The 922746-nt window shown below is 29.0% G+C and carries 650 protein-coding genes, 33 tRNA genes, 1 rRNA gene, 2 other RNA genes and 8 pseudogenes; 368 read left to right on the top strand and 326 right to left on the bottom strand.

Translation table 11 applies throughout. From position 1 onward, the window contains the following. Positions 1-84: 84 nt before the first annotated feature. The 5 genes from rnpB to ECAJ_RS03355 form a co-directional block, all read right to left on the bottom strand. Positions 85-420, bottom strand: an RNA gene (gene rnpB / locus ECAJ_RS04895) — RNase P RNA component class A. Between the two features lie 1219 nt (positions 421-1639). Continuing rightward, positions 1640-2614, bottom strand: coding sequence for a biotin synthase BioB (bioB, locus tag ECAJ_RS03370; protein WP_011304766.1), 975 nt, complete (start codon positions 2612-2614; stop codon positions 1640-1642). Then, complete coding sequence (locus ECAJ_RS03365) at positions 2611-2829, bottom strand: hypothetical protein (protein ID WP_044262006.1); 219 nt, start codon at positions 2827-2829, stop codon at positions 2611-2613. Before ECAJ_RS03365 ends, bioB begins: the two co-directional genes overlap by 4 nt. Before the next feature lie 144 nt (positions 2830-2973). Next, a complete protein-coding gene (locus ECAJ_RS03360; RefSeq protein WP_011304765.1) occupies positions 2974-3429 on the bottom strand; it encodes a PAS domain-containing protein in 456 nt (151 codons plus the stop codon). 397 nt (positions 3430-3826) lie between these two features. Continuing rightward, positions 3827-4432 (bottom strand): murein hydrolase activator EnvC family protein, encoded by a 606-nt coding sequence (locus ECAJ_RS03355; protein WP_011304764.1) that lies wholly within the window; start codon positions 4430-4432, stop codon positions 3827-3829. A gap of 318 nt (positions 4433-4750) precedes the next feature. Between ECAJ_RS03355 and glpX the strand changes: the two genes are divergently transcribed. Then, positions 4751-5680 carry a class II fructose-bisphosphatase gene (gene glpX, locus ECAJ_RS03350; RefSeq protein WP_011304763.1) on the top strand — a complete coding sequence of 310 codons (930 nt, stop codon included), beginning with the start codon at positions 4751-4753 and terminating at the stop codon, positions 5678-5680. A 461-nt stretch (positions 5681-6141) separates the two neighbouring features. Here glpX and mnmG read toward each other — a convergent pair whose 3' ends face one another. Beyond that, positions 6142-8019 (bottom strand): tRNA uridine-5-carboxymethylaminomethyl(34) synthesis enzyme MnmG, encoded by a 1878-nt coding sequence (gene mnmG / locus ECAJ_RS03345; RefSeq protein ID WP_011304762.1) that lies wholly within the window; start codon positions 8017-8019, stop codon positions 6142-6144. A gap of 828 nt (positions 8020-8847) precedes the next feature. Here mnmG and ECAJ_RS03340 point away from each other — a divergent pair. Beyond that, positions 8848-9642: a phosphoribosylformylglycinamidine synthase subunit PurQ gene (locus ECAJ_RS03340; RefSeq protein WP_011304761.1), complete on the top strand. Its 795-nt coding sequence runs from the start codon at positions 8848-8850 to the stop codon at positions 9640-9642. A gap of 987 nt (positions 9643-10629) precedes the next feature. On the opposite strand, the gene ECAJ_RS04970 is transcribed toward ECAJ_RS03340, so the two are convergent. From ECAJ_RS04970 to radC, 3 genes are read right to left on the bottom strand one after another with little or no spacing between them, the layout of a single operon-like run. Beyond that, positions 10630-10770 (bottom strand): JAB domain-containing protein, encoded by a 141-nt coding sequence (locus ECAJ_RS04970; protein WP_231243012.1) that lies wholly within the window; start codon positions 10768-10770, stop codon positions 10630-10632. A 14-nt stretch (positions 10771-10784) separates the two neighbouring features. Beyond that, on the bottom strand, positions 10785-10916 hold the full coding sequence (locus ECAJ_RS04965; protein ID WP_081425140.1) for a JAB domain-containing protein: 132 nt from the start codon (positions 10914-10916) through the stop codon (positions 10785-10787). A 52-nt stretch (positions 10917-10968) separates the two neighbouring features. Continuing rightward, a complete protein-coding gene (gene radC / locus ECAJ_RS03335; RefSeq protein ID WP_011304760.1) occupies positions 10969-11661 on the bottom strand; it encodes a RadC family protein in 693 nt (230 codons plus the stop codon). A gap of 260 nt (positions 11662-11921) precedes the next feature. On the opposite strand from radC, the gene ECAJ_RS03330 reads away from it, so the two are divergent. Together ECAJ_RS03330 and groL are read left to right on the top strand one after the other, a co-directional pair. Continuing rightward, positions 11922-12206, top strand: a complete 285-nt coding sequence (locus ECAJ_RS03330; RefSeq protein WP_011304759.1) for a co-chaperone GroES — start codon at positions 11922-11924, stop codon at positions 12204-12206. Between the two features lie 93 nt (positions 12207-12299). Beyond that, complete coding sequence (gene groL, locus ECAJ_RS03325) at positions 12300-13958, top strand: chaperonin GroEL (RefSeq protein ID WP_011304758.1); 1659 nt, start codon at positions 12300-12302, stop codon at positions 13956-13958. A gap of 913 nt (positions 13959-14871) precedes the next feature. On the opposite strand, the gene ECAJ_RS03320 is transcribed toward groL, so the two are convergent. Continuing rightward, entirely contained in the window at positions 14872-15597 is a 726-nt protein-coding gene (locus ECAJ_RS03320) for an SDR family NAD(P)-dependent oxidoreductase (RefSeq protein WP_011304757.1), read from the bottom strand. A 338-nt stretch (positions 15598-15935) separates the two neighbouring features. On the opposite strand from ECAJ_RS03320, the gene clpB reads away from it, so the two are divergent. Then, positions 15936-18509: an ATP-dependent chaperone ClpB gene (gene clpB, locus ECAJ_RS03315; RefSeq protein WP_011304756.1), complete on the top strand. Its 2574-nt coding sequence runs from the start codon at positions 15936-15938 to the stop codon at positions 18507-18509. A 1172-nt stretch (positions 18510-19681) separates the two neighbouring features. Here clpB and ECAJ_RS03310 read toward each other — a convergent pair. Beyond that, the gene (locus ECAJ_RS03310) at positions 19682-20320 is read right to left on the bottom strand and encodes a protocatechuate 3,4-dioxygenase (RefSeq protein ID WP_231243008.1); all 639 of its coding nucleotides are present in this window, start codon (positions 20318-20320) and stop codon (positions 19682-19684) included. A 465-nt stretch (positions 20321-20785) separates the two neighbouring features. Here ECAJ_RS03310 and ECAJ_RS03305 point away from each other — a divergent pair, with 465 nt between their 5' ends. From ECAJ_RS03305 to lipB, 3 genes are all read left to right on the top strand, one after another. Beyond that, positions 20786-22288, top strand: coding sequence for a leucyl aminopeptidase (locus ECAJ_RS03305; protein ID WP_011304753.1), 1503 nt, complete (start codon positions 20786-20788; stop codon positions 22286-22288). Between the two features lie 139 nt (positions 22289-22427). Beyond that, entirely contained in the window at positions 22428-23054 is a 627-nt protein-coding gene (gene purN, locus ECAJ_RS03300) for a phosphoribosylglycinamide formyltransferase (protein WP_011304752.1), read from the top strand. A gap of 1201 nt (positions 23055-24255) precedes the next feature. Continuing rightward, positions 24256-24900: a lipoyl(octanoyl) transferase LipB gene (gene lipB / locus ECAJ_RS03295; RefSeq protein WP_011304751.1), complete on the top strand. Its 645-nt coding sequence runs from the start codon at positions 24256-24258 to the stop codon at positions 24898-24900. 750 nt (positions 24901-25650) lie between these two features. Here lipB and ECAJ_RS03290 read toward each other — a convergent pair. Both ECAJ_RS03290 and ECAJ_RS03285 read right to left on the bottom strand, forming a co-directional pair. Then, positions 25651-26994 (bottom strand): dihydroorotase, encoded by a 1344-nt coding sequence (locus ECAJ_RS03290; protein ID WP_011304750.1) that lies wholly within the window; start codon positions 26992-26994, stop codon positions 25651-25653. 333 nt (positions 26995-27327) lie between these two features. Beyond that, positions 27328-27972 (bottom strand): phosphopantothenoylcysteine decarboxylase, encoded by a 645-nt coding sequence (locus tag ECAJ_RS03285; protein WP_011304749.1) that lies wholly within the window; start codon positions 27970-27972, stop codon positions 27328-27330. A 275-nt stretch (positions 27973-28247) separates the two neighbouring features. Here ECAJ_RS03285 and fumC point away from each other — a divergent pair, with 275 nt between their 5' ends. Beyond that, positions 28248-29633 (top strand): class II fumarate hydratase, encoded by a 1386-nt coding sequence (gene fumC, locus ECAJ_RS03280; RefSeq protein ID WP_011304748.1) that lies wholly within the window; start codon positions 28248-28250, stop codon positions 29631-29633. A 99-nt stretch (positions 29634-29732) separates the two neighbouring features. Next, on the top strand, positions 29733-30029 hold the full coding sequence (locus ECAJ_RS03275; protein ID WP_011304747.1) for a hypothetical protein: 297 nt from the start codon (positions 29733-29735) through the stop codon (positions 30027-30029). A gap of 466 nt (positions 30030-30495) precedes the next feature. Here the strand turns inward: ECAJ_RS03275 and carB are convergent, their stop codons facing one another. Then, positions 30496-33726, bottom strand: coding sequence for a carbamoyl-phosphate synthase large subunit (gene carB / locus ECAJ_RS03270; protein WP_011304746.1), 3231 nt, complete (start codon positions 33724-33726; stop codon positions 30496-30498). A gap of 799 nt (positions 33727-34525) precedes the next feature. On the opposite strand from carB, the gene ECAJ_RS03265 reads away from it, so the two are divergent. Continuing rightward, positions 34526-35605 (top strand): hypothetical protein, encoded by a 1080-nt coding sequence (locus ECAJ_RS03265; RefSeq protein ID WP_011304745.1) that lies wholly within the window; start codon positions 34526-34528, stop codon positions 35603-35605. A 1186-nt stretch (positions 35606-36791) separates the two neighbouring features. Here ECAJ_RS03265 and folP read toward each other — a convergent pair. Beyond that, entirely contained in the window at positions 36792-37634 is an 843-nt protein-coding gene (gene folP / locus ECAJ_RS03260) for a dihydropteroate synthase (protein WP_011304744.1), read from the bottom strand. Positions 37635-38025: 391 nt separating this feature from the next. Between folP and ECAJ_RS03255 the strand changes: the two genes are divergently transcribed. Then, positions 38026-39774, top strand: coding sequence for a type I secretion system permease/ATPase (locus ECAJ_RS03255; protein WP_231243073.1), 1749 nt, complete (start codon positions 38026-38028; stop codon positions 39772-39774). 879 nt (positions 39775-40653) lie between these two features. After that, entirely contained in the window at positions 40654-41628 is a 975-nt protein-coding gene (locus ECAJ_RS03250) for a quinone oxidoreductase family protein (protein WP_011304741.1), read from the top strand. A 781-nt stretch (positions 41629-42409) separates the two neighbouring features. Here ECAJ_RS03250 and ECAJ_RS03245 read toward each other — a convergent pair. Next, positions 42410-44974, bottom strand: a complete 2565-nt coding sequence (locus ECAJ_RS03245) for a UvrD-helicase domain-containing protein (protein ID WP_011304740.1) — start codon at positions 44972-44974, stop codon at positions 42410-42412. Between the two features lie 106 nt (positions 44975-45080). Between ECAJ_RS03245 and ECAJ_RS03240 the strand changes: the two genes are divergently transcribed. The 5 genes from ECAJ_RS03240 (at position 45081) to zapE (ending at position 49686) form a co-directional block, all read left to right on the top strand. Further along, positions 45081-45467: a hypothetical protein gene (locus ECAJ_RS03240; RefSeq protein ID WP_155799198.1), complete on the top strand. Its 387-nt coding sequence runs from the start codon at positions 45081-45083 to the stop codon at positions 45465-45467. Then, positions 45464-45919, top strand: a complete 456-nt coding sequence (locus ECAJ_RS03235) for an ankyrin repeat domain-containing protein (protein WP_011304738.1) — start codon at positions 45464-45466, stop codon at positions 45917-45919. The genes ECAJ_RS03240 and ECAJ_RS03235 overlap by 4 nt, the downstream gene beginning before the upstream one ends. Before the next feature lie 647 nt (positions 45920-46566). Next, positions 46567-47424 (top strand): SPFH domain-containing protein, encoded by an 858-nt coding sequence (locus ECAJ_RS03230; protein WP_011304737.1) that lies wholly within the window; start codon positions 46567-46569, stop codon positions 47422-47424. Between the two features lie 482 nt (positions 47425-47906). Next, positions 47907-48245 carry a hypothetical protein gene (locus ECAJ_RS03225; RefSeq protein WP_011304736.1) on the top strand — a complete coding sequence of 113 codons (339 nt, stop codon included), beginning with the start codon at positions 47907-47909 and terminating at the stop codon, positions 48243-48245. Between the two features lie 385 nt (positions 48246-48630). After that, positions 48631-49686: a cell division protein ZapE gene (gene zapE, locus ECAJ_RS03220; RefSeq protein WP_011304735.1), complete on the top strand. Its 1056-nt coding sequence runs from the start codon at positions 48631-48633 to the stop codon at positions 49684-49686. A gap of 495 nt (positions 49687-50181) precedes the next feature. Here zapE and hemH read toward each other — a convergent pair whose 3' ends face one another. From hemH to rlmB, 9 genes are all read right to left on the bottom strand, one after another. Continuing rightward, positions 50182-51195, bottom strand: a complete 1014-nt coding sequence (gene hemH / locus ECAJ_RS03215) for a ferrochelatase (protein ID WP_011304734.1) — start codon at positions 51193-51195, stop codon at positions 50182-50184. A gap of 83 nt (positions 51196-51278) precedes the next feature. Next, the gene (locus ECAJ_RS03210) at positions 51279-52196 is read right to left on the bottom strand and encodes a hypothetical protein (RefSeq protein ID WP_011304733.1); all 918 of its coding nucleotides are present in this window, start codon (positions 52194-52196) and stop codon (positions 51279-51281) included. 149 nt (positions 52197-52345) lie between these two features. Continuing rightward, on the bottom strand, positions 52346-52714 hold the full coding sequence (locus ECAJ_RS03205) for a cell division protein ZapA (protein ID WP_011304732.1): 369 nt from the start codon (positions 52712-52714) through the stop codon (positions 52346-52348). Further along, positions 52707-53000, bottom strand: a complete 294-nt coding sequence (locus ECAJ_RS03200) for a DUF4164 domain-containing protein (protein ID WP_011304731.1) — start codon at positions 52998-53000, stop codon at positions 52707-52709. The genes ECAJ_RS03205 and ECAJ_RS03200 overlap by 8 nt, the downstream gene beginning before the upstream one ends. Positions 53001-53036: 36 nt before the next feature. Continuing rightward, on the bottom strand, positions 53037-53300 hold the full coding sequence (locus ECAJ_RS04955) for an HU family DNA-binding protein (RefSeq protein WP_011304730.1): 264 nt from the start codon (positions 53298-53300) through the stop codon (positions 53037-53039). A gap of 5 nt (positions 53301-53305) precedes the next feature. Beyond that, positions 53306-54172, bottom strand: a complete 867-nt coding sequence (gene sppA / locus ECAJ_RS03195) for a signal peptide peptidase SppA (protein ID WP_011304729.1) — start codon at positions 54170-54172, stop codon at positions 53306-53308. A 13-nt stretch (positions 54173-54185) separates the two neighbouring features. Continuing rightward, a complete protein-coding gene (locus ECAJ_RS03190; protein ID WP_011304728.1) occupies positions 54186-55889 on the bottom strand; it encodes a 30S ribosomal protein S1 in 1704 nt (567 codons plus the stop codon). Positions 55890-55953: 64 nt separating this feature from the next. Then, positions 55954-56598: a (d)CMP kinase gene (gene cmk, locus ECAJ_RS03185; RefSeq protein ID WP_011304727.1), complete on the bottom strand. Its 645-nt coding sequence runs from the start codon at positions 56596-56598 to the stop codon at positions 55954-55956. Beyond that, positions 56579-57337, bottom strand: coding sequence for a 23S rRNA (guanosine(2251)-2'-O)-methyltransferase RlmB (rlmB, locus tag ECAJ_RS03180; RefSeq protein ID WP_011304726.1), 759 nt, complete (start codon positions 57335-57337; stop codon positions 56579-56581). Before rlmB ends, cmk begins: the two co-directional genes overlap by 20 nt. A gap of 156 nt (positions 57338-57493) precedes the next feature. Between rlmB and ECAJ_RS03175 the strand changes: the two genes are divergently transcribed. From ECAJ_RS03175 to ECAJ_RS03025, 31 genes are all read left to right on the top strand, one after another. Further along, a tRNA-Tyr gene (locus ECAJ_RS03175) sits at positions 57494-57576 on the top strand. Positions 57577-57583: 7 nt separating this feature from the next. After that, positions 57584-57654 (top strand) — tRNA-Gly (locus ECAJ_RS03170). Positions 57655-57694: 40 nt separating this feature from the next. Further along, the gene (tuf, locus tag ECAJ_RS03165; protein WP_011304291.1) at positions 57695-58882 is read left to right on the top strand and encodes an elongation factor Tu; all 1188 of its coding nucleotides are present in this window, start codon (positions 57695-57697) and stop codon (positions 58880-58882) included. Positions 58883-58889: 7 nt separating this feature from the next. Further along, positions 58890-59216 carry a 30S ribosomal protein S10 gene (rpsJ, locus tag ECAJ_RS03160; protein ID WP_011304725.1) on the top strand — a complete coding sequence of 109 codons (327 nt, stop codon included), beginning with the start codon at positions 58890-58892 and terminating at the stop codon, positions 59214-59216. Next, a complete protein-coding gene (gene rplC, locus ECAJ_RS03155; protein WP_011304724.1) occupies positions 59209-59904 on the top strand; it encodes a 50S ribosomal protein L3 in 696 nt (231 codons plus the stop codon). The genes rpsJ and rplC overlap by 8 nt, the downstream gene beginning before the upstream one ends. A gap of 7 nt (positions 59905-59911) precedes the next feature. Beyond that, positions 59912-60529, top strand: a complete 618-nt coding sequence (rplD, locus tag ECAJ_RS03150) for a 50S ribosomal protein L4 (RefSeq protein ID WP_011304723.1) — start codon at positions 59912-59914, stop codon at positions 60527-60529. Then, positions 60526-60816 (top strand): 50S ribosomal protein L23, encoded by a 291-nt coding sequence (locus ECAJ_RS03145; RefSeq protein WP_011304722.1) that lies wholly within the window; start codon positions 60526-60528, stop codon positions 60814-60816. The genes rplD and ECAJ_RS03145 overlap by 4 nt, the downstream gene beginning before the upstream one ends. Before the next feature lie 7 nt (positions 60817-60823). Further along, positions 60824-61654: a 50S ribosomal protein L2 gene (rplB, locus tag ECAJ_RS03140; protein ID WP_011304721.1), complete on the top strand. Its 831-nt coding sequence runs from the start codon at positions 60824-60826 to the stop codon at positions 61652-61654. A gap of 3 nt (positions 61655-61657) precedes the next feature. Continuing rightward, a complete protein-coding gene (gene rpsS, locus ECAJ_RS03135) occupies positions 61658-61939 on the top strand; it encodes a 30S ribosomal protein S19 (protein WP_011304720.1) in 282 nt (93 codons plus the stop codon). Positions 61940-61951: 12 nt separating this feature from the next. Next, positions 61952-62296, top strand: a complete 345-nt coding sequence (gene rplV / locus ECAJ_RS03130) for a 50S ribosomal protein L22 (RefSeq protein ID WP_011304719.1) — start codon at positions 61952-61954, stop codon at positions 62294-62296. Positions 62297-62299: 3 nt separating this feature from the next. Continuing rightward, entirely contained in the window at positions 62300-62935 is a 636-nt protein-coding gene (gene rpsC, locus ECAJ_RS03125) for a 30S ribosomal protein S3 (protein ID WP_011304718.1), read from the top strand. A gap of 16 nt (positions 62936-62951) precedes the next feature. After that, positions 62952-63362, top strand: coding sequence for a 50S ribosomal protein L16 (rplP, locus tag ECAJ_RS03120; RefSeq protein ID WP_011304717.1), 411 nt, complete (start codon positions 62952-62954; stop codon positions 63360-63362). A gap of 12 nt (positions 63363-63374) precedes the next feature. Next, positions 63375-63578 (top strand): 50S ribosomal protein L29, encoded by a 204-nt coding sequence (gene rpmC / locus ECAJ_RS03115; protein WP_011304716.1) that lies wholly within the window; start codon positions 63375-63377, stop codon positions 63576-63578. Further along, entirely contained in the window at positions 63547-63798 is a 252-nt protein-coding gene (gene rpsQ / locus ECAJ_RS03110) for a 30S ribosomal protein S17 (RefSeq protein WP_011304715.1), read from the top strand. The genes rpmC and rpsQ overlap by 32 nt, the downstream gene beginning before the upstream one ends. 13 nt (positions 63799-63811) lie before the next feature. Then, entirely contained in the window at positions 63812-64171 is a 360-nt protein-coding gene (rplN, locus tag ECAJ_RS03105; RefSeq protein WP_011304714.1) for a 50S ribosomal protein L14, read from the top strand. Between the two features lies 1 nt (position 64172). Continuing rightward, a complete protein-coding gene (rplX, locus tag ECAJ_RS03100; RefSeq protein WP_011304713.1) occupies positions 64173-64502 on the top strand; it encodes a 50S ribosomal protein L24 in 330 nt (109 codons plus the stop codon). A 10-nt stretch (positions 64503-64512) separates the two neighbouring features. Beyond that, positions 64513-65046: a 50S ribosomal protein L5 gene (gene rplE, locus ECAJ_RS03095; protein ID WP_011304712.1), complete on the top strand. Its 534-nt coding sequence runs from the start codon at positions 64513-64515 to the stop codon at positions 65044-65046. A 9-nt stretch (positions 65047-65055) separates the two neighbouring features. After that, positions 65056-65361 carry a 30S ribosomal protein S14 gene (gene rpsN, locus ECAJ_RS03090; protein WP_011304711.1) on the top strand — a complete coding sequence of 102 codons (306 nt, stop codon included), beginning with the start codon at positions 65056-65058 and terminating at the stop codon, positions 65359-65361. Between the two features lie 22 nt (positions 65362-65383). Then, the gene (rpsH, locus tag ECAJ_RS03085) at positions 65384-65782 is read left to right on the top strand and encodes a 30S ribosomal protein S8 (RefSeq protein WP_011304710.1); all 399 of its coding nucleotides are present in this window, start codon (positions 65384-65386) and stop codon (positions 65780-65782) included. Positions 65783-65793: 11 nt separating this feature from the next. Further along, positions 65794-66330 (top strand): 50S ribosomal protein L6, encoded by a 537-nt coding sequence (gene rplF, locus ECAJ_RS03080; protein ID WP_011304709.1) that lies wholly within the window; start codon positions 65794-65796, stop codon positions 66328-66330. 17 nt (positions 66331-66347) lie between these two features. Next, positions 66348-66713 carry a 50S ribosomal protein L18 gene (rplR, locus tag ECAJ_RS03075; RefSeq protein ID WP_011304708.1) on the top strand — a complete coding sequence of 122 codons (366 nt, stop codon included), beginning with the start codon at positions 66348-66350 and terminating at the stop codon, positions 66711-66713. A 17-nt stretch (positions 66714-66730) separates the two neighbouring features. Then, positions 66731-67255: a 30S ribosomal protein S5 gene (rpsE, locus tag ECAJ_RS03070; RefSeq protein ID WP_011304707.1), complete on the top strand. Its 525-nt coding sequence runs from the start codon at positions 66731-66733 to the stop codon at positions 67253-67255. A 3-nt stretch (positions 67256-67258) separates the two neighbouring features. Continuing rightward, positions 67259-67729, top strand: coding sequence for a 50S ribosomal protein L15 (gene rplO / locus ECAJ_RS03065; RefSeq protein ID WP_011304706.1), 471 nt, complete (start codon positions 67259-67261; stop codon positions 67727-67729). Between the two features lie 39 nt (positions 67730-67768). Continuing rightward, positions 67769-69067 carry a preprotein translocase subunit SecY gene (secY, locus tag ECAJ_RS03060; RefSeq protein WP_081425146.1) on the top strand — a complete coding sequence of 433 codons (1299 nt, stop codon included), beginning with the start codon at positions 67769-67771 and terminating at the stop codon, positions 69065-69067. Further along, a complete protein-coding gene (locus ECAJ_RS03055; protein WP_011304704.1) occupies positions 69052-69717 on the top strand; it encodes an adenylate kinase family protein in 666 nt (221 codons plus the stop codon). The genes secY and ECAJ_RS03055 overlap by 16 nt, the downstream gene beginning before the upstream one ends. A 58-nt stretch (positions 69718-69775) precedes the next feature. After that, a complete protein-coding gene (gene rpsM, locus ECAJ_RS03050; RefSeq protein WP_011304703.1) occupies positions 69776-70147 on the top strand; it encodes a 30S ribosomal protein S13 in 372 nt (123 codons plus the stop codon). A gap of 11 nt (positions 70148-70158) precedes the next feature. Further along, positions 70159-70539, top strand: a complete 381-nt coding sequence (rpsK, locus tag ECAJ_RS03045; protein ID WP_011304702.1) for a 30S ribosomal protein S11 — start codon at positions 70159-70161, stop codon at positions 70537-70539. A gap of 77 nt (positions 70540-70616) precedes the next feature. Next, positions 70617-71687, top strand: coding sequence for a DNA-directed RNA polymerase subunit alpha (locus ECAJ_RS03040; protein WP_407918902.1), 1071 nt, complete (start codon positions 70617-70619; stop codon positions 71685-71687). A gap of 9 nt (positions 71688-71696) precedes the next feature. Beyond that, entirely contained in the window at positions 71697-72095 is a 399-nt protein-coding gene (gene rplQ / locus ECAJ_RS03035) for a 50S ribosomal protein L17 (protein ID WP_011304700.1), read from the top strand. 43 nt (positions 72096-72138) lie between these two features. Next, positions 72139-74496, top strand: coding sequence for a phenylalanine--tRNA ligase subunit beta (gene pheT, locus ECAJ_RS03030; RefSeq protein WP_011304699.1), 2358 nt, complete (start codon positions 72139-72141; stop codon positions 74494-74496). 690 nt (positions 74497-75186) lie between these two features. Continuing rightward, positions 75187-77205 carry a ComEC/Rec2 family competence protein gene (locus tag ECAJ_RS03025; RefSeq protein ID WP_011304698.1) on the top strand — a complete coding sequence of 673 codons (2019 nt, stop codon included), beginning with the start codon at positions 75187-75189 and terminating at the stop codon, positions 77203-77205. 804 nt (positions 77206-78009) lie between these two features. Here the strand turns inward: ECAJ_RS03025 and ECAJ_RS03020 are convergent. From ECAJ_RS03020 to rpmH, 3 genes are all read right to left on the bottom strand, one after another. Beyond that, positions 78010-79320, bottom strand: coding sequence for an alanine/glycine:cation symporter family protein (locus ECAJ_RS03020; RefSeq protein WP_011304697.1), 1311 nt, complete (start codon positions 79318-79320; stop codon positions 78010-78012). Positions 79321-79389: 69 nt separating this feature from the next. Next, positions 79390-79749, bottom strand: coding sequence for a ribonuclease P protein component (locus ECAJ_RS03015; RefSeq protein ID WP_011304696.1), 360 nt, complete (start codon positions 79747-79749; stop codon positions 79390-79392). Next, on the bottom strand, positions 79740-79874 hold the full coding sequence (gene rpmH / locus ECAJ_RS04950) for a 50S ribosomal protein L34 (protein ID WP_011304695.1): 135 nt from the start codon (positions 79872-79874) through the stop codon (positions 79740-79742). Before rpmH ends, ECAJ_RS03015 begins: the two co-directional genes overlap by 10 nt. Before the next feature lie 281 nt (positions 79875-80155). Here rpmH and ECAJ_RS03010 point away from each other — a divergent pair, with 281 nt between their 5' ends. The 5 genes from ECAJ_RS03010 (at position 80156) to pstB (ending at position 84511) form a co-directional block, all read left to right on the top strand. Beyond that, positions 80156-81043, top strand: a complete 888-nt coding sequence (locus tag ECAJ_RS03010; protein WP_011304694.1) for a 4-hydroxybenzoate octaprenyltransferase — start codon at positions 80156-80158, stop codon at positions 81041-81043. A gap of 474 nt (positions 81044-81517) precedes the next feature. After that, positions 81518-82396 (top strand): 4-hydroxybenzoate octaprenyltransferase, encoded by an 879-nt coding sequence (ubiA, locus tag ECAJ_RS03005; protein ID WP_011304693.1) that lies wholly within the window; start codon positions 81518-81520, stop codon positions 82394-82396. 48 nt (positions 82397-82444) lie between these two features. Next, positions 82445-82936, top strand: coding sequence for a flavin reductase family protein (locus ECAJ_RS03000; RefSeq protein WP_011304692.1), 492 nt, complete (start codon positions 82445-82447; stop codon positions 82934-82936). After that, complete coding sequence (gene dapB, locus ECAJ_RS02995) at positions 82933-83736, top strand: 4-hydroxy-tetrahydrodipicolinate reductase (protein WP_011304691.1); 804 nt, start codon at positions 82933-82935, stop codon at positions 83734-83736. Before ECAJ_RS03000 ends, dapB begins: the two co-directional genes overlap by 4 nt. A 13-nt stretch (positions 83737-83749) precedes the next feature. Then, a complete protein-coding gene (pstB, locus tag ECAJ_RS02990; protein WP_011304690.1) occupies positions 83750-84511 on the top strand; it encodes a phosphate ABC transporter ATP-binding protein PstB in 762 nt (253 codons plus the stop codon). Between the two features lie 893 nt (positions 84512-85404). Here the strand turns inward: pstB and tgt are convergent. After that, a complete protein-coding gene (gene tgt / locus ECAJ_RS02985) occupies positions 85405-86595 on the bottom strand; it encodes a tRNA guanosine(34) transglycosylase Tgt (protein ID WP_011304689.1) in 1191 nt (396 codons plus the stop codon). 142 nt (positions 86596-86737) lie between these two features. Here tgt and rpmF point away from each other — a divergent pair, with 142 nt between their 5' ends. Genes rpmF through ECAJ_RS02970 form a run of 3 tightly spaced genes read left to right on the top strand, consistent with a single transcriptional unit; the run spans position 86738 to position 88936 of the window. Next, a complete protein-coding gene (gene rpmF, locus ECAJ_RS02980; protein WP_011304688.1) occupies positions 86738-86923 on the top strand; it encodes a 50S ribosomal protein L32 in 186 nt (61 codons plus the stop codon). A gap of 27 nt (positions 86924-86950) precedes the next feature. Then, complete coding sequence (gene plsX, locus ECAJ_RS02975) at positions 86951-87964, top strand: phosphate acyltransferase PlsX (RefSeq protein ID WP_011304687.1); 1014 nt, start codon at positions 86951-86953, stop codon at positions 87962-87964. 12 nt (positions 87965-87976) lie between these two features. After that, positions 87977-88936, top strand: a complete 960-nt coding sequence (locus tag ECAJ_RS02970; RefSeq protein ID WP_011304686.1) for a beta-ketoacyl-ACP synthase III — start codon at positions 87977-87979, stop codon at positions 88934-88936. Positions 88937-89841: 905 nt separating this feature from the next. Here the strand turns inward: ECAJ_RS02970 and ECAJ_RS02965 are convergent. Beyond that, complete coding sequence (locus ECAJ_RS02965) at positions 89842-90261, bottom strand: nucleoside deaminase (protein ID WP_011304685.1); 420 nt, start codon at positions 90259-90261, stop codon at positions 89842-89844. Between the two features lie 143 nt (positions 90262-90404). Between ECAJ_RS02965 and ECAJ_RS02960 the strand changes: the two genes are divergently transcribed. From ECAJ_RS02960 to ECAJ_RS02950, 3 genes are all read left to right on the top strand, one after another. Next, entirely contained in the window at positions 90405-90830 is a 426-nt protein-coding gene (locus ECAJ_RS02960) for a hypothetical protein (protein WP_011304684.1), read from the top strand. 757 nt (positions 90831-91587) lie between these two features. Then, complete coding sequence (locus tag ECAJ_RS02955) at positions 91588-93054, top strand: replicative DNA helicase (protein WP_011304683.1); 1467 nt, start codon at positions 91588-91590, stop codon at positions 93052-93054. A gap of 451 nt (positions 93055-93505) precedes the next feature. Beyond that, entirely contained in the window at positions 93506-94567 is a 1062-nt protein-coding gene (locus ECAJ_RS02950) for an FAD-dependent oxidoreductase (protein ID WP_011304682.1), read from the top strand. A gap of 705 nt (positions 94568-95272) precedes the next feature. Here ECAJ_RS02950 and ECAJ_RS02945 read toward each other — a convergent pair. Both ECAJ_RS02945 and ECAJ_RS02940 read right to left on the bottom strand, forming a co-directional pair. Continuing rightward, a complete protein-coding gene (locus tag ECAJ_RS02945) occupies positions 95273-96184 on the bottom strand; it encodes a hypothetical protein (protein ID WP_011304681.1) in 912 nt (303 codons plus the stop codon). A gap of 5 nt (positions 96185-96189) precedes the next feature. After that, a complete protein-coding gene (locus ECAJ_RS02940; RefSeq protein ID WP_011304680.1) occupies positions 96190-97041 on the bottom strand; it encodes a polyprenyl synthetase family protein in 852 nt (283 codons plus the stop codon). A gap of 257 nt (positions 97042-97298) precedes the next feature. On the opposite strand from ECAJ_RS02940, the gene ECAJ_RS02935 reads away from it, so the two are divergent. The 3 genes from ECAJ_RS02935 (at position 97299) to ruvX (ending at position 100100) form a co-directional block, all read left to right on the top strand. Then, positions 97299-97371 (top strand) — tRNA-Glu (locus ECAJ_RS02935). 172 nt (positions 97372-97543) lie between these two features. Continuing rightward, positions 97544-99385: a ribonucleoside-diphosphate reductase subunit alpha gene (locus ECAJ_RS02930; protein ID WP_407918901.1), complete on the top strand. Its 1842-nt coding sequence runs from the start codon at positions 97544-97546 to the stop codon at positions 99383-99385. Between the two features lie 244 nt (positions 99386-99629). Next, positions 99630-100100, top strand: coding sequence for a Holliday junction resolvase RuvX (gene ruvX / locus ECAJ_RS02925; RefSeq protein ID WP_011304678.1), 471 nt, complete (start codon positions 99630-99632; stop codon positions 100098-100100). Positions 100101-101212: 1112 nt separating this feature from the next. Here the strand turns inward: ruvX and ECAJ_RS02920 are convergent. Continuing rightward, positions 101213-102508 (bottom strand): adenylosuccinate synthase, encoded by a 1296-nt coding sequence (locus ECAJ_RS02920; RefSeq protein ID WP_011304677.1) that lies wholly within the window; start codon positions 102506-102508, stop codon positions 101213-101215. Positions 102509-102821: 313 nt separating this feature from the next. Next, on the bottom strand, positions 102822-103310 hold the full coding sequence (locus tag ECAJ_RS02915; RefSeq protein WP_011304676.1) for an OmpA family protein: 489 nt from the start codon (positions 103308-103310) through the stop codon (positions 102822-102824). Positions 103311-103968: 658 nt separating this feature from the next. On the opposite strand from ECAJ_RS02915, the gene ECAJ_RS02910 reads away from it, so the two are divergent. The 16 genes from ECAJ_RS02910 to ECAJ_RS02835 all read left to right on the top strand — a co-directional run bounded on the left by ECAJ_RS02910 (position 103969) and on the right by ECAJ_RS02835 (position 123643). Beyond that, complete coding sequence (locus ECAJ_RS02910; protein ID WP_011304675.1) at positions 103969-105444, top strand: carboxypeptidase; 1476 nt, start codon at positions 103969-103971, stop codon at positions 105442-105444. A 57-nt stretch (positions 105445-105501) separates the two neighbouring features. Further along, a complete protein-coding gene (tkt, locus tag ECAJ_RS02905) occupies positions 105502-107487 on the top strand; it encodes a transketolase (RefSeq protein WP_011304674.1) in 1986 nt (661 codons plus the stop codon). A gap of 518 nt (positions 107488-108005) precedes the next feature. Further along, complete coding sequence (locus tag ECAJ_RS02900; protein ID WP_231243004.1) at positions 108006-108239, top strand: monovalent cation/H+ antiporter complex subunit F; 234 nt, start codon at positions 108006-108008, stop codon at positions 108237-108239. Further along, a complete protein-coding gene (gene mnhG, locus ECAJ_RS02895) occupies positions 108236-108535 on the top strand; it encodes a monovalent cation/H(+) antiporter subunit G (protein WP_044261998.1) in 300 nt (99 codons plus the stop codon). Before ECAJ_RS02900 ends, mnhG begins: the two co-directional genes overlap by 4 nt. Further along, the gene (locus tag ECAJ_RS02890; protein ID WP_011304671.1) at positions 108525-109070 is read left to right on the top strand and encodes a DUF4040 domain-containing protein; all 546 of its coding nucleotides are present in this window, start codon (positions 108525-108527) and stop codon (positions 109068-109070) included. The genes mnhG and ECAJ_RS02890 overlap by 11 nt, the downstream gene beginning before the upstream one ends. Then, positions 109063-109482, top strand: coding sequence for a Na(+)/H(+) antiporter subunit B (locus tag ECAJ_RS02885; protein WP_011304670.1), 420 nt, complete (start codon positions 109063-109065; stop codon positions 109480-109482). Before ECAJ_RS02890 ends, ECAJ_RS02885 begins: the two co-directional genes overlap by 8 nt. Positions 109483-109523: 41 nt before the next feature. Next, positions 109524-109859: a cation:proton antiporter subunit C gene (locus tag ECAJ_RS02880; RefSeq protein ID WP_011304669.1), complete on the top strand. Its 336-nt coding sequence runs from the start codon at positions 109524-109526 to the stop codon at positions 109857-109859. A gap of 130 nt (positions 109860-109989) precedes the next feature. Beyond that, positions 109990-111816: an Rne/Rng family ribonuclease gene (locus tag ECAJ_RS02875; RefSeq protein WP_011304668.1), complete on the top strand. Its 1827-nt coding sequence runs from the start codon at positions 109990-109992 to the stop codon at positions 111814-111816. A 101-nt stretch (positions 111817-111917) separates the two neighbouring features. Beyond that, positions 111918-113822 (top strand): molecular chaperone DnaK, encoded by a 1905-nt coding sequence (dnaK, locus tag ECAJ_RS02870; RefSeq protein ID WP_011304667.1) that lies wholly within the window; start codon positions 111918-111920, stop codon positions 113820-113822. Positions 113823-114088: 266 nt separating this feature from the next. Then, the gene (locus ECAJ_RS02865; protein ID WP_011304666.1) at positions 114089-114553 is read left to right on the top strand and encodes a type II toxin-antitoxin system RatA family toxin; all 465 of its coding nucleotides are present in this window, start codon (positions 114089-114091) and stop codon (positions 114551-114553) included. Positions 114554-115410: 857 nt separating this feature from the next. Then, the gene (locus ECAJ_RS02860) at positions 115411-117006 is read left to right on the top strand and encodes a proton-conducting transporter membrane subunit (RefSeq protein ID WP_011304665.1); all 1596 of its coding nucleotides are present in this window, start codon (positions 115411-115413) and stop codon (positions 117004-117006) included. Beyond that, on the top strand, positions 116991-118340 hold the full coding sequence (ffh, locus tag ECAJ_RS02855; RefSeq protein ID WP_011304664.1) for a signal recognition particle protein: 1350 nt from the start codon (positions 116991-116993) through the stop codon (positions 118338-118340). The genes ECAJ_RS02860 and ffh overlap by 16 nt, the downstream gene beginning before the upstream one ends. Positions 118341-118827: 487 nt before the next feature. Continuing rightward, positions 118828-119718: a GTPase Era gene (gene era / locus ECAJ_RS02850; RefSeq protein WP_011304663.1), complete on the top strand. Its 891-nt coding sequence runs from the start codon at positions 118828-118830 to the stop codon at positions 119716-119718. After that, complete coding sequence (locus ECAJ_RS02845; RefSeq protein ID WP_011304662.1) at positions 119708-120535, top strand: 3'-5' exonuclease; 828 nt, start codon at positions 119708-119710, stop codon at positions 120533-120535. The genes era and ECAJ_RS02845 overlap by 11 nt, the downstream gene beginning before the upstream one ends. A gap of 85 nt (positions 120536-120620) precedes the next feature. Then, positions 120621-121139, top strand: a complete 519-nt coding sequence (locus tag ECAJ_RS02840; protein ID WP_044261995.1) for a retropepsin-like aspartic protease family protein — start codon at positions 120621-120623, stop codon at positions 121137-121139. Between the two features lie 779 nt (positions 121140-121918). Further along, on the top strand, positions 121919-123643 hold the full coding sequence (locus ECAJ_RS02835; RefSeq protein WP_011304660.1) for an aminopeptidase P family protein: 1725 nt from the start codon (positions 121919-121921) through the stop codon (positions 123641-123643). A 444-nt stretch (positions 123644-124087) separates the two neighbouring features. Here ECAJ_RS02835 and ECAJ_RS02830 read toward each other — a convergent pair whose 3' ends face one another. Next, positions 124088-124810 (bottom strand): uroporphyrinogen-III synthase, encoded by a 723-nt coding sequence (locus ECAJ_RS02830; protein ID WP_011304659.1) that lies wholly within the window; start codon positions 124808-124810, stop codon positions 124088-124090. A 230-nt stretch (positions 124811-125040) separates the two neighbouring features. Here ECAJ_RS02830 and ECAJ_RS02825 point away from each other — a divergent pair, with 230 nt between their 5' ends. From ECAJ_RS02825 to rpmB, 3 genes are all read left to right on the top strand, one after another. Then, the gene (locus tag ECAJ_RS02825; protein ID WP_011304658.1) at positions 125041-126015 is read left to right on the top strand and encodes a glutamine amidotransferase-related protein; all 975 of its coding nucleotides are present in this window, start codon (positions 125041-125043) and stop codon (positions 126013-126015) included. Positions 126016-126517: 502 nt separating this feature from the next. Continuing rightward, complete coding sequence (gene priA / locus ECAJ_RS02815) at positions 126518-128494, top strand: replication restart helicase PriA (RefSeq protein ID WP_011304657.1); 1977 nt, start codon at positions 126518-126520, stop codon at positions 128492-128494. Positions 128495-129277: 783 nt separating this feature from the next. Continuing rightward, entirely contained in the window at positions 129278-129580 is a 303-nt protein-coding gene (rpmB, locus tag ECAJ_RS02810) for a 50S ribosomal protein L28 (protein ID WP_011304656.1), read from the top strand. Positions 129581-130465: 885 nt separating this feature from the next. On the opposite strand, the gene lysA is transcribed toward rpmB, so the two are convergent. Further along, positions 130466-131731, bottom strand: a complete 1266-nt coding sequence (gene lysA / locus ECAJ_RS02805; RefSeq protein WP_011304655.1) for a diaminopimelate decarboxylase — start codon at positions 131729-131731, stop codon at positions 130466-130468. A 111-nt stretch (positions 131732-131842) separates the two neighbouring features. Next, positions 131843-132814, bottom strand: a complete 972-nt coding sequence (locus ECAJ_RS02800) for an RluA family pseudouridine synthase (RefSeq protein ID WP_011304654.1) — start codon at positions 132812-132814, stop codon at positions 131843-131845. 157 nt (positions 132815-132971) lie between these two features. On the opposite strand from ECAJ_RS02800, the gene ECAJ_RS02795 reads away from it, so the two are divergent. The 4 genes from ECAJ_RS02795 (at position 132972) to ECAJ_RS02780 (ending at position 138395) form a co-directional block, all read left to right on the top strand. Next, positions 132972-134942 (top strand): acetyl/propionyl/methylcrotonyl-CoA carboxylase subunit alpha, encoded by a 1971-nt coding sequence (locus ECAJ_RS02795; protein ID WP_011304653.1) that lies wholly within the window; start codon positions 132972-132974, stop codon positions 134940-134942. A gap of 561 nt (positions 134943-135503) precedes the next feature. Next, positions 135504-136832 carry a hypothetical protein gene (locus ECAJ_RS02790; RefSeq protein WP_011304652.1) on the top strand — a complete coding sequence of 443 codons (1329 nt, stop codon included), beginning with the start codon at positions 135504-135506 and terminating at the stop codon, positions 136830-136832. A gap of 263 nt (positions 136833-137095) precedes the next feature. Beyond that, positions 137096-137995, top strand: coding sequence for a lipoyl synthase (lipA, locus tag ECAJ_RS02785; RefSeq protein ID WP_011304651.1), 900 nt, complete (start codon positions 137096-137098; stop codon positions 137993-137995). Positions 137996-138322: 327 nt separating this feature from the next. Further along, positions 138323-138395: transfer RNA gene (locus tag ECAJ_RS02780), tRNA-Arg, on the top strand. Positions 138396-138800: 405 nt separating this feature from the next. Here the strand turns inward: ECAJ_RS02780 and ECAJ_RS02775 are convergent. Continuing rightward, entirely contained in the window at positions 138801-140066 is a 1266-nt protein-coding gene (locus ECAJ_RS02775; protein ID WP_011304650.1) for a PstA family ABC transporter permease, read from the bottom strand. A 228-nt stretch (positions 140067-140294) separates the two neighbouring features. Between ECAJ_RS02775 and ECAJ_RS02770 the strand changes: the two genes are divergently transcribed. The 7 genes from ECAJ_RS02770 (at position 140295) to ECAJ_RS02740 (ending at position 159977) form a co-directional block, all read left to right on the top strand. Then, a complete protein-coding gene (locus ECAJ_RS02770; RefSeq protein WP_011304649.1) occupies positions 140295-140912 on the top strand; it encodes a superoxide dismutase in 618 nt (205 codons plus the stop codon). Positions 140913-141287: 375 nt separating this feature from the next. Beyond that, entirely contained in the window at positions 141288-141581 is a 294-nt protein-coding gene (locus ECAJ_RS02765; RefSeq protein WP_044261987.1) for a type IV secretion system protein VirB3, read from the top strand. After that, on the top strand, positions 141581-143983 hold the full coding sequence (locus ECAJ_RS02760; RefSeq protein WP_011304647.1) for a VirB4 family type IV secretion/conjugal transfer ATPase: 2403 nt from the start codon (positions 141581-141583) through the stop codon (positions 143981-143983). The genes ECAJ_RS02765 and ECAJ_RS02760 overlap by 1 nt, the downstream gene beginning before the upstream one ends. 37 nt (positions 143984-144020) lie before the next feature. Next, positions 144021-146540 carry a type IV secretion system protein gene (locus ECAJ_RS02755; protein WP_011304646.1) on the top strand — a complete coding sequence of 840 codons (2520 nt, stop codon included), beginning with the start codon at positions 144021-144023 and terminating at the stop codon, positions 146538-146540. Between the two features lie 162 nt (positions 146541-146702). Next, positions 146703-149510 (top strand): type IV secretion system protein, encoded by a 2808-nt coding sequence (locus ECAJ_RS02750; RefSeq protein ID WP_011304645.1) that lies wholly within the window; start codon positions 146703-146705, stop codon positions 149508-149510. Between the two features lie 3 nt (positions 149511-149513). After that, a complete protein-coding gene (locus ECAJ_RS02745) occupies positions 149514-153848 on the top strand; it encodes a type IV secretion system protein (protein WP_011304644.1) in 4335 nt (1444 codons plus the stop codon). A gap of 36 nt (positions 153849-153884) precedes the next feature. Continuing rightward, entirely contained in the window at positions 153885-159977 is a 6093-nt protein-coding gene (locus tag ECAJ_RS02740) for a type IV secretion system protein (protein ID WP_011304643.1), read from the top strand. Positions 159978-160182: 205 nt separating this feature from the next. Here ECAJ_RS02740 and ECAJ_RS02735 read toward each other — a convergent pair whose 3' ends face one another. The 4 genes from ECAJ_RS02735 to carA all read right to left on the bottom strand — a co-directional run bounded on the left by ECAJ_RS02735 (position 160183) and on the right by carA (position 164457). Beyond that, on the bottom strand, positions 160183-160782 hold the full coding sequence (locus ECAJ_RS02735; RefSeq protein ID WP_011304642.1) for a DUF2460 domain-containing protein: 600 nt from the start codon (positions 160780-160782) through the stop codon (positions 160183-160185). A 690-nt stretch (positions 160783-161472) separates the two neighbouring features. Continuing rightward, positions 161473-161934, bottom strand: a complete 462-nt coding sequence (dut, locus tag ECAJ_RS02730) for a dUTP diphosphatase (RefSeq protein WP_011304641.1) — start codon at positions 161932-161934, stop codon at positions 161473-161475. 146 nt (positions 161935-162080) lie between these two features. After that, a complete protein-coding gene (gene ispH / locus ECAJ_RS02725; protein WP_011304640.1) occupies positions 162081-163040 on the bottom strand; it encodes a 4-hydroxy-3-methylbut-2-enyl diphosphate reductase in 960 nt (319 codons plus the stop codon). A gap of 301 nt (positions 163041-163341) precedes the next feature. Next, entirely contained in the window at positions 163342-164457 is a 1116-nt protein-coding gene (gene carA / locus ECAJ_RS02720) for a glutamine-hydrolyzing carbamoyl-phosphate synthase small subunit (protein WP_011304639.1), read from the bottom strand. A gap of 230 nt (positions 164458-164687) precedes the next feature. On the opposite strand from carA, the gene der reads away from it, so the two are divergent. Then, complete coding sequence (der, locus tag ECAJ_RS02715) at positions 164688-166007, top strand: ribosome biogenesis GTPase Der (RefSeq protein WP_011304638.1); 1320 nt, start codon at positions 164688-164690, stop codon at positions 166005-166007. Between the two features lie 975 nt (positions 166008-166982). Here the strand turns inward: der and gpmI are convergent. Continuing rightward, a complete protein-coding gene (gene gpmI, locus ECAJ_RS02710) occupies positions 166983-168488 on the bottom strand; it encodes a 2,3-bisphosphoglycerate-independent phosphoglycerate mutase (protein WP_011304637.1) in 1506 nt (501 codons plus the stop codon). Positions 168489-169061: 573 nt separating this feature from the next. Here gpmI and ECAJ_RS02705 point away from each other — a divergent pair. The 17 genes from ECAJ_RS02705 to dnaQ all read left to right on the top strand — a co-directional run bounded on the left by ECAJ_RS02705 (position 169062) and on the right by dnaQ (position 189750). Continuing rightward, positions 169062-170225 carry a PQQ-binding-like beta-propeller repeat protein gene (locus ECAJ_RS02705; protein ID WP_011304636.1) on the top strand — a complete coding sequence of 388 codons (1164 nt, stop codon included), beginning with the start codon at positions 169062-169064 and terminating at the stop codon, positions 170223-170225. A 23-nt stretch (positions 170226-170248) separates the two neighbouring features. Further along, positions 170249-171649, top strand: a complete 1401-nt coding sequence (lpdA, locus tag ECAJ_RS02700; protein WP_011304635.1) for a dihydrolipoyl dehydrogenase — start codon at positions 170249-170251, stop codon at positions 171647-171649. An 18-nt stretch (positions 171650-171667) separates the two neighbouring features. Next, a complete protein-coding gene (locus ECAJ_RS02695) occupies positions 171668-172738 on the top strand; it encodes an efflux RND transporter periplasmic adaptor subunit (protein ID WP_011304634.1) in 1071 nt (356 codons plus the stop codon). A 112-nt stretch (positions 172739-172850) separates the two neighbouring features. Next, entirely contained in the window at positions 172851-173099 is a 249-nt protein-coding gene (gene infA, locus ECAJ_RS02690) for a translation initiation factor IF-1 (RefSeq protein ID WP_011304633.1), read from the top strand. Beyond that, positions 173092-173670: a Maf family nucleotide pyrophosphatase gene (locus tag ECAJ_RS02685; RefSeq protein WP_011304632.1), complete on the top strand. Its 579-nt coding sequence runs from the start codon at positions 173092-173094 to the stop codon at positions 173668-173670. The genes infA and ECAJ_RS02685 overlap by 8 nt, the downstream gene beginning before the upstream one ends. 659 nt (positions 173671-174329) lie before the next feature. Further along, on the top strand, positions 174330-175205 hold the full coding sequence (rpsB, locus tag ECAJ_RS02680) for a 30S ribosomal protein S2 (RefSeq protein ID WP_011304631.1): 876 nt from the start codon (positions 174330-174332) through the stop codon (positions 175203-175205). Further along, positions 175195-176061 carry a translation elongation factor Ts gene (tsf, locus tag ECAJ_RS02675; RefSeq protein ID WP_011304630.1) on the top strand — a complete coding sequence of 289 codons (867 nt, stop codon included), beginning with the start codon at positions 175195-175197 and terminating at the stop codon, positions 176059-176061. The genes rpsB and tsf overlap by 11 nt, the downstream gene beginning before the upstream one ends. 325 nt (positions 176062-176386) lie before the next feature. Then, complete coding sequence (locus tag ECAJ_RS02670; RefSeq protein WP_011304629.1) at positions 176387-176749, top strand: Mth938-like domain-containing protein; 363 nt, start codon at positions 176387-176389, stop codon at positions 176747-176749. A 6-nt stretch (positions 176750-176755) separates the two neighbouring features. Then, a complete protein-coding gene (locus tag ECAJ_RS02665) occupies positions 176756-177559 on the top strand; it encodes a metal ABC transporter permease (protein WP_011304628.1) in 804 nt (267 codons plus the stop codon). Positions 177560-177655: 96 nt separating this feature from the next. Beyond that, positions 177656-178528, top strand: a complete 873-nt coding sequence (locus tag ECAJ_RS02660) for a hypothetical protein (RefSeq protein WP_011304627.1) — start codon at positions 177656-177658, stop codon at positions 178526-178528. Between the two features lie 482 nt (positions 178529-179010). Further along, positions 179011-179574, top strand: coding sequence for a ubiquinol-cytochrome c reductase iron-sulfur subunit (gene petA / locus ECAJ_RS02655; RefSeq protein WP_011304626.1), 564 nt, complete (start codon positions 179011-179013; stop codon positions 179572-179574). Between the two features lie 24 nt (positions 179575-179598). Then, the gene (locus ECAJ_RS02650; protein ID WP_011304625.1) at positions 179599-180825 is read left to right on the top strand and encodes a cytochrome b; all 1227 of its coding nucleotides are present in this window, start codon (positions 179599-179601) and stop codon (positions 180823-180825) included. Continuing rightward, entirely contained in the window at positions 180825-181580 is a 756-nt protein-coding gene (locus ECAJ_RS02645) for a cytochrome c1 (protein WP_011304624.1), read from the top strand. The genes ECAJ_RS02650 and ECAJ_RS02645 overlap by 1 nt, the downstream gene beginning before the upstream one ends. A gap of 423 nt (positions 181581-182003) precedes the next feature. Then, positions 182004-183620, top strand: a complete 1617-nt coding sequence (locus ECAJ_RS02640; protein ID WP_011304623.1) for a hypothetical protein — start codon at positions 182004-182006, stop codon at positions 183618-183620. Between the two features lie 1304 nt (positions 183621-184924). Next, positions 184925-186880: a hypothetical protein gene (locus ECAJ_RS02635; RefSeq protein WP_011304622.1), complete on the top strand. Its 1956-nt coding sequence runs from the start codon at positions 184925-184927 to the stop codon at positions 186878-186880. Between the two features lie 437 nt (positions 186881-187317). Beyond that, entirely contained in the window at positions 187318-188790 is a 1473-nt protein-coding gene (locus ECAJ_RS02630; RefSeq protein ID WP_011304621.1) for a hypothetical protein, read from the top strand. A gap of 240 nt (positions 188791-189030) precedes the next feature. Beyond that, positions 189031-189750, top strand: coding sequence for a DNA polymerase III subunit epsilon (gene dnaQ / locus ECAJ_RS02625; protein WP_011304620.1), 720 nt, complete (start codon positions 189031-189033; stop codon positions 189748-189750). 177 nt (positions 189751-189927) lie between these two features. Here the strand turns inward: dnaQ and thiL are convergent, their stop codons facing one another. Beyond that, positions 189928-190872 (bottom strand): thiamine-phosphate kinase, encoded by a 945-nt coding sequence (gene thiL, locus ECAJ_RS02620; RefSeq protein ID WP_011304619.1) that lies wholly within the window; start codon positions 190870-190872, stop codon positions 189928-189930. Positions 190873-191035: 163 nt separating this feature from the next. Between thiL and ECAJ_RS02615 the strand changes: the two genes are divergently transcribed. Continuing rightward, the gene (locus ECAJ_RS02615; RefSeq protein ID WP_011304618.1) at positions 191036-191875 is read left to right on the top strand and encodes a YihY/virulence factor BrkB family protein; all 840 of its coding nucleotides are present in this window, start codon (positions 191036-191038) and stop codon (positions 191873-191875) included. A gap of 119 nt (positions 191876-191994) precedes the next feature. Here the strand turns inward: ECAJ_RS02615 and ECAJ_RS02610 are convergent, their stop codons facing one another. The 3 genes from ECAJ_RS02610 to ECAJ_RS02600 all read right to left on the bottom strand — a co-directional run bounded on the left by ECAJ_RS02610 (position 191995) and on the right by ECAJ_RS02600 (position 194769). Next, complete coding sequence (locus tag ECAJ_RS02610; RefSeq protein ID WP_011304617.1) at positions 191995-192327, bottom strand: hypothetical protein; 333 nt, start codon at positions 192325-192327, stop codon at positions 191995-191997. 107 nt (positions 192328-192434) lie between these two features. Next, the gene (locus ECAJ_RS02605) at positions 192435-193955 is read right to left on the bottom strand and encodes a YifB family Mg chelatase-like AAA ATPase (protein WP_011304616.1); all 1521 of its coding nucleotides are present in this window, start codon (positions 193953-193955) and stop codon (positions 192435-192437) included. Positions 193956-194151: 196 nt separating this feature from the next. Next, positions 194152-194769 (bottom strand): RlmE family RNA methyltransferase, encoded by a 618-nt coding sequence (locus ECAJ_RS02600; RefSeq protein WP_081425138.1) that lies wholly within the window; start codon positions 194767-194769, stop codon positions 194152-194154. A 152-nt stretch (positions 194770-194921) separates the two neighbouring features. Between ECAJ_RS02600 and ECAJ_RS02595 the strand changes: the two genes are divergently transcribed. Then, a tRNA-Pro gene (locus ECAJ_RS02595) sits at positions 194922-194998 on the top strand. A gap of 618 nt (positions 194999-195616) precedes the next feature. Here ECAJ_RS02595 and ECAJ_RS02590 read toward each other — a convergent pair. Together ECAJ_RS02590 and recO are read right to left on the bottom strand one after the other, a co-directional pair. Then, positions 195617-196174: a hypothetical protein gene (locus ECAJ_RS02590; RefSeq protein ID WP_011304614.1), complete on the bottom strand. Its 558-nt coding sequence runs from the start codon at positions 196172-196174 to the stop codon at positions 195617-195619. Between the two features lie 199 nt (positions 196175-196373). Then, positions 196374-197108 carry a DNA repair protein RecO gene (gene recO / locus ECAJ_RS02585; protein WP_011304613.1) on the bottom strand — a complete coding sequence of 245 codons (735 nt, stop codon included), beginning with the start codon at positions 197106-197108 and terminating at the stop codon, positions 196374-196376. A gap of 343 nt (positions 197109-197451) precedes the next feature. Here recO and argS point away from each other — a divergent pair, with 343 nt between their 5' ends. Then, entirely contained in the window at positions 197452-199182 is a 1731-nt protein-coding gene (argS, locus tag ECAJ_RS02580) for an arginine--tRNA ligase (protein ID WP_011304612.1), read from the top strand. Between the two features lie 418 nt (positions 199183-199600). On the opposite strand, the gene ECAJ_RS02575 is transcribed toward argS, so the two are convergent. The 3 genes from ECAJ_RS02575 to ileS all read right to left on the bottom strand — a co-directional run bounded on the left by ECAJ_RS02575 (position 199601) and on the right by ileS (position 204639). Then, on the bottom strand, positions 199601-199954 hold the full coding sequence (locus ECAJ_RS02575) for a hypothetical protein (protein ID WP_052278602.1): 354 nt from the start codon (positions 199952-199954) through the stop codon (positions 199601-199603). Continuing rightward, entirely contained in the window at positions 199890-200186 is a 297-nt protein-coding gene (locus tag ECAJ_RS05035) for a hypothetical protein (protein WP_011304611.1), read from the bottom strand. The genes ECAJ_RS02575 and ECAJ_RS05035 overlap by 65 nt, the downstream gene beginning before the upstream one ends. A gap of 1129 nt (positions 200187-201315) precedes the next feature. Further along, positions 201316-204639 carry an isoleucine--tRNA ligase gene (gene ileS, locus ECAJ_RS02570; protein WP_011304610.1) on the bottom strand — a complete coding sequence of 1108 codons (3324 nt, stop codon included), beginning with the start codon at positions 204637-204639 and terminating at the stop codon, positions 201316-201318. A 141-nt stretch (positions 204640-204780) separates the two neighbouring features. Between ileS and ECAJ_RS02565 the strand changes: the two genes are divergently transcribed. The 4 genes from ECAJ_RS02565 to rsmH all read left to right on the top strand — a co-directional run bounded on the left by ECAJ_RS02565 (position 204781) and on the right by rsmH (position 207666). After that, positions 204781-205224, top strand: coding sequence for a peroxiredoxin (locus ECAJ_RS02565; protein ID WP_011304609.1), 444 nt, complete (start codon positions 204781-204783; stop codon positions 205222-205224). A gap of 15 nt (positions 205225-205239) precedes the next feature. Continuing rightward, on the top strand, positions 205240-205959 hold the full coding sequence (locus ECAJ_RS02560) for a 16S rRNA (uracil(1498)-N(3))-methyltransferase (RefSeq protein ID WP_011304608.1): 720 nt from the start codon (positions 205240-205242) through the stop codon (positions 205957-205959). A gap of 4 nt (positions 205960-205963) precedes the next feature. Next, entirely contained in the window at positions 205964-206485 is a 522-nt protein-coding gene (locus ECAJ_RS02555) for a 5-formyltetrahydrofolate cyclo-ligase (protein WP_011304607.1), read from the top strand. A gap of 287 nt (positions 206486-206772) precedes the next feature. Further along, entirely contained in the window at positions 206773-207666 is an 894-nt protein-coding gene (rsmH, locus tag ECAJ_RS02550; RefSeq protein WP_011304606.1) for a 16S rRNA (cytosine(1402)-N(4))-methyltransferase RsmH, read from the top strand. A 1192-nt stretch (positions 207667-208858) separates the two neighbouring features. Here rsmH and obgE read toward each other — a convergent pair. Both obgE and eno read right to left on the bottom strand, forming a co-directional pair. Continuing rightward, the gene (obgE, locus tag ECAJ_RS02545; RefSeq protein ID WP_011304605.1) at positions 208859-209881 is read right to left on the bottom strand and encodes a GTPase ObgE; all 1023 of its coding nucleotides are present in this window, start codon (positions 209879-209881) and stop codon (positions 208859-208861) included. Continuing rightward, positions 209878-211143, bottom strand: a complete 1266-nt coding sequence (gene eno / locus ECAJ_RS02540) for a phosphopyruvate hydratase (RefSeq protein ID WP_011304604.1) — start codon at positions 211141-211143, stop codon at positions 209878-209880. Before eno ends, obgE begins: the two co-directional genes overlap by 4 nt. 189 nt (positions 211144-211332) lie before the next feature. Between eno and rplU the strand changes: the two genes are divergently transcribed. From rplU to rbfA, 25 genes are all read left to right on the top strand, one after another. Further along, on the top strand, positions 211333-211641 hold the full coding sequence (gene rplU / locus ECAJ_RS02535) for a 50S ribosomal protein L21 (protein ID WP_011304603.1): 309 nt from the start codon (positions 211333-211335) through the stop codon (positions 211639-211641). Between the two features lie 5 nt (positions 211642-211646). Continuing rightward, positions 211647-211913 (top strand): 50S ribosomal protein L27, encoded by a 267-nt coding sequence (rpmA, locus tag ECAJ_RS02530; protein WP_011304602.1) that lies wholly within the window; start codon positions 211647-211649, stop codon positions 211911-211913. A 14-nt stretch (positions 211914-211927) separates the two neighbouring features. After that, a tRNA-Ile gene (locus ECAJ_RS02525) sits at positions 211928-212004 on the top strand. A gap of 146 nt (positions 212005-212150) precedes the next feature. Further along, positions 212151-213434, top strand: a complete 1284-nt coding sequence (gene nuoF / locus ECAJ_RS02520) for an NADH-quinone oxidoreductase subunit NuoF (RefSeq protein WP_011304601.1) — start codon at positions 212151-212153, stop codon at positions 213432-213434. 289 nt (positions 213435-213723) lie between these two features. Next, positions 213724-214326, top strand: a complete 603-nt coding sequence (locus tag ECAJ_RS02515) for a hypothetical protein (protein WP_011304600.1) — start codon at positions 213724-213726, stop codon at positions 214324-214326. A 1610-nt stretch (positions 214327-215936) separates the two neighbouring features. Next, positions 215937-216533, top strand: a complete 597-nt coding sequence (locus ECAJ_RS02510) for a hypothetical protein (RefSeq protein WP_011304599.1) — start codon at positions 215937-215939, stop codon at positions 216531-216533. Positions 216534-217428: 895 nt separating this feature from the next. Next, a complete protein-coding gene (locus tag ECAJ_RS02505; RefSeq protein WP_011304598.1) occupies positions 217429-217698 on the top strand; it encodes a hypothetical protein in 270 nt (89 codons plus the stop codon). A gap of 58 nt (positions 217699-217756) precedes the next feature. Next, positions 217757-218035 (top strand): hypothetical protein, encoded by a 279-nt coding sequence (locus tag ECAJ_RS02500; RefSeq protein ID WP_011304597.1) that lies wholly within the window; start codon positions 217757-217759, stop codon positions 218033-218035. An 857-nt stretch (positions 218036-218892) separates the two neighbouring features. Beyond that, positions 218893-219402, top strand: coding sequence for a hypothetical protein (locus tag ECAJ_RS02495; RefSeq protein WP_011304596.1), 510 nt, complete (start codon positions 218893-218895; stop codon positions 219400-219402). A gap of 1209 nt (positions 219403-220611) precedes the next feature. After that, positions 220612-220770: a hypothetical protein gene (locus tag ECAJ_RS05030; RefSeq protein WP_155799196.1), complete on the top strand. Its 159-nt coding sequence runs from the start codon at positions 220612-220614 to the stop codon at positions 220768-220770. A gap of 831 nt (positions 220771-221601) precedes the next feature. After that, complete coding sequence (locus ECAJ_RS02490; RefSeq protein WP_155799195.1) at positions 221602-222177, top strand: hypothetical protein; 576 nt, start codon at positions 221602-221604, stop codon at positions 222175-222177. 125 nt (positions 222178-222302) lie between these two features. Continuing rightward, a complete protein-coding gene (locus ECAJ_RS02485) occupies positions 222303-222884 on the top strand; it encodes a hypothetical protein (protein WP_011304594.1) in 582 nt (193 codons plus the stop codon). Between the two features lie 359 nt (positions 222885-223243). Then, the gene (locus ECAJ_RS02480; RefSeq protein ID WP_011304593.1) at positions 223244-223846 is read left to right on the top strand and encodes an NADH-quinone oxidoreductase subunit J; all 603 of its coding nucleotides are present in this window, start codon (positions 223244-223246) and stop codon (positions 223844-223846) included. Beyond that, positions 223830-224156 carry an NADH-quinone oxidoreductase subunit NuoK gene (nuoK, locus tag ECAJ_RS02475; protein WP_011304592.1) on the top strand — a complete coding sequence of 109 codons (327 nt, stop codon included), beginning with the start codon at positions 223830-223832 and terminating at the stop codon, positions 224154-224156. Before ECAJ_RS02480 ends, nuoK begins: the two co-directional genes overlap by 17 nt. A gap of 83 nt (positions 224157-224239) precedes the next feature. Then, positions 224240-226105, top strand: a complete 1866-nt coding sequence (gene nuoL / locus ECAJ_RS02470) for an NADH-quinone oxidoreductase subunit L (RefSeq protein ID WP_011304591.1) — start codon at positions 224240-224242, stop codon at positions 226103-226105. A gap of 5 nt (positions 226106-226110) precedes the next feature. Beyond that, the gene (locus tag ECAJ_RS02465; protein ID WP_011304590.1) at positions 226111-227568 is read left to right on the top strand and encodes a complex I subunit 4 family protein; all 1458 of its coding nucleotides are present in this window, start codon (positions 226111-226113) and stop codon (positions 227566-227568) included. After that, positions 227517-229010: an NADH-quinone oxidoreductase subunit N gene (locus ECAJ_RS02460; RefSeq protein WP_231243001.1), complete on the top strand. Its 1494-nt coding sequence runs from the start codon at positions 227517-227519 to the stop codon at positions 229008-229010. Before ECAJ_RS02465 ends, ECAJ_RS02460 begins: the two co-directional genes overlap by 52 nt. A gap of 51 nt (positions 229011-229061) precedes the next feature. Continuing rightward, the gene (gene dxr, locus ECAJ_RS02455) at positions 229062-230225 is read left to right on the top strand and encodes a 1-deoxy-D-xylulose-5-phosphate reductoisomerase (RefSeq protein WP_011304588.1); all 1164 of its coding nucleotides are present in this window, start codon (positions 229062-229064) and stop codon (positions 230223-230225) included. Between the two features lie 242 nt (positions 230226-230467). Continuing rightward, positions 230468-232411: a TRP75-related protein gene (locus ECAJ_RS02450; RefSeq protein WP_269207856.1), complete on the top strand. Its 1944-nt coding sequence runs from the start codon at positions 230468-230470 to the stop codon at positions 232409-232411. Positions 232412-232499: 88 nt separating this feature from the next. Beyond that, positions 232500-233768 (top strand): flavodoxin-dependent (E)-4-hydroxy-3-methylbut-2-enyl-diphosphate synthase, encoded by a 1269-nt coding sequence (ispG, locus tag ECAJ_RS02445; protein WP_011304586.1) that lies wholly within the window; start codon positions 232500-232502, stop codon positions 233766-233768. 23 nt (positions 233769-233791) lie between these two features. Beyond that, the gene (gene tatC / locus ECAJ_RS02440) at positions 233792-234544 is read left to right on the top strand and encodes a twin-arginine translocase subunit TatC (RefSeq protein WP_011304585.1); all 753 of its coding nucleotides are present in this window, start codon (positions 233792-233794) and stop codon (positions 234542-234544) included. Between the two features lie 83 nt (positions 234545-234627). Next, positions 234628-237744: an efflux RND transporter permease subunit gene (locus ECAJ_RS02435; RefSeq protein ID WP_011304584.1), complete on the top strand. Its 3117-nt coding sequence runs from the start codon at positions 234628-234630 to the stop codon at positions 237742-237744. Positions 237745-237890: 146 nt separating this feature from the next. Next, a complete protein-coding gene (nusA, locus tag ECAJ_RS02430; RefSeq protein WP_011304583.1) occupies positions 237891-239444 on the top strand; it encodes a transcription termination factor NusA in 1554 nt (517 codons plus the stop codon). A 23-nt stretch (positions 239445-239467) separates the two neighbouring features. Beyond that, positions 239468-242014: a translation initiation factor IF-2 gene (infB, locus tag ECAJ_RS02425; protein ID WP_011304582.1), complete on the top strand. Its 2547-nt coding sequence runs from the start codon at positions 239468-239470 to the stop codon at positions 242012-242014. Further along, positions 242011-242358, top strand: coding sequence for a 30S ribosome-binding factor RbfA (rbfA, locus tag ECAJ_RS02420; protein ID WP_011304581.1), 348 nt, complete (start codon positions 242011-242013; stop codon positions 242356-242358). The genes infB and rbfA overlap by 4 nt, the downstream gene beginning before the upstream one ends. 25 nt (positions 242359-242383) lie before the next feature. Here the strand turns inward: rbfA and ECAJ_RS02415 are convergent, their stop codons facing one another. Beyond that, on the bottom strand, positions 242384-243067 hold the full coding sequence (locus tag ECAJ_RS02415; RefSeq protein WP_011304580.1) for a TerC family protein: 684 nt from the start codon (positions 243065-243067) through the stop codon (positions 242384-242386). 170 nt (positions 243068-243237) lie between these two features. On the opposite strand from ECAJ_RS02415, the gene ECAJ_RS02410 reads away from it, so the two are divergent. Continuing rightward, the gene (locus tag ECAJ_RS02410) at positions 243238-245517 is read left to right on the top strand and encodes an AAA family ATPase (RefSeq protein ID WP_011304579.1); all 2280 of its coding nucleotides are present in this window, start codon (positions 243238-243240) and stop codon (positions 245515-245517) included. Between the two features lie 173 nt (positions 245518-245690). Then, positions 245691-249677: a hypothetical protein gene (locus tag ECAJ_RS02405; RefSeq protein WP_011304578.1), complete on the top strand. Its 3987-nt coding sequence runs from the start codon at positions 245691-245693 to the stop codon at positions 249675-249677. Between the two features lie 905 nt (positions 249678-250582). Here ECAJ_RS02405 and ECAJ_RS02400 read toward each other — a convergent pair. From ECAJ_RS02400 to ECAJ_RS02380, 5 genes are all read right to left on the bottom strand, one after another. After that, positions 250583-250864 carry a DUF2312 domain-containing protein gene (locus ECAJ_RS02400; RefSeq protein WP_011304577.1) on the bottom strand — a complete coding sequence of 94 codons (282 nt, stop codon included), beginning with the start codon at positions 250862-250864 and terminating at the stop codon, positions 250583-250585. 304 nt (positions 250865-251168) lie between these two features. After that, entirely contained in the window at positions 251169-251831 is a 663-nt protein-coding gene (locus ECAJ_RS02395; RefSeq protein WP_011304576.1) for a transaldolase family protein, read from the bottom strand. Positions 251832-251837: 6 nt separating this feature from the next. Next, complete coding sequence (locus ECAJ_RS02390) at positions 251838-252224, bottom strand: F0F1 ATP synthase subunit epsilon (RefSeq protein WP_011304575.1); 387 nt, start codon at positions 252222-252224, stop codon at positions 251838-251840. Continuing rightward, positions 252224-253633, bottom strand: coding sequence for a F0F1 ATP synthase subunit beta (gene atpD, locus ECAJ_RS02385; protein ID WP_044262162.1), 1410 nt, complete (start codon positions 253631-253633; stop codon positions 252224-252226). The genes ECAJ_RS02390 and atpD overlap by 1 nt, the downstream gene beginning before the upstream one ends. Before the next feature lie 236 nt (positions 253634-253869). Beyond that, a tRNA-Leu gene (locus tag ECAJ_RS02380) sits at positions 253870-253953 on the bottom strand. Between the two features lie 185 nt (positions 253954-254138). Between ECAJ_RS02380 and mgtE the strand changes: the two genes are divergently transcribed. After that, positions 254139-255509 (top strand): magnesium transporter, encoded by a 1371-nt coding sequence (mgtE, locus tag ECAJ_RS02375; protein ID WP_011304573.1) that lies wholly within the window; start codon positions 254139-254141, stop codon positions 255507-255509. A 549-nt stretch (positions 255510-256058) separates the two neighbouring features. On the opposite strand, the gene miaA is transcribed toward mgtE, so the two are convergent. After that, positions 256059-256961 carry a tRNA (adenosine(37)-N6)-dimethylallyltransferase MiaA gene (miaA, locus tag ECAJ_RS02370; RefSeq protein ID WP_011304572.1) on the bottom strand — a complete coding sequence of 301 codons (903 nt, stop codon included), beginning with the start codon at positions 256959-256961 and terminating at the stop codon, positions 256059-256061. 121 nt (positions 256962-257082) lie between these two features. On the opposite strand from miaA, the gene ECAJ_RS02365 reads away from it, so the two are divergent. The 3 genes from ECAJ_RS02365 to serS all read left to right on the top strand — a co-directional run bounded on the left by ECAJ_RS02365 (position 257083) and on the right by serS (position 260201). After that, positions 257083-257544, top strand: a complete 462-nt coding sequence (locus ECAJ_RS02365; protein WP_011304571.1) for a hypothetical protein — start codon at positions 257083-257085, stop codon at positions 257542-257544. Positions 257545-257625: 81 nt separating this feature from the next. Further along, positions 257626-258849, top strand: coding sequence for a 3-hydroxyacyl-CoA dehydrogenase (locus ECAJ_RS02360; protein ID WP_011304570.1), 1224 nt, complete (start codon positions 257626-257628; stop codon positions 258847-258849). A gap of 80 nt (positions 258850-258929) precedes the next feature. Next, on the top strand, positions 258930-260201 hold the full coding sequence (serS, locus tag ECAJ_RS02355) for a serine--tRNA ligase (RefSeq protein WP_011304569.1): 1272 nt from the start codon (positions 258930-258932) through the stop codon (positions 260199-260201). Between the two features lie 270 nt (positions 260202-260471). Here serS and ECAJ_RS05085 read toward each other — a convergent pair whose 3' ends face one another. Together ECAJ_RS05085 and ECAJ_RS05080 are read right to left on the bottom strand one after the other, a co-directional pair. Further along, positions 260472-260759, bottom strand: coding sequence for a hypothetical protein (locus ECAJ_RS05085; protein ID WP_052278601.1), 288 nt, complete (start codon positions 260757-260759; stop codon positions 260472-260474). Beyond that, positions 260716-260913 carry a hypothetical protein gene (locus ECAJ_RS05080; protein ID WP_052278600.1) on the bottom strand — a complete coding sequence of 66 codons (198 nt, stop codon included), beginning with the start codon at positions 260911-260913 and terminating at the stop codon, positions 260716-260718. The genes ECAJ_RS05085 and ECAJ_RS05080 overlap by 44 nt, the downstream gene beginning before the upstream one ends. A gap of 240 nt (positions 260914-261153) precedes the next feature. On the opposite strand from ECAJ_RS05080, the gene ECAJ_RS02345 reads away from it, so the two are divergent. Next, positions 261154-262146: a hypothetical protein gene (locus ECAJ_RS02345; protein WP_011304568.1), complete on the top strand. Its 993-nt coding sequence runs from the start codon at positions 261154-261156 to the stop codon at positions 262144-262146. Positions 262147-262726: 580 nt separating this feature from the next. Here ECAJ_RS02345 and ECAJ_RS02340 read toward each other — a convergent pair. Beyond that, the gene (locus tag ECAJ_RS02340; protein WP_044262158.1) at positions 262727-263959 is read right to left on the bottom strand and encodes a dicarboxylate/amino acid:cation symporter; all 1233 of its coding nucleotides are present in this window, start codon (positions 263957-263959) and stop codon (positions 262727-262729) included. A gap of 265 nt (positions 263960-264224) precedes the next feature. Here ECAJ_RS02340 and ECAJ_RS02335 point away from each other — a divergent pair, with 265 nt between their 5' ends. Beyond that, positions 264225-264908, top strand: coding sequence for a type IV secretion system protein (locus tag ECAJ_RS02335; RefSeq protein ID WP_011304566.1), 684 nt, complete (start codon positions 264225-264227; stop codon positions 264906-264908). An 847-nt stretch (positions 264909-265755) separates the two neighbouring features. After that, positions 265756-267069, top strand: a complete 1314-nt coding sequence (locus tag ECAJ_RS02330; RefSeq protein ID WP_011304565.1) for a DNA recombination protein RmuC — start codon at positions 265756-265758, stop codon at positions 267067-267069. A 703-nt stretch (positions 267070-267772) separates the two neighbouring features. Here ECAJ_RS02330 and hemF read toward each other — a convergent pair. From hemF to yihA, 4 genes are all read right to left on the bottom strand, one after another. Continuing rightward, positions 267773-268621: an oxygen-dependent coproporphyrinogen oxidase gene (gene hemF, locus ECAJ_RS02325; protein ID WP_011304564.1), complete on the bottom strand. Its 849-nt coding sequence runs from the start codon at positions 268619-268621 to the stop codon at positions 267773-267775. A gap of 221 nt (positions 268622-268842) precedes the next feature. Then, positions 268843-269991 carry a porin gene (locus ECAJ_RS02320; protein ID WP_011304563.1) on the bottom strand — a complete coding sequence of 383 codons (1149 nt, stop codon included), beginning with the start codon at positions 269989-269991 and terminating at the stop codon, positions 268843-268845. 291 nt (positions 269992-270282) lie between these two features. After that, positions 270283-271254, bottom strand: coding sequence for an acetylglutamate kinase (gene argB, locus ECAJ_RS02315; RefSeq protein WP_011304562.1), 972 nt, complete (start codon positions 271252-271254; stop codon positions 270283-270285). After that, positions 271226-271828, bottom strand: coding sequence for a ribosome biogenesis GTP-binding protein YihA/YsxC (gene yihA, locus ECAJ_RS02310; RefSeq protein ID WP_011304561.1), 603 nt, complete (start codon positions 271826-271828; stop codon positions 271226-271228). The genes argB and yihA overlap by 29 nt, the downstream gene beginning before the upstream one ends. 167 nt (positions 271829-271995) lie before the next feature. Here yihA and prfA point away from each other — a divergent pair, with 167 nt between their 5' ends. Continuing rightward, complete coding sequence (gene prfA / locus ECAJ_RS02305) at positions 271996-273075, top strand: peptide chain release factor 1 (protein ID WP_011304560.1); 1080 nt, start codon at positions 271996-271998, stop codon at positions 273073-273075. 634 nt (positions 273076-273709) lie between these two features. Here the strand turns inward: prfA and ECAJ_RS02300 are convergent. Both ECAJ_RS02300 and ECAJ_RS05120 read right to left on the bottom strand, forming a co-directional pair. Then, positions 273710-274240 (bottom strand): annotated as a pseudogene (locus ECAJ_RS02300) (peptide chain release factor-like protein); the annotation flags it as partial. Positions 274241-274464: 224 nt separating this feature from the next. Next, a complete protein-coding gene (locus ECAJ_RS05120; protein WP_331270708.1) occupies positions 274465-274593 on the bottom strand; it encodes a hypothetical protein in 129 nt (42 codons plus the stop codon). Positions 274594-275177: 584 nt separating this feature from the next. Here ECAJ_RS05120 and ECAJ_RS02295 point away from each other — a divergent pair. Next, a complete protein-coding gene (locus ECAJ_RS02295; RefSeq protein WP_011304558.1) occupies positions 275178-275780 on the top strand; it encodes a hypothetical protein in 603 nt (200 codons plus the stop codon). Between the two features lie 272 nt (positions 275781-276052). Here the strand turns inward: ECAJ_RS02295 and ECAJ_RS02290 are convergent, their stop codons facing one another. From ECAJ_RS02290 to ECAJ_RS05115, 6 genes are all read right to left on the bottom strand, one after another. Continuing rightward, the gene (locus tag ECAJ_RS02290) at positions 276053-277582 is read right to left on the bottom strand and encodes an acyl-CoA carboxylase subunit beta (protein WP_011304557.1); all 1530 of its coding nucleotides are present in this window, start codon (positions 277580-277582) and stop codon (positions 276053-276055) included. Positions 277583-277733: 151 nt separating this feature from the next. Further along, positions 277734-278321, bottom strand: coding sequence for a hypothetical protein (locus ECAJ_RS02285; protein ID WP_011304556.1), 588 nt, complete (start codon positions 278319-278321; stop codon positions 277734-277736). Positions 278322-278613: 292 nt separating this feature from the next. Then, entirely contained in the window at positions 278614-279201 is a 588-nt protein-coding gene (locus tag ECAJ_RS02280; protein ID WP_011304555.1) for a hypothetical protein, read from the bottom strand. Positions 279202-279554: 353 nt separating this feature from the next. Beyond that, positions 279555-280226, bottom strand: a complete 672-nt coding sequence (locus ECAJ_RS02270) for a hypothetical protein (RefSeq protein WP_011304554.1) — start codon at positions 280224-280226, stop codon at positions 279555-279557. 624 nt (positions 280227-280850) lie between these two features. Further along, a complete protein-coding gene (locus ECAJ_RS02265; RefSeq protein ID WP_155799194.1) occupies positions 280851-281153 on the bottom strand; it encodes a hypothetical protein in 303 nt (100 codons plus the stop codon). Positions 281154-281798: 645 nt separating this feature from the next. Continuing rightward, on the bottom strand, positions 281799-281921 hold the full coding sequence (locus ECAJ_RS05115) for a hypothetical protein (protein WP_267892276.1): 123 nt from the start codon (positions 281919-281921) through the stop codon (positions 281799-281801). Between the two features lie 27 nt (positions 281922-281948). Here ECAJ_RS05115 and ECAJ_RS02260 point away from each other — a divergent pair. From ECAJ_RS02260 to ECAJ_RS05025, 7 genes are all read left to right on the top strand, one after another. After that, positions 281949-282019 (top strand) — tRNA-Thr (locus ECAJ_RS02260). 323 nt (positions 282020-282342) lie between these two features. Then, entirely contained in the window at positions 282343-283752 is a 1410-nt protein-coding gene (gene gltX / locus ECAJ_RS02255) for a glutamate--tRNA ligase (protein WP_011304552.1), read from the top strand. 438 nt (positions 283753-284190) lie between these two features. Next, positions 284191-285501, top strand: a complete 1311-nt coding sequence (locus ECAJ_RS02250) for a DUF3023 domain-containing protein (protein ID WP_011304551.1) — start codon at positions 284191-284193, stop codon at positions 285499-285501. A 184-nt stretch (positions 285502-285685) separates the two neighbouring features. Continuing rightward, complete coding sequence (locus tag ECAJ_RS02245; RefSeq protein ID WP_011304550.1) at positions 285686-286237, top strand: DUF3023 domain-containing protein; 552 nt, start codon at positions 285686-285688, stop codon at positions 286235-286237. A gap of 103 nt (positions 286238-286340) precedes the next feature. Continuing rightward, positions 286341-287096: a DUF3023 domain-containing protein gene (locus ECAJ_RS02240; protein WP_011304549.1), complete on the top strand. Its 756-nt coding sequence runs from the start codon at positions 286341-286343 to the stop codon at positions 287094-287096. A gap of 145 nt (positions 287097-287241) precedes the next feature. Continuing rightward, positions 287242-288114 (top strand): DUF3023 domain-containing protein, encoded by an 873-nt coding sequence (locus ECAJ_RS02235; protein WP_011304548.1) that lies wholly within the window; start codon positions 287242-287244, stop codon positions 288112-288114. Positions 288115-289242: 1128 nt separating this feature from the next. Beyond that, entirely contained in the window at positions 289243-289419 is a 177-nt protein-coding gene (locus tag ECAJ_RS05025) for a hypothetical protein (protein ID WP_155799193.1), read from the top strand. A 902-nt stretch (positions 289420-290321) separates the two neighbouring features. Here ECAJ_RS05025 and nuoE read toward each other — a convergent pair. The 9 genes from nuoE to ECAJ_RS02190 all read right to left on the bottom strand — a co-directional run bounded on the left by nuoE (position 290322) and on the right by ECAJ_RS02190 (position 301550). Further along, complete coding sequence (nuoE, locus tag ECAJ_RS02230) at positions 290322-290864, bottom strand: NADH-quinone oxidoreductase subunit NuoE (protein WP_011304547.1); 543 nt, start codon at positions 290862-290864, stop codon at positions 290322-290324. A 6-nt stretch (positions 290865-290870) separates the two neighbouring features. Beyond that, positions 290871-292052 carry an NADH-quinone oxidoreductase subunit D gene (locus ECAJ_RS02225; protein WP_011304546.1) on the bottom strand — a complete coding sequence of 394 codons (1182 nt, stop codon included), beginning with the start codon at positions 292050-292052 and terminating at the stop codon, positions 290871-290873. A gap of 1468 nt (positions 292053-293520) precedes the next feature. After that, positions 293521-293760 carry a DUF3023 domain-containing protein gene (locus ECAJ_RS02220; RefSeq protein WP_011304545.1) on the bottom strand — a complete coding sequence of 80 codons (240 nt, stop codon included), beginning with the start codon at positions 293758-293760 and terminating at the stop codon, positions 293521-293523. A gap of 643 nt (positions 293761-294403) precedes the next feature. Further along, positions 294404-295177 (bottom strand): DUF3023 domain-containing protein, encoded by a 774-nt coding sequence (locus ECAJ_RS02215; RefSeq protein ID WP_011304544.1) that lies wholly within the window; start codon positions 295175-295177, stop codon positions 294404-294406. 365 nt (positions 295178-295542) lie between these two features. Beyond that, positions 295543-296652, bottom strand: coding sequence for an NADH-quinone oxidoreductase subunit NuoH (gene nuoH, locus ECAJ_RS02210; protein ID WP_011304543.1), 1110 nt, complete (start codon positions 296650-296652; stop codon positions 295543-295545). A gap of 6 nt (positions 296653-296658) precedes the next feature. Then, on the bottom strand, positions 296659-298710 hold the full coding sequence (gene nuoG / locus ECAJ_RS02205) for an NADH-quinone oxidoreductase subunit NuoG (RefSeq protein ID WP_011304542.1): 2052 nt from the start codon (positions 298708-298710) through the stop codon (positions 296659-296661). A gap of 9 nt (positions 298711-298719) precedes the next feature. Then, positions 298720-298938 (bottom strand): hypothetical protein, encoded by a 219-nt coding sequence (locus ECAJ_RS02200; RefSeq protein WP_011304541.1) that lies wholly within the window; start codon positions 298936-298938, stop codon positions 298720-298722. 967 nt (positions 298939-299905) lie between these two features. Continuing rightward, complete coding sequence (truA, locus tag ECAJ_RS02195; RefSeq protein WP_011304540.1) at positions 299906-300643, bottom strand: tRNA pseudouridine(38-40) synthase TruA; 738 nt, start codon at positions 300641-300643, stop codon at positions 299906-299908. After that, a complete protein-coding gene (locus ECAJ_RS02190; RefSeq protein WP_011304539.1) occupies positions 300633-301550 on the bottom strand; it encodes an aspartate carbamoyltransferase catalytic subunit in 918 nt (305 codons plus the stop codon). The genes truA and ECAJ_RS02190 overlap by 11 nt, the downstream gene beginning before the upstream one ends. Positions 301551-301863: 313 nt before the next feature. Here ECAJ_RS02190 and gyrB point away from each other — a divergent pair, with 313 nt between their 5' ends. Next, positions 301864-304260 (top strand): DNA topoisomerase (ATP-hydrolyzing) subunit B, encoded by a 2397-nt coding sequence (gene gyrB, locus ECAJ_RS02185; RefSeq protein WP_011304538.1) that lies wholly within the window; start codon positions 301864-301866, stop codon positions 304258-304260. Positions 304261-304999: 739 nt separating this feature from the next. Here the strand turns inward: gyrB and ECAJ_RS02180 are convergent. The 5 genes from ECAJ_RS02180 to ECAJ_RS02160 all read right to left on the bottom strand — a co-directional run bounded on the left by ECAJ_RS02180 (position 305000) and on the right by ECAJ_RS02160 (position 313014). Next, positions 305000-305524: a hypothetical protein gene (locus ECAJ_RS02180; RefSeq protein ID WP_011304537.1), complete on the bottom strand. Its 525-nt coding sequence runs from the start codon at positions 305522-305524 to the stop codon at positions 305000-305002. A 1514-nt stretch (positions 305525-307038) separates the two neighbouring features. After that, positions 307039-307641, bottom strand: a complete 603-nt coding sequence (locus ECAJ_RS02175; RefSeq protein WP_011304536.1) for a hypothetical protein — start codon at positions 307639-307641, stop codon at positions 307039-307041. Between the two features lie 2233 nt (positions 307642-309874). Continuing rightward, positions 309875-310276, bottom strand: coding sequence for an outer membrane protein assembly factor BamE (locus tag ECAJ_RS02170; protein ID WP_044262153.1), 402 nt, complete (start codon positions 310274-310276; stop codon positions 309875-309877). A 153-nt stretch (positions 310277-310429) separates the two neighbouring features. Beyond that, on the bottom strand, positions 310430-311965 hold the full coding sequence (locus ECAJ_RS02165; RefSeq protein ID WP_011304534.1) for a lysine--tRNA ligase: 1536 nt from the start codon (positions 311963-311965) through the stop codon (positions 310430-310432). Positions 311966-312288: 323 nt separating this feature from the next. Further along, positions 312289-313014, bottom strand: coding sequence for an alpha/beta hydrolase (locus tag ECAJ_RS02160; RefSeq protein WP_011304533.1), 726 nt, complete (start codon positions 313012-313014; stop codon positions 312289-312291). 321 nt (positions 313015-313335) lie between these two features. Between ECAJ_RS02160 and ECAJ_RS02155 the strand changes: the two genes are divergently transcribed. The 9 genes from ECAJ_RS02155 to ECAJ_RS02115 all read left to right on the top strand — a co-directional run bounded on the left by ECAJ_RS02155 (position 313336) and on the right by ECAJ_RS02115 (position 321278). After that, complete coding sequence (locus tag ECAJ_RS02155) at positions 313336-314937, top strand: aminotransferase class V-fold PLP-dependent enzyme (RefSeq protein ID WP_011304532.1); 1602 nt, start codon at positions 313336-313338, stop codon at positions 314935-314937. A gap of 63 nt (positions 314938-315000) precedes the next feature. Continuing rightward, positions 315001-316236: an IscS subfamily cysteine desulfurase gene (locus tag ECAJ_RS02150; protein ID WP_044262151.1), complete on the top strand. Its 1236-nt coding sequence runs from the start codon at positions 315001-315003 to the stop codon at positions 316234-316236. A gap of 35 nt (positions 316237-316271) precedes the next feature. Then, positions 316272-316688, top strand: a complete 417-nt coding sequence (iscU, locus tag ECAJ_RS02145; protein WP_011304530.1) for a Fe-S cluster assembly scaffold IscU — start codon at positions 316272-316274, stop codon at positions 316686-316688. A gap of 30 nt (positions 316689-316718) precedes the next feature. Next, the gene (locus tag ECAJ_RS02140) at positions 316719-317144 is read left to right on the top strand and encodes a HesB/IscA family protein (RefSeq protein WP_011304529.1); all 426 of its coding nucleotides are present in this window, start codon (positions 316719-316721) and stop codon (positions 317142-317144) included. Beyond that, positions 317137-317574: a Fe-S protein assembly co-chaperone HscB gene (hscB, locus tag ECAJ_RS02135; RefSeq protein WP_011304528.1), complete on the top strand. Its 438-nt coding sequence runs from the start codon at positions 317137-317139 to the stop codon at positions 317572-317574. Before ECAJ_RS02140 ends, hscB begins: the two co-directional genes overlap by 8 nt. Beyond that, positions 317574-319430: a Fe-S protein assembly chaperone HscA gene (hscA, locus tag ECAJ_RS02130; protein ID WP_011304527.1), complete on the top strand. Its 1857-nt coding sequence runs from the start codon at positions 317574-317576 to the stop codon at positions 319428-319430. Before hscB ends, hscA begins: the two co-directional genes overlap by 1 nt. Before the next feature lie 27 nt (positions 319431-319457). Then, a complete protein-coding gene (locus ECAJ_RS02125; RefSeq protein WP_011304526.1) occupies positions 319458-319808 on the top strand; it encodes a ferredoxin family 2Fe-2S iron-sulfur cluster binding protein in 351 nt (116 codons plus the stop codon). A 14-nt stretch (positions 319809-319822) separates the two neighbouring features. Beyond that, positions 319823-320896, top strand: a complete 1074-nt coding sequence (locus tag ECAJ_RS02120; protein WP_011304525.1) for a hypothetical protein — start codon at positions 319823-319825, stop codon at positions 320894-320896. Next, positions 320880-321278 (top strand): cytochrome c-type biogenesis protein, encoded by a 399-nt coding sequence (locus ECAJ_RS02115; protein ID WP_011304524.1) that lies wholly within the window; start codon positions 320880-320882, stop codon positions 321276-321278. The genes ECAJ_RS02120 and ECAJ_RS02115 overlap by 17 nt, the downstream gene beginning before the upstream one ends. A gap of 139 nt (positions 321279-321417) precedes the next feature. Here ECAJ_RS02115 and ubiG read toward each other — a convergent pair whose 3' ends face one another. Further along, the gene (gene ubiG / locus ECAJ_RS02110) at positions 321418-322137 is read right to left on the bottom strand and encodes a bifunctional 2-polyprenyl-6-hydroxyphenol methylase/3-demethylubiquinol 3-O-methyltransferase UbiG (protein WP_011304523.1); all 720 of its coding nucleotides are present in this window, start codon (positions 322135-322137) and stop codon (positions 321418-321420) included. Further along, positions 322134-322583, bottom strand: a complete 450-nt coding sequence (rpiB, locus tag ECAJ_RS02105; protein ID WP_011304522.1) for a ribose 5-phosphate isomerase B — start codon at positions 322581-322583, stop codon at positions 322134-322136. The genes ubiG and rpiB overlap by 4 nt, the downstream gene beginning before the upstream one ends. A gap of 144 nt (positions 322584-322727) precedes the next feature. Between rpiB and ECAJ_RS02100 the strand changes: the two genes are divergently transcribed. Then, entirely contained in the window at positions 322728-322958 is a 231-nt protein-coding gene (locus tag ECAJ_RS02100) for a hypothetical protein (protein WP_011304521.1), read from the top strand. A gap of 495 nt (positions 322959-323453) precedes the next feature. Here ECAJ_RS02100 and ECAJ_RS02095 read toward each other — a convergent pair whose 3' ends face one another. The 3 genes from ECAJ_RS02095 to ECAJ_RS02085 form a co-directional block, all read right to left on the bottom strand. After that, entirely contained in the window at positions 323454-324413 is a 960-nt protein-coding gene (locus tag ECAJ_RS02095) for a hypothetical protein (RefSeq protein WP_011304520.1), read from the bottom strand. 206 nt (positions 324414-324619) lie between these two features. Next, positions 324620-325561, bottom strand: coding sequence for a malate dehydrogenase (gene mdh, locus ECAJ_RS02090; RefSeq protein WP_011304519.1), 942 nt, complete (start codon positions 325559-325561; stop codon positions 324620-324622). Between the two features lie 62 nt (positions 325562-325623). Beyond that, positions 325624-325980: a dihydroneopterin aldolase gene (locus tag ECAJ_RS02085; protein ID WP_011304518.1), complete on the bottom strand. Its 357-nt coding sequence runs from the start codon at positions 325978-325980 to the stop codon at positions 325624-325626. 194 nt (positions 325981-326174) lie between these two features. Here ECAJ_RS02085 and ECAJ_RS02080 point away from each other — a divergent pair, with 194 nt between their 5' ends. Further along, entirely contained in the window at positions 326175-326765 is a 591-nt protein-coding gene (locus ECAJ_RS02080; protein ID WP_011304517.1) for an RDD family protein, read from the top strand. Positions 326766-327837: 1072 nt separating this feature from the next. Here the strand turns inward: ECAJ_RS02080 and tsaD are convergent. The 4 genes from tsaD to ECAJ_RS02060 all read right to left on the bottom strand — a co-directional run bounded on the left by tsaD (position 327838) and on the right by ECAJ_RS02060 (position 330699). Next, a complete protein-coding gene (gene tsaD, locus ECAJ_RS02075) occupies positions 327838-328890 on the bottom strand; it encodes a tRNA (adenosine(37)-N6)-threonylcarbamoyltransferase complex transferase subunit TsaD (RefSeq protein WP_011304516.1) in 1053 nt (350 codons plus the stop codon). Positions 328891-328903: 13 nt separating this feature from the next. Further along, positions 328904-329884: a TAXI family TRAP transporter solute-binding subunit gene (locus ECAJ_RS02070; protein WP_011304515.1), complete on the bottom strand. Its 981-nt coding sequence runs from the start codon at positions 329882-329884 to the stop codon at positions 328904-328906. Continuing rightward, on the bottom strand, positions 329884-330651 hold the full coding sequence (locus tag ECAJ_RS02065; protein ID WP_011304514.1) for a triosephosphate isomerase: 768 nt from the start codon (positions 330649-330651) through the stop codon (positions 329884-329886). The genes ECAJ_RS02070 and ECAJ_RS02065 overlap by 1 nt, the downstream gene beginning before the upstream one ends. After that, positions 330627-330699: transfer RNA gene (locus ECAJ_RS02060), tRNA-Thr, on the bottom strand. Before ECAJ_RS02060 ends, ECAJ_RS02065 begins: the two co-directional genes overlap by 25 nt. Before the next feature lie 121 nt (positions 330700-330820). Here ECAJ_RS02060 and rsmA point away from each other — a divergent pair. Both rsmA and ECAJ_RS02050 read left to right on the top strand, forming a co-directional pair. Further along, positions 330821-331609 carry a 16S rRNA (adenine(1518)-N(6)/adenine(1519)-N(6))-dimethyltransferase RsmA gene (rsmA, locus tag ECAJ_RS02055; RefSeq protein ID WP_011304513.1) on the top strand — a complete coding sequence of 263 codons (789 nt, stop codon included), beginning with the start codon at positions 330821-330823 and terminating at the stop codon, positions 331607-331609. Between the two features lie 317 nt (positions 331610-331926). Beyond that, positions 331927-332943 carry an NAD(P)/FAD-dependent oxidoreductase gene (locus ECAJ_RS02050; RefSeq protein WP_011304512.1) on the top strand — a complete coding sequence of 339 codons (1017 nt, stop codon included), beginning with the start codon at positions 331927-331929 and terminating at the stop codon, positions 332941-332943. Between the two features lie 597 nt (positions 332944-333540). Here the strand turns inward: ECAJ_RS02050 and ECAJ_RS02045 are convergent. The 5 genes from ECAJ_RS02045 to hpf all read right to left on the bottom strand — a co-directional run bounded on the left by ECAJ_RS02045 (position 333541) and on the right by hpf (position 349968). Then, a complete protein-coding gene (locus ECAJ_RS02045; RefSeq protein WP_011304511.1) occupies positions 333541-334875 on the bottom strand; it encodes a TldD/PmbA family protein in 1335 nt (444 codons plus the stop codon). A 12-nt stretch (positions 334876-334887) separates the two neighbouring features. Then, positions 334888-335460: a GTP cyclohydrolase I gene (folE, locus tag ECAJ_RS02040; protein ID WP_011304510.1), complete on the bottom strand. Its 573-nt coding sequence runs from the start codon at positions 335458-335460 to the stop codon at positions 334888-334890. A gap of 12 nt (positions 335461-335472) precedes the next feature. Next, the gene (atpG, locus tag ECAJ_RS02035; protein WP_011304509.1) at positions 335473-336318 is read right to left on the bottom strand and encodes an ATP synthase F1 subunit gamma; all 846 of its coding nucleotides are present in this window, start codon (positions 336316-336318) and stop codon (positions 335473-335475) included. A gap of 97 nt (positions 336319-336415) precedes the next feature. Next, positions 336416-349153, bottom strand: coding sequence for a hypothetical protein (locus ECAJ_RS02030; protein ID WP_011304508.1), 12738 nt, complete (start codon positions 349151-349153; stop codon positions 336416-336418). 221 nt (positions 349154-349374) lie between these two features. Next, positions 349375-349968: a ribosome hibernation-promoting factor, HPF/YfiA family gene (gene hpf, locus ECAJ_RS02025; protein WP_011304507.1), complete on the bottom strand. Its 594-nt coding sequence runs from the start codon at positions 349966-349968 to the stop codon at positions 349375-349377. Positions 349969-350068: 100 nt separating this feature from the next. Between hpf and ECAJ_RS02020 the strand changes: the two genes are divergently transcribed. Continuing rightward, complete coding sequence (locus ECAJ_RS02020; RefSeq protein WP_011304506.1) at positions 350069-350971, top strand: RNA polymerase factor sigma-32; 903 nt, start codon at positions 350069-350071, stop codon at positions 350969-350971. A gap of 440 nt (positions 350972-351411) precedes the next feature. Here ECAJ_RS02020 and ykgO read toward each other — a convergent pair whose 3' ends face one another. Both ykgO and ECAJ_RS02010 read right to left on the bottom strand, forming a co-directional pair. Continuing rightward, a complete protein-coding gene (gene ykgO, locus ECAJ_RS02015; RefSeq protein ID WP_011304505.1) occupies positions 351412-351540 on the bottom strand; it encodes a type B 50S ribosomal protein L36 in 129 nt (42 codons plus the stop codon). Between the two features lie 41 nt (positions 351541-351581). Next, positions 351582-351672 (bottom strand) — tRNA-Ser (locus ECAJ_RS02010). A gap of 399 nt (positions 351673-352071) precedes the next feature. Between ECAJ_RS02010 and ECAJ_RS02005 the strand changes: the two genes are divergently transcribed. From ECAJ_RS02005 to terL, 6 genes are all read left to right on the top strand, one after another. After that, positions 352072-352422, top strand: coding sequence for an ECH_0659 family protein (locus ECAJ_RS02005; RefSeq protein WP_011304504.1), 351 nt, complete (start codon positions 352072-352074; stop codon positions 352420-352422). 48 nt (positions 352423-352470) lie between these two features. Further along, positions 352471-353025: a head-tail connector protein gene (locus ECAJ_RS02000; RefSeq protein ID WP_011304503.1), complete on the top strand. Its 555-nt coding sequence runs from the start codon at positions 352471-352473 to the stop codon at positions 353023-353025. Positions 353026-353403: 378 nt separating this feature from the next. Continuing rightward, a complete protein-coding gene (locus ECAJ_RS01990; protein WP_011304501.1) occupies positions 353404-353793 on the top strand; it encodes a phage tail tube protein in 390 nt (129 codons plus the stop codon). 73 nt (positions 353794-353866) lie between these two features. Next, a complete protein-coding gene (locus ECAJ_RS01985) occupies positions 353867-354415 on the top strand; it encodes a hypothetical protein (protein WP_011304500.1) in 549 nt (182 codons plus the stop codon). Between the two features lie 141 nt (positions 354416-354556). Beyond that, positions 354557-355186, top strand: a complete 630-nt coding sequence (locus ECAJ_RS01980; RefSeq protein ID WP_011304499.1) for a hypothetical protein — start codon at positions 354557-354559, stop codon at positions 355184-355186. A 118-nt stretch (positions 355187-355304) separates the two neighbouring features. Next, positions 355305-356714 (top strand): phage terminase large subunit, encoded by a 1410-nt coding sequence (gene terL / locus ECAJ_RS01975; protein ID WP_011304498.1) that lies wholly within the window; start codon positions 355305-355307, stop codon positions 356712-356714. Positions 356715-357682: 968 nt separating this feature from the next. Here the strand turns inward: terL and ECAJ_RS01970 are convergent. Together ECAJ_RS01970 and putA are read right to left on the bottom strand one after the other, a co-directional pair. Next, a complete protein-coding gene (locus tag ECAJ_RS01970) occupies positions 357683-358954 on the bottom strand; it encodes an adenosylmethionine--8-amino-7-oxononanoate transaminase (RefSeq protein WP_044261968.1) in 1272 nt (423 codons plus the stop codon). A gap of 546 nt (positions 358955-359500) precedes the next feature. Then, on the bottom strand, positions 359501-362635 hold the full coding sequence (gene putA / locus ECAJ_RS01965; RefSeq protein WP_044262143.1) for a bifunctional proline dehydrogenase/L-glutamate gamma-semialdehyde dehydrogenase PutA: 3135 nt from the start codon (positions 362633-362635) through the stop codon (positions 359501-359503). A gap of 648 nt (positions 362636-363283) precedes the next feature. Between putA and fabG the strand changes: the two genes are divergently transcribed. After that, a complete protein-coding gene (gene fabG / locus ECAJ_RS01960) occupies positions 363284-364018 on the top strand; it encodes a 3-oxoacyl-[acyl-carrier-protein] reductase (protein WP_011304495.1) in 735 nt (244 codons plus the stop codon). Between the two features lie 13 nt (positions 364019-364031). Further along, a complete protein-coding gene (locus ECAJ_RS04940) occupies positions 364032-364829 on the top strand; it encodes a hypothetical protein (RefSeq protein ID WP_011304494.1) in 798 nt (265 codons plus the stop codon). Here the strand turns inward: ECAJ_RS04940 and ECAJ_RS01955 are convergent. After that, a tRNA-Met gene (locus tag ECAJ_RS01955) sits at positions 364820-364895 on the bottom strand. The genes ECAJ_RS04940 and ECAJ_RS01955 overlap by 10 nt on opposite strands. A gap of 239 nt (positions 364896-365134) precedes the next feature. On the opposite strand from ECAJ_RS01955, the gene ECAJ_RS01950 reads away from it, so the two are divergent. After that, positions 365135-365911: a hypothetical protein gene (locus tag ECAJ_RS01950; RefSeq protein WP_011304493.1), complete on the top strand. Its 777-nt coding sequence runs from the start codon at positions 365135-365137 to the stop codon at positions 365909-365911. Between the two features lie 513 nt (positions 365912-366424). Here the strand turns inward: ECAJ_RS01950 and xth are convergent. The 4 genes from xth to ECAJ_RS01930 form a co-directional block, all read right to left on the bottom strand. Next, positions 366425-367264, bottom strand: a complete 840-nt coding sequence (gene xth, locus ECAJ_RS01945) for an exodeoxyribonuclease III (RefSeq protein ID WP_011304492.1) — start codon at positions 367262-367264, stop codon at positions 366425-366427. A gap of 21 nt (positions 367265-367285) precedes the next feature. Continuing rightward, positions 367286-368557, bottom strand: coding sequence for a bifunctional glutamate N-acetyltransferase/amino-acid acetyltransferase ArgJ (gene argJ / locus ECAJ_RS01940; protein ID WP_011304491.1), 1272 nt, complete (start codon positions 368555-368557; stop codon positions 367286-367288). A 251-nt stretch (positions 368558-368808) separates the two neighbouring features. Then, positions 368809-369501, bottom strand: coding sequence for a hypothetical protein (locus ECAJ_RS01935; RefSeq protein WP_011304490.1), 693 nt, complete (start codon positions 369499-369501; stop codon positions 368809-368811). Between the two features lie 307 nt (positions 369502-369808). Continuing rightward, on the bottom strand, positions 369809-370435 hold the full coding sequence (locus ECAJ_RS01930) for a hypothetical protein (RefSeq protein WP_231243068.1): 627 nt from the start codon (positions 370433-370435) through the stop codon (positions 369809-369811). Between the two features lie 206 nt (positions 370436-370641). Here ECAJ_RS01930 and ECAJ_RS01925 point away from each other — a divergent pair, with 206 nt between their 5' ends. After that, positions 370642-371823, top strand: coding sequence for an argininosuccinate synthase (locus tag ECAJ_RS01925; RefSeq protein ID WP_011304488.1), 1182 nt, complete (start codon positions 370642-370644; stop codon positions 371821-371823). Positions 371824-372937: 1114 nt separating this feature from the next. Here ECAJ_RS01925 and ECAJ_RS01920 read toward each other — a convergent pair. From ECAJ_RS01920 to ECAJ_RS01905, 4 genes are all read right to left on the bottom strand, one after another. Next, positions 372938-373765: a hypothetical protein gene (locus ECAJ_RS01920; RefSeq protein WP_011304487.1), complete on the bottom strand. Its 828-nt coding sequence runs from the start codon at positions 373763-373765 to the stop codon at positions 372938-372940. 430 nt (positions 373766-374195) lie between these two features. After that, positions 374196-374270 (bottom strand) — tRNA-Met (locus ECAJ_RS01915). A gap of 412 nt (positions 374271-374682) precedes the next feature. After that, positions 374683-378948: an ankyrin repeat domain-containing protein gene (locus tag ECAJ_RS01910; RefSeq protein WP_011304486.1), complete on the bottom strand. Its 4266-nt coding sequence runs from the start codon at positions 378946-378948 to the stop codon at positions 374683-374685. Positions 378949-379176: 228 nt separating this feature from the next. After that, on the bottom strand, positions 379177-380370 hold the full coding sequence (locus ECAJ_RS01905) for a deoxyguanosinetriphosphate triphosphohydrolase (RefSeq protein WP_011304485.1): 1194 nt from the start codon (positions 380368-380370) through the stop codon (positions 379177-379179). A gap of 70 nt (positions 380371-380440) precedes the next feature. On the opposite strand from ECAJ_RS01905, the gene ECAJ_RS01900 reads away from it, so the two are divergent. The 3 genes from ECAJ_RS01900 to nuoI are packed head-to-tail and all read left to right on the top strand — an operon-like array spanning position 380441 to position 382132. Next, positions 380441-380896 carry a HesB/IscA family protein gene (locus tag ECAJ_RS01900; RefSeq protein ID WP_011304484.1) on the top strand — a complete coding sequence of 152 codons (456 nt, stop codon included), beginning with the start codon at positions 380441-380443 and terminating at the stop codon, positions 380894-380896. A 14-nt stretch (positions 380897-380910) separates the two neighbouring features. After that, positions 380911-381621, top strand: a complete 711-nt coding sequence (lepB, locus tag ECAJ_RS01895; protein ID WP_011304483.1) for a signal peptidase I — start codon at positions 380911-380913, stop codon at positions 381619-381621. Between the two features lie 7 nt (positions 381622-381628). Then, complete coding sequence (gene nuoI, locus ECAJ_RS01890) at positions 381629-382132, top strand: NADH-quinone oxidoreductase subunit NuoI (RefSeq protein ID WP_011304482.1); 504 nt, start codon at positions 381629-381631, stop codon at positions 382130-382132. A gap of 32 nt (positions 382133-382164) precedes the next feature. On the opposite strand, the gene ECAJ_RS01885 is transcribed toward nuoI, so the two are convergent. The 8 genes from ECAJ_RS01885 to ECAJ_RS01850 all read right to left on the bottom strand — a co-directional run bounded on the left by ECAJ_RS01885 (position 382165) and on the right by ECAJ_RS01850 (position 393242). Further along, a complete protein-coding gene (locus ECAJ_RS01885) occupies positions 382165-382515 on the bottom strand; it encodes a hypothetical protein (RefSeq protein WP_011304481.1) in 351 nt (116 codons plus the stop codon). Positions 382516-382686: 171 nt separating this feature from the next. Continuing rightward, entirely contained in the window at positions 382687-384531 is a 1845-nt protein-coding gene (gene typA, locus ECAJ_RS01880) for a translational GTPase TypA (protein WP_011304480.1), read from the bottom strand. Positions 384532-384889: 358 nt separating this feature from the next. After that, positions 384890-385630 (bottom strand): DUF3023 domain-containing protein, encoded by a 741-nt coding sequence (locus tag ECAJ_RS01875; protein ID WP_011304479.1) that lies wholly within the window; start codon positions 385628-385630, stop codon positions 384890-384892. A 1574-nt stretch (positions 385631-387204) separates the two neighbouring features. Next, entirely contained in the window at positions 387205-387882 is a 678-nt protein-coding gene (locus ECAJ_RS01870) for a DUF3023 domain-containing protein (RefSeq protein ID WP_011304478.1), read from the bottom strand. Between the two features lie 1024 nt (positions 387883-388906). After that, positions 388907-389164, bottom strand: coding sequence for a hypothetical protein (locus ECAJ_RS01865; RefSeq protein WP_011304477.1), 258 nt, complete (start codon positions 389162-389164; stop codon positions 388907-388909). Beyond that, positions 389134-389760 carry a hypothetical protein gene (locus tag ECAJ_RS01860; RefSeq protein WP_011304476.1) on the bottom strand — a complete coding sequence of 209 codons (627 nt, stop codon included), beginning with the start codon at positions 389758-389760 and terminating at the stop codon, positions 389134-389136. Before ECAJ_RS01860 ends, ECAJ_RS01865 begins: the two co-directional genes overlap by 31 nt. 825 nt (positions 389761-390585) lie before the next feature. Next, positions 390586-391482, bottom strand: a complete 897-nt coding sequence (gene hemC / locus ECAJ_RS01855; RefSeq protein WP_011304475.1) for a hydroxymethylbilane synthase — start codon at positions 391480-391482, stop codon at positions 390586-390588. Positions 391483-391937: 455 nt separating this feature from the next. Beyond that, positions 391938-393242, bottom strand: coding sequence for a bifunctional folylpolyglutamate synthase/dihydrofolate synthase (locus tag ECAJ_RS01850; RefSeq protein WP_011304474.1), 1305 nt, complete (start codon positions 393240-393242; stop codon positions 391938-391940). 394 nt (positions 393243-393636) lie between these two features. On the opposite strand from ECAJ_RS01850, the gene gatA reads away from it, so the two are divergent. The 3 genes from gatA (at position 393637) to prfB (ending at position 397273) form a co-directional block, all read left to right on the top strand. Beyond that, positions 393637-395100 (top strand): Asp-tRNA(Asn)/Glu-tRNA(Gln) amidotransferase subunit GatA, encoded by a 1464-nt coding sequence (gene gatA, locus ECAJ_RS01845; protein WP_044261964.1) that lies wholly within the window; start codon positions 393637-393639, stop codon positions 395098-395100. 14 nt (positions 395101-395114) lie between these two features. Continuing rightward, positions 395115-395861, top strand: coding sequence for a YebC/PmpR family DNA-binding transcriptional regulator (locus ECAJ_RS01840; protein WP_011304472.1), 747 nt, complete (start codon positions 395115-395117; stop codon positions 395859-395861). A 307-nt stretch (positions 395862-396168) separates the two neighbouring features. Further along, positions 396169-397273, top strand: a protein-coding gene (prfB, locus tag ECAJ_RS01835) for a peptide chain release factor 2 (protein ID WP_102574803.1) whose coding sequence is annotated in 2 segments (ribosomal slippage) — positions 396169-396243 and positions 396245-397273 — 1104 coding nt in all. Because the reading frame shifts where the segments join, the coding sequence is not laid out codon by codon here. A 603-nt stretch (positions 397274-397876) separates the two neighbouring features. On the opposite strand, the gene ECAJ_RS01830 is transcribed toward prfB, so the two are convergent. The 14 genes from ECAJ_RS01830 to truB all read right to left on the bottom strand — a co-directional run bounded on the left by ECAJ_RS01830 (position 397877) and on the right by truB (position 418271). Next, complete coding sequence (locus ECAJ_RS01830) at positions 397877-398203, bottom strand: DUF721 domain-containing protein (RefSeq protein WP_011304470.1); 327 nt, start codon at positions 398201-398203, stop codon at positions 397877-397879. Between the two features lie 46 nt (positions 398204-398249). Then, a complete protein-coding gene (locus tag ECAJ_RS01825) occupies positions 398250-399857 on the bottom strand; it encodes a hypothetical protein (protein ID WP_011304469.1) in 1608 nt (535 codons plus the stop codon). A gap of 274 nt (positions 399858-400131) precedes the next feature. After that, positions 400132-401196, bottom strand: coding sequence for a hypothetical protein (locus ECAJ_RS01820; RefSeq protein WP_011304468.1), 1065 nt, complete (start codon positions 401194-401196; stop codon positions 400132-400134). Positions 401197-402236: 1040 nt separating this feature from the next. Then, positions 402237-403793 (bottom strand): hypothetical protein, encoded by a 1557-nt coding sequence (locus ECAJ_RS01815; protein ID WP_011304467.1) that lies wholly within the window; start codon positions 403791-403793, stop codon positions 402237-402239. A gap of 114 nt (positions 403794-403907) precedes the next feature. Then, positions 403908-405803 (bottom strand): hypothetical protein, encoded by a 1896-nt coding sequence (locus tag ECAJ_RS01810; protein ID WP_011304466.1) that lies wholly within the window; start codon positions 405801-405803, stop codon positions 403908-403910. Between the two features lie 381 nt (positions 405804-406184). Next, positions 406185-408464, bottom strand: coding sequence for a hypothetical protein (locus ECAJ_RS01805; protein WP_011304465.1), 2280 nt, complete (start codon positions 408462-408464; stop codon positions 406185-406187). Positions 408465-408984: 520 nt separating this feature from the next. Next, entirely contained in the window at positions 408985-409524 is a 540-nt protein-coding gene (locus tag ECAJ_RS01800) for a hypothetical protein (protein WP_155799192.1), read from the bottom strand. A 186-nt stretch (positions 409525-409710) separates the two neighbouring features. Further along, entirely contained in the window at positions 409711-410364 is a 654-nt protein-coding gene (locus ECAJ_RS01795; protein ID WP_011304463.1) for a hypothetical protein, read from the bottom strand. A gap of 773 nt (positions 410365-411137) precedes the next feature. Beyond that, positions 411138-411623, bottom strand: coding sequence for a hypothetical protein (locus tag ECAJ_RS01790; protein WP_044261963.1), 486 nt, complete (start codon positions 411621-411623; stop codon positions 411138-411140). A 385-nt stretch (positions 411624-412008) separates the two neighbouring features. After that, positions 412009-413805 carry a translation elongation factor 4 gene (gene lepA, locus ECAJ_RS01785; protein ID WP_011304461.1) on the bottom strand — a complete coding sequence of 599 codons (1797 nt, stop codon included), beginning with the start codon at positions 413803-413805 and terminating at the stop codon, positions 412009-412011. Between the two features lie 29 nt (positions 413806-413834). Then, a complete protein-coding gene (locus ECAJ_RS01780) occupies positions 413835-414626 on the bottom strand; it encodes a methyltransferase domain-containing protein (RefSeq protein ID WP_011304460.1) in 792 nt (263 codons plus the stop codon). A 26-nt stretch (positions 414627-414652) separates the two neighbouring features. Further along, the gene (gene pnp / locus ECAJ_RS01775; RefSeq protein WP_011304459.1) at positions 414653-417043 is read right to left on the bottom strand and encodes a polyribonucleotide nucleotidyltransferase; all 2391 of its coding nucleotides are present in this window, start codon (positions 417041-417043) and stop codon (positions 414653-414655) included. 38 nt (positions 417044-417081) lie between these two features. Beyond that, positions 417082-417363, bottom strand: coding sequence for a 30S ribosomal protein S15 (gene rpsO, locus ECAJ_RS01770; RefSeq protein ID WP_011304458.1), 282 nt, complete (start codon positions 417361-417363; stop codon positions 417082-417084). Positions 417364-417365: 2 nt separating this feature from the next. Continuing rightward, positions 417366-418271 carry a tRNA pseudouridine(55) synthase TruB gene (gene truB / locus ECAJ_RS01765; RefSeq protein ID WP_011304457.1) on the bottom strand — a complete coding sequence of 302 codons (906 nt, stop codon included), beginning with the start codon at positions 418269-418271 and terminating at the stop codon, positions 417366-417368. A gap of 588 nt (positions 418272-418859) precedes the next feature. Between truB and ECAJ_RS01760 the strand changes: the two genes are divergently transcribed. The 3 genes from ECAJ_RS01760 (at position 418860) to ECAJ_RS01750 (ending at position 421864) form a co-directional block, all read left to right on the top strand. Further along, positions 418860-418933, top strand: a tRNA-Arg gene (locus tag ECAJ_RS01760). Positions 418934-419178: 245 nt separating this feature from the next. Continuing rightward, positions 419179-419748 carry a tRNA (adenosine(37)-N6)-threonylcarbamoyltransferase complex dimerization subunit type 1 TsaB gene (tsaB, locus tag ECAJ_RS01755; RefSeq protein ID WP_231243066.1) on the top strand — a complete coding sequence of 190 codons (570 nt, stop codon included), beginning with the start codon at positions 419179-419181 and terminating at the stop codon, positions 419746-419748. A 223-nt stretch (positions 419749-419971) separates the two neighbouring features. Continuing rightward, complete coding sequence (locus tag ECAJ_RS01750; protein WP_011304455.1) at positions 419972-421864, top strand: peptidylprolyl isomerase; 1893 nt, start codon at positions 419972-419974, stop codon at positions 421862-421864. 1373 nt (positions 421865-423237) lie between these two features. Here the strand turns inward: ECAJ_RS01750 and ECAJ_RS01745 are convergent. Beyond that, on the bottom strand, positions 423238-424434 hold the full coding sequence (locus ECAJ_RS01745) for a pyridoxal phosphate-dependent aminotransferase (RefSeq protein ID WP_011304454.1): 1197 nt from the start codon (positions 424432-424434) through the stop codon (positions 423238-423240). Between the two features lie 421 nt (positions 424435-424855). Between ECAJ_RS01745 and ECAJ_RS01740 the strand changes: the two genes are divergently transcribed. The 3 genes and pseudogenes from ECAJ_RS01740 to ECAJ_RS05020 all read left to right on the top strand — a co-directional run. Continuing rightward, the gene (locus ECAJ_RS01740) at positions 424856-425473 is read left to right on the top strand and encodes a peroxiredoxin (RefSeq protein WP_011304453.1); all 618 of its coding nucleotides are present in this window, start codon (positions 424856-424858) and stop codon (positions 425471-425473) included. Then, complete coding sequence (gene trxB, locus ECAJ_RS01735) at positions 425474-426439, top strand: thioredoxin-disulfide reductase (RefSeq protein WP_011304452.1); 966 nt, start codon at positions 425474-425476, stop codon at positions 426437-426439. Positions 426440-427564: 1125 nt separating this feature from the next. Beyond that, positions 427565-427708, top strand: a pseudogene (locus ECAJ_RS05020) (pantetheine-phosphate adenylyltransferase); the annotation flags it as partial. Positions 427709-427822: 114 nt separating this feature from the next. Here the strand turns inward: ECAJ_RS05020 and coaD are convergent. Further along, positions 427823-428311, bottom strand: coding sequence for a pantetheine-phosphate adenylyltransferase (gene coaD / locus ECAJ_RS01725; protein ID WP_011304451.1), 489 nt, complete (start codon positions 428309-428311; stop codon positions 427823-427825). Positions 428312-428483: 172 nt separating this feature from the next. On the opposite strand from coaD, the gene ECAJ_RS01720 reads away from it, so the two are divergent. The 8 genes from ECAJ_RS01720 (at position 428484) to ECAJ_RS01690 (ending at position 434767) form a co-directional block, all read left to right on the top strand. After that, positions 428484-428556: transfer RNA gene (locus tag ECAJ_RS01720), tRNA-Phe, on the top strand. Positions 428557-428646: 90 nt separating this feature from the next. Continuing rightward, the gene (locus tag ECAJ_RS01715; RefSeq protein ID WP_011304450.1) at positions 428647-429612 is read left to right on the top strand and encodes a glutamine amidotransferase-related protein; all 966 of its coding nucleotides are present in this window, start codon (positions 428647-428649) and stop codon (positions 429610-429612) included. A gap of 1013 nt (positions 429613-430625) precedes the next feature. Next, positions 430626-431900, top strand: coding sequence for a proline--tRNA ligase (proS, locus tag ECAJ_RS01710; RefSeq protein ID WP_011304449.1), 1275 nt, complete (start codon positions 430626-430628; stop codon positions 431898-431900). Next, on the top strand, positions 431897-432277 hold the full coding sequence (locus ECAJ_RS01705; RefSeq protein ID WP_011304448.1) for a holo-[acyl-carrier-protein] synthase: 381 nt from the start codon (positions 431897-431899) through the stop codon (positions 432275-432277). Before proS ends, ECAJ_RS01705 begins: the two co-directional genes overlap by 4 nt. Positions 432278-433243: 966 nt before the next feature. Then, positions 433244-433316: transfer RNA gene (locus ECAJ_RS01700), tRNA-Asn, on the top strand. Between the two features lie 94 nt (positions 433317-433410). Beyond that, positions 433411-433747: a transfer-messenger RNA gene (gene ssrA, locus ECAJ_RS04935) on the top strand. A gap of 23 nt (positions 433748-433770) precedes the next feature. Next, positions 433771-434244 carry a ClpXP protease specificity-enhancing factor SspB gene (locus ECAJ_RS01695; protein WP_011304447.1) on the top strand — a complete coding sequence of 158 codons (474 nt, stop codon included), beginning with the start codon at positions 433771-433773 and terminating at the stop codon, positions 434242-434244. Between the two features lie 169 nt (positions 434245-434413). Continuing rightward, positions 434414-434767, top strand: coding sequence for a DUF2793 domain-containing protein (locus ECAJ_RS01690; protein ID WP_011304446.1), 354 nt, complete (start codon positions 434414-434416; stop codon positions 434765-434767). 62 nt (positions 434768-434829) lie between these two features. Here the strand turns inward: ECAJ_RS01690 and topA are convergent, their stop codons facing one another. The 3 genes from topA to ECAJ_RS01675 form a co-directional block, all read right to left on the bottom strand. Beyond that, entirely contained in the window at positions 434830-437292 is a 2463-nt protein-coding gene (gene topA / locus ECAJ_RS01685; RefSeq protein WP_011304445.1) for a type I DNA topoisomerase, read from the bottom strand. A gap of 409 nt (positions 437293-437701) precedes the next feature. Beyond that, the gene (locus tag ECAJ_RS01680; protein ID WP_011304444.1) at positions 437702-439102 is read right to left on the bottom strand and encodes a bifunctional ADP-dependent NAD(P)H-hydrate dehydratase/NAD(P)H-hydrate epimerase; all 1401 of its coding nucleotides are present in this window, start codon (positions 439100-439102) and stop codon (positions 437702-437704) included. Positions 439103-439190: 88 nt separating this feature from the next. Continuing rightward, positions 439191-439490, bottom strand: coding sequence for a DUF2671 domain-containing protein (locus tag ECAJ_RS01675; RefSeq protein ID WP_011304443.1), 300 nt, complete (start codon positions 439488-439490; stop codon positions 439191-439193). Positions 439491-439725: 235 nt separating this feature from the next. Between ECAJ_RS01675 and ECAJ_RS01670 the strand changes: the two genes are divergently transcribed. From ECAJ_RS01670 to cutA, 3 genes are all read left to right on the top strand, one after another. Further along, positions 439726-440385: an O-methyltransferase gene (locus ECAJ_RS01670; RefSeq protein WP_011304442.1), complete on the top strand. Its 660-nt coding sequence runs from the start codon at positions 439726-439728 to the stop codon at positions 440383-440385. Positions 440386-440518: 133 nt separating this feature from the next. Beyond that, entirely contained in the window at positions 440519-442993 is a 2475-nt protein-coding gene (locus ECAJ_RS01665) for a response regulator (RefSeq protein WP_011304441.1), read from the top strand. Between the two features lie 108 nt (positions 442994-443101). Beyond that, a complete protein-coding gene (gene cutA / locus ECAJ_RS01660; RefSeq protein ID WP_011304440.1) occupies positions 443102-443422 on the top strand; it encodes a divalent-cation tolerance protein CutA in 321 nt (106 codons plus the stop codon). A 522-nt stretch (positions 443423-443944) separates the two neighbouring features. On the opposite strand, the gene ECAJ_RS01655 is transcribed toward cutA, so the two are convergent. Beyond that, a complete protein-coding gene (locus ECAJ_RS01655) occupies positions 443945-444793 on the bottom strand; it encodes a 4-(cytidine 5'-diphospho)-2-C-methyl-D-erythritol kinase (RefSeq protein WP_011304439.1) in 849 nt (282 codons plus the stop codon). 431 nt (positions 444794-445224) lie between these two features. Here ECAJ_RS01655 and dusB point away from each other — a divergent pair, with 431 nt between their 5' ends. Together dusB and rpoD are read left to right on the top strand one after the other, a co-directional pair. Next, on the top strand, positions 445225-446178 hold the full coding sequence (gene dusB / locus ECAJ_RS01650) for a tRNA dihydrouridine synthase DusB (RefSeq protein WP_011304438.1): 954 nt from the start codon (positions 445225-445227) through the stop codon (positions 446176-446178). A gap of 143 nt (positions 446179-446321) precedes the next feature. Continuing rightward, positions 446322-448190, top strand: coding sequence for an RNA polymerase sigma factor RpoD (gene rpoD / locus ECAJ_RS01645; RefSeq protein WP_011304437.1), 1869 nt, complete (start codon positions 446322-446324; stop codon positions 448188-448190). 1494 nt (positions 448191-449684) lie between these two features. On the opposite strand, the gene dnaG is transcribed toward rpoD, so the two are convergent. Both dnaG and ECAJ_RS01635 read right to left on the bottom strand, forming a co-directional pair. Further along, the gene (dnaG, locus tag ECAJ_RS01640; RefSeq protein WP_044262137.1) at positions 449685-451448 is read right to left on the bottom strand and encodes a DNA primase; all 1764 of its coding nucleotides are present in this window, start codon (positions 451446-451448) and stop codon (positions 449685-449687) included. 612 nt (positions 451449-452060) lie between these two features. Further along, positions 452061-453068, bottom strand: a complete 1008-nt coding sequence (locus ECAJ_RS01635) for a class I SAM-dependent methyltransferase (protein ID WP_011304435.1) — start codon at positions 453066-453068, stop codon at positions 452061-452063. Between the two features lie 70 nt (positions 453069-453138). On the opposite strand from ECAJ_RS01635, the gene ECAJ_RS01630 reads away from it, so the two are divergent. Continuing rightward, positions 453139-453705 carry a hypothetical protein gene (locus tag ECAJ_RS01630; protein WP_011304434.1) on the top strand — a complete coding sequence of 189 codons (567 nt, stop codon included), beginning with the start codon at positions 453139-453141 and terminating at the stop codon, positions 453703-453705. A gap of 4 nt (positions 453706-453709) precedes the next feature. After that, positions 453710-453979, top strand: a complete 270-nt coding sequence (locus ECAJ_RS01625; RefSeq protein ID WP_011304433.1) for a DUF2610 domain-containing protein — start codon at positions 453710-453712, stop codon at positions 453977-453979. An 865-nt stretch (positions 453980-454844) separates the two neighbouring features. Here the strand turns inward: ECAJ_RS01625 and ECAJ_RS01620 are convergent. Beyond that, the gene (locus ECAJ_RS01620; protein ID WP_011304432.1) at positions 454845-455819 is read right to left on the bottom strand and encodes a ribonucleotide-diphosphate reductase subunit beta; all 975 of its coding nucleotides are present in this window, start codon (positions 455817-455819) and stop codon (positions 454845-454847) included. A gap of 323 nt (positions 455820-456142) precedes the next feature. On the opposite strand from ECAJ_RS01620, the gene ECAJ_RS01615 reads away from it, so the two are divergent. After that, positions 456143-458665, top strand: a complete 2523-nt coding sequence (locus ECAJ_RS01615) for a hypothetical protein (protein WP_011304431.1) — start codon at positions 456143-456145, stop codon at positions 458663-458665. Positions 458666-458841: 176 nt separating this feature from the next. On the opposite strand, the gene ECAJ_RS05075 is transcribed toward ECAJ_RS01615, so the two are convergent. The 4 genes from ECAJ_RS05075 to ECAJ_RS01600 form a co-directional block, all read right to left on the bottom strand. Then, complete coding sequence (locus ECAJ_RS05075) at positions 458842-459012, bottom strand: hypothetical protein (RefSeq protein ID WP_196792409.1); 171 nt, start codon at positions 459010-459012, stop codon at positions 458842-458844. 288 nt (positions 459013-459300) lie between these two features. Continuing rightward, the gene (locus ECAJ_RS05110; protein WP_267892279.1) at positions 459301-459432 is read right to left on the bottom strand and encodes a hypothetical protein; all 132 of its coding nucleotides are present in this window, start codon (positions 459430-459432) and stop codon (positions 459301-459303) included. A 161-nt stretch (positions 459433-459593) separates the two neighbouring features. Further along, positions 459594-460973 (bottom strand): cysteine--tRNA ligase, encoded by a 1380-nt coding sequence (gene cysS / locus ECAJ_RS01605; protein WP_011304430.1) that lies wholly within the window; start codon positions 460971-460973, stop codon positions 459594-459596. Further along, positions 460970-461599: an exopolysaccharide biosynthesis protein gene (locus tag ECAJ_RS01600; RefSeq protein WP_011304429.1), complete on the bottom strand. Its 630-nt coding sequence runs from the start codon at positions 461597-461599 to the stop codon at positions 460970-460972. The genes cysS and ECAJ_RS01600 overlap by 4 nt, the downstream gene beginning before the upstream one ends. A gap of 541 nt (positions 461600-462140) precedes the next feature. On the opposite strand from ECAJ_RS01600, the gene ECAJ_RS01595 reads away from it, so the two are divergent. From ECAJ_RS01595 to ECAJ_RS01585, 3 genes are read left to right on the top strand one after another with little or no spacing between them, the layout of a single operon-like run. Beyond that, positions 462141-466889: an NAD-glutamate dehydrogenase gene (locus ECAJ_RS01595; RefSeq protein WP_011304428.1), complete on the top strand. Its 4749-nt coding sequence runs from the start codon at positions 462141-462143 to the stop codon at positions 466887-466889. A gap of 11 nt (positions 466890-466900) precedes the next feature. After that, complete coding sequence (locus ECAJ_RS01590) at positions 466901-467167, top strand: Sec-independent protein translocase subunit TatB (protein WP_011304427.1); 267 nt, start codon at positions 466901-466903, stop codon at positions 467165-467167. Positions 467168-467181: 14 nt separating this feature from the next. Then, complete coding sequence (locus ECAJ_RS01585) at positions 467182-468558, top strand: PleD family two-component system response regulator (RefSeq protein WP_011304426.1); 1377 nt, start codon at positions 467182-467184, stop codon at positions 468556-468558. Positions 468559-469142: 584 nt separating this feature from the next. Here the strand turns inward: ECAJ_RS01585 and ECAJ_RS01580 are convergent. From ECAJ_RS01580 to efp, 3 genes are all read right to left on the bottom strand, one after another. Beyond that, entirely contained in the window at positions 469143-470069 is a 927-nt protein-coding gene (locus ECAJ_RS01580) for an RluA family pseudouridine synthase (RefSeq protein ID WP_011304425.1), read from the bottom strand. 695 nt (positions 470070-470764) lie between these two features. Next, positions 470765-471532, bottom strand: a complete 768-nt coding sequence (locus ECAJ_RS01575; RefSeq protein WP_011304424.1) for an inositol monophosphatase family protein — start codon at positions 471530-471532, stop codon at positions 470765-470767. Positions 471533-471715: 183 nt separating this feature from the next. After that, positions 471716-472285: an elongation factor P gene (efp, locus tag ECAJ_RS01570; protein ID WP_011304423.1), complete on the bottom strand. Its 570-nt coding sequence runs from the start codon at positions 472283-472285 to the stop codon at positions 471716-471718. Positions 472286-472510: 225 nt separating this feature from the next. On the opposite strand from efp, the gene ECAJ_RS01565 reads away from it, so the two are divergent. The 13 genes and pseudogenes from ECAJ_RS01565 to ECAJ_RS01510 all read left to right on the top strand — a co-directional run bounded on the left by ECAJ_RS01565 (position 472511) and on the right by ECAJ_RS01510 (position 488695). Next, positions 472511-472939, top strand: coding sequence for a phosphatidylserine decarboxylase (locus ECAJ_RS01565; RefSeq protein ID WP_407918900.1), 429 nt, complete (start codon positions 472511-472513; stop codon positions 472937-472939). Between the two features lie 9 nt (positions 472940-472948). Then, a pseudogene (locus tag ECAJ_RS05015) lies at positions 472949-473107 on the top strand (CDP-diacylglycerol--serine O-phosphatidyltransferase); the annotation flags it as partial. 346 nt (positions 473108-473453) lie between these two features. Further along, entirely contained in the window at positions 473454-476846 is a 3393-nt protein-coding gene (locus ECAJ_RS01560) for an FAD-dependent oxidoreductase (protein ID WP_011304422.1), read from the top strand. Between the two features lie 663 nt (positions 476847-477509). Beyond that, on the top strand, positions 477510-478190 hold the full coding sequence (locus tag ECAJ_RS01555; RefSeq protein ID WP_011304421.1) for a phosphatidylserine decarboxylase: 681 nt from the start codon (positions 477510-477512) through the stop codon (positions 478188-478190). 9 nt (positions 478191-478199) lie between these two features. Continuing rightward, positions 478200-478979, top strand: a complete 780-nt coding sequence (locus ECAJ_RS01550) for a CDP-alcohol phosphatidyltransferase family protein (RefSeq protein ID WP_011304420.1) — start codon at positions 478200-478202, stop codon at positions 478977-478979. Positions 478980-479000: 21 nt separating this feature from the next. Further along, on the top strand, positions 479001-480383 hold the full coding sequence (locus ECAJ_RS01545; RefSeq protein WP_011304419.1) for an alanine/glycine:cation symporter family protein: 1383 nt from the start codon (positions 479001-479003) through the stop codon (positions 480381-480383). 334 nt (positions 480384-480717) lie between these two features. Further along, complete coding sequence (gene yidC / locus ECAJ_RS01540; RefSeq protein ID WP_011304418.1) at positions 480718-482457, top strand: membrane protein insertase YidC; 1740 nt, start codon at positions 480718-480720, stop codon at positions 482455-482457. 1 nt (position 482458) lies between these two features. Beyond that, on the top strand, positions 482459-482905 hold the full coding sequence (locus ECAJ_RS01535) for a 6,7-dimethyl-8-ribityllumazine synthase (protein WP_011304417.1): 447 nt from the start codon (positions 482459-482461) through the stop codon (positions 482903-482905). 4 nt (positions 482906-482909) lie between these two features. Beyond that, positions 482910-483440, top strand: coding sequence for a transcription antitermination protein NusB (locus tag ECAJ_RS01530; RefSeq protein ID WP_044261961.1), 531 nt, complete (start codon positions 482910-482912; stop codon positions 483438-483440). A 254-nt stretch (positions 483441-483694) separates the two neighbouring features. Further along, positions 483695-486547 (top strand): excinuclease ABC subunit UvrA, encoded by a 2853-nt coding sequence (gene uvrA, locus ECAJ_RS01525; RefSeq protein WP_011304415.1) that lies wholly within the window; start codon positions 483695-483697, stop codon positions 486545-486547. Positions 486548-486882: 335 nt separating this feature from the next. Beyond that, positions 486883-487254 (top strand): NADH-quinone oxidoreductase subunit A, encoded by a 372-nt coding sequence (ndhC, locus tag ECAJ_RS01520; RefSeq protein ID WP_011304414.1) that lies wholly within the window; start codon positions 486883-486885, stop codon positions 487252-487254. A gap of 5 nt (positions 487255-487259) precedes the next feature. Further along, on the top strand, positions 487260-487802 hold the full coding sequence (locus tag ECAJ_RS01515) for a NuoB/complex I 20 kDa subunit family protein (RefSeq protein WP_102574884.1): 543 nt from the start codon (positions 487260-487262) through the stop codon (positions 487800-487802). A gap of 314 nt (positions 487803-488116) precedes the next feature. Beyond that, positions 488117-488695 (top strand): NADH-quinone oxidoreductase subunit C, encoded by a 579-nt coding sequence (locus ECAJ_RS01510; protein WP_011304412.1) that lies wholly within the window; start codon positions 488117-488119, stop codon positions 488693-488695. 490 nt (positions 488696-489185) lie between these two features. Here ECAJ_RS01510 and ccmE read toward each other — a convergent pair whose 3' ends face one another. The 5 genes from ccmE to leuS all read right to left on the bottom strand — a co-directional run bounded on the left by ccmE (position 489186) and on the right by leuS (position 495638). Further along, positions 489186-489587, bottom strand: coding sequence for a cytochrome c maturation protein CcmE (ccmE, locus tag ECAJ_RS01505; protein ID WP_011304411.1), 402 nt, complete (start codon positions 489585-489587; stop codon positions 489186-489188). Between the two features lie 114 nt (positions 489588-489701). After that, positions 489702-490472 carry a 5'/3'-nucleotidase SurE gene (gene surE, locus ECAJ_RS01500; RefSeq protein WP_011304410.1) on the bottom strand — a complete coding sequence of 257 codons (771 nt, stop codon included), beginning with the start codon at positions 490470-490472 and terminating at the stop codon, positions 489702-489704. A 336-nt stretch (positions 490473-490808) separates the two neighbouring features. Next, positions 490809-491495 carry an orotidine-5'-phosphate decarboxylase gene (gene pyrF / locus ECAJ_RS01495; protein ID WP_011304409.1) on the bottom strand — a complete coding sequence of 229 codons (687 nt, stop codon included), beginning with the start codon at positions 491493-491495 and terminating at the stop codon, positions 490809-490811. 261 nt (positions 491496-491756) lie between these two features. Continuing rightward, the gene (locus ECAJ_RS01490; RefSeq protein WP_011304408.1) at positions 491757-492539 is read right to left on the bottom strand and encodes a TatD family hydrolase; all 783 of its coding nucleotides are present in this window, start codon (positions 492537-492539) and stop codon (positions 491757-491759) included. 609 nt (positions 492540-493148) lie between these two features. Next, positions 493149-495638, bottom strand: coding sequence for a leucine--tRNA ligase (gene leuS / locus ECAJ_RS01485; RefSeq protein ID WP_011304407.1), 2490 nt, complete (start codon positions 495636-495638; stop codon positions 493149-493151). A gap of 492 nt (positions 495639-496130) precedes the next feature. On the opposite strand from leuS, the gene ECAJ_RS01480 reads away from it, so the two are divergent. The 4 genes from ECAJ_RS01480 to thiC all read left to right on the top strand — a co-directional run bounded on the left by ECAJ_RS01480 (position 496131) and on the right by thiC (position 499502). Further along, positions 496131-496457, top strand: a complete 327-nt coding sequence (locus ECAJ_RS01480; protein WP_011304406.1) for a helix-turn-helix domain-containing protein — start codon at positions 496131-496133, stop codon at positions 496455-496457. 88 nt (positions 496458-496545) lie between these two features. Continuing rightward, the gene (gene rpoZ, locus ECAJ_RS01475; protein WP_011304405.1) at positions 496546-496962 is read left to right on the top strand and encodes a DNA-directed RNA polymerase subunit omega; all 417 of its coding nucleotides are present in this window, start codon (positions 496546-496548) and stop codon (positions 496960-496962) included. Positions 496963-497050: 88 nt separating this feature from the next. Then, positions 497051-497665, top strand: coding sequence for a Smr/MutS family protein (locus ECAJ_RS01470; RefSeq protein ID WP_011304404.1), 615 nt, complete (start codon positions 497051-497053; stop codon positions 497663-497665). 169 nt (positions 497666-497834) lie between these two features. After that, positions 497835-499502, top strand: a complete 1668-nt coding sequence (thiC, locus tag ECAJ_RS01465; RefSeq protein WP_044261959.1) for a phosphomethylpyrimidine synthase ThiC — start codon at positions 497835-497837, stop codon at positions 499500-499502. A 1083-nt stretch (positions 499503-500585) separates the two neighbouring features. On the opposite strand, the gene coaE is transcribed toward thiC, so the two are convergent. Further along, positions 500586-501188, bottom strand: coding sequence for a dephospho-CoA kinase (gene coaE, locus ECAJ_RS01460; RefSeq protein ID WP_011304402.1), 603 nt, complete (start codon positions 501186-501188; stop codon positions 500586-500588). Between the two features lie 230 nt (positions 501189-501418). Here coaE and ECAJ_RS01455 point away from each other — a divergent pair, with 230 nt between their 5' ends. The 3 genes from ECAJ_RS01455 to ECAJ_RS01445 all read left to right on the top strand — a co-directional run bounded on the left by ECAJ_RS01455 (position 501419) and on the right by ECAJ_RS01445 (position 504136). Further along, the gene (locus tag ECAJ_RS01455) at positions 501419-502015 is read left to right on the top strand and encodes an L-threonylcarbamoyladenylate synthase (protein WP_011304401.1); all 597 of its coding nucleotides are present in this window, start codon (positions 501419-501421) and stop codon (positions 502013-502015) included. A gap of 604 nt (positions 502016-502619) precedes the next feature. Beyond that, positions 502620-503510, top strand: coding sequence for an AAA family ATPase (locus ECAJ_RS01450; protein WP_011304400.1), 891 nt, complete (start codon positions 502620-502622; stop codon positions 503508-503510). A 341-nt stretch (positions 503511-503851) separates the two neighbouring features. Further along, positions 503852-504136 (top strand): HU family DNA-binding protein, encoded by a 285-nt coding sequence (locus ECAJ_RS01445; protein ID WP_011304399.1) that lies wholly within the window; start codon positions 503852-503854, stop codon positions 504134-504136. Here the strand turns inward: ECAJ_RS01445 and ECAJ_RS01440 are convergent. Next, positions 504133-504849 (bottom strand): pyridoxine 5'-phosphate synthase, encoded by a 717-nt coding sequence (locus tag ECAJ_RS01440; RefSeq protein WP_011304398.1) that lies wholly within the window; start codon positions 504847-504849, stop codon positions 504133-504135. The two genes, ECAJ_RS01445 and ECAJ_RS01440, sit on opposite strands and share 4 nt — an antisense overlap. A gap of 61 nt (positions 504850-504910) precedes the next feature. Next, positions 504911-505471: an adenylyltransferase/cytidyltransferase family protein gene (locus ECAJ_RS01435; protein ID WP_231243064.1), complete on the bottom strand. Its 561-nt coding sequence runs from the start codon at positions 505469-505471 to the stop codon at positions 504911-504913. Between the two features lie 591 nt (positions 505472-506062). Between ECAJ_RS01435 and ECAJ_RS01430 the strand changes: the two genes are divergently transcribed. Beyond that, positions 506063-507052 (top strand): hypothetical protein, encoded by a 990-nt coding sequence (locus tag ECAJ_RS01430; RefSeq protein WP_011304396.1) that lies wholly within the window; start codon positions 506063-506065, stop codon positions 507050-507052. Between the two features lie 818 nt (positions 507053-507870). On the opposite strand, the gene dnaA is transcribed toward ECAJ_RS01430, so the two are convergent. The 5 genes from dnaA to ECAJ_RS01405 form a co-directional block, all read right to left on the bottom strand. After that, the gene (gene dnaA / locus ECAJ_RS01425; protein WP_044261957.1) at positions 507871-509265 is read right to left on the bottom strand and encodes a chromosomal replication initiator protein DnaA; all 1395 of its coding nucleotides are present in this window, start codon (positions 509263-509265) and stop codon (positions 507871-507873) included. A 287-nt stretch (positions 509266-509552) separates the two neighbouring features. Beyond that, a complete protein-coding gene (locus ECAJ_RS01420; protein ID WP_011304394.1) occupies positions 509553-510395 on the bottom strand; it encodes an enoyl-ACP reductase FabI in 843 nt (280 codons plus the stop codon). Positions 510396-510455: 60 nt separating this feature from the next. After that, a tRNA-Asp gene (locus ECAJ_RS01415) sits at positions 510456-510529 on the bottom strand. A 1096-nt stretch (positions 510530-511625) separates the two neighbouring features. Then, entirely contained in the window at positions 511626-513074 is a 1449-nt protein-coding gene (gene gatB / locus ECAJ_RS01410) for an Asp-tRNA(Asn)/Glu-tRNA(Gln) amidotransferase subunit GatB (RefSeq protein ID WP_011304393.1), read from the bottom strand. Positions 513075-513106: 32 nt separating this feature from the next. Further along, the gene (locus tag ECAJ_RS01405) at positions 513107-514483 is read right to left on the bottom strand and encodes a malonyl-CoA decarboxylase (RefSeq protein ID WP_011304392.1); all 1377 of its coding nucleotides are present in this window, start codon (positions 514481-514483) and stop codon (positions 513107-513109) included. 150 nt (positions 514484-514633) lie between these two features. Here ECAJ_RS01405 and ssb point away from each other — a divergent pair, with 150 nt between their 5' ends. Then, a complete protein-coding gene (gene ssb, locus ECAJ_RS01400) occupies positions 514634-515107 on the top strand; it encodes a single-stranded DNA-binding protein (protein ID WP_011304391.1) in 474 nt (157 codons plus the stop codon). 914 nt (positions 515108-516021) lie between these two features. Here ssb and ECAJ_RS01395 read toward each other — a convergent pair. From ECAJ_RS01395 to ECAJ_RS01385, 3 genes are all read right to left on the bottom strand, one after another. Further along, positions 516022-517257, bottom strand: a complete 1236-nt coding sequence (locus ECAJ_RS01395) for an MFS transporter (protein WP_011304390.1) — start codon at positions 517255-517257, stop codon at positions 516022-516024. An 853-nt stretch (positions 517258-518110) separates the two neighbouring features. After that, a complete protein-coding gene (locus tag ECAJ_RS01390) occupies positions 518111-519358 on the bottom strand; it encodes an MFS transporter (RefSeq protein ID WP_011304389.1) in 1248 nt (415 codons plus the stop codon). A gap of 572 nt (positions 519359-519930) precedes the next feature. After that, a complete protein-coding gene (locus tag ECAJ_RS01385) occupies positions 519931-522666 on the bottom strand; it encodes a PD-(D/E)XK nuclease family protein (RefSeq protein ID WP_011304388.1) in 2736 nt (911 codons plus the stop codon). Between the two features lie 214 nt (positions 522667-522880). On the opposite strand from ECAJ_RS01385, the gene hemB reads away from it, so the two are divergent. Then, positions 522881-523873, top strand: coding sequence for a porphobilinogen synthase (gene hemB, locus ECAJ_RS01380; protein WP_011304387.1), 993 nt, complete (start codon positions 522881-522883; stop codon positions 523871-523873). A 387-nt stretch (positions 523874-524260) separates the two neighbouring features. After that, positions 524261-525778, top strand: coding sequence for an NAD(+) synthase (gene nadE / locus ECAJ_RS01375; protein ID WP_011304386.1), 1518 nt, complete (start codon positions 524261-524263; stop codon positions 525776-525778). A gap of 1158 nt (positions 525779-526936) precedes the next feature. Here nadE and mutS read toward each other — a convergent pair. Further along, positions 526937-529351, bottom strand: coding sequence for a DNA mismatch repair protein MutS (gene mutS, locus ECAJ_RS01370; protein WP_011304385.1), 2415 nt, complete (start codon positions 529349-529351; stop codon positions 526937-526939). 190 nt (positions 529352-529541) lie between these two features. On the opposite strand from mutS, the gene ECAJ_RS01365 reads away from it, so the two are divergent. From ECAJ_RS01365 to ECAJ_RS01350, 4 genes are all read left to right on the top strand, one after another. Then, on the top strand, positions 529542-530648 hold the full coding sequence (locus ECAJ_RS01365) for a hypothetical protein (protein WP_011304384.1): 1107 nt from the start codon (positions 529542-529544) through the stop codon (positions 530646-530648). Next, positions 530635-530988 (top strand): histidine triad nucleotide-binding protein, encoded by a 354-nt coding sequence (locus ECAJ_RS01360; RefSeq protein ID WP_011304383.1) that lies wholly within the window; start codon positions 530635-530637, stop codon positions 530986-530988. Before ECAJ_RS01365 ends, ECAJ_RS01360 begins: the two co-directional genes overlap by 14 nt. Positions 530989-531688: 700 nt before the next feature. Continuing rightward, on the top strand, positions 531689-532579 hold the full coding sequence (gene dapA, locus ECAJ_RS01355) for a 4-hydroxy-tetrahydrodipicolinate synthase (RefSeq protein ID WP_011304382.1): 891 nt from the start codon (positions 531689-531691) through the stop codon (positions 532577-532579). Positions 532580-533114: 535 nt separating this feature from the next. Then, the gene (locus ECAJ_RS01350) at positions 533115-534263 is read left to right on the top strand and encodes a phage major capsid protein (RefSeq protein ID WP_011304381.1); all 1149 of its coding nucleotides are present in this window, start codon (positions 533115-533117) and stop codon (positions 534261-534263) included. Between the two features lie 361 nt (positions 534264-534624). On the opposite strand, the gene ECAJ_RS01345 is transcribed toward ECAJ_RS01350, so the two are convergent. Together ECAJ_RS01345 and ECAJ_RS01340 are read right to left on the bottom strand one after the other, a co-directional pair. Continuing rightward, the gene (locus ECAJ_RS01345) at positions 534625-537363 is read right to left on the bottom strand and encodes a 2-oxoglutarate dehydrogenase E1 component (RefSeq protein WP_011304380.1); all 2739 of its coding nucleotides are present in this window, start codon (positions 537361-537363) and stop codon (positions 534625-534627) included. Between the two features lie 13 nt (positions 537364-537376). Continuing rightward, positions 537377-537586, bottom strand: coding sequence for a hypothetical protein (locus ECAJ_RS01340; protein WP_044261956.1), 210 nt, complete (start codon positions 537584-537586; stop codon positions 537377-537379). A gap of 512 nt (positions 537587-538098) precedes the next feature. On the opposite strand from ECAJ_RS01340, the gene ECAJ_RS01335 reads away from it, so the two are divergent. The 3 genes from ECAJ_RS01335 to miaB all read left to right on the top strand — a co-directional run bounded on the left by ECAJ_RS01335 (position 538099) and on the right by miaB (position 545601). Next, positions 538099-538908: a DUF2163 domain-containing protein gene (locus ECAJ_RS01335; RefSeq protein ID WP_011304379.1), complete on the top strand. Its 810-nt coding sequence runs from the start codon at positions 538099-538101 to the stop codon at positions 538906-538908. Between the two features lie 857 nt (positions 538909-539765). Further along, positions 539766-543386 carry a glycoside hydrolase/phage tail family protein gene (locus tag ECAJ_RS01330; protein WP_011304378.1) on the top strand — a complete coding sequence of 1207 codons (3621 nt, stop codon included), beginning with the start codon at positions 539766-539768 and terminating at the stop codon, positions 543384-543386. Between the two features lie 889 nt (positions 543387-544275). Further along, positions 544276-545601 carry a tRNA (N6-isopentenyl adenosine(37)-C2)-methylthiotransferase MiaB gene (gene miaB, locus ECAJ_RS01325; protein WP_011304377.1) on the top strand — a complete coding sequence of 442 codons (1326 nt, stop codon included), beginning with the start codon at positions 544276-544278 and terminating at the stop codon, positions 545599-545601. 1080 nt (positions 545602-546681) lie between these two features. Here miaB and ECAJ_RS01320 read toward each other — a convergent pair. The 3 genes from ECAJ_RS01320 to ECAJ_RS01310 form a co-directional block, all read right to left on the bottom strand. Next, complete coding sequence (locus ECAJ_RS01320) at positions 546682-547887, bottom strand: MFS transporter (RefSeq protein WP_011304376.1); 1206 nt, start codon at positions 547885-547887, stop codon at positions 546682-546684. Between the two features lie 783 nt (positions 547888-548670). Further along, the gene (gene ubiB / locus ECAJ_RS01315; protein WP_011304375.1) at positions 548671-550113 is read right to left on the bottom strand and encodes a 2-polyprenylphenol 6-hydroxylase; all 1443 of its coding nucleotides are present in this window, start codon (positions 550111-550113) and stop codon (positions 548671-548673) included. Then, the gene (locus ECAJ_RS01310) at positions 550106-550834 is read right to left on the bottom strand and encodes a metal ABC transporter ATP-binding protein (RefSeq protein ID WP_044261955.1); all 729 of its coding nucleotides are present in this window, start codon (positions 550832-550834) and stop codon (positions 550106-550108) included. The genes ubiB and ECAJ_RS01310 overlap by 8 nt, the downstream gene beginning before the upstream one ends. Between ECAJ_RS01310 and ECAJ_RS01305 the strand changes: the two genes are divergently transcribed. Continuing rightward, the gene (locus ECAJ_RS01305; protein ID WP_011304373.1) at positions 550826-551689 is read left to right on the top strand and encodes a zinc ABC transporter substrate-binding protein; all 864 of its coding nucleotides are present in this window, start codon (positions 550826-550828) and stop codon (positions 551687-551689) included. The two genes, ECAJ_RS01310 and ECAJ_RS01305, sit on opposite strands and share 9 nt — an antisense overlap. 271 nt (positions 551690-551960) lie before the next feature. Here ECAJ_RS01305 and ECAJ_RS04930 read toward each other — a convergent pair. From ECAJ_RS04930 to ECAJ_RS01290, 7 genes and pseudogenes are all read right to left on the bottom strand, one after another. Beyond that, positions 551961-552089, bottom strand: a pseudogene (locus tag ECAJ_RS04930) (recombination protein RecR); the annotation flags it as partial. Positions 552090-552102: 13 nt separating this feature from the next. Further along, positions 552103-552231 (bottom strand): annotated as a pseudogene (locus ECAJ_RS04925) (recombination protein RecR); the annotation flags it as partial. A 13-nt stretch (positions 552232-552244) separates the two neighbouring features. Then, positions 552245-552319 carry a hypothetical protein gene (locus ECAJ_RS05010; protein WP_407918899.1) on the bottom strand — a complete coding sequence of 25 codons (75 nt, stop codon included), beginning with the start codon at positions 552317-552319 and terminating at the stop codon, positions 552245-552247. A 68-nt stretch (positions 552320-552387) separates the two neighbouring features. Next, a pseudogene (locus ECAJ_RS04920) lies at positions 552388-552516 on the bottom strand (recombination protein RecR); the annotation flags it as partial. A 13-nt stretch (positions 552517-552529) separates the two neighbouring features. Continuing rightward, positions 552530-553117, bottom strand: a complete 588-nt coding sequence (gene recR / locus ECAJ_RS01300) for a recombination mediator RecR (protein WP_011304372.1) — start codon at positions 553115-553117, stop codon at positions 552530-552532. 240 nt (positions 553118-553357) lie between these two features. After that, positions 553358-553528 (bottom strand): twin-arginine translocase TatA, encoded by a 171-nt coding sequence (gene tatA / locus ECAJ_RS01295; protein WP_011304371.1) that lies wholly within the window; start codon positions 553526-553528, stop codon positions 553358-553360. A 25-nt stretch (positions 553529-553553) separates the two neighbouring features. Continuing rightward, positions 553554-554576, bottom strand: a complete 1023-nt coding sequence (locus ECAJ_RS01290) for an ABC transporter ATP-binding protein (RefSeq protein ID WP_011304370.1) — start codon at positions 554574-554576, stop codon at positions 553554-553556. 307 nt (positions 554577-554883) lie between these two features. Between ECAJ_RS01290 and ECAJ_RS01285 the strand changes: the two genes are divergently transcribed. From ECAJ_RS01285 to ECAJ_RS01270, 4 genes are all read left to right on the top strand, one after another. Then, positions 554884-555393, top strand: coding sequence for a protein-disulfide reductase DsbD domain-containing protein (locus tag ECAJ_RS01285; protein ID WP_011304369.1), 510 nt, complete (start codon positions 554884-554886; stop codon positions 555391-555393). Between the two features lie 380 nt (positions 555394-555773). Next, positions 555774-556439, top strand: coding sequence for a glutathione S-transferase family protein (locus ECAJ_RS01280; RefSeq protein ID WP_044262125.1), 666 nt, complete (start codon positions 555774-555776; stop codon positions 556437-556439). Between the two features lie 553 nt (positions 556440-556992). Continuing rightward, positions 556993-557736: a biotin--[acetyl-CoA-carboxylase] ligase gene (locus ECAJ_RS01275; RefSeq protein WP_011304367.1), complete on the top strand. Its 744-nt coding sequence runs from the start codon at positions 556993-556995 to the stop codon at positions 557734-557736. 679 nt (positions 557737-558415) lie between these two features. Next, positions 558416-561271, top strand: coding sequence for a Cpg1 family polymorphic protein (locus ECAJ_RS01270; RefSeq protein ID WP_011304366.1), 2856 nt, complete (start codon positions 558416-558418; stop codon positions 561269-561271). A 485-nt stretch (positions 561272-561756) separates the two neighbouring features. Here the strand turns inward: ECAJ_RS01270 and ECAJ_RS01265 are convergent. Further along, positions 561757-561832 (bottom strand) — tRNA-Gly (locus ECAJ_RS01265). 280 nt (positions 561833-562112) lie between these two features. Between ECAJ_RS01265 and purB the strand changes: the two genes are divergently transcribed. Continuing rightward, on the top strand, positions 562113-563414 hold the full coding sequence (purB, locus tag ECAJ_RS01260; RefSeq protein ID WP_011304365.1) for an adenylosuccinate lyase: 1302 nt from the start codon (positions 562113-562115) through the stop codon (positions 563412-563414). A gap of 1494 nt (positions 563415-564908) precedes the next feature. Here purB and htpG read toward each other — a convergent pair. The 4 genes from htpG to gyrA form a co-directional block, all read right to left on the bottom strand. After that, positions 564909-566822, bottom strand: a complete 1914-nt coding sequence (gene htpG / locus ECAJ_RS01255) for a molecular chaperone HtpG (protein WP_011304364.1) — start codon at positions 566820-566822, stop codon at positions 564909-564911. Positions 566823-566892: 70 nt separating this feature from the next. Further along, positions 566893-567495, bottom strand: a complete 603-nt coding sequence (locus ECAJ_RS01250) for a hypothetical protein (protein WP_011304363.1) — start codon at positions 567493-567495, stop codon at positions 566893-566895. Positions 567496-567606: 111 nt separating this feature from the next. After that, complete coding sequence (gene nth, locus ECAJ_RS01245) at positions 567607-568245, bottom strand: endonuclease III (protein ID WP_011304362.1); 639 nt, start codon at positions 568243-568245, stop codon at positions 567607-567609. Positions 568246-568262: 17 nt separating this feature from the next. Beyond that, on the bottom strand, positions 568263-570959 hold the full coding sequence (gene gyrA, locus ECAJ_RS01240; RefSeq protein ID WP_011304361.1) for a DNA topoisomerase (ATP-hydrolyzing) subunit A: 2697 nt from the start codon (positions 570957-570959) through the stop codon (positions 568263-568265). A 446-nt stretch (positions 570960-571405) separates the two neighbouring features. Between gyrA and ECAJ_RS01235 the strand changes: the two genes are divergently transcribed. The 8 genes from ECAJ_RS01235 (at position 571406) to mnmA (ending at position 583952) form a co-directional block, all read left to right on the top strand. Then, positions 571406-573325, top strand: a complete 1920-nt coding sequence (locus ECAJ_RS01235) for an ATP-dependent helicase (protein ID WP_011304360.1) — start codon at positions 571406-571408, stop codon at positions 573323-573325. A gap of 292 nt (positions 573326-573617) precedes the next feature. Then, positions 573618-574856 (top strand): hypothetical protein, encoded by a 1239-nt coding sequence (locus tag ECAJ_RS01230; protein ID WP_011304359.1) that lies wholly within the window; start codon positions 573618-573620, stop codon positions 574854-574856. 1049 nt (positions 574857-575905) lie between these two features. Further along, a complete protein-coding gene (locus tag ECAJ_RS01220; protein ID WP_231243062.1) occupies positions 575906-576814 on the top strand; it encodes a hypothetical protein in 909 nt (302 codons plus the stop codon). A gap of 310 nt (positions 576815-577124) precedes the next feature. After that, positions 577125-578585 (top strand): hypothetical protein, encoded by a 1461-nt coding sequence (locus tag ECAJ_RS01215; protein WP_011304357.1) that lies wholly within the window; start codon positions 577125-577127, stop codon positions 578583-578585. A gap of 49 nt (positions 578586-578634) precedes the next feature. Next, positions 578635-579699 carry a hypothetical protein gene (locus tag ECAJ_RS01210; RefSeq protein WP_011304356.1) on the top strand — a complete coding sequence of 355 codons (1065 nt, stop codon included), beginning with the start codon at positions 578635-578637 and terminating at the stop codon, positions 579697-579699. Positions 579700-579920: 221 nt separating this feature from the next. Continuing rightward, positions 579921-580958: a hypothetical protein gene (locus ECAJ_RS01205; protein WP_011304355.1), complete on the top strand. Its 1038-nt coding sequence runs from the start codon at positions 579921-579923 to the stop codon at positions 580956-580958. A gap of 409 nt (positions 580959-581367) precedes the next feature. Further along, complete coding sequence (locus tag ECAJ_RS01200) at positions 581368-582378, top strand: pilus assembly protein PilT (RefSeq protein ID WP_011304354.1); 1011 nt, start codon at positions 581368-581370, stop codon at positions 582376-582378. 470 nt (positions 582379-582848) lie between these two features. Beyond that, complete coding sequence (gene mnmA, locus ECAJ_RS01195) at positions 582849-583952, top strand: tRNA 2-thiouridine(34) synthase MnmA (RefSeq protein ID WP_011304353.1); 1104 nt, start codon at positions 582849-582851, stop codon at positions 583950-583952. A 1142-nt stretch (positions 583953-585094) separates the two neighbouring features. Here the strand turns inward: mnmA and ECAJ_RS01190 are convergent. From ECAJ_RS01190 to ECAJ_RS01180, 3 genes are read right to left on the bottom strand one after another with little or no spacing between them, the layout of a single operon-like run. Next, positions 585095-585607, bottom strand: coding sequence for a demethoxyubiquinone hydroxylase family protein (locus tag ECAJ_RS01190; RefSeq protein WP_011304352.1), 513 nt, complete (start codon positions 585605-585607; stop codon positions 585095-585097). Next, positions 585591-586070, bottom strand: a complete 480-nt coding sequence (locus ECAJ_RS01185; protein ID WP_011304351.1) for a disulfide bond formation protein B — start codon at positions 586068-586070, stop codon at positions 585591-585593. Before ECAJ_RS01185 ends, ECAJ_RS01190 begins: the two co-directional genes overlap by 17 nt. A gap of 4 nt (positions 586071-586074) precedes the next feature. Beyond that, on the bottom strand, positions 586075-586782 hold the full coding sequence (locus ECAJ_RS01180; protein WP_011304350.1) for a hypothetical protein: 708 nt from the start codon (positions 586780-586782) through the stop codon (positions 586075-586077). A 173-nt stretch (positions 586783-586955) separates the two neighbouring features. Between ECAJ_RS01180 and rpmG the strand changes: the two genes are divergently transcribed. After that, positions 586956-587126, top strand: a complete 171-nt coding sequence (rpmG, locus tag ECAJ_RS01175; RefSeq protein WP_011304349.1) for a 50S ribosomal protein L33 — start codon at positions 586956-586958, stop codon at positions 587124-587126. Here rpmG and ECAJ_RS01170 read toward each other — a convergent pair. Then, complete coding sequence (locus ECAJ_RS01170) at positions 587104-589905, bottom strand: ankyrin repeat domain-containing protein (RefSeq protein WP_011304348.1); 2802 nt, start codon at positions 589903-589905, stop codon at positions 587104-587106. The two genes, rpmG and ECAJ_RS01170, sit on opposite strands and share 23 nt — an antisense overlap. 372 nt (positions 589906-590277) lie before the next feature. Between ECAJ_RS01170 and ECAJ_RS01165 the strand changes: the two genes are divergently transcribed. The 4 genes from ECAJ_RS01165 to dprA all read left to right on the top strand — a co-directional run bounded on the left by ECAJ_RS01165 (position 590278) and on the right by dprA (position 595735). Further along, the gene (locus tag ECAJ_RS01165; protein ID WP_011304347.1) at positions 590278-591663 is read left to right on the top strand and encodes a hypothetical protein; all 1386 of its coding nucleotides are present in this window, start codon (positions 590278-590280) and stop codon (positions 591661-591663) included. A 1162-nt stretch (positions 591664-592825) separates the two neighbouring features. Next, the gene (locus ECAJ_RS01160) at positions 592826-593101 is read left to right on the top strand and encodes an acyl carrier protein (protein ID WP_011304346.1); all 276 of its coding nucleotides are present in this window, start codon (positions 592826-592828) and stop codon (positions 593099-593101) included. A 15-nt stretch (positions 593102-593116) separates the two neighbouring features. Then, the gene (gene fabF, locus ECAJ_RS01155) at positions 593117-594385 is read left to right on the top strand and encodes a beta-ketoacyl-ACP synthase II (protein WP_011304345.1); all 1269 of its coding nucleotides are present in this window, start codon (positions 593117-593119) and stop codon (positions 594383-594385) included. Between the two features lie 225 nt (positions 594386-594610). Continuing rightward, entirely contained in the window at positions 594611-595735 is a 1125-nt protein-coding gene (gene dprA, locus ECAJ_RS01150; RefSeq protein WP_011304344.1) for a DNA-processing protein DprA, read from the top strand. 1119 nt (positions 595736-596854) lie between these two features. Here dprA and mutL read toward each other — a convergent pair. After that, the gene (gene mutL, locus ECAJ_RS01145) at positions 596855-598903 is read right to left on the bottom strand and encodes a DNA mismatch repair endonuclease MutL (protein WP_011304343.1); all 2049 of its coding nucleotides are present in this window, start codon (positions 598901-598903) and stop codon (positions 596855-596857) included. A 273-nt stretch (positions 598904-599176) separates the two neighbouring features. Further along, positions 599177-600589, bottom strand: coding sequence for a sensor histidine kinase (locus tag ECAJ_RS01140; RefSeq protein WP_011304342.1), 1413 nt, complete (start codon positions 600587-600589; stop codon positions 599177-599179). A gap of 156 nt (positions 600590-600745) precedes the next feature. Between ECAJ_RS01140 and ECAJ_RS01135 the strand changes: the two genes are divergently transcribed. Together ECAJ_RS01135 and ECAJ_RS01130 are read left to right on the top strand one after the other, a co-directional pair. After that, positions 600746-601921 (top strand): aspartate aminotransferase family protein, encoded by a 1176-nt coding sequence (locus ECAJ_RS01135; protein ID WP_011304341.1) that lies wholly within the window; start codon positions 600746-600748, stop codon positions 601919-601921. Positions 601922-602044: 123 nt separating this feature from the next. Continuing rightward, the gene (locus tag ECAJ_RS01130) at positions 602045-603031 is read left to right on the top strand and encodes a hypothetical protein (protein ID WP_011304340.1); all 987 of its coding nucleotides are present in this window, start codon (positions 602045-602047) and stop codon (positions 603029-603031) included. Positions 603032-604578: 1547 nt separating this feature from the next. Here ECAJ_RS01130 and ECAJ_RS01125 read toward each other — a convergent pair. After that, positions 604579-607119 (bottom strand): DNA translocase FtsK, encoded by a 2541-nt coding sequence (locus ECAJ_RS01125; protein WP_196792411.1) that lies wholly within the window; start codon positions 607117-607119, stop codon positions 604579-604581. 13 nt (positions 607120-607132) lie between these two features. Continuing rightward, positions 607133-607417 (bottom strand): YggT family protein, encoded by a 285-nt coding sequence (locus ECAJ_RS01120; RefSeq protein ID WP_011304338.1) that lies wholly within the window; start codon positions 607415-607417, stop codon positions 607133-607135. Positions 607418-607555: 138 nt separating this feature from the next. On the opposite strand from ECAJ_RS01120, the gene ECAJ_RS01115 reads away from it, so the two are divergent. The 3 genes and pseudogenes from ECAJ_RS01115 to thiE all read left to right on the top strand — a co-directional run bounded on the left by ECAJ_RS01115 (position 607556) and on the right by thiE (position 611167). Then, positions 607556-608842: an HlyC/CorC family transporter gene (locus ECAJ_RS01115; protein ID WP_011304337.1), complete on the top strand. Its 1287-nt coding sequence runs from the start codon at positions 607556-607558 to the stop codon at positions 608840-608842. A 770-nt stretch (positions 608843-609612) separates the two neighbouring features. Further along, positions 609613-609807: pseudogene (locus ECAJ_RS04915) on the top strand (kinase/pyrophosphorylase); the annotation flags it as partial. A 310-nt stretch (positions 609808-610117) separates the two neighbouring features. Then, positions 610118-611167 carry a thiamine phosphate synthase gene (gene thiE, locus ECAJ_RS01110; RefSeq protein ID WP_011304336.1) on the top strand — a complete coding sequence of 350 codons (1050 nt, stop codon included), beginning with the start codon at positions 610118-610120 and terminating at the stop codon, positions 611165-611167. A 339-nt stretch (positions 611168-611506) separates the two neighbouring features. Here the strand turns inward: thiE and ECAJ_RS01105 are convergent, their stop codons facing one another. The 5 genes from ECAJ_RS01105 to ECAJ_RS05005 form a co-directional block, all read right to left on the bottom strand. Beyond that, positions 611507-612328 (bottom strand): pyruvate, water dikinase regulatory protein, encoded by an 822-nt coding sequence (locus tag ECAJ_RS01105; RefSeq protein ID WP_011304335.1) that lies wholly within the window; start codon positions 612326-612328, stop codon positions 611507-611509. A gap of 520 nt (positions 612329-612848) precedes the next feature. Next, complete coding sequence (locus tag ECAJ_RS01100; protein ID WP_011304334.1) at positions 612849-613673, bottom strand: rhodanese-related sulfurtransferase; 825 nt, start codon at positions 613671-613673, stop codon at positions 612849-612851. A gap of 248 nt (positions 613674-613921) precedes the next feature. Then, entirely contained in the window at positions 613922-614833 is a 912-nt protein-coding gene (fmt, locus tag ECAJ_RS01095) for a methionyl-tRNA formyltransferase (protein ID WP_011304333.1), read from the bottom strand. 240 nt (positions 614834-615073) lie between these two features. Further along, positions 615074-615148 (bottom strand) — tRNA-Ile (locus ECAJ_RS01090). A 304-nt stretch (positions 615149-615452) separates the two neighbouring features. Then, on the bottom strand, positions 615453-615620 hold the full coding sequence (locus ECAJ_RS05005) for a hypothetical protein (RefSeq protein WP_155799191.1): 168 nt from the start codon (positions 615618-615620) through the stop codon (positions 615453-615455). A gap of 547 nt (positions 615621-616167) precedes the next feature. On the opposite strand from ECAJ_RS05005, the gene ECAJ_RS05105 reads away from it, so the two are divergent. After that, entirely contained in the window at positions 616168-616293 is a 126-nt protein-coding gene (locus tag ECAJ_RS05105) for a hypothetical protein (protein ID WP_267892281.1), read from the top strand. A gap of 303 nt (positions 616294-616596) precedes the next feature. On the opposite strand, the gene lon is transcribed toward ECAJ_RS05105, so the two are convergent. The 6 genes from lon to ECAJ_RS01060 all read right to left on the bottom strand — a co-directional run bounded on the left by lon (position 616597) and on the right by ECAJ_RS01060 (position 622604). After that, positions 616597-619002, bottom strand: a complete 2406-nt coding sequence (gene lon, locus ECAJ_RS01085; protein WP_011304332.1) for an endopeptidase La — start codon at positions 619000-619002, stop codon at positions 616597-616599. Positions 619003-619011: 9 nt separating this feature from the next. After that, positions 619012-620232 (bottom strand): ATP-dependent Clp protease ATP-binding subunit ClpX, encoded by a 1221-nt coding sequence (clpX, locus tag ECAJ_RS01080; RefSeq protein ID WP_011304331.1) that lies wholly within the window; start codon positions 620230-620232, stop codon positions 619012-619014. A gap of 12 nt (positions 620233-620244) precedes the next feature. Then, complete coding sequence (gene clpP / locus ECAJ_RS01075) at positions 620245-620847, bottom strand: ATP-dependent Clp endopeptidase proteolytic subunit ClpP (protein ID WP_011304330.1); 603 nt, start codon at positions 620845-620847, stop codon at positions 620245-620247. A 70-nt stretch (positions 620848-620917) separates the two neighbouring features. Continuing rightward, complete coding sequence (tig, locus tag ECAJ_RS01070; protein WP_011304329.1) at positions 620918-622240, bottom strand: trigger factor; 1323 nt, start codon at positions 622238-622240, stop codon at positions 620918-620920. 27 nt (positions 622241-622267) lie between these two features. Further along, positions 622268-622351 (bottom strand) — tRNA-Leu (locus ECAJ_RS01065). 180 nt (positions 622352-622531) lie between these two features. Next, a tRNA-Lys gene (locus ECAJ_RS01060) sits at positions 622532-622604 on the bottom strand. A 525-nt stretch (positions 622605-623129) separates the two neighbouring features. On the opposite strand from ECAJ_RS01060, the gene ECAJ_RS01055 reads away from it, so the two are divergent. The 3 genes from ECAJ_RS01055 to ECAJ_RS01045 are packed head-to-tail and all read left to right on the top strand — an operon-like array spanning position 623130 to position 625610. Beyond that, entirely contained in the window at positions 623130-623636 is a 507-nt protein-coding gene (locus tag ECAJ_RS01055) for a phosphatidylglycerophosphatase A family protein (RefSeq protein WP_011304328.1), read from the top strand. A 1-nt stretch (position 623637) separates the two neighbouring features. Next, positions 623638-624423: a GNAT family N-acetyltransferase gene (locus ECAJ_RS01050; RefSeq protein ID WP_011304327.1), complete on the top strand. Its 786-nt coding sequence runs from the start codon at positions 623638-623640 to the stop codon at positions 624421-624423. Between the two features lie 41 nt (positions 624424-624464). Next, complete coding sequence (locus ECAJ_RS01045) at positions 624465-625610, top strand: hypothetical protein (protein ID WP_011304326.1); 1146 nt, start codon at positions 624465-624467, stop codon at positions 625608-625610. 32 nt (positions 625611-625642) lie between these two features. Here the strand turns inward: ECAJ_RS01045 and iscX are convergent, their stop codons facing one another. The 4 genes from iscX to rpsD all read right to left on the bottom strand — a co-directional run bounded on the left by iscX (position 625643) and on the right by rpsD (position 630763). After that, positions 625643-625843 carry a Fe-S cluster assembly protein IscX gene (gene iscX / locus ECAJ_RS01040; protein ID WP_011304325.1) on the bottom strand — a complete coding sequence of 67 codons (201 nt, stop codon included), beginning with the start codon at positions 625841-625843 and terminating at the stop codon, positions 625643-625645. Between the two features lie 1877 nt (positions 625844-627720). Beyond that, complete coding sequence (locus ECAJ_RS01035) at positions 627721-628842, bottom strand: AI-2E family transporter (protein WP_011304324.1); 1122 nt, start codon at positions 628840-628842, stop codon at positions 627721-627723. Positions 628843-630059: 1217 nt separating this feature from the next. Then, positions 630060-630146 (bottom strand) — tRNA-Leu (locus ECAJ_RS01030). Positions 630147-630154: 8 nt separating this feature from the next. Next, positions 630155-630763, bottom strand: coding sequence for a 30S ribosomal protein S4 (rpsD, locus tag ECAJ_RS01025; protein WP_011304323.1), 609 nt, complete (start codon positions 630761-630763; stop codon positions 630155-630157). A gap of 398 nt (positions 630764-631161) precedes the next feature. Here rpsD and ECAJ_RS01020 point away from each other — a divergent pair, with 398 nt between their 5' ends. Together ECAJ_RS01020 and thiD are read left to right on the top strand one after the other, a co-directional pair. Beyond that, a complete protein-coding gene (locus tag ECAJ_RS01020) occupies positions 631162-631818 on the top strand; it encodes a DnaA ATPase domain-containing protein (RefSeq protein WP_011304322.1) in 657 nt (218 codons plus the stop codon). After that, the gene (thiD, locus tag ECAJ_RS01015) at positions 631811-632620 is read left to right on the top strand and encodes a bifunctional hydroxymethylpyrimidine kinase/phosphomethylpyrimidine kinase (RefSeq protein ID WP_011304321.1); all 810 of its coding nucleotides are present in this window, start codon (positions 631811-631813) and stop codon (positions 632618-632620) included. The genes ECAJ_RS01020 and thiD overlap by 8 nt, the downstream gene beginning before the upstream one ends. A 266-nt stretch (positions 632621-632886) precedes the next feature. Here thiD and ECAJ_RS01010 read toward each other — a convergent pair whose 3' ends face one another. The 8 genes from ECAJ_RS01010 to ECAJ_RS00975 form a co-directional block, all read right to left on the bottom strand. Next, positions 632887-634152 (bottom strand): hypothetical protein, encoded by a 1266-nt coding sequence (locus ECAJ_RS01010; RefSeq protein WP_011304320.1) that lies wholly within the window; start codon positions 634150-634152, stop codon positions 632887-632889. A 222-nt stretch (positions 634153-634374) separates the two neighbouring features. After that, entirely contained in the window at positions 634375-634731 is a 357-nt protein-coding gene (gene sdhD, locus ECAJ_RS01005; RefSeq protein ID WP_011304319.1) for a succinate dehydrogenase, hydrophobic membrane anchor protein, read from the bottom strand. Between the two features lie 14 nt (positions 634732-634745). After that, on the bottom strand, positions 634746-635132 hold the full coding sequence (gene sdhC / locus ECAJ_RS01000; RefSeq protein WP_044262114.1) for a succinate dehydrogenase, cytochrome b556 subunit: 387 nt from the start codon (positions 635130-635132) through the stop codon (positions 634746-634748). Between the two features lie 174 nt (positions 635133-635306). Further along, positions 635307-636814 (bottom strand): 16S ribosomal RNA (locus tag ECAJ_RS00995). Between the two features lie 229 nt (positions 636815-637043). Beyond that, positions 637044-638330 carry a 3-phosphoshikimate 1-carboxyvinyltransferase gene (locus ECAJ_RS00990; RefSeq protein WP_011304317.1) on the bottom strand — a complete coding sequence of 429 codons (1287 nt, stop codon included), beginning with the start codon at positions 638328-638330 and terminating at the stop codon, positions 637044-637046. Positions 638331-638623: 293 nt separating this feature from the next. Continuing rightward, entirely contained in the window at positions 638624-641995 is a 3372-nt protein-coding gene (dnaE, locus tag ECAJ_RS00985) for a DNA polymerase III subunit alpha (RefSeq protein ID WP_011304316.1), read from the bottom strand. A gap of 587 nt (positions 641996-642582) precedes the next feature. After that, the gene (locus ECAJ_RS00980) at positions 642583-643440 is read right to left on the bottom strand and encodes an EndoU domain-containing protein (protein ID WP_011304315.1); all 858 of its coding nucleotides are present in this window, start codon (positions 643438-643440) and stop codon (positions 642583-642585) included. A gap of 557 nt (positions 643441-643997) precedes the next feature. After that, on the bottom strand, positions 643998-644813 hold the full coding sequence (locus tag ECAJ_RS00975; RefSeq protein ID WP_011304314.1) for an EndoU domain-containing protein: 816 nt from the start codon (positions 644811-644813) through the stop codon (positions 643998-644000). A 272-nt stretch (positions 644814-645085) separates the two neighbouring features. Here ECAJ_RS00975 and ECAJ_RS00970 point away from each other — a divergent pair, with 272 nt between their 5' ends. After that, positions 645086-645379, top strand: coding sequence for a BolA family protein (locus tag ECAJ_RS00970; RefSeq protein WP_011304313.1), 294 nt, complete (start codon positions 645086-645088; stop codon positions 645377-645379). A gap of 756 nt (positions 645380-646135) precedes the next feature. Here the strand turns inward: ECAJ_RS00970 and pdxH are convergent. The 3 genes from pdxH to ECAJ_RS00955 form a co-directional block, all read right to left on the bottom strand. Next, the gene (gene pdxH / locus ECAJ_RS00965; RefSeq protein WP_011304312.1) at positions 646136-646729 is read right to left on the bottom strand and encodes a pyridoxamine 5'-phosphate oxidase; all 594 of its coding nucleotides are present in this window, start codon (positions 646727-646729) and stop codon (positions 646136-646138) included. A 434-nt stretch (positions 646730-647163) separates the two neighbouring features. After that, on the bottom strand, positions 647164-648111 hold the full coding sequence (locus ECAJ_RS00960) for a patatin-like phospholipase family protein (RefSeq protein WP_011304311.1): 948 nt from the start codon (positions 648109-648111) through the stop codon (positions 647164-647166). Positions 648112-648508: 397 nt separating this feature from the next. Then, positions 648509-649150, bottom strand: a complete 642-nt coding sequence (locus ECAJ_RS00955) for an alpha/beta hydrolase (RefSeq protein WP_011304310.1) — start codon at positions 649148-649150, stop codon at positions 648509-648511. 357 nt (positions 649151-649507) lie between these two features. On the opposite strand from ECAJ_RS00955, the gene argH reads away from it, so the two are divergent. Continuing rightward, positions 649508-650923 carry an argininosuccinate lyase gene (gene argH / locus ECAJ_RS00950; RefSeq protein WP_011304309.1) on the top strand — a complete coding sequence of 472 codons (1416 nt, stop codon included), beginning with the start codon at positions 649508-649510 and terminating at the stop codon, positions 650921-650923. A 643-nt stretch (positions 650924-651566) separates the two neighbouring features. Here argH and ECAJ_RS00945 read toward each other — a convergent pair. Continuing rightward, on the bottom strand, positions 651567-652151 hold the full coding sequence (locus tag ECAJ_RS00945) for a peptide deformylase (RefSeq protein WP_011304308.1): 585 nt from the start codon (positions 652149-652151) through the stop codon (positions 651567-651569). Positions 652152-652313: 162 nt separating this feature from the next. Here ECAJ_RS00945 and ECAJ_RS00940 point away from each other — a divergent pair, with 162 nt between their 5' ends. Together ECAJ_RS00940 and ECAJ_RS00935 are read left to right on the top strand one after the other, a co-directional pair. After that, a complete protein-coding gene (locus ECAJ_RS00940; protein ID WP_011304307.1) occupies positions 652314-653366 on the top strand; it encodes a quinone-dependent dihydroorotate dehydrogenase in 1053 nt (350 codons plus the stop codon). A gap of 9 nt (positions 653367-653375) precedes the next feature. Beyond that, positions 653376-654170, top strand: coding sequence for a type III pantothenate kinase (locus ECAJ_RS00935; protein ID WP_011304306.1), 795 nt, complete (start codon positions 653376-653378; stop codon positions 654168-654170). A 984-nt stretch (positions 654171-655154) separates the two neighbouring features. On the opposite strand, the gene ECAJ_RS00930 is transcribed toward ECAJ_RS00935, so the two are convergent. Beyond that, positions 655155-655751, bottom strand: coding sequence for a MotE family protein (locus ECAJ_RS00930; protein WP_011304305.1), 597 nt, complete (start codon positions 655749-655751; stop codon positions 655155-655157). 136 nt (positions 655752-655887) lie between these two features. On the opposite strand from ECAJ_RS00930, the gene ECAJ_RS00925 reads away from it, so the two are divergent. Beyond that, positions 655888-656364: a Na+/H+ antiporter subunit E gene (locus ECAJ_RS00925; RefSeq protein ID WP_011304304.1), complete on the top strand. Its 477-nt coding sequence runs from the start codon at positions 655888-655890 to the stop codon at positions 656362-656364. A gap of 450 nt (positions 656365-656814) precedes the next feature. On the opposite strand, the gene ECAJ_RS00920 is transcribed toward ECAJ_RS00925, so the two are convergent. Beyond that, complete coding sequence (locus ECAJ_RS00920) at positions 656815-660735, bottom strand: hypothetical protein (RefSeq protein ID WP_011304303.1); 3921 nt, start codon at positions 660733-660735, stop codon at positions 656815-656817. Positions 660736-661684: 949 nt separating this feature from the next. On the opposite strand from ECAJ_RS00920, the gene ECAJ_RS00915 reads away from it, so the two are divergent. Further along, positions 661685-662314: a ribonuclease HII gene (locus tag ECAJ_RS00915; protein ID WP_011304302.1), complete on the top strand. Its 630-nt coding sequence runs from the start codon at positions 661685-661687 to the stop codon at positions 662312-662314. 530 nt (positions 662315-662844) lie between these two features. On the opposite strand, the gene ECAJ_RS00910 is transcribed toward ECAJ_RS00915, so the two are convergent. The 17 genes from ECAJ_RS00910 to ECAJ_RS00830 all read right to left on the bottom strand — a co-directional run bounded on the left by ECAJ_RS00910 (position 662845) and on the right by ECAJ_RS00830 (position 683147). Continuing rightward, positions 662845-663261, bottom strand: coding sequence for a hypothetical protein (locus ECAJ_RS00910; protein ID WP_011304301.1), 417 nt, complete (start codon positions 663259-663261; stop codon positions 662845-662847). A gap of 26 nt (positions 663262-663287) precedes the next feature. Further along, positions 663288-663361 (bottom strand) — tRNA-Arg (locus ECAJ_RS00905). Positions 663362-663907: 546 nt separating this feature from the next. Then, a complete protein-coding gene (locus ECAJ_RS00900) occupies positions 663908-665011 on the bottom strand; it encodes an aminotransferase class I/II-fold pyridoxal phosphate-dependent enzyme (protein ID WP_011304300.1) in 1104 nt (367 codons plus the stop codon). A 1018-nt stretch (positions 665012-666029) separates the two neighbouring features. Further along, positions 666030-670262, bottom strand: a complete 4233-nt coding sequence (gene rpoC / locus ECAJ_RS00895) for a DNA-directed RNA polymerase subunit beta' (protein ID WP_011304299.1) — start codon at positions 670260-670262, stop codon at positions 666030-666032. A gap of 19 nt (positions 670263-670281) precedes the next feature. Then, the gene (rpoB, locus tag ECAJ_RS00890) at positions 670282-674424 is read right to left on the bottom strand and encodes a DNA-directed RNA polymerase subunit beta (protein WP_011304298.1); all 4143 of its coding nucleotides are present in this window, start codon (positions 674422-674424) and stop codon (positions 670282-670284) included. A 47-nt stretch (positions 674425-674471) separates the two neighbouring features. Next, complete coding sequence (gene rplL, locus ECAJ_RS00885; protein ID WP_011304297.1) at positions 674472-674870, bottom strand: 50S ribosomal protein L7/L12; 399 nt, start codon at positions 674868-674870, stop codon at positions 674472-674474. 55 nt (positions 674871-674925) lie between these two features. Next, complete coding sequence (rplJ, locus tag ECAJ_RS00880) at positions 674926-675408, bottom strand: 50S ribosomal protein L10 (protein WP_011304296.1); 483 nt, start codon at positions 675406-675408, stop codon at positions 674926-674928. Positions 675409-675424: 16 nt separating this feature from the next. After that, on the bottom strand, positions 675425-676087 hold the full coding sequence (rplA, locus tag ECAJ_RS00875; protein ID WP_011304295.1) for a 50S ribosomal protein L1: 663 nt from the start codon (positions 676085-676087) through the stop codon (positions 675425-675427). Between the two features lie 25 nt (positions 676088-676112). After that, complete coding sequence (gene rplK, locus ECAJ_RS00870) at positions 676113-676556, bottom strand: 50S ribosomal protein L11 (RefSeq protein WP_011304294.1); 444 nt, start codon at positions 676554-676556, stop codon at positions 676113-676115. Continuing rightward, positions 676553-677098 (bottom strand): transcription termination/antitermination protein NusG, encoded by a 546-nt coding sequence (gene nusG / locus ECAJ_RS00865; protein ID WP_011304293.1) that lies wholly within the window; start codon positions 677096-677098, stop codon positions 676553-676555. Before nusG ends, rplK begins: the two co-directional genes overlap by 4 nt. Further along, on the bottom strand, positions 677088-677285 hold the full coding sequence (gene secE / locus ECAJ_RS00860; protein WP_011304292.1) for a preprotein translocase subunit SecE: 198 nt from the start codon (positions 677283-677285) through the stop codon (positions 677088-677090). Before secE ends, nusG begins: the two co-directional genes overlap by 11 nt. Before the next feature lie 36 nt (positions 677286-677321). Beyond that, positions 677322-677398, bottom strand: a tRNA-Trp gene (locus ECAJ_RS00855). Between the two features lie 25 nt (positions 677399-677423). Beyond that, positions 677424-678611, bottom strand: a complete 1188-nt coding sequence (gene tuf, locus ECAJ_RS00850; protein ID WP_011304291.1) for an elongation factor Tu — start codon at positions 678609-678611, stop codon at positions 677424-677426. A gap of 15 nt (positions 678612-678626) precedes the next feature. Next, positions 678627-680699, bottom strand: coding sequence for an elongation factor G (gene fusA, locus ECAJ_RS00845; protein WP_011304290.1), 2073 nt, complete (start codon positions 680697-680699; stop codon positions 678627-678629). 21 nt (positions 680700-680720) lie between these two features. After that, a complete protein-coding gene (rpsG, locus tag ECAJ_RS00840) occupies positions 680721-681203 on the bottom strand; it encodes a 30S ribosomal protein S7 (RefSeq protein ID WP_011304289.1) in 483 nt (160 codons plus the stop codon). A 15-nt stretch (positions 681204-681218) separates the two neighbouring features. Further along, complete coding sequence (rpsL, locus tag ECAJ_RS00835; protein ID WP_011304288.1) at positions 681219-681590, bottom strand: 30S ribosomal protein S12; 372 nt, start codon at positions 681588-681590, stop codon at positions 681219-681221. Positions 681591-681860: 270 nt separating this feature from the next. Beyond that, positions 681861-683147: a metallophosphoesterase gene (locus ECAJ_RS00830; RefSeq protein ID WP_231243060.1), complete on the bottom strand. Its 1287-nt coding sequence runs from the start codon at positions 683145-683147 to the stop codon at positions 681861-681863. A gap of 684 nt (positions 683148-683831) precedes the next feature. Between ECAJ_RS00830 and ECAJ_RS00825 the strand changes: the two genes are divergently transcribed. From ECAJ_RS00825 to ECAJ_RS00815, 3 genes are all read left to right on the top strand, one after another. Further along, a complete protein-coding gene (locus ECAJ_RS00825; protein WP_044261949.1) occupies positions 683832-685454 on the top strand; it encodes a ribonuclease J in 1623 nt (540 codons plus the stop codon). Between the two features lie 788 nt (positions 685455-686242). Further along, positions 686243-686860, top strand: coding sequence for a COQ9 family protein (locus ECAJ_RS00820; protein ID WP_011304285.1), 618 nt, complete (start codon positions 686243-686245; stop codon positions 686858-686860). 378 nt (positions 686861-687238) lie between these two features. After that, positions 687239-688756: an HlyD family type I secretion periplasmic adaptor subunit gene (locus tag ECAJ_RS00815; protein ID WP_011304284.1), complete on the top strand. Its 1518-nt coding sequence runs from the start codon at positions 687239-687241 to the stop codon at positions 688754-688756. Between the two features lie 1206 nt (positions 688757-689962). On the opposite strand, the gene ECAJ_RS00810 is transcribed toward ECAJ_RS00815, so the two are convergent. Then, positions 689963-691531, bottom strand: a complete 1569-nt coding sequence (locus ECAJ_RS00810) for an ABC transporter permease (protein ID WP_044261948.1) — start codon at positions 691529-691531, stop codon at positions 689963-689965. A 205-nt stretch (positions 691532-691736) separates the two neighbouring features. On the opposite strand from ECAJ_RS00810, the gene ECAJ_RS00805 reads away from it, so the two are divergent. From ECAJ_RS00805 to sucD, 7 genes are all read left to right on the top strand, one after another. Further along, entirely contained in the window at positions 691737-692258 is a 522-nt protein-coding gene (locus tag ECAJ_RS00805) for a cytochrome b (RefSeq protein ID WP_011304282.1), read from the top strand. Between the two features lie 8 nt (positions 692259-692266). Next, positions 692267-693304 (top strand): NAD(P)H-dependent flavin oxidoreductase, encoded by a 1038-nt coding sequence (locus tag ECAJ_RS00800; RefSeq protein WP_011304281.1) that lies wholly within the window; start codon positions 692267-692269, stop codon positions 693302-693304. 304 nt (positions 693305-693608) lie between these two features. Then, positions 693609-694226: an SCO family protein gene (locus ECAJ_RS00795; protein ID WP_011304280.1), complete on the top strand. Its 618-nt coding sequence runs from the start codon at positions 693609-693611 to the stop codon at positions 694224-694226. 59 nt (positions 694227-694285) lie between these two features. Next, entirely contained in the window at positions 694286-695308 is a 1023-nt protein-coding gene (locus tag ECAJ_RS00790; protein WP_011304279.1) for a substrate-binding domain-containing protein, read from the top strand. Positions 695309-695453: 145 nt separating this feature from the next. Then, complete coding sequence (gene rpsU, locus ECAJ_RS00785; RefSeq protein WP_011304278.1) at positions 695454-695729, top strand: 30S ribosomal protein S21; 276 nt, start codon at positions 695454-695456, stop codon at positions 695727-695729. An 80-nt stretch (positions 695730-695809) separates the two neighbouring features. After that, entirely contained in the window at positions 695810-696970 is a 1161-nt protein-coding gene (gene sucC / locus ECAJ_RS00780; RefSeq protein ID WP_011304277.1) for an ADP-forming succinate--CoA ligase subunit beta, read from the top strand. A gap of 7 nt (positions 696971-696977) precedes the next feature. Then, positions 696978-697865: a succinate--CoA ligase subunit alpha gene (sucD, locus tag ECAJ_RS00775; RefSeq protein WP_011304276.1), complete on the top strand. Its 888-nt coding sequence runs from the start codon at positions 696978-696980 to the stop codon at positions 697863-697865. A 2291-nt stretch (positions 697866-700156) separates the two neighbouring features. Here sucD and alaS read toward each other — a convergent pair. Then, positions 700157-702820 carry an alanine--tRNA ligase gene (gene alaS, locus ECAJ_RS00770; protein ID WP_044262106.1) on the bottom strand — a complete coding sequence of 888 codons (2664 nt, stop codon included), beginning with the start codon at positions 702818-702820 and terminating at the stop codon, positions 700157-700159. Between the two features lie 155 nt (positions 702821-702975). Between alaS and pstC the strand changes: the two genes are divergently transcribed. Together pstC and ECAJ_RS00760 are read left to right on the top strand one after the other, a co-directional pair. Next, complete coding sequence (gene pstC / locus ECAJ_RS00765) at positions 702976-704100, top strand: phosphate ABC transporter permease subunit PstC (protein WP_011304274.1); 1125 nt, start codon at positions 702976-702978, stop codon at positions 704098-704100. Positions 704101-704106: 6 nt separating this feature from the next. Then, a complete protein-coding gene (locus ECAJ_RS00760) occupies positions 704107-704907 on the top strand; it encodes a glutamine synthetase (RefSeq protein WP_011304273.1) in 801 nt (266 codons plus the stop codon). Positions 704908-705653: 746 nt separating this feature from the next. Here ECAJ_RS00760 and ECAJ_RS00755 read toward each other — a convergent pair. The 5 genes from ECAJ_RS00755 to ECAJ_RS00735 form a co-directional block, all read right to left on the bottom strand. Then, entirely contained in the window at positions 705654-706448 is a 795-nt protein-coding gene (locus ECAJ_RS00755; RefSeq protein ID WP_011304272.1) for an MBL fold metallo-hydrolase, read from the bottom strand. 266 nt (positions 706449-706714) lie between these two features. Next, on the bottom strand, positions 706715-707251 hold the full coding sequence (locus tag ECAJ_RS00750) for a hypothetical protein (RefSeq protein WP_011304271.1): 537 nt from the start codon (positions 707249-707251) through the stop codon (positions 706715-706717). After that, complete coding sequence (locus tag ECAJ_RS00745; RefSeq protein ID WP_231243058.1) at positions 707241-707861, bottom strand: hypothetical protein; 621 nt, start codon at positions 707859-707861, stop codon at positions 707241-707243. The genes ECAJ_RS00750 and ECAJ_RS00745 overlap by 11 nt, the downstream gene beginning before the upstream one ends. Positions 707862-707872: 11 nt before the next feature. Then, a complete protein-coding gene (locus ECAJ_RS00740; protein WP_011304269.1) occupies positions 707873-709321 on the bottom strand; it encodes a hypothetical protein in 1449 nt (482 codons plus the stop codon). A gap of 422 nt (positions 709322-709743) precedes the next feature. Beyond that, positions 709744-712128: a hypothetical protein gene (locus ECAJ_RS00735; protein ID WP_011304268.1), complete on the bottom strand. Its 2385-nt coding sequence runs from the start codon at positions 712126-712128 to the stop codon at positions 709744-709746. A 270-nt stretch (positions 712129-712398) separates the two neighbouring features. Here ECAJ_RS00735 and lpdA (ECAJ_RS00730) point away from each other — a divergent pair, with 270 nt between their 5' ends. Further along, positions 712399-713808 (top strand): dihydrolipoyl dehydrogenase, encoded by a 1410-nt coding sequence (gene lpdA, locus ECAJ_RS00730; RefSeq protein WP_044261947.1) that lies wholly within the window; start codon positions 712399-712401, stop codon positions 713806-713808. A 1949-nt stretch (positions 713809-715757) separates the two neighbouring features. On the opposite strand, the gene rho is transcribed toward lpdA (ECAJ_RS00730), so the two are convergent. Beyond that, positions 715758-717188: a transcription termination factor Rho gene (gene rho / locus ECAJ_RS00725; RefSeq protein WP_011304266.1), complete on the bottom strand. Its 1431-nt coding sequence runs from the start codon at positions 717186-717188 to the stop codon at positions 715758-715760. Between the two features lie 434 nt (positions 717189-717622). Continuing rightward, complete coding sequence (locus ECAJ_RS00720; RefSeq protein ID WP_011304265.1) at positions 717623-718264, bottom strand: cell cycle transcriptional regulator TrcR; 642 nt, start codon at positions 718262-718264, stop codon at positions 717623-717625. Positions 718265-718615: 351 nt separating this feature from the next. Here ECAJ_RS00720 and rpmI point away from each other — a divergent pair, with 351 nt between their 5' ends. From rpmI to ECAJ_RS04910, 5 genes are all read left to right on the top strand, one after another. Beyond that, entirely contained in the window at positions 718616-718816 is a 201-nt protein-coding gene (rpmI, locus tag ECAJ_RS00715; protein ID WP_011304264.1) for a 50S ribosomal protein L35, read from the top strand. Positions 718817-718841: 25 nt separating this feature from the next. Further along, positions 718842-719216, top strand: coding sequence for a 50S ribosomal protein L20 (rplT, locus tag ECAJ_RS00710; protein WP_011304263.1), 375 nt, complete (start codon positions 718842-718844; stop codon positions 719214-719216). Beyond that, positions 719203-720240, top strand: a complete 1038-nt coding sequence (gene pheS / locus ECAJ_RS00705) for a phenylalanine--tRNA ligase subunit alpha (protein WP_011304262.1) — start codon at positions 719203-719205, stop codon at positions 720238-720240. Before rplT ends, pheS begins: the two co-directional genes overlap by 14 nt. A gap of 1 nt (position 720241) precedes the next feature. After that, positions 720242-720937 carry an SDR family NAD(P)-dependent oxidoreductase gene (locus ECAJ_RS00700; RefSeq protein WP_011304261.1) on the top strand — a complete coding sequence of 232 codons (696 nt, stop codon included), beginning with the start codon at positions 720242-720244 and terminating at the stop codon, positions 720935-720937. An 893-nt stretch (positions 720938-721830) separates the two neighbouring features. Further along, entirely contained in the window at positions 721831-722001 is a 171-nt protein-coding gene (locus ECAJ_RS04910; RefSeq protein WP_011304260.1) for a Trm112 family protein, read from the top strand. Positions 722002-722434: 433 nt separating this feature from the next. Here ECAJ_RS04910 and ECAJ_RS00695 read toward each other — a convergent pair whose 3' ends face one another. Next, positions 722435-723703: an MFS transporter gene (locus ECAJ_RS00695; protein WP_044262104.1), complete on the bottom strand. Its 1269-nt coding sequence runs from the start codon at positions 723701-723703 to the stop codon at positions 722435-722437. A gap of 248 nt (positions 723704-723951) precedes the next feature. Here ECAJ_RS00695 and rpsP point away from each other — a divergent pair, with 248 nt between their 5' ends. After that, positions 723952-724215 carry a 30S ribosomal protein S16 gene (rpsP, locus tag ECAJ_RS00690; protein WP_011304258.1) on the top strand — a complete coding sequence of 88 codons (264 nt, stop codon included), beginning with the start codon at positions 723952-723954 and terminating at the stop codon, positions 724213-724215. 848 nt (positions 724216-725063) lie between these two features. Here the strand turns inward: rpsP and ECAJ_RS00685 are convergent. Both ECAJ_RS00685 and ECAJ_RS00680 read right to left on the bottom strand, forming a co-directional pair. Beyond that, positions 725064-726107, bottom strand: a complete 1044-nt coding sequence (locus ECAJ_RS00685; protein WP_011304257.1) for a Fe(3+) ABC transporter substrate-binding protein — start codon at positions 726105-726107, stop codon at positions 725064-725066. A 389-nt stretch (positions 726108-726496) separates the two neighbouring features. Continuing rightward, on the bottom strand, positions 726497-729514 hold the full coding sequence (locus tag ECAJ_RS00680; protein ID WP_011304256.1) for a collagenase: 3018 nt from the start codon (positions 729512-729514) through the stop codon (positions 726497-726499). Positions 729515-729744: 230 nt separating this feature from the next. Here ECAJ_RS00680 and ECAJ_RS04995 point away from each other — a divergent pair, with 230 nt between their 5' ends. Both ECAJ_RS04995 and ECAJ_RS00675 read left to right on the top strand, forming a co-directional pair. Further along, on the top strand, positions 729745-729933 hold the full coding sequence (locus tag ECAJ_RS04995) for a hypothetical protein (protein ID WP_155799190.1): 189 nt from the start codon (positions 729745-729747) through the stop codon (positions 729931-729933). An 88-nt stretch (positions 729934-730021) separates the two neighbouring features. Further along, on the top strand, positions 730022-732037 hold the full coding sequence (locus ECAJ_RS00675; protein ID WP_011304255.1) for a hypothetical protein: 2016 nt from the start codon (positions 730022-730024) through the stop codon (positions 732035-732037). Positions 732038-732103: 66 nt separating this feature from the next. On the opposite strand, the gene ECAJ_RS00670 is transcribed toward ECAJ_RS00675, so the two are convergent. Both ECAJ_RS00670 and nrdR read right to left on the bottom strand, forming a co-directional pair. Beyond that, positions 732104-732176 (bottom strand) — tRNA-Ala (locus tag ECAJ_RS00670). A 120-nt stretch (positions 732177-732296) separates the two neighbouring features. Further along, positions 732297-732758 carry a transcriptional regulator NrdR gene (gene nrdR, locus ECAJ_RS00665; protein WP_011304254.1) on the bottom strand — a complete coding sequence of 154 codons (462 nt, stop codon included), beginning with the start codon at positions 732756-732758 and terminating at the stop codon, positions 732297-732299. A gap of 130 nt (positions 732759-732888) precedes the next feature. Between nrdR and ECAJ_RS00660 the strand changes: the two genes are divergently transcribed. The 3 genes from ECAJ_RS00660 (at position 732889) to ECAJ_RS00650 (ending at position 734124) form a co-directional block, all read left to right on the top strand. Next, positions 732889-733188 (top strand): NADH-ubiquinone oxidoreductase subunit NDUFA12 family protein, encoded by a 300-nt coding sequence (locus ECAJ_RS00660; protein WP_011304253.1) that lies wholly within the window; start codon positions 732889-732891, stop codon positions 733186-733188. Positions 733189-733208: 20 nt separating this feature from the next. Beyond that, entirely contained in the window at positions 733209-733658 is a 450-nt protein-coding gene (gene mlaD, locus ECAJ_RS00655) for an outer membrane lipid asymmetry maintenance protein MlaD (protein WP_011304252.1), read from the top strand. Between the two features lie 160 nt (positions 733659-733818). Then, complete coding sequence (locus ECAJ_RS00650; protein ID WP_231243056.1) at positions 733819-734124, top strand: hypothetical protein; 306 nt, start codon at positions 733819-733821, stop codon at positions 734122-734124. A gap of 81 nt (positions 734125-734205) precedes the next feature. On the opposite strand, the gene ECAJ_RS00645 is transcribed toward ECAJ_RS00650, so the two are convergent. After that, positions 734206-735681 (bottom strand): proton-conducting transporter membrane subunit, encoded by a 1476-nt coding sequence (locus tag ECAJ_RS00645; protein ID WP_011304250.1) that lies wholly within the window; start codon positions 735679-735681, stop codon positions 734206-734208. A 743-nt stretch (positions 735682-736424) separates the two neighbouring features. On the opposite strand from ECAJ_RS00645, the gene lnt reads away from it, so the two are divergent. Next, positions 736425-737930 carry an apolipoprotein N-acyltransferase gene (lnt, locus tag ECAJ_RS00640; protein ID WP_231243054.1) on the top strand — a complete coding sequence of 502 codons (1506 nt, stop codon included), beginning with the start codon at positions 736425-736427 and terminating at the stop codon, positions 737928-737930. A 1052-nt stretch (positions 737931-738982) separates the two neighbouring features. On the opposite strand, the gene ECAJ_RS00635 is transcribed toward lnt, so the two are convergent. Both ECAJ_RS00635 and ECAJ_RS00630 read right to left on the bottom strand, forming a co-directional pair. Next, positions 738983-741628: an AsmA family protein gene (locus ECAJ_RS00635; protein ID WP_011304248.1), complete on the bottom strand. Its 2646-nt coding sequence runs from the start codon at positions 741626-741628 to the stop codon at positions 738983-738985. Positions 741629-741774: 146 nt separating this feature from the next. Continuing rightward, complete coding sequence (locus ECAJ_RS00630) at positions 741775-744066, bottom strand: NADP-dependent malic enzyme (protein ID WP_011304247.1); 2292 nt, start codon at positions 744064-744066, stop codon at positions 741775-741777. Positions 744067-744868: 802 nt separating this feature from the next. Between ECAJ_RS00630 and ECAJ_RS00625 the strand changes: the two genes are divergently transcribed. Next, positions 744869-745549 (top strand): ABC transporter ATP-binding protein, encoded by a 681-nt coding sequence (locus ECAJ_RS00625; RefSeq protein WP_011304246.1) that lies wholly within the window; start codon positions 744869-744871, stop codon positions 745547-745549. Between the two features lie 620 nt (positions 745550-746169). Here the strand turns inward: ECAJ_RS00625 and ECAJ_RS00620 are convergent. Then, on the bottom strand, positions 746170-747099 hold the full coding sequence (locus ECAJ_RS00620) for a tyrosine recombinase (RefSeq protein ID WP_011304245.1): 930 nt from the start codon (positions 747097-747099) through the stop codon (positions 746170-746172). 320 nt (positions 747100-747419) lie between these two features. Between ECAJ_RS00620 and secG the strand changes: the two genes are divergently transcribed. Then, entirely contained in the window at positions 747420-747752 is a 333-nt protein-coding gene (secG, locus tag ECAJ_RS00615; RefSeq protein ID WP_011304244.1) for a preprotein translocase subunit SecG, read from the top strand. 5 nt (positions 747753-747757) lie between these two features. Further along, entirely contained in the window at positions 747758-749374 is a 1617-nt protein-coding gene (locus tag ECAJ_RS00610) for a CTP synthase (protein ID WP_011304243.1), read from the top strand. 440 nt (positions 749375-749814) lie between these two features. Here ECAJ_RS00610 and ECAJ_RS00605 read toward each other — a convergent pair whose 3' ends face one another. Beyond that, positions 749815-750228 (bottom strand): hypothetical protein, encoded by a 414-nt coding sequence (locus tag ECAJ_RS00605; protein ID WP_011304242.1) that lies wholly within the window; start codon positions 750226-750228, stop codon positions 749815-749817. Positions 750229-750603: 375 nt separating this feature from the next. Beyond that, entirely contained in the window at positions 750604-751689 is a 1086-nt protein-coding gene (ribD, locus tag ECAJ_RS00600) for a bifunctional diaminohydroxyphosphoribosylaminopyrimidine deaminase/5-amino-6-(5-phosphoribosylamino)uracil reductase RibD (RefSeq protein ID WP_011304241.1), read from the bottom strand. A 107-nt stretch (positions 751690-751796) separates the two neighbouring features. Between ribD and ECAJ_RS00595 the strand changes: the two genes are divergently transcribed. Together ECAJ_RS00595 and trpS are read left to right on the top strand one after the other, a co-directional pair. Continuing rightward, a complete protein-coding gene (locus ECAJ_RS00595; RefSeq protein WP_011304240.1) occupies positions 751797-752396 on the top strand; it encodes a nucleotide exchange factor GrpE in 600 nt (199 codons plus the stop codon). A 248-nt stretch (positions 752397-752644) separates the two neighbouring features. Further along, positions 752645-753646: a tryptophan--tRNA ligase gene (trpS, locus tag ECAJ_RS00590; protein ID WP_011304239.1), complete on the top strand. Its 1002-nt coding sequence runs from the start codon at positions 752645-752647 to the stop codon at positions 753644-753646. Positions 753647-754220: 574 nt separating this feature from the next. Here trpS and ECAJ_RS05100 read toward each other — a convergent pair. Next, positions 754221-754844: a TRP47 family tandem repeat effector gene (locus ECAJ_RS05100; RefSeq protein ID WP_011304238.1), complete on the bottom strand. Its 624-nt coding sequence runs from the start codon at positions 754842-754844 to the stop codon at positions 754221-754223. Between the two features lie 247 nt (positions 754845-755091). Here ECAJ_RS05100 and ECAJ_RS00580 point away from each other — a divergent pair. Further along, positions 755092-755179 (top strand) — tRNA-Ser (locus ECAJ_RS00580). A 424-nt stretch (positions 755180-755603) separates the two neighbouring features. On the opposite strand, the gene ECAJ_RS00575 is transcribed toward ECAJ_RS00580, so the two are convergent. The 3 genes from ECAJ_RS00575 to ECAJ_RS00570 form a co-directional block, all read right to left on the bottom strand. Next, positions 755604-755682 (bottom strand) — tRNA-Pro (locus ECAJ_RS00575). Continuing rightward, positions 755673-756047, bottom strand: a complete 375-nt coding sequence (locus tag ECAJ_RS04900; protein WP_011304237.1) for a MerR family transcriptional regulator — start codon at positions 756045-756047, stop codon at positions 755673-755675. The genes ECAJ_RS00575 and ECAJ_RS04900 overlap by 10 nt, the downstream gene beginning before the upstream one ends. Positions 756048-756059: 12 nt before the next feature. Beyond that, positions 756060-756362, bottom strand: a complete 303-nt coding sequence (locus ECAJ_RS00570; RefSeq protein ID WP_011304236.1) for an integration host factor subunit alpha — start codon at positions 756360-756362, stop codon at positions 756060-756062. Positions 756363-756790: 428 nt separating this feature from the next. On the opposite strand from ECAJ_RS00570, the gene ECAJ_RS00565 reads away from it, so the two are divergent. Beyond that, positions 756791-757237 carry a TlpA family protein disulfide reductase gene (locus tag ECAJ_RS00565; protein WP_011304235.1) on the top strand — a complete coding sequence of 149 codons (447 nt, stop codon included), beginning with the start codon at positions 756791-756793 and terminating at the stop codon, positions 757235-757237. Further along, positions 757227-757730 carry a 5-(carboxyamino)imidazole ribonucleotide mutase gene (gene purE / locus ECAJ_RS00560; RefSeq protein WP_011304234.1) on the top strand — a complete coding sequence of 168 codons (504 nt, stop codon included), beginning with the start codon at positions 757227-757229 and terminating at the stop codon, positions 757728-757730. Before ECAJ_RS00565 ends, purE begins: the two co-directional genes overlap by 11 nt. A gap of 316 nt (positions 757731-758046) precedes the next feature. On the opposite strand, the gene ECAJ_RS00555 is transcribed toward purE, so the two are convergent. Further along, positions 758047-759324 carry a hypothetical protein gene (locus tag ECAJ_RS00555; RefSeq protein WP_011304233.1) on the bottom strand — a complete coding sequence of 426 codons (1278 nt, stop codon included), beginning with the start codon at positions 759322-759324 and terminating at the stop codon, positions 758047-758049. 1274 nt (positions 759325-760598) lie between these two features. On the opposite strand from ECAJ_RS00555, the gene ECAJ_RS00550 reads away from it, so the two are divergent. The 3 genes from ECAJ_RS00550 to ychF all read left to right on the top strand — a co-directional run bounded on the left by ECAJ_RS00550 (position 760599) and on the right by ychF (position 764713). After that, positions 760599-761294 carry an IspD/TarI family cytidylyltransferase gene (locus ECAJ_RS00550; protein WP_011304232.1) on the top strand — a complete coding sequence of 232 codons (696 nt, stop codon included), beginning with the start codon at positions 760599-760601 and terminating at the stop codon, positions 761292-761294. A 784-nt stretch (positions 761295-762078) separates the two neighbouring features. Continuing rightward, a complete protein-coding gene (gene ispF / locus ECAJ_RS00545) occupies positions 762079-762600 on the top strand; it encodes a 2-C-methyl-D-erythritol 2,4-cyclodiphosphate synthase (RefSeq protein ID WP_011304231.1) in 522 nt (173 codons plus the stop codon). Positions 762601-763624: 1024 nt separating this feature from the next. Then, complete coding sequence (gene ychF, locus ECAJ_RS00540; protein WP_011304230.1) at positions 763625-764713, top strand: redox-regulated ATPase YchF; 1089 nt, start codon at positions 763625-763627, stop codon at positions 764711-764713. Between the two features lie 444 nt (positions 764714-765157). On the opposite strand, the gene tldD is transcribed toward ychF, so the two are convergent. Continuing rightward, positions 765158-766585, bottom strand: a complete 1428-nt coding sequence (gene tldD / locus ECAJ_RS00535; RefSeq protein ID WP_044262101.1) for a metalloprotease TldD — start codon at positions 766583-766585, stop codon at positions 765158-765160. 68 nt (positions 766586-766653) lie between these two features. On the opposite strand from tldD, the gene ECAJ_RS00530 reads away from it, so the two are divergent. From ECAJ_RS00530 to purF, 11 genes are all read left to right on the top strand, one after another. Further along, positions 766654-766737: transfer RNA gene (locus ECAJ_RS00530), tRNA-Leu, on the top strand. Between the two features lie 31 nt (positions 766738-766768). Beyond that, positions 766769-768661, top strand: a complete 1893-nt coding sequence (locus tag ECAJ_RS00525) for a hypothetical protein (RefSeq protein ID WP_011304228.1) — start codon at positions 766769-766771, stop codon at positions 768659-768661. Between the two features lie 300 nt (positions 768662-768961). Further along, positions 768962-769960 (top strand): pyruvate dehydrogenase complex E1 component subunit beta, encoded by a 999-nt coding sequence (locus ECAJ_RS00520; RefSeq protein ID WP_011304227.1) that lies wholly within the window; start codon positions 768962-768964, stop codon positions 769958-769960. Between the two features lie 675 nt (positions 769961-770635). Beyond that, positions 770636-771070 (top strand): CopD family protein, encoded by a 435-nt coding sequence (locus ECAJ_RS00515; protein WP_011304226.1) that lies wholly within the window; start codon positions 770636-770638, stop codon positions 771068-771070. Positions 771071-771174: 104 nt separating this feature from the next. Then, entirely contained in the window at positions 771175-771759 is a 585-nt protein-coding gene (locus tag ECAJ_RS00510) for a thioredoxin family protein (RefSeq protein ID WP_011304225.1), read from the top strand. 9 nt (positions 771760-771768) lie between these two features. Continuing rightward, positions 771769-773478 carry a cation:proton antiporter gene (locus tag ECAJ_RS00505; protein WP_011304224.1) on the top strand — a complete coding sequence of 570 codons (1710 nt, stop codon included), beginning with the start codon at positions 771769-771771 and terminating at the stop codon, positions 773476-773478. 1266 nt (positions 773479-774744) lie between these two features. Next, complete coding sequence (dapE, locus tag ECAJ_RS00500; protein ID WP_044261945.1) at positions 774745-775887, top strand: succinyl-diaminopimelate desuccinylase; 1143 nt, start codon at positions 774745-774747, stop codon at positions 775885-775887. Further along, on the top strand, positions 775887-776579 hold the full coding sequence (locus ECAJ_RS00495) for a ComF family protein (RefSeq protein WP_011304222.1): 693 nt from the start codon (positions 775887-775889) through the stop codon (positions 776577-776579). Before dapE ends, ECAJ_RS00495 begins: the two co-directional genes overlap by 1 nt. Before the next feature lie 962 nt (positions 776580-777541). Beyond that, positions 777542-778171: a 50S ribosomal protein L25/general stress protein Ctc gene (locus ECAJ_RS00490; RefSeq protein ID WP_011304221.1), complete on the top strand. Its 630-nt coding sequence runs from the start codon at positions 777542-777544 to the stop codon at positions 778169-778171. Positions 778172-778181: 10 nt separating this feature from the next. Beyond that, positions 778182-778763, top strand: coding sequence for an aminoacyl-tRNA hydrolase (gene pth / locus ECAJ_RS00485; RefSeq protein WP_011304220.1), 582 nt, complete (start codon positions 778182-778184; stop codon positions 778761-778763). Positions 778764-780010: 1247 nt separating this feature from the next. Then, positions 780011-781399: an amidophosphoribosyltransferase gene (gene purF, locus ECAJ_RS00480; protein ID WP_011304219.1), complete on the top strand. Its 1389-nt coding sequence runs from the start codon at positions 780011-780013 to the stop codon at positions 781397-781399. Between the two features lie 1047 nt (positions 781400-782446). On the opposite strand, the gene ECAJ_RS00475 is transcribed toward purF, so the two are convergent. Then, on the bottom strand, positions 782447-783283 hold the full coding sequence (locus ECAJ_RS00475; RefSeq protein ID WP_011304218.1) for a YgfZ/GcvT domain-containing protein: 837 nt from the start codon (positions 783281-783283) through the stop codon (positions 782447-782449). A 648-nt stretch (positions 783284-783931) separates the two neighbouring features. Further along, positions 783932-786340: a valine--tRNA ligase gene (locus ECAJ_RS00470; RefSeq protein WP_011304217.1), complete on the bottom strand. Its 2409-nt coding sequence runs from the start codon at positions 786338-786340 to the stop codon at positions 783932-783934. A 971-nt stretch (positions 786341-787311) separates the two neighbouring features. Here ECAJ_RS00470 and ECAJ_RS00465 point away from each other — a divergent pair. Beyond that, positions 787312-789246, top strand: coding sequence for a heme lyase CcmF/NrfE family subunit (locus ECAJ_RS00465; protein ID WP_011304216.1), 1935 nt, complete (start codon positions 787312-787314; stop codon positions 789244-789246). 1829 nt (positions 789247-791075) lie between these two features. Here the strand turns inward: ECAJ_RS00465 and smpB are convergent. The 9 genes and pseudogenes from smpB to ECAJ_RS00420 form a co-directional block, all read right to left on the bottom strand. Then, a complete protein-coding gene (smpB, locus tag ECAJ_RS00460; protein WP_011304215.1) occupies positions 791076-791522 on the bottom strand; it encodes an SsrA-binding protein SmpB in 447 nt (148 codons plus the stop codon). Between the two features lie 21 nt (positions 791523-791543). Further along, entirely contained in the window at positions 791544-792179 is a 636-nt protein-coding gene (gene ribB, locus ECAJ_RS00455; protein ID WP_011304214.1) for a 3,4-dihydroxy-2-butanone-4-phosphate synthase, read from the bottom strand. Positions 792180-792196: 17 nt separating this feature from the next. Further along, entirely contained in the window at positions 792197-792697 is a 501-nt protein-coding gene (greA, locus tag ECAJ_RS00450; protein ID WP_044261943.1) for a transcription elongation factor GreA, read from the bottom strand. A 23-nt stretch (positions 792698-792720) separates the two neighbouring features. Further along, positions 792721-794250 carry a F0F1 ATP synthase subunit alpha gene (gene atpA / locus ECAJ_RS00445; RefSeq protein WP_011304212.1) on the bottom strand — a complete coding sequence of 510 codons (1530 nt, stop codon included), beginning with the start codon at positions 794248-794250 and terminating at the stop codon, positions 792721-792723. Further along, positions 794250-794814 (bottom strand): annotated as a pseudogene (gene atpH / locus ECAJ_RS00440) (ATP synthase F1 subunit delta). Before atpH ends, atpA begins: the two are co-directional and overlap by 1 nt. Before the next feature lie 781 nt (positions 794815-795595). After that, a complete protein-coding gene (locus ECAJ_RS00435) occupies positions 795596-795850 on the bottom strand; it encodes a DUF1467 family protein (RefSeq protein ID WP_011304210.1) in 255 nt (84 codons plus the stop codon). Positions 795851-795855: 5 nt separating this feature from the next. Next, entirely contained in the window at positions 795856-797097 is a 1242-nt protein-coding gene (locus tag ECAJ_RS00430) for a heme biosynthesis HemY N-terminal domain-containing protein (RefSeq protein ID WP_011304209.1), read from the bottom strand. Next, positions 797094-797882, bottom strand: a complete 789-nt coding sequence (locus ECAJ_RS00425) for a hypothetical protein (RefSeq protein WP_011304208.1) — start codon at positions 797880-797882, stop codon at positions 797094-797096. The genes ECAJ_RS00430 and ECAJ_RS00425 overlap by 4 nt, the downstream gene beginning before the upstream one ends. Positions 797883-797894: 12 nt before the next feature. Then, on the bottom strand, positions 797895-799127 hold the full coding sequence (locus tag ECAJ_RS00420; protein ID WP_011304207.1) for a lipoprotein-releasing ABC transporter permease subunit: 1233 nt from the start codon (positions 799125-799127) through the stop codon (positions 797895-797897). Between the two features lie 296 nt (positions 799128-799423). Here ECAJ_RS00420 and holA point away from each other — a divergent pair, with 296 nt between their 5' ends. After that, positions 799424-800428, top strand: coding sequence for a DNA polymerase III subunit delta (holA, locus tag ECAJ_RS00415; protein ID WP_011304206.1), 1005 nt, complete (start codon positions 799424-799426; stop codon positions 800426-800428). A gap of 955 nt (positions 800429-801383) precedes the next feature. On the opposite strand, the gene gshA is transcribed toward holA, so the two are convergent. The 3 genes from gshA to guaA form a co-directional block, all read right to left on the bottom strand. Further along, positions 801384-802610, bottom strand: a complete 1227-nt coding sequence (gene gshA / locus ECAJ_RS00410) for a glutamate--cysteine ligase (protein ID WP_011304205.1) — start codon at positions 802608-802610, stop codon at positions 801384-801386. Positions 802611-802894: 284 nt separating this feature from the next. Next, complete coding sequence (locus ECAJ_RS00405; protein ID WP_011304204.1) at positions 802895-804145, bottom strand: citrate synthase; 1251 nt, start codon at positions 804143-804145, stop codon at positions 802895-802897. A gap of 932 nt (positions 804146-805077) precedes the next feature. Further along, on the bottom strand, positions 805078-806658 hold the full coding sequence (guaA, locus tag ECAJ_RS00400) for a glutamine-hydrolyzing GMP synthase (protein ID WP_011304203.1): 1581 nt from the start codon (positions 806656-806658) through the stop codon (positions 805078-805080). 397 nt (positions 806659-807055) lie between these two features. Here guaA and ECAJ_RS00395 point away from each other — a divergent pair, with 397 nt between their 5' ends. Further along, positions 807056-807334: a hypothetical protein gene (locus ECAJ_RS00395; RefSeq protein WP_011304202.1), complete on the top strand. Its 279-nt coding sequence runs from the start codon at positions 807056-807058 to the stop codon at positions 807332-807334. A 158-nt stretch (positions 807335-807492) separates the two neighbouring features. On the opposite strand, the gene ECAJ_RS00390 is transcribed toward ECAJ_RS00395, so the two are convergent. From ECAJ_RS00390 to ECAJ_RS00330, 13 genes are all read right to left on the bottom strand, one after another. Beyond that, complete coding sequence (locus tag ECAJ_RS00390) at positions 807493-810243, bottom strand: DUF3514 domain-containing protein (RefSeq protein WP_011304201.1); 2751 nt, start codon at positions 810241-810243, stop codon at positions 807493-807495. 167 nt (positions 810244-810410) lie between these two features. After that, the gene (locus tag ECAJ_RS00385; protein WP_011304200.1) at positions 810411-812336 is read right to left on the bottom strand and encodes a DUF3514 domain-containing protein; all 1926 of its coding nucleotides are present in this window, start codon (positions 812334-812336) and stop codon (positions 810411-810413) included. 266 nt (positions 812337-812602) lie between these two features. Continuing rightward, positions 812603-812839, bottom strand: a complete 237-nt coding sequence (locus ECAJ_RS00380; protein WP_011304199.1) for a hypothetical protein — start codon at positions 812837-812839, stop codon at positions 812603-812605. 353 nt (positions 812840-813192) lie between these two features. After that, entirely contained in the window at positions 813193-815664 is a 2472-nt protein-coding gene (locus tag ECAJ_RS00375; protein WP_011304198.1) for a DUF3514 domain-containing protein, read from the bottom strand. A 363-nt stretch (positions 815665-816027) separates the two neighbouring features. Continuing rightward, positions 816028-817878, bottom strand: a complete 1851-nt coding sequence (locus ECAJ_RS00370) for a DUF3514 domain-containing protein (protein WP_011304197.1) — start codon at positions 817876-817878, stop codon at positions 816028-816030. Between the two features lie 674 nt (positions 817879-818552). Next, the gene (locus tag ECAJ_RS00365) at positions 818553-820640 is read right to left on the bottom strand and encodes a DUF3514 domain-containing protein (protein WP_011304196.1); all 2088 of its coding nucleotides are present in this window, start codon (positions 820638-820640) and stop codon (positions 818553-818555) included. A gap of 374 nt (positions 820641-821014) precedes the next feature. Further along, on the bottom strand, positions 821015-823684 hold the full coding sequence (locus tag ECAJ_RS00360) for a DUF3514 domain-containing protein (protein WP_011304195.1): 2670 nt from the start codon (positions 823682-823684) through the stop codon (positions 821015-821017). A gap of 389 nt (positions 823685-824073) precedes the next feature. Beyond that, entirely contained in the window at positions 824074-825861 is a 1788-nt protein-coding gene (locus ECAJ_RS00355) for a DUF3514 domain-containing protein (RefSeq protein WP_011304194.1), read from the bottom strand. Positions 825862-826490: 629 nt separating this feature from the next. Next, positions 826491-827174: a DUF3514 domain-containing protein gene (locus tag ECAJ_RS00350; RefSeq protein WP_011304193.1), complete on the bottom strand. Its 684-nt coding sequence runs from the start codon at positions 827172-827174 to the stop codon at positions 826491-826493. Continuing rightward, positions 827168-829285 (bottom strand): hypothetical protein, encoded by a 2118-nt coding sequence (locus ECAJ_RS00345; RefSeq protein WP_011304192.1) that lies wholly within the window; start codon positions 829283-829285, stop codon positions 827168-827170. Before ECAJ_RS00345 ends, ECAJ_RS00350 begins: the two co-directional genes overlap by 7 nt. A 468-nt stretch (positions 829286-829753) precedes the next feature. After that, complete coding sequence (locus tag ECAJ_RS00340; RefSeq protein WP_011304191.1) at positions 829754-832627, bottom strand: hypothetical protein; 2874 nt, start codon at positions 832625-832627, stop codon at positions 829754-829756. Positions 832628-833145: 518 nt separating this feature from the next. Further along, positions 833146-834357 carry a pyruvate dehydrogenase complex dihydrolipoamide acetyltransferase gene (locus ECAJ_RS00335; RefSeq protein WP_011304190.1) on the bottom strand — a complete coding sequence of 404 codons (1212 nt, stop codon included), beginning with the start codon at positions 834355-834357 and terminating at the stop codon, positions 833146-833148. A gap of 137 nt (positions 834358-834494) precedes the next feature. Further along, on the bottom strand, positions 834495-845639 hold the full coding sequence (locus ECAJ_RS00330; protein WP_011304189.1) for a hypothetical protein: 11145 nt from the start codon (positions 845637-845639) through the stop codon (positions 834495-834497). 410 nt (positions 845640-846049) lie between these two features. On the opposite strand from ECAJ_RS00330, the gene ECAJ_RS00325 reads away from it, so the two are divergent. Both ECAJ_RS00325 and ECAJ_RS00320 read left to right on the top strand, forming a co-directional pair. After that, entirely contained in the window at positions 846050-846955 is a 906-nt protein-coding gene (locus ECAJ_RS00325) for a class I fructose-bisphosphate aldolase (protein ID WP_011304188.1), read from the top strand. Continuing rightward, positions 846955-847026, top strand: a tRNA-Cys gene (locus ECAJ_RS00320). Before ECAJ_RS00325 ends, ECAJ_RS00320 begins: the two co-directional genes overlap by 1 nt. Positions 847027-848128: 1102 nt before the next feature. On the opposite strand, the gene secF is transcribed toward ECAJ_RS00320, so the two are convergent. After that, positions 848129-849010, bottom strand: coding sequence for a protein translocase subunit SecF (secF, locus tag ECAJ_RS00315; protein ID WP_011304187.1), 882 nt, complete (start codon positions 849008-849010; stop codon positions 848129-848131). Positions 849011-850201: 1191 nt separating this feature from the next. Between secF and ECAJ_RS00310 the strand changes: the two genes are divergently transcribed. Then, positions 850202-850570, top strand: a complete 369-nt coding sequence (locus ECAJ_RS00310; RefSeq protein ID WP_011304186.1) for a YraN family protein — start codon at positions 850202-850204, stop codon at positions 850568-850570. A gap of 6 nt (positions 850571-850576) precedes the next feature. Here ECAJ_RS00310 and hemA read toward each other — a convergent pair whose 3' ends face one another. The 3 genes from hemA to ECAJ_RS00295 all read right to left on the bottom strand — a co-directional run bounded on the left by hemA (position 850577) and on the right by ECAJ_RS00295 (position 853159). Next, entirely contained in the window at positions 850577-851773 is a 1197-nt protein-coding gene (gene hemA / locus ECAJ_RS00305) for a 5-aminolevulinate synthase (RefSeq protein WP_011304185.1), read from the bottom strand. Positions 851774-851798: 25 nt separating this feature from the next. After that, complete coding sequence (gene tyrS / locus ECAJ_RS00300; RefSeq protein ID WP_011304184.1) at positions 851799-853055, bottom strand: tyrosine--tRNA ligase; 1257 nt, start codon at positions 853053-853055, stop codon at positions 851799-851801. 31 nt (positions 853056-853086) lie between these two features. Further along, positions 853087-853159 (bottom strand) — tRNA-Lys (locus ECAJ_RS00295). Positions 853160-853361: 202 nt separating this feature from the next. Between ECAJ_RS00295 and glnA the strand changes: the two genes are divergently transcribed. Both glnA and ECAJ_RS00285 read left to right on the top strand, forming a co-directional pair. Next, positions 853362-854774 (top strand): type I glutamate--ammonia ligase, encoded by a 1413-nt coding sequence (gene glnA / locus ECAJ_RS00290; RefSeq protein WP_044262099.1) that lies wholly within the window; start codon positions 853362-853364, stop codon positions 854772-854774. Between the two features lie 189 nt (positions 854775-854963). Beyond that, on the top strand, positions 854964-855941 hold the full coding sequence (locus tag ECAJ_RS00285; RefSeq protein ID WP_011304182.1) for a polyprenyl synthetase family protein: 978 nt from the start codon (positions 854964-854966) through the stop codon (positions 855939-855941). Between the two features lie 446 nt (positions 855942-856387). On the opposite strand, the gene ECAJ_RS00280 is transcribed toward ECAJ_RS00285, so the two are convergent. The 5 genes from ECAJ_RS00280 to polA all read right to left on the bottom strand — a co-directional run bounded on the left by ECAJ_RS00280 (position 856388) and on the right by polA (position 864417). Further along, positions 856388-858220, bottom strand: a complete 1833-nt coding sequence (locus ECAJ_RS00280) for an ankyrin repeat domain-containing protein (RefSeq protein ID WP_231243049.1) — start codon at positions 858218-858220, stop codon at positions 856388-856390. Positions 858221-858352: 132 nt separating this feature from the next. Then, a complete protein-coding gene (locus ECAJ_RS00275; protein WP_011304180.1) occupies positions 858353-859069 on the bottom strand; it encodes an ABC transporter ATP-binding protein in 717 nt (238 codons plus the stop codon). Positions 859070-859080: 11 nt separating this feature from the next. Further along, complete coding sequence (locus ECAJ_RS00270; protein WP_011304179.1) at positions 859081-859878, bottom strand: MlaE family ABC transporter permease; 798 nt, start codon at positions 859876-859878, stop codon at positions 859081-859083. A 635-nt stretch (positions 859879-860513) separates the two neighbouring features. Beyond that, positions 860514-861164: a ribulose-phosphate 3-epimerase gene (gene rpe / locus ECAJ_RS00265; protein WP_044262098.1), complete on the bottom strand. Its 651-nt coding sequence runs from the start codon at positions 861162-861164 to the stop codon at positions 860514-860516. Positions 861165-861831: 667 nt separating this feature from the next. Beyond that, the gene (polA, locus tag ECAJ_RS00260; RefSeq protein ID WP_011304177.1) at positions 861832-864417 is read right to left on the bottom strand and encodes a DNA polymerase I; all 2586 of its coding nucleotides are present in this window, start codon (positions 864415-864417) and stop codon (positions 861832-861834) included. 320 nt (positions 864418-864737) lie between these two features. Here polA and ECAJ_RS00255 point away from each other — a divergent pair, with 320 nt between their 5' ends. From ECAJ_RS00255 to recF, 3 genes are all read left to right on the top strand, one after another. Then, positions 864738-865139, top strand: coding sequence for a hypothetical protein (locus ECAJ_RS00255; RefSeq protein ID WP_011304176.1), 402 nt, complete (start codon positions 864738-864740; stop codon positions 865137-865139). A 332-nt stretch (positions 865140-865471) separates the two neighbouring features. Continuing rightward, entirely contained in the window at positions 865472-866383 is a 912-nt protein-coding gene (gene argF, locus ECAJ_RS00250; protein WP_011304175.1) for an ornithine carbamoyltransferase, read from the top strand. A 966-nt stretch (positions 866384-867349) separates the two neighbouring features. After that, positions 867350-868468, top strand: a complete 1119-nt coding sequence (gene recF / locus ECAJ_RS00245; RefSeq protein ID WP_011304174.1) for a DNA replication/repair protein RecF — start codon at positions 867350-867352, stop codon at positions 868466-868468. Positions 868469-869000: 532 nt separating this feature from the next. Here the strand turns inward: recF and ECAJ_RS00240 are convergent. Both ECAJ_RS00240 and def read right to left on the bottom strand, forming a co-directional pair. Next, positions 869001-869786, bottom strand: coding sequence for a uracil-DNA glycosylase (locus tag ECAJ_RS00240; RefSeq protein ID WP_011304173.1), 786 nt, complete (start codon positions 869784-869786; stop codon positions 869001-869003). Positions 869787-869802: 16 nt separating this feature from the next. Then, positions 869803-870360 (bottom strand): peptide deformylase, encoded by a 558-nt coding sequence (gene def, locus ECAJ_RS00235; RefSeq protein ID WP_011304172.1) that lies wholly within the window; start codon positions 870358-870360, stop codon positions 869803-869805. A gap of 1085 nt (positions 870361-871445) precedes the next feature. On the opposite strand from def, the gene ECAJ_RS00230 reads away from it, so the two are divergent. Next, the gene (locus tag ECAJ_RS00230; protein ID WP_011304171.1) at positions 871446-872168 is read left to right on the top strand and encodes a lysophospholipid acyltransferase family protein; all 723 of its coding nucleotides are present in this window, start codon (positions 871446-871448) and stop codon (positions 872166-872168) included. A gap of 160 nt (positions 872169-872328) precedes the next feature. Then, complete coding sequence (rpsT, locus tag ECAJ_RS00225; RefSeq protein ID WP_011304170.1) at positions 872329-872616, top strand: 30S ribosomal protein S20; 288 nt, start codon at positions 872329-872331, stop codon at positions 872614-872616. A 416-nt stretch (positions 872617-873032) separates the two neighbouring features. Here the strand turns inward: rpsT and ECAJ_RS00220 are convergent, their stop codons facing one another. The 4 genes from ECAJ_RS00220 to ECAJ_RS00200 all read right to left on the bottom strand — a co-directional run bounded on the left by ECAJ_RS00220 (position 873033) and on the right by ECAJ_RS00200 (position 877224). Next, the gene (locus tag ECAJ_RS00220; RefSeq protein ID WP_011304169.1) at positions 873033-873662 is read right to left on the bottom strand and encodes an MlaC/ttg2D family ABC transporter substrate-binding protein; all 630 of its coding nucleotides are present in this window, start codon (positions 873660-873662) and stop codon (positions 873033-873035) included. A gap of 351 nt (positions 873663-874013) precedes the next feature. Further along, positions 874014-874934, bottom strand: a complete 921-nt coding sequence (locus ECAJ_RS00215; RefSeq protein WP_044262096.1) for a cation diffusion facilitator family transporter — start codon at positions 874932-874934, stop codon at positions 874014-874016. A 27-nt stretch (positions 874935-874961) separates the two neighbouring features. Further along, positions 874962-875035 (bottom strand) — tRNA-Val (locus tag ECAJ_RS00210). Between the two features lie 1526 nt (positions 875036-876561). Further along, complete coding sequence (locus ECAJ_RS00200) at positions 876562-877224, bottom strand: heme exporter protein CcmB (protein WP_011304166.1); 663 nt, start codon at positions 877222-877224, stop codon at positions 876562-876564. 113 nt (positions 877225-877337) lie between these two features. Between ECAJ_RS00200 and ECAJ_RS00195 the strand changes: the two genes are divergently transcribed. After that, complete coding sequence (locus tag ECAJ_RS00195) at positions 877338-877796, top strand: TraR/DksA family transcriptional regulator (protein ID WP_011304165.1); 459 nt, start codon at positions 877338-877340, stop codon at positions 877794-877796. A gap of 113 nt (positions 877797-877909) precedes the next feature. Here the strand turns inward: ECAJ_RS00195 and ECAJ_RS00190 are convergent, their stop codons facing one another. Beyond that, positions 877910-878872 (bottom strand): complex I NDUFA9 subunit family protein, encoded by a 963-nt coding sequence (locus tag ECAJ_RS00190; RefSeq protein ID WP_011304164.1) that lies wholly within the window; start codon positions 878870-878872, stop codon positions 877910-877912. Between the two features lie 1334 nt (positions 878873-880206). Beyond that, a complete protein-coding gene (locus tag ECAJ_RS00185; RefSeq protein ID WP_011304163.1) occupies positions 880207-882243 on the bottom strand; it encodes an ATP-dependent DNA helicase RecG in 2037 nt (678 codons plus the stop codon). Between the two features lie 109 nt (positions 882244-882352). On the opposite strand from ECAJ_RS00185, the gene ECAJ_RS00180 reads away from it, so the two are divergent. Further along, entirely contained in the window at positions 882353-882886 is a 534-nt protein-coding gene (locus ECAJ_RS00180; protein ID WP_011304162.1) for a phosphopantothenoylcysteine decarboxylase, read from the top strand. A gap of 1343 nt (positions 882887-884229) precedes the next feature. Here the strand turns inward: ECAJ_RS00180 and mnmE are convergent. Continuing rightward, positions 884230-885549 (bottom strand): tRNA uridine-5-carboxymethylaminomethyl(34) synthesis GTPase MnmE, encoded by a 1320-nt coding sequence (gene mnmE / locus ECAJ_RS00175; RefSeq protein WP_044262094.1) that lies wholly within the window; start codon positions 885547-885549, stop codon positions 884230-884232. A gap of 286 nt (positions 885550-885835) precedes the next feature. Further along, positions 885836-886675 (bottom strand): 2,3,4,5-tetrahydropyridine-2,6-dicarboxylate N-succinyltransferase, encoded by an 840-nt coding sequence (gene dapD, locus ECAJ_RS00170; protein ID WP_011304160.1) that lies wholly within the window; start codon positions 886673-886675, stop codon positions 885836-885838. A gap of 210 nt (positions 886676-886885) precedes the next feature. Between dapD and ECAJ_RS00165 the strand changes: the two genes are divergently transcribed. Together ECAJ_RS00165 and xseA are read left to right on the top strand one after the other, a co-directional pair. After that, positions 886886-887551, top strand: a complete 666-nt coding sequence (locus tag ECAJ_RS00165; protein WP_011304159.1) for an MJ0042-type zinc finger domain-containing protein — start codon at positions 886886-886888, stop codon at positions 887549-887551. Then, positions 887548-888714 (top strand): exodeoxyribonuclease VII large subunit, encoded by a 1167-nt coding sequence (gene xseA / locus ECAJ_RS00160; RefSeq protein WP_011304158.1) that lies wholly within the window; start codon positions 887548-887550, stop codon positions 888712-888714. Before ECAJ_RS00165 ends, xseA begins: the two co-directional genes overlap by 4 nt. Before the next feature lie 1268 nt (positions 888715-889982). On the opposite strand, the gene ECAJ_RS00155 is transcribed toward xseA, so the two are convergent. Beyond that, on the bottom strand, positions 889983-891167 hold the full coding sequence (locus ECAJ_RS00155; protein WP_011304157.1) for a phosphoglycerate kinase: 1185 nt from the start codon (positions 891165-891167) through the stop codon (positions 889983-889985). Between the two features lie 760 nt (positions 891168-891927). Between ECAJ_RS00155 and ECAJ_RS00150 the strand changes: the two genes are divergently transcribed. The 11 genes from ECAJ_RS00150 (at position 891928) to ECAJ_RS00100 (ending at position 902916) form a co-directional block, all read left to right on the top strand. Continuing rightward, positions 891928-892359: a hypothetical protein gene (locus ECAJ_RS00150; RefSeq protein ID WP_011304156.1), complete on the top strand. Its 432-nt coding sequence runs from the start codon at positions 891928-891930 to the stop codon at positions 892357-892359. Between the two features lie 250 nt (positions 892360-892609). After that, complete coding sequence (gene dapF / locus ECAJ_RS00145; RefSeq protein ID WP_011304155.1) at positions 892610-893413, top strand: diaminopimelate epimerase; 804 nt, start codon at positions 892610-892612, stop codon at positions 893411-893413. 61 nt (positions 893414-893474) lie between these two features. Continuing rightward, positions 893475-893978: a hypothetical protein gene (locus ECAJ_RS00140; RefSeq protein WP_231243045.1), complete on the top strand. Its 504-nt coding sequence runs from the start codon at positions 893475-893477 to the stop codon at positions 893976-893978. A gap of 74 nt (positions 893979-894052) precedes the next feature. Continuing rightward, positions 894053-895123 carry a methyltransferase domain-containing protein gene (locus ECAJ_RS00135; protein WP_011304153.1) on the top strand — a complete coding sequence of 357 codons (1071 nt, stop codon included), beginning with the start codon at positions 894053-894055 and terminating at the stop codon, positions 895121-895123. Between the two features lie 348 nt (positions 895124-895471). Continuing rightward, a tRNA-Leu gene (locus ECAJ_RS00130) sits at positions 895472-895562 on the top strand. 19 nt (positions 895563-895581) lie between these two features. Then, a complete protein-coding gene (locus tag ECAJ_RS00125) occupies positions 895582-896724 on the top strand; it encodes a GTP cyclohydrolase II (protein WP_011304152.1) in 1143 nt (380 codons plus the stop codon). Between the two features lie 92 nt (positions 896725-896816). Beyond that, the gene (locus tag ECAJ_RS00120) at positions 896817-897521 is read left to right on the top strand and encodes a virB8 family protein (protein ID WP_011304151.1); all 705 of its coding nucleotides are present in this window, start codon (positions 896817-896819) and stop codon (positions 897519-897521) included. Continuing rightward, the gene (virB9, locus tag ECAJ_RS00115) at positions 897508-898332 is read left to right on the top strand and encodes a P-type conjugative transfer protein VirB9 (RefSeq protein WP_011304150.1); all 825 of its coding nucleotides are present in this window, start codon (positions 897508-897510) and stop codon (positions 898330-898332) included. The genes ECAJ_RS00120 and virB9 overlap by 14 nt, the downstream gene beginning before the upstream one ends. A 21-nt stretch (positions 898333-898353) precedes the next feature. Next, on the top strand, positions 898354-899691 hold the full coding sequence (locus ECAJ_RS00110) for a TrbI/VirB10 family protein (protein WP_011304149.1): 1338 nt from the start codon (positions 898354-898356) through the stop codon (positions 899689-899691). Positions 899692-899707: 16 nt separating this feature from the next. Next, the gene (gene virB11 / locus ECAJ_RS00105; protein WP_011304148.1) at positions 899708-900706 is read left to right on the top strand and encodes a P-type DNA transfer ATPase VirB11; all 999 of its coding nucleotides are present in this window, start codon (positions 899708-899710) and stop codon (positions 900704-900706) included. Between the two features lie 38 nt (positions 900707-900744). After that, positions 900745-902916: a type IV secretory system conjugative DNA transfer family protein gene (locus ECAJ_RS00100; protein ID WP_011304147.1), complete on the top strand. Its 2172-nt coding sequence runs from the start codon at positions 900745-900747 to the stop codon at positions 902914-902916. 429 nt (positions 902917-903345) lie between these two features. Here ECAJ_RS00100 and ECAJ_RS00095 read toward each other — a convergent pair whose 3' ends face one another. Continuing rightward, positions 903346-905412 (bottom strand): hypothetical protein, encoded by a 2067-nt coding sequence (locus ECAJ_RS00095; RefSeq protein ID WP_011304146.1) that lies wholly within the window; start codon positions 905410-905412, stop codon positions 903346-903348. A 263-nt stretch (positions 905413-905675) separates the two neighbouring features. Between ECAJ_RS00095 and ECAJ_RS00090 the strand changes: the two genes are divergently transcribed. Then, positions 905676-906053: a ferredoxin family protein gene (locus ECAJ_RS00090; protein WP_011304145.1), complete on the top strand. Its 378-nt coding sequence runs from the start codon at positions 905676-905678 to the stop codon at positions 906051-906053. A gap of 199 nt (positions 906054-906252) precedes the next feature. Here ECAJ_RS00090 and nadA read toward each other — a convergent pair whose 3' ends face one another. Beyond that, on the bottom strand, positions 906253-907194 hold the full coding sequence (gene nadA / locus ECAJ_RS00085) for a quinolinate synthase NadA (RefSeq protein ID WP_011304144.1): 942 nt from the start codon (positions 907192-907194) through the stop codon (positions 906253-906255). Between the two features lie 21 nt (positions 907195-907215). Next, positions 907216-907977, bottom strand: a complete 762-nt coding sequence (locus tag ECAJ_RS00080; protein ID WP_011304143.1) for a methyltransferase domain-containing protein — start codon at positions 907975-907977, stop codon at positions 907216-907218. 255 nt (positions 907978-908232) lie between these two features. Here ECAJ_RS00080 and ECAJ_RS00075 point away from each other — a divergent pair, with 255 nt between their 5' ends. Then, positions 908233-909414 carry a phage portal protein gene (locus ECAJ_RS00075; RefSeq protein ID WP_011304142.1) on the top strand — a complete coding sequence of 394 codons (1182 nt, stop codon included), beginning with the start codon at positions 908233-908235 and terminating at the stop codon, positions 909412-909414. Between the two features lie 109 nt (positions 909415-909523). Next, the gene (locus ECAJ_RS00070) at positions 909524-910057 is read left to right on the top strand and encodes an HK97 family phage prohead protease (protein ID WP_011304141.1); all 534 of its coding nucleotides are present in this window, start codon (positions 909524-909526) and stop codon (positions 910055-910057) included. On the opposite strand, the gene ECAJ_RS00065 is transcribed toward ECAJ_RS00070, so the two are convergent. Continuing rightward, on the bottom strand, positions 910040-910927 hold the full coding sequence (locus tag ECAJ_RS00065) for a hemolysin family protein (protein WP_011304140.1): 888 nt from the start codon (positions 910925-910927) through the stop codon (positions 910040-910042). The two genes, ECAJ_RS00070 and ECAJ_RS00065, sit on opposite strands and share 18 nt — an antisense overlap. Positions 910928-911352: 425 nt before the next feature. Between ECAJ_RS00065 and hemE the strand changes: the two genes are divergently transcribed. From hemE to ruvC, 3 genes are all read left to right on the top strand, one after another. Continuing rightward, positions 911353-912357 carry a uroporphyrinogen decarboxylase gene (hemE, locus tag ECAJ_RS00060; RefSeq protein ID WP_011304139.1) on the top strand — a complete coding sequence of 335 codons (1005 nt, stop codon included), beginning with the start codon at positions 911353-911355 and terminating at the stop codon, positions 912355-912357. A gap of 97 nt (positions 912358-912454) precedes the next feature. Further along, positions 912455-913279 carry a cytochrome c oxidase subunit 3 gene (locus ECAJ_RS00055; RefSeq protein ID WP_011304138.1) on the top strand — a complete coding sequence of 275 codons (825 nt, stop codon included), beginning with the start codon at positions 912455-912457 and terminating at the stop codon, positions 913277-913279. A 1-nt stretch (position 913280) separates the two neighbouring features. After that, entirely contained in the window at positions 913281-913751 is a 471-nt protein-coding gene (gene ruvC, locus ECAJ_RS00050; RefSeq protein ID WP_011304137.1) for a crossover junction endodeoxyribonuclease RuvC, read from the top strand. A gap of 5 nt (positions 913752-913756) precedes the next feature. Here ruvC and plsY read toward each other — a convergent pair whose 3' ends face one another. Next, on the bottom strand, positions 913757-914332 hold the full coding sequence (gene plsY, locus ECAJ_RS00045; protein ID WP_011304136.1) for a glycerol-3-phosphate 1-O-acyltransferase PlsY: 576 nt from the start codon (positions 914330-914332) through the stop codon (positions 913757-913759). Positions 914333-914423: 91 nt separating this feature from the next. Here plsY and nadC point away from each other — a divergent pair, with 91 nt between their 5' ends. Further along, positions 914424-915251, top strand: coding sequence for a carboxylating nicotinate-nucleotide diphosphorylase (gene nadC / locus ECAJ_RS00040; protein WP_011304135.1), 828 nt, complete (start codon positions 914424-914426; stop codon positions 915249-915251). A 734-nt stretch (positions 915252-915985) separates the two neighbouring features. Here the strand turns inward: nadC and dnaJ are convergent. From dnaJ to ECAJ_RS00025, 3 genes are all read right to left on the bottom strand, one after another. Then, positions 915986-917134, bottom strand: coding sequence for a molecular chaperone DnaJ (gene dnaJ, locus ECAJ_RS00035; RefSeq protein WP_011304134.1), 1149 nt, complete (start codon positions 917132-917134; stop codon positions 915986-915988). 61 nt (positions 917135-917195) lie between these two features. Next, positions 917196-919301, bottom strand: coding sequence for a glycine--tRNA ligase subunit beta (gene glyS, locus ECAJ_RS00030; RefSeq protein WP_011304133.1), 2106 nt, complete (start codon positions 919299-919301; stop codon positions 917196-917198). Positions 919302-919316: 15 nt separating this feature from the next. Then, entirely contained in the window at positions 919317-920159 is an 843-nt protein-coding gene (locus ECAJ_RS00025) for a glycine--tRNA ligase subunit alpha (protein WP_011304132.1), read from the bottom strand. Positions 920160-920438: 279 nt separating this feature from the next. Between ECAJ_RS00025 and ECAJ_RS00020 the strand changes: the two genes are divergently transcribed. Next, positions 920439-920510: transfer RNA gene (locus tag ECAJ_RS00020), tRNA-Gln, on the top strand. 50 nt (positions 920511-920560) lie between these two features. Beyond that, positions 920561-921103 carry a hypothetical protein gene (locus ECAJ_RS00015; protein ID WP_231243041.1) on the top strand — a complete coding sequence of 181 codons (543 nt, stop codon included), beginning with the start codon at positions 920561-920563 and terminating at the stop codon, positions 921101-921103. On the opposite strand, the gene ECAJ_RS00010 is transcribed toward ECAJ_RS00015, so the two are convergent. Continuing rightward, the gene (locus ECAJ_RS00010; protein ID WP_011304130.1) at positions 921100-922272 is read right to left on the bottom strand and encodes an FAD-dependent monooxygenase; all 1173 of its coding nucleotides are present in this window, start codon (positions 922270-922272) and stop codon (positions 921100-921102) included. The two genes, ECAJ_RS00015 and ECAJ_RS00010, sit on opposite strands and share 4 nt — an antisense overlap. Before the next feature lie 59 nt (positions 922273-922331). Next, a tRNA-Arg gene (locus ECAJ_RS00005) sits at positions 922332-922409 on the bottom strand. Positions 922410-922746 lie beyond the last annotated feature (337 nt).

Here is a 922746-nt window from a genome sequence, read left to right as displayed (position 1 = left end):
TAATGGCTGCTGTATTTTAACATACAATTTGTTTTGTAAAGTGGTATTATAGATGCTTTATATTTTGTGAAAGTACAATATCAATGTGCCAGGTAAAAATAAGCCGGATTCTGTTTATGTAGTTATTCATCTGGGATAGGTATCACTACCTAACTCGCGCGACTCACCTTGGTAATTGTAAGGGAAAATACATTACCTCATTTTAGTCTTGCTCCTGGTGGTGGTTGCCTAGCTACTATATGTTGCCATAAGTACGGTGTGCTCTTACCACGCCTTTTCACCCTTACCTTGTTAACAAGGCGGTTATTTTCTGTAGCCCTTTACCTGAAGTTACCCCCGACAGGGATTACCTGTCACCATTTTCCCTTGGAGTCCGGACTTTCCTCTGTATGTTAGTACAGCAACTACTCTTTTACCTGACAAGTTATTATAATGTCTAATTGTATTAAGTAAACCTGTAATTTTATGACTTGGAAAAAATCAAGTTTTTAGATTTGAATAGAAGTTGCTTTTTGTTATTGTAGAAAGTGCTGAAAGCTAATAACTTTTGTATGGTATAGGGAATTTATGTGCTATTTAAATATAATTCTATAGAGTGAAGTATTGTTGTTTAAAGAATGTGAGTTATCTTTTGAGTAATAACTTTGATTGTTTATTACTGCTATTATTTACGTTGTTATTAAGGTTTATTCATCATTTTCTTGTAGTGTGTATTTCTTGAATATAGTTGCAACTGTGAGAATAATGGTAGTTTTCTGTTCTTATTCTGAGCTTAAATAGTATGTTTGTAATTATTGTAATTTGTATTGTGAGTTATTCATAACTTTTGAAATTTAATGCTGTATTATATTGAGTTAATTTTGTAAGTTATAGAATATAAGTTTTTTATTACTGAGTATTGTCAATGTTTTTTATATACTTGATACACTCACAAAGTATGTAATGATATTTTGTTAGTTTTGTAAAAGTTATCAATTCTTTTTTTGTAATAGTATCATTGTTTTAGCATTGCGCATTAGTTAAGCACTAAAGTTTATGATGCTAAATAAATTGCATTATGCTAATAGTTAACTTTGTAATTTAAATATTTTTTTATGCTTGTACTAAGCTGATGGATTTTTGGTATTGTTATAATTAAAACTGAAGTTTGTTAATTACTTCTATTGAAAAATATAGAATAACTGTTGTGATAGATTGTGTAGTCATTGATTTTATACATTAGAAAAACAAGTTCCTTTGTTTTTGTATGAGTTTTGATAATAGGTTTCTATCATATTGTGAGCAACACTGTATGTTATCAATTGATTTACTGAAAAGATACAATGTATCTGTTTTAAATCAATAGTCATATCAAGTTGATTTATAAGTTAAAAAAGCTTTTATTTGTTCTACAAGCTTTGATAATAAATTTCTATCATATTACAATCAGCACTGTATGTATGTTGATTAATTTTCTAAAAAAGTATATGTTTTTGAATCAAAGTGACATCAAGTTAATTCATATAAGTTGAAGGAGCAGGTTCTTTAGTTTTTTATAACAAGTTTTGACAATAGATTTCTGGTATTACAATTGGAATTATGTGAATTACTTTCTTTTAAATTATGTAGTAGATACTGAAACTGTAATTACCTCTTGATTTTATGAATTAAAAAAAACAGGTTCTTTTGTTTTTGCTCCAAGTTTTGATAATAAATTCCTATCATCATTGCAATCAGCATTGGGTGTTGTTAATAGTTTTTCTCCATAGAATATTGAATTTGCTCCTGCAAATAAACATAGTGCTTGCATTTCTTCTGACATACTCATTCGACCTGCAGCAAGACGTATGTATGACTTTGGCATTAAAATACGTGCTACAGCTATTGTTTTTATGAAATCTATATTGTCTATTTTGGCATTATTTTCAAAAGGTGTACCTTTTATTGGGACTAGTCTATTAATTGGTACAGAAAGTGGGTGTTCCTTTAGATTAGCTAGTGTTAATAACATTTTTGCTCTATCTTCTACGCTTTCACCAAGTCCTAAAATACCACCAGAACATATATTAATTCCTGCTTCATGTATGTTATTCAAGCTTGTTAGTCTATCATCGTAGCTACGTGTAGTAGTTACATTGGGATAAAAATCACGTGATGTATCAATATTGTGATTATAAAAATCTAGACCAGCATTTTTTAGTTTTTTTGCTTGTTCTAAAGTTACCATACCTAGTGAAGCACAACTTTCTAGATTTTCACTTTTTATTAAGTCGATAATATCACAAATGTATTCAAGATCCCTGTCTCTTACTTGGCGCCATGCTGCTGCAAAGCAAAATCTATCTGCTCCATTCTTTTTTGCTGTTTGTATTGCTTTTTTTATGGATTCGATGTCAAGTAAAGATTCTTTTTTTAGGTCTGTTTTATAATGTGCACTTTGTGAGCAATACTTACAATTTTCTGGGCAACCACCAGTTTTAATATTGAGTAATGAGGAGATTTGTACTTCGTTATTGCTGAAAAACTGTCTATGCAACAAATGAGACTGTAGTATTAAATCATTAAATGCAGTATGGAATAGCTCTAATATTTCATCTAATTGCCAGTCATTTCTAGTAGGAGTGAATGTACTCATTTTTGTAACTGTTTTTCTATTTTTTCCTGTTTTGATGCTATATCCTTTACAGTATTATTTAAATCTGCAAACTCCTCTTGAGTCACAAAACCATTATTCCTTAAGTACTTAGATAGACACTTCTTAACTACTTTGTTAGTAACACCAAGTGTTCCTATCGCTACTCCAAAAAATGACACACTGATTTTTGAGATATCATGTAGAAAAAACCTCATAAACTACCTGTTTGCAAATAAGTGAAACTATGAATACTTTACTCTCATTAGGTGAGAGAATGCTATGCAATTTTAGTAAAACAGTCAACTAATTTTTTAAATATTCTAATTATGTATTGTACTAATTTTGGTAGTTTTTGTATTTTAATATATTTTCCCTCCTATTACTCCTATTATGTGTGTTACTTCATTGTTTTTTCCAAGAGGTAATAAGCATTGTCTTATTTTTATGTAATTTCCATCTGCACTTTCAGTTTCTGATTCATCCATAATTGGCTCTTGATTTTCTATAACTGATTCTAAATGGTCAAAGAGATTTTCTATTATTTGTGGAAAAAAGAGTGTCATGTTTTGTGCTTCAGCATAAACTTTAATGTCTGACTTATATAACTCTATTGCTTTTTCTCCAATATAGTTACAGTTGTACTTTTGATCTTCTGTGTCATTTTTTACTTCAATAATGAAGCAATGAGGCCAAATTTCTCTAATTTCTTCTTTTTCTATTTCTTCTATCTGTGGAAACATTCTGTTATCCCGTAATTGATTCCAATAGGAAAATAATATTTTTATTGCCCGTTTTTCTGATACATATTCTGACATCTATGACCTTGATCTTATAAACATAAGAAATTTACAGTAAATGTCTTTATTTTTTCTTACTTATTCTAATTTCTGTTTAATGTTAATATTTGTGTATTAGCTCTAGTCTAATATGTATTTTTTAAGTAATTTTTATTTTAAAATCAAATTGTATATTAGCCTCTTCTATAGGTTGGTTGATAGTTTAAAATTATTTAATTAAGTTTTTATACGAACTGAATTTTTATGCAGTGCTAGTTTAGTTGTGCAATTATTAAGATATTAGCTATACTTGTTTTTAATACACCATGTTATTATTATTGTATTTAAATTTTAGTGTACATAAGTATGAGTATGTGAAGCTCGATTTGTTATTTAATACTATAAACATTGTAATAGATAACTAGGTTTTTTTGCATTATTTACAGTTGATATACAATAGTGGGTTTACAGCTTTTCCGTGTTTACGCAAAGCAAAGCACAGATGTGATTTATTAGTTTGTGGGTTAGTACTTTTAATAGATGCTATAACCTGACCTTGTGTTACTTTATCACCTATTTTTACATTTATGGTATCTAGGTAAGAATATGTAGTGATGGTGTTTTTATTATGTTCTATTATGATCATGTTGCCATACCACTTTGATCCTTTACCTACATATAATATTTTTCCGCCAGATGATGCTTTAACATGTTGAAAACCATTGGATTTTATGTTTATTCCCTCTTTGCAATTCTTATCTTGATTGTTGATAGAAAATTTTGATGTTATGATCCCTTCTATAGGCATTATAAAATTACAGTTTTTATCAAAGATTTTTGTTTCTTTACTTACGTTGCTAGTGTCTTGTGTTGTGTTTGATTCTGTATTTTCTTGTACATTATACTTTACAAGATGGTATTCATTTATGTCATCTATTTCCTTTTTACCATGAAATTCTTCACCTCTTAGGAAGTATGGCGCCGGTTTTTGTGTACAACCAAAGCATAGTAAAGCGATTAATAGTGTTTTTCTTATTGTCACATGTACCTATAGTTATTGAATATTCTTTAGATTCCATCAATCCTATATATTATTCTGTTATATAAATTTGGCAATGCAAATTTGACTGGTAATTGGTTCTTAATAAGTAATAAACATGAAATTTTTTATGTTAGTAATAAGTGTTGTTATTAAAATTAATTTGTATGTGGAATACTGGTTGATTGTTGTAGCTTTCTTATCAATTTATTTGATTATGTGTTCATGTGAATTATAGTGTACAAGTAATATGGTAATTTGCTATAAATAATGTTTATAGTATTATGATGTCTTTTTATTTAAGCTATATGGATTTTAGGAATGCAAAATTTGTGTTTTAAGTTGTTATCAGTGACTGAAGCTGCAGCTTTAGCATCTTATAAATGTCTTGGTATGGGTGATGAAAAGGGTGCAGATCGTGTTGCTGTTGATGCTATGCGAAAGTCATTGAATTTGTTAGAAATTAGTGGGACTGTTGTTATAGGAGAAGGGGAAAGAGACAATGCTCCTATGCTATATATTGGGGAAAAAGTAGGTACTGGTGGAATTGATGTTGATATTGCTCTTGATCCACTTGAAGGTACTACAATGTGTGCTCATTATAAAAATGGAGCAATGTCTGTGCTTGCAGTAACAGAGAAAGGAGGTTTTTTAAATGCTCCTGATGTGTATATGGAAAAAATTGCTGTTGGCCCTAATATACCTAGGGGTGTAATATCTTTAAAATATGATGTAAAAACAAATTTATATAATTTAGCAGCAGTAAAGAAGTGTAAAGTGGATGAGTTGGTTGTAACAGTGTTATATAGAGAAAGACACTTGGAATTAATAAAAAACATTAGAGAATGTGGAGTACGTATAAAACTTATAGATGATGGAGATGTATCAGCTGTAGTATCACTCATGAAAGGGATGCATGATTTATATGTTGGTATAGGAGGAGCTCCAGAGGGTGTACTTGCAGCTGCAGCTTTGTTATCTATGGGTGGTTATATGGAAGGTAAATTAGTCCTTGATACAGAGTCTTTAAAAACGAGAGCAGAAAAATTTGGGATTAAAGATCCGGATAAAATTTATTCTATAGAAGAAATGGTAAAATCAGATGCAATTTTTTTAGCAACTGGTATTACTGATAGTAGTTTAGTTCAAGGTATTAAGTATTCACAAGGGTCTTTTATGATTGAGTCTGTAATCATTAAGCCAGCTAGTATTATGTATATTAATAATACTATTCCTGAAAGCGTTGGATAATTTAGCTACATTGCTAATTAGCTGATAGTATGGTATAGGTAGTAAGGTTTTTTATATGCAGCATTATTGTTGCTTTATAGAGTGAATACGGGATTGTTAAAGTTATATGAATGTTTTAGTGATGCTTATTGATAGATTTGTATTGGAGTTGTATGTGTGAAGTAAGTAATTTAAGCAATATTACTAAGATGTTAATGATCTTATAAAATAAGATTTTTTCTATATAAAAAAACATAGCTGATTTCATGTATGCTTCAGTAAAATATTTTTTAGAAATTCTTTGGTTATAAAATAGCTCACATTTATATTAATACAGTTTTTATTAAAGTAGAAGTTACCTGTGTTGGTATGTGTTTATAATTCTTAAAAATTATCTTTATGATATCTGATTATAAAACCTTATACTTCTTAATAGTTTACATTAGTATGCTTATATCTTTATGTTATAAGTGTTGTTAAAACTATGAAATCTTTTTATTTTTATGATAGCGTAAATAGATCAAGATACTAGTGATTGCTGCTGGTGTTACTCCAGGTATACGTCTTGCAGAACCAATGGAAGGTGGCTTTATATGTGCTAGCTTTTCTTGAATTTCTTTTGATAGCCCATGAATTTGTGAAAACTCTATATTACTTGGAATGTGAGTGTTTTCTTCTTCTATAAAATCTTGGATGTCTGCGTCTTGTCTAATAAAATAAGGTGCGTATTTCCCTTCAATTTCTACTTGAGAGACTACAGCTTTGCTAAATTTTTTTATTACATCACATATTTTTGATACAGTTTCTATATTGATATTTGGGTGGCTTAGAAGATCAAAAATGCTCCTTTTAACTCCATCTTGGGATACAGGTATATCATATGCAGCAAGTTGTGTAGGAGTTATAATAATATTCTTCAATATGTTTGTTAAAGATTCAATGTCATGTTGTTTATTTTTTAATGCACAGTACCTCTTGGATGACACTGCTGATACTTTGTATCCTAGTTCTGTTAAGCGTAGGTCTGCATTATCAGAACGCAACCTTAATCTGTATTCTGCTCTAGATGTGAAAAGTCTGTATGGTTCAGATGTGCCTAAAGTAACTAAATCATCTATCATGACACCAATATATGCATCACTTCTTTTTAATATGAAAGGTTCATAGTTTGAACTGAGAGATAATGCTGCATTAATACCAGCTATAATTCCTTGTCCAGCTGCTTCTTCATATCCAGTAGTACCGTTTATTTGCCCTGCAAAATATAGACCACTTATTTTCTTTGTTTCAAGAGTATGGTATAATTCTCTTGGATCGATGAAATTGTATTCAACACTGTAACCACTTCTTACTATGTTGACTTTTTCTAACCCTGGTATTGTTTTTAGCATTTCGTATTGTACATCAAGTGGTGAAGAGGTTGTGATGCCATTAGGGTATATGATATCAGAATTTAAACCTTCTGGTTCTAAAAATACTTGATGACTATTACGGTCTGAAAATCTTCTTACTTTTTCTTCTATTGAAGGGCAGTATCTTGGTGCTTTTATATCTTTTAATAGATTACTTGCAGCTGCTCTGTGTAAATTATTTTTTATTACTTCATGTGTTTTATTATTAGTTGCAGTTAAATAGCATGAAATTTGTGGTAGATCTATTGATTGTGATATATAAGAAAAAGGTGAAGGATGAATATCACCTTTTTGTTCTTGTAACACTGCAAAGTTAATACTATTTATGTCAAGTCTTGGTGGAGTGCCGGTTCGCAAACGACCTAATTTAAAATTATATTTCTCTAGTGTTTTTGCTAGTCCAATTGAAGGTTGTTCTCCTATTCTACCTGCTGGAGTAGTATAACTTCCTATGTGAATCGTTCCTTGTAAAAATGTACCAGTGGTTAATATTAATTTGCTTGTGTATATAGTGTGCTGTTCAGATGTAATTACAGCTTTAACGCTGTCTTTTTGATTATCTTGTGTTATGGTGAAATCTTCTACTGATGCTTCTAATACTGTTAAATTTGGATAATTTAATATAATTTCCTGCATAGTCTGTTTGTATATTAGCCTATCTGCTTGTGCTCTTGGTCCCCATACTGCTGGTCCTTTACTTCTGTTTAATATGCTAGAATGAATACTAGCTTTATCTATTACTTTTCCCATTAGCCCATCTAAAGCATCTACTTCTCTAACTACAGTACCTTTTGCAATACCTCCAATAGCTGGGTTGCAAGACATTTCTCCGATTGTTGATATTGAATGTGTAATTAATAAAGTCTTTGCACCAATGCGAGATGCCGCTGCAGCTGCTTCACATCCTGCGTGTCCACCTCCTATAACTACTACATCATAATGACTCATATTGAACAGTACAATACATTAAATCAATAAGGTTAATGGTATTGTTAAAATTGTCAATAAAGTTGCATTTTAGTTAGTGTTTATCTAATTAATTGAAGATTTTATTAGTCAATTATTTATTAAAGAGTGGGGTTATAGTATTGTTTAAATTAATTTAAATAAAGTTGTCTTGGTTTTCTAGCATGCAATGAGATAAATTTTATGATATACCTTATTTGATTTGGTTGTTGAATAATATGGATCTTAATTGTGTTAAGATAAGTGTCTATCAGATAAATTATATCATTTGTTGCTTTTTCGATATGTATTTGGCATAGTTAATTTTTAAGTGATTAGGGAATATGGTTAGGTTATTATCTAGCTTTATTTTCTTATGCATGAGCATGGTGAGTTTTTTGTTGTTAAATGTGAAACCCATTGTTGGTTTAGTATAATAATATGTACTTGTAACTTAACATGAGTGGGGTATGTTATAAAGGTTGGAATATAGATTATGTAAATACATGTAATTATTATTTTGTAAATGAGTTAAAGGATTTAATTAAGTTGTATTTAGTTTTCTAATAAGGACTAGCAGATTTTTTCCTAGTAATATGATAGTATCATTGAATAGTTTTTGTAATGATATAAGTTATTTTCAGGTGTGATTGAGTGGGTATATATAGTTATGATGATCATTTACATGTGATATGTGTTTTTATTAAATATGATAATGAATTGTGTCTTATATAAATGTTTTTATAGAGTTCTAGACTTCATTTTTGATAAATGAAGTTTAAGTGTTTACTTTTTATGTTAAGCTAAAGATTTATATATTTTTGTACAGAAATGAAAGTAGTTGTATTATCTGGGTATGGTTTAAATTGTGAAGAGGAAACTCTGTTTGCCTTTATTAAAGCTGGAGAGTTATTGTCGTGTGATGTACAAGGAAAAATAGTACATATTAATGATATGATATTAAATACTAAGTTATTGGTAGATTATAATGTCCTTGTGATCCCTGGCGGTTTTTCCTATGGGGATGATACTGGGGCTGGTAATGCTTTTGCATTGAGGGTATTCAATAATTTGAAAGAAGAAATTTCAGAATTTCTGGTTGGTGATAAGTTAGTAATAGGTATATGTAATGGGTGTCAGATATTAATGAGATTAATATCAGATTTCTCTAATATAACTCTTTTAAATAATACTGTGCGGCAATATCAATGTAGATGGGTAAAGGTAAAAGTAAATCCGTCAAATAACTCAGTCTGGTTAAAAGGATTAGATGAATTATATATTCCAGTTGCACATGGGGAGGGGAGGTTTTTTGTTGAAAATGATTCTGTAATTACATCTATTAGAAATAATATTGCACTAAGATATATTACAAATATAGGTAATTATGCAAATCAAGAATTCCCTTATAATCCAAATGGGTCAGTTGATGACATTGCTGCACTTTCTGATAGTAGTGGTAGAGTATTAGTGATGATGCCACATCCTGAGAGGGCAATGTTTTTTACACAACAAGATAATTGGACGCAAGTTAAAGAACAATGTTTAAGAGATAATATTGCTTATCCTACTTATGGAGATGGCATGAAAGTTTTTTGTAATGCTGTAGAGTATTTTTGTAAGTGATAAGACATGTAATATTAAAGGAAGTTGAAATTATTGAATTTAAATTAAGTTTGTAAATTGATGAAGTTATGATGTTAAGTACAATGGTACAAGTGTAAACTTATTTTGTAAGTTTCTGTGGCTATATAAAAGTTTATAAATTGTTGTGTGGGTTTTTAATTATGAAGTTCAGAGATGTAGTATGGTAAGTGTTATGTATATAATTTCTAATTTAAAAGTGGTTGAATTTTATTTTTAAAATTTGGATTATAGGTTTTTTAGTGTACTTTGCAAAAATTAGAATCATAATTATGTGAATCATTGAGGTTATGGATAGTTTAGTCAATTTTAAGGCTTAGGATATGTAACAACAATAAAAGTGGTAATATAATTGTCTGATTTTAAGGTTATGAGGTTATGTTTTTAAAGCTAGTATTGAATGTTTCTTGAGTATGCTTTGTAAAATTATAATATATTGTGAATACTCTCTTATAGTAGTTGTTAGTGTCATAATTGTGTCAATCATTAGTGTTATAGATAGCTTTATAAATTTTAAAGTTCAAAACATATAATGCTAGTAAATACAATATAAGATAACCTGTTTGAGTGAGATGTATTTTTGAAATTTTGAGCATAAATTTTCTTAGTGTACTTTATAAAATTATAATTGATCGTGATTACAGTACTATAATTGTTGTTAGATCTAAATAATTAGATGTTAAAAGTTTTGTGTATTTTAATTTGTAAATTCAAATATGTAGTGACAGTGATAAATGTATAATAACCTAATTTAAAAGTCATTAGATTGTATTTTTAAAATTGAGATTGTAAGTTTTATTAATATGCTTTTATTAGTTTTACTAGCGTGATTATTAAGATGTGACAATTACAATAATCTATTGGTTCTTATACCAATGTTATTATATGCTATAACAAGTTGGTTGGTAATTTCGATATTTGCTTTGGATAGTATACGTCTCCACTTGTATAGTTGTAGGTAATGTAAAATTATAATAAATCATGAGTCTTAAAACTATAGTGATCATTGGATGTAACGATTGCATGGTCTATTAATGTTATACCAATATTGTGACCAACAAGTTGTTTAGTAGTTTCAATATTTGATAGAGAGTAGAAGTAATGTAACATTTTCATTTATGTGATTATTGGTAATGTAAAATAAATAAATCATCAGTCTTAAAACTATAGTGATCATTAGATGTAACAATTAAATGATCTATTAGTGTTATTCCGATGTTGTTACAGGATATCACAAGTTGATTTGTAGTTTGAATGTTTGCTTATAGGAGATGATATATTAATTTGTTTGATTGTTGATCATGAAAATTATAATAAATTATGAGTCTTGAAACTATAATGATCATTGGATGTAACAATTACATGGTCTATTAGAGTTATACCAATGTTGTTACAGGTTATTGCAAGTTGGTTGGTAATTTCAATATCTGCTTTGGAAGGCCTAGCATCTCCACTTGGATGGTTATGTGCAATGATAATAGATGTAGCTCCTAAGGATAAAGATTTCTTTATTACCTCTCTTATATATAAAGGAGTTTGGTTAACAGTGCCTACATCCTGAGTTTCGTCTGCTAGAAGTTTATATTTTGTATTTAGGTATAATATGTGAAAATTTTCTATATTACCATTACCTATTTTTATTCTAAGGTATTCTATTAATTTTTGCCATTGATTGATAATTACTCCGTGATCAATATCTTCACGTAAAATTCTATTAAGGGTTTCTCTTATACAAAGAATTGCTGATACTGAAGCTTCTCCTATACCATGTACTTCTGTTAATTGATTAAAGTCTGCAAAAAAGACTTTTGAAAAGCTACCAAAATGTTTGATTAATCTTTTTGCAATGGGTTTTACATCTTTTCTTATATGTGAAGAACATAATATTAATTCTAGAATTTCATAATCTAAGAGCCCTTTATTACCTCCAGATAATAATTTTTGTCTTAATCTTTTTCTGTGTCCAATCTGTTGTTTTTTATGTTCATCTTTAGTATTCATGAACTTATTAAAAAAGTTAATTATTTAAATATCATGATGTTTTAAATATCAAGTCAATTAATTTTTTATGTATTATACAAAGGATTGTTATGATGTTCTTATTACTGTAATTATATTAAGTTCTAAGCTTGTAAAAATTTGTGTAGCATGTATTATAAAATTATTGGTTGATACTTGAAATTAGATTTCTTGATATTATATATGATCTTAGCCAGTAGTATCTAAGTACTAGTGATAATTTATTTTTACAGAGGTAGTGTATGAATCTAAGTATGTTACATGATAATGTTTTGATCGAAGCTTTGGAGGAGGGCAATAGTAATTCTCCTATACAGCTTCCTGATTCAGCAAAGAAAAAACCTACTAAAGGTAAAGTTGTAGCTGTTGGTCCAGGTGTGTACAATAGTAATGGCAACATTCTGCCTATGAATATTAAAGTAGGTGAAGTAGTCTTTTACCGCCAGTGGGCTGGCAATGAAATTGAATTTAATGATAAAAAGTACATAGTTATGAAAGAAAGTGATATAATTGCGAAAGAAGCATAACAAATATATCAATTTGGAATCATGCTATATATTTTTAGTAGCCTAATTGTAAGTAGTTTTAGTTAATTTTTTATTAAACGGAGATTAAATGACATGGCAAATGTAGTTGTAACGGGTGAACAGCTTGATAAAGCTATTAGGGAAGTTGTTCATATTTTAGAAGATGCTGTAGGATGTACAGCTGGACCTAAAGGGCTTACTGTAGCTATTAGTAAACCTTATGGTGCTCCAGAAATTACAAAAGATGGATATAAAGTTATTAAAAGTATAAAGCCAGAAGATCCATTGGCTCTTGCTATTGCTAATATAATTGCTCAGAGTGCTTCTCAGTGTAACGATAAAGTTGGTGATGGAACAACTACATGTTCTATTTTAACTGCGAAAGTTATAGAAGAAGTTTCTAAAGCTAAAGCTGCTGGAGCAGATATTGTATGCATTAAAGATGGTGTACTTAAAGCTAAAGAGGCTGTTCTAGATGCATTAATGTCTATGAAGCGTGAGGTATTATCTGAGGAAGAAATTGCTCAAGTTGCTACTATTTCCGCTAATGGTGATAAGAACATAGGTGTTAAAATTGCACAATGTGTTCAGGAAGTTGGTAAAGATGGTGTTATTACAGTTGAAGAGAGTAAAGGATTTAAAGAATTAGATGTTGAAAAAACTGATGGTATGCAGTTTGACCGTGGATACCTTTCTCCTTATTTTGTAACTAACTCGGAAAAGATGTTAGTGGAATTTGAAAATCCTTATATTTTACTAACAGAGAAAAAGCTTAATATAATACAGCCTATACTGCCAATTTTAGAAAATGTTGCTAGATCTGGAAGACCTCTTTTAATTATTGCAGAAGATGTAGAAGGTGAAGCGCTTAGCACTCTTGTTTTAAATAAATTACGTGGTGGATTACATGTAGCAGCAGTTAAAGCTCCAGGATTTGGTGATAGAAGAAAAGATATGTTAGGTGATATTGCTATCTTAACAGGTGCTAAACATGTAATAAGTGATGACCTTGCAATAAAGATGGAAGATTTAACTTTAGCTGAATTGGGTACTGCTAAGAATATACGTATTACAAAAGATACTACTACTATTATTGGTAGTGTAGATAATAGTTCTGATAATGTGCAAAGTAGGATTAATCAAATTAAAGTGCAAATTGAGTCTTCTACTTCAGATTATGATAAAGAAAAGTTAAGAGAACGTTTAGCTAAACTTTCTGGTGGTGTTGCTGTATTGAAAGTAGGTGGTTCTAGTGAAGTTGAGGTTAAAGAACGTAAAGATCGTGTTGAAGACGCTTTACATGCAACTAGAGCTGCTGTTGAAGAAGGTGTTGTACCAGGAGGTGGTGCTGCATTGTTATATACATTATCAGTACTTGAAAACCTAAAAAGCAAAAATGATGACGAACAATTAGGTATTAATATTATAAAACGTGCTTTACAAGCTCCTATTAAGCGCATTATTAGGAACTCTGGATCAGAAAATGCACCATGTGTTATTGCTCATTTATTAAAACAAAATGATAAAGAACTTATCTTTAATGTTGATACAATGAATTTTGCAAATGCATTTACTTCTGGTGTTATTGATCCACTTAAAGTAGTGCGTATAGCATTTGATTTTGCTGTGTCTCTTGCAGCAGTATTTATGACTCTGAATGCTATCGTAGTAGATGTACCATCTAAGGATGATGCTGGTGCTGCTGGTGGTGCCGGCGGTATGGGTGGCATGGGAGGTATGGGAGGATTCTAGATAATAATTCTCTTGTATTTAAAGTTAGGGGTAAGTTTAACACTTTACCCCTGCTGCTCAATTGTTTTATGTTTTTTTTCAATTCTTACAATACTTCTATAAATCGTATGTATGATTTGTGTAGTTATTTGTATAGAAAATCATTGTTAATCGTACATTTTATTGTGAATGTATTGAAACATGTATAGTGATATCTAACTATAATTATTTATGTAAATATATAAAAATTGGCTGTTACAGTTTTTTTAAATATTTTGTTGTATGTATGCAGTTGTTGTGTGAGAAACAGTAATTACAAGTGTATAGTACATTGTCATTCATGTTGTGAGTACATTTGAGATGTCTTATATATGAGTACTTTAGTTCCTAGTTATAGTTATATTGTAGATGTATAAGCACAATTTTTATTATTGTATGTATAATTATGTAGTTGTTTTTTATTAAACTGGTGATAAATGTTATCAAGTGAGTGTTCTTGATAATTGTAATTATATCAAACTTTTTTACTATAATGTATTTCAGGTTATCTAAGTATGTAATTATTGTTGATAGTATCATTATGTGTTTGTTTTATTAAAATCGTAACTTTTGGTGAGTATTATAAAAATAAAGATGTGATTATTATTGTTCATGTATCGTAGTTCTTATTATAGTTATGTTGTTGAAATACTTACATTTCTTTTTAAGAAGTTATTGTTTATTAGATCGCATGAGTTTATGCAGTTGTTTTAATAGAATTGTATTTAATGAATAAAGATCATTATAAAATATTGTTTTCAGTTATAAATTTTTTAGATTTATAATTTGTATAAGTACTTGCTTTATACAATGCATTGTTAATCCGTCTTGATATTCTAAGATAGTAAATGTTAAAAACTTTCAACTATATAAGAAATAATTTTAGATATTGGTTTTATTCATCATCTGATTCTAGTTTATAAGTTTCTCCTGTTACATTGCATTGAGTAGATGCTAATTCAATAAATTTATCTGTGAAATTTTCTGGAAGTACTGATTGTGCAATTTCTTTTGTTGGGAAGGCTTGAGTATATATATCATTATACATTAATGGTGGGTATACAATATTCACACATAATTTGCTGTGCTTTGTTTCTGTAGCATATATTCTTAGCATTGTTTCTAAAGCAGATTTACTAGATGCGTATGGTCCCCAATATGGATATCTAGATAATGATTGTGTTACCTCAGAAGTAACTGCAATTACTCTACCAGCAGGTGAGAGTTTTAGTAGTGGATCGCAGTATTTTATTAAATGCCAATTAGCAGTAAAATTTATATCCATTATTCTTTTATATAGATCATATTCATAGTCTTGTAGAGGACTGAGAGCACCAACAATAGCTGCATTTAAGACTAGTATATCTATACATTTAAACTTTGTTCCTATAGACATTGCAAAATTTTTTATTGTATCGAAATCTTGAAGGTCAACTGCTGCTAACATTGCCTCTCCTCCTGATTCTTGTATAGAATCATATATAGCATTAAGCTTGTTAATATTTTTGGCTACTAGAATAAGGCAAGCTCCTTCTTTAGCAAATCTTTTTGCAATAGCTGATCCAATATTTCCAGAAGCACCTGTAATTATTGCTACTTTACCTGCTAATTGTTTTTCCATACAATATCCTATAATTTCTTTATGTTCAGATGATAAGCAGTATAAATTGAGTTGGCAAGCAAAACAGTAGGATGTGTAGGCTAGCTAGTGTTAAACTGTAAAGCAACATAGTATAGGTTATTTTTGCTGTTAGTTGATTTATATTAGGTTGGTAGTGTCATGTTTGTCAGAAGTATTGCTGGTACTGAATTAAATAGAGTATCAGATTAATTAATGATGATACTATTAGTATATAATTATTAATAAAAAAATATTTTATCAATGAATTTAAATACATCCCTTTAATTTTTGTAAATGATGTTTATATACTAGGTTAGATAATTTACGTGAGGCTAATTATGGATCTCAATAAATTTACTGATGTGTCAAAGAATTTGATAATGCAATCGCAGACTGCAGCAGTTGCATTAGGCCATCAATCTTTGGTACCGGAACATTTGCTGAAAGTAATGTTGGATGAAAAGGATGAACTTGTTGAATTATTGTTGACTTCATGTGGGTGTGATATTGATAAGATATACAATGATGTAAAGCTTTCTTTGAATAAATTACCTGTTGTAAGTGGGAGTGGAAGCGGTCATATACATTTATCAAGAGAAATGGCACAAGTTTTAGAAGAAGCAGTTAGTTTAGCGAAAAGGAATCAAGATACTTATGTTACTGTAGAGAGATTATTGCAGGCTCTTGCGATAGTTAAAGATAGTAATGTTTGTAAGATATTAAGTGCACATGGAGTAACTCCAGTAAAGTTGGAGTCATTAATATTGAATATGCGTAATGGAACTAAAGCTGATAGTGTTAACTCTGAGCAGAAATTTAATGCTCTAAAAAAATATGCTAAAGATATTACTGAGGCTGCTATGGCTGGAAAACTTGATCCAGTGATTGGAAGAGATGAAGAAATTAGACGTACGATGCAGGTTTTATCACGTAGGACAAAAAATAATCCTGTATTGATTGGAGATCCTGGAGTTGGTAAGACAGCAATTATTGAAGGATTAGCACAACGTGTTGTAATAGGCGATGTTCCTGTTGGATTAAGAAATACAAAAATTATGGCATTGGATCTTGGAATGCTTGTTGCTGGTACAAAGTATCGAGGTGAGTTTGAAGAAAGATTAAAAGCTGTGATTAATGAAATAGTAGCATCTAATGGTGCGGTTATATTATTTATTGATGAATTGCATACTTTAGTTGGTGCAGGTGCTACTGATGGTGCGATGGATGCATCTAATCTATTGAAACCAGCCTTAGCAAGGGGTGAGATACATTGTATAGGTGCAACAACATTAGATGAGTATAGACAGCATATAGAAAAAGATGCAGCATTAGCTAGAAGATTTCAACCTGTATTTATTTCTGAACCTACTGTTAATGATACTATATCTATTTTACGTGGCTTAAAGGAAAAATACGAAATACACCATGGAATTAGGATTATGGATAGTGCGATAATTGCAGCGTCAACTTTATCAAACCGTTATATCACTGATAGATTTTTACCAGATAAGGCTATCGATTTAATTGATGAAGCAGCGAGTCGTGCAAGAATAGAAATTGATAGTAAGCCTGAAGTAATTGATGAGTTGGATAGGAAAATTATTCAATTAAAAATTGAGGCAGGAGTTTTAGAGAAGGAGAATACTGAATCTTCGAAACAGCGTTTAGTAAAGTTAAATGAGGAGTTAGATAAGTTAAATATTCAGGCAGCTGAGTTAAATAGTAAATGGCAAGCTGAAAAAATAAAGATATTAAAAATGCAGGAATGTGCAGAAAAGTTGGATAATGCGAGAAGCGATTTAGAAAAAGCTCAGAGGTCTGGTAATTTGGCAAAAGCTGGTGAATTAATGTACGGAATTATACCTGAGCTTGAAAAGGAATTAAAAAAATGTGAGAAGCCTAGTAGTAACATGTTAAAAAGGGAAGTTACAGAAGATGATATAGCAAATATTGTGTCAAGATGGACAGGTATCCCTATTGAAAACATGATGAGTAGTGAAAGAGAAAAATTACTACGGATGGAAGAGGAGATAGGAAAAACAGTTATTGGGCAAGAAAGTGCCATTAAAGCAGTAAGTGATGCTGTTAGAAGATCACGTGCAGGTGTACAAGATGCTAATAAACCTTTAGGATCTTTTTTATTTCTTGGGCCTACTGGTGTAGGAAAAACAGAATTAGTTAAGACATTAGCTGAATTTTTATTCTGTGATAGATCTGCTCTTTTAAGGTTTGATATGTCAGAGTTTATGGAAAAGCATGCTGTATCTAGATTAATAGGTGCACCTCCAGGGTATGTAGGATATGATCAAGGAGGTATGTTAACTGAAGCTGTTAGAAGAAGGCCTTATCAAGTAATACTTTTTGATGAAATAGAAAAAGCACATGGTGATATTTTTAATATTTTGTTGCAAGTATTAGATGAGGGGCGCCTAACAGATAATCATGGTAAATTGGTTGATTTCCGTAATACAATATTAGTTTTAACATCAAACTTAGGACAGGAGATATTAATCAATACTGAAGAAGATGTTGATGAAGATTCAATAAAGCAATCTATGACTAGTGTATTACAACATCATTTTCGTCCAGAATTTCTCAATAGGTTAGATGAAATTATTATATTCCATAAATTAACTAAAGCACATATAGAGAAAATTATAGATGTACAATTTTCTATATTGCAAAAAATTGTTGCACAGAAAAAATTAGAAATTAGTTTGTCTTTAAGAGCGAAATCTTGGTTAATAGATAATGGTTATGATTCTTTATATGGTGCAAGGCCTTTAAAAAGATTAATACAACAAAGAATACAAAATAGTTTAGCAAAGTTAATTCTTGCAAATCAAGTTAATGAAGGGAATAAACTTGAAGTAGATGTATCAGGTGATGATTTAGTGATTAATAAGCTGTAGATGTGGTAGGATTGCTTAGTTTTGTAAATATGTATGTCATAATAAATAAGAAGTTCTGTAAAACTGTGGTATAGCTTACAATGGTACATTCGATATTGGTTATGTATATTCTAATTGGTTGATAGTCTGATAATTAATTGATCAACTAATTATTTGGTTACATAAATTACTATAAAGGTTATTTAATTTTTTTATGCACGTATATTCAAAATATAAGGAAATGTTTGTGTTATATGATATATGTGTATTGTGTGTGTACGCATAGTGTATTGTAGTATGTGTTTTTAATATGTCAGTATAAGCTTGTAGTGAGTTTGTTATAATGATTTGATTGTGTAAATTATTGTATTGTATAATGGTATGTGTGTATTGTACACTATGCATTTTTCATAAATGTTATGAAAATTAGATTATTTTTGTTGATAGACTCAATAAACCTGTACTAGATTTATCAAATGATCATTTGATAATATGAATAGTATTCTATAAATAAAATTATTTCTTACAAATCCATATTTAGAGCCATGAAGAAATTTCTATGTTAAATTAATGGATTTGATATATTAATTCTGTTGTTATTGTGATTTTACTATTTATTATCTATGCAATGGTGAATATTTATTATACTGTTGCATTTAAGTGAAGTAATTTCATAAATTAACCATATTTTTAATATGCTAGTATCAGATTTTTGATAAAAAGTCATGATGAATATTATTGTTACTATAAGTTTTTTCTCATTAGATATTATAAAATTTTATAATTAGATGATCTTATATAGTGCTACAAGTGAATTTTATAGTACTAAAGTGTATAAATCATTGATTTACTGACATCTATATTTATGAGTTTATATGCTAATAATACTTATAAAAGTCATATGTAATTAGCTAATTAATGTAAAGTGTATGTATTGTGTAAATCTAGAATTAATTATGTGGCTGTATAAAATTTTAGAATGAAATATAGTACATGTGTAGTTGTAAGTTTGTGTAAAGCTTAATAATAATAAGTAACTATGAAAATTACTGTTAGCAGTGTATATCACTTTGAAAGAAGTTTCATTAGTAGCTTTTGTATACTTTTTATAGGTGTGTTACTACAGTAGTATTTGTACGTAAACCATAACGTAGAATGTATTACTGATGTTTTATCACTATAAATTTGTCAGACTATTTGTAAGATTTGTAAGGTGTTTTTCCTGCTATTGTAATGTTGAAATGATAAGTTTTTATACCAAGTGCATTTTTAGTATATTGTGCTACTAACCTGTCGTTTAGATTTGGATCTATATTTTTAAATTGGTTATCTGTTGAATTGTTATATTCTGGGAAAAACATTGTCGTATTGAATTCAGGAAATTCTGAATGTTGTAATATAAAATGTACACGAGGAATTTTGTTTTGACTATTAGTACCAGGAACAATAGTTATAAAACTATAATTTCCTAAGTTATCAGTTACTGATTTTCCTGATCCGTTAAAGTTGTAATCATACATATCTAATTCTTCTAATATAAGTTCTGATTTACCACTAGGACCTTGATTGTCTTGATATATTCCATGTGCATTAGTGTGCCAAATGAGTACGTTAGCGTTTGCTATGGGTATGCAATTTTCATCGGTAACTCTACCCACAATGTATATCAATTCTCCATCAGCTGTTAATGGTGTACCAGTTTTACGACGTAGATTATTTGATAAGGAAAACTTACTTGGCTTGTTGCTGATGTCATAAATTTCAGGAGTTTTTTTGCAATTAACAAGAACTGGATCAACTGCTAGTGCGTTGTATGTATATGCAGTACTCATGAGCAAACACAACAATAATTTTACAAAATAGTTCATCTCATTACCATAATTTAAATCTTCAAGTTATCAATAAGATTAATGTTTAATTTTTGATTATAATTTAACTTAATTTTACAGATTATCCATATAATTTCTATTGCAGCAATATATAAATGCTAAATATTGTAATTGCTGAGAAAACTTTTATTAATTAATTTATGAAATAAGTCATTTATATAATTAGTATACTAACAATGGGTTTAATTATTTAGAAGAATTTTATTTTATGAATTTTTGCCATTGTATAAAAGTAATTTAAAGTTGTGTTTTTTTCATATGCGTAAAATTGTGGTAATGGTATACTTAGTATAGAAAATATTAAAGAATCAACCATTGTATTATATGAAGAATGTTAAGATTTTTCTTGCAAAGCTTATAAAAAGGATTAGATTGAAAGTACGTTAATAATACTAATTTAGGATTGCCATGATAGATATATCATTTTCAAGTTTGATGCCAGGAGTATCTTTGTTGTTAAAGACAACAGCAATAGTTGTTGGTATTTTTGAAGGTAGCAATCACTTAGAAGATTACAATGCCTTGGTTGATCAGCGTGAAAATATTATGAAAATCGTGGAAGATTATAAGTCTTTTGATGGTAAATTTGCTGAAGTATTGCCAATTGTTGGGTTGGATAAAAATTATCCTGTAGTAATAGTAGTAGGGTTAGGTAAAGCTGAAGAGTTTGATGAAGAAAAGTCTTTAAAAATTGGTGGTGTAATATATTCTGAACTTAATAGAATGAAAATATCGGAAGCTTCCATTATAAGTAGTAGTGATAGTGATATTATGGCTAATATTGCTTATGGTGCATTTTTACGTAGTTTTAGGTTTAATAAATATTTTGTGCAAAAAAAAGATGATAATGCAACTTATGTAAGTAAATTAGCATTCTTTTCAAAAAGTAATCCTCAAAAGACTTCTGCTTTATTTGATGATTTAAAAGCTGAAGGTGAATCAATATTTTTAGCTCGTTCTTTTGTTTCAGAACCTCCTAATGTTCTTTATCCAGAAACTTATGCTCAGATGATATATGAAGAGTTGAGTAAGGTAGATGTTAAAGTTGAGATCTTTGATGAAAATTACATGAGATCAAATCAGATGATGGCACTTCTAGGTGTAGGGCAAGGTAGTGCTAAAAAGTCTAGACTTGTAGTTATGAGGTGGAATGGAGGAAGAGAGACAGAAGCACCTATAGCATTTGTTGGAAAAGGTGTTACCTTTGATACTGGTGGTATCTCTTTAAAACCTTCTAAGGGTATGTGGGATATGAAATATGATATGGCTGGTTCTGCTTCTGTTGTTGGTATTATGCGTACTCTTGCAGCCAGAAAAGCAAAAGTTAATGCTGTTGGTGTGGTAGGATTAGTTGAGAATGCTATTGGTGGTGATGCTCAAAGACCTGGTGATATTGTTACTTCAATGTCTGGGCAAACTATTGAAGTGTTGAATACTGATGCAGAAGGTAGATTAGTTTTGGCTGATGCTTTATGGTATACTCAAAAGATGTTTGAGCCAAAGTTAATGATAGACTTAGCAACTTTGACTGGTGCTGTTGTTGTAGCTTTAGGGAACAATCAGTATGGTGGGCTTTTTTCAAATGATGATTCTATTGCTAATCAGTTGATAGTTGCAGGGAATGAATCTGGTGAGAAATTGTGGAGATTACCTTTAGATGATGCTTATGATAAACTTATCAATTCATCAGTTGCTGATATGCAAAATATTTCAACAAAAGGGTATGGTGCTGATAGTATTACTGCTGCACAATTTTTACAAAGATTTGTAAATAAGACTCCTTGGGTACATTTGGATATTGCTGGTATGGCATGGGATAATGAAGGTAATGAAATATGTCCTAAGGGTGCTACTGGTTTTGGTGTAAGATTACTAAATAGATTGATACTAAAATACTATGAGGATCGTTAAGAATAATATCTTGATGTTTTCTGTAATAAATAATTTGTAGTAGTACAAGAACTTTTAGTTTATTTCTATAAAAGTAAGGCATTTGATTTGTTTTGTGGTAATATTTATACATGATTAATGTTTAGAGTAAATTTGTTATATGGTACCTCTTAGACTAGGCATTTTAATTTCTGGTAGGGGTTCTAATATGCATGCATTGATTAATGCTTGTATGCAAGATGATTTTCCTGCTGAAATATCTTGTGTGATTTCAAATAATCCTAATGCGAATGGTTTGTTGATTGCACAAAGGAATAATATTAAGACTTTTGTAATTCAAGGTCGCCCTTTAGATTTTGATGCTATTGATAATATACTTAAAGAACATAAAGTAGATTTAATATGCCTTGCAGGGTTTATGAGTATTGTGCCTGAGAAATTTATCAATAAGTGGTTTCATAAAGTTATTAATATACATCCTTCACTTTTACCATCTTTTAAAGGATTAAGTGCACAAGCTCAAGCATTGAAGGCTGGAGTTAAGATTGCGGGGTGTACAGTACATTATGTATATCCTGAGCTTGATGCTGGTCCTATTATTATACAGGCAGCAGTTCCTGTATTTTCATCAGATACTGTTACAGATCTTTCTAATAGGATTTTACAGATGGAACATATTTGTTATCCTAAAGCTGTAAAATTAATAGCATTAAATCAAGTGCAACTTGATGAAAATTTAACTACATCAGATGAGTCATTGCAATTGTTCTACAGTGAAGCTATTTGATTTATAAGACTGTTGTGTATCAAGTTGGTTTCAGTCTAATTTATTTTATTCTAGCTAAATTTATGAGATTGATAGCGTATATCAGCTGCTATTTAGTATTATGTGCAATTGATCATTGCAATTGTTTAAAGCCTATTTTGTTATTGTATATATTATTCTAAATCTTGTAAGGCTAAGGATTAAAGCAGATTGATAATGTGCTGATTATACATGTATCAAAAGGAGTTGTGTAATATAACCTAAATAAAAAATCTTAGCGATAATGTAAATTTATTAAAAACTCATACTTATAAAAGAATAATTCAACAATTTTAACTTACGAGAATGCAATGTTGTAGACAAAATTATTAAAGATAATGAAGATATATAATGTTTGTGTAAAATTAGTATTGTAATATTGTATAGGTGTATAGAATTAGTAATGTTGGATGAATTTAATTTTTTTTTGATCATTATAGGTAGTGGCGATGTAACTATCTAATATTTAACTCTGAATTTTGTGTACTATTTTGTTTGTTATAAAGTAAAAAATATTGAATCCTATAAAAACTTAAAATAATTTGTATATATCAAGTAGATTTTTCGTATGTGTAAAATGAAATTATCTGATTTCTAATATCAAGTTTGTTTTATGATCTGAAAAATCTTATAGTATTGAGAGTATTATTGGTGTTGGCTAAGTATAGTTTTTCTTTATTTTGAATTTGTATTGCAGAAAGCTGTTTAGTTTTATAAAGCTTATTATAATGTGCCAAATTTTGTAATGTTGATAGCATTGAGTAAACTGTAACTTAAGAAAATTCAGCAAAAGGAATAGCACTTGTGTTGAGTTATTTGATTTTATAAGCTTTATCGTCTAAATATTATGAATTTATGTATAAAATTTTCAATTTTATGAAAGTGTAGTAAGTATCTGCTTTTTAATGTACAGCTGTGTGTTGTTTGTATTCTATTGATCTTGTGCAATTAACTTGAATTTAGTTGTTTGTTTTGATTATTACTTATCTATTGTGTGGTACATTGGGAGTGTCTATTGTTTTTTTCATTTTTGATAGTACTTTAGTTTATGAAATTTTATTAGGTTTTTAAAATATAGATTGTGTCTGAATTGATTTTAGTACATATTTTTATTTTCTTATGTGAAGTTTATAATTTTTTTGTTATTAGCATACAATACTGTAGTAACTTTTAATATATAAGTATGTCGTGTGATTTAGTAGAGTGGAAAATAGAATCTTCTCCAATAGATTATCAGGAAGCAGTATACTTTATGCAACGAAAAGTAGATAGTATTTCTGATGGATTACAAAAAGAATTAGTATGGTTACTTGAGCATCCTGCATTATATACTGCTGGTACTGGAGCTACAGTTGAGGATTTATTAGCTAGTAATTTGTTACCTGTGTATTCTACGAATAGGGGTGGTAAATATACTTATCATGGCCCTGGGCAAAGGATTGCTTATGTTATGTTGAATTTAAAAACCAGAAACAAGTGTAATGTTAGACTGTATGTTAAAACTTTAGGTGATTGGATTATTAATACTTTAAGTCATTTTTCAATAAAATCATATTTTAATCCTGACTTGATAGGAGTGTGGGTAACTCATAATGGTATTGAAAAGAAAATTGCTGCATTTGGAATTAGGATAAGAAAGTGGATAACTTATCATGGAGTATCTGTTAATATTTATACAGATCTTTCACATTATTTAGGTATAGTACCGTGCGGTATAAAAGAATATGGAGTTACTTCTTTTAAACAATTAGGAGTTAATGTTTCGTATGAGGAATTTGATATTGTACTGGAGAAAAAGTTTAATGAGATTTTTAGTTCTTTTAATTAAGAAAAGCAATATTTAATACTGATTTATAAAGTGTTCTGCAAAACTATGGAAATTGTATCGTATATGTTAGTTGTATTTGTAATGATATTATGGCACTTTGTAAATTGATTAATATTATTGATAATTATAATTTATTTCTGCTGTGTATAGACTTTTATTATATGATAGCAATATTATAAAACTTTGTTAAATTCCTATGTATACCAATCAATGCATGTTAAGTAATATAATACTTATTTTTATTTATGTTGTATAAGTAGTTTGGATTAAAGATTGTAATGCTTATATTTTACATATAAATTAGGTCGTGATTATATAAAACAATAATATAAAATCTTGTATATATATCAGTATGAGTACCAAATGTGTAGATTAATATAATACTTTAATATTGATCGTGTGGGTGGGTTGATATTTAGTGCTAAATTTTAAATATAAATTGTACTATAAATGATATAAGAAGATATTGTAAACTTTAATAAGTATTATGTATGCGAACAGTTTTACTAGAGCTATAGTTATAGGGTTTTAGTTAGGTTATATTATAATCTTGAGTCAGGATACTGTCTATATGTTATATATTAGTACGAATACTAAGAGATAAAGTGTGTTTAATTTTTATTGTAATATAATACTAGATACTGTAACTCTAGAGTTTTATAAGTTAAACTGTATATTATAGACAAAAATAATGTAGGGCGTGTTAGCCACTATGTATATTAAAGTATATTAAACGAATATTGAAAGAACTTAAATGTTCCTTACTGCTGTATAAGTAGTTTTACCTGATACTATAGTTCTTAAAACTTTTCCCTTTACTTTCCTGTTATGAAATGGTGAATTTTTTGATTTGCTTGCAAATTTTAATATGTCAATTGTCCACTCGTGGTTTAAATCTAATATTATTAGATCTGCAACAAAACCTTTTTTTATACGTCCCCTTGGTACTTTTATAATATTTGCTGGTTTGTATGTTAAAGTTGCAAGTAAATCTATTAAAGATATAGTACCATTATGATATAGCTCTAAAGATATTGGGAGCATTGTTTCTAGTCCAACTATTCCAAAAGCAGCTGTATCTAATGGTAATTCTTTAGTGTTTACTTCATGTGGGGCATGATCTGTTGCTATACAGTCTATTATGCCATTTTTTAATCCTTCTACCATACTGAGACGATCATTTTCAGTTCTTAGAGGTGGATTGATTTTTGCGAGAGTCCCATGTGTTATAACATCTTGTTCAGTTAAAGTTAAATGGTGAGGAGTTACTTCACATGTAACTTTTAATCCTTGGTTTTTTGCTTGTTTTATTATATTTAGAGAATCTTGAGATGAAACATGTAAGATGTGGTAGTGTACATTTTTAATGTTTTTCATTAATGCAATGTCACGGTTTACTATTATGGATTCTGAGATATCAGGGATACCTTTTAATCCTAATTCATATGAGACTGTACCTTCGTTAATGTGGCCATTGTTGGATAAATTTAGATCTTCTGCATGTTGTGCTACTACAGTATCTAACATACTAGAGTAGCTTAATGCTTGTCGCATTGTTAAAGAATTCATTACTGGCATTCCATCATCAGTAAAACCAACTGCTCCTGCTTCTTTTAATAGTGCCATATCGGATAATGAGTTATCTGGCTTTGTTATAGAAGCATAAAACTCTATGTTTACATATGCACTTTCCAGTGCTCTCATTTTAATATACTTTGCAGTGATTATGCTACTGATAGTAGGGATAGTGTTAGGTTGACAAACTACAGTGGTTACTCCTCCGGCAGCAGCGGATTTGCTTCCTGTGTGTATAGTCTCTTTATGTTCTTGCCCTGGTTCGCGAAAATGTACATGAATGTCAATTAAACCTGGCATCAATATGTTATTATTGCAATCTACTACTTCATCTATAGTGCTTGGTATACCATTGTTAAATAAATCTTGGCCAAAATCGACTATCTTGTCTCCTTTTGTAAGTAATGATCCTATTATATCTAATTTAGATTCTGGATCAATAATCCTTGCATTAATATATGCAACAGTAAAATCTGCATCCTGTCCTCTGCCCAACAACTTCCAAGATTGCTTATACATTCTTCAAATGCCTAGAAATAGTAAAGAAAATAAAAAACTAATACAGGATATACGCAAATGGTTAATTAGTCAATGCTTATGTATATTGTATCATAACTTTTAAATTTACATTGATTACTTAAAATTGATAGCATTGATAAGATCTACATTTGTTATAAAAGTTTTTCAATTATTAAGATTTATTGATATTTTATAAATATAAATTTCACTAGAGTTCTATATAAATAAAACACTTAACTTGAAGTCGAGTTTGAATAATTTTTTAGTGCTATAATGTGATGAAAGTTTTAAACAATATATTGGAAGATAACTTATTGAATATTTATAGTAATTTTACTTGTTCTTATTATTAGCTAAAAAATTGATTATTTGTTCTGTAATTAACTTGCCTATATCTTTTTTAGACATTATGGGAAATTCTTGATAATGATTCTTAGTAATAATTGTGATTTTATTGTAATCATTTCCCATAACATGTTTATCATTAATAGTTGTTGTATTGCTTATGATCCAATCGCATTGTTTTTTTATTAGTTTAACTTTTGAATTTTCTATTGCATTTTCTGACTCTAATGAAAATCCAATCACTAGTTTTGGTCTTTTTGCGTGAGTACTTATGATATGGATGATATCTGGATTGTTAGTGATTTTAATGTTTGTGATTTCATGTTTTTTTATTTTTTTAGCAGAGTATATAGGGCACCAATCGGTTACTGCTGCTGTGAAAATTGCAATATCTACTGGTAATAGTTTTATGCAGGTTTGTAACATTTCATTGCAATTTTTTATATAAAATATATTTTGTATGTTATGGTTGTGAATAGTAACTGGACCAGATACTAGGTTGACATTCCATCCGATTTTATTCATATATTCAGCAATTGCATACCCTTGTTTACCAGATGAACTGTTGGTAATGTACCTTACAGGATCAATAAATTCTTGGGTTGGTCCAGCTGTTATTAAAACATTAACCATAGAATACTGAAATGTCCAAATTTCAATTATAGTACAAAATTGTAAGAATTTACAATAATTTATTAAGCAATTACATGTACTTGTTTAATAAAGAGAAGTGTTAGTGGTATAACGTTATTGTACTTTTATTATGCAGGAAACATTATCTTATATAGGGTCCTAGAGTGTTGGAATATTTATTGTGATGAAATGATAGATAATTGTGTAGTCTTAGTGGACATGAATGCAAAACTCTATTATAAACTAGTCACTTATAAATAAAGGAATGGAAGTCTATGAGGAAAGAAAGAGATAGTTTGGGTGAAATAGAAGTTCCTGCGTGTCATTACTGGGGTGCACAAACGCAGCGTTCTATTAATAATTTTAAAATTGGATCAGAAAAAATGCCTCAACCTTTGATAAAGGCGTTAGGACTTGTTAAGTTGGCAGCAGCTCGTGTTAATATGAAGAATGGTGATATTGATGAAGTAATAGGTAGTGCAATTTGTGATGCTGCAAATGAAGTTGTAAATGGTAAACTTAATGATGAATTTCCTTTGGTAATTTGGCAGACTGGTTCTGGTACTCAAACTAACATGAATGTTAATGAAGTAATAGCAAATCGTGCAATTGAAATGTTGGGTGGAGAAAAGGGTAGTAAATGTCCTGTACATCCAAATGATCATGTTAATTATTCTCAATCTTCCAATGATACTTTCCCAACAGCAATGCATATTGCAGCTGTTGTTGAAACTGAAAATTCTTTATTGCCAAGTTTGAAGAATTTATATGAAGCTCTTCATAGTAAGTCTATAGCATTTCAAAATATTGTTAAAGTGGGACGTACTCATCTTCAAGATGCTACTCCATTAACTTTAGGTCAGGTATTTTCTGGATATGCGTACCAAATTTTACAGGGTATGAATAGGATAAAAGCTGCATTAGGTAATTTGCTTGAGTTGGCTCAAGGTGGTACTGCTGTAGGTACAGGTATCAATTCTAGAAAACAATTTGATATTCATTTTGCAAGTGAAATTAAAAAGTTGACTGGTTTTAATTTTGTATCTTCTATTAATAAGTTTGAAGCGTTAGCTACGCACGATGCATTAGTTGAGTTTAGTGGTGTATTGAATGTTATTGCTGTAAGTTTGATGAAAATAGCAAATGATATTAGATTGCTTGGTTCAGGACCAAGATGTGGAATAGGAGAGATTGTATTACCTGCTAATGAACCTGGCTCTTCTATAATGCCAGGTAAGGTAAATCCAACTCAATGTGAAGCTATGACTATGGTGTGTGCTCAGGTTATGGGTAATCATACAACTGTGACTGTTGCAGGATCAAATGGTCATTTTGAATTAAATGCGTTTAAGCCTGTTATTATTTATAACGTTTTACAATCCATTAAGTTATTATCTGATGTTAGCATTAATTTTTCACAAAAATGTGTTCAAGGCATTAAAGCGGATACAAAGCGTATTTCATTTTTGTTGAATCAGTCTTTGATGTTAGTAACTGCATTGAATAAGCATATAGGTTATGATAATGCAGCAAAAATTTCAAAAACTGCTTTTGATGAGGGAATAACATTAAAAGATGCTGCAATGAAACTTAACTTGATAAGTGAAGAAGAATTTGATAGGATTGTTAATCCAGAAAACATGATACATCCTACAAATTAAAGATTGCTTTTATTGCCCGTTTCATAACTAACAATATTGACAGTTAACACGTGTTACTATAATATAGAGAGTATTGTATTTTTTATTAAAAGTGATTTTATGGCAGACGATGAGTACAAAGGTGTGATACAGCAGTATATAAATACTGTAAAAGAAATTGTTAGTGATAGTAAAACTTTTGATCAAATGTTTGAGTCGGTTGTAAAGATTCAAGAAAGGGTAATGGAAGCAAATGCTCAAAATGATGATGGAAGTCAGGTAAAGCGTATAGGGTCTTCTACTTCTGATTCTATTAGCGATAGTCAATATAAAGAATTAATAGAAGAACTAAAGGTAATCAAAAAACGTCTTTTAAGATTGGAGCATAAAGTATTAAAGCCTAAGGAAGGAGCGTAAAATAAGAAAATAGGTTTGTATGATTTTTAAAACCTATGAGTTTGTGTGAGGTTACATGCTTCTTTATATTCTGTAGTAGTTTTGCTTCATAGTTGCCTTTTATTAAGGTAAGGGTTCTTGTTGTTATCTAAGTTTTTATAGGTGTGTTATAATTAATTTTTATTAGCTTTTATGTTAGTGCTTATTGTAAAAAAGTACTATCTTTGTTTATATTGAATCCTTAAATAAGTATGCTTATTTATCTTAATAGTGGTGTTTACATAGTGTATAATATCTAAATATAGCTAGTTAATGATATGCTTGATTATACCTATAAAGTGAAGTAGTAATATAAGTATTATAGCAATGCAGAACACATTATAATTAGTTTCAACGGACTAAGTAGTTATTAATGTTATTATGGCTTGTTGTTTTTAGTGATCAATACTGAGTATTTAATTTAAATTTTATTGAGCAAAAATATTTGTTATTCCTTTGTGTATTCTTGCATAGGTTCTACTTGTATACCTTGTTTCTTTAGTGTTTTGATTGCTGATGCTAAAGCTTTTGCTCCTGGTATTGTAGTACTGTAAGGAATTTTTTTGACAAGTGCAGTTTTTCTTATACTGCTACTTTCTGAAAATGACTTTATACATTCTGAAGTATTGATTACTAGGTTTATTTTATCATCTTGTAATAGATCTAATATATGTGGTCTACCTTCCCTTACCTTATTTACCTGTTGTGTAGTAATTCCTGCCTCATTTAAATATGTAGATGTTCCTTTTGTTGAAAATATAGTAAAACCAATGTCTTGTAATATTTGTGCTGTTTGCACTATGAGTGGTTTATCTGAATTTTTGACAGATATAAAAGCTGTACCTTGGGTTGGTAATTCATATCCAGCAGCCATTTGTGCTTTTGCAAATGCTATTTCGAATGATTTGTCAATACCCATTACTTCTCCTGTAGACTTCATTTCAGGTCCTAGCAGGACATCTATATTTGGAAACCTTGAAAAAGAAAATACTGCTTCTTTCACAGCGATATAATTGAGCTTTCTTTCTAGAATTGTAGGAAGCTTTTCTCCTAATAATATTTTTGTTGCAATTTTTGCTATTGGAATGCCTGTAGCTTTTGCAATGAAAGGTACAGTTCTACTTGCTCGTGGATTAACTTCTAATATATAGATCTCACCATCTTGTATTGCATATTGTATGTTAATGAATCCTATAACTTGTAATGCAAGTGCTATTTTCTTTGTATATTCTGCTATTGTATCTGTTATTTCTGATGTTAGGGTATATGCAGGTAAAGAACATGCTGAATCACCTGAATGTATACCAGCTTCCTCTATGTGTTCCATTATTCCTGTTATGTAAACACTTTCTCCATCACAAATAGCATCTACATCTACTTCAACTGCATTGGTTAAAAATTGATCTAACAATAATGACCCATTATCAAATATGTTTTTATGTATAGTTAAGTAATTCGATAGAGCGTTACTGTCACGAATGATTGACATTGACTGTCCTCCTAGTACGTATGATGGCCTTGCTAGTATTGGGAATGCTAGGCTTTGTACACATTCGTAAACTTCATTTATTGAATTACAAGTAACGTTAGGAGGTTGCTTTAAATTTAATTGTGTGAGTAATTGTTGGAATTTCATCCGATTTTCGGCTAGATCTATTGAATCAAAAGATGTTCCAAGAATATTGATATTTTTTTCTTGTAGTACTTTTGCAAGCTTTAATGGTGTTTGTCCACCAAATTGTACTATTACTCCAAGTAGGGAGTTTGTCTCTTTTTCCTTGAATATAATATCTAAAACACTTTCTCTAGTTAATGGAGAGAAATATAACTTATCTGAAATATCATAATCTGTTGATACAGTTTCTGGATTGCAATTTATCATTATGGATTCGTATCCCATTTGTCTAATAGTATGTGCTGCATGTACGCATGTGTAATCGAATTCTATACCTTGTCCAATGCGGTTAGGACCACTTCCTAAAATTATTACTTTTTTATTGTCTGTTACAACAGATTCACATTCAGGGGGATTGACAGTATCACCTTCATAACAGCTGTACATGTAAGATGCATTAGTTTTAAACTCTCCTGCACAAGTATCTATGTGTTTATATACTGGGTTTATAAGTAAAGATCTTCTAAGATTTTCTACGTATTCTATAGTGTTATTACTCAAATGTGCTAACCTTGCATCAGAAAATCCCATTTTTTTTAACAATAATAACCCTTCTGCTTCTTTAGGTAATCCGTGATTTTTTATTTGTTGTTCAAACTGTATGATATTTTTTATTTGTATTAAGAACCAAGGATCATAACCAGTAATCTTATTGATTTCTTCTATGCTAATGTTATGCCTTAATGCATCTGCAATTATGAATATCCTATCTGGAGATAATTTTACTAGAGCATTATATAGTTGATCTTTTTCTATATTCTTATCAAAATGTTCATCTAATCCTGAATATCCAGATTCTAAAGAACATAGTGCTTTTTGTAATGATTCTGGAAAAGACCTACCAATTGCCATTACTTCTCCTACGGATTTCATAGAAGTTGATAATTCTTTTTCTGCTCCTCTAAATTTATCAAAATTAAATCTTGGTATTTTTGTAACTATATAATCTATACTTGGTTCGAATGATGCAGGGATTGCTTTTGTGCAGTCGTTTTGTATTTCGTCTAGAGAATATCCAATAGCCAATTTTGCAGCTACTTTAGCTATTGGATAACCTGTTGCTTTAGATGCTAGTGCTGATGATCTAGAGACTCTTGGGTTCATCTCTATAACTAGTAAATCTTCATCATTTTTTGGATTGACTGCAAATTGTACATTTGATCCTCCAGTATCTACTCCTATTTCTCTAAGTATGGAAAATGATATATCACGCATTTTTTGATATTCTGTATCCCTTAGAGTCAGTGCTGGGGCTACTGTAATACTATCTCCGGTATGAACTCCCATTGGATCAAGATTTTCTATAGAGCAAACTACGATACAGTTGTCTTTATTATCACGCATGACTTCCATTTCAAATTCCTTCCATCCAATAATGGATTCATCTACTTGTACTTCAGATATTGGAGAAATACTTAGTCCGTACATTACATTTTTTTGAAATTCTTCTTTGTTGTAAGATATGCCACCCCCAATACCGCCTAGTGTAAATGATGGTCTAATAATTGCTGGCAATCCTATATATTCTAATGCATGTTTTATTTCATCTACACTTTTTATAATAATACTTTTTGGGTATTTTACTCCTATTTTATCCATTGCTTGACGGAATAGGTTTCTATCTTCTGCTTTTTGTATTGCTTCTTTTGTTGCACCTATTAATTTTACATTGTGTTTTTCTAGAATTCCTTGCTCACATAACTTAATTGCAACATTTAAAGCAGTTTGTCCACCTACTGTAGGTAATATTGCACTTGGTTTTTCTTTTATAATTATTTTTTCAATGATGCTTGGTGTAATAGGTTCAATGTATGTAGAATTAGCTATTTCTGGATCAGTCATTATTGTTGCAGGATTTGAGTTAATAAGGATAATTCGGTATCCTTCTTGCTTTAGAACTTTGCAAGCTTGAGTGCCTGAATAGTCGAACTCACATGCTTGTCCTATGACGATAGGACCTGCTCCAATAACTAATATTGATTCTATGTCTGTACGTTTTGGCATGATGTATATAAAGAATTTATTTACTAATACTATAACTATTAATACTTTATCTTCAAAATAAAAAAGTAAAAACTGATGCTTACTAAAATGTTAAAAACATTTTTTATGTAATCTTAGGGATGTTTTTTGTTGGTTTGTGTTTTACTATTACAATTTTTTACATTTGTAAATAGTAGAGTATTGTTGAAAGCTCAATAGTACAAAAATTTATTATATTATGTTTAGCATTTATTTGTTTGTAGGATGTTATTACTAGTAAGCGTTATTTCTTGATAAGAATATGAATTTTGTTGTGGAAGTTTAATTAACAGTGATATGTAATGAGTAATGATATTTTATATAAGTAAGTCTTTCAGTAATACACACAGTTTTACAATTAAGGTTGTGACTGGTGTATATTGTAAAAAGTCATTGTGTGTTGCTAATAGTTATTATGTTTTATTACAGTATTTGATTCACAGTAATGTGTAGTGAATAATAATGTTTAATATATAAACTTTCATCATAAAAGTAAATTTTTTGATTATATAAGTTTTGTATTTAACTTATTTTGATCTTTGAATATTTTCTGTAATATTCTAAATTATTTTTACATTTTTTTAAGATTGCGCTTGGTATTACTTTGAATTTCTGCATTATTAATGTGAAACAATTGTATTAGAAAATTATTAAGAATAATTAAGAAATAATGAAATTTGATTATTTTTTCAATCTATATTGAGTATAGCTTTACAAGTTTAAGTTGTATAGTATAAAAATTACTATATTATGTTAATTTACTAATAAATTCAGGTGTAATATGACTGTCATAATAAAGGTTGGAATTAAAAATCTTATCGATAGTACTATGGAGATAATTTCGGAAAGGTTTTCAGTGTATGCAAAGAATGAAGTAGTAAAGACCAGTTTGCAATCTTATATTGATATTATAAGAATCAAGGAAAAAAAATTGCAATATTATAATGGTAAGGAGGCTAAAGGGCATGTAATTGCTGATGATCAATTTTATCAAATGGAAAGTACAATAAGAGCAATTCTTATGAAAATATTTGAAATTGAAATTTTAGAAAAAAAAACAACCATACCTCAAGAAAAAATTTCAGCTTATAGAGAAGCTGTTAGTATTTTAATAAACAAAATAGTAAAATGTAATGCTTATGTTCTTACAGAAAATGATAAACTTGCTAAGATTGTAGGTAATGCAACTTTAAGACGGAGCACTTATAAGTGTAGAAATCTTGGTGAGCTTGTTTCTAAGAGTAAATTTACTGCTGTAGAAAGCTTTGATGCTGCATGTTCTAATATAGAATTAGATCCTAATATAATAAAGCAAGTTTTAGAGTTTTGTAGTGTTGATCTTATGATTGGTATTATGGATCTGCAGTTAATACAATTTCTTGCTGATATGCGGTACTTCCCTAATCAAAACAGTAATGTGTTTGAAAGAACTAAACATAGTTATATGAATCTCATAAAACATATTATGATTTGTAAGTCTGCTAGTGCTATTGAGCAATATCAATCTAGTAGAGACTCAAAGAAATTGCATTGTTCTTTATATCTTAAAGATAATATAGAAACGAATCCAGCTTTATATTTAGTGCTTACTTTATTTGCAATACAATCTATATTTAATATGTGTGGGTTGTTATTTGTATTAGGACGTATTTATAATATAGTGAATTTCTTTAATAATATTGATATTAAAGATGTATCGATTGGTGTATGTTCTATTAATGTAGTTTTATGCACTTTAATTTTTGCATCTATTCTTGTTGGAAGTAAGTTAAGTAAAAAAAACGATGCTATAGTGACGGATGATATGGTGCTTAGTAATCTTGATATCATTGAGCAAGTTGATGAAAGCTTGAATTTATAATGCTTTTTATCACTGACTTTTCAACATGTTGTCTTGTGTAATGTATTTTACTAGTGATGTACAACTTGTTTTATTTAAAGTGCATTTGTAAGTATATATATGCGTATATAACCAACGTAGTAATATGAAATGTTTTAGGTGATATTGTAATATGTTGGTTATATATATACTTCTTTATGAGTAGTAATATTGTAGACTTATTATTCTCACATCAACACTGTTTTATATGTAGTTACATTGAAGGAGTAGGAGTGTGTATATGATCAATGTGGTGTTTTCTTAATTTATGTCGTGTAATTTGAATAGTGTATAAGTAAGAATCATGTTAAGACACATTTTATCTTGTATTACTTTGAGTTTATCAAGGTTTTTATTAGTTGGTTGCAGTCTATTTTGGCTTCTATCCTTACTATGTATTCTATCTTTACTAATTTCTGTATCTATTAAATAAGTTTTGTTAACAGTGAAATGATGATATTAATGTGTTTTTACAATTTGGTATAAAATTGTCTTGAATAGGTATATACGCTAGATTATAGAAAAGGTATAATTTTAAGTTGCTATTTCTTAATATTGATATTGTGTTAGTGCAATTATTTTCAATATCTGAGTTTAGTACTCATTTTCATAGGTTTTTGTATGTTTATTAACTTCACACTAGCATATTATAACTGCGTGTAGAGTTTTTATAATTTTTGGTAGTATTTCTAGTTTTTCCCACAATTCTTTTTGCATTATTAGAGTTTCATTACTTACATACACTGTGTTCTTGATTTGCAATATGGTATAAATATCCTCTGCTATAAGAACTTTTGAATCAATAATAGTGATTCACATATAGTGAAACTGCTTTAAAATAAGTTATGAGTATCCTTTAATTATCTATTATTTATTATGTGAACCCTTATAGTAATACTTCTACTTAAAAAAAGAATGTTACTGCTGCATATTTAAAGTATTGTTGTGATAAAGTGTATATTAACACACCCATGAATTATAAAGAATGTGTTTACTGAATTATTAAGAGAAAGCTTAGTTTATCAATATTTTAAATTTATTTTGAATGATATATTGTTTATGGTAATTTTCTGTATTTTTTTTAGTATATTAAATGTTACAGTGTTGTGTACTTTGATGAAGCAGATACCTTTTTGACATAAAAAAGTTAGTAATGTATAGTTTGAAATTATATGTTATTTAGATTAGTTTCCTGTAATTTTTTTAGTATGTTGAATGCGTCATTGTGTATGTGAGTATTATGTATTCTAATAAAATCTATGCCTTTTTGAAATAGGAAAATTGATACTGCTAGTGTTGCGTTGTCACGTGTTAAATCATTTAATTTGCATGAAGTTAAGAAAAATTTTCGTGAGTGTCCGACATGTATTTTTTGATTTAGAATCTTTAGTCTGTCGATGTTATTTAGTATATACAATGACTGTGTAGCAGTTTTACTGAATCCTATACCTGGATCAATAATGATTCTGTTTTTATTAATGCCTGCATTCGTTAGTTTTTCAATGTGCTTTTGTGCCCATGTAATGATTTCATTAATTGGGTCACAGTCTTTTGGAATGGTATTGTTTTTTATTAATGGTATGCCTAAACTGTGCATGATTATTACGTCGACGGAACTACTTTGTAATACCTGAAGCATACTGTCATCTGAAAGTGCACTTACATCATTTATATAATCTACATTTAATTCTATAGCTTTCTCAGCAGTTTTTGCATGTCTGGTATCTATGCTAACTTTAACATTATGATAATGAGCTATTTCTATTATTTGTGGCAGTATATCTTGTAGTCTATTCCATTCTTCTGTTTGAGAGATTGTATTGTTTCCATGTTGTGTATATAAATATGTAGGTCTTGTTGATTCACCTCCTACATCTATTATGTCTGCTCCTCCGTTGATTAGGTATTCAACTTGTCGTAATGCTTTATCTACACTAAAAAACTTACCTCCATCTGAAAATGAATCTGGTGTGTAATTTAAAATTCCAACTAATTTTGTATTGAGGTTCATTGGTTAAACTTGTTACCTAAAAAATAGTGCTATAAGTACCAATGATGTAAATTGCAACAGAACTCTAATTATCATTATTTTATTTCTATTTCTAATGTAGAATTCATTACTTATAGCCATTAATACTACACCTGACACTAGTGATATTAAAGTAAGTGAAACGAAAACTAAAATTACTATTAACGATGTTGTATTACTAGACATTTTTGTGCAACATAAAGGTACACTGCAATATATCATATAGTATAACTTTGTTTCAATTAAAAATTATTTATATGAAAATTTATTAAATGCTAGTATTGTTTACTTAGATGAACGTATTGCAGTATGTGTATAATATATTAATTATTTAGAGGGATATGTGGAAGGTGTGAATTTTAACTTTCAGGCAATGCAAGAGCTGAAAAAAAGTGTGCTCTACAATAGCTTAGAAAAGTGTAAAAGTGTCTTTTGGTTCATTTTTTGGTTTAGTTCTGCTATTAATTTGCTAATGTTGTTTTTACCATTATATACTTCTCAAGTCTTAGATAGGGTACTTTCAAGTGGTAGTGTATCTACATTAATAATGTTAAGTGTTATTACAGTCGGAGCTTTTGCTTGCTCTTCTATATTGGAAATTTGTAGATCTTTAGTGATGGCAAGAGTTGGTGATTGGATAGATAAAGTTGTTACTCCTGATCTTATTATGAAATCTATCAGTTTAACTTCAATAAAGTCATCTACTTCAAGTGGAGAAGTATTGCGTGATTTATCTGTTGTAAAAAGCTTTATTACTGGTTATGGAATATTCTCATTGTTTGATACTCCATGGGCAATTTTATATCTTGTTGCTATTTTTATGATACATAGTGTTACAGGGTATATTGCTGTAATAGGTATAGTGTTGTTAACTAGTATGGCTATTTGGAATGAATTGGCAACAAAAAAAATATTACAAGAGGCTAGTGAAGAGGGAATACGTAATATTAATGCAATTGATGTTGCGACTCGTAATGCTGAAGTAGTTGAGGCTATGGGAATGGTTAACTATATTGTAGATGATTGGGCTGAAAAAAATGATAGAAATAGGGCTATGCAAATTAAAGCTCAGAATCGTTCTAATTTAATTTCTGGAATTACTAAATTTATTAGGTCAGTACTACAAATATCGGTTATAGGTGTTGGAGCATTTCTTGCTGTTCTTGGTCATAAAACTGCTGGTGGTATTATTGCTTCATCAATCTTGATGGGTAGGGCGTTAGCGCCATTTGAAGCATTGATTAATACTTGGAAGATGTTAATATCAGCACGGATATCTTATAAGAGGCTACAGATATTGCTTTTGGCTTCACCAAAAAGGGAGCAAACTATGTCTTTACCTGCTCCTGCTGGAAAGGTTGTATTTGATCGTGTGTTCTTTACTCCTTATGGTGGTAATAAGCCAACTCTGAAGGGTGTATCTTTTGCAGTAGATGTTGGAGATATTGTTGGTGTTATAGGTCATAGTGCTTCTGGAAAATCTACAATAGCAAAATTATTAGTAGGTGTGTGGAAACCAATTTCGGGTGTTGTTAGACTTGATGGTGCAGATGTTTATACATGGAACAGAGAAGATTTTGGACGTTATATTGGTTATCTGCCTCAAGATGTTGAGTTGTTTAATGCTTCAGTAAAAGTTAATATTGCAAGAATGGTACCTGATCCTGATCCAGATAAAGTTGTAAGAGCAGCTCAAATTGCTGGTGTGCATGAGCTAATACTTAGTTTGCCAAATGGCTATGATACACTGATTGGTTTTAATGGAGTTGTGCTTTCTGGAGGGCAAAAACAAATGCTTGGGTTGGCTAGAGCATTTTATGGTGATGTGAAGCTTTTAGTACTTGATGAACCAAATGCTAATTTGGATGGTAAGTCAGAAGCAAGTTTAGTAAATGCTTTACTTTATGCAAGAAAGAATGGTATTACCACTTTTATTATGACTCATAAGATACAATTACTTAATGCTGTTGATAAGGTTATTATTATGAATGATGGTATGGTTAATGGTATGGGTTCTAGAGATGAAATTTTGAGTAAAATTGTGCCTAGTTATACTCCACCAAATTCTCAGCCTCAACAACAACCTAAACCATTAGTACAGTCAGAAGATGTAGCAAAATAATGAAGGTATAAGATAAATAATTCTAGTGTATTGTTTAGCTATTGTAAGTGTGATAGTAGATATTTTATAAGTGAAATTCAATTCTTGTATTCAAATAAGGTGTATTATATAAATAATGTTTAAAACTAATACAGTGTTTAGTAAAGTTTACTGAAGTTGTAATTATTTGTAATTATAATGATATAAGTTTTTTTGAAATTTATCTACTTTATTTGTATTCAAATTAGTTTAATAAAATCAATCATATAGTATTATTAAGCTTGTACAACTTACAAAGGTTTGAAAATTTAGATAATATTGACCTGATCAATTGCTGATCTACTTTAAAATATAAATAGTATAATATTATTGTTGTTTAGCTTTTGAATATTTGTAATGGATAGTAAGTATTTATAAGGTAATGTACTGATTTGCTAGTATATTAAAAATGTATATAGAGTAGTATTACTATGTATGGTTTTATAGAGATTTATAAATGTGATTTTTTTGTATGTTGAATATGACATTGTGTAATGAATGTTATAATTCTAGAAATACAGAAGTAATGCTATTGTATAGGTTAATATTGAATTTAATTTGTTGAATTGGCATAATGTTAGCTTATGTGTTAAAGAGAAAAGTCTATTTGTAGTGTGCGTATGACTTTTAATATTTATATGTTATTTATTTGTGTCATTGTCTAAGTAAAAAGTTTTATTACAATGTGGTTAATTTTGAGAAGTTTATAAGATTGTGTCTTTATCATTATACTCATTTTGTGAATATATTGCCTAAAGAATAGTGCTGTTTGTTATTAATTAATATTGATGTCTTAAATTTAAGGGATATTATTTAGCTATTAGCTAAGTTGTTTTGTGTTTTATTGAATTATGTGATGTTATGGTAAAAATTATTGTTATTGATAAGACTGGTGGTACTGAAGTTTTTAAGTATGTTGATCATAATATTGGTGAACCTAAAGATGATGAAGTATTAATACAACATACAGTTATTGGATTGAACCGCTATGACCTTGAATGCCGTAATGGTATGCGTAAAACCAGAAAACTTCCTACTGTTTTAGGGATTGAAGCAGTGGGGGTTGTAGAGAGATTAGGTAAAGATGTTGAAGTGTTTAATGTCGGAGATAGAGTTGGTTATTGTACTGTGTCTGGAGGTGCTTACTCTGAAAAAAGGATTGTCAATCAAAAGTATTTGGTCAGAATACCTGATGATGTTACAGATCAGGTAGCAGCTGCAGTGTTATTTAAAGGCATGACAGCACATTACCTTACTCATATAGTTTATGCTATACGTCCTAAGACTTTTGCTTTAGTACATGGAGCTACAGGTGGTGTAGGACAAATATTATGTCAGTGGGCTAGTTATAAAGGTTGTAAGGTTATAGGCGTCATTAGTTCTGATGATAGGGCAAATATTGCTTTGCGTTCTGGATGTTCATATATAGTCAATTGTAATAGTAAGAATTTTGTTGAACAAGTAATGGAAATTACTCAAGGTACTGGTGTTAATGTAGTTTATGATTCTGTTGGTGCATTGACTAGTAAAGAGTCTTTTGCATCTCTTGGAATGTTTGGTATATATGTTTCTTATGGTCAAATATCAGGAGCTGTTTCGAATGTTAGTGCTTCTATGCTAAGTTCTCGATCATTGTTTTTTACTGCACCTTCAGTATTTCACTATAAACGTTCTAGTTTTGACTTGGCTATGACATCTATGGAGCTTTTTGAAGTAATAAGAAGGAATCACATAAAGGTTAGTATAAATAAAATTTATAAATTTGATGATATAGTTACTGCACATCAAGATTTAGAAAATAGGAAACTTACTGGATCAAATATTATTGTACTATAGCTATTTTATTAATCAACGAATCAATATATTTTTCTTATTAATTAATGTAAAGTTGGTTATTAATTTGTATTTGTATGTAGTTTTGTACTGGTAATTAGTGTGGAGTTACAGTTATTGTTTTAATATTTTATAGTATATTGTAGAGTTGTGATGATACAGTGTATGTGTGTTATATTAATGGGTATAAAAGTGCATTTTTCTTATTAGTGAATATATAATGTTTTGTGATGTGCATTTGTATTAATGGACAATTACAGTTATTCTTTAAGATATATGTTATTGTATAAATTGTAATGAATATAGTGTACTGTTAATATTTTACATAGATGTTTTCTTACTAAAACACATATTTTCTGTAAGTTGAAAGGTTTGTTACGTTTATATGTAATTTTAAATAATTAGTCATAACAATTATTGTTTAAACTATATGTAGTATGTTAGTATGAAGTGTTATCATTTACGATATTCTATATTTAATTACTTTAATTGTTATAGCTAATAGTGCTTTATTTGTCAGTGAAAGAATTTATGAGTATTAGATACGTCATGTCATGTTGTAGTAAATGAATATAGAAAATTGAGAAATAATAATGTCATAAGATACTTATTTATTGTTGATGAGTTATTATATAAGATAGTGAAAATCTTATAATAATAATGTATGATGACTCTGTAATTGTAATGAAAAGTTTATTATTACTATTGCATGTGTTTTTAACATATATTTACATTGATAGTTGTGAAAGTCTAAAAAATATTTGTTTAAGTAATGTTGAAATTACTATTCATCAAGATATAAAACTTCTGCTTTTTCTTTTGTCATTGGTTGTAAGTCAATGAATTTTTTCTTATACGTGTTTGTATTGTAAATGATATTGTACCAGGACTTGTTTTGTACTGGTGATGTTCCAGTAATGTATAGTTCATCTTCTGCTCTTGTCATGGCTACATAAAGTAATCTTAAATATTCATTGTATTCTTGAGTTTTTTGTTTAGCTTTCAAGTTTTCACATAAGTCATTAATATCATTACGTATCCAAAATGGAGTATATTCTTCGTCAAAAACTAGTTGAGTTTCACTTTTTGGAATGGTTGTAGTATCTGATAAGAATACTATAGGTGCTTGCATTCCTTTTGCATTGTGTATTGTCATAATTTTTACGTAATCTTTTGTGTGATTGATGTCACTTTTTATTTCTGGATTAATGTTCTTTATCCAGTATATAAATGCTTGTAATGAATTTAGGTTGTTAGATTCAAATTGTATTAATAAATTGATGAATTCTCCTGTTATTTCTGTACTTGATTGTCCTAACCGTTTTATAAATTTATGTTTATGTTCAGAAATAATATAGTGATACAAATTTAAAGGACTGTGGAGTTTGGAGATGTTGATTAGTTGTTTTAAGTAGTTTGATATGTTACTGAATTTTAATTGTAATACTTCCCATAAATGTTGTTGATTTCTATTATATGCTAGATCAAAAATTTGTTCTTCATTGAATTCAAAAATTGGTGATTTTAATAAGCCTATTAAAGCTAAGTCATTTTCTGGTAATAGTAAAAATTCTCCTAGATTTACAAGGTCCTGTATTATTATATAATCCATTATTTTGAATTTGTCTCTTCCCAATGTAGGAATATCAAGTTTTTTGAGTGCTGTTATGACATGATCTATAAAGCAGGTTCTATGTCTAACTAATATTAAAAAATCACCTGCTGTTATAGGACGGTTCCTTGCTAATAAAATTCTTTTATTAGTTATCCATGTATGAATTTTGTTGGCAATAGTTGATGCAAGTAATAGGCTTGTGTCTGAATAAGTTTGATTTTCAAAATCCAATGAGAAGTTTTTATGGTTTTTAATATCAATTATAGGCCATATTTCTACATACCCTGAGTCATTGTATCTGAAGATTTCATGTTCTATTTTTTCTGTATTAAATGATATTTCGTGTCGAAAATTGTTAAACACTCTATCTACTAGTTTGAGAATAGGTGGAGTTGATCTAAATGATTTTGTGAAGTGTAATATTTTATGTTGAGTACTTTGTTGTGTAAAGTAGTGACACATAGGTTCAAAATAGTCAGGTCTTGCGTTTTGAAAGCTATATATTGACTGTTTTATATCTCCTACAACAAATAATGTTCTTGATTCTTCTGTTGTACCTATACCGGAAAAGAATTCATGACATAGGTGTGAAATGATATTCCATTGTTTTATGCTATTGTCTTGAGATTCATCAATTAGTAGATGATCTATTTTACTGTCTAGATGAAATAGTATCCAATCTTTGTAGTCTATATTTGTTAGTAAATTTAATGCTAGATTTATAATGTCATTATGGTCTAAATAGTTTAGTTTTTGTTTGTCTTGTTGGTATAATTTTATGAAACATTTTGCAATCTCAATAATGTGTGTAGTGCGTTCTGCTATTTTTTTTGTATAAAACATTTTGATGAAATTCAATATTTCTTCTTGTATATTTAGAATGATTTTTTCTATTTCAGGAAAATTGGCCAGTGTTTTTTTTGTGATTATTGACGATATAGGTTTTTTTTCTAATGATGGTAGATTAATGAATATTTTTATATACTCATTTAATTTTTGTAACTTATATTTTTGTGATAATGCGTTCCACTTGACTAATTTATCACTATTTTTTTTGTCTCTGATACTTCCTTCACTAAGAATTTTAATTAAATGGTTGAGTTGATGGTTATCAATAGGTAATAATTGGTCGGTTACTGTATTATGAACATTAAGTTTTTTATATAATGAATCTTTATTGAGATTATAATCTTGTTTACTTAGTATTTTATATAGTAACTCATAAATTGTGGTTTCTGTAATTTCGTGTGAAATAGCTGAAAAATGATCTTTTATTGTTGGATCATGTAATAATTTATAAAATATTTTTGAAAAAGATTCTGAAAAATCTTTTATTGTACAATTTGGTGAAATTCCTGTTTCTATTGGAAAGGTAGATATTAATTGGTAACAAAAGCTATGGATGGTTTTTATTGAGAGTGATAAGTTTTGCAAATTATTGAATAGTTCTCTTGCTCTTTTATATTCTGTTAGTGTTATGTTGGTTGGAATAATATCTTGTAATTCTTTTTTTAATTCTTCATTTTTTAGTATAGTCCAAGTACTTAAGATTGAATGTATGCGTTCTGTCATTTCATGTGCTGCTGCATTTGTAAACGTTAAGCAAAGTATGTTTTTGTGTCCTGTAATTAATAATCTTAAGACTCTATTGACTAATGTTCTTGTTTTGCCTGTCCCAGCTGATGCGGATATCCATATAAAATTATAGAAAGGATTGGTTGCAATATTCTTCATGTAATGTATAATCCACAATATTTTTATTTTTAGTGTTAATAGAAAATTATATTTATAACAGTAGTTATTGTTAAATAAAAGAGTTTATTAATTAAGAGAGCGTTGCATGAGAAGGTTGTTTCTGTTTGTGATAATGATGAGTTTTATTAATGCGACTATTGGATTTGCAGATGATTTAAATTCTGATGGTAATGTTTATGATGCGGAAACAGATAGTAATGAAAATACAGGTGAAGGACTTTATTTAGATAATGATCAGGATTATGATGAGAATGATGATTTTTATTATGATGAAGATGATGTGTATGAGGATGAAGATGACATTTATAATGATAATCTGATGGATAATGAAGAAAATGATGTACAAGATGACACAGAGGAAGATAATGATGATGCACCTGAGGTTAATGGTGAAAAAGGTAATAAATTGAATGCTAAGAGTAAAATAGGTGAAGGTAAGTCTGATGATAAAAAAAAACTTCTGAAATCTTGAAAGATACATCTCAGGAACAAAAAGGTGATGTAAAAAAAAGTAATATTTCTTATAAATGGCCGTTTACAAGAGAAGTTATAGAACAAGTTGAAAAAGAGAAGTATGATCAAATGAATGAACACCTTCCAAAAATATATAGTGTTACAGATTATTATGTACAGATTTTTTATTGTATAATACAAAATGATATTTCTGGTTTAAGGTCTTTAGTTAATAAACTTCAGGAACTGGATGTGAGTTTAACAACTATACTAAATAAAGTACGCACCCTAGATGTAGGTGATAATTTATTGACTTATGCTGTAAAACAAAAAAAGATTGATGTAGTAAGATTTTTGTTATCAATAGGTGCCACTCCGAATTTTGCTAATTATGATGGTCAAACTCCTTTAAGTATTGCTATAAGAAACAGAAGTATAGACATAGCACATGCTATACTTGCTGTAAAGTAGAGTGTTATAATATATAGTTCGGGTGTATATAGTATCTGTAATGAGTAGCTTTAGTATAAGTTTTATTATGTTTCTAATTTTTAGAATCTCATGAGTTATTAAATATGATAAAAGGTCAGAATATAATATTTGTACTTGTTATGGTATTGTTTAGAAGATGTTATTCCGATGAATGTATGTGAAGTGGCATAAATTTTTAGCTACTTAATTAGATGCAATGATATAAAAGTTGTAATAGTAGTTCTGTGATTACTGTAAAGTAGTATTTTTTAACATGTTAACCATATATTATAAGTTACGTTACAAATTTATTTAAATTTTTTTACTACATTACTCAATTAATATATAATTGTACTAGTAATACTGTGCTATTACATACTATATTTTTATGTGTGATAGTTTTTATAAATATTAATAAGTATTGTACTTAACTAATGTATATTGATAAGTATTAAAATAGTTGTTTTGTAAATTTTAATGGCTGTAATAAATGTAATAAAGATATTTTAAAGTTTTTTTATATTTAATAATTTTATCGAGTAACTTATGTAATTGAGCTTGCTTAATTGATGATGTATGCTATACCGATGTCTTTTGTGTACAGTTTATAGAGATTTTTACTAAATTATCAATATAGGAGGTATGTCATGAATAGTAAAGCATTTCATGATAAAAAATTAGCATACATTAATGGATTTTCAGTAATACTTTGTGGAATTGTTTTTATATGTTTATTGCTATCTGGTATATATTATGGCAATTTTTACATTGTTTTACCAATGTCTTTAGTATTGTTAATTTGTGCTTTTATCATTCCAAATGGATTTTTTGTAAATAACCCTAATGAAGCAAAGGTTGTTGAATTTTTTGGAAATTATATTGGTACTATATTTGAGCCAGGATTTTTCTGGACTGTTCCATTTGTTCGTATGAGATCAATTTCATTAAAAGTAAGAAATGTGAGTACAAGTAAGATTAAAGTAAATGATTTTAATGGAAATCCAATAGAAATAGCTGCTGTTGTTGTGTGGAAAGTTGTAAGTCCTGCGAAAGCTTGCCTAAATGTTGGTGATTATCAGGAATTTATTAATATTCAAAGTGAAACTGCTGTTAGAGAATTAGCAGGTAGTTACCCATATGATGCTGAAGATAATAGTGAATCTTTGCGTAATAATTCTGCGCAAATCTCATCTAAGTTATGTGACATGCTGCAAAATAGATTAGGTATTGTAGGTATTGTTATAGAAGATGCTAGAATATCACATTTAGCTTATTCTTCTGAAATAGCTCAAATTATGTTAAGAAGACAGCAAGCAAAGGCTATTACTAATGCTAGGGGTTATATAGTTAGAAATGCAATTATTATGGTAGATGAAATATTGCAGCATTTTGAGTCACAATACCAAATTAAACTTTCTGATGAACAAAAAGTTAAGCTTGTGAACAATCTTTTAGTGTCTTTAATTTCAGAGCAAGGTGCACAACCTACTATTAACATAGAGTGATATAATGTTAGGTTAAATCTGAAAAGATATTTAATTTTATAATCTTTGATAGTAAGTTTATGTAATACTAGATTTATATTATGTAACATAGCAGCATAGGTGACTGTAATGTTAATTATTCAGTAAAATATTTAAGTTGTTAGTAATTTTGATGGTAAGTTTACTTATGTGTTAAATTTTTTATGATATTGCATAGAATGTGATCAGCTTTAAGGCTGATGTATTGTATAATTTTCAAGTTATAATGCAAGAGTGACATTATTTATTATGCTGAAAATGTTAGTATGAATATATGTATTATCATAATTCTATAGATGAAATTTTTCGATATGATTGTTTGCTACTGATATCAGTATATTGTAATAGCATTAAAAAATATAAAGATATTTCAAAAAAATCACGTTTGTAAATGACTTATCCAACTCTTGCTTTTTATTTTTCCTAAGTTTTGAATAAAAATATTTTAACAAGAGAGGTTAATTATGAATTACGATACATTAAATTTTTATGAATGTGATAGTACATGTGATGTAGAATATACGGATTGTGTACGTGATAATAGTGTATTGGATGAGTATATGTCTTATCAGTCGATGTGGAAAGCTGTTATACTTCAAGCAATCATTGATTCAACTTCTAATTATAGAAGAATGGAAAATAAACTTGAAAAGATTAAGGCAACTAATTGGTTAAATGACTTTTCAAGAGATTTTACAACTGTGTGTCATTTTGCAGGGTATAATCCTTTAAATGTTCAAAATAAGGCAAAGAAGATTATCTCAGCTAGTAAGGCTTTAAATCAGAATAAGTCTAGAAGTTAGGTAAAGCAGATCTCAACCTGTATAACGTTCAATTTTGCTGTAAATAATCTGAGAATTTAGTTAATCCTATAAAAGTATTGTTGGGATGTTTGTTATATAATTTCTGTGTATGTTATTGATTGAGTGTTGTATAAGTGCGAAGGTTTTGTCAATATTCTGAATTTCTTATTAGTAGTAGTTTGAACTGTGGATGATATAATGGTAATTTTGTGTAATAATTTTCATGGAAATCTCAACTTGTATAACTTTCAATTTTGCTGTTAAATAATCTGCAAGTTGAGATTTTAGTTATTATAAATATAGAATAAAATGTTGAAAATATAAAGATAACTTTTTGTGTGAACTGTATTAAAAAGTATATTGATGTTTTATAGATAAATAGAAAATGAAAGAAATTTTGAATACCTACCATTCTATGGTGAATGATGGTAAAATTACTTATGATGAACAGCAAGTTCAATTATTAAGAAAATTAGTTCCATACTTATCTGTTGAAAAAATTTGTTGCTTTTTACCTATAAAAAAAAAATTAAGAAAAATTGGGATATATATACATGGAGAAGTAGGAAGGGGAAAATCAATGATTACAGATCTCTATTATGATTCTTGCAGAATAGAGAGGAAAAAGCGACAACACTTTAATCAGTTTATGAAAGAAGTACATACTTTATTACATGAGTTTAAATTATCTAGTGTTAAAGATCCACTTTACAAAGTTGCCAAGGTAATAGTATATAATCTGGATTTATTGTGTTTGGATGAAATACAAGTATATGATATTTGTGATGCTATGATATTATATAGATTATTTTCTATTATTTTTGATCAGAAAGTTATTGTTATGATGACTTCAAATTATGCTCCTATAGAACTTTATCAAGATGGTATTCAGAAACAATCTTTTGAGCCTGCAATATCATTGATTATTGATAGAATGCATGTTGTTCATTTATCTGGGGAACAAGATTATCGTGCTGTTAAAGAATTAGGAGTAAATGATGTGTATTTTATAGGGGATAATTCCAGTGCAAAGTTATCTGATTTATTTGTTAAAATGGCAAATAATAGGAAAATATGTTCTGTAACGTTACATGTTTTTGGAAGAGATATTGAGGTAAGAAAGGTCTTTAACAATACTGCATGGTTTGATTTTTATGAATTATGCGGAAAACCTTTATGGGTATCAGATTATCAAGAAATAGTGCGTAATTTTTCAATAATATTTATTGCAGGTATTCCTGTGTTTGACCATTATAATCAAAATGAGATGCGCAGATTTACTATTTTAGTGGATGAATTATATGAAAACAGAGTTAAAATTTTTTGTGCTCTAACTGTAGAGCCTCAATTATTGTATTACTTACAAGAAGTACCTATAGATTTTCAACGTACAATTTCTCGTTTAATGGAAATGCGTTCTCCATCTTACTATAATGTTTAGTGATTATACGTTAACGTTATTATATAATATGCTGTGTTGGGTTATAGCATAGTTATTTGGTTTTGAATATTTTTATATAGTTCTACAAATAGATTAAGTGCGTTATAAAGAGTAATTATTGTAAACTCTATAAATCTAATGTTGATGTTGCTGTAATTTATAGTGTTTGTATTCTCTCAAAATCTTATTACTGCCATTGTTTAATAAATTGTGTGTATTTGTTTTGAGTTAGTAGTTTAAGAGTAGTGATATGTGGTTTAGAAGTTGCAGTAAAATGGTTTATGTAGGTTCAAATATAATTCTTGTTATTGTAATAATAGTTTAAGTAGATATATGTCCTTTTTAAAATAGCTTATTTATTGTTACTATAGAGTTGCCTGGTTATTTTAATAATTTAATAGCTTTTGTATTATTGTTTAGAGAAATATCTGTTTTATGAGATTAAAGTAAAATACTTTTATAATGTTATACCGTATATACTTGTGTAAGTTTTTCTTATAAATAACTATTTGTCAAATACCTAAAGCACATTTTACATTTGGTAGGGCAGGTATTCTTGTGATCTTGCATACATATTTCTTTTAAACACTTTATATAGTATCCATTGTTACTTAATGTTGGAACTCTGAAAAACATATTTTCTTTTGATATTATTGCTTTATAGTCTATGTCTAATTCTACTAAAGTTTCAGAGTTCTCTGAGACAAATGATATAGGTACTAGTACTATAGGTACGTTATCTTGCTTTGCTTGCTTGATTTCTGATATTGTGCTGGGTTCTAACCATTTTACTGGTCCAACTTTGCTTTGATAGCATATCTTGTAATCTAATTCAGGTATATTTAAAAATTTGGTAATTAATAATACGTTTTTTTCTATTTGGTGTTGATATGGGTCACCTTGTTGCATTATGCTTATTGGTAAACTGTGTGCTGAGAATAATACTCTTGGTAAGCCGTATTTTTGTGCTTCTTGGTATTTTTCTATGATTAGCTGGCATTGTGCTTTTATATAATTTGTATTGTTATAATAGCAACAAACTGTTGAAGTGGAAAATTGGAGGTTACTTTTGTTCATGTAGTAATTCCAATGTTGAATAGCTGATAGTGTAGTAGTTGTTGAATAATGTGGATATAAAGGTAGTAGAATTATTTTATCTGGATTGTATTGACATACAGATTCTACTGTATCCTTAGCTGAGGGTTGTGAATATCTCATAAATATGAAAACTTGATATTGATTATCATTATTATCATTCAATATGTTTTCAAGAGAAGAAGCTTGTATTTTTGTTTCTTTTAATATTGGTGATTGCCCATTAAGGTGTTTGTATATTCCTATTGCTTTTTTCTTTCTGAAAAATGAAATTAATGTTGCTAAGATAAATCTTAGTGGATTTGCTAGATTTATAATATTTTTATCATAGAATAAGTTGAATAAAAATGACCTTACTTCAGAAAGTGACTGAGGCCCACCTAAATTGAACAATACTACTGCTATTTTTGACACTTGTTGCTTAATTATTGTAACATTAATAAAGTAACATATATAATGTTGGTTATCAAGAAAAAGATAATTTTGAGTGAGTACTACTAGGTGCGTGATGTTGTTGGAAAAACACAAATTCCTATAAATGCATCATCAAGCATTGATATAGGGGTTACATGTTCATTTTCATGATTTTCAATTATGTGAGCATTGAGTATTCCTAAGCTACATGCTACTATTAAGTCTCGGAATCCTGCGTATAGAAAACTAGAGAGAGTGTTTAATGTCTTTCTACAATGAGTAAACCTATCAGCACTTTTAGGACCTCTAACAACATGATAACCTGTTCTTGATGTTACTGTATCTTGTAACAAATTGCACAAATCAAAAAGAAAACTAATTGGAAGTTCTAGCACTTCTACTGCAGCACAAGCTAGTTCTATAGCTGCTTTTAATAAAAAGAAAGGAGTTAGTAATACAGAAATGACTACACTTAATAGAATACGTAATCCATTAGATAGTTCTTGTGGTTCATTGCTTGTACCAGTATGATAATTAGGTCCTCTGAAACGGATATAATCGTTATTATTTTTATTATCACTCCTATATATTGGGTGTCTTATCACACCACAGCATGGATCTTTCCTTTGTCCCAGCAGTCTTAGCGAGAGACAAATGAGTATCATCACTAGCATGCATACTATTAAACATGCAAGATACTTTTCTGTTGGAGAAAAACCACCAAACACTCTATCTCCAAGGAAGTGAGTCAGAATAAAAAAGAGTGGCATAACAACTACAACTTCAAGAAATGGCACAATGTGATTTTTTAATTGATACCTTGCGTGTGCGCGTACTTGCTTAACAGTGTTTCTTCTACTACCTCTGATATATATCATATGAAGTGAAGATTCTAGCATGGTAATAGCAGCTAAGTTGCAAATGAAGAACCCTTTGAATCCACAAAACAATGAATTTTTTAGCTTAAAAGGTGTTTGAATATCAAATACTAATTTAGCCATTGTTACTCCACTATTTAACTTTAAAATTATAATTTATTTTATATAAAATGTATATAACATTTTTATTTACTAAAACGTTATATTGCAAACTATCAGATAATACCTTAAATTGTGTATAAAATTGGTAATAAGATGTTTGCATTGATAGCCTAGAAATATTCTTCTAACTTATTAATTAATTTTTCTATTCTAAATAAGATATGTGACATTAAATCATTTGCGTAATTTTTTATTTTTAAATAATCATCAAAATGTTTCTTGTACATTAACATTTCATCTTTTGTTTTTTTTAATTGAACTTTTAGCTCATTTTTTTCATCTTCTAATGTTAGTGCTGCTAACAAAAATATTAAGGCATCAGAACCTTTACCTTTTTCTGCACTTGATATTGAATTAACTAATGTATTAAACTTATCTACTAAGTTAAGCAAATGTGATTCTTCTCCTTTGTTGCATGCTACTCTATATGTATTGTTTCTAACAGTAATTTCAATAACCTGTGGATTATAGTTATTCACTTACTTGCTCCTTTTGTAAAATAGCTTTTACATTTTCTATAGTGTAGTTTAACCTGGTGATTACCTCATGGCATGCTTCTTTCCATTTATTACATTCATTTGCTTGATCTGCAAGTTGTTGACTTAGTGTATTTTTTTCTTTAATAAGTGATGCTATGTCTGCTTTATATTGTGATATGTTATTCTTGTGACTTAGTTTTTGTACTAATGAAGATTCCAACTTATCAAATGCTTTATCTATAGTTTGCTGAAATTCTGAATTGCTGAAATTACTTGTTTGTTCCATATAAAAAACCTGCCTAACATTTGTGTTTAACTGTAGCTATTGGTTTATGAGCTTTATGAATTTATTACTAGCTCTGAAATATACTTTTCTGTATTTGTTTTTTGTTAATCTTGTATTAACAGTTTTTATATTATAACTTCTTACTGTGAAAGACCCAAAACCTCTTAATTCTACTCTATAGCCATTCTTTAAATACTCTATAATTAGTGAGAAAAATATGTTTAATATTTTCGATACTATTTCCTCACTAAGAGAGGGATTTTTTTTTGATATATGTTGAACTAAGTGTGATTTTAACATAAGATTTATTTGTTAATATAATAATGAATAACCTGTAATACTAGTGAATTTATGCTTTCAAGAACCGATAGATGTGTTTTTTTTGATAGTACCTTTACCTTTTGTGTATTAATGTTTTGTGATTGAAACCAACTTATTGCTTCATCTTCTCCGCCAATTTGATCAACTAACCCTATGGATAATGCTTCTGATCCTGTATATATGCTTCCATCTGCTATTTTTAATACTTGACTCTTTTCCATCTTTCTACGATCTGCTACTATGTCAATGAAATAATTATATGATTCATTAACAATACGACGTATAGATTCCTCTTTTTCTTTTGTGAACTCTTCAAAAGGTGATGTTGCTGCTTTTAAATTTGAGGATTTTATTGACTTTAAAGAAATACCCATTTTTTCTGCTAGTGAACTGACACCAAAGTACTGCATCAGTACGCCAATTGAACCGGTAATAGTAGTGTGACGGGCTATTATATAATCTGCAGCAATTGCAGTCATGTATCCACCTGATGCTGCTAAATCATTTAACACAGCAACTACTGGTTTATTTTTTGCAATGTTACGTATGTTTTGATATAAGATTTCACTACCTGTTATAGTACCTCCAGGACTATTAATGTTTAATATTAATCCTATAACATGACTGTCCTTTGCAATCTTTTTTAGTAAGGAATCCATTTCCTCACTGGTTTCAATTTTTCCTTCTATATTTACTTTAGCTATATATTTATTGTCTAAAAAATTGCTAACCTTTGATATATCAACATAGTTACATAATATTAATGATGCAAACACCATGAGAAAAACTAAAAACCTCCATAATTTTACTTTGGAATTTAGTATTTCTATTTTTAATAACTGGTCAGACATAAATAAAACCTATTTAATGTTTAAGTGACAATACCATGTTGTAAGTTTCAATGAGTAATACTTCTGCTTCTAATTTGTCACCTGGGAAAAACTTTTTATTATCAGGTAAATACTCTTGTTCTATTAGAAGATTAAAACTATTTGAACCATTAAATACATCAACTAATATACCAGTGTCCTCAACTACTTTTGTAACTGTGACTGGTATTTTGTCTCCTAAATTAGTCTTTTTCAGTAAATCAAGGAAAGGATCATATTCTAATTGTTTTACTCCAAGATCTATCTTGCTTTTATTTGGGTTTATCATTAATATTTTTGCTTCTACAGAATCTCCAATACTGTATTTTTTAACTGCTGCTTCTGGTGATAAAGACCAACTTAGTTCTGTAGTACGAATTAATCCTTCAATGCCATCATTAAGTGTATTGTCTTCAAATGAAACAAATATTCCAAGATTTGTAATGTTTTTTATCTTTGTTGATACAACAGAACCTAATGGATATTTTAATGTAAACGCCTGCCATGGATTTTCCTGACACCTTTTCATGCTGAGACTCATGCGGCTTTTAGCTGTATCTATGCTTAATACTTTAACTTGTATTTCCTCACCTCTCATGAATAATTGATTTATAGGCAAGGAATTTTTTGTCCAACTTACTTCAGATACATGAACTAATCCCTCTATGCCTGTTTCTAATTCAACAAAGACACCGTAATCTTCTATGCTTGTTACAATACCTTTATGGATACTATCGACAGGGTATTTTTTCTCAATATTTGACCAAGGACTTTCTTCTAATTGTTTAACACCAAGAGAAATCTTTTTATTTTCACGATCAATTTTTATAATTTTTGTTTTTACTGTTTGTCCGCACGAAAACACAGCTGAAGGATGACTTACACGACTCCATGATATGTCAGTTATATGTAATAAACCATCAACTACGCCAACTGAAGGTGATTCATGTATTTCTATGAATACACCATATTTGGTAATGCTTTTTACTTTACCTTCAATGATATCTCCTTCATTTAGTTGACTGAGATATAAGCTTTTAGCATCTGCAAGAGATTCCTCTAATATAGCTTTTCTTGATACTACAATGTTACCCTGCTTGTTATCCATTTTTAATATGCGAAATTTCTGTTTTTTCCCTAATAATGGGGTTATATCTTTAACTTGCCTTAAAGCTACATGGCTTGCTGGTAAGAATGCTACAACACCTTTTATGTCAACTGTGTACCCACACTTAATAGAACTAAATATTACACCCTCAACATCTTCTTTTCTTTCTGCAGCTTCTTCTAACTTTTGCCATAATTCATCTCTAATAGCTTTTTCCCTGCTTAATACTACACTACCATTACGTCCTTCAATTTTCTCTAGATATAACTTTACTTTTGACCCTATACCGATATTTTGATAATCGTCACCAAGTTCGAATTCTTTTAGCGAAACGATACTTTCAGATTTTAGACCTGAATCTATTGTTACATATCCTTTATCTATACATACAATAGTTCCTTCTATTATTTGTCCTTCTTTGACACTATCATCTATGAATTCTTTTAATGCATTTTGAAATTCTGAACTATTATCATCTTCTGAATCTTCTGCTTCAAGATTATGGCTAATAAATTTATTAGATTTTATTTTCTTTATATTTTGTAAGTAGTCTTCTGATCCTAAATTTGTTTTTATTTGAAAATTTTCCATAAAACATAGCCTATTTTAAAATTAGCAAAGCAGTGAAAATCATATTATTATTATTTCCTATACTTTACAAGTAGGTTTTTATTTTTTCTTTGATGAGTAGAAATACTTGTTCTTCGTTCATATACGAAGTATTAACATATAATGCATCTTTTACTTTTATTAGAGGTGCAAATTTTCTATATGTATCTCTAATGTCTCGTTGTATTATTTGTTGATGTATCTTTTTATACATTGCTTTTTTTTTATGTAACATTTCTTTAAATCTTCGTTGTGCTCTAATGGATGGTTGTGCTGTAATAAAAATTTTGAAATCTGAATCAGGGAATATTATGGAAGATGTATCTCTTCCATCTAGAATTATGCCTGGTTTTGCTGAGTAAATAATTTTACGTTGTATAGGTAATAGAGCAAGTCTAATGTGTTTATGTCGTGCTAAAATTGAAGCAGTTTTACCTATATCTTCATTGTGGTAAGATGCTGCATTGCTATCTTCTAATAGTAGTGATAATATCTTTTCTTCTAAGTGAGTATCAATGTTTAAGTTGTATTGTGCTGATGTTCCAAATATTGAAGCTATTATCCTATATAACTTACCTGTATCTAAGTACTGAAAATTAAAGAAGCTTGATAATTTTGTTGCTAAACTCCCTTTGCCAGAAGCACAAGGACCATCAATTGTTATGACGAAATTATTGGAATGTTTGGTCATAGTTTTGTATAAAAATGGAATATAATGCTACGGCGGCTGCATTTGATACATTGAGGCTATCAATTTTATTTGATGTTGCAATTTTCAATAAAAAGTCACAATTTTCTTTTGTTAATTTGCGCATTCCTTTATCTTCTGATCCAAAAATGATTAATTTTTTATTATCAAATTTTGTTTTGTGTAGAAGTTCTCCTTCTTTTGTATCAAAACCATAACACCAGTACCCTGCATTTTTAAATAACTTTATTGTGCTAACAAGATTTATTACATATGCAATTGGTATCATATCTATAGCGCCACTTGATGTTTTTGACATACCGCAATTTTCTGATGGTGAGTTATGATAGGGGAGTATAATAGCATCTACATTAAAGCAGACAGCTGACCTCATAATAGCGCCTACATTATGGATATCTGTTATTTGGTCTAAAAGTATTATTGTTGAATTTATTGTAGAACTATTTAATATTTCTTCAATTGTGAGTGGGTTAATGGTAGATGCTTTTAAAGCAATGCCCTGGTGATTGCTATTATGTGGTAGAACAGAATTGATGTAATTTAAATTTACTGTTTTCAAGTTTATGTTTCTTTGTTTGCATAATTCTGAAATTTTGGTTATTTCACTGTTGTTTTTTGTAATATTTTCTGTTACTAGCATTTCATAGCATTCCCTATTTTTATTTTGCAATGCGGCAATGCATGCGTGTTTCCCATAAATCCATATCTTGTTTTTATTCATAAAAATTTAGTAATTACGTGTGATTTTTTGTAATTAGATATTGACATATTGTAATCTTTAATTTAGTTAAATCAATTCTAATCTAAATTTTTGGTATCATTTTTTATTTTTTTATGTTAATTAATAAAGGATGTTAGGTTAGCGTTAGTGTTTTTAGGAGGAGTGGCCGAGCGGTCAAAGGCAGCAGACTGTAAATCTGCCCACTAACGTGTACGTAGGTTCAAATCCTACCTCCTCCACGGTTATGCGGGTATAGCTCAATGGTAGAGCTCCAGCCTTCCAAGCTGGTAATGTGGGTTCGATTCCCACTATCCGCTCTTATTTGTGAAATGGTTTAAGATGTAAAGGTATTTGTTTATGGTAGAAGAAAGGAAGCCGCATATAAATGTAGGGACAATAGGGCATGTTGATCATGGTAAGACAACATTGACAGCAGCATTAACAACAGTGTTGGCAAAAAGGTTGAGTGGAGAAGGGAATAAAAGTGTAAAATATGATGAAATAGATAAAGCACCAGAAGAAAAAGCAAGAGGAATAACCATTTCAACAGCACATGTAGAATATGAAACAGAAAATAGACATTATGCCCATGTTGATTGTCCAGGACATGCTGATTATATAAAAAATATGATAACAGGTGCTGCACAAATGGATGCAGCAATATTAGTAGTGTCTGCAACTGATGGAGCAATGCCACAAACAAGAGAACATATATTATTAGCAAAGCAAGTAGGTGTAAAAGATATAGTAGTGTGGATGAATAAGTGTGATGTTGTAGATGATGAAGAAATGTTGTCATTAGTTGAAATGGAAATAAGGGAATTGTTATCAAAATATGGGTATCCTGGGGATGATATAGATGTAGTTAGAGGATCTGCAGTTAAAGCATTAGAAGAAGAAACAGGCTCAGGTGTGTGGAGTGAAAAAATAATGGAATTGATGAATGCTTTAGAAAAAATAAGTTTACCAGTAAGAGAAAAAGATAAGCCATTTTTAATGTCAATAGAAGATGTGTTTTCAATACCTGGAAGAGGTACAGTAGTAACAGGAAGAATAGAAAGAGGAGTAATTAGAGTAGGGGATAAAATAGAGATAGTAGGATTGCGTGAGATACAAAGTACAGTATGTACAGGTGTTGAAATGTTTCATAAAGCATTAGATGCAGGAGAAGCAGGGGATAATGCTGGAATATTGTTAAGAGGGATAAAAAAAGAAGATGTAGAAAGAGGGCAAGTATTGAGTGCACCTGGACAGATACATTCATATAAGAGATTTAAGGCAGAGGTATATATATTGAAAAAAGAAGAAGGAGGAAGACATACTCCATTTTTCTCAAATTACCAGCCGCAATTTTATGTTAGAACAACAGATGTAACAGGGAATATAAAGTTACCAGAAGGAGTAGAAATGGTAATGCCAGGGGATAATATAAATATCGAAGTGAGTTTGGATAAGCCTGTTGCTATTGATCAAGGATTGAGATTTGCAATTCGTGAAGGTGGTAGAACTGTAGGCTCAGGTATTATTACTGAAATTTTGGAGTAGGTATTTTATGGTAACGCAAAAAATATATATTGAGCTTAAAGCCTTTGATAGCTGTTTACTTGATAGGTCTGCACGCAGTATTATTTTAACTGCTAAGAGGAGTGGTGCACGTGTTAATGGTCCAATTTTTTTTCCTCGTAAGGTCATGAAGTTTATTGTTAATAGGTCTACTCATGTTGATAAGAAATCTAGGGAGCAGTTTGAAATTAGGACACATAAGCGTTTAATTAGTTTACCAAGAGCTAATTCTACAATTATTCAAGCATTAATGAGTTTACAATTGCCTGCTGGAGTTGATGTAAAAGTTAAGGTAATTGGGGGCAACAATGGCTAAAAGGATAGGGTTATTTTTAGAAAAAGTGGGTCATACTGCAATTTTTGATAATGAAGGGAAAAGAATACCAGTCACTTTATTGCATTTGAGAGATTCTTTTATTATCTCTACAAAAACTAAAGATATCAATGGTTATAATGCAGTAGTATTGGGCGTAGAATCTTCTGTAAATATAAAAAAGCCTCAATTAAAAATTTTGGAGAAAAGTAATATTACTGCTAAATGTAGAATATTTGAGTCTAGGGTTGATAATTTAGATGGTATAGTAAAAGGCGCTAAAATTTCTATTACTCATTTTGTTGAGAATCAGTATATTGATGTTACAGGATATTCTTTAGGAAAGGGTTTTGCTGGTGTTATGAAGCGACATAATTTTAAAGGGTTGAAAGCATCTCATGGTGTGTCTATTGCTCATAGATCTCAAGGTTCAACAGGTCAGTGTCAAGACCCTGGTAGAGTATATAAAGGTAAGAAAATGGCTGGTCATTTAGGGAGTAGTAAAGTAACAGTACAAAACCTTAAAGTTATTTTAGTTGATCAGGAAAGATCTTTATTGGTTGTGAAAGGTAATAATATTCCTGGTGCTAAAGGTTCTTATGTTTTTGTGAAAGATGCTGTAAAAAAATCAGTTCCAAAAAATTCTTTTCCTGTATGTACTGAAGATTTAAAGTTAGATAATATTGTATGAGATCAATATGGAAGTTAGTATAATAAATGTAAATAGTGATAAAATTGGAACGATTGATTTAAATCCTTTGATATTTTCTGTAGATTATAGGCCAGACATATTGAAGATGGTGGTTAATTGGCAATTGTCAAAAAGACGTGCTGGAACACATAAAGCAAAAACTATAGGTGATATTTCTGGTACAACTGCTAAGCCTTATAGACAAAAGCATACTGGTAGAGCAAGGCAAGGTAGTTTACGTAGTCCGCAGTTCAGGGGTGGTGCTGTTATTTTTGGTCCTGTAGTAAGAAATCATGCTTATTCATTAAATAAGAAAGTTCGTAAGCTCGGGTTGAAGGTTGCTTTATCATTAAAGAATTCTTGTAATAAATTATTGATTTTAGATAGTATTGATGTTAATTTTGTGAAGACTACGCAAGTATTGCAGTTTATTAGAAATTTTGAGCATAAATCTTTTCTGATTATCGATAAGGATTATAATAAAAATGTAGTCTGCTCTTGTAGGAATTTGCATAATGTAACTTTGTTAAAGCAGATTGGAACTAATGTTTTAGATATTTTAAGACATGATTGCATAATTTTAACTGTTGGAGCTGTAAAGTATTTAGAAGAAAGGTTATTATGATTAATTATTTTAATGTTATACAGTCCTCTATTATTACAGAGAAAGCAGTACTATTGAATGAGAAATTTAATAAGTATGCTGTCTATGTATCTGTTGATGCTAATAAACAAAAGATAAAAAAGGCTTTGAAGGTAGTTTTTGATTTAGATGCTACTCATATTAATGTGATAAATCAGAAAGGGAAAAAGAAGCATTTTAAAGGTATAGTTGGGCATAGGAAAGATAGGAAAAAAGTTTATTTTTCTTTGCCAAAGGATCAAAGTTTTAAGTATATGGGAATGAAATAGAATAGAAATGGGTATTAAAAATTTAAACTCAGTAACAGCGTCTTTGCGTGGTACTGTATTATTAGATAAATCAATGCTGTGGAAAGGTAAACCAGAGAAGTCTTTAGTTAGTTATAAGATTTCTTGTGGTGGTAGAAACTCTCGTGGTGTTATTACTGTTCGCCATCGTGGTAGAGGTCATAAACGATTGTATAGAATTATTGATTTCAAGAGAAATAAAGTTGGCGTTTCTGCTACTGTTGAAAGGTTAGAGTATGATCCAAATAGGACGGCATTTATTGCATTGTTATCTTATGATGATGGTGAAAAGTCTTATATTATTGCACCTAATGGGTTAAAAAAAGGGGATGTTGTTATATCTGGTGAAGGATCTGACATATTACCTGGAAATTGCCTTATGTTGAAATCTATCCCAGTTGGAACATTTGTTCATAATGTTGAGTTAAGACCTGGTAATGGTGGAGTAATAGCAAGGTCTGCCGGAACTTATGCTCAGTTAATGAGTAAAGATGGTGTATACGTTTTATTGAGGTTAAGTTCAGGTGAGATAAGAAAAGTATTGTCTGATTGTCGTGCTACTATAGGTATAGTATCTAATTTGGATAATCAAAATGTAAAGTTAGGTAAGGCTGGTAGGAATAGATGGCTAGGTATTAGGCCTACTGTGCGTGGTGTAGCTATGAACCCTATAGATCATCCTCACGGTGGAGGTGAAGGTAAAACTTCTGGTGGTAGAAATCCTGTTACTCCATGGGGTGTACCAACAAAAGGTAAAAAGACTAGAAAGAGAAATAAGTCTAGTAATAAGTATATTAAACGTGTATCTGATAAAGGGTAGAATATGTCTAGATCTATTAAAAAGCCTCCTTTTTGTGCACCGCATGTTTTACGTCTAGTAAATAAAGCTGTAGCTCAAAATAAATTAAATTCTATTATCAATATTCACTCTAGATCTTCTGTTATCTTGAATAAATTTATAGGTTTAACTTTTGGAGTTTATAATGGTAAAACTTATGTTCCTGTGAAAGTAAATGATAATATGGTTGGACGTAAATTTGGTGAGTTTTCTCCAACTCGTCGTTATACTGGGCATGTTGGTGATAAAAAGGTATCTAGGAAGTAGGTTGGTTAGGTTATGGGTAAAGTATTGGTAGAAGCTAAAGGTATTGGATTAAGATCTACTCCTTCTAAATTGAATTTGGTTGCTGATTTAATTAGAGGGAAAGATGTATCTGTTGCTATGATGTATTTAAAATTTTGTAAAAAGAAGTCTGCTGGTTATATCAGTAAGGTTTTAAAATCAGCCGTTGCTAATGCGCAAGCTAATTATAATGTTGATCTTGATAATCTTTATGTAAAAGAAGTTTTAGTTGGTAAGTCTTTTTCTCTGCGTAGGGTTCATGCACGTGCACGGGGTAAAGCATGTAGGGTGCATAAGCATTATGGTAACGTTATCATAAAATTATTTGAGAGGATATAATTTATGGGTCAGAAATGTAATCCTATTGGATTAAGGTTAAAGATAATTAATACGTGGGATTCTTTGTGGTATGCCAATAAGGATTATACTACAAAGCTACATGAAGATTTTTTATTGCGTAAGTTTATAAAAAAAGCTTTCTATCATGCTGCAATTAGTAAGGTTGTCATAGCAAGAAAAGTAGATTTAATTATGGTTAATGTATATTCTGCTAAGCCTGGTGTGATTATAGGTAAAAAAGGTGCTGATATTGATAAGGTTAAGCAGCAAATTGTTAAAATGATAAATAACAATATTGAATTAAATATCATAGAGGTAAAGAAGCCTGAATTAAAAGCAGTTTTAATAGCAGAAAATATTGCACAGCAATTAGAGAAGAGAATATCTTTTAGGCGTGCAATGAAAAGGAGTGTACAAAACTGTTTAAAGATAGGTGCAAAGGGAATAAAAGTTAGTTGTGCTGGTAGGTTAGGTGGAGCTGAAATTGCTAGAACGGAGTGGTATAAAGAAGGTAGTGTTCCATTGCATACTTTTAGAGCTAATATAGATTATGGTTTTTCTGAAGCAAAAACCATTTATGGGATAATAGGTGTTAAAGTTTGGGTCTATCTTGGCGAGACGAAATCGAGTAATGAGTAATTAGTGAGTAGAGATTATGTTTATACCTAAAAAAACTAAGTATAAAAAGGATTTTAAAGGGCGTATTAGTGGTAATGCAAAAGGTGGATATACTTTATCTTTTGGATCTTATGGGTTGAAAGCTTTAGAACCATGTAGATTGACTTCGAAACAAATCGAATCTGCTAGAAGAAGTATTTCAAGAACTTTAAAGCGTGTTGGTAAAGTGTGGATAAGAGCATTTTGTCATACTTCTGTTAGTAAGAAACCTATGGATGTACGTATGGGAAAAGGTAAAGGTAGTGTTGAAATGTGGGTATGCAAGGTAAAACCTGGAAAGATCTTATTTGAGATAAGCGGTGTATCATTAAATTTAGCAAGGGAAGCATTAAATAAAGCTCAAGCTAAGCTTCCAATGAAATGTAAGTTTGTAAGTGATGAATTGTAAGGGTATTGAGCTATGGATATTGTTGATATAAGATCTAAGACCAGTGATGAGTTGCGTGAATTATTAGCGAGTTTAAGAAAAGAATTAGTTGATGCTGTGTTAAATAGGAAAATTGATAAATCAGGTAACCATTTTTATTGTGTCAATATAAAAAGAGATATAGCTAGAGTGTTAACAGTGTTGAATGAAAGAAAAAAAGAGGAAAGGCATGTCTAATAAGAAAGTTTTAACAGGGGTTGTAGTTGCTACAAAATGTGATAAAACTATAAAGGTGATGGTTTCTCGTATGGTAAGACATAAGACATATAAAAAGATAGTAAAGAAGCGCAAGAATTATGTAGTACATGATGAGTATAATAAGTGTAAGTGTGGTGATGTTGTGAAGATACAGGAGCATATACCTATATCTGCTACTAAAAGGTGGATTGTAATTTAGAAGGTGAGAGTTTATGATACAGAAAAATACTTTACTGGATGTTGCTGATAATTCTGGTGCGCGTAAGGTGTTGTGTATAGGATTATTAAATGGTAAAAAGTCTGCTTCAGTTGGTGATGTAATTGTTGTTTCTACTAAAGTAATTACTCCAAGAGGAAAAGTTAGCAAAGGAAAAGTTTATAAAGCAGTAGTTGTAAGAGTAAAAAAAGCAGTGCGTAGATTAGATGGAAGTATTATAAGATTTTCAAGTAATGCTGTTGTATTAATTAATGATCAAGGTGATCCATTAGGGACTCGTGTATTTGGTCCAATTAAGAAATTACCTTTTGGTCTTTTTTCTAAAGTTATGTCTTTAGCTGTAGAGGTATTGTAAAATGGGTATGAAAATTGTTGTTGGTGATGATGTTGTAGTAATCAGTGGCAAAGATAAAGGAAAAATGGGAAAAGTAATAAAGGTATTGAGAAAAAAACACTTTGGTAAGGATGTTTCTTTTGCAATAGTATCGGGAGTAAATATATGCAAAAAGAGTGTTAAAGCAACTCAAAAAAGTGATGGTGGTATTATAAATATTGCAAAACCTATAAATCTTTCGAATATTGCATTGTTTGATTCTACACTTGGAATTCGAACAAGAGTAGGTTATAAATTTATTGATGAGAAGAAAGTACGTTTTATGAAGTCTTCTGGCAAAGTTATAGAGTAGGTTGTTTTTTATGTTAAAGGATTTATATAAAAGTCATATTGTGCCGTCTTTGAAAACTAAACTTGGGTACAGCAATGTTATGCAAGTTCCTAAGATTGTAAAGGTTTGTTTAAATATAGGGCTAGGTATAAGAGGATCTGATAGTAAGGTTATGAATTCTTGTGTTCGTGATCTTGCATTAATAGCTGGTCAGAAGCCTGTAGCAACTTATGCAAAGAAATCTATAGCTGGATTTAAAATACGTAAAGGGTTCCCCATTGGATGTAAGGTGACTTTAAGAAATAATAAGATGTATGAGTTTTTAGAGAGGCTTATTCATGTTGTCCTTCCTAGGGAACAAGATTTTAAAGGGTTATCTGTTAATCAATTTGATGGTTGTGGTAATTTATCAATTGGCATAAAAGAGCATATTTCATTCTTGGAAATAGATTATGATAAAATAGATAAAATATTAGGATTAGATATAAATATTGTAACAAATGCGGTTAATAATAATGATGCTAAGTTATTATTGATGGAATTTGGTTTTCCGTTTATTAATTAAAGGGCGTGCATGTCAAGAAAATCTGTAATACAAAGAAATTTAAAACGTATATCTATTTGTAGTAGATTAAAAAGTAAAAGAGATGAGCTAAAGGCTATAATTAAAGATCAATCTATTTCTATGAATGATAGATTTTTAGCTCAAGTTAAGTTGTCTAAGCTTCCTAGAGATTCATCTTATATTAGAATTAGAAACAGATGTTTAGTTACTGGAAGGCCTAGGGGTTGTTATAGGAAATTTAAAGTTTCTCGTATTGTTTTACGTCAATTAGGTTCAATTGGTCAAATACCTGGATTGACTAAATCTAGTTGGTAATATTGAAAGGAGGGTATTAGTAGTGTCTTTGTCAGATCCTATTGCTAATTTTTTAACAAGTATACGTAATGGACAATTAAGTATGAATAAGGTAATAGTGGTTTCTTATTCTTATGTTATTCATGCTATACTACAAATTTTGCTTTCAGAAGGGTATATAGATGGGTTTACTGAAAAATCAAAAAGTTCTAGTATAAAATTTTTTGAAGTAAAACTTAAATATTATAATGGTGCTCCTGTAATTAGTCAGATAGCTAGAATATCAAAGCCAGGTAAAAGATGTTATTGTTCAGCTAAAGATATGCCTAAGTTTTATAATGGTTTAGGTTTATATATAATATCGACATCTAAAGGAATTATGTCAGATTACAATGCTCGTAAGGCTGGTGTTGGTGGAGAAATTTTATGTGGTGTTTTTTAGGAGATTAATTAATGTCAAGAGTTGGCTCTATGCCTATAGCGATTCCTAGTAATGTTCAGGTAGATTTAGTTGGTAATCAGCTTATCTTAAAGAATAGTGAGAATTCGTTAAAATTAAATTTGAATCATAATGTGCTTTGTGATATTACTGATGGGAAGATAGTATTACGTGTTAATGATAAGTCTATTAAGTCAAAGGTAATTTGGGGGACTTATAGGAGTATAATTAATAATTATGCTATAGGCTTATCTCAAGGTGTAGTAGTTGAGCTTGAAGTTAACGGTGTTGGATATAAAGCTGAAATTAATGGTGAGTATTTATCTCTATTTTTAGGCTTTAGTCATGGGATAAAATATAAAATACCTAAAGGTATTGTTATTCAATGTGTTAAGCCTACTCAAATATTAGTGAAAGGTTTTGATAAGCAAAAAGTATATATGGTAGCATCTGATATATGTTCAATTAGGAAGTATAATCCATATAAAGGTAAAGGTATCTCTATTAAAGGTAAGTATGTTCATAGAAAAGAAGTTAACAAGAAAAAGTAAAAGTAGGGTGATTATTTATGGTATCTGATTGTATTACTAGATCTGAAAGGCGTAAGAAGCGTGTTAGGTTAAAATTAAGAAGGAATTCTTCTTTGCTGAGGTTATCTATTTTTAAGTCAAATAGACACTTTTACGTACAGTTAATAGATGATAAATGTGGGCGAACATTTGCTTCAGCATCTACTTTAGAAAGCGAGGTTATTGCTGTAACTAATAGGAAAGTGAATAGTAATGCTGTAAAAATTGTTGCAAAACTGATGTCTGATAGATTGAATAAGTTGGGTAATTGCAAAAAATTTGTTTTCGATAGAGGGCCTTATAAGTATACGGGAATAGTTTCTGAATTTGCAAATGAGTTGCGGAATTATGGTTTTGAAATTTAATATGTAGGTTTGATAGTATGGATGTTGTAAAAAAATCACGAAATGTTCATGGTGCTAATGATTTTTCTGAGTTAATAGTTTCTGTCAGAAGAGTTGCGAAAGTTGTAAAAGGTGGTAGGAGGTTTTCTTTTTCAGTTTTAGTAGTTATAGGTGATGAAAAAGGTAAAGTTGGTTGTGGTATAGGTAAACATCTTGAAGTATCTGAAGCTAAGGTCAAAGCTGTTAATGCTGCTAAAAAAAATATGATAAGAGTACATTTACGTGAATCGAGAACTTTACATCATGATGTAAAAGCTAAATTTTGTGCAAGTAAAGTGATGCTAAGGTCAGCTAAAGTAGGGACAGGTATTATAGCTGGTGGTTCTATACGTTTAATTTTTGAGGTTTTAGGAGTGCAAGATGTTGTAGCAAAATCTATAGGCTCTTCAAACCCGCATAATGTTGTGTATGCTGTTTTTGCTGCTTTTAAGAAAATGCTATCACCAAAACAGGTAGCTAATAAAAGAAGTAGGAAAATAGGTGATATTATTGAAAATAGGTAATTTATGAATACTGTTGTGAAATTAAATAATATATTTAGCGGATTACCTAAAAAGAAAAAAACTAAAGTATTAGGTAGAGGTATAGGTTGCGGAAAAGGTAAGACATCTGGCCGTGGGCATAAAGGACAAAAAGCAAGATCTGGAGTTTCTATAAATGGTTTTGAAGGTGGACAACAATCTATATTTACCAGACTTCCTAAAAGAGGGTTTAATTCTCTGTTTAAGAGTAAATATTCAATAGTAAATTTGTCTACAATTCAGAGATTAATTGATAGTAAAAAGATTGAAAATGTTTCTGCTATTACAAAGCAAGTATTATTTAATTTAGGTGTGATTCCTTCTATTAAAGAGAAAATAAAAATTCTTGGAGATGGTAAATTAAACACTGCAGTAGCTATTGAGTATGATTTTATTTCAAAGTCAGCAGGTTCACAAGTTACTTTATTGAGTAGTGTATCAGAAGATAAAGTGTAATGTTTAGTTTCATAGTTAAGTAATCTTATGTCACAAAAAATGGATTTACTATCTTGGAATAAGGATAATTTATTGGGTAAGCTTTGGTTTACTTTATTATGTCTTATTGTGTATCGTTTGGGTACTTATATACCTATTCCTGGGATTAATCCAGATATAATAGATGCAGTTGTTAGTAAGCATTCAGTAGGTGTACTAGGGATTTTTAATGTATTTTCTGGTGGTGCTTTAGGTAGAATGACAGTTTTTGCCTTAAATGTTATGCCATATATAGTATCCTCTATAATTATTCAGCTATTGTCAGTTACTGTTCCAAGATTAAATGAACTTAGGCAGAATGGTGAATTGGGTAGAATGAAAATTAATAATTATATACGGTATATGACAATTTTTTTCTGTATAGTTCAAGGTTCTGTTATTTTACTTGGATTAGAAAAAATGAATTCAGAAAATAGTATTGTAGTAATTGATCCTGGTTTGTTATTTCGTATAGTAGGTATTAGTAGCCTGTTAGGTGGTACAATGTTTTTATTATGGTTGGGTGAAAGAATCAATAAAAACGGGATAGGTAATGGCGTATCTATGATAATATTTACAGGTATAGTAGCTGAATTACCTGGATCTTTTTCTTCTATGTTTTTGTTAGGAAAAAATGGTAATGTGCCAATATTTGTAATCTTATTGATGGTTTTAATATTTTTTGCGTTATTGTTATTAATTATTTTTGTTGAGAAGTCTTATAGGAAGATATTGGTTCAATATCCAAAGAGGCAAGTTAAAAATAAATTATATGGGAGTAGTTCTACTTATATTCCATTGAAGATTAATATTTCTGGTGTAATACCTCCTATTTTTGCAAATGCTTTGTTATTGTCTCCTATTACAGTGGCGAATTTTCATCAAGGTTCTCCGTGGTCTGATTTTATATTAATGTACTTTTCTTCTGGTAAATTACTGTACATAGTGTGTTATGCGTTGTTAATAATCTTTTTTGCATTTTTTTATACAGCTTTTGTTTTCGATGCAAAAGAGACATCAGAAATATTAAAAAAAAATGGAGGTTTTGTTCCAGGGAAAAGACCAGGGAATGCTACATGTGAGTACTTTAATTATGTAATTAAGAGATTAACTGTTTTAGGTTCAATTTATTTGACAGTTATTTGTATAATTCCTGAATTAATAAGATATAATTATTCTGTTTCCTTCACTTTAGGTGGTACTAGCTTTTTAATAATAGTGAATGTGATAATTGATACATTTTCTCAGGTACAAACACATTTGTACTCAAGTAGATACAATACTTTAATTAGAAAATCTGAGCTATGGAAAATAAAATAAATATATTAATTTTTGGTCCTCCTGGATCTGGTAAGGGTACACAGTGCCATATTTTATCAGAAACCTATAGTAGTATTTCTATAATTTCAACAGGTGATTTATTAAGGAATGAAGCAAAGCTTGATACTGATGATGGTAAGAGAATTAAAAAAATTATAGAATCTGGTGATTTAGTAGATGATGACTTAGTGTGTAAAATGTTTGCTAAATCTATTAGTAAAATAAAGAATGGATTTTTATTAGATGGTTTTCCAAGAAATTTAAGTCAGGCAGAGTTTTTAACAAAAATTTTGGCAGAATATGACAGTCAGATTGATATAGTAATACAGTTGCAATTAGATTTAGAAGTTATTAAAAGTAGATTATCTAGCCGTATTTTGTGTAAGAATTGTGGTCAGGTTTCAAATTTAAGTTTTTTTGGTAAAAAAATTGATGAAATTACTTGTAGTTTTTGTAACAGCAATAAGTTAGATTGTCGTTATGATGATAAACTGGAAGTTATTGTGAAAAGAGTAGATAAATATAATGAAGAGATTAAAAAATTAGAAGATTATTATTGTGATAAGATTGTGTGCATTGATGCAGGAAAGTCAATAGAGGGAGTTGCTTGTGATATAAAAGAAAAAATAGCGCCTTTAATTATTGGTTGACGTTAGTCTGCATATTTGCTATATTACAAAGCATTTATTATCTTGTGGAGGGAAGTTAGTGGCACGTATAGCTGGAGTAAATATTCCTACAAATAAGCGTGTAGTTATTGCTTTAACTTATATATATGGTATTGGTCTTTCTTTAGCTAATAGAATCTGTGAAGGTTGTAATATTGATCATAATGTTCGCGTTGTAAATTTAAGTGATGATGAAATTATTAGAATTAGGAACTTTATTAGAGAAAATTATATAGTAGAAGGTGATTTGAGAAAAGAAGTTAGCATGAATATCAAGTTTTTGACTGATATAGGATGTTATAGAGGGTTAAGACATAGAAGAGGGTTACCTGTTCGTGGTCAAAGGACTCATACTAATGCTAAAACTCGTAAAGGTAGATCAAAATTACCAGTTGCTGCTAAGAAGAAATAACAAGGTATATTATGAGTGTAGTGTATAAAAAGAAAAAGAGAAATGTTGTAGTTGGGGTGGTGTACATTCATGCTACCTATAATAATATTATTGTAACAGTTACAGATCAGCAAGGCCATTCGTTAATATGTACTTCTGCTGGAGCATGTAGCTTTAAAGGATCTAAAAAAGCGACTCCTTATGCAGCGCAGGAAACAGCCAGTCATGCTGTTAAGACAGTTGTTGAGCAAAATGGGATGAAAACAGTATCTATTAAGGTTTCTGGTCCTGGTGCAGGTAGAGAAGCAGCTATAAGAGCTGTTCAAGCTTGTAATTTAAATGTTACTTCTATTAAAGATACTACAAAGCTTCCGCATAATGGATGTAAGCTTCCAGGAAGACGTAGAGTTTAAGTGTATTTATTAGTATGTGAGGTTCTGTTGTGATTTTCGACGAGGATTCTAATTCTGTTACTCAAGATTCGGGTTATATGACAGTAGGGAATGCGTATTCTAACGCAGTGGGTTATATATCCATGAGTGATCATTGGAGTAAGTTAACTAAGCCGTCTTCTATTAAAGTAGAGTCTAATGGTGCTTCTCCAAATAAAGCAGATTTAATTGTTGAGCCTCTTGAGAGTGGTTTTGCTTTGACTTTAGGTAATGCTTTAAGAAGAGTGATGATGTCTTCTTTGCGTGGTTTTGCTGTTTATGGTGTTGAAATAGAAAATGTTTTGCATGAATTTACCTCAATTTCTGGAGTTAGGGAAGATGTTACAGATATTCTGTTAAATATTAGTATGATGAGGGTAAAGCTTTCTGGTCTAAGTAATAAGGTTTTATCTCTTAGGGTTAAAGGACCATGTGAAGTAAGATCTGGAATGATCCCTGATACTGATGATTGTATAATACTCAACAAAGATTTATTAATTTGTACATTAGATCAGGATGTAGATTTTAATATAAAAATGTATGTTAATTCTGGAAAAGGTTATGTTCCTGCTGTAAAACGTAAATCAGTTAGCAAGCTTAGTGATGTGCCAGTAAATTTTATTGCTACTAATGCTCTTTACAGTCCTATTAAAAAGGCATCTTTTAAAGTTGAAAGTAGCCGTATTGGTCAATTTACAGACTATGATAGGTTAGTGTTATCAGTAGAAACTGACGGGTCTATTTTACCTGATGAGGCTGTAGCGTTAGCTGCAAGGATTTTACAAGATCAATTTCAACCGTTTATTAACTTTGATGAAACTGATGAGCCTCATAAGAAAATTGATACTAAAGATGCATTACCATATGATTCTAATTTATTACGTAAAGTTGATGAGTTAGAACTTTCAGTTAGGTCTTATAATTGTTTGAAGAATGATAATATTACTTATATAGGTGATTTGGTTCAAAAAACTGAGTCTGATATGTTGAGAACTCCAAATTTTGGTAGAAAGTCGCTTAATGAGATTAATGAGCTGTTAGCAAGTATGAATCTGCATTTGGGTATGAAGATTGCGAATTGGCCTCCTGAATCCATTGAGAGTTTAAGTAAACAATATAGTGAAGAATGAGGTTATGTTATGAGGCATCGTGTTGCTCATAGAAAGTTTTCTCGTACTAGTGCTCACAGAATGGCTATGCTTTTGAATATGTGTATATCTTTAATTAAGCATGAGAGAATATCTACAACTTTACCTAAAGCTAAAGAATTGCGTCCTTATGTAGAAAAGCTTATTACTATTGGCAAAGTATATCATGGGAAGAATTTAGTTTATGGGAAAAGATTACTAATTTCTAAAATTAAGAATCCTGATGCTGCTAATAAATTGATTGATGTATTATCAATACGTTATAAGAGTAGGAATGGTGGGTATACTAGAATTATAAAAAATGGTTTTCGTAAAGGTGATAGTGCACCTATGGCAATAATAGAACTTGTTGATAGACAAATAGCAACTGTTGAGAATAATGGTTCTTAGTTTTATATTTCATACTCAGTGTTTTTTTATCTAAAGTGATTTTATGAAATTTACATTTTCTTGGTTAAGGCGTTATCTTGATACAGATGTGTCTTTGGATGTGATAATCAAGAAGCTTAGTGATATTGGTATAGAAGTAAATAACGTAGATTATTGTGAACATTTAAAAACTTTTGTCATTGCTGAGGTATTGGAAGTAAATCCTCATCATTCAGCTAACAAGTTAAAGATTTGTAAAGTATCTGATGGGAAGCAAATTCTCCAGGTTGTGTGTGGTGCTTCTAATGTGAAAGTTGGTATGAAGTCAGTCTTAGCATGTGTTGGTAGTATAATGCCAACAGATCAGTCTATTATTGAAGTGGTGAAATTGCGTGGTGTTGAAAGTTATGGTATGCTATGCTCTAATGATGAGTTAGGGATAGTCGATCATAGGAATTCAAAAAATGGAATAATTGAATTGCCGAACACTTATAATGTAGGTGATACTTTTTTTCCTTGTGACCCGATAATAGAAGTTAGCATTACTCCAAATCGTGGTGATTGTTTGGGTGTATATGGTATAGCTCGTGATTTAGCTGCTGCAGGTTTAGGAAAATTAAAGTGTATAGGTGAACTTTCTAATCATTCTAATTGTTCTTCACCAATTGAAGTTTCTGTGCAAGTTGATGGGATAGTTAAAGGTAGATATATTAAGGGCATAAAGAATTGTGAAAGTCCTAAATGGTTAAAAGATTATCTTTTGGTATGTGGAATCAACTCGATTTCATTTGTTGTAGATATAACAAATTATATAATGTTGTCTTTTAATAGACCACTCCATGTGTATGATGCAAATAAGATAAAAAATAAGTTGATTTTTAAAAAAGCTGATAATCAAACAGAATTTTATGCTCTTAATGATAAGAAGTATATTTTAGGTACAGAAAATATTGTAGCTGTTGATTTGGAAAATAGTATTCACAGTGTTGCTGGAGTAATAGGTTCAAAGTTGAGTAGCTGCTTATTAGATACAGAGGATATTTTTTTAGAATCTGCATGGTTTGCTCCTGTAGATATTGTATTATCTTCAAAAAAAATTAAGTTATCTACTGATTCTAGTTATCGTTTTGAAAGGTTTGTTGATCCTAGATTCTTGCAAACTGGTCTAGATTTGGCTACAAAAATGATATTAGAGTATTGTGGTGGAACACATTTTGATGTTGTATCTAATGAAGTTCATGTCGTTGATAATATTGAATTGAATTTTTTCCCAGACTCTGTAAGAAGTATAGGGAATGTTAATATTTCAAATGAAGAAATTTTTGATTTTTTGATAAAACTTGGTTTTATTGTAGATAATAATAATGAATTTCTATGGAGGGTCACTGTGCCTTCATGGAGATCTGATATTAAACACTCTTCAGATATTGTAGAAGAAGTGCTTAGGTTATATGGGTATGATAAAATATGCGAAGAACCTATACCTATTTCTCATGTTGATATTTCTGATGATTATCATGATAGATTAAAGGCACTGTTGTTATCTGAAGGATTAATGGAAGTAATTACTTGGTCATTTACAAATATGGTATTTGCTGAAAAGTTAGGTTATAGTTCAGAATTACTACTGATAGATAATCCTATTAGTGATAAGTTGAATTTAATGCGTCCTAGTCTTTTATTAAATTTGCTGCAAGTTGTATATGAAAATCAAGCATATGGAAGTAGTGAAATAGCCATTTTTGAAATAGGTCAAGTTTATGGTTTTAATAATATATGTGGTAGCAACAGTAATGTAGTTTGTGGTGTAAGGTATGGGAATAATTTACCACGTAATCTTTATAAGTGTGATAGGTCTGTTGATGTTTTTGATGTTAAATCTGATGTTATTAGTATACTACAGGAATTAAATATTGAATCTAATTCTATAGAATTAAGGAAATCTGATAAATCATATCTTCATCCTGTACGATCTGCAGATGTATATTTTAAAGATATTTGTCTAGGGTATTTTGGTGAATTGCATCCTAATATTGTACATTTATACGAAATAAAGCGTCCCGTAGTTTGTTTTGAAGTATTTTTATACAAAATTCCTAAAGTGGATGTAGCACATAAAGAGTTGACGGAATCATGTTATCAGTCTGTAAAACGTGATTTTGCCTTTTTGATTGATAAAGATACAAGTGTACAGCATTTGATAGATGTAACTAAAAATAGTAATCCTGTGTTAATAGATAATGTTACAGTTTTTGATTTGTATGAGGGGAATAGTATTGGTGATAATAAGTTATCTGTTGCATTGTCAGTTACTTTTAATCCTGTTGATCATACGTTAAATGATCAAGAAATAAAGGATGCTTCTGATTTAATAATTAATGCTGTAGCTGAAAAACTTGGTGGAGTTTTAAGGTCTTTTTAGTTATAGTAGTATAATTATATAACGTCATTATTGATCTTTAAAATTTACTTATATAATTTCTTACTATAAGATACATGAAATAATTTTTGAAAGTTATTATGCTAGATTATTAGTGTTTTATATATAGAAATCATAATAGTTTTTGTTCTATTAGTAAGGTTTTATTTGTTATTAAATTCTGAGTTATTGCTAAATTCAGGGTTTCAAGTGTCATTTGTTCCTGTACTTGTTTTATTATTAGTTATAGTTTGTTTTAAATTGATAATGATAAATTACATATCGTGGTATTTTTATTATTTATCAATGGTTTTTGAACCTGTTTTATAAAATTACATAATTTATACAGTTTTTTAAATCACTATTGATTACACATTAAATATTAATGGTAAAATATGAATCTATTTATATAGAAGGTTATCTGAAAATTTCCTATATGGTATTGTTTTTTAGTGTAGAATATAAGATTATTGTAAAGTATTTTCTGAATATATTTTTGTTGGTGAGTCAATAGATAGAAAGATTTTGCTACGATGGAATTTATTATGATGAACTGTAAATCTAATTTAAGTTGAGAAATGAAGATTTATTTTTTGAAATAAAATATTTCTTATGAGAAATATAATAAATCTTAGGTTATTTATAAAAAGTATAATATTAATATCTTAAGTATTATTAATTTATGTACCACTAGTGAGTATCATTATCAAAAAGATAACATCATTGTTATACAAAAGTTTCAATGATAATAAAAATATTCTGATAATTTGGATACCAGTATTACAAGGGGTTGGTATAATATTTTACTTTTCTTTGGATAATGAGCCACAAGATGATGTATTGATATGCATAACTGTCTTATTGTTTATTAGTTTAATTTTTATTTGTTTAAGAAAGTGTGGTTTTTTATTTTTACCTATTTTTTTTATCTTATTAGGTTTTGTTAGTGTTCAAATAAAAGCTCATTATTTTGTTAGCACTCCATTGCAGTATCAAGTGTATCTAAAGGATGTTGTTGCGACAATTAAAGAAATCAGCGCTAAACAATCATATAAAAGGATAGTTGTTTGTGATATAGAAAATAGTAAATGTAATATAAAATGTATTAGATTGGTAGTTCGTACTAAATTAGATAGTAATATTACAATAGGTGATAAGATAAAATTTTCTGCTGTGGTTTATCCTCCATCAATGTCTGTCTCACAATTTTCTTATGACTTTTCTTTTGTATCTTATTTTAAAAATATAAGTGCAGTAGGTTTTGCAGTTAGTGATGTGTATTTATTTGAAAAGAAGAACAGTAGAAGAATTACAGAATATATAGAATTTGTAAGGTTTAATATATATAAGATATTTCTGCGAAGCTTAACGGAGGATAGTGCTAATATCTTGAGTGCATTATTAATAGGGAAAAAAGAAGGTATTAGCAATGATATAATGGAAGCAATTAGAAATACTGGTATAGCTCATCTTTTTGCTATTTCTGGATTACATTTGTCTTTTGTTGCGGGTTTGTTTTTTGTTTTATCAAGAAATTTGTTAGTACTATATACAAGGCTTGCTGAAAGTTACAATATAAAAAAAATTTCTGCTATAATAGCGATTATAATAAGTCTTATTTACTTATTAATTGCTGGAGTTCCGGTTTCAGCTCAACGTGCTTTTATCATGGTAAGTTGCATATTTGTTGGTGTTTTAATAGATAGAAGTCATAATAGTTTTTGTTCTATAGCAATTGCTTCATTTATTATATTATTATTTACCCCTGAATCATTGCTAAGCCCAAGTTTTCAAATGTCATTTGCTGCTGTGCTTGCTCTTATTGCTAGTCGTAATATTTTTTTTAAATTAGTAGTGATAAATAATATACTACAGTATTTTTTATCAATTATTGTGAGTTCTTTGATTGCAGGTTTAGCTACACTGCCTTATGTTGTATACCATTTTAACTATTTTTCTATTGCAGGAGTTTTTGCTAATTTGCTTGCAATACCCATTACAACATTTTTGATAATGCCATTAGGGTTATTTTACATAATACTAGGTGTTGTTAATTTAGAATACTATGTTTCGTGGATGATAGAAAGTGCAGTTGGGTTACTTATATATGTAGTTCAGTACATTTCAGGAATGAATAAGTTAGTACTGTTGTTTCATGCTTTTTCTTCAACATCTATATTAATTATTACTTTTGGATTTTTGTTTTTGTGCTTGTGGAATGGAAATCTGAGGTTTTGTGGGTTAATACTAGTTGCATGTGGGTTTTTTGTTGGTGTTAACTATGTGACTCCTGATATTATGATAAATCAGCATAATGTTGTAGTTAAGGAGTTAGATAATAAATTATATGCGATTAATCAAAAAGCTCATTTGACAAGTTTTATAAATTTGACATGGGCAAAACAAAATGGTCAACGTGAAATGTTAAAACATCCTCTTAGAAATAATCAATGCTTATCTTGTAAGAAAGGTGAAGGATGTATATATAGCAAATTTGGTAAAAAGGTTTTGATAGCTTATAATGCTAATTATGTGTTACGAAATTGTATTAATGTAGACTTAGTTATACAAGGTAAAAAGTTTGTGTATCCACATGAATGTGTAACTCAACATATTGCTTATAATGATAAAAGAAGGTCATATTTTGTTTGGGTAACAAAAAATCATATAAAGGTTAATGAAATATCTGGTAACAGGATATGGCATGTATAATTTTGATAAACTTTAGTTGCTTCTAGTTTGATTGTAATTACATGAGAATATCATGTGTTGTTTTGTTTAAAAACAGTAATATAAGAACTATCAAATATCTGTATGGAGTAAAGGAGTGTATATATTAGCTATTACAGTTTGATTATGTTGATGTCTTATATATTGTTTTGTTAATAAGTAGTAAGGTAAACATTGTCAAATGCTTAGTAACATGTGATGTGTAATGTTGATAAGCTTTAATCTTCCTGATATTTTAATCATAGTGATATCTAGATAAATCATATGTTGTTTAACAGATTGTAAGTTTAAGAATTATCAAATGTTTAGGTACATGAATATAATATTGAGAACTTTAATGACTATGACGTTTTAATAATGGTGATGTTTAGATAGTCATATCTTTTTTAATAAATTGGAAGTGTGAGAATTGTCAAATATTTGATATAGTACATGGATGTAGTGTTGAGGACTTTAATCATTATGACGTTTAATCTAGTAATATGAGAAAAGTCATATGCTATTTTAGATACAAACAGTAGTATTAAAAATTGCAAGATATCTAATACAGAATACTGAGTTACTTCTACAATTTTGTCATAGTAATATTATGTATAGTATGTAGTAGTTGTTTAAAAACAATAAGATAAAAACTGATAAGATATTTACTAACATGGTATGGAATGCATTGTCCTGAAAAATTGTATATCTTGTACAGTGCTTTATTAAGTAGTTTAATTTGCGTGAATGCTATATAGTGAGATGACAAATAAAGGGGTTATAACACCCCTTTATTTAGATTCTGTTTTATATACTACATTTAAATATGTCCTTATATTTTGGTAATAATATTAATATTGCAATTGTATTGCTGATTAATATTAATGATATTGAAATATCAGCTATATCCCATAAAAACTGCACTTTTCCTAATGCACCTATTGGTATAATTATGGTATATAAAACTTTCCACATTTTAATGCATAAACTATCTTTTCCTCCTGTGAGACAATATAAAGTGTGTTTAGCACATACAAACCATGTGAAAATAGTTGTAAATGAAAAGCAAAACATAATACCTATGATAATATAGTTTATGTATTGGCCATCAAAAGCAGATTTAAATGCAGCAATGCACATGTTTGTACTTTCAAGAGGTCCAAGCCATGTATTGGTAACCAATATGACAAGAGTTGTGACTAATGTTACAATGACTACTATAAATGGTGATATTAAAGAAATAAGACTTTGGTTTGTATTGAAATTTTTGCTAGTGCTATTTATAGAAGAGTGAACCATACCCTCTAGTCCTAATCCTATATCTGTTGCAAATATACCTCTAAAAGTTCCAACTTGAATTATATGAAATGTTTCTAATATAAATGCTCCTATCATTCCTGATTTAAAACTTTCAAAAGTTAGGAAATTGGAAAACATTAGTTTTATAGAAGGTATAATGTTGTCACTGAATTTATACAGTACAAAAGATGATAGTATTATATATGCTACAGCCATTGCTGGAACAAGCCTTGAAATTAATGCTGAAATAATTTCTAACCTTAATGTTGTAACGGCAAAAAACATGAAACACATGAATAATCCTGCTATTACTGGAGGCTTATTAATTAATTGCATTGGTATTGATAGAGAATTAACTTGCACAAAATTACCTATTGCAATTGAACATATAAGCATGAGTATAGTAAAAACTATTACAGCTTTATTTGTATTAAATGCATTTTTAAAATATATAGCAGGTCCACCAATATACTGCTTACTGAATTTTACTCGTGTTTCTATACTTAAATAACAAGTTGTATATTTTATAATTGCGCATAGTGTCACTATAATTACCATCCATAGTGCAAACCCTGGGCCTCCTGACTTTAATGCGACTGCTGTACCTGAAATATTTCCAACTCCTAAGTTTCCTCCTATTATTGTGCATAATGCAGCAATAGAGAAAGACTTATCACGATATTTCTTCATTGTAATGAGCGAAATTGCACTTGGAAGTTTCGTAATTTGTAAAAATCTGGATTTTATTGATAAATAAATACCAGTAAATAACAGCAAAAATACTGCTGGGAAAGATAACACTAAATTTAAAAGGTCCATATAGCCTCATACAAGTTAAACGCGAAAAATTAACAAAAATTGACAAGTTATCAGTAAACTACAGTTTTATTAAGAATATAAACGTGAAGTATTCAGATAGCTTATCAATCTCAATGACATTTCTTTAAAACTAACTTTTGGTGTGTATCTATTACCAATTAATATATAATAATATCCCTTATTAGCATGTTTAACGAGAACATCTCTTGCTAGTATACGAAAACGCCTTTTAACCTTATTACGTATAACAGCTTTACCAACTTTTTTACTTACTGTAAAACCAACTCTAATGGTACCATCTAGTAACTCTCCATGTGGTTCTTTAACTACTTGTAAAAATAAGCCAAAACCACCTATAAAAGCACCATTATTCCTTGCAAACAAAAAACATTTCCTCTTTTTTAATGTGGTTACACCTTTTAAGCGCATAAAACACGACGACCTTGAGCACGCCTACGGTTTAAAATCCTCCTACCCATTTTTGTTGACATTCTTGATCTAAAGCCATGCCTACGCTTACGTACAATCCTACTAGGCTGAAAAGTTCCCTTCATTTTAGAATTTCCTAAATTATAGTATTAACACTTTACTTCTAAGCTACATGGTGTTGTTTTATTTGTCAAGAAAGATGTATAGCATTTTTTATTGTATAGAAATTTACTTGTTGAAATATTATTAGTTCATTGTCTTCTAATTGGTGTATAGAAGTGAGAAGCAAGTGGGTTTGGATATTGTGTGTAATATTGTAACTTATTTTGTTTGTTAGAGTAATGGTTGTGGATATAATACTCATGTTTCTGAAATTTATGTATTTAATTGATTATATGGGGATATTATGTTGTGTAAATTGAAGGATATTGTACCTAATTTTGATAAGTACATTGAATTATTAGGACTGCATATGGTAGAAACATTTTTTCTAGCATTGTTTCCTGGTTTGGTTAGTGTAGTTTTAGTATCTCATGATGTGTTGAGTGCTTGTTGGTACATGCTTTTGTGTATTGTAGGAACAAGTATTGTGAAACCTGCTGGGTGTGTAATAAATTGTATTTGTGATAGAGAAATAGATGCAAAAGTGAAAAGAACAAAAAATAGACCATTAGCAGATAAGAGTCTAACTGTTGTTCAAGCGTTAAAAGTACTAGTAGTTCTTTTATTGTGTTCATGTGGATTGCTTGTATTTACTAATATGTATACTGTTAAACTGAGTATTATAACGATGATATTGATTGTTATATATCCATTATCTAAAAGGTTTTTTGCTTGGCCACAATTCTTACTTGGACTAGTCTTTAATTCTGGAGTATTACTTGTATGTAGTATGATTACTGGGCGTCTCACATTAAGTTGTATATTGCTCTATATAGGGTGCATTTTTTGGACAATAGGTTATGATACTATATATGCTGCACAAGATAGAGAGTGTGATGCTAAGTTAGGTTTGAATTCTACTGCATTAAGATTTGGTAATGATATTAGGTTGTGGATTGGCAGAGTATATACTATTACCGTTGCAATGTGGATGTCTGCTGGTGTGGTTGCTATGTTGCATCCTGTTTTTTATATAGCTGTTTTGATAATTGCTGTTATTTTTTATTATCAGTATAAAAAATCAGATTTTGATAATTCAGAAAAATGTATGTATATGTTTAACATGAATGCATATATAGGATTAGTTTTGTTTGTAGGTGCTGTGTTTGGTAGAGTGCTTAATGTAATTTAAATAGTGCTTTAATTAATTATGTAGTAAATTAATTTGGACAATGTTTTGGGTAATGTTGTTAATAGTATTTCTAGTAATTATGTATGCTTGAATTATAATTAAAACTTGCTGAGAATAAAAGAAAGTATTTGTGTCCTAATGCAGTTATTACAGTAATGATTTTTTGAATATTATAAAAAATATACCATTTGTTTTAACATTACATATGATTAATATTATTAAACTTCTATATCATGCTATATGTTCTTGTTTCATTTGTTAAGAAAGATGTGAGCTTTTTTATTCTATAGAAATTTATGTATTTTTATTGGCTAATGTCATTCTGAAGTATTATAAGTGATAAGTATTCTATTTGATGTATGGAAGATGCACGTAGTTTTTGTAGTTGTGATGCTATAAACTTGTTTTATTTTTGTTAGAGTAATGATTGTGAATATGATACTTATTTCTAACTGATATGTTAGGGGGGATATTATGTTGTGTAAATTGAAATATATTGTGTCTAACTTCGGAGAGTATAGGTTATTATTGAGATTACATAGTGTAGAAATAATTTTTTTAGCAATGTTTCCTGCTTTAGCTAGTATAGCTTTAGTATCTCATAGTGTATTGCGTGCCTGTGGGTACATGATTTTATGTGTTATAGGGGCATTTATTATGAGACCTGCTGGATGCATAATAAATGATATTTTTGATAGAAAGATAGATTCAAAAGTGAAAAGAACAAGAAATAGACCATTAGCAAATGGTAATTTGAGTGTTGTGCAAGCATTAAAAGTATTGGGAGTTTTGTTGGCATGTGCCTGTCTATTGCTTGCTTGCACTAACATGTATACTGTTAAACTTAGTATTATATCAATGATATTGATTGTTTTATATCCATTGTCTAAAAGATTTTTTACTTGGCCACAGTTGTTACTTGGCATAGTTTTTAATTCTGGAGTATTGCTTGGTTGTACTATGACTATCGGGCATTTAACATTAAGTGCTGTATTACTTTATATAGGATGTGTTTTTTGGACAATAGGTTATGATACTGTGTATGCTGCGCAAGATAAAGAATATGATATTGAGTTGGGTTTACAATCTACTGCAATAAAATTTGGTAATGATATTAGATTATGGATTGGTAGGTTGTATATAATTACCATAACGATGTGGATATCTGCTGGTATAATTTCTATGTTGCATCCTATTTTTTATATAGCAATTCTAATAATTGGTGCTATTTTTTATTATCAATATAAAAAATCAGATTTTGACAACCCAGAAAAATGTATGTATATGTTTAAAGTAAATGTATATGTAGGCTTGATTTTATTTTTAGGCATTGTCCTTGGTAGGGTAATTTAAGCAGTTTAAAAACAGCGCTGTAGTTGTGTGGTAGATAATTTGAATAATATGATGGGTGGTATTTCTAAGGCTTATCTGAAGTCTTGTTTGAGTGAGTTTGTTACTGGTATAACAATTATTACTACGGTGAGTGAAAGTGGTAGTATGCACGGCATTACAGTAAATTCATTTAATTCTGTTTCTCTAGTGCCTCCTATGGTGTTATTTTCAATTGAAAAGTCTGCTTCTAGGTTTGAAATATTTCATTCGTGTTCAAGGTTTATTGTTAATATATTGAGTGAAAAACAGAAAGATGTATCTAAAAGTTTTGCAGAGCGTTATGTACAAGATTGGGGAGATTTTAGTAGTAATGTTATAGATGGCATTCCAGTTATTGATGGTGTAATGTCATATATATATTGCACTAAAAAACATGTATACGATGGTGGAGATCATAAGATTATAGTTGGTGAAGTTATAGATTGTTCAAAATTAAATAATGAGGATAGACCATTGGTATACTATAAAGGTAAATATATGATAATAGGAGGTGTGTTATGACGAAAGTAAATATAGGAATAGTTGGGTGTTTAGGTAAACAAGGTAAGCGCTTGGTTGCTGAGATCTCAGCAAGTCCTAATGCTCAGGTGAGCGCAGGTCTTGTGCGTCCAGGTAATCCATATGTTGGACAGGTTTTAGGAGAAATTGTAGGATGTAATTGTTCTGCTAAAGCTATTGATTCTTTAGAACATCTTTTTGATGTTTCAGATATTGTTGTAGAATTTACTAACCCTCAGACATTATTAGAATGTATTAAAATGGCTGAAAGCAAGAAAAAGCCTTTGTTAAGTGGTACTACTGGTCCAGCTGCTACAGAGATGGTTTTTGAGGATTACATAAAAAATATACCATTTTTATGGACTACAAATGTAAGCTTTGGTGTTAACATACTCGCAAAATTGGTAGAAGAAGCTGCAAGAAAGCTATTTGATTACGATATTGAAGTGTGGGAAATGCATCATAGATATAAAAAAGATTCTCCATCTGGTACATCTTTAATTTTAGGAAGAGCTGCAGCTAAAGGAAGAAATGTTCCATTTAAAAAGGCACAGTATGTAAGTGGAACTCCACAAGAAGCTAGGCAAGATGTTAACACTATTGGTTATGCTGTATCAAGAGGTGGTAGTGATTTAAGTGATCACAGAATTATGTTTGTAAGTGATGAAGAAATGATAGACTTTAATCATAGAACATTAAATAAAAATCTCTATGCAAAAGGAGCATTAAAGGCAGCATTGTGGTTAGTAAAACAACCTCCTGGAGTATATACAATGTCAGATATGATGGCGGCTGCAGAATAATTAGGGCGAATGTATGTCACAGCAAATTCATGCTTCAGCAAGGAACTTAAGTTTATGGTATGATACTAACCAAATTTTACATGATATAAATTTGGATATATATAAAAGAGAAGTTACAGCCTTTATAGGTCCTTCAGGATGTGGTAAATCTACTTTCTTAAGGTGTTTCAATCGTATGAATGATTTTATATCTAATTGTAAAATCAAAGGTAGTTTAAATGTTGATGACATATGTATTTACTCTGTTAATACAAATGTGGTTCTTCTACGTGCAAAGGTTGGTATGGTTTTTCAAAAGCCTAATCCGTTCCCTAAATCTATATATGATAATGTTGCTTATGGGCCAAAACTACATGGATTAGCTAAGAATAAAAAAAAATTAGATGAAATTGTAGAAAGAAGCTTAACAAGTGTTGGTTTATGGGAAGAGTTATGTGATAGATTAAAAGATAATGCTTTTGAATTATCAGGTGGTCAACAGCAGCGTTTATGTATAGCACGTGCTATTGCAGTAAGGCCAACAATGTTACTGATGGATGAACCATGTTCTGCTCTTGATCCTGTTGCTACAAATGTAATTGAGAATTTGATACAAAACTTAAAAAAGCATTTTACTATTATTGTAGTTACTCATTCTATGAAACAAGCAAAAAAAATATCTGATAGGGTTGCAGTTTTTGATTCTGGAAGAATCGTTGAATACAATACTACTCAAGAGATTTTTGAAAATCCGCAATCAAGTAAAACACAGAGGTATATAGTTGATCAGTTATAAGTTGTTTTTATACTGGGTTATTATGTGACTCTGTATGAAATATATAATTGGTATTGCTTTAAAAAGATATTTGAATGTCGAGAAGGTTTTTCAGTAAAGTGAAATATTAAAAGATATATAGTAAGTTGTATTTGTTTTTTTATTAAGTACTTTATTTAAGCTTAGCTATTTTACGAAATATTTGATAAGTGCTAATGTTACAAGCGGTTTTACTGTAATGTTATAAATAAGTTTTTAAAATTTTAATCACATAAAAAGTGTTGGGAAGTGAATCAGTTATATTGATAGCGCATTATTTGTTAATTGATTATTTTATGAGTTGTCGAAAAACAAGAAGCATATACTATAAATGAATTTTGCAAAATATTTGTCACAAGAATACAGGTGTGGCATGTGGTGTTTGTGATAGATTTTTTAGTAAATTAATTATCTTCTATATGTAATTTTTGAAAAAATAATTTGTCATAATACTCAATAGATTATGTAAATCAGGATTGTTATATTGATTTTATATTGAAATTCTTTTGTATTCATTGTTTTTGTGAAGTAGTAAACTTCAGCAGAAATATATCAGCAACCATAAATGTGTATGTCGGATTTTCTAAATTTGTTATTTTGTGATAGCTATGCGTGCAATATAACTATAATCTAAAATGCTGTGTAATATAATAAATATTGTGATTTCTACATTATGTTAATTTATAGTGTAATTTTATATGCTTTTGATGTCTAATCTTTAGTTTAGTATATGTGTCTGGACTTATAGTTAATAGTGTAGATATTAGATACTTGTAATATTAGTGAATATAGTTAGATAGTTCTTTAGTTTTTTAAGTTCACATAATTTTATTGCAAGTATTTTATTATGGTATTGGTATTAGAGTTATTTTAAGTTATTGTATAACCCACTGATTTTGTTCTTCTTCTAATGTATTATTAAGTATGGCTTTTCTAATAGATTGCATTAGATTATTCATAAAGTATATGTTATGTATGGTAATTAAACTGTAAGCTAATAATTCTTGTGCTTTCAAAAGATGATGAATATATCCTCTTGAATGATTACAACATGTAAAACATAAACAGTCTGATTCTATTGGATTTGTATCTATTTTAAATCTTTGATTTCTAAGATTTATATATTCTTTAGTACGTGTTTCTTCTTTTCTATACTTTGGTTTTACTAATGCGCCACCATGTCTAGCTATCCTTGTTGGATATACACAATCAAAAGTGTCAATTCCTGATTTTACTCCTTGAAATATATCATCAATATTACCTATTCCTAATAGATGTATGGTACGGTTCTTGTCTAATTTGCTTGTTGTTAATGAAACAATGTCATACATTTGTTGTTTACATGCTCCTAATGATCCACCTATTGCATGTCCAAAAAATGGCATATCATTTGTAAAATTACAACTATCAATTCTGAGGTCTTCATAAATTCCACCTTGAATTATTCCGTATAATGCTTGGGAATTATCATTGTTTTTTTTAAATTGTTCTATGCACCTGACTGCCCACCTATGACTCATATTCATTGAATCTTTAGTATATTTATAACTAATGTGAAATGGTGTACATTCATCTAGTACAACAATGAGATCTGCTCCTAGTTTTTGTTGAATCTGTATGGATTTTTCTGGCGTTAAATGGTATAAATTGCCATTGATATAAGATTTAAAAACAGCGCCTTCTTCACTAATGGATACTAAAGTTCTTGATCCGTAACTTCTTCCTGCATTTTTGATTTCATGTGATACTGATCCATATCCTAAACTAAATATTTGATATCCACCTGAATCTGTCAGCATTGGTTTATTCCAACCAGTGACTTTATGTAGTCCACCTAATTTTTCAATAATATCTGCACCAGGTTGTAGCATTAAATGATAAGTGTTAGATAATATAATTTGTGTGTCTGATTCTTTGATTTTTGATATATCAACGGATTTAATAGCTCCTTTTGTAGCACAAAATATAAAAGCTGGTGTATTAATTGTACCATGAGGAGTAAGTATTGTACCTAGTCTTGCATTATTGTATTGGTGTATAATTTTAAAATCAAAATTTTTGTACATAGGTAGTCAAGAAATTCAATATTTAATGATAATATTTAAATTATTTTCTAAATTTTTGCTAGGTATTAGTTGAAAAATATTGCTAATTTATATGTTTTCAATGATAATGTAGGCTGGTGTTTTTAATTTTGGAGTTATATTAATGGCTGTACCAAAGAGAAAGAAGTCAAAATCACGTCGTAATATGCACCGTTCTCATTGTAGATTAAGAGTTCCTAATATTGGAATTGATAAAACAACGGGAGAATACAAATTGTCTCACCACATATGTTTAGGTGGGTATTACAATGAAAAACAAGTATTAGAAGTGGATACTAGTGGTGTATAATAATAATATTGTTTTGGGAAGTATTAAGTGAGCATAATATCAATTGCAGTGGATGCTATGGGTGGTGATTTTGCACCTGAAGCAGTAATAGGTGGTTTAGACTTTGCCTTAACAAATTTATTAGATAATAAAGATGTTTCTTTTAATATATATGGACAAGAAAGCCAAGTGCTTCCTATGTTAGATAAGTATAAGAATGTTAAAGAACATAGTTTATTTATTGATACTCCAGATATAGTATTAGCAAATGATAAGCCATCTTTTGCTTTAAGGAAGCGTAAATCTTCTAGTATGTGGTGTGCAATTGAGAGTATAAAGAATGGTGTAACATCTGGGGTTGTGTCGTCTGGTAATACCGGAGCGTTGATGGCTATTTCATGTTTTGTATTAGGTACACTGCCTAATATAAAGCGTCCTGCTATTTGTTGTGCACTTCCTTCTAAGTGTGAACGTTATTTTGTAATATTAGATTTGGGTGCTAATGTTGATTGTAGTGCTAATTCTTTATTTCAATTTGCAATTATGGGTAATGCTTTTGCAAAAGCTGTATTAAATGTTCCTAATCCTAAAGTGGCATTGCTAAATGTTGGAGAAGAAGAAGTTAAAGGCACAGATGTTATACGTGAAGCATTTTTGTTGTTAAGGCAAGCTGAAAGTAGCATAAATTTTTGTGGGTATATTGAACCTATTAATATGTTAGGTGGTGAAGTTGATGTTGTTGTTGCAGATGGGTTTTGTGGAAATGTTGTATTAAAAGTAGCTGAATCTATTGCATATATTTTTAAGTCAGTGTTTGAAAAATCGGTTTCTAGTTCTATAATAACTAAAATTGCAGGACTGTTATTAAAGTCTAGTATGAAAAGAAATTTCATGAAATTTAATCCAAAAATTTATAATGGTGCTATGTTAGTAGGGTTAAATGGTGTTGTAGTAAAAAGTCATGGAAATGCTGATAAAATAGCTTTTGCTCATGCTGTTAAAGTAGCTGTAAATGCTGCACGTAATAATATCAATGCTAAAATTATACATGAATTGGGTTAATGTTGGTTATAAATGAAAAGATCTCTCATATTAGGGATTGGCTCATATTTGCCTAAAAAGGTAGTAACAAATGATGAGCTTACTCTAACTATTGAAACTAGTGATGAATGGATAGTAAAGAGAACTGGTATAAAACAAAGGCATATCGCTGAAGATAATGAAATGACTTCTGATATGGCGACAAGTGCAGCTAAGTTGGCTTTGGATAATGCTGGTATTGATAAAAATGAGATTGATTTAATTATTGTTGCAACTACTACTCCAGATAGGACTTTCCCTAGTTGTGCTACTATAGTACAGTCAAAGTTGGGATGTAAAAATGCGTTTGCTTTTGATATTCAGGCAGTGTGTTCTGGGTTTGTATATGCTCTGTCTATTGCTGATAATTTTATTAAATCTGGCCAAGTAAGAACAGTTTTAGTTATAGGAGCTGAGATTATGTCTAGGATTTTAGATTGGCAAGATAGGTCTACTTGTGTCTTATTTGGGGATGGAGCAGGTGCAATAGTTTTAAGTAGTAGTACTGAAGATGATAGTGGTATTATATCAACTAATTTGCATTCTGATGGGACTTTTCATGATTTGTTATACACCAGTGGTGGTACAGCATATAATGGTGTTGCTGGTACTATATGCATGAATGGTACTGTTGTATTTGAACATGCGATTGAAAAATTGAGTGCTTCTATACTTGAAATTTTGAGCCAAAATGATTTAGAAATATGTGATATTGATTGGTTCGTTTTGCATCAGGCTAATATACGTATTATTGAATTAGTAGCGCGTAGATTAAAAATACCTTACGAAAAAATGATTGTGAGCATTGATCAACATGCTAATACTTCTGCAGCATCAATTCCTTTGGCATTATATTATGCGAGAAGTTCTGGAAAATTAAAAAAACATGATGTTGCTGTATTGGCAGCAATAGGTGGTGGTTTGACTTGGGGTACATGTTTAGTACGTATTTAAGGTTGCATAGATGGATAATAATACATCTACAGCATTAATTTCTTGGTACTATCTCTGGAATAAAGTAGTAGAAAAACTTGATATTTCTATGTTAGCAAGTATTAGATGTAATTTTTATATATTTAATTTGTATTTTTATATGCACTTTGATGTGTATGTAATACAGTACGTAAAACTGTAATATTAAAAAGGTTTTTCAAGTAAGAAAGCATGATGTTATTATATTAGGAGCTGTAGGTAGTATTTTTACTTAAAGTAGATGTTTAAACGTATTTTATAGTATATTTATTAGATGACATGAGTATGTTGGTACATCTGCGTTATTAGTTTCTTGTGTATGTGTTAAGTGATTCAATTTATGTTAGATAAAACAATTTAATATTGCTGAATAACAATAATTAATATTGTTTTAGTTAGATACATATTTGTGAGTGACATTTAGCATGCTTGGGTGAGTAAGTGTACTAATATATTTGCAATATTGTTTGTTAAGACTATATAATTAAAAAAGTCGTCTAAGATAGAAAATATAAGTGTAGCAGTGTATTAAACATTATTTAGAGTACATACTTGTTAAGTTAATAATTTTACATACAATGTGTGTTCTAGTATGTATTGCTGTTTAAAATTATCATGTGTAAAAGTTTTGGAAAGTTAAAAAATGTTGTGTTTTTATTCGAAGAATAGATTGTAGTTCTAGTAAGTGTGCTTTCAATATGTTAAGGTAGTGTGATGAATTAGTGTCTTTATAGTATTACTTTATTTGGATTTTTATTATTAGGTGAAAGATTTGTTAGATTAGTAGTAGGTTTTATATTTTTATATAAGTTTAGCATTACATCTTTTCTGTTGTATATACTGGGTTATGAAAATGATACATTTGATTTAATGTTGTGTAGGGGTTGCTATTTCCTTAGTTTTTTAAAAAAATCTGTTATCAGCTTTATGTTTTCATTTTCTAGTATTCCTCCATATATTTCTGGTACGTGATGGCAAAATTGAAAGATTCTAGCTCCGTTTTCAATTGCTCCGTATTTTTTATTGTAAGCTCCGAAGTATAATCTTCGTAGCTTAGCAAATGATATGGCTTGTGCACACATTGCACATGGTTCTAAAGTTACATATATATCACATTGATCTAATATTTGTGTAGATAGTATTTTACATGCTTCCCTTATAGCTAAAATTTCTGCATGAGCAGTTGGATCTGTATTTTGTATATTTGAATTGTTAGAAGAAGATATTACTTCATCATTATATACTATCACTGCTCCTACTGGTACTTCTGATAAATCTTCTTGTGCTTTTGAAATAGCTAGTTTCATATATGTATAGTTAAACACTATTTTATATTTTAGTAAAAATAATATTATATATAGAAAAAATATTATTTTAGTATAATAAAGATGGAGTTACTATTTTAGTAGAATTGTGATATAATATAATGTGAGGTTTTTAATATATTTTTATGTATTTTGATGTTCTTATTTCTTTAGTAATAGCTTTAGGTGCTTTAGGTATTTGTATAGCACTGTTTAGTTTATATAAGAATTATGTACATGAGCATATTTTAAAAATATTTGTTGGTGATGATTGTGAAGAACAGCTAACAGATGAAGAAAAATATAAAAAGTATATAGAAAAAAAGCAAAAAGAGCTTATTAAACATCAAATGTTAGTTCGTGATATTACTCAAGGTAATACAGAATATAAAAGTAATATTAAAATTGTTGATATTATGGAGCCAATAGGGCATTGGACCAGGTTTGTAATGTCAGAAAAATTGCAGAGATTTGCTGGGTTGAAGTTCGATAAAGAAGAAACTGGGTTTTGGCAGATGTTTGTAAGTATGAGATCTTTATCTCAAGGAAAATATAAAGGAAGATCTAAATAGTTATTTATTTTAAATCTATATCCACATTGTATGATAGTTGCGTCTGATAGTACATATCTTGTGTAATTTTATGTCTACTATTTTTAACATAGATAAATTATAAATTTTATTTATTTTGTATAGTATTCATAGTGATAGTTAATGTGGTGTTTGTATCTAATGTGATTAGTATATAGAAAAATTTTGTTAAGCGTTGCTATTTTTAATGATAAATCAAGAAAGTTTCATTTTCTATACCTGATAGATTTGCTATGTGAATTTTAATTTTGTCTACTAGAAATAATAGGTGTAGCATTAACATAATGTTTGTTTTTGTATAATCTAACAGTGTATGGAAGAATTTTGTTAAGGTGTTGTTATTTTTATAATGAATTAGAGAAGTAAGAAATTTGATTTTTAGCAATTGTAAGTTTGTAATGTCAATTTTTAATTTTTTGTGTAAGAGATGTAGAGACTCTTATATATTTGATATTGTGAGTACAAATATGTTACTGTGAATGTTTTGTTACATCTACTAATTTCCAGTTATCAGTCAAATTTTAGGTTTTGTTATATTATACTGTTTATGAGATACGTCAAAATCATGTGGATTTCATTGGTATGAACTACTGCTGTTGAGTGGTATAAATATGCTTAGTATTTATAACTGTTTTTTAAATAATAATTGAATTTTTTGGTTTGTTAGTAAATGTAAGATGTTATAAATAGTGTGTAAGTTTTTATCTAAATATAATATTATTACTTTTGAGAGGGTATTTTGGAATTAAAATCTAGTGCTGGTAAGAACTTTGGTCAGATAATATCTGAACTTCCTTGTAATATTGAAGCTGAACAGATATTATTAGGATCAATGTTGCGTGACAATAGAATTTGTGATGCGGTTGAAGACATAATAACAAGTGATGTATTTTTTGATACTCTACATCGTCGTATCTTTGAACAAATAGTAAAGATTAACAAGCGTGGGCTAGTTGCTAATGAAGTTAGTTTGAAGATGTTTTTTGACAATGATGAAGATTTAATTCAATCTGGTGGAGTTGAATATTTAGCAAAAATTGCAGCAAAAGCTAGTATAGTTTTTGATATTAAAAATGTAGCAAATATAGTTGTTGATGCTTATTTGAGAAGATGTCTCATTTCATTTGGTCAGGATTTAATTAGTGGGGCATATAATTATGATGTTGATAATTCTGCAATTTATCAAATAGAAAATGCTGCACAAAAGTTGTTTTTGCTTGGTAGTCAAGGAAAGTCTGATAAAACTTATCACCAATTTGCACTTTTAGTTGCAAATATTAAGAAAAAAATAGAGTTTGCAAAAAATAATGAAGGAGTATTACAGGGTGTATCTGTTGGATTTCGTGATCTAGATCAACTGCTAAATGGGTTACAAAAATCTGATTTGCTGATTTTAGCTGCGCGTCCTTCTATGGGAAAAACAGCTTTAGCATTAAATATGGCATTAAATGCATGTAAGATTTTAAGTAATAGTAGTCAATATAATGGTCAGCATATTGGATTTTTTTCATTAGAGATGTCAGCTGAACAATTAGCTTCTAGAGTTATAGCTATTGAATCTGATGTAAGTTCTTATAAGGCACTGTCTGGAAAGATTAGTGGGGAAGAGCTTAAAAAAGTAATTGATGCTAGTACTAAAGTGTGTAGTTTACCATTAATTATTGATGATTCATCTAGTATATCTATTAGTAGTTTAAGAACTAGGATTAGAAGAATGCATCAACTATATAATTTAGAAGCTGTATTTATAGATTATTTACAATTAGTCAAAGGTACGACTAAGCGTAGTGGAGAAAATAGAGTTCAAGAAGTATCAGAGGTAACACAAGGACTTAAATCTATTGCGAAGGAACTAAATATACCAGTTGTTGCTTTATCTCAGTTGTCTAGGTTAGTTGAACAACGTGATGATAAAAAACCTCAACTATCAGACTTAAGAGATTCTGGTAGTATAGAACAAGATGCTGATGTTGTAATGTTTTTGTATAGGGAAGAGTATTATGAACTTAGAAAACAACCAGCTGAAGGTACAGCTAAGCATGTGGAATGGCAAGAAAAAATGAATTCAATAAGTAATGTTGCAGATATACTGATCTCAAAGCAGCGTAATGGTCCAATAGGAAATATTAAGTTATTTTTTGAAGCGGAAAAAGGTAGATTTAAAGATTATACATCAAGATATAATCCTGCGGATTTTAATTTGTAAAAATATTTGAAGTCTACTTGTATAAATGTGTAGGTTAGCTTATATAGTGATAATATTAGCGATGCTTCTTAAAAGAAGATTAATTAAAAAGGTGAGTGTCTTATTGATTAGTATTGAAACAATATAATGTCAGCTAGCTATGCTAGATTATTATGTGCTGTTAGGATTACATTAATATTAGGTTATGCTGTATAGATAAGGTAAGTATTTGAGTTACAAGTGAGTTTTTTATCATGAAATATATAGTTCGTGTAATATATTGTAGTTCTAGTATATTAATGTTTTTTATTTAAATCAATAGAAGCTGTGATACTTGGTAAAGTAATGTAGTTTTTTTGTGTAATGTTTTAAGTATTTGATCTAAGAAGATTGTAAATGTTGAATTGTTGCATTATTGTGCTATGGGTATGATATTGGTATTAAAAAGTGTTTATTTAATTAATTATTTATCATGAATAAGAAAGCAGCAGTTGTAGGAGCGGGGTTAGTAGGTAGGTTATTAGCATTAAGATTGTTACGTGAAGGTTGGCAGGTTACTTTATTTGATAAATTTGGTAAAAATGACAAGAGAAGTTGTGGTGTTATTGCTGCAGGTATGCTTGCTTTATATTCGGAATCAGAAAAAATGGAGAAAACTATTTTTGAGTTGGGTGTAAAATCATTAAATTTATGGCCAAGAATTCTCAGCAGTATATTAGGTGATACTTCTTTTAAGATGCTTGGTAGTCTAATAGTAGCTCATAGAAATGACATATCAGATCTTGAGAGAATGATAATGTTTATTAAAAAAAGATCTTGTCTTAATGATTTACAAATAATAGATGAAAGTGATTTGAAAGTACTTGAACCTAATCTCTCGTTTCCTTATGGATTATATTTGCCAGGAGAGGGGCAAATTGATACTTCACAGCTGTTTTATAATACAACTCGTACTTTAGAACACTATGGTGTGATTTGGTATGAGTATGCTGTTGTTAATGAGATTGTTAGTAGAGTTGTTTTTGTAGAAGATAGAAAATTTAAATTTGACTTTGTGTTTGATTGTAGGGGTATAGGTGCAAAAAATGATTTACCTAATTTAAGAGGAGTTAGAGGTGAAGTATTGTTATTATATGCTCCACAAGTTATTTTAAATAGGCCAATTAGAATGGTACACCCTAGATACAGTATATATATAGTCCCTAGAAGGAATTCTCAATTTGTTGTTGGAGCTACTGAAATAGAAAGTTCAGATATGTCTGAAGTTTCAGTACAATCTGTATTAGAGTTATTGTCTGCAGCTTATTCAGTACATAAGGGTTTTGCTGAAGCAAGAATTATAGATATGTCGAGTAATTGCAGAGCGGCATTTACTGATAATTTACCTAAAATATATGTTCAAGGTAATTTAGTAAGGATTAATGGGTTGTATCGACATGGGTATTTGTTAACTCCATCTTTAATAGAGGAGGTAATATTATTACTTAATGAAAACTTTAGTAGTAATTCTTCGATTATTGAGATAATTAATTAGTGCAAGATGTATGTGTTAAATTTTTAGTGATATCTGTACTTTGTGTAAAAATTTGTATTATTAATTGTATTTGAAAACTTGTAACAATGAAATTTCTAAGTACCTAAGTTTTGTGCTTGTTATTTTATATCTTTGGGATTATGAGATATAATAAGTATTAGGTTAATTAATCAGTATAGTTTATTTAGATTTTACTAATCTATTATCTATTCCTTTTACAATAAGTAACTTTTGTAAGAACTTATTCCGCACAATAAAAGAATCAGTTAAAGTTTTATGTGTAAAAACATTTGCCGTATATGGTTCAATTTTAGGAGAAGTATTGTCGGCGATAATAGGAATTGACGAGCAATAGATAACTTATTCATAAATCAAAACTTCATAATTTAAAAGAGTAATTTGTGTGTTTGATATTTATAATGTATTATTAATAAGTATGCTATACGGTATTAGTTTGTTGATACTATGTCATGAGAAAGTATAGAAAATAAAAAATGTTGTAATATTACTGTGCTGTATTAACACGTAATAGATATTATGTTTGATATATTATTATCTAAATATTATAATGTGTATGAAATATAATGCTTAGCTATTCTATAGAAAAAAATCTGATAATAAAAAGATGTTGCTGCATTAGCAGATTAAATACAACCTGTAATCATATTTCTAGAAGTGTTTTACATAAATATATTTTAGAAAGTATCATTCAATAATACTTATATCAATTATTTTAATGTTATTTTCATCGAAGTGTTCAAGTTTCTCAAAATTGGTAAAGAGCTTTGGTGAGGCTATGATGGATCGTGTCATATCTGATCTCATGTTAATAATCCCTAGTTCTATTGCAAGAGGAACTTGATTTTTTCCAATATCTACTTTTAATTCTTGGTTCTCTAATATTATTTTTCCATTTGACTCACGTATATCATATCTCACTTTTACACTATCTCCGCAGCGTATTTTGTTAATTGTACCTTTATAATCTTCAATGGTATTATTAAAAATCAACATGTCATTGATTTCATCTGGATATGATGAATTAATAGATGTTAATTTGACATAATACTGTTCTTTCAGATTATTTTCTTCATCTGTTAATATGATAATACGTTGGCCTTCCTCTTCCATTCCTTCTATTGTATAGTTTAGTTCTTTTACAATACTTTCTCCTAAGTTGAATGTTACTTCTTGTGGAATATTTTTTAGTGTTTGAGAAATAATATTTTTACTATCTGTGTTATGTGAAAATTTATATACTACTGCAGAAATGTTTTGCCCACAGAGTACTTTTTTACCATTTCCATCTGCGATATCATATGCTTTGAATAGATCTGGCTTTATGATTTTATGTTTAATATTTTCTAAATAGTCAACCAATCCATTTTTTTTAATATAATAGTCAATACGTGCTTCAATTAGTGGTTTTAATAGGTCATATCCTATCATATGTGTCAGGGAGTTATTAATATTAATTTTATATGCTTTTGTATGGTTATTAGTATCTTGTTTGTTAAGCATTGCTTTTGTGTATAGGATTTGTAATCCATTTCCTATCAATGCTACAGATATTAGAATGAGACAGAGGTATAATAATCTATAAAGTATTTTTTTCATATTTTTTATAAATTTCTTATAAAGCCTGCTAAACTGTGTAGAATATCTGCCTTATGTGAAAAAATAGTTAAGTGTTCAATTGATTTATCTATTAGATTACTAGCATAGTTTTTAGCATCTTTATTGTTTATTATATTGAGGATATTGTTTTTGGATTTATCTTGATCTTCATCTGCAATATCATCTTTTATTTGAAAAGCATGTCCAAGATTTAATCCATAATTTGCAAGAGCATTTAATTGGATATTTGATGCGTTACCTAATATTCCTCCTAATTCACATATTGCAGAAAAAAACTGTGCTGTTTTTAATACATGTATGTTTTGTATTTCATTTATGTCTTTTGCTATAGTTTCTGTATCAAGTATTTGCCCTTGTATCATGCCTTGGTATCCTATAGCATGAGCTAAAGTTTTTATTATACGGCATCGTATAAGTGGTGATTCATTGATTGTTGATAATATTTCAAATGCTAGAGTTAATAATGCATCACCAGTTAATATTGCAACTGCTTCGTTGAATTTTTTATGAGAGCTTGCTTGTCCACGGCGTATTTCTTCATTATCCATTCCTGGTAGATCATCATGTATTAATGAGTAGACATGTATGATTTCTACAGCTGCACTAACAGGTAGAGTTCTATCTACATTGACATCAAACATTTGAGCTACAGCATTAACAAGAAAAGGACGTATATGCTTACCAGGAGAAAATATAGAGTATCTTATAGATGTCAGTAATATATCTTGATTATTTTCTGGTAGCATACTCTCTAGCTTTTGGATAAGTAAGCTACTATAATGTTTCATTAGCTCTGATATATTACAGGACAAAATTCCCTCTAAACGTTGTTTCATTCTGAAGATTATAGGAACTATAAAATAATATGCAATGTAATTTATAGTTGTTAGAAAAAATTTATAAGTTATTTTAGTTTAAGCCAGTTACTGGTTAGTTTATGTAATCTATGCTTTGTTTTTTAAGAGTTTTGATCATTTATTTTAATAAATACTTTATGTAATAAGTATATTTTAATATTTTTATTTACATGATAAATTAAATTACAGAATAATGTTTGACTATGCTGATGTTCAATTTTATAATCAGCTGACATGACTCCTTCGTCTAGTGGTCCAGGACACCACCCTTTCACGGTGGTAACGCGGGTTCGACTCCCGTGGGAGTCACTTTTATCTTTTATTACACTTTTAAGTGGATGTGTGCTTTCCTAGTTAAGTGTATCTCTTGTATTAACCGTGTAAGTTTAAAACCATATTGTAGAGTTGTATGTAGTGTAAAGTTTTTGCAAGATGTTTTGCATTTCTATATATTGTGTTTTATATAGTAAATACATACAATATATATGCATTTTTACAGTATGTAGTTTTAAATGATGAAAAAATGGTAGAAATTATGAGAAAAGTAATTGTTGATTATGGAAGAGATAATAATCTTACATCTTTTGGTAAGGCTGTATTATCTGATAGGTATTTGCTTGAAAATGAAGATTATCAACAGTTATTTGTAAGAATTTCTGAGTATTATTCAGATAATCCAGAGCATGCGCAAAGGCTATATGATTATATGAGTCAATTGTGGTTTATGCCCGCTACTCCTATATTAAGTAATGGTGGTACAAATAGAGGATTGCCAATTTCATGTTTTTTAAATGAGACAGAGGATAGCTTAAGAGGTATTGTTAATTTATGGAATGAAAATGTATGGTTAGCATCTAAGGGTGGTGGTATAGGAAGTTATTGGGGAAATTTGCGTTCTATAGGTGAAAAAGTACGTGGTAGCGGTAAGACTTCTGGTATCATACCGTTTATTGTAGTTCAAAATGCTTTAACTTTAGCAATTAGCCAGGGCTCGTTACGTCGTGGTAGCTCTGCTGTATACTTACCTGTCTGGCATCCAGAAATTGAAGAATTTTTAGACTTAAGAAAACCGACAGGCGGTGATCCTAATAGAAAAGCATTGAATATACACCATGGTGTTGTATTATCAGATAAATTCATGAAATGTGTGGAAAATGATGAACCGTGGGACTTAATAAGTCCTAAAGATCAATCAGTAATTTTTACTGTAAAAGCACGTGATATATGGATAAAAATTTTGACTACAAGAGTTGAAACAGGAGAACCGTATATATTATTTATTGATCAAGTTGAGCAAAATAAACCTGAAATTTATAAAAAGCTTAATTTAAACATAAAAATGTCCAATTTATGTACTGAAATAACTCTTACTACTGGGTATGATCATTTAAATAAATCCCGTACTGCTATATGTTGTCTTGCATCATTAAATCTTGAATACTATGAAAAATGGAAAGACAATTCACTATTTATTGAAGATGTGATGAGGTTTCTTGATAATGTATTAACTGATTTTATAGAAAAAGCACCTAATGATATGGAAAGAGCAAAATATTCTGCAATGCGTGAACGTAGTATAGGAGTTGGTGTTATGGGATTTCATTCATTTTTGCAGAGTAAAATGATACCGTTTGAGTCTGTAGCTGCTACAATATGGAATAAGAAGATATTTTCTCATATAAAACGACATGCTGATGCTGCATCTTATAATATTGCTATGGAAAAAGGTTCATGTCCTGATGCACAGGATGCTGGTGTTATAGAGAGATTTGTAAATAAGTTATCTATTGCTCCTACTGCGTCAATTTCTATTATTGCTGGCAATACTTCTCCTGGAATTGAACCATATGCGGCAAATGTTTTTACACATAAAACTTTAACTGGTTCTTTTATTGTGCGGAATAAGTTCTTACAAAAGTTACTTATTGTAAAAGGCAAAGATAATGAACAAGTGTGGTCTTCTATTTCAACTAATGAAGGTTCAGTGCAACATTTAGATTTCTTGACAGAAGAAGAAAAATTGATATTCAAAACTGCATATGAGCTTGATCAAAGATGGATAATAGAGCATACAAGTGATAGGTCAAAATATATATGTCAGGCACAATCTGTAAATATTTTTCTACCTGCTAATGTTCATAAGCGGTATTTGCATAAGATACATTTTCTTGCATGGAAAAAGGGACTGAAAAGTTTATATTATTGTAGATCAAAATCAATCCAGCGTGCAGATAAAGTATCGCATGGGGCATTAGAAAAATCAGTAGAACAATATAAGCAAATAACAAACTTTGATTATAATGAATGTTTATCTTGTCAGTAATCGTAGAAAAATTTATAGAATGAATAATAATTTATATATAGTCAGTTTTTAGTGAATTAAGATTTAGAAAATATTATCAGATGTATATAAGGTTCGATAAATAAACTGTGTTTTGAGTAATATACATATTGACTTGAAGTTAATATGTAAATGTGTCACTGTGTTATTGATTATTGTGGTGAATAATTAAGTTATTAAATTTGTAAAGAACAATATGTAATAAGTATCTCTTAGTGGAACTGGTATGCTATATAAAAGTATTGATGAATTTGTTAAAGTAATAGATAAGAAGAAAAGGATAATAGGTTTAGATTTTGGAGAGAAAAAAATAGGAATAGCTTTGAGTGATAAAACAAATTTAGTAGCTATTCCTTATAGTGTATATATAAAAAGAAGTACTAGGAAGGATTTGGGTAGTTTATACAATATTTTTGTAGAAAATAATGTAGGGTCGATGGTTATAGGTTGGCCAATTGAGTTAAGTGGTATAGAAAGTGAATTATGTCAGAAAGTAGTTCTACTAGCAAATCGAATTATAGCAAAGTATAAGATTAATATTTATTTGCATGATGAAAGATACAGTACTGCTATGGCTACGAGAGTTGCAAAATTAGCTAACATTAAGAGGAAAGAATCTCAATCAATTGATGATAAAATTGCAGCTATGTTAATTTTACAGCAGGTACTTGATATAATGAAAATTTATCAAATATAGATAGCAAGATGTTAAGATTGTATGAGTAGTTTAAAAACTTAAGTAATAATATTAAATGTATGTTATGTTGGAATTGCTTAGAGTTAATATTTTAATGTATGTTGTCTAGTATTGAGTAGAAACAGATAAAGGATATGTAATTAGTATTAAAATATAGCAATATACTTGAAATATATGTTAATCAATTTCCAAAGTTAATATTTAATGTATACATATCTAACATTCGGTATAAATATACATGTAAAAGTCTAAAAATCTTATTAGTGTATTAAGCGTGTGAGATATATACACTGTGTTAGCATTACCTCAAAACAGAAAGATGCGGCTGAAGATCTTAAAATTGTATATGTATTCTTGAAGTATAGAGTAATATATGAAATATATTCTAGTTAGGTTGGTATTTGATGTGTCAGCATCTAATTTAAGTGATAAGGATATTAAAAAATTATATACATATAATTTGAAAATGTTAAAATTTATGAAATATATGCTGTTTTAATAGCGCTTTGAAATTAGTGTTTGATATTACATAATCTAAGTAGTAGAAAAAGAAGAATTCATGTAGAAGTATTGGAAATTGTATCAGTAGCTTAAGATGTCAAAATGGATGGAGTATATATTATTTAGAGATTTTTCAAAATTAGTATTTATATGCATATCTAATATTAAAAGATAGATACGTAGGTGTTAAATGCTACATAAGTAGTCTAAAATATTAAAATTTATATGTGTTATGTTAATTACGCTAAAATGTATATAATGAGTTCCTAATGAGTGTGTGATTATAATAATGTTGTTAATATATTCTGTTATTGCTTGTATTCATTTTTGAATATTAATGATATATAGAATTAGCTGTAAGGTTTTTATAAATAATTATTTTATTTATTTTTTATCTGTGCACTTTTTTTTTCATGATGAAATTTTCCTCTTTATATATTCTGTTGTTATGTATATTTAAATTTTTTAGTTTTAATGATGTATGGAATTAGTTGTAAGATTTTTTGTAAACAGTTACCTTATTTACTGCCCTAATGCAAACTCCTATCATCTGTAGGAAAATTTTTTTATGTTAAATTATAAACTATGGTTTTGAATTAGATGATTATACATTATTTATATAGAAAATCATTGTTAATTATGATCATAGAATTTCTTTCTGGACCTGTAGAAATTAAATAAATAGGAACTTTTAATATTTCTTCTATCTTTTTTATATATGATATTGCATTTTGTGGTAGGTCTTTGTATGATACACTACCAAATGTGCTGGTTTGCCAGCCAGGTAATGTCTCATATACTGGTTCTAATTTGCTTTGTATGTAAGGTGAAGCAGGAAGGTAATCATATATTTTATTTTCATACTTATACTTAACACATATTTTTATTTCACTAAATTGATCTAATACATCAAGTTTAGTCATGACTAAACCTGAGACACCAGATAATATAACAGCTTGTCGTGCTAATACTGCGTCAAACCATCCACACCTTCTTTGTCTATTACTTACAGTACCTAATTCTTTACCTGATTCAAACATAGTTTTGCCTATGTTATTATTTTGTTCAGTAAAGAATGGTCCATTGCCTACTCGTGTTGTGTAAGCTTTTACTAGTCCTAGTATATGAGTTTTATTAGATGGATTGATCCCACATCCAATAAATGCTTGCTGTGCTATAGTGTTGCTTGATGTTACAAAAGGGTATGTCCCATGATCAATGTCTAAAAATGTACCTTGTGCTCCTTCAAAAATTATAGTCTTATTTTGTTCTATTAAATTATGTATGGTTTTCCATACTGGTTGAACAAATGGTAAAATTTTTGGTGCAATACTTAGTAATTCATTAACTATATTTTCTGTTTCTATTGATGGATTATTAATGTTTTTTCTTAATAAATTATGGTAGCTTAAAAGATGGTTTACTTTGTTATGTAGTAAATCTTTTGGATCGAATAGATCACATACTCTAATAGCTCTTCTGCTAATTTTATCTGCATAACATGGACCAATTCCTTTATTTGTAGTTCCTATAGTATCTTGCCTAAGTTGTTCGAATAACATGTCTGCTTGTTTATGTACACTTAATACTAAAGGACAAGACTCTGATATTGCAAAATTTTGACTAGTGATGTTGATACCATTGCTTTTTAAATTCTCAATTTCAGAAATAAGAGCATAAGGATCTAAAACTACTCCGTTTCCAATTATTGATAATTTACCGTTTTGTAAAACAGAAGATGGTAGTAGGTTTAACTTATATACATTATCATTGACTACAATAGTATGACCTGCATTATTACCTCCTTGAAACCTAACTACAGCATCTGCATTAGTAGACAGCCAATCTACTACTTTTCCTTTTCCTTCATCACCCCATTGTAAACCTACAACTATTATATTTACCATAGTTTTTCTGTATAAAACCCCAAGTCACACTAACAAAATAAAGAAATTGTGTCAAATTATTTAGTAGTCAAAGTGTATTAACACATGTGATTTGCAATTATTAACATTGTAGAGCAAAATAAGCAAATATGTTAATTGTTTATTATTTGAATCATAAAAGTTATATAATTTAAATAATTATATAAAACTTAAGCTTAGAATGTTTTGTGACTATAAAAATACACTACCTTAGGGTACTTTCTACATGAAAGGTACATGTAGAAAGTAAGGTATATGATGTTTAGTTGAAATTGTGTTTATGGATTTAATTTTTTTATTGACTCGTTTTATTACCATTATCAGTGAGTGTGATAACGACTCTTCGATTTTTGGCATGAGCATGTTCAGCTTCTTCTGGGTTACTGGAATATACTAGAACTGCTGGTTCAGATTTTCCTTTAGATTGTACAGTAATTCTATTTTCTAAAGATTTATCATGTTCTATAATAAAGTCTTTTACTGCATTTGCTCTTTGTTCACCTAGTTCTAAGTTGTACTCATCTGTTCCTCTTGTATCAGTATGTCCGACAATAACAATATTAGTGTTAGTATCTTTTTGTGCTTTTTGTATCACTTTTTCAAGTATTGCTTTATCGGAATCTCCTATTGTTGCCTTTCCAAAATCAAAATATATTTTTTCAATGGTTTTCATATTAGAAAACACATGATCAGTATTCACTAACGGAACATGATCAGTAGTTTTGCAACTACTTAAGATTAAGCATAGTAGTATAAACTTAATAAATACCAACTTGTGTTTCATAGTGCCTCAATCGTTATTAGAACAAGATTATGATGATCATTGCTTAAAATTGTCTTAAGTCAAGAGAAAAATAAAAATGCAGTTATATTACAAAATTTATAGAATAATTTGTTTGTATGTGATTTAGGAATATATTACAGGATGTATGAGGATTTTATTATATCATTTTAGTGAATTGTTATTTTTGATTATAATTTTTTTATATCATAAAAATAGTTGATTATTATATATATTAACGAGGTCTATTATCGATAAATAAGAATATAGGCTGTATTGCATGTAGGTGACTAATCATGAATATTAATTTCTAATTATTTATATAAATGTATACAGTAATATTTAGCATGTTGTTTGTGAGAAAGTTATTTTAATATTCTGTTTTGTAGAATTATTTAAATTTTTTGGATAAGAAATATTGATATTTTGTATTATATTGAGCTAATATGTTCATTATCATTATCAACTATTTATTGGAAATATGTGATAATTTTAGGTATAAGTATTTTTATTATTAATATTTTGCCTAATGTAGTGTATATATAACGTGCATTGTGTGCTTAGTATATATTTTAGAAAAGTCCTTGCATATCCGTGATATTATTTGAATTAATTTTTAATTGACTGACTAGATGAATTTAACATACGTAATATTGTAAATATGAAACATTATAAATTTTTAGAACAAATTTTTGATAAGATTAGGAATGTTAATTCTATCATTAGTGTTTTAGAATCTAGTAAAAATGATTTAAGTGATAAAATAGAGCATGTTTGTACACTTAAAGAAATTAAACATGAGATCATCAGTAATGAAATGGTCAATGATATGATACAACATTGTTTAGCTGATAAATCGAAGTTGAATGAATGGGAAATTGCTAACTTAAATCATATTGAGCTGATTCATAAGGATAGTGTTACTGTTCCTTTAGAATTAAAGTTAGATCTTTATAAAGCACAAGTAAAAAGCAGGAACTCCTGGTTATTGTTTCGTAATGATAATGCTTCTCTGCAAGATGTTATTGCTTTGTTATCTGATGTTGTAAGATTGGTAAGTGACGTTACTTCTATTAAGGCTGAAAGTTTAAAAACTTCTAAGTATGATATTATTTTGGGATTTCAAGATAGTAAATTGAATACTAGGAAAGTGGATTCTATATTTACTGAAATAGGAGCTTTTTTTCGTCAGTTTATTGTTGGAATAAGTGATAAGCAAAAACATAGTAAGATTTGTTATCCAAAAGATATTGGTGAAGATAAACAAGTACTTTTTGGGTATGATATTTTATCATGTTTTGGTATTACAGGTGACAATGTTAATGTTACTAATCAGGGTTATATTAATAATAGATATTCATTGACAAAAGATCTGTCTTTTTTGGTTGATTACGATAAAAGTGATTATAGAATTGGGATAAGGACTTTATTTAGGAAAATAGGTTATGCTTTATATAATTTAAATCTCCCTGAGAAGTGGGTTAAACAGCCTGTAGGATGGAATGTAAATAGTATTTTTTCTGAAATTTTAGGTTTATTAACATCGAATCACTTGATGTTGAGTAGAGAATGTGTGAAGTATATGTCTACTAGTTTAAAGAAAAGGTTTTCTTTCAGAGGTAAAGTTGGACATTATGAGAATATGCAGTTGTATTTTAATGAGGTCCAACCTAGTTTGTTTATGCATAGGTCTGATGAAGTGACGTTATTAGGTCATATTATGCTGAGATATACTTTAGAAAAGGAGATGATAAATGATTCTTTGCAGGTACAAGATTTACCTGATGCTTGGGTTCAGGGAATGAAGCACTATTTTAATATTGTACCGAAAAATGATTTAGAAGGATTTTTACAAGATGATTATTGGGTAAGTGGGGTTTTTGGCTATTTTCCTTGTTGCATGATTTCTGCTATTATTGCTTCTCAGATTTTTTGTTTTATGAAGAATAGTAACTCTCAAATTTTATCACAAGTAGAAAGAGGAGATTTTTCATACTTTGTTTCATGGATAAATAAAAATGTATGTGACTATGGTACAAGGTACAGTAGTCTCGAATTATTGAAGAAAATCACAGGTCAAAAATTGAATGTTAATTTCTATAAAAATTATCTAACAGATAAATATCTAAATGTTTAAATTTCATGTATATTGAGCTAAATTATGTATTTTTAGTTTGATTGGTGAGAATGAGATATGGGCAACAGATATAATGATATGGTAAATATGGCTAATGCTATTAGGGTGTTGTCAGTAGATGCTATACAAAATGCTGCTTCTGGACATCCTGGTATGCCTTTAGGTATGGCAGATGTTGCTACAGTATTATTTGCAAAGTTTTTGAAATTTACTCCTAAAGATACTAGTTGGTTTAATAGGGATAGGTTTGTATTGTCAAATGGGCATGGATCTATGTTATTGTATTCTATATTATATTTTTTAGGATGTTTAGATATAGAAGAAATAAAGAGATTTAGGCAAATTCATTCTTTAACTCCTGGACATCCGGAATATGGTTGCACTCCTGGTGTTGATGCTACTACTGGGCCATTAGGACAGGGTTTAGCATGTGCTGTAGGTATGGCTATAGCAGAGAGAGTATTATCTGAAAAGTTTGGTAGTGAACTTGTAGATCATATGACATATGTTATGGTTGGTGATGGTTGTCTTATGGAAGGGATTAGTCATGAGGCAGCATCTTTAGCAGGGCATTTGCAAATTAGTAAATTAATAGTGTTGTTTGATGATAATGGTATTTCAATAGATGGTGATACATCTTTAGCTGTTTCAGATGATATTAAGGCTAGGTTCTTATCTTATGGTTGGGATGTCTTTGAGATAGATGGGCATGATTTTGATGAGATTGAATCTTCAATTGAAAATGCTCGTAGATCTAGTAAGCCTTCTTTAATTTGTTGTAAGACAATTATTGGGAAAGGCCTTGTTTCAAAAGAAAATACATCTGCTGCACATAGTTGGCCATTTTCAGAAGAAGAAGTAATTTTAATGAAAGAAAAGTTAGGGTGGTGTGATAAGCCATTTGATGTACCAGAAGAGATTTTACAGTTATGGAAAAGTATTGCCAGTAAGTCGGAAAATGAATATAAAGCGTGGCTTAATAAATGTGATGATAAAGCTTCTCAAAGTTTTGTTGATGTAATAAAAGAAGGTGTATCTGATTCAGTATTCTTGAGTTTAAAGAAATTAAAAAAAGAGCTATGTAATTTGAATTTAAATGAAGCAACACGTAAATCTTCTGGTAGAATATTGGAAGTTGTCATGGAAAATACAAGTAAATTAATAGGTGGTTCTGCTGATCTTACTGGTTCTAATAATACTAAACCACAATTTGCATCAATTATTAATAAGGATAACTTTAGTGGCTCTTATTTACATTATGGTATAAGGGAACATGCTATGGCGGCATGTATGAATGGTATGGCATTGCATGGAGGAGTAATTCCTTATGGAGGAACGTTTTTAGTTTTTGCTGATTATTGTAGGCCAGCTATTAGGTTGTCTGCATTAATGAAGAGACATGTTATTTATGTTATGACGCATGATTCTATTGGAGTAGGGGAAGATGGACCAACTCATCAACCTGTAGAACATGTATCATCTTTAAGAGCTATACCTAATTTATATGTTTTCAGACCAGCTGATGCTGTTGAAGTATTAGAATGTTGGGAAATTGCATTAAGATTAACTAGTTCTCCATCTGCATTTATATTATCTAGGCAAAATGTAGGTAATGTTCGTAGTCTATATGTTGAAGAAAATTTATCTAGCAAAGGTGCATATATTATACGTGAATATGAAAAAGATTTAGATGTTACGATCTTTGCTACAGGGTCTGAGGTAGAAGTAGCATTAAAAGCTGCTGATATTTTAAAAGGTAAAGGGTTGGATGCAAGAATAGTGTCTGTTCCTTGTTGGGAATTGTTTGCTCAGCAAGATAAGAAATATATATTCAGTTTGTTAAATAATAAAAGTATAAAAGCTGCTATAGAGGCTGCAAGCTCATTTGGATGGCATAAATATATAGGAGAAGATGGAGTTTTTGTAGGATTAGATGATTTTGGATTATCTGCTCCATGTAAGGATTTATATAAGCATTTTGGAATCACTGCAGAGAATTTAGTGAATAAAATACTTGATAAATTAAAAATTAATATTGATTGAATTAATAGTGTTGTAGGTTAAATATTTAGAATTTTGGTTTTTTAATTACAGTGAGTATTTCATAAAAATACAAAATGTTTTAAGTTTTTTAGTTAGTCATTTTCTTTTTTAAATTACATTTTTATTTGAATTAGTATATTCTCTCTACTTTAGAGTTTATATAATAAACTATTATTAATATTACTAATTGTTTAAATTTAAAATGTCTGAATATTTGTATGGTTGTTTATTAGTATTTTGTGTTTAATCTGTGAGTTTTTTCATGTTGAAAAAGTGAAAGTATTACATAATCCTGAAGCCAAGTGATATTCATATTACTGAAGTTTAATGTTTCATAGCGGTACCATAATGTGTTTGTAATCTCAATTTATTATGAATTAGTTATTGAGAAAATGAGCTAGTAATTTGAATTTTATAATTTAAATGTTTGTTTATTGCTAATATTTGTATATATTGATTTTATCACTATTATTGTTAATTCGATGTTAGTATTTACAGGTTGTGTGTTATTATTTTGCATGGGGGCAATGCTGATATGTGTAGCTACTGGTAATTCTATCTACGATAAAATACTTGCTGCAAATTTATTTGGTACGTATTCTGTAGTTTTGATTGTTGTTGTTGGAGTTATAAATAATACGTTTTCATTTTTAATAGATGTATCTTTAGTATATGCGTGTATTAACTTTATTTCTACTATTGCGTTTATGAGATTTTTTTTACATGGTTCTTTTGGAAAGATAAAGAAATGATAGAATATTTAAGTATGATAATTTTAGTATTAGGGATGTTTTTAGTAATTACTTCTGTAATAGGTGTAATAAGATTCCCTGATTTTTACACAAAATTACATCCTGCAGGTATAACGGATTCTTTAGGAGCTACATTGATTTTAATTGGACTAGCTATGCAATTTGAACTTTCAATTGTTACAATTAAAATCTTATTATTAATCTGTTTTTTATGGATTACTTGTACTACTGCATCTTATGCATTAGCAAGTTCTGCTTATCATAAAGATAAAAAAAGGGAAAATAATGCTAAGTGATGTTAATTTTATTATGAATATTGTTTTATCTTTGTTCCTGGTGTTTGTGTCATTCTCTTTGGTATTTTTTAGAAATCTTACTCTTAATGTAGTAGTGATGTGTATATTTAGTTTTTTGATGGCATTATTGTATTTAATAATGGATGCTCCAGATGTTGCAATTACAGAAGCTTCAGTGGGAGGAGGTATAAGTACTGTACTAATGTTGATGGCGTTGTCATTGATTGGTAAAAATGAAGGAAAAGTGCATTTTAATATAAAAATATTTCCTGTAATTATTGCGTTGGGAATGTTTATAAGTTTGATGTATGTAATACCTGACTTACCTGTTTTTGGAGATCCTAACTCTTTTGCAAAGAATCATGTTGCATCTTATTATTTAAAAAATACCTATAATAACATTGGGATTCCTAATGTGGTAACAGCAATTCTGGCAAGTTTTCGTGGGTATGACACCTTTGGAGAAACTGTTGTGATATTTACTGCTTCTTTAGGAATTTCTTTGTTGCTTGCTAAGGATAATAATCATGTTTAAAAACCCAGTTTTGAGAACAATATATATTTTAATGGTGCCAATTATAATCTTATATGGTTTGTATGTGCAATTTCATGGTGATTATAGCCCAGGTGGTGGCTTTCAAGCTGGTGTTATTGTTGCATCAGCAATTATTTTGCATGGTATATTATTTGGTGTAGATATGACTTCTAAAGCGATATCACAATATATTGTTAAATTGATTTGTGGTATTGGTATTTTAATATATGGAGGTACTGGTATTGCATCTATGTTACTTGGTGGTGAATTTTTGTCTTATTCTGTTTTAATGAGTGATCCAGTATTAGGTCAGGAATTGGGAATATTTATTGTAGAACTTGGTGTAGGCATGACTGTATGTAGTTCTATGTTGATTATTTTTTTTAACTTTGTATCTTCTTATAAAGAATAGATTTGCTAGTAGTTTTATTTTAAGTGTTTTAACTTCGGTATATGATTTTTGGTTATTTTAATTACGTTGTGTCCATAATATTAATGGTTATAGGATTATATGTTACTGCTGCTGATAAAAATCTTGTAAAAAAATTAATAGGGTTAAATGTATTTCAGACTTCTGTATTGTTGTTCTATATTTCTATAGGGTATGTTAGTAATGGAACTGTTCCAATTTTAACTGATGGTGCAATATTGTATACTAATCCTTTGCCTAGTGTTTTGATGTTGACGGCTATTGTTGTGGGAGTTGCAATTTTAGCAGTTGGTTTATCAATTATTGTAAAAATAAAAAAAGCATTTGCTTCAATAGATGATGAAAAAATACGTAGATAAACAAGTAGTTAATACTTTATTTATTAATGTTTTTTAATTGTAAAAATAATAAGGTGTTTTTATCTTTTAAATCTTGTCTATATTGTTATAATTAAAGGCTATAGTTAAGTGAGTTTTAGGTGTAAGTATAGTGTCGAATCATAATAAAAGGATATTAATTGATGCAGTATATCAGGATGGAATTAGAGTAGCAGTATTACGTGATGGGCAAGTTGTAGAATTTGATCAGGAATCAAAAGATAAGAAATGTTTAAAAGGTAATGTGTATTGTGCTGTGGTGAAGCGTATAGAACCGTCTTTACAAGCAGTTTTTATTGAATATGGGGCAAATAAACATGGGTTTTTGCCTTTTTCGGAGATATCATTAGATTACTATAATATTTCTGAAGAGGAGAAGGAAAAGTTATATCAGATCTTGTATGAAGATTCTGATATAAAAAATGATGATGATGTAAAATCTGTAGATGATTCTGTTGTATGTGATAATAAAGATCAAGATGATGTTAATGATTATAATGAAAAATTGACATTATTGAAAAAAGATAATTCAAAAGGTAGTTATAACAAATCTAAATTACCTTTTTATAAGTTGTATAAGGTACAGGATGTAATAAAACTTGAGCAGAAACTAATGGCTCAAATTATCAAAGAAGAGCGTGGAAATAAAGGTGCTACCTTCTCAACTTTTATTACTTTGGTTGGTAGGTATTGTATATTTATGCCGAATTCTGGTAATAAGAATAGCGGAATATCACGGCGTATTGAAGATGCTGATGATAGAAAAACTTTAAAAAATTTTCTGAATGTAATAAAGCTGCCAAAAGAATCTGGAATGATTATTAGAACTGCTGGGTCTAATAAAAGTCAGAAAGAGATAGAACAGGATCTGTCTTATTTACAATCAACTTGGCGCAGTATACAAAATAGTTATGTGAGTATTACTGTGCCATCATTGTTGTATGTTGAAGGTGATATAATAAAAAGGACATTAAGGGATTATTGTGATGAAAATACACAAGACATAATTGTATCTGGTAGCTATGCATATGAATTAGCAAAAGAATGTGTTAAGTTTATGTTTAGGAACAGAGTACGTCTTAGAATTTATAAAGGCAGTGTTCCTATTTTTTCTTATTATAAAATTGAGTCGCAAATTTGTGAGTTATATGGGAATATAGTTAATTTACCTTCTGGTGGCTATATGGTTATTACTCCTACAGAAGCACTTGTGTCAATAGATGTTAATTCTGGCAAAATGACAGGTGAAGACAGTATTGAGGAAACAGCTTATAAAACAAATATGGAAGCTGTTAAGGAAATTGCTAGGCAAGTGAATTTGCGTGGGTTGTCCGGGTTAATAGTAATAGATTTTATCGATATGTTGAAATACAGATATTGTAGGTCGGTAGAATCTGAAATTAAAGAAGCTTTTAAGTATGATAAAGCAAAAGTACAATTTGGTTATATCAGCACATTTGGATTGATGGAGATATCGAGACAAAGAGTTAAGCAGAGTATACTAGAAGCAAATACAGTGCAATGTTCACATTGTAACGGTGTAGGTAGAGTGAGGTCATTAGAATCTTCTTCTGGTGATATATTACGTGATATTAGATACTGTGCTAATAAGAATCGTAATAAACTAATAAATATTTCTGTTGCTGGACAAATGATAGAATATTTTTTTAACAATAAACGTCAACATATTGCTGAAATTGAAGAAGAATTTAGTGTATCAGTAAAGTTAACTGTTAATCAGAATACTAGTAATATATCAGATTTTAATATTAATGTTGAGAATGATGATATATCAAATCAAAATAAAGATGTAGTCAATATATTTACTGTTGACTATAAAATTTCTGAAGATAATAAATTGAAAGAAGAAATGCAAGATACTTCTACTGGAAGTATGTGGATAAAGAAGTGGTTAACACGTATATTTTCAAGTATTTAATTCATAAATTTATGAACTTGTATTAAATGGGGTTGTAATCTTGTGATTTGGTTATTATATCTGTGATTATAATTTTGATTTTTATGTAAGGGGGGCTATTTATGGCTGTTATAGGTATAGATTTAGGTACGACAAATTCTTGTGTTGCGGTAATGGAAGGTGGTGATGCAAAAGCCATTGAAAATAGTGAGGGTGCTAGGACTACACCTTCAATAGTTGCATTTACTGATTCGGAAAGGTTAGTTGGTGATCCAGCGAAACGTCAAGCTACTACGAATGCCAAGAATACTATATATGCTAGTAAAAGGCTTATAGGACGTAGATATCAAGATGTAAAAGATATAAAATCATCTTATGAAGTAGTATCTGCTAAAAATGGTGATGCTTGGATAAAAGTACTTGGCAAAGAATATTCTCCTAGTCAGATTGGTGCATTTGTTTTAGAAAAAATGAAAGAAACAGCAGAAAGGCACCTTGGACATAAGGTTGAAAAGGCTGTAATCACAGTACCAGCATATTTTAATGATGCACAGCGTCAAGCGACAAAAGATGCTGGAAAGATAGCGGGACTAGATGTTATTAGAATAATTAATGAACCTACAGCTGCTGCGTTAGCATATGGGTTAAACAAAAGTGATAAACAAAAAGTAATAGCAGTATATGATTTAGGTGGAGGTACTTTTGATGTATCAATATTAGAAATTGCTGATGGTGTTTTTGAAGTAAAAGCAACAAATGGTGACACAATGCTTGGTGGTGAAGATTTTGACCATGCAATAATGGACTATTTGATGGATGATTTTAAAAAAACTACAGGTATAGATTTACATAATGATGCTATGGCGGTACAAAGGATTAAAGAAGCATCAGAGAAAGCAAAGATAGAATTATCTAATCGTATGGAAACTGATATAAACTTGCCGTTTATTTCTAGTGATAGTACAGGGCCTAAGCACTTAAGCTTAAAGTTAACTAGAGCTAAGTTTGAAAATTTAGTTGATGATTTAATTCAAAGAACTATTGAACCATGTAAGAAGGCTCTTAAAGATGCTGGGATATCTGCAGATAAAATAGATGAAGTTGTATTAGTTGGTGGGATGACTAGGGTTCCTAAAGTAATACAAAAAGTAAAAGAATTTTTTGGTAGGGAACCTCACAAAGGTGTTAACCCAGATGAAGTTGTGGCAATAGGTGCTGCTATACAAGGAAGTATTCTTGCTGGTGATGTAAGAGATGTGTTATTATTAGATGTTACACCATTATCTTTAGGTATAGAAACTTTAGGTGGTGTATTTACTCCATTAATTGAAAGGAATACTACAATTCCTACAAAAAAATCTCAGGTGTTTTCTACTGCGGAAGATGGTCAAACTGCTGTAACTATTAAGGTTTATCAGGGTGAGAGGAAAATGGCAGCTGACAATAAGTTGTTAGGTCAATTTAGCTTAGAAGGTATACCTTCAGCTCCTCGTGGTATGCCTCAAATTGAAGTTACTTTTGATATAGATGCTAATGGTATAGTGCATGTTTCAGCAAAAGATAAAGCTTCTGGTAAGGAACAAGCTATTAAGATTCAATCTTCTGGAGGGTTGAGTGATGATGAGATTCAAAGGATGATAAAAGAGGCTGAACAAAAAGCTGGAGAAGATGAAAAGCGCAAAAAATTTATTGAGCTCAAAAATAATGGTGAAAATTTAGTACACTCTACAGAAAAATCTTTAAATGAATATGGTGATAAAATTCCGAATTCTGATAGGTTAGAAATTGAAAATGCTATTAGAGATGTAAGAGATGCTCTTGGTAATAGTGATGTTGAGAGTGTAGACATTTTACAACAAAAAGTTGATCATTTAATGAAAGTCTCAATGAAGCTAGGTGAAGCTTTATATGGTAATGCTAATAATACTTCATCTACTGAAAGTACTACAACAAATAATAATAATGAAGAGGATTCTAAAGTTGTTGATTCTGATTATCAAGAAATTGATAAGAAAGATGGAAAATAGATATGTAGCCTGTTGTGGTAATGTAGGATAATACGGTTGATAGATATACTATATTATGCTAGGATTCAAGTAGGGAGTTTCTGTATTGTACGTTGAAGTTAAGTTAATTCCTCGAGCTCGATTGATTGTTTTAGGGAGCTGTCACTGTTAGTTAATGGATACTAATAAATGGTGCCCACCTTAGCTTAAGTCTCAGGATATTCAGAGCATAGACGGCAGTGACGGTTTCTCCCTGTGTTTTCTTGTTTTTCTAATACAATTCTACTATGTCTAATAATGAATATAACTTAAATGATGATGAAATAATAAACTTTTCTGCTATTGATTTATTTAACATAGTATTAGATGTTGAAAAGTATCCGGATTTTCTTCCGTGGTGTAAAGCAGTTTATGTAAGAACTAGAAAAGAAAATATTATGATAGCAGATTTATTGGCTAGTTTTAAAGGGCTAAGTGGTAAATATACTTCGCATATTGTATTTAAAGAACCTACTTTAAATGAAGAAGGATGGATAAAAGTAGAAGCAATAGAAGGATTATTTAAATTTTTGCATAATCAGTGGACTTTTATTCCTATAGATGGAAATAGAACATTGGTGAAATTTTACATAAGTTGTGCTTTTAAAGTCCCTATGTTACAATCTGCATTTAATCTGGTTTGTGATCATGCATATAAGAAAATAATTACTGCATTTAGAAATAGAGCAAATAATTTATTGTTACATAAGTGATAGTTAACACTATTCATGTAATGTTATTTTTGTGATCAATAATTTGAGAATATAATTATAATTTTCTACTGTTTAATTAATTTATTATTTTGAATGCTTTGAAGTTCTAAATGATATTATTAAGTCTTTTGTTAAATGTGAATAATGGTGACTTTATTGTTAAAAAAGTAGGTTGTGCTATAGAGTAGTTTGTGTAATTAATTAACTTTTATTATAGTTTAAACAAATCAATTACTTATGTAATTTTTCATAAGTGTATATTACTACATTGAAAAATAGCCCAGATAATTTAGTGATTTGTATGTAGAATTATTAATTGTGAAGTAATGTTTAAAAGCAATTAGAAGATTTCAAGTGAGATCTTGATTTTTATTAAATAATTTTAAATTTAAAGCATTTATATTATTTTGGAATTATATAGATAAATGCTTTTTATAGTTTAGTTGAATGTAACATTTTTTTATTTAACTAGGTATTAAACTAGTAGTCAATTAAAAAACAAAATCATTTCATCGGTTAAGATTACTTCATTAGGAGAATCAGAAATGATTTTGAAGTTATATAGATGACATATGACTAGTATTCAATATTTATGTTAAGTAGCTTTGATTAGTATTAGCTAATAATTTGCCAATAGAAGTGTTAGTAGTTTGTAGATGTTAAATTGTGTTTTTGTAGTTATTGCTGAACTGTATAATAATCAGTATTAAATTGTTATTTCTTTTGTATTCTGAGATTAATGTTTTAATATAAGAATGTATTTTATCATGCTAATATTTAGTAGCATTTTTAATACTACTTAGTATTAATTATAATATAACTTGAAATAAATAATAAACTATATAACTTGAGTTATTATGAGTAAGTATTTTACTACGCGCTGTTCTAGTATAGCAATGATACATTGGTTAATTTTGTTCGTATTTGTTGTATTAGAGCTGTATTTATATGATGCAAAGATTGATGAATATAACTATAGTCTAATATTATTTTATGTGTTTTCTTTTATTATTGCTCAAATTTTTTTGTATATTTGGAATCTAAAGAAGCATGAAACAATTCTATACCTTTTATATTATTTAAGTAGCATAACCACAATTTCTTCAAAAAGCTTATTATCTTTAGTAATATCATTTGAATTTATGTCATTAAGTGCATTAATGATAATTGCTGCTGACTCTGTTGGAAATAATAAAAAAGCAGTGATACATTATTCATGTGTTCACTTTTTAGCTGGAGTTTTATTACTTATTGGATCGTTTGGTGGAGTTTTAAGTGTAGTTAAGCACAGCTATGATGATTACTGTAGATTGTGTTTTCTAGTAGGGTTATTGATCAATTGTGCATGTTTTCCTTTATCTTCTTGGGTGACAGATAGTTATTCTTCAGCGTTGAATAATAGTATTATAGTTTTGTCTGTGTTTACTACTAAAGTTTCAGCATTTGTTTTATTGTTCTTTTTTCAAGGGGAAAGTATATTGTTGTTTTTGGGTATAGCAACATCTGTTTATGGAATTGTTTTTTCAGTGTTAGAAAATAATATTAAACGTTTACTTTGTTATAATCTGGTTGGACAAATGGGGTTAGTTATTACTGCTATAGGGTTTTCTTATAGCGGTGATGTTGATGTTCATGGTGTAATTGTTTTGCAGATAGTTTTGTCTATTGTTTATCAGACTTTGCTATTTATGGTTGCTATGTCTGTAATAAATAGTACTCAGAAATTTAATCTTAATGAAGTTGGTGGATTATTTAAAAAGATGCCAATGGAAGCAATATGTTCTGCAGTTGCTATATTTACTATGGGAGCTTTACCTGGTACTGGTGGCTTTGTTTCTAAATTACTGATTACACATAATGTGGATAATTTTGATCCTACGAATGTGTTGATAAGCAAGTTATTTTTAGGATGTAGTATATTACTGTTCATTAGTGTTGGTGTGAAATTTTTTTGGTATGTATTCATATCCAAATCTAAGGAAAATACTGTTATTAAAAAAGTTTGTATAGCATCTAGGTTATCGATGTTGATATTAACGTTAGTTTGTATATTTTTTGGAGTATTTAGTAGTTATTATGTATTTCATAATCTAGATCCTGAAACCTTAGACAGTATTATATTACAATGTGAATTAATATTTGGGAGTATATTGTTTTTTATTGTTTTTCGTTCAGTTTTTAGTGGAAGAGTGAACTTTAATATGGATATAGATTGGGTATATAGAGTATTATTCATGCGTATAATATACATTATATGTGATTTTTTATTGTACATTTTCAGTATTCTTGTTACAATGTTTAGCTATGTCTTTAGTAATAAAATGTTATTATGCTCTAAGAGCGGCAAGGAAGTTTTAAATATTGCAAGCGTAAATCCTTTAGGGTTTATGATACTTCTAAGTATGTTATTTGTTATTGTTATGGTCATTGTGTACTTATGTTTGAGTCTTTAACTAGTAGTTTAACTAATATAATCCAAAAGATGCAAAGTAAACATGTTATTTCTTCTGAGGATTTTGATTCAACAATGGAAGAAGTGAAAATTGCTTTGCTTGATGCTGATGTTGCTTTGTCTGTTGTTAAAGATTTTATAAATAATGTTAAAGAAAAAATAGTTGGTGAAACTACTGTAAAAGGTGTATTGCCAACTCAAATGATAATAAAAAAAATACAAGATTGTTTAATTGAAATATTGGGATCTGAAAAACAGGATTTGAATATTTCTGCTAAACCTTTTTCTGTTATTATGATGGTAGGGCTTCAAGGTGTTGGTAAAACTACAACTACAGCTAAATTGGCATTAAAACTTAAAAATAAGAAGAAAGAAGTGATAATGGCATCGTTAGATTTATATCGTCCTGCAGCGCAAAAGCAGTTAGAGATATTAGGAAAACAAATAGATGTGAAAACCTTACCCATTATTGAAAATCAAGCTCCTGTTGATATAGTGAAAAGGGCTATGGAAGCAGCTCAGCATGGTAATTATAGTGTTTTAATTTTGGATACAGCTGGAAGGTTACATATTGATCAGGTAATGATGGAAGAATTAAAGGCTATTAAGGATCTTTCATGTCCTAGTGAAATAATTTTAGTTGCTGACTCTATGATAGGTCAAGATGCTGTAAATGTAGCTAAATCGTTTAACGATAGTATAGGCATTACAGGTGTTATTTTAACACGTGTAGATGGTGATTCTAGAGGTGGTGCAGCATTATCTATGAAGATGTCGATTGGTAGTCCGATTAAATTTATTGCTACTGGAGAAAAATTAAGTGATTTAGATGATTTTTATCCAGATAGAATCGCTAAAAGAATACTGAATATGGGTGATGTTGTATCTTTAGTAGAGAAAGCTACAGAAGCTGTAGGTAAACATGCTATAGATGAAATGCAAAAGAAAGCACAAAAAGGAAAATTTGATTTAAATGATTTAGTACAACAGTTAAAAGCTTTAAATAAGTTAGGTGGTATTGCCAATATTTTAAAATTTATGCCTAATTTTGGATCTGATGTTAAACGTCAGGTTTCTGGAATTGCAGATGATAGTAGAGTAAAACAGTATATAGCAATTGTTAATTCTATGACGAAAAAGGAAAGAGAAAATCCTAAGATATTGAATGGTGCACGTAAAGCTAGGATTGCAAAAGGTGCTGGTGTACAAATTAACACTATTAATATGCTGCTAAAGCAGTTTAATCAAATGAGTACTTTAATGAATAAGTTTAGTAAAGTTGATTATAATAAGCTAAAAAATGTAGATTTAATGAATCTGTTTAAGGAGAAGTGATTTTTGTATGTTTTGTAAAACATTTTAATTATTTTATAGTATCTGTGCTTTATAAATTTTGGTTTTTGTGTGTTATAAGTTTTGTATAAATTTGTCGCATATAATACTGTTAGAGATGGTTATATATTATAGATAAATAGAGTGTCTGTAATACTAAATGATTTTGCATAATAAAAACATTATATATATTGCGTTAGTATTATTGCTAAATTATAGTGATTTTGTAGATTATTTTAATTGCTATCAATATTTGTTAGTTTTATTGTGATGGTTGATCTTAGGTAATAGAAGAACTTTATTGCATAGTAAGTGTTTTTGATATCTAAAATTAGTTTTATAAGTTTTGTTTACAAATAGTATTGTATTCCCTATGAATTTACACACAATAATTTTATGTTTTCAAATATATATGTATTGTTTTTTTATATCTTCTTGTAAATATAGGAAGATGCTGTATATTTGGGTTACTTGATATTAGCAGAAATGTATGGATCATATAGATAAAAAGTGTTCTATGAATGCTATCGTAGGAACAACTAATGCAGGAAAATCAACTTTAATTAATATGTTAGTTGGGCGAAAGGTTGCAGCAGTGACACCAAAAGTACAAACTACTAGAGTTAGGATGCATGCTGTATTAAATAATGAGAATGTGCAGTTAATATTTATAGATACTCCTGGTATATTTTCTCCAAAGACAAAGTTAGAGAAATTTATTGTAAAACATGCTTGGATGTCTCTTAAAGGTATTGAAAATGTAATATTGTTACTTGATGTAAAAAACTATTTAAATAAGCATATTGAAAAAATTATCAGTAGAATAAAACAATCTAATATTAATGCTATTTTAGTAGTGAATAAAATTGATATGGTATCTCAGGCATTAGTTGATAAAGCAATAGAATATATGTATTCGTTACATAATTTCAGTAAGACTTTTACTATATCAGCATTACATGATATTGGTTTAAATAGATTAATTAATTATCTGTGTGAAATTTCACCTAGTGGCCCTTGGTTATATCCTGAAGGTCAAATTAGTGACGCACCTTTAAAATTTTTTATTGCTGAAATTACACGTGAAAAATTATTTTTGTCTCTGCATCATGAGTTGCCTTATTCTTTATCTGTTGTTACTGAAGCTTTGGAAGAAAAAGTGGATGGTAGTTTGATTGTTAAGCAGGTAATATATGTAACTAAAGATAATCATAAAACCATTATTTTAGGCAAAAAAGGTGAGATGATTAAAAAAATTAGTATAGAGTCTAGGTCTGAGCTTGAAAAAATACTTGATCTAAAGATACACCTTTTCTTATTTGTAAAAGTTAGAGAACTTTGGCAAGATCATTTAAATGAGTGTGTAGGGTATGTTGAATAGTTTATTAGTTTTTGATATAGAAACAGTTCCAGACGTGGATGTTTGTCGTAATCTTTTTAGTGATTTTGATGATACAATTGAACTGAGCGAAAAAAGGGAAGCACTGACGAGTTATCATTTAGAAATTACTGATGGTAAAAATCCATTTTTAAGACAACCTTTTCATAAAATAGTTGCAATTAGTTTTCTTAAGGCAGATATTAAGAGGATAGGAGAATATGAGTCTTTTCATTTACAAGAGATACGTTCTGGTGGAAAGGTGGACTCTTCAGAGAAAGATTTGTTGAAAGGATTTTTTCAATATGTCTCATCCTTAAGGCCAAGGTTTGTATCTTTTAATGGTCGTACTTTTGATTTTCCAGTGCTGAAGTATAGAGCTATGATCCATGGTGTACAAGCAGGGTCTCTATATAAAATTGGTGATAAATGGAATAATTATTTCCAACGCTATAGTGTTGATTGGCATTGTGACTTGTTAGATTATCTTTCTGATTTTGGTACTTCTGCGAGAGTAAAAATGAATGAAGTGTGTTCAGTATTAAATTTTCCTGGTAAATTTGGTATTGATGGTTCAAAAGTTACTGAATTATATGATAATAATAAAATATCTGCAATTCGAGATTACTGTGAAACAGATGTGATTAACACTTATTTAGTGTATTTAAGAGTAATGCATTATCAAGATAGGGTGACAACATTAAGTTATAATGATAGTATAAGTGATTTATTATCGTATTTAGATAGCGGTGAAAAAGAACATTTCAAACAATTTAAGGTTGAATGGAATAAAGCTTGTTGCGGAAATTTTTATCTTTAAGTTATATATTCCATATATCTAGTTAATTAATTTATATGTTTGCTAATATATCATTGTAATATTGGTGAGTTTTTTGGAATCCATTATGCAAAACGTAAAATATGTATTGTTTTGGTTAGGTTTTATATTATTGATGATGTTTTTTAGTAGTGCTAAAAATGATATTAGCAGTAAATACTTTGATAAATTTTTTCCTAATAGTGTGATTCATAATAAGAAAGTTACTTATGTTGATGGAGGAGGAGTTGAGTTTCGTAGGGCAAAAGATGGACATTTTTATATAGAAGCTACTGTTCATGGAATACCAATTAATTTTTTAGTTGATACTGGAGCTACTGATGTGGTTTTGTCAGTAGAGGATGCAAAGAGATTGAAAAAGCATCTAAAATATTTAAATAAAAAGAAAACATATCATACTGCTAATGGAACAATAAAAGCTTTATATGTAGAAATATCTGAAATGCAAATAGGAGGTTTTGTTGTTAATAATGTAAAAGCTAGTGTAAATGTTTCTCCAATGCGTACATCTCTTTTAGGAATGAGTTTTTTACAGTATTTTAATTTCAATATGAGTGGTGATAAGCTAACGTTAAATTCTTATTAGCTGATGAATTTTAGGTAATAAATATACATTATGAGAAAATTTGTTTGATAGTATCGCTGTGATTTTCTGCTACTTGATTAGAATTTAAATGTAATTTACATAAAGTTTTATGATGGATGTTTCTAGTTTGTAGAATTAATTAACATTACTTTTCTATTATTAGTCATGGTTTTGCTAAAAAGATTATTATTCTTGAGCTAATTTGTATAGTTGTTTAGCTTTAGTAGTTAATACTATTATGTAATGTTGTGTTTTAAATCACAGGTGAGTAGTAGTATTATAATTTTATTACTTAATAATTTAGAATTAAAATATGATGAGTAAATTGAATTTGTAATAAATGCTATTAGTACTTGTTGTGGAATGTCATTTAATAGTATTTTCTTGTGATTGTTTAGGTGGTTAATATTAGGGAAATAGATAGTTCTATAAACTAGTTTCTGTAATTTTTTATTATAAGGTTAAAAAAAATCAATGACTTGTACAATTTTGTATGAATTATGTTGGACATATGACATACTTTAAATGTCTTTGTAATTATAAAAATATAATTACTGAATTTAAAATTAGTGTAATCTTAGATTTGTGTTTTTTGTTGTTCTTTATGCTAAGATGTTTGGGTGTGCATGTGGTTTATTATTCTAGATTATTATGTAATGTTATTATAAGAAATTTTTTATTTTTAAAATCATTCATATTTCAGTTCAGTTATTAAAAGCAGCTGTTGTGTGTTATGTTATATAGTAATATATATATTTTATGTGAAAAATATAAAGTTTATGAAGAGCAGATTGAATCAATTAATTAATTTAATGAGTGAATATGCGATAGATTTATTGTTATTGCATAATACAGATGAATATCAGTCTGAATATGTGCCTGTTAATAAGCAGAGAGTAAAGTGGTTATGTGGATTTTCTGGGTCGAATGCTACTTTAATAATCTCAAGGGAAGGTAAGCAACACTTTTTTACTGATGGTAGGTACATATTACAAGCAACAAGGGAGTTAGATCTTAATGATTATCAAATACATAATGTTTGTGATTTGACACCTTGGCAATGGTGTGTGGAAAATCTTGCATCTAATGCTGTTATTGCTTATGAATCTTCATTGGTTACTTTAAGTCATGTAAAAAAATATGAAGATTGTAGCCTTATTTTAAGGCCACTAGATCAAATTTTAATTGATAAGTTGTGGATTCGTGACTTTAGTATGGAGTGTGATATAGTAGAGCATCCTTTAAAATATTCTGGTGTTGAAAGTTATAAAAAATCTTGTGAAGCAGTAAAATATTTGTCTGGTAAAGATGCTGCTTTAATTACAGATACTGATGTGATTTCATGGTTATTGAATATACGTAACAACAAATTTGTTTATAATCCATCAGTGTTATCTAGAGCAATTTTATATTCAGATGGAAGAGTTGATTTATTTGTTGATGATATATGTTCAGTAGATGTTAAATATGAGCATCTTAAAGTGTATTCTTTGAATGATTTATTTAATGTTTTAGAGTCTATTGAATCAATAGTAATAGATGCATCTACTATACCGATGAATGTTTTTCAATGTTTGAATCAACAAGATATATTAATTAAGAATTCAGATAATTGTCTTTTAATGAAATCTGAGAAAAATAATGTTGAAATACAAGGTGCAGTCAATGCTCATATTAGAGATGGAGTTGCTGTAATTAATTTGTTGTATTGGTTAAATGTTCAATTAGATAATAATCAGGAAATTACAGAATTAGATGTTGAATCAAAGTTGTTGAGTTTTAGGCAAGAACAAGATTTGTTTCGTGGTGAAAGTTTTGCTACAATTTCTGGTTTTGGAGAAAATGGTGCAATAATACATTACAGAGCAAATAACAATACAAATAAGTTAATATGTAAAAATGGGTTATATTTATTAGACTCTGGAGGACAGTATCTTGATGGTACTACAGATATTACACGTACTATTGTTGTAGGAGAGCCAACACCTGAACAAATTACTAATTTTACATTAGTCTTGAAAGGTCATATTGCTTTAGCAACAGCAGTGTTCCCTTTAGGAACTAATGGTGGAATGTTGGAGGTGTTAGCAAGGCAATATTTATGGAAATCAGGGCTTGATTATCAACATGGGACAGGTCATGGGGTAGGAAGTTTTTTATCAGTTCATGAAGGTCCTTGTGCTATTTCATGCAGAAATGATATTGTGTTAAAGCCGAATATGGTCTTGTCGAATGAGCCAGGATATTATAAAAATGGAGAATATGGGATAAGGATTGAAAATCTAATGTATGTTGAAAAATGTATGGATAATTTTTTAAGGTTTAAACAACTAACATGTGTACCTATAGATTTGAAATTGATAGATAGCAATATGTTAAACAATGAAGAAATTAGTTATATAGATCAGTATCATAGTTTTGTCTACAATACAGTAGCACCATATTTAGATCAAAAAGTTAAGTGTTGGTTACATAATGCATGTAGAAATTTAAAAGATAAGTAATTTTTATACTTTTAGTAAAGTGGCTTCTTATGTATTAAAAAGTATGTTTTAGTGTGCTTCAATATTAATGTTTAGCATGAGATAGTAGATATATAGTACTCAATATCTATATATTTTTTTTTTTTTTTTTACATTAGTGTATTATAAAAGATTACATAAAATGATAGTTATTTGTTAGAAGTATAATATTATTCATGATGTTATATGTAACTTTTGTGGTAATTATGTTTATATATTTTGTCAAGTGTAACCTTATTGGTTTTTCTAGTTTATATGTTTACGAATATAATTTTCATTTATTTAGTAGTAGTGAGTTATATATTATATAAATATATTAAATTAATTATGCCATATAATCACCTGATTATATATATTTTTTGTGAATTTTAATTGTTATGTGAATTTTTAAAATGTATTTTATAATGTTGAATTAGAGTATATTTTTTAAATGTTTCTAATGTTATTTGAAATTAATGATAGTAGTGATTCATTAGTAGGTTGATCAGATATTTTTATCGTTTTCCAATGAACATTTTTTGCGGTGTTTGCAATTTTATTGCTCATTGTGTAAGCTGTAATGTTACTTATTTTATCTTGTATATTGTATTTTTTTATTAATTCTATTAGTATTTCTGCAGTTCTTGAAGAGTAAAGTAGAACACCTGATATTTTATTTCCTAAAAAAGCACTATAGCAGCATTTGCTAAAATGTGTTCTGTCTATAGTATTGTATAGTATAATTTCTTGAAAGTTTTTGTAATGGTTAAAAGTTTTTTTGAGATTGTATGTTACTTCTTTCCCTCTTATGTATAAAATATTAGATTTGCTATAATTTTGTAGATAAGAAACAACATCGTTAATATTGCCATTAAGTGATTTTACAAATGTAAACCCTAATTCTTGTGCAATGTGCATAGTGTTATTACCGACTGTGATGATAGTTATATCCCTGTTTTTGGTGATTTTACTTAAAGCAATTATGCTATGCTGACTTGTACATATTATCAAATCAAAATCTTTTAGTGTTATTTTAGCTGTTAAATATTTTATTGAAAACATTGGCTCGATATACACATTGAACCCTAATTTATTGAGAGATTCCTTAATTTTGATAGAGTCTTTTTCTGGACGAGTAACTAATAAAGATTTCATATAATAAAATTGCATAGTTGTTAAGAAAATACCTTAGTATATACAGATAATCAACTTAACATTTGAATTTAATAATAGAACTTTGTTAAGTAATAAGTAAGAGTAAATTTATGTATTTCTGATAATAACGCTTAGCTACCTGTAATAAATAATATGATTTTGTTGATTTTACATGCTAATAATATCGTAGTATTTAATTCTAGTGCATTGATAATGGTGATTTATATTATTTTAGAGACAATTAGATGAAATTTACATTTAGGATAAATTATACTGTAATATTAACCTTATTTTTTCTTACATTTGCTATCCCTTATGTTACTGTACTAGCAGGGTGTGTAAAATATAATAAGAAAGATATTGTAGTTGGATTATTATCTACTGAATTTGTCAGCTATCCTAATGAATATAACACTGCTTTGGGAATTACAAAGTTACTTGAAAGTTATGGTGTTCATGTAGTTTTGATGGACTACAATGTGATTATGCAGTTAGTGCAAGATGAAATAATCAGTATTAATAAAACTTATGAGAAGAGTTATGAGATATCAAGGTATGATATTATAAAAAATGTTGTGATGAAGTTTATTAAAGAAAATAATATTAGTAGAATACTGATACCTGGTAACCATTATAATATTAGTTCTTTACCAATTGCTCCATCTTTAAACAGGCAATTAATTACTAATGCTGTTGTTAGTATAATTCATAATGATAATCACTGTATACATCTTTTTGGTGTTTGTGGTGGTTTGCAAGGCATAATGTATGCAAATGGTATTAGAGTTACAAGAGTGGAGAACATTATTAAATCTCAAATTTCTGTAAAGTCGCATACTGTTTCAGCACCTAACCCTAGAAATGTAGATGCGAATTTGCATCAAATCAAAATTTTGCCTAATAATAGGCTATCAGATATTGCTGCTAGTTTAGATTTATTGGCTAAGAATCAGGTAATATATTTTCCAGATTCACATTCAGAAGCAATTGATACTGATATAGAAAATATTAAGAAAATATATAATTTGGGGTATAAAATTATTGCTATGTCAGAAGATGGTATTATAGAGGGAATTGAGGATAATTATGGTAATATGTATTTTCAATTTCATCCAGAGTATCTTATGATTAATGCTGAAAAGAAAAGAGGAGATAACAATAGAGAAGCATCAATTGCACTTGCGGATGCAATAATTAAAGACTTTCTTTTTCGTGATTAAGTAAATATATGAGATGTATATTTTCAATAGTGATTTTCTTGTTACAACTTTAGTAAGTTAATACTTAATTATTATAGTGTGTAGGATATTTTTTAAGTGGTTTTTAATATAAAGGACTTTAAAGGTATGTTCTGTTTGAGTTTATAATCAGTATTAGATTTAATAGACAAGTGTAGAATTCTATAACATATAAAATTTATTTATTTAGTTCATGATACAAGCTGATTTGCTCATGTTAAGTGGCAGATAAATTTAAGAATAATGTGTGAATTGTTGAACTTTTGTTATAACAGATATTAAAAGTTTAGCATGATAGTTAAACTTTTCTTGTGGTACAAGATATTTTATACTTTTTTTTAATATGGTGTTTAAATTAAACTTTACATATAAATTTGCTATTGTTAGTTGGTAAGTAGTAGGTATAAAATTAAAATTTATAGGTAATATGTAAGTTGTGTTTCTTTTGTTATAATAAAATAGCTTTGTTGTTTTAATGTTTAGCATGATAGCTGAAGTGTTACTTCCAGTACCGATTAATAAAACATTTTATTACAGTATTCCGGAAAATGAATCATTGTTTATTGGTGAATATGTTCTTGTGCCTTTTGGTGTGAGAACATTAGTTGGTATTGTATTAAAATTGAGTAATTCAAAGCCTTTAGATTGTGGTATAGAAAAGTTACAATTAAAAGTTATAATTTCTAAGAGTTCTTTGCCAAGAATTAATCCTACATTGCTTAATTTTATTAAATGGGTAAGTGAATATAATGTTGTTCCAGCAGGGTTAGTGTTGAAAATGGTGTTCAGTAATGTAATCAATGCTAAGTCTTTTAGTAGTCTGAAGTTTTCTGTAAAGAAAAATGACAAATATAATGATGTGGCAATTAGTTTATCAGATGAGCAGAGGTTTGCGTACGATGATATTATTGATAAGGTATCAGGTTATTCTGTTATAGTATTAGATGGTGAAACTGGTTCTGGAAAAACAGAAGTTTATTGTGAAGTTATACGTGAGTTGATTAAGAGGGATGAAACGGCTCAAGCATTGATTTTACTTCCAGAAATAGTATTAACATTGCAATTGATAAAACGTATAAAGCGTTATTTTGATAGTTATTATCCAGTAGAATGGCATTCAAATTTGACGTTAAAAAATCGTAGAGAATATTGGTTATCTGTAGCATATGGACAGTCTTTGATTGTAATAGGTGCAAGATCTGCTTTATTTTTGCCATACAATAACCTTAAGGTGATAATTGTAGATGAGGAGCATGATTCATCATTTAAGCAGGAATCTGGTGTGCTTTATAATGCGCGTGATATGTCTATTGTGTTGGCAAAGAATTTAAACATACCGATAATTTTATCTTCAGCGACACCGTCTTTAGAGACAATCAATAATGTTCTTAAGTCTCAATATTATCATGTAAAACTAACGAAAAGATTTGGGAATGCTAAACTTCCATCAGTAAAAATTGTTGATTTGTGTAAAAGCAAGATGGTGAACACTTGGTTATCATACGAGTTATATAATAATATATTGAAGGTTTTAGAAAGGCAAGATCAGGTTATGCTTTTTTTAAACAGTCGTGGTTATGCAAAATTAAGATTATGCAGAGCTTGTGGCTTTAAAATGTCTTGCAAAAACTGCTCTACTTGGCTTATAGAACATAAGAAAAAGAATGTGTTATTATGCCATTATTGTGGATATTCTTGCGCAATGCAAAATCAATGTAGTAATTGTTTATGTGAGTCTTCGCTTATATCATATGGAGTAGGTGTAGAAAGAGTTGCGGAAGAGATAGTTGCGCTAATACCGGATGCTAAAATTGCAGTAATTAGCAGTGATGTTAGTAGTAAAGATATAGGTATTATGGTTGACCTCATTATGCGTAATGAAGTTAATGTTATTATTGGAACTCAGGTTATAGCTAAAGGTCATAATTTTCCCAAATTGACATTTGTTGGCGTAGTAGATGCTGATTTGGGTTTAAATAATAGTGATTTACGTGCTACAGAGAGGACATATCAGCTATTACATCAAGTATCAGGGCGTTCTGGTAGATTTGTAGATAACGGTGAGGTAATGTTGCAAACTTATGATGTCAATAGTGCATTAATAAAATCATTATTATCTTATAATCGTGAACTATTTTATAATTTAGAACTTGAGTCTAGATCATTAACTAAAATGCCACCGTATACAAGATTAATAGGTATAATAGTTAGTGGTGAACATGAACCTGATGTTGTAAATGTATCAAAACGAATAGTAAATACTCTTCCACATACATTAACTGTTCTAGGGCCAGTTCCTGCGCCTATAAGTTTTTTAAATAGGCGGTATAGATATAGAATTTTAATTAAGGTACAGAATAATGTTATGATACAAAAGTTACTTGCTAAATATAAGGAATATTATTCAAAAGTAAATAAGATAAAGATTACAATAGATGTTGATCCAGTAAATTTTATGTAGTTTGTGTGTATTATAAGAATGTTTCTAAATTTCTATCATTATGATCGAATTGCATTCTGAATTTAAAAATTGCAAAAATGTTAGTTCAGTAAATTTTCTATAGTTTTTGTGTGTAGCCAGAATATTTATGAATTTTTGCTATTACAATGGAATTCAAATTAAATTTTATGCTATATTAGTAGATAATATATCTATTTATATTACAAATTTTATGATTTAATTATAATTTAAATTTCGTAATATATAGGTTACACTATAATTCGAAAAGTGAAATGTACCATCATCTATTGTATTTCCAATCATTGTTTTGAGCTGGTTTCTAGTATCAAGTGCATCACTTAAATTATCTTTATTTGTGTATATTTTCAAACTATTATCTCCATTACCATGCGATGTTTCTTTAGCATCATATGGTTTTTCTTTAACAAAAGGATTCCTTTGTCATCTTTACCTGTATTAGGAAGATAAGGGTTTGGTTTATATTGTTGAAGTACCAATTTTCAAACTATCTAAAACAGCTGTACGGTCTCAAGTATATTATGAATTAACCTACTTTCTCTAGTACTGAATATACTTCCAGCAACATGATGACCACCTGAGTTTTTCATTACATTTAATGTAGAAATTCCTAAATGAGCTCCTATGTAAGTGCAAGATTAATGTCTTATTGTGTTTATAGTAATTGGTTATTGTAGATCTCAATAATCTTGAGAATTTGTATTTGACTAATGTTACTGTATTGTTATAATAATTCCCTATTAGTTAAGAGTTTAGGTTTGTAAAATGAGTAGGGTTTGTGATATTACAGGTCAAGGAAAGTCTTTTGGAAATAAAGTATCACACTCTAATCGTAAGACTAAAAGAACCTACTTAGTTAACTTGCATAATGTTACTTTGTTAAGTGATATTTTAAATAGGAAATTTAAGTTTAAAGTGTCTAGCCGTACTTTAAGAACAATAGACTATAAGGGTGGTTTTGATTTGTACTTACTTAATACATCATCTAGAAAGTTGACTGATAAAGCTCAAAAGATTAAAAAGCTTGTGAAAAATGCTGTAGCAAAAGGTGTGAAAGTATCTTTGTAGTCCTACTATAATTTCTAAGTCTCTATTCATAATTTATTGTAATTTTTACTAATGGTTTTTGACCATATTCTATGATCTACTTGTAAAAATACTTTGTTGTTATAAGATGTGAATTTTATATTATACTCCGTTTTATTTTGCAGTGCACTTTTTATTCATATTGTAGATGTATATACATGGTTAAACAAGTATACTGCTTATGTAATGAGGTTTTTTACTTTCTAAATGTGTTGCATGTGATTGTTAACGGTAATTGATAAAGGAATTATTATAAATAAGTTGTGTTTTGTTATTAAAAGTTTTTAGCGATGTTATATCATGATATTAAGATTTCAGTGAAATACTTAATGGTATCTTTAATCTACAATATTAAAGGTCTTATAAATTTTTTGGCAATATTGTGGAATTTATTAGTGGCTACTATCGCGACACTTTGTGTATGTTGTTTTGTATAAAAAGTAGTTTATTTATGCATCTAATAGGTTGGAATGAATAAATTGGATATTTCAAAAGCACAGAAAGAAGTTATCAAAAGTGTAAGTAAGAGAGGTTATACATAGATGATAATGTCTTATCACTCAAATATGCAAGTTCATGCAGTCAGTAATTTTATAGCTATAAGAGAAGCAAGTAAAAACTGTCTATGCACACATATTAAAAAACTTGTATAAATATAGCTATGGTAAATTTATTATGTAAAGTATAGAATTTGCTTTTCTTACTGCAAGTTTTTTTCTACATTATAGATTATTAGTAATCCTGTAAGAATACTTTTTAACATGCTATGTATATCATGTAAATATAAGTTTACTTATATTAACTTTACTTGTTTTTGATTATGCTGATGTATTAAATAAGTGTATTGTTATACAAAAATGTATCTGATTATTTATTGAAATCTAGTATAACCTCATCTTTTAACATATCTTCATAAGTTTGACGATGACGTATAATGTCATAATTACTGTTACTAACCATTACTTCAGGTACTAATGGTCTAGAATTGTAGTTACTTGACATTGAAGAACCATATGCTCCAGTTGTACATATTGCTACTATTTCTCCATTTTGCAAGTTATTGATATGATAATTATATGCAAAAGTATCGTCAGATTCACATATAGGACCTACTATGTCATATAATTGCAATGGTGTAGATGTTGAAATTGCTGGTATTATTGTATGTTCAGCATTATATAATGCTGGACGTATTAGATCGTTCATACCGGCATCTAATATAATGTGACTTTTTTCTTGATTGTGTTTATGATATAGCACTTTAGTAAGTAATACTCCTGTATTGCCTATTAGTGCTCTACCAGGTTCACATATGATTTGATAATTCTCATTTTCAAAATTCTTCTTTAGTAAATTTGCGTATTCTGGGATTGTGGGGAAAACATCAGCATTTTTGTATGGTATGCCAAGTCCACCACCAAGATCAACCCTGATAATTTGCATGTTGCGTTGCTCAAAAATTTTTACTATTTTTTTGATTTTATCAATTGTATTTTGGAAAATATTTAAATTTGATATTTGTGACCCTATATGTACAGATATTCCTATAATCCTAATACCTATGAAATTATTGTTAAAGATTTGATCAAGTAATTCTTCTGGTATTCCAAATTTATTGACTTTTAGACCAGTTGTAATTTTATCGTTTGTATCTGCACTAATATTTGGATTGATTCTAATAGATACTGGTGCGATTATATTTTTTTTACATGCAATTGTGTTTATAAGAGATAGTTCTTCAATAGATTCTACATTAAATTGTAATATTCTATTATCTAGTGCAAAACTTATTTCTTGCTCAGTCTTACCTACACCGGAAAATACTATTTTATTTGGTGAAATGCCAACTGCAATAGCACGACGTATTTCACCTTCAGATACAACATCCGCTCCTGCTCCAAGTGAATTTAGTAAACTTAAAATAGATAAATTAGAGTTTGATTTTACTGCATAACATATGATTGAGTTGTTAGGTAGATTTTCTTGAAATTGCCTATAGTTATTTTTTATAGCATTTAAAGAGTAACAATAAACAGGAGTTCCAATATCTTTTGCAATATCTAGTACATTTACATTTTCTATATTCAGTATGTTATTTTTATAATGAAAAAATGGATTAGCAAGAAAAATCATAAAGTACTCCAAGTTTTGTCTCAATTTATATGATGTACACAACTATCTATATCATAAATATATAATAATCAATAATTATCATCTGTTGGCGTCAATAAAAGTTTTAGTTAGTTATTTACTTAGTTGTTCTAATTCATTAATTAATGTCTGGATGTCATGAGGAATGTCAGCGCGAAACTCTATATATGTGTTTTTTGTGGGATGAATAAAGCCTAATTTATATGCATGTAGTGCTTGTCGTTTTAATGTGTTGATAATAGTACTTTGTTTAGCATATTTTGTAATTTTACTGTTATTTTTTCCGTATTTTTGATCTCCTATTATAGAATTTCCTATATGACTCATATGTACACGTATCTGGTGTGTTCTTCCTGTATGTATTCTACATTTTATTAAACTTGCTATGTTACTAAAGTTTTGTTTAGTTTTGTATTCTGTAATGGCTAACTTTCCTTTATGTGATAGATGTGTAACAGCCATCATTTGTTTATTATTTGGTTTAACACAGATATAGTTTTGTATAGTGTTATTTTTAGGATTAGGTGATCCCCACACTACTGCTAAATATTCTTTTTTTATTTGTTTTTTTAGTAATAATTCTGATAGAAAATAATATGATTTTTCATTTTTTGCAATTACCATTAATCCACTAGTATCCTTATCTAATCTATGAATTATTCCTGGTCGTGTTGCTTTTCCTACAGTACTTAAAGCATTACCATAATGTGCAACTAAGGCATTAACTAGTGTGTTATTTTTTGTCCCTGCTCCTGGGTGTACAGTTATTCCAGAGGTTTTATTGATGATGATGATATCATGATCTTCATATAGAACTGAAATTGGTATTGAATGATTTGGAATAATTGTGTTACTAATTTCTTTTGTTGGTATATTTATTATATATATATCATTTACTTTTGTTGTGTGATTATTGTCTGTTATTATGTTATTAAACAAAGAAACTTTACTATCTTTTATTAATTGTTGTACCTGATTACGAGATGTATTTAATTTATTTGCTATGAGCTTGTCTAATCTATTATTTGCTTCTTCAATTTTAATAAAGATTTTTTTTTCTAACATTTTTATTTATAATTTATCCTTAGTAATGTATTTTAATCACTAATTTATAATCAGATTAGTGAAATATTGCTTGTAGTATAGTTGTATATAGGTAAAATCTTGAACTATCTTTATATATAAGTAAAGAGTTACCTTCTAACTGAGAGTATTTAAGATAATGATAAAGAAAATATTGATAGCGAATAGAGGTGAAATTGCGTGTAGAGTAATGAGAACTGCTAGTAAAATGGGAATATCTTGTGTTTCTGTATATTCAAGTGCAGATGTATACTCATTACATGTTTTATCAGCTGAAGAAGCAGTGAATATTGGTCCTGCTCCAGTAAATCAGAGTTATTTAAATATGGAGAAAATTTGTGAAGTAGCACATAATGCAGGTGTGGATGCTGTGCATCCTGGGTATGGGTTTTTGTCTGAAAATGCTGAGTTTCCTGAAAAGCTTCAAGAATATAATATTCAATTTATTGGTCCAAGTCCTTCTTCAATAAGAATGATGGCTGATAAAATTACTTCTAAAAAGATAGCTGAATCTGCTCAAGTGAACATTATTCCAGGATATATGGGAATAGTTGATTCTGTTGATGAGGCGAAAAGTATAGCTAGGTCTATAGGATTTCCGGTCATGATAAAAGCTACTGCTGGTGGTGGTGGTAAAGGGATGAGAATTGTAAAATCATGTGAGGAAATGGACCAAGCTTTTACTTCTGCAACAAATGAAGCTGCGAAAAATTTTAAGGATGGAAGAATTTTTATTGAAAAATATATTGAATTACCAAGGCACATTGAAATCCAAATCATAGCTGATAAGTATGGTAATATTGTTTGTTTGGGTGAAAGGGAATGTTCTATACAGCGGCATAATCAAAAAGTTATAGAAGAAACGCCTAGTCCGTTTCTTAATGAGGAAACAAGACAAAAAATGTATCAGCAGTGTGTAAATTTGGCAAAAAAAGTAGGATATTATTCTGCTGGTACTATAGAATTTATAGTTGATCAGAATAGGCAATTTTATTTTTTGGAAATGAATACTAGATTACAAGTTGAGCATCCTGTAACAGAGCTTGTTACTGGTATTGATATTGTGGAAGAAATGATTAGAATTGCTGATGGTGAAAAATTAAGATTTACTCAACAAGATGTTAAATTTATTGGTTCAGCAATAGAATCTAGAATTTATGCAGAAGATCCTGTGAAGAATTTTTTACCTTCTAGTGGGAGAATTGTTTATTATTCTGCACCTATGCCTAATGATAATTTGAGGATTGATAGTGGAGTTTTTGAAGGTGCAGAAGTTAGTATGTTTTACGATCCTATGATTGCTAAAGTTTGTACTTATGGTAAAAATAGAGATGAAGCAGTGAGCTTTATGCAAAAATATTTAAATGAATTTTATATAGGTGGAATAGCTCATAATATAGATTTTCTATTGTCAGTATTTCATCATCCTGTATTTATGTCTGGGAATATTAATACTAGATTTGTTGAACAATTTTATTCTGGTGGGTTTGAATATGATCCTCTGACGGAAGACTGCATAGAACTTTTTGTGTTAACTTCGTTATGTATATTTTTTCAAAGTGAATATGATAACAGTTTAAATCATTCATGTAATAGTATGGACTTATCTGTTTATGTTGATGGTCAAGAATATTTCGTTAATGCTAAGTATCAAAATGGTAAAGTTTTAGCAATTTATAACCAAAATGAGTATTTGGTTTCAGGTACATGGAATACAAACTTTAAAATATTTAAGCTACAAATCAGTGAAGAATTATTTCATGTAAAAGTTGATAGTAGGTTAAATAAATATAAGTTGAGGTATTCTACTATGAGTGCATTATGTGTGGTATATAGGTCTTGTATATCTAACTTGCTACCTATAATGCCTCAAGTTAGTACTGAGGAATTATGTTGTAATAATGTTTGTTCTCCTATTTCTGGTATGATAGTTAAAATTTATGTTAAGGAAGGAGAAAAAGTTCAACCAGGGCAATCTTTGTTAGTCATTGAAGCTATGAAAATGGAAAATGTAATATATTCAAATGTAAAATCAGTTGTTAAATCTGTGTTTTTTTCAGAAGGAAATAGTGTGATTGTTGGTGATGTTATTATAGAATTTAGTGAATGATTTGTTTAATAATTGTATAAGATCTACTTTTGTGTGTTGAATAATATATGTTTGAAGTATAGGTTATTATTGTTCACAAAGTACAATTATAGAGTATAGTTTTTTTCAAAGTTATTGTATTTTAATAGTTTCGTTGTTTGTAATTTTCTAATGCATTTCTATGATTTAAGTAATTGGTATAAATAAAAGTAGAGAAGTCTATATTTTAAAAATGATGTATAAGTGGTTTATACACTAATCAAGATATTATGTACTGCTTATTTTACTTAAGTATCCAAGATTATTAAAAAGTTAAGCTGTATTAATTCTTATGAATAGTTGTTTATAGGTGTGATTATAACAAGTTGTTAATTGTTTTAGAAATAAAATAATGTATAATATTGAGTCTGTGTGTGTTCAAATGTTGAGAGCATGTTTTGATGTGTGTTGGATTAAAATTAAGTTAAAAATAGTAATAGAATGTTTTTTTATAGAACAGGCCATATGTTGAAACTATATAAAAGTTTTAAATGTGTTAGCTATTAATTTGTGTTGTATTGTTCTTGAAGATGTGAGTGTTTTATGGCAGGAAATAAAAAAATTAAATCTAGTGATTTGAGTAGTCTAGAAGAGTGTAGTGAAGAAAGTAGTGAGAGCATTAATAATGTATTCCATGATATTGAAGTATTGGAACTTAATGGTAATGAAGATGAGGATTTTAGAGCTCTTGCTAGAATTAAGCTAGAAGATTTGGAAGTTCAAGAATCTCTTTTAGAACTTGAAGGAGAATTTAATAAGTTTATTGTAGAACATGTTGAAGAATGTGGTATTGTAGAAGATCAAGAATATGATCATACTGTAGTTGCACTTGAAGATGAAGATTTTGAGATAGAAGAGTCTTTATTACAGAAGATATTGGATTTCTTTAGTCAGCTATATCAAGATACTGAAGATTATATAGATCTTGATTATGAGCTTGATCCTTTAAAACGTAGAAAGAAGAAAAAAAAATTTATCTTAGAAGCTATTATAGAGTTTTTGAAAAAACTTTTACGTAGTGGTAAATCTCTTAACTTAAAAGAATTATTGGATCTGCAAATTTTAGAGTTGCAAGAAAGATTAGCAAAGGAAGAAGATCCTGACCTAAGAAAGTTATTACAAGAAAGGTTAATACTGCTTACAGAATTGAGAGCTCAGATGATGCAATCTGGAATTGGTGCTAACTTACTACGCTTTTTTTTACTTGCAAGTTTTATAAGCTCACTTCTTGGTTTACAACAAGATGCTTATGTTACTAGGGAAGGTACTAGATCACGAGATGCACTTGGATTGTTTGTCCAAAAACAAGAAGAAAAAGCTCTAGATGAAAAAAGTGTTTCTGCTGATGCTTCTAAAAATATTGTAGCGGATCATTTTTCGAGTTTTATTGTATCTGGTTATGTACAAGATGTTTTCTTAGGAAAAGTGCAAGAAATGTCTTATAAGTTGCATGATCAATATTTTATGGCCTTGCGTGATATGTCATATAATATTGGTACACAACATGGCATGCAAGGAGTTTTTCTAGCTGTTGTTGCAATAATGAGTGCAATAAATGCTGCATTCAGCAAAGTAACAAGTTTTTTTAGAAGAGCTATTGATAAGTTAGATGCTTTTGAGCGCTCTGTTAGATCTCGTAATAATTTTGTAAATGATGTACATGATGTTAAATCTTCTGCTAGTCCTGTAGTATGTAACACTGATATAAGTTTTACTCAAAGTAATAATTTACATTATAGTGGTGGTATATGGTCTTCTTTAAGTTATCATAGTGAGTTAAAAGTTTCATGTTCTGGTATTTATAATAGTAGTTATCTAGAAGATATACGTGTAATACAGTGTCAAGTTCAAAATAGTTCAGTATCTCGATAATCATTAATTACATTAAAAATCATATTATAAAATGTTTGTTTGTAGGTTAATTTTAGTTGCTAATAATCTGTAGTGTTTTTTATTTAATACTACTTTGTCTCTATTGTGTAAAAGTTTTATGTATTGATAAGTGATAATATAAATTTGATATGAGATTAATTATTAAATGTTGCAATATTTTTATATGGTGTAGGTGACACTTTCTTGACATCAGTATTAATGTTAGTTATGCTCACATAATAACTGTTTCTGAATTTTGTCGTATGAGAAGTAAGCCTGATTGGTTAAAAGTGAAAATGCCTACAGGTGATACTTTTTATCAGATGCGTAATTTGATGAAGTTGTACAAGCTAAACACGGTGTGTGAGGAAGCTGCTTGCCCAAATGTTGGTGAATGTTGGAATAAAAAACATGCAACAGTAATGATTTTAGGTTCTACTTGTACTAGAGCATGTGCCTTTTGTAATGTTGCTACTGGGATTCCAGATAAGTTGGATCCTCATGAGCCTCAAAACTTGGCTAAAGCTATCAACTCACTTAAACTTCATCATGTTGTTATTACATCTGTTGATAGGGATGATTTACCAGATGGTGGAGCTGGGCATTTTGTTGAGTGTATAGAAGAAATACGAAAGAGAGATGATAACATTACTATTGAAATATTAACTCCAGATTTTTTAAATAAACATGGTGCAATTGATAAGATTGCTGCAGTAGCTCCTGATGTTTATAATCATAATGTAGAAACTGTACCAAGATTATATGCAAGGATTAGGCCAAAAGCACGTTATTTTCATTCTCTGTATTTGCTTAAAGCAGTGAAATATAAGAATCCTAAAATATTTACTAAATCTGGAATAATGGTAGGGTTAGGTGAAACAAAGGAAGAAATATATCAGGTGATGGATGATTTAAGATCAGCAGATGTTGATTTTATAACAATTGGTCAATATTTACAGCCTACTCCTAAACATGCTGTAGTTGATAGATATGTAACTCCTGAGGAATTTGATCATTACAAATATGTTGCATATTCTAAAGGGTTTTTGATGGTTGCTTCAGGTCCTTTAGTTAGGTCTTCATATCATGCTGAAGAAGATTTTCAAAAATTAAAACAAAATCGTACTGCTATGTTAATGCGTGCTGAAAGTAATTCGATATAGTTTGTTTTTCTTATTTTAAATCTCATGAAGGATTTTTTAGTCTGATTTGGAATATGATAATGAGGCACTTCATGTTTAAAGAAAATTAGTTGATAACAATATTTATTGGGATCTTAAGTAAAGTTAATATAAGGTAGTTTTTTACTTTTTCGATTACTAATTAGGTAAAAAAAAAGTAAAAATTGTGTTCGCATTTGTAAAGTATTGTATAAGATATCTTAATATTATAAGTATTTGTTTGTTTTAATATTATATTATTCATTTGGTATGTTGTTTTATTGTAAACTCTTGTAAGATTTGCTAATGCATCTTATAAGTTATTTTATTGCACTTATAGCTTAGTGGATAGAGCGTTACCCTCCGGAGGTAAAGGTCGCAGGTTCAAATCCTGCTAAGTGCACTGATTTTATCTTATAAAATACTATTGTGTCGTTTTATATAAATGATGGTTTTATTGATATTTATAATTAATAAATACTTTCATTCGATCTATTAAATTAAAATATTTTAACAAGATGCTATAAGGACAGTGTTATACTACATTTAGTTATATATTTATACATTTTTAGCAAGTTGAAGTGTGTAACACTGAATTGAGATAACTTAGTTAATATTTCTTTAAATAATCAGTAGTGGTGGTTTATTTATTGTAATTGTTGTATTTGTATATATAGTTTTTAGTATATGAGTTTAAACAGCATTCAGAATATTGAATTGTAAAATTGCATCTAATTATGGTTGTTTATTTATTGTATAGTTTACTGAATTTATGATTTACATGTTATGATGTTGCTGTATGAAAATATTAAAAAATAAAGTGATCGAATTTTTTTCTGATGAAAGTTACTATAAGATTTAAAATTAATAGCATTAAAAGTAGTGCTACTATTGCAATTGCAGCTAATTGAATAAACTCTATATGTGGATTACTTGCCCACATATATATTTGTACTGGTAATACAGTTGTTGGATCAAGGAAATTTTTTGGAATATCGACTATAAATGCTACCATCCCAATCATTATTAATGGAGAAGATTCTCCTAAAATTCTTGCAATACTTAGAATAGCACCTTGCATTATACCAGGCAATGCAATTGGAAATGAGTGATGTAGAATTACTTGCATATTTGATGCACCAAGTGAAAACGCTGCATCTTTTACAGATGATGGTACTGCTGTGAATGCTTGTTTTGTGGCTATGACCAAATTTGGTAGCATCATTAAGGATAGTGTCATTCCGCCTATAAGTGCTGATGAACGTGGTATATTGAAAATTTTAATGTATATTGCTAATCCTAAAATACCGAATATTATTGATGGTACGGATGCGAGATTTGTTATACTAATTTCAATAATAGAAGATATTTTATTTTTTGGTATCAGCTCACTTAAGCATATACCTGATGTAATACCTATTGGGAATGCAAATGCTAAGCATATAATTATTGTAAACATAGATCCTATTAATGATCCAATAATACCGGTATTTTCAGGAGATATTGAATTATATTTTTTGAACAATGTATCATTAAATGATTTTTTTATTCTGTGTTCATTTTGTAATTTTGTAATAATTTTCTTATATATTGTATTATCTGTACTTTGTGTTTGTATAATTTTATTAAATGTAGTGGAAGATTTAAACCACATATTAAATTTATTTGCTTTTGGATTTTTGAATACAAAATCTGCTAAATTATGGTGCGCAGTATCACTTACTATACTGTAAATGATTTTTTTGTTATCGAGATTTGAAGTGTCTATAACATCTGAAAATAGTTCTTCTAAAGATTGATGTATGTAGTTTATTAAGTTACTTCTCAATATTAGTTTATCTTGTTGCTCTATGTTATCATTGATCTTTATTGATAATAAAATGGTGGTTGTTGTAAGTGCGTTGTACCCATTGTTGACTATGCTGCCTAAGATTATAAAAAGTATACCTAATGAGCTGATAAGTGCGGACATTGATAATGTTGATAAAATACGGTCTTTCCTATTTTTTAGTGATATTCGAGAGGCAATGTGACGATACTTTAGTAGTTTACCTAGTTTTTTTTTTATGTACATGTTATTATAAATGTTAACCTTTACTATTAAGAGCTTTTAATTCTATCTGTGATTCTTCCTTATTAAAAGTATTTTTATATAAAATGAAAATATATTAATTTAGCATAAGCTTGAATTTTAGTGTACTCAGATAAATATAATATAATATATGTATTGTGCATTTTAACATTATGTAGACTTATTTAATGTTAAGGTTATTTATAGTTATATTTATTTAATAGAGGTTATATGTTTACTTTACCTGAACTTCCATATCAACAAAGTGATTTAGTTCCATATTTAAGTCCGGAAATATTGGGATATCATTATAATAAACATCATCAAGGTTATGTTAATACTTTAAATAGTCTTGTTGTAGGTACAGATTTTAGTGAGTGTACTAATGAAGATTTACCTAAAATTATTGAGGCAACAGCTGGTGATTTAGGATCGAGATCTATATTTAATAATGCTGGTCAAATATGGAATCATAATTTCTATTGGGAATCCATGAAGAAAAATGGTGGAGGAGCTCCTACAGGAAAATTATTAGATAAAATAAATGAGGATTTTGGGAGCATAGATGATTTTAATAATGCTTTTACTAATGCTGGCAAAAGTCATTTTGGTAGTGGATGGGTATGGTTGGTTTTTGATATGAGTGAACAAAAGCTCAAAATTTTATGTACTTCTAATGGTGACACTCCTATTACTCAATATCCTGAGACACATCCTTTATTAACTATGGATGTATGGGAACATGCTTATTACTTAGATTACTTTAATGTACGTCAAAATTATGTAGAAACTTTTCTAAAACATTTGGTTAATTGGGATTTTGCAGCTCAAAGATTTTTAGAAGTTTAGTTTATTTATAAAAATAATAAATTTAAGTTACCTGTAAAGTTTTAATTTTGTAAAATTTTAATCTATTTTAAGCATTATTTTATTGATTATTTAAATTATAAATATTAATTTATTTAATGCTGGTTAATTGTATTCTGTGATTTTGAAGTTTTCAAAGTCAAAGGAGCATTTTTGTAACTTTATATGAGGTGAACTGAAATTTATCTTTTATGAAATAAATGTTGATAATTAATTGTTTGTTAAATTGTTGTTGCTATTTTTGAAAATTAATACGTATCTACCTTCGTTGTAGTAGGGGTTTAATAAGATTAAACATTGCTTTATATGACTACAGTCAGTGTTTAAATTTATAAATATATTTTTTTGGTATTTATTATGGCAGGTAGTGTTAAGGCTGATCAATTATTCAAAGGCTTGACTAGGCCTACTATGCTATTTGGTGTTAGTTATATATTTGCAATGTTGAATTTTATGATTTGTATCATGATATTTATGTACACTAACGATTTCAGAGCATTATTTATTTTAGGCCCAGGAATACATGGTATAGGTTTTTTAGCTTCGTCAAAAGAACCGTTATTTTTGGAATTGTTTATGTTAAGGATGAAGAAGTGTAGTAAATGTTTGAATAGGTTTTATCATAATTCTAACTCTTATGATGTAATGTGATGTTAAAATTTCAGCAGCTGCAAACAAAAAGAAGGAAAGTGATCAATAGGGAGTATCATGAGTCCAATTTTATTCCCTATAGTGAACATTGGAATTCTTCTACATTAATGACCAAAGATGGGTCAATGCTTAAGGTTATTAAGTTATCTGGTTATGCTTTTGAAACTGCTGATGATGAGGACTTATCTATACAGAATTCTATTCGTAATCAAATGTTAAGAAGTATATCTTCTGCGTCTTTTGGTTTGTATTTTCATATAATTAGACGTAGGAGAAATGCTTTTTCAGAGGGATTTGCTAGTGATAAAGTAGCTAGTTCATTTGCAAATTATGTAAATGTGAAATGGCGAGAAAAGCATGAGACAAAACAATCTTTCACTAATGATTTGTATATTACGATAGTTAGAGAAAGTGGAAAACAGGGGGTAGAGTTTTTATCTAGTATTTTTGGTAAATTTGGAAAGGTTGCATCACAAGAGTCATGGATAAAGGATTTGCAAGCCATATATGAAGATTTAGATGAAGTAACAAATCGTGTTTTTACAAGTTTGCGTAACTACATGCCTAGAGTTTTAGGAATTAGGGAAACGCCGAAAGGTGTATTTTCTGAAATTATGGAATTTTTATTACAGATAGTAAATTGTGGATCTTTTCAACGTGTATTATTTTCTATAGGTGATGTGTCAAAGTATTTACCAATGCATAGGTTATATTTTGGACATAAAACAATACAGATAGTTGCACATAATGAGTGTAAATATGCTGGATTAATTAGTCTAAAAGAATATGGCCAAAGTACATCTGCTGGTATGCTAGATGCTTTTTTGCAATTGCCTTATGAGTTTATTATTACGCAATCTTTTAGTTTTACTAATAGGCAGAGTGCAATTACTAAAATGCAGATTCAACAGAACCGTATGATACAATCTGCAGATAAGGCAGTATCACAAGTAGTAGAAATAAGTCAAGCTTTAGATGATGCGATGAGTGGTAGAATTGCTTTTGGACAACATCATCTTACTATTTTATGTACAGAAAGGAGTTTAAAGACTCTTGATAATGCATTGTCTTTAATAGAATCTGAATTATCTAACTGTGGTGTATATCCGGTTAGAGAAAGAATTAATCTAGAGCCAGCATTTTGGGCTCAATTGCCAGGTAATTTTGAGTATATAGTTCGTAAGGCTATAATAAGTACGTTAAATATGGCTGGTTTTGCATCTCAGCATAATTATCCAATTGGCAAGAAGTTTAATAATCATTGGGGTGAAGCAGTAACAGTGTTTGATACTACTTCTGGAACTCCTTTCTTTTTTAATTTTCATATTCGCGATGTTGGTCATACTGCAATTATAGGGCCTACTGGTGGTGGAAAAACAGTGTTAATGAATTTCTTGTGTGCTCAAGCCATGAAATTTTCACCGAGGATTTTCTTTTTCGATAAAGATTATGGTGCTGAAATTTTCATTAGAGCATTGAGTGGCGTTTATATGATTGTAGAACCAAGGAATCCTACAGGATTTAATCCTTTACAGCTTGATGATACTCCAGATAATCGTACATTCTTAATGGAATGGATGAAGTCTTTAATATCAGTATTCAATGACAAATTTACTTCTGAAGATATAACTCGTATTAATGATGCTATAGAAGGTAATTTTAAGTTAAAAAAGGAGCATAGGGTATTATGTAATTTAGTCCCGTTTTTAGGATTAGATGGTCCAAATACTTTGGCTGGTTCAATATCTATGTGGCATAGTAAAGGATCTCATGCAGCCATATTTGATAATGCAGAAGACTTATTAGATTTTAATAAATCTAGGGTTTTCGGTTTTGAAATGGGTCATTTGCTTAAAGATCCAGTATCTCTTGCTCCTGTGTTGTTATATTTATTTCATAGAATTAGTATTTCTTTGGATGGTACTCCGTCTATTATTGTATTAGATGAGGCATGGGCATTAATAGATAATCCAGTATTTGCTCCAAAGATAAAAGATTGGTTGAAAGTTTTAAGAAAATTAAATACATTTGTGATTTTTGCTACTCAAAGTGTTGAAGATGCTAGTAAAAGTGCAATTAGTGATACTTTAGTGCAACAAACTGCTACTCAAATATTTTTGCCTAATTTAAAAGCTACTAGTGCTTATAGAAATGTATTTATGTTAACAGAGAGGGAATATACTTTAATAAAACATACGGATCCTAGTACAAGGTTCTTTTTAGTAAAACAGGGGGTAAGTGCAGTAGTTGCTAGAATTAATTTAAGTGGCCTTGAAGATGTAATAAGTGTTTTGTCTGGTAGAGCAGAAACAGTCTTAATGTTACGTGATTTAATAAAGGAAGTAGGAGATGATCCAAATACTTGGTTGCCTATATTCTATGAACGAGTAAAGCATGTGTAAATTTAATAATTAAATATTCTTTATAAAAGAGTTGATTATGCTAAAAATTAGTAAAGGGATAGTATATATATTAATGTTATTTTTAATTAATATTAATTTTATATATGCTAAATCTACCTTAGCAACAGAAGTTGAAAGTGAAAAAGTTGCTACATATAGGACTACGTTAGCTACTAACCCTTTCTGTTCTAGAGTTAGTGAACATGCTAAGTATATAGGAATTTCTGCATTTGCTGTTGGTTTTGGGTTAATTATCACTGCTATTGTGATGGCTGTAACTGGTGTAGGAGCAATAGGTGCACTTCTTGTGTTTGGATTGGGTGTAGGTGCAATTGCTGTTGCAGTTAATAAAGCTGCTGCATTTTTTGCGTGTCATTGGTCTTTTGTGCGTCATCCTGTTATGCGTTTTGAAAGTTCAAAAGGTGGTGCTAATCCAGGTGATTATAAAGAATGTAGCGAACCAACTACATCATATAAATCATGTGCAGATCGTGATTTTGGTTCAGAAGAAGAATATTTTAGATGTCTTGCAACTGATGATGCAAAGAGTACTAAGCCTTTTAGTTTAGCAGAGGCTAAGCAAAATGAACCTGTATGTGCATCTAAAAATTTTAAGAAAGTAGATAAATACTACTGGCCTAAAAATAGAGTATCTAGTTCTCGTTATATAGAAGTTTGTTACCGTAAGCCAATAGGTGGTATGAATATTGCTTCTATGATTGACAGAGCATCTAAAGCTAATTCAGGTGATGTTGTTAAATTGTTGAAAGAAGGTGATTATCCAAGAGAAGGTGATTATTCTACTCGAGATATACAAGTTGCTAAGTATGCTATGAATGGAAGAGTAGAGTGTGCAGTATTAGAAGCTGGACAAGAAAAAGTTATACATTCGATTACTTTTCAAGCTGTGGAAAAGATGGATAAGATTTGTGTAAATGCTGTTAAGGCATTTGGATCAGCTTTATGGCCTCAAGTTGAAATTGGTTGTCATATGCGCCCTAGTGGACCACCAGTTCCTATGTGTGAGAAGTCTGAGCCAGTTATGTCAGAAGATAATAAAAGAATTATAAGTTACGATAATACTAAATGTTATAGTTGTTATATAGATCCTGCATGTAGAGGTGAAGTTGGAGGCTATGTAAAATCTGTATTTCCAATGACTTCTATGATAGTTTCTTGTGTCAAAGGATCATTAAATAATGTATTGACTGGCCAATGTAGTAATGGTGTTAATACTGGAAAAGCTGGTTTTTTAAAAGTTGCTCAAGATAGATTGAAAAGAACAGTTATGGCAGTCTTGGTATTGTCGTTGATATTATTTGCAATAAAAGCAGCATTGGGTGGAATACAAAGTCCAGCTGAATTATATATGCTAATTATTAAGTTTGGATTAGTAGTCTATTTTACTCAAGGGCCTGCTATGTCACATTATTATGATCAAATAGTAAGGTTATCTATCGGGTTGTCAGACATAGTATTGCAAGCAGGTGGGTCACAGACTGTGTGTAATTACACTGATCAAGAATATAAAGATCCGTATAAATATGTAGCTCCATGGGATAGACTAGATTGTAGGATAATGTTTTATTTGGGGCAACAATTGAATGGTGCAGCAACAACAATTGTTCTTGGTTTGTTTTTAACAGCAGGACTTTTCTTTGCTAGTATGCTATTTAATATGAAGTTAATGTTATGTCTGGTTGCACTTTTTGCGATATTAATGATTATACTTATTGTGATATGGTTAGTTTATATCTTTTTATTATCACTCATTGCGCTTACTATTTTGATATTAATTTCTCCATTAATGATTCCTATGGTGCTTTTTCAAGCTACAAAAGCATTTTTTGATGGGTGGATAAGACAGTTAATGGTTTATACATTGTATCCTGTAATACTTTTTGCTTTTCTAGCGTTATTGTTTACTGTTTTTGATAATTTATATTTTGAAGATCTTAAATTTGTGAGAAAAGAAATTAAGATTTTAGATGCTACCAGAATTTCATTTACATTGGAAAATCCAAAACAATGTGATGATCCGAAATATGATTATAATTTAGCGTGTATGTTTGGTGATATAAGATTTTTAACAAAACCTGCATTTTTTGGATTTAATGCTTACGCTCCTGATTTTAAACATGAAGCTGAAACGTTATGGATGAAATTGTTAATGATGGTATTTATAGGTTTCCTATTTTATCATTTCTTATCATCTATTACTTATATAGCAGCTGAGCTTGCAGGTGATCCAAGGGCTGGTCATGTTGGTTCATCGTTTAGTCCAAAATCAATGATGAGTTCTATAACTGGTGCTATTGGTAGGGTTCAAGGTAATATGGGACAAAAGGTAAAAGATGCTATAAATGATAGAATGGATAATGCAAAAGGTTCTAAAGATGGAGGGGACAAAGATGAAATGTCTGGAGGAGATTCTGGAGGTGGTGCTGCTGGAGGAGGCGGTGCTGCTGGCGGTGCAAGTGCTGCTGGCGCTGCAGGTGGCGCTGCAAGTGGCGCTGCAAGTGGTGCTGCGGGTGCTATTGCAAGTGCTGCTGGATAATAAGCTTATTCTTTGAGGATGCTTGTTGGTATTAATGTTAGTTAATTGTTGAGAAAATTATTTTATTGAAAATGGATTTTTAATGATTCATAGGTAATTTATCAAGATATTTGATGTTATTGATAGTTTTATATTATTTATTTAAGGTAGAAAGCTGATTTTATGTTTAGGATAGTTTTAATAATCAGTGTTTTTCTTCTTTCAAGTTGTGGATATCATGGTTGTATAAAACCACAGAATGTAATGTTTGATGAGTATTCAAGTACTGTGGAAACAGGATTACAAGATGGAAAAAAAGAGCATATTACTTGGGTTAAATCAGATTTAATATTGGCTGGTAAAAAGGATCTTATTATAAGAGTTAATACAGTTAATGTTAATTATTGTCATAATACAAATTATGTTGTGGATATCTATGCAGATCAAGGTGATAGTACTTTATCTGGCAAAAAATTTTATTTAGGGATTCCAAATATAATGGCAGGTGAAAAATTGAATTTTAGGTTATACCCTGCTTTCAATTTTACTGTAGATAAAGATATATGTAGCAATAAAAATCCTCAAATTTATGCTCAAAATACTGACAAATGCATGAAAGATTATTTGGATACGAAATATTATATTGCAATTGATAATTATTATGGATCTCAAATGAATAATCTGATGTATTTGAAAGATCGTAGTTCACATGATAAAGCTAGAGAATGGATAAATTTCCCAAATAAAATCTTATATAATCCAGATAAAAGTAATACTATCTATCAGTATTTAAATAATCAAGATTCTATTAATGGAATTGGTAAAGTTAATTCTCAAAATAATAATAATGGAGAAATGTTCTACCTATGTGCTACAGGTAAGGAAATAGATGAACTTGTAAATAAGACTATTGATGAAGAGATAAAGAAGAAGCAGCAACAGGGCAACCCAAGTACTATAAAAGTTTCGGAACATGAAAAAAAAGAATTGGTAGAAAAATATAAAGAAGCTATTTCAAAAAAACAAGATGAAGTTAGAAATAAATATAAAAAACAGTATGATGCATATTCTGTGAATATGATATGTGGAAATTTATGTAATATTCCTGACTATGAAAATAAAAAAGTAGAAAAAGACTGTTTTGTTGTAGAGATGAATAATATATTCAATGCTTGTACTGTTACAGCAGATGGGAATCTATCAGGATGTGATTTTGAAAATGTAATGCAATATAATACTTATTTGCCTTTTCTGTATTTGAAACATAATTCTGGTATAACAAATTTTATTACTATTGATGACACAATTAGAAAATGGCAATCAGATAATAACCGTTCTTCAGACATTGGTCTTTTAACAAATTATAGTTATTTAATAAGTAAGAATATTTTGGATAAAGGACTCTATTTAGAGGTAAATGTAGATAAAAATCTTGAATTAACAGGTAAATATAAAATTGAGGTGGATAAGGATTGTACTAATCATGTTAAAGATAGTTTGTATTACGTAATATCTAAGGGGCCACCTAAAGTTAAACCAGGAGACTCAGGTACTACAAAGATCGATTTTATAGGTAATGAGGATACAAAAGTTAAACTATCAGATAAAGATGCAGCTGGTGATTTATATTTTGGTATAAAAGATAATGGTGATGGGTATGAGAATAATACAGGGTATTTTAATATTACAGTAATATCAAAAAAGAGGATACCTAATGTAATTTCATATATAGTTGAGCACTTAAAAGATGCATTAGAGAGAGGATTATATGGAACATCATCTACTAATTCTGGAGGTGTTAATCTAATATATAATAGTATTGTAAAGAATCTGCATTTTATTCAGATAGTGAACTCATTATTGGTATTGTATGTATTAATTAATGCTTTATTTTATTTTGTTGGATTTTCTAAAGCTTCTATTTTTGAATTATTAGTTATAACTTTGAAAATTGGTGTAATAATTTATGTAATTGGTCCTAATAGCTGGGAGTTTTTTAATAACCATTTATTTAAATTGTTTACTGAAGCACCAATTCAACTAATTGCTATAATGACAGGTCAGGATCCTGCTGAAACAACTAGTTTTGAATTTCTAGATTTAGTCTTATATAGGTTTTCTTTATCTGAAACTTGGATACAAATTTTAGCACTATTATTTACTGGTCCAGTTGGATGGGTGAGTGTAGCTTTAATTTTTTGGGGATTAATAGTTTTATTTTTGACTGTAGCAACTGCAGTTATTACTTATTTAATATCTATTATACTAATAGGATTATTACTTAGCATTGCACCATTTTTTATAATTTGTATTTTATTTAAACGTACTAAAGCAATTTTTGATGCGTGGATAAAATCTTTAGTACAAACAGCTATGCAGCCGGTAATTATATTTGCTTCGTTTGCGCTTTTAACTGAAGTTATAGATAACATAATATATTCTATGTTTGCTTTTGAATCGTGTGATACATGTGTACTGAAGCCTGAATTTGATCTAAAGATAATGAAACTAAGTTTTTGTATACTTGAGTTTTTACTTCCTGTGGGAATTTCTCCTTTGTCTACTTTTAATGATAACCTGAAAGATTCAGTAAATGGTGACGGTAGTGTAATGTTTTTAGGATTACCAGTGCCATTTATGAAGGTATTAATATTTGTAATAATGGTAAATGCAACAAAACATTTTATTGGTTCTGCAGGAGAAATGTGTACATCAATTTTTGGATCATTTGCTAATTTATCAGCAGTAGCTGAAAATGCGAAAGAAAGTGCTTTAGGAATTATTGGTATGGATCAGAACAGTCGTATGCAAAGAGCAAGGTACGAAGAAATGAATAAAACTAGTGATAGAGATAATGATGGTGAACGTAAACGTGATCCTCTTGGCCTACAATCACCTATTACAGAAAATGATGAACAACCTATTAGTAGAAGACAATCACGTAGTGGTGTTGAAATACCTGAAGGCCCTCCATCTAGTTTTGGTGGGTAGAATATGAAAAAGTTAATTATATTATTACTATTCTTCATTACAGGATGTGGTATTGGTTGTATAGAAGGTAGCAAAGGTGTTAGTGGTACTTCAATTGCTATAGAAGTTAAGCCAGTAGTGGAAAAAGTGTCAGATGTGTTACAGCCTGATTGGATTGATACTGGATTAACAGTTAATGAGAGTCAGCCTCCAGTAAAGTTAACAATTCTTGGCGCTATAAATATGTGTCCTAAAGATTCTATAAATCCTAAAGATATCATTGTTCCAGCTGTTGCTTGTGCTCATGGTACTTATGATGCTAAAGATGAGTCTATTTATAAAGACATGAAAAGTACGTGTAGCAGTTATGGAGAAGTAGCAACTACTACTTTACCTATTGAAACTTTTTACTTAGGAAAAGGAGATACATTTAAGGTTAGTTTAATTCCTAGGAAAATGACAGTAACTGATTGCAATGCTGATAAATTGAAAGAATTGGGCATTATATATTATTCTGATAATGAAATTTTTGAAGATAGTGGCTGCAACACTCCTATTAAAGCTGAAGATATATGTAGAACTGGTATTGCTAAATTTTATGTGAAAATAGAAGACAAATGTAGTTCATTTGATGGATCAATTTCTAGCATACCTCGTTTGCAAGGTACTGAAGTTTCAGCATTAGTAGATAATACTGATATTCCACATGGGAATAAGGTTTTTTATAGTGAAGATGTAAAAAAGCAATGGATCAAGACTCCTTTTATTTATGATGCTAAAGTAATTAAAGGTAAAAATATTGATACTGAAGCATTAAAAAAACATTGTGAAGTTATTAAAAAGCTTAGTACAACTGGTATTATAAATGATAGTGCTAATTCAACTATATCTCAACTTGAATTTTATAAGAATCAGAAGAAATTAAAGAATAGTAAAGATAGCAAACAAAAAGATAATAAACAAAGTGAACCTGATGTTCTAAAGGATAAAAAAGAAGATGACATTCAGGAGATTATAGATATTATTAATAATTTTACTACTTATGATATAAATTGTGCTTGTGGTACTATATGTAATTCTAAAGCAGCACTTAAAGGTATTGCTACAGTATCACGACATGATGAAAGTGGAAATTGTATTATTAATAATGGTGATTCTTTTAATAAAAATACTAAATTGGAAGATATTACTGAAGAAGAATTAGAAAAAATGGCTAATAATGCTTCAGATGAAGTGATACAAGGATTAACTGCTGTTTTTATTACGAAATCTGGTGACAAAAACAATGTTAAGTATCATTGTATGCCGAGTAAAAATGAAAGTAATGCTTGTTATGCTAATATTTTTTCTGACAATGTTGGGTCAACTAGCTTAAAATCTGGTTTTAACTATAAATATGAAGCTAATGATCCTGCAAAGTTAGGGTTTGCAATAATAGGTCAACAGCAGCATTATAATTCATATTATGGTGGATATAATATTCAGGTAGAGCGTATATGTAATTTTATGTATGGCAAAAAGCTGTATATGTATATAGGAAGCAAAGCTCCAACTATTTTCCCAGGCGAAAAAGATACTATTGAATTATTTGTTCCTGAGAAAGATGATGCAGAATCTGGAACTGGAATGTATACAATTAATGCAGATGGTACTGAAAAGAAATCTGGAAAAGTTTACTTGGGTATAGATACTAGAGGGTATGAAGATCAATTTGATTACAGTAGTTTACCATCACTAGAGTCAGAAAATAAATACACTGTTAATTTCTTTATTAAAAAATGGAACCCAAATTTTTCTAAAGTATTTGTTATGATAAGAGATTCCTTGTTAGGAATCTTATATGGATTACCAAAAAATTCTAATGCTAGCAGTATTTCTCAAGCTGTAGAGATAGTGCGTACAAGTAAGTCTAAGGGTGCAGTTCAGAGTATATATACTAATCAGACTGGTGCAGGATCATTGTGGAGAGCCTTGCAAGCGTTATGTACTTTGTATATCATTTTTACAGTATTAGGATATGTATTAGGTGTTGTAAAATGTACTAAATATGACTTGGGAGTTCGTATTGCTAAAATAGCAATAATTGTCGGTTTGATAAGTCAGGGTAGTTGGGAATTTTTTAGTGATCATTTCTTTTCTATTTTTGTTCAAGGTGTAAGTGATCTTATAGCAGCATTTAATGGTGAGTTAGATGGAGATAATTCATTTAAGTTTTTGGATACTACTATAGGAGTATTATTAGCAGGAGAGACATGGATTAGGCTAGCAACATTGATACTTACAGGGCCTATAGGTTGGATAGTGTTTATTACAGTTATATGGTCCTTTTTTATATTTTTTGTAAGTGTTATAGAAGCAGTTATAGCATATTTGTTTACTGTTGTTGCTATAGCGTTTTTGGCGACATTGGCACCTATTTTTATAACTTTTATTTTTTTCCAACTTACAAAAACACTCTTTGATTCATGGATAAAAATGTTAGTGAATTTTTCTTTACAGCCTATAATACTTTTTGCTGGACTTGCATTTTTAAATCAAGTGATGTTGACTGTGTTACATGCGGTTACAGGGTTTACTGTATGTAATCAGTGTTTTCTAGGTTTTGATCTTCCTATTGGTGTTACTGAGAAAGGTGCTCCTCCTGATATTTGTATAGTGTCTGTATTGTTGCCTATAGGATATTCAACAGAGTTATCTATGAATGATTCAATTAGGGAAGGATATGCTAATGACAATGAAGGTTCATTTTTAGGATTACCTTTTGGAATTACTGCAGTTTTGATGTTATTGCTTATTTCAAATGCTATGAAGGGATTTAAAGGAATGTCTGAGACAATGGCTCACTCTATATCTGGAAGTGTTGCTGGTCTTAGTGCAAGTATACATGCTGCTACGCAGTCTTTAGCTTCTATGGTTGGTCTTGATCAGGAAACTCAAAGTATTATTAAGGATGCATTGCGTAATCGTAGGTCTACTGGTAAGTCGGATGTTAATATTGTTGGTAGAACTGATACTAATCCAGAGAGTAAAGGGGAAATTGTAGGAAAAGATGGTGATGATAATGGTCCGTTACCTTCAGATCCGAGAAGTCACAGTGGTGATGTACATGGTGATGGTGATGTTTCTGATAAGGAAGGTGCTAATGCTGGTCCAAAGTCTGAATCAGGTAATAATGTATTAGATGGTGGTAAAGGTGATGTCAGTGCAAATAGTGGGCGTGTAGATGGTCATCTTGCATCTTCAGGTAATGATGTACTTGATACTACGCCTTCAAATTATGATGGAGCGCAAGATGCTAGTAATAGTGGTAATGTAGATAACAGTACTGTGGAAAAATATGATAGCAATGATGATACTATAAGTGTAAGTTCTGAAGGTAGTTATCAACATAAAGAAGAAGAACCGTATAACAATGATAGTGATACTTCAAGTGTAAGTTCTGAAGGTAGTTATCAACCTAAAGAAGAAGAGCCGTATAATAATGATAGTGATACTTCAAATGTGAGTTCTGAAGATAGTTATCAACCTAAAGAAGAAGAGCTGTATAATAATGATAGTGATACTTCAAGTGTAAGTTCTGAAGATAGTTATCAACCTAAAGAAGAAGAGCCGTATAATAATGATAGTGATACTTCAAGTGTAAGTTCTGAAGATAGTTATCAACCTAAAGAAGAAGAGCCGTATAATAATGATAGTGATACTTCAAGTGTAAGTTCTGAAGATAGTTATCAACCTAAAGAAGAAGAGCCGTATAATAATGATAGTGATACTTCAAGTGTAAGTTCTGAAGATAGTTATCAACCTAAAGAAGAAGAGCCGTATAATAATGATGGTGATACTTCAAGTGTAAGTTCTGAAGATAGTTATCAACCTAAAGAAGAAGAGCCGTATAATAATGATAGTGATACTTCAAGTGTAAGTTCAGATAATGGTGATACTAATAGTAGCTCAGGTGATAGCAGTGTAGAAGATTTACATAGTACCAGTACTGATAGTGAACCTCAATCTCCTGCTGTTAGTGATGTTGCAGAGACACCTGATGTTGGGGATGCCAGTGATAGTAGTCTGAATAATGCTACTAATAATAATGAAAATACTGGTGAAAATAATAATAGTGATATACAAGCAGAAGAAGGAAAAGCTTCTGTTGTTGTTGACCCTTTGAGTGGTGATGATAATGATGGAAAGAGAGGGAAACAAGATATTAACTTTTTAGAAGGTCCTCAGAAAAGAAGACTTTATATGGATGAACATTCTAGTGTTGCACAGAAAATTGCAGGTCATGAATCAGCAATAGAGGTAGAAAAGGAATCTCATGAGAGAAGTATTGTAAAGAAGCGTGGTAAAAAAGATGAATAGGGTTTGAAAGGTAATTGGTAGAGATGAAGAGTAAATATGTGTAATTTTATTAAAAAGCATTTTGTAAAATTATTGTTATTATTAGTAATAACTGCATGTGAATCTAATCAGCATCCAGTGCCTAGATGTATACCAGCTGATGTATTGTCTGAAACAAAAACAGCTTCTGTTTCAGCATATTTTAATGCATCTTCAGAAGATTTTATTGCAGATGATAAATCATTAGGAAATATTTTAAACAATGATCAAGTAGTAAGATGGAAATATACTGGATATGTGACGGATGGTAATCCAATAGTGTTAAGAGTTGACGGTATGTGGACTGCCTGGGCAGATAATGCTTCTGAATCTGATAGGGGAGTAACTGATTACGAAAAATATAATAATATATTATCTAGTGAAAGAATTTGTGGTCCTTATAATAAGATACAGAAAACTTTTGTCCCTTATGGTAAAAGTGGATGTAAGGTATCATGTGAATTAATTACTGGTGTTCAAGATGAATTGGAAAGAGGAGCTTACGGTCCTCCTTGTTGGTTTAAAAATGGATATGGTGCATATTTGTTATTTAAGAGACCAGGTGATCCTGAACCAAATGAAACGTTAAATCATATGAGATATCCAGTTTCTCCAGTGATGCATATAGGGTATAAACCATTAGAATTAGCTGGTAGTGATGCCTTATCTACTAGAGACAGGAAAATTATGGATTCTTTTTGTCAAGAAGTGAAGTTGGAACCAGGATGGAAAATATATCTCAAAATATTAGATAAACATTATTATGATAATGTTGGTGGTTATTCAGTGACATTTGTTGAAGGTATAAAAGCAGAAGAACGATTTTCTGTTTTTGAATGGGTTCGTAAAAATATAAGAAATGAATTAGATAAAGCAGGTGAACATGTTTTTAAACACATTGTCGGGAATCCAGTATTTAAAAATTTTGTTTTTGCTTTATTAACTTTATTTCTAGTATTTGGTGCCTTAACTTATATCTTTGGCATGGTACAGAGCCCATTTTCTGATGTTATTGTTAGAATATTAAAAATGGCATTAATGATATTATTGATTTCTCCAAGTAGTTGGGAGTTTTTTTATAATCATTTACTGAATTTATTTATCAATGGTATAGATCAAATTATTGCGATGATTAATAGTCATTCTGCTTCTTATAATCCAACACGGCCTTTTGCTTTTCTAGATGAAATGATAGTAGATAAAATATTTTCTCCAGTTATTTGGAAAATTAAGATAAGGGCATTAATTCTTGCTGATTTTTCTTCAATATTTGCTGTTCTTGTAATTATTATTGCTGTGTTAATATATATTGCTTTATGCCTGTATGGATGTGTTATATATCTTACAGCATTTGTTGGTATTACATTTTTAATTGGATTATTCCCGCTGTTATTGTTAGGTATTCTTTTTTCTCAATTTAAGAGTTTATTTGATGGTTGGTTAACTCAGTGTCTAAGCTTTTCAATGCAAGCAATATTAATGTTTACACTAATCTCGCTCTTTGGTGCGCTTATTATGAATTATTATTACCGTATCTTTGGGTTTACTACGTGTTATAATGAGTGGCTAAAGGTAAAAGTTTGTATATTAGGTAGCACTGGTTGTGTAATTAATAGGAGTGTTTTTGGATGGACTCCAGGGCAAATTTATGACCCAAAAGTTATTGGGTTAACAACAGATTTTAACCTGAATGACAGAAAAACTTCTGATAATGCGAGATATAAGTTTACTGGTGGTGGTGCATATATTAGTGTTCCTCCTGAACGTATACATAAAGATTTTAGGTATGTAGATTACCCTTTCCTTGATCCAGATAGTCAAACTGATGGTGATCCATTTGGTATTACTGTGTCCAAAGATAGTCCATTTAGACAATTATCTTATTATATTAATGCATTACTTGCTTCTAATGAAAAATATGTTGCTGCAAGATTAATAAAGGATATAGAGGATGAATTGGAACAGTTACAGAAAAATGGTACTATAAACTCTGATAGTAGAAATAAAGTTTTAACAATTATTAATAACAGAAGGAATACGGATAAATCTCAGCAAAAAAATGCATTAGATAAATATCAGGATGAAGATTTCAAATCTGAAATAATTAATAGTCTTATTAATGACGTCATAGGAGAGGCTGCTCAAGCTCCTACTCCTCAAGATGAATTGATGAAGCAACATGATTATAATTTGATTTTAGGAATTAAAGCTGGATATCTGGTATTGTGGTCAGAGGTGGGTTCTTTATTTTTGGCTGCATTATTAATATGGCAAATGCGTGCTTTCATTCAAAGTGTAGCAGTAGCACTAGCTGGTGGTAGTATGATGTCTCAAACTATTGCTAACATGTATGAAGGTGGATTCATTAAAATTTTCTCAGGAATTCCAGTTTTAGGTGTTGTATTTAAGAAAATTGATCAAGGTATAGATAGCTTGAAATTTGTAACAGGTAACTACATAACTAAAACAGCTCGTAGGCCTTTAGAAGCATTAAAGAGAGTACCTTATTTAGGTAAGGTTGTTAAATTTACTAGTGCCGCTACTGCTCCTTTGACTTCTTCATATAATGAATATGATAGAGATTTTAGGAATAACTTTAAGACATTAAATTATGCTCGTGCTTACATAGGAGCTCACTTAGGAATTTCTCCATTAAATGCAATGAAATACTTAGGTGGTCATGTTGCTGGAAGTATGTTCGGTACTAGAGAAGGTGGTTTGATTCATAATATACTTGAGGACCGTGCAGCTGCTTTAGATAGTTTGAAAGCACATATATTGGGACCTGAACAATATAAACCAAGCCCTTATCTTCCTAATGCAGGTGAAGATGATGATAGGAATCCTTTTGCTAAAGAAAAACCACATGATGCTAAAGAAACACCACATGGTAATGGAGATAATAGGTTATTAGATGAAAATGGAAATATATCTGTAAATAGAGACAATTTAAGTGATGCACTTGATGCTAGAGAGCAGCTCAAAACAATGATTGGAAACACAACAGATGAGGCTGCATTACAAAGAATGAGATATGATCTTGATAGACTTGATGACGCTTTGCATAAAAATTTGGGTAATGATTTTGATAGAGTTACATCAGCTTATACTAACTCTTATACTCCAGTAGAGCATCCTAAAGATTTACTTGTTGAAGGTATGTCTGGACTTCGTGTTTCTTCAGAAAATTTACAAGGTTTAGGTGTTCCAACAGTAGATGAATTAGTGCAAGCAGATAATAGTTTAAATGTTCCTTTAAGTAGTGATGTTATATCTTCTGGTACACAATTACATGGCAGTTCTGGTGCACATTTAGATGTTACTCCTCCAGTGAGTGATGTAGATTCATTGTTATCACAACAAGATGCAAGTGATAGTGCTAGAGTTGGAGGATTTGGTGAATCTATAAGTACTTCAGAACATGGTGTTGTAGTTGAAGGTATACATGATAGTGTATTACGTGATAATGCTGGATTAACTACACCTTTGGATGTGACGTCTTCTATGGAAAGTGTTGGTGCAGGTGGTGATGATGCTGCTAGAGCTCCAGTTGAAGTATTTGAAGATCCTGCAGGTACTCCAGTTGAATCACAAGATTTTGGTTCCACATTGGATGATAGTAATGTTACCCAGTCAAGTAGTGGTGAAAGTGATTTAGGTTCTACATCTTCTATGGAAGGTGTTGGTGCAGATGGTGATGATGCTGCTAGACCTGCAGTTGAAGTATTTGAAGATCCTGCAGGTACTCCAGTTGAGTCACAAGATTTTGGTTCCACATTGGATGATAGTAATGTTACCCAGTCAAGTAGTGGTGAAAGTGATTTAGGTTCTACATCTTCTATGGAAAGTGTTGGTGCAGATGGTGATGATGCTGCTAGAGCTCCAGTTGAAGTATTTGAAGATCCTGCAGGTACTCCAGTTGAATCACAAGATTTTGGTTCCACATTGGATGATAGTAATATTACCCAGTCAAGTAGTGGTGAAAGTGATTTAGGTTCTACATCTTCTATGGAAAGTGTTGGTGCAGATGGTGATGATGCTGCTAGAGCTCCAGTTGAAGTATTCGAAGATCCTGCAGGTACTCCAGTTGAATCACAAGATTTTGGTTCCACATTGGATGATAGTAATGTTACCGAGTCAAGTAGTGGTGAAAGTGATTTAGGTTCTACATCTTCTCTGGAAAGTGTTGGTGCAGATGGTGATGATGCTGCTAGAGCTCCAGTTGAAGTATTCGAAGATCCTGCAGGTGCTCCAGTTGAATCACAAGATTTTGGTTCCACATTGGATGATAGTAATGTTACCGAGTCAAGTAGTGGTGAAAGTGATTTAGGTTCTACATCTTCTCTGGAAAGTGTTGGTGCAGATGGTGATGATGCTGCTAGAGCTCCAGTTGAAGTATTCGAAGATCCTGCAGGTGCTCCAGTTGAATCACAAGATTTTGGTTCCACATTGGATGATAGTAATGTTACCGAGTCAAGTAGTGGTGAAAGTGATTTAGGTTCTACATCTTCTATGGAAGGTGTTGGTGCAGATGGTGATGATGCTGCTAGAGCTGCAGCTGAAATATTGAATGAGCCTACAAGTATTCCAGAAGATAGTGATGTATTTGAAAAAGTAGAATTAAAGGATTTAAGTCCAGCGTTGGATGATGTTCATGGGTTAGATGATGATATTACACAAGCACATGATAATGCAGTAGAAGATCATTTTGGTCCTTTAGAAGAAGGTAACACAATGTTTTCGCAGGATGCACATCCTGATCAAAATGTTGACTCTGGTTTGGAGGAAGAGACTGCACTGCATTCTGGAATTATGAAGCAAGATGAGATGGATACATCAGAGTCTACAGTACAAACAGATACTACTACTCCTGAAGATAATATTGTGCAAGAGACTGATGATAGTATTAATTTAGATGTTGGTGTTTTTGAACAAACTAGTGGTGTCTTGGATCTGGGCTCTTTAGAGAATGATGTAAATATAGTAGGTAATGAAGGTATATTACAGCAACAAGCTGCTGAATCTTTATTAGATGATGTTCCAAAGCCTGAAATAGATGATGGTACTGTTTTAGAAAAGGTTGGTGACGAAGTAATACAAGGAGAGGAATCTGTATTTGAGAAAAGTGGTATTCAAGAAACTGAACCTTATAGTACTGCTATGGAACAAGTTACTGATAAAGATGTAGGACGTGATGGTGATGCAGGTACTGAAAAATTATTTACTACAGAAGATGATACTGCAGATACAAAAGTTGGTCCATCTGTTGAGCTTACTTCAGAGGGAGTTGTGAATGAAGCAGTGCAAGATGGTTTTAGTAGTGATAATGAAGGTAAGTTGAGTGAGGAAACAAAAGATGATTTAGTAACACAACAAGAAGATAAACTTGAAGATAAGGGTCCTGATGATACAGATGATGTTCAGGGTGAAGATAAACAATATCAAGATGTAGTGGATGAGGATAATATAGTTGAAAAAACTGGTGATGTATCTGATCAGTCTGATGGTAAAGAAGATGCTGAAAGTGGTGTATCTGACTCAGAAGCTTTAGCAGAAGGCTTGATTGATTTAGTTAGTTCTGGTGAAGAGTCAACTCAGGCTCAGCGTATACAAGTTATACACCCTGTTGCTGGCTTATCAAGTAGGGATAAAGGTGTTGTAACTCAAGATAAAAGTGGTAGCAGCAAAGGTTCTGTTGGTGGTAAGGGTATTTTCAGTGCTCAGTCAGATGTTAAAGGTGAAGTTAAAGAGAAGAAAAAAGAACCTAGTAAAAGTAAAGCTAAAAGTCCTAGTAAAACAAAATCACCTTTTATTACTCCAAAATCTTTGAAAAATACTTTTAAATTTGTAATGGATGAGTGTGCAAAAGATTTTTCATCAAAAGTCTTAGAATCTATGGATAAGATATTTGGTGAGTCTCAAGGTGGTAAACAAAGACGTAGAAAATTATCGAAAGAAGAAATTTCATTGGCAATAGAACAACTTGAGGCAGTAATAGAAGGATTAAAACTTAAAAAAGCAGGTCTTACTGATCCTAGTGAAATAGAAGCTATAGAAATAAGAATTAAAGAAGCAGAATCTGCAATTCGTGGATTATTAAATCAAGAATAATTTTTTTGCTGAAATTTATTATATGTTTTTGATTCATTATAAATGTTTTTTTGATGTTGTACTTTTCTATATATTTTCTTCCATCTAAAGATGATTAGATGTTATGTTGATATAAGTTGTATTTGATTTAATAATCAGCTGTTGCTACAGGATTGTATGTTTTTAACATAGCATGCTGAAAATATGTATTTAGTATTGTTATGTACTAAGTTTTTATTTCTATAAGTGCGATATTATTACAATTATGCTCGTTGTAATTATCTATAGAGTATGGTAGGTAATCTGAATCAAATCTTACAGGAACATCAAATTCATAGTCTGCGTATATTGTTACTCCATTATGAGGTGGAGTATTAAATTCTATTTGACCGTTGGAAAAATTTACAGAAAATCCATCGACTTTTTCAATATCATCATAATATATTTTTACCGTATTAATGACTGGTTTTGTAATTTTGCGTATGTATGAATGTTGATCAATACTGTATGTTTTTATGATTTGAAATTTTTTTTGTTTGTCGTTTCCTATTCCTATGTGTTCTTTTTTTGCTTTGTAATCTGACCAATCTTTAAAACGGAAACCAATAGCTTTACCTTTATGGACATAGAAAAAATTAATTAGTTTTAGTAATTGGTCTTCTGATTTTACATTGTACATTATATTATATTTGTTGCGTGAATATGATAAATTTACTTTTCGATATTCGCTACCGTTATTTGTTTGTACAATGCTTGTTGAAAATTCTGGTCCTCCAGTTGATCCATAAGAAATGTCTTCTGGAAATCTGATTTCATGGAATGTCATTATTTATTACTCATTATATAAAAATGTGTTTCATGGTGTTGGCAGGTGATTGGATGTTTAGAGTCGGTTTACTATGGAATTAAAAGTTATAGTAATAGAATATTATGCTAGAAATAATTATATACTTATATTGACATTTATGTAACCATATTATGTTAAATACATTAATAGTATTATAGATATAATGTTAGTACACTTTTAATAGTGTGGTTTAAAGTCTTGTGTTAGATATGAAGTGTGAAGTGATTAGATTTGTAAAGTTGATAATTACTTTTGTGCCAAGTATTGTTATTGCAAGTTTAGATATTGTCTACTAGAGGCTTTGATCAGTAAATTTGACTTTGAATATTAGGTATAAACTCTCTATAGATGGTATGTAAAATGATTATATTAATGAATTAGGATAGTAGATTTGTATTAAAGTTGGTGATTTGAACTGGTTTTTAAATGTAAACTTTTTAGTGATAGGATGTAGAATGGTAGAGTCAAAAAATATGATAACATAAGTTTTATGCTGTGTATTGTATAGCTTTAGTGTGTTTTAATCGATGGTTTAAATTCTAATTTTTGTAGATATAAAGTTGGATTTGTGAAATTGTAATATTAAGGTAGTAGTTATTTTATACAAAACATTATTGCTACATTAGACATTATAAATATAATTTACCAATAATTTAATGTATGCAAAATTTATATGCCAGTTGACCCAAACCCTTGGTCACCACGCTTTGTGGTATCATCATCTAAATCTTTAACAAGATTCCATGAAGCATGTATTACTGGTGCTATTACCATTTGTGCTATTCTATCACCATATTTGATGGTATATGTCTCATGTCCAAGGTTAATTAAAATGACTTTAATTTCTCCACGGTAATCAGCATCTATAGTTCCTGGAGTGTTAAGTACAGTAATGCCAAATTTGAGTGCTAACCCAGATCTCGGTCTAACCTGAGCTTCATATCCATTAGGAACAGAAATTGCAATGCCAGTATTAATACAAGCTCTGCAACCTGGTGCTAGTATGACATCTTGCGTCATTGCAGAATATAAATCCATACCAGAACTATTCTCTGTTGAATAGGATGGGAGTGGAAGATTATTACTGTTTAACTTGATAACCTTGATCAGAATATCTGTATTGTTCTTCATGGATTTTTCCTATATGCCTTGATGTTATTCAATAATCTTAACTTTATCATGAATTTTATATATAATAAATATGGTAATTTTTCTCGTAGTAAATTTTTAATACATAAAAATATTGATTTTACTCTGTAGTAATATGAAATATAGTTTTATTGTTTATATTCTCTTAGTTGTTTTGGTATATTGAAAGCAATATTTTCTTTAGTGATTTCTAAGTTTGATAACTTGATGTTTAGGTGTTGTTTAAGTGAATCTATAACTTCTGTTATTAATATTTCTGGAGCTGATGCTCCTGCAGTTATCCCAATTTTTTCTACATTTTGTAGAAGACTTAAGTCAATTTCCTTATAAGAATCTATTAAAAAAGCAGGGGCTTTTAATTTAGCTAGTTCTTTGAGACGATTTGAATTTGAACTGTTTTTACTCCCTAGTATAAACACAATGTCTACTAGTTCTGATAATTGTTTTACAGCATTTTGCCTATTTTGAGTAGCATAACATATGTCTTTTAAATCTGGTCCTTTAATATTAGGAAATTTTTGTTTCAACTTATTAATTATTTCTTTTGTATCATCTACACTTAGAGTAGTTTGTGTTACATATGCAAGCTTATTTTGGTTAACAACTGCTATATTGTCAATATCAGATATGGTTTGTACTAATAGTACAGGTGTTGTTATTTGCCCGATAGTTCCTTCTACTTCACGGTGTCCTTTATGACCAATCAATATTATTTGATATCCTTCTCTGTCGTAAGACTGTACTTCTTTATGTACTTTGGTTACTAGTGGACATGTTGCATTTATTATCTCTAGATTACGTAGTTGTGCAAGGTGTTCTATTTCTTTTGAGACACCATGTGCACTGTATATGAGTATTGATCCATCTTCAGCTTGATCTAGTGTATCTATAAAAAGTACACCCATCTCTTTTAAAGAATTAATTATATATTTATTATGTACAATTTCATGTAATACATAAACTTTTCTGTTATTGCTATGGTATTTTATAGCTAATTCTACAATTTCTATTGCTCTGGATACTCCTGCACAGAATCCTCTTGGATTTGCAAGTATGACTTCTACATTTTTTTTTAAAATTTGATCCATTACGTACCTGTCACTTATCCTGTACATTAGTGATAAATATTACAGCACATGAAGTGTTGTAAGTAAAGCATGGAATATGTGTAAATGTTGTTATGATTTGATATTTATACATATCAGGTGATGCATTGCTAAATTGTTAAAATATGTCGTTGTATTTTTAAATAACTAGATTTATTAGTATTTATAAAAAGATAATCTAATATTCAGATGTTAAAGTATGAAACCTGAATACACTTATGAAATTTTACAATGCTTAATTATTTAAATTCTGTCTAAGTTTATAGAATTTCTAACAGAGCTTTTAATTATTTGCTTTTATTAAATTTATAAAGTTATCAAATATATAACTTGAATCATTCGGTCCAGGATTTCCTTCTGGGTGATATTGTACTGAAATTATTGGATAGCCATCTACTTGAATACCTTCTATTGTATTATCAAATAATGACCTATGTGTTACCTGAGCACTTGTAGGAAGTGAATCTTCATTGACAACAAACCCGTGGTTTTGACTTGTGATTTCTATATTGTTGTTAATTTTGTTGTAAACAGGGTGATTACTTCCTCTATGTCCAAATAGCATTTTAGTAATTTTTGCTCCTATTGCTAATGAAATGAGTTGATGTCCTAAGCATATGGCAAGTATTGGTATTTTAGATTCTATTAATGTTTTGATTTCTTCTATAGTGTTTTCAGAAACTGCAGATGGGTCACCTGGCCCATTTGATAATACTATGCCTTGTGGTTTTAATGATAATGTTTTTTTTGATAAATTATCTTCATTTCCTGAAATCATGTGGATTTTGCACCCTAATTCGGATAAAGCATCTAATATACCTGATTTTACCCCGAAATTAACTACAACTATATTATATAGGTGAGTATTATCATCTGTAGTTCTATCATTATTTTTGAATTTTATGGTTAAACAATGTTTTGTATAATTATATCTAGAAGCTTGTTTTTGTAATTCTGATAAGTTTATTAAGTTTATGTCGTCAAAGTGGTATATTACTCCATTTTGTGATCCATTGTTACGCAAATGACATGTCAATGCCCTGGTATCAATTTCAGATATTCCGGTTAAGTTATTTTGTATCATCCAGTGTTCTAAATTTGAATAAGATCTTGAATGAGAGTCTTCTGATATTGTTTTTACTATAATTCCATGGGTTAATATATTGTGATTTTCAAAATCTTTGTGATTTATTCCAACATTGCCAATGTGTGGGAAAGTAAAAGTAATAATTTGTCCTGCAAATGATGGATCAGTGATAGTATGTTGATACCCTATCATTGATGTAGTAAAACATACTTCTCCTACTGTTGGTATCCTACTTCCTATTGATTTTCCGAAAAAATGCTTTCCGTCTGATAATACGAGAACAGCATTGTAATAACTTGTTAATTGAGACATTTTTTATTTAATAAAGCCAACGAATCCTGGAAATTATATAGGAAATTCTTTGAAAGTTAACTATATAATTTACTTTCATGAGATTTGTTGAGTTTACACTTTAACATTATGACCTAATAAAAGTTGATTTTTATATGTTGTATAATATGTTAAACGGTGCGTTAATCTATTCAGTACTTGTGTTTGATGTATATCTGTGCAATATTTAATAAAAAGTGTAGAATTTTTATATGTTAAAAATAGCTATAGTTGGGTTACCTAATGTTGGAAAATCTACTATTTTTAATAGGTTAACTAATCAAAAATCTGCAATTGTGAGCAATACTCCTAATTTGACAAGAGATAGAAGAGAAGGTAATGCTGATTTATGTGGCTTGAAGTTTAAAGTTATTGATACTGGTGGAGTAGATAATACAATAAAATTATCTGCACTAGTATTAGGTCAGGTAAAATTAGCTATAGAAGGATGTGATATTGTATTTTTTGTTGTTGATGCTAAAGTTGAACAGGATGATAAAAATCTGGAATTTGCAAAATATTTAAGAAAGAGTACACAGAAGCCTGTGATATTAGTTGCAAATAAATGTGAAAGTCAGAAAAAATGTTATACTGTAGATTATTTAGGACATTTTGATTTTATAGGTCCGGTTTATATTTCTGCTGAACACAATTTAGGTTTAATTGATTTATATGAGGTTTTGTTACCGTTTGTTGGGGAACATGATTTAGATATTTTAAAATCAGATAACATTAGGCTTTCTATTGTTGGTAGACCAAATGCTGGTAAATCAACTTTTGTTAATAGTTTGCTTGGTGAAAGTAGAATGATTGTGAGTCCTGAAGCTGGAACAACTAGAGATTCTATAGATATAGAGTATCAATATAAAGATCAAATGTTTACATTGATTGATACTGCAGGTATGCGTAAGAAAGCAAAGGTAATTGAAGAGATAGAAGTAAGTTCTGTTCATAAGACTATTGGATCAATTAATAGGTCAGATATTGTAGTGTTGGTTATAGATTCTGTTTATGGTATAGAACAGCAGGATTTATATATTGCTGATCTTGCAATACAAAATGGTAAGGCTCTTATTGTTGCTTTGAATAAGTGGGATATGATTGCTAGGAAAGATAGATCTGAGTTATTAAAAGATATTTGTAATTATAATAAGTTGAACTTTGAAGTTCCAATTGTGGAAATTTCTGCACTTAAAAATATTAACTGTAATAAAGTTATTGATAAGAGCATAGGGCTTTATAAATATCTAAAGATGCGTATTAGTACTCCTATGCTTAATAAATGGTTGAAGCTGGCTGTAGATTATCATAAGCCTCCATTATTTCATGGTAAAGTAGTGAAGCTAAAGTATATTACTCAAGTCAGAGTAATGCCTCCAGCTTTTATTATAGTGGTTAACAATTTAAATGCTATTGACCTAACTTATCAGCAATATTTAATGAGAAGTTTAAGAAAGCATTTCTCGATCAATGAAATTCCAATAAAGTTAAACTTGAAAAAGAATAAAAATCCATATGATAATAAAAATTAGACTTTTTTATTTTATTGATATAACTTACCAGTATTATTAATGGGCAGCTTAGGAAATAGTTTTCTACTAATCTGTATGTTCTTATTATATTTGAAAATAAAGATTATAAAAATTGATAGTTTTATTCCTTGTATTGAATGCTATTAATATAATTTGATCAGAAAAGTATCTAATCAACAATTTAATAGAATAATTTTTTATCAGTAGGAGTTTTATCAAGTTGAGTTTAAAAGAAGTTCACATGGTAAAAAAATAATATTTTTGTAGATTGTTTTATTGTGATTGATTATAGTACTACTTAAAGTAAGCTTAAGAGAATATTTTTCTGTTAATGAAATTCTAATGCAAGAATAAACTTGGAAAGACAAAACTCATATAATAGTAAAATTGTATAGAATAACATACATGTAATCTAGTCAAAATGTATTTAGTGGATGGTTTACTAAAATACTTTTTTATTAATAGAATGATAATCAGTGTACATTAAAAAAAGTGCTAACATTACAAAAATTAATGTTTTCATGGATTGTTTAGTCTTATTGTTTTAGATTACTATCGGTATTCAATGAGGAATTTAATATGTGTCTTGCTATTAGTAGTGAGTTGAATCTTATTTAATTTGAAAAAAATCAACTTTAAAAAAATAGAAATTTTTATTTAGTTAAATTCCACTAACATGGTTTAAGGTGGTTTTCGATAGATTATTTAAAAGTACTTTGTATCTTATGCTTACTGTATAGTATGAAATTACATATAAAAGTATATTACAGATATTCTAGTAATAGTTTACCACTTTTATTTTATTCAAAAATAATATAGGTGATTTATTTGTTGTAGAAAAGTTGAATTCTAGAAAAAACAAAAACTCTTAATTTTTTGAAATATAAGCTTATGTGAAGTTTTTATATATAAGAAAAAGCTTTGTTATAGTTTGATTGTAATTTGTTTTATTTTTTTATAAAAAATAGATTTGTATTATACCTGTTCAATCAGTGAAACACCTGTCATTTCTTTTGGTTTTGCTAAGTTAAGTATTTCTAATATTGTTGGTGCTACATCACATAATCTTCCATTTTTTAATCTGATTTTTTTATTATAGTTGCATATTATAAATGGAACAGGGTTTAATGTATGTGCTGTATATGGCATGTTATTTTTTACGTCAAACATTTCTTCTGCATTTCCATGATCAGAAGTAATTACTAATACGTAATTAGTATTTTGTATGCAGTTTAATATTTTACTCAAGCATTGATCAATTGTCGTTATAGCTTGTTTTGTTGCATCTATGTTTCCAGTATGCCCTACCATGTCAGCATTTGCATAATTTACAATAATTAAAGAATATTTTTGTAGTTTTATTTTTTCAATTATTGTGTCAGTAACTTTTTCTGCAGACATTTCTGGCGTTAAATTATAAGTAGCTACTGAAGGTGATGGAATTATGATTCTGTCTTCATTTTCAAACATATCTTCTTTTCCACCATTAAAAAAAAAGGTTACGTGTGCGTACTTTTCTGTTTCTGCAATTCTTAATTGATGTAATTGATTATTTGCAATAACTTCTCCTAATGTATTTGTAATGTTATTATTTGGAAATAAGCATGGTATGTTGATTTTGTCTGAATATTTAACCATACCTATTGTGTTATCTAATGTTATATGGTTATCGGTTTTAATATCTCCTATAATCATTTTAATGATTTGTATTACTCGATCACTTCTAAAATTTGTCATAATGAATCCATCTTGTGGTTTCATACCTTGATAATTTCCAATGATGCATGGTAATATGAATTCATCTGTGATACCAAGATTATAACTGTCTTGTACAGCTGTTAATGGATCTTCATAACGTTTGGCATTTGCAAATGCTATAGCATTATATGCTTTTGTTGTGCGATCTAATCTATTATCACGATCCATGGCGTAGTAGCGACCGCTTAGTGTTGCAATATTGATGTTATTTAAATGTTTAATATGTTCACATAAAATACTGATATATTTAGTAGCTGATATTGGTGGAGTATCACGACCGTCTAGAAATATGTGAACTGCTACTTGTATTTGAAAGTCAGATAATGTGTTAATTATATCTAAGATATGTGTATAAGATGAGTGTACTCCTCCATCAGATAATAGACCAGCTATGTGACATATGCCATTGTTTTTCTTTATTTTATTGATGAATTCTAATAGATATACGTTGTCTTTGATGTATTTTATTTCATTGTTTATTTTACATAAGTCTTGTAAGACAATTCTACCACTCCCTAAGTTAACATGCCCAACTTCTGAATTTCCTATTTGTCCATCTGGAAGTCCTACAGATGATCCATGAGTAATTAAGTGACTTTTTGGGTACTGTAGTGTTATATTATCCCAACATGGTTTATAGGCTTGAGCAATAGCATTAAATTGGTTATTTTCACCATTGCCCCATCCATCCAATATACATAAAATTACAGAATGATTGGTCATAAATTTAATGAACTGTTTCACTGTTATGTTTATATCATATTTGTTAATATATAGTAGATATATTTTAAAAATTAGTAGATATTTGTACTTGTAATTATCTATCATTTGATATTTTTTATATTGCATTTACAAAGCCTTTGTAAATTAATGTTGTTGATACAGAGTTATTAGGTTTTTATCTGTAAAATCATGATAATATGTGATACTTGAATAATCTGAGTTTAATATCTGAAAATCTATAATATTTTAATTTTCTGTATAATTGATAATTCTAATATTATTGAAGAATTTAGAATAGTGTGAAATATAATATTAAGTTTATATATGTGTTTGGTTCTAGTAAAGTTTTGATTTTTTAGTCACAATTTGATTAAGAACTATTTTTCGATATGCAAATTTAATATGTTTGTGTGTTAAAAATATAAAACTGATTTTAATAGAAAAGTATAAAATTTATAAATTGTAAAAAATAATATTATTTTGTAATACGTATGTAATGAATACATAAAGTAGTTGATTTCTTTGTATAAGTAATATAGTTAGTTTAGTAATGTAATAATTTTTGATATATAAATGATAAAATCCGGTATTGTAACTTTGATTGTTCTTATATTGCTATTTCCTGTATTAGTGTTGGCGAGTGGGGTAGTGCAGGAACATAGTCTTTATGATGTTGAAATGTCTGATAATTCTGGTGGTAATCATGATAAAGATGTTGCTGTTCTAGCTAGTAGTAGGTTGAGTAACAGAGATGTAATCTCTTTAAAGATGCATCAAGGTGTAATGCCTGTATTTGTTAATGATAGGATTATATTTTTAAGCAGGAATGGTATTTTGCATTCTGTAGATAGTAAAAATATTGAAAAATGTTACTGGAAATTGGATCTTACAAAATACAGTAAAATGTATAGGGCTAATATATTATATTCTGAAAATATGGTATTTTATATTGTAGATGATAATGTATATGGTATAGATTTTGAAACTGGAGAAATAAAATGGCAAAAGGGATTAAGTAGTATAATTGCTGGGTCTCCTATAGTTGCTGATAATAATTTGATAGTTGTTACTGTAGATAATAATTTGTCATCTTTTAATGTCTCTGATGGGTCTTTACTATGGAGCAGTCAAGAATCACTTCCTGAAGTGAAAAGCTATAGCTCTGCTTCCTCAGCATTGTATGGTAATACTGTAATATTCTCTTTTTCAAATGGAAAGGTTATTGCATTTAATTATTTAAATGGTTTGAAAATGTGGGAAAGTAATGTATCGAAGGCTAATATTGCTTTTAGTAATGGTGCTGCTTTACAAGCAGCAAATGGTACTGTGATTGCTGTTGATAAATTACATAGTATATCGAATATTGATATTGAATCTGGTAAAACCAGATGGTCAAAAGATTTAAAGGTTGAATATGTTTCTCAAATTGATGGAGGAAATATAGCAGCTATTATTGATAATAAACTTGTGTTGTTGGATGTTAGTACAGGAAATTTTTTATGGCAGTATGATTTGTTGCAGCATGGAAAGCCAAAAAACAAGTGGTGTGCTCCTATTATAATAGGTGATAAAATTTTAGTGATATCCAATGACGGGTGTATGGTATATTTAGATTATAAATCTGGTACTTTAAAAATGGTAAATTATATATTATCGTCAACTTATTATGTGCCAGTATTTCTTAATTCTTCAGTTTATATTGTAACAGATAAAGGTAAGGTAGTTATTTTTCATTGAAATAGTGATATTATGGTATAAATATGCAAAATTATGATATTGTGATTATTGGTGGTGGGCCTGGAGGTTATAAATGTGCAATTAGAGCATCTCAACTTGGATTAAAAGTTGCATGTATAGATAAAAATAAGATTCTAGGCGGTACTTGTTTAAGAGTAGGTTGTATTCCTTCTAAAGCGTTGTTACATTTTTCTCACGAGTATTATCATTTGAAAAATAATTTATCTGAAGTCGGTATAACATTTGATAATTTAAATTTTGACTTAAATAAGATTATGTCATTTAAGGATAAGAATATTGCTGAGTTAGGAAGTGGGATTAGTCAGTTATTTTCTAGTTATAAAATTGATTATTTATGTGGTGCTGGAAAAATAAAATCTGTAGGTTCTAATGATTTTATTATTGCTATAAATGGGGATAATGCTGAGCAGCAGATAACGAGTAAAAATATAGTTATTGCTACTGGGTCTGATGTATCTAGTTTCCCTGGTATTACTATTGATGAAGAAAATATAGTATCTTCTACTGCGGCTTTATCTTTTAAAGAGCCACCAAAGAGATTAGTGGTTATAGGAGCTGGAGCTATAGGGTTAGAAATGTCATCTGTATGGAGTAGATTTGGTTCTGAAGTTACTGTTGTTGAATTTTTAGATAAAATTGCTCCTAGTATGGATGGTGATATTAGTAAAGCTCTACTCACAAGTTTAAAGAAGCAATGTATTAATTTTAAATTGTCTACTAAAGTTGTTTCTATAGATAACAAGGGAAGTAATTTGACTGTACATCTTGAATCTGTAAAAGATGGTAAGTCTGAAGTAATAGAAGCAGATAAAGTTCTAGTATCTATTGGACGTGTTCCATATACTAAGGGGCTGATTGATAATAATTTGATAGAATGTGATTCTAGAGGTTTTATTAAGGTCAATAGTAGATATGAGACAAATATACCAGGTATATTTGCTATTGGTGATGTTATTGGTGGAGCAATGCTTGCACATAAGGCAGAAGAAGAAGGTATTGCTGTTGCAGAATTAATTTCTGGTCATATTCCACATGTGGATTATGAAATTATTCCATCTGTTATATATACACATCCTGCTGTTGCATCTATTGGGAAGACAGAAGAGAGTTTAAAGAATGCTAATTATAGCTATAGTGTTGGTAAATCTAATTTTGCTGCGAATGGTAGATCAAGGATTACAAATAATGCAGTTGGGTTTGTAAAAGTGTTAACTTCTAAGGTAAATAATGCTATTTTAGGTGTTCATATTATTGGTACTTATGCTGATACTATGATTAATGAAGCTGCTATTGCTATGGCTTATAGAGCATCTTCAGAAGATGTATTTCGTATTTGTCATTCACATCCAGACGTTAATGAAGCATTTAGAGATGCATGTGAAGCAGCATTTTTAAATCATTAAATATATGGTTGAAATGTTGTGTTACGTAAGCTGTTAAAGTTGAAGTTACAATATAAGATAGCGTTTTGTATTCTGCTATTGGCTATTTTCTGGATTAGTAGTGGAGTATTTAAGAAAAGTGTACAGACAGAACGAGATGTATTGCATAATAATAATAATGCTCCTAATATTCAAGTGATAGAGTCTCATGCTCAGGAAAAGTTAGTATATTTATCTTTGATAGGTGAAGTAGAAGCTTTCCATCATGTAAATGTTATATCAGAAGTTGCTGGTAAGATATCAGATATCTTAGTAAAAGATGGTGATTATGTTACAAAAGGTAATCTTTTAGTTAAGGTAGAAAAATATGAAAAAGAAGCACAATTAAAGCAAGCTCAAGCTTTGTTAAGGCAAAGGGAGCTTGAATATAAAGCTTCACAATCTTTAAATGAACATGGTTATAGGTCTGAAATAAATGATGCATTGTCTTTTGCTGCTTTGGAATCAGCTAAAGCTGATGTAAAAAGAGCACAAATTAATTTAGGTAGTACTGAAATAAATGCTCCTTTTTCTGGATTTATAGATAAAATTAATGTCCAAGTTGGTGAATTGCTATCTCCTGGAATATCAATTGTGCACTTAGTTAATTTTGATAAAATCAGGGTTGTTACTTATGTTCCAGAAAAATATTTAAATAAGTTGAAGTTAGGGAGTATTTGTAAGATTTTAATGGCACAAAATAAGGAAATAGATGCTCCTATTACTTTTATTAGTAAAGTAATAAATAGTAATACAAGAACTTATAGAGTTGAGATGGTATTGGATAATGATGATTCAAAGGTTTTTGCACATGGTGCTGTTTATTCTGTAAAAATTCCATTAGGAAATTATAAAGCTCACAGGATTTCATCTTCTGCTTTAGATTTACAAGATAATGGAGATTTAGGTATTAAAGTAATTATTGATGAGAGAGTAAAATTTATACCTATTGAGATTATTGATAGTGAATACAATGGAGATGTTTGGATTGTAAATTCTCCTGATAATATTAAATTGATTACTTTAGGGCATGAATATGTGAAAGAGAATACGCATATTGAGTATGAATAGCAATAGTAAACTTGTGCATTAATTTTACTTTGTTATATTATAAAAAAAATTATGTTGCAGGTTAGAGTTGTGTATTCTACAATGTAAAAGGTTTATTATTTGATAAAATGTAGTGGTAACAAAAGAAGGTATAATTGAAGCTGAGGGTATTGTAGTTAAGTTATTACGTGATGCAACTTTTATGGTAAAGCTCAATGACAATTACGAAATTATAGCACATGCTTCAGGGAAAATAAGAAAAAGTAAAATACGTATTTTAATGCACGATAGAGTATTAGTAGAGATTAGTACTTATGGTATTAATAAAGGTGAAGTGGGAAAAGGTAGGATTATTAGAAGATTGAAAATTACAGATGCTTAAATTTGATAATTTGATATTAGCTTCTTCTTCAAAGCAAAGATTGTCTTTACTAGAACAAATTGGTGTGGTTCCTGGTGAAATAATATCTCCTGATATAGATGAAGTGATTTTAAAAAAAGAATTACCTAAGGCTTATTCTATACGTATAGCTCAAGCAAAATGTGAAAAGGTGAAGTTATTACATCCTGATAAGTTTGTATTAAGTGCTGATACTGTTGTATGTTGTGGTAGGAGAATATTGCCAAAAGTAGAAACAGAAGAGCAAGCTCTTGAGTGTATAAGATTAATATCAGGACGTAGGCATAGGGTATATACTACTGTTTGTTTATATACTCCTCATGGTAAATTACATTGTAGGAATGTTGTGACAGTAGTGAAATTTAAGAATTTATCTGTACAAGAAATAGATGCTTATATAGATTCTAGGCAATGGTATGGAAAATCAGGGGCATGTAGTATACAAACTAATGCTGGTAAATTTGTATTATCAATCAATGGTTCATATTCTTCTATTATAGGTTTACCATTATATGAAACTTATTCAATTTTGAATCGGTATTTTTCTATATAAGTGACTTAGTTGTAAATATTAAATTTTGTGTAATTAAGTTATATGATGATATACATAGTGTGTTGGATTGCTTTTCTCTAAACTATACATGTAGATCAAGGATTTTTTGTAATTAAGTAAAATCTTTCGTTTTATCATTAATTTTGTACTTTTGAGTGTATACATATTAAAAACAGTATTGAATATTCTTTAAATTTGTTTATTAATTTGTATTATTTTACAACACTATAAAATGCATTTCATAAAATTTAGTAATATATAATTAAGAATATGATAGTCACATCTTTTGTAACTATTAATTGATTTTCAACACACGTTGTTAAGATGGATAGTGTGTAATATGTTTCATAAAGTTAATTTTCAATATTTACGTAACAAAATACTTAGTATGTTAGTTGGTTAATTCTAATAATCTGTTTGGAATTTGTAATAATAAGTGTTTTTGTGATGATAATAAATTTCTTGCTAAGAATGGTAGCAATTGCTAATATGGTGAGCATTTAAATAATGATGACGATAGGAGTATTTATCTAAATATCTCTATATATTAAGTTATTTATTGGAATTGCATTTCACACATGATGTAACATAATGGTCCTGTTATACATTAGCAGGTAGTTGTCATGGAGGGGTAACTGTTATGAAATTAGAGGAATAAAATGGTTAATTTACCAAAATTTACGATGCGGGATTTAGTAGAGTCTGGTGTTCACTTTGGTCATAAAGCGAGTAGATGGAATCCTAAGATGGCTCCGTATATATATGGTGTATATAATGATATTCACATTATTAATCTGCAGAATACTGTAGTATTACTTAAGAATGCATTAAAAGCTTTATATGATGTGGTTCTTAAAAGAGGAAGGGTGTTATTTATCGGAACTAAAGTTCAAGCATCTGCTATAATTGCTGATGAAGCAATACGTTGTGGACAATATTATGTAAATAATAGATGGTTGGGAGGTATGTTAACAAATTGGGAAACTATCTCTTTATCAATAAAAAAACTAAAAGAATATGAAAAATTAATAGAGAATGTTGATAATCAATTTACAAAGAAGGAATTATTGCTTTTTGAGAAAAAAAGGGCAAAACTTGATAGGTCTATAGGTGGTATTTGTAATATGGGGGGATTGCCTCATGTCTTGTTTGTAATTGATACAAATAAGGAACATATTGCAATTAAAGAAGCTAATAAGTTGAATATTCCTGTGATAGCAGTATTAGATACAAATTCTGATCCTACTGGTATAGATTATCCAATTCCTGGAAATGATGATGCTGTACGTTCAATTGATTTCTTCTGTAAGATTGTATCAGATACTATATTAGAAGCAATACGTTCTGATTTAGCTAAATCTGGTATTAATGTTGATGGTATTAAAGATTTCTCAGTAGAGAAGAGAGATGATCTTTTAAGAACAAGTAATCGAGATAATAAGAATAATAAAAATAATAATAATACTGATAATACTGATAATGCTGCAAGTATTAAAGAAGAAGATCTTATAGGAGGAAGTAATAATGAAAATTGATATTAGTGCGATAAAAAAATTACGCGATTTAACAGGTGCAGGTGTTGGTGATTGTAAAGAAGCATTAAGTTCTTGTGATGGTGATATAGAAAAAGCAAAAAATTATCTTAGGGAACAAGGAATTGCAAAGGCTTACAAGAAGTCTACTAAGGATGTATCAGATGGCTTAATAGCAATTCATGTTGATGGGAATAAAGGTGCGATCTTAGAGGTAAATTCGGAGACTGATTTTGTAGCACGTAATGAAAAATTTCAGAAATTAGTATTAAATCTTGTTTCCTTGGCTAATCAATATGCTACTGAAAGTATAGAAGATTTTCTAAAACATGAATATATTAGTGGTACCAGTGTTCATGATGAAATAATGAGTAACATTGCAATAATAGGGGAAAATATTCATTTAAATAAAATAGGTTGCTTGTCTGTTAATAGTGGTGTTGTTAGTGGATATATTCATAATCCTGTAATCGATAATCTTGGTAAAATAGGAGCAATAGTTGCTTTAGAATCTAATGGTGATAGTGAAAAATTAAAAGTACTTGCAAAACAAATAGCTATGCATATTGTTGCTGCAAAACCAGAAGCGTTGTCTCTTGATGTTTTGGATAAAGATCTTTTAAATAAAGAACGTGAAATAATAAAAAAGCAGGTTGATCAATTAAATAAACCAGCAGCTGTAGCAGAAAAAATAATAGATGGTAGGATGGCTAAATTTTACCAGGATGTTGTTTTACTAGACCAAGTCTTTGTGATGGATAGTCAGTTAACAATTTCTGAGTTAGTCAAGAGAAAAGAGTCAGAGTTAGCAGAAACTATTAATCTTATAGGATATAAACTGTTTGTTATTAATAAATAGTGATACTATTAAGGATAGTATTTTTGTTAAATGAGGTATATGTTAAATAATTGAATAATAGATTTATTGTATATTATTAAATCCAGTGTATTTGTTATATTATACTGTGGATAATTATTCATTACAGCATTCGGTATATGTTATATATACTTTGTTAAGTGTGAGATTATATGTATATTTCAATTATAAGGTTGAAATAAGTTATAGGTATTATACACTTATTTTTATGTACTAGTAGATATGCATTAAAGTTTATAAGATAGTTTTATATGTTTTTGTTAGAAGCATTAATTTATAAAATGAATTAATTGTTATATGAGAAATTATGGATATTACACCAATTATTTGTCCTAATCAAAATGTTATTACTGGATATGGTACAGGTAAGTTTTTGATAAATGATAATATCTATTTAGGTTCTCATATAATTTTTCCTAATAAAATTATTTCTTATTTAAACCTTAGCATTTCTAATTTGGAAGATATAATTGAATTATTAGATGAAACTTTAGATATAGTGTTGATTGGTACTGGTAAAAATCACATATTTTTACCTGATACAGTAAAAAACAATTTTTTGAAACGCGGTTTTAATATTGAACATATGTCTACAGGAGCAGTTTGTCGTACATATAATATTCTATTGTATGAAGGTAGAAATGTTTGTGCAGCGTTAATATCGTTATAAATTATTATGTTTTTTGAAATTGTTAATGAGTATTTTTTTGTTAATGGAGTAGTTGCTATATTGATTGTGAGCTTAGTTACAGGGTCACTAGGGTCGTTTATGATATGGAAGAATCTTTCATATTTGGGAGATAGTATTTCTCATGCATCTATTTTAGGTGTAGCTTTAGCTATATTGTTAAACATTAGTATATCTAGTGGTATTTTATGTATTTCTATTATTTTTGCACTACTGCTATCTTATAGTATGAATAAAATTTACTCTATAGATACTGTTTTAAGTATTGTTACTAATGTTATTATGTCGTTAGGAATGATATTATTATCTTTTTTTCCTTCTGCTACCAGTAATATAATACATTCATTATTTGGCGATGTACTAATGTTAACTAATAAAGATCTTATAATAATGGCTTTAGTATCATTGATAATTATTACTATTATTGTATATAGATGGAAATATTGGTTAATTATATCTATAAGTAATGATTTGTCTGCATCTGAAGGTGTAAATATAGGTTTTATAAAATTGGAATTTTTGATAATACTTTCTATTTTTATTGCTTTTGCAGCCCAATTAGTAGGAATATTGTTAATTACTGCTTTTTTAGTTATTCCTGCAGCAGCAGCAAGATTGATATCAAGGACCCCGTTGCAAATGATAATAATTTCTACAATTATTTCTATATTTTCTGGTATTACAGGACTTTTATTATCTGAGAAATTTGATATTTTTCCTGGTCCTTTAATTATAATGGTATCGTTCCTGTTATTGTTATGTATGTACTGCATCAACAGATGTGTGAATTAAGATAGATATTTGTGTGTAAGTTAAAATATTTTTTGTAGTTATATTAAAATAATATGCTAAAATTAGTATAATTTTGTAATAAATATAAAGAGTAATATGCCATCTGCTAAGAAATTAATAGCACGTGCTATTGGTTTAGTTATTGGTTCTTTATTACTGATATTTAGTTTTAATATATTAATGAGATATTTTAGCAAGAAGGTCAATTCTATATTCTTGGGAATATGTTTATTACTGAGTATTGGGATTACTGTTTTTTTTAAAATATATGGAATTGATAAAACTTCATCAACATTTATTAATCTAAAGATATATGGAATGTTAGTTTCAAGTGCTTTAATTATGTTTTGTATTGCTAATCTAATACTGAAGAAAAGTAGTGAATGTAGTGTTAAATTAAGTAAACAAAATAAACAAATTTACTATTTAAACATTAATTTAGATAATTTGAAAATAGAGCTTAATATTATTAAGAGAGAAATAGAATGGTATTTCACTCATTTATGTAATGATGATAAAATTTATATTAATATTGAAAAAGAACATTTAGTATCAACAAATAAAAAATATTATGATCTTAATTCGTTATGTAAAGTAGTAAAACTTATTACATTTATTGTAGCATTATTAATATTTTTATATCAGTTCTTTTATAGCTGTATTAATCAGAAATTTCGGTCAGTTGAGTTAAATATGTATTATGCTTTACTGTCATTGTTTTTTTGTATATTTATGGTAGACAAGTTACCTGATTATTATTATGAATATGTTAAGACTAATGCTGATGAAGATAATAAGAATATTATAGATTCTTTAAATAATGAGTTAAGGATTAAGACGAAATTACGTGATAGTTTATTGAAAGAAGTATCAGCATATAATAATACAATTGATGATGAAAGTTTGATAGGAGAAAGTGATTATCAGTTGAATAGGCAGAAAATATTAAAAATATTGAACAGAATATAAATTGTTAGATTAAATTTGTGTAGGTAATGGTGAGTTATTTATAGATGGCGAATATATTAATATGGTTTACATAATGTCTAGCTTTAATTTACTAAAAAATGATTTTTGTATTTAAAATTTTAATATATTATATTATTAAATAATTTATTATAATTCTTGATATAAAGTAATTATTTGATAATCTGGTGACTATTGATGCTTTACTTTTTATCATAAATATTATATAGGGTTTATTGTTGTATGTATGGATTTATAGCTAATTTTAATTGTTAATAATGTTTTGCATATATTAGAGTTGTTTTTAAATAAGACTTGTATATTTAGTTTATAGTATGAAGGTTAAAGAGTAGTATAGCTTTGATATCGAAAGTAGGTAATTAATTAATAAAATATGTTTGTATAACCTTATATTGCTTTTATAATGTTAGGCTAGCGTTATGACAATTTGATGTCATCTATATTTGTAATGTTGAAGGGTAATTATGAGTAATGATGAGAATAAATGCTCTGTATTTAAGACAAAAGTTAAAAGGCGTGATTTTTTAGGTTTGACTACTTTATCTATGGCAGGTATTGGATTGTTTTCTTCAGTATACCCTTTAATAAAGTTTTTAAGTCCATCTGCAGAGGTGGTAGCGCAGTCTACTATTGAAGTGAATTTATCAGACATTAAAGAAGGGAAGACTAAAGTTGTAAAATGGCAAGGGAAACCTGTTTTTATACGTAAACGTACAACACAGGAGATAGAGGAAGCTAGATCTGTCAAAATGGATAGTCTGAAAGACCCACAATCTGATCAAGAACGTACTCATGTAGGAAGAGAAGAGTGGTTGGTAATGGTAGGTATTTGTACTCATTTGGGGTGTGTTCCAGTAGAGGTAGATGATGGAAAAAAAGGGTGGTATTGCCCTTGTCATGGTTCTAAATATGATACATCTGGTAGAATTGTTAGTGGACCTGCTCCACTTAATCTGCCTGTACCTGATTACTATTTTTCTAGAAAGGATGTTATTGTTATAGGTACGAAAGGGACTGATGTTGCATAAGTATATAATTAGAGGTATTAATTAATGTCTGGACATGACAATATAAAAAAGCCTGAAGGAAAGGGTATCCTAGCTTGGATAGAATACAGAATGCCGATTTGTGCTTTTTTAAAAGGGTTAGCTTCATATCAGGTTCCTAAAAATTTAAATTATGCATGGAATTTCGGGTCCCTTGCTGGTATTGCATTAATATTACAGATTATAACAGGTATATTTTTAGCAATGCATTATACTCCACACGTTGCACATGCGTTTAATAGTGTTGAAAGAATAATGCGTGATGTTAATTATGGATGGTTGATAAGATATACTCATGCTGTTGGTGCTTCATTCTTTTTTATAGTTGTGTATATACATATATTGCGTGGTTTGTATTATGGTTCATATAAGAGTCCTAGGGAGTTAGTCTGGTTTATTGGGATTTTTATCTTTTTTGCAATGATGGCAACTGCGTTTATGGGTTATGTATTGCCTTGGGGTCAAATGAGCTTTTGGGGTGCAACGGTTATTACTAATTTATTTTCTGTAATACCTTTAGTTGGTCAAGACATTGTACAGTGGTTATGGGGTGGTTTTTCTGTTGATAATCCTACGTTGAATAGATTTTTTGCATTACATTATTTATTGCCTTTTATTATATTAGCGCTTGCTTCTTTACATGTTATAGCACTTCATAGATTTGGATCAGGTAATCCAAGTGGTGTAGAAGTAAAATCTAAAAAAGATACTATTCCAATATATCCATATTTTATTGTTAAAGATTGTATAACATTTGGTATATTCTTTATATTTTTATTTTTATTTGTATTTTATATTCCAAATTATTTAGGACATCCAGATAATTATATTGAGGCTGATCCTATGGTTACGCCTGCTCATATAGTTCCTGAATGGTACTTTTTGCCTTTTTATGCTATGCTGCGTTCTATCCCTAATAAGTTATTAGGTGTAGTTACTATGATTGGTTCTATAATGGTATGGTTTTTATTGCCAATATTAGATAGGTGCAAAGTTAAAAGTGGTAGTTACCGTCCAATTTTTAGAATTTTTTATGTATTATTTGTATTAAATTTTTGTTTTTTAACTTGGCTTGGTGGACAGGAAGTGAAAGAACCATTCGTAACACTTAGTAGATTATCTACGTTGTATTATTTTTCATATTTTCTCATTGTATTACCTATACTGTCTAAGTATGAAAAGCCAGTTACGCTTCCAAACACCGTAAGTGATGCAGTACCGGAGATGAAATAATGTTGATTCGATATCTTCTTATAGTAGTTTGTTTTATTTGTATTTCATCTATATGTGTTGCTGATGAATTTAAGCATACATCTCCTAAGAAGGTTAATTGGAAATTTGATGGTATATTAGGGTCATTTGATAGGCAATCTATACAGCGTGGTTATCAAGTATATAGGGAAGTATGTTCATCGTGTCATTCTATGAGAAGAATAGCATTTCGTAATCTGCGTGATGTAGGGTTTTCTGAAGATGAAGTAAAAGCTATTGCTGCATCTTATCAAGTATTAGATGGTCCAAATGATAATGGTGAGATGTTTGAACGTCCAGGTATACAGTCAGATTATTTTGTATCACCTTTCCCTAATAAGGAGGCTGCTAAAGCTGCTAATAAAGGTGCATTTCCGCCTGATTTGTCTTTGATGATTAAAGCAAGGCATAATGGTGCAAATTATGTATATTCTTTATTGACTGGTTATGAAAGCAGTGAACCTGATGAAGGTGGTTTATATACTAATCCTTATTTTAGTACTGGTAAAATATTAATGGCTCCTCCACTATCTGATAATTTAGTTCAATACACAGATGGTACAGATTCTAAGATAGAAAACATGGCGTATGATTTAGTCAATTTTCTTCAATGGGCTGCTGAGCCTGAAATGGAGGTACGTAAAAAATTAGGAATTAAGGTTATTAGCTTCTTGTTGATACTCACAATTTTTGTCATATTAGTAAATAAGGGACTATGGAAAAGCCTTTATAAATAATAATTGATATTATCTAATTGTGTATTAGACTTTACACTAGTGTTCCCTGAGTTAATGTTTTGTAGTTTTATATAAGTTCAATAATTTACAGTACTGAATGAAATATATAATTTTGTATTTCATTTTATAGGTTGGTTTCTAATATTCACAAAAAGCATATAACAAAGATGAAGCCTCACATCTTTATATAAATTAATTTATTAAAATTTCAAATAACTGTATGAATTTCTTGATATGGAATTATCAGTATCAGGTTTTATGTGTTAAAACATAAAAAATGCATTTTTTATCATATTTTGGAAAAATAATTTTTATTTTACTATTGATAATATATTTTTATGGATATATACTGATATATCATAATATTACTGCTGTTTTAGCAGTAGTGTAATTAGTGTAGTGTGTAACTAATTGGGTGTGTTTATGAAAAATCCCTTAATAATTTCCGCTTTAGCATCTTTATTAATGATGTGTTCTAATAGTGCTTTTTCTGATGAAATGTTAAATGATATGTCTGCAGTTGATAAGAATTGCGGATCAGAAATTGATATTGCAAATTGTAAGAAATTTATAGGCAATGTTAAAAAATGTGTTTTGTTGTCAGAAATGAATAGTGCGATAAAAAAGAGTAGCGGTCTTAAATTTTCTGGTAATGTGGTATCTTATGGTTGGTATTCAAGTGATTCTAGTAAAAGCACAAAGAAATTTTTGAATCATACTAGACTTTTTGATGTGGATACTGGTGGGAATATTGAGAAGATTGGTACTAAACATGATGCGATATTGAGTTTGAGAGTTGAATCAAATCCAGATAAACATGGAATTGTGTATGGCATACACTCTCAAGTTAATATTCCGAATGTAGCTGGAAGAAGTTTTAATAGGCATGCTGCTTTTAATAGAGGATCAAAAGTATTTGCTAAAACTCCCTATGGTGACTTTTCAGCTGGATATCAAGAGGGGATGGAATCAGTTATTAAGTTAAATGCTTTTGATATAGCTGCTGGTGATAATTATAACATTTGGGCAAAGCATTTGAGAGGTATTGTTCATGAAAAAAAAGAAAGCCCAAGTTATTTATTATACAATTTCAATTTTAATCCTGGGTTATATAGTGAAAGTGTTTTCCGTAATGATGATAATCTTGTTTTTGATAAATCAAATCATAATGCGTCATTTGGTATTATTACTAAAGATTTTGTTAATAATTTGCCATTTAGATTATCTTATCAATCACAAAATTTTATGGGATTAAGGTTTGGTATAAGCTATTCTCCTGCTGGTTATAATCAACAACTATTTGAATTTCCAGTAATTTTTGGTAGATACCTTGTCAGTGATGTAAAAAAGAAAGAGGATGGTAAATTAGATGTAACTAAAGACTATACTCTTGTGTATGGTGTCAATCGTCGAAGTGATACTTCTAATGTAGGTATTGTTGGACCAGTATATAAAAATATCATTAGTGGAGGTGTTTCTTATGCTTATAATGTTAAAAATTTTAAGTTTAATGCTTCTATTATAGGTGAATATGGTAATGAATATATCGATAACGATACTAGATTAAGTTATGCTATGTATTATGTTCATCAGCAATTAAGAGGAATATCAATTGGTTTTAATTTTAGTTATGATAATCTGAGGCTAGCAGGTGCATATGGAAATTTAAATCGTTCTGGGTTTCTAAATAAAATATGTTATAGTCATTACACTACGCAGAATACTTGTTATGATAAATGGCAATTTTCTAAAAATACTAATTACTATTGGAATATAGGTATTGCTTATCAACGTGAACCTTTAAATTTTAGTATTATTTACTTTGAAAGTAGTAGACTTGGTAATAAGTTAAAAGATGTAGGTGTTGGGTTGCAATATAATATTTTAAAATATAATAGTTTTAAGAATAGCTTATTTATTAATTATAATTATTATATTTTTGATCAAATGAATTATGCTAGTAACAGTGTGTATTATAGACCAACCGATTTAAGTGGTAAAGGATACGTATTGCTAGCAGGTATCAAATCAGAGTTTTAAGCTTTTTTCTAAAGTGTAACAGACATTATTATTAAAGTTATGAGTTTTTGATTTGTGTATTGTTGTTTTACTTTAGTAGAACTTGTTAAGTATATGTTTCTTAATTCATAGGTATAAAAAAAGCGAAATATTTCGATACTAAATAAGGGCTTTAAATTTTGTCTAGCGTGCAATACACATTATTATAAAATTGTGATTTTTTAATTTGTGTATTGTTGTTTAACTTTAGTAGAACTTGTTTGGTATATGTTTCTTAGTTTATTGGTATAAAGGAAAAACGGAAAATAGCAAATAAATAGTCTTAGTTTTTATGTAAAAGATAGAGTAAGTTGTCATTTTTGTTAAATTTTAACTTGATATTATTATCTAAGTTCTAAATGCTTAGTTATTATTACTTAGAAATTCTAAAGTCAATTTACACTTTATCTTGCTTTGATTTTTAGACAAATTATACTCAATCCCTAAATTAATTTTTGCAATATATTCTCACTCTTACTACTTTTAAAATACCAAGTACTAATATAAGATGATACTAAAATCCTAAAACTGTATCCAAATTGAGAATTGGAGATGTATAGCAATTACAATTGTATTAGCAGTACTAGTGCTTTCAATGTGATTTTATAATATTTTACAAAACCAGCATGATCAAGTACAGGTAAATTTAATATATAAGCAATATATACACTTATATGTTTTGATATAATATGTGATCAAATAGAGATTTATTAAAGTGAAAATTTCAAACTGATTGTATGAATATGTTAGTTTGTTATTAATTAAGAAGATGTTATATCTTAACTTATTTACATAGTGACTAGTGAAAAATATTGTATAGTAAATTGTTAATATGAAGATATAGTGTGTTTTCATTATTAATTTTTTTAAATTATTGAAAATATGGTGTAGTAGTCAATATTAACATAAATAAACATTCTAAGATGTCTGAGAGTATAATGTATTGATAGTAGTCATAACTTGCTAGTGGTATTTCAATATTACATAATTTATTATTAAATTCTTATATTGTTAAGTATAAGAAAATTACTATGTATATTACTATACATTCTGTTATTTCATATTATTAGTTGTGTGCTAGTTTTATAATATTAAAATAAGAGGTGGTTAGTTGTTTTTTTGTAATAAATGTGATTATTTGTAAATATTTTTCTATATTACCTATATTGTTAATAATATTCTTTATCAATTTAAACTAAAACTTGCTAAAAGTTGTATAAAATGTTTTGACTTATTATTTTTTGGTGATTAGTATCTAAGTTTACTTGGTAAAATGTGGTGTGGTTATGAGGTTAACTTTAGTATCTTCTGCTTTAGCTTCCTTTTTTGTATTGCTTGGAAGTAGTGCATTTTCAGTAGATATACTAAGTGATGTAAACATTTTTAATCTTGATGCAGAAAATAAGCAAGTTGATAAAGTTAATGAAAAGAATCTCTCTAAGAATTTAGAAAATAAAGAACGTAATAATTTAGTAAAAGTAGGTCGTGCTTTAGTTAGCGGGCAGGCTATATCTTATATGTGGGCTTCAGCAGATAAGTGTGATGATATTTTTGATATATCTGGTAATATGGATAATTATGGTATGAGTTATGATGCTCTGTTACGTTTAGGTGCTGAAATAAGATCAGGTGATGCTGGTACAAAGTATGGAGCAGATTTTCAAGTAGCTATACCTAGTGTTAAAGGAAGAAATTTTGAAAGGAAGGCTGCATTAAATAGGGGGTCTAGAATATTTGCTGCTACTCAGTATGGTAATTTTTCAGTTGGGTATCAAGAGGGTGTAGAATCTATTATGAAGTTAGATTCTTCTAATATAATTGCAGGGGATGAAAGCAGTAGTTGGACACAACATTTAAGAGGTGCATTGTCTGAGAAGAAGAATGCATTGGGTTATCCAATGTATCCATTTCTTTTTTCTGCTGGGTTGTATAGTGAAAATGTATTTAGGAATGATGATAATATTGAACTTGCAGCTAATAATAAGGATTTTATTAATAATCTGCCTTTAAGGATGTCATATCTGTCTCCTAGTTTTATGGGATTGAGATTTGGTGTAAGTTACTCTCCTCTTGGATATAAGTTTGATTCTTTTTCTACTGTGCTTGAGCAGTATACTACTGAGGAGATATCAGTTATGACTAAAATGCCTGAGTTGTCTGTGGATTCTTCAAGTGGTACTGTAGATTTAACTGAGTTAATCTCTGCATTGCAGGGAGGAGGTGGTTTAGGTGAAAATTGTGAATTAAAGTTATCCAATGATGATATGTATTTGGAAATTAACTTGCCAGAGTATGGTGATGATCAGCAAGGGGTGCGATGTAAAGTTATTGGTCCTACTACTAGTCTAGTAGAAGGTAGTGATTTTACTTTTTATATTGATTTACAAGAGAATGAAAATAAAAAAGCTAAAGTACCAATTTCCAATTTAAAATTATGCAATGCAAAAGTTAACTTTGAAGGTTTAGAAAACTTACAAAAGCCTACGTTTGAATTAGGTAAGCTAAAGATTACTGGTGCTGAAAATGTAAGTAAATCACCATTGATTAAGCGTACTAAAAGTAAAGAAGATAGCGTATTGTTTGGTGTAAAATATGAACATATATTCAGTGGTAGCATAGCTTATGATTATGATTTTCATGATTTTAAATTTAGTACTTCTATTGTTGGTGAATATGCTCGTCCTAGGTTGTATTTTAATACAAAAAATTATAATATTTACCCGGAAAGCTATAATTTACAAGGTGTATCTATTGGCTCCGTATTAAGTTATAAAAATGTCAATTTTGCTGCTGCTTATGGATATCTTGGACGTTCTGGTTTTGTAAAATATTATAGTGTATTAAACAACACTGCTGATAGCACAACTACAGTTAGTGTGCAACCACTTTATGAAAGATCTAATACTTACTATTTAGATGCAGCCTTAGGATATCAATATCACTCTTATTACATTAGTGTTGGATATTTTAAGAGTAGTAGAAGTGGAAATATATTACAAGATATTAATTTAGGGATAGAGTATAATTTATTGAAAAGTCAAAGTAAAATGAAGTGTAAGTTATTTGGGAATTACCACTACTATAAGTTTTCAGAAGTTTCTATTGTTGATAAAGTATGTTATAATAGTGAAGTGGGAGAACCTGCTTGTAGTGTATGTGGGCTTGCTGAGCATCGTCTTGAAAAACATGAAAAGAGTGGGTTTGGTAACATATTTTTAGTAGGTGCTAAGTTAGAGTTTTAAATATTTTTTCTCTTACTGTATACATAACATAGTTTTATTTTAAGTTATTTATTTAATGTTGTTGTTTCTTTAAATTTTATTATTTTATAGTAATTATTTATTATTGTTATTCAAAATACAGTTTACTGTTTTTGTATTGTTTTAGTAAATAAACTTTATATTATGGTTTAGTATGTAATACATACTATTATTTTTTTATATATTCTCTTTAAATTCTTTCTAAGTGTTCATCTTGATTTTTTATATTTGTGTTCTTTTTATTATTATTTTGATAATTTATTTAAATTTATCTTGATTTCTAATAAAAAAATTTATATCTATTGTAATATTTTAATACAATTTATTAATGATATGGAGATTATTTCTTGACATTCTGCATTATACTTGATTAAGTATTGTTAATATATTTATTTATAAAATTAATTTCGGTAATCTTTATGAAAAAGTTTTCGTTTGCTACTGCTTTTGTTTCTTTCTTGCTTTTGTATAATGTTGATGCTTTTTCAGTAGATGATATGGATCAAGATCATAAAACTCAGAAAAAATTAGTTGATGTTGTAAAAAATAGTGAACATATCAAGCAAGTAAGTTTATATCCATCAATGAAGGGATACCATAAGATAGATGTAGGTGGTAAGATATTGTCTTATGCTTGGTTTACAAATCATTCAAAAAAAATACAAGATCATGGTGTTAAATTAGATGGTATATTGAATATTAAGTCTGTAAATAATAATGCTGATCTTGGAATTTATTATGGTGGTAATTTTCAAGTTGCGATACCTGCTGTGAAAAATAAGAATTTTATTCCTTCAATGAAAGCATACAATAGAGGAGCACAGTTGTTTGTTGAATCTTCTTATGGAAATTTATCATTTGGATATCAAGAAGGTGTTGAGTCAATAATGAAAATAGATGCTTCTAGTATAGGAGCTGGAGATAACAGTGTTGCTTGGCTAGAATATACTGACTTATCAAGTATTAATAGTATTAAATATCACGTATTTCCTGGGTTATATAGTGAAAGTGTGTTTAACAGGAGTAATAGTGATATTATTTCTCAAGATAAAGATTTTATCAATAATTTACCTTTTAGAGTATCTTATCAATCTCCAAGTTTTATGGGTGTAAGGTTTGGTGTTAGTTATGCTCCAACAGGTTATGATACTAGTTTATTTGAAAATGTGAGTTCTCATACTATTAAGAAGTTTAAGTTTCCACCTTTATTAACTGAGGAGATGGTATCAGAATTGAAAGATCCTAATACACTTAATGGTGCACTTGAAAAATTAAGTAGTCCTAGTATTCAAGATGTTGAAGTGGAAAGTATTGTTCCAGCTAAAATTGATTTTGTAGGAGCACACTATGAAAATATTGTAAGTGCTGGATTGTCTTATAGTAATTCTTTTAATGATATTGATTTTTCTGCATCTATTGTTGGAGAGTATGGGTCTAATAGTGCTGATAAGTTAAAAAAATTATATAACACATATTCTTCTGCTGAAGAGTTAGCAGCTTTTGCTGTAGGAACATCTATCACTTATCGTAATGCTGTTTTCGCAGCTTCTTATGGATATTTAGGTAGATCTGGTTATATTAGTGCTATTTATCCTGATACTGTAACTTTTGAACCTGCTAGTAAAAGTGATTATACTTATTATTGGAACATTGGTGCAAAATACATGTACAATAAAGCTTCTGTAAGTACATCTTATTTTAGAAGTAATAAGGTTGGTACTCAATTCTATGATTTTAGTTTAGGAGTTGATTATAATTTATCTGTCAATAGTAATTGTAAAGGACAGTATAAAATTTTTGGAAACTATCATTATTTTAATGTAGATAACAAAAGTAGTAAAATTAAACATGATGGTAATGTAGTATTATTGGGTGTGAAGTATGAATTTTAATATACTGGAATTTTATTGTGTTTTTGTATAATGAATTACTATAATTTATTTGTGTGTAGTATGCGTTAAATTATTACTTAGTTTAATACATACTACTTATTTTTTAGATGTTTTTTATTTCATTATTTGTACTTCTTCTGTGAAATTAGTATTATCTTCTTAGTTTTATATTTTTGATTTTACATGTGTATAAGGTTTTAATATCTGTTTTTACAGTATAAAGTATTGGTAGAAAAATATATGTCTTATTATAAAGGTGTTAGAGAGGTAGTTTTAGATACTGAAACAACAGGATTAGATCCAGATGGTGGAGATAGAATAATAGAGATAGGTTGTGTAGAATTAATAGATCGTGTTTTTACTGGTAAGGTTTTTCATGAATATATTAATCCTGAACGTGATATACCTTATTATGCAACAAAGATTCATGGCATTACTATTGATATGCTAAAAGATAAACCTAAATTTTCAGAGATAGCTGATAAGTTTTTGGAGTTTGTTAATAATAGTGTATTAGTTATTCATAATGCTGGATTTGATATTAAGTTTATTAAGATGGAACTTGATAAGATACAGAAAGATTATGATTCTGACTTTCAAGTTGTTGATACACTTATTTTAGCTAGAAAGAAATTTCCAGGAGTTTCATCTACTTTAGATGCTTTATGTAGAAGATTTAATATTTCTTTACAAGATAGAAAGTTTCATGGTGCATTGTTGGATGCAACTTTGCTGGGAAAAGTATATGTTCAATTGATGGGAGGGTTACAACGATCTTTGGATTTTTCTTATAGTAATAATATAATAGATACTAGTAATATAAATAATCAATGTGAAGATGTAGCTATAGAGCCACGATTTTATGAAGTGAGTGAAGAAGAAATAACACAGCATAAAATGCTGTTAGAAAAGATAAAAAATCCTATTTGGAATAGTGTATTTTATATGAAATCTGACTAATGTTATTGTAGTGTTACATTTTATAATCATTAAATCTATTTAAAATGTTTTATAAAGATTATGTAATCATAGTGTAGATTATTAAATATGTTCAACTAAAAGATAGCTTATGATTACTTAACTTGTAAAGTTTGTAATAATTATTTATATGTTTGTTTATTATATGAAATGTTTTGCTTATGCAAAATGGTTAAATCCTTTACTATTTAATGTAATTATATTTCTATTCTTGTCATAAAGTGTTACAGAATTTCCTGGTGTTATTTCTCCTATTTTGCTTATTTTTATTTTATTTTTATAGGATATTTCTTTTATTAAGGAAGAAAATTGAGGATTGATTGTAAATATTAATTCATAGTCATCTCCTCCAGATAAGATATTATTTATGTATTTGGGTGAGTTAGTTATAATTTCTTGTGCTTCATTTGATAGAGGTATTTTATTTAAGTATATTTCTGCTCCTACTTGTGATGAGTGGCAAATATGTTCAAGATCTTGTATTAATCCATCTGAGATGTCTATACATGAAGATGCAATATTATTAATACTAATGCCTAAGTTAATTCTTGGTTGAGGTATATCATATTTTTTTTTTAAATTATTATAATTTTTATTGATTATTTTTTGGTATATCAGTAATCCAAGTGCTGCATCTCCTATATTTCCGCTTACATAAATAAAATCTCCGATTTTTGCTTCTGATCTTCTCAATATGTTACCATTGCTAGTTCCAAATGCAGTAATGCTAATTATAATTTTATCTTCTTTGTGAGATGTTGTATCACCTCCTAGTAACTTGATATTAAATTTTTTATGTTCTTCTTTTAGACTATTAGTAAAATTTTGCCACCAATCTTGAGTTATATTATGGGGTAAGACTAATCCTAAACAATATCCATAAGGTGTAGATCCCATGGCTGCAATGTCTGATAAATTGGATCTAAGAGCTTTTTTTGCTAATGTAGTTGGATTACAGTTCTTAAAAAAATGTATGCCTTCTATAAGTATGTCTTTTGTTACTAATAATTTATTTGTGTAATCAATAATAGCAGCATCATCTCCTATTAATGAATCATTGTCTAGTTTATATATATAATTTTTAATATATTCAAATTCCTTCATAGTATTGTTTTAAGTATATAATGTATTTTATTTAATTAAAAATATATCATTTGTTATAACATAGTTTATAGTATTAAAGTCTGTTGTTTTTTCAATTTTGAGTAAAATTTTATATTTTTAATCTTTATGTAACTTTATTAATTTTTTTAAAGGTAATGAAAATATGTTAATAAAAGTAGCAAGGTGTTTTATTAAATGTGTATATTATGCAATGGTTGATATGGTAAAGCATGATGGTATAGAACATGCTGGATATTTGTCATTTATTATATTGTTATCAATATTTCCTTTTTTAGTATTTTTGATGGCATTAGTATCAAATGTAGCTCAATTGTTGAATTACTATGATATTAGCATTAGTGAAAAGTTAATTCTGTTAATTAATGATAATGTACCTAGTGAAATTATTTCAGGGATTATGCCAAGAATTCAAGAAATAATATCAGGACCTCCTCACAGTTTATTAACGTTGGCAATTATAGGAACAGTGTGGACTTCTTCATCTGCTGTAGAAGGGATAAGAACTATCTTGAATAAGGCATATAGAGTTTCTAGTCCACCTTCTTATATTTTTCGTAGATTATTAAGTATTTTTCAATTTTTGATGATTACAGTAACAATAACTATTGCTATGGTATCTATAATTTTACTGCCCGTTATTTATGAAATGTTAGATAGAAATTTAGCATATTTTAAATATGCAATTAGTGAATTAATGTTATTTACATCTATTACTTTATTATATTTTATTGTACCGAATATTAAGCAAAATTTAATAAATGTAGTACCTGGTGCAATGTTAGTTACTTTTTTATGGACATGTTCATCTTTTGTTTTTACTTGGTATATAAAAACGTTTCAGCAATTAAACATAATATATGGTAGTTTGGCTGGCATTATTGCATCCTTATTGTTTTTTTATATTTTAAGTATATTTTTTATATATGGAGCAGAGTTCAATTATAGATTAAAACATGCACTTATGTATAATTTAATGATATAAATAATATATGTAAATAAGAGATTAAAGTTAAATATTTGTACGACATTATGAAATTACTATAATGTCGTACTTAGTATCTTCATATAATTAGCTAGCTTCTATATATCTTAATAATTTGTTTAATATTGGTGATTAGGAGTTCTGCTCAATGGAGTATGATCATTACTATCCGTTAATTCTGGATTTGGTGTTTGTTCTGTTGTATTTGGTTGTAGGAATATTGGTAATGCACGTGATCCTAGTAAAGAACCTATTGCTATTAAAGAAAATATTGCAGTGGCTGCTAATAAAGCTAATGAGCTTCCAATTGATGGGTCTGTGCCGGGGATTTTTGCATTAGATAACATACCAACTATTGTAATTCCCGTAGCTACTCCAGAGAATAATGCCATTACAGTAGAAAATGCACCAATTGTGTTAAGAAGTGCAGATTGGAATTTGCTGTTTTTCATGTTTATTAACCTATAAATTAATTATTTAATCTAATGTTAATTAATAACAAATGAAAAATCAAGAGAATATATTAATTTAGCTAAATATATTATTAAAATTTTGTAACTTATTTATTGAAAAATTTATATTCTTTTATATATTTTTGTTTAGTATAAGATAGTGATTCTGCTATATGGTTGTATGATATAGATTCTGATAAAGCTAGGTCAGCTATAGTCCTAGCAACTTTGAGAATTTTTATATATTCTCTTGCAGATGTACTTTTTTCTTGTAGTACATTTCTAAGAAGCTGCATTCCAGATTTATCTGGTATTAAAAATTTTGTTACCATATTTTCTGATATTGTTGCGTTACTAAAAAGGTTACCATAGCGAATTTTTTGTAATTTTTGTGCGATAATGACACGTTCTTTTATTGTTTTTGAGTTTTCTGATGTTTTGTAATTATCGTATAATAGCATGTTTACATATGGTACTTCTATATGTATATCTATTCTGTCATTTAATGGTCCAGAAATTTTATTTTGGTATTCAATTGCACATTTAGGTGCTTTAGAACATGCTTTTGATGAATCACCAAAGTAACCACATCTACATGGATTCATTGCTGCTATTAGTTGAAAATTTGCTGGATATTTTATGTTAATATTTGCTCTTGATATTAAGATTTCTTTATTTTCTAATGGTTGTCTTAAAGCATCTAATACTGATCTTGAAAATTCTGGTAACTCATCTAGAAATAATATACCTTGATGAGCTAATGTAATTTCTCCTGGCTTTACATTTTTTCCTCCTCCTACCATAGCTGCTATTGATAATGAACTGTGTGGATCACGAAAAGGACGTGTGGTTGATATTGAGTTATTACATTTTTTTGTGATACTCTTTATAGTATTTATTTCTATTATTTGTTTATAGGTTAAATCTGGTAATATTCCAGGTAATCTTTTTGCTATCATTGATTTTCCAGTTCCTGGTGGGCCTACCATTAATACATTGTGGCCTCCAGCTGCAGCAATTTCTAATGCTCTTTTTGCAATAGATTGTCCTTTTACATCTTTCATATCCAAGTATTCTGGATTTTCTATGAGTAATTTGTTACTTGGAGTTGGTATAGTCTCATTTTTATTAAAATAATTTATCAGTGATGTAAGATGTCTAGGTGATAGTATTGAAATGTTTTTGATTAGTGATGCTTCTTCTCCATTATTATAAGGACATATTATTCCAATTTTTTGATTTTGTGCACTTATAGCAGCTGGTAATACTCCTGAAACTGAAGTTATTGAAGCGTCAAGTGCTAATTCTCCTAATATGATATATGGCAAATCATTTATTTTTGGTATTATTCCAATTGTCATAAGTAATCCTACAGCGATAGGTAAATCATAATGACTTCCTTCTTTAAACAAATCTGCAGGAGATAAATTTATAGTAATTCTTTGCGATGGCAATGATAAATTGATTGAATTTAATGCTGCTCTGATACGTTCACGAGATTCAGCTATTGCTTTATCTGGTAATCCGACAATATTAAATGCTGGTATACCCTTTGCAATGTGTATTTGTACTTCAACATTTATTGTATTTATTCCATAGAATGCTACACTTTTTACTTGTGCTATCATAATGTATTTAGTGATTTAATTAATATGATATGTTATTATGATATTTAATTAATTTTTTAATAATTAATAACAACTTTATATATCTATTGTTAATTATGTAAAGTAGTTTTTGCTGTTTATAGAAAATTTTAATAATATTTATTAGTTATTTATATCATTAAATGCAGCACTGTTGATATATTGCATTTGTTTAAATCTATTGAAAATCTTTTTTAAATCCTAAGCCTACTAAATATATTTCTGATGAATCTTTTCTACTTGCTTTTGGTTTGAAATATTTTACTAATTTAAAATTAGATTTCATTGATTGATAGAATTCTTTTTCATATTCTCCTTGTAAAATTTTAGTAATAAATGTTCCATTTTCTCTTGCAAATTTTATTACTATATCTAATGACATTTCACATAAATTAATTATGTTTGCATGATCAACTTGTTTATTTCCACATGCCTTTGGTGCCATGTCTGATAAAATAACATCAAATTTTTTATTGTGGAATTTGTCATTTAATATTTCTATTTCATTTGAAATATCGCATTTAATAAATATAACATTAGGAATTGCATCCATATTCTGGATGTCTACAGAGAATACTAAATTATTATTGCCATGTGAAACTTTTTGCGCTGCAAATTGAGACCATCCTCCAGGGAATGAACCTAGGTCAAGTACATATTGTCCTTTTTTAAATATAGAAAACTTGTTGTCCATTTCTATAAGTTTGAATGCAGACCTGGATCTATAGCCTTGTTTTTTTGCTAATGCAACGTAAGGATCATTTAATTGCCTATGTAGCCACCTTGTGGAAGAAATTTTACGTCCTTTAGCAGTTTTTACAATAGTAGATATATGCTTATATTTATTACATTAAAGTAAAATGATAAGTTATTTTTATTGAATAACAAGAATTATTTTATTGATATAATATGTATTCTTGATAGGATATTAATTGAGTGTTTTTTTTCCGGAGCGTAGCGCAGCCTGGTAGCGCACTTGGTTTGGGACCAAGTGGTCGGGAGTTCAAATCTCTCCGCTCCGACCATTTCTTTCTTGATTATTTATGTTGTAGTAACATATTTTATTAATCTTGTCCTGTTTGATATGTTACTATGTAGTGTAGTTTGTTATAGCAATGAGTCATTTTTGAAAAATTACATAGTTAATATATAATTTTTGATGTAGTATAAAAATATATTGTGCTGTCTTATATGTCAGTTATTTTAATTTGATGTTTATAGTAAGTGATATCTTAGTTTTTTTAGTTAATATGTGATGATTTATAATATTCTTGATGTTATATAATGTGCATTACTTATCACTGAAGTAGCATATCTAATCTGTATTTAGGAGGAATTTATATAATAAAAGCTATATTAGTTTTTTGAGGAATTACATGTTGATGGAAAGTTTTTACTATATGTGAATAAATCATGAGAATTGTACATAAATAATTTCTACATTGGTTTTTCTTAAATTGTATGTATTAATAATAAGCATATTTTTATATAAAGTATAAATGTGAGGAATTATATAACAATTATATTAGTTATTGGTGATTGTAATTTATGATAAGTAGTAACTAAAGTTTAAAATAAGCTAATTAATTGTAATACATGCTGTATTTAAATGTGCTGATATATAAAAATGCACTTTGTAACTGTTAATGAAAATCATGATCATATTGATTACCGTGTTGTGTAACTGGTGTGGGGCTAGGAGATCTGTCATGGTGATATTCTGGTTCTTGCTGTAATGCAACATCGTCAAGTCCATGACCTGCAGCAGCAGCAACATCTTGATCTGCATGAGGATAATTATCTTGAGCGTATGGGTCATCAGGATGTACAAGTTGCATAGCATCTGGATCGTCTCCTCCAGCAGCAGCTCCATCATCTGCGCCGCCTCCAGCATCACCGGCAGTAGCATCCCCTGGTTGTGGATCTGGTAGTAATTTGGGCAATCCAAAAATATTTTTTTGCATTTCAGATCCAAGAACTATTGTGGTTGGTAAACTCATACCCAAACAAGTAACAGAGGCAGATATATTTCCAGTCACGCTATCAAGGTAGCATGGTACATTTTTATAAAACCAAGTAAGAAATACAAACACTGAAAAAACAGTTTCTTCATCTTCTTGTGATGTACCAGCAGATTGCTGTTGATGTAAGTAGGATTGTAAAGCAGATACATTTATTCCACCACCTTCATTGCCTTCCATAGTATAATCACTGTATTAAATAATTTTAATCTATGATTATATTGTATAATTGTAAATATATTTTTAATAAGTGCATTTATTTAAACAAGGCTAATATTAATTCAACATATAAAAAATTAGTTAGCTATATAATTAAAGTGAAATTTATTATTGAATTGTTAGAAAAGTATTTCCAGGTGATTATTAAGAATATTAAATGTTAGTCTTGTAAGTCTATAAGTTTAATTATTTCATCTCTATATTTTATTAATGTTATATTTTTTTCTGTTAGGAAATGTTTTTTTAAAAAATATCCTGTTACATTGAGGCTTACTTTAAAATCTGTTTTAGAATACTTGTAAGTATAGTTATTATATACATTGTATAATAGTGGAGGTAAAGGTAATAAGCTTTTTTTGTATGGTAATCCAACGGTTTGTGATATTGCTTTTCCAGTTTTTGGTGAAATGAATATTAGGTTTTCATTTGTATTATTTACTGCACATTGTGATAAATCTAATCCAAATCCTAGTTCTGATAGTAAGGTTAATTCTAATGTAAGATATTTGATTTGCCAGTTAACATCCTTATTTTGTACTGAATTCATGAAAATATCTAAATGATTGTAGATGGTATAATTTTCTTCATTTTCTGGTAATACTTGGTCTAGTATGGAAGTAAAGAAAGCTATACACATTGTTTTAAGGTTGTTGTGTATGTAATGATGTAAAGTTGATTTAATAATTTCGTATTTAAAGTAGCCTAAATTACTTATTAATTTTGCACTCCATGTTACATTAACATGATCTCCTATTTGTAATCTGTGGATTGTTTTTTTTTGATATCTTGCTAATCCTTTCTTTAGTCCATGTTTTTGTGTAAAAATAGAAATTATGATTTGATCGTCACCATATTTTCTTATTGCAATGACTATTCCTTGGTCTTGCCATCTCACACTAAAACTCATTTGATTATAATGGATATATTATCATACATGTGAAAGTAAAATTTAGAAGATATAAATCTGTTGTAATCTAGTAGGTTTATTAATATCTAAATATAGTATTAGATAAATTATTTGGTGTAGTATAATTAGTATAAAATTACTTATAATTAAATTATATTTTTTAATATTTATGATCTTTTAAAAATATTTTAATGCTTTATGTTCATAGTTAATAATTTAATGATTATTTTAATTTTTATTAAGCTATGAATCAATAAAATATTATATTGCTTGCTTTTAATATTGTTAGAAAGCTGTATAATGTGGTGAAAATTATAAGAGAATAATATAAATGAATTTAATTAATACTATTAAAGATTGTATAGTTGAAAGATTGCATGTGTTGAATGCTAAAAAATTAATAATATTAGATGATGTCATATTGAGTAAGTTAGTAGTTGATTATCCTAATAATCATGATTATGGTGACTTATATACTAATGCTGCTTTAATTTTAAGCAAGTATGTTAAAAAAGATCCATTGGATGTTGCAGAAATATTGCTACGTGAACTCTCTAATATTAAAGAAATATCCAATATTAGTGTTGTAAAGCCAGGCTTTATCAATTTCAACCTCTCTCTTTATGTTTGGTATGAAGTAATATCTTCTATTAATATGTTAAAGGAAGATTTTGCTAATGTTAATATAGGAAATGGACGTAAAGTTAATATAGAGTTTGTTTCTGCTAATCCTACTGGGCCAATGCATATAGGTCATGCTCGTGGTGCTATATTTGGTGATGTATTAGCAAATTTATTGACAAAAGTAGGGTATCAAGTTGTTAGGGAGTATTACATTAATGATGCTGGTACACAAATAGATGTGTTAGTTGAATCTGTATATTTAAGATATAAAGAAGCTGCTGGTCAGGATATTGTTATAGGTAGTGGATTGTATCCAGGATTATATTTAAAGGAGATAGGTCAGCTTTTGTATGAGAAGTATGGTACAGACTTGTTAGAAATGAATTCTGCTCAGAAAATGAAGATTATACGTGATATATCTCTTAAACATCTTCTTGATCTTATAAAACAGGATCTAGTGTTGTTGGGAATTAAACACGATGTTTTTACATCAGAAGCGGAACTATTAAGGAATAATGTTGTAGAAAAATGTGTTAAGCTTTTGGAAGATAAAAAACTGATATATTATGGGGTATTAGATCAACCAAAGGGAACGGAAAATAACAATTGGCAGCCTAGGAAGCAAATGTTATTTAAATCTACTGATTTTGGAGATGATGTAGATAGAGCGTTACAAAAAGTTGATGGTAGTTGGACTTATTTTGCAAGTGATATAGCATATCATTTTGATAAAATCTCACGTGGTTTTCAACATATGATATTGGAATTAGGATCTGATCATATTGGGTATGTAAAAAGATTGAAAGCTGCTGTGAAAGCATTAAGTGATAATACTGCTACTATAGATATAAAGTTACATAATATTGTGAATTTCCTTAACAATGGGGTTCAAGTAAAGATGTCAAAAAGATCTGGAGAGTTTCTTACTATCAAAGATGTTATAGAAGAGGTTGGTATAGATGTAGTAAGATTTATCATGTTGACTCGTAAGAGTGATGCAGTTTTGGATTTTGATTTTGTTAAAGTAGTTGAGCAATCTAAAAACAATCCAATATTTTATGTGCAGTATGCTCATGCTCGTGTTTGTTCATTAATGCGTAATGCTCCAAACATTTTAAAAATAGAAGATACTGATTTTTCTGTATTGTCTTCAAAAGAGGAAATATTATTAATTAAATTATTAGCAAAATGGTCAAATGTAATTGAACTATCTGCAAAAACTGCAGAGCCACATCGTATAACTTTTTATTTAATAGAAGTTGCTGAAACTTTTCATATGTTATGGGGGTATGGAAATAAGGATGTGAATAGACGTTTTATAATAGATGATGATATAAATCTTACGTCTGCGAGGATATATTTAGCTAGGGCTGTAGCATATGTTATTAGTAGTGGATTAAAGATATTTTCTATAGTTCCTTTAGAGGAGATGAAATAGCATGTATACTTAATTTTTGTATGTGAAAATGTATTTAAGATATATTAACATTGAGATTTGATACATAAACTACAGCTACTGCTGACAATACTATCAATGCTGCGAAAAAGTGAAGCAGAAAATAAACAGTGATTTCTACATCTATATTTCAAGAATATAAGTCAGTTTGTATTGCTTGATAATTCATAATTTGAGAAGCAACTAATCTGAAAATTATTTATTATACAACACCTGATATGTAGAAGTTTTTCACAAAGTTATATAATAAAATATGTTTTTTATCAATTTAGGTTTTTGAAATTTATTTACACAATATTGTGTTAGTAACTATATTGAATAATTATAGTATTATTTTAAATATGAGATTCAATTAATTGAAAATGTGTGTTTTTAATAGTAAAAATGTAAGTATAATTTTCTAGAAATGCATAATGTATTTATTATCACCAGTAACTTGGTCTACTATTACCTGTTCAAGCTGTGTATCTCTGTAGTCAGTGTGAAATAACTCTCCTGCCATATTGAAAAAATCAAGCCTATATGTACGAGGTGTAGCAGTATTGGACACAAATTTCATGTAATTTCTAAAATTATGGAACAGAGTAAGTGTATTTTCTTCAACTGGTTTGTTATTATATAAAGTACCACCCGATATAAGTGCTTGGCTATCCAGCACTATACCTCTGTTTCCCAATTCTCCTAATGAATTAGATTCTAAAGCAAGAATTATAAATGGAGTGTTCTCCTCCCCCCCCCCCCCTAGTTGTACCATATAAACAGTATATGATTTTGGGTGAACTTGTATTACTTATAATACAATATTTATTAAACATTGATCCATACAGCTCATTTAAAGGTACATCATCACCTGGACGTGTCACATTTGTTGTAAAATCAATGGCAGGATAATCTATTCTATATGCATCTTGTGATTTATCGTAAGTACACACATGTGCAGGATATAAGATAGGTACGTTCCCTTCAAAGAGTAATATTAATTCCATATATTTTGGTTAGTTAACACACCATTTTAGTGTACCATAGTTGTATTGAAAATGTCAATTTTTACCAATATTATTAAGGTTTTATCTTTAAAATTTATTTTAATTAATATAACATTAAGTATGATTCATGATATAGTCGAGTATTGCATAAATGATCTACATTAACTAATTGTAAAATAGTACACTTACATTTGTAAATAACTTACCTCTATCATTGAAAAACCAAGTAGCGTTTATACTTTTGAAAATTTCTGTATTTTAACATAATATATCCTTCTATAGTGGAAGGAATATTTTAATAGTGTGATGCTGATGAAAGTAGTGCTGTTAGTGATGAAAGAGGAAAAATATTAATTACCTGTCGTTAAACAGATGTACTTTCTTACCATTAGCAGGTGTAATATCAGAGTCATTAGAATTCTAATATAAATGCTTAGTCTGATATATCTGAGCTGAAAAAGCTGTACGTTTAAGTGTATTATCATCACATATTAAACAGTTTATAGAAGGAGATTTAGCTCTCTGATGTTGCTAAAGAAGAGTATTGCAACACCGTAATAAGGTATTGTGTAAAGTAATGATGGAAATCAGTATAATAATGATAAGAAATATTATAATGGTGTAACAGTTATTTTATAGTGGTTAAAAATATTTCTACTGTTGAAAAATTGTGCATTTTCAGCATTTAAGTTGGTATATGACCAGACTCACTTAAACATCATAGCGAGTTTTTTGTGTACTATATATGTTGCTCCGTTTGTTTCAGTATTGTTGCAATTACCTAATGAGACAATTGTAGAAAAAAGTGTATCTGACAAATGAATTGCTAAAAAAGATGTAGTGATATTAGAACAGAGTATTATGTAAAGTAATGGTGATAGAAAATCTAATGATTGTGATGGAAAAATTAATATATTACATTCAAAAAAATAGTTTTAAAATTGTGGTTGATAATTTTATTAATTAGTGTCTGGATAATACATTTAAATGCATGTCATATGAAATATAATTATTAGTTTTATGAAAATTTTAATTTGTTAAAGTAGAATATACTTTTGTAACATAAGAAATGTTTTGTGTGGCTGTAAATAGAATTCTTAAATTGTGTTTTAAATGAATTTTAGTTTTTTTAAGTATGTGATTTTTTTAAAAATACAGATACTTCTTTATCTTTCATTGTAGTTTTGTAATACTCATTAATGTCTTGAATATCTGAAATTTCTTCATGTATAGCGAATGATGTAGATAAAGTTTGTTGAATTATGTATTGAGACCATGTTTTAATAGAATCTTTTACTATATTATCTTTAGTATGTATAATTACATCTATTTTGTCAGAAATGTTGAATTTATTATCTTTTCTAGAGTGTTGTATTGTTCTTATTATGTCTCTTGCTATACCTTCCATTATTAACTCATTAGAAAGTTCATTATCTAATAATACTACACCAAGTAAATGTTGATCTAAATTAATAGTGCATGCAAAATCATTGTGAACTTTGAGAGCTAAAGTATATTCATTATTATTTATAACATAATGTTCTGCTTCTATTGTTCCAAGTAACAATTTGTCATTTTCTAATATTTTCCATTGATCATTTTTTAATAAAAATATTAAACGTTTAACTTTGTCGGGTATTCTTTTTCCAAGTTCTGGAAAATTTAGCTTTAATTGAAATGATGCTATATCAGATATGTCAGATTTGAATGATATACTTTTTACATTTACTTCTTCCAATAAAATGTTTTGATATTCTGCTGGTAGATTTAATAAATCTGGGCAATTATGACTGTATATTACTATTTTATTAAGAGGTTGTCTAATTCTAATATTATGAGTGCTTCTAATGGATAATACATAATTACATATACATGTTATTAATTTCATGTATTGAATATTTTGTTTATCTTCATTGTTTAATATGAAGTTACTTATGTTTGGTAGTGATGATAAATGTACAGATTCTTCCTTTTGAAAGTTTAATCTTTGCCAGATTGCTTCAGTGATAATAGGTAAAAATGGAGCGGAAACTTTTATCATATAGTATATAACAGTATATAATGTGTTATAAGCATCTTGCTTATCTTGTGTTATTTCTGATGACCAAAATCTGCTTCTGCATCTTCTTATGTACCAGTTATTTAATATTTCAAAGAATTTGGTAATATTATTACATGCTAATTTTATGTTGTATCCTAGATTGTTAGAACATTGGTCTAATTCTTCCATAGCGTTAAATATAGAATGTATTGTATTTATACATTCGCATATTATGTACCTATCCATAATGTTACTTAATTCATTAAGCTCTGTAATTATTTCTGCTGTTATATGGTCTATATTAGCATAGATAGTAAAAAAGTTATAGCTATTCCATATTGGTTTGATTACATTACGTAGTACATCTTTTATCATAACTCCTTCTTTATCTAATAGTAAATCTCCACCGTATAATACAGTATGAGATAGCATTAGAAATCGCATAGCATCAGAACCATATTGGTTGAATATTTCCATTGGATCTGCATAATTATTAAGTCTTTTTGATAATTTTTGTCCTTGTGTATCTAATACTACACCATGACATATACAATTTATAAATGGTGGCTTATTAAATAATGCTGTAGATAATATAAATAATGTGTAAAACCATCCTCTGGTTTGTGCTATGTATTCAGTGATAAAATCTGCTGGAAAATAATTTTCAAAGAATTCTTTGTTTTCAAATGGATAGTGAAGTTGTGCATATGGCATTGATCCAGATTCAAACCAGCAATCAAATACGTCACTAACACGTCTCATCATTGATTTTCCAGTTGGATCATCTGGATTGGGACGTACTAAATTGTCAATGTATGGACGATGTAAGTCATTGATAGATGATATATCAAAATCTTCCTCTAATGCCTTGACATTATTAAATACTTTTCTTATTGATCCATATACATCAATTCTTGGATAATTAGGATTATCTGATTTCCATACTGGTAAAGGGGTACCCCAAAATCTGTTACGTGATATTGCCCAATCTTTAGCATTTTCAAGCCATTTACCAAATTGTCCATTACAAATATGATTAGGTATCCAATTTACTGTTTTGTTGAGCTCTATCATTTTATCTTTTATTTTTGTAACCTCAACATACCAAGACGACATAGCCCTGTATATCAGCGGAGTGTCTGTGCGCCAACAATGTGGATAGTTGTGTAAATATTGATCTATCTTAAAACAAAGGTTTTTTTGTTTTAAGATATTGATAATTTGATCATTTGTATCAAATACGTGCATGTTTTTGAAATCTGATATCTTATCAGTAAACTTTGCTCCATCATCTATTGGACAAATAATTGATAATAAATTAGATGTATCTCCTTCAATATGTGGAATATCTTGCATTTTGCATAATATAAAGTCATCTTCTCCAAATCCTGGCGCAATGTGTACTATGCCGGTACCTTCTCCTTCTACTACAAAGTCTGCTGTTAAGATTTTAAATGCATTCTTTACATCAGCAAAGTATTTAAATAGAGGTTTATAATGCAAATCTTCTAAATTAACAGATGAGATATCTTGATTGTATAATTGATATTCAATATTATTTTTTTTGCAATGCTCTTGAAAGATTTTTAAATATCCTGTAGCAAAAATCAACATCTCATGCTTAATAATGGCTCCACAATATTTAATATTCTTACTGATAGCTAAAGCAAGATTACAAGGTAGAGTCCATGGAGTAGTAGTCCAGACTAAAATTTTATAAGTTTTTACGTTTTCTACTGTGATAAATTTTGGACTTTCCAGTAATTCAAATGCTACAGTAACAGTTTTACTTGTTTTTTCTCTATAAGCATTGTCCATTCTGGTTTCAAAGTTTGATAGAGGTGTTTGGCATGCCCAACTATATGGTACTATTTTTATAGATTCATATATTAGTCCTTTATTCCATAATTCATGAAATGACCATATTATTGATTCCATAAAAGATGAATTCATTGTTTTATAGTCATTTTCAAAATCTACCCATCTTGCTTGCCTATCTACATATTGTTTCCATTCCTTTGAGAATTTCATTACAGAATTACGGCAATGATTATTAAATTTTTCTATGCCAAATTTTTCTATTGCTAGCTTTCCTGAAATTCCTAATTCTTTTTCTGACAGCATTTCAGCAGGTAACCCATGACAATCCCATCCAAATCTTCTTTCTACTTTAAATCCAGCCATTGTTTTGTAGCGAGCTACAGTATCTTTGATAAATCCAGTTAATAAATGTCCGTAATGAGGTAATCCATTTGCAAAAGGTGGGCCATCGTAAAAGATAAATCTTTTGTTTTCATCTCTGTTATCTACAGATTTTTTAAAAATGTTATTTTCTTGCCAAAATTTTAAAACATTTTCTTCTATTGATGGGAAATCAGGTTCTCCTGTTAGTTGTGAATAGTGTTCTGTCATAGTGTTTATTATCAAACTTAGATATTTTACTATACACATATTTATCCAAGCTGCAATCACAGTTGTATAAAATTATGTAAAAATTATTGACTCTTATTAATATTCATAGCATTGTTTTAAAAAATTTACATTGAGGAGTTTATGACAGTGGAAATAGGAGATGATGCTCCATATTTTAAAAGTCTTGATACATATAAAGGTGATAAGAATATAATATTGTATTTTTATCCAAAAGATGATACTCCAGGCTGTACTAAAGAAGCAAAGGATTTTCAAAATGCAATGGATGATTTTGTTGATTTGAATACTGTTATAATTGGTGTATCCAAAGATAATGAGAAATCTCATGACAATTTTAAGAGGAAACATAATATACTGTTTGAATTAATATCTGATGAGGGTTCGGAATTATCGAAACAATATGGTACTTGGGTGGAAAAAAATATGTTTGGAAAGGCTTACATGGGTATAGGGCGTTCAACATTTTTGATAGATAAAAATGGCAAAATAAGAAAAATTTGGAGAAATGTAAAAGTAAGTGGACATGTTGATAATATTCTTGAGATAATAAGGGAAATCATGTAAACCTCTAATTTGATAATGCAAAAAAGAAGTTTGAATGTTAGATTGTATGTAACTTGTGCTCTTAATAAATCTTCTATTATAACATTGGATAAGCTTGCTTCTCACTATATATGCAATGTAATGCGTGCTGCAAATTTAGATGAGATCAAGCTGTTTAATGGTAAAGATGGTGAATGGATTGGTGAAATATTTGAAGTGTCTCACAATACTAAAATTATTGTAAATGAGCAAATTAGAAAGCAAGTTGCAACTAAGTGTCTAGTATTGTGCTTTGCTATTGTCAAAAATACTGCATTACAAAATGTTGTTAGACAATCAACGGAAATGGGTGTAACTCTTATGCAGCCTCTTTATACGAAGCATATAGCAACTAGTAATATAAACTTAGATAAATGTAAGAAGTGGGCTATTGAAGCTGCTGAACAATGTGAAAGACTTGATATACCAGATATTTTATCTCCCATTAGTTTTGTTGATTTAGGAAAATTGAAGAGTAGTGATAACAATTTTGTAATCTGTGATGAAACTGGTAAGGGTAAGCATCCGTCAGAAGTTTTAAAAAATAAAGATAACATTCATATAATTATAGGTCCAGAAGGTGGTTTTTCAAATGATGAGTTGAATTTTGCATATAGCTTTTGTGATGGTTTATCTTTAGGTACAAGAATACTAAAGGTTGACACAGCAGTTGTTAGTGCGTTAGCTTATGTTAATGAGTATTATAGCGCAAATTGAATAGATGGTTGATGATATTAAAAATAGAAAGATTGAGTTACGTAAAAAATATAGAAGGTTGAGAAAAGAAGTTCAAAATAAAAATGGAGCTTCTTATGCTTTATTAAAGAATTATATTGATTTTATAATGATAGAAAAAGCATCTATAGTTTCCGGATACATGCCTATAGATGGTGAGATTGATGTACTCCCATTGATGAATTATTTAATAGAACATGCATGTATAGTAGCAATTCCTATAGTAAATGAAAATAGTAAGGTATTGTTGTTTCATGAATTAAATACAGTTAATATTGTTGTTCCAAATATATTAATAGTACCACTTATTGCATTTGATAAAAATTTAAATAGATTGGGTTTTGGAGGTGGATATTATGATAATACAATTTCTACATTAAGACCAAATTGTAAAGTTATAGGTGTTGGATATGATATACAATTATGTGATTTGATACCTACTGAGAGCCATGATCAAGCTTTAGATATTGTGATTACTGAAAAGAATATTTATGAAAATAAATATTAAAATGTTTTGATATTGATTTTGTGTTATGATTTAATCTAAAAGTTTATATATTATTATTAATATATTGAAATTTAATTATTTTTTGGATTATATAATTTTACTTCTTGTTTTTAGTGAGTTTATTGTCCTTTATTATAGTATATTGTATTTCCTATATTTAACAAGAAATACAGAATAATGTAGTTATTAATTAATAATTTAGTTGATAAATAGCTAGAGAATACATAGTAAAAAGTAATCTATTGTGTTAAGAGATTATAGAGTGTAATTTATGAGAAAAATTAGATATGCATACTCCAGTTTTGTTGAAAGAAATGTTAGAAATATTGGATCCTCAAGATGGGAAGATATATGTTGATGCAACATTTGGAGCAGGAGGATATACTAAGGCAATTTTGAATGCTGCAAACTGTAAAGTTTGTGCTATTGATCAGGATAAACATACTAGTATTTTTTATGAAGAGTTGGCTAATAATTTTCCAAATAGGATACATTTTTTCATTAATAAATTTAGTCAAATAAAACAAGTTTTACTTGGAGCTCAACTAGAAAGAGTTGATGGTGTAGTGTTTGATATAGGTGTTTCTTCTATGCAATTAGATGATGCTAATCGTGGGTTTTCTTTTTCTAAAAATGGTCCTCTTGATATGAGAATGAGTACTTCTAATAGTATAGATGCATCAGTATTTGTAAATACAGTTTCTGAAGAAGAGATAGCTAACATTATATATCAGTATGGTGGTGAAAAGTATTCTCGGAAAATTGCAAAAGCTATTATTAATTTCAGAAAAAAAAAAGTAATTGAAACTACAGGTGAACTTGCATCTATAGTTAGATCTGTTGTGTCACGTAGTAAAAATCATGATATTAATCCTGCAACAAGAACATTTCAGGCGATTAGAATATGGGTTAATAAGGAATTGCAAGAATTGGAACAAGGAATAATGTGTGCTGCTGATCTATTGAATCCAGGTGGTAAAATAATAGTAGTTTCTTTTCATTCTTTAGAAGATAGAATTGTAAAGATGATATTTAAGTCATTATGCAGTGATGAAATTTCGTTGAAATTAAATACGGGATTTCAGCTAATTAATAAAAAAATAGTAAGACCAAGTTTTGAAGAAATATTAAATAATCCTAGATCTAGATCTGCAAAATTAAGAGCTATATTAAAAATATAAAATATTAGAAAGTTGTTTAATTTTTGAGATAGTTATGTGCTTTTGTTTATTAATTTGCAAATATTTTTTGATTTAATAGTACAAGACTTATTTCCTAAAATTAGTAATGTGATTTAAATATAAGTTGAGCATAAATTATACTATTAGTTGAATGTTTTACAAACAGTGATTTATGTTTTAAATAGATTTTTCATGTTGATATATTTATTAATGATCAGAAGTTTGTATTTTATAATTCAGCTTTTGCATTTTACTTTTTTATAAAGTATGTAATATACTAATTAATTAAAGTAATTTTATTAATACATATTGTAATTACAAGGTTTTACTTTTTATTGTGAATTTAGGAAATATGTACATTTTGTATTGGTTTAAATATAAAGCTTAAGATATTGTTTTTCTATTTTAAAGATCTCTAGAAACTTATAGTAGTGATAGCAAATAGAGAATTACACTTCATTTTATGCTCAATCACTAAATTAACAGTGTAATATGTATTTACACTTCTGCTACTTTTAAAGTATTCAATACTAACATAATAAGATTGATATGGTACCAAAAGCTGGATCTAGATATAATTATTGGTGGATATATTGACTGTAATAACACTATCATTTGCAGTATTGTTACTTTGCAAAACCAGAATACCAATAAGTTTCCATAAGCAATAGCAAAATTGACACTTTTATAACTTAATTATAGAAATCAATAAAACACATATACCTTGTAAATTATAGCTTTCTTGATAAAAATTATAAGTCCTTTATATTGAAATGTAATCTAGTATCAGTGTATTCATATTTTGCACCAATACTGTTTTCTACTGACTTTTGATATTCTGAACTACTTTTCGTAATCTATAATCACTAGAACTAAGTATCACTAACTTTAGTAACATTTATTATAACTCTGTATCTATATCATTGCGTTAAACTGAAGATTTGCTAATGTCAATTCTTGAATAGGTATTTTTATACTCTGATCTTTGTTTTTTTAATTTTATCTATCTTAATTATTCTAACATACGTTTATTTTTTTAGAATTTTATTACAGAATTACTGCAATTATTGTTAAAGTTTTACATTATTAGCTTTCATTAAGTTACTAATTTTTTTGCTGATAACATTTCAGTAGTTAATTAATAATAATTTTTAATACAAATCTTCTATCAACTTAAGAATAATAGTATTAATTATATATTAAATGGATCATATATATGTGGTTTTGTATTAGTGTACTTTTTATGTATTTGTTTAATTAAAGTAGATAGAATAGGGTATCGATTATTTTTTATGGATGATATGAATATTTCTTTTTTTGTATGGTTTGATAATATTTGCTTTTTTTGGTTGATTTCTTTTTTATCTAATAAGTCACTTTTATTTAACACTATGAACTCTGTTTTATTAGATAATTCTTTATTGTAAAATGACAACTCTTTTCTAATGCACTCATATGATTCTATTATATTATCTAAAGTACAGTCTATGATGTGTAGTAAAATAGAACATCTTTCAATGTGTTTTAAAAATTTATCACCTATGCCATGTCCTAAATGTGCTCCAGGTATTAGTCCTGGTATATCAGCTAATACTAATTCTGTGTTATCTATAAAAGCTACTCCTAAGTGTGGTTCCAGTGTTGTAAATGGATAATCAGCAATTTTTGTTTTTGAATTAGTACATGATGCTAGAAAACTTGATTTTCCTGCATTTGGTAACCCTATGATTCCTACATCTGAGATAATTTTTAATTTTAAGATAATATGCTTTTCTTCTCCTCTTTTTCCAAAAGTAAAATGTCTAGGTGCTCTATTGGTAGATGTTTTATAATTAGCATTACCTATGCCACCTTTACCTCCGTGTGCTGCTATAAATTTTTGATTTTCTTCATTGAGATCAGTAATTAACATACCATCTTCATCATATAGTTGAGTCCCTATAGGAACTTTTATAATGACATCTTTACCAGATGATCCAGATTTCTTTTTACTAGAGCCTGGATTTCCATTTTCTGCTTTTATATGTTGTTTGTATCTAAAATACAATAATGTGTTAATGTGATGACTTGTATAGAAAATAATATTACCTCCATTTCCACCATTTCCACCATCAGGACCACCAAATTCAATGAATTTCTCACGACGAAAGCTACTGCATCCATCCCCACCATTTCCTGCTTTTAAATAAATTTTTGCTTCATCAATAAAGCTCATAATGCTCCATAGTATATTGCTGAAATATCCAATTGTTTTTCTATGTATAATAACTCATTGTATTTTGCTAGACGTTCAGACCTGGATAAAGAACCTGTTTTAATTTGTCCGCAGTTTGCTGCAACAGCTATATGTGAAATAGTAGTATCTTCTGTTTCACCTGACCTATGAGATATTATTGTATTATAATTATTTTTTTGGGCAAGCCTTATAGCATTAAAAGTTTCAGTTAGTGTCCCAATTTGGTTTGGTTTTATTAATACTGCATTTGCTAAATTATTCTGAATTCCATTTTGAATTAATTTGCAGTTAGTTACAAATAGATCATCTCCTACTATTTGTATTTTATTGCCTAATTCTTGTGTTATTAATTTCCATCCATTTGTATCTTCTTCTGCAATTGGATCTTCAAGTGATATAATAGGATATTGTGAAGTTATATTTTTATAATATTCTACTAATTCTTGAGTATTAAATTCATAATCTGCAAATTTATATTTTTGATCTTTATAAAATGTAGATGCAGCAACATCTAATCCTAGTGAAAAGTCTTTATACATTTTATATCCTGATTTTTCTATCGCATCTATAATTATTTCAAATACTTCATTATTGGTTTTTATGTTTGGAGCAAATCCTCCCTCATCTCCTACACTAGTATTGTATTGCTTAGATTTAAGAATTTGCTTTAACTTAAAAAATACTTCTGCTGACATTCTCATTGCATCTTCGAATTTATTAGCTCCATTTGGTATAATCATAAACTCTTGAAAATCTAGGTTATTATCTGCATGCATTCCACCGTTAATCACATTAATTAATGGGGTGGGCAGAACTTTTGCATTAATGCCTCCTATATACTGATATAATGGAATATTTAATGTTGAAGCTGCAGCTTTTGCAATTGCTAATGATACTGCAAGTGTTGAATTTGCTCCGATTCTAGATTTGTTGTCCGTGCCATCTATTTTGATTAATGTATTATCTATTTTTTCTTGGTTTAAAGTATTCATTCCTATGATTTGTGGTGCAATTTCTGAATTTATGATATTTACTGCTTTTGTTACACCGTAACCATTATAATAATTCTTATCATTATCTCGTAATTCTACTGCTTCAAACTTTCCTACTGATGCTCCAGAAGGTACACAAGCTTTTGCTTTTGTGTTATTTGATAGTATTACTTCTGCTTCGATAGTGGGATACCCTCTGCTATCTAAAATTTGTCTAGCTAGTATTTTATTGATTGTTATATTGGACACAGGATTACCTTTTTATTTTTGATAGTACATTAAAAAATTTCAGAAGAGATAGTAATAGTTTTTATGTAAAATGTAAATTTATTCTCAGTATTGACTAATTTAAAAGAGTAACAATGTTATTGACATATTGTATTATATTGAGCAGAATTACTAAAAGTAATAATTGATTTAAACGTTAAGAGATATATTATGTTTGCTGTTGTTGAAACTGGTGGAAAACAATATAAGGTAAAAGAGCAAGATGTTATAAGGATAGAAAAATTGAATGCTTCTGTAGGTGAAGAAGTTACTTTAAGTAATGTAATTGCATTGACTGATGTGAATAACAATATTGTTTTTACACAGAGTGCAACTGTTACAGCATCAGTTCTTGAGCAATGTAGGAATGATAAAATAATAATTTTTAAGAAAAAACGTCGTAAAAATTATAGAAGAAAAAATGGTCATAGGCAGTACATGACTGTTTTACGTGTTATTAAAATTAATAATATGGAGTAGAATTTATGGCTACGAAAAAATCTGGTGGTAGCTCCGGTAACGGTCGGGACTCGAGAGGTAGAAGGTTAGGTGTAAAGAAATTTGGAAGTGAGAAAGTTATTCCTGGTAATATCATTATACGTCAAAGAGGAACAAAGTATCATCCTGGTAAGAATGTTGGAATGGGTAAAGATCATACTATCTTTTCCAAAATATCAGGTTTTGTACATTTTAGAAAAGGTGTATTTAATAAAACATTTGTTGATGTACTAGAAATTAGTTCTGTTTCTTAAGTATAGCTTTTTTAGGGTTTGTAGCTCAGGTGGTTAGAGCGCACGCCTGATAAGCGTGAGGTCGGAAGTTCAACTCTTCCCAAGCCCACCATTTTTAATAGTATTTTTTCTAACGGATGTGTTTTTTATCTTTAGGAATTATGTAATGTTTTTAGTGTAACCATAGTAAGTTGTTTATTATGGGTTGTTGTTGATTCTTTTAGTTTTGTTTAATTTCTAATATTTGTGTAATGCTTTATGTTAAAAGATAGTGATAGGGTATTTACTAATCTTTATGGTCAACAGTCTCCGTTTTTAAAATCTGCAAAGAGTAGGGGTGTGTGGAGTAATATTTTAGAAATATTAAACTTAGGTCCTGATCATATTATTCAAGAGGTAAAGAAATCTGGATTGCGTGGTAGAGGTGGTGCAGGATTTTCTACAGGATTAAAGTGGAGCTTTATGCCAAAGACTAGAAAGGATGGACAACCAGCGTATTTAGTAGTTAATGCAGATGAATCTGAACCTGGTACATGTAAAGATCGTGATATATTAAGATATGATCCTCATAGGCTTATTGAAGGGATATTAATAGCTGGTTTTGCAATGAATGTAACTACAGCTTATGTTTATATTCGTGGTGAATTTTATAATGAATATTTAGTATTATCTAAGGCTTTAGACGAAGCATATAAAGCTAAGTTGATAGGAAAAAATGCTTGTGGTTCTGGGTATGATTTGGATATTTTTATTCATAGAGGTGCGGGAGCTTATATTTGTGGTGAAGAGACTGCTCAGCTTGAATCATTAGAAGGTAGAAAGGGGATGCCAAGGTTAAAACCTCCTTTTCCAGCAGCAATAGGATTGTATGGTTGCCCTACTACTATTAATAATGTTGAAACTATTGCTACTGTTAGTGAAATTATGAGAAGAGGCAGTGATTGGTTTGCATCTCTTGGAAAGGAAAATAATACTGGAACTAAGATTTTTTGTATATCAGGACATGTGAATAATCCGTGTAACGTGGAAGAAGAATTGGGCATTCCAATGAAGGAACTTATAGAAAAATATGCTGGTGGTGTTCGTGGAGGATGGGATAACTTATTAGCAGTGATACCTGGTGGTTCATCAGTACCAATGCTTCCAAAATCTATTTGTGATACTGTAACTATGGATTTTGACTCTTTAAGAGCTGTACAGTCAGGATTAGGTACAGCTGGGTTAATAGTTATGGATAAATCTACAGATTTGATAGCAGCTATAGAGAGGTTATCGCATTTTTATATGCATGAATCTTGTGGACAGTGTACACCTTGTAGAGAAGGTACTGGTTGGATGTGGAGAATTATGCAAAAGATGGTGAAGGGTGACGCTACATCTGAAAGCATTGATTTATTATTGAATATTACTCATCAAGTAGAAGGACATACTATATGTGCTCTTGGTGATGCTGCAGCATGGCCTATACAAGGCTTAATTAGACATTTTAGAGATGTGATTGAAGATAGAATAAAAAATTATAATAGTAGTAGATTAACTTGATAACTATATTTTTAACTTACTGACTGTATTAGAAAATGATCATTATAATGCAACGATTGCTAATGATCTATGTAAGTTAAAAAACTGATGTTATGTGGCTTATGTATTAATCTGTATTCATATTTATTTTCTTGAATGATTTCAGTTTAATATTTAGTATACTTGATCGTAATAATTCTTAATAAAATATCACTTATAATATAAATTAATATGTTATTGATTTAACGTTTACCTTTATTAGTAAGTTTTATATTATTAACTTATAAACTCTCATTTTATAAAATTTTATATGAACTTAATATTATTAGTACTTAGAGATAATAGGCCTGTATTACTGCCTACAGCAAAGTGTAAATACCATAAAGAGTTAGAGAGATATTCTGTACCAGGTGATGTAGTGAATGATAGGTTAGGTATTCCTAATGCTGAAAATTTTGAAAATCCATATTGCGAAGTTCATATTCTATATGGAGTAGTATTTAAAAAATATAATCTGGTGACTAGCGTTAGTTTGCAAGAAAATATAATGTTTTTATTTGGTGAAAATCCAGTATCAGGTTGTAGTGCATTTTTTGTTTTTAGGCTTCAGAAAGATTTACTTGGTAGTGTTTTACAGCATGGTTTGGAATTAGATAATCATATGATATTAGGTTCTGGGATTATAGAAAAAAGAGATATATCTTATGAAAAATATACTAAAGATCTATTTGAATTGATTAAAACACGTCTGTCTATAATTTCTTTTTGTAAACAAAGTATTCGTACTCATATGTTAAGTTTTTTTAATGAATATGGAGAATTATTTTATACAGTGTATCAAAATACAGTAGTATATGATACAAAAACCGATGTAATAACTAATGAAAGATATGATATTATTAGGTTTAAGTAGTAGTTATTATGTATTCTTCAGTAGTGAATGTAGTTTCTATTGTTGTAAATAAAAATATGAGAATTGTAAAGAATTTCTAGGGAAAAATATTAATAGAATACTGTTGGTTTATTAAATAAGTACAGGAAAATAGTTAATTAATATTTAAAACTAGTTAAAATTGATATTAATTTAATTATTATTACTTGATGATGGTAAGTCACATTTAGTTTTTACAAGTGAATGTATTATAAAGAAGTGTAGACACTAAAGTACAGAACTATATTATATAGATGATCCTAATCTAAGTTGGGATTTTCTACACATCAAGATCCCTATACTGATTATCATGTTTCTAGATTTATGAAATATGTTTGAATAACTAGTGTAAGGTTACATTTAGATCTAATGTTTTGATTTGAAGTTAGAATATCAGGTGAAAATACATTTATTCTTGTGAGATTTCCTAAGAAATTAGTGCATGTTTTGTGATAGAAAAGTAAGTTATTGGATTATAACTTTTTAATAGTACGTGTTAATAATACGTGAAGTTTATGGTAAAAGTTTTGTTAATATGAGATGTAGAAAGGCATGCTAAGTATTTGTTTAACATACTGAAAAGTACCATTACAATCAATTTCGATACAGCAGTTGATGTAATAAATTTATTGAACTTTTTTAATTCAACATGTGATTTACTTCATACACAATTGGATTATGCAATATTGAATCCAGTAACTGGTGTATATTAGAACTCTTTGCTAAGCATTATGAATCATGTTTCTTATTTATGAAATTAGCAAAAATGTATTGTTAATTGGTTCTACAAAATTATTGTAATAGTTAATAAATATGTACTATAAAGTAGATTTTACATTATCGGTACTTAATTGTGTAGTAAGTAATGATTAATTTCTATAGTTTAATTATACTTGAAGAGATTATAGACAATAAGAAATTATAACAAATTCGAGAATTGTATATTCTTTTCGCTCTCAAAATACTTGTATTAATCATCATGTTCTGTATATATCACAATTTACATATTTATTAGAATTAGCAGTATGAAATTATTGGTAGGCTTAATTTTTTGTTTTATAAAGTAAAATGTTAGATTGTGGTGTCATTGATTATATCTTAAATGAAAAAAACTAGTTATGTGGGTTCTCAAGGCTGTTTAATATTAAATAATTTACTGATAAGGTGTGAGTTTATATGGATTATTATATATGGAATCTACAAAGAATTTGTTTGGAATTATTAAAGTAATTTTGTTATTTTAAGCAAAACTATATTCATATACTAGGTTATTTTGAATTTATAAATGAAGTATTGTTATAAGTTATGCAAATATGTTTTTGAATTGGACGAAAGTGATTTAAAAAGTTAATAAGGAATGTTATATAGATTTAAGTTAATTTTAATGTTATAGTTAACTAATTGTGTTTTTACTATTATTCTGTGTTTATTTTTAAGTAAATTGGTTCATTAAGAATATTATATTAATACATGAAGTGCATTTCTGATGTAAAAATCAATGAAAATATTTTCAATAAATTAATTATTAACTTGATTTTATTAATAAATATAATTATATAATATATTATATTTATTAAATAATTAATATTATTATGGATTTAAGATTGTTATTACTTAAGTGTGGATTACCTATTTTATTACCTACAAATACATGCATATATAATACTGAATCAGGGATGTATTATACACTTGACATGCATATGAATGCTAGGTTAGCACCTACACTTCAGAGTAGTGATGATGATCAATTCCATAGGATATATGGTGTAAGATTTACACGCTATACTGCAGTATGTAGCATAACTTTAAACCAACATGTTGTATTGATGTTTGGTAATAATCAAAGCTCAGGTGAACTGGCATTTTTAGTTGTTCGTATGCCGCGATACTTAATGCGAGATGCATCACTTCGTGGTTTAATGTTAAATAGGAATGATTTATTAACGTATGGATGCATTAGTGAACTACAAGATGTGATATCATATGAAGATTATACTTTAATGTTATTTGACAAGTTTAAAGAGCATATGAAAATCAATTGTCATACACCAGATCCTCGCACCCACATATTAGATTTTTATAATGATGATGATAGGTTATTTTGTATATCGTATTTTAATACTGTGCTGCATGATGTTAAGGTAAATGAACTTACTAATAAACAAATATATGTTATGAAATTTCAATAAATTTGCAATAATGGGTATGTAATTCACTCATCTTTATAGTATACTTATCATATAATGAATTTTTTATTAGTAATTTTGTAAGTGTGTTGTTACTTATGAATTTAGTAGAGCAAGTATTTATTGATGAATATATTGATAATTTAGAATTATTATTCTTGAAGGTAGTAATATAATTTTATTGCTTATAAATAATATGTGATGTTAAAAAGTGTGGAGTTAGGGTTGTGGAAAGTTATATTACAATAAATGTTGTACTGATGGTATTTAGTTGGTCATAGTCATAATTTTGATTATGTTAGTTATCATGCAGTCTATTTTTCACACATTACAATGTATATTTTGATCAGTAGTATAAATTAATTTCATCAGGTATAGTGTTTTTGTTTTATTATTGTAGGATGTTAAATAAAGATACATTCTTGATTTTTTTAATAGTTAGTTGTTCAAACACGTAGTTTATTGTATATGATGTTATGTTGAATAATAAGTTAAGTAAGATATAAAATTTCAATAAACTGCTAGTGCTGAAACATATTATTAACTGTTAAAGTTGTTAATAGTGATATTAAAATGGTTTTTACTGCATAATATAATTTACTTATATGTTGTATTCTTTTTATGTAAAAAGTGTAATATTTTGTGTAGATTATATAAATTTACAGTGTTAAGTTATTAACATTACTCATCAAAATATAAACATTACATCAATTATTATACATTATTACTAACAATGTTGTTTTAGTTGTGGTTACTATTACCAATATGATATATTCATATCAATGCTCTGTAGAATTGTGCTAAGTACTCCTAAAATCTTTAGTGATGTATTTTCAATGACACTTGTAAGTTGTAATATGCTAAAGTGATTGTAGCAGTTGATTAATATATAGATAAAGTGGATTTAACATTACTAGTACTTTCTGATGGGAAGATATTATTATATCCTACAGATAGATGTGGTATCAGAAGAAGAGCAGATGGTAAAATAAGAAATTATAATTTAGATGATACTGATCTAAGTGCTCAGTTAGGATATCCTGATCCTCAGAGTACTTATCATAATTTTCATACTATGTTTTTATCAAGATTTACGCAAAGTGTAATAATAAGCAGTACAAAATTATTAGAAGATTTGGTTTTTTTCTTTGTAAAAGTGAAATATTGAGTGGTAGGGATGTCTTTATTTTTTTTAAATAAAGAAGGACTCATTAAGTGATGTATTGATGAATGGTATAATATTAGGTAATATGTTGATTGGTGGTGGAACTGCTAGCCAAGATTTGGATGTTTTTCCATGTCAACAATGTTTTCGTCAATTATTTTCACAAATGAAACATCTAATTGAAGTAGATTCTAGTGAACCAGGTGAAAAGATATGTATATTGAATTTTCTTAATTCAAATGGTGAATGGTTTGGCAACGAGTATGTATTTGCAAAATTACATCATACAATAGTAGATCAAGTAGATGGTAATATAACGTATGTTAAAACTTTTCATTAATCATGAGTATATAACTAACTATATTGCTTTCAAATTATTTTCTATAATACATTGTAGTGAGTTTATTATTAATTGATTTTATAAATTGTGATGCGTTAAAATGATTATAATAAATATACAAGTAGATTTGACATTATTAATACTAATGTGATATACTATTTTTATTTTCTAAAAATAATATGTAGTATTAAAAGAAATGAGGTAATAAATAAAATATTATAATATAACTGATGCTGATCTAAAGTCTCAATTGAGGTTTCCTGGTCATGAAGGTCTTTCTTTATACTGGTTTTCATGTTCTGTTTTTATAATTATTGATAAAGTGTGTACTAATAAGTAGTTTACTTGAATACAGGTTTACTTTTTTTGTTTGGTGGAAATCATATATTCGATAATAAGAAGGTATTTGTTTTTACAAAAATGAAGGGTAATTCAGTGTATTGGATGAAGGTATTACATAGATAATGGTATGTTAATTAGATGTAGAATGACTACTCAAGAATTTGCTAGCTTTTATCATATCAAGAATATGATGAACAATTATTATAAGAATGAAAAATCTGATTAAAATAGATTACGATATACAAGTTAATAATGACAATATGTTAAATTTAGTGATATGCAAGGTCAATGGTTTAACGCAAATATGTAACTAAAAGTGTAAACATGCAGTAGTAAGTCAAGTAAGCAGTAACAGTGTATCTTGAGACTGTACACTAATATTATCACTAATTATATTGTTTGCAGATTATTTTCTATAGAATTATGCTGAAAATTTTTTACTTAAAATCTTAAATAAAGTTTAACTTTTTTAAATATAAGATATAATTTATTAAAGTGAATGCAGGTAATATAAAATGGATTTACTATTACTGTTACTTAATAATGGCACACCATGTTTAGTACCTACAAATAAGTGTCTTATTAAAAAGAATGCAGAAGGTAAAATAAAAAGTGCTAGTATGGTTGATAGTGCTATGAACGCTAGACTAGGGACTCCTAATCCTCAAAGTACTTATGCTGCTTTTCATAATTTGTTTTTATCACGATTTCAAAGATACTGTATAATGACTTCTGAAAGATTACCTGTAGATATGATGTGTTTATTTGGTTATAGTGGTTTATTAAGTAAGGCAACATGTTTATTCATAAAAATTCCGAAAAACTCATTTCGTGATCTATTAGAGAATGGCAGTGTATTACCTCGTGAATTTTTAGTTGGATGTGGAATTCAAGCGGAACAGCATGATGGGTCTCAATATAAAAATCATGCTATAGAGGTGTTTAATGCTGTAAAAAATAGGATTCAAATGAATTTTAATACACCAATGAGTTATAATCACATATTGAGTTTTTATGATTCGTAGGGAGCATTGTTTCATACAGAGTATATAACTTCAAAATTGCGTGATACAATAGTTCATCCAGTAACTAATACAACGATATATGTTAAGACAATGCATTAACTAAATTGTTTTATATTATTCTATGTTACTAATAGGTATGGTATTTTTGTTGTATAAAAAATAATTATAATCTTTTAATAGTATTATTCTTAGTTGTTTTTATCAATTGCAGTAGTAACTTTTTATATAATGTCAGAAGTGGATCTAAAATTGTTATTACTTGAGGAAGGGTTGCCTGTTTTATTACTTACAAATTCATGTTACTATGATATGAGATTATGAAAAGGTGGATTACAAGTGATAATCAAATGAATATTAGGTTAACAGAGTCTAGAACAAGTATTTATAATGACTTTTTATTTGTATGGAATACTATTTCAGAATTATTTTCTTGTAACTATTATAAGTTTGAAAAAAGATTTACTTTTTTTATTTTGTCAAAATGAAATGAGTAATAATTTATCTTTAGTGTTCAAATTTTTTGGATTTAGTGTGTGACATTATAAATTATGTTCTGATATTAAAATGTTCTATTGGTATCTGGATATATGAATGGATAGTTTATCAAGTGAAGAAAATACTACTATACAGATGTTTGATGTTATTAAAAGTCATGTAATCATGATGTGAAGGGCTTAATCTGTTGGTGCTAATATGCTAAGTTTTTTAATGATAAAGGTGAGTTATTTAATACTTTATATATAAATACAGTATTAAATGATATAAAAGAAAATCCATCTGCTTACTGATCAATCTATCTTTAAAGTTTCAATTACTAATATGGCAATTATCATGAATTTTAAAAGCAGTTAATATATGTTTTTAGTTAATTTTATCAGTTGCGATGTAATAGAAATAGTGTATCATGTGTAGAAAAATCAGAAAATGTGCGTTTAATTCCATTATTTGCGGATGGCATACCAATTTTAGTGCCTGAGAACATTTGTATTTATGATAAATCGTTAGGAATACCATACAAAAGACCATGAGTTAAATAATAGACTTGTTGTTCCTGACACTCAAGCTTTCTCTACTGTATATAGAGATTATTGTCTTTTATATCAAGGAAAATTTAATGAATATTGCATTGTAAGCAGCCCAAGCTTTGATTCAGAATTATATTTTTTATATGGTACTGCCAGAGAAGGATAGAAAGTAGTTGTGATTTTTGTGTATCCAAGTTGTTCATTAAATAAATTGGTGAGAGAAGGTGTATTATTAGATAAAAGTACTATTATAAGCTGTGGAACAATTAATCCTATACCAGAACAAAATATCGAAGAAATTTCAGTAGAAAGTCATACTATTAATTTATTTAATATGTTTTAGCATTGTATAAATGTTAAGTGTAAGCAGGAAATTCCTTGTGGGTATACTTTTGTTTTTTTAATATGCAAGGTGATATGTTTAATTATGTACATATGGATTTTATATTAAGTGAAATTAAAGTTAACAGGTGATGTTCCATATATTATGCAAATTAATTAGCGTATTAAGTATTATAGAAGTATATATAGAAAAATTGTAAGCGTTAATGTTATGATTTTTTTTATAGCTAATTTATTTTCTAAAAAAGTGCGTACATATAATGAATTGTTGTAGAACTATAATTTAGTAATATAGATAATGAGTTTACTAGAGTGCATGAATATTTTCTGTACTACGTAAAGTAGGATTTAGTAAAAGTTTATAAGTAAGAGAATTAAAAAAAAATAACATATTGCTTATTTGGTAATGCTAGAAATGTATCAACAAGTGTATAGTTTTATTTATTAACTATATAAATTCAAATTGATTAGTACAATGTTGAAGACTGATATCATACGTCAAAATTACTGTAAATTTGGATAGTAAAAAAAGAATATTTTATGTTGTTTGATGTGTAAAGATGGGATTTTCTTTTTTTAAAGAATTGTTATTTTGTTGAGTTTTACAATATGAAAAAGTAATAGTTTAATTATATGTATTAAGTATGAGTTTTAGTGAAATTAATCTGTGTGTTGTGACTATATGAACTTACTGTATATGTATTAGATTGTTACAATAAATTAATTAGTATTCATTCTTTCCATTAGTGCTAATAGTAAGGATTGACTTTGTCAATTTCAGTATGATAAGATGATTTATCATTTTAGGAAAAATCATACATGGATAAACCATATGCAGTTGATATTCTTATTTAAAGATAACGTGCCTACGTTAGTTCCTAAAAGTGCGTGTAAGTATAATAAAGCTTTAGATATTTATGAATCACAAATACCAGGCCTAATGCTTACTGTGCCGGCAGAACGTTACAACCCAGAATTTCAATTTCGTTATCTGTACAAAGCAGTATTTGATAGATATTGTGTAGCAACTAATGTAGTTTTAGGATATAATATAATCTTTTTATTTGGGAAGAGTAGTGATGGTATAGGACAATATGTAGTGTGTTCTATTCGAGATGGTGATTTAAGGAATGTTATTGCATATGGTCTTATGTTACGTCCTGGTACTATAATATCAGCTGGAAGTATGACTACAACCAGATCATTAGAAGACCATACTTTCAATTTATTTGAAATTTTGTATAAAAATATTCAGCTTACTTCTGATAAGCAAATTACACGTCAATTTCGTATTGATTTTTTCAATGATCAAGGTGATTGCTTTGGTTACAGATGTAAGGGTACTACTTTAAATTCAGTTAGCGTAGATTATTTAGGCAATACTGTGTATGTTATGAATCTTACTTAATGTTATATTAATTACATTGATTGAAACAAATTTTAAAGATAAAATCTTAATAATATTGGTAAAAATTGACAATTTAGATGCAACTGTGATACATTAAAATGTCGTGTGTTAACTAATCAAAATATATGGAATTAATATTACTCTTCGAAGGAAACGTACCTGTCTTATATCCTGCAAGTGTGTGTACTTATAATAAATTGCAAGATTCATATACTATAAGTTATCCTACTCTTGATATTTCAACAACTGTGCAGCGTCCAGGTTCTGATGTGCCTTTATATAGGTTATATGGATCAAAGTTTAATAGCTATTGTATTGTAAGTAATACGAGTTTACCAAGAATTATGTACTATTTATACGGTACAACTAGGGGGGGGGGGGAAGATAGTCCGTTTTTAATTTTTGGTTTAAAACATAATTCGTTAAGTAGATTGGGAGAAGAAGGTGTAGTACTGGATGATGAAGTATTGCTAAATGGTGGTTTTTTACGTGATAGTGGAACAGTTGAAGAAAATACAGTCCAGTTGTTTGAAAGGTTTAGACGTTTCATGAAACTTGAGTCAGATGTTGGTACGCCTCGTACGTATAGGTTTGATTTCTTCAATAGTGGAGGAGATTTATTTCATACCGATTATAGAAGTACGCAGCTTGAACAAGTAGCAGTAAATCCAGTTACTGGTAATAATAGATATATTATGCATTTCTAGAAGATTATACTTGCATTTTTACTATTAAAAACACATATTTTCAATTAATTGAACCTCATATTTAAAATAATACTATAATTATTAAATATAGTTACTAACATAATATTGTGTAAATAAATTTTAAAAACCCAAATTGATAAAAAACATATTTATTATATAATTTTGTGAAAAATTTTTACATACTGGATGTTGTATATATAAATAATTTTCAGGTTAGTTATTTTTAGCAAATTATTAAGTAATATAAAATAGCTTATATTCTTGAAATATATGAATTAGTAGTTTACTTGAGAATTTTATATAGTTATACTCGGTCTAATTTTTGTTAAATTTGTTAATTATTAACAGATGTAAAAATAATGGTTTATTTTTTATTTCACTTTTTTGCAGCATTGATAGTATTATCATCGGTAGCTGTAGTTTATATATCAAATCCTGTTTACTCTGTATTGTTTTTAATTTTAACGTTTTTCATATCTAGTACATTATTTATTTTATTAGGTGCAGAGTTAATAGCAATGTTAGTTATAATAGTTTATGTTGGTGCTGTAGCTGTACTGTTTTTGTTTGTAGTTATGATGCTGGATATAAATTATTCGAGATTTAAAAATGTTTTTACGAAATATCTTGCTATAGGGTTGCTTTGCGGTGTTATATTATTTGTTAATATAGTGTTTATTATTAGGCAATCTGCAACAACTGAGTTAGTAACAGAATCCGTGCAGTATGTAAGTAATGTTGTTGCAATTGGTAATTTAATATATACTGAGTATATGTATATATTTCATTTATCTGGTATATTGCTTTTAATATCAATAATTGGAGCTTTAGTATTGACTTTACGTGCTAAAAACAGTAGTGTACATAGGCAAAATATAAATATGCAAATCAATAGACCATCTTCTATAAAATATGTAAGTGTTAAAGTAAAAGAGGGAGTTAATTATGAAGATTCTAATTGATGCTGGTATTACTTTAAATCATTTTCTTATTTTAGGTGCAATTTTATTTACTATTGGTGTATCTGGAATTTTTATTAATCGTAAAAATATCATTACTATTCTTTTATCAATAGAATTAATGTTATTGGCCATAAATATTAATTTTACTGCTTTTTCAGTATATCTTGATAATATTTTGGGGCAAGTCTTTGTAATGTTTATATTAACAGTTGCTGCTGCAGAATCTGCAGTAGGATTGGCCATCATTGTAGTATATTTTAGAAGTTGTGGTAATATTGATATTGAAACAGCTAATAAAATGAAAGAATAGTGAGTTTTTCTTGAGTATTTGTTGACTAATTATAATTAATTATTTTAATTGATTTGTGATCAATTAATTGAGGATCAGATTTTATGATTAAGATTGAGCTATTATGTGTTTTTTTGCCATTGATAGGTTCTATTTTTGGTAAGATGATAAATAATAGATTTGCTTCTCAATTAGTTATAACTTGTTTAGTAATATGTGCATCACTGTTATCATGGTACTTGTTTTTTAATTTTAAAGATAGTTATGTTATTACATTATTTCCGTGGATTGAATTATATAAATTAAAAATCAATTGGTCATTATGTATAGACTCATTGAGTATAATTATGCTGATAATAGTGAATACAGTGTCAGCAATAGTGCATCTTTATTCAATAAGTTATATGTCTCATGATGCTGGTGCATCTAGGTTTTTATCTTATGTATCATTATTTACATTTTTTATGTTGATTTTGATAACAAGTGATAATTTTGTTCAGCTTTTCTTTGGTTGGGAAGGTGTAGGACTATGTTCTTATTTATTAATTGGTTTTTGGTTCGAAAAAGCTTCAGCTACTAAGGCAGCGATGAAAGCTTTTATTATGAATAGGATAGGGGATTTTTTTTTTATATTAGGAATTATAGCAGTATTTTGGGTATTTGGATCTTTAGAGTTCAGTAAAATATTTGGGATGCTTGATTCAGTATATGTTGAAGGAAAAATGAATTTTCTTGGTTATCCTATGCTTTATGTGGACGTAATATGTCTATTACTTTTTATTGGTTGTATGGGTAAATCTGCACAGATTGGCTTACATACATGGTTACCTGATGCAATGGAAGGGCCTACTCCTGCTTCTGCATTGATTCACGCTGCAACTATGGTAACAGCAGGAGTATTCCTTGTTGCTAGATGTTCTCCATTGTTTGAAGTATCAGAACTAGCACGTAATGTTATTCTGATTGTTGGCACATGTACTTGTTTCTTTGCAGCAACTGTTGCTATTGTACAGGATGATGTAAAGAAGATAATAGCATATTCTACTTGTAGTCAATTGGGATATATGTTTATTGCATGTGGTCTATCAGTATATAGTATAGCTATATTTCATTTGATGACTCATGCTTTTTTTAAGGCATTGTTATTTTTGTGTGCTGGTAATATAATTCACGCTGCACATGAACAAAATATTCATAAAATAAATGTTTCTTGGCGTCAAATACCGTTTACATATGTATTGACTTGGATAGGTTCTTTAGCTTTGGCAGGTATTTTCCCTTTTGCTGGTTTTTATTCAAAGGATTTAATTATTGAAAGTAGCTATCATGTTAACACTATTTCTTTTATAGTGTGTAATTTTGTTGCATTTTTAACTTCATTTTATTCTTGGAGATTAATTATACTAGTTTTTCATGGAGTTAATTTAAAAAGAGAGTCAATACATGAATCAGGCAAGGTAATGCTTTTGCCTTTATTAATCTTAGCTATAGGTTCTGTTTTTGCTGGTATGTGGGGGCAAAATTTATTATTAATTAATAGTCCTGCATTTTGGAATAGTAGTATAATAGTACATGAACATGAAGAAGTTGGATTGTTTGTAAAATTATTGCCATTAATATTAAGTGTATTTGGGATAGTGTGTGCTTACTTAAGATATTTTTACAATTACTTTGATAATTGGCGTTCTAACAAGTTATTGAAATTCTTATATAATAAATGGTATTTTGATGAATTATATAATATTGTATTTGTAGTACCTATTAAATGTATAGCTAACTTATTTTCTAAAGTAATTGATAAAAAAATTATTGATTATTTTGGCTTAGGTGGTATTACTAGACTAGTAGATTCCTGCTCAAAAGGTAGTATTAAAATACAAACTGGTTTTATTTTTGATTATGCGTTTGTTATGCTACTAGGGTTGATAAGTATTATCATGTGGTTGATTTATAATAATATAAGATTTTAAAGCGTATGCTATTTTTCATGGTTTTATTGCCAATATTAGGGTCATGCTTATTAGCAGTTAGTAATTTTAAGTCAGACTCATTATTCATAAAGTTAGTTTCTTTACTATGTTCTGGTGCTGCATTTATTATAAATATTATTATAGCTGTAAAGTTTGATTATTTATGTAATGGCTTTCAGTTTGTATATCGTTTAACACAAGGTTTTGCGGTAGGTATAGATGGTTTATCTTTACCGCTTCTATTATTAACGACTTTTTTATTTTTATTATCTGTTGTTTTCGCTTTATATAATATGAAGTCAAGTAATTTACGAGTATTACTTGCTTTATTATTATTACTAGAAGGATTGACAATAGGAGTATTTGCTTCACTTGATATAATAATGTTTTATATATTTTTTGAAGCAGTTTTAATCCCAATGTTTTTTATTATAGGAATATGGGGACATGAGGATAGAGTATATGCTACATTTAAATTATTTTTGTATACTTTAGTTGGTTCTTTGTTGTTTTTGATAGCATTATTATATGTATACTTCTTTTCTGACAGGGTAAGTGATATAGAAAAATTGACTTATATTTTGTCAAATTATTTAAATCTGACCGCACAAAAGTGGGTTTGGATTGCATTTTTTGTTTCATTTGCAATAAAAATACCTGTTGTACCTTTTCATACTTGGTTGCCAGATGCACATGTTCAAGCCCCTACAGTAGGGTCTGTTTTGTTGGCTGGTATACTGATTAAAATTGGTACATATGCATTATTAAGATTTTCTATACCTATGCTACCAGAAGCTAGTGTATATTTTGCAAATTTCGTTATAGTATTGAGCATTATAGCTGTAATTTATGCATCATTGATATCTTTTGTTCAGAATAATATTAAAAAGCTAATAGCATATTCCTCTATTGCTCATATGGGGTTTGTTACTGCAGGAATATTTTCTTTCAATGAATATGGTATATCTGGTGCTGTATTTCAAATGATTAGCCATGGTCTGATATCAGCAGCATTGTTTACTTGTGTTGGTATACTTTATAATAAGACTCATACTTTGGAGATATCTAAGTATAGTGGACTGGCAAAAATAATGCCTCAATTTTCTATTATGTTTATATTTTTTTCAATGGCTTCAATTGCTTTACCTGGTACTTCAGGTTTTATAGGAGAATTTTTATCTATATTAGGCGTATTTCATTACTCTAAGTTATTTTCAGTTTTGATAGCTGTTGGAGTGATATTAGGTGCTTTATATATGTTATTTTTATGCAAGAAAATAATCTGGGGTGCTGCACCAAATTGTGATTTAATAATAGATTGTAATCTTAGTAAAAGTGAGTTATTTATTTTAGCGACTTTAGCTGCTTTTATATTATTATTTGGATTATATCCTTATTATATCTTGTTAAAATGCTTAACTCCGTTAGTGGAGCAGTTGTATTTGAAAAACTTTATACTTTAGTAGCATTTGAGATTATTATGTATTGGAATAATTTTGTTTATATAATACCGGAAGTTTTTTTAGTAAGTTCATCCTTAATATTATTATTATTAGGGATTGTACTGAATAAAAAGGTTATACATGTTTTATCTTTGATTAGTTTATTAGTAACTGTTGGTATTGTTGGTATTAATTTAGAAATTGAGCCACAGTTAATTTTTAATGGGCTTCTAAAATCTGATTTATATATTTCCATTGCAAAAATTATAATTTTGCTCTCTAGCAGTAGTGTTTTATTTATGCTGTTAGTTTCTGGTAAAGAATATTGTTATGAATTTTCTATAATGATTTTATTTGCAGTTTTTGGGTTAATTACTTTAATTGCTGCAAATAGTTTACTTTCTTTTTATTTATCATTTGAAATACAAAGTATAACTTTATATGCGTTGACATGTTTTGATAAAAGTGCAATTAAATCTTCTGAATCAGGTATTAAATATTTTGTATTGAGTGCATTGTCCTCTTGCATTATGTTATATGGCATTTCTATGTTGTATGGTTATACAACGCAGGTTGGATTTTCTGGAATATATAACTTCTTTTCCAATAATGAGAACATACCTTTAGGTGCCATTTTAGGAGTGATACTTATTTTGATTAGTATATTTTTTAAATTATCGGCATCTCCATTTCATATGTGGGTACCTGATGTTTACCAAGGTACTTCAACTATTATGACAATGTTTTTTTCTATAGTGCCGAAAAGTACTTTTATATTTTTATTGATGAGAATACTGAATGAAGTATTACCTAGTTTATCTAAGGATTGGCAACAGATAATGATTTGTGTTTCTATGTTATCTATATTTGTATCAGCATTTGGGGCAATGAGGCAGACTAATTTGAAAAGATTATTTTCATATGCAGCTATTGGACACATTGGATATATGTTAATCTCATTAGCTATAAACACTACTGTAAGTAATGCAGCTACTATAATGTATCTGTTATTGTATGTTGTCATGAATATAGGACTTTTTTGTATTTTAATACAATATGATGATGATGATTGTAATTTATTAAATTTGAAAGGATTGCATAATAAATCTCCAGTTATTGCATTTTGTATTGCTGTAATTATGTTATCTATGGCTGGAATACCACCTTTGGCAGGCTTTTTTGCTAAATATGATGTATTATCAAGTTTAGTAGAAAATGGTTTTATAAAGATTGCGGTAACTTTTGCTCTTGTAAGTGCTGTTTCATGTTATTATTATTTGAAAATTATTAAAGTGATGTATTTTGATTTAAGTGATAGTTCTTGTGATGTCTCAATTTCTAACAAGAAGTTATGTTTTGTACTATTGTTGACAGTAGTAGTTAATCTTGTATTTTTTGTTTTTGTTGGTCATGTGAGAAATATTATAAGTTATTTTTTACATTTTAATTTTTTTAATGGATAATAATCTGAATATTCGATATATAATACCTGAAGTTATTAAATATTAAAGCATGTGAAAACAGTTTCTGTATTTGGCTCTACTGGTGCTATTGGCCAAATGATAATTGATATAATATTTTCTGAGTTAGATAAGTATCAAGTAAAAGTATTAGTTGCTAAGTCAAATATTCAGCTGTTAGCATTTCAAGCTAAATTGGTTAATGCAGAAAGAGTTGTTATTACTGATGTTAATTTATATCGAGAATTAAAAGACTTATTGCTCGATACAAATATTAAAGTGAGTGCTGGAGATGACGGCATGATTATGGCTACGTCTTTAGATGTAGATTATGCAATGATGGCTATTGTAGGGATAGCAGCACTTGTGCCGATGACTTATTTAATAAATTCAAATGTTAAAGTTATTGCACTAGCGAATAAAGAGAGTATAGTTTGTGGTGGTGCATTATTACTTAGTTTAGCAAAAGAAAAGGATGTTAAAATTATTCCTCTAGATTCAGAACATAATGCTATATACCAAATACTTGCTGACAAGGGCCATAAAGATTTAGAAAAAATTACATTAACCGCGTCTGGTGGACCTTTATTATCAATGGATTATGAACAAATGAAATATGTAACTGTTCAAGATACAGTTAAGCACCCTGTTTGGAAAATGGGTAAAAAAATATCTGTTGATAGTGCAACTATGATTAATAAATCTCTTGAGATTATAGAAGCATATTATTTATTTTCAATAAAAGCTGAAAAATTAGATGTAATAATACATAACGAATCTGTAGTGCATGGGATAATATCTTATATAGATGGAACATCTATTGCTTTTATGTCTGTACCAGATATGAAAATTCCAATTATGTATTCATTATCTTGGCCGAATAGATCAGCTGCTTTGTGTAAAAAACTGAATTTAGCGTTATATAATCAATTAACTTTTATGAAACCTGATATTTATAAGTTTCCTGGCATAAAATTAGGTTTTGAAGTTTTAAAAACATCTAATGTTCATGCTAATGGTATTATTTTAAATGCTGCAAATGAAATTGCTGTTAATGCTTTTTTGGCTAAGAAGATAGGGTTTCTTGATATTGTAAATATAGTGTATGAAACATTAAATTTAGTTAATTATGGACGTATTAATTCTTTGTCAAATATTCTTGATTGTGATGCAATAAGTAGGAAAGTAGCAAGTAGTACTATTGATAAATTGTGTTAATATATATTAAAATCATTTGCTGTCATTGTATTATTAGTGTATTGTTTTATTTATTTAATATTATATATATTTTTTCTGATGTACTAAACTGTATGTTATCTATCAATAATAATTACTTTTAAAAAAATATTAATTATTGGAAATGGATTCTTTTAGTACAATGATATATTTGTTTTGATATTATTAAATAATGCGTTTACTTAGCATGGTATATTTAGTATAAATATGTTAGGATAATAAATATGTCTTATAGGTGTCGGATGTTTAGACGTAATATCTTGAATATACTGTTAATATTGATTTTTTCTTTTGTTGTTTCGTGTTCAAATAAGATTAAATATCAATTTAGCAGAAAATATTCTCCAATTTATAATCCTGAAGGTGAAGCTTTTGGTAATGATGAGGAATTCTATCGTGCTTATTCAATTTATAAAGAGCGTAGGGATTCTGCTACTTCAGATATTGGTAAAAATAGTAAGCATGTTGATACAAGAAAAAAATTGAGACGGAAAGTTCAAGTAAAAAATGTGGACCCACTGGAAGAATATGATGTTTTTTTAGAAAAAGAAGATCATGATTTAATGATAGATAGGAATGGAGTTAATTTAGTTGATGTGGAAGGTGCTAAGTTTATTGTTCCTATAGAAAATGATATGCCTGATACAATGCGTGATAAGAAGCATGTTGGTGTAGGAGTTTCAGGACCTAATGTTGATGATTCTAAACTTCCAATAGTCAAAGTTGAAGATAAAAGTAAATTACAAGATACTAAAGATAAGAAGCGTGATGACTCTAAACTTCCTGTAATAAAAGTTGAAGATAAAAGTAAATTACAAGATACTAAAGATAAGAAGCGCGATGACTCTAAACTTCCTGTAATAAAAGTTGAAGATAAAAGTAAATTACAAGATACTAAAGATAAGAAGCGTGATGACTCTAAACTTCCTGTAATAAAAGTTGAAGATAAAAGTAAATTACAAGATACTAAAGATAAGAAGCGCGATGACTCTAAACTTCCTGTAATAAAAGTTGAAGATAAAAGTAAATTACAAGATACTAAAGATAAGAAGCGTGATGACTCTAAACTTCCTGTAGTAAAAGTTGAAGATAAAAGTAAATTACAAGATACTAAAGATAAGAAGCGCGATGACTCTAAACTTCCTGTAGTAAAAGTTGAAGATAAAAGTAAATTACAAGATACTAAAGATAAGAAGCGCGATGACTCTAAACTTCCTGTAATAAAAGTTGAAGATAAAAGTAAATTACAAGATACTAAAGATAAGAAGCGTGATGACTCTAAACTTCCTGTAATAAAAGTTGAAGATAAAAGTAAATTACAAGATACTAAAGATAAGAAGCGTGATGACTCTAAACTTCCTGTAATAAAAGTTGAAGATAAAAGTAAATTACAAGATACTAAAGATAAGAAGCGTGATGACTCTAAACTTCCTGTAATAAAAGTTGAAGATAAAAGTAAATTACAAGATACTAAAGATAAGAAGCGCGATGACTCTAAACTTCCTGTAGTAAAAGTTGAAGATAAAAGTAAATTACAAGATACTGAAGATAAGAAGCGTGATGACTCTAAACTTCCAATAGTAGAGAAAGTTGAAGATAAGAGTAAGTTACAAGATTCTAGTGACTATAGCAATGATAATCAAAGTGATAAAAAAGAACATGGATTACTTTCATTGCTAAAGTTTCCAAAAATAGAGGATGATAAACACGAAGATTCCAATGATGAATTGGAAGATGATAAAGTTAATAATGATGATGGTATTTTATTATCTCAGCCGAAGGACAGTGTAGAATCTTCTCAGCATATTCCTAAAGAAGATGAGCAAAAAAATAATCGTAAACCTTTACATTTTCTTTCATTTTTGAAAGAGCCAAGTGATGAACAACATGATGCTAAAAAAGGTGTACAGAAAGTAGAGAATAAAAATGATCAAGATAAGTCTCCTATTTTGCCAGTCAAAGAAGAAGAAAATGTAAAAATAATTGAAGATAATGAACAGGGTAATGTTATTAAAGATGGTGATAATAATCATCAAGTAGTTCTATCTCAAGAGGAAGAAGAATTATTACAGAATATTAAAAAAATAAAAGAGTATGATGAAGATTATACTATTACTTATTACTATGATGATGATGATTATGACGATACAGAGTATTATAGGAAGTAGTAGTATGTGTTTTCATAAGAAATAAAGGTAGTAACATTTACTTTTGCTGTATATAATTTTCTATTGATGTAGAAGATTGTGGTATGTTATGGAGTGTGATGTTATAAATAGAATTTTAAATGAAGAGGATTTGTTTGATTGTATAAAAAGAAAAAGTAAGTTAACTTACGAGGTTAATGTTGGTAATGTAATAATTGGCGGTAATAACCCTATAGTAGTACAATCAATGGCATTAGGTGGATCTGGAGATGCTAATAAAGATGCACATGAGGTTTTAGAGTTAGCAAAAGCTGGGTCTGAACTGGTAAGGGTAGCGGTTAATTCAGAACAGGCTATAAAAAATATTCCTTATATTAGGGATGTACTAGTAGATAATGGGTTTGATCACAAGATGATAATAGGATGTGGACAATATGAAATTGCTAGATTAGTAAAAGAATATCCAGAATGTGCGTCTGCTTTAGGGAAAATACGTATAAATCCAGGAAATATTGGTTTTGGTAATAAAAGAGATAAAAATTTTGAAGATGTTATAGAGTTTGCAATCAAATATGATATACCTATTAGAATAGGTGTGAATTGGGGAAGTTTAGATAAGTATTTAGCTTCAAAATTAATGAACGATAATGCGTTGCTTAGCAATCCTAAACCAGATTATATAGTTTTACAAAAAGCATTGGTGATTTCTGCTGTGACAAGTGCTAAACGTGCAGAAGAAATAGGTCTTTCAAAAAATAAAATAGTTATATCTTGTAAGACTAGTAAAATACAAGATTTAATTCCTGTTTATACAGTGTTGTCAAATGTGTGTAATTATCCATTGCATTTGGGTTTGACAGAAGCAGGATCTGGAATTAAAGGAGTAGTTGGTAGTGTTGCAGGAATATCTTATTTATTGCTTAATGGTATCGGTGATACTATACGTGTCTCACTAACTCAGCAACCTGGAGAGTCAAGAACAACTGAAGTAAAATTGTGTCAAGAAATTTTACAAAGTATAGGGTTAAAGAATTTCAATGCACAAGTAACTTCATGCCCAGGTTGTAATAGAACTAATCCTAAGTATTTTCATCAACTAGTTAAAGATGTAAATGATTATATAGCAGACCGTATGCCTGTATGGAGGAATACTAATCCTGGAGCTAAAGATATGGTTGTAGCAGTGATGGGTTGTATAGTTAATGGTCCTGGTGAAAGTAAACATGCTAATTTAGGTATTAGTCTTCCTGGTTATGGTGAGAGGCCTGTAGCTGCTGTATATCAAGATGGGGAAAAGCTATGTACATTAGAGGGTAAAAATATTTTTGAGCAGTTTGTGTCAATAATTGAAAATTATGTTAGTGTAAACTATCAATGAATGAAAAAAAGGTACTCTATATTATGAAATCTACAACTGGTGAAATGCCGTTTTTTAAGCATTTTGAAGAATTAAGATATAGATTATTTTTTTGCTTTGCATTTTTTTGTATTATGTTTGGTGTATGTTATTTCTTTTCTGAAAGAATATATAATTTTCTGTTAATTCCTCTAATAGATTTGGAAGGTGCTAATTCTGAATTTTCTTTAATATATACTGATTTAACAGAAGCTTTTTTTGTATATTTAAAAGTTGCTACTATGGCTGCTTTATTGTGTTCTTTTCCTGTTTTTGCATGGCAATTTTATATGTTTTTAGCTCCAGGGTTATATAAAAAGGAAAAGTTAGTATTATTACCATATTTAATATCAACACCAGTACTTTTTGTCATTGGAGCTGCAATAGTTTACTATTATATATTTCCTTTAGCTTGGAGATTTTTTATTGCTTTTGAAAATAGAGATGCTTCTATGGGTGTACCTATAGAATTTATGCCATCAGTAAGTGAGTACTTAGAATTAGTATTGCAACTAATGTTTGCATTTGGAGTAGCGTTTCAAATTCCTATATTTTTAACATTAATGTCTAGAATTGGTATAGTATCAGCTAAAAGTCTAGCAAAAAAAAGAAGAGTTGCAATTGTAGTTATTTTTATACTTGCTGCTATACTTACACCACCTGATGTGTTGAGTCAAATCGGATTGGCAATACCAATGTTATTTCTGTATGAGGCATCAATATTAGCTTGTAAATATATTGAACGGCATGATAAATAATAATTTTGTTTACTTGTTGTTTACTTGTATCAATGTTTTTTGTATGTCATGGTATTGTTGTAATTAATTAGTTGATGTAAGTAATGAGAAAGATTGCTGAAATATTTTTACGTAGAAATAGAGTATCAATATTTCTATTAATGATGATATTGGTATTTGGTTGTTATTCTTATTTTAACATTCCTAAAGAAAAGAATCCTGAAATTAAAAAACCTATTTTATCTATCTATACTACATTACAAGGTATGTCATCTGAAGATGTAGAGAAGCTATTAGTATATCCTATTGAACGAGAAATGAAGGCTATTAAAGGTATTAGTAGAATTAGTTCAGTAGCTAAAACTGGATATGCAAATGTAATATTGGAATTTAATACAGGGTTTGATTATAAAGAAGCTTTGGAAAATGTTAGATCAAAAATTGATATAATACGTGCTAAATTGCCTCAAGAAGCAACTTTTCCTATGATAAGTGAACACAATTTCAGTTTATTTCCAGTATTAAGTATCGCTTTAATTGGTGATTTACCTGATAGGACATTGTTTAAAATTGCGCGTAATTTACAATCAAAATTAGAAAGTTTGCCTAGTATAGAAAGTGTTAAAATTATAGGGAATAGTAAAGATATAGTTGAGGTAAATATTTCTCCTGATGTTATTAATAGCTATAACTTACAAATGCAAGATGTAGTAATGGCTATATTAAATAATAATCAGTTTGTAAATGCTGGAAATTTGGATTCTGTGATTGGTAAATATACATTGCATTTGCCGGGTCTTTTAAAAAATGTTCAAGATATTATGAATATACCAATCAAAACGGATGGGTATTCTGTAGTAACTATTGGTGATGTTGCTAATATAAAACTTGTATATCAAGATAATAAAGAATTTGTTAGAGTAAATCATCATCCATGTTTAGTGTTAGAAATATCAAAGCAAGCGGGTAAAAATATTGTTGAAACTATATTTCAGGTAAAAGGACTTATAAGTAATTTAAGTGATGTGTTACCAAAAAATTTATCAATTGTTTATTTGCAAGATGAATCAGAAGAAATACTAGATATTTTGAATGAGTTACAGAATGCTATTTTGATTTCAGTTTTACTTGTTGTGATCATTATGATGATATTTATGGGTACTAAGACTGCGTTGTTAGTTGCTATATCTATACCTGGATCTTTCCTATTTGGTATGATCATCATGTATTTTCTAGGTTATACTTTAAATATAGTCATTTTATTCTCTTTAATTATGGCTGTTGGAATGCTAGTTGATGATGCAATAGTTGTTACAGAATATGCTGATAGAAAAATGATTGATGGATTGAATAAAACTGAAGCATTTAAACAAGCTGCATATGATATGTTTTGGCCTGTTGCATCCGCTACTTTAACAAAATTAGTGGTATATATTCCATTGTTATTTTGGCCTGGAACTACTGGTGAGTTCATGAAATATATTCCAATTGCATTAATTACAACTTTAAGTGGTTCGTGGATTATGGCATTGATTTTTATTCCGGTTTTAGGATCTATTATTGGAACACCATCCGTTACTGATAAAAAAAATATAGCGAAGATTGTAGCGATAAGTACTGGTGATTTTATAAAATTAGGCAGTTTTATGAGGGGTTACAGTCAGCTTTTAAAGTATATACTTGATCGTCCTAAGAAATTTATTTGTATAGTAGTTAGTATATTATTTTCCTCTACTTTAGGATATTTTATAGTCGGTCCAGGTATAGAATTTTTTCCAGATATTGAATCAGAAAGGATGCTTATCACGATAAGATCAAGTAATAATTTATCTGTTAATGAGAGAGATAATATATTAAAAGAAATTGAAAAGAGAATTTGTAATGTAAGTGGAATAAAATTTATTTATGCAAAAGCTGGCTTGTTTGAGTATTCACTAGATGTAGATGATATTATTGGGAAGATTCAGGTAGAGTTAGAAAAATGGTCTGTGCGTAGAAAGTCTGAAAAAATATTAACTGAAATAAAGAGTAAGTTACAAGATATTAAAGGTATTATTATAAACATTGCAGAAGATAAAATGAAGCCTGTTATTGGTAAACCAATACGTATTGATGTTAGTTCTTATAATGTTGCTAAAGTTAATGATGTGACAAATAAAATAATGTCTATTATGAATAACTCTTTAGGATTTGAAAATGTTACAGATAATAGGCCATCTTTAGAAATAGAATGGAAAGTTGATGCTGATAAACATAAAGCGATAAAATCTGGTGTTGATATTTCTATGATTAATAGATTTATAAAAATGATAGCTGGAGGAGTATTATTAAATAAATATCATCCAGATAATGTTGATGATGAAGTAGATATTGTTGTTAAATTTCCTAAAGAATACCGTAGTTTAAATACATTAAATAATCTGTTTGTTAGTAGCTTCAATGGGTATACTGCTGTTAGTAATTTTGTTGTTTATAGACCTCAATATAAAGAGGGAAGGATAAATCATGTTGATGGTATGAGGACAGTAAGTATCACTTCTGATTTATCTCAAGGGTATTTATTAGAAAAAATGGTAAGTTTTTTAAAACAAAAATTTAAAGAAGATATTGATCCAGAAGTGCTGGTTGAAATAAAAGGAGAAATAAAAGATCAAGAAGAATCACAAGGATTTTTAATTAAAGCATTTTTTGTAATAGTATTACTTATTATGCTAATTCTAATTACTGAATTTAATAGTATTTATGATGCATTGATTATTATGACAGCAATTTTTCTATCAACTACTTGTGTGTTTTTTGGGTTTTTCATTACAGGTCATGTTTTTTCTGTAGTTATGGGTGGAGTAGGTATTATTGTATTGGCTGGTGTAATAGTAAATAATAATATATTACTTCTTGATGCTTTTTATATTAATATGAAGAGTATTTGTGATAAAAAAGATGCTATAATAATGGCAGCTTTATCTAGAGTAAGACCAATATTATTGACAGTTGTTACTGGAATTATTGGGTTGGTGCCTATGATATTGCGTATAAATTTTGATTTTATCAATCGGCAAATTATTTGTAATTCACCATCAAGTCAGCTATGGTTTGAATTATCTTATACTATAGCTATTGGGTTGTTTTTAGCTACTATTATTACTTTATTTTTCACTCCTGCGTTGCTTATGATTGGGAAATATAATAAAATTAATAAGTCAATTATAAAGGGAAATTAGGGTTACTGTTAAGAGAAATTACTTGACTTGGCTAGCAGTTATAATATAAACTGCTACCGCGGTTTTATCTGGATATGTGTCATTTTTAAATAATCAGGTGCACTAAATCTTAGTTTGTTGTACATAGGTTTTTACTAAGGGTTTTTATGGTTAATCTACAGAATTTTGATAACTTAGAATTAATAAGGGTGGCTAAGGATATTGCTGACCAAAAAGGCTTAAATTTGGATATAATAATAAGGGCTATAGAAGAAGCTATTCAATTAACTAGCCGCAGTAAGTATGGAAATTGTAAGATTAAAGTTACAGTAGATAGAAAAACTGGTGTTGTGTCAACTTATAGACAAGTATTAGTTATTAATGATAATGGTGAAATTGTTATTCCTGAAAATAAGAAAAGTGAAATAGATTCTTCTGATATAAGCAAATATAAGTTGATTACTTTAACGGAAGCTAAGCAAATTGATGAAAATGCTGAGGTTGGAGATATAATGCTAGAGCATTTACCTGTTATTGATCTTGATTATAGTTCTGCTAAGATTGCAAAGCAAAAAATTGCTCAAGTTATTATATCAGAAGAGCGTAAAAAGCAATATGAAGATTTTAAAGATCGTATAGGTGATATTGTTTATGGTACTGCTAAACGTATAGAATATAATAATGTTATTGTAGATTTAAATGGAAATGAAGGTTATTTATCAGCTGCAAATTTAATAAAAGGTGAAGTATTTCGTGTTGGAGACAGAGTAAAAGCACATATAGAGGATGTAAGAAAAGAAAATTCAGGACCTCAAATATTTCTTTCAAGAATAAGTAAAGGATTTATGGAACAATTGTTCAAGCAAGAAATTCCAGAAATATATGATGGAATAGTGACAATTAAGGCAATAGCGAGAGATCCAGGATCTAGGTCAAAGGTTGCTGTTTTTTCTTCAGATAAAAATATTGATCCAGTTGGTGCGTGTGTTGGTGCAAGAGGTGTAAGGATTCAGAGTATTATTTATGAATTGCATGGTGAGAAAATTGATGTAATTTTATATTCTCCAGAACTTGCTAAATTTATAGTTAATGCTATAGCTCCAGCAGAGGTTTTAAAGGTTATTATTGATGAAGATAAAGAAAAAGTAGAATTAATCATTCCTGAAAATCAGCTAAGTTTAGCAATTGGTAGATATGGACAGAATATTAGATTAGCATCGGAATTGATTGGTTGGAAAATAGATGTAATAGGTGATGAAACTGAATCTAGTAGAAAAGCAAAAGAATTAAGTGAAGGATCAAAAATATTTGTTGAAGGGTTAGATGTTGAGGAAATAATAGGACAATTATTGTTTACTGAAGGATTTGTTAGTATTGAGGATATAGATCAAGCATCTGTTAGTGATATTGCTGCAATAGATGGGTTTAATGAAGAGATAGCAGAAGAGTTAAAAAGTAGAGCAGCTGATTATTTGACGCGTAAAGATGCTGAAATAAAGCAAATTTTAGATAATTTATCAGTTGATAAGGATGTTACTACTTTGCCATTTTTAAAACCAAGTGATATTATAGCATTGTCTGAGAATGGTATTAAAAGTCTTGAAGATATTGCTGGGTTATGTACAGATGAATTTTTCGATATTGTTCCTAATATTGCGTTAACTAAGGATCAAATTGACTCTGTTATATTAGAGTCTCGTAAAAAAATAGGATGGTTATAACTTTTGTTTTTGGGTAGTTGTGTATGAATGAGTCTAAAGGTGCTGTAGATAGTGGATTGATGTCTGGTAAAACTGAACGTACAACACTCAAGCTTAGTGATAAGTTAAAGTTATCTTCTAGTATACAACAGAATACGAAATTTGCTTTAAACAAATCTATAACTACTGTAGAGGTTCGTAAAAGTAAAAAAAGAAGAGATATTGATAATATTGAGCAAGCTTCTGTAGTATTGCAAAATGATAATGTTTATCAAAGTGATGGAGATAATAATACTCTGACAATACAAGAACAAATTTCTCGTATGAATGCTTTGCAAAATGCTAATATACATGAGAAAAAAGAAGAAGTAAGTGATGATCAGACAGATAAAAAAGAGGAAGTTACTAACGCTGAGACGGTAGGATTGTTGCCTGTTGAGGAAAATGTCAACACTGATTTAGTTATTGAAGAGGGGCATAGTGAAAAAGTTGAAGAAGTTATAGAGGAATCAGTTATAGAAGATCAACCTAATTTAGAACATTTAGATGTAATTGAGGAAAAAAATGGACCAAATCAATCAGGTGATCAAAATGTAGATAATAGTATAGTTGATTTATTACAGTCTAAAGCTGTTGAAGAAAAAAAGCTCAAGAAATATGAAAAAGAACATGAAGAAAAGAAAGGGAACCCGAAAAAAGGCGTCTCCAATCATATGTATAGTAAGCACGTAAAGTTGGTAATAGAAGAAGAGTTAGAAGATAATAATAAACAGATTATCCAAACACACAAAACTAGAAAAAATCGTTCTGTTAGTTCTATAAAAAACAAAATTACTCGTAAAGTACTAATACCAAAAAAGATTACTGTACAAGAATTAGCTAGTAATATGTCTGAAAGAGTAAAAGATGTACAGAATATGTTATTTCAAATGGGGAGGCGTGATATTAAACCAAATGATTTTTTAGATTCAGATCAGGCTGCTATTATTGTAGAAGCTTTTAATCATACTTTTAAGTTAGTAAATGATGGAAAATTAGAAGATGATTTATATTCTGATGGTAATGATAAAGAATTACTTCCTAGAGCACCAGTTGTAACTGTTATGGGTCATGTAGATCATGGTAAAACTTCATTACTTGATGCTATACGTGAATCAAATGTTGCAGATGGAGAGTTTAAAGGCATTACACAACATATAGGTGCATACCAGATAATACTTGATGGTGATAAGAGAATTACTTTTATTGATACTCCAGGTCATGAAGCATTTACTGCTATGAGAGCATGTGGTACAAATGTTACTGATATAGTGGTATTGGTTGTGGCTGCTGATGATGGTATTATGCCTCAGACAATAGAATCAATTAATCATGTAAAAGCAGCTAATGTTGCAATGATAGTTGCGGTTAATAAAATTGATAAACATGATGCTAATCTTGATAAGATTACTAATAGTTTACTTAATCATGGAGTTGTTGCAGAAAGCTTAGGAGGAGATGTTATTGTTGTTCCTGTATCTGCTAAAGAAAAGATAAATTTAGATCAGTTAAAATCAAGTATATTATTAATGGCAGAATTGTTAGAGTTAAAAGCTATTTATAATACTAGAGCTTCTGGAGTAGTAATTGAATCAAAAATTGATAAAAATTGTGGGGTAGTGGCAACTTTAATAGTACAAAAGGGAACTTTAAAGTCAGGTGATATTATTGTTGTTGGCCATAATTCATATGGTAAGGTACGTAATATGTTTAATAGTGATGGAAGGAGTCAAAAAGTTGCTATTCCATCAATGCCAGTGAAAGTATTGGGTTTAAATAATGTGCCAAATTCTGGTAGTAGTTTTATTGTTGTAGATTCTGAAAAGCAAGCGCGTGAATTGATTAATTATAGGCAAGAATTGTTTAATGCATCGTTGGAAGAAAATGCAAAATCAAAAATGGATGCTAGTAACATACTGGCTTGTGATGTGGTTGATGAGTTAAACGTAATTTTAAAATGTGATGTCATGGGGTCTGTTGAGGCGATATGCTATTCGATAAGTAAAATTACTCACGAAGATATTAAGTTGAATGTTTTATATAAAGGTGTAGGTAATGTTACGAAATCTGATGTTTTGTTAGCAGAAACTTCAAATTCTATCATTTTAGCTTTTAATGTAAAAGCAGATGCACAGGTAAAAGAATTGGCAAAACAAAGGTGCGTTGAAATAAACCACTATTCTGTTATATACGATATAATTGATGATGTGAAGAGAATATTAAGTAGTATGTTAAAGCCATTGCAGCAGGAAGTGCAAGTAGGTGCTTTAGCTATAAGGAAAGTATTTTCTTCTGGAAATGCAGGAAGTGTGCTTGGATGCTATGTAACAAGTGGGGTGGTTAAAAAAGGTTCTTTAGTAAAGTTAATTCGTAATAATACTATTATTCATGAAGGAAAAATTAAGGTTTTACGTCGTTTTAAAGATGACGTGAAAGAGGTTTCTTCGGGATTTGAATGCGGTATTTTGTTAGATTATTCAAAGGAAATATATCCAGAGAGTGATATAATTAATGTATTAGAAGTAATAGAAGAAGTTAGAGTAATTAAATGATTTATAAATCTGAGAATTTTAGAAATTTAAAAGTTGCTTCAGTATTGAACAGGGCGATATCTAAAGTTTTAATGCAAGATATTTGTTTGTCTAATAATCATTTGATAACTATATCTAAGGTAGAAGTAAGCAATGATATAAGAAATGCTAATGTTTTTATTATAATTTCTCAAGACTGTACAGATAAGGAAGCGGTTATTAAAGAATTAAATGACTCATCTTACTTTATTAGAAAGGCAATATTTCCTTATGTAGACCTTAGATACATACCTAGATTATATTTTAAGCAAGATTACTGTTTTGATAATTTAGTCAAAATAAATCAAATATTAGAGTCTCAATAAATACTATTGGTAGATTTTAAATAAATTACTTTCTTTTTTTTGCTATATTTATTACCTCAGTAATTGTTGAAAAAATAAAAGTAAAGTACAAATAATTATGTGACACTTTAATATGTATTCCATCTAATACCAAAATTATGCCTAACATTAGTACAAACATAACAGCTATAGTTTTGATATTACTATGTGTAGTAACAACTTTTATAATATAATTTAAAAACAAAATTGTAAATATAATAGAAGCTGCAAATACTATTTGAATAATGAAGATATTGTGTGTAATACCTATAGCAGTTAATATTGAATCTATAGAAAATATAAAATCTACTATTATTATTTGTAATATTACAATATAGAAATTTGATTTTAAGTTACTGATTTTATGATTTTTATTGGAAATATCATTCCATATTTCAGATAAGCTTTGATATATTAAAAATGTTCCACCGAATATCATAAACAGGTTATTAGTTGAAAGCTTAAAATTCAATAATGAAGTAATTGGATTATTTAATGAAATTATATATGATGCTCCATATAATGTGATAATACGCATTATTAATGCTAATGATAATCCTATGTATTTTGCCTTATTACGTAATTCTGGCTGTATTTTGGTAACTGCAAGTGAAATAAAAATGATATTATCTACTCCTAACACTACTTCTAGCATGAGTAAAGTGAAGAATTTTATTATGTCGTTTTCCATGCTTATTGCTTTATAGAATGTTGATTGCTATGTACTATATGTTATTTAATGCATATAATATTAAAAATCTATTGAATGTTATTGATACTATAGTTCTTGTATTTTTATTTTCAACTTATTTTTAATTCTTAAGTGATAGAGTTTATTTAGTTATAAAATTGGGGACATTAGTGTTATCAAAGAATCTTGAGGCTAGTTTACATAAAGCACTATCTATTGCGTTTGACTTTCATCATGAATATGCTACTTTAGAGCATCTTTTGTTGGCTTTGACTGATGATATAGATGCAAGACGTGTTTTTTATGCTTTTCGTGTGTCAATTGATAAACTAAAAATCACAATTATAAATTTTCTCAGATATGAGATTCCTACTTTAATTAACAAGGATATTTCAGAAGTTAAACCTAATGCTGTTTTTGAGCGACTAGTGCACAGAGCTATTATACATGCTCATACGTCTGGTAAGAGTGAAATTACAGGTGCAAATATTCTTGCTGAAATTTTGTCGGAAAAGGATTCTTATAGTGCATGTTTTTTACATGAGCAAAATGTAAAATACATAGATGTTATGAATTATACTTCTAATAATAATTTATATACTGGTGAATTTAATATAGATCAAGAATTTGCAAGAGATATGGAGTATGGGAAACCAATCAATAATGTAAATAAAGACGTATTAAAAGATAATGAAATTTTAGAAAGTTATTGTGTTAATTTGAATGAAGCTGCAAAAAAAGGAAAAATAGATTATGTGATAGGAAGATCATATGAATTGGATAGAACAATGGAGGTTTTACTAAGAAGGAGGAAAAATAATCCATTGTACGTTGGTGATCCTGGTGTTGGTAAAACTGCTATTGTTGAAGGGTTAGCATTAAAAATTATAGAGGGAGATGTACCAGATCAATTAAAAAGAATGGTCATATATTCTCTGGATATGGGTGCATTGTTGGCTGGAACACGATATCGTGGGGATTTTGAAGAAAGGATAAAATCCGTGATTAAGGCAATAGAAGCAAAAGAAAATGCAATATTATTTATTGATGAAATTCATACAATCGTTGGCGCTGGGTCTACTAGTGGTGGGTCTCTTGATGCAAGTAATTTATTAAAGCCTGCTTTGGCTAGAGGAACTTTAAAATGTATAGGTGCTACTACTTATAAAGAGTATAATAATAATTTTGAAAAAGACAGAGCATTAGCTAGAAGATACCAAAAAATTAACGTAGAGGAATCTTCGGTAAGTGAGACATTGAGAATACTAGATGGTATCAAATCTTATTATGAATCGCATCATCAAGTGAGGTATACTAACCAAGCGATTAGGTATGCTGCAGAATTGTCAGACAGATATATTTCAGGGAAGCTGCTTCCAGATAAGGCAGTAGATGTTATAGATGAAGCAGGTGTATATTGTAAATTACATAATGCTGGTAGTAAAGTTATTACTGGAAGTGATATTGAACATATAATTTCTAGAATTACAGAAATACCTTGTAGCAACTTATCATGTAATGATTTAGATAGAGTAAGGAATTTAGAATCAAATCTTAAACAAAGTATATTTGGGCAAGATTTTGCAATCTCTCATCTTGTAGATTCAATTAAAATTGCTAAAGCGGGACTTAGAAACCACAATAAACCTTTAGCAAGTTATTTATTTGCTGGACCAACTGGTGTTGGTAAAACTGAATTAGCAAAACAGTTAGCAGAACATATGGGAATGAAATTAATAAGATTTGATATGTCTGAGTATATGGAACCTCATGCCATTTCAAAAATTATAGGTTCTCCTCCAGGGTATGTAGGATATGATCAAGGAGGATTATTGACTGACTCCATTTCAAGACATCAATATAGTGTGTTATTACTTGATGAGATAGAAAAAGCACATAATGATATATATAACATATTATTGCAGATAATGGATTATGGGTGTGTTACTGACACTTATGGGAAGAAAGTAAATTTTCATAATGTAGTAATTATTTTAACAACTAATGCTGGAGCATTTGAATTAAGTAAAAATTCTGTGGGATTTATTAAAAATAAGAGTTTCTCTCATGGAGATAATGAGAAGGCAATTGAAAGGATTTTTAGTCCAGAATTTCGTAATAGATTAGATGCTATAATTTCATTTTCATCTTTAGATCAAGAAGTTATGTTGCGTGTAGTGAAGAAATTTATTTTTCAACTTAAGGAGCAATTGGCAAAGAAAAATGTGCATATAGATGTAACAGATGATGTGTTAATGTATTTTGCACAATCTGGTTATAAAGATGCTTGTGGTGTAAGAAATATAGAAAATATTATTTCTAAAAAGCTTAGAAAATATTTAGCAGAAGAAATATTGTTTGGTAAATTATTTAATGGTGGAAATGTAAAAATTAAACTTGATTCCAATACTAATAAGTTAATATACGATTTTTGTTGTGCAGAAGCATAAATATCTTTAATAGTTCAAATATTTACTAATATTGATCTGTAATATAGCTCTCATAATAGCTTTAGTAATTTTACATTTCTTATAATAATTATATTAAATAATTAGTATTTATTATTGATTAATAAAATATAATATGTTAATATTAGTAAGTTTATTAACATAAAATTTAAAAAATGTTAAACTTTAATAAAGTACCAACATCTAATACTCCATCTAAGTTATATCTTATCATAGCTTGTGTTTCATTGATTATGTTATTGATGTTTTTATTGATGCGTGAAACAGGAGTACTTATAGAGAAAAATAATATAGTTAGTGATATAATCACAGGATTTTTTACTTCATTATTATTATTTATTAGTACTATTTTTAGTGTTATGTATTTATATGACTGTTTAATATATAAAAATAACTTAATAAATTTATTTAGGAAGGAACATAAAACAATAATAGAGCCGCAGCAGATTGAATTAAATAAAAAGTTTGAACATTATGTTAAGTGGTTGTTGGAATTTAAAAAGTCACAATTGGATAATCTTTCTGATGATGTTACCCTGATGATGCAGCAAAGCTCATTGAATTTAGAGGAATATAATAGAGCAATAGATGAATTAAAAGCTCTACAGAATATGCAAAAAGAAATTATAACGCAATCAAATAATTTAGCATATAAGTTCCAATTATATGATTATGAGTATAGTAATAGTTTAAAATTTGCACAAGATGATTTTGTTAGGCAAGTGATGTATGAGAGAGACTCATATAGCAGTTTTTATGATTATTTAAAAGAGTTAAGTGTAGGTCTTACTGAAGGTGATGGTGATGAACCGTTATTTAGCATAAGTCCTAGGATGATTTATATTAATAATTTGCCACCTATAGTATCTGTTTTTAAGTCTGCTAGTGCTTTATTAACTGTAGTTGGTAGATTAGAAGCAGATAATCCATCATTGTTTAGTGAATATTGTCAGAGGTTCTATAATTTCGATTGTAAGATGGCATTAACTAACGAGATATCATTATCTAATACGTTAAGAGGTGATAGTAGGGTATATAATGATATTTGTGATTGGATATACAATGCAGAATTAAAATATAATATGGCATATAATTTTGTTACTGCTAAAAGACGTTATTGTGATTCATTTGTGATTACTAGAGATTTAGTGTCTTCAAGCATTGATGAATTTAGTAGTATTGATCTAGATTTGCAAGATACAGAATATAAAATGGATAGAATATTTGGAATGAGTAGTCCAGTTATAGAACAATTAGCTGAAGATTTAAATGTATTAAAAGAGGATAGACAGGAAACTCTTGATAATTTTAGGATAGAAGTAACTGAAGAATTAGAGGACTATACAGAAGGAGAAGTAATAGCTTCTGATAAAATACAGCATGAATTATCTAGCAGATCATTAGGTATGAATATCGTTAGGTTTTTACAACAAGAAGAAGCATTAAAAGCTTTGATTGAAAAAAGGCGTGCTGTGATGTCAAGTGATGGTTTATTGAACAAAGCTGAAGAAACGTTATCTTATATCAAAATGAGATTTGATGCCATAAATTCTCATATTGCTATTCAGCAGTGTAATTTACATAAAGTAACAAGTGAAATACTATCATTATTAAATGAAGTGTTAAATAAAAAAAGATTTATAAAGACAATAGATATCAGAGATAAAGCTTCTCATTTGTTTGAAAATTTATCTCAAGAAGAAAATGATCAAATAGAATTAATTCAAGAAATAAAGAGTATTGTAGAACAGATTGTTAGTATAACTAGTTCTACGGAAAACACTTTGTTGAAATCATTACATGATGATTTGCTATCATATTTGTCTTTATTAAATGGTATGGAAAAAGTCTTTTCCGTTCAAGAGTTAGTGCAATGCAAGGTAAAAACTTCTGAGGAATTTTTAGATACAGGACAGTCAAATGTGCAAGAAATATTAGATGTTCTTTATAAAAGGTATGATTTTTTAACTAAGAATTTTACTATTATTCAAAATATTTTATTTAGTTTGGATGATATAGAAACAATAAATTCAATGCGATTGCCTTCATATAGGTATATTGAACAGGTGTATGATTTATCTAAAAATTTGATAGAATTACAAGATAGATATGATACCAGATGTAAATTAATTGATAAATTAGAAGACTTATTAAATGCACAATTGCAAGTTAAGGATGTGTCATCTTATTTGCATTTATTAAGTCTTTCAGATGATGAGAAAAGAATTTTAGTAATGCAATTGAGTAAACAAGAAAAACCAGTATTGTTATTTAAGCTACTAGAAGAAGAAGGTTTTACTGCAATTCGTGAAAAAATGACAGAACAATTGAATGAAAAAAAAGAAGCTATTAGTCAAGTATTGTCTACGTTTATCGAAAAAAAGAATCAGATTCTAGAAGATCAAGCTATAACACATTTATTAAATGGAAAACCAATAAATGTTAGGTTTATTGATCACTTAGAAAGATTAGCAGATTCATTAAAGTTATTAAGTAATGAAGATGGAGAATTAATATATGATAATGGTGATATAGAAGAAATTAATACAATTGTGATTTGGTTAAAGAAAATATCAGAATTATTATATAACAAAACTTCAGCTGAGCGTGCAAGAAGTACAGAAAGTTATTTTCAATGTTTAAATGATGGATTTTTGACAGAGTCTAGGTTATTTAATGTTTCTAACTTAAAAGAAAAAATACAAGCATTGATGGAATCACCTTCTATTTTAGAACAACTAAGTGCAGTAGGGTATCAATTTGAAGAGGATCAGATATTTATGATAAATGATTTGCACTTTTTTTTATCTTTAGCAACCTTTTTAAAGGTACAACTGAATGACTTGCATAAAGGAACTTTAGGTATGATATTGGAAATAATGGATATTGAAAAGCAAGATAAAGAGTTATTGATAAATACAATAAATCAAGAACTAAGGTTTTTAATAAGCAATGATGAAATAGAGGAAATGGTAGATATTTTTTTGAGAGAAGAGCATGAAGAATTAGTAAAATTGAATACGTTACAAAGCAGTGTTTCAAAAGTGAAAGAAGAATATGATGATATAGAAGTACTACTTAATAAAGTGTTTGAATTATTGCCAGACGTACAAGATGAGACTAAAAATTTTATATATAGAAGATTGAAAAACATCACACCATATAGTGTGGACTTAGTTATATCAGATCTAAGGTTATACAGGTTACCATTAGATGAAAAGTTAACTAAAGCTGAAACTGTTGATAGGCTAAAAGTATTGATAGGTTGTATGATAGACGATATAGATAAGATTTCGTTACCTAATGTACCAGAACAGCATAAAAGATATAGAATGTATGAAGAAGAAGTAGCATTACATACTCAAATCAAAAGTGATTTAGAAAAATTACAAGAAATATTACAAAAAAAAGAAATTCAATCATGTGATATTATAGAAGCAATTCAAGGATTAGATAAAAATGTAAAAAGAACGTTTTCAATAAATCAACAACTTTCTAGGTTAATGTCATTTATAACAATAAGAAATGAAGAATATAAAAAAATATTACAGTTTAAATCATATGTGGCGCATTTTTTGTCATTTATTAAGCTTTTAGTATATTGTGTAGTTGAAACACTGTTCTTTATAAGAACAACTTTAGTTATACCATTAGATCATAAGATACATCAACAAACAAAACTTGTTTCATGTTTAAAGGTAAAAGTAAAAGAAAAGTTAAATAAAGTTGTAAAAGGATTATTGAGTAAAAAATTGTATTATCCTAAAGATTTAAAAATTGTAAGAATGATAAAGAAAAAGCTTATAGATCATGGAATTGTATGTGATGCAATTCAGGTTTTAGAAGATGGTGTAGAAAATAGAGTAAAATGTTCAATGGATGCATTGGAGGGTTTAATGCTTACGAGAGAAATTAATTATGTTGAACAGTTAATGGAGAATGATGAATCTGAGAAAAGGTCATGTTTTCGTAAGTTGCAGTTATATAAAGTTATTAAAAAGTTTATGGATAATTCTGTAGATAAAGAATCTACTCAATATCTAGAGAAAATTAATGTTAATTCACAACAAGGTTCTAACACTTCTTTGGTTTCTTTTTGTGAATATAGTGACCGTGCTCAAAGTTATGCTTGTTGTATGTAGATAAATACCTGATTTTATGTTTTGATATCTTTTTAACAAAACATTAACACATAATTTATAGATGTAATGAACTTGTTTTATTAAGATCTTTTTTGATGATTTTATTGAAAAGTTATTTTTATAATGGCTAGATATGATTTTGCATTGATAATTAAAAATTTATTTTGTTTAGGTCAATGATAAATGGTATTAGATTATTGCTATTGTTTTACTTCTTACTGTTTTGATTTTTCTTCGAGCAGTGTTTTTTCAATATTGTCTACAGCATCATTTTTCATAAATTTTTTTATGTTGATTAATGCTTTCAAAGTTTATAGAAGGGGAGGTATGTATATTTAAGTATTTTAATAGTTTTTTATTTATGGAAGTTAAGTTTAATTTAATTGTATTGTTTAGTATATAATTTTCTTAAGTACATTTTATAATTTTATGTTTGTAAATTAAAATGGATAATCGAATTTTCTAGTGCATTATAAGTATTTTTATTAATTTTTACTGAATCCTCCAAGCAGTTTTGTTCTTTACATCAATAACAATTAGTAAATTTAATCAAATAAAAAAATTATATTTAAAATGTAATAAAATTTACTTAGAAGATAACTTAAAAAAATAATATAACTATAAAATAAAGAATTTAAACAATATGTGAAATAGTGATTGAAAGTTAAAAAGACATATTTAAATAATTCTCAATTATACAGTTAAATTCAGCATAAAGTAATAGAAAAATAGATGAGCTCTAAGATATACAAAAAACACAAAAAGAAGTCATCACAACTACAAACAACACCGTTGTAATTCTTTCCTATTGATCGTAATATCAATGCTTCTATAATCTACTTTGTAAAATAAATAACTTAATTACTGTACAAGTCATTTTTTAATTTCTGGAAACTTGCTTCCAATCACTCATCAACTTCAACTAATATTCCAAGTGCTCTTTTGTAAGTCATTAACAACATTTCATGTTCTTCTCTATCATCATTATCCATCTTCCTTAATTTTACTATTTGTCTCATTACCTTAGAATTAAAGCCATTGCTGTTTGCCTCATTATATACTTTTCTAATATACTGGCTTATCTCTTCTCTTTCAGATTCTAACTTTTCAATTCTCTCTATGTAACGTTTTAGATTTTCAATCACTACATTATTTTCATTTTGTGAAGTAAGATTAGAAATATTCATGCAATTTTCTCTTATTTACTCTTAACATACGGTAGTATAGCACAATTTATTTGAATATAAATCATCAAACGTTTAAAAATAAAACATATATCAAAATAATATATTTCAAATAAGCAGCATTATATTAACATAATACTGCTTAATAAAACATAATACAGTTAAGCAAGGATAATTCTAATTTTATAATACACAAGTCATAAAAAAGACTTCATATGTACGTACAAGTTATATTGTACTATAACAGTAATACTTCAATACAATACTTGTCAAATTAAGGCATAAAAATGCTTATATTAACTTTTTATTAAGAAAATATTTTTTTACCAGATGCATTCCAGCTTTGCAAAAAACTTTCAAGACCTTTATCAGTAAGTGGATGTGTAAACATCTGCTTAAAAATAGATGGAGGAATTGTAACTATATCAGCTCCTATTTTTGCAGCTTCTATAACATGTGTAATATTACGTACAGATGCTACAAGAATTTCAGTATTAAATGTATTATAACTAGTGTAAACGTCACGTATATCTTTAATTAATTGCATTCCTGATTGTCCAATATCATCTATCCTTCCAACAAAAGGAGATATGAAATAAGCTCCAGATTTTGCTGATAAGATAGCTTGAGGTACAGAAAAACAAAGAGTTACATTAACTTTTACATTGTGCTCATGTGATAAAACTTTACATGCAATTAACCCATCATAAGTTAAAGGAAGTTTTACTACAATATTATCTGCAATTTTAGAGATATCTAGACCTTCCTTGATCATGTCTTTATAAGATGTAGATATTACTTCAATACTTACAGGACCTGGTATTAATGAACAAATCTTTAGTATCAAATCTTGACATTCCAAATTTGATTTTGACATTAGCGATGGATTAGTTGTTACGCCGTCTATTAAGCCGGTAATACTAAATTCTTTTAAAAAATCTATGTCTACAGTATCAAGAAATAATTTCATAAGACCTTAATTTATTATATTATCTATAAAAGTTAATTGCTTCTTTGCCATTTTAAGTAGTATTTTATCATCTATACGATGTAAAATTTTTTCTATATCTTCCTTGTATTTTTTAAGAATAACAGCATCGACGTTACAAGTATTAATAAACTGATTTGCTATGACCTTACAATTATATAAATCAACTTTTAACACAGGATTTAATACGTAAAATATGCTAATGTCTCCATCAGTTCTTATCTTAATGATTCCAGAACGTAATTCTATCATAAACTTTTCATGTCCAGGCAGTATTACAAATTCCCCATCTGTAGTGTATGAAGTAACAGATAAAACATTAGTAATCTCTGAAAAATCATCTGGAGTAATGAGTTCAACAGAAAGATACTTCATTACACTTTACCTTCTTTTTGAAGTAATTCTGCTTTTTTTATCACATCATCTATACTACCAACCATGTAAAATGCAGCTTCAGGTAAGTGATCATATTTCCCTTCTACTAGTCCTTTAAAACTTGAAACAGTATCTTCAAGAGATACAAACTTACCAGGGGAGCCTGTAAAGACCTCAGCAACATGGAAAGGCTGTGATAAAAATCTTTGAATTTTTCTTGCTCTAGCAACTATAAGTTTATCATCTTCTGAAAGCTCATCCATACCAAGAATTGCGATAATATCTTGTAAAGATTTATATGTCTGTAGTATGCGCTGAACTTCTTTAGCAACTTCATAATGTTCTTCACCTACAATATCAGCGGATAAGGCTTGAGATGTTGAATCTAAAGGATCAACAGCTGGGTATATACCTAACTCAGATATTTGCCTTGATAAAACTGTAGTTGAATCAAGATGTGCAAAAGAAGTAGCTGGAGCAGGATCTGTTAAGTCATCTGCTGGTACATATATTGCTTGCACAGAAGTAATAGAACCATTATTAGTAGAAGTAATCCTTTCCTGCATTGCACCCATTTCAGCTGCTAATGTTGGCTGATAACCAACGGCAGATGGTATTCTACCTAACAATGCTGAAATTTCTGACCCAGACTGGGTAAACCTAAAGATATTATCCACAAAAAATAAAACGTCTTGATTTTCAGAATCTCTAAAGTATTCAGCCATAGTTAAAGCTGACAATGCAACTCTTAGTCTTGCTCCAGGAGGTTCATTCATTTGACCATATACTAAAACTGCTTGTGATTGATCTTTTTCATTTAAATTTATTACACCAGATTCTATCATTTCATGATAAAGATCATTTCCTTCACGTGTACGTTCTCCAACACCAGCAAAAACAGATACTCCTCTATGCGCTTTTGCAATGTTATGTATTAATTCCATAATTAGTACAGTTTTACCTACTCCAGCACCACCAAATAGACCAACCTTTCCACCTTTAAGATATGGAGCAAGTAAATCTATTACTTTAATCCCAGTAACCAATATTTCTGTTGCAATCTTTTGATCAGTTAATTTAGGAATCTCAGAATATATTGGCTTAATGATATATTTTGATTCTTCTAATGGTCCACAGTCATCTATTGTATTGCCTAAGACATCAAAAACCCTACCTAATGTCCCACGACCCACAGGAACTGATATAGGAGCACGAGTATCAATGAATTCATCATTCCTAGATAAGCCATCAGTACTATCAAGTGCTATGCACCTTACTATATTGTCACTAATATGTTGAGATACTTCAAGAACCAACTTTTTTCCATTATAAAATTTCTTACTCTCTAATGCATTAAGTATTTTTGGAACTTTACCACCATCAAATTTTATATCTACAACTGCAGTCATTACACGAACTACTAGCCCAATACTATCACTTAATTCATCAACTTGAGTATTCACATTACTCTTACTTTTACTACTTTTACCTTTACTTTTTGCTTTATTAGCTAAACTTGACATCTTATACCTTACAATAAAAAACAGAGGAGAAGAAAATCAACTTTTATAGTGATTAGTCAAACTCACCCAGTATTGTAATAAAATAAAAAAAACTTGCAACAACTAACAACTTTATTTTTAAGTACCCCTAGCCGGATTTGAACCAGCATATCCTTTTGGATAGTAGATTTTGAGTCTACCGCGTCTACCAATTCCGCCATAGGGGCTAAAACCTAAGTAAGATATATAAATTTTGACCATTAGTCAATGATTTAGATCAAGGAATATTACCTTGAAAATTAAATATTTATTATTAACATTAAAAATGTATTTAGAATTTATTTATATAACTTATACTGAATTTGTAATTTTTTTTTTATTATTTGATCAATAATCTAAGGACAAAATTAGCATGTATACACAAGAAAGTGATAACGCTTTACACTACATATTGGACGAAAAAATCAGTAACTCTTTAACCGAAGCATTAGAAAAGCAAAATTACAATGTCATAGAAGAGATAATTAATAAATCAGATAGTGTACAACTTGCATATTTTTTGTTAACTTCAACATATCAGCATCGTAAAGAATTTTTGAATAACATTAATGATAATCTGGTAAAAGACATTCTAATACATCTAGTCCCAGATTTACGTCAAGAAATAATTAAGATTCTAGGTATAAAAAAAGTAGCATCTTTAATATCTCAATTGAATACAGAAGATATAGTGGCAGTTATTGAAGATCTTGATAAAGAAAGCCAGGTAAATATTTTAAATATATTACCGAAAAGTAATAAAATCCACGTTCATGAACTGTTGTCATATCCAGAAGAAAGTGCTGGCAGATTAATGCACAAAGATATCATTATTGCTCCAGAATATTGGACCATAAGCCAGCTACTTACTTTCTTAAAACAGAATAATAAATTAAGCAAAGAATTTTATGAAATTTTTATCGTAGACCCCAAATTAAATCCTATAGGATATCTAAGGCTGGACAACATAATTTGTTCAAATAGTACACAAATTATAAAAAACCTAATGAAAACTGATATAAAAATAATAAAATCACACACTACTCAAGAAGAAGTTGCAGAAATTTTTAGAAAGTACTCTTTATTGTCAGCTCCAGTAATAAATAAAGATGGAAGAATTATAGGATCAATAGTAGTACATGATATATTAAATGTAATGCACCAAGAAGCTGAGAAAGATGTTTTACATTTAGGAATGGTATCAAATAACGATATTAGCTCTTCATTAATAAAAACAGTCATTAAAAGATTACCATGGCTATTCATAAACCTGCTTACAGCTACGGTTAGTTCAATGATTATAGGAATTTTTAGCAATACTATTCAACATTTTATAGCATTATCAGTAATAATGCCAATTATTGCATCTATGAGTGGTAATGCAGGATTACAAGCTTTAACAGTAACGATTAGAGCATTGTCTACCAAACAACTTACTAATAGGAATGCTAATAGATTACTTTTTAAAGAATTATCTGTAGGATTTATCAATGGTTTAATATTGGCAATCATATCTTCAATAGCACTGATGTTAAGAGGACAACATGTTGATATTCAAATATTGTCAGGTATGTCCATGATTATCACTTTCTCGATAGCAACATTTTTAGGTACTGCAATACCAATGATATTAAATTTATTTAAAGTTGACCCTGCTATATCTTCTTCTATCATCATATGTGCTACAAGTGATACATTATCCTTTTTAATATTTCTAGGAATGGCTACCATATTTTTATTATAAATAAAAAAAATTTATCAGTTTGGTATATAAATTTAATCAATCAAAATAGAAATCATTGCTCTGCGCAATATCTCTTGTTTATGTTGCACTATAACAAAATAGAAATATCTTATTTTGATTGATATATTACCCAAAACTTCATTCATTTAAGTATCTTTGTATATCAAGTGATCACTTAATTTGGTCTTCAATACTAAAAAACCTATAAGTAAACAACAATTGTACTATAATTTTTACAAGTTTAATCCTTTAGCAAATACCTTTGGTGCTGCACTTAATCTTTTTCTTATGTATTCTACCATAGGAGTATTTATTTAACAAATGTAGAAATATTATCAAGTATAGTTAAAAAATAACTTATCAGTATAACTCTATACATTCTTATATACAAATTACAATTGACAAAACACAATAGATTCAATCTATCCTTTTTTTTTTCAATATAGATGTTTTAACAATATTAAAACATTTATATTATTTATTGAGAAATTATCTGTATCTTATTGATTTTATTTATAAAACACTTTGTTATGTTTATGGATTATGTGTCTAGTTTTGATAATTTTTTATAGATTCTAGTAATTGACATTTTGAATCATAAAATGATGCGTTAGGAAATTGATTTTTAAACCATGTGTATTGACGTTTGGCATAGTGTCTAGTGTTTTTTTGTGCTGTTTCTATAGCTTCATCTATACTGATTTTGTTTTTCAAATAACTTATTAGTTCTGGGACACCATGTGCTTTCATTGCAGGAAAGTGTTTAGGGACGTTTAATGACAGTAAATTTTCTATTTCTTCTATTACATCTGTGTTTATCATATTAATAAAACGCTCATTTATTGTTTTATATACTTGATCCCTTGGTGGTAGAAGAACACAAAGCTTGAAGTTGTTAAGTATAGGTTGACGTATTGTATTTTTTTTCCATGAAAATATGGATATACCTGTTTGTTCTATTACTTCATATGCTCTTAATAATCTGTGAGAATTATTTTGATGTAAACATTTTGCTAGAGGATCTTTATTTATTAATAAAGCATAAAATTCTTTATTTCCTAAATCTTCAAATAGCTTTTTTGTTTTATATCTCACATCATCTTCTATTTTAGGAATTTGTGATAACCCATATATTATACTATTTATATACATCCCACTACCTCCAGTTATAATTGGTAGCTTTTTTTCAGCTGTAGCAGATAATATTTCCTTTTTTAAGTCTTCTATCCATAGCCCTACAGAATATTGTTGTGTTACTGATATATATCCATATAATCTATGTTTTACAGAATAATCATTTAATTTTGGTTGGTCTGTAATTATTGGGATTTCTTTATATATTTGTTTTGAATCGCAATTTACAATAATTCCATTATTATCTTGCGCTATTTTTACAGATATTTTAGACTTGCCAGATGCTGTAGGTCCAGTAATAATTAATACATTATTCATGTTGCTTGTGCATAATTAAGTTAATTAGTGAGGTGTATGAAGTATACTAAAAATATAGTATATAATAAAGAGATAGTCATTTTTTATAATGCATGATTTTAATTAAGTTAGGTGAAAGTAGATGGGTGACGAGATAAATAAAGACTCAAAGTTTGCCAAACAATTTGCTTCTAATAGGAAAGGTGGTACTGGCAGTTTTACAGATAGGTATAAAAACCCTAATGCTTTACCTAATAAATCGGCAAAGTTTTCTGGTATGTTGCAAGAAAATAAAAGTGAAAAAGAAGTGCCTTTTTCTGATTCAAAAAGTGTATTAAGAAAAAGTAAGTTAAATAACAAAAATTTTGCAGAGTCTACCAAGAAAAGTAGGTTAGATTGCTTATTCCTTGTGCGAGGAAAAGATAATGGAAGAGCTGCTTGGCATTATGTATTAGTAGATAAACATAAGAGAGAAATGTTTCTTGCTAAAAGTAGATCAGGTTCTATAGATGTTGCTTTATATGGGCAAATATTATATTCTGGCTGGGGTGAGAATCCACCAGAAGATATTGTCAAAAAAATAGAAGATGAATTTGGTGTATAATTGGTAGTATGTCTTTGCTTAATAATTATTTTATTAAGTTGTTATTCTTTTAGAATTTATGACTAAAAAGGGAAGGGTTGTGTGCAAATACAAAAGGTAGCAATTGTAAATTTTAAAAGGATTGATATTAGTAGTATTATTAACTACATAGTAAAGTGTAATATTTCAGTAGTTGTAATTATTTTAAATAAAGCTGATAATATTTTACAATATCAAGAAGATAGTATTTTAGTAAGTACTGTACATTTAAATGATGATTTATCATGTCTTAGAGATGTAAGATGGGTAATTAATATTAATTCTGAAAAAGAAGAAGAAGATGTCATTTTAATACGTAATATATATAGTAAGATATTATCTCACATTAGTCATAATGTTATTATATCAGCTTCATCAAGCGTTTACTTAGATATTATCAGAGAAATGCAATGTAATGTATCTTGTAATCTTCTGATTGCGTCATTTTTTAATTCTGACAATACAATAAGATTGATAGAATGTGCTAATTATTATAGTTCACAAGTTAAATGTGATAATACTATTCAAATATTGAGCAATAGTTTTTCTAATTTGATTGTATGTAATAATATTCCAGGTCTCGTATTAGATAGAGTGATTGTATTTTGGTTAATGATATCGTTAATAGGAGCTTATAATTTTAATATTAATGTAGAAGAGGTTGATTTTATCATAAGTAACGAATGTATGGGAATACCGACTGGGGTATTTAATTTATTAGATAAAATGGGATTGGATAATTTTATATTAAAAGTGAAATACTTAATAAAACATTTACCAGACGACTATTTATGTAAGTTATACAACTTTACACCTACGGTAGTATTACAAATGATTTCTGATGGATATACTGGTTCTACTGGTAAAATTGGTGGATTCTATCGTTTTTATGAATTATATGGCGGGAATAATAATCAAGTTATAGATTTATATACTGGTTTATATAGACAAGCATATGTTGTTAGTCGTGATTTTGAAAAAATTCAAGATTTATTCTGTGCTAATAATAAGCATTGTCAATTTATGTGGTATGTATGGTCTAATACTTTAATATATGTTGCATCTTTAATTCCGAATTTGTCTCATAATATATCTGTAATTGATAAGGCAATTAAATTGGCATATGGTTGGAAGCATGGTCCATTTGAAATGATAGATTTGATTAATGATTTTACTAATAATAAGTTTTTTGACTTGCATGACAATTTACCACAAATTTTGTCTATTAAGAAAAATATGTATAACAGTAAAAAACAGTGTCTTAATATAGATGGTAATTATATTTAATACTTGTAAAGATTGCTTTATTTTCTATTATATAAACAGCGTATTAAAAGTGAAATATATATATAGATTTAATAAATTTTATGCATGATGTAGATTTTATAAAACGTAATCCAGAATTGTTTGATTACGCAATGCAAAATAGAAATTATGAAAAGGTTGCTCAAAAAATTATAGAGCTGGATATAAAGAAAAAACAACTATTAACACAGTTATATTCTTTACAGAAGGAGCGTAATCAGATTACTCGAGAAATTGAAAAATTAAAGAAAGATGGTGTTAAATGTGATACTCAAATAGAATCTTCAAAGAATATAACAGAGAAAATAAATGATATTAACAATATGATAAAAGAAGATTCTCAATTAATTGACCTTCTTAATGTGTTACCAAATGTACCAGATGATATAGTTCCTGTTGGAAAAGATGAGAGTAGTAATGTTGAGATAAGAAAACATGGGTATAAAAGAAATTTTGATTTTCAAGTGAAAACTCATTATGAGTTAGGAGAAAAGTTAAATTTAATGGATTTTAAGCAAGCTGCAAAACTTTCTGGATCAAGATTTGTAATACTTAAAAATCAACTTGCACAATTAGATCGTGCTCTGGCTAATTTTATGTTAGACATTCATACTAAGGAATTTGGCTATTCTGAGATATCTCATCCAATATTAGTGCATGAATCTGCAATGTACGGTGTAGGACAATTACCGAAATTTGCTGATGATTCATTTAAAACAACAGAAAATTTTCGGCTTGTCCCAACAAGTGAAGTAGCACTGACTAATTTAGTATCAGGCATGAATATTAATTCATGTGACTTACCTATTAGATTGACTGCTTGTTCACCATGTTTTAGATTAGAAGCAGGAAGTGCTGGTAAAGATACAAGAGGTATGATGCGGCAACACCAATTTAATAAAGTAGAGTTAGTTAGTATTGTTACTGAAGAACAGTCAGCATCAGAATTAGAAAGGATGGTACAAGTTGCTGAAGAAGTTTTAAAACGTTTAGAGTTACCATACAGAGTAATGATGTTGTGTACTGGAGATATGGGTTTTTCAGCAAGCATAACATATGATATTGAAGTGTGGGTACCAAGTCAAAATCGGTACCGAGAAATTTCAAGTTGTTCAAATTGTAAAGATTTTCAGGCACGTAGAATGAATACTAAGTATACTACTATAACTAATAATGTTAAAGTTAGTAAATTTGCACATACATTAAATGGTTCTGCTCTAGCAATAGGAAGAACTATTATTGCGATCTTAGAAAATTATCAAAATATGGATGGTTCTATAACAATACCACTTGCTTTAAGAAAGTATATGAATGATCAAGAATTTATAAAATAATTAATTATTTAGTTAATTACTATTACAATGTTTTATATGTTCAAAAATATTACTTAATTATCAATAAAGAAATTTTGTATTAAGTGAAATATATATATGTATTCTTTCATATTCTATAAAAGTAAAAAATTTTGCATTGCGTAATCAAACAATTCTGGATTACGTTTTATAAAATCTACATCATGCATAAAATTTATTAAATCTATATATATATATTTCACTTTTAATACGCTGTTTATATAATAGAAAATAAAGCAATCTTTACAAGTATTAAATATAATCACCATCTATATTAAGACACTGTTTTTTACTGTTATACATATTTTTCTTAATAGACAAAATTTGTGGTAAATTGTCATGCAAGTCAAAAAGCTTATTATTAGTAAAATCATTAATCAAATCTATCATTTCAAATGGACCATGCTTCCAACCATATGCCAATTTAATTGCCTTATCAATTACAGATATATTATGAGACAAATTCGGAATTAAAGATGCAACATATATTAAAGTATTAGACCATACACCACATAAATTGACAATGCTTATTATTAGCACAGAATAAATCTTGAATTTTTTCAAAATCACGACTAACAACATATGCTTGTCTATATAAACCAGTATATAAATCTATAACTTGATTATTATTCCCGCCATATAATTCATAAAAACGATAGAATCCACCAATTTTACCAGTAGAACCAATATCCATCAGAAATCATTTGTAATACTACCGCAGGTGTAAAGTTGTATAACTTACATAAATAGTCGTCTGGTTTAATAAAAAACTTAAGATAAGAAATATATCTTAGAAAATTATTTTTATAAGATTTAGAATAATTAAATTATGTATTAAAAAAATATAAAATATTAGATAATTTTAATTAAATATATGTAGATATTGAATAAAAATATTTCTATATTAACATATATTTTTAAATTATTATCTAGCATGATGTTAATTAATAATTCTAGTACTTCTGTTCTTACCAGAAGCTTTTTATTTAAGAAAATAAAAGAATCATATCATGATATCGACAATATATTAGCTAATACACTGAGCATAATAGATATAAAAGATTACTGTATTTGTATTACTGAATCTTTTGAAAATCATTTTATATTGCTTGTTAAAGGAGAAAATATAAAGGTTGTTGATAATAATGGATTTTGTGCTGCTGCTTTATTACCTACAAAAGATATGTACAAATTTCTACGGTGTAATCCTCCATGTATTACTACATCTTATAGAAGAAAAATGAATCTTGTTATTCATAATTGTACAATTAACAGTATAAATAACGATGAAATTTACTTAAGTCTTATTGATTTTCAAAATAATGCATATTTTTATGATAAACAAGGTAAAAAACTCTATCTTATGGATGAGAATAAGGTACAATGCTCTATTGATGATTATATAATATTTAGTGAAAATAACAATCCTTATAGGAAAAAGACTTTTTGTTATAATAATTTAGGTAATTTGTGTTTTTCAGATGGTTATGTTGTTTTGAGTTTATTAGATAATAAATATAATACGTATTATTATAATAATAATGGTCTAGTTCTGCATGATAATATGCATAATATATATTCTGATAATGAATCGTTATATTATGATACATGTGATATTTCTTTTATGACTTGGTCAGAGTTACTATGTAAAGTGATGAAATCTATTACTTTTAAACATTACTCTACTAATTCAATAAAAGATTATTTTGCAGCTCACGATAACATAACTTTTGATTTATTTGATAGTGCTGTTATCAAAGATGACTTGAGCTTTGATATGTCATGTACTTGTGAAATTAAATCATTTTCTCAGTCACTTGATGGTATATATATTAATGTAGAAAATGCTACTAATCCGAACTCAGTATTGAAAAATTATACTATAGTTCATGAAAATCAATCTTCTAATACATTATATAATGCATAATCATAAAATTGAATTTATATTTGCATTTAAATAGTTTACTATAATATTTTTTTTGAATATTTCTGAGTAACAATATTATTATATATATATCTTTATACTTGCATGTTTTATAACCAGATTCTGCAAAATGAATCATCAGTTATTTATATGCATTTACTAAGTGCTTCTGAAGCAAAGAAATATAATGTACACAATATAAATAATGAAATTATTGCATGCAATATTCTAGACAATTTTCTTCTATTACATTTTTATCTCTACTAATTGATTCATTATGTAATTGTTTAAAACACAGTATCTTATTCTCATCTGAAAAATAGAGTTTTTTATCTTGTTTATCAAAAAATATAAATTGTTTTAAAAATTGAAATAGTGAAAGGAATTTAATATATGAAATAACATTTTGGTGAATTATATTATGAGAATTTTGCCGTTAAATTGAGTTATACAATTAAGTAGAATCTGAAAACTTTTAATATTGAATAATAACAAAGTTGTGATAATAGCTTAAAATAGTTAATTATCTCAAAAATTGTTAGTTTAGTAATGCATTAGAACATTCGGTCAATTAGGCATAGATTTACTTTGTGTTATGACTAATTTTTTTATTTTCTTGAGTTAAAATACTATACTCTTTATTTATTACTTGTGCAATGCATACATCTGACCATACATTTATTGCAGTTTCAAACATATCTATTATCGTATATATAGGTAATATAATTCCCATAATACTTAAAGGTACTTTCATTGATATAAGATAGCTCATAGCCATAAAATAACATCCCATTGGTACTCCTGCATTGCCAATAGCAGCTCCTGTTGCTAAAAATATCCATAAAAACATTTCACCAATGGAAAATGTGTATTCATTCATTTCTGATACAAAAAATACTGTGATTAATATAAATGCAGCACATGCATTCATATTAATAGTTGTGCAAACTGGTAATATAAATGATGATATTTTTTTTGAAATCTTCAAATTGTCTTGTGCACAGCGAAGAGTAGTTGGTAATGTTGCTGTAGAAGATTTTGAGAAAAATGCTATAGTTAATGCTGGTAGTGCACCACGAAATGTTTTTATTACAGAAATCTTTTTTAATTTTAACAATAATGGTAATACTACAAATGCCTGTATAAAATTCGCTACCATTATACATAGTAGATATTTTAAAATACTTGATAAATTATATCCTTCTTTAGTATTGTATAACAATACAGTAATAAATGACCATAATGCTATAGGCATTAGTTTTAGTATAAGTTTTGCTATTTCTAAAAATGTATCGAAAAGAGCATCAAGAATTTTATGTAGTAATTCACGTTTATTTTTATCAGGTAATACTAGTAGAGATCCTCCTATTAGGAATGCAAGTATAACACATCCTATTACATTATTATCTAAAAATACTTTGATGAAATTGTGAGGTAATATTGAAATTAAATATGATAAATAATCTGGAGTATTAATATGTTCATTAGTATTTAGTATATTGAATACAAGTGCTTTTTTTGATGGATCAATTAATAAATATATTGTAAGTGCTATAATTGCTGCAACTATTGTAGTAGATATAGTATAGAATATGGTTTTTTTTATCAAATTTTTTATTTCGATTAAGTTTGCTAATCCAGAGATTGTTGATGTAATTGAAAAAAAAACTACTGGTAAGCTAATTAATTTTAGTAAATTAATAAAAATATCTCCAAATGCTTTAGCAAATTCAAAGATCCATTTTTGATTTACATAGTATGAAATTATAGCAAGAATTATGGGAATAAAAATTTTTAAACTGAATTTATGAATCATAAGTAATACAAAATTGCATGTAATATTTAATAAATTTCTGTTTATCATATATTGCTGAGAAAAACTACACTAAATAAGATTTAAGTATTAAAAAAAATCTATATTTATGGATTTGTACAAAACATTATATGTATTTTAACTGTATGTTGTTACTCTTGTAGACCTTAAAAAGGTTTTTTTATGGTAATTATACAAATTAAATAGTATAACTAACTTCTAAAGTAATGTTACTTATACTTTTATATTAATGTTTATGTAGAATTTTATGGATCATATTCAAAATAATAATAGATATATTGGAAGTAGTAAGTATTTTAAGGATGCTTTCGATTGGTATTGTAATCGTTATTTATTATGTGTTACTGAAAGAGCTTGGTTGCTTGTAATATCACTTTTTTTATCTTCTATGTTATTAATATTGATACTTGATATATTTGCATATTTTCCATTAAAAACAGATTTTTCTTTTGTTAAATATACAGAACGTTACACTGATGAGTTTTCTGTAATAAAGAAATTGAGTACTAATAATGAGGACAGTGAAGAAACTTTATTGTCACAATATCTTGTTGCACAATATGTAAAAAGATATGAATCATATTTACATAAAGATTTAGATGTACAATTTAATTTTGTAAAGAATAACTCTTCAAGGAAAATATACTTAGCATTTAAAGAGATGGTAGATTCTAACCATTATACTGATGCAAAATATAAAACTATGTCCATCGAAGCGACAATTAATAATGTTAAGCTTTTATCAAAAGATTTTACTTCTTTGAATAGTGCTATTGTTACATTTCAAACACGAGTTTCTAACAACGGTATAGCATCACATGTTAAGTCTCATAAAGTGTTGGTTACTTTTTCTTTATCTAGCATTAAGATGGCTATATCAGGCATTATGCCATTAGAATTTGTTGTATATGATTATAAGAAACTTGATTAATAAATTTTTGTCTTTGTATGTGTTATATGCACTTTGCATTTCTCCATGATTTTACAGTATCACCCATTTGTTCTATATATGAATAAAAGTCTTATATATGTTAAATTTTATCATTTGCTAGAAAATTACAGAGTAGTGTAGAGCAATAGAATAACTATTAAAAGATATTTATATAATAAAAGTTGATTTTTAGTCTATTTTGAATTTATTGATCTACTATTTTTAAAGAGATCTGAGTAATTAAATAGTAATAAATAACTCTAAATTTAAATATAGTTTATAATGTATTTCTAATTATACAAAATATATTATCTTCTGTTTTATCTCATAAACAACTTCTAGTCCACAATTTAGGTTTTATTCTGTTTGAAAAACACAACTTCAATTCTTAAAATAATATAATTACATAATATATATTATGGAAAATACTAGATAAATTACATCCATAAGAATCTCATTTTTTAATGTAATAAAATTAGTAATAATATTTAGTCTTTATACATTAGCCCAAAAAATAATTTCTATCTAAGCTAAATCAAAAATGGATTTTCTTCTTCAATCAACAATATAAATTCTTCCAATAATTAAAGTAATAAAAATTAGATGTAGTATACTCTAAACGATAAAAATATTGATGAATAGTTTTGATATAATTTTCTGATATTATGTTCAAATAATCAGAAATTTTTAGAATTACTTCTATCAATGCAATATTAGTAAATTTATGTAGATTTCATTTCAATAGTTTTTATAAAGAAATATTATATTACTTAGTTAGCTTTTACTTTGTTATTATTTAATATAGATATATAACTATTTGGATATGCATACGATACAAAAAAACTAAATGAATATGACAATAACTACTATATGTATTTTAGAAGGTTTACTACTAATATTAGTTAGTTATTTTATTGCATTAAAAAGTAGAATATCAAAATTTGATCATAGAATTCTTTGTATGATTAAAGATGATTTAGAAAGAAAAATTCAAAGGTTAGAACTTGAAAATGGTGATTTAAAAAGTAAAAATAATCAATTTTCCATTGAATTACAGAATATGCAAAGTAAGATTACAGAGTTAGAATTTGAAAAAAAGACTTTAAAATATAACATTGATTTATATAAAAATGAATTTGCTTCAATTGATGAAAAGTACAAGTCACATTTTGAAAATCTAGCAAATCGTATTTTTGATGAAAAAACAGATAAATTCAATAAGATATCTCAAGAAAGTTTAAGTAAAATATTAAATCCATTACAAGAACATATTAACTTATTTAAAAAGAAAGTAGATGATTCATTTGATGTACATAATAAAGAACAATTTTTACTAAAGCAAGAAATTCAAAGGATTGTACTTGCAAATGAGAAAATTACTTTACAAGCTGAGAATTTAGCTAACGTTTTAAAAGGAAATGTTAAAGTTCAAGGAAATTGGGGAGAAATGATTTTAGAGAAGATATTAGAAAGTTCTGGTTTAAGAAAAAACCAGGATTATATTTTACATGGTACAGGTATGGATTTACAAAACAGTGAAGGTAATAAACAACAACCTGATGCCATTGTTAATTTACCAGAAAATAAGCATTTAATTATTGATTCAAAAGTATCTTTGACTCATTATGAAAAATATTTTTCAACAAAATCAGAAGAATCAAAAGATGTTTTACTAAAACAGTTTATTACATCTGTAAGATTACATGTTAATGTATTGTCAAATAAAAAATATCAAAATATAGAGAAATTAAAGACGCCAGATTTTGTATTGATGTTCATTCCTATAGAAGGCGCATATTCTCTTGCAATGCAAGAAGATGTAATGTTGCATGATTATGCATGGAACAAGAAAATAGTAATAGTCTGTCCATCAACATTGTTTGCTACTTTAAGAACTATTGAATCTGTTTGGAGATTAGAGCGTCAGAACCGCAACACTATGGAAATAGCACGTCAAGGTGGAGCATTGTATGATAAAATAGTAGGATTTGTATCGGATATGCAAAAGCTTGGCAAACAAATAAATATTTTAAATGGTGTTTATAGTGATGCAATGAAGAAATTGTCAGAAGGAAATGGCAACATTTTATCACGTACTGAAAATTTAAAGCATTTAGGTGTTAAAACCTCAAAGAAAATACTGGAGAATTTTGATAATTGATAGAAAATATGAAGTATATGGAATTATGAAAACAGCTCATTTTTATAAAACTTAATCATATTATAAAAATTAGTTGATTCAATTAATGAAGTTATAAAGCGTCATAATATACATCATTAAAATATTCTATTGTATATTAGAGCAATCTTATTCTATAAATGTGGTATAATTTTATATCAATTGATAAAATTTCAGTAGGAATGTTTTAGAAATATAATAGATAAGTTTACAGAATTATTTGTTAAATTTATAAATTTCCTTTCCTTTGTTAATATAAAAATCTGGAATACTAAACTCTATTGAAAAAGCTGAAACGTGCACAAGCTTTATACTATTCGTTTAACAAATAAATGATGTATTATATGTTCATTCTAATTGGTCTTAAGATAATTGCTTGGTTTAAAGGAATTGCAGATTTCATTTAAAATCATCATCTGAGAAATTCTTGAATCATGTTTTTCTAGCAAATGATTGTAAAACAATATTGTCAATAAGTTTGTTAATACTACGTAATAAACAGTATCATTTTAAATTTTGTATATAATAGTAATTTATAACTTAATATTTCCACACATTGTAGAGTTGATAAAAGGTTGAAGTTATTTATATCTTATTAAAATAATAAAAAGGATGGATTTGGATATGTTAAATAAAGATACTAAAAAAGAAATAAGTTATAAGAATATGTTAGCACATATATAAGTCACTTCCATTTCACTACAGGAGGCATAGACATCATTATTGCATCAGGATTTCCGTTTGTTAATAAACCAAATTTAGTACCTCTGTCATAAATTAAATTAAATTCTACATATCTTCCACGTTTAATTAATTGATATTCACGTTCTTCTACAGTCCACTTCTTATTCAAATTTCTTCTTATAATAATTGGGTATATATCCAATAAAAATTTACCTACTGCTTGAGTATATTGAAAGTCATCTTCCCAGTTTCCTGAATTTATATTGTCATAAAATATTCCACCTATACCACGTGGCTCTTGTCTATGATGTAAAAAAAAGTACTCATCACATTGTTGTTTAAATTTACTATAATACTCTTTGTTATGTTGATCACAAATTTTACGTAAACTATCATGGAAAAGTTCTTGATCTTGTGTATTTTTATATGTAGGAGTTAAATCTACCCCACCACCAAACCAGCTTTTATCTGATATGCAAATAAATCTTGTATTCATATGTATTGCAGGTACAAAAGGAGAACACATATGTGCAACAACAGAAATTCCACTTGCCCAAAATTTTTTTTCTGAAGAGGAATTGAAAATCTCAGAATTATTTAATACATTAGATAATTCGTGAGTTTTTGTAATATCTCCATATACTTCTGAAACGTTTATTCCAGCTTTTTCAAAAACCTTACCATATATTATTATTGAATGCCCTCCTCCACCACCTGGCCTTTCCCAATTTTTATTATCTACTTGCGGAGAGAAAGAAGAGAATTCTTTTTCTATTGATATAAATTTGGAGAGAAGCTGATTTTGTAATGTTGTAAACCAATTAACTGCTCTTTTTTGCTTTTCTTCCATATCAAAATTTCAACACATAAATATAACACTAATTAATTTAAGAAAATGCATTAAAAAAATTGATAATACTTCAATTTATATCTGTAAGCATTAACTTAAAGTACCGCAAATTAACTATCATATTGTTAATTTATTGTCAAAATTTTATTAGAAAATTAGTCATATCAGTTATTTAGTGAAGCCATAAAAAGGCCTCACTATATTAACATTAAATTTATTATTTAAAAACTCAATTTTGCTCCTATTAAAGTTAGATATCCTGAGTTATTGCTAAGTGTTGGTCTATCAACAGTAAAATAAATAATATCAGCATAAAAAGATAATTTATCATCTAAGACTTTTTCTAATCCTAATGTATATACTGAAAGTGAATGATTATCTTCTTTATTATCTATACTGTTCTTTTTACTACTATAAAAGTAATTTGCACTTACGTTAAATATGTTAGTCTCAAATTTTATACCTAAATCATAAAAGTGACTACTGATTACTTTAAACTTTTTAGTGTCATTGCTACCACTTGTATTTGAAATAGTAATTTCTTCTTTTCCAGATTTACCTAAATTTCCGTATGAGCCTGCAAACGTGAAATTTTTATACTTTACTGAAATACCAGTACTGTAAGCTAATAGATCATTAAATTTTACATTATCTGAAGAGAGTGCTTTTACTGCGTGTTCAATTGTTCCTGATATTGAATAATTAATATCAGAAAACAAATTATTTTCATACTTAACACCTATATCAAAAATATTTCTGTAACCAACATCACCGTTTTTATCTTTAAAAATATAGCTACAACCAATTTCTAATCCCTTGATTTTTGGAGAATAATAACTTATAACTGGAACAGAGAATCCATAATAAGCACTATAAATACTTGGCTCAACTAAAATTGTATCATCTAGATTATATCCATATGGAAATCTACTATCATTCTTTAAGCTGATATATTGTGAGAAATTACCATTACTACCTATAGATGAAGTTTTCATGCTTTGGGCAACAGGATCAGTTAATCCAATTTGGATGTTTCCACCATAAGGAGATTTTAAAAAAATATATGCACTACTAGTACTACTATTTATGTCCAATATATTTTTATTTAAACTACCAGTAGCATCATTTGCACCATTAGTTATAAGATTTGTGCCTAATTTTACATGTGATCCAATAGTCACATAATCATTTATATCATATGAATATGTTAAATTAGGATTTGCACTAATTGACATTCTTGAAAAATCCTTACTATTGATACCATATTGTAATTTCAAGCTACCATTTACTGATAAATTATCTGCCATAGCTTGATTCATTAGTAAAGCAAAGCAACTTATAGCAGACATATATAATATTTTATTACACACCGACTTACCTTAAAAAAACAAAACATTTTTTTAAGTTAGCATCTACTATTAAAATAATCAAGAATTCAATAAAAAAAAATATATATAAGATTAAGTATTAAATACTAAGAAGAACATATTTACCTAAATAGATTATTTGACAAACACAAAATTACTCTAAGATGATATTAATAACCTTAAAATAACATACTAATGTAAATGGTTGACAAAGTACATGTGTGCATTCAAATTTAATGATATTTCAAAATATTATTTCATGTAAAGTAAAAATTTAGATAAATCTATTAAATTTTATATATCATTACCTAACACCATAGTGCCAGTTCCATGTACAGTAAATAATTCTAACAATAATACATGTGGTATTCTACCATCTATGATATGTGCAGATCCATAACCTTCTTTTACTACCTTAATACAAGTTTGTAGTTTTGGAATCATACCTGAATTTGCAACACCTTGTTCAATTAGATTTTCTGCATCACTTACTGATATTTCGGATAATAAATTACCGTTAGCATCAGTTACTCCAGAAACATTTGTTAAAATAATTAATTTAGCTGCTGCAAGAGCATTTGCAAGGGCACCAGCAACTAAATCGGCATTAACATTATATGTAATATTATTCTCACCACTACATACAGGTGCTATTACTGGAATGAAATCAGATTCCTCAATAAAAAATAATAAATCTGTGTTAACTTCATGAGGCTCTCCAACAAATCCCATATCTAGTATTTTTTCTACATTATTTGATTGATTCTCTTTATAGGTATAGCAAACTTTTTTTGCCTCTATCAAGTTAGCATCTTTACCACATAATCCAATAGCATTACCACCAGCTTTATTGATAAGTTGTGTAATATCCTTATTTACCAACCCACATAGTACCATTTCTACAACTTCTAAAGTTTCAGCATCAGTTACTCTTAGACCATTAATGAATGTACTTTTTTTATTAATCTTTTCTAAAAAACTATTTATCTTGTTTCCCCCTCCATGTACTACTATTGGATTAATTCCAAGTTGTTTTAGCAAAACAATATCATGAGCAAAACTTTCTGCTAATTTTCTATCTGTCATAGCAGCACCGCCATACTTAATTACAAATGTTTCACCAGAAAATTGTTGTATATAAGGTAAACATTCTGATAAAACTTTTGTTGTATTAAACCATTCAGCATTTCCTCCAAATTGCTCAATGCTTGGTCCAACATCTTCCTTATTATTATTATTATTTTTTAATACATTGTGCAATTTCATAAATTAACTCCCCTATTCCCTGTTTATATTTGCTGCTAGCACTGATAACTGGATATATAACAAAACCCAGATTAAGATTTTTAATGTAATTTATGTTAACATCAAGAATTTCTTTACTTACTCTATCAATTTTTGTTAATACTAATTGATAATATATATGATTCAATTCAAGCCAATTGATAAAATCTAAATCTATTTCTTTAAATCCAACTTTAACATCTATAAGTAATATAACTTTTAACAAATTTTTACTATTTAATAAATAGTATTCCATAAGGAAAAGATAGTTATTAATAGTAGCTCTAGTTGCTTTGGAATATCCATAACCTGGTAGATCAACTAATACCATAAAACTTTTGTTAATTAAGTAGAAATTTATTTGTTTTGTACACCCTGGTCTAGAAGATGTCTTGGCATTTTTTTTATTATTCGTAATTGCATTGATTAAGCTAGACTTTCCTACATTTGATCTACCAGCAATTGCGATTTCTGGTATAGAAAAATTAGGAAATGATTTCACATGAGTTGCACCTATAATAAATTCACATTTTGACATTATGGCTTTTAACTTCATCAGTTTTAAGTAATTAATTATAAAAAATGTTAAATTATATAAAGTATTGTTAAATACTATCACATATAAAAATTTAAAGAAAAAAATTTTACAACTAATGTTACAAATGGTATTATAAAACAATAGTAGCAGTTGAAATATTATTAATATTAAGTGGTAACAAAGCTATGAGCTTTGATAGTAATTTAGAGGAGTTATATCAAAAATTCTGTAAGTTGAAAAGTATATTAGAAGACCCAAGTCAATTAAGTGTGGATTCTTTTGTTGCAGCTTCAAAAGAATATTCAGAGCTATTGCCTGTAATATCAGTAATAGATCAGTATAATAGTCTACAAAAAGATATTGCAGATTTAGAAGAATTAATTAATAATCCAGAAACTGACCACGAATTAAAAAGTTTAGCTAAGGAAGAATTCTATGAAAGGCAAAAGCAGTTGCCTAAAATTAAGAATAAATTGAAGTTATCTCTTATTCCAAAAGATAGAGACGATGCTCGTAATGCTATTTTGGAAATTAGAGCAGGTACAGGAGGAGAAGAAGCTGCATTATTTGTTACTGATTTATATAGGATGTATACAAAATATGCTGAACAAAAAAATTGGAAATTTGAACAGATCAATTCATCCTCAACTGGTATAGGTGGACATAAGGAAGTTTCATTATGTATAAGTGGGTCAAATGTATTTGCAAGATTGAAATTTGAATCTGGTGTACATAGAGTACAAAGAGTACCAGAAACTGAAGCATCTGGAAGGCTTCACACTTCAGCTGCTACAGTAGCAGTTTTACCAGAAATTGAAGAAGTAGATTTAAAAATAGATGAAAAAGATTTAAGAATAGATGTGTATAGATCAAGTGGCCCAGGTGGACAATCTGTAAATACAACTGATAGTGCTGTACGTATTACGCATATACCAAGTGGAATTGTTGTTATACAACAAGATGAAAAATCACAACACAAAAATAAAAACAAAGCTCTTAAGGTATTAAGAGCAAGGTTATATAATCTTGAAAAGCAAAAGAGAGACTCAGAAATCTCACAAATGAGAAAAAGTCAGATAGGGTCAGGAGATCGTTCTGAACGTATAAGAACTTATAACTTCCCTCAATCTAGAATTACAGATCATAGAATAAATCTTACATTATACAGATTAGAGGATATTATGAAAGAAGGAAATTTAGATGAGTTCATAGATGCATTAATAGCTGAAGATGAAGCTAATAAGTTAAAAAATTTACATATTTAGTTTATTGTATTATTGAATTTTAAATATGTACTAAGATAACACTATGGGTTAGTAACTAATAAAGCTGGAGACAGTTATTGTGTTGTATAAAAATGCTAAATTTGATAGTAGAAAAAAAGTTTACTGCACCTATAAGAAGAGTTAATTCCGATACTTTTTAGATTCTTTATCGTAATGTAAACAGTACAATACCAAGTTAAAATTCACATAATATGTAATTAAAAAAGTTATATATGAAGATGTTAGTCAAGAAGATCTTGGTGAGCAGGAGCACATTCTAATAAAACTGATATTGCAGATTTGGTATTCCAATGCTGAAATTGAAGCATTGCTATATGTTCATAAATTTATGGATTTCATCACGCCTAACAATACCGAATTATCAAAGTCTCAATTAGCATCATTTAGATACAGAAGATTTATCTAAATACATTAAATACCTAAAAACAGTTCTACCACGTATAATTTAATGAACTATTAGAAAAAAGCATGTAACGAAAGATTGTTTTACAAGATAAAACCAGATTTTGCACGTAATACTATCGTAGGATTTGGAAAAATAGGTGTGTATAATTGTAACTAGTTTCTATATGAACTTAAAATCTTTTGTATAAAATATATAAATACTCTGCCATTTCTTCATAATATCCTCTAATCTGTATAATGTAAGATTTATTCTATGATCTGTAATTCTAGATTGAGGGAAGTTATAAGTTCTTATACGTTCAGAACGATCTCCTGATCCTATCTGACTTTTTCTCATTTGTGAGATTTCTGAGTCTCTTTTTTGCTTTTCAAGATTATATAACCTTGCTCTTAATACTTTAAGAGCTTTATTTTTGTGTTGTGATTTTTCATCTCGTTGTATAACAACAATTCCACTTGGTATATGCGTAATACGTACAGCACTATCAGTTGTATTTACAGATTGTCCACCTGGGCCACTTGATCTATACACATCTATTCTTAAATCTTTTTCATCTATTTTTAAATCTACTTCTTCAATTTCTGGTAAAACTGCTACTGTAGCAGCTGAAGTGTAAAGCCTTCCAGATGCTTCAGTTTCTGGTACTCTTTGTACTCTATGTACACCAGATTCAAATTTCAATCTTGCAAATACATTTGACCCACTTATACATAATGAAACTTCCTTATGTCTACCTATACTATTTTAAAATATAGTTTAATATTTAAAATTATAATATCTTTTGGAGAAATACCTCATATTAAAAATACATCAAGTGCATCTCAATATTTTTTTTTTTACACTGCTAAATATAACAGATTTAGTAAAAATAAATGAGTACTTTCAATAGCACTATTTCCATAAATTGCTGATGCAACCAGATTAAAAACAACCATACCTACATTGTTCTCAAAACTGAATTTTTAGACATGACTATTATCCTTAGCAAGTAATAAAGAAATTACTAAAGAAGCAGTAAATATCACAACAGTTTTTCCAAAGGTGTCATACCCACGAAAACTTGCTAGAATTGCTGTTACTACATTAAGAATCCCAATGTTATTATAGGTATTTTTTAAATAATAAGATGCAACATGATTCTTTGTAAAAGAGTCAGTATCTCCAAAAAGGTAAGTCAGGTATTACATACATAAAACTCATAAACATTCCTAACGCAATAATTACATGAAATATTTTTATATTAAAATTATCCACCAGAAAGTAACTCTTCCATTATAGTTTTCTGATAATAGAGAAATAGATGATCTATTATTAAATTCTTATTCTTTTCATTTGTTTATCACTAATGTATTTTTCTAATTATAAAATAACGTTATGAGAAACAAAATATATAATTTTTTATATATTAGTTTTATCTTTAGCTATTAATTAACCTAAATTGACATCTAATACATTAAATTATTAAACACATTACTGATAACATTTCTAACATATATCCAATATCTCATGAAATGTGGCGTTAATAATAATAACAATTATATCAATTTAAATAACATATTCAATTGTAGATAATATAATTTAAAAATTAAATTTCTTATTATAAAAAAGTATAGATTTTATTGTTTTTTTGTATAAAGTAATAAACATATTAATAATATTAATATATTTATATACTATGCAATTATTACTTTTAGTAGACAACAATAATAGAGCTTTCTTATCTGATATGAATTTATATAATTACAAACGAGAAAAATTTATACCACGTAATAAATACATAAAATTAAAAAATACAAAAGGGAAAGAAATACAATTGTTAAATCATATTGATAATAGCGATTTATACGGTACTATTTTTACTAGATTTACCATTATTAGTAGTACAAAGTTTACAAATGAAACTGTTATACTACGTGGTACCAACAGATATAGTCATGATGTCTTCTTAGCACTATTATTAGATAAACACAAGTTCCGCAATTTCTTAGATAAAGAAGATGAACTTTGCCTTTTTGTCAGTGATTTGAATGAAATTTGCATTTTCTTAAATGAGAATAATTATCTCGGTTCAGGATTAACTAATGAACGTAGTGATAAACAATTATTTATTAATTTAAAGAATAATATGACAAAACTTAAACCTAAATCTGATAAAGAAAAATTTTGTACACGCTTTAGCTTTTTTAATGAAGAAAACATTATGGTTAACAGTATTATTGTACCAGCTGAATTGTCTAATATCAGTACTACAAATTTAGCAACAGTGATATTAAAATAATTTATATAGTATATTCAATGCGAAATTATACTGCATATACTAAAATTATGTTCAATAAAAGCTTAATAAAGCATATAATTTGTATATTAATAAAATAAGAAACTCTTTAGTATCACAATACGCTAACACTACGAATCTTTAACATTATATATCCAAGTCATTAATATTAGCAGGAAATGTGAACAATAATGTTGATTGCAATAATGAAATAGGAAACACTACTGTTATTGAATAAATTGTATAGTAAAAAAAAACGTCAATATAAATAAAATTTATAAAGGCAAGTTATCATGCTTGCGCATAATTTTGTTAACTTTCTTTTTTTCTAATAGTTGTAAAGATTTGAATAGATATTCTCTAGTACGTGATGGTATAATAATATCATCGATGTATCCTCTAGAAGCTGCTACATAAGGATTGACTATTTTAGTGCGATACTCATCTATAATATTTTGTATTTTTTCTTTATCCGTTTCATTCCGGAATATTATTTCAACTGCTCCTTCAGCTCCCATAACTGCAATTTCAGCATCCGGCCACGCATAATTGATATCACCGCACAAGTGCTTGGAATTCATTACTATATATGCTCCTCCATATGCTTTACGTACTATTATGCTAATTTTTGGTACAGTAGCTTCCGCATATGCATACAATAATTTTGCACCATGTGCTATAATTCCAGAATGTTCTTGATTCACACCAGGCATAAACCCTGGAACATCTATGAAAGTTATAATTGGAATGTTAAAAGCATCACAAAAACGTATGAATCTTGCTCCTTTTCTTGAAGCATCAATATCCAAACATCCAGCTAAATGTAATGGTTGATTTGCTATCAATCCTACTTTATACCCACCTATCTTACCAAACCCTACAATAATATTACGTGCAAAATCTGGTTTTATCTCGTAAAACAATCTTTCATCACATACTTTTTCTAATAGTTCATTCATATCATACGGTGTAGAACTATTTTTAGGTATTAATGTATTTAAAGATAAATCTTCTGTATCTAGGCATGATACTAATTGAGATTTTGATAATTCTGTATTGTTAGACGTAATAAAATCCATAAATTTACGAACATATAACAATGCTTCAATTTCATCATTGAATACCAAATCCGCAATACCAGTTTTATTAGAATGTACTTTTGCTCCACCAAGATCTTCTTGACTAACATCTTCATACATAACTTTTTTAATTACATCTGGTCCTGTTACAAACATATAAGAAGTATTGCGTACCATGAAAATAAAATCAGTTAATGCAGGAGAATAAACTGCACCACCTGCACAAGGCCCCATAATTATAGATATTTGTGGAACAACACCAGATAAATTGACATTACGTTGAAAAATTTCACCATAACCAGCTAATGAGTCCACTCCTTCTTGTATCCTTGCTCCTCCAGAATCATTAATACCAATTATAGGAAGTCCTAGTGATGCAGCTTTATCCATAATATTGCATATCTTTTTAGCATTTGATTCACTTAATGATCCTCCAAAAACAGTAAAATCTTGAGAATAAACACATACTTTTCTTCCATTAATTGTCCCATACCCAACAACTACACCATCACCAGGTATTTTAGATTTATCCATAGAAAAATTTACAGATCTATGTTCTACAAATGTTCCATATTCTTCAAAAGAATTATCATCTAGTAAAACTGTTAATCTTTCCCTTGCTGTTAGTTTACCTTTAATATGTTGCTTCTCTATTCTAGATACTCCACCACCATAGAATGATTTTAATTTTCTATCGTGTAAATCTTGTAATCCTGAAAAATTCATAATATTTAAAAAGATGAGTACATTAGAATATTCTTACCATATTTTATCATAATATGTAAATTTTTTATAGAAGCATTCCAATACAACCTATTTGAAAGCATTCATTACTTAGCAATTTATATTTTTAAATTTTACAAGTTCAGACCATCAATTACTTTAATGTTACTCTTCTTAATCCTATAGCACCTTGCATAGAAATTTCACATGATATGAGAACACTATTAACAATACCACCATCTTCATTGAAAAAGCGAAAAGGCGTTACACATAGTTTATTATCACTAGTTTTAGGTACAAGACCTACTAAATTGTTTTTCATGTCACAAAATAACTGTTTATCACTACGTTCATAAGTTGGTCCTCCATCAATGTAACTATTATTATCTATGAAAAAACAAGGTGTATCATTTATATTACTCAAAAAAGATTTAAATTCACCTCTATTCAATAACAAAGATAAGAACACTGCTGTACCTGTTTTATCAACACCATGTAGAATCAACTGTTCATTTTTAAATTTCTGACTACTGATTACAGTAAAATTGCTAAAGATAGCATTGTATATATATGGATCAAAAGCAACACATGAATCAATTTCTTCACTTTCATTAATCTCTTTTACAATTTCCTTAAGTGATGGATCACGTGGAATAAATTTACCACCTATATTGTCATACAAAGATACATCAGATAAAAGTAATCTTCCATTTTTGTCCATTAAAAGTAATAATTGTCTCATAATATCAGTATAATTAATATCTTATGATATAATATAAAAAATTAGGAAAGTTCATATTCTACATATATAAAAAAATAACATGTATATAGATCAGATGATAATATGTGCAAATACAACTGGCATGCTTATACATCCAAGCAAAATTATTGTTATATAACAACATGAGAAACCTTAATAAGAATATACAACACACTTTTCAAAAAAACTTCATAATTTACTACTACTTCTACAGTAGAAGTTTTACAAGAAATTGAAAATAGATAAGTAAGAATTTATGATAAGTACCTATTAATTACCTTAATTTTATCATTTTGGGTGTTAGATGGGTTGGAGCAAGTACTTCACATAAAGATAGAACAGTATCAACAATTTTACCATTCTCATTGAAGAATTTGAAAGATATAACATTTGAGTTTATATCAGGCTTCTTAGGTACAAGGTCTTTTAAATTTGCTTTCAGATCACAAAATAACTGTTTATTAGTACGATCATGAGTTGGTCCTCCACCAACATAGTTACTATCATTAACGAAAAAACATGGTGTAAAAGCTGAACGCTCTAGAAAAGACTGAAATTCATTTTTAAATAATGAGAGAGATAAACATACATTTTCACCATGCATATTAACACCACGCATTATTACAAATTCATTATAAAATTTTTTACTATTAATAAAAGTAAAATTACTAAAGCATGAACCTACTAAGTCAAATCTATTCATATAAGGATCTTTACTTTGTTGTTGATCATCACCAGTATCTTTTACCATTGTTCTGATAGATTCATCTCGTGGAACAAATTTACCATTCACTTCCTTACATAACGACATATCATACAAAAAAAGTTTATTATTTCTATCACAAAAAAGTAATAATTGCATAAAATATAACTATAATATTTGATTTCTTATAATTATAGCATAAAAAATTAATATATGAAACATATTGCAACTTGTTGATATAAAAATTACTTATACAGTACTTATAATTAAAAGTATAATAATTTGTAAACTGTTTTAGAGTCATTCTTCCTAACACCGTAGGACTTATACTAACTAATTCAGATGAAGTAGAATTTCTCAAATATTTCATCATCTATTAATAAAGCTAAAGTGTACACACACTATTTCTTTATTAACATTAGGTTTCAGGTTTTGTGATCTTCATATTCAAGAATAATTCCTCAGCTGTACATCAAATTTTTCCTGAATCAACAGTTGATGCGGTATTAGTATTACATTCTTAAATTTCCAGCATTCCTTTCTAATATTGATACCTCGTTAGATTCCACAGAACTTGAAGGAAAATTTTGCTGTAAATCATGTTTATTTATTGAAAATTGAGTACGGTAGTATAAATTACCTTCTTTATCAACAAAATTATAAAAACAAATGTTACCAATGCATTCTTCTTCAGAGTTATCTAATACAATCATTTTTATATATTCATAAAATAATTGCACAGTATTTGATCTTTTAAATCTTACAATATGATCTGGATGATCAAAATCTTCACAGCACCTTGTAGTTACAATCCCGTTAATATCATCACAGTAACTACAATGCACCACTGAATCTATTGAAAATTTTAAGCCTTCAAATATCTCATGAAGAGTCACTGCTTTATTAAGTGTAACAACTATAACTATATGGTGGTTTCTATAAATACCATACAAGAAAACATAATTATAATTTGAGAATACACTTTCAACAATATGCAAATCATTAAATTGAGTACCAATAGCATTATCTAAGTCACATTGGTTACTAGTAAACTCATACGCTAAATTACAATTAAAATTATCATCATATGTATAATACAGATTGAGTGTTTCATTAAATCTACAGTGTTCAGTAGGCACCAGGCAGTATTCATCTGTTTTTAATTTTAATAACGTTAAATTCATAGAAATTTTTACTTATTGTTAATATTCATTAACAATAATAATAAATATTAATTAACTAGTAAATTTATTTTTTAATAAATAAAAAATACACATTATTTATGATATAAAACTCAGCATAATAATTTATGAGCTGTTTTTTGATAAAAAAGACTAACCACTTGATGATTCAGAGTTTAAAATAAGACATGAAATAACATTATGTATACTCTAGTTTAATGTCAGCACTATTTGAAACCAATTGTGCAGTGTTATCTTTGTTAGTGTATTACTTTCTGATATGCTAAAATCATTTCTTGATACAATACTACTGTCATTTTGTATTACATGATGTCTTTTTCCAATTTGTCTTTTAGTATTCTCCTATTACAAAGACAACTTGTCTATTCCAACAGAATATTCTTTTTTGTATGCTATGAGATTTTTACAACTTCTACTTATTTTTTATTTACCTTTCACATTATGACATACTATTGACATAACATATTTTCTTCTACAACTAATAGAAGTACTTTCTTTTAAAGAGGAATCTAACTGTAGTTCTTTAGTACAATTTGTTAATGGATTACAGATTGTACTAAGTTATAATAATCTTTATAATATAAATTGTTCCCTCAGTAAAAAAAACTACAATATAAGAACCACCATATATACCACTTTTACGCATATGATTAATATTCTATCTTTGATGTAGTAATAAAATATTGAAACAGTTAATAATCTCATTAACTTAATGTTTGGATATGGGTCATCAAGTACTTTATGTTGTTTCACTTTTTTACAAAATGTTTTATTATGAGATGTAGTATACCCAACATAAACTATCAACTTACTTAAAAATTTAAAGTCGTTAAGCATATCATCAATAGTTATGTCTTTATCAATTTGAATAGCTAAAGCTAATTTATTATTTTTATATAAAGAGTACATAACAGCATAGTTGTAACTCACTAATGTGTTTTGAATGATATTGATCTCACTAAATTTATTATTAATTAATATATTCAATATATTTTTAGTGCTTGGAAAGACAGTGCTTATATATCTGTTACAATTACTAAATGTACTATTAACATACGGTAAATCATGAAAATTTTTATTAACGTATAGACATTACATACTTGATGTTAATTTTAATAATTTTAAATTCATAAAACTTTCAAATGTAATAATATATTAACATAGTAATAAAAATATTGATATATTTAATAAGTAAAAGTAAATTTATTCTTTAGAAATTTTAATTAAAATCAACAATAAAAATAAATATTATGTGTAAATCTAAAGATATTTAAAAATAGACTTATGAGAATTTCTGTATGATAAAAAAATAAATGCAAAGAAGTATTTTGTAAATCTTAATTCATATCTAGATGCATGATAATGTAATGCTAACTACTATAATTATCACTATTCTTTCTAATTATTTTCATATTTTACAAGCAACATTGTCATAGAACATAAGAAAAATATATAAGTATTGTTATAGAAATTACATAGATGAATGTTTAGATGATGCTTAAGAAATAGATTCTTACGCTTTTACGATGCTTTAACATTCTAAATTATTGTCACTTATTTAGTTTCAGTAGCTCTAATTTGACGTTGTTTATGTTTTCTACGAAGCAAATTAGCTTTTAATGCACTCGCTAAAGCTTTCTTTTTAGATACGCCTTTAATTTTTTTTGACTTATTCATAATAAAAAATAAAATAGAGATAATTAAGCCGTTATAGCTTAGTGGCAAAGCACATCATTGGTAATGATGCGACCTAAGTTCGATTCTTGGTAACGGCACATATATCTTAAGGATATATTTTTTTACGAAATTGTAAACATATAAAATAACGTATGTAACTTCTATACATGCAACGCCACACTAACCTACAATACAACATATGCAGTATTACATTGTGTAATAATATATACAATCAGTCATTATAATACATAATTGGACATTTTTTAATTATATTACAGAGACCAAGTACCAAACATTCAAAAGTACACAATCAACATGTTATACACATTAACTATCTGTAATGCTATACCTTATATAATTACTTTACAAAAAAACTGAAATATAAAACAATTCTAATTTTTATAATATTTTACTACTTTTTATGTCACATGATGTAATAACTCGATTTGCTCCTTCCCCAACCGGACATTTACATTTAGGAGGAGCAAGAACTGCATTATTTAACTGGTTGTACGCTAAGCATAATAATGGTAAATTTCTATTACGCATTGAAGATACTGATAAAAAAAGATCATCTCAAGAACTTATAGATTCTATTATTAACGCAATGTCTTGGTTAAAAATCCATTATGATGGAAAAGCAGTATTGCAATCTGAAAATATATCTAGACACGTTGAAATTGCAAATCAATTAATGTTAAATAATAAAGCATATTACTGTTATTGTTCTGAAGAAGAAATAAATAAAGAAAAAGAAGAATCTGCTAAAAAAGGTTTATATTATAAACATAATTGCATATGGAAAAATAAAAGTGCACCTAATAGTAACATTACGAGAGTTGTTAGATTAAAAAGCCCTACAGATGGTGTAACATCATTTGATGATGAAGTATATGGTAATATTACAGTCAATAACTCACAATTAGATGATATGATTTTATTACGTTCAGATAATACTCCTACCTATCTTTTATCAGTAGTTGTTGACGATCATGACATGAACATTAGTCATATTATTAGAGGAACAGATCACTTAACAAATACAGCACGTCAATTATTGATATACAATGCATTAGAATGGGATCCACCTAAATTTGCCCATATTCCACTGATACATGATGAAAATGGAAATAAGTTATCTAAAAGACATCAAGCAATTGGTATACATGAATATAAAAACTCAGGCATATTACCAGAAGCCATATTCAATTATCTACTAAGAATGGGATGGAGTCATGAAAATGATGAAGTTATTACTATAGATCAAGCAATAAGATGGTTTTCTATTGAAGGTATTGGACAGTCTCCATCAAGATTAGATAGTAAAAAACTAGAATTTTTAAATAATCATTACATCAATATAACTGATAATGAAACAATTTTGAATATGATAATTCCAATTATAGAAGAAAAAACAGGACATATAATAACTGATGTAAAAAAAGGTTATCTATTAAAAGGATTAAGTGAGCTAAAGAAAAGAACAAAAAATTTGGTAAATTTAGCAAAAGAATCCCTATTTTATGTTGAAGATATTCCAATTTCAATTGATCAAGAATCAATTACTGTTATAAAAGATTACAAACATATATTTTCTATTTTATATGATAATCTATCTAAAATCTCAGAAAAAGATTGGAATCACAATATATTAATGTCAATAATTAAAGATATATCATGTAATTTAGAAGTAAAAATTAGCATTGTCTACCACTGTTTACGTGCATCCATTACAGGCAGAATGAATGCTCCTAGTATTATTGAAATCATGATTAACCTTCAACACAAAGAGTGTCTACAACGCATCAAGTATGCATTGGATGTAATATAATTTTTACAACGTAAAATCAATTAATAGCAAGTTATCGTAGTTATATAATAAAATAGTTTAATTAATAATGATAAGATAAGTATAATATAGAAATTTTTATTCAATAATTATAAAAACAATTTATTGATTTTACTGATTAAATCCGTATTACTATTGTAACTTTGTAATTCAATAGGAACTTTCATAAGATAATACATTCCAAAAAAGCTTATTTAAGTAATAAGCTATATTAAAGAATATATTGTGCAATACAACAGTACTAAAGTAATATGTAACTGAAATTTCAGTATATTAATTGTTGTATTCAATAATTTCTATTAAATTAAAAATACTATCTTAGGATTAATAAAATTACTTCTATGATAAAATATTATTTAAAGTTTACAATATCATAATTACTAATATAATACTTATGTGTTTTGTTAATGGTTATATAAAATGTGGTCCGTATTAAAACAAAAAGTGCTAGGAGGAGCTGGTAAAGAGTTTGATGAAAATCAAGAAAAAAATAAAGAAAGAGTTAATAAAGAATTATTAGAAAAAAGTAAAAAGAGATCATTAAAAAAAGAAGAAGGACTCACACAAATAGAAACCACGCAACTACAAACAATACAAGAACTTAGTACAGAGGAAATTCCTCAAACACTAGCAGATGTAAAAATAGAATGTTATGATGGCAACCAAGAACAAGAGAAAGCATTAACTACTCAAGAATCATTAGAAAAGAAAGAAGAAAAATATGCAGAAATAGACATTTCACAATTACAACAAGTGCAAGAACTGAGTACTGAAAAAATTTATCAAGAACAAAGAGAACAACATTATACTCAAACTAAACTTTACGAAAAAGCAGGAGCAAGACCAAAGGTAACATCAGGAACAGTAGGGAAAAAAATAGAAAAAAGAGGTAAGAAACAACCAACAGCATCAGTACCAACAGAAAGTGAAATAGAAGAACAAAAAAAAGCAGAAGTTAGAGAAGCAAAACAAGAAGAGAAAGCATTACAAGAGGCACTAAGTAAACTTAAATTAAGACCTGTTTCATGCGTTGAAAGAATGTTATCTTATTATGATGAAGAAAAGAAAAAAGATTATCAAGAATTAGCTAATATGGTACAAACAATAACACCTAATGATATTAATGTGAAAAGTACAAAATGTATAGGTAATACTGATCCAGTAAGTGGAAAAATGTATGTTTCATGTAACAGAGATAAATCACTTAAAGTAGAAGTAAAAGGAGATTCCTTATTTATAGTAAATTGTAGATTATCAAACAAATATTTATCAGAAAATTCAAGAGTTAATTGTGCTTTTCCACCAAAAACGCCAAAACAAAGGAAACGTAAAGCTATAGTTTACTGTTTTGTAGATGGTAATAATACTAGTAAGTTTTTAGAAACTTGTACTACTACTTCATTATCATCTTATTTTTTGAATTCACAATGTCCTTTCAATTTTTGCAATGTCAAATATGTACATTTCTATACAAAACATCAAAATAACAAGAATCTGGATTTATCAGATGAGAAAGAAGCTTTAGAATGTTTTGGAGGTTTAACAAATGTAGAATTTATAGATAGTAGATCATCACCAAGCTCAAGTTTATCTTCTTCACCAAGTACTAGTGGATCTTCTTCTTCCCACTCATCTTCACCTACTGAATCAAGTAGCTCAGGATCACCATCCTCAGATTTCAAAAGTTCTTTTACAAGTAAATTTACCAGAAGGCAGCATCATGCATCATAAATATACTATTTAACAAGTAATATAGAAAAATTTGTACAGTTTATTGACTAATATTTAATAAAATAATAGTTTTATTATAAATGCGATGAAAACTGTATTTTGATATAAATAAAAAGTATATGCTTAACCTGCATCAAGGAGAATTAGTTTTAGCTATAAAACATTATGTAAGAAGTTAGATATTGTGTCCAAAGTTAAAATTGATCCAAATATATATTGTATAGGTAATACTGTAGAAAGTACTAATAGATTGCAAGTACATGTTAGTAACAAAAGACATAACAGGACACAAGTTCAACCAATAGGTAATTCTCTATTCTTATTAAAAGCTAGGTTTCCATCTGGCTTAGTAAAAAATGATAGTCATTTACGCTCAATATATGCACTATCAAACAAAGAAAAAGAAGAACTTTCCATTGCTGCTAATTTATACTGTCTAGTAAAAAAAGATGCTCTTGCAGAATTCAATATATTAAAAGAAAAGATACTAAATAAAGAACAAAAATACATTAATTATTTTATTAATTATGGCAATATAGTATTTGCTAATTTAACTATAGACAGCAATCCTAAAAGTCAATATAATGAACATTTTGCTTTACAAAACATTGCACAATTAGATGCAGATTTTATTGTAGAACAAGAGCAAAACACTACATTATCAATACCTAAATCAAGAATGAGAATAGGTAAATTAGATACTATAGAAGAAGAAAATAGTAATTTATTAACTTAATATGACTATAAAAAATAACTTATCTTAATAACCAGAGATACATTTTTGTTTTGTATAAAATAACTGATATACAAGAATTTACCAAAATAATTTTCTATTACATATGCTTGTACCACAAGAAGTAATAGCTTCTAATAGCTTATTATGTGAGTATGTGAAATACACCACTATCAATATAAAAAGTGCTACTTGTATCGGTAGTACAGATATCATTAATAATAAATTAAAAATACATATTTCAAAAGATAGTAATTTACAACCAATAGTTCAACCACATGCTAAGTCTTTGTTTTTACTGGAAGTGACAATACCATCTAGCATAGTAAAAAATGATCCATATTTAAGAAACATTTATATAATATCACAATCAGAATCACTAGATGCTAATTTATATTGCCTAGTAGATGCTTCACATATACAAAGTTTTACTAATGAAATATATGATACTGTACAAAATAAAGTACCAAAATTTGTTGATAATATTTTTAAATACACAGAAGTTATATTTGCAAAATTAGAAATAGATTCTCATCTTAAACTTAATGAATATGAAATATTATGCAGCATTTTACCAGATGCTGAGTTTATTATCCACGAAATAGAAGAAAAAAATTCTTGTTGTTCCTGCTGTCCACCCTTCACTTCAAAACAAAACATTACCAGAGTACAATCACAAGAAAGTTTACTACAAGAAAACGATGCAGAACAAGTTACATTACCAAAACCAGAAGATAATATTACTAATACGTCAATTTCATCAACAGATTCATCAACTGAACATAATAGTATTTCATCATTATTATCTTTTGTAAATGTAACAATAGAAAGCATTAATAGTTTTCAAAATAATAGTAAATAAAGTATATACCCTTTATTATTAATATTAATTAATTTTCTTTTATATAATAATTAATTTAAAACATAAAAACATTAAAATTTTTATTGTAATGTTGTTAATTTTATTTATTATTTAATTAAAATGAATTAATTATTATATATTTATTATGCAACAAAGTATATATATTTCAAAAATAGTAAATGATTACTTATGTATCAAAGGAGACAATTTTTCCTTTATTTATAGTGAATGTTATTGTATAGGCAATACACCAGAAAACAATGATACATTAGAAATACATGTTTTAAAAACTTATAACAGTAACAAAAAAATAACACCAAACGGAAATTCAGTATTTTCACTAAATACACGCTATCCTTTAAAAACAATAATGCAATTAAACATGCAATTAAAAAAGATTAATCTTATAAACCTTTCACAAAATGATTTAAAAGAAGAAAGTATAAGTGCAAAGCTTTATATTTTTGTAAAAAGAAATAAGCTTCAGCAATTTATTGAAGATGTATTAAATAATGATAAACCTGGTGCTGTTGTAGTTCCATCTGAATACGGTAGCATTATATATACAATGTTGTATACAGATGATTTTGTAAAATATTTTGATGAAGAAACTGCTTTAACAAATTTCTCACGAATAGCTTCTGCACCTAAAAACTATCCTGAATTTAGAATCATACATAAACAACATAGCATTATTTCTAAATTACTAAATAATATGAAATGTATTTCACAAAATAATCTAATATCAGATAAAACTTCAACAATAAGTAGCACAAAAAATTCAAATACCATAATAAGAAACCCTCACGAATACAAATCTGATGATGTTGTAACAACAGTTAGTACAAAAACTTCACCAAGTATAATTACAGAGCAACAAGAATCTGATGATCATTCAACAATAAGTAAGTTAAAAACTTTAAAAAAATCAAGAAAAAGACAAAGATATGGAAGATTATTATTAGTCAAACCTAGTTTAAGTACTATACAAGAAGAACCATCAGTAATGATATATTAAGTTGTAAATATGATTATACATTTTTCACTGTTATAAACATAAATAGGATGTGTAAAATACTCTATAAATAAACTATAAAATATTAACTAATATTTATTTATATAAATTCATACATAAGATCTAGTGATATATCATGACTACTAATTAACATATGATTTCATATATAATATACTTAATAGTAAAATATATTTGTTGCAAGATCGAGGACAGTACAAGCGTGCTTTATGTACAAATATTTAATACATGGATTTTATAATACATAATCCTGTTTGTATTGGCAATACAGTATATTATATTAGACTTTCAGTATTATCTATGTACAAGGTAGTATACAAAAAATCTTATGTATCCTTTTCTAATTATTACTAAAAGGAAAAAGAGTTCTCAGTTAATAGACTTACTGCTAATATAGAAGTATTCTGGTTAGTAGACAAGAACAATTAAAAAAAATTCACAAAAAAGCAACAAAATATTACACTTAGTGGTCACAAATTGCATTTTTTTATATCAATTTCTAGAAGATAATCTACTAAAAGGTAAAAAAGTATAAAGCTTTACTATATATTTATGAATAAAGCAAATAACAAAATTCATCAGTAACACATTAAATACAACACAACCAGTAACAATAATAAACTACTTTCTCTTATATTAAAACACTACATAAATGTGATATATTTGAAGAATAATCAGATATAAGAGGGATTTATCAGAAAATTGCAAACTAGATTTTGACGTCTACTACGCTAGCACAAATAAAAAGAGTCATACATTTCTCCTTTAACAGCATTATCTTAACTAAAAAGGTATCGGAACTTAACAATATTACATATTAATCCAGGAGAGTAATAAGCTATTTGATTTTAAACATAAAAATATTAATTAAAATATCTAATTATCATATAACAATAAATTATTGTTTACATAGCCAAAATTAGATAACTATTTCTGATTCTTCTTATCAAGACTTACTATTTATCATAAGAATTAAATCAGAGTATTCATATGCTAGGTATGTTAGGTAATACACTAGAAGAGCAAGTAATAATGAATTATTTTCAAGTATATCAAAGGAAGAAGGAATTCTATATAAGAGGTGTTATTGCATAGGTAATACTGAAAAAGATAATGCATTACAATTACATATGGATAATTATAAATAAGAATTCTCGTAATCCAATAGGAGATTCTATGTTTTTGTTAAAGGCATTGCTGCCAAGATTCAGTAAAAACCCTGATAGCAAGATACAAAAAGTAATATGTAGTAACGAAAGTGATAATTGTTGGATACATATACATTATTAGTACCTGAAAATAAACCCAATGAATTTATTAGTGATATATATACAAAATTAATACATGTCAAATCATCACAAGCAGTAATTTTATATGCGTTAATATGTATATTATTTCATTATTTAAATTACTATATAATATGAGCCATTCATAATACATGCAATATAGGATAATAATGCAACACACGTCATTTCAATAACTCTCAACCATATTGTAACTAACTTGATTGATATCTACAATTTAAATTTATCTTACTTTAACGATCAATCCTTTAACGCAAAGTTATTTTATTCTCATGACATTAGTGCAGCTTTTATTAAGACATGAACATATAAATTATTGAAATAAAAAATATAGAAATTTTTCACACTTTCCACTTCAGAATTAGCACAACTATAATAGAAAAACTTACAATTAAAAATTGCATAATACCAAAATTAGCAACATGCCTTCTTTAATACCATTCTTTAAAAAAGACTTACTAATCTTTTGCAAATTATTACAGGCACTCTCAAGAATATTACTCTTAATATACAGACATATTAGCTCCACTATATTACCATAACTTTATGGATTTATTCTAAATCATTAATATAACTTATAAAATTTGTTAATATTGCTTAACAATATTACGAGCTTTCTTTATAATAAAAAAGCTTAACATACAATAAAATACAGTCAACATTTTCAATATCATTTCCTTAACTCATGTATACTGATTTGTTTTCTAAGAAAGAAAATAAAAAATATTTACAGACAGTTATCTCGCACTAACAGTAACATTTCAATACAATATTTGCTAAAACATTAGTATAAAAACAATTACATTTTTACTAATAAAATATTTGTTTAAAAATGGATGATTTACTATATATTAAAAGTAAAACATACTAAGAACAATTAGAACACAGTCAAGATGTTAAATTTTCTTTTTTCTGTATTTCCAATAGTATATCTTTCATTTTATCAGGAGTTAATTTTTCATAATAATCATCATTGATCTGCACAACAGGAGCATTAACGCATGCACCTAAACATTCCACTTCCTTCAAAGTAAATAAGTTATCACTTGTTGTCTCACCAATACCTATATTAAGCAATTCCTTGCATGACTTTAAAACATCATCACTACCACATAACCAACAAGGAGTTGTTCTACACACTTGAACTAAATATTTACCAGTAACAGACAAATTATACATGGAGTAAAACTTTGCTACTTCATATACATGTATCAGCTGCATACCTAAAAAATCCGCTATATAATTTATAGCAGAAGATGGAATAAAACCACCACACTGTTTTTGTGCTATATGCAATAAAGCCATTACAGCACTAGATTTTCTATCTTGAGGATATTTATTAATTGTATCTTTTGCATGTTTTAGATTTTCCTTACTAAATTTAAATTCTCCAATATAATTTGTATTACTATTTTTTTGTGTACTAGACATTATTTATTACCTATCTATTTCTCCAAATACTATATCTAAAGACCCAATTATAGCTGTTAAATCAGCCAACATATGACCTTTTGCTATAATATCTATTGCTTGTAAATGAGCAAACCCAGGAGCTCTAATTCTACACCGATATGGTTTATTTGTTCCATCAGACACTATATATACACCAAACTCACCTTTCGGAGCTTCAACAGCCATATACGTCTCACCTACTGGTACACTATAACCTTCTGAATACAATTTAAAATGATGTATCAACGCCTCCATAGATTCCTTCATCTCTGATCTTTTTGGTGGAGCAATTTTTCTATCATCTGTCTTTACAGGACCATCTGGTAAACGATCCAAACATTGTTCAAGTAGTTTTATTGATTGTCTAATCTCTGCCATTCTTACAAGATAACGATCATAGCAATCCCCATTTTCTCCAACAGGAATCTCGAATTCTAAATCTTCATATATTTCATAAGGTTGACTTTTACGTAGGTCCCAAGGAATACCACATGCTCTTAACATTGGACCAGAAAACCCCCAATCCAGAGCCTGTTTTTTCGACACAACACCAATATCAACATTACGTTGTTTCCAAATTCTATTTTCAGTTAATAGATCATCTATATCATCCATAAATTTAGAAAATGTACTAACAAATTTAAATATATCATCAATCAAATCACTCGGTACATCAGCTGCTACACCACCTGGGCGAATATATGCAGAATGAAATCTTGCACCTGATGCTCTTTCATAAAAACCTAAAATTTTTTCTCTTTCTTCAAACATCCATAACAATGGAGTCATAGCGCCTATATCTAGTGCTTGACTTGATATATTTAACAGATGATTTAATATTCTAGTCAATTCACAAAAAATAACACGTAAGTATTTTGCTCTAATTGGTATTTCACATTTTAATAATTTTTCTACACATAAAGAATAGGCATGTTCTTGAGCCATTGGAGATACGTAATCAAGACGATCAAAATATGGTAAAGCTTGCAAATATGTTTTATACTCTATTAATTTTTCAGTTCCTCTATGTAATAACCCAATATGTGGATCTATTCTTTCTATAACTTCTCCACCCATTTCTAAAACTAAACGCATCACACCATGAGCTGCAGGATGCTGAGGACCAAAATTTAAAGTCATTGGCGTGATTTTGACTTGATCAGACATCTAATAAGTTACCAAGTAATTAACCATAAATTATGTAAGCACATATATCATCATGTCAAGAATAAGCTTTCAGTATGGTATTATAAACAAAACAAAAATTGTCATTTTTTTACAAATACATTATACTAAAATCAACACAAAATTTAAAGAAAATACTAATTTTCGTATTTATAGTATTATTTTACAGAATAGTCATTACAAATTAAAAATAAATAAATCATATCTTACTAAATCTATTAAATAACTTATTGAATTCTATTGGATATAGCCTTATCCTACTAAACTTGATATTACCAATAACTTACTGTAGAAAATTAAGAATCTGTATTCTCATCTGGGAACATGATATTTTACATTCAATATGCACTCCTAGACCTATTTCAAGCAAGTATATACTTGGTTCTGGTTATATAACATTGATTAATTACATTAGATAATATTCTTATACTTTTGAATTTCTTAAGATATTTATATTTTATAACTTAATTGAAATTTTCTTTAGGAGAACTATCTTTTATAGTTTTAGTAAATAATGAGGCTTGGTTTTAATATATCTAGAAATAAAAAATACATCAGATTGAGATATATAAAGTGAATTCTTATTAATATACTTTTAATTAATAAATTCTATAGCCCATAAAAATATTATGTTTATTTTAAGAAAAAAAGATAAAAATCCTACAATATCTCAATTAGATAGACTTACTTTATATCAATATATTTAATAAATTGATTAACAACCTTAACTTAAAAAACAGAAAACAATTAAATATTATTATACATATATATTCAATACAACTTTGGATTATCCTATACTATAATTAACACAAGTGAAAAAACATATAAAAACATGTCATTATTTGTAAGATTAATCTACTTATTAGTCATTTCTATGTAATACACAGTATCATACTTAAGATTCAATGTTTATATATCAGCACCATTTCTTAAATGTAAGATTACATTAATGTAATATGATCAAATAACAGGTATTAATATAAATCACAATTACACATAAGTCTCAAAACAAATAACAGATAAAAAATATGTATGTTTTTGCATAAAATTAATAGTTCAACAATTATACTGCTTTTCAATATTTTTTTAATATTCAAAACACGTCAAACTTTTACAATCTCTCATAACCGTCTTTACATAACGTAATGATTGAGAATGCGTTTTTTTGACTTTCAAACCAGTAAACATACTACTTAAACCAGTGGGGCTACCTCAGTTTCACCAAAAGTCCCTGCAGTTATTTCATCTCCTCCTTTACACCATGTATAAATTTTGCTTTAACTTCTGCGATGTTTTCCAAAGCATAATGCATATCAAAAGTCTTACTTTTATCTACATCTGGTATATAGACCAGTTGGATTGCTCATATTAAGCAATATCACTAATTAAAAAAATACCTTTTCATCCATCTAATAATTTTTTATACACATCCTCAAGAAATTCATCTAATTTATCTTCTTTTACTAACAAATATACATACACGTATAATCGCTCTCAGATTTACTAATCCACGTATTTTACTATAATAACTTACTATAGAACATGGTAATAATGCCTTTAATAAAAACATAGAATTTCCAATAGGATTACGAGAATTCTTATTTATAATTACCAAATATAGTTGTAACTCACCACTTTCTTCAGTATTTCCTATATAATAACATTTATTACACTTCAGTATTTGACACATTAGATATATCTGAATACAACTACCATTAATAAATTTCTATTCTTCTAGATTGTTACCTAACATTCCTAACATGACACACACTTTTTCAAATAAAAATCAGAACTTTTAACACAATAACCAATAATTTTACGTTAGCATTCATGTACTACTCTCATAAATATCTGTCAATTCTCTACATGAGATATCAATAACATACTTGAATATACATATGTAAAATTATCAAAATTGAACCTAATATTATTAATGCATGCTAAGATTAAAAAATAAACTCAACTACTGAGTCTTCACATATATAAATATGATATCAGCCAATAAAGCAGTACTAACAAAAAAATTCAATTGATAACATTACTTTATAAATTACAATGAATATAAAATAAAAAGCATAATTTTTATAAGTAATTGTCTATTTTTTTACATAATCATTATTTTTATTAATCTGAATCAAAGAAAAAGTTATAAAAAAAATATGAAAATATAGTTATAAAACTGATATCTTAATAACTATATTACTTTCTTAAATTCTTTAGTCATGAAAAACTTTCAAAATTTTTTACAACCAGTACTTCCATCCTGACTCAGATGCAAACTTGACAAAGCACTACCTATACCTGTTACATTATTGGATTTACTTTGTTTTTTGCTACTTATACTTCCCACCCCCCCCCCACCTATCAGCAGTAGTTTCTTTAGAACCTAATACCATAGGTCTATCTTGTCCATCATCATACTCATCTTTTTCACAAACTAGCCTTTGTTCATCATGTTCTCCTACATTTTTTTTAACACGCCTAGAAAAACTTTTAAAAGCTTTTTTACACATACCAACTACAGTTGTACCTGTAGCACCACATTCTTGATTTTTATTATGCTGTTTTTGACCTTTTGAATGGAACATAATTACTTGTTTACTATATTCAACAAATTCTGCATTGAATTTTATAATACCAAAAGCTTCTTTCATACTCTCAGTATATAGCTGAGTATTTGTTAACATAGATAAGCACACATTACCATACTGTCTAATATTACAAACCTTTAATCTCATTGGTGATTCCAATAAGAAATTTTTATACACCTCATTGAAAAACTTCTGCGATTGTTCTTTTGCTATAACAAGATAACATTTTACATACTGAACTTTTAATGTATTATCTATTGTTTTTCTTACTAATTGATGATCACAAATTCTATCTGGTAATATAAATTCACAACAAACAACACTTTGTCCATCAACAGGAATTTCATTATTAAAACATTGCTCCTCATTTACACATACTTTTAACCTACCACTTGAAGAGTTACCTACACAATAACATCTTATACATATTAAACCTTCAGTTTCTGATGTCTGAACTAACTCTTCAGATAGTTGTTCATTAATAAATACCTTATTTTCACTATCATAACCTAACATTCATATACCATTTTCTATATTATTAAAATTAAGAAAAGCTTATACTGCTAAGTATAAAATTAACTTGCAGCTTTATAATTTATATAACTATGCAATGTATTAAACAATACAAACACAAGCAGTATCTCAATGCTATCACATACCAAAACAACATGCAATCGATAATAGCATAAAAATTTAATTATTTAAAAATTTGATAAGCATAATTTCAAGCAAAAAACACTAAATAACGTTCTATAAAATACATTAAAATATAAAATTGCAGGAAGCTATATTATTCACCAGTACATAATACTTTGAGTATATAAAAGAATCGAAACAGAAGTTACATTACATATTCAGTCTAGATTTAGATTTCATAAAATTTACTGATCAAGATCATGCACATATTGAATACCATATGCATTTCTAGGTAATGAATCTGTATACAATAACACACCAGAAACTAACACTACCCACAATAAAGATATAGGGAGAAAAACTTTCCAGCCTAATCTCATCAACTGATCATAACGATATCTAGGAATAGTTGCACGAATCCATATAAAGCAAAATAACAACACTATTATTTTTAATACAAACCATATAATTCCAGGAATAACATATAAAAAGCTAATATTTAAAGGCGGATACCACCCACCAAAGAAAAATATTACTGCCATTGCATTAATCAATATCATATTTGCATATTCTCCTAAAAAAAATAACGCAAACGGCATAGATGAGTACTCAACATTATATCCGGATACTAATTCTGATTCTGCTTCTGGTAAATCAAAAGGATGCCTATTTGTCTCGGCAAGTGATGAAATAAAAAAAACACATGCCATTGGTAACAGCAATAAATCTATCCAGTAAGGCATATTATGCCGTGCTACCACTATCTCACCTAATTTCAATGAACCAGTTGCTAACAATACTGTCACTATAGTTAAACCTATAGACACTTCATATGATATCATCTGAGATGCAGATCTAATTGCACCTAAAAAAGCATAATTAGAGTTACTTGACCATCCAGCTATTATAATTCCATAAACTCCAAGAGAAGAAATAGCTAAAATATACAACACACCAATGTTGATATTAGCAATCACATTAGGAATTATTACTTCGTGACCATTATTTACTATTACATCCGCACCAAATGGAATAACAGCCCAACCCAACAAAGCTAAAGTAAAAGTAATTATTGGAGCAATTAAAAAACATATCTTATTTGATTTAAAAGGAATAATATGTTCTTTAATAATGAGCTTTACAGCATCAGCAAAAGGTTGTAATAACCCAAATGGACCAACAACATTAGGACCTTGTCTTAGTTGTATGGCACCTATTACTTTACGTTCCATATATACTAAATAAGCAACAGAAACCATAACTGAAATTATTACTGCCATTATTTTGATTAACAAGACAGCACCACTACTTATACAACTTATAAAATCAGTAAAAATATTATAATAATAACTCATATTTACCTAACTTTGATTTGCAAAAGCTTTTACACAATTTGCCATTACAATAGATGCACGACTAATTGGATTTGTCATATAAAAATTGAAATCCTTACTAATAAATACACTATCTTTTTTTAAAGCAATACTTCCATCAACTGAAACCCATTGATTAGAGACTAAGCTTCCAATATTTTCTTCATGAAATTGCTGACCTAATGTTGATAATTTACCTCTAACTTGACATAAATTATCATATTGCATATCTACTTTTAAGTATTTTGATAATTCTTTAATAATTAACCAATCTTCTTTTGCTAAACCAGGAGGAGAAACAGCTATATTTGTTCTTTGAACTCTACCTTCAGTATTAACATAAGTTGCATTTTTTTCTGTATAAGCAGCACCAGGCAATATTACATCTGCAATCTGTGCTCCTCTATCACCGTGATGTCCTTGATATATTATAAAAGAAGATCTAGAACGAGAAATTTCTAATTCATCTGCTCCCAATAAATAAAGAATTTCTATTTCACCAGAACTTACACCATCTATTATATTAGATATTATATTACCAGAAAAGTTAGGTACAAATCCAATATCTAAAGCACCAACTCTAGCAGCAGCTTTATGTAAAACGTTAAATCCATTCCAATCATTTCTTAACATACCAAACTTTTCTGCAATTTTAGTTGATAAAGTAAATATAGCATTACCATTTTCACCAATTAAAGCATCTTGCCCTATTATTAGCATAGGATTTTCTGCACATTTTAATAATTCAGAAAAAGGTATTCTATCATGCAAAATATCATCTAGCACTAAACAGTTATTGCCTAAATTTTTCACACTATAGTTAAAGTTATTATATACCCCCAAATTTGCTATAGTAAAACCTCCATGCAAATATCTTTTACGCAATCTTGCATTAATTATAGGTGCTTCAAGCCTAATATTTGTATTAATTAATAAACACAAGTCTGCATTTTCTATTTTAGATATACCAGTATTAAATAAATAAAAAGCCCTATTATGTGCAGGAACTACTGAACCATCTTGCCTACATTCTATATTAGAACTTCCTAATTTATGCATAAGTTCTTTTAATAATAGTACAGATTCACAATCTACTAAATCTCCAGCAATTGCTGCAATTTTATTCCCAGGAGTATTATTAATTTTTTTAGCAATTACATTAAATACTTCTTCCCAAGTTGAAGGTAACATTTGACCATTCTTCCTTATGTATGGTTTATCCAATCTTTGCAATTTTAAACCATCATATGAAAAACGTGTTTTATCTGATATCCATTCTTCGTTTATATCTTCATTTAATCTAGGCAATATTCTCATTACTTCCAAGCCACGTGTATCAACTCTAATATTACTACACACAGCATCTAACACATCTATAGTTTCACAATTACGTAATTCCCAAGACCTAGCTTTAAACGCATAAGGTTTAGAAGTCAATGCACCAACTGGACAAAGATCTATTATATTTCCAGACAATTCTGAAGTTATACATTTAGATATACATGTGTCTATCTCCATGTTTTCACCACGACCCATCGTACCTAATTCATAACTACCAGCAACATCTGATAAAAACCTAACACACCTAGTACAATGTATACACCTTGTCATTGTATTTTCTATCAATGGACCAAAGTTCTTCTTTTTTACAGCTCGTTTTTTTTCTTTATATCTACTTTGACCTCTCCCATATAACATAGTTTGATCTTGTAAATCACATTCTCCTCCTTGATCACAAATTGGACAATCTAAAGGGTGATTTATCAATAAAAATTCCAAGACACCTTCTCTTGCTTTTTTAATTTTATCTGTATTAGTTTTTACTATCATACCCTCTGAAACAGGCATTGCACAAGAAGCCGCAGGTTTTGGTGGACCACCAACAATTTCTACTAGACACATTCTACAATTACCTGCTATTGCAAGCCTTTCATGATAACAAAACCTCGGTACCTGCACACCAGCAATCTCACAAGCTTGCAGCACAGTCATTCCATCTTCAACTTCTATTTCTAAAGAATCTATAACTAGTTTAACCACATACTACCCTTACATACTAGCCCATTCTATAGGATTACCTGAACTATCTTGTACTAAATCACCATTATCATACTGACCAGCCATAAAAATTGTGCCCAACTCTCTATCAATATATTTAACTGGCTTTATCATTTTACCATTATACATTTTTTGAGCTGTACCTTTTTTCCGCTGCAATGGATTATTTTTACTTGCTGTTTTTGCAACTTTAGCTCCTTTCTTCGCCATAATACCCCCATAGCCATAAATTCATGAAGTAACAGCACATTTTACCATTTAGGTTATCAACGTCAATAAATTATATAGATAAAAGATTTAATGATTTACTATTTTTACTTTAATTTATCCATATTATAAAAATATTTTATACTTCTAAAATGCATATATAGATACAGGTTATTAGCAGCACATTTTAAGATTATATATAAAAATGAATCTAATGAAATCACTCATTAAGATGTTTTACACTAATAATATATTCCCATCATCATAGAAATCTAACCACTTAAGCAGCATTATTAAATTGTAGCATCACCATTCTATAGAATTGAAGCTAAACAAATTTATCATTCATGCATAGTATATACAGAGCTTTATGCAATAAATTTAACATTTAATCCAGATTATAAAAATCTAACCTTGATATTCTGAATATCTAATAAATCTTATCTTTAATGATAAAATACACCCTTCCCTGACTAACATATATAAATTCTTAGCATACCATTAAAATATTTCTATTCTGTTATAATATTAATTAAGCACACTTTATAATGAAATACTTTAAGTATATTTTTATTATTGATGTAACATTAAATCAGAAAACTAGTTTCTAGAATATTATAATGATGGTATATAGCAGTATAAAATTTATTGATATTAATTTTATAATCTTCTACATGTAAGTAATACCAATATCCTCCATCAATTACACTCATGATCCTGTTATGTTTTATTCATATTTCATCAGTATTATGAAATATATTATTAGCTTTAAATATTACTTTTTACTACTTGAATTTATTATGTACTATATAATTAATATATATTAGTAAAATAAATTTCTAAAAAATAAAAGCATCTTACAGAACATTATTAAAATTGATTTTAACTTTTAAACATGAAACAACATATTTTTAGTGATTGTTATACAGTATTGAATATCTTCTTTAATTTTCTTATTATGTAAAATTACTTAATAATCCACTTTTACAAAATATAAACCATAAGGTGGTGCTGTCATACCAGCATAAGATCTATCTTTTGCTTCTAAGATATCCTTCGTATATTCTGGTGGAAAGCTATTTTTTCCACATTCCACCAACGTACCTACAATAATACGCACTTGATTGTGTAAAAATGATATTGCAGAAAAATATATGTCAATACACTGATCACTGTGAATAATTTTTAAATCATCCATTGTCTTTACTGGGCTTTTAGACTGACAATGTCTTGCTCTAAAACTAGAAAAATCGTGATTACCCTTTATATATTCTACAGCTCGCATCATCTTTTCTACATCTAATGGATTGCGTACAAGCCATGCACGATTATAGTCTATTGTTAGTGGTGAATAACGATTTATTATTTTATATAAGTAGTGACGTTTTTTTGCTGAAAACCTTGCATGAAATTCATCATCTGTTTTTTCCACATTTAACACAGAAATAGAATGTGGTATTAAGTGATAATTTATCGCATTTCTTACTACATATGCATCAAAATCTGCTGTTAAATCAAAATGTGCTACTTGACCTAAAGCATGTACACCAGCATCAGTTCTTCCAGCAACATATGTAGTAACACTTTCTCGTGAAAACTTAAATATTGCTTCTTCAAGAATCTCTTGAATAGAATTAGATAAATGTTTTTGTCTTTGCCATCCAATAAAATTAGATCCATTGTACTCTATAGTAATTTTATATCTCATTACTGGTATTACATTTATTACCGTATAATAAATAATGTAATATAGCTTTACGTACTGCAACACCCATTTTTACTTGTAGTAGAATCACAGACTTATTTTCTGCTACATTATTAGAAATTTCAGTTCCTTTGTTTGTAGGACCTGGGTGCATAATTATTACATCTTTTTTTGCATAAGATAGCCTCTCAGAATTCAGCATATATAGATGTGAATACTCCTCTTCTGAAGGAATAACACAATTAGTTATACGTTCTTTTTGTAATCTTAATAACATAATGACATCTGCATCACGTATTCCATCAATCAAGTTATGATATATATGCGATACACCAACCAAGTCACACGCTAATGTTGGAGGAGCAATTAGAGATATATTGGCTCCGTACCTAGATAATAACCTTATATTTGATCTTGCAACTCTACTATGTAATATATCTCCGCATATGGATATATTTAAATTACTAATATTTTTTTTTAGATAGCGTATAGTACAATAATCTATTAATGCCTGTGTTGGATGTTCATGATTCCCATCTCCAGCATTTATTATACAACAATTTGATACATACTGAGATATTGTTTTGACTAATTGACTATATTGTGACCTTATTATAATTAAATCAGGATTCATTGCATTTATATTTAAAATCGTATCTATAATGCTTTCTCCTTTATTTATAGATGAGGTATTAATGTTTAACGTTATAGAATGTGCACCTAATGACTTTTCTGCAATCTCAAAAGAAGACAAAGTACGTGTTGAGCTTTCAAAAAATAAATTAACAACAACTTTTCCATTTAAAATCTTATTATTCTGACTCCTATTATTAAAGTATTGCATTGTAATGTTAAAAATGGATTCTATGTCATCAGGTGTTAGGCTACTTATCTCTAGTAATGTATTCATTATACTCCTATTGTGTAAATATGTTTTCAATTAATTATTAGATTATATATTCTACATATTTATCATATAACACTACATGAAATTTTTTTCCAATCTGACATTTAAGTAATTTGATATATTGTAAATAATACTTCTATTAGTTAACACAGATTTTGAAATATATTTTTAATCAGTATTGAGTTTAACATGTTTTTACAATTCGCACTTGTTAATATATTATTTGTGTATTAAACTTGTAATAAAGACTTTTTTTACTTTATCTAAAATTTTCTGCAGCTATAATGTTGTTAACTTAATTAACTATAATGTTGCTATGGACAATTACAATGCAAGTTCTATTACTGTCTTAAAAGGACTAGATGCAGTTAGAAAAAGACCAGGTATGTATATCGGTGATACTGATGATGGTTCCGGTTTACACCATATGGTATATGAAGTCATTGATAACTCCATAGATGAGGCACTAGCTGGTTTTTGCAATAAAATAGACATTGTAATTCAATCTGATGGATCTGTTTCTGTAACAGATAATGGTAGAGGTATACCTGTAGATATGCATGAAGATGAAGGCATGTCAGCTGCCGAAGTAATCATGACACAATTACATGCTGGTGGTAAATTTGATCATAGTAGTTATAAAGTTTCAGGTGGACTTCACGGTGTTGGTATATCAGTTGTAAATGCTCTTTCAACTTGGTTAGAACTAACCATATGGCGCAATGGAAAAGAATATTTTATGCGCTTTGAAGATGGCGTTACAGTAAAACCTTTATCTGTAGTCGGTGAAAATACATATAAAAAAGGGACTAGAATTACTTTCTTACCATCTAAAAACATCTTTTCATCTGTAAATTTCAATTATTCAACTTTAGAAAGCCGTGTAAGGGAGCTATCTTTTCTTAATTCTAGTATCAACATCAATCTAAAGGATTTAAGGGGTGCTCAAGTATTAAATTCATCATTTGGTTTTAGAGATAACTCTAAAGTTAGCGATGCATCAGACAAAGGAACTTCCGGATTTGTAAAATATCTTGATCGTAATAAGACTGCTGTTACTAAAATTGTTCATATAGAAGGAATTGTACTTGAACATGGAATAAGCTTAGAATTATCAATGCACTGGAATGATTCTTATTATGAAAATATGTTATGCTTCACTAACAATATCAGACAGAGAGATGGAGGAACTCACCTTGCAGGATTTAGATCAGCTATGACGCGTTGTATCAACAATTATGCAACAAATGAAGGTTTTTTAAAAAAAGCAAAGGTAAGTATTTTAGGAGAAGATGTAAGGGAAGGGCTTACATGTGTATTATCAATAAAATTGCCTGATCCAAAGTTTTCATCTCAAACTAAAGATAAATTAGTTAGTTCTGAAGCTAGAACAGTTGTCGAGAATATAGTTTATGAAAAACTCACAAATATCTTTGAAACAAATCCTAAACTCGCTGCTAGTATTATAGAGAGGATTATTAGATCTGCTAAAGGGAGAGAAGCTGCACGTAAAGCAAGAGAGCTTATCAAGAGTAAAAATGGATTCGACTTTACAATTCTTCCAGGCAAATTAGCAGATTGTCAGGAAAAGTCACCAGAACTGTCTGAGTTATTTATTGTAGAGGGTAATTCTGCTGGTGGTTCTGCAAAACAAGGACGTGATAGACGTTCCCAAGCTGTATTATCATTAAAAGGAAAAATATTAAATGTAGAACGTGCAAGTTTAGATCGTATACTATCATCAGCAGAAATTGCATCGTTAATTACTGCAATAGGTAGTAATATTGGAACTGAGAATTTTGATATTGAAAAAATACGTTATCACAAAGTTATTATTATGACAGATGCAGATGTCGATGGATCGCATATTAGGACTTTATTATTGACATTCTTTTTCCGTTATATGCGTGAAGTGATAGAAAGAGGATATCTATATATTGCACAACCTCCACTTTATAAAGTTACAAAACACAAGAAAGAATTTTATATAAAAAATGATGATATGTTGCATGATTATATCATTAGTAATGCTATAAAAGATTTAACTCTTACTGGAACTAATACTTACTCAGGAGAAGATTTATCTCAAATTTTGCACCAATGCATGAATATTAGCAAGATTACAAAATCATACGATAGAATAATTCCTCAAAGTGTCTTAGAATCATTGATTATTTTCTTTAAAAAGCATAGTTTTGATTCTGCTGATGCAATATCTGAACATCTAAATAATGTTTTTTGTGAATACGAATGGAGTGTTGAGATTCCTGAAAAAGATAAGATAAGCATTTTTAGACTATCACATGGATTAGTTGATAAGTATTATATTGATAATACTATAATGAACTCAGATGAAATAAGACAGGTTATCCATATTTGTGATGGAATTGATGAAATCTTTAATAGTATGCTTATTTTATCTACCAAAGACAATAATATTAAAATAAACTCACCTACTTCTTTAGTAGACAATATTATCGAATTTGGCAAAAAGGACATGACATTACAAAGATTTAAAGGGTTAGGTGAAATGAACTCAGATCAATTATGGGATACTACATTAAATCCTGAAACAAGAACTTTACTGAAGTTGAAGATATCTGATTGTGAAGCTGCAGATTCAATATTCTCAGTACTTATGGGTGATTTCGTAGAACCTAGACGTGATTTTATTAATAACAATGCTCTGAACGTGCAAAATATTGACGCATAATTTATCACACTATTAACATTGCATTATTAGATTAGAAACATGTATCTTTATAATGTGAAACATAACAAAATGTATAAAAGATATACAGTAGCGAAATGTAGAGTGAGTTAAAATAATATAACATTTATAAAATATAAATTAACTGAATCTTATTACCTACAATATTGCTACATATCGAAAAACTAATTTTTCTAATACTATGCAACATAATATAAGCTATAAATTCAGATAATTAAGCAATATATGTATAAGATGAATATGATATACTTACTATAGTATGATATGTGCAAAATAAATCCAAAAACCCACATTGTAGTAAATCTATATTTACTCAAGATTACTTTATTTTCTAGAAGCTTATTTTACTAATATAATTATAAAAGCTATCAATTATAATTAGACATAGCTGAATTTTATATCATAGATAAATCAAAAAGTAGTATTCATCTTTAAATAAATAATGTATTTTGAATAAAATAGAGTAAATTATGTCTTTCATAGAGAAATTTATCAAATCACACACATAAATTTGCAATAATTGTGATGCTGTATTAACTTACTTTACTTACCGTATGTAATAATACTACTCTATCATAAATAATAACTATAAATTTACACTACATTCAGGTTATTTTATCTGAGATTTATCTCAAATTATATAATTTGGATTTTTTTCATTTTCAAATTACCATTAAATTAATCTAGTATCAATAAACAATTAGATATCAAATAAACTAATTTAACAGTGCACAACTTCTTCAGAATAACCATGACATCTCACTTGTGATAATAAACTTTGTAGAGGATTACACACATATCCATACGACGCATAACTACTAATACCAACATCATTAGCATTTTCATGATTTTTATCTGAATTCTGAAAAATATAATTTAACGCCAAACTAATTACATATAAAGAAAACACACAAAAAAAAGAAAATTTATATACACTTGTAACTCGTTCATCAAGACCATTACATACCTCATAAAGAAGATTGCATAATGGAATTATGATACCAGATGCTATCATCAAAGATGATAGTACTTTATAACAAGTAACATTTAACCCTTCACTTTTAAAAACCACTCGCTTTTCAGAATGATAAGACAAACAATACATTATAGTTAATAATACTGCCATAAGTATCACAAGTGTTTTATATGGCTTAATTAAACTACCTTGATTATAAATATCACATATAGCAACAATTAGTGGAACAACTAAGAAAAATAAAAACATTAAGCTGTTAGAAAGACTCATTTTCTGACAACATTCAATACATCCATTGAAGATAATAGAGTTTCTGCCGTGTCTACCCTCTTTATACACTATATTAACTTAAAAGTGCAATACATATTATAATAATCGATTTTAACTATATAGTCAATACGATACACTCTAGTTAAAAGCTATACATATGACACTTATAACCTAGATTTTATTTTCACAATCAAAAATCTACTAAATCAACCTTACAACTCTGCTAATCATCATTATTTATATGTATTATATGATATTCTGCTTTTCATTAATTACAGCATCATAAATTAACAATCATCAATAATGTTATCAAATTTCGTTAAACAACTTCATTATCTAAAAATATACACAACAACTAATTTACGAATTCATATTACAAAATTAAAAAATAGTAGATAAATAATATTCTTTACAAATCTTTTCATCATGTTAATTTTTAATCTCTTATTTATTTCAAATAAATACTCCAGTTAAATATAAAAAATAGATGACACTAACATCATTAAAAAACTAACGCTACACTTGATGATTTACTTTATAACATAACATGAAATTTAAAATACAATTAAAGCTGTAATCAATCAAACTTTATAAAACTAAAGAATTAATTAAAAAAATATTATCAATATATTACCATTATAATATTCTTAATAGTAGTTCCACATACCAATGAAATTTATCTATACGAAATATTTTTTAACTTACTATAAAATCAAAAACTTGGAAGTAGCAGAATCAACAATAAATAGATTACAATCTGTTATTAACTTATCGATTTAATAATTAATCAAAATATAATTTATATTTTAAGTAAACTGATACATAAAAAAACTAATGATATAAATACAAAATCCAATAAAAAACATGACACACATTTAGTAACTTTCCATTCTAACTTGTTTTGCATAATAATAAGTACTACCATTATTATCCATAGATCAATAAACACACCCTAGTTTCCTACAGCTACCTCATGTTTACTATGAAACTTTCACATCTGCATAAACAGTACTATCTTTACTTTTCTCATACCAAAATTCTCGTATTTACTATTTCATGTAATTCCATCACCTACATAACCATCTATTTTCCTATTCTGACTATATACCACCTCTAACAAACTACTAATAACACTTGCTTCAGATATGTAACCTTTTATTTTATCATTAGATTAATAACAACAAGCAACTGCTGATATAAGAAACAAAAATCACATAAAATATACGAAATTCTACATCTAATACTCACATTACATAATCATTATAAATACATCATAACATGACAATATAATTGTCATGTAATATTCATAAGATCAACAATTAAAAATCCCTTTAGGATGTTCCTTTAAAGAATAATACTCACTTCATATTTATTTTATAAATATTATTTATTTACTTTTTAAATTTTTTATCTTAAGTACAACTTTACTATATCAAATGTAATCAAACGGACTTGCAGTATATTTCATAACCAAATATTAATACCGTATATCCTTTATATTACAATAGTCAATTTTAACGATCATTTTTAACACATTCATTACTACAATCATCAATTATAACACTTTCTACATTACAATTTACTTCATCATAACCATTAGCATCTGATGCGATCAGAGATTCACATTCACTATCATTAACATTTTGCCTAGTACATGATACAACTTGCTGAGCAACTATATCAACACCACATACCAAAAATATAACAGTTGACATAGCATATAAAGCTAACATAGAATACGCAGCAATCTGATATCCAACTGCAATATTCACACCATTACCAGTAACAATACTATAAATATCATAACATGTTAAACCCAATGGCAGAAGTATACCAGCAGCAATAATTGCTGTACCAATACTGTGAAAAATAATTTGTTTACTTTTTTTATCAACTTGCCTATAACTCAGTTTTACATAGTCTCTATCTATAAAAGATACAATATACATTGCTAATGTTGTTACCATAATAACAAACATATCAATCTTATACATAAAACTTGGTACACTAAGATTTGATAACTCACAAATAGCTAAAACAATTGGTATAATTACACAAAATAAGAATAACAAAGCATTAATAGCTTTTAAAATATTATCAACAGTCTTATTATTCATCTTTTACTACACCATTTTATATTAACAATAATAACAAATATATTTTCAACATCATATATCTTAATCAAGCATTTAAATATACGTTCATACAAATATAGAATATAAATTTATAATAACCACAAGATACAATCATAAACAACCAACGTACCATTATTTTTTAAATATTTTTATTGTTAGTAAACATTAAAGAAACTGTAATGATATCAATAACCTTCTAATACTATTTTCTATTTGTAAACCATCTAATAAAGAACTTTGTTCTTCTCAATTTGCTATCCTAATATTATCTTCTTCTACTCGTTTGTTTTGTTCCGCATAACCTTTATCAATGCTACATGAAACACATGTTTAGAACTTAAAATAAGAAAAGCGGCTAATAAAGTTAAAGCTAGAAAAGAACATAAACTAGTTTTATATCCAATAACAACATTTTGATCATTAAGGACACTAGAGAATGCCTCATAACATAACAAAATAATTGTAAAATAACACCACAAATAAACGCACTAGCTACAAACAAGCAATACCTACAATTTGTAGGTACAATCCTTCACATTGAATGATTTTCACATAGGCTACATTTTTTACCTCATTATTCTGACTATTTTTGTGTTGTTCATTATTGTTTATTTTAATGATAAACTCTTCCCTGATTCTTGCACACTATATTTAATATTAAGAACATTATTAACACACCAACTACAAAAGGCCTACATACCTTGATAAAGGTACACTTCATAGTTTAAAACCAAAAATTATTATCGATATCAGTACAGCGCACACAAAAAATAGACAGCTTAAATAAGTAAGAACACTACTCTTATTTTTCCTATGTCTAACATCCCCACTTTAACCTACATAATTATATTAAAATACTTTTACTATATTGTCAATTAATTGATAAATTATAGATACTAACAATACATAAATGTGTAACACATATATTTCATAGCAAGTTTATTTTAATATAAATTTATATTTTTTACACTTTAATACTATTATACATTACTTCTCGATCATTAATACCAAAAACCAACTTCTAATTCTTTTAATTCAACATTTTATTTATTATGGCTCACCAAGGTTTTATCAAACACCTATTATAATTTTGTTGAACAATTGACTAGGTTTACATATCATAGAAGTAATGACTGAGACAGCACATAAACCAACATAACATACACATTAACTCTATATCTAACAATGTTCTCCACAAAAAAATACCTCATAAAATAATAAACCAAACGGTATTGTAATACCAAAAATAAATATACTTGCACGTAACATGGAATCTAAACAACATTTTTTAAATTCATCAAGTTTTAACAAATTATCTTGTTTTTACATCTTGTGCAAAATAGTACTAAAAATATACAACATCATCACTATTGATGCTGTAACAAATGTATTAACTTTATAAAAACTAATAGATTAAGTTTAATTTATATAATTCACACACGTCAAAATTAATAGTAAAACAACACATAAAATAACTATTAACTGAACTAACCAATATATAAATGCTAATTACGTTTTTAGCAAATCATATTTATATTAATTTAACAATACAAGTTTTATAATTATAAATTATTTTTTACAACTTATAATTTTATTTTAACCAGACTATTAGTATCAATACTTATAGAATAATAACTCACCATTAAAATTCTTTTTTAATATATTTCTAATAGTGCTTATTTATATTAACTATTTAATTTAAAAACCATAGGTAAACTCTAGATGTAACACTTCTTGTTATATTTACAATAATAATGCTATACTTTATACACATCTAATAATCTACAAAAACACAATTTTTATACATACTTTGTACTAAAACCATCAACAAGATCGTTACACAATCCTTACACAAAGTAGCAAGCACTATTATTTTTCAGCTCTGACAATGGTGTTATTTGAATAGATATTGCACAAAATTAAGTTATGTGAAATATGATTTATTGAGCCTATAAACCTTTTATAAATATGATATTAAACTAAAATTTAAAAACAACAAAAATAATTCTATTAACTTAATGCTTAAATCTTATATTTAACTACACTAATCTCATACTTCTTTATTAATGAACCATTGTAAATAAATAAAAAGCCATAATCATCTTATTACTATCATGCTACTTACAGCATAGCATTTATACAATACACTTAATTGATCTGATTTTTCTAAGTATCAATGTTTATATCAAAAAAATCAATAACTCACATTTCTTTGCTAATTTAATTTACTGATAAACTTACGAAGTAAACTGTCATGTATACCAGTAACTGATGTATCCTTTTTCAACAATTTCACTAAATTCCTTTTATCTACTTTAATATTTTTTACTTCTATTACTTCATTAGTCTGAGGATCAAAAGTTAACTTTAAAACAATAGACTCATATTCTTTTGCTGAGAAAAAACGCTTTTTATAAATACTGTAAGAAATATAATACCATACATTACCTTCAATAATGCAAGGATCACCTATAAGCTGTACAACCTGAGTATTCAAATCTCCAATTTTTACACCATCCCATAAATTAATTTCAGAAGTAGGATACCCATGATGAATTGTTGTAGTATAACAACCTGTCAACATAAATAAAGCTATACAAATAACTCTAGCTAGCATAACATTTTCAAAAACAAATATGCTGTAAGCTACCATAATTTTATTAGTTGGTCAATTTTATAAATTATATATTTTTAAATATATATATATACTTACACTACACACATAATAATTACCCAACCATAAGTAATCAAATTTACTTATGTATATTACTTACCTTTTTAATGCTTGATCAATCAAATTAATAGTATTATTTATTCCATATAATTTTATAAAAGATCCCAGTCTAGGACCATGACTTTGACCTAGCAAAATTTCATAAAAACTTTTAAAACAAGATCGCAAATCATTAAAACAATATTTTTTCATTAAAGAAAATATATTACTCTGTATTTCATCAGATGTAATATCATTTGGAAAATCATTAAGCATATTCTTTAATTCATCCAGTATAATTTTTTCATCATGATCTGGAGTTTTATAAACTTTATAAGGCTTAACAAAATCATGATAATACTTAACTGAAAAATCCACTAACTGAGACAATAATCTATTATCCTGTAATGCATGATTATCTTGATAATTTTTTATAAATCCCCATAACACATCACTGTTTTCAGCATTACAGGCTGATGCCAAATTTAACAATAAAGAAAAACTCAAACCAAAAATATCAACTATTGGGACACTCCCATGATGAATATGCCATACAGGATTATCATAACTAGGGTTTTTGTGATAATCATCTACTAAATATAAATAGTCATCCATAGAACGTGGTATTACATCAAAATATAATTTTTTTGCCTTTTTAGGATTTTGTAATATATACAACGCTAAACTTTCAGAAGGAGCATAAGATAACCAATCCTCTATTGATATACCATTACCCTTTGACTTTGAAATTTTTCTACCTTCTTTATCCAAAAACAATTCATAACAAAATAAAATTGGAGGTGCACTACCTAAAATTTCACATATTTTACTAGATAACTCTGCAGATGGTTGCAAATCTTTACCATATGCTTCATACTTAATATTAAGTGCTGACCACCTCATTCCCCAGTCTGGTTTCCATTGTAATTTACATTTTCCACCTGTAACCTGCGTTTTAATTATCTCATCATCTTCATTCTTATAAGAAATAGTACCCAACTCAACATCAAGATCAATAATAGGTACCTGCAATACCTTAGAAGTCTTAGGGCAAACTGGTAAAAATGGACTATAAGTTTTTTGTCTTTCACTACCTAATGTAGGTAGCATAACATTCATAACTTTATCATAATTTTTTAATAATAAAAGTAACTTTTCATCATATAAACCATTCTTATAGCATTCCGTTGCACTTTTAAATTCATATTGAAAATTAAATAAATCAAGAAATTTACACAATAACATATTCATATGATGACCATAACTTTTACAGGCACAGAAAGGATCTGGTATCATAGTTAAAGGTTTACATAAATGTTCAGCTATCATGTCCTTATTTGGAATATTATCCGGTATTTTCCGCAATCCATCCATATCATCTGACACAACTATTATTTTTGTGACAATGTCAGGACAGATTTTACGCAATGCATTCATTATTGCAGTAGTACGTAATACTTCCCCAAAAGTACCAATATGAGGAAGCCCTGAAGGACCATAACCAGTTTCAAAAATAATTTCTGTATCTTCCCCAAACCTTTTTAATATTTTCTCTGCTTCTTGAAATGGCCAAAATTTGTACTGTTCCATCATAATATATAAAACTGATAGCTTATAAATATTACAAATCTATAACATAAAACATGCAAATTAGCAAAATATATAGCAAGATTACATAAAATACAAAAAATAACACTAACAAAAATAACCTGTACCATGCAGCATATAAAAACAGATTTAAGAAATTAACTCAACTTAAAGCATTACATTAAATTTAGAAAATAAATATCACTGAAAATCCTTATTAGTCATTAAAAAGTAATCACTAACAATTAATAAAAACACTGATATAAATAACTGCATCACTTAAAAAAATCAACAAACTAAAAAGGATTTCAATGACTTACAAAAAATACTTAACTTACTGGATCATCATGCATTATAATACGACGCTGTTTCACTTTTTTATGAACAACTCCTTTTTTATTACTACCAGTAGATTCAGATAGACGAAATTTTATATAATTATCAACAATCTCATTAAATTTATCAAGATGATCACGAAAAAAGTGATCTGCTTTTTCTATAACATAATACTGCATATATTCACTCTTAATAGAATTACTCAATCTCGCCGCAAGTTGAGATACCGCAGCTTCATCAGAAATACTATCTTGATCACCTTGAATTATCAAACCAGGAACAGGACAAGGTGACAAAAAAGAAAAATCATACTTATTTGCAGGTGGAGACACTGCTATGAAACCCTCAACTTCTGGACGCCTCATCATTAATTGCATAGCAACCCATGCACCAAAAGAAAAACCAGCAACCCAAAAAGGAGCTGACGCTACATTATTATTTTGTAACCAGTCTGCTGCCGCTGCACCATCACTTAGTTCGCCTATACCTTTTTCAAAATTACCTGAAGACTTACCTACACCACGAAAATTAATCCTTAAAACAGAAAATCCATTATTTGCAAATATATTATATAAATTATATACAATCTTATTATCCATATTTCCGCCATACTGAGGGTGAGGATGAAAAATTAAAGCAAGCGGAGCACCTAAAGTTTTATTATGATGATACTTTCCCTCAATTTTACCAACTGCACCATTAAAAAATATTTCTCTCATGAATTAACTTCCTTAAATAAAAAAATGAGTAAACTTTAACTTTTAAGTGTATAACATTAATAATAAAAACTCAACTTTTAAAGTATTCCTATGATCATAGAATAAAGTTTAGATTACAATTTAATCTCATAAAATAACATTAATACAAATAATCAAAAGTCACTAAAACAATAATAGATTAATCTGTACTATATTATTTAATAAAAAACCTACTTGACACAAGGTATATTAATGATACATTAACAGATTGTTGATTGAGTAAAAAATCTTTCGTTAAAAATATTTCAACAATAATACATAATAGATTTTGGAAAACTAAATATGTTGATTACAACAAGGCTGCGTTATGCTGTTATGTTTATGGTAAGTCTAGCTCAAGAGTATTATATACTAAAAGGTAGTAATCAACCAAAAAAAATGTCACATATTGCAGATAGCCAATCTCTTTCCGAAGGATACCTAGAACAAATTATCGCAAAATTAAAAAAGCAAGGATTAGTAAATTCAACAAAAGGTCCAGGTGGAGGATATTTTTTAAATAAGTCTCCAAATATAATTACACTCAACTTAATACTTGAATCTATAGGAGAAAATATAAAAATTACAAGATGTAAAAACAATAATGTAATAAGATGCTTACCAAATAATGCAAAATGTATCACACACAATCTATGGGATAACATAGGTAATTATATTAAAAAATATCTAAATAGTATTTCACTAGAAGACATCATCAATAATAATTTCAAGCATAGTATCAAGCATAGTATCAAGCATAGTAATATATTAAACAATGATGAGAATAAATACATATATGCAGATTACAATTCAACATCAACTATACTACCTGTAATCAAACAACAACTAGACAACTTATCTTCATTAAATATATACAATCCATCATCAACACACAAACTAGGTCAAAATACAAGAAGCATCATAGAAAAAACAAGAGAGATAGCTATTAATATACTAAATGCTAGAAATTATGATGTAATTTTCACTTCATCTGGAACAGAAGCAAACAATTTAGTAATAAACAGTACTACTGAATACAAACACCTAATTTCTTCTATAGAACATGTATCTATAATGAATTGTACTACAGATGCAGAATTAATCCCAGTAAACTCTAATGGAGTAATATGCTTGGATAGATTCAGTGAAACTCTAAATAAATTTAAAGACAAAAAAGTTCTTGTATCAATAATGACAGCAAATAATGAAACTGGAGTTATTCAACCTATAAAAGAAATAGTAGAAATATCACATAAATTTGGCGCACTAGTACATACAGATGCTGTACAAGCATGTGGCAAAATCCATATAGATATTGAAAACTTAGGAGTAGATTTATTAACAATTTCATCACATAAACTAGGAAGTATTGCAGGAACTGGTGTATTGTTTTTCAATAGTAAAAAAATAAAAATAAAACCTATGATATTAGGTGGAAATCAAGAGAAAGGGTTACGTGCTGGTACTGAAAATATAATATCAATTTATTTATTATCTATCTCTCTCAACAATTTGAAAGACTCTATAAAAAAAATGTCTACTGTAGAGAAATTACGTGATAAACTAGAGTATGAGATATTAAATTTAGTACCTGAAGCTCAAATTTTTGGTAAAAATACACAACGTCTACCAAACACTACGTGTATTTCAATGCCAAATGTAAGTAGTGAAATACAAACAATAAGCTTTGATATTGAAAATATTGCTGTTGGCAATGGATCAGCTTGTTCTTCTGGAACATTAACACGTTCTCATGTATTATCTGCAATGGGAATAGATGATGACATAGCTAAAAATTCAATTAGGATTAGTCTTAGTCCTGATATAACAGAACATCAAATAAAAAAAATAGTTAATTGTTGGTACAAAACATATCAAAACAACAAGTTACTAAAACTAAAATAGGTAAAATTATGCAAAAATTAGAAGAATATCATGTCATTAACGTTATCAGTAATAGGTAATAAGATGGGAAGAGAAGGACAAATACATATCAATTTACCTGTATTTCTTGATTACCAATCAACAACAAAAACAGATGATCGAGTATTAGAAGCCATGATACCATATTTTCAACAATTTTCTAATCCTCACTCACGTAGTCATTCTTTTGGATGGAAAGCTGAATCAGCTGTTGAATTAGCTAGAGAAAGAGTTGCATCTTTAATAAACGCTGAACCTAAAGAAGTAATATTTACATCAGGTGCAACAGAATCAAATAATTTAGCAGTTAAAGGTGTAGCAAATTTTTATAAAAATAAAGGAAATCATATAATTACAGTACGTACAGAACATAAATGTGTTTTAGATTCATGTCGTCACTTAGAAACAGAAGGATTTAATGTTACTTACTTAGATGTACAAAAAAATGGTATTATAAACTTAGATCTACTAAAATCATATATAACTGATAAAACAATACTAGTATCAGTCATGATGGTAAATAATGAAATTGGAGTAATTCAACCAGTTGAAGAAATAGGAAAAATTTGTCATGAACATGGTATATTTTTTCATACAGATGCAGCACAAGCTTTTGGGAAAATACCAATAGATGTAAACAAAATGAATATTGACTTATTAAGCATATCTGGACATAAAATATATGGACCAATGGGAATAGGAGCATTATATATACGTAAACGCCAACCACGAGTACGACTTACTCCTTTGATTAATGGAGGCGGACAAGAGCGTGGAATGAGATCAGGTACAATACCTACTCCATTAGCTGTAGGGCTAGGAGAAGCAGCACGTATAGCTCAAGAAGTAATGGAAGAAGAAAACATAAGAATAAAAGAATTACGTGATATACTATATAATGAAATAAAAAAACATTTATCATATGTTGTATTAAATGGTGATTATGAACAACGTATATCAGGAAACTTAAATTTAAGTTTTCCATATGTAGAAGGAGAGTCTATTATTATGGCAATTAACAATCTAGCAGTAAGTTCAGGATCTGCTTGCACTTCTGCGTCACTTGAACCATCCTATGTTTTACGTGCTTTAAATATTGAAAAAGATTTAGAGCATTCATCGATTAGATTCGGTATAGGTAGGTTTACTACAAAAGAAGAAATCTTATATGCAGCAGAACTTATCGTCAGTAGCATAAAAAAATTACGTGAAATGAGCCCATTATGGGAAATGGTACAAGAAGGCATAGACCTTAATAATATCAAGTGGGACACACATTAATTTTTTGATTATATTTTAGTAATTATGAGGCAATTATGAGTTATAGTGAAGTTCTATTAGAACATTATAAAAATCCCAAAAACGTTGGCACTCTACCAAAAGATGATTACAATGTTGGTACTGGGTTAGTAGGAGCTCCAAGCTGTGGAGACGTAATGAAATTACAAATAAAAGTAGATAATAACGGAAGAATCATTGATGCAAAATTTAAAACTTTTGGATGTGGAGCTGCAATTGCAGCAAGTTCTCTAGCAACAGAGCTAATAAAAGGTAAAACAGTAGATGAAGCACATCAATTAAAAAACACAGTATTAGCAAAAGAATTAAGTTTACCACCAGTAAAAATACATTGTTCATTACTTGCAGAAGACGCTATAAAAGCTGCAATAAATGATTACAATATGAAACAAGAAAATAGAAAAAGTAATACTGCATTTTCAAGTGATGAATAAAATAAGCCACTAAAAAAATAAGGTTTTTACATGAATAATGAAATTTCTATATCTTATAATAATGATGGTAATTCTTCACAGATCAGATATTATATAAATAGCGAAGTAACAAGTAAATCACCAATTATCATAACAGAAAATGCAATAAAAAAAATAAGACAGCTTATAAAACAAAAAGAAGATGCAGTTATTGGCATTAGGATAATGGTAAAACAAAAAGGATGCTTTGGTTTTAAATATAACATTGAATATGCATATGATATCAAATTGTTAGATGTAAAAATTGAAGTAGAATATCAACATGAAAACTTTACTATATTAATCGATCCAAAAGCAATGATGTTTATCAATGGAACAGAAATAGATCATGTAGAAAACAAAATATCTTCAGGATTTACATTCAAAAATCCTAATGAAAAAGGAAGATGTGGGTGTGGAGAAAGTTTTTATGTATAAAGATTATTTTTCACTATTTAAATTAAAACAAGAATTTTGCATTAATATTCAAGTATTAGAACAGAATTATATAGCATTACAAAGCAATTATCATCCAGATTTATTCTTTTTAAAATCAGAAAAAAAATTAGCATTAGATAATATAGCAGAAATAAACAAAGCATACCAAATTTTAAAATCCTCTATCACAAGAGCAGAATACTTACTGCAAATCAAAGGAATTACTGCTGACAAAAATGATATAAACAGTATAATAGAAGAAATATTTAAAATACAAGAATCAAATAACATTGATATTGAATACCAAATCTCATCAGCCACTAAAGCCATGGAAGACGCTTTTTCTAGAGAAGATTTCAATGAAGCTGCAAAACAAGTGATAAAATTAAAATATCTTAGGAAAATTCAAGAAGATAGGGGTATTATTTAATGCAATTAATTAATATAACAGAACCAAAAACAAATGAAAATACACTTGCATTTGGAATAGATCTAGGAACTACTAACTCCTTAATCTCTATGATTGATAATGAAGGTAAAACAATAATATTCTCAGATGAAAATGGCAGATTTTTAATTCCATCAACAGTAAGTTATATCAATAATCAAGTTGAAGTAGGAAAAAACTATTCTAATGATAACACTATTTCTTCAATTAAAAGATTAATGGGAAAATCAATTAAAGATATAAATGAATTATCATCAGAATTATTATTTAACATAACTGATCAAGGTAATAACAATATATACATAAAGAAACAAGACGGAACATATGTTACACCAGTTGAAGTATCAGCAGAAATTCTTAAAAAACTGTGTAAAATCGTCAAAGATAGTACTAATCTAGAAGTCAAAAAAGTAGTAATAACAGTACCAGCATATTTTGATGAAGCAGCAAGAAAAGCTACGAAAGATGCAGCACATCTGGCTAATCTTGAAGTATTACGTCTTTTAAATGAACCAACTGCAGCAGCACTAGCATATGGTATCGAAAAACCAGAATATGAAAATAATATCTACATGGTATATGATTTAGGAGGTGGAACATTTGATGTTTCAATACTAAAATTACACCAAGGAGTGTTCCAAGTATTAGCAACTGGTGGAGATACAAATCTAGGAGGTGATGATATAGACTACTTACTTGCAAAATTCATATATAATAAATATCAGAAAGAAGAAAATATTAATAATATAGAGTTTAACAAAGAATTATTAAGCTATTTAATTCCAGATGTAAAACACGCAAAAGAATACTTAAGTGAAAACTATAGTGGCAGTTTTACATTTAAAATACATGAAAAAAACTTTTCTTGTAAAATTAGTAGAGATGAGCTACAAGACATAATATCAGATTTATTAAATAAAACTTTAAGCATCATAACCTCAACAATCAATAGTATAGAGCTTGATTTTAACAGTATTGCAAAAGTAATACTAGTAGGTGGAGCTACTAAAATGCCCATAATCAAAAATATGCTAAATAATATATTTCATAATAAAGTATTCTGTGACATAGATCCTGAGAAAATAGTAGCAGTTGGAGCTGCTTTACAAGCTTATTATCTATCTAATCCACATATAAAGAATAAACATGTTTTAATTGATGCTCTACCTCTCTCACTAGGGATAGAAACTATGGGTGGTATTGTAGAAAAAATTATTCCAAGAAATACACCAATACCTGCATCTGCAACACAAGAATTCACTACTTACATTGATGGACAAAATTCTATACAAATACATGTCTGCCAAGGAGAAAGAGAAATGGTAGAGCATAATAAGTCCTTAGCAAAATTTGATTTAAAAGGAATACCACCATTACCTGCAGGTTCTGCAAAAATTATAGTAGAATTTAATGTTGACATGGATGGAATGCTAACTGTCTCAGCACAAGAAAAATCTACAGGAATAAAGCAATCTGTTAGCATAAACAATACATGTGAATTAGATCAAAAAGAAATAGAAGATAATATTATAGATTCAATTAATAATTTTGATAGCGATATGCAAATGCGTTTAATAGCTGAACAAAAAGTCGAAGGACAGAGAATTATTACAATTATCAAAAACGCTTTAATTGCAGACAAAAACTTAATATCTGAAAAAGAATTCAATATAATCAATCACGCAATAACAGAAGCTGAAAAAACATTAATAAATGGTAATATTGATAAAATTAACGATGCTATAAATAACGTTGAAGTACTAGCAGATGATTTTATTAAAAAAAGAATGGATTTTTATTTAAAAAAATCTATTGATAACTGTAACATTAATAGTTAAATAAATATAACATTTTGGAGGTATATTGTGCCATTGATAACATTTATTTCACCAGATGGAAGCCGCAAAACATATGAAGCCTATGATGGAGAAACTTTATTAAGCTTAGCACATAGAAATAATGTAGATTTAGAAGGTGCTTGTGAAGGTTCTTTAGCATGCTCTACTTGTCATGTAATAATTGATCCAAGCTGGTATGATATAGTTGAGAAACACAATGAAATCTCTGATGAAGAAAATGACATGCTCGATTTAGCATTTGGATTAACAGATACTTCACGTCTTGGATGTCAAATAATTCTAACAAAAGAACTTGATGGATTATGTGTAATTCTACCAACTGAAACACGCAATATATCTTTTATAAAAAATGATTAATTAATTACAACAAAATGAAATACTTCAACAAAAAATTAATTGTAATTCCATCAGTTGTTATTACATTACTTTCATCTTTGTATGTAGGTACTTGGCTCGTTATCGCAACGCATGTTAAAGCAACTATATCAAAAGCTCTAATACATATTGACGCATCGTACAACGACAATATACAAATTACAGGATTCCCTTTTACTCCAAAAATAAAAATCTTAAATCTAAAGATAAATTTACCTTCTTTAAACATATATGCTCCATCAGTATCGTTAAAATACCGTTTACTGAGTGACACATTAGAGTTCTCAGGAGAAAATACCACATTAAAATCTGAAAATTCAACAAAAATTATAAATAATGAACAACAATACACACTAAATTGTCAATTAAACGATAAATTTAACTTATTAGTTAAACCTTCTAAAAATCTTATACTTTCACTACTGGATAATAAAAATGATAAGAAAGCATATTTTTCACAAATAATATACGAAGATAATGGCATCAGTTGTAACAATAACAATATTACAAACAAAAATTCTATTTCTATCAAAACTAATGAACACACATCTCCAGATAATTTACTTACAATGCTACAATATAAAATAAATGCAAACATTATTGGGAATTCAGATACAAATACAAATATAAAAATAAAAGATGCTATTATGACATTAACTACCTCAGACACTGAATTTAAAGAAATCAGTGCTGTAATAGATAACATAGGTATTACATTTAAAAAATCACTTATTTCAATTTACGGAACATTATTATTTCCATTATCTATGGATTACAATAAAACAAATAACGAAGGTTTAACAATAGAAATAAGCGGAATTAAAGATATTATTAGACAACTAGTAGAAACAATATCTCATAAATCAAATAATGCAGATAAAATCTCTTATATATTGCAAAACTATATATACTCAATTGCTAAAAAAAAAGAAAATGGTAACATTTTATTATCAATCAGTCAGACAACTAATCCTTTTAACATTTTTATATGTAAAATTCCTTATGAGGAGTTTATTAATAAAATAAAGTTAATCACAAATACAACAAATAAAAGTGCAAATAAAAAATAATTTAGTATTTATTATTACGTTCACGTTATCATTTTCCTCTGCATACGCTTTTTCAATAGATAAAAAGCTAGTAAATAATGATATGGAGTTGCGTGCAATTAATCTATTTAAAATAGTAAGATGTTTAATTTGTTCTGGAGAATCCATTTATGAATCTCAATCACAATTAGCTTATGATATGAGAGCAATGATACGAAATAAAATTCAAAATGGTTATAACGATGATCAAATAATTACTGAATTACGAAATTACTATGGCAATCAAATAATTATCAATCCTCCATACAACTCATATACTTACTTATTATGGATACTACCTGCTCTTATTTTTATAATAGGAATAATCTTATCAGTGAAATTTATGTATAATAGAAGAATATAAAGCAACTTAACATATTTGAGTAATAACTTTACCTTCAATATTATTGCATATTATTAATCTCATATCATAATCTAATTGTAACTGAGATTTATAATAATTATTGTATTGAAATTTATTTGCTTTAAATTTCACATAATGTTTACATTTTCTGTGCAGATAAAATGTAATTTACAGAAATATCATCAGATAACACCCAATCTTTCTTCATTATGTTAAAATTTATTCCCTTAATTTCTTTTATAGATATATCATTCAGTAAAAACAAATTTGCAATTTCTGAAGGCTTAACAAATTTATTCCATTGATGAGTATGACGAGGAACCAATTTAAAAACATATTCAGCATACACTATTGCATATAATAAAGATTTCATTGTCCTATTCAATGTAGACAAAAATATTATCCCATTATCATTCAATATATTACTTATAGAATTGATAAAAACTGATAAATTATCAACATGCTCAACTACTTCCATAACAGTGATAATATCATATTTTTCTTTTGTACTAACTAATGAATCTACGTTTACACAGCAATAATCTAAATTACATAAATTACGATTCAAGGCATGTACTTTAGCAATATTAACACTCTCTTCACTAGCATCTATTCCAAAAACTTTCATACCTAAACGAGCCATAGATTCTGATAATAAACCGCCTCCACAGCCAACATCAAGAACTGATAATTTCTTAAAATCTACACCAGGAGTAACTTTATTTATGTAATCAACAATATACTGCATTCTTAAAGGATGCATACTATGTAAAGCTTTGAATGGACCATTTTCATCCCACCATTGACTAGCTATTTTTGAAAATTTTAATAATTCATCTTGATTAACTGTCTGATTCATAAACAATTATCTATTTTGATTATTCTTTGCACATGCCTTCCTTCAGAAAATTTTGTAGTGAGAAAATTATAAACTATGGATTGAGCATCTTCATAACTAATATGTCTAGCTCCAAGACAAAGTACATTAGCATCATTATGCTCACGTGCTAACCTAGCTACTTCTACATTATAGCACAAAGCTGCTCTAATTTTCCTGTGACGATTCGCCACAATACTCATTCCAATACCTGTACCACATATTAAAATACCAAACGCCAAACTATCATTAATTACACAATCTACAACATTCTGTACATAATCCGGATAATCCACAGGAACACCAGACTCAACACAACCATAATCTTCTACAATATAGCCTAAATTATTCAAATACAATTTAATAACTAACCTTAACTCTACCCCAGCATGATCAGAAGAAATAAAAACTTTCTGCATAACTAACATAATTGAACATGATCTAATGTCTATATGAAATAATATGAAAAGTCAACATCATAAACATTATTACAACTTAAACGCTATAATTTCACTTTACAAATGCAAGATAATAGTGTACAAACTTAATATTAGGTTACTAAGTTTCAAAATATGGAAGATCCAGGAACCATGATAAAATGCACCTTATCTTATTTAAATAATACAAAGTCTTATACATCAGCATTTAAAAAAAATGTAATAGAAGCTTTCGAAGCTAGATTGATAACAGAAGAACAGTTCACATACATGATACACCATGTGACAAAATTTATAAAAAAAATTGAAGTGTACGAAAATATGTTTTTAGATATATACGATAAGCACTTCATATCTAAACAATAACAATTACTTTTTTTGAGCATATAACATTTTTACTTTGTATTATATAATTTTTTGCAATAGATAAGCTGCACAGCTCCAGGTTGGGAAGTGTATTTTTACTATCACAGCATTTTTTAATTAAGACAACAACATCAATAATTTATTATTTAACTTACAAATAGAAAGAAGCTTCTACTTAGATTACATATTATTTATTACCAAGAATAAAAAAATAATAAATCTTAATTCGTTTTATCTACATTAAAAACACCTGTTTACATATACATAATAATACTCTATATTTTAATAAAGAAATTTTGCAAATACATATAATCTAGAAAATTTTTAATATAAAATAGAAACCTACAACACAAACTCAATATATCTTTTAAACTTATTTATCAACTAGCAAAACTTTAGAAATATGTTAATAAATATATCCTATTTTAAAGTGAATTTCATATTTTTATGTGCTAAAACCTACAACTATTTATCTTTCTTGTAATTAACTAAATCTCATAATATTATTATCATTGCAACATATACTGTAATCAACACATGTATTCTCACTGAAACATTTACCAACACATTATCCATACAACCAGTGTTATTTTTTATCAATGCATTATTAACAATCTTTTGATAATTATCATCACACCTTTTTAATAAAGAAAAACACCTCTGAGGAATAGTCAATCCATCTTCTCCAACTGCTTCCATATCAGCTAAAAAACTTCCCTTCATACGTACTTTATAAAATATCTGTGATTCTTTAGTCACACTATTAATTGTAACACTAACTATACGTATCATACAATCTAAGCAAATAACATTATCCAATAACTTTACAGCATTATATAAATTTGCTATTCCAGGTTTATAATGCCCACTTTCATTACTGATATCACGAATCATACCATTATCAACCCTGATTAAACCAGCACATATTACTGGCATACCAGCAGCCAACGTTGAATGAAAATATGTTTGACCTTTGCTACGATCACACACTATGTGATCATGTATTATCAAATTTCCTCCTAAAGTTATTACATAAGCAACTCTTTTACCTGAAGTATTATATAATTTCCCATCACAAGAATGTAATCCAAAACTAAACTCATCTATTTTCTTTATTACAAGAGTATTACAGTATTGTTCCTTTAAAGAAAACCACTTTACATTGATAAGATAACCCCGATACGGTATTTCACTATCTGTTTCTCTTCTAGACTTAATCTCACTATAAATTACTTGATGTTCTTTACTCTTTGCAACAATACTTGTACCATTCAATGAAAGTATTGGCTTATTAAAAATATCCAAACTTACTTGTTGCTCTTTTGGAATTCCATAACAACTCTTTGCAGCAACTTTTCTAACATCTTTTACAAACATCCTCAATAAAGCGATTTTCTTTTCTTTATTAGATGCAATAACTATGTCATCATCTTTTTTACGGACTGAAAATAGCATTAATTACAGTAAATTATTTAAATACAGTGAATTTAGTAATACACACTTATATTATAAATTATTGCTATAATAAATTCCATAAAAAACTAATAAATAGTACGACAAAGGTAAAAAACCTAACTACTATCCTAAATAACAAAATATTTGTTTATTATTCAAGAAATAGCGTGAGAGATAATTAAAAAAGCTTAGAAAACTAACTTCAGTTAAACATTACTTACTAAATTTTTGATTAATTTTACAGAATTATCAAATATGTTTTTTTCTTGTTCGGTTAATTCCAACTCGATTATTTTTTCCACTCCATTTCTTCCAATAATAACAGGAACACCCACAAATAAATTGCTTACGCCATATTCACCTTTTAAATAAACAGAACAAGGTAATATTAGCCTTCTATCATTTAAATAAGAATCTATCATTAATAATGCAGACTCAGCAGGAGCATAATAAGCTGAACCTATTTTTAGTAAACTTACTATTTCTTCTCCACCTTTTCTAGTTCTTTCTATAATTGCATCAACTTTATCTTGAGTAATCAAATCAATTTTTATCAAATCAGCTATAGATATTCCAGCAACTGAAGAATATTTTACTAAAGGAAGCATTAGGTCTCCATGGCCACCTAATACCAAAGAATTAACATTATCAACCGATACGTTCAATTCCTTTGCAATAAAATAAGAAAATCTCGCCGAATCAAGTATACCAGCCATACCAACAACCATGTTACTTGATAATTTCGAATACTTATGCATAGCAAAAACCATTACATCAAGTGGATTAGTAACTACAACCACAAATGCATTAGGTGCATATTTACCTATATTGTCTGCTACTTCTTTTATGATATTTACATTAGTATTAATCAAATCTTCACGACTCATTCCAGGTTTTCTAGTAATGCCAGCTGTAACGACAATGGCATCAGCACCTTCAATATCAGCATAATTATTAGTCCCTAATATTTCACCATTATATTTTCCTACTGGAGAAGATTCAGCCATATCAAGTGCTTTTCCCTTAGCTATGCCATCATTAACGTCTAATAAAACTACATCTCCTAAATTTTTCAGCCTAATCAAATAGGCTATCATACCACCAATATTACCAGCACCAATAAGAGCAATTTTTTTACGCTTAATCATTACTTACCCCTTTTAAAAGAATACAACACAAAGTTTAACCAATTACAGAACATATACAATACTTAAGTATTGACATCATTTTGCATAGACTCTAATTCAACACTAACTTTACCATCGATATTTATAGCAGTAGGTTTATACAATTTTAAATAACAATGACAAATTCTCTTATCTTTCATAATATAATCCAATAGTTCCGACGCCATTATCTCTAACAATTCAAAGCTATTAGAATTAGCAAAGTTAATTAAACTATCAGTAAATAAACTATAATCAATAGTATCTTCAATATCAGAGATAGCATTATAACAATAAAGTGTTACATCACAATCTACTATTATCTTTTGTCTTATTACTTTTTCCCAACGACGTAACCCAATACAAGTATATACAGCCAAATCATGAATCTGTATCTTCATATAAAAATCATATGTAAAAACTACAAAACATTACAAAGCAAGATACATTATTACCAATAAAAATCAACCACAATATAACTCTTACTTGATGATAAATGTTACTGATGTTAATATAACTTTCTATAAAATATTATTGTATTTAATTCTATAGTAGCTATAAATATCAATATTTACATAATTTAGAGTAATATAAAATGTTTTTATATAACTACTTACCTTTCTTGAAAAAAAACAAACAACCTCAAGATGAGAATACAATCTGTTATTCAGGTGGGCTAAGAAGACTTACTAGTATACTAATAGATTTTGCTATTTTAATATTTATCTTACAAATTATACAGAATGTTTATTCTTATTTCTTCATGTATGAACAAACAGATAATACTGTAATAAAAATTATAGAGAAATATAAAATGAGTGTACCACTTACTGAGCAAGAAATACAAATCAAAAATAAATATTTATACAAAGCCATTTGTGGGCAAATTATTCAAATGATTGCTATGTATATATATGCTGTATATAGTTGGGTGAAGTTTTCCGCAACATTAGGAAAATTTCTCATAGGGCTAAGAGTCGTTGATGCAACAACATTTCAAAAAATAACATTAACTCAATCAACAAAACGAGTTTTTGGCTCAATTTTGTCTTGTATCCCACTATGTTTAGGAATACTATGGTGCAACTTTAACAAGCGTAAACAAACATGGCATGATAAGATTGCAAATACTGTCGTAGTAACTAATAAAAGCTTAAAAAATTATCATAATAATCATAACTCATAGCTCTGTTAAAATATTGAAGCAGGGATAATTATCAGCATTCTATATTTTTAGTAAATTTATTTTATTATATTCCCGTATCAACAGCTTGAGATTCAAGTTTTTTCAATGTTTTTTAATAGTGTATTACATAATTTTTTACAATACAGTTCACTATATAATAATTATCACAATTGCTATAACTTTCTACTTATGTTATCACACTTAACTGTAACTTAATTTTTACTTAACTGGCTATTTACTAACAAAAAACAGAATTTTCTCCTAATGATTAATATACATCGTAATTAATAGCAATACTTTCATTATTACAACAAGGTATAAAACTTAACATCATATAAAGAAATAATAACTTTGTTGTGTAAGTATCTGTGATATTGCTTCTCTAACAATACTTTCCAATTTAAGAAAATAAGTATTTAAACTTTGCAAAATTACTTCTATAAAATCCACTTAGTTTGCAGATGCACTTGTATAAAAAATGTTTAAGAACTCTTAGACTATAATCTCCTATTAGCTTGCAATACAAAGAATAAGATATTTCCGTTTTTGGTTCAGTGGTAGCAACTTTTCTTTCTAAAATTGCAATAAAACTTCTACTATTATGAACAACCTAAGCATATAAAATCTTTGTACCATTCCTACATGCTACTCTTTCTCTATAGCCATGCGCATTTTACAAACTAACTGACATTTGCTAAATTAGATTCAGTTTTAACCCTACAGATCTGAATACTAAATCTTACCACCTGATAACGTATTGGAAATTACAGTGTCAGATCATTACGTTCATTTTGAATCTAATTTGCTTTGCATGAATGTTTAAATCTTTCTTTAAATCCACTAGTATTTACCTAATAAGCAAAATAAAATCAACAATCTACTCACACAATTAACTACTTGTATTTTCTACATAATATACCATTTATTAAATAATAAACCAAACTTAAGATAACTAATAGACTTTGTAATCATTATCTATATTTCATTTATTTTTTTAATCTCAATATTGCTTTATTGTACAAAAAATTTTGTACATAACTATTTTAAAAATAGTCAATAGTATAAAATCCATCTACTCTTTCATTATATTAGACCTTAAACTTTCCAAAGGCCATCTTGCCTTCGGAGCAAAATCTAAATTTGAAACATAATCTTTCACTAAATTTTCAATACCAGCCCACCCTATCATAATACCATTATCAGTACACAACTTACTTGGAGGATAAAATATTTCAAAATTATTATCAGAAGCACATCTTAACATACGTTCACGTAACAATTTATTTGCTGCAACACCACCAGTAACTACTAATTTATCAATTCTTTTATCTATAGCTTTTGACATTGCAATTGCATTATTAATTCTATTTACCAATATATCACCAACACACTCTTGAAAAGATGCTGAAATGTCACATATCAATTTATTATCTATATATTCATGATTCATAATAATATTCCTTACAGCAGTTTTAAGACCAGAAAATGAAAAATCACATCCACAACGGCCAGTCAATGCTCTCGGTAAAACAAAGCTTTTACTATCCCCACTCAAAGATTTTTTCTCAATAACTGGCCCCCCAGGATACCCAAGATTCAACATTTTTGCTACTTTATCAAACACTTCACCTAAAGAATCATCTAAAGAAGAACCTAATTTATGATAACAACCTACATTATAAACTATTAAAAACTGACAATGCCCACCAGATATTATCAACAACAAAAATGGAAAATTAATTTCATAAAACATGCGAACAATTAAAGCATGAGCTTCTAAATGATTAATCTCAATTATAGGCTTACCAGTAACACTAGCAATACCTTTAGCTATCATCACACCAACTATTAACCCACCAATAAGCCCTGGACCAGAAGTAACAGCAACAGCATCTATATTATTTAAAGAAAGTTGCGACTCTTCTATACAACTAACAGTTAAATCATATAAATAATTAATATGAGCACGAGAAGCAATTTCTGGAACAACTCCACCATATTCTGCATGTTCTTTTTGCGAAAGAATTTTATGTGATAAAACTTCCTTGTTACTGTTTACAATAGCAACAGCAGTCTCATCACAACTTGTTTCTATCCCTAGTACTACTTTTACTGATTTCTTCACTTAATTTAATTGTTTATTTTATAGCACCGATTTCTTTATAGTAGCGTTTAGCACCATCATGCATAGGAGTAATATCTGCCCTTGCCATATCTTTTACAGTAATAGTTTTTAAAGCTCCAGTAACACCACGTAATTCTTGCAAATGAGTTACCATAGATTTTACTATCTTATATGCTAAATCATCACTTAAATCTGTAGTTGCAACCAAGGATGCCTTTACTGATACAGTATTTATATTTGATGAACTATTATATAAGCTACCATTAATAACATCTTTCTGATAATAAGGATACTTAGCATGCAAATCATCTATCAATTTATCATCTAAAGGCACAAACATTATATCACAAGTTGCAGATGCCTCTTGAATTGAAGCATTAGGATGTCCAATTATATCAACCATAACATCAATTTTATTATCACACAATGCTTGAGCCTGTTCTGAAGATTTTAATTCTGCCATTACTGAAAAATCTTTCCTGGTCCATCCTTTTTCATTCAATAATTTTAACATTGCAACTCTTACACCAGTACCAGGGCTACCAATATTAATCCTTTTACCTTTTATATCATCAATAACTGATATATTAGAGTTTTTTCTAACAACAATAGTAAGATATTCCCTATGCAATGATGCTAACATTCTTAAATTTTCCATAGGAAGCATTTTTTCATAAAAACCTAAACCATTATATGCGTAATATTCCAGATCTGACTGAACGATACTTACATCCATATTCGAATAACGTATAGAATTGAGATTATATACACTTCCAGTAGTAGAAGAAATAGAACAAATAACTTTATTACTGCTATCTTTATAATCACTTGTTATGAACCTACAAATACTACCTCCAATAGGATAATATACTCCTGTCATAGAGCCAGTGCCAATTAAAATATATTGCCTACTAGCATTATCATCTATTGAAACAACTGCATTACTAAAAAGCACACTAATAATAAACAAACATAAAATTAACATTTTTTTCATTAGTTTTGCCTCACATTTACAGCACCATGTATTATATTATAAAAACTATCTAATTTTAAACTTGCACTACCAACCAATACACCAGATAATTGATTTATAGCAATAACATCTCTTATATTATCTTGATTTACTGCACCACCATATATAATGTCAGATGTACTATCGTATGACCTAATAACCTCTAAAGCTTCAGTTATCATATCAATAGAAGGTATAGTATTACTCCCTATTGCCCACACAGGCTCATAAGCTATAATAAATTTACCACTTTTAGGAAAAGAATTATAACATTGATTTAATAATGAGTCTTTTAGCATACCATTTTCTCTATCTAATAAAGTTTCTCCAACACAAACAATTGGTATCAACCCAGATTTAATAGCAGCACTTGCTTTCAACTGTACATGGTAATCAGATTCATGAAATATGCTTCTTCTTTCAGAATGACCAACTATTACATAACTACATCCACAATCATATAACATTTTCGCACTAACTTCACCAGTATATTTTCCTTCAGTTTCATAAAAGCAATTCTGTGCACCAAACTTAATACAAGAAATACAATCAACCACTTTAGGTAGTGCAATAAAAGGTGGACATAACACTACCTCTAAATCAGCCTTTACATTAGTTAAATTAATACTTAATTCCTTTGTAAAAGAGGAAAAGGTAATAAAGTCACCATACATCTTCCAATTAGCAACGATGAGCAATGACATAAAAATTACTAAAAATAACGTGCCGGCTATAAGACTTGAACTCATAACCCCCTGATTACAAATCAGATGCTCTACCAATTGAGCTAAGCCGGCTAGGGTTTTAATTTTATATACGTAATATTATAAAAGTCAATACCTAGAAACCATATTTTCTATCCAATACACTACTTTACATGTATAATAAGCATAATCTACCATTACATCAATTTTAATTATGTATCATGTTAACAGGATATATCCTAAAAAAGAGTTAAGCCAATGTTTTATATCTTCATCACACATTACAGACAAAATAGTTAATTATGCTGGAAATATTAGTGATTATTCAATAATAGAAATAGGACCAGGACTTGGCACAATGACTTATTCTATATTGAATAAAAACCCAAAAAGATTAATCTCTATTGAGAAAGATAGTAGGTTAATGCCAATACATAAGAAAATAGTTGATGAATTTAATGGAAAATATGAATTTATATTATCAGATGCACTAAACATCGATTTAAGAACTATTATAGAACCTCCAGTAAAAATAATAGCAAACTTGCCTTACCACATTGCAACACCTCTTTTGATGAAATGGATAAATTATATTGATTTTTTCACTAGCTTTACATTAATGTTTCAAAAAGAAGTGGCAGATCGTATAGTTGCACAACCAAATAATAAGAATTACAGCATATTATCTGTACTTATTCAACTATTATCTAATGTATATAAAATGGAAGATTTTGGACCAGAAATATTTTCGCCACAACCTAAAGTAATGTCATCCGTTATTAACATTATCGTGCTACCAAAACCAAGATTCAATGTAAATCACAATAAATTATCACAAGTGTTAAAAGTAACATTTGGTGAACGAAGAAAAATGATACGTTCTACATTAAAAAAACTTATTAATAACACAGATGAAATTTTACAATCTTTAAACATCAATAATAATCTACGACCTGAAAATTTATCAATAGAACAATTCTGTAAAATTGCAAATTCTATATAACACTACATAATATTATCAGATGCTAGTACATTTGCTAAACTCATACTTAGTACTGGAAATACTCATAACCTTATTATGCAGCATCACACATCAACACATCCTTATATTTTATAGAACTTAAAGTACTTAATTAAATAATTGATCATTTCACTTTAAATATAGTATTTTTCTTTACATGGTTCTTTTTTACCATTATCAGTTATAATATTTTATACATTCACACATGTTAAATAGCATTTTCTAGAATATTTCTAGATAAATTCTCTTCTTTAGTTTAATGTATTAGAATCAAATATAGATAAATATATGAGAAAAATATGACTGATTACACAACTGATATAGCAGTAATAGGGGCTGGACCTGTTGGAATATTTACTGTATTTCAAGCTGGTATGCTTAAAATGCAATGTTGTGTTATCGACGCATTAACTGAAGTCGGCGGTCAATGTACAGCATTATACCCAGAAAAGCCAATATATGACATACCTGGATACCCTATAGTTAGTGGTAAAGAATTAATAGATAACTTAAAAAAACAATCTGAACCTTTTAATCCTCAGTATTTATTAGGACAAATTGCTGAAAAAATAGAAGATTACTCAGATTACTTTTTAATAAGAACAAGCAAAGGAATTGTCATACAAAGTAAAGTTATTGTAATTGCAGCAGGAGCTGGTGCATTTGGTCCAAATCGTCCACCTATAGATAATATACTAGATTATGAAAACAAGTCAGTATTTTATCAAGTAAAAAATATTTCAGACTTTCATAATAAAAACATCATGATAGCTGGAGGAGGTGATTCAGCTGCTGATTGGGCAGTTGAACTTTCAAAAATAGCAAGTCAGTTGTATATAGTACATAGAAGGAGAAATTTTCGTTGTGCTCCTAATACAGCACTACAAATTGATAACTTATCACAAAACGGAAAAATAAATGTTATTGTTCCATATCAAATTAAGAAACTGCTTGGAGAAGAAGGAAAATTACATTCCGTAGTTGTACAAAATATCACAAACCATGAAGAAATTACATTACAAGTTGATTACTTATTCCCATTTTTTGGCACATCTGCAAACCTTGGTTCAATGCTAAACTGGGGAATAGAAATCAAAGGTTATCAAATGACAGTAGATTTTGAAACTTGTAGAACAAGTCGTGACAGAATATATGCTGTTGGTGATATAGCTACGTATCCAGGAAAGGTTAAATTAATACTTACAGGGTTCTCAGAAGCTGCAATGGCATGTCATCACATATATCATATAGTATATCCTAATTCTCCATTAAATTTTCAATATTCCACTTCTAAAGGTATACCAAATAAGAATTAATAAATCACATTATGAACTATGTTTAATCATTTGAGCAATATAATACTAATACATAATGTACTTTATTTGATAAACAAAAAAGTGTACACACTAAAATATATTAAAAAATAAAAAGCAGCTAAAATACAATTAAAGTATCTTACTACTTCCTGTATATAGTCCTATAACCAACTACATATATTCTGCCACAGCTTGGTCTACAAGTTTCAAAGTCTATATTTTTACAACTTTTGATCTTAAGACTTTTATATCAATGTACATCACAATAATAAAATGTACTATATTAAAAATACCTATATAAAACATAAAATGATAATCTAAAAAAATTACTTATACAGACAATTACCAACAATATATAAAGTACTTTTACTACTACAATAGTTTTAAATGATATAATTAAAGCATTTTTACTACATATATACTATACAACAACAATAAAAGCATTATACTGAAAATACTTATAAAATACCAAGTTATAAACCCAAAAATTATTTCTACAGATTATTATAAATAACATACAAAGCACTTTTATAATAAGTTACATATATCACAATAGTTCTACCAAATAAAGATTTAGAAAAATAAGTTAAAAATTTATTAACCAGCAATTGTAACATCATTTATCCTGACAGTAGGAGAATTAATTGAACCAAGAAATTGCAAATCATTTGCAACATACATCTCAGCAAACATATACTGCAATTTACTAGCAATTGTAATTTCATTGACTGGATAAGATATTTTTCCATTTTCTATAAAAAACCCTGATGCACCTTGACTATAATCACCAGTAATTAAGTTAATTCCAAATCCAAAAAGATCAGTAATATACAGCCCTTTCTTTATATCTGACATTAATTCTTCAACAGATACATTACCATTTTGTATATAGAAATTGCTCACTCCAGGAGTAATCGATGCATTAGGATGTCTTATAGCATTTCCTGTACTTTTTAGTTTTAATTTATTAGCTGAACGTATATCTAAAATCCAACTTTTTAATACACCATTTTCTACAACAAATTTCTTACTCCCAACAACTCCCTCTCCATCAAAAGGTCTAGAAGATAAGCCACACATCATTAAAGGATCATCTATTATAAAAATATCATCTGGAAAAACTTTTTTATTAATACTACCATTTAAAAATGAAGTCTCATTTACTATATTATCTCCTCTTATAGCACTTGCAAAATTTCCTAATAATGTACTAGCTATTCTATTCTCGATTATAACAGGCATCTTAGAAGTTTGTACTTTTCTAGGATTTAACCTATTAATTGCTCTTGATGCCGCCTCTTTTCCTATTTCTATAGGATTTTTAATATCATTAAAATTACATACACAAGAAAAATCATATCCTACTTCCATTTTATCATCCATGCCAGCAATAATAGCAATGTTACTTACAAAATTAGATTTACTATAAGATCCTATAAAACCATTTGAAGTTACCAACACAACATTTGTTATACCATTAGAAAATGATGAGCCTTCTGAATTAATAATTCTACTATCATAAGATAGAGCAGCATTTTCCATATCTTCAATAATTTTTTTACATTGATCAATTGTAAGAGTAGTTCTATCTAATATCATCAGATCATTACCACTCATCAAATTCACCTTATCAACAAATTCATTATAAAGGGAAATATATGGATCACCTGTAGATAACTTCGCCATAGAAATTGCTTGATTGATCAACTCTGAAATATTAGAAAATTCATTAGAAGAAACACAGGCAAACTGATTATTATTTACAATAACTCTAATCCCTATTTTACAGTTTTTAGATTGAACAACCTCATCAATTTTATGCAGACGTTGTGACAAAGATAACTTATCACTTTGATAAATTACTACATCACCAATATATCCCATACTCTTTATTTTTTTTACAGCATCTTCAGCTATATTTAAAATATCCAACTTATCCTCCAATCAACCAATATTAGTAAAAAATTCTTTTCTAAGATCTATATTATCTTTGAAAATCCCAATTACACAAGTGGTTTGCAAGTCCAAGTTATTTTTATCTATTTCTTCACAACATGCAACACAATCATGTACTGCTTCAATAGATACAATAACTCCTTTGGGAGATAAATAATAATCCAATGCGTTAGCGATTTCCATCGTTAATCTTTCCTGAAGCTGCAATCTTTTTGTAAAACAATTAATCAATTTAATCACTTTACCTAAACCAAATATTAACTTATCAGGAATATACCCAATATCTATTTTACCTTTTATAGGCACAATATGGTGTTCACAATAAGATGTAAACTCAGTATTTTTAACAATTATCATACCGTCATAATTTTCACCAAGTAAAACTGAATCTTGCATAGAAAGCATATCTACTTGATACCCTGAAAAAAACTTTTTATAAATATTCAACACACGCTTAGCAGTACCAGTAAGACCTACTCTATCTGGATCATCACCTATCCACCTGATCAATAAATTAATAGCTTCTTCTGCTTGACTATCAGAAGGTTTGCCATTTTCCATAAACTCTCATTATTAATTCAACGATTCAAAACCACTAATTATCTCTATTAAGTCAGTAGTTATAGAAGCTTGCCTAGAACGATTATATTCTAATGCCAATTTATTTAACATATCCTTAGTATTACGATTTGCAGATTCCATAGCAATCATACGTGAACAATGTTCACTAGCGGAATTTTCTAAAAATGCAATATACATTAAATTTAATATATAACCTAAACTTATAGTAGAAATAACATCAATATATGTTGGCTCATATTGATACATCTCTTTTAACAAAACTGACATTTCAACATTACAAGGTATTAATTCTTGAGCACTAGGTTTTTGCAATATAGTACTATAAAACTTATTAAATAGAACTATAACATTATCAAACTTTTCAAAATTAACACCACTACTATACACAAAAAGCTTAAAATATAAAAAATTTGTAATAGACTTAACATCAGGCAATACATTCAATATCTTGTCTGAATACTGACTATACATCATATCATACGCCTTTTTGCCAAAAAACAACAAATTTACTTCTTTATTATCACTTTCCAAGTCTTCAATATAAGATTTAGTAAACTTAACTATCAGATTATTAAAATTACCACACAATCCCCTATCAGAAGACATAATAACCAATAAAACCTTTTCCTTTTTATGTTTAGAAAACACATCACTTACATTATCTTTATCAACAGAATCTATAACATTACTTATTTCTAATAAATGCTTCCTAGCATTTTCCAACTTTTGTTGTACCCTATGTAACTTAGCAGCAGATATCATCTGCATAACCTTAGTAGTCTTTTGTATAGACTTTACACTTTTTATTCTTAACAACAGAGCTTTAAGATTAGCCATAAATATTAATTAAAGATATTTAATCAAAAGTATATTATCTGTTTACTAGTTATACAAGAATTTTATCAATATAAAAATTATAATAATATTGTTATTTTTAAATAGAATTTCTCCTCTGTTTTTTATTAGTTCCACCAGTTCCAGGAGAAGGCAAAGGAGTAATAGAATCCAATGCACTACTACTTACATTAGCAATCATCCCACTAGCTACTATCTCAACACCTTCACATGACTTTGCTTTTTTCAAAGCAGATCTCTTAGATTTATCTTTATCAACTAAGCTTAAATCAGGTATAGATATTTCCGATTGAGCTTTAGAAATTTTACTAGATTTCAATCCAGATGGTTTTTGTACTTTTTTATCATAACCTACTACTCCTGTATTAATATCACTACTTCCTGCATTAACATTACCTGATGACGCAATATCTGATCCTCTAGAACCTGATTCTTTCTGTACACAAGACGCATCATCTACTAAAGATAAACTTTCTAAAGTCTCATTATTAACTCTTGATACATTCCAACCAACACGTGATAATCTAAAAATACTATCACCTAATTGATTAGAATGTATACCAGAAGATCTAGGTAAATCACCAACAGATAAAGACCTTTTTTTATCTTCCACAGTTCTTTCCTGAGAAGAAAGTTCTTCATGACTTTGAGAATGTTCTATAGTTGCTGGTACTAACCCTTGGAACAAAATCTTATTCCTCGAATCTATTTGAGCTCCCTCAAGCACACCTTCTTTACCTTGAACAATCATATTTTCCAAGAGTCCAGTCTTTCTCAAACCTTGAATAATATCCAATAATACTGGACTAACACTTTCATGTACATGGTCAACAACTTTTTCCTCATTCCTAGAATGTTGTACATCACTAGCACCACTAGATCCAGCTAGAGAGCTATCTAAAGAAAATCCGATTTCTGTTTTCTGGTCTTGCAACTGATCTGTTGTATGTTCTACATTTGTCTCACCAAAACCCTCCAGTGAAGATTCTACTTTTTCCACAGAAGCATCAGATCCTATTCCTTGTTGAGCTGCATCAAACATATCACTTCGATTTTCAGTAACAACATTTCCGCCTACACTAGTTTGATCTGATACTTCAGCACTAGTAACATTTTCACCAGAAACGCCAGCACCTGTTATATTTTGCACTACACCTAATTCTTCTTCACCAGATTCTGCCCTCTGAACACCTGAAGTTAGTAGATCTAGTCCTCTTTCACTTTTTGTTTCTTGATCCTGTGATTGACGCGTAATATCTTCAACATTCACTGTCTGAACAGTACTTGCTGCTGGTAAACTCACAGCACCCGCTGAAAGAGAAGTTGACGTAGTCTCAGTATTTGTACCCAAAAGTTCACCCAAGTTTGAAAGTAAACTCCTAAAAAAACCACCACTTCTTCTATTGACTCTTGATGCTCTGAGACCAGCACTAGCACCATGTAATTTACTTAACAACTGTATCTGAGATGTTAATAATTCTTCCAAGTCTTTATTATCACTTGTCAAATCACTAATATTTTTAATTGCACTTTGTACTACTTTAATATCATCTAGTAAACTATCATAATCTCTTAATACTGTTTTATAATCCCCATTAAGTAATTTTATTTTTTCTTGTATCAACTTTTTATCACTAGAACTTGCAGATTTCATATCAGATTGTAACGATTTTTCTTCTTTATCTATGGCATCTAATTCAACCATATACAGATTACGTATTGAACGACACATATCACACAATGTGTCTACTCTAGCCCTTAATAGCATTGCATCTCTAGAAGAATAAAACATTGGACCCTGATTAACAATATCCTGCGCAACATCTCTTAATGCTGCTCTATATTTTTGTGAAAAACTATTAATTTCATTTGGAGATGCTGATTCATGTGATTCAAAAATCCTGTTATATTCCTTCTGTAACTCTAATCTTGTATTATATCCATGCAATGCTGAATTATAAGCTTCACAACTTTTCTGATCAGGGTGTAAATCTATATAGTCCATATATAATTGATCTAACAAACTCTGTTCTAAAATAAATGCTCTTACATTTTGTTCATGACGTGGCAACAATCCACTTTGCTCAGTAGATAACCGTCCTAATCTTAAATCAACACCATCAACAGATGCATCACCAGGTACATCAGATCCTTGATCCACATGAGATGCTAATGGTTCTGATACTCCATCTGCACGAGTGTCAGAAGGTACAACTTGGTCAACAGCAGGTGCACTAGCTGATGCTTTTTTACTATCATCATCACCGTATTTACTATCACTATCACTATCACTAGATTGTATATCATCTTTACCTTGCACAACACGTTGTCCTGGTGTTGTAATACCATCTTGACTAACACCAGAACTTTCAAGTTTTTCATCAACTGTCTCAGGACTTGATGGTGTTATCGCAAAAGGTATAGATTGCTTAGCAGTAGATGCATCACCAGGCAACTCAGGTCCTTTAGTTATACTAGACTCTAATGTTTCCAATTTTTCACCTAGCTGAGGTTCAGGTTGAACATCAGCTACAGGTACAACTTGGTCAACAGCAGGTGCACTAGCTGATGCTTTTTTACTATCATCATCACCGTATTTACTATCACTATCACTATCACTAGATTGTATATCATCTTTACCTTGCACAACACGTTGTCCTGGTGTTGTAATACCATCTTGACTAACACCAGAACTTTCAAGTTTTTCATCAACTGTCTCAGGACTTGATGGTGTTATCGCAAAAGGTATAGATTGCTTAGCAGTAGATGCATCACCAGGCAACTCAGGTCCTTCAGCTATACTAGACTCTAATGTTTCCAATCCTTCACCTAGCTGAGGTTCAGGTTGAACATCAGCTACAGGTACAACTTGGTCAACAGCAGGTGCACTAACTGATGCTTTTTTACTATCATCATCACCGTATTTACTATCACTATCACTATCACTATCACTAGATTGTATATCATCTTTACCTTGCACAACACGTTGCTTTGGTGTTGTAGTATCTCTTTTAGCAATATCAGAACGAGGGTGCTCTACTTGAGATGTGCTCTGTTCAATACCAGTAACGCCATCAACAAATATACTAAACTTAGAAAACATCTGTATCAATTCACCATGAGCATTATTCACTTCTTGCGATAATGTACGTAATTGTTGATCATCAAATAAAGTTAGATATTTTTCAATTTCAGCATTACATGCTCTATGCACTAAATTTCTATGATCGCGTAAATCTTCTAATGCTGGTAAATTTATTAACAAATGAAGATCAACAGATAATTCTAATAATTCCTTTAAATCCTCTTGATATTTTTCAACTATCCTCTCTCGAAATTTTAAATCACCATCTCCTAAAATTTCCCTATAATGTCTTAATCTACTGCTAAATAATCCAAAAGTCTCAACAAAAGAAGCCCTTCTTGTTAATTTATCATCCAAATCAGCAATTTCACCAGATAATTCCCTGAATCTTTGTACTTTAGATAAAGAGTCATATTTCTCAAATTCATCTTCACATACTTTACAAACTAAATCCTTACATTCTGATGAGACTTCTGAAGCACATATATCAATACCTTGTTCCAATAATTTGTTTAAATCAGATTGATATTCTTTAATACATAATTCTAGCAAACTTTTATCAGCATTTTCATCATATAATTTCTTAAAAATTAATCTACAATGTCCTAATAATTCACAATAAGAACTAGCCATAGATTCTACAGCATGTGCAATACCTTCTCTATCGTCAGACTTTATGCAGGCATTAATTCTATTTCGTAATTTATCTATAGTACTTCTAGTACTTAAAATTTGATCTTTTAATTCTTGCGGTAACTCACTTATTGAATTTAATAATAATCTTAATTTTTTTACTTCCTGACTCTCACGTAACCTACCTACTGAAGACGTACTTTGCTCACCAAACATAACTGCTGATGTTGCTTCAGCATCGTCAGTACTTGCTTGTTGCCCCACTCTATCACTCGGACTAGTATGAGTACTTTGTGAAGCTGATAGATTACCATCCCCTTCTGTTTTACCGAATTGAGACTCAGATTTACTAACAGTACTACTACCATGACCATGTATATCATCTCTATCTAATAATCTTGATGGGTGATGCCTTGGAACTGATATAATATCTTTCTCTATTTGAGCATCCCTTTGAACCTGCTCAGCACGTCCATGATCAGGCCTATCATCTCTAGACTGTGATGATGATGCACGTTTTTGAGCTTTAGAAGGCGATTCTTTATCACGCCATCTACCATTCTTCAAAGCATCTTCTAACTTTATCCCACCAACATAAGTTATACAACGGTTGAAATTTATTCCTTCACCACGAGCACCATACTTCTCTATATCTTTATCAGATAGTGATATAGTACCGTCAGATCTTATAATAACATTAACTACTTGCTCCTTAGCTCCTTTTGGCACAACAGGAGTCCAATATAATTTAAGTTTTACAAGCCCTTCAGTAACAACATAATTTCTTTTTTTACCAACATTTTGTACATAACCCTTATTTGTATCAGAAAAATTAAATTTTACTGTCTTTAATTCATTTTCTTTACAAAAATCACCATTTAATAATTTACCTATCTGCAATCTAGCATTACACATATCAGCAGATAATACACCACCTATTACATCAGCATGTATATCTTCGTACTTCATGCCTTTTCCTAATTCTATATAAGGCTTTAACTCAGATATACATTTGGATTTAAGCCCTAAATGTTCTTCACTACCAGCTATTAAAGATTCTAAAATACTAACTTTTTGATTTGTAAATTTCTTAGCAAGTTCCTCTTTCTTATCAATAGATTCTGCAAGCATAATTGGAGAAATATTCATATTATTTTTTACATTAAGTAAAGCTCCACGAGACGCTAAGAATTTCACAAGTGAAATATGTTGCTCCTTGACAAGTTCAGGGTTAGACATCATAAAAATTAACAATGCATGTAAAGGTGTATTACCATTTTTATCTTTCCTATTAATATTAGTTCCAGTTGATAATACTGCTTTAACAATACCTTGTGACCCAGTAACAACAGCTTTACATAGGGATGAATTGCCATTTATATCTACGTTATTTATACCAATAACTGCATAATTAGTGCGCAGGTAATTATATAAATTATCATTAGCAGACTCAGCACAATTCACTAACATAGAATTAAAATCACAAGACTCTGCTATTTTCTTTTTTAATAATAACTCTTCTAGTTTTTTAAATAGAGCATCGGCACCAGGAATACGTGGTATAGCTTCAATGCAATTTTCAAATCTTGAGTTTCTATTATTAAATAATAAATCCTCTAGTAATGCTTTATCTTTGTCTTTTAAATTAGATATAATTGTCTCAAAAAGTTTTAATACTCTGTCATCACGAGCATTGATTTTTCCAGAAGCAATATCTTGACACAATCTCTGTAAAACATTATTTCCATCGGCATCTGTATTAGCTAAAGTCTTTCTAAGACATTCATCATTTAATATTTTATTCAATCTTGAATAATTTGCTTCAGCAACACCCTTATGTTTACCAGCTTCTTCAGATAAAATACGTCCACAGACTTCATAAAATACTTCACTGAATTTATTCTGCAAAACTATAGAAGTATCAACTAAACGACTAATATTATAAACAGAATCACGTGCAAAAAACTCATTTTGCGCAGTAGCAATATTCTTTACTGCTTGATCACTCATTCTAGAATGAGCTAACAATGAGATCATAAACTCATCAATACCACTACTTTCAAGATCAACTTGCGAACTACTTAACCCTTCTACTAAATCATTTAATCTATCAAGTACTGTATTACCATTACTATTTTTATGATTAATATCGAAACCATAATCCATGCATAATCTCAAAAACAGATTACGCATTCCTGCATCAAGCAACATTCTCGGATCGCGTTCAAAATATCCTACAAATTGATGTAATAGAGTATTTTTTTCATTATCAGTAATATTTGGATTTAATTTCTTGCCAGAATTCATACAAGCTTCTATTAAATCAATATTACCATTTAAAAAAGCACGTCCAGCAATAGATATATCATTCGATAAAGTCTTCAGTTGAAACACTGACGCACTAGGAGCACTATTAATTGCCCTAATACATCTAGAAGTATCTCCACTCTGAATAAGAGATTCTATTTCATTTTGGCTATCTAATATTGCTTTCTTACTGCTGCTAACAATAATTTCACTCTCCGGCAATAAATCATCTGATGGATCACCAAATGCATCCAATTGTCTTGAATCTCTAGAAGAAACAGGTCTTTCATGACCACTTACTACACCTGATTTATCATATACTGAATAATCTTCACCATCACTAAAAGGTCTTACAACTTGAGATGAAACTGATGGAACATCAATTCTTTCATCATCAGGTAGCGTAGGATCTGATGCAACACCACTCCGATGTACTGCTGACGGACTAGCCTGAGTAGGCACTCCTGTCATAGCTGTTTGAAAATCTAATGCAGCATTTTCTTCTTCATCAGGCAATTCAATTAATGGCTCTAATGCTGTACCACTCCGACGATGTACTGCTGATTGATCAGCTTGAGCAGATGTTCCTGCCATAGACCTCATACGTGATATTTCACTATCATCCTGATATGCTGCTGACGGACTAGCCTGAGTAGACACTCCTGTCATAGTTGCTTGAGAACCTAATGCAGTACTTTCTTCATCATGAGGAAATTGAATTAATGGCTCTGCAGCCTCACTCCGAGGTACTTCTGATTGACCAGTTTGAACAAATGCACTTGATGGAGATTCACGTCCTTCTGCTCGAGATTCACCAAATGATAAAGTAGTTTCAGCATAATTCTCAAGCTCAGCTTGATAATCTAACAAACGCGCTTTTTCAGCAGGATCACTAGTATTCTTTATTACATTCAATAAAATTTTACTTATTGTAGTGTTACCAACTTTTTTCTCAGAAATAAGTCTTTTTAATAACACATCAGTAAATTGTCTATTTCTACTCGCAAAAATAGCTCCTATAACCCGTGCTTCATGATTCTTTTGTGATAACTTTGCAATACTCTTATCCATCTTTTTAGATAATATAAGATCAAAGATTTCCTCACGTGCTCTAAAATCTGATACTCGACTACTAGCAGCATAATCTAATAAACTTCTTCCTTCCTTATCTGAAACTTCTGCTAATTTTTTATTTTCCTTTAATAAATTCTCAACTTCAAAAACACCTTTATCATCTTTCATTGCACTTTGAGCACAAAGATGCATTACATTAGCTCCCTTTGCTGTTTTTGATGCTATGTCTCCACATGGCTTAATCCTACGATAAAGGTCATAATCACCATGAAGTGCAGCATAGTGAAAAAAAGACAATCCATCTGATTCTCTAATATGATTAACAAGTGCACTAAGCTTTTTCTTATCACCTATTTCTAATGTATGTTTATAAACTTTTTCAACTATCTCACTTAAAAATCCAACATTTTCCTCATTAACCAAGTGAAACATATTATTTTTCTTAGGATGAGCAGAACGTATAAAGTTTTCTACATTAAATTGTTCAATTACATAACCATATAAATCTGGATATTTTGCACGAACTTCATTTGCATTATTTAGAACTACATTGAACAGATTATCATCTACTTTCCTAAGTTTTGCTTCACTTAAAAGCTGACTGTAATGATTTAATACAGCATCTTTAATACAATTTATTACTTCAACATTAGCTCCTTCTCTTACTGCAAAATCATATATTGTTTCAGAAGAACGAAATTCACATCCATAATTCTTTTTTAATCTTGCAGCAATCTCTTTATATGGTGATAATTTCACATCATATTGTTTCATCAACAAATTACTATCTTTTTCTATAAGTTGCTTTAATAACTCAACATGATTAGATAATATTGCACCATGAGGTAGTACACTACCATGTAGTATTTCTTCAGGATTATTTTTTAAATAATCACAACATACATCTAATAAACTATCGAAACAAACAGCTAATCCTAAATCAGAAAGTGCTTTTCCACTCTTTAATTTAAATACTTCTCTTCCGCTTCCAATTAAACCTTTCAACAAAATCGGATTATTTAATTCAATGACTTTATCAATACTAAAATTCTCTTCAAGCACTCTACTATATGATTCAGTATCAATATTAGTAAAAGCTTCAAATGCTGCAGGATGACCTATTACCTTATTAAAAATCTTATTTAATAAATTAGGATCAGTAGTTTCAGCAATTATAGCAGATAAAATTGTCTCTAATACTTTAGCTTGAACATCTAATTTGCCATCAATAATGCCTGTTAATTCATCTAATAACTCTTTCTCTGTATAATATTTAACTAAATTCTTTACAAAATTTTCATCATTCTGCTTACAAGCATAAGCGAATAAGCTATGTCCTGCTATCCTATGCTTTTTTAAATTAATAGAATATTTATCATAGTTAGATTCAGTAGCATAATATTTCAATCTAAATAACCTGTCCAGCAATATATCATCTTTACTGTCAATAATATCTTTAATAAAAATTTCATTAGTAATTAAATTTCTCACTTGCGTTTTAGCAATCTCAACTCTATCAATAAAATCCATACAAATTTTTTTGTATCCTTGCTGAAACGCCATAGCAAAAGGAGTAACACCTTTTTCATCAGGTTGAAGAAATGCACTGACCAATACATCTAATGGAAATCTACTATTACGCATAATATATGCAGCTGATTCAGGCTTCTGTGATAACATACAAGTATGAAAAACATTACGCTTACTATCACCATATGTTTCTTTTAACTCTTTAGGATCAATCTTTTTAATAAAATGGTGAATCATTTGCATGTTATTTTGAATAACAGCAGCTTGCAAAGGACTACATACAGTAGCCATCCTATTTCCATTTAATGGACTCTTAATACTAGAAAATGCATCCTTTGTTTTCCTTTCATTCTTTATATTATTATATCCATTCTCTAACTTATTCCACTGCTCAGGATTTCCAAACGCTGCCACCAAAGTAAATATACTATGCCCTACATATCTGTGACTCAGTTTTGCATAGTTACTTGGATTACTATTAAAAGGCTCAAGAACCTCTTTTTTAAACCTCTCAATATCACCACTTACTACTGCTGCCACATATTGCGATAAAATACCAAAGTCATTAACTGTAATCTCTACAGGAGCAACAGAACTAGTATCAACACCACGTCCACTAGTTGTATCAGCTGGTGTACTTCTTATCCTACTCCTAGCTCCATATACCTGCGCAGGATCATAACTAACTCTTCTATTTCTTTCTACTAATGCAGGATAAACTTGAGTACAGTACTCTAAAAGTTCAGTATTACCACATTCTACAGCATTATTGAATATATTGGATATTAACTCATCCCTTGTTGCACTATCAACAGCATCAAAAAAATCTTTGTTTTCTTTCAAAATATCTATAACATATAAAGAATTAACTTTTGAAAGATTATTAAAAGACATTTTAATGTTATCAATCATACTTGGATCTTGAGCATAATTTTGCCTAGCCTGAGCTATAAGCTTCCTATGCACAGAAATTATGTGCCTTACTAAATCTTGCATTAATAAATCTGATGCAATTTCTAATAAACTTTTTTCATTTTTTTCAGAATATATAAGAGTTGGATCACCATCAATTAAAGCTTTCAGTTTATCTACATGACCATCATTCATGCATTTAAAAGCAAAATCTACAATTTTATTTTTCAGTATAACAAGATTACCTTGTTGTTGTTCCGTAGACGAAGCACTCTGCATTATAAGTTTAGCTAACTCACTAAGCTGTTCACATGAAGATTCTTCAAGAACATTATCAAACAAGTTACCACTATTAGCTAATACATTGTGCAACTCTACTGAACCTGTCCTTGATACCAACATTGCAATAACAAGTTCAGGATACATAAAAGTTAAACCTTCCTGTTTTGCATAAGACAATATCATATCAAATGCACATTCTACATCAGTTAGTACACTCAATAAAAAACTACTATCTCTTACTCTAAGTATTCCATCTCCAAGACCTTTAACGTCAGGATTTTCTTCATCAACAACAGCTGAAAGTAAAGCAACATTACGAGACTCAACTGCATGTCTTACAGCACCAATATCAACACCTAATTGAGAACAAAGCGCATAATATTTACCGCAATCCTCTACATTAGAGAATTTCTTATATCCTTTAATTATTCTCGAAACTAGTTCTGGATCATTTGTTGAATAACTACCAAACATTTCTTTACAATGTAAAAGTATATGAAAATTCTGATCAGTTAAGTTTTCAAATAACGCATACTTCAGCTCTTGTATTTCTTTTTGTATATTACTTTCTTCTATTTTAGCTTCTAACGCACCTATAGCTGCTTTTATTTTGTCAATCCTTTTTCCTAAATTTTCTTCCGATTGTTTTAACTGCTCTATTTCTGAACTTAATCCTGATGGTAATTCTCCTGCAATACCAGATTCTTGCTTACCTCTTATTTCCTGTTGCAGTATTCCCCTATCACGTTCTACTTGCTTTAACCTGTCCTGTTGTTCTTCTAATTGCTTACTTAATGAATCCTTTGACTCAACACAGGATTCATCTGACAGCATTTTGTCTAATATCTGTAATTTTAATCTGGTCTTGTTTAGTAAATGAAGTCTATTACTTTGTATGTTTCCTAACTCTAAATCATTAACCAACATTTCAACAGCTGGTACTTTTACTCGATAATCTAATAATATATGACCTGTTATTCTCTTTTGTTTAAGTATATCTTTGATAATACTTTCTTCCAGTAGTGTTTGTAACTGTACCAACGCAATTTTATCTGCTACTAAGTCTCTTAATTCTCGTGTCAATGACACTCCTGAAAGTTTCGAGTACGCTATTTTTTCTTTTTCATCTAATTTTGCAGATTCTTTTTTTATATTTTCTATCTGACTTTTCATGCTCAACATAGAGCGTGTCAAACCTAGTGCTTCAGATACACATTCCAATTGTTCGTGCAACTGCCTTATTTCTTTACTAGTCTTATCCGTTTGCAGGGTACTCTGCAAATTATCCAACTTTTCTAATATTGCATTCCGTAATAACAACTGCCCTTTTAATACTTCTTCAAATTCTAAATCTGTTTGTTTTTCAGACAACAATAGATCTCTAGCAATTAATTCTTTACAATCTTTTTCTAAATTTTCTAATTTTTCATCAAATGATTGTGTTACTACTTCATTCGGTAATATCTCACGCATTTTTGATATTTGGTTCAAACATTTTTGTCTAATTTTTTGTGAAGCTGCAGATTTCTCTTTTACTTCTTGTATTACCTGTGGATTTATCTGCTCTTTCACAAAATCTAAACTGTTTAATACTGTTTCGTCAAATATCCTCTTATCTTCAGATCTTGCGATTAATTCTCTATACCAGTGTTCAGTCGAAGCTAAAATAACACGATCTAATGGTTCTTTTACTTCGCTGACTATTTTATTAAAATTCTGCCTTACAATATTTAATATATTATGCGATTCTACAATTAAATTTATATTCTTTTGTGCAATTTTTATAAGATTTGATTTATCAGTTAAATCTTGCATTTTTGCATGATAATCTTCAATTTCTGCCTCAAGATCATCACTACTTACACTACTTAATCCTTCTTCTTCAGCATTTATTATTAATTCATGCAATCTAAACTCTGCTTCTTCTATTTTATCCTTTAATTCAGCTTCGCGCTCTTTATTGTCTTCTAATTGTTTTAAGCATGCTTTTGACAATTGATCGTACATTTCATTACTAGCAGCGTACTCTTCTGATTCTAGTTTTGATATATCCTCCTGACGTTCCAACAATGTCTGTAGATATTCTGTAAGTTGATCTGACCTACATTCATTAATCAGATTCATTCTACTACGCACACCACCTGAATATTCCTGAGGAGTAGCTCCTAATAATGCATCGATTACAGCATCATTACCATGTTTCACTGCCAAATTAATTACACTATCACCATTCTTAGTACATGCTAATAGATCACTCTTACTTAATAATTTTCCAAAATCAATATCATCTTTTAAATCATTAACTAAACTAGATTTAACAAGCACATGCAATGGCGTTTCACCCAATTTATTGCTTTGCAATAACAAACGATCAAACCATGTTATTTTTGCTGACTTTTTATTACCATCTACATATAATGACTTTAATTTATTGACTATGAGATTTACGACTTCTCTCTGACCAGGCTCAGCAGTATAATTCCTAAAAAGAAAATGTAATATATTACTACCATCATTTGCTGTAGAATAAATACACCGATCTGTTTCTTTCTGATTAAGAACTATCTTACAACATTCAGGATCATTAGAAAGTATAGCATTAAATAAAACATTATGACCTTGTACATCAACAACATTCCAATCAACTTCTTGTGACAACTTTAATCGACGAATTAAACTGCCTTTTTGAAATTGATTTAAAAAAACATATCCAGCTTTTGCAGCTACAAGTAACGGAAAATCTTTGTTCGGATCTTGACTATTTATTATACCACTATTACAATGCTTCAGGATTAAGCTAAACATTTCAATGTATTTATGCTCATTCGTGTCACGATACTGCTTTATTATGTATTGCAATATACCACTTTGACCATCTATGCTACTATACAATGCACGGCCTTTACTAGCACTGCTTGACGAGTCAAGGAGTTTTTTGACCTTTAATAAATCTCCAGACTTAATGGCATCGTGTAATGAACTATGATTTTCCATGTTTTTTTCAACCTAAAATATTTCTAAAATCTATTAATCATACATTTAAAACTAAATAAATTATTATAGTATTAATGAAAAGATTAACTTTTTAAACAATTATACACTAATCTTACATTATTAGCAAATTTATTTAATAAATATAAAAATATATCTTACCATATTAACAAAAATATTAACTTCTTATGACTAATCATACACTACAAAATCATATAATAAAATTATTTAATAGCAGATATGTTAAGCGGATCCACCCACACTACATTACCACTACTATTAGTGTATATCATATTCACTCTATTATTTTTTACATTAATAAACAAAAGAGCTGGTAAAGATAACAATTCCATTTCCATAATTGCATCACCAATAGTCATAGTTTTCACCATAACATCTTCCTCTATAACTAATCCAGAACCATCACCATTATCAACATTATAACTTTCTACTCTATTACTATCAAATACATACCCAAAACATTTCATCTGTGCCTTTACAGAATTTTTATTATGACGATATTTATTAATCTTTTCAGTCTTATGCTTTTGTAATTTATCACGCAAGTAATCAATAGAATTATCTATTGCATGATACGCTGTATCTGATGTTTTAGAAATTCTAATAAATTCGCTTTTGATATCACTAATACTTATTGTAGAATTAAATAAATTTGCATCTTTAGATAAAGTTACTTTTACACTTACTGTTGAATCATCTGCAAAAAACTTTGTTATGTAATCCTGAACTGATCTTTCAACATAAGTCTTAATATTATCAGTAACATCAAAACCTCTAGCAGTAATAATTATATTCATCATCATACCTTAACAAATTATATTAACAACTAATATACTAAAACCCTAAAAATTTACTATACATCATTATATCACTTTGATATAATGTGGTGGTTGTAGTATGGTTTCATATATTAATATGTTAACAAATTCTATATTTTCTTTAACTCAAGACAACTTAATGTCTTACATGAATGAGGTACACACATTTCCAATCTTATCTCCTGAGGAAGAGGATAGGCTAGCAAAAAATTGGTATGAAAATGGTATTGTTGAAGATGCTCATAGGCTAGTCACTAGTCACTTAAGGTTAGTAGTAAAAATCGCATTAAGTTTCAAAAATTATGGGTTACCACTTATAGAGTTAATAATGGAAGGAAACATAGGGTTGATGCAAGCTGTAAAAAAATTTAATCCTACACTTGGTTTTAGGTTATCTACTTATGCAATATGGTGGATCAAAGCTTCCATTAAAGATTACATACTTAAATCGTGGTCATGTATTAAAATCGGCACAACACAAGCACAAAGGAAATTATTTTTCAGCCTCAGGAAAATTAAACAAAAACTTTTTAAATATAACAACATTACTCAAGACGATATAAAACTAATCGCAAATGAATGTTCTACATCTGAACAAGAAGTAGAACAAATGAATAGGTATTTTACTTACAGGGACAGGTCATTAAATGAAGTAGTATTTTCCAATGACAACCAAAAAGGAATAGAATTACAAGAGATTATTAAATGTGACACACCAAATCAAGAAGACACATATCTGTTAAATGAAGAAGCAAGCCTAAAAGAGACCCTTATAACACAGGCTTTATCAACATTAAATGAAAGGTATCGAGATATATTTATAAGAAGAAGATTGATCGAAAATCCTGACACTTTAGATACACTAAGCCAAGAATACAAGATATCAAAGGAGAGAGTAAGGCAAATAGAAATGCATGCTTTCACTAAAGTGAAAAATTTCATCATGCTTAAAAAGGAAGAACTTGGATTATTATTTATATAAGATAAAGTATTACATATAAATATTTAAAAATTCAAAAAGCATGTTATGTAGAAGATCATGAGATATTTCTCATGTTAAGTGCTAATGAGTAAAAAGACTATTATTTATTACAATAATATAGAAAATATTATTATGTACTTCACTATTTTAATTGTAAACTCCACTAGTAAAGAAAAAACTTTACTAACTATATATTAAAAAAGATAAGTTATTTACAAGTTACTTAGTAATACTCTATATATTTATGGATAAACATTAATATATATAATACACACATGAAAAGCAATTTCATCACATTGCACAACATAAGATTGCAACATATAAACTTTTTACATCACCAAATAAAAAGCTAGTACAAAGTTACTAGATATAAAAAAAATAAATATTATATATAACTAAAATAAAAAATAATTTTATAGAATATAATTAAAATATTTAAATTAGTATCCCTGTCTTGCCTTAAACCTTGGATTTTTTTTATTGATTACATAAATACGTCCTTTCCTGCGTACAATTCTACAATCTTTATCCCTTACCTTTGCAGATTTAAGTGATCCAATAACTTTCATCTTTCTCCTATATATCAATAATCAAATTACGCACTACACTCTGGCGGAGAGAGAGGGATTCGAACCCTCGATACGATTTAGTCGTATAACGGTTTAGCAAACCGTCGCCTTCAGCCTCTCGGCCACCTCTCCGGTCAACATTTTATGAAGTTATCTATAAAAATGCAGGACGTAACGTATTATAAAACTTGCCAAGCAAATTTCAATAAAATTCTAACAAGAAATTAATATTCTCAAATACATCTTATAAATAATTTTAACATTATCTAAATAAAAATCCTGATGATATTGCTTAAGAAAAGTATTACTCGTAAATTCTACACATGTATTATCAAATTTAAATACAGTACACTGGCTAATGTTCTCTAGTCTATCTTCCTTTTATCATGAAAACACGTCAATTTAACAGAATAAAGAAAAGTTAATAATACTATGCACTGGAGAATGTGTTAATGTTATACATAAAACAAACTGCTTCCTATATACTAAATCAAGAATATATAATACATCAAACATCAAGAGTAATATTATATGACAGAAAACTTTCACAATAAAGAAAAAGCATTTATTCAACAAAAAAAATTAGATGAATTCTCTTATACAATTGATGACATAATGACAAAATACCAAATAAAATTTGAAAATAAAATGGAAGATATCACATCTAACTTTTTAATGAACTTTCAACATTCTCTAGAACAAGAGTTAATATCATTAATAAAAAAAATATATTCTCACAATTCCCAAAAACTCAATAAATATCTTATTGAACAATTATTAAATCCTAGTAGTTTACAAAGTTTAAATCAACATGAAAAAGATATCATTGCTAAAATATTTAACAAAATTTCTTTCAGTATACTAGAAAACTTAGTTTTTTAATAAAACCTCAACAACAAAAAAAAGTGATCAATATAACAATGGAGTTATATGCTAGCAAGTTCTATGTTGTGTATTATACGCAAAACCGTACCAACATCTCTACCTATCACATTATCAGAAGTAAAATCTTTCTTACGTATTAATAACAATCAGGATGATACATTAATTAATAATCTTATCACTATGGCATCTGAATATGCACAATGGTATATAGAAAAATCGTTAATGAAACAAACATGGGAAATTTCCTGTAGTGGATATATACCTGGAAAAATACAACTTCTATTTAATCCAATAATAAAAGTTAATTATGTAAAAATAACACACACAAATGGAACAGAAGAATTGATAGATCAAAAATATTATTACGTTGATACAATACAATCATATATTTCATTTAATAAGCAAATCCATGGTAACAAGATAGAAATTGTATATGAAGCAGGTTATACAGACAATGCATCAATACCAGCACAAATTAAACACGGTATACTACACCATGTTGCCGTATCATATAAAAATAGAGAATCAGAAAATATTAACAATCTAACTTTCATAAAAAACATATATTCCCCTTTTCGTGAATTAAAGTTAGTTTTATGACAGAAATAACAATTCTCAACTCAATTATAAAATTACTGAAATCAAATAATAATCTTATGAGCATTGTAAATAATGTATACGATATTATACCTAATAAAGTATCGCTACCATATATACACATATATACAAGTAATTTAAAAACACTCAATGCATTTAATAATAATATGTCAAAAATACAATTATTATGTAAAATTTACTGTTATAACTCCGATACACTAAATAAAATACTAACTATAATTATTAACTTACTAGCACATTATAAATCTAATACAAATGATCTTAAGTATAAAATTATACCAGAATACACGTATAACATACATCAGAATAACGATATTATATATTCCTTATTAAATTTCACTATCTTAGCAGAAAAAACCCATGTCAATACAATTACAAATTAAGGATTATAATAATTCTTTTTTTTCCTTAAATAATATAAAAAGCTTACGAATTAGTCTACATAATAAAAACGAGTATATTAAAAATATTCACTTATCAGGATGGAAAAGTGCTTTAGAAAATTCAGGAAACAAATACATAATCTTTAAAATACAAGGTATTGTAGATTGCTCACCTGCAAATCAGCTTTTACAACAATTTTCTTTTAATAACGACATTATTGAACTAAAAATAATTATCAATGAAAAAGAAACAATATCAGCAAAATGCATTATTGAGCTTTACGAAAGATACTACGAATCAAGTAATTTTGACAATTTCAATACAGTTTTTATAAGCTCTGAAAAAGTGATTTTTAATAATTATTAATATAATTAATTTATATTTTAATATTATTAATATATATTAAATAATTACAGTGTTACAACAACAAATATACAAGATGATAGATAGTTGCAATAACTATCATAAACTTTGTAAAATAGATAAAGAAATAATTACCTTACTAAGGATAGCACAAGATGAATCTTTACTAAATGCCTTCTCTGAAGTTAAACACGAAGCATCAAAAGAAGAACAAAAGCTTGAAATTGAGGAAGAAAATAATGTATTAATATTAGAAAATGATGACAATAATAAAGATACAGAAGAGATAAAAAATCATATAAAGTTAAAACTTAATATTCTTATGTCAGTAATTGCACATAAGATGGATCCTGTACAACGAGCAGGAGAAACTGCTCAATCAAATACAAAAGATTCAAAAAAATTTGGTAGATCAGCAGCACAAGATCTCTCAGTTGTAACAACAGCACTATTTAAAATGATTTTAAATCAAATAAAACTTATATTAGAAGTAGCAATTACAAATGAGAAATCTGAAAATCAACAATTTGGTTTCCAAAAAGAGCTTCATATAGATCCAGAACAACAATCACATTTACCTAATTTAGTATCCCAAGAAGATAATCAGCAAAGCAGAAGTAGATAAAACGAATTAACATTATATAATTACTAATATAATTAAAATACTTAAAAATAGTATAAAAATAAAAGTATAGCATCTGAATTAATAAAAGGTTTATGTGAATATATTAATATTTATGATACATCTAATGTATCACTACAAAACATGCTTCTTCCGCATAAATTAAAAGTTAAAGCAATATACCATCATATTGATAGATCAGATAATATCAAAGAATTATTATATACATATAAAAAATTAATTAAAATAAAAAAATATTTATATAAAACAAAAAAAATATATAAAAAGATTAATATAATAAGCATTAAAAAAAAATTATGTAAAGAACATAAAAAAAATAATTTATCAATCTATATAAAAAAGGAAATAAAAAAAGAAATAAAAACTTTATTAATGTCAACTATAGCTCATGAAATGGATCCAATACAACGACCTGGACAAACTGTTGATTCAAACATAAGAGGAGCAAGAAAATTTGGTAGAAGTCATAAAGTTAAAAAAAAAACTAGAAATAAAAGTAAATCAAAAACTATATTTTTAAAATTACTTAATTTTCTATTTAACCTTATAGTACCAATGCCTTCATGTGTATTAAGTGCTGATCTCATTATAAAAAACTGTATAATAAAAAATTTACCATACATAATACACAAAAAAAATCATAAAAATTCGAAAGACAATAATAATAAACCAAACAAAACAACTATTGATAAACCACTCAAACACATATCAATAAGTCAACATACTGACAAGTATTATTCAATAGCATCTTGATTACACATAAAACAATATAAATTAAAATAATAAACTACAAGTAGCATTAATTAATACACAACATCTATATCTATAATAATGAAAATATATATCAAAATAACTATATTATTGCCAAAAAATGTCTTATAACTTCTTAGACTTTCTAAAATTATGCTTTAAAACAGTATCACCAAATAACAAAATAATCAATAACTGGCACATTAAAATCATAGCAGACAGATTAGAAGCCACACTTAATGGAAAAATTAATAGATTAATAATTAATATGCCTCCGAGATTTATCAAATCTATATGCGTTAGTATAGCATGGCCATCTTGGATACTTGGCTTAAATCCTCAAGCTAGAATTATAGTTGCAAGTTATTCTCAAGTACTTAGTGAAAAATTATCTTTAGATAACAGATATATATTACAATCTGAATGGTACAAAAAATTATTTCCACATGTGATATTATCAAAAGATCAAAATACTAAACAAAAATTTCAAACAATACAACGAGGTTACAGATTTGCAACATCAGTAGGAGGAAGTATTACAGGAGAAGGTGGAGACATTCTAATCATAGATGATCCAATGAACCCTATGCAAGCATTAAGCAAAACTTATAGACAACGTGTATGTCATTGGTTTGAACAATCATTTATGACTAGATTAAATGACAGAAAAAACAGCATTGTTATAATAGTGATGCACAGATTACATCATGATGATCTTACTGGATACTTATTATCAAAAAAACTCTGTAATAAATGGCACTTATTATCGTTACCATTGATAGCAGAACAAAATAATACTTTCTATTCTATTACTTCACCATGGAAATTTAAACATGGGAAAAAAACAAGAAACATTTTACATACAAGAAAAGAAGGAGATCCTTTATACAAAAAATATGGGAAAAAATACATTGAAGAATTAAAATCAGAACTTGGATCATACGCATTTGCAGCTCAATATCAACAAAATCCTATTCATTTATCAAATGGAATGATAAAATATGTATGGCTTCAAAGATATAGCTCATATAACTATGAAGATACTAATATAACTCAAAGTTGGGATACAGCATCTTCTTCAAATAAGACAAGCAATTATAGTGTATGCACAACATGGTCTTATAAAAACAATTGTTTTTTCTTATTAGAAGTATACAAAGCAAAACTAGAGTATAAATCATTAAAACAAGAAATAATCAATTTAGCAAACCACTGGAAACCAAATGCAATACTTATAGAAAAAAAAGCAAGCGGATTACAAATAGTTCAAGAATTAACCAACAATTGCACAATCCCAATAATAGGTATTGTTCCAACAACTGATAAAGTAACTAGATTTTATAATGTTATACCAATATTTGAATCAAGAAAAATATTTTTACCAAATGATGCACCATGGCTCAGTAATTTCGAACAAGAATTACTATCATTTCCAAACACACAAAATGATGATCAGATTGACAGTATAACACAATACTTACATTGGTTTCAGAATAATATCACAAATATTTTTAACATAAGAGAAATATAGTAACTCATATAGTAAAACACATGCATAATCTTGAACACTATCTTCAAATAACTTAATTAATAAGACTAATCAATGAACAATATACATGCTATAAGATATAAATACCTTGAAAGGAATAGAAGCAATGATATTTTTACTAAAATAACCTTAAAATTTTAAATACTCTCTTCTAAACGATCGAAATAATCACTCATAAGCAACATAGGTCTTATAATAAAAATATTTTAAACATAATCTCATCCTGCTTTACTATATAACAACTTAGCAACTTGAATGCTATCACACAAAATAGTTAAATCAATATAAAGTTAATTCATTAACTTTATCTGCTCTACAAAATATAAATACATTAAATGCAATAGAAACAATGACTATCTTTACAAAGTAATAACTTCACAATTTTGCACATCATCTTCTTAATATCTAAACAATAATTTATGGACAATACCAGACTTACAATACAAACATTTTCAACATTTGACTACATCAGAAGTTCAGCAAATTTGAATATTATTCTAAATAGTTAAATCAATACAAAAATGATGTACAAACAATATACTATCAATATATAAATATTCTAACTTGAATATAAGTTATTATTATTTTTATCTATGTAATAACTTAACAACTTTAAATAACCATTCTATAAAATAACTAAATAAATATAAAAACTAACTCATAACAATATTCTCCTACAAGATCCAAAACATTTGAATACAATAAAAGTTATTATTACTATTATCACACGATAAATTAGCACGTAATATTACTCAAAATGATACAAAACTACATTATATTGATAACAACAATATTTATTAATCATAATTTCACAAATACTTGAAAATACAAGAAAAGTAACGCAACTCCTACACATTGTACAATAACAAGAAGAATTACATTACACATAACTGCCAAGCATGTTCTAATATAATACAAGATAACATAATATTAGTATTTAAAATACTACTTTATATATTACTTTTAAGTATCTTATATATTGATGTTATTAACTGGGTAAGTTCATTAGAATTAATTATAAAAGGTGGCATAACATATATTACATTATTAAGAGGACGTATCCATATATTTAATTCAACTCCTTTATTTATAATATCATGTTTATCAATTAATCCATCCTTTAACTCTATTACTCCAGTTGCACCTTTTACTCTAATATCAGTCACACAATCTAACTGTTTAAATACTCCTAACTCTGACTTTAACTGATTTTCAATTAAACCAATATTTCTTATTAAATCTTGGCTCTCAAAAATATCAAGTGATGCATTTGCTGCAGCACAAGCCAATGCATTTGCCATAAAAGTTGGACCATGCATAAAAGCATCATCTATATTATCTGACAAAAATGCATCATATACTTCCTGTGTAGTTAAAGTTGCTGCTAATGTACAAAATCCACCTGTTAATGCTTTCCCAATAACTATAATATCTGGAACAATATTAGCTTGATTACATCCAAACATAGTACCAGTTCTACCAAAACCTGTAGCTACTTCATCCGCTATAAACAATATATTGTTAGCTTTTGCAATATCGTAAATTTTTTTTAATATATTTGCAGAATGAATCAACATACCACCTGCTGCTTGCAAGATCGGTTCCAAAATCACAGCAGCAACTTGATCTCTTATAGAATATATTGTGTTTGCAAAATTCTTTATCTCCTCTTCAGTACTTGGCAAAGGCAAAATAAATTGTGAAGGGTGGTATTTCTTGAACTTAGTACCATGAATTTTAGTAGGATCAGATATTGACATACACCCCATTGTATCACCATGATACCCATTAACAAAAGACACAAAATTATATTTATTCTTATTGCCTAAATTTTGATGATATTGCACTGCCATCTTCATAGCAACTTCAACAGCAGTTGACCCAGAATCAGAAAAGAAAACCTTTTTTTGTTCTGGAGAAATTTTCACAAGTCTAGATGCTAAAACATAGCTCTGCTCATGCGCTAATCCAGAAAACATTACATGAGATAATTTAGCAACTTGATCTTGAACTTTCTGAACAATATGTGGATGAGAGTACCCGTGGCAAACACTCCACCAACTAGAGATACCATCAAGTAACCTTTTACCATCTTCTAGTATTATATAACACCCACTAGCAGACTTAACACTCAATGGTAAAGGTGAATTCTTCATTTGCGTATAAGGCATCCAAATATTTTGATATCCCTTATTAAACCATGCACAAGTATTAATATACATATTATTTAATAGCATTTGTTAAAGAAGATGATAAAAATACGACAACACACATATAATCAACACAAGTAAAAATATGTATCTTAATATAAAACCAATTTTATACTTAAGAAAAAAAATCTAAAAATAATAAAATTATTGGATATGACACCCCAAGCCATATTTATAATAAAAAAATAAATATAGAAACACAACATAATACCATATCAATATCACTTACATATTATAAGCAACAATGCTTTGATTCAAAAGCTTAATACTAATTCTTATTATTTTGAACACATATGAACACTTACCTTAACACAAAAAGTTATAGAAAAAAAGCTACATAATACAATAACTTGCACTATATACTACATAAAATCAATATTTATTAGCTTTAAGATTTATATAATACTCAACAAATTAACTAAACCTTCCTACTTAAAACTCATAGTATTTAATACTATCATAAATGCAATCTATTAAAAAGTAACATAAGTACTCACTGAACATATATTACATCAAAACCTATAGAGAAATAGAAACTTACATCCCATTTAACAATTTTTACTGATCAGTTAAACACATCAAAGAAGTATTACCACCTAAAGCTGTAGTGTTAATGCTCACTACCTTTTCTGTAAGGAATCTATGTAAGTAATATGGACCACCTGCTTTAGGACCAGTACCAGATAATCCTTGTCCACCAAATGGTTGTACACCCACTACTGCACCAACCTGATTTCTATTAACGTAAACATTTCCAACATTTATATTATCAATAATATTATCAATATTGCTTTGTACTCTACTCTGTACAGCAAATGTTAAACCATAACCTGTATCGTTAATTTCACTTAAAATTTTATGTAAATCCCCTTTTTTATAACGGATTATATGTAATATTGGACCAAATACTTCCCTCTGCAACTGAGATATGTTTTGTATCTCATATGCACATGGAGCAAAGAAATAACCCTTTTGACACTCTTCTCCCAATTTCACTTGACACAACAATTTACCTTCTTGTGACATCCTATCCGCGTGAGCTATTAACATTTCTTGTGATGCTTTATCTATTACAGGTCCTATATCTGTTTTCAATAACATAGGATCTCCTATAACTAAATCTTCCATGGCACCACAAATCATTTCAATCTGTTTATCTGCTACTTCTTCTTGTACAAACAACACTCTCAATGCTGAACATCTTTGCCCAGCACTTTTAAATGCTGATGTGATAACATCATTTGTAACTTGTTCTACTAATGCAGAAGTATCAGTTATCATAGTATTTAAACCACCTGTTTCAGCTATAAACGGAATAATACCACCTTCTTTTTCTGCAATAGATTGGTTAATTATTCTAGCAGTCTCTGTTGAACCAGTAAATGCCACACCACCTATTTTTTCATTCTTTAACAATACTTCTCCTAACTCTTTACCATCACCTAATAATAAATGCAGTACTCCCTTTGGTATACCAGCATCATACAATAACTTCACTGCTTCATATGCAATTATAGAAGTTTGCTCAGCAGGTTTTGCAATTACAGTATTTCCTGTAACCAATGCAGCAGCAATAGGACCAATAAATATCGCTAATGGAAAATTCCAAGGAGATATACATACAAATACTCCCCTACTTCTAAAATAAAGATAATTATCTTCTCCTACAGGACCAGGTAATCTATTCGATCCCTCTAATTCTTGTCTTCCAAGAACTGCATAATAACGCAAAAAGTCAACTGCTTCCCTTATCTCAGCAATAGCATCAGAAATAACCTTACCACCTTCTCTAATGAGTAACATAATTAACTTTGCTTTATTTTCTTCTATCAAATTAGCTGCCTTTTCTAATATAGAAGCACGAGTAGATACTGGAACATTAGACCAGTCTTTAAATGCACTATATGCTATGTCTAAAGCTGATAACGCTTGAGTAGAACTTGCAAATAATACCTCTCCAACAAGATCTTCAGAATTACTTGGAGATAATATTTCTATAAAATCACCATCAAATTCTTCTCCATTCACAATTGAAGATGCTTTAAATTTACAATTTTGATAATTTTTCATCTCATCATTAAAGTTAGCTAAAGTAACGGAATCAGTGATGTCAATACCAGAAGAATTAAGCCTTTCAGGACCAAATATATCTTTTGGTAACGGTATATTAGGATGAGGTAAATATTCCAATTCTTTTGCCTTTTCTAATGGATCCTGTATTAATTGCTCAAGTGATATATTACTATCATTTAACTGATTAATAAATGAGCTATTTGCACCATTTTCTAACAATCTTCTAATCAGGTAAGGTAGTAAATCCTGATAACCTCCAACAGGGGCATAAACTCTACATTTAATATTTGCTGCTAACTCCTGTGTTACATATTCATACAAACTAGCCCCCATACCATGTAATCTTTGGAATTCAAATCCTGGATGATCTTTGTTTGCCATCTCTAATATTGCAGCTAACGTGTAAGCATTATGTGTAGCAAAACATGGGTAAAAAGTATTTGGTTTACTTAAAATTTTATTAGCACATGCTAAATATGAAACATCAGTATATACCTTTCTTGTAAATACAGGATAACTGCTTAACCCTAACTCTTGAGAATTCTTTATTTCATAATCCCAGTATGCACCTTTTACAAGCCTCACCATCATTTTATGACAAGATCTTACTGATATATCTTCTACAAAATCTAATACTGAAAATGCTCTTTTTTGATATGCCTGTACAGCCAATCCTAAACCTTCCCATCCATTTAAACTACTTTCAAAACGTAATTTTTCAAGTATCATCAAAGATATCTCCAGTCTGCTTGCTTCCTCTGCATCAATACATACACGTATGTTATATTCCTTTGCTAATCTGCAGATTTGAAGTAATTTATCTACTATTTCATCTAATACATCATCTATTTGAGAAAATTCATACCTACTATGCAATGCAGATATCTTCACAGATATTTCATCGTAATCTACTAACCTCCCTGTATCATCACTACCCTTAGATTTTCCTATACTATCAACTGCTTGCATATACTCACTAAAGTATCTTTCCGCATCTTTTCTCGTTTTTGCAGCTTCTCCTAATATATCAAATGAATACAACTCACCTTCTTTTCTATTATTAAGTGCTTCAGTTATATCCCTTCCTTTTATAAAATGTTTACCTAATGTACACATTGCTTGCTGTATTGCCTTTCTAATTATAGGCTCGCCCATTGTTTTCAATAAATTATTTATGGTACCAAACCACTTTGCACTATCATTGCTTTCTTTTAATACTATACCACCTATAAACAAACCCCACGTTGCTGCATTAACAAACATAGATGAGGAACTCCCTATGTGATTACTCCACATGCTATTCCCTATCTTATCCTTTATTAAATCATTTATAGTGCAATCATCAGGAATTCTTAATAAAGATTCTGCCAAACACATAAGAGCTATACCCTCTTCATTTGATAAGCCGTACTCTTGCATAAACGCATCTATTATGCCTAAATTTCTATCTACCCTTATTTTCTCTATTATTTGTTTTGCAACACTATAAATCCTAATTTTAGAATCTTGTGATACCTCTGTTTTTTCTGTCAAATACCTTGCATAACTATTTTCTTCTGTACGATACAACATTTGCATACGTTTACGTATTTCATTTGGCGCTTGTAATGCACTTATCATTCCTATATCTCCCATTAATACTTACACTTGCAACAGCAATATATTAGCTAACAATCAGAACACTCTAACAAAACTATCAACTGATAAACAGTTAAACATACATAAAAGATCAAACATTTTGTTTATCATAAATATTAACAACATTCTATAAAATTTTATATTTTAATGCCATGTGTACTTTAAAACTATACTGTTTTGCAAAGAATATAAAATCAGTAACACACATAACAAAAAATATATATCATACTTTAAACCCATTACCATAAAAAACAAACATTACTTAATCTACTTATAATAACAAAATTATAATAAATAAACATATTTTAATTTAACAATCACTTCTTAAGTTATTACACTATATTTAAAGTATTTCTAACTTTTAAAAGAACTGAATATAATCATTCTGATTTAGTATTTTGTCAGCATAATACATATCTTAATTTATGTAATATTTACCTATATAAACTGTGATCAGTACTTAAGTTACAAATAAAAAAATATAGATATCTATATATTTTACAGTATAATAATTGTCTGTTGACCAGATTCAATCAAAACATATTATCATGATCTTATGTGCACAATTTTTTCTTTTCATTTTAAGTAAAGTAACATACTATACTGAAAGAAATATAACTAAGTATCAACATGTTTAACCTATCACAAAAGAGATTTTTAATTACTGGTGCATCTGGTGGTCTTGGTCAAGCTATAACAAAAGCTTTATCAAATGCAGGAGCCACACTTTGTATTTCAGGAACCAGAGAGTCTGTGTTAGAAAAAATTGCTGAACAATATCCAAATACATATGTTCTACCTTGTGATTTAACCAATAATGAACATGTTAATAGTTTAATTAATAACGCCTGTAAAGCTATGTCTGGAATTGATGGAATAGTATGTAATGCTGGTATTACTCTAGATAAATTAACATTACGTACTACTGATGAAGATTGGAATAAAGTTATCAATACAAATTTAACAACAACTTTTAAGTTAAACCGTAATGCATGCCGTGCAATGTTAAAAAATAATCAAGGAAGAGTCATTAACATATCCTCAGTTGTGGCATTCACTGGCAATCTAGGACAAGCAAATTATTCAGCATCTAAAGCTGGTATGATAGCTATGAGCAAATCAATAGCAAGAGAATTTGCAAGCAGAAATATAACTGTAAATTGCATAGCACCAGGTTTTATTGAAACACCAATGACAGACGTATTATCAGAAGAACAACGTAATAATATTCTAACACATATTCCTATGCAGAGAATGGGCACACCAGAAGAAGTAGCTGCAGCAGTTTTATTCTTAGCTAGTGATGAAAGCAGATACATTACAGGTCAGACTTTACATGTAAATGGCGGAATGCTAATGTATTAATATAGTAAAAAAAATGTTTCTTTTTAAAAAATCAACACATAAAACTAAATTCTACATTGCACTTTGTTCTAATGTAATATACTTTGGAGTATTCTTATTTGCAATCTTTATACAATTAATAAGGTTTCCTTCAAAGCTTAGTGCTAAAGATTTATTACTAATAAATGTACTAATGGTGTTATCAGCACGTACCTTTCTGTTTTTATTATCATCTTACGAATTAACATGTACATATTACAATAATAAACAAAGTCCATTATTGAAATATAAAAAAGCAGCACATATAGCTGAAGTCATTAGCACTGTACTTGCAATAATAATACAGATCATTGCAGTAGTTCATGTAGCAACAGGTGATTTAGAAATAGTATCAGATAAAAAATCAACAATTCACACTAAAGGAGCTGTAGATTTTGTTTCCATATTAATAAAGTTATTAATAGCATCACCATTGCTAATATACTTTTATTATAATAGGATGAAAGAAAATCAACATCCAACACAACAAAAAAAGATAAAATATCTATTTTACCTATCTATAACATCACTAGTCATAAGCTCTATAGCCTTTATTGGTAAAATTATTAACGTATTAGAACAAACCCAATCTTTCTCACTATTTAATACAGAAAACTACAGTAACAGTGGGCCCACTAACTTCCCTCTCGGACCAATAATTAGAATATCATGTATTGCACTCAGTATCATTATATTAACAATCATAGTTGGAATAGAATCATCTATTAGCCCAGTACTTTCAGATGCTAGAACACACTCTCAATATCAAAGTTTAGAACAATCTGGTGGCTAAGGAGGGACTCGAACCCACGACCAAGAGATTATGATTCTCCCGCTCTACCAACTGAGCTACCCAGCCCCTTAGTTAGAGTTAAACTGTATAACACAAGATTTGAATAATTGCAATACAATTATTCAGCATTTACGTCTAAAAACTTTAAAGATAAATACTTATTTCATTATATTGATTAATATATAATTTAGGAATTATTTTATGATATTAAATAATTTATATAAATATAAAAAAACATTGCCACAACAAAAAATATATTGTATACTACCACGCTGATATAAAATCTTATATATAAGAAAGTTTTTATGAAAAATATTACTAAAAGCAAGTCTTTCAGTTATGAAAAATTTCACCTAATATCAATAGCAATTATTTTATTATTATGGAATATATTTTTCACAATCAAATTAATCTCAAGCATTTCTCAACATACCAAAAATCTTATACTGCCATATACTGCAATACTCTCAATATCTTCAATACTACTTTATGGTATCAATATAGCATATAACTTAAACAGAATAATAAAACACTTCCAAGAAAAAGAAAAATTACCAAAACAAAGGTTAGTATCTTTTATAGGTATAATTGGAGAAGGAGTAAGCTTACTAGGAATTAATATTATATCAACTATCGGAATATTAATTTTCCCATTTAATAACTACATGCTCATAGCTTCTTCTATATTTAGCATGTTATCTTCAGTGTTTATTATAGAATATGCTTCCATTTTTCTAAACACAGATATTAAACAATATAAAAAATTAAAAGATTCAAATAAACATACAAAATATACAGTCTGGTCAATGGCAAATTGGGTTGGAGCATTAATGATATCAATAGCAAATATAAGCTTTATATCTACGAGTTACCTTATCAAACATGATGGCAGTGATATCTTTAAAATTGTATTATTCTCAGTATATGTATCAATTATAATCTCTCTACTCTTTTTGAAAAGTGCACAAGAAAAAGATAATTTGACATCATTAATAACAGAAACAAAATCTACACAACTTAACAAAAAAGAAGAAGAAACAACACACATTAAAAGCTTAGAATGTCCAAATTACAGTATGTAAATACACTTTACAAAGTCTACACAATAAACTTACTATCATACATAAATGACTAGGTTGAGAAGTACATCAATTGATATACTAATTATACTTACAATTTAATGTTATACATAGCTTAAGTAGAAATAGAAGACATATTTCATAATGAACACACAAGATAATAATTCATCTTTACAGTTTGCAATAATAACAGTAAATTATTTATAATTAAACAATACTTGTATAAGCATACCTTATAACCATATTAACTAAGTTTATAAATGATCACTAAATACAAGAAAACATACAAACCGAACACTTAATGGAATTAGCACTTAAGTGTACAACTGCATCCTGAAGATAACATTATCATTTTTGAATAACACAAGATAATAGCTTATATAGAGCTTACGTTAATCATATAAATTATCGATAATACAAAATATTTACATAAACATACTTTATAATCCAATCAACTGCTAAATGATTACTAAATATACAAAAAAAATGCGAGTATCAAATACTTAAATATAATTATTAGCACTCAAGTGTACATATAACTGGAGCATGATCAGAAGGCGTATCTAGTCCTCTGAGTTCATCATGAATCACACAAGATAATAGCTTATCTACAGCTTGTGGTGATAATAGTAAGTTATCTATTCTTAAACCTCTATTTTCTTGCCATGCACCAGCTTTATAATTCCACCAAGAAAATTTCTGATCATGCTCATTTAATACACGAAAAGCATCTGTAAACCCAAGATTTAAAATAACACGAAATTTTTCTCTTTCATATTGATGAAAACATAACCTACCATCCATAATTTCAGTAGAATACACATCTATAGGGTAAGGTGCTACATTATAATCACCACCTAATATTAAAATCTCCTCTTTATTCAATAAAAAAAGTGCACGATCTATCAATTGATCAAAAAATCCAAGCTTATATTGAAAAGCATCAGAATCAACACTTTGACCATTAGGAATATATATACTCGCAACACGCACTTTAACCTCATTATATAAAACTACACATTCTAAATAACGAGATTCCTGATAATTATAAATAAAACCTTCTGAACTTAACTTATAACATAAACTAGATTTATAATCAGATGAAAAAATATCAGTAACCAATTCCTCTACTATAGGGTATTTTGTTATTATAGCTACACCATTTCTAGCTTTTTGACCATTCACATAACATTTATATCCTAAAGATTCTAAATCAAGAAAAGGAAATTGATCATTCGTACATTTTATTTCTTGTAATAATGCTATATCAATATCATACTTAACTAACCAATGACGTAAATGATCTAATCTTTTTCTAATAGAATTAACATTCCATGTAGCTATTTTCAAAGTCATTGTAATAAAAAAATACTACTATTAAGTCAAATATTTGCCATTAATATCAACAAATCTATGAGTTAAATCACAAGTCCATACAGTTGCATCAAAATTACCTACATTAATATCAACTTCAATATAAATATTTTGATTATTTTTTATATATTCATTAACAAAATTTCTATCATAAGTAGGACTAATTTCACCATTTATTAGCACAACACTATCTCCTATTTTTAATGAAACTTCATTCTTATTAAATGGCTCACCAGCTTTACCTATAGCCATCATAATCCTACCCCAGTTAGCATCCCCACCTGCTATAGCAGTTTTAACAAGTAAAGAATTTGCTACTGAAAACCCTATTTTCCTAGCGGAACTTAATGAAACAGCATTTCTAATATTAATTGTAATAAACTTTGTTAACCCTTCTCCATCTTTTACAATAAAATGCGCAAGCTCTAAAAGCATATCTTTCAAAGCAATCTTAAAATCATCAATATCTTGATCATCAGCAGAACAAACCTGCTTATGCTGGGCAAGATTAGTAGCAAACATCAACACTGAATCACTAGTAGACGTATCACCATCAACAGTAATACTATTAAAAGATATATCCACATATTCCCTTAGTAATTTTTGCAGCACATCTGACTTGATATTAGCATCAGTAAAAATATATGCTAACATTGTTGCCATATTTGGTGCAACCATACCTGAACCTTTACATATACCATTAATAGTAACTTTCTCACCACAAATTGAGACTTCTTTTGTCACCATTTTAATAAAGGTATCAGTTGTAGTAATACTATCAGCAGCAGCATCCCAAGAATTTTTAGCACTACTCCAATCAGGATTTAGTATAACAGAAGTGATTTTATCAACAGGTAAAGGAACACCTATAACACCCGTAGAACAGAAATATACCTCTTCAGTAGAACAGCCAAATCTTTCTGAACATAACCTTGTAACCTCTTCAACAGCTTTATATCCACCAACACCTACTGAAACATTAGAATTACCAGAATTAACAACTAAAACCCTCGCTTTACCATGAGGAAGTATTTTTCTACAATGTTCAACATTGCTACTACAAGTATAAGAAGTTGTAAAAACCCCAGCAACACTAGTGTTACATGGCATTTTAACTATTAAAAGATCAAGCTTACCTGAAAAATCAACTATTTTTTTAATACCAGAAGCAAAAGAGTACAACTCTACACCATTAACATCAGGCATAATTGGAAAATCAGTAGGAGCAAAAGGAGAAACTAAAAATCTAGGATGATCTGAAAATTTTCTACCCATTTATATTACCAACCAATTTAAAATTTAAATAATACTCTTCAAGTTATATAAAGTATAGTGATATAATGCAAGAAAGTTATTAAAAAAAACAAACCTCAAGATAGCTATTCTATTCATATTAAAACCAAAAAAGCATTACTATAAATTTACTAAATATTTAACACAACATAATTTTAAGTTATATTATTATCCAACTCTACAGATCACAATATAATACATATGTATGCAAAAATCATGAATATAAATTTAAGTTATAATACCACTTTAAAATTAGCAAATACAGTATGGGACTTCAATTGAAAATCTCGAAAATGATATATTACAGAATTTCCATCTTCATCATAAATCTTGTCTGTATCATATTTCCAATAGTTTTTCAGATAGTTATACCCTATACATAAACTCATTTTTTTATTATAAGTATAACATAATCCAATTTCATTTTGCATGCTAATACCATAATGAGTTGCAGTATTACTCCTAAACCCTTGATAATTGAATAAACCACCAATACCAACTCCGTAACTTAAGTATGCTGTCAGTTTATCATTAATAATGTAATCATATCCAAAATTAATAAGTGCAGTAACATTATTGATCTCAAATATATTTTCTATTTTCGATACATATGTTTTCTTACCAATGATTCTTTGTAATATATCAACCAAATCCATTTTTTCAAAATCTACTAATTCTTGTATTGCAGGCTTGATACGTGCATACCTTACTTCAAATTCATAGAAAAAATTATTTTTCAATTTATATCCAATTGCAGTATTAATATCTATGTTAAGTCGTTCATAATTCACATATTTTGACTTCAAACTATCAGAATAATTTACACCAAAATTACACCCCCCCTTTATATAAAAAGGAATAGCTTCAGCATCAAAAGCAACTATAGCAACTACAAAATACACAATGATATATTTAAGATTTTTCATAAAGTAGTAAATATATTAACTATATACTTGATATATATTATTCATTTATAATAAAGTCAACACAGAAATTATTGTGATAAATATCAATAAAACAACCAACCTATAGAAATCTTACTATTTTTCAAACACTTGCATTACTCATCACTTTTTATATATTACTTATATAATAACATATAGATAATCAATAAGATAAAGAACGTACTTCAATAGTACAATTAATAAGAATAATTGATAAAAAAATAATTTTATAAAAAGAATAAAAATAAGGAAAACTTCACATGTTATCTACAATACTAAAACATCAATATTAGAAAATAAACTCTAATCCAAATATCAGACCATAAGATCCTAAAATCTTACAATTCTTAAAAATGACATTGTCCTTTTTAGATTTCGTATAACCAATAAAATACTTATATCCACCATATATTGCAACATTATATAATCTATATTTTAATCCAATTACATTTTGTAACATAAAATTGCTTTTAATATCCGAAGATTCACTCTTTTTTGATAATTTATCAATAATAAGGCCATATATATCAACACCCGATCCAAAATAAAATGCAAGATCCTTTATACTAAAAAAGTTACCCATGTCATAATACAAGTTAAAGAAAACTTTATACTTATTGTCATTCCAATATAAAATCTCCTTTTTTAATGATTCCTCCACATTTTCAGCAATTATTTCTCTTTTAGCTATATATACAAATTCCAGATCAGTCCTAAAATTATTCAAGGATGCACTAGGACAGATATAACCTAATTTTAATCCTATGTTATAACCAATTATATCATCTACATGAAAATCAAAATCTAAATATTTATCTGCAACCTTAAGCTCAAGTGTTTTTTTATCGTATCCATAGGATCCACCAATATAAAAATTACGAACAGAAGTATTAACTGCATCTTCCGCAAATACCATATTTGAATTAATAAACAACAAAAGTATAATCTGCAAATATAAAAAGATTCTCATGAATGCACTATATTTTCATCAATAATTTGTATAATATAAACCATTATGTACATTGTCATTTAATAAAGTATTTTCATATCTATCCTAGAAATTAAGTTGTCATTTTAACAAAAATAGAATACAATCTAAGCTTTTTAATATACCCATCGCCTATGAAAAAAATAGTATTAGCTTACTCAGGAGGGTTAGATACCTCAGTAATATTAAAATGGCTTCAAGAAAACTACAATTGCGAAGTAGTAGTATTTACTGCAGATTTAGGCCAAGATGATGATATGTCAGTCATTAGACAAAAGGCAACTGCATTAAACGTGAAAGAAATTTTCATAGAAGATTTAAAAGAAGAATTCGTAAAAGATTTTGTCTTCCCTATGTTCAGAGCAAATACAGTATATGAAGGATACTACTTGCTTGGAACATCCATAGCAAGACCATTAATAGCTAAACGACAAATTGAAATAGCAAAACTTACAGGGGCAGATACAGTAGCACACGGAGCAACTGGAAAAGGAAATGATCAAATCAGATTTGAGTTTGGATACTATTGTTGTAACCCAAATATAAAAGTAATAGCACCTTGGCGTCAGTGGAAATTAACTTCAAGAAATAGTTTAATAGAATATGCAAAAAAACATGGCATTAATGTACCTTTAGATAAATCTAGTGAGCCACCATATTCCATAGATGCAAATTTATTACATACTTCATATGAAGGAAAATCTTTAGAAGATCCATATGTTGAACCTGATTACACAATACTTTCAAAATCAGTAACTCCAGAATTGGCTAGCGATACCCCAGAATACATAGAAATTTCCTTTGAAAAAGGTGATCCATGTGCAATAAACAATATACCACTTTCACCTGCAAATCTATTAAAGCAACTGAATACAATAGGCGGCAAGCATGGCATAGGTATCATCGATATAGTAGAGAATAGATATGTAGGTATAAAATCACGAGGAATATATGAAACTCCAGGAGGCACAATACTTTTACATGCACATCGTGCTATAGAAAGTATAACATTAGATAGAGAAGCAGCACACCTCAAAGACGAGATAATGCCAAAATATGCTAAATTAATATACAATGGTTACTGGTGGACCACTGAAAGGAAAATGTTACAAGCACTAATTGACAGGTCACAAGAGAAAGTGAACGGGGTTGTACGTTTAAAATTATATAAAGGATCTGTTATAGTTGTAGGAAGAAAATCTGAAAATAGTTTATATTCACATAATCTTGCAAGTTTTGACTTGTCAGAAGATTATAATCATACAGATGCAGAAGGGTTCATTAAGATAAATTCTTTAAGGCTAAGGAATTGCTAATTTTACATTTCCTTAAATAACAACATTTATGCAATATCATTCTGTATTCTACCACAGTTTGATAGTAAATTCATGGTGAATGTTATTCGCTTAATGCTGTTTTTATAGTATTTTACATCTTATTATATTATATACATTCTGTTACTTATATTATTAAAACATAATGAATATTATGATAGCAATAGTAAGAGCAGAAAATTCTACATTGATTGTATTAATCTAGTCAAAATTAATTCATCATTAGAAAAATAGTACCACTTTATAGTGCAATATACCAAGATTTACTAAATTTAATTAATGATATAACTCAACAAAATGAGAATTTTACAGAAAACTGCTTAAACCAAATTAGATATAAAAGTCTATTAGCTTAATACAAAAAAATCAATAAAACTTTCAGTTCTATTATACTTCTTTCACAATAACAAAATATTTGTATCAATAGTATATTACTATTTATTATTAATTCAAATCTACTACTATTAACACACTTACATAAACCAACCAATATTCATAACATTAAATTAATTAAGATTATGATGGCATACATTTTTGCAAAAATGCATTAAATAAAAGACTCTTATTATCTATCTCAAAACATTACATATAAAACTAACTATTTAAGGTAACAACATTGATACTAATTAGCATTATAACTATCAAAAAAATTATTTTATATTGCTTAATGCCATTATTAATACACAGTAACATGCACTTATTTTAAACATGCGCTGAAAAACCCTATAGTTATACTATTTATCACCACAATAACTTTTATTGCATATTTAATAAAGTGCCACTTATTTAAGATGCAATAGATCTTAATTTTTCATCACTCTAAATAACACTATCTAACATTAAGCAATATTACACATATTAATAAATTACTGATACAAGATTAACTATATTATTGCAAGATTCACTGTACATCTTGAATTGACATGATGTAAGTAATACTAAACTACAACATTAATGCAATCTGTACAGGATATCTCTAATCTTATAGTTTTACAATAATAAGGTATTAATACAAATTAACAGAATTTATTAATTGCATATAAACATTACATATCGATTGTCATTATAGATTAAATATCATACTGCTGCTCTAACTTTAACTCTTGAACTTCAATCCTTGACAATCTTGTATCTTGAGCAATCCTTCCGCTTCTTCACTTGAATAACCTATTTTACATCTAATCACTGCATCTTTATCCATTGTAGCATGCATATCAAACAACTGTGAGAAGAAAATAGAAGATAATACACATACATATCCTAAAAACACAGTAGCTTTTAAAAGCATAGCTAGACCATGATTATTAGTAAAGTCCAAAACTTCATGTAATATTGTTTCATATATAAGATTGTAAAACCCTAATGATATAAACAATATACTATTGACTAATACCCACTTAGCATGAAACCTAAAATTAAAGTTTGGTGAGTCTTTTGACTCAGAGTTAGTCTTAATACTTTTACATAAAAGTATAGATCCATAAACTATAGAAAATGTTGACGCAAAAATATTTAAAATACGAAGAGGCAGAGCTACAGCACCAAAAGATAGCCATTGAGCACCCAACATTATAACAACAACTGCTATACCCAACAATGCAATAGACTCACCAATAAAACCAACTGCTACAGTTAACTCTTTTCTAGCTTCCGTCGCTACTTTACTATTTCTTTTTTGCTCACGTTTTATATTAACTATATTTAATATGTTACACGTAATATTAATTAGCTGTGCAATAAATGATATACATGCAACTCCTAACAAAAGATAGTTTGCTATAAATTTCACATCATTAGGCGCATACAACATTACAAAAAATGCACTACTTAATAACATCAAATAGAACACTGACATACATATATATGCCATTTGCCACTTGTGAATTAATTTTTTATTGAATAGATTAGTTTTATCATTTTTCATAAATCACCATACTTAGTAACACTTAATATTACTATCATACAAAGAATAAATAATATAACAATAAACATTTATATTATAATTTTAGTATAATCTTGACATCAAAATCATGAGGTACTACAGACTTAAATAATAAGCAATAATCAAAACAGAAAAAATTTGTAGTTAGATAATAAACCTATACAGTTTTAATAAATGAACTATGCAAAATCTAATTCTTGTAAATAATAAACTACACATGTATATTTCACTATCAAAAATTATAACTAAGAAAACTAGATATATTAAAATAAAAAAAGTAAACCAAACTTTTCACTAAGAAAGTAACGATACTCAACACACAGTAAACCTTCAAGAGATGCCATAAAAACTATACAAAGTATACAACAGTATGGATAGATAACGTTTTTTCTATAAGCTAGACAAATAAAAGTTGCGGGGGCCGGATTTGAACCAAGCGACCTACAGGTTATGAGCCTGTCGAGCTACCAGACTGCTCTACCCCGCATATATCTAAGGCAATAAACCCTAACTGGTAATTACTTATTATACTAAATTACTTACCATTGCAAGAACTTTTTTATTATTAATAACTTAAATTGCATTAAGAAAAATTGACCTACAATTCACATTCTTACACACAACTATAAACATTCAGAATATTGATTATCTTCGCACTTATTTTTTGTACACCAACAGCTTGAACTGCTCTAGGAGATGCTGCTTGTTGACCTACAGCTACTTGAGTAACCTCCTGTCAATCATTAACAATTTCTGCTATTTCTTATTCTAAACTTTATATCTACATTTTAAAATCACCACTTAAATCAGTCCCATATAACAAAATAGATATGAATTATTTATTGTAAGTTAAACCTGCACCTCATATCCAACTAGAAACACTCTCTCAATAATATTGATTATCTCTGCATCTCTTTTTGTTGCACACCAGCAGCTTGACCTGAACTAGGAGATGCTGCTTGTTGTTGACTTACAGCTACCTGGGTAACTTCTGGTAAACCACTAACAATATTTGCTATTTCTTGATCTAAATCTGCCATTCGCTGATCAAAATCATTTGACCCAAGACTAGTATCAGATAATCTCTCTAAACTTTCTATATCAGAAGGACCAGACGTGTCAACTCCTGTTTCTTGCACATGTTTGAACGACACAGCACCACTACTTCTTGCCACTTCAGGTACTGCACTTACTTCTGTGCTATTTGTTGATACAGAAGAAACATCACTACCACTACTGATACTAGATAATTCTTCATAACTAGCGCTGGCAGCTCGTGCCTCAAGTTTCTTTAATTTTGAAAATAAAGACTTACTAAAAATTCCACCTTTTTTATATTTACTATCATCACGAATACACTCTGATAAAGATTGATTATTACTATTTCCTCTCACTAATGTATCATGGTTACATGATTTAAGTATCTTTTGAGCATATTTCATATCCGATAAAAGAGCACAATGTGCAACAGTATCGTCAGAGTTATTTCGCGTATTAACTAGATCTTTCAGATCTTGATTCTTTAGCCTTTTCACTGCTAAATTCATCAAACCATCAAGGTCTTTCTTTGATTCTGGATTCGCAATAACTTGGTCAGCAATAGTATGCAATACTGTATTACCAAAACTATCTTTACATTTTAATACATTAGCAAGTTCTTCTTTGTTACAATTCCTAATCATCATTTTTGCAGATTTAATATCATCATTTCTTATAGCATCATGTAAAGGAGTATCTCCATTTTTATTTGCTATCTTTAATGTCTTAGGTAATTCACGTTTATCCAAACCTCCAAGAAAGAATTGTGTCATCTCGACATTACCAGACTGACAAGAAAGATGTAGTGGTGTATCCCCGTTAATATCTGTTAATTGCGATAACTTTGACAATTCTGTTTTCGATAAGCTACCTATTATCATGTCCGCAGCACGATAATCAGATATTTTAATAGCAGCATGCAGAGGTGTTCGAAAATTACTATCCTGTGCTCCAACAATCTCTCCAAGATTATTCACACCTTTAGAGAGCATAGACTCTAGAATACTTCTACCAACATCAACATTATTTACTCCAACAGTATAATGCATTGGTGTGTACCCTTCTTTGTCTCTGGCTGTTAATATCTCCTTTGCGTATCTTGGATGTACAGCACTTAAGATATTCTGTACAGAATTAATATTACCTGACTTAAGAGCTTCATGTAAAGGTGTATCACCTGCGTTATTCTTTTGAGTAAGAATATCTCTATTAGTCCCAACACTATTACGTGAAATTAATATCTTTATAGCTTTATTACCAAACTCTTTATCTGAATGACTAACAGCATAATGTAACGCTGTATTACCATCTTTTCCAGATTTACCAACATCACATCCTTCAGAAACTAATGTTTTAAGAAGACCTGCATTACCATCTGCTACTGCAACCATAATTAAAGGATTTCCTGAATGCCTACTAGATGGATTATTTACTACTTCATTAACATCTCCACCAGCATTAGCTAATGATTTGATAGCATGCTCATTACCAGATATTGCAGCATAAACCATTGGACGTATTTCACTATTTCGATTAACTTCAACCCCTTGTTGTATTAACTTATCTAATACATTATTATATCCACCCCTTAGACACTGATCAAAAAGTATATTGTGGTCTCCATCTAAATTAATATCTGCACCTCTATCCAGCAATTTATTAACTATACCCAGCACTCCCTTTTCTTTTCTACCTGGAACTATCGCAGAAGAAAGTACAGATCTACCATTATCATCCAGACGATTAACTACTGCACCAGCTTTAAGAAGAGAAGATACTATCTTAGGATCTCCTCCCTCAACTGCTAAATGTAAAGGCGTTTGACCTAGGTTATTCTCACAATTAACATCAACTCCAGTATGAGCTAATATCTTTTGCACAAGAAAACTATCTCCTTTGCTGATTGCATAATGCAATACAGTGTTTTTATCACTTCCCATACGTTGGTTAATGTCAATACCATGTTGACCTACTAACCCACGTACTACCTCATTATCACCTCTAAGACATGCAAGATTTAACGGAGTAGGAGTTGCTGAAGTCTTAAAATTAAGATCACTTGGCTTAGCACTTTTAGCAAGCATTTTCACTGCTTCTTTGTCACCAAACAAAGCAGCAACCTGCATTGCATTATACCCACGCTCACTTGGTAGGTGTAACGAATCCCCAACAAAATTTAAGATATCTTTCATTACATTGTGATTAGACGATACTATAGCACAATGCGCTGGAGAAAAACCAAAATTTGCTGATTGAATATGCTGCAAGAATTTTGCATTTGGCGAACCCAATATATTTTCACTTTCAAAATCCCCTAAATTTACAAGCTCACCACCACTTCTATCTTGCATTAAAGCTGCCCTAATAGTAGCTAAGTCATGACATTTTTCATAATTTTTTCTTACGACACGGAATGTATCTCTGCTACCACCACCAGCTACAAAATGCAAGGGTGTAAAACCTTTGTAATCCTCCATCAGCAATGATTTAGCAACAGTGTCTTCACCTTTAATATTTGGTTTAGCTGAACCTAAAGCTTTTATTACACCTATATCTCCATATTTAGCAGCACTAAGCATAGGTGTAACTCCATCGTTATTCTGGACACTAACATCAGCACCTCTCTGATTTAACACTGCTAATACCGTCTCCATACTACCGCCTTCAACAGCAATATGAAGTGGTGTATCTCCATTCACATCTTGAGAATTAACGTCAATACCACATGATACAAGTCCAGAAACTGCATTAGCCTTACCATTAGAAGAAGCAACATGTATTGGAGCTCGACCAACTACATTCCTAACATTTAAATCAGCTCCTGAAGCTTTCAGCATGTTAAACAATGTTAAATCAGCATTTTTATTCTTAACTGCATAATGAGCTATAGTATTTCCAAAATAATCAGGATCATTTACTAAATCTTGAAACTCACTACTATTTTTTACATGGTCCATTACGCCCTTAAGTATAACAGGTGGCAAATGTTCAACAGCATGATGTAAAGGATTTTTACCATCTCCATCTACAAGTCCAAAATCTAAATTACGGCTTGTAAACTCTTCAATATCTAATACAGAACAATCTGGCTTCTGTGTAATAATATGTAAAGGGGATTGATTCGCAAAATTTGCAGTATCAATAAAATCAGTCTTTGTTTTCTCCATACAAAGCTTTAACTTATCCCCTGTACAATTCTTTGCAGCATGATGTAAAGGAAGATTACCCTCACTATCTAAAACATTATAAGCATTAGCTCCTAAATCACCTTCATCATTTTCCACCTCTCCTAAAGCTTTTACTATACGTGGATCAACATCACATGCATAAACTAGATGCATCAATGTCATCACATTCTTAGCACCTTTAACAGGATTATTATCAACATCAGCATGTAATGGATTAGAAATACCTTCAGCGATTTCTGATTCATTCATAAATATAATATCAAGGATTTCTTCTACTTGATCCTCAGACAAATCACCTTTAGAAGCAACTATCCTATCAGCAATATCACGTACTGGCCCAGAAGTAGTTAACCACTCTTCTTTTATCTCTTTATTACCTAAAACTGCATTCCTAACATCTGGCCAAGGAGTATCAAATTCAAAGTCCATAATTTCCTGACCATTACTGAATGTATATGGCCCATACAAAAACTTTCTTGGCCCACCAGCCCGAGCTGCTGCATCATATTGTGCTTCTTGTGGTACGCCACCAATACTTGAATATAGATTACTATCTTGAACTATGGGAGGTTGGTATATGCCACGACTAACAGTAGGCATACTAACTCCAACGTCATCATATCCTTCTCCTGAAAATGTTCTTGGCGGTAATGTAGGAGGTAAATCTTCATCATCTTCTACTTTCGGTTCAGGAGTAGGAGACTTTCTTTCCAAAATTGGAGCAGCAGTTCTTTTACCCTTAGGTATAATCACAGTATATAAATCTTCACTCTCAGGAGCAGCTACTCTCTCTCTTTCAATAGGACTATTACCAACAGCACCACCAACTGCTCCCTGCTGCTGATCTTGTTCCTGTTGATCTTGCTGACTTTGATCCTGAATATCACCACTAGGGTTAGTTTGATTTTGTTCTGGATCACCTTGTTTTGGATCTGACATAAAAATTTCCCATACTAAGATTATCTAATATTGTTATGTTAATTTAAAAATAAAAATATGAATATTTTAATAATTATATTACACAAACAGTAATCAGTACTTATTAAACGTAGTATTAACTATGCTAAGTAATTACAAAATTGATATACAACTATAAGGATATCAAACAATATTTAACAAAATATTTAATTATAATCTTCTGTTAACTATTTAAGGATAAACCAAGCTTTAGAATGACAACATTTCATAAGTTGTATCAAAAATTTTTCGATGTTCCTGAATGGCAAAACGATCTGTCATTCCAGAAATAAAATCACAAATTACAATTGACCTATCTATCAGATTAGCATCACTTGCTTTTACACTCCAGTCAAAAGGTAAGATTTGCGGATCATCATAAAAAACTTGGAATAACTCTTTTATTATACGCTTTACTTTATTTTTTACCCTTTTCACTTTATAGTAATTGTACAACTTAGCTCTTAAAAAATTCTGTAAACTCACTTTATACTGATTCATTTCTGCAGAAAAATGAACAAATATTTTACCTAACTTTCTAATATCATCTTGAGAAGATATGTTATACTCCTTAATATTAGTTGTAACTTGAGATATTATATCCGCCATCATAATATTAATAGTCTTCCTTAGAAATTCATGCATAATTCGATTGTCAGATACACTTAAACCAGAATTATCATCTATCACTTTCTTTAACACTTCCCCAATTAATGGTAATTCCAATAACTCATCTATAACTAAAATCTTTGCTCTTATACCATCGTCAATATCATGAATATTATAAGCTATATCATCAGAAATTGCTGCTATCTGCGCTTCAGCACTAGAAAAATTATCAAGATCTAATCTATATTCTGAATCATAATCTAATATAAATTTATGTATCTTCTTACTTGAGTTAACTCTATTCTCTCCTGTAATAGGACCATTATGCTTAGCAACTCCTTCCAGTGTTTCCCAAGTAAGATTTATACCATTAAACTTTACATACCTTTTTTCTAACAATGTCAATATTCTTAAAGCTTGAATATTATGGTCAAATCCTAAATGATGCATAGCCATTTCATTTAATGCTTCTTCTCCTGCATGCCCAAATGGAGGATGTCCTAAGTCATGCGCTAATGATATAGCTTCAGCTAAATCCTCATTAAATCTCAATTTCCTACTCAAAGATCTTGCTATTTGAGCCACTTCAAGACTATGAGTTAATCGTGTCCTGTAATAATCATTTTCATAATTAATAAATACTTGTGTTTTATACTGTAACTTACGGAATGCACCTGAATATACAATGCGATCACGATCTACTTGATAACAGTTACAGTATTGGTCTTCCTCTTCATGAAATACCCTGCCTCTTGTTTCAACAGGATTACATGCGTATTTTACTAGATCTAACATAGTTTATAATTTGACACAAATAAAAAGTATGATATACTCACTTGTTAGTTTTTAATTCGGTATTGCATATATGTCAAACTTAAAGAGTGCAGACTTAACACTTACAGAAAATGCTGTAAATAAAATTAAGCACCTACTTGATCAAGAAGAGGATACAGGTTCTCTGTTGTGCTTATCTGTTTCTGGAGGTGGATGTTCAGGATTTCAATATAACTTCAATATTGGTAACATCAACACATTACTTGCTGATGATGAGGATGACGAAGATGATGATTATGATTTTCTCGATGAAGATGATGATGAAGAGTATGATGATGAAGATGAGTTAGAAGGTAAAAGCAGTGCAAAGTTTACTGTTTTTGATGAAGAAACTGGAAAACCTTTGTTATTAATAGATAAAGCATCAAATGATCTTTTAAAGCACTCTACAATAGATTATGTTGAAGATATTAATGGATCAAGATTTATTGTTAATAATCCAATTGCAAAATCTAAATGCGGTTGTGGCAATAGCTTCTCTATATAAGTAATGGTACAATTTTGAAAAAACGTGGTTCTTTCATAAAATTTGTTCTAACTTTATCTTGTGCATTAACAGTTGCACTGTTATTACGGACTTTTTTATTTGAGCCGTTCCATATACCTTCTGGATCAATGAAAAGTACGCTGTTAGTAGGGGATTATGTATTTGTTAGTAAGTATAGTTATGGGTATAGCAGATATTCTATCCCTTTTTCACTCCCAATAATAACAGGTCGTATTTTTTCCAAATTACCAAAAGCTGGTGACGTCGTTGTGTTCCGTCCGCCAAAACAACCAAATTTACATTATATAAAAAGAGTCATAGGAGTACCTGGTGACAAGATACAGCTTATCAATGGCTTTTTATATGTTAATGGAAATAAAATGAAGTACGAAAAATTAGGTGACTTTATTGATGATGATGGAAAAGTAATTACACGATACTTAGAAACACTATATAATGGAAATACTCATGAAGTATTAGATGAAGTTCAAGATAGTTCACTTGATAACACACCACTATATAAAGTACCTGAAGGTCATATTTTTGTATTGGGTGACAACAGGGATAACTCAAGAGACAGTAGGTTCATTACAGATGTAGGTTACATACCGCTTGAAAATGTTGTAGGTAAAGCTCATGTAGTAGCATTATCATTTAAAAAGTCTGAAATTCGCTTTTTACCTTTTGCAATAAGGTTAGATAGAATATGGCATACTATTAGTTAGATTTATCATGATTTGTAAGAAAAAATTTTTATCTCCCATAATAAACCTGTTTCACAGTATTATTATTAATTGTAAAGGTATGTATATTACCTTACGCTATATGTTTAAACCAAAAGTAACACTAAATTATCCATTAGAAAAAGGTCCTTTGAGTACAAGATTTAGGGGGGAACATGCATTGCGCAAATACAAAAATGGGGAAGAACGCTGCATAGCATGTAAATTATGTGAAGCAATCTGTCCAGCACAAGCAATTACAATTGAAGCTCAAGAACGTGATGATGGTAGTCGTCGTACAGTACGTTATGATATAGATATGACAAAATGTATATATTGCGGTTTTTGTCAAGAAGCATGTCCTGTAGATGCAATAGTAGAAGGTCCAAATTTTGAATATGCAACAGAAACAAGAGAAGAACTTATGTATAATAAAAGTAAGTTACTTCATAATGGTCAAGTATGGGAAGAAGCAATTGACTTCAGAATAAAAAAGAACAGTCAATTTTATTAATTTTTCACTATTCAAATACAGTAATAGTATAACTATTGTAGATTATTTACTATTCTAGCGTTCATAGGTTTAACTGCAGATTTTAAAAGCTTGTTTGTATATTTACTAATAAGTATATTGTTTCTAATTTCTAATATCCTTCTATAATCTAAATATCCATTATTCAATAATTCAATTGTTTCTTGATCTTTATAAGATAATATAACATTTATACTAGACTTAATTTTCTTATGTTTACAATTCAACAGATTTATCAATTCTTTCTCTATACATTTAAGATCTTTTACTGTAGCAAAATCTGATTGTTCTAAATATTTTATTTGTATATTAATGATATTGACTATCTGTGATCTTATCTCAATAATATCACTTAATATAAACACTCAACCCTCCTATATGCATCCTACTTTTACAGTTCTATAGGAGATTATTTATTACAAATCTCTACTTTTTTACTTAATAACAATATATTAAAACAATTAGTTAATAAAAACTAAACCTTTATCTAAAATATAAAACACATATATTATATAAATGATATAATAAAACAAAAATCACACCATATTCTTATTAGCACGAGAAGCACGCTTACGTTCATTAGGATCTAAATATTTTTTACGTAAACGAACAGATTTAGGTGTACATTCAACTAACTCATCATCATTAATAAATGCTATCATTTCTTCTAAAGTCATTATCTTTGGTGGAACCAATCTTACTGCTTCATCTGAACCTGCAGCTCTTATATTAGTTAATTGTTTACCCTTCAATACATTAACATCAATGTCATTTTCACGATTATGAAGCCCAACAATCATACCACAATATACTTTATCTTGTGGCTTTATAAACATAACACCACGATCTTGCAAATTGAATATTGCATAAGCTACTGCATCACCTTTATCAGTAGAAATGAGTACACCATTATTTCTAGTAGGGATATTTCCTTTATGAGGTGCATAGCTATGAAATAATCTATTCATAATTCCAGTACCATGAGAATCAGTTAAAAATTCTCCTTGATAACCTATAAGACCACGTGATGGAACCAAGAATACCATTCTTACTCTATCTTTGCCAGATGGACGTAAATCTCGCATATCACCTTTACGGAAACTCAATTTTTCCATAATAACACCGCTGTATGCTTCATCTACATCTATTACAACTTCTTCTATAGGTTCTAAAACCTGTCCTTTATCATCCTTTCGTAACAAAACACGAGGACGAGACACAGATAATTCAAAACCTTCTCTTCTCATTGTTTCTATCAATACACCAAGTTGAAGCTCTCCTCTTCCTCCAACTTCATACGCATCACCTTGCCCTGTTTCTTTAACTGTAATAGCAACATTTGTTTCAGCTTCAGCTATAAGCCTTGCTTTAATGACAGTCGACGTCAACTTTACACCTTCTGTTCCAGCAAATGGTGAGTCATTTACACCAATAGTTACTGCCATAGTTGGAGGGTCAACAGGCGTTGACGCAATAGGAAAATTAATGGAGCTATCAAGTATACTATCAGATACTGAAGCTTTTTCAAGACCTGCTACAGCAATAATATCACCAGCTTTTGCTTCCTTAACAGGTACACGCTTTAATCCTGAAAATGCCAAAAGTTTAGTAAGCTTACCATACTCAACAACTTCACCAGATAAGCTTAAAACTTTAACACCATCATTAACACGTGCTGTACCAGTATATATTTTCCCTGTTAATATTCTACCCAAAAACTTATCTGATTCCAATAAAGTAAGCAACATACTAAATGGCGCATTAGCATCATAAGCAACAGGTTTAACATACTGAACAATTGCCTCAAACAAAGGAACTAAACTTTCTCTATTATCTGACAAATTTTTAATACACCATCCATTTCTTCCTGAAGCATATAATATTGGAAAATCTAACTGCTCACTAGTAGCATCCAAATTAATAAATAATTCATATACCTCATCTAATACTTCATCTATTCTACTATCCGGTCTATCAACTTTATTTATAATTACTATTGGTAATAACCCAGCCTTCAATGCTTTAGACAGTACAAATTTTGTTTGAGGCATAGGCCCTTCTGATGCATCAACAAGCAACAGCACACCATCTGCCATCGATAATACTCTTTCTACTTCTCCACCAAAATCTGCATGACCTGGTGTATCAATTATATTAATTTTCTTACCCTGCCAGATAACAGACGTACATTTTGCTAAAATAGTAATTCCACGTTCACGTTCTAAATCATTATTATCCATCACTCTTTCAGCTACATCTTGATTTTCTCTAAACGTACCACTCTGCTTCAACATACTATCCAATAGCGTCGTTTTTCCATGATCAACATGTGCAATGATTGCTAAATTACATATCGACTGATAATCACCTTGTGACAACATAATATCTCTTAAATTCTAAAACTCTACACATTAACTTATACCATACATGCTATTAATCAACAAATACTGATTTAATAATTATTTGTATATATTCATTAAAAATAACAACTACAATGTAATACCTTAAGACAAACATTATTTAAACAACTATAAGTAAAACATAACAACAAATTCTTAGTATTACTCATATAAAACAATGTTATCCAAGTTGCCTGATAATTCTCATTTTATCAATTGATAACGTTTACTTAAGTTAAAACATGGATATTTTAACTCTCTTTTTTTGTTTCAGTAGTATTTATACATACTTTACTTAATTTAATACATTTATAATTCAACACAAATCAAAACTATGCTACTACTGTATTTTTCCAACACTATGCGAATTAGTTTTAACACCACTTATAGAAACATCAGATAACACTGTATTGCCATCGGATTGATTGATTGATTGATATTCTTCTAAACTTAAATCACTTCTTCTACGACTTCTTACACAACAACAACAACATTTCTTCCTTTTTTCTCTCACAATAAATTCTACAGGTAATCCTGAAAAATATTCCAAGAATAACTTTTCCTCAAACATAGGATCCCAAAGTCCATTAACAATCCTAGACAATACAAACTTACCATACATAGCAATACTTGACATTGGAAAATTCATAGGCTGATTTAGTCTATTTAATAACCCATTATAAAATCTATTACCACCTCTATTAACTTTATCCATTATTGCTTTACAAAATAATCTAACTCTGCAAGCTTTAACAAAAAAGTATCCATTGAAGGTTACATAATCTTTTGACATACAAGAAGTACCTATCAAAGTAGACAATTTTTCATTTTTTACAGATGCAGTAGGTATTCTAAAATTAAGTAAAAATAAACTGTCACCTACACCAGAGAATATTTCATATTTTTTTGATTTGAAACATTTTGTTCCATCTTTATCAATATATATTAATACTCTACCATCGGCATTAGCCTCACCTATTTTATAACACCCAGTTACAGTTACAATGTCAAGTGATAGTAGTATTTCACACAAACTTTTATTACAAGGTATAAGTGGTTCTAAATATTGATTACCTAACATATGCTTACAACTATAAATTGTTATACTTTCCTTACTATCCAACAATATAAATAGATTTTTTATATACAGAATTAGATTTTAAAGTTTTAAACTAATACATTAATAAAGTAATATAAACTAATAAATACATACAGAACATCTACTACTCAACATATAAAACTTTTTAATCCAAGATTTATATAAACATTTACACAATATCATGAAAACTTTTCATTGATTAAAATCCAAACCTAGGAAAACAAGTTTCAACTAATAAATGTAGAACACCAACTATCCAATACCATTAACTATTTTTAGAACTAAGTATACAATCTTTATATTTAAAAACTTATATTACACCACCATCATTACATTAAACTTCAAATTCTATAAAACAAACTTAAATAAACAAATATAAACATTTTTAAATTTCATCATAACTTAAGCATTTATATAACATAATAAAGTATACATAGTATCATAAAAATTGTTCGCTATACAAATTTAATTATACAATTTCAAGTTTTATACAATGAACTTCTTACTAATTTTAACACTACTTTGGTAAATCTTTCTTTAATCATTGACTTTGACAATGCATTTCAGTTAATTGTGTTTTTAATACTATAGTAATTTTTCTTTAATTCCACTAAATCTTATACAAGTAATTGAGTGCATACTGCACTAATTACATTTTTGTTATACTAATTTCATCCACTACACATATTCATTAAATGTTGATACATCCTTCACTCTCTGATTTTTATTCTTTACTAAAAAGAAACTACAGCATAATTCTCACTAACAAAACTTTATTTTGGATTTGCAATCTGTAATAAACATAAATGTTTATTAAATGTACATACTACTAACACATCCACACACTTATATGAACATGCATTTCATACTACAATTGAGTATTAGTGACTACAAATATTCTACTCACTAACTGCATTTTATCCCATTTAAGATTTATCTTTTATACTACAAATAATTTGGTTTTAAAGAAAACTGACCATTAAATAATAGATCGTTTAAACAGTTAATTTTCTTACACTCCAACAAAAACACACTCTTCTTTCATTGACAATGCCTAATCTAGCATCTTTATGCGTTTTAATAGAATTACAATTAACTTTCCTTGATAACTATTACTATTCTCTAGGCATACCCCTTTCATTAAAATTAGTAATACATAAACACACAAATGATCATTTACTACTTGCTTATCAGATAAACTTTCATTTATTCAATATATCACAATAAAAAATACAGTTGTTATATTAGAGAACTTTACACAATCATAAACTTGAACAAAAAACATAACACTTTACTAGTAAATATGATTCTTATTATAAATAATTTTAAATCCTCAATATAAAACACGTTACAACTACTGCATTATCAATTACATTAATGTACATCAAATATTTTACATATTTTAAAATAATCAAAGCAATGTATAAACATCACATAGCTACAAGTTACACTTATTAACTATTTTAGAAAAAATTACTATAGTGTAACTATATAAAATAAAAATTCATTACTAAAAAAACAACAAACAACTCGCATTATAATTACTGCTTTTAATATTAAGAAATATCATGAGGAAACATCCCTGACTCAATACCTGTAATTGAAAGATCCATTAATTGTGTCATTACTGCAATAGCTGTACTGTCACTACTTGTTATAATACCACTTTCCAACTTATCAGCAGATGATTGCGTTTTTATATAATTCTGAAATTCTTCCTCTGACATAAATGATGCATCAAGTCCTGAAACGTTTGTTAAATCTTTTTCTTCATCAAACTCATCATCATACAGACCTCCACGTACTCTAGCTAATATGAATCTCCCATAATCACCAAAATCTGTAAAAGCTGGTATACTTTGAGAAAAATTTAATGACGCACGTAGCATAAAATCATCAACAGATTTTTCTTCTACTAAAAAGTACAAATGTAACTTAACATACTGAGTTAAACAACGACGCCTTCCGCCAATTAATTTGTGCAAATTTTCATCGTCTTCTATTGTAGAAGACGGCAACCGACACTTCAGTAAAAATAATGTATCACCTGTACCTGCAAGAGGTAATTTTTTATCTTGATGAGTACTAGTAATCTGTACTTTCATTTTACCATCACTTCCTGTAATACCTATTGGATAAACTGCCTTTAAATCCATTGTGTTAACCATTAATAAGGCACCACATAACGCATTATTGTGTTTTCTTCTCTTCTTCAAATATTCATCACCTAACATACAAAACTACCATTATTTAATAATGCTTTTACTATATACTATCTCATTAATATCACACATTTAATTTATTTTTGAAAATACATACATTTACTATTAATCATAAACTTCTACAATTTCCTAAACACCAATACAACTGTTTTTTACGATATTTCACTAATGTAAAATCCAATATTACTTTATACAATACAACAAATAAAACACTTATAGATTAATCAACAACAATTTCAAACTTGAATAACAAGCGCAAAAACTATCAAAAGTACATTTATTATGTAAGCAACAACTGTACTTAATATACATTATACAAATGCTATAAAACTCCATAATGCATTATTATCAAGTAATCCAACAGTATCAACGTACATCTAAACACAGTAATGATTTCAAGAATATATAATGTATAAGCATGTAAGATTTACATTAAAATTCATAAAATTTTGACAGTATTTATAACTACAAATTATTACAGTAGATTATTCTTAGAATACACCAAACACATAACTTTTTACACTAATTTATATAGAACTTCAAATACTATAATCAAGCAAACCAACTGATACTATGCTTTCAAATCATGTATTCAAACATATATTACACAGCTATAAAGTCCAAAAATTAAACAATATACTCACAATAAAATGCATTAATTAGTACCGTTAAACAGCACATGAGCAATATAATCAAACTTAAAGTTTTACTTAATCATTTATACTTATTCACGCAGTCAAATTTTCCATAAAGCACTTTCACAAAATAAATCAATTCGCTTTTTCATAAATTTAAACATAGATTATAAGTTATACATATAAGATACTGAAGTTCTAATATTCTCCCAACTCTCAAACTATAAAGTTCACAAAACTTCGACAATATATTCATAATCAAATGCATTAATTACTCTATATTAATAACATAACATTAGATAGGATAACCAGTATAGAAATTACTGTTCAATATCTCATAATAGAATTAAAGATGCACTTATATAAATGTTTAAACTTTTTCTTAAAAAATTCTAGATTTATTACCTAGTATTACTACGCATTACAGGACTACAAGCACTAGCACTTTCTAATAATGATGATACTTCTCCAAAACATTGTTGTTGCAATATATCTACATCATCATTCACATCCTCTAATAGACTAGAGACATTTTTACCTAAATTTGATAAATCATTATTATATTCTTTTCTTGCTGCTAAATATTTACCACTTACTGGTATTTTATCACTTAATTGTTCGCTACTGATTAAACATAGCTCTTGTTCTTTTTTACACATTGTAAAACAACAACTATTACTTTTTTTTGCACTTCCATTAAAAGATCTTCCTCTAATTTCAAAGGAAGTGCCTCAGACTGAAATCTAGTAGCACTTGATTTTTCATATACGTACCCAAACTCATTTTCAACAGGCACACTACATTCAGCAGTGTCAGCAGTACTGTCAACTGGTAATATAAACTCCGCATTTAAACCTGCAACATTTACCAAATCCATTGCTTCTTGACGCGCTGTTTTATAACATCCTTCTTTTGATAATATCACTTCACCATAATTACCAAGATTCTCTTTCAAAAAACTAAACTTTTCACCAGACGCTACAACAGAACACAGACTTAACATTTGCTTTTCACCAACCAATATGTATACGCTAAATTTTATATTGCACTTCCATAAACTACGCAGCTTACTTAAACCTATTACATCATTCCATTCTGGATCTGCTAAGATAGTACTACTTGATAAGCTACACTTTACACAAACTAAAGCTTTGCCTCCACCTGAAAACAACACACTTGGAAAACACAATGGTCTAAAAGATGAATATTTAGAAGGTCGTACTAAGATCCTATTCCCAATACCTGAATCACTCATCTGAATAATTTCTCTTATTTTTATTCCTGAAACATCTGCTAACTTAGCAGATAAAACATTATTTTTTTTCTTTCTTTTATAAATTTTAAATTACTTAACATATTTAATAACTATAAAATACACACACTTCATATTTATATTGACAACTACATTGTCCTACAACTATAAAGTTATGGTATATAGGAATTACTAAAGTATTAAGTTATATGATAAAACCCTTTTATTATTTTATTGATTTGAATTACAAAAATATGAAAATCAAGACTATACTAATTTTAAAATGATCAAGTAGCTTTTACAATAACATCAATCTTTAACTATATAGTTATTATTTATACACTTCTTAACATACTAACTGAAAAGTTAATTTGACATGATGGATAATACCAGATTCATCATAGAAGTATTAGATTACAACCTACAGATTTATCTAAAAAATTATGTAATTATTAATACATATTTAGCGTTTTTCCGCAGATAACACTTTCTACCATAACTAACACAACTTATCACATTATATAATAATAACCAATCAATATACTTCACAATGATTACATACTACTTACGTAAGTTATCACTAATCTACTTACATATACCAGAAAAATTATAATCAATATCAAACTTACACTTACTATATACTGCAATATACAGTAACTTTCTAACTCATAATCTGTTCATTTCACATATCAATGCACAATTTACCTCAATGACATTTTTCTTACAACTAAGATTATACAATCTACCGTCTATGAAAACATATAAATTCACAAAGTGTAAATTACAGAGAAACAATTACTGTTTCACATCAATAGACTTAAATCATACTCAACAACTACCATACAATTCATTAATTAGTTTCTTCCCCATATCAATACCTGATTCTTCTGCATTACACTCTTTAAAATAACAATCTGAAAACACCATTTCTTTTTCATTTGAAAGCATACAAGACATGTAAATTGTATCGCTATCAACATACTGCGCAAGTGCTGCTAATGGTGTATCACAAGAACCATTAATTGTCTTTAAAAAACTCCTTTCAGCTATCACACAAACATAAGATTTATGACAATTCAAAACTTTTATCTTATTTATTATATTATAATCATCAGCTCTACACTGTACACAAATTGCACCTTGCCCTACTGCACTTAACATTATTTTACTATCCAAAACTTCTTTTATGACATTACACTTATTTATTCTGATTAATCCAGCCTCTGCTAACACTATACCATCAAATTCACCAATATCAGACTTAAGTATTCTAGTATCTATATTACCCCTAACAGGAATTACTTGAAGGTCTGGTCGAAGATAATTTAATTGTACTTTTCTTCTTATAGAAGATGTACCTACAGTTGCATTAATAGGCAGTGATTTTATACTTTGATATTTAGAAGATACAAAAACATCATATGGACTACTACGTTTCAATACACATGGAATAATTAATCCATCACAATAAAAAGCTGGTATATCTTTTACTGAATGCACAGCTAAATCTACTTTACCTATTAATAATGCTTCTTCTATTTCTTTTATGAATAATCCTTTTCCTCCTATAGTATTTATTGGAACTTTATTATTTATATCTCCAGAAGTTTTAATTTTTACTACTTGAATGTTTATTTCAGGAAAATATCTATTTAATAAATTTGTAACCTCTAGCGTCTGTGCTAAAGCTAAAACACTTCCTCTTGTCCCAATTCTTATATTCATCACAGTTAGTAAAATATTTATCAAAGTCAATAATAACAAACCTATAGACTACATCATTTACATATTAACAAAAGCACTAGCATAAAATTATAAGTAAAAATCAAAAATTTTAAAGTTCCTTGATTTCAAATTATTATTATTGCCATATAATCTATAATATACTTTACAAGTTTATATTTTTTCAAAGGAATTGTCTTACTAAATATCAATTTAAAATAAGAAAAACAACACATTAACATGTATAAGAAAACAACTGATAAGCTAGATAATAACTGTTGAAAGTACAGCAAAAGCTTAACATTACCATAATAAACACATATTATTAAACTTTACCTAATCATCATACCTTAGAGTCATATACTCAAAACTGAATCTAATACTCTAGTATAGCACCTATTACAGCCTTACATCAATATTTCCAAAAAACAATTATTAAGCATTTATAAGTAATTAATTTAAACATTATTTTCCAATAAAACATCCCCAGCTAAATACAATGACCCACAAATTAAAATTGTAGATTTTTTATTATGATCTCCTACTTCCAATATTTTAGAAATTGCATCAGATAAAGTCCTAGATGCAACTGCCTTTATCCCTAATGACAGTGCAGTTTTCAATAACTCCTCTGCAGTTTGCGCTCTTGGTTCAGATTTTACACACACACTAGCCAAAAATTTCACATATGGTTTCAAATAATTTAAGAACTCAACACTATCCTTCTCTCTAGTCATTCCAATAATAATATATAGATCACCTAATTCATTATTTCGTATCCAACGTGATAGAACTTCAGCTCCAGCAGGATTATGAGCACCATCTAAAAATAACTCCCAAGCTTGAGGCACCATTTTAGCTAAGAAACCAGTTGTGAGCTTTTCTAATCTAGCCGGCCAATAAGCTTGTGTTAGACCTTGTACAATATTTTCATAACTTATGTTATATCCAAATTTACCAGAAAGGATACTACAAGCAGCTATTGCATTCCCTGCATTCATTATCTGATGCTCACCTCGTAATGAAGGCAATGGAAAAAGCAATTCCTCAATATTATTTTTAAAAATCATCTTATCTTCTTTCCTTTCACAAAACCAATCAATCCCTCCTCGATATAACGGAACATTTTTTTTAATTGCATAATATTCCAAAACATTCATTATTGATTCTTTATCTTGTGGAGCAATAACACAAGTAACATTCTCTTTCATTATTCCAGCTTTTTCACCAGCTATTAACTCAACAGTATCACCTAATACTTCTGTATGTTCTAAAGATATTGAAGTAATAATATTCAATATTGGAGATACTACATTTGTTGCATCAAGACGTCCCCCAACACCTGTTTCTAATAAGACAATATCTGCCTTAATTTCTGAAAATGCAAGTAATATTGCTGCAGTTGTACCCTCAAAAAAAGTAACAGGTATATCTGCACTTGCTTCTCGACAAACTTCTAAAACTTCATATAAATATTTATCAGATATCCTGTTTCCAGCAATTACAACTCTTTCATTAAATTCTATTAAGTGTGGTGAAGTGTAAACATGAGTTTTTAACCCTGCAGAATTTAAAATATAACGAATAAAAGACATAGTTGATCCTTTACCATTAGTTCCACCAACATGCACCACTGGAGGTAATTTCTTCTCAGGATTACCCAAATTATCCAATAAACGCTTCATTCTACCAGGAATCATATCACAAACTAGATCAGCTGGTGCTAATCCTAAAGGCTTTGGCCAATGTGGCATATATACCATATTTTCTCTCCTTATCTTAAAAAGTAACTCACACAAACAACTTGATTAAGATACATACAATCAATACCTTAGCATGATCAATATTAATTATTAAATAAAATACCTATATTTATTGAACATTATAATTAACTTTTAAAAAAATTCTGCAAGTTTTTATTACTACCATTGTCTAACAAATTCATATAGTTTTTCATAGTTGTTTTCATAATACATTATAATCTATCAAACAATAAAAAACTGATTCCTTATTAACTACAAATACTTAACTAAAAATAACATATATTAAAGCCATTTCAATAAATTTAAGATCAACGGCGAAATAACAAAAAAATTTAATTGTTTTATCAAGTATAATATGATAATTTACACCCACTCTTATCTCATTTACTCAAACATGAAAGACATTTTAAAACTATCCATTGCAGAAATGCATGACAAACTAAAAAAAAGAGAATTCTCTGCTGTAGAACTTACTAAACTTCATATTGAGGCTGTCGATAACGAAAAGTTAAACGCTTTTGTCACTAAAACACCAGAAATTGCTTTAAGCGCAGCAGAAAAGGCAGATCATATTTTCACACATCAACAAGAGAATTTAACACCATTAACTGGAATTCCAGTAGGGATAAAAGATTTATTTTGTACGAAAAATGTTAGAACAACAGCTTGCTCTAATATACTAAAAAACTTTATTCCTCAATATGATTCAACTGTCACTAAATTACTACTCAATAATGGAGCTGTAATGTTAGGAAAGTTGAATATGGATGAGTTTGCAATGGGATCATCAAATTCTAACAGTTGCTTTGGAAATGTAAAGAATCCATGGATAAGAGCAGACGGAGCAGAAGTTGTTCCTGGAGGATCATCAGGAGGTTCAAGTGCTGCTGTAGCAGGTTTTTTATGCGCTGGAGCTTTAGGAAGTGATACAGGAGGATCAGTACGTCAACCTGCAGCATTTTGCGGTATAGTTGGGTTAAAACCAACATATGGAAGATGTTCAAGGTTAGGTATGATAGCATTTGCCAGTTCCCTTGACCAAGCAGGAGTATTAACACGCACAGTGGAAGATTCTGCACTAATGTTACAGTCAATTTGTGGATACGATACTCAAGATCCAACTTCCGTTAACATAAATGTCCCCAAATTCTCTGAGAGTATTACACACAAAATTAAAGGTACACGTATTGGCATACCAAAAGAATATGAATTATCAGAAAAGCATAAAGAATACGCTGAAATCTCAGAAATGTGGTCTAAAGGAATCCAATATTTAAAAGATGAAGGAGCTGAAATTATAGAAATCAGTTTACCACACACAAGCTATGCACTACCTGTATATTACATTATATGTTCTGCTGAAGCATCTTCCAACCTCGCAAGATATGATGGAATAAGATATGGAACACGTATATCATCTGATGATATTAATGAAATGTATAAACTAACACGAGGGTATAATTTTGGAACAGAAGTAAAGAGAAGGATATTAATAGGAGCATATGCTTTATCATCAGGATACTATGATGCATATTATAATAAGGCACAGTGCATAAGAAGGTTAGTCACAAATGATTTTATTGAATCATTTAAAAAAATTGACTATATACTAACCCCCACCGCACCTAAAGAAGCTTTTTCAATAAATGAACAACTTGATACATTAACAATGTATTTAAATGATGTATTTACTGTTCCAGCAAGTTTAGCAGGACTACCTGCAATTTCTGTTCCAATAGGACTATCAAAAAATAATTTACCACTCTCCTTACAAATAATCGGTAATTACTATGATGAAGGAGGCATCTTAAATTTAGCTAGTATTATAGAAAAACATACAGGAAGAATTTTAAAATAAAAGGGTAATCAATCATGGCTGGTCACTCACAATTTGCAAATATAAAACACAGGAAAGGAGCTCAAGATGCAAAAAGAGCTCAGAGATTTACAAAACTCATAAGGGAAATTATTGTATCCGCAAAACAAGGGCTACCAGATCCAGAATTCAATTCTAGGCTAAGATCTGCAATTATTGCAGCAAAAAAAGAGAATCTTCCCAAGGATAGGATTGATGCAGCAATTAAAAGTGCAACTGGAAATACACAAAGCGATAATTATGAAGAAGTAGTATATGAAGGTTATGGTCCAGGCAACATAGCTCTTATGATTCAAACTTTAACTAATAACCGCAACAGAACAGCAGCTGAATTAAGACATGCTTTATCAAAATACAATGGTAAACTTGGAGAATCTGGAAGTGTAAGTTTCCTTTTCAATCATGTTGGAGTAATAGCATATAAAGCTGCATCTATTGATAACTTTGACTCATTGTTTAATATTGCAATAGAATTACAAGCTTTAGATGTTGAAGAAACGACACAAGATGAGAGTCAAGAAAAAATGTACTATGTCACTTGCAATGTTCAAGATTTTGGTAATGTAAGAGATCAACTATTCAACAAATTTTCTGATGCCGAATTTTCTAGGTTATTTTGGAAACCAAGTGATATTTTAAAAATAGAAGATGAAGAAATACAAAAGAAAATTTCAAGTTTAATGGATTTATTAGAAAATAATGATGATGTACAATATATAGATAGCAACTTTACTTTCTGTTAAAATTACAATGATATTAATATAATAATATTATAAATTGTTATTAATTCAATTTGTGCTATTATTAAAAAATGTAAGTATATCGAATAACACATTTGTTTTTACTAAGTTTGATATTTTCCTTAATAGCAATCTACCAAGGTTGATACTTTATTAATAATTTATATCTTGCTTTCACAATATAGGTTCTGTATCCTATAATTAGTTATTTGATTATGGCATTTATGTTAAAATTGTTATTATGCTTATTTTTGTTGTATATTCTAATAAATCGAGTAAAATCTAACAGTTAACTTTTTCTCACAATATTATGATAACAAAATCCTATGCTGATGAAGAATTGGTAAGTTTAGGTAAGGCTTTACAGCTCATTCGGGGTTATCTTTGACATTGATAATTTAAATAATTTGCTAGTTGATCTTAATGTACAATGTTCTAGTACATCTTTATGGACCGATAATGCATTAGCACAAAACATATTATCCGAACGTGCTAGAGTATCTAAAATTATAACTTCGTTTACAGAACTAGAAGAAGAATTCAACTATTATACTGAATTACTAGATGTTGTAAAAAACGATACAGATGAACTACTTAATGACATAGAAATAGGTTTAACAAAGCTAAAAGAAAGAATTCAAAAAAAAGAAGTTGAATGTTTATTCTCAAATGAAGCAGATCAAAACGATTGCTTTATAGAAATTCAATCCGGAGCTGGTGGTACAGAAAGTAACGACTGGTCCTGTATGCTTCTCAGAATGTATGTAAGATGGGCAGAAATATACCACAACTTCACAACAGAAATTGTTTACAAGTTAGATGGCGAAGAAGTAGGAATAAAATCTGCAACAATAAAAGTAACTGGCGATAATGCATATGGTTGGTCAAAAACTGAAAGTGGGATCCACAGGTTAGTACGGATTTCCCCTTTTAATTCAAATGCTAAACGTCACACCACTTTTTCAAGCATATTAGTTTCTCCAATAACAGATGAAAATATTAATATTGAAACTTTAGATAAGGATTTACGAATAGATACATATAGAGCATCTGGTGCAGGTGGTCAACATGTCAACAAAACAGAAAGTGCTGTACGGATCACACATATACCATCTGGAATTGTAGTACAATGTCAAAATAATAGATCACAACATCAAAACTTAGCTGAAGCACATAATTTACTAAAAAGCAGACTTTATCAATTAAAATTACAAGAAAAAGAAAAAAAAATGGCAGAAGAACATAATAAAAGATGCAATATAGGTTGGGGAAACCAAATTAGATCTTATATAATGCATCCATACCAAATGGTAAAGGACGTACGTACAGGACATGAAATTGGCAACGTAAATTCTGTATTAGATGGCAATTTAGACCCATTTATTATATCAGCATTAACAGCAAAAATATTATAAACTTAAACTTTATGTAATTTAACGATTAGACAGCAATATAATTTTGAGAACTCATATAGAATAATTAACATAAGTGCTGTAACTTTCCAGATACATCTCTACATTATATAATACAGAATAAATTTTAAACATAACTAAACTTGTTACTTAATAAATATTTTATAAAACTGATAATTCTATATAAAATGACAACCTACACCTAATCCCATTATATCAGAATCAACAACAAAAACACTATAAGTTTAAATTTCATATAATTTAATAATTATAAGATCATGATATGAGAATTCACACAGAATAATTACCATAAATATTATAACTTTTCACGTATAGTATCTTAAATATAGTTAATTTTTAAACATAACTGTACTTAACAAATATTTTCAAGAATGAAACTAGCAACTTAAATTTTATACTATGACGATAATCTAGATTTATTCACCATATTAGCACCAATAATAAAAATTTATCCTTAATTTATATACTTTACATCATTACTTAGCAAAACATTACTATGTAAGAATTTACGTAGAATAATTAAATTCTATAACTTCCTACTTATATCATTACACTATAATATACATGAATAAATCTTTAAATTACTCAAGTCTGCTGCCTAATTTTTATTCCATGTACTACTTTAAACCCAAAAAAAACAGAAATTTTCTCGACAATAATTGGTATTGCATACTGTATATTAACAGCAACACCTCCACTATTTACAACAAGATATAAAACACCTGTGTTAACATTATCTAAAAACAATAACTTTTTTGGTTGAGCAATTTTTGATATTTCCTTCCCAACAATAACTGTCCAATTCAAAAAAAGAAGGATTTCAATTTTGCTAATATCATTTTTGCTACACTTATTCAGTATTAACTTTTCAACAGCATCTCCTATACTCCTAGGACCAGATTTAAATAACATATTAATCCCACTATATCATTCACTTACATTTTTACTGAAAAAACATTTACTGCATATTACCAGGAGCAAGCAAATTCTGAACACTACTTGTATCAACAACTTCAACAATACTACTACTAACACCTTCTTCTTGTGTTTCAACACTTACTTCTCTATTACCACATAACCTTATTCTGTCCAAATATCCAAGATTCATAATACAACCTACACCTCTAGTTATTGGTACACTAGACCACTGTTTCTCTAGCATATAAGCTCTTGCAGCATTAACTATCTCAAGAGCAGTAGCGCTATCACAACCGTCCTGTAACAATTTTTTCATTTGAGTACAGACTTTTGATCCAGAAAATTTTAAATCATTAAGATAAATTATTTCATACCAATGCTTACCTAATATTTCTTCTATCTCTTTTAATATTGAATCACTCCTTTGTTGATCCAGCATTAATATCTCTCTAAGAAACTTATTTGTTGTATTATAAGGATCTAAAGTACCTTCACATGAATAAGAAGCAATAGCCATTATAATCAACAACTCTTCATCTAATTGCATACCTTCAGCCAATATATCACTAAATTTCTTACCAGAAAGTGTTATCCTATCACTATGCAAATTACCATATTCAGACATTCCTGCAGTTCTCCTATAAAAGATATCACTTGCCTTCTTAAATATTACTTCAAAAGAAGCTTCACTAACATTATGTCCATTGGTTACCAAGTAATTTCTTATCCAAGTAATTTTCTGATATAAAGGTTCATCATCATTTTTTAATTCCTCTAGATTAATTAACGTACTGTCAGGGCTAATGATTTTCATCAAAGATAAAGCTAATCTACCAGAATTTGTATTAATCCACAAATCTTTACTATGTGTAACAGAAGCATCACTAGGAATTACTTTATCTTTTTGATTTGGACACATTGTCAATATGTTACTTAGTAACATTTCATATATAGTTCTACCACTACGAACACACTCAGACCTTAATATGTATCTTAAATCTTCCATTGATCCTGTACATATTTTCTGATATTCACAATTTAATGATAAAGTACCATCCTTTACTTCAGGATGTTTAATATAAAACCCAGGCTTTTGCATATTACCTTTAACTATTGATGTATTTCCGTTAACAACAAAACACATACCTGGTCCATTTACCTGCGAAGAAATTTCTTCATTAGTGAATAATAACTGACATTGCCTATTATTATCCATTACAACCTGAACTTTCTTTGTAGGACACAATCCATATGACTGAGTTATATCTAATACAAATTCTCTCTTTCCTGCTAAACTACTACCAGATTCAACTACATCATACTTAACATCAATAATATTATTCTTAGGACTAAGTTTACTCAATTGATCTGCAGTAAAAGGCACAAATAACACCATTTGATCCCCTGCTGCAATTCTTGGTGGCATATCTTTAACGCTTACAGAAGTACCTTGATAATGCATAACCAAATGTGCAACACTAATAAGTAAGGCAACAGCTAATACTGACATAACTACAGCAGCAATTATATTCAGGTAAGGTATTTTTAATCTGTCATTAAAACGAAAAGCTAAGATAGCAGCTGTAAAAGCAAGAATAGTAACACAGAGTAAAAATAAAAATAAGTAAAGTGACTGAGATTTGTTCATAAATTTCTAACAATAATTAATAATAATGAATTAAAATGAATACTACTAACATACATTATTATATGTTAATTGTAAAGATATTAATAGATCTTTTAATGATTTTTCAATTTAAAAATACCTATTTATATAAACTACTATTACAAACCATTAATATAAATATAGAGAATATATAACATTTAAATATTAAATAAATATATATTAATATACTATAACACAACAAATTTATACAATTTTAATATTAATAATTTTACACCTATTTATGAAAATGATAACCTTATAATCCTCTCATTTTTGTACTGTTAATTCTTGTTATTTTACTAGAAAAATTATTTTCTAACTCTTGATTATTAGTATCACATGCATTTACTGAACTATTAGAAGTTCTTTTATCAACTATACTTTTTTCATTATCACTAGTCTTATGCTTGGGAACATTACTACTTTTAGCATCCACATCAACTGCTGACTCTTGTTTATTATTTATCTGCTTTAAAAGTTCAGATGCCATATCAGAATAATATTCTACAGCAGAATCACTATATATACTATAATATTTATAAGAACTAAATAGATTCACTAAATTCATTATTTGCTTTTTTCCACTAAATTCATCAATATCTATCAAACCATGTAGTAGCTTCATAAATACAGGATCTTTTGTATGTTTAAGCATTACACCTTTCAATTCTTGCTCTAATACATTATAATTACTAATTCGCACTTGCTTACGTAATAAAGATATTATATTATTACGAGCACGACCTTCAAATTTCTTGTCAATCTTCAATTGAGCAATTGCTGCTATACATACACGTACAGGTTCAGAATATATCAAATACATTTCAGGCTGCTTACAAATCAATCTAGCAGATAATATAGCTAATGTCTGTTCTTGAGGCGAAAGTGAAGAATAGAATAGTTCTTGATTTATACTAGCAAAACGAACGTCTAATGATAATTTATCTAATATTTTATTAAAATTTTTATGAAATTCAGGAAAAAATGGATAATTACTATAATTACTTATTGTATCATTAGATAGCACGACTTTATCTGATGATTTAGCAATCTTTTCATCACTTGCAGATAAAACTTTATCAACCATCTTAAAAGAAGTTGATGCCCTATCTTCATATTGTTGTTTATCATACCATGCAAATATTTTCTCTTTAGCATAAACTACAACACTTCCAGCAATTGCACTTGCAAAAACAGTACTTAATTGTAACAATACAGCTATAGGGATAACATTCAGTACAGTTAATACTGCAATCGTTATTAATGCTGCAATTGCAATACCAATAACTATTCCAATTATAGTTTTATAATTAACTTCCATATTATTAATTAATATTTATTAGAGAAAAATATAATTTATTAAAATATTTAAAAATTATATTATTATTCATTAATAAAAATATATTAAACAATAGAGTGTAATTTTACATCATATTTACTAGAATTAAATACAATACACGTTTTTATGTTGTATTTATAAATAATTTTATTAATATCTTAATATATTAGTTGCTTTTTTAGCATATTATAAAATCATCTAAATTACTTTCTTCTGATTATGTTTTTGAAATCAATTAGATATAAGGATTAAAATACATAATATGAAGATATATTTTTTAATTTATATAATAAAAGAATAATATTTATTAATATTTCCATATTAATAAATATTAGCTATTAGAAACATCATAAACTATTGTTTTATCAGTACTACTTTTTTCTCATTACATAATAATGTATAACTTTTATAAAATTACACATATAAAACCAGTATTATTGGAAAATAATACTATAGTTAACTTCACTAAAAATATATCTATCAAGAAGTTCTATAATACAGCTCATACGCTGACATAATACATGATTCAAACCTACGAAAACACAGACTTACTTCTCCTTGAAAATATTATTTATTATTATGATTTTACTTATCTAAAAAATATCTACTTGAGAAAACTACCTTAATAAATTCAATGAGTTATAGAGTACTACTACAAAAAGCACATATTAAAAACTCATTATATAAATTTGATTATGCTTCTCTCTTATATTCATTATAAATATTATAAAAATGATTTAACACGTTATGTTATGCTTACATAACATAAACATAACGTATAATCATCTATAAATCTTACAGTATAATTACAACTCTAACAAAATTAAACAAACATATAATATTTTCTCATAAAAAATATACATATTCTATATTTCGCAGATCTATATGTTTAAATATACCATTTATTAACAAAAAACATTACAACCAACTTTTAAACAAACTTATATCATTCACAATATAAACTAAACAAAAAAGACCACTTAATTTACAAAACAATAAGTTTAAAAACTCAATATAATATTTTAAAGTTCTAAATTCTTATTTAAATACGTTTGCACTGATACAACATCAACATGATTAAGAACAGGATGTTTACAGAATCTTCTTAGATTACTCCTTACTTTACGTACAGTATTAACCATATCATGAGCAAACAATTCTTGTGAGCATTCCATACCTTGCATAATCATACTATCTGCTTTTAAGTCAACACCACGTATATCACCATTTTTTAAAAATTCTACATATTCTGCTAATAACTTTTTAGTTTCATACACATACTCATTTACTGTTCCATAAATTTCTACCTCATTCAAGCTATCATAAACCTGATCAACAAAAGCACTTGATAAACTTGATAAATCAATATCTTTGCTCATTAACCTTGCTACATGTCCTCTTATACAAGCAAAATATACTGATAGTAGTGGACAAGTATGAATAACCTTTGCACAAAACACTATTTTTTGCTTGCGTTCGTCATCAATACTTTCCCATACTTTATCATCAGTAACCGCATCTTCTAATAATACTTCCACCCTATCTTCCACCATATCTTTATATTCTAATACATTAATTAAAATTTTAATAAAGCTAGGGTAAGTAATATAAGCATGCTCTTTTGACGTTTTATACACATCGTAAATTCTTGATGCTACAGAAGACATGGCACCCACATATCCTTTGTACTCAAACTTACGTTCTCGCAAATCTTCCAAATCCTCTCTTGAAGGAATAACTGTATAAACATCACGACCACAAGGCAAATTAATATCTAACGGTATATTTGGTTTGCGTCCCATTCTACGATACAGAGGATTTGCAATAGGTTCAGATCGTTTTCCAATACTAGTACCTGTTTCAGGTTCACCTGTCATACTGTATGCAGGATAATCACTACTCATCGTTTGTGTTCTACTATCAAAACGCACTGTACTTGACAACTCAAAAGGTCCAGCTGTATCAGCATTTGTTTGATCTCTACCTGACAACACACCTAAAGTAGAACCACTAGTACTCGCTTGAGCACTAGAACCACCATCCATAGTACTTGAATGTCCTACAACAGGTCTACTCATCATTCTACTATCAGCACTTGCTTTAGGTCCACCTGTTACACTTGATGCAATACTACTACTTGTTCTAGTTCTGGAATCAACATGCGTTGTACTTGAAGCTTTTGTAATAGGTTTAGATTGTTTCCTACCACTAGTATCTATTTTAGGTATACCTGTTGCTACACTTGATGCAGTACAACTACTACTACCTGCTGTAGCTCTAGAACCAACATGCGTTGTACACAAAGTTTGTGTAACAGGTCTACTCATCATTCTACTACCAGCACTTGCTTTAGGTATACCTGTTACACTTGATGCAATACTACTACTTGTTCTAGTTCTGGAATCAACATGCGTTGTACTTGAAGCTTTTGTAATAGGTTTAGATTGTTTCCTACCACTAGTATCTATTTTAGGTCTATCTGTTGCTACACTTGATGCAGTACAACTACTACTACCTGCTGTAGCTCTAGAACCAACATGCGTTGTACACAAAGTTTGTGCAACAGGTCTACTCATCATTCTACTACCAGCACTTGCTTTAGGTATACCTGTTACACTTGATGCAATACTACTACTTGCTCTAGTTCTGGAATCAACATGCGTTGTACTTGAAGCTTTTGTAATAGGTTTAGATTATTTCCTACCACTAGTATCTATTTTAGGTCTATCTGTTGCTACACTTGATGCAGTACAACTACTACTACCTGCTGTAGCTCTAGAACCAACATGCGTTGTACACAAAGTTTGTGCAACAGGTCTACTCATCATTCTACTACCAGCACTTGCTTTAGGTATACCTGTTACACTTGATGCAATACTACTACTTGCTCTAGTTCTGGAATCAACATGTGTTGTACTTGAAGCTTTTGTAATAGGTTTAGATTGTTTCCTACCACTAGTATCTATTTTAGGTATACCTGTTGCTACACTTGATTCAGGATAACTACTATTAATCGCTTGTGTTCTATCACCAACACTCATTGCACTTGAAAACTCAAAAGGTCCAGCTGTATCAGCATTTGCTTGATCTCCACCTGACAACACACCTAAAGTATAACCACTAGTACTCGCTTGAGCACTGGAACCACCATACATAGTACTTGAATGTCCTACAACAGATCTAGCCATCATTCTACTACTAGCACTTGCTTTAGGTATACCTGCTGCTACACTTGATTCAGGATAACTACTATTAATCGCTTGTGTTCTATCACCAACACGCATTGCACTTGAAACCTCAAAAGGTCTAGCTGTACTAGCAACACGTCTTATTAAATCACTAGTGCAATTCTTTGTAAATTGCACATCAACTAAATTCGCATTTAAAGAACTACCAACCCAAGATATAGTAGTTCTATTAATATGATCAACCGCATATTCAGCAACCAACTTCCCTGCTTTTATCTTATTAAGTTCCATTGTTGTTAATTCTATACCACTTGCCATCTCACGCGTATCTTGTTTAGTTCTCTCCTTCGCCAACTTCGCACTTTCCAATTTTTGCACTGCATCTGCGTATTTACTTGCCACTTCTAATGGCATACCACCATTAATTAAATAACTATCCAATATCTGAAATGCTAAATCTGCTTTCGCTTGATCACAATCAACACCAAAAAAATTATAATATCTAAAATATCTTAACTGAGATAATTGATCTACATACTGAGCAAGTTTTGGATTATCCCATATTTTATACAAATCTTCTACAGTTCGTATTCCGTGAACTTTAATACTATTCATCAACTCTGCAAATTTTTCCCCTAAATCTTTATAAGAATTAGCAAAATACACTCTTTGACCTAATAAGCTAATTATTTTATCACATGTAAGTCTTCTCTGAACCATACCTATATCATTTATAGGCAACACAGCCAAAACTTTAATACAATTGCGCACCCACAAAGGATATACTTCACATAATGAAGTATTCATAATCAATTTGGCAGCAATACAAACAAATGAATAATCTTCAGGATTTAATTCATTTACTATACGTTGATCATTTACAGCATGTTCAGTCAACAACCCTTTTGAAAGTAAATTATTTAACATTACATCAAAATTATTTTTAAAAACAGGGAAGAAAAAAACAGTTTTTACATTGCCAAAACGAAATTGAGAACCACCAACATTTTGTACATCACATCTTTCAATATTCGACAATAAATAATTGAATTTATATATAACATTCTCAAAATCTTTTTTTATCTGATCATTAACATCTAAATATTGATCATGACTTCCAATAGATGCATTGTCACTGTCAATAGATACATAGCCATTTCTATTACTATTTATAGAAATTCTTTCATCATCAACATCTAAAAGACTATTTTTACAACAACAGATTATAACAAGACATGCTATTGCAACACCACTTAATAACACTATACCAAACAATACCGGTATAATATTAGACTTATTATTAGGAATAACTTTTGAGCAATAGATACATACTAATGTCACTGACAAAGCAGCAGCAACAATACCTACAACACTTAGAGTAGATTTGTATGATATTTTCATTTTATATGTTCTTTAATATAATTAACTATTATTAATTATATAATAAAATTTCTTAAAAGAAAAATTAAAATATTCATATATATTAAAAAAAAAAAAAAAAAAAAAAAAGTAATTATCTTGATAAAAATTAACGTCTCTTTAGATATTATATTAAATACTAAAAATCACAATGATAAAACAGGCTTTTGCAATACATAGCATAAGCACAAAATATTATTATAATCTTGATAGATATATAAAAATTATTAGAAAGAATAATAAATATCTTAATAAACACTATGTATAGCAATTAACCTGAAAAACCACTGTATTTTTTCATCTTAACAAAACTAACAGTAATTATACTTACTTGCTAGTCTCTATTCTTGTAATAAAAAAACATTAATGAGCTATTGCACTACCACTATCTAATCCACATGTACCCCCTACAGATGTAGATGGCAAGCTGTGACATAACATAGACTCACAAACAGTATCTTTATCTGACACAACATCATTCTCAACATCATTTTGCAATGTATTTACTTCATATAATGGAAAGTATATTTGATCATGTCCAAAGTTCATAGTGTTAGCAATTACTTGCATAAAAGACATATAAAAATTTCGCAAACGATCAAAATCTAAGCTTTTCATTCTATCACATGCATCATCTATAAGATGTTGTTCTACCATTTCTGAATTATAGAGTGAAGTATACCTTAAATGCATTAATACGATGTCAAAAGAACTACCAGACTGAAAACTAGTATACTTTCTCTTTAATCTTTCATCTAGACTTTGATAGTAACTACTATAAGAAGCCAGAAATGAATTCATCATTTGCTGAAATTCATCTACATTACTAAATACACATATATCATAACAATGAGATAAATACTCAACACAATGATATTTATTTTCTCCTATATCAAAATTAGCCAATGCTTTAATATGATTAACGACATCATCAGGATAAGTCTTTAATAAATGAGGCAAACAACATGTAACTCTAGCACAACATACTATTTCTTCAAATATATTTTTCCTTCTATTATGAGATAGAATTCTCTTACTGACATCATAACTACTAAATATTTTATATACATCATCTTGACTAATAGGAGAACCAGGTTTAATTTTAGTATGCAATATAGACAATCCCGTATCTAATACACTCTTTAATAACGGATATAAAATATAATATTCTTCATCTTGAATATTAGTTGATACTGCTTCATATGCTCTGAAATTGTCAATACTATTACTCACTTTCTTAACTACATTAGCATAATGATATAAACTATGATAAATATTAAAAATCAATTCCTCTTTATTTACTGAAGTAGTCAATCTTTGAGAAATAAACATTCTATTATAAGGTGATGTACTCAACGTCATATGATACACAAGAGCGCAAGCATCTAATTTTTCGATAATGTTATTGCCAAATTCAGAACTAGCTAACCCCTGTACCATTTTCATAGCAGAATTTTTAACAGTGCTCAATTTTTCAAAACTATATCTACTAAAACAGGAAACATATCCATTATCCATAACAGCTGTTTGTTCAAAAACTTTAGAAATTATCTCTCTGGCATTAAGTATAATACTTGCATTACTAATTCCCGCATCAACCACAAAACCAGATTTTCTCATTTCATTGAGATACTGCACAATATCACTATCATATCTAGTAGCAGACTCATCGTAATGCTGAATTATACAAGAAGCAAAATCTACTCCTCTCCTAACCATGTCATGTTGTTTATCTTGATATATAGAATAATACTTAAAATAACTTGCACAAAATACATCTTTCAATAATTTAAGTTTCATATCATGATCACGCATCTTATAAAAATCACTCGGAGAATTAATTACATGCGCATCTTTAAAACTCATATATTCATGAAATATATTTTCTAAAAACTTATGAAAACAACCCTCATTACTAAAACTATATACTTTATCTTCTAATAATTTAATTATTCTATTACCTGCATTTAATCTTTCCTGGAATGGCACTTCTTTTACAGATAAGTTAGCCAACTTTAAAATCTTTTCATACACAGCTTCAGGATAAGTTGAATACAAAACACGATTTCTCACAATCAACTGCGCTGCCAATATAACAAATGTTCTGTCTTCTTGCGTTAACAAACGTTCTACATCAACAATATTAATGTGGTCTTCTTTAATAAACACATTACCACATTCTAATTTATCTAACATAGAATCAAAACATCGCCTAAAATTCAAAAAAAGAAGACAACATCTATCAGAAGCAGGATTATAAAAATCATTATGCGTCATTTTAGATGGTTGAGAAACAAGTAATTTGAGATCTTGCGAAATATTACATAAGTCATCATAAACGTGAAGTGACATACTAGAAACATCATGAAATCTAGGCTCCAACCTATATGGTATAAAACTACCTGATTTACAAGGCAGAAAATCAATCGCACGTTTGCTATCATCTACTAATCTACTACCTAATCCATAACACAACAGTGCACTTGCTAATAACAAAGCTAAACAAAGTGACATTAATGCTGCAAATGTAACAAAAGATATACTATTTTTAGAATATTCATTTATTAAAACAGCACAAAAACAAACTACACCTACTGATAAAATACCAAACGTAACATGTTTATTGAATATAGAGCTTTTCATAAAAATACTTAAAATATTAATTAATAATACATTATATAATTAACATTGTATGTAAAAAAAGTAAATATATTTATGTTAAAAGTGAAAAAATTAATAATATAACTTATTACTAATACTCAAAACATTGTAAGATAAAGATCTTTTATTAACTAACTGATAACATTTTATATTGATTTTATCGAAGAATTCACAACACATGTACAGCAGAAATCTGATAACATTATTATAAACAACTATAACAATCAAATCTAATAATGCTAAAATTACTAGTAAATAGTTAAAATGTAAGTTTATAACAAAAATACACTTTTTAAATAATTCAATAATTATTCTAAAAGCTAATATGATTTTTTAATAAAGTATAAAACCTCTAATAAAGATTATACTCCCCTAATATATACTCATTTCTAAGACTTAAAAAACCAGTAAGTTATATGTTAAAATTATATAAAAAATACACATTAAGTATCTTATTAACTGTCAAAAGGTTACACTAAAACAATCTAAAATAAAAAATGACTTACCTACCTTTAAAGTACCGACTTTGTATCATTTTCTCCGCATCTTCTATTGTAAAATCAGTGTTATCCAAACATTCAGCACTTCCACTATTCTCAGATACATTTTGATCAATTTCTACAGAATCGTCAATTTCACTACCAGAATTATATAAAACCCTCTGACCATCAACCTGGATAACAGAATTATGATCACTATCATCATGTTGATCAGAATATGAAGATGTCTCAAGTTCTTGACTAGATCTTTCTCTAAATAACAAATTTTTTAGCTTTGCAAATATTCCTGTCTTTTCCTTTTTGGATATATCAAGATCACTAGCAACGGTATTATTATATAAAACATTAATCACGTTATCATATTTTGCAGCTACACAATTTACACAAAGCAGAGTAAATCCCATTATTAATAATAATGAAAATATACTAGTCATAACATAAGATTGACTTTGAAATGTGAAATTAACACAACTAACAATCAATCCTATAAGCGCAAGAAGCACAATTGTTGCTGCATTTGCAATCATTATTGATCTACTCATTCCCATAACTTATACTATTATTGTTAATAAAAAAATTTTAATATTTTTAATAATATATTTATTAACTAATTTATATTTTAAAAATACCATAATACAGTTCATATTTATAAATTAAATTATAGTACAGGTTAATAAATACATATTATATGTTCACTAATTTAACTTATAAAAAAATAGGCTTTAGAATCAAGCCCTGCCTTTACCTTGTTCTTCACTTAATGGCTTTACCGCTTCAACTCTACTATCAGTAATTTGTATTTTACTATTATTTTTATCTTGCATACCTCGAATGGTGGTATCCACTTTAGCTTCACTACTACTGCTAGAAAATGTTTTCATTTCAGCACTCCTATTATCAGGAGGAGTAGTATCATACTCTGCAAAAAAGGGCTGTGATCTGATCCATCCACTATGATGTAAAGCTTCTTCATAAGCAGAATACTGTCCTTGTTCCTCATTTTCATAAGGTTCAGAATAATACTGTCTTCTATCTACATGTATTTTCTCTGCCCTATCAGCAGAAGGTGCATCTTCATCAAAATAGTGTTCCGCAAATAAATCAGGTGCTGGATCATAATACTTGTTTTCACCATCTAAACTCTCATCTGATGAGATCTTGCTTAAATAGTTTCTTATACTAGCACATTTTCTACTTATACCCTTCTTATAATTTGCAATTAATGACACACAAGCAGATAATAGCAATAGTACACACAGTGCACAATATTCATATTGATGTTCACGTATTATACCTATAGAACACAATGCTAATCCTGTTGCTGCAGCAGTAACCATAATCGCACTTATAGTATTTATTGCTATATCATGAGTCTTTATCATAGATATTAACCTTGATTAAAAAATTTAATGAAATATTTATATTATAATAATTTTATTAATTTTTATAAAAAAAACTTAGTTAATATTAATACTTAAATATTAATTTTTTACATGTTAATATTTAATAAATTAAAGTCTTGATACACCAAAACAGTATATAATTCTTACAAAATGCGATTTCTTATAAACAGTAACAATAACTTTTATTATTAGAGAAATCAGACTTATCAATATTTAAATATAACTTTTAAATTAAAAACATTATAGTTTTTTATAGAATTTATAGTATAAAAATTAATAATCTGCTTTTACAAATTATTAAAATACATTTTAGAAGCTTAATAAATAACTCATAAAATAAAAAATTAAAAAATATAATCTGAACTAATAAGTTGTTTTAACATTATATGTTTTAAAAATATGCAACTCAATAAATTAATGAGTATTATAATTTATATCATATAATTTATTTATTTAAACATATAGTGAAAATAATATTACTAGAATCTTTAAAATTATTGCTTTATCTATGTTAACTGTACATAACTTACTATAGAAATACACATTGCAACACTTAAGTTTAAAATTATTAACTTCTCAACTAAAATTACAATAAAATAACAACTTCTTGCCTTAATATTGTACACATCATTTGTATAATGCTTAAGTATCTGAACTATTACATATATTCACAAGTAATTTATATCAATGACCTGCTTTGTTCAATACAATCAATAACACTAACATCATGTACTTCCGTCATAACAGAATTATCAGAATAAACACGCAAAACTTTTTTTTTTCTTAGCTTTAGCAGCACTATTTGTACAAATATTATTACTGTTATCGCTACCTGTGCTATTTAGAAAATTATTGTTAACATCTCCGCATGTATTTTCATAAGCACTTCTATCATTTATACCTTCATGTACATCTTCAAATATTATTAGATCATCATTTTTTACTTTATTTGATAATATACCTTTTACACGTTCATCTATTTTCTCAATTTCACTATTACTTTGATCATTTTGTAAGTTATTGTTTACACATCCATGGATATCACTAAATACTCCTAGAAAGTTATTTTCTTTACTTGATAATGTATCTTTTATATCTTCATTTACTTTTCTAGGTGTATTTTCACTATCATTTTGGTTAGTAGGCAAATTGTTATTTACACACTCACTTTGATCATCAAGTGCTTGTTCATCACCTTCATACAAAGTATCATAATATTTAACTCTATTATACCTCATGTAAATACACTTAATTATAAAAACCAATACCATTGAAACAAGTACAGTTAAAATAAGTATATTAGTTTTATTAGTAAAAAAAGACATATTATTATTATATTAGTGATATTAAGCTACAAATGCTATAATAATTCTACTTACTACTAAGCTATAACTTTTTGCACACATAATATGACTACATAGTAGTCAGTTATGTTATAATTACTTTTTATTTTAAAATTTGATAGTTAATTTTTATAATATTTAAAGTAGATGATTATTAATGATTGTTAATAAATAATAACCAAATAGATATGTTTTGTCAATAAAAATTAATTTTTTAACTCTTATATTAAAAACTTACAAACTATTTATTACATAAATAATAGAATACTATACAAAAAAACTAATCTATTATCTTCAAAGCCTGTATAAATGCATTATGAGGAACATTGACATTACCTATAGATCTCAACTTTTTCTTTCCTTTTTTCTGTTTTTCTAATAATTTCATTCTTCTGGTAACATCACCACCATACAACTTTGCTGTAACATCCTTACGATATGGAGAAATAGTTTCACGAGCAATAATCCTACCACCTATTGCTGCTTGAATTGCAATTTTATATTGTTGTCTTGGAATTAAATCTTTTAATCTAAGACATATTTCACGTCCTCTTTGCTCTACTTTACTTTTATGAATAATGCACGCAAGAGCATCTACAGGTTCAGAATTTATCAAAATACTTAACTTAGCAATTTCACTGTCTAAATATTCATCCATCTCCCAATCCAAACTAGCATAGCCTTTAGATAGAGATTTTATCCTATCATAAAAATCAAAAACTACTTCAGATAAAGGAAGTCTATATTTCAACAATGCAGTATTACCTGAATATGATAAATCTAATTTCTCACCTCTCTTGTTATTACATAGTGACATAATAACACCTAAATATTGATCTGGTACCATAATAGTCGCACAAATCCATGGCTCTTTAATATTAGCAATATCTTGAGTTTCACCAAAATCATGTGGATTATGAACTTCACGAATTTCACCACTTTTAGTAGTAACTTTATAAATTACACCTGGAGCTGTAGCTGTCAGATCCAAATTAAATTCTCTTTCTAATCTCTCTTGAATAACTTCTAAATGTAACATTCCTAAAAATCCACAACGAAACCCATACCCAAGTGCATTTGACACTTCTATTTCAAAAGTGAAACTTGCATCATTAAGCTGTAACTTTTTTAAGGCTTCACGTAATCTGTCAAACTCACCAGCTTCATTTGGGAAAATACTACAAAACACTACAGGATGACTTGTTCGAAAACCAGGAAGTGGTGCATCACACCTTCTTTGTTCTTCAGTAATAGTATCACCTATTTTACAATCTGATAATTCTTTAATAGATGCAGTAATAAATCCTATTTCACCTACTGAAAGTTGATCAACAATCTTTTTATGTGGAGTAAAAATACCTACATTATCAACTTGATATACAGCATTATTTGACATCATAACAATCTTCATACCCTTTTTTATAACACCATCTTTAATACGTAATAAAATTACTATACCTAGATACGTATCATACCAAGTATCAACTAATATAGCCTTCAATGGGCTATCTGATTTCCCACATGGAGATGGTAACTTAGAAACGATAGCTTCTAATACATCTTGTATACCAACACCTGACTTTGCTGATACAAGTAGTGATTCACTTGCATCAATTCCAATCATATCTTCTATCTGTAACTTTACCTTTTCTGGATCTGAAGATGCCAAATCTATCTTATTTAATACTGGAATAATTTCATGATCACTATCTATAGCTTTATATACATTTGCTAAAGTTTGTGCTTCAACACCTTGGCTACTATCTACAACAAGCAATGATCCTTCACAAGCAGCTAAACTTCTACTAACTTCATATGAAAAATCCACATGCCCTGGGGTATCCATTAAATTTAAATAATATGTTTGTCCATCTTTAGCTTTATATACCAACCGTACAGTTTGTGCTTTAATCGTAATACCACGTTCCCTTTCAATATCCATAGAATCAAGTACTTGATCCTTCATTTCTCGTTTATCTAACCCATTACATTCTTCTATTAACCGATCAGCTAACGTAGATTTACCATGATCAATATGAGCTATTATAGCAAAATTTCTTATATTACTTTCATCCATACAATTTATCCTCATATTCTTATATAGCTCTATAATTTACTACACTTTAAAGTAATAATCTCAAAAGTAACAGGAATATTAACTTTATCTATTGAAAAATATTGTTTATAACTTTCGAAAATTTTCCTAATAACAGTTCTACTTAAAGGATATTTATTTCTATTATACAATACATTACCTTCCCCCATATTTCTTAAATCTTTAAATAAAGCATATATATCATCATATTCTACCTTAATAGTATTAACATCGACTACAATATCAGAATATCCAGTTTTTTGTAATAAAGAAACAATATCTTGAACACTAATAAAAGGCAAAACTCTAGGTGCAATACCAAAATCCATTTCTGCCCTAATCATCGAATGCTTTAATTCATAAAGAGTTTTACTACCAAACAACGCAGCAAGAAAAATTCCTCTGCGTTTCATAATATTATATATACTTAACAATATATTAAATAAATTATTTACATTATGTAATGATGCATTGCTAACAACAATATCAAAAATATCACTACAAAAAGGTAATGCTTCTTCATCAGCTACTACCTTGCAATTACCTCGTGCATTACACAATACATAATATGATAGATCACACTGAATTATTTGATCATGAGAAGATACTATTTTTCTTAACAATAAATCTTCACTAAAAGAATTACTCCTAATACCAATATTTAACATTAACCCAGCAGTAAGTGAAAATAAACTAAGTTTATCTAATAAAAGATCACTAATTTCAGAGAATACAAAATTACTATCCTTATTATACAGCCTCTCCCTATAAAGCCTTACAAGACTACGATCAAAAACAAGCATAACTTATTTAGGTAGCAAAAACTTAGTTAAAAAAACCTAGGTTTCCTAGGAACTTCATGACCATTTCTACTATTACTAAATGAACGATTATTATTTCCAAAGTCACTCGAATGTAAATCTTCACGATAATAATTAGATCCACTACTATTGCGACGTGATGATCTACTACCTCCACTACGCCTCTTTTCATGACTACCATGCCTATTGCCACTGTAGCTTTCTTTAAAGCTACTGCCACTACTAGAAGTACCAGAGGAGGATGAATCATCAGAAAAGCTACTTTTTCTTACATTATAAAGCTCACCATCTATAGGTTCTCCAGTTTCTTGATCTACCCTACGCATAGATAATTGAACATGCTCACGATCTATACCAATAACTAGTACCTTCACTTTATCATTTACAGAAATTACACTACCTACTGCACTAATATGTTCATTCTTTATTTCGCTAATATGTATCAAGCCTCTCTTACCACCTAAGAAGTTAACAAAAGCACCAAATTTCACAATTTCAACAACTGTGCCTTCAAAAACTTTACCTATTTCTGGCTCAGTTACAATATCCATGATCATGCTCTTAGCATACTCTACTGCTTCATTATTAACAGCATATATCATAACAGTGCCATCTTGTATTATTTCAATCTTTGCACCTGTTTTTTCACAGATATCACGTATATTTTTTCCTCCACTACCTATTACATTACGAATCTTATCTTTATTTATAAAAATAGACTCTATTCTAGGAGCATGGTTTTTTATACTATTACGAGATTCTTGTATCACCGCATTCATCTTGCTTAAAATATGCATCCTACCATCTTTTGCCTGAAGTAATGCTTTTTCAATCACATCAACACTAATACCTGATATCTTCATATCCATTTGCAAAGCAGTAACACCTTCAGCAGTACCAGCTACTTTAAAATCCATATCACCAAGGTAATCCTCATCCCCTAATATATCTGACAGTATTATAAACTTATCACCTTCCTTAATAAGTCCCATTGCAATACCAGCAACAGGAGATTTTATTGGTACACCAGTATCCATTAAAGCCAAAGATGCTCCACAAACAGTAGCCATTGAAGAAGAACCATCTGATTCAGTAATTTCAGAAACTACTCTAATAGTATATGGAAAATCTGATTTTTCAGGCAATACATAACGAATTGCTCTCCAAGCAAGCTTACCATGACCTATCTCTCTTCTACCAGGAGCACGTAAAGCCGCAGATTCACCTACTGCATAGGGAGGAAAATTATAATGCAACAAAAAATTCTCTCTTCTATCACCATCTAAATCATCAACTATTTGTTCATCTTGAGGTGTACCTAATGCAGTAACAACTAATGCCTGGGTATTACCTCTAGTAAATAAAGCAGATCCATGAGCTTTAGGTAATACATCTACCTCAATTTCTATATTACGTATTTCATCAAACGCACGTCCATCTATCCTAGAAGAAGTTTCTACAATTTGAGACCTTACTAACGATCTTTCAAAGGACTTTAATGCACTAATTACATCTTGATTATCACATTCCACATTATCAACACTACATTTTTCTGCAAAATCAGAAAGCACTTTATCTCTCAATTCTTCTAACTTCAGTACTCTTTCTTTCTTTACAGTATTTGAATATGCTAAACTAAAATCTTGTTTGTAAGAAGATTCTATATAATTCACAATTGGGTTAATATCATGAGGAATAAATTCAATAGGCTGTACACCTTTTTCTTCACTAAACTCTCTAATTAAATTAATAACTTCCTGGCAATTTTGATGTCCAAATGTGACTGCTCTTAACATCTGAGATTCAGATAATTCAGAAGCTTCAGATTCAACCATTAAAACAGAATCTTCATTCCCTGACAAAAACAAATCCAAAGAACTATATAACATATCATCAGCAGATGCATTCAATAAGTATTTATCTTCAGACGGTAAATAACCAATTCTTACACCAGCTACTAACCCATTAAAAGAAACACCAGATATAGATAAAGCTGCAGTTGCACCAATTAGTGCAGTAACTTCAGGAGGAGTAACTGTATCATATGAAAGTAAATTACATACTATACTAACCTCATCATAAAATCCAGAAGGGAATAGAGGTCTTATACTTCTATCAATTAAACGAGAGATTAACGTCTCTCTATCAGATGGTTTACCTTCTCTCTTTAAAAAACCTCCAGGAATTTTACCTACAGCATAACTTTTTGCAACAAACTGTACAGTTAAAGGCAGAAAATCTACTGGCTCTTTTGTTTTACCTGTTACCACAGTTGCTAAAACTGTAGTACCAGCATAACTTACCATCACAGCACCATTAGCTTGTCTTGCTATCTTACCGCTCTCTAAAATTAAGGTCTTACCCCCCCACTCTGTAGATTTTCTTATCAAATTAAACATACACAATTTCCTACTTTTCTTACTTTTTACAAACTAAATCAGTGAAAAATATCCCTGATACCTAATCTTTTTATTAATGCTAAATATTGATCATCACCATATTTCTTTTTAATATACTGCAGCCCATTACGCCTTCTATAAACTAATACCATTAAACCACGTCTACAGTGGAAATCTTTCTTATGAGTTTTAAGATGCTCAGTTAAGTTACGTATTCTCTCTGATAAAATTGCACATTGTACAAAAGAAGAACCAGTATCACCTTTTTTTAGGCAATATTCACTTATTAATTCAGATTTTTTCTCACGTGTAATTGACATAACTAAAATACCAAACCTCTAACATTAAAAATACGTACTGGCCTTACAACACTATTAACTATACTACAAATTGCTACTGGCACATTACCCGTACTAACATAACAGATATCACAATTCCTTATTACATACAAGTTATTTAACTCAATATTTTGGCCATTTTTAAGCTTTTTTATCTCAAGTTCAGAAAAAAAGTTATTAAGATGCTTAATATCTTGTAAAACATACCATAAAGGTAACAAGTAACTACTCTTACAATTAGTAGAATATAATGTCTTTAACATTTCTAAAGTAATCGCATTTTTTTTCCTAAAACAACCTACTCTTACTCTTTGTAATTTTGTAACATATCCTAAACACCCTAACTTTATACCCAAGTCTCTTGCTATAGAACGAACATACACACCTTTTCTACATGATAAATAAAAATCTGCTTTATTATTTTCCACATCAAATGATAATAACTTTAATTCTAATACATCAACAAATCTAGAACTCAAATTTACATCTTGACCACTTCTAGCTAATTCAAAAGCTCTTACCCCATTTACATGTACTGCTGAAAAACTAGGAGGAACTTGTTTCAATAATCCAATAAAATCTGGTATTATTTTTTTTATATTCTCTACACAAGGTATCATATCACTTTTATCTACTATTTCTCCTTCTGCATCATCGGTTGTTCTTTGTTCGCCCCACTGCACTGTAAACAAATAAGATTTTATCACATCAACAGCATAAGGCATAACTTTTGTAGCCTCACCAATAGCAATAGGCAAAACACCAGAAGCTAAAGGATCTAAAGTACCTGCATGACCAGCTTTTTTAACATTCAAAATTCTTTTTACTAAATTAACTGCAAGAGCAGAACTCATACCACATGGCTTATCTAAATTTACCCAACCATACATAAAACAACTATAAAAAAACTTACATACTCACAATTAATTAACAAGTAAAACATGGATAGCAGCATTAAACTTACAAACTATTATTAATGATAAAAAGAAAAATGTATAAGGTTATTTTATAATACAAATAATACATTAAAAATCCAACATATTAAACTAATATCTTGATTTGAAATATTAGTATAATACAACATACAAAACATTTACACACTGACTAAATATTATGCAGTCCAACACTAAAATTGAATATATATAAAATTGCATAAGAAATTACTTATTAATAGATAATTACAGATATTTAAAGAAAGATATTAAACTTTAATATTATTAAAATACACATATTACTAAAGCATGCCACATTAAACACCTAAAATTCTATATATGAAACTTAGCAATATAAATTATAAGAAATAATCAGTCTATTAAATAGATAACTTCATTCTTAATGTTAGATTGTACAAAAACAGCAATCGTAACAAGTGAAATCATCTATACACAACAAAATTCGTTGACAATTTTATAGTCATTATTTAATTATCAAAAATTTATTTACAGATCCCAAATTAAATTATATAGCTATTAATAATAGCACCCTTAGCTCAGCTGGATAGAGTTTTTGACTACGGATCAAAAGGTCGGGCGTTCGAATCGCTCAGGGTGCGCTATTTTTTCTTACTTTAACTACGATCTTTCAGACAAATTTCTCTAAATCTCTAACACATCAAATTTACATATTAAATCCTTATCACTATAACTAAAAAATAAATTTAATTGTTATGGTAGCTATTAATAATAAAACTGCAAAATTAAGATATGTATTAACAATAAAAAAACGTAAACTATTCTTTATTACAACTATATGCTATTATTAAATTAATGTACTAAATTATAAAAAATTATGGCTATTATGACAATTAATACATCAGGTCCTATATGTTCTGTAGCTACAATTAGTGAAAATCAAGTTATACATTATGAAGAAAGTACATCTCACAATCAACATTCGGAATCTTTATTCAAACTGATTCATACACTGTTTGATAAATCAAAGAACTCATACAGCACTATTTCAGACATTGGTGTAGTGGTAGGTCCAGGAAGTTTCACAGGCATTAGAGTTGGAATAGCTGCCGCTCAAGGAATACACATTGCATCAAACATTACGCTACACGGTATTAGCAATTTAGAGATGCAGGCATATTTAATAGCACAAACAACTAAAAATGAAAATATACTTTCAGTAATTGAAGTATCCAATAATAAATTCTACTATCAAACTTTTAACCATCAACTTATTCCAACAAGCAAGATACAATTGTTAGATAAGGACATAAAATGCAATAACTCTAAACATAATACACAATCTATCACTGCACCTGATTTTAATGCAAAAACAGCTGCATTAATACTAGCATACAAATTACAAAATAACTTACCTACATTAAGTACAACTCCTATATATTTTAACACCATATAACTTTTACATTCTTACATTAATTAATACACTAATATTCATCAATAGGTATACTCAAATTACTATTGAAGTAATATGATTATGGACTGGATGAGAAAAACTTAAAAATTATTAGTTAAACTTATAAATTTCATATAAAATACATATATTGGTATAATGAAAACATTTGCATGAGATTTTTTGTCTGATATATTAAACACATTTAATACTTACGTGCGTATATAAAATGAAATCCAAAGGCCTTTTCGTAAAACCATTACTAATAATTTTAGTGTGTTCTTTAGTATTCATAGCATTTGGAACATCATTTTTTCCTGGAAATTTTAACAATGATAAATATGTAGCAAAGATTGGCCATGAGAAATTATCACTACAGGATTACACAAATGCTTATCACGATGAGCTAAGGTATATACAACAAATACTCAATCGTCCATTAACAGAAGAGCAAATCGCTCAATTCAATATCAAACTCTCTGTGTTAAACAAACTTATTGAAAATAAGGTATTAACAAAATTCACTGATTCATTAAACCTTAAAGTAGGAGAAAAAAGCATATTAAGTCACATTAAAAGCATAAAGTTTTTCCAAGATGAAAATGGAAATTTTGATAAAACAAAGTTTAATATAGGATTATCAAATGCAGGACTAACAGAAAGATTATATATAAACAAATTAGAAAAAGCATTCCCTGTAGCAATGTTAATGAGCTGTCTATTTAGCGGAACACAAAATACTTACGTTAAGTATCATCCAGAATTAATAAAGCAAATTTTACAAAATCTGCATCAAGCCCGCACTATAGATCTAATAGAAATATCACCATCAACAAATGACATCTCTGTTCCAAGTCTTGATGAGTTGAAAAAGTTATATGAAGAAAAACGCAAAAGTGGCAATCTTACATTTCCAGAGAATAGAGTTATAGAATATCTAACAATTAACTACAAAAATTTTATCAATCAAATAAATGTAACACAAGAAGATATAGACAATGAAATAAAAACTGAAGAATTAGATGAGCAAAGAGACATACTAAACTTAGTATTTAGTACTAAAAATGAAGCTGAAGCTGCATTAAAAGCATTAAATGAAGGTACAGATTTCAATGATGTAGTTACAAATATTGCACATACAACTACAGATAATATCACATTAAACAACATTGTAAAAAATACACTTCCTAATGATATAAGAGGTAAAGTATTTTCTCTAAAAGAAGGAGATATAAGTCCCATATTACATAGTATGTTTGGATGGCACATTATAAAAATAAAAAGCATTCATAAAATATCCACTGAAGACTTACAAGAACTAAGTGAAAAAATTGCTCAAAATATTAAAAAGAAAAAAGCTATTAGTCTTTTAACCACAGAGATTGAATCTATAAATGATAAAATCAACAACGGAGCATCTATAAATGAAATAGCAAAATTATACAACTTATCCATAAAAACAATCAATACAGATATCTCAGGCAAAGATCTATCTGGAAATAAGATAAAAATGTCAGAATCAAATGCTGATGCAATCATTTTAGCTGCATTTTCAGCACAATTAAACAAACCTTCCAATTTTACTGATAATGATGATTATTTTTTTAGTGTAAATGTTACTAAAGTAGAACCATCAAGAGAGAAAACTTTTGATGAAAGTAAAGAACAATTAGTATATGAATGGCAAAATGATTTAAAATCTCAAAAGTTATCTAAGTTAACACAAGAAGTTGTAGTCAAGCTTAAATCAGGAATAGATATACACAACATTGATGGCGTATTACTGAATTCAAATCAAATGGTTTATAGAAATAGCGTAGCTGCAGTCGACAACCCTGGTCAAAACTACCCTACTGATCTTGTAGATGAAATCTTTAATCTTAAAAAAGGAGAAATCAGCAAGAGTTACCAAAGTTCAACAAATTCTTCAGAACAAAAAATGTTGATAGCAATATTAAAAGACATTAAAAATGCTGATCAAGTAAGTAATGTAGATTTTAAGAATATCCAGGAAAAAATTGCAAATGATAATTTAGAATCACTAAAAAACCAACTTATAACATATTTAACAAAAAAATATTCTGTTAAAATAAATCAGAATTTAATTGACAATGTGCGTTAGCCATAATTTTTAATCAAGCACTATTCAAAGAACTATGTATATAATATTTGCAATAAAAAGTTTGAATTATAATACAAAATTAATGTCTTTACCATTGAGTTGATACAATCTTTTATATCAGCACTCAACATTTTAAATATTTAGCAAGCACTGATTCACATATATTCACAACACATAGAATATTATGAGGTACTATCTAAACTGTTGAGTTATTACATAACAAGATGATCATAGAAAAGTTGATGAGATGCTAAAATGTAGTAGTATTCGTATTTATAACACTCTCATCACAAGATTCAAAGCTTACACAATGTAGGTAAGAGTAATGAAAGAAGTAAAGTTAATGAAAAAAGTTTCCATATTCAACAGTATATTATGCAATACTAAAAGTACTAATAATAAATAAATTATTTGAAATAAATAATGTACAACATTATTCTTTTTGTATAATTAATTAACATTATACATCTTCTACAGTCGCGAGTTATTTGTACAAGAATTTGTAGGAAAATATCTCTATGAATAGAAGCTGTAAATTAAACAAATTACCAACTTAATACATTTGTTTATCGATCACATAAAGATCTCTATATACGATTAGGAATTACTAATAAGTTCATTTTCCTAAAAATATTCTATCTCAAATGAGATTCAAAAACAATATACTCCAATAATACATTACCTGCAGAACATCTGCTAGAGCTAATACCAGCACAAATAAAGAATTAAAGGAGCTCAGGAATAAATTGTTAGCTGAATACGTACAAAGAAAGAAAAAAATTAACTGATAAGATAAAACACCTGAAGAAATTTAAAAATATATCTTAAGTCTAGAGTTCTTTTTATAAGGCATCATCTTATGCTGATTATAAAATTAATCATAATATTGAAATGTTCCTGATTAGCCAAATAGGTAACAAATTAAAGATATTAAATCAGTGTCTAAAGCCACTAGGATATGATAGGAAAAACATGATACTGCACAGAATATATAATTACTAACTGGCGTTAACAGTATCATAACTTCTTTAAAAACTTTATTGAAAGTGTCATCAGCAAGTTATATAAATAATGTCTATTATCAGCAAAGCACCTAGTATTACTTACTTTTTCTTTTGTGTTTATACTATAACTCTTCACAAATTGATAATGTATCGACAGTAAAAAACACTGAGTGCTTATAAAACCATAAAATATAACTATATAAACTTGCTCAATAATTACAGATATTAATACACAAATCACTAAATAATTTTCATGTTGTAAAACACTACAGTGTAACTAATTCAGCTATATAACTATCACCATAACACTCCAATGTGGAGAATTTCTAATCCAGCACTAATTTAAGTAAAAAAAAAACAACACTCAGGTTACAATAATTTATTACATGCATCTAAAATACGGTCACAAGCCTTAGATAATTGTTCAGTAGAAGTAGCATAAGATATTCTAAAAAACCCTTGTACTCCAAAAGCTTCACCTGGTACTGCAGCAACATTATAATCTTCTAATAAATACCTAGTAAAATCAATACCACTATTTATAACTAAACCATTTTTTGCACTTTTACCTATCAATTCTTTACAGGAAATAAACACATAAAATGCACCTTGAGGTTTTTTCACAGATAACACTGAAGTATTATTCACCATATTCATCATCATATCACGGCGTTCTGCAAATATTTTATTCCTTTCTTTTAGAAATTCCTGATCTCCAGTTAAAGCATGAACTGAAGCAAACTGTGCAATACTATTAGGATTAGTTGTACTTTGTGATTGTATAACAGAAATTGCACTAATAACTTTTGAATCACCAGCTACATACCCAATCCTCCACCCAGTCATTGCATAAGCTTTTGATACACCATTAACTGTAAATACTCTATCATACAAACGTGGTTCTACTTGTGCGATAGTAAAGAATTTAAAACCGTCATATACTATCTTTGAATATATATCATCAGTCATGATATATATATTTGGATATTTCAGTAAAACTTCAGCTATACATTGTAACTCTTCATATGTATACATTAATCCTGTAGGATTATTTGGAGAATTAATAATCAACCATTTAGTTTTTTCAGTAATCACAGATTCTAGCAAATCAGGAGTTAATTTAAATGTTTCACTACAATCAACAATTACAGGATTTCCACCAGATATTTTTACTACATCTGGATAAGAGACCCAATATGGAGCTGGTATTATTACTTCATCACCATCATTTATAGTAGCCATTAATAAATTATAAATGCATTGCTTAGCTCCATTCCCTACAGAAACTTGATTAACATCATAAGTCAAATCATGATCTTGTTTAAACCTATCAACAATTGCTTTTTTTAATTCAATAATTCCATCAACCGCTGTATATTTAGTTTTACCAGCATTAATTGCATCAATTGCTGCTTGCTTAACGTGTTGTGGTGTATCAAAATCAGGTTCACCAGCACTTAAAGAAATTACATCTACCCCTGACATCTTCAATTTTTGTGCCTGACTTGCAATTTCAAGTGTAGGTGAAGGTTTAATACAATCCATTCTTCCAGCTATAAGCGACATAATTACCCTAATATTTTCTACACAAACAGATTCATTCTAGTATAGTTCAATTAATATTCAACATTATTGTAATATATATTAATATATTTATTATAATAATTTCGACCTAACCATATAAAGTTTTTCTAACAATAAATAAAAATTACATAAGTAAATTAAATAAATATACTAAATCTTATCAAAATAGTAAATAATCATACAACATCAACCACTCAAAAATGACACACACATCATTATTTCATCAAAAACTTGAGAATAAATACCAAACATCACAAAAATGCAACAGTTCTTGAATAGTATTTAAAAAATACAAAGCTCCATATTGTATAACAAGTTATTAATAAATATAATTGCAAAAGCATTTAATTATAGTATTAAGTACTATAAGAGCGTTGTTAATTTTAACTAACTAGGTAACTTTATGAATCTCATAACAAAACAAGCCATTGACTTTACAGCAAAAGCAGTCATGCCAGATGACAAAATCTGTGAATTTAATTTAAAAGAATATGTTAATGGTAAGTGTGCCATTTTGGTCTTTTATCCAAGAGATTTTACATTTGTATGTCCAACAGAAATTATCTCTTTACACAACAGAATACCTCAGTTTATGGAAAAAAACACTGAAATCATTGGCATTAGCACAGATTCCGAATTCTGTCATAGTCACTGGCGTAATGTTAGTGTAAATAAAGGTGGAATTGACAAAATTAGCTTCCCACTAATTGCAGATGATTCACACTTTATTTCAAGTAGTTATGGTGTATTACATAACAATAGTATAGCATTAAGAGCAACTTTTATAATTGATGATAAATTCATAGTACGTCATCAGTCAATCAATGATCTTCCTATAGGTAGAAACGTAGATGAACTTTTAAGAATCATTGATGCGATAAAGCACTACCAAATCCATGGAGAAGTATGTCCTGCTGGATGGATGAAAGGAGACCCAGCAATGGAAGCATCACAACATGGTATAGAAGATTACTTAAAATCACACATAGACAATCTAGAAAAAAGCATTATGGATAAATAAATGATACATACATACAAGACAAAAGTTTTAATCATAGGATCTGGAGCAGCAGGCTGTACTGCTGCCATATACGCTGCTCGTGCTAATTTAGAACCTATACTAATAACAGGAATGTGCCCTGGAGGGCAACTTACAATCACAACAGATGTTGAAAATTTCCCAGGATTTGCACATGCAGTACAAGGACCAGACCTAATGGAACAGATGAAACAACAAGCACACAACTCAGGTGCCAATGTGATATCTGATGAAATCAAGGAAATACACACAGATGTATACCCTTTTAAATGCATAGGTATATTTGGTGACCAATATATTGCAGAAAGCATTATAATTGCAACTGGAGCACAAGCAAAGTGGCTTAATATAAAAAGCGAAGAAACTTTTAAAGGTAGGGGTGTTTCTGCATGTGCTACATGTGATGGCACATTTTTTACTGGAAGTGATGTTGCTGTAATAGGAGGAGGCAATACAGCTGTTGAAGAAGCATTATATTTAACAAGACATGCAACAAAAGTATTCTTAGTACATAGAAGAGACAAATTACGAGCTGAACCTATAATGCAGGAGAGATTACTTAATAATAATAAAATACAAGTTATATGGGACAGTGTTGTAGAAGAAATACTGGGGAATGACGAAAATGGTACTGTTGAGGCCGTAAAATTAAAATCCGTTAAAACTGGACAATTTACTACCATCAAAGTAAAAGGAGTCTTTATCGCAATAGGACACACTCCAAATACACAAATACTAAAAAATAAAGATAATAGTAGTATAGTAGAACTAGATCAAGAAGGATATATAATAACTAAACACGGAAGTACAATAACTAGTCATCCTGGAATTTTTGCTGCAGGTGATGTACAAGATAAAATATACAGACAAGCTGTTGTTGCTGCAGGCTCTGGGTGTATGGCTGCATTAGAAGCTGCAAAATTTTTATCAGAAAATACCATGCATTAAAATTAATAAGTATACAACTAATGTAAAAACTTGACTATTACTTAAAAATATAAAGCTCTTTACATTATGAAGTATAAATATTCAAAATATTCTGGAATGATGTAGTGTACAAATACTGAACTTTCTTCAAAATAAGTTCTAAATTTATTGTTAGAAAATATAAAATTTTACATAAATATATTTTTATTATTGAATATCTATCTAACTGGTATAGAAATCTTACTTTTATTATATCATAACTATAATTCATGATTATAAATTAAGAGTTTAAGAATAAAATATCTATATAAACTTTAAGATTAGTGATGCAATATTTTACAATAATATAGAAATTATAAAATTCTATTAGAACATAATATGTTTTTGTATTATGAATACTTACTAATACAGAATCTTATTACACTCCTCTTCTCAAAACTTAACAATTTGTCATACAAAGCATATGTATAATCTTATCTATATAATAAAACACCAGAACTTTGCAGCATGTGACAAAACTTACTTTTAAGGAAACTATGAAATTACTGCTAAACCAGTCTACAAAGTATTCAGAATATACAATGTTTTAAATAAACAAGCATAACCAACGTAGAAATGTTGCATTAGGATCAGCACATTTCAGAAATTAATAGCTTACAAGTCAAAAGCAGTATAAATACTGACAGTTTTTATTGCACAACATAAGTTATTCACAATAAAAATATTATTTATAAACAAACATATACGTCCACACTTACTTTGCATAATGTAAAAAAACTTCTTATCACTTTTTAATACAGCTGTAAACTCAACTTTTCTAAAGTACAAAAATTTTTTTAAGCACATCACTAAAAGTTTCGCAATGTAATTTTATATAATCACATAAATTTAAATCAGAATATATAATAATCTATTTCTATAATCTTGATAAGTTTCAGAAGCATTACAAATTAATAATACAACACCACCACTTCATAATAAGTTTAATATACCTCATATTATGTTAATTATAATATAATCATATAAAAACATATTGTTGACCAAAGCTTGTGCGAAGCTATATTAACATTATTGTTCATCTGTTAACTCTAGTCACAATCGTTAGTTATATAGTAGAAATTACGCTTTTCAATAATTCATTGCGATTTTGCTCAAGAAAACAATGCATCTGTAATTATCAGAGGATTGAGGACTGTTTCTGATTTTGATTATGAATTTCAAATGAGTTGGGTAAATTACAAGCTTACTCCTCAAATCGAAAATATATTCTCATCAGCTTCAGAAAACACTTAAATATCTAATCTTCAAAATGACATACCACCAAACAATTTAATATTTTTACTATATTCTACTATAAGAAATTATAGTGAAACATTTTCATTTACTTAAAAAGAACAAAAAAAATTAATTAGAATTCTGGTAGAAATTCTTTAAATACTTTTGCACACTTATAGGAACAAAAGCATTAATATCTCCATTAAGACGTGCTATCTCTTTAACAAAACTTGAAGAAATAAATTGAGTATCCTCTGAAGCTGGCAAAAATATAGTTTCTATTTGAGGAGTAAGCTTGTAATTTACCCAACTCATTTGAAATTCATAATCAAAATCAGAAACAGCCCTCAATCCTCTGATAATTACAGATGCATTGTTTTCTTGAGCAAAATATACTAACAAACCATCGAAAATTATAGTTTCTACTGCTATATTTAACAACTGTATTTCATGTTGTATTAATTCCGCACGAACTTCAGCAGAAAAAATTGTATTTTTTACACAATTTTTAGCAACACCTATTATTAATTTATCAACCAAGTTATAAGCTCGCTTTATAATGTCAATATGACCAAAAGTAATTGGATCAAAAGTACCAGGATATATACCTACTTTCACATCAAATTATTAGTTTCATAAAATCACATTGTATCACAATCCTTGCATCAATTTAAGATTATATTTTCACTTGAATAACTAACATTTATAACATATAATTCATAGGCTTATGTTAATTTATAGACTTGTATTAGCATATCATAGATGTCACTTTTATAGTACACTGTATGCTGGCTTGATAGCTCAGTCGGTAGAGCAAAGGACTGAAAATCCTTGTGTCGTTGGTTCGATTCCAACTCAAGCCACTTGTCACGCACTCCCTATGTTCAGAGTTTAGTTAAGTCTTTGTGGCATGTTATTTATAAACTAATAAGTTATTATTTTATGGAGACTCAATGCGTTATTTTGTATTAATATTGCTCTTTTTATTTTCTACATCAGCAATTGGATTAGAAGTAGCATCAAATAAAATGATTGTTGGACTAGTACGCACAGCAAAAGAAACTTACCCGGAAGAATGGACATTTTCAAACAACATTGCAGAAATGTTAGAAAAATTAGGAGCAGAAGTTATACTATTTGATTACAATACAATAGTAGACTTCAAAAAAATAAAAAACGAATCGTTAGAAGAAGCTAAAGATGACATTTCACTTCTCGCAAAAATAGAATCAGATAAAATTCAAGATGCTGTTCATAACTTTATCAAAGAGAATAAGATTAATAGAATATTCATTCCAGGAAACTATTACAATGTAGACACTGAACCTTACCCACCAACTCCAAACAGGCAACTTGTTACTAACGCAATAGTAAAAATTGTAGAAAGTAACCCAAAAATTCATTTAATAGGGGTATGTGGAGGATTACAAGGCATAATGCACGCAGTTGGTGTAGAAGTAATTCGAGTGAAAAAGATCGTTACATCTAAAGAAGCTGTAGAAGCACATTCGATTTCAATGCCAGACCCACACAGAAAAAATGTCGGCCTTCACAGGTTAAGAGTTGCACCTGGCAGTAGATTATCAAGTATTGTTTCTAAATATGTTAAGCCAGATGATAATGGGTGGATTGCAATATATTTCCCAGATGCACATGGAGGTGTAGTAAATAATAGTCAAGAAAACATTAAAAAAATAGAATCTCTTGGGTATAAGATAGTAGGATTCTCTGATGACGGCATTATCGAAGCAATTGAAGATAAATATGGAAACATTTTGTTTCAAGATCATCCAGAAGCTTTAGCAATTAACGCAATAAAAGGATCTGAACAAGATGTTAAAGATGATAATGATGTCAAAAGACGCCAAGCAACATTATCAGCAATTGCAATTATAAACGATTTTCTTTATAGAAACTAATAAGTTTGCGCAAATACACCTATATATTTTATGCAAGTGTATGTACAAAATTAAGTATATAAAACACTAAGTTATTACTGCTAGCTATAATGATATAACATGCTATGCACAGTTTGTAAGTATACTATGCATTTTATTCACAAACCTATATATCAAAAATTTATGCTAGGTAATACTAACAACAAAAACTAAGAGTTCCAATATGTTATGTTTAGTTTATAGTGACTCTTTATATTTTTTAACTCTGTAAAAATAGGCACAGGTTATGTAAAAGTTAAAAACATTATGTTAGTATACTACTAACTGTAAAACTAACTCTAATGTGATAGTTTGTAAGTATAATAACGTATCTTTAGTCTCATAAGCATAAATATAATAGGAATTACATTATGTTAATGTACTGACTATTAATATAAAACTAAATATAACACGCGATGCTTAGTGCTACACCTTTAATTACACAAGTATAAACACAGACTATTTAGTGTACAAAATATTACTAGTATAGCTACAAACACTTAAAAATATAAACGGCTATTTTATAATACAAATTATATAAGAATTCAAAATATGATGTTACTCATTAGAAAAACTCACCTAATAAGTGATGCCTAGTTCTAAACTTTTTAATATGCTTGGTTTGTAATTATAATGCACTCTTCAACTAGTAAACATAAGGATAGTTCATGTCAGTGTTCAAAACCTTATGTTATATATCATATTATCATTCATGAAAAAACAAGTAAGATTTTTATTTGCTGTGTAGCAAGTTATAAATATTGCAATAACTTCTTCCATAAATAATTTTCGAATAAAATTATTATGCTAACATTATTCGACTAAATATTATAGCTATAGAAGTGCTTAATATTGATTTTATTATCATAGTCACTTATTAACTTAAAATAAATAAAAGCACTCAATTCATTATTACTTAACGTTGACTATCACAATTGACTATTAAAAATATATATGATATCTGTGCTACAATTTATATTTAACTAATATCTTTAATGCGTTTATCCAACTACTATATACCAACATTAAAAGAAACATCAGCTGACGTATCAGTAGTATCACATAAGTATTCAATACGTGCAGGTCTCATTAAACAGATTGCTTCAGGAATATACACTTGGCTTCCACTCGGCCTAAGAGTATTAAGAAATATAGAAAATATTGTTAGAGAAGAGATGAATAAGTCAGGAGCCCTAGAAGTGCTGATGCCATTAATACAACCAGCAAGTTTGTGGAAAGAGTCAGGTAGATATGATGACTATGGGTCTGAAATGCTACGCATTACAGATAGGAACCAAAGAGAAATGCTTTTTGGACCAACTCACGAAGAAGTTATTACTGATACATTAAGAACAACATTAACAAGCCATAAAAATCTACCCATTACTCTATACCAAATACAATGGAAATTTCGCGATGAACTACGTCCAAGGTATGGTATAATGAGATGTAGAGAATTTTTAATGAAAGATGCATATAGCTTTGACAAAGATTTAAGTGGTGCTATCTTATCATATAATTTAATGTTCAAAACTTATATAAAAATTTTTAAAAATCTAGGTTTAACTCCAATAGCAGTCAAAGCAGAATCAGGACCAATAGGTGGAAATTTAAGCCATGAATTTCACGTATTAGCAAACTCTGGAGAAAGCACTCTATATTATGATCAAGAAATCATAGAGCTAATGAATAGTGACAATATTGACATTGAAAGAATAAAAAACACTTACACTGCAGCAGATGATATGCATGATCCTCAAACTTGCCCTATTCCACCAAATAACATCAAAACAAGTAAAGGAATAGAGATAGGACATATTTTCTATCTTGGAGATAAATATTCAAAACCAATGAATGCAAATTTTTGTGACAATAATGACAGCAAACCTCTACAAATGGGCTGCTATGGTATAGGAATATCAAGGTTAGTAGCAGCAATAATTGAAGTCTTTCATGATAACAAAGGTATTACATGGCCAGAGGAAATATCACCTTTTAAATTCTCTTTAGTTAACTTATATTCATCAAATGACAAATGCATAAAAGTCGCAGAAAATTTACACATGCAATTACATAATGATGTACTATATGATGATACAGATGACAGTCCTGGAATAAAATTAACAAGGACAGATTTATTAGGTATGCCATGGCAAATTATTATTGGCAAATCAACAGTAGAACAAGATCTCATTGAAGTAAGGAATAGATCAAATAAGGACAAATTTTTAATCTCTGTAGAGCAATTTTTAAAAAAATTTAAGAAATGATACTAGGTGTTGGTACAGATATTGTTTATATTCCACGTATATCAAATCTGTGGAAAAAGTTTGGTATTAAGTTCCTTACTCGTGTGTTTAACCAGAAAGAAATAGAAGATAGTTATAAATACACAAATTTTGATGCACAAGTGAGACACTTCGCAAAACGTTTCGCAGCAAAAGAGGCGTACGTTAAAGCTTTAGGAACAGGGTTTGGCCAATCTATCAAAATGTCAGACATTGTAATATTAAACAATCCATATGGGAAACCACAAATTACTGTCAGTAATAGTAATCCAATACATAAAATTGAATTATCAATCAGTGATGAAAAAGACTATGCTATTGCCTTTATAGTCATATATAATGCTAATATAAAACTATGAAGAAACACAGTTATCAAATCAAAACATGCAAATCATTAGTATTGATTAGCAAATACTATACGATATTATTATTTCTAGTATTTACTTATTATTATAAGTAAATTATAGATTTGAAAAAATAAAGAAATTCAACTCACTATTGTTAACAATTCTAATCTCAATTAATTATTGAAAATATATAATACACATAGCTTACAAATTTATCTAATCAATATCTTTAATACACTCAACAACCAACTACAACTAACATTAAAAGAAATATTACGATATGCTCACTAGTACTACATCAACTGAGATGTAGAATTTAAAAACATGTGCTATGTAATACAATATCATGTTTTATCACAATTATATTATTATTTTAGAATAATTGAAGAGATAAATACACAAGTAAACCGTTCAATATAATGAATAGTGTTATGTAACGCAATGTTTTTTATGTACAAAATAAGCATAGTACAAAAAACTATTGTGTCTGAGCATATAAAGCTGCGACACTAGTGTCAAAAAAAAAAAAAAAAAAAAAAACTAAAGTAATATGAAGAATATTTCACAAAATTAAATTCATATTTAATATGCAAGTTACTATTAAAACACTTAATCAACTATTTCACAAATAACTAACTATTCTATAAGTAAAATTCTACACAAATTAATAAACATCTAGAAAATCAAAAAATAAGATTTTTTACCTATCTGTATAAATAATAACAATATATAGAATATATGTGTTATATATATCAACCAAAACAATATTCTATTATCAAATATATAAAATCAAGATATCAGTCATTACTTCAAATAAATTATAAGATATTACTTGTGTAGCATTTACACATAAAATTAATATTATCATATAACTTAAGAAATTTATTACTTTTAAGAATTTCATATTTAAGTATTACAATTATTATTAAATTTTTGTTGCATATAAGAAATACAGTATGTATATTTATAGATATCTTTTCCTCGGTAGCTCAGTTGGTAGAGCACTTGGCTGTTAACCAATAGGTCGCTGGTTCGAGTCCAGCCCGGGGAGCTTTTCTAATTTCTACAAAATTTTTTTTTTTAAGTCCTAAGTATACTAGTATTAGTTGTATTACATTACTGTCTTTTATAGCGTGATATATAAATGTATTGACTTATAGAAATATAGTATTATAATTACTACCGTGTTTTAAGCACTATGGCAATAAAGGCATCTTAAAATAGATGTATTGGACCCGAGGGCAGTGCTCGGCATCTCCACTTATTACTATGGGGGTGAAACAGGATCGACATGCATAGTAAAGGGGATAGTTTTTGCCCGGTGAGAAAGCAGCCGTTTAAATGCTCAAAATTTATAAGTGCAAACGATAATTTCGTTTTTGCAAATGACAATAATAGCAGTGTTGCTGGCTTAGTGGCTGCTTAGTTTTGTCATTAGCGCGGTTTTTTAGAGGGTTTCCCGGGCAACAGAAAAATCCTCTTTTTTTATGATCAAAAAGTTATTTATGAGTAATGCAATAGACTATCAAAAACTCATGCACTCTGCTATGTGCACTGTTGTAAAAAATGCTTTGACTGTCATAGCTCATTCAGAACATTCAACTAATGTACACATTGCTATATCCTTCTTAACTAATTATAAAGGAGTGACATTACCTGATCATATAAAAGAGAACTATCCACAAGAAATTACTGTAATATTGCAGCATCAATTCAGAAGTCTACAGGTATTTGACAATAGTATCAGTGTAATATTGAGTTTTAGAGGTCAAGAAGAAACAGTTGTTATACCATTTCATTCTATTATCAAATATATAGATGTTTATCAAGGCTTCGTACTTGATCTTGAACAATATATGAGCAACAACATTGAAGAGGCTGATAATTATGATTACGATACTGATGACAAGAATGAAGAAAGTGATCAGCAAAACAACCAAGACAATATTATCTTTATAGATACATTTTTAAAAAAATAAAGTTTTTGTGCTTTACTACACTAAATCTACTAGTGTATTATGTTAAATGTTCAATCCTTTTCAAGTACACTTAATGAAGCAGTCTAAACTTTAGATTTTGATAAAAGCTTCATTTCATGTGTATCACAATACACTCAACTATCTATACATTTTTTAATGAGACAAATATATGATGACACAATCTGTAAATCTTAAATTTGATTTAGTAATGCACAATCAAGCACATAAAGAAATTACTGTCAATGAAGCTTTAATAAAAATAGATATGCTCATGAACAATTGTATTCTAGAATTACAATGTAATACTCCAATAAAAGAAATATCTTCTGGAGATATGTATATTATTGGGCCAACACCAACGATTCAAGAATGGAAAAATAAACAAAACTATGTAACATATTACTACATTAACCAATGGTATTTTATACAACCAAATACAGGTTTAACTTTATGGATAAAAAGTAGAAATCAACTTTATACATATAACAATAACCAATGGATACCTAGCTACAGCAATTCATAAAATACAATAACTTTAAATCTCATGTGACAATCTCAAAGTAATTTCTTAACTCACACTTATTATCATTTTTTCTCTGATATAAGCTTCATAGCATCTGATAAAGACATTTGCTCAACATCTGTACCCTTCTTTAAAGCAACATTCAATTTATCATATTTTAAATAGAATCCATACCTTCCCTTACATAATAATACTTCCTTATTATCTTCAGAAATGCCTAGAGATCTTATAACACCATTAGTAGAACTATTTGCAATAATGTCAATAGCATCTTCAAGCTTAACATCTAAAAAGTTAGATTCATTTTTTATTGAAAAATATTTACCTTCATATAATATGTATGCACCAAATTTACCAAGTCCTAATTTAATTTCCTTACAAGTCTCCGGATGTGTACCTAAACTTATAGGTAAATTCAATATCTTTTCTGCCATTTGTAAATCTAATAAATTAGCATTCATATTTTTTGGTATAGCAGCACGTTTACCATTTTTATCACTACCAATTTGCAAGTAAACTCCATACGGACCTTTCTTAAGATATATCTCTTGACATGTAGCAGTATCAATCCCTAAAACTTTAGGATATTGCACATTGTCCACATCATCAACAAGATCACCACCAACATTTTTTGTATACTTGCATTCTGGATATCCAGAACATCCTAAAAAAATACCATTCTTACTAATATTAAGACCTAGTGTACCATCATTACATGCAGGACATACTCTCCCTGTTTCAGATTTATCAGAAGAAAAAATATAATTCTCCATCTCACAACTAATAACTTTTAATATTTCAGTAAATTCTAACTTTTTCACTGAATTAACATTATCAATAAATAGAAACCAAAATTTATGTAATACTTTCTTCCAATTAATTTTCCCATTAGAAATTAAATCCAGTTCTTCTTCAAGATCAGCAGTAAAATCATATTCCACATAACGACTAAAAAAATTCACAAGAAAAATATTTACTATTCTACCCCTCTCTGTTGGAAAAAACTTCTTTTGATTTAATATAACATATTGTCTATCCTGTAATACAGAAATAATAGAAGCATAAGTAGAAGGCCGGCCTATTCCTATTTCTTCCATTTTTTTCACTAAACTTGCTTCATTATATCTAGCAGGAGGAATAGTAAAATGTTGATGAGGTATAACCTCATTTAAAGGACATTCATCACTTACTTGAAGTAACGGTAACATATTATTCTTATTATCATCATCTTCATTATGACCATATACTTTATAAAATCCATCAAAAAATAAGGAAGATCCTGTAGCACGCAACGTTACTACTTTATCAGATGATGCAAGTTCTACAACAACCTGGTCAATAATAGCAGAATTCATCTGACTAGCAACAGTCCTTTTCCATATCAAATCATAAAGCTTGAGTTGTTCTGGTGTCAGATAATTTGATAAGCTATCAGGAGTTATCGTAATATTTGTTGGCCTAATTGCTTCATGTGCTTCTTGAGCATTTTTTACTTTTTTAACATATTTGCGAGCAGATGCTGGCAAATACTCTTTACCAAAAATAGAAACAATAATACTACGAATATGATCCAATGCTTCATCTGCAATATAAAAACCATCAGTTCTCATATAAGTAATTAGTCCAACAATTTCTCCGCCAACATCAATTCCTTCATATAGCTTCTGAGCAATAAGCATAGTATTTTTTGCAGTAAATCCAAGCTTTGTTGAAGCTTCTTGTTGTAAACTCGAAGTAATAAAAGGAGGATAAGGATTACGTTTTGTATGCTTTTTCTCAACTTTTACAACAGAATAATTACGAGACTTTACTTCCTCCGCTAGTCTCTTAGCATCTTCTTCATTTTTAATATCAAATTTCTCTAACTTTTTACCAGCATAATAACTTAAAAATGCAGAAAACTGTTTTCCTTCTACATTCTGACACTTAGCTTCAATATCCCAATACTCCTGTGTGACAAATTTTTCAATATCACTTTCTCTATCACATATTAATCTCAAAGCAACAGATTGTACCCTACCAGCAGACTTACTACCTGGAAGTTTCCTCCATAATAAAGGAGATAATGTAAAACCAACTAAATAATCCAATGCTCTACGTGCTTGCTGTGCATATACAAGATCCATATTTATGCTTCTAGGATGCTTTATAGACTCAAGAATAGCATTTTTCGTTACTTCATTAAAAACCATTCTATTGATTACAACATTATCATCAATTGCATTATTTTCCTTTAATACTTCTACAATGTGCCATGCTATTGCTTCACCTTCACGGTCTGGATCAGTTGCAAGATAAATTCCATGAGTTTCTTTACTAGCTACTTGAATTAACTTATTTACGTACTTTTCCGACTTACTAATTATTTCATAAGTCATAGCAAAATCCTTATCTGGATTTACAGAACCACTCTTTGCTGGAAAATCTCTTATATGACCAAATGATGCAACAACCTTATACTTGCTTCCTAAATATTTGCCAATAGTTTTTGCTTTGGATGGGGATTCTACTATAATTAAACTCATTTTACACCCTAAAATTTCTACTAAACAAAATTATCCCTGCTATGCTCTACACGAAAAAAAGAGATCAACACTATTACTAATGATAATTCTGAAAGAATTTTAAATTTATTGTAGAGGTACGCCAGAAAAAAAGAATGAGGTATTCTACATTACATATATTTAAAAAACACTTCATATCATATTTCATCACATATATTTAGTATTTTTTTTCTATTTTACAAGAATTATAATCACAACCATTTTATGCATTCACATCAACACTCTGAAAAATTTATAATGCTTTTATAACAAGTGAATTATACGTATTCTAATAATTTATAATAAAAAATACTAAAACAATAGAAAATACCACATTCAACACAATTCACGTAAGAATTATTTTTACAATATCAAAAAAAGAATTGTGACATTAATAATTTGAATAAAATAATTTTCCTAATATTTGTGGTATTTGAAGTATTATATCATCTGCAATTAACCCAATGCCATAATTTCTAGCACATTCTGCATGTATCCATACACCACAACATGCAGCACTAAGTGGAGTCATACCACAAGATAACAACCCACCAATAATACCAGATAACACATCACCACTACCTGCTGTAGCTAGATTAAATGGAGCATTGTTAACTACAACATTACCAATAGGATCAGCAATCACAGTATCTGGACCCTTTAACACTATAACAGCCTTTGATAAATTTGCAGCTTTTTGTACAACCTCTATTTTACTACCTGTTAAAAATGGAAATATACGCTTAAATTCTCCTTCATGTGGAGTCATGATAACATTATGCTTAATTTCAGAAAAAAGAGTTTCACAAGAATCAGCAAATACTGATATAGAATCAGCATCTAAAACACAATTTTTTTTACTGAGAACATCTACAGTACGTTGTTTAGTAATGTCACTTATTCCACATCCTGGACCAATTACAACAGATGTAACCCTATCGTCATTAATTACATCATCATAAAGCTTATACATAATTGAAGTCAAACAACTTGCATAAAATGCAACAGCATTACTGTCACAAGCAATGCTCACTATACCAGAACCTGTTCTCAAAGCAGCCATCGCAACAAGTTTTGAAGCTCCTATTGACTTATTACCAACAGAACACACCAATGTATATCCTCTCTTATATTTATTTACTGTATAGTCTAATTTTGGTATTTCATGTTTCCATAAAACAGGAGTATTATTACGTATTGCAACTCTACTATAATCAATGTTAATTCCAATATCTACAACATGTACTTTCCCAGAATAATCACAACCAGGAAATAAAATGTGTCCTATTTTTAACACAGAGAAAGTTATAGTAACATCAGCATGGATGGCACAGCCCATAATCTGCCCTGTATCACAATTTATTCCACTAGGTATATCAACAGCAACGATTACATTATTACTATCATTATTAATATACTTAAATATACAAGATAAATCTTCAGGTATATTACGCGACAACCCTATTCCAAATATGGCATCTATAATCAAACAACTTTGACAATTAACAATACTATTATACGTTAATGGAATAACCCAATCTTCATCTATATCAACATTACAATTATACAACATTAATATTACTGGCCATCCCTGAGCTTTTAACATCCTTGCAGCAGTAACACCATCTTTACCATTATTGCCAGGTCCAGCAATCACTGTAACAAACTGCTTAGGAAATAACTTAGATATAGAATCAGTTATAGCTTTTCCAGCTCTACAAATAAGCTCATCAACAACTATACCACAACTTTTTTCATAGGATATAACTTGTTGACTATTTAGTACTACCATATTTTCCAATTGACATACATTAAAGTAACATCATCAATAAGCTAAACACTACTTAACATTATGTATTACTAACAGCATTTCAAATTACTTAACACAAATTTGATTTATTCTTTTTTTTCTTGGTTTCAGCAGCAAATTTAATTCGTTCAAATTCTCTTCTTTTTTTATGCCAACCATATTGATACATTGCTATTTTATTTTCTATTAACGCTATGGTACCATCATAATATACAACCATATCCATACCCTTCTTCTGAGCTTCAAGGAATTTTTCTCTATACCTATCACGGTATGCAGGATCATTCAACACAGAATAAGTGCTGTTACTTGACTTATTAAAAGTATCTGATACTTGTTTCTTTATTACATCATGCGTGTAAAAGCTCATTGTTATTACTACCTCACCATATTAACTATATTATTAGTTCTTACATAACTATCTAATGATGTTAATTATATCATATAACCTTAATAAAACGATATAAAAAATATTGATATATCACGTTTTTTAAAAAAAGTGTTGTTAATTTGCAACTCAATAATATATTAACAATTGAACAAAAACTCAAATTAAATTACAATCAAGATTATACTACCAATTTTTATTTATATAAAATTGTTTTATGCGCGACAAAATATTAAACAAAAAATCACAGTATATTCACGATTTATTTTCAATTACAGATGAAGACGTTGTAGCAACACATCAACTGATAACCAGAGATATATCCTTAATGCAACTCAATCTTGCTGAAGGTCAAATACTACAATTATTAATAAAAATGAATAACATAAAATCCATAATAGAGATTGGAACATTTGTTGGATCATCTGCTATGTGCATGGTTAAAGCATTACCAGAAAATGGGTATATATATACTATAGAAAAAGATACTACAAACGCTGAATTAGCAAAAAGTAATTTTGAAAAATATAATTTATCTCATAAAGTAACAGTAATTAATGATACAGCAATATCAGCATTAAATAAATTAACTGATCTATCACCATTTGACATGGTATTTATAGATGCAAGTAAAGCAGAATATTGTAATTATCTAGATTGGGCAGAATTAAATATAAAAAAAAATGGGCTAATAGTTGCAGATAATACACTACTATTTGGGAATGTATATTCTAGCGATAATATCACAAAAAAAGTTCCTAAAACTACAATAGATAAGATGCTATCCTTTAACAAAAGACTGTCAGATAAAAACAAATACTTAACAACACTTCTTCCAACAGAAGAAGGTATGACAATTGCTCTCAAATTATTTTAAATATTTTTCACATTGAATATTAATAGAAAATTAAATTATGCTGTCACACTACATCAAGCAGTATAATATTCATATGGCAATATTAGATATTTTATATATCATTTATGACTAATAAATATTATTCTATTTTAACATGAGAAAAAGACATACAGACAACACACACGATAATAAAGTAGATTTTGTAATAAGAAGATACGGATTGTCAGTATGTAAATTATCTATTTTTTTAATAGCTCCATTACTATGTATATTAAGCTTATACATTTTTAACATATATGATAGCTACATCAATATCATTATTAATTGTATATTCACAAGCATAAGTATATTAGCAATATCAATACAACTAAGACAATACTTGCATATCATTGCGTCAATAGAATACCAAAACATGATTTTTGCCAATTCTCTAAACCATAATACTGAGTTTTGTTTAATAATAAAAAATGATGGCAAAATTATATACTCCGATGCAAGATTTTATGAAAGATTTATAAAAAATCAAGAAACAAAATTAAATCTATTTGACATATTAAAAATAGGTAATATTAGTGAACAAGAAATAGAAACATTCAAAAATGCACTTAAAAACAAGTTATCAATTAACACATATTTTTGTTTAAATACAAAAAACAAAATTTCTAACTTTACACTAATATTAGATCCAGTATCAGAAAATCCAGAAATAGAAATTAATTATTCAAAAAAGATAAACCTATTTTTTGCACCTCTTGCAAGACCTCAAGAATATTTTGTACTTAAAGCTATAAAAATTACTAAAGAACAAGTATATGAAAGATTAATTCAGAAGCATTGCGTGGGTGCATATTTACTCAATCATAGAGGAGTAATATTATCTGCAAATGATAGCTTTTTAAAAATGTTAGAACTAAATTCAATAGAAAATGGCACTACATTAACTAATTTCTTAGTCAAGGGCTATAATAAAGACAAAATCATAGACAATAATACAGTTACATTATCAACAAGTACAGGTATCAAATTCAAAGCACATATATCACAAGCTGCATTCTATGATAAAAACAACCATAGTTACATTTATGGACTCTTAACTCCAGTAAACTCTGATATTCTCAACTATCACTTACATCCATGTTTTACAGAAGCACCAATAGCTATTCTACAATGTAGCACAGATGGCAAGATCCTTAAATCAAACAACACACTAAAAAGGCTAGTTAAACACAGTAAAGATTATATTTTTGAATACATATTACCTTCATATAATAAAAAAATTAAAAAATACTTCCAAAATAACATTGTTAAAAACATGTCATTGGAAGCACAGCTTTATAATAACTTATATGTCAAAATTCATTTTAATAAATTTATACACCAGAATAACATGTTTATCATATGTTATATAACTGATAGTGAAGATCGTAAAAACTTAGAAATACAATTAGAACAATCGCAAAAAATGCAAGCTATTGGTCAACTTGCTGGTGGGATAGCACATGATTTCAATAATATTTTAACTGCAATAATAGGTTTTTGTGATTTGCTATTGATAAGACATACTGCAACAGATCCTTCTTTTTCAGACATCATGCAGATAAAACAAAATGCAAACAGAGCAACAAATCTAATAAAGCAATTACTTGCTTTTTCAAGGAAACAAACTTTACAACCTAAAATTCTTGATGTAAACAACATAATTGCAGATCTCTTACATATGATTAAGAGATTAATTAATGAAAGTATAGAACTAAAAATTCAATATGAACAAAACATCAACCTAGTCAAAGCAGATTTATGTCAACTAGAACAAGTAATTATCAATCTTGTAGTAAACGCAAGAGCTGCAATGGAAACAGGAGGACAATTAAGCATAAAAACATATAATACTAAAACAGATGCTTTAAAAATACTATTAAAAAACATGTTTTCTCCAGATAAAGAACAAATAGAAGATGGAGAATACGTAGCAATAGAAATTTCAGACACAGGATATGGTATGGAAGATAAAATCATGAAAAAAATCTTTGATCCATTCTTTTCTACAAAAGAAACAGCTTCTGGTATAGGATTAGGTTTATCCACAGTATATGGAATAGTAAAACAAACAGATGGATATATATATGTCAAAAGCACAGTAAATGTAGGTACTACTTTTATTATTCTTATCCCCACAGTGCATTTATCAAACAGTAACGATATAGAAATACCATACAATAAATATTCACAAGAAGTAAATAATGTAATACCACAAGTAAGCACTTCTACAACAATCTTATTAATTGAAGATGAAGATCCTGTAAGAATATTTGCAACAAAAGCATTAACTAAAAAAGGATTCAAAGTAATAGATATAAGTTGTGGAGATCAAGCATTAGATATTATCAATAAATACCCAATAGATATTGTTATCAGCGATGTAGTCATGCCAAAAATAAGTGGACCAGAAATTGTAGAACAAATATTAAAAGCCAAACCAGATATTCAAATTATTTTTATCTCAGGTTATGCAGAAGAAGTATTCAATAAGCACAGCAACATAGATGCAACAAAAATAAATTTTCTATCTAAACCTTTTACTCTTAAACAACTTACAGAAAAGGTATTAGAAATATCAGAACATTCATAAAAAACATTAAATTAATGCTTACACATCACAAAAAAATAAGTATAAATTCACAAAATTTGATCTATTCTATAATTATAACAATAATATCTGAACTATAGAAAACTACATATGACAAATATTTCTTTAATTTACACAACTACTCCTACTTATGAAGATGCATATCGCATAAGCAACATTTTACTAAACAATAAGCTAATAGCATGTGCTAATATATTCAACAATATTACATCAGTATATCTATGGGAAAACGAAATACATAACAACAGTGAATGTGCTATTATATTAAAAACAACAAATGACTTAGTTCACGCAGCAACTGATAAGATACAAGAAATTCATCCATACGATACACCTGCAATCATTACCATAGATCCAACCAATACAAATGACAAATTTACACATTGGATAAATGACTGCATTACTTTATAATACGCTTGAAAATGTTATAAACATTTAAGAGAATAACCATATTAGAACACTTCTATAATCATTATTACTTACAGATTCACAATCAAAATACTACTATGTTAGAAAAAATTAAAATATCAAATAAACTTACTACACATATTACAAAATAAATATTACTTATGGACTATAAATAATCGTAATAACCAATTTGTATTACAGTATTAAGTATCACATAAATTATCATTATATAAAAAGATTTAAGAAGTTTTGATCAATATACATAACTTATCAGCATAACATAACAATACAATTATTCTCACAGAACAAATCAATATGTCAAACTATAAATGATATACCTTCGTTATTGATCATGTAATGACCATACATATTTACAATCTGTTACCTAGAAAAGTTAAAATAACCTGATAGTAATAACTGATTATATAGCTATCATCACACAACCTACATACTCAATTCATAAAGTAATTATTTAGATCAATGATTGAACTCTCTATAGATTTACCAACAGAAAAATACTGAAAGTTAAAGTATTTTAGCATTAAATATTACCCAATCAGGACGTGTCATCCGCAAGTGCTTAGCTGCATTCTCAGCATGACTTAACTCATGAAACAATGCAAAACACGTAGCACCACTGCCAGTCATACGTGCAATAAAAACATTTTTTAATTTCTTTAATACAAATAATATTTCTTCTATTTCTGGAACAAAATTCAATGCTACATCTAGTAAATCATTCTTAGAATTATAAATCAATTCCATCCAATCATCTTGTTTAACAGGAAGTTTATCACATATTGAAGCAGAGAAATTATCACACTTATAATGATTAAAGACTTTTGCTGTACTTAATGACTTACCTCTCGGTGCAACAAGTATAATGTATCTCGGCAATAATAAATCAGGTAACAACAGTATATCTTCTCCAACTCCTTTAGCAAAAAGCGTTTTAGATTCTAAACATGCTGGAACATCACTCCCAACTTTTAACGCTAAATCTTGTAGCAATTTACAATCAATATTCCACATATTACCTAATAAACGTATGATGGCAGCAGCGTCAGCTGACCCACCTGCTAATCCTGCAGAAACTAAAATATTTTTTATCACATTTACAGAAATATTTGGACGTACAGAACTGTGCTTTAACAACAATTCTATTGCCTTATACACAGTATTATTATATTTACTAATCTTAAAATTTGAAAAATATACTCCCCTCTTTCTCCCATCAATATTAACTTCTAAAAGATCATAAACGTTAACAAAAACAAATAAGGATTCCAAATAATGATGTTGATCAATGCGTTTACCAGTAATATGCAAAAATAAATTAACTTTTGCTGGTGCTTTCACTAAAAATATTGACATAATTAAATTATCATTAATAATACGCTATACATTATTAATAATAAATACTACATAGATTGTAAAACATCTTTAGCAATTATTAAATAAAAAATTTTTTTTAAAAACTTTAAATACATATACACTGTAACAGTACACTAAATAAAAGCACTTATTTACAGAAACTATTCTCTATTTTATAATTTAAATCCTCTAATATTTTAATCAGATAACTTAAAATTTACTATACTGTGAAATACAAAAGTTAATAATAACATTTCAAAACTAGAAATAATATTCCATAATTCACAAACTAAAATACAGAAAAACACCAAGTAGATATCTATTACTTAATAATAAAAGTAAGGATTTTTCTTTTAAAGTTAAGTATAAACATTGATAATAATCCTTATTTACACCACAATATAATAAATAAAAAAAAGATTATTAAACATATGGATATCAGACAATTCATATCAGAACATCCAGTAATATTAGCACCAATGTCTGGTGTAACTGATTTTCCATTTCGCTGCCTTGTAAAAAACATTGGAGCTGGATTATTAGTATCAGAAATGATAGCAAGTCGTGCAATGATCATACAAACAAAACAAAGTCTACAAAAATCACAAATTCAAGCTAATACCGCTGTACAATTAGCTGGGTGTGATCCAGCAATAATGGCAGAAGCTGCAAAACTCAATGAAGACATGGGTGCAAAAATTATAGATATAAACTTTGGCTGTCCCGTTAAGAAAGTAGTTAATAGCTATGCTGGCTCAGCACTAATGAAAGATGAAATTACAGCTGCAAAAATCCTAGAATCTGTAGTAAAAGCAGTAAAAATTCCAGTAACATTGAAAATGCGTACTGGATGGGACAATAACAATCTAAATTCACCAAAATTAGCTAAAATTGCTGAAGAAAGTGGAATAAAAATGATAACAATACATGGTAGAACAAGAACACAAATGTTTAATGGAAAAGCAGACTGGAAATTCATCAGCAATATCAAGAAATGCGTAAAAATCCCTGTCATAGCTAATGGAGATATAAAAAACCTAGATGATATAAAAACATCATTAGAAGAATCACAAGCAGATGGAGTCATGATAGGAAGAGGAGCATACGGTAAACCATGGTTTATTAATCAAGCTTTGCATTTTATAAAATCAGGCATAATTTTACCTGAACCATCACCATCAGAAAAACTACAAATTATAACAAACCATTATGACCACATGATAGAATATTACGGAAAAGATATAGGAGTTAAAATATCAAAAAAACACATAAGTTGGTATAGTGCTTCTCTAGATAATTCAGCAGAATTTAGATCTCAAGTAAATCGATCAAATGATAACAGCTTTATCAGAGATAAAATTATAGATTTTTTTTCACAAAACTGATATTCTACATCAGAAATTTTTTAAACAATAAATAAATTTTTAATGATCATTTTAATATATGTATATAATAAAGTTTTATAATTGACAATAAGTTTATAGTATGATACCAGTTCAAGTTTGTCGTTTCTCAATATTTATTAGTTATGAAAGATCTACAAACAGATAAAGAATTGCTCAAAACACTTGTAAGTAAGGGGCTAAAACAAGGCTTTGTTACATTCAACGATATCAACGATGTTTTCTCTGATTATGTATTATCAGCTGATAATATAGATGAAACCATATCAATGCTTCAAGATTCAGGCATTAATGTTCTCGAACAAAGTGATGAAGATGAAGCAAATAGCATAGTAGAAGAAAATAGAATAAAAGAAGACTTAGATGAAGATGATGTATCAGATGGAGGTATAAAATCTTGGGATTTTGGGCAAACGGATGATCCTATACGCATGTATCTATGTGAAATGAGTTCAGTTGAATTACTCTCTCGTGAAGGAGAAATTGAAATTGCAAAAAAAATAAAATCAGAAAAAGTAAATATGCTAAGGTCATTAGTAGAATCTCCAGTAGTACTGCGTACATTCATGTCATGGAGAGATGACTTAGTAAATGAACAAATAATGTTAAGAGATCTAATAGATTTAGATGCAAATTACAGATATGAATTCCCAGAAAAATTTGCCGATGCTGATGAAGCTAGTGTTTTAGATTACGATAAAGATTTAATAGATGAATCTGATGAAGATACAGACATTTCAGAAGATGACGATGAAGAAAATGTTTCAATAAACGCTTCAATATTGGAAATGGAAAATGCATTACTGCCTAAAGTTGTAAGTATTTTAGATTCAGTAATTGCATCAGCAGAAAAAATTTTAGAACTCAAGAAACAGTATCAAGGCAAAATTAATCAAGACATTGAAAAACAATACAACGATCTACATGATAGTATATGGGAAATGATATATCAAATTAAACTCAGTAATTCTGCAGTATTATCAATCACACAACAAATCTATAGTTTAAGCAAATCAATCGCAGCAGAAGAAGCTAAAATTATTTCCCTTGCTGAAAGTTATGGCATACAACGCAAAGATTTTCTAGATGCATACAATACTAACTCTGTACTACAAAAAAAAGGTACTTCTCCACAATGGAACAATCTACTAGCAAATGAGGAAAGTAACATAGTAAGTATGTATAGTAAAATTAAATTACTTTCTGGAGAGAACAACCTAACTGAATTTAAAGCACTAGTAACAAAAATACAAAAGCACGAACGTGCAGCAAATCAAGCAAAGCAAGAGATGATTAAGGCAAATCTAAGATTAGTAGTATCAATTGCAAAAAAATATTCAAACAGAGGCTTACAATTTCTAGATCTAGTACAAGAAGGAAATATTGGATTAATGAAAGCAGTAGATAAATTTGACTATAAGCGTGGATATAAATTTTCAACCTATGCAACGTGGTGGGTCAGGCAAGCAATTACCAGAGCAATAGCAGATCAAGCACGTACTATTAGAATTCCTGTACATATGATTGAAACTGTAAATAAAATTAACCGTACGTTAAGACAAATGCTACATGAAATGGGCAGAGAACCAACACTAGAAGAACTATCAGCAAAATTAAATATTAATGTAGATAAAATACGTAAGGTCATGAAAATAGTCAAAGATCCTGTAAGTTTAGAAAGTCCTATAGGAGATGATGATAGTAGTACATTTGGTGATTGCATAGAAGATAAACGCGCAGTAAAACCAGAAGATGCAGCAGTATTAGCAGATTTAAGAGAAATCACCACAAAGGTACTGTCAACATTAACACCAAAAGAAGAAAGAATTTTACGTATGAGGTTTGGAATAGGTAAAGGTGGAAAAGATCATACTCTAGAGGAGGTAGGAAAATTATTTAACGTAACAAGAGAACGTATACGACAAATTGAAGCAAAAGCTTTACGCAAATTACGTCATCCAAGCCGTGCAAGAAAGCTCAGAGGGTTCTTTTAATACTTATTAAACATTCGTTGAAAATTCACATAAAAACTAGATTATTCTTTCCTACACATACTAATAATACAATAAAGAAACTTTGTACATCTGTATGTTAAGATAATCTAAACATAAGTAAAAATTTTACTAAATTACGCTATCCACTCTAAGAAAGTTTATAATGTTTTCTAATGTCTATAATGAACCAATACCCAAAGTCAAATGTTAGGATAACAATGCATTAAAAAAATGACATCAGATATGTGTGTACATAATAATTATTATACAACATCTCAAATAGTTCTTTTAATATTCAAAAACCACAAGTCTAAATATTACTGTAGAAATGCATATAAAAACTATACCTGTATTTTTTATAATATCAGTACAATAAACAGCACATGCGTAGAATTAAAATAATATGCACTACAAACAAACGAAACTCTACTAAATTATGTAATACTAGCATTAAAAAAATCCAAGAACGTTCTCATAATACTCATTAAAGTATTATTTTGAGAAAAAATACAAAAAAACTACAACAGATGAGTAACCCTAATAGTATTACATACTAACAATACTTCACACAGTTGTATAATAAGAGCACTTTTCATCAAGAACAAACATTCTTCATTAAATACTAGTGTGAAAATGCACATAAAAATTATATTAGTGTTTTTTCTAAACATACTAATACAATAAAAAATCTTGTATTATATGCAATGGAAGAATATATACTACAAACATGAGTAAAAACTTGATATAAATTATGTGAGATAAGTACTCCAAAAAATGTAAGAATGTTTCTATAACATTCACTAATACATTAGCATTGAAAATAAAATTTTAGAATACATTAAAAAATTATCATAGATATCTAAATTTATCATGAACACGTACTACACATAATTTTTATACAACAGTTTAAATAGTGATTCTAATATCCACAAAATCATAAGCTTTCATCAAGCACTAGCGTAAAAATGCATACAAAATTACTGCAAAATTTTCTTTATATATTTATTTCACAGCAAAAAATGATTAATAAGAAGAATATAAACAATTAACTGGAATCAAGACAACTATAAAATAACAGAATAGTTTAATACATTATTGATACCTTTATAGTAACTGAAGTAAACATAAATTAACGTGACACATACACCAGAAATATTCACTTTTCAACAATTTATAATTCAATCCTTACATAAGTTACTATATACAGTAACATATAATAATGGAAATAAGAGAATATAATATACGAAATAAAATATTCACAACTAATACAAAAAAACCTACAACTATTTCAATTTAATAAATAAACATTAATTATAATATCTACACAAATTCAAAAACAATACACACATAAGTATTCTCAATTTAACACTAATACAACTTTCTAGATTAGTTATATTTGGTATTTTGAATAATTTAAACATATAAACATGATAAATTTACTATAATAATAACACAGAATTTAAGTTTTTTTACAAACTGACAAATAATAACTTTTTAGTAATTCCATAACTCTCTTAATCTACTATCTATTTCTTGTGCTTGATTAGATAATTTTTCAGCAAGATCCCTTTTACCATGCAATCTCAAATCTAAAATTTCTGCCTGAATACATTGCAAGTTATCTAAAAGCATTATTTTTTCTATCTCTTTTTTTGCAATATCTATATTATGTGCTCTATTTTGTATTGACATAAAACTAGATGCAGATATTTTGCTTGATATAAAATCTATCACGCCCTCTAAATTACTTTTCTTTAATTCTAAAAGTAACATCTCCTTAGACATTACATGGTCACATAAAGTAACTTTTATATTAATAATATTCTGTTGCAGTTTATACACATTTTTATTCTTTATATTAAATTTAGAAAATTGATCAAAAATAATAGGATCATCCAGCAACTCTGGAAATTCCATGATGACATACATCACTCTTAATTGATTATATTCTTCTAATAAAAATTCATCATTTACATACTTTAATTTGTTAGATGCACGATTTATTGAATGATTAGCTAAAGGTTTACTTTCGTTTCTTCTATACTGTAAATCACGAATTTGAGAATAAAAATATTTCTTATAGTATTTTGCAATATTACCATCACCAATCTGATCAAGATAATGTTTAATTCTTGCTTCTAATACCACACACTGTTCAGGCATAACAGAGCTTTTATCAGTACTAATCTTAGCAAGCTCATAATCCCAGATGAACTCTGATAGCAATTTTGCACTATCCAATAAAGAATTTACACTATCAACACCACCATTTATACAAACATCATAAGGATCCATTCCTGTAAAAACATCAACAAATTTGACAACACATCCAGGTTTAATTAAAGATAATGCTAGTAATGCAGATTTAATAGAAGACATCTTCCCAGCAACATCTCCATCCATCCAGATTATTATTTCAGAAGTTATTTCCCACAAATACATCAAATGTTCAGAAGTCATTGATGTCCCTAATAACCCAACTACATTACAAACTCCTATTTGATGCAGCATTAGAACATCCATATATCCTTCTACTACTATAATTTTTCCTTGTTTTTTTACTTCACGTACAGCAAAATGCGATGCATATAGATTCTCTCTCTTTTGAAAGAAAACATTTCCCCTAGAATTCAAGTACTTAGGACTTTGCGCATCAACAATTGATCTCCCACCAAAACCTATTGTGTCACCACTAGAATTACAAATAGGGAATATAATCCTGTTATAAAAATAATCCTGGTCTTGAGAATTCAATAATCCTACACTTCTAATGTCATTTATATTAAACCCCTGAGATAATAAGTACTTACTCAAACCATATGCCGGCGCATAACCTAACCTAAATTTTTTTACTGTATCACTAAAAATTTTACGACTTTTTATATACTCTATTGCTACACGATTAGCAAACAATTGTTTTTCAAACCATAATGTTGCAGCATCTAACAGAGGAATTAAACTTGATTTTTTACTAGTACTCTTTGGCAAGTCAATACTATACATCTCAGCAAGGTAATCTACTGCACCTTTAAAATCTAAAGCATTAATATCAGAAGTAAACTGTATAACATCACCATTAGCACCACAACCAAAGCAGTAATATAATCCTTTTTCATCACTTACAGTGAAAGATGGTGTTTTCTCACCATGAAATGGGCACAATCCAATAACACTATTACCTCTCTTAGTTAGTTTAACTCTTTGTCCAACAACGTCAGATAACTTAACCTTACTTTTAATGATATCAACAACATTCATGTCATATGCTATAGACAAGTTTAATAATATTATTATGATTAAATGAACCATAACTCATGATATAATCATAAAAGGTTATTACAATTAAATCCAGTCCTATATCTCAAGTCTTAAAAAGCATTTATTTTTATTATTGAATAAAACTAAGTATAGTCACTTCTTAGAATGATATAACATGCTCTTGCTAACTAACGTTAGTATTTGAATAAGTAAATATTATATTCATATTTGCCATATGCTTAACAACACACTATAATAACAAAGAAACAGTACTCAAAATAATTACTACTAATATAACCCAAGTTAAACATCATGTATCAAACTTATGTAAAACTAGTAATTTATTTTATACTATTAATCAATAACATATGCTTGACCATTATATAAAACACAACTGTATTACATGAAAAATAACTACTGATGCTATCATAAAAAATAACATAAGATAGTATTAATGAATAAGTGATTTCTACTAACATTACCATGAACACAAAAATGCAAAAACATATAGAAATATATAAAGATCATTAAAATTACTTACTACCATCACTTGTGAAACACGTATTGCTGCATTAAACAAATAAACAATCTTACAAGTTACAGTTTTCTTAATTAAGAATTAATCAACAATACTTTAAACATACTACCCATATTTTCAGTCAATCTCAAAAAACCTGTTATTAAATTTTGTCTTTGCACTTCAGTTGCATTTTCAATAAGTATTCTTAGCCTTTCTTTAATACCAAAACTATATAAAAAATCTCTCTGATTCATAATAACTGAATCAAGAGTAGATAAACTATCACGTAGTACAGCAAAATTTACATGTGAAGTTATATCACTCTTTCCTATATTTTTAAGTAAATCATTATATTTATGACACTTTACAGACTGTATAGTACTTTTATATGGACAATTCACATATCCATAATCAATAATCACTGCTGCTCCACTATTTTGTAAAATTTTATTCTCTATATATTTAACTATAGATATAGCTTCATTACATGTTTCTACTACTGGTTTCTCAATATCACTTGATACCTCAAATCTCTCATCAACACTCTTATAAATAATCTTAAATTCATCATTTTCCAGTGTAACATACGTTTCATACCAAGTATTATCAAAATAAGTAAATTGCCTTATAGGTAAAGCATCAAAAAACTCATTAGCAATAATTAAGATAGGACAATCTGGAACATCACTTACATTTCTACACCAAAATACCTTCTCATTTTTTAAAATATCCCTTTGCACATTTTCTAAAACAGGACTTATTTCAACAAGATAAACACTCATTGCTGCATAACATTGTTCAAACCTTTTTAGAATTCTAATAACATCATTTATTAATGTTCCTCTACCAGGTCCTAATTCTACTACAACAAATTTAGATGGAGCACCAATCTTTTGCCAACTTAATAATACCCATAATGCTATAATTTCACCAAACAACTGAGATATTTCAGGAGCAGTAATAAAATCCCCATGCGCACCAAAAGGCATTTGTGTCATATAATAGCCATGATGCACGTCATAAAGAGCAACTTGCATAAATTGTTCTATTGAAATAGCACCACCAGAACTAAATATTACTTCCTTTAAATAAGAATACATAATTAATTAATGTATTATTTACATAATTATGATATAAAGAGTAGAGCGGATTGTAAATTTATTTAATATTATGATGTCATCTATCTTTCAAAAACAACTAAATGTACAGTTTTTAAACTATATAGGTGATGGCATCTGTAGCTTACACAGCATGCTGGCTGCCATTAAAGATAAATGCAATGCGCATAGCAGTCCAGACGTTAACATTTCTTTTACTATACAACATAAAGATAATGTAAGAAATTTAATAGATCAAGAATATGGTCACAATACAGTAACCAACCTGCTACATACATGTAATAATTCAAATATAACATTAATAGATGCATCAGAACAACCAATAACCAATGAAGAAATATTATCACAAGATAGTAGATATAGTTACAACACTATACCTCAAAATGATGTCACACAATATGATGAAGAAATTAGCTATGAAACAGCATATCATTTGCTATTAAACTTAGTTAATAATGATGTCAATTTATTTGAAGAGGTAATATCAATTGCAGAAGTTCTAGTGAGAGAAGGAGTTTTAGTTGCACCAGAATCTAAAATAAAAAAGAATATAGCTCAAATAATTTTACACAATATACAACATAAACAAAAAACTCAACATTCAGGTTACTTAAGGTAATAAGATGCCAGGAATAAAGAAATTTATTGTCCCATGTGATTTTAATGGACAGAGTTCTCCATTTGCAATATACATTGGAGAACCAAAACCAGAAAATCATCCTGTACAGCATCAAGATAATTGGTTATCCAAGGAACGCGGCGGTACTATACCAGAAAAAATTAAAGATAGTTTATCAAAATTATATGCATTAGCACAAAAAAATGGTATTTGTTTTGCAGATCTATGTGTATATGCTTTAACAGTTGCTGCACACAAAAATTCTAAAGATTAATGAATGCCACTACTTGATATTTTTAATGCAAAGATTTATCATTGGCAACTAAAGAGCACATTAAAATCACATTCACTAACATAAAAAAAGGCGTTTATTTGCAAATTACGTATGTATGATTTAATCACTACTCATTTATTAAACATATGAAGAATAATGAAGTACATTTTATAATGCTAACACCATAGAACTCAAAAAAATTCTTGTATAGAATTCTCAATTAAAATAATTTATACTAAACAGCATTGACATCTTACATGCATCCCACAAATATACTTTTACAGACAGTTTTAGTAATTGCATACAATACAATTAATATCTCAAAATCATCAAGCATTTTTAAAACTTAGTAACATAATAAAATACACATGATGTAAAAAAAACAACAAACTTAATTACCAATAGAAAAGCAAATATACTTACTAATAACACTTCAATATACACTTTTTAATAACACAAAATAAATTACTTTATGCTCTTGATTCTTATACATTTTGATAAATTTACTAATATTTTTAGAATGTATAGCACACTAAAATATGCTTGACTGTACAACATGATTAAGCAAAACAACAAGCTTTATATATAACTAAAAAATTAGAATTATCACACTTCATGCACTATTAAGCAAGTGCAGTTACTGCAAAATACTTATCAGTTTTTTATATTACTTATTATACCAAATCGATATAAACCTATACAGTAATCTCTTACTATGTATATCTTAATGAAATGACACAGAAACAATTATTGAACAGCATTTGGTATTTTCATTACTTGTTTTTCACAATAATAGACACAATCTATATCAGAGAAAATAAATAGAAATCTTCCATTAATAGTACTAGTACATTACCTAAGAATATCAGTTATCCTCAAATGCTTCTTCCCACGTTCCTTCCGTAGCAGCACGAGCATATTCTGTTACTCTATTTTCAAAAAAATTAGTATGCTCTACTCCATTTAAAATCTCATCTAACCACAATAAAGGATTTTTATTTGCATCATATATAGGTTCCAAATTTAATTGTAACAACCTTCTATTAGCAATATACCTAATATATTTTTTGACTTCTTTAGCAGATAAACCTTCAACATCTCCACATGCAAATGCTAAATTAATAAATTCATCTTCTAAGGATACAATAATTTTACAAGCTTCGTACAGCTCATGTTTTAATGAATCATCCCATATCTCATAATTCTCTTGAACAAAAGTATTAAACAACCTAATTATTGACTCAGTATGTAATGTTTCATCTCTTACAGACCAAGCTATAATTTGTCCCATACCTTTCATTTTTCCAAAACGTTGAAAATTCAATAAAATTGCAAACGAAGCAAATAACTGAAGTCCTTCTGTAAAAGCACCAAAAACTGCTAAAGTCTTTGCTACATGTCTTTTATCATTTTTTCTACATTCTTCAAACTTCTGCATATAATCATATTTTTTCTTCATGACCTCAAACTTTAAAAATGCTTGATACTCAATTTCAGGCATTCCAATAGTATCCAACAAATATGAATAAGCAGCTATATGTATAGTTTCCATATTTGAAAATGCAGCAAGCATCATACAGACTTCAGTAGGCTTAAAGATATTAGAATAATGTCTCATATAACAATTATTAACTTCAATATCAGCCTGAGTAAAAAAACGAAAAATTTGCACTAAAAGATTCTTCTCTTTTTCAGAAAGCACTGTTTTCCAATCTTGAACATCATCTGCAAGTGGCACTTCTTCAGGTAACCAGTGTATTCTTTGTTGACATAACCAAGCATCATATGCCCAAGGATAATTAAAAGGTTTATAAATTGGTCGAGAACTTAACAATGACATTTCAATTACTACCAAAATAACAATATCGGATTATAAACTAAACCCAGTGAGAACTATAACAACTATTTGATATAAAAATCAACTAAGATTTTTTATTAAAATATATAAATATTAAATATTCATATATGCTAAAAACAACACATATTCAGTAAAAAAGTATCTAATTAAAATATAAATTGTCTTAATAATAACACTATATATATTAGTTTTTTTATATATAGAATGATATTTTTTATTTAAAATATTAAAAAAATAATTTGCATATTAAATTATTTCTATCTATACATAATAATTCTAAATTTATTTAATTATTTATATAAATCATGCTAACAAGAGATCAACAAAGAGAAGCCATAGATAAAAGAAAGTTAAAACAGTATATAAAAGATACTGTATCAGAAAAGATTGATGATCCTCTTCTAGATATGACTAATATTACTCCATTATGTGTCACATTACTATTAGATGTTGAACCAGACTTCACTTTATTTAAAGAAAAAGTAATTGATATATTAAAAGAATATAATGACTTGATCGCAATACACTATTTACCAAAAGGGTTAACTATAGTTGATGATAGAACTTCAGAAATGTCATGGAATAGTGTGAAAGAATTACATAAATTATACCATAATCATCAACTATCAGTTGCAAGTAATGATGGTAGTAGTATTCTCACTAGACAAAAATTTAATCTTAGTCCTAACAAACAAGACATTATAATAGATAACAACTTAAAGTACAGAATTCAATATTACCTATTATCATCACTTATTGATCAATGCTTTGATACAGAAACTATAAAAACATATAGTGAAGAAGCATTATTCCTAACAGACAATACTAGAAAAAATATAATTCAGAAGCTAGGAGAAATACTTCATCATCATGTACAAAAAAAAACTTTTTCTTCATACGCAAAATATTTAAAAAATTTATATGAAATACAAGAATTATACTTTACAGAAAAAGGTTATGACCTATTAAGCACAACTCTACAACATATTACACTAAGAAAACTCAATATTACTCAACAAAACATGTCTTACACCTTTAGTCCTTTATTAGATAATGGATGTGATATCAATATAAACTGCAACATACCAGAATATGTAGATATATTCCTAGAAACAAGCGATATTACAATCTCTGGAACAGTATATGGTAACATTTTTAGTAAATACGGTAGTATTACTATTACTAATGCAAAAGAAGACTGTAGTAAAAATGTAGTCTCCATATTTGGAGTTGTAAGCATTAATGGTAAAATAATTAATCAAAAATTACCTAATGAATTAATTATTAATTCTAACTTTTGTACAAATATAAAACGAAGTTCAATAATAACTCGACAAACAAACCTCTGTCAAACTCCACAAACTATTTCATCATTTTCTTCAGAAGATTTTATTAATAACCAACATACAAATAATATAGATGCATTAAAAATAGAGCTCTTTAATGCAAAATTACAATATTATGCTATTATTGCATCTATAGAATGGCCTACCAAGCAACCTACATATAAAAATGCTGAATTGCTCTTCCAGGGTAAAATACAGTATACAGACATCATAGACAAACTATGTAATATAAACCAAAATACATTACCAAATATTAGGATTGACCATAGTATTAACCTACCTTTTCACAATGTATTCATAAAAGATAAAAAATTAATAATTGAAAAATTAAACAAATTCATAGGAGTTTATTTAACAACACGTACAAATAATGGTAAAGATTTCATAAAAAAATTTCATATAGATGAAATAGCAATACACAGTCAAACAGAATATGCACAACTAATACTTTATAATACAAATATAACTATATTTGGTAAATTTCAAGGTCTTATACATACACATACAGGAAATATTACAGTTATAGGAGAAATTAAAAAATCTAGGCTTACAACAAATACTGGACTCATTAGAATTAAGCCCAGTAATAGCAACGCCAACACAACCATAGCTAGTGATTCTTTAATCATTGCTAAATATGGCACAATAGAAATCACAGGTAAACACAACTATTGCTACATTAATGGTAATAAATTTATTACAAATCCAGATGAAACAAGTTCAGCAACAACATCACTTAATAAAACACACCCACAAACATCTACAAAAGCCATCACAAGTCAAAACAGCACTAAACATGCTATACCATTTTCCAAAAATACTATACACTATCTGAATCATGTAAACATCATTGATAATATAGAAGCAGAAAATAGGCTACCTATAACTTTTTTTGATTATGGCGCCACAACATTCATTCATGATGTACATATAAAAGACAAAAAATTAATCCTAAGAAACCTAAATAACAACATAGCACTTCACCTAACAAATATTACATCTAACGGTACAAATCTCAAATCTAAATTTGGTGTCAACGAAGTAGTAATATACAGTGATGCTATAGAACATGCATATTTAATATTTCATGATACAGATGTAACCATAATTGGTAGTTTTTTCGGAATATTGCATACGAATAGGGGTAATATTAAAATTAATGGAGAAATCAAGAAGCTATCAAAAATTAGTACAAATGCTGGATCAATTGAAATCACAGGAAAAGTTAACAAAGCAGAAATCACAGCAAACACTGGATCAATTGAAATAAAACCTCACTCTAACGATCTCACAACAGAAGTAGCAATCAATAGTCCATTAACCGCTAAATATGGCACAGTGAAAATCACAGGTATACATTCTAGATGTCGCATTGATGGCAATCATGTAATCACAACCCAACCAAGCAGCTGCATTCCTCACTCATGTCTGCAAAAACTTTCAGTAATACTTCCTTATTTAGCAGATCCATTGTTATTATGAGCATATGAAATAAAACCTACACACTCATTCAACAACCCACTCACTGCTAAGTATAGCAGCGTGAAAATTTGCAGGTATATATTCTAATGTCGCATTGATGGCAATCATGTAATCACAACCCAACCAAGTAGCTGCATTCCTCACTCATGTCTTCAAAAACTTTCAGTAATACTTCCTTATTTAGCAGATCCATTGTTATTATGAGCATATGAAATAAAACCTACACACTCATTCAACAACCCACTCACTGCTAAGTATAGCAGCGTGAAAATTTGCAGGTATATATTCAATGTCGCACTGATAGTAATCACATAATCACAACCCAACCAAGTAGCTGCATTCCTCACTCATGTCTTCAAAAACTTTCAGTAATACTTCCTTATTTAGCAGATCCATTGTTACTATGAGCATATGAAATAAAACCTACACACTCATTCAACAACCCACTCACTGCTAAGTACAGCAGCGTGAAAATCACAGGTATACATTCTAGATGTCGCATTGATGGCAATCATGTAATCACAACCCAACCAAGCAGCTGCATTCCTCACTCATGTCTTCAAAAACTTTCAGTAATACTTCCTTATTTAGCAGATCCATTGTTATTATGAGCACATGAAATAAAACCTACACACTCATTCAACAACCCACTCACTGCTAAGTACAGCAGCGTGAAAATTTGAAGGTATATATTCTAATGTCGCACTGATAGTAATCACATAATCACAACCCAACCAAGTATCTGTATCCCACCATTCATGTTTCAAACTTAATACTCCTATTACTTGACAGACCTACTGTTACCACCATTATCATGCTAGTATTACACCACTGTTATAAATTAACTAATTAATCCTTAACTTTTTTATGAATGCTTAAATTTATAGAATATACTTCTAATGCAAATAAACAATGTCAACATACTATGTTATTTTTTATACCAATGCGTAGTTCCATCTTTATTATCAGAAAGTACTATTCCTTTACTTAACAAAAGTTGTCGTATATCATCTGCCTTTTTAAAATCATTATTTGCTCTTGCTATCCTTCTTTCATCTATTAACTTATCAATCTCCTGATCATTTTCATTAACTCTAAACCAATCTTGCCAAGAATGCTGCAAAATACCAAGAAAATTTGCAGTTTTAATAAGAGTTTTAGCCAAAGATGTTTTTTTCATAACATCAGATGTCTTATTAATCTCTGTAACCATTTCATGTAATACTGAAATAGCTTTTGGAGTATTAATATCATCTTTTAAACAATCAACAACATCACTAGATAATTCAACATCATCATCCAACGATAAGTCAACATTTACAGAACTTAAAGCAGTATACATACGGTTAAGTGATTCTTGAGCACTAACTAATGTCATATTAAACCAATCTAAAGGTTTTCTATAATGAGTATTCAATAAAACATACCTTATCAATTCTCCTTTAACCCCAGACTCTAATAGCTGCCTTACTGTTAAAACATTCCCCAAAGATTTACTCATTTTCTCACCATTAACTGTGAGAAATCCATTATGAATCCAATACTTAGCGTAATAGCTACCGGGAAATGCACAACAACTTTGAGCTATTTCATTTTCATGGTGAGGAAATTGCAAATCCGCACCACCACCATGAATATCAAAATTTTCACTCAAATAACAATAACTCATAGCTGAACATTCTATATGCCAACCTGGTCTACCTAATCCCCAAGGACTAGGCCAGCAACTCATTAATTTATTATCTACTTCAGTTGCAGGCTTCCACAAAACAAAATCCCCTGGATGTTTTTTACCTAACTCTATATCCACCCTACTACCATAAATCAGTTCTTTAATATTACGCTTAGATAACTGACCATATGAAGGATAAGATTCTACATTAAAAAACACAGTAGCATTATCAACATATGCATGACCATGATCTATGAGTTTTTGTATTAAATTTATCATAACATTTATATTATCTGTCGCTTTTGGCTCATAAGTAGGTTCCAAACAATTCAGCATCTTCATATCTTCATGGAACGCTTTTATGTAAACCGAAGTAACTTCACATATATTTTGTCCATTACTTTGTGCAACGTTAATAATCTTATCATCAATATCAGTAATATTTCTCACATAAGTTACACTAGGATATAGTAATTTCAGTAACCTAAACAGTACATCATATATAACTATTGACCTAGCATTTCCAATATGCACAAAATTATAGACAGTAGGACCACAAACATAGACCTTGATATTATCAACATTCAAAGGAATAAAAGGTTCTTTAATGCCAGTTAAAGTATTATATATGATCATGTAAATTTCGATAAAAAAGAAAACATACTCACAACAAGTTTAGGACCTAGAATAATTACCATAGTAGTAACAACAATACCAAATAATGATAGCAATACTCCAAGAATAACCATCATACCATCTTTATTCAATAGACCCAAAGACATAATTGACACACCACCAGCTGGAATAAAATTTGTCAACGGCAAAGGAATAGCTATTGACACAGCACACAAAAGAGAAATAAACGCTATAACTTTTTCACCAACACTATTAAATATAAACAATAAGCGAGGTTTTGTAAGTTTTTCTGCTTTTCTTAATATAGGAGCAGTTTTCTCAATAATCAAAGCTAAAGTTGTACGTTTAAAAGACTTTTTTTCCAACCAACTAGGCATCCAAGGTACTTGAAAGCCTAATAACATTTGAAATGCAAACATAAGTAAAGGAATTGAAAATATTGTTGTATACCCTGGAGGAACAGGCAAAGGAATAGAAAGCGGCAATGAAAACAACAACATTAATATTCCAAAACCACGAGCATGAAGTGCAGACTTCAACTCAAATAATGTAATTCTATCTACATCAGTGTTATTTGTAACTTCCTCTAATAGATCTGAAACTGCTTTATTTTTTTCTTGTGACATATCTTATAAACTCATTTCAAAAACTATATAACAACATTCTTAAGAAGAAATAACACGTATAGTTAACAAGACGTACAGCCAGTAACACTTATCTTACTAATCATAAATCTATAAAGTAGTAAAATATTACTTAACAACTTTTCTGATATCTTTTTAATCAATATGTACATAACTGCATTCTTAAGAAAGAATAACACCTAAGCTAATACACATTACAGTTATAATAATAATCAAGCAACATTCTTATATAATTTATTATAATTCCATTCGCAATAAAAAAGTTAGATTAAAATGTAGTATATCCAAATCATTTTAAATATATATAGTATTTAATATTAATTTATAAATTCTTTACTTCACATTACAACATTATATTTAAATTTTTTATAACTTATATACCAATAAAATTAACTACAAATAATTAACATTCAGCATTTTAAAAATTAATTGCAATTAATTGCATTGTACCTTAAAGAAGTATAATAGTATTTTAAGGAAAATAATTTATTATTACTATTGTCAACTAGTACAATTAAAAAAAATGTATAAAAACTTTAATCAAAAAATCATTTCAGTTTTAGAACTAATAGAAGAAGATGATGATCATCTATTAAAAAGCTTTATTAAAGAGTTTTATAGCTCGTCCTATGATAATGACATAACACTAGATAATAAATTTTTTTTATTCATAGCGCGTGACCTGTATGAACTTGTCAAAATGAAACAACATAACGAAAGCAAGGTCAAAGTATTCAACACAGAACAAACAGATAATGATATAACAAAGAATGTAACTATAGTTGAAATAATAAACGATAACTTACCATTTATAATAGATTCTATTATTATTACAATAAAAAAACACAATGCATTCATATATCACTATACAAATGCCGTTTTAAATATTGAACGTAAAGACAAACATATACATACAATATCATCTGCACAATCTTGTTCAAATGATGAAACAAGAGAATCAATAGTATATTTCATTATCAGTCACATAGATGAAGGATCTCATAAATCACTTAAACATGAAATAGAAAAAAATTTAAAACTAGTTAGTCAGTGTGTTAACGATTGGAAATTAATGCTACAACATTTTGATTCAGCATTAAATGCAATGAAATCTTTTCATGCTAATTCCATAGAAGAAGAAATTACATTTTTAGAATGGTTAAGAAAAGATAATTTCATTTTTTTAGGACATGAAGAATATATTGTAGATCAAAACAAATTATCAATTAACAATAACTCTAGTCTCGGATTACAGAAAATCAACACATCAGATGAACTTAGTAAAGACTTACCTAAATCTAAGCAACATATATATATTATACAATCTAATATCCTATCTACAGTACATAGACATGAATACATGATTTGCATTGGGCTAAGAATATTTAATAAAGATAATATTTTGATAAAAGAGCATCGTTTCTATGGTTTTTTTGCTTCCATTATTTCATTTCAAGATGCAAACGCCATTCCACTCATTAGAAGTAAAATAAAAGCTGTAGAAAAGAAATCAGGGTTTACTAAAGGTGGACATAGTAACAAAGCATTAGTTGATATATTGCAAAGATTCTCTAGAGATGAATTATTTCAATTTTCCGAAGAAGAATTATTTGAAATTTCAATTGGTATATTATCCTTAGCCAATAATCCAAAGATAAAACTTTTTATAATAAAAGACCAAAACCACAGTTTTGTAAATTGCATCATTTTTGTACCTAAAGCATTAGCAAGCACTGAACTAGCAAATAAAATGAGTTATATATTAGAACAGATGCTTACAGGTAAAGTTGTTAATAATCAATACAATATGTTGAATGAGTACAATTTAGTTAGATTACAGTTTATACTCAAAGCACAAGATAAGCTATTCAGTAATTTTTCAGAATCAGAAATTGAAGCAAAATTGATCGCAGCATCTAGAAGATGGGAAGATAAACTACAAGATGTCATGCGTTGTAACTTAGGGTCTATTAATCCATTTCTACAATATTTAACAGCATTTCCACCAAGTTACCAAGAATACTTTAACCCAAAAAGTGCTTATCATGATATTACAAAATTAGAACAGGTTTGCAAATATAATACTAGCGAAGCCGATCTTTACTTAATAAAAAATAGTGTCCATTATCAACTAAAAATATACATACCTCAAGAAAGCAATCTTCAACTTTCAAAAATACTAAATATAGTAAAAAAAATGGGCACAAATATAATCTTACATCATAGCTATACCATCACAGCTAAAATTACCATATACTTACACCACTTTATACTATCAAATACTAAACAATCTTTTGATCATAATAATATTAAACAACAATTTGAAACTACTATTAAAAAAATCTTTGCAAAAGAAATAGAAAATGATTACTTCAATAGCTTAGTCATATTAGCTAACTTACAGTGGAAAGAAGTTATGCTAATAAGAGCACTAAGTAGATACTTAAAGCAAGTATCATTTAACTACAGTCAAATTTATACTCAAAAAGTTGCTATTAAATATCCAAAAATCTTACTCAACTTTATTAAGTTATTTAATGCTAGATTTAACCCAACACTAGCCAACAACGAAGAATCCAGTGCTATACAAAGTAAAATTAACGAGCTATTATCAGAAATTACAGATGTAGTACATGATCACATTTTAAGGTCCATATATGCTTTGATTCTAGCAATTTTACGTACAAATTATTACCAAGGAAAAGATTATCTATCTATAAAACTAGATTCAAGTAAAGTACCAAATATACCGTTACCTTGCCCTTTCAGAGAAATATATGTATACTCCAATCTATTTGAAGGTATACATCTACGTGGTGGAAAAGTTGCACGCGGAGGAATTAGGTGGTCTGACAGAACAGAAGATTTCCGTACAGAAATACTAGGGCTAATGAAAGCACAAATGACAAAAAATTCAGTCATTGTACCAGTAGGATCTAAAGGAGGGTTCATCTTAAAACGCCCACCCAAAAATGGAGCTCTGCTAAAAAGCACCGCAGTAGAATGCTACAAAAACTTCCTGCGTGGTATACTAGACATCACAGATAACATGATTGATGATAAATATGTTACACCTGATAATATTATAAAATACGACGAATACGACCCATATCTTGTAGTTGCAGCAGATAAAGGAACTGCTACATTTTCTGATTATGCAAATGAAATTTCTGAAGAATATAATTTTTGGTTAGGAGATGCTTTTGCATCTGGAGGATCAATAGGATTTGACCACAAAAAAATGGGTATTACAGCTAAAGGAGCATGGGTAGCAGCTCAAAGGCATTTTTGGCTGATGGATAAAGATATACGTAATGAACCATTCACAGTAATTGGTATTGGAGATATGTCTGGAGATGTATTTGGCAATGGTATGTTATTATCTGATAAGATACATCTCATTGGAGCATTTAACCATAACCATATTTTTATTGATCCATCACCTGATCCAACAAAAAGTTTCCTTGAACGCAAAAGGCTATTTAACTTGCCCAATTCCTCATGGGAAGATTATGATAAATCTTGTATCTCAAAAGGTGGCAAAGTCTTCAGCCGCAATTCTAAAATATTAGATTTAACACCAGAAATAAAAGAACTATTTAATATTGAAGAAGACCAAGTTTCTCCAAATACACTCATTAGACACTTATTAAAAGCAGAAGTTGATATGATATGGAATGGTGGGATAGGAACATATATCAAATCCTCACAAGAAACTAATGCTGAAGTATCAGATAAAGCTAATGATGCTCTGAGAATTAATGGATCTGAAGTAAAAGCAGCAATGATAATAGAAGGTGGAAACTTAGGTGTTACACAAACTGGAAGAGTTGAATATGCACACAGTGGAGGCAAAATCAACACTGACTTCACAGACAATTCTGGAGGGGTAATATGTTCTGATTTTGAGATCAACATTAAAATATGCTTAAGACTTGCAATGAAAAATAACTATATATCTTTAGCTGAACGTAATAAGATATTAGATGATATAATGGATGCAGTTCCATCAATAGTTTTAGAATCACACAACAAACTAGAAACAAAAGCCTTAATGTTAGAATGTATACAGGCACAAAATAGAATAGAACAACATCACAGATTACTAAAATATTTAGAAAAAATTCAAGTATTAAATCGAGACATAGAATTCTTACCAAGTGATGAAGAAATTACAAAAATGAGTGCAGGAATGAAGGGATTCACCTGCCCTCAAATTGCTATATTGATTGCATACACTAGAACTTTCATAAAAAATGAAGTCATGCTTTCCAATATTTTTCATCATTCAAGTCATTTACTCAATCTTTATGAATCACAATACTTATTATCTTACTTCCCTCAATACATAAGAGATAATTTTTCACAATATATAAGACAACACCCTTTAAAAAAAGAGATATTAGCAACATGCATAGTGAATGACATAGTCAATAGAATGGGTTGTATCTTTGTTAATCACATAATTGAAAATATTGGTATCACTGTTGAAGATGTAATTAAAATATACGTTATAACAACACACATATATAACCTATACGAAATATGGAAAACACTAGACGAATTAGATAGCAAAATTCATATCAATATATACACTTCATTAATCAGAGAAGTACAAAAATTTATAGGGCAAATCACATTCTGGTTTCTCAGGAATTCGTGCAAATTTACAAATATAGATACAAAATTAGAAGAATTATCATCCCAGATATCTTTAATTGAAGAAAATATAGAAAGTATTTTATGCAATGAATCTTTAGAAATATACAACAACACTTTATCTTCTTTAATGGAATATAATATTAATAAATCAATTGCAAAAAAAATTACAAAATTAAAATTCCTGACTATTTCTCTTGATATAATACACCTAACAAACAGTTCAAATCTACCGCTATTAACTATAGGGAAAATATACTTTCAGTTAAGATCGTTATTAAATTTCAGTCGTATACGTGATTTTGCAGCACACATGGAACACAATTCTTCATATTGGCAACGTATTGCTATTAGAAACCTACTTGACGAATTAAATGATTATCAATCTACAATAACAGAAAATATTCTAAAACAAGCAGAACCAACTTTATCCTTGGCAATAAAGTTAGATAAGGTAGATAGTATAATTAATGATATAATTCAAGAATGGTATATAAAAAATCAAGAAAAGCTAAATAGGTATTACAACTTTTTAAATGAAATCAACACAACTCAACTTGATTTAAGTAAATTAATGCTTATAATAAAGTCGCTTGATATGTTCATTAATTAAAATAGTTCTCAATGCTTGGTGTTGGTATATCGGAAGTTATTGTTATAATTTTAGTAGCATGTTTAGTAATTGATCCTAAAAAACTGCCACTTGTCACAAAAAGTTTAGGGTTCTACTACAAAAAATTTGTAGAAGTAAAAGGAGAAATTCTAAATTATTTTAACAAAGTTTACAACGATTGCACAGAAGAACAAAACAACAACGTCGTCATTAAAGAAATAATAGGAGATGATGGCAAAACATACAAAAGCTATGAAGTAAAAAAAGATAACAAATAAGTAAAAGAAAACCTATGACTGCAAAAGTGTTAATAGTAGATGACTTACCTGCAAACATTAAACTGTTGCAAGCAAAACTCATGAGTGAATATTACAATGTTCTAACTGCAACAAATGGCATGGATGCAATAAAAATTGCTGAAGAAAAACATCCAGATATCATTCTATTAGATGTTATGATGCCAGAAATGGACGGGTATGAAACATGCAAAAGATTAAAATCTAACCCAGCAACAACATACATTCCAATAGTAATGGTCACAGCTCTTGACAATACATCAGACAATAGAGTAAGTGGTCTCAGCTATGGTGCAGATGACTTTTTAACAAAACCAATAAATGACACAGCGCTATTTGCACGAATTAGATCACTAACAAGATTCAAAATGGTAATAGATGAATTAAGATTAAGAGGCAAAACAAATGCAGATATGAGTGTGCTAAACAATAACATGATGGATTACGCAAATAAAATTGATAATGCTAGTATTTTAATTGTAGATGAAGATGTGATACGCTCTGAACACATCAACAACATTTTGCAAAAGTCCTTTCAACAAACTGTAGTTTCACATGACATAGATCAAGCATTAAATTTAAGTAACATACAGAATTATGATTTAATAATTACTGATCTGGAATTCTCTGGAGATGGGCTAAGGTTGTGTTCTCAGCTGCGTAACAAAATTGAAACACGTTACACTCCAATTTTAGTTTTACTTGATGAAAATGAAGATCCAAAATTATTAAGCAAAGCATTTGACATAGGAATTCACGATTACATTACAACTCCTGTAGACAGCAATGAACTGATTGCAAGAGTAAATGTACAAGTAAAAAGAAAAAGATACCAAGATGCATTAAGGATAAATGTAGATACTAGCATGACAATGGCTATAACTGATCCTTTAACAGGATGTTATAATAGACGCTACTTTGACATGCATTTCCATAATATCATTAACGAATCACTACAGAAAGAAAAAAACCTATCCTTAATGATACTAGACATTGATCATTTTAAAGAAGTAAATGATACATTTGGGCATACTGTTGGGGATGAATTACTACAACAGTTTAAAAAACGAGTATCAGATAATATACGTATTACAGACTTACTTGCAAGATTTGGTGGAGAAGAATTTGTTGTAATATTACCAGATACAACAATTAGTACAGCAGAACAAATAGCAAGACGAATTCTTACTGTAATAAAAGATACTCCATTTAAAACAAGCATAGGTGATATAAATAAAACCGTTAGCATTGGTGTAGTAGAAGTACAAAAATCTGATGTTGACAATATCAAACAATTAATAGATAGAGCTGACAAATGCTTATACGAAGCAAAAAATACAGGAAGGAATAAAGTTGTGATATACTTACAATAGAATTTTACAAGTATTTGCTTTTATATTACAGATTAATTTTAATGAAAATATACCACCTATATTACATCATTAGAATATTTTTCTATACTATAAATTTTTACATATAAACGCAACTTTTCTAAGTTTATATAATGTATTTTTCATATCCTTAGTAACCATTAATAGTATTTAATAGAGAAACACATTACATAATTGACAAAACAATCCCTAATACTCATATACATTGTTATATCATCTTTCTTAATGAAAAATTTTATACTTATACATAAAACTTACATTACAATAATGTTTTAAAGGTACATACATCTTTCATATAATACTACATAGAATTAACAAATTCATAACACTTTACATCATCATTTGTTGTATATAAGTTTTATGATTTTTATCTATATATAAACTAACATATTTTAGTAATGTAACCACAGAATATTATTAAATAATAAGAAATAATAATTTACATATGCAAACCAATAAACTAAAGTTTTTTTCAATTACAACAATTGAATATAACAATATAGTACATTTACAACACAATTTCTTTTAACAAAATAAAAATTTTTTACCTATATATTATATTAATACTATAACAATTTTTCTAAATTCATAATTGTATCTTTCATATAATCTGGCATAGGAGCAGTAAATGATAATTTTTTATTTCCTATATCAATTGATAAAAAATGTGCATGTAATTGTAAGTGATCATTTAACACATGATTACAAAACTTCCCATACTTTTTATCCCCAATAATAGAACATCCAATATGTGAAAGGTGTATCCTAATCTGATGTTTTCTACCAGTTTTAGGCTTTAATTCAAGTAATCCAATATCATAAGGTAACTTCTTCAATACAAAAAATGAAGTTATAGCTTCTTGAAAAATTGAATTACCAGTACCAATATTTTCATAAAAATTATGCTTTTTCTTGGTAATGGAATGATTAATTTCACCAACATCATTTTTTGGAATTCCTTGTGTCAATGCCAAATATTTCTTTTCTACCCTTCTATTCTTGAACTCATGCATAATTAACCTAGATGCTCTTGCATTACGAGCTAACATCAAAATCCCACTCGTATCTTTATCTAATCTATGAACAATTCTCATAGATTCACCATCTCTAATCTTATCTAAAATATCACTTATGCTAATTCTAACCTTCGTACCTCCTTGAACAGATACTCCAGCAGGTTTATTAATAATCAACACATCATCATCTTCATACAAAATGCTATTACTAATCAAATTAATTAGATAAGAACTGTCAGTTTTACAAATTCTTTTAGTGTGTATTTCTTCACCAATTATAGTATTACACTTTATGTAAATTACATTTCCAGTTTTAATCCTTGTATTAGACTTTACCTTTGCATTATCAAGTAAAACTATACCTTTACGTAAAAATTTCTCTACTAAAGACTGAGGAATTTTTAACACTCTTCTAACAAATTTATCTACCCTTACATCTTGATCATCTTCTTTTACAGTATAATATTTACCAACCATTATTCAACTTTCTAAAATAGTATATATCTTTACATAAATCTTTCATGCTAAAATTAGTCATATTACTAAATCAGAGTTCCTCACCTACTATACAACAAATCAAAATTTATTCACAAATCAATCATATATACTACTAATGATAATTCTTACAACGTTATCTAAATTTTTTAAAGCAGCACATAATCCTTCATATAAATCTTAAAATTAACAATATCACTACATTAGAGTTTCTAATTTAGTATCCAGAAACTATGATAAACTAAAATTCATTCATAAATCAACCATATGGACTACTAGATATAATTTCTGCTAATTAAAAACTTTTCTAATCAATTTTCATTTACTAACACACAAACTAATGGATAATAAAAGGACAAACTAAATAATTTAAAAATAATCAAACGTTTAACATATAATCATGTTATTAGCAATTCCTTAAAAAATAAAATGACCATAAAAGAAAAATAGTATAGTAAAACCAATACTTACTTGTATATAGTAAACTCATTTCTTAAATAACAAAATGACAAATTACGAAAATAACTTTCATATATCACTTCATTTCATTTAATAAACAACCTGACTAATAATCTATTTGTCATGTTCAAATTTTCTTCTTCATATAAAATACATTACAAGCTATAACTACTATATACTAACTTCACTATCTTCATAAACTTAAGAGAAAAACTAAGCTATTTATCACTGTTAAACTTTTTCCTTAAATAATCACATAATGCAAAATTGCTAGCTATAAATAACTCATTATCACATACTATCTTCCCTTTACTTTCTTCAACAAATAACTTTCCAACAGCAGCTTGATACTTATTAAGATTAGAATAAATCAATGCATCATAAGATGCTGAACATAAATAAGCAAATCCTAATGCCATAGATCCCATAGCACGTATTATAACAGCTTGAGAATTAAGCTGACTATCAATCATATCAATACTAAGATGTGTAATGACAAAATCAATAACAGCTCTACTGACAGTTTGTTTATTACCTACATGCAGTTTTATATAACGTGATTGTACATTCTCTGAAAAAGCACCTACTCCTCTTTCTACATAAAATGTTTCTTTAAGTATCGGAGCATCAATTATCGCAGCAACAGGTTCTCCTTGACGAAAAAAAGCTATTAAAGTCGCAAAATAAGGCAAGTAACTTATAAAATTAGTTTTACTATCTATTGGATTAACAAACCAAAAATTTTCTCCAACATCAGATACATCTCTAGTATCATCAAAGACAACACCATAATCTTGTCTGTAATTGTATAACCCATCAGTAATAATTTTTTTAGACCTCAAATAAGCAGATCTAGTAAAATTACTTGCAGCAGTATAAGAAGATTGCATATACCGAATTTCACTAAAATCCCTAATTAAAGCTCTAGACGATTGTCGTACCGACTTTAGCATAATATTGGTAACAGAAGAAAAAATTACAGACATTTACAACCCCTTTTTTTTTATACAGTTTTATAATATTAAGTAACCATTAATCATATTTTAGAACTCAATAAACAGCTACATAACTGTTTACTTATAATTTTTTTAGACACAAATATAACAACTGCATATTCAACATATGCTGAATAAAACACCATACTTGTAATAATGCATTCTAAAATATATTTATCCCTTAGCACGTTCATAATAGCTATCATCCGGAGTATAAACAACTATCTTATCTCCAGGCTTAATAAACGTAGGAACACTAATACGTTGATTATTTTCTAGCATTGCCACTTTATAAGAAGATGAGGATACCGTTTGCCCTTTAATCACAGCTTCAGTTTCAATCACTCGAAGAGTAACATAATCTGGAACTTTAGCAGATATTATTTCACCATTATAAAATACTAATGTAATAACAATATTATCTTGCAGATATATACTCTTATCCCCCAATATATCTTTACTAATTGTAATTTGCTCATAAGTTTTAAGGTGCATAACAGTAATCATTGAGCCATCACCATAAATATACTGATAATCAGACTCATCAACAATAGCCCGTTTTATATCTCCATCTGTACGAAACCTTTCATATTGCTTAGCACCAGTTTTTAAGTTTTTCATTTCAGCTTGTATATAGGCACCACCTTTACCTGGCTGAGTATGCATAACCTTTACAACCAGATATAAAGCATTATTATGTTCTAATATATGCCCAGGTCTAATATCACTCCCTCTTTCTGCCATTCTTTAATAAACAAAAATTACAATTCTGAAATTTTAGTCTTAAAGCACAAGTAATTCAAGAAAAATCAACGCCTTATTGATTACAAATGTTTATACCACACATACAATAAAAACGCATTCTATAATACTCTTCATTCTTTAAATTATACCTATAACATCTAATAAATTTAACAACCAAATAACTCTAGATAAGATACAGAATAAGCCCACACCAACTAATTATATCTGATACATGTAACATTTATTGATGTGAGCAATTTTATAATTTATAGATTAACATGCACTTTTACCATTAATAAACAAATTATGCATCACAATTTTCTATATAACACTAGCAAATTTACATTAGCATCATTAGACAAGTCAAATGAAAGACAAAGATTGATTATAGAATCTAACCTTGATAAACATTTAATCATTCTTGATCAAATTGCAGGGTTAATAGCACGACGTATAGTATGTAATGCTTATCAAGGACAAAATGTTAACTTGGGTGAAAAATTCGGTATTATTAGATTCGGTAGCCGTGTTAACATATATTTACCTTTATCTACACATATATCAGTATTTAAAGGACAAACAGTTATTGCTGGTGAAACCATTTTAGCATATCTAAAAGAAGCTCCTAAACAGTTAACAGTTAAATCTATATAACCATCCTATATGAAAGAAGAACAAAGCAGCAAATTTTTTCCTATTGCTAGGTTATTTCCAAACATAGTAATTTTATTAGGCTTATGTGCTGGTTTGACTTCTATAAAATTCACCTTTATTGGCAAATGGGAATCTGCTGTTATGTTTATTATTATTGTTGTACTAATTTCTATTTGAAATCGACAATTGATAACTAATGTATGTATTTCTTTTACACTATTCCATAACATTTCTAAGTTCTACCACAACTATAGTCAGTCCTTTATGTAATGTATCGTGATCAAGTCATATATCCCTAAATGTATAAGATGACTTTTTCTTCAAACAAACAGATAACATGAATGCAATCTCTAGATTATCGAATCTACTGTGGCTTTGGTGTATACTTTGATTCTTTTGCAGATTTCTTAAATTTTGGTGCTGCTCCTTCTTTCTTGATATACTACTAGTACTAGAGATTTATAATATAGCATTTTCATACATCAGTTGATATGTTATACTAATTTTAAAAAATATGTTAAACTTTGAACTTACTGTACAGAATTTATATACCAGAGAAGGTTTAGTAAAACTAGATAACCTATTTTTATGCTACCTACAATCTCACAACCAAAACTTATATGACACACTAATCAGAGAACGAAATAATGAAAGTAAATCTAATAACACATCATGCATTATTATAGAACTTTCATATATAGTTGAAGATTTTATATCAAAATTATTTAGCATTGAAAATGAAATAATAATACAACAGAATACACATAAAGAATTTTCAGAAATATACAAATGTAAAAGATTATTCATACAACGTTATGCTTTAAAAAAATATCCAGATATAAACAGCTTAAACATATCAGAAATCACAGAACAAATAAGAGAGTTATTCCTATTCCCTATTGAAGACAAAAAATTTGCAAAACAAACACTATTATGGCTAGAAGATAAAGAAAATCATTCAGAAAAACTAGATATTACAGCTAGATATGCTGCATATATGATACATTCAGGATCACATAGCATTCTATTTAGTGTACCTAACAAAACAGACGTTTATAACTTAGTCCCAACAATCACAAAAACTGTTAATAATGACACAATTGCAATGACATCAAAACGCATTAAACGTAGAGATGGATTTAATCTTACACACAAACAACCTACTTTATATAATGCTTTAAATAATTCTCATTATTGCATTTTTTGCCATAAACAAAATAAAGACAGTTGCTCAAAAGGATTATTAGAAAACAACAATGAATTTAAGAAATCAATACTATCAACAGAATTACATGGGTGTCCTTTAGAACAAAAAATCTCAGAAATGAATCTAGTAAAATCTCAAGGCTACCCTATAGCAGCATTAGCAATCATCATGATTGATAATCCATTATGCATCCTAACAGGATATCACATTTGTAATGATTGTACTAAATCATGCATTTACCAAAAACAAGATCCTGTTGATATACCAATGGTTGAAACTCAAATTATCGACAATGTACTAAGTTTACCTTACGGATTTGAAATATATTCATTACTTACTAGGTGGAATCCTATAAATTTTGAACGTCCATTACCTAAAACTAATACAGACAAAAACGTACTAGTTATAGGGCTAGGTCCAGCAGGAATTAACTTGTCACACCACTTATTAAATGATGGACATACTGTTATTGCAATAGAAGGACTTAAAATAGAACCTCTTCCAGAAAATATTTCTGGAGTTACTCAATCCGGAGAAAAAACAGAATTTAATTTAATTAAAAATGTAGAGACTGAACTATATGACAATTTAAGTGAGCGCACACCTTATGGATTTGGAGGAGTATCTGAATATGGTATTACAGCAAGATGGAATAAAAACTACTTAAAAATAGCCAGATTAATATTAGAAAGAAGAAAAAATTTTTCAATGTATGGCGGAGTAAGATTTGGTAGTACATTAACAATAGAAAATGCTTTCGAGATAGGATTTCATCATATTGCTCTTGCAACAGGATCTGGCAGTCCTAATATAATCAACATACCTAACTCCTTAGCAAGAGGAGTACGTATGGCATCAGATTTTCTAATGTCATTACAACTTACTGGTGCTGCAAGAGCAACTTCGATTGCAAATTTACAAATTAGAATGCCAATCATTGTTATAGGTGGAGGATTAACAGCAATAGATGCAGCAACAGAAGCTCTTGCATACTATCCACTACAAGTAGAAAAATTTCTTACAAGACATGAAGCACTGATAGAAAATTATGGTAAATCATATATTGAACAAAACTGGACAGAAGAAGAAAAAATTATTGCAAACGAATTCTTAAATCATGCGATGCAAATAAGAAAAGAAAAAACATTAGCAAAAATAGAAAACAGACAAGCAAAAATTATAGAATTATTACAATCATGGGGAGGAGTCACTATTGTCTATAGAAACAAGTTATTACATGCACCAAGTTATAAACTAAATAGCTATGAAATAAACAATGCACTTGCAGAAGGAATATACTTTATAGAAAATCTACAACCATATGAAATGATAACAGATCAGTACAATCACATAAGCAACATTAAATTTACTGATCAGTATAATAACAAAAAAACACTCAATGCGAAAACAATTATAATAGCAGTAGGTACTAAACCAAACTTAACAAGTATAAAAGAAAACCAACAATTTTGTGGATTGGATCAAGATTTTACCCATACCTTTGATTTACAAGGCATAAGTACAAAAATAACAACATCTCCAAAATTCACAAAAAAAGATAGCATATTCATATCACCTGACAAAAAAATCAGTATTTTTGGAGATCTCCATCTACCATATAGAGGAAGTGTCGTTAAAGCAATGGCAAGCGCTAAAAATGGATATCCAATTATAACAAAAGTATTAAATCAGTGCCCACCATCAAAATATACTAATTTACTTACAACATTAAACCACAAATTAAAAGCATATGTAATAGATATAGAAAACATTACAAAGACTATTACTAAACTTACCATTTTAGCACCTCTTGCAGCAGCTAATTTTAAACCTGGACAATTTTACAGGTTACAAAACTTCGAATACAACAGTTTAAACACAGAAAATACACAATTATCAATGGAAAGCATAGCATTAACAGGAGTTTCAGTAGATAAAAGCAAAGGACTAATCTCAACTATAGTACTGAATACAGGAGGATCTAGTCACTTATGCAATTACCTTAAAAAAAATGAACCAATCATTTTCATGGGGCCAACTGGTACTCCAACAGAAATTCCTCACAATCAAAATATAATGTTAATAGGTGGAGGAGTAGGTAATGCAGTGTTATTTTCAATAGGCAAAGCATTATTATCAAACAATTGCAAAGTTCTATATTTTGCAGGATATAAAAAAGTAGAAGATGTATTTGAAAGATCATCTATAGAAGAATCATCAAGTACTGTAGTATGGTGTTGTGATGAAACCAAGATTGAACCTAGAAGAACCCAAGATAAATCTTATCAGGGCAATATCATAGATGCAATTCTTCAATACAACAACAATTTATCAGAAACTAGCGACATACCATTACATTCTATAGACAGAATTATAATTATTGGATCAAGCTATATGATGGATGCAGTATCATATTCTATATTCAATCAATTACAAACTCTTTTCAAAAAAGAAGTTAAAGTTATAGCTTCAATTAATTCTCTTATGCAATGTATGATGAAAGAAATATGTGCTCAATGCTTACAAAAACACATTGATCCAATAACAAAACAAGAAAGTTTTGTGTATAGTTGCAATAATCAAGATCAATATGCAAACTACGTGGATTTCAAATTCTTAAATGAAAGACTTAAACAAAATACTTTACAAGAAAAATGCACTAAACAATGGATAAAACATTGCTTACATAAGCTTAAATAACATATTTTTTTTATAAGCTACTTATCACTTGACATTAAACTTTTCAATGTCAGTCTAACTAAATCTGCAAAGACTGTTCAAAGATTTACAAGTTTTAATGGTTCTTTAATTACTGTAATCTGTGTAAAGAATCTGAAAATACTCTATCTAAACAAATGCATTTTACAGAATAAAGATATGCATTAAAAGTACAATCATAACATACTGCTAATACAAATGTAAATTGGTTAATTCTTTTCTCTACTATAGGCATTGCAGTGCGAAAAAGGAGTGCTGTCGTTTATTATTGAAATATCACAGTAGATATTAATAATAAGTATGTTAAAAACATAGATTACTGCTTCAACATTTACACAAACAACATCTCAAGTTATAAATTTTTCATTTAAAGATTAATCAAATTCACACAGCATAAGTTCACTAAATTAGCATGAAATTCAAAACTTACACATCCAATATTTGAGTAAAGTACAAAAAAACTTTAAACTAGCGTACTTAATTATAGTAAGCAAAGATCATATTTTAATATCAATAAATCTTAACAACTAAACTTAATGTTTAAAATTACAACATTATCACTATAAATTAAACAAAATTTATCAAATATTAATTGCATAAAATATAGCAAAGTTTATAATTCTTCAAAAAGTCTGAGGTTGAGTAATGCTTTTTAATTTGATCCACAATATTCATAAGGAAGGATATATATTCATAATGATATCATTTCTTGCATCTTGTATTGGATTTGCTATTTCTTGCAGCTTAGGAATAGTTTGTTTAGCTATGTCATTGTTATGCATATTCTTTTTTCGTGACCCTATACGTGTAGTACCAGAAGGAGATAATTTAATTACCAGTCCAGCTGATGGCTTAATATTAGATATCAAAGAAGTTAATTCTCCTATAGACAGCTCTACACAAGTAGTATGCATCAGCATTTTTTTAAATATACTGAACGTTCACGTAAATAGAATTCCAGTATCAGGCACTATTAAATCTACAGAGTACATACCTGGTAGGTTCATATCGGCATCATTAGACAAGTCAAGTGAGTTAAATGAAAGACAAAGATTGATTATAGAATCTAACCTTGATAAACATTTAATCATTCTTGATCAAATTGCAGGGTTAATAGCACGACGTATAGTATGTAATGCTTATCAAGGACAAAATGTTAACTTGGGTGAAAAATTCGGTATTATTAGATTCGGTAGCCGTGTTAACATATATTTACCTTTATCTACACATATATCAGTATTTAAAGGACAAACAGTTATTGCTGGTGAAACCATTTTAGCATATCTAAAAGAAGCTCCTAAACAGTTAACAGTTAAATCTATATAACCATCCTATATGAAAGAAGAACAAAGCAGCAAATTTTTTCCTATTGCTAGGTTATTTCCAAACATAGTAACTTTATTAGGCTTATGTGCTGGTTTGACTTCTATAAAATTCACTTTTATTGGCAAATGGGAATCTGCTGTTATGTTTATTATCATTGCAGCATTAATAGATGGCATGGATGGTAGGATTGCTAGGTTACTAAATTCTACTAGTGGTTTTGGTGCACATCTTGACTCTTTTGCAGATTTCTTAAATTTTGGTGCTGCTCCCGCTTTCTTGATATATTTTTGGTCACTTAAACAAATTAAAGTCATAGGTTGGATGCTAGTAATGATGTTTGTAATGTGCATGTCGATTAGACTTGCAAGGTTCAATGTGTCTTTATATGAAGAAAAAAAATTAGACTGGCACAAATTTTTCTTTGTAGGAGTACCTGCTCCACTAGGAGCAGTACTATCATTAATTCCAATAATGTTGACATTTTATTATCACGACAATCATTGGTTAGTTGAAAACTTATCAGACCAAAATAATGTAGCAATATATTTTGCTATCATTGCATTTTTATTAGTAAGTAACATTCCTACATTTTCAGCAAAACATCTCTATATACCAAAAAATTTATCTTATATATTTATTTTACTATTTGGTATATTTATTGTATTTGCAATAACAAAACCATGGCTAACATTTCCAGTATTTGGAATAATGTATATATTATCAATACCTATAAGTAGTTCAGTATACATATATATTATGTACAAAAACAAAACTAAAATAAATATGTAAGATCAATCTCATTTTTGTATCATGACAACACTTGAATTAACAGATTTTTTTCCATATGTATCTAGAACACTAGAGTCTATTTTTTCTTTTACAATATTTCGGATTCCATTAATTATCTTATGGGTAATATATTTAGGAATATTTTGTACATTAAAATTCAAATTTGTTAACATAAGGCTTTTTAAACATGCACTACAGGTTCTAGTTAAGCCACAAAATAAAAAAGATAATAATACCATCTCTAACATTCAAGCATTTATCACTGCAATATCTGGTACTATAGGATTAGGAACAATTTCAGGAGTAGTTATAGCAATTTCTACAGGAGGTCCAGGAGCAGTACTGTGGATGATAATAATTGGTATTTTAGGCATGTCAGTAAAATTTGCTGAAGTAACTCTAGGATTTAAATATTATCTAATAGAAAAGAAAAACAATATAGGAGGACCTTTTCAATATATCAGATGTGGTTTAGTTGAATTAGGATTACCAAAAACCGGAAAAATAGTAGCATACATTTATGCTGTTACAATGATAATAGCAATGTCTTTTGGAGGTATATCATTTCAATCAAATCAAGCAACTGTTCTCTTAAGTAACACTTTTCATCAAGTTAACAGCAGTGTTATTGTATTAATATTAACATTACTAAGTGGATTAGTAATAATAGGAGGAATAACACGCATTGCAAAAATTATGACAAAATTATCGCCTATAATGGTTGTACTATACATCACAATATGTACAGCTGTTATTATAAGTAATTCAGATCAGTTATTTTCCACATTCAACATAATGATACATGGTATGTTAGAAGGAAATAGCATGACTGGAGGAGCAATAGGATCCCTTATTGCCGGAGTTAGAAGATCAATTTTTGCAAACGAAGCTGGTGTTGGTACATCCCCTATTATACATTCCTCAACAAATGAAACTGAACCTGCAAGAGTTGGATGTATTGCAATGCTTGAACCATTTATTGACACTGTACTTGTATCATTTATCACAGGAATTGTTGTAATATTAACTGGATCTTATAGCACTATCAGCAGCAGTCACAACGTCATCACAATTAACAATATATTTTCTAATATTTGCCCAATTTGTCAGTATATGATATTTCCATTCATCATATTCGCTTTTTCATTTTCATCAATAATCACATATTCATATTACTGTGAAATATCTTGGAAATATATACTTGGTAACTCATGTCATGTTGGACTATGTAGAACGCTTATAATGTGCATAATAATAATAAGTGGTTTATCAAAAAATATAATACCCATATCCCAATTAGGAGATCTGCTTTTTATATTTCTCACAATACCTAATGGAATCACTATAATTCTATTAAGCAACATTATAAACCAAGAGCTTAAAACATACTTAAGTAAAACATAATCTTTTCTCAACTTATTTAACCACCATACAACACCAATACAAACTTAACACAAAAATTCAGATTATTCCTACAATACACATTAAAACATATAATACAACAACTAAATAAATATCTTTAAAATTACAATTTAAATTCAACCATTAAGATAATGATTATATAATATTTTGCTCAATACATTACCTAAAATCTCACAAAAGCTTTTTATATATTAAACAATACAATATTTCTCAATAACTTATGCCAATATATAGTTAACTTTATATTACATTGCCTTATTGATTTAAACAGCGCTATATGCTAAACTAAACCCTATTAAGATGCTCGTTAGGCAATATGGTAGAAGTTCGTAATTTAATATTAGCTGTTATTTTATCTGTGTTAATTATGACTGGGTGGAGGTTTATATACGATAAATTTTTCACTACACAACACATTATAGAAGACAATACAAATTCTGATACTATGATTCCAGAAATTGATGATAGTTTCACACACAAGACACGTGCTGAAATCATAGGAAGTAATACTGATATAAGGCTGAATCTGTCCAATAAAAAAATACATGGGTCAATATCATTAAAAGGTGCACAGTTTGACGATCTAATATTTAAAAACTATCATGTTACACCAGATAGCAATTCCGATGGTATAATATTATTATCACCAGAAGAAACAGAAGGAGTATATTTCATTGAATTTGGATGGATAGATCCTCAACATAAAATTACTTTACCTAATCACTCCTCAATTTGGAACTCAGATCAACCAACTTTATCACCAAATAATCCAGCAACTTTAACATGGGATAATAAGGAAGGCATTATCTTTAAAATTAGAATAACACTAGACAACGATTACATGTTCAAAATAGAACAAATGGTTACAAACAATACTAACTCCATAGTAAATTTAATCCCATATGGTAGAATTAATAGATCTAAACATACTACAGAAAAATCTTATTGGATATCACATGAAGGAGCTGTAGGAAGTTTCAGTAATACACTTAAAGAATGGACATATAAAACAATCACAAAAGAGAAAAACATAAGAATCCAATCACAAGACAGAAATGATGATCAGAATCAATGGATTGGGATTGGTGATAAATATTGGTTTACAGCATTAATACCAAATGTCTTACAAAAAAGTAAAGTCAACTTTCATGTTAAGCATGCTAAACATAACAGTGAAGACCGTTTTCAGGTAGATTTTAGTCATGATAATTACATTGCACATCCAAACAAAACAGTCACCAGTACTAGCTATTTATTTGCTGGAGCTAAAGAATTAAAATTATTAGATAAATATAAAGATAACCTAAACATTGCGTTATTCGATAAAGCAGTAGATTTTGGGGTTTTATATTTCATTACTAAACCTGTTTTCCTGCTATTAGAATACTTTTACGATGCTATAGGAAACTTTGGACTTGCTATATTATTATTAACGGTAGTAATAAAGCTAATAATGTTTCCTTTATCATATAAAGCATATGTTTCTATGCTAAAACTAAAATATTTACAACCAGACATCTTAAAAATAAAAGAGTTACATAAAAATGATAATGATAAAATGAGCAAAGAAATATCTGCTATTTTTAAAAAAAACAATGTCAATCCTATGTCCGGATTCGTTCCAATACTGATACAAATACCAGTATTTTTCGCACTGTATAAAGTATTGTTCGTTACAATTGAAATGAGACATGCTCCATTTTATTTATGGATAAAAGATCTATCAAGCTTTGATACTGCAAATGTATTAACAATGTTTGGACTATTAAAATTCAATGTTCCAATATGCATTGGAATTTTGCCAGTTATATTAGGAATAACCATGGTAATTCAACAAAAGCTAAATAATAGTAATTCTTTAAATCAAGATAAAGTTCAAGCAAATTTCATGAAGTTTTTACCATATATTTTTATATTCATCTTTTCATCATTCCCAGCAGGATTAATTATTTACTGGATATGTAGCAATTCAATTACTATAATTCAACAGTTAATAATAAAGCAATATGCAAGTAAAAAATTTAATTTTCAGAAAGTAGTAAAACAGGAGAGTTAATATGTCTAATGAGTATAACATACTAATAGTAGTATCACAATTTTATCCTGAAATAACAAATCTCTTACTAGATGGAGCAGTAGATCAACTAAAAAAATACTCAAAACCTGTAAAACATGATGTAGTATATGTTCCAGGTTCTTTTGAAATACCAGCAGCTATAGTATTTGCAATAATGAGTGACAAATATAAATATGATGGATACATTGCTTTAGGCTGTGTTATAAAAGGAGAAACAGATCATTATTATTATGTTTGCAAAGGGGTAGCAGGGTCTCTTAGTGAAATCGCGGCTAATCATGCTGTTCCTATGGGTTTTGGAGTTATTACAGCTGAAAATTTAGAACTAGCAATGGTAAGAGCAGACATGCATAAAAAAAATGTTGGTGGAAATGCTGCTAAAGCTGCATTAACTATGATTGAGCTACACAATAAATTTTTAAGTTAACATTATGAAAGATAACATATGCTATCAGCCATTGTGGCATTCAAAAAAAACAACAACTAGGTTTCTTGCCATACAAGGAACTTATTCCATGATATTTAATAATTATACTATAAATGACATTGATAACCTGATAGATTACTTATATGAAATGAAAGAAGTGTTAGATTTAATACAAATAGATAATCAACTGTTAATCAAAATCATGAACACAATGTTGTTAACTTTTAATACGATTAACTCAACTATTGCAACATTTTTAAACGAGAAATGGTCTATAGACCGCATAAATTTAATCAGTCTTTCAATTATTAAAACTGCAGTTTGTGAATTAATTTGTTCTAACACAGATGCAGTAATCATTATAAATGAATACGTTAATATAGCGAGTCATATACTAGAAAAAACAGAAGTTAATTTTATTAATGCAATACTAAACCAAGTAAAACTTACAGCACGTCTTACATTTGATAATGACATCAATAATTTCCATCACGTAGAACAATCAGAAAATTCCGCTGTCTTCAATAATACATAACATCTGATAACATAAAAGAATACCAATAACAGAGTATAATAACATCTGATATATGCACAATGTAAGTGTAACCAGTACAAAAGTATACATCAAATACATTATTGTACTAAGATTAAATTTAAAAATTCCTCAACAAAATTACAAACAAAAAAATAAATTTTACAATTTTTAAAATTAATTGGAAAATTACTTATCTTAATATATTATTAACACTCCTATGTCTTCACTTAATAGTTAATATGGTAAACTAAAATATGGCTAATTTTATTAGTATACGCAATGCCAAGGAACACAACCTACGGAACATAAACATAGATCTTCCAAAAAATAAATTAATTGTAATAACAGGAGTCAGCGGGTCTGGAAAATCTAGCCTTGCATTTGATACAATATATGCAGAAGGGCAACGTAGATATGTAGAAAGTTTATCATCTTATGCACGTCAATTTTTAGATTTATGTACAAAACCAGATGTAGAATCAATTACAGGACTTTCTCCAACTATTGCAATCAGTCAAAAATTTTCATCTAAAAATTCAAGGTCAACTGTATCAACTATTACAGAAATTTATGACTACCTAAGAATTATGTATTCTAATATAGGAATTCCGTATTCTCCAACTACAGGATTACCCATAACAAAGCAATCACTTGCTCAGATAGTAGAAACTATATTTAAATTACCATTAGGTACAAAAATTTCAATTTTAGGAATACTAATAAGGGGGAAAAAAGGAGAGCATATTAAAGAAATATATGATCTAAAAAAACAACATTATAAACTATTAAAAATAAATAACATCACTTATGACATAAATAACATACCATCGCTAGACAGAAATAAATGTCATGATATTCATGTAGTTGTAAATCAAATATTAGTATCAGAAGATTCTATTGAAAAGATCACTGAAAATATAAAAACTGCTTTAAACATAGGTAATGGTATTATTCAAATAGAAATACTTGATTTGCCAGAAGAATGTAAAAGTGAAACATATCATAAAAATCAGATACTAGTTTTTTCAGAAAATTTTGCATGTCCTGAAACAGGTTTTAGTATAGAAGAAATAGAACCAAGATTATTTTCATTTAATACATCATATGGATCATGCAAAGCTTGTAGTGGAATAGGTAAAAAATACAATATTGACCAAAACCTAGTTATAAATGATAATTTGTCAATTTTAGAAGGAGCAATACACCCAATAGGTCCAATTGATATAAAAGTTCTACATCACAAAGCTAAATCTCAATTTAGTTATTATTACGCAAGCATTATCTTATCCCTTTCAAAATATTACAATGTTGATTTAACAAAACCATGGAAAGAGCTAGATAAGAATATTAAAGATATAATTTTATTCGGTAGCAAAACACAAACATCTACAAATTACCAAAAAAATAAGCCATTTGAAGGCATTATGAATATTCTCAATAACAAAGAAGATATAGCCATAGAAAAATTAGCTGAACAATACTTATCCATCAATACATGCAGCGAATGTCAAGGGTTTAGATTAAGACCAGAAGCATTATCAGTAAAAATTGATAACAAGCACATTGGAGAATTCACAAAATTATCCGTTGTAGAAGCAATATCATGGTGTAAAGCACTTCCATCTAAGCTAAATGAAAAACAAAAGCATATTGCATATAAATTACTAGAAGAAATAATAAAAAGATTAACATTCTTAAAAAATGTTGGGTTAGGTTATCTTACACTTGACCGTGAATCAGCAACATTATCTGGAGGAGAAAGCCAAAGAATAAAATTAGCATCACAAATTGGATCCGGACTAACAGGAATAATTTATGTGTTAGATGAACCTTCAATTGGGTTACACCAACGTGATAATACACTGTTAATTAATACTCTTAAAACATTACGTGATATAGGAAATACAGTAATTGTTGTAGAACATGATGAAGAGACAATTACAAATGCAGATTATGTAGTAGATATAGGACCAGAAGCAGGACAAAATGGAGGTTACATAATTGCACACGGTACTCCAAAAGAAATCATGGAAAATAATAACAGTATCACTGGTCAATACCTTAGCAATAAGAAGACGATACCTAACTTTAAAAAGCAGAAAACTTTTAATAAATGGATAGAAATTATTGGAGCTCATGAAAACAACTTACAGAACATCAATGTAAAAATTCCTCTCAATGCTTTTACTTGTATTACAGGAGTATCTGGAAGTGGTAAATCAAGTTTAATAAATGATACTCTATATAAATATGCAATCAATAAATTAAACAACGCAAACTGTAGTTATGGGAAATGTATATCTATATCAGGATTAGAACATATAGATAAAGTAATTGAAATAGATCAAACACCAATTGGTAGAACTCCTCTATCAAATTCAGCAACCTATACAGGTTTATTCCTACATATAAGATCATGGTTCGCAGGATTACCACTATCTAAAGCACGAGGATATACTATTAGTAGATTCTCATTCAATACCAAAGGAGGAAGATGTGAAGCATGTAAAGGAGATGGATATGTAAAAATCGAAATGCATTTTTTACCTGATGTACATGTTAAGTGTGAACAGTGTAAAGGGTTACGTTATAACAAAGAAACACTAGAAGTAACTCATCAAGGTAAATCCATAGCTGATGTACTAAACATGACAGTTGACCAAGCACATGAATTCTTCATAGATATACCACTAATTAAAGAAAAATTAGATTCTTTACGAAGTGTAGGAATGGGCTATATCAAAATCGGTCAAACCTCTAATACATTATCAGGTGGCGAAGCACAAAGAATAAAATTATCAAGAGAATTATCGAAACGTTCTACAGGAAAAACATTATATATTTTAGATGAACCAACCACAGGATTGCATTTTGCAGATATAGACAATCTATTACATGTACTACACAAATTACGTGACATGGGCAATACAATAATAGTGATAGAACACAATTTACATGTTATCAAAACAGCTGAATATATAATAGACATAGGACCCAATGGAGGAGAGGATGGTGGGAGAGTAGTAGCTAGTGGCACCTCTCAAGAGATAGCAAAGAATCCAAACAGTATAACTGGGCAATATTTAAAACATTATTTAAATATGTAATCAAACTTATACATTATTTATATAAATTTAATATACTCCATCTTTGAATATTTATTAAATCTGATAAATTAATCTCTAATATATTGATAGTTATAACTATATATCAATCTATTAAACATAGTTATGAAAAAACTGATAAATAACTCCACTATTCCAATATAGAAAATAAAATATACAATAAAATCAGCTATTTTACCTTTTTTATACTAATTATACATTATACTTTATCTATAATTAGTGATATGATTAAAAAGTAAAGGGTGTGTAATATATGTTAATAAATTGACATAAAGTTAAAACTCTGTAAGTATTTAATTATTCACTAAAGTATATATATGACACAAATGCTTAATATTGCAGAATATGTTCCGGTTTTAATCTTCTTAGCAGTTGCAGGTTTTATATCATTTCTTTTTGCTGTTTTACCAATGCTTTTAGCTAAGTGTAATCCAGATTTAGAGAAACTCTCTCCTTATGAATGCGGATTTGCACCACTTGGAAGTTCAAGAAAAATTTTTGATGTTCGGTTTTATTTAGTTGCAATATTATTCATTATATTTGACTTAGAAATAGCATTTTTATTCCCATGGTCCATTTGCCTTTCAGATATAGGAGTAAATGGCTTTTGGTCTATGATGATTTTCCTAGCTATACTGACAGTAGGGTTTATATATGAGTGGAGTAAAGGTGCGCTGGAATGGGAGTAATAAATATGACAAACAATTCTGTTTTAAATAATCAATTCTGGCAAAGTTATAACCATCAAGGTTTTATGGTAACGCAGTTTTCTGATTTAATAGACTATATATCAAACTGGGCAAGATCAAATTCTTTATGGCCTATGACATTTGGATTAGCATGTTGCGCTGTAGAAATGATGCACACTGCAGCAAGTAGATATGATCTAGATAGATATGGTATTATGTTCCGTGCAAGTCCTAGGCAAGCAGATGTAATGATTGTTGCTGGAACATTAACCAACAAAATGGCTCCTGCATTACGAAAAGTATATGACCAGATGACTGAACCACGCTATGTTATTTCAATGGGTAGTTGTGCTAATGGTGGTGGGTATTATCATTATTCATATTCAGTAGTTAGAGGTTGTGATCGTATAGTGCCAGTAGATATTTATGTACCAGGCTGCCCACCAACAGCAGAAGCATTATTATATGGAATATTGTGTCTTCAACAAAAAATCAATAGAGGAAGTATTTCTATCAATCGAAAGTCTAAAAGTAACACTAACAAATAAGTCCATTATTCTAAAGTAAGTAATAAATACACTAATCCTTTATATGAAAACATATCACTCATACATACTTACACTAATACTAAATAAGACTTATACCATAACAAAAACATGAAGAATATTTTACACTTCTCTATTCCAAAATAAATATTATAACTTTAATTTAATAAACTGTGTTATTTACATTTCTATTGAAAAAAACACATAAGTTATACTAACAAAATATACTAATACTTAAATATAGAAAAATTAATGTAATACCTTAATTCAGAAAAATAATGTATAGTAAAAGAAAAAAAGATTAAAAGGGGTACATGATGTCAGATAACAATAATGCAATAGATAATATCATTGCACATATCAACACATCCATAAATGTAAAGTGCACTATAAAAGACAGCATAAATTTAGAGTTAAATTCAAATGTAAATGACATTTACAGTCATATTTTGTTTTTACGTAATGATACAAAATGTAAATTTCATATATTAATTGATATTTTTGCAATAGATTATCCAAGCAGGCCAGCTAGATTTGAAGTAGTTTATTCATTACTAAGTATAATCAATAATATAAGAATATTCTGCAAAGTACCTCTACAAGAAAATGAGAGCATTCCATCTATCACTAACCTGTTCAGCGCTGCGGGATGGTTTGAAAGAGAAGTATTTGACATGTATGGAATAATATTTGCTAATAATCCAGATTTACGAAGAATCTTAACAGATTACGGTTTCTCTGGTCATCCAATGTTAAAGGACTTTCCTCTAACTGGTTATAAAGAAGTACGGTATGACATATTAAAAAAAGAAGTAACATATGAAGCTGTAAATCTACAGCAAGACTTTCGGTCTTTTGATTTCCTATCCCCATGGAAAGAAGTAAGTAATGAATAAAAATACCCACCATAATATTGTAAACATCTAAAAAAAGAGTACATAAAGCTTTACGCATATGACAACCTTATAATGAAGTATACCTCACTAATTTTTTCATATAAAATTCTAAGATATTTAGATTATTTTGGATACAGAAGCAAATTTGATTGCATCACAATATAGAAGAACTAAATAATGAATAAAATTTATTATATCGAGAATATTGTACATACTGAAAAAAAAGAAAAGTACATAAAACTGTAAACCTTACAAAAAGACTTTAAGAATTAAACTCTTCTATAACATAGCATTAAGTGATAAATAGAATACTATTGCCAATTAACCACAAAAATTATATTAAAATATTACTTATAGATTTTTCCAACAACAATTGCAAATTACATAATTCACCAAATAAAACTGATAGTACTTAAACAATTACTAAAAAATCACTGATTTTAATATAAATACTATAGCATAATTAATTCTTGATTTTATGTCTGATAATTCATTTTGCTCTATATTTACCAGGTTTATAATTTTCATCATGCTTAGCTAAAATCTCATTCGCATTAAATTCACCGTTAACCATCTTACCTTTTGCTACTACCCAACTACCTTCCGAAAACAAAGGAGGTAGTATTCCTTGATATACTACTTTAATTTGACTTTCTAGATCTGTTATAAAGAAAGAAATCAAGTTATCATATCTTTTCAGACTACCACTTATTACCATACCACCTATTCTAATATCATTGCTACTAACATTAATACTACCTGATAAAACTTCAGTTGGAGTAAAAAAAAATGATATATTACTTCTCAGCTTATTCAGTACAATAACAACAGACGAACCAAATATAATAAACGTCACAATAATAAAAAGCAATCTCTTATGTTTTCTTTTCATATTTCCGATCAATACTCTCTAGAATTTTTTTGCTTTTACTATAATCAAAAATTACAAAACAACTTAATCCAATCAATAAACCAATACTTACAGTATAAGCAAAAACCAAGAACATCATATCGTACAGTCCTTATAAAGTGCAATTAAAGATTCTAACGCATCAAAATCTGTCATATCAAGCTTTAGTGGTGTAATTGTAATATAACCATCATCTATTGCCTTAATACTATCATCAGAGTAACCCCTATTACCTTTATCAGGTGCAATTCTATGTACTGTATAAGATATACTACCACTAACATTTCTTTTCTTTTCTATTTTATTAGATGGAATATACTCCCCTTGACTTGTAAATTTAATACCCTTTGCTGGAACTAAAGGAAAGTTCACATTCATTATAGTAGACTTATTCCAAAAAGGAACTTCCAATAACATATTTATAATCTTTTTTAAGAATTTCTGTGGATTTATCCAATTTATTTCTCCATGCTTACCATCGTATTCTTGACTTATAGCAATTGATGGAATATTCATCATAGCACCTTCCGCTGCAGCACCTATTGTACCAGAGTATCCTATATCATTTCCAACATTAATCCCGCTATTTATACCAGATAAAACCAAATCTGGTTTCTTACCAGTAATCTCTCTCAATCCAAGAAAAGCACTAGTAGATGGAGTACTGTTAACAATAAACTCAGTGTCACCTATTTGGTATACATCAGTTGCAGTTTTTACACCTATTGATCTTCCATAACCACTACAGTTGCTTGCTGGAGCAGCGATCCATACTTCTGATGCAATACCAGATTCTATTATTATTTCTTTCAGAACTTTAATACCAGTTGCATGGAATCCATCATCATTAGTCAATAATACCTTCATAATATATCTATTCCATCATAATTAAACAGGTCGTAACATAATATATAGCTTTTAAATACATAACAACAACTATCATTATATATCTAATACATACTAATATAACAAGACAGTAGTATACAAAAAACATTAATAGTTTGATAACAAAATATTCATAAAAGCATTATTACCAACTTTTAACTAAATTTAATCTTATATGTACTACTTTAATTAATAAATCAAACTTATTCTTATACATTAATTACCTAAAATCCAGCAAAATTTTATTAGTTCATAACATCTCAATAATAACAATTCCTAACCTTTTATAACTTAACATTTACAATTTCTAACATCATTTTATAAATTAATTGAAGATAAAATTGCATCAACTGTTTGTATAGGATCACTACTCATAGTAATTGGACGACCAATTACTAAATAATCTGCACCAGCTAGAATCGCATCTTTGGGATTTTTCACTCTCTTTTGATCACTATAATCATCTTCAAATCTTATACCAGGAACTACAAGTTTAAAATCTTTGCCACACTGATTACGTACTTCCTGTACCTCAAAAGCAGAACAAACTATGCCATATAATCCAATTTCTTGAGCCACTTTAGACAACAGCATTACATGTTGAATAGATGATCTATCAATACCGATGTCTTTTAAATCAGAATCATCAATACTTGTTAACACAGTGACACCTATTAATTTTATCATACTACCAAATATACTATCTATAGCACTTAGCATCATATCTCTACCACCACTAATATGAATAGTAAGCATAGCAATATTTAAAGATTTAATCACTGATATAGCCTTACCAACAGTATTAGGAATATCATGTAATTTTAAGTCAAGAAATATTGGAATACCACAATCAGAGACTGCTTGCACACCAGATAACCCATGTGCAGTAAAAAATTCCAATCCTAATTTTACCATTGATATTTTACCATAAAGCATTTTTGTCAACCGCAATGCATGATTAATATCATAAGTGTCTAAAGCACAAATAATTGGATTACACCACATAAATTTCCTTAAAAAATATTTTTTAGTATTACCTTCAATATTAAGCTAATCTTTAATAATTTAATTAATACTAACTATATTACCTTATATACAATATAAGAAATAAAAATCTAAACATAACTTAAAAATAAATACAGCACCTTACAAAGTTCACATTATCCATAAACAATATAAAAATCCTATCAATATTTAAGGTCTCCTTAAAAATCTTACTATATAATTATTTCGATATACATTCCTACTACTCAAATATACAAACAATTACGAGTGAAAATGTGCTGAGCATTTTTTAAACAGCCTAAAAAAATTATTCGTAGTTAAATTACTAATTTCTTCAATATCCATATCCCATAACTTGGCTAAATACTCAACAACAAATTTTGTTCTAGATGGTTCATTCTTTTGTCCACGATAAGGTTCAGGAGATAAAAATGGAGAATCAGTTTCTACTAAAACCATATCTTTAGGCACAAATCCAGCTACTTCCTGAACAATTTTAGCATTCTTAAAAGTCACTATTCCTGAAAAAGATATATATAACCCTAATTCTATTGCCTTAATTGCTAATTCACGTGATGACGCAAAACAATGCATCAGACCCAAGAATGGACTTTCTCTCATTTCTGATTCTAAAATTTCTATCATCCTTTCATCCGCACTTCTTGAATGAATTATCACAGGTAACCTAGTCTCCCTAGATGCATTAATATGAGCTAAGAAATTCCGTTCTTGCTCTCCTATATCACTACATTTATAAAAATCTAAACCAGTTTCACCTAATCCAATCACCTTACTATGTTGAGCTAAAGTTACTAATTCATCAACTGAAACAGATTCTCCATTTGCACTATTAGTAGGATGTACACCAACTGAAAGATAAACTTGCTTATAACTTTCTGCAATGCTTACTAAGTTTGAGAATTCAGACATGGTAGTACAGACAGTTTGCATCAATTTTACATTATTTTCTTCTGCACGTAGTACTATACCCTTTATTTCATCCGGATTAAAATAATTTAAGTGACAATGTGAATCTACTATCATATATACTTACAATAACTTAAAAAATATTTTAGATATTAAAAACCATCTAACAAGCTCATAATAATACATAAGATTAATTTATAGCCATCAAAATGTTACAAAAGCTCTCATTATAAACAGACAACCAAGCACTCACAACCACTTGTGTAGAATCATACACAACAGAACTAATTTCTTTTACAAATAATCATTCATACATCAACTGACACAGTAACTAAAATTCTAGTTATGAGACTTAGAATTTCACAAAACATACATTAACCAACCACACAACTAAATAAGTTACCACTAATTTTAGAAATATTATAAGTCCAATACTCTCAATAAAACATTCTAAAGAACTAACAAAAAGATCAGTAATCTCTCATAATTTCTTCAACGTAAAAGCTACTCTATAAAATGTAGCTATCATCACAACAATATTTATAACAATACTTACTATATGCTTCTGATACACATCCTCTATAAGTTGCTTTCCTATCTTTACTGATTCTCAAGTTATAAATTTATTTAAGCTAACTGTTATCAATATAAATTATCAACAATTTTTTAAACAAAACATTCTACAAAAAAACTAACACATACTATCAATAACTAACATCTATTCTTTTAACTTAGTTTTTCAATAACAATATTAACTGCCCGTTTTGGAATAATATATACATTCTTTACCACACTGTTACCTATTTTATTTTTAGCCATCTCTAAAGCCATAGATTTCAGTTGATCATTATCAATATTGTTAGCAACTGTTAATGTCCTAATAAACTTACCATTGACTTGAACAGCAATATTAACATTTCTTTCAATAAGTAATTCTGTATCCGCTTTAGGCCACATCTGATTCCACAACATATCTTTACCTCCTATATTTTCCCACAATTTCTCAGCTATATGTGGAATAAAAGGTTCTATCACTCTAATTAAAATACATATTGCTTCACTAACTACATCAGAGTTTACTGAAGTTCTTATCATTTCACTCAGAATATTGCTTAACTCCCTAAACTTAGCAACAGCACAATTTAAACGACAAAACTCTAAATCACTTGTAATATCACTTACAATTTTATGCACACACCTTCTATATTTAATAGCATCTTCTGGTATATCTTCCACATTAAAATTTAAGTTAATTTGATCATAAGAAACTATCATCCGCCATAATTTACTAAGATACTTACTTGCACCTTCTATACCATCATCCAACCATTCTATATCACGGTCAGGAGGAGTGTCAGACAGTATGAACAATCTTGCTGTATCTGCCCCATATTTATCAATAATATATTCAAGGTTTACTACATTTTTTTTGGATTTACTCATTTTTTCTGCTCTACCAACATTTACATGCTGACCTTCTTCCATCATTTTCCTTGCTTCTTCAGGAAATAAGTAGTTACCTTGTGCATCTGAATAAGTAGCATGACAAACCATGCCTTGTGTTATTAGACTAGAGAAAGGTTCTTTTACATTAAAATATCCACATTTAGTTAATGCCCTACAAAAAAATCTGGAATACAATAAATGCAGTACTGCATGTTCTATTCCACCAATATAATAATCTACAGGCAATAACATGTTACATGTATCTTTATCTATTCCACTACTAGTTCCACAAAACGCAGCAAAATACCAAGAAGATTCAAAAAAAGTATCAAAAGTATCTGTTTCACGTTCAGCATCCATACCACAAGATGGACATTTTACATACTTCCAAGTAGGATGATTATCCAGAGGATTACCAGATTTTGTAAAATCAACATCTTGAGGTAAAGTGACTGGCAAGTCTTTCCTACTGACAGGTACTGTACCACATTTTTCACAATATATTATAGGTATAGGACAACCCCAATAACGCTGCCTAGATATTCCCCAATCATGTATTCTATAATAGGTCATCTTATCCCCTATCCCTAATAATTGCAGTTTTGCAATCATAGCTTCTTTTGCTTCATCTACAGTCATACCATCTAAAAAATCAGAGTTTTTCATGGTACCTGAACCAACATAAGCTTCTTTCCCTAAATCTATATCTATTTCAGGGAAAACTACTTGTTTGATTTGTAGATTATATTTTTTTGCAAATTCAAAATCACGCTGATCATGAGCAGGACATCCAAAAACTGCTCCAGTTGCATAATCCATTAATACAAAATTAACAACATAAACCGGTAAATTCATACACAGAAAAGGATGTTTTACAACTAAGCCAGAATTTATCCCAAATTTTTCTACTGTACTCGATGCATCAGTGATCAAATTGTTCTTATCAAAATCATTGATCTGTTGAATAATATCTGAATCACTAACACATTGTAAAATAGGATGGTCAAAAGATACTGCAATAAATGATGCTCCAAATAGTGTATGAGGACATGTAGTAAAAACCTGTAATGTTTTATTAATATTCAAAATTTCAAAATCTACTACTACACCTTCAGATCTACCAATCCACCTTTCTTGCATAAGTTTTACTTTTTCTGGCCACTTATCCAGTACTTTCAAATCATTTAATAACTCTTCTGCAAAATCAGTAATTTTAAGAAACCACTGCGATAATTTTCTCTTTTCTACTACAGCACCAGAACGCCATCCTTTTCCATCTATCACCTGTTCATTAGCTAGTACAGTCTGATCTATAGGATCCCAATTAACCAATGATTCCTTGCGATAAGCTAAACCACATTTTAAAAAATCAAGAAAAAATGCCTGTTCATGTTTATAATAATCTGCATCACAAGTAGCTAATTCTTTATTCCAATCATAGGACAATCCTATAGATTTCAACTGACATCTCATATTATCAATATTGTTCTTAGTCCAAGTTTGCGGATTTATATTATAAGATAATGCAGCATTCTCTGCTGGTAACCCAAAAGCATCCCATCCTATCGGATGAAAAACATTAATACCACAAGCACGTTTATATCTAGCGATTACATCTCCTATAGTATAATTCCTCAAATGACCCATATGTATGTTACCAGAAGGATAAGGGAACATTTCCAAAACGTAACACTGTGCTTTTTTGACATCAGTATAAAAATTCCATTTTTTTTGTATATCCTGTTCTACTTTTTTGAAATCGTAATGCATGGCATACCATTTAAAATTTTCTTAAGATTAGATTAGCTCTTGTATAGTATTCTACTAGATAATTTAAGCAACACAAATCTATCAATACTAAAAAGACTATGAACAATTTCTTTACTTTAGTACCAAAATTATTAAAATATAGATTTTTTATATTTATAAATTAATCAATGGATAAAAATTCACAAATTATATACTTCATTATCAATAAATTATAAAGTGATTTAATATAATATTTCTAATATTATAAATTGATTTATAAAGCTAAACATTAAAAATAAGAGAATAAGATGAAGGTATAAAAAAGTTATTTCTTTTATATTATAAATTTTATCAAAATATTAATCATATATTTATATAATTGAGTAATATAAATGAAAATATATAAAAAAATGCTTTATATTAATGAACTTTTAAATGATTTAATATGACATTTTTAACATATAAATTAATTTATAAAGATATTTCTATCTTCCTAGATTACGGTATAAGATTATGACAACAATAAGTAACCAAAATGATTATGGAATTAAGTATAAAATACTAAAGTTAATAAAGGACATAACATATAAAAATCACTGGAATCAAGTAACCACTGCAAAAATACTAGGAGTAGATCAACCAAAAATATCACAGATTAGTAATGGTAAAACAGCAGGATTTTCATTAGAAAGGTTACTTATATTTCTGTTACGCCTAAAATGCGAGGTAAATATCACCATCACTATTAATAACTCAGAAATAGCATTGATTAACAAAGACAGCATTACAGAAAATTCACTAGAGTCCATTAATCTTGTAATAGTACAAAAAGGAGATTAATATAAACAAATGCATATATGAATATTGCTCTGTTGCATAATTTTTCATATATGATAAAATAAGTTTTTTATTTATAATTGGTTTGTTAATGGCACGTCTTACAGTTGAAGAATGTATGGGTCGTACTAATAATAAGTTTAAGCTAGTAATACTAGCAAGTCAAAGGGCTCATGACCTAAATTCTGGAGCATGTCCAGTAATAAAGCACAAAAATGGCAAAAATACTGTTATTGCATTAAAAGAGATAGCAGCAAAACAACTAGATGTATCTTCTTTGTTCAACTTGTCAGTACAGAGATGTAGAAAATATATGGAAAAATTTATTAATTCAGATGAACAATGTGTTACTAATAAATCAAAAATTGACATATTTCAACAAAATGCAATAACTAGTAGTTTTAATGAATTAGGAAATAACTCAAACAATCAGGGCAGTAATCTTTTAGGCAGAGATAACTTTTTTTCCACTCCAGAAAATAGAAATACTAGTAATACAGACTCTTAGTAATATTAGTAAAGCTATCCATTATATATGTTGTTACTCTTGGTTTCATAGACTTTTAGTTTTACATATAAGTTAAGAAGTGAGTTATATGCTTAAAAAATCAAAAAGAGAAACGCCAAATAGTTCATCGTGTGATGATATAGTGTCTTGGGATTCTATCACTTTAATTGTTACTCCGATTTACAACAATAAGGTTCCATATAAAAAACATATAGACAATAATCAATATTGTATTTCATCAAACGATAGACATACCAATCATCTTATACCCATACAAACTAACTCTAATATTACATACAATACCGGCATTTCATCTATACAAACTTGCTCTAATAGTACATATGACATCAGTAGTGGTCTAAATCTTAATAATCATACTAAAAAGAAAATTGACAAGGGAAAGTATTACATAGATGCTACACTTGATCTACATGGCTATACATTAGACTCTGCTTATGATAAATTACTAGATTTTATTGTTAAAAATTATAATTTATCAAATAAGTGTCTACTAATCATCACAGGATGGGGAAGTACCAATAAAAATAATAGTAACAGCATAAAAAGCAATTTTAGTAAGTGGTTACAAAATGAACAAATAGCAAAAATAATACTCTACTATAGAGAAGCTATTAACTCACATGGAGGAAAAGGAGCATTTTATGTACTACTAAAAAGTAAAAACAAAAAGCGCAATTTATAAATCTTTAGTAATATAAATCAGAACCACACTATATCAATCTTCAGTTTAAAAAACACATACAAGTTAAGAGTAAGCTAGACTTATATAAAGTTTAAATTTTTACAAATATAGACATTCATATTAAAACAATATATACTACATGATTTTATATAATATTTTTCTAGTAAAAATGAAAGTAGACTTTATTAATACCGTATTTCCTTCTTCAACTAAAGAATACATTCCAGGTACAATTTACAACAATATCAAAGTAGGAATGCGTAAGATCCACTTTAATGATAATACTGAATCAATACTAGTATATGATACTGGTGGATTACATACAGATCAAAACGTTGAAGTTGACATTAACCATGGTATTACAAAGTTAAGGCTCAATTGGATTATAGATAGACAAGACGTAGAATATTATGAGAGGCAACCAGTTTTAAACTCAGAGCATATATTCACATCACAAAGCAATAAAGTTTTAAGAGCAAACAGTACTAAACCAGTAACTCAGATTTTTTACGCAAGAAATAATATTATTACTCCAGAAATGGAATATATAGCAATAAGAGAAAATTCATTAAGACAGAAAATCCTTTCTTATAAACCAACTGTTATGAGCCCAGAAATTACTCCAGAATTTGTACGACAAGAAGTAGCATCTGGTAGAGCAATCATTCCAGCAAATATAAATCATCCTGAATCAGAACCGATGATCATAGGTAAAAATTTCTTAGTAAAAATCAATGCTAACATTGGTAATTCAGTAGTTAGTTCAAATATTGAAGAAGAAGTTCAAAAAATGATCCATGCAATTACATATGGTGCAGACACAGTAATGGATTTATCTACAGGAAATAACATACATGACATCCGAGAATGGATTATTAGAAATAGTCCAGTACCAATAGGAACTGTACCTATATATCAAGCCTTAAATAAGGTAAATGGTGTAGTGGGAGATTTAAATTTTAACGTTTTTAAAGAAACATTAATAGAGCAAGCAGAACAAGGTGTTGATTATTTTACAATACATGCAGGAGTATTAAAAAATTACATCAGCCATACAGATAATAGGCTTACTGGTATTGTATCAAGGGGTGGAGCTATTATGGCACATTGGTGTACCATACATAATAAGGAAAATTTCCTTTATACAAATTTCGAGGAAATATGTGACATTATGAAACGCTATGACATTGCTTTCTCATTAGGAGATGGGTTAAGACCAGGATCAATAGCAGATGCAAATGATACAGCACAATTTTTAGAACTCAAGACATTAGGTGAACTGACAGATATTGCATGGCAACATGATTGTCAAGCTATGATAGAGGGTCCAGGACATGTACCTATGCACCTAATAAAAGAGAATATGGAAAAACAAATTCACTTTTGTAAAGAAGCACCATTTTACACATTAGGTCCACTGACTACAGATATTGCACCAGGTTATGATCACATAACAAGTGCAATAGGTGCAGCAATTACAGGCTGGTATGGGACTTCTATGCTATGTTATGTTACACCAAAAGAACACTTAGGATTACCTAATATTCAAGATGTAAAAGACGGAGTTATTGCATATAAGATAGCAGCACATGCAGCAGACCTAGCAAAAGGAAACCCATCTGCTTATATACGTGATTATGCACTAAGTTACGCAAGGTTTAACTTTAAATGGCACGATCAATTCAACTTATCTCTTGATCCAGAAACAGCAAGATCTTTACACGACGAATCTCTACCATCTGAGCACGCAAAATCTGCTCATTTCTGTTCAATGTGTGGCCCAAAATTTTGCTCAATGAAACTAACACATCATTTAAAAGAACATTCTACTGGATAAATATACAACCAGCTTTGAACTATATTATTAGTTTAACTAATTTATTAATTAACAAATATTTTAGTAGAATTTCTTTTATTGAAAACTACCAAATTTTTACATTCCCATTCAACAGTAATAATAAAGTGCCTTGATCAATTATAATATAAACATACATTTCTTTAATTTTAACAGGATTATATAAAACTCAGTCTTAAATAACATGATCAACCTTACCAAACCATTACCCATAAATTTTCAAATACTTGAAATAAAACCCTACAATACAAGAAAAGTCTTGCTAAATATAGTCACCATATCAGGCTAATACATTTGACCAAAATAAATTAACTGAATAAACATACAACCAGTTTTAAACTATATTATCAATTTTATTAATCTATCGACCAAAACACTAAAAAATACTTTAGAAAAACCTATCAAAAATATAAATTTTTCTCACTTTTATTCAATGGCAAAACAAAGAATAACACTTAACAATAACAAGATATTATTAATAAGCTCACTAAATATAAATGATTTCCGTACACTATCCAAAAACTGCAAAGTCATTAAGACAAAGCCATACTATACAAGAATGGGAAATCTGATTATTTTTCATTATACAAAATTTCCACAAATTAATAAATCAATGAGATTACATACAAGAATTAGCATATACAAATTTTATTTATCAATTAATCATAAAACTGTAAAATCTATACTATAAGTCTTTTCCAGATAAAAATATTATATAATCTAATTGACTTTTGTTATATCAAAAGCTTTATTTATGAACGCAATACATCAACTAAAATTAACACTAGAAAGTACTTTATTTAATAATATATCTGATATTCAAAATGTAAGCTTATATACCCATTATTATTAACTATACTATTGTTCAAATTAAATTCCACATTATATGAACTTCTATATTACATAGCTAAATATTCATGTAAAAAAACACCACCAGTAATCTATATTTACTATATTAATATGTCTTACTATTTAACATATATAACACTTAATATAGCATTACAAAACAATATATAGTAGAAATATCTTTACATAACTTGCTTATACTTCAACTGTAATACTCTTCTAATCCATATTACATTTATTATTCACATTAAGCATGATTTTTTTAATTTGAAATAATATATCTTTCTTACTTAATCCAGTCCTAATAGTAAAATTTGCAAATTTTTTCCTACTACTTTCAGACAACTGCTTGCATCTAATTGATTCAAACTCCTTTATAGACAGACCACGACGTAACACTCTCTGCATTTGCAATAATCTACTTGTTGTTACATGAATAATAAAATCACAACAACTATAAAAATTAGATTCTATTAGTAGAGGAATATCAAGTACTACATATCTCACTGATCTCCTATTATGAAGCATGATAAAATCTTTTTTCTTTTTTAAAACAATAGCATGAATTACTGACTGAAACTCAACCCACAAATGATTATCAGTCAAAAAATGCTGTCTTAAATTGTTTCTATCAACAATTCCATTATCCACAGAATCTGGAAAATACTCACTAACAAGTCTTATAACATCGCTGTCATATTTATACAACTCATGCACAACTTTATCAGCATCAAATATCTTTGCTTTAAAAAACGTGCTAAAATAGCTAGCAACTAAACTTTTACCAGATCCTATTCCACCAGTTAATCCAAAAATCACCATAATTATAAAATTACTTTCACTAAATATATAAATTTATTATTTTTAATCCATAAATTAAGCACAAATTTTCTTCTACAGATAACTAATCAGCTTACTTGCAAATTAACAATGTACAATATTTAAAAAGCTTAATAATCACTAATATATAAAAAACACATTTATATGACACTTTATCATAAAAATCATATACTTAATATTTAACATACAGACAAATCAAAGCTAGACATAAAATGATATTAAAAGCAATACAAGCATTAAATAATAAACACTTAATAGCCTTTCCCACAGAAACTGTATATGCATTAGCTGGAGACGCGTATAGTATTGAAGCAATACAAAAAATATATCAAATAAAAGGCAGATCTTACAATAAACCCTTATCATTACTAGTTGGTAATATTAATAAAATCAAGCAATTTTCTAATCTTACAGATCATGCTATTAAAATAATACAAAAACTTTCTCCAGGACCTATAACCTTTGTATTGCCAATTCATAACTATCACAAATTACCCAGACAATTTTTCAATAACACTATTGGTATAAGGATTCCTAATCACCCAATAGCTTTAGAGATTGTAAATAAAATTGAGAACCCAGTTGTAGGAACAAGTATTAATATTTCTGGACAACCTAGCGTAACTGCTGCACATCAAATTCACGAAACAATAAAAAAACATATTTCAGTAACAATAGAAGACGATAGTTTAGTAAACGGTACTGAATCAACAGTTATTGATTTAACATCATATAAAATATTAAGAGCAGGAGCAGTAGCAGAAAAGAAACTACTGACTATAATACAAAATATTTTACAAATTAGCTGATACCTATCATATAAAATAGTATATTTACATACAAAGTATATTGCAATATAAGTTAGCTAATAATGTAACTAATTACACAGCTAACATATAAATTTATCACATTACACATATTGATATAAACAGGTTTACATACTCTATAAGATAATTTTAGTAAGATAAAAAGCATGTTTTACATACAGACATACTTTGAAATTTCACTTAACCACTAATATAATCATCTCACAAACAACATAATTATATCATACTCTTGTTATCACCTAACAATCACCATAAATAATTTCATATTGAACAAATAAACCCAATACTTGTAATATAAAAAACATGTTTTACACATAATTCGAAAGTTCAGTAAGTAACTAACATTATCATTGCAATGTTAAGACAGCATATCATATTTCTATCATCACATCACTAACAACTACAAACAATTTTATACTTACTAAACAAAATGACTTTAATAAGTTAATATTGTAGAGTAACAAAATCAGTATTTACAAAAAAAAATATCCAAGTCATACTGATCAAACATTGTAACTAAGAATAATTTATTAGTTTGAGGAGTGATGCTACCAAATTTATATTAAAGATATCTCAATTTTTAAATATGAATAAAATTATAGGACATACATTAGCAAAAAATACACTTATAAATAATACCCATATACAATCATGGCTACTCTATGGTAATAAAGGCATTGGCAAAGCAACACTAGCATATAATTTTGCTCAATATCTAACCCAATCACCAAATTCAAATTACTGCAATCCTGATCTCCTAATAATTAATGATAATGAAGAGATAATAGGCATAGAAAAAATTAGAAATATAAAAAACTTCCTCTATTTAACCACAGCAAGATTCAAATACAGAATAGTAATAATAGACAGTATAGATAGCTTAACTATTAATGCTATCAATGCAATGCTTAAAATTCTAGAAGAAACACCAACAAATTCTATCATAATCCTAATTAGCCATAACCTACATGAAGTACCAGTAGTTATAAGATCAAGATGTTTTACATTAGGATTATCAGATCTTAATCCAAAACAAACACAACAAGTAATTAAAAACAATTTTCCACATTTAGATTATGAAAAAGTAAGTCATATTTACCCAGGAACTCCAGGAATGGTAGATCAACACATTGAAAAAGAAATTGCACTACATGAAAGTCTCATATCAATACTTACTCATCAATATGATAGTAAAATAATAGAGAATATAATAACAACTGACATTAGTTTTTATAAAATAGAATACATATTACTTACTATTGTATCAAATTTAGCAAAAGAAATATTAGGTATAACAACAAGCTTAAGTAATTATAATACCCTAGTTGACAATATAAAAAACAAAAAAGTTGATGTTGACAAATTACTATCAAAATTACTTCAAATACAACACTTAATATCTTACGCAAAAAAATTCCAATTAGATAAAAAATCAGTAATGTTAAACTTGGTCAATATTATGATTTATTTAATATAAATTAGAGTCAATTTTTTAAGATCCAGAGACACTAGTATTAAAATTTTGCAATCCAAAACAACATTAGTATACTAAAAACATAGAGGTTAAAAACAAATAAGCATCAAAAGCACTGAAAAAATTGCTTAGTTCCTGTGGTTATAAAAATACTTATTAAATTTTATATTTCTAATAATATAATAATAAAGTCATCAAAAAAATTTACAAAAAGCCTTACTATCTACTTAAAATTGCAGATTAATTAATAATGCTTTAAGTAATAACAATAAATTTAGTTGACTATACAAACTAACCTAATATCCTAAATCTTGTTCAGTTATGTAAAATTAGGAGTTTAAGTTATGAGTAAGGATATGGTAGTGAGAACACTTATGGGAGAGCTAGGACTAACAAAAAAGGTATCAAGCCAAGCTTATGATCTAGTAATGTTAAGTATACAAAATGCATTAGAAAATTCTCATCTAATTAGGTTACACAATGTTGGAACATTACATGTTATTCAATGTGCAGAAAAAAAATATCACAATCCTAAAACTGGAAAATTAGAAACACTAGCCCCTAAAAAAAGAGTAAGGTTCAGATCAAGTAAGAAATTATCAAATGCCATTAACTCTCTAGATAATTAATCTGTACTAGCAATGACCTGTTTCATTTTATAAATGGATTTACCTATACCATGTAGTACAGCTTCACAAATTAAAAAATGCCCTATGTTAAGTGCTGATATATATGGTACTTTTGCTATAGTAGCAGCACTTTGATAATTCAAGCCATGTCCAGCATGGCAGGTTATGTTCTGGTGATGGCAGTGTTCAGCAGCTTTTATTATTTTAGATAGTTCATTTTGTGTAGCGTTATTACAATACTTACCAGTATGTAGTTCCACATTATTTGCATGTAATTTCTTTGCAAGGTCAATTTGAGATATATCAGGCTCAATAAATAATGTAACATCTATATCATAAGAGTGTAATTTCTCAATAAATGATACTAGATAAGAAAAGATACTTCCTACATCTAGGCCACCTTCAGTTGTAAGTTCTTGCCTTTTCTCAGGAACCAGGCAAACACATTTTGGCTTTACTTCTATTGCTATTGACAACATCTCATCAGTTGCAGCAATTTCTAAGTTCAATGGAACCTTTAAACTGCTCTTTAATCTAAAAACATCATCATCCATGATATGCCTGCGATCTTCTCTTAAATGAACAGTTATAAAATCTGCACCATTATTTACCGCTATATTTGCTACTTCAATAATACACGGATAATCAACATTCCTTGCATTGCGCAACGTTGCAATATGATCAATATTAACACCTAAGGCAATACTTGACATAAGAACCTCTCATACGACCTAAGTTAAAATAATATTATATATTACCAATTTGATACAAATACTATATTTTATTTAAAGTATATCCTCTAATTTGAGAAGATGAAACATTACATGGCATTAACCTAACAAGTATCCACCCATATCTACAATTTAATAACAAGTGAAAATCAACACAATACGCATTTCTCATATAACTAACAAAAGGAGTACCTAAGCACCGATATATGTTCTTACTACGTTCAAACACAACAATCGGTAACAGTTTACAAAAAGCTTTCCATCTATACCAATAATGAAAAGAAAAAAGATTGTCATCTCCCATTAACCACACAAATTTAACATTCACAAATTTTTTACATAACCTTGTCACAACATTGTAACTGTAACACTCTGTCACTTTGATAACACGTACTTTTGGATAGCTAGCAACTAATTGCAATGATAAAGTTACTCTATCTTCAATACTATAGCCACCATTAAATTTTAAAGGGTTACGCGATACAACTAACCACCATACACAATCCAAATCTAATCTTTTAATAGCCTCTTGAGTTATATATAAATGACCATAATGTGGAGGGTTAAAAGATCCACCTAATAATCCTATTTTTAACTGTCTCACAACAATAAACTTATTAAAGAACACATAATAATATTCAATTTCATATACTACATAAATAGCAAATTAATGATAATGTAATACTAATAAATCACATTTACGATGACAATAATCTAGTTAATATGAAAACTTTAAATAAAATATCAAAAAATTTATTTCTCAATTACACAATGTAAGCTAGATTTTATTGCTATCAAATTATTAATGAATACATCCTATAATTTTAATATATTTCAACTTAATATAGTATTATATAAAGCATAATATGTTTATTGATCACATAAAGATCTTTATGTATAATTAGACATTATTAATAAGTTTATTTTCCCAAAAATGTGCTACCCCAAGCAAGATTTAAAACCAATAGGTGAGTTAATGTAAATAATTCAAACATATTATTAAAATATACTAAACCAATTTTCAAATGACATAATACACACTATTACTATCAAACTATTAATGAGTATATCTCATAATTTCAAGATATTTCAATTTTAGTAGTATTGTACAAAATACAAACATAACATGTTTATTGATTGCATAAAAATCTTTATGTATAATTATGCATCATCAATAAGTTAATTTTTTAAAAAAATGTTCTATCCCAAACGAGATTTAAAAACAATATATTCCAAGGATAATACATTATCTGCAGAACATCTGCTAGAGCTAATGAATAGCTCAAGTAAAGAATTAAAGGAGTACAGGAGTCAATTGTTAACTGGATACGTAAAAAAAGAAGAAAAAAAATTAACTGATCAGAATAAAACACCTGAAGAAATTCAAAAACATATCTCAAGTCCAGAGTTCTTTTATAAGGCATCATCTTACGCTGATTACAAAGTTAATCATGGGATTGAAATGTTCCTGATTAGCCAAATAGGCAACAAAGTAAAAATATTAAATCAACGCATAAAGTCTCTAGGATATGACAGGCAAAGCATGATACTGCATGGAATGTATAAGATTTCACTACTAACTGAAATTAACAGTATCATAAAAGATATGTCAGATGATGATTTTAAAGAATTGCTTGAAGTAATAATATCTTGTTCACATTTAAAAACAGATCTAACAGAACAACAACAACAGAGCAGACAAGCTGCTGTAGCAGAATATGTTAAGGAAAGCAAAGGCTTTTCAATGGAAAAGGTACGCGAGAAAGCAGAAGAACTTACAGGAATAGATATTGCAAATCCAATAGCATCTCTAAGGAAAAAATTTGGAGCTGATAAACCAGAAGGTAAACAACACATGGTATCCATGGATGAAAAGCTAGTCCAAACAGTAATAAACCCATTTAATTCCTATTATTTTATACTAGGAGCTCTTGCAATTGGGTTGGAAGGGTTTATACCACCACTTGTACCAATATTGCTGATAGCTATTACTGGAAAAAGCTTGTTCTCTCTAGTTACAGAAGATAAAGACAAAGAAGGAAGTGTGCATAGTCCGTTTCAAGAAGGAATAATAAGACAACCAGTTACAGCTGAAGGACAACAAAACTACACTGCAATGTTAGAACGACAAAAAAAGGAAGAAAGTGAACAACAAAGCACATCACCTACTAGCAAAAAATTATAAAACACAAAACTAATAAAAAATTATGGATATTACAACATTAATAACTAAAAAAGAGTAATCAAAAAAACATTGTAACACTATATAATTAAATGAAGAATAACAGAGACATATTCTCATACATCATAACAATATAGACACATATAACTTTTAATAAATCTGAATAATAAAAAGCCTTAATATACTAGGATTGTATAAAACAATATAAACAAAACCAACCAGTATATTACAGTACAATAAGAAGTTATTACAAACCTACACTCATTCAAAAATGAATAATAAAAACTCTTAATACTTTACTAATACATTAAAACAATACAAAAAAGCTAATATAATGATTTCATAAATATTTGAGAAAACTAAATATCAGAAGGTATTAGCAACTTATTCTTATTAAAAACTAGATGTCAAAAATTTTATTAATACATCAGTACAACTAGTAAACCAATAACAATAATCACAGGAAGCACATTACAGAATTACATATCAAAATAATTAAAAATGTATTAGTAACTTACTTTTATTTAAAAAAACAATATTTTAGAAATATTACACAACAGATGATTAAAAAGGTAGTAACAACTTATTATTACTAAAAAATACATAACAAAATAAATTACATTACAACATTAAACTAACAAGTCAAAACAACATGAAACAGTAAGCGTAATCTACTACAAAAGCATTATTAAAAAGAACCAGATAACTTCACAGATCTACAAACTTACCAAGCAACATCAAATCAATACATACCAATATTACAGGAATAGTAGTTACACACAGCAATGCACTCATATTGATTTACAATAAATAAGTACAACTTATCTTAACATTCTAGTCAATAAATTAATGTCATCTCTTAACTTATCATCTGTTTCTATTAGCTTTTCTATTTGTTTAACAGCATGAATTACTGTTGCATGGTCTCTACCACCAAAACTTTTCCCAATTTCTGGTAAACTCTTTTGGGTTAGTTTCTTTGACAAATACATTGCTACTTGTCTAGGACGAGCTAGAGTTCTTAATCTTCTAGTAGAATACATATCTGTCATCTTAATATTAAAGAACTCAGCAACTTTCTTTTGAATACATTCTAATGTCACTGATTTATGATTTGCACGTAATAGATCAGATAAGATATCACTTGCTGAATCCAAAGTAATACTACACCCTACTAGTGAAGAATGTGCAACTACTTTATTAAGTGCACCTTCTAATTCTCTAATGTTAGATTTGATATTTTTTGCTAAAAATTCTAATACTTTATTTGGTATATTAATACCCATCTTTTCAACCTTTAACTGCAATATACCCAACCGCAATTCAAAAGTTGTCTCATTAATATCAGCTACTAATCCCCAACCTAACCTTGATTTTATTCTTTCTTCAACTCCATCTAAATCACTAGGTGATCTATCAGCAGATATGACCAATTGCTTATTTTGATCTATTAATGCATTAAAAGTATGAAAAAACTCTTCTTGAGTACTGTCTTTACCACTAATAAATTGAACATCATCAACCATCAAAATATCAACAGAACGAAATTGTTCCTTAAATAGCATTATATCCTTACTCCTCAACGCTGTAACATACTGATACATAAACTTCTCTGCTGAAAGATAAGCTATTTTTCTTTTTGAAGAAGATTTTATAATATACCAAGCAATAGCATGCATTAAATGAGTCTTTCCAAGACCAACACCACCATATAGAAATAAAGGATTACTTCCAGATATTGGATCATTAGACTCTGCTACTCTTCTCGCAGCAGCAAAAGCAAGTTCATTTGGCTTCCCCACTACAAAATTATCAAAAGTAAATCTGGGATCCAATGGAGAACTTAAATGATCATAATTATTCCTTATTTCATTACCTTGTTGATCTTTGACATTAACTATTAAATTAGTATCCTGATTATTCACAACACAAATGTCTACAGAACAAACACTTTTGTCCTCGTCTTGCCAGTATTTTAAAATTTGATCTAAGTAATGTACTAATATCCATTCTTTTATGAATCTAGTAGGCGCAGATAGCAAAACCTTACCCCCCTCATTATTAACATATACTAATACACTTAACCAACTATCATATATGGCATTACCATAAAACTTATGTAATTTACTTTGAATATCTTTCCAAATTACACGATTATCGGATTGAAGCCCTTCTTTCATACAATCCCCTAAAAGCACAGTATTACTATCATTCATATAGCCAATCCAAAACTACAATCATAACTTGAAAAATCATAAATCCCATTAGTACAACAATTACTGAGAGTTATGATCCCTTGTATTATACAATAGAAAAATAAACTCATCTATCAATTTCCAAAAAGACACTAAAACCTTATATTAAATATAGCAATATACAACCAAAAATAAACTTATAAAACAAATAATACAATATAACTCTAGAAAAATAGAAGAATAACAAATAAAAAACCTAGTTAGATACAAATATCATAATTTCATAATATTATAATACTGTACCTACTTTATTTTGCCTCAACATAATTAATATCAGGAGCATCTATTGCTTTCATACCTATAGCATGATATCCACTATCAACATACAAAATTTCTCCTGTTGTACCTTTACCTAAATCACTCAATAAATAAAGTGCTGCTCCACCTACATCTTCTATTGTAGTATTACGTCTTAACGGTGCATTATATTTATTCCACGTTAGTATATAATGAAAATCACCTATTCCAGAAGATGCCAAAGTTCTTACTGGCCCAGCAGAAATAGCATTAACCCTAATATTCTGAGAACCTAGATCAACAGCTAGATACTTTACACTTGCCTCTAAAGCTGCTTTACATACCCCCATAACATTATAGTGAGGCATAACTTTCTGCGCACCATAATAAGATAACGTTAAGATACTACCGCCATTACGCATCATCTTTTCTACTTTCTTAGCAAGATAAGTAAGCGAATAACATGATATATGCATAGACGTCAAAAAATTATCTAATGATGTATCAATATACCTACCTTTTAGCTCATTTTTATCAGAAAACGCAACAGCATGTACTAAGAAATCTATGTTTTCCCACTTATCATTCAACTGCTCAAACATAGTATCCACAGAATCTTCTTTAGATACATCACATTGCAAGACTAACTTTACACCTATAGATTCTACTAAAGGATCTATTCTTTTCTTGAAAACATCAGATAAATAAGTTACTGCTATATCTGCTCCATGCATAGCTAAAGTTTTAGCAATACCCCACGCTAAAGACTTATCATTAGCAATCCCAATGATTAATCCTTTTTTCCCTTTCATTATATCACTAGCAAGCACCAATATCTCCTTATTTCTAGACATTCCCTTACAATACTACAAAACCAACAAGTTACAAAATTATAATAAAAAATTTCCAAGACGCGGGAGTGACGAGACTCGAACTCGCGGCCTCAAGCGTGACAGGCTTGCGCTCTAACCAACTGAGCTACACCCCCGATATGTAAGATCTACAATGCTAATCAGCATAAGAGAAGTTGTCAATAAGGTTTTAATCTTTTATTTAATTAATAATTTTATACACAAGTTTTAATAACACAATTTAATAATTCTTTCAATTAAACAATATAAAAACACTAAAAAAGTTTTCAAGTTTACATTACTTTAAATTTACAGTAATTCCTATACTTTTAATATATTCTACTAAAAAACTTTACCATATCCAATCAGTATTCCTTTATTGAGAAATCATTAAGTTTATAGCATCAATTTAAATCAATTATATTTAGCCAATAAAGAATATTTTTTAATTTTCAATAATACTTAGCTACCTGCCATTTCAGATACAAAACAAATCTTGTAATGAAATCACAAATTGAACTTCAGCTATTAACTAAATTCAACAAAAATTAATCTTACTCAGCTCACATATAAAATCTCATTATCTAAGCTCATAACAATATAATACTTTAATATATTAAATTAAATAACTTACATAACATTATGATAAGTTAGCATTATTAGACTAACACACAAATTCAGCAATTAATTTTATTTCACAAGTAAAGTAATTCTACCAATTTCAGTTATATAAAACAGATTGTCTGAAATTGATAATAACCAACCATAAATTTATCAAAATATCTTACTCATAATAAAAAGCATATTGCAAAATGAACTTCAATGATTAAATTTTTCTATATATATAAATCTATTATACAATATACCTAATAATACAAACATTCAAAACTCTACATTATCAAATGTTGAAACACATACACCGTTGTTATTTCCTAATCAAAACCATAACACACATAATCAATTCAATATTATAATAAATTTAGTAACAAACACCACACATTAAACAATAGTAGATAAATTTATTACAACTTACTTTAATACAAAACATTTAAAGTATTAAACCACTGAATATTTAAGTAGACATATTGTTATTATTTTACTTATCTTAAAATCATCATATAAAAACAATGAATTTAACAACACAAATTAGTAGGAATAATGACGAGGAATTAAAGAACAAATTTTCTTATACCAAAACAAATTTTTTAAACAACAATAACAGCTTACTATCAACTACTTACTTTCTAATTGTTGTTTGATAATAGAATTTACCATTTCAGGATTTGCTTTACCTTGTGTTTCTTTCATTACCTGCCCTACAAAATATCCAAACAATTTTTCCTTGCCTTGTTTATATTCTTCAACCTTACTTGCATTATCTTTCAAAATCTTTTCTACAACCACATACAATACATCTGCATCATCTACTTGTTTTAATCCATGCTCACTAACTATTAATGCAGGGAGCTTACCTGATTCAAACATCATATCAAATACTTGCTTTGCTATCTTCCCAGAAATAGTATTATCAACTATTAAATCAAGTAATTGTATTAAATGCTCAGCTTTTACTGAAGATTCATCAATAGTAATTCCAAGCTTATTTAATCTACCAAAAAGCTCACCTATTATCCAAGATGCTGCAAGTCTAGCATCATGCTTTTCTACAACTTTTTCAAAATACATAGCAACATCTTTATCGGAAGATAAAATATCTGCATCAGATTTATTTAGATTAAAATCATTAATATAACGGTCTCTTTTTTGCAAAGGTAATTCTGGTAACAAAGATTTTACATGATCTATATATTGGTCATCAATTTTTACTGGGAACAAATCAGGATCTGGAAAATATCTATAATCATGAGCATCTTCTTTAGTTCTAATGACTCTCGTTTGTCCTAATGAAACATCAAACAATAATGTATTTTGAGTAAATATTTCATTATTTTCCAAAATATTGACCTGTTTATTTGCCTCATACTCTATTGCCTGCATAACATAACGAATAGAATTTAGATTTTTTATTTCAGACCTTACTCCAAGTTCATTGCTACCAAAAGGCCTTACTGAAACATTTGCATCACAACGAAAAGAACCCTTTTCCATATCCCCATCACATGTACCTATAAAACGTAATATCATACGCAATTTCTTTAGATATTCTGCAACTTCCTCAACAGATCTTAAATCAGGTTCTGATACTATTTCCATTAATGCAACACCTGCCCTATTGAAATCTATATAAGTCTGACTAAATTCATGTATACTTTTTCCAGCATCTTGTTCAAGATGAATCCTTGCAATACGAACTTCCTTAGCATTATGATCTTCTAAAACAACTTTACCTTCTGTAGCTATCGGGTAATAAAACTGCGTTATTTGATAACCAGCAGGCAAATCAGGATAAAAATAATTTTTTCTATCAAATGCTGAATATTTACTAATTTTACAAGATAAAGCAATCCCAGTTTTTACAGCTTGGTAAATACAGTACTCATTAAGTACAGGCAACATACCTGGCATCGCTACATCAAAAAGTGACACTTGTGTATTAGGGGGAGCATCATAAGTTTTTGCTGAAGCACCAGAAAATAACTTAGAATTAGAAATAACTTGTGCATGAACCTCCAGTCCTATCACTACTTCCCAATCACATTTATTTCCTTTAATAACTCTCATAAAAACATATCATTTAAATAAAACATATTAAATCAACGCTTTAATAGTGACAATACTTCTTTTGAACAATTAATCTCTTTATTAATGACATAGTTTTCATAATTATCATCTATTTTAGATAATTCATAATGATAATTTACCATAATACCCATTGAACTACTCAAACCCTTTTCAGAAATATCAGCCATCCAGTTTAATTGCTTGATAATCGCACCATTACTTAAATGAAAATGTGCTACTGGATCTAATGCTCTATCAACACTTTTAGCTTTTACTAAATAATAAGCACATAATTTTAGAAACAAACTTTTAATATCCTGAGTCAAATCAGCATACTGCTTATTATTCACATATGATATTATATCATCAATAGATATATTAACTTTAAGATCATTTAGTAATTCAAGATTATCTGGTAAAGTTTTTGTAAGCCATCTAACAAACCCAGGTATCGGAGAAAGAGTTGCATAAATTTTAATATGTTGAAACTCTTCTGACAATTTATTAACAACACGTTTTATTAAAAAGTTACCTAAGCTTATTCCAGAAAGCCCTCTCTGTGTATTTGAAATAGAATAAAAAATAGCAACTTTTGCATTCTTCGGATCTTTAGGTGGAACATGAGAATCTAATAACATTTGTATACTAGTAGCCATTTCATCAACAAGAGCTACCTCCACAAAAATTAAAGGTTCAACTGACATTTTATAGTGGAAAAAAGCAAAGCATCTCCGATCTGAATCTAATCTATCTCGTAAGTCATCCCATGAAGAAATTGCATGAACTGCTTCATATAAAATCAACTTTTCCAATAAAGAAGCAGGGGAATCCCATGTAATTTGATGCAAATCCAGAAGTCCAACATCAAACCAAGTAGATAATATATGCCTTAAATCTTTTTCTAGAGAAAAAAACAATTGACATTTATCCTTCAAGCGCATTACATCAGCTCTCATGTCAACAATAAACTTTAAACCATCAGGTAATGAAATAAATTGTTTAAGTATATGAAATCTGGGAGATTCCAAAACTGTCATCAATTCAAATTCACATTTTCTTTTCTTATTTTCATCTGTCTCACGTATATAATCACCTATCTTTTCATCTATCGCAATTCTATCAGCACTAAATTTTCCTTCTAACAATTTAAAAAACGCTATTTTACCAACATCAGATAAGTTCAAATATAAATTACCAAGAGATATAGTATTATACCTTGCTTTAATTTCCCCACCCTTTGGATTAACACATTCTTTCATTTTCTCATAAAGATTGCTAATATCTTGATCCCTGGTTAAATCCTTATTAATACTACCAACCCAAGAAAATATTGCATCAGCCATTTCACCCATGACTTTAAAAACACTGTTTATTGTTTTGCTCCTTATTACCGGTAATGAATTATCCATTGTGAACCACAATCAAAAAGTAAATACTCTAGATAACACCATTCTGTACCATTAGTCTATTTTTTTAGCAATATTAATAACAAAATTATTGACTGATTTGTTAATAAAATACGATAATAATGCTTGTTAATTCATTATGAAAATACAACTATGTCCACTATCGGCGTAAATAAAGTAATTTTAATAGGCAATCTAGGCAAAGACCCAGATATTAGAGTAATGCAAAATGGGAAAGAAATGGCAAGTTTTTCCATTGCAACATCAGAAAGCTGGGTAGACAAGACATCTGGTATACGTACAGAAAAAACAGAATGGCATAATATAGTAGTATTTAATGAAGGTTTAGTCAAAATTATAAAAAACTGTGTACGTAAAGGCAGCAAGATCTATATAGAAGGATCATTAAGAACAAGAAAATGGACAGACCAAAATAACGTAGATCGCTATACAACAGAAGTAATTCTACAAGGATTTAACTCAGCATTGTATATGTTAGATGCTAAAAATAATACTATGGATAATAATGCTATACCCAATGAGTATTCTACAGAAAGCTTTAGCAAAGAAAATTTTCAAGATAGCAGTTGTGATGACATAATTATTGACGACGAAATACCATTTTAGTAACAATACAAGTTATTTATCACTATATTATATAATTCTCTTAGTTTACCCATTTGAGAAAATTTTATTGCATTTCAATATAAATAAAAACATTAGTTTACAGTGTAGTTACTGTTAAAAAATAACATCTCACATTATCAGTAACGTATGAACTTTCAAATACATGGTATATTACTACGTTATATTAAACATTGTATTGCCAACTTTTCTCAAGCAGTTATTATTAAAATACTAAGTATAACAAATATATGAAAGGTACAGTTATTATAAGACAATACTATTTCAGTATCAAAATCTCATATATCAGATATTTTAATTTACACTAACCTCTGTCATACAAAAACTGCATTACAATATTAACTGTTACCATAGAATATTATAAATCATACGCATATTATTAATTATGCACTCATCATACTAAGCAACACATTCCATAATTTATAAATTCACTGTATAAAAGAACTACCACAATATCCCAAAAATATTATAATTAATGCTACTTTAGTTCCCAAATTACTACTTCATACATCAACACTCAATTTTCTACTAAAATTACTGCTATAAAAATTATTACATAATCAATTCTTTTAAGAGTACAGCACAGTTGAGTTGTTGTTCCTAATATACATTAAGCCTCAATATTTAATAATCAACAACACAATCATAGAATTCTACCCTGTCACAAATAACATAAATAAGGCTTACACACTTCTAATACACTTAATATAATTAATAAAAAAATCTTGAAATCTCAATACTATACAGGGTACTACTATCACCTAAAAATAAAATGATATAACACTAATCACAAAATACTACAACATTGGTAAATACATTATAAATAATTACATAAAAAATATAATCAAAAAGTCTACTAAATATTCTTAAATCACATAAATTTTAATCAATATAAATTATTTAAACGTACTCTCATATTTAATAACATTCTTATCTTTCTTGAGACAATAAAAACCATATAAAGAAAATAATGCATAAAGATCCATGCAAAATACAGTAGATAAACCTAACTGCGACAACCATAAGAAAATCATTGGAGTTAACATACCAAAACACCCTATTCCAATACTAAAAGCAACTGAATAACCAGTTTGTCTAACATTTGCTGGAAACAATAGCATAAGTATAGCACTAAGAGGTGTAGAAGCCATACCCAAAGACAATGCTGTCAAAAAATAAGTAAAAATAGATTCACCAAAAAACCATATAAGAGGAGATATAATGACAATAAAAAATATATTTGCACTGAACACAACAGTTGTAGTTTTATACACTCTACATATAAGAGAAATTAGATAACCTGATAAAACTATTGTTAAAATCAACAAAGAATATATCAGCACATTAACTTTGCTTTGCACTTCCAAAAATACAAAAAAAGTGTAAAACAAAGCATTACAAAAAGGCACAAAAATGCATACCATTATAAAAGGATACTTATAATTCAATATTATATCTACAATAGGTACTTTTGAAATTTTATTTTTATTATTATAATACAAATACTCTCTACTTTCCTCTATAGAATTACGCAAAAAAGGCAATGAAAAAGACATTAATAATCCCACAATAAATGGAATTCTCCACCCCCAAGAATAAAATTGATATTCAGGAATCAAGTTATTACATAGTTTAAAAATATAACATCCAACTGCACCACCAAATATTCCTACAATAAAATGACTATACATTGCATAAATAATATTACGAGTATTTTTTGCATTTTCTACCATCAAAACTACAGCACCTATTTCCCCAGCAAAAGATAATCCCTGCAACACACGAAATACTATCAACAAAATAGGAGATAATACACCTATAGTTTCAAAAAGTGGTAAAAAAGCTATACCACCTACAGATATAATAAGCAAAGTTGCAGAACTAAATAAAGCAGTTTTTCTACCATACTTATCACCAATGTAGCCAAATAATAATGATCCAAAAGGTCTCACAAAAAAAGCCATTCCAAATGACATAAGTGATAACACCATAGCAAAATCTTCAGTGATATGTGCAAAAAACATTTTACTAAACATTCTGCTAAAATTTCCATAGATCAAAAAATCATAACATTCTACGAACGCACATATAAGTATTGATAATATAGGCTTAACACTAGAACGCGTTGACATATATGCGACTCATTAAATACTGATTTCATCATAACTATAATCATCGGTTATTAATGTCAATCAAAATCAAGTAACTAAATAATCCACCCAGATTCCTCACAATCTATACAACACTACACACTACTTAAATAAGACAATATACTATAAAATACCAAACTATACTTATAACTAACAAAAATTTATTGTACTACTAACTCCTACGTACATTTACAATACATAACCAATATTTACCTCAAAACACAATCAACTGCTTATCATATTGCTTAATTACTTGAATCTACTTTTGAAACTTACAACAACATAAATTACATTTCAATAATAAATTGTTACTTTTATAACACACTCAATTTCAAAACCTACACTATCAATATTTACTTAACAATACAGTCACCTATTAATCACCTGTCCACTTGGTCAACAACAATCAAGATTATTACTATATTTACAACTCATTTTACAAACACATTATTTTTTAAAACATTCATAATTCAAAAATTTATATTATCCAAGAATCACTTTAAAAAGATAATTGCCCATAAATTAAACATTACATTACTAATAACCAAAATTATGTTTGCAGATTACTTACTGAAAATAGAAAAACATGATTTGTAATATTATTATGGCAAACATATTATTTTCTAGAACGCATACAGATTAATATTTAAACAAATAGCAAAACTCTCTTGCAAATATTCCTACCAAAACTTATTATTTTTTTTAAACATGCATTAATCAAAATCTATACACTAACTAGGCAATTACCTTAAAAATACCTGCCACCAACCACATATAACTTACACTACTAACTATAAAGTAATCATCAAAGCTAACATCTAATAAGCAATGCAATTCATGCATACATTACTTGTTCACACTTCTTGGCATTATGTTGTTTTAAACACAAAATACCAACTAAAGATAATAGTGCACAGCAATCTAAATAAATTATAGGAGAGATACTTGACTGAGTAATTTCACTTAACCATAAGCATACTGCAGGAGTAGCGCCACCAAACACCGCAACTGCAATACTATAACACATTGAGAATCCAGTTTGTCTTATACTAACTGGCAATAAAAACACTAACATAGATAATAAAGGAGTTGCGTACAAACCTAATATAACTGCTAAGATAAAATAACTAATTACAGAATTAAGACCTAAGAAACATACAGCAGGAGATACACATGTAATAAATACAACTTGAATGATAAATACCACATTTTCAGGCTTGTATATTTGAAAAAGAAGAAAAGATATAAAGCCTGATGCTAACATTGTTAATATCAATAAACAGTAACCCATTATACTTAATTGTTGTTGTACATCTAAAAATACAAAAAACATATAAAACAATGCATTAGCAGCTCCTATTAAGCTAAATGTAATAATACAAATTTTTTTGTAACGTAATACTATATCTAAAATGGGAACTTTAGAAACTTTTTTACCAGATGTATAATCTAAATACTGCCTACTTTCCTCAATAGAATGACGTAAAAAAGGTAATATTATAGACATAATTAACCCTATAATAAATGGTATTCTCCAGCCCCAAGAATAAAATTGTACTTCTGGAATAAAGTTATAACATAACTTAAAAATGAAAGACCCAGTTGCACCGCCAATTATTGCCAATGCAAAATGTAAACTTAATAGTGCAGGAACTTTATTTTTACTTACACTTTCTGCTATCAAAACAATAGCACCCACTTCTCCTCCAAAAGACAAACCTTGTAAAGTACGCAACAATACCAATAAAATAGGTGCTAACACACCTATAGAATCAACAGTAGGTAAAAATGCAATACCTCCAACTGATAGAATAAGCATAGAAGCAGAAACAAATAAAGAAACTTTCCTTCCATATTTATCTCCAATATATCCAAATAACAATGATCCAATAGGCCTAACAAAAAAAGCTATTGCAAATATAGCAAATGATAATATTAGTGACAGACTTTCATTATTAATTTGAGAAAAAAATATCTGACTAAATATACGTCCAAAATTTCCGTATACTAAAAAATCATAACACTCTATAAAAGCACATAAAAGCAAAGAAAAAATCGCTTTCTTATTAAGACTATGTGACATTTTAGATACCAAAACTATAAAAAAGAACTAAAAAGTTACTGTTATTTACTTTTCATGTCAATAATTATTTAACATGAGAAATACTTAATCAATTTTAACGATATATCTATTGCCATATCGTTTATACACTTCAATATAATATGATTAATATACTCTTTGCCAATAAAACACACATTTATATAAATAATGATGATAATATGTAACACATTGCATAAATAAAAAAATATTTTTAAATAATGTAAGAACTTCACTAATTCTTATCTTCACCATTTTACAGACATACAGTACATCTTTCGGAATTTAAAATATAAAACATCACTTCAACTAGTAACTTGATATCATTTACATTACTTAATACATTTTTATAATATATTTCTACTTCATGACAGTTACTTTATTTTTTATATCATACTACTCAAATAATTTAATATATCCTTTAACTTATACAATTCTACATGATAAGTAATTTAATAATGTATCACTTTTTACATTAAAAACTATAAGTTATTCAGTAAAGTACATAAAATATATAAAGTTTTAACAATTTTATATATTCATGAGAGGTTAATACATTAGACAAAATACATCCATTCCTTAATACGAGTTAAAAGATCATAATCAGTATATCTAGACATATCACAAGATGCAGTAAATGGTTTCATGAAAGTAACATAATTTAATATTAGCTGTTCCAAATCAATCTCCAATTGCTTCATAAGTTCAACATAATTATCTATAGAAATTATTTTCATATCTTCTGAACTCATCTTCCAGTACATTAACCCTGATATATCCTTTTTTAGACTTTGTTTTACCGTTAATGCTTGTATTATCATTTGTAAGGAAATGCCGTAATTAATATCTGACTGCGAAGGGATCATACCTGTCTTATAATCAATAATAACAACACTACCATCTCGCAAACACTCTACTCTATCACATTTAGACACTACTTTTATATTACTATTGATTTTCCAAGAAAAAAAACGCTCTGTCATAATTTCATCAATATAGTGATCCCTTTCTAAATTCATTTCAAAAAATTGCTCAGCTATCTTTTGAAATTTAGGCCATAAAATAGTTTCAACCTGAGGAAAGTTTTTATATTTATCCAACAACTCCGATACAGCAATTTCTACTAAATCCTTACATTGACACTTACTCTTATTATTTAATAAATATTTATGTAAAATGTTATGCACAATAATTCCGAAATCACGCATAGAAAATTTTTCATTAATACCTCTACACGGTAAAATATTCAAAATACTGCTCAAATAAAACACATAAGGATTCTTTACTAAAGTTTCCAAAGCAGTTGATGATAAGATATTAAATGCACCTAATCTTTTATCAAGCTCTGGATTAGGGTTGGGTCTCAAATATACCAAATTTTTTACATCATCAAACAAAGACTTATCTTGTGTTCTCAAATGCATCGCACATTTCAAATCTTCTATATCATAAAGCTCACCTAGAATTTTTAACCGCCTAACCCATACAGATTCCTCATTTATTTTACCAAAGCTTTTCAAAGATTGAGTAATATAAATTTTATCTGCATAAAAAAAGCTATGTAATAAATATGCGAAATAACCTCTCTCTTTTTGAATAGAAGGCAATCCTAATTTAGCACGTATCCACCCGTTTAATAGTGTATTAAACGAATTTACACCATAATTTATTTCATTAAATCCAGCAAAAATTACGACTTTTTTCTTAGACAAGTTGAGACAAGATAATTTATAATTTTCTGAAAAAAAATTACTACGCAAAATTGATAATAAGATCTCATAGTATAAATCTATCCCATATATTTTTATGCCATTACATGAGTTCTTTAAACTATTAAAAAACTCTTCAATTTTATTACTATCATTGAGACTAACTACAGTATTACCTTTTAATAAATTATTCATGCAGGTAATATGAGCTTTAACTATAGAAGATATTTTTTCATATCTTACATTAACTAAAGGAAGCATAATACTTGTTATTTTTTCCCAAAAAAATAACAAATCTGGAACATGTTCTTTTATATTACTTTCAATACTAGCAAAATCACAGCTAGAATAACACCTTATAACTTTTAATTCAAAATCTGATACTAAAGCTTCATAATCTTCCTTAACATATTCTAAAGTAACAAAAGGGTGCTTAAGTAATGATAATAAAGATATAGGATTCCAATTACTTATTGCAACTTCTAATATATATAATACGAAAGATAATATCAGGTAACTATTGTCTGATTTATCTAATAAATTTTGAGAATCTAAGATAGAATTTATTCTTTTACTCAACAATAAATTATTTGTAAATATAGTAAGATCATTACAAGAATTTTCTTTAACCAGAGTAGACACAATCTGTGCTTCGTCTTCATCTGAAACGCAAGTTATCAATTTAACACGATTATAATCATCATAATTTTGAATTTCATTCCTATGATATGCTTCTAAAAATAAATTAAAATTAAATACACTATTTACAAATATAGAACTACTTGGACTACCTAAAAAAATGATATCATCTCTATTAATCATCAAAACATCTAACACATTCTTTATGCAATACTGATAATGGCATTCATCTAATAACTCCCACTCACTTTGACAAATAGTCATATCCACATAAGGAAGTATAATTTTAGTATTAGATAATTTATATAGTGCTTGAATAAAGTTGATAAAAAACTCATCAAATGCCATTCCAGCAAAAATGACAGTACTATTTAATGACTCTTTCTCCAAATACTCAATTAAACTATTTATATATAAACTCCTATGTTCTAATATATCTAGTACTCCTTCTTCTTTTAAAACCTCTCTCCATTTCTTAGATAACCTAAAAAGAAATTTCGCTGTCTTTTGACAATGTACTGGTAAATCACAATCAAATAGATTCTCTAAATTTGACAACTCTATACAATGTACATTTATCTCATTCAACAATGTAGCCAGCTCATAACTCATAGTTAATGGGTAATCTTCATCATTTTCAGAGTTCCATAATTTTATGAATTCCATCAATAATAAAAGCTTTCTTATCGGACTCATAATTTTTATAGAGCCATGATTACCTACTAATAAATCTTGGTCTATATCTGCTAATGACATAATTTTTATTTTACCAAAAACAGTGTCAGAAAAGTAAAGTTTTAATTCATTACATAACAATTCAACATCTTCTTGATTAGGAACTATAATTATTACATTAGAAAAAGTATCATTAAAAACATCAAATACAAACTTTGCCACTACAGTTAAAAATGATTCTGCAGGATATACTGAAAAAACTTTTCTCATTGAAATACGCTATACAAAAAAATTACAACATTATAAAAAAAGTGACAAATCTTATATCAAATTAATTGCACATAACACTACAAATTTGCTAAAATATTTCAAACTACCATTAGTAAACAAATATTCCAATCCTTATCTATTTTTAAAAATTTGTTGATACTTATTTATCAAAAGATTAAATAAATATACATATACTACACAATAAGTTGAACATATGCAATTTCCTAGCACTAGATTAAGACGCAAACGCTTGAATGGATGGCTACGTAATTTAGTAAGAGAAACCAGCCTATCAATCAATGATCTAATATTACCACTTTTTGTACATGACAGAGACGGAATATCAGAACCTATAAAACAATTACCAGACATAAAGAGATATTCAATTACCGAATTATTAAATGTAGTTGAGCAAGCTGCAAATTTAGGGATAAATGCTATAGCACTGTTTCCAGTAGTAGAAAAACATCTAAAATCTGAAAATGCAGAAGAAGCATTTAATCCAGAAAATTTAATGTATAGGGCAATAAGTGAAATCAAAAAATACATACCAAACATTGGTATAATAGCTGATGTTGCACTAGATCCTTATACGAGCTCAGGTCATGATGGCATTGTAGTCAATGATAAAATTGACAATGATTTAACCATAAAAGCATTATGTAAGCAGGCTTTAGTATTAGCAGCTGCAGGTTGTGATATTGTAGCACCATCAGACATGATGGATGGAAGAATTAAAGAAATTAGGAATGTTCTAGATAACTGCACTTTTCAGGATGTATGTATATTATCTTATTCTGTAAAATATTGTTCTAGCTTTTATAAACCATTTCGTGAAGCTGTAGGATCTGTTTCAAGATCACAAACAATAGATAAAAGTACATATCAACTAGATATTTCAAACATAAATGAAGCAATACTTGAAGTACAAATGGACATTGATGAAAGTGCAGACATTGTGATGATAAAACCAGGCATGCCATATTTAGATGTAATTAAGTGTATTAGTAGTAGGTACCAAACACCAGTGTTCGCATATCAAGTAAGTGGTGAATATGCAATGATTAAAGCTGCATCACAACATCACCTATTAGATTACGATCTAGCTATTTATGAGTCCTTATTAGGTTTCAAACGTGCAGGAGCAAAAAGCATCATTACATATGCTGCATTAGATATAGCAAATATGCTTAAAAATAGGATTTAGTATATAATTATCTGTTAGCTTGAATTGCAATCGTTAATTATTCAGAATGTAGCATCAATTAATAGATACACTTCTTATAATCTTTAATACTTAAAAGTATTATGGTTTACATCTATTAGATCATGATCTAGCTATTTATGAGTCTTTATTAGGTTTCAAACTTACAGTAGCAAAAAGCATCATTACATATGCTGCTGTAGCAAATACTTTTAAGAACAGTGTCAGCATATAATTGTTATGTTAGTTTAAACATATAACTGTTAATTGTTCAGCATGTAGTATAAATTAATAGATACACTGCTCATAAGTTTTAATATTAAAAAAGTATAATAGCACACATTACATTAATATGATAAACATTAGTCAATGAGTGAATAAAATAATACTATGTACTACCCATCAATCTTTATTGCACAATTAAATTACAACCCTGAAAATATTGATTATAACTATGATAAAATTACAAAACTATACACAGAATCGGTAAAGAAAGCGGCAGATTTAGCTATATTTGCAAGATATTCAATACCAGGATATATACAAAAAATACCATATTTATCTAAAGATTTCTTCAATCAATGCGACCACGCAATTAATAAACTAGCATTACAAACTTATAATAAGAATACAGCAATAATTATTGGAAGTATCAAACAACAAAATAACAAAATTTTTGAAATAATTTATTTAATAAAAAACGGCAAAATTGAAGCATTGATAGAATTTTCAACAGAATACCAGTTTTCTGATATTGCAGCTACATTTACAATTAATAAAATAAACGTATCACTATTACCTATATCGAAAATACCAACATTACCTTCCTACACTAAAGACACATTATTGTTAATAATGGATAACACACCATATACACAAGAGACAAATTCAAGAGATAACATGATTTCAAAACTCACATGTGACAAATATGCAGTATACATCAATCAAGTAGGAGGATATAACAACCGAGTCTTTCATGGAAAGTCATTCTTTACTTTCAATGGTCAGTACAATTTCTTAAATATGTGGCAAGAAGATAGTAATATTTACAGCATAGATTTTGCGAAACAAACTCACTATATGACAACATGTGACAATATTGAGTCAGATTATCAAGCACTGATGTTAGCATTAAGAGACTATGTTTATAAAAATTCTATGGCAAGTATTATTATAGGACTATCTGGAGGTATAGATTCTGCACTTGTAGCTTCAATTGCAGCTGATGCACTTGGACCAAAAAACGTACACTCGTTTATGTTACCAACAAAATATACATCTCAAACTAGTATAACTGATTCTCAAGAATGTGCTAAGAGATTAGAGATTTCATATGATATATTACCAATAGAAAAGATATTTCAAAATTCACTAGCAGTTTTACAAAACACTTTTGCAAATACTGAAGAAGATGTCACAGAAGAAAATTTACAAGCTAGAATTAGGGGTATAATATTAATGGCGCTAAGCAATAAGTTCAAATTTATGCTATTATCAACAGGTAACAAATCAGAGATATTTGTTGGGTATGCAACATTATACGGAGATATGTGTGGAGGTTTTGCTCCAATAAAAGATATATACAAAACCAAAGTATATGAACTCAGTAAATGGAGGAACAAAAATATACCAAAAAACAGTTTATGTCAGAAAATAGATGTGATTCCATCTCAAATCATAGAGAAACATCCATCTGCTGAACTATGCTATAATCAAAAAGATCAAGATACCTTACCGGATTACACAACATTAGATTCAGTACTTACATTACTTATTGACAAAAACTATTCTGTAGAAGATGTCATTAAAAAAGGATACAATTTTCAAGATGTTAACTACATAGTACATTTAATAAAAAAATCTCAATTCAAAAGAGAACAAGCTCCTACTGGACCACTTATCAACTGATAAAAAATTTATCTATCAACTAGTAAGCAAAAGTTAACTAAATATACATGAATCTAAGTAAGTCTTACAAAGTAATATGAATACTCACTGCAATTAAATAATGCACTCATACTAACAAATAGAATATATACCTAATAGCGCAAATATTGATAAGTAAACTATATAATTTTTATACTACTATTTTATTACATTTAAACAGGTCATATCAATTTTAGAATAAGCATTAGTACAACATGAATTAAAATAACACACCTATTAATACTTTTAAGCTTTTATAATGAGCTTCGTATTTTATACAACTTTTTTTCAGCATTCTTAAGACAATCTGCTATATATGTATCAAAAATTAAGTATAAATATTACTTTCTATATAATCTTCTCATACACACTTTTAAAATAAACAATCACTTGTATCTGTTAAAAGTAAACAGTAATACAAAAATAACACATTTACTAATGAATAACACACCTCTGCCAACTCAATACTTCAAAATGTTATTAGCAAATTACAGATTTTTTACGTCATTCAACATAAAATCTATTATCTTAATTTGTATCAAAAAAATCAGCATCAACTCAAAATATAAAACCAACTAAATAGTATCTTACCAATTAACAATTCAAGGTATTGACAAGTAACAAACTACAACTACACACTCTCAAATAATGATGCTGGCTCAGTCATAGAAAAATATGCAACAGCAAGACTATTGGTATAGAAATTGTACTATTATATTTATCATATCTTTTTCTTATCATGACATATGTAAGATAATTACTTGTATTTAATGAAAACAAGCAGTAGATAATATGTATATTAGTAACTGAATGACTTCACTCAATACTCAAAGTGCTTATGTAAAGACAAATTTTTTATCTTACCTTTTCTATACACACACAAAATAGCTAAGCATTTGTATCAACACGCATAAGCAGTAGTGATAGCAAATATAAGAAATGATCTATTACAGCCATTGAATAATATTCAACCAATCCAAGACATAAGTATTTATAACTCAGTAAATTACAGATTTCCTATACAATTATTTTATATACATTTTAAATATAACATACCTTATTTACTTAATCATTCACTAAGCATTACAAAAAAATTAAAATATATAATAAAACTAATAGAAAATTTGAACACAATACTATCTAAGTCAACAAATCTTCATTTGCTTTTAACTTATTCATCAGATCTTCTGCTCTGTCTAGGACAGACTGCGGAAACCCTGCTAACTTTGCAACATGTATTCCGTAAGACTTATTAGTTGATCCAGGTATAATTTCATGTAAAAATACAACCTTACCATTCCATTCTTCCACTTTCATACAGAAACACTTTATATTCTCTAAACATTCGTCTAATTTCGATAACTCATGATAATGAGTTGCAAAAATTGCTCTACTTTTATTAACATTGTGGATCTGCTCAATAACCGACCATGCAATTGACAAACCATCATACGTTCCAGTTCCTCTACCAATTTCATCAAGTATTACAAAAGATTTATCTGTAGCTTGATTAATTATTGCAGCAGTTTCTGTCATCTCTACCATAAATGTAGAATAGCCAAATGCAATATTATCAGAAGCTCCAACTCTACTAAATATTTTATCAATAACTCCTATATGAGCACTATACGCAGGAACAAATGAACCAATATGTGCTAAAATACCTATAAGTGCATTTTGTCTCAAAAAAGTACTCTTACCAGCCATATTAGGTCCAGTTATTAAATGTACTCTTTGCATTTGTGCAAGGTCAATATCGTTAGCAACAAATTTACCATTGCGCTCAACCACAGGATGCCTACCTTTTTGAATATTAAATTCATAACTATCATCAACTACAGGTCTAGTATAAGAATATTGTATTGCTAACTCAGCAAAAGAAGTTAACATATCTATTTCTGAAACAGCATGAGCAGTCATAGTAATTTCATCTGCATGCTCAATAATACGTGTACACAACTGACCAAAAATCTTTACCTCTAAACTAATTGCTGCATCTCTAGCAGAAATTATTTTGCTTTCTAATGCTTTTAGTTCACTTGTTGTATACCTGATACTATTAGCTAGAGTCTGCCTGTGAATAAAGTCTTTATCATTAATTAAATGGTTTGCTGAAACTTCAACATAATAACCTAAAATATTATTATATAATATTTTTAAATTTTGAATATTGGTAATATTACGATATTTATCTCGCAATTCTTGAATCAAATTATTACTATAATTTTGAATATATATATACTCTGACAATTGTACATCATAATCAGGCTTAATAAAGCCACCATCTTTAACGTTACTAACATTGTTTGGTATTAATACATTACTAAGAGTTTTACATAAATCATCATATCTTCCCAATCTTGTACAAAAATCACTCACAACACTAGTATCAAACTTACTTAGCAAATTAACTAATATACACGTCTTATCTAATGTTAACTTTAAAGCATACAAGTCTTTAGGAGAACATCTACCAACCTTGACTCTGGTCAAAATACGTTCTATATCAGCAATACCTCTTAACGTTTCCCTAACATTTTTATACAAAACTTTATTATTCACAAAAAATTCAACTATGTCTAACCTACGATTTATCGCATAAGAACACGCTAAAGGAGCAGATAAACATCGTTTTAACAATCTTCCACCACATGCTGTAATTGTATAATCTATAGAGGAAATCAATGAGCCTTCCAAATCCCCAGACTGTGTATTAAATAACTCAAGATTTCTCAATGCTGCAGCATCTATAAACATAAAATCACGATCTCCATAAGCCTTAGGAAACTCTAATTTAGGTAAATTACCTTTTTGCGTGGCTTTAACATATTCTAATAAAGAACCACATACAGCTATCTCTTCATCTTTTAAATCACCTAATCCCTTTAAAGTAGAGATTCCATAAACACTACATAAAGTATTATAAGACCTACTTGTATCAAAAAAACTACTGGAATACTGAGTTATAGAAAATTTATACTTTTTTAAAGTAGAATATATCAAATCTAACTCTACTAATTTATCAGAAATCAAAACTTCCTTTGGATTAATTCTCAATAAATCACTATCAATCTTACGTAAGTCTGTTGTATTATAATGAAACAATCCAGTAGATAATTCTAACCATGCAATAGCATAGTTATCATTAACATTAACTATACAACATAAATAATTATTCTCTTTTGCTTCAAGCAAAGAATCTTCTAATATAGTACCTGGAGTAACAATTCTTACAACATCACGTTTTACTAAAGCTTTATAACCTCTCTTCTTTGCTTCTTCTGGTGTTTCCAACTGCTCACAAATTGCTACTTTATAACCTAACTTTACTAATCTATTCAAATAAGACTCACTACTATGAAAAGGAACACCACACATAGGTACATTTCCTTTTTTTGTCAGAACAATATTCAATACCTTAGATGTCTCTATTGCATCATCAAAAAATAACTCATAAAAATCACCTAACCTATAAAATAACAAACACTCCTTATACTGATTTTTTAACATCATATACTGCTGCATTATAGGAGTTATTTTTCTATCATGATTCACTTTTTACCTATTGTTAACACTTATCATACAGTATATTATATGCAGTTACTAAAAAAAGATAATGGGTAGACTGTAAATTGAACAATAAACATTTTAATAAAAATATTAACAATACATAATGACATATTACTATTTGTATTTTATAACTACTAATATGTAGCTTTATCTAAATATTAATTATGGTATCTAAATGTTTGGTTTCTTAAAGAAAGGCGCAAGTGTTATTATAAAAGCAGCTGTAACACCCACCACCAGCAAACTACCTCATCAAGAAAGTGTAGGTAAGCATCTCGAAGGTATGCTTAAGAGCATTGTTCCAGGTCAAAAGTCATCTAGAGAGAAAAACTTTGACTTGAAAATGCATGATAGAACTTACAAATTGGGTGTCGAATTACCAGGCAGAACAAGAGTAGCAGGACATGAAACTGAAGTTGCTCTTAAAGTACCTTCTTATAAATTACCATACCAAGCTTTACAAAAATTTGCAGCATGGCAAGAACAAAATAAAGAAGGAGAAGTTGACGAAACCAGAAAAGATGCATTAGCATCACTAATCACACCTGTAGCAGCAACTAGAGAGTTAATTGCCAGCAAAACTGCAGATCAGTATTTTCAAAAACTAAAAGAACTTGACTCACAACTAAAAATAATATGTGGAAAAGTTACACTAGATTCTACAGCAGGAAGTTATAAACAAGGGCTAACTGTAGAACTAGACGTTTCTGGAAAATCAAAAGAACAAATAGAACAAGAAGTAAAAATAGTTCTACAAAGTTTAGGCATCACAGACTCAAAACTAGCCAAAACTTTTGCTCAAAGATTATACAAAACATCCACTGACCCAAAAGTTAGCTCAGCAGATATACAAGATAAAAAAACCAACACTGACAGTAAAGATACAACAGATGATAAAGATGTTGTATCATCAGCTCCAGCACAAAATAGCGATGTAGTATCACCAAAAAAAGAACAACGCAGTGATTTATATCCAGCACCTGAATCAAGTACTATGTCAGACAGTGATTTTTCACTTACAAATCCTAGAAACATGCCTTATAATACTAGAGGGCCTTTACAAAGTTCAGAGATGTTACAAAAGCTACAACAACAAATCTTGATGCAGCACAGGCCTGAGCCACTATTTCCACAACCCATGTCTCCTAGCATGCAACAAGCAGTTGAAGAAATAGCAAGAGATTTACCAACCAATATCAATGAAGAAGAACATATGCAAGGTAATTCCACTAATACAGGCATACCAATACACAATACAGGAAAAGCACATGCAAGAAGGTAATAACTCCTATGATAAAGATAACGTCTTTGCAAAAATTCTGAGAAAAGAGCTTCCATGTAATATAGTATATGAAGACGAGTCAGTGTTAGCATTTCACGACATACATCCACAAGCTCCCATACATGTTTTAGTAATCCCAAAGAGTGATTACATATCATTTGATGATTTTAGCAATTCTTCAGCAGAAGATATTAAACATTTCTTTTCTGTAGTAAAGAAAATTACACACAAACTTCAATTAGATAAAACTGGCTATAGAATTGTAACAAACCATGGAAAACAAGGAGGACAAATCATTCCACATTTTCATGTGCATATCTTAGGTGGTAAACAACTATAAATTAAATGTGTCACAGCTACATGTATAACATATTAAAATAAATAGAAAGGCACTTCATAATAATTCTTTGCATCACTCACACAAATTTGTATATTGTATTATGTTTATGAAAAATAATGATATTTCCAATGTGTTATCAAAAAAATACATCTTTTAGAGTAAAGGTAATATGAGTAATTATTGATTCTAGTATTTTCAGACTATAGTGACTACATTATAAACTAAGTTTACACATTTGAGATTATTAAATAATCATCATTACAATACACACCACCAGTAAAAACACAGCTTTCATAATAAAGATATTTCTAGTAATAACTTTATATTACTTAACCACAAAACTACACTATAAACTAAGTTTATATTATTACACACATTAGATACTCATTATAATAAATACTACTTATCAGAATGTAAATCTGTAAATACAGTATACTTAAAATACAATTTCATAAATAATTATAAGATTGATTAATAAAACAAATTACAAATAAATTGATATACAAACCTAGAAATTGTGTAAAAACTAATGTTAAGATATTTTACCAAAAATAAATTTCTAACCTAATATCTTAATAACTCTCATATCATGAAAGAAAAAATAAATGTGTAGCCAAAGAAAATTATCTTGAATTTTTAGGATACTTAAACAATAATAATAGTCAAATATAATTACATCATTTATATTAAGGTAGGTCGTATGTCTAAAGTGAAACTAAGTGGTATCTTTACAGCACTGATAACACCTTTTAAGAACGATTTCTCTATAGACGAAGACACATTTAGTAAATTAATTGAGCACCAAATTAGCAATAACATTCATGGGTTAGTTCCATGTGGAACTACCGGCGAATACTCTACTTTAAGCTTTGAAGAATATTGTAGAGTCATTGAACTATGCGTGAAAGTTACAAACAAACGTGTGCCAATAATAGCAGGATCTGGATCAAATTGTACGCAAGAAACTATTAAACGTACATTATACGTTCAATCTTTAAATGTAGATGCAGCATTAGTAGTTGTACCATACTATAATAGACCAAGCGACGAAGGAATATTTCAACATTTTAAAGCAGTACATGACGCCACAGATGTTCCTATTATTATATATAATATACCTCAAAGAACTGCCATTGACCCAAATGATGTACTACTTGCACGAATCCTATCTTTACCAAGAATCATAGGTATTAAAGACGCAACTGGAGACGTAAGCAGACCACTTAATTTAAAATTACTCATAGATAAAGAATTCGCATTATTCACAGGAAATGACGCTACAAGTTTGGGCTTTTATGCTCAAGGTGGTGGTACTGGATGTATTTCTGCAGTTTCAAATGTAATACCTAAAATATATTCTGATATGCACAATGCATTCTTTGCTCATAATATAAAAGAAGCTATGGATGCAAATGCATCAATATTTAAGTTATCAAAAGTATTGTTTTGCCAATCAAATCCCTCTCCAACAAAATACGCAATGAGCTTAATCAAAGGCATATCTCCAACAGTAAGATTGCCATTAGTAGAGCTAACTCAGGAAAATAAATTAAAAGTAGAAAATATGTTAAAAGAGCTAAACTTAATCTAAAACACATATTTTTACACACCAGTAACATTGTTGTGTTTTTTTACATACAATGTGCTGATTATAGTATATCTCTGTCAAATATAGCAAGAGCAAGTGTCACAGCTTTATAAAATATTTTATAAAAATTACTCATATTTTTTATACTTTCACGCTGTGATACCTGTTCCAACAATATAATATATACTTATTACTAAGTAAGATTTTTTGCTTTTATATCTAACAATATGCTTAACATAGCATATTTGTGAATACATAATAATAGTAAAAGATCATATATTTAATAAAATACTTTGTAAACTACCAATATTTTTGTACATGCATGCTAGACATACGTTCTAACAATACACTTTTATTACCTCAATATTCTTGTATTGTTTTCTAATACCTAATATGCTTGACATGGCATATTTTGTATAATATAATTCAGACAAGGGTCACAGCTTTACAAAATACTCTATAAAATTCACTCTTAATCAATATTTTCTATACTTTCTATGCTGTGATACCTCCTACATAATAAATTAATGGAGCAAGCATGACAACATCAACGTTAGAAATTCAAGAATCTTTAAATAATCTTACAGCTTCATGGGAAGAGTTTAAAACTCAAAATGAAAAAAAACTATCAGATATTAGTGCAAAAAGTGCAATATACCCTTCTATATTAGAAAAATTAGAAAAAACAGAAAATATATTAGACATACAAAACCAAAGATTAGATCAACTAGAAATATCATCACAGCGTCCTATTACTTATGACAATAAACATTACAATGAAGATCATAATTACAAGATGTTTACCCAATACCTATGTAAAGGTATTGATGAAATTAAAAGCGCTACCGAAGAGGCATTAGATGAATCATATTCAGTACCACATAATATATCATCCTACATAGAAAAAAACTTAACTCAGAACTCAGTAATGCGACAACTATGTTCCATAGAAAAAATATCCGGTGACAGCTTGGATTGCTTTATCTCGGACAATAACCAAACAAATGTTAACTGGAGAACAAGTAGTCAAGATACAGATGAAACAAAACCACCAAAAATTGATAAAGTTACTATTAATTTACACGAATTATATGCTCAACCAAAAATCACAAAAAAATTATTGGAAGACTCTACAATAGACATAGCCAGTTGGTTAATTAATCATCTAGTTGATGCATTCAGCAGAGCAGAAAATACTGCTTTTATCTCTGGTGACGGAAATAATAAACCATACGGAATTTTAACGTATGCTAAAGAAGAGAACACTATAGAATCCAAAACATTAAACAGCGATACAATTATTAAACTATACTATTCACTTGATGAATACTTTGCTACAAAAGCAGCATTCATAATGCATAGAAGTGTATTAGAAGCAATTAGATCTCTAAAACTAACATCCGGGCAATACATTTGGCATCCAGGGCTAACTCCAGGAAATCCAGACACATTAATGGGACTACCAGTATATCAAACATCTGATATGCCTCAATTAAATAAAAAATCATTGCCAATTATAGCACTTGCAGATTTTAAGAATGCATACAAAATAGTAGAAAACCGTTCTATCAGAACATTAAGAGACCCTTTTACAAGCAAACCATTCGTTAAATTCTACACAACAAAAAGAGTAGGAGGAGCAGTAATTAATGATAATGCCATCAGGTTTCTAAAAATTACAGAATAAAAAATCAACAAACTTTCTAAAAGCCATTAACTTCTCTTTACTACTCAAATATAAAAACCATACAACACTTACGTCAAACTAATATAAATTGTAATTCGAATTTTAAATTCAATTAATTCCATAAATAAATTATGCTTCAGTATTATAGTAATACATTATGAGTAAACTATATTACAAATATCATTACACTAAAATTTACACTTTAACAGACCTTATTATACTAATATCTTTTATATAATTTGCGATCTACTTGCAACGTTAACAATATACAGGAATCCTTTTAATTATTATTTACATAATAAAAGAGATTTCTGTCATATTGAAAACATAATGTAATTACTATACAGTAACTTATCACACTTCAACTTAATACACGTGATAAAATATCATTCTGCTCATTACTATGCATACTTGCATACCCAGCTGCAGTAGCAGCAGAAGCAGGACGAGAAACACATAATGGCCGCTTAGATTTTATATTTATTTTCATCAATACTCTCTCAACATAACTATTCACAAATCCCCACGCTCCCATATTCATTGGTTCTTCCTGACACCATACCACCTCAGCATTCTGATAATGTTTTAATTCATTTGCTAATTGATCCTCTGGAAAAGGATAATACTGCTCTAAACGTATTACAGCTATATTATCTATTTTATGTTTATCTCTAGCTTCAATAATATCAAAATAGACTTTCCCACTACATATTACAACTCTCCGCACTTTATCATTACTAGATAATGGATACACCTCACCAATAACAGGAACAAAAGAACCTGTAAAATCAGATAATTTAGATACTGCCATTTTATGACGTAATAAGGACTTAGGAGTAAATATAACAAGAGGTTTACGAAAATCTCTACATATTTGTCTACGTAACACATGGAAATAACTTGCAGGAGTTGTACAGTTTACAACCTGCATATTATCTTCTGCACATAATTGCAAATACCTTTCTATTCTAGCAGAACTATGCTCTGGTCCTTGCCCCTCATATCCATGAGGAAGTAATAATACTAATCCACTACAACGTAACCATTTAGTTTCTGCAGAAGAAATAAACTGATCAACAATAATCTGCGCACCATTTGCAAAATCACCAAACTGAGCTTCCCACATAACTAAAGTTGAAGTAGAATCAGTACTATATCCATATTCAAATCCCATAACAGCATATTCTGATAATGGACTATTAAATACTTCAAAATTTGCCTGTGGTATGCCTAAATTATTCAAAGGGACATAGGAATTTCCAGTAACTTGATCTATCAATACCGCATGTCTATGCGAGAATGTACCCCTACAACAATCTTGACCAGATAATCTAACTCTCACATTTTCTGATAACAAAGACGCAAAAGCTAAAGCTTCACCAGTTGCCCAATCAATATTTTCACCAGAAGATACCATATCAAAACGTGTTGACAATATCTTCAATATTTTTTTATTACCATTAAATTCCTTCGGAACATTTACTAGCGCATGAGCTAATTTAAATAATTTTTGTTCATCTACTCCAGTATCAGACAAATAATCCTCAAAATTACCAGGTACAGGCCTTCTGAAGTTAGTCCAATTACCTTTTAACCAATCAGCTTGTTTAGGAATATATTTTTCAGATTGAACAAACTCTTCACTAAGCATATTATTGAATTCAGTTTGTAAAACTTTGCATTCCTCTTCTGTAATAATGTTTTCATTAATTAATTGCTCTTTATAAAGCTTCATAGGAGTTTTATGCTTCGTAATACAATCATACATTACAGGCTGAGTAAATAAAGGTTCATCACCTTCATTATGCCCATAACGACGATAACATACTATATCAATAACCACATCTTTATTGAACTTTTGTCTATATTCTACAGCCAACTTAATAGCAGCCACTATATCTTCAGGAGAATCTCCATTAACATGAAAAACTGGAGCATCTATTAACTTCGCTATATCTGAACAATAAAAAGAAGATCTAGAATCTTTTGGATTTGTTGTAAAACCTATTTGATTATTAACTATTATATGTATGACACCACAAATCCCATATCCAGTTAAATTACTTAAAGTTAACGTTTCAGCAACAACCCCCTGACCTATCACAGAAGCATCACCATGTACTAATATTCCAACTATAGAAGGCTTATCACAATCTTGTAACACATCTTGTTTTGCTCTAACTTTGCCCATAACAACTGGATTTACAGACTCTAAGTGAGAAGGATTAGGACACAAAGATAAATGTACAATCTTATCAGTAGACAATTGACGATCAGCAGAATAACCTAAGTGATATTTCACATCACCAGAAACATCCAGATCTTTTGGATAAGCAGTTCCACCTTTAAATTCATATATCATAGCTCTATATGGTTTCTTCATCACTTTTGTTAATACACTTAACCTACCACGATGAGACATACCTATCACTATTTCACGAAAATTAAACACAGTAGATAAATCTATTATTTTTTCTATAGCAACAACTAAAGAGTCTCCCCCTTCTATAGAGAACCTTTTATATCCTGGATATCTAGTATGAAGGAATTGTTCAAAACATTCTACTTCCATTAAATGTTGCAATATTTCCTTTTTTTCATCATTTGATATTTTGTTACAAACACTTTCAATTTTGTTCTGTAACCACAACCTTTCTTCATGATTTCTAATATGCATAAACTCATAACCAAGTTTACCACAATAAATAGATTTTAAAGTATCAATGACATCACTTAAAGTAGGATTATCTAATCCTAATACAGAATTAAATTTAGTAGAAGGTTTTATCTCACTTAAATCAATATACTTATTATAATCTAAATCACCAGTCACCTGTAATTTTAAAGGGTCCAAATCAGCAACAGCATGCCCATAAGATCTAAAAAAATTCAATAATTCTAAAATTTTAGAGTTATAACTATCAATGATATTAACACTATTCGACTGATCAATAGGGTTAATATTTTCCTGAACATATAAACCCATAGAAAAAAAATTACGCCACTCAGAAGAAACAGAATTACTATCTTTCTGATAACGCTTATAAATATCCTCTATAACATCTACATTATCAGTAAATAAACAAGTCACATCTTTCATGTTTTTACCATTTCTAAATTTCAACAAATCCTCTATCGTGCAAGTTCATATTACTTAAAGCACAAATAATACACAGAATTACAGAAAATAACCTCACAGTAATATATCTATCAAATTCAAAAAATAATACCTCAATTGCATGACAGTAATAATGCACTAAACTGCTAATACTCAACTTTTTACTAACATTATAAATGTTATAACAAACTTGAGAATTACTCATAAATCACCTTATACAATAAAAATTTTTTTTCTACCTTAGAATTAGAATACATATTACATTTATCAACAATAAAATATGATTTTCTCTCACTCTTTAACATTATGAGCTTTCCAGTAATTATGACATTTATTATTGCTTAAATACACAATAATTCAAAGGTAAAAATTACAACATGATAACTTAATGACGAATAATTGAACATTACAAAAATAGTTTAACATAAAAGTAAAAATTATTATGAAACAAATTTACAGCACTATATCCCGAATTAATAAAATATGCTTGATGAAATAATCCCATTCTGATATATTTGTGGTGTTCTTATATTTTAGAAAACATTCAGTATTCCCTTTAGTTATCCATTCTTCCATATGTTATATTGATTAACTTTTTAATCAAAAAATTCTTCATTAGTTTTCAAAAAAAATCGATATTATCAGTATCATACTACATAAAATTACGTTTACTGAAGATTCTATAATCTTAACTATTACTATATCCCAAAGACATACATGAAAAATATCAATCCTAAATTACAACAGCATCTATCATCTGAAATATTAACTATTGCACACTGCATACAAATTATCTTGCAAAACAAAAAAATAATAGGATTAACTAATTTTGATCAAAACCTACACATAGACAATATTACTTATGAAGCAACTCCTGAACTAATCATAGATACATTAAAATATAATTTTAACTATGGTAATAGTACAAAAATAGAAACTACAATAAACAACAATATAATAAAAGAAGAAATAATATCCGGATTATATGATTCTGCTATAGTTAAAATATTTCTTGTAAATTACACAGATCTTACTCAAGGTAGTGTCATACTATTTTATGGTAACATTGATGAAATAACACTTATTAATGATAAACTAATAGCAGAACTTAGTAGTTTATATAACATTTTATCTAGAAACATCGGAGATTCTTTTTCATCATCATGTCGAGCACAATTCTGCGATAACAAATGTAAATTAAACAAAGAAGAATTTACCAACATTTACAGTATTACTCGAGTAATAAGTGATCAAGAATTTGAATGCATTAACTTGATAAACATTGACAATTATTACACATACGGATTTATTACATTTATAGGAGGAGAAAATAACAACTCTACTGTAGAAGTTAAATCTCACAATCAAGCATATATAAAATTTTACAATACATTACCAAAAAAAATATCAGTACATGACACGTTTTCTATAGTTGCTGGTTGTGATAAAAGCTTTACCACATGTAGCAATAGGTTTAACAACAGCAAAAACTTTAGAGGAGAACCTCATATCCCAGAAATACATTAAAAAAAATCATAATTTTGATTCTGCTAATAAGTATCTAAACATTTAAATAATGTTCTTTATTAACAAGAATCAAGTGTTTATACTAAAAAAGATCAGTATTTTTATATTCTCACACAAGTTGGGTAATAAGTGTTATACCGAAATACTATGATAAATAAGAGATAAGACAGAATACAAACATATTAATTAATTGATAGAACTTTTACTAATATTCTTATTTTGTATAGTAAGTACAACAATGTCACAATAAATTCACATACCTCTTTGTGAGATAATATGATTGGACTTAGAACAAAGGATATAATATGACAAAGATTTAGCGAAAACCACTCAGATCAATCATGGAATATTAAATTAAATATGAAATAAGAACTTTACTGAAACTGCAAATACTCCGTTATCGTGAATCCTCAATATTGATTACTGATACTATAGAGCTAAATCTTATTAACTTCTAAACATATTAAACACTAGTGCATTACAATGATATAACCTCAAGGCTAAGAAAATACATTATATGCATAGTAAATTACTCTGAAATAAACTGTTAGAAAATTTTTAAAATATATATAATCGAATACTTAACACTGACACCTTTATAAATCAAACCTATCAATTATACTTATATAAAAAATTGAACACCTTGTATTAAAGCAATACCACCGGCAAATTCCTTGTTAATAAAGTTATGAAAATAATTAAAAGACTAACATAACATTACAAACTATAAAACAAGCACTAGTATTACACAAGGTTTAACATCTACAATCCAATCTAAACTAAACCTTCTTTTTACGCTATCAACATCATGTACTTAAAAAAATATTTTCTTTTGAGTTTTTCCAGGAGTTACACTTATGTCAACAACCATATTATCAACTATTATTAATACTATTAAAGAATCTATAGCAAAATTGCTCTCATCAGAATTAAGTAACATCACAAATCAAGATATACAAACCCATATCTTAGGTAATAATACCCAAACTAAACACATACCAAAAATCAATCATTTAAAAATTCAAACATCCACATATGGAAAAATGATACCTATGTTATATGGAAGTATGCGTATAGCAGGAAATATAATATGGATGGACAAAATTAAAATCACTACAGATGAAGATATAGTAATTATAAATAATCCAAACAAAAAACCTACAACTCACAGTTCTACACAATACAAATATTCTACAAGCTTAGCAATCGCAATATGTAAAGGTTACGTAAAAAAAATTTCAAAAATATGGGCTAATTCACAATTATTAGACTTAAATACATTAAAATATAGATTTTACCAAGGTACAGAAGATCAAGAGCCTGATTCACTAATGCTAAAATTAATGGGTGATACACCAGCATATCGTGGTCTTTCATACATAGTCATAGAGAACCTTCCTTTAACAGAATATAAAATACCCAATTTTACATTTGAAGTAACAGCATATCCTTTCAATTATACTTACCAAGACCATATAACACATAAAATTAAAAGTATACATATTATACCAGGATCTGGAGAATTTGCATATGACACAAAAATACAAATGAAAGTTTTTCAACAGAAGATTGGAAATCAGTACATACCTTATGGAGAGGCACAAAAAATTAACAATCATAGTCAACAAAAAAAAGCAGATGCTTTAATTTCATTAGATCAATTACAAGAAACTTTACCAAATGTACAGTGGATATCTGTAATTGTAAATTGGTACACAGATAGCTTAAATATTAAAGATTGCAATATTTATCCAGCAGTTGAATTCAAATTTGACGCCACTACAATTCCTGATAATTGGAATGTCGCAGGAATAAATAGAGAATCAGCAAGAAAAATCTCCAACTACAATAACAGTACTTTATATAGTAGTTGCGGTACCACCAATGATAAATCTTTAATTAGATACATCAATGAACTTAAAACAAGAGGTTATAAAGTACTACTATACCCTATGCTATTAGCAGATACCCAAGATAACAAATGGATAGGCAATCTAACAGGAGATGTAGAACATATTACAACTTTTTTTAATAAGCAATATAATCCATTCATTAAGCATTATTGTAATTTAACTAAAGATATAATAGATGCTTTTATAATTGGATCAGGGTTCATTGGACTAACAAGCATAAAAAACAACCATAATCATTATCCAGCAGTAGTAGAACTTACAAAGTTAGCAAATTACGTAAAAAATCAGGTTGGCAATAACACTATTGTAACATATGCAGCAGATTGGAGAGAATATCATTCCCATAATGGATATTATAATATGGATACACTTTGGTCATCAAAAGATATCGACGTAATAGGAATAAATGCATACTTCCCACTTACTGATACTCCTCAACCCACAAATGGATTTACAGAACAAGACATTATCAATGGATGGCATTCAGGAGAAGGATATGATTACTTTTATACTGATCCAGAAAAAAAACAAGGGAAAATACCGTACATTGAAAATAACAACCAATATTCTTGGAAAGATATCGAGAAATGGTGGAATCGATATCACATTAATCCAGACAATACCATCACTTCTTGGATTCCAAAATCAAAAAAAATATGGTTTACACAATACGGCTTCCAAAGCATAGATAATTGTACAAGCCAACCTAGCATATCTATAGATTCTCAATATAACAAAAAGCCAATCTTTTCAAAAGGACATGCAGACTTTCGCGCACAAAAAATTGCAATAAGTGGTACTATTAAAACATGGAATAACTCCAATATAGTAGAACAAATGTTTCTTTGGGGATGGGATGTAAGACCATATCCTTATTTTCCTCAATTACAAAACATATGGAAAGATGCTAAAAATTGGCAAATAGGCCTCTGGATACAAGAAAAACTATCACTACTAGAAATATCTAATATAATCTATGACTTATTAAAAAATACAGGATTAGAAAATAATCAAATAAATATACAAAACTTACACAACGAAATAGATGGATATATAATTACTGAGACACAAAGCGCAAAATCTATACTTAACTCATTAAAAGACTTATATAATTTTGAAATAGTAGAACAAGATAATAAGTTATCAATCATTCAGGAAAATCAACCAACACAATACAATATACCATCAGATGACATTTTACTTAACAATAAAAACAATACACAAAAACTTACAAAAACAAAGCCATTTAATCTAGTGAATAGTATTAACTTTATGTACATTAACAAAAACAATGAATACAATATAAGTTCACAGCGAGTTAAAACACATAACTTACAAAATACAATAACACAAACTATTCAAGTCCCAGTTGTTTTAAGTAATGACCAAGCAAAAACTATAGCAGAAAATATTTTAAACAAAAAATCAAATAATAAATACAGCTTTTACCTTGCTTTACCAATAAAATATGTTTGGCTTGATACTAATGATGTCATACAAGTAGAATACAACAACTTCTCATACAAAATCAAAATTATAAATATCTATATAAATAACCTATCAATTAATATAGAAGGAATTATTTATAATCACACACTAACTAACCAATCCTTTATCACTAACAATGACTTCAATGATAATCCTGAGAAACACACTATAGAAACTCCTGTACAAATACTTGATCTACCATGTATTAACAACATAGATAATGTATTATATTTTGCAATTACTAGGATTAAAGAAAATTGGGAAGGAAGTATTCTTTATTCATATGGAAATCAAAATGAACACTATAAAGATGTTTTACCTATAGATACAGAAGCAACTACTGGAATCACTCTACACAATTTAGATATAGGACCAATCGCTATACCAGATGAAGCAAACAAAATTACAATCTTTTTGAAAACTGGACAACTACACTCTATTAAATCTTTATTTGCAAATAACAATAGTAACCTAGCATTAATTGGGAATGAAGTAATACAATTCCAAAATGTCATACAAATCAGACAAAACACATATCAACTAAATTATATGCTTAGAGGAAGATTTGGCACAGAAAAATATATTGATAAACATAAAAAAGAAGAATTTTTTATATTATTAGACAACCTACCCTATCTTAAAATCAATCAGTCATCAATAAACAAATCACTGATATATAAAGTAATATTCAAAAAATCTACATCTTACACAAAACAATTAATATATACATATCGTGCTAACAACTTGAAGCCACTACCTGTAACACATGTCAAAGGAAAACGTGATATATACAACAACTTAACAATTAGCTGGATAAGAAGAGTACGTATAAATGGAGAATGGAAAGATAACATTGGCACACCTATAGATGAAAAATTTGAAAGTTACGATATTGAAGTTTTAGACAACCAAAATATAGTAAAACGCACAATTACAATAAAAGACAATTCAACATTTACATATTCTGCTACACAACAACAACAAGATTTCAATTCCATACAAGCAAAAATCAATATTAGGATATATCAAAACTCTAATGTAATAGGAAGAGGAGCAGTTTATGAAGCTACTTTATAAATTTCAAATCAATAATTATAGACAGGCTATCTGTAAACAAAATACAAGATTTCAATTTATAAAAAACTAATATTAGAAAATATTAAAACTTTATGTCATATGTATAGGAATATGCTTATGAAGCTACTGCAGAAATTGCAATTCAATAAGTTATGTACAACATCATTGCAAAAAAATGTAAGATTTCAATTTTGCACAAGAACAAAATCAATATCAGAGTATCTCACAAAAGTCTAACACAATATACATAGAATCATCCCTGTAGCTATTTGATAAATTTTAAATCAATCTTTATAGTAAATTATCTGTAAACAAAATACAAGATTCTATAAGAGCAACACCAATATCTAAACACATTAACCTCTAATTTAAGAGGAAAAGAAGTAGATTAACACCTATTTACAAATATCACAAATAAGTTATAGCTCTAGTTTATTGTAGAACAATATCTCAATTTTACGCAAAGGAAAATCAATATTAGGATATATATTAAAATCCTCATATAACATGTAAACAAGTAGCTGATAACATTACTTCACAAACTGCAATTCAATAACTTATAAATAACCTATTAAAAACAAAATATTTTCAAAACCATTCACTATCAATACATCATACAAAAATTTCATTTTTTATAATACTGATACAGAAACCATATTTTCTGCGTAAGAATGGTTCATAACATTTATAAATAGAAATACTTGAAGTAGTTTAAAACTATGAATAAATTAAAACCAAAATAAATTATACTATTCAGCTATAACTAGTTTTACTAAGTCTAAAAACTTTTCATAAATATTCAATAATTTAACACAATAAAAATTATTGTTTTGACTCATTAATCACTATATGCTTAATAGAGTAAAATGAGTCTTATTTTATACGATCAATGAAAGGTTTATATATCAAGTCATACGGGTGTCAAATGAACGTCTATGACTCTCTAATTATGGAAAACATCATTAAGCCACTTGGATTTACTGTAGTAAGTGAACCATCAGAAGCAGACGTTGTAATATTAAATACTTGTCACATTAGAGAGAAAGCATCTGAAAAGTTATATTCAGAATTAGGAAAAATAAGGAAAATACAAGAAAATAAAGATTTAACCATAGTAGTTGCTGGATGTGTAGCACAAGCTGAAGGTGAAGAAATATTTGAGCGAAGTCCATTTGTCGATATAGTAGTAGGACCACAAAGTATACATACACTTCCTGAACTTCTTGTAAAAGCCCATAGAATAAAAAAACAAGTTATCAATATTGATTTTCCTGTAATATCAAAATTTGATGCAATTCCAGTAGAAGAATACACAAAAAATCAAGAAACTTCTGCTTTTATTTCAGTACAAGAAGGATGTAATAAGTTTTGTACATTCTGTGTAGTACCTTACACACGTGGTGAAGAATACTCAAGAACAGTAGAAGCAATATTCAATGAAGCACTTGTTTTAGCAGATTCAGGCATAAAAGAAATAACACTAATTGGACAAAATGTAAACGCATACCATGGAACATACAAAGGATGCGAATGGGATCTAGGCAAATTAATCCAACATATTGCAAAAATACCAAATATAGAACGCATAAGGTATACTACATCACACCCACGTGATATGCATCAATCTTTATATGAAGCACATAAACTTGAAGAAAAATTGATGCCATTTGTCCATTTACCAGTACAATCAGGATCAGATAGAATTCTAAAAAAAATGAATAGGAAGCACACTGCTGAAGAGTATATAGATATTATTAGTCACTTAAGAAAACAACGCCCTGACATTGCTTTTTCATCAGATTTTATAGTTGGGTTTCCAGGAGAAACAGAAGAGGATTTTGAAAACACAATAAAACTTGTAGAAAAAGTAAAATTCTCACAAGCATATAGTTTCAAATATAGTCCAAGACCAGGAACACCTGGCGCAGAGTATCCAAATCAAGTACCAGAAGAGATAAAATCTGAACGTCTTCTCAGGTTACAAAAACTACTAAGAGAACAACAACTTGCTTTTAACAGAAGCATGATTGGAGAAACTTGCACAGTATTGTTCAGTAGTAAAAAAGGAAAATTTGACAATCAAATTATAGGTAAAACAGCATATATGCAATCATGCTATATTAATACAGATAATCCAAGCCAATTTTACAACAGTATATCACCTATCAAAATAATAGATGCACATCAAAACAGTTTAACTGGTGTTGTCTGCTAAATGTAGCAATAACACAGTTTATGCACACAATCATTCAAATGATAATATAAAAAACTCTACTTTCAGTATGCTAAACTCACAAAAAACTAATACACTATCAAAAATACTGCACTTTTAACATATCACAATATTTCATTACTATGCACTGCAAGACTAAATACTTAAATACAGACATATAACCTATGCTATAGTATATATAAAGTATATAAAGACACCTACAAATACATGCAAACTTCTTTAATAATTTTATTCACACACTAATCAATATTTTTAAATATTACAATTAAGTACTGGAAAATTCAAAAAATATAAGATTGTTATTAAGACTGTAGCATAACAAATAACACCTCACTTAAATGCTGATACAACAAGATAAAACTTTTAAATTTTGAAGAAAACTACCTAACTGCATATTATGCAAAACATATATAACATAGTAAACTCTTCTACTTTAATAACTTTATTAAAATATCAGAAAATATTTTTTATAATCAAGCAATAGAAAATTTAAAATATAAGATTGCTATGAGACTGTAGCATAACAAATAACACCTTACTAAAATGTACACACTCAGATAAAACTCTTACAGCTTCAAGCAAATCTATCTTAACTATACATTATAAAAACATATGGTTTGATCATTAACAGCTTGATCAAATATTCATCAACTGTTTCAAACACTGTATCCAAGTTATATCCAACTTAAAAACTTTTTCTATGTAAACATAACTTCAGTACACATTATAAATTCACATATTCAACTAAAAATATCTATTTAGATTCTATTGCATACTTATCAACGCACTACACTTTATGATAAATTTTGTTAAAGCAACTCATCAACTAATTTCAACCTTTGCTATTAAACTTTAAAAGGTGGAAACTCTTACTTGAAAATATCTAAAAAAATAATAATTGAGTAATTTCATAAACTAAACACACTGCGTATACATTGCTATTATTTTCGAGACGCTTATATTAAAAATATCAAACTATAAACAACATCTTATCCTACAGCACGACTCCATTAAAAACAACCTTTCAATAACTTAAAACACTGTATTCAAATATATAAAATATCATTTCATAGAGAAAGTATCACGACAAAAAAATAATACACAAAATGATAGAAAAATAAGTATTGGCATAGATAAGCTTATGTGTATTATATCATATTTATTTTGATACTCCAGTGCAAGTCCTACTAAAAACATAATTACACCACCTACAATACACATTAATCCATTGATTATTGAACACACAGTTCCTACTTTACTTTCATCTACAACGTCTGTACCAATAGAAAAGTTCAACATATGCCCACCAGATGCACATCCAAAAATAAATATTAAAAAGCACAAAAGGTAGACATTATTACTATATAACAATAAAGTCAAACTAACACATTGTAGTAAACAAAACCCCATAAATACATATTTTCTATTTTTCAATGCATTAGAAATCGTATTTACTAAAGGACAACCAATAGCAAAACCTATCCATATTATAGAATGTACAACACCAGAATAATAGCTATCTAAATTCATAGCCATCAATAACTTTTGCCCCCATAATATAGCTATCGATAAAAACACTCCAAACATTAAACTACCAACTATTGTAAATAGCCATATATTTTTTACTCGTACTACTTCAACAATATGTTTAAATACTTGTAATAAAACACTGCTTATACTCAAACTATTATTTTTTAAATATATTGATTTTTTACTACTCACTAGAAATAAAGTTAAAATAAGTACAACAATCTCAGCATATTCTATATACTTTATTATATCTCTCCAAGATAATCCTGATGAAGTTAAGTATGTGTAGGTATACTCCATTAATAAAGAAGATAAGCTATACACTGTTTGAACTAGACCAAACATTATCCCTGATTTTAAAGGAGAAAAGAACCTATAGCTAATATAACCTGCACCTACAAAACCAAAAGATGCACCCAATCCTAAAAAAACCTGTGACACAAAAAAACAGATCGTATAATCTGAATAAGAAAATAAAAAAGTACCTATAGATGTTATTATAATAGATATTGGTAGTACTTTTTTCGCATCATAATAATCCAACACTGACCCAGTAAATAGTTGAAATACAGAAAAAGACCACATATGAATTGATGCCGCTAATGCAGTTTGCGCAATATTTAAATTCAAATCTTCACTTACATATGGATTTATTACAGAATAAGCAATCTGAAAATTACCACCACAAACAAGTACTAATACACCTATAATCCAATTAAAAATAGGATAAAAACACATTATAAATATCAAATAACATTAATTAAACTATTAAGAAATATTCTTCAAAATTTATCAATAATTATTATAAATCCAAAAATTTATTACAGTAATTCCAATAAAAATAACTAATCAAAAAATAAATAACATACCAAAAATCAAACCACTCATTTTTCATGTTACTTCACAAGCAAGCTTTTATTAGCAATATACACTGAAATTAAAAGCAACATAACATTAAAAAGACTATTTTAGTAAGTACATTAGAAATATTAAAGATAACACATTAAAATTATCCTCGTTACACAGAAACCAGACTTAGAATTTCTTCCTTATATTCACTGTTATACAATTCCAAAAACAATTATTTTAATTCACTAATAAACAATATATATTAAACACTTCAAAAATCATTACCTAATAAACAATTAACACATCATATAATCACATAGTACCTCAACTTACCATTAAAAAGTATCAAGTTATTATTAAGTACTATATCCATTTACAACATAGAATAATCAGTCATCCAATCATTAGTTTGGAATTAAAATATAATCAATACTAGCTTTTACTTTATTCAGTGCTTGATAATTACTCATCATACTAAATTATTATCAAAACTTTTTTATAATTCAGCTAACCAACAATCTCATAATCCAACACCTAATAATGAAAACTTCATTATCTAACAACCAATCAACACTACCTCATTTATATAATATCTCAACTTACTATTAACTAAAATACCAGATGATTACTAATTACTCCACCTATAACAACATTACATATTTATATAATAAATCATCCTATAATGAGTTTAATAATTAAACCACCAACTATTAATGCCCAGATAATATCTCTATTAATACCAATATTTGCTTTATTTAGTTCTTGATAATTACTAATTACATCCAAACTCTTATCAACTTTTTTCATAAACGAAGGTATATCATTTATAGTTTGACATATGTAAGACCTTTTTAACTTTTGAATATACTTATTTTTCTCAATAGAATACTTTTCCATCCACAATTCCGCTACCTTCCACATATTAATTTCAGGACATAATTGTCTACATACACCTTCTACCAATACTGTAGTTTTTTGTAATAGAAAAAGCTGAGGCTGTAATTTCATATCAAAATCACTAGTAATTTTAAATAACTGAGTTAATAACATTGAAATAGATATATTTTCTGCATTTTTACCAACTATAGGTTCACCTATGGCACGGCATGCTGTAATAAAACTACTATATTTTGCATCAACATATCCTGCTCTATAATGAATATCAGCAACATATTGATAATCTTTTTTTAAAAAACCTACAAGTATTTCAGTAACATACATACAGGTAGCTTTATCTAACCTTCCTACAATACCAAAATCTATAATTACAATTCTTCCTTTTGTATCTACCATAAGATTACCAGGATGCATATCTGCATGAAAGAATCTATCCCTATACACTTGATTACAAAAACAAAATATCAAATTCCTGACCAATGTTTCACAATTTTCCGACTTATAAACACTATATATTGGTACAGCATCTACCCACTCTAAAGTTAAGACACGTCTAGTTGTCTTAGTCCAATCCACTTCTGGTACATAACATCCATCATCATCTTGAATATTAGATCTCAATTCCTCAGCATTTGCAGCTTCAAAACGTAGATCTATTTCCATTCTACAGATTTCACGAAACGTTTGTACAAGCTGTAATAATTGAAATCTTCTAAATCTACTAAAGTACTGCGCCAATCTTGCAAGCCAAAACATTAGTTTAATATCTCTTTCAAAAATTTTTTCAATTTTTGGCCTTAAAACTTTTACAGCTCTTACATTTCCATCAATATCCTTAGCCTTATGCACCTGTGCAATAGATGCAGCAGCAATTGGCTTTTGTTCAAATTCACAAAACATTTCACTTATATTACATTTAAAATCTTCTTCAATAATTCTTACAACATCCGCATAAGGAAAAGCTGGTAACTTATCACATAAACACAACAAGTGATTTGCTATCTCTTCCCCAATAATATCAGCCCTAGAAGACATAGATTGACCAAATTTAATAAAAATTGGCCCAAGCCTTTGTAAAGCCATAGTTACCCTCTCTCCTTGGGATTTTCTTCTAATTGATCTGTCAGCAAAAAAATAGGTATAAGGTAATACGTTATACCTTACTAAAATACTCAATATATTAAGTAAAGAAATTATACTAGAGAAAATACTAAGCATAAGATGAAAACATTTTTAAGAACTTTTCATTTTTCACAATTTCACTTGGTGATCCTTCGCAATAAACACTTTTATTAATACATATAACACGATAGGAATTTGACATTACAAAATGTAAGTCATGAGAGGTCATGATTACACTTAAGTTATATATAGAAATTAGCTTATTGATTAACTTATAAAAGCTATTTTTTGCATTAATATCCATACAACTCACAGGCTCATCCAAAATTATTAAATCAGGATTTAACATCAAACACCTTGCAAGTAAAACTAATTGTAACTCTCCATAAGATATTTCTGACATTTGCCGATCCAATATTTTCTCAATATTAACATCCTTTAATACATCACCAACCCCTAACTTCCTTTTTCTATTAGTATAACTAGAATTCAAAAAATACTCTACTGTCATTGGAATCAGAGAATTAACACTAAAATGTTGTGGCAAATACCCTATAGTAAAATCTTTTGCATATTCTACAAGTCCTACATAATTCTTATATATCCCAACTAAGATACGAATTAATGTTGTTTTTCCTCCACCATTTGGTCCTAAAATTGTAATAATTTCACCAAATTTCACACGAAAACTAATATTATCTATAACTTTCTTTTTAGAATAAAAAAATGACAGATTTTTCACATTTATAATATAGTCATTGACTGATTTATCATCACATGCAAGAATTTTACTTTTATTTAATAACCTATGAAACATATAGTCTTTCTCTTATTTTTTTATACATTACTAGACTCTACTATAGGATATTCTGTACCAAGAATTATAGCAACCATAAACCCAATATATTCACTAGTTAATGCTGTCACTAATGGTGTAACAAAACCCATTCTTTTAATTAATGAATCAGTTTCTATACATGACTACATGTTAAAGCCATCAGATAAAAGGAAATTACAAGACAGCGACATCATATTTTATGTAGACAATCACCTTGAAACTTTCATAAACAAAATACATAACAAAAAGTTAGTTAGGCTTTCAGAAGTAGTAGAACTGTTACCATCAAGATATGATACCAATTTTTCTTATAAAATTCACACAACATCAAATGATTTACACATTTGGTTAAATCCAGAAAATGCAAAAAGTATAGTAAAGCATATAATGCTAGTTTTATGTCAAACAGACCCAGAGAATGCAGAAAAATACACTAACAATGCAAACTTAACACTTACACAAATTACTCAACAGACAGAAACAATAAGTAACATGCTCAGTTCTGTCAAAACGAAACCTTATATAGTTACTCATGATGCTTATCAATATTTTGAAAAATATTTCGGATTAAATTTTATAGCAGCACTTTCTTCAAGCCATGACACAAATATTAGTGTAAAAAGATTAATGCACATAAAAAAAATTGTTACTCAAAATAAAATAAAATGCATTTTTTCTGAATCTTCAAATGATAAAGTCAAGAATTTATTTTCAAAATATCAAGTAAAATTTCAAGTACTTGACCCAATAGGCAACACATCAGAAGATAATGCATATTTTAATATCATGCAAAACATCACAGACAATTTGGTACATTGCTTGTCACAGGAATAGCTAAAATTTATGGATTATAAACATAGATCTAGATAATACATAAGGTTTTTATAAAAAAATAAATTTTAACTCAACACGACAAAGAATAATCTTGAGTTTTTATAATGACACAAACAAATTTTCGATACACAAACTATTTCAATTCAAAATAAAAGCTTATCCATCTAAAAGTGCTTTCACCTAAATAATCTATTCTCCATCCACAGGTATACCACAGGTTAATCCAGTTATCTTAACGTTTTTAATTATTTGAGTTATATCAAGTTTTTATCTAAGATATAACATAACGAGAAGGCAAAGCTGCACTTAAAGTACCTTCATCTAAATAATCTATTTCTCCGCCCATAGGTATACCACAGGTTAATCCAGTTATCTTAATGTTTTTAATTATTTGAATTATATCAAGTTTTTATCTAAGATATAACATAACGAGAAGACAAAGCTGCACTTAAAGTGCCTTCATCTAAATAATCTATTTCTCCGCCCATAGGTATACCACAGGTTAATCCAGTTATCTTAATGTTTTTAATTATTTGAATTATATCAAGTTTTTATCTAAGATATAACATAACGAGAAGACAAAGCTGCACTTAAAGTGCCTTCATCTAAATAATCTATTTCTCCACCCATAGGCTATATCACAGGTTAATCCAGTTATCTTAATGTTTTTAATTATTTGAATTATATCAAGTTTTTATCTAAGATATAACATAACGAGAAGACAAAGCTGCACTTAAAGTGCCTTCATCTAAATAATCTATTTCTCCACCCATAGGTATACCACAGGTTAATCCAGTTATCTTAATGTTTTTAATTATTTGAATTATATCAAGTTTTTATCTAAGATATAACATAACGAGAAGACAAAGCTGCACTTAAAGTGCCTTCATCTAAATAATCTATTTCTCCACCCATAGGTATACCACAGGCTAACCTAGTTATCTTAATACCTAATCCCTTAACTATCTGAGTTATATAATGAGTAGTTACCTGCCCATCCATGGTATTACCTATACCTATTATTACTTCTTTTATGTCAAACTTTTTTATTCTTTCTACAATATTATCTAAGTTCAATTGATCAGGTCCTATACCATAAATTGCAGATAAAGTCCCTCCTAACACATGGTATACTCCTTGATATATTTTTCCTTTCTCAAATGCCCATAAATCTCCCAGCTCTTCTACTATACATAATAACTGATGATCACGTTTAGTATCAGAACAGATACTACACGGTGATTTTACATCTATATTGAAGCATACAGAACACTCCTTAGTCTGAAATGCTAAATCCTGAATTCCAGAAGCTAAAGGCAACATTACCTCCTCTTTATTCCGAAGTAAATGCAGCACAATCCTTCTGGAAGAAGATGGTCCAAAATTAGGTAATTTTGCAAACATATTAATCAATTTATTAATATCCACACCACCTCCCTAGTAACCAACAGCTAAATAACTTACATATAATGTATACACAATATTAGCTAATTTTACACAGATCCATTAATAATGCACATTAAAAATCTGAAAAATAACAAAACATCCTTTACCATCAAATAAAGGACTTATGACCTTATATATCAATATAAAAAGTTAGGACATAAAATTATACGGCAAGTTATATTAAGGATGATCTTACTTAATAAAAAAATCTTATAAACCCAGCTAACGATTTGGCTCGTCTTCCGTTGATGCTAACTTATTATCTTTCAATTCTTGTTTTAAATTACGGATACCTTTGCCTAAATCACTCATAACATCTGGTAATCTACCTGCACCAAAAAGTACTAAAATTATCACTAAAATTAAAAAAATTTGCCATGGACCTAAAGTCATAATAAAACTCCTATAAAATATAAAACTATACCTTAAATAATAAAATTTTATTTAAGTCAAGCAAGATAAATATAGTATCACCAATCTGCGGTAAAACTACATTAGCAAATCTCATCCAATACAAACAATCACCTACACAAACACAGACCATATTATTAAAAAATTTTATCTGTTTTACTACAGCTTTTATCCCATTATTTGAATGAGAAATTATTGCCTCAGGTCTTATACAAACTACTACTTCTTCCCCATTAGCGAAAGATTGCGCTGGTATTTTCCCTATCGGCAATTCTATACAATAATCTTTTACTGTACAAACAAAATGATTAACCTCACCAAAAAATTGCGCTAACATATGATCTCTAGGGTTATAATATATCTCATATGGCGTACCATGCTGAACTATATATCCATCCCGCATAATATACACTGTATCAGCAACTTCAAGTGCTTCCTCCGGATCATGAGTAACAAGCAATACAGTGATTTTTTTAGATTTTAATAATGATAACACATGTCTTCTAATATTAATTCGCAATGCTGTATCAAGGCTAGAAAATGGCTCATCCAATAATATTACCTCCGGCCTTTGAGCAATTACTCTAGCAATAGTAATTAACTGCTGTTGTCCTCCAGAAAGCATATCAGGATACATATCTTTATATGCAACCATATTAATAGACTGTAATATACTTAATGCGATATTAAATTTTTGTGTTTTAGAAGAATCTTTAACAGCAAACATTACATTTTCAATAACAGTCTGATGTGGAAATAGAGAAGGATGTTGAAATATTAAGCCAACATTACGCTTTTCAGTAGGCATACAGAAATTACTGTCAACTACAACCTTACCATTTATACATATAGAACCATATTGTAAATCTTCTAACCCAGCAATTAGTTTTAGGATTGTAGATTTACCACATCCAGAAGGACCAAGAAGACAAACAACTTCACCTTGCTTACAATTTATATTAATGTCATTTAATAAAAATTGACCTTTTTTATATTTGTAAAAGACATTTTCTAATTGTAAACCTACCATCAATAGACCTTTAACAAGCTAATGCCATATAGTGAATTATGTGACTGGAACTCATGTAATCCATGAGCACATTTCACAAAATAAATGTCAAGACTTCATTTAGATGTTAATCTTTTTTTCCACGCTATGCAAGTAATACAAAAGCAATTATATTAAACATCTTTTATAAAAATCTCTTTGGTACTTACAATCAATTAATATTAAAAAATGACAACAAATAATAATTAATGATTTTATACCATAATACATGTATACTAAAGAAAACAATATAGGCTGCTTGTTTTATAGGCAATAGTTTAGGAGTATCATGTTAAAATTCATCCTAACAATTTTAATAACTTTATTTGTAACAAATGAATGTTACGCATCAAATGTTATAAATCTAGTAAATATGAATTTACTCATAGGATCTTTAGATATGAAAAATAAAACCATTGAAGCAGCGATTAAAGTCACAATACAAAATGGCTGGCATATTTATTATCATACACCTGGAGATCTTGGGTTACCAACAGTTTTTCAGTGGCAAGATGATATATTTAAAAAAGTAGATATACATTGGCCTAAACCATTACAACATACAGATACTGTAAGCAACAATACATTTCACAGCAATATTTACAAAGACCTTGTAGTATTCCCTATATCATTAGTATTTAAAGATAACAAAGAATTAAATACCACTTTACGTATCAGATATGCAGTCTGCAAAGATGTATGTATTCCACGAGAAAAGGTAATCATATTAAATCAGATTTTACAAGACTATTACAATAAACAAATCATTCAGATAATTAATTTCTGGAAAACAAAATAATAAATGCTTGATCAAATTTTCTTCTAAACACTTATCAAAATCAGATAAGTGTAGTAAAATCATAATAAATAATCTTATACTAATCTACATACAATAAAAAAAATTTTTATTCATTCCTTCTCAGAGTATACAACTCACATAAATCCTTCAACAACACAGTTTAAATTACTATAACACTATAGTAAAACTATAAAGAATCTTACACTAAACTCTATACTTAACAAAAAAATTAACACATCCAAGAGAAAATAATTGTAATTATTGAGTAATATACAAAAAAATTTCATATGTAATTTTACAAACAATAAGTCCAAATATTACATTGCATGAGATTACTAAGTCTGTTATAAATTAAACCATTTGTATACATGAAACTTACTATGGATACACTATACCATTTTCCACTTTGTCCATTTTCTAGAAAAGTACGTATCTTTCTTAAAGAAAAGAAATTTAATTTTCATCAAATAGAAGAAAATCCTTGGAAAAAGCGTGAAGGATTCATAAAGATCAACCCTGTATGCCAAGTTCCTGTATTAATAAGTGGGCAACATGTAATAGCAGATAGTCAAGCAATTTGCGAATATATTGAAGAATTATATGATAGTGCATCACTACTTGGAAGTTCACTATATACAAGGTCAATAGTACGTAAACTAATATACTGGATTGATTATAAATTTTATCATGAGATTACAAGATACATAATAAATGAGAAAATATCAAAGTATTATATAAAAAATGCAAGTCCAGATTCTAGATTTATTCAAGCTGCAAGACAAAATTTACTTCCGCATGTTAGATACATAGAACGGCTCCTCAATGCTAGTAGTTGGATTGCTTGCAATGAATTCACACTGGCAGATATCACACTAGCTGCCCATATATCAGTGCTAGATTTCATGAATATTTTTCCATGGCATTTAACAGCTACACTAAAAGAATGGTATTCTGTAATAAAATCTAAGCCATCATTTAGCGATATATTAAACGATAAAGTAATTGGAATAACACCTCCAGTACACTATAACAAACTAGATTTCTGAGTTACATATTATTTTAGTTACTAATTAAGTACATTTAAAGACATATGAATTGAACATGACAACTACTCTACTTCTATATTACTATGTGTTTTAAAATACAGTAAGCTAAACTTATTACAACTTTGGAATAACCACTAAAGTAAACTATAACCTAGAGTTTTGAAGTGATATATATTATTCATTAGGCTCAGCACATTTAAAAGATATCTGAATTGAATATGGTAACTATCTTGCTTCCATATTACTGTATGTTCAAAGACTGTAAGTAACAATAATTCTTTCTATAACTTGCGGATCACCACTTCAATACACTACAATAACCTGGAATTTTGAAATTACATGCTATTATCCTTATGTGATTAAACTCAGCACATTGAAAAGGCATTTGAGTTTAGTATTGTAATTACTACTACCTTACTTCAACCCGTGTGTTTTTAAATATTGTAAGTTACAATGTTCAATTCGAGGGTTTATATAATAAAATTCACGACATATAATGCTATTCACTATATAGTTGAACACAAAGTTTATAATTTACTAGAACTTTTGCAATATGAAATCAAATATTAACCTACCAAATGGATATTCTTTAGAACATCATAAAATTTTATATAGTACAAATTATGAAGCAATTAAGCTTGCAGAATGTGGCGCTAAAGATGGTACAATAATTATATCTGATGAACAAATTAAAGGACGAGGCAGATATGAACGCATATGGCACTCTCCCAAAGGCAATTTATATTTCAGTATTATCATCACAAAATTTGTAGAAATATTTCCTATACCATTTATTGCAGCATTATCTGTTGGAAAAACACTTGAAGAAATACTAGAAAATAAAGAAATTTCAAAAGTACAATATAAATGGCCCAATGATGTACTAATAAATAGCAAGAAAATATCCGGAATATTATTAGAAAGCAAAACATTAAATAATGCACCACAAAAGTGGATAGTAGTTGGTATAGGAATTAATATGTATAAAGCACCAGAATATGCAACAACAATTAAACAACACAATATTAACTTTACTTTATCTAATTTGGAATTGCTAGAAAAAGTAATTAATCATTTTAACAATTTGAGAAAGTACTACATTAACTATGGATTTACAAAGATAAAAGATCTATGGCTTAAACAAACATGTCATCTAAACAGCAAAATTACAGTCAAAAGCCACAACAATACTTATACTGGGAAATTTGTGACAATAGACATGAAGGGCAATATGATAATGCAACAAGAAGATAAAACCACGTGCATCACATCAGGTGAAATATTCAACATTACATAAAGTTAATTATAACTTTATATAATACTTAATCATATTAACTAATTACTAAAACTACACACCCTAAAAAATAAAAACGCTAAGCTAGTTATGCTCGATATAACATAATATTACACAAGTCAAGAAAAAACAAAATTACATATTATTGTTAGTAATCACTACACCAATAAACACATTAATCTTCAGTTATTTCAAATAACTACAATATACAACATTGCAATAGTACATATATAAGCCACTCACACTATACTATATTGCATTAAAGCAACTGATTTGCAATAATAATAAAATAATATTGACTAAATATATACAACTGATATACAATTAAAATATCACAATTTAATGTGTGAGAGTATTAATTATGTTTACGTGGCGTTTTTCTTAATAATTTAGTTGAAATGCTAAGCTAGTTATTTGCAGGTGTTTTGCTAATGTTTTGTGGTATACAATAAATAGGATAGCGGTCTAGTAACATTTCAAGAGTCTCTTTTTTTCAATATCTAACTTATAAGTATAAAAAACTGAGTTTTCTGTATCGTTTTATTCAAACATAACATAGTACCTGTTAAATAAAAGTACATCAGCATTAGGCTTGTACCTTTATAACACTACAATTGCATAATTTATTGATTCAATATGTTATGTAGTTATTAACAAAATGGTCAACTAATGGAGGATAAATATGGAACCTAGAAAGATACTTACTTCCAATCAAGACAAACTTTATAAGCAAATACTTAATCTAATAAAAAAGTACCGAGCTACACATCGAACTTTTCTACGTAGTCCTCTCAGATATTGTATAGATCAGATAAGATTTCTTGCATTTAATAGGAAAAATAATTCTCATGAAAGTTCTATCGTTATAACTGAAGCATTAACTGAAATAGTAATTTTACAGTCAATTACATTTGAAGACTTTGCAGCTGTACTAGAAGCACTTGAACTTGATTTCAGGTATACACTAGAAGAAGCCGGGGTATCAGTGTTATTTACACTCTTTTACGGTCTAATAGGACATATATCAGATCAAATGTGTAATACTGGTGAAGCAGTACACTCTCTCCAAAGTATCACAGATATATTAAGGTCATGTCCACAATTTTCACATACTTTTGATCCACGAAATATTGCATGTTATGATCAATTCTTATCACGTATAAGAGCATTACAGAATTTTGACATAGAAACATTAGCTGAAGAAGCAAGAATTGTGCTTAGTACAGACGCGCCACTTTCTTTGCAAACAGTTCTTCTAAGAGGATTAGCACATGCTATTCTTAGACAAGCTGATCCTGAGTCACATGTAGACCATGGTGAACAGATTGACATAGAAGCTAGCACAGCTATTAGATTAGTGTCAACAGCTATATTATACCAAACTAGAGAAAGACATGTAGCTGAAGCACGTGCAGCATATGCTGTAGCACATCCAAATCGTCATACAGCATTTACAACAGCTATACGCTGGAACGAGCGTCTCGCATTCATTTCACCAGCATACGCTTGTGCTGTACTGTCAACTTTTTTTGCACGCGAATTTAGTGAATTTGTAGTTAACAGAGCAAGAGATGATCTACGAACTAGATTTAACATAACTTTTTCTCTTAATCACACTAGAGAATACAGCAGTACAGTAAATACAGTTCTCAATAACACTACCAACAATGCCACAGTATTCGTACCTACACATTCTTCTGAATATTTTCCAGAATGGAATGGTCTAGCTAACGGGATTCCTTCTTACTTTACAACTCTCTTATCATGCATACAATTAGCTTTTGCATTACCTCCTACAGTTCTTGGCATACACAGAAGAGTATTCATACGTCGTTATCTTGAAAACCATAATCCAACAAGAGAAGAAATACTAAACGATTTAACTTTCCAAAGTATACTACTGTTCCGTTGGTTTGGTAATCTTGCTTTGCAACCTGCTGATTGCATATCTCATGCTGTAAAGGATGCAATTTTTAAATGGAGTATTTTTAGATACTTTACACCATCTTCAGCAATCGAGGAACCATGCAAGTTCGAATATGTTCACAATGTTAGACAAAGGTTCAGTAGTCGTAATGCAAGACGGTTTCGCACAGATACCATGTTTTCTCTTGGTACTGCTGGTACAATACTTGCACTTGAATATACTGATGTAGCATTGTTCAACTTCAAGAACATTGGATTCACATTCTTTGTAAAATTCGCAAGGACTCTTGGAGCAATAAGACCAATATTCATGAACAGAATACATGGTAACATGCTTTATAATCCAAGACTTGAAAGCTTGGTAATAACAAACTTGGTGAGGATAACAGGTACAGTACCACTATTACCGCTATATGACACTTTTGGAGCGCAACTACGTTACATGAATCTCCTCACAGCAATAGATGTAATCGTAACTTCAAATGTTGATGCAAGATCATCACGACTATTTAATGAGTGTACAATCTTGGAAGAACACTTAACCGCAATTGAAAATGTCACACAAAATGTTTTAGAATATAGAGGAGCACTTGCATTGCTTGCTCCAGAACTTCATAGAAGATTTGACGATGCACGATACATAATCCCAATATCTATACTTTTAGAAGAAGACTACAAAGAAGCTCAAAAGAAACGTGCAAGTAGAAAACCCAGATATAGTATAAGTCAAGATACAACGACACTTTCAACAGAGCAACTAGAACAAGAAATTGCGTCCGCAAATGAAGAAGGAGTAAGCTTGTTAGGTATGAGACCACTTGAATCATCTCAACAAACACCTACAACAGAAAGTACAGAACAAGAATTATCAAGTTCTTATAAATATACTTTTCTTCACCAAAGCAGGCAAGATTTCTCATCAGAGCCAGAAAGAAGGAAAGCTCGCAAACCATTACATAAGAAACAACCAAAATCAATATATACTGGAGAAGGTTCTCAACAAGATAAAACAAAACAACAAAAGAAGAAAAAATTAAGTCCTGACACACAAAATGTACAACTATTGTCTCATATAGCACAGACAGATGATATTCAAGTTGAAGATGAAACCTTCACAATACCAGACATGCCTCAACAACCACAACCACAACCATCACCTAGATTACTTAGCTTTCTTGAGTTTGCACAAGCAGACTTACAAGCATTAGAACAACATATACAGCTTTCAACAGATGCACAAAGAATATGCACTACACAACAACAATCAGCATTAACAACACAACATCTTACCACCAATGTCATGCATCATGCAGCAAGAGAAAGTTATATACAGTCCACACAGGACCAACAACAACCTAATGATAATCAACTATCAAGTACACAAACACATGTACCTGCATCTGGCATACCAGGAGTAACTTTAATATCTAGTACACGACGTAGCAGTACTGTAAGTGTACATTCATTATCACCTATATTTGTACAACAAAGCACTGGCAGTAATGAAGGAGAAAATACACCATCAGAAGATGATACTAATCCAAGTTCACAAGTAGCATTAGCATCTATAAGTGGCGTTAGTCAAGGACAGTTTCATCAACAACAACAATAAAAACTTGATAAATGGCAATTGTATAAAGGATATGCAGGTTTGTAGAAAACCTGCATGCCTTACAGTACTAATAGTATTTATTCTTTACTATATTGTAACACAACTACAACAAGATCCTAGTAGTGATTCAGTAGTAACATAGACTTAATGTACTACAAGCTTACATGCTTTACTTGCACTTATCAGCAGTATTAGTGAAAACCATGCTCAATAACCTAATATAATTTTACAATTGCAGCGATTAATGTAGTTTTCTACAAATTCTACATAGTACTCAAAGAAACTGATGTATAAAAATTCTAATGCACTTAATTATAATGTACTTTTTACTTTGTAGTATCAGTATTACTTATCAAAACATTTAAAACTTCTATTAAATAACAAAAAATCTGTATTTCAGTAATACATTACTAAATTTTATTGGAACTTTTTACTATAACACAAAATATCAACAGTAAAATAAATAATGCAAAAACATTTATGGATGGAGCGGGAGAAGGGGTTCGAACCCTCGGCCTTTACCTTGGCAAGGTAATGCTCTACCAACTGAGCTACTCCCGCATAGTATAGATCACTTCAATTTAAGATGATAAGATAATAACCATTACAGTGCAAGAAAATTATAACAATCTTTTTTATAGCATACCAACAACTATTCTAACAATACATAACTATAAGAATGTCTAAACATCAAAATAATTATAAAATAAAAAATAATGCACTATAAAGTACAAACTGATATACCATATAATCATAAATATCACCAAGTGCTTGTATATCTATCACAACAAAATAATATCTAGGCACTTACAATAAAAAATTGAAATCTTGGAGATAAAAAATGATAAAACGTTACAGCAGACCTAAAATGTCATCAATCTGGGAAGACAACAATAAGTTTAAAATATGGCTGGATATAGAATATTACGCATGTGAAGCACAAGTAAAATTAGGTATAATACCTAGTTATATACTTGATAATCTAAAAAATAAAACTGAACATTTTGATATTAATCGCATAAATGAAATAGAATCAGTAGTAAAACACGATGTAATAGCATTTTTAACATATATAGCAGAATCTACTAACTCAGACATAAGATATCTACACTATGGAATGACAAGTTCTGACGTATTAGATACATGTTTATCTGTACAATTAAAACAATCCTGTGAGTTATTATTACATGATATAGAAATCATATTAAGTATTTTAAAACAAAAATCCATAGAAACAAAATACATGCTGTGCATGGGACGTAGCCATGGTATACATGCAGAACCAATAACATTTGGTTTAAAACTTGCAAGATTTTATGCAGAATTTAAACGTAATTACAACAGATTAAAAATAGCTCAAGATGAAATATCAGTATGTAAGATTTCAGGAGCCATGGGTAATTTCGCTAACATTGATCCATTTGTTGAAAATTACGTAGCAAAGGCACTAAATCTTAAATCAGAATCCATATCTTCCCAAGTAATACCAAGAGATCGTCACGCAATGTTTTTTGCAACTTTAGGAGTTATTGCATCTTCTATAGAAAATATAGCAATAGAAATTCGGCACCTACAAAAAACTGAAACGTTAGAAGTAACAGAGTATTTTTCAAGTGGGCAAAAAGGAAGTTCTGCAATGCCTCACAAAAAAAACCCTATATTAAGTGAAAACTTAACAGGTCTTGCTAGAATGATACGCAGTTATGTAGCACCAGCATTAGAAAATGTTGCACTATGGCATGAAAGGGATATATCACATTCTTCAGTAGAAAGATGTATTGCACCAGACGCCTGTATAGTAGCAGATTTTGCACTTGCAAGATTAGCAGATTTACTGAATAATATGATTATATATCCTAATAATATGGACAAAAACCTAAAACAATCTAAAGGTTTGATATTTTCTCAAAGAGTATTGCTTGAATTAGTAAAACACGGACTAAATAGAGAAACAGCTTATAAAATAATTCAAGAAAGAGCACTAGAAACATGGAATAACAATTCTCATTTTTTAGATGAACTCAAAAGAGATCCACAAGTATTAAAATACATAAACAGTAAAAATTTAGAAGATTTGTTCAATCTTAACTACTATACACAACACATAGATATGATATTTGATAAGGTTTTTCAAGATCAATAACTATTGTCAATTCAGCTTTTAATATTAATTAACATATGATGTCACTAAGTTATTAATTTTTTAACTATAAGTAAAAGAAAAACAACAACTTTATTAAATAAATTATTAACTGATTAAAAAAATAATTAAATAAAATATGAATAAGATAATTTTATATTAAAATAATAAATAATTATTATTGACTATTTATTATTTTTTAATTATAATCCTATTATATTAATTAAGAAGATTAATAAATACGGTCCTACCTTACTATCAATGCATAACCATTAGGTAACACACACTTTATCTTACAAAAGTAAGGCAGGGCCTCCGCCTAATTTAGACACAAACTAGTTTAACTACACACATGTATTAATTTTATACATTTCTTTAATTGATTGCAAGTGGTTTTTATACAACGATAAGTTATCATCATCAAAATTAAGCAATTGTAAATAAAGAAAAAAACATCAGCTTACTAAATATCACATAAGTACTAACCAATTATTGGCAAATATTAACTACATCACCATCCATTATTTAGCAAAATTACCACATCCACCTAGTTCTTTATAACTCACTAACACATATTCAAAAAAAATGTAACATGTAAGTTAACATAAAATTTTTGTAGTACCAATATGCTCACCTATTTACCAAACAATAACACACTATTAATAATCTTTGCCCAAAACACTATGATTTTTAATCATCACATTGCTTCTAGCTCTCTCTTATTTAACAACACATTAATCTAATACTTAATACTAATATCATTTTATTAATAACAATAATACGTTATTGAAAGCTCTACACACTATATGAAAAATTGCATATTCACCAAAACATATACATAAAATCAGCACATATGTCTTTAACATCAAATCTTTTGTATTAAATTCTTATCTATGATTTTAGTAATAACATCAACATACATCCAAGCAAAATAATATTATTCTTTTCAATATAATAGTTTAAATGAATATAACACACTACTTATACATTATTAACAAACGATTAGTACGTTACTTAAATCTTGAAAAACAATGCAACACTGAGTCAGAAATTTCTAAATTTTACCTATCAATAACATAAGCTTTAAACATAATATATAATTTAATACTACACAATGTTAATAATGTTACTTAAACTCTGAAAATTAGTGTGTAATACCGAGTTAGAAATTTCTCAGTCTGACCTACTGAATAACATTTTAATCCTGAACAAACTTCACAACTATTTATACAACTACTAATTTATCATACTCATGATAATAGTAAGTTATTAGAAGCTTAATATTCGTATCACTTAAATGAAGCTATACAATATTCCAATATAAGCTTATAAAACACAATACGTATAAGATTAAAGCTAATTCAATATTCATTAACTATTCACTTCAGCAATGGAACAGATATATATTCTAAACAGAATAATACACACCCAACTTACCAAGTTTTAATTACTCAGTTACAAATATGCAATATTAACCCTCAACATACTTATAGAGTATTATTGATACACCTTGACTAAAACATTATTCATTCTTTCAGCAAAACTACTAACATCCTCAAGTTCTTCTCCTTCAAGAATACATGCTTGACCTAATAACAAATGTAACATGTTATCTAAAACTGCATTTTCCCCAGTATTAGCATATTCATCTATCATTCTGCTAACAATAGGATGCTTAGGATTAATTTCTAAAATCTTTGTACTTTTATAATTCAACTGCTTCTGCTCTCTTAAAAACCTCTCCATTCTAATATCCATAGAACCATCAGCTACAGCCAAACATACTGGACTATTTGTTAGTTTCTTTGAAACTCTAACTCCACTAACTAATTTATCAAGCACTTGAATCGCATATTTCACAAATGCATCTACCTTTTCTTTAGAATCAGGATTTTCATCTTTACTTTCTCCAACTTCTTCATCTTTTTTAAGATGAGCGAGTTTCTCTAAATCTTCATCTGCTCTAATAACCGACTTCAAAGGCACTCTCTGATAATCAGTTACTACATTTGTCCAAAAATCATCTACAGGATCAATTAACAATATAACTTCTATGCCACGGCTTACAAATCCCTCTAATTGAGGACTTTTTTTGATAGAATCTAAATCATTACCAGTCAAATAATAAATATTATCCTGACCTTCTTTCATTCTTTCAATATAATCCTCTAGACTAATCAATGAATCATCGCTATTAGTACTATAAAAACGACAAGCTGATAATAATTCTTCTCTAAACTCAGTATTCATAGATTCACATAAACCTTCTTTCAATACTGATCCAAAATTCTCCCAAAATTTTTTGTAATCATTAATATCATTTTCAGCTTTCTTCTTAAGTTCTGATAACACCCTTTTTACTATAGATTGTTTGATTTTCTCAATAACCTTATTATTTTGTAAAGTTTCACGACTAATATTTAAAGGTAGATCTGAAGAATCTATTATACCTTTTAGAAATCTTAAATATTGAGGTATAATTTGTACATTATCTTCAGTAATAAACACTTTATTAACATACAGCTTTACCGAACATTTCCTATCAGGGTGAAACAAATCAAATGGTTTAATAGATGGTATATACAACAAATTAGTATATTCTATTACACCCTCATTCTTATTATGCAATATCATCCAAGGTTCACCACCAACATGAGCTACACTACGGAAAAAATTCTGATGCTCTTGCGCAGATATTTCATCTTTTGACTTTGTCCAAATCGCAGCATCACTATTTAACTTTTCTTCCTCCCCTGCATCATTTAAGAAATAAACTGGATAATTAATATGATAAGAATATGTAGTAACAATATGTTCTATACGAAACTTATCAACAAATTCAGATTCTTCAGTTTTTAATATCAAAGTAATCTTAGTACCACGAGGAAATTGACCATCTTCTAGCTGAGAAATGATAAACTCACCATCACCAGCAGACCTCCACTGGTATCCTATAGATTCTCCAGCTTTACGGGACTCAACTATAACTTCACTTGCCACCATAAATGCAGAATAAAATCCTACACCAAACTTACCTATCAATTCAACAACACCTTGAGAAGAAGTTTCATTATTTATTGCATCCAAAAATCTTTGTGTACCAGAATGCGCTATAGTACCTAAATTGTCTATTAGGTCTTGTCTATTCATTCCAATACCATTATCAGATATATACAACCTGTTCTTATCCTGATCTACACTAATCACAATCTTAAAGTCAGTATCTCCATCTATTAAATCTTGATTAGATAAAGATTCATAACGCAATTTATCACATGCATCTGAAGCATTAGATATTAATTCTCTCAAAAAAATATCTTTATTAGTATAAAGAGAGTGTATAACAAGCTTTAATACTTTGCCCACTTCGGCATCAAACTTCAATTTCTCAGAATTTACAACATCTTGCATATTAACCCTCTCAAACTACTATAAATAAATAAGTAATAACTACAGTAATAATTTTCAAGCTTTGAAACTACTAATTTTCATAAATTTGCAGCAAATCCATTGCATTTTTATATACAATAGGTTCAGAATCTGCACTAACTACTATTTCCTTTATTACTCCAACGGCACCACTTATATCATTATTTTTCAACATAGACACTGCTATTGCTTCTTTTATAGATGATGTGTAAACTTCAGATCTTTTAGATAAAAACTGTTGAACCTTGTTTTTCAATAAATCTAAATTATTTCCTTTAAGCAATGTTATAACCTCTAAATACTCTGCCAATTCTCTTAATTCAGGAGTAAGACGTTTATCAGCAGCCAAATCAGCATATATTGATTGTGCTTCCTCTGTTTTATCTTCACCATACATGCTTGCTAATTTAAATTTAGCTAAATATTGGTAACTAGATTCATCAATTTTAGCAACATCATTCAATATTTTTATCATTTCATCATCGCTAATTTCATTCATTAACGCATCATACATCATATCACCCATGTGTTGTGATACCTTCTCATTACGACTATTTACCCATGAAACCATTCCAGCAAATACTATTAATGACATCACCGCAACAACACATACCCATTTCAACTTTGAGAGAGTCTTAACTAAGCTTAATCTCATAAAATGTCCAACAAACTATCAAGATGGTATCACTGTAAGAAAATAAATGTACATAGTCAATCATTTTAGGCAAGAATAAAAAATATCAACATATCTCTCATTATCAATCTATCAAACACAACAACTTTTACTTTCATATTCACACAAATCTTTAACGATACACTGATTACATAATGGTTTCCTAGATTTACATATATATCTCCCATGCAATACCAACCAATGATGTGCATATAATAACCACTTTTTTGGTATCACATTTAACAATGCATACTCTGTCTTTAATACATTATTTTCATTTACCAAACCTATTCTATTACTCACTCTAAATACATGAGTATCAACAGCAACAGATGGCAATTTTAACCATGTGTTTAAAAAAACATTTGCACTCTTTCTTCCTACACCTGGTAACTCAACAAGTGCATTAAAATCTAAAGGAACAGCACCGTTGTATTGATTGATAATAATTTCGCTTAATGCAATAATATTCTTAGATTTGGCATTATACAATCCTATGGTATTTATATAACCTTTCAGCCCATTTTCTCCAAGATCTAACATTTTCTTTGGAGTATCCACAATTTTAAATAATCTACTCGTAATTTTATTTACACTAACATCAGTAGTACGCGCAGATAAAACTATCGCTACCAACAAAGTAAAATCATTAGTGTACCTCAGCTCTATCTTTGGGTGAGGATTATGTCCTTGAAATTTAGAAAAGAGCAAATCTATTTTTCTCTCATTCATTTATCTGCATATATAACTTATACATCATCATCAATCTCAGAATCATCCTTAGCATCAATTATTTTTGCTACAGAAACAACTTTTTCATGTTTCTCAGTTTTAAACAAAGTAACACCTTGGGTACTTCTACCAATAATTCTGATATCACTTACAGCAATACGTATTAACTTACCTTTATCAGTAATTAACATTATATGATCATTAGATTCAACAGGGAAACTAGCTACTACATTCCCATTTCTTGTAGTTGTTAGGATATTAACAACACCTACTCCACCCCTTAAAGTAGTACGATACTCATACGCAGAAGTCCTCTTTCCAAAGCCATTTTCAGTAACAGTTAAAATAAATTGCTCATTCTGGACCATAGTCATAAAAGTGTCTTGATCCAACCCAAGATCAGCTAATATCTTAACTATACCTGTTCCAATAAAACCTTCTTCTTTAACAGCTATACGCTTATCTAAAGGTACTTTCAAATATAGATCTTTCTTTTCTGAACCTATATCCATAGCTAGTAATATCGACATGGAAATTACATTGTCCTGCGAAGACAATTTAATAGCTCTGACTCCATCAGACATTCTACCTTTAAATTGGCGCACATTACTTACAGAAAACCTAATACTTTTTCCTAATCTTGTAGACAACAAAACATGATCTTCTTCTTTACATACTTTTACAGATATCAAAGTATCCCCTTCATCAAGTACCATAGCTATCTTACCATTACTAGGTACATATTGAAAATCTGCAAGTGCATTACGTCTTAAATTCCCTGAAGCAGTTGCAAATACAATATTTAATGATTCAGCATCTTCTACATTATCAGGCAGAGACATTACACTAGTTATTGATTCATTTTCACTAAGTGGGAAAATATTTACCAAAGATCTACCACGTGATGTAGGTTCACCTAAAGGAAGTTTATAAACTTTTAATTTGTATACTCTACCAATATTAGAAAAGAAAAGTACACTAGTATGAGTATTAACTACAAAAAGATTAGTTATTACATCTTCTTCTTTTATAGCCTGCCCTATTCTTCCTTTTCCACCCCTTCTTTGAGCACGATAATTTGAAAGTTTAGCTCGTTTAATGTACCCACTCATAGTTACAGTAACTACCATATCTTCTTTTGGAATAAGATCTTCAACGTCAGTTTCAAAATGTGAGTAATCTATAGTAGTTCTTCTAGGTACAGCTAGTTTAGTTTTAACATCTATTAACCCATCCTTAATAAGCTTTAGCAAAGCTTCCTTGTTTTTAAGAAGTTCAGTATACTGTCTAATCATGGACACCATTGATTTTAAGTCAAGCTCCAACTTCTCCTTTTCTAAGTTTGTAAGACGCTGCAACTTCATTTCCAATATTGACTTAACTTGCACTCCTGTTAACTGACACACATCATCAACTACAAGGCTTTTAGTATCAGCAACAAGTTCTATCATTTCTCTAACAGACGTCAAAGCATCCCACTTACATTCAAGTAATCTTTTAGTAGCCTCTGCTGTATCACGAGATGACCTAATAATAGAAATCACTTTATCAATATTTAATACAGCAATATACATTCCTATGTATAAATGAGCTTTTTCTCGAACTTTCCTCAATCTAAATTGCGTACGACGCGTTAAAACTTCTCTCCTATACTCAACAAATGTGGATATAATGTCCAATAATGACATTACCTTTGGTTTATTATTCTCTAATACAAGTGTATTAATACTGAAAGTCGTTCTTAGTGGAGTTAATCCTAAAATTTGATTCAACACAACCTGGTGAGACACCTGCTTTTTTAACTCAATTGCAACTCGGATTCCCATTTTATTAGATTCATCTCGTAAATCTAATATTCCCTCTATTTTTTTTTCTTTAACTAACTCATGAATACGCTCAATAAGCTTTGCCTTATTTACCTGATAAGGAATTTCATCAATAATTATAGCTTGTTTACCAGATGGCAAATCCTCTAAATGAGTTTTACCTTGAACAATAATCGTTCCTTTCCCTGTCATAAAAGCAGAACGTATACCAGCATCACCTAAAATAGTACCACCAGTAGGGAAATCAGGACCACGAACTATATTAATTAATTCATCAAAAGTAATTTCAGGATTATCTATATATGCTATACAAGCATCTACTACTTCCCCCAAATTATGCGAAGGAATATTAGTTGACATGCCAACAGCAACACCACCAGCACCATTCACTAATATGTTAGGAAACTCTGCAGGCAATACCACTGGTTCTACTTCATTTTCATCATAATTAGGACGAAAATCTACAGTATCTTCATCTATATCATTTAATAAAAAATGTGCCGCCCTTGCCAATCTAGCTTCTGTATAACGCATAGAAGCTGGAGGATCACCATCTATAGATCCAAAATTACCTTGACTATCAATCAATGGTAATAATAAAGAAAAATCCTGAGCCATCCTTACTAATGAATCATAAATTGCTGCATCTGCATGAGGATGATATTTCCCCATTACATCCCCAACAACACGTGCAGCTTTTTTATATGGCTTACCATAATCATAACCTGATTTATACATAGAATACAAAATCCTTCTATGAACAGGTTTCAATCCATCTCTTATATCAGGAATTGCTCTACTAATTATCACGCTCATTGCGTAAGACAAGTAAGAATCTTCTAATTCCTGCTCTATAGAAACCGATATGACATTATTGAGATCACTCATCTAATACTTATTAACTAACATTAAAAATATATCAAACATCTTAATTCTCAAGCACATTAAGGTCAAGTAATTGTTTACAAAACAAACAACCAATACTTCTATTTCAAAAGATAAACTGAGATCAGTACAATCACACTAAACAATTGTACTTATAAAATAAGCCTACAATCTTAAAGTTGAAATTCAATGATGTAGTAAATAAAAATTACATCAATCTAAAATTCATTTTTAATAAAAAGTATTAATTTTTTAGGCAAATATATAGCTTTTATATGAAAACACAAAAATATATACTTTCATAATTCTGCAATAAACACATTACAGTCTACTATCTGTTATATTCTACTATGACTAGAAAATCTTTCATAAATACAATTAAGATCTTACTTTGACTGTATAAGAAAAAGAATATAACATACTCAAGATAATGATTAATTTATTGCATTATGGAAGATTACATTACTTCACTTAATGAAGATCAAAAAGAAGCTGTTATTAACATAAATGGTCCAATATTAATATTGGCAGGAGCAGGTACAGGTAAAACTAGAACTGTGACATCAAGAATAGCATACATAATCAATAATAATTTTGCATTACCTAATCAAATTCTCGCAGTAACATTCACCAATAAAGCAGCAAACGAAATGCTTGCTAGGATTAATGAAATGACACCTGCATATAATATTTGGCTAGGGACTTTTCATGCAATAGCAACAAAAATTCTAAGACTACATGCTGAAATAGTTGGATTAAAAAATGATTTTACAATCATTAATACAGATGATCAGCTACAAGTAATAAAAAATATTGTCAATGATATGCACCCTGAATATGGATTAGATGCTCATAAAATCATATTAAATAAAATACAAAGATGGAAAGACAGGGGCCTTATGGCAAATAATATAACCGAAACAGAGTTATACAAACCTATCAATACGGTTGCATTAAGTACATATCATGTATATCAAGAAAGATTAAAGTTTTTAAATTGTGTTGATTTTGGAGATTTATTACTATACAACATTCAAATACTCACTACACAACATGATATATTATCTCACTATCAAGAACAATTTAAGTACATAATGGTCGATGAGTATCAAGACATCAATACAATTCAATATTTATGGTTAAGATTATTAGCACAAAAGTATAAAAACTTATGCTGTGTTGGAGATGATGATCAATCAATATATAGCTGGCGTGGAGCAGAAGTAGGAAATATTTTAAAATTTTCTGATGATTTCCCAAATGCAAAAGTCGTAAGACTAGAATGCAACTATAGATCAACATCCAATATCCTAAATGTTGCTACAGCAATAATAAACAACAATAAATCACGGTTAGGGAAAAAACTATGGACAACAAATGAGAAAGGACAAAAAGTCAATTTAATGAAATTTTGGGATAGCAAAGCAGAAGCACAGTACATATGTGAGTACATTAAAAATTCACATGACTATCAGTTTAATGAAACAGCAATTTTAGTAAGAGCAGGATTTCAAACAAGAATATTCGAGGAATATTTTATCAAGTACAACATACCATATAAAATAATTGGTGGTACAAGATTTTACGACAGACAAGAAATTAGAGATATTATCGCCTACTTAAAAATAACTGCAAATCCCAACAACGACATTGCTTTCGAAAGAATAATTAATAAACCTAAACGTCATATAGGAGCATCAACTCTTAATAAAATATATTTATGTGCTAAACAGAATAATACATACTTTTTAAATGCTGCAAAACTTTTAGTATCAGGCAATCAATTATCTGACAAAGTATCCAGATCTCTAAATCACTTACTTAACAAGATTGACTCTTGGAAGGAATCCTTGTTATCTGATTCAATATCAAATACTGTCAAAATGATAGCATATGACTCAGGGTACATAGACATGTTAGAAAATGAAGGAGAAAATGGGCTGGCAAGAATAGAAAATATAAAAGAACTTTTCTCTGCACTATTAAGTTTTAACGATGTAAACGAATTTTTAGAACACATCAGTCTTGTAACAGAAATGGATTCATTAGATTACAACAACAATTACACATATATTATGACATTACATGCAGCAAAAGGACTAGAATTCCCTATAGTATTTTTACCTGGATGGGAAGAAGGAATATTTCCACACGAAAAATCTTTACAAGATAGAACAGGAGAAGCACTAGAAGAAGAAAGAAGGTTAGCTTATGTTGGAATAACACGAGCACGTGAACAATTATTCATATCATGTGCAGCAGTACGAGATATCAATAACTGGCGTCAACAAATGAAAATATCAAGGTTTATTAAAGAATTACCTGCAGCACATGTACAAGTTATAAAAAATATTTCAAGTTATTACTAACATATCTGCTAATTTACTACTATAACTTCACAGAACAACATTAAATATCTTAAATTGAACAACACAAACAATAACTGCATTAAAATGTTTGTAAGGGCTACTATAAATCATACAATCGCCTAGTACAACTTAATATTACATAGTAATACTTCTAATATTTTGTATCACACAACAAATAATTGTTTCAATCACTGATATGCCAAATTCCATAATATAATTTATTAATTATTAAAGTATTACACCTAAAATATTATAACATATTATAAGTATTGCAACTATTAATAGAATTCCTATGCTAAGTCTATTCAGAAATATTACACAAAGGCTATCTAAACCATCATTCATGCAAGCATTAGATAGATTTAACATCCAAAAAATTAGAAATACAAAATACGATGTTTGCAGAACAGGCGAACAAGCGTGGAAAGATATACCAAGAGATAGCATCTTGGTAAATAGGTTATCCACTAACCTCACTAAACTGATTGCTGATTTCAATAGAAGTAACAAAAAACCACTAGAAGGCGATGAACATCGTATAATACTACATTCAATGTTTAATTCAACATTTAATACTATCGCTAACAAACAAGTTCATCCACTCCTTATAGATGAGTGCATAACAATGATGAATCAAACATCTTTACATGGTTCATTATGTACAGAGCTGATGCGTTACATTGGAGAAGATATACAAAAAAGAATATTCCCTGAAAATTCTATTCTCCCAGCTCCAAAAAATTTTGATACTAAAATTGAAGTAATCTCAAACACAGAATTAAGAGTAGAATATAATGAAAACATAGACTTCAGAGACATAGCATCTGGAAATAGTGTTTGTCGGTCAACTGGAACATTAACATTCAATATTAATGTGGATCAGTATAATTTAATAACATACAATAACCCTAAAATAAAACTCGAGTTACCAACACAAATATCATCACAGCTATGCAGCCCTACGATGGTCTTTGTGAGAAACATGTTTACTCCCTTGCGCAACTCAATTCGTAGAGTAAAATCAATCCTTACTAGAAGTCCCTTTAATAGCACCAATAAATATCAAATAAAAAATAACGATACAATATCTACTATAGAATATAATATACCAGATTATACTTGTACATCAGTATTATTAACACAACATAGACTACGAAATACAATAGAAAATACAAAAGAAGATATTACAGACAAAGAAGTAGAAGAATCATCAAGACACAGTCAAAAACCTAGGGCTCAAGATCATGAAGAACAAAATAATAAAATTACAGTTTCTGCAATGGTTCACCCTGTACCAAGTACACCGCCTATAACAGAAGAAATTAATGAATTAGAGGACATTCAGAAAGAAAACACAGAGGACAACATAAATCAAACATCACTTTCAGCACTTAAAACAGACAATCAACACCAACAAGATTCTGAAGCAGATAATCAAAATACACAAGACACTGTTACTCCTAATACAAAGTTAAATAAACAAAAAGCACAATTATTTGGTAGTCCCAAAACTACTTCACGTTCCTTATAATAAAGTATACATCCTATATAGTAAACCTACCCACATACTAGTATTATCATATTCTTATATTTAAAAATACAGTGAAATACAGAAATTTTCTTACACAGCAAAGTAAGACTACTGTTGTAATAGAAAGTATGTAACATAATTTCTATACATTTAATTAGCTCACCTTAATATGCTTGTCTTTTTAAAAATTTTTATATAATAGCAAGATAAACATTACATTATCACAAAATGAAATATTACAGTTTATAATCTTTCATGTAGATCAATAAACCACTCTAACATGTTTCCAACTTTGAAACTCTTTAATAACAATAAAAAACACACTAGCATACAATGCTGGAGATTTGATACTCAATTCACAATAAATCATCATGCAACAAAAAAATACAAACTTAAGTGACATCACATCAAAATTACAAACCACTTTAACACACAATTCAGAAACAGGAAAAAATCAAATACATAAAAGGAAACAACATACAAAATTGAACATTACACACTATCCTTCCTTCTATAATATAGTATCTATAGAATCACTATTACAAGATATTATACTTATATAGTATATCAATAATTAAACAATACCATACAGACAAAATATCCATACTCTACAGTATTTTACCATATACTCAGAAAGCATTTAAACCCACTAAGTTTTCACAAATATAAAATTTATCCTACATTGTAAGACTAGTATAAACTAATATTAAAAAACGTTAATAAACATGTACTATCAATAACTTATCAAGCAAAACTTACCCAGACTAAAATACTAGATACTTCACAATAAATCAGTAATACATATTTTTACAACATAGAGTACTAGTTTATTCAATTTATGAATTATTAAGTAATATAAAAAAGTTTACTCTATTTTTATACTATATAATATATAGATTTTAAAGAAAAATATTAATTTATTAGAAATATTATGGTAATATACACATACAACATATTATATAGTACAGAACATGTATAATACAATTTTGATAATCAGCATCACTACAGCATTAATCATACTAACAATTACATTGTTATTTATCAAAAATATGAATAAAAGATCTAACAAATTATTTTTCGATAAACAGCTAACTAATATATCTAGAGATTTTATACAAACTATATTTTATCCAACAAACTATGAACAACAAAATATCACAAACCCATTCCACAATATTTTTTCAAAGCGATTAAGCATAAGCATATATGATCTAGATGATAGATTATTTGAACAATTTCCTAAAGTATTACAATCTTATCAATTAAAAAATACATCAAATCCATATATTAATAAACATTTTCAATATATATCACAGATATTAAAAATAAGAAAAACTGACAATAATTTTAAACAATACCGCCATATAATAGCTCTAGCTGCAACTTTAGATGAGATGTTTGTAAAATTTAATAATTCAGAAATTCACCCAGATATAATACATGAAATAGTTTATCACTTCTATCAAAATACATATGCACAAGCAACAATAAAAATATTAAATAATATTTTTAATGTAGGGAAAAAACTAACCCACATTATTAAAGCAAAATCTACACATATACTATTTAGAGTATACAATGACAATTTAATAAATATAAGTATAAATACTTACATTTCATTATCTGAAGTTACTACACCCAATAAAATACACAATTTTAATGCTACACTCTCTTTTGACATATCATGTACAAAAAACTCAAAGACATGCGACAGCACCATATCATATAATTACACAAGTTTAAATTTACTTATCCCTAATAGTATGAAGCAATATACTACACAAGAAAAAATTACAGTAGAAGACGCACTATTTTCTAACATAATACAAAATCCTAATTATGCTACACTAAATTACAACAACCAACACGAATACAATAATGATATTTTGTTATTAAATTATTGCATACCAAACCCAACAGTTGAATCTTTGTTTAAAGATAAATCACAAGCAATCTAAAAATTCTATCAGATATTTTTAATACTATTCACATCTTACATCACCAATTATTGCACATTTTCAGCTATTTACAAATCAACATATAAACTAATACACTCAAAATAATTATTATCACACAACTTATATATTCAACTTTAAATAGTATAGATATACTATAATATCACATTACTAAAAAACTTAAGTACTTAATAAAATTAAGAATATTTAGTAAACAATAGAAGCATTATAGATAGCTTAACAAAAAAATAACTTTAATTATTTTTAAATATATATTAATATTTTCATTAGTTAATTTTTTAATAAAGCATACATGCATGATAATAATATCCGATATGCACTAGCAGCAATAGTTTCATTATTAATATTGCTTTTAGTAGTATTGGTTGTATTAGTTTTCAGAATGATATACACTTACAATTGTCACCAACTGCACCAATACAACACATTGCATCAAGATAATACAATAAGTATATATCCAAAAAATATATCAAGAAGCTTAGTACAAAATATAATCTCTATATCAGATCACCATAAGCAACAAGTTATTACAGGAGAAGCATTAGGATCATATGTTACATCACCCAGTAATGGACAAACACCATGTGATCAAGACATAAAACCCCATATTTTAATACATGACACTCACTATAAAACATACTCATATTTTCAGGACGCACATGAACTATTTATTAAAAATACCAGAAAATACACTAGTTATTTATTCAGGATATTAAAGACACCAGAACAACATTCTAGTCACTGTTTCAATAACACATATCATCATAGAATTGGATGGTCAGCAATCCTTGACACGATGTTTACAGTGTTTTGTAAGACATCAACAGACCAAGATTTTCTTCCACCTAGACCAGAAATAATACAGGAAATTATAACCAACCTCCGCTGGGATGGTTATAACATATTAGCATACAAAACTCTTTATCACATGCTACACAAAACACCAAATATTACAAAAATAAATATTTCTCAAAATTCTAACATTACAAAATTAAACTTTAGATTAACAAATACACGAGATAGAATTAAAGTTGATATTACAACAAAAGTGTTACTATCTACAGCTGAAACACTAACTATAAAATATCCAATTGATATAACATTTTCCTTTTACATATCATGCACAAGTCAAGGAAGCAATTATTCTATATGCTATCAAGATACAAATCTCAAATTGTATATTCCCATAAAATTAGCAGATTGCATAAACACAGGCCCTATTATTAATGATATACCAGAGGATCCTAACTATGCAATGTTAGCTAACAAACAACAAATATCTGATACTCAATACTTGATAGAATACAAACTACCAAATCTTGTAATTACACCATTACTGCCAAAGCAAAATTATCACTATTTAGAACTACAAGAACAAAAAGTGCAAGAAGGAGAGCAAACAACAAAAACAAAACAAGAAGTAAGTGTTAGGGAAAAAATATCCAATATTCAAGATATATTAAAACATAAGCTATTAAATGATATAACTACACAATCACTACCACAGCAAGACTATCAAGAATCACAAAAACAAAAAGAACAGGCAGCAAATACTAGAAAAAAGCCATTACAAGTTTTAGGTGACGCATCATCTCACTTTATAACAACACAAGGCCGTAATTATTTTTCACAACAACAAAGACATGCAAAAAAACAAATAACAGAAATAAAACAAGTAGCAAATGCTGCAAAAAAAATACTATTGCAACCTTTTGGTGATGCTTATTCTTACTTTATAGTTAATAATAGATAACAGTAAATATTGTTTAATTAATATTACATATATATTTAGGAATTTAATTATGAATGATAATACTAAAATAATAATTGCCGGTTTAGCAATAGCATTTTTAATATTTACTATATTATTAATATATATTTTAACCAAATACTTAAAACATCATAATAATATTCCATTCGATATATGTATTAGGTTACCAGAAGCAAGTATAAAAAAATCAATGTTTGCACTTACTTGTGAAAAGCAACCAAACACTAATGCTATAAAAGGCAACACATCACACCGAGATTTTACTGGTATCAAATATTATATAAATGACATACAAATCAATATAAATGACTTTTCCAAGAACACTCTTATATTAAAAAAAATGTTAAAAAACGGTATAAAACAAACAGATAACTTATACTATAGATTAATAATGAAACATAAAGAAGTTATAATACAAGCGTTAAATATAAGTGATAAAACATGTTATAACATATTCCAGAATAGGATAGTCATGGCTGCAATTTTTGAAGCTGCATTTAAAAGCATTACTAATACAACACCCAGTATAAACATAATACATGAATTAGTAAGTCATTGTAACCAGGCAGGCAACTTCGTTATGCCAGGAGAATTCTTAACAACAATTTTTAAAAAATGTAAAGATTTTTTCCCAAGCACACATTCCAAAAACAATAAAGCATCATTTACTATAGAAAATGAAGAAGAAATAACATGTTGTATTGCTTCAGATATTGAAATGTATAAGTATGCAGATACTAAAAGTGAAATTAGTGAAAAATCTACAGTAAGTTCTCTCCAAGGGAAGCTAACATTTACTATATCATCAAAAGACTGTTCTAACTTTTCTCATACACTTTACAAAGATATTACTTTAGAGATAATAGTACCTGAAGAAATGAAAAAGTATATTACAACTTCAGATATTACTAATGAATCTTACAATAGTAATATTACGCTAATTAATAGGACAAAAACTGTAGATAATGAAACACGCCTCATATATTCATTACCAAACCTTAATATTCCTTCATTAATAAACAGAAAAAACTTAGATTTTATACTTCGTAATAATTCAATTTCTATTGAACACTGTGAAACATTAAAACAACATTAACTTTATCAATAAATATGAATACAACCTTCAACATTTTAGTAAATAATATAATATTATATCAATATATATTTACCAAATGAGCACAATGGGATATAATGTTATTAATTTTTATTAATGCAATATCTTAAGTAATAACTGTTTAACCCGAGAAATTTAATAAAACCAAATAACGAATCAGTAAAGTAGCTTCTATATTGCATAAAACTTAATGGAAATTTTTTATGTATGATATAATCACTATATCAATCGCTTTAACAGCACTATTTATACTTTTCATATCAATGTTAATCATAATATTTTTATGTTCTAGAAAAAACAATAAAATTGCAAAATCAGAAATTTTTCAACAGTATTTTTCTTCTGTCTCAGCAGAAGATATGCCAAAGCTTATGCTTTCTACTTCAGATGATGAGAAAAATGACATCACAAATTCTGATATAATAACTGGAACAACATTTCTTACTGATCTTCACCGAACTGATATTACAATTCAAGACCAACAAACTGATAGAAATGCAATAGAAAACATGTCCTTAAGTTACATACACAGTCAACAACAAGACCAATTTACAGACATACATTCATCATACTTATCAAATATAAATGTACATTATGCACAAAAAAGTAATTTAAATTTATCAAATAGAATTCATGGAGCTGCAATTTTAAATAACATTTTCTCAAAAATAGATACAGATATAGCAATTCAACAAAATATTATACATGAATTAGTGACACACTTTCATCAAGGAGGATATTTAAGTACTTCATACAATATAATAAATAACATTTTTAATCCAAATATAAAAGTAAGGTATGACTATGTCATACAAGGAATGAATACTACAACATCCTTACACTTAATAAATAATCATACAATAACACAAGAGATTGAAAATGATATAATTGTAACTCATATAAATGACATCGACAATACTGATGCACCAAAATATAAAATCAAGTCTCAGTTAACATTTTCAATGCTATCAACACCAAATGACATTTATAGTCCTATTTCATACAAAAACATAAAATTAACATTACATCTTCCTGAAGATATGAAGCAATATGTTACCAAGACGAAACCAGTAAAACGTTATAACAAAAATATAAAAAATGCCATATTAATAGAAAAAAGCCACGATAAAGTAGTATACCAACTACCAAATTTTACATCATACAACATATTACAACATTGCAGACAATCTTTACAAAATGTACAGAGTACCACAGTAGCACATCCATATCACAAAAAATAAAATATTTATCACTATTTCCACAATAGAAAACAAAAAGATATATTAAGTTACTAAATTTTAGGCTCTATAACATATTACATATCTAACAAAAGCATTCATATGCATCAAAAAAATCCACAATTGTTATTAAGAACATATACTAAAATATTACTAAACTTTTGAAACATTCTATATACTTTACACAGGTCATTGATTGTAGCTTCCAAGTAATTTAAGACAACAACATATTTAAAATACAAAATATATCACAAATGGCGTGCTATATTATTAAAAGTTGCCAGTATAGATCTTAGTTAACTATCATTGTATTACAACATTTTAGATAAAATTAGCAATATCATAATAGTATTAATATAGATTTCATTGTGAAATTACATACCAAATTAACCATTATTAGAACAATTAAGATATGTTACTTTTCAAACAACTCATACAATCATCCATAGGATACTCATCTAATTACTTATACTTAACACCAAATAATCCTCCAGCTATTAGGAGATTTAACAATATAGAATTTCTACATACTAAAAGCCTACTCAAAGAAGAGATAGAAGAAATTATAAAATCAATATTAAAAGCAGAAGAATACAAGATATATATGGCCCAAAAATTTTTTAATACCACACTTAACTTTAATGACTCTCATCAACTATATATATATATTTCACACACTAGTCAATCTTTCAAAATTACAGTTGATATTATAATAAATGAACTCACACTAGCACCAGAATTTGAAAAAGAACTTAATAGAATAATTAGTATATACTCAAAAGGGCTAATATTATTTACTGGTAATATATGTAATACAAACACCTTATTATCCATTCTACATCAGATTAATAATAACCAAAAAAAACACGTATTGGTTTTTACCAATAACAAAATGTCAATTCAAAAAGCTAATAAAGCACTAATCAGTATATATAATTTATCACAGGCTGAATCTACATTTATTAAAAATCAATCAGCTGACATTGTACTTTTCAGTAATTTTAATAACATTAATTTAGTAAACACAGCCATTATGTGTATTAATATGGGATTATCAGTTATAGCATTTACTGATACAATCTCATGCTCATGTGCTTTAGAAGGAATTTCAGCATTATTTTCACACAAAAAATCCATTTTAAAAATACTTTCAACACATCTAGTAGCAATAATAACACAAGTTTTTATCAATAAAGTCTCTATTGATAATTTACATCTATATGAAATTATAGAATGCGATACTACAATACAACAATTCATCAGAGAAGATAATCTGTCAGAAATTAAAAATTCAGGTATTATAAAAAATATCAATGAGCTTATAGAAAAACATCAAATACACTATCATGATGTACATAACATACTAAAGAACTTATCAGACACTAAATTATTCACTGAGCCTGATCTCAATGATCTGTTCTAATTGTCAATCAAATAAATGTAATAATTTTTTCAACGTAATTTCATAAGTTTACACATATAACACTCATCATATATAAACTCATAGCATCAACTCGTTATACAAAGTCACATAAGCTAAAATCTATACATTATTACAAAATATAAAAATTATTTTCACAATACTGCTATATCTAAAATAACGTACTGCACAAATTCACTAAATAATATCAATTAGCCATAAATTTATCGAAAACTTTTAAACTATATTACAAATATAAAAATAATACTTGTAACACAATAATACTCAAAATAACACCTTTAATAAAACATGATAAATTCATATCTTCTAATAAATAAACTTACAAAAATATATCAATAATATTAATAGAGAAGCCCACTTAATAAATAATATATCACTTTACTAACAAGGTAATTACATATTTCATATATCAAACTTACATGTTATAATGAAAAAAAGATATTTCATGAACAATGCTTGATGATTTTAAAATAGACCCACTCGTTAAAAATAAGTCACCTTCATCAACAACTGTAGTTGTTGCTATGTCTGGTGGCGTTGATAGTTCAGTAGCAGCAGCATTACTTCATAAATTAGGATACAAAGTTATTGGTATCACTTTACAACTATACAATAATACCAGTGGGAAAGGAGGATGTTGTGGCAGCACAGATACTCAAGATGCAAAACAAGTCGCATCAAGTATGGGTTTCCCTCACTACACTCTCAACTATGAAAAAGCATTTAGAGAAGAAGTAATAGAAAACTTTATAGACACCTATACACAAGGGAAAACACCCATACCATGTGTAAAATGTAACCAAGTTATCAAATTTAGAGATTTACTCAACACAACTAAATCACTTGGTGCAGATGTTCTAGTAACTGGCCATTACATCAGAAAAGTAGAACAAGATGATGAGATATATGTATACTCAAGTAAAGACACAAAAAAAGATCAAAGTTATTTTTTATTTGCAACTACAATAGAACAGCTAAAGTTTCTTAGGTTCCCATTAGGAAATTTTCATAAAGATAACATAAGAAAATTAGCAAAGTACTTTAACTTGTCAGTAGCAGCCAAACCAGATAGTCAAAATATATGTTTTGTCACAGACACATATAAAAATACAATTGCACACCTAAGACCACAAACTGTAAAAAAAGGTCACATTATAGATACCAATGGAAATATATTAGGAGAACATAATGGTATAGTAAACTTCACAATTGGACAAAGAAGAGGTATTGGATTAGCATCCAAAGAACCATTATATGTTACAAAATTAAACCCAGACACCAATGAAGTAACAGTAGGTCCAAAATCCGCATTATTGCAAAACAAATTACACATAGAAGACATAAACTGGCTACTTAAAGATAAAATTCCATACAGTGGACTAAGTGTAAAAGTAAAATTAAGATCATCCCACTCCGGTAGTACAGCAATCATCTACCCAAATGACATGAACAAGGCAACTGTAATACTACAAGATACATATTGTACAGTAACTCCTGGGCAAGCATGTGTTGTATATGATGGAGATAGAATGCTCGGTGGTGGGTGGATATGTTAAGCACCAAAAAATATTTATAAATATCTACCTAAAAAATGACAAGACAAAGCGACATAGAGATAATTTTTCCAACTTAATTTCACAAAAAACTAATTCTTGAGCACAGTTATATGTCACTCTAGCATGATTTACCAGATAGACACTCTAATAGATTATTTCCTTGTAAAATATTGCTCATAAATAAAATGAATGCCTAATGTAAACATAGTACACATTATATAAAGATTGTATTCTTCATAGACAATCCCTAAATACAACACCAGGACAAGCACAGGATACTATTATTTCACATTCAATAAAAAACTTTAATATCATCAAAACTCAAAGAGTATGTATTATCTGTGTACCCTACAATATCTGCAAGATCAAAAAAGCAACCAATGCACTTTAAAATATTTATGTTAAAGCACTAATAGCTTTTAATAAAACACAATAAAAAAGTCACTTACACATACAATAAGACCAGCTAGGTACTTTTATAAAACAACATTATTTTTAATATAACACTTAGCACCATGGTAATCATATATCAATTAGACTTTACACAAATCATCACCAAAACAGATTCACATAATAATACTGGGTATATTTCTTTTCTTATATACAACCTTTACTATATTTTGAATTTTACATATTCTAGATAATAACATATCATCATTACATACAATACAAAAGTATCTTTGCAACAGCAGATGAATATTCTTTATCCTCTAAATTAGCAGATAATTAATATATTACAAAAACGTATCAGAATCTTCACAACTGTACTACTTAAAATAATTCATCTTCTGTTGCTTTAATACATTCCTATATTTTAAGTAAAACTACAGTACCACATAACTCAGAAACACACATAATACACTAATAGAATTACCATAAAAAAAGATAAGATATTAATCATATATAGTGTTACCAGAACCATGATCTTTAGTTTTACACAATTACTGAACAGTAATATTAACTATTTATATATAAGATTCACCAACTAACATTACAGTTTTAAAACTTTTGATATACTTTATAATAAGTACAATAACTACAGACTTTATATTCAAAACAACATCAATAACTATATAGAAGGAAAATAATTTACACAACACTACAGTACATTTACACTAAGTGAGTATCAGTACTATAAAGAACTATATAACTTTAGAAATACAAATAGCAACCTTACATGCTTTCTTTATAAAAAAAGATAAGACATTATAGTTACCAGCATTACCAGAATTATGACACATAGCAGTATCATGATGTTCTATTTCTTCATTACGAAATTGTATAATCTTATCTTTCAACTCACCATCATCTAAAGTAGTAATTTGATCTTGATAATGATCACTGATTACTTCTTCTACAGCAACAGTACACGCCATAGCAGCATCTTCCCCTATCAAAGCTGTAGTAATACCTAACATTACTCCCATAACATGCCATATTGGTAAAAAAACAGTAGGACGTATTTTTCTATCTTTCATCACAGAATTAAAATAACTAAAATGTTGCTGTTCCTGCTTTTTCATTTCTGAAATTTTCTTACCAATAGACATTTTACGAAAAACTAACTCTTGACCAGAGTATATACACACTGCCCCATATTCTCCAGCATGATTTACACGAATAGACTGTTCTAATAGACTATTTTCTTGTAACATATTGCTTCACAAATAAATGAATACCTAATGTAAAACATAATACACAATATATAAGATTGCATTCTGCCATAGACAAACCCATAAATACAACACTAGGACGAGCACAGGATACTATTACATTCACATCCAGTAAAGAACTTTTAATATCTTCAAAACTCAAAGATTGTGTATTGTCTGTACACCCTACAATATCTGCTACCCAATCATGTTCAAGAGCAACATGATAACCTGAAATGAATATATTACACACATAACACAAACACATGACAAAAAACACTATTTTGGAAGGCTTAAACAAATAGACAATAAACAATCCAATATTAATAAAGTATGGTATACGCTCATATAAACACAATTTACAAGGAAGCATACCAAATAAATATTGACTTATATATGCTACAGATAGTGCAACAACACTTGCTATAAAAAGTAAAGTTACACCGTAATTTTTTACTATACCCATTATCTTACCTGAATCTCATCAAAGTAAAAATATATTCATTCAGTGCTACTGCATCATGAACAGTTAAGTCAAAACATATAAATGCAGCAAGATACATAACCAACAACGTATAAAGTACTAATATTAAACCTTCAGATACTATAGAAAAACAATTATTATATGATATTTGAAAATTAGAGATAGGCCAAGGTTTTATTATCTCAATTATATTAAAAAAGACAAATGGTATCAAAAAAAATATTAAAAAACGCATAAATTCATTAAACCAAGTAGGACATATAAAAATACCCTCACATATTCTTCCATAAAATATCGATAAGTAGTTATATACTGCAAGTATTGCAGGCATAGCTAATGCAACAACCAAAAGTTGCCCTAATGCTATTTGTACTACTATAATATCAGTTCTACTATCAGCAGAACTATGAGACTGAAATATAAAGATTGATATTATAGCAACTACAACAAGTACTAAAGATATTTTAAAAAAAAATGCAGCTATCACAGCAGCTGTGACTAACAATCCATACTGTACATAATACATTCCATATATCAAATAAAATAATATATAAGCTAATATTAAAGATAATACCGCAGCCCAATGACTTTGCCATGCTGGTAAATATCCTGTACCTAAAAAAGTGCTTATTAATCTAGTTGGTAATATCTTACCTATAATTTTAATCAAGATTTGAAGCCAAGAAACTAACATAAACAAACACTACTAGTTAAAGCTAAAATTCTATATTTTAACTGATAAAAAGAAAATACAAAATATAATTAATGTTGATTAATATTTAATATCACTAACAACAAATAGTTACTTGACTAGTAAGCAATTTATTAATATGCTTAACAGGTTATCACTTAAGTTACTTGTTGTTTATGGCTAAAAAAGGTTCTACTTTACTTGTGAAACTAGCAAGCAGTGCAAAAACTGGTTTTTTCTATGTAAAAAAGCGCAATCCTAAAAAGTTAATTAACAAACTCTCTTTTCGCAAGTATGACCCTGTAGTAAGAAAGCACGTACTGTTTAGTGAAGAGAAGTTAAAGTAATATCACATCGCCCTTGTTCTGCTAATTCTGTAGAAGATAAAACTTGTGGGTGTATTAGTTTTGATGGCCTTCTGTGCATATTACCACACCTTTCTTGTAAAGCATTATTCTTTAATGTTAATCTTTCTAGTTTGCTGGCGTCTTGGTGTGTTTTTACTATTTCATTTTGCATTTCTCTCTCACCACTTCCTTCAGTAAAAGCATTATTCTTTAATGTTAATCTTTCTAGTTTGCTGGCGTCTTGGTGTGTTTTTACTATTTCATTTTGCATTTCTCTCTCACCACTTCCTTCAGTAGATGACGCTGAAGATGATTGACGTGCATCTATATATTCACTACTAACAGAAGCAGCAGAAACTGAACTATTCGCAGCTGTAGAAAAGTGAGTATCACTAATTTCAATACGCAACAATTTTTCACGTTCTGTCAATCTAATATGATATGTAGCAAATAAACAACATCCTACACAAATTACAGATAGTAAAAAGACAGTAATAGCAATAAAAAATATTTGTGTATTGCCATCTATGCCAAATGCATTTTGTAGTTCCTGGTTATATTTCAGAATACAAAATACTGCAATACATGTGATTAGTACAAAAGTCAATATAAATGATACACCTAATTTAGCATAACTACACCTCTTTTTTTTCAAGCACCTACTCTTAATAATTTGATAAATTCCTCTTGTCATTAACCCTTTATTCATTAATTTCATTATATAGCTACTACCACTTTCAGAAATCAAACTTTGCCTATTATCTTTAATTAGAAGACTTATAATCTCAGCACTACCAACTTTTATTGCTATATCTAAAGGAGTTTCATTATCTTTATTTACATCCATCAATCTAATATCATGAAAAGATAGTATTTTTTTCACTAAAGTAACATTACGTGATAATATAGCTTGATGTAATAAAGTATCGCCATTACTATCGCTATTTTCAAAAATTTTCTTCCATTCACTACCTTTACATTTTAGTTGTTCGCATAAAATCGGTAACAATAGTCCAGCACATACAGTTCTGCCATGCTTAATAGCAAGATCAAAAGCAGTCTGACCTGCACAATTCTTTTCTAAAATAACGCCCTGCCAACCTAATCTTAAAACTTTTGTTAACAGTCCCACATCATTAAACAAAACACACTGATGCAATAAATTACCACCATTATGATCTACAGTAGTTATAGGAGTACAACCTTCACTATTTTCAATCGATAAATCTATATCACGACATGATAACAAACAATTTACTACACCTAATTTCCCTTCTTCAATCGCAAAATGTAATGCTGTACAACTTCTACCAGCATTCATCAGTTCATCTATTTCACCATTATCATCACGTACAATTGCTTGAGCATTAACATCTATACCAAGACTCAGACTATATAATAGAGTATCAAGAGCACCACCAATAGCAGCATGATGCATAATATTTCTGCCCATACTATCTTTATCATATATAGCATCTGGCTTATGCCTCGCTAACAACTTTAACACACTCAATGCATTAGAACCTGCAGCTAAATGAAATGGCGTTAATTGAGATTTAGCAGGTTGATGAAAAATTTTTGACTCACTCTCCAACAAAAACTTTGCACATCTTTTTGCATTATACAAAGCTGCAAAATGTAGTACTGTATAACCGTAAGCATTCACAGTATTAACATCTAGTTTATACTTCTCAAACAGAAGCCTTAATAGACCTATGCTATCTGATTGTACTAATACAAAGAGAATATTATCCTTATCTGGACCATAGTACATATTAACTAGCCGCATATCCCTATCATGGTAATAGTAAGTCTCTAACAAACCGGATTTCACATATTCTGATTTAATTCTTTTTGCTTCTTCTAATTCAACTAAGCATACAACCTTTACTATATTTTCATACGCTGCTTTACATATTCTAGACAACAACACATCATCTCCACACACAATGCGAGTAAAGTGTCTCAATTTTTCTGCAACAAGTTGATTTTCTTCAGCATCTAAATCAAAACTTTCAATTTTGATATCTAGAAGACAATTAATACATTCTAAAAGATTATCAGAAACGTTATTTCTTTGCTGTATTACTTTAATTAACGCATTTTCAATTACTCTTTTCAATACATTATCGCGTTCTTTAAGTTTGTTTAAAAAACCAGATATTACTTTAACTGCTTGTACATCTTCATGTTCTAACGCATACTGCAGAGATTCTGTATTGAAATGTATAGCATTATAGTTTACAACATCATTACTAAAACACTTGATTTCAAATTCACTTATTTCAGTCTTTTTTTGACTAAAAGTACTATTAAAGATCAATGTCAAAAAAGCTTCCCTTTCTTCTGAATTATCAGGAAATACCAACGCTAAACTACCAAGATCACATACATAAAGCTGACCTTGTAAAACTTGTTTTGCTAAAGCGTGATTTGAATATATTGAACTAACACTACCTTCAATACTGTAATGTCCTTTTTCATTTTTAAATATAACAAACTGACAACATTGTTTAATCCTCTTTTTTTTCCCACACCTCAAAAATGATGAAAGTTCTTTAAAAAATGTGGAAAAGTTATTAGTTAATGAAGCATCAGCCAACAATCTGTTTAGAGGATGTAATCGATTAGAAGGTATTCCTTGTGTTTTTACTTGATTTAATTTTGCAAGATCTAATTCGGACAACACAATTTTACTATGACCATCATTATTATCAGATAAACTGTCTACTATATCATCATTTGCATCTTGCGATATACTAGTACCATTATTTAACATATCAACTATCTTTATCTTAATTTGAGATATATTTCATAAGTTAACACTATGAAATATATCTTAATAATTGTGCTAAAGTAGACATTATAGATTTTAAATAATCATACTAAATTAATATTTCATCAGAACCCAATACAACAATAGTACTTAATTTATAGTAAATAAATATTAATAAGCTACATTAACTACATAAGTTTTTAGTACAACTATATATTTATTAACTATTTTTTATAGAAAAAAGATATGATTTTTAACATTTTTATTAAATATTGACTAATTTTTCATAAATGTTAAATTAAAGTGTTATCTAATATTTAAAAGATTTTAATATATTGGTAAACACTTAATTATTAATATTATGGAAGAAGTATTATGCTAAATAGAACACAAAATGATAACATCACACAAACACTTCAAGGGGCCAACAATAGCTATAGTCCAGAAGAAAATGCCAACAATCTCAATATCGAAGAACAATTAATTAATAATCCAGAAATACAAGTAAATCCAAATATCCAAGCAGAGGAAGTTATTGCCGATGCAATACAAGAACCATATAATCCAAATGCTCAGATAGAAGCAGCTAATGCAACTGAAGATAATATTATTAACGATACGATAGAAGAAAATGACAACAATCTTAATATCGAAGAACAATTAATTAATAATCCAGAAATACAAGTAAATCCAAATATTCAAGCAGAGGAAGTTATTGCCGATGCAATACAAGAACCATATAATCCAAATGCTCAGATAGAAGCAGCTAACGTAATTGAAGATAATATTATTATTAACAATACGATAGAAGAAAATGCCAACAATCTTAATATCGAAGAACAATTAATTAATAATCCAGAAATACAAGTAAATCCAAATATCCAAGCAGAGGAAGTCATTGCCGATGCAATACAAGAACCATATAATCCAAATGTTCAGATAGAAGCAGCTAACGTAATTGAAGATAATATTATTATTAACGATACGATAGAAGAAAATGCCAACAATCTTAATATCGAAGAACAATTAATTAATAATCCAGAAATACAAGTAAATCCAAATATTCAAGCAGAGGAAGTTATTGCCGATGCAATGCAAGAACCAGATAATCCAAATGCTCAGATAGAAGCAGCTAATGCCACTGCAATAACCAACATTAATGCAATGGTAACACTACAAAATATCAATGAAATATATCCAGAAGATCCAGAAAGTCTTATCACTCAAGAAGAAAGAGCTATTGAATATATGATACAAAAACGTGAACAAGTACTAGCAGAAGCCAACATATATAATGATATAAGCCGTCCTAGAGTATTAATTGACCATAGTGCAGCCATGCAAGACATCTTAAAAGGATATTCCATTGCTAAAACACAAAACAAGATTAACAATATTGAGCAAGAGATACTAAGAAACACAATTATTCAAGCAGAAAAAAATGTTGGTATTTTAATAGAAAACCGTAAAGATTTGCATGTTAACACAACACAGGAAGAACCAAATGCTCAAATAGAAACAGATATTACTGATGCAATACAACAGGAAGAACTAGAAGAACCTAGTAATCAAAGTAATGATATTTCAAATAATAGTTCACATGTTTCAAGTGATAATACAGAAACAGTTGAAGTAGATATAGAGGCAATACCTAGCTTATTAAGACGTATAGCAAGAGATATAGTAGCTCTTATTAATACAGAATTAAATGACCCTAACGCTGAACATGTGAATACACAGAACCAAAATATCAATAAATAACATTTTGATTTTGTTAATAATCAATATACTAGTTACACAAATATGTCAAACCTATTATATTGATTACTTAACAGGATTCCTAAGTAATACATATTAATTAAGTGATAATATCCTTATGTAAAACATTAATATTACCAAGTTACTGTACAAAAACATGCATCAACTTAATACACTAGATTAGTAAAGTTATCAGAAAATCAATATCAAACCCCACATTATTCAAAACAATCAGAATACTCTAATCATTTTAACTTTACTATAATAAATAATAACAGGCATTTGAGTAATACAAAATAAAAACTCATTAATAGTAATATATTTTTAAATATTCTTAGAATTTCAAAAGTGTATATTAACATAAATTATGAAAAAGCAGACAAATACATGAATAATATTCAAGAAACTAAAATAATATTATAATAATAATATATAATAAATGTTCATAAAACTTAGCCAATTAAAAAATGTATATTAATTTTGACATTATAAAACAACAAATAATAATTTAGTAAAATACACAAAACTTCACAATAAAACAGTATTACTAACACTAATCTCAATATATACACAGATTACACAACATCACATGCATATATCCAAAATACCTAATAATAAAGAATCCTTGAAATCTAGTGCAGATAACAAGAAACGCAACACACATTAATAACAAAGTACTACAAGATCTTATAATAATATATGCGTGAATGCTTAATAAATTAAACTATATAAAATTTTTTACCACATTTATCACAGTTATAGGATAACTACTACAACCATACAAGTTAAAAAATAATTTCACATATTTTAATTAATTATTAATTAAAAGTAGGAATACCATTTACTTTATACACAAATGTATCAGTGTATAACATGCATGTTTAATATCTATCTCAAGTATCAAATTAACATTAATATGATTACAGATATTAGAAATTAAATAAGTTGATTCTTGCCACTGTATACTATATATTTACGTAATAGTTAAGTATCATTTCATTAACTGTATAAAATATTAATTACAAAAGTTTTATTTATTGGGTTTCTAAATTGTTGTTTATTGTAGATTTACATTGCATGTATTGAGGCGATTTTCACAGCATTCTTTGCTTGCAGACTGATTATTTAATAAACATGTATGGTTTCAATTTTTAATGGGTAAATTATGGAAAGTAATGATGGAAAGTTAGAATCTATTAAAGATACTGTGACTAAAATCGTCATTGATTGTTTAAAGCTCAAAGATGAGCAAAAAGCTACACTCTCTGGTAGCACAAATTTAGCAAAAGATCTGAATCTTGATAGCCTTGATTTTGTAGACTTGGTAATGTGCTTAGAAGATCACTTCTCTATAGAAATTTCTGATGAAGAAGCACAAGAACTAGAAACTATAGATAAAATAGAAGAATATATACGTAATAAAATATCAAGCAAAAACTAATTAAGGTAACTTGCTATGACAACAAGAAGAATCGTGATCACTGGTTTAGGATTGGTTACTTCTTTAGGAAGTGATGTAAAAACAGTATGGGACCTTTTATCTAATGGAGTATCAGGCATAAGCAAAATTAATAGATTTGACACATCTGACCTTGACTGTAAGATAGCTGGACAAGTAATAATGAAGTCTGAATCTGAAGAATACGTTTTTAATGCTGCAGACTACATTCCAGAAAAAGACTTAAAAAAAATGGATAACTTTATTCATTTTGGCATAGCAGCTGCCACACAAGCAGTTAACGATTCTAATTTACTTGATTGTAAAGATCTTGATTATGACAGAGTAGGAGTAATAGTAGGATCAGGAATAGGTGGTCTTCCATTTATAGAAAAAACAGTTATATGCTTACAAGAGAGAGGTCCCAGAAGGATTAGTCCTTTCTTCATACCAGCAAGTTTAATTAATCTTGTCTCTGGTCATATATCTATAAAGTATGGGTTCACAGGGTTGACTGACGCAGTAGTAACTGCATGCTCTACAGGAGCACAAGCTATAGGTAATGCAGCAAGAGTGATTCAATCTGGTGAAGCAGATGTAATAATAGCAGGTGGAGCTGAAGGTGCGGTATGCCGCATAGGAATTGCAGGATTTTCAGCTATGAAAGCATTATCAACAAAATTCAATGATACTCCAGAGCTAGCATCACGACCTTGGGATAAACAAAGAGATGGGTTTGTCATGGGAGAAGGTGCAGGAATAGTTATATTAGAAGATTATGAGCATGCAAAAAAACGTGGAGCAAAAATATACGGAGAACTGTTAGGATATGGCATGACATCAGATGCATATCATATATCAGCACCTCATCCAGAAGGCAAAGGAGGGATGAAAGCTATGGAACTAGCGTTATCTAGCGCACAATTAAATCCAGAGTCTATCAATTATATAAACGCACATGGCACTTCTACTCCTCTAGGAGACAGTACAGAAATTCAAGCAATAAAAAGTATATTTAAAGAAAGCATCTACAAAGTTCCAATATCATCAACTAAATCTTCTATAGGTCACCTACTTGGAGCAGCAGGAAGCGTTGAAGCTATCTTTTCTATACTTGCTATGAATACAAGCATTACACCCCCTACATTAAACTTATATGAATCATCAGAGGATCCACAATTAAATCTCGTTCCACTCAATGCACAGGAACATAAGATTAATTATTGTCTTTCTAATTCTTTCGGCTTTGGTGGAGTAAATATATCATTAGTTTTTGGGAAATTATAAAGTCTTGCTTCTATACTTCATATTTGATAACATATAAACTTGTTTTATGTTGATAAATCAAGTTTAAGTGTGTTTTTAAAATGCATAACTAGTGACATGATTTTAATAACACACTTCTTAGTTGATAATTATCATCTTTATTTATTATAGAACTTTCACTAATTGTTTGATTATTATTGGTTAATATTTTAATTTATATTATTAAACATAAATGTGAAATTAATTATGAAAACTAAGAAAGAATTATCTTATCAAGAGTTTATATCATGTATCAGATTAATAAGAACACCAAATATAGGTCCATCAACATTTCATGCATTAGTCAAATTATACAAAACCTGTCAACACACATTAGAAGTACTGCCAAATTTAATAAAAAAATCTAATACAAATGATAAACTATACAATATATGCTCTATTGAAACAGCAGAATTAGAAATCGAAAACACCAACAAGATTGGTGGTAAAATAATTACAGTATTTGATCAAGATTATCCAAAAGCTTTACGCCACATCCATGATTACCCACCAGTTTTAACAGTATTAGGCAACACATCTATATTAAAAGAAAAAATCATTGGTATAGTAGGAAGTAGAAACCCATCAATCAATGGAAAAAATTTTGCTTATAAGTTATCATATGAATTAGCTAATTCTGGTTTTGTAATAGTATCTGGATTAGCAAGAGGAATAGATAAATCTGCACATAGTATAATCTTTCAACAACTACCAACAATTGCTGTTATGGCTAGTGGAATTAATATAGTATATCCACAAGAAAATACACACTTATATAAAACTATAATAGATAAAGGAGGATTAATCATTACAGAATTTCCTTTTGCAACATTACCAAGAGCACAACTATTCCCACAACGTAACCGCATAATATCTGGATTATCACTTGGAATAGTAGTTGTTGAAGCTTCAATACAATCAGGATCACTTATTACAGCAAATTTCGCATTAGAACAAAATAGAGAAGTATTTGCAGTACCTGGATCACCACTTGACCACAGATGTAGGGGAAGCAACAGTTTAATAAAAAATGGAGCAAAATTAGTAGAATCAACAGAAGATATAATAGAAAACTTACAATTTAACAGACATAACACCTACATTCAAAATTCACTGTTTGATAACACTGTACAAAATAACTATCATTTTAATGAAATCAATAACACAAAAGATATCATCTTACAACATATCAGTCATAGTCCAATTGAAATAGAAGAAATTATTACATCTACTAACTTAAATATAAGCAACATTTTGATAGCATTAACTGAGCTAGAAGAATCAAAAAAAATAGAAAGATTTCCTAATAACAAAGTTGCTCTAATACATTAAAAATTCTAAGAATATTAAAATTCCAAAATAAAATTACTCTATTAGTAATTTACACAAATTTACCGTACACATCTTCATATAATACTTTTCTATGACTACACTACAGCAACTACTTCTATAGGCGCATTTATTCGCAATGTTGTTTCTTACACTGAATAAGTAACTTCTATTTGAGCAAATAATAAGACTAATAACAACCTAATTTTTAAAAAGCTTTAGGGATATAAATTCAAATAAAGTATAATCTATCAACAGACAAGTAATGATATGTAAAAGTGTCTTGCATAACCAAGTCATCGCAATACATTATAGAAACATAAAACAACAACTATAGAAATTTTAAAAGTGTATCAAACCCAACACTTAATATAAAAAACATTATTATAACACAGAAGGATTATACATAATGAAAGATTCCAATACACTAGAAAACCTTGCAATCAAAACTTAACACTTTATTTCAACAACTTACGCAATACATCACAAATTAGAACCAATAAACTATAGAAATTTCAGCTATATAATACTAAAATTATTTTCTTCAACGTTTTCACATAATACCATTACAGTACATAAAAATTATGTATATGATTCTAGCCAATTACAAATCTTACTAATACTCAACTAAATTACACACATTATACACACTAATAAGTCATTACAATATATCCATAATCAACAACTACAGAACAGTAAAATAGAAGGAACATAATCCTATACAAGCTTAACCCAAATAACATTTTATACAGTATAGAAAAATCACACATAATAAAGTTATTCTAGTATACTAGACAATTCTGCAAATTCTTAAATAAACTTACCATTAAATACTACATGACAAGAACATAAAGATACTAATTAATATAACACTTGTTTTGAAAACTAATTTACAAAGACATAAATGAAATTGCATTCCTCAATTCCTAATATACTAATTTCTTACACAAGAGAGCAAAAAAGCACATATCTAATAAATACAATATTAGAACACAATTAATTTTACTAACCAAAAAAAGAAGAAAAACTCATATAACTGTTAATCAACTCATTAATTAGCAAATTAATATGAACCATATAGATGACTACTTTTAAAGTATATTTACTAACATATATAATTTATTATCTTCTTGCAAAAAGTTTATCTAACTCAACTAAACTAAGTTCAACATAAGTTGGTCTACCATGGTTACATTGCCCAGAATGTGCAGTATTTTCCATACTTCTTAAAATAGCATTCATCTCCTCAATTTTTAATTTTCTACCACTCCTAATAGAACTATAACACGCTATTGTACCACATATATCTTTAATTTTATCATCTAAGAATAAAGTGTCACCCACTTCTATAATACTATCAACTATATTAATAATAAGCGACTTAACATCAAAACTTCCAAAAATTGCTGGTACTTCTCTTACTATTACTGACAAATTACCAAGTGGTTCAATAAGTAATCCAAGTTTCAATAACTTTGCTTTATATTCAACAAGTAGCTCCAAATCAAGATGGTTATTCATTTCAATAACTTCAGGTATTAATAGCATTTGACGTTTAATACCCTCTTTTTCCATAACTTGCTTCATATATTCATAAGTTAATCTTTCATGAGCTGCATGTTGATCAACAATGATAATAGCATCCTGAGTTTGGGACACGATATATCTACTGTGTATTTGGCATAAAGCATAACCCAACAGATGATTATCAATTAACGAACCATTTTCTATCTTTTTATAACTTACTTGACTCAACTTATCATTTTCTAATCCCATACTTCCACTGACAACACCTATGTTAAAATCATTTACATTAGATAAATCTTGTAGTGCGTTGTTGCTTAAATTAATAGCATCTTTTTCTTCTTCAAATACATTAAATCTTTCTGATTTTTTACAATTAACAGATTCTTCAAAATTTTTGTAAACGACCTCATATTCAGATTGAACATTTTTCAAATTTTTACAAAAAGAATTGTTATCATCTAACAAATTATTTGCTTCCATATCTGTAGAATTACACTCTTGTACATTAAACGGTTGTTGTTTAGCTTTAAGACGTTTCAGAAGTTCAAAAGTGACATCATTACCAACGTTACGCGAGTGATTCATACTTACAATATTATCTCGAACAAAATGATCACTTTCAAATTCATTAATAGACTTTAATTTTGCATTCATGTTAATAGATAACACTTCTTTAATTGCATTAACTACAACTCTATATACTAACTTTTTATCTTGAAATCTAACTTCAGATTTATTTGGGTGAACATTAGAATCAACTTGATCACACGGAATATTAAGATACAATACAACAACTGGATATTTATCTCTCTCTATAAAATCACTGTAAGCATATCTCACTGCTCCTATAAGTAAACTATCATAAACAGGACGACCATTAACAAAAGTATATATAAGACTTGATTTACTACGACTGAGTGTAGGAGATCCAATGTACCCTGATAACTCGATCTGTTCTTCTTTTACACTTATTGGCAAAGAATTTTTACAAAACTCTATCCCCAAAGCTTTTATTTCAGATAATCTATCAATATTTGATTGTTGCCTTAAATATTTAAACACTTGTTTATTATCAACAGACAATGAAAACATTATACCATGATTAACCATAGCCAACTTATTAATCATATCTATAATAGATTGAACTTCTGCTTTCTCTGTCTTCAGGAACTTTAATCTATTAGGCGTAGCAAAAAATAAATCTCTCACCTCCATATATGTGCCACAAGAAAGTGAATCCGGTGTTAATTCTTGCGTTTTATCTCCGCCTTCAAATACTATTAACCATGCAGTATCAGAATCCTGATACTTTGAGATCATTTTCACCTTAGCAACAGCTGCTATAGAAGTTAATCCTTCACCTCTGAAACCCAAAGATTTGACTTTAGCTAAATCACCATCAGGAAGCTTAGAAGTAGCATGACGAGCAAACGCAATTTCTATATCTTCCTTCTTTATTCCAATACCATTATCACTAACAACTATTAAATTACGTCCACCACGTTCTATTGCAACATCAATAGTAGTAGCATTAGCATCTATTGAATTCTCAACTAATTCTTTAACTACACTAGCTGGACATTCTATAACCTCTCCTGCAGCAATTCTATTAATTGTCCTAGGGTCTAATAGTATAATTGACATATGCTAACACTGATAATTATAATATATAGCTACAAGCTTATAGAAAATAACAATGTCTCTTTAATGATACAGTCAAAATACTCACTACATAATCTTAAGTAAATCACTAAGATCATACATTGAAACAATTCTACAACCTAATCTTATCAATCTATTTCACTTACTACAATTAAAAATACTATAACCATTTCAAATAAATAATGTTGCAAGATTAATAGTACTAGAAAACACATATCTATAAAAAACAAATATACCACTTATTCTTTTAATTAATCAAAAGCTTTTTTCTTCAAGTGTATCAGTATATGGGAACGTCAATGTTACTATAGTACCTAAATTAGGTTCACTTTTTATCTTGAAAACACCATCCATTAATTCAACCAATTTCTTACTTAATGGCAAACCTAACCCTGTACCTTCATATTTACGAGCATGTCTACTATCTACTTGTCCAAAAATAGACATCACTTTATATAAGTCTTGTTGTGCTATACCTATACCATTATCAATAACTTCAATATCAATTAATTTCTCTTCAATGTTATATTCCACTACTAATTTCACAACTCCATTTTCTGGTGTAAATTTTATCGCATTAGATAATAAATTAATTATAACCTGTTTCATTCTTTTAGGATCTGCAACCATTATGACTTTATTAGACGGCAATACTTTTTCAAGTTTGACTTTTGCCTGCTCAGCTCTTGGAACCATCATGTTAAAACATGAAGAAATAATTTTACTTAAATCAAACTTTACAAACTCCACAACTAATTTATTAGCTTCAACCTTAGAAAAATCCAAAATATCATTAATTAAACTTAATAAATGAACACCAGAATTATGAATATCATTTATATATTCTTTGTAATGAACATTATCTATGGCACCCATAGATTCACTTTTCATCATTTCAGAAAATCCAATAATAGAGTTTAATGGAGTACGTAGTTCATGACTAACATTAGCAAGAAATTGGGATTTGCTTATATTTTCTTGCTCCGCTACTTCTTTCGCTTCTTTTAACTTTAGATTAGCATCATACTGCTTACTCAGTATTTTAGTATTTTTATAATATATACACAATGTCACAACAACGAATATAATAATGACTAATATAACTATTATTAAAAAGATAGTATAAAAATTTACAATAAAACTAGATAAATTTCCCGAATTTTTAATTATCTTTAAAAACATTAAAGGATGACTCTCTTTATTGTCTAATGGAAATATAGGAAATATAGATTCAGTAATTGCACTATTATTTACTTTATGATCTACATATTCTCCCTTCAATAATGAAGCCATGTCTTCAGAATGCAATAGCAAATCTTGATCTGCAATATCATCACTGTTTCTATTAGAAAATATTATATTCCCATCTACATTATACAAAATGACATAAAACCCTTTTATTTCACCTAACGCTTTCAAAAATTCAGCACGCAGTTTTATTAATAAGTTCATATAATAAGTATTAGTTGCCACATGACTTGGAGCCTTTGCTAATAATTGAGCGTATTTATTAATAACAGAATTAACAAGTACTGATTTAATATTTACATTTATTTCTTTTGATACTTCATATAAATAATCATCTTTTAAATATATATGTGTATAACCAACTGCAAAAAACAAAGTAATAACTAAGAACACCAATAATAAAACTCTAAAATACTTCATAATATATACCCAGTCGCTCATATCATGATAATATGTATATGATGTTATTTATAAACTTTTTCTTAGTTGACATATAACAATATCATGTTACATTCACATAACTGTAGGTTTTACTACTTAAATCTTAACCTTTTTAAAATTTGGAGCTAATTAGCAATGAGTAATTCACCGCTTTTACCTGTTTATTCACCATCTAGTGTTACTTTTTCACACGGAAAAGGTGTGTATTTATATGGTTATGATGGAAGAAAATACCTAGATTTTCATGCAGGAATAGCTACTAGCTCTTTAGGACATGCTCACCCAGTACTAGTAAATGCACTAAAAACACAAGGTGAAAAGCTATGGCATTTATCAAATTTACATACAATACCAGAAGCCATAAAGTTGGCACAAAAGCTGGTGGATATTAGTTTTGCTGATAAAGTATTCTTCAATAACTCAGGGGCAGAATCTGTAGATTGCTGCATTAAAATAGCAAGATCATATCAATGTGGGAAAGGTAATAATCAGCGTTATAGGTTTATTACGATGAAGGGATCTTTCCATGGAAGAACATATGCAGCGTGCTCAGCAAACGAACCAAGTAAGTTTTCCCCACTACTTAAACCATATGTTGAATGGTTTGATAGCGTAAATCCTGATATTACATCTATAAAAAACGCAATCAATGAACATACAGGAGCTATATTATTAGAACCCATTCAAGGTGAAGGAGGAATAAATGTACTTGACAGTTCTTTTCTAAAAGAGTTACGTGCAATTTGTGACCAAAATGATATATTACTAATTTTTGATTGTGTACAATGCGGTGCTGGAAGAACAGGAAAGTTCTTTGCATACGAACATGTTGGGGTCACTCCAGATATATGTTGTATTGCAAAAGGATTAGGTGGAGGATTCCCTATATCAGCATCCCTATCAACTAACAATGCTGCTCAATTCATGAGTGTTGGTATGCATGGCTCTACTTTTGGAGGAAATCCTCTAGCAACTACCATTGGCATGGTTGTAGTTGAAGAAATTTTAAAAGATGGTTTTTTAGAAAATGTCACTAAAAACGGCCATTATCTATACAAAAAATTAAAAGATTTAGCTAATAAATTTCCAATAATTGAGCAAGTAAAAGGTAAAGGGCTCATGATAGGAATGAAATTCAACACCAATGTTAATGCCAGAGAGTTAATGTATGAATTAATAGACTATGGATTACTTACTAGCACCGCTAGTGGTAATGTTATCAGAGTTATACCTCCTTTAATAATTAACCAACAAGAACTTGACGAAGGTGTTGCTATACTAGAAGGTTATTTAAAAAGTAAATATAGTTAATAAAAAATTAGCTTGATTCTTAACAACTGACATGTTATTATTCAAGCAGGTTTTTTATGCAGCGCTTACAGTTACTCAACATAAAGTTATTGCTTCACCTGTTTTTAATCAATGGGTATATCTATGGTATTACAAAACGACAACATTACTGATGATACACAGAATAATAAAGATGAAGTGCACGATACACAACAATCTACAGAAATAGTCAAAGAATCCTCTGTGGTCACATCAGAAACACAGCCAACACATGATAAAAAATTAGATAAAATAGACTTTAACACATTGTTTTTAGCAATCTCTTTTGCTGGGCTATTAATAGAAGCTGCATCTGCTATATTTAATTTAGTTTCAACCTATGTTTATGTACCCGAACGTATTAAGCACATAGTAGCTACTGCATTTTATGCCATATCTATAATTGTTTCATTATCCATGATGGCAAGTTCAATACTTGCAATCAAGCAGTCGTTAAACAGTAAGAAAAAGCTTCAAGAAACATCAACAGGTCCAAACAAGGAAGCAGAAAGAAGCATAAATGAAGGGTTGTTAGGATATGATAAATTAAAACAAAAACAAGCTAATATTCAAATTTCCGAAAATACTATAACTATTATCTCAGAAATCTTATGGATAATAGTTTCTGCTGCATCATTAGTAATGATTACTGTAGGTACTGGTACTCCAGCGCTTGAACTTGCAAGTTTATGTCTTGCAGTTATTGCACCTTTTTTAGCTTTTATTTCTTGCGCTTTAAGATTATCAGATGCAAATATATCAAGAAAAACAGCTACTTCTAACAAAGAAAAAAGACACGCTAGTAATTTCACAGTTTTATGCACTATTATTTTACTATTTGAAGCAATCCATTGCGGTTGCCATGTAGCTGAAGCAGTTATGCTTGGTGGAAAGATGCAAAATATCTATGATTTTCAAGATGCTATTGTACTTGGCCTAGAGCTGGCAGCAGTAGTTATGTTTATTGCAGCATTTTTTATAGAAAAGTACCTTGACAAAAAAGCTGAAAAATCTGATCCTCAAGCTACCCCTAGTAGCCTACTAGATGATAAAGCTATAGATAGAATGTTCCGTGAAGCTCAAATATCTTAAATTTAAACACGTGTCACAACCTAACAAATGTTATAATAAAGCAGCATTTGAATGTTAATTAGTTATCCGAGTACTTCTTACTTTCTAATAGACTACAAATAGCTTAATAATAAAATGATCCGTTATTACTCTCTATTTTCAAACAAAAAAACCATATAACAAAAATTATATATATCATGTAGTTATTCATACTATCATTAATTTTTACATTTGAAATCCATCTTCAATATTTACAAAACAAAAATTTGTAATTTCGACTTTCTTAACATATTTTAAATCTCATACAACTTATATTAACTACACTTTTATCATTACAGCAGATGTTTGACCAATTCTTATATTATTTTATTAAGTAGTTACTCTACAATTAAACAAATACCATAACTATTTTATATTCTATATATCTAAAAGCTATGGTTTTGGCTTTCTAACACATAAAGCTTTTACAACACATGTTTATTATACTTTTACTATAAAGCATGATATAAAGCTAGAATATTCTTTGACATTAAGTTAGTAAATTTTATAACAGTAAAGCGACAAACTAGTTAGTACATGAGTTATACAATAATGTTTGATCGTTATTCAATCAGCTTATATCATTTATTTACTATGAAACTTCATATATATTTACCAATAAACTGAACATTATTTAATAACATAACATTGATCTAATGATTCAATAATATTAAGTAACAGATCATTATTAACATATTTATAAATTACTCAACAATACTTAATGATTATTACAGCATCTTACAAATGCATTTACTATAAAATCTTATGATAATGCTTATAATAAGCTAAGCATTCCATAGTAAAATAACACTTCCTAAATAGCCCAATAACAAATCAAAGTATTAAAAATACTTCTGAATTATATAATAACATTTGATTATGATTCACAATAGCTTACACACACTCACTCTATATGTACTTACTCTAAAACTTCACACAATGTTTAAACAAGTTAAGTACTACCTAATAACATAACACTTTCTAAATAGTTAAATAATATAAATAACAAATCAAAGTATTAAAAATACTTCTGAATTATATAATAACATTTGATTACGATTCACAATAGCTTACACACATTCACTTTATTATGTACTTACTCTAAAACTTCACACAATGTTTAAACAAGTTAAGTATTACCTAGTAACATAACACTTTCTAAATAGTTAAATAATATAAAATAACAAATCAAAGTATTAAAAATACTTCTGAATTATATAATACATTTGATTATGATTCACAATAGCTTACCACATTCACTTTATTATGTACTTACTCTAAAACTTCACACAATGTTTAAACAAGCTAAGTATTACCTAGTAACATAACACTTTCTAAATAGTTAATAATATAAAATAACAAATCAAAGTATTAAAAATACTTCTGAATTATATAATAACATTTGATTATGATTCACAATAGCTTACACACATTCACTCTATTATGTACTTACTACTCCAAAGCTTTACTACAATAAACTGAACTCTATATAATAGCTCTATAATTGCAGATATTTTTATATCACAAAATTATTCAAGCAGTATTTCTCTTTTACCAGTATTTGCAATACCAATCACACCATCTCTTTCCATACGTTCTACTAAATTTGCAGCTCTGTTAAAGCCTATTCTTAGTTGCCTTTGTATATAACTAACAGATGTTCTTCTATCCCTCATTACTATCGACACTGCTTGTTGATATAACTCATCATCCCGTTCAGGTAAATTATCATCTATGCAATAATCATAATCTTGCTGAACTTGAGTGATACCTTCTATATATTCAGGAGTTCCCTGAGACTTTAAATACTCAACTATATCCTGTACTTCATTATCACTTACAAAAGCTCCATGAACACGTATTACTCTACCACCAGATACCATATATAGCATATCTCCCATACCAAGCAACTGTTCTGCTCCTTGCTCACCAAGAATAGTTCTACTATCTATCTTTGATGTTACAGCAAAACTAATTCTCGTTGGAAAATTTGCTTTTATTACACCTGTGATTACATCAACAGAAGGACGCTGAGTCGCCATAATTATATGAATACCAGCAGCTCTTGCCATTTGAGATAATCTTTGTATTGAAGATTCAATCTCTTTTCCAGCAACAAGCATTAAATCTGCCATTTCATCTACTATAACTACTATATAAGGAAAAATTCGAGGCTCTATTACCACTTTTTCAAAAATTGCTTCCCCTGTTTCTTTATCAAATCCAGTCTGTAATATCTTTTCTAAAGTCCTATTTTCACTAATTGCTTCTTTAATTTTATCATTATAACCAACAACATTACGTGCTCCAACATCAGACATGAGGCGATATCTATTTTCCATTTCACTGACCACCCATTTCAAAGCAGCAACAGCTTTTCTAGATTCAGTTACTACCGGAGTTAACAAATGCGGTATAGAATTGTAAACAGATAACTCCAAAACCTTAGGATCGATCATAATCATTTTACATTGATCTGGAGTCAAACTATAAATCAAAGATAAAATCATAGTATTAATCGCTACAGATTTCCCGGAACCTGTAGTACCAGCAATAAGCAGATGCGGCATTTTAACTAGATCAGCTATTACTACTTCTCCATCTATACCTTTTCCTAAAGCTATAGGTAACTTAAGCTTAGAATCTCTATACTGCGCACTTTCAAATAAATCACGCAACATTACTATTTCCCTGTAGTGATTAGGTAATTCTATTCCCATAACATTCCTACCTGGAATAACCGATATACGAGCTGACAATGCACTCATAGAACGAGCAATATCATCGGACAATCCTATGACCCTGGATGACTTAGTACCAGCAGATGGTTCAAACTCATATAATGTTACCACAGGACCATACCTAATATTAACTATTTTTCCATGTATGGAAAAATCCTTAAGTACCTTATCAAGCAAACTAGCAACATTATCATCCGGATGAAATTTTCTTTGATTTATTGGATTAGGTTTAGATAAATAATCAACACTAGGTAAAATAAATTCTTTACTCTTTTTTTTTTCTCTAATTATCTGAGTACTCATAGGAGGATTTATCTCCTGAAGCTTCACTGGAAAACTCATTTGAGGTGTACTATCAACTACCCTTTCTTCATCATACTCATCTTCAATGTAATCATCTTCTTTCTCATCATCATTATCACCTTCATATTCATCATAACTATCTTCTTCTTCCTCTTCATCATCATATTGAGCATCATCAACTTCCGGATGATTTTCTTCATTATGATCTTCTTCATTTTCCTCTTCAGCATGAAAATCCAATTCTTCTTCATCTGCAAAATCGAATTCTTCTACCAATTCTTCAACTGATTCACTTACTGATTCTCGAATTGATCCTTCCATTAACTCTTCTGTCAACTCCCTTGTAAATCCTTCATCAAACCCTTCTGTAAACTTATCGGCAAATTCGTCTGTTAAATCGTCTTCTAACTCTTCTTCTTCATTTAATGAATCTTCCTCAGCATTATAAAATTCCTGAACTTGCCCTACATTTTCAGGTACTTCTTTTTTTATAATAGAGTTATTAACATTATTTACGTGATTTATTATTCTACTAGGTATATTCAACAACAGGTCATAAAAATATAGAATTTTTTGCCAACCAACAACACCAACAATACCTATTGCTATTATAGGTAGCAAAACAATTATTGGACAACTTTGAAAATAAATACCTAAAACACCACCATAATGATATTTATACATAACTTTAAAAGAAGATACTAACCCGCTTACACCAATCACAGTAATTAAATTACTAATCAAGTACAGAACAAGGTTTCGCTTAACACAATAGAAAACACTAACAACATAAAAAATCATTAAAGGAATGAGTATAAAACTCGCTACTCCAAATATTTGTATCAAAATGTCAGCTACATGAGACCCAACAACTCCACCCCAGTTTTTCACAGGAGCATCAGTTGCTATATTGAAAGATAAATCATCATAGTGATAAGTAAAAATTGATAAAGAAACAAATGCTGTAATAAAAGACAATAAAGATATTTTTAAATAGAAAAATGTTTTATTTAGTATAGATTTCATACTCACAACTATCTTACCCAAAATAGTAACGCAAAGCATATCTCACAAAATTAATAAATATCAACAATATAAGAGGAGAAAGATCAAAATTATACGAAACAGTAAAAGGAAAAATCTTTCTTACAAAATTCAAAGCAGGAGACATCAATTTAGACAATAACAAAAAGACATTACTAACAATTTCATTATATCTATTCACAATATTCAAAAATATCAGCCAGCTTAGTATTATCCATAGCACCAAAGAGAAATTATAAATACTTAATAATGTATCAAGTAAATATACTAAAGGATGCATAAAATAATAGTTCTCTTAATATAAAACTTTGAGTGTACAATACACTAAAACTATAGTCAATCAAAAGAGAAAAATTCAACTTGAAAAACTCAATAGTATTATTTATTATATAAAGTTTACTTTAATATTTGATCCTCGATGGGTTTGTTATTAACTTCAATACTTAGTATACTTATACTATTAATTTTATCTGCATTCTTCTCTGCTGCAGAAACAAGTATTACTTCAATCAGTAGCTCACTTGTACATAGGTTAATGCTACAGGGTAACAAACGAGCCAAAATAATCAACACATTAAGTCAAAAGAAAAAGATCGTCATTAATACTGTATTGATAGGTAACACTATTATAAATATCACTGCCTCTTCTATTGCAACAGCAATTTTTATTGAAATCTTAGGTCCGCAAGGAATATTATTTTCCACTGTTATCATGACATTTTTTATATTAATATTTTCCGAAGCATTACCAAAAAGTTACGCAATACTTAATCCAGAAAAGATAGCTTTACTTATATCATGCCCACTATCATTTTGTGTATTAGTTCTATCACCAATAACACTATCAATACAATACATGATAGACTTTATCTTAAAAATTTTAGGTATGCATAAGGATAAAGAAATCATTTCAGCAGCAGAAGCTATGAGAGATTTAATATCATTACACGATAGTAAAGGAACTATGCTTAAACAAGATTTAGATATGTTAAGCAGCATATTAGACTTAGCAGAAACAGAGATTTCACAAGTAATGACACACAGAAAAAATATATTAGCTTTTAATATAGACACAAATATAAATGATCTAATAAAAAAAATACTAGCAAGCTCTCATAGCAGAATACCATTATGGAAAAACCAAGAAGATCAAATCATAGGAGTAGTACATGTCAAGGATGTAATAACACTAATACGAGAAAAAGGTAAAAGCATCACTCAAGAAGATATACACAGAATAATGACAAAACCATGGTTTGTTCCAGATACAACCTTATTAAGTGTTCAACTGCATAACTTTTTAAAAAATAGGAAGCATCTTGCTTTAGTCATAGATGAATACGGAGCCCTACAAGGAATAGTAACACTAGAAGATGTTATTGAAGAAATAGTAGGAGATATTACAGATGAACATGATATAACAACAGAAGCTCCAATAAAACAAATCTCTGAAAACATATATCATATTAATGGGTTCACTTCCATTAGAGATATCAATAGACAATTACGTTGGAATTTACCTGATGAAGAAGCATCAACATTAGCAGGAGCAATTGTATATGAAGTTGAACGTATACCTGAAGAAGGAGAAGAGTTTCTACTATATGGGTTAGCATTTAAAATACTCAAGAAGAGTGGTCATACAATCTCCAGCATTCAAGTTGACATATCCCCAACATCAATTGAAAAACACAAAGAAGAATAAACAAAGCCCATATCCATTAACAATGATACTTTATGTTATAACACTACAACATATTCATAATTAAATATAATTTTGTTCAAAACATTTAAGCATATCTTATATTTAGTAAATGAGCACAAGTAACAAGCAGATAATCTTAAAATACCACATTACATAAATTTTAAATTTAGTACATAAGTATTGTAATCATTAAATAAATTTGTATAGTCAACAACATAAAACTTACAAAAGATAAATAGTAAGCATTTCAAAATATCATTAAATATATACTATATTCTAAAGTTTTAACATTAGACAAATTAGCATAGTGTAATATTACACAAACTTCTCACAAAAATAATCTTACGGATGTATTTCATTTAAACCCACAAGCATCTATATAAATAGGGTAATGGCAACATCATATAAATTTTATGTACAAAATCTTACACTTTTAAAATTACATTATATCCACACACTTTAAAATCAGTATCAAAGCATTGTAAATATTAGAAAATTGTATACAAAAGTAATATAAACAACCATAGAATATAAAAAATGTTAAATCAAAATATCATAATGACATAAAAATACTGAACCAATAAGCATTAAGAATTACAAACAGTATCTCAAGCCACTAGCATTATGATTATACCATTTTTAAACAGTAACCATAGCATACATAAATTAATATACTCACCATTAACATAGTAATTTCTAATCACTATAACAATAGAATATCTATTTACTAACAAGCATATCTACATTAACAATCATAATTGACATACCAAAGAGATAAGAAAAAAGTTTCTATGAGAAACCAAAACAATTGTCAGTATGTTAACTATGAACATGTATTAGTTGAGATTAAAGAAACAAAAAGAATATGTATGCAAAATGGTTGGCCTATTATAGATGTTACACAAAAATCTGTTGAAGAAATAGCTGCAACAATTATTCAGTATTTTAACAAAATGCAACATTAATAATAAATATTTTATTTATATCAACTTGCATAAGAACATCATTATAGTAATGCTTTTTCTAGTCTATCAACAATAAATTTTCTATAATAGCTTTCCATAATTTTCTGTAATGATTATACATGTAACATTAAGCGCAATAATATTGCAACTTTATATAAGATAGTAGTGAATGACATTATATTTTTATTATAGTAATAACTTGATGTATCATGTTACTCAATATAATTTATTGTTATAGAATACGTTGATATATAAGTGATGTTTAATTATTGTGATACATGATGTGACGTAGAGTTGGCATATAGATTTTATGTTTGAGTGCAATGAAATATATATCATAGGTAAGGACGATTTAGTACAGTATAGTCATACTTCACAATTGAAAAACCTTGATGATATCATTAAAAGTGTGAGTTTATTGTACTCTATAAAGAAGAAAAGTATATATGCCATTGATGTTACAGATAGAAGTAACAATAAATGCTTGGACTATTATTTTAATGGGCAGGAAGGATTATGGATTTCATATAAGAGTGAACCATATAATGATAATGCAAAGTTTTTACTTGAATATAAAAAGGCATGTACATTAGAAAGTAAATGCTTAAATCCTTTGGATTTTCAAAAAGATACTCTAGTTATAGCTAGGGCTTGTACTAATCAATCTGTTGAAAGCACTAGTTTTTTAGATGAGAAATGTTTTCCAAATATTATGATTGATAAGGATACTCGATTTGAAAAAAATTTCCCTGCTATAATCGATCCCATAAGGTTTTATCAAATAGTACCAGATTTGTATTGGTTAAGGTATGTGATTAATTTAGGAGTGAAAGTAGTACAGTTAAGAATTAAAGATAAACCTATAGAAAATATAGAAAATCAAATAAAAGAAGGTGTGTGTCTTGCAAATCAAAGTAATATAAAGTTATTTATTAATGATTATTGGCAACTTGCAATAAAATATAAAGCTTATGGTGTGCATTTGGGTCAGAAAGATCTAAAAGATGCAAATTTTAATGAAATATTTAATGCAGGATTAAGGTTAGGTATTAGTACTCATTGTTATCATGAATTAGCGATAGCTAGATATCTACGTCCCTCATATATTGCATTTGGACCTATTTTCACAACTACATTAAAGAATATGGATTTTATGCCACAAGGTGTTGATTTACTAAGTTATTGGGTAAAAAACTTACGTTCTAGTATTATAGCTATTGGTGGGATTAATCTGTTAAATGTTGATTCAGTAATAAAAACTGGAGTAAATGGTGTAGCTGTTGTATCTGCAGTTCTGAGTAATAACAACCCAGCTGAGGCTACGTATGAGTTTATACAAAAATGTGGGTCTATATATTAGTTATCAATGCAAGTACATCAACTCAAACATAAATCTATATGCCAATTCTACGTCACATCATGTATCACAATAATTAAACATCACTTATATATCAACGTATTCTATAACAATAAATTATATTGAGTAACATGATACATCAAGTTATTACTATAATAAAAATATAATGTCATTCACTACTATCTTATATAAAATTAAAATATCATTCCACTTAATGTTACATGTATAATCATTACAGAAAATTATGGAAAGCTATTATAGAAAATTTATTGTTGATAGACTAGAAGAAGCATTACTATAATTATGTTCTTATGCAAGTTGATATAAATAAAATATTTATTATTAATGTTGCATTTTGTTAAAATACTGAATAATTGTTGCAGCTATTTCTTCAACAGATTTTTGTGTAACATCTATAATAGGCCAACCATTTTGCATACATATTCTTTTTGTTTCTTTAATCTCAACTAATACATGTTCATAGTCAACATACTGACAATTGTTTTGGTTTCTCATAGAAACTAACCTTGTTTTTCTTATCTCTATTAATCTATCAATATCAATAGTTAAACCAACAATAAGTTTATTTTTCATACTTGATAAATCTACAGACAAGTTAATAGAATTTACTAATGGTATATTCACTACCCTATATCCACGATAAGCTAAGTATATACTAGTAGGAGATTTTGAAGTCCTAGAGACACCTAAGATAATTATATCAGCTTTATCTATATCCCAAAGATTCTGCCCATCATCATGTGCAATTGTATAGTTGATTGCATCTATACGCGTGAAATATTCATCATCTAATCCCATACCAGTATTAACATATGGATCTTTTTTAACATGTAAATAACAGGAAAGTTCTCTAATAACACGTGATAATACAGGAATACAGGGTATTTCTTGCACCTCAGCTTTTTGTTTTAAATATCTTCTTATGTCATCATCAAACATTGTATACATGATAAAATTATATTTATCATGCTCAATCAATGACATTATTTTGTCTATCTGCTCACAACTGTTAATGAATGACCACACAAACTCATTCACTTCGATAGATCTAAAGTGTTCCAATGCAGATTTAGCTACTGCAGCAACAGTTTCACATGTAGAATCAGAAATTAAATGCAAATTTAAAACAACAGAAGCGTTCATATAAAAAGATGATTAGTAGAATATAAAAGATTTATCCAAAAAAACTGCTCTTACTTAATTATATAGACAAAGTATAAAATAAGTAATTCTAAATTATAAACTTTTCATTAAAATATTACCTTATATATCTTTTAAATACTAAGCAACATTAATCATCAATGATGATGAATCTAGAGACTAATACCAGTATAAAATCAAATAATAAAGTTAACTAAAAGAACTTATAAAAAATACTGATAGTAAAAACATAACCTTACTTAATTAGCAATATTACCAACTAAATTTCCTTATTACTCAAACATTTTTAAACACTATAAAGAACAGCTCATGAAGCAATTGACTCATATGATTTTCAAAAAACCCAATAATATATTGATTGTCAAATTTATAAAAACCTACAAAAAACCTTTTCAGTAGGTTACACTAATTAGCAAGACCTCAGTATACTAGCTTTTTCACTATTAAAATGTTTTTAAAGACCATAGAAGACAGGAACCAAGTACAAACTAAGTAAAAAAACTTACACTTTTGCAACTTCTCTACAATTAAAGCATAAAACATTACCTCGTGTTACAGATTTCATTTCTTCTCGAGTAACATGAACATCACATGAAACACATTTCACACGGCCAGGAACTAAATTGTCATCAACTACAATCCTATCATCAAAAGTAAAACAATCACCTTCCCAAAGATTATTTGTATTTTTAGTACTTTTAAAATACTCTAATATTCCTCCTTTTAAATGATATACCTTATTAAATCCTAAATTCTTCATAAAAGCTGTAGATTTTTCACATCTAATACCACCTGTACAATACATTGCAATAATAGGATCTTGATTTACTTTATCAGATGCCCAAGAGACAGCCCACTCTGGAAAATCACGAAAACATTTCGTTTGAGGATTTATTGCATTTTTAAACTTTCCAAAATTAATTTCATAAGTATTCCTAGTATCTATAGTATAAACATCAGACCTAGAAATTAAATCATCCCAATTCTGTGGACTAACATATTCTCCACAGACAGAATTATCAAAATTTTCAATACCCAAACGGACCAGCTCATTCCTTAATTTAACTTTCATTTTAGAAAAAGGATTATGTGTAGAAAAACTCTCATGATGTTGAATGTCCTTTAATCTATTATCCAGATCTAGAAAAGAGAAAAACTGATTTAATGCACTCTGAGCACCTGCTATTGTAGCATTAATTCCTTGTTCAGCCAAAATTATAGTACCTTTTATATCATGTTGTACACAAAACTCTTTCAATACAGATTGAATATCATAATAATTAGACAAGTGTACAAAACGATAAAAAGTTGAAACAACATACCCCATATCAGGTTTCTCTTTAATACTCAAATATATTCTAATATATTTTATAAAGGTAACACTGTCAATTGAGCATAGCCAACTATAAACTCAATACAACATGATACAGCGCTATTTTCATTTTCTGATTAAAGCTAAGTATTTAATTAATACAAAACTAACATATATAAAATTTATACTAAAGATAAAGTATTACGGAATACCATACTAACACACAGTAAAATATGCATATTTTCTCACCTTATACAGTTATATCAAGCAATAGAACAATTTAATACATTATAACCCAGTATAAAATCGTCAATATTACAAGGATTTTTTCCTTCCATCTGTACTACAAGCGGCACTAAAACACCATCTTTACATTTAATATTCATATGAGAATCAATAACTGCACCAGGTTTTAAATCTTGCACACTGCTATCAGAATAATAACTAGTCTTTAATATTCTTAATCTTTTTCCATTAAATAACAAAAAAGCTCTAGGATATAAAGCTCTAACCTTTCTACATATAACATCAGCTGCTTCATTAAAGTCTATATGAAAATCTATTATTTTATGCGCATATGTCGCATCATCATTATTTTGTTTAATAGGAACTAAGTTATCGATGTTATCCAACACTTCAATTAACATTGAACTTCCCAAGTGAGCAAGTTTCTTACTCAAAGTATCAATATTATCTTGCTCATCTATAGGAATATCCCTTTGTAACAAAATATCCCCTTCATCTAATAGTTCATTCATTTGTATAATAGTAACTCCAGTCTTATCATCACCAGACAAAATTGCATAATGTATAGGTGCTGCACCACGCCATCTTGGTAATAGAGATGGGTGTATATTAATACATCCGTACTTAGGGATTGATAACACACCCTGCGGAATAATTAACCCATATGCAACAACCACAATAACATCAGGATTTAAAGATAAAATCTTCTCTTGTTCAGCATCATGTTTTAAAGATTTTGGGGTATTAACCTCTATATTATTTTGCTCTGCAATAATATGAACAGGTGTCTTAGTAAGTATTCTACCTCTTCTTCCAGCAGGCTTAGGAATCTTTGTATACACAGCAACAACTTCATGACTTTCATTCTCTAAAAGATAAGAAAGTGCTGACACAGAAAATTCAGGAGAACCCATAAATATTATCTTCATAGTAAAATATACTCAGTGATACACAGCATATTTATATCAAATATACATACAAAGCAAGCTAGACACTAATTTATTACTAGAATTTATAAAGAAAATTCATAAAACAGATTACCAACATAAATAATACTAAGATATGAAATTGTATAAGTTAACTCATGAGAAAGACATACGTTATAAGCTTTACGTTCTTAAAGAAAATTTATATAAACTTAGAACCAATTTCAAGAGAAGTACATAAAGTGGGGCCGGTAGGACTTGAACCTACGACCTGATCGTTATGAGCGACCCGCTGCTAACCAACTGAGCTACAGCCCCTAAACATAGCTGACAGATTTATTTACCATATACTACAGTAATTTACAATAAAAAGTTAATGTTATAATTATTAAAAATATAATTACCTATAGTATTTCACTTACTAATCACAACACAACCTATATAAAAGAGAAAATGTCTTATCACTCTACAAATTTATCAAAAACATCACAATTTATAAGGCATTTTCTCCAAATACTAGCAGACCTCACTTTACAATAAATACTTTCAACTTAACCATACAAAATTAAATATAATAAAACCACCTACTGAACCAGTATACAAATTATTGTCTCAAAATACACTACACTGTATTTAACATACCTACACGAAATACACATACTATCACAACACTACCAAAATAACATAACATCAAAATGCACATTGCATAACAAATAACACTTATAAATTCTCCCATTAACAATACATAATTGAAATCTGGTACCATACAGAATTCTTGTCTATATTGCATTTATATAAACCCATCTATCATTATTAACAGAGCTTAATGACATAAACTGAAATATTACATAACATGCCTTATATCGCATTCAACATACTATATTCAATACATTAAATTATCTACTAGTAACAAAACAATATAATAGCAAATGGTAGACACATCGTAACATTACACATAAACAATACTTAAAACTATATATTCTTTATTAACAGCACATCAACACATAACTTAATCTCATATAAAACACTTCTTTACTTATTAAACAACATATGCAAACATAAAATTGCTATTAATAGAGTTCATAACATAAACTGAATTACATCAAACATAACAATGTCTTATATCACATTCAATATATAAAACCACATCTATAACACATAACCGCTATCTACTTCTAGTGCTAGTAACTATCACAGCAGAGGTATAAGTGAAGAATGGCTTGCAAAATCTTTTTTATTACTAAAATGAATACCTAGATAATAATGCAAGCAACGCAACAGCTAATTCAGCACTTTTCTTAAATTTGTGGTAATGAGGGTATTGATTAGTTTTGTACATGGGAACAGACAATATATCTTCTAAAAATAATGTTGAAGGATCACTTCCCACACTCTATTTATTACAAGGTAATCATAAGATAATAAATACAGCCAATGCAATAGCTGCAATATATTTGCGATAAATTTTGGTATAACATAAGATTATAAACATATTCTTCAAAGTTATAACACAAGCTCATTGGTAAGCTAGATTGGAAAAATCACAACTGATTTATTATTAAACAGTATCTTTAAACTTTCAAATTATTTTCAGATTAGATTCATAATCCTATCAGTGCTAAAACACTATAAACTTTGCATGTAAAAATCTATAATAATTTCAAATACATAAAGTCAGCAGCTAATATTTAAAAATACAAGATCCACCCCCTAAAAAATTAGCAAAAACATTCAACTTTCTTAATTATCATAAAACTTGTCTAAATTTAATGCTGTATTGCATCTAAATCATCTATTTCAACCATATCTTGCGCTACAATATGATCCTGTTTTACAATATCAACAACTTGATTAGCTAATGCTGCACTAATTACTTCATCAACACTAGAAACAAAAACTAGCTCTAACCCCTCTTTAATATTATCTGGAATTTCTACTATATCCTTTTCATTTCTAGATGGTAATATCACTGTCTTTATACCACTTCTTAATGCAGCTAATAATTTTTCACGCAAACCACCAATAGGTAAAACTCTTCCCCTCAAAGTCACCTCACCAGTCATAGCAACAGTATTTTTTACTGGAATATTAGTCATTAATGACACAATTGAAGTACACATAGCTACCCCTGCTGATGGTCCATCCTTTGGAACTGCACCTTCAGGAACATGAACATGTATATCATTTTCTAGGAATTTCTTAGGATTTATTCCAAAGCTTAAGCATCTAGAACGAACATAACTATATGCAGCCTTAACAGATTCTTGCATTATTTCACCTAACTTACCAGTGTATTTGACTTCACCTTTACCAGACATTAACACAGACTCTATTGTTAGAATATCTCCACCTGAATCAGTATAGGCTAACCCTGTTACCATGCCTACTAGATTTTCTTTTTCTATCATCCCAAAAGTAAACTTCCTTACACCTGCATATTTTTCAATATTATCCATGTCTATAGAGATACTTTTTACTTCTTTGTTAATCAATATTTCCTTTACTGCTTTTCTCATAAGATTAGCAATTTCTCTTTTAAAATTCCGCACACCACTTTCTCTAGTATACATCCTTATCAGGTGATATATTGCATCATCAGAAATGCTCCACTCTTTTTCTTGTAGCCCATGATCTTTATATAACTTTGGAATTAAATGTGCCTTAGCAATTTCTAATTTTTCATTTTCTGTATACCCAGATATATTGATTATCTCCATACGATCGATTAACGGCTTACTTAAATTCAAAGTGTTCGCTGTCGCAATGAACATAACATTCGAAAGATCAAATTCTACTTCTATATAATGATCAACAAAATGTTTGTTATGCTCAGGATCCAATACCTCAAGTAACGCAGCTGTAGGGTCACCACGAAAATCAGACCCTATTTTATCTATTTCATCTAACAAAAACAAAGGATTACATGTTTTTGCTTTCTTCATTTCTTTTATGATCTTACCAGGCATTGCACCTACATAAGTTCTACGATGTCCCCTTATTTCAGATTCATCATGTATCCCACCTAAAGACATATGTATAAAATTTCTACCTGTTGCTTCAGCAATTGATCTAGCAAGCGAAGTTTTACCCACACCAGGAGGGCCAACCAAACATAATATAGGTCCTTTAGGCTTTTTAAGACGCTTTAAAACAGCCAAAAACTCTAATATTCTTTCTTTTATCTTATGCATTCCATAATGGTTATTATCTAATATTTTTATGGAATTATTCATATTAATTTTGGCATTTGAATATTTACCCCATGGCAAATCAAGTACCCAATGAAGATAGCTAGATATTATATTAGCCTCAGGAGACATAAAATTCATTTTTTTATATCTCTTTAAATCAGCAGTAAGACGTTCTTTAGCTTCATCAGACAATGGAGTAGAATTTATTCTCTTTTCAAACTCACTAGCAGAATCTATATCTACACTTGAACTATCACTTTCTTCCAATTCTTTTTGTATAGCTTTTAATTGCTCATTCAAGTAATAAACCCTTTGAGTTGTTTCAAATTGAGACTTAACACGATTACGAATTTTTTTCTGAACGTTTAATACACTAATTTCCAATTTTAAAAAATCATATATTTTTTCCAACCTTTTAGTAACATTAAACGTTTCAAGAACCTGCTGTTTATCTGAAATTTTTATACTTAGATGTGATGCTATAACATCTGCTAAGTTACCCAACTCTTTCATATCATAAATTGATGCTGCAGCCTCTGCTTGTATTTTTTTACTTAATTTATTCCAGCTATCAAATTCACTCAATACTGATCTCTTCAATGCCTCAAGTTTATCATCGATTACCAAATCACTTTCATATACAACAGATACATTTGCTTTGAAAAACATATTATCTTCAACAATATCTATGACTTTAGCTCTATTTTCTCCTTTAATTAGAATTTTTACTGCACCATCAGGCAATCTTAATAACTGCACTATTTCCGCTACTGTCCCTACTTTATATAAATCATCAGCAGTAGGATTATCAACTGAACCATCAATTTGGGTCAATAATAAAATTTTGCAATTATTGTGCTGAGCAGCATACTCTAAGGCATTAATAGATCGTTCTCTTCCAACAAACAATGGTATTATTACTTGAGGGAATACTATAGTATCACGCAATGTGAGTACTGGTAGTAAAGCTTTATTTTTCATATAATACCTTTAATGTTTTAAAAACAAGCGCGAGTTTACCATTAATTCTTCAACCATCTTCTTACTAATTACTACTTGATTAATACCAACATCACCAGGACTTTCAAACATTAAATCAAGCAATAATGCTTCTAAAATAGCCCTTAATCCCCTAGCCCCAGTTTTTCTTACAGCAGCTTTTTTTGCAATCTCTGATAATGCACTATCATCAAACTGCAGATCAATATTATCCATCTCAAAAAGTTTCTTATATTGTTTTACTAAAGAATTTTTTGGTTCAACTAAAATACGGCATAAAGTACTCTCATTAAGCTCACTTAAAGATGTAATAACAGGAATCCTACCAACAAATTCCGGAATTAAACCAAATTTTACTAAATCTTCTGGTTCAGTGTAACAAAAAATGTCTTTATTCTTTGACACTTTCTGTACATTCGCTTCAAATCCCATACTACTACCTCTATGACGAGACTCTATAATTTTATCTAATCCATCAAATGCACCACCAAATATAAATAAAATATTATCAGTATTTATTTGTATAAACTCTTGATGCGGATGTTTTCTACCACCTTGAGGCGGTACAGAAGAAACAGTACCTTCTATAACTTTCAATAAAGCTTGTTGTACACCTTCACCAGACACATCACGAGTAATAGAAGTATTTTCAGATTTTCTAGATATTTTATCCACTTCATCAATATAAATTATACCACGTTGTGCTGCATCAACATTAAAATTAGCTGCTTGCAACAACTTCAATAATATATTCTCTACATCTTCTCCAACATATCCCGCTTCTGTTAAGGTTGTAGCATCAGCCATTGCAAAAGGAACTTGCAAAACTCTAGCCAAAGTACGAGCTAATAAAGTCTTTCCAGATCCAGTTGGCCCAATCAATAAAACATTTGATTTAGAAATTTCAACTTCACTAATAACACCTGAGTTTGATAAACGTTTATAGTGATTATATACAGCAACTGATAAAACTTTCTTAGAATGTTCTTGACCTATAACATATTCATCAAGAACCTTTTTTATTTCTTTTGGTTTTAAATCAAGGGTATCTGTTTTCTTATAAGATCTACCCTCTTCTTGTAGTATACCACTACATAAATCAATACACTCATTACAAATAAAAACTGATGGTCCAGCAATTAATTTACGTACTTCACTATGAATCTTTCCACAGAAAGAACAGCTACAAGAATTTTTTTCACTATCTGCCATATCTCTCCAATATTAATTACTCTCCTCAATATCAAGACGCTTCTCAATCACCTTATCAATAATACCAAAATCTTTAGCTTTCTCAGCTCGCATAAAATTATCACGCTCCATATTTGCAACAACTTCTGGCAAATCTCTTCCTGTATGTTTTACATAAATATCATTAAGCCTACTTTTAATATCTAAGATTTCTTTAGCATGTATTTCTATATCAGTTGCCTGACCTTGAAAACCACCTGAAGGCTGATGTATCATAATTCTAGAATTAGGAAGGGCATAACGCATTCCTGGTTCTCCAGCAGCCAATAACAGAGATCCCATAGAAGCAGCCTGTCCCAAACACAATGTAGACACTTTAGGTTTTATGTACTGCATAGTATCATATATTGATAATCCAGCTGTAACAACACCACCTGGAGAATTAATATACATACATATTTCCTTCTCTGGGTTTTCAGCTTCTAAGAATACAAGCTGTGCAACCACTAAGCTCGCCATTTGATCTTCTATTGGTCCAGTTATAAAGATTATTCTTTCTTTTAACAACCGTGAATATATATCATATGCACGTTCACCTCGACTAGTTTGCTCAACTACCATAGGCACTAAAGTCATAGCATCTCCTCTTCTTTATAACCAGTAACAAACGCCGTATTAAATTAGTCTATACAATATAATTTTACAACTATATATTTTCAAACATAAGGTTTATTTCTTTAGTTGTCATAACCTTCCTGTCCTTCTTGACTAGCTTTATTATATAGTTAATCACCTTATCTTCAAGTACTTTCCCACTAATATAATTGGCAAAATTTTTATTAGACTGAAGCATTTTTAATACATTATTAATATCTACTCCATAGTCTGTATAATTGTTTTTTATAAAACTCAGCACATCTTCATTTTTAATAGTAATATTATTATGACGAGACATCCTTATTAGCAACATACCAAGTTTTACTCGTCTAACTGCTTCTTTTTCTACATCAATTTGTATATCTTCACCAGAATCAAGTATTTCTTTATTTATCTTTGTAATCTCTTGCTTCACAACACACTCTGGGACATCTATAGAATATGTATTATCCATATAATCAAACAATTCTTTCTTCATTATGGTAAGAACCATTTGGTCAAATTGTTGTCCTATTTGTTTCCTAACAAAATTTTCCATCTCAGCAACATCTTTAAACCCATAACTCCTTGCCACAGATTCATTATCTTGAACATCTTTTACAACATATATACTTTTAACAACAACCGACATGTCTGTAGTTTTTCCAGCAAGATATGCAACACTATAATCATCAGGAAACGTCAAAGGGAAACTTTTTGTTTCTCCAACCCTCATACCCAATAACTGATTCTCAAATTCTTTTAAAGCTACACCTTTACCTATTACCAATGCAAAATCCTTAGCACTACCACCTCTTAAAATTTTACCTTTAACTTTATTTTGATAATCAATAACTACCTTATCACCTTCTTGAACAGCATACTCTGCACCATTTACTACGATAAAATTAGGTCTTTGCTTTTTCAAATTTTCTATAAACTCACTGACATCAGATTCTTGAATATCAACTTCTATACCATTTAAAACTATACTATCAATATCCATCAATGGAGCTTCAGGCATAACTTCAAAACTTAGTTTATAAACTAAATTTTCCTCTTTACTGTCGTTATCAGAGTAATAGTTAGGATAAGAAACAATATCAATATTCGAGGATATTATTTCACCAAATTTATTACTTTTTACAAAATCAGAAGATGTACTCTCAATAGTTTTTCTCACTACATCAGTCATAACATCATTTAAATATTCTTTCTTTACTAAATCAATAGAAGCTTTACCCACCCTAAATCCAGGTACTTTTACATTCTTAGCAATTTCTGACAATTTAGAATCTAGCTGATCTAAAAAATATTTTTTATCAATAACAAACTCATATTCCCACTTCAACTTATCATTTGAAACTTCTTTAACTACATAACAATCAAGCATATAAAATACCTTTACCGATCCCTAAAGTGCGGATAGAGGGACTTGAACCCCCACAAGTTTTATCTTACTAGGACCTAAACCTAGCACGTCTACCAATTCCGCCATATCCGCTCAAAAATCACCGCTACAATACTAATTAAATAATCAAACACTAAATTATAGACACCTATGATACAATCCTCAAGATTTTATAATCAAGTATAACACAAACATAATACAAGCATTTAATTATACTATCCTTATAATAACGATCATTTAACTATATTATAAACATTACCAACTTTCAAGAAGTGATCCCGGTGTGGTTCGAACACACGACACATTGATTAAGAGCCAATTGCTCTACCAACTGAGCTACGGGACCTTAAGATTACTACTTCTAAACAATTAGACTAAACTTCGATTGCTTGTTTGTCAAATTCAAATACACACAAAGTTACTGTCAATTACTATTTATTAATATTGTATTAACATAAAATGCTCATTTTTAGATTAAAGCAATTTAATATTTTTTCAATATGGTAATCTTGACTATTAACACTATCAATTATACAATAAAGTTGATGCTAGATTAGCATAATTATGGAGTTTTCATGCTGCAAGGTGATATCACATGAGATTATTAAAAATTCTTCTTCTTATAGTACTAATGTGTACTGTATCCGGTTGTATAACTTTTTCAAAAAGAGAGCGTAGAATTAAAAGTCCATGTATCAATTCAGTAAACAGTAGTTCTCCTTGTCATAAGTATCCTGTAAACGATCATTGGTTAAAACACTGATAACTATACACCTATACTTTTGTATAAGAAGTTTAAGCTTGTTACTTAATATATAGTTTAAGTACTTTATTGTAGGGTTAATTTATTTGTTTTTCATGTAGAGGTGGAATGCAATTATATATGATGGTAGCTACATGGTTTGGTTGTGGTAATATAACTAAAGCCCCAGGAACTGTTGCTAGCTTTGCTACAGTACTGCTTTTTCCTGCTGTCATACTAAGCAATTTATTTGGTATACTAACCATTACATTAATAACTATTTTAGGATGCCTTGCAATCCCAAAATATTTATTAGATTACCCAAATAAAATCGATCCTAAAGAAATTGTAATAGATGAAGTAATAGGACAATCAATAGCTTTTTCTCTTCCTATATTTTTTTTTAGGTATTACCATTACATACCTCAAACATTTCATGTTGCATACACATCACATTACATAAAAACATTCATCATTAGCTTTATATTTTTTAGAATATTCGATATCACAAAAATATGGCCGATAAACATTATTGAGCGAATATCTGGAACTCCAGGCATAATACTAGATGATATTCTTGCAGGTATTATGTCTTCTATATGCACTACATTTATTATTGCAAAAATAGGTACTTAGAGTGGAAAACGGACACATTTCTTCTTTGGTAGTAAGTAACTTAAAAGATTATATGATACATACAATGCAAATATCAAATTTAGAAATTCATCATTTTCAAAACATTACACTTACTATTAATGATAGCAAGAGTTCCTTACTCAACTTTGCTTTTTATGATAACACAACTGAATGCAATGAAAAAAACATAATAGAGGTTTTAGAATTCTTAAAAAAAAGAAAAATTGACGCAACTTGGCCAGTAGAACCACACATGAAAAAGTTAAAGTCAACTCTTGAAAAACTAGGGTTAGTAAATGTCAGCCCACCAAAAAAAGCAATTGCAAATATAGAAAACTATATCATGCCACCTATAAAAGGCCCAAGCATTACGTTGGATATAGTAAACAATGAAGAGAAATTATTAGAACTTGACAAAAGTGCCTCAAAAATATTTTACAGTCAACAAAATGAAATTACAACTTTTTTAAGAGGGTTAGCCAACCACCATGATATTAATAATTCAAAATTAAAATTTTTCCTAGTAAAGTGTAACAATATCAAAGTAGGAATATGTGGCATGTATGTACAAGACAAAGTCGTTGGATTGTATAGTGATGGTGTGTTTTCAGAATATCGTAATCAAGGAATAGCAAGTCAAATGGTATTAGAAAGAATTAAAATAGCAAAAAAACAATATAATTGCTCTTATGCTGTAGCTCAATGTATGAAGCCTTCTGTAAACTTGTATAAGAGATTAGGATTTAAAATGCTTGGTAGTTTATCTCTATACACATCTTTGGCATAGAGTTTTACAAAATTATAATAAATTCAAGAAGATACATTATTATGTTTATTTACATTACCATTTTTTTGTTAATATTTGTTTTAGGTTTATTAATAAATGCTTATTACCGCGCTAACGTTAATATTTGTGCGTTAAAACACAACAATAATCTTATTAACAGTTTATTATCAACCTTAGGAGATGGATTCTATCTTTGGGATGAAAAGCGACGTATAGAAAGATTTTCCCCAAATTTACAAATTTTACTTAATACAGTCTTTTATTCTTTTGACGAGTTTGCTGATTTTTTTGAAGAATCAAAAGAATTACAAAAAAAATTTGCTGAAGCAAAAAAAGTTAATAAATCATTTACTATAGATTTAAAAGGTCAAGACACAGAAATATACTGTACTTGTTATGGACAAAGTATAGTTGATAACAATGGCCAAATAATGGGCGTATTGCTTTGGGTACAAAACATAACAAACTATAAATTAGCAATAACAAGTTTAGAATACGAAAACACAACATTAAAAGAAAACTTACTAAACTATACTGACATATTAAATAATCTACCATACCCCTTATGGAAAAGGGACAAAGATTTCAAAATCAAGACTCACAACTCATTTTACTCAGAACTTGTACAACATAATATCAATATAGACATAGATCAAAATCCACAGTTCATCAGTAAAAAAAATAATACAATAAATCAAAAAGTACAATATGCTATCATTAATAATGAAAGAAAACTATACAACATGATAGAAATCCCCATAAAAAACTCTACAGAATTTATTGGATACGGAGAAGATATAACTCGACTCAACTATTTTACTCAAGAACTTAAAAACTACACTACTTTACAGACAAATCTATTAAACAATCTTCCGAATGCTGTAGCAATATATAATAGAGATGGATCAATTATATTCTACAATAAAATTTTCACAAAACTTTGGCAATTAAACTCTTCATGGTTAGATACTAATCCAAATTATTCAAGCATTTTACAAAAAATATATGAAGATAGTAATTTATTAGATAAAGAAAAATTAGATTTAATACATCAACAACAACATGAAATATTTAAGCAGGTTACTGAACCATATCATGGAACAATGATTTTAAAAGACAACATCACACTCAAAGTTATAGTTATCCCAAACTTCAAACAAGAACTAACCTTTATATACAATAAATAATTATCCAACTATTGAAAAGTGCAATTAAAAATCTACTTATTTTCACGTTCCTCACTCCAAGCCAATTGTATAGATTCTAGAATTTTCTCATTACAACCATCCTTATCATCATCAAAGTCTGGCAACCCTAAAATCATTAAACGCAAATCTGTAAACCTAGTACCAAATATATCATGTCTAGGGTAATGATCTTCCAAAGACATTGCAACACTTTCAATATCATTCCATTTCATATAAAATACCTTTTTTTGAGAATATAAATTCCATTTAATACATAAAATATAATTACACAAGCTAAACTACATCACAGAATATTAACATTGAAATAAAAACATTCAGATTAAAAATACAAATATATTACATTACCTACACAAAGAAAGAAAACTTATTACACATCATTTCAAATTATAAATGATATTTTACTTTCAGTTATTCTTGTAGCACATGATCTTTATATAACTTTGGGGTTAATAAGAAATATAAAGAAATTAACTACCGTACACATCTTCAACAGTATTAAAGAAGAACAATAAATACTTTCAACTATACTCTTTTAAAAAACAGCAATAAATTTAAAATTAATAGTCACGTACCCATATACCCAATGCTTTTTTAATTTTGCTTAAGATGTTTTATCAAACACAATTCTAATATAGTATAACTTCATAAGACAGAATATTTCATCATGCAAACTAGTCCAACATTATCCAACTATACTCAAATCTTCAGTACTTTGTAAAATTACTGTCTATGTAGTAGCTATAAATACTCAATCTCAATTTGAGATAACAGGTCCTTCATTAGTTTTCTGCAACACTCACTATTTATTTAGCAATACAAATCATAAACCTAACTTAACTATTGCAGCATAAGTCTCTTTCACTAATATTCTTGTAAAATCCACTGTCTATGTTGTAATTCATAACAGTACAACATGAACTTTATTGTAAAAATTTTATCAGTAGCCTGTAAAACTCACTACCTATTTAGCAACTACAAATAATGATTAAACAATAACTATGCCATAATAAGTTTTCCACTAATATAAAATCCATTGTCTATGTTGTAATTCATAACAGTACAACATGAACTTTATTGTAAAAATTTTATCAGTAGCCTGCAAAACTCACTACCTATTTAGCAACCACAAATAATGATTAAACAATAACTACTGCCACATAAGTCTTTCAACTAGTATTTCTGTAAAATCCACTGTCTATGTTGTAACTTATAACAGTGTAACATGAACTATTATTGCAAAAATTTCAATCAGCATTTTGCAAAACTCACCACCTATTCAGCAACTACAAATAATGATTAAACAATAACTATGCCATAATAAGTTTTTCACTAATATAAAATCCACTGTCTATGTTGTAATTCATAACAGTACAACATGAACTTTATTGCAAAAATTTCAATCAGCATTTTGCAAAACTCACCACCTATTCAGCAACTACAAATAATGATTAAACAATAACTATGCCATAATAAGTTTTTCACTAATATAAAATCCACTGTCTATGTTGTAATTCATAACAGTACAACATGAACTTTATTGCAAAAATTTCAATCAGCATTTTGCAAAACTCACCACCTATTTAGCAACTACAAATAATGATTAAACAATAACTATGCCATAATAAGTTTTTCACTAATATAAAATCCACTGTCTATGTTGTAACTTATAACAGTGTAACATGAACTTTATTATAAAAATTTTATCAGTAGCCTGCAAAACTCACCACCTATTCAGCAACTACAAATAATGATTAAACAATAACTATGCCATAATAAGTTTTTCACTAATATAAAATCCACTGTCTATGTTGTAACTTATAACAGTGTAACATGAACTTTATTGTAAAAATTTTATCAGTAGCCTGTAAAACTCACTACCTATTTAGCAACTACAAATAATGATTAAACAATAACTACTGCCACATAAGTCTTTCAACTAGTATTTCTGTAAAATCCACTGTCTATGTTGTAATTCATAACAGTACAACATGAACTTTATTGTAAAAATTTTATCAGTAGTCTGTAAAACTCACTACCTATTAGCAACCACAAATAATGATTAAACAATAACTACTGCCACATAAGTCTTTCAACTAGTATTTCTGTAAAACTCACTACCCATATAGTAACTTATAAACGACTTAACAAATACTCCAACTATTGCTGTGATAGGAATTGATAATAATATACCTGTAAATCCAATTTGTGACCCACATGTTATCATTCCAATAATTATCCATATAGGATGTATATCTATACTTTTTCCTATTAATAGTGGAGTAATGATATTTGACTCAACTAACTGCCCAATAATAAACATTACCAAAACTATCCCACATATTGTCCAACTATTAAATTGTAACATTGTTATTACAAAACTTAATACTACACATGAAATAGGTCCAACATATGGAATAAAAGTCATAATTCCTGATATAAATCCTATAATTAAAAAATATTTTAACTTTATTAAACTCAAACATATTGTATAGTATATGCCCATAATGAAACACACACTTAATTGACCTCTAATGTAAGCTGAAATTATTTTGTCTATTCTTTCCGTATATAGCTTAGCAACACTCTGATATTTTACAGGAATCAGAGAATTTGAATATTCAACAATTGACGGCCAATTACATAATATATAGAACAACAATATAGGAGTAATTAATATGATAGAAACTGTATAACTTATACTGATACTAGAGTTTATTGCCCCAAATAATATATTATCTAAGCTTTTCAGTATACCTACCAAAACACCAATAAGAGGTTTTATATTTTCATAACTCAACAAATTCTCAAAAGATAATTGCGATAACCTCATTACATTAGACACCTCTTCATATTCAACTATATTATATTTTTGAAGAAAAGCAGTTATGCTATCCTTGTGAATTAATGGTATTCTCTCTATAAGAAACCTTACAAGCGATAATAATTGCGAATAAGCAATAGGTATAAAACTAATCAAAAATGCTATAATTATACACACTGAAGATAGCAAAATTACAGCCACAGAAAACTGACGTGATAACCCTATATTCTGCAACTTGTTTACCAATGGATTAAGCAAATAAGCCATTATTATAGCACTACAACATGGAGCAAATACAGGCTTAATAATAAAAATTGCAAGTATAATTATTAGAATAATAACACCACGTGTTACATACTTATCAATTAGCTTACAAAGTTGCTCACCCATCAGCTCAAGCTTATAAATTTTTTTACATTATACTATCTTAGCATTTTTTGCATAGATATATATTCAACTTACCATAATTTAGTCTAATTACTTAATAAAAAGGTAACTACATCAAGTCACTTAATGCTTTTAACAATTGCATGATAGATACCTTTTATGTCATATCTAATATATAAACAAAAAATTTATTTTCTTATAGTTTTCAATAATTTTACTATTATTCAGGAGAAGCTACATAATAAACTATAAATTACATCAGCTTAACTATTGTCCAACCTAGCATTATCAAAGTCTATATTAACTTTAACAGTGGGGTTTATATCAACTACAACTTACTTTATAATATGTATAAAGACAATAACAAGATATCTTACAAACATAGGTTAACATTAACTCTACTAACTGCAATTCAAGTAATGAACTTATTTTAATTATCATTCAAATTTACATCAATATATTAAACTAAGTATATAAATTACAAATTTATCTATCATATTAGCTTATATTAAACGACAATTAAGTTTCATTATGGGCATATACTATACAATATGCTTGAGCTTAATAAAGTTAAAATATTTTTTAATTATAGGATTTATATCAGGAATCATGACTTTTATTCTAATTACCTATCACAAATATCACATACATTATAATTCACTAACTAATATTTATATTAACTTATCCATTATTGAGTAAATTAATCATTTCTAAAATCATTAACATTTATATTATTACAACTTACTTTTGCTACAACATGCGTAAAAAAATAATAAACTTTATAACTATAGGTACATTACTGTATCAGCTCTTCGTAAAACCATAGCTTAACTTCTATCACAGTAATGTGCTTTTTAATTATTATCTAAACTTACATTACTTTATTAAATAAAAATAATCTATGTAAATTCTAAACTTACTTATATAACACTCCAGTTTACACCAGAGGTTAACTAAGTATACGTTTTATGATGTACACATACTACAATATGCTTGAGTTTAATATAAGTTAAAATATCTTTTAATTACAGAACTAACATCAGAAGTAATGACCTTTATCTTAATTCACTACACAAACATAACAATACACTATAATCCACCAAATACAGTTTTAAACTAGCTTAACTATTGTTCAACAAGATAATTATTCTTAGCATTGATCAGACTTATACTAAGAATTAATTGAACAACACAGTACATAACAAAACACTAAACCATTCTGGTGCCCATGGGGAGACTTGAACTCCCACGACCTTACGGTCAACGGATTTTAAGTCCGCAGCGTCTACCGATTCCGCCACGTGGGCGCTATAGATTATCTAGAGTAAAATTCTATAACTAAATTAACTTCCATAGTAGCTGGATATGGAACTTCACAATACTTAGGCACTCTTAAATACCTCACCGACTTCTCTTGAGTATCAACTTCCAAATAGTCAGGTACCTTATGCTCTTGAGATTGTATCGCAGCAATCACTGCAGGTAAATTCTTTGCCTTTTCTTTAAGGGTAACTACATCACCTACCTTTACAATATAACTCGATATGTTTACTGTCTTACCGTTAACTAAAACATGCTTATGAGATATTAGTTGCCTTGCAGAAAAAATAGTCGGTACAAGCCCAGAATTATATAGAATACTTGATAACCTAGATTCCAATAGCCCAACAAAATTATCTCCAGTATCGCCTCTTTTCTTATATGCTTTCAAGAAAACATTGCGCATCTGTTTACTACTTATAGCATAATAAAACTTAAACTTCTTATGCGCTGCAAACTGCTTACCGAAATCAGATGGCTTCTTATAACCCATATTACCATGCTGACCAGGTGGATAATTCCTTGTATTAAACGGATCTTTAGATCTCCCCCAAAGGCTTACACCTAATCTACGACTTGCTCTATATTTTCTTTGTACTGCCATATACCCTTATTGATAATCAAACTAAAACATACATAAAAGTATCAAAAAAATACTTTTAAGTACAACATGACATAAACACCTAAGCTTTGCAAAATACAAAACTGTGTAAACTTTAGTATCATAACTTTATCAATACATGTCAATTTATTTTTACGAATTTATCACTGCAATATACTTATTAAAGAATATTGTAAATGAAAAAAATCTACTGAATAACATTATCTACACACACATGCAATTAACAGATTTACCTTCCTTCTACACCTATAGATTACTAGACTATATTCATAAAACAACATTTTTGGCAAGAATATATACGTAAATTTACTAGCATGGTAGTATCAACAATATTACTATTATAATACTAAATAATAAACTCACAAATTGGTAATTAATAAATGCAACTAACACTATTTGATCTTGAAGATAGTTATTCATATCACTATCATGACTACATACTGTTAGAGCAAAACAAAGCAACATATAATATGTTAATGAACCAAGAATGGAATTCTTTCATTCTATATGGAAAATCAGGCTCAGGAAAAACTCACCTTGCACATATATGGCAAAAACTTAAAAATGCTATTTTTATTGATCAATACCTAATCAATACTAAAGAAGATATAGGAGATATAATATCAAACAATAATGCCTTTATCATAGAAAACATAGATAACATAGACAATGAACTATCTATACTACATTATTACAATTATATAAAAGAAAATAAAAAGCTACTGCTCATGACTTCTTCCATAGCTCCTAGATTACTCAATTATCATATAAAAGATTTAAAATCTCGTATATTACATACTATGAGCGCAAAATTAGCAAACCCAGATGAAGAATTACTAAAAATTATGCTTATAAAATTATTTGCTGATAAACAAATACACATAGAGCTAAAAGTTATAAACTATATCCTCAATAATACAGAACGCTCTTTTCAAAATCTAAGTAATATAGTAAAATGCATAGATAGAAATTTACCTTACTATAACAATGGTGTTACTATTCCGTTTGTAAAATCTATAATAGAGAAAAATGACTAAACATCAATACAAAGGGAAAGTACTAACCATAGCTGGATCCGATTCATGTGGCGGCGCTGGTATTCAAGCAGATATAAAAACTATTTCAGCACTAGGCTGCTATGCAGCAAGTTGTATCACATCAGTTACAGCACAAAATACTTCTCAAGTTTATAATGTATATAACATGCCACAAAATATCATTAAGCAACAAATAGAAGCTGTTTTATCTGATATCGACATAGATGCCATTAAAATTGGGATGCTACCCTCTTCTGAAGCAATTATAGCAGTAGCACAATCTTTACCACACATTCCTATCGTTGTAGACCCAGTAATGATATCAACATCAAACTTTAGATTAATGGACAATAGTGCAATTTTTGATTTTATAAAACACATAATTTACAGAGCAACAATTATTACACCAAATATAACAGAAGCAGAAGTTCTAGCTCAAACTAAAATTATCAACCAAGATGACATGATAAAAGCAAGTCAACAAATTAAGTCACTTGGAGCAAAATATGTTTTGATTAAAGGTGGGCATATTAACCAAGAGACTATAAATAATATTTTACTGACAGAAGACAATCAAATTTTGAACTTTCCACATCAAAGAATTTTTGATGGAGAGTTACACGGTACAGGTTGTACTTTATCTTCAGCTATTGCAAGCTTTATATCACAAAAAATTTCAGTACAAGAAAGTGTAAACTTAGCTATCCAATATATTCTTAAAACTATCAAAACAGTCCCACAAATAGGAAAGGGAAACAATCCTGTATTTCATAATTACAATGTAATAAACACTACCTTTTAACAAAATCTATATTTTTTATTCTAAGTTATTCACATTATAAACTTATAATTCAAACTTAAAATATAACTTTGCACTATAACTATACACACATTTCAATTAATAAATTACAACAAATGGATTTGTAAACAACAATACAGATAGTATTATAACATAATAAGTAACCAACCACTTAGTGATACTACTTTTAATATTCTTATGATTTTCCAATAATCATATAATAAACAACAACATTATAGTTGGAATATCTGATGTTTCTTATCAACAAATCATTGTACAGTTTTAGTAGATGCTTTTCTTTGCTTAGTTAGTTCTTTTCTTATATCTTCTTCTGTACCACACAAAATTTGTGAACTAAGAGACTCACCAAGTTGTTTTACTGCTTCTAAATCACGACGACTCATCTTTTTCTTTTTGCGTTGCGCTTCTTCTTTGCCTTGTTGTTCTTGTACATCCTGTGGTTGTTCTGCAACCAACCCAGCATTACCTACATGTTCCCTCAAAGTCCCAGTATCTCCAGTCATTCTAGCTTTAAACAGTACACATTCTCTAACAAGAGATAACCCAGAATTTTTCATACCCACAAACAAAGATTTAGAAGATTGAGCAATAGCTGCAAGTCCTGCAGTTACTGGTAAACATCTCATATTTCCGTTATGTATACCATTCATTATTCCACTAGGGAATCTAATTATAGATTCAGAAAAATCAGCAGAATTTTTTACAATAGAAGCAGTGCATTCTAAGCTATTCGCCATCATAGATAATAAAAACACAGCAAGGGTTCTAAAATATGGTTTATTACCACCTGTTACAACACCAGAACTTTGATGAATTATATCCCTATCCATATTTTTAGACATAAGTCCAGCAGCTTTTTCACAACATTTACCAACACCAGCTATTACTGAAGCTACCAATCTACCTGCACACCCAACTGCTAACCCAGATAAATTTAATGGTAACATAAGAAAGGATAGCACAAGATCCCGTTGTCCAGTCTCATGATTAACAATAGAAAAAGAAAAAGGATAAATGTTTTTATGCTTAGCACTTAACATTACTTCTCTACTACCTTTACCCTGTACTGGATCAACAACCCTATTCCCATCATAAGCTACAACCAACACCTTATTCTTTTCTATTTTACCTTCAAAATCTTTATAATTATTATGAGCAGTATTTATAGCAAACAATCTATGTCCTTGCACATTATAGACTGGACCTCCATCGGGAGTCTTTAATGGAATAATAGGATATAGTTTCCCTTGATATACTACATGATCACCGTAAAAGTCTATTCCTTTTTGACAACATCTACTAGACACATATTTGCATGTTTGATTTTTATGCAATGCTGGAAATCGTGCTCTGCAAGTTACTGCTTGATTAGTACCAAACATGGGCAAGAGACGAAGTAACGGCACAACACCAAAATAACTATATGCCCTACGTAACGCATTAAAAACTATTAAAGGATAATTTTGTACTGCTCTAAAACCACGCCCAACACTACTAAAAAAATTACCTAACATATGTCAATACTAATTATAAAAATATAAATACTTACTACATTATACAATATAATAGTAAAAAAATTAACATTAAGAATAATAACATAGAGATAGATACAAATATCTTATATAAAAACAGATCTACCAATTACAAAACATTAAGTTTATAGTATACAGAAAAAAGAAAAAAATTATTAACTAAAAAACTTTATATTATTAATAAACTACAGACAACAAACGTAATTAATACATAAATAACGTATTATACAAAACTATAAACACCAAAAACAATACTGTTAAAACTACAATCACTTTAATAACAAGAAATACCGATGTCCTTAATATAGAAGAATGTATATAGTCTTCTAATATAACTTGTATACCTAAAACTCCATGATAAAACGCAAAAACAAAAAAGCATAATAAAACAACAAGGTCAGTTATACCTATACTAGAAAAACATAAATGAAGATCTGGCAAAGACTTAAATATTAAAGAAACAACAGCAACAAACTTAAACAAAAACCACATGGAAAGAGGAAGTAAAACAAAAGCTGTAGCCCTTTGAATCAACCAATGATAAACTGAATGACTAACCATAAATAACTATACCATCAACTCAGGAATAAACTATAAAGTATAAAAGAAGAGATTATACATAAACACACAACAATTATACCAGTAACCTTCACTGCAGATTTAGTTAAACAGAACCCTAAATCCCATAACAAATGCCTTATACCATTCAAATAATGATAGGAAAATATATTTAACCATATAAACGCAATCAACTTGAAAGAATACAATGCTAAATAACAAGTAGAAAAAAAATTATAAATCTCATATATAATTTTAGGAAATAAAAAGGCAGCAATAATACCCCATGAAATTATAAATAGACCTACAAACAACAGCATGCCAGTAAATCTATGCATAATAGATAGCTTATATACAACCTTATATATTTGCAGATGTGGAGATAAAGGCCTAACTTTTGACATTATCAAATTAAAAAAATGAAACAAATTTTAAAGAAACTTATACTTAAAACTACAAAAAATATAACCTAACACTTAAATATTAAGCTAAGACAGTAAAAATAAAATAGAAACAAAGACGGCGTAGCACCTTATCAAAAAACATTACTAAAAAATAATATACGATAAGAAAGCCTAAAAGGAGGTAATCCAGCCGCAGGTTCACCTACAGCTACCTTGTTACGACTTCACCCTAGTCACTAACCCAACCTTAAATGGCTGCTTCCTTGCGGTTAGCACACCAGCTTCGAGTTAAGCCAATTCCCATGGCGTGACGGGCAGTGTGTACAAGACCCGAGAACGTATTCACCGTGGCGTGATGATCCACGATTACTAGCGATTCCGACTTCATGCTCTCGAGTTTCAGAGAACAATCCGAACTGAGACAACTTTTATGGATTAGCTAAACCTTGCGGTCTCGCAACCTATTGTAGTTGCCATTGTAGCACGTGTGTAGCCCACCCTATAAGGGCCGTGCTGATTTGACATCATCCCCACCTTCCTCCAGTTTATCACTGGCAGTTTCCTTAGAGTGCCCAGCATTACCTGTTGGTAACTAAGAATGAGGGTTGCGCTCGTTGCGGGACTTAACCCAACATCTCACGACACGAGCTGACGACAACCATGCAGCACCTGTGTAAGGTCCAGCCGAACTGACTCCCCCTGTTAGGAGGGATACGACCTTCATGTCAAAAAGTGGTAAGGTTTTTCGCGTAGCATCGAATTAAACCACATGCTCCACCGCTTGTTGCGGGTCCCCGTCAATTCCTTTGAGTTTTAGTCTTGCGACCGTAGTCCCCAGGCGGAGTGCTTAACGCGTTAGCTACAATACAAAGATAAAATCCTCACATTTAGCACTCATCGTTTACAGCGTGGACTACCAGGGTATCTAATCCTGTTTGCTCCCCACGCTTTCGCACCTCAGTGTCAGTATCGAACCAGATAGCCGCCTTCGCCACTGGTGTTCCTCCTAATATCTACGAATTTCACCTCTACACTAGGAATTCCGCTATCCTCTTTCGACCTCTAGTCTAGCAGTATTAAAAGCCGCTCCAAAGTTAAGCTTTGGTATTTCACTTTTAACTTACTAGTCCACCTACGTGCCCTTTACGCCCAATAATTCCGAACAACGCTTGCCCCCTCCGTATTACCGCGGCTGCTGGCACAGAGTTTGCCGGGACTTCTTCTATAGGTACCGTCATTATCTTCCCTATTGAAAGAGTTTTACAACCCGAAGGCCTTCTTCACTCACGCGGCATAGCTGGATCAGGCTTTCGCCCATTGTCCAATATTCCCCACTGCTGCCTCCCGTAGGAGTCTGGACCGTATCTCAGTTCCAGTGTGGCTGATCGTCCTCTCAGACCAGCTATAGATCATAGCCTTGGTAAGCCATTACCTCACCAACTAGCTAATCTAACGTAGGCTCATCTAATAGCGATAAATCTTTCCCCCTCGGGGATTATACAGTATTACCCACCATTTCTAATGGCTATTCCGTACTACTAGGTAGATTCCTACGCATTACTCACCCGTCTGCCACTAACAATTTCCTATAGCCAGAGGCTATAAATAATTGTCCGTTCGACTTGCATGTGTTAGGCTTGCCGCCAGCGTTCGTTCTGAGCCAGGATCAAACTCTCAAGTTTGACAAAACCATATACATTATGGCTTGGACTCATGCAAACAAACAAATAAAATACTTTGATGCACGATAAAATAAATTAGCTATTATGCATCGCCGCCTTTATTTCTATTCTATAAACTTAAACTATTCAAACAACTTCATCATTTATGACATTTAGCCATGGGTTGAATTATCAATTAATATACATTTAATGTCAATACATTTTTTAACATTAATTTTAAAATAAAAAATTAGATGATCTTAATACCAGCTCCATGCTTATTAAATAACTCAATTATTGTAAGCAAATCTCTTGTTTTTCTAATATTTTTTATTTTTATAACATTCTTAGAAATCATACCTATGACTAAAAATAATATTGTCATTTTAAAATCGTAACATGCATCTACTAGATTCCAATCTAAAATATTATCAGAGCAACCATAAATAATTAACCTATTTCCTTCTATATCTATTCTTATTCCAGCTTTCACTAATTCATTTATTACAGTTTTCAATCTTTTATCCATAAGTATATGATCTAATACATTACTCAAAACTGTTATACCATCAGCATATGCAGCTATTATCACAATAAATAAATACTCATCTATATCAAAGTCATTATTATGCAAACACTTCATGCCTTGTAAAACACTACCTTTAATCAAAAGATCTGCAACTTTTTCTCCAATTGCATTGTTTCTATGATTAACAAAAAAAAGATTACCTCCCATTTCTATTAAAACTTTACAAAAACTCTTTATTCTATCAGTTAGTAAGACATTTAATATAGTGATCTCTGATTCTTTTAAAACTAAAGCTACAGCTATAAAAGATAACATACAAAAAAAATCATTCGGAATACACATATCTTTGGAGTACAATTCCCGTTGGCCAGATATATTAATGACATAATTCTTATTTATAAAGCACTCTATCCCTACATTAAGATATTGAAGTATAGGTACAATACTATCTTTACCAGTAGTACTAATTATAGTTGTAGTACCAAACGTATTCAACGCAGCAAATATCATTGCCATTTTTGTTTCATCATCTTTAGCTACATACCTTATAGGTAACATATCTATATATCCAACTAAAGCAGCTGGAAATTTATTATCATTTGCAATAAATCTAGCACCCATTAATAATAATGGTTTCATTACCTTACTAATACTTATGTTACTATTCCCATACAAAAAAGATGTAAAAGGACAACTAGCTAAGCAGCCTATCATCATATAAATAGCTGGATTATTTAAATACAATGCATCTTTTGGACAAAGAAACCCTCCTACACCCATTCCTTCAACAGTACAAACTTTACTACTCTTGTTATATTTAATTTTAACACCAAGCAAATCTAAAGCCTTTATGGTTAACATTATATCATCATTAAATACAAGGTCATAAATCTTAGTCACACCTATTACCTGAGATGCTAACACTAAAGTTGCATGTGACATTAAATTATCTTTTAGTATATCTACATGACCACACATATGATATATTTTCTCAGATATCAGAACCATAAACATCAACCTACTATAGAGTATAACTTAGTAGAATATAACGACATCACATTCATTAATTTAATATTCCAATAATATCAGAATACACAAGAGCGCTAGAGATACTATCAATATCACTAGATACCACTAAAATGTTAACAACACTAAAAATTAGTTCATTGAACGCAATCCTACACACTTACTTAATCATTAATACGAGAAAGTACAAACATTTATAATATCACAATTATCAGCACTCAACATAATTAGTCAACTAATACCAATAAAAATTCTTTCACAAAATCACCAATAAATCAAATATGTTCATTTGTAATGCTATTAATTTCAATATCCCTTACCCAACTTAATTTGAAAATTTGCATAAAAATTAAAGGAGTAATTAAAAAACTATTTGGTAATTGGATTGTCACATGATCATCAGGTAGTAGCACATTAATCAATACAACAGTAGAGCCATTATCCTTTAATAAACTTGATAACTCTTTTATTATCACACTGTCTTCAACACTGATATATATAACCATGCTTTTGATAATAGAGGATATTTTACTTTCAAAGCTATATATATTCTTACCAAGTAATCTTGCTGCAGTGCTATAAAAATCATTATCCATTTCAATAATAACAGGCGCACCACTAGTAAATAAATCCTTATTGTCCTCTATTACACTACCATTATAAAAAGCTATTTCATGAATATTATAAGGATCAGAAAGAGTCACAACTGCAAATTTATCCCTACTTGCAGAACGTACTTTAACACTAGAAATTATCCCTACAATTCTATTATTATAAGCAGACCTATCATCATAGTTAATAAATCCTATATTCAACTTTTCCAAAAGACACTTATAGTTTTCCATAGGATGATGATTAAGATAAAACCCTATAGAAGAAAATTCATTATCTAATTTCTCTTCTTTAGTCCAATCATCAGTCTCTGATAATTTATAATGAGCCCTATCAGTAAATAAACTGAACTGATTAAAATTAGCATTATATTTATTATATTCAATAATGTCTAAAAACAGAAAAACTGACTCAAAAAGCTGCTTTCTGTTACTATGAATACTATCTAGAACTCCAGCCTTAATAATACTTTCTAGTATTCTCTTATGTACACATTTGGTACTTACCCTATCAATAAAATCCCATATATCTTTATAGGCAATATCATCTACTATTTCTTTTGCTGAGTGTTGCCCTACATTTTTAAGAGCTCCAAGAGCATATCTAATAGATGACGATCCTTCAATAGTAAAGAATACTTTAGAAGTATTAATATCCGGCGGCAATATCTTTATACCATGCAACTTTGCTTGATGACATAACATTTCTAACTTATCTTTATCTGTTATATCTAAATTCATAGATGCAGTAAAAAACTCTAATGTATAATTAGCTTTTAAATAAGCAGTTTGATAACTAATTAATGCATAAGCTGCAGCATGAGATTTATTAAATCCATAACCTGCAAATTTCGCCACCAGATCAAAAATATAGCTTGCCTTTTCTTCTTCTATTCCATTATTAATAGCACCACTTATAAATGCTCTACGTTGATTATCCATTTCCTCTTTGATTTTCTTACCCATTGCACGTCTTAACAAATCTGCTTCACCTAAACTATATCCAGCCATGATCTTGGCAATTTCCATGACCTGTTCTTGGTAAATGATAACGCCAAAAGTCTCTTTAAGAACACCTTCAAGAATTGGATGTATATAATCTGGCTTTTCAAACCCATGTTTACGCGCTATGTATATAGATATGTTATCCATAGGACCTGGTCTATAAAGAGAAATTAACGCAATAATATCATTTATATTATCTGGTTTTAGTTTACTAATTACTTCTCTCATACCTGAACTTTCAAGCTGAAACACACCAACAGAATCACCAGCAGATAACATTTCATATGTTTTTTTATCATTTAAAGGAATACGTGATATATCAACATTTTGGCCTCCATTATTCACCAAATGACAAATTTGATTTATAACAGTTAATGTACGTAATCCTAAAAAATCAAATTTAACTAATCCAGCCTTTTCAGTATATTTCATATTATACTGTGTAATAGGAAGAAAAGACACATTATCATAATATAAAGGCAGCAATTCTTCTAATCTTCTATCACAAATTACAATACCTGCAGCATGTATTGAAACATGACGATAAAGTCCTTCAAGCTTTAATGATATTTCTAATAATTTAGCAACTGTCTCATCATCATCACGTTCTTTCTGTAAATTTTTATCCATCTCTATCGCTTCAGATAAAGTAACAGGTCTAACTGGATTATGAGGAATCATTTTACAAATTCTATCTACTTGAAAATAAGGCATCTGCATAACTCTACCAACATCACGAAGCACAGCTTTAGCCTGCAATTTACCAAAAGTTATAATATGAGCAACATAACCATATTTTTTTCTTACATATTCTATAACGTGATCTCTGCCTTCCTGACAAAAATCAATATCAAAGTCCGGCATTGAAATACGATCAGGATTTAAAAACCTTTCAAAAATTAAACCAAATTCTATAGGATCAAGATCAGTAATCTGTAAAGACCAAGCAACAAGAGAACCAGCACCAGAACCCCTACCAGGGCCTACCATTATATCATTCCTTTTACTCCAACATATAAAATCCGATACTATTAAAAAGTATCCTGCATAATCCATTGAAATAATAATATCTAATTCATAATGCAATCTTTCATAATACTTAGATGTTTGTTCTTTAGACAAATTGCTATCTTTCAAACGACTATTCAAACCATCAATTGCTTGGCTTATTAATTCTTGACTTTCATTTCTACCGCTAGAACAAGGAAAATGAGGTAACATTGGTTTCCTAATTTCTGGCATAAAAGAACAACGCTGAGCTATTAATACAGTATTAGAAATTGCCTCAGGAATATCCACAAATAATTCATGCATCTCATTAGAAGACTTAAAATAATGCTCTTCTGTAAACATTTTTCTATCTTCTTGAGCAATATAATTACCATCTGATATGCAAGATAAGACATCATGAGCTAAAAAATCTTCTCTTCTTGCAAATAGTATATCATTTGTTGCGACTAATGGGACATCCTTTTCATAAGCAAACTTAATAAGTGTTCTTTCTATTAGCTTTTCTTCCTCAATATTATGACGTTGAAGTTCAACATAAAGATTACCTTTAAAAGCAAGTAATAATTTATCTATAATGCCATAGTCAATTACATTTCCCAATAAAAGTTGAGCTAAAAACCCATCATGTCCTCCTGTTAGAACGATAATCCCATCTTTTAGGCTAATAAGTGTATTTAAATCTATTCTATTAATTTTACCGGACTGATCATTTCTAAATGAATTACTAACAAGATTAACAATATTACTGTACCCTACTTGATTTTTAACTAATAATATTAGTTCTCCAATATTATCACCATTATAACTTATCATTATATTACAACCTATAATAGGCTGTATACCTGAATTAGAAGCACAATCAGAAAATTCCAAAGACCCAAACAAATTACCTGAATCTGTCAATGCCAACGCAGGCATATTATGTTGCACACACAAGTTCACTAAAGACTCTATTTTTACCATCCCATGAAGCAATGAGTAATCACTATGAGATCTAAGATGAACAAATATTTGACTCATAATTACCAATTAACAAGCAATTTACTACACAGAACGATACACAATTCAGCAAGAGTTTTTAATATTGCATATCATGTTATACTTATAATAGATAGATATACAATAATAATTCATAACAACAAACCAAAAAGCAATTTTTAGTAATAAAAATGATTGTAAACAAAAATGTGATAAATTGCCCTCTGATGACTTTAAATGATTATTAATTGAATATTACTAACATACTAATTCCCATACTCAAGCACTTATATGCAACTTGATAAAATCAATAAATTACTAACATTTATAAAAACAACAATAATGTGATATTTGTTTAACTATAATTACGCAATATGAAATTCAAAAACAATTTTCACTAATACAAAAGAACTGCTTGACATTTATTTCAACAAATTAGTTATTCAGCTGATAATATTTAAGCCAATGTAATAAACCAGATCATTCTTACACCTATTTACAAAACTTAAGAAATTTTAACATTTAAGCAAATATTTCTAACCTATAGTAGAAATAAAAAAAGCTACTATTTATCATAATCTGATCATGCTGATAAATAGTAGCAAAATTTCTTATTTTTCACATTCACATTATTTTTCACATTCACATTCTGTTTCTCCAGGATCACATTGTGGTGTTAAAGTTGAATAGAAAGTAAAAATAGCATTATCCTTTGCTACAAACGTATAATCTACACCATCATTTTTATAAAGACATTTTTTTAAAACATCCCCACCTAATTCTCTATGTTTAGAAAATGCTTTATAAGCTTTTGTAGCATTTAATATAATCTCATCAGCATGTAGAAAATCACAACCCTTTCTAGGATCAATAACTAAGTAATTATTAGGATTTCTAAATATTACTCCAATTGTATAAACTTTATCACTGACTTCATCAACTACAGCACTATCATAGTGTCTACCAGCCCAATGATTCTCTTGAGCTTGAATATAACGTCCAAAAAAATGCATACCTCCTAATTTAAGTATATCAGGCTGTCCACACATAATATGAGCAAAAGCGTGCTGATCAAACCATAATTTTGTCAGTTCATCCTTAAACTGAGCAAGATCTGCATTAGGAGTAAACACCTCATGATTTAAATCTTCATAAAGCTTTTCAACATATTCCTTATACTCAGTATTATCTAACATCACTTTAAAAAGATCTGCTCTAGGAGTATTAATCCAATTACCACAAACATTTAAAACAGCTCTATCAAACTTATTAAGCTCTGGAACAACAGGTAAATCACAATCATTATCACTATCTTTATCCATATTAAAAAAAGGATTCATGATAGATTGATTCCTTAAACACTTATAAGAATTTTTTACATCGTCTTGATTTTTTAAAACCTCAAGAGGTGGATAAACATCTGAACAAGCTACTAAGCTAAATGGCAAAAAAATTATAAATAACAATATATATTTACAAAAATTCATAACATTACCTTTACATTTATTCTACAAAAATACAAACATTCCTTATACTCCAACTATACAAATTTAGTATAACTGCTAATTATTTTATTAGAGACAACTATTTACTTTCATATCACAAATTACAGCATATCTTCTCAAAGATGCTATAATATTAGACTTACATACTAATAATATATAGCAATACTGAAATAACATACAAAAGTACTTTAATAAAAGCATTGTACTAAAACTTAACAATAAAAAACTCATATATAATCTAAAAAAGTAAACTATTACTAATATAAAATTAACTAAATAATACTATATTCAGAATTCTTTAAATTCAAAGAATAAAAAATCCTTAAGAAATAAATTTCTTAAGGTAACACTTAAACTCTACTATTTTTCTACAGATAAAACTACAACAGGCTGTTTTAGTATAGCAATATAATCAGTGTTCAAATTTCAATACTCTAAAAACTTTGCACTTTAATATCAAGCTAAAATTTACTGCTACACAACTATATGCAATTCATAATATATATAACATGTAGCAGTAATAAAATATTAATTCTATATTATCTGACACAAGCACATTCTGTCTGACCTCTTGTACAAGTTGGGTTAAAAGCTGCAAAAAACGTAACAATAGAGTTTTTACGTGCTACAAACACATAATTTACATCTTCATTATCATAAATACATCTTCCATTTGCTTTTTCTACTAATTGTGAATTTTTAGATAATCCCTTGTAAGCTCTAGTAGCATGCAATATGATTTCATTAGCGTGTAAGAGATCATAGCTTTTTTTAGGATCAACTGTTAATTGACCTCTAGAATTTTTAAACGCAACTCCAACTAAAAACACCTTATCACTAATTTCATCCATAAGATCATCATCATAATATCTACCAACCCACTGATTTTTCTGAGCTTGCAAATAACGTCCAAAAAAATGCATTCCACCTAATCTACCACGTCTAGGTTGTCCACACATAACATGAGTAAATCCATGATTATTGAACCATAATTCTGTTAATTCTTTTTTGAATGTATCAAGATCTGCATCTGGAGTAAACACTTGGCGATCTAAGCCCTCATATATTTCATCAATATAATTCTTATATTCTTTTTTATCCAATAGATTCTTAAAATCTTCTCTCTTTGGAGTACTACCCCAATCACCACAAATATCTAATACAGCTTTATCAAATTTATTAAGCATAGGAGCAACAGGCAAGTCATCACATTTGTCGTATTTACCAGCCTTGAAAAAAGGATTTATCCCAGATGGATTATGAGTACACTGATCAGGAGTTTCAACAGGTTGACATGCTATCAAATTGAGAGGTAATAGCAAAAAGCAAAAATAAATAAATTTATAAAATTTCATAATATTATTCCTCAAATAATAAAAAATTCACCATATATCAAATTCATACACATATTAGATAAAAAACTTTAACTTGTATACTAAATTAAGAATCATTTAGTAATGATATTTACAATTTTATTAACAAATTAATTTACTAATACACACGCTTTCCCACATTTTAAAGTTTCTGTTAATATTAAGTACTTACTTACTGAGTTTTTATTCATATAAAAAAACACACAACCTAGAAAAAATGTTATAATATATTAAAGTCAGTATTGTAGGAACCAATGGATATTATTCAAAAAATAGAAAATAAAATTACATCTGCGCTAAATGTACTCACACTTGAAATAACAGACGAATCATCAAAACATAATGGACATAATTTTCATTCTATTTCCAATATTTCACATTTAAAAATACAAGTGGTATCTGATGATTTTTTAAAAACAAGTAAAATCAACCGACACAAAAGACTACACAAAATCTTAGAAGAAGAAATCAAGCTAACACATTCAATTTCATTTTCACTTTATACAAAAGCAGAGTATCAGAAACTATTTTTTTCTATAACAAAATAACTTACAATTCATAATATACTCAAAAATGAAAATAGATAACATTATACTTACTTGATCAACTTCTATGAACTTATTATAATCAAGTGTCTAAGTATATTAATACATATAATGTGAAATTTAAGTGCTTTAAATAAACCAAAGGCACAACACTAATACTAACAGGGTACCATATAAAGATTTAAAAGCACTTAACTAGTATATGTAAATTCTATTCTTTCAAAATAAATTTAAGTGTATTGTTTACTCTACAATCACTAATATAATCACATATATTCAATATACTTATACTTGCATTGTGAATCTTTTAACTTAAGATAAATCCCATTTAAGCACACAGCAAATTAAACAATACTACTATTTCCAGAACAATCCATCAAACTTTTTAACATATAGATCTACAACATCTCATGAATATTACATCAATAGGAATGACATTGAGGGTTGGACTTTAGAATTCCTTTATTAAATAACTATGTAAGTTTCAGAAAAATAAATATTATATTCTAATCACTTGTTTAATCATCAATTTCACATATTCAATACATGATTACTAGCATATTGATCTCATATAGCACCACAAATACTTTATCTATAATGTTAAACACACTATCAACATTACAAAAATAGAAAGCCTACTAACTTTCTAGGTAAGCTATTCTAAAATTTTCTTTTAAAACACTACATCAGCTATAGCAAAATAACTGTGTTTTTTACTCTACAGAGAAACCTATAATCTCATCAGCTAATCATCATTTATTATGGATATAATTCCACAACATTCCATACATCCATATTATTACTTCTAGTATATTGATATCTAGTGTGGATTCTGTTTAAACCCTCCTGCCAAAATTCCATTAACATTGGAACAACTACCACTCCAACCCAATAATCTGGCCTAGGTATTGACTTCCCATGAAACTCTGCTGTCATCTTTTCTATTGATTTAAGAAAACTCATTCTATCCTCTAAGACACTAGATTGTTTAGAACACCAGGCACCTATTTTACTACCAACAGGCCTAGACGCATAATATTCATCTGCATCTTGACAAGGCAGTATCTTTACTTTACCTTCAATCCTAACTTGTTTAGCAATATAACTCCAATCAAAAACAAGAGCAGCAAAAGGATTGTCCGTTATTTCCTTGCCTTTACGACTATTTATATTCGTAAAAAATATAAAACCCTGATCACTGTGCTTTTTTAATAGAACAACTCTTGCCGAAGGCTTTAAATCTTTATTACAAGTCGCAAGCACCATTGCTGTAGGATCTTTACCTTTAAAAGGAAAGGCTAACACCTCATCATACCATAAATCAAACAATTTAATGGGATCTCTCTTAATCATATTCTACCCTTAACACTAATTAAGACAAATATAGTAAATTAATGTTTATATTACATGTATAATAAGACAATATTGCTTGTTTAATAAATCTACCTAAAATTATTATCAAATATCATTACTATAAAATACTTCACATATATTAAATATTAATCCTCTTATAGTGCATAACAAAAACCCTCATCCTTAGAGAAGTATATTTTCAAAACATCATCTTATTCCTAATACAAAATAATTATGTCATCGTAAAAAATATAGCTAAATAAGTCCCACCACATTAAAATATTCATATTCACACCAATTTCTACTATATCACATACTTACTGATACAGCAATTAAGTGATATTCCACAAAATCCCACCAAAATATGTTTTAACTATAATAACACTATCACACATCAAAAGTGTATAACACACTTTTTTAAAATTGATATAAAACTATAAATTCTTAATTGTATCATCACTAAGTAGCATATCACAAAAATCATTTATATTCTTTTCATTTTCTTGCAAAATCTTTTGAGCATCTTTCTTGAGATTTTTTATATTCTCCTGAGAAGCATCACCAAAATCACATGCAGAATACACTATATCACCAGAAATTCTACAATATGAATCTTCTCCTTTCACAAGTCTAGCCATTTCGTAATCTATAGCTTCTAAACCAGCATCAATAATAACACATAGTATTTTACGTGACCAATATAACAAAGAATTTTGCAAATCTGAAAAACTTTGACTAACAGTACCACATCCAACAGACAAACAACATATCTTTTCATTTGGGTACAACACTTGTGCTGCAGAATATGCAGCTATGACAGGATTATTACAAACAATTGCACTATCTACTAATAACTGCTTTTTATTATCCACAATCATTTTTTTTGGAGTAAAATAAGTAGGAGCAGCTACAGCAGCCCTTGTAACATCACATACTTTTATATCACTATATTTATCTATCCAACTTCTAAACATTATAGTCTGATTAGAACACAAATCATAACTTGGCACAATAAAATCCGCTATCAAGTCCTTTATTGTAACATCACCAAATATTTCTTGAAGTACTGCATTTAAATTTTTATCAGAGTATTTAGGACCAAACACTAATGATAAAGCATTTCTTACAGTAGAATTACAAAAAATCTTACCAGCATACATCAATATTAGTTCTAACAAATCACATGCACTATATCTTGGAGTACCATCAGCATTCTTTACACAAAGTGCACCACATATAAGACTGCCAACTGAACTACCAGATACCAAATCAAATACTTTACATAATGGCTTATTTATTCTTTTTTCTATCTCTTGCAATATAGTTGCAGCAACTATACCTCTAACTCCTCCACCATCTACTGATAACACATACTTAGTCATTACTAACTCCTATTTTTAGAATTCTCTTACTATATATATATAATAACATTATATTAGATTTGAAATAATATAGAACAATACAACCAATATATACAACTTTTTATTGTATATATTCAGTACTATAGCCACTTTTTGTAAACTATTTAACTTATATTATTTCATACTTAAAATAATCTCAAGACAACCTTTGCATGATCAATTCTCAATACAATGTCACACCAATTTTCTTATATTTTTAGCTATCTCTACAATATCTATTATCTTTTCAACTAATCACTAACAATGAGATAAAAACTATATAAAAAAAGCATTCATCTACATAAATTTTATATTAGTAATAAAACACACAGAAGTTTATCTGAAACACTAAAGATAGTTGTTAAGTAAAATTAGAAATTCAAGAAAGTCTATCAGTTATGAACTTTGCACTTAATTCTATACAAACATTATTTATACTATGATCCAAACCAGAAATAGCATGACTTTCTATAGGCACATTGTTGCTAGACAAAAATCCAACAGCAGCATCAAAAAATGAAAATGGTACCACCTGATCATCCGTACCATGAATGATACAAATATCAGGTTTTACATTCATCTTATATTTTAAGTAATTTGGACATATTATAGCTCCTGAATAAGATATAACAGAAGCACATTTTCTTTTTCTCAACAATGCTATATGTACTGCTAACATTGCACCTTGAGAAAATCCAGCTAAAACTAATTTATCATCAGTTAAACCAGTGTTTTTCAATTGTAAATCTATAAAATTATTCACAATTAAGGCTGCTTTTTCCATATCAGCAAATATAACATCTTCAGAAAAATCACGTCCATTAAACCACGCATAACCTGTATCTCCATACTTCATAGGAGCATTAGGAGCAACAAAATAAGCGTTAAGTAATAGGCCACTCATTAAATGACCAACTGACATTATACTGTCACCAGTTGCACCTCTACCATGTAGTAATACAACTAAAATATTAGCAGCATCACCAGAAATGAAACTCGGCCCATCAATAACTATACTCATTACATCTCCCACATCTTAACAAAATATAAACTCAAATATACATAATTCTTTGTAAAAACAACTAGATAAGTATTAGAGATACCATAACTGTTCCTATATAACAAAACCACACACTTAATATTACACTTCCACACCTACAATGCATTAGCAAAATGTAAATTTTATACAATATTCTTGAATATAACAATACATATCAAAGTAATTATTTATTTGATATATAGACAATATGATAATTGAATCATTTCACAATAATTCATTCAAGATATAAAAACAATTGTATAAAAACTTAAATATCGTTGTAATTTTGAATCATTTACAAGATAATGTTACCAATAAGTCATAATTAGAAATAATCATATGAAAAATCCTTTATGGGGAGGAAGATTTACTACATCCTCTAGTGATATTATGAAAAAGATTAATGAATCAATATCATTTGACAAAACATTATACGAAGAAGATATAGCAGGATCAATAGCACATTGCAAAATGCTAGTTAATCAAAGAATCATTAGTAAATATGAAGGTCAACTTATAATTCATGGATTAGAGGTGATACAAAATCAAATTTCATCTGGTACTTTCGAGTTTAGTACTGATCTAGAAGACATACACATGAATATAGAACATAATTTAAAGAAAATGGTAGGGAATATTGCAGGGAAATTGCATACTGCAAGATCACGTAACGATCAAGTTGCAACAGACTTCAAACTTTGGATACGTAAGTCAATAGTAAAAATAGAACACTACTTACATGAATTACAAGACACCATCATTAATCTTGCTGAATCCCATTACAATACCATCATGCCAGGATTTACACATCTACAAATTGCTCAACCTGTAACATTAGGTCACCACTTAATGGCATATTTTGAAATGTTCAAAAGAGATTTCTCACGCTGGCAAGATTTATACAAACGCATGAATCAATGTCCTTTAGGATCTGCAGCATTAGCAGGAACATCTTTTCCAATAGATAGACACTTCGTTGCACAAGAACTAGGATTCTACAGTCCAACAGAAAATTCTATAGATGCAGTATCAGATAGAGACTATGCTATTGAATTTCTATCAAATGCTTCAATTTGTATAATGCATTTATCAAGATTAGCAGAAGAGATCATACTTTGGTGCAGTTATAACTTTAAGTTCATCACACTTTCCGATAATATTACAACTGGCAGCTCAATAATGCCACAAAAGAAGAACCCAGATGCAGCAGAGCTTATCAGAGGAAAAACTGGAAGAATTTTTGCATCATTAAATCAAATATTAGTAGTCATGAAAGGATTACCGTTAGCATACAGCAAAGATATGCAAGAAGATAAGGAAGCATTATTTGATGCTACAAACAATTTAATGCTATGCATAGAAGCAATGAACAACATGCTAAGTAACATAATAATTAATAAAAACAACATGCTAAAAGCAGCAGAACATGATTATTCAACAGCAACAGATCTTGCAGACTGGTTAGTAAAAAATCTTAATCTTTCATTTAGAGAGGCCCATGAAACGACTGGTCAAATAGTTAAACTTGCTGAACATAATCAATGCAAATTACATGAATTAACATTAGAACAAATAAAAACAATTATTCCTTCCATAAATGACACTGTATTTTCAGTATTATCAGTAGAAAATTCAGTTGCTAGCAGAACCAGTTATGGAGGTACTGCACCTACTAATGTAATAGAAGCAATAAAGAAAGGTAAAGCATACCTTAGCAATATTAAATTCTCACAAACAGACAAAAATAATATATAATTGCTTTCATAATATAACAGCAAACTAACCTTATTACTGCACAGATTACAAACTTGTCGTGATAGCTTGAGTTATAAAAATAATGAATATATTAGTCGTATAAATAATAATATTTATCAATTACCGATAATACTCAACTTTACAAAAACTTTTGCATATCACACACCATAAAAACAATTGATAAAACCTAACAATATGAACACATTCACATTAACGCTATATCCATCAATATATAAAAACTATACCATTGTAAAATGCATTTCATTTCTACAAATAACATACATAATAAAAAAGATATAGCCATATTTAAGCAGGTAATTATCCTTACAACTCTACTAGCACTCTTATCATATTTTTTGTTATATCTCTATACTTAACCACATAAACTCAATACTAATCTCATAAACTAATAATCAAGTATATCCTTTCAATCGGAACACTATTTGATACTCAATGCACCATAAAACTATATAACCTAACTAGATTAATAATTTATAGATTAACTGCTAATTTTCATTTGTAAACACACACACTAGCTTTATCAAATATATATTTTGCTTTATACAATAATGTAACTTTTCAAAAATTCGCTACTTCTTGTTAAATATAGTATTGCTTACATAACTTCTTACAAATAAGAACATTATTTTTTGTTCACAAGCAGTATATGTATAACGCTATGATCCTCATAAGAAATACTATTAACACAATTATTTTTTATGTTATCTACAACATTAGCTAATAATATTCCATTTAAATGATCAAGTTCATGTTGTATACATCTAGAAAGCCATCCATAAACTCTAACAACACATTTATTTCCTAATAAATCTGTATATCTAAAATCCATATGCTTTGGTCTAGTAATATTAATTAACCCATAAGACTTAGCTGAAGAACAACCTTCAAATAAATCAACAGTTTCAGCAGAAAAACTAAGAACCTCAGGATTTATACATACCATATTTTTACCATGTAAAGAATGGTGTCCAGATAAAACCTTTATATCCTGTGTAACATCAAACAATCCACTAAACATATTTATGGTAAACATTCTACTATGATTACCAAGTTGCACTGCAGATAATCCTACAGTCTTACTATCTTCCATAACTTTCATCATATCATTAGCTAACGCTATAATTTCTTGATCTATCTTCTCAATAGGATGAGATATAGCATGCAAATTTCGTAAATCTTGAACATTATCAACAGATAAGATATTCATATTATATTCCCCTCAACTTTTAGTATAAGCAATTTACAGTATAATTCTATATATTTCATTATCTTAACAGTTGTTATACACATTTATTAGTTATACAAGTAGTATTTTTATAAAAAACTGATATAATCAGTGTATATGTATATCAACTAACCATTAAGTATTGTGTCATTTAAACAGATATTCACTAACCCACTGTTTTGCATACCACCAGAAATTGCGCACAAAATAACAATTTTTGCATTAAAAAATAACTTTATTCCTGTAAAGAAAGTTGACATTCCAAGGTCACTTAACATCCGAGCCTTTAACAAAATCATTAAAAGTCCTATAGGAGTAGCAGCTGGATTTGACAAGAATGCAGAAGTAATACAACCTTTACTTGCTAATGGATTTGGTTTCGTTGAAGTTGGAACAATTACAAAATATCCACAAAGAGGTAACAAAAAACCACGCATACACAGACTAATCAATAAAGAAGCACTAATTAATAGTCTAGGCTTCAATAATAAAGGAGTAGATTTTTTAATAAAGAAAGTAGATAATATCGAACTCAACCACTGTATATTCGGTATTAATATAGGATTTAACAAAAAATCAAAAAACCCTATTCAAGATTATTTTGACCTAGTACAGAAAGTCTATGGCTTAAGTAATTACATTACACTTAACATCTCATCCCCTAATACTCCAGGGTTACACGAATTTCAAAAAAAAGATTTATTATTAGAACTACTAACAGCTATATCTCAAGTTCGCAAGTCAGCAGATTATGCAGAATCCATACCTATAATGTTAAAAATTTCACCAGACATCAATGACAACAAAAAGCAAGATATTGTAGATTTAGCCCTACAATATAAAATTAGTGGACTAATAATAAGCAATACTTCATTACAGCATAAAACACTACTCAATACAGACATAAATATACGCGGGGGGTTAAGCGGGAAGCCACTTTTTGACTTATCAACACAAGTACTATCTGAAATATATCAAGTTTCACAAGGTAAACTTTTATTAATAGGATGTGGTGGAGTAAGTAGTGGATACCATGCATATGAAAAAATAAAAGCTGGTGCATCCTTAATACAGCTATACACTGCCATAGTGTACAATGGATTCAACATAGCTAATAAAATCAGCTTAGAATTAGCTGAACTTTTAGCTGCAGACGGATTCACTAAAGTAAGTGACGCAATAGGATGTAATCATTAGTAGAAAAATATGCTAATAGCAATAGATGTAGGGAATACAAATATAAAATTTGCAATCTGTACAAGTAATAGAATACTCAAAATAATAAGAATAGCTTCACAACAAGCAAAAACAGCAGATCAATATTTTTTTTATTTAAATAACATAATAAATCAATTAAATACAGATTTTAAAAACATAAATAATATTATTATATCAAGTGTAGTTCCAAGCATAACAAAACCAATGCTAGAACTAAGTAAAAACTACTTCAATATAAATCCTATAATACTAGATAACAATCACGCAGACATTTTTAATATTAAAATAAACCTCCAAAATAAAGCATTAGGGTCAGACAGATTAGCAGATATAATTGCAGCAAGTAATATATATCCCAATAAAGACTTATTAATAATAGGAATGGGAACTGCAACAGTATTTAACTTACTTAATAAAGATAAATGTATATATGGACAAGTAATAGCACCTGGAGCACATATTCTAGCAAAAAGTATGAGACAATTCACTGCATTATTACCAGAGGTATCAGTATCAAAACAAGATAAAGTAGTACATAATAATATATATCATGCTATGGAATCAGGAGTATACTGGGGATATATAACAATGGTTAATGGAATGATTGAAAAAATCATCAAAGAAGAAAAAAAAGATCTACATGTAATAGCAACAGGAGGAAACTCTTACTTATTCTTTGACCACAAAACTGCTATTAATAACATTGAAACAGATCTCACTATCAAAGGTATTTTATATTTACATAATATGCTGTCTAATAACACAGCACAAAACAGTATTTGATTCAAAATTTATTTCCACAACTACAATATTACGGAAATAGTAACAATTTAAAAACCTATCAAAGTAATGATATAAGGTTGATTAGAACACAAATCACAACCCGGAACAATAAAATATGCCTCAAGTATTTCAAGAACAATTAGCATTTAAATGTAACTACAAACATGTAAAAAAGTGTCAACAGTAAACATCTTGCCTAAAGCTAGAGATCAGCCTAATTAGTAACACTTTTTAGATTTACTATCCGCATTTACTATAAATTCACATACAAATCATAACTCATTGATTAAACGAATAAGTTACTCAATTTAACAAACTGATAAAAACCTTTCAGACATAATTTTAGGGTTTAACAGTAATCATTATTTAATTCAAACATTACCCCACACTCTGCAAAAGTACATGTTACATAAGATTAGCAAATTTATAATCAACAAGATAACAAAACTGCATAACTTGTTATATTAGTATTATCAGACTCCAAAAGAAATATTGTCCTAAAGCTAAGCATTGTATTCATTTACCCATCGTAAAACATATGTTATCATAATATCAGCGACTCGTAACCTTAACATCATACAAGACAAGACTTTAAAAGTAAGAATTAATACTACTCTGCATTAAACACTGCTTTTCATTCATCCATTACAAAACCAACAACTATATTTACGTAAGATCAATACAATAAAAAAACATTAATGTTAGTTTTCAACTTAAATATAAAATTCAATTAAGCTATTAGTATTAACTATCTTATTTTAAAAAAATTACCATAACTTATCATTATACAAACACCTTACACTCAATATCAGACAAAAAACTACCTAAATAAAAATGCAAAAATTTATAATAACTATAATAAACTACCACTACCATTACAGTTTTTATTGCATAGCATTTTTACACAAAGACCACAACTACAACTAAATTTAAAAACCTATTGAATGCTAATTTAATAAAATGCAAAACTATAAAATCCAATCTTTAAGAAATATTACTACTACAATCACATTTAGATACACTTGTAGATGCCTTTTTAATCATTTCAGTTACATTTGGACTTACATGTAATAATATATTTGATAAAGTTACTCTATCAATATTATTCGCTATCGACATTAGTGAATTTATATCCAATAATCCAAATATTTCCGCAGCTAACTCAACAGGCATATTTTCGTATATTTTTACTAAACTGTGTATTCTTTCTTTTTGATCATCAACCTTAACTAATGATGCTAACACTTTTTTCACATTCTCTAAGTATAAAATCTGCTCATTATTGTGTTTTTCAACATCTCTTAATAAAGTTTCTTTACTTTTTAAGCTTTCCTCCTGCTTTAACAAACGATAATACCAATCTTGTAAATCCACAACAGATATAGCACTATTATCTACTTGAACCAAGCTTATTTTATTCTTTAAATCTCCAGAAAAATTATCACTACTTTTAACAAATTCAACATTATCTAATAAATTAAACTCTACAACTTTATCACCACTAATGCTATAAACATCATGTAATAAAACTCCAGTTATAAAGAATATTAACACTACATTAATTACATAAATCACTTGCATACTATCAATAAACTATTATACAGTGTTCTCAGAATTGAGTATGTTATAATAAAACACTATAGTGATTTAGCAATAAATAATTATAATGTTTTGTGCTAATATTACTTGTAATCAAATACTTTAATAATAAAAAGCAGTGAAGAAATTTTTTATATTGTTCATATTTTGGTTGACTTTATCAGGATACTTTGACTTATTTTTCATAACATTAGGTGCTGTAAGCTGCATAACTACATTACTTATAACAAGAATATTAAAGAATGCTATACCATCAAATGAGAACTACATTTACCATCAATCAAGAACTCAGATATTGCACTTTCTATCCTATTTTTCATGGCTTATTCAACAAGTTATATTATCTAACATACATATAATAAAAAAAGTATGGAACTTTAGAACAAGGATTAATCCATCAATCTTTAAAGTAATACAAACCAAACAAACTACAGGTTTAAATGCACTAATAGTTGCAAATTCTATAACATTTACTCCCGGTACAGTAAGCATAGATGTTACAGATACTACACCATATAAAATAACAGTCTTAGCTATAGATGAAGAATCAATGTCTGGTGTAGTAGATATTGATAATAAAGCTACAAATTTATAACCTTTCCCAAAAATCACTACTACAAGTTCAGAACTTTCCTATAATATAAACTATAAAACTAAAGTATTATATTGATAAAAATCAACACACAACAACAAACCATTCAAAACTTTTCCAATAAACCCCACTATAAAAAACTATAAACCACTATTTACTCGCACAAATACTTCTTGAGTGTAGTTCATATCTTAAAATCAAAACTCACAGATATTATAAAAGAAATCTCTAAATAAACACTTTAAATTTTTAGTAGTCATAATTCCAAAATGTGGATAAAATTACCATAATTATACAGACCATCAACACTCATTAACAAATTGCTACAAGAAATTGATAATACTATTTTTTCGAATATCTTAAAAAGACTCCACTAATGCAAACTTACTAAAAACTATTAGATTCCTTACAACTTTACAATACGAGGGTTCACATTATTAACAAAACTAAAGTTCATATTGCCATTAGTTCTGACATACTGTTAACTCTAACATTACTAAAAAAACTATGAATATTTTTACTTCTAACAATATTACCCTTACTTCTTTGAGGTTTTGTAGATACAGTTGCACCATCATCATTAGAATTACGCTTATTTTTTTCATCTATCATTTTCTTTAATCTTGATACATCAAGTTTAAAACCTTCAGATAATGGAATAAATTTAGAATCAATAAATCCTAGATCTAATTGTAACTTTTTTTCTTTCCTAAGATAAACATCACATTCCTCAACAATTAAATGTGTAGTACTATACACAACATCATTAAAAATTGCATACTTTGTTCTTTTTAACATAATAGAACCTGCAATTGTATTAACAAAACATGCACATTTTCCAAATTTAGAAATTACAGATCCTTTGTTACTCACTTTACCATTTACTATAATATCACTATTTTTTACAATCACAGTACCAGCAACATTTCCACAGATCTCTACCATACAAGGAACATTTCTATATTCTATAGAATCCTCAACTTCAATCGCTGATCTATCTTGCACATAATTATCAACACTAACCGTAGAACTATCACTTGCAGATTCTTCATTAATCAGAAGACCTCCAGTAACTGACCCTACAATTTTTATTAATTCACCATATGATGATATTACTTTTCCTTTAACATTTCCATACAAAGTAAGATTATTACAAATTAGAATTAACTTTTTAGGAATATCTCCTTTGATAATCATACCACCATAACGAGCACCATCTAACTCAGAACATATTTCATTAGTTTTAAAATATTTTAACGAAATAATTACCTTATTTTTTATCACAAATGAATCAAGATTTTGCTTACTGAAACTTATTGAGTTAAATACTTCAAAAGATTGACTTAATCTTTTAACATCATATACTTGCATTTGATATTTGGACAGTCTACGTATTACATAATCTTTACTGACACCAAAACTTACACCATTTATCTGAGATTTATGCACCAAAGTATGTAAAGATTTTACATAAGAATCTACCCAAGACGCATCTAGTTTTTTAACATGTAAATCCAAATCAGGAATTGAAGTAATCAGGTTATAATATAAAAAGCACGGCTTTAAATCCTCTAAGATAGCAGACTTACAAGCACTAAAACTGTTTTTATTTATTAAAAAATACAAAACCCAATTTAGCAGATTAGATTCTTTTTGCAACTTATCTGTAAATCTTAAATATTGATCTATAGATTTATTTAAACCATCAATCATATCTTTTATAAAATTTTCTAACACTTTATTAGTATGAACTGCATACTGATCTACTAAAGCTACTGGGTCAACCATACATCCACTCACAACTGGAAGATTTTCAGCTGAAACATCTCGTTTATTACTTTGGCAACTCGACGCTTGAGAACTTAGATCTTGTTTGCTAGAAGAAGGATTAGACACATCCATACAATCTAAAGTACCAAAGGAGACAAATTCTTTAATTTGACTACTTAAAGTATTACTTAAATTTACATTATCTTCCGCATTATTATTTCGGCAAGACAACTTCCTTCTAACATACCGTTCTTTCTTTACCAATTTTGCATCTGAGTAACTTCTTGATACAGCACTACCAATTTTTAGTTTATCTTTACTTACTACACTGACACACCTATCACTTTTTTTATCAAATAATTCCTTTGATGATGCACTTTCTTCAATCTTGTTATTACTTTCAACATTTACACAAGAGATAAAATCTTGCAACAACTGCATTTTTAAAAATGCACCACCTCCACAAGGTCTCACAAAGTTTCCATCAACACGCCTATGAGTAACACTAGTATTATCATTACTTAAAACACACTCAATATAAGCTAATGACATATTAGGCAATATATCAACCAAAGCTTCTTTACCCAACTCTGCAGCTAATATTTTGACTAACTGATTCATATCACCTGCCTCTCTAATCAATGTGTCTAATAAATATCTTCTACCTTCCTCACTTTTCATGTATTCTACAATACTATGATTTACATCACTTCTATCAGGGATTCCATCTCTTTTAGTAGTACTATTACTACGAGTATCACCTAACATATCCTTTGGACCTGATACAAAAGCAGGTGTTGTTCCATCAAGTCCACTAGCTTCATGGTCAATACTATAACCGCACACTGCAGGATTATTCTCATACTCACCGCTACGGCATATACTTTGATCACATGTTTTATCTACACTTGCCATTACAGCACATGCTTCACTGGATTTACCAGATTCTTCATAACTCAAGTTATAATCAAGTACTCTATCTCTCTTAGTAGCACTACTACTCTGAGTATCACTTAACATATCTTCTGGACCTGATACAAAAATAGGTATTGTTCCATCAAGTTCACTAGCTTTATATCTAATGTTATAATAATCGTGCATCGCAGAACCATTATTATACTCACTGCCACTGTGCATACCTTGATCACGTGTTTCATTTACACTTGATATTACAGCACATGCTTCACTGGCTTTATCAGATTCTTCATAACTCAACTTATAATCAAGTATTCTATCTCCCTTAGTAGCACTACTACTCTGAGTATCACTTAACATATCTTTTGGAACTGATACAAAAGTAGGTGTTGTTCCATCAAGTCCACTAGCTTCATGGTCAATACTATAATAATCGTGCATCGCAGGATCATCATCACACTTACTGTTACTGTGTACATTTTGATCCCATTCTTTACCTACATTTGACATCGCAGTATATATCTCACTACCACACTCAAGCTCATAATAATGATGTACATCATCACTTTGACCTTGAATCAGTTGATCAGTTGTTTTCTTGAAATTTCCACCATTACCACTATTACATGCAAAAACATCAGAATTAGACACCTCTGACTTAACATGCTTAACATCTGACATTAGATGCATGTCAACAGAATCACTATTTATTTGCTCCTTTGGATTAAATACACGTTGTGTTGAATGAGCTATATTACGGTCACCAAATAATCTTGTACGACAATTTTCACGACTCAATACTCGATTTAAAATTAAAATCCTAACTAGCCTAAGATTACTGTCATTCCGACATATTTGTAATTCTCTATCCAATAATTCTGCTTGCTTATCTTTATTGCATAACAACATTACGTTAAATATACTACGACATTCTATCAACTCACTTAATATGTGTTTCAAAAACATCGTTAAAGTATTAATCTTCAGTTCTACATTGCATTTATTATATAAAACCACCAAATCAGTAGATTTTTCTAAAAGCTCCTTATAGCTAGCCTTTCCCTGTTGCAACCTTAATAAAATAGCATGTATTTGCCCCGTTATAGATAATACAAAATCCATTTGCTCACTAATAAACAACATATTGTCATTAATACTTCTATTTTGTTGTTCACCAACAGCATTTGTTTGAATAGTAGTGTGACTATCATCACATACAACTGTTTGCCATGAAGGCATAGTTGTACTTGTTCTGTGTAACAGTATATTCTCATAATGTAATACAAAAGTTGCGCATGATTGACATAGCGTATCTTTACTAATTACTACATCCGGTATATCCAATTTCAATGTTGGATTATTAACAAGAGTGTTCAAATTATATATGAAAAATCTTAAGTCATAAAAAAAATTTGTAATACAAGAAGAGCATATAGTCTTTAAAAAAAAGGATTCATTTTTTTCTACTAGACTAATAAAACTAAATGTCTCTTCATAATAGGAGAGTAGAACATTATTCAAATTCTCCAGAACATCATGTTGAAGATTAAACACAGAAAAATACTGATCGGCAGTTCTTTGATTAACAGAATCATTTCTCAATGAAACATTACCATTTTCACTATCCTGCGTGCTAGATTCCGGAACAGAAGACAATTTTTTATTACTAGTATCAAAACGTGCTAACATGAGTGCATACCTAAGTTAGTTAATAATTTGATTCTAGTTATTAATATTTTTACCACATACATACAAAAGTCCTCGTCCTTATTTTTCATATAATTCACAAGAGCACTGCCTATAAATTATCTTGAAATAAATCTAACAATAAATTCACATATCTTATCAATATTAGTTAAGCATAATAGCCTCTTGAATATCAGCTTATTTACCATTTTAATAAACACCACAAGATTACATTATTGATAAGAATACTACTTACTTAAATAATTATTTTTAACTATATAGTTAAAAACATTACATGATAGTCTATTATTACAAAGCTAATTTAGGCTATATACAGTAAATATATTTTAACTGCATGAGATCTTACTTAGACCACAATTATCAATAACAAATAATCCAAAATCTCGCTTTTCCATAATATTAATTTATTAAAAATACATTGCAACACTTATAATCAAAACACATTACGATTATGTCATTAACACACAGATGTATAAGTTTCTATGATAAAGCAACACTAATGCTGATTATCAAATGCTTTTTAACCTATACAATACCACTTCATAAGTTTCTCTACATATTTTAATACCAACTAATAAGAAATATGCCACTATATAAATAATAAAAAATAACAAGTCAACATAAAAAATTAATATAATAAGTAAAAATACTAATATCATTTTATAATTTTATGATAATTAATTAAAATAATATGTAATTTTTAATAATATTCATAGAAAACTAAATACTAATACCCTCACAATAAAAATACTCACATATAAGCTCTAACTTTTGCAGAGCATTCACACCAACAATAACAAATCTGATAAAAATATTTATACTTTTAAAAAAGTTCAATATAAAACTTCACTTTATTTACCACTAAAAACTTTCCTTAGCAGTGAATCTCAAGTATAAATAAATTTCTACCATATTAATCAAAAAGCCTACTATGCCAGACTTCTCAATAGAAAATGAAATATCAAAATCAATAAATAAAAAAAATTGCATTATTGTTGGAGTTGATGAAGTAGGATACGGGTCATTAGCTGGCCCTGTAGTATCAGCTGCTTCCTTTTTCTTAAGACATGACAACGAAATAATATACAACATTAAAGACTCAAAAAAACTTACTCCAAAAAAAAGGATAGAGGTCTATAATACAATAACCTCAATTGTAAAATGGAGTATAGGGTTTGCAGATGTATATGAAATAGATCAACACAACATATTAAACGCTACACATCTTGCAATGCAAAGAGCACTTAACGGATTAAATTGCGATATAGACTATGTAATAGTAGACGGAAATAAAGTACCAGATTTACCATGGAATAGAAAAGCCATTGTAGATGGAGATAACATAAGTGTATCAATCGCAGCAGCATCTATAATCGCAAAAGTTACAAGAGATAAACTTATGGAAACATTACATACACAATATCCAGAGTATCAGTGGAATAAAAATAAAGGGTATGGAACTAAACATCACTTAGAATCTTTATATAAATATGGAAAAACTATACATCACAGAAATACATTTGCACCATTACCAGGAATTACCAAACTTTATAGTAAATAAACATAGAATACGATACATTAATAAAAGTTTTAAAATGTAATATTTTACAATCTTTGTATTTAATTAATTCATCTAAAAAATATAAAAATCATATAACGCCAAATTCCATAACAGTATTCAACTGATCTATTAGAAAATTTTATAATATAAACCTGCACATATTTAATTATATAACTTTAAAAAAATATATTCCTATTGTACTAGCTACAAACACTATATTTATGTTTCATTAATCATCAGATTATAAATACTAAAAACCTCATAGTAAAAATAGACAAAGCTAATTGATTCACAAAAAAACCTGAGATGATAAAATTTACAGTGCTGTACTCAATCCAGTTCATATAACATTTACATAAAAAAACATAACATTCATGCAAAATCCTTAACACAATATTTAGTAATTCATCATCAAATCATAAAACAATAGATAATCTATGAAAAGAAGTGTACTGAAAAATTACTATAAATTCTAATTTGACATAAGCTTTTTATAATCCTATTTAAGCTTTAGTGAACTACTAAATGACCTATAATATCATTATACAATGAATAAAATATCCCAAATAAGAAATAAAAAGTAATACTATTAAATTCAACATCCTTACTTTAAAGTACCCAGATAACACATTAATGATACCACCCCACACTGGAATCCAAGAACATAACAAAGTTAATAACATCAATACTAACTTGATATAATAACCTAACCTTCCATAATCATCTTGCATCTTATGATATTCTACACGTGCAAAAATTATCATTCTACCCAATATACAGTTAATAATACCACCTACAACTGTTCCTAATGTTGATACTAAAAGCATTAAAGCATAACTATATCCACCAAAATAAGTCATGATTTTAAATATCAACACTTTGTTTAAAGGCAAAATAAGAGCAGCTACTAAACTATCAATAAATAACAAACTATAAATTTCTATCATTTACAAGACGCACTTTATATATCCCACGGGACCGGTGCGATTTGAACGCACGACCTCCAGATTAGGAATCTAATGCTCTATCCTACTGAGCTACGGCCCCAATATATTTCCAATCATATAGATTATTCATACAATGTAAACAAAATTTCAATTTCCTATTTTTAATCTATACTAGACATTTTATACAATGGATACTCAATTATTTCAGCTACATTACAACATAAACTCTATAGATTATATTAAACAATCTCACTAATATTAGCACCAAATAAGTTAAGATACCAAAATTATGCATCACTTTAAATACAGCAAATATAAAGCTTATAAATCCGCAATAATATTCAAAAATGACAACCATAATAACTTTACATATTCACATAACCTTATCTTTATGCATGATAATCTGTAATTTACACTAAACACAAATTTGAAATAAACATCTTAGAAGTATAGACACTACAAAGAAACTATAATATTTACATACCACACAGAATTCATGAATTATACAATACAGCATTACTGATATTAATATCAAATAATATTAAGATACCAAGTCACCTATATTAACTTCAGATACAACAAGTAAAAACATCCCATGTTATTCACATACTCAATCAACAACTACAAATTATAATTTTTATAGTATCTATATTAATTTTTTTTGTTTTATCACATAACATAATTTTTCTATATCTGACAAGTTATGATTCACACTAAATACAAATCTAAGTCTTGGAGTTTGTACAGTAGGAGGACGTATCGCAATAACAAGAAACCCCTCTTGTTTTAAAACCTGTTGCGCATGCAAAACTTTATTTACACTTTCCATAATCAATAGCACTATATGACTTTCTGGCTCAGCAAGATTTAGATTTTTACAAAAAAACTTCGCTAATTTAATAGGAATATCAGTAACAGATCCACCTATGATATCTAACGCAGCATTTGCAGCTGCAACAACCATTGGAGGAAGAGCAGTAGTATATATAAAAGTTCTAGCTTTATTCTGTATATACTTTATAACAACTTCTGATGCACACACATAACCACCCAAAACACCAGCTGCCTTAGACAAAGTACCAACATATACATCTGAATTAGTACAATGCATTAACCCAAAACTATGTGCACAATCAGTAATAAGCCATGCTTCATATTTTTCTGCTAACTTTTTCAGATGATCAATTGGAGCAATATCTCCATTCATACTATATACTTGCTCAACTATAATAAGACAATGCTTATGCAACTTCCTAAACTCTTTTAATATATTCTCACAATCTTTGTAATCATTATGTTCAAATCTATAGTTCTTAGCACCAGAAAGTTTAATACCATCAATAATAGAAGAATGCACTAATTTGTCAGAAATGATCATATCATGTCTATGTGTCAAAGCAGCAATAACACCTACATTAGCTAAGTAACCACTACTAAACACTAAAGCCATTTCTGTATTATATATTTTTGCCAATTTTTTTTCTAAACATTGATAAATAACATTATTGCCAGTAATCATACGTGAAGCACCAGCACCTACACCATAACTATTCACTGCATTTATAGCTGCTTCCTTTAATAAAGGATGCCCTACTAACCCTAAATAATCATTACAAGAAAAAGAAATCAAGTTCTGATCATTTTGAGCAACAAAGCAACCTGATTCAGATCTAGTGATAGTAGAAAGTTCTCTATATAAATTATTTTTCTTTAAGTTAATAAGTTCTTGATTTAATATCCCATCTAACATATTACTACAGCATTAAAATTCTATCTTCACATTGATAAACCAAATAACATAACTTGAAAGTAGTTTTACAAATATAACTAATTTTTAATGAAATAGGTTTCTATATAACACTTTACTAACATATCAAAATTCTATAATACTACAACCCAATTCTTACTCTAACAGACCAATCAAACAGCTCTAGAGCTAATGATTACAAAGACTTTTATAATTTTCACTTAATAATTTAGTATTTAACACTTTTACGATATATGAAAAACACAAACAATTAAAACTCAATTTTTACTTTACGTAAATCAACTCAACAACTTTAAGTATCTTAATAACCAAAATTTTTATATTAATTCTCAATCAACAATCCATTTTCTTAAACTGTTACGACATATGCAACATACACAATACTAAGATTCATTATTATTCACAAATAAAGCAGACATCTTTAAGCATAACAATAATAGAAATCTTGCGATAGATTTTACTAACAAATTTTGACTTAAAACCACAAATTTTATTTTAAGGAGCTAAATAACATATTTTAAACATGATAACAATAGCAGTACTTTACTAGATTTTACTATTACTCAATTGAAAGTAACCTATAACTAAAATTCTTATTTTAAAAATAAACAATACGTTATAAATATAGTAATAAACATAATGTTTTTCATGTAGACTATTAATTTTTATCACATAAAACACTAATGCAATATCTTCTAATATATGAGAATCCATAATACTAAAAAACTTCTACTTTGAAAATTAAGCAATTGCTGTAGATCATCTATTTTTAATTCAGTACTTTTTTGCCATAATACTGCATATGAAATATAAACTGCATATATCTATCAAAATTTAACAACTATTAAGACACATACTGTTGATTCTCTATCAAATAAACATAGATAACATTAGAAAATACAAGTAGTAAATCACGTTACAGTTACTTATTAATTCACACAGACCAAAAAAATTAAAATTCCTCAACACCAAAAAACTATCTAGTCTGCCCTTTAAAATACTAATAATCAACAATATTATTATTACCTTTTGGCAAGTCATGACCAAAGTTGTTACTATCAGATTGTAACAATGCAGGATCTTGATATTCACTATCATAATACATAGAATAATCTTCCTTATTCAATAAAGACAGTTTCTTTATCTTATTCATTAAGAAACCAGTACCCGCAGGTATTAATCTACCTACTATTACATTTTCCTTTAATCCATATAAAGAATCTTCCTTACCAGAAAATGCTGCTTCTGTTAAAACTTTCGTAGTCTCCTGGAATGACGCTGCAGAAACAAATGAATTAGTATCAAGACTTGCTCTAGTAATACCTTGAAGTATTGGAGCATACTTAGCAGGAGATTTGCCCATCTTTACCATGCTGTTATTGGTCTTTATTACTTCTTCCATATCTATATTCTCTCCAACTAAATACATAGTATCCCCTGGTTCAAATATCTCAACTTTTTGCAACATTTGTCTTAAGATTATTTCTATATGCTTATTATCAATACGTACACCTTGTAGCCTATAAACCTGTTGGATCTCAGAGATCATATAATTTGCCAGTGCTTCAACACCTAAAACACGCAAGATATCATGAGGATCAGGATCACCATCCATTAATAAATCTCCTTTGTGTACAAAGTCACCTTCATTCACAATAGTATGCTTACCTTTAGGCACCAAATACTCAACAGGTGTCAATTTATCATCTACAGGCTTAATAAATATACGTCTTTTAGACCTATAATAATCTTTTCCAAACTCAACATAACCATCAATATCACTTACTATAGCATGTTCTTTCGGACGACGTGCTTCAAATAACTCAATTACTCTAGGCAACCCTCCTGTAATATCTCTAGTTTTTATAGATTCTCTTGGAATCCTTGTTATAACATCACCAGCATGAACTTTTTGCCCATCTTGTACATTTAATACTGCTCCTATCGGTATGAAATAATTTGCTTCTAGTCCATTAGATAATGTAATTATATTACCATTATCATCAACTAAAACTAGTCTAGGTCTCAGGTTAGCACCTTGTAAATGTAATTTCCAATCAACTACTACTCTATTAGAAATACCAGTAGACTCATCTAATACTTCATTGATAGATACACCATCTATTAAATCCATATACTTAATAATACCAGTCTTTTCTGTAATAATAGGCATTGTATAAGGATCCCATTCAGCAATTTTTTCTGTAATTTTTACAAATTGACCATCGTTAACATAAAGTCTTGCTCCATAAGGTATATTATGACGCATTTTTTCATTTCCAACACTATCAAGCAATACTATTTCACAAGATCTACTCATGACAATCTTATTACCATGTTTATCTTCAACAACATTACTATTCACTAATTTTGCTTTAGCATCTAATAATGCTATTAAGTTGGAAGTTTCAACACCTCTCATTGCAGTACCACCCACGTGGAAAGTACGCATAGTTAATTGAGTACCAGGTTCACCAACAGATTGAGCAGCTATCACACCAACAGCTTCACCTATTGACACAACATCACCAATAGCAAGGTCTCTACCATAACATAAAGCACAAATACCTTTTTTAGCTTCACAAGTAAGAGGTGATCTTACCTTCACAGCATCTAATCCTGCTATTTTTATCTTCTCAACTTTAGCTTCATCTATTAATTCTCCAGCTTTAACAAGCAACTCTTCAGTAATAGGGTTATATACATCAACAGCAGCAACCCTTCCAAGTATAATATTATCTAATGTTTCAACTACAGCACCACCTTCAACAACAGACCTTATCGCAAATCCATTGTGTGTTTTGCAATCATATTCAACAACTATACAATCTTGAGCAACATCAACAAGCCTACGAGTCAAGTAACCAGAATTTGCAGTCTTTAAAGCAGTATCTGCTAATCCTTTTCTTGCCCCATGAGTTGAATTGAAATATTCAAACACATTCAACCCTTCACGGAAGTTAGATATTATTGGAGTTTCAATAATCTCACCTGAAGGCTTAGCCATTAATCCTCTCATCCCAGATAACTGTTTCATCTGCGATGCAGATCCTCTAGCCCCAGAATGTGCCATCATATAAATAGAATTCAACTTATTTTCTTCATCATATACAGAAATAGCTTTCATCATATCTTTAGCTATTAGATCAGTACATTTAGACCACTCATCTATTACTTTATTATATCTTTCACTTCTTGTAATTAAACCATCCTGATACTGCACAGCAAACTCTTTTATTTTATCACTAGCATTATCTACATGCATTGTCTTAGTATCTGGGATAATCATATCTTTACATCCAAATGAAATACCAGATTGTGAAGCATACTTAAACCCAAGAGACATTAATTTATCTGAAAATTCAACAGTTTCACTTTGACCACAGTTTCTATATACTAAGTCAACTATTGATGTAATTTCTTTTACAGTCAAAACTTGATTTATTAAATCAAAAGTTAAATTCTTATGTTGTGGAAATATTTGCCATAATATCAACCTACCAGGAGTAGTTTCAATAATTTTAGAATAATATGAAGGCTTATTCCCTTCTACATCATAATTACAATAAGTCATCCTATATTTAATTTTACTACATAGATGGACATCCTTATTGTGTAAAGCATATTCCACATGACTAAAATCACCAAAGAATAAAACTTCATCTTCAGACTGTGCTTGATCTTGTAAAGTTAAGTAATATATACCAAGTACTATATCTTTTGAAGGAACAATTATTGGCTTACCATTAGAAGGACTTAAGATATTATTAGTAGACATCATTAATATTCTAGCTTCAAGCTGTGCTTCTAATGACAATGGGATATGTACAGCCATTTGATCTCCATCAAAATCAGCATTAAAAGCACTACATACTAAAGGATGTAATTGTATTGCTTTCCCTTCTATTAATACTGGATCAAAGGCTTGTATCCCTAGCCTATGCAAAGTAGGAGCTCTATTTAATAATATTGGATGTTCATGTATTACTTCATCCAGAATATCCCAGACTTCTGGTTTTTCATTTTGTATCATCTTATTTGCTAACTTTACTGTTGGCACAATACCATACATTTTCAGCTTAGAACAAATAAACGGCTTAAACAATTCAAGAGCCATTTTCTTTGGTAACCCACACTGATGTAATTTTAAGTTAGGACCTACAACAATTACTGATCTGCCAGAATAATCTACCCTTTTCCCTAGCAAGTTTTGCCTAAAGCGTCCTTGCTTACCTTTTAACATATCACTTAATGATTTCTTGTATCCTACACTTCCTGCTTTATTAGAAACATAACTACGACGTGTACTATCAAAAAGAGCATCTACAGCTTCCTGCAGCATTCTCTTTTCATTACGAATCATAATTGCAGGTGGATTCAATTTTAATAACTTACCTAATCTATTATTACGATTAATAATAGTCCGATAATGATGATTTAAATCAGAAACTGCTGGTCTTCCATTTTCCAAAGAAACTAGCGGTCTTAAATCAGGTGGTAAAATTGGGATAACAGTTAATATCATCCATTCAGGTTTATTACCAGAATTTATAAAATTTTCAACAATACGTAACCTTTTGACTATTTTCTTACGCTTCATTTCTGAAGTTGTAGACTCTAACTCCGTTCTAAGATTTGCATTAATTGCATGTAAATCCAATCGCACCAGCAATTCCCTAATAGCCTCAGCTCCAGTAAGAGCAAGAAAACTATCCTCACCATAATTATCCTTTGCTTGATTGTATGCACTCTCACTTATCACCTCACCCTTAGATAATGGAGTCGCAATAGGGTCAATTACCACAAAATCACCACTATATAGGATACTTTCTATTAACTTAAGTGGCATATCAAGCAATGCACCTATACGAGACGGCAAAGACTTTAGGAACCAAACATGTGCTACAGGTGACACAAGTTCTATATGACCCATTCTTTCTCTACGCACCTTTGAAGAAGTAACCTCAACTCCACACTTTTCACAAATTACTCCTCTATAACGTTTTTTTCTGTACTTACCGCACAAACATTCATCATCATTTACAGGTCCAAAAATTTTAGGACAAAAAAGACCTCCTTTTTCCACTTTAAACGTACGGTAATTAGTAGTAGAAATATCTTTAATCTCACCATACGACATTGCTCTAATGCTTTCAGGACTAGCTATAGATATACAAATCTTATCAAATGATTGTGCAATACTAGTATAGCCATACAAATCCAACATCTTCATATACTACTACCCTTAATTATTAATTGTTTACTTCACTACTTAAGAAATCCTTATCTTGCTTTAAAGCAACATCCAAACATAATGATCTTAACTCTTTCACCATCACATTAAACGACTCTGGTATACCACACTCAAAATTACTATCTCCTTTAATGATAGACTCATAAATTTTAACCCTTCCAACAATATCATCAGATTTAACTGTAAGCATTTCTTGTAAAGTATAAGCAGCTCCATAAGCTTGCAGTGCCCAACATTCCATTTCTCCAAAACGCTGACCACCAAAATGAGATTTCCCACCTAAAGGTTGCTGAGTAACCAATCCATATGGACCTACAGACCTTGCATGTATTTTATCATCAACTAAGTGATGTAACTTTAACATATATATGTACCCTACAGTAACTTTACGATCAAATTTTTCACCAATCCTTCCATCATAAAGATCTACTTGTCCTGAAACATCTAAATCAGCTAATTTTAATAAGTTAGAAATCTGACTATCCTTTGGCCCTTCAAATACTGGAGCTGCCATTGGTACACCACCACGTAACCTTTCTGCAAAAGCCAAAAGGTCCTCATCACTCATAGACTGAATATTATACTTTAAATCTTGTCCATCATATACTTGATCTAAAAAGTTTCTTAAATGAGATATTGTCAATTCATCAATGTTATCTAATATATGACCTATCTTTTTACCCAAGTTAACAGACGCCCATCCAAAGTGCGTTTCTAAAATTTGACCAACATTCATACGAGAAGGTACACCTAAAGAATTAAGTATAATATCAACAGGAGTTCCATCTTCTAAATATGGCATATCTTCAACAGGTACAATACGAGAAATTACACCTTTATTACCATGCCTACCAGACATTTTATCACCTGGCTGCAGATTATGTTTTACTGCAACAAAAACTTTAACTATACACAAAACACCTTGAGGTAAATCATAACCATAATTCAACTTATCTATCTTTTGATCAAACTTACTATGAGCATTTTGAATCATTGAGTCAAATTTTTCCCTTAAGTTATTAATCTGTAACAATACAGTCTCATCAGACAAATTAACATTCCACCAATCTTTTTTTGGAGTAGATTCTAAATAATCATTTACATTCTGATTATTACATTGGACACCAGAATTTACTAAAACCCTCTTTAATTCATCATAAAAATATTCACTAACTACATCAATTTCATAATCTCTCTCTTTTATGAACCCATTAATTTCATTTTGCTTAATTAAGAGAGATCTGTCATTTTCTTCAACACCACGACGTACAAAAACATGAACATCAACTACTGTACCTTCAACATCAAGAGGTAAATATAAAGAAGAATCCACACAATCAAATACTTTTTCACCAAAAATAGTCACTAATAACTTTGTTTCTGGTGGTAAAGAAATCGGTGGACGAGGAGTAACTTTACCAACCAAAATATCCCCAGCAGAAACTTCAGCACCAATGTTCACAATACCAACATCATCTAAATGAGATAAACTATCCTCATTGATATCAGGAACAGATCTCATAATCTTTTCTGGACCAAGTGTAGTATCTCTAACTACACATTCAAATTCTTCTATATGTATTGAAGTAAAGACATCCTTTTTTACAACTTCACTTGAAATAACTATTGAATCCTCAAAATTATAACCCTGCCACGACATGAAAGCCACTAGCACATTTTTACCTAAAGCAAGTTCACCTTGATCAATTGCTGATCCATCAGCTATTACATCATTTGCTTTTACATAATCTCCAGGTTTAACTAAAGGTCGCTGATTAATACAAGTATTATGATTAGAACGTTGAAATTTTCTCAAATTATAAACATCAACACCCAAATACTCATTTTTCTCTTGATCAAAAGCACGAATAACTATATACAACCCATCTACTCTATGAACAATACCTCCACGTTTAGCTAAAACAACTGTACCAGATCCAGCAGCGACTATTGATTCCATACCAGTACCGATCAAAGGAGCATCTGCTTTCAATAGCGGAACTGCTTGACGCTGCATATTAGAACCCATTAAAGCACGGTTCGCATCATTATTTTCCAAGAAAGGTATTAAAGATGCAGCAACTGAAACAATTTGTTTTGGAGAAACATCTATATAATCAACTTCCTCCCTTTTAACCATTACAAAATTTCCATCATGCCTACAATAAAGCATATCATCAACAAACTGATTGTTTTCATCAAGAGTAGCACTAGCATCTGCTATATAATAATTACTTTCTTGCATAGCTAGTAAATACTCAACTTTATCAGTAACAACTCCTTTATCAACTTTTCTATAAGGACTTTCAATAAACCCATGCTTATTAATACGAGCATAGATAGCTAAACTACTAATTAACCCAATATTTTGACCTTCTGGAGTTTCAATCGGACAAATTCTTCCATAATGTGTTGGATGTACATCTCTAACTTCAAACCCTGCTCTTTCTCTAGTCAAACCACCAGGGCCCAAAGCAGACAATCTACGCTTATGTGTAACTTCAGATAACGGATTAGTCTGATCCATAAACTGAGAAAGCTGTGAAGAACTAAAGAAATCTTTTAAAACTGTAGCTAAAATCTTAGGATTTACAAAATCACATGGCATTGCATTATCAAAATTTACAGAAGACATGTAATCCATAATCATTCTTTCAAGTCTCAATATCCCAATTCTAAATTGATTTTCAATAAATTCACCAACAGATCTTACCCTACGATTACCAAGGTGATCTATATCATCAACAGAACCTTCACCATCCCTTAACAGAACTAACTTTTTTATAACATGAATTATATCATCTTTAGTCAATACTGTAATATCTTCACTAACATTTAACCCAAGATGATCGTTTAACTTTATTCTTCCAACAGTAGATAAATCATATCTTTCTTTTTCAAAAAACAATCCATCAAAAAAAGCTTTTATCGTATCCAAACTAGGTGATTCACCAGAACGTAAAACCTTATATATCTCAAAAAGTGCATCCTCATAAGTTACATTTTTATCTAAAAATAAAGTATTTAAAATATATGGACCAACTGTTAGAAAATCTATATTTAAAACAAAGATTTCTTTTATATCAAATAATTCTAACTTATTTATATGTTCACTAGTAATATTCTCACCTGCAGATATAATCAAAGCATTACCACTAGGATCAAACAAATCATTAGCAATAAATAACCCTTGAATTTCAGCAAATGGCACCAAGTACTCTGTAAGCCCATCATTAGCCAACTTTTTAGCCATCCTTAAGGTAATTCTTGTATTAGCTTTCACCAATACATTACCATTGACATCAACTAGATCATGTGATAGCCTAACACCTCTAAACCTATCAACAACAAAAGGTACTATCCACCCTTTCTCACATTTTACATAACGTATCTTATCATAAAAAGTGTTTAAAATATCATTATTAGATAAACCTAAAGCTCTTAAAAGCAAAGAAACTGGTAACTTTCTCTTTCTATCAATACGGAAATAAAGTATATCTTTTATATCAAATTCAAAATCTAACCATGAACCTCTGTAAGGAATAATCCTCGCTGAATAAATTAACTTTCCAGAACTATAAGTTTTTCCTTTATCACTATCAAAAAAGACCCCTGGAGAACGATGCATTTGTGATACTATTACTCTTTCTATTCCATTTATGATAAACGTTCCATGAGGAGTCATTGTAGGAAGATCTCCTATAGAAACTTCCTGTTCTTTTATGTACTTTATACTCTTTTCTGAAGTCTCTTCATCTACTACATACTTTACTTCCTTAAAAGATACTTCCTGTACCTTCCACACTATAAAACGCAACACTATACGTATAGGAACAGAAAATGTAATACCTCTTTTTATACACTCATATTCATCATATTGCGGTTCACCAATACTATAACTGACAAATTCAAGAACAGCCCTACCTAATAAATCCTCTATAGGAAACATAGATTCAAAAATATTCTTTATACCACTCTCAGTATTCTGACCTACACCAATAAATGCATTATATGAATCCCTCTGTATCTTTATTAAATCAGTCAAAGAATCTTTTATATCTATTGATTTAGCATAAGATAACCTAGGAACTGAATTAAAAGAATTTAATACATATTTAGTAGGAGTTACAGAAGAAGACATTAAAATCCCTCAAGATTAATAAATTACAAATAAAAGCTATAAAAAAACTACTTAATAATGACTTTCGCTCCAGCATCTTCAAGTTTTTTCTTAATTTCTTCAGCTTCCTCTTTCTTATACTTTTTACCCTCTATTAATTCTTTCGCACCCTCTTTCTCAACAAATTCTTTTGCTTCTTTTAAACCTAAGTTAGTACATTCTCTTACAGCTTTAATAACAGAAATTTTCTTATCTGCAGCATAACTATCAAAAATAACAGAAAAATCTGTTTTTTCTTCTGCAGCACTACTTTCAGCTTGACCACCCCCTGCTGCTGGAACAGCCGTTAATAAACCACCTTTAGGAAATCCTAATTTTTGTTCCATTTTATCCACTAATTCTGCTGCCTTGCACAAATCTAAGCTACAAATTTGCTCTACCAAACTATCTATATCAACAGTACTCATAAAAATTAACTCCAAATCATAAAAAAACAAAAAAGTATAAAATTAAAATATAGTATCACTCTTTATTACCAAGAGCTTTTAAACATAAAGCCAATCTCACCGGAATATTATAAGATATCATACTCATTATTTGTGCATGTAATTCTCTTAGAGATGGTAAACTAGCAAAGTATAAAACTTTCTCACTGTCCAATATCTCATTGCTATCATATGCACATAATAAACTTATCTTGCTTTTATTATCCTTCATAAATTTTGCAAGAATCTTTGAAATTAATATTATATCATCTGAATAAACAATAAATATGGAACCAAAAAATTTAGCAGATAATTCTTCTCTACCCATTTTTTTTAAAGCAATACGAGATAAGCTATTTTTCACTACCATTAAACCGCTATTAGCCATTTTTAATTCCTTTCTTAAAGAAAAGAAATCATTAGCCACCATACCTTGAAAATTAGCAATTATAAAATACTTAAACTTACTAAACAACCCTTCTACTTTGCTTAAATGCAACTCTTTATCACTACGCTTCACTATCTTTACTCCAACATTAATTATTTAAATTTTCTACTTTAACAGATTTCCCCATAGTCGAAATAACAAATACATCTTTAAAATATAAACCTTTTATAGAAGCAGGCTTACATTGCTTAACTGCATTAATTACTGCATTAAAGTTTTCCAACAAATCCTCAATAGAAAATTTAACATTACCAATTTTTGCATGCACAATACCAGTTTTATCAGACTTAAATCTAATCTGACCAGACTTTATTATTTTAATAGCCTTAGCAAGTTCAAAAGTTACTGTATTAAATTTAGGATTTGGCATTAACCCCTTTGGACCTAATATCTTAGCAATAGAAGAAACTGATGCCATAAAATCTGGAGTAGTAAGACACCAATCTACATCTAACTTGCACTGCTTTTTCTTTACCTCTTCGATCAGCTCTTCATCCCCAACAATATTAGCCATAGCTTCCCTAGCCATTTCTAAATGCCCACCTTTAGCAAACACTGCAACTCGCACTTCTCTTCCTAATCCCTTAGGCAATACAACACATCCCCTAACTTGTTCATCAGACTTTGAACTATTAATATTAAGATTTATTGCAACATCCACAGACTCACAAAAATTAGCTTTAGCAGACTCTATAACCTTTCTTAAACCTGACTCAACATCATAAACTTCATTACTAACCAATGAACTCATATTACTTACCCTACTATACCTTAACTCACCCTTCTACTACAACAATACCCATAGAAGATGCTGTACCAATAACCATCTTAGCTGCAGCTTCAACAGTATCAGCATTCATATCAGACATTTTACGCTTAGCTATCTCATAAATATCTGACATCTTAACTTTTCCAACATTATCTTTTCCAGGATTTACTGCACCTTTATCAATTGCAGCAGCTTTTTTTAATAAGTACGACACTGGAGAATCACTTATTGTAAAACTATAAGATTTGTCATTATAAATAGAGATCCTAGCAGTAACTAAATCACCAACCTTGTATTGATTGCCTTCACTACTTGTAATATCATTAAATTCCTTACAAAACTTAGGCATCGGTATACCACGAGGCCCTAAGACAGAAGCAATTTTAGGTCCAGGATTAGCTTTCCCAGCTTCTATCATTAAATTTATCTTAGATATTAAAACAGCACTCATGATTGCGCCTCCACTTTTTGTATATGCTCTAACTTAAATTCTATTTTAGTCAGCCTACCAAATATCATAACACTGACTCCCGCTATTTTTTTATCGTCATTAATATATTCAACCTTACCATTGAAATCTTGAAATAACCCGTCATTAATGACTACTTCATCACCAATTTCAAAACTAACAACATTAGTATCATCAACTACACTTTGACACATCTTTTTACGCATAGATTCCATTTCACTATCCGAAATAACCTTAGGAACACCAAAATCATTGTTTAAGAAATTTAATACCCTAGGTATACTCTTAACAAAATTTATCGAATTCTCATTTAAATTCATATACAAAAACACATATCCTGGTGACAACTTCCTTTTTACCAATATCTTTTTATTATGTTTAACACGGGTAACTTCTTCATATGGAATAAAAACTTCACGGAAATTTTCCCCTAAACCTAACACACAAGAATTTTCCAAAATAGCTTGACAAACTTTTTCCTCGCTACCAGATGATACCTGAATAATATACCACTCATATTTCATAAATTACTCCAAGTATTATCTTTATAAATTTTAAAAATAAAAAATCTACACTACAAAATAAAATAGACATAAAAGTAATTATTAGTATTACTACAAATAAAAAACCTACAACTTCATTCTTAGAAGCCCAAGAAACCTGCAAAGCCTCTTGTTTCACTCCAAGTAAAAACTTAGTAACATTACTCATTATCAAACTACCTACACGTCGTACTACTAAAATTAATGGCAGGAGTGATAGGAATCGAACCCATAACCTTCAGTTTTGGAGACTGACGCTCTAGCCAATTGAGCTACACTCCTACTAAAAAATATCTATGTACCACTACTACTCCAAAATTTCAGTAATAATACCTGAGCCTACAGTTCTACCACCTTCACGAATTGCAAATCTCAATCCTTGATCAATAGCAACAGGCTTATCCAAACTCACTTCGATATTTATATTATCCCCTGGCATTACCATTTCTACTCCTTCTGGTAACTTTATATTCCCTGTTACATCTGTTGTTCTAACATAAAATTGCGGCTGGTAATTTGAGAAAAATGGAGTATGTCTTCCTCCTTCTTCTTTTTTCAATATATATACCTCTGCCTTAAATCTCTTATATGAATGTATCTGTCCAGGTGCACTCAATACTTGCCCTCTTTCTACATCTTCTTTTTTTATCCCTCTTAACAATATTCCAGCATTATCCCCTGCTTCTCCTGCATCTAATGCTTTATGAAACATTTCAACACCTGTACATACTGTACTTTGTATCTCACGCAATCCTACTATCTCTATTTTATCCCCTACTCTAATTACTCCTCTTTCTATTCTTCCTGTTACTACTGTACCTCTTCCAGGTATTGAAAACACATCTTCTATTGACATTAAAAATGGCTTATCTTTTTCTCTTACTGGTAAACTTATTTTTTCTAAAGCATTCATCAATTCCATTATTTTTTCACTCCACACACCTGAGCCTGTTTCTTCTTCTAATGCTTTAACTGCAGATCCTCTAACTACATCTATATCATCCCCAGGATACCCATATTTTGATAACAATTCCCTTATTTCCATTTCAACTAATGACAACATTTCTTCATCATCTACAACATCACACTTATTCATCCACACTACTATATCTTTTACACCTACTTGCTTTGCTAATAATATATGTTCTCTTGTTTGTGGCATTGCTCCATCAGTTGCAGACACTACTAATATTGCTGCATCCATTTGTGCAGCACCTGTTATCATATTTTTTATATAATCAGCATGTCCTGGACAATCAACATGGGCATAATGTCTATTTTCTGTTTCATATTCTACATGTGCTGTTGAAATGGTTATTCCTCTTGCTTTTTCTTCTGGTGCTTTATCTATTTCATCATATTTTACACTTTTATTCCCTTCTCCACTCAACCTTTTTGCCAACACTGTTGTTAATGCTGCTGTCAATGTTGTCTTACCATGATCAACATGCCCTATTGTCCCTACATTTATATGCGGCTTCCTTTCTTCTACCATAACATTACACCCATATTACTTAGTTTTTATTTCATTAGCTACTATATTATCAGGTACTTGTTCATAGCAAGAAAAATACATGCTATATTGTGCTCTACCCTGAGACATAGAGCGTAAATCCTTAACATAACCAAACATTTTTGCTAAAGGAATAAATGCTAATATTACTTTAGTATTATGACGATCTTGCATCTCAGCAACCCTACCTCTTCTACTATTAATATCTCCTATAACATCTCCCATATACTCATCAGGAGTTATTATTTCAACCTTCATAATAGGCTCAAGTAATATTGCACCAGCTTTATTTACCATATCTCTAAAAGCACCTTTTGCAGCTAATTCAAATGCTAAAGGACTAGAATCCACCTCATGAAATGCACCATCAAATAATGTCGCTTTAAAATCAATAACAGGAAACCCTGCTAACATACCACTGCCTCTTATGTTTTCCAATCCACTTTGAACACCTGGTATATATTCTTTAGGTATTGCCCCACCAGTAATCTTGCTCTCAAATTGAAAACCAGACCCAGGAGGTAATGGTTCAAACAATATGTTTACTTTTGCAAATTGCCCAGCACCACCCGTTTGCTTTTTATGAATATATTCAATCTCAACAGATTTAGTAATAGTCTCCCTATAAGCAACTTGCGGAGCACCTATATTAGCTTCAACATTAAACTCACGGCGCATTCTATCTACAATTACTTCAAGATGTAATTCACCCATTCCTTTTAAAATAGTTTGCCCACTTTCAGGATTTACATACATACCAAGTGATGGGTCTTCTGCAACTAATCTACTCAAAGCTATACCCATCTTTTCCTGATCTGCTGTAGATTTTGGTTCCACTGCAATTTCCATAACAGGTTCAGGAAATTCCATGCGTTCTAAAATAACAGGGTAATCCAAAGCACATAAAGTGTCTCCAGTAACTGTCTTCTTTAATCCAGCCAAAGCAACAATATCACCAGCTTGTGCCTCAGTAATATCTTCCCTATTATTAGCATGCATCAACAAAATTCTACCTATAGACTCAGTAGAGTCTTTTACTGCATTTAATACCGTGGTCTTGCTTGATAACTTTCCTGAATAAATTCTTATGAAAGTCAAACTACCAACAAATTTATCAGTCATTACCTTAAACGCTAATGCAACAAACTTACCACCAGCAGAAGTCTTAACATTTATAGTATTAGAAGTTTTTACATCAAGTGCTTCAATCACAGGAATATCATTAGGTGCAGGTAGAAAATCAACAACAGCATCTAATAAAGGCTGTACCCCCCTATTCTTAAAAGCAGATCCGCATAAAACAGGAACAAATTTTGACTGAATTACACCTGTACGAATACAGCTCTTTAGCAAAGAAACAGATATCTCTTTACCTTCAAAATACAAATTCATTGCTTCATCATTGAGCTCAACAGCACTTTCTAAAAGCTTATTCCTATACTCTTGTGCCTTATCAATCATATCTTTAGGAATTTCTCCATAGTGGAAACTAGCGCCAAGAGAATCTTCATCCCATATAATAGATCTCATCTCTAATAAATCAACAACACCAACAAAATCTTTTTCAGATCCTATTGGCAATTGCAATACTAATGGAGTAGCACCTAGGCGATCAACTAGCATATCAACACATCGATAAAAGTCTGCACCCATCCTATCCATTTTATTCATAAAACAAATTCTGGGGACATTATATTTATCAGCTTGACGCCACACTGTCTCTGATTGAGGCTCAACACCTGCAACACCATCAAATACAGCTACAGCACCATCTAAAACACGCAGTGACCTTTCTACTTCTATAGTAAAATCAACATGACCAGGAGTATCAATAATATTAATCCTGTGCCCGTTCCAAAAACATGTAGTAGCTGCAGAAGTTATCGTAATACCTCTTTCTTTTTCTTGCTCCATCCAATCCATAGATGCAGCACCTTCATGTACCTCACCAATTCTATTTTGTTTACCAGTATAAAAAAGTATACGTTCAGTAGTAGTAGTCTTCCCAGCATCTATATGTGCCATAATACCTATATTCCTACACTTAGATAACTCGTTATCTATGTTCACTATTATCTCCAAAAATTAATATTAATTAAAGCGAAAATGAGAAAATGCCTTATTTGCTTCAGCCATTTTATATTTTTCTTCTCTCATCTTATATGCACCACCGCGCTTATTATAAGCTTCTAATAGTTCATTACATAAACAATCCATATACATCTTATTACTACGCTTTCTAGCTGCTGCTGCAGCTTTAAAAATCCAACGTAAAGCTAATGAGACTGCTCTATCTTCTTTTACTTCAACAGGAACTTGATATGTTACACCACCTATTCTACGAGAACGAACTTCCATTTGTGGCATTACGTTATTTAGGGCAGCATTAAAAATTGACATAGCACCCTCACCAAGACGAGCTTCCGCCTTATTTAAGGCTCCATATACTATTTTTTCAGCTATAGATCTTTCACCAGAGCGCATAATAACATTAATAAAGCGTGCTAACAATACACTATTATATTTTGAATCGGGAGAAATAACTCTTTTACTTGCCCTACGACGACGAGACATACATTACCACATTAATTAACTTTTCTTCACACCATACTTTGAGCGTGCTTTCTTCCTGTTTTGTACTCCCCTAGAATCTAATGCACCACGTATAATATGATAACGAACACCAGGTAAATCTTTTACACGCCCACCCCTTATTAAAACAACTGAATGCTCTTGTAGATTATGTCCTTCACCAGGTATATAAGCTATAACTTCACTACCATAACCTGCAATTTTTACACGAGCAACTTTACGTAAAGCTGAATTTGGTTTTTTGGGAGTAGTAGTATATACCTTGACACATACTGCTCTCTTCTGTGGATTATGTTGAAGTGCAGGCGCCTTATTTAATGCAGAACGAGACTTTCGCGGCTTGCGAACTAATTGATTTATTGTTGGCATAATGTAATAACCTTACAGTTTATATAAAACAAATACAAATAGCACCATATTTTTAATAGAAGCATGCGTTACTTATAAAAGAATCATGAACCTTAGTCAATAGAAATTTAACGATTTTCACAAACTATACAGACTTATAATACAAAACACTTAAGCACTCTCTATAAATATACTATTAAAAATTATTTGCAACTATTATATTCAGCTTTTTCTAAGTTTTAAAACAACATATCAAGCAAATACATTACATATATCGACATAATTCATACACTATTGTTGAACATGAAATTGTCTCACCTCTTTCCCAGATGCATTATAGAGCGTAACTATCACATCACCAGTAAGTCCAGGCTCCTGCATTGTAACTATTGCAAAACCAAAATCTAATTCATTTGTAATTGTATTCGCAATAACATCACCAATTCTAACATTTTTAAACAATAACTTATCTTCAGGAACACCATGAAGTAATGCGCCTCCATTACCAGCTATTATCTGCATCGGAACATATTTTTCTTTGTTTGTAGACTCTAAATCTAATACCTGAGACAAGTGCATATGCCCTGATAGAACCACAGAAACGTTATCAGGAAACAAATCTCCAAAAGCTTTTTTCTGTGATACATTACCATAATAAATATCCCCTCCTTTTATATGAGTAGAATACGACCATAGAGGACGATGAGTCAAAAACCATATATTAGAAGACTTACTTTTCAAGAGTGGTAAAAATTGCTCTTTTAAATTTTGAATATCTGAATCAAGAACATTTTTTTCATCACCAAAAGATGAATCAAAAACATAAAAATCCAAATTACCACTATTTAGTCTGCTAGCATTAAACATCCATGAGTCAGTAAAATTATTACATTTATCAGAAGAAGATGGATACTGATGAGGATCTAAATATCTAAACCATCCCATGTAGGATCTATCACAATTCTCATGATTACCTCGAACAAACAAAAATGGAGCTTTATCAGCAATTAAAACTGACGGGCCTAACCAATCAGCTTTCCAAGCTTCACTATTATCCCCACCACGAACATTGCCACATTTTTCTACATCAACACATTTACCTGCTCTATATAAATAATCTCCAACATGAACTATCAAATCAGGATAATGCTGGGCAATATTTGATAATATTTTCTTCAAAGGCCATTCTTCTGAAGATGTACAACGTTGTTGATATAATTTCCCACGCCAAAATGACACTATACAACCAGTATCAGCGATAATTGCTATCTTTCTAATCTCTTTATTTATAACAGGAACTTCCATACCATCAACGAATATTTCTTCTGACGTCTGAGGCACTAATAACTCACAAACTTTATCATCAAAAACACCCTTCTGTGGAAATGCTCTCACAGTCATCTCTAATTTTTTACCATCTACATTTACTATAGGACAATTCTCACCTTCTGGAACAACAACTCTAACACTCAACTTATCATTACTTGTAACCTGAGACCAAGTAAATAACGGTTTAGCATCAGCAGATATAGATAATAAAATTAGCAACACAAAAAAACATTTTATCTTAATTAGCATAACCTTCATCTTACACACCTTTTTCTAAGTAATAATACTAAGATAAACCTCATGAACAATAAAACTTACAGCACTAAATGCTTATATCTAATAGTAAAGTCATAGAACCTAAAACTCACACTTTAAAACAAAAGCATAATATGCTAAAGATATTATAATCTATAACTTTACACCATATAATTTTAAAAGCAATATTTCTTGTACACCATTAAACAACATAAGTGTAATAGATTATATACACAACAAAGAGGTACGTAATACCAATAAAATGTTATCTATCATCATATTTTATTATCATATAAAAACTATGATTATTTTTATAATTGCTCGTCTTAACTGTACACAACACAATTTACACAAATCAATTTAAGTAAAGAAAATTATCTATTTATTATATTATTTTAAGTTATTGTTTAATAAATACCTATGCTAACAAATAATTAAACTCAATATATTTTTATTAAAAATATACTCAGGTCCCACTTTCTAATACGTACAATTAATCAAAATGCTCAAAATATTAATTATAAAATTACTTTCTTTTATTACTGATTCTAATAACAAATGCAGAATTTTCTGCAGCATATTTATTATATGAATTAATAATAATTAATGATTCTAATACTTTTCTTTAAACAATAAATACGATATGCTACTAATTAAGTTTTTGTAATGTGCTTAAAAATGAATACTAAAGATTTATTATTCGTACCTTTAGGTGGTGTAGGACAAATAGGGATGAACGTTAACCTATATCATCTTGATGGTAAATGGATAATTATTGATTTCGGAGCAGGATTTGCTGATGATAATATGCCAGGAATCGACATGATTGTCGCTGACATCAGCTTTATAAAAAAAAATAGGAAAAATTTACTTGGGATAGTACTAACACATGCTCATGAAGATCATATAGGAGGTATACAATACCTATGGAGCGATTTACAGTGCCCAATATATGCAACAAAATTCACATCTGCTTTATTACAAGCAAAATTGAAAGAATATCAACTTAAAGTTAATATAACAGAAATTGATATCACAAAAAGATTAAAACTCGGTCCATTTTCTCTTGAGTTTATTAACTTAACACACTCAATTCCAGAAATGAATGCAATCGCATTACATACTGAAAAAGGGGTAATAGTGCATACAGGAGATTGGAAATTAGACGACAACCCAATTATTGGGCCTATATCAAACACACAAAGATTAAAAGAATTAGGAGATGAAGGTGTATTAGCACTTGTATGTGACTCAACTAATATATTCACTAAGAACAAATCCGGCTCCGAAGGTGACCTAGAAGAAAGTTTATTTAATATAATAAAAGACTGTAAGCAAAAAGTAGCTGTATCTTTGTTTGCTTCTAACATTGCAAGAATTCAAACAATAGTACACATTGCAGAAAAATTAGGCAGAAAAGTAGTAATATTAGGAAAGTCCCTTGTAAGGATCACACAAGCTGCACAAGGTAGTGGGTACCTACAAGATATATCACAATTTATCGATATCAACCAAGCAAACAAATTACCAAGAAATCAAGTTTTACTTCTTTGTACTGGTTGCCAAGGTGAAGCATTAGCAGCAACTGCCAAACTTGCTAACAATTCTCATTCATTAACAAAATTAGAGCATGGAGATACTATAATCTTTTCTTCTAAGATAATCCCAGGAAATGAAAAACGTATATATAGTGTATTCAACAAATTTATTAACATGGGAGTTAATGTTATTACAGAATTCATGGAATATGTACATGTATCAGGTCACCCATCAAAAATTGAAGTATCAACTATGTATTCATTAATAAGGCCTAAACTCTCTATTCCTGTACATGGAGAATATATACATATGCATGAGCATGCCAAAGTTGCAGAACAATGCAATGTAGAAAAAGCTATCATCGTTCATCCAGGAGACGTAATAAACATAATAAAAAAACAAAAAGTTAATTCTGTAAAAGCTGGGTACTTTGGAGTTGACGGCAATTTCTTACATCATCCACAAGGAAATGTGATATCTATGAGAAAAAGGATGCGAGATTCAGGAATAATTATAGTAACACTGGTTTTAAATAATAAAAAAGCATTACTTAAAGAACCAAGGATCTTTGCTCCAGGAGTACTTGACCATTCTGATAATCAAGCAATTACAAAAAAAATCTTATCAAAAATTAGTAGTGATCTTTACTCTAAAAAAATAAACAATATAAAACAACATGTAGAAAACATAGTTTTCAATGCTTTAAAATATGATATTAAAAATAAACCATTTATTGAAGTACAACTAGAATACATAAATTAATATTCGCACACAGCATTAAAATCATTGGTTAACCTAAAAACACTATTATAAATGAAACTACATTTAAGAAACTAAAACCTTTAAAATTTGTAGTACAATCAATGCAATTGTATTTTTTATTACAAACTATATAACAATGTTTATACATTCAAAACAATGATCTTTAACATAAGAGAGTTAAATTATAAGTATTCAACCATACATTCTAAGGTAGAGAATTCTTTAAAATTGTAATTACAATAACATATCAACTGTATTTTATATTATAAACTAGCCGACAATTTTTACACATTCAAAGCAATATTATCTAACACAAGATGGCTAAACCGTAAGTATTCAACAAACATATTCAAACTAATGAAAACTTGTAATATAATAACACACAAACTACAGACTATAAAAGTTGGCTTATAAATAACCATAAGTTTTTATACTAATTCTCATTTTTTAACTAATATTTTATCGATCAAACCGCCTTCTAGGTGTTGTACTATTTGTTTTTCTTACGAAGATAACCTATTTATTTTATACCACTACTAAAATGAATAACATTTATAAACATAAAATTACGCATAAATACACTCATCCTCACTGTTTACACAACAACAAAATTACATACACAATTGACATTTTAATAAATTCATACACTATTTATTGCTTCACAAATATGACCTAATTAATAATAATACTTATTAATTTATGGATGTTTCAATACTTATGGACTACAAACTTGTCACAACAATTTTAACATTGTATATGTATAATATGGTTTTCTAAATTAAAATGTCATGAACAATCAATCATCAATAATAAAAGCAACTATAGCACTAATACCATTTTATGGATTATCAAATGATACATTATTAAAAGCCTGTACCGATCTTGATTTAGATGAAGAATTTTACAAATTCCATAATGGAATATATGATGTATTGAATAGTATAAACGATGATTTGATTAACTTTATAACAACTAAATTTTATGAAACAGATAACGTAAATAATTTTAAAATACGTGAAAAAATACAACATGCAGTTCACTTATGCTTAATATATTATACATCATTACCAAATTACAGAGAGCTATTAAAACATATATTGTCTGCAGCACCATATAACATGTGTTTTGCTGCTAAATTTCTGTATAAAGTAGTAGATTATATTTGGGACTTAATAGGTGACAGATCAACTGATTTTAACTACTATACAAAAAGAAGTACACTAGCTATCGTATATGCAAGTACCGTTATGTATTTTATCAATGATTTTTCTGACAACCATTCTGATACCATACTTTTTTTAGAAAGACGTATCAATAATGTCATACAAATACACAAACTAAAATCTTACATATTTAATAAAACAGAAAAATTTAATATATTTAAAGTTAAATTTGATGCTGAATAAAAGTTGTTACTATAAAACAAAATTACTTAACATACTTATAAATACCAAAACTAAATCACTCATGATAAATCAAAAGAAATACATATACTACACATCTAACAAATTGTGATTAAATTAATTCACATCCTACACTCAAAGTGCTACACTGTATTCCATTACAAGATCAACATGACTATGTTAATTCAAAATTGTAATAGGAAAGATATTAGATGATAAATAATTTATTGTACAACAGATAGTATTATGAAAATCTCATACATTCAACATAAAATATTGGAATAAGTAAAGATATTTTAAGATATTTATCTGATAAATAGTGCATTATAATGTTTACCAAATATGCTATAAATTAAATGTTACACTTATCGTATTATATTTATGTATAAAAAACTCAAAGATTTTATAAAAGTAGGATTCTCATTACCAAAACTTTTAGGACATAACACACTACACATAGAGAACAATGTAGAGGAACAAATGTCTAGCACCTTAACAAAATCACTATCTATTGTAGATAATATTGTAAACTTTCTATTCAAGTACAATAGAAAAGGCACAATAAATGAAGTATTAAAAGTATCCTGGGGCCCATTATTTAGTGGGTTTATAATTATCTTACTATTTTTTGGTGTATTTGGAATATGGGCTGCAGTAGCACCATTAGATGGTTCAGTTATTGCACAAGGAGAAGTTATTTCCTCATCAGAAAAACAAATAGTACAACACCTAGAAGGCGGTTTGATCGATAAAATATTAGTTAAAGAAGGGGAACTAGTACAAAAAAATCAACCAATAATATATTTACATAACACTACAGCTCAAGCCAATTTAGATATTATAAAAGAACGAATGCTTGATTTACTTGCAACGGAAGCCAGATTAATAGCTATAAAATATGATCGTGAATCTATAGATTTTCCAAATACTATCAAGAATCTATCAGATGAAAAAACAAGAGACCAAATAATACAAAATCAACAACAATTATTTGAATCTCATAAGAAAAACATATCTGGACAAATAGACATTTTACAACAACGTACAAAACAGCTACGTCAAGAACTATCTGGATTATCAGCACAATTAACTTCAGCAACAACTCAACATAAACTGATCAGTGAAGAATTAGAAACAAAGAAAAATCTTTTAGAAACCGGGTATATTAGTAAGCCATATATCATTGCACTTGAACGCCAATATGCTGAATCTGAGGGGAAAATCGGTCAGCTCAAATCCGCTATTGCATCAGTAAATCAAAAAATTGGAGAAAACAAATTAGAAATAATTAACATTACAAATAATGTACAAAATAAAATCAATCTTGACCTCAAAGATATCACATCTGCAATTACAGATTTAAAAGAAAGGATGAAAACTGCACAAGACATATTAGACAGAACTACAATAAGATCACCACATGCAGGTGTTATCACTGGATTAAAATACCATACAGAAGGAGGTGTTATACCACCAGGTGCTCCTATTACAAATGTTGTACCATTAAATGATGATTTAGTCATAGATGCAAAAATACAAACAAGACATATAGAAGAAATTCTATCAGCACAAATGAAAGATAAAAATATAGTATCGTATGAAAAATACAGAGGATTAAAAGCTAAAGTACGTCTCAGCGCTTACAATATACGTAAAATTGGACTAGTAAATGGAATAGTAGTACAAGTATCAGCTGACGCCTTAAGTGAAATCAACGGAATGCGTTATTATAAAATACAAGTAATAATACCAAAAGAACAATCTGAAAAACTTAGAAATCTAAAGTTGTATCCTGGAATGCCAGCAGAAGTTTTTATAATTACTCAATCTCGTACTTTGCTTAATTATTTATTTACTCCTATAACAAGTACTTTTGAAAAAGCTTTTAATGAAAGATGAGAAATAATATGAAACTTAGTACTATAGAAATATACAGTAATAGTATTTAGTACAACAATTATTATATTAATTTATAACCAAGTATTATAGGACAAAACCAGCACTGCTAAACAACAAAATTTGGTAGAAGCTTTTTATAAAACCTGGTAATGGTGATATTTTAACCTTAATATTATTCAGTATATTACTTTTCAATAGATGAATTCATCAGTAATAAAGGACATGCTGATACTTCATATGCTTTATTATAGTATTAGTTGAGTTAATACACTAGTAGTGATATTACGCAAGATATTTCAATATGATAAACCTGAATGTAGTAAAGTAATGTTGTAAATACTCATAATTATAATGTTTTAATCTTGACAATAATTCATTCATATAAACCTGTCAGTTATGTGAAGATTTATGATACTGTTATATTATTCATATGCTTAGTATTGGTAACTATATTATGTAAAATGTTTCATATGATAAACCTAAGTATAGTAAGACCATATTATAAACTTTAGTAACTGTAACATCTTATTTTTGATATCATAACTACACTAATACACGAGCGCATCTGCAGGATATTATTATGTATTCTTCATACGCTTTAGCCACATTACTGGGCTTAGAGCCAATAGTTATGTTAAAAATGTTATGTGAAATATTTTGTGTAGTAGCACTAAATATAGCAAAATGACACATAGCTATTTTATTTAATATTTTACTGATGTGCTATTAATAGTTAGTACAGTCCGAAAAGTGTTTATGAAAAACAAGAAATAACGTTACTTGAATTTTGCAAATACATAGTGATAGTTTTTATATAACAATTGCAATGTAATATTTAACAAGCATGTTCAATAGATACTAAATAATGATCAGAAAACATTAGGCTTATCTAATTTCAATGAGAAATGTGCTATAATATTAAAATATTTGACTGTTATTTCATACTAACATTATATGAGGTAACAACAATTCCACACACAACAAAAATAGAAGCTACAAATGTACTTAATACAACCATTACTATAATATGACTTTAGTAGTATAACTTGATAATCATGTTGAAACACTTCAGACAGCACAACTACTATTATTAAAATCACTAGTGTTATAACTAAAAAATACTAGTATGTATCATTTTATATCTATCATCATACAGTTAATGTAAGTGAATTAGAATCAAAATTAAAACATTATAATTATGAGTATTTACAACATTACTTTACTACATTCAGGTTTATCATATTGAAACAGTTTACATAATATCACTACCGATATTAAACCAATGAGCACTATAACTAAAGCATATGGAGCTGCATCAGCATATCTCTCATCACTAATAAGCTCATACATTAGAGTAGCCATAGTATCAAAATTAAATGGCCTGATAATTAACGTAGCCGCTAATTCTTTTATAACATCAACAAATACTAATAGAAATCCAACTAATATACTTTTTCTAATCATAGGAATATGTACATTAAAACACGTAGAAATTACATTATGACCCATTAATAAAGATGACCAATCTATCTCTCTTGGAATTTTATTTAACCCAGATTCTATAGGCCCTAAAGATACAGCAAGAAATCTAAAAACATACGCATATATTAATCCAAATGTTGTTCCAATAAGTGCAAATGAAAAATATGAGTTAACAAAATGCGATATATTACCAAGTAATACCATAACACTTACAGCAACAATAGTATTAGGGATAGCATAACCCATAACAATAAATCTTATCGCATAAGATAATGATTCTCTTTTTCTTATAATATATGACATAACAATTGATATTATAACAGCAATAACTGACGTTATGAATGCTATACTTATACTGTTAAATACAGACATATAGAATCTAGTATTAGTCACTAACGTTCCAATTCTTTCAACAGTCCAGTATAATAAAGGCACAACAGGTATAACAAAACCTATTAATATTGGTATTGAACAAACACAATATATTAGTGTCAGTTTCAGTTTACTGTTAACCTGCCAAGTATGATAATATTCTGTATTCATCTTTATCGTAGAATAAGATATTCCTTTACCACGAAATAACTTTTCAAATATAATAAGCAAAAATATAAAAAACAATGCAATAAAAGCAAATAAACAAGCAGAATATTTATCATGTAATAAAAACCAACTCCTATATATCCCACTAGTAAAAGTATCTATTGCAAGAAACTGAGGTGTACCAAAGTCAGATATCACTTCCATTAGCACAAATGAAACACTAGCAGCAATAGCTGGACGCACTACAGGTAAAGCAATAGCAGTTAAAATTTTACATCTAGAAGGACATAATGTAGTAGCAACTGCAACAGTACCACGTATAGCTATCAACCCTGTTCTAACTAACATGTACACATATGGATATAAATTAAATCCTATAATAATTATTCCCCACTCTAAAGATTTAACAGTAGGAAAATAATAATCGCCCTTACTCCAGTGAAAAGTTTCTCTTAAAAAAATCTGTAAAGGACCAGAAAATTCAAAAATATTCACATAAACATATGCAACTATATACCCTGGTATTGAAAGTGGCAAAAACAGTGCTATTTCAAAAAACCTACGTCCAAAAAATGAATAATAAGTTACAAACCAAGCTGCTGATATTCCAATCACAAGTGCTATTGTACCAACTCCTAACATTAACACAACAGTATTAAAAGTATAGTTAGGTAAAACAGAAGTTAACAAATTTATCGTTTTATGCTCAGTAAATATGATAGAAATTAATGACAATATTGGTGCTATAAACATACCAATTAATATGCATAGAAAAATATTCTTCGAAAGATTTACAAACGACACTATATTAGAGAATTAATTATCATTAATCATACATTTCATTATACATAGACAACATTCATCAGTCACTCAAAACATTATAAAATATTTTATTGATAATATTTCTCTATGTATGGTATACACAAGTTTTACGCTCTACATTTAAAAGGTAGTATAAATGACTAAGTATCATAGTTTAGTTAGAATAATGCATTGGTTAACTGGCATACCAATAATACTGATGGTGATCATGGGATTCTGCCTAAAAATGGATGTGTTCCCCAGCAATTACCCTATAGGAGAACTATATACATTACATAAAGCAATAGGCATTATTTTACTGTCTTTACTAATATTACGTTTAGTATGCAGATTCAGTTCAATTATACCTCCATATCCTAACAGTTTCCCACATTATCTCATTTTAGTGTCTAAAATTACACATTTAGGCTTATATATTACTTCTATAACAATGGCTATGTCTGGGTATGTTATGTCTTCAGCTTCTGGAAGAGCAATAAAGATTTTTTCATTTGATGTACCACTGCTCATTGAAAATAATAAGAACATAGCTAATATTGCACAACAGTGTCACAATATATGTGCATATATGTTGTCTATTTTAATAATTATGCATATATTAGCAGCATTAAAACACAAATTTATAGATAAAGATAATATTTTCAATCGTATAATATAAGAGTAATCATGCTGTCAGAACTGTGGAAAATAGGTATAGAATTTTTAGGAAGTAACTTTGCAATTATGGGTGGAGCAATGAGTTGGGTTTCAGATCCTTACTTAGTCTCTGCAATATCAAATGCTGGAGGATTTGGTGTCTTAGCCTGTGGGTCTATTGATCCTGATGAATTAAGAAAAGAAATAGAGCTTACTCAACAATTAACTAATAATCCTTTCGGTGTAAATCTCATTATAATGCACCCAAGCTTAAACGAGCTAATTGAAGTTTGCATAGAAAAAAGGGTCACTCACATAGTACTAGCAGGCGGTATACCTAATAACAAAACTATCACACACATTAAAGACGCAAAAATCAAAATCATGTGTTTTGCATCATCCTTATCAATTGGGAAAAGATTAGTAAGAACAGGAGTAGATGCACTAATAATAGAAGGTATGGAAGCAGGTGGACATATAGGTCCTGTAAGCACTTCTGTACTTGCACAAGAAATATTACCGTATTTCAGAGAAGAAGAATCACTGAAAAAAATCCCTATCTTTATCGCCGGAGGCATTGGAAGGGGTGAAATGATGGCACACTATCTAATAATGGGAGCAAGTGGTTGTCAAATTGGCACGCTTTTTGTATGTACACATGAGTCACGTGCACATCAAAACTTTAAGGAAATATTTATCAAATCCTCTTCTAGAGATGCAATGTCATCTTCACAATTAAGTAAAGACTTTCCAGTAATACCAGTCAGAGCTATAAAAAATGATGCCAGTGTAAAATTTTTAGAATTACAAAAAGAAATAATTAACTTATATCATCAAGGAAAAATATCAAAAGAAGCTGGTCAACTTAGCATAGAAAAATTCTGGGCTGGAGCATTGAGAAAAGCAGTAATAGATGGTGATATTACAAATGGTTCTCTTATGGCTGGACAAAGTGTAGGTATGGTACGTGAAATACAAACTACTGAACAGGTAATTAATGGACTCATATCACAAGCATGTAACTACATAACTTCTGTTCAAAAAATCAACACAATACAAAACAATTAACATGTATACATTATAGTAACAAATGTTACCGTATTTTATTCATAAGTTAAGTAAAATCTATACCATTCTCTTTCACTTTATCAGAAGACTTTTATTTATCACAAACTCATGACGTATAGTGTCACAAATAAACACACTGCAACTGCAATCACTACGTAAAACTTTAACTCTTCTTTTTCACAACTAAAATACTAATAAAAGTAATATAGTATAAAAAATCTTAAGTAACTTGACATAATATTACTCTGATATAGCATATGTCTAGTATCTCTATACTAAACGTTTATATAATTGGAGCATATTAATGAAAGCTATCAAATTCATACTTAATGTCTGCTTACTATTTGCAGCAATATTTTTAGGGTATTCCTATATTACAAAACAAGGCATATTTCAAACAAAACATCATGATACACCTAATACTACTATACCAAATGAAGACGGTATTCAATCTAGCTTTAGCTTAATCAATCAAGACGGTAAAACAGTAACCAGCCAAGATTTCCTAGGGAAACACATGTTAGTTTTGTTTGGATTCTCTGCATGTAAAAGCATTTGCCCTGCAGAATTGGGATTAGTATCTGAAGCACTTGCACAACTTGGTAATAATGCAGACAAATTACAAGTAATTTTTATTACAATTGATCCAAAAAATGATACTGTAGAAAAATTAAAAGAATTTCATGAACATTTTGATTCAAGAATTCAAATGTTAACAGGAAATACTGAAGACATTAATCAAATAATTAAAAATTATAAAATATATGTTGGACAAGCAGATAAAGATCATCAAATTAACCATTCTGCAATAATGTACCTTATTGACAAAAAAGGATCATATCTTTCACACTTCATTCCAGATTTAAAATCACAAGAAAATCAAGTAGATAAGTTACTATCTTTAGTTAAGCAGTATCTGTAATTTAATAATTAATTAAAGAGAATAGTACACACTTTTTATAAATTCATGGAATACGTTGGATGAGTAGGTTTTTTTTAGTATTTTTAGTGCTAATAACATTGGCATTTAATGTAAATGCACAGCAAATACGAGTTGTTGGGTCGTCAACAGCATCACCATTCATTTCAGCTATAGCAGAAGAATTTGGAAGGTTTTCAGACTATGGAACTCCTATCATAGAATCGGTAGGTAGTGGTATGGGATTCAGCATGTTTTGTGAAGGCGTAGGGAAAAATACTCCAGATATAGTAATGTCATCCAGAAAAATTAAGGATGCAGAAGTTAAATTATGCAAGAGCAATAATATTGAAAATATCATAGAGATTATTATAGGGTATGATGGAATAGTAATAGCAAATTCCAAAGATAGCAATAAACTTGACTTTACAAAGCAAGATCTATTTAAAGCATTGAGTAAATACTCTACATCAAATGAATATGTTGAAACCATGTCAACCAATTACTTTAGGTATTGGTCTGAAATTAACAATAGATTACCGAATACTGATATAGAAGTTTATGGTCCATATAAAAACACTGGGACTTACAATATACTAGTAGAAGAGATAATGCAAGCGTCTTGTATACATAATCAGAATTTTATCGACGTATATCCTGATTTAAAAAGAAGGCAACGTGCATGCGGTATAATGCGCAATGATGGAAAGTATATTGAAGTAGCAGCAAATGAAAATATCATCATACAAAAGATTGCAAAAAATCATGATGCATTTGGTATATTGAGCTTTAGCTTTTTAATTAAAAATCAAGATAAAATACATGCAAACAAAATAGCAGGAGTTGAACCCAATTATGAAACTATTTCTTCAGGAAAATATATTTTATCAAGACCTATATATCTATATATAAAACAAGAACACATTAATCTTTCTAGTAGTATCAAGGAATTCATTAAAGTTATTTTAAGAGAAGAATCAATTGGTAAAAACGGATACTTAATTGGGTTAGGGTTCATCCCTTTATCAGACAAAGATTTGTTAGACACTAAAAATCGTATTACTAACATACTAGACAAAAAATAGTATACATCATAAATATAGCTTTATTTATAATTAAAGTATAAGCTATTGGTGTTGTTATAATCATAATTTCTTAAAAAGAATTTGACATAATTAACTTGTTATTGGTATCATTACTGCTCGATTTATCTATATAGGAGGACTTTCTTTGGTTGAAGTTATAGTTTACCATGGAGATATAGAACAAGGTATACGTACCCTCAAAAAGAAATTACAACGTGAGGGGAAACCTAGGCAAATGAAAATTACTCATCACGAGAAACCGTCAGAAAAACGTGCAAGAAAAAAGGATGATTGTGAAAGGAGAAGAAAAAAATTGCACAAAGTACCTTACGAGCCGCAGTTTACTAAATTTCAAGTTAGTGCTAGACATTTTCAGGTGAAGAGGCCTTCTCAAGTTAATGATAACAGTACTAACGAGTAAGTACAAAGTTGTGTACTGTAGCTCTTATATTATCTACATATTAAATTTAGTAATTAAAGTATCAAGTAAGGTATATTAATATGAATATTCATGAATATCAGGCAAAACATATACTGAGTAGGTTTGGTGTTAGTGTTCCAAAAGGAGCTATAGTACATTCGTTAAGCGAAGTTGATGATGCTATAAGTAAATTACACTCAAAAGTAATTGTCGTTAAAGCACAAATCCACGCTGGCGGCAGAGGTAAAGCTGGTGGAGTTGTAGTATGTCGTACATCAGACGAAGCTAAGGCATCCATAAAAAACATGTTAGGATCAACTTTAGTTACTCATCAAACTTCAAAGGATGGACAAAAAGTAAGGAAAGTATACCTAGAAGAAGGATGTGATATAAAGAAGGAATATTACATTAGTGCTATTGTAAATCGAAAACAAAGTCAAGTAAGTATAATATTTTCAACTGAAGGTGGTGTTGATATAGAAGAAGTAGCTTCAACTTCTCCAGAAAAAGTTATTGTGTGTAACATTGATCCACTATTCGGATTTCAAAGTTTCCATGGACGTAACTTATGTTTTGATAGCAACTTAAGCTTAGATCAAACAAGAAAAATTTCTGATATAGCTGAGAAAATATATAAAGTTATGTTAAGCACTGATGCTAATCAAGTAGAAATCAATCCTTTAGTTGAGACATCCTCAGGAAATTTCATTGCTCTTGATGCAAAAATAAATTTTGATGACAATGCATTATATCGTCATCCTGACATTCAAGAATTACGTGATTACGATGAAGAAATTAAAGAAGAAATAGAAGCTTCTAAGTACGGTTTAAATTACATTAAGATGGATGGCAACATTGGCTGTATGGTTAATGGTGCAGGTCTTGCTATGGCAACTATGGATATTATTAAATACTATGGAGCTGAACCAGCAAACTTTTTAGATGTTGGTGGAGGAGCAAGCCAAAAGACTGTTACTGAAGCATTTAAAATCATTTTATCAGATAAAGTTGATGGGATACTAGTTAATATATTTGGTGGTATCATGCGTTGTGATATCATTGCTAATGGTATTATTGCTGCAATAGAAGAGATTAGAATTAATGTTCCATTAGTTGTAAGGCTATCTGGAACAAACTTTGAATTAGGAAAAAAGTTACTAGATGATTCAAGCCTAAATATTATTACAGCAAACGACTTAAGCGAAGCAGCATACAACATAGTTAATATAGTAAAAAAATAGAGGCAATATGTCCGTTTTAGTAGATAGGAATACAAAAGTTATATGCCAAGGGTTCACTGGTGCCCATGGTACATTTCATTCAGAACAAGCTATTGCTTATGGAACAAATATGGTAGGTGGAGTAACACCTGGAAAAGGTGGCACATCTCATTTAAATCTCCCAGTTTTTAATACTGTAAAGCAAGCAAAGTTAGATACAGGTGCAAATGCTACTGTTATTTATGTTCCAGCACCCTATGCAGCTGATGCAATATTAGAAGCAATTGAAGCTGGTATAGAGCTCATCATTTGTATCACAGAAGGTATTCCTATTTTAGATATGGTACAAGTAAAACGTGCTTTATTAAGTTCAAACAGCATATTAATAGGACCTAACTGTCCTGGCATTATTACTCCAGAAGAATGTAAAATTGGTATTATGCCTGGATACATACATAAACGTGGTCATATAGGTGTAATATCACGTTCCGGTACACTTACATACGAAGCAGTAGCACAAACTACAGAAGTTGGATTAGGGCAGTCAACATGTATTGGTATAGGTGGAGATCCTATACATGGTATGTCTTTCACAGATTGCATAAAACTATTTATAAACGATCCAGATACACACGGTATTATCATGATTGGAGAAATTGGAGGATCAGAAGAAGAAGAAGCTGCAGAATTTATAAAACTATCAGGAACTGATAAGCCTGTAGTTGGATTCATTGCTGGAAAAACTGCACCTCCAGGAAAGCGTATGGGTCATGCTGGAGCAATTTCTTCAGGTACTTCAGGCAGTGCTGAAAGTAAAATAGAAGCTATGAAAAACGCTGGTATTGTTATTGCTGAAACACCAGCAGTTATTGGAAAAACAATGTTGGAAGCTATGAATAATAAATATAAAAACTAGTCCTGTCCTTACAAGGTATTTTGTAATAGCTTTTTGAAGCGTGTAAGTTTCTATATTAATTTTCTGAGTAATGTTTTATTTTGCATAATGTTTTTACATTATTTCAAAATTATGCTAGTACTTACACTATTACGGAATAACAAACATAATGTTGTGACATTTTAAGGTTATCAATTAGATATTCGCAGTAAAATTTATTTTATCAGATGGATAGTATTACCATTATTGTTTTAAAATTATTGTCATTGTAAGATAAAAAGATATTGTTTAGTTATAGAGATTTATTTCATTATCAATAACCATATTCAACATTCTGCAACAAGTGTAATATAAAAAATATTATCGTATTTGACAGATCAAACTCACACAAATCAAGTCATGCTAACCATCAACATAAGACTTTGTATCATATAAATAGAGCATAGTCATTACTACACTAATCACATATAAGTTCTAATAATACTTCTACATGTCATGACTTATCACTCACAAACTCAAAATTTTTTTACATGATACAAAAACACTTCTTATAGCTATCAATTCACAGCTATTAATACTAGAGTTATATTACTCTAAATCAGTTTTTTAATCACTGACCGTTCAAACTTTCTATAAACCAATTACGTAAAAATATTACTACTTCTTCATGTATTACATTCTTTTCATAAATTTATAATTTGCTATACACTCACAATGTACTCTATATTAATAAAATTTCAGTCTATAACTCCATAATCATTCAAAGTTGACTAAACAGAATAATTTACATAATACTCTATCAAAGTATTTAATTATACGTAACTAGCTTTTCAACACTTATAACAAATCCAGATTTTATTATAATTCCACTTTACATTCAAATAGATAAATCATTTTAGAACTATAGACTTAGAAAAAGAGTATACAAACTTTTCTATGAAAATTTATATTATATGCAAAATACTAACTAACCTATTGTAAAATATAACATACTATTTCCTGCATGCATACTACAAGTAAGTTTAATAATAACTATTATTCTTACATTTACAGCGTAGAATATCATAAGTCTTTATTTCTAGCATATATTTGCAATACAGATTTCTATATATCAAATGATCTATATTGAAAAAAACTACAATACTTCTTTAAAAATAAACGTGAAGTCATACAGTTTGTACTCACATGTGCGAAAAATCTCATACTTTATTTAGTCATAAATTTAAGCCAATTGAGCATTACCTACATATTATTTAGTGAATTACACACAATAAAATCTTACTACTATACAGAATATCTTTCAACAAGATTACAACAAAATACAAGCCATATAAAACTATACAGAATCACACTTTATTCAAAAATTAAGTGAATTAAATACTATCTACATATTGCTTACTGTTTTACATATAGTAAGTTTTCTATTATCATTTGAGACTTACTAACACTAAAAAATCTTACCTTACCATAACACAATATGAAGTCACACAAAAACTCTACTACATATGGTATACAAAATTCCACTTTGTCAGCTACAAATTCAAGCTAATTAAAATATATTTTCACTCAGTATTTACTACAATGTACTCTATTATTTAATACTTAATCTAAATAACTCTTTTAAAAAATTACAGCCTACTTTACCAAAATATAATATGATATTACAGTTTGCACCACATACATCAACAAAATTTCACTTTATTAGCCTAAATTCAAGATCATAAAATATATTTATACTGCTTACTGTAAATGTATCCCATCACCATCAAGATTTAATATAAACTACTCATATATACAAATTTTACCATTTATAAATTTAAGACAATTAAACACTATCTATATGTTATCTAATATCTCACAAACAATAAAATCTTTGCTGATATATTTTTCAAAAATATTATCATATAAAGCTATATAGTTTATAGCACATATGATACACAAAGCATTATCATCTATTAACTGGAACTCTAGTTAAATATGGTGTTCAGCTTACATATACTAAAACTCTCTACCACAATTAACATTTCAGACTCAATAACTTTTAAAAAATCATAAGCTTACATAAAAAAAAGAACATATGATACCTACATGTACAATAGACATAATACTCTTAACAATTAAATTTTAATTCATTGAATACTGCTTGTACCTTTATTTATATTATCCAATGCTTTGCATAAATCAATATAGATATTTTATTGTGTCACACAAATCTTCTTGCAAAAGCATATATACTACCATACTCAATATTCCGAAGATAAAAGAAAAAACTAAAATCTATTTTTATAAAAAAATGCACTAAAGCATGATCACTAATTTCTCAAAACATTAATCAACTTATTTTTTACATGAAATATGACATCTACTTCTTTAATATACTCTCCACTAATTTGAGCTAATTGATTATTACCTCCACCCTTGCTCTTTATAACTTCACCTATTATTTCCACAAAATCTGTAGCTTTAATTTTACTATGTAAATTGCTTGCAACACCTATAACATACATAACATTACGACCTACAACATTAGAAAAGAACATTATCATATCATTAACAAGGTGCTCATTAATAAATTTTCTTACAACATCAATTGGCACAGAATTTAAACTGCTATACAAGAAATCAATACTTCCTATTTTGTCAGTAGCGATACCCTGCAAATTAATCACACTAAAATAAGCATCTGATAATTTCTGCTTTAGCTCTTGATTATTTCTATTAAGTTTATCTATTTGTATCAATATATTGTCTATAGGAGACTTAACACTCTCAGCAATCAAATGTAACATTTTCTCTTGCTCTCTAAAATAGTCAATAGCATGCTGACCTGTAACTGCTTCTATTCTACGCACTCCACAAGCGACACTAGCTTCTGATACTATCTTGAAGCATCCTATTTCACCAGTATATCTAACATGAGTACCACAACATAACTCTTTTGAATCTCCTATGTTAATTACTCTTACTCCATGATCTTCATATTTTTCAGTAAATAGTGCAACAGCTCCATCAGCAATTGCTTCTTTTAAGTCACATATATGAGTAACAACAGGACTATTATTACGTATTAAAGAAAACATCTTATCTTCAATTAAAGTTAACTGTTCTTTTGTCAATGCAACACCATAACTAAAATCAAACCTTAACTTATCATCACTTACTAATGATCCCTTTTGTATAATACTACGATCTATTACTGATTTTAAAACATAATGTAACAAATGTGTTGCTGAATGATTAGCACATAAATTTTTTCTTTTTTCACAATTAACTTCCGCACAAATTATATCACCAACAATCAAGGATCCTGTTTTGATAACACACTCATGAATATAAAGTGTATCAAGTACTTTCTTCGTATCCAACACTTCAACAACATCATCACAACTTAATAGCTCTTTTCCTTGTCTTACAATGACATTGAATACACCAGTATCACCCTTTTGTCCTCCGGACTCAGCATAAAATGGTGTTATATCTAACAATACATTAACTCTATCTCCAACATTAGCTACTTCAGTACTCTTATCCCCTTCATAAATGATTGATAGAACTTTAGCCCTGGTACTATATTGCTCATATCCAACAAATTTCGTACCACCATAATGCTCTTTAATATCTACCCATAACTTACCTTTTAATTGCTGAACAGATTTTATAGAATGATTAAGCTTGGACCTCTCTTTTTGCTTGTCCATTTGATCATAAAAGCCTTGTTCATCAAACTTTATTCCTTTCTCTTTTATAATATCTAAAGTAATATCAACCGGAAACCCATAAGTATCATACAATTTAAAAGCAATATCACCAGGCAAGACACCACCTGAAGATAAACCTACTAACTCTTTCTCAAGCAATGGCAATGCCTTAACTAAAGTATCTTTAAAATTTTCTTCCTCTATTTTCAAAATTGATATTATTAAATCCTTAGCATTAATTAATTCTGGATAATAGTCTGCCATATATGCATAACTTTTTTCATCAATTAAGCTAGGAAAAATTTGGTACATTAATGCTCCATCATATTTTAACATGTATACATAACGAGCTGCTCTTCTAATTATACGACGTAAAATATAATCTCTACCTTCATTACCTGGTGTTAGTCCTTCTGCTATTAAAAACGCTGCTGAACGCACATGGTCTGCAATAACTCTATGAGCAAGTTCATTATTAGTATTACCTGATTGCTTCTTTGATACCTTTATTAAATCCTTAAACAAATTTATATCATAATTATCATGCACACCTTGCATCACAGCTGAAATTCTTTCAAGTCCCATACCAGTATCTATGCATTTTTTTGGCAGCGCACATAATTCACCATCTGATTTTCTATTATATTGCATAAATACCAAGTTCCAGATCTCTGTAAACCTTGCACCATCCTCCTCTGGAGTACCTGGTAATCCACCCTCTATATCTTCTCCATAATCATAGAAAATCTCTGAACAAGGACCACACGGTCCTGTACTCCCCATACTCCAGAAATTATCATTAGTTTTTATCTTGATTATTCTATTCTCAGAAAACCCACTAATTTTCTTCCATAAATCAAATGTTTCTTGATCCTCATGATAAACTGTAAAATAAAGCTTGTCCTTATTTAAAGCAAGTTCTTTAGTTACAAAACTCCATGCTAACTCTACTGCAAATTCCTTAAAGTAATCACCAAAACTAAAGTTACCAAGCATTTCAAAAAAAGTATGATGTCTATTTGTATATCCAACATTTTCTAAATCATTATGTTTACCACCTACCCTCAAGCATTTTTGACTTGATACAGCAGTACCTACATTTGCATTACTAGCATCAGTAAATACATGTTTAAATTGTACCATACCAGCATTAGTAAACAACAAAGATGGATCATCTTTTACTATTAATGGAGAAGATGGAAAAAGCTGATGACCATTCTTTATAAAAAAATCTACAAATAATTTCCTAATATCCCCAACTAAGTTGCTTTCTTTCATAATTTTATTCATTGTAAAATATAAGTTACATAACAAAAGTATACATTTGATATTACAAAGCACTATAAAAGTGATAAAATAAATCCACTTATATAATAAAGGTAAAATTCCTAAATTACATAAGTAAAAAACTTGTGAACTTTATTTATAAAAATATGATACTCACTACAATATTATTGTCCATTACATTATTAATAGGGAACTACCATAAAATAAAACTTAACTTTGAAGACAAATTTAACATTATTACCTGTCTCAATATAACCTATCCATTCTTTGTATGCTATTCATTCTACACAGAACACATTAATACAGTCTCTATCATTATCACATTTATAGTATTAGTTTTAGTATTAATAGCAATATACATAGACAAAGAATTCATACTACTTAAATGTATCATGTTTTCTTCAGTAGGATTACTATCGCTTGTTGTAATATGCATAGTATTATGTTTAACATATGAATCAGCCCTATTTTTCAGTAAAATACCACTTACTGACTTCTTATTCGGAACTAACTGGCAACCAGATCCAGAAATCATAGATGGGAAACCAGTAGGGTCATTTGGAATATTACCATTATTAAGCGGCACATTACTGATAGTAATTGTTGCAATAACTATAGCTGTACCATTAGGGTTATTCTCTGCAATTTATATCAGTGAATATGCAAGTAAAAAAATAAGATATATAACAAACACAATTCTTGAAATACTAGCAGGAATTCCCACAGTAGTATATGGATACTTTGCTGTAGTATTTTTATCTCCATCAATCAGAAGCTTAGCAAAATATTATCATCTTAATACACAATCAGAAAATGCATTAGTAGCAGGACTAGTAATAGGAATAATGATCCTTCCATTTATTACCTCTATGATAGAAAATGCCATACACTCTGTTCCTAAAAACCTACGATATGGATCAATGGCACTTGGTGCATCAAGATCAGATACTATTTGGAATATTATAATTCCATATGCATTACCAAACATTATCAGTTCAATCATATTATCAATTTCAAGAGTAATTGGAGAAACAATGATTGTATTAATGGCAGCAGGTATAACAGCACATTTAAGCTTCAATCCGCTACATGCTGTAACAACAATCACAGTACAAATTGCAACAATTTTAACAGGAGATCAAAATTTTAATAGTATTCAAACTTCATCTGCGTACGCCTTAGGACTTACACTATTCATAATAACATGGCTTCTTAACTTAATTGCATTATGTATTACAAAAAAAGCAACAAGGTCCATTAAAATCCATTAGTTTTATATGTTAAACTATACACTAAATTATCTTAATACAAATCTTAATGCTATACCATTAATAGGCATAGAATTAGAATTTTATTTTGACAATGTGGAGCCAAATGATATCAGTTTACTAATTACTAATATCAAGAAAAAAATATTTCACTTTAACTGCAATATAATAAAAGAACAAGACAACTTACAATACGAAATACAAACATCAACAACTACCAATATTTTAAATCTCATTCTTGAAATTAACCTGATCAAAGAAGTTTTAGAAGATAGTATAAATCATTTCGGAGGAAGTATAAACTTTGCTGCAAAACCATACTTAGATAAACCAGGCAGCGCATTTCACATTCATATAAATCTACTTGATGCCAATCATAATAACTTATTTTACAATCAAAATAACAAAATGAGTAACTATCTATTATACAGCATAGGAGGACTATGCTCTCTAATGAAAAAACATATGATTTTCTTTGCTCCAAATAATAATTCTTATTTAAGATACATACACGCCGACATAGATACACCAACAACTATAAGCTGGGGAGGGAATAACAGAAGCACTTCTATTCGTATACCAAGTACTAGTACAGATCCAACAAAATGCAGAATAGAACACCGAGTACCTGGAGCAGACTGTAACTATAAACAAGCTATCACATCAATTTTACAAGGAATAATTTATGGTATAGAAAACAAAATACAACCACCGCCAAAAACTTACGGAATCTCTTCAGATATACAATACAACCTTGAAAAACTCCCATTAAGCTTAAACGAAGCAATAAAATACAATATCACAGATTAAATATGTATATTTATCTCTTTTTTTGATATTAAATGTTACATTAATACTACTTCACAAAAAAGATCCCCTCCTGTAAAGTAATGTAACTCTATCTCTTACAACTAAAACATTACCTAAACACAACATCCATTGCTTCAATAAATGCAAAGTAAGACAATAAACTATTGTTACAAAAATAATCTAAAAATCTAATCAAAAGATAAAATGAGTAAAACAATACTAATCTGTATGAAAAAAAACACCAATTTACATACAACAACTTTCTTACTTAACACACTTCAATTCATATATACACAATAAGCATTAAAGTGAAAAACCTTGATCAAAACATAGAGCTTTACGCTTTATAAATACCAACAAATAACATTCATTTATCTAACATAACTGGTCCATAAATGAACAATTAATTATCTCTAAATCTAACAAAGGAAAAAAGTTTGTATAATTATTGCACACTGTATTCAACACAAAAAATATTAACTGACATATAACATCTTCTGCTTTAATACTCACTTAACAAACAACAAAACTTCCTTTGTGAAGTTGTATAATGCTATAATAAAAACACCAAATTAGAAATAACATTATCCTATTAAATATTTAAGTCATCAAAATACAATGAAATTATCATTACTAAAATGATCTAAACCTTTGTAGCACACATATTAAGATTATACTTAATTATAAAAAGCAAGTTTTACTTATTAACTGATACCCTAACACTAGCTACCCATCATTTTACTATACTACTGGATATTAAACTGCATACCATCATAACCAACTATTATATTATCTTTAGAATGACTTTTTATATAATCAATTAAAGAATAATACTCAAGATCATGACTCATATGAGTTAGGATAGCAACTTCTGGCCTTAACTCTTTTACCCAATCTAAACATAAATCTACATGAGCATGTCCAAAACTTGCATCATATTTTAAACATCCTATTATTAATACTTTCTTCTTATATAAAAATTTCCAAGATTCTTCTGGAAAAGATTTAACATCAGTACAATACGCCATCACATTATTAAATATAAATCCATTAGAACTGTTAACACCATGTATTTGCTTTATAGCTAATATATGAAAATCTTTAACAACAAATTCTTTATAGTAATATATTACATTAGCCTTCAAATAACTGCACTTTTTCGAAACAGAAGCATGTCCGCTAGGAATAAAAAAATATGAATTACTAGCAGTCAACAAACATAAAGTAGTTATATCACTGTATATAGGTATATTGTTTACATCATGTTTAGGTAAAAATTGCTGCAGATCGGCAATACCATCACAATGATCTGCATGAAAATGAGTATATAATACCGCATCAACAGATGATAAGTTATTTTGTAGTGCTTGAAATCTTAAGTCAGGTGTAGTATCAACAAGTAGCTGTACATCAGCACTCTCAACAAGTATAGATGATCTCATGCGCTTATTATACTTCAAGCTTGAACTACAGGTATCACATCTACAGCCTACCACTGGTACACCGCTAGATGACCCACATCCAAGAATAGTTACTTTCATAAAAAACAAATGTACTTATCAGTGATCAATACCACTAGTAATTTCATTAGTCAAGCATATAAATTACATATAAAGTACACCAAAAAGATAATATAAAATTAACCACAACATACCTACGATAGTTTACGTAAAATACTATAAAAGCAGTAAAAACATTATGATATTAAGTACACAAGATAATATTAAACCTTCACTAACACTTCACAAATAACTTATCCTACAAATTATTCATTACTTTTATACTGCTACACATATGTTAACTAATCTTATTTCATATTCTGATTTTGGGCATATATGGAATGTAATTTCATAATATCTTCATCTCGAAAAAATATACTCTTTATTTTACTAATGTTAATATTCCTTCTTTTCAATTCTGCAGCACGTGTTACTTGCAATGCATTTTGTTCATTCACTTCTTCATTTTCTGGAATTAAACTATCTTGCATTACATAATAAAAGTTACACAATTCAAATAACATACGCTCAATTTTGTAAGTATCAACATTCAAATTATTGGTAATTACCCTTACTAAATACTCAGACATCACTTTTAATTCATCCTGCGGTATATAACACAACATCATACCTGAAGCATCTTTTTCCATTAACTTACAATTATTATTCCTCAATCCAAAAACTGTATATTGAATTTTATCATTAGAAAAATCCATCTCACAAGCATAACTTGTACAATGATTCAATGCGTATACAAGACCAAGACAATCATGTGTATTAGCTTCACATCCAACATTCAACATTAAGTATAAAACTATCGCTGATAATATTACACTAACTCTCATCAATAAACCTACCAACTATACTATATAAATCAAATGAAATACGACCACTTATAGTAGCCACAGTTTCACCTTTCAATGCAGAATGTAATACTTCGTTTGTAATATCAGTCTTTTTTTCAATATTAAAATTAACAACTTTAACATATCCAGAAACATCATGACGTACTGCGTTAAGGAATAAAAATACATATTCATCACTAATAGATGAAAAATTAATATCAACACGGCTCTTAATTACGTCTATATACTGTTTATTATACAAATGATTAACTATTTTAGGACTGGAGATGTTTATTTGAGAATTAAACAAATAATATTTCTTACATAAATTAGTTATCAACTTACCTAAATTTTCTTCATAAAAAGTATTAGTACTATATATATTTGATGTAGATATTTCTTGCCATAAAATTCCACTATCATTTAGCATTGCTTCATGTTTATGAACATCCATAATCTCAAAATTCAACTTTTGAATTTCATCAGCAATGTGCAAATTATGCCATAATATATAAGCATTAGATTTATATAAGTAATGTAATGTTATAGATAAGGTAATTAACAACAAAACACATATCGATATCTTAATTATGCAATATCTCTTCAACATATTATTACACATTACTTTGCCAGTTTGACTACAATAATTTTTTCATTATCTGCAACATTAGGTAAAGTATCTATTACCTCTGTTTTATAATCTTTAAATTCCTCCATTATTCTATCTTTCAAGCCGTTAAAATAATATGAAAATTGCTTTTCCTCAACAAACTTCAATAACAGTTTTACTGCAATACCATGACCACGTGCATTACATGACAAGTAATTAACATTAAACCCTTTTAAATCCACTTTTCGTAATCGCAAAATCAAATCTAACGAGAAAAAATCATCTGCTAAAAGAAGCTTATATACATCTACTGTTTCATACATTTCATTAACTTGTTTTAATGTAGTATCTTGACTAATTTTCTCAACTTTAGACACCAATTCTTCTTTACGAAGCAGTAAATCAATTTTTTCATCATAATTATCATTTATACTGAACATGTAAGTGATATTAAGTAGAGACAGCAATGCAATAAAACATAACAAACAAGGTAAAACATACTTATTAAAAAATAAAATCTTATAGAATAAACTAGTATCTTTAGTATGAAAAACCTTGAGCGGAGTTTTTTCTGTAATAGCACATAATACTACAGTATCACAAAACTCACTTACAACACTTGAAGATTGTTTTAATGCTAAAATTTTCGATAATTCATATGGAGTTAGAATACTGCTATCCATATTTTTAAAATCAAATGATAACAAACTAGTTTTTATATTACTAGAAGTTATAATATACAAATTAATAATTGATTCTTTACTATAACCAAATTTCGCAAGATACAAAACTGTATTAGATATTTCTTGATAAATTTTACCTGCAATAATACTTGGTAATGTTTCATCTGAAGTTATAATAACATTACTTACATGTATTATCTTACCTTGATATAAAACAATTTTCCTAAAATCATTTGTCTTAGTATAAGCAATCAGTATAACCCATCCTTCATTATCTTTACCATAAAATTTTAATAACCTATCACAAAGATATGACAATTCTGTAGGTAATAACAATATACCACAAAAATTACCTAAATTACTAACAATCACTTCCAATAATTTCTTCGTTAGATTGTTCAGCTGACTTTTTACAACCATATAATGACAACTCTTATTCGAATCATTAGGCTTTGTTAATAAAAATGCATCACTTATATCATAATCACCCATGACATCATTAAGATTCATTTTTACTAAAGACTTAGCAACAACTCTATTATATGTAGGCATTACATGTTCAGTATAAATCTGTTCAGAATGATTTAATACAAGATATATTGAAGATGTTTTATATTCAATTATACATGATACTACTTTTGACAAATCTACATCTTGTTTGTTTTCAATAAAATATTTATCCCGTACTTCGCTATTTACAATATTAAGAACTACAGCTCCGTTATCTCCTACAGATATAACGATTCTATTTTTAGACATTTTAGAAAAAAATGACATTACTTCTACACAAAATTCATAGTATTAACATTAGATTTAATAATTCATATAAATAAAGAATCATCTCTCTACTATTAATAGTAATAAATAAAGATATCTTAATAAAAAAAATGAGAAAAAAATATAACTAGATCTTTGAATTAATAATATTTTTACATGCCATAACAATAAAGTACAATTTAACTAATCTTATTAATCATGCTATGTAAATAAAATAATTTATTTATAATCACCACTATATCATTTAGTACAACTTAAATGTCAATAATATTAATTCAAGTGTCTCACAATCTACTCATATAACTACATTATCAACTAAGCACATAAAAAGGCATAATAGAACCAAAACACTAGAAACATTACTACATATCATTTATTAAGTACTAATGCTCTTTTATATTCAAACAAAAACACTTATACTATCAACTAATACTACTTGCATATGCTGCTCTATTAGATATTATTACACCTGAAATCTCTCGTAAATCATGTAATTCAAGTACTGGTAATACTCTAGGATTAGCACTTCTACATCTCGTTCTCCTACCATTACCAAGACACCTTATAACACCTCGTTTTAATCTATCATAGCCACCCTTACTGAAAAATAAAACCATAACTATAAAAAATACAGCACACACTACACCAATTAATAAACCATTTTTACTATTATCCATTCTTACATTACTTTCATCTGTTCCATTATTTGTCAAATAATAATCTGACATGCTTACATTATTCGTAAGATTCAATCTATTTGCTAAAACATAATCAGTAGGTGTAAAATCACTATGAAATGTATGTTCTTTTATAGAAGTTTTAATACCAGGCTTAAGAGTACTACGCTTTACATTATATTTCACTTTTTTATGCAATGAACCATATTTAACATCTGAAACATTGCTTCTATTATCAACAATTTTTGATTTCTTTTTATTTGTTATAGGATGCGCTGTAACATCAGTAATACTTGAGACAACATCGTTGCGGTCTATTGATAATGAATTGACAGTATCTGTTACATAATATCTTACAACACTTTGAGAAGTACTAAAACCAATACTAGATACTGTATCAGAACTTAAATGTTTCACATCTTCAGTAGTGCTACTACCCTGAATTTCAGCTTGTATTGCACTAGATGTAGAAGCACCTTTTTCTCTCTCTAAAGCATAACTTTTAGGAGCTATTGATTGAATTGCACTAGACATTGTAGAAAACTTATCTCTAGTACTTACAGATTCCATAGTACTATCAGAGTTATATGATAATGAGTTAGCAGTAGCAGACTTTATACCAACTTCAGTAATGCTACTTTTTGAAATTATTGATTGCACAGTACTAGATGCTTCAGAAGGATAATCTACAGCCATCACAGGTTTTTCAGTATTACTAAGCATATATACAGAAGTTACAGGCTCTACAGACATTTTTGTAGATTCACTTCTAGAAATTACTGATCGAGTTGTTTCATACATAGATGCATTAACAGAACTAAGACTTTGTTCAGTAGTAAAAATATCTCCAGACAGAATTGATCTAACATTAAAATACACATTCTCTACACTATTGCACAATTTCTTAGCAGCTACAGTAGTAACATTAATATACTTATCACTTGGAAATGATATATTTCCAGTAATAACATTTGCAAAATTAGCAACGTTTGTAATTTCACGACGCGAGAATTGCATTATATTAATATGTGTAACATTTCCATTTCTTAACTGCAATTCTGGTATCTCATACCTGACTATATAAGATGAACTCACAGTAGTCATCACTATGTTACTATCAACATGTACTACATATAAAGATGTAACACGGTCTGCAACACGCATAAAATCATATATAGTAACCTGCTTACCTTGTTTATTACTAACTATTACCAATTGAGTATCATCACCAAACTTACTATTAGACACTACACCAACATAAGCTAAATAAGTACTCTTACCATTACTGATAGCATTAATTACATCAATTCCACCGACAGGAATATTATACTTATCGATATCTCTTAAATTACATTCATAACGATAGTTTATAATACACTTCCTTGCACCAAAATTTAAAGTATAGTCAACTGAGATTTCATATATATTAGAAAAAAAATTATAATCTTGAGACAGATATTTCCCAACATAAAGTAATTTCAGGTGCCCTTTAACCTCTGACACCATAATTAATTTATCACTATATTTACCATACCCTATATAACCAGAATATTTAAATAAATATCTATTATTAAATTGACCCTCACTAGCAGCAGGCTTAATAATTGCAAATCTACCATCACGATATCGCAGATTCCACATTACATATAATCTATCTGGAGATCTTCCCCTATCATCGTTATCCACCCTTGCAATAACCATAATGGTATCTGGACGATTCTGATACAGTACAACAGGATATTTAACTTCTTCTCTTAGTGAACGTATAGAACTACTTAAATTTATCTTATCGAAGTCAAGTAATGCTATAGTAGGTAAATAATTTATTTTATAAATTTTCAATAATAAACTCTTTCTTATCTTATATTGTTTAAGTTCATTCACAGAAACCGCTACAATCAAAAAGTCATTATCCACACCTTTTACAAATAACATTCTCGGTAAATAATTTTTCACTGTATGATCTAGTATAGGTACATCATTAACTTTTACAGCATAATTGGAATTATCATGATGAACTTCACATATTAGATCATTCGCTACCAAACCACGCTTCACATAATATAAGGAAAATATAGTACTATTTTGCTGAATCAAATCTACACTATATGCGTTCAAAAAACTATCCATTCTTAGTAACCGTATTTATACATTGATGCTTTATTTATAGTAACCATTTCTGATCTTATTAAAATTTTCATAAATTAAACTAAGGGAATTAATAATTCTTAATAATATTATAAATATTTAACAAATCAATAATTCTAGTTAATTTTTTATTAATATATTAAAAATTACTCTCTATCCATAAATACAAATTTGCAATCTTTCAAAATGTTACACTTGCAAATATTATTACACTCCACTATCATTATTCGTTTTGTATCAATAAATAAAAGCATGACTAAACATGAATTTCTCATAATTGGGAGTGGACCAGGAGGATATATAGCAGCAATAAGAGCTGCACAATTAGGGTATGATGTTGCAATAGTAGAAAAAGAAAATTCACTAGGTGGAGTTTGCCTAAATTGGGGATGTATACCAACAAAGTCATTGCTACAATCTGCATCAGTTTATCACAACATTAAAAAAGCAGACATTTTTGGGATTACAGTAAAAGATGTAAAATTTGATTTTAATAAAATAATAGAGCGATCACGTAACGTTGTTGAAAAGCTAGCCAATGGAATCAGTGGACTTATGAAAAAAAATAACATAAAAGTTTATCATGGCACTGCAAAATTATTAGGTAACGCAACTGTAGAAATAACAGATCATTCGAATAAAAGAATTAGTATTACGTCAACACATATAGTTCTTGCAACAGGATCTCAAGCCAAAAACATACCTGGCATAGATTTCGATAATAATATAGTTTGGAATGCTAAAAATGCCATGACACCAAACAAATTTCCTGAATCCATACTTATCATAGGAAGTGGAGCTATAGGAATAGAATTTGCAAGTTTTTATAATACATTTGGTACTCAAGTCACTATGGTAGAATTAAAAGATAATATATTACCACTTGAAGATCATGAAGTATCCAAATGTATGCATAACATTTTAAGTAATAAAGGGATTAAAATACACACAAGTAGCTCAATTACAAAATTAGAAAAGTGTAATAATTACGCTAAAGTTCAGATTTCAGATACAATAGACTTACAGGTAGATAATGTTATATTAGCAGTAGGAATAATACCTAACTCTAGTAACATTGGTCTTGAAAATACAAAAATTAAAACAGACAATGCAGGTTTTATCATTACTGATAAGCATTGTTGTACAGATGAACCAGGAATCTATGCTATAGGTGATGTTGCTGGCTTTCCATGCCTAGCACACAAAGCAAGTCATGAAGCAATATTATGCATAGAAAACATAGCTGCAACAGAGAATAAAATACCCCAACATAAGATACACACTATTAACAAAAACAATATACCCAGTTGTATATTTTCTATACCACAAATAGCTAGTATCGGACTTACCGAACATCAAGCAAAACACCAAGGTTACAATTTTAAAGTTGGAAAATTTAATGCAAATTGCAGTGGAAAAGCAGTAGCTATAGATGAAGTAGAAGGATTTGTCAAAGTTATAATAGATAAGTCTACTGGAGAATTACTAGGTGCACATATGATTGGAGCAGAAGTTACAGAAATGATCAATGGGTACATTATCGGGAAACAAGTAGAAATTACTGATCAGGACATAACATCAGCTATATTTCCTCATCCCACATTGTCAGAAATGCTCCATGAAGCAGTATTATCATCAAATAATGAGTCACTCAATAGCTAAATTACTATTTTAATGTAATTTTAATTATACTGTATAGCTATCATAATAAGATACTGTTGCTAAGTAAAACATATACTTTTTTATACTGATATTAGAAGGTATATAAAATCAAGTCAAAATTGTGTAATAATTACACTTTTGATAAATCTTCATAAAAATATTTAACGATTAAGACTTAAACTTTTTATCTACCATACAGAATTCATCAATAAAACAACACTAGAAATCCTACATTTTTGACTATATTGAAACAATACCACATCTATAGAAAGATAAACATACAAATAAACAGAAACTTTTTAAATATAAGCACAGTACTCACACAAATATTCTAAACAAATTTTTAGTCAGCTATTTATTTTTTAACAACACAAGATAACAAAACACTCTACCTAACAACAACATATAAAACACACCATCCACTGACATATAAAAACATCAAAGCTAAACCATTTCATCTATTGCCACATCATTACTCAGAAGTATCAGTATACAAATTTATAAACAAAGCTAATTCCATTTACAAATTTATCATATATAAGCACAGTACTCACACAAATATTCTAAACAAATTTTTAGTCAGCTATTTATTTTTTAACAACACAAGATAACAAAACACTCTACCTAACAACAACACATAAAACACACCATCCACTGACATACAAAAACATCAAAGTTGAACAATTTCATCTATTGCCACATCATTACTCAGAAGTATCAGTATACAAATTTATAAACAAAGCTAATTCCATTTACAAATTTATCATATATAAGCACAGTACTCACACAAATATTCTAAACAAATTTTTAGTCAGCTATTTATTTTTTAACAACACAAGATAACAAAACACCCTACCTAACAACAACACATAAAACACACCATCCACTGACATATAAAAACATCAAAGCTAAACCATTTCATCTATTGCTACACTATTACTCAGAAGTATCAGTATACAAATTTATAAACAAAGCTAAGTTCTATAATAAATTTATTATTCAACAGTATAGTATTCACATATATAAAATATCTATTTTATCTACACTTATACCCAACTATTTATTAACATCAATCTACTTATTAGCTTTCATAGAATAAATTATCTAGGTATAGTATCTAAATAATATATAAATCAGCATGTTAATATTAAGTAACTAACTTATATACAAATATATTACTCAAAATCTCCATAAAATATCGCTTTTATATTAATCAGACTTACAACTAATTATTTATATAATATACAATTTCTTGATCTATACTTACTCTAATAAAGATACAATCACAATTAAAAAATATTTAATATTTCAACTTTATTTTTATCATCATCCATATCAACTTGAGCACTTTTTCTAATATAGATTTCACTACTATAACCACACATATTAACTTAAATACTTTGCTGAATATCAATTTTATTAACTTCATTAAAAAACTTAAATAACTAGCTTGAAACTATAAATATTATTAAATAAATTTATAAATAATAATTGCACATTCATTATATTTTTTTATTTTAATATACCTTTAATTAGGTATTTTCCTACATAAACAATTTGTCTTAATGTAAGCACTAACTAATCTTTCATTAATTCACATCTAAGAATAAACTACTTAAAACTTAAGCAATTTCATACAATAGCAATATTATTTATATTACTAAACAAAATAAACTGAGATATAAAAATTGTCTTACACTTAAATCTAATAGTACAACAGCATTCAGATCAACAAAACATTCTAATTAACATTAAAGCATATTAAATACACCATTATCTAATATGCAAAAACAGAACACTAAAAATTTGAATAATCTTATATAATTGTTACATCATAAGTCAAAAACATGACAATGAGATGAATTTACAAACAAAGCTAAGTTTTCTATACTTACAACTTATCATCCAACAATACACAGCACTCAATCAACAGAACACTAAGCAAATTTTTAGCTATTCATCATATCAAAGAACTCATTATTATCCTTAGTTATAGACAATTTATCTCTTAAAAATTCCATTGCTTCAACAGAACCCATTGATGATAATAACCTTCTTAACAACCACACTTTTTTCAAACACACATGATCTATTAACATATCTTCTTTTCTTGTACCTGATTTTGAAATATCTATTGCTGGATATACTCTTTTATCAGATATTTTTCTATCCAATATTATTTCACAATTTCCTGTACCTTTAAATTCTTCAAATATCACTTCATCCATTTTTGACCCTGTTTCTATTAGAGCAGTTGCTATTATCGTCAACGAACCTCCATTTTCTATATTTCTTGCTGCACCAAAGAATCTTTTTGGTCTTTGTAAAGCATTAGAATCCACACCTCCAGTCAATACCTTACCTGATGATGGTATCACTGAATTATATGCCCTTGCTAATCTTGTAATTGAATCAAGTAGTATTACAACATTTTTCTTATGTTCTACCATTCTTTTTGCTTTTTCAATCACAATTTCTGCAAGTTGTACATGTCTATATCCAGGTTCATCAAATGTTGAACTAACTACTTCTCCTTTTACAGATCTACACATATCTGTAACTTCTTCTGGTCTTTCACCTATTAACAAAACTATTAACTCTATATCAGGGTGATTGACAGATATTGAATGTGCTATTTGTTGCAATATTATCGTTTTTCCAGCTCTTGGTGGAGCAACTATAAGGGCTCTTTGTCCTTTACCCAAAGGAGCAACTATATCTATTACCCTCATACTTATATCTTTTTTACTCAAGCTAACAGGATCATTAGTTTCTAAGAGTATTCTTTCTTCCGGGTACAATGGGATTAAATCATCAAAGTGTACATATCTTTGCAATTTTCCCATATCTGTAAAATTTATACTATGTGCTTTTACTAAAGTAAAATATCTTTCTTTTTCACTAGGAGCTCTTATTTCTCCACTTACTATATCACCAGTTCTTAAATTAAACTTTTTTATTTGACCTGCAGAAATATACACATCATCTCCACTTGCAGCATAATTCGCTTCTGGAGATCTTAAGAATCCAAATCCATCAGATAATATTTCTACTACTCCACCTCCTATTGCTGCACCTCCATCATTTACAACTTTTTTCATCAAGTGAAAGATTATTTCCTGTTTAAGCATTCTACCATTACTTACAACACCAAGTTCTTCTGCTATTTTCAAGAGATCTTCTATACTTTTCTTTTTCAATTCACTCAAATCCAACACTTTCACTTCTTGTGCTTCTACTTGTGCACTCCCTTCTACTTCTTCTTTATCTCCTACTTCTTCTGATTTATCTACAATATTTGCCGTTGATTGAATTGATATATTCTTATTAGCATTTTTTCTACTAACGTATCTCGTTCTTTTCTTTTTTTCATTTAACACTATATACCTATAATTTAAATCAATACAATAAAAATAAAACCATCTTTTCGCTTATCCATATCAAATATTAAAAAATTAAGACTTAAGTTTTACTACTGCTAACATAACAAAGACAATACTAATTTTTGAATTCTTATGACAATCTTACTCAATAATTAATATTAACTTAACAATAAATAAAACTCTACTTTAGATTAATAGAAACAATAGAATTTCTAAAAAACTATAGTCAAGGCTACTGAATTTTTACTAAAGCGTAAGATAAAAAAGCTTAATCAACACTAACTGATTACCAAATAACAGCCCTATATTAAAAAACGTCATTAATACAATTACTAATAAACAGCATATACTTGTGACATCTAAACAGACGTACTGTCAGTTAATTATATTCACTTATTACAATTAAGTAAACATTTATTACATAAATAACTTTATACTGAATCAGAAATAGAAAAATCACTAGCCTTGATATTTTTTACCCTTCTTTCTCTTTCTGCAACTATTTGAGCTTTCATAATTGCTTCATCTAAATCTACTTGAGTACATAAACCAAGCAATACAGGATCTCTGGGTTTAATATTACTTGAATTCCAATGTTCTTTATTTCGAATAGCAGCAATAGTTGACTTTGTGGTACCTATCAACTTTGCAATACAAACATCTTGCATTTCAGGACAATATTTTAAAATCCATGCAACAGCATCAGGTTTATCTCTACGACGTGCTATAGGTGTATACCTAACAGTCCTTTTCTTACTTTTCTTAAAGTTTCTATAACTAATTAACCTTGGTATTCTACTAGGATCATTTTGACAACATTCAATCTCCTCTTTTGTAACTTGTCCCATTGTAATTGGATTACATCCAACAACACCTTTAGCAACTTCACCATCAGCAATACCTTTAACTTCCAACAGATGTAAGTTACAAAATTTTGCTATTTGCTCAAAAGTCAATATAGTATTATCTACTAACCATACCGCAACAGCCCTAGGCATTAAAGGACCAGAGTCTTCTAAAGTAGAAGAAGACCCCTTAGGGTTAGGAGATAAAGGAACATTACTATTTGACATACAAATCTCTCCAAAATTCTCAATTTAACTAATAACCAGGTTTAATATAAAATAAATAAAATACAAGTATTAACAATATATTACTGATTAATGTAATACATACACTTATATAAATTATTGCTAATAATTTTGCAATAACTTATATAATAGTCTTCATCAACTATCACAATGTCCAAAGTGCGTAGTACTTAGTTAATTGGAGCATTCTACTTAGATTTTAACATATATTTATAAAAAAATACTAACAACTATAACACCAACTACAAAAACAAAATTTAGAAAATATACTTGACACTATTAACGCGAATAGATTAAGATTTAGCTTTCTGCGAAATTATTATTAGGATAGAGATGCCAAAATTAAAAACTAAATCTTCTGTCAAAAAAAGGTTTAGTGTTACAGCAACAGGTAAAATAAAGTCTACTCAATCTGCAAAAAGACATGGCATGACTAAAAGGAGTAAGAGAAGCATTCGCGTTCAACGTGGTACCGCTATAATGAATCCTTCTGATTCACGTATAGTTAAGCTCTTTATGCCTTACAGCAGATAGTGATTTCAATATTTAGGGGTTAAAAATGGCTAGAGTTAAGCGTGGTGTTACAACAAGAGCACGGCATAAGAAGGTTATTAAGCTAGCAAAGGGTTATCGTGGGCGTTCTAAAAATTGTTATAGGATAGCTCTACAAAGAGTAGAAAAGGCACTACAATATGCTTACCGTGACAGACGTAACAGAAAAAGATTCTTTAGAAGTCTATGGATTATGCGTATTAATGCTGCTGCAAGACAGCATGGTCTTTTGTATTCAGACTTTATCCATGGTTTATCTTTAGCAAATATAACATTAAATAGAAAAGTCCTGGCAGATATGGCAGTTAACAATCAGGACAACTTTAAACAAATTGTAGACATTACTAAGGAAGCTTTAACTAAATCTCGTGTTGCACAGTAATATATACAGTTTACAAACAGAAGCTACTAATAAGATATTATCTACTTCTTCCCTTGAAGAATTAGAGAGTCTAAGGCTTTACTACTTTGGTAAGTCAGGTGTAATAACAGCATGTTTAAGAAGTATTTCAACAATTAACAATATAGAAGAAAGAAAATCTATTGGAAGTGCTGTTAACTCCATATGTGCTGAACTAAAATCTTTAATGAATTCACAAAAAGAAAAGCTACATAAAATACAAATTGATGCTCAATTAATGGAAGACAAAATTGATATTAGTTTGCCAGTACGCCCAAAACAAATAGCAAAATTACATCCAATTTCTAAAACTCTACATGAAGTAAAACATATTTTTGTATCCTTAGGTTTTAAACTATCTGATGGACCAGAACTTGAAGATGAATTTCATGTTTTTGACGCACTTAATACACATAAACACCATCCAGCAAGAGAAGAAAATGATACTTTCTATTTAAAAAAACTAGTAAACAACAAAAGAATAGTTCTACGTACACATACTTCTTCTGTACAAATTAGAACAATGGAATCCAACAATGGAAATTATCCAATTAAAATTATCGCGCCTGGAAAAGTTTACAGAAACGACTGGGATGCAACACATAGCCCAATGTTTCACCAAATAGAAGGGTTATACATCGATAAAAATATTAATATGGGACACCTAAAATATTGCATTAACTATTTTTTAAAAAAGTTTTTCGGAGAAAATATTCAAATAAGATTTCGTAATAGCTATTTTCCGTTTACTGAACCATCAGCAGAAGTTGATATAAAATGCAGTCAAAAAAATTGGATGGAGATTCTAGGGTGTGGCATGGTTCATCACAACGTCTTAACAAACGTAAATATTAACCCAGAACAATACAGTGGATTTGCATTTGGCATTGGGATTGAAAGAATTGCCATGATTAAATACAACATTAACGACTTACGTAAATTCTACAGCAACAAATTACAATGGTTAACCCACCATGGCTTCTGTTTTACTAATTTAATTACTTAATATGTCACAAACAGTATATAAAGGCGCACTAATTACAGGTGGAGCACGCAGATTAGGCAAAGCAATAGCAATGTTCTTAGCTGATAATGGATATGACATAGCTATTCATTACAATACCTCTGAAAGTCAAGCACTAAAAACAAAGGACATCATTGAAAATTTATATAACAGAAAATGCATTCTAATACAAGCTGATCTAACGGAATTTAACTCGCTCAATCTTATTATAGATGAAACTTTCCAATTTATGCCTTATTGTAATTGTCTTATTAACAATGCATCAGTATTCTATAAAAACACGTTAATGAACACTTCCATACAAGATTTTTCATACAACTATGACCTACACATAAAAGCTCCTTTATTCTTAACTCAGTATTTTGCAAAAAAATGCATTACTATAGGAAATATTATTAATATGATTGACGCAATAGTGATAAAAAATGCCACAAAATCTTTCACATATACAATGTCAAAAAAATCGCTATTAGATTTAACAAAATTTGCAGCAGTAGAATTATCACCAAACATTAAAGTCAATGCTATTGGTCCCAGAATGATTCCAGGTGATTTCTTAGATAATATTAATCATAAAAATATCATGGATAACGCAGAAGTTAAATACATTCTTACAACGATAGAAAAACTATTAGCCCCTAATAATCAAGAAACTGGGACAACAATTATTATGCCATAATTCTATATTTCATTTGACACACAAACATACAGTATAAACTCTACTAATATCTAAACTTAATAATGTCAAAAAATAGATTTCATAAAATTCGCAATAGTAGAAATTACAAGGAATTAAATTATGTCATAATACTATAATTTTAATTTGTACATGCACACATATCAAATAAAACTCAATCTAAGAGGAGATTTAAAAACCAAGAATGTAAAAAAATCATTATTAGATTTAATAAAATTTGCAGCAATATAACTAAAAATTAAAATCAATTTTATAGGCCCTATAATGATTTAATATAATTTTTTAGATAATATTTTAATCTAAAATATCATGGACACAACACAGAAGTTAAGTACATGCTCATAATGATAGAAAAACTATTAGCCACTAATCAAGAAACTGGTACTACAATTACTATACCGTAATACTAACTTGTATACACATATAGATAAAAAGCTTTATATTTAACCTAAAAGATCAAAAAACTACTATCCAGATTTCACAAAATTTCCAGCAGTAGGATTATCCACAAATATTAAAGATAACAGCATAAAGCTTAGATATGATGATTTTTTAATAATATTAACTATAAAAATATCATGAACAACACAAAAGTTAAATATATTCTGATAACGATAGAAAATAACTTTAACTCAAACCATTTCATTTTATCATGCACACTTTAGTGTATATACATGGATAATAAAAAAACACTTTTATAACAATACAACCTGATAGCAACGTACAACAATTTTATTAACCTATTGAACAAGTTTTTCAATAAACTTATGTTCTTCAATTATTACCAATTAAAACACTAAGCACAAAAAACTATAGTTTCATATTTCTATAATAAGTATTACAATGTAGTAAATTAATTTTACTTTATCTCAAATATGATTGATCATAGAATACTTGAAATACTTGTTTGCCCATTAACTAAAGACAAACTACAATACAATAAAGATACAAACGAGTTAATCAGTCAAAAAGCTAAGTTAGCATTTCCAATACGTGACGGCATACCCATTATGCTAATAGATGAGGCAAGAAAATTAGAACCTTAATTTTTAGTACTTACATCAAATATCACTAGAATATGTAAGCAGTAGTATGTACATACTACAACTATATTAATATAACAAAATGGTGAAATTAATATCTATCACTTAATGACTACTAGTATATAATAACAGATAAATGTATACATAATATTACACATTTTTCTCTATTGCGATATTATTTACACTAACAAAAACCAACTATAGATTTCTACCAATTAAATATAATAAAGCTTAATAAGCATAGTACACCATTAATCTATATTATAACCACGTTAACACATAAACCACAAAATTAGTATGCTATACTTTTCTAATCACAATAAATTGGTAACAGTAGATAGATATACTGAGGCTATACAAAACATTATAACCCATCTAGAATTACACTTCTAATAAGCAATGCATTGATAAATTTTAAATCTTACCAAGTAGTAGATTACCAATCAGCATACACATCTTTTTTCTTGATCTGACATAACGCAATAATTGCAACTACTGCCCAAAACATGACATACACTCCAGGAATAAATATTAATCCTGTTGCTCTTATAAGCCATGTACATATTACAGGAGCCATACCACCAGCTACAGCTGAAGCAATATTACGTGACAATCCAAAACCAGTATATCTAACTTTTGTAGGAAACAATTCAGACATTGCACCACTCGCTGGACCTAAAGATGCAGAAAATGGAATAACAAAAATTAGATAAGCTACAATTAAGTTAATATAGCTACCTTGACTTAATAACCAAAATACTGGTATTGCAACACAAAATAACAATACAGATGCAATTAACATTACTCTTCTACGGCCAACATAATCTGAAATATATCCGAAAAATACATTCAAAATTCCACAAATCATTATATTGAAACTCTCAATAATACTCATGGTATTAGCATTAAAACTAAAGTGAATACTTGAGAATTCTTTAACAAATGTAATAAAAAACACCATAAAAATATGAAATGAACAGTTTTCTATACAGTCAATACAAGTTGCTAATATCAAAGGACGTTTATAATTCTTAAATAGTTCCAATACTGGAGATTGTGAAAGATTATTATTCTCTTTATGTGTATCATATGCAGGACTTTCAGCAGTAATACACCGAATATAAATGCTTATCAGACCCAACAACAAACCAATTACAAATGGTATACGCCAACCCCATATTTCAAAATTTTCTCCTGTAAAATACTGAGACAATAATATCATAAATAACGCAATAATAGAACCAAGAACAGCACTTAAAGTTTCAAAACTACCGAAAAATCCAATATTTTTTCCTTTTTTAGAATGTTCTATTAAAAAAGCAGCATTACCAGCTTCCCCACCTAAAGATATCCCCTGCATTAACCGACAAATTATAAGTAATATAGGTGATAATATACCTATTTTATCATAAGTTGGTAACACTGAAATAAAAGTAATAGGAACAGAGATAGCTATGATTGACAAAGTTAATGCTGCTTTTCTTCCATACTTATCCCCAATATACCCAAAAATACTCGCACCAAAAGGACGCATTAAAAATCCAACTGCAAAAATGCTAAATGTCATAATAAGACTGAAATATCTATCTTCTGCCGGAAAAAATAACTTACTGATCACACTAACCAAATTTCCAAACAACACATAATCATACCATACTAACGTATTACAGATGATGGTCGATAATATAGCTTTTCTTAAATTCATATAACTTAAATATCCTCCTACTATACGCCCATTTATAAACAGGACACTTGCTATCATTTTTTCAATAACTTAAACAAGTCTAATACTTAATCATATTGTTTTTAATAACATATTGCAAATTTCTTATTTTTCCAAAATAATTTAAACATCAAATTTAAATATTTAAAAACATATTTTTAAATTTGACTACTCACCTTATTATGTGTATGATCTAGTGTCAGTTAAGATATTTTAAAGGTTATATTCTCATGTCTGTTAAGATAAGATTAGCAAGGTTTGGAGCTAAAAAGCGTCCTTTTTATAGGGTAGTTGTTGCTGATTCTAGAGTATCAAGAGATGGGAAGTTTATTGAATCTTTAGGTTTTTACAATCCAATGCTTCCAAAAGAACATGAGTTATTCGTTAAGGTAAAAGTCGATAGGCTAAAATATTGGTTAAGTGTTGGAGCACAAGCTACTGATAGGGTTGCTTGGTTTATAAAGAAAGGCATCATTAATATAGAGACTGTATGATGTACACTTTTACTGTGTAGTTGTTATTTAAGCCAAGTCATCCATCTACAAAGTAAAGTTAGTAGTTCATAGTTTTATACATTAGAGAGTTACTTTCTATTATCAGGTTGTAATGTAGTCTTTAATGCTGCTAAAGATATTGAACATAAGTAAAGGCTATTTCTTACTGGTTTATTAAAAATATTTCAATAAAAAGTGTCACGTAATTTTAAGTAGTAAATAAAAAAATTCCAAAATATCTTTTCCCATCAGATCAAGTAGTTATGCTATAGTACTCAACAATACTATAAATCAAATAATACCGCATTACAGAAACATAAAAAAACAAAGTAAAAAATATTTTCAATTCCTTAAATCACATACAATATGTCAATATTAGGTATAATCTAAACTAGCCACACATCATGTATTTTTTGATTCTCACAACATATGAAGAAATGTTAATTTCTATGAAGCAATAAAAGATCAGTACAGTTCGAAATATTCACTACAATAACATATTCAAAAATTATGTTAGAGAACAAGAGACAATATATAAATTGATGAAAACAACCATGTATTTATTAAAAATCATAATTTTGCATTATTACAGTAAATTTCTACAAATAAAAACATTAAATTTTTGGTAACTAGGATTTTTTTACCATATCTAAAATAAAATAGAAAGAATTTTTATATAAACCACTGTACAAGGCTTCACTACAAAAAATTCACTCAAAAATTACTAATATAATAACACTAAACTTCATAATATCAGAACTTACAACCACTTATATAAGATTGTTTTTATAGATTAGTAAGAGATTGTATGATTCTTACATGTATAGTAACTATATGCCTACTAAAAACTATCTCCAACCACACTCATCAGCAATTTCAACAGATTTAGTTAAATGCTTTTCTAATTCCTGCAAAGGCAAATCACTCTCTTTAAATGTACCAAAAGTCTTTAATACTTCTGAAAGTTCTACACCTTCTACAATAGGGTATTCTTGATTAACTTGAGCATAAACTTTCTGTGCTCTTACACTAGTCAGGAATTCCAATAATTTTATAGCATTTTGTTTATTTTTTGCATGCTTTGTAACAGCACCACCACTAATGTTGATCATAGTACCAGTAGTCTCTTGATTAGGGAAAAAAATACCAAGCTTTTTTACTACAGCTTGATCACTTTTCTTATCAGAAGCTGCAATTCTACCAAAATAATAACTATTAACTATAGCTATACTTCCCTCATCTGCTGCAACAGCATAAATTTGATCGATATCTCCACCACTAGGCTTTCTAGCCATATTTGCAACTAACCCTTTAACCCAAATCTTAGTATTTTCTACCCCATTATTTGCTACCATAAAAGCAATTAACGATTGATTGTATGGACTACTAGAAGATCTGACTAAAATTTTATCCTTCCACTTCGTATTTGCTAGGTGTTCATATGTACTTAACTCATTATCTTCAACTAAATCCTTGTTATATACTATTACTCTTGCACGCTTAGTTAAGCCAAACCAAAACCCCTCGCTATCTCTATACTTACTAGGAATTGCTTGATTTAAAACTTCAGATTGTATAGGTTGTAATAAGCCCTTCTTTTTAGCAAGAATAAGGTTAACAGCATCCGCAGTTAAAAATACATCTGCTGAAGTAGCAGTACCTTCATTTTCCATCCTATTAATCAACTGTGCAGCTTCATCATTAATGTATTTAACCTTTATACCAGTTTCCTTAGTAAACTGCTCAAATAAGCTATGTAATAATTCTTCTTTACGAGATGAATATACATGCACTTCTTGTTTCTGATCTTGTACTTGTTGTTTATTAGTTAAAAAATTAAAAGCCACAATAATAACAGCTACAATACCAAGGCAAGCAAGCAATCTCATCATATTGTTAATCCATAGATATTAAATTCACATAATTATACAGCACTATAAAATAAATGCAACATTGCTTACATAGGCTATCATATTGGTTAACATATGATCTCTAAATTACAAATTCTAATTACTTGATAAAGTTAACATAATTACATTAAATAATAGTACACTATTTACTAAAACTATTAATGAACGCTTCAAGACTTACTTTTACAAAAAAACTCATCCTTTCAATTTATGATACTAGAATTAACTCTATTTTACATTACTAGAATTAATACATTGCAGTACTTCAATATATACAAACAAACTTGTGTATATCTTTTGTACAACATACAAACACAACTTTATCTAATAAGCAGCGTATAAATATACGCTGCTCATTTTCTCAAGATCTATTAAAGCTCATTTATATAAGGTAAAATAGTAGTAACATCACTAGCCGGCATATCAGTAGATGCGCTATCATTTTTAAAGTAAAAAATAGCTTTATCACTATAACCTGTATCAGTATTAAGACCTGCTATTTGGTCACCATCTCCTACATCATATCTTCCACTATATATTCCATTTTCTAACGCCTCAATATTAACTTTCTGAAAGTACTTAGATGAAAGAAAATCATTGTGGCTATAATTAAGGCTTGCAGAAATGAAAATATCACCCTGAAATTGATTTATACTATCAGACAACATCCCAATAACTTTATCATCATATACTAAATCCACTTTTGTAACGTAAGATCTGTTATTAGGCCTAATAACATTACCTTGTTCATCCTTATGAATATGATAATCATCAGAATAATGCTGTAATTTAAACATAGATCCTTCTTTATATTTACTGAAGTCCACTAACCCAACACTAATACTATTTTTAGAATAACTTTGTTTCTCAAATGTATGAGCAAAAATAGGATCTATATATCTATATTCATCCGTTAAATCAGATGGCATACCTTCAGGATGTTCATTCCCATCTTTAGTACATGGTACCAACTTATTATTTCCATTAACATTAACCAATTTCAAATGCGTAATAGCTTTAGGAAGTTGAAATCTAAGATTTTTTCCTTCATCAGAAATGAAAAAATCACTTCCATAATTGTCACCTGAATCAGCTGATGGTTCAGTAATGTAAAAAGACATACTCTTAAACTGATGTAGTATTTGATCATCATGCTTAACAACTGCACGATGTACATCATCATCTACACTTACAGTACCTTTATCATCTAATAATTCACCTTTAACAATTACTGTATCATCTTTATTAAATTTCACATCCGCAAGATGAGAGTAATCTTTAACTGAAGCATCATTTAACAACAGCTCCTTATAATTTGAGTGCAAGTTATTAATATTCGGATGATTAAATTGATTATCCCATACAACATTTCCATCTGCTGCTTTTTGTATATTATTAACTAGAGCAGTAGTAAACTTACCATCTTTTTCTAATACAACCATATATGCTCTGTCTTCATAACCACTTGCTATCATTCCAACAACATTATGGAACATAAAATACACTTTACCAGTATCAAGATTTTTAACACAATAACCTGCTTCAGTTGACAGCTCACCAACTTTCTGATCATCTACATATAGAGATATCCCACTTGCATTTCCTTTACCTAACACAGCAGTACGCAACATTACATCTGGATTAGAAATAATACTGTCAATATCTGCACCATTTACTCCTATAACACTCTTTAAATCAACATAGGTAAGATCCATTAATACATTTCTTACTTCCGGATGAGACTCACCACTCAACACCTTTTTGACCTCAGATTCCCTAAAATTTTCAAACACTTCTTTTACTACATAAGCCTTAATAGAATTAAGCTGTTCTGGATTACTCATTATTATCTGCTTATAACTACTATAACCTATTTTTTCTAAAAACTTATCCAACAGCAAATCCGCATTAGGCAGCTTACTAAACACTTTAGCAGCATCTGAGTAACGACCTCTAATATCCAAAGCATCACTACTTTCACGAAGCTTAACATCATATCTTGCCAATATATTAAACGCAGAATCTATGTAATCTTTAGTATTAAAATACTCATGCCCATTCTTATCACAATATACATATGCAGACTTACCAGATGGAGTAGTTACCAATTTCAGAAAGTTATATTCTGGTCGCACCTCTATCATATCAGGACTTGCAATATTCCAAATACGAATCACATTTTTTTGTGCATAATGCACTACAGGTGACATTTCACCTACTAGTTTACCACTCATATCATAAATATTTTCATGGTAATATTCTTTATTGACACCTTGATCTTCAAAATAGCTAGCACTTTCAGCAGAAAACATTTTCTCACCTAATCCTAACTTTAATACATTCATATTTTCTAAATATAAACTAATGTCTTTAGACTTCACCCACGGCTCAAAATCTGGATACTTATCCATACTAATTATTTCTTTAGCACGAATAATATTATCCTCTTTTAATGCGTTTAAATATTCCGAAATTAACTTAGGATATTTCTCTTGTAAAAAGCTTACAAATGCATGTCCTATACTATAACTTAACCTCTGATTTTCATTCACTGCAACACCACTTAAATGATCTACATTACCAGAAGAATCTTTCAATACATCTGAAGTGATCTCTCGATCCTTTAATCCTCTCATAATAAAACTATTATCTTCTTGGATATAATCAGCTAATCCTTCCGTAAATATTCTGCTATTTACGTCAGAACCATGCAATTTATGTCCAGATGCATAACTTTCTAATGCATGAGTTAATTCATGTTTTAAATTCAATATTTCACCATATTGATGTACATAAATTTTATATGGAACATTAGCATTTCCATAGAAAGTCATACCTCCAGATCCACTAATTCCTAAGTTATAAAGCTTTCCATAATAATTATATTGTTCCTTATCATCAAAAAGGTATAAATCAAAAATAGTTTCTCCATCATTTGGTTCTAACCCAAAATTATTTTTAAATTTTGTTACCGTATCATTAAATCCCTTTTCAATTTCACGTAATCTTTTATCAGATAAATCCTTTAAAGTATGTATTCGTAAATCTATCTTCAATTCATCGTTTCTTATAGTAGATGTATGATGAAAAACATTATCTTCAAAATCTTTAACATTACCTACAGCAACGCCTGCATCACTACCAGATACACTAGCAGCTGTAGTAGGAACAATAGGTAAAGTATCTCCACCATAACCTACAGGCTCTTCAGGCATCTTAACATGATCCACTCTATCCAAACTCACATAATGATATTCAGTATTTCCCATATCATCTTCATGATGATAGTCATAATAAGTATTATCTAGATTTGTCTTGTCTTTAGTACCGTTCTCCAATGTCTTCTTAAAGTTACTCTTATCATCATCACTTTCTAAGAAAATCGTCATAAAACCCGTCCGTTAATAAATGTTAATTTGGGCTAGGATAATATATAAAATATACTAATATGTCAATATAAAAAAATTAATAAATTAACTATTTAATTATCTTTATAGTATAATATATTGATATTTTAATTAGAAATTATTAATAACTTTATTAATTAACGTTTTTTTTATAATAAAAAATCTATATTTAGGAATAAATGTATATATCATATACCACCATAAGGAGAAATATGAAAAACAAAACATTGATCAAAACAAGCAGAAACTTTCTCTTAAATCAGATATCAGAAAAAAACTACAACGTTTCTGCTATTACAACTTACATGAAATCTCAACCAAAGAATAAGACAACATTAACACTATCTGTTCTTAAAAAACTATTGTTTCATAAGCAACAAATTCTACGCTCTACACAATAATTATAGGTAAGCTTTTAAACATGAAACTCACTTGAAAATCTACACTAAATACTTAAACTTACATAGTAACTTACATTAGGAGAGAAATATGACTAGCAACACATCAATACCAAAAAATCATGAATATTCTTTCAAATTAGATATTGGAGAAAACTTATATTTCTTCTGCAATCATAACGTACATAAAGTCAAAATCATAACAGAAGATAACACTGAAATAACAATGCCATCAAAAAATTATTTTTTTGTAGGGGACAAATTCTATGCACCATATAACAACTATTTTTATGATAACTATTTAAACATTCCAGCTGAATATCGATACATTAAAGTAGACCATATGCAATACAGAACTACTAATAATGAACAACCTCAAGATTTTTATAACTTAGTACTATGCGATAAAAATGGGGAAGAATATCGATATAATTACTACAAATTCTATATTAAACCAGAAAACATAATTGAAAAATCTGCAGAAATTAACTTGAAAGAATATTACAATATACAACAATTAAAAGAAGGTGCTCCATTATTTAAAATAGTTTCAGAACAACCAAACAACACTACTAAAGCTTCTACTGCTCTCATTTTGGATATTTCTTCTAATCAGAAGTTCGCAAAATTAAGTCCTGAAGCTTTACAATATAAACATTATCTAGATCGCAATTCTCCAACTTATGACACATTCACTCTCAGCTATTCAGATATTAGAAAACACCATGTAGATGAGCAAGAGAAAATTAATCTACACAATATCAGAGATGATATACTACAAGCAGAAATGGAAAATAACCCTATTTTCCTTGTAATACAAGATGGTAAGTATTTCTTCACAGATGTAAAACAAGATCAACCATTAACTACAAGTTACAATACTGCATTAAAAGTGTTAGCATCTGCTAACTTTCAAATAAATAATGTACCTAATGACAATTGTTATGTAGATATGCATAAGAAATTCATTTTTAAAATCACAAAAAGCAATCTTCATACAGAACATGATAACAGTAAAAATCTTGCTAGCATAACATTAGAAGGAAAAGAAATACCACTAATTTCTAATGACGACGATACACAGATTTTCTATGATGACTTCTCTTTCAAGTGTTATCAGAATTTCACTCAAGTATTTAATTATGATGAACCTATTATAGGATTAGACAAAGACTTCTATGAACCAATAAAAGAAAAACTAAGTTCAAATAATATATATATCACTATTAAATCAGATGAACAAAATCATATTAAAACATACTTTTCCGATAAACAAGGAAATCATATACTTGACTTACCTAATACAAAACTTACAGAGTATTTATCAACCATGTTACCATTAGGTGATTTCTCAAATGAAGTACTAAACACTCATATAGAAGATATAGCACATCAGAAATTAAGTGACACAACACAAAAACACGATACACTGAATCCAGAAAAAAATTCTACAACTTTACAAAATTCAGTAAATGAAACAGCTGGTACCAATGATCCTCAATCTACTCAAAATGCAGTACATAAACATGACACTTTAGATACTCAAAAAGATAGTACAACGTCACAAAAGTCAGTAAATGACACAGCTAGTACCAATGATTCTCAATCTACTCAAAATGCAGTACACAAACATGACACTTTAGATACTCAAAAAGATAGTACAACATCACAAAAGTCAGTAAATGAAACAGCTAGTACCAATGATCCTCAACCTACTCAAAATGCAGTACATAAACATGACACTTTAGATACTCAAAAAGATAGTACAACTTTACAAAAATTAGTAAGTGAAGAACACAACATTAACAAAAGTAATACTAATATCAATGTAGAACAAAATATTGTATATTTCCCTCTGTCTAGAGAACATGTAAGTATTGTAGATAATATAGAACAGAACAAACATCATGTATCTTTTAATCTTACATATGAAGAAATGTTAAATTTCTATGAAGCAGTAAAAGAGCAGTATAGTTACGATGAAGTATTGATTGCATACAACAACATATTCAAAAATTATGGTAGAGAACAAAAAAATGACAATATTTATATTGATGGAGATAATCATATATTTATTGAGAATCATGATTTTGGAATATTACAGTAAATTCCTACAATATCAAAGTTCTATGATACTAGGGCTTTCTTTTATTACTAAGATTCAAACAGAACGTGGAGGTAAGCGGACTCGAACCGCTCGCCTTCTGCGTGCAAAGCAGATGCTCTACCAAATGAGCTATACCCCCATGATCATAGTGGCATATATATATTATCAACAGAAATATACTGGTAATACATAACATAAGCTCATTAACAATTCAAGAATAATAATCTATCACAATACAATTTAATACACTTAATACACACTAAAGAATTTGTTCATTAATTATTTTTGCTATTATATTACTAAAATCATTTATGTTCTTAAAATTCATATACACAGAAGCAAACCTAACATACGCAACTTTATCTAATTTAAAAAGATTATCCATTACCATTTTACCAATAACATCAGTTGGAACAGCATTTTCTTTTTTCCCTTCGAGCTCATAAAAAATATTATTAACCATTACATTTATTCCTTCATGGCTAACAGGACGTTTTTTTGTAGCTATTAAAATTGAAGAAAGTAATTTTTGTTTATTAAATGGTTCAGTTTCACCATTTTTCTTAATAACCATAAATGACCTAAGTAGCAATTTCTCAATTGTAGTAAATCTAGAATTACATACAAGACAGATTCTTCTTCTTCTAATTAGAATGTCATCTTCTATAGCTCTTGAATCTTTTACCTGAGTATTAATATTATTACAGAAAGGACATTTCATAATTACTTATTGAATATTACCAAATTTTAAGCTAATTATTACATAAAATATTAACTAAATACCTAGTTAATAGTTGTATTGTATTATCATAACCATTATACTAACATAAAATAAATTACCAATTATAAGTATGCTATTTTTTCACAACTTACAGTTCTTAATAAAAAGAAACAAAAAACTAATTGGTAAGGATATTTTAGGTAATCATTATTACATTACAATAGCAAATGGGGTTGAAAAAAGGTGGGTAATATATAATGGTAAAGCAGATCCAACAAAAATTCCTGCATCATGGCATACATGGTTACACTATACAAATAATCAGACACCTAAATCTTCAAAAAGTCCACATTTTCCAAATTTAACTGGTACTCAGTATGCTTATCATCCCAACAAAGCTTCTGTTTTTTATGGTACAAAGCAACATTAAATTTTTATTGGTAATTTTTTATGCATCGATCTAACGTAATTGAAATTTTCGCAGGGTTTATTGTTTTAATAGCCGCATTATCTATTGGAATAATAGCATTTAAAAAATTACCTTTTAAGAATACTTCTCACAGTTGCTACATAGTCAAAGCACACTTTCCCAGTGTAGATGGATTAGATATGGGAGACGATATAACATTATCTGGAGTAAAAATAGGCACAGTAACATCAATATCACTTGACAGAAATTTCACACCTATTGTGACAATGTGTATACAAAAAAATGTGCTATTGCCTTCGGATAGTTCAGCATCATTATCTCTCTCTAATTTTTTAGGTAGAAGATACATTGATATTGCACTTGGATCAAACCAAGATTCCATTCCTGCTGGAGGGTTTATTGAGTATACAAATTCAGACTTAAACCTCAATGTAATGTTGACAAGGCTAGTCAATAGATTTGTAAAATAACAAATGATCAAATTTTTATACTTGTATCAGCATGGCATTATTCAACAAAATAATTACAATCTTAATAGTCCACTTACTATATTCTCAAATAACACTATTCTAACCGATTACTTAATGTTATTATGAAGTAAGTGTGCAATAATTTTGGTAGAAAGTGGTTATGAGTTATTTTCATTACATTTTATTTTATATTACGGATAATCCAAAGTGGTATATTCTACTAGCGGTAATATTACTTATTGGTACGGGATACTTCTTAAGACAAAAGGCAGCTAAAAAATCTAAAAAGGACAGCTCAATAGCATCATATTATGCTAATAATATGAATGGTAGTTCTCCAGCTAAACCACACAATAAGAATTACATACCAGAACTTAATACTGCGCAAAACAAACAACAATCTAGTTTTATTGTTGAGTCGGTATCTCAAGTCTTTGAAAGTAAAACACAAGGAAGAAGTAGATAATTTCTCTTTTTTAATGTAAAATTTTTTATAAAAGTTTAAAACCTATATAGCTTTTTTCTATTGTCCGTTTGATGCTTATGTCTAATATAATAGTGATTCTGCTATTTTATTAGAAATCAGCGTCAAAGGCATTGGATATAGTCCAAGAATAATCGAAGAAATCGCTATCACCCAAATGCACAGCACCATAATATTAGGAATTTCAAATAACTTTTTATTCTGTTTATCAGATGACTTGAAACATGTTGCTTCTATTATATTCCATACATATATCACAGATAATCCTGATCCAACAAGTAGCATAACCATACCAAACCAAAAATTAGATTTAATTGTTGCATCAAAAATATACCACTTAGAAATAAATACTGAAGTTATTGGCATTCCAATAAGACTTATACATAAAATAACAAATGGTAATGCAATTTTCGGCATATTTTTCCATATGTTTGTACAGTCCTTAAGATCAAGGCTCCCACAATTGTAAGAAATACTACCTATTACCATAAATAATGCAGATTTGACTAAACTATGATTAATTATATATGTTACAGCAGCCGCTAACCCATAATAAGTGTTCAAACCAACAGCAAATACAATGTATCCAAGATGAGCGACACTTGAATATGCAAAGATCCTTTTTATATTATCACTCAATATTGCAAATACAGATGCAAAAATCACTGACAAAGCAGCAAAAAACATAAATACAAAATTGAAAGGTAAAGTTATCAAGACTAATTCAGCTTTAAAAATATCGTATACTACCTTTATTACCAAGTAGATCATCACTTTAGTAGATACACCAGAGAAAAACACAGAAACAAAAGTAGGAGCATAATTATAAGCTTGAATTAACCACTTATGAAACGGGAAAAGTGCTGCTTTAACAAATAAACCTACTGCTATAAATAATAATCCAATTTGTATAGCTTTATTTGTTGCTAGAGATTTATCCTGAACTATTAAAAATAAATCACCAACATTCAGAGTTCCAGTAATAGCATATAAAAATCCTACTCCTATTAAATAAAACGTCGCACCAATAGTACCTACCACTAAGTAATCAAATGCTGCTATCAAAGCAGTTTTATCACGTCCCATTGCAACCAAAATATAAGAAGAGATAGATGATATTTCTAAAAAAACATAAATATTAAAAACATCATTTGAAACTAATATACCTAAAAAACCACTAAAACATAACAGGAATATAGAATAGAAACTCGGTATAGTACTAACATTTACTTCTTTTGTATTAGGATATATGCCATATATAACGCTCATCACAGCAACAAATCCAACCAGAACAAGCATTGTTGCATTAAATATATTTACTTTAAGTTCTATGCCATAAGGTACTACCCACCCACCTATGCTATATTTAATAACACCATTAGGATATATTTGACAAAATAATATGATTGCAATAGAGAAAGAGACAAATATTACAATAGCTGATATTATCTTGACTAATCTAGCATTCTTTAATAAAGCACAGCCTACTGCAGAAAGTAAAGGTATAACAACCTGCAAGATAGGCAACAAACTAATCATCACATATACCTATAAACTTAATAATATATGATTGACAAACCTACTAAAATATTATCAAAAAGGCAAGCGCCTTTATCATAAATTATAATATTAACTATTTTATAGGGCAAAAATACTATAAATTGCTGCTCCTACTTTCTATGGTTTTTTTTGCTAAATTAAAATCAATGAATGAAAAAGCCAACGCTATAAAGCATTTTTATACAAACAATAATCCAAAAGATTTATTACCTTATAGACAATACATAAACTCTCTATAACATAAATAAGAAACTCTGATTTTTTTTAACAAAAGTGCATTACACTTAATTTAACAAAGTTGTAGCATTAAATACAATCAAACTCAATAACAGCACTATAAAAACACCTACTAAGAAATCACTAATACATTATATCTATATATTATGTATTTAAACAATTGCATAAAAACACATTATTACAGTTATGGATTTACCACATACCATTATCAAAACTACTTTATTAGCAATTTTAATCAGAAAAAACTTTTAGCAATAATAATCTATTACTATACATTAACATTCAATAGATATCTTGCTTAAATATCACCTGATTTTACTAACACATAATTGAATATTAAATTTTTTATCTATTAAAAACTAACAAGCTTTACATGCATAAATACATTAAAGCCTTATGCTTTACATAACATAAAAAATATTTACAATAGTGAGTATACTAATCTTTATTAAGTATAACTAAGTATTAATATAGGGATAAAAAAATTGAAGGAACTTTATAAAAAATGCAACTATACATTAGCAATGACGCTAGGGATATTAGGAGCGTTATCCATGGCACCCTTTTACATGTTTATTGCTTTGATGATAGCATTCTCTGGACTCTATATTATACTATCATACTCAAAAAATATAAAACAAGCCTTTTTTTGCGGATGGTGCTTTGGTTGTGGTTATTTCACTACTAGTTTATATTGGATTAATGTCCCACTAATTACTCAAAGTAAAATACTATGGCCGTTGATACCTTTGACACTCATTATTCCAGCATCCTTATCATTATTATTTGCTGCAGCTACAGCCACAAGTTATGCTCTAAATTACAAAAAATTACCAGGGTTAATAACATTTTCGTTATCTTTTACTATTGTAGGAATGTTATTAGAATACATAGTGCCTTGGAGTTTATTCGCTTATTCTTGGGCTTTCTCTACAGAAATGCTACAAACTGCTGCATTATTTGGAACATACGGTATGGAGTTTCTTGCAATATTCTGCAGTACAGCTCCTGGAGTATGTATAAAAGATAAAAGTACTGTTTCATGCGCTATCGTTATGTTAGTACTAGTCAGCATGTTTATCTATGGAAATAACAGACTATTAACCAATCAAGATCAAAAGTATAATCATGACGTAGCTATACGTATAGTACAAGGCAATACAGCAAGCAATTGGGATGAAAATGAAGAACAAGAATACGATAAATTTCAAACATATTTACGATTAACTAGTCAATATGGATTAAATTCAAGAACACATGTAATCTGGGGAGAAAACTCTTTTCCTTTCTTGACTCACAGAAATATTGATTCAGTGCAAAGCTATCTTAAACTAACTATTCCAGAGTTTTTAATTGCAGGAGGAACAAGGTTCGCAAACGATAAATTTTATAACACATTATTTGTCATTAATAGCAATGGACAAATAATAGATCACTATGATAAATTTCACCTTGTCCCATTTGGAGAATCTATACCATCCATATTAGTAAATTTGATTCCTGAAAAAATTGCAAGCAAATCCAATTATAGTCCAGGAACAGATAAAAATAGAACCATATCATTAAATTATAGTCCTTTTATTCCTTTAATATGTTACGAATCCAGCTTCAGTCACGAAGTTGCAAGCAGATGCACAAAAGGTCAATGGATTGTCAATATTACAAATGATGGCTGGTTTGGTGTCAGTTCTCAACCATATCAACATTTAGAAATTAATCGTGTAAGAAGTATCGAAAATGGCATACCCACTATCAGAGCTGCAAATAGTGGCATATCTGCTGTAATAGATAGCTACGGGCGCATTATTACTGCTTTACCCATAATGACTGAAGGTATCATTGACTCATATTTACCTTATCATATAAGTGAAGGTACTATATATTCGAAATATTTAAGTAAATTCATCACAATTAAATATGCTACATTAATAATGTTAATATTAGTGATATTAAGGTTGATACTATTCAAACTTCATACTAATAAAAGATAATGTAAATGTATTTATCCAATAACTCAGCAATATATTAACTGATACTACTTGAGAAACACAGTTGTGCACTGCAAAAGCTATTATATTTACTAAACTAGAACAAGTAAACTATGAACAGTATCCTTTTAAATTAAACTCACTAAACTAAATTATTACACACATTATATTAATTCTACTAAGACTCATATAATTAAATTTCAACGTAATAAATATTTTTCTATAATTTACTCATCACAATATATTTTTACTAAACAAGTGACATTGCTTGTGAAATAGTGAATTATAAGTATTCAATAATTATTCTTAGACTTTGGAATAAGTATGTTTAAAATTAGTAAAACTAAAACACACTAACTACATAAATCCTACTAAAGCTTATATTATATATAATAGAATACTATATTCAATTTATTCACAAATATACTCATACTTACTAGCACTTCTCAGGAATGTGTTGCATTTAATAATTATTCTACTTACTAAAATTTTAGCATCAGTATTATGCACATCATATTTTTAAATTCAAGCTTGCTAATATAACACACACCAGCTATGTACATGTTAATAACTCTTATATTATTCTAAATGATAATGTTAACTCTATATTCAATTTACACACTCACTAAACAAGTTACAAGTGGAAAATAGTATATTGCAAGAATTCAATAACTTACTCAACCTATTAAACTAAAACCAAGCAAGTTGCTAATAGTAGACTTTCTAATCCCACAACACTGCCTTTACAGACAAATGATAATACCTGAAATCAGAATCACAAATAACATTAAGAACTATGGTATTAAAGTTCATAAACAATAAACATGTAAATAATATTTTCAGTATAAAAATCTTTTTGTATATTTTTCAATTTTTTATCAATAAATAAGTTTTTTTCACAAAGAAAATTTTTGAAAATCAGTGATAAATAATTTACTTTATCATCTCTTTCAATAAAGCATAAGTTAAGCATTATTATTAATAACCTTTTGATTGGGATAAAGTTTACAATCTTATACACTATATTAAACAACCAGGTTGAATTATTTTAAAGTTTAATCTATGAATTCTTCTTCATCCTGAGTTGATACATAACCACTGTTTCCTTTTACAATTTCTTCATAAAGAGAATTCACATTAAAACTCATCTTAGGTTGCCATAATTGACCATATAATGACATATCTATATTAGCCGGCAAAGATACACCTGGCCGCATGAACGATAATCTAACTTTAGATGTTACAGCAAATTGCAATAAAGAAACATTAGCAGATGCTACACCACTAGCATTATCAATTGCAAATTGCAATGAAGATATAACATTACCTCTACTAATGTTAGCACCAGCATTGATAAAGTTAAATACTGTATTGTTATCATACAAGCCAATTTGAGTTAATGCCACAACATCAGACTTACTCTTAGCATCTAATAGGTCTATTATAAATTTATTAAAATCTACACCATCAACATTTACACCTTTAGCAACTATTTCCATTTTACCTTCTAAAGCATTAACCCAATCAACCAAACTCTTACCCTGAGTTTGAATACTACCACTTATACTGACATTACCAGTAACACCATCAACACGCGCATATTGAAGTAAATTATTTAATCCAATATTAGCTACAGATATAACAGCGGACAATGAAGAAGTATTAGATCCTATACCTACCTTACCACTAGTTGATACAAATCCATCATCTATCTTAAACATTAGCTTATTAATAGACATTAAACTATCTTTTAAACTAGATGAGAATACAAAATCTGTTAAAGCATTATTTTTAGCAACAAAATTTTTAATATTGATATCAATATCACCATCAACATGTTCTAATCCATAGAATTTTAGATCATGATTTAACCATTTTATATTAGTGACTTTATTTGATGCATCAACAACATCATGTATTAAAGCAGGAAATTTTATGAACGCAGTACTAAATTTATTTCCTTTAAGATTAACTGATATTTTTGGTTTTAGATCTTGAGATCCAATAGAAGCTTTAACAAATCCACTAAGATCAGACCCATCAGCTCCACTAAAACGTATTTTATCAATACCAAACTTACCTTGCACTATACTCACTAAAAAGCTTAGGTTATCAACTCTCTGTTTCTGAATAAGAAAATTACTCAGACGGGTTTCAACATTTATTTTATATTTTATATCTTTCAACCATTTCATTGGCATAAAGTTTTCTAGATTTAGTTCCTCATTTACCTTATACAGATCAAAGTCAATATTACTTAACCCAATACTACCGGAAACAGACCTACTCTTTTTATCATATTTTATTTTTAACTGTCCTTCTGCATCTCCAAAATTTTTAGTTAATATTTCAACATTAGATAAAGAAAACACCCTAGGTGCTAAATATAAGTCACTTTGTATAGAAAATTTACTACTCGACTCTAAATTAATCTGTATAGGAAATAACCATTTTGCAAAAGAAACAAAATCATCTCCTACTACTTTAAGCTTTCCATTAAAACTAGATATTAAATCACTACTACCAATACTACCTTCAATAGATAATACATTATTATTTCCAGGTAACATCACTGTCATTTTATTAATGTTAATCTTTCCTTTTAACACTTCAAAATCTAGAGCCAAATTACTCGACACTTCATCATGGTACTTTATTTCCTTAGCACTAATTTTAACTTTATAGTCCAAATTTTCAGATATCAAAGTATTAAAATAGTCAAGAGTACGTGATTCTTTACTATATGCATCACTTCCGTTATTACTGCCAGACAAATGATCTATATTAATTTTTGAAAAATCAACACTAGCATCACATGATGCATAACTTGAACAAACTATTTTCCCTATACCATCTATGCTATCAGTAGATACCTTTAAATCATTTAATTCAAAAGACTGACCAGATAATTTCAGATTAGCAGACAAAGAAAACTCTTCATTTGAATTGATAAAAGAAAAGATAGAAGTTTTATTAGTTTCAGAAATATCATTAATAAATTGTGAAAAATCAGTCCCATTAGCTAATACTACACCATCAAATTTATTACCACTAGCTACACCAGATAAAGTAACCTTTGTAGACTGAGAATAAACATTTGCATTAATCTTATTATGATCTTCATTGACTGATACATCACCAACTAAATTATAATCATTTTTACCAATACTCAATAATCCATTTATTACCTTTGCACCATTTATAGTTTTAATAGATCCCTCCTTAATCGATATAGGCTTACTATTAAAAGATGTGCCATCATAATCCGTATTAACAACACTATTAACAATATTAAATGTATTTATATTAAAACTTTTGCCTTGAAATGAAGAAAATAGACTCACGAGATTCCCAAGTGGAATACTTAATCCATCAACAGTAATTGTATTAACCTTAGGAGAAAACAATAATAAAGATAATAATGATATCTTTAATTCAAGCTGATTAACTAATATTGTTGACTTATGTGTTGATAATTTTCCATGCCCTTCTATATATAAATTATTCACTATAATCTTAGGCAAGATCAATTTTCCTGTAACACTTCCTACACCTTTTACAGTGACATAATCTGATATATCCTCTATTTGTTTAAGTATATGAGACGCATAGTAAGAATTCCAATTAATAAAAAAAGGAGAAATTATTAAAAATAATAACAAAGTTAAGATAATTCCACCAGAGTATATTAAAATTCTCATCAACGCACCAAAAAAATACTTATTTTCTATCTATCATAAACAACATTAGAAAATGCATAACTTTAATAAATAGCAGCACTTAATAAATAATTAACACAGAGACACATCATGGCACAACTTAACCTTTACTAACCTAATATTATTTTTTATATACTATCGCAAGATTGAACATTACTATTTACTGAAGGCGCAAGCACAGCAAGATTCAGAATCTCAGAAACTGAAGAAGACATTTGTACAATTTGCACTGGCTTTTCCATACCAATCAAAACAGGTCCTATTACAGATACTCCAACAGCTTGTTGTAATAGTTTAGAAGATATATTTGCACTATGAAGAGTTGGCATAACTAAAATATTTGCCGCTCCAGTCAACCTACAAAAAGGATATAATGTTAACAATTCTGAACTAAGCGCAGTATCAACAGACATTTCACCATCGTATTCAAAATCAACATTACAACTATCTAAAATTTCTACAGCCTTTCTCATTTTCCTAGCATCTTCTTGACAATGACTACCAAAGTTCGAAGAAGAAACAAACCCAACACGAGGTTCATGTCCCATTTTTCTAGCTTGTATAGATGCCTGAATTGCTATTTGAGCAATTTGCTCTGGCGTTGGTGATTCATGTATTGCAGTATCCGCGACAAATATAGTACGCTCTTTCATTACAATGACTGATAAACCAAAAACAACACCTTGAGATCCTATTACCTTCTGTACATCACTAATAGAAGCAGAATAACTTCTGGTCAACCCAGTAATTAATACATCCCCATCACCACATGCAAGCATACATGCTGCAAAAACATTACGATCTGTTTTTACATCTCTTACACAACTTCTATATAAATACCCTTCACGTTGTAATTTTTTATATAAATAGTCTGTATATTCATCATTCCGTTTTGAAACTGCTGCATTGGCAATTTCTATACCTTGTATATTTTTAATACCCAAACGTTCAAATGCTTCTTGTACTTTATCAATACGTCCTACAAGTATAGGCAACCCATATCCTTGATTACGCCACTGTACAGCAGCTTTAATCACTTTTTCCTCTTCTCCTTCTGAAAAAATAACTCTCTTAGGATCACGTTTAACAGCACTATACATCATGTTGAGTATATTAGAAGTTGATGATAGCCTTGACGCTAGTTGTTTAGTATACTCATCCCAATCTTCTATTTTTTTTCTAGCAACACCAGATTCAATAGCAGCCCTTGCAACCGCAGGAGATACTATAGTGATCAATCTAGGATCAAATGGGGTTGGTATAATATAATCCTTTCCATAATTCATTTTACGACCACCATAAGCATCAGATACTTCATCGCTAACATACTCACGTGCCAACATAGCAATTGCATTTGCTGCTGCTACTTTCATTTCATTATTAACTGATTTAGCACGTACATCCAATGCTCCACGAAATATATAAGGAAACCCCATAACATTATTAATCTGATTATTATAGTCTGACCTTCCAGTAGCTATAATTGCATCAGGTCTAACTTCACGCGCAATATCAGGATTAATCTCAGGATCCGGATTTGCTAAAGCAAAAATCACAGGATCTTTGTTCATAGACAGTAACATATCTTTACTTAAAACATCCTTAACTGATAACCCTAAGAATACATCTGCCATAACCAATGCATCTTTCAAAGATCTATCTTTTGTCTCAATAGCATGTTTTTCTTTCCATTCATTCATGCCAAGCTGTCTACCTTTATATATTACTCCATTCTGGTCACATAAAGTTATGTTATCAGCCGGTACACCTATTAGTTTTATCATTTCAAGACATGCAATACCTGCAGCACCAGCACCATTTATAACAATTTTAACATTTTTAAAGTTTTTACCAGTAATATCAAGAGCATTAATAAGTCCAGCAGATACAATAATAGCAGTTCCATGCTGATCATCATGAAATACTGGAATATCCATTATCTCACTCAACTTTTTCTCAATGATAAAACATTCTGGAGCTTTTATATCTTCTAAATTTATTCCACCCCAACTCAATCCTAAATATTTTACAGCATTAATAAATTCATCTACATCAGAAGTGTCAACCTCTATATCAACTGCATCAATATCAGCAAACCTCTTAAATAATACTGCTTTACCTTCCATGACAGGCTTTGATGCTAAAGGTCCTATATTTCCTAAACCTAACACAGCTGTACCATTTGAAATTACAGCAACATAATTTCCACGTGCAGTATATTCATATATTAAATCAGGATTTTTAGCTATCTCTAAACAAGGTACCGCAACACCAGGAGAATACGCTAATGACAAATCTCTTTGTGTCAATAATGGTTTAGTAGGCAATAAAGAAACTTTTCCAGGTTTTGAATCCTTACAATGAAATTCAAGAGCTTCTTTTTTCTTTCCATCAAAACTACTATTCTCAAGATCTAACATAAAATATACTCATTTAACACTTCTTCTAAAGCCTCTCCTGTGTATACTGCTAGACAGTACAATATGTCAAGCTTTTAACAAAATGCAAATATTAAGCAATTTTAACCAACAACAATAGCTAACATACTCAAGTATTCATGACGCAAGCATCATTATTAGACCTCTCTATAACTATATAAATTATGTCATTCTCAGAATTTGAAGATACAATTTTCTTGTAATCCTGTACTATAATAAAACTAACGTAATATAAGTTTTATAACTAAAAATAAGCATTAATTAAAAAATACACACAATAAACTTATATATTAATAAAATTCATGTATATCACTATAAAACAGTTACAATACACTAAATAAAAATTAGCTTCAAAAGTTTATTCTGCACTATTACTTACGCAACTGAATGTTATAAACTTAAATACATCACTTTCTTATAACTTTGCATTACAGTAAATTAATGTAATACTAGTTTCAATCACTATCATTAAAGTAACAAGTGTTAGGTAAACTACCAATTCCTATGTACTAATTTATGTATGCACAATCTATTAGTACAAAACCCCAACATACTGAAATTAAGAGTAAATTTTAAAAGTGTATTTAGCCTTTTGAAATTACACTACAGTCAATCAGTCTTTACTAGCCAGTATTTAATTCAATCTCACATAACTACAAACAGTACAAAACTTAAAGACATTTCTACTTTTTAGTATAGATAAGTTACAATATAAGACATACAATACCTTGACAAAATACATATGTTCATACAATAAAATTCAAATAAAATAATAGGATTAAAAATGTCTACAGTATTTGCTTTATCTAATATCAGCAAATTTTTCGGAAAAAATAATGAATTACCTATTATAACGAATGCAAATATAAAAATAAAAAAAGGAGAAATTGTTGCTTTAATCGGTAGATCTGGTTCTGGTAAAAGTACATTGTTACACATTGCTGGATTACTAGACACTCCATCCTCAGGTAATATATTTATAAATAACATAGAGTGTTCAAATAAAACCTCAGATAAAGATAAAACTTTCTTACGTCGCCATTTTTTAGGGTTCATTTATCAATTTCATCATTTACTACAAGAATTTTCAGTATTAGAAAATGTAATGTTACCACAAATTATCATAGGAAAAAGTAAGTCCATTGCAAAAAAAAATGCTATGGAAATCTTAGAACGTGTAAAATTACAAGACAAATTTTCAATGTCTATATCACAACTTTCTGGAGGAGAAAGACAAAGAGTTGCAATAGCAAGAAGTTTAATTAACTGTCCACTTATAGTTTTAGCAGATGAACCAACTGGAAGTTTAGATAACAATACTGCATTTGAAGTTTTTTCTTTATTACAAGAATATGCAAAAGAAAAAAACATTGCTATCTTCCTAGCTACACACAACAAAAGTCTAGCACAAAAAGCATGTCGTATTGTTGAGATAAATTCATGCATGTTGAGTAGTGTTGATTAAATTCCATATAACTAAATATGATTTCCTATAAATCCTACAACAAACCTTTTTAAAAACTTACTTACATATAAACCTAAACTTCCAGTAAACTAGTTATTGAACTTAAGCAGAACAACAGGTTTTTTATAAAGAAAGAAACTCATCATATTCATTCTAAAATTTTTTAGAATTTGTATACTATTAATTTAATATTAAACTAGCAGTTAAATTAAGGAAGCTCTTGTTAACTAAACTGCTACAAATCACTAAAACTTAAATAAACAAGATTAATAACCATAGTAGTGATTAATCCACCTAACATCAAGTGATACTTTAATGTCAATAATTTTCCGTAACAACCAATCATCTATCTAAAATTTTCTCAGAACCCATGTATTAATAATAAAGTCAGTAAATTTCCTCTTTTTATTAACATAAAATTTTTTTCTTCAATTTATAAATTTAAATTTTTAGCATCATACTTAAAATATGATAATCCTATTCAATAGTAACTAACAATATTACAACAAAAAATATATTGCTCTATAATCTTACCCTGCATGAGAATTAAAGATAATTCAACTTTAGTAAAATTCACACACTATTTTAAGTAGGAAAATAATACTTCTCTATTACAAATTTTATTCATTGTTTAAAGGATGAAATTTTAGCAGCACATTTTTTAGTTTTTCATTAGCAATATGAGTATATATTTGCGTAGTTGATAAATTAGCATGTCCCAACATTTTTTGTATAAAAATAATATTTGATCCGTTATTTAATAAATGTGTCGCAAAAGAATGTCGAAGTTTGTGTGGAGATATTTTTGTAATATCAATACCAGCATTCATAGCTAAATCTTTTAACAACTGCCCTACTCTTTGTCTAGTTATAGGATAATCAAATTTTGTTCCAGGAAATAGCCATTGTGATACTTCAAATCCATTTGGAACAAAATATTTATAAATTTCTATATATTTCTTTATACTCTCCACAGCAGATAAATTTAATAAAACTATTCTTTCCTTATTTGCTTTGCCCTTAATTTTTATATGATAGATCTCTGCATTATGATCTTTCAAAGCCTCTAATACTGAATAAAACTTTAAACATACTAACTCAGAAATTCTTATACCTGAGGAATATAAGATGTTAACCATAGCATTAAGTCTTCTTCCATCAGGTGAACCATCTAAAGCAGCAACATCAAGTAATCTACTAATTTCTTCAAAGCTCAAAGCTTTTGGAAGAGAACGAGATAATTTAGGGGCATCAAGATATAAAGTAGGATCACTTTCAATCATATTATCTCTATATAGAAACCCATAAAAATTCTTAATAGCTGATATCTTTCTCAATACAGTGTTTGCTTTATACCCCTTCTCATACAACAACCTGATATAATTCTGTAATTCATTAATACTAGTATCTACTAATAAAAGATTCTTCTTACTAACAAATTCACAAAGCCCTAATAAATCAGTTTTATAACTTTGATAAGTATTATAAGATATATGTTTTTCTGCTGTTATTGCCTCAAGAAAAATCTCCACACATTTGTGATTATCCATACCAACTCACTATTAGCATATTTTCAGATTTTAACAGATAGAAAATCCATTGCTATCACAAAAAGATTCTACATTTTTTTATTACAGATAACTACATAGTCAACTACTATTTTCAAGCAAAGTGTACCGTTACAACAGATAGTAAAAATGTAGTAATTAAAGTACTAAACTCAATTAATTGGCATATAGTTATACACCATTGCATTATCAAACGACAATACAATATAACATAAAAACTACATTTTTATAGCCTCTGTAATCCTTGACTTTAAATAATAAACAATGTATAAAATGTACTTTAATCGCATTGTCTTTTCTATATGGTTTTAACAGTTATACAATTAGTGCTAGTATTTCTATTGGTAATCTTAATATTATTACAACCACCAGAATCTGATAACCTAAGTGGATTTGGTGGGACACAGGGTAACTTGGATTCCATGTTTTCAACTGGGTCATCCTCTAATTTTATCACAAAACTTACAGTTGCTATTGCAACTGCTTTTATCATTAACACAGTTTTATTGGTTGGGGTAAATGCTAAAAGTGTACACAAGGAGTCTATTGTTAAAAAAATTGCTGAAATGAGCAAGGCACATAACCTGCCTCCTATGGAACATGATACCGAAGATAGCGTACCATTTAATCAGTAAGGTATATGAGTAACCAAACTTCAAGTAGATTTATTTTTGTTACCGGAGGGGTAGTATCTTCTTTAGGCAAGGGGTTAGCTGCAGCTAGCATTGGAGCACTGTTACAAGCTAGAGGATTTAAGATCTGTTTACGTAAGTTGGACCCATATCTTAATATAGACCCTGGAACAATGAGTCCAATTCAACATGGAGAAGTTTTTGTAACTGACGATGGAGCAGAAACAGACCTAGATTTAGGGCATTATGAACGTTTCACAGGAGTCAAAACAACAAAAAATGATAACATAACTACTGGTAAAGTATATCACAACTTACTGAAAAAAGAAAGAAGAGGAGATTATCTAGGCCAAACAGTACAGATTATTCCACATGTTACTGACCTTATTAACTCTTTTATTCTACATAACACTGAAGGATTAGATTTTGTCATATGCGAAATAGGTGGAACGGTAGGTGATATTGAGAGTCAACCATTCCTTGAATCTATAAGACAAATTGGATATAAACTAAGTAAAAATAACACTATATTTGTCCATTTGACTTTAGTGCCATATATTGATGCAGCAATGGAATTAAAAACAAAACCTACACAACATTCAGTAAAAGAATTAAGTGCTGTAGGTATACAGCCAGATATAATACTGTACCGCAGTAAAATACCATTATCAAAAGAACAAAGGGATAAGATAGCGAATTTATGTAACGTTTCCCCAACAAACATTATTCCAGCATTAGACGTAAAAAATATATATGAGTTACCTATTTCTTATCACAATTACAATTTAGACACACAAATATTAAAACACTTTAATGTTAATTCACCTGATCCAAACTTAAGTAAGTGGGAAAATATATTAAATATATCTCACACATTAACAAAAACAGTAACTGTAGCAATAATAGGCAAATATATTAAACTGCTTGATGCATATAAGTCATTAATTGAAGCTCTAGAACATGCATCAATTCACAATAGGGTAAAGTTATCAATAAGATGGATAGATTCACGTTCATTAGACAGTAATGGAATCAATGCATTTGATAATGTTGATTCTATATTAATACCTGGAGGATTTGGTGATGACGGAGTTAAAGGTAAGATCACAGCAATAACACATGCACGTTTAAATAAGATACCATTTTTAGGCATTTGTATGGGCATGCAGCTTGCTATAGTTGAATTTGCAAATAATGTAGCTCACTTAGAAGATGCTAATTCTACAGAATTTAATTTATATTGTAAAAACCCTGTAATACACCAACTACCAGAATTGCAGCAAAACTTTTTAGGGGGGAGCATGAAATTAGGATCATGTCCGTGCTATTTAGATGCAAATTCTAAAATTTTTTCTATATATCAACAATCAGTAATAAATGAAAGAAGAAGGCACAGATATACATTCAATTTACAGTATAAAGATTTACTAGAACAACATGGATTAACTTTTACAGGCAAAGCAAACAATACTGATGATAGTTTAATAGAAGTTATAGAGTTAAACAACCACCCATGGTTTATTGGAGTACAGTTTCACCCAGAATTCAAATCAAGTCCTTTTCATTCTCATCCATTGTTTATATCATTTATAAAAGCTTCATTGAGCTATCAAGAAGCAAAATAAATACAAAAAATTATTGAACAAGTATGATAAGTCATAACAAAGTAAGTAAACATTGCACTACAACAACTTTGAAAATGCAACAACACCAATAAAAAATAATCAAATTAATTAAATAAAATATAGATAAGTTAAAGCAGCAAATTAAATATTTACTAACCCAACAACTTCAATCATTTATGCTGCTTTACATTTAATTATATTAAACTACACTATCAGAATCATAGTTAAAAAATTAAAACATATGGACATCAATAAGCTACAGGACTATAATACCATATTATAAAACAGCATAAATAAACCTATAAAAAAACTCCTACAAAAACCTACAACTTATAAATAACAACCTAAAAGAAATATAAAGCTATAAATCACCAGTCATTAAATATAGAAACAATTGATAAATTTTAGTAAGGAATTTTACGCTTGCTGAATATCATGATTTACGCACAATCACAACAGTTGTAATAACACGCATTCTTATGACAACAGTCGTAATAATTTCTATCACAACAATCATAATAATAACAAGGATAGCTATAAGATATGTAATTCATAGCACTTAAAAAACCACCTAACAACAATCCTAATTGATATGCATCAACAGTCAAGCTCTCTAAACCTGCATTGCATACTGGTCTTTCCTCAATACGCTGACATTCTACTAATTCTAAAGGATAACGACAATTTGGATCACAATCTTCGCATCCTACACTATCAATAGAAGATACTTCTTGTAACTCCATTTTTTCTTCTTCAGAAAGATTAACTTCAAAACTAGTAGGACCAGTAAAATGGTAATCATCATGTTCTATATGATTTGTATGTTGATCAACATGATTTTGAACGTGTAACATATCTATACCTTATTTCATAATTAACACAGTGAACATGATTAATATTGCATAACCACAACACTAATTTTGAGTATATACTAATAAGATACAAAAATAAAGTTCTATAAACCTATAACTACCAATTAACACCCTGAGTTAATACATTTTATAGCAACAGTAAATATATCAATAGTAGATTTTAAGTTACTACTCATATCAACTCTTTTCCTACTGTTAATATTATAAACCTAATTGAAAATTCACCAAAATATATCAAAACTTATATATGAAATTAAGCATACAAAACAACAACTATACATTATTTAATATTACATAACATTTTTACCTCAAATACTTTAATAAGAACACTTAACAACAATCATTACAGTAAAAAAATCAATCTCTTCTACAATTTTCTAAAATATCCACAACATCATCATCAAAATACAATGTATCTATTTTCCTAAAATTATAAAGATTCTGTAGTGTTAATATATTCAAATCTCCAACAGATGATACTGCATTTGCACCAAAAATCTTATTTGATCTACACCATATAATTCTATCAACTAATTGACTTTTAAGAAGTTCTGTTATTAAAATACTACCACCTTCAACAAACAATCTAGTAATACCTATTTTCATAGAAATTACTTTCATTGCATTTTTCAAGAAATTATCTGTCCCAGTTACTATCAGATACTTAGCTTTACCCAACTTTGTTTTAGAAGTATCATCTGTTAAAATATAAGTAGGAATAATATCAGCAGTTTTCACTATATTATGATAAGTACATATTTTTCCAAAGCGATCAATCACTATCCTTACTGGAGAATAACATTCTAATCCAGGAATTCTAGTATTCAACATTGGATCATCATGAACTACAGTATTACTACCAACCATAACCGCATCATACATAGATCTTTGTTTATGCACCCAATTACGTGTCAGCTGATTTGTAATCCATTTACTATTACCATTACTTAAAGCTATTTTCCCATCCAAAGTAGATGCTAATTTCACTGTAATAAAAGGCCTACCCTTGATTTTAGTAAAAAAGAATCCAACATTGAGCTCTTGAGCTTCCTTATACATGAGGTCACACTTTACATCTATATTTGCATCACGCAGTAATTTTATTCCATTGCCAGACACACGTACATCAGGATCTCTTGCAGCTATTACCATACGTTTAATGCCAGCATCTATTAATTTCAACGCACAAGGCCCTGTCTTTCCATAATGAGAACATGGTTCAAGAGTAACATATACAGTAGCACCCTTTGCTAGATATCCAGCATTATTTAGTGCTACCACCTCTGCATGCGGCCTTCCACCCACCTGTGTCCAACCACGTCCAACTATTATTCCACGATTCACTACTATACATCCAACTGCAGGATTAGGGAAAACATTACCAAGGCCACGCCTTGCAATTCTCAATGCCAAAGACATAAATTTCTTATCGTCATGCATCATAAAATATTAATAATATAGAAAAACTCTATCAATAAAGCTCATAACACTTGATATTTTTTGATAATATTACTATATATTCCTTAGAGTTTATAAACAAGTTTAGAATTATGAGTGATAGCGACAACAATACAAAAAGTCAACAAAACAACCCAACTCAAACCGATGAAAAATCAGGTGAAGAAATTCAATCTAACCAGAAACCACAGAGAAAATTTACAGCAGTATTAAATAAGAAAAAAGAAAAATTAAATGAAGATTTATCAGAACTAGATAAACTAAAACAACAGTTAGCACATTTTCAAAACCAGTTTCGCTTGGCAGTAGCTGACAAGGAAAATGTTAAGCGGATTATGCAAAAAAATATAGATGATACATCTATCTATGCTATTTCCAATTTTGCACGCGATCTATTAAGTTCCTGTGATAATCTAGAAACATCACTAAAAAATTTAAAGGAAGACGACAGTATACATGCTGGAGTATTGATGACTTACAAAGAATTACTTAACACACTAGAACGTCACAATATTACAAGAATAGATCCAATTGGAGAAAAGTTTAACCCGCAGTTTCATAAAGCAGTATCTCAAATGACTGATGAAGATAAAGATGAAAATACCATTCTACATGTTGTGCAACCTGGATATATAATAAAGGATAAGTTACTACGTCCAGCTTCAGTAATAATATCCAAAAAAAGTGATTAAATTTTATTAAACTCAAGCAAATTTGTTTTGTATTATATTAGTGGAGTATTTTCTGCTTCATGTTAATGCTAAAAGTGTAGCATATATATACAAGTTTTTTTCTTCTACTACTTAAGACATTGAAATTTAAGATAAAATGTATACTAATCAACACTTGTATTGTCTTGTGTCATACAAAAAAATACGTGCATCACTTATAAATGTACTATAAAATACATCACTTAATTACATTATTGAGGATAATAATTATGTCTACGCCTATTGCTTTATCTGGTATACAACCAACCGGTAGTATACATCTAGGAAATTATTTAGGTTCTATACGTAATTGGGTATCCTTACAAAATTCATATAAGTGTTTTTTCTTTCTTGCTGATTTACATACTTTAACATCTCAAAGCTACAACCCAGCTGAATTAAAGCAAAACTCTATAAACACATTAGCAACATACTTAGCATGTGGGATTGATCCAAACAAGTCAGTCTTATTCATACAATCTTCTATAAATGCACATTCAGAATTGTTATGGATACTCAGCTGCATAACTTCAACTGGACAATTAAACAGAATGACTCAGTTTAAAGAAAAAAGCCGTAATAAAGCATCAGCATCTTGTTTGGGTTTATATAGCTACCCAGTATTAATGGCTGCTGACATACTGATATATAAGGCAAATATTGTACCAGTAGGTGTTGATCAAAAACAACACTTAGAATTGACTAGAGATATCGCTATTAGTTTCAATTCTACGTATAACACACAATATTTTCAAATTCCAGAGCCATTGATAGTGCAAGAATCAGCAAAGATTATGAGTTTAAGAAATGGAAAGAAAAAGATGAGTAAATCAGATTCATCAGATTTCACACGTATTAACTTATATGATAGCAATGATATGATTTCAAAAAAAATAAGCAAAGCAACAACTGATTCTATTATGGGATTTGACTTTAATACTCTAGATAGTAGACCTGAAGTTAAAAACCTAGTTAGCATATATGCTACACTTTTAAATATTAATATAGAACAAGCATGTGCTAATATTGAGAATCTCGATACAAAGCAATTTAAAGAACAATTAGCAGAATTAATAATATCTAATGTTGCACCAATACAACAAAAAGTAAAAGAATTCCTTGAAGACCAGGAACATCTGCATAATATAATAGTTTCAGGTAACAATAAAGCAGCATCTATTGCTAATAAGCATATATTAGAGATTAAAGAGATCGTTGGATGTTGGTCATAAAAACACATTTATTGCTAAGCAGTAAAACTGCTTAGTACATTTAGTTATAATAGCCTTATTTTTAATATGTCTTTCCAAAAGTAAGGTTAATTAGGTTGCATACAATACAAATCTTATAAACTAAGTATAATGTTATAAGTTTAATACATTGGTGAAAGTTATGTTACTTGTATTATAGTTTTATAAAACTTAAAGTATGTACAACTTGATAAAGATAAAATAGCATTAAATATGCAATTCAATTTTTTTATTTGGCAAAATACATGAAGTATAAAAACATTGAAAACATATGCAAAAATTTTAGAACTGCATTATTCAGAAAAAAATACACAGTAACATATTGCAATAAGTTATCACAATAACAATAAAACAAATAAAAAGTTTAATTGTTAACTAAACAAAAGATTAACTTAATACTCAATATTACTTATACAAAAAATATTATACCTTTTCATAAGGTTATAATAGCTGTATAAAATACCAAGATTTAGCTTCTATAAAGCTTTATAGAAGCTAAATTTTTGAGTAGAAAATAGAAATATTTTACAGGTTATATTTCAGTTATCAGAAGTTATTAGTACAACATGTTAAGAATATCAGAATCTAAATCTAAAAGTCCAGTGTTGTGATTATATGATGTTGTTGAACCTGTTGCTGCAGTAGCTGGAGCAGAAACAGAATCTTCAGTAGCTGGAGCAGAAACAGAATCTTCAGTAGCTGGAGCAGAAACAGAATCTTCAGTAGCTGGAGCAGAAACAGAATCTTCAGTAGCTGGAGCAGAAACAGAATCTTCAGTAACTCCACTTGGTAATAAAACTTGAGCTTGATTTACTATAGCAGGACGTGATGGATTTCCATGTACACAATTATCACAACCATCTTGATAAGCATGCACAGAAATAAAGAAGTTAGGATGGTTATTAACATCTAACTCATGAAAAGGAGCCATTGGATCAATTAAGAAAGAAACATTCAAACTATGATCCTTCATATTAAAGTTAAAGTCTTCAGCTTTAGCACCATGTAAATCTGATATTACATGGCCATTGTTCTTAAATAAAATATGATAACCATGTCCAGGATGGTTTTCAATATCAAGTTCTAGATCACCACTTGAAACACCAAATCTTTCACCTTGATGTATATGAAAATCATGAGCAAAATCAATGTTTGTGATTTCTGTTGTTAAATGAAGCATACAATAACCCATTAGTATAAATAGCATGTTTTATTATACATTTTAGTGTGTTAATTTTGTTTTAAATTAACTTTTGCCATGATATAAAAGAAACATACTACATTGATTAATAAATTTATATATAGAACTATTACATATGTTTTAGATTAACAATATTATCTAATTAGCATATAGAACAAATTATGTCCCATAGAATCTCAATTAAAGAGATATTGCATGATTTTAAATATTATGTTACAAGTAAATCGGATGGATGGCCGAGCGGTTTAAGGCACCAGTCTTGAAAACTGACGTACGTTAACAGCGTACCGTGGGTTCGAATCCCACTCCATCCGCATCTTCTTGATGTTATTTTCCTTCGTATTTATCATATATCAGAAATTGTCACTTTATATTATTGAAAAAAACAGAAAAAAATAATATTACTATCTTAAAATAATTATTAAGTGCACTTCCAACATAAACTCAACACAAAAACTACTTCCCAAATGACTACTACATAATCCACTATCAAACAAAAGTTTTTTTATTATTTTAATTAGCAATAATTCGTTGTAAAAATCAAAAAACAATACCTAACTTAATAACAAAGTTTTCAAACAGTGCTATATGTACTTACACAAATTGGAGATAAAAAATTAAATAACTTAACACAAAAAAGCTGCATCTATGAATAATACTATAAAATACTAGTACAACCATAACATCATTAATTTCGTCAAATTACATCATAGCATAAAATTAACTATCGAAAAAAGATGGTCGGAATGATGGGATTCGAACCCACGACCTCCAGCCCCCCAGACTGACACGCTAAACCAGGCTGCGCTACATTCCGTCAAACTTTTTTAATAAATCATTCCTTAAGTTCAACATATCATCTAGTAAACTTATCAACCCTTCTCTATAGACATTCTGCTTCACACTAGCATTACTTTTATCAATATTAACAGGTTTTTTACTGAGTTCCTGTTGTACACCTTTAATTTTATACCCTTTATCATATAGTAAATGTTTAATATATTTCAAAATATCAACATCAACCTGCGTATACAACCTCCTACCACGACGCTTAATAGGATTAATTTGAGGGAACTTTTCTTCCCAAAACCTTAATACATACTGTTCAACATTCAAGCATTTTGCAACTTCACCTATTGTCTGAAGCTTACTACTACTTTGCGATAGCTTCTTTCCACTCATTAAGCTCACCTTTTACTCCACCCCATCATCATTATTAATCGAATGTTTAACAAGTATAGAGGGATAAAATGATACAGTATTACGTTCCTTAATAACAAATGCCTCAGAAGTTTTTGGATTACGACCCATACGAGCTTTTTTCTTATAAGACTTAAAAGTACCAAAAGAAGATATTTTCAATATATGATCTCTAACTAATGCATTTATCATTTCATCTAAAACCTCACCAACAATAGATGCCGCATCTTCACGAGATAGTCCAACATCTTTATTAATTACTTCTGCTATCTTCGACTTAGTAAGAGTTTGAGTCATATTATAAATAACTTAAAATTTAATGTTTTTTATTCTATATTATAAGATAAAAAGTTCAAGCTTATATTCTAAAAATATACACAATAATACTAATAAAAAACTGTAGCATATCTCATCTGTAATATAACAAACATATTCCTCACAACACTATAGTAAGCATTACAACATCATCTTATGTTAGATCAATAATAAGATATTAAGCTATATCAAACTATCATCTTAAAATAACACCGATAAAGTAAAATTATCTTTTAGCAATCAACAACTTAATATTATAGTAAGATACTGACACACTAAGTGAAGTATCACACATATAATAGGCACAGCTTATGAATAACAAACACTTTATACTTTTTACATTTATTATCTCTTTATTCGCTTTACTTACCTTCAACAAAATATCTTCTTACTACAAAATACATAGTAATATGCCAGATACACTGATAAAAATTAAGGAAATTAATTCAGCTCAAGCATTATCAGATATGTTTAAAATGACAGATTCTAAAATAAATGTCATAGTAATTTACACATCTTGGTGTAGCAGTTGCGTAAAAAAGATTCCAGAAATCAATAAATTAATCTCTGATTTTGACAATATCAATCCTATCGTCATTTCATTAGATGAAAATAAAAATAAGTTACTATCTTTTCTATCTAAACAAGGTACTCTCAACTTCACACCATATAATGTATCACCAAGTTACCTAAAAAATCTATTGTCATATTTAACTAACAAAGGTATAGTTTTCAATCATCATATCCCTTATATAGCAGTCTTATATAATGGGATACATCCAATAACCAACATAAATAATGCAAAACAACTAAAATTAACAATTCAAAATCTTATAGAGAAACATCATGTCAATTAATCAAAACACAGTAGACGTCGCAGTAATCATGGGAAGTCAATCAGATTTTCCAACAATGAATAATTCGATCTCAATACTAAAAGAACTCAATATAACACACAAAGTAATGATTATATCTGCACATAGAACACCAGACAGGCTTTACACATTTGCAAAATCTGCAGAAGACAATGGGTTTAAAGTAATTATAGCAGGAGCAGGAGGAGCAGCGCATTTACCAGGATTAGTAGCATCTTTAACACATATACCAGTTATAGGGGTACCAATAAAAAGTAGTAATTTAAACGGAATAGATAGCTTGCTATCAATAGTACAAATGCCCAAAGGAATACCTGTTGCAACAATGTCCATAGGATCATCAGGAGCATACAACGCAGCTATCATAGCAGCATCTATTTTATCTTTAGAAAATGATATTATCAAAGACAATCTAAAAACATGGAGAAAAAATCTATCTGATTCAGTAAAACTGATACCAGACACATCACTATAAGTTTTATAAAAAAATTGTAATAGAAAAGCTTTGACCTATGCTGTTAAAATATATCCAGATATTAATCTACAATAATATTATTTGAGAGACACAATAAGAATTTTTTTATATCTCAAGCATTATACAATCTTTAACTAAATATAAAAATCAAATACTTATATCACAAAACACACACATTATCATAAATTACCACAACAAATAGCAACTTCTTAAAATTAATTATCAAAGGGAAATGCTTTTCTATACATTAGAAATATTTAGCTATATAAGCGGTATAATTAATATAATAGATAAGAAATTTACTAAAAAATTTATATTATTGAGGGTTAATATCATTAGATACCTTATCTGATACATTAGTATCTTGAAGTGACAAAAAAGAACTTATAGAAAGCATAGAATCACTAGTGCTATCTGATAGTCTTTGTAAATCACCAGAAGCATACTCTTGAATAAACTGTGTAATATCAGCACTAGTATTTGTAATGAATGCAGCACGTTTTGCTGTTAAAAAACGCAGTATATTTATGTGTAACAATGGTAATTCTAGTTTAATCATCTTTTCTAACAGATTTCTATTATTACCATTATAGGAAGCAATTTTTTTTGAAGCAGAAAGTGAAAATTTCGATATCTCCTGTTCTAGATTTTGTATTAACTGTAAAAATTCAAGAGCACACTGATCCGTTTTATGTACTTTCATTATTATTACATTGAAACTTTCCTGTAAACACCATAACTCACGAAGAACAGCTGGTTTCACAATTGATGGCTTTTCTACTAAAATAGACCGCACTCTGGCTACAAAATTTTGTACTCTATTTTGTATAAGACCTAAATCAACATCAGACGCTAAATTAGCTTGTAAGTTTTGAAGAAATGCTATCCTATCATCTACATTTACTCCTTCTGTCTTTATTGCAGACTCAATAGCAGATAATAAATTACTACTTGATTCTGAAAATTTTTGACAACCAGCAGATAATCCATTAAGTTGTAACTTTACATCTTCAACTACACAGTTTATTTTGGAAATACCAGCGTTTACACCATGTGTAGTTGAATTAACAGCTGCTAAAACAGACTTACATTGCTCTTCAAGTTTGGCAAATCCATCACTACATTGCTTAACAAAACTACTGTATTTCTTTTTGAATAATTTAAGTACCTCATCTATATTTTCTATTTTATTAGTGTTATACTCTAATTGAAGGTGTAAAAAATACTGCCACTCTTCAAGCTTACCGAGAATATCAATACTTTCATTATTTAACTTACGATTTAGGTCGTGAAATGCACATACCTTATAAATTAAGAAAAACAATAACAATAAAGAAGGAATAATAGCAATTAATGCCATTGAAAAAGGTATAGTATCACTACTGAATAACTTAAAACCTCCTTTAAACATTGAGGAAAAGTATTGTTTATCACTATATAATACTATGAGAGACAGTACAGTAATAATAGCAGTTATCAATATACAACTACTTAACATAAAGTGATATTTTGATGATCTTTGTTTACCATTGTTAAGTTTAGCAAAAGCTACTAACCTTTTATCAAGATCAGAGAAATAATCCTTACCTAGCATATAATTTTACAACTATTAATTAAACATACATGGTACTTAATAAAAATTAATATGTTTACTAAAAATATAGAAAATTGCTGCTTTATTATATCATAAAATAACACAAATTGCAAGTTCTACATAATAATACTATCAGTAATTTTAGCATGATTATCAATAGGATTATCCAATATTACAATATTACATAATCTATTAAGTTGAATCATAAATAAGCAATTTTTTACTATATGTTGTAATTGCATAAATTGTATAACAAACAATCAATCACTCGTGAATACATTGCATAAATTATGACAACTCTTTTAAAGCATACCAGAAGTACACAATACATGTAATAAAAGTACTTTTGACCTGCTTTTACCACACTATGATGCATTTCATATAACACATCCAATACCAAAGAATTATACCTAAGCAACAATCACATAACAGGTAAAATATTCCATTGCTTAATTGCATTTGAAATATAAATTTTACTTTTATTAATATAGACTTTAATTTCTTTACTTTACCATTGCTGTTAAACAGCGAAAACCTGACAATTTTTACTAAAATAAATGTAACATCACTACTTAACAACACATATTATATCTGCTAACATCTGCGATATATTAATACTTTTTATATATACATATTAATTTCCTATTCAATTTATTTATCATTTTATTCATAAATTAAGGAAAATTACCGATCATATTAATCGTATATTACCTAATAATTCTCTATGCATTTCAGGTATCCTTACTATATAACTACTGATAACTTTCTTTAATCTTGATCAATGCCATTTAACAATAGACACTTTTTTATACTGGTGTATAACCAGACAACAAGAATAGATTATTTTTACATATCTGTACCTTATATAACTAAAGTTTTTGACAAACTAGTGCAGAATTTTTCTATTTACAAAATACAAGGCAATATTTCAAAATTATCAGAAAATATACTAATGTACTAACTGTGCATAAATAAATACTTCGTTAATAATTTCATATTACTATAGAAGTTACAATTTTGCACTATGCAATATAATCTATTAACACACTTTTAAAGAGTTTAATTGGTCATACAATCCAAAATAAACACACAAAACAGTGTTAGTACACGTAAAAAGTGTATATTTACTACACTAGTATGACAAATATCACACTAAAAAATACTTATTAATTATAGGACAGCCAATTTAAATATATTTATATTGTATAATTATCATAAGATTTTTAAAATGATACACTTAAAATCAAATATCATGTAACAAAGTATCAATATCTATGTATAAATTTATACTATTAATTGTTGCAGCAGGTAACAGCAGCAGGTTTAAATGGAATATTACTCCTAAACAGTATTGTTTACTAGGAAATCACAATATACTCTGTAGTACAATCAATAATATGATCTCACATCCTAAAATTAGCCACGTAAAAGTAGTCATAAGGAAAGAACACCAACACTTATACAGTAGCAGCCTACCAAAACACGACAAACTCTTACCACCAGTCTACGGAGGAGCACGCAGGCAAGACTCTGTACGCATAGGATTAGAGAGCCTTCAAGACATAAATCCACATTTTGTAATAATACACGATGCTTGTCGTCCTTTTGTAGATTTAAAATTACTGGATACAATGGAACCAATACTAAATCATTACGCAGGAGTAGTACCAGTGCTTTCAATAATTGATACTGTACATATGGTACATGAAGACAATACAGTTATGAAAAATATAGATAGAGATACAATCAAACTCGTTCAAACACCACAAGCATACAAATATAACGATATACTATTATACCATAAAACTGCATATGATATTGAACCTTACAATGAATTCCCTGATGAATCATCTCTCATGCTACACTATAACATTCCAATTATGACTGTCGAAGGTGATTACAATAATTTCAAGATCACAACTATAGAAGATCTACATAGAGCAATCTTATATACTAAATACACAAATTAAATAACCTTCTTGAAACAATAATAAGGAAGCTCATTAAAAAGTCATTTTATGCTAGTCTAATTACAAGAGAAACTCTTTACATTACACACAAAATATGAAAATGCTATAATAGCTTTAAAGCTACAATTACAGAAGCTTGACATAGAGTTTTATATATAAAAAATATAAATCAAACTCTCTTTTCAAACAATAATAAGGATTTTTATAAAAACATCAACTTATACTAACTCTAACCATGAGCACCTAGGTAAATTACACACAATGTAGATTTAAAAGCATTAATAGTAGTTTTAAAACTATAACCACAGAAGTTTGTACATAGAGTTTTATATATAAATTACACTCTTTTCTCAAATAATAACAAAACTCTCTATAAAAAATTTTGCTTATACTAACTCTCATTATGAACATTTAAGTAAGTATCACACACAAAATGTAGATCTAAAGTTTATAATAATCTTAAAACTACACCTACAGTAGTTTATAAAACAAAGCATTTTAAAGATATACATCCTAACACATCATAACATCATACCCATTATTACAAAACACTCAACTTATACCAAACCAAATAGTAATTCAAATACATCAGTTTAACTTATAACATTTCAACAATAACTCTGATTTGATTATAATAAACTTCAAATTACAGCCAAAGAAAATCTATAAAAGCAATTTCTCATATAAAACTTATATGTACATTAATAAATAAATAGAATAGGCATTTTTATAAAAATACAGTATAAAAGTATTCACCTGGTTTTTTACGAGATAATGCTGTGCTATGAAGCAACACATAAATAAACCCACATTTAAGGTTGGAATAGGTTATGATGTACACAAATTCGACAACATAGAATATGATGCTACTAATACATTCATTACAATATGTGGAATAAAAATCAATCATCACAAAAAAATTGTAGCACATTCAGATGGAGATGTAGGACTACACGCATTAACAGACGCCATATTAGGAGCAGTTGGATGCGGAAGTATAGGACAACATTTCCCAAATACAGATAATAAATGGAAAGATGCCAAATCTGATTACTTTTTAATAGAAGCAAAAAACAAAGCACAAGAAAAAGGATATTATATTTCAAACGCTGACATAATTATTATATGCGAACAACCAAAAATTATGCCACATGCATTAAAAATGCAAGAATACATTGCTAATCTTATAAAAATAGATACATCATGTATTAACGTTAAAGCAACAACAACAGAAAAATTAGGATTTCTAGGCAGAAAGGAAGGAATAGCTGCACAGGCAATAGTTTTATGCTGTTTACAAAACTAATTACAGTAACAATACTTTATTCAGCATAGATAAACTTGACCCATATAACATGGAATAATACCTCTTAACATTCACATACCATGATATAATTGAAAAAAATAAGCAAGAGTATTTCTATATAACAAATATTTTTAATACGATCTAAAAAACAGTATCATTGTTATTGGAATTAATAAACCTATATTACATAATACATCACTAACATTTTCAACATCATAATTTTCAACAATCAAACATATTAAATACGTCTACACTAGAATAATTACAAATACTATATAGCTTTCCAATCTTTGACATAACTACTTAGATAAATTTAACTCACACAACATGTAATAATATTTCTTAATACTTGCAACATATCGTTGTCATGTAACTGAAAAACTCTCACCAATAATAGAGTGTTCCCATCACACTTAAACTGATAAATAATTGCTTATTGATATAAACAAACTTGTATTACAAACACACTACTAACATTTATTATTTTTTATACATACTCAAAAAAACACATAATCAACACATGAGCATGTTTACACTACAATCATTGAAAACAACAAGCACTAAATATTTATAATCCTTCAAACTTTGACATAATTATAGTGCAGTACTATTCAGATAAACTTGACTTACAGAACGTGTAATAATCCTTCTTAATATTTACACATTATTATTGTATAATTAAAAAAATACTAAGTACACTAGAAATTTCTTCATTACATCAGAAAAACACAAGCTACACATTTAATAGATCTATACTGCCATGAAAAATCAATTACAATAACAAGCTTTTATAAGATAATATAGATTTTCAACATACAACAGCAAATATCTATTTTTACATACTCAAAATCTGAAAATATCTAACTCACAACAATCAAAACAACTAGATTCTAGATTTTTCATAATTTTAACACAAAATATTTATGCATATAGCGTAAACCAGTATCACGCTTACTTAATTTATAAGTACCACAAGTAAGTAATTAATGTTACAATTCCAATTTTATAATTACTGATCATTATTATGGGATTAAACTGTGGTATTGTTGGTCTACCTAATGTGGGAAAGTCAACTTTATTTAACGCACTAACACAAACTATGGTAGCAGAAGTTGCAAATTATCCATTTTGCACAATAGAACCAAATGTAGGCAAAGCAATAGTACAAGATCACCGCTTAAAAACATTAGCACAAATGGCATCTTCTAAAAAAATTATATATAATCAAGTAGAATGCGTTGACATTGCAGGATTAGTTAGTGGAGCAAGCCAAGGGGAAGGATTAGGAAATAAATTTTTAAGCCATATAAGGGAAGTAGACGCCATTATTCATGTGCTAAGATGTTTTAGTGATCAAAATATCAGTCATGTAAACCAAACTGTAGATCCAATAAGCGATGCAGAAATTGTAGAAATGGAATTAATTTTAGCAGACATTGAAAGTTTAAAACGCCGTCTACCTGCACTAGAAAAGGCTGTAAAAAGCAATAAAGAACCAAGAAAAAAATTAGACAACATATTAGAAGTATTAAGTATCTTAGAGTCAGGCAACTTAGCAAAAAATGCAGCACATTTAGGTGAAGATTTAAAACAATTACAACTTATTACCACAAAACCTATGATGTATGTGTGTAATGTTGAAGAATCTAACGTTACCCATGGCAATGCTTTATCAGAAAAAGTACGACTTATGGCAGAAAAAAAGCACAACAAATTTTGTTGTATATCAGCAAAACTAGAAGCAGATGTATCAAGCCTAGAAACAGAAGAAGAAAAACAAATTTTTTTATCTGAATTCAATTTAGAAGAATCTGGTACAACATCTGTAGTGAAAACAATGTATGATCTTTTAGATATGATTACATTCTTCACTCTAGGCCCACAAGAAGCACGTGCCTGGCCAATAAAGAGACTATCCACTGCTAGTACTGCTGCAGGAGTAATTCATACTGATTTTGAAAAAGGGTTTATAAAAGCAGAACTTATTAGTTTTGACGACTATATAAAATATAACGGCGAAGCAAAATGCAAAGAAGCCGGAAAAGTAAGATTTGAAGGAAGAGACTATATAGTACAAGATGGAGATATAATACATTTTAGGCACAACAAATAATGTCATAACAATCATACATGCCTAGAATTTTCTAATCTGTTAATTATTGTACTTACATTGCTACAACCTTAGAGGGTATTACATTTACAAACTTTTCATTAAACAAACTAATAAGTCCATGTCAACTATGTTAGTTTATTATAGTATTCTAGCATAAAAAATGCTTATTATTAAGATAGTACAGTTGTATTACCAAGTACTAGTACATTATATGGACATTAGTTACTTTTTCTTCCTTGAACCTTAAACACCAATCATATATGATGCAGTAATACCCTTTAAATAAACCCTGAAAATATAAATATTATCTATAAATTATGAAGATATATATTTAATAACATTTTAAAACATTAAAGTATCTGATTACTTGGTAATCAAAAAATATAATAGCACATTTATATTTGAGCATTAACTACTTTTCATTTCTTAAATCTTAGCAAATTATTAAACCTCTGTACCACCAACAACAATATTATCTATTTTAAGAGTTGGTTGTCCTACACCAACAGGAAGATCTTGTCCATTTTTAGAACAAGTACCAATTCCTGAATCAAGCGCTAAGTCATTTCCAATCATAGATACTTTTGTTAAAACATCAGGGCCATTACCTATAATTGTCGCACCTTTAACAGGATGTGTAACCTTCCCATCTTCTATTAGATAACCTTCAGAAGCTGAAAAAACAAATTTACCAGACGTAATGTCAACTTGCCCTCCAGAAAAATGCACTGCATATATTCCTTTCTTAACACTTGAAATTATTTCTTCTGGATGATAATTACCCGGTAACATGTAAGTATTTGTCATTCTTGGTATGACAACATCTTGATAACTTTGTCTACGACCATTACCAGTAGAAGTGGTTCCCATAAGATTAGCATTCATTCTATCTTGCATATAATTTACTAAAATACCATCCTGAATTAATACATTGTAACTTGATGGTACACCTTCATCATCCACATTTATAGAACCTCTACGTCCCGATATAGTGCCATCATCAACAACAGTTACACCATCTGCTGCTACCTTTTTACCTATAGAATTTGAAAAAGCAGAAACCTTTTTTCTATTAAAATCTCCTTCTAACCCATGACCTACAGCTTCATGCAATAACACACCTGGCCAACCAGGCCCTAATACCACCGTCATTTCACCAGCAGGAGTAGGGATAGATTCTAAGTTAACTAACGCTTGACGTAACGCTTCATCAGCAATTACTTGCCATTTACCATCTCCAATAAATTCTTCATAGGAAGCTCTACCACCATGACCAGCAGATCCACTTTCCTTTCTTCCATCTTTTTCTAAAATAACACATACATTAAATCTTACAAGTGGCCTAATATCATAAACTTTATTACCATCAGGCAAAATAATATGAACCATTTGCCATTGCCCACTTAAAGCAGTCTTGACTTGTTTCACATATGGACTTTTAGTATGTAAATAACTTTCAACTTCTTGCAAAAGCTTTACTTTAATATCAAAAGTTATACTCTGCAAAGGATTAGTCTCAGGGTACAGAGCAGGTTTTGTCTTATTCAAATGTATAACCCCACCATTACCACTACTATTAATAGATTTGACCAAAGCTGCAGCATTGCTAATTTCTTGCTCAGTAATCTCAGAAGAACAAACAAATGCCGTTAATTCTTTACAAAATGACCTTAACCCAAATCCTTGACGTGAATTAAAATCAGCATATTTGAGAATTCCATCCTCAAATCCAAGAGCCTCTGAAATACACATCTCTAAGAATAATTCTCCTCCATCTGCTGCACATAAACAATCGCTAACAACACGATTTACGGTATTCTCATTAATTTGATTACGAGTAAAAAGCATCTGTTCTACGTTAGATATATTCATAACCATAAGATTTAATTTGATCAAAGTTTTATGTTATAGTATAATTCTTAATAAATCAACTACTATATGCCCGAATGGCGGAATGGTAGACGCGCTAGCTTCAGGTGCTAGTAATTTTTATAATTATGGAAGTTCAAATCTTCTTTCGGGCACTTGTTTTTTTATATTTAAGAATAAACCCATATGCCCACACAAGAACAACAGACTTCCATTATCAATCAAAAAAATAGCGAGATTATCACGAGTTTAGCAGGACTACTTTTCCAAGAATTTTCACACAATATATCACATGAACCATCAAATGATAAACTTACTATATCCTATACATTATGTCAAACAGCAAAAGATCAACCAATCAATATAGATAATCTCAGTGAAGCTATAGTAATCTTCTTAGAATTTTATGTAGTCTCAAATTTTATTTTACCATATCATCCAAATTCACCTGATCAAGAACCATCACCACCAGAAAGATCTTTACTATCCTTTAAAATACGCATTAATAACAAAGCAGAAAGTAGCGAAATAACCCCAGATAAAATTATAACCCAATCTTCCAGTAAGATACTCACAATTACAAATCCATTGAAATCTGTTATTAGAACATCTTTAGAAAAAGAAATAACAAAACATTGTAGTATAACATCAAATCAACCATTGACTTTATGTTTTATAACTACATTTAATACTCCTTTTAATATCGATACATTAAATGCCCATCTCACAAATAACTTAGCTACTACACAAGGAATACTAAAACTTTATCCTATTATAAGACTATATAATACTTCACCAATAACCTCTACATTACCTAACTGTCAAAAAAGCCTCAGGTTAACTGTAGCTCATATCAAAAACCCAAAAAACAAAGGTAATAAAGCACAAATATCAATGTGCTTAATGACATACAACACAGAACATACTCCAGTATTTACACCATTAACACATTTATGTAAATGTCAATATAATCATTTTAGCTGTGCACTATATGAAATAGATAACACAGCATTAGGTGAATTACCAGATTTGCAAGACTACCCTCTTCATATACAAGACAACACATATGACTTACAGACTGCCACTTATTCACTAACTTACAGTAGCTTTACAAAAGCACAGTTGTGTCAACAGCTACAATACTATGCAAGTCTTTTTAGAGATTTATATGGTGAACAACATGTAAAACTATCAATATCATTCTCATTAAAAGAAAATATAACACCCCAACCAGAGACTCTACCAAAGTGTTACTCACAAGAACTTAATCCTGAAACTAATATAGAGACACTACTAAATACTGCATGCTGCATACCTGAACAGAGTGCTTTTTCTAAGATTTTTTACAAAAAATACAATGAGCAAACACTTGAACAAATACTTTCTCAATACACAATAAATCTACACCTAACATGTAAAGATTTATTATTAGAACCTTCACAAGACCTACCAACTTCTCTTCCACCTGTTAGTACTACAACTAGCCATCAGGTTCAATCGACACATGTTATAGATCCAACAACACAACAGCCTGACAGTCAAGCAACGTCACAAATAACACACCGTACTCAAACATCTAGTCAAACACAATCATCAATGCTTTTACCTGTTACAACACCTACAGCCAAAACACTTTCTACAACTCGCAGTAGAACATTACGCCCAAGATATAAAAGTACACAGTTACCTACTATCCCTGAAGTACCAGAACACACACCAAAATATAAACCTGTATCAAGCAACAACTTACAAACCTTCTTAACTAATAAGTCAAAATATAAAAAACGTCAAAAAAGCAGTATTATGTGCACAGCTATTGCCACAGCTATATTAACTTGCTTAAGTATTTTTGGATATAATTTTCTGGCTACTCACTGGAAATTCCTTGCAGAACAACAAAATATTGCTAAAATCAACCAAACAGTCACACTTGGCATTCTTGTATTCTTCGGTATATTGTTTATAGGATATGTCATATACAGTCAAATTAAAACATCACATGACATTAGTGAAAATATGATCAACAATCCAACAATCGATCCAGTTGAAATAAATCAATCAATCATAGACTCTAATTAAATAAGCTATACTTTTGCATATACTTGATATCCAATAATATCAAGCATTTCATACACAACATAATAAAATAGAGTAAAAATTATAGTATATTATATAGTACTGACATGGATTCAAAATAAACAATTTGAGTATTATCTAGTTCACTGAATAATGATATATATAATTTATGCTAAAATAAGCATATTTATCATTATTTTTTATTACTTTCCTTAAACAAATAAATATAAGCTTGGAAATTGTATTTGCATATGTACTTTTTTAAATATAATTATTCAGGATTGTCATTAAGATTGTTAAATTATGAAAAGTTTAACTGTAAGAGAAGCGCTGTGCGCAGCAATACGTGAAGAAATGGAACGCGACCACACTGTATTAATCATGGGAGAAGAAGTAGGTGAATACCAAGGTGCATATAAAGTCACACAAGAACTACTTGCTCAATTTGGTCCAGAAAGAGTTATAGATACACCAATAACCGAACACGGATTTGCTGGAATAGGAGTAGGTGCTGCCTTTGGTGGATTAAAACCCATTGTAGAATTCATGACATTCAACTTTGCTATGCAAGCAATAGACCAAATTATTAACTCTGCAGCTAAAACTAATTACATGTCTGGTGGACAACTAAATTGCCCTATCGTATTTAGGGGGCCTAATGGAGCAGCCGCAAGAGTAGGAGCACAACACTCACAATGTTATGCATCATGGTATGCACATGTTCCAGGGTTAAAAGTAATATCACCATACTTTGCAGCAGACTGCAAAGGCTTATTAAAAGCAGCTATAAGGGATCCAAACCCTGTTATATTTCTTGAAAATGAGATTGCATATGGACATAAACATGAAATAGAAGATGAAGTACTAACATCAGACTATACAACTGAAATTGGTAAAGCTGCAATAGTTAAAGAGGGCATGGATATTACAATAACTGCATTTTCTATACAAGTTAAAAATGCATTAGCAGCAGCAGAACTATTAGAAAAAGAAGGTATAAATGCAGAAGTTATAGATTTAAGAACTTTACGTCCACTTGATACAGAAACAATATTATGTTCTATCAAAAAAACAAATAGAATTATTACAGTAGAAGAAGGATGGCCATATTCAGGAATAGGATCTGAAATAGCTGCATTAATAATGGAACAAGCATTTGATGATCTAGATGCTCCAGTAATAAGGGTAACTGGAAAAGATGTTCCTCTCCCCTATGCTGCAAACCTTGAAAAACTATCTTTACCACAAGTTACAGATATTTTAGAAGCAGCAAGAATTTTATGCCTTCGTAATTATAAGTAAGCTATAATACTGTTTTTATTGCTTCTTCAATTTAAGTAAGTGCAATTATACGATAACTTTACATAATGAGGCACTACATCAATAAAAATTAGGTATAGTCAAATCATTATTCATGATACTTGAGCTAATCTTTACTATCTCAACAATATACAAATTTAAACTCATAAAATAACCATTACATAAACTAAGATTCAAAATTCCATAACTTATCTATAGGATGTTTTACAATAGCTTGAAACATTTATATTTTATTATTAGTAAATACCAATACCATTCAGTACTTAAAAATCCGCACTATTTAACTAGGAAAAATTCCAACATGTTGCTTCACCTGTTAAATATTCTAAAGCATTTCCATAATTATTGATTAGCATAGCTAGTATGCCATATTTATTACAATATTATACCACTCCAAACCCAACACATTTCTATCCAATTCACTTAATACTACAAACAAACCTGTACTCATATCATAAAACTTATAAAAATACACTTTAGTATTACTAGCAATAAATACTCAATATTTAAAGTTGTACAAATCACCTATACATCTAAAGCTATTATGTCTGAAATAATATAAAAACTTACAAACCTATTATAAATATTCTAATTGTATCTATAAAGGAATCAACATATAATGTAGGTTCAACAAAAGTTTACACACTGGTTTCTATAATGATAGATTACAAACATTGGATTGAAGCATTTCACATAATATCAATTATTACTTGGATGGCTGGAATGTTGTATTTACCTAGAATATATGTATATCATGCTCAGGTTCCACTACATTCTGACAGCTATAACTTATTTAATACAATGGAAAGTAAGCTACTGTTTTACATAATTAACCCATCAATGATTTCTAGTATAGCTCTTGGCACAGCATTATCCATAATCACAGAAGCATATTACTTTTTATGGTTTAAGATAAAAATAGTATGCGTTATATTGATGTGCATTATCCAAGTTATGCTATTCAAACATAGGAAAGACTTTGCTGCTAAAAACAACACTAAGTCTTCACTGTATTTCAAGTGTCTCAATGAATCAGTAACCTTACTAATAATTATTATCGTAATTATGGTTGTAGTAAAACCCTTTATGTGATTTTTAGCATAATTTTTATAATTAGATTTGACTTTAGGAGATTGTACTCTAGAATAAAATAGTACAGAAAGTTTTATTGTTTGTAGTTTTGGAAATATAAGTTTATGGTAGCGCTTTATACTCCTCAGGTAGATAAAAATGTCATTGCACATGATTTTTCATTAAAATCTACAGATGGAAACCTATATAGCTTAAGTAGTTATCACAAAGGGAATGGCTTACTAATAATGTTTATATGTAATCATTGTCCTTATGTTAAGGCAATAATAAACAATCTAGTGTATGATGTTAACACATTAAAAAATGATTATAATATTTATACCATAGCAATTATGCCAAACGATACTATCGCTTATCCAGATGACTCATATGAAAATATGATAAAGTTTGCACAAGAATATGGTATTAATTTTCCATACCTAATAGATGAAGATCAAACAGTTGCAAAAAACTATGGTGCTGTATGCACACCTGATTTTTTTGGATTCAACAATAAGCTAGAATTATGCTATAGAGGGAGATTTGATTCCTCAGGAAAAAATCAAGTGGATAGTAAGCAAGAAGATAGAGATCTGTTCAATGCTATGAAATTTATTTCAAAAACAGGTAAAGCACCTGATAATCAGAAACCAAGTATTGGTTGCTCCATAAAATGGAAGTCTCAAGATGATCAGTTTGTTCCACATTAAGAGATTTCTATGCATGATTCCAAATATTTATTAGATATAATCACTCTTCTTTCAGCAGCTATAGTAATAGTTGTATTATTTTGGAAGTTGAATATTAGTCCTGTGTTAGGATATTTTGTTGCAGGAACTCTTATTGGATCAAACGGGTTAAATTTAGTAGAATCATCTGTTATCATTCAGAATCTTGGAGAATTCGGAGTAGTTTTTCTGTTATTTTTAATAGGCATTGAGCTAACATTTGAAAGATTAATTGCAATGCGATTACATGTCTTTGGATTTGGAACATTACAGGTCATAGTAACAGCATCAGTAATATGGTATATCTCAAATAAGTTTGGTATAGATTCTAGAGGATCACTTATAATAGGAGGTGCTTTAGCTCTTTCCTCAACAGCAATAGTATTACAAGTATTACAAGAAAAAGGTTATCAATCAACTCAAGTTGGCAGATTATCTATAGCAGTCTTACTACTACAAGATTTTGCAGTTGTGCCACTAATTGTGCTATTGCCACTGTTAACAGGGGAATCACATCATAGTATACCTATATCATTACTATACTCTTTCATCAAAGCAGCAATTGCACTAACTTTAATTTTTATTACAGGAAGGTTATTGCTTAGACCTTTGTTCAACACTATCGCAGCAATGAAGAGTAATGAAATTTTCATAGCTACAACATTACTGATTGTTTTAGGTGCAGCTTTTATTACAGAAAATTTCAACTTATCAATGGCACTAGGAGCATTTGTTTCAGGGTTACTTGTTGCAGAAACTGAATATAGACACGATGTAGAACAAGTTGTTCTGCCATTTAAAAGGTTACTACTAGGATTGTTTTTCATGACAGTAGGGATGTCAATTGACATCAAATTTGTATTAAATAAGTTGCCTATCATAACATTAGCTTCAATATCTCTAATAGCACTTAAATCTTTTATAATCTTTATATTATGTAGGTTCTTTAGATTTCAATTAGCAGCAGCTATACAAGCAGGATTATTACTATCTCAAGGTGGAGAGTTTGCTTTTATTTTATTTGGCCTTGCAGCAGAAAAAAATGTACTATCTAGCGATCTAGCACAAACACTGATGATGATTACAACAGTCACTATGGCTTTTACCCCACTACTTGCAGCACTGGGAGATTGGATATCAAAATTAATCACTAAAAAGAAAATATCATTAAATTCTCAAGAACTTACTTTAGATACAAAAGATCTAGATCAACATGTTATAGTAGTAGGTTTTGGAAGAGTAGGACGTATGGTTGCAAAAGTGTTAGTTGCGGAACATGTAAACTATATTGCATCTGACATTCAACCAAAAATAGTAAAAGATGGCATAGATGAAGGATATCCTGTATATCTTGGAGACTTGACAAAACTAAATACTTTACAGTCTATGGCAATATCACGCGCTAGAATGATAATCATAGCAATCAACAATGAAGTAACCATAAAAAAGATTATTTCATTAGTTGCAAAGAATTTTCCACACATAATAATTATTGTCAGATTACCTGATCTAAATAATGTAGAAATATACAAAGAACTAGGTGCTCACTATTTAATTCCTGAAACTTATGAAGTGGGGTTACAGTTAGGTGCTGTAGCACTAAGCAATAGTGGATTTAGTAACCATGCTGTTGCGCTATTAAAGGATAGATTTAGAATGGTAAATTATGATGTTGTAAAAAATAAAGAGTCAGATGAGTAATCTAGTAGTAAGCAAGTTTAGGTAATGATCATAATAAACAGCTTTAACATATAACAAACTTCTCTGATATAAGAACATAACATTGTGAATAAAAAACCATATAATACAGTATAAGTTTCATTCAATTGATATCTACTACACTGTGAAGTAAAGAATCAGGTTAATAACAGCATTACTAATTTCATGCCTAAAACTATTACTTGAAAAATCATCATAAATACTAGCACAGTTAAACTCGTATAAGTAGCACCATTAAAAACAACATGCAACTAATAATCAAATCTCAATATCAATCAACAAATCAAAACTTCATTCATAGCAATCAACAACATATATAACCTTATATGATGCAATATGTTACTACAGTACAAAAAAATTAGTGCAGTAACTCAGGATTACTAACTTTAACTCAAAATTTCTTAACTGAAAAACCACCTAAACATTAATTGCAGTTCAATTTATCCAAGTGAGATATACTATCATAAAATACGAACTAATAACAAAAAATTCCCATCCAATGTTAAATCATGTTTTAAACTATGAATTGCAAAGTAATCATAAATACTAGCATAGTTAAGCTTATTTAGATAGTATCCACTACAATAACATTACTAATATTCCAATTTACAACACTGTAGAATAAATATCAAAAACTAAGCAGTATTAACAAATATTTCAAACAAACATTTAAAAGATCTCATTTGAGAAACAAATAAACAAAGTCCTTTCACTAAATAACTACATTTTGAATAATTTAAGCATAAGATAAGAAAGTTATGCAACTTTAAATTACCAATATTTATCATATATTTTCTTACATTAAAACTCCTAGTGATAATTATTAATTCTTTAGTACAAAGCTTTTGTAATGTCTCTTCTTCTCATTTGGATTAGATAAACTGTGTTGTGGAGTCGTATCTACAATGCTTTTTGTACAAAAATTTCTAAAGGTATCTTTATAAGGGCTATATTACTATTAGTATATGTTACGAGTATTATTAAATACTTATTTTTTAGTCAGTTTTTTTATTGTAGAGAACTTATGATACTTGCTACTAGAAAATAGTATTTCTACAAATATGCCTATGTACACATAATTTATCATATTTTATAACATATGCTGCAATCTTCTGCACACATATAAAAAATTAACTCAAATATACTAAATAAAAATATAGAAAATTCAATAGAATACAACTCACCTCATATTGACAGTTGACTACAACAAGCTACAATTAAATGTTATCCTATTATATGAGTTTATGTATGGCTATTGACCCAATAAAACTGTCTCAAGAATTAATATCTTTTCCTAGTATTACCCCAACAGATAACGGGGCTATAGATTTTTTATCAAACACTCTATCACAATATGGGTTCACATGCCATGTTTTAACTTTTGGAGATGATCAAGTACAAGTACGTAATTTATATGCACAATTAGGGAATGGATCACCTAATCTATGCTTTGCAGGACACACAGATGTAGTACCAACAGGAGACTCAGAAAAATGGAAGTTTGACCCTTTTTCTGGGAAAATAGAAGATAACATTCTGTATGGACGTGGCGTTGTTGATATGAAGTCTGCTATATGTGCTTTTGTAGCAGCAGTATCAAGAATAGATTTTAATCAGATAAATGGATCCATTAGTTTCCTGATTTCTGGAGATGAAGAAGGTAATTATTTTAAATATGGAACACCAGCAGTACTAAAATGGTTAACCGATAACAATAAGAAAATAGATTTCTGTCTAGTCGGAGAACCAACTAGTCAATCCTCTGTAGGAGACACCATAAAAATAGGTCGTAGAGGATCAATAAACTTTAAGATAGTATGCAATGGTGTACAAGGGCATGTTGCTTATCCACATCTTGCAGAAAATCCAGTAGATAACATGATTAGCATCCTATACAAAATAAGTAATACAGTACTTGACAATGGAAATGAGTACTTTCAACCTTCAAATTGCGAAATTACATCAGTTGATGTAGGAAACACAGCAACCAATGTTATTCCAGATAAAATTACTGCAAATCTTAACATTAGATATAATGATATGCATACCTCTGAATCATTATTTAATATAATTAATAACATTTGTGCTGAAATAACAGAAAAGTATGAACTATTTACAGCAGTCTCTGGTAGCTCATTTATTACCCATCCTGGTAAGCACTCTGATATGCTATCTTCAGCTATAAAAAAAGTTACTGGACAAGATGCAATACTGAGTACATCTGGTGGTACTTCAGATGCAAGGTTTATAAAAGATTTCTGTCCTGTAATTGAATTAGGATTAAGTAATGAAACAGCACACAAAATTAATGAACACGCACCTGTAGATGATATATACAAGCTCACTGATATATATGAAGAATTTATAAGACAGTTTTTTAATATATCTTAGTGTTAGGTAAGATTATAAATATAATTTTTCCTAGAACATGTGCAAATTGCGAGTGTACAGTTCCACATTACCTGGATTTATGTAGTATATGTAAAAACGGTATAGATTTTTTACATGATAATTATTGCATCGGATGTGGATGTAGATTACCAGATGGACTATCAATATGCGGAAAATGTACAGTTGCACCACCAAAGTTTACAAAACTAGAATCGGTGTTTTCATACAATCAGTATAGTAAAAACATGATTCTCAATCTGAAATTTTTTGACAATACACTACATATTAAAACCTACGGGAAGTGGATGTATAACAAGAACCCAGATTTATTTAATAATGTTACTACTATTATACCAGTTCCAATACACAAAAAAAGGCTCAGGCAAAGAAAATATAACCAAGCAACTTTACTTGCTAAAGCTTTAAGTAAATATTGCAATATACCTTTAGAAATTTTTGTCCTGAAAAGAATCATAGACACAGTTCCACAATACAGTTTATCTAGTCAAATGAGAGAAAAGAACATTACACAAGCTTTTATAGTAAAAAATCAACATCTTATTACCAACAAAACCATATTACTTGTTGATGATGTAATCACAACTGGAATAACAGCTAGAACTTGCACAAATAAACTAATTGAAGCAGGAGCAAAAGAAGTAAGAGTAATTACTTTAGCCAGAACATTATAACAATCACTAATTAAACTTTTTAAGTTACACAAAATTACTTTAAGTTACTTTACTATTCCTATAAATTATATATCTCATTCATCAAATAACTTATTTAATATGTAACATTATTACTACCTGTTAATCAGTAATTATAACTGAGATAACAGCTAGAACTTACAAACCAACTGAATTAGAGTCAAAAAAGTAAGAGTGATTACTTTAGCCAGAACATTATAACAATCACTAATTAAACTTTTTAAGTTACACAAAATTACTTTAAGTTACTTTACTATTCCTATAATTATATATCTCATTCATCAAATAACTTATTTAATATGTAACATTATTACTACCTGTTAATCAGTAATTATAACTGAGATAACAGCTAGAACTTACAAGCCAACTGAATTAGAGTCAAAAAAGTAAGAGTGATTACTTTAGCTAGAACATTATAACAATCACCAATTAAACTTTTTAAGTTACACAAAATTACTTTAAGTTACTTTACTATTCCTATAAACTATATATCTCATTCATCAAATAACTTATTTAATATGTAACATTATTACTACCTGTTAATCAGTAATTATAACTGAGATAACAGCTAGAACTTACAAGCCAACTGAATTAGAGTCAAAAAAGTAAGAGTCATTATTTTAGCTAGAATGCTATAACAAGTTCTCCATAAAATACTTTAGATATATTTACTCCCTCTTATAAGTGATATAGTACAAAAATATACTTCATAATTATCAAACTACACAAATCATATATTTTTTCATATATTAAATTAATCTAACAAACTTTACACATTTTCTACTACTACTGTTGAAATAAAAAAACTGCATTTTTAAAGTAGATATTTTAGATACTTAATAAAACACAGCACAGTAATTTTTATATTGCAATCTCATCTTAATATGGTAAGAATATAAAGTTCAGAGGTATTAAATCAAAAAAGTTTTCGAAAGGATTTTTTAATGACAGATCAAGGTATAGTTAAAATTAATGCAAGCTTAAGGGAAAACGTAGGTACAGGTCCTGCACGTGCTGTAAGACGCAATGGAGGAATACCAGCAGTAGTATATGGTAAGAATAGGGATTCTCTAAGTGTATTTTTATCTGATAGAGAGTTTCTAAGCAAACACAGGTCCGCTGCACTGTCAACACATCTGATTGAACTTGAAATAGGGGATAAAAAAGAATACGTGCTGATGCGTGATGTGCAAAAACATCCAGTAACTGACAGAATACAGCATGTAGACTTTCAGTTCATTGATTATGGAACAGAAATCAAAATAGAAGTGCCATTAATATTTACAAATGAACAAAAATGTATCGGTGTTAAAAGAGGTGGTGTATTAAACATACTACATCGTACTTTGTCTATCAAATGTTTACCAAATGCTATATTACAAAATATAGAGATAGATTTATCTGATTTAACTGCAGGGCATTCTATACACGTAAGTGATTTAAATTTACCTCCAGAAATAAACGTTGTTATGAAAGAACATAATCCAGCAATAGTAACAATATCTAGTACAAGTATGGAAAAAGAAGGTGAAGGTAGTCAAGAACCTACAGCTGCCCCATCATCAGAAAACTAGTTTTTAAGGCATGTTCCATCTATTAGCTGGATTAGGTAACCCCGGTACTCAATATACACTAACTCGGCACAATGCTGGGTTTATGGTTATTGATGCAATATTAGATAAATTTCATTTTCCAAATTTCAAGAAGAAAAATAATGCATTGATATCAATCGGCAACATTGAATCTTACAGAGTTATCCTTGTTAAACCTTGGACATTTATGAACAATTCAGGTGTTCCTATAATGAACATAGTTAGTTTATACAAGATCCCATTAGATAACATGATAGTCTTCCACGATGAAGTAGAAATAGACTTCTGTACCATACGAGTTAAAAAAAGTGGTGGCAATGCTGGACACAATGGACTTAAATCAATTGACAACTTCCTTGGTAAAGATTACTGGAGGGTTAGATTTGGCATAGGACATCCTAGAAACAAAATGGACTTATCAGATTATGTTTTATCACACTTTCATAACCTCAATGCAGTTAATAACACTATATCAAGTATAGTAGAACACATCACACTACTGCTAGAAAAGAATCACACAACATTCACAGACAAAGTTAGAAACACTTTAAAATATGAAGACATTCCAGATTAATCTACTAATAACACGACTCTTCATTCACGTTTTGCATCACAACACAATAAATGAATCTTTTGTGTTGCATTAAGCCCTAAAGTACTTTCACATAATAAAAATTACAGCACTTATATAACTCTCTAGATTAATAATCAAAAACTAGAGATCACTTTTAAAACAGGAAGATGTCCTCAATCAATAAGCTTTCTAATACTATACTTTTTTATACATATTCTTGTGTCATAACACAATAAATAAATTTTTTACACTCCATAAATAATATAAAATACTGCCATAATAATAAAAAAATGCTATCACTTACAACATATCACACTAAGTTCAACAAGAAACTACTTTTAAGATAAAATGTATTATAAACTAACATAAATCGCCAATACAATGTTTTTTTATTGCTATTCTGAACACAATAAATGAGCTCTTTGCACTGATACTGTCATAACAACAAGAGTTCTATAACTTATACAATACCCAACACTAAGCCTAACAAAGAAACCATTTTTACAATAAAAAGTTGTTCTAAACCAATAAGATTGCTAATATCATGTTTTTTTATTGCTATCCTGAGCTACAACACAATAAATGAACTCTTTGCACTGATATTGTCACAACAACAAGAGTTCTATAACTTATACAATACCCAACACTAAGCCTAACAAAGAAACCATTTTTACAATAAAAAGTTGTTCTAAACCAATAAGATTGCTAATATCATGGTTTTTCTATTGCTATTCTGAACACAATAAATGAACTCTTTGCACTGATACTGTCATAACAACAAGAGTTCTATAACTTATACAATACCCAACACTAAGCATAACAAAGAAACCATTTTTACAACAAAAATTGTTCCAAATTAACATAGATTTCTAATATCATGGTTTTTCTATTGCTATTCTGAACACAATAAATGAACTCTTTGCACTGATACTGTCATAACAACAAGAGTTCTATAACTTATACAATACCCAACACTAAGCCTAACAAAGAAACCATTTTTACAACAAAAATTGTTCCAAATTAACATAGATTTCTAATATCATGGTTTTTTTATTGCTATTCTGAACACAATAAATGAGCTCTTTGCACTGTATGAAATACCATAAAATACTGTCATAACAATAAAAATTTATATAACTTACATAACTACACCAGGCTTAATAATAATAATTTATATATAAGTTATTAAAGTTTCTATCTTTCTATGCTAGAATATCAACTTACGGAATTCTAATTTTCTAATAACTATGCAGTTTAAAGAAGTATATGAAGAATGTGGTATATTCGCCATACAAAACAACAGACGTGCTGCAGTGAACTGTATCTTAGGACTACATGCACTTCAACACAGAGGTCAAGAATCATTTGGCATAGTAACGTCAGAAGATAACAAGCTTTATTGTCACTATTCCAATGAACAAGTTAATAGCATGTTTAATCAGCAACCCAAAATAAATTTACTACTAGGGAAATCTGCGATTGGACATGTACGTTATTCTACAAGTGGTAGTAAAATTGGTGTGCAACCAATAACTTTAGATTGTAAATTCGGGAAATTGGCAATAGCACATAATGGTAATCTTACCAACGCAACACAAATAAGAAACTCATTAACTGAAAAAGGATGCATATTTTCATCCGACATAGATACAGAAGTAATCGCACATTTAATCGCTATTAATACACAGGCTACTCTGTTAAATAACATCACAAATGCACTAAAAACTATCAATGGTGCATACTCACTAGTAATTCTTGTAAATGGTACCATAATATGCTGCCGTGACCCAGCTGGTATTAGACCTCTAGTATTAGGCATATTAGATAATTCATACATTGTAGCTTCAGAAACTTGTTCTCTAGACATAGTTGGAGCACAATTTGTAAGAGAGATATCACCAGGAGAACTGATTATAATTGATCAAAATAATACTCTAACAAGTTCTTTTCCATTTAAAAAACAAAAATCAAGTTTTTGCATTTTCGAATATGTATATTTTGCACGACCAGACAGTATAATAAACAATAAATCTGTATATGAAATACGTAAAAACATAGGAAAAGAACTCGCAATAGAAAATCCTGTACCAAAAGATACACATATGGTAGTACCAGTACCAGACTCTGGAGTACCAGCTGCATTAGGATTCTCAGAATATACAAAAATACCTTTTGAATTTGGAATTATTAGAAATCATTACGTAGGAAGAACTTTTATCCAGCCTAGCAACTACGTTCGTAATATGGGAGTAAAACTTAAACATAACGCTAATGCTTCTATTTTGAAAGACAAAATAATAATCCTAATAGATGACAGTCTTGTTAGAGGTACAACATTAAAAAACATCATAACATTACTACACAAAGCGCAAGTTAAAGAAATACATCTCAGGATTTCTAGCCCACCAACTATAAACTCTTGCTTTTACGGAATAGATACACCAGAAGAGTCAAAGTTAATAGCAAATAAGTTATCAACTACAGAAATCAAAAATGAACTTGGCTGTGATAGTATATATTTTCTAAGTATAAATGGCCTTTACAAAGCAATCAATAACACAACTAGGAATAATAGTTCTCCTCAATACTGTGATGCTTGTTTCACTGGAGATTATCCTATAGGAAAAATTGAGTAACTTTTAAAAACCTATATCCAATTATACATGTATAGAAAGCTACTTTTATCACTAAATGTTGCAAATTTTACATAATGTTAAGTGCTGAGTTCTTAATTAAACTTTCACTCTATAAGCTTGTACAGTTGCTATAAGTAATGTTAAAAGCCTAACTTTTTATTATTTTTTGAATTATGTAGCTAGTAATTCGCGTATATTGCACATGAAAAATAGTTCTTAGCATAAGTGTAAGCAAATTATCAAGATTTCTGATGAGATTACTAATTACGTATCTGTAGTGTTATGTAAAGTTCATGTGAAATACAAATCAATTATTTTTACGATATCTACTGTTATAGAAGAATCAGTACGTGTAACTATATATTTATAAAATCTTATAATTAAGTGTATATAGTTTATCACATTCCCTATTTTATAAATACACTGCAATTTTACCATCAACTAATGCGAATTTATTAGCTATCTGTTACGTTTTAGTTAATTTTTATCACTATACACATGTGAAGTGCCTCTTTATTCTTAAAACACTTTACAGGTCAAGTTATCTCATAATAGATAAATTGCTAAACGAATTAATATAACACTGTCAACAATTACATAAACACAAATCTTTATTTTACACAAAAATTAGTTATAAAAAATTACATTCCATCCTAACTTACAGAAACAATACAGATACATAACAATCTAACAGAATAAGTGTTTAACAAATTTTTTATATTTATTTTGGAAAAACCATTTTCCAGATACAACCACATAAATTACTGATCCTTCTATAAAAAATATTAGATACTGTAAAAAACAATTTATTTGTATTTCACATTAACTGAAAGCAACACTACAAATACACAATCTAGAAACCTGATAAATTGCTTATATTCAATACTAAAAATCTATTTTTTTATACATAATATAATTACATAACTTACTGATTAAGTGCCAAAAAAACTAATGTGGAAACAACTCATTGTATCTCATACTAATTCATAGAAACATTGAAAAATACACTACAATCAAAATAATTACTATATAGTAAGGAGAATGATATTAATGAAATAGCACTTTAATTTTCGCTTTACCAATTTTTAAATCACACAAGTTATCACATGAATTAATATCTAATAAACATAATCCAATATTACCAACATTAGATAATAACTCCCCTACTTGTTTCTGATCCCACATAACTTTTGTATCATCAAAAGATTCACTTTCAGAAATTACAGTATATATTTTTTTCTTTACCCCAGCACGATACATACGTGCAACTACCTCCTGTCCTATGTAACAACCTTTATTAAAATCAATTGCATTAAACTCGTCCATCCTAAATTGTAGAGGAAATGAAGTACCTTTTATCATATCTTTATTACAATCAGGAACAGTATTATTTATCCTTAACATTTCATAGTCTTTATATCTTTCAGCATCACTATTTACATTACTCAATGCTTCATTAGATTCATCAAATATTACACGTAATCCCAATGTAGATAACCTAGGATCCTGAAAAAATATAGTATTGCCTTCACAATAAGTGTATCCACATACATTGCTACTAGATTCTTCACCAATAAATACTCCAACTTTATAATGTTTTTTTTCCCTAATAACTACTTTTGATTGTAATTTGTATGACAAAAATTTTTGGATAATTTCGTCTTTATCTATGCTGCAACAATCCAACAATATATATTTCTCATACTGAACAACAAAAAAATCATACATATACCTGCCACTAGGACTTAAAAGTAGAGAATAGACAGCTTTATTCTGAGTGAGATTTAAAACATTATTTGTTGTAGTACGGTTTAGTAATTGCCTAGCATCTGGTCCATGAAACAGCACTATACTTCTATTAGGTAAAACTATAAACTTGCTCATATTTCACCATACCCACATTATTTTTTATTCAATCTGTATATAAAAAAACAACCATGTAATAATTATTCTAACATTTATGCTATTATAATAACTCATATATATTTTGTTATTTTCAAAATTATTTTCCTACTGTACTACATCATCACTATAATAACTATGCTTATTATTCACAATAACAATCTATATACCCTTATTTTTATACCACCATACTTAATCTATCTAAAAATTACTTTTCTACTGCACTACATCACTATTAAAAGATTAACACAAAACAATTACACTCATTATTTACGGTAACAATTTATATGCTTTATTTACTTAACATCATACTTAATTTATCTGAAAATTATTTTTCTACTGTTACTATATCACTACTAAAATATTAGAAAAAAATTACACTCATTGTTTACAGTAACAATTTATATATTTTATTTATATAATTTATATAAAAATTACTTTTCCACTGTACTGCATTATTACTATAATATTTAAAACCTTATCCCCTTTGATACTATAAATCTTACTCATATTCGCTTGCCTGAAAGTTTAGATTTATATAATATGTTATTATTGCTTGCACACCATCTACTTATATTACTTTAAATTACAAAAAATCTAAATTTGTTTTCTTAATAGCAACATTAATGTTTATGTAATTTGTACATTTTCAAATTCCACTGAAACTAAGAGTTGTTCTTTATTGTCATTTTGTCGATTGTCATAGACTATACAATCAGCATTACAAACTGCTTTTAAATCATTTTCTAATGAAACTGGAAAATGTTTGTTGATGATCAGTTTATTTATTTTATATTTTACAGATAATTGAGCACTAGCTTTTACCTTCCTTACTTGATTGAGAATTTCTATAAATGTTTCTCCCAACAATTCATCTGATTCATTGTACAAATTTACATCTGCAGCAGGCCAAGTATTATGGCTGTGGATTGAATTGTTACTACTATAGAGTGTTCTATATATCTCTTCTGTAACATACGGCATAAATGGAGCTAACATTTTGAGTAGCTCTCTTAATACAAAGGATAAAGTATTTACTGCACTTAGATGTTCTTGCTTGCTTATAAGTTCTCCATATGCTCTTTTTTTAGATAACTCAAGATAGTTATCACAAAAATCTTTCCAAAAGAAGGATTCTATGCAGTCAAGTGCAATGCAGTATTCAAAAGAATTGAAGCTTTCTGTTGCTTTGACAATTACTTTGTATAATTTTGACAGTATCCACTTGTCCATTGTTTCTGTAATGTATTGCAGATCTGGTTCTGAATACTGATCAATAAACATTGAAACAAATTTACTTGCATTCCAGAGTTTAGTGGTGAATCTTTTCCCTAGTTTTAGAATCTCATTAGAAAATGTAGTATCTGCACCTAATTTAGAATTTGCAGTCCAGTAACGTACTACATCTGCACCATACTCATCTAGTAATTTGTTAGGTGTTAAAACATTGCCTTTTGATTTACTCATTTTTGTTTTATCTTCTGCAAGGCACCATCCACTAATCATTATATTTTTCCATGGTATGTCATTATTATGATAGTATGCTTGCAAAATAGTATAAAACGCCCATGATCTTATTATTTCATGGCTTTGAGCACGTAAATCTGCAGGTGTTGCAGATATATTATGAAATTGAGTTGATAACGAACTAGTAGCCCAAGTATCCATGACGTCGGTTTCTACTTCTATCTCTGTATCTTGATATCCTTCTGGTAAATCATTGGTTGGATCTATTGGTAATTTATTAATATCAGGTAAGATAATTTTTCCATCTTTGGAATACCAAACTGGAAATGGTACTCCAAAATATCTTTGACGTGATATACACCAATCCCAGTTTAACCCTTCTATCCAAATCTCTATTTGTTTGCGCATAGATTGTGGATGCCAATTGATTTTTTGTACTTGTTTTAGTAATTCATGTTTTATGTCTACTACTTTTATAAACCATTGGTGACTCAATAATATTTCAATCGGTGCTCCTGACCTTTCCGCACATTTAACATTGTGAGTAATTTCTTGTTTCTGTATCAGCAAGTTATTTCGTTCTAATATTTCAATAATTAATGCTCTGGCCTCTGTTATTGATAATCCGTGTAATTGCTTGCATACATCTTGTCCTTGTAGTGTGTTTAAGTGATCTATTGTACCTGATTTACTTATAATAATTTTAGTGTCTAAGTTATGCTTATTCCACCAGTATACATCCATTTCATCTCCAAATGTACAGCACATTACTAACCCAGTTCCTTTATCTATCTTCACTTGATCATCCGATAGTATTTTTACTTTATTGCCAAATATTGGTACTATAGCGTTTTGCCCAAGCAAGTCCTGATATCTGATATCTGAAGGATTAAAAAATACAGCAACACAAGCTGGCATAAGTTCTGGGCGAGTTGTTGCAATGTTGATTGCTTTCCCTGCTTCTGTAGAAAATGCAATTGTATTCATAAAAGATGATAGTTCATTTTCTTCTACTTCAGCACGTGCTATTGCTGTTTTATCAATGCAATCCCAGAATATAGGTTGCAGTTTTCTGTATAATTTTCCTTTGTTGTATAAGTTTATGAATGATGTCTGAGATATCTTTTGTATATCTTTGCTTATTGTATGATACTCTAAGTCCCAATCATAACTAATTCCAATAGATTGAAAAAGTTGTTTAAATTGTATCCTAAATTCATGTGATACTTGTGTGCATATTGTTTTAAATTCTTTGCGGCTAATGTCTGTAGCGCGTATTTTTTTTGTTTTCTCTACCAATCGTTCTGTTGGTAGACCATTATCATCAAACCCTATAGGGTAAAACACATCTTTTCCAAGCATACGCTGATATCTTGCTATGAAATCTGTATGACAATAACTAAAGACATGTCCTATATGTAATTGTCCAGATATTGTTGGAGGTGGTGTATCAATTACGAATTGATTAGTTCCTGAGTTTTTCCATTTGTATAATTTTGTTGTGTCCCAAAGTGTATTATATTTTGTTTCTATATTTTTGAATTGGTATTTATTGTTAAAAATAGACTGCATTATCAAACATTTTACTTACTTTTCTTACTCAAGTATAGAGAATTGCATCTGTTGAAACAATGATAATTTTGTTAATTGTAATACTGTTGGTGTTATATCAGTTTTTATTGATGTATGCCATGTTTATATTATATAGTATTAAGCACTGCATGAGAGCTCATGAATCTTTGTAGATTGTATGGTGTTTAAAGGCTTGTTGGCTAGTAATTACCTCATGGACATGAGTTTGTTGATATTAATAACATTGTAACTATTAACCATTGTTTTGGGTTATATACAATTGAAGAAGCTAATTTTGCACAATTGGTTAATTTGTAATAAGTATTGAAAAATATTGTTATTCTTAAGAGTTATGGCAAGTAAATCTGTCTATGTGGAAGACTGATAATTAGTAATGACCATACTGAATTGTAAATATTAATCATTACGTAAGTTTTATATAGATAAAACCTTATCGATAACAGCCACTTATTGGGAATGCTATTATTGTGTAATTAGTTGATTGTATTGATATAGATATTGCAAAGTATTGAGAATTTCAAACTATTATTTATAAGTCGTTGTATATGTGATAATCTTATGTTTAGTAATAACTAACAGTAATAATATCGTAGTGTATATTATTGTTTAGTGTATGTTGCAAGTATGATGTCAATATCTAGTGAGTTTTTATGTTTAAAAGAGTTTATAGTACTTGCTGGTACTTGCTGCTGGAAAATTGTGTTTTAGTAACGTGTTTGTTTAGTTGTAAATTACTAAATAGTTCTTCGTTGAGCTTGTTAATTGTCGATGAAAATTTATTGGAAATGTTTCTAAAATATATTGTCGAAGTGGTGATCTACATTAAATTTTGAGTATCTGTGATTTGTAAAATTTGTATCTGTATCTATATATAAAGCTACGCTTTGCAAGTTTTTATTAAAGTCTTATAATAAATAATCCTTATTTTTTAAGTATTGTTAAAATGTATAATGATTAATTTAATAGAGCTTCCGCTTTTAATAGCGTGTGTATTTTCAATTGTATATCCATTTGTTTCTTATTTATCTTTTTGCTGGTCAAAGGTATTTACAATATTGATATTTATGCTGACAAGTTCTGCTATGGGTTTACTGTTGTATACACACATTGTTGATGATTTCTCATTTTATAATGTGTACTACAACTCACATACAACGAAACCTTTATTATATAAAATATTTGGTATTTGGGGTAATCATGAAGGCTCTATTTTATTATGGGTATGGATAATAAGTTTTTATAGTTTACTATTAGAGTTTTTTCTTGAAAGGGAAGATCTCAAAAAAATAGCTATTTCAATACAACATATAATGAACTTTGGATTTTTGTTATTTACCTTGTTCATATCTAACCCTTTTCTAAAGATGCCTACTATTGAATATGAAGGATTAGGGTTTAACCCTATACTGCAGGATACTGGGTTAATGATACATCCTCCTATTTTGTATTTAGGATATGTAGGATTTAGTGTAGTGTTTTCCCTTGCTGTAGCTGGTGTAATCGTTCAAAAGGATAGTGTAAAATGGGCAACTATTATAAATAAGTGGGTCTTGTTAGCGTGGTCATTTTTAACTTTAGGAATAGGGTTAGGTAGCTGGTGGGCTTATAGAGAATTAGGTTGGGGAGGATTTTGGTTTTGGGATCCTGTTGAAAATGCTTCACTTATGCCATGGCTATTTGGAACAGCTTTACTTCATTTGCTGCCCTTAGTTAGAAAGTTTAATATATTTTATAACTTTGCAATTTTATTATCAATTTTTTCATTTATAATGAGCCTGATTGGTACGTTCTTAGTGAGATCTGGTGTTTTAATATCTGTTCATGCTTTTGCTAATGATCCAAAGTGTGGATTCTATATATTAATGTTGATTGGTATCATAATTAGTAGTGGGATTGTAAGTTTCATTTGTTTTGCAAAGAAGGCTCAAGAGAAAAAACATGATTTTTTACTCTTGTCAAAAGTAACAATGTTGTTGTTTAACAATGTTCTGCTGTTAACAGCTTTTACTATAGTATTTATCGGTACTATATATCCTATTGTATTAGAAGTTATAACAGGAGATGTTATTTCTATAGGTGCACCGTATTATAATTCTTTATTTAACTATTTAATATTTTGTACTTTGTTATTGATGATCATTGTTATGGGATTGGACAAAAAGAGAAATAAAATTTTAGTAGAGAATTTTAAGTTTTCAGGACTTATAACTTCATTGATTGTTCCTTTTATTATAGATAATAATTTTTTTATTATTGCAATGATTCTATTATCAGTTTTATTGTTTTTATCTGTACTGGAAACCTATTGTAGGAAAATAAGAATACTTGCTGTGCCATTTTGTGAAACTGCCAGATTAATTAAATCATACTCTACAAAATATTATTCCATGCTAGTGTCACACATTGGTGTTGCTGTTTTTATATTTGGTGTGATTGGATCTACTGTATGGGGCGAAACTTATGAACTTTATATGAAGGAAGGCAACTCTGTTAAGACAAAAAATCTTCAAGTTGTTTTATCTAAATTATCTTTTGTAAAAAATGAAAATTACAATGCTATACGTGGAAAGTTTCTAATAATAAAGTCTGGGGAAATATTAGATAAAATATTTCCTGAGAATAGATTTTATATAGTTGAAGGAGTTAGAAATACTGAAAGTGCTATATATAGACATTGGTTATCTGATGTTTATATTGTGATTGGTGATATAGATAAAGCGATGGGTATAGCAGTAAAGATATATTATAAGCCTTTTATAAATTTGATATGGATAGGATTTTTGTTAATCACGTTTGGTGGTGTTATAGGATTGTTCGCTAACACTACTACAAGAAAAGCTTCGATGTTTGAAGAATTGAAAGCTGATGATTCCACTTGTATGTGAATAATATTTCATAGTAAATGATACAATCATATTATAGGGTTTCATTATTTTTTGTTGTAATATAGAGTGCATGTGAAATTATTTTACTAATAGCTCAAGTGATGCAACTTTAATATTAGAAACCACTACTCAGGTTAAGTAAGTTACTTTTTTGACACATAATTAATGTGATACTTGATACAATAGTTTTCATACATAAAGAAAAGTATATGAGGGATGTAAGACTTAATTTATATCTTTTTGCTAGTTTTACAGGTAAATAAAATTGTAAAAAATATTTACTATTCAAAAATTATTACTCAATGGATTTTGAGATAAGTAGATTTTGACTACAAGTCTAGTTAATTCTTAATATTATGGTTGTGATATAAAAAGATTTAATATTAGTGCAATAGCAATAAGTCTTTTTTGTTAATTTCTATAGTGAAATAAAATTATAAACAGATAATGGCTAGCTTAAAGTTTTACTTTTAAAAACATTAGAGATTATTTTAAGTTAACTGTTTATTTTATAGTTTAACTACAAATAAGGTTAAACTTCTTAATATAATAATTTTTGATGTATTATGAGAACAGTGTATAAAGTTAGTGAAGTGCAATAAATCTTTTGTTGATTTTGTTGATTGTAAGAAATAATTTCTGCAAATTAGGTAATGTAATTCTTCTTTTAAAGAATATCAGAAATTTTTATCAAAGTTTAATAATGCTCACTAGTTTATTAGGATTGAAAACTGACAAATCTTGAATATAGTAGGAAATAATATAAGGCTTTTTCTTAATGTTTAGTAGTAATATAATAATCATTATTGTTGGATTAGACAAAAAATAAAACTTTAAGTTTTCTAAACTTGTAACTTTATTGATCATGCATTTTATTGATGGTCAGTCTTTGATTCGATTAAGAATCCTATAAAATAGATCCAAGAGTTATTGTAAAAGTAAAAAATAACTTAGAAGATCATAACATAGTTACTTTTGTTGATATTTAAGGTGTGATTAATGGAAAAAAGAGCAACTTTTAATAAGTTGTGCAGGTATCGATAAATAAAGTATGTTGAAAATTGTTATTGTAAATAATGAATGTGGTTGTTTTAATAGGTACACAGTGTAGTAAGCAAGATAATTTTTAGGTACGCTATGTCTGGTATTGAACAGATGAAGTGCAAAGTTGTTACTGCAAATAATACATGTCATTGTCAAGCTTTTAATAGTGATGTAGTGCAGTAGAAAAGTAATCTTTAGATAGGTTGAGATAAGATGAATAAGCATATGTCAGTTAATAACTCTGATAGTACAATGTTAAAATGCCTAACATTACAAAATCTTCTCAACGTTATAACGTTAAGGTTATTAGTATAGAAAATTTACTCAATATACAAAAACGCATTAGGCATTACAAGCTGCAGAAAATCTAGCATTGAGCTCTAAGTACAAGATGCACGAGCATTATGATATAAAATAACTAACTGATAGAATGAAGAAAATTTTGCTTTTAGTAAATCTCATATACTTACTATTCAATACTATTCAATTCTTAATGCATATGTATTGAAAACACTTAAACTTACTCAGCGATTTAAAGTCAAAGACTATACTTAATGTTTTTTGGCGTCCTTTTTTTTAACTCCGAGTAATAAATCCTATATAGATACGAAATACTCTGTCAATTTTCGCAATACCTCAAAACTTCAATGATATTAAAAATAGCCCTATCTTATACTTCATCATACTACAACTTTCTAAGTAGAAACACAGATCTTATATTGATCACATTTTTCTGCTTCAAAAATTTATAGAATAACAGATACAGTAAAGCTTAGAACATTATGCTAATTACCACGCAACACACGACTCTTTTCTCTATTCCAATCTCTAGTTTTTATAGTCTCTCTTTTATCATGAAGCTTTTTCCCTTTTACAATAACAATCTTAGCTTTAGCTAGACCTTTCTCATTGAAATACAAAGATAACGGTACAACAGTAAAACCATCGTTTTTTATATTTCCAGATATTTTATATATTTGTTTTTTTCTCAACAATAACTTTCTAGGTCTAGTAGGATTATGATTCTTAGTACTTGCATGATTATATTCTGAAATATGTAGATTACATAACCATAATTCCATATTTTTTTCAGTAACATATGCCTCAGCTATACTCACCTTCCTTTGACGTAAAGACTTTACTTCACTACCAATCAACACAATACCAGCATCAAATTCTTGAATAATAAAATAATTAAATCTTACTTTACGATTTTCAATTATGACGTCCACAGAAAAATTTTACTCCTCATATTAATGTGCTTTTACATATTGAATAAGCTTTTCTATACTAGTAACCTTAACGTTATAACGTTGAGAAAACTCTATAATATCAGGCATCCTTGACATTGTACCATCAGGATTCATTAACTCACATACTACAGCTACTGGAGCTAACCCTGCAATTTTTGCAATTTCAACACTTGCTTCTGTATGCCCAGATCTCTCAAGCACTCCACCTTTTTTAGCAACAATTGGGAAAATATGACCTGGTGTTACAAAATCATCCTTCGTAACATTTTGATCAACAACCCTAAGGATAGTACTCGCTCTATCATGAGCAGAAACACCAGTAGTAATACCATAACGAACATCTATAGAAGTGGCAAAAGATGCGCTATTATCATTAACATGCCTTTTTGGTATAAACTCCAATCCTAACTTACACATCAAATCTTCTGTAATAGATAAACATACAATACCACTACCATGAGTTATCATGAAATTAATTGCATCACTCGTTACTTTCTCCGCTAAGATTACTAAATCACCTTCATTTTCTCTCTGTTCATCATCAATCAAAATGAATATTTTACCTTGTCTAGCATCCTCAATAATATGCTCTATAGGAGAAATAAAACTTGAACTTTCTGATACAATAATACCCATTAACTCTCTAACCTTCTTTATATAAATTCAATCTTTATAATTTTATATATTTTATAATCACCTTTTGGAGTTCTAACTTCTACAACATCACCTTCCTTTTTTCCTAATAATGATAAAACCAAAGGAGATTTTATTGAAATCATTTGTTTAGAGATGTCAACTTCATATTCACCAACAATCTTATAGACTACCTCATCAGTATTACCAGTTTGTTCATCATATATAGACATAGTTACAGTTGCCCCAAACATAACAGTATCACCTGACAGATTTGACACATCTATAACCTCAGCTCTAGATCTCTTTGACTCCAGTTCCATTATCTTACTTTCTATTAATCCTTGTCTTTCACGAGCAGCATGATATTCTGCATTTTCAGACAAATCCCCTAATTCACGTGCCTCAGAAATAGATTTAATAATCTTAGGCCTCTCATGTTTTAATGACTCTAACTCTAACTCAAGCTTTTCAAACCCACTTTTTGTAATAGGGAATCTTTCATTCATATAGTTATTCATAAGCCATACCATATAACAGAGAATTACTTAAAACTAGAAGTAACCTTACTTATAATGTCTAATAACAAGTCTTTTACATCATCAGTAAAATTATTCGATATATTACTTAACACATCCGGATAATTTTCATTGAGTTCCTTTAAAAGCATTTCCTCAAATTTACCTACATTGTTCACACTAATATCATCTAAACAACCACTTGTACCAGCAAATATCACAGCAACCTGTTCTGCTACGGATAATGGAGAATACTGTTTCTGCTTCAACAACTCCATCATTCTCCTACCTCTATCTAGCACTTTTTTAGAATGCACATCAATATCAGACCCAAATTTTGCAAAATCTTCTAACTCTCTATATTGAGCTAAACTTAACTTTACAGAACCTGCAACTTTTTTAACAGACTTAATCTGCGCAGCAGAACCTACCCTTGAAACAGATAATCCAACATTTACAGCCGGACGGAACCCTTTATAAAAAATTTCAGACTCAAGGAAAATCTGACCATCAGTAATTGAAATTACATTAGTTGGAACATAAGCAGACACATCACCAGCTTGCGTTTCAATTATTGGTAAAGCAGTCAACGAACCCGCACCTTTTTCATCTGACATTTTAGCTGCTCTTTCCAACAACCTAGAATGTAAGAAAAACACATCACCAGGATACGCTTCACGACCAGGAGGACGCCTTAACAATAAAGACATCTGCCTATAAGCAACAGCATGTTTTGATAAATCATCATACACAATCAAACAGTGCATTCCATTATCTCTAAAAAACTCACCCATTGCACAAGCAGCATATGGAGCTAGATATTGAAACGACACAGTATCAGAAGCTCCAGCAGCAACAACAATTGTATATTCTAAAGCTCCACTTACACGTAGCTTATCAACTATTCTTGCAATAGCAGAATTTTTTTGTCCTATTGCAACATAAATACAGTATACTTTTTCCTTTTCTGAAACAGTATCATTATGCAATTTCTGATTAATAATAGTATCAATTGCTATTGCAGTTTTTCCTGTTTTCCTATCACCTATAATCAATTCACGTTGACCACGACCTATTGGTATTAGCATATCTATAACTTTAATACCAGTCTGCAAAGGTTCACTAACAGATTGTCTTGCAATAATACCTGGTGCTTTAATTTCTACTGGCAACCTAATTTTACTGTCAACATTGCCAGCACCATCAATAGGGTTACCTAAAGCATCAACTACCCTTCCTAAAAGCTCAAATCCAACAGGGACATCCATTAATTTCCCTGTACATTTTGCTGTATCACCTTCTCCAACACTTCTCTCATTACCAAATATAACTACACTAGCAGTATCACAATCCAATCCTAATACTATACCTGTAACCCCATTAGTAAAAACTACTACTTCTCCAAACTTTGCTTTCTCTAAACCATATACTATAGCTATCCCATCTTTAATAGATATAACTTCACCTACACTATCAGCTTTTACTTGATTATCAAAATTTTCAATACGCTCCTTAATAACTCTTAACACTTCACCTGGAGATATAGTATTATTCATTATTTTACCTTATTATTCACTTATACTACATACAGACATTTTACTAAGTTCCCTTAAACTTTGTAAATAACTATTTAACGACACATCTATAACGTCAAAATTTACCCTAATAATAAAGCCACCTAAAATGCTAGGATCTAAGTTATTTGTGATACCAACAACCTTGCCATACCTTTCAAGCAACGCATTACATATACCTTCCTCTTCCTGTTTTGTCAGTAAAGCACAAGAAGTAACAGATATATTAACTTCTTTATTATATTTTCTTACTAAATCAAGAAAAGCACTAAAAATTTGTAGTAATATATTTCCTCTATTACTTTCAATAACAATTATCATGAACTTGACTAATATAGAGTCAATATAATCACCAATCACCTTAATAAGGCTTATTTTACTTTCTTTTGATACTCTAGGACTAGACAAAAACATAGCAACATTATTGTCATTTTCAAGAACACTTATAACAAACTCTACATCCTTACAAATAGAGTTAACATCTGATACACTAAACAATGCTTGAGCATAACAAGATGCTATATAGCCACCTCTATACTGAGTCATAAGCTTTTAAAGGAAACATAAAACAGCAAAATGTTATACATTATCAGAGTAGCAGTCAAGTATTTTATATATTAATAAACAAGACAACAATTACTACCATAATAAACAACTGTGCTTGCAATACTTTCAAACCCTTTCACTTAGATAACACCATTTATCAAAGTTTACATAGACACTGTATGGTTAATGTTACTATCACTATTATAAACAATTAGCACCTATATCTAGAAAAACTAGTAAACTTAACATTTACTGAATTTAACAAAGTTATCATATATTATAATTTAACTCGGAGACTTCGATTACCTTCACTATATTCCCAATCTATTAACTTGAATAAGTTTCCCTATGTTAATAACTTTAAATATCAGTTTTATATGAGAGAGATTGCTTTAATAGATCTTCTTTGGTTGTAACTTGAAGTTTATTATAATCAAATCAGAGTCATTATTGAAATGTTGTAAGTTAAACTGATGTACATTCAAAATCTAGCAAACTCTACAATATCATACATTATTGACATTGTACTATACTCAACTGGAGAGATAATACCCCACTTCTCTTAGCTGTATGCCCAGATCTTTTATAACTTTTTCAACAACAATGGGAAAAATATATCACAGTGTCACAAAATCATACTTCGTAACATTTTTATCGACAACATCAAGAATAGTATGCCATGTCATGAACAAAACAACCAGCAGTATCTATAGAGTTTTAAAAAATTCACTATTATCACTTACATATTCTTCCAGCATAAACTTTAACAATATAATCTCTTTCAGACAAAAGTAATGAGATCATATATATATTCAAAATCTATGTATCCCTTAATCTTTAAATAAACATATAAACCAGTAAGTAAAGCTGAAGTAACAGTTGCAATGATTGATTTAATCAGTAAATAAGATTTAACTGGAGCACTACTTGCACTACCAATTACTGGATTATCAGGCACTTCAACTTTTATGGGTAATATTAAAAATAAAATAATCCACCAAGATATTATAAAAAATACAATATCTCCAACACCCATATAATTTAAACCCAAACTATAGTATTAAACCCTTTGCAATTATCACATTCATAATGCCAACGTGTAGAAACACACTGACATTTTGTACAGCTCCAATGTTGTTCTGATATAGCATCTTTTGCAATTTTATCTGTCCAATATAAGAGTTCATTATAATCTTGTGATAACACTTTCAGTTTTAACATTAAAAAATACAACGAAATATATGTTTGAGTTTTGAATTCATTATTTAAATATTTCATTGCTGCATCATACTCACCTAGATTTATAGCATCTCGTGCTATAAGGTATATACTAAAATAATATTCAGTGTTAAAACTGTATAACTTATGTATAGCATGACTATTATGCTGCATGATATCTAAATAGAGGTTAGCAATATCAGGATGCGGATTAGTACGATATTCATATTCAAGAATACTAACTGCTTTACGTTTCCTATCAGTGTTCAAATAGCACTGAGCTTTAAGTAATACAATAGGAGTACTATATTTTTGACAATTTTTAATGTTATCAAGTACCTTTAATCCATCATCATACCTTTGAACATCGTAACATTGCTTCGCCAAGGCATAATAAAATATGTTAAGCATGTCTTGAACATTATAAGGTAAGTTCACCTTCAATTTTATTACTTTCTTTATTTCCTCAATTGCATTACTCCAATCTCTAGAAAGACGATATATCTCCAATTTAAAAATAGCTGACCAAGATTGCTTATAAAAAATTTCTAGCATTTTTCTTAACAAACTCAACTGCTGAATCTGATCTTCTTCTTGACTAATAACATTTAATAAATGTACACCTAACGACGCATCTATCATTGGAACAATTTTTGCAAATTGCCCAAAATACTTCTCAGCTAATCCATATTTCCTATTATCGAAACAAACTCTTCCCTTCAACAAGTAAAAAGATGGATGATCAAAACTCCCTAACTTTGTTATAATCTTTTCTACTCTTTCAACATCCCCACAATTTAAATACATGTAACCTTGTTCTAATAAGATCATTTTTTTGTTTTGTGAATCCCTTCTATATCTATATAAAGACTGAATCAAACAAAAAACTAACCTGACTAATAGAATTAAAACAAGTAAGAAAACAGCAACAACAAAAAATGTAAATAAGATGTTCACCTCAATATCATAGCCTAACCAATCTATTGTGATAATACCATCGCAATCTATTACCCATAATCCTATAGTTAGTGCAACAATAACAAATATTAAAAGACTTGTAATCATGAAACACCAGGTAATTTAATTATATATTGTGATAACTGATCATATATTATAGATATGCTCTTTTCCATAGATACTATATCTTCTAACTGTTGTATCCATAGTTCAAGCTCTACAACAGATGACAGTTCTTTCTGAGCAAAAGTTAAAGCATCACTCCAAAGATTATCATCTAGGTAGCTTTCCACTTCTTTTAAATTATGAAGTAGTACATCGTTTTGATTTTTCACTACAATCCATTTAAAAAAAACTTTTTGTACCATATTAGAACGTGAATAATGTAATTCACGAGCAATCTTTTTAAATGAAAATTTCAACCTATTAAATGTAGTTAATTTTTTACTATCTAATCTTTCAATCTCAGCAACAGCATCATTAATCAGACTATCATCAAGTCTAAGTAACATAGGCTTTATTGAGTAGATTATACTTTTTACTGATATATCACCTAAAAATGCTTCTCTTAAATTAATGACAGACAACAAAAGCTTTGCAAGCCATTCTTCACTAGAACAGCTTATAACATCATTATTTTCTGATGTAACTATACGTTGCACAGGACAATTTTCTTTCTGTTTACTCAAATATGAATTAAGCAAGCTCTGATTAACTTGTACTAAAATAGAACGTACATCATTTTCCATAGCTCTTTTATACTGCTGATTAAATTGCTGATTAAATTCAACTAAACCCTTCTTTATGTCTAAGTAAGACAAAACAGCACACACAGAACAAGAGGTGGTTATCAAAACCATAAAAAACCATCCCCATATTTCTCTTGTTACCATATTAACACCTTACTATTCATGCCGCAAAATATCTGCTGGATCTTGACACGCAGCTTTCCTAGCAGGCAGAATAGCTGCAATTAACGATAAAAATAATGATAATAAAGATATCTTCACTACATCCTCCACCAACAAAACAGAAGGTAAAGTATCAAAAAAGTAAATTATAGGATCAAAAATATTACTATTACTAATCTTTTCTAAAATATTTTTAATTGCATTAATATTTAAAGAAAATACTATTCCTATTACACACCCTAATACTGTGCCTATCAACCCTATAAAAACCCCACACATACAAAATATTCTAAGTATCCCACAACGTGTCACACCTAATGTACGCATTATAGCAATCGCTCCTTTTTTATCTTGTACTAATATAGACAAGCTTGAAATAATATTAAATGTTGCAACTATTATAATTAAAGTCAATATAAAAAACATTACATTACGTTCAATTTCCAACGCATGGAAATAACTGCCCTGCTGCATTTTCCAGTCTTCACCTTTCATATCTATTTTATTTTCTATCAGCTTTAGCATTTCAGATGATTTATTACCATCAAAAATCGACACTTCTATATTTTTAACTCTATTATCATAATGGAAAAACAACTGTGAAGCATGTAAAGGCATATACACTAAACTACTATCAAATTCATACATTCCAACATCAAATATCGCAACAACTTTATATGTTTTCATTCTCGGTATATTACCTATAACAGTAGATAAACTTTCTGAAGATATGATAGTAAGTTTATCTCCATAATCTACACGTAAAACTTCAGCTAACTTTATACCTATAGCAATACCATCATTAAATTCAGCAATATCACCTCTAACTATATTATTTACTATGATATTATTACGTTCTATATCCTGCTTTTCTATACCCCTTACTATAACTCCAGATACACTGCTACTAGATTTAATCATAGCTTGATTTTCAGTAATAGGCACAGCATATTTCACACCAGGAATTTCTTTAATAGATTTTGTAATTTCATGGTAATCATAATCAAAATTACCATCACAATAGATAGCTATATGGCCATTTAAACCTACCACACAATCCAATAGCTTTTCTCCAAACCCATTCATCACAGACATCACTATAATCAAAGTAGCCACTCCTAAAGTAATCCCTACTAAAGACAGTATAGTAATCATAGAACATAAAAACTGACTACTGCTAGATTGCAAATAACGTAGTGCTAACATCAATTCAAATTTAAGCAACATCGCAATCACACCACATAGAATAAAATAATATCACTAATATACTATCACCAAGATAATATTACAAAATCACATGATTGGGAAATTAATAGTTTATTAACCTACAAACATTCTCATGATACAACAACACTATATCTTTAATTTATTTACCTAGATAGTACAAGAAATTTGACACCAACATAAATTTACATCTCAATTTATAATAACAATAAGCTATTTTTATCTGTAAAATAGGTTGTCAAGATATACACTACTAAGATATTTTTAAAATTAACATTTTCCTTATTAAAATAAACACAGTGAAAATTACATCATCAAAATTACATTCTTTTTTTAACAATCCACAATCCTTCAACAACATACTCATTTATGGAAATGATTATGGAAAGATTAACATGTATAAAGAAAAAATTATTAAACACATCAATACAAATACTGAATTTTCTACAAGTAATATAGATTACCCAACAGTAAATAAAAACCCAAGTACATTATTTATAGAATTGACCACTATATCAATGTTTTGTAAAAATAAGTTGATAATAATAGCCAATGGTGAAAAGTCTATATCTCAAGAACTTAAGAACATTTTAAATAACAACATAGGAAGAAACTATGTTATTATAACATCTGGAGAATTATCCATCGACTCCAGTTTAAGGCAATACTATGACAATTCACTAAATGCTGCATCCATAGGGTGTTACAAAGACGATAATGATAATCTTGCATTTATAATCTCAGACTTCCTTACACAAAACAAAGTACATTATAACTGCACAACATTGCAGTACCTATGCTCTGTCTTATCACAAAACTGCAATGCATTAGAACCAGAACTTCAAAAACTCATGTTATACATAGGAAATAACAAAAACTTAACAACAAAAGACATTCAAGAAAGCTTACTGACAGAAATAGATCCAATATCAGAAGATTTATGCATATCTATTGCAGAAAAAAATCTAGAGAATTTTACAAAATTTTCTAATATACTACTAAAAAATAAATTCACTCCAATAGCTCTAATAAGGATTCTAATAAAATATTTTCTAAGACTAGAATACTTGATAAGGGTTGTAAAAGATGGTGAATCAATAAACCAAGCATTAAAATCCATTCATCCACCAATATTTTTCAAATCAATCCCCACAATAAAGAAACATATATCTACAATTTCATATTTTGAAGTTAATAACATCATAAAAAAACTAGCAGAAATAGAAATACAGTGTAAAAAATCAGATCTAAATCAAGAAGTAATATTTAAATATTACATCACAGCAATGATCATCAGCAAATAATTACACTGCAAAATACTAATACAATATTCATATTGAGTTAAATCAATTCTCAGAATAAGCCATATTATTAAGTAATATAGTAGTACACATTCATAATAAATACCTCTTAAGCCAATATAATATACAATCAAATACAGTACATGTTATAAGCAATTATTCCTCAAATAGACATTAGAATAGTATTTAAACTATATTATTAAATTGCAGCATATTACCAATACCACTGATTAAGTGACAATAAGAATATAGCAAAATCTAATAATCAAATATATTGTTTGTATTGGTTAAACATCTTATAAATTAATATTAGAAATAAAATTATTCAATACCAACTACATCATTAGTATAAGATAAGATTATTTCTGTAAGAAGAATAATGGATTAAGTACCCAATTATACATTATCACAACACATATAGAGACTACCTTAAATAAACATTTTAATTAAATTCATTAAGTCAAAATAGAATCACAAATAAATTTTGTAACTCCATATTTTATACCATCATATGCTACTGGAATTAAACTAACAGGTAAAAACATCACATAATATCATCGTTATACATTAACATAGTTTTATGTATTTAATATAACAATACAACAATTATTATTGTAACAAACAACTGTAACATTCTCAAAGGTTCTCACTTACAATAATACTAGATAAGTTTTGTATAAATAATAATAGCTACATCACAATTGCAAACAGTATACCAGACTTTATACCGCAAAATTATTACATTTCACAATCCAACAACTTCATTATACTAACTATATTTCAAATTTATCATTTGAATAAATTTCTCTATACTTAGTTACTCTAACATTACAATGTTAGTCGAGAAACTCCTGTAATATCACACATTCTTGATATTGAACTATCAGAATTCATTATCTTTAATAAAATATTTTATTACATAGTTTTATCAGAAATTTATATTCTTTAGTAACACATTCTAATAAACACTTTGCTTTATAATATTAACATTTGCTACACTATGCATTTCAATTGCTGCAGCTAATGCAGCTATTCTTGCAATTACAGACCAACTCAACATATTTTCTTTCTGATAGCTCACATCTATAAAATTACAGCCTACAGAATTTAAATTAGAGAATTTATCCTTCACATTGTGATATCTATATAAGTAACATGAAGGTGTACTTCCTATAAAATAGATTAATGGCTCTGCAACACAATTATTAAACATTTCTCTAGTAGCAATACCTTCCTGTATTATTACCTTACTGACAACTTCACTATCCTTGATTTTTTTCATTTTATTACGTCTTTTCTTATTAAGCGTCAATACATCATCTCTACAGCAAGCTACTACAATTCCCATACCATAAGTACCGTTATCAGCTTTTATAAATACATATGGTCGTTCCTTAATACCATATAGTTGGAACTTATTATGTATCTTATCAATAATTATTTCAACTTCATCAGCAATATTATGCATACCTTGTCCATCTATAAAACAAATATTACTACAACTAGAAAATAAAGTTGAAATTAACCAAGGATCAATTTTAAAACTACTACAAAATTCTTTACACAATTCCTGATAAATAGAAAAATGATTAGATTTACTCCTATTAAACCAACCTAAAAACAAAGACGGAATAATATTTTGATATTTTAACCCTCGCAGCACTTCTGGAATACCACTAGTCATATCATTATTAAGTAAAATAAGATCAGGAACAAAACCACACCCAGCTTGAAGTACTCCATTATTATTAGCAAGACACAGACAGTTTATTAAATCCCCATTAGAAGAAACAAGCTCTACATTCTGATTTATACCACATATCCCAACTTCAACAATAAAACCTGCATTATTAACTATACTTTTTAGAGTAATTAAACTATCTACATATTTTAGATTTCTAGTATGGTTCTCTGCAATAATCAAAACTTTCTTACAATCCATATAATTAACTATATACTCTTTCAATAATCTAGAAGTATAAACTTGAGATTGTTGATTAAAATTATTATAACCTGCAGGAAAAATGTTAGTATCCACAGGAGCAATCTTATAATCAGATATCCTTAAATCAACCGAAACATTTATTATGGGGTGATATTTAGTAAACCTATAAGAAAACCAATTTTCTATATCTAATTCATGTGTTTTTAATATATCATTCAATGTATCAATAATTATCGTCATTAGTACCAATAAAACATTTAAGTAAGAATATTAATAGGAGGACTATTTATAGGATAAAATATTCTGTTTAACATTATATCATAATTACATTCTATAATTTCATTTTTTAATATCATATCTACACTTTAAACATCAACATTACTGTTATATTCCCAATCACAGATACTCTATTACAAAACTACTCTGTCACAATAAGCCAATAGAAACAACATAGCACTTTACAGTACCTATGCATATCAATCCAATAACAGATATTGAATAACTTTAATATAATAAATATAAAACTAGATTTTTGCAATATGACCAGTATATAACTGACGTGGACGACATATTTTATAATTCTTATCTGCCACCATCTCATACCACTGAGCAGACCAACCAGATGTTCTAGCCAACGCAAATAATGTAGTAAACATTCTCACTGGTATTCCAATAGCTTTTAAAATAATTCCAGAATAAAAATCCACATTAGGATACAAGCTACGTTCAATAAAATAACTATCCTGCAAAGCTATATTTTCCAATTCCAAAGCTATTTCTAATAATGGATCATTTACACCTAAATCATTTAAGACTTCTTTACAAATTTCACAAATTATCTTAGCACGTGGATCATAATTTTTATATACCCTATGACCAAAACCCATTAGCCTCGTACTTTTATTACCATCTTTTACTTTTTGAATAAACTGCTTTACGTTACTTGGTTTTTCAATTGCCATTAACATATTAATCACAGCTTCATTAGCACCACCATGAGCTGGCCCCCATAAAGTTGCTATCCCTGCTACCAAACAAGCAAATAAGTCAGCACCAGAAGAACCAGCCAACCTAACAGTAGCAGTAGAAGCATTTTGCTCATGATCAGCATGTAATGTAAAAATAACATCCAAAGCTTTAGCAACAACTTGAGTAAATTTATAAGAAGAAATATCAAACATCATATGTATAAAATTTTCACTATAAGACAATCCATGATTAGGTTCAATAAAATCCTGATTAGTCGTGTATCTATAAATCATTGCTATTATGCTTGCAACCTTAGCCACTGCTAACTTAGGATGTTTTAATCCATCTTTATCAACTGCTTGGTCATGATAATAAGATGCCAATGCAGAAAAACATGCCATTAATATAGTCATAGGATGTGAATCTTGTGAAAATGACTTTATAACATCACAAACCATTTCAGGAGGCATATACTCCTGAGAAATCTGTAACATAAAATCTTTTAAATTATCAACACTAGGAAAAGACCCATAAAACAATAAATAGACGATTTCTATAAAACTCTTATTGTTATTAACTAAATCAGCTATATTATATCCTCTATAGCATAATATCCCCTTATTCCCATCAATAAATGTAATCTTGGACTCACAAGCAGCAGTAGACATAAATCCTGGATCATAAGTTAATATTCCTGTACCTTTATACAAAGAAGTAATATCTATAACTTTATTTCCATTAGTATCACATAAAACCGGTAATTTCACTTTTTGACCATCTAATTCCAATACTGCTTCTTTGACCATATTTTCACCTAAATTAATAACAATAACGCATATTTTGCTTATATAACACAAACAGATAAAAATTAAAATTCAAACACTTCAAATCTTATCAGAAGTAATGTAAACTTTATGTATATTAACTGAAAATCCAATTCTTTTCTGATATTTACACACAAAATTCATACCGATAATATTATCAACACTGATTTTTAACTTTCCGTAAAAATAAATCATTTTTTAATACACTAGATATCAACAAGATTTACAATACACAAAGTTATATAATACTCTCACCAACTATAAAAAATTAATACCATATTTATATATACTTACAAGTTATATACCTTCTCCATCTTAAATTTCTAAAGAAAGCTTAATGTTAATCTAAAACAAACATATTACATATTTTGTGTCTTATCACGCCAAATAAGACTTGAATTCTACTATAATTTGAAAATCTATACCTGCTTATCTCGGTAAATTAACAAGTTTTACTGATAAAACCTGTAAATAGCAAGAGTTAAAATATGTACCAGATTACTATATATACATTAAACTATAAAAAATACCTAAAACGTACCTGACACTTTACCACTATTTATAATATCATTACAAATTCAAATTTATGAAAAATTAGTACCAGTACCTCAATAAATAACCAAAAAGCCAACTTTTATTTTCAATATTACAAAAATATTTAGCTTTATCCAATTGCAACTGCATGGTTAAATGTAAGTCATATATTAACTTATTAATGCTTCAACATCATTGATAACTGCACTACTAACTTCTCACAATGTTCAATTGCAATCAAAGTGTTAGATTCACAGATCATATACTATTTTATTAATTCATTGAATATCACTTACAAGAGTATTATCAACTTACTATATAAACAAAAAACTAATGTTAGCTTTTAATAATTTGTATTCCCTTTTCAAGATTTTTAAAATCTATTCCCATTCAATTGTAGCTGGAGGTTTAGATGTAGTGTCATATACTACTCTATTAATCCCATCAACATTATTTACTATTGCATTACTTACTTCCTGCAAAAATTCATAAAAGATTAACTTAGTATCTGTATCTACACCAAATGGGAAACAGCCTGCAGTCATACCATCACTAGAAGTAACAGCTCTTAAAGCACAAGTATAACCATAAGTCCTACTATCACCCATAACACCTACTGTTTTCACAGGTAATATCACTGCAAATGCCTGCCATATAATATTATACAAGTTGTACTTCTTTATAAGATTGATATATATATCATCAGCAGCTTGTAGCATTTTTATTTTTTCTTGAGTAACTTCACCTATTATTCTAATTGCTAGTCCAGGACCTGGAAATGGATGGCGCATCAATATTTCATCTGATATTCCAAGCTCCTTTCCCAATAATCTAACTTCATCTTTAAACAGCAACTTTAGAGGCTCAACAAGCTGCAGTCTCATAACATCAGGTAATCCACCAACATTATGATGAGACTTGATAGTTACACTTTCTTTTCCCACAGCACCACCAGATTCTATGACATCAGGGTATATAGTTCCCTGCATTAGAAATTCTACTCCTCCTATTTTATTTGCCTCTCCTTCAAATACTTCAATAAATGTTTTTCCTATTATTTTCCGTTTTTGTTCTGGATCAGTAATAGACTTAAGTTTATTCAAAAACACTGATGATTTATCAACAATAGTGATAGGCATTTGAAATTGATTAACTAATAACTGACTTATTTTTTCTGCTTCATTATAACGTAACAGACCATTATCAATAAAGATACAGTGCAATTGATCCCCTATGGCTCGATAAGTCAAAGCAGCAGCAACACTAGAGTCAACCCCACCACTAATAGCTGCTATTACCTTTTTATCTCCTACTTGCTTTTTTATAACACGTTGTTGCTCATCCAAAAAGGAATTCATTGTCCAATCAGTTTTACACCCTGCTATCTTTATAAAATTACTAAGCAATGCTATACCATCAGTAGTGTGATATACTTCAGGATGAAACTGCATGCCGTAGATTTTTCTTTCTTCATTGCATATCATTGCAATTACATTCTTCAACACACTATATGCTATAACTTCAAAACCACGAGGAACATTATATACACTATCTGCATGGCTCATCCATACATCAACCCTTTTACCTACTTCCCAAACATTTTTTGTGATTTCTGATTCTTTTATAATATTCAAAGTAGCTTTACCAAATTCTTTACTACAATCAGATACAATAGCTGAATTAAAATAATTACTTAAAAGCTGTAATCCATAGCATATACCTAACACTGGAATTGAAGATTTCTTATTTAACTCAATAATATTATGAACAATTTTAGGTATTTCCGCTAAACTAGCAACTGATTTAGGTCCTCCAGATAAAATAAACGCCTTACTGTCTTTTACAAGATCAAATTCCACATCAGGTGTAAAAATTTCACAATAGACATTTAGTTCTCTTATTCTCCTAGCAAGTAATTGCGTAAATTGCGACCCAAAATCAATAATTGCTACTTTTGACATTCCATGCTACCTCACAATTCAGAAAACAAAACCCATAAACATGCAGGCACTACTACCTAATTAATTGCTACATGTACATGGTTAACTTAATACAGACATATAAACATTAGTAAGCTTATTTATAACAATAATTAACACACCTTTAGCGCTGATCATATAAACTCTATAAACCAATATTATTTACTTTATTAACTACAATAAACTTATAGTTTTTTACATAACACAACATAAAAATACAACTTATTACAATAAGGCATTAAAGAAAATGACGTAGAACTCTAGAACTTACGTCATGTTACAACTATATCAAAAAAGTCAATTCTCAACAAGAGTTATAATTTTATTAATAAATATACTATAATATTTAAATTATCACGATAAATTTAGGTACAAAAACATGACAGAAGAATTATCACTAGACTCAAGTTTAGAGAGTGCTATGAGCTATGTAGAAAAAGGATATAACACAAAAATAGACTCAAAAATGAAAGAATGCATCAAAAATGAAGTCAAACAAGCAATTCCAGAATTAAATAAAGTATTAACACCATTAATTAACTCTGCAATTAGCTCAGAGCAACAAACACTATCACAAAATCAACAAGCAGACTTAGTTAAGAAATTAATAGAAATTATGATGCCACACATGCAAAAAATTATAACTGCATCTGAATAATGAAAAAATAACACTTTATTTGAAAACACAAAATACATAAAGATACTTTTTATCAACATTATTCTATTATTAAAACATCTTACTAATGCAACATTCTATAAGCATTGTAAATTTGTGATGTTTATAATGCTTATAGCACACTATGCTTATTTCTCATATTACAGGGTACGAGAAGATTCAGCAGCGCTTCCCATAGTTAAGTATTGTTCTGCTATAACCTTTCTATAAGTTTCTATATCTTTTCGGATAAGAAATTCTAGCTCAGAATTTAAGAATAAGCTTGTAGTATAATTTGCTATGTTACTCATAAATACACCAAAGTGCATAGTACCATTTTTAACATTATGGTCAATATCATTAATAATTTCCCTACACGGTCTAATAATATTGCGTGGGAACGCAAGTCCAGATGTTACACACACAGGATTTCTTTTTTCATCTGGACTATATAAATGACTAAATGCCATTCTTGCATTATCACATATCCTCGCAAACCTTACAGCATAAAACAGCATGTGTTTTACACTTCTTTCTTGAAAAATAAGAGCTTGTATTTCTTTATCAGTACAGGATTCTGTAGTGATACTTTTTGACTGCACAATAATATGATACATATGCCCAAACTGCACAATACAAGATACCTTTATCAAATCAATTAAGTCATTTAACTGAGTATCCTGAACTCGTGAATTTACAATATCAATATACATACCTAACATGTCATAGTAAAAACTATCAGAGTGTACCTTAAAAACAGCCTTGTCTTTTAACTCTTGAGAATAGCAATAAAGGAAATTACATACTCGTGCAGAAATAGTCTTCAAGTCAGAAAATCCTAAATTAATTAGACTTATCAAGAATGCATCCATGTGGCTCTGATCATAATAATGACTGGCACAATACTTAAAATACTTAAGAATAACAAGATTACATAATCTACCTACCATTTGTTTAATTATCCCAAACTTAATAATAAAAGTACATAGATTTATATTATTAGTTACTTTTAATAGACTATTTTGAATTTCAGGTTTTAATACAAGTCTATTACCTACTATATTAAATATATTGAACATAAAATTAGCAGAATATACAAAATGCATATCTGCAAACTGTTCTACAGTTTTTCTAAATTTTACCATTTGTTGAAAATACTCCTTTGCGGAAAGGTGACTAGTATGTTTTCTAATAAAACTTTTAATTGTCATGTGTGTACTAGCTTCTACTGAAGTAAGTACTTGAGTTTTCTGCCCTTCACTGACACCAGGCAATTTCTCACTGCTCTCTACTTCTCTATGTACACAAGATGGTATCGCATCAGTATCTTTTCTTTGCTTAATAGAGTAGGACCGACAAATTTTCGGTTTCGCACCCTGCTGTAAATATCCATTATCTACCTCTGACTTTCTATCTTCCCGACTAACGACACCACAGTCTCCTTCTCGTCTTACATATTCAACAACAGTAACATCTTCTAAGCTTCTTGATTCGCGCTCCTTTCCAGTACTTGTCTTTAAATATCCACCAAAAAATCCTTGTACATCCTCTACTCGAGCTCTACGTTTTTCTTCTCTATAATCTACAACTTCTATAGAACCCTCACCACAAGGTTTAGAACTTACACCATGTAAACCCTGTGCTTTTCCCCTTTGACTAGATTTTCTTATTTCCGATTCTTTAACTCTTAAATCTGCTTCTGCTAAAGTCTTAGTTACAAATTTTACTGCACTTTCTGATGGAACACCTTGCCTCTCTCCACTTTCAACACTTCTTGCTTTTGTATTACTTCTATCAAAAGATTTAGGAAACGAACTCTTCAAATCTTGTTTAACATTACTCAAAATGTCAGAACTTCGTGCGCTTACATCCTTTTGAACATCAGATTGCACTATATCAGTTTTCTTAGCACCTTTTGTCTGTCTACTAGCTACAGGTTGACGCATTTTTGGCTTTGCACCTTGCCTTAAATATTCCTGCTCTAAACTGCCTTCTGTATCTTCACTTGCAGGATTAAAAACTCCTGCAGTACTCTCAAACGCACCACTAGTATGATGTACTGTGTCTAAAGTCTCATCCGATACGCCTCTCAATACAGAAAGTGTCTTTTTTTTCTTTTTCTTACCTTTCTTTTTTGAAGCATGCTGATCCCCAGTGGACTCAACATCTGAACTTTGTCCAACTTGGTGACTAGAAATCTTTCCTTCTGTATTTCTAGTACGTAAGTGCTGTGATGACACAGATTCAACTGACACTGTTACATCATCTTTTGACATAGTACTAGTGTTCCCCGAATTACTAATATCTTCTACCTTTGCAAAACACTCAACAGTACTGTCAGAGGTTTTACTTTCTACATCTTGTGTCTTTGTACTTTTTTGACTAGAACTCTTAACACTAGATTGCAAAGCACCAGTTTTTTCACCAGCCTTAGTTTGCTTAATAGAAGTACGTTGACGTACTTTCGGCTCAGCACCTTGTCTTAAATATTTAGCGTCTAAATTAGCTGCTTGTTCTTCAGTTCTAGAAGATCCTTCTTCTTTTTCAGAATTAGCACCAGATATACCATTAACATCACTGCTTACATCAATATCAGGAACAACATTCTTTGACTCTTTCAATGTTGATTTCTTCTTATTTCTTTTTCTTGAAGATTTACCAGATAATTTTACTACATTCTCTTCTAAGCTAGTTCCCCCCCCCCCCTCTCTATCTAAAACTCTACTCTTAGAAGATGCAATATCTAAACTAGACAATTCTTCACTTAACTCTCCATCTGAAGTAGTAGCCGCAGCCCCACTTGTACTTGTTTCTACGTTGTCTATATTTGATTTATTACCAGTTTTTCTACTTTTACATAATACAACTATAGCCCAAGCTGCTGCTCCGGCAATGAATATCCCTACAAGCATAATAACACACTAACTTTGGAAATTTAGATTCTTTACTACTAATATTAACATATTTACACTACTAAACGCAACTCTATTGAGTTAGCATTTATTTACATAGTCACTGTGAATCCATAATACCAATAATGTCAATTGTGACATTTTAATGAATATACAAGCACTGATCTCTACAACATACGAGAAGATGTAGTACTACCCATAGTCTGGTATTTACTTCTTACTTCTTTTTCGTATAATGCTATGTCTTTTTCCAGCAAAAGTTTTACATTCTGATATAATAACGATTTTACACAATTACACACCATGTCTTCAACAAAAACATCAAAACTCATGGTCTTTTCTTCAATACACTGAGCAACTTTTTCATCAATATTACAACTACATTCTTTTATAATAACACTTGGAATGTTAAGATTACCTATTGTACATGCAACGTTTTTGTAATTTGGACTGTATAGATGCCTAAATGTTCTTTTCACTCCACAACAACGATGCACAAAAATTGTAGGACAAATCTGAACGCTGCCTACACGATGTCCATTGAAAATTAGTTTTTTTATTGCTTCCACATTTTGTACACCTGCAGCAGTAACTTGTGATTTACATATTACATCATACATTGTACCAAAATGTATTTGACTAGATAATATTATAAAATTGTACAATCTCATTAATCCTGGACTTTTATCTATTTGTGTTATAAAATCATAGCACATATTTAACAAACCTGAGTAAAAACCACCGCTATACAACCTAAAAACATTATGTTCAATACCTTCATGCATATTTAAAAAAACATTACGCATACTTGGTAGCATACTCACCAAAGCATTAGGTCCAAGATTAAGGATTTCCAATAAAACAGCATCCAAGATTTTCTGATTATCCCAATGACTTGCACAATACATCACACTATTATAAAGCTTAGAACTACAAACTCTAGACATCACTTGCATAATTATCCCTTGTTTAATGACAAAGGAACACAACTCTATATTTTTAGTAGTTTTTAACAAAACATTTTGAATTTCATCCCTGAATATAATATTTCCATTTTCTATTGCAAATACATCAAAAACAATATTAGCAATATATTGCATGTGCATTTTTGCAAACTTTTCTACAGACATCTTAAATTTGTCTACAGATGCAAGATATTGCTTATTAGTCACACATCCATATGTATCACCACTTCTGCCAATGGGCTTAGTTTCAAGATGTACACCAGTACCAATACCAGTAACCATGCAAGAATGAGCTTTCATTTCACTAACATTTACTGTAGACAAACTTACATTTTTTTTCTGACTTACATCTTTTGAATTTGCGTTTCCTATAGGCAATCCAACACTAATACTTTGAGTGTGAGACCGGACCTTTGGCCTTGCACCTTGCTGTAAATACTTACTACTTAATTCTTGACTAGCTTTTCCTTCTCCCACAGTGCTAGCATGAGATACGTCAATAGCTTTAACAGTAGCATCACTTTCAAATGTTTGTGATTTTTTGTTTCTTTTAGAATCTTTTTTTGAAAATTTAACAGACCACTCTTCTCCACTTCCTGAAATAATACCACTTTCAGCAATATTTTCTGCTTTTAGAAGCTTTAATTGAGAGTTTTTTATATCTTGATTTTTCTTATCCCACTGACTACTATTTTCTACTATTGAACCTTTTGGCACTGAAACTCTCTGTGCCGAAGATTCAACTACACTTTCTGAGTATACACCCTCAGTTTTACCTAAACACTTAACACCATCACCACTAAATTTCTTTTGTTCCTTATCTCCTTTAGTTGTACTACGTGTTCCTTTTTGAACAGTACTCCACTGACTACTGGATAATCTAGATTCGAATTCTTCAGCATCATGAATATCTTGAGAATAAGCACTTGTACTTTCTGTGACTAAAGTTTTCTCTGATGATTCAACTATGTCCTTCAATAAACATTCAGATTTTCGATCACTACCTTTTGTTTTTTGAGTGCTTTTATCAGTGCGTTTAGCAAATTCACTATTATCATTTAATTGTTCATCATTACTTCCATTGCTTACATCTACTCTTACTATACTTTCATGAGTATCAGATTGCACAGAACTAGTTCTTTTAATATCCTTTTGTTGTTTCCTAGAAGGTTGACTAACTTTTGGTCTTGCATGCTGCTGTAAATACTTACTTTCTGATACACATACTTGAAATACGGCAGCAGCGTACTCTTCCTCTTTACAAACATCATATATACCACTACTAGCATGATCTACTGTGTCAATAGCAGAAGAAACCGCATCTGGATCTTTTAATGCTGATTTTTTTCTACGCCTCTTTCTTAAAGACTTAGATGATTTTACTACACTCTCTTCTAAGCTAGTTCCCCCCCCCCCCTATCTAAAATTCTACTCTTAGAAGATGCAATATCTAAACCAGACAATTCTTCAGCTAACTCTTCATCTGAGGTAGTAGCTGTAGAACTACTTGTGCTTGCTTCTATGTTGTCTATATTTGATTTATTCCCAATCTTTCCACTTTTTTTATCACATAATACAACTATTGTAAGGGTTGTTGCCACTGTAGCAACTGCAATTGCAGGAAAAATCATTACGATAACACACTCATTTTCTCTGGAAGTGAAAATTCTTTACAATTAATATTACCACATTTCCGACATTTTTGCAATCAAAAGTAGCAATTCCTTTGCTTTAAAACAACTTTCAAGAAGTTACTTGATAAAGAATAGCATAGCTTCACTAATACTAACTACAAATGAGTAAGAAACCCTGGATTCTAGATCAACAACAACCTAACATCCATTAAGTTAAATGGGAAGGAATTAGACAAGGAAAAAACGGTAAAGAATTCAATTAGTGAAGTAGTTGTTACCACTTTGGATACAGCAAACATAATTTCTATTAACAATGATTACAACATTTCACAATAATCTTCAACACATTATTATCTATTATGCCACTTACCTTTACTAACACCAGAACTACGAATTATTTCATTATATATAGCAGAATATACTTCTGTTTCTTCTCTACAAGCAGCTATGTCAAAGTTCTCAATCGTACTATATAAACACATAGCAAGATTTTCCATAATAACTTCATAACCCATAGTACCTTCAGCCATATTCCTTTCAATTTCATTACTTAAATGTTCAGAACATTGGCATATCAATTTTTCTGGAAAGCATATACCAGATATTTGCACTATTCCATTAGACTCTGGATCATACATATTCATTAGATTAACTAGCATATTACAACAAATTACGCCAACTCTTCCTGCATGGGGCTTTGTTTTTGCGTCACCCCCCCCCCCATACATATGCTCAATTATCGCAGCAATACTTTCATCATCACTAAATCCACCTTGAGATTTAATAAAACACCTATAACCAGTATACATAGTACCAATTATCATAGCACACTTTACTATGACTAAGTCTAACACTTTCTTTGGACAATTTGCACCAACTAATCTAAACAACATGAGCTTCTGAAAAACATCTAATACATTTCTAAAAAATTCCCCATCATAAAATTCATGATCACAATTTGCCATTTTAAAACAACAACCATGCAATACTTTTGATGCTTCTTCAACATTTGCACCACTTTGTACACACTGAACGATTTGAACAAGGTTTTCATCAAGCAATGACTGGTTGCTATATAACAATAAATTACATATCATACTATTAGCAACATCAGGTCGATTCACCATTTCCATGCAATTCAACATATAAGCAAGTTTAAATATAAAAGTGCAAATTTTTCTATTTGGTATTACTCTTTTTATAAAAGATATAATACCCTTCCTAAGCAATATCTTACCTCTTTGCTCTTCAAAAAGTTCTCTACCAATAGAACGACAGTATTCAAAATGTATAGCTTTAAAAACACATATCCTTTGTTTGAAGTCTGCTTTATTTTTTTCTATGTCTTCACCAACAGCTGACTTTGCACTACTCTTAATAAACTCTGACAATATATTCTTATGTAAAGTTCTTTTTCCATTTGCACTAGCAACTTTCGATATACCTACAGATTTTACATGTGTACTCAAATTTCCTGTCTCTTTAACACTAGCTTTTCTCTCTTGTACACTCCGATCAGATGTTTCTACAGGTACTACGCAAGCTGCAGCTCCTAAATTATCCAAACTCACTTGTTCTACAGTAGTAAGCATACTATCTTCTTGCATCACTAAAGAACTTTCTTCTAGATGTATACCTTGATCAGAAGCTGCTGGATCTATGCGAACTGCAGCACCCAATTCATCCAAACTTACTTGTTCTACAATACTAACTATATCTTGTTCATGTGTAGATACTACTTTCAGAGATAAACACTGCTTATGAATATTAGTTTCCTGCTCAACTAATAAACTTTCATCTGCTACAACTTTATCGCTACCAGGTTGCTGAGACACACCAAGACCCACACTGATATCAGTAGCACTATCCACATGCTTCTGCTCAACTTGAAAATCACCAGCAGGCAACACTTTTTCAGAAGTTTGAGTTGTCACTACATTGCTTATTGCCCTACCTTTTCTAGATTCTTCTACAGCCTGTACAAGAAAAGGATCTTTATCTCGATAATTCTTACTCGACCAATCATAAAATTTCACTGCAGGTTCTTTAGATTTCTTACTTTTAGAAGTTTTACCAACACGTACTTTTGGCCTTGCACCTAGAAGTAAATATTGAGAAGCTTCACTTCCAACATTGACTGAAATCTGTTGATCATTCGCATGTTGCATACTAGAATGATCAACACTAACTCCAATATCTCCCACCTTTTCCTTAACAGGCAACGCATTCACTTCTTGTTGGCTCTGAACAGTTTTATTAGGTCCTTCAACATCCTTTCTATCACTTTTTAATTGTTCGTCTTTCTTTAACGGATCTTGAGTACTTGCTTTCTTCTTAACATCTTTATCGGATGTAGTATCTGCACCATCCTGTACAAGCTGATCAAGACCATTTTCACCAATACACTGCACACCTTTCTCACTATCTGCTGACTGTACTTCTTTCCCTGAACCTTCTCTAGTATCCTTACCTTTCTTTGTATCTTTATCTGACACAGTATCTGCATCATCTTTTGCAGATTGCTGGCTAGTTTTATCAGTCCCTTGCACAATTTGCTTACTATGCCTTGAACGCTTCTTTTTCTTCCCACCTTGCATTTGTAGGACAGATACAACTACTGCACCACCTGCTTTAGCTTTAGCTTTAGCTTGATCTTGACCAGCTTTTAAAAACTCCTGTGAACTCTCTTCATTACTTCCTGGCTCATCTTTTCCAGATACTTTATCACTATCTTGACTTGTATTAGAAGTAATTAATCTCAACAATGCTGAAGCTGCAGCACCACCAATAAAAGATACAATTGTTAACAATATTAACAACATAACTAGAAATCATAAAAACACACACTGAAATAAAAAGAACTTAAATTCTTCATAATTAATATTATAATATTTTCAATATCCTTACAAGATATACTAATAAAAGTTTTAGAGTTGGTAAATTAATATATAGTACTACTATTCTAATCCTTTAACCACATGAAACATGTAAAAACTCTTTTACACATTAAAAACAGCAACTCATTGGTATCAATGTGATCAATATTCTTAAACAATAAGACAAATTACTATAGCTTTTACAAAATAGTAACCATGACTATACATAACTTATATTAAAGACACCATAAACACAGTATCTCAACTCTGATTAATTCGCTATCAACTAAACAATAAATCTTACACACCTTATATTGTATTTCCACGACATCTATCTAAATCATATATGTAAGAATATTCCCTTATATGCTGTTCAAAGGCAGCCAAGTTATCTTTAGTCATTAACAAACAAATATTGTTTGCTAGATCATTCATAATAACATCAAAACTCATATTATCATTAGCAATTTTCACTTTAGCTATATCAAGAAAATTTACAGAACATTGTTCTACCAGCAAACTAGGAAAACATAGATTACCTATTACAACTGTCACATTACTATCCACATCATACATATATTGCATTTTATACAATACATAGTAACACATTAAACCAAAAACTTCTGTATGTTTACCCTCACCAACTCTTGCCTTAGAAGTAACAACTTCAATTTTACTATACATACTACCAAGGATCATTGCACAACTTACTATTGCAAAGTTTAATACTCTACGTGAATAATTTGTGCTACCTGGCTTAACAGACGAAAGATTACGTAATAATTTTAATATATCAGAAAAAAAATTACTACTATAATACCCCATAACTGTAGGAAACTTCTGAACATGATGATAATGTATAATTTCCTTTAACCTATAAAAAGACATGCTTGTATTTTGGATATTAGCAAGAAGATCTACAATGCACATATCTAGTGCTGAAGTTGTAATATACCTGTTATAAATAAGTTTATCACAAAATTTATATCGATTTAACAGTAATGTACAATGCAATACAGAATAAAGTCGAAGTACAAAACTACACAATTGATAATTTGACACTTCATGCACTAAAAAATTCATTATATTATTACGAAGAAGTACTTTATTATTCTGCACACAAAAAATCTCTTTAATAATATTACAGTTATAATTAAAATGCATTCCCATAAAATTATACAATCTACTTTGGTATTGTTTTTGCATTCTTCCTCTATATTTTACACCATTAGACCTTATCACATTACCTTTACGCAAAAGTTTTTCTGTACTTCTACTATCAGAAACAGTTTGACTAACAGTTATTCTTGACATTTTCAGAGATTCTATACATATACTTAAACCCTGCGAAATATCACTTTTAGATCTTTTTACACTACTTCCTGATACACTTACATCACATGAATCTACCCCAATCAAAGATTGATCTACATCTTCTATCCCCACTTGTTTAAACATTTTGACAATTTCTTGTTCCTGCTCATAATCAACTACATCATACAAAAACGTATCTTCTAAATCATATTGCGTACATTTTGTGGATTTTAATGTTTTATTCTTAGGTATAATAGATCCTAAGTATTCCATTTCACTTACTTTAACTAATTGTTCATTTGCCTTATCAGCTTCCAGTAATACATGATTAAAAGTTAATTTCTTTCCAGATACTTGTTTAATTTTAACATTATTAGATTTAAGCAATTCTTCCTTAGTAGATTGAGACTGTGTTACGCTAGCTGTTGACTGAATATTTCCTACTTCAGATCTCTTTTTAACTTGGACAAGCAAAGGCTCTATTTCTTTATAAGATTTACTAGACCAGTCATAAAACCCAACCGCAGATTTCTCAATATAATTAGTCTCTTTAGTGTCATTGGGTTTACTAGAATACACTTTTGGCCTTGCACCTTGACGTAAATACTCAGTTTGTAAATCAGATGATTGTATAGCATCACTAACTTCAGAAGTAGTAAGATATTCCTCACCACTATGATTATGCAAGTTACCAGTTGCATTTACTTCTGCATTCCTCTTAGATGAAGTTTTTATGTCACACATTGTAGATTGACATTGATTATGTTCACCAATGCCTTCCGATTTCTCATCACTACTTTTTATCTGTTCTTTTTTTTTTTTTTTTTTTTTTTTTTTTTTTTTCATAACTTTCTTCACTTGTTTCATACTGATTAACACTATATACTAAATTACGCAATACTTTCACTAAAAGTTTCATAACTACCAATATTTATATTAAAAAACAGTTTAAATTTTTATAATCAATACTATATTTATAGCAATTTAACAAGATATATTAACAATAAAGCTATATTTATAAAAAATCTAAAGAAACTAATTAACAAATCAGCTATATAATCTTACCCTAATAACTATTTACTACAGTATATAAACAACAAAAAATTTCTTTATTCCTAAAATTAGTAGGATACATTGTTCAATAGTAATACTGTGAATAAATACCACAGTAATACTCCTCTGAAACACATAATAACCACATTATATGAATTCTATTTAAGATATTCGTGTAAATTCTAGATTTCACTTACATACGTTTTCATAACTGAGTAAAATTTTCAGCATGATAAAACTTTTATCTTTGACTATCACACTTTATCAGAACCACATACCACATCATTACACAGTTTATCACATGAATTTACTCTATATTCAAAAGTATTTGTAAAATTCATATACAACTTATAAACAAAGCTAAGTTTATCTTCTATTCAATATATTACTTCCACCAAAGTAAACACTATACTTTGACTCACATACGTCTTCATGACTGAACAAAAACTTTTAGAATGACAAAACTTTTATCTTTGATTACCAGTACCTTTATCAAGACCACGCATTATATCATCATACAGTCTAGCATATGAACTTACTTCATACTCAAAAGGACCCAAGTGATATCTATCCATCATTCTACAAATACGGCTAGCAATATCTGTTATAATCAGGTTAAAAGACATAGTACCACCAGCTACATGCTCTTCAGCTCTTTCACGAAAGCCTGGAGAACATTGTTCTATTAGTGCTCTTGGGAATAACATATTGTGAAGCTTAGTTAATTGATTATTACCAGCATTATACATATACCGCACTTGACATAACAGATCGTAACACATTTGACCAAAAGCTCCTCTTTGAGGACCTGTTGATCCCATATGTTCAACTAAATACATAATATTATGTTCTTCATCAATGCTTGTTTTATTATTTATCAAGAATCCATAATTATCATACATACTACCACACATAATCGCACAACCTACTATTGCAAAATCCAGTATATCATGTGACCGTAATATACTATTTACTCTGAGATAACTAAGCTCACACAACAAGCTATATATACCAAGGAAAAAATCTCCATCATGCAACACTACATTACTAAAACTTAACTTGTTGAGATACTGACAATATAATATTTGCCTAATAGGACGAAACTTGAACCCTTCATGTTGCACACCATTATAAACTTTCACAAGCAACATATCCAATAAGTTTTTGCCACAAATACGCGTATTATAGACTACAGTATCACAAAAACCTTGTCGGGCTAATGGTATTGTACAATATAATGCGAAACAAAGTTTAAGTACTAGTACACATAAGGTCGGATTTTGTAAATTTCTCAATAAAACCTCAGTATTGTCTGTAACATACAATCTATTACACTGCACATAAAAAAGCTGTTGTAGTATTTCACAACAATATATAAACTGCATACTTCTAAACTTCTGCAAAAACATCTTAAAGCGTTTGTCACTACTACTATATCTTTTCTGTAGTAACCTTATGCAAGTGCTGCCCATGAAATTATTGAACTGCTTTCCACTACAAGCAATAAGCTCAGCTGGAGATAGACTACTCACTTTTACAGAACTTAATTCACTATAGCCTTCATAACGATATTTCTCAGGTGTATCAGATACTTCTTGCTCACCTTGAGCTGTAGCACCTAACTTTTCTACATTCATTTGTCTGAGTAATTCAATAATAGCTGCTTCAGGATCATAATTTGGATCATTCAGCATCTTCTCATCTTCACTCAATTGCAAATCCACATCAGACGTTAACATTTCCTCCTGATGGACAACAGGTACAGAGCTTAATTTACCCTCACTTTTATGCTTCTTCTCTTTAGTTTCATCAAAGACTTTTTGCTTGCCCTGAGCTGCAGTACTTAACTTATCTAAACTCATTTGTTTGAGTAATTCAACAACAGTTACCTCAGGATCATAATTCGGATCACTCAGCACTTTATCTTCTTTACCTAATTGCAAACTAACATCAGGTGTTAATATTTGCTGAACAATAAGCTTTTCAGGCTCAATGTACTTACTTCTATCCTTGTCCCCTTCTTCTCTAACTTCAGAAGATGATGGTTGTATAATCACTTTAGGAGCCTTAGGTGGTACTACATCAGATGTTGATTCAACAACTTTACTGGGTTGCTGCACAGATTGCACAAAAGTAGTAGCAGCACTTACATACTCTTTTTTAGACCAATCATAAAACTTAACTGCAGGTTTTTTAGTAGGCTTAGTTACCTTGCTTTTAGCAGATTTACTAGAGTGCACTTTTGGCTTTGCACCTTCACGCAAATATCTAGCCTGCAAAGCATCTTGCTTATCACTATTATCTCCAGGAGTTATACCTGTTGCACCTAAATCTTGACTAGTCTCTACAGGTTTATTATCTTCTACTACCTTATCCGGTGAAACTTGCACACCACTTGCTTTACCACGATCAGATTTACTCGTATCTTCTGATTTCTTTTCTTGTTCTAATGCTTTTGTACTATCTTTATCCTCATCAGAACTAGATATTATGCTAATTAGCGCTGTAGCTGCACCAACAACAGATACAGCACCTACTATTATTGCTACTATCATAAAAAAATATTATAAAAATACATACCAACACAAGAACAAAAACTTAAATTCTTAATAAGTAACATCATTACATTTCAATTTCCATAGAAAAGACATACTAATTAAAACTTATCAATAGCAACCTCAAGATAAAATGTCAGATAAATTAGTTTATCATTATGATCTATGATTAAAAGAAATATGTATTTTTTATATCCTAACAATAGTGATATTATGTAACAAATGGTAATTCACATGTATTAAAATAACAACAGCTGCAGTACTTTACTTACACAGATTATAATTGGCCTTATATGATCTTTATTATATACATATTTCCATCAGATTGATTTACGATATTTCCTGATTAAACAAAACTTTCAAAGTATAAATTTTTATTTTCCATGTCCCTGATCTTTCTGAGTACCAGAACTACGTACCATCATATCATATAAGTTAGAATATGCTTGTATTTCCTTCTCAAAAGCAGCTAAATTAAATCTATCAATCATGCTACAAATAAGCATAGATATGTCTTCCATAATAACATGAAAACCCATAGTATTATTAACTACATTGTTTACTATCTTATCCGAAAAATACTGAGAACATTGTTTTACCACTCTTTCTGGTAAGTACATACCACATATCAAGACATCATTATTATAATCCCCATTATACATATATAAAATATTACACAATACACGATAACACATCAAACCCAACTTTCCTTTACAAGAACCCGTTGATCCCATATGATCAACTAGCATGTTAAAAGTAGCTTCATCTGCAATCATTCCTTTAATGCCTGTAAGGTATCTATAATTACTATACATGCTACCAAGCATCATAGAACAATTCACTATTGCAAAGTCTAATATTTTATTCAGATAATTTGGCTCACTTAATCTAATAGATACAAGATGACCTAATATTTTTAATAATTCAGAAAAAAATGCTCCTGAATACAATGTACTATTTTGTGGAAATCTTTTAACATGATAACTACATAATATCTTATGCATTACCTCTATAGATGTATAGCCACTTTGTACGCTAGAAAAAAGTTTTCCAATACAATCACATAGTATTGATGGTTCATGAAAAAAAGATGCATTATAAACTAAATTTTTAGCAAAGGTAGGTTGACGTATCACTATAGTACAATTTAACACATAAGAAAGCTTAAGCAAAAAAACACATAATTCATAATTTTGAATGTTAAGTCTTAAAAAAGATAAAAGATCGTACTTAGTATATAACTTATTATTTTGAACAAAAAACATTTCTTGAGCTATATCATAGCAATATTGCAAATGCATCATTTTAAAATTATAAAATTTAATGTTAAGTGCTTGCCGTTTTGCTTGAGATTTTTTACTAGCTAATGCTAAAATCTCAAATGCAGATGGTAATACACTCTGATCAAAAGCAATAACTGACTCTTGTCTACCCCTTACATCAACTTTAGATATTTTTACAGATTTTAAACACTGTAATTGAGTACTATCAGCAGTTTCTTCACACTCATCTTTCTGTATAATCTGATCACATACTGCCTGTACAATATCAGGTGTTTCCACAGGACTTATGACAGTATCCGACACTCTTTGTCCTGCTGACTTAAGAATAGTCATTTCCTGTGCATCCAAAGAACTTTCTTTTAAACGCATAGATTGTATGGTGAGAAAATCCTGACCTTTCCCAACTAAATCTTCATTTACTTGAGTACTAGTTTTATCAATCAATACATTAAAACTCAAACCTGCATCAGTGCTTTCACTATGTTTTTGTTGAACTTTAGTGCCATACAATAATGTAGATATACTTTCTTCATCTGCTGGAAGTATACTACTTGTAGATTTAATATCTGCATTATATTCTTTCCCAGCTTGAACTAGAACAGGATCTTGTACCTTATAATATTTACTATCCCAATCAAAAAATTGAACAGCAGGTTTTTTAGCTGATTTAGGCATTTTACTTTTAGAAGGTTTACTAGTACGTACTTTCGGTCTTGCACCTAGAGCTAAATATTTATCCTGTCCATCAGATGCTTGTGAAACATCACTACTTATTGCACTTGTATCTTTACTTTGACTCGGTGTACCAGAATGCTCACTTGCACTTCGTATAGGTCCACCACCAGGTTGATGCTGCAAGTCTTTATCTGCACTTTGATCTACCTGTTCATTAGGTTTAGTATCATGTTCCTTATTTTTATTTTGAACACCTTCATCAGATTCATCATCTTTTGCTGGCACTTTCTGCTCTAATCCCCTTTTACTCCCTTCTGTAGATTTTACATCTTTACTAGATGAAGTTTCAGTACTACGTTCCTCATCTTGCTTTTGACTAACTTTATCAGCTGTAACCCTATCAGTTGATTGCACAATCACTTCTCTTGCACTTTCAGGTTGCCTTTTCTTTTCTAATTTTTCTTTATCTTTGCCACCTGTACTCACACTTCTATCAGAACTTTTATCATCTTTTTTAACTTGATCTGAATCAACTGCCATAGCCACTTGCACATCAGATTTCTTAGTCGGCTTTGATTTCTTACTTTTAACAGACTTAGTACGCTCCTTTAGCCTTGCACCTAGAGCTAAATATTGAGTTTGTAAATCAGTACTTAGAACACTATCACTTGTAGACTGTAAACCAAAAGCACCTTTTTCCTTACCTGTCTCTATATCAGTCGGAATCCTGATATCTTTCTTTTCTAATTCACACTTTTTTTCCTTCATACCTTCACTAGATGCAGCACCTGCATTGCTTTGCTTATCTTGATCAGTTTTGTCGATCTCTTGTATACCCTTCTTATTAGACCTTGACCTCCTCTTTTTTTTACCACCCCTTACATTTTTATCAGACATCGTACTTTTATCACGCACTTTACCATTACTATGACTATCCACACCAGACTCTTGTACACATCTTTCTTTATCACTCTCCTTCTGTTCTTCCTCTTCATTTTTTTCATTTTGAGCAGCATTAATAATCAATCTAAGTAACACTGCGGCCGCAGCACTACCAACAATAGATATAACCGCTAAAAATAACATTACTAAAAATTATAAAAACACACATTTACACAAAATAAAAAGAAATTTAAATGCTTCATCATCCAAGTTATATACTAACACTTTTAATGTTATAACAATAAAAATTTCTGATAAAACCTATAATAAAGGTATTTTTGGATTTTCAATGATAATAATGTACTGATAAACTCGTCATATCCTAAAAGTATTAATTGTTAAATGTATAAGCACCAACAATAAACAGCAATATTATGAAATTACAGCACAATATTACTACAGTACTTTTTATAAAATACATTTTTACTATTTTTTACAGAATTTACATTAAGCACACAGATATAGTGCTTTAATTATACTGCAATATATTTTTAATTAGACAAAAACTTTAAAGTGATAAAATTGATAAACTTTCATCTACTAGGACCTTGACTACTATAACCATGTGTTACCTTACTATAAGCTACACAATATTGTTCTATCTCTTCTTCCATAGCAGCTAAATGCATTCTATCAAGCATCATACAAACCTGCATAGATAGATCCTCAATAATCACACCAAAAAACATTTCATTATTATTAATACATTGTGTAATTTTCCCAAGAAAATGTTCAGAAGCATTCGCAATAAGCCCACCTGGCATATACAAACTGTTAAACAAAACTGCTTTATTATATTTTAAATTATTCATACCAGATAACTTACACAATATAGTAACGCATAATCGTGCAAAAACACCTCTATGAGGTCTTTGTGGTCCCATACAAGTAATCACTTGACTAAAACTAGGATGACCGTTAACATCTCCAGAAAAATGCAGCATGCTTATATACTGTTTATACATAGTACCCATTATCATTGCACAAGATACTATTCCAAGATCTAACATATTATGTTGATTTTCACAGCTTGGATCACATAGCCTCAACCTTACAAGCTGACACAATACACTTAATACTCTTCTATAAAAAGTTCCACTATGTGCTGCTTGATCACCTTGATTCAACAGCTGAGAAAAATGAAAATTAACTACAGGTATGCTAATTTGTGCTGCACTAATACTTGCAAGTAATTTTTTCAAGAGTGTATTTAACACAGATTTATCCCAATACAGTTGTGCATCATAAGCAAGAGAACTAAAAAAATTATTCTTACCTAATATTGCTACACAATTCATTAGACAACCAAGCTTTAATACAAAAACAAGCATGGCATGATCTATTACTTTGCTTTTTAAGAAATCATCCACATTTTTATTAACATGAACCTTATTACCTACCATACAAAATATCCCTTGCATCATATGACAGCAATATTGAAGGTGCATCTCCCGAAAAGGATTTAATTTTTCTTTAAGTTGCCTAACTCCAATATGATATGCTTCAACAGATGGTGCTACAAGTCGATTTTGCCTGAAAGCTTGCAAGCTTGCTCTTCCATAAAAAATATTTTTCTTATCGGGTTTGCGGGGATCCACCAATACAGATACTGCACTTACCTCAGCAATTTTAGTGTCTGGATCAATAGTACCAATTCCACTTTGTTCATCACTTTCTAATGGCGCTGCAGCCCCTAACTCACCTATGCTAATTTCTTCTACTAATTTAACAAGTTGTTCTTCAGCACCATCAAAACTTTGTTCTACAATGCCAAGCTTTTTAGATGCTTCACCCTCCTTTTCAGAATCATCAGGTAAAATTCCCTCAGTAGCTTGAGGCTGTACTACACCAGTTGTGGGTTTAGTATCTTTACTCAGTTCCTTTGTAGCTTCTTTAACAAGAAAAGGATCTTCTTCACAATAAGCTCCACTATCCCAATCAAAAAATTGAACAGCAGGTGCTACAGATGTCTTAGGTGACTTATGTTTCTTAGCTTTAACAGTTCTACTAGCACGTACTTTCGGCCTTGCACCTTGACGTAAATATTGTTCTTGTACACCAGATGCTGCATCACCACCTGTACTTTCTAAATCAGAAGCGCCAACATTTTTACTTGTCTCTTCTCCCCCCCCCCCCTTCCTTTCATCAGATGAAGCTTTTACATCATCTTTACTAGCGCTATCTTGTTTTTCAGATGATTGTACGTCCTTTTTGGTCCCTTCTGACTGTTCTGAATCTTCCTGAACACCTCCACTAGATTGTGTATTTTCATCTTGTACTTGAGACTCTTTTTTACTTGGGTTATTATTTCCTGATAGCATTTTTTTCTACCTCTTCTCTAACATTTTTTATCTTTACTAGATTCAGTACCTACACAACTTTTTTCAGGTCAACCTCTACAGATCTCACCAGTTGTTTGTGCGTTTTATTCACCACTTTTTGATTGCATCTTCTCTTTACTAGCTTCAATATCTATAACTAGACATATCACTTTGTAACATGACATTTACCTGATGCTTACACACCATATCTACCATATCTGATCGCACAGCTCTTACAGACTCTTTCCAACTGTCCATCTCTAAGAATTAGCAACCACCGATTCAAATAATAGTGGAGAATAACACTAACATATGCAATTTCAAAATAACATCATAATGCTAAGTTATAAAAACACACACTTATACTGAAAGTAAAGGAAGTTAAATTCCTAATACTTTATGTTACAATATTTTCAATATGTTCACAAGATATATAATCAACAACTCTACTTGTAATAAACAGCAATATTATGAAATTACAGTACAATATTACTACAGTACTTTTTATAAAATACATTTTGATTATTTTTTACAGAATTTACATTAAGCACACAGATATAGTGCTTTAATTATACTGCAATATATTTTTAATTAGACAAAAACTTTAAAGTGATAAAATTGATAAACTTTCATCTACTAGGACCTTGACCACTAGAACTATGCATTATTTTGTCATAAGCTGCACAATATGCTTCTATCTCTTCTTTCACAGCAGCTAAATGCATTCTATCAAGCATCATACAAACCTGCGTAGCTAGATCCTCAATAACCACACCAAAAAACATTTCATTATTATTAATACATTGTGTAATTTTCCCAAGAAAATGCTCAGAAGCATTCGTAATAAGCCCACCTGGCATATACAAACCATTAAACAAAACTGCTTCATTATATTGCAAATTATTCAGACCACATATCTTACACAATATAGTAACGCATAATTGTGCAAAAACACCTCTATGATGTCTTTGTGGCCCCATACAAGTAACCACTTGACTAAAACTAGGATAACCTTTAACATCTCCAGAAAAATGCTGCAGGCTTATATACTGTTTATACATAGTACCCATTATCATTGCACAAGATACTATTCCAAGATTCAACACATCATGTTGCTCTACACAGTCTGGATCACACAGCCTCAATCTTACGAGCTGACACAATGTACTTAATACTCTTTTATAAAAACGTCCACTGTATACTGCATTATCATCTTCACTTAACAGGTGACAAAAATAAAAATTAATTATAGATTCATTCAATTGTGATTTTTCAACATGTACAAGAAATTTTTTCAAGATTTTATTTAGCACAGCTTTCTTCCAACACAGTTGTGCATCATAAGCAAGAAAATTAAAAACTTAACCTTACCTAAGATTGCTGCACAATTCATCAGACAACCAAGCTTTAATAAAAAAACAAGTATAGAATAATCCGTTACTTTGTTTCTTAATAAACCTTCCACACTTTCATTAACACAAACCTTATTATCTACTACTAGACAAAACATATTTTGCATCATATGACAGCAATATTGAAGCTGCATCCCACGAAAAACACTTAATTTTTCTTTAAGTTCCTGAACTTTACAACGATATTCTACAATAGATGATGCTAAGTATTGACTTTGCCTAAAAGATTGTAAGCTTGCTTTTCCATAAAAAATATTTTTCTTACTGGGTTTGTGGGGATCCACCAATACAGATACTGCACTTACCCCAGCAATTCTAGTGTCTGGGTCAATAGTACCAGTTCCACTTTGTTCATCACTTTCTAATGGCGCTGCAGCACCTAACTCACCTAGGCTAATTTCTTTTACTAATTCAACAAGTTGTTCTTCAGTATCATCAAAACTTTGTTCTATAATGCCAAGCTTTCCAGATTCCTTATCCTTCCTTTCAGAATCATCAGGTAAAGCTTGAGGCTGTACTACACCAGTTGTAGGTTTAGTATCTTTACTCAGTTTCTTTGCAGCTTCTCTAACAAGAAAAGGATCTTTCTCATCATAAGTCCCACTATCCCAATCAAAAAATTGAACAGCAGGTTCTACAGATGTCTTAGGTGACTTATGTTTCTTAGCTTTAACAGTTTTACTAGCACGTACTTTCGGCCTTGTACCTTGACGTAAATATTGTTCTTGTACACCAGATGCTGCATCATCACCTGTACTTTCTAAATCAGAAGCGCCAACATTTTTACTTGGCTTTCCCCCCCCCCCCTTTTCATCAGATGAAGCTTTTATATCATCTTTACTAGCGTTATCTTGTTTTTCAGATGATTGTACGTCTTTTTTAGTCCCTTCTGACTGTTCTGAATCTTTTTGAACACCTTTATTAGATTCATCACCTCCTACTGATTTTTCCTGCTCTAATACTTCTTTACTCTCTTTTGCAGATTCCACATCCTCACTAGATGAAGTTTCAGCACTATGTTTCTCGTCTTGCCTTTGACTAACTTTATCAGCTGTAACTCCATTAGCTGATTGTACAATCACTGCTTCTTTTGAACTTTTAGATTGCTTTTTCTTCTCTAATTCTTCTTTATCTTTACTACCTGCTTTCACACTTCTATCAGAACTTTTATCATCTTTCTTAACTTGATCTGAATCAACTGCCATAGCCACTTGCACATCAGATTTCTTAGTCGGTTCTGATTTCTTACTTTTAACAGGCTCAGCACGCTTTTTTGGCCTTGCACCTAGAGCTAAATATTTATCCTGTCCATCAAATGCTTGTGAAACACCACTACTTACTGCACTCGCATCTTTACTTTCAGTTGGTATATCAGCATGCTCACCTGCACTTTGTAAAGGTATATCACCACCACTAGGTAGATGTTGTTCTTTACCTGGACTTTGCTCTAACTTTTTGCTAGACTTACCTGGACTTTGAACATCTTTATCAGATTTATCATCTTCCACCGGCACTTTTTGCTCTAATACTTCCTTACCCTTCGCTGCAGATTTTACACTTCTATCAGATGAAATTTCAGTAGTACACTCCTTATCTTGCCCTTGATCAACTTTATCAGATGATCGTACACCCACTCTCTTACCTGCACGTTGCTTTCTAGAATTATGTTTCTCCTTATCTTCTTCTTGAGATACTACATCTGTACCAGCCAAAACTTTGTCAGCATTTTTTTCACCTTGACCAGATTTACTAGACTTTCGAGCATTGTATTTCCCATGCTTTAACTTCTTATTTTTGCCAGCCTTTTTCCGTTTATCAGATGCAGTATCCCTATGACGCACCCGACCCGACACCTTTACAACACCTTGATTACCATCTGACTCTGCAATAGTTTTAGATTCTCTTTCCTTTTCTTCACCAGAACCACCTATCATAGATTCTAGTAATGCTGCAGCCGCAAATCCAAAAATAGCAGATACAGCAAGTAACGATAAAACAAACATAGTCAACATAAAAACACACACTCACAAATTAAGTATAACATAAACATACTAAGTAATTGTACTACTTTTTTTATATATTATACTTAATTTATAATAATTATTGAAGAATGCATTTTTCTCTAATTTTAGTAATATCTAAGGATTGGACTCCAAAAAGATGCAGGATTATCAAGAGGTTTTCTTACAATAATTTCATTTTTATTAAATATAGAATGGCGAATTGAAATGATGTGTCCATATAAAAACAACCACTTTGATACAAACATCTCTTACTTTAGGACACCAATTCTTCAAAAGTATATAAATAACCTTTTATCAACAGTCTAACCTCTAATATCCTTATATCAATGGCACAAATATTGCACATTTCTTAATTACACTATTACAATGCTAGTCATATGTGTACCATTTCAAATTAAAGAACCCTTGTGCAACATTATTACATGTAATAAAAAATGTAAAAATCTTACTATTATTTTACCTCGTGTTACAACTCTCCTTCTGCACTACATTTTTATAACATTGCATGATACTTACTATATAATGAGAAATAGCATTTCGATCAATTAAAGGATAAAAACTCTTGACCATTTCTTGAATAAAAACACTAAAGCTAATATCACGCTTTTCAACAGATGCTACAACATTACAACTATTCTGCCGACAACATGCCATCATCACAGATTGTGGGACATACAAATCACGCACCAACGCAACACCATATGTTTCTAAACAATATAAAGGCCCAAAAGCAAACAAGATATTATACGCCTGTATTCCAAGATCACATTCACAATACTGCTTACAAGATTCCATAAAATATTTATTGAGTTGTACATCATAGTTACAAATCATATTCTTTCCAAGGCGTAACACACCATATGACATCACAGCAGACACAGCAATAAAGTTCATCAACTCTTCATCTGCACTTTTATCTTTCAAAGCGTTAACAGCACTATACAGAATTCTCATATTATCATGAAACCAAGCAAGCTCAAGTTGACAAGGAACTTTCTTTAACACAACAAATTTACACAATATTTTATATATATTGTAATGTATATCTACCCCATTCTTTATAACAGTTAAAATGTCTACTAGCATCTTATCTACCGTACCTTCTTTCAATTTTGAGCCAACAAATATACTTAAAAATTCTATTCCAAACATACTAAAAAACTGCACTAATATAGAATTCTTAATAAGAAAAACACATGTCTTTTTATTTCCATGAAAAACATTTTGTAATAACAAATCAATATCAGAGTTAACAACAATTTTATTCCCTTCAAGATCAAATATCTTTTGGAGCATATTTATACAATAATTACAATGCATATCCTGAAAAACTCTTACACTACTGTTCAATACTTCATATCCTGACGGTAAGCATTTTCCACTTATGACTATTTGATCTACACTAACTAACTCTACCTGAGCAGATTGTTTTGTCTTTAACACATTACCTTGTGTATCATAACTCAATTTATCAGATGATTGTGATACCACATTTGTTGCTAATTTTCCTTGTGCAGTTCTTTGTTTATCAACCTCAGACAATTGTATACTTTCCTTAGACTCTCTAGAAGTTAAATCTATATTGTGCACTTTGTCGCTAAGTTGACTATCAGCAATACTTGCACCACTATTTGCTAGCTGTGCATTCTTTCTTGAATTTCCAGATAATTGCATATCTCCCTTAGACGCTTTAGAGGGTAAATCTATATTGTGCACTTTGTCGCTAAGTTGACTATCAGCAATACCTGCACCACTATTTGCTAGCTGTGCATTCTTTCTTGAATTTCCAGATAATTGCATATCTCCCTTAGACGCTTTAGAGGGTAAATCTATATTGTGCACTTTGTCGCTAAGTTGACTATCAGCAATACCTGTACCACTATTTGCTAGCTGTGCATTCTTTCTTGAATTTCCAGACAATTGCATATCTCCCTTAGACGCTTTAGAGGGTAAATCTACATTTTGCAACTTCTCGTTAATCTGACTACTAACAACATCACCTGTACTATTGTTCAGTTGCCTTGTATTCTTCTTTGAACTTTTAGCTTTTATAATCAAGTCAGAAGACCCCATTTCTGATCTTTCAGACACTAAGCTTTTACTCTTTTCTTGTTTATATTGCTTTGTATTAACTTCACGTAATTGTATACCTGTACTAGATTTCTCGCTTTTCAACCTAACACCAGATACTTGATCACTATGCTGTCTATTAACAACATTATCTACTACACTACTATATTTTGGTCTTGCACCAAGTCGTAAATATTCATCCCTTTCCACAATAACAGAAGACCTTGCCATCAATTCTTTCGATTTCAAATCTTCTTCATGTTTTAATTGCATATCTTGAGGTAACACAGTTAGCTCATTCCATGCTTTTTCAAACAACTCAACACTTTGTTCCTTACTCAATTGATCAGATGATATATTTGGTTCAAAGTTTATGCTTAATGCATGTGGCTTCTGTACAAGTAATTCTGCTTTTTCCTGTTTCATAAGGTCGTTAATACTAGACTCCTCCAAACCTACACATTGTTCTTGAACATCAGATTCACCACCAACACTATCAACCGTTTGACTATGTTCTGAGCCTTCATTTTGAACGCTTGCCATTACTTCAGAAGATCCTAATTCCACACTATCTAGCACTAAATTATTTTGTACATTTAGTTTTTGTTTACTTTGTTTCTTTTTTTTCTTTTTCTTAGGGTTATTGACATCAGATAAAAGTTCTACTTCAGATTCTTTAGATATTAAACTCACTTGAACATTAGATTGATCCCCAATACTATCAACTGCTTTACTATGTATCGTAATTTCATTCTGTTCTAAACTTTCAACCTTCGCTTCTATTTCGTCAGATTTTCCTCCCAATACCTTCGATAGCAACTTACCTCTTTTGCTCAGTTCTTGTATTAGCAGATTCACATCATTATCCATATTTGCACAAACAGAATTACTTTCTGCTCGTCCTTCACTTCTTAAATCACTAAACCGTATCAACAACTCCTCAACTTTTAAAAAATACAGTATTAACCGACTAAATCTCATAGAAACTAACAACATGTGTTCTTTGTCAAACTCTATTTTTCCTTGATTTCGTTGCTGATATCCAAAAACAGGTTGTTCTAACACTAAGTCTTTACTACCATACAATCCAATATGGAGAACCTCATCTAATTCAGATTTTAAAACACATATCTTCTCTAATCTTACTGCCTCTTTTAAACTTAACTTACGATTTGGTACATTATAAGAACTAATTAATTCTTCTATACTTTTTGCTATATTCTCAATATCTTCTTTCAGACTTGCTATGCTACTCAACATAAATAACTATAATTTTATTAATAAGTGTTAATTATAATATAATTTTTTAATACTTACAGTAATATTTCTAAGAAAAATATGATAAAACAAAGACTTTATATGATAAAACAAAGACTTTAGAGTAAATCTAATTCAAAAACAGGATAATAAAAAATGAACTTAAAAAATTAGCAAGTAATTACTAAAAATCATAATTTTTATATGATACACCAAAAGTTATGTTCTAAATCTTCCATATATTAACAAAATTTTTTAAAAAGCAAAATTACAAGTAAAACTTTACTTAGTTAACAACAACTAACATCTCTAGTAAATTCATAATAAACAACCATACAAGTAGTACAACTGTCCAAGTGACTTAAAAAGAAAAATCTTATAAATATTACTAAAGGGAATTAGGCATAAGAAAAAATTACTCATTCAAAACAAGATTTAGAACAAAAAAGCTTGATGAAATTTTATTAAAGCATAAAAAGATAAAGCAAGCTGTAAAAAAACTATAACCTAAATAAGAAACTTTATATTAACATTAAAAATGGTTTCTCTAAATAAGACTTAAAGCAACTTAAAAACTTAGCTGCTAACACACCATCAATAACTCTATGATCTACAGATAATGTTATTGTTATAACATTTGAAATGCTTATTTGATCATCAACAACTATTGCTCTTTTTTCAGAACACCCAACAGCCATTATACAAGATTGAGGAGGATTAACAATTGCACAAAATTCTTTTATACCAAACATACCAAGGTTAGAAATAGTAAAACCTCCACCTTGGAATTCTTCAGATCTCAATTTTCCAGATTTAGCTTTACTAGCCAATGTTTTAACTTCACTTGATATTTCTAATAAGGATTTTTTATCCGCATTAAAAATAATTGGAGTAATTAACCCACTATCAATAGATACAGCAACAGAAATATCTACATTATGAAATACAACTATTTTATCATCAGACCAAGATACATTAATTTCAGGAAATTTTTTAATACTCATAGCAACAGCCTTAATAATAAAATCATTGACTGTAACTTTAGTATCAGAATTTTCAGCATTAATTTCTAATCTTAACTTCAATAAATCATCAACTATACAATCTATCGAAACATAAAAATGAGGAATACTTTGTTTAGAATATACTAAACGTTCAGCTATTACTCTACGCATGCTACTAATTTCAGTAAAACTCATAGGAGAACTAGACACATGCTCTTTTTTTTGACTTGCAGCATCTAATACATCAGCTTTTATAATTCTACCATAAGGACCTGTACCTTTTATTAAATTAATATCAACGCAAAGATCTGCAGCAATCTTTTTAGCTAAAGGACTAATTTTAATTCTCTCAGATACATTAGACTGATTAACCAATACTTCTTCATTACTACTTACAACCTGTTGATTAACTTGTAACGCATTCGAGTTATTTTGAGAAACATCATCTCTTTTTTTATATGATTGCACATTAACTAAGTCATGCTCATCTACTGCGATTAATGCTATTAATTGGTTAACTGCTATATCTTTACTTCCTTCTGCAAAGAAAATTTTGCCAATGATACCATCTTCATCTGTATATTCAAACTCCATTACAGCTTTATCAGTTTCTATATCAGCTATAATATCCCCTGACTTGATTATATCCCCCTCTGATTTATACCACTTTCTTATAGTACCATTTTTCATGGTAGGAGAAAGAGCAGGCATCAATATTTCTATTGGCATTACTTAACATAAAAAAAATACTTATACACCATTACAGTATTAGATATGCGTTGTCAATCCAATTATAGACACCTTACTCAACAATATATAATGTAAAACTCTTAACTACAACTGCGTAAGTACTATCAGCAATCTTATTAATTCCTCATATATTTATACCCTGCTGGATAACAACATCCTTGAACACAAGGATTAGCTATGGAATTCATTAAATCATCTACTTGCAAATCATCATGTGATACACTTTCCACAGAACAATCATAAACATGTAGACTTAACCTCGTATTCAAGGATGTGGCATGTTGTTGTACATTCGGATTAGTGATAACAGTAGGATAATTACCTACTTGGCACCTTGGTAAACTACCACTACACTGCATCATTCCTACTGAATCATCATAATTAGGTACACCTAATCTTGTATTACGAGTTAAATAACGCTGCCCATCAAGACTAACAGCAGGCTTCTCACTTACTAACGGATTATCAACATATCGCATATCACTTCCCGAGATATTAGAAAACGTTGAATATCCCTGTGTAAAGCAATTATTAATGACACTACTAGAGTTATTACCTATATTTGGTAAATTAGTAGTATGTTGCACATCCTTTTTTTGTTGACTACCATAATGTGTTTCCGGTCTTGCACCAAGAGTAGCATAATCCCGCACTTGAGGATTTTCACTTAATTGATTACTTGGCAAATTATAACTAGGTTGCATTATTTTTACTGAACTATTGTAATCATGCATACCTAATCTTGCATTACGAGTTAAATAATGCTGCCCATCAAGACTAACAGCAGGCTTCTCACTTACTAACGGATTATCAACATATCGCATATCACTTTCCGAGATATTAGAAAACGTTGAATATCCCTGTGTAAAGCAATTATTAATGACACTACTAGAGTTATTACCTATATTTGGTAAATTAGTAGTATGTTGCACATCCTTTTTCTGTTGACTACCATAATGTGTTTCCGGTCTTGCACCAAGAGTAGCATAATCCCGCACTTGAGGATTTTCACTTAATTGACTACTTGGCAAATTATAACTAGGTTGCATTATTTTTACTGAACTATTGTAATCATGCATACCTAATCTTGCATTACGAGTTAAATAATGCTGCCCATCAAGACTAACAGCAGGCTTCTCACTTACTAACGGATTATCAACATATCGCATATCACTTCCCGAGATACTAGAAAACGTTGAATATCCCTGTGTAAAGCAATTATTAATGACACTACTAGAGTTATTACCTATATTTGGTAAATTAGTAGTATGTTGCACATCCTTTTTCTGTTGACTACCATAATGTGTTTCCGGTCTTGCACCAAGAGTAGCATAATCCCGCACTTGAGGATTTTCACTTAATTGATTACTTGGCAAATTACAACTAGGTTGCATTATTTTTACTGAACTATTGTAATCATGCATACCTAATCTTGCATTACGAGTTAAATAATGCTGCCCATCAAGACTAACAGCAGGCTTCTCACTTACTAACGGATTATCAACATATCGCATATCACTTTCCGAGATATTAGAAAACGTTGAATATCCCTGTGTAAAGCAATTATTAATGACACTACTAGAGTTATTACCTATATTTGGTAAATTAGTAGTATGTTGCACATCCTTTTTCTGTTGACTACCATAATGTGTTTCCGGTCTTGCACCAAGAGTAGCATAATCCCGCACTTGAGGATTTTCACTTAATTGACTACTTGGCAAATTATAACTAGGTTGCATTATTTTTACTGAACTATTGTAATCATGCATACCTAATCTTGCATCATAAGTTGTCCTATTTTTTTGATGTGTATAAGCACTCTTCATAAAATCAGAATCATTCGCACAAACCAAAGGATTATAAGTATTCTGGATATTACTTTTTGGTCTTTTATAACCACGTATTCTTCGTTTAGATAAATTAATGAGATCAGTATCACTATGATAACTCACTGTTAAATTATCAGCATATTGCACATCACCTACCAAATTAGAGCTAAATGGTAAATTTTCTTGCACAGGTAAATCAGCAACTTCACTATTATTTACTACACTTCTCAGTAAATTATTAGCACATTGTGCATTTTGCATTGAATAACTAGGCACTCCTTCTAGCCTTGCATTAGAAGTATAATTTCCAGTAATACTACTTTCTACATCAAGCAATCCACTATAGCTAGGTGCTTCTAGCATTGCACTAGAATTACCTTGTCTCGTAACATTAGCTAAGCGACTATCATCTTCTATATCAAATGATCTACTACAGCTAGGTACCTTTAGGTCTACAGTAGGAGTATAATTCCTTTGCTCAAAAGTACTACCAATAAAACTAGTATCACAATCTACAGACACAGATAAACTATCATCACGCATACTTTCTACTAAATCAGTGTCAGTAGACATTTCTAACTTGACATCAACAACTGTGTCCTGCTCAGGAACATCATCAAATCTTACATCGTGTTTTTTCAATACATCACTATTTCCATCGTACTGGAAGTTATTTACACCATCATGAATAGGCGATGTATCAGTCATCGAATCTGCATCAAAGGATATAGCACGTTCTTGTTCTAAAAGTTTACTCATGACAGTATATTTCTTAATACATGTACTAAATAACCTATTATCACAACAGTACTGCATTTTTTCCAACGTTTGATTAAGAGATAATATATAATGCCTGCTTGTCTCAAATCCAGAAGCAGAATTACTACAGAATGTAGATAAAGCAGTACGAAGTCTTATTAACGCAAGCATTTTATCAGTATCTACATTAACACGCTCTGACAATGCGTAAGGATATATATCCATATTACACCTTTGAAAGAAAGCATATATTCTATTTAAAAAACTGTATCCTAAAGAATCACAATCACTATCATTTATCAATAATAATTCAGTCTGTAGTACAGTAATTGACAACGTTGCAAAAAAATCACTTGTATCATGCCACGCATGATAACACTTGTGTTTATCAGTAGGTAGAATATCTGCTATATCGTACTTAGAATTAAAACATCTTCCTTGACTTGAAAGAGCTTTGAACCGCTCAGCAAATCTTTCATTTTCAGAATCATAACAATGAACCAATCTATTCCTAAAAGTATTGAACAATTTTATCAAATTGACTACTTTTTTATAATCTTCCTGCATAAACCAAAACGATCTATCTTGACAGGTTAATTGCTTGAAAGGATGATTATCCTGCTCTAACTTAGAATATTGTACAGTATACTGCTGAAACATAGATCCAATATAGATAATACAACCAAACATTGCAGCATCTCTTACTATCCTTAAATCATTATCATTAGCCAGAGCTGTATCAACAGTAATAATAGATAAGATACTTAGCAATGATTTTAAAAATCTCAATGAATAATTATCATTAGGCATACTTTCTTTAAAAAATTTACAAAATATACCTGACATACAATTCTGCAATTGATACAAGTCAATCTCTTTACCCTTAATACTTTCTAACACTTGTATAACTTCTAACAGTATAGGATTCAAATCCATCTTAAAGACGTCACAAGAATGTTTAAAGTACACGTTTATTCTCCTAAGATTGACATCACTATGCGATATTGCAATAGCTGACAAGTTAAGTAATACAAACACTTTCATTAGAATAACAAAAAAGTTATAGTCCTTCCTATATCCAAAAACATTTTTAAGAACTCTATGAGCAGTACCTTTCACCACTACTTTACGTGAACCAGAATTACTGTTAACAACCTCAAACAAACTATCAATCAGTTGTACGCTATATAAAAAATGAGAAAACCTCAAATCACACATAGATTTACTTCTGATACGACATAAAGAGGATGTATACTCCAGTGAAGGCATTACTACATTCAAACCAGTATTGCTAGTAGCAATACGTTTCATTCTTTTCATTTCTAAATTTATAATCTTCTGACTTATAAGATTCTTAACACTTATTGATTCAATTATTACCCTCAGTCTTTCCTCATCATATGATCCAAACAGCTTTTCTAAATCTGATCTATGAGTATGTAATATCTCATCACATATTTCGATATAATTAACTTGAAGTTGTCTACAATCTTGACCTATATCACTACTTTGTACTACAACATTACTGATGGGCCTTTTAGAAGCGGTACTAACACTTGAATATTGATCTTCTAATATAGAAGTAGACTCTGTTTCAGCTTTAACAATCTTCCTTGCATTATTATGCTTTGTGTTTTTCTGCGTTTTCTTCTTACTTTTTTGACAATCTTCTTGCATTTTAAGTGCTTGCTTTCGTGCTTTCTTACTTGCTTTCCTACTTAATGATCTAGTAGGCAATTCTTGACCATCACTGTTTTCATTCTGTATAAGTAGAATCTCACTACTTTTAAATCCAGTAACACAACCATCTATTACATCCCCCTCTAGATTATCTTCGTGATTTAGACTTTCATTAATAGATTCCTCTACAATAGAAACCAGTTCTACTAACTCATTTTCTTTACTTTCAGCAATCTTCTTACCAGCTACGGAATCATATTGTACTTCACTGATTTTTTTATTAAACACTTGCTCACTTGTTAATACATTAGAAGATTCTTGTTCTCTATTAGCTAAAGTTTCTGTAACAATAATACTAGTCTCTTTTTCTTGTTTAGGTAAAGTGTCCTCTACTTTAATATCATTAGCTGTTTTTGCTTCTAAATCATCTCTGTCACCCACACTTTCATCAACAGAAAGTATATCTACTTTCTCTAGAACAGAACTCTCAATTTTATCTTTACTTACAGCACTTTTCTTTGCTTTCTTATTACCTTTTTTAGAATTCTTTTGTGCTTTATCCTCTGCTTTTTTTAATACTTGCTCACTTGTTAATACATTAGAAGATTCTTGTTCTTTATTAGCTAAAGTTTCTGTAACAATAATACTAGTCTCTTTTTCTTGTTTAGGTAAAGTGTCCTCTACTTTAATATCACTAGCTGTTTTTTCTTCTAAATCATCTCTGTTACTCACACTTTCATCAACAGAAAGTATATCTACTTTCTCTAGAACAGAACTCTCAATTTTATCTTTACTTACAGCACCTTTCTTTGCTTTCTTATTACCTTTTTTAGAATTCTTTTGTGCTTTATCCTCTGCTTTTTTTAATACTTGCTCACTTGTTAATACATTAGAAGATTCTTGTTCTTTATTAGCTAAAGTTTCTGTAACAATAATACTAGTCTCTTTTTCTTGTTTAGGTAAAGTGTCCGCTACTTTAACATCACTAGCTGTTTTTTCTTCTAAATCATCTCTGTTACTCACACTTTCATCAACAGAAAGTATATCTACTTTCTCTGGAACAGAACTCCCAATTTTATCTTTACTTACAGCACTTTTCTTTGCTTTCTTATTACTCTTTTTAGACCTTTTTTGTACTTCACTTCCCTTGTCTTGACGCACTTCTTCATTTTCTACCTGATCAGATGGTCCCTGACTCTTACTTAAAGCATCCGTAACACCAGCAAAGTTTTCTTCTTTTACAACCAGATAATCACTATCTTTCACTTCAGGAATATATATTACTGCTTCTGATAAATTATTCTCACACCTACTAATCAGAAATTCTTTGGCAGTTTCATCACAATACATTAATTCTAGATCACCAACCACATTTACATAAATCGTCTCTTCTTTCTTTTTACTCTTTTTACGGCTGCGTTGTTTTTTACTTACACTTTTTTCATCTAATTCAGGTAATTCTGATCCACCTTTTAAACTATGAGTATCAGTTACATCTGTTACTTTACCTTTAGAGCCATTAATTACGTGTAAAGTAATATTATATTCTGGCTCAGATGGTCCCTGACTCTTACTTAAAGCATCCGTAACACCAGCAAAGTTTTCTTCTTTTACAACCAGATGATCACTACCTTTCACTTCAGTAATATATGCTACTGCTTCTGATAAATCATTCACACACCTACTAATCAGAAATTCTTTGGCAGTTTCATCACAATACATTAACTCTGGATCACCAACCACATTTGCATAAATCTTCTCTTCTTTCTTTTTACTCTTTTTACGGCTGCGTTGTTTTTTACTTACACTTTTCTCATCTAATTCAGGTAATTCTGATCCACCTTTTAAACTATGAGTATCAGCTACATCTGTTACTTTACCTTTAGAGCCATTAATTACGGGTAAAGTAATATTACATTCTGGCAAGTAATACTTTAACAAATCATAGTCAAAGACCTTCAAGAATTTGCATAAAAATACAACTGGATGAAATTTCAAAGTACTATCTACAGAACTTTGCTCACTATACCGAAGTAAAACATTCCTATAATAAAATTTTACTAATAACATTGTATAATCATCAATGTTATTTAATCTTTTAAAATAATCTTCCGCATAACACAAACTGCTATCTACATCGCTTAAACAATTTAAAAGTAAATCATGCAACAATACACCTAGCATTTCCCAAACCAAATGAAATCCTAGATTACAAATCTTTCGTGGAGTTTTATCTTCGAAATCACCATACTGAATCTCTGTCACATAGTTCATTATATTTTCCGAGAAATCTAAATATCTCATATTAACAAAATAAGGATTACTACTAAACATATTCAATAGTACTCGTACTACTGAAATAATTTCAAAGCCAGATATTATCCCTTTATCAAAAAACACACTTATTAAAGATATTTTCATTAAAGAAATATATACATTATCACAAACATATTGATGTACAGAGACAGGTTGTTTATTACACGGTTTTAACGAATAAAACATCATTGCTATAATTTTCAATATCTGTGTACTTTTTCCCTGAGAAGTAGAAAAATCGTACTGATCGTCATTTAACAACCTTGAAATATTATCATCAGTATTATCTTTATTCATTGACAGCTTTTTTTGCATCAAAGGAATTATTTGACTGTTTTCAATGTTAAAAATTTGTCTACTTCTTGTGTCTACACGGTCTTGAATTCCTACGTTATTATTTCTCATACATATTGATTTAAATCTGTCAATTAATCTCAAATACTTATCAACCTGTTGCCTTTGTTTCATTCTTTTTTCTAAATCCAACAATGCACTTTCCGGCAATCCATTATCACTAACAAATTGAGCAATACTATAAGATTTAACACTATTAGCTAAATCCTTACCTTTAAACAGATTTTCTAATATAACATAACACCACTCAGCAAAGCATTGAGACAATAAACTATCAGCAGACGTTTGTTCTTCTTTTTCTAGTGATGTTTGCCTATGTGAACTGACACCTATCAAAAACTCATCTTTATTTAATAAAAAGCCTTTCAATGTTTGCAATACAGTTTCACAAATGTTTTGCATGGTACTCAACTTTTTTCTTGATACAAGTGCATCAACTAATCTTTCATAAAAAACATTTATATGCTCATTATCAACAATATGCTGAACAAGATCTAATACTATGCAACAAGCTATTTCATCAAGGTATTGCACAGGTAAGATAGAAGGTTTCAACTTATCTAGAATCAATTGGTAAGTTAGATCATTGATACCATCAACATTTTTACATTTATTTACTAAATCATTCCTAATATCCAAAACATTCAGGTTAGGAAATCCCTCACATTCTAATATTTGATTTCTTAAATCAACTACCCAAAGATCACAGCATTCTTGGATACTTTTTAACACTTTTATATTACTTAAATTCGCAACCATACAGTCACTAACGCATCTTGACTGTGGGATAGACCAATCTTCAAAAGTTAATTTTATAGATATGATTCTCATCACATCTCCATCAAGTATCCCGTGTGTTTCGAAGTTATTCTGAAACAAATCAATCATTTTAGAAAAATAATCTTTTTCTTTACTACTCAGTTCTGGTACAGCACTTTTATTTAATAAAATCAAGGAAGATAGAACTGTATTATACAACTCTGTAATATCCACTTCAGATCTCACCACATTGTCTATCGTACTGATAATAACTTCTGGCTCAACCTGTCTTAACACTTGAACAAGGTTTTGAGATTGCTTGACATATATGAATACATTAGCATCATTCTCTAACACTTGAGGAAGAATAAAACAATACTGTATAAACTGAAAATCAAAATAGTGTTGAAATTTATAGAGAATTTTAAATAGCAATTGTCTGTCTATAGTATCTTTAGCATAAGAATAAAATATCTTTTGAAACAACAAAGAAACCAATACAATAGGTACATTACTTATACTCTGTAATCTAGTAAAAGAATACTTATACTTATTTTCATAAGGAATGTACATAGTGTTTATTGCTCTATAAATAAATCTATAACTATTTAAGCTTTTAAATGAAAAACTTACACCTTGCATCATTGGTTGCAAGTACATTAATACACAACTACTTTGCTGCGCAATCAGTAGATCCACATCTGCATTTTTAGCACAAAACATCACATTTAAAATATCAAGCAAACCCTTACGAGAAATAGGAGAAAATGATTGAATTCTATCAAACATTTCAACATCTGAATCTACTATCTCATCGTCAACAAAATGATACAAATCATTTTTGACAATAAAAACATCTCGAATAGACATTATGTAAGAACTAATTACATTTTTCATCTGTAACATGTCTTCAGGATTACCAATAACACCAATTAAACGATTCACCTTTTTTTCAAGTAATGGAACTAAATGCAATTCATACAATCTCATAACTTCTGTAATAGTATTTGCTAACACATCAGATAATATTTTCAGCATGAATTCATGAGATATTTTATGTTGAATAAAAGCTTGATTAAGATCTTCATAAAATCCTAAATCCCTATGATCTGCAATTAACTTTTGCTCATTGAAATTTCTCAATTTGTTAAATGCCAAATTAGAAATAACAATAATCATACTCGCGAAATCTTTCACACCACAAAAACTTAAATAATCACGTATTTTCTCATCACTCATCCCACTAAAGTTCAATACTTGCCTAAAAAATGTTAAAACTGCTAAACTTGCAAACATTTTATTACTATATCGACTAAGTTTTAGCATCCTCAATTTCATATAATCATATCTTAATTCCACCAATTTTATTCCAACCTCATCTAGTAGTAAAAATGTACGTACATAAGAACTAGCATTTCCAATATTCTTTACAATCGTACTGCAAGTAACTAAAGCTGTACAAAATTGATAGTTGTTAGGTAACATCTTAATAAATTCATCATTATACGACGCAAATATATCTTCCCAAAAATCATCAGCAAGACTAGCATAGGTATTGTCAATAGTACGGGTTATATTGCTTATTATGCAAGGTATAGTCTTACACAAAGTACTTTCAACAAAAGAAGTAATTTTTCTACTTTTATCTATTTGTAGAACATTAGCTATCCCTACAACATCATTTAAAATTTCTTTAGCATATAAATCTAATTTTGATATACACAACGCTTTAGCTGATACATGTGGGTTTTGTACATTTTGTTTTATAGGACCAGCCAATATTGCATCTAGTATTCTACTCACAGGTTCGTTTGTACCTGCAACATTGGCCTTTCCATGTGCACTTTTTTGAAACACTAATAAAGCATCTTTTAAATCTGCCAAAGTTTTAATACTTCCTTCTACAAATTTTCTACGTATAAATGTTTCAATTCCCTTAACGAGATAAATATGTAAACTTTCTTCATAATCCAGCAAACTACCAAAAAATTCACCACAGAACACTGTAGGAAAATTAACTGAAACAATTTTTACTAAATATCCTAGACTCACTGAATCATAAAAATGTGCTTCTGAAAGAACATTTTTTAAGAACTTATCAGAAGCAGACTGATCACTTCCTATTCCATTTGCATCATATGCTAACCTTGTGATATATTTTATAATGTCACCATATATTGCCTCATTATCAAACAATTCTGATTCAAAATCTTTGAGTGCTTTAGTAATTTTCAATCTTAATTGAATAAGTTTTAAATCTCTTTTACTAGCACCGAACTTACTATATGAAAAATGTGGTATTAAATATCCAACTCCTAAACTTTTAATTAATGAAGCACCATTTTTAAAATGACAGGGCACTAATTTTGGAAATAACTCTTCATTATCTTCTAATAAATCAATCTTATGAATCGGAGATGTAACAAAAAATAATTTCCTCAAAAGACTAGGATGAGAATCTACAAGACCACTCAACAAATTATATTTTCTGCTAGTAATCAATTGATCAACAAAATTTAACCCAGCTTCAGTATCCCACAAACCATCCATATACAGAATTGATGACATATCTTGACATGGATTAATAGCAAGCACTTCCAACTTCTGAAAAGACATGATATCATAATCCACTGGGACACAAGATATCTTACCATCAGAATCTACCATATAACTGTTAGTAGATACTAACAATTGCACAACTGAGTCTGGATTATAATAGTAATCATGGAGCAATATTTTCCTATCCTCTGGAAGATTTTGTGGCGCAATAATAAATAAAGATTCAATTTCAAGAAAATACAACAATAAATCCATAGAACAGTTTACTAATAAAAGCTCCTTTACTTTTAACTGAATATCATTAAACTCTTCACCAATTTCCCACTTAACAGCAGGTACAGCATTTGCACATTTTAAAGAAAGATAATACAATTTAGGTGTATAATGTTTCAAAGTTTTAAACAAAACCTTACAACACTTTTGTTCAGCAACAACACAATCCAGATAAATTAAATTTGGAAATAAATGAAGATATTTTTTAATATGGCTTTCATACATAACACCTCTTACTAAAAAATCTACATCTTCTTCAGAACACTTATCAACACCTCTCCTGCTATTTTTTTCTTTTACTTCATTATAAATATCTTGGCATAAATTTATGCCCCCTATTCTAATACTGGTAACCTTTAATCTAAACTCTTCAAATAATGGATCTGCAACTATCACAGACAAAGCATATCCATTTAACAAACATAATTCTATTGTTTTACAATCTTCGTGATTATCTTTTATACTTTGTAGCACTGAGGAAAACTTCGGCTTTGCTATTTCTGATATAAACACTTCAGGATTACACATTACTGCATGATGAAATATGTCATGTTCCTTGTCACATTGTCTAACCAGGTTAATGGTATCCAAATAATCATCAGATCGTATCAAACAAGCCCAATAAATATATTCCCACATTTTAACGTAGTCTATGGATACTTCAGATACTTCTTCAAACACATTATTTAATAATCCTTTTATGCTTTCGATGCTAGGTTGTTGTTGATACATAATGTAACTCAAGTTAAATACAGAAATCTTAAAGATTTTAACACAATTTTAAATAAAATTAAATCTTATTAATACATATTAATAATAAACAGCCAACATTTCCCATTAGATGAAGTCATTAATTACATGATCTAGACAATAAAATGGCTTTTATCAGTAAGTTATATTATTTATTCTACACTTGATAAAAGTTAACAAATTACAGTATAAATAGCACATAAACTAAAACACTTATATCACTTTCAAATAACACATGCTTAACAGATATTTTTACTTATCAATCACATATTCTAGATTCTTTTTCCTGATTTTCTACACACGCATTCGAATAACTACACATGTTATTTTATTCTTGTAGTAGATAAAAAATTTGCTAATATTATTGTGTTTGTTTAATATGTAGAAACTTTGTGCTAGCCAATAATCCTATACAAGATATTCTAGGATTCTATGAAAGTGAGAACCCAGGTGTCAAAGCAAATCTAACAAGAATGCTATTGCACGGTAAAGTTGCAGGTAGTGGGAAATTGCTAATACTACCTGTAGATCAAGGCATGGAACACGGACCAACTAAGAGTTTCGCAAAAAACTATCAGTCTTATGATCCACATTATCACTTTCAATTAGCACTTGAAGGAGGGTTTAGTGCATTCGCAGCTCCAATTGGTATGCTTGAAGCCGGTGCATCTACATATGCTGGTCTCATACCTCTTATTCTTAAAATAAATAGTTCTATACTGCTTTCACCAAAAAACAGTTTTCCTGACCAAGTTGTCACATCTTCTGTAAAAGATGCTTTAAGATTAGGGTGTTCAGCTATAGGATTAACTATCTATCCAGGTTCACACAATTTCTTCTCAATGATCAGGGAGACAAGAGATCTTATTGCAGAAGCAAAAGCAGCAGGTTTAGCAGTTGTGATATGGTCATACCCACGTGGAAATGATATTTCAAAACAAGGAGAAACAGCAGTAGATATAGTAGCATATGCTGCACATATTGCAGCATCACTTGGTGCAAACATTATCAAAGTTAAGCTACCAACAAGTCACATAGAGAGAGATTCTATCCCCTATGATATTTCAGACTTAAAGCAAAGGGTAGAGTACGTAAAATTATCTTGCTTTTCAGGGAGGAGATTAGTTGTTTTCTCAGGTGGAGAAGCAAAAACTGACGAAGAGTTGTTGCAAGAAATACAATCAATCAAATCAGGCAAAGGCGATGGGTCAATTATAGGACGTAATTCCTTTCAAAGATCAAAAAACAATGCTATATTAATGCTAGAACAAATAGCAAAAATCTACAATAGTTATTAGGCTGGATGGCAGAATGGCTTATGCAGAGGACTGCAAATCCTTTTATACCGGTTCAATTCCGGTTCCGGCCTCCCATTAATTGTAAATATATCAAGTAATATTGTATTGAGTAAGCTACAAATCTTGTAGTAACAAGCACTTACTAGTTTAAATTTTTAAAACTAATACATAACATACCATACTAAGTATTATCTTATTCTTTATTAAAGTATATAAAATCAGCACGTTAAATTAATAAATTCATTATTATACATGTTACAACATAACAAATATAAAAACGTGCAATATTGATAAGTAACACGTTTATTTATACAGCTATAAATATTCTTATTATAAGTTTTATAAGTTCACAGCCGATAATAAACTTCACTATTAACAATGGTTACTTCTTATATATGTCGATAATTCAATAAGTAGGATGAATTTCTTGTTGTACTATTATAACAAGTATAAAGGTGCTACATTAATTGACCAACAAGTCTATAGCATAGCAACAAATTTCTTTGTCACAGTTTAAACTTTTAGAATGTGCTTCACAACAGCACTATTTTCCACACTGATCATCAAATACACGAACCATTGCAATATTAATAAAGCCAATTATTAATATAAGTTTACAATAAGCTTCACTATTGATTCTTAACACAAAAAGTATACCACTATACAATATCAATCTTTCCCTTATGTTACACATAACAAAAATTGTAATATTGACAAGTTACAACTTATAGAACAATCAATTTTTTTATTAATAGTGCAATTTTTAAAATTGGATAAAATACATTATCATCTATAGATTGTAAACCTTCAATTAAACTATCAAAACATTATAAATTAACTATTTACCCAACCACATTTTATGTGAAACAATCTTCACTAAATTTCACAATCAATAACACTGCAAAAAAGACTCAAATTCTATGCTAATACATAAAACAATGTTGTAATATTGGTTACATTCACTTATTATAGAAGTTCATCATAACCAATATTATCAACTGTGTTTACCTTAAAGATATATATCAAATATATAATACTAAAAAAGACTTAGCAGTACATAAAATTGTAGTTTAAACCTTATTACTATCAAAAAAATTTCATAAATAAATAACACTGTTTGATAACATGGATTATCAATTATTGAGTACTTATAGAAAAAATATCCTAAATACCTCAAGTTTTAATAACGTTATTAGATAAAGACGCTGTTGCTATAAATATTGAAGAATATGTACCAACAGCTATACCAAAAAATACAATAATACTTAACTCTCTAACAGTACCTTGACACAACAATATCAAAGGAAGAGATGCTAACATGGTAGTACCAGAAGTTAATATAGTTCTAGATAAAGTAGCATTAATACTCACATTAATTATATCAGATAACTTTTTTTGTAATTTCTTTCTAAGTAATTCCCTAATTCTATCATATATTACCACAGAATCATTTACTGAATAGCCAATAACGGTTAAAATTGCAGCAGTAGAAGAGAGATTAAACTCAATATTACATAAGCTAATCAAACCTAACGTCAATATTACATCGTGTATCAGTGCTAAAACACCACCTAATGCAAATCTCCATTGAAATCTTACCCACAAATATAAAAACATTCCTAACAATGAAAAAATTATTGCACATAGTCCTTCAAAAATCTGCTTATATCCAACCTGTGGTCCAACATAATCTATTTTTAAATAAGTTACTTCACCTAATATTTCACCTAATGCTAATTTTATCTTTTCAATAGTATCAGTATGATTTACATCTTTTCCACTCTTAAAACGAATCATTAACTCTTTATCATTATTTCTAAAACTTTGTACAGAAAACCCTACAAAACCTTTTTCTTGCAACTTCAATGTAACATTTTTAGTATCTATTTGACTTGCACGAAGTTCAATAACAATACCACCTGCAAAATCTGTACCAAAGCATACACCCTTAAATAAAACAAGTAATATTGATATAAGCATCAGGACACCACTGCAAAACATAGCACACATCCTGTACTTAGAAAAATTTATATTTGTACCATTACGAAAAATCACTATCAAACACTATATGTTAATTCACTAAGCCTATGTTATTTCGCAGTCTTATTCAAGAAAAAACACTTTTTCACAATGTAACACAAGATGAAATAATTATACTGACAGCTTTATACAAAAATTATTATCCAATCATTTTTAGAACACTATATGTCACTTTCAATATAAAATTATATTTCTATTTTAAAACACAAATACAAATATATTACTTGAACAAATGCGTGAATTTGATGATACTACAAAAAATTTAACACACTGCTCTTCATCAATAGTTTCATGATATAGTATATATCAACATGACAGAACATTTACCTCTATATTAAGTAAACGTGCTACTTATTAATACTACATATTTATATGTCGTGTGAAATACTATCGTTAAATGTGATCAGTAGTAAAGCTTATCGTAAACTTATAATGGCTTTGTTACAAATGGTTCATGTATTTTATCAGAGTTGATAATAAAGCATCGTTGCGTTATGGAATACATTTTTAAAGTCAAAACTATGATAAGGAAATTTATCGCTATATATTGTTGATTAATTAATATTGCACTTTTATACTTGTGTATAATACAATGAGCAAATTCATCCTACATATTGAATTATCGACATGTATAAGAAGTAACCACTGTTAATAGTGAAGTTTATTATCAGCTTTAAAAGGAAGAATTACAGGAGATACATTCACATTATTTGGTACTTTGAAACAGCAATAATAATACATCATTACATACAAGTACTAAACATAGGGCATTATTGAAGAAACTACAGACTCAATTGAAAATCATTTTTATACACAATAAAGATCAATCCTCCCTGATAATCACATTCACAATGCTCTAAAGCCATTTGGCAACTGCTACAATATAACACTTGATAGGCATTTGTACTAAAAGTATAAAAGATACTGCATTATACATACAATTATCAGTCACAAAACACTATCTGATAAATTCAATGAAACCTGATGCAAAAAATCTAACACATTGATTTTTACTGATAGTACTATTTTAACATATATCTAAAAAAATTATCTGAGATATACTTACACTATTTGGCATTTTAAAGTAGCAAAACAATACAAAGTGCACTGCATACAAATAGGTACAAAAAGCATAATAGTTTATAATCATTTCCATTCTACTAGAAAATTTGATATATTGACTTTTATTAATATTTTTACCACATCATGCAAATCAAAAAGAATTATTTAAAAGTTACCTACAACATGATAGGTTATTTGGGAGAAGTAATTATAATTTGGATCTTAAAGTGTAAAAGATATCATATTATAAAACACAGATACAAGTGTACTTTAGGTGAAGTTGATATCATTGCATTTAAAAATCAAACCTTGGTTTTTATAGAAGTCAAAACTAGTATACTCAGATCAGAAATTCCTATTACTTATAAACAACAACAATCAATTATCAGAGTAGCAAAACACTTTATCACTTACTATACAAAATTTGAAAAATATAACATAAGATTTGATCTATACTTTCTTTCACTTTCAAAAGGATTAATACACATCACAAATGCTTGGCAAGAAACTTAACTTTACTTAACATACTATTTTAAATCTACCCAAAACATCAACTAGTGCTTGAGTTAATATATCTATCATTTCATCTGTATGATAAGGTGTCGGAGTAATCCTCAATCTTTCTGTACCAACAGGTACAGTAGGATAATTAATAGACTGTATATATATTTTATAATCATTAAGTAATATTTTTGAAATATCTTTACAAGCTACTGGATCCCCTATAATAATAGGAATAATATGTGTATCCGTTTTCAAAAAATTAATACCAGTTCTAGAAAAAGATTCCTTTACTTTGTTAACAACTTCACGCTGTTTTTCTCTTTCAACAGAACTATTTTTTAAATGTTCAACACTTATTCTAGCAGAAGACGCAATAAGAGGAGATAAAGCCGTAGTAAAAATGAAACCAGGAGCAAAACTTCTAACAACATCTATTAAACTCTTAGATCCAGTAATATATCCACCCATAACTCCAAAAGCTTTGGAAAGAGTACCTTGAATAATAGTAATTCTATCAGAGATATTTTCCTGTTCCGATATACCACCACCATGATTTCCATACATACCAACTGCATGTACTTCATCCAAATAGGTCATTGCACCATATTCATCAGCTAAATCACAAATTTCTGCAATTGGTGCTATATCTCCATCCATAGAATATAAAGATTCAAATATTATAATCTTAGGTAAAGACCTATCAACAGACTTTAATAAAGCTTCAAGATGTTTAACATCATTATGTTTAAATATATGCTTTGCCCTATTACTTCCTCTAATTCCCTCTATCATAGAGGAGTGATTTTTCTCATCTGAAAACACTACAATATCTGGAATAACAGAAAGCAATGTACTGATAGTAGTCTGGTTTGCAACATAACCACATACAAAAGTTAAAGCTGCAGGTTTTTTATGTAAATCGGCTAATGATTCTTCAAGCTCAATAATCTCTTTTGTAGTACCAGAAATATTTCTAGTACCACCAGCACCAACACTACTGCTATAATTTTTTATAGCAAGCATTACATGCTCACTTTGCCCCATACCTAAATAATCATTGCTGCACCATAATGTTACTACATTATTCACATTACACTCAATAGCATAAGGGAATTGACCAGGAATGCGAGAAAATCCAGTAAATTCTCTATATCTACCTTCTTCCTTTATACGTTTAATCTTGTTATCAAATATTTCTTCATAATTTGTCATATCTTCTTCTATCCTATGTTTTTGACTAAAAACTACTCTTCAACATTATTTTTAAATGACGCTTTTTCCCACAACTCAATTTAACATAGGATGCATTACAAAAATGTTCTAAGGACAATTTGTAATTTACATCTAATACAACTACATCATTAATTTTACATCCTTTATCATTGATGAGCCTTCTTGCACTACTACTACTTTTTTCCAGACCAGATATCTGAAGTAATTTTATTATAGGCAATCCTAAATCTACATCACATCTATCCACATAAAAAGTTGACAAACCGGAATCATCATTACACTCAAAAACTTTAAGTGCATCAGCAGCAATATTTTTAGCAATTTCTTCCCCATGACATATTTTAGTAGCTTCAGTAGCTAACATTTTTTTCGCTTCATTAATTTCGTGTCCTTGCAAAAGCTCTAATTCTTTTATTTTATCAAGAGGTAATTCAGTAAATAATTTTAAAAAACGTCCAACATCTTCATCTCTGACATTACGAAAATATTGCCAATAATCAACAGGGCTATACATATCACCATTCAGCCATACTGCACCTTGTGCAGTTTTACCCATCTTTTCACCAGAACTTGTAAGTACTAAATTAGTTGTAAGACCAAAAAGTTCTGATAACTGTAACTTCCTACCTAACTCCACACCACTAACAATGTTTCCCCACTGATCAGAACCACCTATTTGTAATAAACAATTATATCGCCTATTAAGCTCTACAAAATCATAGGACTGTAATAACATATAATTAAATTCTAAAAAACTAAGATTCTGCTCCCTTTCTAAACGCAATCTTACACTATCAAAAGTCAACATGTTATTGACAGAAAAATGTCTGCCTATGTTCCTTAAAAATTCTATGTAATTTAAATCATCCAACCACTCAGCATTACATACCAATAGACCATCAGTGGACCCACTCCCAAACTTAATAAACTTTTTTAATACATCATAAATTCCTAATGCATTTTCTTCAATTTCATCAGAACATAACATTGTTCGCGATTTATCTTTACCAGAAGGGTCCCCTATTTTAGTTGTACCATTTCCCAATAATACTATAGGTTTATGACCAAACTTTTGAAGGTATCTTAAAATCATAATTTGCACTAAGCTACCAACGTGTAGACTTTTAGCAGTACAATCAAACCCTATATATGTAGGCACACATTGTTTACTCATTAACTGATCTAATGCACTAACGTTAGTACATTGATTAAAATATCCACGAGAATATAAAAAACTTAAGAATTGAGACTCTAACTTCATTTTAGAAACAGATCATTATAAAAATAAAAAGTGATCCCGGCGCGAATCGAACGCGCGACACACTGATTAAAAGTCAATTGCTCTACCGACTGAGCTACGGGATCTTAATCAAAGATAAAAGTAGTATATAATATTGAATCATCTTCCTAAAATTAAGTAAAGATTTTTCTTTATTTTCTGTAACAACATAACTCAATAAACTTATACATCTACCAATTACATTACATAACAAATTATAAATTATGTATGTTGCAAAAACACAAGAAACTTGATATCCTATCTGTTTTTAAGCTTGGTAACCTTATCATGTTCCTTTCTACAGAGGATACTTTAAACTACATAAAAAAAAATGCAATAAATTTTATAGATTTAAGATTCACAGATTCTAACGGGAGGTGGCATCATATAACACGTAGTGCAGAAACTACAGATGCACAAGTGCTTTTAACAGGAATTAATTTTGACAGCTCATCAATTTCTGGATGGCAGTCAATAGAAAAATCTGACATGATATTATTACCAGACATCAGTACAGCTTTTGTAGATCCATTCTCTGCTCAATCAACATTAGTCATAATTTGTAATATAGTAGATCCGTACAATCAATCTCAATACGCTAAAGATCCACGATATACAGCACAAAAAGCATATGAATATATGCTCTCTACAGGAATTGCTGATAAGTGTTATTTTGGACCAGAAGTAGAGTTTTTTGTCTTCGACAATGTTCAATTTTATACAGGAATGTACGATTCTTACTTTAAAATAGAGTCAGCAGAACATGATATTTCGTATCAAAGAAGAGAATTTTCTAACAATAATCACCGTCCAAGAGTTAAAGGAGGATACATGCCAACTCCTCCTATTGATTCATTACACGACATCAGATCAGAAATGTTAACAATGTTCAAAGAAGTAGGTATTACACCTCTAATACATCACCATGAAGTTGCCGCATCACAATGTGAAGTCGGGTTTCAGTATGACGAGTTACTTGCTAGTGCAGATAATGTACAAAAATGCAAATACATAGTACATGGAGTTACATCATCTTATGGGAAAACTGCAACTTTTATGCCAAAACCAGTTATCAAAGATAATGGTAGTGGTATGCACTGTCACCAATCTCTGTGGAAAGATAACGTCAACCTTTTTGTGAATTCTGATGGAAATATATCAGACACCTGTTTATACTACATAGGTGGTATTATAAAATATGGAAAAGCAATTAATGCATTCACGAATCCTTCAACAAACAGTTATAAAAGATTAGTACCACACTTTGAAGCCCCAACTTGGTTAACTTACTCATATGAAAATAGGTCTGCTGCAATTCGTATACCATACGTACCACAAAATGATGTTAATGCTAAAAGAATAGAGGTACGTTTTCCAGACCCACTTGCAAATCCTTATTTATGTTTTTCTGCACAGTTAATGGCTGGCTTATATGGTATACAAAATAAAATTCACCCAGGGCCTGCAATAGATAAAAACCTATATTCACTAAATAAAGCAGAATTACAACAATTAAGTTCTGTTGCAAATTCTCTTGAAGATTCTTTAGAATCCTTAGATAAGGATAGAGAATTTTTACTAGCAGGAAATGTGTTTACTAATGATCAAATTGACTCATATATAAATCTTAAAACACTGGAAGTAAAAGATCTACAACTACATCCACATCCTATTGAATTTATAAATTATTATAGTTCATAAGCACAGAGTAAATGTCCTTTGTTACTCTTCTAATATAAATAGAGTTAATAATGAAGTTGATACATAAATATGATATAAATCATCATGGTGCCACATATTTGTACTCATTGTTTCATATTTCTATGAATACAAAGTTAACAAACTTTACTACAAATACAAATATTATAAAAACTCTTGGAATTACTAAACATGACAAATGAATTTAACAATACACTTTTACAATTAAAATCACTAATTCAGCAAGATTTAGATGCAATGGAAATTTTAATATCACAGCATAGTGATAAACACATTGCCCTAATTACAGAAATTATACATCACTTAATTAAATCTGGAGGGAAGAGAATACGTCCTATAATTTTTTTCATCATATGCAAGATGCTAAACTGTACAAATGAAAATAAAATACTTATTGCAGCAGCGATTGAATTTATACATAATGCCACATTGTTACATGATGATGTAATAGACGAAAGTGACCTTAGAAGAGGGAAAAAAACTTCCAATTTCATATGGGGAAACAAAGCAAGCATTTTAGTTGGAGATTTTCTGCTTGCTATATCTTTTCAATGGCTTATAGAATGTAAGAATCTTAACATACTATCCATACTCTCCCAAACATCTAATACTATTGTAGTAGGAGAGATACAACAAATGCTTTCTAGTCATAACATCAACATTTCCAAAGAAAAATATATTGAAATTATCTCTGCAAAAACAGCATCTCTGTTTGGAGCAACTTGTGAATCTGCTGCTCACCTTGCCCAAGTTAATCTACAAGAAAGCAAAGCATTAAAAAGTTTTGGCAATAACTTTGGTATTGCTTTTCAAATAATGGATGATATTCTCGACTATACAGCTTCAAATGCACAATTTGGTAAAAAATTAGGGAATGATCTTTCAACAGGAAAAACAACTTTACCAGTTATTATTGCATATCAAAACGCAACACCAGAAGAAAAAAAATTCTGGGACCAAATATCTGTTAACCAAAACTTAGAACAGGCTATATCCTATATTAAATCACACAATGCTATTGAAAAGTCATTAGAAATAGCAACAGCTTATATCGATCAGGCAAAAGCTTGTTTAACCATTTTCTCAGAATCAAATTACAAGATGTGTTTAAATAAACTACTAGACTGCATTTTATACAGAGGGTATTAAAAAAATTAGAGTAGTAGATTATAAAAGCAACTCAGCATGACATATTAAAAGAAAAGGTTTAATATACTTTACAATGAATGCAAGTCAACTTCACCTTCCACACACTAATAACTTTAAAAGAGAATTTTATAGTTAAAAAGAAACTCAAGCTTCTTTTATTCTATATCTATTTCACACTGATAATCTTAAAAAATATTCAATGACAGACAAATCTAACTCCTCCTTTAAATCCATACTTTTATAAAACAAAATATATGAAATTCTTACAGCATTTACAACTAAAGATAAGCAAAACCTAATTTTACCTTATTCTTTGTTCAATGGTCATAACAATCAAATCTTACCAGTAGTGTAAAAATTACATCCTATCTACTTATAAATCCAAGAAATGGTATTAATCTGTTTAAACTTTCTTACTAATACAAGAAAAGTTTATAGCAAAATTTCTAAGTAATATTTATCTCTTTAGTAGAACCTATTGCTTCAATATTCAAATGTGACAATAATACACCTCTTATGTTTTCTTTCTCATACATCATTGCTTTATCATTACAACAATCTATTTGTTTAGCATACAAAGCATAAGCAACACAAACAGCAGTAAAAAAAACTATTGATATAACAGCAAATAGTACAGATCTATAAACACCTTTTTCACACCATAAAATATCCCTTTCTTTAAAATGCAATACAGCATTCAGTACACATAAAAGTATAAATACTGCAATAACAAATAAAGATACAAATTTAAATCCATTACGTTCTTTTTTAAGACTGTGACACCTAGCTCTCGACTCTGATATTTTAGCAAATTTACTGTATATTAAGTCATGAATATACTTTGTATACTTATACAAACTATGCCCATATCTGTTTTTACCAATATTCTTTTTATCAAAACATAACTTTACGCACAGTTCATTCTGTGCATGAATTCTAGAATCATATATAGGCAATCTGCTACTCATTTCAGAAAAATCTTCCAATAATGCCTTAAGATTTCCATCACCTACACTTGTAATAGCAGACGTCATTATGTCATATACAGTATGCCCTCTCTCATCCCTTACTTCAAATAATCTCCACAAAGGTACAGAAGTTAGCAGCAATCTATATGCATCCACACATTGTACTAGATAATTTTTTATTTCACTTGATAACTCTTCATCTCTTCCCCTCACTGACATTACAACATCTCTCATCTCTGATAGAGATAAATCCATAACATCTTTTAGCTGCCACATATTATCTCTATAAGTTATGTTATAAAATGAAAGTATCTTTGCAAAATTAATCAAATAAACTGATGACATGATATGCAACGGTGTATCTCCATGGGAATTTTGTTGTACAATCATTGCAGGTGCATTTTTCAAAAAGTATTTAACAATATCCATATTTAAATATGGAGCACACGCTACATAATGCATTGGATTATTGCCATCTACATCCAATTCATTAAGTATCTCTACCCTGTTATATATTAATAGCTGTATAATTTCACATAAAAAACTCTCTTGCTTTTTTGTATTACAAATATTCACAGCATAATGCAGTGCATTCCTACCACACTTATCAAGTCTATATTGAGAAAACCCTATCAAAAATTCTTTCACTAATGAATACGCTAACTCACTAAGTTGAGGATCCTCTATTAGAAAATATAATTTAGCTAATGCACTCATAGCATCAGGAACAAGAGGATCACAAGGTCGATCTGAATAAGCTAAGAATTCAGAAACTTGTTCAGGAGAAATTTTCTGTTCAGCAACAGCTTTATTAATTTTATCAGCCAGTATTCTTACAGCTTGTATAACACATTCAAACATCTGAGCTTTATACTCTAACTGACGCTGTCGTAGAATTTGTGGATCCACTTCTTCTTCTGAAGTTTCATCGCTATCTAATACATTAAATAACGTTCTATAAACACTATTAGAAATAGATTGATATGCTAGTTTCAACTTACTAGTAATGTCTTTTATATCACTAACTTGAGAAGCTACAACTCTACCCTGATCCATACTAGATTGATCAATTGCTTCTGATAATAATTCTTTAAGCCGAGCTCGGAGAGTATTACTGGAGTTATTTTTAATACCAGATATATCATACAATGACATGATTAAATAGTAAAATACCGTGCCAAGCTCATTCTTTAGCAGTAAAATATCTTCACTTTCCAAAGATTCCAGCATCTTAAGAAATGACTTATCTTCATTTAATATCTTACTCAATATGAGAGGTTTAACATATCTTGTTACAGCTATTTTATGCATCATTAACATGGAAACACCACATCATACAAAATTCCCATTTTATTAATTGCAATCAAAACAAAACCTTAATTTTTTAATGATTATAAAGATTCTAACCATTGATTGCGAAACATAAAACAAAAATTTTAACTATTAATTACGACATATAAAATTTTTTACATATTGATTATCTATATTTCTGATATCTTGAACGGATTCACACGCAATAATCTTTCCATTATACAATACAGCTATTTTGCTAGCAATTTTAAAGGCACTACTAATATCATGTGTAATAGTAATAACCGTTAAGTTAAATTCCTTATGACACTTTATTATAATCTCATTTACAACATCAGACATTATTGGATCTAATCCCGACGTTGGTTCATCGAGTATCATAATCTTAGGTTCGCTAACAATCGCCCTAGCCAGTGCTATCCTTTTCTTCATACCACCAGATAATTCAATAGGATACCTATCCAATACATCATCACCTAATCCTACTAAGTTTAGTCCAGAAGCAGCAATCTTCCTTGACAAACTTCTATCACGGTTAAATCTGTAATGTAAGTTAAAAGCAATATTTTCACACACTGTTAAACTATCAAACAAAGCACAATTTTGAAATAAAACACCAAAATTTTTAATTAAGCTTTTATCATGCCTAATATCAACCCCACTAATAACAACCTTCCCAGAAGTAGGAGCAATTAAGCCTAGTATTGTTTTCGTTAATACAGATTTTCCACTACCTGATTCTCCCACAATAACTAATGATTCCCCATATGCAATATCAAGACTTATTCCCTTTAACACTTGATGTCCACGAAAATCTATATGCAAGTCAGATAAAGAAATGTAATGCATAAAACTAACTACTATGAATAAAATACGGTAATTACATAATTGAGTAAGATGATAAACATAGATGAAACAACAACAACATAGGTAGTAGCCATTCCAACACCTCTAGCTCCACCACTACAATAATAACCGCTATAACAACCCATAAAGGATATTATAAAACCAAATACTGTAGCTTTAATTAATCCTAAAATAACATCTTTAACATGTAAAAACTTCATTATTCCTCTAACATATATTTCAGGCGTATAGCCCAACTGATACGAGCCAACAATATAGCCACCATAAGCACCGATTAAATCAGCACACAAAATCAGCAGAGGCATTGCAATCATTGCAGAAATAATTCTGGGAACGATTAAATATTTAAATGGATTAGTATCCAACGTAAACAAAGCATCTATTTGCTCAGTAATACGCATAGTACCTATTTCAGCAGCAATTGCTGCTCCTACACGTCCTGCAATAATAAGCCCAATTAACACCGGACCTAATTCTCTCACTATAGCAACTACAACTACTCCAGAAACAAAATCACCTGAAACGTTATTATGTATTATTAAAGAATTCTGCAAAATCAAAACTGCACCAGTAAATATAGCAGTTATTCCAACTATTGGCAGTGAAAAAAAGAAGATTTCTATAAACTGCTTAAATATAACTCCGTAGTAATAAGGAGGCATAAAACAATTACACACAAATTTTACAAAAAAAACAAAAGAATGTCCTATATTAAAAATCAAATTGATTACGTATTTACCAACAGTTTCCAACAACCAAAACAATCCTAAATGTAAACGCAGAAATTGCATAAAGCTACACCAAAATCTTTGAACAAAGTATACAACAAACTTTACATGTAATTACTTTTATTATAATCCACCTTACCAGTAACAATAAACTCATCAAATCAGCAATAAAAACACTTACATCAGTAGAATATAAAAACCATCATACAATCTCTTTAAAAACAATATTTAGGCATTTTAAAATTTTAATCAGTCAATATATCAAAAAGTTAATAATTTATTTAAGATTTAAATTAATATAATACTAAAATCTGTATTCCTGCAACTCAAAAGTAATACCAGTTTATAAATTATATTATACCTAATAAGTTATATACGTAACACTTTAATATAAAAAATTTAAGATTTTATAAAACTGCTCAGTAGCATATTACTATAACAACATTAGTTATCTACAATTGACACATTCTCATATACTATATAAGACATTATTATATCTATCTTAACAAAGGATATATAAAAATATTGCAGAATAAACTGACACTCCAACAAATAAAATTTTACTTTAGAAGATGAATATATTAGATAATACCAATATTTCACTATGCTAATACAACACACAGATAAATTTCAAAATAAGCTTTGTATAGTTTATTAACACATCATTTGTTCAAAGTATAAAGTCAATACAAACAAGCCTACAAAAAAGATTTAAGCTTTTGTACGTAATCTAATACATTTTTTGCCTTAAAAATTGCAGATCCAACAACCAAAATATCTGCTCCAGCTTCTATCACACTTTTAGCATTGTCAATATTAACACCACCATCAACAGCTATTTTAGTTTTTAATGAATATTTTTCTATCATACTACGAACACGTGAAATTTTATCTAACTGAGATACAATAAACTGTTGTCCACTAAAGCCAGGATTTACAGTCATAATTAATACAAGATCAAGTTCAAAAATAATATATTCTAAAATACTATAGTGAGATGTTGGAACAAGAGATAAACCAGCATCCTTACCATAAGATTTTATCTTCTTTATTACACGATCTAAATGCACCTCAGATTCTGCATGCACAGTAATCATATCTGCACCTGCATTAACAAAAGTTTCGATATAATTACTAGGAGAATTTATCATTAGATGCACATCAAACGGTATTTTTGTACATTCCCTTATTGCCGACACAACAACAGGTCCTATAGTAATATTAGGAACAAAATTACCATCCATCACATCTATATGAATATAATCCACACTTGCATTTTCAAGCACTTCTATTGATTTACTTAAATTAGCAAAATCTGCTGATAATATAGAACTAGACACTTCTACAATTCTTTTCTTTTTTAACACGTGAATCTTGATAATGAGATATATGACTTACAGTCTACCGAACTCTATACAATTTTCAAGTATGCAGATAAAAAATAAGATTTTTCATAGATGTTATATACTACATACCACTCAGAAAGTTTTAATATGCATAATTCACTGCATAACATAAAACTATTACAGTCATATTTAAATTACAAACACATTATTAACTTTAATAGTTGATTGCTACATAAACTTAATAACAAAAATATTTTACTGATTTTGATAACATTAGACAGCCTTGATGTTACCATTAAAACAACATTTTTATAATGTTAAATAAATTCATGTTTAGTGAGATCAAAGTACAAATACTTTAAACTTACAATATTTTTAAACATGTAACTAACTAATTACAATTATTAATTACAGATAATGATGTTTATTTCCCACATTTTAACACACAAAATGATTTCAATATTACCATTACAATAACAGCAGTAATATGTTGTCAGGCAAAATTAAATTCAGGAATTTCCGTTTAATACTCTTAAGTACATAACTTACTGATAGCAGATTGTTAACTAGTTATAGAATACCATTACTACACAGCTTTAATAACATTAAGTAATTTTAATATTACATAATTAAACAAACTTTGGTATTTTTAAATCTAATAAAAATATCATTACGTTGTACTGCTATTATATGGTACCAAATCAGCCCAATTATCTCCTATATTAAAATCAACTTTTAATGGTACTGACAATTTAACTATATTCTCCATCACTTCCCTTATTATTTTTACTGCATCATCTACTTGTTCTTCTAAAATCTCAAATAGTAGCTCATCATGTACTTGAAGTATAAGTGAACCATTTTTCAATTTATCAAACAAATGAATCATAGACATTTTTATGATATCAGCTGATGTTCCTTGTAATGGAGCATTGATGGCTGCTCTCTCAGAAAAATTCCTAGCTGTAACATTATCGCTATTAATATCTTTTACAAAACATTTTCTACCAAAAATGGTACGAGTATAACCATGAGTTTTTGCATAAGCCTTAATATTTTCCATATAAGACTGAATTTCTGGATATGATCTAAAATAGTTGTTGATATATGTACTTGCTTCTGATCTAGAAATACTAAGTTGTTTAGCCAATCCAAATGCACTCATTCCATAAATTATACCAAAGTTTATTGACTTTGCCCTTCTTCTTAAATTTTTATCCAATTTTTCAGTATTAAATATCTGCTTTGCCGTTATTGAATGTATATCTTGATTTAAAAAAAATGCATTTTTAAATGCTTGTACGTCAGCTATATGCGCCATTATACGCAATTCTATTTGTGAATAATCAGCAGAAATCAACTTATATCCTTTTTTCGCAATAAATGCTCTCCTTATAGAATTACCTTCTTCACTTCTAACTGGAATATTCTGTAAATTCGGATTACTTGAACTCAAACGACCAGTAGCAGTAGATACCATAGAATAAAAAGTATGTACTCTCCCACTATTACTATTCTTCTGCTTCTCTAAAACATCAGTATAAGTAGTTTTTAACTTTGTCAAGTGACGCCATTTTAATATTTTGTCTGCTATTTCAACATCATTAAACGCAAGATCACTTAGCACTTCAGCATCTGTACTATAATTACCTGAACTTAATTTCTTCCCTTTTTTGATACCCATCTTATCAAACAAGATATTCCCTAACTGTTTTGAGGATGCTATATTAAATTCTGCACCTGAAAGCTTATATATTTCACTTTCCAACATATTGATTTTTTCTGAAAAAGTAGCTGATAATGTTTTCAAAACATCAACATTAACTAATACACCTATTTTTTCCATATTATCTAACACACGAATCAATGGTTTTTCAACTCTTTCGTAAACAGTGTACAGCCTATCTACAAACAAACTTTTTCTCAATAATTCATGCAACAATAATAAATTTGCCGCATTCATATTAGTAATGCTTTGCTCAACATTATAACTGATTATATTTTGTAATGAATGATCATGCACACCAGGATTTAAAACATATGACATTACCATAATGTCATTAAAAGCTACAATATCTAAATTAGGAATGATTTTTAACAATGTTTTTACATCATATATTACTTTTAATATGTAACCCAGGCTAAATATTGGCTTAATAAACTCTAATGCATCATCTACATGATCTTTATCAATGTAAAAAAACACCTCTTTCCTATAAGACAAAGAAATACTACCAATCGAATTATCGACTATTTCTATATGCAAGGCTATTATCCCTTCACTTTTACAGTTTTCAATAAATACACTAAGTCCTTCAGCAGAATACTGTATTGCTTTATCACTTGTCACAATGTCACTACTATTATTAAGATTCCGATTAGTAGAAGGAACATTTTGCTTAAAAATTTTATTAACTTTGTTAATTAACGATTGTAATTCATATTTCTTTAAAAATGCAGTCAGCTCATGTATCTCAGAATTTTGAAAAATATACTTTTCTATACCCCCACATATATCTACAGTATCACATAAAGTTACTAGTTGACGAGACAATATTGCTTGATCACTATATTGCACTATTGATTCTCGACACCTATTTGTTTTAATTTCTTGCGCACGTAGTAACAGATCATTTAATGATCCAAAATCATTAAGCAACTTTGCTGCAGTTTTCACACCAATACCTGGTACTCCAGGTATATTATCTGATGCATCACCAGTTAAAGATAAAAAATCCAACAATTGATTCGATGAAATACCAAATTTATTATGTACATCTTCTTCTTCAATGTATCTATTTTTTATTGGATCAAATATACGAATACCATAATTTAAAAGCTGTAGCAAATCCTTATCTGATGTTACAACTGTTACTTCCACATCTTGTAACTGACTGTATTTTTTAGTAAGAGTTGCTATTACATCATCAGCCTCATACCCTATAACTTCTTCAGAAGCAATATTAAACGCACTAACAGCCTCTCTTAACAATGAAAATTGTGATATTAAATCGTTAGGAAGTTTAGGACGATTACTTTTATATTCAGGATATATATCATGACGAAAATTTTTGCTACCAGTATCAAATACAACAACTAAATAATCAGTTGAATGCTTTTCTATATATTTCAAAAAGATGTTGATAAAACCATAAACTCCACCAATAGGTAATCCATAGGATGTACTCAGATTTGGTAATGCATAGTACGCTCTAAAGAGCAATCCATAAGCATCTATAACTGTAAAAATACGCATTATAAAATATGTTATATAAAATTTACAAATTTTATACTTTGTAACTCTATTAGTACATATAATTTCACAATTAAGAACATTTAAAAATTTTCAGTAATTTTTATAAATTTGAGGTACAAAAGAATTCATAAACGATCACAACCTACTATATATAAATAAAATCTCTCATATGCTCAATATAAAGTAACATACTGAACAAGCATGATTAAACACACAAAAGCACAAACTTAACTAGTAAGTGTTTTTTGACACATAAATTATCTATTATTTAATAAAATAACATTAACATTTAAATTAGGTATAATTACTGGTATACTAATATGACAACTACATTATCAAAACGCAAAACACCAACTACAAAATCTACATCAAAAACTAAAAATAAGAAAAATACTTCTACAACAGCTACTACTAAGAGCATACGGAGCAAAACTAGCTTCGAAGATAAAATACAAGCTACTACAAGTACCCCACCAAGTAATAGCAGTAATATCAGTGATAGCAGTAGTATCAGCAGTATCAGCACTAACAACAGTAGCAGTAGCAACAGTAGCACTAGTAGTACTGACAGTACACTCAATAACATGAATTCAATTAATCTCAAGAAAGTAGAATCTGATGAATCAGAAATCAGATATATAACTCCTGGTTCTTCAAAGGAAAGCAGTTTCTTAAAGGACCTATGGTATTCACTCAAAGGATATTTTTCATCTACACAATAATTCAAATTTTGTTTCTATTTAAAGTTTATAACCAACTCTTGTGTATATTGTGTAACTTTGTATAGGAAACAACATTAATTAAGTTGCTTAAACAATAAATATAAGGTATCAAGTATACACAAGTAAAAACTATTGACATCATACGTGTTTTATGTTGAAATGCCCATTCTTTTATATCTAGTTTACACAACAAAGGCATTTTTTAGTGAGCATCTCAAAAGACAAAAAAAGTAAAAATTATATTCTATTATCTTTATTAATAATTTTAGTGGTTATACTATTTTTTACGTCAATAGTAAAAGTTAAATTCTAGAGTTAGGTTATAAAATATTATGAATAAACAAAATATTCATTCTTTCATAGATCTTAATTTACATACAAAAGAAGAGCTAAACACAATTTTGAATTACGGTGCTATAATCAAAAAAAACCCTAACCAGTATAGTAAACATTTAAGCAACAAAAATATAGCCTTAATATTCCTTCAACCATCAACACGGACAAGGATATCATTTGAAGTAGGTGTTAATCAATTAGGCGGAAATGCTATTACTCTCAATGGAAAAGATACTCAATTAATAAGAGGGGAATGTATTCACGATACAGCTAAAGTTTTATCAAGATACGTTGACTTAATAGTCATAAGAATATTAGAGCATGATTCTCTACTTGAATTAAATAAGTATAGTACAGTACCAGTGATCAATAGTCTTACACAGCATAGTCACCCATGTCAAGTTTTAGCTGACATTATGACTTACGAAGAAAAAATGGGTCCTATAGAGAATGCAACAGTAAGTTGGATTGGAGATTTTAATAATATGTTAGTATCTTGGATACATGCTGCAACAGTATTAAATTTCAAACTGAATATTTCAACTTTAGAATATTCAGAAAACCTTGACCTATTGCTTAAACTTGTAAATGAAAAAGGAGCAAATGTTGTATACAACAAAAACCCCTATGATATCATTCCAGATGCAGATATAATAACTACAGATTCATGGGTTTCAATGGGTTTTGAAAACAAAATAAAAACTGAATTCTTCAATTATCAAGTAAATGCTAAACTTCTAGAAAAAGCTAAACCTAACTATATGTTCTTACATTGTTTACCTGCACATAGAGGAGAAGAAGTAACATCTGAGATAATAGATGGACTAAACTCATATATATTTGATGAAGCAGAAAACAGATTACATATTCAAAAAGCGATTATGTTATGGTGTTTAAATCTATTATAGTTTAAATCACACTTAATATATCCTGTCAACTCTTGTGCTACGATATGTTTTTGAAAATGAAAACTAAGGTCTCTATTCTCTAGATATTAGATTTCCAGAAAAAATCAAACCATTATGTAGTTATTACATCGTCTACTTGTAAATAGAGAGTAGATTATTACACAATAATTTTGCAGATAATTTCTAGTTATCCTATAAATGGCACCACTGCAAAAAGAGGGACTGATATCGTGTGTAAGACATGACATTTGTAATAATGAAACTTTACGTATTAGTAGGAAACAGGTCGCATATTCTAGAAATAATTACTTTATAGGACCCTCATAGTAAAACCTAAGTATGCCTGCAAATTCTTGTGTTCTGATATGTTTTGAAAACTAAGTTTCTAACTTTAAGTAAACACTAGATTCACAGAAAAGATAAACCTATATATGGTTCTTACATTGTTTATATAGTACAAGTAAAACAATACTTGAAAAGATCAACCCACTATAATGTATTCAACAACAAAACATACAATAGCTACACATGGATAAAGCAATTATGTTTGGTATAAGGTGCTTTATAACTAAGCTAGTAGCTAATATCTTTAAACATGTTATAGGATTGAAATAGTAAAATCAACTGCAAACACAGCTAATTTTCAAATTACAAAAATTATAAGTTAAATACAATGAAATACTTCAAAATAAGCTATACAGTAGTAAATTTTATTGCTTTACAAGGTTTCACACATGAAATTTATACCTATACAGAATATATGCATCAACTAATCTATATGTTTTAAAAAATTTTCTAAATATATAATTGACACTTAATATATGTAATACAAGAACTGTATCACTCAAATACTTAAGATTAATACAAAACTTTCTATGGTACAGCATATAATAAATGAGTAGTTCTTGCAGAAAAAATTAATATAAGTATACAATTTTTACTCTAAACAAAAAGGAAGATTATTAGATGCCACCTATAGAAAAATCCTATATAAACAATTTGCGATTAGTAAACTTTCGCAATTACTCAAACCTTGAACTGGATACTTCTAGTAAATCAGTTGTACTATTGGGCAAAAATGGGGCTGGAAAAACAAATATACTAGAAGCTATTTCTTTATTATCAAAAGGTACAGGTATTAGAGGAGTCAATACAGAAAGCATGCAAAATAGTACTTCTGATTCTCCATGGAGTCTTTCATATCAAATCCACACACAAAATGGTATTTATCCAATTGTAATTTCACGGAATAATAAGCAACGTAATATTATCATTAGTAACAAAAGCCAAAATTATATTACACTACACAAGATTATAAGCATTACATGGTTGATACCACAATTGGATCATATATTTTTAAAGTCACAAAGTGAAAGATTAAGATTTTTTGACAGGATAACACATATTTTTGATACAAAATATGCCTCATACATTATAAAATACAATAAAGCAAAACAAGAGAGAAGTAGATTATTACATAATAACTCTACAGATAATTTTTGGTTATCAAGTTTAGAGAGCATTATTGCGGAAAATGGTATTAACATTGCACGTACAAGATTTAATGTTATGCAAATACTACAAAGCAGTTTATCTCAAAACAGTCACTCCAATGCTTTTTTTAAAGCTGTCATAAAAATTCAAAGTCAAGTATTTGACTTATTAGATCAAGAAGATTCAATTGAACTATATAAAGAGCACTTAAAAAAAAATAGGGCTAAAGATTCATTAAGTAATTTAGTGAGTTTTGGAGTTCATAATGATAATTTTCAAATATTTCACTTAGAAAAAACCCTCATAGCCAACAACTGTTCAACTGGAGAACAAAAAATTTTATTATTGTCACTCATTTTATCTTCTGTAATAGCTAAACAAAATATTGGGGAATATCCTATATTATTACTAGATGACGTAATGTCTCACTTGGATGCATTTCATCAAGAAAAACTGATAGAAACTATAATAAACATAAAATGCCAAGTATGGTTAACAGATATTGATCTTACACAACAAAATTTTGCAAAATATAGAGAATATTTTAAATTTTTTCATATAATAAACAATACAGCAATACTTTTGACATAACAATTTATGCACCGTCAAAATGCATTTTAAAATAATAAGCATAGTGCGTTATACATTTTATAAAGCAACATTTGACAGTAATAAAATATATTACTTACTGTTCACTGTAAGATATTTCAATATCAGTTGATATATCAAGATAACTATTATTTTAAATGAAAGTAAAAAAATAAAAGGCTAAGATGGATCGGTATTGTTTAATAATGAAATTTATCACAACAGACAAACTTAAGATGCTAGCATCTGCAATTTCTAACCACAAATGAAATAATTTTAAACCACCAGTTTCAATATACAATCAAGAAAATACCAACTTATTTCAATACTAGCTACTTATTAACATAACGATGAGTTTTAAATAAAGACAAAAAGCAAAACTCTCAACAAGCCTACATTGTCTTGATCTCATATCTTTCATGATGGAATGGAGTTTATCGTGTTGTGATTTGTACTATACATTTAAAATCAAATAATAGGTAAACCTAAGATAAACAATATCTTAAATATAAATATGTTACATGTACAAATTACATCATAAACCATCAAAATAACGCTTTATTTGCTTTAAATCCTCCCATGCAATACGTTTTTGCATTGGTTGACGTAGTAAATACGATGGGTGAAATATAATACTTGTAGTAATACTGTTCTGTAAAAATTGGTTATTATATAAATGAAACCTGCCTCTAAGCTTAGATATTGGATTTTTAGAATCAAGCATAGCATAACATGCAGTGCTTCCAACCAGTACTAACATTTTAGGTATAATCAATGCAATATGTTTTTCTACAAAAGGCTTACATACTGCTATTTCAAAGTCTGTTGGCCTTCTATTACCAGGAGGACGCCAAAACACAGCATTACTAATATATACAGTAGTTCTATCAAACCCTATTGCTTTTAACATTTTATCAAGCAACATCCCACTAGCACCACAGAATGGAATACCTTTTAAATCCTCATTTGCACCTGGCGCTTCTCCTATTAACATCATCTCTGCTTTTGGATTACCATCAGCAAACACAGTATTGGTTGCTAAGTTTTTTATATCACACCCATCAAAGGATTCTATCGCACTTTTTAATTGCTCTATATTATTACATTTTTCAGCAAGACTTTGAGCTTTTAACAAATAGTAGGTTTCAGTATTTTCTTTCATACTTATCTTTTTCCCTTCTAGGTTAGACTTTATACTATCAGTATCCTGCAAGGATAGGTTTTTATTTTTTAAAACATGATATTGTATATCTTCTAATGTACAATCAACACCATTTTCATGATAAAACTTTAACACTTCTAATAAGTCTAAATCATCCACAACAAACACCACATAATCATGAAATGTTAGATTTTCTCATTTTTTTGACTTTTCCTATTGCAAAATCACGTTTAAACTTAGATAGATATTTTAAGAATACAATTCCATTCAAATGGTCAATTTCATGTTCTAAACATCTAGCAAGCCATCCTTGTGCTTTTATTATACATTCATTGCCATTATAGTCCAAGTATTGAACCGTAACATACTGAGGGCGTACCACATAATCAAAATAATCAGGAACAGACAAACATCCTTCCCTCAACGTAACTTTTTCTTGTGAAGCATCAACAATTTTAGGATTGATTATGCAGTAAGGACCACCACATAACTCATAACCCTCTATTTGACTTGTAATATCATCAGTCTCTCTAAACTCTTCTGGCACATCAACAACAAGAACACGTTTATGAATACCAACTTGAACAGCAGCCAATCCCACGCCCTTATTAACATGCATTGCTTCGAACATGTCATCAACTAACTTCTTTACTGACTGATCTACTTCTCTTACTTCTTCAGAGCACAGTGATAATCTTTTATCAGGAACAGTAACGATTGGTAAAACTGACATTTATTCCCTTACAATTGTTTGCTCTCAAAATACACCTTATAACATTATATGAAACAAACATTAACATATCAAGATTCACAATGTAGTTTTCAGATTTTAGTTAAAATACTGCAGGTCACTTCTTTTATTATTTGATATTCTACTACACATTAATAACACACTCCCTACAATACAAATTTAAATACTACTAATAAACACTACTCATCATGGAAACCAATTAAGTGACTGACAAACACACATAACAATATACTGTAAATCATAGCAGATTATTGTTTACTTAACACTGGGTAAATGTATTGCAAAATTTGTAAGCTTTACCTGATTTTTCCATAGAAATACTCATATTACAAACACTCTTTGGCAAAATTTCCGTACCAGTACATGATCAAACATAGAAGATGATATAAATACCTTTGTAATACTTACTAAGTATGTACTAGAAATACATAAGAAATAGAAACACCACATTGGCTGCAAAGCTAAAAAATAACGTCAGTACAGTTTGAAAACTGAAAACAATATCAACATATATTTGTTCAATGTATTGTTATTGATGACAAAGCAAAAGTTTTATTATATCAGTATTTTAAGTGACGTTAATAGTTCATCTGTCAATTGTCTGTTACTAGTTTGCTTTTCCCACTCAACAATGCTTTTGTGTGCCATAGTACTGAAACTCATAATGAGCATGTTGAGAAGTCAATACAGAAAGCACGCAAAACAGTACTTCTGATTCTTTATGGAGTCTTTCATATCAAATCCACACACAAATATGTGTCATGCTATTTTATTGTTACATTAAAAAACCAAATTGAAACTACTACTCAAGATTCATTTTTAATATTCTCAATCTCATTAAAATAACAAAATATACAGTATATATTCCATAGCTTTGGTAAATATAGCCAATACCAATATAACGTTCAAATGTTTGATTACTTTAACTTTATTAAGTGGTAACCTTGCAATATAGATATAAATTATGGGTAAGCAACACTGACATTTACTGCCACAATATCAAAAACTATTTGTTGTCTAGTACTACAGATTATATCATACTGCATAAAACTAATGTTGAACTCGTAATGTTATTCTATATATTATCAGTGCTTTTTACAATACTGCATGCCATAACGATTCTTCCATTATATCTAATATTCCCAATGTCATTAAAAATAAAGTGTTCAGTTTATGGTATAAAGGTAATATTATTCTTGTGCAAAACTATAGACAAAGTAGACTATGAAATACGAGGCTATGAAAATTTACCAGATGACTCCTCGTACATTATTGCATCAGAACATCAATCTCCTTTAGAAACATTAATATTATTTACTACACTTAAGGATCCAGTATATGTTCTTAAAAAAGAACTCAGATATTTGCCGTTCTTTGGCCTATATTTTATGCTAATAAAAATGATATTCATCAATCGTCAACAAAAAATCCAAGCTTTAAAACATATGCTAAGTGCAACAAAATCACGTGTAAAAGAAGGAAGGACGGTTATAGTTTTTCCGCAAGGGTCAAGAACAATACCAGGAGAAAAAATTAGTATAAAACCAGGTATAACAGCCATATACAATCAATTATCAATCCCCATTGTACCAGTAGCAGTTAATACTGGCTTATTCTGGCCAGCTAGTATTTTATCATTTAAAAAAAGACCAGGCAAAGCTATTATACAAATTCTACCACCGATCTATCCAGGATTAAGTAAACAAGAATTTACAAATGAACTTGAAACAAGAATTTCAACAGCAAGCAATTCATTAATTAAAGAAGCTTTACAGCAAAACTCTCTATGAAAAACTATCTGCTATTCAAAAGAAATGCTTTATATTCTAAAGTATAATGATTGTCTTTTACATATTCGTTCTAAATATTACAAAAATATAAAAGCTCTTGCATTGATTAAAATTTACTTATAGAGTTATAATGATTAAGTATAAGATAGGTTATTTAAGTATGGCAAATCACCCAAGTGCTAAAAAAATGATTAAAGTAATAAAAAAACGCACTATGGTAAATCGTATGCGAAAAAGTAGAGCGCATAACTATGTAAAGAAGTTTTTATTAGCTTTAGCTGCAGGGAATAAGGAGCTCATGGTTGAAACTTTCAAAAAAGCTGAGTCAAATTTGCATAAGTGTGTCAATAAGAAAATTATACATAGAAATACTGCAGCAAGAAAAATTAGTCGTATGGCTTTAAAGTTAAAAACTTTTGACTTACAACAACAAGCAAAAGCTTTATAATTTTGTGCAATAGTAAAGTTTAGTAGGTTAGCATTACATGTAGTGCTTACAGCTTCTAGTAATTTTCTCTGTATCACATAAGTTTACTATTAGTAGCTAATGGTAATTAACTACCAACTCAGTAATTCTCCTTAATTCCATTATATATTCCCATGGGATCATTTACTGAATAACAGTTAAAATTGCTGCAGTAGAAGAGAACTTTATTTAAATTTAAAGATAGTGAAGTTTGCTGTTGGTAGCGCAAGAATATCAATATATCTCTCAAGTCAGCATAATTGTTAAATTAAAGCAAAATACCATGCTGACAGCAGCTACTCTATCTTCATAAATGTTACAACAAAACTGATCATGATAAGAAAATGATAGATATTGATGTAACTTTCAATTTAACTTATGCATTATTGGCAGAAAATTTAGTATTTAGCAGCAGAATTTTCTGATTGAAAATAACTGAGCATACCATCAATACCTTGCTTACTCACTATATTCTTAATCATAGAACGCTGAGTTACAGATAAACTAATAGCATTATTAACCCTTAGATCAGATAACAAAAATCCATCACCAGCGCTTATTAGCTTAAACTCAACTATTATAAAATTATGATTATCATTTTCACTTGATAATCTAGTGTTAATTAGATAGTGACCTTCTTTTGGATTTTTAACAGATAAAATACTCATATCATAGGTAGAATACTTACATAATTGTTTACTATACATTCGTTTAACGTATTGACCATATTCATTAACAAACTTTTCTTGCTCATCGGTAGACATTGTATTCCAATATGATCCTGCAATAAACTTAGAAATTTCTCTTATATCAAGCACTCTATCAACTATAGATTGAATGCCAGCATACAATTCAGCTTTATCTTTGATCTCTTGAGTAATAATTTCAATTTGATTCTTTAATGTAACAATAAAATAGCATGGCCTAATATACTCATTACAAGCTTCAGTACTGTCGTACCCAAAAGCATTGTTAAATAGAAAAAACAAACTAATAAAAAACAATTTACAGATAAAATTACTAATCATCACTATCACTTAATACTATAATAAAGCCGTTTACCTTGTCACTAATTGTTAACATATAAATATATATTATTAAATTTATTATAAAAAATAACAATTACTCAAATGACAAGAGACCACACACAGCATAACATCAATTAATAAATATATACTTAATGTTAAGTAATATTCGATAACTACATATCATATATAAAATATTAATAGAGAATGTTATAAAGAATTATTACTACAACTCAACATTTCAAAAATTAAAATTAAAGAAGCTACACCAAGATTTTTATTTTTTATTATTAGCAATCTCATTACTCTATAATATTAGTTAATAAGCAAAACCTTACTTCAATACTACACTCATTAATTATGAGCTATTTCTATCATAACACTATCATCTGCACAATTATCATATTCAGCTTCAATAGTGACATGAATAATATTAAAATTTTCGCTAAGTAATTTTTTCACAGATACCACAACTTGACTATATTTTAAACTGTTATCCACAATTGCCTTATCAAGTTTAATATGCATTGTCATAATTGGATGATCTGTAGTTAAAGACCAAATATGAATATGGTGAACATCTAGAACTCCAGGTATATTTTCACAAACAGATGTTCTAATTTTATCTGGGTTTACATTATCTGGAGTGCCTTCAAGTAAAATATGTCCAGAGTTCTTAATAATCCTATACGCCCCACCCAGTATTATAATACTTACAAAAACTGACAAAAGAGGATCTACTATTTCCCATGAAGTAAACATAATTACTACAGACGCAATAATCGCTGCAACTGATCCCAATAAATCACCTATAACATGTAATACTGCACTTTTTAGGTTTAAATTGTTCTCATTCTTTCTATACAATAGAAAAAATGACACAACATTTGCTACTAATCCTAATACTGCAACAGACATCATAATTTCCCAACAAACTTTCTCTGGTGAAACAAATCGCTTTATTGACTCCAAAATGATCAAAATTGCTATACCAAACAAAGTTAAACCATTAATAAAAGCAGCAACAACTTGAAATCTATGATAACCATAAGAACGACATGCGTCTGATTTTTTCATAGCAACCTTATAAGCTAACCAGCTTAGTAACAAAGAAATAAAATCAGTAAACATATGTCCAGCATCTGAAAGTAGTGCTAAAGAGTTTGATATTATCCCTCCAATTACTTCCGTAACCATTGTAATAATGATAATAAGAATGGCATATATGAGTTTATTTTCATGGCTAGAAGTTTTGTCTTTATGAATAAGGGACATTTTATAACCACATTCCATTCAGATCAGTGGGCAATACTGGATTCGAACCAGTCACCTCTTGCACGTCAAGCAAGCGCTCTAACCAAATGAGCTAATTACCCAATGTTTAACATAATAAGGAATATCTTATGAAAGTCAATCATACTTAATATTAAGCTCAATTTGATAAAATGAAACTAACAGTATAGTTATAATCAAGTTCTTTATGTCAGATACTTTCAACATACTAAACAGCATCAAATAAACTTAAAATACACAGCAAACTCAATTGTAAATTGTACAAAAGTAAGCCCTCTCTCATGAAATACCACAAAATTGTAATTATCAATAACAGTAACATCACATTTATAAAACACATATAACCATACCCACATCCAGCCCACTTGTGAATCAATATTAATGAAGTAGTATGATAAGTAAGATAACCTCTCATAGATTTCACATATATTAAAGCCATCAAACAAACCACATTAAAACCATTATATATGGCATATACCTACATTGAAATCTGAATTGAAAATGGTGCAAATATTACATAAATGACAGTAAATAATTCAGGGAATATAAATTGTTCCACACAAACATTTTAAAACTATAGAATAAATGGTATCAAATCACCATATAAAGTACACTTTTACAGTCAATAACTTACCAACTTATAGATATAATAATAATTAAGTGATCAACACAAGCAATGTTACCTCTTGCTTTATACAAAATATTCCTAAATTTATAGAATCAATGCCATGACATTTATATTAAACATACTATCACAGCTAATTATGTTTAACAGCAAACTTAAATGATGCAAATGTGATTTGAGTATACTAAACTTGGCAATTAATCCAAGTATCACAATGCAATACTTCTAAAACCATTAAATAAACAGTATTAGAATTATCATACTGCAGCGTACTGTTAAGATTAATTTCTCAGCAATTTTAATTCCCTGAATGTTACTAACATGATAACAATAATTAACATAAGTAACATACATTCTTGTGTCTCAAAGTATCTTTAGATTATTGAAGAGACACCACCACACTAATTTCTCGACATAGTTAACTCTAAGTAATATTAAAATAAGTATATATAAATTCTCCAATGCAAATATTTTTTTAAACTACTGAATATTAAGAATATTAATATTGAACATACTATGAAGATAAATCATACGCATCAGCAACTTTAAATAGCAAATTATACAAAGATAATATCGAGTTAAATTAAACTAGTGATGTACAATCAAAATAATATAATGAACACGAAAATATTTCTAAAACTATTAAACAAACCAGATTAAAAGCATTACATTGAAGTACTCTATTATATTAATTTCTCAGCAGGGTTAATTCTAATGTTACAAATGTGATAGCAATAATTAACTCAAGCAACACAAATTCTTATTGTATTGAAATATTACAGATTTTGCATAAACGACATTTAAGCTATTAGAAGTACAATACTACATAAATTTCTTAGCAGGTTTAATTCTAAATGTAAAAAATATTATATGATCGAACTAATTATTATTAACTAAAGCAACGTTAAATTCCTATTCTATGTAGATAGAATATTGAGTAAATAATATTAACACTATTACATTAAAACATACTATTAAAGATGATTAATCATGTTCAACAGCAAGCTTAATTGAAAATGATACAAATATGATACTGAGTGGAATTAAACTTGCTATAAGTAATCCAAGTAACATTAAATTTTCTTCATACAAACCATTTCTTAAACTCTCAAACAAAAGGCTAAAATATATTAATACTGGTATCATGATGGGTAATGTCAAAATTTGTGCTATAATCACACCATATCCTCTCCCTAATACCAATGTATCACCTACAGCAGATATAAAACTAATGACCAGCAAGCTAATACTTAAAGATAATCCCAACACTAAAGTAGCATATATACTACTTCCTAAAATTACATAATCTATAAACATTGAAATAATACTTACTGGTATTCCTACATAAATCCAATGTGAAAAAATTTTAAAAAAAATTACTATTTCCGGTATGCGATCCTGTATCAACATTTGCTCTAAAGACCCGTTAGCATAATCATTTTCAAACAAATTACACATAGATATATGTATAGTAGAAATACTACAAACCCATAAAATAGTGGGTAGAGCTTTTACTATTTCAGTATTTTGCATAGTAAACAACGCTGTACTAATGATTAGTACAAAAAGTATAATCGCATTTAAAAGATTACACTTTCTACTCATTAATAACTTTAATTCATGCAAAAACACAGTACTACCGCACATTTTTAGACTATTATTTACAAAAACACCTTTATTATATCACATATCATACATGAATTCTTAATCAACTATATTTAAATTATTATTTCAGTTGTATCACTAATAAGGAATACATAATGTTGAAAAAAGACTATAATACTGCATTCCCTGAAGATGAAGATGACAGCAATTACATGAATCACAAACAATTGGAATATTTCAGACAAAAATTGATCAAATGGAGAGAAACATTGCAAAAGGAGTCTGAAGAACTAGCTACAGAGTTATTGCGCCCACAAGTTGATGCAGATTTAACAGATATGGCAACAAGAGAACATAATATTGTACTAATTTTAAAAAACAGTAAGAGAAACGAAGCATTGATAGTGGAAATAAACAAAGCTATTCAACGTATAGATGATGGATTATATGGTTACTGTGAAGAAACTGGCGAAAAGATTGGTATTGCAAGACTCGAAGCAAACCCAATAACATTGTACTCAATAGAAGAGCAAGAAAGGAGAGAAAAACAGCAAAAACTTTATAGCAATGATCAAGAAAGTGATTTTAATAACAACTTTTTAAATGATAATTAATTGTTACATCTCAACTGCGAATGATAATATATCAAATTTAGGGTATGTAAATTACAACTTATTAAAAAATTTGTAAGTACTTGAATGCAAACTAGTTCACACATTTATACATATTAGAAGTTCTTATAAATTTCCAGATATTTAGGCACTATATTTTCAATAGTTGAACACTTTATTCCTGCTTTTCTCAAACTATTTGTAGAGTACATATCACGTGATTCAGTCATACCTCTAATAAATTTCACTTGATCCCTCGTCAAAATTGGATCTGTATTTCCAGTAATAAGTTTAAAGAAAATAGACATTATTTTTAACTCACAAACACAAGCTAAAATATCCGCTACACTAAAAGGAATATTTATTAGTATATTTTTCCTTTTTATAATGCTCAAAATAAAATTCAGTAGTTCTTTAAATGAATAAGTACGTGGGCCACAAACATTATATAACTTATCTGTAACTGCATTATTAACAATGTAAAATACAAATTTAGCAAGATCATCAACATATATAGGTTGAAAAACTGCACGCCCACCTCCTATTACTGGCAAGAATGGAGAAATCATTGTTAATTTTGCAAACTTATTAAAAAATCTATCTTCTGCACCAAAAACCAAATTAGGTCTTATAATAACGGCATTAGGAAAAGCTAACTTTACAAGATTTTCCCCAATTAACTTACTTCTCGCATAGTGAGACTGCTGTACTTCATCAATTCCCATAGCTGAAAAATGTACCATCAACTCAACATCACAACTCTTCGCAGCCTTAGCAATATTTTCCGCTGCTTTAGCATGTATATCATAAAAAGTAGAGTTTTTTGTACTGTATAAAGTACCAAGCAAATTTACAACAACATGACAACCAAATATGTTATTCTCTATCTCTTGTACATTAGTAACATCACCGCTTATAACTTCTATTTGTCCCAAATTACCACATAATTTCAATTGCTTTGCCTTTTCTGGATATCTAGTAAAAATTTTGATTATATATCCATTTTCAGCAAAATACTTTACTAAGTATCTACCTATAAAACCACTCCCACCAAATATAATAATACGCCTTATAGACATATAAATACCTCAATTTTACAAGTAACTACATCACAGAATCATTTAACAGTTTTTTACGAAAAGCCTTAGAAAAAAGTAACTATACTAAGTCTATAACTATTTTTTTATACAACTAAAATCGCAAGCTCTAATGTAATCTTTTTATAACACAAATTTATAATATCAAAAAAATAAAATTTCCATTAAGGCATAGACATCACTAATATAACTCATTGCTGAGCAACATAAATATATACACAACTAAAAAGTTAGCCTTTTTGCATTTACTCATCAGAACTTAATTCTATAACATTACTATCCAAAATCTACAATAATTCTTTACTTAAATATTTTAATAATTAACAACGTAATGTTTTAAAATACTCTACAACATTAATAACCATATTAAAAGTTCTGATATTAACATACCAATATGTTTTTCCACACATACTAATAGCAATAGAAAATATAGTAAATCATCAAAAATTTTTAATATAAGAGATAATTAAGCTGATTTAGTACCATATAATAGCAGTACAACGTAATGATATTTTATTAGATTAAAACCAAAGTTTGCTTAATTATATAGTATTGCTGATAGTTGTAGTATTGAAATTACTTAATGTTATTAAAGCTGTGTAGCAATGGCATTTTATCTAGTTAACAATCTGCTATCAGTAAGTTATGTTGTACTTGAGAGTATAAAATCTGAAATTCCTGAATTTAATTTTGTCCAATAACATACTACTGCTGTTATTGTGATTATAATGTTGCAATCATTCTATGCTGTTAAGATCAGTAAATAAATACCTCTACTTATCTTTAAAAACGCTACTCTAGAGTACTGAGTTTAAAATGTTTTAGAGCTAGCAGTACTAACTACTTAAAATATACTCACACAACCCATACTAATAAGAATAGAAAATACTAAACATTTTTCAAGCTATTAAATACCAGCAGTTATAGCCTTATACGTTTCCCCTAGGAATCAATTTGCATAATTAAACATCTCTTAACTCATAAAATTTCTGATTTATGTATTTCTTTTAACGATCTACAAAATAACAATTTAAAATTTAATCAAACATACTTGGCACATACTTTTGAAAATCATACCAACCTTTTAGAGAAATAATAATAATTATAATACTCATTGTTAAAGGTACTGTACACTACAATACCTACACTTACTAATTAAAATCAAAACCCTAACTATCAAATATTTTTAACTATATCAATCCATTACCCATACACTTTGACAATTGATGACAAGAACTATCTCAATATCTGAAACATCACTAACTTTACAGAAACTTATTAAGAAGAACTTATCAAAACTATTTATTAATACACAACTAATAATTCATAGCAGAAACATCATAACCAAACATACACAATAACTGAGCCAAATTATCATTTAACTTTGTATTTGCATTAAGAATTTCCTGTGCCTGCTCAGTAGCAATAGAAATCAGATTTTGATCACTATAAATATCTGCAAATTTAAAATTCGACAACCCAGATTGCTTTACACCTAAAACATCTCCACTACCACGCAATAACAAATCTTGTTCAGCTATATAAAATCCATCTTGAGATTTACGTAATATACACAGTTTTTTATAAGCAACTTTACTCACCATACTACCATGTAATAAAACACAAAATGAAGCTTTATCACTACGTCCAACCCTACCACGTAACTGATGAAGCTGTGATAAACCAAATTGCTCAGCATTTTCTATAATAATTATAGTAGCATCAGGTACATCTACGCCCACTTCTATTACAGTAGTTGCAACCAACAATTTAATAGTACCATGATAAAAAGACATCATAACATCATCTCTTTCAACTTTGGATAAACGACTGTGTACTAACCCAACCTCCTGACCAAATACTTCTTTTAAAGAAAAAAAACGCTTTTCAGCTGCAGCAATATCCACTAATTCTGAATCTTCAATATAAGGACAAATCCAATATGCTTTATTTCCATCTCGCAAAGCAAACTGTAACTTTGTAACAACCTCATACAACTTCTCAATATTTATAATGCTAGTATGTATAGGTAATCTATTATGAGGCTTATCTTCTAACCTTAAACAATCTATATCACCATATACTACTTGTTCTAATGTTCTAGGAATAGGAGTAGCTGTCATAAAAAGTACATCTGCAAGATTACTCTTATTAATCAGTTTCATTCTTTGTAATACTCCAAATCTTTGTTGTTCATCAATGATAATTAAGTTAAGGTTGTTAAAATCAACACCATCTTGGAATAAAGCATGAGTACCAACAACCACTTTACATTCACCAAGTTGCAATTTTCTTTTAATATCTTGCTTCTTCCTGACTTTACTTGTTAACAACTCAACACTTACCGGAATACCAGATAATATTCCCTGTATCCAACGATAATGCTGTTCTGCCAATATTTCAGTAGGTGCCATAAAAGCTACCTGTCCTTCATTTTCTATGACATTTAAAATAGCAAACAAAGCTACTACAGTTTTTCCACTACCTACATCTCCTATTAATAGTTTTACCATCCTACTGTTTAACGCCTGGCTCTCCGTAATTTGAGATATTACTTCTTCCTGTCCTGCTGTTAATTTAAAAGGTAATTTATTTAAAATATCATCATGGTATATCCGTTTACTTATAATAGAGACACCTTGTTTGCAATCAAACTTTCTTACCATTTTCATAGAAATTTGATGACTCAACAATTCATCGTATGCAAGTCTCATTTTATGTAAAGATACAGTTTCTAGTGTCTTTGGATGATGTATTTTAATTAAACTTTCTTTCCAGCTATCCCATTGATTATCCCTTAACAACCTTTCATCTATCCACTCAGGAAAATCAGGTAATAATCCTATACTCAGTTTTACTAACTTTGAAATTCTTTTAGAAGTTACCCCTTTAATTAATGGATAAACAGGTTCTATAATACTAATATCATGAAATTTTCCAACATCTGTTATAATATAATCAGGATGTGTAATCTGCAGACATTCAAAAAATCTAATCAACGTCCCACTTATTACACACTCTGATCCTACTTTTAAAACGCTTTTTAAATATTTTACAGAGTAATGAAAAAAAACCAATGACACTTCGCCAATACATGTATCAAGAACAATTTTATATTGAGCTTTTCTTCTACCACCAATAAAACCATGACTTTTAACAGTCCCAATAAAAGTTACAATTTTACCTACAGCTTCTTCAGATAATCCAGTCCTTCTATCTATATAGTTCTGTGGTATATGGAATAACAAATCTATGATTTTATCTCCACCACATAATTTCTTTAATAAATTACCTACTACTTTATTAACACCAGGTAACATATATATGCTAGAAAATATGCTTAAATCATGCATTAAACTAGAATCCTATATCAAAAACAATAAGTTAAAGTTATTATAAATATTAAACTTTGAATATACAGAAATATATGATAGAAGTTGAGTATTTATCTAATTTTATACTATGAAAATTCTACTAGTCATTTCAGGAAGTATAGCAGCGTACAAATCCTTAGATTTGATACGAAAATTACAAGAAAATAACCACACAGTCACTGGTATAATTAGCAAATCTGGAGAAAAATTTGTTACTCAATTATCAGTAGCATCATTATCTGGAAATTATGCATATACAGATGCAGATTTTTTTAATATCCATAATAGTATGCATCATATATCATTAACAAGAAATTCAGATATTTTATTAGTAGCACCTGCAACATTGGACATAATAGCAAAGACAGCACATGGTATTGCTGACGAATTAGCTACAACAGTTCTAATCGCATCAAACATTCCTATTATCATGGCTCCAGCTATGAATCCTGTAATGTGGTATTCAAAAGCAAACCAACGCAATATCAAATGTTTAAGAAACGATAACGTAGTCATCATTGAACCCAAAGAAGGATTAGCAGTTTGTAACGAATATGGATTAGGCAAAATGGCAGAAACTCAAGATATTGTTTCATTTATAGACAATTTTCAAAAAACTTAAACTGTAGATAAAAGAATACAAATATCTATTTAATTTCTAATTACTATCAAACATTCCACAAAATTAAATCATAGAAAACAACATGCTTTTACTATAACCATATTTAAAAACTGTAATATTTCAAAAGTACTGATACATATTCATAATATTAACAAATATTATTTACCTATATAAGATTGACCAACATATTACTTAAAAGTAATCATATAGAATAAAATTAGGATTTCCCAAGAGTGGTTTTAACTCAACAGTAGGGAAGTTAGCTATACTGAAAGCAGTTTATCACAACAGATTAAAAAACTACAACATTCCGAAAATATTGATACACAATCAAATAAAATAGGCAAAAATATTATTTATCTATACAAAATTTACTAACACATTACCTAAACTCTACATCCATATGGAAAAAAAATCAGGATTTCCAAAGAGTGATTTTAACGCAATAGCAGGAAGTTAGCCATACTGAAAGCAGTTTACCACAACAGATTAAAAAACTACAACATTCCAAAAACATTGATACACAATCAAATAAAATAGGCAAAAATATTATTTATCTATACAAAATTTACTAACACATTACCTAAACTCTACATCCATATGGAAAAAAATCAGGATTTCCAAAGAGTGGTTTTAACGCAATAGCAGGAAGTTAGCTATACTGAAAGCAGTTTATCACAACAGGTTAAAAAACTACAACATTCCGAAAACATTGATACACAATCAAATAAAATAGGCAAAAATATTATTTATCTATACAAAATTTACTAACACATTACCTAAACTCTACACCCATATGAAAAAAAAAAAAAAAAAAAATCAGGATTTCCAAAGAGTGATTTTAACGCAATAGCAGGAAGTTAGCTATACTGAAAGCAGTTTACCACAACAGATTAAAAAACTACAACATTCCGAAAACATTGATACACAATCAAATAAAATAGGCAAAAATATTATTTATCTATACAAAATTTACTAACACATTACCTAAACTCCACATCCATATGGAAAAAAAATCAGGATTTCCAAAGAGTGATTTTAACGCAATAGCAGGAAGTTAGCCATACTGAAAGCAGTTTATCACAACAGATTAAAAAACTACAACATTCCGAAAACATTGATACACAATCAAATAAAATAGGCAAAAATATTATTTATCTATACAAAATTTACTAACACATTACCTAAACTCTACACCCATATGAAAAAAAAATCAGGATTTCCAAAGAGTGATTTTAACGCAATAGCAGGAAGTTAGCCATACTGAAAGCAGTTTACCACAACAGATTAAAAAACTACAACATTCCGAAAACATTGATACATATTAAAACAAAATAGAGTTATTATTTACCTATACAAAATTTACCAAAAACATTATCCAATATATCCTCATCACTAATTACACCAACTACTTTTCCTAACTCTCTTACAGATAATCTTAAATCTTCTGCAACTATTTCCATAGGTAATTCCAAATCCATATTTTTCACTATATTTAAAGTATTTTGAATATGCAATCTTTGTCTTTCAGAAGTAATAAAAGGATGAGTACTACAAAATTGAAAATCCTTTTCTACTCTCTGCTTGATTAAATTTAGTAGAATTTCTATTCCACGATTACAACATACAGAAATTGGTACAAAACTAAAATTAAAGATAGATATTAATTCATGCTCTGTAATATTATCTGCCTTACTCAAAACACATATAGACTTCTCATCTATTAAGTTCATAATCTCATTGTTAAAAACATTCCGTTTTTCGTAAGGTAGCATAACTATCTTAAAATCAGCATTTTCAGCTTTTAATTTCGCACGTCTAATTCCTTCTTGTTCTATCAGATCAGCACTATCTCTAATACCAGCAGTATCAATTATGACAATTGGATATCCAGCTACATCTATATGTGCTTCCAAAGTGTCTCTAGTAGTACCAGCATATTCAGAAACAATAGCAATATCTCTTTTTGCTAAATGATTAAATAAAGTAGACTTACCAGAATTAGGCTCACCAACAATTGCAATATAAATACCCTGACGTAATCTTTCACCTTTCCGATCATCATTAAGATGACACTCCAAAGATTCCTGCAAATTATTTAACAAATAACCAATATTAGCAAGTGCTGCACTATTGACTTCTTCTGGAAAATCAATATAGGCTTCTATATTAGATAATATATCAATTAACTGCTGCCTCCAACTTTGATACAATTTCTCTAAAGCCCCTGACATTTGTCTTATAGCCTGTTTAGCTTGCATTTCTGTTTCAGAATTTATAAGGTCAACTATTGCTTCAGCTCTAGTCAAATCAACCTTATTATTTAAGAAAGCACGCAAAGAAAATTCACCAGGTCCAGCAGGTACAAAGATTTTACCAAGTTCAGCTAATATCATTTTTATAACAGCTAAACTACCATGAGTATGAAATTCAACAACATCTTCTCCAGTAAAGCTACTAGGAGCAACAAAATAGACAATTATAACTTCATCTATTATTTCACCTTTACTATTATATAAATGAGCAAATGTCGCAGTCCTCGGTTTAATACTACTACTAATACCAAAATGCAAAAATGCTTTTGCAGCATCTTTACCAGAGACCCTAATAACAGCTACTCCAGATTTCCCCCACGGAGTACATAAAGCAAAAATAGTACTCATTATCATTTAAACAACAGAACCCACTTCAGAATTTTATCACCATTAGGATAAAATTCATCATATTATTAAGCATACAAGTATATCTATACAAACAACATGAGCATCTCCTGTAGTATAAAAATTTATACACTAAGTATATAGCAAAGTGGTACTAAAAATTGATTTTCCTTTAAGAAACCTACTAGTGACTAACTGATTTGCATTTTCAAATTATAGTAAAATACAACACAAACACACTTTATATGCGTATTACTACTTAAATTGCAAGCCTAAAAAATTTCAGATTTTAAGAGTCGTCCCTTAAAAGCTCATTGATAGACACTTTACTTCTAGTGTTATCATCAACCTTTTTAACAATTACAGCACAGTATAACGATAAATTACCACTACCATAAGAACCAGGTACTACCACAGAATATGGAGGGATTCTTCCATAAGATATTTCACCAGACTCTCTGTCAACAATTCTAGTAGAAGCTCCAATATAAACACCCATAGAAATTACTGAACCTTCACCAACTATTACACCTTCAACAATTTCACTACGAGCACCAATAAAACAATTATCTTCTATAACAACAGGTCTAGAACTTAACGGCTCTAACACTCCACCTATTCCAGCACCACCAGAAATATGACAATGTTTACCAATTTGAGCACAACTTCCAACAGATGCCCAAGTATCAATCATAGTTCCTTCACCTACGTATGCGCCAACATTAACAAAACTTGGCATTAATACTACATTAGGTGCAATATAAGCAGATTTACGCACCATTGATCCAGGTACAGCTCTAATTTTTGCTCGTCTGAAATCATCAGCACTCCACTTACCAAATTTCAATTGCACTTTATCAAACCAACATAAATTACCAAGCATTGAATTTGATGTATTAATTTCTGCAAGATTCATATCATACACACGGAAACACAACAATATAGCTTTTTTAGCCCATTCATTTACTACCCATTGGTCCCCAACTTTTTCACATACACGAATTCTGCCTTGATCTAAAAGATCCATAACATCATCAACAACTTTCTTAATTGATGTGTTACTAGAAAGATTAGCTAAATTGCTCCATGCATCTTCTATAACTTCTTTAAAATCACAAACATCTATCATACTCATAACCAATTACGTATTTATTAAAGTTGCTCATCGTAACATGACATATGCTAAAATACAAGTGTTTTATCCAGCCATAAGTACTAACATATACAATACCTTGATTTACTAAAATTATTAGATTATGTACATCACATACACTGTAGACATATTTGTAATAATAGACTATATTATGTTTATAATACATAATCAATAAACCTGTGTTTAATGCGGATAGAATGCAAAAATTGTAAGGCAGTTTATAGAGTAGACAGCAGTAAATTTCCTACTGAAGGTAAAAAAGTTAGATGTACACACTGTAATAACACATGGACACATATACCATCTGAAGATAAAGCTGAAGACTATCCTGAAAAAAACTATACAAATAAAGAATCTGTAGTCAACCCTAACCTACAGGCTAGCAAAAATCCTACACAGCATCATTCATCAACAAGACATTCTTTTCTAAAAAAAACACTGTCGGTATGTACAACAATACTACTAATATTTTCACTTTCCGTTATGCTTCAAAATAACATCCCATACAAGTTTAGAAAGATCTATCGCATAATAGAAATGTATGACACGACAAATATACAATTAGCAGACTCCAAGATCAAAATCCTCAAAAAAGATGAATATAATATCGCAATAAAAATTGAAGGTATCATTAAGAATCAATCGGATCAGGAAAGGTTCATACCTGGTATACAACTTGTGCTTTATAATAAACAAAAAAAAGCAGTGGCTTCAAAGAAATTAAACCAACATAAAACAGACATTATTCCTAGCAAGCAAGATTACAAATTTGAACATATAATACATGCACCAAAAGATACAGACAGTATACAAATAAAAATAGGGAATCTATTTGAAATTGCCTTTTTATGATACCAGAATTTACCGTCAGTGAACTCACAAAAATTTTTCAAAATTTCGTACACGAAACATTCACACATATAAAAGTGAGAGGAGAAATCAGTAATTTATCACAACCAAAATCTGGACATACATATTTTACACTAAAAGACGATGATGCTGTGCTTAACGCAGTATGTTGGAATAACACTAAAATAGAATTTGATCTGAAAAATGGGTTAGAAGTAATATGTTTTGGCTTCTTAACAACTTATCAATCAAAATACCAACTAATAACAGAAAGCATGCTACTAGCTGGGATAGGTAACTTAAAAATAATGCTTGAACAAAGAAAAGCAAAGTTAGAAAAAGAAGGTCTTTTTAATCAATCAAATAAAAAACACTTACCTCTGTTACCTAAGATCATAGGTGTCATCACATCTACTACTGGAGCAGTGATCAACGATATACTAAACAGAGTAAAAAGTCGTTTCCCAAGCCATATAGTAATATCTCCAGTGTCTGTACAAGGTAATGAAGCTATCAATCAAATCATAAACGCAATATCAAAATTAAATAATTCTGATATAAATAGACCAGATGTAATAATAATTGCTAGAGGAGGAGGAAGCATAGAAGATCTATGGATTTTTAATGACGAGGCAATTGTAAGGGCAGTAGCTGGATCTAGCATCCCCATAGTTTCTGCAATTGGCCATGAAACTGATTTTACTTTAATTGATTATGCAGCAGATATACGTGCACCTACCCCTACAGCTGCAGTAGAAATTGTTTTACCAACAAAAACCCAACTAGTAGAACTCATAAATAGTAGATTCAACAAAATAAAAACAATTTTACATTATAAAATAAACATAAAAAAAGACAGATTGTTTTACTTACATAACAATTTAATGAAAACTAAACATAAAATAAAAGTATTAAAACTTCAGTTACTTGAACATAAAAGTCAAATAGAAGTACTATTAAAAATAATGTTATTAAACAAAAAGCAATCCTTAAATGAGTTATATTATAAAATCAATCAATTTAATAAAGAAAAGATATTAGAAGCAGGATATGCTGTAATATATGACACAAATAATAACCACATCAATAGCATAAAAAAGCTACAATCAAATGATATCATTTCAATTGAACTAAAAGACGGCATAGTAGAAGCTATAATAAAATAGTAATCTAATTAATTTTCATATATTAACACCGCACAAAATGACACTATCTAACACACTATAAACTAATTTATACAAATGTCCCTGTAACATTATAAGAATAACCAAGAAAAAATAAGTTATACTATTTATAATTGAATTCACTGTTCATGTTGTTTTATTAGTTAGTTTTTTTGTTGGTAAAATAACTTCTAATATTGCTGTATGGGTATGTACAAGTATATTTTCTACATAATCAATTAAAGAGCAGTTTCATGACTAATTATAGAAACTGGGAATATTAGATCTGGCTAAGCATATTCTAAAATCAATTATCAACCCAACATTTTATAACTGAGGTATCAGTAAAGTCATCATTTGAAAGACCAATTAATTTCTTAAACACGTCATCTTACTTACAGCAATATTTTTTGTGCATTTTATCAATAGTGAGTAATGTTAAGTCCATTTTTTTACTTATACTACATCTTTCACATCTATAATTAAATTCCATATGTTTGAATTTTACTCCCATACTTTAAATATAGTCACTAGATTGAATAAAAGTTCTGCTACCCGACACTTAGAAAATTTACTTAAGAACTTTTTATTATTGAAACACAAGTAAAGTCATCATTTGAAAGACCAATTAATTTCTTAAACACGTTACCTCACTTACAGCAATATTTTTTGTGCATTTTATCAATAGTGAGTAATGTTAAGTCCATTTTTTTACTTATACTACATCTTTCACATCTATAATTAAATTCCATATGTTTGAATTTTACTCCCATACTATTAAATATAGTCACTAGATTGAATAAAAGTTCTGCTACCCAATACTTAGAAAATTTACTTAAGAACTTTTTATTATTGAAACACAAGTAAAGTCATCATTTGAAAGACCAATTTAATTTCATTAAACAAGTTATCTCATTTACAGCAATTTTTTTGTGCATTTTATCAATAGTGAGTAATGTTAAGTCCATTTTTTTACTTATACTACATCTTTCACATCTATAATCAAATTCTATATGTTTGAATTTTACTCCCATACTTTAAATATAGTCACTAGATTGAATAAAAGTTCTTCTACCCAATACTTAGAAAATTTACTTAAGAACTTTTTATTATTGAAACACAAGTAAAGTCATCATTTGAAAGACCAATTTAATTTCATTAAACAAGTTATCTCATTTACAGCAATTTTTTTGTTAATTTACAATAGTACAGTTAATATTAAATCATCATTAGACTTTTCTTAGACCCCATTCCTATAATTAAACATCTGACTACGCAATACTAAGAAAGTGCAGTAAAGCACCTCCACCTGTTGAAATATAAGTAAAGTCATCATTTGAAAGACCAGATAACTTGATTGCACATATACTATCACCACCACCAACAATACTTTTAAGTTTACCTGCCTTAGTTAATTTTGCTAATAAGTTTGCAACACTAAATGTTCCTTTTGAAAACTGCTCCTTTTCAAACATACCACATGGACCATTCCATAAAATCGTTCTACACTTATTTACTGTTGCAGTAACTATATTAATCGTTTGAGGTCCTATATCTAATATTACATCATCAGATTCTATAGTATCATTATCTTTTATTGAACTTTTCCCATAAATAGAATTCTTAGCCACTACATAATCAACTGGAACAATAATTTTACACTCATGTCTTTTAGCAAGATCCATTATTTCTTTTACAAGATCTTTTTCTAATTCTTCATATAATGATCTTCCTATTTTCAGACCTTGCGATAGTAAAAAGTTATTTGCAATAGCTCCACCTACTATTAAAAAATCCACCTTTTTAGTCAGATTTTTCAACATGTGAATTTTTGTTGATATTTTTGAGCCACCAACTATAACTGCAACTGGTTTTTCACTATTAGAAACAACACAATTCAAATATTTCATTTCTTCCTGAAAATTAAAGCCAATAAAAGAAGGAATTAATCTAGTAATCGCATCTATAGATGCATGTTTACGGTGTAAACAAGAAAAAGCATCATTAACATATATATCAGCCAATAAAGCAAGCTGTTTAGCAAACGCTAAATCATTTGTTTCTTCTTCTGCATAAAATCTCAAATTTTCTAGTAATAATATTGAACCTAATGAAGCAGATTGTATAGTTTGTTCTACATAATCCCCAATTACACCATCTATAAATATTACATTTGTTGTAAATATCTTATTTAGGTACTCAATCAAAAACTTCAAAGAAAATTCTTTATCATAAGACTTAGGGCGGCCATAGTGCGACATTATTACAATCTTTGCATCATTACTCAGTAAGTACTTAATAGTTGTAGTCAATCTAACAATCCTAGTATCATCCAACACTACACCATTATCCATTGGTACATTTAAGTCTGCACGCAGTAACACTGTCTTACCACTACAACTGAAATCTTGTATTTTTTTCATATTACAAAAAGTAAAATCATGAGACCTTAACATATAAGTTACCTTGTTTAACAATTTAATAAATCACTAAAATAGTTAAATATCTTTATAAACTATAAAAAATTTATTAAGTGTTTTTTAGCACAAAATCAAATTTATTCTCACAGTAATATACAACTTTACTACTACATCACTTAACAAAATTTGCATGTAAACAGCTATAGTCCAGACATTATATCATAAATAGCAAAAAATTAAAAAATATTAATACCTTTATATTTATTAATTTATTAGGATAAATATTAACATTTTAATGCTGTTTAAACATTAAAAACTAACACATACAATCCACATATCATAAGCATTAGAAATGTATTTTAATATTCTGATACACCTTCTATCCCAATAATGTAATAAAATACTTAACAAACATACAATATTTAAATTACATACTTCTTATTAAATTCAGCACACAACACCATATTTGTTACTAATCAAGTATGCTCTCAGGTGTAAAAACACTAGTTCTTCATTACAATTTCAATTGTTAGTAACTATCCACACACAAAACTTCGACTAAGTATTAAAATCTCAACATTAGACAACAATCATACAATTATTTAACATGAAAAACAAAGCCCAAATTAGTCAGCTGCAATATTTAGAAAAAACAACAGAACATATAACATTATTATTTAGATCTACAGAAGATACATATCACTTCTTCCTATCAATACAAAAATAAATGTCATTATTATACATTATTTAACTATCAACACCTATAATATCGTCATTGATTCTTTAAGGAAAAGAAATGTCAGATGTTCCATTTGTAAACAATAGAAACGAAACAAAATCTCATAAGATAACATGGGAAATAGTAAAAAATCAAAAATACAAACAAACACATCTATTACAAATATCATGCTTATATATAATAACAATACACAATAAGAATCACAACATATCGTTACCAACAGACAATGTTATTAGTAATATTCTATTAAGAATAAACACAACAATGGAATCAGTGTTATTAAATAAACTTCTCAGTATTGAAATATTAAAAGGCATTTCTTCTCATAAATTTATTAGTAAAAAAAAGAACAATATTGCAAGATTACAAGATATATCACAATTTTTTAACTCTCATTTCAACATAAAACTTCCAAGAAGCATCGAGGAAAGCTTTATTGCAGAACATAAAGAAGCAGTACAGTTACTAAAAAGTTCTATAAGCATATAGCCAAGCATTTATACACTACATGAATTTCAATTAATAAGATAAACAGCATTTTACCAGACATTACTATATAATATTCAATTGATGCTATTATAGATTATCAAGTGCTATTTTTAATTACATACACATTTCATATAATCAATGCTCACTAATATTCTCACAAAAACATAATAAAATTTTTGACAAAATTAGGTATTTAAAAACTTGTTAAAATAGATCACAATAACAAAGTTACCATTTTCTTTTATTAAATATGATAGACTTTATAAAAATGCATGGCACTCTTAATGATTTTGTCATAATAGATTGCCGAAGTAAGTTCTACAATAACATTGATTATAAAGCAATTGCTAACAGGAAAACAGGAATTGGCTGTGATCAAATTATTGTCATAACAAAATCTGAAAAAGCTGATTGTTTCATGCATATATATAACGCAGATGGAAGTAAAGTTGAAATGTGCGGTAACGCTGCAAGGTGTGTTGCATACCTATTAAGTAATGAAAAACAAAAAAACAATGTAACAATTGAACTAGCTGATCGCATATTATCATGCTTAAGGATCTCAGAAAATACTGTACAAGTTAACATGGGAATAGCAAAATTTCATTGGACAGATATACCTATATCTCAAGAATGTGATACATTGCACCTACCAATAACATTAGAAATGCTCAGCGATCCTGTAGGAATAAATGTAGGAAATCCACATGCAATATTTTTTGTAAATTCAATAGAAACAATCCCACTAGATAAATTAGGACCAAAACTAGAAAATCACAATCTTTTTCCTAAAAGAGCAAACATTAGTATTGCAGAAATCTTATCTAGAAACAAAATCAAACTGAGAGTATGGGAACGTGGAACTGGAGAAACAGCTTCATGCGGTAGTGGCGCATGTGCAGCATTAGTTGCAGCAGTAAGACGTCAGTACACTGATACAACAGCAACAATATGTTTACAAGGTGGTAACTTATTAATATCATACCAGAATGATAACACTATTTTAATGGAAGGGATGGTATCATATACATTTCATGGCATCTACTGTAATTAATAAAACACTGTATCAATTTCTTAGATCAATAAACTTTTATACAATTCATAGTTATGTTATAATGCTATTTAACAATGAACAGGTTTTTATGAAACTAAAAGAAACAACTATAAATGGAATGTTAGTTCTCTGTTTTGCACCTATGGTGGCATTTTACCACAAAATGAAAGTGCTTTTCACATGTGGCCTTCCTTTATTAGATGGGACTGAAGAATCAAATTATGAACATGCAGTAATGATTGGTTGCTTAAGCACAGTATTGTGCTGTGTAATATATATAATGATACTTATACATTTTAATATTAAGTTAATGCTTTTCCTACTGTCAAAAATCACAGGAAAAAACTTTAATGCTCTTAATGATATAATCTCTAGATTTATAGATGTAAGTGTAATACACTTTGTAATATCAAATATCCATTTAAAATTTTTGAAATGTATTTCTCATAAAAATAAATCAGAAGATAAACAAATATATAAAGATTTCGCAAAAAAAACTAACATAATAATTAAATCAATAGAGCATCACAGAAAGCTATATGAAAACTTTATCTTACCAATTTAACAATATGTTTATGTTTATTCATTATAACATATTTATGCTATATTAGTATCAAATCAAAATTTGACGAGTGGAGTATGAAAAGTAATTTCTTCATAACAAAATGTAATGTATCGTCTTTAATATCAAGTATTAATAAAGCAATACCAAAGCTGCAAGATCTTCTTCAACTCATAAATAACAAAATCATTTGTATGAAAAAAGAAACTATCTTATTACAAAAAAAATTAAAAAACCTACTTGAAACTAATATTGACCTTGGTTTATATCACTTTTATAAAGGAAACATATCAGACGCAAAATTTAGATTCCGTCTTATCAGTATTTTTAAGCCTAAATTACCAATAGCATATTATAACCTTGGAAGGTGTTATTTTGCTTTACAAAACATAAATAAAGCAAAACAAAACCTTACGCGTGCAATAGAACTAGATAATAATTATGCAGAAGCTCTATATTACTTAAACAAAATAACAAACCCAACAAGTATTGTATATGTACCTGAAAATATCATAAAGCAATACTTTGATTACACTAGTGAACATTTTGTAGAACACTGGCTCATAGCAAAACAATATAAAGCTCATGAGTATGTAAAATCCTTAATAATAAACTTCTTTGGTGATAAATCTCCATATTTAAATATCTTAGATCTCGGATGTGGCACAGGTATATGTGGCCAATTTTTAAAAATGAAAAGCATAGGCAATTATATAACAGGCATTGACCTATCAAATAAAATGATAAACATAGCAAGAGGTTGTTTTGTAAATGGAAAACAGGCTTACAATGAGTTAATACATATAAGCATTGCTGATTTCCTTAAGAAAAATCAAGACAAAAAGAAATATGATGTTATCATTTTAACTGAAGTACTACAGTATATTGGTAGCTTAAATCCAATCTTTAAACTTTTGAAAACAATGTTAGATACAAATGGTATTATCATTGGGCTTACAAGAAGAAAACAAGGTTCAGGTTTTCAATTCATTAATGAAGGAGATTTTTTCTGTCATTCAGATGAATACATAAAATTATGTATAGAAGAATCAGGACTAGAATGCAGTTACTCCAGTTATTGTAAAATATACGGATCACAAGTTGAAGGAGTACTTCTCGTAGCTCAATCCAAAAAAATTGATACTTAAAATTTAGTAACATTATACTCTAGTGATTTTACAGAAGCAAAATTTTCACGCCATGTTAATATATAAAACTATAGTTTCGTACAATAAATGTTAATAATTACTAAAAATTGCAAACTTACTGTTTAAAATATATAACTTTACTAAACACTTCAAATTAAAAATCACAGTACTTTACTTATAAAACAATAGTAAACTTATATCGCAATAAATTATTTTACAATAAACTTAATTCCAACTACAATTAAGTATAGTATTTCTTTTAAAATCAAAGAAAGTTATTAATTTAATAGTTAACAAGCAACATTGACATATACAATGAATTTATTTAGGATTAAGGTTTTATAAGACGCGGTTGTGGTGGAATTCGGTAGACACGCAGCGTTGAGGTCGCTGTGGTTTGATAAAGACCTTGGAAGTTCAAGTCTTCTCAACCGCACCATGTAATATTTGAGCACAATATGGAAAATTTATTTAACAGCTTTCGTTCCAACAAATATATTACAGAAAAGTCTATTGCCGAACTTAGATGCGGCATCCCAATACTACTATATAACAATAACGACAGTTTACTAATTTTTCCTAGCGAGCTAGCAAACAATGAATTATTAAGTGCTCTGAAAAAAAAATTTCAAGATATTAATATATTAGTCACTGGAAACAGATTAAACTTTATATTTCAATCACCAGGAAATCGTCTTTCTAGAATTAAAATTAAGACACACCATGATTTAGAATACATATCTTCTTTACTAATAGACCAAGAATTCCATAAAAAAAGTTCACTTACTGCTGACGACATAATTGTCAGCACAAATTCCCTAGATAAAACTGCTATTTCCATAATAAAATTAACAAAGTTATTACCTTCAGCAATTGTTATTGATATCAATAGTGCTAACATACTACAATGGTGCTCTCAAAATAATATAACACCAGTCAAACAAGAAATAATAGATAACTACAATGAAGAATATGAAATTCAAGAAGTATGTAGTTCTCCATTATTTTTAAAAGATTGTCCGAATGCTAAAATAAAAGTTTACAGGTCATACACTGGAGAACTTGATCACTATGCAATTATTATAGGAAATCCAGACTACAGTAACCCTATAGTTAGAATCCACTCATCATGTTATACTGGTGATCTACTTAACAGTTTATCATGCGATTGCCGTTGTCAATTGCATACAGCTATAAAACTAATGACAGAAAATAAAGGTGGAATAATTCTATATTTAGCTCAAGATGGCCGTGGTATAGGATTAGCTAATAAAATAAGAACATATCAATTACAAACCAAACATAACTTTGATACTGTAGATGCTAACAGGTTTTTTGGATTTGAAGATGATGAAAGGGTATTCACACCAGCTATAAAAATACTGCAGAAATTAGGAATCTCAAGACTACAGCTATTAACAAATAATCCAAACAAAATTTCAGAAATTCAAAAAAATAACATACAAGTTACAAAAATATTACCTATTTTTGTTGACACAAACCAACATAATATTAATTATATCAATACCAAAGCTAAAAGATTAGGTCATGTTAGCTGGAAGTGCTTTTTATGCTATTTTTACATACTAATGTTAATCTGATGTAAATAAATAAATTATACACTCTCTGTTGACCATCTAATTAACAAAAATTTTTGTTAACATAGCTTAAAACTATAAGGTTGATGATACGTATGTTTAATAAATTTAAAAAAAAGAACAACACAAGTGATAATAAAAAACCATTAAAGGCAAATTTAGAAACAACATATAGTTGGCATGTCAGTCGGTATAATTCAGTTGTCATACAAAGGAACATGCTACTGTTTTTCACAGTGCTGGCACTAAGTGCAGTAGGAATTAGTGTTTTTGTCATCTCTAATATAAGCAAAAGCAGGACTATTGAGCCATTTGTAGTAGAAATAGAAAAGAAATCAGGAATTACAACATTAGTAAATCCTGTATCAGTTAAACAATATTCAGCAGATGAAGTTTTGAATAATTACTTCATAATAGAATATGTAAGATCTAGAGAACTTTTTGACCCTAATAATTTCCAATATAATTACTATACAAAAGTTCGTCTATTTTCCAACCAAACAACATATAGTGAATTTCGTAACTGGATAAGGTTAAGCAATCCTGCAAGTCCTTTGAACTTATATGCAAATGTAACATCAGGATATCTAAAAATTAGATCTTTACAGCACTTGCGTCCAGGAAATGTGCAAATAAGATTTTCTTTAGAATTCAACCATCCAAATGGTACAATAAAAAGAGACAGAATAGCTACATTATCATTTCAATACGTAACTCTTGAAATGAATGAACAAGAAAGACAAATTAATCCTTTAGGATTTCAAATAACTTACTATAGGGCAGATGATGAATTTCTATAAAATTTACACTACATTATTAATAGTTTTAATAATGATTATGTTTCATGGCAATGCACACTCCATAAGCATAGCTGATAACCCTGTTACAATAGATAGTAGAATTAAAACTTTTGTATACAGTAATAACGAAATATATAATGTAGTGTTTAATTATGGATATCACTCATATATTGAATTTTCAAAGGGTGAAACTATAAAAATGTTAGCAATAGGTGATACCGTAAGTTGGAAAGTAAAGCCAGTAGATAACAAGCTCTTCATAATTCCATTAGAAAAAAACGGAAAAACAAATATGTTAATAGAAACAAGCAAGGGTAGGAGTTATGCTTTTGACCTGATATGCCGTAGCGCAGGTGAATCCAACAATGATAAAAAAGATGTTGAAGCAGAGTACTCTGACCTAAGAGATCTAGCATACATAGTACGGTTTTATTATCCAAAAACTGAAGAAGATTTTGATTTAAATAAAATAAACCTTCCAGATATTTCTATTTTTAGTAATTCACACAAGATAAAAAATCACATAGTAATAAAACCTAACATTACAAGCGACAACTACCTTGTAAATACAAAGCTAGAAGATCAAAAAAAATTACCTGTGGAGTTATTTGATGATGGCAAACTTACATATTTTAAGTTTGCAAACAATAATCAAATTATACCCCAAGTATTTATATATAACAACTTGGGTGAAAAAGTACCTTGTAAAATGTTATTACTAAATAATTATGTAATAATAAAGGGTGTACATAAAAACTTATATCTAGAGTATAAGAATGAATCTGTGAAAATAACTAACAAAAAACTATAACAAAACTTATCACGGTACACTATGTCAGAAGAAAATCAAAATAACCAATACACAGAGATTGAAGAGAGTGTAAATGTTGTTGGAGTAAATAAAGGAAAAAAATTCATCATAATAGGAATAATTCTTGCTGGGTTAGGTTTTGCCTATTACTACTTCTTCATAGGTAAAAATTCAGAAAATGATCTAAATAAACCTCAATCAACAGAAGAAGTAGATATAGAAAAATTGTTAAAAGAATCTACTCAACCTGCACAAGAGGTATCTCCAGCTATCAATATTCCACCACAATTACCAGAATTACCACCTCTAGTATCACCATCTTTACCATCAATTCCAACAGTTGAAAAACCTAAAGTACTAGAAATACCAAAAATACCAGAGGTCAAGCAAAAGCAACCGCCTGTACAACCGCAGCCTAAACCTGAAACTGACGTTTTACCAAAAATACCTTTACCTGCTCAAAACACAATAGAAATTGCTGCACCTATTGCACCTACAACAACAGGTTATGATAAAGAAAGAAGAGCTACATCAATGTTAGCAATTTCAGGTGGACAAGAAGTTAGAGCTGAAGGAGAAGAATCAACTATTTCAAACGTAATAAATAATAATAATAATTCTATTATTTCTTTACAACCAACATCCTCTCCAAATGTTGTAGCAACAAAAGTAAACAATTTGGAATTAACAATTCTACAAGGAAAAATAATTGATGTAGTACTAGAAACTGCTATCAATTCAGACTTACAAGGTACATTAAGAGGAATAGTAGCACGTGACGTTTACGCTGAAGCAAGCAATATAGTAATGATTCCAAAAGGATCTAGATTAATAGGAAATTATTCTTTTAATGCAGGTCCAGGCAAAACAAGAGTGCAGATATCTTGGAATAGAGTTATTTTACCTCACGGTATCGATATCTCACTTGATGGCAATGGAACTGATGAGTTAGGTAGACAAGGTGCTTCAGGTGTAGTCAACACAAAAATAGGAAATATATTAACTTCCACAATATTACTAGCTGGTGTATCTATAGCAACAGCCTATGCTACATCAAAAATCCCTGAAATAAATGATCATCCTATTATAGAAAGCAAAGACAAAGATACTAAGGATGAAGATAAAGATAAGGATAAGGACAAGAACAAGGATAAAGACAAAACAAAAACTACATTACCTGTAAAAATTCTATCTCAAGCAGTAGATGATTTTTCAAATTCTATAAAAGACATAATAAAGAGATACTCAGATAACAACCCTACAATATATGTAGATCAAGGTACTTTGCTAAAAGTATTTGTTAATAAAGATATTGTATTTCCAAAAGCAGCAGTACGCGGAATAAATATTGTAAATTAATATAAGGTTTGTTTATATGACAACAAGTTATGCAGCTTTAGATACGTATCTTGAACCATTGCAGTCTATTTTTAACGAAGATGGAGTAAACGAAGTATCTATAAATCAAGCATGTGAAGTATGGGTAGAAAATAGAGGGAACATACGATGTGAATCCATTCCAATTCTTAATTTGTCACACTTAAAAGCACTAGGAAGGTTAATAGCACAAGCTACAGAACAGAAGATAAGTGAAGAAAATCCATTACTATCTGCAACTTTACCTAATGGTTATCGTATACAAATTGTCTTCCCACCAGCTTGTGAAGCAACTGCAGTAGCTATGTCAATCAGAAAGCCATCAGCTATGCAGCTTTCATTGGATGACTATGAAAAAATGGGAGCATTTGATCAGGCTATTACAGAAACCAAAGAAAACTCCATAGATAATGAATTAAATGAATTATTAAAACAAAAAAAAATTAAACAATTTCTAGAATGTGCAGTAATAAACAAAAAAAACATAATAATAAGCGGTGGTACATCAACAGGAAAAACAACTTTCACTAACGCAGCACTACGAAGTATACCCAAAGATGAAAGGCTAATTACAGTAGAAGATGCAAGAGAAATTGTACTAAGTAACCATCCAAACAGAGTACATCTAATTTCATCAAAAGGAGGACAAGGTAGAGCTAAAGTTACCACTCAAGACTTAATAGAAGCATGTTTGAGATTACGTCCAGATAGAATAATAGTAGGAGAATTACGTGGAGCTGAAGCATTTAGCTTTTTAAGAGCAATCAATACAGGTCATCCTGGATCTATATCTACTTTACATGCAGACACACCGATGATGGCATTGGAACAATTAAAATTAATGGTTATGCAAGCAGGACTTGGTATACCGCCAGATCAAATCATAAATTATATTACTAATATAGTAGACATTGTAATACAATTAAAAAGAGCATCAGGTGGTGTAAGATATGTGTCAGAAATACTATTCACTAAATCTTTACAGAAAAATAGTTAAATGATACTTAGATTCTTTATAATTAAATTGTTGTTTTTATGGATAGTATAAGTGCAAATCACATACGCAATATTTTATTCCTTGTTTTAGGCGCATTTTTTGGACTGGAATTTTGCTTTTATTTATCAGGTGTATTATTCATCTTAATGGTCTGGGGACCAAATTACCTAGATTTTAATGCTATAAATCCCAGTTTGAGTGATTTTCCAGACAGAATTTGGCCAACTATTTTTGACTATGTACAACATTGGTGGAAGAACCCTTCTGCATACGATGCAGTTTTATTACTTAAGCTAATAACGTCATTATGTACACCAGTAGGTATTCTAAGCATAGTATTATGGAACCTTAGAAATATATTATTCGATTGGAGGCCATTTAAGAAGAAAGAATCACTGCATGGAGATTCAAGATGGGCAACAGAAAAAGATATTCGCAAAATAGGATTACGTAGTAGAAAAGGAATATTATTAGGGAAAGACAAGAGAGGATATCTCATTGCAGATGGATATCAACATGCATTGTTATTTGCACCAACTGGATCCGGAAAAGGTGTAGGTTTTGTAATACCAAACTTATTATTCTGGGAAGATTCTGTAGTAGTACACGATATAAAATTAGAGAACTATGATCTTACAAGTGGGTGGAGAAAAAAAAGGGGACAAGAAGTTTTCGTGTGGAACCCAGCACAACCTGACGGTATAAGTCACTGTTACAACCCATTAGATTGGATAAGCTCTAAGCCTGGACAAATGGTAGATGATGTACAAAAAATTGCCAATCTAATAATGCCTGAACAAGATTTTTGGTATAACGAAGCACGTAGTTTATTTGTAGGAGTAGTATTATACTTACTAGCAGTACCAGAAAAAGTAAAATCCTTTGGAGAAGTTGTAAGAACAATGCGCAGCGATGACGTAGTCTACAACTTAGCAGTAGTACTAGACACAATAGGGAAAAAGATTCACCCAGTTGCATACATGAATATAGCTGCATTTTTACAAAAAGCAGACAAAGAACGCTCAGGTGTTGTATCAACTATGAACTCATCTTTAGAATTATGGGCAAACCCATTAATAGATACAGCAACAGCATCAAGTGATTTTAATATTCAAGAATTTAAAAGGAAAAAAGTAACAGTATATGTTGGATTAACACCAGATAATTTAACTCGTCTTAGACCTTTAATGCAGGTATTTTATCAACAAGCTACAGAATTTTTATGTAGAACTTTACCATCAGATGATGAACCATATGGTGTACTGTTCTTAATGGATGAGTTTCCAACATTAGGAAAAATGGAGCAATTTCAAACAGGTATCGCATATTTCCGTGGATATAGAGTTAGACTATTTTTGATTATTCAAGATACTGAACAGCTTAAGGGTATATATGAAGAAGCAGGAATGAACTCATTCTTATCAAACTCTACTTATAGAATAACTTTTGCTGCAAATAATATAGAAACTGCAAATTTAATATCACAGTTAATAGGAAATAAAACTGTTAACCAAGAGTCTTTAAACAGACCTAAATTTTTAGATTTGAACCCTGCATCACGTTCATTACATATATCAGAAACACAAAGAGCTTTACTATTACCTCAAGAAGTAATAATGTTACCCAGAGATGAGCAAATACTTTTAATAGAATCTACTTATCCTATAAAATCAAAGAAAATAAAATACTATGAAGACAAAAATTTTACAAAAAAACTATTAAAGAGTACCTTTGTTCCAACTCAAGAGCCTTATGATCCCAACAAAACAAAAACAGCAACAAAAGAAAACGAAGAACCTATGCCAAGTATTGAAAGCGATCTTCCTAAAAATACATCTGACAATACTGAAAACAATATGGAAGATGGTGCAATGTACAGCAGCATAGAAGAAGATTATGACGATGATGATGATGATTTTAATTTTGAAGACTTAGATGAATATATGGATGAAGAAGAAGATTATGATGATGAAGAATATGATGATATAGATTATGATGATAATAACAATAGTAATGAGGAGTATGAAGAAGATAATCCAGAAGAAGATGACAATAGCAATAATCTAGACGATGAGGAAGAGGAAGAAGATAATATTATAGATTATGAAGATGAAGAAGAATATGATGATAACATAGACTACAAAGATGATGACAATAACTACAACAAAGATACCACTGACGATCAAGACTCAAAAAAACATAATGAATAGTATTTTAGATATAGCAAAATATTAGTGATCAAAAAGCATTAGATAGTTATGTATAACCACATTTTAAACATCTAATGCTAAAACAGACACATGAATTAGTGATCCCTATAGACTGTAAATATATTCTAAAATACTAAATTTCTATACTACAAAATATATAAGTGTTATTGATTTTATGTTGCAGACTACATAGTTTTATTTACAATATTTTTCACTTAATCAATAGCTATCAATAAATTGATTTCTTGAATTTATAGAAGATTAGTATACTCATCCATTATGTTTAACAGTAATTTGCAGTATGAATACAATATGCATCTATGATTTTTAAGTAAGTTCATACTTCTTTATATAAAAATAGCAAGCAATACTTCATTAGCATTACTTGCTATTCAATATACAATTTTATAAAGCTTACGTACTACAATATTATATTAAATCAACTGTTTCTTTGTTAGTAAAAGAATTGTATCCTACAAAATAAACATCTAAATTACAATCACATGTAGAATGATCTATATTAAATACACCACTTAAATCCTTTACTGATTGAACTCTATAGACATAAATTCCATACATATGAACATGTTCCCCAGCCATTAATTCTGATACAGGACAACACATTTCATCTGTTCCTACAGCTGAACCTTTTTTACAGTCTTTATGGTAATGGAATATTATATTAGTATCAATATTATCAATTGAAGGCATAGGATTTAAAGGAACAGGATTACCATCTGCAACAGGCTGTACTTCCGCTTTAACTTCAGGAGTACTTTCCTCTTTACTAGTCTCAGATACTTTTTCTCCAACTTCACTTGATGAATGTTCCACACTACCATCTACAGCAGGTTGCAAATCTTCCGCTTTAACTTCAGGAGTACTTTCTTCTTTACTAGTTTCAGATACTTTTTCTCCAACTTCACTTGATGAATGTTCTACACTATCATCTACAGCAGGTTGCAAATCTTCTGCTTTAACTTCAGGAGTACTTTCTTCTTTACTAGTTTCAGATACTTTTTCTCCAACTTCACTTGATGAATGTTCTACACTACCATCTACAGCAGGTTGCAAATCTTCCGCTTTAACTTCAGGAGTATTTTCCTCTTTACTAGTTTCAGATACTTTTTCTCCAACTTCACTTGATGAATGTTCTACACTACCATCTACAGCAGGTTGCAAATCTTCTGCTTTAACTTCAGGAGTATTTTCCTCTTTACTAGTTTCAGATACTTTTTCTCCAACTTCACTTGATGAATGTTCTACACTACCATCTACAGCAGGTTGCAAATCTTCTGCTTTAACTTCAGGAGTACTTTCCTCTTTACTAGTTTCAGATACTTTTTTCCCAACTTCACTTGATGAATGTTCTATACTACTATCTACAGCAGGTTGCAAATCTTCTGCTTTAACTTCAGGAGTACTTTCCTCTTTACTAGTTTCAGATACTTTTTCTCCAACTTCACTTGATGAATGTTCTACACTACCATCTACAGCAGGTTGCAAATCTTCTGCTCTAACTTCAGGAGTATTTTCCTCTTTACTAGTTTCAGATACTTTTTCTCCAACTTCACTTGATGAATGTTCCACACTATCATCTACAGCAGGTTGCAAATCTTCTGCTTTAACTTCAGGAGTACTTTCCTCTTTACTAGTTTTAGATACTTTTTCTCCAACTTCACTTGATGAATGTTCCACACTACCATCTACAGCAGGTTGCAAATCTTCTGCTTTAACTTCAGGAGTATTTTCCTCTTTACTAGTTTCAGATACTTTTTCTCCAACTTCACTTGATGAATGTTCCACACTATCATCTACAGCAGGTTGCAAATCTTCTGCTTTAACTTCAGGAGTACTTTCCTCTTTACTAGTTTTAGATACTTTTTCTCCAACTTCACTTGATGAATGTTCTATACTACCATCTACAGCAGGTTGCAAATCTTCTGCTTTAACTTCAGGAGTATTTTCCTCTTTACTAGTTTCAGATACTTTTTCTCCAACTTCACTTGATGAATGTTCCACACTATCATCTACAGCAGGTTGCAAATCTTCTGCTTTAACTTCAGGAGTACTTTCCTCTTTACTAGTTTTAGATACTTTTTCTCCAACTTCACTTGATGAATGTTCTATACTACCATCTACAGCAGGTTGCAAATCTTCTGCTTTAACTTCAGGAGTACTTTCCTCTTTACTAGTTTCAGATACTTTTTTCCCAACTTCACTTGATGAATGTTCTACACTACCATCTACAGCAGGTTGCAAATCTTCCGCTTTAACTTCAGGAGCATTTTCTTCTTTACCAACTTCACTTGATGGATTTCCTACATTGTCATTCACAGCAGGTTGTAAACTCTCTACAAGAACTTTAGTGTCTTCATTGCTTACTTTCTCATCTGAATTATTACCAAAATTTAATATACGCATAATCACTTCCATTAAATTCCCACTTTTATCTTGCGTACTTGATGTAGTCACATTATTGTTATCAATATCCATAAAAATCCTCTTAATTTAAATACATTGCACAAATTCATCCTGTTAAAAATTAATTATTTATCATAAAATAACATTTATATAGAACCAATGCCTCCTATATCTATTAGGATATAACAAAACACTTATCAACTTATTTTATACTTACGACATGCATAATTTAACCATAATCCGCATTTATACCTTATGTAAACAATAAATTAATTGAACTTGGCAAGAAAAAACATTACAATAAAAATGGTTACTTTATTATTAATAACTCTGTAATGACACACTTCGTTACCGATAAGTGCATAAGATGCAAATATACTGATTGTGTTGAAGTATGCCCGGTAGATTGCTTCTATGAGGGGGCTAATATGCTAGTCATAGATCCTGACCAGTGTATAGACTGTGGAGTGTGTATTCCTGAATGTCCTATTGATGCAATCGTGCCAGATGATTCCATAAAAGACATATTAGAATGTAGCGATAGTGAATTAAATGAAGAGCAGAAAAATATTAAAAAATCTTATGAAATAAATAAAAAATTTTCTAAAGAATGGAAAAATATAACTTCTGCTAAAACCGCCTACCCAGAAGCAGAATCTTACAAATATAGAAAAGACAAGTTTAAATATTTCGATGAAAACCTAAATAAATAATTGTATTTCTCACATGACATTTAAGTTACTATTAAACAGTTAATGTGAACTTCCACAAAATAAAAATTCTAATGCAAATATGTAAAAAACTGATAAGGATGCTATCACTAACAACAGCAGCATACACCAAAACTTTAGTAGTAGACTTCGAACTATATATTTTTTTATTTATTGTCGTACTACTAAAAACATAAAAAAATCAAGTCATTTTAAACATAGCATCCAAGGATTTTTTTGCCATATTACTAATCTCAGTATCAAGCGTAACTTCAGGATAACCATTTTTCAAACACAAACATAATTTTTCCAAAGTATTCAAACGCATATGTGGACATTTATTACACGAAGCACAACCACCATCCAAAGTATTAACTACATAAAAAGTACTCCCAGGAGATAATTTTTTCATCTGATGAATAATTCCTTCTTCAGTTAAAATTATAAACTCTGAATTAGGCCTCTCAGCAGAAAATTTTAATAACTGAGTTGTTGATCCAATAAAATGAGAATGTCTTAACAAATTATCAGGACATTCAGGATGAGCTAAAACATATGCTTTATCATGTCTTACCATCATATCAATCAACTCTCGCTCAGAAAAACTCTCATGAACCATACAAGTACCAGGCCATAAAATCATTTTTCTATTTGTTTTCTTTTCTAAAAAACCACCAAGAAATTTATCTGGAGCAAATAGAATTTGTTTGTCTTCCGGTATTTGTCTTATTATCTTTTCAGCACTTGAAGATGTACAAATTATATCAGAATAAGCTTTTACTTCAGCTGAAGAATTGATATATGTGATTGATACACAATCTTTATGCAGTTCACGAAACTTCTTAAAACTTTTAGCATCACAAGAATCAGCTAAAGAACATCCTGCTTTTAAATCCGGCAACAAAACCTTTTTTGTAGGATTAATGATTTTTGCAACTTCAGCCATAAAGTATACACCACAAAACACAATAATACTAGCTGTAGTTGTTGCTGCTTTTCGAGAAAGCTCTAATGAGTCACCAATAAAATCAGCAATATCCTGTATTTCTGAGTCTTGATAGTAATGAGCAAGAATTACAGCATTATTTTCCTTAGATAAATGACGTATCTCTTGTGACAGTTTTATAATATCAACTTCTTTCATTTATTTATTATTACAAAAAAATTACTTTTTAACAATTAAATACATAATGTTCCATGAGCTAAATACACAATTTTGCAAAGAATATAATTTCTTATAAATACTGCTTACGCTAAATATATTATATTGTTTATCATAGACTTTTTTTGCATATGCACCTGTTGACTTCATACTCAACAATAAAGAAAGAAATGATTTATGGTACTGACGATAGTTACAACAAAATACACATTGTATTTTAACATCTAAAGAATTTATAACACTGATCAATTCATCCATCTGATAAAACTTACTAAAAGATTTTCCTATTTTTTCAATTACATTATTCAATTCAATTAAAGTTCCAAATATTGGAATTGCTATATACAACATACCATTTGGTTTGATCACTCGGAGCAACTCCAACAACGAAAGATTAATATTGCAAGACCATTGTAAAACCATAGAAGCAATAACTATATCAAACAAATTTTCACAAAATGGCATCATATCCATATTGCAATTTACTGATAGCACATTGTTTTTTTCTTTAGCTACGACGCACATTTCTTTAGATAGATCCACTTGAATAAAGTTATGATTTGTGATATCTAAGAATTTACTTATGTTACCAGTACCACAACCCACATCTAGTATGTTCTTTTTATCACAATCTTTTAACTGCACAGCACTACATAATTCACGCAAAACTACATCCTGTATATAAGAGAATTTATCATATGAATCCGCTGCACCACTGAATGCTTTCTGTATTTTTTGAGTATAAGATTCATATTGTACAATCATAACAACAAAAATACCTCTATACTATTAAACTACTAGCATTATAAAACGCATAAAAAAGCAAAGGCATATTTCATAAAAATAGCTTCCATATTTATCAATATAGGATGTATTATTTAAGTCTAGGTATAAAACAACAATGTTGCCAAAACACTACACACAATTTGTATTACCAAGTAAATTGGTAAATCACATGTAGCTAGTATATTACTAAATAAATTTAACTCAATAAAAAATTATACACAAAGAGTTTCACCTATGCATTTCTTTAAAAAAAAATCAATAAAAGATTACTCTTATACTTTTTCAATACCTATACAATTATTCACAGAAGCTGTATGGAAAAATAGAAGTTACGCAAATTTTGCAGAAAATGGTTACATAAAAAATGTAATTGCATTCAGATCTATTCACATGATAGCGTCAGCAGCAGCATCTGTTCCTTTAATATTAAACAAAACTGTAAGAAATAATACATTTCAAATAAAAAACCACCCTTTGTTAAAACTAATATCTAGACCAAATAATACGACTTCTAAATCAGAATTCATTGAAGGAATTCTTACATACAAACTGATTAGTGGAAATGCTTATATCTTAATGATAGAAAACCATAGTATGATCCCCAAAGAACTCCATTTGCTACGCCCAGATAGAGTTGAAATTATCTCAGACAAAGATAATAGACCTTATTCATACCGATACTCAATAAATAGCTGTAGTTATGACTATAAGATTAATAAATTAACAAATTATTCACAAATACTACATATAAAAAACTTTCACCCATTAAACGATTATTACGGATTATCTCCTATAGAAGCAGCTTCATATAGTATAGACCAACACAATCAGGCTGGATCTTGGAATCAGGCAATGTTACAAAATGGAGCAAGGCCAAGCGGAGCATTAATTGTAAATACAAAAGGAAATGGTAACGGAAGTCTAACACAAGAACAATACAAACGTTTAAAATCACAGGTAGATGAATTCTATTCTGGCCCAAGAAATGCTGGAAGACCAATATTACTTGAAGGAGGATTAGAATGGAAAGAAATGAGCCTATCTCCTAAAGATATGGATTTTATTGAATCGAAACATAGTTCAGCACGAGATATTGCATTAGCATTCGGTGTACCACCTCAATTACTTGGTATCCCAGGAGATAATACATATAGTAACCTTATTGAAGCAAGATTATCACTATGGGAACAAACAATATTACCTCACTTAGATAACATTATTTCACACCTTAATAATTGGTTAACACCTAAATTTGGGCACAATATATTTTTATCATATGATAAAGATTCCATCTCTGTACTAACAGAAAAAAGAAAACAACTGTGGCAATACGTAGAACATGCAACTTTTATGACTATAAATGAAAAAAGGGCAGCTTTTGGATTACCTCCAATAGAGAATGGTAACACTTTATAACACACTTATAAAAACACTCAACAGTACTAACACATCTTACCACGGAATATCATAAGATCTGAAGATTCTGTAATAAAATTAATCAATAACAACTATAAAAGTTCTTTTTATGCAACAAAAAACATGTAATTTATTTTTATCGAAAAAAAATATAAAACAATCCGGTACTTTTTCAGGATATGCAAGCGTATTCAATGTTATAGATAGACAAAAACATGTAATACTACCAGGAGCATTTAGCAATACCATAAAAGATTTAAACAAAGTAAAACTACTATGGCAGCATAATTCAGCAGAACCTATAGGTAATATCACAAATATGACTGAAAATAATATAGGACTTCACATAACAGCAAATTTATTGCTAGATCTTCAAAAAGGAAAAGAAGCATATTTGATGCTTAAAAATGGAATAATCAATGCGTTATCAATAGGCTATAGTGTCATAGAAGATTATACAGATGTAAAAACAGGCATAAGGGTACTCAAGAAAATATCTTTGTGGGAAATTAGTTTAGTTACATTTCCTGCAAATACACATTCAAAGGTTACTGATGTTAAAAACATAAATGCAGATTTAGCAACATCTTTTACAAGAGCTAAATCTGCACTTGATGAATTGAGCTCAATGATCAACTTTTAAGCCAATTTTCTTTACTTTACTTAAATCAATGATGATCTTATAAATACATCTGTCGTCAGCTTCTTTAATAGAAAATATTACACCGCTTTTGTGTTCAAAAATTTCATTTGCTACAGGCACTCTACCTATCATAGATAAAATGAGACCACCTATTGTTACGTAATCATCTTCTTTGCAGTCTCTGAGATCAATATTGAAAGTTTCTTCTAGATCTTTGACTAGTATCCTAGCATTTACTTCAACCTTATTATCAGAAAGATTCACAATACTTGGTACAGTAGGCGCATCATGTTCATCACCTATATCACCCACTACCTCCTCAATGAGATCAGCCATAGTAACTAACCCCTCTGTCCCACCATACTCATCTATTACTATAGCTACATGTATGTGAGAAGATTGCATTTTTATAAACAAATTAACTGCTTTCATAGATGGAGGAATGTACATGACCTCACGTATGATATTTCTGGCGTTAAACTCATTGTGGAAATTTGAAATTATGTCTTTAATGTGAATGAATCCTATTATGTTGTCCAAATTGCTTTCATATGCCGGAATTCTTGTATATTGTCCCCTTATTACCTTATCTATCAGATCTTTGCTATTAGGTACATCTGTAATGTCTATAGCGTAGATTTCAGTCCTAGGAATCATTACATCTCTTACCAAGCAATCATTGAATTTTATAAGATTGTGGAACATGCGAGAATTGGTAAAACCTTCGTTATCATTGATCAAATTATTTTCGATAATCTTTTTTAGTTTTGGAACTCTTTTCAACATAAAAGAAACTAACTTCACACTCAGTGATTCGCTCAAGGAAAATCTATCATCACTATCACTATTATCAGAAAGTTTATCACTCATATACAATCTGTAATTCTTTATTATTACTTAAGTATACTATTCAAAACTTTATTTTCTATATAAAGTTTGTGTTAACAAGCCTGTTAATAACCTAACATGAAACATGTAGGTAAAAGTTTTCCATATTTTATCATATAGTTATCCACAGAGTTATCAGGAATACAAAGTGCGCAATAACTGTCATATAAAGCACTAATTAAAGCCACAGTTATCAACACAATTCACATATTACTTATACACACATATTATAGTAGAAAATCAATATAATACGCACTTTATTAACAGAGTTATTCACAAAAAACATATAGGCAAATTTTCAACATATATTTTACAAAAACAAGTTTTATTCACATAATTCACAGGGATCAACTATAAGAACTATCTATAAGGATATAATATATATATAATTTCTGCGGGGGAAAGGCATGTTAAAAACTATAGTAAGTAAGTCCAAACAACAGGAGGTGCCAGTGTGGTTCATGAGGCAAGCTGGAAGGTACCTACCAGAGTACCATGAAGTGGCAAGGAAGGCCGGTAGCTTCCTAGAGCTATGCTACACACCAGAACTTGTAAAGGAGGTTACACTACAGCCGGTAAAGAGGTTCGGCTTGGACGCGGCGATAATATTTTCAGACATACTAGTGATCCCAGATGCACTAGGATGCAATGTAGAATTTACAAAAGAAAACGGTCCAAGCCTGCAATTAATTTCAAGTCACAAAGAAATAGATGTTCCGGAAAAAGCAGTAATAGATCACCTCAAAAAAGTTTTTGAAGGCATAAAGGAGGTCAGAAAATCTTTACAGAAAAGCAAACCATTAATAGGATTTGCAGGTGCACCTTGGACTATAGCTTCTTATATGATAGGGCGAGACAAGAATTTTTCAAAAATTAGAGAAATGTCTTACCTGCAAGATAAGGAATTAGGAAAAATCATAAAAAAAATCACAAAAGTAACGATTTCATACTTAATAAAACAAATAGAAAGCGGTGTAGATATAATCCAAATCTTCGACAGCAACGCAGGAATTGTATCAGCAAACGAATTCAGAAAGTGGATAATAAATCCTACAAGAGAAATAGTGTCATCTATACGTAAATTATATCCAGAGTTTCCAATTATAGGGTTCCCAAAGGGAGCAGGAATAATGTATAAGCAATTTTCAGAAGAAACTGAAGTATCAGTCACAAGCATCGACTATAATGTACCAATATCCTGGGCAAAAGATAACATATCATCAATATTACAAGGAAATATAGACCCATATCTAGTAGCGTATGATAAAAGTAAAGCTATATCTCAGACAAAAGATTTAATTAACATTATGAAAGATGAACCGTTTATATTCAACTTAGGACACGGAATAATTCCAAGCACTCCCATAGCTAATATTGAAGCACTTATAGAAACAGTAAAATCAAATTCTTAACACAATATTAAATGTTAAACATTAAAATATAATCTTGACAACATACTGCTTTAATTATAGAAACTTAATAAATAAACAATCTTTTAGGGATGGAATAATGAAAGGGAAGCTACATGACCATCATTTAGTAAACCCTAGCCCATGGCCGTTATTGTTTTCAATTACAGTCTTGATAACAGCACTAGGTGCAGTTGGAACAATACATGGTACATATATTGGTCAAGTTATGTTCGGACTTGGTCTTCCATCACTTAGTATAGTTCTTTATAAATGGTGGAAAGATATAGTAACAGAAGCAATAAGAGATAACTGTCACACAGAAATTGTAAAAAAAGGTCTTAGGTTAGCTATGGCTGGTCTTATCCTTTCAGAAACAATGTTTTTTTTTGGTTTTTTTTGGTCGTTTTTTAAAGCATGGCTATTCCCTGTATACGCTTTTGATAATTTAATACCTGGTAAACTCTTAAATTGGCCTCCAAGTGATATTCCTAAACTTGATCCTTGGTCCATACCTTTATTGAATACTGTTATACTACTGTTATCAGGTTGTACACTAACTTGGTCTCACTATTCTTTGATAAATAATGACAATAGAACTACAATAAGGATGTTAGGTGCAACTATAGTACTTGGCATTATATTCTCTACATTTCAAGCAATAGAGTATATGCATACAGGTTTTTCTTTCCATGAAACTGGAGAAAAAGCTATTTATTCATCTAACTTCTACATGATAACCGGGTTTCATGGGTTACACGTAATAGTTGGTACAGTATTTTTAATTATATGTTTGATTAGAGCAAAGAAAAATCAATTATCTCCAGAAAATCACATAGGATTTGAATGTGCTGCATGGTACTGGCATTTTGTTGATGTTATATGGCTATTGCTTTTTGTTTTCCTATATTGGATAAGCTCATAAAATGAATGTAATAGGTCTAGATCCTGGTTTGAACCATACAGGCTGGGGCATATTATCTATTGAAAAAGATATAAAGTTAATAGGCAATGGTGTTATCAAAACAAACAATAAAGAAACCCCTGGTCAAAGGTTAAATAAAATACATAAAGAACTTATAAATATACTTAACTCATATCAAATAAACAGTGCATCTATGGAAGAAGTATTTATAAATAAGAACCCTAGGTCTTCAATATCATTATGTTATGCAAGGGGTGTTTTGTTATTGACTTTAAATGCTATGAATATACAAGTTTTTGAATATTCATCAAATTATGTAAAGAAATCTATTACAGGAAATGGACATGCAAAGAAAGAACAAGTTCATTTTATGGTAGAGAAAATTTTAAATGTTGAGTTTAAAGGTACTTATGATATATCTGATGCAATAGCCGTTGCACTTTGTCATGCTTACTCAAAGAATAATTTTTGAATATATTATATCTTATTTTCTTTTCCTTTTATGATACGCACTATGTTTTCAATATGTTGTACTATTACTAGTAGAGACATTACTAGAAAAGTAATACTTTCATTTGCTGAATAATGTGTATAAACTAACAACATAATAGAAATTGTCGATATAATAGACGACAGTGATGAATATCTGAAAATTACAAAAACTATTATCCAAAAAATTGTGAAATATATAACAAATTTGTATTCAATAAACATAATTGAACCTAAAAGAGTAGCAACTCCTTTACCGCCTTTAAATGATAACCATACAGGAAACATGTGACCTATTATAGAAAATAATGCAGACATAAAAACAAATGTCTGATCTGAACTAAAATTTTTAGCTAACATAACAGATACAAATCCCTTTAAAGAATCCAATATTAAAGTTACTACAGCTAGTTTCTTACTTTTTCTGAAAACATTAGTTGCTCCAATATTTCCTGATCCTATCTTTCTGATATCACCTAATCCACCTATGTAAGATAATATTAATCCAAATGGAATGGATCCTATTAAATAGGACAGTACAAGTATTGAAGTGTAAATATTCATATTATTTCATAATAAATTGTATTTGAATAATATAAGATTTTTACATTACTTCAATGTTGTTGTAATATAAAGCATAAAAAGTGTTAATAATATGAAAGTTTCATTCTCAGAAATTATAAATAACGCACTGAAAGAAGATTTAGGAGAAAACGGTGATATAACTACTAATAGTATATTATTGGATGAGAAAATAAATTTTTCTATAAATGCAAGGGAAGATTTGGTAGTTTGTGGAATTCCAATACTAGAAGAAATCTTCAATACAAAAAAAGAGTATATAAAATATAAAGTTCATAAAAATGACGGGAATATAGCAGGAAAAAATAGTACTTTAGTAAGCGGAGAAGCATTAGCAATACACTTAATGCCAATTGAAAGAGTTATTTTAAACTTTATACAACATGCTTCTGGTATAGCGTCAATTACTAGACAATTTGTTAATGAAGTTTCCGGAACGAAAGCTAAAATTCGCAGTACAAGAAAAACCACTCCTGGTCTTAGAATGTTAGACAAATATTCCGTATGTGTTGGAGGTGGAGAAAATTACAGAAATAGCTTATATGATGGTGTACTTATAAAGGATAATCATATAGCTAGCTGTGGAAGTATTACTTTGGCTATACAAAGGCTTAGGATGAATTTAAAAAATGCATATGTTGCAATTGAATGTGATAACATATCTCAAATTGAAGAATCATTATCTAACAATGTAGATATGATTTTATTAGACAACATGAGTATTGGTGAAATAAAGCAGGCAGTGGAAATAGTCAATGGAAAATCAGTTCTTGAAGTTTCTGGATGTGTTAATATAAGAAATGTAAGAAGCATAGCACTAACAGGTGTAGATTACATATCTATTGGATGTATAACTAACTCTTTTAAAAATAAAGACATAGGACTTGATATAGAATACTAAAAAACAAAAACATGTTGATAATTAAAATATTTTTTTACAGTTTCAGCAGTAAAGTAATATACTTACATAAATGAAATTGTTTCATATAATGTTTATAAGTTTGTGATATTAGAAACATTGTATTGAAATAAGTCTATCTATGTTACTAACTCATGTTAAATGATATAGTTCTTAATTAAATTTGTAAATATGTAACAAAAATATTGTATTCTATATCATTTTAATGAGTTCATATATAATTTTTGTATTAATTAATAAATTTAGGATTGTTTTTTTGTCAGATTGTAGCGTAAGAAGCGTTACACTAAATAGAACTTTATATAACTATATATAAATAAAAGCACAAATGTAGTAGTGATAATAAATTAATGATAATATAAAAATTTTTTTACTAACTTTATCATTAAAGTATACTAAACATTATATAGAAAATCAGTATGTATATTCGTTAACATATAATATTAGAAACATCACTTAAATAAACTATATATTCTAATTTTTTTTAAGTAAAATTTTTATATAATACTATAAATAATTTTATATAGAAGATCATGTTTCACTGGTATGTTAGTACAAATGGAATGTATCAGATTAAATGAAAAGTTTATTGTATTTATATATAACATTAAAGAATATTGAAAGAAAAGATAGTAGCGATTATGTTTATGCTGCACAGATAAAAAATTGATGTACACATTAAAATGCTAAAAAAGTATTTTACTGGTTGGCAGATTTTAATTTGATCTAATGTCTTTCCAAAAACTTTTTACTTTTTGAAAAAAGCCTGTAGATTGAGGGTTACAATCTACATTAGGTTCATCATCAAATTTTTGTAAAAGTTCTTTTTGTTTTTTTGTTAATTTCACTGGAGTTTCTACGGTTATCTGTATATACATATCACCTCTTTTTGATGAGTTTATAACTGGCATTCCCTTTTCTTTTAACCTTAATTTATCACCACTTTGTGATCCTTCTGGAACTTTTACTTTTGTCCATGTACCGTCTATAGATGGCATTTCTATGTGTCCACCTAGTGCAGCAAGTGTCATCTTTATAGGTACAGTACAATATAGATCAGGTCCACTACGTGTGAAAAATTTATGTTTTTGTATGTTAGAATAGACGTATAAATCTCCACTTCTTGCTCCTCTGTACCCTGCTTCCCCTTTCCCGTTTAATCTAATTTTATTTCCACTTTCTATTCCTTTTGGAATTGTAACAAGTAAATTTACTTCATCTCTAACACGACCACTTCCTGAGCATTTCTTACATTTGTTTTGTATAATTTCACCTTCTCCGTTGCACACATGGCAAGTTCTTTCTATTGTAAAAAATCCTTGTTGTGTCCTAACACTACCTGCACCATGACACGTATTACATTGTACAGATTTTGCTGATCCCTCACTTCCTGAACCGCTACAGCTGGAACACTTTACATAAGTTACATAACTTATAGGTACCTTCTTACCATTAAAAGAGTCTTCCAGTGTTATTTCTACGTCGAATCTTAAGTCTGAACCTGCAGCACCTTCACTTCTTCTGGATGAACCTCTTCCTCCTCTACTGCCGAAACCACCACCAAAAAGATCATTAAATATATCAGAAAAGTCACCAGAAAAACCACTATTAAAGTCAAAACCGCCTCTTCCAGCAGCACCATCAAAAGCATTATGTCCATATTTATCGTAAGCTGCTCTTTTATCTTGATCTATAAGAACATCATATGCTTCTGACAACTCTTTAAACTTTTCTTCTGCTTCTTTATTACCAGGATTTGTATCAGGGTGATACTTTAGTGCCATTTTTCTATAAGCTTTCTTTATTTCTTCTGATGTTGCATTTTTGCTTACACCTAATAGTTCATAATAGTCGCTTTTGCTCATAACAATTCTTCTTTACAAGTATGGTAAAATATTTATATACGGTTTCCAAAAAATTCAAGGTTTACTTGTGTGTATTTTTAATCTTACTGAAATCTGTGACTAAGTCAAAAATATAAAATGCACTTTTGACAAGAGAAATTCTATTTTTATATAACTCTTTATTCATCTTATCATTTACTTTTACGTTATCCATAAATCTGTTTACACAACAACTAAAATTGTAAAGATTATCTAATGACTCTTTAAATTTGTTTTCCTTTATCAACTTTTTTATATTATTTTTTTGGTAACTTATCTCTTTGTATAAATCGTGTTCCTCATTTGCTGAAAATAACTTCTTGTTTGGTTTTTGCTTTGTTGTGATACTAATATTATCTTCTATGTCACTAATATTACTTAGCCTTTTATATGCTTTTATTATTTCTATTCCGTTGTTAGTAAAAACATATTCGTTAAGTAGATTAGCCTCTTTCTTTATTATCAGTAAATTATTGAATTTTCTACTTTCAATTACGGCATTTATTATATCTTCTTTAATGCCATCTTCTTTTAACATAATTTTAAATCTGTTTGAAAAAAACTCTAATACATAAAAAATAATATCTTTTCTTCTATTTTTTCTTGATATTACATCTTTGATTTTGTTGATAGCATTTTTTTCTGTTATTGCATATGAATATAGTGATACAGATTTTTCTACTAAAAGTTTTATTGGTATATTAAGATTGTTTTCAATAATTGTTCTAATAACTGATATAGCCATTCTTCTTATTGAAAAAGGATCTCGAGAACCTGTGACTTGTTCTCCTGCAACTATCATTCCAACTAAGCTATCTGTTTTGTCAGATATTGATACTGCTATTGTTATAGGAGAAGAAGGACATTCTTTTTTTGAACTTGTTGGTTCATAATGATTAACTATTGATTCTGATATTTCTAGCTCTTCGTTAAAATATGAAGCATAGTATCCTCCAATAATCCCCTGTAGTTCGGGGAATTCTTTTACAGCTAGTGTTGATAAATCAAATTTAGATAACTGTGATGCCCTTTCTACCTTTATTAGTGAAGAATGTGGTATCCACATAGAAATGTATTTTGATAAAGCTACTATCCGATTTACTTTTTCAAACACAGATCCAAGCTTTGCATGGAATACTATATTTTTTAGCTTTTCTATGTAATAGTCTATATTGTATTCTTTATCTTTATTTATTAAAAAACTTGCATCTGATAACCTTGCATTTAGTACATTGTTATGACCACTTATTATAGCATCATTTGATACTGTTGATATTGTAATAAAGTTCGTAATTTTACCACCTGTAAAAGCAGCTAAATATTTTTGGTGATTATGCATTACACTTAGTATTAATTCTTTTGGTAAATCATGAAATTTTTCATCTACTGATCCCATTATAACAATTGGGTATTCTAAAATACCGTTTAACTTATTGATTAAGTTTTGATTATTTTCACAGACTAAATTATTTTCTTCAGTTATATTTTGTATTTGTTGAAGTATTGAATTCATCCTTTCTTCTTGGCATAAAATTACATTGTTTTTTTTTAGCTGTGAAATGTAAGAATTAAAGTCTTTTACCTCAAAGAATTTTGTAAATCTATTTCCACGTGATTTGTTATTTGCTTCTATATCAGCAAATTTTATTGGTAATACTTTTCCATCAAGTATACACATTATATTTATTATAGGCCGAATCCAATGTGTATTTCCAGTTCCCCATCTCATTTTTTTATCCCATGGAAAATTGGTTAACATATTTTCTATAATTGATGAAATTATATTTTCTGTATTTATTTCTATGTTGTTACTAATTTCAGCATAATAAAACTCATCATTACCAACTTTGCAGATTATTAGATCACTTATTTTCTTATTAACTTTCTTTAGAAAACCTTCTATTGCAATTTTATCTGCTGATACTTTTGGACCTTTTCTTTTTAATAGATTGTTTGATGAACTGTTTACTATGTTGTTTACGTATAAAGTTAATCTGTTTGGAGTTACAAATACCTCTATTGATTTAAAGTTTATGTTATAACGGTTTAATTCTTTTTTTATGTAGGAGTTTATGTATAAGTACGCACTATTCTGCATCTCAGGTGGTATTTCTTCTGATAAGCATTCAAATAACAGTTCTAAAGGCATGTCGTTTTACTTATTTTAATGACATTGAGTATATAAGCTACAACATAAGTTTGCAAGTTTACGTACGCGTAATATGTAAGATGCACGTTCATTTACCCCTATTACTCCACGTGATTCAAGTAAATTAAGAATATGACTTGCTTTTGTACAAATGTCATATGCTGCTAATGGGAGCTTTTTTTCTATTAATGAAATACACACTTGCTCTGCTTCATTGAACTGCTTAAAAAGTATATCTACATCGTAATAGTCTAAAGCTAGTTTAGAAAACTCATATTCACGTTGTTTAAATACATCACCATAAGTTGTTCCGTTATCATCCCATAGTATTTTGTGTACGTTATCAACATTTTGAATTATCATTGCTATTCTTTCTAACCCATAAGCAATTTCTCCAGGTACTAAAGAACATTCAATACCTCCTACTTGCTGCATGTAAGTAAATTGTGTTATCTCCATTCCATTGCATGTCACCTCCCATCCAAGTCCCCAAGCACCAATACTTGGATTTTCCCAATCATCCTCTATGAATTTTATATCGTGAGTTTCAATAGATATTCCTATTTTTTCTAGGCTTTTTAAGTAATCTAGTTGTAAATCTGTACTTGATGGTTTTATTAATACTTGGTACTGATGATGTTGATATAAACGGTTTGGATTATCACCGTATCTTCCATCACAAGGTCTAATAACAGGTTGTACATAAGCTAACTTTGATGGTTTCTTTGATATGGATGTCATTGAAGTTGCTGGATGAAGAGTTGCTGCACCTAACTCAGAAGTGTATGGCTGAAATATCGTGCACCCATAATCTTCCCAGTAATCCTGTAAGTTCTTTATTATACTTTGAAAATTCACAAAAAATATAACCAATCCTAACTTTTGTTATTATATAGATAATAATATGAAATTATACAAGGTTTATTTTTTCATATGTTATTAATCCTTTTTATTAAGTACATGATTTATTTAAAAAAAGTGATATTAAAATTTGTTTATTGGATGTGTAAAACTACATACAATCCTTATATTTGTATGAATACTTTGATTTTTCTTGCATTTTTGTTTGATCCATATAATCTTTGTTAATCATGAGGTAATGTTTGCTAATTACTATATTAGGTACTGTTTTGTAGATGGGATGTAGCCAAGTGGTAAGGCAGCGGTTTTTGATACCGTCATTCGGAGGTTCGAACCCTTCCATCCCAGCCGTGTTTTTGTTAGCTTAATATAGTAACCTTATGCTTTTTTACAGGTACATGTTATTCTTATTTTTATTAAAAAATATAAAGAACCTTGTTGTTAGGGTGTTTTTTCTTGCGTTATTTCTTTATTTTTCTTCCTTTATTTTTATTGCCATGAAGGAAGGAATTAAAGTTGCTTTTGCATATAAAGATCCTCAAAGTGTTGCTATTTATATTTATAAATACTTAAAGTGGTGTTATTATAACTATGATTCACTAACTTATTCTGTATTTTTTAAAGCAGGAGTATCATTAATTATACCTTTTTGGTTTTACTTGAAGGTTTCTAAAATTAATTGGAATGAATTTTTTAGATGTTTGTTTGAGTATGTGTGTTCTATGTTTAAAAAGGATAATTATAATAAGGAGAATTTAGAATTTTATAATTATAATGACTTTAACTTTATAGATACTAATCATGTTGAAGAAATTGATAAAATAAAAAAGAATGCAATTGCAGAGATAGAGGAATCAATAAATAAGATGGTTTCAAATATTTTATGTGTGAAAAGTAAAAAGAATAATCAGAATTATGATAATGTGATTGATAGAGACTAATTAAATTTTCCTACTCCCATAGCATGTTTTATCATATAATTTTTTATACTTTTTGAATTTTGAATAATATATAACCCAGCTCTTCTTGCAGATTTTACAATACAAGATTTTCTAGAAAATACATTGTTTATAAGTGTAGTAAAAACTGCCATAGAGAAATTGTCGAAGTATCTATCGTAAGAAAAGTTTTTTAGAACATAGTGACTACCTATATCTATACCATATTGTTTTGCTGATTTTATATTATCTACTAATCTGTCTATGTCTCTTATGCCTAAATTTAAACCTTGACCTGCTATTGGGTGTAATGAATGTGCTGCGTCACCTATTAGTACAAGTCTATTTTTATATATATGTTTAGCAAATGTTAGATGTAAAGGAAAACACTTAATTTCACTGTCTAACTTTATATCATTTAAATATGTAGCGCATTTTTTTTCTAATTCAGTAATAAAATCTTGTTTACTTAATTTCATTAGCATTTCACTAATATGTTTTTTGTTTGTCCAAACTATGGAAGATCTATATCCATCATACATTGGTAATATTGCAAGTGGTCCTACTGAAGAGAAATGTTCAACTGCTAAATTTTTATGATGATTTGTGTGTTTTACATTGCAAATTATGCTACTTTGAAAATAATCATAATTAATGGATTTTATATCAAATATTTGTCTTAGTTTTGAGTTTTTACCTTCAGCAGATATTAGTAGTGATGTTAGTAGTGTTGTATTGTCTGTTAGTTCTATTTTTACTATGTCGTTTGCAATATTTACTGATTTATATGTACATTCTGAATATAGATTTAATTTTTTTATGTGTTTTTTGAAAGCGTCGCATAGAAATTTACTTTCTACAATATAACCCATTGGTTTATCACTTATAGATTTATGATCATAATGTGTGAATATTGAGCTATCTTCGTCTTTTATTAAAATATCTAACATAGGACAATGTTCTTTAATGTTGTCCCATATGTTGAACTTGTCTAGTATTTCTTGAGACCTCCTTGATAAAGCAAATACTCTATCTTTTGGCATTGATGATAGAATTTTGTTTTTATCTATTAAAGCTGTAGAAATAGAGAGTTGGTTTAAGGCTATTGCTGTTATTATTCCATTCGTTCCTGCTCCTGAAATAACTACATCATAATATTTGCTACTGTTCATTCAGAAAATCACAAAATGATATACAAAAGTTTACTAACAATTAAAATTAGTTAATATTATGGCGTGCCCGAAGGGATTCGAACCCCTGACCAACAGCTTAGAAGGCTGATGCTCTATCCAGGCTGAGCTACAGGCACGTTATAACTATAAAATGGTACTTTAATTAATATATTTGTCAAGTTTATCGGTTTTTGTAGCATTTTGTGTATTTTTCTTTTTAAAAGTAAGTTTTAACTGATATTGAATTACAGACATATGAGTGAAAAATAGATTTAATTAGTATGTTGTTTGTATTGTCATGATTAAAATTGTGCAGTACTGAATACATTACAAATATCAGCAATACAGATAATTACGTATAGTAAATTTTTTAATATTTTATAAATGAAAAGTTAATTATTAAGTGTAGTACAAACGATGAAAATTCCAATAAGTTGTTATTTATAAAAGCAAAATACAATACAGTAAAACATA

Origin of the sequence: Ehrlichia canis str. Jake, assembly GCF_000012565.1 — a bacterium.
Classification (GTDB): domain Bacteria; phylum Pseudomonadota; class Alphaproteobacteria; order Rickettsiales; family Anaplasmataceae; genus Ehrlichia; species Ehrlichia canis.
This window is presented reverse-complemented; position numbering and strand designations above follow the sequence as displayed.

Excerpts from the sequence above, each read along its gene's own strand:
- ECAJ_RS01985 (WP_011304500.1), top strand. The coding sequence starts at position 353,867 with ATGATAGATAGTTGCAATAACTATCATAAACTTTGTAAAATAGATAAA.
- ECAJ_RS03190 (WP_011304728.1), bottom strand. The coding sequence starts at position 55,889 with ATGGAAAATTTTCAAATAAAAACAAATTTAGGATCAGAAGACTACTTA.
- ECAJ_RS02860 (WP_011304665.1), top strand. The coding sequence starts at position 115,411 with ATGAGTAAGTATTTTACTACGCGCTGTTCTAGTATAGCAATGATACAT.
- ECAJ_RS00755 (WP_011304272.1), bottom strand. The coding sequence starts at position 706,448 with ATGAAAGTAACTATTCTTGGATGTGGGTCATCTAGCGGTGTACCAGTG.
- ECAJ_RS03340 (WP_011304761.1), top strand. The coding sequence starts at position 8,848 with ATGAAAGTAGTTGTATTATCTGGGTATGGTTTAAATTGTGAAGAGGAA.
- secY (WP_081425146.1), top strand. The coding sequence starts at position 67,769 with ATGGATTTACTATCTTGGAATAAGGATAATTTATTGGGTAAGCTTTGG.
- ECAJ_RS00365 (WP_011304196.1), bottom strand. The coding sequence starts at position 820,640 with ATGATAGTAGCAATAATAGTAGGTGCTGTATCTGTTGTTGGTGCAGCT.
- ECAJ_RS04955 (WP_011304730.1), bottom strand. The coding sequence starts at position 53,300 with ATGTTAAAATCACACTTAGTTCAACATATATCAAAAAAAAATCCCTCT.
- fmt (WP_011304333.1), bottom strand. The coding sequence starts at position 614,833 with ATGAAGATAATATTTATGGGTTCTCCTGAATTTTCTGTGTCAGCACTT.
- hpf (WP_011304507.1), bottom strand. The coding sequence starts at position 349,968 with ATGAATATAATTATTACTGCTAGAGGTTTTGATGTTACTGATAATATT.
- ECAJ_RS01620 (WP_011304432.1), bottom strand. The coding sequence starts at position 455,819 with ATGTCATTGTTAAGTTCTCGACCAATTTATAAACCTTTTAATTATCCT.
- ECAJ_RS05005 (WP_155799191.1), bottom strand. The coding sequence starts at position 615,620 with ATGCAATATAGACAAGAATTCTGTATGGTACCAGATTTCAATTATGTA.
- dapE (WP_044261945.1), top strand. The coding sequence starts at position 774,745 with ATGGCTATTGACCCAATAAAACTGTCTCAAGAATTAATATCTTTTCCT.
- ECAJ_RS02050 (WP_011304512.1), top strand. The coding sequence starts at position 331,927 with ATGACTGATTACACAACTGATATAGCAGTAATAGGGGCTGGACCTGTT.
- ECAJ_RS03250 (WP_011304741.1), top strand. The coding sequence starts at position 40,654 with ATGGTAAAAATTATTGTTATTGATAAGACTGGTGGTACTGAAGTTTTT.
- thiD (WP_011304321.1), top strand. The coding sequence starts at position 631,811 with ATGACTAAACATCAATACAAAGGGAAAGTACTAACCATAGCTGGATCC.
- mnmE (WP_044262094.1), bottom strand. The coding sequence starts at position 885,549 with ATGAGTACTATTTTTGCTTTATGTACTCCGTGGGGGAAATCTGGAGTA.
- ECAJ_RS00800 (WP_011304281.1), top strand. The coding sequence starts at position 692,267 with ATGCTGTCAGAACTGTGGAAAATAGGTATAGAATTTTTAGGAAGTAAC.
- rpoC (WP_011304299.1), bottom strand. The coding sequence starts at position 670,262 with ATGAAGATGTTGGATTTGTATGGCTATACTAGTATTGCACAATCATTT.
- ispH (WP_011304640.1), bottom strand. The coding sequence starts at position 163,040 with ATGGATCAAATTTTAAAAAAAAATGTAGAAGTCATACTTGCAAATCCA.
- ECAJ_RS02510 (WP_011304599.1), top strand. The coding sequence starts at position 215,937 with ATGGATTTAAGATTGTTATTACTTAAGTGTGGATTACCTATTTTATTA.
- ECAJ_RS01595 (WP_011304428.1), top strand. The coding sequence starts at position 462,141 with ATGTATAAAAACTTTAATCAAAAAATCATTTCAGTTTTAGAACTAATA.
- sucC (WP_011304277.1), top strand. The coding sequence starts at position 695,810 with ATGAATATTCATGAATATCAGGCAAAACATATACTGAGTAGGTTTGGT.
- ECAJ_RS02560 (WP_011304608.1), top strand. The coding sequence starts at position 205,240 with ATGCAAAAAAGAAGTTTGAATGTTAGATTGTATGTAACTTGTGCTCTT.
- ECAJ_RS02180 (WP_011304537.1), bottom strand. The coding sequence starts at position 305,524 with ATGAGTCTTTCTAACAGCTTAATGTTTTTATTTTTCTTAGTTGTTCCA.
- fabG (WP_011304495.1), top strand. The coding sequence starts at position 363,284 with ATGTTTAACCTATCACAAAAGAGATTTTTAATTACTGGTGCATCTGGT.
- ECAJ_RS02490 (WP_155799195.1), top strand. The coding sequence starts at position 221,602 with ATGCAGTTGATATTCTTATTTAAAGATAACGTGCCTACGTTAGTTCCT.
- ECAJ_RS01230 (WP_011304359.1), top strand. The coding sequence starts at position 573,618 with ATGCTAAGTCTATTCAGAAATATTACACAAAGGCTATCTAAACCATCA.
- rsmA (WP_011304513.1), top strand. The coding sequence starts at position 330,821 with ATGTATCATGTTAACAGGATATATCCTAAAAAAGAGTTAAGCCAATGT.
- ECAJ_RS00125 (WP_011304152.1), top strand. The coding sequence starts at position 895,582 with ATGGAAAATTTATTTAACAGCTTTCGTTCCAACAAATATATTACAGAA.
- ECAJ_RS00680 (WP_011304256.1), bottom strand. The coding sequence starts at position 729,514 with ATGACGATTTTCTTAGAAAGTGATGATGATAAGAGTAACTTTAAGAAG.
- ECAJ_RS02800 (WP_011304654.1), bottom strand. The coding sequence starts at position 132,814 with ATGTTAGAAAAAAAAATCTTTATTAAAATTGAAGAAGCAAATAATAGA.
- sppA (WP_011304729.1), bottom strand. The coding sequence starts at position 54,172 with ATGTCTGACCAGTTATTAAAAATAGAAATACTAAATTCCAAAGTAAAA.
- ECAJ_RS02750 (WP_011304645.1), top strand. The coding sequence starts at position 146,703 with ATGTTTAGGATAGTTTTAATAATCAGTGTTTTTCTTCTTTCAAGTTGT.
- ECAJ_RS02790 (WP_011304652.1), top strand. The coding sequence starts at position 135,504 with ATGGCAGGAAATAAAAAAATTAAATCTAGTGATTTGAGTAGTCTAGAA.
- ECAJ_RS03000 (WP_011304692.1), top strand. The coding sequence starts at position 82,445 with ATGATGGGTGGTATTTCTAAGGCTTATCTGAAGTCTTGTTTGAGTGAG.
- radC (WP_011304760.1), bottom strand. The coding sequence starts at position 11,661 with ATGAATACTAAAGATGAACATAAAAAACAACAGATTGGACACAGAAAA.
- ECAJ_RS01750 (WP_011304455.1), top strand. The coding sequence starts at position 419,972 with ATGAAATCCAAAGGCCTTTTCGTAAAACCATTACTAATAATTTTAGTG.
- ECAJ_RS03255 (WP_231243073.1), top strand. The coding sequence starts at position 38,026 with ATGCAAGAGCTGAAAAAAAGTGTGCTCTACAATAGCTTAGAAAAGTGT.
- ECAJ_RS02565 (WP_011304609.1), top strand. The coding sequence starts at position 204,781 with ATGACAGTGGAAATAGGAGATGATGCTCCATATTTTAAAAGTCTTGAT.
- ECAJ_RS02200 (WP_011304541.1), bottom strand. The coding sequence starts at position 298,938 with ATGGCGAAGAAAGGAGCTAAAGTTGCAAAAACAGCAAGTAAAAATAAT.
- dapD (WP_011304160.1), bottom strand. The coding sequence starts at position 886,675 with ATGATAGATGTTTGTGATTTTAAAGAAGTTATAGAAGATGCATGGAGC.
- ykgO (WP_011304505.1), bottom strand. The coding sequence starts at position 351,540 with ATGAAAGTTATTGGATCACTTAAATCTGCAAAGGTAAGGGATAAAGAT.
- ECAJ_RS02885 (WP_011304670.1), top strand. The coding sequence starts at position 109,063 with ATGTTTAAAAACCCAGTTTTGAGAACAATATATATTTTAATGGTGCCA.
- dapB (WP_011304691.1), top strand. The coding sequence starts at position 82,933 with ATGACGAAAGTAAATATAGGAATAGTTGGGTGTTTAGGTAAACAAGGT.
- ECAJ_RS02880 (WP_011304669.1), top strand. The coding sequence starts at position 109,524 with ATGATTTTTGGTTATTTTAATTACGTTGTGTCCATAATATTAATGGTT.
- ECAJ_RS01200 (WP_011304354.1), top strand. The coding sequence starts at position 581,368 with ATGTTACTTTTCAAACAACTCATACAATCATCCATAGGATACTCATCT.
- typA (WP_011304480.1), bottom strand. The coding sequence starts at position 384,531 with ATGTTGTCACAAGGTGATTATCAGTCGATATGTAATTTAGCAATCATT.
- mnhG (WP_044261998.1), top strand. The coding sequence starts at position 108,236 with ATGATAGAATATTTAAGTATGATAATTTTAGTATTAGGGATGTTTTTA.
- pth (WP_011304220.1), top strand. The coding sequence starts at position 778,182 with ATGTTCCATCTATTAGCTGGATTAGGTAACCCCGGTACTCAATATACA.
- recF (WP_011304174.1), top strand. The coding sequence starts at position 867,350 with ATGCCACCTATAGAAAAATCCTATATAAACAATTTGCGATTAGTAAAC.
- ECAJ_RS00425 (WP_011304208.1), bottom strand. The coding sequence starts at position 797,882 with ATGGTAACAAGAGAAATATGGGGATGGTTTTTTATGGTTTTGATAACC.
- obgE (WP_011304605.1), bottom strand. The coding sequence starts at position 209,881 with ATGAGCTTTATTGATGAAGCAAAAATTTATTTAAAAGCAGGAAATGGT.
- ECAJ_RS04940 (WP_011304494.1), top strand. The coding sequence starts at position 364,032 with ATGTTTCTTTTTAAAAAATCAACACATAAAACTAAATTCTACATTGCA.
- ribB (WP_011304214.1), bottom strand. The coding sequence starts at position 792,179 with ATGGGTATTATTGTATCAGAAAGTTCAAGTTTTATTTCTCCTATAGAG.
- ECAJ_RS00390 (WP_011304201.1), bottom strand. The coding sequence starts at position 810,243 with ATGCTTGTAGGGATATTCATTGCCGGAGCAGCAGCTTGGGCTATAGTT.
- ECAJ_RS01695 (WP_011304447.1), top strand. The coding sequence starts at position 433,771 with ATGAGTAATGCAATAGACTATCAAAAACTCATGCACTCTGCTATGTGC.
- rpoZ (WP_011304405.1), top strand. The coding sequence starts at position 496,546 with ATGGCACGTCTTACAGTTGAAGAATGTATGGGTCGTACTAATAATAAG.
- tig (WP_011304329.1), bottom strand. The coding sequence starts at position 622,240 with ATGCTTGATTGTTATGTAGTTAAAGAAGTTTCAAATGATAAGTTGAAG.
- def (WP_011304172.1), bottom strand. The coding sequence starts at position 870,360 with ATGTCAGTTTTACCAATCGTTACTGTTCCTGATAAAAGATTATCACTG.
- ribD (WP_011304241.1), bottom strand. The coding sequence starts at position 751,689 with ATGATGCATGACGATAAGAAATTTATGTCTTTGGCATTGAGAATTGCA.
- ECAJ_RS03020 (WP_011304697.1), bottom strand. The coding sequence starts at position 79,320 with ATGGACCTTTTAAATTTAGTGTTATCTTTCCCAGCAGTATTTTTGCTG.
- ECAJ_RS00720 (WP_011304265.1), bottom strand. The coding sequence starts at position 718,264 with ATGTCAAATAGTAATGTTCCTTTATCTCCTAACCCTAAGGGGTCTTCT.
- yihA (WP_011304561.1), bottom strand. The coding sequence starts at position 271,828 with ATGAAGTTAAAAGCCATAATGTCAAAATGTGAATTTATTATAGGTGCA.
- ECAJ_RS00230 (WP_011304171.1), top strand. The coding sequence starts at position 871,446 with ATGTTATTCTATATATTATCAGTGCTTTTTACAATACTGCATGCCATA.
- ECAJ_RS01690 (WP_011304446.1), top strand. The coding sequence starts at position 434,414 with ATGATGACACAATCTGTAAATCTTAAATTTGATTTAGTAATGCACAAT.
- nadC (WP_011304135.1), top strand. The coding sequence starts at position 914,424 with ATGAAAGTTTCATTCTCAGAAATTATAAATAACGCACTGAAAGAAGAT.
- ECAJ_RS01680 (WP_011304444.1), bottom strand. The coding sequence starts at position 439,102 with ATGGTAGTACTAAATAGTCAACAAGTTATATCCTATGAAAAAAGTTGT.
- ECAJ_RS02265 (WP_155799194.1), bottom strand. The coding sequence starts at position 281,153 with ATGTACTCTTTATATAAAAATAATAAATTAGCTTTAGCTATTCAAATT.
- ECAJ_RS02270 (WP_011304554.1), bottom strand. The coding sequence starts at position 280,226 with ATGAATTTAACGTTATTAAAATTAAAAACAGATGAATACTGCCTGGTG.
- ECAJ_RS01675 (WP_011304443.1), bottom strand. The coding sequence starts at position 439,490 with ATGAGCTTTTACACGCATGATGTAATAAAGAAACAAGTATCAGATACT.
- dnaK (WP_011304667.1), top strand. The coding sequence starts at position 111,918 with ATGGCTGTTATAGGTATAGATTTAGGTACGACAAATTCTTGTGTTGCG.
- ECAJ_RS01385 (WP_011304388.1), bottom strand. The coding sequence starts at position 522,666 with ATGAGAAAAGTTTTTTCAGTATATCCTGCAGAATCATTTTTAACTGTA.
- ECAJ_RS02250 (WP_011304551.1), top strand. The coding sequence starts at position 284,191 with ATGTGGTCCGTATTAAAACAAAAAGTGCTAGGAGGAGCTGGTAAAGAG.
- nadE (WP_011304386.1), top strand. The coding sequence starts at position 524,261 with ATGTACTACCCATCAATCTTTATTGCACAATTAAATTACAACCCTGAA.
- ECAJ_RS02480 (WP_011304593.1), top strand. The coding sequence starts at position 223,244 with ATGGTTTATTTTTTATTTCACTTTTTTGCAGCATTGATAGTATTATCA.
- ECAJ_RS00335 (WP_011304190.1), bottom strand. The coding sequence starts at position 834,357 with ATGCCAATAGAAATATTGATGCCTGCTCTTTCTCCTACCATGAAAAAT.
- ECAJ_RS00790 (WP_011304279.1), top strand. The coding sequence starts at position 694,286 with ATGAGTAGGTTTTTTTTAGTATTTTTAGTGCTAATAACATTGGCATTT.
- ECAJ_RS00520 (WP_011304227.1), top strand. The coding sequence starts at position 768,962 with ATGAAAAGTTTAACTGTAAGAGAAGCGCTGTGCGCAGCAATACGTGAA.
- ECAJ_RS00090 (WP_011304145.1), top strand. The coding sequence starts at position 905,676 with ATGACACACTTCGTTACCGATAAGTGCATAAGATGCAAATATACTGAT.
- ECAJ_RS01590 (WP_011304427.1), top strand. The coding sequence starts at position 466,901 with ATGCTTGGTGTTGGTATATCGGAAGTTATTGTTATAATTTTAGTAGCA.
- ECAJ_RS01600 (WP_011304429.1), bottom strand. The coding sequence starts at position 461,599 with ATGTCACAAGAAAAAAATAAAGCAGTTTCAGATCTATTAGAGGAAGTT.
- ECAJ_RS00280 (WP_231243049.1), bottom strand. The coding sequence starts at position 858,220 with ATGCATAAAATAGCTGTAACAAGATATGTTAAACCTCTCATATTGAGT.
- lipB (WP_011304751.1), top strand. The coding sequence starts at position 24,256 with ATGTCGTGTGATTTAGTAGAGTGGAAAATAGAATCTTCTCCAATAGAT.
- xth (WP_011304492.1), bottom strand. The coding sequence starts at position 367,264 with ATGACTTTGAAAATAGCTACATGGAATGTTAATTCTATTAGAAAAAGA.
- coaE (WP_011304402.1), bottom strand. The coding sequence starts at position 501,188 with ATGGTGATTTTTGGATTAACTGGTGGAATAGGATCTGGTAAAAGTTTA.
- ECAJ_RS00805 (WP_011304282.1), top strand. The coding sequence starts at position 691,737 with ATGACTAAGTATCATAGTTTAGTTAGAATAATGCATTGGTTAACTGGC.
- truB (WP_011304457.1), bottom strand. The coding sequence starts at position 418,271 with ATGTATGGTTGGGTAAATTTAGATAAGCCATGTGGTATGAGTTCTGCT.
- ECAJ_RS01250 (WP_011304363.1), bottom strand. The coding sequence starts at position 567,495 with ATGAGATTAAGCTTAGTTAAGACTCTCTCAAAGTTGAAATGGGTATGT.
- rpmF (WP_011304688.1), top strand. The coding sequence starts at position 86,738 with ATGGCTGTACCAAAGAGAAAGAAGTCAAAATCACGTCGTAATATGCAC.
- dnaQ (WP_011304620.1), top strand. The coding sequence starts at position 189,031 with ATGTCTTATTATAAAGGTGTTAGAGAGGTAGTTTTAGATACTGAAACA.
- ECAJ_RS01310 (WP_044261955.1), bottom strand. The coding sequence starts at position 550,834 with ATGTTTCATAGGTTATTAAATAAAAGTAAAATTCTTGCATGTGATGAT.
- rpsD (WP_011304323.1), bottom strand. The coding sequence starts at position 630,763 with ATGGCAGTACAAAGAAAATATAGAGCAAGTCGTAGATTAGGTGTAAGC.
- tsaB (WP_231243066.1), top strand. The coding sequence starts at position 419,179 with ATGACAATTAATACATCAGGTCCTATATGTTCTGTAGCTACAATTAGT.
- rpsB (WP_011304631.1), top strand. The coding sequence starts at position 174,330 with ATGGTTAATTTACCAAAATTTACGATGCGGGATTTAGTAGAGTCTGGT.
- ECAJ_RS02495 (WP_011304596.1), top strand. The coding sequence starts at position 218,893 with ATGGATTTACTATTACTGTTACTTAATAATGGCACACCATGTTTAGTA.
- tuf (WP_011304291.1), top strand. The coding sequence starts at position 57,695 with ATGGTAGAAGAAAGGAAGCCGCATATAAATGTAGGGACAATAGGGCAT.
- ECAJ_RS00405 (WP_011304204.1), bottom strand. The coding sequence starts at position 804,145 with ATGGTCAAAGAAGCAGTATTGGAATTAGATGGTCAAAAAGTGAAATTA.
- ECAJ_RS04900 (WP_011304237.1), bottom strand. The coding sequence starts at position 756,047 with ATGAGTGGAAAGAAGCTATCGCAAAGTAGTAGTAAGCTTCAGACAATA.
- ECAJ_RS00620 (WP_011304245.1), bottom strand. The coding sequence starts at position 747,099 with ATGGATAATCACAAATGTGTGGAGATTTTTCTTGAGGCAATAACAGCA.
- ECAJ_RS01035 (WP_011304324.1), bottom strand. The coding sequence starts at position 628,842 with ATGGGTGAGCAACTTTGTAAGCTAATTGATAAGTATGTAACACGTGGT.
- ECAJ_RS02460 (WP_231243001.1), top strand. The coding sequence starts at position 227,517 with ATGCTTAACTCCGTTAGTGGAGCAGTTGTATTTGAAAAACTTTATACT.
- ECAJ_RS01160 (WP_011304346.1), top strand. The coding sequence starts at position 592,826 with ATGGAAAGTAATGATGGAAAGTTAGAATCTATTAAAGATACTGTGACT.
- ECAJ_RS01920 (WP_011304487.1), bottom strand. The coding sequence starts at position 373,765 with ATGAAAAATGATAAAACTAATCTATTCAATAAAAAATTAATTCACAAG.
- ECAJ_RS00375 (WP_011304198.1), bottom strand. The coding sequence starts at position 815,664 with ATGTTGTTAATATTGTTAACAATTGTATCTTTTATTGGTGGTGCTGCA.
- tyrS (WP_011304184.1), bottom strand. The coding sequence starts at position 853,055 with ATGAAGTTAGAGTCTCAATTCTTAAGTTTTTTATATTCTCGTGGATAT.
- gshA (WP_011304205.1), bottom strand. The coding sequence starts at position 802,610 with ATGACGATAATTATTGATACATTGAATGATATATTAAAAACACATGAA.
- ECAJ_RS00420 (WP_011304207.1), bottom strand. The coding sequence starts at position 799,127 with ATGTTGCTTAAATTTGAATTGATGTTAGCACTACGTTATTTGCAATCT.
- ECAJ_RS01045 (WP_011304326.1), top strand. The coding sequence starts at position 624,465 with ATGTTTATTTACATTACCATTTTTTTGTTAATATTTGTTTTAGGTTTA.
- ubiA (WP_011304693.1), top strand. The coding sequence starts at position 81,518 with ATGTTGTGTAAATTGAAATATATTGTGTCTAACTTCGGAGAGTATAGG.
- ECAJ_RS00915 (WP_011304302.1), top strand. The coding sequence starts at position 661,685 with ATGCCAGACTTCTCAATAGAAAATGAAATATCAAAATCAATAAATAAA.
- ECAJ_RS02290 (WP_011304557.1), bottom strand. The coding sequence starts at position 277,582 with ATGAATTTTTCAGGATTACAAGATTTACACGATAGAAAATTAAAATCA.
- ECAJ_RS01420 (WP_011304394.1), bottom strand. The coding sequence starts at position 510,395 with ATGTCTAGAAATAAGGAGATATTGGTGCTTGCTAGTGATATAATGAAA.
- ispF (WP_011304231.1), top strand. The coding sequence starts at position 762,079 with ATGAAGCAACACATAAATAAACCCACATTTAAGGTTGGAATAGGTTAT.
- ECAJ_RS02330 (WP_011304565.1), top strand. The coding sequence starts at position 265,756 with ATGAATATGACAATAACTACTATATGTATTTTAGAAGGTTTACTACTA.
- nuoL (WP_011304591.1), top strand. The coding sequence starts at position 224,240 with ATGATTAAGATTGAGCTATTATGTGTTTTTTTGCCATTGATAGGTTCT.
- greA (WP_044261943.1), bottom strand. The coding sequence starts at position 792,697 with ATGAATAACTATATGAATGAAAGATTCCCTATTACAAAAAGTGGGTTT.
- pstB (WP_011304690.1), top strand. The coding sequence starts at position 83,750 with ATGTCACAGCAAATTCATGCTTCAGCAAGGAACTTAAGTTTATGGTAT.
- ECAJ_RS00285 (WP_011304182.1), top strand. The coding sequence starts at position 854,964 with ATGACAAATGAATTTAACAATACACTTTTACAATTAAAATCACTAATT.
- rpoD (WP_011304437.1), top strand. The coding sequence starts at position 446,322 with ATGAAAGATCTACAAACAGATAAAGAATTGCTCAAAACACTTGTAAGT.
- rplK (WP_011304294.1), bottom strand. The coding sequence starts at position 676,556 with ATGAGTGCTGTTTTAATATCTAAGATAAATTTAATGATAGAAGCTGGG.
- ECAJ_RS00395 (WP_011304202.1), top strand. The coding sequence starts at position 807,056 with ATGACAGAAGAATTATCACTAGACTCAAGTTTAGAGAGTGCTATGAGC.
- rplE (WP_011304712.1), top strand. The coding sequence starts at position 64,513 with ATGTTAAAGGATTTATATAAAAGTCATATTGTGCCGTCTTTGAAAACT.
- ECAJ_RS01865 (WP_011304477.1), bottom strand. The coding sequence starts at position 389,164 with ATGTGTAAAAAAGAACAAGAGCTATGTTTAATCAGTAGCGAACAATTA.
- trxB (WP_011304452.1), top strand. The coding sequence starts at position 425,474 with ATGATACATACATACAAGACAAAAGTTTTAATCATAGGATCTGGAGCA.
- tatC (WP_011304585.1), top strand. The coding sequence starts at position 233,792 with ATGAAATCTACAACTGGTGAAATGCCGTTTTTTAAGCATTTTGAAGAA.
- petA (WP_011304626.1), top strand. The coding sequence starts at position 179,011 with ATGAGTAATGATGAGAATAAATGCTCTGTATTTAAGACAAAAGTTAAA.
- rpsG (WP_011304289.1), bottom strand. The coding sequence starts at position 681,203 with ATGTCTCGTCGTCGTAGGGCAAGTAAAAGAGTTATTTCTCCCGATTCA.
- ECAJ_RS02660 (WP_011304627.1), top strand. The coding sequence starts at position 177,656 with ATGCCATCTGCTAAGAAATTAATAGCACGTGCTATTGGTTTAGTTATT.
- topA (WP_011304445.1), bottom strand. The coding sequence starts at position 437,292 with ATGAGTTTAATTATAGTAGAATCCCCATCCAAAGCAAAAACTATTGGC.
- ECAJ_RS01535 (WP_011304417.1), top strand. The coding sequence starts at position 482,459 with ATGTCTAATGAGTATAACATACTAATAGTAGTATCACAATTTTATCCT.
- ECAJ_RS00510 (WP_011304225.1), top strand. The coding sequence starts at position 771,175 with ATGGTAGCGCTTTATACTCCTCAGGTAGATAAAAATGTCATTGCACAT.
- ECAJ_RS02920 (WP_011304677.1), bottom strand. The coding sequence starts at position 102,508 with ATGGTAAATATAATAGTTGTAGGTTTACAATGGGGTGATGAAGGAAAA.
- ECAJ_RS03040 (WP_407918902.1), top strand. The coding sequence starts at position 70,617 with ATGACAGTAGGGAATGCGTATTCTAACGCAGTGGGTTATATATCCATG.
- ECAJ_RS00610 (WP_011304243.1), top strand. The coding sequence starts at position 747,758 with ATGAGTAACCAAACTTCAAGTAGATTTATTTTTGTTACCGGAGGGGTA.
- ECAJ_RS00360 (WP_011304195.1), bottom strand. The coding sequence starts at position 823,684 with ATGTTATTTTTAGCGGTTATATCTATTGTTGGTAGTGCTGCGGCCGCA.
- ECAJ_RS02515 (WP_011304600.1), top strand. The coding sequence starts at position 213,724 with ATGAACTTAATATTATTAGTACTTAGAGATAATAGGCCTGTATTACTG.
- dusB (WP_011304438.1), top strand. The coding sequence starts at position 445,225 with ATGGATATCAGACAATTCATATCAGAACATCCAGTAATATTAGCACCA.
- ECAJ_RS00065 (WP_011304140.1), bottom strand. The coding sequence starts at position 910,927 with ATGAGTGATAAACTTTCTGATAATAGTGATAGTGATGATAGATTTTCC.
- ECAJ_RS01235 (WP_011304360.1), top strand. The coding sequence starts at position 571,406 with ATGGAAGATTACATTACTTCACTTAATGAAGATCAAAAAGAAGCTGTT.
- ECAJ_RS00140 (WP_231243045.1), top strand. The coding sequence starts at position 893,475 with ATGCTATTTAACAATGAACAGGTTTTTATGAAACTAAAAGAAACAACT.
- ECAJ_RS03265 (WP_011304745.1), top strand. The coding sequence starts at position 34,526 with ATGACTGTCATAATAAAGGTTGGAATTAAAAATCTTATCGATAGTACT.
- ECAJ_RS02670 (WP_011304629.1), top strand. The coding sequence starts at position 176,387 with ATGGATATTACACCAATTATTTGTCCTAATCAAAATGTTATTACTGGA.
- prfA (WP_011304560.1), top strand. The coding sequence starts at position 271,996 with ATGAGCTTTGATAGTAATTTAGAGGAGTTATATCAAAAATTCTGTAAG.
- ECAJ_RS01165 (WP_011304347.1), top strand. The coding sequence starts at position 590,278 with ATGCTAAATAGAACACAAAATGATAACATCACACAAACACTTCAAGGG.
- ubiG (WP_011304523.1), bottom strand. The coding sequence starts at position 322,137 with ATGAATCAGACAGTTAATCAAGATGAATTATTAAAATTTTCAAAAATA.
- clpB (WP_011304756.1), top strand. The coding sequence starts at position 15,936 with ATGGATCTCAATAAATTTACTGATGTGTCAAAGAATTTGATAATGCAA.
- nuoK (WP_011304592.1), top strand. The coding sequence starts at position 223,830 with ATGAAGATTCTAATTGATGCTGGTATTACTTTAAATCATTTTCTTATT.
- ECAJ_RS00695 (WP_044262104.1), bottom strand. The coding sequence starts at position 723,703 with ATGAATTTAAGAAAAGCTATATTATCGACCATCATCTGTAATACGTTA.
- ECAJ_RS01870 (WP_011304478.1), bottom strand. The coding sequence starts at position 387,882 with ATGTTAGGTGATGAATATTTGAAGAAGAGAAGAAAACACAATAATGCG.
- ECAJ_RS01405 (WP_011304392.1), bottom strand. The coding sequence starts at position 514,483 with ATGGATAATTCATTACCGGTAATAAGGAGCAAAACAATAAACAGTGTT.
- ECAJ_RS01320 (WP_011304376.1), bottom strand. The coding sequence starts at position 547,887 with ATGTGTTTTTATCCTATTTTTAATTGGATTATAGGTGTATTAGTACTT.
- ECAJ_RS02405 (WP_011304578.1), top strand. The coding sequence starts at position 245,691 with ATGTTAAACTTTAATAAAGTACCAACATCTAATACTCCATCTAAGTTA.
- ECAJ_RS01120 (WP_011304338.1), bottom strand. The coding sequence starts at position 607,417 with ATGCATCCTTTAGTATATTTACTTGATACATTATTAAGTATTTATAAT.
- guaA (WP_011304203.1), bottom strand. The coding sequence starts at position 806,658 with ATGTCAAAAGTAGCAATTATTGATTTTGGGTCGCAATTTACGCAATTA.
- ECAJ_RS00135 (WP_011304153.1), top strand. The coding sequence starts at position 894,053 with ATGAAAAGTAATTTCTTCATAACAAAATGTAATGTATCGTCTTTAATA.
- ECAJ_RS03360 (WP_011304765.1), bottom strand. The coding sequence starts at position 3,429 with ATGTCAGAATATGTATCAGAAAAACGGGCAATAAAAATATTATTTTCC.
- miaB (WP_011304377.1), top strand. The coding sequence starts at position 544,276 with ATGAAAGGTTTATATATCAAGTCATACGGGTGTCAAATGAACGTCTAT.
- tldD (WP_044262101.1), bottom strand. The coding sequence starts at position 766,585 with ATGAATATATCTAACGTAGAACAGATGCTTTTTACTCGTAATCAAATT.
- rplL (WP_011304297.1), bottom strand. The coding sequence starts at position 674,870 with ATGAGTACTGTTGATATAGATAGTTTGGTAGAGCAAATTTGTAGCTTA.
- ECAJ_RS03275 (WP_011304747.1), top strand. The coding sequence starts at position 29,733 with ATGGCAGACGATGAGTACAAAGGTGTGATACAGCAGTATATAAATACT.
- der (WP_011304638.1), top strand. The coding sequence starts at position 164,688 with ATGTTAAAAATAGCTATAGTTGGGTTACCTAATGTTGGAAAATCTACT.
- ECAJ_RS02170 (WP_044262153.1), bottom strand. The coding sequence starts at position 310,276 with ATGCTAGCTAGAGTTATTTGTATAGCTTTATTTATGTTGACAGGTTGT.
- gatB (WP_011304393.1), bottom strand. The coding sequence starts at position 513,074 with ATGAGAGTTATTAAAGGAAATAAATGTGATTGGGAAGTAGTGATAGGA.
- tkt (WP_011304674.1), top strand. The coding sequence starts at position 105,502 with ATGGGCAACAGATATAATGATATGGTAAATATGGCTAATGCTATTAGG.
- ECAJ_RS00155 (WP_011304157.1), bottom strand. The coding sequence starts at position 891,167 with ATGTTAAGGTCTCATGATTTTACTTTTTGTAATATGAAAAAAATACAA.
- ECAJ_RS01815 (WP_011304467.1), bottom strand. The coding sequence starts at position 403,793 with ATGATGAGTAGACCTGTTGCACAAACTTTGTGTACAACGCATGTTGGT.
- ECAJ_RS02760 (WP_011304647.1), top strand. The coding sequence starts at position 141,581 with ATGTTAAAATTTCAGCAGCTGCAAACAAAAAGAAGGAAAGTGATCAAT.
- nuoI (WP_011304482.1), top strand. The coding sequence starts at position 381,629 with ATGATTTGTAAGAAAAAATTTTTATCTCCCATAATAAACCTGTTTCAC.
- ECAJ_RS01490 (WP_011304408.1), bottom strand. The coding sequence starts at position 492,539 with ATGATAGTAGATTCACATTGTCACTTAAATTATTTTAATCCGGATGAA.
- ECAJ_RS01670 (WP_011304442.1), top strand. The coding sequence starts at position 439,726 with ATGCGCGACAAAATATTAAACAAAAAATCACAGTATATTCACGATTTA.
- rpsN (WP_011304711.1), top strand. The coding sequence starts at position 65,056 with ATGTCAAGAAAATCTGTAATACAAAGAAATTTAAAACGTATATCTATT.
- ECAJ_RS02120 (WP_011304525.1), top strand. The coding sequence starts at position 319,823 with ATGAAATACTTCAACAAAAAATTAATTGTAATTCCATCAGTTGTTATT.
- ECAJ_RS01705 (WP_011304448.1), top strand. The coding sequence starts at position 431,897 with ATGATACTAGGTGTTGGTACAGATATTGTTTATATTCCACGTATATCA.
- ECAJ_RS01800 (WP_155799192.1), bottom strand. The coding sequence starts at position 409,524 with ATGAGTAGATCAATAATGATTGCAAATGCAGCAACAATTGTGCTTCTT.
- ECAJ_RS01905 (WP_011304485.1), bottom strand. The coding sequence starts at position 380,370 with ATGTTAGATCTAGTAAAATACGCATGTAATCCTGTTGAAACAAGAGGC.
- ECAJ_RS01105 (WP_011304335.1), bottom strand. The coding sequence starts at position 612,328 with ATGAACGCTTCTGTTGTTTTAAATTTGCATTTAATTTCTGATTCTACA.
- ECAJ_RS02450 (WP_269207856.1), top strand. The coding sequence starts at position 230,468 with ATGTCTTATAGGTGTCGGATGTTTAGACGTAATATCTTGAATATACTG.
- ECAJ_RS00645 (WP_011304250.1), bottom strand. The coding sequence starts at position 735,681 with ATGATTAGTTTGTTGCCTATCTTGCAGGTTGTTATACCTTTACTTTCT.
- ECAJ_RS00675 (WP_011304255.1), top strand. The coding sequence starts at position 730,022 with ATGACTAGCAACACATCAATACCAAAAAATCATGAATATTCTTTCAAA.
- ECAJ_RS01190 (WP_011304352.1), bottom strand. The coding sequence starts at position 585,607 with ATGTTACAAGAAAATAGTCTATTAGAACAGTCTATTCGTGTAAATCAT.
- ECAJ_RS02240 (WP_011304549.1), top strand. The coding sequence starts at position 286,341 with ATGCTTGTACCACAAGAAGTAATAGCTTCTAATAGCTTATTATGTGAG.
- ECAJ_RS00760 (WP_011304273.1), top strand. The coding sequence starts at position 704,107 with ATGTTAAACTATACACTAAATTATCTTAATACAAATCTTAATGCTATA.
- ffh (WP_011304664.1), top strand. The coding sequence starts at position 116,991 with ATGTTTGAGTCTTTAACTAGTAGTTTAACTAATATAATCCAAAAGATG.
- ECAJ_RS02590 (WP_011304614.1), bottom strand. The coding sequence starts at position 196,174 with ATGGAAGGCAATGAAGGTGGTGGAATAAATGTATCTGCTTTACAATCC.
- ECAJ_RS01990 (WP_011304501.1), top strand. The coding sequence starts at position 353,404 with ATGTCAATACAATTACAAATTAAGGATTATAATAATTCTTTTTTTTCC.
- lon (WP_011304332.1), bottom strand. The coding sequence starts at position 619,002 with ATGAAAAATAAAGCTTTACTACCAGTACTCACATTGCGTGATACTATA.
- ECAJ_RS00505 (WP_011304224.1), top strand. The coding sequence starts at position 771,769 with ATGCATGATTCCAAATATTTATTAGATATAATCACTCTTCTTTCAGCA.
- ECAJ_RS02215 (WP_011304544.1), bottom strand. The coding sequence starts at position 295,177 with ATGTTAGGTTATGATAGTGAAAATAAGGTATTTATTAATGAACAACTA.
- ECAJ_RS02765 (WP_044261987.1), top strand. The coding sequence starts at position 141,288 with ATGGCAGGTAGTGTTAAGGCTGATCAATTATTCAAAGGCTTGACTAGG.
- ECAJ_RS00980 (WP_011304315.1), bottom strand. The coding sequence starts at position 643,440 with ATGAATTTTTGTAAATATATATTGTTATTTATAATTTTTTTGCCATTT.
- nuoE (WP_011304547.1), bottom strand. The coding sequence starts at position 290,864 with ATGTCTAGTACACAAAAAAATAGTAATACAAATTATATTGGAGAATTT.
- infB (WP_011304582.1), top strand. The coding sequence starts at position 239,468 with ATGAATGAGTCTAAAGGTGCTGTAGATAGTGGATTGATGTCTGGTAAA.
- iscX (WP_011304325.1), bottom strand. The coding sequence starts at position 625,843 with ATGAAATGGAATGATATTGAAAGTGTTGCAATGTCTTTGGAAGATCAT.
- ECAJ_RS00625 (WP_011304246.1), top strand. The coding sequence starts at position 744,869 with ATGTCTACAGTATTTGCTTTATCTAATATCAGCAAATTTTTCGGAAAA.
- ECAJ_RS02835 (WP_011304660.1), top strand. The coding sequence starts at position 121,919 with ATGAAGAGCAGATTGAATCAATTAATTAATTTAATGAGTGAATATGCG.
- gpmI (WP_011304637.1), bottom strand. The coding sequence starts at position 168,488 with ATGACCAATCATTCTGTAATTTTATGTATATTGGATGGATGGGGCAAT.
- ECAJ_RS00110 (WP_011304149.1), top strand. The coding sequence starts at position 898,354 with ATGTCAGAAGAAAATCAAAATAACCAATACACAGAGATTGAAGAGAGT.
- purE (WP_011304234.1), top strand. The coding sequence starts at position 757,227 with ATGTCAATTAATCAAAACACAGTAGACGTCGCAGTAATCATGGGAAGT.
- ECAJ_RS01515 (WP_102574884.1), top strand. The coding sequence starts at position 487,260 with ATGACAAACAATTCTGTTTTAAATAATCAATTCTGGCAAAGTTATAAC.
- ECAJ_RS02095 (WP_011304520.1), bottom strand. The coding sequence starts at position 324,413 with ATGCTATTTTCAGTCCGTAAAAAAGATGATGACATAGTTATTGCATCT.
- pdxH (WP_011304312.1), bottom strand. The coding sequence starts at position 646,729 with ATGATTAAGAGAGATCCCATTAAATTGTTTGATTTATGGTATGATGAG.
- ECAJ_RS01790 (WP_044261963.1), bottom strand. The coding sequence starts at position 411,623 with ATGAGGTATAATAGAGTTAAATATTATGATACTTTGTATGAAGGTGAT.
- ECAJ_RS01305 (WP_011304373.1), top strand. The coding sequence starts at position 550,826 with ATGAAACATATAGTCTTTCTCTTATTTTTTTATACATTACTAGACTCT.
- ECAJ_RS00080 (WP_011304143.1), bottom strand. The coding sequence starts at position 907,977 with ATGATTGTACAATATGAATCTTATACTCAAAAAATACAGAAAGCATTC.
- mnmG (WP_011304762.1), bottom strand. The coding sequence starts at position 8,019 with ATGAGTCATTATGATGTAGTAGTTATAGGAGGTGGACACGCAGGATGT.
- ECAJ_RS00150 (WP_011304156.1), top strand. The coding sequence starts at position 891,928 with ATGTCAGATGTTCCATTTGTAAACAATAGAAACGAAACAAAATCTCAT.
- purF (WP_011304219.1), top strand. The coding sequence starts at position 780,011 with ATGCAGTTTAAAGAAGTATATGAAGAATGTGGTATATTCGCCATACAA.
- rpiB (WP_011304522.1), bottom strand. The coding sequence starts at position 322,583 with ATGTTAGTTATGCAGAAAGTTTTTATTTCTTCTGATCATGCTGGGGTA.
- ECAJ_RS03010 (WP_011304694.1), top strand. The coding sequence starts at position 80,156 with ATGTTGTGTAAATTGAAGGATATTGTACCTAATTTTGATAAGTACATT.
- ECAJ_RS01140 (WP_011304342.1), bottom strand. The coding sequence starts at position 600,589 with ATGAAGTATTTTAGAGTTTTATTATTGGTGTTCTTAGTTATTACTTTG.
- pstC (WP_011304274.1), top strand. The coding sequence starts at position 702,976 with ATGATACTCACTACAATATTATTGTCCATTACATTATTAATAGGGAAC.
- rplV (WP_011304719.1), top strand. The coding sequence starts at position 61,952 with ATGGGTAAAGTATTGGTAGAAGCTAAAGGTATTGGATTAAGATCTACT.
- hemA (WP_011304185.1), bottom strand. The coding sequence starts at position 851,773 with ATGACAAATTATGAAGAAATATTTGATAACAAGATTAAACGTATAAAG.
- ECAJ_RS02845 (WP_011304662.1), top strand. The coding sequence starts at position 119,708 with ATGTTGAATAGTTTATTAGTTTTTGATATAGAAACAGTTCCAGACGTG.
- ECAJ_RS03200 (WP_011304731.1), bottom strand. The coding sequence starts at position 53,000 with ATGGAACAAACAAGTAATTTCAGCAATTCAGAATTTCAGCAAACTATA.
- ECAJ_RS01215 (WP_011304357.1), top strand. The coding sequence starts at position 577,125 with ATGCATGATAATAATATCCGATATGCACTAGCAGCAATAGTTTCATTA.
- ECAJ_RS03310 (WP_231243008.1), bottom strand. The coding sequence starts at position 20,320 with ATGAGTACTGCATATACATACAACGCACTAGCAGTTGATCCAGTTCTT.
- ECAJ_RS02755 (WP_011304646.1), top strand. The coding sequence starts at position 144,021 with ATGCTAAAAATTAGTAAAGGGATAGTATATATATTAATGTTATTTTTA.
- ECAJ_RS01615 (WP_011304431.1), top strand. The coding sequence starts at position 456,143 with ATGCTAACAAGAGATCAACAAAGAGAAGCCATAGATAAAAGAAAGTTA.
- ECAJ_RS02345 (WP_011304568.1), top strand. The coding sequence starts at position 261,154 with ATGATGTTAATTAATAATTCTAGTACTTCTGTTCTTACCAGAAGCTTT.
- ECAJ_RS02735 (WP_011304642.1), bottom strand. The coding sequence starts at position 160,782 with ATGACATTCCATGAAATCAGATTTCCAGAAGACATTTCTTATGGATCA.
- ECAJ_RS00900 (WP_011304300.1), bottom strand. The coding sequence starts at position 665,011 with ATGTTAGATGGGATATTAAATCAAGAACTTATTAACTTAAAGAAAAAT.
- ECAJ_RS01635 (WP_011304435.1), bottom strand. The coding sequence starts at position 453,068 with ATGTATTCTTATTTAAAGGAAGTAATATTTAGTTCTGGTGGTGCTATT.
- nuoH (WP_011304543.1), bottom strand. The coding sequence starts at position 296,652 with ATGAGTTATTATTATAATATTTTTACTGATTTTATAAGTTGTATAAGT.
- ECAJ_RS01445 (WP_011304399.1), top strand. The coding sequence starts at position 503,852 with ATGAGTAAGGATATGGTAGTGAGAACACTTATGGGAGAGCTAGGACTA.
- ECAJ_RS00920 (WP_011304303.1), bottom strand. The coding sequence starts at position 660,735 with ATGTTAGCACGTTTTGATACTAGTAATAAAAAATTGTCTTCTGTTCCG.
- ECAJ_RS00565 (WP_011304235.1), top strand. The coding sequence starts at position 756,791 with ATGCCAGATACACTGATAAAAATTAAGGAAATTAATTCAGCTCAAGCA.
- ECAJ_RS00630 (WP_011304247.1), bottom strand. The coding sequence starts at position 744,066 with ATGTTAGATCTTGAGAATAGTAGTTTTGATGGAAAGAAAAAAGAAGCT.
- ECAJ_RS00490 (WP_011304221.1), top strand. The coding sequence starts at position 777,542 with ATGACAGATCAAGGTATAGTTAAAATTAATGCAAGCTTAAGGGAAAAC.
- rlmB (WP_011304726.1), bottom strand. The coding sequence starts at position 57,337 with ATGAATAAAAACAAGATATGGATTTATGGGAAACACGCATGCATTGCC.
- trpS (WP_011304239.1), top strand. The coding sequence starts at position 752,645 with ATGTCTACGCCTATTGCTTTATCTGGTATACAACCAACCGGTAGTATA.
- lepA (WP_011304461.1), bottom strand. The coding sequence starts at position 413,805 with ATGGATGAAAGTAATATAAGAAATTTTGCTATAATAGCTCATATTGAT.
- dut (WP_011304641.1), bottom strand. The coding sequence starts at position 161,934 with ATGAAGAACAATACAGATATTCTGATCAAGGTTATCAAGTTAAACAGT.
- rplC (WP_011304724.1), top strand. The coding sequence starts at position 59,209 with ATGGCTAAAAGGATAGGGTTATTTTTAGAAAAAGTGGGTCATACTGCA.
- ECAJ_RS00010 (WP_011304130.1), bottom strand. The coding sequence starts at position 922,272 with ATGAACAGTAGCAAATATTATGATGTAGTTATTTCAGGAGCAGGAACG.
- ECAJ_RS02770 (WP_011304649.1), top strand. The coding sequence starts at position 140,295 with ATGTTTACTTTACCTGAACTTCCATATCAACAAAGTGATTTAGTTCCA.
- ECAJ_RS00270 (WP_011304179.1), bottom strand. The coding sequence starts at position 859,878 with ATGCAATTTCTGCGTTTACATTTAGGATTGTTTTGGTTGTTGGAAACT.
- ECAJ_RS02635 (WP_011304622.1), top strand. The coding sequence starts at position 184,925 with ATGAGGTTAACTTTAGTATCTTCTGCTTTAGCTTCCTTTTTTGTATTG.
- ECAJ_RS02030 (WP_011304508.1), bottom strand. The coding sequence starts at position 349,153 with ATGGAAAATCATAGTTCATTACACGATGCCATTAAGTCTGGAGATTTA.
- lpdA (WP_044261947.1), top strand. The coding sequence starts at position 712,399 with ATGACTAAACATGAATTTCTCATAATTGGGAGTGGACCAGGAGGATAT.
- ECAJ_RS03305 (WP_011304753.1), top strand. The coding sequence starts at position 20,786 with ATGATAGATATATCATTTTCAAGTTTGATGCCAGGAGTATCTTTGTTG.
- ychF (WP_011304230.1), top strand. The coding sequence starts at position 763,625 with ATGGGATTAAACTGTGGTATTGTTGGTCTACCTAATGTGGGAAAGTCA.
- fabF (WP_011304345.1), top strand. The coding sequence starts at position 593,117 with ATGACAACAAGAAGAATCGTGATCACTGGTTTAGGATTGGTTACTTCT.
- dprA (WP_011304344.1), top strand. The coding sequence starts at position 594,611 with ATGAAAACTAAGAAAGAATTATCTTATCAAGAGTTTATATCATGTATC.
- ECAJ_RS00370 (WP_011304197.1), bottom strand. The coding sequence starts at position 817,878 with ATGAAAAAAAAAAAAAAAAAAAAAAAAAAAAAAAAAGAACAGATAAAA.
- ECAJ_RS01630 (WP_011304434.1), top strand. The coding sequence starts at position 453,139 with ATGATGTCATCTATCTTTCAAAAACAACTAAATGTACAGTTTTTAAAC.
- ECAJ_RS00550 (WP_011304232.1), top strand. The coding sequence starts at position 760,599 with ATGTATAAATTTATACTATTAATTGTTGCAGCAGGTAACAGCAGCAGG.
- ECAJ_RS02465 (WP_011304590.1), top strand. The coding sequence starts at position 226,111 with ATGCTATTTTTCATGGTTTTATTGCCAATATTAGGGTCATGCTTATTA.
- mdh (WP_011304519.1), bottom strand. The coding sequence starts at position 325,561 with ATGATTAAGCGTAAAAAAATTGCTCTTATTGGTGCTGGTAATATTGGT.
- ECAJ_RS00200 (WP_011304166.1), bottom strand. The coding sequence starts at position 877,224 with ATGTGCGGTAGTACTGTGTTTTTGCATGAATTAAAGTTATTAATGAGT.
- ECAJ_RS02795 (WP_011304653.1), top strand. The coding sequence starts at position 132,972 with ATGATAAAGAAAATATTGATAGCGAATAGAGGTGAAATTGCGTGTAGA.
- ECAJ_RS00660 (WP_011304253.1), top strand. The coding sequence starts at position 732,889 with ATGCTATTTTTTCACAACTTACAGTTCTTAATAAAAAGAAACAAAAAA.
- ECAJ_RS00525 (WP_011304228.1), top strand. The coding sequence starts at position 766,769 with ATGCCCACACAAGAACAACAGACTTCCATTATCAATCAAAAAAATAGC.
- ECAJ_RS00470 (WP_011304217.1), bottom strand. The coding sequence starts at position 786,340 with ATGCAGTCTATTTTTAACAATAAATACCAATTCAAAAATATAGAAACA.
- secE (WP_011304292.1), bottom strand. The coding sequence starts at position 677,285 with ATGAGTAATGTTACTAAGTTTTTACTTGGAGTGAAACAAGAGGCTTTG.
- cutA (WP_011304440.1), top strand. The coding sequence starts at position 443,102 with ATGACAAATATTTCTTTAATTTACACAACTACTCCTACTTATGAAGAT.
- ECAJ_RS00685 (WP_011304257.1), bottom strand. The coding sequence starts at position 726,107 with ATGATGAGATTGCTTGCTTGCCTTGGTATTGTAGCTGTTATTATTGTG.
- rplR (WP_011304708.1), top strand. The coding sequence starts at position 66,348 with ATGGTATCTGATTGTATTACTAGATCTGAAAGGCGTAAGAAGCGTGTT.
- ECAJ_RS01130 (WP_011304340.1), top strand. The coding sequence starts at position 602,045 with ATGGTATTACAAAACGACAACATTACTGATGATACACAGAATAATAAA.
- ECAJ_RS01875 (WP_011304479.1), bottom strand. The coding sequence starts at position 385,630 with ATGTTAGGTAATCAATATTTAGAACCACTTATACCTTGTAATAAAAGT.
- ECAJ_RS02225 (WP_011304546.1), bottom strand. The coding sequence starts at position 292,052 with ATGTCTGATCAAGTCAAAATCACGCCAATGACTTTAAATTTTGGTCCT.
- ECAJ_RS02645 (WP_011304624.1), top strand. The coding sequence starts at position 180,825 with ATGTTGATTCGATATCTTCTTATAGTAGTTTGTTTTATTTGTATTTCA.
- ECAJ_RS01900 (WP_011304484.1), top strand. The coding sequence starts at position 380,441 with ATGTCAAACTTAAAGAGTGCAGACTTAACACTTACAGAAAATGCTGTA.
- hscA (WP_011304527.1), top strand. The coding sequence starts at position 317,574 with ATGCAATTAATTAATATAACAGAACCAAAAACAAATGAAAATACACTT.
- ECAJ_RS01825 (WP_011304469.1), bottom strand. The coding sequence starts at position 399,857 with ATGAACAAATCTCAGTCACTTTACTTATTTTTATTTTTACTCTGTGTT.
- ECAJ_RS00795 (WP_011304280.1), top strand. The coding sequence starts at position 693,609 with ATGAAAGCTATCAAATTCATACTTAATGTCTGCTTACTATTTGCAGCA.
- ECAJ_RS01840 (WP_011304472.1), top strand. The coding sequence starts at position 395,115 with ATGGCTGGTCACTCACAATTTGCAAATATAAAACACAGGAAAGGAGCT.
- ECAJ_RS00195 (WP_011304165.1), top strand. The coding sequence starts at position 877,338 with ATGTTGAAAAAAGACTATAATACTGCATTCCCTGAAGATGAAGATGAC.
- ruvX (WP_011304678.1), top strand. The coding sequence starts at position 99,630 with ATGCTATATAAAAGTATTGATGAATTTGTTAAAGTAATAGATAAGAAG.
- ECAJ_RS00825 (WP_044261949.1), top strand. The coding sequence starts at position 683,832 with ATGAATACTAAAGATTTATTATTCGTACCTTTAGGTGGTGTAGGACAA.
- ECAJ_RS02080 (WP_011304517.1), top strand. The coding sequence starts at position 326,175 with ATGTTTTTATATAACTACTTACCTTTCTTGAAAAAAAACAAACAACCT.
- ECAJ_RS01135 (WP_011304341.1), top strand. The coding sequence starts at position 600,746 with ATGAGTAATTCACCGCTTTTACCTGTTTATTCACCATCTAGTGTTACT.
- ECAJ_RS03225 (WP_011304736.1), top strand. The coding sequence starts at position 47,907 with ATGAATTACGATACATTAAATTTTTATGAATGTGATAGTACATGTGAT.
- proS (WP_011304449.1), top strand. The coding sequence starts at position 430,626 with ATGCGTTTATCCAACTACTATATACCAACATTAAAAGAAACATCAGCT.
- rpsJ (WP_011304725.1), top strand. The coding sequence starts at position 58,890 with ATGGTAACGCAAAAAATATATATTGAGCTTAAAGCCTTTGATAGCTGT.
- ECAJ_RS02005 (WP_011304504.1), top strand. The coding sequence starts at position 352,072 with ATGACAGAAAACTTTCACAATAAAGAAAAAGCATTTATTCAACAAAAA.
- ECAJ_RS02190 (WP_011304539.1), bottom strand. The coding sequence starts at position 301,550 with ATGAATACATTACTAGAGATAAGTAGCCTAACACCTGATGACATAGAA.
- purB (WP_011304365.1), top strand. The coding sequence starts at position 562,113 with ATGATAAAACGTTACAGCAGACCTAAAATGTCATCAATCTGGGAAGAC.
- ssb (WP_011304391.1), top strand. The coding sequence starts at position 514,634 with ATGTCCACTATCGGCGTAAATAAAGTAATTTTAATAGGCAATCTAGGC.
- ECAJ_RS00015 (WP_231243041.1), top strand. The coding sequence starts at position 920,561 with ATGTTATTCTTATTTTTATTAAAAAATATAAAGAACCTTGTTGTTAGG.
- dapF (WP_011304155.1), top strand. The coding sequence starts at position 892,610 with ATGATAGACTTTATAAAAATGCATGGCACTCTTAATGATTTTGTCATA.
- virB11 (WP_011304148.1), top strand. The coding sequence starts at position 899,708 with ATGACAACAAGTTATGCAGCTTTAGATACGTATCTTGAACCATTGCAG.
- ECAJ_RS01205 (WP_011304355.1), top strand. The coding sequence starts at position 579,921 with ATGTATGATATAATCACTATATCAATCGCTTTAACAGCACTATTTATA.
- gatA (WP_044261964.1), top strand. The coding sequence starts at position 393,637 with ATGAAAGACATTTTAAAACTATCCATTGCAGAAATGCATGACAAACTA.
- ECAJ_RS00355 (WP_011304194.1), bottom strand. The coding sequence starts at position 825,861 with ATGCTATCAGGAAATAATAACCCAAGTAAAAAAGAGTCTCAAGTACAA.
- ECAJ_RS00935 (WP_011304306.1), top strand. The coding sequence starts at position 653,376 with ATGCTAATAGCAATAGATGTAGGGAATACAAATATAAAATTTGCAATC.
- ECAJ_RS00910 (WP_011304301.1), bottom strand. The coding sequence starts at position 663,261 with ATGATAGAAATTTATAGTTTGTTATTTATTGATAGTTTAGTAGCTGCT.
- rpmB (WP_011304656.1), top strand. The coding sequence starts at position 129,278 with ATGAGTAGGGTTTGTGATATTACAGGTCAAGGAAAGTCTTTTGGAAAT.
- nadA (WP_011304144.1), bottom strand. The coding sequence starts at position 907,194 with ATGAAAGAAGTTGATATTATAAAACTGTCACAAGAGATACGTCATTTA.
- rpmI (WP_011304264.1), top strand. The coding sequence starts at position 718,616 with ATGCCAAAATTAAAAACTAAATCTTCTGTCAAAAAAAGGTTTAGTGTT.
- ECAJ_RS01860 (WP_011304476.1), bottom strand. The coding sequence starts at position 389,760 with ATGAGTGATTCAGGTATTGGGAATAGGATCTTAGTACGACCTTCTAAA.
- ECAJ_RS03285 (WP_011304749.1), bottom strand. The coding sequence starts at position 27,972 with ATGGTTAATGTTTTAATAACAGCTGGACCAACCCAAGAATTTATTGAT.
- putA (WP_044262143.1), bottom strand. The coding sequence starts at position 362,635 with ATGATAAGTGCATTACAAGCGCCAAATGAAATACGTAAACGTATGCAA.
- ECAJ_RS01665 (WP_011304441.1), top strand. The coding sequence starts at position 440,519 with ATGAGAAAAAGACATACAGACAACACACACGATAATAAAGTAGATTTT.
- gyrA (WP_011304361.1), bottom strand. The coding sequence starts at position 570,959 with ATGAGTGATCTCAATAATGTCATATCGGTTTCTATAGAGCAGGAATTA.
- glnA (WP_044262099.1), top strand. The coding sequence starts at position 853,362 with ATGTTCCTTTCTACAGAGGATACTTTAAACTACATAAAAAAAAATGCA.
- ECAJ_RS01100 (WP_011304334.1), bottom strand. The coding sequence starts at position 613,673 with ATGGGGTATGTTGTTTCAACTTTTTATCGTTTTGTACACTTGTCTAAT.
- tuf (WP_011304291.1), bottom strand. The coding sequence starts at position 678,611 with ATGGTAGAAGAAAGGAAGCCGCATATAAATGTAGGGACAATAGGGCAT.
- ECAJ_RS01430 (WP_011304396.1), top strand. The coding sequence starts at position 506,063 with ATGTTCTATCCCAAACGAGATTTAAAAACAATATATTCCAAGGATAAT.
- rplN (WP_011304714.1), top strand. The coding sequence starts at position 63,812 with ATGATACAGAAAAATACTTTACTGGATGTTGCTGATAATTCTGGTGCG.
- ECAJ_RS00220 (WP_011304169.1), bottom strand. The coding sequence starts at position 873,662 with ATGATTAGTAATTTTATCTGTAAATTGTTTTTTATTAGTTTGTTTTTT.
- clpP (WP_011304330.1), bottom strand. The coding sequence starts at position 620,847 with ATGACTTTAGTGCCTATGGTAGTTGAGCAAACTAGTCGAGGTGAACGT.
- tgt (WP_011304689.1), bottom strand. The coding sequence starts at position 86,595 with ATGTACAAAAATTTTGATTTTAAAATTATACACCAATACAATAATGCA.
- ECAJ_RS02220 (WP_011304545.1), bottom strand. The coding sequence starts at position 293,760 with ATGTGTCAAATACTGAAGTGTAATAAATGTTATTATATAGGAAATACT.
- ndhC (WP_011304414.1), top strand. The coding sequence starts at position 486,883 with ATGACACAAATGCTTAATATTGCAGAATATGTTCCGGTTTTAATCTTC.
- ECAJ_RS01740 (WP_011304453.1), top strand. The coding sequence starts at position 424,856 with ATGAATCTCATAACAAAACAAGCCATTGACTTTACAGCAAAAGCAGTC.
- ECAJ_RS01810 (WP_011304466.1), bottom strand. The coding sequence starts at position 405,803 with ATGAAAATATCATACAAATCTACTCTAAGTGTTGTAGGTATTGTTGCT.
- ECAJ_RS00930 (WP_011304305.1), bottom strand. The coding sequence starts at position 655,751 with ATGCAAGTGATTTATGTAATTAATGTAGTGTTAATATTCTTTATAACT.
- ECAJ_RS00960 (WP_011304311.1), bottom strand. The coding sequence starts at position 648,111 with ATGACTAAGTATGTGTTATCAGTAGATGGTGGAGGAGTTAGAGGTATA.
- ECAJ_RS02605 (WP_011304616.1), bottom strand. The coding sequence starts at position 193,955 with ATGATAGCACAAGTAAAAAGTGTAGCATTCTATGGAATAAATACAATA.
- rpsC (WP_011304718.1), top strand. The coding sequence starts at position 62,300 with ATGGGTCAGAAATGTAATCCTATTGGATTAAGGTTAAAGATAATTAAT.
- ECAJ_RS00570 (WP_011304236.1), bottom strand. The coding sequence starts at position 756,362 with ATGACTCAAACTCTTACTAAGTCGAAGATAGCAGAAGTAATTAATAAA.
- ECAJ_RS01910 (WP_011304486.1), bottom strand. The coding sequence starts at position 378,948 with ATGTCAGATCCAAAACAAGGTGATCCAGAACAAAATCAAACTAACCCT.
- ECAJ_RS01555 (WP_011304421.1), top strand. The coding sequence starts at position 477,510 with ATGCTTTTTAATTTGATCCACAATATTCATAAGGAAGGATATATATTC.
- ECAJ_RS02085 (WP_011304518.1), bottom strand. The coding sequence starts at position 325,980 with ATGAAGATACAGATTCATGATTTGGCTGTATATACTTGTATTGGGTTA.
- ECAJ_RS02840 (WP_044261995.1), top strand. The coding sequence starts at position 120,621 with ATGCAAAACGTAAAATATGTATTGTTTTGGTTAGGTTTTATATTATTG.
- ECAJ_RS00190 (WP_011304164.1), bottom strand. The coding sequence starts at position 878,872 with ATGTCTATAAGGCGTATTATTATATTTGGTGGGAGTGGTTTTATAGGT.
- ECAJ_RS02965 (WP_011304685.1), bottom strand. The coding sequence starts at position 90,261 with ATGAAACTAGCTATTTCAAAAGCACAAGAAGATTTATCAGAAGTACCA.
- ECAJ_RS02915 (WP_011304676.1), bottom strand. The coding sequence starts at position 103,310 with ATGAAACACAAGTTGGTATTTATTAAGTTTATACTACTATGCTTAATC.
- ECAJ_RS02295 (WP_011304558.1), top strand. The coding sequence starts at position 275,178 with ATGCAATTATTACTTTTAGTAGACAACAATAATAGAGCTTTCTTATCT.
- ECAJ_RS02945 (WP_011304681.1), bottom strand. The coding sequence starts at position 96,184 with ATGAAAAAAATACTTTATAGATTATTATACCTCTGTCTCATTCTAATA.
- ECAJ_RS02415 (WP_011304580.1), bottom strand. The coding sequence starts at position 243,067 with ATGGAAAACGACATAATAAAATTCTTCACTTTACTCATGCTAGAAGTA.
- atpA (WP_011304212.1), bottom strand. The coding sequence starts at position 794,250 with ATGAATAATACTATATCTCCAGGTGAAGTGTTAAGAGTTATTAAGGAG.
- rplX (WP_011304713.1), top strand. The coding sequence starts at position 64,173 with ATGGGTATGAAAATTGTTGTTGGTGATGATGTTGTAGTAATCAGTGGC.
- rsmH (WP_011304606.1), top strand. The coding sequence starts at position 206,773 with ATGCATACTCCAGTTTTGTTGAAAGAAATGTTAGAAATATTGGATCCT.
- rpsO (WP_011304458.1), bottom strand. The coding sequence starts at position 417,363 with ATGTCAATTACACGTGAGAAAAAATCTGAATTAATAAGTGAATATTGC.
- ECAJ_RS01925 (WP_011304488.1), top strand. The coding sequence starts at position 370,642 with ATGAAAAAAATAGTATTAGCTTACTCAGGAGGGTTAGATACCTCAGTA.
- ECAJ_RS02140 (WP_011304529.1), top strand. The coding sequence starts at position 316,719 with ATGAATAATGAAATTTCTATATCTTATAATAATGATGGTAATTCTTCA.
- glpX (WP_011304763.1), top strand. The coding sequence starts at position 4,751 with ATGCAAAATTTGTGTTTTAAGTTGTTATCAGTGACTGAAGCTGCAGCT.
- cmk (WP_011304727.1), bottom strand. The coding sequence starts at position 56,598 with ATGACCAAACATTCCAATAATTTCGTCATAACAATTGATGGTCCTTGT.
- ECAJ_RS00830 (WP_231243060.1), bottom strand. The coding sequence starts at position 683,147 with ATGCTAATTAAGATAAAATGTTTTTTTGTGTTGCTAATTTTATTATCT.
- ECAJ_RS02960 (WP_011304684.1), top strand. The coding sequence starts at position 90,405 with ATGTATTTTGATGTTCTTATTTCTTTAGTAATAGCTTTAGGTGCTTTA.
- ECAJ_RS02615 (WP_011304618.1), top strand. The coding sequence starts at position 191,036 with ATGTTAATAAAAGTAGCAAGGTGTTTTATTAAATGTGTATATTATGCA.
- ECAJ_RS02065 (WP_011304514.1), bottom strand. The coding sequence starts at position 330,651 with ATGAGTTCAAGTCTTATAGCCGGCACGTTATTTTTAGTAATTTTTATG.
- ECAJ_RS02640 (WP_011304623.1), top strand. The coding sequence starts at position 182,004 with ATGAAAAATCCCTTAATAATTTCCGCTTTAGCATCTTTATTAATGATG.
- ileS (WP_011304610.1), bottom strand. The coding sequence starts at position 204,639 with ATGACAGAACACTATTCACAACTAACAGGAGAACCTGATTTCCCATCA.
- purN (WP_011304752.1), top strand. The coding sequence starts at position 22,428 with ATGGTACCTCTTAGACTAGGCATTTTAATTTCTGGTAGGGGTTCTAAT.
- carA (WP_011304639.1), bottom strand. The coding sequence starts at position 164,457 with ATGTCTCAATTAACAAGTTATTACAATGCTGTTCTCGTATTATCAGAC.
- ECAJ_RS03210 (WP_011304733.1), bottom strand. The coding sequence starts at position 52,196 with ATGGCTAAATTAGTATTTGATATTCAAACACCTTTTAAGCTAAAAAAT.
- ECAJ_RS02900 (WP_231243004.1), top strand. The coding sequence starts at position 108,006 with ATGGGGGCAATGCTGATATGTGTAGCTACTGGTAATTCTATCTACGAT.
- ECAJ_RS03230 (WP_011304737.1), top strand. The coding sequence starts at position 46,567 with ATGAATAGTAAAGCATTTCATGATAAAAAATTAGCATACATTAATGGA.
- plsY (WP_011304136.1), bottom strand. The coding sequence starts at position 914,332 with ATGAATATTTACACTTCAATACTTGTACTGTCCTATTTAATAGGATCC.
- ECAJ_RS00275 (WP_011304180.1), bottom strand. The coding sequence starts at position 859,069 with ATGCATTACATTTCTTTATCTGACTTGCATATAGATTTTCGTGGACAT.
- rplF (WP_011304709.1), top strand. The coding sequence starts at position 65,794 with ATGTCAAGAGTTGGCTCTATGCCTATAGCGATTCCTAGTAATGTTCAG.
- ECAJ_RS02890 (WP_011304671.1), top strand. The coding sequence starts at position 108,525 with ATGCTAAGTGATGTTAATTTTATTATGAATATTGTTTTATCTTTGTTC.
- ECAJ_RS02155 (WP_011304532.1), top strand. The coding sequence starts at position 313,336 with ATGTTGATTACAACAAGGCTGCGTTATGCTGTTATGTTTATGGTAAGT.
- ECAJ_RS02830 (WP_011304659.1), bottom strand. The coding sequence starts at position 124,810 with ATGCAATTTTATTATATGAAATCTTTATTAGTTACTCGTCCAGAAAAA.
- atpG (WP_011304509.1), bottom strand. The coding sequence starts at position 336,318 with ATGGCTAATCTTAAAGCTCTGTTGTTAAGAATAAAAAGTGTAAAGTCT.
- ECAJ_RS01850 (WP_011304474.1), bottom strand. The coding sequence starts at position 393,242 with ATGGTATATATGCCACATTGGCCAAAGCCTTTAGGATTAGCACCAGCT.
- ECAJ_RS02665 (WP_011304628.1), top strand. The coding sequence starts at position 176,756 with ATGTTTTTTGAAATTGTTAATGAGTATTTTTTTGTTAATGGAGTAGTT.
- ECAJ_RS02485 (WP_011304594.1), top strand. The coding sequence starts at position 222,303 with ATGGAATTAATATTACTCTTCGAAGGAAACGTACCTGTCTTATATCCT.
- nrdR (WP_011304254.1), bottom strand. The coding sequence starts at position 732,758 with ATGAAATGTCCTTTCTGTAATAATATTAATACTCAGGTAAAAGATTCA.
- ECAJ_RS01390 (WP_011304389.1), bottom strand. The coding sequence starts at position 519,358 with ATGTCACATAGTCTTAATAAGAAAGCGATTTTTTCTTTGCTTTTATGT.
- ECAJ_RS01780 (WP_011304460.1), bottom strand. The coding sequence starts at position 414,626 with ATGCTTGTTTTTGATCGTAGTCTTGTAAGGCTTTATAGGGAGAGGCTG.
- ECAJ_RS00345 (WP_011304192.1), bottom strand. The coding sequence starts at position 829,285 with ATGTTGACTATGTTTGTTTTATCGTTACTTGCTGTATCTGCTATTTTT.
- ECAJ_RS01585 (WP_011304426.1), top strand. The coding sequence starts at position 467,182 with ATGACTGCAAAAGTGTTAATAGTAGATGACTTACCTGCAAACATTAAA.
- ECAJ_RS02630 (WP_011304621.1), top strand. The coding sequence starts at position 187,318 with ATGAAAAAGTTTTCGTTTGCTACTGCTTTTGTTTCTTTCTTGCTTTTG.
- ECAJ_RS00215 (WP_044262096.1), bottom strand. The coding sequence starts at position 874,934 with ATGTCCCTTATTCATAAAGACAAAACTTCTAGCCATGAAAATAAACTC.
- thiC (WP_044261959.1), top strand. The coding sequence starts at position 497,835 with ATGAAAGTAGACTTTATTAATACCGTATTTCCTTCTTCAACTAAAGAA.
- ECAJ_RS00255 (WP_011304176.1), top strand. The coding sequence starts at position 864,738 with ATGACAACTACATTATCAAAACGCAAAACACCAACTACAAAATCTACA.
- rplO (WP_011304706.1), top strand. The coding sequence starts at position 67,259 with ATGAATACTGTTGTGAAATTAAATAATATATTTAGCGGATTACCTAAA.
- ECAJ_RS00975 (WP_011304314.1), bottom strand. The coding sequence starts at position 644,813 with ATGAAATTTTATAAATTTATTTATTTTTGCTTTTTGCTATTACCTCTC.
- ECAJ_RS01820 (WP_011304468.1), bottom strand. The coding sequence starts at position 401,196 with ATGGAAGTTAATTATAAAACTATAATTGGAATAGTTATTGGTATTGCA.
- priA (WP_011304657.1), top strand. The coding sequence starts at position 126,518 with ATGATAGCTGAAGTGTTACTTCCAGTACCGATTAATAAAACATTTTAT.
- ispG (WP_011304586.1), top strand. The coding sequence starts at position 232,500 with ATGGAGTGTGATGTTATAAATAGAATTTTAAATGAAGAGGATTTGTTT.
- efp (WP_011304423.1), bottom strand. The coding sequence starts at position 472,285 with ATGGCAGAAAGAGGGAGTGATATTAGACCTGGGCATATATTAGAACAT.
- ECAJ_RS05080 (WP_052278600.1), bottom strand. The coding sequence starts at position 260,913 with ATGGATATTGGTTCTACTGGTAAAATTGGTGGATTCTATCGTTTTTAT.
- pnp (WP_011304459.1), bottom strand. The coding sequence starts at position 417,043 with ATGTTTAATTTGATAAGAAAATCTACAGAGTGGGGGGGTAAGACCTTA.
- ECAJ_RS00970 (WP_011304313.1), top strand. The coding sequence starts at position 645,086 with ATGGATATTATTCAAAAAATAGAAAATAAAATTACATCTGCGCTAAAT.
- rpsT (WP_011304170.1), top strand. The coding sequence starts at position 872,329 with ATGGCAAATCACCCAAGTGCTAAAAAAATGATTAAAGTAATAAAAAAA.
- ECAJ_RS00635 (WP_011304248.1), bottom strand. The coding sequence starts at position 741,628 with ATGAGAATTTTAATATACTCTGGTGGAATTATCTTAACTTTGTTATTA.
- ECAJ_RS00120 (WP_011304151.1), top strand. The coding sequence starts at position 896,817 with ATGTTTAATAAATTTAAAAAAAAGAACAACACAAGTGATAATAAAAAA.
- hscB (WP_011304528.1), top strand. The coding sequence starts at position 317,137 with ATGTATAAAGATTATTTTTCACTATTTAAATTAAAACAAGAATTTTGC.
- mutL (WP_011304343.1), bottom strand. The coding sequence starts at position 598,903 with ATGTCAATTATACTATTAGACCCTAGGACAATTAATAGAATTGCTGCA.
- ECAJ_RS02705 (WP_011304636.1), top strand. The coding sequence starts at position 169,062 with ATGATAAAATCCGGTATTGTAACTTTGATTGTTCTTATATTGCTATTT.
- rpsQ (WP_011304715.1), top strand. The coding sequence starts at position 63,547 with ATGAAAGAAAAAAAGAGGAAAGGCATGTCTAATAAGAAAGTTTTAACA.
- ECAJ_RS01170 (WP_011304348.1), bottom strand. The coding sequence starts at position 589,905 with ATGTTAAATAATGGTACTAGTATATCGCAAGATGCAAATGATGATATA.
- ECAJ_RS00435 (WP_011304210.1), bottom strand. The coding sequence starts at position 795,850 with ATGGGTGTTGGAGATATTGTATTTTTTATAATATCTTGGTGGATTATT.
- ECAJ_RS01280 (WP_044262125.1), top strand. The coding sequence starts at position 555,774 with ATGGATACACTATACCATTTTCCACTTTGTCCATTTTCTAGAAAAGTA.
- ECAJ_RS02000 (WP_011304503.1), top strand. The coding sequence starts at position 352,471 with ATGCTAGCAAGTTCTATGTTGTGTATTATACGCAAAACCGTACCAACA.
- thiL (WP_011304619.1), bottom strand. The coding sequence starts at position 190,872 with ATGAAGGAATTTGAATATATTAAAAATTATATATATAAACTAGACAAT.
- ECAJ_RS00310 (WP_011304186.1), top strand. The coding sequence starts at position 850,202 with ATGCAAATCAAAAAGAATTATTTAAAAGTTACCTACAACATGATAGGT.
- hemB (WP_011304387.1), top strand. The coding sequence starts at position 522,881 with ATGCAATTTCCTAGCACTAGATTAAGACGCAAACGCTTGAATGGATGG.
- ECAJ_RS03145 (WP_011304722.1), top strand. The coding sequence starts at position 60,526 with ATGATTAATTATTTTAATGTTATACAGTCCTCTATTATTACAGAGAAA.
- rpoB (WP_011304298.1), bottom strand. The coding sequence starts at position 674,424 with ATGTCTTCTTCTGTAACTCCTACTAAATATGTATTAAATTCTTTTAAT.
- ECAJ_RS00555 (WP_011304233.1), bottom strand. The coding sequence starts at position 759,324 with ATGCTAGGTAAGGATTATTTCTCTGATCTTGATAAAAGGTTAGTAGCT.
- thiE (WP_011304336.1), top strand. The coding sequence starts at position 610,118 with ATGTTTGAGTGCAATGAAATATATATCATAGGTAAGGACGATTTAGTA.
- ECAJ_RS00070 (WP_011304141.1), top strand. The coding sequence starts at position 909,524 with ATGCAACAAAAAACATGTAATTTATTTTTATCGAAAAAAAATATAAAA.
- ECAJ_RS01125 (WP_196792411.1), bottom strand. The coding sequence starts at position 607,119 with ATGAAATCTATACTAAATAAAACATTTTTCTATTTAAAAATATCTTTA.
- ECAJ_RS00955 (WP_011304310.1), bottom strand. The coding sequence starts at position 649,150 with ATGAGTATAGTTATTGATGGGCCGAGTTTCATTTCTGGTGATGCTGCT.
- ECAJ_RS01970 (WP_044261968.1), bottom strand. The coding sequence starts at position 358,954 with ATGTATATTAATACTTGTGCATGGTTTAATAAGGGATATCAAAATATT.
- zapE (WP_011304735.1), top strand. The coding sequence starts at position 48,631 with ATGAAAGAAATTTTGAATACCTACCATTCTATGGTGAATGATGGTAAA.
- ECAJ_RS02365 (WP_011304571.1), top strand. The coding sequence starts at position 257,083 with ATGGGTGACGAGATAAATAAAGACTCAAAGTTTGCCAAACAATTTGCT.
- ECAJ_RS00430 (WP_011304209.1), bottom strand. The coding sequence starts at position 797,097 with ATGATTACAAGTCTTTTAATATTTGTTATTGTTGCACTAACTATAGGA.
- rplU (WP_011304603.1), top strand. The coding sequence starts at position 211,333 with ATGTTTGCTGTTGTTGAAACTGGTGGAAAACAATATAAGGTAAAAGAG.
- lpdA (WP_011304635.1), top strand. The coding sequence starts at position 170,249 with ATGCAAAATTATGATATTGTGATTATTGGTGGTGGGCCTGGAGGTTAT.
- secG (WP_011304244.1), top strand. The coding sequence starts at position 747,420 with ATGGTTTTAACAGTTATACAATTAGTGCTAGTATTTCTATTGGTAATC.
- pheT (WP_011304699.1), top strand. The coding sequence starts at position 72,139 with ATGAAATTTACATTTTCTTGGTTAAGGCGTTATCTTGATACAGATGTG.
- ECAJ_RS01715 (WP_011304450.1), top strand. The coding sequence starts at position 428,647 with ATGCGTTATTTTGTATTAATATTGCTCTTTTTATTTTCTACATCAGCA.
- ECAJ_RS01830 (WP_011304470.1), bottom strand. The coding sequence starts at position 398,203 with ATGTTATTTAAATCTGGTCCTAGGAGTATAGGAGATGCTGTTGAAAAG.
- ECAJ_RS03240 (WP_155799198.1), top strand. The coding sequence starts at position 45,081 with ATGAGAAGGTTGTTTCTGTTTGTGATAATGATGAGTTTTATTAATGCG.
- ECAJ_RS01010 (WP_011304320.1), bottom strand. The coding sequence starts at position 634,152 with ATGTTAGGTAATTTTTTTAGTAGTGTTGGGCGTGGTTTTAGAGCAGTA.
- ECAJ_RS01055 (WP_011304328.1), top strand. The coding sequence starts at position 623,130 with ATGCAATTATATATGATGGTAGCTACATGGTTTGGTTGTGGTAATATA.
- cysS (WP_011304430.1), bottom strand. The coding sequence starts at position 460,973 with ATGATCATATATAATACTTTAACTGGCATTAAAGAACCTTTTATTCCT.
- miaA (WP_011304572.1), bottom strand. The coding sequence starts at position 256,961 with ATGAATAATGTATTAATTATTACTGGACCTACAGCATCTGGCAAGTCT.
- sdhD (WP_011304319.1), bottom strand. The coding sequence starts at position 634,731 with ATGGTTAGTCATTCAGTTTATCATTGGTTGATTCAAAGGGCTACAGCT.
- dnaE (WP_011304316.1), bottom strand. The coding sequence starts at position 641,995 with ATGAGTCAAATATTTGTTCATCTTAGATCTCATAGTGATTACTCATTG.
- rbfA (WP_011304581.1), top strand. The coding sequence starts at position 242,011 with ATGATTTATAAATCTGAGAATTTTAGAAATTTAAAAGTTGCTTCAGTA.
- sdhC (WP_044262114.1), bottom strand. The coding sequence starts at position 635,132 with ATGTCAAAAGTTAGGCCTTTATCTCCACATCTGCAAATATATAAGGTT.
- bioB (WP_011304766.1), bottom strand. The coding sequence starts at position 2,614 with ATGAGTACATTCACTCCTACTAGAAATGACTGGCAATTAGATGAAATA.
- ECAJ_RS00515 (WP_011304226.1), top strand. The coding sequence starts at position 770,636 with ATGATAGATTACAAACATTGGATTGAAGCATTTCACATAATATCAATT.
- ECAJ_RS01285 (WP_011304369.1), top strand. The coding sequence starts at position 554,884 with ATGTTAAAATTCATCCTAACAATTTTAATAACTTTATTTGTAACAAAT.
- surE (WP_011304410.1), bottom strand. The coding sequence starts at position 490,472 with ATGAAGGTATTATTGACTAATGATGATGGATTCCATGCAACTGGTATT.
- ECAJ_RS00380 (WP_011304199.1), bottom strand. The coding sequence starts at position 812,839 with ATGATTTTTCCTGCAATTGCAGTTGCTACAGTGGCAACAACCCTTACA.
- terL (WP_011304498.1), top strand. The coding sequence starts at position 355,305 with ATGTCTTATAACTTCTTAGACTTTCTAAAATTATGCTTTAAAACAGTA.
- ECAJ_RS01020 (WP_011304322.1), top strand. The coding sequence starts at position 631,162 with ATGCAACTAACACTATTTGATCTTGAAGATAGTTATTCATATCACTAT.
- nusA (WP_011304583.1), top strand. The coding sequence starts at position 237,891 with ATGGTTAATCTACAGAATTTTGATAACTTAGAATTAATAAGGGTGGCT.
- serS (WP_011304569.1), top strand. The coding sequence starts at position 258,930 with ATGCATGATGTAGATTTTATAAAACGTAATCCAGAATTGTTTGATTAC.
- ECAJ_RS01210 (WP_011304356.1), top strand. The coding sequence starts at position 578,635 with ATGAATGATAATACTAAAATAATAATTGCCGGTTTAGCAATAGCATTT.
- ECAJ_RS00100 (WP_011304147.1), top strand. The coding sequence starts at position 900,745 with ATGGATAGTATAAGTGCAAATCACATACGCAATATTTTATTCCTTGTT.
- ECAJ_RS02100 (WP_011304521.1), top strand. The coding sequence starts at position 322,728 with ATGGAAGATCCAGGAACCATGATAAAATGCACCTTATCTTATTTAAAT.
- ECAJ_RS00055 (WP_011304138.1), top strand. The coding sequence starts at position 912,455 with ATGAAAGGGAAGCTACATGACCATCATTTAGTAAACCCTAGCCCATGG.
- ECAJ_RS05100 (WP_011304238.1), bottom strand. The coding sequence starts at position 754,844 with ATGCTTCATTTAACAACAGAAATCACAAACATTGATTTTGCTCATGAT.
- truA (WP_011304540.1), bottom strand. The coding sequence starts at position 300,643 with ATGAGATATAAAATTACTATAGAGTACAATGGATCTAATTTTATTGGA.
- ECAJ_RS01745 (WP_011304454.1), bottom strand. The coding sequence starts at position 424,434 with ATGTCGCTTATAGCTGGAAGAATGGATTGTATTAAACCTTCACCTACA.
- ECAJ_RS02335 (WP_011304566.1), top strand. The coding sequence starts at position 264,225 with ATGGATCATATTCAAAATAATAATAGATATATTGGAAGTAGTAAGTAT.
- ECAJ_RS02160 (WP_011304533.1), bottom strand. The coding sequence starts at position 313,014 with ATGAGAGAAATATTTTTTAATGGTGCAGTTGGTAAAATTGAGGGAAAG.
- mgtE (WP_011304573.1), top strand. The coding sequence starts at position 254,139 with ATGTATACACAAGAAAGTGATAACGCTTTACACTACATATTGGACGAA.
- ECAJ_RS04995 (WP_155799190.1), top strand. The coding sequence starts at position 729,745 with ATGAAAAACAAAACATTGATCAAAACAAGCAGAAACTTTCTCTTAAAT.
- gltX (WP_011304552.1), top strand. The coding sequence starts at position 282,343 with ATGTCACATGATGTAATAACTCGATTTGCTCCTTCCCCAACCGGACAT.
- ECAJ_RS05105 (WP_267892281.1), top strand. The coding sequence starts at position 616,168 with ATGGGAACAGACAATATATCTTCTAAAAATAATGTTGAAGGATCACTT.
- ruvC (WP_011304137.1), top strand. The coding sequence starts at position 913,281 with ATGAATGTAATAGGTCTAGATCCTGGTTTGAACCATACAGGCTGGGGC.
- clpX (WP_011304331.1), bottom strand. The coding sequence starts at position 620,232 with ATGGCAGATAGTGAAAAAAATTCTTGTAGCTGTTCTTTCTGTGGAAAG.
- rplQ (WP_011304700.1), top strand. The coding sequence starts at position 71,697 with ATGAGGCATCGTGTTGCTCATAGAAAGTTTTCTCGTACTAGTGCTCAC.
- iscU (WP_011304530.1), top strand. The coding sequence starts at position 316,272 with ATGAGTTATAGTGAAGTTCTATTAGAACATTATAAAAATCCCAAAAAC.
- rpsL (WP_011304288.1), bottom strand. The coding sequence starts at position 681,590 with ATGCCAACAATAAATCAATTAGTTCGCAAGCCGCGAAAGTCTCGTTCT.
- xseA (WP_011304158.1), top strand. The coding sequence starts at position 887,548 with ATGATACCAGAATTTACCGTCAGTGAACTCACAAAAATTTTTCAAAAT.
- ECAJ_RS02685 (WP_011304632.1), top strand. The coding sequence starts at position 173,092 with ATGCTTAAATTTGATAATTTGATATTAGCTTCTTCTTCAAAGCAAAGA.
- pyrF (WP_011304409.1), bottom strand. The coding sequence starts at position 491,495 with ATGTGGTGTAATCCAATTATTTGTGCTTTAGACACTTATGATATTAAT.
- ECAJ_RS01275 (WP_011304367.1), top strand. The coding sequence starts at position 556,993 with ATGAAATCAAATATTAACCTACCAAATGGATATTCTTTAGAACATCAT.
- rplD (WP_011304723.1), top strand. The coding sequence starts at position 59,912 with ATGGAAGTTAGTATAATAAATGTAAATAGTGATAAAATTGGAACGATT.
- ECAJ_RS01220 (WP_231243062.1), top strand. The coding sequence starts at position 575,906 with ATGAATAAAAGATCTAACAAATTATTTTTCGATAAACAGCTAACTAAT.
- ECAJ_RS02070 (WP_011304515.1), bottom strand. The coding sequence starts at position 329,884 with ATGAAAAAAATGTTAATTTTATGTTTGTTTATTATTAGTGTGCTTTTT.
- ECAJ_RS02285 (WP_011304556.1), bottom strand. The coding sequence starts at position 278,321 with ATGAGACAATTATTACTTTTAATGGACAAAAATGGAAGATTACTTTTA.
- alaS (WP_044262106.1), bottom strand. The coding sequence starts at position 702,820 with ATGAAAGAAAGCAACTTAGTTGGGGATATTAGGAAATTATTTGTAGAT.
- hemE (WP_011304139.1), top strand. The coding sequence starts at position 911,353 with ATGTTAAAAACTATAGTAAGTAAGTCCAAACAACAGGAGGTGCCAGTG.
- ECAJ_RS02235 (WP_011304548.1), top strand. The coding sequence starts at position 287,242 with ATGCAACAAAGTATATATATTTCAAAAATAGTAAATGATTACTTATGT.
- ECAJ_RS01530 (WP_044261961.1), top strand. The coding sequence starts at position 482,910 with ATGAAAGATAACATATGCTATCAGCCATTGTGGCATTCAAAAAAAACA.
- ECAJ_RS02175 (WP_011304536.1), bottom strand. The coding sequence starts at position 307,641 with ATGAATAATAAGACTGTTGATAATATTTTAAAAGCTATTAATGCTTTG.
- ECAJ_RS00465 (WP_011304216.1), top strand. The coding sequence starts at position 787,312 with ATGATTAATTTAATAGAGCTTCCGCTTTTAATAGCGTGTGTATTTTCA.
- ECAJ_RS01440 (WP_011304398.1), bottom strand. The coding sequence starts at position 504,849 with ATGTCAAGTATTGCCTTAGGTGTTAATATTGATCATATTGCAACGTTG.
- argH (WP_011304309.1), top strand. The coding sequence starts at position 649,508 with ATGAAAAATCCTTTATGGGGAGGAAGATTTACTACATCCTCTAGTGAT.
- ECAJ_RS00815 (WP_011304284.1), top strand. The coding sequence starts at position 687,239 with ATGTATAAAAAACTCAAAGATTTTATAAAAGTAGGATTCTCATTACCA.
- ECAJ_RS01480 (WP_011304406.1), top strand. The coding sequence starts at position 496,131 with ATGACAACAATAAGTAACCAAAATGATTATGGAATTAAGTATAAAATA.
- ECAJ_RS03290 (WP_011304750.1), bottom strand. The coding sequence starts at position 26,994 with ATGTATAAGCAATCTTGGAAGTTGTTGGGCAGAGGACAGGATGCAGAT.
- ECAJ_RS05115 (WP_267892276.1), bottom strand. The coding sequence starts at position 281,921 with ATGAATAAGTCAAAAAAAATTAAAGGCGTATCTAAAAAGAAAGCTTTA.
- ECAJ_RS01335 (WP_011304379.1), top strand. The coding sequence starts at position 538,099 with ATGAAAAATATCAATCCTAAATTACAACAGCATCTATCATCTGAAATA.
- ECAJ_RS02435 (WP_011304584.1), top strand. The coding sequence starts at position 234,628 with ATGAGAAAGATTGCTGAAATATTTTTACGTAGAAATAGAGTATCAATA.
- argJ (WP_011304491.1), bottom strand. The coding sequence starts at position 368,557 with ATGGGTAGAAAATTTTCAGATCATCCTAGATTTTTAGTTTCTCCTTTT.
- htpG (WP_011304364.1), bottom strand. The coding sequence starts at position 566,822 with ATGCAAGATGTTGTAAATTCTGAGAAATTGAAGTTTGATGCCGAAGTG.
- ECAJ_RS00820 (WP_011304285.1), top strand. The coding sequence starts at position 686,243 with ATGAACAATCAATCATCAATAATAAAAGCAACTATAGCACTAATACCA.
- hemC (WP_011304475.1), bottom strand. The coding sequence starts at position 391,482 with ATGAATATAAGAATTGGGACAAGAGGAAGTGTTTTAGCTTTAGCACAG.
- ECAJ_RS01330 (WP_011304378.1), top strand. The coding sequence starts at position 539,766 with ATGTCAACAACCATATTATCAACTATTATTAATACTATTAAAGAATCT.
- ECAJ_RS00475 (WP_011304218.1), bottom strand. The coding sequence starts at position 783,283 with ATGAGCAAGTTTATAGTTTTACCTAATAGAAGTATAGTGCTGTTTCAT.
- argS (WP_011304612.1), top strand. The coding sequence starts at position 197,452 with ATGAATTTAATTAATACTATTAAAGATTGTATAGTTGAAAGATTGCAT.
- ECAJ_RS01115 (WP_011304337.1), top strand. The coding sequence starts at position 607,556 with ATGGGTTTGTTATTAACTTCAATACTTAGTATACTTATACTATTAATT.
- ECAJ_RS02575 (WP_052278602.1), bottom strand. The coding sequence starts at position 199,954 with ATGGTACAACTAGGGGGGGGGGGGGAGGAGAACACTCCATTTATAATT.
- ECAJ_RS02650 (WP_011304625.1), top strand. The coding sequence starts at position 179,599 with ATGTCTGGACATGACAATATAAAAAAGCCTGAAGGAAAGGGTATCCTA.
- ECAJ_RS00185 (WP_011304163.1), bottom strand. The coding sequence starts at position 882,243 with ATGCATGATTTAAGCATATTTTCTAGCATATATATGTTACCTGGTGTT.
- ECAJ_RS01180 (WP_011304350.1), bottom strand. The coding sequence starts at position 586,782 with ATGTTAGTTTCTTGGCTTCAAATCTTGATTAAAATTATAGGTAAGATA.
- ECAJ_RS01950 (WP_011304493.1), top strand. The coding sequence starts at position 365,135 with ATGAAAAATATTACTAAAAGCAAGTCTTTCAGTTATGAAAAATTTCAC.
- ubiB (WP_011304375.1), bottom strand. The coding sequence starts at position 550,113 with ATGCTTAGTATTTTCTCTAGTATAATTTCTTTACTTAATATATTGAGT.
- ECAJ_RS02865 (WP_011304666.1), top strand. The coding sequence starts at position 114,089 with ATGTCTAATAATGAATATAACTTAAATGATGATGAAATAATAAACTTT.
- ECAJ_RS00990 (WP_011304317.1), bottom strand. The coding sequence starts at position 638,330 with ATGGTTCTGATATCTGAGAAAATATATCATATGTGTGGTCATGTAGAT.
- uvrA (WP_011304415.1), top strand. The coding sequence starts at position 483,695 with ATGGCTAATTTTATTAGTATACGCAATGCCAAGGAACACAACCTACGG.
- ECAJ_RS05025 (WP_155799193.1), top strand. The coding sequence starts at position 289,243 with ATGCATTACAATTACATATGGATAATTATAAATAAGAATTCTCGTAAT.
- ECAJ_RS02150 (WP_044262151.1), top strand. The coding sequence starts at position 315,001 with ATGGGAAGAGAAGGACAAATACATATCAATTTACCTGTATTTCTTGAT.
- ECAJ_RS01655 (WP_011304439.1), bottom strand. The coding sequence starts at position 444,793 with ATGTCAATATTTTTAGTGAAAGCACCAGCAAAAGTTAATTTATTTTTG.
- ECAJ_RS02395 (WP_011304576.1), bottom strand. The coding sequence starts at position 251,831 with ATGAAATTATTTCTTGATACTGTAGACATAGATTTTTTAAAAGAATTT.
- rplA (WP_011304295.1), bottom strand. The coding sequence starts at position 676,087 with ATGAGTTCATTGGTTAGTAATGAAGTTTATGATGTTGAGTCAGGTTTA.
- ECAJ_RS01345 (WP_011304380.1), bottom strand. The coding sequence starts at position 537,363 with ATGAAAGATGTGACTTGTTTATTTACTGATAATGTAGATGTTATAGAG.
- ECAJ_RS01805 (WP_011304465.1), bottom strand. The coding sequence starts at position 408,464 with ATGAAAAGCTCTATATTCAATAAACATGTTACGTTTGGTATTTTATCA.
- virB9 (WP_011304150.1), top strand. The coding sequence starts at position 897,508 with ATGAATTTCTATAAAATTTACACTACATTATTAATAGTTTTAATAATG.
- dnaG (WP_044262137.1), bottom strand. The coding sequence starts at position 451,448 with ATGAATGTTGTTGATATCATTAAAAGTAAGGTTAAGTTATCTGACGTT.
- argB (WP_011304562.1), bottom strand. The coding sequence starts at position 271,254 with ATGAAATTGCACAATGTATTAAAAAATAATAATAATAATAAGGAAGAT.
- yidC (WP_011304418.1), top strand. The coding sequence starts at position 480,718 with ATGGTAGAAGTTCGTAATTTAATATTAGCTGTTATTTTATCTGTGTTA.
- argF (WP_011304175.1), top strand. The coding sequence starts at position 865,472 with ATGAATAAACAAAATATTCATTCTTTCATAGATCTTAATTTACATACA.
- ECAJ_RS03365 (WP_044262006.1), bottom strand. The coding sequence starts at position 2,829 with ATGAGGTTTTTTCTACATGATATCTCAAAAATCAGTGTGTCATTTTTT.
- ECAJ_RS00605 (WP_011304242.1), bottom strand. The coding sequence starts at position 750,228 with ATGTTACACGTTCAAAATCATGTTGATCAACATACAAATCATATAGAA.
- ECAJ_RS02910 (WP_011304675.1), top strand. The coding sequence starts at position 103,969 with ATGAAACATTATAAATTTTTAGAACAAATTTTTGATAAGATTAGGAAT.
- ECAJ_RS03015 (WP_011304696.1), bottom strand. The coding sequence starts at position 79,749 with ATGCGCTTAAAAGGTGTAACCACATTAAAAAAGAGGAAATGTTTTTTG.
- ECAJ_RS00650 (WP_231243056.1), top strand. The coding sequence starts at position 733,819 with ATGAGTTATTTTCATTACATTTTATTTTATATTACGGATAATCCAAAG.
- ECAJ_RS04910 (WP_011304260.1), top strand. The coding sequence starts at position 721,831 with ATGATTGATCATAGAATACTTGAAATACTTGTTTGCCCATTAACTAAA.
- ECAJ_RS01625 (WP_011304433.1), top strand. The coding sequence starts at position 453,710 with ATGCCAGGAATAAAGAAATTTATTGTCCCATGTGATTTTAATGGACAG.
- ECAJ_RS01795 (WP_011304463.1), bottom strand. The coding sequence starts at position 410,364 with ATGATAAAGACTCATGATATAGCAATAAATACTATAAGTGCGATTATG.
- ECAJ_RS02165 (WP_011304534.1), bottom strand. The coding sequence starts at position 311,965 with ATGATGGAACAGTACAAATTTTGGCCATTTCAAGAAGCAGAGAAAATA.
- ECAJ_RS02940 (WP_011304680.1), bottom strand. The coding sequence starts at position 97,041 with ATGAAACAACGTTTAGAGGGAATTTTGTCCTGTAATATATCAGAGCTA.
- ccmE (WP_011304411.1), bottom strand. The coding sequence starts at position 489,587 with ATGAAAAGAAAACATAAGAGATTGCTTTTTATTATTGTGACGTTTATT.
- nth (WP_011304362.1), bottom strand. The coding sequence starts at position 568,245 with ATGAATGAGAGAAAAATAGATTTGCTCTTTTCTAAATTTCAAGGACAT.
- folE (WP_011304510.1), bottom strand. The coding sequence starts at position 335,460 with ATGGAAAATGGCAAACCTTCTGATAGTCAAGCAGAAGAAGCTATTAAT.
- ECAJ_RS00095 (WP_011304146.1), bottom strand. The coding sequence starts at position 905,412 with ATGGATATTGATAACAATAATGTGACTACATCAAGTACGCAAGATAAA.
- ECAJ_RS03055 (WP_011304704.1), top strand. The coding sequence starts at position 69,052 with ATGGAAAATAAAATAAATATATTAATTTTTGGTCCTCCTGGATCTGGT.
- atpD (WP_044262162.1), bottom strand. The coding sequence starts at position 253,633 with ATGACTGCAGTTGTAGATATAAAATTTGATGGTGGTAAAGTTCCAAAA.
- nusG (WP_011304293.1), bottom strand. The coding sequence starts at position 677,098 with ATGAAATATGAGTGGTATATTATTCAGGTATCATCTGGTAGCGAGGAA.
- ECAJ_RS00735 (WP_011304268.1), bottom strand. The coding sequence starts at position 712,128 with ATGGATAGTTTTTTGAACGCATATAGTGTAGATTTGATTCAGCAAAAT.
- sucD (WP_011304276.1), top strand. The coding sequence starts at position 696,978 with ATGTCCGTTTTAGTAGATAGGAATACAAAAGTTATATGCCAAGGGTTC.
- ECAJ_RS02400 (WP_011304577.1), bottom strand. The coding sequence starts at position 250,864 with ATGAATATTTCTAATCTTACTTCACAAAATGAAAATAATGTAGTGATT.
- carB (WP_011304746.1), bottom strand. The coding sequence starts at position 33,726 with ATGCCAAAACGTACAGACATAGAATCAATATTAGTTATTGGAGCAGGT.
- ECAJ_RS00340 (WP_011304191.1), bottom strand. The coding sequence starts at position 832,627 with ATGTTGAGTAGCATAGCAAGTCTGAAAGAAGATATTGAGAATATAGCA.
- ECAJ_RS02610 (WP_011304617.1), bottom strand. The coding sequence starts at position 192,327 with ATGAAAAACAGCAAATTCCAATCTGCACTTCTTAACACAATTGGTGCA.
- ECAJ_RS01550 (WP_011304420.1), top strand. The coding sequence starts at position 478,200 with ATGAAAGAAGAACAAAGCAGCAAATTTTTTCCTATTGCTAGGTTATTT.
- ECAJ_RS05035 (WP_011304611.1), bottom strand. The coding sequence starts at position 200,186 with ATGGAATTAATATTACTCTTTGAAGGGAACGTACCTATCTTATATCCT.
- rpmA (WP_011304602.1), top strand. The coding sequence starts at position 211,647 with ATGGCTACGAAAAAATCTGGTGGTAGCTCCGGTAACGGTCGGGACTCG.
- hemF (WP_011304564.1), bottom strand. The coding sequence starts at position 268,621 with ATGGAAGAAAAGCAAAAAAGAGCAGTTAATTGGTTTACAACATTACAA.
- ECAJ_RS01575 (WP_011304424.1), bottom strand. The coding sequence starts at position 471,532 with ATGTCTGTAATTTTTTCTTCTGTTACCAATATTATGCTAAAGTCGGTA.
- ECAJ_RS01510 (WP_011304412.1), top strand. The coding sequence starts at position 488,117 with ATGTCAGATAACAATAATGCAATAGATAATATCATTGCACATATCAAC.
- leuS (WP_011304407.1), bottom strand. The coding sequence starts at position 495,638 with ATGCATTACGATTTCAAAAAAGTAGAACAGGATATACAAAAAAAATGG.
- nuoF (WP_011304601.1), top strand. The coding sequence starts at position 212,151 with ATGTTAAAAGATAGTGATAGGGTATTTACTAATCTTTATGGTCAACAG.
- ECAJ_RS01455 (WP_011304401.1), top strand. The coding sequence starts at position 501,419 with ATGATATTAAAAGCAATACAAGCATTAAATAATAAACACTTAATAGCC.
- lysA (WP_011304655.1), bottom strand. The coding sequence starts at position 131,731 with ATGATTTTTCTTGCTAATCCATTTTTTCATTATAAAAATAACATACTG.
- ECAJ_RS02390 (WP_011304575.1), bottom strand. The coding sequence starts at position 252,224 with ATGAAGTATCTTTCTGTTGAACTCATTACTCCAGATGATTTTTCAGAG.
- ECAJ_RS00810 (WP_044261948.1), bottom strand. The coding sequence starts at position 691,531 with ATGTTTATAGCACCAATATTGTCATTAATTTCTATCATATTTACTGAG.
- ECAJ_RS01450 (WP_011304400.1), top strand. The coding sequence starts at position 502,620 with ATGAATAAAATTATAGGACATACATTAGCAAAAAATACACTTATAAAT.
- folP (WP_011304744.1), bottom strand. The coding sequence starts at position 37,634 with ATGAACCTCAATACAAAATTAGTTGGAATTTTAAATTACACACCAGAT.
- fumC (WP_011304748.1), top strand. The coding sequence starts at position 28,248 with ATGAGGAAAGAAAGAGATAGTTTGGGTGAAATAGAAGTTCCTGCGTGT.
- dapA (WP_011304382.1), top strand. The coding sequence starts at position 531,689 with ATGTCTAAAGTGAAACTAAGTGGTATCTTTACAGCACTGATAACACCT.
- era (WP_011304663.1), top strand. The coding sequence starts at position 118,828 with ATGGATCATATAGATAAAAAGTGTTCTATGAATGCTATCGTAGGAACA.
- ECAJ_RS01930 (WP_231243068.1), bottom strand. The coding sequence starts at position 370,435 with ATGGTATTTGCGGAAGATGCAGTTAATACTTCTGTTCGTAATTTTTAT.
- ECAJ_RS01580 (WP_011304425.1), bottom strand. The coding sequence starts at position 470,069 with ATGGTTGGTAAATATTATACTGTAAAAGAAGATGATCAAGATGTAAGG.
- ECAJ_RS00595 (WP_011304240.1), top strand. The coding sequence starts at position 751,797 with ATGAGTGATAGCGACAACAATACAAAAAGTCAACAAAACAACCCAACT.
- ECAJ_RS01360 (WP_011304383.1), top strand. The coding sequence starts at position 530,635 with ATGCAAGAAGGTAATAACTCCTATGATAAAGATAACGTCTTTGCAAAA.
- rplT (WP_011304263.1), top strand. The coding sequence starts at position 718,842 with ATGGCTAGAGTTAAGCGTGGTGTTACAACAAGAGCACGGCATAAGAAG.
- ECAJ_RS01350 (WP_011304381.1), top strand. The coding sequence starts at position 533,115 with ATGACAACATCAACGTTAGAAATTCAAGAATCTTTAAATAATCTTACA.
- rplP (WP_011304717.1), top strand. The coding sequence starts at position 62,952 with ATGTTTATACCTAAAAAAACTAAGTATAAAAAGGATTTTAAAGGGCGT.
- ECAJ_RS01340 (WP_044261956.1), bottom strand. The coding sequence starts at position 537,586 with ATGAGTAATTCTCAAGTTTGTTATAACATTTATAATGTTAGTAAAAAG.
- ECAJ_RS02775 (WP_011304650.1), bottom strand. The coding sequence starts at position 140,066 with ATGTACATAAAAAAAAAACTAGGTAAACTACTAAAGTATCGTCACATT.
- ECAJ_RS00945 (WP_011304308.1), bottom strand. The coding sequence starts at position 652,151 with ATGAATATCTTATCTGTTGATAATGTTCAAGATTTACGAAATTTGCAT.
- ECAJ_RS01365 (WP_011304384.1), top strand. The coding sequence starts at position 529,542 with ATGTTTGGTTTCTTAAAGAAAGGCGCAAGTGTTATTATAAAAGCAGCT.
- ECAJ_RS01290 (WP_011304370.1), bottom strand. The coding sequence starts at position 554,576 with ATGGTAGGTTTACAATTAGAAAATGTCTTTTACAAATATAAAAAAGGT.
- ECAJ_RS03330 (WP_011304759.1), top strand. The coding sequence starts at position 11,922 with ATGAATCTAAGTATGTTACATGATAATGTTTTGATCGAAGCTTTGGAG.
- ECAJ_RS00700 (WP_011304261.1), top strand. The coding sequence starts at position 720,242 with ATGTCACAAACAGTATATAAAGGCGCACTAATTACAGGTGGAGCACGC.
- rpsP (WP_011304258.1), top strand. The coding sequence starts at position 723,952 with ATGTCTGTTAAGATAAGATTAGCAAGGTTTGGAGCTAAAAAGCGTCCT.
- ECAJ_RS00750 (WP_011304271.1), bottom strand. The coding sequence starts at position 707,251 with ATGAGAGTTAGTGTAATATTATCAGCGATAGTTTTATACTTAATGTTG.
- ECAJ_RS02280 (WP_011304555.1), bottom strand. The coding sequence starts at position 279,201 with ATGCAATTATTACTTTTTTGTGATAGAAATAATAAACTTTTTTTGTAT.
- ECAJ_RS02500 (WP_011304597.1), top strand. The coding sequence starts at position 217,757 with ATGAATGGTATAATATTAGGTAATATGTTGATTGGTGGTGGAACTGCT.
- glyS (WP_011304133.1), bottom strand. The coding sequence starts at position 919,301 with ATGCCTTTAGAACTGTTATTTGAATGCTTATCAGAAGAAATACCACCT.
- dnaA (WP_044261957.1), bottom strand. The coding sequence starts at position 509,265 with ATGAATGATAGTAATACTGTGCTTTTAGGGGATTGTATGAAAGAAGGG.
- ECAJ_RS00165 (WP_011304159.1), top strand. The coding sequence starts at position 886,886 with ATGCGGATAGAATGCAAAAATTGTAAGGCAGTTTATAGAGTAGACAGC.
- ECAJ_RS03245 (WP_011304740.1), bottom strand. The coding sequence starts at position 44,974 with ATGAAGAATATTGCAACCAATCCTTTCTATAATTTTATATGGATATCC.
- lipA (WP_011304651.1), top strand. The coding sequence starts at position 137,096 with ATGAGAAGTAAGCCTGATTGGTTAAAAGTGAAAATGCCTACAGGTGAT.
- rpmC (WP_011304716.1), top strand. The coding sequence starts at position 63,375 with ATGGATATTGTTGATATAAGATCTAAGACCAGTGATGAGTTGCGTGAA.
- rpsS (WP_011304720.1), top strand. The coding sequence starts at position 61,658 with ATGTCTAGATCTATTAAAAAGCCTCCTTTTTGTGCACCGCATGTTTTA.
- rpmG (WP_011304349.1), top strand. The coding sequence starts at position 586,956 with ATGGCTAAAAAAGGTTCTACTTTACTTGTGAAACTAGCAAGCAGTGCA.
- ECAJ_RS02020 (WP_011304506.1), top strand. The coding sequence starts at position 350,069 with ATGGTTTCATATATTAATATGTTAACAAATTCTATATTTTCTTTAACT.
- tsf (WP_011304630.1), top strand. The coding sequence starts at position 175,195 with ATGAAAATTGATATTAGTGCGATAAAAAAATTACGCGATTTAACAGGT.
- ECAJ_RS01270 (WP_011304366.1), top strand. The coding sequence starts at position 558,416 with ATGGAACCTAGAAAGATACTTACTTCCAATCAAGACAAACTTTATAAG.
- rplB (WP_011304721.1), top strand. The coding sequence starts at position 60,824 with ATGGGTATTAAAAATTTAAACTCAGTAACAGCGTCTTTGCGTGGTACT.
- mlaD (WP_011304252.1), top strand. The coding sequence starts at position 733,209 with ATGCATCGATCTAACGTAATTGAAATTTTCGCAGGGTTTATTGTTTTA.
- mnmA (WP_011304353.1), top strand. The coding sequence starts at position 582,849 with ATGCTTGATGATTTTAAAATAGACCCACTCGTTAAAAATAAGTCACCT.
- ECAJ_RS03320 (WP_011304757.1), bottom strand. The coding sequence starts at position 15,597 with ATGGAAAAACAATTAGCAGGTAAAGTAGCAATAATTACAGGTGCTTCT.
- ECAJ_RS00740 (WP_011304269.1), bottom strand. The coding sequence starts at position 709,321 with ATGTCATTTTTTTCTAAAATGTCTAAAAATAGAATCGTTATATCTGTA.
- ECAJ_RS01545 (WP_011304419.1), top strand. The coding sequence starts at position 479,001 with ATGACAACACTTGAATTAACAGATTTTTTTCCATATGTATCTAGAACA.
- ECAJ_RS01185 (WP_011304351.1), bottom strand. The coding sequence starts at position 586,070 with ATGGGTATAGTAAAAAATTACGGTGTAACTTTACTTTTTATAGCAAGT.
- rpsK (WP_011304702.1), top strand. The coding sequence starts at position 70,159 with ATGAGTGTAGTGTATAAAAAGAAAAAGAGAAATGTTGTAGTTGGGGTG.
- ECAJ_RS00330 (WP_011304189.1), bottom strand. The coding sequence starts at position 845,639 with ATGTATCAACAACAACCTAGCATCGAAAGCATAAAAGGATTATTAAAT.
- ECAJ_RS01560 (WP_011304422.1), top strand. The coding sequence starts at position 473,454 with ATGTTAAACTTTGAACTTACTGTACAGAATTTATATACCAGAGAAGGT.
- tatA (WP_011304371.1), bottom strand. The coding sequence starts at position 553,528 with ATGACTTTAGGTCCATGGCAAATTTTTTTAATTTTAGTGATAATTTTA.
- ECAJ_RS01980 (WP_011304499.1), top strand. The coding sequence starts at position 354,557 with ATGCTTCTTCCGCATAAATTAAAAGTTAAAGCAATATACCATCATATT.
- ECAJ_RS01470 (WP_011304404.1), top strand. The coding sequence starts at position 497,051 with ATGCTTAAAAAATCAAAAAGAGAAACGCCAAATAGTTCATCGTGTGAT.
- ECAJ_RS02950 (WP_011304682.1), top strand. The coding sequence starts at position 93,506 with ATGAATAAGAAAGCAGCAGTTGTAGGAGCGGGGTTAGTAGGTAGGTTA.
- ECAJ_RS00180 (WP_011304162.1), top strand. The coding sequence starts at position 882,353 with ATGAAAATTCTACTAGTCATTTCAGGAAGTATAGCAGCGTACAAATCC.
- ECAJ_RS02970 (WP_011304686.1), top strand. The coding sequence starts at position 87,977 with ATGAAAAGATCTCTCATATTAGGGATTGGCTCATATTTGCCTAAAAAG.
- ECAJ_RS01395 (WP_011304390.1), bottom strand. The coding sequence starts at position 517,257 with ATGTCAACGCGTTCTAGTGTTAAGCCTATATTATCAATACTTATATGT.
- ECAJ_RS01935 (WP_011304490.1), bottom strand. The coding sequence starts at position 369,501 with ATGAAAAATCTTAAATATATCATTGTGTATTTTGTAGTTGCTATAGTT.
- ECAJ_RS04970 (WP_231243012.1), bottom strand. The coding sequence starts at position 10,770 with ATGTTACATTACTTCTACTCTCTATCAAATATTGAAACTACTAAACAA.
- ECAJ_RS02340 (WP_044262158.1), bottom strand. The coding sequence starts at position 263,959 with ATGATTCATAAATTCAGTTTAAAAATTTTTATTCCCATAATTCTTGCT.
- groL (WP_011304758.1), top strand. The coding sequence starts at position 12,300 with ATGGCAAATGTAGTTGTAACGGGTGAACAGCTTGATAAAGCTATTAGG.
- dnaJ (WP_011304134.1), bottom strand. The coding sequence starts at position 917,134 with ATGAGCAAAAGCGACTATTATGAACTATTAGGTGTAAGCAAAAATGCA.
- ECAJ_RS02825 (WP_011304658.1), top strand. The coding sequence starts at position 125,041 with ATGAAATTTACATTTAGGATAAATTATACTGTAATATTAACCTTATTT.
- polA (WP_011304177.1), bottom strand. The coding sequence starts at position 864,417 with ATGCGTATTTTTACAGTTATAGATGCTTATGGATTGCTCTTTAGAGCG.
- rpsE (WP_011304707.1), top strand. The coding sequence starts at position 66,731 with ATGGATGTTGTAAAAAAATCACGAAATGTTCATGGTGCTAATGATTTT.
- ECAJ_RS02555 (WP_011304607.1), top strand. The coding sequence starts at position 205,964 with ATGGTTGATGATATTAAAAATAGAAAGATTGAGTTACGTAAAAAATAT.
- gyrB (WP_011304538.1), top strand. The coding sequence starts at position 301,864 with ATGGACAATTACAATGCAAGTTCTATTACTGTCTTAAAAGGACTAGAT.
- rpmH (WP_011304695.1), bottom strand. The coding sequence starts at position 79,874 with ATGAAGGGAACTTTTCAGCCTAGTAGGATTGTACGTAAGCGTAGGCAT.
- ECAJ_RS02740 (WP_011304643.1), top strand. The coding sequence starts at position 153,885 with ATGTGTAATTTTATTAAAAAGCATTTTGTAAAATTATTGTTATTATTA.
- ECAJ_RS02745 (WP_011304644.1), top strand. The coding sequence starts at position 149,514 with ATGAAAAAGTTAATTATATTATTACTATTCTTCATTACAGGATGTGGT.
- ECAJ_RS00075 (WP_011304142.1), top strand. The coding sequence starts at position 908,233 with ATGCATTTCTTTAAAAAAAAATCAATAAAAGATTACTCTTATACTTTT.
- ECAJ_RS00745 (WP_231243058.1), bottom strand. The coding sequence starts at position 707,861 with ATGTTGAAGAGATATTGCATAATTAAGATATCGATATGTGTTTTGTTG.